Source organism: Hymenobacter jejuensis, from assembly GCF_006337165.1.
In the GTDB taxonomy this organism is placed as follows: Bacteria; Bacteroidota; Bacteroidia; order Cytophagales; family Hymenobacteraceae; genus Hymenobacter; species Hymenobacter jejuensis.
Genome location: NZ_CP040896.1, coordinates 3,455,698 through 4,378,443 on the forward strand (window position 1 = coordinate 3,455,698; position 922,746 = coordinate 4,378,443).

The following is a 922,746-nucleotide window of genomic DNA, read 5'->3' on the forward strand; positions in this document are numbered from 1 at the left end:
GATGTATCAAAAGCGCATCATCATCAAGGTCTGACCGCGGATTGGGATGCATCCACTCAATGGGTGTATAATAATTCACAAGTATCTTATTATCAAATAGTTATAGTAAAGTGCAATCTGCTACGCAAGACGCGCAACAACTTACTGCCGCCACTCCCATAGCCGAAGCTTCCGGCCGCCTGCTTTCGCTCGATGTGTTTCGGGGCATGGCGGTGCTGCTCATGCTGCTGGTGAATAACCCCGGCGACTGGAACCACTACGTCACGCCGTTTAAGCACGTCGCCTGGAACGGCTGCCGTGCCGCCGACTTAGTGTATCCGGCGTTTCTGTTCATCGTGGGCGTGTCGTTGGTGTACGCCTTGGGTAGCGTCCGGAATCAGCCGGAGCGGCACACCAACGCCATGCTGCGCGTGGGGCGCCGCGCAGTAACCATCTGCCTGATAGGGCTTTTGATAAGCTTGCTGCCACATTTCTACTTCACCTCCTTCCGCATTCCGGGCGTGTTGCAGCGCATTGCGGTGGTGTATTTAGTGTGTAGCCTCCTGTTTCTAAAAACGACTTGGCGCACACAGGCTTGGCTGACCGTAGGGATCTTGTTGCTATACAGTGTGTTGCTACAAGTAGTGCCGGTTCCCGGAATTGGTCCCGCTAACCTAGAGCCTTCCACAAACCTCGGGGCTTGGCTTGACCGGCTTGTATTCGGGAAAAGCCACCTATTCGACGACCAAAAGGCTTGGGACCCCGAAGGACTGCTCAGCACCTTGCCGGCCATCGGAACCGGCTTATTGGGCATGCTCACGGCGCGGTGGCTGCGGCGGCGCACCGTGGACGCGGCCACGAAAGTGGCGTGGCTGTTTGTGGCAGGTGGGGCCGGCATCGTGCTGGGTATGATCTGGAACGGGTGGTTTCCGATCAATAAAAACCTCTGGACCAGCTCGTTTGTGCTCTACGTGGGGGGCATCAGCATTGTGGTGCTGGCGGCGCTGTATTGGCTGTGCGACGTGCAGGGCTACCGCGGTGCCTGGACCAAGATTTTTCTGGTGTGCGGCGTGAACGCGTTGCCGGTTTTCTTCTTCACCGAAGCCCTCGAACGCCTCTGGACGCGCCTGAAAATGCACAACGCCGCTGGCGAAAAGGTGTACCCGCGCGACTGGCTCTACGACACGTTCTTCGTCCCGACTTTCTCGAACCCCTATCATGCCTCGCTGGCGTGGGCACTGCTCTATACAGCAATTTGCGTCGCGATTTTGTGGGTATCATATCGGCGGCACATCATTATCAAAGTCTGAAGCAAGTAGCCGCCCGCCGCGCCGGAATCCGGTTTTTCTCGTACCTCTGTGGTATGAAGAAGAACCTGTTCGTTCTCGCCGCCAGCTTGTTGCTGGCTGCGCCGGCCGCTCTGGCCCAAACCACCGCGACTCCCGCAGTTTCCGCCACTACGGCCGTTTCGGCCGGTCAGCGCAAAGCTGCGGAAGAACTCCTGACCAACATGAAAGCCGAGGCCAACATCAATTCGGCCGTCGATCAAATGCTGACCATGCAGATTCAGCAGCGGCCCGAAATGAAGGCCGTAGAACCCGAAATGCGCTCTTTTCTTACCAAATACATGAGTTGGCCCGTCATCAAAGACGACATGGTGGCCCTGTACGCCCGCGAATTCACGGAGAAAGAATTGCGCGACATCAACAAGTTTTACCAGACGCCGGCCGGGCAGAAGTTCGTGTCGAAGCAAAGCACCCTCATGCAAGCCGGCATGGAAATCGGGCAGCGCCGGGTGCAGGAAAACCTGCCCGAGCTGCAAAAAATGATCGAAACCAAGATGAAGCCCGCCGGGCAATAATGTCCGAACCACGGATTTTGTGGACGGCTTCCTTGCTTACTTAACAAATTATTGATTATTAGATAGTTACTGGTGAAATGAGCCAACAAAAAAGCCTTGGCAAACTGCCAAGGCTTTTTTGTTGCAGGACTTATAGCAGAACAGCAATCTTCCACAAAATCCGTAAAAATCCGCTCCATCCGCCAGAATCCGTGGTTCAGAAGGAATAGTCCGCGAAATCCTGCCGGAGTTTGGTTTTCAGGAGCTTGCCGGTGGCAGTGTGCGGAAGTTGTTCCACAAACTCCACGGCGTTGGGTATCCACCAATGGGCCACTTTGCCTTCGTAAAAGGCCAACAACTCTTCCTGGCTTACTTGCGCGTCGGGCTTACGCACAACAACCAGTAGCGGGCGCTCGCTCCATTTGGGGTGTGGCACGCCAATGACGGCCGCTTCGGCGACGGCGGGATGCGCGATAGCTAGGTTTTCCAAGTCGATGGAGCTGATCCATTCGCCGCCCGATTTGATCACGTCCTTCGAGCGATCGGTAATTTGCATGAAACCGTTGGGGTCGATGGTGGCTACGTCGCCGGTTCGAAACCAGCCGCTTTTGGTTAGCTCGCCGGGGTGCTCGGCGCGGAAGTAGTCGCCGACAATAAACGGACCGCGCACCAGCAAATCGCCAAACGCGACGCCGTCGTGGGGCAGTTCATTGCCGGCATCGTCCACGATCTTCATATCGACGCCAAAGATGGCGCGGCCTTGCTTGGTTTGAATTGCAAATTGCTCATCATCAGATAGTTGCAAATGCAGTGCTTTGAGCGTGCAAACCGTGCCCAGCGGGCTGGTTTCGGTCATGCCCCACGCGTGTCGGATCTGGACGCCCAGCTCTTCGTCGAACGCTTTCAGCAGCGCCGGTGGGCAGGATGCGCCGCCCACAATCATTTGGCGCAGCGTCGAGAACTGGGCTTTTTGTTGGCGCATAAACGTCAGCAGCCCAAACCAGATGGTAGGCACACCGGCACTGAACGTAACCTGCTCTTGTTCAAAGAGTTCGTACAGACTAGCCGCATCCAGACCTGGGCCGGGCAGTACGAGTTTGCACCCGTTCAGGGCAGCCATGTAGGGCGAGCCCCACGCGTTGACGTGAAACATGGGCACGACCGGCAAAACCACGTCGCGGGCCGAGCAGTTGAAGCAATCGGGCAGCGAAGCCGCATAGCTGTGCAGCAACGTGGAGCGGTGCGAGTAAAGCACGCCTTTGGGCTCGTCGGTGGTGCCGGAAGTGTAGCACAGCGAGGAGGCCGTATTTTCATCAAACACCGGCCACTCGTAGTCATCGGACTGAGCGTCAAGCAATTCTTCGTAGCAAAGCAAGCCCGGCAACGACGATTTGGCGGGCATGTTGGCGCGGTCGGTCATAAGCACCCAGCCCAACACCGTGGGGCAATGCGGCGCCAGCTTCTCGGCCAGCGGCAGAAACGTAAGGTCGAGAAAAATGTAGCGGTCTTCGGCGTGGTTGATGATGAACACTAGTTGCTCCGCAAACAACCGCGGGTTGATGGTATGGCACACCGCGCCCATGCCCGAAATGCCATAATACAGCTCGAAATGACGGTAGTTGTTCCAGGCCAGCGTTCCGATGCGGTCGCTCATCTGGATGCCCAGGGCCGTAAGAGCGTTAGCGAGTTGCTTCGAGCGCCGGTGCGCGTCGGCGTAGGTGTAGCGGTGGATGCCGCCTTCGGTCTTTCGCGACACAATTTCGGTGTCGCGGTGCCATTTAGCGGCGTGCTCGATCAGCCCTGCGATGCGCAGCGGCTGGTTCATCATCAGACCCAGCATATGGAGTTGCGTTAGGTGGGAAATGCCCGGTGGAAGGCACTTTCCAAGCTAAAGAAAACCCAACTGATAAACGAGCCTGCGCAGCGTTTTTCGCCTTACTGGAAAACCGCGCAACCTAGCTTCTGCTAGTCAAATACAGGGTAAAGAATAGGTATTGTTCTATATAGTATTGAAATGGTACCAGAGGCATTGACACAGAAAAGCGAGCCATTCGCATAGGCTTAAGCTCAGGCGAGCGATAAGCCCGGCACGGGGGTACAGGGTAGGGTAAGTTTGTAATGGATTTGGTGCTCACTGTCAAGGGCTTACTTCATTTTTAACTGCTTTTGCCGCATGTTTCCTAGCCTTCTACTTCGCTTTGGTCATTCTCTCGCCGTTGGCGGGCTGGTTTTCTTGATGAGCTTTTCGATGGGTACGCCCTTTATTCCGGCGTCTGCTGGTGAGGTGGGGGCCATGCCGCATTCCGCACAATTGCCTGCGGACCTGTCGGCTGCGCTGCGCGAGATCTGCACTGCCTCCGCTTTGCATACCACGGATGCCGTTACGGAACAGGTGCAGCAGTTCTATACGTTGGGAGGCTATGCGCCGGTGTGGACAAATGAAAACGGGCCAACTGACAATGCACGGGCAGGTTTGCAGTTGCTGGTCGCGGCCCAGCGCTACGGCCTGAAGCCGGCCGAGTACGAAGCGGCCCCGTTGCGCAGCTTGCTGGATTCGTTGCAGGCAAACCCGGCTCAGCTGCAACAGCGCCTGACCGCCGAAGTTCGCCTGACCACGGCGCTCCTCCGCTTCTCCCAGCATCTTTACCGGGGGCGCATAGAGAATAGCTCAGTGCGCGCCGTGCAGATGTCGGAAGAGCAACCCTTTGAGGCTGCTGCTCACCTGAGCCAAGCCCTGCACAGCGAGCGGTTTGCACAGCAACTGCTCACAGCCCAGCCCAACAGCCGCAGCTACGTGCGGTTGCTGGCTGCCTGGCAGCGTTTGTTGCAATCGGACACGGCTGCTGCCCGTAAAATGGCGCTTCCAGTGGCCCTCAATCTGGAGCGCTTGCGCTGGGAGCCCCGCGTTGACTCGCTCTATTTGGTTGTCAATATCCCGGCTTACAGCCTGCAAGTAGTACGCGGCGCGCAAGTGGTTCGCAGTCACCGCGTGGTAGTGGGCAAAATTGAAACCCCGACGCCTGAGATGTATAGCAAGCTGAGCTTTTTCCAGACGGCTCCCGAATGGCGCATGCCCCAGAGCATTGCTACGAAAGAAGTGTTGCCAAAGCTGAAGCGCGACCGCGGCTACTTGGCTTCCAAGGGCTTTCGCCTCTACGACCAAGCCGGCGATCGGGTAGATGCTTCAGAAGTGAACTGGAGCAAAATATCGCCGGCAAACTTCGCTTTCCAGATTCGCCAAGCGCCTTCTTCGCGCAACGCGTTGGGCAATGTGGTGTTCCGGTTTGCCAATCCTTACGAGATTTACCTGCACGACACGCCTGCCAAAGAAGCTTTTCAGGCTAATTACCGTGCCCTCAGCCACGGTTGCATCCGGTTGCAACATGCTTCGGACCTGGCCCGCTTCCTGTTGACGCGCGATAGCCAGCGCACCAAAGCCGATCGCGTAGAGCAGATGGAAAACAGCATTGACGAAGGCGAAACCAAATCTTTTGGGTTACGTGCCGCAGTTCCGCTGATGGTTCGCTACCAAACCCTCGACGCCGACGGCGCTCAGCTTCGCCAGTTGCCCGACATCTACCACCGCGACGAAACATTGGCCAGAGCCTGGGAAGGCGCCCCGGTTGAATTTGCCAGCGCAGCCACGGCCCAATAGTATTTTCTTGTATAATATATAAAACACTGATTATCAATACAATGTAAAGGCCGGGCATTTGTATGTGAGATGTACAAGAGCGGTATACAGGCCGCAAGCCCTTGTTCTGGTGTACCATGCGCACCAGAACAAGGGCTTGCGGCCTGTAAGCGTTTTAACCCCGTTTACTCTTCTTTCGGTACCGTCGATTCCACTTGGGGGCGCTCTGATTTTACGGCTTCGATGGCCGTTTGGAGCAGGCGGCTACGCACGCTCAGGTCGGAAATCTTGTTGTTGCGGCGCGTAGGGTTGACGCGGTTGGAAAGCATTACCACCACCAAGTCGTACTGCGGATCGACCCAGAAATAAGTGCCGGTGTAGCCCGTATGCCCAAAGCTGCGAGGCGAAGCGTCCTTGGCCGAGTTGATGCTGGGGTTGTTGGCCGGGCGGTCGAAGCCGAGGGCGCGGCGGTTGTCGGGGCAAAACTGGCAGCGTTCGTACTCGGCCATCGTCTCGGCCTTAATGAGTTGTTGCCCGCCGTAGCGACCGTTCCAAGCGTACATCTGCACGACCTTCGCTAAGTCGTTGGCGTTGCCGAACATGCCCGCATGGCCCGATACGCCGCCCAGTAGCGAGGCCCCTTCGTCGTGCACCGTGCCGTGCAGCTGCGTGTGCCGAAACAGTGAATCGTACTCGGTAGGCGCAATACGGGCCAGCGGGAAGCGGTACGTGGGGTTGTAGCCCATGGTGGTAGCTCCCAAAGGCTTATAGATCGCGTCCTGCACAAACTGATTGATGGGCTTGCCGGAAGCAGCCTTCACAAACGCCGGATACATGATAAACGAGAGGTCGGAGTACACGTAGCCGGGCTTCTCGTTGAGCGGCGACTCCCCAATTTCCTTGTGAATGCGATTTGGGAAATCCTTACGCGCCCAGAGATCATCGGCCACTTGCAGCGGGAACCGGCCCGACGAATCGGGGCGGAAAAAGCGCCGGCTCATCTCCGAAGGCTGCTTGGCCGATACGGTTGCGGCAGCCGGGCGCTTGCCAAATAGCCGGTTGAAAAAGCCTTTCGGGCGCGTGTATTCTTGCCAGAACGGAATCCAGGCCTTCAGGCGGGCTTGGTGCGTCAGTACGTCGCGCAGCTTTAGGTCTTGCTTGTTGGTGCCCACAAACTCCGGAAACAGTTGGCCCATCGTCATGTCGGGGTTAAACTTGCCTTCGTCTTGTAGCTTCATCAGCGATGGCAGCGTCGCCGAGACTTTCGTTACGGAAGCCAAGTCGTAGATGTCGGTATTGAGTACCGGGCGGCTGGGTTTGCCGGCTTGGCTCGGCGAATCGGCGAAGCTGTGCGTGCCGTAGCTTTTGCGCAGTACTACCCGGCCTTTGCGAGCCACCAATACTTCGCAACCCGGAAATGCCTTAGCCGCAAGCGCCTGATTCATAAGCGAATCGACACGCAGCTCGAAGTTGGGGTTCATGCCGGCATCTTCGGGGTAGCCGTAGCTCAGACGAATGCCACCTTTTGTGACCAATCCATAACCGTTTGTGTATCTGTCAGTTACGGAAACCGGCAATTTGCCCACCGCCGAGATGCCGCCGAAGATGATTTCGGCCGTTACGTCCTGCGCGTTTTTGCTTTCCTGATAGGCCAGCACCACAGCGTCGGCGCGTTCCAAATCGCGGATTTTAGCCACTGCATACGCGTTGCCAAATACGCTCACGATCACCTTTTGCTTCTGACCGGTGAGCTCGCGAAGCAGGATGTTGGTTTCGGGCGTCACGCCGAAGTTGGTGGCGGGCAGGCGGCCCAAGTTATTAATCCCGATCAGGAGGGTGTTGTACGGCTTCAGCGTTTCACGCATTTGCGTCAGCTCGTTCAGCGTTGCCGTCGCCGACAGCCAATAGTGGTGCACCGTGGCATAGTCGGCGGCCATACGCTGAAAATCGGTGGTATCGCGCGTGCCAATGGTGAGCGTAGCAATGCGCAGGGTATCAAGGCGTTGGAGCGGTAGCAGATCCTTCTGGTTGCGCAGCACCGTTACCGATAGCTCCGATAGCTTGTGCGTGAGGTAGTTGGCATGCGACGTGTTGAGGTCTTGGTAAAGATTCTTAAGCTCGATGGGCTTGTAGTGATCCAGTCCGGCCCATTGCTTGAGCGCCAGCACTTTGCGGCAGCGCGCGTCGATGTCGGCCTGGCTCAGCTCTTTGCGGTTGATGGCTTCGCGCACCATCTTGAGTGCTAATGGGATGTTCTTGGAGAACTCCAACACGTCGTTGCCCGCAATCAGGGCCCGCACGTCGGCGTCGCCGGGCGGGTACTTGCTGATCACGCCCTTCATGTTCATGGCATCGGTAAAAACGACGCCTTCAAATCCCATTTTCTGCTTCACCATGCCCGTCACGATGGGTTTGGAAAGGGTAGAAGGCATGCCGGTGCTGTCGAGGGCCGGAATATTGAGGTGCGCGATCATGATGCCACCGAGGCCGCGACGCATCAGGTTGCGGAACGGGAAAATCTCGAGCGTGTCGAGGCGGCGCTGATCTACGCGAATCAGGGGCAGCGCCAAGTGCGAATCGGTGTCGGTGTCGCCGTGGCCGGGAAAATGCTTGGCTACGGCCAGCACGCCTGCGTCCTGCATGCCCTTCATGTACTGGTAGCTTTTCGCGGTCACGTTTTCGCGGTTTTCGCCCCACGAGCGGTAGCCGATGACCGGGTTAGCGGCGTTGTTGTTCACGTCCACGACCGGCGCAAAATTGACGTGCATGCCGGTGCGCTTAAACTGCCGCGCGATTTCCTGGCCCATGTCGTACAAAAGCTGCGTATCGCGCACGCCGCCCATGCTCATCTGGTACGGAAAGCGCGTGGTGCTGTCGAGGCGCATGCCCAGGCCCCATTCGGCGTCCATGGCGACCAGCAACGGCACTTTTGCCTGGCTTTGGTAGCGGTTCAGTAGCTTCGACTGGCGCACCGGTCCGCCCTGAAAAAAGATCAGGCCCCCAATGCCGTATTGTTGGATCAGTGTCGATACCGAATCCTCGTCGATGCGGGTTTTGTTGGAATACGCCGCCACCATAAACAGCTGCGCCACCCGTTGGTCGGGCGTGAGCGTAGCCATCACCGAATCGACCCAACGCGATTTGGTCAGCTGCGCCGCGAACGGCACCGGGCCGTTCTTCGGCTTGGCAGCCGCAGATTTTGATTTTTTTGTATTTGACTTATAATTAGATACTTGCCTTTTGGCTACTGCCTCCGAAGAGTGCCGATGCACAGCGGCATGATGGGCCGCCGTGTGCGTTGTTTTCTTCTTTTTAGGGTGCTTTTTGTGCCCTTGTGCCGAGCCAGCGGCCGGATGAAGAAGCAGGATCAAAAGCAGGAATAGCGGAAAATTTCGGAGCGTCAGCAATTTGGAAGGTAGCTTTCAAAGACGAGTGATTTGCGAAAATACGGTAACCGCAGAAGTATTGCCGCAACTTATCTCAGCGGCGGTTTGGGTAGGGCCGTAATCATGGGCCGAAGCGGCTACGGCTCTGCTTTTAGTAAGCCACTTTTACTTACTGAGTCGTCCTATCTTTCCAGCGCTGCAAATGAAAAAAGCCTGTGATGGGCCTGCGCGCGTATGGAAGCTGGCATAATTCTAGTGTCGAGCCGGCCGCGCATCAACCGGGCTGGCTTCTCGACGCGTTTTCGAGGTGAGCCCAAGCAGGATGTTTTCGTGCGGAAACCTGTTCCAGTTGACCGGGTGGAAGCCTAATTTTGTGCGTCCGGCATATGGCCGGGCGACGGTTGCTCGTTATTCTATTCCAGCTATCTCTCTCGACATCAAACCCTTTCGACCTTGAATATCTTCCCTAGCCAATCTAAGATTCAGCACGCGTTTGTCCACCCAGGCAAGCTGCCGGCGGCTTTTTGCCTGGTCGTTCTGCTGTTTGTCGGCCTAAGCCACTCGGCGCAGGCACAGTACCAACTGCACGGCACCGTAATCGACAAAGACACGCAGCAGCCGTTGCCCTTTGCCAGCATCGGCGTGAAAAACACCGGCAGCGGCACGGCTAGCAACGAAAACGGCGAGTTTGTACTGAATCTCAAATCGTTGCCCCAAACGCTGATCGTGTCGGAGCTGGCGCACGTCCGCGACACGGTGCGCATCACCAGCGTCGACAAGCCCGTCCAGATTGCCTTGGGCTCGGCGACCATTGCCCTGCCGGAAGTGAAAGTAGGCAGCTACGCGTTTCAGCTAGTGGACCGCGCCTACCGGCAAATGCAGAAGAATTACGATAAGAAGTTCTACGGCAAGGCTTTCTACCGGCAGGTAACGCGCATCAACGACGAGCCGACCGAGTTGCAGGAAGTAGTCTGGAACGTGAAGTCGAACAACGCCCGCATCGAGGGCACCGACATCGCGCAGGGCCGTTACGCGGCTAAGCCTTCGCTGATGAACTTCAGCAACTTCTCGCTCTATACCAAGTCCTACGGCCTGTATGACGCGCAAGCCGACAGCACCAAATCTTTGGCGCTGCTGAGCCCCAACTTGGTCAAGAATTATTACCTCGAATTGGTCGGCATCCTGGAGCAAGGCGAGGGCGGCATTGCCGAAATCAAGTTTGAAACGCGCCCCGAACTGACCAAGTACCACGCCGAAGGCACCATCTGGCTCGACGTGGACACCTACAAAGTAGTGCGTTTCAAGATCGCAACGCCCAACTTTACGGCCAACGCCAGCAACCCAGCGTACAAGTTCAAGAACACCAAACTGGAGTTCGACATGGCCTTTCAGAACTCCGAAGAGCCCGCCTCGCCGCTCGATTACATCAAGACCAACCTCACTTTCGACATCCTGCAACCCGGCAAGCCGGTAGCGAAAATGAACGTCTCGTCGTTCACGTTTTTCTACGAAACCAGCGAAACGCCCGCCGACGTAAGTTACGCCAAGGTAAGCACCCGCGACCGCGACCTCGAAGCCATCAAAAACACCAAATACGACCCCGAATTCTGGGCCAATAATTCCGTGGTGAAGCGCACGCCGCTCGAAGACGAAGTAATCGAGTCGTTTGAGCAAAAAGGAGCTTTCGGTACGATGGTGCCGCCCAAAGCCAGGTCTTCTAAGTAACTGATTGATAATAGCTGATAGGTAGGCGCAAACAGAAAATCAAAGCGCAATAATCCGCGCCCCAGCCCGACGGTGCAAGCACTAGGGTCGGGGCACCCGTACTCAGTAGCGCCCGTTCATTTGAAAGATTATTTCAGATGAACGGGCGCGTTTCTTGTTAGAATGTTTATGTAAATATCTGATAATCAAATCATTATGGATTAGTTGACCACAGGCCCGCTTCCTTGATAAACACGCGGCGGTTGAGTTTAAGCTGCGCAATGATCAATTCGGCTAAGTCTTCGGTTTGCATCACCTTTTCGGGGTTGCCATCGGTCAGTTTTAGCTCCACGGCCAGCTCTGTCGCAACGGTGCTGGGCGTGAGGGCGCTAACGCGGATGTTGTGTTTGCGCACTTCCTGCATCAGCGATTCGGTGAGGCCCAGCACGGCAAACTTCGAGGCGCTGTAGGCGCTGGTAGCCGCCGCGCCGCGCTGTCCGGCCGTCGATGAAATATTGATGATATCGCCGCTCTGCCGCTCAATCATGCCCGGCAACACGGCGCGTGTAGCATAGTAGGTGCCCATCAGGTTTACCCGGATGATGTTTTCCCACTGGCTGGGCTCCAACTCCAAAAACTTGCCAAACGCCGCCGTCCCGGCGTTGTTGATAAGAATATCGATGGTGCCCAGTTCGGCGCGCACTTGTTCCACAGCCCTGTTAACCGATTCAATATCAGTAATATCGGCAACGGCTACTGCGGCTTTCACACCCAGTGCCGCTACCTCCGTTGCTACCTCCTGCAACTGGCTTTCTGTGCGGGCCAGCAACCCTACATTTACGCCTTCCTGAGCCAGTGCAAGGGCCACTGCGCGCCCGATTCCTTTGCCGGCACCCGTCACGAGTGCGTTTTTTCCTTTGAGTGATTCCATGTAAAAATGCTCTTTCAAATGTACGAGATGCTATAACCGGAACAGCCGGGCAAGGTTGCAGCTTGCGCTCCTGCGGCGCGTCGGCGGGCCGTTTCAAGCGGGCAGCACTACCTTTGTCCGGAAGCCTTGGTGTTGTACTGCCGGCGGGCCGGGCTGTGTCTCTGATTCTGTCTTATGCCTTATTCACTTCTGCTGTTTGATTACGACGGCACCCTCTGCGATTCGCGCCAAGCCATTCAACACAGCATCCAGCAGTTTTTTCTAGAAGCGGCGCTGCCCGTGCCGCCACAGGCTGAGATTCAGCGCATTCTGGAAATGGGGTTTCCCACTTTCTCGACGCTGAAAGCCTTGCAGCCCAACACGCCGCCCGAAACGGTGGCCGGCTGGGTGCCCACCTACCGCGCCATCTACGCCGAGCAGGGCGAGCCGCTTGTGCGGCCGTTTCCAGGCGCGCGGGAGGTGCTGGCTCAAGCCACGGCGCAAGGCGCTGCGGTGGTGGTTCTCAGCAACAAAGGCGCCGCTATTCTCGAAAGTTCGCTCGACCGGCTGGGGTTGTTGCCGTACGTTTCCTTGCTCATCGGCGACGGCAGCTTTCCCGATAAACAGCTGCAAATGAAGCCCAACCCCATGATTTTCCACGAGGTTGTGCAGCCGCAGTACCCGCAGGTTCGGGCTCAGGAAATCCTGATGATCGGCGACACCTCCGCTGACCTGGAGTTTGCGCGCAACAGCGGCATCGATTCGTGCTGGGCTCGGTTTGGCTTTGGAAACGCGGAAGAATGCCTCGCCTTGGACCCAACTCACCAAATTGACGAGTTAAGCGGTGTCCTGACGCTGGTATAGGGGGCAGTGACGCGGGGCCATCTATTTTAGCGCCAAAAAGCAGCGAATGAACAACGCGCCTACTGAGTGGAGCGAGCTGGAAGTGGCCGAAGTACAAGGCAAATCCCGGCTCATTAGCTGCAAAAACGTCCAGCCCCTCAAGATCCTCAACCCGCGCTCGCCTGCGGCCGGGTGCCACGCGGTGCTGTCGAGCTACGGCGGCGGCATGGTAGCCGGCGACAAAATCTGGCTGCGCCTAACGGGCCACGCCAACTCCCGCCTGTTTCTGGGTTCGCAGGCTAACACCAAGATATTCAAGTCGTTGCAAGGAGCCGCTGCCGAGCACGTTATCGAAGGAAAGTTGGGCGCAGGCGCTTTGGCCGTCGTGTTTCCCGACCCCGTAGTGATGCAGGAGCGCAGCCAGTACCGCCAAGTTCAGCAGTGGGACCTGCAACCCGATTCGCTGCTGTTAGTGATCGACTGGTTTCATTCCGGCCGCATGGACATCGGCGAGAAGTTCGTATTCACCGCATTCCACTCCGAGCTAAAAGTCGCTGTCAACCAGCGGGTTGTATTGCTGGATCGGTTTGCTTTTGCGCCACAGCACCATATTGCCACGTCGCCCGCCAACTTCGACCAGTACCAGACCATGTTTTCGGCCTATTTGGTTGGCAACCCCACCGACGCCCGTTTTCAGTACCTCGCTGATGCACTGCTCCAGTTAAAAATGAGCGACCGCACCGACCTGCATTTCGCCATAACCAATCTGGAATGCATGATTTCGGTGACCAAAGTGAAAGAAGAGGCCTACATCTTGCGCGCAATGGCCCACAGTCGGATGGCCTTGCAACCCCTCTGCGATCATCTGTTGCAAGCGTTGAGCGGTGAAGAGTTTTTTGGCTACAACCCCTTGAAACGCAAGTATTAAAGGGTGATCAAGAAAACCGACGCCTGTCATCCTGAGCTTGCGAAGGACCTTATCACGCCTGAGTAGTAGATGTTAGCAACCCTAATAAGGTCCTTCGCAAGCTCAGGATGACAGGCGGGAATCAGATTGGAACCGCTTACCGCCGATCCTCGCGGACGGATTGCAACGCTCGCTCCTTGGCTTTTTCGATGTGCTCAATGATCACATCCAAGTTGTAGCCATCCAGCGCGCGGGCAAACACAAACGGACCTTCGCCGCGCATTTTTTTGGAGTCGCGCTCCATTACGCCCAAGTCGGCGCGGACGAGCGCGGCAATGTCTATCTTGTTGATAACCAGTAAGTCAGACTGCGTGATGCCGGGTCCGCCTTTGCGTGGGATTTTGTCGCCGCCCGATACATCAATGACATAGATGGAGTAATCGACTAGCTCGCGGCTGAAATGCGCCGCCAAGTTGTCGCCGCCGCTTTCCACAAACAGGAAATCGATGTTGTAGTCGAAGCGCGTCATGAGCCCTTCCAACGCGTTCATATTCAAGGAGATATCTTCGCGGATTGCCGCGTGTGGGCAGCCGCCCGTTTCGACGCCTACAATGCGGTCTTCGCTCAGGGCGCTGTTGCGAATCAGAAATTCGGCGTCCTCGCGGGTGAAAATATCGTTGGTGACCACGCCCAGCTCGTACTGGTTGCGCAGACGCTCGCACAGGGCCTTGAGCAGCGCCGTTTTGCCCGTGCCCACCGGCCCGCCGATGCCCACCGTGAAGGCCCGCTTGCGGAAGTTTCGGTAGGAGGGCAGCTTGCGGGTTTCGCGCTCGTTGTAGTCGCCTGGTGATTCGTACGCTTCGTGGGTGTGGCCGTGGAGCAACAAAGCCAACTTCTCTACAAATGCCATAATGCGTTAATTCTGAAATAGTTTGGAGTAAACGTCTTCGTGAAAAACCTGGGCCGCATCCAGCAAAAACGCCGAGCGCGAAGCCTGAAAATACTCCGTCTCGGCGTGGCTGGCCATGAGATTTTCGAAGATGGAATAGAAATCGTGCTGCAACTTATGGCCTTCCATCGGCCCCATAAACCCCAACCGAATGGCCGCGCTGATCTGGTCGCGCAGGGCCATGTGCAGGTACATGGTCTGCACGTCGGGCAGTGAAAAACCCATGCGCTTCAAGCACAGCGCAAAGCCAAGCACGAAGTGCAGCGGAATTTGCTCCTGCACAAACCATTGGTTTACAACGTCTAAGCCTGCCTCCGGATAAAATGATTCGAGCAGCTTGAGCCAATTTTTGCCCTGGGCCACGCTGGCCCGGTGCAGCGTAGGCACCAGCATCATGGCATCGTATTCGGTGGCTATGGTGGCCAATTCTGTATTCAGATCTGGGAGCGCGAGCTTATAGCAGGAATTTATAAAGGGAAATTCCATGCTAACTGCTTGTTGCAGAAACGAATACAAATAATTGCGCAGCCCAAACGGCGTCTTCACCAAGCCAAACGTGATGCTGCTTTCCAAGCCATATGAATAAGCAAACGACCCCGTAGGGATCGCCGAATCGACAAGGTGCAGCAGCCGAGCGAGTTGAGTCATGGTAGGAAGCTAGAGCTAAGAAATTCCTATGCTTGTTGATGGGAGGGAAGGCCAAAGGTTGGGGTGGTTAGCTAAAGTTAGAAGCTTGGACTAGAAACCTGTCTGTCATGCAGAGCGCAGCGAAGCATCTCTCCCGCTTCGTTGAGATATGTAACCAGTAGAGATGCTTCGCTGCGCTCTGCATGACCGCCTTTCAGAATAACTAAACATCGGCCTTTACCACCCCCAGCCCCACCTTAAAAAAGGAGGGGAGCTTAGCTCTAGCTCTAGTATCTAAAACAAGTTGTACAGCTGCGCCAGCGGCAGCTTGGTCGCAGGCTCGCAGGTCAGGTGTACGCCGTCGACGGTGACTTTGTAAGTTTCCGGATCTACTTGAATGTTAGGTAGATAGTCGTTCAATGCCATGTCCTTCTTCGAGATGTTACGGCAGTTCTTGACGGCTACGATCTGCTTCTGCAAGCCGTAATGCTGTTGCACATGCGCAACCGATGCCTGCGACACAAACACCATCGACGTTTTGCCAATGGCCGCACCGAAAGAACCGAACATCGGCCTAGAGATAGAGGGCTGCGGCGTCGGGATGGAGGCGTTGGCGTCGCCCATCTGCGATTGCACGATGATGCCGCCTTTGATGATCATTTCGGGCCGAGAACCGAAAAACGCTGGTTTCCAGAGCACTAAATCAGCCAGCTTGCCAAGCTCCACCGAACCGATTTCCTCTGAAAAGCCGTGCGCACGGGCCGGATTGATGGTGTATTTGGCGACGTAGCGCTTGGCTCTGAAATTATCTGTTTGGGTATCAGAGTCTTCTGGAAGCAAGCCGCGTTGCTGTTTCATCTTGTGCGCGGTTTGCCAGGTACGCGTCAGGACTTCGCCCACGCGGCCCATCGCCTGCGAGTCGGAGGAAATGATGCTGAGCGCGCCTAAATCGTGCAGAATATCCTCAGTAGCAATGGTTTCGCCCCGGATGCGGCTTTCGGCAAAGGCCACGTCTTCGGGAATGTTGCGATCAAGATGGTGGCAAACCATGAGCATGTCGAGGTGCTCGTCGATGGTGTTCACCGTGAAGGGCCGCGTCGGGTTTGTGGAGGACGGGATGACGTTCGGCTCCCCGCAGATTTTAATGATGTCGGGCGCGTGGCCGCCACCGGCGCCTTCGGTGTGGTAGGCGTGTATCGTTCTGCCTTTGAACGCGTTGGTGGAAGTCTCGACGAAGCCGCTTTCGTTCAGGGTATCAGTATGAATGCACACCTGCACGTCGTATTGGTCGGCGATGGCGAGGCAGTTGTCGATGGCAGCGGGCGTGGTGCCCCAATCTTCGTGCAGCTTAAACCCCAGAGCGCCAGCCTCGACCTGCTCGATCAGGCCTTCGGGCTTGGAGGAGTTGCCTTTGCCCAGAAAACCGAAATTCAGCGGATACGCTTCGGTCGCCTTCAGCATCATTTCGATGTAGAAAGCACCGGGCGTGCAGGTCGTGGCGGTGGTGCCCGCCGCCGGGCCGGTGCCGCCGCCTACCATCGTGGTCACGCCCGACGCCAAGGCTTCGTTAATCTGCTGAGGGCTAATGAAATGTATGTGGCAATCGATGCCGCCGGCCGTCAGGATCTGGCCTTCACCAGCAATTACTTCCGTAGTTACGCCGACTACCATGCCGGGCGTAACGCTGGGCATAATGTGCGGGTTGCCGGCCTTGCCAATCCCAACGATCCGGCCGCCTTTAATGCCGATATCGGCTTTGTAAATGCCGGTGTAGTCGATTACTAATGCGTTGGTAATGAGCAAGTCCAACGCATCAGCCTGCCCAATTCCGGCGGCTTGGCCCATGCCATCGCGAAGCACTTTGCCGCCGCCAAACTTGCACTCCTCGCCGTAGACGCAATAGTCCTTTTCGACTTCTACGATTAGGTCGGTATCGCCTAGGCGCACTTTGTCGCCTACAGTGGGGCCGTACATATCGGCGTACGCGCGCCGGTCGATAGGTAGGGACATAGAATATGTTTAATGTGTTGATTCCTGAATCAGTGCTAGAACTCACGCATTACTTCAGCGACAAGTGCCGCTGAATCACTGCTCAACCGTCGGAAGTGACCTTGTAAACCTACATGGGATATTTTCCCCTCTTCATTGATTGAAAGCCTTTTCTCAAAGCCAGGTTTCTGACCAAAGCGGAGGTTGCTCACTATCTCAGTTGATAGATTAAAATCAAATCTTAAACCTGTTCCAGTCCCTAGAGCAACATTTTCAATACAACTCCTAGGAATACGATGTCCTAGCTCAGGGTTCTGCTTTAGTAGCTTATGGGCCGAAGTGTCCCATAATTCGTTGTTGAACCTGGATATGTTTTGTCCTTTTAGGTACTCTTCAGCGTCAAGAATGCTCGTCACCCGCATTCGGCCAATTATAAATAGTTGGCCATTTTTTATCGACACAGGATGGATGATGTCGCCGACCGTAACTCGGCCTAATGGTGGAACGGACGTATGAGAGCCACCATAAATTGCTTGTAATGGTCCCTGATCATGGGCTTGTGCCAAGCGCTTACACCAATCTGTAGGCCAAAGGATGAAATAGGAATTCATTAGCAGAGCTTAGATTTTGTTCATTGCCGCCTGCTTATTTTCCTCATCCAGCTTCCCATCAATCAGCCCATTGCCGCCATACACAATGCGTTCGCCAGCCAGCGCTACCAGCGTCACGCGCTTGCGCTCGCCGGGCTCGAAGCGGACGGCCGTGCCGGCCGGGATGTTGAGCCGGAACCCAAAGGCTTTTTCGCGGTCGAATTGCAGGGCGGCGTTGGTTTCGAAGAACGGGTAATGCGAGCCGACCTGCACCGGGCGGTCGCCGAGGTTGGTAACTTCCAGCTCCACCGTAGCGCGGCCTTCGTTTAATATAATGTCTTCATTATGAAGTAGATACTCACCGGGGTTGGCGCTGAGCAAGTTGTCGGGCGAGGGCGTTTGCGAGGCGTTGAGTACAAGTCCGGAACCGTACAAAGCCAGTTCGGGTATGCCATGCTGACGGCAGATGGGTTGGTGCACGGTCACGAGCTTGGTGCCGTCGGGGAAGGTGCCCTCAACCTGCACTTCGGCCACTAACTCGGCCACGCCTTCCATCACATCATCGAGGCCCAGAATCTTTTTGCCTTTGTCCATGAGCGTGGCCACGCGCTCGCCGTCGCGAATAAACTCGAGCAGTTGGGTCGCGATGAGCGCCACGGCTTCGGGGTAGTTGAGGCGCAGGCCGCGGGCGTACCGCTTCTGAGCCACCACGCCCGCATTGTGCAGCACCAGTTTATCGATGTCTTTGGGAGAAAGATGCATGCGCTAACGCGTTAGAAATGAAGGTTTTCGTAAATCATGCGGCTACCGTACACGATGCAGATCCCGGAGGACAACACGACGGCACTCAGGCGCAGCGAGCGGTTTATTTTCATGCGCTTCGTGAATGGGATGCTGAACAAGCCGGCCACCGTGAGCATGCCCAGCATCGAGCCGAGCCCAAAGATGAGAATGTAGGCCACGCCCCAAACGGGGTCGCTGATGCCGCTCATCACGAACAGCACCAACGCGCCGCTGCCCGCCAAGCCGTGGATTAGCCCAACGGTGTAGGCAAAGCTGTGCTGGTAGCGCGGGCTGCGGCTCGTGGTAAAGGTGTCTTTGCCAACCAAGCGGCTGATGCCCATGACTACGAGCATGGCGCCTACCGCGGCCTCGAAGTAGCTGGAATTCAAGAAAGTAGCCCGGCTGAAAATAATCACGGAGCCCAGCACGACCAGCGTGGTCGTGTGGCCCAGCCCCCAATACAAGCCGTCTTTGATGGCTAGCAAGGTGCTGTCGCGCTTGGAGATGATGGTGCCGACGGCTAGCAGATGGTCGGCCTCAAACGCGTGGCCCATGCCGGCCACCGAGGCGAATAAGATGGGTAAGAGTGTTTTCATCGGTACGGTGCGGCCCTGCTGCAATGTCGGTAGCTAAATATAGAAGTTATTTATTGTGGTGGAATTAGCCGGTAAGTTGTTCAGATTTGGTTGCTGCCTAGCTTTAAGAGGTGTATTTTTAAATTGTTGATAATCAAACATTTATGATTATTGGAATACGAAAACGCTTGATATTTTAGCTCATTGATTTAAGCTGAGCTTCAATTGTTGGGGGTAGAGCCGAGCCGAAGCTGTCAGCAAGATCTTAACTCGTGCGGTATGCGGCGAGGCGGGCACGGTACTTGCCATCCGGGCTGCGTACGCTTCAGCTTGACTACAGTACGCGGCTGGCGATTTCCTTTTTTCTTTTCTCCGAAGTTTATGGATCAAGATTTACAACTCAGCTTGGCCAACAATGCAAAGCAGTGGCTGGCGCTTTCATTATCCATTTCGTCGGCTGAGAAAATCTCGTTTGACAAGATCCACGACCGGTTTTTCGTCACGTACGGTGCGCACTTCATGGCTCATGTGTACCGCACCACCTTCGAACGGGTATTGCAGAATACGCCGGATGCCGAGCGCAGCAAGCTGTTGGTTGCGTTTCGGCAGGCGTTGGACCAAGCGCTCGACGATCATTATTCCAATGCCATAGGCTGAGCGGACTAGTTGAGCAGCACTAGCAAGCGCTCAAACCTGGTTTCTGCGCTTCAGCAGCCTCGATTACTACACAAAAAGCCTCGGTGCTACGGTACCGGGGCTTTTTGTATGCAGTACTACTTGGGCAGAGAGGATTTCTGGGAAGCTGCTTCCGAAAGTGCCGGAAGATATTTGCGGCTGTTCTCAGCGTGCCTCACCGGCATTCCACACAGAACTACTTAGCTTTAAAGCTCCACTTCAACCTCATCTTAAATGAAAAAACTAGCACTTGCCGGGTTGCTGGCATGTACGCTTGCGGGATGCAATCAGCAGACCAAAACCGAAAGCGGCGGCGCCACCAGCGCCACCGCCAGTACCAAAGATCTGGCGTCGCTTTTCGACAGTTATTGGGAGAAAAACAACAAACTGTTTCCGCTGGATGCCACCACGCAGGGCGACAACCGCTACAACGACCAGCTCCCCAACGACCAGACCAAAGCCTTCCGCGATACGCTCCGCAATTTCTACGAAAGCTACCAAACAAAGCTTAAGTCGTATGACCGTAACTCGTTGTCTGACAACGACAAAGTGAGCTACGACATCTTTCAATACGAGATGGAAAGCCGCTTGGCGGGCCTGAAGCTGAACATGTGGATGATGCCGTTTCAGCAGTTTTGGGGCTTGCCCATTACGCTGGGGCAATACGGTTCGGGCGAGGGCATTCAGCCGTTTAAAAACGCCAAGGACTACGACAATTGGCTGGGCCGCGTGAAAAGCTTCCCGGTGTGGGGCGACTCGGCCATCGCCAACTTCCGCAAGGGCATGGCTGCCGGGGTGGTGCTGCCGCGGGCGCTGGTGGTAAAAATGATTCCGCAGATGGAAGCGCTGGTTGTAGCGGACCCGACCAAGAGCCTGTTTTACGGCCCCATCAAGAAATTTCCGGAGGGCGTTTCGGCTGATGACCAGAAGCGCATTACGGCCGCTTACAAAGACGCCATCGCGAACCAACTGGTACCGACTTACAAAAAGCTTGGCGCGTTTCTGAAGAATGAGTATTTGCCCAAGAGCCGCACCAGCACGGGCATTTCGGCGATTCCGGGTGGCAAGGAAGACTACACGTATCTGGTAAAATACTGGACTACCACCGACAAAACGCCGGAGGAAATCTACCAAACGGGCCTGAGCGAGGTAAAGCGCATCCGTACGGAAATGGAGCGTGTAAAGACCGAAACCGGCTTCAAAGGCGACTTGCCGGCGTTCTTCGAGTACATGAAGACGAACCCAAAATTCATGCCCTACAAAACGCCGCAGGATGTGCTTGCTGCCTTCGAGGCCATTCATAAGCGCATGGAGCCGAATCTGAAAAAGATGTTTGGCCGCACGCCCAAAACGCCGTTTGAGGTGCACCAGACCGAGGCATTCCGGGCCGCTTCGGCGTCGGCGGAGTACAACCAAGGCTCCACGGACGGCACAAGGCCGGGTATTTTCTACGTGCCGATTCTGGATGCCACGAAGTACAACACCACGTCGGGCATGGAGTCGCTGTTTCTGCATGAAGCCATTCCGGGCCACCATTACCAGATTTCGCTGCAACAGGAAAACGAAAATCTGCCGAAGTTTCGCCGCTACGCCGGTTACGGCGCCATGACCGAAGGGTGGGCTCTTTACACCGAATCGTTGGGTAAGGAACTCGGCCTTTACACCGATCCGTACCAGTACATGGGCGCGCTGGGCGACGAAATTCACCGCGCCATCCGGCTGGTGGTGGATGTGGGCATGCACACCAAAAACATGACCCGCGAGCAAGCCATTAAGTACATGATGGACAACGAAGCCATCAGCGAGCAAGGCGCCACCGCCGAAATCGAGCGCTACATGGCCATTCCGGGGCAGGCGCTGTCGTACAAAGTGGGCGCCCTCAAGATTCGGGAGCTTCGCAGCCGCTACGAGAAGGAGCTAGGCAACAAATTCAAGCTCAGCGACTTCCACGACGAGCTGCTCAAAGACGGCGTCATGCCGCTGGCCGTGCTCGAACAAAAAATGGATGCTTGGGCCGCCAAACAGAAATAGTTGATAAACAATTGTTAATCAGATGATTATCATAAAGCGATAAAGCAAAAAAGCCAGGCGCAGTTGCGCCTGGCTTTTTTAATGATGCAAGAATTATCAGGTGGTGCTACCGCCAGTAGTGCCACTCGTTGTGCTACCCGTGGTAGTGCCCGAAGTAGTTGTGCCAGTGGTAGTGCCTGAGGTCGTTGTACCCGTGGTCGTGCCCGAAGTAGTGGTACCGGTAGTCGTACCGCTGGTCGTGGTGCCCGTGGTCGTGCCGGTCGTAGTACCAGTGGTGGTACCCGTGGTAGTCGTGCCAGTAGTTGTACCAGTTGTGGTAGTACCGGTAGTCGTGCCACTGGTAGTAGTTCCGGTTGTGGTACCAGCGGTGGTTGTGCCGGTGGTAGTTGTACCCGTGGTCGTACCGGTTGTGGTCGTGCCCGTTGTAGTACCCGACGTTGTAGTGCCCGTTGTGGTGCCGGTGGTAGTACCAGCTGTTGTTGTACCAGTTGTGGTACCGGTAGTGGTACCCGTAGTGGTGGTACCTGTCGTGGTGCCGGTAGTCGTGCCGCTAGTGGTTGTGCCCGTGGTGCCGGTTGTAGTAGTACCAGCGGTTGTGGTGCCAGTCGTAGTGGTGCCAGTCGTAGTGGTACCTGTGGTCGTCGTGCCGGTTGTCGTACCCGTTGTGGTACCGGTAGTGGTCGTACCAGTAGTCGTACCGGTTGTGGTCGTGCCCGTGGTGCCGCTGGTAGTAGTGCCCGCGGTCGTGCCGGAAGTAGTAGTACCTGTAGTTGTTGTACCTGTGGTCGTGCTGGTTGTCGTACCCGTGGTGGTGCCTGCTGTCGTGCCGCTGGTAGTGGTGGTTGGGCCAGTGCCATTGTCATCGTCGTGGCAGCCAGTAAAGGCAAGGGTAGTGCATAACAAGGATCCAGCGATGATAGGAATCCATTTTTTTTTCATGATTAACGGGTTAAGGTGGAAGAGCTTAAGGTGTTTATCTCCCGTATTGTACGGCTTTGAGCAGCCCTCTTACCGCCCTGAACGCACTGAAAAAACACTGGATTTTTGTTGCGGCCTGCGGGTTATACTTAAAAATGCCTCCGAAAAATCCTGATTCAGTCTAAGATTTTAGGAATAGAACAAGGCTGGGCTAACTACAAACGAGCTGCTTGACAAGCAGGGCGCAGAAATAAATCGTCCGGACGTTCGTCTGGCCCGTTTAAGCTAAGCGCACCCGATTTAGGGGCGAAAAACGCGGTCATGCCCTGAAAAGCATCCGGTTTCCTTCCATTCTTCTACGAAAACAAGCTTTATGTCACAGCAATTTTGGCAAACCCTGGCCTTGGGGTCGTTGGCCGGTATGCGGAGCATGAGTGCGCCTGCCGCGCTCAGCCACGGTCTTCAGAAAAATCGTTCGGCGGCGTTGGGTAGTTCGCTACTTCGCTTCATGCAGTCGCCTACTGCCGCAACCACTTTGAAAGTAGCGGCTGGCGCAGAAATGATCGGTGACAAACTTCCTGGCATGCCCGACCGTACCGCCCCGGCGATTCTGGGCGGCCGCATTTTGTCGGGTGCTCTGGTTGGGGCGACGGCTTACAAAGCCAAAGGCGCAAACGCGGCAGTAGGCGCAGCGTTGGGGGGCGTAATGGCCGTAGCGGCCACCTTTGGGGCTCTGTTCCTACGCAAAAGCCTGGACAAAGCCACTGGCTTTCCGGATGTGGTGTGGGGCCTTGCCGAAGATGGCTTGGTGCTGACCAGCTCCCGAGCCATTGCCAAAGACGTGCGTGGTAAAAAGAAAAAGACAGCGAAAGCCAAGAAGATAAAATATTGATTAATAAATAGTTATAAAAAAGCCGGGCTTTAACTAGCGTCCGGCTTTTTTGTACTCAAGCCAATTTTATCTGGCCATCCTATGAAACTTACCACTCCCGAGCAGGCTTTCGTGCTGGGCCGCCTGCTGATGGGCGCCAACATGCTGACCCACGGCCTCGTACGACTGCCCAAAGTGGAAGGGGTGCGCGCCGGCATGGTAAAAATGTTTGAGCCCACGTGGCTGCCGGCCGCGCTGGTTGGTGTTTTTGCGTCGGCACTGCCGTACATCGAGTTCGGCATCGGCCTGCTCCTGATCCTGGGGTTGTTTACGCGGTATGCCCTCACGGCCGGCATGCTCCTGATGATAGTGCTTGTCTTCGGAACTTCCTTACGCGAAGACTGGAACACAGTGGGTGTGCAGATGGTGTATGGGCTCTTTTTCTTCCTGCTTATCCTGTATTCCAATCACAATCCCTACAGCCTCGATTTCTGGCGCCGCGGACGAGTGAAAAGCTGAAAAACGCTACAAATCAATGCGTTAACTCACATAAAAGGCCCGCAACTATTCCGTTGCGAGCCTTTTTTATAAATCGTTGTGTATAAGCCTATTGGGCGCCGGGCTTCACGTTCTGGTTACGCGCTTTCGAATCGTTGACAGGCGTAGTTGCCTGCGTGCTGTTTTCGGAAGGAGCTTTCGTGGCATTCTGGTTTTGGCCCTGCACGGTTTTATTGACAGCAGCAGGCGCGCCCGATGCCGACTGTGGCGTGGTGGCGCTGCTGCCGCTGGGAGCAGAGTTGAGTGCCGCGTCGGTCGAGGTGTTTATATCGGCTGCGGAGCCTTTGCCGGCCGGCATTTGCACATTTTGCTCGCCGTTTACACTGTCCTGGTCGGTTTCAATTCGGCGGGCGGGCGGGGCCGTGGAAAAGTCGTTCACGTTTTGGCGGTCGGTACCGGGCGTATTGGCTCGGTCGCAGGCGGCCAGCGACGCCGTAGCACCCAGCAGCAAAGTCAGCGAATAGCGCTGTGTCAGTTTCATAAAAGAGGTGTTTGGAGTAGAAGGAGAAGGCTCACGGACGGTATACGCAAGCGGCGGCTACAAGTATACAGCGGTCTGTGCCAGCACGCTGCCGGCTTTCAAACTCCCGACCTAGTCTGAGTTGGTGTTGTGCGCAAGTAGAGTCGCAGGGCTACAAACCTTGGGGGTTTCTGTTAAATAATCAACTAATTGATTATAAGCATTTTGTGTTAAGAGGGGGCGCTGGTTGTCCAGCGGTGATTTTCATAGCGGCAGTCTGCTGCTTCGCCGCCCTCACGCAGCACCCAGTTGCCCGGTCGCCCCAGCCAGCACAAGCGCCCATCGGGTTCGCTGCGGTTGGCAAAATCCAGTGAGCGAACGTCAATGGTTTCTGTTTCAACCCCGTTAACCACCAAATGCTCAACGTATTGCAAGGTGAGCTTGCCTTCGTCGATGCAGCTCGGATGCAGAGCCAGATTGTGCGCCGTACTGGGCATGGCCGCCGACGGATACAGCAATCCATCGAAGGCGCTGCCCAACTGGCAGGCTTCGGCTACGGCCACCGAGAGCCGGTAGTGATGCTGGTTGTCGTCGTGGACGGTTTTGGTGAAGGTGTTAGTCAGGAACTCGGCAACGGGTCGCGCAGTTTCGGGCAACTGCGCTAGCGCGTCTTTCAACGCCTTGTTGCGGTCGGAGTGCGGGTCGTCGGCACTGATGTCGGCGTAGCCAAAACTAACAATGCGCAACGGCCCCCGGCTTTTCCAGCGACTGATCACGATCTGGTCGCCGGGCTTCACGCCTGCTTCGAAAAACGGCGGGTGCCACGTCGCGCTGCAATAAAAGATAGGCTGACCGGCGCGGTTGGCACGTTGGTCGCGGGTAATGACCTCGGCAGGCGGATACGAAACATCGCAGATTCGCTGGGGCAATTCATTACACATTACTCCACGGTACAGCAACAGACCTGGCTCAAACTCAATGGTGCGCAGAACGTGGCCCTCCAGCAGGTCTTGCACGCGCACCACCAAGTCATCAATGGAATGCTTGCGCAGATCGAGATGCTGCAGAGAGGCAAGCTTATATTGGGTTTCTTCTGCTACGGCTGCCGGCGGGTGGTGGCTATTTGGGCGATGGGCGGCCATAAGAAATTTGGGTGGGAGAGAATTATAAGGAGGCAGAGTTTTGGACGCACCGAACCAACAGTCAGCTTGTGCTGCCGCGAACAATGAACCTGCGAAGGCTGGGTGGCGCCTATAAATCGTGGATGTTGTACTTCTTGTACTTCATCGAGCGTTCGTTAAAAACGCCGTATGCTTTAGAGCGCTTCTTTTTGCGCAGCAACAAATACCCCAAGCCACCAGCCAGCGCCGCACCCGCTACCCACAAAGGCAAGCTGGCCGATGTTTCGGGTGGTACGGATACTACGCCGTTTTCATTGATCACAGCAGGGTTGTGCACATAGCGGCCGTGCGCCGGAACGGCTTTTTCTTGAAAATGACTGGCTAGGTCTTGCAGCTGCCGCCGCAGCTCGTCGCCGTGCATCGGGATGCCGTGGCCTGTGGCCGCTACTTGCGGTTGTAGCTCGGTCAGAATCTCCACGGAGCGCCGTGCCTGTTCCCAGTTGGGCGTGAAGTAGGCAGGCGGGCCGTGCACCTCTTGGCGTTGCGTCCACACAGCCGTCACCGATTCCTGCTTAACCGTCACGAAAGCATCACCGGCCAGCAATGTGCGGTCGGAATCGCGGAAAAACGATACGTGCCCGGCCGTGTGGCCCGGCGTATGAATCCAGCGCCAGCCGGGCAGGAAGGGCACCGAATGGTCGGCGGGCAGGGGCTGCACGCGGCTGCCCAAATCAATAGGCTTTTTAGGATACAGCACCGACATCGCAGCCATGCCTCCGCCGCCTACCGTGGGGTCGGGTGGCGGATACGACGATTTGCCGGTCAGGTAAGGCAGCTCCAGCGGATGCGCGTACACGGGCACGTCCCATTCTTCGGCCAACTTGAGGGCTCCGATGTGGTCGAAGTGCCCGTGAGTCAGAATAATTGCTTCGGGGCGGGCATTAGGCCCAAAAAGCGCTTCTGCGGTGTGGCGCACTTTGCCCGCCGATCCTGGCAAGCCCGCATCGATCAGCACCCACGAGCCCGTCGGGGCTTCGGTAGTGCGCACAAAATAGAGGTTGACGAAGACATTGCGTAGGCCCCAAACTCCGGGCACTACGGCCTGTAGGGCAGGAGTAGTAGCGCGATTAGCGTGATTTGGCATGCGAGATAGCGTTTTGATGGTCGGTCTGTAGACCTCAAACGCAGTTTTCCCGCTAAAGGCTACTACTGCCCAGCTGCCACTTTGGCCGGCGGTGCAATAGGCGTGGGTACTTCGCACGAGCACAGATTCTCGTGTGTAGGCACTACCGGTTTGTAATCGGGTTGGGTTACCTCTTTCATGTAGATCACATCTAAGTGATTTACAGGCGGATGCGATTTGTCTTCGTTCCAGATACGCAACAGGTAATTGCAGTAGTAGGGCCGCATGTACATGTTGTCGATAAAGAGGTAATTCTCGCTGTATTTGCGCCAGCGGTCGTTCTTAAACAGCCGCATTACCGAACGCGGCTTCTGCTCGGTTGTGGGCCGGCCTTTGCGGTTGAGGTCGATGTGCTGGCCGGTGGGGGTGATGCCGTCCAGAATGTACCAGCCGTCGTCTTTGAACACGGCCGGCGCAAACATGCCCCAGTGCTGGTCGGTGCGGAACAAATAGCCGAACCACCGCATCTTGTCCGACATCAGCCACTTCTCGTTGGCAATGCTGTCGAGGTTCCACCAGCAGACATACACCAGCAGCACGCTCACGAAGGTGTCGCGTACGTAGCGTAGCAGCTCGCGGCTTTCGTTGGTGTGGTGCACGGTGGCTTCAAAGCGAATCTGTACAGGCAGGCGCCAAGCTGGCAAGTGGGGTCGCAGGCGGGCCAGTTGCGGGCCCAATCGTTTGGCTCGCGGCAACAGCTTGTCTTCGAGCCAGTTAATAGCCAAGGGTGGCAACAACCCCAGAATCGAAGCCCAGTTGATCAGGAAAAATAACCCCACAAACAGCGTAAGGCTGATGCCGAGGTGGAAGAAGAAAATGACCGTCACGAACAGCAGCCGCCACCACGTCACGCGGAAGGGGATGAACAACGCAAACGGAATCAGCATTTCGGTGTAGTACACGCCCAACGTCATGTACTTCAGTAGCATAGGATAAGGATAAATCAATTTCCCGCCGGGCATCAACACCTGATCGAGGCTGAGGGCATAGTAGATGGCAGTGCCGTCTTTGCTCCATTCGGGCGCGCTTTTCAGCAGCGCCGTGCACCAATACACCAGCGCGATCTGCACGATGTAGGCTACCGTGGCCGGGCTGAAGTAGTTGTAGGTTTCGGGTAAGGGCTTGTCTTTGCTATCGACGGAATACACGCGTCCCCACGGCAGAAAGATGCCCCAAAACAGCAGCATTCGCAGCAAATCGTCGCCGCCTTGCCCGATCAGTACGTTGCGATTCTGCACCGACACGAGCATGATCCAAGCCAGGATGGTGGACAGGCGCGTTTTGTAACCCACCAGCAAGGCCACCGCAAACGCTCCCGACAGCAGAAATAACACCGCCTGCACCTGCCACAACCCGCTGATGGTGTGCAGCGAAAACATGTAGGGGTTCCAGACGTGCTCGTACAGCACCTGCAATGGCAGCACCCCCATGTTGGAGTAATGCGCCTCCAGATCGGTGCTGCGGATAACCAGATCAATCAGAATAACCGTTGCAATGCCCGCTCGCAGCATGGCCAGCGCGCGCAGATCAACAACAAAAGGACGACGGATAAAAGCCAGTGCACGAGGCAGCATAAATGGCTATGGCAGAAGTGGTTATATATGAAAATGGCGGAAAGTACAACTGCTCGCATCCGGAGCAATTGGCCTTTCCGCCTTTCTTACGAGCATTTGCGAAAAATGCTCAACCTAGAATCGGTTGTATTAGCGAGTCGTAGTGCCCGACGTGGTGCCACTGGTCGTGCCCGAAGTCGTGCTGCTAGTGGTCGAGCCCGTGGTGGTGCTAGAAGTGGTCGAACCCGAAGTAGTACCGCTGGTCGTGCTCATCGAGCCCGAAGTAGAAGAGCCCGAAGTCGAGCCGCTTGTGGTACTCATCGAGCCCGAAGTTGAACCTGAGGTTGACCCTGAAGTCGAGCCGCTGGTTGTGCCCATATCAGAGCTGGAAGTGGTGCTTCCGCTGCCTGCTGCTGGCGACGTGCTCGAACAAGAAGACATGGACAAAGTGGTCGACATAAGCAAAGCAACTAGTGCTGCACCCGACATTGCAAAAGCGTTCTTTTTCATAACATTTTGGAAAGTGGTGGTTGGAAAGGAAAATAAGTCGCGAAGCAACTGACGAGATGGAAGTGGCTTGTCTCTACGCAGAACGTTGAGAAAATGCTGCAAAATGCCGCCTGAAAAAATACGTAATTTTCACTCAGGCAAGTAGTTAGCATTCACTCCAGAAGCCGATTTCATGAGAAAACCAGTACGTGTTTATACTGTTTTTTGGCCTGAATCTTCGCTGATCAAAAAGGGCGATTACTTCGCTGGTAATCGCCCTTCTGAGTGTACTTAACGTGTTTGCTTACAGAGGGTTATAAGCCGCCTGTGGTCGTGCCAGCCGTAGAGCCGCCACCTGTGGTTGTGCCAGCAGTTGTGCTGCCGGTTGTCGTGCCGGCTGTTGTAGTGCCCGCAGTCGAGCTACCAGCAGTCGAGCCGGCCGTAGCACCACCGGTAGTTGACCCAGCGGTCGAGCCGGAGGTCGAACTCATGGCATCGGTTGCGCCCGTCGTCGAGCCGCTTGTGCTGCTCATGCTGGAGTCGCTGCTCATAGAGCCGCTCGAATCAGCCGACATGGTAGAAGAGCTGGACTCGGTAGAAGTCTCGCTCGTGCTAGTTTTGTCGCCACCACAAGAGGTCATTGCGAAGGAGGCGCCTGCAAGTGCGGCGGCCATCAGGGTTACCTGGAATTTTTTCATAACTAAGAAAGAATTGGAAAGAACAGAGAAATTGGTGTTTGGCCATGTATACGGCAGATAATCAAGAAGTAACCCAACAGATTGGGGCGAAGAAATACGCATTTTCTGCGATTTATTCGTACTCAGTAATTACGGAACGGCACCGTCTGCTCAGGTTTATCTGCCGTCCTGCAGCCCCTGCACCATGGGTTGCGAGCAGAATACTACAGAATAGCGTTGTTATGTAAAATACTGTATATCAATAGGTTATACAAAGAAGGGGTGTCCTGATCAAACTCCTCGCCTCAGCGCGCGTACCGCCGAAGCGTGTAGACATTTTGTTGTTACACTTGTTGTTTCAAAAAAGCGGTTTGATTTCTATGGCCCAGTCGTCCGTCACTATTCTCTTCGATGGCGTTTGCAACCTCTGCAATGGCTTCGTGCAATTCGTCATTGAGCACGATGCGCAGGGGCGGTTTCGCTTTGCCTCGCTGCAGTCGGAAGCGGCTCGCGTGCTGCTGAGCGCGCACGGCACTACGGTAGCTGCCACGCCCGAAACCATCGTGCTGGTCGAAGACGGGAACGTGTACACGCACTCCGGCGCTGTGCTGCGCATCTTGCGTCAGATGAGCGGGTTATGGCCTTTGCTGTACGTGGGCATCGTATTGCCTGCTGCCTTCCGCGACGCGATGTACCGCTTCGTGGCGCGCCATCGCTACCAATGGTTTGGCCGTCAAGAAGCCTGTATGCTGCCTACTCCTGAGCTTACCCAGCGCTTCCTGAAATAAAGCTGTGCTGGCGCAGATTTCATGTTTTAAGATGGCGGCATAATATGTAATAACTTGATAGTCAATTAGTTGTATATGATGCCTCCGTTTTTCTGTCACCACTACTCCCAATCTTCTTATCGCTGCTCAGCAGCCTTTTCTCCTTACACATGAAGGCACTTGTCCTCGATGGCATCAACCAACCGCTGCAACTCCGCGACGTTCCGACTCCCACGCCCGCACCCGGTGAGGTGCTGGTGCAGCTTCGCGCCGCCGCGCTCAACCACCGCGACGTCTGGATTCAGAAGGGGCAATATGCGGGCTTAAAGTTTCCCTGCATTCTTGGGTCCGACGGCGCGGGCATTGTGGCTGAACTGGGTGAGGGAGTTGATGAAGCGCTACGTGGGCAGGCCGTCATCATCAATGCTGGCCACGACTGGGGCGACAACCCGCGCGCGCAGGGCAAAAGCTTCAAGATTCTGGGCTTGCCCGAACAGGGCACGTTTGCTGAGTACGTGAGCGTGGCAGCACATTATGTGCACCCTAAGCCCGAGCATCTGAGTTTCGAGCAAGCCGCTACCTTGCCTCTGGGGGGCGCGACGGCTTACCGGGCCGCCTTCACGCGCGCTGGCATAGTTGCTGGCGAGCGTGTACTGATCACAGGTGTGGGTGGCGGTGTGGCTTTGCTGGCGCTGCAACTGACGCTGGCCCGTGGGGCCGAAGTATGGGTGACTTCTAGCTCGGCCGAAAAAATAGCGAGTGCCCAAGCGCTCGGCGCAAAAGGAGGCGCTAACTACAAAGATGAAAACTGGGCCGCCACGCTAACCAAGCAAGCGGGTGGGCCTTTTGATGTAATTATTGATAGCGCGGCTGGCCCTGGCTTCGGGGCGTTGCTCGACGCAGCTGCGCCGGGCGGACGCATTGTGTTTTACGGCGCTACGCAAGGCGACATCCCGCAGGTTACGGCCCGCAAAATCTTCTGGAAACAGCTTTCCGTGTTGGGCTCAACGATGGGTACCGAGCAAGATTTTGCTGATTTTGTACGCTTGGTGCAGGAGAGCAAACTGGTACCCGTTGTGGACGAGGTTTTTGCTTTGGCCGACGGTGAAGCGGCCATGCGCCGCATGGACAACGGCCAACAATTCGGCAAGCTTGTGCTGCGGATAACTGAGTAGAAACGCTTATCGTATCGCCGAAATATTTTATTTATTCTAGCAAAAATCGGAATGAAGCCGCGGTAGTTTCTGTTCTATATCCAGCTTGGTTATTGACAGTTGAAACTCCGTTGCTGAAATGAAAAATCCTGCTGAATACCTTGAGGGCCACGTTTTTGAAGCTCGTCGTCCGCGCCGCGAGCTGCAACCTGTGGTAGCCTATGCCGATGCCGTGCAGGCTATTGAGACTGCGCTCGCCGACGCAGAAAAATACAAATACCTGCTTATGCGCGCCTTGCGCCGCCACGCCGACGAGTTGCTGACGCACCCGATTGTTCCGGCCGAGGAGGCTGTCGTACGCCCGATGTATAACGAGATGGCTGCTTAGGAAAAGGCTGCGCATCCACTACTAAAAAGAGAGGGCTCACACATGTGAGCCCGCTCTTTTTATGTGTTTTGCAAGGTGTTGGTTATCAATGGATTATAAAAGATGGCTTAGTGTGCGTGTTCAATGGCCATTTTCTGGCCGAGGTGCTGGGCCAGCGCCACCGCTTGCTCGCGCAGTTCGGGCACCGAAGTTGACTCGAAGTAAGCTGGGCGGCGGCTTGGGCCAAGCGTGAAAAACAACTCCGAGACTTCGCCCTCCGTGTTGAGCAACGCGCCGTTTTCGTCGGTAAGAATGCCCAGATGCAACGGGTCGGGGACCAAATAGCCTTCTTCGCGCATGCTCTTTACCAGTGGATCGGCGATTATGCTGTAGTCGAGCAAGGGACCGGTACACGAAATTACGTGGCGGGCCAGGAGCCACTCCTGCGTTTGGCCTTTTTCCACCAGTACCGCTAGGTCGTCGCCGCGCTCTTCGATCTGCTTGACTCGGCCAGCCTGCATCACCACGGATCCTTTCCCGACCATTTCGCGCACGATGGTCGCGTTCTGAGGCGGGCTCCGATGACGCAGCACGGTCCAGAGCGAAACCAAGTGGCGCAGGAAACGCTTTTGCTCCTGCAACGGCCAAGCCGCCCAAATCTTACCGGTGTCGGGCCGGAGCGAGTCGAGTACGGGGCGCCAGTCAATGCCTTGTTCGGCGGCTTCCCGCACGTGTTTTCGCACTACCCGCAGCACTTCCACTACCGTTGTGAGTCCGGCTAACTCTTCTTCGTAAAAACTTGGGTAGGATACGTCGGCACGCACATGCGCGGCTGGCCAACGCTTATGGCGCGACACCACTTTGATTGGTGCCCGGTGACCATCGTCGCGCAAGCCCAAGAGAATGTCGACAGCAGTAAGGCCGGAGCCTATAAGCAACACCGAATCCTGGGGGCCGATGTCGCGGAGGGCGCCCGGTGCCCAGGGGTTACCATGATAGCGCGGATGCACCAGATGCTGATCGCTGTGGCCGGTGGGCGCGATCGGTGGGAAGTTGCCGAGCGCCAGTACCACCATATCGCTGCGCAGCTCACGACCGCTGCTAAAGCGCACTTGAGCCGATTGTCCGTCAGGAGCCACTTTCGCCAAAACACCAGCCTGCGGGTGCCAGCTAAACTGCATGCCGTTGGCAGCCGGCTTCGGCAAAATAGCCGAAACCATTTCCTGCAAATAGCGCCCATAGAGTTGTCGAGGACAAAAATGATCCTCACATACCGCCATGTGATTTTCCTGCAGCCATTCCACAAAGTGGTTTGGTTGATCCGGAAACGGGCTCAGGAACTCCGACTGCACGTTAAGCAAATATTCCGGGCGGCGTGCCGTGTAAGCAAGCCCAGGACCCAGCAGCGGTCGCGGCTCGACTAGGTGTACGTTCCAGTCGTAAGGGCCACCGGGTAGCTGTGCCAGCTGCATTGCTAACATGGAGCCTGAGAAGCCGCCGCCAAGAATAGTTATAGTTCTTCGTTGCACTGTGCTTGTGTAGATAGGTAAGCCAGAGGGGATACGGTAAAACCGCTAATTAATATTTATTAATATAAATTCATGAAAATGTTATAGAAAAGAAGTGCTTCTCTAACTTGAAGCTCAACAATAAAAACCCGACCGCAAGAATACGGTCGGGCTCAATAACAAAAGTGCAATGTGGGGCCTTGGTAGCCTGATATAGGCTAAGATCGCAGGGCGGTCAAGAGGTAGGGCAGAAGGTAACCGAGCGATTATAGGTAGCTTCCTGGCACCAGATAATTGCGCACGTAATCGTTTATGCCGTCTTCTAGGCGCGTAAAGGGCTTGTCGTAGCCAATGTTGCGCAGTTTCTGCATCTCGGCCTGCGTGAAGTATTGATAGGTATCGCGAATGTCCTCCGGGGTGTCTTTGAAGGTGATGTCGGCAGTTCGGTCGAGGGCGGCGAAGGTATTCAGGGTCAGATCCATGAAAGTGCGCGCCTCGCCCGTTCCCAGATTATAGATGCCGGAGTTTTTGCGGTTTTGCATCAGGAAGAAACACACTTCCACCACGTCTTTTACATAAACAAAATCCCGTTTTTGCTCGCCATCGGCATAATCGGGGTTGTGCGACCGAAACAGCTGCATGGACCCCGTGCGGCGGATTTGCTCAAAAGCATGAAATATCACGGAGGCCATCCGGCCCTTATGGTACTCGTTGGGGCCGTACACATTAAAAAACTTCAGCCCCGCCCAGAAAAACGGCTTTTCGGGCTGCGCAATCGCCCAGTTGTCGAAATCGTTTTTCGAGTCGCCGTAGGGGTTGAGCGGCCGCAATAGCGGCAGCAATGCGTCGTCGTCGGAATAACCGAGTGTGCCCGATCCGTAAGTGGCTGCTGATGAGGCATATACCAAAGGCAACTGATAGCGACAGCAAGCCAGCCACATCTGCTTCGAGTAGTCGAGATTGAGCACATTCAGCACGTCGCGGTTTTGCTCGGTGGTGTCGGTTCGGGCTCCGATATGGAAGATAAACTCGACCTGTTCGTGGTTTTTATCCAGCCACCCGAAGAACTCTTCCCGGTCGACGTATTCCGACAGGCGTTTGCCTTTCAGATTGATGAGCTTGCGCTCAACGGTGAAGTTGTCGACCACCACGATATCATTGAAATTGGCGGCATTGAGGCGGGTAACAAGGCAGCTGGCGATGAAGCCGGCCGCGCCGGTGACGACGATCATAAGGCAGTGATTTTGATCCAAAAGTAGGTAAAAGCTCTGTAGCGTACGTTTGGACTTGCGCGAGCGCCGGCCTTATTGCCCACATTGTTGCAGAAGTCGGACTGGCTGGGGCTGCAAAAGCTTCGGCTACTTCGCCATCTTTGCTGCATGCTCCATTCGTTCCGCCGTTTGCTGCCGTTGCTTGCGCTCTTGATTGCCTGCCAACCCGACCGGAAACCGGCTGTAAAGGCTCCTGCCGCTTCCCAAAAGCTCACCGATGGTCTGGGCCGTAGTGTGACGGTGCCCGCGCAGCCGCGACGCATCATGGCGTTGGCAGCTTCCATGACGGAGATGCTGTATGCGGTGGCCGATACGGCTGGTATCATTGCCCGTACGCAAGTCTGTAACTATCCGGCGGCTGTGCTCCGAAAGCCCATGGTTAGTAGCTACCCGCTCGATATGGAGCGGTTGGTGGCCCTGCATCCCGATGTGGTGTTTACCATAGAAGGCATCACTTCCCTCGACGATGCCGCCCGCCTGCAACAATTGGGCGTGCCCGTATATTATCAACGCTATGAGCGGGTTACGGATATTTTTCGGGGTCTGCGTGATCTGGGCCGCATTCTGCACCGCGAGTCACAAGCCCGCCACCTCACCGATTCGCTGAGTGCGGAATTAGAAAAGATAAAACGCAACCAGCCTGTTACTGGCCCAATTCCGCGGGTGCTGGCCATCACTTGGCAAGACCCGATTTACGTGTATGGGCAAAACACACTGTTCACGGACCGGATTCGGCTGGCGGGCGGTGAGAACGCCGTGACGGAGAAGTTTGCCCAGCCGTATCCGGCGCTCACGCGCGAGTACATTCTTAAGCTCAACCCCGACGTGCTGCTAGGTGGCCGCTTTGGCAAACTAGACAGTACTTTTTTCCGAATGTATCCAGAGCTGCGCCGCATTAAGGCCTACCAGACACGCCGTGTCTTTGCCATCACCGGCGACCTGATGGAGCGCCCCAGCCCACGGGTAGTCGAGTCGGTGCGCGAATTGCAGCGGTTGCTCCAGCAGAAACCATGAATCGCTCTGCCGCTCCCTGGATTTTGCTGAGCCTGCTGCTCACGGCTGCTCTCATGGCAGCGGGCCTGCGCATTGGCAGCTTCGACACGAGCTACGTCTTGATCTGGAAGGCTTTAACGCAATACAACTCCGCCGATCCGGCTCAGCTAGTGCTGGTGCAACTGCGGTTGCCGCGTTTGCTTCTGGCCTTTTTGGCCGGTGGTGGGCTGGCATTCAGCGGCTATTTGATGCAGGCCATGGTCAATAATTCGCTGGCCGATCCTTACTTGATCGGGACGGCATCGGGGGCCTCCTTAGGCGCTATTATCTGCTTTTCACTTTTCAGTACGCTTACGTTGGCGGGCTTTTATCTGCCTCCTGTGGCCGCCCTGGCTGGCGGGTTGGTCACAACGCTGGTAGTAGTGGTGCTCGGAACGCAGCGCGGGCAGCTCATTCCAGCGCAACTGTTACTGGCTGGAGTAGCCGTCAGTTCGCTCACCACGGCCCTGGGCGGCCTGCTGACGTTTCGGTCCACTACCGAAGGCAAGCTCCGGACGGTCGTATTCTGGGCCATGGGCAGCTTCGAGCGAGCGGGCTGGGATCTGCTGCCTTATCCGGCCGTGGCTTTGGCAGTTGCGTTGGTGCTATTTCTGTTTTTGCAGAAAGACTTGAGCATCTTACTATTAGGCGAAGAACGCGCGCAAGCCTTAGGCGTAAACGTAGCTCGCACTCGGTGGCTGCTGGTTATTACGGCCTCGGCGCTTACGGGCTGCGTAGTAGCATTGTGCGGACCAATCGGGTTTGTTGGGCTTACCATTCCGCACGTAACGCGGTGGCTGCTGGGTGTTACCGGGCGGGCCAACCTGCTATTTTGTGCCCTGCTTGGTGGTAATTTTTTGCTCGCCTGCGATCTATTGGCGCGCTTGCTCTACCCACCTGCTGGCTTGCCCGTGGGGCTAGTAACGGCCCTGTTCGGCGTACCGTTCTTTGTATATTTGCTGCGGAAAAGGGATTTAAGGACCTAAAGCAAAGAAGCTTCAGGTATAAATATTTGATTATCAAATATTTGTGCTCTGGCCGAATTTACAGCCAAGTCCTTAATTCCCTCATTGTATAAGACCCCGCACAAATGATTTACGTCAGCCGTCAGGAGCACTTTAACGCCGCTCACAAGCTGCACAACCCCAATTGGTCCGACGAGCGCAACCGCGAGGTGTTTGGCCCCTGCGCCAACGTCAACTGGCACGGGCACAACTACGACCTCATTATTACGGTGAAAGGCCAACCCGACCCCGAAACGGGTTTTGTGGTCGACCTCAAGCAACTCAGTTCGGTAATTCGCGAAAGTATTGTAGATCAGGTAGATCACAAAAATCTCAACCTCGACGTGCCTTTCATGCAGGGCAAACTGGCCAGCACCGAAAACCTGGTAGTGGCTTTTTGGGAAATTCTCTACCGCGAATTGCCACGCATCACGACCGCGCAGCTGCATTGCATCAAGCTCTACGAAACGCCTCGCAACTTCGTCGAATACTACGGCGAGGCCAATTAAAAATTATGAATTGGAAAGATGGCCCGCGGCAGGTCCGCACTTCGGTTTCCGGCGTTCATAATTCATAATTTTTAGCTCACAGTTCTACGAATGAAATATTATCTGATTGCTGGGGAGCGTTCCGGCGACTTTCACGCCTCGCGCCTGATGCACGAATTGCGTCAGCAAGACCCAGAAGCCGAATTTCGGGGCTGGGGCGGCGATATGATGCAGGCAGAAGGCGGCACGCTCGTCCATCATTACCAGGAAATGGCCATTATGGGCTTCTGGGAGGCTGCTACCAGCGTTTTGAAGTTCCGCGGCTATCTAAAGGAATGCCAGCGCGACATCATGGCCTACCAGCCCGACGTCGTGATTCTGGTTGACTACGCCGGATTTAACCTGCGGGTAGCCAAGTTTGCCAAGCAGAAGGGGCTAAAGGTGTTCTATTACATCTCGCCCAAGATCTGGGCCTGGAATCAGGGCCGCGTGCATACGGTGAAGGCCTTGGTAGACAAGATGTTCGTGATTCTGCCTTTCGAGTCGGAGTTCTACAAGCGTTTTGGCTACGATGTCGATTACATCGGCAACCCGACCGTCGATGCCGTGGCAGAACACCAGCCGTCGTCCGATTTTTTTGTACGGCATCAGCTTGATCCTCAGCGGCCTATCATCGCGGTGTTGCCGGGCAGCCGCAAGCAGGAAATCGAAGAGATGCTTTACGAGATGGTAGCCATTCTGCCGCCATTCTTGGACTATCAGTTCGTGATCGCGGCCGTTTCCAACCTCGATCCCAATTATTACCGCAATTTTGAGCGTAACAACGTCCGCATCCTCTTTGACGAAACCTACGACTTGCTGCACCACGCCACAGCCGCCTTGGTCACCAGCGGCACAGCCACGCTCGAAACGGCGCTTTTTGATGTGCCCCAAGTTGTATGTTACCGTACCAGTGCCGTTTCGTACGCTATCGGAAAGGCCGTCATCAAGGTGCCCTACATCTCCCTCGTCAACCTGATTGCAGGCAAAGAAGTAGTGAAAGAGTTGATTCAGAGTGATTTTAACTCCCGAAACTTAGTGCAGGAGCTAAAGCGAATCCTCAACGACGATGATTTCTTGGCCCAGCAAAAAGCCGGTTATGCGGAGCTGCGCGAAAAATTAGGTCGTAGCAACGCCGCTCAAAATGCCGCTAAGCTGATGGTTGGCTATTTGAATAAATAATCAGCCCGCCTCTAACAACAAAAAGGCCAACCGCTTACGGTTGGCCTTTTTGTTGTAATTGATTGACTATCAAATACTTATGCAGCGCGCAATTGCTTTAGAGAGGATTTCTCAAACTTGCTCTGTGCGTAATCCAAGTCAATTACCAGTTCGCTGACATCCGGCGCCGAAGGCATCTCGAACATGGCATCCGTCATGATGCTTTCGCAGATCGAGCGTAGGCCACGGGCACCCAAGCGATATTCATCGGCTTTCACCACGATGTATTCGAGCGCCTCTTCCGAGAAGGTGAGATGAATGCCTTCCATCTCGAACAAGCGGTTGTATTGCTTCACGATGGAGTTCTTCGGCTCGGTCAGGATTTTGCGCAGCGTAGCGTGATCCAGCGGGTTGAGGTGGGTGAGTACGGGTAAGCGGCCAATCAGTTCGGGAATCAAACCAAACGCTTTCAGATCCTGCGCCGTGATGTAGCGCAGGAAGTTGCCCGTATCGATGTTCTCCTCCAGCATGGTTTTGGAGAAGCCTATTGGCTTGGCGTTCAGGCGGCTCTTAATGATGCGGTCGATGCCCACAAAAGCGCCCCCGCAGATAAACAGGATGTTTTCGGTGTTTACCGTAATCATCTTCTGCTCAGGGTGTTTGCGGCCACCATGCGGCGGTACGTTCACGGTAGTGCCTTCCAGCAGCTTCAGCATAGCTTGTTGTACGCCTTCGCCACTCACGTCGCGGGTGATACTGGGATTGTCGCTTTTGCGTGCGATTTTGTCGATCTCGTCGATGTAAACGATGCCACGCTCCGCAGCTTCTACGTTGTAGTCAGCTGCTTGCAGCAGGCGTGTCAGAATGCTTTCTACGTCTTCGCCTACGTAACCGGCTTCGGTGAGCACCGTAGCGTCGGCAATGCAGAAAGGAACCTGCAAGATATTAGCTAACATTCTGGCTAAGAATGTCTTACCAGTGCCAGTTTCGCCTACCATAATGATGTTCGATTTTTCAATCACAACATCGTCCTTGGCAGGTTTTTGCATCAGGCGCTTGTAGTGGTTGTATACGGCCACCGACATCACCTTTTTGGCTTCATCTTGCCCTACCACATACTGATCAAGGTACTCCTTCATCTCGCGAGGTTTCACGAGGTTGAACTTCGGAGTTTTGCTGTTCGAGCGAATCTTGTTCTCCTCGTTCAAAATCTGCTGAGCCTGACCCACGCATCGCTCGCAAATGTGTGCGTTGATGCCGGAAATCATGACTGAGACGTCTTTTTTGCTCTTACCGCAGAAGGAGCACGTAATATCTGCCATTGGTAGAAATATTCTCAGGATAGGGTAGGGGAAACTTACTGCTAGAAAGCTCCGCCCAAAGGTACGAAAAGGCAAACGCCCTTTGCACAGAAAAAAGTTGCTCCGTGCAGAGGCTTCTACTTAAAGATACAAAAGCCCGTTCTTGGTTTTGAGGCCAAAAACGGGCTTGTAACAAAGAGTTTACGCAACTTACTGAAGTTGCATAAGGCAAATTAAAGAGCCGCTTTCCGCTCTAATACTTCATCGATGAGGCCGTATTCTTTGGCTTCGTCGGCGCGCATCCAGTAATCGCGATCCGAGTTGTCGTGGATTTCCTGGTAGGTTTTGCCGGTGTGCTGAGCCAAGATGTCGTAAAGCTCCTTGCGCAACTTCAGGATTTCGCGGGCCGTGATCTCGATGTCCGAGCTCTGGCCTTGTGCGCCACCCGAAGGCTGGTGAATCATGACCCGGGCGTGCGGCAAAGCCGAACGCTTGTCTTTGGCGCCACCCGCCAACAGCACAGCACCCATCGAAGCAGCTAGGCCTGTGCAGATAGTTGCTACGTCGGGGCTCACATACTGCATGGTGTCGTAGATGCCCAAGCCAGCGTACACCGAGCCACCCGGTGAGTTGATGTACAACAGGATATCTTTCTTCGCGTCCGCTGACTCAAGAAAGAGCAGTTGTGCTGTGATGATGTTGGCAATATAATCGTCTACGGGCGTGCCCAGGAACACGATGCGGTCCATGATCAGGCGCGAAAACACGTCGATTTCGGCAAAGCGCGTGGGGCGTTCCTCAATTACCGAACGCGTCATGCCCGTTATGGAATGGGTCATCTGACCTTCCATATGTTGTAGGTACTGGTCGACACCCAAGCCGCTGAGGCCTTGACCTTTGACGGCGAACTTGCGGAATTCTTGTTTATTCAGCATGATAGAATTTGTGGGAGAAGAAAGAGTCAAAAACAGATTCGGTAGGGCAACAAAAAAGCCCTAACGGCAAGTAAGGGCTTTTTTGTTGGTTAGAAAACCGGGCGCCAAGGTTTAGCTGGCAGCCTGATTGCGGAAGTCCTCAGCCGAAATCTCTTTGTCGTTAACAACAACTTTGCCGCGGAGGTTTTCGAGTACTTTCTCTGCCAGAATGGCTTCATACTCGTTTACGTAGTTCTTGCCGTTCTCTTGACGCAAGTAGCTGTCAGCAAAAGTGCGCATCTGGCCTTGCATCTCCTCGTCCATGTCGGGCATGTTGAACTGGCCCATGAACTTCTGCACCGTACGGTCTACGATTTCGTCGTTCGATACTTTCAGGCCCTGCTCTTCTACCACCTTGTTGCGGATCATTGACCACTTCAGCTCGCGCTCGTAGTCGGCGTAATGTTCCTCAACTTGCTCGGGGGTAAGCTTGCCTTCGTTGGCGCGTACCAGCCACTTCTTGAAAAACTCCTTCGGAACCTCAATTTTGGTGTTATCCACCATCTGATTGATAATCTGACGGTTAACCAAGTTGTCTGATTCGCGGTCGTAGTTCTCCTGTACTGTAGCACGCACCTTCTCGTCAAACTCTTCTTTTGACGTTACGATGTCTTTGCCGAACACTTTGTCGAACAACTCTTGATCGAATTCAGCCTGCTCCGTGCGGTTGATTTTCTCTACCGACAGCACGTAGTCGCCGCTTACTTCGGCAGCTTCGTCTTTCGACAAGCCCGAGAAGTTCGCAATAGCAGAAGCATCACCTGCGAAAGCATCCTTCAGATCGAAAGCGATCGTGTCACCCGACTTCACACCGACAAACTTGTCAGCGCCATTCTTCACTTTGTTGATTGGCAGCAATACGGTCTTGCCTTCGCCTTCTTCGTCGGCCTTCTTCAGCTTACCGTAGAGGTAATCAGTAGCCTCGGATACTTCGGGGTTGGTGCTCTTGCCAAACTGGCGTCCAAGCTGCTCGTAGGTTTCGCCCAGCGTGTTCTCGTCAACGGCTACCTGATGGCGGTCTACGTTCAACGATTGGTCAGCTGGCAGCTCAAAGTCAGGCAGCAGGCCTAGTTCAAACTGAAAATCAAAATCTTTCTGCGCGTCAAAATCCACGCTGGATTCCATCGGAATGGGTTCACCCAAGATTTTGATGTTGTTTTCTTTGATGTAGCCATCGACAGCTTTGCCCAGAATGCTGTTGATTTCTTCGACGAGCAGGCTCTTGCCGTACATCTTCCGCACCAGTGCCGGTGGTACTTTGCCCGGCCGGAACCCTTTAAGCTGCGCCTTCTTGCTGTAGTCCTTAATCTTCTCTTCTACAGCCGCGCTGTAGTCAGCTTCGGTGAGGTGAACTGTCAGGATGGCACTCAGCTGGTCGTCTTTCTTGTCGAGGGTAATATCCAAAACGGGTCGTCGGTTAAGGGTAAACGAAATCGAATGTCGTTGAAAAAGAAACCCCCAACGGCTGGGTTGAGGGTTTGGGGTGTTGTTCTTGCTAAAGCAAAAACGAATAAAGTGCGGATGGAGGGACTCGAACCCACACGCCTTGCGGCACCAGATCCTAAGTCTGGCACGTCTACCAATTTCGCCACATCCGCATGCAAGGCCGTTTGCCTTGGGGGCGCAAAGCTAAGCAACGAGGCTTGAAATTCAAACAACAGAAAAAAATGAGCCGCAACCTTATCGGCTGGTTGGCTCCAAACCCAGATCTTTTCTGGCCGCCCGCCTGTTATAAACCCAGTAAAGCGCGGCAAAACCTCTCCATGCTTTCGTACTTTAGCAGATATCACTACGGAGCCTCGGCTCCGATTCGCACCCATGGCAACCCTCATTGATCCCGAAGTAGAGCGTAACGAGATCCTTCGGCAATACCGTCGTCTGCTCCGTACTGCCAAGCCTTACCTGCACGGCAACGACGCCAAACTCATCAAGAAAGCGTTCAACACTTCGTTGGAGGCCCACAAAGACATGCGCCGGAAGTCCGGCGAACCCTACATCCTGCATCCGCTGGCCGTCGCCCAGATTGCGGTGGAGGAAATCGGCCTGGGCACTACCAGCATCGTTTCGGCGCTGCTGCACGATGTAGTCGAAGACACGCCGATGGAGATCTCCGACGTGGAGCGCGAATTCGGGACCAAAGTCGCCCGCATCATCGATGGCCTGACGAAGATTTCGGGCGTTTTTGAATACGGCACTTCCGAGCAAGCCGAAAACTTCCGCAAGATGCTGCTGACGCTTTCGGAAGATGTACGCGTGATCTTAATCAAGATTGCCGACCGCTTGCACAACATGCGCACTCTCGACTCGATGCCGCGCCACAAGCAGCTCAAGATAGCTTCCGAAACCATTTACCTCTATGCGCCCCTAGCACACCGCCTCGGGCTATATGCGATAAAAAGCGAGTTGGAAGATCTTTATCTAAAATACACTGATACAGAGGTTTACAACGAGCTGGTAAATAAGGTCCGGCAGAGCCGCAGTGCGCGTAACCGGTTCATCAAAGAATTTGTCGCGCCCATTGATGAAGAGCTGAAGATGCAAGGCTTCGACTTTGAGATCAAAGGCCGGCCCAAGTCCATCTACTCCATACTGCGCAAAATGCGCAAACAGAACGTCACGTTCGACGAGGTATATGACCTGTTTGCCATTCGGGTAATCTTGGATGTGCCGCAGGAGCAGGAAAAGGCAGCGTGTTGGCAGGTATATTCCATCGTTACCGATTTCTATCAGCCTAACCCCGATAGGCTGCGCGATTGGGTCAGCACACCCAAAGCCAATGGCTATGAAAGCCTGCACACCACCGTTATGTCGCGCAGCGGCCAGTGGGTGGAAGTACAGATTCGCTCGCGCCGCATGGACGATATTGCCGAAAAAGGCTACGCTGCCCACTGGAAATACAAGGACACTGGTTCGGTACAGCCCGAATCCAGCTTGGAAGCCTGGATCAACAAGGTGCGCGAGATGCTCGAAACGAACAATTCGAGTGCGCTCGAGTTCATGGACGAATTCCGCCAGAATCTTTTCGTGAAAGAGGTTTACGCTTTTACACCCAAAGGAAAGCTGGTAATTCTGCCTGATAAGGCTACGGCTTTAGACTTCGCGTTCGAAATTCATACGCATATCGGCCTGCAATGCCTGGGCGCAAAGGTCAACCAAAAGCTGGAGCCGCTAAGCTATCAACTGCGCAACGGCGACCAAGTCGAGATTTTAACCTCGCAAAAACAGCGCCCCACCGAGGAATGGTTGCAATACGTCATCACATCGAAAGCACGTACCCGAATTAAAGATTACCTGCGCGACGACAAACGCACGAAAGCCGAAGATGGCCGCTTTCTTGTCGAGAAGCGGCTGGAACTGCTTGGCGTAGAGTTTACTCCCGATAACCTCAACCGCCTGCTAACCCATTTTAATATTTACAATCCGCAGGACTTTTTTTATCGGTTGGCAGTCGGGCAGATCGACGGGCGCGAAATCAAAGAAAACCTGTTCGACTCAGCCACGGCATCGCCACGGCAGCCGTCTAGGCTTGAGCCCAAGGCATTTGACCAGGAAGTGCAAAAGATCCGTGGGGTGCGGGCTGACATGCTGGTGATCGGAGAGCACACCAACAAGTTCGATTACACCATAGCACCTTGCTGCAACCCGATTCCGGGCGATGATGTATTCGGTTTTGAAACAGAGACGGGCATTGTCATTCACCGGACGTCTTGCCCTAAAGCCGTGCAGCTGATGTCTAATTATGGCAACCGCATTGTGCGCGCCAAATGGACTGATCAATTGGAGTTGGCTTTCTTAGCTGGCATCCGCATCAAAGGTTCAGACCGGGTTGGCTTGGTAAACGACGTTACCAGAATTATCTCCAACAGCCTGAAAGTCAACATGCGCTCCATCACCATCGACTCCAACGACGGCATGTTCGAAGGCCAGATCATGGTATTTGTCAATGACACGGACCATCTCAACAAACTCATTCAACGCCTGTCTAGGGTGAATGGCGTATTAGGGGTCGAGCGTTTTGATTCTTAAGCCAATAAAAGTCTTAGGTAGTATATAAAGTATGTGAGGGAATAACTTAGTATTAAGCTTGTTTATATAAACAGTTGGTTATCAGATGTTTATATAAATAGTCAAAATAAGTGCTTCCTAGTTACTATCTGGCTTATGCTGTTGCAATGCTTACCTTTGCCACTCCTTATATATATGGTGCAAAATGCTTGACCAAGAGAAGTATGAAGAGGTGAAAAAAATCTTCACCGCCTACTTAGAAAATAAAGGTTTGCGAAAAACGTCGGAACGCTACGCCATTTTGGAAGAAATATATTCGCGTACGGGCCACTTTGATGTCGAGGAGCTGTTTGCCGGCATGAAGGAGCAGGGCTTGCAAGTAAGCCGTGCAACCGTCTATAACACTCTCGATTTGCTAGTAGAGCACGGCTTGGTAAGTAAGCACCAGTTTGGTCGAAACCTTGCCCAATACGAGAAATCATATGGCTACCGGCAGCACGACCACGTGATCTGCACCGAATGCCATAAGGTGGTCGAGTTCTGCGACCCGCGCATTCACGGCATCCAGACGATGGTCGGCGACCTTTTGAATTTCCATATCTTGCACCACTCTTTAAATCTTTACGGCGTGTGCGGCGATTGCCGCGCCAAAGCCGCTGCCCGTTCTCAAGCTGAATGAAAACTGAATCTGCCCTGCAAAATGGCATCCTGTACGTCCGCCTAGCCGGCGACCTGATCGGTAGCCCCGATACCCAACCGCTTCTCCAAACTGTAAACGACCACCTCGGCGACGCCATCACGCTCTGCGCGGTCGATTTGTCAAACGTACGCTTTATCAACAGCACCGGTATTGGCGTCTTGGTTTCGATCTTAACCAAGTTTCGCAACCAAGGAGGGGAGTTAGTGCTGATCAATCCTTCCGAGCATATTCGTAAGCTGCTGCTCATCACCAAGCTAAATTCAATTTTCACGATTGCGGACGACGACGTAACGGCCGCTCAACAACTGAAAGCCGTAAGCTAATGCCCGTTGACGTACTTGTTGGATTACAGTGGGGTGACGAAGGAAAAGGCAAAATTGTCGATGTTTTAGCCCCCACTTATGATGTAGTAGCCCGTTTTCAAGGTGGCCCGAATGCTGGACACACGCTTACCTTCGACGGACAAAAACATGTGCTGCACCAAGTGCCCTCCGGCATTTTTCATCCGCACATTATAAATGTTGTTGGCAATGGGGTCGTCTTAGATCCTGTCGTATTCCGGACTGAATTTCAGAAGCTTACCGATAGAGGGATAGATGCCTCTCGTAATCTTTACGTTTCAAAAAAGGCTCAGCTTATTCTGCCATCGCACCGTGCCCTCGATCGTATCTCGGAAGAAGCTCGTGGCGGCGGTAAAATCGGCTCAACTTTGAAGGGTATCGGGCCGACCTACCAAGACAAGATTGGCCGGACTGGTTTGCGAGTAGGAGACATACTGCATCCTAATTTTCAGGAGCGTTATGCAGAGGCCGTTGCGCGCCACGCTAAACTCGCCGCTTTTCACGGTCGTGAACTAGAAATCGAGCCGTTTGAAGATGATTTCTTTTCGGCCGTTGACTTCCTGCGTACGCTTCGTTTAGCCGATACCGAATACTTGCTTAACGATCTTCTTCGGCAAGGCAAACGCATATTAGCTGAGGGGGCTCAAGGCTCACTGCTGGACATTGACTTCGGCACATATCCGTTTGTTACTTCTTCCAGCACTGTTGTAGCAGGAGCTTGCACAGGCTTAGGCATTGCTCCCGCTCACATTGACCGTGTGTATGGCATTAGCAAAGCTTATTGTACACGCGTGGGAAGCGGACCATTTCCTACCGAATTGCATGATGAAATAGGGGAGCGGATCAGACAAGCAGGCCGTGAGTTTGGTTCTACTACTGGTCGTCCACGCCGCTGCGGCTGGATTGACATACCTTCTCTACGCTATAGCATAATGCTTAACGGAGTCACTGAGCTCCACTTAATGAAGGCAGACGTACTCGACGAGTTCGACGAGCTCAAGGTTTGTACGCATTATCTTACTCCTTCGGGAGAAGAAACCACGCAACTCCCAGACCTAAGCTTGCTTGAAACACTCACTCCAGTCTACATAACATTACCCGGCTGGCGTACTGAGTTGCAAAATATTTCAGATCCTGAAAGGTTGCCTATAGAGCTTAAGCAGTATTTGCAATTCCTTGAGGAACAGTTACAAGTACCTATCCGAATTGTAAGTGTGGGTCCTGACCGAGTCAGTACTCTTCACCTGAGCTAGAAAAAAGAATACGGCGAGCCTTGACATCATCAGGACTCGCCGTATCTTTGTCATCCTGTTTTGGCAATCGGCCAACAAAATGGTGCTACTAGTTCTCTCAAGAAGTAGATTGAAAAAAAAGTTAATAAAAACTCTTGACAATCAACAATTGATGTTCTAGTTTTGCACTCCCAAATCAAAAGGAGGCGGGTAAAAAAGAATTTCTGGTTGTTGTTCTAAACAGCAAAAAGTTTTTTACCTTTGCACCCCTGCTTGGATAAAGAGAAAATGATTGAGGGATTAAAAAATAAAATCTCCTTTTTTATTTGGCAAGTATAAAAAGGTTTTTACCTTTGCAACCCCGAACGAAAAGACGCTCGGTTAAGAGATTAAACAACGGCTAAATAAGTAGCCGCTCTGCTTCTTTAAAAGAAAGAAGCTCATGTTCTTTGAATGTTTGGAATGAACGAATGGTAAGTATACTACCACTTCTGGGCAACCAGAATGTAAGAATACTAAATAAGACCAAGCGACGCGAATTAAATGACAACGTCAATAGTGAGCAAGATCAGCACTCGACATGGTCTTTGCTTCGGCAAAGGCAGCAAGTAATTTATACAATGGAGAGTTTGATCCTGGCTCAGGATGAACGCTAGCGGCAGGCCTAATACATGCAAGTCGAACGGGCGGTAGCAATACCGCTAGTGGCGCACGGGTGCGTAACGCGTAACCAACCTGCCCTTGACTGGGGGATAGCCCGCCGAAAGGCGGATTAATACCGCATAAACCAGCAGCCCGGCATCGGGCAACTGGTAAAGATTCATCGGTCAAGGATGGGGTTGCGTAGCATTAGCTAGTTGGCGGGGTAACGGCCCACCAAGGCGACGATGCTTAGGGGACCTGAGAGGGCGATCCCCCACACTGGCACTGAGATACGGGCCAGACTCCTACGGGAGGCAGCAGTAGGGAATATTGGGCAATGGCCGAGAGGCTGACCCAGCCATGCCGCGTGCCGGATGAAGGCCTTCTGGGTTGTAAACGGCTTTTCTCAGGGAAGAAAAAGACCTTGCGAGGTACACTGACGGTACCTGAGGAATAAGCACCGGCTAACTCCGTGCCAGCAGCCGCGGTAATACGGAGGGTGCAAGCGTTGTCCGGATTTATTGGGTTTAAAGGGTGCGTAGGTGGCCTTGTAAGTCCGTGGTGAAAGCCTGCTGCTCAACAGCAGAACTGCCATGGATACTGCAGGGCTTGAGTCCAGACGAGGTTGGCGGAATAGAAGGTGTAGCGGTGAAATGCATAGATACCTTCTAGAACCCCGATTGCGTAGGCAGCTGACTAGGCTGGTACTGACACTGAGGCACGAAAGCGTGGGGAGCGAACAGGATTAGATACCCTGGTAGTCCACGCCGTAAACGATGGATACTCGTTGCAGGCGATACACGGTCTGTGACTTAGCGAAAGCGTTAAGTATCCCACCTGGGGAGTACGCCCGCAAGGGTGAAACTCAAAGGAATTGACGGGGGCCCGCACAAGCGGTGGAGCATGTGGTTTAATTCGATGATACGCGAGGAACCTTACCTAGGCTAGAATGCGCGTGACCGCGTGGGAGACCACGCTTTCCTTCGGGACACAAAGCAAGGTGCTGCATGGCCGTCGTCAGCTCGTGCCGTGAGGTGTTGGGTTAAGTCCCGCAACGAGCGCAACCCCTACTGTTAGTTGCCAGCATGTTATGATGGGGACTCTAACAGGACTGCCTGCGCAAGCAGTGAGGAAGGCGGGGACGACGTCAGGTCATCATGGCCCTTACGCCTAGGGCTACACACGTGCTACAATGGACGGTACAGAGGGTCGCTACTGCGCGAGCAGACGCCAATCTCAAAAAACCGTTCTCAGTTCGGATCGAAGTCTGCAACTCGACTTCGTGAAGCTGGAATCGCTAGTAATCGCGTATCAGCAATGACGCGGTGAATACGTTCCCGGGCCTTGTACACACCGCCCGTCAAGCCATGGAAGTCTGGTAGACCTGAAGCTGGTGCTCGTCACAGAAGCCAGTTAGGGTAGAACAGGTAACTGGGGCTAAGTCGTAACAAGGTAGCCGTACCGGAAGGTGCGGCTGGATCACCTCCTTTCTGGAGCGGTCTTGCTTATGACGTTGTTAATCACATCGATAAAATGGTCTTTTATCCATTCGTTCATCCTTCATTCAAATAATATTCTTCGGATTCGATGTTTATCGAAACCCGGGCTTGTAGCTCAGGTGGTTAGAGCGCTACACTGATAATGTAGAGGTCCGTGGTTCGAGTCCACGCAGGCCCACTGAACATAGCGGAACGGCCGCTGGGAATTCAACATGGGGGATTAGCTCAGCTGGCTAGAGCACCTGCCTTGCACGCAGGGGGTCAACGGTTCGAATCCGTTATTCTCCACTGAATTGAAGGTGTTCCAAGTGGGAACACAGAATTCAATATTATATACAGAAGTGGTTTGCCTATACGGGCGCCTCCTCTGCGCTGCTCCCAACGGGGGGCACACGTTCTTTGACGTAGTGTAACGAGTAAGAAGAAAAGGCCGGGCCCAACAGCCCGGCCCCAAGCGCTCTGTGCGTTCAGCGCACAGAGGCCAAGAAGTAAGCAAGGGCACACGGGGGATGCCTAGGCTCTCAGAGGCGACGAAGGACGTGATAAGCTGCGATAAGCACTGGGGAGGAGCACATATCCGCTGATCCGGTGATTTCCGAATGGGGCAACCCCCCTGCTTGAAGAGCAGGGACTGTGCCTTGTATGAGGCACGGGGCAAACCCGGGGAACTGAAACATCTAAGTACCCGGAGGAACAGAAAATAACTAATGATTCCCCAAGTAGTGGCGAGCGAACGGGGACAAGCCCAAACCAAGCCGGTTACGGCCGGCCTGGGGTTGTAGGACCGCAACATCTGATTACCCAATCTTAGCCGAACGACGTGGGAAAGTCGATCACAGAGGGTGAGAATCCCGTAAGCGAACGGATTGGGTACGGTAGCGGATTCCTGAGTAGGGCGGGACCGGAGAAATCCCGTTTGAATCCGGCGGCACCATCCGCCAAGGCTACATACTCCTGAGAGACCGATAGTGAACCAGTACCGTGAGGGAAAGGTGAAAAGAACCGCGAATAGCGGAGTGAAAAGAACCTGAAACCGTGTGCTTACAAGCGGTCGGAGCCCTTTTGTGGGGTGACGGCGTGCCTTTTGCATAATGAGCCTACGAGTTACTCTTCTCCGGCAAGGTTAAGTGCTTGGAAGCACGGAGCCGCAGCGAAAGCGAGTCTGAACAGGGCGCGAAGTCGGGGGAGGTAGACGCGAAACTTTGTGATCTACCCATGGGCAGGGTGAAGGTTGGGTAAAACCAACTGGAGGCCCGAACCAGTTTCCGTTGAAAAGGATTTGGATGACCTGTGGGTAGGGGTGAAAGGCCAATCAAACTGAGAAATAGCTCGTACTCCCCGAAATGTATTTAGGTACAGCGTCGGCGTGGAGTCAGCGGGAGGTAGAGCTACCGATAGGACTAGGGGGTGTCACAGCCTACCGAATCCTGACGAACTCCGAATGCCCGTTGATATAGCCGGCAGTGAGGCTTGGGGTGCTAAGGTCCCAGGCCGAGAGGGAAAGAACCCAGACCATCCGCTAAGGTCCCTAAATTCGGACTAAGTTGAACAAAGGAGGTCCAGTTGCTTTGACAGCCAGGATGTTGGCTTGGAAGCAGCCATTCATTTAAAGAGTGCGTAACAGCTCACTGGTCGAGCGACAGGGCATCGATAATACGCGGGCATCAAGTCCGGTACCGAAGCGATGGATTTCTACTTTGGTAGAAGTGGTAGGGGAGCATTCTGGTCAGCGGTGAAGTCGTCCTGTCAGGGACGGTGGAGCGGCCAGAAAAGCAAATGTAGGCATGAGTAACGATAAGGCCGGTGAGAAACCGGCCCGCCGATAGACTAAGGTTTCCTGCTCAACGCTAATCGGAGCAGGGTTAGTCGGGACCTAAGGCTACGCCGAGAGGCTACGTCGATGGACAGCGGGTTGATATTCCCGCACTTATCCAGTGGAGTGATGCAGTGACGCAGAAGTGAAAGCACCGCGGGCGGACGGAAGTGCCCGTTGAAGCGCGTAGGTATAGGGACGGTAGGTAAATCCGCCGACTTTGCTGAAACGTGATAGTACCCGGCGGCCTCGGCCAACGGGATAGCGTGCCTAATCAGACTGCCAAGAAAACCTGCTAAGCGTTTACCGCTGGATAACCCGTACCGCAAACCGACACAGGTAGTCAAGGAGAGCATCCTGAGGCGCTCGAGTGAATCACGGCCAAGGAACTCGGCAAAATGGTCCTGTAACTTCGGGAGAAGGGACGCTTCCTCTGCGCAAGCAGAGAAGCCGCAGTGAAAAGGCCCAGGCGACTGTTTAACAAAAACACATGACTTTGCGAACGCGCAAGCGGAAGTATAAGGTCTGACACCTGCCCGGTGCCGGAAGGTTAAGAGGGGAACTTAGTCGCAAGGCGAAGGTTTGAATCGAAGCCCCGGTAAACGGCGGCCGTAACTATAACGGTCCTAAGGTAGCGAAATTCCTTGTCGGGTAAGTTCCGACCTGCACGAATGGTGTAACGATCTGGGCGCTGTCTCAGCCGTGAGCTCGGTGAAATTGTAGTCTCGGTGAAGATGCCGAGTACCCGCAACGGGACGGAAAGACCCCGTGCACCTTTACTATAGCTTGCCATTGACGCTGGGCAACACATGTGTAGGATAGGTGGGAGGCGTTGAGCCGGGGCCGCTAGGTCTCGGGGAGCCGACGTTGAAATACCACCCTTGTGTTGCTCGGTGCCTAATCTGGAACACGGAAACAGTGGCTGGTGGGTAGTTTGACTGGGGTGGTCGCCTCCAAAAAAGTATCGGAGGCTTTCAAAGGTCCGCTCAGTACGCTTGGTAACCGTACGCAGAGCGCAATAGCAGAAGCGGGCTTGACTGTGAGGCCTACAAGCCGAGCAGGGTCGAAAGACGGATATAGTGATCCGGTGGTTCCGCATGGAAGGGCCATCGCTCAAAGGATAAAAGGTACGCCGGGGATAACAGGCTGATCTCCCCCAAGAGCTCATATCGACGGGGAGGTTTGGCACCTCGATGTCGGCTCGTCACGTCCTGGGGCTGGAGAAGGTCCCAAGGGTTCGGCTGTTCGCCGATTAAAGTGGCACGCGAGCTGGGTTCAGAACGTCGTGAGACAGTTCGGTCCCTATCTGTTGCGGGCGTTGGACATTTGAGAGGACCTGTCCTTAGTACGAGAGGACCGGGATGGACCAGCCGCTAGTGCACCGGTTGTGGCGCCAGCTGCAGCGCCGGGTAGCTACGCTGGGATGAGATAAGCGCTGAAAGCATCTAAGTGCGAAACTCACCTCAAGATGAGATGTCCCAATTGAAGGGTCGTGGGAGATGACCACGTTGATAGGCGGCAGGTCTACCGGCAGAAATGCCGCAGCCGAGCCGTACTAATGACCCGAACGCTTCGGGCACCCCGCTTGGGGCCCCTGTTCTTCTTACCCGTTGCCTGCGTCAACGTTTTTTGGGGTGCCCTGAACCCGCACCCCCGCCAGCAATGGTGGCTTTAGCCCGGGGGTTCACCTCTTCCCATTCCGAACAGAGCCGTTAAGCCCCGGAGCGCCCATGGTACTGCCTTCACCGGCGGGAGAGTCGGTCGCCGCCAACCTTGTTGTTTTGCCCGCGGCCCCCGCCCCCGCGTCCCTGCCCCGCTTCGGGGGCCAGGGATGCGGGGCGGGGGCCGCCCCGCGTTTACCCCTCCTCGCAAGCTAGTCTGATATCGAGATGCAAGGAAAGTAGAAAGTGACCTCTAAAACATCTTTAGTTATGAAGCCTTGGTGCCGTTAACGGTATCAGGGCTTTTTTTATAGCATTTACCTATTTTACAAGACGGAACGGACCAAAGTTTAGACGAATCATATCTTTAACGCGTTTCTTGTATTATTACCGGCTTTTGAAAGAATTAGGTCCAAATGTCAATTACATATCCTTGGTTTTTGTTGAGTTTGGTTACGTTAGGTGTTCCAGTATTAATACACCTCTTTGAATTACGACGACCTCAAAGACTAGCTTTTACGAACGTTGGTTTCATCCGAGAAGTGAAACTTATTAGCGCAAAGCAGAGGAAGTTAAAGCACATCATAGTACTCTTAGCACGTATTGGATGTTTGTTTTTCCTGATTCTTGCTTTTGCTCAGCCTTTTATCCCTGCCTCGAAAGAACAAAAAACGACTGGAAGCGCTATCGCTGTACTTATCGACAACTCGCCTAGTATGCAGGCGAGAGGTAATAATGAACAGTCGGTTTTTGATGACGCTGTGGAGCAAGCTCAAGGTTTGCCTAATGCTTTTGTAAATAATACTAGCTTTTTGCTTCAAGAAGGACCTAAGAGTATACTGAACGCTTCTGCTTACCAAGCTGCACTCAAACAGCTTACTATTTCAGGACAAGCTCGTAGTTTAAAGTCAGCGATTGCACAAACTAATTTTAGTAGAAGTAGAATAGCGCAAACATTTATTATTTCCGATTTTCAGAAGAATGCCTTCTCTCCTCAGTTTTTGCGAGGTGTAGATTCCACTAAAGATGTATTGTTGGTGCCAATAGCTTCACAAGAAGCTGCTAATGTGTATGTTGATAGCATTGCGCTAGATGATGCTTTCGTGCGTTCTGGGAACAACATTTCTTTAAAAATAAGAGTCCGCAATGGCGGTAATGCACTTGCTAAGGATGTTCAGGTAAAGCTTTTCATTGCTGAGCAACAAGCAACAGTATATCGTGCTACAATAGAAGCTGGAAAGACGTCAACTTCTGTTGTGCAGGTTCGCCTCACTGAAAATGGCCTTCGGAAGTGTCGTGTTGAGGTTGAGGATTTTCCGGTGACGTTCGATAACACGTATTACTTCACGCTGCAACCGTCTCCTCAGATCAAAGTACTAGGCATCGGCAACACCACGGCTGCTCTCGAGCAGTTGTATGGAAATGAGCCATTATTTGCATTCACAGCTAGCCAGCCTCAGTCTACAAATTATCGTTCGTTGGCAACGGCTAATTTAGTTGTGTTACAAGAGCTACCGCGGGTAGATGCGTCTCTACGAGAAAGTTTGACGCGAGCACTGCAACAGGGGACTTCTATTGTCATTGTTCCACCGGCGGGTGCTGTTGGCCATGATACCTACAACCAGTTGTTTAGAGAGTTAGGAATAGGAGTGGTGCAATGGGAAGAAAGATCCTCTGGTGCTCCCGAACTTCAGGAAATGGCTACTCCAAGCCCGCAAAATCCATTCTTTAAAGATGTATTTGCTGCGCAAAACCGCCAGCCAATCATGCCGAAGGCAGCTCCAGTTTTACGCTGGTCGCGATCGGGGAGTGACGTGCTTCAAATGCGGGACGGGAGTGGGTACTTAGCCGGATTTTCCAACGGTCAAGCTGCTGTATATTTATTTTCTGCTCCCTTTAATACCACTTATTCTGATTTTACCTCGCATGTCCTCTTTGTGCCGGTAATGTATCGGCTGGCAATGCAAAGCTACCGGAGCGATCAGCAGATTGCCTATCGTCTCAACCAGCGAGCAGTGGCATTTACCTTACCACAATCGGTGCTGCAAAAAGCTGATCAGGTTTTCAAGCTCACCAAAGACAGTCTGAGCTTCATTCCGGCGCAACGAATACAAGCAGGAGTACTCCGGTTTGATGTGCCTTCTGGGATGACTGAACCCGGCTTTTATGCACTTGAGCAAAATGGGAAGAAGCTGGCAACGCTAGCGTTCAACTTCGACAAGCGTGAATCTGAGTTGGCACAGTATTCCGCCGATGACTTGCGCAAGATGATCGGCCCCGACCAGCCTAACATACACGTCTATGATCCTGCCAAAGGTGGTTCAGTAGCTTCCCAATATCGGGCCGAGCGTGTAGGCAAGCCGCTGTGGCGTTATTGTTTATGGATCTCGCTCGCTTTCTTGTTGTTAGAGGTTCTCACTATAAGAGCTAAACCAAAAGTGCAAGCCAATAGGCCCGCAGTAGCAGCCTAACACTATTAATGGCGTCCTTTGATTTGAGGAAAGTACTCTATCTTGCTGCCTCACTTTCGAGCTACGCGTGAATTCTTCACTTTCAGCCAGGCAAACAGTTGTGCGCACTGCCATTCAATGGGGTGTAAGTGCAGGTATTGTATGCATTCTCTGGGTTATAGGCCTATACCTGACGGGCAATAACCCATATGGCCCCAAAAGGCTCATGACCTTCTTCATCCCGCCGTTGGCGGCAATCCTGAGCCAAGGCGTGCTTCGTCGGAAATTTCAACCTGAAGGTCCAGGGTTAGGCCGAGCAATTGGCGTTGGCCTACTCACTACTTTCTTCATAGCCTTGGTATCGGCGGCAGGAGTGTACGGTTTTGCTAGAATTACAGGTAACGCGCCCATACAGAGGCACTTATCTGAAATGGATCAACTGCTGGCAGCAAGCAAAGCCGATTTTCTGAAGCAACCGCACGGCTTGGAACAATACGAGCGCACCCGGCAGGGACTGGCCCGCACCCCGCAAGGGTTTGCCGCCGATGACTTTAAAAATAAGATCCTGTTTGGGTTGTTGATTAGTGTGCCAGGAGGGATTTTCTTTCGGAAATAATGCTGATTTTCATTTATTTATACTAAACCAAACACCCAACGATCATGGAAAACACCTCTACTGCTGCTGTTACAACCACTTCTACTGCCATTCGATATGGGTTGCTGACGGGGCTGGTTTCTGTCATCTATTCGTTCATCCTTTTCGTGACCAAGCAGGAGGGCAATACCGCACTAGGGTTGGTTGCGCTTGCCATCTGGATTGGAGGTCTTGTACTCGCGCATAAGTTCTACAAAGACAACAACGGCGGCTTCATGTCCTATGGGCAAGGCTTGGGTATTGGCACCTTGATGTCGCTCGTTTCGGGTATTCTAGGCGGAATTTTTCGTTATGTGTACTTAGAATTCATTGACCCGTCGGCAATGCAACGCGGAATTGATGTGGCACGTGAGAAAATGGCCCAAGCAGGCAACATGACTGACGAGCAAATTGAGCAAGCTGTCAATACGTCCCAAAAATTTAGCACGGGACCGCTCGGCTTGGTGTTTGCCATTGTGGGGGCCGTCGTGATCGGCTTTATTCTTTCCCTCATCATCTCCGCCATCACCAAACATAATCGTCCTGAGTTTGAGTAAGCGCCTGCCGCACCATTTCCCAGTTGAGCTTTCCATTGTTATCCCCTTGCTCAATGAGGCCGAATCCTTGCCGGAACTGACACGCTGGATCAACCGCGTACTGAGCCAGCATGGACTCACATACGAAGTTATTTTGGTCGACGACGGCTCCACGGATTCTTCTTGGAGTATCATCGAAGAATTGTCCGACATCGATACCCACCTACGAGGCATTCGTTTCAACCGCAACTACGGCAAATCGGCGGCTTTGAATGTAGGCTTTAAGGCGGCAGAAGGCCGGGTAGTCTGCACCATGGATGCCGATTTGCAGGACTCGCCCGAAGAGTTGCCCGAACTCTACCACATGATTGTGGAGGGTAACTACGATCTGGTAAGTGGTTGGAAAAGAAAGCGTTACGACCCAATCAGCAAGACCATTCCTACCAAGCTCTTTAACGGCGTAACCCGCTGGATTTCGGGTATCCCACTACACGATTTTAACTGCGGCTTAAAGGCTTATAATCAACGTGTCGTAAAGAGCATTGAGGTGTACGGCGAAATGCACCGTTACATCCCGGTGATTGCCAAATGGGCCGGGTTTCGGAACATCGGGGAGAAAGTAGTGCAGCACCAAGAACGCAAATACGGCACCACCAAGTTTGGCTTGGAGCGGTTCGTATATGGCTTTCTGGATCTGCTGTCTATCACGTTTGTAAGCCGGTTTCGGCGGCGCCCGATGCACTTTTTCGGTACCATGGGCACCTTGTCCTTCGTGCTCGGAATGCTTATTACGTTGTGGTTAGTAGGCGAAAAAGTCTATTTGGCGCTGCACAATATCAAATCGCGAGATGTGACGAGCCAACCGCTATTTTTCCTAGCGCTGGTGGCCGTTGTGGTCGGCATGCAACTGTTTCTGGCAGGTTTTCTGGCCGAAATGATCCAGCTGAATGGGCCACGCAAGAATCAATATCTGATTCGCGAGAAGCTCAACGTGATCTGAATTAAACAAGTAGCCCTATGCGTAACTAATTGACATACAATTAGTTACGCATAGGGCTTTCTAATGTGAAAATTACTGCTGAATGAACGTCGTGATCATTGGGCCGGCATATCCGTTGCGCGGAGGCTTAGCCACCTACAACGAGCGGTTGGCTCGGGCCTTTCGCGAGGCTGGTGACGAGGTGCGCATAGTGACGTTCAGTCTGCAATACCCCAATTTTCTGTTTCCGGGGCAAACGCAGTTTAGCACCGAGGCTGGCCCACAGGATCTAGATATCCAGGTCAGTATCAATTCGGTTAATCCGCTGTCGTGGTGGCAAGTGGGCGATCAGTTGCGCCGTCAAAAGCCTGATTTAGTGGTCTTTCGCTTTTGGCTACCGTTTATGGGTCCGGCTTTGGGCACGATTGCGAGGCTTATCAGGCGCAACCGGCATACGCGCATCGTAGCCATCACCGACAACGTCATTCCACATGAAAAGCGTCCCGGCGACCGGCCGTTTACGCGATACTTTCTGGCTGCTTGTCATGGTTTCGTGACCATGTCGCGCTCAGTATTGGCCGATTTGCGGCGCTTGCACTTCAAGCAACCTGCTCGTTATCAGCCGCATCCGTTGTATGACAACTTTGGTCCGCTAAAGCCCAAAGAGGCTGCTTTAGCTGCACTGGGCCTGGATCCGGCTTATGGGTACCTGTTGTTTTTTGGCTTCATTCGGGCCTATAAAGGCTTGGATATTTTGCTCGAAGCATTTGCCGATCCACGGCTGGCTCAACTGCCCATAAAGCTGATTGTGGCGGGCGAATATTACGAAGATGCTTCGCCTTATGAAGCGATCATAAAGCAGCACGCCTTGGCAAGCCGCCTAGTGCGCGCCACTGATTTTATCCCTAACGAGCGTGTGGTAGACTACTTCTGCGCCGCTGATTTGGTGGTTCAGCCGTACAAAAATGCTACGCAAAGTGGCGTTTCGCAGATTGCCTACCACTTTGAGCGCCCTATGCTCGTTACAGATGTCGGTGGCTTAGCCGAGCTAATACCCGACGGCGAAGTGGGCTACGTAACCAAAGCGCAGCCTAAAGCCATCGCCGACGCGATCCTAGATTTCTACCAAAATCAGCGAGAGCCCACTTTTGCTGCCGGCGTACGTGAGCGCAAAAAACAGTTTTCATGGGCCGAAATGGTCGGCGCGCTCAAAGCAGTCTCGGCAGAGTAACTTTCTGATTTTAAAGATATTATAAATTACTTGGGAAGCTAGCTTCTACTGCGGCCATCACTTTGTCGGCGGGTAGGTCTTCCATGCAACTGGTGCCCAGCTTGCAAGAGCCACGATAGAAGCAAACGCACTGCCGGTCGGGCTGCACAATCTGGCCCCGGCCATAAAGGTCGAATTCGTACGGATTGAAGATGTTGTTAATCAGCACAGTAGGTTTGCGCAATGCAATACTGATGTGCATGGCCATCGTTACCTGGGTCACAATCAGGTCCATCTGGTGCATCAGGTTGATGAATTGCTCCAATGGAAAAGTACCCAAGTAAGCCGCTCCCGTAGCATCATGCAGGCGGCGATTGCGCTCATCCTCGGCCGTACCACCGAGCAAGACAGGCGTGTAGCCCGCCTGTTGGAGCTGGGAGATGAGAGCAATCCATTTTTCATCCGACCAAAGCCGAGTTGTCCAGCGGTCACCGCAGCCGGTGTTTAGGCCTACGTGCTTACCGAAAGGAAGCGCATCCCAGGCGTAGCCTTTATCTTGATGATTGTCAAAGAGATATTCTTCACCGCGAAAGTCATAATCGCAGAGTTCGAATATCTCCTGCACATAAGGTTTAGTGTTTTGCAGGCTAAGCTGATCGAACACGCCCGTCAGGAATTTGTGGTTGGCCAGTTCGTTGACGGGCCACGCCACGCCGTCGGTGGGGCGCAATTGGTAGCCAAATTTCTGATCGGCTTTGATGCTGCCCAGCAAAGCGCAAGCCTCTTTGTCTTTGTCGAGGTTAAACAGCAGATCGAACTGGCGGGCTTGCAAGTGCAGCACCGCCGACAACTCCAGCTTCAGGATTTCGTCGACCTCGCCGGCGGGCAGAATGGCAGGCGTATGCGTGAGCCACGTAATAAATGCGTTGGGGTATTCTTGGCGCAGGCGCCGCAGCAAGGGCGTCGTCCGGATGACATCGCCGATGGCTCCTAGCTTGATGATCAGAATGCGTTGCCGCACAGGCGCGTACACTGGGCAATCGGCGCACTGGTAGCCGTGCTCTTTGTTGGGGCGGCAGGGAACGTCACCGCGGAAATGGCGACAATCGGGATGAACGGTGATGCCGTTGAGCTCGGGCATTAGAAAAAATGCGTAATATGTTGATTAGCAGGTGAGAGCCTCGAAATTAGATGCCGACGTAGGAGCTTGGCGAAATCGCTCGGAGCTCTGCTTTCACTGTGTCGTCAACCTCCAGTGTATCAATAAATTCGCCGATGGTTTCGGCCGTAACAGGACCGTGGGTACGGGTCAGAGCCTTAAGCGCATTGTACGGGTCGGGGTAGTTTTCGCGGCGCAAAACGGTCTGGATGGCTTCTGCCACCACCGGCCAGTTAGCTTCCAAATCGCGGTGTAGCGCCGCCTCGTCGAGGGCCAGCTTGCCCAGGCCCCGCTGCAACGACGTGAGAGCCACGAGCGTGTGGCCAAGGGGCACTCCCAGCGTGCGCAACACCGTAGAATCGGTTAGGTCGCGCTGAAGGCGGGAGATGGGAAGCTTCGCCGCCAAGTGCTCCAGAAGGGCATTAGCAACGCCCAAATTGCCTTCGGCATTCTCAAAATCAATGGGGTTGACCTTGTGCGGCATAGCCGAAGAGCCAACTTCGCCGGGCTTAATGGTTTGGCGGAAATACCCCATCGAAATATACTGCCACACGTCGCGCGCCAGATCGATCAGAATGGTGTTGAGGCGCTTCAGGCCGTCGCATGTAGCGGCCAGATGATCGTAGTGCTCGATTTGGGTGGTCGGATGGCTGCGGTGCAAGCCCAATCGGGTATTCACAAAGTCATCGGCAAACTGGCGCCAATCAATGTTGGGGTAAGCTACGTGATGGGCGTTGAAATTGCCCGTAGCACCACCAAACTTCGCCCCAAACGGTACCTGTCCTAACAAGGCTACCTGCGCATCCAGACGGGCCACAAACACCGCTATTTCCTTGCCCAAGCGAGTAGGAGACGCCGGCTGACCATGCGTACGGGCCAGCATCGGAATGCTCTGCCACTGGCTCGCCTGCGCAGCTAACGTATTGCGTACCTGGGCATAAGCTGGCAACAGCACCTGAATAAGACCTTGTTGCAAGCTCAGCGGCACGGCCGTGTTGTTGATGTCCTGTGAAGTCAGGCCGAAGTGAATGAACTCCAAGTATTGCCCCAGTCCAAGAGCCGAAAATTGGTCCCGCAGAAAATACTCGACGGCTTTTACGTCGTGGTTGGTGACGCGCTCATGGGCTTTTACCGCTTCGGCGTCTTCTCGGGAGAAATCCTGATACACCTTACGAAGTGAGGTAAATAGTTGATTATCAATGCTTTGCAGTTGTGGTAATGGCAACTCGCACAAGGCGATGAAATACTCAACTTCCACAAATACGCGGTAGCGAATCAAAGCCAACTCCGAAAAATACGGCGCGAGCGGGGCCGTTTGGTGGCGGTAGCGCCCGTCGAGCGGAGAAAGGGCGTTGAGGGAAGTCAGTTCGTCGTAGTCGGCAGCTGAAGACATGCGTACAAGGAAAATGGCCAAGTGTGCCAAAGGTAACGAAGCCGACGCGGATGGCTAAGGCAAGCGTAGCGCTTTTGCTTACCTTTGTGTTACGAGCGGCAGCGGGTTCGGCACGAAACTCGCTAGCCTGGCCGCGACTCATCCCCTCTGTCCGTTCGCGTGAAGCTAGCTACGAAGAAAAAAATAGGTATTGGTGTGGGCATCGTTGTGGTGCTTTTAGCCATTGGGCTCGGTGTATTTCTCCTCAAGCGCCAACAATTGCTGCAATATGCGTTGGCGCAGGTCAAAACGAAGGTAGAGCGCAAATACCCCGTCAAGCTCATTTTAGGGCCCGCCCAGTTTACGGATCTCAATACCGTTGAAATCCAGGGTGTTGCGATGGTGCCCGTTGGCGGCGATACGCTGTTGCGTGCCCAGCGCATTAATGCTTCCTTGAGCTTGCGGTCGTTGTTTGCGGGACGGCCGGTGTTTAGCAACCTCGAAATCGACGATGCCCGTCTGACGGCCATCCGTACGCTGACGACTGACAACTTTTCTTTTCTATACCGCAACCGCAAGAAAAACCAGCCGGTAATAAAGCGCGATACGACCCAGGGCACCAATTACGGCCTGTTGTTGAATCAAGTGATCGAGGCAGGTTTCGACAACTTGCCTGGCGAGGCTGATTTCCGGCGCTTTCTGATTACCTACCGCAGCCCACGCCATATGGCGTCCATCAACATGCCGCGGTTTAGCATCAAAGATGGAGATATTGCCGGGCAACTGACTGCTGATATCGACTCGGTTAGCAACCAGGTAGGAGTGCGCGGTCACGTGGAAGCCGGTGATTATCAGCTAACTGCTGATGTGTTTGGCCTGAACCGCCGCCCTGTGATGCTGCCCTATGTAAAGAGCCGGTATGGCGCGCGGGTGCAGTTCGACACGTTGCGCCTAAGCCTAGCCGACAAAGAATACGACGACGAAAAGCTAACGGTACGCGGCGAGGCTTCGGCCCGCAACTTCGTGGTCAATCATCCCAAGCTTTCGGCCGATGACGTGGTGTTTCCGCGCGGCGGCATCGACTTTGTAGCGACGTTGGGCAAGGCCTCGTTCTCGCTCGATAAAGGCAGCAAAATTACGCTCAACCGTATGGAATTTTTTCCGACGTTCAGCGTGCGTAAGCTGCCTCTGAAACAGCGCGTTATCGGCAAGTCCAACGGCCTGAAAAACCGCAACGAGTTGCTGGCGGGTCTGCAGGTAGCAGCCGATATTCAATCGGCGGAAACGCCGGCCAATGTGTTTTTCGCGGCTTTGCCGAAGGGTATGTTCCGGACGCTAGAAGGCATGCAGGGCGAAGGTACTTTGAAGTACCACTTGCAGGCCAATCTCGACATGAATCACCTTGACAGCCTGCGATTTGACTCGTCGCTAAAGGGTAAGAACTTTCGGATTACGCGTTTCGGCCGCGAAAATCTCAACATGCTGAACGAGGATTTCCCCTATACCGCTTATAACGACAAAGGCGACTCGATCAAAACCTTCGCGGTGGGGCCTTCTAACCCCAATTTTGTGCCGTACAACCGCATATCGCCGTACCTGAAATATGCCATCATGACGGCGGAAGACCCGCGCTTCCTGACGCATAAAGGCTTCATGGAGAAGGCGTTCGTGAAATCGATCATTCAGAACATCAAGGAGCGGCGATTTGCGCGCGGCGGCAGCACCATCTCCATGCAACTGGTGAAGAACGTGTTCTTGACCCGCCAAAAAACCGTCACGCGTAAAATTGAGGAAGCCCTGATCGTATGGCTTATTGAAAATACGCGTTTAGCCTCGAAAGAACGGATGTTTGAGGTGTACCTGAACATCATCGAATGGGGGCCGAAAATCTACGGAGTGAAAGAGGCCGCGCGCTTCTACTTTGATAAGCAACCTGCCAACCTCAACCTGTCGGAAAGCTTGTACTTGGCGAGCATCATTCCCAAGCCCAAGTTCTACCGCTACTCCTTCGACAGCTACGGCAACCTACGCGGCAGCAGCCGCTATTTCTACCACCTTATCGCGGGCATCATGGCCCAACGCGGCCTGATTTCGCAGTCTGACTACGACAACTTGTCCCTCGGAGTCGCGCTCAATGGTCCGGCTCGCAAGTACATCGTGACTGCTGTTGATACAGTGCGCACCGTATCGGCCGCCGATTCGTCGCAGTTTGAGCCGCTAAACCTGATTGATCTGCTGGGCGGCAGCAAGGCCCCAGACGAAGGTGCCAACACGCCTCCGCCGGACGAAACTCCTGACCAGGCGCCAAAGCAATAACTAGCCAGAACAGCAAGCAAAAGCCCCCGGTGATGCGCATCACCGGGGGCTTTTGCTTGCTGTTCTGGCCAGAAAGAGTGTTTCTGTAATTTGTTATTAACCAAATACTTATGATGATTACTTATTAATAGCCTCGACGGATTCGTCTTCTTTCTTAGGCAACAGAACCGATAGGATGACCGACATTGCTAGAATAAAGCCCACAATGCCCAAAGATATACCCATCGGTATCTCTAAATAATTAGAAACCAGTAACTTGCCTCCGATGAAAATCAAAATAAGCGAGAGGCCGTAGTGCAGGTAATGAAAAAGCCGCATAAGGCCTGCCAAAGCAAAATACAAGGCGCGTAGGCCCAGCAGCGCGAATACGTTGGACGTGTACACCACGAACGTATCGCGGGAAACGGCAAGAATGGCCGGGATGGAATCGGCGGCAAAGACCACATCGGTCGTTTCGACCATCAGAAGCACCACAAACAGCGGGGTGGCAAACAGCAGCTTTTCCTTGCGTACAAAGAACTTGCCGCCTTCCAGATTGCGCGTGACAGGCATATAGCGGCTCAAAAACTTGACTACGGGGTTGGCATCCGGGTCAATTTCCGGCTCGCCGGCGCTGGTGGCCATGCGCACACCCGTATAGACCAGGAAAGCGCCCAACACATACATCAGGAAGTGAAACTTGGCCAGCAGCGCCGCACCCGCCAAAATGAAGGCAGCGCGCAGAATAAGTGCTCCCAGAATGCCCCAAAACAAGATTTTGTGCTGATACTGCTGCGGCACCTGGAAGTAGGTGAAAATCAGCAGGAACACAAACAGGTTGTCGACGCTCAACGATTTCTCGATCAGGTAGCCGGTGAGAAACTCGAGGGCTGCCTGCCGGCCCATCGTGCGGTACACGAGGTAGTTGAACGAGAGGGAAAGCGCGATCCAGAAAGCTGACCAGCCCAGCGCTTCGCGCATATGCACTACGTGCTCCTTGCGGTTGAAAACGAGCAAATCGAGCATGAGCATCACCAGCACGAATGCGTTGAAGCCAACCCAGAAAATAGGAGTGTTTTCCATTAGCAGCAAGATACAGCACTGGTCAGTTTTTTTCTGAACCCAACTGTATCAGGCGCTTACCGCGATTCTTGCACGGAGGTTGCGCCCGAAGCGGCGGCGGCTACCGGCTGTGGGGCGACATCGGCGGCAATGGGCCGCCGGTCGAAGCGTCGAAACCAGCTGGCTACCTTCATCTGGATGACGCCGAACAGGGCTTCCTGGAAAATCCCCTTGCTCATTTTGGATGTGCCGCGGGTGCGGTCGGTGAAAATAATCGGTACTTCCTTGATTTGAAACCCATACTTGAAGGCTAGCCACTTCATCTCAATCTGGAAGGCATATCCCACGAAGCGAATTCGATCCAGCGGAATAGTACGCAGCACGCGGGCCGTATAGCACTTGAAGCCCGCCGTAGCATCGGCGATGGGCATGCCGGTAATCATGCGCACGTAAGCCGATGCAAACCACGACATCAGCACGCGGTCCATGGGCCAGTTGACTACGTTTACGCCTTGGATGTAGCGCGAGCCGATGGCCATGTCGTAGCCATCGTCGGCGCAAGCCTTGTACAGGCGCACCAGGTCTTCGGGGTTGTGCGAGAAATCGGCGTCCATTTCGAATACGTAGCCGTAGCCATGCGCCAGCGCCCACCGAAAACCGTGGATGTACGCCGTGCCAAGGCCCAGCTTGCCGCGACGCTCCTCTAAGAACAGCCGATTGGGAAATTCACCCTGGAGGCGTCGCACGATCTCGGCGGTGCCGTCGGGCGAGCCGTCGTCGATGATGAGCACGTCGAATGCCTTGGGCAACGAAAACACCTTCCGAATAATCAATTCGGCGTTTTCGCGCTCATTATAGGTAGGAATCAGGACGAGCCCATCGTTCATTGTTCAAAGATAGAAGTTAGATAGGTGTGCGAGAGAAAGCCCGAATACTTTTCCCAGGTTTTTTATGACTTCCTAGCTTCGGCTAGGCATTTTGGGCAGAATCAGCCAGCGTTTCGGCCAGTTCTTTAGCGTAGCGAATGCAGTCGGGCACGCCCACGCCGGCGCGCCAGTTGGCTACTGCATAAATTTTATGTTCGGAAAGTGCGTCGGCCGCGGCGTGTGCTGCGAGAATGCGACTGTCAAACTGCGGAATAGCTTTTTCCCAATAGTACTGGTACTGCCACACCGGCTCCGTAGCCTTGATGTGGTAGAGCCTGTTTAGCTCCTCGTGCACAGCAGCGCGCTGCGCCGCTTCGGGTTGCCGAGCCTGCGCTTCGTACTGCGAGCCGCCTACAAAGGTGGTAAATAACACTTGGCCGTCCGGCACGCGGTTGGGGTAGATGGAGCTGGTCCAGATGCTGCCCGCCGCATACGGCTGCTCCACCTTGGGGTGTAGTGCTCCAAAGCCATCAAGCGGGTGCCCAACGTCGGCGCGGCGGTAGGCGGTGTATACGGCGGCCATGGGCGGGTAAAAAACGGCTGCAAGCGCAACGGCAGCATCAGGAAACAAAGACTGCAACAAAGGAGCGGCCGCGTAAGTCGGCAAGGCCAACGCAACGGCGTCGTAGGCAACGTGATCAAAAGTGCCCTGCGCCGTCCGGATTTGGTATCGAGCGTCGGGCAAGCGTACTATTTCCGTAACGCCCTGGCCGCCGTGATAGTTTGTTAGTTTGGCCGAAATTGTATCGGTAATGGTCTGAATGCCTTGCCGTAACGAAATAATTCGGCGCCGACCGCCAGCCCGGCCCGATTTGGCCAGTCCGCGCACTACCGAACCATAAGTTTGTTCCAGCTCACCGAGCTTCGGAAAGGTTTTATGCAACAACAGCCGTTCAGGGTCGCCAGCATAAATGCCTGATATAAAAGGGTTTAGCGCATAGTCAACAATTTCCTGCCCAAAGCGCCGCCGAAAGAATCCTGCCAATGTTTCGGTAGGGTCGGGAGAAGCGGCCGGCCGGCGTAACTCCTTCAGAATGTTAAGCTTGCCTCTTAAGCTAAAAAAGCTGCTCAATAGCAAGCTAGGGGGCGAGCCGGGCAGCTTTTGGTAACGGCCCTCGCGCAGCACGTAGCGGTTGGCGCTGACCGCCGCAGTGTCCTGGATTTTTTCTGTTAAGCCAAGATCAGCTAGTAAAGCCTCTAGCTCGTCGCTGAGTTGCAGGGAGTTAGGGCCGGTTTCGAGTAGGTAGCCTTCCGGGTGCACGGTACGCAGATTACCACCAGCCGTAGGTTGCGCTTCAAATAAGTCATAGGAAATACCGGCTTTCTGTAGATACCAGGCTAGGGTAAGCCCCGATATACCGCCGCCCAGAATGGCAATGTTCATACCGTGCAAATTCGTTTGGCGCAAAGGTAGGCCAGCGCGACGGGTTGTTCCAGGCTTCTGCGGAATCAGTAGCTTTGAACCAATGAATCCACTTGTTATTCCCGCTGTCAAGTCCAAAGCCGTGTTTCTGGACCGCGATGGCGTATTAAATCAAGAAATTGGCCGCTACGTGTGGCAACCCGAAGATTTTGTGGTGTTGCCCGGCGTGCCCGAAAGTTTAAGAGCTTTGAAAGTTGCTGGTTACCAACTGGTTGTGGTTACTAATCAAGCAGGCATTGCCAAAGGCTTATATACGGCAGCCGATGTGCACCGCTGCCATGAGAAGCTACAACAAGCTTGCGGCGGCCTGATCGATGCCTTTTATTTTGCCCGCTCACACCCCAGCGTTAGCGAGTCGCTCCTGCGCAAGCCTGATTCGCTGATGCTCGAAAAAGCCATCGCGCGTTTTCACCTCGATCCGGAGCAATGCTGGATGATCGGTGACCGGGCCCGCGACATGGAAGCCGGAGCCCGCGTAGGCGTACGAGGGATCTTGGTAGGCGATGCCGAACCTGTGGCGTATTCGCCGCGGGTTGCCGACCTACCGGAAGCCGTAGAATGGATTTTGCAGCATTGATTTCCAACCTAAAACTTCTTTAACAGCAACGCCCGCTTTCTGTAAGTAGAAAGTGGGCGTTGCTGTGTTTTTAATGGGTAATACTTACTGCCGCACTACTGGAGCTTGCCCCGCGCTGGCTGTAATGGTGGAAGAAACCTGATTCGCAGGCTTAGCAGATGAATAGGCCGGACACTTGGTGCGGCACGAGCTCATCCCTACTAATCCAACGAGCGCCAAGAGCAAAAACTTTTTCATGCTATAATGCAAAAAGAGTTAAAATGTGCGTGTGTTAAGAGCCTCAAAACTAAACATTTAAATTTATAACGATTGTTCCGTCTTTAAATTGTGCAGCCCGGATTATTTTGTAAGTAGCTGATTTTGAGCCATAAAAAAAGCTCCCCGCACCTTAGCGCAGAGAGCTCTTGGAAAAAGCCAAATTTGACTACTTATTGGCGCGAAGCAGCGGTAGAAGTAGTGCTTGCTGTGATGGGTGAAGAAACGTGATTGGCAGCTTTGATGCCGGTGTAAGCGGGGCAATTTGCTTTTTTATTGCAGGAGCCCAAGCCGAAAACAGCCGCGCACGAAGCCAGCAAGAGTAAATTTTTCATCATGCAGAATGCAGAGGGTTAGTGTATTGATACAGGAAATCAAAAGTACAATTTGTGCCCAGGACTAGCTTACTCCTGGGCACAATTGACTAAAAAGATTACTCGGTGTAGCCTAGAATGCGCATCATCGACTCGGGGTCTTGCTCGGAAGCAAACTCCCAGTCGCGCAGAGTGCCGTCTTCGTCGCGGTCGAGGATGACGTGCCGCGGGGCCGGAATGAGGCAATGCTTCAGGCCGCCGTAGCCGGAAAGGCTCTCCTGATAGGCGCCGGTATGGAAAAAGCCCACGTACAAAGGTTGCTTGTCGGCGGGTTTGCGCTCGGGCAGGAACACTTGGTAGATGTGCTTCTCGGCGTTGTAATAGTCCTGCGAGTCGCAGGTGAGGCCGCCCAGCTGAATTTTCTTGTACTGCTTTTCCCAGCCGTTGAGGGCCAGCATGATGAAGCGTTGATTCAGGGCCCAGGTATCGGGCAGGTTGGTGATGAACGAGCCATCAATCATGTACCACAACTCCTTATCGTTCTGAAGCTTCTCGTCCAGAATAGAGTAGATAGTAGCTCCGCTTTCGCCGACCGTGAAAATGCCAAACTCCGTGAAGATGTGTGGCTCCGGCACGCCTTCCTCGCCGCAAATGCGCTTGATGGTGCGCAGAATTTCCTCGATCATGTACTGGTAGTCGTACTCCGGCTGAATCGAGGTTTGAATGGGCAGGCCGCCGCCGATGTCGATGGTCGTTAGGGTAGGGCACACTTTCCGCAGCTCGCAGTACTTGTGCACAAAGCGGCTCAGCTCCGACCAATAATAGCTGGTGTCTTTGATGCCCGTGTTGATGAAGTAGTGCAGCATGGTCAGCTCAAAGCGCGGATCGTCTTTGATTTTCTGCTCATACAGCGGCAGCGCATCGGCGTAACGAATGCCCAAGCGCGAGGTATAGAACTGAAAACGAGGCTCTTCGTCGGAGGCCAGCCGCATGCCCACGTTACACTTCTCGGTTACGTGGTCGTGGTAGTACTCGATCTCGCTGAGGTTGTCGAGGATGGGCATGCAGTTTACAAACCCTTCGTTGATCAGCTCGGTCAGGTAGCGCTTGTAGCGCTCGCGCTTGAAGCCGTTGGCCACGATGTAGCTCTGCTTGTTGAGCTTGCCTTTTTTGTACAACGCCCGCACAATGTGCATGTCGTACCCCGAAGAAGTCTCAATGTGAATGTCGTTTTTCAGCGCCTCTTCCAGAATGAAAGAAAAGTGCGACGACTTGGTGCAGTAGCAATACGTGTACGTGCCCTGATAATCCGTTTTGGCGATGCCGTCGTTAAACCATTTCTTGGCCCGCTGAATCTGGGAGCTGATTTTGGGCAGGTACGTCAGGCGGAGGGGGGTGCCGTATTTGCGCACCAAGTCCATCATCGGAATGTCGTGGAAGCGCAACTCGTTTTGCTCTACGTGAAAGTCGGGCGTGGGAAAATCGAAGGTTTGGGAAATCAGGTCGTGGTAAGTATCCATTCGGGTCAGGAGGGGTTAGAAAGGGAAGCCGGTGGCGACGAAAGGCAAATGCCTCTAAATGAGAAGGTTATAACTGTTGGCCTTTGTGCAGGCTTTTCCGCACCTTTGTAGGCCCGCAAAGATAGGCGGTATCGGGTACTCAGACATGCGTACCCGGGACGAGAGCGGTGAGACGTGGTCCTGCTCTTTCTGGTATTCGGCCGGGGTCCTTCGACCTCCATCGGTGCGGGGCATTGTTCTTTTATGAAACGTATTAAGCTCATTGAAGTCCGCTCCGAGCTGGGAGCCGGGACTCGTGGGGCTAGTCTGGGAGTGGATGCGCTCAAGATTGCCTGCCTTAACAAAGGGTCCGATTATTTTCGACGGTTCAATTCGGTGGCCGTGCCCGATCTGAACCATGTCTTGTTCGACAAAAACCATTTCCCCTACGCAAAACACATCGATTCGGTGTATACGGTAGAAAAGGGAATTGCCAATACGGTAGAGCAAACGTTGCGTTTCGGCGAGTTTCCGCTGGTGCTGGCCGGCGACCACAGCAACGCTGCCGGCACCATTGCCGGCATCAAAGCCGCTTACCCGTACAAAACCCTCGGGGTTATCTGGATCGACGCCCACGCCGACATTCATTCGCCCTATACCACACCATCGGGCAACATCCACGGCATGCCGCTGGCCATGGCCCTGAACTTCGATAACCTTGAGCTTCAGCGCAATGAAGTAGAGCCCGAAACCGAGTTCTTCTGGCGCCGCCTGAAAAACCTGGGCGAAGAAGGCCCGAAACTAAAGCCCGAACACCTCGTGTACGTGGTGGTGCGCGACACCGAAAACGAAGAAGACGAGATCATCCGTCGCAGCGGCATCAAGAATTTTTCGCTGAAGGAGTTCAAAGCCAAAGGCCCGAAGCAGATCGCCCGTGAAATCTACGAGCGCCTGCGTTTCTGCGACTTAGTCTACATTTCCTTCGACGTCGATTCGCTGGACTCGCGCTTTTCCAAAGGCACCGGCACGCCCGTGGAAGAAGGCCTCGACGTGCAGGAAGCTATTTCCCTGTGCCACGCCCTGCTCGACAACGAGCGCGTTGTGTGCTTTGAAATGGTTGAGATCAACCCCACGCTCGACTCCGAAAATACCATGGCTTCCAACGCTTTCGATATTCTCGAAGCAGCCACGGATACCATTACGGAGCGTCTGCGAATTGAAGATGCCACGTCCCGGCAAGAATCGGGTAGGGGTGGTGCATTTTAGGGCAAAATCATAACGAGTTGATTATCAATGTATTGCGATTTTATTTATTTCTTGTCATCCAGAGCGCAGCGAAGGATCTCGCGTGCTGATTCTTGGTTAGCAGTCCCCTTAGCTGGCGTGAGTTACGCTGCGTAGCTCACGCCAGCTAAGGGGACAGGCCCTTAACGCACAGCTTGTAATTAGCCAATGAAAAATTTAAAAGCGTTTACGGAAGCCTATGGCAATTTGGACGACGCTGTGGTCCTTGATGTATGCCTATCGTACCCGGCAGACTTTCGGCCTGAAATCAAAGTCGCTATCAATTGTATGTCCTTAGTAAAGGACTACAGTTGGGTGCATCTAGAACTTACTTTTTACGGGGTGAAAGAGTTCCGCATAACAGCAGCGCGGAACATGTCCATTGATGTAGTTGAATCGTTCGCGGTCGTGGAGTGGGATGGCGAAATGTGGTTCAATTTTAGTCCACGTGTGGTGCCGCCGGAAACGAAGACTGAACACCGAGACTCCGATTTTTACATCGTGTGCAAAGACTTGAACTTCCAAGAAAGTGATTTCAAGCCAAGCTTATAACTGGTTATGCTAGGTTTATAAACTGGCTGAGCCAGTGTTTTGGTACTTGGCTCCAACATTTCCTTCCCGTTCCGCACGGCCTTTCTACCTTTGCAGCAGTAGAAACCGGAAGCAGCTTTCGTTTCGGCCGGTCGCCTGCGTTTGAGCAAGTGACGAGAACCGACGAGCGGCGCAGGCCATTAGCTGCTGCTACCTAGCATTTTTCTCTGTGCAACAACTCGAAAACGACATCAAAGCCGCGCTGAGCACGGCTATTCAGCAAGTATTTGGCGCCGAAGTGCCAGCGCAACAGCTTACGATTCAACCGACGCGCAAAGAGTTTGCGGGCACATTTACGCTCGTTACGTTTGCGCTGACCAAAGTCTTGGGCAAAGGCCCGGAGCAAATTGGGCAGGCGCTGGGCGGGTGGCTGACGCAAAACGACGCGCGCGTGTCGGGCTTCAACGTGGTGAAAGGCTTCCTGAACCTCGAAATTGCCGATGCGCAGTGGCTGCAACTCTTTACCGCCTTACGCCAACAGCCCGACAATACGCCCGTGCAAACCGGTGGCCCACAGCAGGTTGTAGTCGAGTATTCTTCGCCTAATACCAACAAGCCCCTGCACCTAGGGCACTTGCGCAACAACTTCCTGGGCTATTCGGTGGCTGAGATTCTGAAAGCTACCGGCGCTACCGTCACAAAGGCCAACCTCGTCAACGACCGCGGCATTCACATCTGCAAGTCGATGCTGGCCTATCAGCGCTACGGCCACGGCGAAACGCCCCAGGAATCCGGCATCAAAGGCGATCACCTGATCGGCAAGTATTACGTCCTGTTTGAGAAGCACTACCGCGAGCAGGTGCGGCAGCTCCAAGCCGAAGGCGTTGCCGAAGATATTGCCAAGCGCCAGGCGCCGCTCATGACCGAAGCACAGGAAATGCTGCAGGCGTGGGAGCAGGGCGACGAAGAAGTGCTGCAACTGTGGCGCCAGATGAACGGCTGGGTCTACGAAGGATTTGACGAAACGTACCAGACCATCGGCGTCGATTTTGACAAGTATTACTACGAGTCGGAAACGTATCTCCTTGGTAAAGAACGTGTTGAAGAAGGCTTGCAAAAAGGTGTTTTCTTCAAGAAAGAAGACGGCTCGGTGTGGGTTGACCTGAAAGAAGAAGGCCTCGACGAAAAGCTCCTGCTCCGTGCCGACGGCACGTCTGTTTACATCACCCAGGACTTGGGCACGGCCGAGCTGAAGTATCAGGATTTCGGCTACGACCTGTCCGTCTACGTCATCGCCGACGAGCAGAACTACCACATGCAGGTGCTGAAAGCGGTGCTCAAAAAGCTGGGCAAGCCCTACGCCGCCGCCATTTACCACCTCAGCTACGGCATGGTCGATCTGCCCTCGGGCAAGATGAAATCGCGCGAAGGCACCGTAGTAGACGCCGACGAACTGGTGCGCGAAGTAGTAGCGGCTGCCAAAGAAGCGACGCTGGCCAAAGGCAAAACCGAAGGCCTCACCGAGCAGGAAGCCGAGCAGCTTTACCATACGTTGGGCTTAGGTGCGCTCAAATACTATTTGCTGAAAGTGGATCCGAAGAAGCGCATGCTCTTCAATCCCGAAGAATCGGTGAGCCTAGAGGGGCATACAGGACCTTTCATCCAATATTCGCACGCCCGTATTTCCGCCATTCGCCGCAAGGCGGCCGAACTGGGAATCAGCGAAACGGCTGATGTACAAAGTATTGCTAGTCTGCACATTACGGAAAGCGAAATGGTGCAGGAATTGGCTCGTTATGGTACGGCCGTAGCGGAAGCTGCCCGCACCTTTTCGCCGGCCATTATCTCGCAGTATGTGTACGATGTCGCCAAAGCCTACAACCGTTTCTACACAGAAGTCTCCATTTTCACCGAGCCCGATGAGGTAAAGCGTGCCTTCCGGGTTGCGCTATCCGCCCAAACCGGACGGACCATCAAAGCGGCCATGCGGTTGCTGGGTATTGAAGTACCGGACCGCATGTAGTTGATTAGAAAAAGGCAGCCGCGAATAAAAATCGAAAGGCAAAACGAATAGGAATAGATAGCTTATGAAAAGCGTAGCCGTGTATTGCGGTTCCAGTGCCGGAACCAACGAGATTTATCGCCAACAGGCTGACGCTTTGGGACAAGCATTGGTAGCGCGCAACATTACGCTGGTATACGGCGGCGGGCGCGTGGGCCTCATGGGCGCCATTGCCGACAGCGTGATGCAGCACGGCGGTCAGGCCATCGGCGTTATTCCTGATTTTCTGGCAAATAAAGAACTGGCGCACTTGGGCCTGACGGAGCTGTTCGTGGTCAAGTCGATGCACGAGCGCAAGCTGAAAATGTCGGAGCTGGCCGAGGGCTTCATTGCTATGCCCGGCGGTTACGGCACCATGGAAGAGCTGTTTGAGATGCTGACTTGGGGCCAGCTTGGCATGCACCAAAAACCGATTGGCGTACTCAATGTCAACGGCTTTTACGACCATTTGCTGCTGGCCTTGGATACCATGGCTACGGAAGGCCTGCTGCGCCGCGAGAACCGCGACCAACTATTGCAAAGTCCTGTAGCTAATGCCTTGTTAGATAAGATGTTAGCGTATCAGCCGGTAGCAGTAGAAAAGTGGCTTTCGCCGCCCACTACCTAACCGACATTTCTAAGTCAGCAACAGGGCGAAACTGCTACCTTCGGGCCTGCAAACAATGCACTCCATTTGGTGGTTTGCGGAGTGAAAGCTGTTTTCGCGCCTACCTTAGTTTCACCTAACTCCCTGTATGAAAGCTTCGTTTACGATTGTGGCGGCAACACTGGCTTTGGCCGGATTGTCGTCTTACACGTTCTCTCAACCCGTTTCTTCCATGATTGACTCAACCACCGAAGCGCCTGCTGCACAGGGCACCGTTTACGATTACACCGTCAAAACCATCGACGGCAAAGAAGTGAAACTGAGCCAATACAAAGGCAAAAAGCTCCTCATCGTCAATACGGCGTCGGAGTGTGGCTTTACGCCGCAGTACAAGGAACTGGAAGAACTGTATAAGAAGCACGGCGACAAAGTGGTCGTACTGGGTTTTCCGGCCAACAATTTTGGCGGCCAAGAACCCGGCACCAATTCGCAGATTGCCACCTTCTGCGAGAAAAACTACGGCGTCAGCTTTCCTCTGTTCAGCAAAATTTCGGTGAAAGGCGACGACACCGATCCGCTGTATAAGTTCCTGTCGGACAAGGGGAAGAACGGAGTCGTGAGCGATGCGCCCACCTGGAACTTCTGCAAATACCTCATCGATGAGCAAGGCCACGTCGTGAAGTTTTATCCGTCGAAGGTGAAGCCCATGAGCGACGAACTGCTCGCCGACATTCTGAAATAATCTGAGACGCTGCGTTGTTGGCAAGCCTAACAACGCGCCGGCTGTATAACCGACTTCTGCAAATGGCTTCTGCTGTTTCTCCCGCAAACCCAAGTCGCGCAAAGGCTTGGGTTTCGGCTTTCCGGCCCCGTACACTGCCGCTGGCCTTGGCTAGCATCCTGATGGGGGCCTTTTTAGCCGCTGCCAACCACAGTTTCAACGGCTTGGTGGTCGGACTGGCGGCCCTCACCACCGTTCTGCTCCAGATTCTGTCCAATCTTGCCAACGACTACGGCGACTCACAGAACGGCGCCGACAGTGTGCACCGCGAAGGGCCGCAGCGGGCCGTGCAAAGCGGCGCCATCACGCCTGTCCAAATGAAGCAGGGCATGGGTGTATTCGGCCTACTTTCTCTCATTTCTGGCTTGTGTCTTCTGTGGGCCGCGCTTGGCACGTCCGGTACTTGGATTTTCCTGACGTTTTTTGTGCTCGGATTATCGGCAATTTGGGCAGCGGTCAATTACACAGCGGGCTCAAAGCCATACGGTTACGCAGGCCTTGGTGACTTGTCGGTGTTTATCTTCTTCGGAATGGTGGGCGTGTGCGGTACGTATTACCTGCAAACCCGTGCCTTGCCGCTGACGGTATTGTTGCCCGCGGCCGGCCTAGGCTGTTTTGCAACTGCCGTGCTGAACGTCAACAACATCCGCGACATCCGCTCCGATGAGCTAGCCGGTAAAATCACGATTCCGGTGCGCTTGGGCCCGCAGCCCGCGCGTGGCTACCATTGGTTGCTGCTGCTGCTAGGCTTTGGTTGTGCAAGTATTTATGTAGCAGCCACTTACCATTCGCCGTGGCAATGGCTGTTTGTGCTGGCTGCGCCGCTTCTGGTTTTCAACGGCCTGCAAGTGTGGCGCCGCCAAGACTCCATGCAACTCGATCCGCTGCTAAAGCAGATGGCACTGAGCACATTGGTGTTTGTGCTGCTGTTCGGTTTGGGGCAGATTCTTTAGCTTATACCACCCGCCGCCGTAGGTTAATGCTCAGGTTAGTTTCCTAAATTGGGAGCTACCATGAGAGAGGTGTACTATTATTACCTAAAAACCAGCGCCGCCGGCTGGTTGGGTTCTTGGCGGTGGAGATTATTTGGGGTGTTGCTGCTAGCCGCTCAGCCGGCAATGGCCGCCGGGGCGCCGCCGCGAGAAGATACCCTACGCGTAAACCGACACATCGCGGAGATTTTCTTTCAGCCCGGCATGTATAGCGTGCTGGAAGACCCAACGAATCGGCTTACTATTCAAGAAGTTGCAAGCCCGGCTCTCCGCTCGCGCTTCAGCCGCTTCGACGACGAATGCCGCTGCATCCAGAATCCCAAATTCACTTACTGGCTCCGGCTGACGGTGCGCAACACCGATTCTTCGCCACAGGAAAGGTGGTATTGGGAGGTGTTCGATTCGCACATTGAAAACGTAGCTTTCTTTCGAACTGAACCGCAGGGCAGCTATGATAGCCTCGTGACGGGCGCGGCCCTGCCTTTCCGGAGCCGGGCAGTGCTGTTTAAAAACTTCCTGTTTGCCCTGAATCTGCAGCCCGGCCAGACGCAAACCTATTACGTACGCCTGCACTCCGACGCCAAAAACAGCTTTCGGGGACTGTTGCGCAGTGAGAAAGACTTACCACAGGACGCTCAGGACAACTACATTCTGTTTGGTTGTTTCTACGGCGTGCTGCTCATCATGATGGTCTACAACTTTGGGTTGTACCTTTTCATGCGCGAGCGAACGTACCTGCACTACGTGCTGTATGTGCTGTGTTGCAGCCTCATGTTTTTATCCGACGACGGCCTGGGCTTTCAATACCTGTGGCCAGGGCTGCCGGGACTCAACCGCATCATCAATCCCAGTGCGCCCTTCTTTTTGTTGGTGGCCCTAAGCTTCTATTCGCGCAGCTTTTTGGCCACCGCCGAACACCTGCCTCGCCACGATAAATGGATTCGGATTGTGGCAGCAGGTACTGTGGCGGTGTTACTGCTCGATACGCTTGTGTTGCGTACGTCCTTCCTGTACTGGCTTTACCTAGCGCCCTATATCCTGATTTATTCGGCAGCGTGGCGCGTCTACAAACAGGGCGTGCGCTCTGCACGGTTTTTCGTGGCGGCGCATACTCTGATTTGTTTGGGGGTGCTATTTCACGTTACCAGAAGGGTAGGGGTTAACTTTTTGAATGGTCCTTTCACCGTGTATAGCATGTATTCGGCTTTCATGGTGGAAGTAGCAGTGCTTTCGTACGCGCTGGGCGAGAAGATCAAGGCCATTCGAGAAGCTACTTTCAAGGCGCAGGCCCGTTTGGTGAAGCAATTGCAGAAGAAGCACCACGCGCAAGCGTTGCTGATGGAGCAACTGCGTCAGAATCAAGAGCTTAAAGATCAGTTGAATACGGAACTGGAGGCTCAGGTAGTGCGCCGTACCGAGGAGTTGCAACGCCAAAGTGAAACCATTGCCGCCCAAAACCATGAGCTGTTGCAAGCCAACGGGCTTCTGGCTCTGCAATCGGCCGCCATCGAAAAGCTCAATGCTGATTTGCAACGCGATTTGCAGCAAGTGAAAGCTGCGCGGGTGCTATCGAAGGAAGTCGATTTTGGCGAGTTCAGCCAAATTTACCCCGATAAAGAGGCGTGCCTGCGCTACTTAGCTGACTTAAAGTGGGCCAAAGGCTACCAGTGCCGCAAATGTGGCCACGAAAAATACTGCGATGGCCGCGAAGAATATGCTCGCCGTTGCACACGGTGTCGCTACGTAGAATCGGCGACGGCCAACACCATATTACAGAAGTGTAAGTTTTCCATAATCAAGGCTTTCTACGCAGTGTTTCTCATCTACGCGCACAAAGGGAGTTACTCCTCGCAAGAGCTTTCGCGGGTGCTGGAGCTGCGGCAAGGCACTTGTTGGAACTTCAGCCAGAAGGTAGTAGAAGCCATCCGCCGCCGCCGGGCTGCTCCTGATTTCGACGAAAACGAAGACTGGACCCGCATTCTGCTCGATGCCACCGGGGCTATTGAAGAAGACGCCACTAGCATGGCGATGGAACTAGCTGAACCTAATTGAAGCTCAATTGGAAACGATGGGTGAGTAGAATGAAAAAAAATCAGCGGAGAAGTAAAAAAATACTGGATTTGTAGATTGTTTTTTAGCTGCTGCCCTTTGGTTATAGTGTCTAGTATTAAGCTCAATCAACGGGGAAAAGACGAAAAACACGTGTGTACTAAGCGTATAAGCTAGAACGCAAGAACACTGTAAAATGCCTTTTGCAACCTGCAAAGGGCATTTTTGCTATTGCATTTCCTAAACAATCGCGGATATATTTGGGCATTCTCAACGTGCTGTGGTGCCCTGCACCGTTTACTTTATGTGCCTTATCCACTAATGGAAGTGCTCCTGCTCCCTAGGTTCATACATCCAGAGCCACATTACCTGTGCGTACAACGCGGGCTATATGGAACGCGCGAGGACATTGGCTGCGGCGCTTTTATTTCGACCAGACTGCAAACGTTTCCAGATGCTGCGTGCTAAGCCTTGGGCTATTTGCTACGGGAAAGCCTATAGCGAATGCTAAGACTTTCAAACGTTTGCGTCCTACGTTGGTGAACTAGCTTTCTCAGTGCTTAGCTAAGTGCATCAGGCAGGCTTTCTTATGTGACCTCACCCCTAACATTTCTTTATATGATGCAAAATTCCTACAAACATCTCCTGACTCGACGAGCCATCTGGCTGGCCGCCTGTGGGTTGCCAGTTGCGGTGGCACCCGTTGTGGGGGCACCTCGGCTCCCATTAGTGCCACTTGTTGAGCGGCCGACCCTAGCCGATGTGACGGTTTCGGGCCGCGTTACCCAGACCAACGGCGAAGCGCTCCCCGGCGTGACCATCGTGGTAAAGGGCACGACCCAAGGCGCGTCTACCGATGCCAACGGACGGTTTACTCTTTCAGCCCCGGAGGGCAGCACGCTGATTTTCAGCTATGTAGGCTTTATGCGGAAAGAAGTGCCCGTAACCAGCGCTACCACCGATTTCAACGTAGTACTGGCCGAAGACACGCAGGCGCTGAACGAAGTGGTAGTCGTAGGCTACGGTACCCAGGAGCGCGGCAGCGTAACGGGTGCGATTTCTTCCATAAGCGGGCAAGAGCTTAAGCGTCAGCCGGTTGCTGACGTAACCCAAGCGATGCAGGGCAAGGTTTCAGGCGTAACTATTACCTCTAACGGCGGAGCGCCGGGTGGCGCTGCCGGCACGTCGGTGCGGGTGCGCGGTATAACCTCCAACGGCAACAACCAGCCGCTTTACATTATCGATGGCTTTCCAATGGCGCAAAGCAGCGAAAGCCAGCTGAACGCAATCAGCCCGAACGACATTGAGTCGATTGACGTGCTGAAAGATGCCTCGGCCACCGCTATTTACGGGGTGCGGGCCGCCAACGGCGTAGTGATTATCACTACGAAGCGGGGCAAAGCCGGCAAGACGAACATCAATCTGGACGCCTACCGTGGTGTGAACACGGTAATACGTAAGCTGGATTTACTGAATGCACAGGAGTACGCCGTCATCAACAACGAAAGCCGCATTGCGGGCGGCCTGCCCATCGTGCTGGATAAGCTACGCGATCCGGCAGCTTTGGGCGAAGGTACTGACTGGCAGGATGTTATGTTTCGTCGGGCCAAAGTGCAGAACTATTCGCTTTCGGCCACGGGTGGCAGCGAGAGCGCGCGCTTCGCAATTTCTGGCACCTATTTTCAGCAGGACGGCACCATTCTGGGCTCCAACTACGAGCGCTTCACCCTGCGTGCGAACGGCGATGCGCAGTTGAACAAGGTGTTCAAGATGGGTACCAGCATTCAGCTCACGCACTCATCGGACCGGCAGGTTACGACCAACGACGGCGAATACGGCACCTTGCAGCAACTGCTGCGCATTCCGGCCATTGTGCCCGCTTATCGTCCCGATGGTAATTTCTACGATACCAACGCGGCGTACGATAACTTTATCGAGGAGAACCCACTGGCAACCGCTACCCTAAACAATCAGCGCTACAACCTCAACCGGGCCATCACTACGCTGTTCGCTGAGCTGGAGCCTGTGAAAGGCCTGCGTTTCCGTACCAACGTGGGGGCTGACCTGTTCTTCGACAACTTCAACTCATTCCGGCCTACCGTACCTCAATTGGTAACGCCCGAACGCACGTATACTTCGCGCTACTCAACGGCCAGCGCCAATGCTAACTCCAGCTACGCGCCGACCTACCTGATCGAGAATACGGCTACCTACGATCATCTCTTCGCCGATAAGCACCAAGTGACCCTTCTGCTTGGGCAGTCGGCTCAGGAATTCAACTACAGCAACGTATCGGCTAGCCGCCAAGGGTACCTGCGCAACGACTTGCAGACCATCAACGCGGGCCCCAACAACACGTTGCAGTCCAACGGCGGTACCATTAACCCGCCTCAGCGTTTGGCCAGCTACTTCGGTCGTATCAACTACGAGTTTGCCGGTAAGTATCTGTTCCAGGCCATCGCTCGGTACGACGGTTCTTCGGTATTTCCTCCGGGCGAGAAGTTTGGCTTCTTCCCGGGTGTATCGGCCGGTTGGCGCATTTCGGAAGAACCTTTTCTGAAGGGTAGTTCTGCTGTTAGCAACCTGAAGCTGCGGGCCGGCTACGGCAAAGTAGGTAACCCGCTGAACGCCGGGCGTTTTGCTTACCTCTACGCCATCAACTTCGGCATTACCTACCCGCTAGGCCAGGATGGCACGCTGAACACGGGTGGTGCCCCAACCCGGTTGGCTAACCCCAATTTGCGCTGGGAAACCAACAACCAGACGAACATTGGCTTGGACTTGGGCTTCATGCAAAACCGCTTCGAAGCCAGCATCGACCTGTATAACCGTAGCTCGCCCAACCTGATTGCTCCGATTCCGGTGTCTTACGTGTCGGGTACCTACGAGTCTATCAACAGCAATGCAGCTTCGGCTTACAACCGCGGTATCGACTTCTCGCTGACCTCGCACAACGTGCAGGGCTCCGGCGACGCGTTGAGCTGGACGACCACGCTGAACCTATCAGCTTACAAAACCAAGCTGGAAAGCCTGGGCGCTGGCTTGCCGTACAACGGCCCTAATACGCTAAGTGGCTATGGTATAGTTCGTTATGATGTAGGCTATCCCTTCAACTCGTTCTATGGATTCGTGGCCGACGGCCTGTTCCAGACTGCCGACGAAGTAACGGCTGCTCCTAAGCAGCAGGCGGGTACCGCTCCTGGCGACATCCGCTTCAAAGACCTCAACGGCGACGGCGTCATCACGGCGGCCGACCGCAGGTTCATTGGCAATCCTAACCCCGACTTCACGTACGGCATCACCAATACCCTAGGGTATAAGGGCTTCGATCTGAGCTTCTTCATTCAGGGCTCGCAGGGCAATGAAATCTACAACCTGAATAAGTACCTCACGGAGAGCGCTTTATATGGCTCTTTCAGCGGCGGTACGCGGTTGCTGAACCGTTGGACCGGCCCTGGCACCAGCACCGACGTGCCTCGCGCCATCAACGGCGACCCGAACGGGAACCTGCGGACGTCGACGTACTTCATTGAAGACGGCTCTTACGTTCGCCTCAAAAACATCACCATCGGCTACACACTGCCCCGGAGCATCATGAGCCGTCTGTCGGCTACGCAGTTCCGCCTGTATGTTACGGCGCAAAACCTGGTGACGCTGACCAAATACAGCGGCTATGACCCCGAAGTGAGCTCCACAGGCATCGACCGGGGCATCTATCCGCAGTCGCGCACCCTGCTGGGCGGTGTAAGCATCGGTTTCTAATTTTAATTCTCCCCTACGAATGTCTATTTCAAAATATACCACCGGCGCCTTCCTGCTCTCGCTGGGATTGCTGACCAGTTGCGGCGAAAAATTTCTGGCGGAAACTCCCTCGGAACAAGTAACGGACGCCAACTTTTACAAGACCCAGACCGATGCAGTACAGGCTACGCTGGCTGTGTACAGTGAACTGACCAAAGAAGGCCAGTATAACGCGGCGCTGTGGGGCATGGACATCATGGCCGACGTGTCTACTACAGGCGGTGGCGGCGGCAGTGACGGCATCGAGTACACGCAGCTCGACGACTACAACATCCCGACGACCAACTTCGTGGCCACGCGCCTCTGGCAAGGCTCTTTCATCGGCATTCAGCGCGCCAACATCGTGTTGCAGAAAGTGCCGGCCATCACGAACATTGATCCGGTTATTCAGAAGCGGTGCCTAGGCGAAGCTCAGTTTCTGCGCGCCAAATTCTACTTTGACTTGGTTCGCGCCTTCGGGGACGTGCCGTTGTTTACGGCGCCGCCTACCAGCCCAGAGGCTGTGAATATTCCTCGTACGCCTGTTGCGCAGGTATATTCCCAAATTGAAAAGGACCTGACCGACGCCATTGGCAATCTGCCAGGGTCATACAGCGGGGCCGATTTAGGCCGGGCTACCAAGTGGGCAGCTACCGGTTTGTTGGCCAAGGTGTACATCACCGAAGGAAAGAAAACCGAAGCCGCCCAGCGGGCTCGCGAAGTCATTACGGGCTCGGGCAAAAGCCTGTGGGCCAACTACGGCGACAACTTCAAAGTAGAGAATGACAACGGCAAAGAATCGCTGTTTGAAGTGCAGTTCGTTAATGGCAAAAACGGCTACGACCGTAATAGCGTCGGTTCTTCCATGAACGAGTTCTTCGGCCCGCGCGGGTCTGGCCTCACGCCTGCGGGCGGCGGCTACGGCTTCAACATCCCGGAGCCCGACTTCGTGGCCGGCTATGAGCCTGGTGATACGCGCAAAGCCGTAACCATCTGGGCGCCTGGTGATAAAGGCCCCGACAACTGGGTAGAGCCGGCAAGCTTACCCGGCTCACCGTTTGGCTTCAGCTGCAAGAAGTGGTTTGTGGGCAAGGTCAATACCAACATTTGGGACTCGCCGCTGAACGTACCGGTACTGCGCCTGGCTGAAATGTATCTCATTCTGGCTGAAGCAGTTGGCAATACGCCGGAAGGCCTTACTGCCATCAACACGGTGCGTCGTCGCGCTGGCTTGCCCGACCTGACGGCCTCTACGCCCAACTTCACGGATGCCGTACTCAAGGAGCGCCTCTACGAACTGGCTTTCGAATTCGACCGCTGGTTTGACCTCAAGCGTACAGGCAAGCTGATTCCGCGCATGACGGAACACTCCGCTTACCTGGCTACGCTGGGCATCAAGCGCGGGGTGCCCACGGCGACCAATTTGGTGCTGCCGATTCCGCAATCGGAACTCGATGCCAACCCCGGCCTGACGCAGAACCCCGGTTACTAAGCCTCCTTCTCACTGACGATTTAGCCTAAGCTGAAATGAAAAATATTTGGAACAAGGCGGCTTGTTTACTTCTTGCAAGTCCGCTGCTTTTTACTGCCTGCGAAAAGAATGACTCAGGCACGCTGGAAGGGGCCGTGCCTCAAACGGATTTCACGACCACCATCAAGCCAGTAGGCCTTACGACGGAAGTTACTTTTACCAGCACCAACGCCGATGCCTTTCTGTACCAGTGGTCATTTGGTGATGGCTCTGTAGGAACGGGCAAAACGGTAACGCACGTCTATAAAAAGAGCGGCACCGTGAAGGCCCAGCTCATCACGGCATACCGCGGCGGCACCAGCCTTTCGGCTGTGAAGGACGTCGTACTGCCGCAGAACATTGACTTCGTAAAGCAGCTGCTGACGGGCTCTGGCTCCAAAACCTGGATGCTCAATAAAGCCGCGGACGCCGCCATCGTGGTGGGCACCGAAGGCAACCCTTCGGAATACTATGCCGGTGGAAAGGCCAACACGTTGCCCGACTGCCAAGCCGACGACGAGTACACCTTCACCAGTGCCGGTGTGTTTACTTACGATGCAAAGGCTGAGACCTTCGTAGCAGGCGGCGGAGGCTGCCAGGCTCCCCGCTCCGGCACGTCAGAGTTTACGTTTGGGCCGGCTACCGGCCAGGGCTTTGCCATGTTTGAGTTCAAGAAAGCCGGCACATTCATCGGCGTGACGGATGCGCCCGACCTGACGTACCGCATCATCGACATCAGTGACAAGAGTATGCTGCTACGAGCCGGAAAGCCGGGTGGCACCGTGTTTCAGATGAAGTTGGTGCCGAAGCCATAAGCACAGGCTGCTTTTCTTTGTCAATTACTATAGTATGAATATTCAGCTCTTTCAAGGTGCTGGTAGTCTGAATCTTAGGGTCAGCGTTTTGCTGGCCCTAAGTCTGGCTTCCTGTACCGAAGTCAAGCCCAAAAACATTCCGGCGCCCACTCCCGGGGTTCCCGTCGTCAACCAAGAAGCCCGCGACTACGCGCAGTACACCGACCTGATCTGGAGCGACGAGTTTGGCGACGGCACCCTCGACCTTACCAAATGGGCGTATGAGCAGGGTGGCGGCGGCTGGGGCAACAACGAGCTTGAGAATTATACCACCTCGCCGGACAACGTATTTCTGGCGGGCGGCAACTTGGTCATTCAAGCCATTAGGCAGCAGTCGGGCGGCAACGCCTACACCTCCGGAAGACTGGTTACCAAGGGCAAGCAAAGCTTTCAGTACGGCCGCATTGATGTGCGTGCCAAGGTCCCCAAAGGCAAAGGCGTATGGCCGGCTATCTGGATGCTGGGCTCGGATATCGACCAGAACAACTGGCCGGTATGCGGCGAAATCGACATCATGGAGCTGCGCGGTAGCAAGCCTAGGGAGATGCTTTCTACCATGCACTACGGCACTAGTTCGGCCGATCACCGCTACAAAGGCACGACGCAAACGCTGGCCACTGACCTGTCTGATAACTTCCACATTTTCAGCGTGGTACGCAGCCGAGATCAGATGCGCTTCTTCCTCGATGGGCAACAGTACTACACGTTCACGAGCGGCGATGCCAGTCCGTATCCGTTCAATAACCCCTTCTTCGTCATTCTGAACGTGGCTGTTGGGGGCAACTTCGATGGCAACCCCGATGCCACTACCACTTTCCCGCAGCAGATGCAGGTAGACTACGTGCGCTATTATCAATACAAATAGCTTCGGAAGATGATTGCTTCACATGCAATTGATAATGAGATAGTTGTAAGATAATTTTACCTGAGCTGTATTCGGCTGGCAGCACCAGTCGGATGCGCTCGGTTCCGGGGGCCGGTTCCGCCAATGTTAGGGGAGCGGGCCGGCCCTTTTGGAATAGATTTCTGAAAACAGCCCCAGCAACACAAAGCCCCCGCCGTAGCTACGGCGGGGGCTTTGTGTTGCTGGGGCTGCGAAAATGCTGCTATTCAGATGCTTGTGCAGCTGCTGGAGCTTCCGCTGGCTTGGTTTCGGCACCGGCAGCGCCTTCCGGACGCGGGCCGCGGCTGCGACCGCCGCGCTTACGCCGGCGGGCCGCCTGCTCACCTTCGGGCCGTGGCTCACCGTTGTGCGGGCGAGGGGCACGAGGCGGCCGAGCATCGGCAGAAACGGGGGCAGCTTGCTCATCAGAGGGCGCTACGGCTACGGTGCCATTTTCGGCCGCTGTCGGGGCCGGGCGGCTTTCGCGGCGGGGGCCACGGCTGTCGCGCCGTTGCTCGCCACCTTCGCGTCGCTTGTCGCCTTCCCGCCGTGGGCGGCCGTCACGCGAGCCGCCACCACTGCGGCCGTTGATGCCCCGGCCTTTGCCATGCAAGCCGCTGAAGCGCTTTGGATCAAATTCGGGTGCCGGTCCGAGGCCGAGCTCTTCGGTAATGGCGCGTTTTTCCAGTTCGCGCTCAATGAGCTTTTCGATCTTGATAACACGATCCTGGTCTTGGTCGGAGATGAACGTAATGGCCGTGCCAGTAGTCGCGGCGCGGGCCGTGCGGCCGATACGGTGTACGTAATCTTCGGCGGCGCGCGGAATATCGTAGTTCACCACATGGGTGAGGTTGTCGATGTCGATGCCGCGCGACAGCACGTCGGTAGCCACCAGAATCGGAAATTGCTTGTTCTTAAACTCGCGCATCATCACCTCGCGCTCTTCCTGCGTGCGGTCCGAGGAAATGCCCTTGGCCACGTAGCCCAGCTTGTTGATGGCCCTTACGATGCCGCCCACCGCCGCTTTCTGCGACGTAAACAGCACCATGCTTTGCACTTCCTGGGTTTTGAGCAAATGCTCCAGTACATGAATTTTCTGGTGATCAAACGCCATGTACAGTTGCTGGTCGATGCCGGCCGCCGGCTTGGAAACCGCCAACCGAATCTCTTCGGGGTCTTGCAGAATCTGCTGCGAAAACTCACGGATCTTGTTGGGCATGGTGGCCGAAAACAGCAGCGTCTGGCGCTTCTTGGGCAGCTGACGCACAATGTTCAGGATGTCGTCCGAGAAGCCCATGTCGAGCATCTTATCGGCCTCGTCCAACACCAAGTAGTCGATTTTGTCGAACTTCACATAGCCCATTTGCATGTGCGCAATTAGGCGGCCCGGTGTGGCAATAATAATGTCGGCGCCCGTGGTGAGGGCGCGTTTTTGCTGTTCCCAGCCTTCGCTTTTGCCGCCGCCATAAATGGCTGTGCTAGTGGCATTTACAAAGTAGCCAAATCCTTCTACCTGCTCATCAATCTGCTTGGCCAGCTCGCGCGTCGGCACTAAAATGAGGGTGCTGGTGTGGTCGTGCCGGGCGTGTGATATCTTGTCGAGCAGCGGAATCAGATAAGCCGCTGTTTTGCCGGTGCCGGTCTGAGCGCAGGCGATGAGGTCTTTGCCGTCGATAATCTTCGGTATCGCCTGCTCCTGAATGGGCGTGGCGTTCAGGTAGTTCATCGCATCCACGCCAGCCAGCAGGTCGTCGTGGAGATTAAATTCGTTAAACTTCAAGGTTCAGCTAGATAAGTGAAGTATGGGCTGACCTTGTGTTTCTGGGTCAGCAAACCGCTTGATTTAGAGCAAATATAGGGTAATTCCGGGTGGTACCGTTGAGGTACGCGAGCCGCTTGGCGGCGTCTGAGAAACCTACCGCGCCACTCCCCGATCTTCCTTTCTTCCTAACACCTACTCATCGGCTTTTTGTTCAAGCAAGGCACTCTGCCACAGCATGTGCTCCTCGGTGATGGGGTAGGGGGCGTTGTTGCGAATCGCTTGGTACACAGCCTCGAACAAGTGCATGTAGTCGCCTTTGCCCGACGGTACGGCGGTGGTTGTTTTGGCGTCGTTGGCGCCCACCAGCGTTAGTTGGCCTTCCATACCGGCTTCTTCCAGGCCGTAGCTAGGAGCCAGAGGCGAAAGGGCTTTATCGAGTTGCGCTTCCTGCACGTCGGCGCGTTGCTTGAGGAAACTGCCCTGCGTGCCGTGCGCCACAAAAGCCGGCACTGGTTGGGCCACCAGCAAGCCCGACGTAACCGTGACGTGCAGCTGATCGGGGTACAGCAGGCGGATCGAGAAATAATCTTGGATGCGAGTTCCGGCGCGGTACATGCCTACGGCTTTGTGGCTTTTCAGCGGCTTGCCAAATAGGCTGATTACCTGATCGATAAGGTGCGGGCCTAGGTCGTAGGGCAACCCACTGCCGGGCACCGGGTGTTCTTTAAATGGCTTAGGATTTAGGGTTGATTTGTAGCGGTCGTAGCGGAAATTCACTTCGAACAGGCGGCCCAGTTGCCCGCTTTCGATGACTTGCTTTACCGCCAGAAAGTCGCTGTCCCACCGCCGGTTTTGGTAGGGAAATACCTGCTTGCCCACCTCCCGGCTCAATTGGTACAGCGCCTGGGTTTCGGCCAGGGAGGCAGTGAGAGGCTTCTCGACCAGCACGTGCTTGCCTGCCCGCAAAGCCTGCATCGCAAGGTCGAAGTGCGTGTAGCTGGGAGTGTTGACGATAATAAGCTCTATTTCAGGATCTTGTAATAATTCCTCTACGCTGGTGTAACTGATAATGTCAGGATAATCGTGTTGCGCTTTTTTCTGGTGGCGTTCGGTGACGGCTCTCAACTGAAAGCCAGGGTGCGCCGCCACAAAAGGCGCCTGAAATAATCTGCCCGACATTCCGTAGGCGAGCAAGCCGGTTTGAATTGCGTTCGTCATGTCCGAAGATAGGATTTATGGGATTCCTCACGATTCTGCCCAACTTACCGCCTTCGCGCTATTCGCTCTAATTTGATGACTCCGATCGTTTCCGCCCAAGTTTCGCCCACGGCTAATGAGCTGCCTTTCAAGGTATTAGTGATTATAGAGTTGGCCAGTGTCTTGGCTGGCCCCCAAGTGGGACAATTTTTTGCCGAGTTGGGCGCTACGGTTCTGAAAATCGAACACGCGGCTCAGGGGGGCGACGTTACGCGCAGCTGGAAAACCAGCGCCGAACCCGCCGATACTGATGTTTCGGCCTATTTCTCCAGTTCCAATTGGGGCAAGCAGTCCCTAGCGCTGGACCTGACCACTGCGGAAGGCCGTGCGGCAATACACGCCTTGGCTGCCCGCGCCGACGTGGTGCTGGCCAGCTATAAACCCGGCGACGCCGAGAAGTTATGCGTTGATTACGAGACGCTTGCCAATCTGAACCCCCAACTCATCTACGGCCACATCACAGGCTACGGTCCCGAGGTTCACCGAGCCGGTTATGATGCCGTCTTGCAAGCCGAAGCCGGCTTTATGCACCTTAATGCGTTGCCGGGGCAAGCGCCCCTCAAAATGCCCGTGGCCATGGTCGATCTGCTCACTGCCCATCAACTTAAAGAAGGCCTGCTTACGGCGCTGTACCGGCGCGCACGCACGGGGCAGGGCGCTTTGGTGCAGGTTTCGTTGCTGGATAGCGCTTTGGCTTCGCTGGCTAACCAAGGCACCGGCTGGCTCGTGACCGGCCACGATCCGCAGCCGATGGGGTCGGGGCACCCGAGCATCGTGCCCTACGGAACGGTTTATCAAGCCGCTGATGGCCGGAAGCTGGTGCTGGCAATTGGCTCCGATCGGCAGTTTCAGCAGTTGTGTGCTGCGCTCGGCCGCCCCTTGTGGGCTACGGACTTGCGTTTTGCAACTAACTCCGCACGAGTAACTTACCGAAACGAGTTGGAAGAATTGTTGCAGAAAAGAATCGGGGAGGTAAATGGCGCCGAACTGCTTTTGGCTCTGGAGCAGCGAGCTGTGCCGGCGGGCGCCGTGCGCACGGTAGGAGAGGCCCTAACCGCAAAGTCAGCGCAGCATATGTTGATTCCGCCATGCGCTGCGTTTCCGTATTCAGGCTTGCGCACGGTGGCTTTCCGAAGCAATGCCTGGCCTGTCATGCCTGCGCTAAGCGCCCCGCCACACATCGGCCAGCAGTCGGCCGCGGTGCTGAACCAAGGGGATGAGGGGCACCCACAACTGAAAAACGACGTATTTTCGTAAGTATTGGGGCTGCGGATGCACATTGCCTAAGTGCGCAATGCGGATTGCAGCAGCTAATTTGTTCTTCTTATGTGGCGCGCCACTTCAGGCGCTGCCCGTTTTGTACTTCGCATGGACGAGAATTCGCAAACCCCTCCTGCCAATAGCGCCGCCGCTGCGCCAGCCGAATCAACTGCTAGTCAAGTAGTTGCTCCGGTACCTTCGGCTCATAGCGGAGCTACCGCCACCGACAATGAGCCAACTGCACCAGCGGGCGCTCCGTCCCAAGCTCCCGCCGACCGTCTCGATCAGATATTTGAGGGCCTGAAACAAAAATCGACGGCCAAACAGGCAATTTATCGCAATACGAACGCTGCTTTCGATTGCCTGCGGCTGGTTTCGCAGGAGTTAGTGGTGGAGCTTAGCCGCCGAATTACGGCAGTTGACTCGACCGTCGTGATCGAGTACCGGCCCGTCAACGATATGGAATTTCACATCCGGTTTTCCGGCGACTTGCTCGTATTCGTGATGCATTCCAACATCGTTACCTTCCCCGACGACTACGGCCCCATGCCGACCAAATACGTTGAGGAAGACTTCCGGCGCCGGTTTTTTGGCCACATCATGGCCTACAACTTTATGGCCGACAGCATCAAATACCAGCGCATGAACGACCCCGGCTACCTCGTTGGGCGGCTGCTGGTCAACATCGAAAACCACTTTTTTCTGGAAGGCGTGCAGCAACTCGAACTCCCCGACAACGATATGGCCGATAACCTCATCACGCCCAACATGATGAAGCTTTTCGTGGAAAGCGCCATGATCGCCGCCGTCAACAACGACCTGATTGCACCGCCTATGGGCGAGATTCAGAAAATTACGGTTAAGCAAAAGATTGAAAATCAGCAGGTTAGCCGCGGAAGTAAAGTTGGGTTCAGCTTTTCCAGTGAGCAGCGCCATTCCGTTGATGGGCTGTTGTTCTGAGGGACTGAGTAGGATGCAAAGTGCCTAAATCACAGGCATCAAAAAGGCCCCGTAGCACTAGCTACGGGGCCTTTTTATCGTTTTGAGTCTGCAAAAGCAGCGCTTAGCCGGGTTACGCAATGTCTTGGTGAATACAGAGGTAATTTCCTTCAGTATCCTTAAACCAAGCGGCTTTTTCGCTGCCCAGCACGCACACATGGTCTTTCGTTTTCAGATCGGGATAATCGTAATCCTCAAATTGCACGCCTTTTTCCTCAAGCTCCCGAATAGCAGCTGCAATGTCTCTCACCTGAAAACTTAGGGCCGTATGTTCGGCTTTGGTGCCTTCCGGTTTTGGGAAGAGGGCCAGGGTGGCACCGGTGCTTCCGCCGCACGCGTATTCAAACTTGCCGTCTAGCTTTAAGCCAAGGGGCTGAAGGCCAAGTTTTTGCTCGTAAAAATCGCGGGCGCGGGTCAGGTTCATGACGGGCAGCAGCATCGTAACAGGAGCACCCGTGAGCATGGTGGTGACGTCAGAATCAGACGTGGTGGATGTAACAGGTGAGCTTGGCATACTTACGCAAGGTGGTTTCCATCGAAAATCGTTACAGAATCGTCGCCAACTACTCAGGCTTCCTGTTCGAAGCCGAGTCTTGCCTTGCTACCCCAGCCCAGCCGCGGGTGGAGAGCGCCTTTGTCTTCCCTATAATTTAAGCATTATGGTCTGTAATGCCAACTAAATCAGAGAGTTGATGATGGGCTTAGCGCCGGTTGTACCCTGCTTTCTCCCGAACCCGATTGAGTACTGTGCTGCCGTAAGCTTGTGCTTTGCGGGCGCCTTCGGCTAAGCGCGCGTCCAGCTCAGGGAGGTTGTTGATGAAGAAATTGAACTGTTCGCGCTCGGTGCCAAAGCGGTTCATAATTACTTCATACAGAGCCTGTTTCGCGTGGCCGTAGCCATAGCCACCGGCCAGGTACTTTTCGCGCAGCTCCTCCGTTTGCTCGGGCGTAGCCAGCAGCGAATAAAGCTTAAATACCGTGTCGCTTTCAGGGTCTTTGGGATCGTCGAGGCCGCGGCTGTCGGTAACGATGCTTTTGATGGTCTTGAGCAACTCTTTTTCGGGGGCAAAAACGTCGATGATGTTGCCGTAGCTCTTGCTCATTTTTTGGCCGTCGAGCCCCGGAATGGTCATCAATTGCGCATCGACGCGGGCCTGGGGCATGACAAAGGTTTCGCCGTAGCGGTTGTTGAAAGCGGCGGCAATGTCGCGGGCAATTTCCAGGTGCTGCATCTGATCTTTGCCCACCGGCACTATCTCCGCGTCGTAGAGCAGGATGTCGGCGGCCATGAGCACGGGGTAAGTGAAGACGCCGGCATTTACTTCCGATAGCCGGTCCATCTTATCCTTGAAGCTGTGCGCGTTAGCCAACATCGGATACGGCGTGAAGCACGACAGGTACCACGTCAATTCGGTCACTTGAGGCACATCCGACTGGCGGTAAAACAAGTCCTTTTCGGTGTCGAAACCGCAGGCCAGCCATGCCGCTGCCACTGCGTATGTGTTTTGCCGCAGCAATTCCGCATCGCGGACGGAGGTCAGCGCGTGCAGATCCGCAATGAAATACAGCGAGTCGTTCTGCGACTGGCGCGAGAGTTCGATGGCAGGCAAAATGGCGCCGAGCAAGTTGCCAAGGTGCGGACGGCCAGTGCTTTGGATGCCGGTAAGGATACGGGACATTGGAAAATCAGTAGGGACGCCGTGCCGGCGTCCGTCGTAAAACGATGAAATAACCTCTGGAGAAGGCAAGGCAGGCGTCGCTCATAGCGAAGCTTCCCTAGACCGACACATCGGCCGCCGCTTCTTGCTGTAGCTCGGTGGTTTCCTCTTGGCCCAGATACCGATCAATCAGGAAATGAGCGAGGTAGAGCACCGGCGTCAGCAGAATAGCCGCCGCGAATTTATACCAGTAATTGGTGTTCGCCACGCTGAGTACCTGCTGGAAAGTCCAGTTGCCGAACAAGTAAAAGGCCACAAACAGCACTACAAAGCTGTCGACAAGCTGTGAGATAAGCGTAGAGCCCGTGGCGCGCAGCCAGATCAGGCGGCTGCCTGTAACGCGGCGAAGTGCCTGAAATACAGTGGCGTCCAGTACTTGACCGACCATAAAAGCTACTACCGACCCGATGATGATACCCAATCCCTGCCGGAAAATGCTCTGGTAAGCAAAATCAATGTTGAATGGCCGTCCGTCGTGGTCAGTTTTGTTGACGTCGAGCCAGAATGCAGCGGGTGGTAGCTTGGTCGTGGCCAGAATCACCAAGAAAGAATACAGGATAAGGCCCACCGTGAGAAAGCTCACGCGCAGTACGCCTTCGCGCCCGAAATACTCGTTGATGATGTCGGTGGTGATGAACACTACGGGCCAGATCAGCACGCCCGCCGTGAGGTTACCGGGCAGCCCAAGAAGCGCGTCCACGGAAAATATCTTGACTCCGATGATCTCGGCCAGCAGGGCATTGACTACGAAAATCCCACTCAGAATGAGGTAGAGCTGCTGTTTTTTGTGGGCGAAGGTTTTCAAGGGGGTCGGCTGGGCGGTGAGTTTATTCGGGCACGCTTATCGTTTTGCCTTCCGTTGCCAGCTCTACTGGCTCAAATATCACCTGCGCTTCGCGCAACAGTGGGTCGAGGTCGCGGTAGCGGGAGGAAAAATGGCCGATTAACAAGTGGTGGGCCTGCGCTTTGCGTGCCAGCAGAGCCGCCTGGCGCGCGGTAGAGTGGTGCGTGGTCAGGGCACGTTCGCGCATGTCGTCGAGAAAGGTTGCTTCGTGGTAGAGCAGATCGACGTTCTGAATCAGCTCGGCCAAGCTTTCCGTGTACAGCGTATCGGCGCAGAAAGCGTAGCTGCGGGAGTGGCTGGGCGGCGACGTAACGTCAGAATTTTGCACGAGCACTTGCCCGGTGGTTTCGTCAAGTGCATCCTCGCCGAGGGTTAATTGGTGGAGCTGCTTGGGCGTGAGGCCCACCGGCAGACGATCTTTTACCAAATGCCGCCGCTTGGGTTTCTCCCGAAACAAATATCCGCAGCACGGTATGCGATGCCGCATTGGTAACGTATTGACAGTCAGATATTTATCTTCATATATCTGTTCATGCGACTCGCTGTTGACGGGCGTAAAGTTCAGCTCAAACGAAAGCTGCGTATTGGAGTAGCGAAACTGCGTGGTCAGGATATCGTCGAGGCCGACCGGGCCGAATAACTGTAGGGCGTCGGTGCGGCCCTGCAAGTGCATGGTCGAAATCAACCCGAAAAGGCCGAAGAAATGGTCGCCGTGCAGGTGCGAAATAAAAATAGTACTTATCCGTTGGTGGCGCACTTTGTGCTCGATCAGGCGTTCCTGGGTGCCTTCGCCGCAGTCGATCAAGTACAAGTGGTTGCCCACGGTCAGGACTTGGGCCGTGTGGTGGCGGTTGAGAAATGGCGTTGCCGACGCACTGCCCAGGATTCTTAGCTCAAACTCCAATGGTCGTAAGTCTGTTGCGGGGTGGAAGCCGTCAGAAGAAGGCCGAAAAGGGGTAAAAAAAATTGGTTGCCTAGCGTCAGTTCGATCAAACTGACAACTGACAACCAACAACTTACACCTAAACTACTTTATTCCTTGCTGGTAAGATCGCGCTCGATGGCGTGCAGGAATATGCGGTCAATACCTTCTTCAACCGTGGGCAGGATATGCAACACCGACTCAAGCTTGGAAATGGTTATCAGCTTCATAACGTGGTCTTGCAAACCGGTTAGCACCAACAGGCCGCCGGTAGAATTGCACAGGCGGTTGGCGATCAGAATAGAGCTGAGCCCCGACGAATCGGTGTACTTAACGTTGGACAAATCCAGAATTAAGTTGTTGATACCCTCGGCGTTAAGCTTCACGAATTCAGACTTCAGATCGGGCGCGACGGTGGTGTCGAGCTTCTTCTCGTCAATCGTGATAATCGTGTAGGTTTCCTTTTTATCAATCGTGTACTTCATACCGTCGGTGGTTGCGGTTGTCTAAGAGAATTGCGAAGGTAGGAAAAAAAATGTTCGTTCAAGACACCCTCCTAGGGCCTTAAAACCAGGTTAAAATGATCCGTTTTAATTTGCCGGATGGCCAGAAAATCCAAAAGTAAGCGTGGACCAGGTGCTCTGCCAATCGGCCGCTTTCTGGTCGGTGGCAGGCACCATTTGCACAGCGCTCACCATATAATTGCCAGGCATCTGAAGACGAAACAACACTCGGCCTTTTTGGTTGGAGTGTAACCGAAAAATTTGTGTCGGTTTGTCGGGCGAGCGCTGCCAAACCTGCACCAGCGTGTTGGGCAAAGGCTGGCCGTTGGCGAGGAGCAACACGGTAAGAGCCGCCCCAGGCTTGAGCGCATAAGGGTTCTGCTCAGGTACCAGTTCCAATGGCAGCCCTGCCCGCCAAGCGAACGTGCCAACCGTATCGAGGCTGCTCGGGCCTACTTGCAGCAGCGTTTTGCTACAACGCCGATAGATTTCGCGGCCTGGTTTATCAAGTGACTTTTGTTTCTGCCTGATAGCCAATACGTTATCAAAACCGTCTTCCTTCAGGTAGGTATTGAATTCGGTGGCACTCATCGTGATTGAGGCATTGTTGGTCGCTAGCGCAACCATGTGCACGCCCGGCTGCACAAACTCCACGTTGGTGCGCAGCGAATCGTCTTGGGTAGCCAAGGCCGTGAGGTCGAGCGTATCGTTGGGGGCATAGTGCACTAGGCTAGTTATGCGGTTGCTTTTGCCAGGCCACCGATGGCCCTCAAATTTCTCGCCCACGAGTACGCGCAGGTTCGCGACGGTGCCCGCTGCTATAAAAAAGCGGGGCGGCTGAAGCCAGAACTCATGCGCTGTGGCGGCAAGCGTGGCACCACAGCCTGCCAATACTAACACTGTCTTTCTCAAATGAACGCGTATCGGGTAATAGATGCTATCGGTACTATCAAGGATATGTAAAGGACAACCCGCGATGGTTAAGAATGCATGAAGGACAACAATCGCTGTGGTTGAGCTTCAAGAATCCGTATTTGACGAAGCAAAATCAGTACAACAAGCGGGTGTGTAATTTTCTCTACAATCCAGCCGAGGCGCCACATTCCCGCGCCGTATTACAATTAGACTCCTAAGCGCTAGACATACCGAGAAGATACATCTAGCACTTAGGGTTAAGTCATTGATAATCAATTATATACGCTCTAGAGCCAGTGCGTAGGCTCGGTCGTAATGGACGCGTAGGTTTTTCCAGTCGAAGAGGTCGGCGGAGCTTTCTACTTTGTTGCGTTGCGTGATGCGCTCGCGACGGTTTTGCAGCACAAAGTCCCAGAGCATGTTGGTGAGCTCTTCGGCGGCTTCATCAAAGGATTTTTCCTGGCGTTGTACCACAAAAATGCCTTTGTCTTCGTGTTCGGGCACCGTTTGCATGACGTAGTCGCCGAAGCCCGATAAGTCGCTGGTGATGGCGGGTACGCCGCGGGCCACGCACTCGAGCGGCGTGTAGCCCCAAGGCTCGTAGTAGCTCGGGAAAATGCCCAAGTGGCAACCGCGCACAAACTGCCCGTATTCCATGCCAAACAGCGGCGACGAAGGCGACACAAAATCTGGGTGGTATACGATCTTGACGCGGTCGTGCTGGTTGTTGACCATGTTGGCCCGCCGCAGGAAGTTCAGAATGTCGTCGTTCTGGTCGTCGTAGAGGTTGTGGGTGATGACCGGCGGCAGAATGTGCGTTTTCCAGCTTTGCAGCGTGCGGCGGTAGCGAAGTTTCCAGTAGTCATCAACCATGCTCGACAGGTCGGGCAGGCGGTGCTCCGAGCTGGCGGCGGCGGCATAAAACAGCCGCTCGCCCACTTGGCGCTCAATGGCTTCGCAGGTTTCGCGGACTTCGTCGAGCACGGCGCGGTTTTGGAGCACGCCGGGGTTGATGCTGGAAAACGGCCGTTTCGTGATGAAAAACATCACCACTTGGCCATCCACGTTGTTCTGCTGAATGCGGTAATTGAGGCGGGCAAGCGCTTCCAACGTCAAGTCGAAGCCCTTGTTGTGGTACTCGTAGCGGCCCGAAGTAAACATGTACAGCGTGTTGTCCAGGTCGAAAGAATACGTCTGGAAAAAGTGCGCCATCACGAATTCGTGAATCTTCGACTTGTACTGCTGGTGCAGGTTCTGGAACTCGTGCAGGGCCACAAAGCGCTCAATGTTAAGGCCATTGGGCAACACCGCATCCGGAATACGATCGAGTAGGTAAATGCATTCGCGCACCGTCAGCTCGCTCACGGTTGTGAACACGTGCGAACCATGTGCCGCCGCCCGCTCGATGCGCACAGCCGTCTCGATGTTGAAATGCTGGGCTTCCGGCAGCCAGCTCACCTGCATGAGATGGTCGTAGAAGTTAGGGTCGTTCATGGCCAGGTAGCGGCCCAGCAGCGTGGCGTGCGTGGTAAATACCAAGTGCGCGGGCACTTGGTCGCGGCGCAGCTCCGGAATGGCCACGCCGGTCATCCACTCGTGGAAGTGCGCCACTACCCGTTGGGGCGGAACTACCTCACCCGTAAGGGTTTGGATAAATATCTTGGCCAAATGCCCAAAAGCCTCCACCTGATGCAGCAGATCGTCGCCTTCGGGCGTCGGGATGCCGTGGTTGTGCCACAGATCCGATTTGATGTTGTTCAGGCGGTCATACACCTGAAAGGGATTGATGAGCACCACCCGCGGACGGCCTGTCACGAGCCACACGCCCAGCTGCACATCATACCCATACGAGCGCATCTTGCGCACGGCGCCCGCAAACGGGTCATTCAGCGTCGAAAGCTGGTGCTCATCGAAGGGCTCAAACTCGCCTTGGGCCTGGTGCGGAAAGTAGGGCCCCAGCAGGCAGTACCGATCGTCCCAGCCCTGCACGGTGGCCGGAACCTTCGAGCGAATGACGGTATAGATGCCACCTACTTGGTTGCAGACTTCCCAGGCTACTTCAACAAGCAGCGCGTCGGGGGCAATGGGCTCAGGGGCGGGAACGGGTAGTTGCACAGCGGAAGGGTTTTGGTGGGAAGGGATGAGTTAACCGCAGAGAATGCAGATTACGCAGATTATTCGTTGTAAACACTTACTTGGGTTCGCACTTTGAAAAAATAAAGCCCCGCCATCACTCAAGATGGCGGGGCTTTTAAATTTTAGAGGCACAGCGTTGCCTTGCCCAAAGGCAAAAAAGCTGCGTTAGCCCTGCGAAATAATCAGGACGGAATAAGGGGCCAGCCCGAAGCTTCCGTGCCAAGCCATGCCGTCGTATTCGCCTTCTTCGGCCTCGGCGCCGAAGCTTTCGAAGTTGCCGAAGCCTTCGTCGTAGCCCTGCCAGTCGCTGTTGAAGCGTACGTGCCACTGGCCTTCGGCTGGTAGCCCAACGGTATAGGCTTCGTGGGTGCGATCGGCAAAATTGGCCAGCACGATGGTTGTATCGTTGGGGCCGCCGTCGCCGTCGGCCCAGCGCCGGAAGGCGATTGTTTTATCCTCGTCGTTGATGTGAAACACTTCCGTATGCTGGCCGGTGAGGCCGTTGGTAGTGCCATGTAGGTTGCGACGCAGCCGGATAAGGTCGCGGTACAGGTTGACCAATCCTGCCAGCTCGGTCGCGCGATGCCACTGAACCGGCTGATCGTCAGAGAAATAGCCTTCGGCCAGAAATTCCTGGCCCTGAAAAATCATCGGTACACCAGGGGAAGTAAATACCAGCGCTGCGCCCAGCGTTGCCCGCTTTTTAGGGTACCAATGCGCGGCTTCGCCGGGCATGATTTCTTCGGGCACCCGGCTTTTGCCGTTGGCCACTTCGTCGTGCGATTCGGTGTAGATCACCCGCTGAAAAGCGTCGCCATTGTAGCTGGTACCAATCGCGCCCGCCACAGCCGAAAGGTTGCGGTCGTCGTCGGACTGGGTGATGAGCGCGTCGCGCACGATGTTGACGAAAGCTGCATCCCACTGAGCAGCAAAGCCTTGGCCATCTTGGTCAGCGGAACGCGTGATGTATTCGTTGCCCTGCAAATCCTCGGCGATCGTGATTTTCCAAGGCATGTGCGCATGAATCTCCTCGTTGATCCAGCGCATCAGGCTCCAGCCGTCGGGCAGGTCAGTTTCGGGGTTGTCGGAGCCGTGCACGTTACGGACGTGCGAAATTGAGTCGAGGCGCAGCCCATCGACGCGAAATTCTTCCAGCCACATCAGGGCGTTGTCGCGGATGTAGCGGCGCACGGCTTCGCGGCCGTAATCGGGGCGGTTGTGGCCCCAAGGCGTTTCGGCGCGCCAGTCGTTGTAGAAATAAATGCCGCCGCCGTCGTTTTCGCTCCAGCCATCAAACTGCCACAAATCGAGGTCGCCGGGGCCAAAGTGGTTGTACACCACATCCAGAATAACGGCAATGCCGTGGCGGTGCGCTTGTTTAATGAGCTCTTTAAAGCCTTGAGGACCACCATAATCCGTTTCGAGGGCAAACGGATGCGAGGGATTGTAACCCCACGAGCGCCCGCCCGGAAACTCGGTGGCGGGCATTACCTCAATGGCATTGATGCCTAACTCCTGCAAATACGGCAGCTTCTCGATGACGTCGTAGAACGTGCCGGGTTCGTCGGGCGATTTCGGGTTGAACGTGCCAACGTGTAACTCATATATTACCAAGGTGTTCCAGGCGGGCATCTCGAAGTGGTCATCCTCCCAGTCGTAGGCCGGATCGAAGACGATGGAGTTGCCCGCCGAGTTGGTGACTGCGCGGGCGTACGGGTCGTTGCGCTTGAGCACCTGCTTGCCGTTGCGGATCCAGAATTTGTACTCGGCACCGGGCTGGGCGGCTACATCGGCGGCCCAATAGCCATTGCCTTCCGCCTTAAGCGGGTGCGTTTTGGCGTTCCAGTCGTTGAATGTGCCAATAACCGATACGGCTTTGGCGTGGGGGGCCCACACGCGAAACGTGGTGCCACTGGCATGCGGAATTGCGCCCATGCCGGCTTGCAGCGTAGGAGCAGAGAGTGTAGTAGGTGTGGGCATGTGCGTAAGGTCAGAGCTGCCCTGAAACTGGGCAGTGCTAGCCCTCTAACTGATTAGGGTACAGTTAGGTTGTGTTACTCCCTTGAAACCTCTGGTACTGAACAGCCTAGAGCATACGTGCGTACGGCCGCAAGTATTGCACCCCATTTAAAATTTGCCGTTTTTGAGGTCATGAATCATGCTAGCAGCGCCTCCAACGGCCCCACTACTCTTTACCATCGCAGCCACGGTGTGCGCCAGCAGAAAAAGGGCCTCGGGCACCTAGCGCCGGCCTTGGTACTGATTTACAGTGCCGGGCAAGCGATCAAAGAGCACGAACCCCTGACGTTTCTGACAGGACTGGAATTTGGAATAGGAGTGCTGTATGTAGTGCTGCTGGTGCGCGAAATCAGGCACCTGCGCCACAATCCTCACCACCGGGAACGAATAGCCTGGTTGGAGATCGCATCGGCTGGAATTCTGGGCCTCGAAGGGTACCACATCTGGCATCGGCACCACGAGTTGGTGCTTCAGACGGGCGTAAGCAAGTTTCATGTGCTGCCTTGGATCTACTTTGCACTGGCCGGGGTGTACGTGCTGATGGCGTTCAAAATGTCGCAACTGGATGCGCGCCGCTACCTGCATCTGCACAACCATGGCTTTGCGTTGCGCCTCAAGCCGTTTGGCCGGCACTTTCGGTATACATGGCAGGATGTGGTTAATGTTGAGCCCGTTGGCGACACCGATATGCTGGTGCATACCACCGACGGCCGGCACCAACGCATTTCTTTTGCCGCTATGCACAATGGAGCCGCGCACCGCGACCAATTGCTGGCTCATGCTGCCGGCGCATTTCCCACGGGCAGCCTCCCAACCCCTCAACCGCCAGAAGCTGAGTTGTTTTGATGCCACGGCCTCACTCCAAGCTGTTGGCCCACAGCATGCGTAGGCTCCGGTAAGCACCAGGTTTCTTGCGTTAGAGTGCTGCAGTTTGGGTAAGCCTACATACCGAGTGACTTTCTTTCGCTTCGGGTTCGGAAGTTGCCTTTATGACACAAAACGCGTTAAACAAGTCTTGATCTTGGATTATTGAACGATGAATGCCAGGGGAGTGGTTACCGAGATAAAGACGAAATTTGCTCTGTAAAAAAAGCCAGTTACATTACTGGATGTTGGGTTAAAAACATGGACTTAATACCCAAACAGCGGCTATTACGAAGAAAAATATCGGCTTTTGAGCGCTGCTTTCGGCTAACATATCGCCGATGAGCGCGTTATTTTGTCGTTCACCTTACCGATCACCGTGCCCCGACCCAAACCTGTCCGTTACGGCCTGTACCCCTGGACGCCGGCTTATGGCTTGCGCTACATTCACCCCGCCAACCGCCGCACATTCGAGTGGCTCGAACCGCTGGGCAAAGTATTTGAGAAAATCGACGAAACCGAAGACTGGATTTTGCTGCGCTACGACGAACAGCAATTCAAAGTAAGCGGCGAACTCTTCACCGAACTGCACCAAAAGCCACCCTTCAGCTTCGGTGATCTGGTGGAAGAAGTGGAGCCGGAGCCCGGCCGTCCGGCCCATCGAGGGCTGATTTCAGACGTCTTCTGGAGTGAAAGCAGCGACCGCGCCACCTACCAAATTGTAGAGAAAAAGCGGAAAGTAAAACGCGTGTTTGAAGCGGAGGAATTACGCAACGCTTAAGAAGTAGTTGTTTTCAACTATTTGACTGTCAATTAGTTATGTGTAAAGCGAAAGTGCTCTTGGCCAGCTTTCCGGTCTAGAAAAATACCCGAAACGTAGTGCCGCAGTCGAGCTGACTTTCCACTTCGATGCGGCCACCTTGGGCCTGTACCAATCGGTTCACCAGAAAAAGACCTACTCCTGTGCCTTCTTCGGCGTGGGGGTGAAAGCGGCGAAACAGCTGAAACAACTCCGAGCCATGCCGTTCCAGGTCGATGCCGAGTCCGTTATCAGCCACTTCGAGCACCGGCTGGTCGGCTAGTTGATTGCTGCGCACCCGCACCAGGGCCGGGCGGTCGGGGTGGCGGTATTTGAGCGCGTTAGCTACCAAATTGAGCACGATGGTGCGCAGGTTGCTGCGCACATACAGCAGTTCGGGCAAGGCACTAAAATCCGTTTGAACGTCGGCTTGCGTGGTCTGCAATTGAGGGCGTAAGGTCTGCAGCACGTCGGCGGTGAGATCTGCCAAGCCTACGGGTTCGGCTTTTTGCTCGCCGGGTTGGCGGGCTACCTGCACTACGGCTGCCAGATCGGTGATGGTAGCTGTGAGGTCGCGCAGCGAATCGTCGACGAAGCGCAGCATCTGGGCCGCTTCGGGGTCGTGAAAAGTGGCCGTGCGGCGCAATTCATCAAACAAGCCGTGCAGGTTGTGCACCGGTTGGCGCAGGTCGTGTGAGGCGGCGTACACGAAGTTGTCTAGGTCAATATTGGTGCGGGCCAGCTGTTGGTTGGTGGCCGCCAGCTCTTGGTTGCGCGCCCGAATGGCTTCGTTGGCGATGGTGAGCTGGGCGTTTTTTTCCTGGATCTGCTGGCGCGTTTCGGTAAGCTCTTCGAGCGATTCGCGCAGTTGCTGGTTTACGGCTTGCAGTTGCCCGTGGTAGCGCGTGACGTATTGCCGCCACTCGTTTTTCTCGATGGCGTGCATCACGGTTTTGCGGAGCAGTTCGCGGTCAAACTGCTGCTTCACCAAGTAGTCCAGGGCACCTTCGTTGAGGGCGCGTACGGCCAGGGTTTCGCTGCCACCACCCGTAATCATGACCACGCACAAAGCATCCGGGGGCGCCAGCCGTTTCAGGTCGCCCAGCAGCGTAAGGCCGTCAGTGTCGAGTAAGTTGTGGTCCAGCAGGACACAATCGGGCTTTTGGGCCGCAAACAAGGTAAGGCCTTCTTTCCCCGACGAGGCTTCATGAATCTCGATTCGCTCGTGCCCGACTTGCTTGCCCAGAAACCGCTTGTACAGCATGCGGTCCTGCTCATTGTCGTCAATGAGTAATATCTTTTTCACGCCAGCAGCTACGAGTTCGGAAAGGGTAGCTCCGAAGTGCCCAGCCAATAGCTGATCAGCAACCGGGTTTTCTCTTCCAAAACGGAGTATTCAATGGGCTTGGTCAGGTAGCTATTGGCCCCCAGGCGGTAGCAATCTTCGATGTCCCGCACATTGGTCGAGGTACTGAAGATGATCACCGGAATCGACTGTAAATAAGGGTCTTGCTTGAGTACGCCGAGCACGGTGCGGCCGTCAGTGCCGGGCATGTTGAGGTCGAGCAGCACAAAAGCCGGCAGCATCTGGGGCCAGCCGGCGCGCTTGCCGTAGCCTTGCAGATATTCCAGCGCCTGATCGCCGTCTTCACAGCGCAGTACCGGATTGGGGAGCGCATGCTTGCGGAAGGCACGGCCCAGGGCCGTAAAATCCTCGGCGCTGTCCTCCACCACCAAGATGGGCTTGAGAGATAAGGCTGTCACTTTTATAGGTGTTTGGAGAGGGAGAAATAAAATGTAGCGCCGTTGCCGGGCGTCGATTCGACCCAAAGCTCGCCTTCGTGGCGCTCCACCATTTTTTTAGCAATTGCTAGGCCAGCGCCCGTGCCGCCGCCGTATTTGTCTTGGGTGTGCAGGCGCTTGAAGATCTTGAAAATGGTTTCGTGGTGCTTGGGGTCGATGCCGATGCCGTTGTCTTGTACGTAGAATACGTAAAAATCTTCCGGGCGGCCCGTGCCCCGGGGGCCGAGCGCGCCATTTGATGCTAAGCCGAGGGTTACGGTTCTTTCGGGCTTATCGTTGTAACGCATGGCGTTGGTGACCAAATTGTTGAACACCTCCCGGATGCGCACCCGATCGCAGCGGATGGTAGGCAGGGTTCCGGTCACGGTTACGGTCGTTTGCGTTTGCTCAAAGCGCGGTTGCAGCATGTCCAGCACCTCTTCCACCACTTCGTTGACATTGGTTTCGACCACTTGCAGCTCCTGCCGGCCGACCCGCGAAAGCTGCAACAGCGACTCGATAAGGGCTTCCATGCGCTGGCTCAGCCGCACCAACGTCTGGAGCTTGCTTACCCCGTCGGCGTCGAGTTGGTCGGCGTAGTCTTCTAGCAGAAAGATAGAGTAGTTGTGAATGCCGCGCAACGGCTCCTTTAGGTCGTGGGAGGCGACATAGGCAAAGGAATCCAGCTCGTCGTTGCTGCGCGAAAGCTCAGTGTTCAGGCGGCTCAGGCTGGCAGCGCGGGCTTGCAACTCGTTGAAAATCTTGAGTCTGACGTCGGAAAGGTGCAGGCGAATCTCTTGGGCGGCCTCAATTTCCATGGGTTTCCAGGGGGCCGACGTGCTGTCAACCAGCTGCTTCCAGGCCTCAAACGACTGCCGGGGCGATAAGTGCAACTGGCCGTCTTGCAGGACCTCGGCTTTCTGGGTTTTGCCCGCCCACGTCACTGTCTGGATTTGCTCGGGCCGAAACCAGATGATGTAGTCGCTGGAATCCTGGGAAAGCGAAATGGCCAGCACCCCGCTGCTCGTACCCCGAATGGCAAGCCCCGCCGGGTTGTGCCGCACATACGAGTCGGTGTAAAATACATCCAGCTTTACGTTTTCCCGCAACCACGCCGTCAGCTCCTCAATCTGCGTTTTGGTAGGAGTAGTGCCAAGCGTAATGATCTCATTTTCAAAGCAAATGGCCGCGCCACCACACTCCATTACGTCCAGCAAAGTGGGCGAGCGCCGGTAGAGACCTTCGATGAAGTTGGGCTGGCGGCTCACCATCTCAAACAGCCGGACCTGTGTTTCGCGGATGTGGAGCTGGTAAGCGTAGTCGTCGTGCTGCTGCTTGGTTTTGAGCAGGGCCGAGAAGGTTTTGCCAATAAACAGGCACAGCTCCCGCAGCTCGTAGCTCACCAGCCGGGGCGTCAGGTGGTGGCAGGTCATCATGCCCCAGAGCTTGCCATCCACGATCACCGAAATGGTCATGGTGGCCGCCACGCCCATGTTGCGCAGGTATTCTAAGTGAATGGGCGATACGCTGCGCAGCACGGCATACGTCATGTCTGGCGGCCGGTTGGAAACCGGGTTCAAGACCGGTACCAGCGGCGCCGGCACATACGAAACGTCCGGAATGAAGCGCAACCAGTTTTTGAGGTACATGGCCCGGGCCTGCTGCGGAATGTCGGTGGCCGGGTAATGCAACCCCATAAATGGGTCTAAATCAGCGCGTTTGGCTTCGGCTACTACTTCGCCGCTGGCATCTTCCGCAAAACGGTACATCACTACCCGGTCGAAGCCCGTAATTTCTCGAATCTGGTCGACGGCATACTGGCAGAACTCCGGCACCGATGTTGCGCCGAGCATCTGGCCCAACGCCACGTTAAGCGAAGGCAGGTCGAACACGCTGGCGCTGTTTTCTTCGACGGGCTCAAACTCCAGCCACAGCAACTGGTCGTAGCGGTGCAGGATGATTTTGTAGAACGGCTGGCCCGGCACCAAGTCGAGGCGGGCGCCTTGCAGCTTGGTTACCTCAGTCAGCGAGTCGCACAACCGCTCGATTTCCGCGATCTGAACTGGGTTTAGCAGCCGGTCGAGGCCTGCACCGATGAGCTCCTGCGCGGGAATCCCGATCAGAGCCTGAGTATTCTGGCTGGCGTGGACGATCCGTTTGGTCTCTTCGTGGAGGCACAGCAAAAACCCGTACGGCTGCACCGAACCCGGAATATGAATGGGCTCCCGGTCGCAATTGGTAAGCGTGACGGGAGCGTTGAGCAAGCTCTCGTCGGAGTAAATTACGGTTGATCGATCCACGCGTGTAGTTTTTGAAACGTCAGGATGGCGGACTGCACGATTTCCGCTTGATTGGCTTCGTTGGCGGCTTCCGTCAGGAGTTGGCAGAAGCTCTTCCACATCGGGCCGGTGCGTTCGCCATAGCCCGTAAAATACGTGCGGGTGGCGATGCCTGCTTTGGCCAGTTGGCGCGTGATCACCTGGCCGCCCAAAGTCGAGCCTTCCAGCACGTACATGGCGCCCAGCACCTGCGGCCACGTGCGCAGGGGGGGCATATCGGGGCACAGCGGCAGCTCAGAAGTCGGCTGCAAATCCTCCAAAATCAGGTGTGCCCGTCGGCGGTGTGCCACTTCCCAAGCCGCCGGAAAAGTATGCAAGGAAAGCTGCGCTTCGTAGGGCTGCAAAAAGCCGTACAGCTTTGCCAGAAACCGCCGCGTAGCTTCCGCTGAAATATGCCCGGCAGTGAGCGCTTGGTTGAATTCGTTTTGCTCCAGAGCGTCGTGCGAAGCGTGGGTTTCGCTGCGCAGCCGCTGCAGAATACTGGTGTTTTCGAGGGTAATCGACATGCAAAAAGGAAAGCGGTACTCCGGGAAAAGATAGCAAGTAACAGGGAACGACCGGCAAGTACAAATCTTTCGCCCACCGAGCGAGGAAACCGTTGGGCAACTCAATAAGTGCAACGACAAAGGTTTTTGTCGCTGCTGAATCGATGGCAGGCAACGCCTTTTGGTACGGCCTGCAAGCGTATTCGAGGTGCTTGTCCTGACACGTGCCCGATGCTCCTGCTCTGGATGACGGACGCGATCTGAATCTGTAATTATATTATAATCAAATACTTATAACATTATGTGAATTCATTTTTATTGCAGCCCTATGGCAATGCCCACCATCACGGCAACTGCGCCCAGTGCTAGCAGTGCCAGGTACAGCGGCAACACAAACTTCCACCATTGGTCGAAGCGCACCCCGCAGGCGGCCACGATGGCCATGAGGGCGCCGTTGGTGGGCGTGACCAGCTCGCAAAGGCCGGCGCCGTATTGGTAGGCCAGAATCGTGACTTGGCGGGGGAGCCCAAGCAGGTCGGAGAGGGGCGTAAGAATGGGCATGGTCAGCACGGCCTGGCCGCTCACGCTGGGCACGGGCAAGTGCAGCGCGGTGTGCACGCCCATCATGCCCAAGGCCGACAAAGCCACGGGCAAATGCGCCAACGGGGCCGACATGCCGCTGACGATGGTATCCACGATGTGACCTTGGTCCAAGACCACAAAAATCGCGCGGGCAAACCCGATCAGCATGGCCGAAAACGCCATATCGCGGAAGCCGGTCACGAAGCCTTCGGCCGTTCCGTTTAGGCCCAAGCCCCCGATGAGGCCCGCCAGCACGCCCAGCACAAAAAACAAAGCGCCCATCTGCTCAAAATCCCAGCCCAGCTTCAGGATGCCGTACGTGAAGAGCGCAAAAGTCAGCAGCAACAGCAGCAGAACCAACCCATGCCGGGCGGTGGCATTTGTAGTAATTGGCTCATTATCAAATACTTCTGGCGCAACGCGGTGGCGGGCGGCGTAGCGCATCGTGCCACCAATCCAGAGGACCAAGGCAGCGGCTAGAAAAACCAGTCGGAATCCGGCGCCCGAAAACACCGGCACTTGGGCCAGCTTCTGCGCGATAACCACCTGAAACGGGTTCATCGGACTAAACGCCGCACCCACGGCTGCCGCACCCAGGCTCACCGCGGCCGCGGTGAGCACTGGGTAGCCCAGCCGCCGCATCAGCACCAGCAGTACGGGCACCAGCGGAATAATTTCTTCCTGCATGTTTTCCAAGGCACCCATCGTGGCAAAAAGCAGCGAGATAATCGGAATTACCCACTTTTCGTGGCCTTCAAATTGGCCCACCAACCAATCGACGCCGCGGCGTAAGGCCCCGGTCTGGTCGACTACCGTGAAGGCCCCCCCGGCCAGAAAAATCAGAAAGATCACCGAAGCCGCGTCGGCCATGCCCTTCGGAATATCGACCAGTGCCTGCAATGGGCTCACGGGCGTGGCCGCTACGTGGTGATAGGAGCCGGGCACCACTACTGCGCGGCCCGTGGCGGCGTCGGGGCGGCGCTCAAACACGCCCGCCGGCAACACATAGCTCAGCACGGTAGCGAGCAGAATAAAGCCAACAAGCAGCACAAGGGGGTGCGGAAAGCGAAACGGGATCATGCGGGGCAGGAGCTGAGGCAGAACAGGGAGGCCAAAAATACGCTTCTGTCGCAGCCCAGCACTACCATCGGGAACCCGGCCGACTTATATTCGGGTTTTGGTCGGGTTCTATGCGACTAACGGTTTTCAAAAAGCTCAACATGCGCCAGCAGGCCAGTTGCCTGTGCCAGCAAGGCCACTTCTTGGCTGAGCGGAAGCAAGACAGCTTCCGGTTGCAGCTTTATGCCCTCGGCGATTTCTACGCCGAGATCTGGCGCGTGCACGACGATGAGCACATCCTTTTCATTCACCTCTTCCAACACCCGGCCGGACTAGTACCTTATTTAGAAAAAATTACACTGCCAGAAGTATGATTTATTACAGAATAGACTAGCTTTGCTTTATTGGAAAATGTATAGAAAAAATGTCAACGATAGAAGAAAAAGAATATTGGAAAATTCGAGCGGAAGTCAGACAGGAAATAACAGCTACCCGAACCGAGTTGCTGGAGCTCATCACCAAAAAGAGCATCCTTGAGCGGCGCTTAGAGCAGGCGCAGCAGCGTATGGCAGGGCTTAATCGATCCTTATTGAACGAAGACTACTACATCAAGCTCAGCACCCTCAACTCCGAAATCGACGAGCCGGGGGCCTACGACGCAAATTTCTCGGTGGCGCACGAACCGATTCCGTTTCACCACTACCGCGATGCGGGCGAAGGCGACGACCCGATTGCGATCTTCGGGCAGGAGCGCACCGTCGAAGGATTTCGACAGGAAGGCTTCGGCAGTAAGGGAATGACGATTCCGCAGCGTACGGGCCGTTTCATCGTCAGTGACAGCGGCAAGATGAAGTACCGCCTCTACGACGAGATCATCGCCCGCCTGCACGTCGCCGATCCGGCTGGGTTCCGGGCCATCACCACCAAAGACAGTGAAGGCCAGATCCTGATCAACGGCGAATTTGGCGTAGTACCCTGCTTTGACGAAGCCGCTTCGGGCCGAATTTATACCTCAGAAGCGGCTTACTTTCAGGCACTTTCGCGCTACTATATGTTCATGGCCAAAATGGCAACCATGCGAAGTCGACCGCCGGAACAGCACCTCGCCGTAACTACCCGTTAGCCTATCGTTATTCTATACTTATCGCTTACGCTTACCCCCGCTCCCGACACTACCTCTTACATACCTGTTTCCAGACTCACTAGAACGGCCGGCGCAAACGCACCGGCCGTTTCTACTTTTTAAGGCTGTTGGGTTTGGCTTAAAAACAGCAATTGTTTATAAATACTTGATTATCAAGATTTTACATAAAAGGGAATATTGGCGGTCGCAACGTTGTTGTTGCCGTCGTAGACATACAGAAACAGGCGGTACGCGCCTTCTTTGGCCGGCGCCGTGAGCAGGGCCTGACCCGGCTGTTTGTTAGCAACGGCGTTCGGAACGGCCACCGGCCGGCTTTCCCGGTCGCCGCCCTGCTTCAGATCGGTGCTTTCGGGCAAAAGCTCCCAGCGGTAAGTGAGCGGGTCGCGGTTGGGATCGGTGGCCGTGGCCGCGACGGAATAGCTACCGCCGGGCTTCAGATACACGTTGTCGGTGGCTGTTTTGCCGTCGAGTAGCAGCGGCGAAACGTGGGGCGCGCGGTTGGCGGGCCACTTGCCCGTCCAGAGATGTTGCAGTACGTCAATGACTTCCGATTCCTTGCCGTCTTCGGTAAAGAGGCCGTACCACGTGGGAGTGCGCTCCTGTTTTTGCCCCCACAGAAACGCATACGAGCCCAGGCAGCGCTCCGTATCCTGCTGCATTGAGGCGGCGTAGCGGCTCTGGTAGGCGTCGGCTTTCTGGCTGCTGGTTTCCTCTACCGAAGCCTTCCAGGCCGTTTGGGGGCATTCCCAATGGCCCGTCGGACCCCATTCGGCCACGATGTACGCGCCTTCCCAGCCGTAGTCACGGATCTGTTTGGGCAGCGCGGGCAGGCCGCCGTAGGTGTTCACGGCCAGCAAATCCAAGTCGGGACAGCGGGCCTTCACCAACGCCGCCTCCTTGGGGTTGAGGCCGGCCAGCACCGTGGTGGCCGGGTGGTTCGGGTCGACTTCGTGAATCATTTTGGCGATGTCGTTCACGGCCTCCCACACCTTCGGGTTGGTGTAGTCGAGGTTCAACTCATTGCCGATGCCCCACAGCAGCAGGGCCGGGTCGTCTTTGTGCTTCAGCACGTCGGCGCGCAGCCGCGCCAGCTGCTTGGCCACCTCAGCTGTGTTGTTGTAGTCGAAGCCGTGGCGCTCGCGGGCCACATCCAGGCCCATCATCACCGTCAGGCCGTATTTGTTGGCCTCGGCCAGCGTTTTGTCGGCATCCGTCGTCGACCACGTCCGGAAGGAGTTGCCGCCGTACGCCGCCAGCCGGTCAAGGTACTGCGAGCCACCCGCTCCGTTGATGTAATAGGGCTTGCCGCCCCGCAAAAGCTGAAACTTGCCGTTCTGCTGCTTGCGGACTTCTACTTTAACCGCGGCGGCTGGCGCTTCTGCGTGCATACGAATCGGGGAGATAAAGGCGGGCGTAGAAGCCACTGTGAGCGTGGTCGTTAGCCACAAACCAAGACGTGCCGGAGCAAAAATTTTCATGTAATGAGGGGTGGATAAGCAGGCATTTTAGCCGCGTGTAATTGGACAAGACAAAGTATAAGCGAGTATTCTGTACGCCTGGCTGACACGGGTTTGTCCATAAAAAACCGAAACCAAAAACAGGGCAAGAGTTGTACTCAATTGAGGTGGCGTGTCGGCAGCTATGGGAAGACCGGCCGCTTATTTTAACAATCAAAATATTAGCAAGTGCTAATTGTCGGTCGGAAATGCTACGCCGCTTGGGCAAGCAACGGCAACCTGCCAGTAGGATTGAAGCTAAACAAGGAAGATGCGCAATGGAGTACAAACCACCAAGTTGCCGCCGCCTACATTTGCCAAATAACCCTGCTTTTTAGCTTTGCCCATGATCTCGATAACCCAGGTTCACCACATTGCCATTATCTGCTCCAATTACGAAGTTTCGAAGCGGTTTTACACGGAAGTGCTGGGCCTAAGCGTCCTGCAAGAAGTGTATCGGGCTGAACGACAGTCGTATAAACTCGATCTGGCCCTGAACGGGCAGTACGTCATCGAGCTGTTTTCCTTTCCCGAAACCCCCAAACGCTTGTCGCGTCCCGAAGCGGCCGGCTTGCGCCACTTGGCTTTTGCCGTTCCGGATCTGGAAGCTGTTGCGCAACATCTTGATAATCAAAATGTTGTATATGAGCCCATCCGGACGGACGAATTCACTGGCAAGCGCTTTACCTTCATCGCCGATCCGGATGGCCTGCCGCTGGAGTTTTACGAGCAGTAACCAACCCTAGCGCATTACGCACGACGCGGGCAGTAGCCGCCTACACCTTATCGAGTACAGCGACCACGTCTTTCGTGGAAATGCGGGTGGCCGTGTCGGCGGCACGGTAAATGGCTTCCAGCAATTGCACGTCGCGCAGGCCCATTTCGCCGGGCACGCGGGTTGGCTTGTTGTGCAATACGCAATCGGCAAAATCGTCCATTTGGCGCGCCTGCTGGTTGATATTGGGCACATTCATAGGACCCTGGCTGGTTTTGCCCTGCAAGCCCCCGTAGCCAAAAGCCGGCTTAAGCTCGAACCATCCTTTGGCTGCCTCGGCGCGCAGCTGGCTCATGTTTTCAACGTAGCTCGTACGGCAGTCGGCCACGCTGCCATCCTGAAAACGAAACTGCCAGCTGATGGCCTCTTCTACTTCGTTAAACTGCTCGGGACGCTGCTTTTTGGCGTATTGAGCCGTCACGGACACCGGAATCTGGCCTTTGGTGTAGAGCGCGCCCTGCACGCAATAGATGCCCATGTCCATGAGCGGGCCGCCCCCCGAAAGCTTCTTCTGAATGCGCCAAGGGCGGTTGTTGCCCATCGTAAAGCCGTTGTCGGCGATGATGCGCTTGACCGGGTCGTACACCTCTTTCTGCCCCAGGCGCATCATTTCCAGGTTGTGCGGCTCGGTGTGTAGCCGGTAACCGATCCCGAGCTTTTTGCCCGCTTTCTTGCAGGCCTCGATCATGCGGCGGCAATCGGCGGCCGAGGTCGCCATGGGCTTTTCACAGATGACGTGCTTGCCGGCTTTCGCCGCCCGCACCACAAAATCGGCGTGCAGGGCGTTGGGCAGCACCACGTACACAATGTCGATGTCGGGGTTGTCGGCAATACGGTCGAAGGTCTCGTAGTTGTAGATATTCTTGTCGGGGATGTTATACTGCTTTTTCCATTGCTCAGCCTTGCTGGGCGTGCCCGTCACGATGCCCGCTAGGCGGCATAGCTTGGTTTCGAGCAAGGCCGGGGCCAATTCGCCGGTGCTGTAGCCGCCCAGGCCTACCAAAGCAATGCCCAGCTTGCGGCCGGTTTGGAGCGCCTCGCGACTGGCAGGGCCTAATTGCGTTTTATTCAATCCGGGGAGCGCCTCAGCCAGCGTCGGCAGGCTCACAAAAGCGGCGCCCAGGCCCAGGCTAAGGTTGCGGAGGAACTCCCGGCGTGAAGCGTAATACCTTGACTTATAATTGGTTGTATCTTGAAGTTTGTGCATAGCTGTAACAGAAAGTACGGGCTACTGTACTTGGCTCAGGCACACAAGGTTGGGGCTGCGCAAAAAATGGTCTTGGTAACCTGCTTAAAGTGAGGTTTTTACACCTGAGCTTGCGAGCTACTTACACCAGCACCTCGTCGACGTGCTGGCGAAACAGCCGGCCAATGGGCAGTTCCTGGTTGGCCACCTCAACGTGCCGGGCGTTGTAGGTTCGAATCTTGTCCAGGGCCACGATAAACGAGCGGTGAATGCGAAGGAAATTGCTCTCGGGGAGCTTTTCTTCCATCCCGTTGATGGTTTGCTTTACCACCAACGGCGGGCCTGCTACGGTATGAATCTTCACATAATCCTTCAGCCCTTCCACGTACAGGATGTCGCGCAATACCACCTTCACCATCTTCCGGTCGATGCGGAAGTAGAGAAACGCATCGGGGTTTACGGAGTGCAGCGGTTCCGGGGCGGCCCCCGAATCGGTTTTGCTGGCTTTGGCGACGGCCTTCAGAAAGCGCTCCAGCGACACGGGTTTGAGCAAGTAATCCACCGCATCCAGCTCGAAACCCTCATAAGCGTACTCGCGGTAGGCAGTGGTGAAGATGACCTGGGGCGGGTGGCGCAGGCTGCGCAGAAAATCCGTGCCAAGGATTTTGGGCATCTTGATATCGAGAAACAGCAGGTCGACCGGGTGCTGCTGCAACATGCCAAAGGCCTCCAAGGCGTTGCCACAGGTACCTACCAGTTCCAACTGCGCTACTTCCCGCACATGTGCTTTCAGTACTTCCAGCGCCGGAGGCTCGTCGTCAACCAGTAGGCAATGCAGTTTCATAGCGAATGATAGCTAAGTGGTAGGAAGCAATTGGCGGTTGGCTAAAGTTGCTAAGGGGGGCGATATGGGCGTTTCTGTAGGCTCCGTTAAGGTCCATTGGAGCTTCAGCGACACCAAAAAGGTATCGGACTCGGCTACGATCTTCAAGGTATGCCGGCCGGGGTAGAGGCAGGCAAGCCGCTGGCGCACGCGGGCCAGGCCGGCACCTTCTGCCCACTCGGTCGCAGCTTCAGCACGGCTGTTGATGACTTTGAACGTGAGCGAATCACGTCGGGCCAGAAGGTCGATGCTAATCCAGGGGCACTCGAGAGCCGCGCCCGTGCCGTGCCGAAACGCATTTTCCACGAACGGCAACAGCAACAGCGGCGCCAGCGTGTGCGCGTCGAGCGCCCCGCTGATGGTAAGCGAAACATCGACGGCATCGCCTAAGCGCAACTGCTCCAGGGCTACGTAAAGCCGCAGCATGGTTGCCTCCTCGGCCAGCGCGACGCTATCCAGTGCGCTTTCGTACAGCATGTAGCGCAGCAGTTCGGAAAGCTGAAGCACTGCTGCCGGTGCCTCTGCCGCCTTGGCTTCGGTAAGGGATTGCAAAGTGGCAAGAGTGCTGAACAAAAAAGGCGGCTGGAGCTGGGCTTTAAGGAGTTGCAGATCAGCCTGCATTTTTCGCTGCTGCAGCAACTGGTTGATTTGCTGTTGTTTGTGCCAATTGCTGAACACGCGCATGGTGCTGGCTGCAAATCCTACAAATAGCACTGCCAGAAAGCCAAAGCTGACGGGATCCACCTTGGACCACCGGAACGGATGGGGAGGCATTAGGTGGAAGAAGCGAGGGGCCAGCACGTAGGTCAATAGTTCGCGCAGTAGCCCAGCCAGCAATGCGCAGCTCGCCAGCCATGCGGCCAGTAGCCCCAGAAAAGTCAGCACCTGCTTTCGGCGGAGCAGGATGGGCAGCAGCCCGTACACCAGCACGTAGGTGGCCGGAACGATCAGGGGCAGCTGCGAAAACAGAAATTCGCGCCAATACAGCGGCTGGCGCGTTGCGATGTAGTCGGGTACCTGAATCAACTCGAAGAACGCCACGACACCCAGCCAGAACAGCCCATGCCGCCTTACTCGTCGTTGCAGCCACGGCTTCATGGCTGGAGCGCGTAATCGGGTGAGGCCCCCAGAGCCAGCGCCAACCGCACCGTGAAGTGGTCGTCGCTTGCCTCCACGTCGAAATGGTGGCGCTTGGGGTAAAAGAGCGCAAGGCGTTGCCGCACGTTTTGCAGCCCAATGCCGCAAGAGCCCGAAGCGGCCGGCGTAGCCGTGCTTTTCGTGTTGGTAATGACGCAAGTAAAGCGTGGACCTTCCACGGCCATCTTGATGCCGATACGGGTCGGGCCAAGCTGCTCGGCCGCCCCGTGCTTAAAAGCATTTTCGACGAGCGGCAACAAGAGCAGAGGCGCAATTTGTCCGGTGGCAGGAATATTATCCGCCGCAAAAGAAAGGCTAAGCCGAGGTCCATAGCGTAACTGTTGGAGAGATAAGTAGTTACGCAATAGGCCTACTTCATCGGGAAGCTTTACCAGCGGCGCATCGTCTTGCTCCATCACAAAGCGCAGCAGCCCGGTGAGGCGTGCGACCACCTCCGGAGCCTGATCCGATCGCTCCAGCGTGAGGGCGTATAAGTTGTTGAGGGTATTGAAGAGAAAGTGCGGGTGCACCTGGGCCTTGAGCAGTTGTAGCTCAGCTTGGTAGTTTTCCTGTGCCAGCCTGGCGTTGTCCAGCTGCTTGTGCCGCCAACGGCGATGGAGGTGTAGAAAAGCCGCCGCGCCCGCAATGCCTAGCTGGGGCATCATGGCTCCGCTGGGAAAGATGCGGCGGTCGTCGTCGAGGAGAACATAATGCCACCCGTGTTGCGCTGCTATCAGAATCAGGTACCGGAACCCGAATTTAAGGAACATACTTAGCAAGAGCCAGCCAAAGAGCAACAAGCCAAAGCGATCCTGCCGGCCGGTGCCCCGCTCCAGTGCGGGCAACACGCCGTAAAGCAGGGCATAGGTCGCCAGCGTATGCGGTGCGAGTAGCAGTAGGGCATAGGTAAAGCCCTGCACAAGGTCGTCCGTTTTGTGGCAGCCGTACCGGAGATACCATGTCATGAGCACCGTCACAACAAGCCAGAACAGCCCGTGCCGAAGCCAGCGCCGCTCGTCGATGGCCTGCAAGAACGCGTCGAGCCTATATGTTTCTGCCTGTCCCATGCCGTGCCGCATCGGTTGGTGAGTGTATATAAATATAAGCTTCAGTCTGCGACCAACCTATTGACTTATAGGAATATAGACAAACGACAAGTAGCCATCGACTAACGACAAAAACGGGTGCTGGTCGCCAGCATGCGTCTCTATTGGAGCACTTAGGCGCGGTCCGGCGAATAAGCAAGCAAAGGCATTTTAGATGAGCCATTTTTGGACATGGCAACGGCGGAAAGGCTCCGCGGCGCCCCAACCCAAACCTCATCAGCCATGAAAGCTTTCACCCTTGTCCGCCTGGGATTGGCCCTCTTCCTGAGCTCCCTTGCTCCCTTGGCTACGGCCCAAAAAGCAGCGCCGGCCCCTCAAGGCTACTGGACTGTCGAAACCAACCTAACCACGCGCGATTATACCTTGGTGCGTTTCTATAACGCCCAAGACCAGCTTGTGTACACTGAGCGGCTTGATCATTTTAACCTCGATTTGGCCCGCAAATGCCCCGCCTCCCGGCGTGCCAGTCGGCGGCTCACCCTGGTTTTGCAGCAAGTTCTACGCAACCCCGCCGCCAGCCAGGTCCCAACCCTAGTAGCTCAGCAATTCGACCTCAACCGCTGGGTACGGCCCGGATATGCAGCCCGCTGAGTGAGAAGCAATAAAATTGGTCACTAAAAACAGGTGCTCTTCTTGGACAGCAAAATGCCGCTGGCACAATGTCAGCGGCATTTTGCTGTCGTTATAATAAAGTGCTAAAGGCTACAGCGAAGGCCGCTCGACATCCACGATCTCTTCCTTTTGCAGCATGGCCTCCAAGTCGAAGCGCGTGAGGTCGAAGGGCGGCTCATCGTAGTTTTCCGGCTTGTTCAGCTCCGATACGTTGCTGCTGTTGGTGGTCTGGTAGGAGTTGGCTTGCAGCATGATGATGTTGCCGTTTACCTCCACCACTTTCAGCAGCGAATAGTTGCCCTGTTCGCCCCGGACGTGGTACAAGTCGCCCACGCGTGGCGCAGCAATCAACTTCTTGTCTTCCTGGCTGTTAAAGCCGCTCATGACAAACGAGCTGAGCGTAATCAGCGCAATAATCGCCAGCCCTGCGTAGTGCCATACGGGCGTTTTGGCCTGCTTTTTCAGCGCCACAAACTCCGCCTTCAGCGTTGGGGGCATTTGGTTGTGGCGCGATACAAAACGACAGTTGCTGCACTCCGAAGCGCCGAGCTTCCCGACGGGCAACAGCGGAATCCAATAGATGTGCGCGTAGCGGCCAAACACGCTGATGCGCAGCGACTCGGCCGTACCGCAGGCTTCGCATGTAATTTCTGGAATTGGCTTGGTGAGCAGGTGCGAAGAGTTGCTGCCGTAAATAATCATAACTCAAATGGATGCAGGCGAAGGGAGGCTAAGCCAACTGTAAAATGCTGCCTAAAGTATTAATTTTCCGTGGATTTTAGCATAAAAAATGGTTGGTTATGGCGCCATTTATTCCTGCGTTGCTGTGGCTTTCGTACTAGTCAGACACAAAAACGCCTCGCACCACCTAAGGCAATGCGAGGCGTTTTGCTTTTTGAGTTAAGGAGTTAACTCGTTAACTAATAATTAGTTACTCCGTGGCAACCACTGTGTTTATGCTCAAGACTTCGCTGGTATAATTGCGCATTTCTTCGGTCAGCTCGGGGTCGTCGGCCAGCGAGTGCCCGTAGGAAGGAATCATCTTCTTGAGCTTGGTCTGCCACGCTTCGGTTTGCAGCCGGTCGTTGAAGCACCGTTTCAGCAAGTCGAGCATGATAGAAACGGCCGTCGAGGCGCCGGGCGAAGCGCCCAGCAGTGCCGCGATGCTGCCATCGGCCGCACTCACGACTTCGGTGCCGAACTCCAGCACGCCGCCTTTTTTCGCGTCTTTCTTAATCACCTGCACGCGCTGCCCCGCGATTTCCAGCTCCCAATCCTGCATCTGAGCATTGGGGAAATACTCGCGGAGTGCGGCCAACCGGTCTTCGGGCGACTGCCGCACTTGGTCGATTAGGTATTTAGTGAGCGAGAGGTTGTGCAGGCCGGCCGAGATCATGGGCCGCAGGTTGGTCGGCTTGATGGAAGCGGGCAAATCCAGGTACGACCCGTTCTTCAGGAATTTGGTTGAAAAGCCAGCATACGGACCAAACAGCAGCTCGCGCTTGCCCTCGATCACGCGCGTATCCAGGTGCGGCACCGACATGGGCGGCGCGCCTACCGAGGCTTTGCCGTAGACCTTCGCCTGGTGTTGCTCAATGACTTCGGGGTTGGTGCATTTCAGCCACTGCCCGCTCACGGGGAAGCCGCCAAAGCCGCGTCCCTCCGGAATGTCGGCCTTTTCGAGCAGCGGCAAGGAGCCACCGCCCGCGCCGATGAACACGAACTTGGTGCGCACTTTGCGCTTCTGGTCGGTGGTAAGGTCGCGGACGCCTACTACCCAGTTGCCCTCGTCGTCGCGGCGCAGCTTGCGCACTTCGTGGTGAAAATGCATCTGCACGCCCGGCATCTTTTGCAAGCGCTTAAACATGTTGCGGGTGAGGGTGCCAAAGTTGACGTCGGTGCCCAAATCCATGCGCGTGGCAGCTACTTTCTGGGCCTTATCGCGGCCTTCCATCACCAGCGGAATCCATTCGCGCAGCAGCTCTGGGTCTTCAGAATACTGCATGCCTTTGAACAGGTGGTTTTGAGTGAGCGCTGCGTGGCGCTTCTTCAGGTAGTCCACGTTCTTCTCGCCCCACACAAAACTCATGTGCGGAATGGGCTTGATGAAGTTCGGTACCACGGTCATCGACTTATTCAGCATCAGATACGTCCAGAATTGCTTCGAGACCTCAAAGGACTCGGCAATCTTGATGGCTTTTGACGTTTCGATGGAGCCGTCGGGGAGCTGGGGCGTGTAGTTGAGCTCGCAAAAGGCCGAGTGGCCGGTGCCGGCGTTGTTCCAGGCGTCGGAGCTTTCGGCCGCTGCATTGTCGAGGCGCTCGAAAATCTCGATGGTTAGGTCTGGCTGGAGTTCTTTCAACAATACTCCAAGGGTGGCACTCATGATGCCAGCCCCGATTAAAACGACATCGGGGGCTTGATTAGGCAAATTATCGTTTGTAGACATGAGATCGATTGGATCGTTACAAACGGTGTTTACAACCTCCGGTCTTTAGTTGTTCAAAAAATTTGTTGGTTTCAATATAAATATCTGTAAAACAAATAGTTGTGTTGTAATAAAGTGTAGTTTGTGTCAACCTGAACGGTAGTTTTTGCGGTGTCTATCCGCGGTCCAAAAGCTCACTCACATTCCACTGCCCAGGTTCGAGTCCAATAACTAAGTCAACGGTACACCGTACTTGCTCTCAGTTCGTTAGGTAAACGGTCTGGCCCGCAAAAGCAGCGCGCAGCACACGTGAGAAAGAGTTAAAGCAGAGGGTATGTGGATTGTATTTTCGTTGTTAGCCGCGCTGACCGCGGCCATTGTCGTGACGTTGTCGAAAGCCGGCATCAAAAACATGGATTCTAGTTTGGCCTTTGCCGTGCAGTCCGTTTTGATTCTGATTGTGGCTTGGAGCGTGGTGATTTGGCAAGGCCGGTTGCCGGAGGTAACGCGCATTGAACCACGTACTTGGCTCTATCTGGTGCTAGCCGGCGTCATTACCTGCGTTTCGTCGCTGCTCTCGTTTCGGGCGCTGAAACTCGGCGACGCGGCCCGTGCCTCTCCACTCGACAAGATCTCCCTAATTTTCTCGATTGCGCTGGCCGTGATCTTCCTGAAAGAAAAAATCAACTGGCAGGTAATTGTCGGGGCGTTGCTGATGGCTGCCGGAGCCGTGTTTATCGCCACTTCCAAGCAATCGGCCGGTTAAAATATGCAATTACATAAGTATTTGACTATCAAATACTTATGTAATTGTCAAAACCGAAGGTTAAGCCCGTAGCATATAAATGTGCTCGATGTCATCTTCGAGATAAATGTCGCCCTGCTGCACGAACCCCAGGCTTTGATAGAACGCGCGCAGGTAATACTGGGCTCCGATTTTGATGGGTTGCGGGCCAAAGAGCGCTTCACATTCCGCAATGGCCTGATTCATAAGCTGTCGGCCGAAGCTGAAACGGCGAAATGCCGGGCTCACGACCACTCTGCCGATGCTCACTTGTTCGTAGCATTTGCCGGCGTCGAAGAGACGGGCGTAGGCTGCCAATTGCCCGTCGTCGGTGCGGCCCAGCAAATGATACGCTGCTTCGTCCTGCCCATCAATGTCCTGAAAGGCGCAGTTCTGCTCGACTACAAACACCTCGCTCCGGAGCTGCAAAAGGCTGTAGAGTTCGTTAAGCGCCAGTGCGTTATAAGATTTGGAAGTCCAGTTGAGGGTCATGGCAGCATCAGGAATATGTCGCGCAAAGATGGGTAGTTGGAGGCGAAACTGAGTCCTCTTTCAACCGAAAAGCAGCGGCCGAGATACCAGCCGCTGCTTTTCAGGTTCAGCTCAAAAACGGGACGTGGCCGGCTATTCGTCCTCCGGAAACGTGCCCATGCCGCCGCTTTCAAAATCAGCAATGGCTTGGACCAGCTCGCGGTTGGTGTTCATCACAAACGGCCCGTACGTCGCCAGCGGCTCCTCAATGGGCTCGCCTGCCAGCACGAGCAAAATGCTGTCTTCGACGAAGGTGATCTGCACGTCCGGCGCATCCCAGCCAAATACCACCAGCTGTTTGGTAGCGGCGGCCCGATCGCCGTTGAGCAAGATTTGGCCCGAAGCTACGTAAATGCCTACGTTGTAATCGGCAGGTAATGAAAGAGTTATGGTGCTGCCTTTGGGCTGGTGCACGTCCAGCATAATCATGGGCGAGAAGGTTTCGGCAGGCCCGGTTACGCCGTTGTACGTGCCGGCAATAACCCGAATCGCGCCCTGGCCACCCGGTGCGGATGCCGACGGAATGGCCGCGGCCCGGATGTTCTGATAACGCGGCGGGGCCATTTTGTCCTTCTTGGGCACGTTCACCCACAGCTGCAATAGCTCCAGCGTGCCGCCTTGTTTGGCAAACTCCTTTTCGTGGCGTTCCTCGTGGAGCAAGCCTGCTCCGGCGGTCATCCATTGCACATCGCCGGGACCGAGCTTGCCGTTGTGGCCCGCCGTGTCGCGGTGCGATAAGTAGCCTTGGTACACAACCGTTACCGTTTCAAAGCCACGATGCGGGTGCGGCGGCGTGCCCAAAGGGCTGTCGGTGGGGGCTACCGGCATCGGGCCGGTGTGGTCGATGAGCAGAAACGGGCTCAGTTGCCGGATGCGCGGCCCCGGCATGGGGCTAGTCACGTCGAAACCGTCGCCGACGAGCTTCTTGTTGCCGTCGATTACCTGAAATATTCTGCGGAAAGGGCTAGCCATGTAATAAGCACGAATAAGAGAAATGAAGAAATCGAACCGATATCGAACAGGAATAAACGGCGAACAGCAGCGCCCGAACCCTGTGAATGCTAACCGGATTTCCGCTTCAGGGTTTCGCTGGGAAGCTATTTGTCGTCTCATCCCGCCAATCCGACGCTTCGGTAACATAAAATTTCATCCGCCTCGGCAGCCGGCCACCTTTGAGCCATCACTTCGCTGCTACCCCGATGAAACGTCTTCTACTCCCGCTGCTGCTCCTGTTGCTTACTGCGCTTCCGCTGTTAGCCCAAACGCCTGCTACCACGCTTTCCGGCACCGTACGCGATGCGGCCGGTCAGCCGCTGCCGGGAGCCAATGTGTTTCTCAAATCAACCTTCGACGGCGCCAGCACCGATTCGGTGGGCCGCTTTCGCTTCACCACGCGCCAAACGGGGACGTTGTCGCTGGTCGTGACGCTGCTGAGCTACCAGCTTCAAGAGCAACCTGTTGTGCTCGACGGTACTGTTAAACACTTCGCCATCACCCTGAAAGCGGCGCGCAATGAGCTGGGCTCAGTCGTGATTACGGCCGGTGCCTTCGAAGCCAGCGACGAAAAGCGGGCCACCGTGCTTACCTCCCGCGATGTGGTAACCACGGCCGGCGCGCTCGCCGATGTCGCGGGCGCTCTGAACACCTTGCCGGGCATCACGCGCAACGGCGAAGAAGGCAAACTATTTGTGCGGGGCGGCGCGGCTGGCGAAACCAAGCAATACCTAGATGGGCTGCCTTTGCAAAGCCCTTACAACGCCAGCGTGTCGGGCGTACCGGCCCGCGGGCGCTTTACGCCGGATCTGTTCAAAGGCACGGTGTTCAGCACCGGCGGCTACTCGGCCGAGTATGGGCAGGCCCTGTCGGCGGCCGTGATTCTGAATTCTGTCGACCTGGAACCGGAAACCCAGACGGGCATTTCGCTGCTCTCGTTGGGGCAGGTAAGCTTGTCGCAGCGGCAACGTTGGGAACGTTCGTCAGTGGCCGTGACCGGTAACTACATGAACATGAAACCCTATTTCGGGCTGGTGCCCCAGCGCCTGCTTACGGCTTACGAATCGGGCGGCGGCTCCGTCGCGTTTCGGCAGCGCACCGGCGACGTAGGCATGTTGAAAGTGTACGGCGCTTTCACCGGGCAACATTCGGGCGTGCGCACCCCCGACGTTGAGTGGCAAAACGGCCGGCCCGTAGATTTGCGCAACACCAATGGCTATCTGAATGCGTCGTTTCGCAGTACGCTCCGGCGCGGCTGGTCGGTGCAAACCGGCGTTGCCGCCACCCGCGACGAGCAAAAGCTGCATCTCGGCGTCCGGACTGCGGAGCCCGACGTGGCACAGGTGCACGAACTGGAACAATCGGTGGCAGGGCGCGTGGTGCTCACCAACGACTCGGTGAGCGCTTATTGGAACCTGAAAGTAGGCGCCGAAGGCTTGCAGCAGCGTTTTTTGCAAGATGCTTATTATCAAGATGATACCAAATTGCCAACTCGGGCTTTCGACGAGCAACGGGCCGCAGGATTTGCCGAGGCCAATATTTCCTTCACCAACCAATTGGTAGCCCGCGTGGGCGGCCGCACCGAATATTCGCGCGTGCTGGGCCGCTGGAATGCCGCGCCGCGGGTAGCGCTGGCCTACCAAACCGACGAATACAGCCAATTATCTGCCGCTTGGGGCGACTTCTACCAAACGCCGGCCAACGACCTGCTGCTCAGCGCCCACCGCAACCCCGATCTGCGTTTTGAGCGCGCCACTCACTATCTGCTTACCTATCAGCGCATTCACGACGACCGTACGCTGCGGGCCGAAGCTTACTACAAAAACTACGCACACCTGCTGCACTACGATGCCGCGCGACTCTACCAACCGACCGCTTATCAAAGCACCGGCACGGGCTACGCCCGCGGGCTAGACCTGTTTTGGCGCGACCGCAAAACCGTCAAAAACCTTGACTACTGGGTGAGCTACGGCCTGCTCGACACACGCCGCCAGCAGCGCGCCGACGCCAGCGTGGCCATGCCCACTTTTGCCTCGCGCCACAACCTGTCGGTGGTGAGCAAATACTGGGTGCAAAAGATGCACACGCTGTTTGGGGCGACTTACAGCTACGGCAGCCCACGCGCATCGTATGACCCTAGCTTTCAGCAGTTTCATACGCCTAGCTACCACGATCTTAGCGTCAACTTGAGCTACGTGACCACGCTGTGGAACAACCTGACCATCGTGCACGTGTCGTGCTCCAACGTGCTGGGCCGCCAGAACGTGTTTGGCTACCGGTACGGCGCCACGCCCACTGCCGACCTGAATTACGCCCGCGTGGCCATCACGCCTTCGGCTCCGCGCATGGTGTTTGTGGTGCTCATGATCTCGATCAACAAAAAACGCCCCGCCGACACGAACACCGCTCCGGAGTAATGAATTAGTAGGACAAAAAAGAATACCGCAGAACCCATCCGCGCTTAAAGCGATTGAGATGGGTTCTGCGGTATTATGTTTATAAAAACTTGATAATCAATATTTTACCTACGTATTAATTTGAGATGTGCTTGCGCTTTCTGACCATTTATGTGTAGGTAGTAGATTCCGTTGGCTGGCATCTGCTGCGAGAAATCAAGCTCTAGTAGCGAGCCGGCTGCGGCGGGGGTGAGTTTGCCAGTACCCAAAGTTGCGCCCACCGCGGAAACCAGCGTATAAGAAACCTCTCCTTGGAAAGCTTCTGGTAAGCTGAGGCGGAAGCGCCCGTTGTCGGAAGGGTTCGGATAGACAGCGGCTACCGAAGAAAAGCCCGAAGTCTTGTCGCCTTTAAGCGCCGCCGACAAGCCTGAGGCGGTGAGGGCGGCTTGGTTGGTTACCGTAAAGTTGACGGTGAGAGCCGTGCCAGCGGTTCCGTTGCCGCCACTGCTCGTGTAAGGCGTGGCTTTGAGAGTATAAGACCCTACTGGTGCCGGCCAAGCCGCGTAGTCAGGGCCGGAGTTGCCGAATAAGGCATAGGGGGCGCTGGTTTCGACTTGGGTGCGGTTTACGGTGCCGCTGAGCACCAGCACTACGCTGCCCACCGGATACGGGCTGGTGTTGGCCCGCACGTTCAGGTTTTGGGTCGGCAAGGTGGCCAGGTTGAGCACGTCGTTGGCCACCAAATCCCGGATCGGCTGGTCGGTGTCAGCATTCATCAAGGTCAAACTCGTGACTTGCTGTGGACTGCTCGGAACCGGATTGACGGTGATCTGGACTTGGTCGGCGGCGCTGGGGGCGTCGAGGTTGTCGGTGACCACCAAGCTGAAGACGTAAGTGCCGGCCTGGCTCAGGCCGCTGACGGTGGGGTTTTGCGCGGTTTTGCCGGGGCTGAAGGTGGCCGTCGTAGGTCCGCCGGCCTGGCTCCAGGTGTAGGTCTTGATCGAGCCGTCGTCGGTGCCCGCCCCGGCCAGCGTGACACTGCTGGTGGGCAGCGTGATCGTCTGGTCGGGCCCCGCATTGGCCACCGGTGCCGGGTTGCTGCCTGAAGCTGTACTCAGTACTTCGATGGCCGAGATCTTAGCGTTGTCTTTGCCGCCGGTATTGAGGGAGGTAAAGTTGAGGTTGAGCGTGCCGTCGCTGACCGTGACGGGGAATGACTCGACGGTGGCCACATTTGTCCCCACCTTTTTGAAAATATCGTAGGCCGATAGCACCTTATTACCTTCCAAGCTCACGTCGAACACACGCTGGCCCACGGCCGTCCAATAAATTTCGGCGAAGTGCAGCTTCACAGTGTACGTACCGTTGGCGATGGGCAGGGCGTAGCTGAAATTGGTGCCAAAGCGCTCGGTTTGGTACAAGGCATCGTCGGTGGTGCCAGCGATGGCAGAGCCCGTTGAATACGTGCTGCCGGGGTTCGGTGAAAAGTACTGATCCGTTGTAAAGGCCCCAATCGACGTAGTGAGCGCCCCGCCGCCACTATTGAGACGGTACACGGCCGTAGGCTGACCAGTCGGAACCGGATTGACGGTAATCTGGACTTGGTCGGCGGCGCTGGGGGCGTCGAGGTTGTCGGTGACCACCAAGCTGAAGACGTAGGTGCCGGCCTGGCTCAGGCCGCTGACGCTGGGGTTCTGCGCGGTTTTGCCGGGGCTGAAGGTGGCCGTCAGGGGGCCGCTGGCCTGGCTCCAGGTGTAGGTCTTGACCGAGCCGTCGTCGGTGCCCGCCCCGGCCAGCGTAACGCTGCTGGTGGGCAGGGTAATGGTCTGGTCGGGGCCCGCATTGGCCACCGGCGCCGGGTTGCCACCCGACGTAGCATTGAAGATTTCGATGGCCGAAATTTTGGGGCGGTCCACACCGCCGTCGGCGGCCAGCGCGCTAAAATAGATGTTGAGCGTGCCGTCGGAGACGGTGGTAGTAAAGGTTTCGGTGGTAGCCGTAAAGGCACCTACCTTGCGGATGATATCATAATTGTCGAGCACCTTAGCGCCTTCGATAGATACGTCAAAGATGCGCTGCCCCACGCTGGACCAATAGATATCGGCGAAGTGCAGCGTCACAGTATACGTGCCGTTGGCCACCGGAAAATCGTAGCTATAAGCCCCTTTATCGGTGGACGAGCTACGCTCGGTTTGGTAGAGGGCATCGTCGTTGGTACCCGCAATGGCGTTGCCGGTCGAGTAAGTATACGCCGAGCCCGAATAATACTGATCGGGGGCGAAGGTACCCAGCGAAGTGGTTAAAGTGCCACCCCCCGCGTTGATGCGGTACACGGCTGGGCCGCCCGCGGTGGCTGGGTTTACATAAATCGTAACCTGATCGGCGATGCTGGTCAGGGTTTTGTTGTCCGTGACGACGAGCGAAAATGTGTAGCTCCCGGCCTGGGTCAGGCCGCTGACGGTGGGGTTGGCCACCGAGGTGCTCGAGAAGCTTGCCGTGGCCGGGCCGCCGGCTTGGCTCCAAGTATAGCCCGTGATGGTGCTGCCGCTGGCCGGCGTACCCGACCCAGCCAAGATTACCGAGCTAGTGGGTAGATTGATCGTTTGGTCGGGCCCCGCGTTGGCGAGCGGAGGCGTACCCGACGGGGCGGAGTCGTCGGCGCCCGCTACCCATTGGATCAGGCGTTGGGCAAATGCCTTGTTCTGAACGCGGCTCAAATACGTGCCATCACCGGCGTTCCAAAAGCAGTTGCGATCGAAAAAGCCTGCGGCCCGACCCTGTCCGATTTTGGCTACCGACAGGGCCGCATCATTGGCCTGCAGCGGGCCGTCTAGGCTGTTGAGGTGCGCGGCAATCGGCGGTAGGTTCGCAATAATAGTTGCCGGGGTAGTCGTCCGGATGGGGCTTACGCCTTCGGCCTCGATAGTAAGCCCGGCGTTTTTGTTGAAGTTGTTAATGTAGTGATTTACAGCCCATTGATCCATTGTGAAGGCGCCCTGGGTGTTGTCGTGCAGAAACTGCATCCCGAACTGGAGCATGATGTCGTTGTCGCTCAACATTCCTTCGGAGCTATTGGCGCCACCGTTCTGCCAGCCAAAGGCCGCATCGGACCAGGCCACTACGCCACCGCCGGCATTTACCCACGTAGCTACGGCAGCGGCTTCGGCGGCAGTGAAGCGCCGGTTATTTGAGCTCAGTATCAGTACTTTATAACCGTTGAGCGTAGCCGCATTCAGCGTAGTATTGGCATCCAGCGCTTCGGTGGTCGTGAACCCGGCATCCAGCAGCGCCTGATTGAATTGCGACATGCCCAAGCTGCCCGTGTCCGACAGCTTCATGTCGTGGATGGAGGGCGGAATGCTGCCGTACAGGTATAGAATCTTTGGTTTTGAGCCCGATACCGTGAACGTTATGTTGGCAGTCGCATCGGGGTAGCCGGTGGCTTTGGCCGTGATGCTGGCCGTGTAGGTGCCGGCGGCGAGGCTGCCGGCGTTGGCCGTTACCTTTATTTCGGTGCCGCCCAGCAGGTCGATGGTGCCGGAAGTAGGGCTTACGCTCAGCCACGCCGGCAGGCCGCTTGTATCGATGGAGTAGGAGGGATTGCCGCTCTTGGTCCACAAAATGATATCACGGCTGGCGCTGGCACCGGCCACGGCACTCAGGGTAACCTGGCTGGGCCAAAAGCCGATGGTGTTGTTGGGGGTGCGGGTCTGGCTGCGTTTGCGGGTAGTGGTTTGTGGGTTGGTAGATTGGTTGAGGCCGCCGTTGGCCACAATGTATTCATTACCAATCATTTCCGCACTGGGGCCAAACAGGTTGACTGGCAGGGGCAATTGCTCCGTCCAGCTATCGGTGGCAGGGTTGTAGACCGTTACGTTGGGAATGACGTTGTCGGTGCCGTTGGGGCGGCCGCTGCGGCCGCCGGCCAATACGATGGTGCCATCCACGACGCAAGTGGCAGGCTCTGAGTGCGAACGGACATACGGCATGTCCTGCAACCGCGTCCAGACATCCGTCGAGGGGTCATAGACCTGCACGTAGTTCACGTCGGCAATTGCCCCGTCGTGACCGGTCTGGCCGCCCAGCGCGTAGATTTTGCCGGCGACCGCCCCGCTGGCAAAGTGGCAGCGGGGCAAGGGCATGCCTGCTGCCACGCCCCACCCGGCCCCGACGTTGTTCAGGTCGAGCACGTAGTGGGCCATCGAGCCCGTCTGGCGGTCTTCCAGCAGGCCCCCAAACGAGTGCAGCTTCCGGCCTATCCGGACCAGAGCGTTGCCGCCGCTCTTGGTGGGTAGCGGCGTGCCTTGGCTCCAGGTGTTGGTGGCTACGTCGTAGATCTGCAGCTTGTCGGAGTTAGGACCACCGCTCTGGCCCGACAAAAATCCGCCGGCGACATACACCTTCGTGCCATCGACGGCGATACCGGCATGGGTGACCGGAAAAGGCATATCAGCAATGTAGGACCAAGTGTTGGTGGCGGGGTCGTACACCTGGCACTTGGCCGTCGTGGTCACGCTGGGCGAGTCAAAGCCCGAGAACACGTACATCTTGTTGTTGATCATCACGCTGAAGCCAACCCAAGTAGGCGTGCCCGAAGGGGCCACGGTTACCCAGTTGCCGGTCTGGGCCCACCCAGGGGTAGCGCCTCCCAGCAGAAATAACACCAGCAGACCAATAAACAGCAGGCTTCTGACGGCCATCTGGGTAGAGTTTAATACGTATTTCATTGTGAATCAGTTGTTTATGTACCTGCTTCGTATGTGCTTGACTTCAGGCGTATTGGGGCTAGGCCGGGCCCGCTATGTCGGGGGGGGCGTGCCTCGGGGTTGGGTAAGGGCGTGTTTTTCCCCAACCCCGGGCAGGAGTGCCCCTCTTGGGACCCGCCTCATTCGCGCATGAGCTTGATTTGGGTATTCAGCTTCTGGTTCTCCAGCCGCAGGTAGTAGACGCCCACATTTTTCACCTGCTCCGAGAAATCCAGCTCCAGCGTAGTCGTGGGCTCGGGCAAGTTGATCGTCTTGCTCGCCAGCGTCGTCCCGATTACAGATACCAGGCTATAAGTAACCTGTCCTTGCACGGGCTGCGAAAGCGCCAGCCGGAAATGCCCATCAGTTGAAGGGTTGGGGTAGGCCGTTACCAGCGTAGAAATGCCCGGCCGGGCTTCTTTTTTCAGCGCGGCCGGCCCACCGGCAAACGCCGCATTGTTGATGACCGAGAAGCTGAGGGTCAGGGCGGTACCGGCCGTGCCTACAGTGGCTACGGTCGTGAAGGGCGTAGCCGTGAGGGAATAATTGCCCAGCGCGGGCGTCCAGGGGCTGGTGGCGCCAAATAGCAGGTAAGGCGAAACGGCCCGGGTTACGTGCTGCACAGCCGTACCACCCAGCGCAAACCTGACGCTATCGACCACGGCCGGATTGGCATTGGCCCGGATGTTCAGATGCTGCGTCGATAAGGTGGCCAGGTTGAGCACGTCGTTGGCCACCAGGTCGCGGATCGTCAGGCCGGTGTCGGCGTCGAGGAGCGTGAAGCTGACCACCTGCGAAGCGGGCGCCGGAGCCGGTACCGGATTGACGGTGATCGTAACTTGGTCGGCCGGGCTGGGTACATCCAGATTGTCGGTGACCACCAGCGAGAAGACGTAGGTGCCGGCTAGCGTCAGGCCGCTGGCGGTGGGGCCGGCCACGGCGGCACTCGGCGCAAAAGTCGCCGTGGCCGGCCCGCTGACCTGCGTCCAAGCGTAGGTTTTGATCGTGCCGTCGTCCGTGCCCGCCCCGGCCAGCGTGACGCTGCTCGTGGGCAGGGTGATGGTCTGATCCGGCCCGGCGTTGGCTACCGGCGCGGTGTTGGCTGGCTTCACGATGACGGTCACCTGGTCGGGCGCACTGGCAAGATCCAGGTTGTCCGTAACGATTAAGTCGAAGACGTAGGTGCCCTCCAGCAAGGCACTGGCAGTGAGGGAGGCGGTAGCCGCCCCGCTTAAGGTAGCGGTACCGGGCCCGCTGACCTGGCTCCAGGCGTAAGTCTTGATCGAGCCGTCGTCGGTGCCCGCCCCTACCAGCGTGACGCTATTAGTCGGCAAGGTGATCGTCTTATCCAAGCCCGCATCGGCCACCGGAGCCGGGTTGACCTTGGGTGGGCTAACCGTAATTGTAACCTGGTCGGCCGGGCTAGGTACATCTAGGTCGTCGGTGACCACCAGCGAGAAGACGTAGGTGCCGGCTAGCGTCAGGCCGCTGGCGGTGGGGCCGGCCACGGCGGCACTCGGCGCAAAAGTCGCCGTGGCCGGCCCGCTGACCTGCGTCCAAGCGTAGGTTTTGATCGTGCCGTCGTCCGTGCCCGCCCCGGCCAGCGTGACGCTGCTCGTGGGCAGATTAATCGTTTGGTCCGGACCCGCGTTGGCCACCGGCGCGGTGTTGACCTTAGGTGGCTGGTTGGTTACCGTAAAGCTGACGGTCAGGGCCGTGCCGGCCGTGCCGTTGCCGTTGCCAGCCGTGAAGGGGGTTCCCTTTATTGAGTACGCGCCGACGACAATAGCCGGCGTCCAAGCCGCGTAGTCAGCACCGGAGTTTCCGAACAGCGCATACGGCGCACCAGTCTCGCTTTGGGTGCGACTCTGGGTGCCGCTGAGCACCATCACCACGCTGCCTACTGGATACGGACTGGTGTTCGCCCGAATGTTGAGGTTCTTGGTGGGCAGCGTGGCCAGATTGAGTACGTCGTTGGCCACCAGATCCCGGATCGGCTGGTCGGTGTCGGCGTTGATCAGCGTAAAGCTGACCACCTGCTGTGCCGCCGCCGGGGCTGCATTGACCGTGATGCTCACCTGGTCGGCGGGGCTGCTCAGGGTTTTGCTATCCGTGACGATCAGTGCGAAGACGTAGGTACCCGGCGTCGTCAGGCCGCTGACGGTGGGGTTGACGACGGTTTTGCTGGGCGTGAAGGTGGCCGTCGTCGGCCCGCTGACCTGCGTCCAGGCGTAGCCCGTGATGGTGCTGCCGCTGGCGGCCGTGCCCGCCCCGGCCAGCGTGACGCTGCTGGCGGGCAGGGTGATGGTCTGATCTGGCCCGGCGTTGGCTACCGGCGGCGTACCGGTTGTAGTGCTAAGTATCTCAATAGCAGATACTTTGGGGTTGTCTTTGCCGCCGGTATTGAGGGAGGTAAAGTTGAGGTTGAGCGTGCCGTCGCTGACCGTGACCGGGAAAGTTTCGACGGTAGCTGTCTTGGCGCCCACTTTTTTGACGATGTCATAGGCAGTCAAGACTTTGGTGCCTTCCAGGCTCACGTCGAACACGCGCTGGCCCAAGGCCGTCCAGTACAGCTCGGCGAAGTGCAGCTTCACAGTGTACGTACCGTTGGCGATGGGCAGGGCGTAGGCGAAGGCTCCGTTAGTGCCGTACCGCTCGGTTTGGTACAAGGCATCGTCGGTGGTGCCGGCGATGGCCGCGCTCGTCGAAAAGGTGCTGCCCGGCGTAGGCGAAAAGTACTGGTCGGTGGCGAAGGCTCCGATCGAGGTGGTAAGCGCCCCGCCGCCGGAGTTGAGCCGATAGATAGCCGTAGGCTGGCCAGTGGATGCTGGGTTAACCGTGATGCTCACCTGGTCGGCGGGGCTGCTCAGGGTTTTGCTATCCGTGACGATAAGCGAGAAGACGTAGGTGCCGGCCGTGGTCAGACCACTGACGCTGGGCGCCGCCACGGTATTGTTGGGCGCAAAAGTCGCCGTCACGGGGCCACTAACCTGGCTCCAGGCGTAGCCCGTGATGGTGCTGCCGCTGGCGGCCGTGCCCGCCCCGGCCAGCGTGACGCTGCTGGTGGGCAAGGTGATGGTCTGGTCCGGACCCGCGTTGGCCACCGGTGGAGCATTCACCGTAATCGTGACCTGGTCGGCGGCACTGGGGGCGTCAAGGTTGTCGGTGACCACGAGGGAAAAGACGTAAGTGCCGGCCTGGGTCAAGCCGCTGACGGTGGGGTTCTGCGCGGTTTTGCCGGGGCTGAAGGTGGCCGTCAGGGGGCCGCTGGCCTGGCTCCAGGTGTAGGTCTTGATCGAGCCGTCGTCGGTGCCCGACCCGGCCAGCGTCGCCGAGCTGGTGGGCAGGGTAATGGTCTGATCCGGGCCTGCGTTGGCCACCGGCGCCGGGTTGCTGCCTGCGCTCAGGTCATAGACTTCGATGGCCGAAATTTTGGCATTGTCTACTCCGCCGTCAGATGCCAGCGAGCTGAAATTGATGTTCAGCGCGTCGTCGGTAACCGAAACAGTAAAGGTTTCGGTAGTGGCTGTGTTGGCGCCTACTTTCTTAACGATGTCGTAGTTATCCAGCAGCTTATTGCCTTCAATGGACACGTCGAAAAGACGCTGGCCGGCGGCCGTCCAATAGAGCTCGGCGAAGTGAAGGACTACCTTGTATTGCTTCCCGCTGCTCACCGCAAAGGCATAGCCAAAGGAATTGCCAAAGCGCTCGGTCTGGTAGAGCGCGTCGTCGGTGGTGCCGGCAATGGCGTTGCCCGAGGAATAGGTGCTGCCCGGCGTGGGCGAGAAATACTGATCGGCGGCAAATGCGCCCAACGACGTGGTCAGGGCACCATCGCCCGCGTTGATGCGATAGATCGCAACGCCGCTGCCCGGCGCCGGATTGACGGTGACGATAACCTGGTCGGCGGGGCTGCTCAGGGTTTTGCTATCCGTGACGATAAGCGAGAAGACGTAAGTACCAGTGGATAAGCCAGTTACGCTAGGGTTGACGACGGTTTTGCTGGGCGTGAAGGTGGCCGTCGTCGGCCCGCTGACCTGCGTCCAGGCGTAGCCCGTGATGGTGCTGCCGCTGGCGGCCGTGCCCGCCCCGGCCAGCGTGACGCTGCTGGTGGGCAAGGTGATGGTCTGGTCCGGACCCGCGTTGGCCACAGGGTTGCCCGTGACGCCTGTGCTAAGTATCTCAATAGCAGATACTTTGGGGTTGTCTTTGCCGCCGGTATTGAGGGAGGTAAAGTTGAGGTTGAGCGTGCCGTCGCTGACCGTGACCGGGAAAGACTCGGTGGTGGCCGCGTTGGCACCCACTTTCTTGAAAATGTCGTAGGCCGATAGCACCTTATTACCTTCCAGGCTCACGTCGAACACGCGCTGGCCCACGGCCGTCCAGTACAGCTCGGCAAAGTGCAGGATTACGGTGTACTGCCCGTTGGTCACGGGCAGCGCATACGAGAAAGTGCCGGCTCCGCCGAACCGTTCGGTTTGGTACAGCGCGTCGTCGTTCGTGCCGGAAATAGCAGCCGTTGAGGAATAAGTGCTGCCAGGGCTAGGTGAGAAATACTGATCCGCGGCAAACGCCCCTAGCGAAGTGCCCAAGGCGCCGCCACCCGCATTGAGCCGGTAAACCGGCGTGCCGCTGGAAGGCGCTCCGTCGGCCGTGACGTAAATAAAATCCCAGACGGCCGTAAAGGGCGTAGCGCCCCGCGAGGTAGCGATTAAACCTACTGCGTACGATTTGCCAGTTTGCAGGGCGCTTAAAAGCGCCCCCGTAACCTGAATAGCGGGTCCTAGGTTGGTAATGGTTCCGCCGTTAGAGGAGTACTTGGGCTGCACCATTCCGGTGACGGGGTTGACGGCGAAGAAGAAATCCAGCGTAGACCCCGGAATGCCGCCTGGCAGCGGATACGATGTGGCGACGGGTACGCCGGCGTTTTCATACACTACTTCAAGGCCGCCCACGCCGCCGTTGGCGGTGATCGCAATTTTCAGGTAGTTATCCTGGTCGCCGTTGCCGAGGTAAATGCCCTGCGACTGAAAATTCTTGGGAGTTTGGCCATTAAAAAAAGGTCCCAGCAAACGGCCTTGCACCGTGAAGGGAGCAGGCGAGGACTTTACCCCAAACTGAAAGGCATCTTCCTGATCGTTTTTGGTGCCGAGCGCGTCGCCAGGGGAAACGTTTACAATTGAAAATGCTCCAACTGCGCCGCCGGCAATCAGGTTCTGCTCAAAAAATAAGTCGGAGTAAACACTATCCTTGTTAACCATTAGCCCCGTGAAACCCAGCCCAAATAGGCCGGTTCCGGGATAATTGTTGAACAGATCGTATTTGATGGGCAGTGCAGTGGTCAGCCCGTTGTTGGCATCCAGCGCAAAGAAATCCAAGTTGTCGGCGATGCCGTCGTTGTCGTCGTCGTTGTCGTTGAGGTCCGAAACGAAGTCGTGGTCAGCGTCGGGCGGTACGCTCGAGGCGGAGCAGGGCTGGGTGCCGTTGTCGATCTCATCGGCGTTGGTGTAGCCATCTTGGTCGTCGTCGTTGGCGTCGTAGTTGCCGGTGCAGGTCAGGAAATCCTGGGGTTCAAACACCGTGATGGCATTGGCGCCGTACGTAGCGGCCCACACCGTGCCCGGAAACACGTCGGTATCGCCCTGCGCAATAATGTCCAGCGGAGTAGAGCCAAACCCCGACGCAAAGGGCAGATCTTGATTTAGCTTGTCAGTCGAGTTGCGCGTGTTGGTAACGTCGGTGCCCGCTGCGTTAAACGAAATCTTGACGATTTTTCCATCGTAGCTACAGGCCAGTAAGGAGCCCTTCAGCGCGTTGTTAAAATTGGAAGCGGTATACTCCGCAGTGCCGTTGGTAGAAGCATCAAAGGTTAACAAGGCCTTGCTTTTGGAGCTTCCAGGCATCTGGAAATCGCCTTCGATGGGGTTGGCCGTCGTGACCGGGGGCCAGTCGGCAGGCAAGGGAGACGGGCCTGTTTTGGTGGTGCGGAAAACACCTGAGGTGCCGTTGTGGGTGTAGAGCCCGGCCCCGTTGGGGTTGGCCCGGGTAGGCGTGGGGTGCCCGCCATAGTAGCTACCGGGCGTGTACGTGCCCAGGGTGCCGATGTAGTGCAGGTTATCGAGATTGTTTACCGTTCCTTCGGTGGCAGTAGGAGTAGAAGAGCCGGGCTCGTTCGGCACGTAATTGTTTGTGACATTGGCAGTTCCCTCGTTTTCTGGGTAGCCGCCCCAGCCTTGGTTGGCGCCGTTGTCGATGGTATAGACGCGGCGGCTTTGCGTAATAACCAGGTCGTAGGGATTGCGGTAGCCCGGCGAAAAAATCTGTACGGGGCCGCCCGGAACGATCTTGGCCTGGTTCAGGCCGTCGTTGCCGCCAAACGGGTCGTTGGGGTCGGAGCCATCGGGGTTGTTGGCGCGGTCCGGGTCGTCTACCGTCGGCAAATCGTATTTATACGCCGAGTTGCCGCTGCCTTTGGTGGGCAGGGCATTGATGGCCGTAAGGTTGATGGACAGAATAGCGGCCGAAAGCGCGTATTCAGGCGTGTAAGCAAAGTTGGTGGACGGCGACCCGGCATTGGTGTGCCCACCCTGGGCCAGATACAAGGTGTTGGTCTGTGGGTCCAGCTGCATCCCGTTGCTGGAGTGGTTTTCCTCCGAGCGCGGCAACCCTCGCACCAAATCCAGCTTCGACCAAGTGCCCCCCGAGCGGCTCAGGAGCGAAACAATGCCGGAGTTCGTGTCCAGGTTTAGGTCGCCGCTCGGGCCGCCAATGCGGCTGTCGCTGGAAGACACATAAATGACCGGGTTGGCAGCGGTGCCTTTTACCAAAATGCCGGTTACCTGCCGGGTCGTGACGGAGGCATTCAGGACGCCGTTATCGTTGTGGTTCGGGATCAGGTTAATCAGGTTGATGATCTCGGTCGCCGTGACGGCATACTTGTTGGTGCCGTTTTTTACGACCGTAAAGGCTTTGATAACGCCGTCTTGCTGAGACACATACAACCGTCCATCCGGGCCGAACTGCAGGGACGTAGGGTTGGTAATGTTCGCTCCGCTCAGGCCGCTGGGCGAAAAGTTATACTGCGCTGCTGCCAGCAGCGCAAAGGACAGAGGCTCGGGTGGCAGCTTGGCCTTTTTCTTCTTTTTCTCTTTGTTGGCTTGTTGCGCTTGGCTGGGGGCTGGCGCCTCGCCCTGCTTTATCGGAATGGGCGTTTGGGCCAGCGAGCCCATTGGAAAAGCGAGGGTTAAAAGGATGCTACTCAAGGCAAGTAAAACAAGCCGGCTTGGGCTAAAGTATCTCCCACAGTCGTAGCGTTTGCGGTGGTTCATGGCACAAGGGTTGAAAGAAGTATAACGCCCAGGACAGCAGTAAAACACTGTATATCAAGGGTTTAAGTATAAAGTATGCTGTATTGAATAGAAAAGCTGTGCAGGGCGCACGCTTGCTAAGGGCCCGAGTGGCCAGCTTAGAATACCAAGTGGTCTAGGTAGAAGAACGATCGGTGGGGCCCCGCGTGGCGGGGCAGAAACTATCTGCGTAGTAGCCTAAAAAGCGCGGCAGGCTGGGAAGGTAAATGCGTAGGCACCAGTTAGAAATCCGGACGAGGGGGCATTCGGCAGCGATAGAAAGCCAGATGCTAAAAGCGCTGAACAGGGCACCGAAGGGCCGCTGCAAAAGCGAAGTCGGGGCGGGGCACAGGTAACCCATCCGAAAGGGCTACTATGAAGCTACTAAGTCGCGGGGTAAAAAGCTAGTTTTTAGTGTAGTAAAAAACTAGGTATCAGGTCATTGGCTAAGCCGTGAGTAGCAGGCTTGGGCGAGTGCAGCAGGCAGATTCATCCTTACGGCGGGCCCATCCATCCCAAGCGCTCATAAACAACCTGCCCCGAGCGCAAGGGTAGTGCTTCTGACCCTGTTGCCAAGGCGAAGCACACTAGAGTCTGCGGGTTAACCCGAGTGCGAGTAACCTGATAAGTGGTATAAAGTGCTATCATATTCCGGTTTTATTATATTATCCATCGCTTTTTCCTCCGTTCACTTCAGCCTGACCAACTTCTCAGCAACCCACTCCGCTGCGAAACCAATCAAATCAAGTGACTGGTACTTATCAAATAGTTTTTATAAACATAATCATAAGAATTAAGATGAGAATCAAACGTGCTGCTTTTTTTTATTGGGAATTAGTGCCAATCTCAGCTTTATAGCCAGTCTACTTAACTCTACTGGGTCTGCTTATTAAGGGCGTATATAAATAGCCTTCTGATTTTGAATTCATTTATCTGATAATCAATAATATATATTGGATAATATACTTCTTATTTTGGTAAATCATCTAATAAGATAAGCTGGGTGGGAGTCATAAAATTTATACCTCAGGAGAAACTATTTTTTGCTCGTTTTATTGTAATAATGCAATTTTAACGGTTATATTCTATCTGCGCGGATCTGCGTAGGGGCAAGCATAAGCAGAAGTTGAGCTTCGTTAGTGACTGACCGGGAGGCGAATGGGCGCCGGACTGGCCTTGGTCCTGCTCCCCCAACACCCCATCTGCCTGATCCGACGCTTCGGTAAGCTTTAATTTCGAGGGAGACGGCGGAATGCCACATTTGGGTCATCGCCTAGCAGTTATTACGCTTCACCTTATTTTTCTGCGCCCATGAAAACCACTCTGATTCTTCTTGCCCTGGCCTGCACCTCGTTTTCGGCTGCGGCCCAGCAGCCAGCCTCGCCCAAAGCAACGACCACGCAACCTGTGCCGGCTGGGTACTCCGAGGGGCTGGCTGCCACCATTACTGAGCTGATGAGCACCGGTGACGTGGCCCAGCTCAAAGAAACCGCCGGCAAGCTGGAGCGGGCCGCAGCCATAGCGCCAACCGATTGGCTGCCAAGGTATTATCAAGCCTATGCCCACCTGATTGTATGCTTTCAAAGCAAGGAAGAGGGGGACGTAAAAGATAAGTACCTCGACCAGGCCGAAGCCGCCCTGGCGCAAGCCCGCAAGCTTGGGGGCGACGAGTCAGAACTGCTTGTGCTGCAAGGCTATATCTACCAGGCACGCTTGGGTATTTCGCCCATGGCCCGTTCGGCGAAGTACTCCATGATGGTGAAAGAAGTGCTGGAGCAGGCCAAAAAGCTGAACCCGGCCAACCCACGCATTTACTTGGTACAGGGCAACAACGTGTACTTTACGCCCAAGATGTTTGGCGGCGGACCAGAAGCGGCCAAGCCCCTTTTCGAAGAAGCCAAAGCGCGTTTTGCCGCCTTCAAGCCCGCCACTCCTTTAGCCCCGGCGTGGGGCGAACGGCAAGTGCAAGCCCGATTGGCCGCCTACACGGCAGCTACCGCAGATGCTAAATAAGTTATTGAAAATCAGATAGCTAAACTTGATAGTAGCATTGTAATGAAAGGTGAAACGCAGGGAAAATTCGCTCCGCAGTCGTTCCCTACTTATCTTTCTGTCGCTCAGTTTCCCGTTATGGCTCACTCGCCCACCACTGCTCTACCACGGGCCCTCGCTCCGTGGATGCGAACCCTGCTGTTGATGCTGGCTTTGGCCGCGAGCATAACGCTCTTTACGTGTGGGCCGTGCTGGAGCGATCCGCACGAAATGATGGCCAATTTCCTGTTCTGCCTGGCTTTTACCGTCGGGCTATGGCTCACCAACGGGTTTGCCGTGGAGTGGCTAAACGGGTACGTCAGCTGGAAGCAGCAGCCGGTTAAGCGCCTGATTCTGACGCTGATTGTGTCGCTGGGAGGCTCGTTGGTGGTCATTTTCGGGCTGCATTTTGTGTACCGGGTGCTCTACCGCGGCCACGATGCGTCGGTGCTGCTGTCGGCGCCGGTATTGCGCCAGCTCGCGTTCCCGATCGTTATTACCATTATTTGCTCATTGGTGATGCACAGCCGCGCATTTTTGCAGGGGTGGCGTGAAGCGCTGGTCAGCAACGAGCGGCTGCAAAAGGAAAACGCCGTGTCGCAGTACGAGTCGTTGCGCAAGCAGGTCAATCCACATTTTCTGTTCAACTCTCTCAACGCCCTGACTTCCTTGGTCGAGGAAGACCCCAAACGGGCCGTGCGCTTCATTCGGCAGCTGTCGGAAGTGTATCGCTACGTGCTGGATAGCCAGGAGCAAGAGGTGGTATCGCTGGCCGAAGAACTGCGGTTTGCCGAGTCGTATCTGTATTTGCAACGCACGCGCCTCGGCGAAGGGCTCGACGTCGCCTTCGATTTGCCGCCGGCCGCGGCGCTGGAGCAGTTTATGCTGCCGCCGCTGGCCTTGCAGCTGCTGCTCGAAAACGCCATCAAGCACAACGCCACCCGCACCGATCAGCCCCTGCGTATCCGAGTGGAGCTTGACCAAGCCGCCCAGCAAGTAGTGGTCCGCAACACGCTCCGGCCGCGCCGCGTGAGTCCCGAAGAATCTACGGGCCTGGGCCTGAGTAACTTGCAGGCCCGGTACGCTTTCCTCAGCAAACAACCCGTTCAGATCGAGCAGACGGCCACGGAATTCATTGTGAAGCTGCCGGTGCTGGAGATGGTAACCGCGTAATGCTATTTATAAGTAATTGATTATAAGATATTTACATAATTTATTTCTCTGTTTTCTCCATGCTCCCTGCTTATCCTTTGCGTGCCATTCTGGTTGAAGACGAGCCGCTCGCGGCCCGGCGCCTTACCGATCTGCTTCGACGGCAGAAGCCCACGGTAGAGGTCATCGGGACGGCCGAATCGGTGGAGGCGGCTGTGGTGCTGCTCCAAACCGTGGTGCCCGCGCCGGACGTGCTGTTTCTGGATATCCATCTGGCTGATGGCCTGAGCTTTGAGCTATTTGAGCGCACCGCCGTAACGTGCCCCGTCATTTTTACCACCGCCTACGACCGCTATGCCTTGCGGGCATTCAAGGTCAATAGCATCGATTATTTGCTCAAGCCCATCGACGAGGAAGAGCTGCAAGTGGCTCTGCAGAAGCTCCATGCGCTACGCCAAACGCCCGCCGGGCCCCTTGCGCCGGCGTTCGATCCGGCGCTATTGGCCCAGATGCTCCAGCAACTGCAACCCCAGGCCAACCACAAAAAGCAGTTTGTAGTGCGCGTCGGGGAGCATCTGAAAGTGATTCCGGTGGAGCAGATCAGCTACTTTTTCAGCCTCGAAAAAGTGACGATGCTCCAAACGCGCGAAAACCGGCGCTTCGTGGTCGATTACACCCTGGAGCAGCTCGAAAACATGCTCAATCCGCGTGAGTTTTTTCGTCTCAACCGCGCCTACCTCGCCCACGCCGACGCCATCCACGACATCATTCACTACACCAATAGCCGCCTCCAAACCGTGCTGCGCCCCGCCGCCCCGGAGGAGGCGCCTGTGCTCGTCAGCCGCGAGCGCGTGCCCGCGTTCAAGGCGTGGCTGGATCGGTAAACGATGACGCGGGAAGCACGGCCGTTGCATAGGGGGCCACTACCCGCCAGCCCAGACGCTGGTAGAGTGCGCAGCCGGCCTCCGTTGCCACGAGCAAGCGCTCCGATACGCCAGCCTGTTTGGCCAGGTCGTCCAAGGCGCTCATGACACTGGTTCCGAGCCCCTTGCGGCGATGAGCTTCCTGCGTCTCGATGCGGTCGAAGACTGCACTTGCCCCGTGCATCACAACGCGCCCCATCGCTGCGGTCTGCCCGGTGGCATCGACCAAGCGGATCACCGAAGCCCCATGTTCTACGGTTGCCTGCACGTCATACCCGGCGGGCATCGGGACGGGAGTCATCGGTTCCGTAGAGCGCATCAAATAACGGGGCTGTTCAATCTGCCAAGGCGCGGGCAGTGCCCGCCGCAGGTGGGCCGGCTCGACTGCCGCCTTGAGGTAAATGAATGGGTCCCGGATGCGGGCGGCGCAGGCTTGTAGGGCGGGTCCTGCTTCCACAAACACGTGGCGCCGCACCTGCTCGGGCCAGCCTACTTCGACTACCAACCCGCCCCCGTAAGGTTGGGGAAGCGGTAAGCCGCGGGCCAGGCTCCAGCCCGTCAACCAGCGCTCCAGCAGACCTAAGTCGAGGGTCATGAAATTGAGAAAATCAGTGGTTCTTTTCGAAACTGGAAATATACTGCGGTAAGGCATGCACCGCGTGGGGTCAGCCTTCCAGCCAATTCTTAAACGCGCCCGCTTTCTCCCGGCTGACCATCACCTCATCCGTGGGGGCGGGCGAGAGATCAAGCTTCAACTTGCCGTTGAAATGCGGGTGCAGGCGCTGTACGGCTTGCAAATGTGCCAGAAACTGCCGGTTGAGGCGAAAAAACTGCTGCGGATTCAGGAGCTGCTCCAACTGCTCCAGCGTGTAATCGACCACAAAGCGCCGGCCGTCGGTGGCGACGAGCGTCGTGACCTCGTGGCGGCTCTGAAACCAAGCGACTTGCTCGGTGGGCAAAGGCAGGAGCTGCTCGCCGCTGCGCACCAAAAACCGCGTTTTGAACGGCTGCGCCGGCCGGGGCAGGCTGTCGAGGAGGCGTTCGAGGCGTTGCGTCGGATCGGGGTTGGATGCGGCCGGCGTGCCCCACTGGCGCAACTTGGCAAAAGCGGCCTGCAAGTCGGCGAGCTTAATGGGCTTGAGCAGGTAATCGATGCTGTTGGCTTTGAACGCCCGGATGGCATAGGCATCGTAAGCGGTGGTGAAAATAACCGGACTGCTCACCACCGCTCGGTCAAACACTTCGAGGCTCAGCCCATCGGCCAGCTGAATGTCGGCCAGAATCGCGTCCGGGGCAGGGTTGGCGGCCAGCCAGGCCACCGCCGCCGTCACGCTGTCCAGCACGGTCAGCACTTGCGCTTCGGGCGCGGCTTGGTGCAAGAGCCGCTGCAAGCGCTCGGCCGCCGGGTATTCGTCTTCAAGCAACAATACTTTCATATCTTGTTGCTAGATAAGATGTTATGTTGATGAGTGGTAAGCTGTTTGCTGCCATGCGGTTCGGGTAAGCTAGAGGCGTCCGGGGGCAGAAGCGGCAGCCGGACGGTAAAGAAATCTTCGTCGACCAGCACTTCCACCGGCCGCGGCGCTTGCAACAACTCGTAGCGATGGCGCACATTTTGGAGGCCCATGCCCGTGCCGGGCGTGAGGCCGGCCGTGCGCAGGCGCCGCGAATTCCGAACTTCGAAATGACCGGCTGCCACATCGGCGCTCAGGTGCAGATGCAGCGGGTGCTCGCGGGACGCGACGTTGTGCTTCAGGGCATTTTCGACCAGCAACTGCACACTCAGCGGCGCTACCCGCTGCTCGAGCGCGGCGCTAGGTATTGATTTGGTAATGAGAAGGTTGTCGCGGAAGCGGATTTTGTGTAGTGCCAGATACGTATCCACGAAAGCCAGCTCCTCGGCCAGCGGCACGGTGGGCGTAGCGCGGCTTAGCAGCACGTAGCGATACACGTCGGAGAGGTGCTCCAGAAATTGTTGAGCAGGCTCGTTTTCGGGCTCAATCAGGGCCGAGAGCGTGTTGAGGGAGTTGAACAGAAAGTGGGGGTCGAGTTGGCTTTGCAAGGCCTCAAGCTGCGACTGCACACCGGCGCGGCTGAGCTGTTCGGCCCGCCGCACGTTGAGTTCCCACTGGTAGAAAAAGTGCCGGCTTTCGTACACAAGCAATACAATAGAGGTCGGGACCAGATTTACGGCCATGCCCACCAGCAGGCTTTCTGCGCTCAACGTACCAAACTGGGGCACTACGAGCGCGAGCCCGATGGTGATGAGCAGCGTGGCGAGGCTGGCGTACAGCACGCAGCCCACGGCCAGCAGCCAGATTCGGCGGGCCGTTTGCTCGACCTGCGGAAACCGCTCGTAAAGGCGCTGCCAAATGGTGCGTGTGCCCCACCAGATGCCCACTGTGTATACCAGCGAAATGCTCCAGCTAATCAGAAACATCGGCACAGACTGGAAGGCATAGCCGAAGTTGGGCAGTAGCATCAACAGGCTTACCAGCGGGATTCCCCACTGCAACAGACGACGGTCGTTCATCGGGCTCATCCGGCTTCGGTGCGCCGGCAACTTACGCAGAAGTAAAGGGTTGCTCAAGCTGCGGGCGCCCGCAGCTTGAGCATTAGCCGGCGGTGTGGGCAGCCTAGTGCAGGGCTATCAAGGGCAGGCCCTGCATGGCCCGCCAATAGAGCAGGCCCACGGCCCCGGCATAGAGCCCAGCAAACGCAAAAATGCCCAGGGTTTGGGTGCTGTTGCGCCACCGCGGGGCGTAGCGATGCAGCCACCACCCGGCCAGCGGCAGGGCCTGCAACGAATGAAGCCCCAGAAAATGCGCGGCGCGCAAATCGCCGTAGCGCGTGCTCCAGCCCAGCACCGGCAGGCCCGGCCCGCCGTCGGCCGCCCCGATGGTGTGCCCCATGTGGCTGACCATGCTGCCGCCAATGGCGCTGCCCACCAGAAACAACAACAAGCCCAGCCGCATCCCCCACACATACCCCGCCGAGCCAAACGGCCGGTGCCGCAGCGAGAGCCCCAACGCCCAGATTATCAAAAGGGTGTTGAGCATAATGAACATCCCCATGAGGCCGAAAATCAAACCGTCGAAGGCGGAGCCTATGTTGAAGTGCGACGTAGTGCCGCGGTAGGCTTGCAGATAAATGCACAGCATCTCGACGAGCATGCTCACGGACACGCCCCACGCGATGAAGCGCACGGCGCGTTGGGCCTTGGCCGGCAAGTCGGCCAGTAGCCACCCCAGCGTCCAGAGGTAGATAACGCTGGAGGCCGCAAACTTGAGGGGCTTGATCCACACGTTCAGGCCGGTTACCACGCGGTGGTCGAAGGGCAGCAACACCAGCGCCAGCCCCACGAGCCCTACGTTGAGCCACCCCGCCCACGACAGTACCGGGCTGCTTCGGTGCAGCACCACGAGGCGCTCCCGCAACGCTGCGCCTAAGTGCAGCTTGTGCGGTTGGGGCGCGGCGCCCATCGAAACCGAAGAATCGACCGAAGAAAGTGTCAGCGTTTTCATGAGCATGAAGAATTATGCTTTGTTATAAAATATTGGTTGTCAACTACATGTCTAGATCGACGAAATTGCCGGCTTGGCCGCATAGAAGCGGCGCAGGAGGCTGTACAGCAAAAGGCCCACCGGCCCCAGCTGGAAAGTGAGTAGGAGCGCCGGCACCACCAGCAGGTGCGGCACGCCGCGGCGCTGGGCATCGCGCACTTCCCAGGCGCCCACCGCCAGATCGAAGCACAGGTAATGCACCCAGCCGGCCAGCAGTGCCCACGGATCGCGAAACAGGGCCGCCACCTGACCAAGCGAGCCAAAGCCGCCCGCGCCCGCATCGGGACCCAGAAAGTGCCTTCCAATAAAGAGGGTATAACCCACGGCCAGCACCAGCGGCAGGGCGTTGCTCAAGACCACCCACCGCGTTACGCGCCAGCGCGGCAGCAACACAAGCAACAGCCAGCCCAGCAGCGCTACGGAGCCGGCCAGCGAGAAGAGAGCGTCAGGGGAGAAAGTCATGGCGAAAGCAATTGGCGTTGACCAAACTTGCTCAAAATCAGCACGACTCGGATGCCCAAAAGCAGTGAAGCCGTTCTTCCTTGGGGTGAAGTGACAGAACCGCAGGGCGAAGCGGATATCTGGTGTGAGCGCCAACACCGGCCGACCGTCGTACAGGTAAGCGGCAGCTTCTACCTTTGCGCCGTGCGATTTCCCTTCGGCAAATATTTTGTGTTGTGTCTGGGCGCTCTGTTAGCGCCTGGCCTGACGTATGCCGACGACGTCCTGCCCGGCCTTGCCGATACCGCAGCGGTGCACCAGTCGCACCGCCGGATCGTGTTTCAATTTGACAACCGCTATTCGCTCCTCAACGGGCGTTTGGTTGGCATCAACGGGCTGAAGCTGGGCGTAGAATGGCGCAACCGGCTGCGCACGGGCGCTGCGCTGTACCTGCTCAGCAGCGGCATTCCGTCCGACGAGCCCACGCCACTTGATCTGCCGCCCGCCACCACGGCCGAAATGCGCTTTCGGTACGTGGCCGTCTATGGCGAATACGTGCTCATTGGCAACCGGCGCTGGGAGCTGAGCACGCCTACCCAGTTTGGCGTCGGGCGCTTTTTTTCGCGTTACGAATTGCCGAACGGGCAGGTGCGTAAGTCGCCGAAGGAGCTAATCTGGCTCGTAGAACCCTCCGTAGCCAGCCATTACCGCGTGTGGCGGTGGCTGGGCGTGGGCGCGGGGCTGGGCTGGCGCCAAACGCTGTTCATCAACAACGCCTTGGAGCACGAGCTGAATGCACCGATCTTTTACGGCCGCGTCAAGCTGTTTTTGGGCGATTTGTACAAGGTATTCCGGGGGCACGAGCGGCTGTTTTCCCAGCGCGGCCTCGAAAGCAGAGCCACAAGCGAAGGATATTAACAAAACCCCAAGGGCGCAGACGTGCAGTCTGCGCCCTTGAAAAGCTTTTATTTATAAATATCTGACTGTCAATCAGTTACTTCGGGCCTGATGCGGTGGTAATGCGGCGCAGCAGAATGTGGGTGGTTTCCTGGTTTTTGACGCCATTCGGCAGCGAATACAGTTGCACCACTTCCCAGCCCAGCTTGCCCATGTAGTTGAGCGTGCTCAGCGGCGTCGAGAAAACCTCCATTTTGCCCACTTCCCGTTTGGCCAACTCGCTGTCGCCCAGCTTCTCGAAGCCGTAGCCGAAATCGACGAAGATGTCGCTGCCCTTGGTGTTGGTCTGGTCGTTCAGCCGGTCGGTTTTGAGCAACTCGCAGTACTCGTAGTGTACCGTGTTGGCGCTGGTCGTTTGCGCGTAAGCCGTTGCGGAGCCCAGGAGCAGAAAGGAGAGTAGTAGTTTTTTCATGAGGAATTAGGAAGAAAGTTACCGGGCCCGTCCAATCAAAGCGCGAAGCCTTCGTGTGGCAGAAGCCTAATGTGAAGTCCGAATGCGCCCGCCAATGGGCAGAAGTTCTGCAAAGCAACGGCTTTTTTTCAGACACTTTATTTTGTATTTAAAACATAAAAAAAGCCCCGGCTCGTCGGAGCTGGGGCCTGCAATGGTATTTCGCCGCGTTAGGGCTGTGCAGCGTCTTTTTGGGTTGTGGTAGCGCTGGCGCGTACCGTACCCAACCGATCGAGCTTGCCCGAGGCAGTGGTCCGAAATTCGGGCACGTACACCAGCTCACGCGGCCGTTCGTAGCGGTCGAGGCGCTCGCTGAGCAGGGCCAGCAGGTGCTTGTTTTGCGCAGCAGACAGCGGCTTTCCTTCAATAAACGCCGTGACTTGCTCGCCCAGGCGCGTATCGGGCCGACCGATTACAAAAGACCGACGGTTTGCGGTATCTATCTCAGCTAGAGCTACTTCCAATACTTGCTCAACTTTCTCGGCCTGCACCTTCACGCCGCCCGAGTTGATGACAAAATCGGCGCGGCCCAGCCACTCGAACGTATGCGCATCGAGCAGCCGGATGCGGTCGTTGGTGATAATTAATTGATTGTCAGTAACATCTGCGCGCACGGTCAGGCAGCCGCGGTCGTCCTGCTCGACGTGAATGCCGGGGAGCACGCGGTAGTGCGGCGAAGCCTCGGGGCCGTTGAGGCGGCGCAAGGCAATGTGCGAGGCCGTTTCGGTCATGCCGTAGGTGAGGTACACCGGCACTTTCAGCTTCTGAATGGCCTTGTTCAGGCTGCTGTCCACAGAAGCGCCGCCGACCAAAATAGCGCGCATCGTGTTGAGGCGCGCGCTGTGGCCGTTGTCGAGCACCGTACGCATTTGCAACGGCACAAACGAAGCAAAATCAAACGGCTCCTTCGCCGACACCAGCGCCAACGGGTCGGCGTGCGGCTCCACAATGGTCATGTGCAGGTTCAGCTCGAAGCCGCGCACCAGCATCATGAGGCCGCCTACAAACTCGCAGTTGAGGCACACGAGCATGCGGTCGCCGGGGCCGAGGTCGAAGTAGTCGCCAGTGCGCTTGGCACTGGCCGCCAGCTGCCGCCGCCGCATCTGAATGGCCTGCGGTGCCCCGGTCGAGCCCGATGTGCGCAGCCCAAACTCCTGCGCCCCGTTCAGCCACTGCCGACAGAAATCCAGCACTTTCGCCTCGTAGCCGTTGAGCTCGGTGGGGCTGTTGGCTGGGTATTGCCGGATGTCATCGTAACGGAATTCGCGGCCGTTGAGCAGGAGGGAGTCGGGGAGGAGATCGGAATCGGTAGCCATGAAGGACAGCAGAAAGCGGAAGGCAAAGATTTACAGAGTTAACTACAACTGCATACGGAATTTACTAACGAGACGTCATTTTTTACTTCTGTTCATCGCGCGTATACAAAAACACAGGATGTAGTTAATTCCTTTTTTTCTGATTGATGTAGATCTTCTCCCAAGCCTTTTTAGTTAAAGTCAATAATTGATCGTCATCACAACTCCATATAGAGACATAAGTTTTTGATATTACAATATGTTGTTTCCATTTAACAAATTTTTCATAAAGCATTAAAGTGCAAATATCAGTAGATGTTATATACTCACCGGTTTCGGGTAAATGGCTATGCATACTTACCGCTCCTTTTTGCTCGTCTTGTTTATATTCAATAGGAATGATGCTATTATGTATTCTGGCCCTATTAGTAGGCTCATTAAATTTGTTAAAATCTATTTTATAATCGTTTCCGAAGATTACTACATTACTGACTTGCGGTCCTGTTAAAACGTAAACTTTTCTCTCATCACCCTGAATTATTGGTATAAGATTCAACCTGGTGTTCTGATAAACTTTAAATAGGGTATCAGTACGTATAATTTCAAGGGCCTTCCTCCGAATAGTATAGAGATCGTTTTCTGAGTCGAGAAAAACCCTTTCTTTACTGTCGACAATAGCTTTTGAAATATTATAAGTGCTATCAAAAGAAATAGTTGCTATAACTTTTGGAACAGTGTCTTTGGAAAAGAAAACACAATTTGTGCGTTCATTATCAGGATATGAGAAGTAGCCGCCAATGTTTTCTTGTTGCTCTTTGAATTTTTCTGTAAAAATATCACTGCCGAGCCATGAAGCCATTTCAGATCTATATAGATATTTACCTTCTTTTTTAATGTTGATAATACCTTTATTGCCTTGACCGAATACTTGTGTGTAGATTAAGAAAGTAAGTGCTATCAGCGAGAGGTATTTCATGTTTTTATAAGCATTTGAATTTTTAGCTAAAGGTAGGGGCGGGCGGTTGTATATAATAAGCCTTAAATTATTTTTTTCTATATAGCTGTTGATTGCGGAAGGAGCGCCCGATTTTAATGAAGCAAAAATCTACTGAATCAGCCAGCGCTGGTAAGTCCTTGCCGAAGGTACCGTCACAGTGCACAGCACCAAGAGCAGGCAAACGAAAAACACCAAGTCCCACGGGTTCTGAGTCAGGGCATACGATACCAAGGGCGGCAAACTGATTAAACCTAATAAGCTGTTTCTTAAGAAGATACGGCTTTGGTACATCTTCAGGTTTTCCGCCGATGGGCGCCGGATATTAGGCTTGATGTATTTTGATACTATGTATACCAGCACGCTCACCAGCACCAGCAAGCCCGTCAGCAGAAGCAGGGCGGGCCAGGTAGCAAGCTGCGGCTCGACGGCCGTGCTAGCGGCGGCTCGCTGTTTGGCCAGCAGGACCAGTGCAGCGGTCAGGCCAGCCTGAAGGAGATACTGCAACCAGTGCAAACGCCGAATCCGGCGGATAGCCTTGTCGTAAGCCTCATCTCCCATAAATGTATGCTACGCAGTAACTTCTGGTTCGGATGAAGCAAAGGCCGGCCGGCGTTCTGCCAAGGAAAATCATCTTGCCTTGGGCGGTGTGTATTGCTCACTTAAGCGGAATCCAGCCGGCACTTCTTAACACTCCGATCAGTTGCGGATCGTCGGCGGACATGGGCGGCAGCCAGATGCTGACTCGCTCGCGCTGCCACCACAAGCCCTGGGCGTTGCCGGGTTGGGCAAACCAATACCGGTACAGCACGGCCCGGACGTAGCGCGGCGGCCGGTTGGGGAAAGGGTTATGGGCAAACAAGCCGACAACCCCGGGTTCATTGTGCAGGAGCTTCCATACCAGGTTCAGCGTCCAGGGATATTCGGCCGGCGAGGCCATTGCCGCGAACCACATTTGCCAGTCCAGCCGCAGCTGATAAGGCGCAATTTGCGGCGGCCTCTGGTCTAGCAGCACCGGCAAGCCTTTGTAGAGATAGGGTTGCCAGTGGGCGCTGTCGTTGGGCGCTTCGTCGAGGGTTCCCTCGAACACCACATTGAGCCGCTGCTGTCCCACGGTCCCGAAGGCCCCGTAGGTATTGACGAGGTCCAGCGGGTCGAAGGACGTGTTCATGATCTGCCCCGGCGACACCATGTTTAGCGCTGGTCGAATGCTGAGGCCAGCAATAAGAACCGTTGTGGCCCAGGCAGTAGCCCGCATGGGCCTAGATACTTCGGCCCGCCCAGCCGCCGCCTGCGCTTTTCGAACGAGCCAGCCGGGAAGCAGCCGGGCCCAGAAGCCATCGTCGAAACAAGCCAAAGCCGGCAGAATCGTCAGCCAGTTCAGAAACGACAGATTACCGCTGAGAATGATGTTAATCTGGAATAACACGATCACCGCTCCTGCAATATGTCGGGCAAGTCGCGGCCCGAACACGAAGAAAGGCGCGACGATCTCGGCCAGCCAATTGAACCAGACGCCCACCCGCAGCGCCGTGCGCGGCAGAAAATGAAACCACCGGCTTAGCGGGCCGGGGATGGGCTGCGTTTCGAAATGGTAGTAGAGGGCTGTGCTGTTGCGCCAGATTTCATCCCCCCGCACCTTAATCAAGCCCGCGCCGAGCATGACGCGAAAGGCCAGCCACCGAAACAGCATAAGGATGGGCATGGGCGGCGCGTACCGCGGAAACGGCCGCAGATCGAGCAAAGGGCAGAGAAAAATGGCCAAAAACCCGGTTTCGGTCAGCTGAATCTCCCAACCGTAGCTGTACCAGTCTTGCCCGAGGTGCGTGAAGGACAGGTAGAGAAACCAGAGCACGGCCAGCATCAGCGCGTTCGCAAAACCGGCCGCAACGACGCAGGAAAGCAAAAAACCAATCCAGGCGACTGTTATTAGAGCCGTGTCAGAATGCCACAGCCAAAACAGCGACGGCAGGCGCATAAAGCCCGCCCTGTCGGAGCCCAGTACCTCGCTTACCTGCTTGAGGTAACTCTCCATGGGCAGCAGCCCGTTGGAGCCGACCAAGGGGACAATCTGGTTGATTGCTACCAGAAAAGCTACCGCATAGATCACGCCCAGCAGGCGCAACAGGACGAATCGGGTGAGCCAGTAGGAAGGAGGGCTATCCGGGGGGCGCGTAGCACGTTGAGATTCGCTAGCCATTGTCGTTTTACTTCCGGTCGGTTGTTGCCAATGGAAGCTTAATACGACTGACGTTTCAAGGTTGGCGACTAGTGATGGGTTAAAAAATGCGTTTAAAGTATTGCCCTCTCACTCCTTCCTTGAAGGCCTCGACAGCTAGAATGACTACCGTAGGCAGGTAGTGCTGCATTGATTATAACGTGCTAATTATGAACATGTTAGCCTCTAAGTAAGTACATAGCCAGTTACAGGGTTGTTGATGCCCTTCAGGGTCAGGGTTTTCTTCTGCGCATCGGGAAATTGCTCTTTTACCTCGTTGAATACTTCCTCCGTGACCATGATTTCACCTACGCCGGCCGCCCCCTGCAATCTTGACGTGAGGTTGACCACCGGGCCTATGGCGGTAAAATCTTTGTACGTGGTTCCTACTTCCCCCATGTAGCATTCGCCTGTATGGATTCCTATTCCTACCCCAAGCGTGTGAATATCACTCAGGCCAATTTCTTCTTTTAGGTGTTGACAGTTTTTTTGCAGCTGAACAGCTGCACTTACCGCATTTTGTACGTGGTCTTTCCTGATTAACGGGAAATTGAAAATAGCCAGCACAGCATCGCCGATGAATTTGTTGACAATCCCGTCCTCTTCCCAGATCGCTGCCGAACAGCGGTCGTAAAAGCTGTTGAGCAGCTCATTCACTTTTGCGCCTTCTATTTGCTGCGACAAATCCGTGTACCCCCGAATGTCAGCAAAGAGAATGGTGGTGGAAACGGGTATCTGCTTATGCTTCATGATCTTGGCAAAATTGCTTTCGCAATAGGTGCAAAGATTTGGATGCATTTGGCTTCTCTTGATGCCAAAACTCTTGAAAAGAAAAGAAAAGGGCCCACGTATGACAGTTGGCATATGCATATGTTCCCAGCAACCCAAGCAAATCTGTGATTCTTTCATAGTGCTCTTGAAGTCCCTCGCTGCGGCCTCAAGATTAATTTAGCATTATATTTAATAATAGTTATACGTTTTTTATACTGTTCTGCTGGCTCGTATTACCGGGCGCATGTAGTGGGCGCTGGCGCTAACTGACTCCGATAACGCTATACCTATGATGCCTACGCCATCAAGGGAATGCTTACCTCTCCGCGTACACTTCCTTTATCTGCTTTGTTAGGTAGTTAAAGGCCAAGGGTATGTCGGTACGCGGGCTGGTGGTATTGCCCTCAATAAAAACGTTGCCTTTGTATTTCGCCTTTCTCAAGGCTCTTAAATACGGCTTAAAGTCTTCGCCTTGCACGCCTGGGAACGAGCGGTTTTGTTTTTCTGCGATTTCGCAGTGGACCAATATATCCTTAGCGTCGATAATGCTCTGCGGCGACTCACTTTCGCGCAGCATGTGAAAAATATCAGCGTTGAGTTTGAAGTTGGGATGGTTGACGGCCCGCACGACTTCCGCCGCTGACTTTACGGTGTTCAGAAAATTCGTTTCGGAAGAATTAAGGTTTTCAATGGCAATCATGATTCCGTGTTTTTGCGCAGCAACAGCCATTTTGCGGCACAAGACAACAAAATCAGCCTGGGCCTTCTGCGCATCATAGCCTTCCGGAATCCGGCGAGCGCCCCCGCTGCCGAGTACGATAAAAGGAATGTTGGCTTGCTGAGCCCGCGCAAAAACGCTGTCGACATACGCTACCACGCGGGCGTCATTCACGTTCGGCCCAGCGATTTTTATCTTGCCGGTAAAGAGAATGTTGCAGAGGTATACTTTGCACTTCGCCTTTTTCATCCGGGACAAGTTTTGCTTGAATTGCTCCTCCGATAGAGCCGGCGAAACCATGCGGCTTACGGTTTCCCCGATCATGCGGAAACCAGCGGCATACACCAAGCTGTCCTGATCAATGGGTGCCACGAGGCCGATTTGCGGAATGTACTCCTTGCTTGGCGCAAAGCTGAGCAAAGCCGCAAGCGCCACGAAAAGTGCCAGCACGGGTACGAATTTCAATTTCATAGAACAGCTTTTAGGTGAGAGTAGAATTAAGAAAATATCAAGCGGAAGCTCCGCATCGGGCGATGTACAAGCGCAGAGGCTACTTGGCTTTCCATCGTTTGGGCTAGCGGGGCACGCTATATTATTACGCGAATAAGGGCTAAAGCCAAAAGGCCCTACACCCTGTCTGACAGGAGTATAGAGCCTTTTGAGTTCTTACGCAAATGCCAACCCGATTACGGGAACTTCGGGTACTTCGAGAAGTCGGGTTGACGCTTTTCGATGAAGGCGTTTTTGCCCTCTTTGGCCTCTTCGGAGAGATAATACAGCAACGTCGCGTTGCCGGCCAACTCCTGAATGCCAGCTTGGCCGTCGAGCTCCGCATTGAACGAAGACTTGAGCATGCGTAAAGCTAATGGGCTCTTTTCCAATATCTTACGACACCAGGTAACGGTCGTTTCTTCCAGCTTCTCCAGGGGCACCACTTTGTTGACGAGGCCCATGTCGAGGGCTTCCTGCGCGTCGTACTGGTCGCAGAGAAACCAGATCTCGCGGGCTTTTTTCTGGCCGACGACGCGCGCCAAGTAGCTCGCGCCAAAACCGCCATCGAAGGAGCCGACTTTCGGGCCGGTCTGGCCGAAGCGGGCGTTTTCGGCCGCAATGCTCAGGTCGCAGACCACGTGCAGCACGTGGCCGCCGCCGATGGCCCAACCGGCCACCATCGCAATGACGGGTTTCGGAATCGAGCGAATTTGCTTTTGCAGATCCAGCACGTTGAGGCGAGGCACGGTGTCTTCGCCCACGTAGCCGCCGTGGCCGCGCACACTCTGGTCGCCGCCCGAGCAGAAGGCCTTGCCGCCTTCGCCGGTCAGGATCACGACGCCGATGTCGGTGCGGTTGCGGCAAATGTCCATGGCCTCAATCATCTCCTGCACCGTGAGCGGCGTGAAGGCGTTGTGCACCTGCGGGCGGTTGATCGAGATTTTGGCGATGCCTTCGTGAAAGCTGAAAAGGATTTCGCGGAACTCCTTAATCGGAGTCCAGGTGATTTGTTCGGCCATAGTAAGTAAGGGAAGAAAGTCATCCGTCATGCAGAGCGCCGCGAAGCATCTGTGCCGCTTCGTTGAAATTACTACTGCAACATCAGCAGTAGAGATGCTTCGCGGCGCTCGGCATGACAATCTGATAGAAAAAGTGATTTAAGCGAAAGATGAGCGCACCAAGGCGCGATAATGCTCGAAAAAGTCCGCGTTGGTGGCGCTGTCCGTGGTGATTTCCAACAGCGCCGCCCCACTTTGCGAATTGCCGGGCGCAAAGAAAACCGGTAATACGGATTCTAGTTCGGCAAAGCTGCGGGCCGTGAAGTAATTCAGGCCAAAATCGCGGGCCGTGTTCTCGGCCGTGAGTGTTTGGCGCGTTTCAAAAAACTCCTCCAACTCCGGTTGTTGCCGCGGCCCGTCGATCATGCGAAAAATGCCGCCACCGTGGTTGTTAAACAGCACCACGCGCAGGTTTAGAGCTAAATAGTTGTGCCAGAACGCGTTACGATCGTAGAAGAATGCTACGTCGCCGGTGAGCAGCACCACAGGGCGGTCGGGGTTGGCCAGCGCCGAGCCCACGGCTGTGCTGGTGCAGCCGTCTATGCCGCTCGTGCCACGGTTGGCAAACACCTCAATGGCGCGGCCGGCCGGCAGCCCGATGATGTTGGCGTAACGCACGACCATGCTGTTGGCTAGGTGCAGCGCCGCGCGGTCGGGCACGAATTCCAGCGCTTTTCGGAAGGCCGAGAACTCGTTGAAGGGCTGGTCTTTGGCGCTGAAAAACTCGTTCAGAAAGCCTTTGGCCCAGCCCTCGGCACGTTGCCAAGGCGTAAGGAAAGCAGCTTTTTGTTTGGCCTCCTCTTCCCCCAGAGCCCAACCTGCCGTTGGCCAAGTCAGGCGCGGCGAGCCAATGGGAACGGGTGCTGCGGCCACGCGGGTAGCATCCGCGGCGGCGACCAACGGCTCTGCCGAACTCATACTTGATCTCTTCGAGAAATCGGTAGCGAGTGCTGGCTCTGTAACATCTTGACTGTCAGGCCTTAGTAAGGCTGTAAAAAACGTCGCGGGCTCCATCCGAATTACGCGTGTCAGCGAGCGGAAGGTGTCGGCCACGGCGCCGGCCGGCTGAATATGCCAATGCTCTTGCGGGGCCGAATCGCGCAGGTAGAGCTTCAGGGCTTTTGATATCAATGACTGCCCGAAGGTGATCAGGAGTTCCGGGCGCAGTGCCGCTTTCAGCCCCGGCTCAGGCACGGCCATAAACACATCCTGGCGACCCAGGGGAACATTGCGCACGTCAAAACTAGCGCCCACGGGCAAGTGCAGATTCGAGATCACATCGCCCACCACAGGCACCTGATAAGCCGCCGCAAACTCCCGCAGAGCCAGCAACAATGCCTCGTCGTGGTGGTATTGTCCGGCCACAACCAGCGTCCGCGGCATCTGGCGCAGGGTTTGGCGGATGGTTTCCAACTCCGCGGCCGCCAGCATGAGCACTGGCGCTTCTTCCCGAATCACCTTTACCTTTTCGAAGTGCACCTCTTCTTTCGGGTAAAAGGGCTCGCGCAACGGAATATTTACCTGCACTGGTCCGGCCGGGAATTGCTGGGCTATGTTAATGGCTTCAGTAACAATGCGTTCGGAATGCCACTTGGCGTCGGCGTGCGCGGTGTCGACGGGGAACGTAAAGGTGCCTTTGGCATGGGCACCGTACAAATCGGTTTGGCGGATGGTCTGGCCGTCGAGCTGGTCGATCCATTCCGGCGGGCGATCGGCGGTGAACACCACCAACGGAATCTGTTGAAAGTAGGCTTCGGCCACGGCGGGCGCGTAGTTCAAACCGGCTGTGCCTGAAGTACATACCAGCGCCACGGCCCGGCGCTGTGTCTGGGCCAGCCCTAGGCCGATGAATGCGGCGGCTCGCTCGTCGGGAACAGTGCGCACTCGGATGCGCGGGTGCCGCGCAAAAGCAATCGTCAGGGGTGCGCAGCGCGAACCCGGCGACAGCACCACATCCGTAATGCCCATCTGGGCGCAGATTTCCGCGATATTATGAACAGCCTGCATGAGATTTTCAAATGATAGTTAAGTAATTCATAATCAATAGGTTATTGTGGTATATAAATTCGTGTCATGCAGAGCGTGAGCGAAGCATCTCTATTGATTAGTAACTCAAAGAAGCGGGAGAGATGCTTCGCTCACGTTCTGCATAACAAAAGGAATCAGGGTAATCAGTTTGGTTTATAAATTATTGATAATTAAATATTTATGTGTCAAGCACGGCGCCGGCTGTGCGTAGCTTCAATTCGGTTTCGTTCCATTCGCGCAGCGGGTCGGAGTCGATGGTGAGGCCGGCGCCGGCGTACAGAATCGCTTGGGTGGGCCGCACTTGCAGGCAGCGAAGGTTTACAAATAGCCGCGACACGCCCGTTTGCGGCAGGTTTACGGGCCCCAGAAAGCCGCTGTAGTAGGCGCGGTCGTAGTGCTCGTGCTGGTGCAGAAAGGTGAGGGCCGCTTGCTTGGGCATGCCGCCCACGGCCGAGGTCGGGTGCAGCAAACGCAGCATGTCGGTGCCCAGGGTCGGGAAGGGCACTTGGCGCAAGTTCACCGAAAAGTCGGTGCGCAGGTGCAGCAGCTCGCCCGCTGCCACGGTGCGCGGACCGGTTTCCGTGTATTCGCGCAAGCGCAGCTGTTTGAAACAACTTACCACGTAACGTGCTACCAATGCTTGCTCTTCAATTTCTTTTTGCCGCCAAATGGCGTTTTGAGGTGTTAGGCCATCCACGATGGGTTGCGTGCCGGCGAGGGCCATCGTGCAAAAGCGACCGTCTTCGCCGATTTCCACCAGCACCTCCGGCGTCGCACCCAGCCAAGTGCCGATGCCTTGCGCACTCACCAACGACACAAATGCCCGCGGATAGCGGCGCTGCAATTCCTCGAAGGCTTCCAGCGTGTCGAAGGCGGGCGGTAGGGGCCGCGTGGCCGCCCGCGAGGGCACCACTTTCACCACCGCACCCTGCTCAATGGCCTCCACGCCTTTGGTCACTAGCTCCGAAAACTCGGCTTGGTCGGCAATGTGCGGTATGGGCTGCGGGCTCACGTACCACGACACAAAATCGCAGCTATCGGATTTTGATATAAATACCAGTAAATCAGATAGTTGCAAACTAAGATGGGCTTCGTCGCTGATGTCGAGTTCGTGGGGGTGCTCGGCGCTGAACACTACATCGGCGGGCAGAAACAGCGCCGGATTGTGGTCGGAGTCGTGAAACGGAAAGAAGGCGAAACCGGCCGGAGCCGTGGGTTCCAGGGCCGGCGGCAACCCAGTGAAGGCATCTTCGGCCGAAAAGCTCAGGCACAGTTGCGGATGTTCGGCGTTGGGCAGGCGCCACAGGGCGACCGGCAACCCGCTTTGCAGGGCAAATGCAGCCAGCAAGCGCAGTTGGTCGGTTACGGCGGGCACTGGGCCCGGCCACGCTACCGCCCGTCGGGAAGAAGTGCTCATGCTTTTGGGGAAGCCGATTTGTTGGGCAGATCGATCACGGCCATTGTGATGCGGCTGATGCACACGAGCGCCCCGCTTTCTTCGTGCGTAATCCGGATTTCCCACACCTGGGTGCTACGGCCCACGTGCAGCGCCGAGGCCCGGCCTACCACAAAGCCCGAGTGCACGCCTTTCAGGTGATTGGCATTGATTTCCAGCCCTACACACGCCTTTTCCCGTATATCAACCTGAAGGGTAGCGCCAATGCTACCCAGCGTTTCGGCCAGTGCCACCGACGCCCCGCCGTGCAGCAGTCCCATCGGCTGGTGCGTGCGGCGATCGACGGGCATGCGCCCCACAATGTATTTGTCACCTACTTCCGTGAGTTCGATGCCCAAATGCTCGCCCAGCGTATTGCGGCACCAGGCGTTAAGTTGAGCGAGATCGTGGGTGGGCTGTGTCATGCGTAAAAGAGGCAAAAAAGACGATTTATAGGCCCGAAAGAGCTACTTTTCGGGCTTGAACAAGCAAAGCTAGCGGGAAAGTGAGCGTCAAAAAAATCTACCTCATCCGGCACGGTCAAACGGATTTTAATGTCCGCGGCATCGTGCAAGGCAGCGGCGTCGACTCCGATCTCAACGAAACCGGACGGCGCCAGGCCGCCCGCTTCTTTGCGGCTTATAAACACGTGCCCTTCGATAAAGTCTACACCTCTACGCTCAGGCGCACCCAGCAGTCGGTGCAAGGCTTTCTGAATCTGGGACTTGCGCACGAGAAAAATGCCGGCCTCAACGAGATCAGCTGGGGCATCCGAGAGGGCACACGCATCACGGCCGAGGAAGACGAGGAATACCATCACGTGCTTGAGCAATGGACGCAGGGCAACACCGCCATCAGCCTCACCGGCGGCGAAAGCCCCGATGACGTGGCGGCCCGCCAACGCGCCTTTATCGACTTGCTGTTATCGCGCCCCGAGGAGGAAACCGTGCTCGTGTGCATGCACGGCCGCGCCATGCGCGTCTTGCTCTGTCAGCTACTCAATTACCCGCTCAGCTTCATGGATGCGTTCGAACATCGTAACTTGTGCTTGTACAAGCTGCATTACACCGGCAATATGTTCACGGTGCGTAACTTCTTGGACGTTAATCACTTAATCGAACATGGGTAAATGGTAGTGCACTGCTGCCAGCACAATCATTCGAGACGTGACCATAAAAAAGAGGTTTGTATTGGCAACTCTAGCCCGTGCGGACAAGCCTTTCAAGCAACAACCAAGAACAACAGCAGAAGCGAAAATTCGCAGATTATTGCCCCTAAACCGAGAGTTCTGATATTGTTTGCACCCCCGGATTTTCGGGCTAATTTTGACCCCTCACAACACAACACCGCAGAAGCAGATGGCCGAAATCATAAGAATGCCCAAGATGAGCGATACGATGACCGAAGGGACCATCGCCGCCTGGCTCAAAAAAGTGGGTGATCAAGTTAAATCTGGGGATATCCTAGCGGAAGTGGAAACCGATAAGGCGACCATGGAGCTGGAAAATTATGAAGACGGCACGCTGCTTTACATCGGGCCGAAAGAGAAGGATGCCGTGCCCGTGGATGGGGTATTGGCCATTGTTGGGAAGGAAGGCGAGGACATTTCGGGCTTGCTGAGCGGTGCACAGGGCGGTAGTGCAGCTCCGGCGCCGCAAGCCGAAGCCGCGCCTGCTCCCGCGGCTCCGCAACCAGCACCAGTTCCGGCACCGGCCGCAGCACCTGTAGCTGCTGCACCAGCATCGGCTGCCGCGCCGGCCGGCAACGGCAAAAAAGCCACCGTCATCCGAATGCCCAAGATGAGCGACACGATGACGGAAGGAACCATCGCTTCGTGGCTGAAAAAAGTAGGCGACAAAGTAAAATCCGGCGACGTACTGGCCGAAGTCGAGACCGACAAAGCCACGATGGAACTGGAAAACTACGACGACGGCACGTTGCTTTACATCGGGCCGAAAGAAGGCGAAGCAGTAGCCGTAGACGGTGTGTTGGCCATCATTGGTGAGGAAGGTGCTGATGTACAAGCACTTCTGGGCGGCCAATCGGGCGGGGCGGCTGCTCCGGCTGCGGCCCCAGCTGCACCCGCGGAAGCAACTTCTGCTGCCACCACCAGCCAAGCTGCACCAGCCGAAGCGGCAACAACTGCTCAAACGGGTGGCCGCTTGCTGGCCTCACCGCTTGCCAAGCGTATTGCCAAAGACAAAGGCATCGACATCAGCCAGGTAAAAGGCTCGGGCGACAACGGCCGCATTATTTCCCGCGACGTGGAGAGCTTCCAGCCCGGCGCTGCGCAGCCCGCTGCCGCGCCCGTACCGCAAGCCGCGCCAACAGCACAGCCCGCCGCTGCTCCGGCTCCGCAAGCCGCCGCACCGGCTGCTGCTCCAGCTGCGACGCCCGCCGAAGGCACCTATACCGACACGCCCGTGTCGCAGATGCGTAAGGTTATCGCTCGCCGCCTGTCGGAGAGCCTGTTCACGGCGCCGCATTTCTATCTGACGATGGAAATCCTGATGGACCGCGCCATGGAAGTACGCACACAGCTCAACACGCTGTCGCCGGTGAAGCTGTCGTTCAACGACATGGTTATTAAGGCGTGCGCTGTCGCCCTGAAGCAACACCCGGTTATCAACTCTTCGTGGCTAGGCGACAAAATCCGTCAGAACAAAGTCGTAAACATTGGGGTGGCCGTAGCCGTGGACGAAGGTCTGCTGGTGCCTGTAGTGCGCAATGCCGACGGCAAAGGCCTTTCGGCGATTGCTACGGAAGTAAAAGAACTGGCCGGCAAAGCCAAGAGCAAGAAGCTGCAACCCGCTGAGTGGGAGGGAAGTACCTTTACCATCTCCAACTTGGGCATGTTCGGTATTGAAGAATTCACGGCCATCATCAACCCACCGGATGCTTGCATCTTGGCCGTGGGGGGCATCAAGCAGACGGCGGTCGTGAAAGATGGGCAGCTGGCCATTGGCAACGTGATGAAAGTGACCCTGTCGTGCGACCACCGCGTGGTGGACGGCGCAACCGGTTCTGCTTTCCTGCAAACCTTGAAGAGCCTGCTCGAAGATCCGATGCGCATGCTCATCTGATAGCACGAACCATATCAATTGAAAAAAGCCAGCCTCCCAAGGGCTGGCTTTTTTGCTGCCTCGGTCTAATCAACGAGCGAAGCGACCAATTCTGAGATATAAGTTCATTGTAAAAGCTCTATACTTGCCAGTGGTGGGAGCTACGTCGGCGGCACCCGATTGTGTATCGTTCAATCGTATAAAGTCATGAAAGAGAATCTACTGGCAATAACGTTGTGTTTGGCTAGCGCAACGGCTTTTGGGCAGGGGCAAGCCCTGAACGGGCAAGTGTTAGACGCTGCGGGCCGGCCTGTAATCGGGGCCACCGTGGTAGAAAAGGGCACCAACAACGGTACGGCCACGGGCGGCGATGGACGCTTTACGCTACGCGCTCGCACTGCCAGCCCTCGGCTGGTCATCAGCTCCATCGGCTTCAGCGCGCAGGAAGTGGAAGGCGGAGGCGAGCAGATCAGCGTGCGATTGGCGGAAGCCACAACCAGCCTCGGCGCAGTGCAGGTGGTGGGCTCGCGCAGCCAAAACCGCTCAGTCACCGATTCGCCTTCGCCGGTGGATATCATCGACTTGCGGGAAGTTACTACCAAAACTGGTCAGCTCGATGTAAACCAACTGCTTCAGTTCGTAGCGCCGTCGTTTAACTCTAACCGCCAGACCGGCTCCGATGGCGCCGACCACGTAGACCCCGCCACCCTGCGCGGGCTCGGTCCCGACCAGACCTTGGTGCTCGTGAATGGCAAGCGCCAACACCAGTCGGCGCTGGTGAACCTGTTTGGCACGCGCGGCCGCGGCAATACCGGTACCGACCTAAACGTGATTCCGGCAGCTTCCATCGAACGCATTGAGATTCTGCGCGATGGGGCCGCGGCGCAATACGGCTCCGATGCCATTGCGGGCGTCATCAACATCGTGCTGAAAAGCTCGGTGAAGGAGCTGACAGCCAACGTCAACTACGGTGCCTACGACGCCAAATACCGTCGTGACGACAAAAAATTCGATGGCGGCAACTTCAACGCCAACGTCAATTACGGCGTCGGGATAGGAGACAAGGGCGGATTTATCAACGCGACCCTCGACTACAATCAGCGCGAACATACTCAGCGCGCCAACGTGCCGGCTCCCGACGGGCTGGCCCGCCGCGAATACGGCGACCCGCAGATATCCAATGCGTCGGCGTACATCAACTCGAAGTTTGCGCTCAGCGACAAAGCGCACATTTACGTGTTTGGCGGCGGCAACAAACGCAAAGGCGACGCCTACGCCTGGACGCGTTTTGCCGGCGACGACCGCAACGTGCCGGCCATTTACCCCAACGGCTTCGACCCCATCATCACCAGCGACATTGTGGATGCTTCTGGCGTGGTAGGCGTACACACGGCGCTAGGTGGCTGGGAACTGGATTTGAGCAACAACTTCGGCTCCAACCGTTTTCACTACGGCGTAAAGAATACGCTAAATGCCTCATTAGGAGCTAGTTCGCCTACATCCTTCGATGCCGGTGGTTTTCAGCTACAGCAAGATGTGGTAAGCCTGGGCCTGACGCGCAACTACAAAACCGTGCTGCAAGGCCTCAACGTAGCAGCCGGAGCCGAATGGCGCCGCGAGTGGTATTCATTGTTTGCGGGCGAAGAAGCTTCTTACCGTAACTATGACCCCACCGTAACGGGCGGCTCACAGGGCTTTCCTGGCTTTCAACCCAGCGACGTAATCAAGGCCGACCGCGACAACTTCGGGGCCTACGTGGATGCGGAACTGAGCGTAACGCAGCGCTGGCTGTTGGCCGCGGCCCTGCGCTACGAGCACTACAGCGACTTTGGCAGCACGCTCAACTACAAAGCGTCTACCCGCTTCAATCTCACCGACTTCCTGACCCTGCGTGGCACGTACAGCACGGGATTTAGGGCACCCTCGCTGGCCCAGATCAACTTCAACTCCACCTTTACCAACTTCATCAACGGTACGCCGGTGGAAGTACTGCTGGCCCGCAACAACAGCGCCGTTACGCAAAAACTGGGCATCCCGAGTCTGAAGCAGGAAACCTCCAACAGCGCCAACATCGGCCTCACCAGCCGCATTGGCTCTTCGCTCAGCCTGACCTTGGATGGCTACTACATCAAGGTAAAAGACCGTGTGGTGCTGACGACGCAATTTTCGGCCGATGACCCTGTGATTGGGCCTGATTTGCAGGCGCTTAACGTCGATCAGGCGCAGTTCTTTGCCAATGCTGCCGATACGCGCTCGCTGGGCCTCGATGTAGTGCTCAATCATACGGCCACCTTAGGAGAAGGCCGTCTTAACTCCACGCTGGCAGCCAATTTCAACCACTTGCGCATCGACCGCGTCCGGACTTCGGGCCGCTTGGCCGGGCGGGAAGACGACTTCTTTGGGCCGCGCGAGCAGGCTTTTGTGAAGGCTTCGGCGCCACCTTCCAAAATCAACCTCACCTTCGATTATCAGGTGGGCCGGTTTGGTACGCTGGTGCGGTTTGTTCGGTTCGACAAGCTGACGCTCATCGACTGGAATGGCGACCCGATGAAGTACGATTCGCGCGTCACCACGGACCTGACGGTTAACTACGCGCTCACCAACCACTTGCAGCTAATTGTGGGTAGTTCCAACCTTTTCAACCGCTATCCGACGCTGTTTGATCCGCAACTCACCGAAACCGGCGGCGCCTGGGACCCCGTGCAGATGGGGTCCAACGGTCGGTTTTACTTTGCTAAATTGCAGGCCCGTTTCTAAGCAGGTGTCGGCAAAACATTGTCTGTCATCCTGACGGAGGCATGACCTTATCGCGCCTGAACAACATCCCGTTCGGCGCCGATAAGGTCCTGCCTTCGTCAGGATGACAAGCGTTTTCTGGCCGCTTGTCACGGGCAACCGATAACCAGCAACTACTATGAAAATCCGCTCCACTACCGTGCTCGGCGTGCGCCACAACGGCGAAATTGCCCTCGGCGCCGACGGGCAGGCTACTATGGATAAACACGTGGCCAAGAGCAACGTACGCAAGGTGCGCAAGCTTCAGGATGGCAAAGTCGTGACAGGCTTTGCCGGCTCCACTGCCGACGCCTTCATGCTGCTCGATAAGTTTGAAGAAAAGCTGGGCAGCTACAATGGCCAACTGCGGCGGGCAGCCATCGAGCTAGCCAAGGAATGGCGTAAAGATCAGTACCTGAGGAAGTTAGAGGCTATGATGGTAGTAGCCGATAAAGACGAGCTGCTCATCATTGCCGGCACCGGCGACGTGCTGGAGCCCGACTCCGACGTAGCCGCTATCGGCTCGGGCGCCATGTATGCTCAAGCCGCCGCGCTTGCCCTCAAGAAGCACGCCCCGCATCTCACGGCCCGCCAAATGGTGGAAGATGCCCTGCACATCGCCGCCGACATCTGCATTTACACCAACCACAACCTGATGATTGAGCAGCCTAGCTAGGCCGAATTCGCGTCATGACCGAAGACCTGATTTACTACAACTCCCGCAAGCGTTATGTGCTGTTGACCTTAGTTTCGCTGGTGTTTGTTGCCGTGGGGGTATTTTTGATCGTGAAAAAAGGCAACTGGGGCCAGGGAATGATAACCATCATCTTCTTCGGAGCCGGTGTTGCCGTGGGAGCCCGGCAATTCTTGGATACCCGCCCGAGGCTGCAAATCACGGATGAGGGCATCCTGGATCGCACCCTGGGCGTAGGTTTGATTCCGTGGACTGAAATTACGTACGCGTATGTACGGGCCATAAATCACGAATATTTTATCTGTCTGCAGGTACGCGATGAACAGGCCTATTTAGGTCGTCTGTCGCCGCTGAAGCGCAGACTGGCGAATGCCAACGAGGCCTTGGGCTTCACACCTATTTCGATAAACCTAAGCGGCGTTGACCTCAACCCGGAGCAGCTTCTGGAGTATATCCTGAAGCAGAGTGCTGCCGCGCACCTTCAACACCCCGGATTACCGCCTAATTCGTAGCTGAATAACCCAATCAGGCTGTTTTTGTGAGCAACCCAGTCGCAATTGTGCTCTATTCAGAATTTTGGATATAGTGCACGGTTCTTGAACGATTCCAGGCTAATATTTGATTGTAAACCGCACACCCACAAGTACAGAACACACGACTCAATGAACGTAACCAACTTCCTCAAGCACCACTACCGCCACTTCAACGCCGCCGCGCTGATCGACGCGGCAGAGGGCTACAACAAGCACCTCGCTGACGGCGGCAAAATGATGATCACGCTGGCCGGTGCCATGAGCACCGCCGAGATGGGTATTCAATTGGCCGAGCTGATTCGTCAAGATAAAGTGCAGATTATCAGCTGCACAGGTGCTAACCTGGAAGAAGATATTTTCAACCTTGTTGCCCACGATTTTTACGAGCGCGTACCAAACTACCGCGACCTGACGCCCGCCGACGAGCAGGCACTGTTGGAGCGCCACATGAATCGCGTAACCGATACCTGCATCCCCGAGGAAGAGGCCATGCGCCGCCTCGAGCACTCGGTGCTGAAGTTCTGGGAAAAGGCCGATAAGGCCGGCGAGCGTTATTTCCCCCACGAGTTCTTCTACCAAATCCTGAAGTCGGGCGAGTTGGAGCAATACTACCAGATCGATCCCAAAGACTCCTGGATGCTGGCTGCCGCCGAGAAAAACCTGCCGATCATCTGCCCCGGTTGGGAAGATTCCACGCTGGGCAACATCTTCGCTGGCCACGTGATTTCGGGCGATATCAAGAACGTGCACACGGTGCGTACCGGCATCGAGTACATGATCTATCTGGCCGACTGGTACACCCAGCAAGCCACCGATGAGAGCCCAGTAGGTTTCTTCCAGATCGGCGGCGGCATTGCCGGCGACTTCCCCATCTGCGTCGTACCCATGCTGCACCAAGACTTGCAGCGTACTTCGGTGCCGCTGTGGGGCTATTTCTGCCAGATTTCGGACTCGACGACTTCGTATGGTTCGTACTCCGGTGCTGTGCCCAATGAGAAAATCACCTGGGGCAAGCTGGGCCAAGACACGCCTAAGTTCATCATCGAATCGGATGCTACCATTGTAGCGCCGCTGGTATTTGCGATGGTGCTGGGGCAGTAATTGCCACTTAGTCAAAAGGTTATAAAATAGCCCGTCGCTGAGCTCAGCGGCGGGCTATTTTCTGTACGCAAAATTCAAAAGCTTACTTCTTCGTCACGCGTACGTCTACCCGACGGTTTTGGGCGCGGCCTTCGGGCGTGTCGTTAGAGGCAAGTGGGTGCTCTTGGCCGTAGCCTTCTGCGGAAACGCGGCTCGGATCGATGCCGTTGTTCATCACGGCTTTGCGAGCGGCGTTAGCCCGGTCGGCGCTGAGCGTCAGGTTCATGTCGGCTTTGCCTTGGTTATCGGTGTAGCCGCCTAGCTTCACGGCAGCGTTGGGGAAGGCTTTCAGAATGGCAGCCAGGTTTTTCAGCTGCGCCTGTGACTCAGCCGTCAGCGTCGATTTGCCGGTGTTGAAGTACACACGGTCGAGGCTCATCCAGCCCTGCGTTTTGTCGTCGCTAACCGTTTGATTCTTGTCGTTCAGGAAGTTGAACAACCGGGCTTCAAACGAATTGCCGCCCACATTCAGCACTGTGCCATCGGGCAACTTGATTTCCGTGTTGGCGCCTGTGTCATAAATGTAGTTGCCACTAGCCGCATCGTAGCGGCCCGTCGGAGCGGCCGCCGGGGCTACGGCCGTCGTGGTGGTCGTATCCGTGGTAGTGGTCGTGGATGCAGGCGCTGCGTTTTCCGGCGTCTTGTTGCAGTTGCGCATGAAATAGAACAGCGCAGCTAAAGCTAAGAGAATCAATAAGATCCAGGGCCACCGGCTGGGCGTGGCCGCCGCCGTTTCGACGTCCCGCGCTGTGTTGCGAACGGCATCGCCGGTGCGGTTGGCGGCCGCCGAAACCGTGTTGCCGAGGGCATTCGCTGTGTTTGTCGCGGTGGTGCCTAGGTTAGCTGCCGCGGCGCCGGCGCCCAACCCCAGCCCCGAGAGTATCGTGCCCAGGCTGCCCGGCAAGCTGCCGAGTGCCCCCATAATGCTGCCCCGCTGACTGCTCAGGTAACTGCCTAAACCATTGGCATCCAAGTTGTTTTCGGCGGCGTGCCGGCCTAGCAGGCCCAACACCACTGGCGCTGCCATACTCAGCAGGCTACTCACGGTGGAAGTGCGCACGCCGGCTTGCTGGCTCACCCCTTCCACGGCAGGAGTGTAGTTGCTGCCAAATACGGAGCGCAAAAGCTCGGTGCCCCGGTTCAGCAGTCCACTGTCGGCGGTCGAGGTGGTGGCAGTCGTAGCCGTAGTATTGCCCAAGCCGCCGAGCAGACCACTCAGGTTGCCTAAAATGCCGCTGCTGTGGGCTTGGCGTGCCAATCCGAATAAATCTTCTGCTCCACCGGGCTGCTGCGAACGAGCAAACAAACCGCCCAGTACCAAGGGAACCACACTGCGGAGCGCAGTGCCAATGCTACTTTCGCTTTCACCCAGTGCGGTGCTAGTTTGGCGCACGGCATCACCGCTGAAGTAGTTTTGAACAAGTTCTAACAGATTTGAGCTCATCGGGAAAGGAGTAAGGGTTTGTGGATCAGCTTTCTACGAGTGCATATAATATAGGTCTGAATTTGAATATCCTTATTTCTGAATTTATATTTTACGCGGCGCGGCTTTCCTTCCGCATGGTCAAGCGAAAACCACTTGATGCGCGGGCACAAGCGTGCTGACACAGAATGAAATTATCTGCCTGACCTTGCAGAAAAGAAGACTTGCTGAAAGGGCAAATCGGGTCGGCTACAAGGAAGCGGTGCGCCAATGTGTAGGCGCTGTCGGTACTAGGCGAGGTGGCAAACGGGGCGGGGTAAAATTACCAAGGCAGCTGCGGTTGCCTGCTAGCTGCTAACGGCGCTTGAGCTGGCTTTGCTTGTAAGCTTCCAAATGAAACCGCAAGGCTGCCAATACCGGCCCGTACTGGCGCTGCGCATCTTGCCGACCCTCGAGGGTGTCCAATTGCGTGGCCATCAGGTTGAGAAATTCTTCTCGTGAAAAGCGGTTTTTGGCGGGTGAAGGAGTCACTAGTACTGTTACTTAGCCCTCAGAGGACGGGAAAACGTCGCAATAGTACGATGTTTAGTTTCAGCTCCGCAATATTGACAAATTAATATTTTCGTCTATAAACCGGCTGTTTCTCCCCTTACGTGAACCGCGAACAATGGACTAAAATTAAAAAAGCAGACGCTCCGGCTGGAACGTCTGCTTTTCGCAATGGCTACCCAAAAACGGCCTAATTAGAACCGGAACAGGGGGCGAGCCGGATTCCAGATGCCCCACGGAATCATCAGCAGCACCAGTACCAGTGCGATGGTGAACCACACGAAAGCCCGCTTGTGCTTCAGCACCGGCTCTGTCGCTTTCTTGGAGAGCGAGCGACCCACTTGGGCCGCAATCACGGCCAGTACCATCACGGTGATGTGCTCAACGCCCCAAAAGCGAAGCTCCGGGCTTTTCATGGCCGCGCCCATGTTGGCCAGGGCGGTTTTGGTCACGGGGCTCAGGCCGAAATACAAAATCAGGCCGACGAGCAACTGCAGGTGCATGGAGCCCACAAAGGCCGCGCCCATGCCGTTGTCGGCGCCCATGTAGCGGCGGCGCCCCTGCCAACCCGAAAAGGCGCGAAAAACCGCAATCAGGCCAAAAACAACCACGAGCCAACGCGTCCAGGAGTGGACATGCAGTAAAATGTCGTACATAAGTAGCAGGAGTAGCAGGGTGAAGTGAAGCGGTAAAGGTCGGAGGCGCCGGGGAAAATGCCGCAGGGGAAAAGGAGAAATTTGAGGCGGCCGACAATAAGGTAAGGCTACAGCTTGGAATACATTATTATATAAGTGTCTTATAATTAGGTGGTTGCATTAGAACAAGGAAGCTGTCTTTTCTTGCTTATGGCCCTCAAAAGAAAAGACTCGCTCGCGCAGAAACATATCGCCCTGTTGCCGTAGCACCGCAATGTTGTTGATGGTGAGTTTAAGGTTAAAAGTCTGTTTGTTAAGGTATTGCAGTACGGGGCCGAGCAAATCGGGGGTGGTGTCGTGCAGGGCCAGCGAGATGTGCGGCAGCCAGCAGTCGGGACCGCTAAACTTATCGGTGCGCAGGCACAGCGGTGCCGTGGCTTTCAGGATGCGACTGTGCAGTTGGTTGAGGGCATCGCAGCGCAGTACCGGAATGTAAATCACGGGGTTGGGGCCCGGAAACACGCCCAAGCCCGTGGTATAAGCGTTGAAAGGCTTGGTGCTTTGGGCTACTTCGCGCAGCACCGCGTTCAGGGCCGAAAGCTTGCGCACGCCGGCCAGCTGATACGTAAGATGGGGGTCGGGTGTGGCCTGCACGTCGTCGAGCCCAAACTCGGTTTCGAGCCCTTTGATGATACCATTAATGCGCGCAGCGTTTTGCGGATTTAGAAGCGAGGTGATAGCCAACATGATGCTACAACCTAGAGGCGTCGTCGTTGTTGGATTCGGCCCATTTAGCCGCGTTAAATGCTTGGCTTTGCCCACGTGGCACGCTCAGGGTTTGCCACGCCTCCCCACGAATCTGTTTGGCTAGCTGCACAATTTGGCCCGTATGATATGCATAATGAGTTGCTTGCCGCTGTAGCGCCGTCAGCACCGAGTGGGCCTCGCCGCGAATCGTGACGGTGCGCAGGAGGTCAGCGGGGGTAAGGGTATCCAACAGATCCAGCAAAATAGGCCATGCTGCTTCCCACTGCTTCTGCAGAGGTGCAATGGCTTCTACATCAGAGGGTTCCTCAAACTCCTGATCGCGGTTGCGGTCGGGTTTTTCGCCGTCAGTGGTCAGAAAATCGGTGAAGCGGGAGCGCAGATTGCCCACCATGTGCTTCACGATCACGGCGGTGCTGTTGGAGCCCGGCACCGGCCGATACAGCCATTCTTCGGGGGTGAGCTGGGCCAGCGCGCGCTCAGCGAGGGTTTTGTAACTGCGGAAGCTGTGCTGAAAGGAACTCAGCACGGCTGCGGCAACCGAATCGTGGGCAACATCCATAGACAACAAAGTGTGATGCGGAGTCGAGAGCCCTAAGGTAATCCTTCCGCCCATATCGACGTGGTAAACAGGCGGCTAAATAGGAAACCAGAAACTTTTCGTGCGCTCAGATCGGCAAGTAGGGCCGTCAGTTGTTGCAGAAAACGCTGTCGTCACCAGCCGGGAAATAACTATTGGGCTTGCATAGCCATGCCGTTCCATTTTCCGTTTAGGGCAGAACCAATCAGCGCCACTACCACTTTCATTGCTGCCGCGTGCCCCATTCTCCAGCGTTGCCCGAACCCCTTACGCCGCCTGCCAAAACGCGATCGCGCTGGTGGTTCTGGCCGTTGATGGGCGTGGGCCTACTGGCGCTGCTGCTCGGCGTGGCGTTGCTTTTTCTCGACTCGTGGCTGCGCCAGAAGCTCGAAAAACAGGTAGCAACGCGCTCGGCGGGCCGCTACGAGCTGCGCATCGCCTCCTTGCAAACCAGCTTGTGGCAGCGTAGCATTCGGCTGAACGGCGTGCGGCTGAAACCTACTGCTTCTTTTGGTAAGATAAAGAATATCAATGCGTTACCCCATTTGCAATTCACGTTGCAAGAATTGCGCATTGCGGGCATCGGTCTGAGCGACCTGCTCAGGCACGACGTCGTGGCCGTTGATAAGGTGCAACTGGATTCGTTGCACCTGCGCGTGTACGAATGGCCCAAAACGAGCCGTAAAGCTTCCAGCAAGCCTCTTTACCAGCAGTTGCCCTTCGATGTAAAAGGACTGCGCTTGGGTGAAATAGCGCTCACGCGAATCCAGGCGGCCTATGGGCCTAATGAACAGCCCGTTCTGCAATTTCGGCAAGGCGATGCGTTGGTTCGAGATCTGCTGCTCTCAGCTACGGGGGCCGCTGACACCCAGCGCATTGGCTATGCCGCCACGGTGGCCGTGCGCGTGCGGGGCTGGCAAGCAACCGTGCAGCGACATGAGGTGAATTTGGCGGCGGTGCAGTTCATTTCGGCGCGGCACCGGCTGGAGGCCGATTCGTTGCGCGTAACCCCACTTTTTGCCAACGCCAAGCGCCAAGGAAACCTGCGCATAGCGCTCTGGCTGCCGCGTATTTTGCTAACAGGGCTACAGACTGCTCAATTGGCGCGCAGGCAGTTTCGGGCTGCGTCACTGTTGCTGCAAGGCCCAAATGCTAGCTTTTCGCCACCCGATCAGCCCCCGCCGGCCCTGAGCAAATTGCTGGCCCCGTACTTTGACCGTGTGCAACTACACCACCTGCGCCTGACGCATGGATACATTAAGGTGGAAAGCATTGAGCGCAAACCCGTTATCGAAAACATCGCCATCGACGGAAGCGACCTGCGCGTTGATGGGGTAGGCGCGCAGGACCCGAAACGCATCCTGTACGCCACGGCTTGGCAGGCGCAGACGGGGCGGGGAACCCTGTTGCTGGATGCGCCTTATTACCGACTGGCATACAAGCAGTTACGCCTGTCTACCAAGCCCGGCCTGTTTCATATGCTGGATGTGCGGTTGGCCCCTACCATGTCGGTGGCGGAGCTCTCACGGCGCAAGCACCATCAGGCGCCGCACGTTACGCTCCAAACGCCTCAGGTCCGCGTAACCGGCTTCGATTTCGCGGCCTTGGAGCGGCACGGCGCTGTGATAGCGCGCGAGGTGCTTATTCGGCAGGCCCGCGTGGCGGTCGCCGGCGACGGCCGCTTTCCGGTCAATCCCAATCCGTCGGTCGTGACGCCGGAGTCGCTGGGCAAGCTGCCCTTTCGGCTGGACGTGCGTGCACTGCGGCTCAGCGATTGGAACATGAAATTCAGCTACTTAGCACCGGTAAGCGGAAAAACCGGTACCATGACCCTGACGCGCCTGAACGGTACGCTCACCAACATTTCCAACGACCCCGTCCACATGACGGCCGCCCACCCGGCCATTGCGCGGGCGTCGGGCCTACTGCAAAACGCCTGCTTGGTGCAGGCTACTTTTTGGCTGCCCTTGCTCGACCCGAACGGGGCACACCGGGCCGAAGGCACGTTCGGGCCGGCTTCGATTACGTTGCTCAACTCCATGACCGAACCCACGCGTCTGGTGCGTTTTGAGCGTGGTCAGATCCAACACGTGGCCGTTCAGATTCAACTCGACAAGCAGCAGGCCCGCGGCACCATGTGGGCCAGTTACTACGATCTGAAGATGTCCTTCCTAAGCAAAAAAGGGGGCGCCGACCAGAAAACGCTGCTCTCCAAAGTCACGTCCAAACTGGTGAATGGCATCGTGATTCGAGACGAAAACCCGCGTCGCGACGACAAAGCCCTCAAGACCGGCAAAATCCAAAGCGCCCGCGACCCGCGCTTTTCGGTGTTTTCGCTGTGGCGACAGGGTGTGGTGAGTGGCTTGCTCAACAGCATCGGCGTACCGGGCAAGCTGGCTAAGAGCCTCAGCGAGAGCGAATAAGTAAGCGCTATGAGAGTGGCTTGTGTAGAGAACAAGTGAGCCACGAAAAAGCTGAATAAGGCCTTGTTTTAATAAGTAATTATTAGTCAAGCGGTTATACTGTTTGGCTTACTTGCCCGGAACTTATGATAGCGTGAGGTGTTTGAGTGTTGCTAATTTTGTCTCTGCAACCGGGGTGATCGTAGGAAAAGCACGGCTGTAGCAGCATGTAAAAGCGGTTTTATGCGGCAGTCGCTCTGCCGTTTCGTTGATCACACTGTATGTCCGAAATTCTATTCGACGTTAATCTGCAGCAGCTGCCCGACGAGTATTTGACGGGAGAGTGGTGCGTTGCCAGCCGCGTGCTCAACCGCAATAACCCGGACAGTGCTTTGGCGCAGGCTACGCATTTTTATTTGCAGCCCGGCACGCTCAAGGTGCAGGCACCGGAGCTCCAGGATACCGGCAACTGGACTGTTGAGCGCGATTCGCTGCTGAACCGGCCTTACCTGGAGTTGCAATTGCTACAGGAAGAAACCCGCGCGCTTATTACGCGGCTGCGGCGCTCCGCCGACGGCTTGCAAAGTCAACTTAGCTTGTATTTTCAGTCGGGCATGGAGCTGCTGCTCTCCCAGCCCTGTTGATCGCTTCTTTTATGGTCCCTACCCCCTCCGTTCCGCAGGATGAGCGCCTGAGAAAGCAGGCAGAAGAACAACTGACCTTCCTGGCCGATTTTATTCCTCAATTGGTCTGGTTTACTGATCCATCGGGTTTTCACACCTATTTCAACCAGCGCTGGACCGACTACACCGGCTACACCCTGGCCGATAGTGTGGGGCCGGATATGTGGAACAACCTGCTGCACCCCGACGACCGTGAGCGCGCCCGCCAAGTGTGGGGCCATTCGTTGGCCACGGGCGATTTTTACGAAATCGAATACCGCTTCAAATCCCGCCAGGGCGACTATCGCTGGTTTTTGGGCCAAGCCCGGCCGCAGTACGACGAGCAAGGGCAGATCAAGCAGTGGTACGGCACCTGCACCGACATCCACGATCAGAAACTGATTGAGTTTGCCCTGCGCGAACGCGAACAGGATCTGGAGCGCGCTTACTCCGACTTGGAGGTGAAAGTGACGTTCCGCAACCTGGAACTGGAACGCGAAGTGCAGGAACTGCGCAAAGCCCTCTCCAAATAGAAAGGATAGCTTATTTACATAATTACTTGATTGTCAAGTTATTATGTAAAAACAAGAAAGGCCGCCTCAACTGAGGCGGCCTTTCTTGTTTCGGGAAAACAGGCTTTTGCTAAAACGAGATTTTGTTGATGGTAAACTCCGTTACGGCTGGGGTCTGGCCGCTTTGCAGCGCGTTGAGGTGCGAGTACAGTACGTAAGTTTCGGTGCTGCTCCGCTTGGTGAGCGTGGTGGGGTACACGCCGGCTGTGGTAGTAGCGCTGGCGTTGGAGGCTGCATTCGCCCAGTTGTCGCTGGTAGTCAGGCGATACACTTTGCTTTGGCTATTGGTTACGACGAGCAGCGTGCTGTTGTCCTGTAGCAGCAGGCCGTCGGCCCCGACTAGGCTGGTGCTCGTCGTTACTTTGGTAACCGTAGCCGGCGAAGTCAGCGTCACCTTGTATAAAGTACCATCATTGGACTTGGCCACCAGCAAATAGCCATCTGGGTGAAACACGATGCCATTGAGCCCAAAGGCGCCCGCAGGAGCCTGAAATTGCGGATTTTCTACAAGTACGTTTGCGGTCGGCGTGCCATCGGTGGCAAACCCAACGCGGTAAATGACGGGCGCGAAGCTGTCGGTAACATAAGCTGCGCCGGCGTTGTCGACGGCCACGTCGTTGGCAAAATGCCCGGCATCCGTCGGGCGCAGGTTGCTAAGATTGACGTAAGAAGCCACGGCGCCGCCATTCAAGTCAATGACTGCCAGCGCCGCCAGTTTGCCCTTCGTCGCGGCCGTAGAAAAAGCCGTGTTGTAGCCGGGGTCGGATACGGCCGCCAGCAGCCGGTTGCGCGTAGCATCCAGCTTCAGCCCGACCGTGGAAATCAGGCGTTGATCGGCGGCAAAAGGCTGGTAAGTGCCGTTTCCCTTGCCGTCGTCCTGCACTTGGCCTATGGTGCCGCGCGTTTCCGAACTCACCAGAAAGCGCTTGCGCTGCGTATCGTACTGCACACCCTCGGGATACAAGCCATCCTGGGTGAACTTTATCACGTCGGCGCCCAGCACCAGTGGCGTAATGTCGCTGTCTTCGGTGCAAGCCGGCACAAGCAGCAAGGCCAAAGCGAAGGAAGAAACTTTAAAGCAGTTATTTAATTGGTTGATCATCAAAGCGTTGTATTTGAATAAAAAGCGTACTCGTGCACAGCCGAGAACAGTAGATTGCTGCAAGTTTACGCCGAATCAGAGGCGAAGTTCAGGGCCAGGTTGCGGTAAGCTAACCCAGCCGCACCCGATCACTTGGAAGTGGATTTGGTTGTAATTATCACTGAATCAAACCAATAGCGAATTTGTTTGGTTTGCGAAACGCGCCGCGCCCATTCCAGCAGCGAGGCGCGAAAAGCGCAAGGGTAAAACTTCGAAACCCACTACCTTTGCACCCTTATAGCAAAGTAGGATGATTTCCATCAACGACTTAGATTTCCATTTTGGCTCGCGTACCCTCTACGACAAGGCCAACCTCCACATAAAGCCCAAAGACAAAATCGGCCTGATCGGGCTGAACGGAACGGGCAAATCGACGCTGTTGCGCGTACTGGTCGGCGAATACAAGCCCGACGGCGGCAGCATTCAGATGAGCAAAGACGTAACGCTGGGCTTCCTCAACCAGGATTTGCTCAGCTACGACACGCACGAAAGCATTCTGACGGTGGCCATGCAGGCCTTTGAGGAAGCGCTGAGCCTGCAAAAGAAGATTGACGAGATTCTGCTCGAATTCGAAACCAACTACCACGACGACCTCGTGGAGAAATTGGCCGATATGCAGGAGCGTTTCGAGGCGCTGGGCGGCTACACCATGCAGGCGCAGGCCGAGGAAATACTTGAGGGCCTGGGCTTTAGCACCGATGAGCTGCAACGCCCGCTCCGCACGTTTTCGGGCGGTTGGCGCATGCGCGTGATGCTGGCCAAAATCCTGCTGCAAAAGCCGTCGTTACTGCTGCTCGACGAACCAACCAACCACTTGGACTTGCCCTCGATCAAATGGATCGAGAACTACCTGGCCGGGTACGAAGGTGCCGTGATCATCGTATCCCACGACCGCGAATTTCTGGACCGCACCACCAACACTACGGTGGAGGTAAGTGGCGGAAAACTAGTGCCTTACGCTGGTAATTACTCGTTCTATCTGGAAGAGAAGGAAGAGCGCAACGCCATTCAGAAAGGCGCTTTTGAGAACCAGCAGGCCCAGATTCGGCAGGCCGAGCGCTTTATTGAGCGTTTCAAAGCCAAAGCCTCGAAGGCCAAGCAGGCGCAAAGCCGCGTGAAGATGCTCGACAAACTGGAGCGCATCGACGACGTGGCCAACGACGCGGCGAAAGTGAACATCAAGTTTCAGTTTACGGTGCAGCCGGGTCGTCACATCCTGCGCATGGAGCACGTGGGCAAGAAATACGGCGACAAGCTGATTTTCCGCGATACACACGTGCACATCGAGCGCGGCGACAAGATTGCCCTGATCGGGGCGAACGGCAAAGGTAAATCAACGCTGATGCGCTTAGTGGCTGGTAATGAGGCGCCTACCAACGGCAACCACCAGCTTGGCCACAACGTAATTATGTCGTTCTACGCCCAGCACCAGCTCGAATCGCTGAACGTGGAAAACGAGATCATTCAGGAGATGAACGAGGCTGGCTCGCGGCGCAACGAGATGGAACTGCGCTCGGTGCTCGGCTCCTTCCTCTTCACCGGCGATCAGGTGTACAAGAAAATCCGGGTGCTGTCGGGTGGTGAGAAAAGCCGCGTGGCGTTGGCCAAAACCCTGATTTCGGAAGCCAACTTTCTGCTGCTCGACGAACCGACCAACCACTTGGACATGCAGTCGGTGAACATCCTGATTCAAGCCCTGGACCAGTACGAAGGCACCTACATCGTCATCAGCCACGACCGCTTTTTCGTGGAAAATGTGGCCAATAAAATCTGGTACATCGAAGATTACCAGCTCAAGGAATATCCCGGCACCTACACCGAGTACGAGCAGTGGCAGGAAGACCGCGCCAAAGCCGACAAGAAAAACGGTGCCGCGCAACCTGTTGCTGCTAAGCCAGTTGCAAAAGCTACGGAAGAACCCAAAAAGTACTCCAACGCCGAGCGCGACGCTGCCCAGCAGGAGCTGAAAAAGGCCAACAAAGAGCTGAAAGAGGTAGAAGCCCGCGTCACGACCCTGGAAAAGGAGTTGGCCGTGTACGAAAAGCAGCTTGCCGACCCTGGCATCTACAACAATACCTCACAGCTTAAGGACACCACTGTGAAATTCGAGCAAGTGAAGAAAGAGCTTGCCAAAGTGAACGACACTTGGGAAACCTTAGCCGAGAAAGTGGAAGGCTTGGAAATGCGTGTGAAATAAATATTTGATGATCAGGTATTTACAGAAGGGAGTTAGTGAAGAACTAGCTCCCTTCTTTTTTGAGGAAGGGTAGAAGCAAGGTTGCAAAGACGGTAGTACGGATTCTTAACAAGGCTATAAGCCGGTATTGTGTGTTAAACAGTACCTTGTTTTGCAAGGTAGAAGTTGTATGTTTATGCCCGTATCCTTATCCGTGTTAATTAGGAGGGATACACACCTCTTAAACTTCTGTTTTTTGCACCTATGTTACGCTCGCGGCTTCTGCAAACGGCCTTGCTTCTTCTCCTTTGCTCCCTGGGTTACATCGCCCAAGCCGGTTCCGGCTTTGCGAACCTTCAACAAGGTCCGCACGGCGTCGGCCTACGAGTAGTGCAGCAATACGATTACGCGCGTTCCTACCACGACAGAACCGACTTGGTTACCGGCAAGGCATATCTCGGTGAACGGGCCCGGCCCGTGCAAACGCTCGTGTGGTATCCGGCTCCGAAAGCGGGCACGCCCATGCGCTACACCGATTACCTGCGCACCGAAGCCACCGACGAGGTATTTGAGCAGTCCCCGGTCCAGGTAACGGCCTTCATGACGGGCCGGCAGCAAAGCCTAGCAGCCCAGGTCGGGCCTAAGCAAGCGCGGGCCGTCCTCGAGCAGCGCATGTGGGCGGTGCCAAACGCGCCGGCGACGACCGGCAAATTCCCCGTGGTTATTTACGCCGCCGGGGGTGGGGGAGTAGCGGACGAAGCCGCCGACCTCTGCGAATACCTCGCCAGCCACGGGTACGTGGTGCTGGCCAGCCGCAGCCTGGGCACCCGAACGAGCCTTATGAATTTCGACCCGGAAGGCCTTGCTACCCAAGCAGGTAACATCCGATTTCTGCTGGCTTATGCCCACACCTTACCGCAAGCCGATATGGACCACGTGGCCGTAGCCGGCTGGAGCTGGGGCGGCCTGGCCATCACGTTGGCTGCTTCCCAAGACTCGCGCATCGACGCGTTGATTAGCTTCGACGGTACCCAATACCGCGACGACACCAAGGCTGTGTCTCGCTCGCGCCTCACCGTGCCGTGGCTGTATGTGCAGCGCCGTCCCGAATCGGTGCGGGAACTCAGCGCCAACGGCATGGAGACCTCGTCAATCCTGCTGAATGAAGCCAAGTATTCCGATCGGTACCACGTGGTTATGAACCCGATGGAGCACCTGGATTTCTCCACGAAAGCCCTGCGTATGGCTTCGCCAGCGCACTTTTCGGAGTATTCTCGCGCCGAAGTGGAAGCCGCTTACCACTGGACCTGCCGCTACACACTGGAATTTTTGAATTCCACTCTAAAAGCGGCCTCCACCGGCTGGCAGTTCCTCGAACGCACACCTGTTCAAAACGGCGTGCCGGCCCATATGGCCCAGTCGTACCACCTGCCGGCCCAGCCCGGCCCCATACCCACGCAAGCGGGATTTGCAGCCGCCCTGGCCCAAGAAGGCTTCGACCACGCGCTGGCAGTTTATCACCGGATGCAGCAGCAGGACTCTTCTTTTGTCCTCTCCGAAATGGTCCTCAACAACTGGGGCTACCAGCTTATTCGCGAGGCGCACGACCTGCAGGCAGCCTTGGCCATTTTCCGCCTTGGTACCGAACTCTATCCGGGTAGCTTTAATCTCTTCGACAGCCTGGGCGAAGCCGATGAACTGAACCACGATCCGACGGCGGCTAGCACGCATTACCGGCGCTCCCTAGAGTTGAATCCGCAGAACGGCAATGCCCGGCAACGCTTGCAGGCACTGGGCGCTCCTGCGCACTAACTGTATGTGTCACTGCTGCATAGGCAAGAAGCAACCGCTCACTCGTAACGGGCGGCCAAACCGCTTGTCTACTTGAGGTAGCCCACAAACTTCCCCACTTGCCAAAGGAAGAAGGCTCACCTTTAGTCCGTTTTTGCCTTTTTGCACTAGTTTTAAGCATGCATGTATCCCGCCTTGTTGTAGCGTTGTCTTTGCTTGTGGCTACCGCGTGTGTCCCGTTGGGCACGCCCATCACCGACCCGAACGCGGCGCGCCAGCCCGGCGGGCAGCAGCGTCCGCCGGAATATTATGCCGATAAAGCGCTGCGCTACCAAGATTACACCTACAGCCCGGAGGTGCGTTCGGTGCAGTGCTACGTCGCTACGGGCCAGCCAACAGAGGTATTCAACCCGCCCATTGTGCCCATGGCACAGGGGCAACCCGTTGTGTTAGAGTTTGATATGCTAAGCGCTCAGGCGCCGCGCCTGACGGGCAAGCTAATTCACTGTGATGTCGACTGGAAACCGTCGGCGCTGACGGACATGCAGTTCCTCAACGAGATCAACGAGTTTCTGATCACCGACTACCGCACTTCCATCAACACCAAAGTGCCTTACTACCACTACCGGCTCCAGATGCCGCGCGTGAAGCTGAGCGGCAATTACTTGCTGGTAGTGCAGGGAGCGGGCAATGTACCCGTGGTGAGCCGTCGGGTGCTGGTGTACGATAATGGCGTGGAAGTGTCTCTGAAACAAGGCATTCCGGTGGCCGGACAGGAGCGTTACACGTTGCAGCAGCTTGATTTTGGCATTCGCTACGCCAGCGCCAATCTGGTGAATCCGGCGCAAGAGGTGAAGGTGATGCTCCGGCAGAATTTCCGGTGGGACAACGCCAAAGTGAACCTGCGCCCGACCTTTGTGCGCGATGCCGAACGGGTGCTGGAGTACCAGTATTTTAACTTCGAGAACGCGTTTCCGGGCAGCAGCGAGTTTCGCTTTTTCGACACGCGCTCGCTGCGTACGTTGGGAGTAGGCATGGCCAAGCTCGACGGTGCGGCCTCGCCGCGCGAAGTACTGCTGACGCTGGAAGGCACCCGCGCCGGGCAAGGTTACACGCAGTACGAGGACATTAATGGGCAGCGCGTATTTGAAAACCGCGAGTATGGAAACGGTGCCACCAACGCCGATTACGCCAACGTCACGTTTCAACTGCACGCCGAGCAGGCCGCACCCGGCCCGGTTTACGTGTTCGGCGCCCTCACCGACTGGCAGCTAAAAGATGAGTTTAAGCTCACGTATGACGTTGCCAGCCAGCAGTATACGGGCAAGGCGCTGCTCAAGCAAGGGTATTACAACTACTATTACGTGGTGGGCAAACCCAATGCCGCCCCCGACGATGTATACTTCGAAGGCAGCCATCAGGAAACCGAAAATCAGTACGATCTGCTGGTGTATTACCGCCCGCCCGGCACCCGCGCCGATTTGTTGATTGGATATCAGTCGGTCACGGTAAATAGCCGGCGGCCTTAAGATTTGGCATGTACAAACATCTGATAATCAGCTGTTTGCATTTAGGATTAGGGCTTTGGCTTAAGCTAACAAAAGCCGCATAGATAGGCTGCACTGCGTGTGCGTTTAATGAACGCACCGAAACTTAGGCATGCTATGTGCATACCAGCCGGCGTAACCCTTTCTTTTAGGGTTCGTTGCTAGCACATCTGCCGTATCATTAGCGGCGGAATTACGCTCTCTCGCCATGAAAATCCCATCCTTTCGCGGCTTACACACCGCCGCCCTGTCCTTGCTGCTCTTGCCGTTGGTTAGCTCCACAAGCCCCACTGCAAACCAGCCAAAACCCTCTGCGCCCGTTCAGGGTGCCCAACCCGATCCGGCGGTCATCGCCCAATTTGGGTTGCTCGACAACGCCAAGCTGCAAAGCTACATGAACGAAAAAGGGCAGCAGATGGGCCGTGTTTCGGATCGCCCGGCCGACGTAAAGGGCTTTACCATCGTCGATTCGCCCATCGTCAATGCCTTCGCTACGCCCGATGGCCACGTGTACTTTACGCGCGGCATTATGGCGTACCTCAACGACGAAGCCCAGTTTACGGGCGTGCTGGGGCACGAAATCGGGCATATTACGGCTCGTCATGGTCAGAAGCAGCAAACCCGCAACACGGCCGCTGGCATAGGTATGATACTGGGCTCCATCATTGCCCCCCGCGTGATGCAGTCGATTGGGCAGCCGCTCACGCAGGTGGTGGGGCTTGGCCTGCTTAAATACGGTCGCGATGCGGAAAACGAAGCTGATGTGTTGGGCGTAAAATACTCCAGCAAAATCGGTTACGACCCGGCTCACATGGCCGATTTCTTTCTGACGTTGCAGCGCACCGAGCAGCAAAGCGGTGCGGCCGGCGTGCCCACCTTCCTGAGCACTCACCCCAACTCTGCCGATCGCTACGAGCGTGTGAAGAAGTTGGCTGTTACGGCTGAGCAGCAGGCCGGTCGTCAGCTCGCCATCAACCGCGACCAATATTTGCGCCTGCTCGATGGCCTAGCCTACGGCGACAACCCGCGCGAGGGCTTCGTGGAAAACAGCGTGTTTTATCACCCCGAGCTGAAATTTCAATTTCCGATTCCGCAGGGCTGGCAAAGCCAGAACTCACCCAGTCAGTTTCAGATGGCGGAGCCCAACGGGAAAGCCGTTATGGTTTTGCTGCCAGCCGGCAACAAATCGCTTGATGAAACTGCTCAGGCACTAGCGAAGCAACTCAACCTGCAGTCGCCGCAAGCCCAGAAAACGACGATCAATGGCTTCCCTGCTGCCGTTATTCAGGGCGACCAAGTCGGGCAGGATCAGCAAACGGGCCAGCAAGCCATTACGGCCCGCACGCTTAGCTACATCATTCAGGACGGCCAGACGCTGTATGCGCTCGTGGGCCTCACAGCACCTTCAACTTTCGAAACTTACGCTCCGCAATTTCAGCGTACGGCCCAAGGCTTCCAGCGCCTCACCGCCGCCGACAAGCTCAACCGCCAGCCCGAGCGGGTGCGCATCAAAACTGCCAAAACCAGCACCACGCTGGCATCAGCCTTGGCTGCCAATGGCGTGCCCTCGAAGCGCTACGAAGAACTCGCTATTCTAAACGGTATGAAAACCACCGACAAGCTTACGGCTGGGCAATTGTATAAGGTGGTGGGCAAGTGATCCTTATTGCTAATAGAAAACGAAAGGGGCACTTATTGAAATAAGTGCCCCTTTCGTTTTCTGAGCTTACTCGAGCAAAATAATCTTTTTGGCGTGGGTAATCCGATAGTATCCTGGATAAAACTGGTTGATAGTAATTGTTCCTGCCAGTCGTTGAGGATTTATACGTTGTATTGTGTCGACCGACATATCGTCGACGCGTTTAAGAGTGAGCTCAACAGCAGATAAATAATTCCGCCGCGCTTGGTGTCCTCGTACATAAAAGGAGTCAGCCGAACTTGGCCAGGATGCATTTAGCAAGGCGAACTGAAGTTGCCCTGCGCTTATATGGCGTGCCGTGTGCGAGTTTACCGATTCAACATTTTTACCAAGAGAAATCGTATCGTTGATGTCGCACGGAATGAAGTAATCATAGCTCGTGCAATTTCGTGCGTTGTCCAGTACCAAGATTCCCTTTTCGTGCAAGACTTGTGGCTGATGCTCACAACTTACTGATAGCAATCCTAAGCAGAGCAGCCACAACGCGTTTTTCATAGAGGAAGATATACACAAGAATGCCCCAACCGAGAATCGGTTGGGGCATTGAAATTACAGACCTGCTGAAGAAATCAAAGGGCCCAGATCAGACGTTAAACCGGAAGTGCATGATGTCGCCATCCTGTACCACGTAGTCTTTGCCTTCGACTGCCATTTTACCGGCTTCCTTGATTTTTACTTCGGTCTTATATTCTTGATAATCAGGTAATTTGATTACCTCGGCGCGAATAAAGCCTTTCTCGAAATCGGAGTGGATAACGCCAGCTGCCGCCGGGGCTTTGTCGCCGCGGTGAATGGTCCAGGCGCGTACTTCCTGCACGCCGGCGGTGAAGTAGGTAATCAGGTTGAGCAACTCGTACGAAGCGCGGATTAGGCGGTTCAGGCCCGACTCTTTCAGGCCATACTCGGCCAAAAACATCTCTTTCTCCTCGGGATCTTCGATCTCGGCAATCTGCGACTCAATAGCGGCCGAAACCAGTACTACCTGCGCGCCTTCGTTCTTGACGTGCTCGCGCAGCGCTTCAACGTGGGCATTGCCGCTGATGATGCTGGCTTCGTCAACATTAGCCACGTAGATAACTGGCTTAATAGTAAGTAGTTGCAAATCGGCGACGGCTTCCAGTTCGTCGGCAGAGGCATCCACGGCGCGGGCGTTTTGGCCCGCTTCCAGAGCTGCCTTGAAGCGTTGCAAAGCGGCTACTTCTTTCTTAGCGGCGGCATCGCCACCCTTGGCGCTGCGCTCCGACTTGGCCAGCTTTTTATCAACGCTCTCCAAGTCCTTGATTTGCAGCTCTGTATCAATCACGTCCTTGTCGAATACCGGATCGACACCCCCGGCTACGTGCACGATGTTGGGGTCGTCGAAGCAGCGCACTACGTGAATGATGGCGTCGACTTCGCGGATGTTGGCCAGGAACTTATTGCCCAAGCCTTCGCCGCGGCTGGCGCCTTTTACGAGGCCGGCAATGTCCACAAACTCAATGATCGTGGGCAGCACACGCTTGGGGTTCACGAGGGCTTCCAGAATCTGGAGGCGCTCGTCGGGCACCGTAATCACGCCCACGTTGGGCTCGATGGTGCAAAAAGGATAGTTGGCCGATTCGGCCTTGGCATTCGAAAGGGCGTTGAATAGCGTGGACTTACCCACGTTCGGCAAACCGACGATTCCGCAGCGGAGACCCATCTTATGTAGTAGAAATGTTGGATTAAAGATTACGAGTCGGGCCAAAGGCACAATTCGGGTGCAAAGGTACGGCTAACTTTCGGGGAAAACGTGCCCTCTGGTCGGTGATACGGTATAGGGTAAAAGTGAGCGGCTAGTAAAGGCAAAAATGCCGCCTACAATAGCCTATAAAAGACACAGCGCGGCTCTGCAATGCAGAGCCGCGCTGTGCGGCAAAGAGAGAAAAATCGAGTAGGTGTGCTTCGATAGGCAGCGAAAGGTTAGTAGTTGTCGTCGCTTGTGGTGTTGTAAGAGTCGTCGTTGTACTGGCGCGGGCGATCCAATTCGGCTACTTCATCTTCCGACAGCAGTTCTTCGCGCACATACTCTACGGCATCTTGTAACGCATCCACGAACTTGGCAAAGTCTTCTTTGTAAAGAAAAATTTTGTGTTTCTCGTAGGTGAAAGTATCATCGTCGCGGAGCTTGCGTTTGCTTTCCGTGATGGTGAGGTAATAATCTTGTCCGCGCGTGGCTTTCACGTCGAAAAAGTAGGTGCGCTTACCGGCTTTGATGCGCTGGGTGTAAATTTCTTCCTGATCGTGACGGTCTTCCACGGTTCCTTCTGTATTTGTTTTATTCCAAGATGAGTGAATTGCTGTACAAGGTACGTGGCCTACTGCGAATATAAAAATTTTAAGAAGGTAATTTTTCCACAACAGCCTGCGGTATCTTTGTTAAAGCGCGTTTTAGTCAATTAAAATGCCAAAATCCTAAGAAGGATCGTTTATTCATAAAATGATCTTTTTCGGGTGTTGCAGGCTTGCGGATGCTGCTGAAATAGGCGTATTTGTAAATATTTATAAATCAAATGGTTATGTCGAAGCTTCTGGATCTGTCCGCCGTTCAATCGTTTGGAAACTTGGAGTTTTTGGCGCGTCAGCTGGTGGAAGGTTTTATTACCGGATTGCATCAATCGCCTTACCACGGGTTTTCGGTGGAGTTTTCGGAGCACCGGCTTTACAATCCCGGCGAGAGCACGCGCCACCTCGACTGGAAAGTGCTGGCCCGCACCGACAAGCTTTTTGTAAAACGCTACGAAGAGGAAACCAACCTTCGTTGCCACCTGCTGCTGGACGTGTCGCCGTCGATGTATTACCCGGAGCCGTCGCACGATAAATTGCGTTTTTCGGTGCTGTGTGCCGCGGCCCTTACCACGCTTCTACAAAAGCAGCGCGATGCGGTGGGCCTCGTCACCTTTGCCGACCAAATTGAACTACAGACGCCGGTACGCTCGACGAGTACGCATCGGCATACTTTACTGCTGACGCTGCAAAATCTGCTCGAAAGGCCGCTTACGCGCCGCCCCACCGACGTGGCCGGCGTTATCCACCGCATCGCGCAACAGATTCCGAAACGGTCGTTGGTCGTGTTGTTCAGCGACATGCTGGGGCGCGCTCCCGACGAGCAAACCGAGGCGTTATCGGCGCTGCAACACCTGCGGCACCAGCACCACGAGGTGCTGCTGTTTCACGTGATGGACCGTGCCACCGAATCGGATTTTGCCTTCGCCGACCGGCCTTATTTGTTTGAGGATATCGAGACCGGGGAGCAGATTAAGCTGCAACCCGCCCAAGTCCGCGAGCAGTACCAAGCCGCCATGCACAAGTACGAGCAAGAATTGGCTCTGCGCTGCGGCCAGTACAAAATTGACTTTGTCCCAGTTGACATCCGCGAGCCATTCGATAAGGTATTATATGCTTATTTGGTGAAACGCGGCAAGGTGCGGTAGGTTTAGATGGCCGGCTGCTCAGTTATAAAGGGCCTCTTAGTACGAACGGGAAGCAAAAGCATTGCCTTACTGCTTGGGAGCTGGCGTGTTGTCCAGCGACTGCCATAAGTACTTGCAGGCCAAGCTTCTGTAAGGTCGCCACGATTCGGCGATTTCGATCATGCGCTTGTGTAGAGCTTTTCCGGTTTCTTCCAGGTTATAATGCCGCCGCATGGCATTCTGAATGCCCAAATCGCCTTCCGAAAACACGTCTGGCTGTTCTAAAGCAAACATTTGAATCATTTGCGCTGTCCAGCGCCCGACGCCTTTGATGGAGGTGAGGTGGCGCGTCAGGGCGTCTTCATCTAGGTTAGTAATGTGTTGATAATCAAGTTGGTCTTGCTGGGCAAAGTCGGCGATGGCGCGTAGGTAACCGGCTTTTTGTTTAGAGATGCCCGCCGCCCGCAGCTCCTCGTCCGATAGTGCTACCACGGCGGCGGGTTCCGGGTAGCCGTCGGGCGGAAACAGGCCCTCAACTTTGCGCCAGATGGCCGCAGCAGCTTTGGTCGAAATCTGCTGACTTACAATGGCTTTCAACAACGCCAAATAAATATCCTCGTGGGCGCTGGGCCGAATCGGTTGGCCTCGATCGATGAGGGCAGCCAGTATTGGGTCGGCTTGGCGCAGGTGTTGTAGAGCAGAGTTTTTGGCAGGCATAACTTTCTGAAAATCAGGCAATATCAGCGGCGTGGGTTTCTACCGCCAGGTACTCCAAGATCTCGCCCTGGGCACTCAGCTTTACGCCCGTAAGGTAGCGGCCAAGGTAAGCCCCGGTGTCGATGTAAATGGCGTTGCGTTCGTGGTCTTCGTAGGGCATGCCATTGGTGGGCGTGTGGCCCACAACTTGCAGCTTGCCAACCGCTTTGAGCGGCCCGCGGCGCCACAGGATGCCGTCGGGATGCTCCAGATCATAGGGGTTGGTGGTATCGGCAACTCCGGCGTGGCTGATGAGGATGTGCTCATTTTCCCACACCAACGGCCGCTGCGCCAACCAGATCAGATGCGGAAGCAAGAGCTGCGAGTACACTTGGTACTGCTGAATGGTCGATTTGCCGCCCCATTGTAGCCAGCCAGCATACGGCCCTTGCGGACCGTAGTGCCGAATCATGCCGTATTCGTGGTTGCCTTTCAGAAAGAAAGCCTTGCCCGGATGCTGAAGATCTAGGGCAATAGCTGCCGCCACAGTGCCGGGAACGTAGTTGCCGCGGTCCACAAGGTCGCCGACCTGAATCAGGATCTCTTCGTCGGGCTTCCACTGCTGTAGCAGCTTCATGAACGTATGGTAGCAGCCGTGTACGTCGCCAATAACAAATAAATTCATGGTTATCAGCCCTTTGCTAAAGTGGGAATGGCAGTGGAACGGGAGAGCGGTTTCGGCAAGTTTAAAACCAACTTAAAACAAATATTGATGAGGATGTAATTATGCTTCAATGCTCAGTTGTAACTCCTTCAGTCACAGTGCGCAACCCGAGCCGCTTTACCAAAGGCCCGATGGTGAGGCCTTGTACCAAAATGGAAAAGATTACTACAATGTAAGTCACGCCCACAATTTGGTCGCGGGGCATAGTACTGGGCAACGACAGCGCCAAGGCAACCGAAATACCGCCGCGCAGGCCGCCCCACGTCAGGATGCGCAGGGTGGCACGGTCGAAATGGTACCGGTAGCGCAGCAGCCCTAAAGGAATTGCAACGGCAATGAGGCGAGCCAGCAACACGACTATAATCGCCACGCCTCCGATGAGCAGGGTAGTGTTGGAGATGTCCAACACCAGCATTTCCAACCCGATCAGTACGAACAAGATGGCGTTGAGTACCTCGTCCAGCAATTCCCAAAACTTGTCCAGGTACTCGCGAGTCACGTCCGACATGCCCAAAGATCGGCCTTTGTCGCCCACGATGAGTCCGGCCACCACGATGGCCAGTGGTCCGGAGGTGTGCAGAGCGGTGGCCAGTGCCGTGCCGCCCATCACAAGTGCCAGTGTAATGAGTACTTCTACCTGGTAATGATCAATTGAGCGCAGCGCCCAGAAAGCAACGTACCCCAGGATCGCTCCCAAGACCATACCGCCGACGGCTTCCCGGAGAAAAAGCAGACCAATGGAAGCCGGCCCTGCTTCGTCGGCGCCGACAACGGCAATCTGGTACAGGCTTACAAACACGACCACAGCAATTCCGTCGTTGAACAGAGACTCGCCTACTATCTTGATTTCTAGAGACTTAGGTATTCTGGCTTTTTTCAGGATACCCAATACCGCGATCGGATCGGTGGGGGAGATGAGCGCCCCAAACAGCAAGCAGTGAATCAGGGGCGTTGGGATGCCAAACAGCGGCAACAAATAATACATAGCCACGCCCACCAACCCCGTCGAAAGCAGGGTGCCGCCGGTAGCCAGCGCAGCCACCGGCAGGCGCTGGGCGCCCAGCTGCCGCACGTCTACGTGGATGGCGCCGGCAAACAGCAGAAAGCTCAACATCACCTGCATCAGCACTTGGTTGAAGTCGATGTTGCGTACCAATTGGCTCACTGTTACTATCCACGGTACACCCAGCCGACCTAGCCCCACGGCCACCAACGACGACACCAGCGACAAAATCATGAGGCCAATTGTGCTTGGCAGGCGTAGGAACCGGTAGTTGACATAGCCGAATACGGCCGCAACTACCAGCAAGACAGTCAGGGTGTTGTAGATTTCCATCAAAGCGGCGTTACGCGGCCGTTGCTACAGGGCAGCAAAGCAAGGACAATACTAACAGCAAAACCCCGACTTAGGGCAAGTCGGGGTTTTGCAACGGGGATAAGAACTGCCTAAGCTACAGGCTGCAAGGCGACCAGCGCATCTTCGATGCGCTGAACCATGGCATCATCAACGTCGAGGTGCGTTACGAAGCGGATCATTTGCGGCCCAAACGACGAGGCCCGAATGCCTTGCTGCTCCAGATGCCGCAGGAAGCTGTCGGCGGGCATCTCGTCTTTCAGCCGGAAAATAACGAGGTTCGTTTCGGCAGGCAGCACAAAATCGACATAGGGCTGATCGGCCAGCGCTGAGGCCAGCTGACGCGCGCGCCGATGGTCGTCGGCGAGGCGCTCCACGTTGTGCTCTAGGGCGTACAGGCCCGCCGCGGCGAGGTAACCCGCCTGCCGCATACCGCCCCCCATCACTTTGCGGATGCGGCGGCATTTACGGATAAATTCCTTCGAGCCCAGCAGCACCGAACCCACCGGCGTGCCCAAGCCTTTCGACAAACACACCGAGATAGAGTCGAAGTAGCGGCCGTAGTCGGCGGCTTGCTGACCGGTAGCTACCAAGGCATTAAAAATTCGGGCACCGTCGAGGTGCAGCTTCAGGTTGTGACGGCGCGCCACGTCGGCGATTTCGGCAATGGTTTCGATTGAGTAGCAGCTGCCGCCGCCCCGGTTGTGCGTATTTTCGAGGCACACAAGGCGCGTGTCGGGGTAGTGCACGTTGTTAGCGGGCCGGATGGCTGCTTCTACCTGCGCGGCCGTGAGCAGGCCCCGGTCGCCGGGGAGCAACGCCACCGAAGCCCCCGAGTGGAAGGCTATGCCGCCGACTTCCCACAAATAAACGTGGGCCGTTTGCTCGCAAATAACTTCCGATAGCGGCTCGGTGTGAGCCTTAATCGCAATCTGATTGGTCATGGTACCGGACGGGCAGAACAGGCCGGCCTCCAGCCCAAAGCGGGCCGCGGCGGTCTCTTCCAGGGCGCGCACAGTTGGGTCTTCTTCGTATACATCGTCGCCGACCGGGGCGTTGAACATGGCCTCCAGCATGGCCGGAGTGGGGCGCGTCACGGTATCGGAGCGCAAATCGATAATTGGGTCAGCCATAGAGATTAGGGTGCAGGTTTCAGGATTCAAAAATAAGACTTACTTTTGCCCCTCCTTTATAAAAAGACTTAAACCGACCCGGATATGAGCACTACTCGCCTCAAGCGGAAGCATCGCAAGAACATTGCCCGCCAAAACAACAAGCAGCGCGTTATCAAGCAGTTGCTCCTGACGCCCGTTCTGAAGAACGTGGATCTCGACGAACTGAAATCGCGCTTCAACGGCGGCAACACCACTGCTGCTGCTCCAGCCGCAGCTTCGGCTCCCGCAGCCGCTTCGACGTCCAACAAGCCAGCTCAGGTAAACCAGACCGGTACGGAAGGTTTCGACGAAGCCGAAGCCATCACCAAGCCCGTCAACGAAGACGGTCAGGAAGGCGAGCACCCCAAGCCAGAAATCGCCCTGTAAAAAGGCCGCCACCGGTGTCGGTTGGCTAAGTAATACAAGAGCACCTTCTCCATACGGGGAAGGTGCTTTTTTGTAACTATTTGATTAGTAAATAGTTATGATGTGCGCAGACCCAGCTCGATCGCTTGTAGCTGCTGCACCTTGCCGTTTTCTACTTCGAAGCGCAACAGCGTCCGCACCTTGTGGAAGCCATGTCGGCCCGCAGCACCGGGGTTGAGGTGCAGCAGGCCTAACTTCGGGTCGGGCATTACTTTCAGAATGTGCGAGTGGCCGGTGATGAACAAACCGGGCCGCGTTTCTTGCACCAAGGGCCGCGCCGCCGGGGCATAATGGCCAGGGTAGCCCCCGATGTGAATCATCAGAACCTTCAGCCCTTCGATGACAAACTCCTGGGTAAGCGGCTGAGTAGCACGTACATCGCGGCCGTCGATGTTGCCGTATACGCCCCGCAGCGGTGCCAGAGCGGCGAGCTCTTCCACGACGTCTGCCGAACCAAAATCGCCGGCATGCCAGATTTCATCGCAGCCCGTGAGGTGGTGCAGAATGCGGTCGTCGAGGTAGCTGTGGGTATCGGAGAGCAAGCCGATTTTTTTCATGCCGGAGGGAGCGAGGTAGGAATAAAGGCGTTGGAGATGCAAAGAACGGGGACTGACTCCGGTTCGGCACTTCCAAACCTCCGAACTCTTAACTTTCAAACAACCGAACCGGTTGCATCTCGTATCTTGCCCGTCTTTCGCCTATTTTCGTTTGATGAAATTTATGCTGTGTTTTGCAGCGTAGGCTCCTGTCCACAATTCATTTTTGCCTCCCAGAATTTTCCCGCGATGAATGTTTTCATCAACGACATCCCGCTGATTATCAAGAAGAACAGCGAGAAGGTGTACAAGCATAAATACGATCTCATTCTGACCTCTGAGGATGATTTTTCTTCCAAAGACCTGGTCGGCGATGTGCTCGTGCGCGACGTCACGGACAGCTTCCTCGACCGTCTGCTGCGCCTGATGGAGGTGAAAAAGCTCAAAAAGCTGAAGTCGCTGACGTTGCTGGCGCGCAAGAAATCGCGGCTTATCCTGCACCTCAAAGATCAGTTTCGCATTGTGAAGGCTGCCGGCGGCCTCGTGGTGAAGGATGGCCTGGTGCTGATGATCTACCGCCTGGGCAAATGGGATCTTCCGAAAGGCAAACTCAAGAAGGAAGAAGATCCGGCGCTGGGTGCGCTGCGCGAAGTGGAAGAGGAGTGTAACATCAAAATCGACATCGGCGAGAAGCTGCCTAGCACCTGGCATTCGTATGCCTACAACGGCAACAAGATTCTCAAGAAGACCAACTGGTACATCATGCAGTGCACCGACGATACGCTGATGAAGCCCCAAGCCGAAGAATACATTGAAGAAGTACGCTGGATGACGCCGCAGGAAGCCCTGACTGTGCTGGAAGAGGCGTATGCCTCTATCGCGCTGGTGGTGCGGCATTACCTGAGCGAAGTAGCCGGCGAAAAGTCGGCCAAAGAATCCGCGAAAGAGAAATAACTTTTGCCAGTAGCCCTTTGCCTATGCGTCTAATTCGCTACTCAATAGTGGTGAGTTGCTTGTGGCTGATGGGCTGCACCAATTCCCAAAACGCTTACGAAAGGCTTGTTCCGGTTCCTACGGCCTCCCAAACCCGCCGGAACACTACACCTGCGCTCGATTTGCCCGCGCTGCTCGTGCAAAACATCGATAGCTTGCGCCGTTTGATTGGGCCGCCGCGCGAATCGCAGGGAGAAGGAAGCGCAGCGGAGCCTGGCGCACGGGGTTCGGGCACCGCCGCCAAGGTTGAAAACTGGGTGAACACGTTCGAGAAGAATAGGTCTACCCTCATCGTCACGTTCAATGCGCGCACCCGCAAGGTGGTGGACATCGTGCTGCCGGGTACGGACGAAGAAGAATTAATGCAGCAGGCCAACCTCAGCCTCTACGACTCCCGCTATATCGTGCTGCCCGTCGGCGATCCCAAATTCCTCGACCGCATAACCGGCCTCCGAATAATTCCGCGCCGTTAGCTGCCTTCGTAAGGTGGCAGCGCGAAGGGCACGAAGTCATCGACGTTGCCCCCGAAGCGATGAATTTCGCGGATAATGGTGCTGCTGATGGCCGCCAAAGCCGGCGAAGTAATCAGAAAAACCGTTTCTAAGCCCAAGTTGACGTGCCGATTGGCTTGGGCAATGGTGTTTTCGTACTCAAAATCGGTGGTGTTGCGCAGGCCCCGCAGCAGAAAGCGAGCCCCGGTTTCGCGCGCAAATTCGGCCGTCAGTCCTTTGTAGGCCTGCACCGACACGCGCGGCTCATCTTGAAATAACTGCTCGATCATGGTAATGGTCTGATCGACAGGTATATAGCGCACTTTACTGCTGTTGTTGCCGATGGCAATGATAATCTCGTCGAACAGCGTTGCTCCGCGTTGCACCACGTCCAGGTGCCCATTGGTGAAGGGATCAAATGAGCCGGGAAACAGGGCAATTCGCTTCATAAAGTCACGATCAGGGAACTAGCTTATTCGCACAGATGCAGAGCGTAAAGCTCAAAAAAGCGGTATTCAAATACGTCGTTGAGGCGATAGCTGTAGCTCAGGTCGAAAGGGCGATTGCCGAAGCGAATGTTGCGGATATACTTGCGCAGAATCGTAAACAGCTCCGAGTCGTGCATCAGGTCGCCCCACACAACTACCGTGTCTTGGTCGGGGTTGAGCTGCAACTCCTGCATCACCAGAATGGCGTAATAGATCAAATCTTCGGGCGTCGCGAAGGGAAAGACGTTGCAGAACTCCGGGCGTTTGTCGCGGATGGCCAGAATGGTAAGCTCCTGATGACTAATGCTTAAGTACAGGCGGCGCGGTGCACTCTGCTCGGTCTGATGGATTACGCCTTCCAGCAAAGCACTGGATTGATGCAAAACCTTACCGGCCGGATAGGTGTGCTGAAACCAGTCGGCCAACGCTTTTTCGGCCGCAAAGACGCTCACAATCTCTAGGCTTGGGTGCGTGTAGCGGTGTACGCTTTCGTGGCCCGCATCCACGGTGTGGTGCAAGCGCAAGTACGTCGCTTCGTCGCCGGCACGGAAAAGTGGGGACGGTAGCAACGTAAAAAAACGGTTCTGCACGGCTAAGCGCACGCTGTTCCAGCCTTGCTGGCCTACCAAGTCGTGCTGGGCTGCCAGCGCTTGCAATTGCCCGGCCAGCGACGTAGCCGAAACGGGCGAATAGTCTTCGAGCAGCACAAACTTGTTGCGGCGGGCATCGGCAACCCCCACGCGAATGCCGGCCGCTCCCGCCGTCAGGTACAGGTTATAAGTCGCTAAGTTGCTGGCATCCAGGGTTTCGTCGCGCAGACGAGACAAGGCAGTGGGCAACGGAGCAGCAGAAGCAAGGGGAGACGTAGAAGTGGATGCGGGCACGGGCTAAGGAAGAAGTAGCGCCAATCAGGCCATTAAAGGTAAAAGTTAAATGGAAAATGTATTGAACGTTTTCCAATTTGCCTCCCGCCTACTAATTATCTAATATATTGATAGTCAAGGTTTTATGTATAAATTGTTTTTCGTGCAAGCCTTCAACAAAACTGAATGTGTGGAATGTACACATCGTCGGGGCTGATGACGTGGCGCAGCACGGGGTGCAACTGCAATACGGACATGCCTACCAGCTGACGCGGCGTGAGGAAAGCCAGCTCAGTAAGTAGCTGTGCATCAGCAGCATGCTCGGGGTCGGAGCCAAGAGATGGTATGGCGGTTTCATCTTCGAGCTTTACTTCAAAGAAAAGCTCCAGCGCTTGAAGCGTATCGTTTTTGAATTCGTGCAAGTGTAGGAAACGGCCCACAGTAACTTTTACGCCCGTTTCTTCCAGAAATTCCCGCTTTAGGCAGTCCTGTATGGTTTCGCCAAACTGCCAGCCACCGCCTGGGGGCGACCAAAAAGGTTGCTCGTCGGCCAGCATGCCGCGGTGTGCCGTGAGCAGAAGGGCGCCTTCATGCACCAGCATCCCGCAGACGCGCACGCGTACTTGGCCGGTGTAGGCACTCAATAAAGATTCGGCAGGAATAGCGGAGGGGGTAAATTCGGACATGATTTTGTGGAAATACTAGCGGCTGGGACGACCAGCCAGTTGCGGTGCGTGTGCCAGCTACGGCGGAACCGGCGCTGGGGATACACAAACTGCTCCGCGGCCTGCGCGCACGAGCATCTTTCCTAACGTCGTACGCATGGTGGGCGGTATATTCGGCGTGCAACTGTGCGGTTTGGCGCAAGGCGGGCGGTACCTTTGGGCGATGAATGAGCTCACAAATCCGGCCCTGGCCGACGAATCTCTTGCTGATCGCATCCGCCGCAAGCTTGTGCGTCAGCGTTTTATGCACCACATCGGCGCCAACCTGACGACCATTGAGCCCGGCCGCGTCGAGGCAGAACTGCTATTGGAAGAAAAGCACCAGCAGCACCGCGGCTTTGCCCACGGCGGCTTGGTTGCTACCATGGCCGATCTGGTGGCTGGTTTTGCAGCCGTTACGCTAGTGCCTGATAATGTGGGTGTTGTGACGGTGGAGCTGAAAACATCTTACCTGCATCCCGGCGTGGGAAAGAAGCTGCGGGCCGTGGGTTGGGTGCTGAAAGCGGGCCGTCGGCTGCATTTCTGCGAGTCGGAGGTGTGGTGCGACGATAAGCTGATTGCCAAAGCCTCCGCAACGATGGCGGTGGTAGAGCCGCAGCAATAACAACTACCTGCGCTTGACTGCCCGCCGGGAATAAAGATATTCTCGCCGCTCACCCGTGCTGGTTGGGAGTTTTACTAGGCTGAGATTTGTTCTGAAGACGTGATAATGTCCTTCGTGCTCCGGATGCCGAACGACGGGTATCTTTACTGTCTTATTGATTAGAATTTCATGCTCTCCGTTCGCACGCCTTCTGTCCGCGATTATTTCCCTTACGAACCCACGCAGGACCAATCCATGCTTTTTCAGCAGCTGGATGAGTTCCTGAAAGACGATCTGCCGGGGCGCAAAGTGTTTGTGCTGCGCGGCTACGCGGGCACGGGCAAAACCACGGTCGTGAGCGCCCTCGTGCAGTGGCTGCACAAGTTGGGCCGCAAATACACCCTGATGGCCCCCACGGGCCGTGCAGCCAAGGTAATGAGCGCCTATTCGGGTGTGCCCGCCAGCACCATCCACAAGAAGATTTACCGCCAAACTTCCGGCTCGCCCTCCGAGCGGCTCTCTTTTCAGCGCCAGCCCAACCGCACCGCCGACACGCTTTATATCGTCGATGAGGCCTCGATGATTTCGGATGAGAAAGCCTTCGGCGAAAACGGCCTGCTCGACGATTTGATGGGCTACGTGTTTGAAAAGCCCACCAACCGCCTCTTGCTCATCGGCGATACGGCCCAGCTGCCGCCAGTTGGTCAGCTGCTCAGCCCGGCCCTGGATCCGGAGCTGCTCGCGCACCGGTTTCGGGCGAAAGTAGGCTCAGTAGAGCTGCGCCAGGTAATGCGCCAAGCCGAAGAATCGGGGATTCTGATGAACGCGACAGTTTTACGCGAAGAGCTTCGCGAGGAACAACCTGTGATTCAGTTCTTTACCAAAGGCTACCCAGACATTTATAAAATGGGTGGCGACAAGCTCGAAGATGGGCTGCGCTGGGCGTACAAGACCTTCGGCCACGAGAACACGACCATCATCTGCCGTTCCAACAAAAACGCAAACCTCTACAACCAGATGATTCGGCGGACGTTGTTCGACGCGGAAGACGAAATTGAAGCGGGCGACTACCTGATGGTGGTGCGCAACAACTATTTCTGGCTGCCAAAAGACTCGGAAATGGGCTTTTTGGCCAACGGCGACTTTGTGCAGATCACTAAAATCGTGCGCCGTACCGAGGAGTTTGGGTTCCGGTTTGCCGATGCCCGCCTGCGGTTTGTCGACTACCCCGACGAGCCCGAAATCGAAGTGAAGCTGCTGCTCGACACCTTGCACACCGAGTCGCCGGCCCTGCCCGCCGACCGTAGTAACGCCCTTTACCAAGCCATCTTGGAAGATTATGCGCATCTGCCCACCAAGCGCGAAAAGACGGCGGCCTTGCGTAAGGATCCGTTTCTCAACGCGTTACAGGTAAAGTTTGCGTACGCGCTCACATGCCATAAAGCGCAGGGCGGGCAGTGGCAAGCCGTATTTGTCGACCACGGCTTTTTGAAAGATGATATGGTAAACGCTGAATTTGCGCGCTGGCTTTACACAGCCATCACGCGCGCCGCCGACCGGCTGTTTTTGCTTAACTTCAATCAAAAGCTGTTGTCGGAGCAGTAGGAACTATACTTCTCCAACCTCAGCTGAAGCTGGGAGTTCCCTTTTGGCTTCATCCAATGCACATGCGCGCTGCTGAAATCTGGCAGGATAATTGGCCCAGCGCCTGAAAACCTTAACTTTGTTTACTGCAACTCTTTAACGGAATCAACCATGAAAAAAGCACTCGTTCTGGCCCTGTCGCTCGCTTTCGCTGGCTTTGCCGCTCAGGCTCAGTCGACGGCTGTGCAGCCTGCCAACGCGCAAACCAAAGCTGCCGGCCCGCAAATTCAGTTTGAGGAAATGAAGTATGACTTCGGTTCTATCAAGCAAGGCGATATTGTAGAGCATACTTTCAAGTTCAAGAACGTCGGCACGCAGCCGCTCGTTATTTCTAACATTGGTGTGAGCTGCGGCTGCACCACTCCTGACTGGACCAAAGACCCCGTAATGCCCGGCAAATCGGGTATCGTAACGGCTAAGTTCAACAGCACCGGCAAAATCGGCATGCAAAACAAAGTGTTGACCGTGGAGTCTAACTCGGCTGCCGGTAACGCCATGGTGTCGTTGGTGGGCGAAGTAAAAGAAGCTGCCACCGCTACTACCGAAATGGCACCTGCGAAAAGCGATGTATCAAGCGACGCCGACGGCAAGCAAAAGACGAAATCCAGCGATAGCAAAATCAAAGCAAAGCGCAAGTCGTAAGCACTAGTCGCTTTGTGGTAACAAAAAAAGGGCGCCTCGCGAAAGCGAGGCGCCCTTTTTTTGTTTGCTATATAACTAATTGATTGTCAATCAGTTAAACTTGACGAGCGGCGAGTAGCAAGCTGATCCAGCCTGCAATCAGCAACAGGCCGCCAACGGGCGCAACAGCGCCCATTTTGGTGATGCCCGTGAAGCACAGGGTATACAGCGAGCCGCTGAAAATAATGACGCCGCCCAGCCATAGCCACGCGGTAGTGCCCAGCGCCCGCAGCTCGGGACGGACTTGCAGCAAAATGCCAATGGCCAGCAGCGCCAGCGTGTGGTAAAACTGGTAGCGAACAGCCGTTTCGAAGGTGTCGAAGCGGCCGGAAGCCTCCAGCATGGGCCGTAGGCCGTGCGCCCCAAACGCCCCGATGCCTACGCCCAAGGCGCCAAGCAGGGCCGCCAGTTGAATAATCAGACGAGTTGTCATGTTCAGAATGTAAGAATTAGTGCGTCCCGTAATTACGGGCTCCAAAAATAGCGCTGCCCACCCGAATAAGTGTGCTGCCTTCTTCAATGGCGAGCGCATAATCGGCGCTCATGCCCATCGAGATTTCGCGGAAAGCCAACTGATCGGCGAAGTACCGGCTTTTCAGCAAGTCGAAATAGCTGCGTAGTTCCCGAAACTCCCGCCGCAGTTGAGATTCGTCGTCGGTGTTGGTGGCCACGCCCATCACGCCGGTAAGCTGCACGTTGCGCAAGGCCCGAAACGCCTCTGATTGCAGGATTTCTTCGGCTTCCGACAGGCTCAGGCCGAACTTGGTTTCTTCCTCAGCGATGTGAAACTGAAGCAAGCCGTTCAGTACTCGATTATTTTTAATTGCTTGTTTATCAATTTCTTGCAAAAGCTTCAGGCTGTCGATGCTTTGGATGGTGTGCACAAACGGCGCGATGTATTTCACCTTGTTGGTCTGCAGATGGCCGATGAGATGCCACTCAATGTCGGCCGGCAGCTCGGGCTGTTTGGCTACGAGTTCCTGCACTTTGTTTTCGCCGAAGAGCCGGGCGCCCGCCGTGTAAGCTTCCTGTAGCTTCTCAACCGGGTGGGTTTTGGTGACGACTACCAAGCGGCAGTTGGTGCCGGCAAGCTCTTGTTCGAAGTGACGAATGTTATCGGCAATACTCATGATGTAAAAGTAGGGGAGCGGTGCGCGCCTAGCGTTAGTCTTCTAATGCGTTGGTCAGGAACGTGTTTTTCAGCCCCAGCCACAGCAACCATAGGCCCACACACCAGAACAAATAAATGCGGTAATAATCTTTGGTGTTGCGAAAACGCGTCTGCTTGATTTCTGATTTTTCATAGCGGTCGATCTGGCGGAAGACGCGGTTGAGGGCGGCATTGTCGGTGGCACGGAAAAACTGGCCTTCGCCGGCCTGAGCCAGTTGGCGCATGGTGGTTTCGTCGAGGCGCGTTTCTACGTAGCGCGGGCGCCCGGCTTCGTCGGTGCCGTACGGCACCACGCCGTCTTTTCCCAGCCCGATCGTGTATAGCTTCAGCCCAAAGGCATGGGCCAACTGGGCGGCCGTGAGCGGATCGAGGTTGCCGGCTGTGTTCTCCCCGTCGGATAGCAGAATGCACACCTTGGTGCGGCTGCGGGAGTCGCGCAGGCGGTTGGTCGCTACGCCCAAGGCGGTACCGATGGCCGTGCCGTCGTTGGCAATCATGCCCAGATGCAGGCTGCTGAGGTTTTCGCGCAGCAAGTCGTAATCAGTAGTAAGGGGTGCCAACGAATACGCGTCGCCGGCAAAGACTACCAGCCCAATACGGTCGCCGACGCGGCCGTCGATAAAGTTGCGGGCCACGCGCTTGGCGGCCTCCAAGCGATTGGGTTTCAGGTCGCCCAGCTCCATCGAGCCCGATACGTCGAGCACCAACAGAATGTCAATGCCCTCGCCGGTTTGCACCACGCGCTCATCCGTTCGCTGCGGTCGCGCCAGCGCTACCACACCGAAGGCCATGCTCAGGCCCAACACCAAATCGGGCAAAAAGCGGAGGCCCGCCGTCCAGTCGCGGCGTAGTTGTCCGGCCACAAAAGCTACATCGAGGCGCGGGCGCCGCCGGTGCACCAGCAGCCAACGCCCCAAAAACAGCAGCGGAATCACGGGCAGCAACAACAACAGCCGTGGCTGCGCCCACGTGTAGCTTGCCAGCGTAGCATAGCGAAGCCCGTCGAGCAAAGGAGCCAGGAAGCGTTGCCAAAGCTGGTCGGGCATGAGGTTTAGAATCAAGTAGATAAGAGTTAAAAGAATCGGGTCGTGACCATGTCGTAGCGGCGTTCGGCAAAGTTGCGCAGCAGCGAAAAGGCTTCTTCCGTTTCTTCTTCTTCTTCGGTGAGCTGGTTGCCGTAAATTACGCGGTCGGCAATGCGCAGGGCTTGCTTTACGTCGCCGTTGTTTTGGTAGTGCTCCACTATCTCTTTGGTAGTGAGGCTGTTAATGGCGTTGTTTTCTAGGGTTGTCAGGTAGTTTTTCCACAGCGTGATGGCGCGTTCCATATTGGTCAGCGACCGCGACAACGTGAAGCGCTCGACGTGGCGGGCGTATTGGGCCAGAAAATACACATGGTTTTTGCGGAGCTTATACAGCTGATACCGCTGCCGCCAAGTGCGGCCAAAACCCACCACAATTCCCAGCGCTACCAAGATTACGGCCGCCGCGCCCGCCAGCCAATATGGGTAGTTGAAACGCTGTTCTACAGGCAGAAGCGTAGTATTCTGCCGCAAAACGGGCGGAGTGTCGAGGGCCGGTGCTGGAGCCGTTCGCATCAGCCGCACGGTGGCCGGGGCCGTCGCGATGGTAAGCGTATCGCGGCCGTGCAAAACCGTGATGGGCAAGCTCAGCCGCTGCACCGAATCGAGCGCGAAGGTGCGCAGGTGGTACACGGTGCGGTCGAGGCTGCGGCCTTTGCGGGTGCGGGTGGGATAATAGGTTTTGCCGACGAACTCAAACGGCTCAAACTTGGCCGTCGAATCTGGGAAGATTACTTCCAGGGAAGACTCATGATTGTGAACTAGCTCATAATCAATTACTTCGCCTATACGTACTGATGGGCGCAAAAAGCGGCTTTGCGGCTGATCCGGCGGCGATTGGGCCAATGCGCTCAGCGGTACCAGCAGCCATGCGGCAGCTATGGCCCAATGCATCTTGCTCAAAAACAGCTTCTTAACGAAGCTTGCGCCAATCTTACGCACGGCCTCCCCGCTGATTGCGCCGCCGAAACAGATTCACCAACTGTGGCAGGTAGTCGGTGTTGGTGGCAATGGATAAGTATTCGGTGCGGTGGCGCCGGCAGATTTGCCCGATCTGCTCGCGGTTCTGCTCATAGGTAGCCCGGTAACGCGCCCGAAAGGCTTCCGAAGAAGTGTTTACCCACACCGTGCGCCCCGATTCTTGGTCGTGCAAGGGCACGATGCCCAGCGGTGGAAACTCGCGCTCGCGCTTGTCGAGCAACTGTAGCACGACCAAATCGTGCTTGCGCGCCAGCATGGTGAGTTCGCGCTCGTAATTCGCGTCGATAAAATCGGAGATCAGCAGCACAATGCTCCGGCGCTTGAGCAGCCCTAGTGCCTGCTTGATGCCAGCCGCCACAGCCGTATGGCGGGAGCGAGGCTCCAACGCAAATAGCTGTTTGATAAGCGCATACGCATGTCTCACGCCTTTGCCGGGTGCCAAGTACAATTCCTTTTGATCGGAAAAGGCCAGGATGCCCAGCTGCGCATCCTGCCGGGCAGCCGAGAGCGCCAGCACCCCGCAGATTTCGCGGCCCACGTCCAGCTTGCGGCGGCCTTCGGCACCTACACGCTGCGAGGCGCTTACGTCGAGCAGCAGCAACACCGATTGTTCGCGCTCTTCCTTGTAGGTCTTTACGAACGTGCCGTGGCCCTTGCTCGATACGGCCCAGTCGATCGCGCGTACCTCGTCGCCGTATTGGTAGAGGCGCACGTCGTCGAACTCCAACCCTGTGCCCTTGAACACGGAATGAAAATCGCCTTGCAACTGCGCGTCCACAGCCTTCAGGATGCGGATTTCCATTTGCCGAAGCTTGCGCACGAGTTGCTGGAACGGTGTGGCGGCGGGCGAATTCATTTCGGCTAAACTACGGGTTTCGAACTAACTTTGTCACCGTGAAAAAGCTTCCTGCCAGTTTTCTGCTGTTTTTGAGTCTTGCGCTAGCGTGTTGTCAGCGTCCCGAAGAACCTACGCCGCCCGCTCGGCTTTTGCCCAAAGAGCAGATGGAGAGCCTGCTAACGGAGCTGCACATTTTGGAAGCGCGGGTCGATGCCGTCAACCTTCCGCAGGATTCGGCGCGGGCACTCTACAACACGCTGCAAAAAGAAGTGTTTCAGCGTCGTGGCATTACGGATTCGGTGTTTAAGCAGAGCTACCGCTACTACGCCATTCACAACAAAGACCTCGACAACATCTACGGCAGCGTAATCGATAGCCTGACCAAACGCGAGGAAAAAGCCAGAGCCGCGACGCAAGCCAAGCCGCTAAAGTAAGCGGTGGCCGTTGGGCACGGGCGCCGCCAGAGAAGCCAGTACAATATCACCGTTAGCATCGGCTGCGCCCGTCACGAGTACTTCGGAGCGAAACGGGCCGATTTGTTTGGGCGGGAAGTTGACCACGCACAGCACTTGGCGGCCTATCAGGTCGGGGGGCTGATAATGGCGCGTAATTTGGGCGCTGGAGCGTTTGTGGCCGATTTCGGGGCCTAAATCGACAAGCAATTGGTAGGCTGGCTTTCGGGCTTGCGGAAATTCGCGGGCTTCCAGAATGGTGCCCACGCGGATGTCCACGCGCTCAAAATCGGCCCACGAAATAACGGCAGAAGCTGATTCCATGCAGGCAAGGTAGAAAAGCTCGCGTTAGGGCGCGACGGCAAACCGATCGAGTTGGGCCAGCTTCAGCTTGATCTGGCCTTCCCAGTTCTTCTGGTTGGGCGTGTTCAGGCCGTGGTTCGTTTCGGCATCGTAGCGCGCCTCGTCGCGTTGCCATTCGGCAAAGGCGGCGTTGGTTACGTTCTTAAACCCGGGCTGCAAGTGCGCGCAGTTGAGGTGCAGCGTGCTCAGCTTTTGACGCAGCTTGCGGGCGTGGTACTCCGTGATGTCGAAGTGCAGCTGCTCGTGTTTCAGCAGCGACTCGTTGGACTTGGTAGCCTCGCGCACCCACGATTCGGTGGGCGAAAACACGGCCCGCACGCTGTAGTTGAAAACGAAATCGGTGCAGCCGGCTTTTACGTCGATGGTGGCGGTAGTGAGCGCGGCCAGCTTATCGGCGGGTGTGGGCTTGCTCTTGAAATCGGACCAAGCCAGCGGCCGGGTCGGCGACCACGGAATCAGCGTAGCGGGGTCGGCGGCCACAACTGTGTTTTGCGGGGCTGGTGTGGAAGCCATCGGCAGCCAAAACAGCAGCGGAAGGAGAAAGGAGAAAACGGGCATTACCAGGTCAGTAGTAAGTCAGAAAGCACTACAACGTACAACCTTCAAGTTCTAGTTCGTGAGCAGAAGTGCAAAGGCTTTTTATTTCTCCTCGAATTAATTTATATAAGTGTTTGATTGTCAGTTATTTATATAAATAAGCTTGGAGTCGGCTAGCGAGCCAAAAGGGCTTCCTGCCGAACATGTACGGCGCTGTGCTGCCGGAAGCGCCACAATAAGACGCCCGCCACCAGCGACAGGCCCGTCAGCAACCCGATCCAGACGCCCGTCGCGCCCAGATGCAGCAGGAAGCCCAATGCGTAGCCCAGCGGCAACGCCACGGCCCAGTACGCCAACAACGCCACCACCGAAGGCACTTTCACGTCTTCGAGGCCGCGCAACGCGCCGAGCCCCACCACCTGAAGACCATCGGAAACCTGAAATAAAGCCGCAATCAGCAGCAGGTTGGAAGCATAAGCCACCACCTGCGGGTCGTGGTTGTAGAAATATGGAATACGGTTCCGGCCTGCAATCAGCACCAACGCCATCGTGCTCATAAACAAGAACGTAAGCGTGTAGGAAGTGAAACCCGCGTTCCGCGCGCCCGATAAGTCGCCGAGGCCGCGCAGGTTGCCCACCCGAATAGTTGCCGCCGCCGCGATGCCGCTGGCCGCCATGTACGTCACCGACGCCACATTAATGGCAATTTGGTGAGCAGCAAGTGAGGTAGCGCCGAGCCAGCCAATCATGATGGCCGAAAAGCTGAACGCGCCCATCTCGAACATCATCTGCACGCCAATTGGGGCACCCAATCCGATCAGACGACGCAGCACGGCGGCTTCGGGGTGCAACCAATGGCCGGCGGCTTCGCGGTACGGCCGCAGGCGCGCCGCACGCAACACGTACAAGCCCATAAATAAGGCCATCAGAATGCGGGCCGTAAGGGTTGCCCATGCTGAGCCCATCAAGCCAAGACGCGGGGCGCCAAAGTGCCCAAAAATGAGCGCGTAGCACAACAAGGCGTTGATGACGTTGGCCATGATCGACAGGAACATGGCTTGGCGTGTAAGGCCCAGGCCCTCAGCAAATTGCTTAAAGCCCTGAAATACCATCAGCGGCAGCAACGACACAAACAGCACCCGCACCCACGGTGCCGCCAGCGCCACCACTTCGGCCGGCTGGTGGAGGTGATGCAGCAAGGGCGCAATCAGGAAGCCGACACCGGCCAGCACCAAGCCCGCCACCGCGCTCAGCCACACGCCGTGCACGAGCAACTCGCCGAGGCGGCGAACGTCGCGCTTGCCGTCGGCAGCGGCCACGAGGGGCGTGATTCCCATCGAGAGGCCCAAACCCAGCACCATCACCACTGTGTTCACGCTCACGCCCAACGACACGGCTGCCAGCGGAATCTTGCCGGTTTGGCCCACCATCACGCTGTCGCACACGTTGACCAAGACGTGGCCCAACTGGCTCAGTACCACAGGATAAGCAAGTAAAAGCGTAGGCTTGATATGCGGGCGGAGCGAGGAAAACTGCATGACTCGGACGGGTGGAATTGGGCCGCAAAGGTACGACGCCCGCCGCGGGTATTCCCGCTTTGTCAAGATGTTCCGGCGAAAACCAGTTGCCCTAAAACACAGGGGCCGAGGCCAGTGCCTTCCGGATGCGACGTAGCGCCTCTCGCAACGCCTCCTCGGGTACGGCATACGACAGCCGGACGAACCCCGGGGCGCCGCAGCTGGCCCCGTCTACGACGTCTACGCCGGCTTTGCGCAAGCGCGTTACTAAGCTGGCCGACGCGATAATTGGGTCGATGCGAGGCGTTAGGTAAGCGGTAAAATCCGGGAAGGCGTAATACGTGCCTTCAGGAATGTGGCAATGCACATTGGGCAGGTCTGCCAGGCCATCCAGCAAGATGTTGCGCGTTGTGGCCAGCTGTGCAAGTAACTCACGGGTAATGCTGGCCGAGGCTTTGGTGACGGCTAACGCTGCATGCTGGTTGGGCGTAGGAACTGCCGCGGCGGTGGAAAATTGCCAGGCCGCGCACACCTGCGCCACGGCCGTCGGGGCCACCAAGTAGCCCACGCCCCAGCCTACCAACGCCAGCGATTTGGAGAATCCGTTGACGACAACGTGCTGGGCGTGCGGGTCGGCAAACTCCAGCAGCGAAGGCACCGGCTCCGTGCTGAACGATACCAAATCGTAGATTTCGTCCGAAATCACCATCAGATTCGGGTGTTGCCGGGTCACGTCCAGAATGGCTTCTACTTCCGCGTGTTTGTAAATGCGGCCCGTGGGGTTGTTCGGGTTGCTAAACAACAAAATCCGCGTGCGCGGCCCGATAGCTGCTTTCACAGCGGCCGGCGTCAGGGCGTAGTCGTCGGTGCTGTTGAGCGGGAGGGGGCGCATGTTTCCGCCGGCCTGTTCAATCAGGCTTTTGAACCCAAACCACACCGGGGTTGGCACCAATACTTCGTCGCCGGGACGCAGCAACGTTTTGAACAAGGCAAACAGCGCCGCTTTGCCGCCCGGCGTCACCACCACTTGTTGCGGCGAGACGCCATAGCCGCTCGAGCGGCGGTAAGTGCTGGCCAAAGCTTCGCGCAAAGCGGGCAGGCCTTCAATGGGGCTTACAGATAGCTGCCCGCCCTGAATAAGGCGCGTCGCAGCCTCGACGGCCACCGTCGGAGTCGGGAAATATCCATAGCCGGATGCTAGGCTAATGACCGCGCTGTGCATGTGCAATTGTGTTAAAAAGCACGTGAACTTAGCAATCTTTGTGAAGTATAAAAATAGGAGCTTCGGGAGTAATTTATAAACTGTTTACTTTCAATTGATTAGCTAGTTACATTAAAAATAGCGTCAACGAAATAATCCTTATCATCGGTAAAATATTCAAGAATTTGCAGATCAGATTGCGCTGCCAAATTGTCGAGAATGGGGCGGGTGAACTTATAGGAATTTTCTGTGTGAATGACCTCCCAGGCCGCGAACTCAAAGCTTTGTTGCAATGCCGCAATGTTTACGGTCTGAGCCTTCGTACTGACCAGAAATGACCTGACGGCGCCGTCAAGCGGGTCATAATCGGTGTAGTGCTGCCAGTGGCCCAAGTCGAAATCGGCGCCCAGTTCGCGGTTGAGGCGCACGAGTAAATTAAGATTAAACGAAGCCGTTACGCCTTGCGCATCGTCGTAAGCCGCCCGGATGATGCGCGGGTCTTTTTGCAGGTCAAAACCGATTAGCAAACGATCGTCGGAAGTGAGCGGACGTGCCAAGCGCCGCAGGAAACGCAGGCGCTCGTCGGGTAGGAAGTTGCCGATGTTGGAGCCCAAAAACAGCACGGCTTTGCGGCCTGGCCGGGCGGCCATTAAGGCCAGCGCGTCGGCATAGTCAGCTACAACGGGTTCGACCGGCAAGTCGGGCAGCTCGGCCTGCAAGCTGGCTACCAGCCCATCGAGGGCGGCGGCAGAAATATCAACAGGCACATACGTAACCTGCGCCCCGGTTTCGAGCAGGTGCCGCAGCAAGATCTTGGTTTTCAGGCCGTCGCCGGCGCCTAGTTCCAGCAAGAAGAAGGGTTCGTCAGCCTCTTGCGGGCGCAAGGCCTTCCCGATGGCTTCGCAATGTGCCGTGAGCAGGGCAAACTCGGTGCGCGTGGGATAATACTCCGGCAGCGCCATAATCTGCTGAAACAGGCGGCTGCCTGCGTCGTCGTAGAAATACATCGACGACAGCGTTTTGGGCGTACGGCTCAGACCTTGGGCTACGTGTTGGGCCAAAAGTTGCGTGGACGTGGGCGGAAGCAAAGCAGAATCGTGGGCAGTGGAAGTGCGCATAGGGGGTACAGCAAGCAAAATTGCCTGTTCAGTTTATATTTCTGATAATCAAGTAGTTGCTATTTGGCCAGCCGAATGCCCGTAAATTGCCAGCGCTTGTCGGCCTGAAAGAAGTTACGGTAGGTAAGCCGGATGTGGCTTTCGGGCGTGGCACAGGAGCCGCCGCGCAGCACCATCTGATTGATCATGAATTTGCCGTTGTATTCGCCCAACGCACCCGCCGCCCGCTCGTAGCCAGGGTAGGGGTGATAAGCCGAATACGTCCATTCCCAAACGTCGCCGAGCAGCTGGTGGCACTGTGCGGGGTCGGCGTCCGGCGATACGGGCTGTGGGTCGAATAGGCCGCTTTCCACGAAGGTGCCGTTGGCCGCATCAGGGGCAAAGTGACGGGCCGCTATTTCCCATTCCTGTTCGGTGGGCAGGCGGGCACCCACCCAATGCGCGTACGCATCGGCTTCGTAAAAGCTGACGTGCGTGACGGGCGCTGCCGGGTTGACGGGCTGCAACCCCGAGTGCGTAAAGCGGTGCCAGCCGTTGTCTTTCCGCACCCAATACAGCGGCGCTTCCCAGTGGGCTGCCTGCACCAGATCCCAGCCTTCGCCGAGCCAGTAGCGAAAATCCTGGTAGCCACCCGCTTCGATAAACTCAATGTATTCGGCATTGGTAACCAAGCGGTTCTGAAGCGAGAAATCGGCTACGTACACTTCGTGCGGTGCCTGTTCATTGTCAAAGCAGAAGCCTGTGCCTTCGTAGCCGATGCGGTGCACGCCGCCGGGCACGGCCAGCCATTGCAGGGGCAGAGTGCGAGCCGGCGCCTCTTGCAAAGCCGCCGGCAGCGGTTGGTAGGCCGGAGCCAAAGGACTGGTACTCAGGATGTATTTGATGTCCGTTACCAGCAGCTCTTGGTGTTGCTGCTCGTGTTGCAGGCCCAACTCAAACACGGTGCTAAAGGCCGCCGGCAGCGTGTCGGTAGTAGCCAAAAGCTGTTGCATGTGCTCGTCGACGTGGGCGCGGTACGCATACACATCTTGCAGCGGCGGGCGCGACAGCGTGCCGCGGTCGGCGCGGTTGACGCGGCTGCCCAGCGAATTGTAGTACGAATTGAACAGGAACGCGTAGTCGGCGTGATACACGCGGTACCCTGGCAGGTATTCGCCCAGCAAAAAAGTCTCGAAAAACCAAGTGGTGTGCGCCAAATGCCACTTCGGCGGGCTCACGTCGATAATGGGCTGTACCACAGTGTCTTCGGGGAGCAGCGGGCGGCACAGGATTTCGGTTTGGCGGCGCACTGCCTGGTAGCGTTCCAGCAGAGAGGCAGGCACCCGGACAGAGGCAGTAGCTGGCGTAGGTTGTGAAGTAGACATGGCAAGCAAGGAAAGGACAGTGCTGAGGTAACCTCAGAACGTACGTGAAGTTTTGTCCAATAGCTACAAAAGCAAGAGCGGCACGAGCTAAGCTCGACCAGTATTTAGCGCAGCACTTGCTTTTTAGTACGTAGAAGGTCGTCAGTAGTAAGTGGTATTTTGTGCAATAGCGAGAATATTTTGGATATTTTTTCAGCTATTGCCGTTGGGCTGCCCGTTGAAGCAGCACTGTTCGTTCCCGATTCCACCTCCAAAAACACTGGGCTATGATAACAAATGATGTACCCCAACGCGGCGCTGCTTCGGCTACAAAAGGGCAGAAAAGCAGTCAGAGCGCCGCTTCTGCCCGCAAGAGCACCCGCGGTTTTGCTGCCATGGATCCGGCCCAGCAGAAACGCATTGCCAGCGAAGGCGGCAAAGCCTCACACGCCAGCGGCCGCGGCCACCGGTTTACTTCGGAAGAGGCGCGTGCTGCCGGCCGTAAAGGCGGCATGTCCAACCGTACGCGTAACGAACCAAGCAGCCCTGCTGCCCGCTCGTAATTCGTCCCCTTTCGGCCCGTAAGACCGCCTTCTTAAGCCTCTGCGCCCTGCGTAGAGGCTTTTTTTATGTGTTTGATTATAAGGTAATTATCCTGTGCCTGATATAAGCTTTGGTTCGGCGGTAAGTTATTTCGGCGTTACTTATCGGCAGTTTGCCTGTTAGGATATCCGTATGCTACAACTCCGTTACTCGCAGCGTGTTCTGCGCTTCAATTTTCCGGCCCGTACGTCGCGTGGGGCCCTCACCGAACACGTTGCGTGGTATCTGCATCTTTTCGACCCGGCCCAACCCGGTCGGGAAGGCATAGGCGAAGCCGCCCCGCTAGCCGGACTTAGCCCCGACTACAAGCCCGGGTTTGAGGCGCAGCTCCAGAAGTTATGCTCTGATTTTAATAATCTGAATACAAGCGCATTAGAGCCGGAGGAGATAGCCAAGTTCGTAGGTCCCGAATGGCCTGCGCTGCGGTTCGGACTGGAAACCGCCGCCCTGGACTGGCAACACGGCGCCCGGCGCCACCTCTACGACAACGCATTTAGCCGGGGCGAAGCAGGAGTGCCCATCAACGGCTTGGTGTGGATGGGCGATGCCGGCTTCATGCGCGAGCAAATTCAAAAGAAGCTGGCCGATGGTTATTCGTGCCTGAAACTCAAAATCGGGAGCCTCGACTTCGGGACCGAGCTGCGGCTGCTGGCCGAAATCAGAGCCGTGGCGGGTCCGGCCGAACTCACGTTGCGCGTGGATGCCAACGGCGCTTTTGCCCCCAACGAGGCCTTGTCGAAGCTCGAACGGCTGGCCCAATTCGAGCTGCATTCCATTGAGCAGCCCATTGGGGCCGGCCAAATCGAGCGCATGGCGGCCGTGTGCCAACGCTCGCCCGTGCCCGTGGCGCTGGATGAAGAACTGATCGGCGTCACCCAGCCCGCGGCCCAAGTAGCGTTGCTTGAGCGCATCAAACCGGCCTACATCATCCTGAAACCCACCTTGGTGGGGGGGCTGCAAGCCACCCTCGAATGGGTAGCTACCGCCGAAGCCCTGGACATCGCGTGGTGGCTTACGTCGGCGCTGGAGTCGAACATTGGCCTGAACGCAATCAGCCAGCTGGCCGGGCAATACGCACGGCTTGGCTTTGCCCAAGGGCTCGGTACGGGGCAGCTATATCACAATAATTTGGCGGCGCCGCTTTACATCGAGGCCGGTCAGCTGTATTATAATCCACAGACGCACTGGGAGTTACCGGGGTGATACAAGGGGCAGACAATTAGCGGCTTTTTTTAGTAAATTACCGGACCCGCCTTCCCTTTCTTATGTCCGCCCCGCGCTTGTTTGCCATGCTGGTTTCGGGCCGTACTCGGCCCCTGTGGACATGCTTTGGCTTGCTCATTTTGCTGTTGTGTATGCCCTTTGTGCCCCTTTCGGCCCAAGATTCGGGGGCGCCTTTTACCATCGTAAATCAGAAAAAACAGGCCGTCCGGATTCCCTTCGAATTGCAGCGCAACCTCATTGTGGTGAGTGCTAAGCTCAATGGCAAAGGGCCGTACAACTTTCTGCTTGATACGGGGGTGGGCATTTCGCTCATCACCGACCCATCGCTTCGGCAGACGCTGAACCTGCCCATCGGCAACCGCTTTCAAGTGGCCGGTGCGGGTGAGGAAAATGCCATTCAGGCCTTCCAGAGCGACGGCGTGCGCGTGGAACTGCCCGGGGTAGTAGCGCCGGCGCTCTCCTTTTTGGTGTTGTCGGAAGACGTGCTCAACCTGTCGGGCTACGTGGGCGTGCCCATTCACGGCATTCTGGGCTATGATATATTCCGCAGCTTTGTGGTCGAGGTGCGGCCCGTTGAGCTGGTGCTTCGGTTTCACGACCCCTATATGTTTCGGCAACCGCAGGGCCGCAGCTGGACTACTATACCGTTACAGCTGCAAGGCAACAAAGCCTACATCACAACGGAAGTGGTTGTGAATGACCAACTTGCGTTGCCCTTGAAATTGGTGTTGGATACGGGTGCGGGACATGCTTTGTCGCTGGAAGTCGGCTCCGACCCGCGCCTACAATTGCCGCCCATCCGCCTGCGCTCGCAGCTCGGCCGCGGCCTGAGCGGGTACATCAACGGTTTTCTGGGGCGCGTGACGGCCCTGCAGATCGGCAAATACCGCCTCAAATCGCTGCTTACGTCCTTCCCCGACGCCGACAACGTGCAGCAGCGCGTCGATATTCCGCGCAACGGCAACGTGGGTTTCGAGCTGTTGAAGCGCTTCAACATGATCATCGACTACCCGCACGCGCAGTTGATGTTGCGGCCCAATGGCCTGTACCGCGACCCGTTTGAGCACGACATGAGCGGCTTCGACCTGATGGCGACTGGCCCCGATTTGCGCCGCTACATCATCATGAAAGTGCAGCCCGATTCACCCGCCTCGGCGGCCAACCTGCACCCCAACGATGAGATTGTTTCCATTAACCTGCAACCGGCATCCAGCATGAGCCTGACCCAGATCAGCCGCCTGCTGCACTCCGCCGATGGCCGCCTGCTGCTCCTGATTGTGCGACGCAGCGATGGGCACATGTACACGACGGCTCTGCAGCTAAAACGCCAGATCTGAGTAAATCACCGCCGCACGAAAGGCTTGCAAAATCCTTACATTTAAAAACTTCGCTGTTTTTTCCTCCCACCCGTCCTTTTCCGCCGCCCAATGCCCACGGCTCCTTCGCCCGCGCTGCCGCCTGCCATTCGCGATAACCAGCACATCTACAGCGATTATTTCGACGAAGAGTTTGCCCGCAGCCTCGACGAAAATATTCTGCAGATGCTGGATCGGATCTGGTTTCGCTCCAAGCTGGTGGGCTTCGAGGATTTTCCGCAGCGCAACAACCCCGAGCGGCCACTCATTTTCGCCAGCAACCATTCGGGCATGGCTTTCCCCTGGGACGCTATGGTGGCGCTCGCCCACCTGATGCGCTGCCTGCCCAAGCCCAGCGACCTGCCGCGCCCGTTGTCGGCGCCCATGCTGTCGCAATCGGTGCTGATGAACCCCTTCTTAGTCAAGAACTTCTGGAAGAAGTGTGGATGCGTAGATGCCACCACGCTCAACTTCGAAACGATGATGTACTACACCGACCACAACCTGATGCTGTATCCGGAGGGCGTGCCCGGCATTGGCAAAGGGTTCAATCGCAAGTACCAGTTGCAGCGTCTGGCCACCAGCATGATCCGGCTGGGCATTCAGCACCGCACCGACATCGTGCCGTTTTATACCATCAACGGCGAGTATCTCAATCCCTTCGCGTATAGCTGGCGCTGGCTCAACGACAAGACCAAGAAAATCGGGATTCCGTTTTTGCCGCTGGGCCCTATTGTGCTGCTGGTTTTGTTGCAGCCCTGGTGCTTTTACATGGCCTATCCGGCCAAGCTCACCTTTGTGCTCGGTTCGCGCATCAAGCCCTACGAACTCACCGACAAGCCCCACGACCAGATTACCCGCGAAGAGTACGAAACCTTGTCGGAACAAGTGCGCCAGCGCATGCAAACCGAAATGGACGCCGCCGTGAAAGCCCACGGCCGATCGCCGTACCGCTTGGGGGAAATGTGGCAGCGCATCAAGCAAAACTGGCGCTATTTCCCGTTTTTCCTGCCTTTTGCGTGGCCAGCCATGTTTGCCGAGTTCGAGCGATTATACGTCCGTGAAGGCCGCCGCGACTTCCAGATGGATCTGACCCGGCCGGGCGCGTGGCTCCGCATGATTTGGCGCAACCCCCACACCCTGTACTTCTTCATTCCCGTATTAGGTTGGATTCCTATTGCCTTGCGAGGGTACAAAGGCAACACGCTTCGCAAGTCACCACCTCAACAGCCGTAAGCCGGAGGTATAGGAATAGATATGAGTTATAAAGTTTAACAAATTTTTCATAACTATTTGTAATTCAAATAATTATGAAAATACCCGACCTGCCATCCACTTGCTGAATTCTACGCTCAGCGTCCCAATTCCCACCCGATGCCCTCCACCCAACATTCCGTACTCAAGCAGTTTGTCACGGCCGCTACGGGCCCTCTGGCGCGCAGGCGGCCCCGTCTTCCCGCCATGCGCCTGGCGCTGGAAATGAGCACTCTTTTTCAATTTATGCCTTGGGGCGTGCACTTGGAAGATGTTGATGTAGAAGGTATTACATCCGAATGGATTCGGCCCGAAGCTGCCGATGCCCGTCGCGTATTGCTGTATCTGCACGGTGGTGGCTACGTAATGGGCTCGTTGAACACGCACCGGGCCCTAATCGGCTCGTTAGCAAAGCGTTGCGGGCTTACTGCCCTCGCCATCGACTACCGAAAAGCACCCGAGTATCCTTTCCCGGCTGCTTTACAAGATGCCCTCACAGCCTACCGGTGGCTGTTGCGCGAAGGCTACCGCGCGCAAGACATCGTCGTGGCCGGCGACTCCGCCGGGGGCGGCTTGGCGTTGGCGCTTGCCATTGCCCTGCGCGATGCCGACGATCCTTGCCCGGCCGCGGTCGTTGGGTTGTCGCCCTGGACCGACCTTGTACTGCCCCATAGCGCGCTTCAGCACTTGGCCCACGAAGAAGCCCAGCTTCTCGAGGCATTGGAAATCCGCAGTTGGGGACCGCTTTACGCCGGCGATACCCCGCTGACGCATCCGCTTATTTCGCCGGTTCACGCCTCCCTGCACGATTTGCCCCCGCTGCTCATTCAGCTTTCCGATGCCGAAGTGCTGTGCGCCGATGGCCTTTCTTTCGTGCAAAAAGCCCAAGCGGCTGGCGTAGATGCTACGCTGCAAGTTTTTCCGGGGCTGGTGCATTGGTGGCATCTGTTCTGGCGCGTTGTGCCCGAAGCCAGCGAGGCACTCAACCAAGTTGCCGGGTTTGTGAAGGAAATCTGGGCGGCTCAGAGCCGGTCTGAAAAAGCAGTGCCACGGCCGCGGCGACGGGCGGTGCTGGCCGCCTAAGATGAATGCAGGAACTGCAAAAAATAGCGACCGATGTAAGCAGAAACACAACTATTTCCTAGCTTCAAATGCCCTATAATCAGCTTATTATGGCCTTGAAATATGACAAGTGGCCACCCGCCGAAAAAATTGTTTCTGCATAGTCTGCTATATAGTTATGATTTTGTAGGTTTGCGATAAGTAGTCGGCTTGCATACTATTTTTCGGGCGCTGGCAGACTTGTCGCATTGTTTTTATTCCCACCAACCCTTTTAATCATTCAGCCTCATGGAAGATCTATTCAAAAAGTTCATCAACGCCGGCGTCGGTTTCGTGTCGCTGACCACTGATCGTGTGCAAACCACCATCGACGCCCTCGTGAAGGAAAGCAAGCTGTCGGAGCAGGAGGGAAAGAAGATCATGGATGATCTGAAGAAAAACACCGACACCAAGCGCAAAGAGCTCGAAAAGCAAATCAACGGCATTGCCTCGCGCGTGATGAAAAGCATGGGCGTAGCCACCAACGCCGACGTGGAAGAGCTGAAACGCACCGTGAAAGGCAGCGGCTCGAAGTCTGCAAGTTCTTCAGCCTCAAGTGCTTCCAAAAGCGGCGCTAGCAAGTCAGGCGGCAGCAAATCGGCCACTGCCACGGCCGCTGGCGCGGCCAGCAAAGCAGCCGGCGCTACCAAGAAAGCCGCAACCAAAACCAGCGCTGCTGCCAGCACGGCCCAAAAATCGGCGGCCGGCAAAGCTGGCGCTGCCAAAACCAACTCCAAACAGTCCACTTCGGCTGCCGACAATGGCAGCGCCGACTCGGCTTCGTAAGCCGGCCGCGTTTTGCGTCTGATACCTGAGAAAAGCCAGTGCCGCCCTCGAAGCGGATGCTGGCTTTTCTCTTATCCCTGTATTTTGCAGTTCCTTCCCACTTAGCCAGTTGCCGCACGCATGTTCAAAAACACGATTTCCAATCTGGGCCGTATTCGGCAAGTAGTGGAAGTGCTGGTGCGCTATGGCTTTGAGGATGTGGTAACTAACACAACGTTGCGCCGCCTCGTGCCCCAGAAGCGCCGCCTCTCGTGGCAGCACGCCGAGCGCCCGGTATTTGAAACGACGCGCTGGGAGCGCATCCGGATGGTGATTGAGGAGCTCGGCCCCACGTTCATCAAGCTGGCGCAGGCCCTAAGTAACCGCCCTGATCTGTTGCCCGAGCCGCTCATCGACGAGTTTCAGAAGCTGCAAAGCGACGTGCCGCCTTTTGATGTGCAGGTGGCCAAGCAAATCATCGAGCAGGAATTGGGCCGCCCGATTTCGGAGGTGTTTACCGAGTTCGACGATGTGCCGTTAGGCTCGGCCAGCATTGGGCAGGTGCACCGGGCGCGGCTGCTGACGGGCGAGGCCGTGGTGATAAAAGTGCAGCGCCCCGACGTGCAGGAAAAGGTGCGCACCGACCTGAACCTGCTGCACGAACTGGTACGCCTGACCGCCGGTTTTTTGCGCAACCAAGGCCTTTCCAACCCCCAGGACATCGTGGATGCGTTTGAGCGCAGCATGATGAAGGAGCTAGACTACACTTCCGAAGCGCGGAGTATGGAACAGTTTCGGAAGCTCTACGAGAGCTACACAACGTTCTATATTCCAAAGCCTTACCGCGAGTTCTCAACGGCCAAGATTCTCATTATTGAGTTTGTGAGTGGCTGCAAGATCTCGGATAAGCAGCAGTTGCTGGCCTGGGGACTGAGCCCGGAGAAAGTCGCCGAAACCGGCATGGACATTTACCTGACGCAAATCTTCGAGTTCGGGATTTTCCACGCCGACCCGCACCCTGGCAACGTGCTGGTGCGTCCCGATGGCACGCTGGTGCTCATTGATTTCGGGATGGTAGGGAAACTTACCAAGCAGCAGAAGTACGCCTTTGCCGGCGTGTTTATTGGCATGGCCCGGCAGGATGCGCGCAGCATGGCGCTGAATTTTCGCCGCCTCGCGCTCACGGCCGACATTCCCGACATGCGCGCCTTCGAAGCCGACCTCACTGACCTCATCGAAGACTTTACGATGCTCGACGTGAAGGAAATGAGCATGTCGGACCTCGCCGATCGCTTGCAAATCATCATCTACGACTACAAGCTGCAAGTGCCTGGGGCAGTGTTTCTTATCCTGCGGGCGCTGGTGATTCTGGAGGGCATTGGCAAGGTTTTGCATCCTTCGTTCAACACCTTCGAGTTTGTGCGGCCCTACGGCGCGCGCATCATTGCCGAGCAATATTCTACCGAAAACATCCTGAGCGAAGCGCAGTACACCGGCACCCAGTTGCTGGCCCTGATCCAGACGCTGCCCACGGATATCCGCCAGATCATGCGCAAAATCAGTCGAGGCGATTTGCGGGTTCGGGTAGAACTATCTGGATATCAATTGCTTATGCGCAAGGCTGACCAGTTGGTCAGCCGCACGATCATTGCCTTGCTGGCCGTGGCTTTTTTGCTGTTTTCGGGGCTGAGCTTGCTGGGGCACTACACGGCCGACATGCCGTATTACCGCGGCATGCCGGTTATTACGTGGTGGGGGTTTAGTATCACGTCGTTTCTGCTGTTGGTGCTGCTTATTCTAGGCACCCGAAAGCGGAAAGAGTAACGGAAAGGCTTGTTCTGACACGAAATCGCCCCACTAGTTAGTAACCAGTGGGGCGATTTTGCTCAGAGAGCTACGAGCAAACTTAGTGCGCGTGAATACGCTTGCGCTTTTGCCGACGCCGTTCCTGCGCCTGCTTTACCCGGCGATGCAGTTCCTGCTGGGCAGTTTCGGCTTGGCTCGAAGCGTCCGACGAGGTCGTCGCTGCGTTGTTGGATTCAGTGGAGGCCATAACAAAAGAGTTGGTGTGAATCCTTGCGTATACGTAGGGCAGCGACAGGGTTTGCCGAGGATTGGAAATAAAATTTGGCAACCGCTTCAGCCTTGGCTGTAATCGGCTACTTCAACTTGCAGATACTGAGCTAACAAAGCGGCTTTCTCCACTGCTTCCCTACGCTTCTGCAAGTCGTATTCTTGCACAACAATTCCTTGGGCCGAGTCGCGAACTGATAGCAGTAGGATATATCCTGCATGCTTCTTATTCACGACTTGGCCGACCTTGGTTGTGGTTGTAGTTCCGTAAGCGTAATACTTCAAAACCACCCGGACGATATCGGGGAGGGCATCCCACTGGCCACCTGTTATGCCAGCGAAACGAGTATAGAAGCGGTATCTTTTGTTAGTAAAATCAAACGAAATCCCTTGCTCAAGCGGAGTTATCGGATAAACCAGTAGCAAGCAAAGGCTCGTTTCAATCATGTAATTACTTACCGCTAGCATTGCAGCAGCTAAGACCAGCGCCCAAACTATCGCTGTCTGGCCGGCAAATCGAAGGTTTTGCTTTAAGCAAACTGAGTACAGATTCATCACTTTTGAAAAGCCCAAGCCGGATAGGCCCGCCTGCATTGTGCCTTACGCCTGCTCGAACAAGGCGACCTCGACGTCGAGATAGGCAGCCAGTTCATCGGCCAATTCCAAGGCCTCTGGCTTTTCTGATTCGTGAAACTTCTTCACAATAATACCTTTCGCCGACTGTCCCACCGATAACATAACTATGTAATAGTGAACGGGATTGTTGACCTGCCAACCTCGTCTGCCGGCAATTGGAAGCTCCGAAAAAAACTTAACCACTACCCGATTTACAGGGGGAAGCGGCTGCCAAGTGCCAACTTTCATTCCGAGGACTGTAGCAAAATACCGATAACGTCTTCTGGAAGGATCAAGGGCAAAATCAGTGCTGCTGAAACCAAGAACACAGGCCACTATGAGGCTGATGATGGCCAGCGTGGCGAACATGCGGGCGATAGAAGCCGAATTGCTTTGCGTCGCCATCACGCAACACGTAAATCCTAAAGCAAGCAGGAACGGGAACCCCCAGCGCGCTACGAAGCCTCTAGATTGGATGGTAGTGATGAACATTACAGCAGGTTAGCGCCAAGAATGCTTCAGTAGATGCTAATTCTGCACTTGCAACAGCACCCGCTAAGTCTAGAAAATGATTCCTAAATCGAGGCGCAGGGATTTGTGCGTGGGTGCCGATTCGTAAAAACCCGTGGCATCAAGCATTTGGTCCGTGCGCACTTCCAGGCTCAGAGTTGGCAACGAGGCCCGTTGCACCAAAATGCCCGCGCCACCCGCTAAGCCAAAGCTGGCACCACCCGGGTTGTGAAGCGCATGCTTATCCGGCTCGGTCTGGTTGGAACTCTGGAAAATGTTGGCAGACTGATTGTTGAAATTGAGACCGTAACTCGGTCCGGCATTCAAGTAGGGGTGTATGGACTTGCGGCCGAAGGTATAGCGCAACAACAACGGAATCTGGAGCTGCGAATACCGAACGGACGTTGTGAGTGTCGTTGTATAAGCTGCGTAGCCGTTGAAATAATCGATGGGGCCATACGAGCTACGCAGCGCCAGATAGGTAATTTCTACCAATGCAGATAGCCTAGACTTGTTGGTAGTTTGCACAAATAGCCCTACCTGATAACCCAGGGCTTTCTGATGCTGACCAGTATAAGGCTTTTGGGAGAACTTGAAGTCTGATGCGTTAAGGCCCGCTTTTATGCCATAGGAAGTTCGTATTCCGTTGGGTGCTTTCACAACTTGGCTAGGCTGTTGTGGCTGACGGCAAGTATTATAGGTTGTAATCAGAGAAGTCACACCCGGAGTGGTGTACGGATAGCGGCTTTCGATTTTGCTGTATGTAAAATCCAGCGTTGGGCACCCAGTAAGTACTTTCAGATAAGTCAAGCGAGCTGTGCCCGGCGCCACTTCTATAACATAAGCTGTATCAGCGGGCTGCAAATAATAACGTAGATCTCCATCCGTGTTTTTGCCGGTATACAAGCTAACAAAGCCATGCACCAGTGGCGCTACGAACTGACGGTTGCCATGAGGCCCAACCGCTTTGCTGACCCCAATAGGCCCGTCAGCGTCGCCGTAGCTAGTAACCTCTGCGGGAGCAAACTCAGTAGTACCTTTTCCTTCTTGATACAGGCGTACTGTTTTGAGTTTTTCTGGTATTTGCAGTCGACCGCGCAAGGTGTCGCCGCCAGCAGTAACAAGGTAATCCTGATTAACACGCTGGGCGGTAGCCGCAAACGCAGTGAGCCCAAAGGCTGCTAGTAAAACAAATGACTTCACGTAAAAAAAGGTAGAGTTTTGGCAACAGAGATTGAAAATAGAACAACAGGAATATTCGACTTCAAAGAAACCGCGCTTTCAAGTAAGAAAAAAGCCCTGGCACGTGCGCCAGGGCTTTTTTCTTACTTGAAAGGAATTTGTAATCTACCGTAGCTTCATGTCGTCGATGATGCGGGCAATGCGCTCGGTCAAGATGCGGTTTTCCATCTCGTAATCCACGGCCGATTTTAGCGGTTGTTTTACGCTGAAATAGAATTTGATCTTCGGCTCGGTACCCGATGGGCGGGCTGAAATCTTGCTGCCGTCGGCGGTGATGAATTGTAGCACGTTGGAGGCTTCCAGGCCCGTTGGGGTTTCGATGCCCGTCCGCAGGTCATGTAGGGTACCTTTCTGATAATCACGCACTTCTACCACCGGTGAGCCGGCAATAGTAGCGGGCGGATTGGCCCGCAGATCGCGCATCATTTCCTGGATCTCCTCGGCGCCGCGCTGGCCTTTTTTCGTGATCGAAATCAAGTCTTCCTTATACAGCCCGTACTCGGCGTACATGGCTACCATTGCCTCGTACAGCGACTGGCCACGGTCTTTGGCCACGGCGGCCATCTCGGCAATAAGGGCGCAGGCCGACACTGCGTCTTTGTCGCGCACGAAGCTGCCGATCATGTAACCGTAGCTCTCCTCGCCGCCGCCGATGTACGTTTCCTTGCCTTCCAGATCGCGGATGATGCCCGCAATGTACTTGAAGCCCGTGAGCGTCTGGTACGCCTTTACGCCGTGGGCATACGCAATATCGCCGAGCACGTCGCTGGTTACGATGGTGTAGACGATGAAGTCCTGATCGGTCATTTTGCCGGCCTGTTTGCGGGCCGACAGCAAATAGTGCGTCAGCAAAGCTGCCGTCTGGTTGCCGTTGACGAGCACCCATTCGCCGTTGCTGTTTTTTACGCCGATGCCTACCCGGTCCGAGTCGGGGTCGGTGGCCAGCACAATATCCGCGTCAAGCTGCTTGGCTTGGTCGAGGGCGATTTGCATGGCCGCTTTCTCCTCGGGATTGGGCGAAACCACCGTCGGGAAGTTACCGTCCGGGGTGGCCTGCTCCTGCACGATGTGCACATTCGTAAACCCGAAGCGCTCTAATGCCTTGGGTACCAACGTGATACCAGTACCATGCAAGGGCGTGTACACGATCTTCAGATCGTGCTGGCGCTGAATCGCCGCCGGGTTGATGCTAAGTTTCTGTACTTCAGTAAGATATGCATCGTCCAAATCGGCACCGATCATGTGGATGCGCGACTCGTCGGCCTGAAACTTCACTTCGTCAACGGAATGAATGGCGTTGACCTCGTGGATGATGTTCTTGTCGTGGGGCGCAACTACTTGCGCGCCGTCCTGCCAATACACCTTATAGCCGTTGTACTCTTTGGGGTTGTGCGAAGCCGTGACCACGACGCCGCTTTGGCACCCCAAGTGCCGAATCGTGTACGATAGCTCCGGCGTAGGTCGCAGATCCTCAAACAGATACACCGTAATGCCGTTGGCCGAAAAAATGCCGGCCGCAATGCGCGCAAACTCCCGGCTGTTGTTGCGCGAGTCGTGGGCGATGGCCACCTTAATTTCCTGGTTCGGGAAAGATTTCACGAGGTAGTTGCAAAGCCCTTGCGTGGCCATGCCCAGGGTGTAGCGGTTCATGCGGTTGGAGCCCGTGCCCATTACGCCGCGCAGGCCGCCCGTGCCAAACTCCAGATTGCGGTAAAAAGCGTCGCTCAGGGCTTCTTCCTGGCTGCCATCCGCCATTAACTGACGAATATTAGCCTTTGATTCTTCGTCATAATTACCTGATAACCAGGTATTTATCTTTTCTTGGATTTCGGTAGTCAGCGCCATGTAGGGAGGGGGTAAAAGCGAAGGTTCAGAGTAGGAGACTCAAAGAAAGAAGAAAATGCCGAAGCATGGTAGTGTGAGCCCAAGGTCACATGAATATGCGATTGAAATGTTGGCTTTTTTTTCCGCACTTGCGAAGGAAAATGGCCGTGCTGTGGATGGGCTAAACAGCACGGCCTCAGGTGGTAGTGTAGCCCTCTCGGATTACTCTTTCAATGCCATGAAACAGATTCATCGCCTCATTAACCTGCTGATGATCGTGGTGCTGCTCGTGCTGCTACTCATCCCGGTAGCGGTCGTATTTGCCCACAAACCAGCGCCCACTGACAAGCCGGCGCAACACGGCAGAACGGCGGTCCGCCTCGTTGTGTTTCACCAAGCTCCAAATAGCTTGGGGGCCACGGGCGTCAATGCGTTGTATCTGGCTTAAAAAAAAGCCCCAACCTCCGGGTTCGGAAGCTAGGGCTTTATATTTATATTGGCTGTAGAGTGCTGTCAGCCAACGGATTAGATTTTTATAAATTACCCCGCAACGCCTGTTCGCGTTCGATGGCTTCGAACAAGGCTTTGAAATTGCCTTTCCCAAAGCTCTTGGCGCCTTTGCGCTGGATGATCTCGTAGAACACCGTCGGGCGGTCTTCTACGGGCTTCGTAAAAATCTGAAGCAGATAGCCTTCTTCATCGCGATCGACGAGCAGGTTCAAGGCCTTAATCGATTCTAGGTCTTCCTCAATGGCCCCTACGCGGTCGAGCAGGTCTTCGTAATACGTTTCGGGCACGCTCAGAAACTCGACGCCCCGGCGGCGCAGCTCCGTTACGGTGCGGCGAATGTCGTGGGTGATGATGGCAATGTGCTGAACGCCAGGCGAATGATAGAAATCGAGATACTCTTCAATCTGCGACTTTTTCTTGCCCTCGGCCGGCTCGTTAATCGGGAATTTGACAAACCCGTTGCCGTTGCTCACCACTTTCGACATCAACGCCGAATACTCCGTGCTGATGTCGTCGTCGTCGAAGGTGATGAGCAGTTTGAAGCCCATCACGTCTTCGTAAAACTTCACCCACTGGTTCATTTCGCCCCAGCCCACGTTGCCCACGCAGTGGTCGATGTACTCGAGGCCCACGGGCTCGCCTTGCGGAACGTTGCTGGTTTTGGCTACGAAGCCGGGCAGAAAGGGCCCGCTGTAGTTGGTGCGCTCGACAAAAGTGTGGATGGTTTCGCCGTAGGTATAAATGCCGGCCAGCGTGACTTCGCCGTGCTCATCCTTAAGGGTATAGGGCTCGAAAGCAGGCTTGGCGCCGCGCTTGGTGGTTTCCTCAAAGGATTTGCGGGCATCGTCGACCCACAGCGCCATCACTTTCACGCCGTCGCTGTGCTGGCGCACGTGCTCCGTAATTTCGGAATCGGGCAGGAGGGAAGTGGTGAGTACCAGCCGGATTTTGCCCTGTTGCAATACGTAGCTGGCGCGGTCGCGCAGACCGGTTTCGGGGCCAGCGTAAGCCACTAGTTGATAGCCGAATGCAGCCTGGTAATAATACGCCGACTGCTTGGCATTGCCGACGTAAAACTCGAGGTGATCGGTGCCGTTGAGCGGGAGAAAATCGTGCGCAGGGTGGGCCTGCACAGCGGGCGAAGTCATGGTTTCCATGGGGTGGGAAATAGGTTGGGTGGCAAAAACGGAATCGAGGTAAAAATAAGGCTTTGTTGCCATACGCTCCACCGGGCAGGGAAGCAGGCGCTACATTTGCCGGACGTGTGTTAGAATTGCAGAATACTTGCCACCTTTGTTTATCCATTTTACGTATCCGTGCTTTTTATGAACACCGAAGACCTCAACCGCGCCCTCGTTACGCTCATCCAGAAGAAGCAGGAGCTTCAGGTGCTGCCCTACAGCGACGACCGCTACGATGATCTGGAGGAGGAACTGCACGACCTTGAAGATGATTTCAACGAACAGTACGGCACTTTCCTCGAAGAAGCCCTCGAAAAAGTTCATGCTGATCTGGGCTCTGATACCGACGTGCTGCTGCCTACGGCCTATCTACCCAGTCGCATCGACGGGGACGTATCACCGAAGGAAGGCGTCTGGATCGATTCGGAGAAGTACCCCAGCAAAGAAGCTCGCCTGACGCTGTTGCCAAACCCCACGCGCGTAATACTCACGGTGGGCAAAACCGTGAAGCAGGAAGTCTGGAAGGCATAAGGCCTTTCACAACCCGCAGAAACGTCCATCCTGCTACGCTCGGCGTAGGAGGATGGACGTTTCTTTTTTTGCATAAACATTTGGTAATCAATGATTTATATAACTGCAGAAATTTCCGACTGGCAGACCGCCCAAACAAACGGCGTTTTTGCCAGTGCCGATCTGAAGGCCGAGGGCTTTATCCATAGTTCCGAACGGCAGCAGGTACTTGAAACGGCCCGGCGGTACTACTCCGGCCGGTCGGACTTACTGCTCCTGGAAATCGACGAAGATCGCTTAGCCACCACTGGCATACGCTTGGAACGCGAGTGGGTGGGCTCGCGTGGCGAAGCGTTTGCCCACGTATTTGGCCCAATTCCGGTCGCGGCCGTGCGACGGCTGTGGCCGTTTTCAGTAGCCTCGAACGGCACAGCCGTACTGCCGCCAGACTTAGAAAAATAGGGCAGTGGAACTACAGGGAGTGAGGTTGCAGAAATGTTGCCAAGCTCTACATTTATAGCTTTTACATTATTTCTACTGTTGTTATGAAATCAATTGTACGTGGTGCCCGCCGTGTTCTGCTGCTGACGAGCGTAGCAGTTGCGGGAAGCTGTGCGCCAGCTACCTATTACCTTTCTATGCAGCCAAATCAAGGCAGCGGAATTTGGCAAGATGGCCACGAACGCGCCATGGCCAGCCGAGATAGCATTCAGGTTAATATGGCGTTCGTCCGCTACGATGACGAAAGCTTGATCTTTGATTTTGATATTCAGAATCAGTCATCCAAACCCGTATTGGTGGCGCCCGAACAATTTAGCTACTCAGCTGTGAACACCACGCTGCATGAAGGCGAACAATACATTGCCTATTATCCCGGTCCGATTAAAGCCGTTAACCCTGAGTTGAAGCTGGATAAGTTGGAGATGGCAGTCGCTTATAACCTGCGCGAGTCGAATAGGGTGATGTTGCTGGCTTCGCCAGAATACGCCAATCAGACGCGCATCTTGCACTCGACTGTTGCTGCACAAGCCCAAACGCAAAAGGAAGAAACCGAAAAGCACATCCTTCGCAAGAATACCCTTGTGCCGGGCCAGGGCATCCACGGGTACGTTTATTTTCCGCGTGCCAACCAAGCCGACCTGCTGCGCATGAGTCTGCCGCTTCGCTCCGAACCGCTCGTAATCGAATATAAGCAGTCGCGTAGCCGAGAGCCTTTGTATTAACGACCTGAAAAGCAAACGCCTCATTACAACGTGGAGTAATGAGGCGTTTGCTGTTGGCAACCGAGGGTTTTACATAAAATCCGCCAATTCAAGCCAGCGCTCGCCCTTTGCATCGAGTTCAGCATCAATGCGTTTGAGCTGGACAGCCCAATCGGCTAGCTCTTGGTGCGAGCCATTGCCCGCATTAAGCTGATTGATAAGCTGTTGCTTTTGCTCCTCCAACCGCTCAATATCCTTTTCCAGCGTTTCGTATTCCTTCTTTTCGGCAAACGAAGCGCGCCGTTTGGGGGCGGCCGCTGGTGCTACTTGCGCCGGAGCCGCCGAAGGTGCTACGCCGGCAGCCGCTTTGGCGGTTTTAGCCATTTCCTTAGCGTATTCGACCGAGTTGTTCTCCTTCTGCCACTCGCGGTAGTCGGTGTAGTTGCCGGGGAATTGCCGAATCTGGCCGCCTGGCTCCAGCACAAACACATGCTCTACCAAGGCATCCATGAAGTAACGATCGTGCGATACAATCAGCAGGCAGCCACTGAAGTTGAGCAGGAAATCCTCTAGGATATTCAACGTGATGATATCCAGGTCGTTGGTAGGCTCGTCAAGAATCAGGAAGTTCGGATTCTTGATGAGCACGCGCAGCAGTTGCAAGCGACGCTTTTCGCCCCCACTCAGCTTGCTGACCAGCGTGTACTGCTGCGCCGGCGGAAACTGAAAATGCTGCAAAAATTGTGAAGCCGTAACTACTTCACCATTAGCCATTTCCACTACTTCGGCTACTTCCTTCACAATGTCGATGACGCGTTGGCTTTCGTCGAATTCCAGCTCGGTCTGGGTGTAGTAGCCAAATACCGTCGTCTGACCGGCATCCACCGCGCCGCTGTCGGGCTGGAGCTTGCCGGTGAGCATGTTCAGCAACGTCGATTTGCCGGCGCCGTTTGGCCCAATCAGGCCAATGCGATCCTTTTTCTTGAACACGTAGCTGAAGTCGTCGAGCACGACTTTGTTGCCGAACTGTTTGTGCAGGTGCTCTACCTCAATGATTTTGCCACCCTGGCGCGTGGTTTTCACCGAAAGCTCCAGTTGTGGACCGCCGATTTTGGTTTTGGCCTTCTCCTGCGTTTCATAGAAAGCGTCGATGCGGGCTTTTTGCTTGGTACCGCGGGCCTGCGGTTGCCGACGCATCCACTCCAATTCTTTGCGGAGCAGGTTGCGGGCTTTTTCTACCTCGGCCACTTCCATTTGCTCGCGCTCGGCTTTCTTCTCCACAAAATAAGAGTAGTTGCCTTGGTAGCGGTGCACTTTGCCCTGGTCGAGCTCCACGATTTCGTTGGCCACCTTGTCCAGGAAGTAGCGGTCGTGGGTAACCATCAGCAGCGTCAGCGATGGCGACGCCAAGCGGTTTTCCAGCCACTCGATCGTGTCAAGATCCAGGTGGTTGGTGGGCTCGTCAAGTATCAGGATTTCAGGCTCTTCGATAAGCACACGGGCCAAGGCCACGCGTTTGCGTTGGCCGCCCGAGAGCTTATCGACGCGGCGTTCCAGCAACTCACCCAGGATGCCCAAGCGGCCCAAGATTTGTTTTACCTGCGCTTCATAGTCCCAGGCGTTGAGGGCGTCCATGCGCTCCATCACGCGCTGTAGGTCGTTGGGCGAGTGTTCTTCTTGATTGAGAACGTGTTCGTAGTCGCGAATGGCGGCCAGCGTATCGTTCTGGCTGGCGAAGATGGTTTGCTCCACTGTCAGACTTTCGTCGAACACGGGCTGTTGGCCCAAGAACGCCACACGAATGTCTTTACGAACGCTAACAGAGCCCGTATCAGGCTGTTCGAGGTTCGCCAGGATGCGTAGAAGGGTAGTTTTACCAGAGCCGTTGATGCCCACCAGGGCTACACGTTGGCCTTGTTGCAACCCAAAATTGAGGTCGCGGAAGAGCCAGCGGTCGGCGTAATTTTTCGAAATGGATTCGGCAGAAAGCAGATTCATGCCGCAAAGGTAACCTCAAATCACCCTTACCCGGTCAACGTGTAAGTCGTCGCGCAGGATTTCGAGGCCTTTGTAAGCCAGCGGCCGCCCGGTGTTGGTGGTCAGCTCGCCGCCGTCGCTGTACTTCTGGGCCACGTCGAGCACTAGTTGGGTGTATTTGCGTTCGCCCAACTCGATGGCAACCGGGCGGCCGCGGCTGGAATCGAAGGTAGCCAGGGCGCGTTCAATTTCTTCCAGTATTGTACTCATGAACGGGGAGTAGAGCGGGCGGATAAGGAATTACAAAGTAAGAATGGGCAATAAATATTAGGAATACAACTTCTGCCAACCAATGCAAATTGGCTCAATACCACGCCCGTGCGCGGTATGGCCTTGTCAAATGTTAAATGTTAGTCGTTACTTGCCCGCCTATGCCTACCTCAACACCCGACCTTAGCACCCGGCCCATCGGAGTTTTCGACAGCGGTATCGGCGGCCTCACCGTCGCGCACGCCGTCAATAAAATGCTGCCCCACGAGCGCCTGATTTACTTCGGCGACACAGCACATCTGCCGTACGGTGACAAATCAACGGCTGCCATTCAGGCGTACAGCATCAAAATCTGCGATTTGCTGCTGCGCCAACACTGCAAAGTCATCCTGATTGCCTGCAATTCGGCCTCGGCCGCGGCCTACGAGTTGGTGCGCGAATATGTAGGCTCGAAAGCGCGCGTGCTCAACGTAATCGACCCAATTGTGGAGCATATCGGCCAAGCCTACGCGGAGCGAAACGTGGGCCTGATCGGCACGAAGCAAACCGTCAACTCCAACGTATACAAGAAGAAAATCGACGACCTCGACGCCGGAGTGCAGCTCCAGTCGCTGGCTACGCCGCTTTTGGTGCCCATGATCGAAGAAGGGTTTTTCAACAACACCATCAGCGACAACATCATCCGCACGTACCTCAACAACCCTGAGCTGAGCAACATCGACGCCTTGGTGCTCGGCTGCACACACTATCCCTTAATTAAGGAGCAAATCGCCGACATTTACCAAGGCAAAGTACAGGTGCTGGATGCTTCAGATGTAGTAGCCAAGCACTTGAAAAAGTATCTGGAAGACAACCACTTAGCAGCAAAACCTACTTCTTTGGCACCGGTACACCACTTTTACGTCTCCGACTTTACCCGCTCGTTTGAAGAAAGCACCCGCATCTTTTTCGGCCAGGAAGTGCATCTGGAGCATTATCCGCTGTGGGAGTAAAAGTAATAAGTAATTGATAATGAGATAATTATGAAAAAGACATACTATCGTTTAGGCGATTGGCGGCGGAATGCTTTGTTGCTCGCCGCCGCTGCGAGCCTAGGGCTGGCGGTATTACCTGCCTGCTCAAGCAACAACGAGCGCCAAGATCCGAACGCCGACGAGTGGAGCGGCGAAACCTACAGCGAAGGCGTCATTACGGAGATAACGGAAGTACAACCCGGCGAGTGGAAAATCACGGCCGAGCGGCCTGCCGGCAAGGAAGAAGTAGCCGCCGTGATGCATCACTTTGATGGCAAGGTAGATACACTCCAGGGCCAGGCTCTGCAACGCCAGATGCAAGACTACAGCCGTCGCTACCCCGAAAACCGGGTAGGCAGCACCGGCATGATGGACGTGCTCATGTGGAGCGGCATTGGCTACATGGCCGGCCGCTACATGACGCCCAACGCGGGATACTATGCCAATCCGGGCCTAGTGCAGCAAAACTCGGCCTGGCGGCAAAATGTAACCCGCGAGCGCGAAACCCAAGGGCGTGGATTCTACGGCCGGGGCTTTTCGGGCAATCGTACATCGCGCACGGCTGGGGTGCGGGAGAGCCGCACATTTTCGCGTTCGGCCTACCGCAGCAGCGCGCCGCGTATGGGGCGTAGCAGCGGGTTTGGAAGCCGTGGCTTCGGTGGTAGAGGCTTTGGCGGGTAAATTGTTGATTACATTGTAGTTATGAGTATGGTTCGGCTTTTGCCGCTTTCGGGCGATGTTGCACCTGCCGTACGCGCGCTGGGTTGGGATTGGGCCATAGAGGAAGCCTGCGAAAATTACGTGGCACGTGAAGCAGTGGCACTTCCAGAAGAGGAAGCCGATACGCTGTTGGCAGCCGCCGATACTTTATATGGGATGCTCGTCCAAGCAATCCCAGACCCTGTTCCGGATGAGCTGCTGCGGTTGCTTGCCATTCCGCCGATGCTTTGGGCTGCCATCCGCCACTCCTGGAACGACGACCGGCATTGGCACCTCTACGGTCGCTTTGATATAGTAAGCACCCCGGAAGGCCCTAAACTGTTGGAATTCAACGCCGATACAGCCACCAGCATCCCCGAAACAGCCGTAGTGCAATGGGCCAGCTTGGTTGCCGCCCGGCAGTCGGAAGATGAGCGCCAAGCCAACAGTTTGTTCGAAGGCTTGGAAGCACAGTTTCGACAATGGCTGACGCTAAACGCTGACCTAGAGGCAAGTCTGCTATTAGTGCATCTACCTGACAGCGCCGAAGACGAAGCGAACTGCACCGTACTAGCCGAGGCCGCGCGGGCTGCTGGTTTCACCGAAGTGCACATTTGCCCCGTCGATGACATGCAGGTATCGGTGGCAGGGGAGGAGCGCGGCGTTTGGGCGCAGGTGGGCCCCGAGCAATGGTTGCGTTTCAGTTTTGTGTTTAAGCTAGTGCCTTGGGAGATCCTGGCCGAGGAAGAGCCTGCTCTAACCACTGATTTAACCCAATTGCTGCTCAGCCGCGACGTAATAATTGCCAACCCTGCTTACGCCTTGCTTTTTCAAAGCAAAGGCATTTTGGCGTGGTTGTGGCAAGTTTATCCGCAGCATCCTTTGCTGCTCGAATCGTCGTTGCAGCCCTTGTCGGGGCATTATGTTCGCAAGCCCTTTTTTGGGCGTGAGGGACAAAATGTGGCTGATATTCATAATGGGTTAACTGTCAATGAAATAGCTGGAGACTACGAAACTCAAGCCCAGGTATACCAACGGCGGGCTGAACTGCCGCTTGACGAGCAGGGAAGGTATTACCAAGCCGGCGTATTTTGGGCTGGCGAAGCCTGCGCGCTAGGGTTTCGCCGCGACAAAGGTTTCATTACCAACTTATCCGAGTTTGTGCCCCACTTGCTTACCTCCTGACTCGAAAATTCGCTCCTCATCGTACAGCGTTGAGTAAGCTTCTGAAAAGCAGTAGTTTATAAAGAAGAACCTTGAATAATTCCTAAATAGTCGATAGCGCCAACTCGACAGTTAAAATATAGAATTCGAAAAAAATAAAGACGTTAAATAATTATAAACACATTTCCCCGTTGGCTTTATAATGTGATTTCATTAGACATAGGTTGTGTATTTAAATAATGCAAATTTTGTAGGCAATTATCATGTTATTTGGAATTGAGATTGGTTTCTTATCTATAGTTGATCTTTGGCAGCGGCAGTTGATTTAAAATCTGAAACCTCTTTCCCTGAACCACAAGCTGCTTCACGTCTTCGCAGACTATATCGAATAGTGATGAGCACACCTATCTAAACAAGGGAAAATGAAAAAATAGTGCTAGTGATTGCACTAGAAAACGTGCAAATTTGTGCCGTGACATTGAATGGATAAATCTGGCTTTGGGTTAAGAGGAGGACTGATGAGAGTGTCAGATAAATGATATTATTGCTCTGGAAACGCAGCTGAAGTCATAAAAATTCGCAGCCTATCTGGCATGAAATATGAAGGCGAGCGCAACCTAATCCACAACAAACGCCAACTTTATACTTTGAATAATTATATTTTATCAAAAAAAATTCCTTGTCCATAAGATTTTGAAATCCGTAAAACACCGCTGATTACAGAATAGTATAAGCGTTTCCTTTCGTAACCTTTCTTTCATTCCATACACATGAAAAACAAATACTTAAGTAACCCAAATCGAGCATTACGACCTCGGGCTTGGGCAATTTTATTGGTGCTTTTGGCCTTGCCCATATTAGGTTGGGCCCAGACATTCACTGAAACCTTCGGGACCAAAGGTCCTGAGTCAGTAAGTGCTGCTAACACTGCTAAGGATTTCGATAATGACTTGCTCACGTTTAGCGGGAATGCATCGTTGATTGCTAGCGACCAATACATTGAGGCTTCACCTGGGTCAGGTGGTTCCTTTGTGTTTTTTGGCGACGTAAATTCAACTAAAGATGGTATTGACGTTGCGTTTCCTACTAACGTCCGTACTCTATCTATACTAGGAATTAACACTACGCAGCTGCAAGCAGCAAGTACAAAGTTGAGCTTCAACTTTTATGTCAACCCTGGTGCTAATACAACACTGGGTAACTTTGTAGTCGAATACCGCACAAGCCAGCAGTTTGGCGCTCCCTACACCACTATTGCGGATGTAAATCTGAATCGCGGTGCAGGATGGAGTAATGTTTCTATTACCAACCCGTTCAATGGTGCGACAGGGAATAGCGTAGAAATTCGATTCCGCCGTTCTGTTGCAGCAAACGAATACATCGCTATTGATGATGTAGTGCTGTCTGGTACTACAAACCCTAACTTCACGGTTTCACCTGCTGACCTTACGTTTCCCGGAACACCAGTAAATGGAACATCGGCTCCGCAAAGTATCTCGGTTGCCGGCAGCGGACTCACAAGTGACATTGCCGTTCAGGCACCTACTGGTTTCCGCATTCGCAAACAAGGCGATGCTGCTTACTTGGCTGAGGGCGCTACGCTCACGCTGACTCGTGCTAATGGCAACATCGACACCAAAGTTGAGGTAGTTTTCAATCCTACGACCCCAACGCCAACTAAGCCAACCGGACAGATTTCATTTGTTGGTGGCGGTGCTACCAGCCGGTTTGTCTCGGTTTCAGGCACCGTCGTTACCCCAAACATTACTGTAAATCCCACAACGTTGACATTTGGCAACGTGGAAGTAAATACGCAGTCTTCGAGCCAATTTATTTCCGTTGTAGGTTCCGATCTCACTGACAACGTCAGCGTTCAGGTTCCAACTGGGTATATATTCCGCAAATCTGGAGATGCAACTTTCTTAGCATCTGGTACAACCCTAACGCTGGTTCAGGCAAGCGGTAGCGTTAATGCTGATGTTGAGATCCGTTTGGCTCCGACAACCATAGGAAATTTCAACGGTAATGTATCGTTCGTAAGCAACGGTGCTACTACACGGTTTGTGGGCGCAACCGGTGCGGGCGTCGCGCCGGCGCCAGTGGTAACGGTTTCGACCACTAACCCGCCTACTGCCAACAGCAATACCATTGGTTTCCCGGATACGCGTATCGGTCGTACTGCTACGCCAGCATCATTTTATGTAAGCGGACAAAATCTGGATAATAACACGGTAACTGTTAGCTCACCATCAAACGAATTTCTGATTCGTTTGGGTCGGTCAGGTGCTTTTGGCTCATCCGTCATCCTGAACGGTACAAACGGCACTTTGGCTGCTACCGAACTACAGGTGCAATTTGCTCCTTCCACAGTAGGGCCGCGCAACGCTACTATCGCTGCATCTTCCGGTACTACTGTTAACTCCATTTTGCAGGTAAGCGGCAATGGCTTAGCAGCCACCAACGAAATCTTCATTACGCCCGATCCCGCTACCCTCGATTTCCAGACGGTATCGTCGAACGGCTCATCGCAAATTCTGACCTTCCAAGTTGGTGCTACCTTAATCGGGACCAACCCTTTGGTGCTAACTCCCGCCAGCTCTACTTCTTCCAACGCCAACATTGAGATTCGGGAAGCGAACGTCGGTGATTTCCAGACCGGCCCGCTCACTTTCCAACCTGTCAACGGCAGCGTAACGGAACGCACTATCGAAGTTCGCCTAACTGGCCCGCTGGCATTGGGTAACTACGAAGGCTCCATCACGGCTTCCAGCAACGGAACCCCAAGCAAAGCAGTGCGTGTAATCGCAAACAGCAACGGTACTTCGGCTACGGTTAGTGCCGACAACACGCTGCAGCCTTTCTCTACAGTTCCGGGCGTAGCATCTGCTACGCAATCTTTCCCAGTAAACGGTCAAGGATTGATTCGTGACATCACGGTGAAAGCCCCCGCTCTATTCCAGATTGCGCTCAACGAAGCAGATTTTGCTGCTCTGAATGGTGCCACTGGAAACACCATTACGGTGGTACGTAACAATGATGCTGGCGACGGCTTCAAAAACCCTGTACCCGTATACGTTCGCTACTTGCCTAGCATTGCTTCTCAACAGCCGGACAGCGGCCCGATAGCGGTTACAAGCGAGCCAGCAATCGGTGCTACAATTCAGGTACAAGGCTATAGCGCTCCTTCGGTCGAAATTCAGTCTTCGATTCCTGAGATCGCAAACGTTGAGATCAACACGTTGTCTAACCCTGTGGCGGTTACAGTGCACGCTGTGCGGGTACGTCAGGCTATCACGGTTTCGGAAGTGCTGACGCAGCCTACGCAGTTTAACAATCCGCTTCAGGATCAGTTTGAGATTTCGCTCAAGCCAGATGCTGACTTTGGTAGCGTTGTTACTTTCAGCCCGGATGCAAGCACGTACAGCATTGATCAGGTAGTGTATGTGCGTTACAAGCCTACTCATATTGGCAATGCAACTTCGAAACTCCAGTTCAGAAGCAGTGACTTTATCAATTCCGGCTTCCAGGATTTCCCAGCAAACGGATCACTGCTCGGCAAAGCACTCGACACACAACCAACAGCACAGACTACCATCAATGTTGTGCGGAATGGCTCAACGGCAACCGTTACCTTCTCGCCTGCGCAGGGCGGTACTATAAACGGTGCCGGCGAAGGTCGTCTGATCATTGCTAGCCTCAGCAACCAGTTGGCCGGTAACAACCAGCCTACTGATGGACAATCATACCTAGCAGCCGATGGAACATTCGGTCAGGGTACGGTGCTGGCAAATGGGTACTTCTCGGTATACACCGGTACGGGTGACCAAGCCATTGTAAAAGGTCTGGATCCAAGTAAGGCTTACTACTTCTACGTGTTCGATTACAACTACGTAGCTACTAACAGCGCTGGTCAGCGTCTATCGGTGCCGGGTGCTGAAAACTACCGCACGCCTACGCCACCTAACCAATTGGTGCCAGTTGATGCCATTATTCCTCCCGATGCAGCGCTGCCTGTTGAGTTGGTATCCTTTACGGCCAAGCTGCGCAACCACCGTGTCGATCTGAACTGGGTGACTGCGATGGAGAAGAACAACAAAGGCTTTGAAGTACAGCGTAGCCAAGACGGCAAAACCTTCTCGACTATCCTGTTCAAAGAAGGCCACGGCAATAGCTCTAATAAGATCACTTATACCGCTGTTGACCAAGAGCCCCTGTTTGGTACTTCTTACTACCGCCTGAACCAAATCGATGCAGATGGCAAGTCCACTCTCTCATCAGTTGTCAGCGTTACAAACGGCGGCAGCGGTGAAGTGTCACTCTACCCAAACCCTGCGCACGATGTGGTAAACATCCGCTTGGCAGGCTCGACCGAAGGTGTAACGGTACGCATCTCCGATCTGACTGGTCGCGCCGTACGTCGTCAGGTGTTAAGTGCTGATGGCCAGTTGAATGTAAGCGACTTGCAAGCCGGTACCTACATCGTAACCATCGGTGAGGGTGCTCAGAAAGTCACTCGTAAGATTGTTAAGGAGTAACGCCCTTCTTACATCGTTTTCAAACAAAAGGCCTCCCAATCGGGAGGCCTTTTGTTTGAAAACATACACATGTAACTATTTGATAATAAGGTACTTATGAATTTAGACTCCGTAGCTGCTGCTGCTTAAGCAAGGAGAGTTAGACTACGGAGTAGTTCAAAATACTGATACACTCACCAACGCAAAAGCCCGACCAATTGGTCGGGCTTTTGCGTTGAGATAGCGCTATATAAAGTTTGCTACACCGAGAAGCTTTCGCCGCAACCGCAGGTACGCGATGCGTTGGGGTTGTCGAAAAAGAAGCCTTTGCCGTTCAGGCCGTCGGAGAAGTCGAGCTGAGTACCAGCGAGATAGAGGAAGCTTTTCATATCCACTACCACGCGAACGCCTTTGTCTTCGAACTCCTGGTCCATGGGCTTCACTTCGTTATCGAAATCAAGCTTGTACGACAAACCCGAGCAGCCACCACCGGCCACCGAAGCACGTAGGCGGTACGTTTCGTCGAGGCTGGCATCAGCCATAAGGCGCTCGACCTTTTCTTTGGCTTTATCAGAAACAGTGATCATAACAGTTGTCAAGTGTTAGTTGCCGGTTGTCAACAAAATACCAACAGTAGCAAAAGCGCTGGTGGTTCTGCATTGACAACAAATAACTAAGAAGAAGGATTCAGAACCACGCTAAACACCGTAATGGTATTGAGGTCGCGGCCGTAATAAAGCTTATCCAGTGCTTCGTAGGCGTTGTGAGCCCGAAAATAGGACGTCTGCAACTCTTTGTCGCCGCGCGCCCGCCACTGAATGGTATAGGAGCTTTCGGTATCACGGAAGCCCTTGACATAAGCCAGCATTTTGCGCAGCACGTCGAGCTTGTCATAGCCCGTTTCGTAGCGAAACAGAAAGCTCTGGTGGTGTCTGGGATTTACCGTAACCAAATCCAACCGAGTCTGCCCGTCCAGTTGCCGAAACTCAAAAAGCAGGTTGCCGGGCGGCATGCCCAAATGCTCTTCTATCTGCCGCTGGATGCGTGCACTCTCAACGTGGACGTCGGTGGGGGTAACTTCCATGGCTTAGCAGTTGCCCATTACGAATTGTGAGTTGCCAGCTATCCGTTGCGAAACAGAAGGCCAGCAACTCACAACGGGTAATAGCTTAGTGATGCGTCTTGGCTTCTTCGAAAGCAGGCAGACCGTTCTTCACGCGGTAGTCGTTGATGGCCGACTTAATGGCATCTTCAGCCAATACCGAGCAGTGGATTTTAACGGGCGGCAAGGCCAGCTCTTCCACAATCTCCATGTTGTCGATGGCGAGGGCCTCGTCGATGCTCTTGCCTTTCAGCCATTCGGTGGCCAACGACGACGAAGCAATGGCCGAGCCACAACCAAAGGTTTTGAATTTAGCGTCGGTGATGGTGTTGGTGGTTTCGTCCACTTCGATTTGGAGACGCATTACGTCGCCGCACTCAGGTGCACCTACCAAGCCAGTACCCACATTCTTTTTGCTCTTATCCAGCGTGCCCACGTTGCGGGGATTGCTGTAATGATCGATTACTTTATCGGAGTAAGCCATTGTCTTGATGAAAAATGATGAATGAAGAAGGAGGAATGATAAAAGTGAGGGTCATCGCTTCACTCCCTCATTCCCGATTCGATCTTAATGTTCTGCCCACTCAATCTTGCTGAGGTCGACGCCTTCTTTGAACATCTCCCACAGCGGCGACATTTCGCGCAGCTTGGTTACGGCTTCTTTTACGTGGTTGATAGCGTAATCAACTTGCTCGTCGGTAGTGAAACGGCTCAGGCCGAATCGCAAAGACGAGTGCGCCAGATCGTCGCTAAGGCCCAGTGCCTTAAGTACGTAAGATGGCTCCAAAGAAGCTGAGGTACAAGCCGAGCCGGAAGATACGGCAATGTCTTTTACACCCATCATCAGGCCTTCACCTTCTACGTACTTGAAAGAAATGTTGGTAGTGTGCGGCAAGCGGTGCTCACGCGAACCGTTGACGTAGCTTTCTTCCAACGTGAGCAATTCGCGCTCCAAGCGGTCGCGCATGGCGCTGATACGCTGCGAGTCACTTTCCATTTCGAGGCGGCAGAGTTCGCATGCTTTGCCAAGCCCTACAATGCCGGGAACGTTGAGCGTGCCCGAACGCATGCCGCGCTCGTGGCCGCCACCGTCCATCTGGGCGGTAACTTTCACCCGCGGGGCTTTACGGCGAACATACAGTGCGCCTACGCCTTTGGGGCCGTACATTTTATGGCCGCTGAAGGCCATCAGGTCAATACCGTCGGCGTTTACGTCTACCGGAATCTTACCTACGGCCTGCGTAGCGTCCGTCATAAACAGCGCGCCGTGCTGCTTGGCAATGCGGGAGATCTCTTTAACCGGCTGAATAACACCTACTTCGTTGTTGGCATACATGATGCACACCAGAATGGTCTGGGGCGTCATGGCAGCTTCCAACTCGGTGAGGCTAATTAGGCCTTCTTCGTTAACGGGCAGGTACGTTACCCGAGCACCCAGCTTTTCGAGGTGCTTGCAGGTGTCGAGAACGGCTTTGTGTTCAGTCGTAGCCGTGATGATGTGGTTGCCTTTCTGGGCATACATCTCGAACACACCTTTAATGCCCAAGTTGTCGGATTCGGTAGCGCCCGAGGTGAAGATGATCTCCTTAGGGTCGCATTTAATCAGGGCAGCAATCTGTTCGCGGGCATAATCCACGGCTTCCTCAGCAGCCCAGCCAAACGGGTGGTTACGGGACGCGGCGTTGCCAAATACCTCGGTGAGGTATGGCATCATGGCTTCCAGAACGCGCGGGTCCAGCGGAGTAGTCGCGTTGTTATCGAAGTAAATAGGTAGCTTGAGCATGGCTCGGAGTTGGTAAATCAGCAGAAACCAAAGGAGAACGATTCTCCGGTAGAACACAAAAACCAGCGAACAGGTTTTACTTTGCTTTGCAAAAGTAGAAAGAATCCAAACAAGCCGCGCAACTTAGCGCGCCACTTCTCGCATGCTCACCAACTTAGAACACCTCGGCTTGGCCGTACAGGATCTTGAAGCAGCCACTGCGCTCTATACAACGCTACTCGGCGAACCGCCTTATAAACGCGAACATGTTGCCAGTGAGGGTGTTGACACAGTGTTTTTTAAAGTTGGCGGTTCCAAAATTGAGTTGCTAGCAGGCACAACGCCGGAGAGCGCCATCACAAAATATTTGGCCAAGAAAGGCGAGGGCATTCACCACGTCGCCTTCGAAGTAGCTGACATCCGAGTTACAATGGCGCGGTTGCGCGAGCAGGGGTTTGTGTTGCTCAACAAAGAACCTAAACGAGGCGCCGACAACAAGCTCGTATGCTTTGTGCACCCAAAGAGCGCGGCGGGCGTATTGGTAGAACTATGCCAGGAAATCGGGTAGGGAACGGCTCATTGTAGCTGTATTATATAACTGATTCATAATCAACTATATGACGCTTTTTCAGCAGGAAGTAGAAATGGCCGTAGATGCCTTGCTCATGCAGCAAGTTATTCTGTACCCGACCGATACGGTGTGGGGCTTAGGCTGTGATGCCGAAGTGCCGCGGGCGGTGGAGCGCTTGTATAAGCTGAAAGGCCGCCCGGAAGACAAGCCCAGCATCGTGCTGGTCGCTGACCTGGACATGATGCACCGATACGCTTCGGCAGTACCCGATGGGCTGGCTGAGTTGCTGGCTGCCCAGACGCGCCCTACCACTTATTTACTGCCGGCCTCGAAGCAAGTGGCTCCACTGCTTGTAGCGTCCGATGGCACCATCGGGCTGCGCATTGCACAGGATGAGTTTTGCCACAAAGTAGTGCGCCGACTGGGGCACGGCTTGGTATCTACCTCGGCCAACCTCAGCGGCAATCCAACGCCCGCTACCTACGCGCAAGTCGATCCGCTGATAATTAGAAAGGCAGATTACGTCGTGAGCTGGCGCCAAGACGATACCACAACCGTCGCGCCGTCGCGCGTAGTGCGCTTAGCCGCTGATGGAAGGCTGGAAGTAGTGCGGGAATAAACCTCTATGCTTTGCTAGTAGGATAAATAGGAGCGATGATGGGCAAGGCGATAAATCTCCCAAAATCGGAGTTCTTACCTTTGCGGCCGTTTGGCAATCCCTCGTCGCTCATGAAATCTCCGCAACTCCCTGATCTTCCGTTGTTCCAAACCATTGCCGAAGCCGCCGGCGAACTGGCGTATCCGGCTTATGTAATCGGTGGATTTGTGCGCGACTTAGCCCTGGAGCGACCTAGCAAAGACGTGGACGTTGTATGCGTGGGCGATGGTATTAAGCTTGCCCAAGCCGTGGGCCGAAAATTGCCCAACAAACCCCGCGTAACGGTTTTCAAAAACTTCGGGACGGCTATGCTGCCCACGCCGGAGGTCGAAATCGAATTTGTGGGCGCCCGCAAGGAAAGCTACCGCGCCGAGTCGCGTAAGCCCGAGGTAGAAGCGGGCACCTTGGAAGAAGACCTGGCCCGTAGGGACTTTACAATCAACGCGTTAGGGTTGAGCCTAAACCCGCAGGATTTTGGGGCGCTCGTCGATCGGTACGATGGCATGGGCGACTTACGGCGCAAAACCATTCGCACGCCCCTCGACCCGGATATTACGTTTTCCGACGATCCGTTGCGCATGATGCGCGCCATCCGGTTTGCCGCGCAACTCAATTTCGACATCGACCCCGATACCTACGACGCACTGGCTCGCAATAAGGAGCGCATCAAAATTGTATCGCAGGAGCGCATCACCGACGAGCTGAACAAGATCATTATGGCGCCGAAGCCAAGCTATGGCTTCAAATTGCTGTTTCAGTCGGGATTATTGCAGCTTATCTTCCCCAAGATGGCGCAACTCTACGGCGTCGAGCGGGTGGGGCAGCACGCCCACAAAGACAATTTCTACCACACTTTGCAAGTACTTGATAATGTGGTAGTTGCGGGCGGTGATCTGTGGCTGCGCTGGGCCGCCATCCTGCACGATATTGCCAAGCCGGCTACCAAACGCCTCGACCCAAAAATAGGCTGGACGTTTCATGGCCACGAAGACAAAGGCGCGCGGTGGGTTCCGCAGATTTTCACTGAGCTGAAGCTACCGCTGGGCGAAGAAATGCGCCAGGTGCAAAAGCTGGTTCGGCTGCACTTGCGGCCAATTGCGCTGGTAAAGGAAACCGTAACCGACTCAGCCGTAAGACGTTTGCTATTTGAGGCCGGTGACGAGATCGATCGGTTGATGACGCTGTGCCGCGCCGACATTACCAGCAAAGACCACAACCGGGTGCAGCGCTACCTGCGCAACTTCGACGTGGTGGAGCAAAAGCTGAAGGAGGTAGAGGAGAAAGACCACCTGCGCAACTTCAAGCCCGTGATTACGGGCGAAGTCATTATGGAAACGTTCGGCCTGAAACCTTCGCGTGAGGTAGGCGAACTCAAAGACGCATTGTTGGAAGCCATCCTCGACGGGAAGGTCCGAAACGAATTTGAGGAAGCCTTTGCCTTCCTGTTGCAGCTAGGAAAGGCAAAAGGGCTTCCTCCGGGTCAACCTTTCACTCACCAAAAGACCCAATAACTCGCGAATTGTTTAGAAAAGATGCCAGTCGGTACCGGTAGGTTGCCCGGCTGGCATCTTATTTTTTGTGACGGCAATTTACCCTTCAGCAGATGAGAGAATAATGAAGGGCGTGACAGGATTAATTGTTTGGCTCAATGCGCTTTACGCGTGACGAGCCCGAAACGTCGTTTTTTATGGTAGACGGGTTGCCGGCATACTCGACGTGGCTGGCTCCGCTCAGATCGGTGCGCAACTCATCCGAAACCCGTACCTGGGCCTGGCTCATGCCTGTGAGCTCTAGAGTGGTGCGCTGCGTTTGCAGGCCTAACGCCTGAATCTGGCAGGCGCCGGAGCCTTCGGCATGCAGCTCAGTGGCGCTGCCGCGGACATCGGTGTGGCAGGCGCCGCTCAAGTCGAGGTCGAGGCGTGGTACATCGACATTAAGCGTAGCGGAGCAGGCTCCGGATTGCTCTACAGAAAGCGACTCGCCGCTAAACCCGGCTACATCGGCGCGGCAGGCGCCGCTTAGGTCGAGGCCCCGGAGCGTAGGCAGCGTGACGCGCACCAATACAGGCTTGTTGTTGTGGGAAGAAAAGTTGAACCAAGAGCCCGTGTTACGCGGCCGGATGACCAGCTCTTCGCCGTTGGTATCAACGCGCAGGTTGCCTAGGTCGCGCTCGTCACCGGCGGCTTCGATTTTGAATTCGCTGCCTTGGCGTACATACACTCGGTAGGCGCCGTTGGCCTCGATGCGCTCAAATCCGTTGAGGTTGAAGCTGCGGCGGCCCGAACCGTAAGCGCCCAGATCGGTAGGAAAGCTGGTCTTTCCCAGGTCAATCTTCACGCTCACGTCGCCGTTTTCATCGTCGTCGGTGTTGACGTGCACATTGATGCCGTCGTTATCGTTCATGTCGACGTTCACATCGTCGCCGTCTTTGTCGTTTTTGTCGCGCATTTCCTCGGCTGTGCAATTGATGCACTCCAGTTGGTTGCCACGCAAACGGAACCGGCGGCTGGCGATATCCTCGGGGCGATGGTCATTTACAAATGACTCGCTATTAAGTAGATAGCTAAAGTTTTCACTCAAGCGGTAGGTTTTGTCTTTGGGCAAGTGCAGCACCAGCGACACCCGCTGATCGCGGAAGGTAGCGTTGGGCCGGAAGCGGTAGCTCTCGTCGAAGGTCAGCACCGAGTCGCGTTGCTGCACGCCGTAGGTGATGCTGTTGGCAGCCGATTGAATAGCTGCCTCTTCGGTAGCGCCGTTAGCCGATACTTCCTGCTCCATCCGGATCACTTGGCCGCTGTCGGCAGAGACCAAAGTGATGTTCGGACGGCTCATCGAGTTTTCAAAGTCCCGCATGGCCAGCATCACGGTAGGGTACGGCACCGGCGCAAAGCTGCGGGTGGTTGAGTACGTACCGCGGTCTTGAAAGTCGCGGCTGATGCGGGCGGCTGCAATGCTAGAGCCTACAACGCTCAGCAACCACAGGCCCAGCAGCGACAGACCCGCCGTGCGGCTCAGTACCGAGCGGCGTAGCAGCAGCCCGATGCCCAGCAGCAGCATGGCCAACGCAGGGATAGCAGCCGTAGCGTAGAAGGCGAAGAGCGCCCAGGTAGGCACGCTGTTCATGAACAGGTAAGGAGGGAAGGGGCCCGTGTGCACAAAGCCCTGCGACTCCGGTATCCAACCCAAGGCCACGCCCAGCGCGATGGTAAAGCCCAGCAGCATGGAGAAGCCAATGACAACGAGCAGAGCGCCGGCAGCCCAGCGAATCAGGTTGCCCAGAAAGTTGATCAAAGGCCGAACATTGCGGAACAGCTCTTCTAGAAAGGTGCCTACCGGGCGGTTGCTGGAAGGAACCGCGCCTGCCTCAAACGCATTGTTACGCAAGGAGTTATCTATTCCGGAGAGCGTAACGGCGTCGCCGCGCATGCGCATCTTATCGGATACGGTTTTGGCTTCGGGCAGCAAAATCCAGAGGATAATGTAGACCGGAATGGAGAAGCCGCCGGCAAAGATGAAGACGATGAACAGGATGCGAACCAATACTACGTCAACTTTGAAGTACGCTGCCAGGCCGGCCGAAACCCCACCGACTTTGCCGTTGTCGGTGTCGCGGTAAAGCTTTTTGAAGGTCGGATCTTCATCGGTGGGCGGCGTGTCGTAGCGCTTGGGCAGCGCAATCCAGAGGATGACGTAGGCCAACAGCACCAGACCAGCCAGGTCGAAATGCGTGTTGTCGAAGGGCGTCATGTGCCGGAACACGGGGTTGATGAAAAACAGAACCAGGAATCCTAACCGAATCCACAACGGATTGATAGAGAAGTACCTAGCAATGCCAGCGGCTACGCCCGCAATCTTGCGGTTGGCCATGTCGCGGTAGAGGCGACGGGGCTCGTCGGTGGCAGCGGTTGCCGAAGCAGCGCCGGTGGCCGAGGGGCCACTGCCCGTGCCGCTGCTATAGGTGTAGCTGCCGGCAGCGGTGCCAGCGGCTACGGCCGAAGCCAGGGTTTCTTCGTCGTCTTCGGCATCGTCGGCCGATTGGAAGTCGCTGACGCGGCCCATTTTGGCCACCATTTCCTCTACGTCTTCCAGCGTGATGACTTGCTTGGTGCTGGACAGGCGCATCGAAAACAGCTCGGCGATGCGGCTTTCGATATCGGCCACAATCTCTTCGTGGCCACGGTAGCCAGAAAAATGAGCCTTCACTTCAGCCAGGTAGCGGCTAAGGATTTCGTAGCCATCCTCTTCGATGTGGAAGATGATGCCCTGAAGGTTGATGCTGATGTTCTTTTTCATCGTGGATGCTGCAACTATTCGGGAAAAACTCGGTGAGAACTGGCGGTCTGCTTACAGCAACTCCACAGTTCCGCTACCATTGGAGTGAGGTTTCTGGCGGATGATGCGGATCGAGTCCTGCACTTCTTCCCAGGTGAGGCGCAATTGGTGCAGAAACTCCTGCCCGGCCTGAGTGAGGGTGTAGTACTTGCGGGGTGGCCCGGACGTCGACTCCTTCCAGGTGTAATCCAGCAAGCCGGCGTTTTTGAGGCGCGTGAGGAGCGGATACAGCGTGCCTTCTACCACGATCATGCGGGCAGAGGTAAGCTCTTCCAGCATATCCGACGCGTAGACCTCGCCGCGGGCAATGATTTCCAGGATGCAGAACTCAAGGATGCCCTTCCGCATCTGCACTTGGGTGTTCTCTACTTTCATGGGCTAAGGCAGATATCGGTGAAGAATGAGACAAAGATAATAGAAGGTACTATGTAACGCAAGGTACTAGCGAAAAATATTTTTGGTTTCGTTTAGGACGGTCTTTTTGTTGAATTGGACTTAGGAAGGGAATATGCAGTAGCAGGGCATTTTGTGTTAAACAAAGGCCGCTGACGCGCAAAAAGCTCGCTTCGGAAATGAGTATCTTGCGTTCCCGCTCCCGCGATTATCCTTTTATTCAGTTGGTTACGCTATGACGCACGTCTCCCGAATTGTCACTTTCTGTATTGGGCTGGGTCTGAGCGCCGGCCTGACCACCGTGGCCACAGCGCAGAGCAAAGACAACACGCCCAAGTACAGCAACGAATTCCTCAACATCGGCGTGGGTGGTCGCGCCCTCGGCATGGGAAAGGTGCAGGTAAGTTTGGCGGATGACGCCACCGCCGGCTACTGGAACCCCGCCGGCCTGCTGGGCCAGAAAACCAAGTACGACGCGGTGCTCATGCACTCGGAACTGTTTTCGGGCATTGTGAAGAACGACTACGCAGCCTTTTCCACGCCCCTCGACGACAAAAGTGCCATTGGCGTGAGCTTGGTGCGCCTCGGCGTCGACGACATTGCCGACACCCGCAACCTGATCAACGAGTACGGCTACATCGACTATAACAAGATTCAGTATTTCTCCATTGCCGATTATGCGCTGCTGGTGTCGTACGCCCGCAAAATCGGGAACGTGGAAGGGCTGACCATCGGCGGCAGCGGCAAAATCATCTACCGCAACATCGGCAGCTTCGCCAACGCTTGGGGATTCGGCATTGATGCCGGCCTTCGCTATAACCACGCCGGGTGGCAGTTTGGACTGACCGCTCGCGACGTCACGACGACGTTCACGGCCTGGACGATCAACTCAGAAAAATTCCAGAACACCACCCTCACCGGCGATTCCATTCCGACCAACAGCACCGAAATCACGCTACCGCGCTTCGTATTGGGCGCGAGCCGGTCGGTGAAGCTGCCGGGGCAGTTTACCGCGCTCGTAGCCGCCGACTTGGAAATGACCACCGACGGCAAGCGCGAAACGCCCATCTCAACCAGCCTTATCAGCATCGACCCGCGCGCGGGCTTGGAAGTGGGCTACAACAACGTGGTGTTTTTGCGCGGCGGCATCAGCAACTTTCAGAAGCTCAAGAGCTTCACTGGCCAAAAAGAGTGGTATGCCCAACCTAGCTTCGGCGTAGGCGTGGCCACCAACGGCTTGCGCCTGGACATGGCCTTCTCGCGGCTGGCAGTAGGCTCAATCGCAGGCCAGAAAACCGGGCAGGCCAACTCCATCATCGTGTCGCTGGGGTACGGATTTAGATAAGTCTTGTTGTAAAATATTGATTGATAAGCAGTTATAATCTGCTTGGGTTTGGCATTGCTCTATACACATGAAACAAAACTACCAGCTGACAATCTTCTTTCGCTGGAGCATTTGCCTGTTGCTGCTAGTAGGCGGCTTCCAAGCGAAAGCGCAGTCCGGGCCCTTCGGCAACGAATGGATTGTGCCCGGTCAGCAATACTATAAAATCAAGGTTACTTACGATGGTTTACATCGTCTTGATTATCAATATCTTGCTAACTCAGGTGTGGCGGGCGTTCAGCCCAGCCAGTTTCAACTCTGGCGTCGGGGCAAAGAGGTAGCTATCTACGTGGGCGGCAATCCCGCTACGTTCGACGCCAACACCTTCATCGAGTTTTACGGCCAGCGCAACGACGGTCAGCTGGACCGGGGCATGTACAAAAAGCCCACGGATCAGCCGCAGAACCTCTACAGCCTCTACACCGACACGGCCGCATATTTCTTGACGTGGTCGGCGGGACGGGCAGGCAAGCGCATGGCTCAGCCCAGCGCATCGGCCCCTGGCACGGCGCATCCTTATCGAGTGCAAAATCGGCTACGCATTTTTGCAAATGCCTTCTCAAACGTCGATGTAGCTACTCAGGTGTATTTCCCGTGGGCCGAAGCCGGGGAAGGCTTTTTGTCGCCTTCGTACGGTTTTGGTGCTTCCGATTTGGGGGTTACCACGGTGCAGGAAATCGATTCGATCCGCAACATCGTGGCCGGTTCCAGCATTCGGGTGGAGGTGACGCTGGTAGGGCATAGCCGGATGGCAACAGAGCACATCAGCAACGTATCGGTGGTGCCGCCGAGCGGACAGGCGCGGCTGCTGGGCACCATGACGTATAAGGATTACTCGAGCAGCAAGCGAACATTTTCGCTGCAACGCTCTGATATCGGCACCGACGGCAAGGTGAAACTACAGTTCCAAGCGGCGGGCCCCAGCGACCCATCCGCGCCCCGGGACCGTTCGCGCATCGCCAACATCCGGGTACTGTATTCGCAGGCCAACCGGTGGTTTGCGCGGCAGCGGAGCGTTTCGTTTGCCAACGATTCGACGTTGAGCAGACCCGCTTATTACGTCCTCGACAGCATCCCAAATTCTGTTGCCGGCTTCGACGTAACGGACCCTTACAACGTGCAGCGGGTTGAGGGCGTGGCCACGGCTGGCACCCAGCGCGGCTTCGTGTTTCCCAGTGCCACCGATCGCACGCATACGCTGCTGCTTGCCGACGAAGCCCGCCCATACATTCCGGGTCCGGCCAAGCGGATTACATTCCGGACCATTACGCCAAGTGCCTATAACTTCTTGATTATCAGTAACGGGGTATTGATGAAGCCAGTAGGCAGCGTCACCAACCCGGTGCGGGCGTATGCCGAGTACCGCGGCTCGGCCGCGGGCGGCAAATACGACACCCTGGTCGTGACCAGCCAGCAGCTTTTCGACCAGTTTCACTACGGCGAGTACTCAGCCTTGGCCATCCGGCACTTCGCGCAATGGATGTTGACCAATGCTCGCCCCAAATACCTGCTGCTGCTGGGTAAAGGCGTGCATACCGGGGAGAGAGCCGGCAATGGAGCGCTGTACCGGCAGTTTCCGGAGCAGTATTCGGTGAAGGACTTGGTGCCCACGAGCACGCGTGGGCCGTCGGATAATTTTTTCTCGGCCGATTGGGAGAAAGACGAATACATCGCCCGCATTCCTACGGGACGCATTCAGGCCAATACGCCGCAACAGGTTCTGAATTACCTAAACAAGCTGAAGGAGCACGAGGCGCTGGGCGCGGAGCCCTGGCGCAAAAACGTGCTGCATCTGGTAGGTGGGCACGATGCTGTAGAAACTGCTCAGTTTCAGGGTTATATGAACAGATATAAGAACTCTGTCGAGAAGCCGTGCTTTGGGGGCAAAGTGGTAAAAACCTACGTGCACCCACCCGAAGCCGGGGCAAACCTGGTTGATATCAACATTGCGCCGGAACTGAACGCCGGGCTAAGCCTGATTACGTATTTCGGCCACGGTTCGCCCGAATTCTACGACCTCAACCTGGGTTCACCCTACAATCCGAGCACCAACTACAACAACAAAGGCAAGTATCCGGTCTTTATCATCAATGGCTGTGCCGGCGGCTACAGCTATACCGAGCACATTACGGTAGGCGAAAACTGGACGCTGGTCGGCGATAAAGGCGCGGTGGGCTTCATGGCCAGCGCCGTAGAGGGGCTCGATTCGGATCTGAACGAGTATTGCAGCACCATGTACCAGGAACTCTTCAACGACCCGAACTGGTACGGTAAGCCGATGACGGAAGTATACAACGAAGTAGCACGGCGGTTGCAGCCGCGGCTGGCCAGCTATCCTTTCGGAACGGCCCTGCTGATAAGCACCGTGTGGCAAGGCGACCCCGCGTTGCGCCTCTACTCGCCCGCTAAGCCCGATTTTGTCACTTCCAACGATAATCTTCAACTTCAGGATGGCAACGGGGGCGTGGCTCAAGCCACTTCTGCGAGCTTCAACCTGAACCTGCGCGAAAGCAACACGGGCAATTTGTGCGGCGCCGAAAACGTGGATATTAAGGTAACGCGCTTCTATCCGGCAGGGGCGAGCCCGGCCAGCGTCGATTACCACTTCACGATGCGGCAAGGCCGGCAGGATTCGACCTATGTTCTGGCCATTCCTAACACACCGCCCACGTCGGGCAGCAGCTTTGGCGCCAACCGATTTGTTGTGACCCTCGACGACAAAAACCTGGTCGATGAACTCAGCGAAACTAACAACCAGGCCGAGCTAAACATCAACCTGTTGCAGGGGGGGGTAACTACTCTCATGCCGACCGAGTTTGCCATTGTGCCCAGCACGACGGTGCGTTTGGTAGGACAATCCAACCTGCCGGGCAAGACCGCCCGGGGCTTTGAAATGCAGTTGGATACGGTGCCCACCTTCAACAGCAACGTATTGCAAAACCGGGTCGTTCAGGATGCCTACGTACCGCAATGGCAGGTTACGCTGCCCGCCGTCAACCGCGACAGCGTGGTGTGGTACTGGCGTTTGCGCCTGCAAACCCCACAGGTTGGCGAAGACCCGGAATGGGCCGTGAGTTCGTTCCGCGTCATCAACGGCAGCATGGGCGGTTGGTCGCAGAGCCATTACGGACAATTCGCGCGCGATAAGCAAGCGGGCCTGAGCAATGCCGCGCCCTCCGGCAAGTGGAGTTTCGCCAACACAACACAGGGCACGATCACATCCACGCTGATCGGGCGGGCTCAGCAATGGAATTCGCTCTACCAAACGGTGCGCACCGCGCCATCCGGCAGCTACACGCTACGCCTGATTGGGGTGGATGCCAATAATAAAAAGACCGTGCTAAACCCCGATATAAAGGATCGGGTGTATTCATTAGCTAGCATTTCGGCGGCGGCCTACCCGTATTTGCAACTGGAACTGGAGATACGCGATGCCTCAAGCGGCACAGCTCCACAACTCAAACAGTGGCTTGTGACCTACCAAGGCGTGCCCGAAGGTGTGGCCCGCCCGGACAAAGTAGCCGCGTCTACCTACGAAGCGGCCACGTTGGCCCAGCAAGCGGCCAGCACCGGCTACGTGGAGTTTCCGGTCGTTTTCGACAACGTTTCTCCCCTCGATTTCGGCAAGCCGCTGCAAACGCAGGTTTCGTTGCTGGACGAAAATGGCAAGTCAGCTACCCAAACGGTGGCGGCGACCCCCGACGTGCTAAAAGCCGATGGCACAGCTACTTTCAAGATGAAAGTTAACGTGTTTGGCCTCTCGGGCCGGGTGTCAGGCCGGGCAATCGTCAACACGGTACCGGTGCCTGAGCAGTACTTCTTCAATAATGAAATTATGCTGCCGGCCTTCAATGTGCCCGGCAACACCGTGCCGCCTGTTTTGGACGTAGCCTTTGACGGTCAGCACATTCTCAATGGTGACATCGTGTCGCCAGTGCCGGTGATTACGGTGCAGTTGCAAAGCAGCGACCGGCGGCGGGCAATCAAGGACCCGGCAAACTTCGATCTGTTCTTAACCAAATCGGGGCAGCCTACCATTAAGATTGACGTGCGAGCTTCCAACGTGGTCTTTGCTTACGATTCGCTCAAAGGCACGGCCCGCATCGACTTTCAGCCTGGAAAAGCTTCGCCGCTCGCCGACGGCACCTACACCCTGCGGGCGCAAGGCCGCGGCGCCAACGGCGTAGCCGCCGGTACGGAAGCGTACGAGGTTGCCTTCCAAGTGATTAGCGCTTCTACCATCACCAATCTTTACCCGTATCCGAACCCGATTACGAGCAAGGCCAAGTTTGTCTTTACGCTGACGGGCTCGGAGTTGCCGCGCAACATGAAAATCCAGATCATGACGCTCACGGGCAAAGTCGTACGGGAGATCATGATGGATGAGCTGGGGCCGTTGCGCATCGGCAACAACATCACCGATTTTGCCTGGGACGGCACCGACGAGTTCGGCGACCGCTTGGCCAATGGTACCTACCTCTACCGCGTCATGCTCGACACCGCCAACAAGCCCTTTGAGCACCGCATCACCGCTGGTGATAAGTCGTTTAAGAAAGACTGGGGCAAACTGGTACTGTTGAGGTAAGCGTTTGATTAAAAGATAGATATAAAGAGGCCGCCCAATTTGGGCGGCCTCTTTATTTTCTCTCACCACTGCGTGTCATCCAGAGCGCAGCGAAGGATCTCTACACAAGTAATACACCGAACGAAGCGGGCGAGATCCTTCGCTGCGCTCTGGATGACACGCGGCGCTAAATTTATAAGTAGATTATAATCAATTACTTATAAATCTAGCGCCGTTGCATCGTTACGAAGCTGAAGGCATAGGCGTGTTTGGCATCAGGCTCGTGCCGTTCGCGGGTTATCTCGCGCCATTCGGTGTGGTTGAGCTCGGGAAAAATTACGTCGCCATCGAAGCTGTTGTGGACTTCGGTAAGGAACACGGTGTCGGCGGCGGCCAAGGCTTGGCGGTAAATTTCACCACCTCCAATCACGAATACATCTTCGTCTAGAGCCTGCGCTTGTTCCAGCGCCTCGGGTACCGAAAAGGCGACTTGGCAGCCTTCTGCGTGCCAATCGGGCTGCCGGGTAACCACAATGTTGGTGCGTCCCGGCAACGGCCGGCCGATGGCTTCGAACGTGCGGCGGCCCATCACAATCGGGTGATTCAGAGTGAGTTGCTTGAAATGCTTCAAGTCGGCGGGAAGGTGCCAAATGAGCTGGTTGTCGCGCCCAATTACTCCATTTTCGGCAACGGCTACTACTAAAGCGATCATGTGGTGGGCGGAGTTAGGGTACTGGCATTGAAGCCGCGCAGGAAGTCGGAAACAGGCAGACGCTTCTTGCCTTCCAGCTGCACATCCAACAGATCGAGCAGGCCCGCTCCGGTTTGTACCCGGAGGTACGTGCGCCCATCCGTGAGCCAGGTGCCGGGCGGTGCTATTGCACCGGGTCCGCTGTCGGCGTCGTCGGCCATAGCTTGCGCCCGAAAAACTTTCAGCGTGCGCCCATCCGGGAGTTGCGTAAAGGCCGTCGGGATGGGGGAGAGGCCGCGCACTAAATTCGCTAAGGCAGGTGCGGATTGCGTGAAATCAAGCCGGCCGGTTTCCTTCTGTATTTTGGGAGCCGAACGCAGCGATTCGGTGGCCGTTTGGGGCGTAGTGGGCACATTGCCGGCTGCTATCGCCTGCACCGTGCGCAAGGCTAACGCCGCGCCAGAAGCCTTGAGCTTTTCGTACAGCGTGCCGAAGTCGTCGTCTTCGGAAATGGGTACCATATCCTGCAAAATCAGGTCGCCGGTGTCGATCTCGTGTTGCAGAAAGAAGGAAGTGACGCCGGTTTGCGTTTCGCCGTGGATCAGCGCCCAGTTGATGGGCGCCGCTCCCCGGTACTGGGGCAGCAGCGAAGCATGGATGTTGATGGAGCCCAGGCGCGGCATGTTCCAAACCGCCTCCGGCAACATCCGGAAAGCTACTACTACTTGCAAATCCGCTTCGTAGCTCCGCAGCTCCGCCTGAAACTCCGGTGATTTCAAGTTGGTGGGTTGTAGCACGGGTAAGTTATGCCGCGTCGCTGCCTGCTTCACGGCCGATTCGGCGAGTTGCCGACCGCGGCCCGCGGGCTTATCCGGCGCCGTCACAACGGCCACCACTTCGCAGCCGGGCCAAGTCAGCAGCGTTTCGAGCGTCGGCACCGCAAATTCGGGCGTACCCATGAAAATGAGGCGGAGAGGAGAAGTAGAATTCATAATTATTAAGGAAACCGAAAAGATGAGGGTCAGGATTAGTGCTAGTCCTAAAAATCCTGGTACAGTAAGTACTTCTTCCTCATCTGTTTGTATTGCGACAGCGCCGGCTCCCACGACGCGCGGATTTCCTGTTCGGACTTCCCGGCGATGATTTGCTGCCGCATCGTGGAAGTGCCACTGAGTTGCTCGAAGTATTTCCCGAAGAACTTCTCCTTGTTGGTGCTCTGCTTGTAAAAGTCGATCAGATACTTAAGCGTGAAGCCAGTTGGTTCTTTGACTTCCACTTTCCGCAGGTCGAGGCCGTAGCAAAGCTGCCCGTTTTGGGGTGGCGTGGGCGAACCTGTGTTGGGCCGGGGCGTGAAGCTGAAAGGGCGGCTCGTCGGCTGGGCTGGGCCACCAATCACTTCAAAAGGCATATCGGTGCCTCTGCCCACGCTCACGTCGGTGCCTTCGAACATGCATACGGTAGGATAAAGCACAACCGAATGCGCATTCGGTAAGTTGGGCGAAGGGCGCACCGGGAGCTGATAGTGCATCGCGTGCGTGTAACCGGCCACCGGCACCACCGTAAGGCGGCAAGTTCGGCCACCGGCCAGCCACTTTTCGCCGTTGATCATTTGCGCGAGCTCGCCTACCGTGAGGCCGTGCACAATCGGGATGGGGTGCATGCCCACAAACGACTTGTGCGCCGGCTCTAGCACCGGCCCGTCGACGTACCAACCGTTGGGGTTGGGGCGATCCAGCACCAGTACTTCCTTGCCTTGTTCCGCAGCGGCTTCCATGATGTAGTGCAGCGTACTGATGAAGGTATAGAAGCGTGCGCCAACATCTTGAATATCAAATACTAACACATCAACGTCCTGGAGCATTTCCGGCGTTGGCTTTTTGGTAGAGCCGTAAAGCGAGCGAACGGGCAATCCGCTGCGGCTGTCGCGGCCGTCTTTGATGGTAGCGCCATCGGCAGCTTCTCCCCGGAAGCCGTGTTCGGGCGCAAAAATCATTTTCACCTGCACGCCCTGCGTAAGCAAGGTATCGACGAGGTAGGCCTGCCCAACGCGAGCGGTCTGGTTGACGACGAGGCCTACGCGTTTGCCGCGCAGCTGCGGCACGTAGCGGCCAAACTGCGCCGCGCCCACTTGCAGGCTGGCCGGCGCTTGTGTAGCAGCGTCGAGCACAACCTGAGGCGCGGACGTGACCACCACCGGCGGTACCGGCGTGGCAGCAGCCGACTGGGCAGAGCCGGTGCTAGGACGGCTGCAATCGGCGAACAAAACGGTGAAACCTAGCAGGCTGGTAAGCAGGGTTGAAGTCATTAGGAACGAAACTAGAAAACTGGCCGTAGACGCGTAGCTTTACGGCAGTGAATGTCTCGCGGTATATATCCCACAAGATCGAGGGTGCCGATTCAGGTTCTTTTACCTCCTCGGTGACAAAAATAGCCATTATCAGCATTGCCCTCGGGCTGGCGGTAATGGTCGTCTCGTTTGCGATTCTGGAAGGCTTCCGCAACGAGATCCAAAGTAAGATCTTCTCGTTTGGCGCGCACCTCCAAATCAGCAAGTACGACACCAACAACTCGCTGGAAGTCGAGCCCATCGAGAGTGTGCGCTTGCTCCAGACGCTGCACCGCATTCCGGAGGTAAAGAATGTGCAGCCTTTCGCTCGCAAAACTGCCATCATCAAGACCAAAGATGAGGTGATGGGCGTGGCCTTAAAGGGAATTGACGAGAAAAACGGTCTTTCGTCGATGCGGCAAAACCTGGTGGCGGGCAAATTCATCACGTTCTCCGACACGGCCGCCAGCAACGACGTGTTGCTCAGCCGCAAAATTGCCGACAAGCTCCGGCTGAAAGTCGGCGACGAGGCGTTGTTTTATTTTATCCAGAATCCGCCGCGGGTGCGCAAATTCACCGTGAGCGGCATCTACCAGACCGGCCTCGACGAGTTCGATGAGGCTTACGTGATCGGCGATATTCGGCAGGTGCGCGAGTTGAATTCGTGGCCCGATTCGCTGGTAGGTGGCGTGGAAGTGATGCTGCGCGACTTCACGCAGCTCGATCCCACCTTCGATCGCATGTACGAAAGCCTGCCTTATGATCTGAAGCTGGACAAGATCACCGAACAATACGCCCAGCTCTTCGACTGGCTGAAGCTATTGAACCGTAACGTAGTTATCTTCCTGATACTCATTATCTTCGTGGCTACGTTTAACATGGTGGCTACGATCTTTATCATGATTCTGGAGCGCACCAACATGATCGGGGTGCTCAAGGCCATCGGGGCTACTGACAACCAGATTCGCAGCATGTTCTTTTTCCGCGGCATGTCGCTGACGGTGCGCGGCATGCTCTACGGCAATTTGGTAGGCCTGGGCTTCTGCGCGCTCCAATATTATTTTCACCTCATCCCGCTCGACCCCGAAAACTACTACATGAACCGGGTTCCGATTTACTGGGACGTGAAAATGATTCTGCTGCTGAACGCCGCCACGTTTCTGGCGTCCCTGCTGGCCGTCCTGATTCCGACCTACCTAATCTCACGCATTCGCCCGGTAGCCGCGATTAAGTTCGATTGATGTTTGAACCACGGATTTTGTGGACGAACATTAGTTTTGTAATCGTTTGATAATCAAGTGCTTACAAAAAGCCCATTCTGGGTGAACAGAATGGGCTTTTTGCTGAAAAGGCAGGTAAGCAGGTTAAACCATTCGTGGCTCAAATCAAATGCTGACATTGCAGAATCAAGTTGGGGTCGGGGCATAGCGCGGCCCATGTTTTCTTTTCTTCCGGCAACGCCACGCCTGGAAAATCACCTTGCCGGCCTTGCATGTCGGCGATGATCTGAAAATGCAGGTGGGGCGGCCAATCGCCGTTTTCGGGGTGCGGCCCGACTTCAGCAAACGTGGTTCCTTTCTCCACTATCATGTCGGGGCGCAACAGGGCTACTTCGCGGCGCCCCAAATGTCCGTAGAGCGTGTAAAACGTCGTGCCCTCCAAGCTGTGTTCGAGAATTACCGTTGGGCCGTAATCGCCGAAATTATTGTTGTCGGCCACGCTGTGCACGACGGCATCGAGCGGCGCCAACACCGGCGTACCGGCCCGTAGCCACACATCGACGCCCAAATGCAGCGAACGAGACGGGGAGCTTGGGTCGCCAAATACGCCCGGACTGCGCCGGTAGATCACGCGGTTTTCGAGGTAGCCACCCACGCCAATCTGTGCTTCCTGCGCGTCGAGTAGCTGTTGCACCAGCTCTTCAAAAGCGGCCGTATCGCGCAGGTCGGCATGATCGAGCAGGGGATTGGCAGCCGTAAAATCGAGGCGAGCCACTTGGGGCGAGTTGAGATCGACGGGCAAAACCGGCCCGAACTCAGCGGAATGACGACGCAGAAGAGCAGAAAGCGACATAGAAAAACGGGGAAGAACGCAAACTTGGGTGGCAGCTACCGAGAAACGAAACGTAAATAGAAATGTTGAGGCCCTAACATGCCCTGTAGCCTACAAAGCTATGCGTTACATTTGTAGCACCGCTTGCCAACCCGCAGCGCCCTTTTTTGGTTAGCTTACTCCACTCCCACCAGTTCATCAACCCGCATGAGCAGCCCGTATCTTACGCTCAACGTCGTCGAGCTTACCCACGAAACGCCCGATACCGTTACCATCCATCTTGAAACGCCTGGCCGTCAGCCCGTAGCCAGTGAGCCGGGCCAGTTTCTTACCCTGATTTTGCCTTGCGGCCCAGCCGGCAAGAAAGAGCGCCGCTCGTATTCGCTCAGCAGCACGGCCCACGAAGCACCGCGCCTCTCGGTTACGGTAAAGCGCGTGCCGGGTGGGTTGGTGAGTAATTATCTGCTTGATACAGTGCAGGTTGGCCAGCAGATTGAAGCCATGGCTCCGCTGGGCAACTTTACGATCAAAACCAATCCAAAAGCCGCGCGCTCCATTGTGCTGATTGGGGCAGGCAGTGGCATCACGCCGCTCATGAGCATTCTGAAAGCCGTGTTGCGCGAAGAGCCCAACAGCCACGTGCTGCTCGTGTATGGCAGCCGCAACGAAGCGGCCGTGATTTTTTCCAAGCAGCTCCACCAATTGGAAACGCAATACGGCCGCCGCTTACAAATTGAACACGTTTTTAGTCAGCCCGCTAACCCTGCCGCCAGCCAGCATACCGGCCGCCTCAACCGCACCATGCTGCTGCGCATTCTGGAGCAACTGCACCAATTTCCGGCAGCACAAGCCGAGTATTTCCTTTGCGGCCCCGAGGGCATGATGACCGAAGCCCGCGCCGCCCTCGACTTGCTGGGCGTCCCCGCTGCGCAGATTCGCCGCGAAAGCTTTGTGGCGGCTGCCGAAACCCAGGAAGCTGCCGCCGCGCAGCCCAATGGCCACGGCGACGTATCGGACAGCGATACTGATGAAATCGTAACGCGCACTGTCACAATCAATTACGAAGGATCGGAGTACGAAGTCAGCGTTGAGCCTTCCCAAACGATACTCGAAGCCGCGCTCGATCAGGACATCGACCTGCCGTATAGCTGCCAGGCGGGTTTGTGCACGGCGTGCCGCGGCAAGTGCCTTTCGGGCAAGGTGCACCTCGACGAGCGCGAGGGCCTGTCCGACTCGGAAATGAAGCAAGGCTACGTGCTGTTGTGCGTAGGCCACCCACTCACCAGCGACGTTGTGCTGGAGATTGGGTAACGCTGAGGCGCAAATCGGTGGCCGATTTTCCCAACGCCCAGCCGTTTTTTGCGTAGAAGGGAGCTTGCGTCACGCCGGAGTTTTAGGGTTGCAGTTGGCTTATTTTCCTCAATTCGACATATTCGTAAGCTGAGCTGTAGCAACTCTTTCCTTTCTCTGTTTTACTGGCGTATCTTGTATTTATGATGAATTCCGCCCTCGATACCCAAGTGGCTTCGGCTACGGATACGCAGCGTCCGCCGCGTCATTTTCTGCCCGAAGCGTTCACTGTCAGCGATTGGGCCTCTCTCGAACCGTATTTTGTCGAGCTACGCGACCGCACCCTTGCTTCTTCCGACGAGTTGGAAAAATGGATGCTCGACCGTAGCGAGCTGGAAAGCATTCTGAGTGAGGATCTTGCGTGGCGCTACATCCGCATGACCTGCGACACGCAGGACCAGGAGCGGGCCGAAGCGTTTCAGTTCTTTGTCAACGAGATTGAGCCCAACGTTGCACCTTACGACCATGCGCTCAACGAGAAGATGATGCACTCGGAGTTCTTGCCGGGTCTCGATCAGGAGCGCTACGGCGTATTCCTGCGTTCGGTACGGCAAGCCCTCGAAATTTATCGTGCGGAAAACATTCCCCTCAAAACCGACATCAGCACCAAGCAGCAGCAATACGCCGCTACTGTGGGTGCCATGACGGTAACCCTTGACGGTGAAGAGATTACGCTGCCCCGCGCCGCCGACCGCCTGAAAAACCCCGACCGCGCCATCCGGGAAGAAGCGTATCGGGCGATTCAGGAGCGCCGCTTGCAGGACTCGCAGCCGCTCGATCAGCTGTTCACTGAACTGGTGTCTCTGCGGCACCAAATGGCTTTGAACGCGGATTTTCCCAACTTCCGCGACTACATGTTTGCCGCGCTGGGCCGCTTCGATTACACGCCGGAAGATTGCTTTGCTTTCCACCGTGCCATTCGCGAAACGGTAGTGCCGCTCATCGATGACTTGGATCTGGAACGGCGCCAGGATTTGGCCCTGCCAGAGCTGCGCCCTTGGGACCTCGATGTGGATGTGAGCGGCAAAGCGCCCCTGCGCCCCTTCGACACCGGAGAAGAGCTGCTGGAAAAAACCATTACTGTGTTTCAACGCCTCGATGGCTTTCTGGGCGATTGTCTCCTGACGATGCGCCAGATGGGTCACCTCGATCTGGAATCACGCAAAGGCAAAGCACCTGGCGGCTATAATTATCCGTTGGATGAAACCGGCGTGCCGTTCATTTTCATGAACGCGACTTCGTCGTTGCGCGACGTGGTGACCATGCTGCACGAAGGCGGCCACGCCGTACACAGCTTCCTGACCCGTGCCCTGCCGCTTTCCGCCGATAAGCACCCGCCGTCAGAAGTAGCAGAGTTAGCCTCCATGAGCATGGAGCTAATTTCTATGGACCACTGGGGGCTGTTTTTCCCGAATGAAGACGAGTTGCGTCGCGCCAAGAAAACACACCTCGAAAGTGTGCTGGAGACGTTCCCGTGGGTAGCCACCATCGATAAGTTTCAGCATTGGGTGTACGAAAATCCGCAGCATACCGTGGAAGAGCGCCACGCCCGTTGGACGCAGGTTTTTGACGAATTCAACCAGCGCACGGTAAGCTGGAAAGGCTTGGAGCGCTTTAAGCCTTATTTGTGGCAGAAGCAGCTTCATCTCTACGAAGTGCCCTTCTACTACATCGAGTATGCGATGGCGCAACTCGGGGCCATTGCCGTGTGGCGCAATTTCCGCCAGAATCCGCAGGAAGGATTAGAGGCGTACAAGCGGGCCTTGGCCTTGGGTTATACCGCCCCAATTGGCGAAATCTATGCCGCCGCAGGCATTCGCTTCGACTTCAGCACCGAGTACCTGCGCACCCTAGCCGACTTCGTGCGCGAAGAAATGGCCAAGCTGTAAGCTGCACCCACCGATCAAGAACGTAAAAGGCGGCCGGAGCAATCCGGCCGCCTTTTCTACTGATAACCCCTGCATAAAGACTTTCTACAAGCAATAAACCATACCAATAAAGCCGGGCAGCAAAGTATACGGCATGATGATCTGAAACACGGCCTTCGGGTTGCGTGGCAAAAAATAGTTTGCTATTAATGCCTGATTATCAAGTAGAAACAACTTCGCAACAGCAGAGCTAGCCTTACCTAGCACGGATGCAAACAATCTTCACCGTTTGCCCAACCATGCAGATACTTGCCCGTGGGTCGTCGGTGTAGGCGATGTATACTTTCTCGCCGTCGTGGGGCGTGTAAGCTGTCCAAGCCTCGCCAGCGGGCTCGAGGCGTTTGCCAGAGCTAAGTTCGAGTACAAACCGACACCCATCGAGGCCAGTTAAGTCGCGGATGGTGGCGGGAGTGGAGCAAGCAGGATCTGCGCTCTTGTCATCCTGACACGCACTTAACAGGACGAAACCGGCACCCAAGGCTAGCGTGCAAACAACTTTATAGTGGAACGTGAAGCTAGAGAGTTGCATCTGTGACAGGCTTAGTAGTTGAGTATCTGCACTAGAGATACTGACCATAAAAAGGAAGTTGCAAAGCGCCCAAACTTTTTGGCTCGATCCCAATTGCTAGAGCTCATTTAAAAGACGAAGCCCCTTGGCTGCCTTTACAAGCAACCAAGGGGCTTACCACAAGCGCGGCATCAAATGCAGTTATTGCTTTAATTCGAAAAGAGGCAGCGGCTGTAGCTTGCTGTATTTGCCGCCCAACGAGCTAATCTCTTCTTGGTGGAGCTGCAAGTAATTGTTGAATTGTTTGGCTGCTTGGTCATAGCGGACTCTGAAACCAACCACTTGATTATCAGTATCTTGTATTTCTTGCGTTAAGGTTTTTACGCCTTCCGTGGGCTGGCCGTTGTTGGGCAAGGCCACCGTATACAGCACATGCAACAGCGAATCTTGCGCCGAGTCGTAAGCGTCGATTTTATCCGAAGCCGCCATCGATTGCTGGTCGTAGCGAATGCGCTTCAGGCGGTCGTTGGCGTGGGCAAGCTGCTGAAGCTGAGCGCGGTCGGTGCCGGGCTGCGATTCTAACTCGCGCAGCACTTGTTTGGTAGCCGTTACTTTGGCGTCGTCGCTGGCGATCATCTCGGCCCAGCGCGCATCCACGGTGTCGCGGAGCACGTCCAGCTGAACCTTGGCGGCCTGTGGCGAAGCGGGATCTACGGCCTTAGGAGTGCGGTTACAAGCGTCGAGGCCGGCCAAGAGCAGGAGCAAGGCCAGCGGCAAAATTTTTCTCATGCTGCCAATAACGTCGAAAAGGGGCAAAATATTCACAGCGGTTTAAATTGTTCGAAGATTTGGCGGCAGTCGTGGCAGTAGTGCACAGCACGGCACAGCGTGGCTCCAAACGGCGTCCGCAATTCGGTGTTGTGGCCGTGGCAGCGGGGGCACTCGGCATACTCCAAAAAGTCGAGGTCGAGCACTTGGCCTTCCAGCATCGGCGGCGGTGTCAGGCCGTGCTGGCGCAAGCCGGCGCGGCCTTTTTCCGTTACCATATCCGACGACCACGCTTCCGCCAGGCTTATTTCTACCTGCACCTCCGGCACGCCGTGTGCGCGAAGGGTTTGCTCCACGTCGCGGCGCATGTAATCCATGGCCGGACAACCAGCAAAAGTGGGCGTCATGCGGACCACTACTCGCCCCGAATCCTCTACCTCCACGGCCCGAATCACCCCCAAATCCACGAGCGAAACCGTCGGGATTTCCGGGTCTTTCACCGCTTCGAGCCAGGAAAATATGTCGGCTTTGGAGTACACGGGTAATGGTTTTAGAAGTAATTGATAATCAGATACTTACCATTCGGCCGTAGGGTCGAGGCGGAATACCTCGGCCATTTCGTCGAGCAGAGGCTGTAAGTACTCAGTGTGCTGGCCCGTACGTCCGCCATATACCGGCGTAAGAGAGGCCAAATCAGGCATTTCCAACGCTGTTTGGTTGAGCACTTTCGTGATGTTTTCCTCCCAGCGCGTCTTAATTGCGTCTTCGCCTACAAAGATGCCGTCGGCGATGATGGCTTCTTCCTGAGCAGTTTTTTCAAACAAACCCAACGCGTAAGGCAAGGTGAAATTCAGCGAGTTCTGAAGGCGCTCAATGGCTTCTTCCGTAGCCGAGCCCAACTGTTTTACCCACGTGTTGGCGTGCAAGGTGTGGTACTTCAACTCGCCTTTTAGCTTGCGGGCTACCTGCGCCAGCGGCTCGTAGCTGCTCTGTGCAAGTGCCTCAAAGCGAAGTAGTTCGGCGTGGTCGTAGAGAAAGTGACGGATCAGGCTGAAGTCGTATTCACCGATGGGCAACTCGACCAGCTGTGCGCAATGAAACTGTGGGGCATTCCGCGTGAAAGCAACCATATCTGGTTCCGCCTCGCCGAGTTGGTGCAGCAACGAGTACAGCTGCAAGCTGTGGCCCAACTTGTCCTGGGCCATCGACGAAAACGCAATGTCTTCCTCCAGAATAGGGCCTAGGCCGTTCCACTCCGAGTTGCGGTGCCCCAAGATGAGCTGGTCGTCGGCCAAGCGGTAGAGAAGGTCTTTTAGCGCGTCGGTGTTCATGCCTGCGGAGCGTTTGACTTTTGTTCTTGTTTGAACAGTTCGATTTTGTCCATCACTTTGTACGCGATGGCGTCGCGGTATTTTTTGTCGGGCGTGGTGCTCCAGATGTCGCGATCGTCTTCGTCGGAGCGTAGGATATCGGCCGAGCGTACCACCCACACATTCACCACGGGGCGCTGTTCGCCAAACACGGCTTTGGCTACCGTCAATGCTTCTCGCGGACTCGAAGCCCGCACTTTGCCCACGTGCACATGCGCCTTGCCGCGCTTCTTGAGGTGGAAAATATCGTAGTCTTCTTCGCCGGCCGCGTAAGCGAGTTCTTCTTCCTTCGATTCAGAAACCGGCGTTGGAGTTTCACTGGCTTCGGTAGGGAGGGTGTCGTATACTGATTCTGTATCGTTCACGTAGTCAGATACTTGTACGCAACGCGTGGGCGTTACCCACATACCCGTGCAGGCAAACCGGCGGCTATACTGCTCCTTTGCAAACAGAAACGCCACGTCCAGCGATGGCGCGTGCACCGGCCCTACGTAGGCGTATGCGGTGCCTTCTTTTTTCTGGTGAAAGACCTCGTACGTCTCGAACTGGTCTAGTTCGGGCTTGTCGGGTGGGGGCGGAGGCGCATCGGGCAAAGCCAAGCGGTTGATGCGCGGATCGAGGGAGGAGAGGGACATTTCGGTGTAAAGTTTCCGGATCAAGTGTCATCCAGAGCGCAGCGAATGATGACACTTAGGTGGGTTGTGAACGAATACCTACGCCAGCGGGCGCACGTACTTCGCCTTCGGCGAAAGCAAGGCGCGGCGCACCCAAGCGCCGTTTTCTTCGGCGGCGCGACGCACAGCCAAGCGCTCTTTGTTGCAAGGACCATCGCCGTTGATGACGCGCTTGAAATCTTCCCAATCGGGCTCGGTGAACTCCCACACGCCGTCTTCGTTTTTGCGCAGCTTGGGGTCAGGTACCGTGAGGCCCAGTTCCCATATTTTGGGCACGTACATGTCCAAGAACTGCTGGCGACACTCATCGTTGGAAGCCATCTTAACTTTCCAGCGCATCAGAATTTCGGTGTGCGTGCTCATCTTATCCGAAGGCCCGAAGAAGGTCATGATCGGCGGCCACCAACGGTTGAGCGCTTCCTGAATCATCCGGCGCTGGGTGGGAGTGCCGGTGGCAAGGTGCACGACGGCGTCGTGGCCGTACTTCAGGTGGAAGGATTCTTCGGCGCAAATCCGCTCCAGGGCCCGGCAATACGGGCCGTAGCTGCCTTTCGCATTGGCCATTTGGTTGACAATGGCACCCGCGTCAATCAACCACGAAATCACGTTCGAATCGGCCCAAGTGAAAGCCGGATAGTTGAAAACGTTTGAATACTTGCTCTTGCCATTGATCAAATCCGACAGCATTTGCTCGCGCGTTTTGCCCAGCGTTTCAGCCGCCGAATACAACAACTGCGCATGGCCTACTTCGTCCTGCACCTTGGCCATCTGGGCCATTTTGCGGCGGAAGCCAGGCGCGCGCGTAATCCAGGTGCCTTCCGGCAACGAACCGATGATTTCGGAGTGGGCGTGCTGCTCGATCATGCGCGTGAGCTGCTTGCGATAAAGGCCTGGCATCCAATCGTTTGGCTCAATCTTCTCGCCGCGGGCAATCCGGGCTTCAAATTCGGCCAGCTTAATTGGGTCTTCGTTCTCCAAGCCAGTGGCGGCGTTGGCTGGGATGTCGTGGGTGCTTGCGGAGCCGTACATCGGGGGGGATTTGGGTGGGTGTCGTTAGGAATGAGCAAGGCCGAGCAACAACTGGTCGGCGAGGCGATGCGCAATGTCGTCGGGGGTAAGCTTGCCATCGGGCTTAAACCAGTTGGGAAGCCAATTGAGGCTAGCCAGCAGCGTAAGCGCCGCAAAAGCCGCGTCGGGTGCGTGCAGTTCGCCCGCCTCGATTCCTTGCTGAATCAGGCGGCGAAAGTTGACTTCGTAGCGTTCGCGCAACGTCAAAAATTCATTGCGGGCCGCTTCCGAAAGGTGGCGCCACTCGTGCAGAAACACGGCCGAAGCCGCTACGTCCAGCGTAAGCACGCGCACGTGGCTTTCGATGGCGCGGCGCAACCGCACAGCGGCCGGTTGGGTGTCGTCCTGCGTAGCGTTAGCAAAACCGGCAAAAAACTGGTCCGCCATGCGAAAGCAGATGCGGTGTAAAATCTCCTCTTTCGAGCGAATGTGCGAGTAAATGCTGCCTGCCTCAATGCCCAAAGCGGTAGCCAACTCACGCATGCTGGTAGCTGCAAAACCGCGGGTGCGAAACAGCGCCGTGGCCGTCTGGTCAATCTGGGCTTTGCGCGAAAGAGTGGAGGCAGTGGTTTCCATACAAGTTGCTAACAAAGTTATGGTTCCTAACGTTCGTTAGCAAACCTAGGTTGCGTAATAAATACGTAGCTGCAAGCTGCACATAAGCAACTGATTATAAAAAGCTTGTCGCCGAGATCAGGGGCAAGCTACCGCACGAAATGGTGCCGCCAATTTCCAAACGAGAAAATATCACTCCTTTCCCCGCGTCAGCGTACGCAGGAGTTCTTTCTACCTTTGCGCCTTCACGTATGTAAGCTATGAGCGATTCCATCACGCCCCTCGATAAAGTCGGCGAATTCGGCCTGATCCGCCGCATTCAACAAACCGTTACGCTTCGGCAAGCCAGCACTTCGTTAGGCATTGGCGACGACGCAGCCATTATTACGCCCGACGCCAACCACGATTTGGTCGTCAGCACCGATTTGCTGGTTGAAGGCGTGCACTTCGACCTCACATTTTGCCCAATTAAGCACTTGGGTTACAAGGCGATAGCCGTGAACGTGTCCGATGTAGCTGCCATGAACGCCATTCCGACTCAATTGGTCGTGGGCATTGCAGTTGGCGCCCGCTATTCGGTGGAAGCTATTGAAGAACTTTACGAAGGCATGCGGCTAGCCTGCGAAGCCTACAACGTCGACTTAGTTGGCGGCGACACCACGGCCAGCCGCGGCGGCCTCACGATCAGTGTTACGGCGATGGGCCAAGTGCCTCATGGGCAAGCAGTTAAGAGAGGAGGGGCCCGCCCCAACGATTTGATCTGCGTGACCGGCGATTTGGGCGGCGCATTTCTGGGCTTGCAGGTGCTGGAGCGCGAAAAGCAAGCCTACATGGCCGACCCCGAGATGCAGCCCGATTTGGAGAAGTACACGTACGTCGTGCAGCGCCAATTGCGCCCCGAAGCCCGCATGGACGTCATCCACGAGCTCCGCGACCTCGGCGTAGTGCCAACGGCCATGATCGACATCTCCGACGGGCTCGCTTCGGAAGTGCTGCACATCTGCCAGCAATCGGGCACGGGCGCGCGGGTGTTCTCCGAAAACCTGCCCATCGCCAATCCCACGCTGGAAGTCGCCGCGGAGTTCAACCTCGACCCCATCATGTGCATGCTCAACGGCGGCGAAGACTACGAACTGCTGTTCACCGTCCCGCTCTCGGCCCACGACAAGCTCAAAAACCACCCCGACATCACCATTATCGGCCACATCACCGAGAAAAGCGACGGCGTTAACCTCATTACCAAAGCCGGCCAACCCGTGCCGTTGCGTGCACAAGGCTGGCAGCATTTTTAGCGGCATTGTTAACCGACTTACTTATAAGGAAAGAAAAAGCCCCGCTATGTGAATAGCGGGGCTTTTTCTTTCTAAACTCAAAGGGCTTAGTCCTCTGGATACGGCACGAATACGAAGTTGGTAAACTCCTCATCCAACACAAACAAGCAGCAGTATTCATTTGGGTCCTTATACGTCTGCTGGAAAGCCGGTATGCCTTCTGCATTTATAATCCCTTGTTGTACAAAGAGTTCTGCGTAGGAAGCAAACACATGCCATTCCAGATTCAAATCGTCGGCGTTCACCAGCAAAGCACCCAGCGGCACTTGCTGCCGCGCAAACACAAAAATCGGATACTTAGAAATATCGCTCTTCCGAATTTGAGAAGAAGCTTCCATCAGGGTATCCGAAACAGTGGCGAAATCCTTGGTGATGGTGCCTAGGTATTTGCCATTCAGTTCGGGGTCGTTAGCGTAATCCATGATAAAACGGGCTTAGAGTATTTCATTGAAAGACAAACCATTGTCCTTCAACATTCTGGTAAATACCGATCTCTGCTACGATAGCTGGATTGTCTGAATTTATAGGCCAGTGAATAAGATTTGCTTCGTCAAAAATTATCCGAAGCATTACGTTTTCAACATACTCTATTCTCGTAACAACCTTGGCAATTAAAGAACAAAGTCTATTTCTGTATTCTACATTTCCAAATGCAATGCTCTCATTATCACATAGAATGGAAGGCCATACGAACATGGTGAATCCGCTACCGTCGAAATCAAGTTGCAGATAATCCATTACGAACGTCACAGAACTTAGCTTTTCGCCAACTAGGTCTTTCGTTAATATTTCCTGCATGATGCCCTCCAAATCACTTCAACTCCAATGCCACGACGTTCTCCACATGGTGCGTGTGCGGAAACATATCCACCGGCTGTACGCGCGTAACTTTGTAAGCTTCGTCAAGTAGTTCTAAATCACGGGCTTGCGTGGCAGGGTTGCAGCTCACGTACACGATGCGCGGAGCACGCATTTCGAGCAGACGCGCGACTACATCGGGGTGCATGCCGGCGCGGGGCGGATCGGTGATGACCACATCGGGGCGGCCGTGCTGGGCGATGAACTCGGCCGAGAGCACGTCCTTCATGTCGCCGGCGTAGAATTCGGTGTTTTTGATGCCGTTGATTTCGGAGTTGAGGTACGCGTCCTTCACCGCCGACACCACATACTCCACGCCAACCACGTGCTTAGCCTGCCGGGCCACGAAATTGGCGATGGTACCGGCACCCGTGTATAAATCATAAACCAGCTCATTGCCAGTTAGTTGGGCGAAATCGCGGGTGAGCTTGTACAGGTTGTAAGCGCCTTCGGAATTGGTCTGGTAAAACGACTTCGGCCCAACACAAAAGCGCAATCCTTCCATTTCTTCGTGGATGTAGGGCTCTCCTTTATAGCACGTTACCTCTAGGTCATGAAAGGTCTCATTGCCCTTGTCATTGATAACGTAATTCAGCGACGTGATCTGCGGAAACTTCTCATAGACATAGTCGAGCAGCGGTTCCAGCGCGTCGTGGCGGTAGTAGCACTGCACAATCACCATCAGATCGCCGGTAGTGTTGGCCGTACGAATGATGAGGTTGCGCAGAAATCCCGTTTGCTTTACTAAGTCGTTGAAAGGCAAATCGTTATCGCGTGTATAATCACGGATGGCCAACCGGATCGAATTGCTGGGCTCAGGCTGCAACCAGCAATGCTCCACGTCGATGATCTTGTCGAAGCGGGCGGGCGTGTGGAACCCCAGCACGCGGCGGTCAAATTCCTCGCCCGATTGGATCTGCTCGTTCGTGATCCAGCCGTTGTGGCTAAACGTGAACTCCAGCTTGTTGCGGTAATACGTGCGCTCCGCCGAAGGCAGAATCTGCGGAATCTCCGGAAGTGCCACTTTGCCAATGCGTTGCAGCGTGTCCTCGACCTGTTGCTGCTTGTATTTGAGTTGGGTATCGTAGCCGATGTGCTGCCATTTGCAGCCGCCACAGGTGCCGAAGTGCTGGCAAAACGGCTCGACGCGCAGCTCAGAGTATTTGTGAAAGCGTGTAGGCACCGCTTCAAGGAAGTTCTTTTTGGCTTTGGTGACGCGCAAGTCAACCACGTCGCCGGGCGCGACGCCGGTCACGAAAATGACCATGTTGTTGTGGCGCACGAGGCATTTGCCCTCGGCCACCATGTCGGTAATCTCGACTTCGCGGAGTGCGTCCGCAGGGATTTTTTTCGCTGTTTTGTTCACAAGCGCAAAGGTAAGAACCATTTGCCGCACGCTCAGCCCCCAATCCGAGGTTTGACCAAATGCCAACCGATCTTCTTTCTCTATGAGAAACGCTTTGGTTTGACAACAAAGAGGCCATTTGCGAAAGCAAATGGCCTCTTTGTAAGACGCTTATAATCAATTAATTATCTTTTACGATCTCAAACCAGCCTTTGTACGAAGTGCCGCTCGGCAGCTTGAACAAGTAGTAATACATGCCGGCGCCCAGCCCCTCGCCGCCCCAGGTGTTGCGGTAGTTGGTGGTGCTGTACACTTCCTTGCCCCAACGGTTGAAAATGGCCAATTGGTTGCCGGCGTAAAGCTGCACGTTGTCGATAAAAAAGACGTCGTTTTTGCCGTCGCCGTTGGGCGTGATGATGTTGTAGAGGGCGATTTTGTTTTCAAACGTCACGCAGGCGTCGTTGGAATACGTCAGCAAGGCCGAAGCGTCGTCGCTGACGGCTGTTACGCGGAAGCATTGGTTAAAGCCTTGGCTGCCAGTGCTCAACTTATACTGCAACGGCTGGCCCGCCGGTATGGTCGCTACCAATTCATCCTTGGCGTTATCGATGTGGCGGAAGACTTGGTATTGCTTCACTGCAAAGCCTTTGTAATCAGACCATTGTATGCTGACTTCGCCTTCGCTACGGCCGCCTTTGCCTTCAGTGGCTACGGCTTCGGTATGGATGATTGTGTGTTCCTGACTGGCTATGACCGTGCCGCAGGCATTTGTGAGCTCGACCCGATAGGTGTAGGCTTTGGCATCCGCGTCGGCAGAGGCATCAGCGAATCGCGTGCCCGTAAGGATGGTCGGTACCACGGCAAATGCACCCGTAGAGCCCGCATCCCGACGCAGCACGCGGGTACGGCTACCGTTGTCGCCCAGGTTGGGCACGGAAAGCAACACTTGGTGGTCATTCTGCGGATCGACCGTTGCGACATTTAGCGTAATCGCGGCGTTGTCGGGTTTCACAGAAAAGGAGGCCAAAGCGCCGGTACACCCAAAGGACGAAGTGGGCACCACCGTTACCGTTTTGGTAATGTTGCTGGCCAGAAAGTTGACGGTGATGGCGCTCGTGCCCTGCCCCGAAACGATAGTGCCATCCGTGACCGTCCACTGGAAAGCAGCACCCGTCGCGCCGGGTACCGAATAGCGCAGGCCGTTAAGGCCTTCCGGGCACACGTTGGCCGGCCCCGTGATGGTGACCACGGGCAGCGGATCGACGGTAAAGGTTTTGGTATACACTGGCCCAGCGCAGGCCGAAGCGCTTGTTTCGCGCGCCGTAAGGGTGTACACGCCCGGTGTCGCGAAGGTCGCAACGCTTGCCGTATTGCCCGCCGCCGTGAAGGCAACGTTCTGCTGGGCAGCGTTTTGTAAGGTAAACTGATACGTGGACGTCGCTAAGCCAGGCAGCGTAAAGCTAACTGGGCCGCTGTTGGCGCATACTCGGTCGGGGCCCGTTATGGCTAAGTTGGCGGCCGGCGAAGGCAGCACCGTCACGTAAAGCGTGTCCGACTGGCCGAGGCAACGAATGTCACTGCCGTTGGGGTTGCTGGTTTCGGTCACGACCAGTTTGCCAATGCCGGGCCGCGTCCAGTTGACTTGGATAGAAGCTTGATTGGTAGCGACTTGGGTGCCGCCAATCACTTGCCAGGCGTAGCTAGAGCCGTTGGTGAGCTGCGTTTGGTAGGTAAACGGCCCATCGGTCTGACATACGCGCAGCGGCCCGTTAGGCTTGGGCGTGGCCAGCAGCTCATTGATCCGTACCGGCAACACAAAGGGAGCAGTCAGGCACCCAAATGCATTGCGGCCCACGACCTGCACGCTGGCATTGGCGTTGGTAGCACCCCAGGCCACGGTAATGCTGGTCGTGCCTTGGCCGCTTACAATATTGCCGCCCTGCACAGTCCATTGATAATCAGTGTTCTGCGGATTTACTACCGAATACGTAACACCTTGCACGGTGGGGCACACCGAACGACTTCCCGTAATCACATCGGCCGCGGTTTGGGGGCGCACCGTCACGGTTACCTGGCGCGAGTTGCTGCAAAGGCCATCAGTTGAAGTGACGGTGTAAATGGTTGTAGTATTGGGGGTTACAGTGATAGAAGCGCCGGTAAACGTCTGGCCGCCGCCGGTCCAGGTATAGTTCTGGCCGCCGCTGGCGGTGAGCGTAGCCGAGGTGCCGACGCAAATGGCCACGTCGGCGCTCACGCTTAGGGTGCTGACGGGCCGTACTTCTACCGTGCGGGCTACCGAGTCGGTGGTGCAGCCAAAGGCCGTTATGCCGCGCGCGGACAAAGTGCCGGTGCCGGCCGTATTCCACAAAACCGATACGCTGCTGCCAGTGGCCGGCCCTTGGATGGCACCGCCCCGGACGCGCCACAAATAGCTGCTCGCGTTGGTGCCCGTTACGGTGTAGGTGCTGGGTTTCGACTGATCGCAGACAAGAGCGTCGCCGGTGATGGCCGTGGGCGGGCTAGCCCGCTTAACCGTAATTCGGATGATTTGAGCCACACTTTTGCTGCCACACGCCTGGTCAGCAGCCGTCACGACGACGTCGTAAGGGGTGGCGCGGGCGTTGCCGCACCGCGAGTTGAAGCGAAAGGTGCCGGAAACGTTGCCCGTGCCGGAGATCAGGGCAGAGCCGCTGCCGTTGCTGACGGTTCCCACGTCGTTGGCGAAGGTGGCATCAAAGCCGCCCGGCCCGTCGAGCAGCACGCTGTTGACTCGCAGCGACAGGGTTTTAAGCTCCGGGTCGCGAGCGGCCAGATCGAAGCTGAGCGACTGTCCTTCTTCGATGGTAAATTCTTTAATGGCGGTGGTAGAGGCCGTAAACTGCGGGGCCTGATTGGGTTGGCAGGTTTGGGCAATTAATTGAATATCGCGCCTGGTCGTCCCGACCAGCACCTCCTGCCCGTTGATAACGCGGTATTCTTTCACATCAACCGCCACCACGTATTTGCCCAGAAATGGCGCGGCATAGCGACTCAGGCCCGTTTGAGGATCGAGAAAAGCATAGCTGCCCCGGCCCGGCCCGAAAGGCTGCGCCACATTGTATGTGCTCGCATACACTACCGATGTGGGAGGTGGGTTGAAAAAACTGGGCGGCGTGTTGCCGAGGTTGCCCCCGTAGGGCGTGCCGAAAGAATACACCAGCCGATCGCCGTCGGCGTCGTAGGCGTTATTGATGATGATGCTCGTATCGCCTTGGCAGATGACGGCCACGGCCGTATCCGAGAAAGTTGGCGTGCTGTTCGGGATTAGTGGCGGCGAAATGTCGGTGTAGAGCGTCAGGCCGGTGCCGCCGGGGTTGGAAAGGTTGCGGATGTCGTTGTTGCGCGCCGATTCGGTGTAAAAGGCGTAGTAGCCCGCCGCCGAAACCGGCAGATTCACAATGAGTTCGTACTTGCACAGCCGCACCGGCACGGGGCTATTGGTGCTGCCCGCCGCGCAGTCGCCCGAGGTGGCCGGCTTGATCAGTGCGTTGCTTACCCGCGGAAAACTGTACACACCAATGCGCGTGCCGTTTGGCGATTTGCTGTACAGCCCGATCGGGATGACGTCGCGGCCGTTGGGAAAATTGGAAGTGACATCGGCATTGAAGTACACAAACACCGTGATGCGGTACCGAAACGGTTGGCCCACCGGTCCTTTATCGTCGAGGTATTGATAGCCCATTTCGCCGCCGAGCAGGTGCGTAGCCGCCGCCGGTCGCGCTCCTAAGCCAAGTATCGTCACCAAAATGAAAAAAATGCGCAGTAAATGTGGCTGCATATGTAGGGAGGATGCGTGTAAATGCCTGATTAACAAGTGTTTGTGAAATAGCAAAGCTATTCCCGCGCAAAACGACGCACAGTTGTGTTGCCGTTGGCGTCACGCAGCCGGAGTAAATATAGGCCGTGTGGCAACTCTGGTAGGTGCATAGTAGCTTCGGCATCCGGCGTCAGGTGCACCACAGACGCCGCTAGGCGCTTGCCGAGCAGGTTTTCGACCGTGGCAGCGTAGGTTCCTGACCGGTTTCCATCAGCGAGGCGCAGGTGCAAAGTGCCATCCGAGGTAGGGTTCGGATACACCGTCAGGGCCGCGAGTGCCTGCGCGGGAGCCGTAGCCAATGCTTGCTGCCCGACCACCAGCGTATAATCTTCCGTTTCCAGGTTGGACGTGCTGATGCTACACGGATTTGGGGGCAAGGCACTGGTATTGACCTGCACGCGCAGGCGCGTAGCGGCCCCGGCGGGCAGTTGGGTGGGTATTTTGAAGGTCAGCTTGTGTTCTAGTCCGGCCTCGTAAGCCGCGTACAGGAGTTCCGTCGACTCGAAAATGCCGTTGCGATTGCCGTCCAGCCACACAGCCGTGGTGTGTTGGGTAACTGCGGTAGTAGTGCCGAACGCCACGCTCATGGCGTAGGTCTCCTGGGGCTGCACCCGGATGAAGCGCGTCAGGTAATTGCCGTAACCAGTTGGTTCGGAGGTTGAAGCACTCGTGAAGACCGTAGCGCCGGCGGAGTTATTGACGCTCACTTTGCTGATCCACGCAAACGTGCTGGTTCCCGTTGAGGTGCAATACTGGAGGCATTCAGGCGTGATATACACGTAGTCGGGCTGGCTCAGGGTAACGGTGCCCACGTTGTTGGTGGCCGTCAGTGATACCGAATACAAACCGGGCGCGGCGTAGGTGTGCAGCGGCGATTTTTCGGTGCTGGTCTTGCCATCGCCAAAATCCCAGCGCCAGCTATTGGGGAAGTTGGTGGTTTGATCCGTAAAACGGATCTCGCGGATGCAAGTACCCTGAATGTGATTGGAAGCGAATTGAACCACAGGCAGTTGCGTCACGGGCAAAATAACCAAGGTATAATCTTCTACCTGCCCCAACCGCGGATTGGTGCAAGGGCCAGCGGCTGCCCCCGCAAAATCACTGATCACGCGTAGGCGCATTGGCTGGCTGGCAGCAGTCACGTAGGGAAGCGTGATCGTGCCGCTCGGGTTGGCTTTGCTAAGGGCTTCAAACACCAGTTCTTTCACCGGCTCGAAGACGCCGTCGTTGTTGGCGTCCAGCCACACCCGTGTGTCCTGTGGGCTGCCACTTTCGGTCGCAACCGCGATGGGGTATTGATAGCCGCCCGTCAGCCGGATCTTGCCATTGCAGGTATAGTCCTCATACCCAGCTTGTCCGGTAGGCGTGTTATTGATGAAAGGCCCAAATGTGAAGCGCGTAATCCCGAAGCCGTGCTCCGCCGTAGTAGGCGTGCAACTGGCCGCAATCGGCTGAGCCGTATCGTAGAAAATGTAGCCGGCGCGCGTAAGTGTGTTCGTGCCGGCGGCGTTGGTAATAGTCAGACTGACGGTGTAAGTACCCGGCGCGGCGTAGCAATGCCGCGGATGTTGCTCGGTGCTGCTCGTGCCATCGCCAAAACTCCATTGCCACGTGGCGGGCAGGTTCTGGCTCAGGTCCGTGAACTGTACGCAGCCCGTACAGGATACGGGCTGATCAACGGTAAAATCCGCTGTTGGCGCACTAGTATTGGCAGCCAGCGTAATGCTATAGTCTTCCGTTTGAGAATATTCGGGCGTAGAACACGGCGTAGGCACTGGCGAAAGCGCATAATCGGCGGCGATGCGCAGCCGCAGGCGCTGCCCGACTACCGCCGTATTAGGCACGCGGATGCTGCCTTTGTGTACCCCCTGGGCCTTTGAACTGAAAAGCAGTTCTTGGGTAGCGTTGAAGGTCCCGTCGTTGTTAAGGTCCAGCCACACGCGCACGTTCTCATTCACACTCGCGTTGGTGGTGATCGTAATTGGATAATCCTTGCCCGGCACGAGCGTGGTGCCCACCGTGCAGGAATAATCTTTGTATCCGTCCTGCGCGCCTGCTGTCGTATTCTGGATTGACTCAAGCTGCACTTGCGTGATGCCCATTCCAAACCGCAGATTGGCCGCAGGAGCCGCTCCGGGCGTGCAGGCGCTCGCCGCGGCCGGGCAATTCTGCTGCGCCTGCGCCGGCAGTAGCGAGAAGATTCCGCAAATAACTAGCAGCAGAGGAAAGGCACCATCCGGTAAGCGTAACAGTTTGGTCATATGAAACAGTGCCTTTGAAAAAATAGGAGAATACAGTGCTTAAATATAACCGTCTTCGAGGAACACCCGGTACCCAAGGAAGCTGTTTTTAAGGGCTGTTCGCAACGAAAATCGCCTTCTGGCCGCGCCAAAACTCCTAGTTTTGTCTGGCCAATGCTCTTGGCTTGGGTTTATCTGATTTTTATGAAAGAAAAAGTAGTTCTCATCACCGGCGGCACCTCCGGCATTGGCCGGGCTTGCGCCGTAGCATTTGGGCAGGCTGGCGCCAAAATAGTAGTCACGGGCCGCGACGAAGCCCGCCTCGCCGAAACGGCTCAGGAACTTGCCCGTCTGAGCATTGCCCATCATACCGTGCGCGCCGACGTAGGAGTGGAGGCAGACTCAGAACGTGCTGTCAGTGAAACAATTAAAACTTTTGGCCGCTTAGATGTTCTGATCAACAATGCTGGTATCTCTATGCGCGCCCTGTTTCAGGATGCTGATCTGGACGTCATTCGCCGGCTGATGCAGACGAATTTTTTCGGCACGGTGTACACGACCAAGTTCGCCTTGCCGCATTTGCTGGCCAGCAAAGGGTCGATTGTGGGTATCTCCAGCATTGCCGGGTATCGGGGATTACCGGGCCGGACTGGCTATTCGGCCTCCAAGTTTGCCATGCAAGGGTTTCTGGAAGCCTTGCGTACGGAAGTATTGCCGCAGGGCGTGCATGTGCTGGTGGCTTGCCCCGGATTCACCGCTTCCAATATCCGCCAAACGGCCTTGGCTGCCGACGGTTCTGCGCAGGGCGAGTCGCCGCGCGACGAAGGAAAAATGATGAGCAGCGAGGAAGTGGCTCAGCACATTCTTAAGGCTGTGCAACAGCGCCGACGCGATTTAGTGCTTACTACTCTTGGTAAGGTCACGGTATTGCTAAATAAATGGTTTCCAGGCCTCTCGGATAAATTGGTTCTCAACCACTTCCGCAAAGAAGAAGGCCTATCGGTAAACCAGCAGTGATAAAAGGTAATTAGATTTTGGTCCCGTCGGGGTTTCGTCATTACGCGAATCTCCGACGGGATTGTGTTTTGAATCAGCTAAAAGCCTTTAACAGATTTAGCTGGGAGAGGATCAATGATAGTTATATAAGACTGTGATTATCAATGCAATAGCAATAAATTGTGCCGCCGGATATAAGCATCACCGCCTTGCCATTGCACGCGATACCACACATCCTGCCGACCCAGCACCACCAATCGGTCGCCCGCGGCCGCTGTGGTGAGCCAAGAAGCTCCGGCGCTGGGGCCTGCCATGATTGCAGCGCGAGGTCGAGCTACTATTCCCGCAACCTCCGGCTCCAGCAGGTTCAGATACAAGCCGATAACCCCCAGATATAGGCTGTACGCCACCCACCAGCCGCCGGAAAGGCGCTGACGGCGGAGAAAAAGCATCATCCCCACCACAACTGCCCCAATCAGAAAGGCCTGTAGAAGTCGATAATAATACCGCTGAAAGGCGATCGCAACTGCTTGGCGCCACGTGTTTGGATAGCCTGTAAGGCGGTAAAGCTGAGCCAGTTCCACCATTTTTCGCCAGGTGCTTTGCTGCGGCTGGCGGGCATGAGCTAGGCCCAAATAATACAAGGCTGCAGGATAATGACCCAGGCCCTCCTGCACATAGGCCATGCGCAAAAGGATACGCGGTGAAGTCTGCCGGTTCTGGCGCAAGAATTGTTGATAAAGCGGGTAAGCTGCCGCGTAGTTGCCCGCACCAAACAAAGAATCTGCCTTTGGAAGTACTGCGCTATCTTTTTGGGCCAGAAGCGGTTGGCTAAAAATTAACCAAAAGAGGAAAAAAAACTGTGCTTTTTTTAGCAAAACGTTTGGAGTGTAAGGGTGAGCCCTCTACTTTTGTGCCCACAATAAAGGAACACGGTTCCACAACACAAAGAAAACGATTCTGTAGCTCAGCTGGTAGAGCAATACACTTTTAATGTATGGGTCCTGGGTTCGAATCCCAGCGGAATCACTAAAGTCCCTCAGTATTGTACTGAGGGACTTTTTTGTTTGATCACGGTAATCACGCTCTTTGGCCAATGCAACTGTTTCTTGACGCTTACATGCTCTTCCGATTGCAAGCAAAAGCTGTTTGATAGTGTGAGTAGTAAACTAACAGCTAGTTCAAACGCAAAAGAGGGCTTAAATGAATTTTTACTTATGGCATGTTCTCTCCTCATAATAAATATTTGAAGATAAAACCACCTCATTAATTGCAGCTACCACCATTGGCTGCTACTCAGGCCAATAAAGTCATGATTGACTTTATTGGCTTTTTTATTTAATATTATTGATATAAAATTTAGTTTTTGTGTCTGTGGATAGGGGCAAAAGTTGCTAACTTATGGATCTTATTAAAATAATAATTTCTGTATACAGTATTATATCCTTGGGTTAAAAGGCAATAATCATGGCACAGATACATATCCTGCGAATAATTATATCTGTCGTAGCATTATTTCTAATCGTTGTGCATTTGGTCCGCCCCGATATCAGAATTGATGCTATTACGCTGGGCTTATTGATCCTGAGTGTAGTTCCTTGGTTGGCACCAATCATAAAAAGCATTGAAGTGCCAGGGGTAGGGAAGTTAGAGTTCCAAGAGCTGAAGGACAAAGTAGAGCAAGTACAAGGGGTTGCACAAAGTGCCGACCGAAAATCAGATTTCGCAATTGCAGAACCGTCGGTTCCTAAAGCAGCAAGGTCGCCTCAACCTCAGGATATGCCTTCTGCTACAAGTAAGCTTTTAGAACTCGCCAAAGAATATAACAACCTGCGGGAGCGGCTGCCGTCTGGCAATGAGCGTACCATAGCGATGACTTCCATTGTGCGTCAAATGACCAATTTGGCGCCTGAACTACACGATTATGATGTGCCTAATGCGTTAAATAATGAAGATCGGGGAATTCGACTCACAGCGTATGCATATTTATTTGCGCGCCCTGAATTTTCGCAGTTAGCTAATTTAATCAATAGTTTAATTCTAGTCGAAGATAAGCCTTTCGGACAGTACTGGGCCATTCAGGCTTTGGGAAAGCTAATTGCTAATCGCTTGGATCACTCAATCGATAACACACTGGTAAACAGGCTTAAATCTTTTCAAGCCTCGCTTCAGGTTGGTACGGATAGATATTATGAACTAGGTAAAATACTTAAAGATCTAGATTCGAAAATTCAATAAATAAAGTATGTGTGCTTAAAGTAAGAAATTATGTTTTTTCAAAAAGTAGTTAAAGGCATTGCCAATATAAGCAGCTACGAGGCGCAGGCCATTGTGGAGGCAAATGGTATAGTCTGCAACTGGTGGCGTAATGCTGTTACTATCACTAAGGAAGAAATTAAGTCCAACTTAGTTGATAGTAATATATTTCATCACCTGAACCATTACAACCATAAGCTGCCTTCGGGGCATTCTCTTGCGCATTTGGGAACATCGTATGGTGACGTATCACCCTTTATTTCAACCACGGCGGGTGCCATTCAGCGAGACGCATTTCACAGACGAAATATTTTGTTCGACCCGTTTATTACGGCACTTTGCTTTGCTACTAATAATTTTACTGCAAGTGGGTTTGTGTTTTATGCCTATCTTATTACACTAGGGAAGGCAGCTGTTGCACTTGAGCAATTTGCAGAAGAAGTACGAGAGCTACATATTTATCAATATTATCTTCCGTATCACCACGAAGGAGAAATTATGGCTAAAGTTGTGATTCCATCGGCACAAATTGAGAAAGCAGAGGAATATGATGGCCCTGCGGTACTTCGTGAATTAAAAAACAGAAGAAAACCGGTGCCAATAAGTGCTGTAATTACAAATCCGGCGTATTCCCATCCCGATGATTTTATTAATATCCGTGAATTGTTGTGAAGTATGAGCCGCTATACTGACATTTTGGGGCTGCCGGCAGAGGATGTGCGAAATGTAGCGGATGCATACGGGGGCTATGCAGGCTTTATACAAGATGAATTTGATAAAAGTGAGGACAGCAACAAACAAAATGCTGCCATTGGGCCTTGGCTGGCTAGCAATTGGTTGCTGGCCGCGATTTTAAATGCCTTACTGACGCCAGCAGCATCCAAAAGTCTTTTTAGCCAGGCAGCGCGGGCGTACCGAGAGCTAAATCACCCGTTCTGGAAGGTTGCAGCCATATGCGGTCTGGATTCGGATCTGTTGGCCGAACAGCCCGATAGCTTCATGTCTAACGATGCTTCGGAGGATTATCTGCTGGGGATTTCTCCAGACGAGTATCTCTACGAGCTGTTGCGGCTGGCCTACCTCTCGCAAGTCGACACCAGATACGCGGGTGCGTACGATAGGCTTCGGGAAGGAGGGCAGGAGTTAGCAGCGCTAAGAGCATCCGGAGCTGGTCGATTAAATATTCCTATTTTTCTGTATATCAAAGCAATAAGTGAGGTTGGTATTGCTGGATTTCGACAGGAAAGGGGAGTAGACGTCCTAGGGCCTCTGCTTGACCGGGCTTACGAATCCATCGAGCTGGCCAGGGCTGATACCTACCACTGGGCGGGGCTCAGAGGGTCGGTAGTGCCGCTGGAGCCGGAAATATTGGCGGCGTCTATATGCTTCTGTATCAAGTCTTTGTATACTGAAGGTGGCCTTGCCGCTTTAGAGAGAAGAATTGATATGGATGCGGCCGCCTTCGTTCCGTTGCAGGTAGCCCTCGCGATCACCCAGGGCTCTCCTTTGAACGGAGGCTTCGACGTAAGCCTAGATCCTATTATTCCCACCGGCCCGGTCAATACAGGCGGGCCTCAGGTCGATGTGCCGGTGTTTGCGTAAGGAGATCAGCATCAGACTTATCCATAATCTATTCATTCAGAGGCCCTAAGGTATACGGGCTAGCCAGTACTTTTTGTCGCCACACCTCTTTTTCGGCCGCGATGGTGGCTGCCGTGGCAAGCCCGGGGTACAGCCGATAATTGGCATCCGGCCCGGTTTCCGGAAAGTATATCTGCGACTTTACATAGCTGCTGAAGTCAAATAAGTTGCTCTGTAGCTGGTGGTTATACTTATACGTGTTGTAGCAAACGCCATTGCGAAATACCCGAATATTGTAGAAGTAAGTATTTCCGTTGAGCGAGCGATTGTCGTTGTAGCAATACATCCCGACGTTGAAACCCGGGACCCGCTGCCCATCGGGAGTGAGGGCCGTAGCCACGATGCGATTGTCGTACCACCAGATGTTGTAGCCGCGCACCAAGGCAATGCCGTACTGGCTGGTTTCCAGCAGGTGGTTGTTGTAGCACTTGATGTTGTGGTTGGAGTTTGGCCCTTTTCCGCCATCACCCAGCATAATGCCGCCGCCGCTATGCACTGGGTCCAGCGGTGGGTTGGGATAGGTGCCGAGGCAGAAGTTGTCGTGAATGAGCAGCGCGTCGGACATGGAGGCGCCCCAGGACTGGAATATGTTAATAAAATCTTCCGTGTCGCATACGAAAGGCTCGTTGACGGCCATGTTCCAAGCGATCTCCGATTGCTTCAGGTCGCCACAGCTGTTGAGCTGCACAAACTGCGCGGTTTCGCGCCCGCCGTTACGGTATCGTCCGTCGATGTTGCGGCAGATGTTGTACCTGATGCTGAGGTGTTTCGCAATGGAAGGGTCATCTACCTGCATGTCTGCCAAGTAGATACCGCTGGTGTGCTCGATGTAATTGTGCTCAAATTTGAGGTAGCGCGTCCCGTTGGCGTCGAGGGTTTTGCCGCGGCGCTTGTTGTTAAGCGTCTGGGGGCCAGCCCACAAATGGGTATTGACGATGGTCAGGTGGTTGTTCTTAAATTTAGCGTCGATCAAGTCACCCGCCCCGTACACGTTGGCGCCGTCGAGCGTAACCGGTTGCGTAGTTCGGATGCGCACCGCGGGCACATTGCTGTCCAGGCTGCGGTAGTTGCCACGGTACGTACCCCCGCGCGTAATCGTGAGGGGCTCCTGCCAAACCAGTGCCTGCGGGGCCGGCGCAACATAGTCCAAGCCATGATGGCCATTTGTGCGGACTACTATGGTAACCAGTAAGTAGATAAGAAGCTGAATCATTCTTTTACGACAACAGACGAAAAGCGCGAAAAGCGCCCTGCAAAAGTCGTAATCTGGTTTTAAAAACACAGAAATCCAGCAGGAAGAGGTCCTTCGCCGTCTTATCCGCATGCTCTGATGAGCTACAACCAAACTGTGTCCGGTTGGCGATATTTTGTAAGGTAGTATACCTAGTCCTCTAATCGGTACTAGGCTTTATGCTACTGAGTCTAAAAACCTCACAATTTCTTTTGTTATTTTTTTGTTTTCTGCTATTCTTACGGTGTAGTTGCCCAAAGCGAAGCGCCGTGCCGCTTCCCGTTTGTTTTACCACCCCTCACAAATCTTTGTATAACAAGTAGTTACGTTGCCTTCGGTTGGTTTTCAAAATCATAAGAGGTACAGCTAGCAACTTTTTTTGAGTCATTTCACAATCGTTTGTGATGTTTTTTTGCACAATCGTTTGTGTGTCATTCCCCCAACAATTCCCCCATAATACTTTATGAAAAAGCCAGTACCCAAATTGAGCCGGCTAACCCTGCCAGCATTACTCTGCTGCCTGCCCCTGTTGACGGAGGCAGGCATCCCGGTGCCCAAAGCGAACTATATGTTCGGCTTGTTGCAGGCCGATGTAACCGTAACAGGTCGCGTAGTAGATGAAAAAGGCTCCGGCCTGCCGGGCGTAAACGTAGTGGTGCGCGGCACTTCCAACGGTACCCAAACCGATGTGGACGGCCGGTACACGCTCACGGCCCCTGACAATGCGACGCTGGTCTTCTCCTACGTAGGCTACACGGCGCAGGAAGTGCCCGTAAGCGGTCGCACAACCGTTAATGTTTCTCTGGCTCCCGATGCCAAAGCCTTGTCGGAAGTAGTGGTGGTGGGTTACCTGACCGAAAACCGGCAGAACGTGACCAGCGCCGTTAGCAGTCTTGATGTGAAGGAAGCTACCAAAGCTCCTGTGGCCACCGCTACCCAGGCCCTGCAAGGCCGGGTAGCCGGTGTGCAGGTGCAGGGCACCGGCGGCCCCGGCGATTCACCGGTGATTACCATTCGCGGTATTGGTACGCTGGGCAACGCCAGCAGCGCCCCGCTTTACGTGATCGACGGCTTATGGACGGACAACATCCGCGATCTGAACCCCAATGACATTGAAACCTTAAACGTACTGAAAGACGCCTCCTCAACGGCTATTTACGGTTCGCGCGGCGCCAACGGGGTGGTACAGATCACAACCAAAAAAGGCAAGTCGGGCGCACCCAGCATTGGGTTTAATGCCTACGCTGGCGTCGACAATGTGTACAAACGCTATAAGCTGACCAACGCCAGTGAATGGGCCGACCGCGCAGTACAAGCCTACGCCAACGCTGGGCTTGATCCCCTGAATGCCGGACAGAACAGCCTGGCTGGCGCCGTGAAAGGCCCCGGTGGAAAGTTTGACCCCTCGGTAGATACGGATTGGCAGAAAGAATTTTTCCGTACCGGTAAGGTGGAAGACTACAACGTGACCTTCTCCGGTGGTACGGCCTCGGAAAAGAACGCGACCAATTTCCTGGTGTCCGGCGAGTACTTTCACCAGCAGGGTATTGTGAAAGGCCCTGACTTTGAGCGCTATAGCTTGCGTCTCAATTCGGGCTTGACTCGTGGTCGCTTCAAGTTTCAGGAAAATGCGCAGCTAACGCACATCAACACGACGCTGCTCAACGGCTTTCCGTTCATCGACGTGCTGCTGATGCTGCCCAGCATTCCGGTGTATGACCCCAACAACAACGGGGGCTTTGGCACGGGCTCCACTACCCTCAACACGTTTGCAACCAACCCCATTGGTGCGCAGTCGCTGCTCAACCGCCGGCAAAACGACAACCGGTTGGCCGGCAACATCGGCGTTGATTATTCCTTCTTCGACTTCCTGACCTACCGCCTCAACGTAGCCATGGACGGCCACGTGTACAACAACAGAGACACTCAGAAAGCCGGCATTATTCGCCAGAACACGGCCATCAACACCTCGTCGCTGAGCGAATTTCAGGGTTACGACGTGTTCATGCTGGCTGAAAACACCCTCAATTTCAACAAAACGTTTGGTAACCACCACGTAAACGCGCTGGTAGGCTACTCCGAGCAAAGCTACCTGCAGCACAACACCACGGTGCAGCGGCAGGGCTACACCAGTGTTCCGCAGTACTACTTCCAGCTCGATGCGGGCCCCAACGCAGGCATCAGCGGCGGCTCGACGATCGAAAACTCAAAGCGGTCTTACTTCTCACAGGTCACCTACGATTACAAGAACCGCTATTTGGTTTCGGGCAGCTTCCGCCGCGACGGTTCCTCGAAGTTTTCGAAGGCCAACCGGTGGGGCAACTTCGGAGCCGGCTCGCTGGGATGGCGCGTCAGCGAAGAAGATTTCTTCAAAGATGCCGTGCCCATGGTCAGCAACCTGAAGCTGCGGGCCAGCTACGGCGTGAACGGTAACGACGGCCTGGGTGGTGCCTACGGCGGCAACTACCTGACGTCACCCATTATCAACCAGAACGTTAACTACGTAGATGGTGCCGGAAACATCGTAAACGGCTCGGCCCAGATTACGCTCAGCAGCCCCGACATTCAGTGGGAAGAGCGCTACACCAAAGACGCCGGTCTGGACCTGGCTTTGCTGGAAAACCGACTGACGGTTTCGGCCGACTACTACATCTCTGAAACCAGAAAAGCACTGGCACCGGTCGTAATTCCGGTGTACTTGGGCAACTTCGGCGGGGCTGTATTCCAGAATGCCGGTAACCTCGAAAACCGCGGCTTTGAGTTTGCATTAGGCTACCACGAAAACCGCCACGACTTCGTCTACGGCGCTGATTTCACCCTGACTACGATCAAAAACCGCGTAACGAAGGTGCCAACCGAAGGCCAGTCGTTTTCAGACGGTATCGGCCTGACCCGTACGCAGGTAGGCCAGCCAGTAGGCGCGTTCTTCCTGATTCCGTTCGACGGCATCTTCCAGTCAAAAGATGAGGTGAACAACTACAAGAGCTCGTCGGGGAAAGTTATCGAGCCCTATGCTTCGGCCGGCGACGTGCGCTACAAGGACACCAACGACGACGGTGTAATTGATACCAAAGACCGTGTGTTTGTGGGCAGCCCCTTCCCTAAGCTGCAAATGGGCCTGAACCTAAACGCCGCCTATAAAGGCTTCGACGTTTCGGTGTTTCTGCAAGCCGTAACCGGCAACCAGGTATTCAACCGCGCCAAGGCTGCCCTAGAATACTACAACGGCCCCAACAACTACGAAAGCGACGTGCACCCCTGGACACCCGAAAACCGCTCGACGACTACACCGCGCCTGTTACAGGGTGGGGGAGCCGGCGACCTGGGCCTGGCGGCTTCTTCCAACGCGCTGTTTAACACCACGCGCTGGCTGCAAGACGGCGACTACCTGCGCCTGAAGAACATCCAGATTGGCTACACGTTCCCCAAAACGCTGACCAGCAAAGTGCCTAGCCTCGGCAGCGTGCGGGTGTACGTAACGGGTCGTAACGTGCTGACCTTCACTAAGTACTCGGGCTTTGACCCAGAAACTCCCGGCACCGGCTTCTACGGCCGTGGCATCGACGACGGCTCGTATCCCAACGTGCGCACGTTCACCGGAGGCGTTCAGGTCAACTTCTAATTTTTTCGAAGCTGTTGCGATAACTCCCAGTCTCGGATCAAACCCTCTTCTTTTGACAACGATATGAAAATCAATAAGTTACCAGCTTTCCTGCTAGCGGCCAGCCTCTTTGTGGCCACTAGCTGCGAGAAAGACCTGCTGGATAAAACGAACCCGAACGCCCCCTCCACGTCGCAGTTCTGGAAAACCCAGGATGATGCTATCAAAGGGGTATATTCCTGCTACTCAGGCATTCAGCAGTACGCTTGCTACGGGCACTCCTGGCAATTCATCACGGCCCGCTCCGACGAATCGTATAGCCAGAGCCCGTTCGTGGACCTGGCCATCTTCACGCGTTTCATTCAGGCCGATAACAACTTCTTCATTTCGTCTTTCGCCTGGAACGACTATTACCGCACCATCTACCGGACCAACCAGGTACTGACGCACGTGCCGGAAATCAGCATGGACGAAACGCTGAAAAAGCGCCTGCTGGCCGAAACCCGCTTTGTGCGGGCGCTCATGTACTTTGACTTGGATTCGTTCTTCGGCAACGTACCCCTGATCACCACCGAGTCAGTAGTAACGACCCGCGCTCCGCAGGCTACACCGGCCCAGGTGGAGGCTCAGGTTATTGCCGATTTGCAGGCTGCTATTCCCGATTTGCCCCTGACTTACAGCGGCGTCGACAAGGGCCGGGCTACGAAAGGCGCCGCGCAGGCATTGTTGGCCAAGATGTACTTGCAGCAGCGCAAGTGGAGCGAAGCTTCCGCGCTGCTCGGCCAAATCATCAATTCGAACACGTATTCGCTGGTACCCAACTACTTAGACAACTTCACCGAAACCAACGAAAACAACAGCGAATCGGTGTTTGAGGTGCAATACACTGGTTTGCCGCTGGATGTAGGCCAGGGCCAGGACAACGCTTCGGCTTCGGAAGCCTACGACCGCCCGAACTTCTTTGGTCCGCCGATCTATTCGTTTTCCGACGTGCAGCCCCGCAAATGGTTGCTTGATGCTTATACCGACTCGACGGTGGCCTTCGCTCCCGGCAGCACCAAAAAGCACCTGATTGACCCGCGCCGCGACATTTCGATCATCAGCAGCGTCAATCCGGATAAGTTTTACGGCAAAACCTTCACGGAGCTGGGCTACAACCCCAGCCAGCAATACTGGCGCAAGTACCTGAACGACCGCACCCGCACGACACCCGAAAACTTTACGTCGGGCATCAACTTCCGCGTGATTCGGTACGCCGACGTGCTGCTGCTGCAAGCCGAAGCCCTCAACGAACTTGGGCAGACGTCGGCGGCGGTGCCGCTCGTCAACCAGGTGCGGGCTCGTGTAGGTTTGGCCCCGTTGACTGCTGCTAACTTCACGCAAAGCAGCCTGCGCTTGCAGATGCGCAACGAGCGGGCCAAGGAGTTGGCCGGCGAAGGCCAGCGCTGGTTTGATATCCTGCGTTGGGGCTTGCTAGACAACCAGGCCGGCATCGACGACCTCAAAACCCGCGACGTTGATTTCGTCAACTTCGTGTTGGGCAAGTCGAAATTGCTGCCCATTCCGCAATCAGATATCGACATTGACCCGAACATCAAGCAGAATCCTGGCTACTAATTCTGCCAGTTGATCAGCAGAACGTGAGACAGCCGTTCCGGGCCGCAATCCGGAACGGCTGTTTTGTTTGGGCGAACGGATGCTGTATTTGAGTGTTTATAAATAATTGAATATCAATGTATTGTAAAATAAGTTTCTCCCGTTCACGCTGGCTGGCGCTGCTGCTGGCGCTGGGCTTGCTGGGGTGCAGCAAAGGCGGCGATACCCCTGTAACGCCGGCTCCACCAGTCGTGACGCCGCCAAGCACAACTGCCACCTTCACCAATCCGCTGTTGCCCTCCGGCCCCGATCCGTGGGTATATCAAAAGGACGGCTCGTATTACTACATGCACACGCTCAATACCCAGTTGCGCATCTGGAAAACGGCGAAGATGTCGGAGCTAGGCAACGCCAACAGCACGGTCGTCTGGACGCCGCCGGCCACCGGGGTAGCTTCGGGCAACCTGTGGGCGCCGGAGCTGTATCAGTTTGACGGTAAGTGGTATATCTATTACTCTGCGGGGCCCAACGGCACCGACTTAGGGCAGCAGCGCACCTGGGTTTTGGAGAACTCCGCCGCCGACCCTACTACCGGCACCTGGACCAGCAAGGGCCGTATTTTCAGCGCTGCGGCCGATTTTTGGGCTATCGACGGCACGGTGCTGGAGCAGAACAACAAGCGCTATTTCATCTGGTCGGGGCACAACGGAATTGATGCCATTCAGCGCCTTTACATTTCGGAAATGAGTAATCCCTGGACGCTGACCGGGCCGCGCGTGGAGCTTTCGCACCCCGAATATGCATGGGAAACCGTAGGGCCGCCGTATGTAAACGAAGGCCCCGAGATCCTGAAGCACGGCGACAAAACGTTCTTGGTGTATTCGGCCAGCTTCTGCGGCACCGACTACTATTCGCTGGGCCTGCTCACGGCTTCCAACACAGCCGATCCGCTGCTGCCCGCGTCGTGGGTGAAGTCGGCGAAGCCCGTTTTCTCGTCTGACCCCAGCCACCGCGCCTATGCCACGGGCCACAACGGCTTTTTCACTTCCAAAGATGGGCAGGAAGACTGGATCATTTACCACGCCAACTCCAACCCCAACGAGGGCTGTGTGGAAAAGCGCAACCCGCGCATGCAGAAGTTTAGCTGGAACGCCGATGGCACTCCCAATTTCGGGATGCCGGTGGCCATCAATACGGCCCTGCCCCGGCCCGGAGGCGAATGAGTTTCGCGAAGCTGTCAATCCAGAGCAAAGCCTATTTCAACAAGAATTTGTCCTGTGAGTTTAAACAATCGATTGTGTAAGTCGGATTGAATCTTTACTTTACAACCGTAATCAGCGATACGGTCGCTTCAGAAAATCAGAAAGTGCCTAATATTGAGCTGTATACTTACCAACCGCACTTTGGGGCTCCTCCCAGTCAGGGGCTGAAATAGTCACTTTCATACCGTCCTTTCCCACCTCTCTCCATGAAAAAAACTTCTTCTGCCGGACTGATCGCCGGTGTCATGCTCGTAGGTCTGACCAGCGCTTGCAACCAATCGTCGGATACTAGCAAAACGACTGCCGACCAAACGGCCGCTGCCGATTCCACCCAATCTTCCGCCAACGCTTCTGCTATGAAACCCACTTCCTCGTCTTTCGGCAAAACCCAAGATGGCACGGAGGTGCAGCTGTTTACGCTCACCAATGCCCACGGCATGAAAGCCACCATCACCAACTACGGCGGCACGGTCACAAGCCTGCTGGTGCCCGACAAAAACGGCAAGTTGGGGGATGTGGTGCTGGGCTTCGACAACGTGAGTGGCTACCAAAGCCCGGCGTTTCTGAAGTCGGGCCCGTATTTCGGGGCCTTGATCGGGCGCTACGGCAACCGCATCAAAGCCGGCAAGTTCACCGTCGACGGCAAGGCGTACACCTTGGCTAAGAACAACGGTCCGAACTCGTTGCACGGCGGCCTGAAGGGCTTCGACAAAGTGGTGTGGCAGGCTCAGCCCGGAAGCTCGGCTGAAGGACAAACGCTGAAGCTCACGTATGTGAGCAAAGACGGCGAGGAAGGGTACCCGGGCAACCTGAACGTAACGGTCGTGTACACCCTCACCGATCAGGACGAGCTGAAGATCGACTATTCGGCCACGACCGACAAAGCCACGCCCGTCAACCTGACCAACCACAGCTACTTCAACCTCAACCACGGCCAGGGCAAAGACATCTTGGGCCATGAGGTAACGATCCCGGCCGATCGCTACACCGTGGTGGACGCCACGCTGATCCCGACCGGCGAGCTGCGCCCGGTGAAGGGCACGCCCTTTGACTTTACCACGCCCCACGCCATCGGCGAGCGCATCGCCCAGGTGCCCGGCGGCTACGACCACAACTGGGTGCTGAACAACGCCAGCGGTATGCACGCGGCGGCCAGCGTGTACGACCCGGCTTCGGGCCGCACGATGGACGTGACCACCACCGAGCCCGGGGTGCAGTTCTACACCGGCAACTTCCTCGACGGTACCCTCACGGGCAAGGGCGGCACGGTATACGGAAAGCACGCGGGCTTCTGCCTGGAAACCCAACACTTCCCCGATTCGCCCAACCAAGCCAAATTCCCGAGCACTATCCTCAAACCCGGCGACACGTTGCACACCACGACCGTGTACAAATTTGGTGTGCGCAAGTAGTTGACTTAGAGTAAGTTGTAAATAAAGGATAACAGACCACTTAGCTGTGCAAAATCCCAACTCAACGGTTTCCGGTTCGGAGGCCTACGTGATCGGCATCGACTACGGCACAGATTCGGTGCGCGCCCTGCTGGTGAACGCCCGCACGGGCCAGGAGGTAGCGCAGGCTGTGCACTACTACACGCGCTGGAAAACCCTGCAATACTGCAACCCGGCCCGCAACCAGTTCCGCCAGCATCCCCTCGACTACATCGAAGGTTTGGAGGCGACCGTGCGCAAAGTGGCGCAGGAAGTACCCGCCGAGCAAATCGTGGGCATCGCCGTGGATACCACCGGCTCGACGCCGGGCGCGGTGAACGAGCAAGGGGTAGCGCTGGCCCTTACGCCGGGTTTTGAAGAGAACCCGAACGCCATGTTCGTGCTTTGGAAAGACCACACGGCCCTCGAAGAAGCGGCCGAAATCAACCTGAAAGCGCGCACTTGGGGCGGCGACGATTACACCAAGTTTGAAGGCGGCATCTATTCGTCGGAGTGGTTTTGGGCCAAGATCATGCACGTGGTGCGCGAAGACGAGGCCGTGGCGCAAGCTGCTCACTCCTGGATGGAGCACTGCGACTGGATCACGTTGATGCTGACAGGTAGCAACTTAGCTACGTTCAAGCGCAGCCGGTGCGCCGCCGGCCACAAAGCCATGTGGCACGAGAGCTGGGGTGGCCTGCCGATGGAAGAGTTTATTCAGCATCTGGAGCCCAAGCTGACCTATCTGCGTGGCCATCTGTACCAAGACACTTACACGGCCGACGAATCGGCGGGTACGCTGTCGGAAGAGTGGGCTACGCGCCTGGGCCTGACCACCAACACGGTTGTGGCCGTGGGCAGCTTCGATGCCCACGCGGGCGCCGTAGCCGGCGAAATCGATGCCTATTCCATGGTGAAAGTGATGGGTACTTCGACCTGCGACATTGTGGTGGCGCCCAGCAACGAGGTGGGCGATCGGCTCGTGCACGGCATCTGCGGGCAGGTCGACGGCTCGGTAATTCCGGGCATGATGGGCCTGGAAGCGGGGCAGTCGGCGTTCGGCGACTTGCTGGCTTGGTTTAAGCAGATTGTAGAATGGCCGCTGCGCACAATGTTGCCCAACTCGAAGGTGCTGACGCCAGAATTGCAAGAAGCTCTGCGTGAAGAGATTAGCAACAACCTGCTGATTGAGCTTGCTAATGCTGCCGAGCAAGTTGACCCGGCCGAGTCGGCGGTGCTGGCACTCGACTGGGTGAACGGCCGTCGCACACCCGATGCCAACCAAGGCTTGAAAGGCGCTATCATGAACCTCACGATGGGCACCAACGCCCCGCAGATCTTCCGGGCGCTGGTCGAAGCTATCTGCTACGGTTCCAAGCAAATCGTGGAACGCTTTGAGAAGGAGGGTATTCCAATCAAGCAGGTAATCGGCATTGGCGGCGTGGCCAAGAAGTCGCGGTTTGTGATGCAGACCTTGGCCGACGTGCTCAACCGCCCGATCAAAATCGCGGTGTCGGAGCAGGCGCCGGCGCTCGGTGCCGCTATTTATGCGGCCGTAGCTGCCGGTGTGCACCCAGATGTGCTGACCGCCCAAAAAGAAATGGGCAGCGGTTTTGCCGAAACCTACGAGCCCAATCCGGCGCGCGTCGCCGATTACCAGGCCCGCTACGAGCAGTACAAAACCTTCGGACAGTTTGTAGAAGAAGTGACGCTTGGCGAGGGCGAAGTGGCCGAAACAACCTTAGTCGACGACCAGGCATGAGTCAGTATCAAGATCTGAAGCAGGCCTGCTACGAGGCCAATATGCAGCTGCCCAAGCTCGGGCTGGTGCTGTTTACGTTCGGCAACGCGAGTGTAGTCGACCGCGAGCAGGGTGTGTTCGCCATCAAGCCCAGCGGCGTTCCCTACGACACGCTGCGCCCCGAAGACATTGTGATTGTGGACTTTGACGCCAACCCGGTCGAAGGCACAAAGCGCCCGTCGTCGGATACCAAAACCCACGCGGTGCTGTTTCGGCACTGGGAAGAGATCGGCGGTATTGTGCACACGCACTCTACCTACGCCACTTCCTGGGCACAGGCGCAGCTCGACATCCCGGTTCTGGGTACCACGCATGCCGACCACCTTACGGCCGATATCCCGTGTGCGCCGCCCATGTCCGATGACATGATCGCGGGTGACTACGAGCACCAGACGGGCTGGCAAATCATTAATGAGTTTCAGCGCCGCGGCCTCTCGCCCACGGAAGTCGAGATGGTGCTGCTCAGCAACCACGCCCCCTTCACCTGGGGCAAAACCGTGGAAAAAGCAGTCTATAACAGTGCTGTGCTGGAAGAAGTGGCTCGCATGGCGTACCTCAGCTCCACACTGCGCCCCGACGTGCCGCGGCTGAAAGATGCCCTCATTCAGAAGCATTACGAGCGCAAACACGGCGTGAACTCCTATTATGGTCAATCATAATTGATTGACTATCAACTAAATATAAAATAGCTCTTCTAGAGCTTTCCCTCTCTTTCTCATGATCGATCTTAAGCAATACGAAGCCTGGTTCCTTACCGGCAGCCAGCACTTGTACGGCCCCGAAACCCTCAAGCAGGTGGCGGAGCACTCCCAGCAAATTGCCGATGAGTTGAACAAGCAGTTGCCCATCAAAATCGTGTTTAAGCCAGTTTTGACCGGCCCCGACGAGATTTATAAACTAATGCAGGAGGCCAACACCACGCCCAATTGCGTGGGCCTGATTGCCTGGATGCACACGTTTTCGCCCGCCAAAATGTGGATCAACGGGCTGAAGATCCTCCAAAAGCCGATGGCACACCTGCACACGCAGTTCAACCGCGACATTCCGTGGGGCGACATCGACATGGACTTCATGAATACGAATCAGTCGGCGCACGGCGACCGCGAGTTTGGGTTCATCGGCACGCGTATGCGCCTGAACCGTAAGGTAGTAGTAGGCCACTGGCAAGACCCCGCGGTGCACGAGCGCCTGAGCGTGTGGTCACGCGTGGCCAGCGCCTGGGCCGACTGGCAGGGCGCCCGCTTCGTCCGTTTCGGCGACAATATGCGCTTTGTGGCAGTAACCGAAGGCGATAAGGTCGAAGCTGAAATCAAGTTTGGCTACTCCGTGAACACCTACGGCATTGGGGACTTGGTCGCCGTGATCAACGCCGTGAGCGACGGTGAGATTGAGGAATTGATGGCCGATTATGAGGCAGAATACGAGCTGGCCGACACCCTCAAGCCGCAGGGTGGCATGCGCAGCTCTCTGCGCGAGGCGGCTCGTATTGAGTTGGGTATGAGGCGCTTCCTGCAAACTACTGGTGCTAAAGGCTTTACCGATACCTTCGAGGATCTGCACGGCATGGCCCAATTGCCGGGCATTGCCACCCAGCGCCTGATGGCCGATGGGTACGGCTTCGGCGGCGAAGGCGACTGGAAAACAGCAGCGTTGGTGCGCGCCATGAAAGTGATGGGAGCGGGGCTGCCCGGCGGCAACTCCTTTATGGAGGATTACACCTACCATTTCGCCCCCAACAACAACCAGGTATTGGGCTCGCATATGCTCGAAATCTGCCCCACGATCTCGACCGGCACGGTGCGCGCCGAAGTGCATCCGTTGGGCATTGGCGGCAAAGCCGACCCGGTGCGGCTGGTGTTCAACTGCCCGGCTGGCCCGGCGCTAAACGCAACGATTGTCGATTTGGGCAACCGGTTCCGCTTGATCGTCAACGAGGTAGAAGCTGTGGAGCCGGAGCAGGAGTTGCCGAAGCTACCGGTAGCCCGCGTGCTGTGGAAGGTAAAGCCGGACCTGAATACCGGCGCGGCCGCCTGGATTTATGCCGGTGGGGCACACCACACTGGTTTCAGCCAAAACCTGACCCCGGAATACCTGGAAGACTTCGCCGAAATGGCTGGCATCGAATACGTGCTCATCGACGACGAAACGAAGCTGCGCACCTTCAAAAACGAGCTGCGCTACAACGAAGTCGCCTTTGGCGGGCGCTAGAGACACTATCCATATTTGATTTGCTGCTCCTATCTACCTCATGCAGAACAAATTAACGGTCCTCGACTTAGGCGTCTTCCTCGTTTACCTCGTGGGGGTGTCGGCCTATGGTTACTACGTCTACAAAAGCAAGCAGAAAGCCCAGACCGACACCAAGGATTACTTTCTCGCGGAAGGCTCGCTGACGTGGTGGGCCATCGGGGCGAGCATGATCGCTTCCAACATCTCGGCTGAGCAGTTCATTGGCATGTCCGGCAACGGCTTCACGGTGGGTGCCGCGGTGGCCGCTTACGAGTGGGTGGCCGCCATCGTGCTCATCGTCGTGGCGGTGTTCTTTATGCCGGTGTACCTGAAGCAGAAAATCTTCACGATGCCGCAGTTTCTGGAGCAGCGCTACAACTCCACGCTAAGCCTGATTATGAGCGTCTTCTGGTTGTTTCTGTACGTGCTCGTCAACCTGACTTCCATCCTCTACCTCGGGGCGCTGGCCATCAGCAACCTGATCGGGGGCGGCAGTTTTCACCTGATTATGGTGGCCCTGGCCGTGTTTGCGCTCATCATCACGCTGGGCGGCATGAAAGTGGTTGGGTATACCGACGTGGTGCAGGTGGTGGTGCTGGTGATCGGGGGCTTGGTCACTACCTACGTGGCCCTGACGCTGGTGAGCGAACGCTTCGGCCTGGGCAGCAATGCAATAGCTGGGTTTGGGGCGTTGATGCACGACGCCAACGATCACTTTCACATGATCATTCACAAACCCGACCCTGGTGCTCCGCAAGCCGAGATCAATAAGTACCTGATGCTCCCCGGCCTGACGATGTATTTGGCTGGCCAATGGATTGTAAATCTTAACTACTGGGGTTGTAATCAATACATTACGCAGCGCGCTCTGGGTGCCGACCTCAAGACGGCTCGCACCGGGATTCTGTTTGCCGGCCTGCTCAAGCTGCTCATGCCGGTGATCGTGATGTTGCCCGGCATCGCAGCGTACGTGCTTTACAAAAACGGTGGTTTGCAGCAAGAAATGTCTTCGGCAACGGGCCAGTTTAACCCCGACAACGCTTATTCTGCGATCCTGACGTTCTTGCCCAACGGCCTGAAAGGCTTGTCGATGGCGGCGCTCACGGCGGCCATTGTGGCCTCGCTGGCTGGCAAAGTCAACTCGATCTCGACGATCTTCACCCTCGACATCTACAAGCGGTATCTCAAGCCCGACGCTTCAGAAAAGCAGCAGGTATGGATCGGGCGCGTTACCATTTTCGCCGCCATGTTCTTGGGCATTGCCCTGACGTGGGAAGATCTTTTGGGCATCGGCAGCGCGGGCGGCTTCACCTACATCCAGAAGTACACGGGCTTTATCTCGCCCGGCATCGTGGCCATCTTCGTGCTGGGCATGTTCTGGAAGCGCACCACCGCTTCGGCGGCCATCGCCGGCATCCTGTCGGGCTTCGTGCTGTCGGTGTTCTTCAACAACTTCGCGCCGGCCTGGTTCGGCAACGAAACGCTGCTCTGGTCGGCCTTGCCCAACGGGCACGGCGGCTACGAAATTCCCTTCCTGATCTGCATGGGCTGGTCATTCGTCTTCACCGCCCTGCTGATGATCGGCATGAGCCTGGTTGGGCCGGTGGTCAATGCCAAAGCCCTGCATCTCGACGTGCGCATGTTCCGCGTGAGTCCGCAAACCATGTCGCTGATTGTCGTGACGATTCTGCTGATTACGGCTCTTTACGCAAAATTCTGGTAATCAAAAACTTATGCTGAACATTCCCGCCCATTCTGCGCAAGCTATTGCGAAAAGCCTCCTGGCGCTTGGTCTGTTGTCGAGCGCTACTGCCCAGGCTCAAACCGCCGCACCAACCACCGTCACGGTGCAGGTAAACAAGCCTGGCAAACCGGTGCCGAAGAACATGTACGGCCTGTTTTTCGAAGATATCAACTTCGCCGCCGACGGAGGCTTGTACCCCGAGTTGGTGAAAAACAAGTCGTTTGAAACCACCGAGCACCTGGTTGGGTGGAAAGCGCTGAAAGGCGGCGCGGGCCTTGAAACCTACGCCGTGCTCAACCAGCAGCCCATCAGCGCCACCAACTCGCATTTCGTGCGCCTCACTACCCGCACGGCCAGCCCCGATGCCGGTCTGACCAACGAAGGCTTCCGCGGCATGGGCCTCAAGCAAGGCGCCGAGTACACGTTTTCGCTGTACGCCCGTCGCGGTCCTGGCAGCGTCAATGCGCTGACTGTGACGCTGGAAGATGAAAAGGGAAACCCCCTGGCGCAAGCCCAGATTTCGGGCCTGACCACCGAGTGGAAAAAGTACGCGGTGCCGCTCCGACCCTCGGCTACCAGCAGCCGGGGCCATCTGAAGATCACCCTCGACGGGGCCGGCACCGCCGACCTCGATGTGGTGTCGCTGTTTCCGAAAGACACCTGGCAAAACCGTCCCAACGGCCTGCGCACCGACTTGGTGCAGCTGCTCAAGGACATGAAACCGGGTTTTCTGCGTTTCCCCGGCGGCTGCATCGTAGAAGGCCGCACGCTGGCCGAGCGCTACCAATGGAAGGAAACCATTGGCGACGTGGCCTCGCGCGTGCCGCTCATCAACCGCTGGAACATGGAGTTCAAGCACCGCTCCACCCCCGACTACTACCAATCGTTCGGGTTGGGCTTCTTTGAATATTTTCAGCTTGCCGAAGATATTGGTGCTGAGCCACTTCCCATTCTCAACGTGGGCATGGCTTGTCAGTTCAATTCGGCCGAGCTGGCGCCGATGAGCAGCACAGCCGGAGGGCCAAACGCCACAGCCAACGCCGACGACCCCACGCTGGAAACCTTTATTCAGGATGCGCTTGACCTCATCGAATTTGCCAACGGTCCTGCTACCAGCACGTGGGGCGCCAAACGCGTGGCGATGGGCCATCCGGCTCCTTTCAACCTCAAGCTCATCGGCATCGGCAACGAGCAATGGGGCCCGCAGTACCTCGAGCGCTACGAGCCGTTTGCAAAGGCCGTAAAAGCCAAGTACCCCGCGATTCAGATCGTGAGCAGCGCCGGCCCCAGCCCCGACGGCGAACTGTTCGACAAAGCCAGCAAACGTCTGGCGGAGCTGAAAGCGGAATACGTAGATGAGCACTACTACGCCAAGCCCGACTGGTTCCGGCAGCACGTCGATCGCTACGACAAATATGCGCGCACCGGCCCCAAGATTTTTGCAGGTGAGTACGCCGCTCAAAGTGTAGCCATTGGCAGCCCCGACAACAAAAATACCTGGGATTGCGCCATCTCGGAAGCGGCCTTCATGACGGGTTTGGAACGCAACGCCGATGTAGTGGGCATGGCCTCGTACGCCCCGATGTTTGCTCACGTCGATGCGTGGCAGTGGACGCCCAACATGATCTGGTTCGATAACCTGCGCTCGTACGGCACGCCTAACTACTACGTGCAGAAGCTGTTCAGCCTCAACAAAGGCACCACGATGCTGCCCGTAGAAAACAAGAACGGCCAAGATAACCTCTTCACCAGCGCCGTCGCCGACGACCAGGCCGGCGAAATCGTGGTGAAGCTGGTGAACTACTCTTCTTCGCCGCGTCCGGTAAAAATCAGCCTTACTGGCGCTAAAAAAGTAGGCAAAGCTGGTAAAGCCATCGTGTTGTCAAGCAGTGACTTGCAGGCAGTGAACACGCTCGATCAACCAACCAACGTGTCGCCTAAAGAGGAGAAGTTTTCGGCGGGCGCTACCACAACCTACACGCTGGCTCCGAACTCTTTCACGGTATTGCGCATCCCTGGCAAGCGCTAAATCAGAGTAAAACTAAAAGCTGGTTTCCCGCTTCAGTCGAGGCGGGAAACCAGCTTTTTATCTATCAATAACTAATTGATAATGAAATATTTACCCAATGCGTTGATTGGCTTCTCTCTGCTTGCCGCTGCTACGCCAGCCTTCCCGCAAGCCGTCAAACCGCAAACCGATTTCCACCAGTGGGCCGCCACGCCGCCGATGGGGTGGAACAGCTGGGATTGCTACGGCCCGACCGTGACCGAAGCCGAGGTAAAAGCCAATGCCGATTATATGGCTAAATACCTCAAAACCAGCGGCTGGGAATACGTGGTGGTGGACATTCGCTGGTACGTGGGCAACGACACGGCCCACGGCTACAACGAGAAAGACCCCGATTTCTCCATTGATAAGTACGGCCGATTTACGCCAGCGGTAAATCGGTTTCCTTCAGCTGCTAATGGGCAAGGATTCAAGCCCTTAGCCGATTACATGCACCGCAAAGGACTCAAATTCGGCATTCACATCATGCGCGGAGTGCCCGTGGTGGCCGTGAACCGCAAGCTGCCGATTTTGGGAAGCACCGCTACGGCGGCCGATATCTATTCAAAAGAAGGCCAAGCGGGTTGGCTGCACGACATGTACACGGTGGTGGCGGGCAAACCCGGTGCCCAGGAGTACTACAATTCGCTGTTTAAGCTATATGCTGCCTGGGGCGTCGATTTTGTGAAAGTGGATGATTTGTCGTCGCCGTATCACGCACCGGAAGTGGAGATGATCCGCAAGGCCATCGACCTGTCGGGGCGCAAGATGGTACTCAGCACGTCGCCGGGCGAAACGCCCATTGCACAGGCCAAACACGTGCAGCAACACGCCAATATGTGGCGCACCGTAGGCGACTTCTGGGATAGCTGGGGCCAGCTCAAAGAGCATTTTGCCGTGTGCGAACGCTGGGCGCCGTATAGCATGACCGGCGCGTGGCCCGACGCAGACATGCTGCCCTTGGGGCGGCTGGGCATCCGGGCCGAGCGGGGCAACGACCGCATGTCGCAATTCACGAAGGATGAGCAGTATACGCTGATGACGTTGTGGTCGATTTTTCGCTCGCCGCTCATGTTTGGTGGCGATTTGCCCAGCAATGACGCTTTCACACTGTCGCTGATTACCAACAAGGAAGTGCTGGCGGTGCATCATAACAGCAAGAACAACAAGCAGTTATTCAGAAACGGAGACTTGATCGGGTGGACGGCCGACGATCCGAAAACCGGCGACAAGTACTTGGCACTTTTCAACGCTTCCGATCAGCAGCTGGCTGACGAAAGCGAAGCTGCCTGGGCCAGCGGGCTGCTTAATCGGCAAACGCCCGGCCAGAGCAAAGCGGTGGATATCGACATTGCCGGCGCGCAAAAACTTTACCTGAACGTGCGCGACGGTGGCGACGACACCGCCTGGGACCACGCCGACTGGCTTACTCCGACGCTCTCCAACGACACCCAAACCCTGCCGCTGACTTCCCTAACCTGGACAAAGGCCACTGCCGGTTGGGGCAAGGTGAGCACCAATAAAAGTGTTTCGGGCGCCGATCTGATGGTGGCAGGCAAAAAATACGAGGCTGGCATCGGCACGCATGCCAACTCTATAATCGAGTACGACCTGCCCGCTGGGTACACGCGCTTTAAAGCCCTTGCGGGCCTCGACAATGCCGGCGCGTCGCAAAATGTGGGCGGCACCGTTAATTTTCTGGTGTTCACCAAAAGCCCTTTTAAGCCCATGCCACCCGACTCAGCGCGGATAGCTGTGCCGCTCAAGCAGCTGGGCTTCGATGGCTCCTGCACCATCCGCAACCTCTGGACGGGCAAGAACATCGGCGCTTTCAAAGGTGAATTCGCGCCTTACATCCGGCGCCACGGCGCGGGTTTTTACCGCATTTCGGCCGCGAAGAGTAAGACAAGTTAGGGAAGAATTGAGACAAATGGCTTCAAGCTTTCTCTTGTGAAATAGTAAATCCATTCTGAAAACGGCACAGCGTTTGTTTCTATTATCATATAATAGTACAAATGCTTAATCTTTTCGGGATGATAAATAATTTACCTTTTCACACTTCTTATCGAGCCAAAAACCGCAAAAAAACTAACCACCGCTCAGCTTCCCTGCATGTTCTACTCCTGATCTGCGTACTACTGGCGTTACCAGCAAGCCTTCTGCGTGCGCAGGGCACTGAAACTGGTAATGCGCGTCCAATTTTAATCGCAACGTATGGCAACAGTTTGGTTGCAGGAGTTGGAGCTTCTACTGGGCAAGTGTATTCGACGGATAACATGACGGGCATGGATTTCCCGGCCCAACTTTCGCGCGATTTAGGTGCTGGATACGTAGTCAAAAATCTGGGAGTGCCCAGCAAGACCACACCCGATTTAGCCCGTGAAGCTGCCGGGACGTTATATCCGTTGCTGGCTTCTGACGCATACAGCCGCAAAATTGTGGTGATCTGGGAGTTGACCAACGACTTGTGCTTAGCAGGAGCGTCTGCAGATCAGGCTTTTGCTCATTACAAAGCACTAGCAGAAGACATCAAAGCCCACGGCGCAGAACTAATCTTGTTAAGCATGTTGCCGCGCACTACCTACATCGCTGGCTATTCGGTGCAGGAGACGGAGCAGTATCGTAACCAAATCAACGCGCGCCTGCGGACAGAATGGACCGCCTTTGCCGACCGACTAGCTGATGTGGCGGATCTCCCACTAATCCTGCCTGATGGAACGCACCTCGGCGACGCCGGCTACACTATCGTGAAGGATGTTGTGAAGGCTCATATTATGAGTCTGGTAAATTCCACGGTGATGGGCAATTCGAAGCGAAGCACAACCTCTTTTTTGACTGTTTATCCTAACCCTATTCAAGACGGGCGCTTGCATTTAGATTTCGGCGGCTATCTACAAACAGTACAAATCAGCGTTTTTAATGCGCTGGGTCGAGAGGTATATTCCACGCGACTCACAGGCGCTTCCACCCATATCATGGAAGTCCCAAACTTGACCACCGGCTCATACTGGGTGCGTGCTCAATCGGGCGACAAAGTGCAAACCAATCGTTTCGTACGGTAATAAAAGGCAGTATGCGATTATCAGCTTTTTCCTCCGGGTTTCAAGCTACAATTGTCTGTGCCTTTTCTTGAGCGGCGCCAATTGCACTCAGAATGCCAACCAGCATCCCCATCACTGCCACTAGCGTAAAGGACACGCGCAGGCTGAAAGCTTCGGCCAGCAAGCCAATGAGCGGCGGCCCAAACAGAAAACCTAGGTACCCCAGCGTCGAGACTACGGCCAGCGCCACGCCGGGCGAAACGGTAGTGGCCCGGCCCGCAGCGCTGTACGAAAGCGGCGTGACCGACGCAATGCCGAACCCGACCAGCAGAAACCCAATAAGCGACGGCATGAGGTAGGGGAAAGCTACAGCAAGTAACAGGCCGATGGTTATTAATAGGCTGCTAACCTGCATCATACGCGTGGCCCCGAACCTGTGAGTAAAGTAATCGGACACGAATCGGCCTAGGGCCATGGTACTCATGCAGGCTACGTAGCCGCTGGCAACCATGGCTTTTTCGGCGTGCACCACTTTCTGAAAATACACGCCGCTCCAGTCGAACATGCAGCCCTCGCAGAGCATGCCGCAGAGAGCAATCAGGCCGATGCGAAGCAGATAGGGATCGGGTCTGCGCAAGGTCAAGCCGCTGCTGCCGGTGCTGTCGTTGCTCTCATGCCGTAGGGTATGGCGGTTGGCGGCCAGGGTCAGGAAGGCGCAGACCGCCGCCACAAGCAGGAAGTGAGTAAGCGGCGTCTGTCCCCAGCCAATCAATAACGCCCCCAAAGCGCCGCCCAAAAAGCTTGCTAAACTCCACAGGCCGTGAAAAGAACCCATGATGGGGCGCCCTTAAACGTCTTGAACCCCAATGGCTTGCGTATTAACGGATATATTGATCAGGTTGCCGGCCGCGCCGAAAAATGCCAGCGCCACGGCCGCAGTCCAGAAGCCCGTAGCCCAACCCAGCAGGGGCAGGAAGGCCGCGTAAAGCAGCGCGGCGAGCAATACTACCAGCCGGCTCCCGTAGGTATGCACCAGCCAGCCGGCCAACGGCAGCGCCAGCATCGACCCGACTGGCATGGCCAGGAGCAGTTGGCCTAATTCGCCTTCGCTCAACCCCAACTTCAGCCGGATGTCGGGAATGCGGGAAGCCCAACTCGCAAAACACAGACCCGCCACAAAAAACAGGGCACTGACCGCAACTCGATTCTTCTGGTTTGGCTGCACAAGGATAGGGAGTTAGTTGTAATTGGGTAGTAAATTACACAATCGTTTGTGTTTGGCTTTCTAGATTGTTAAGTTGCAGTATACTCAGCATCACCCTGCTTGAAAGCCCAAAATTAAACTCTGTTCTGCGCTTGATTCTGGGCCTGGTTTCATCTACACAATTCCCCACTTATGAAAATTACTTTACCCTTAGCGCCTGACAGTAGATACGACCATTTAGCGCAGTTATTTGCTATCTCAAAATTAGCGGGCAGCCGCAAGTGGTTGCGAACGGCTACTATGCTGGTGATTGCTGTTTTATATATATCTGTAAATCAATCATTTGCACTACAAGGCGCTACGCAGTGCCACGATCCATCTACGATTGTCAAGAGTGGCAATATCTACTGGGTATTTACGACGGGGGACGGAGTATACGGCATGTATTCCACTGACCTGATCAACTGGACGCCGAGCCCGAAGCCGGTGTTTGCGGCCAATGCTTGGCCCGGCTGGATCAATGCGAAAGTGCCTGGTTTTCAAGGTACTTTCTGGGCACCGGAATGCAAGTTCATGAATGGAAAATACTACCTGTATTACTCCTGCTCGACGTTTGGCTCGAAGGTTTCGGCCATTGGGCTGGCTACCAACGCCACGCTCGACCCCACCAGCCCCGACTACCGTTGGCAGGACCAAGGTGAAGTGGTTTCGACCAACAACAGCAGCGATGTCAATGCCATCGACCCGGCTTTGTTTACCGATGCCAACGGAGATTTGTGGCTCACGTACGGCTCATTTTTCGGTGGTATCCGGGCCGCTCTGCTCGACAAAACCACCGGTAAACCGGCGAATTCTACCCGCTTTCCATTAGCCAGCGGCGATGCAGAGGCTTCGTATGTGGTGCGTAACGGCAACTATTACTACCTGTTCATCAACCGGGGCGCGTGCTGCAACGGCGTCAACAGCACGTACCATGTGCAAGTGGGCCGCTCAACTAGCCCCAGCGGGCCTTACCTCGACAAAAGCAACGTCGACCTCAACAACGGCGGCGGCACTACCATCCTGTCGTCATCAGGAAAATACATTGGGCCGGGCTGCGTGGGCTTGTTTCAGGAAAACGGCGCTAACTACCTGAGCCACCATTACTACGACGCCGAAGCCAACGGCGCGCCGCGCCTGAGCCTTGGTACCCTGGCTTGGGACAACGACGCGTGGCCCGTCATTTCGCGTGATTGGCTGGCGGCAGGCCGCTACGAGATTGCCAATCAAAACAGCGGTCTTGTGTGGGAGGCTCTGGGCTGCTCTGGTGCGGCCGGCCAAGCGATTACGCAAGGCACCAAAACGGGCCAGAACTGCCAGCAGTGGAACTTCACGGCCCTCGGCAACGGCGACTACAAGCTCACCAACGCGCTTGGCGATCTGGCGGCCGGAACGCAGGATTGCTCACCAGCCGCCGGCGCTAAGTTGCTACTTGGGGCGTATTCGGGGGCTTTTTGCCAGCGTTTCAAAATCGAGCGGGCCAGCGACGGCAGCTTTGTTTTCTCCTCCGTCGACGGCAACCGCGTGGTGGAAGTGCCTTTCGCCTCGCGCGACGCGGGTACGCAGCTGGGCCTTTGGGATTACAACGGCTGCAACTGCCAGCGCTGGCTGGTAAATGCCCCCGGTGCAACGCTGGCCTCAGCAGCGGCTAATACCTTAAAAGGCGTTAGTATATATCCGGTGCCGGCCGTGCAGGGGCGCTTTGAAGTCGACTTGACCGCAACAGGCACCCGAGGTGAAACCAGCGTGGAAATCCTGAATCTGCAGGGCCGCTTGGTTCATCAGCAGCAATTCGGGCGCCAGACGAAGCTGTCGGTAGATGCGGCTATCGCCCCCGGGCTTTACATGGTGCGCGTGAGAAGCGGCAACGCCATTTCCACCCAGAAAGTGGTAGTTCAGTAATAGCTTCAGCCATTACGGACACGAGGTCTAGAGGACGGGTAGGGGAGACAACGTCCACAACTTGCATTAGCAAAGCAGAAGGTTAGGAAAGAAGCCACATTAGTCAAACCAAAGCCCCAGCGGGGCGACGCAATCCGTTGAACGGAAGAGTCGCCCCGCTGGGGCTTTAAAAATTTCATTGTGCGCTTTGCTATTGCTTACTCGCCTTGTAGAGGTGATTGAGCGCCTCCAAGGTTATTTGATTTCCAGTACCACTACCGATTTGGCTGGCAACTCTACGGCCAAGTCATTGCCGCGCTTTTTAGCGCCCTTGAAGGGAGCCAATTTCACGGTCGGCTGCTTGTCGAAAGTGTTGTAGTCGGTGATTTTGGCGGAAGTCAGGATCTGGCCGGTAACGGTTTTCCAGTTGACGCCGGCCAGCGCCGTTTCTACTTTAATGCTCTTGTTTGGGTCGAGGTTGACGAGCGAAATGTGCACGGCGCCTTTGCTATCCTTGGAAGCCGACGCATTGACGGCCGCAATTTTTTGGCCGCCCAGCACGTAGTCAGGACTCTGAAATTTCACGGGCAAATATTGCGCGTCCTGGTGTACCTGATACAGGTCGAAAACGTGATAGGTGGGCGTGAGCAGCATTTTTTCTTTGTCCGTCAGAATAAGTGCTTGCAGCACGTTTACGGCCTGTGCGAGGTTGGCGACCCGCACGCGGTCGCAGTGGTTGTTGAAGATATTGAGCGTGGTGCCGGCTACCAGCGCGTCGCGCAGCGTGTTTTGTTGATACAGAAACGCCGGATTAGTGCCCGGCTCCGGGTCGGTCCACACGCCCCATTCGTCCACGACCATCGCAACCTTTTTCTGCGGATCGTATTTGTCCATAATGGCCGCGTTTCGGGTTACGATGTCGTCCATTTTCAGGCAGTTCTTCATCGTGTTGAAGTACTGCTGCTCATCAAAACTCGTCGCGGAGCCTTTCTTGCTCCAGTTGCCAGTAGGCAGCGTGTAGTAATGCAGCGAGATGCCCCACATCTGATCCACCGGAATCTTTTTCATGCAGACCTCAGTCCAGTTGAGATCGTCGCCATTGGCTCCGCTAACGATCTTCTTCAGTTTGGGCGCGCCGGGGTAAGTTTTGGCGAACGTAGCGTAGCGCTTGTATTGGTCGGCATAGAACTCGGGCGTCATGTTGCCGCCGCAGCCCCAGCTCTCGTTGCCCACGCCCCACAGACTTACTTTATAGGGGGCGGGGTGACCGTTTTGGCGGCGTAGCCGGGCCATGGGGCTTTCACTGTCGGAGTTCAGGTACTCAATCCAGTTCGACATTTCTTCCACCGTGCCACTGCCCACGTTGCCGGCCAGATACGGATCGCAGTGCAACAGGTCGCAGAGTTCCAGAAATTCGTGCGTGCCGAAGCTGTTGTCTTCCACCACGTCGCCCCACGTCGTGTTGATAAATTGGGGGCGTTGGGCGCGCGGCCCGATGCCATCGCGCCAGTGGTAGGTGTCGGCGAAGCAGCCGCCCGGCCACCGCAGGTTGGGCACCTTTATTTTGACGAGCGCCTCGACAATATCCATGCGGATGCGGTCTTTCTTCGGCACGCTTAGGCTCTCGCTGACCCAGAATCCGTCGTAGATGCAGCGCCCGAGGTGTTCGGCAAAGTGCCCGTATATGTCTTTGCTAATCTGCAACTTAGGGTCGCCGGCTTGCACGCTCATGCTTACCGTTTGCGCCAGCGACGCAAAGGAGACTGCGAAGCAGAAACCCGTCGCAGCAACAGCTTTTTTTAGATTCATAGTGTGGGAAAGAAAGAAGGGTGAGTGTCGGACGAAAGCAGCCGGAAGCCCCGGCCCGAGCGATCAGTTTGAGCCTGTAAAGTAGAAAGCCCCACCTGATAAGACAATCGTTTGTGTAAAAAAGCCAAGTTTTGGATCACTATGAGTGTCGGTATGTCTTTATAAATACTTGATTATAAATAGGTTATGAGGTATGCTTGCGTCCAATTACTCGATAACGAAATGTAGGAAATACGCACACATGCTGTGGCCGTAAACAAAAACACCCGCGCCGGATACCATCCGACGCGGGTGTTTGCTATAAGTAGGATAACGTTTTCGGAAGCGGGTTTAGCGAAGCGTGTTTTGCTGAATCTGTGCCGCAATGGACTTGGCTTTCTTCTTCGCTTCTTCGGCCTTCAATCCTGTGAAATTATCTTCTACGGCCTTGAAAAACAGGGAGATCCAGCGCTGGCTGTGCGGGCCTGATGCGGGCAAAGCCAAGTGGCGGGGGATGGGCTCACCGGCGTGGCGGTTGGTGCCCAGCAAAACGCTGCTCCAGAAGTCATACATGCCCGTGAGGTGATTGGGCCAGTGAATCTGGGCGACGGCTGAGAAAAGCGGCGCGAGTAGCTCGTCGCCGTTGGCTTTCTGGCAGAAAGAATTGATCAGCGTCTTGATGTCGGCTTCCGTGCGAATGTCCGGAGTACTGGTTGTAATCATAGCAGTAGAAAGGAAGAAGGTGCAGAGAATACGAGAGAACCGAAGCCAAGTTGCAACTCAACAAAAGGGCCTTTTGCGAGTCGAACCAGACGTATACGGAGGGCTAGCCAGAGTTGAGATCCTGAATGGTGAGTTCTAATTCAAGATCAACAAGTTACAGACGAGTTTTGGGGGTAGCTTTCCAGTATACGTTGCAAATATAGCTCAGAACCTCCAATGAATTGTCCTCTTTATTCGTTCCATTGCCATATTTATTTTGCTACTGCGGGCCAGCCTTCTTTGTCCCAGTTGAGCTTCTCGATCCGAAGTTTGGGCCGGCCTTTCTCGGCTGCGTCGTAACCATGAAAAACGAGGTAATCGGTGTCGTCGAAAGTATAGACTGAGTTGTGCCCGACGCCATACCAGTTGCTGTCGCCTTGCAGCACGAGCGTGCCGCCGCCCTGTTCCAGGCCCGTGCCCGCCCGGTCGAGGTAGGGGCCGGTAACGTTTTTGGCGCGGCCAACCATCATTTTGTACGTGCTCTGCGGGCCGCGGCAGCAGTAGTCGAAGGAAGTAAACAGGTAGTAATAACCACCTTTCTTGAAGATGAATGGCCCTTCGATGGCGGCATCGCCGGCCAGCGAATCGGTCAGTTTGGGGTCGCGGGGGCGGCTCGCGATGGTGCGCCACTGATCGGGCTGCGCCACTTTGGTCAGGTCGTCTTGGAGCCTCACCAGCTTGATACCGTTCCAGAACGAGCCAAAGGCCAGCCACGGCTTGCCGGCTTCGTCGCGGACGAGGTTGGGGTCGATGGCGTTCCACATGTCGCGGCCCGGCACCGACTGGATGACCTTGCCGTGATCGACCCATTTGTAGTCGGGCGAGGCCGGATTAAGCGTTTTGTTTGTCGCCAACCCGATGCAGGATGTGTTTTTGCCGAAGGCCGAAACTGAGTAAAACAGGTTGTATTGGCCGTTGGCAAACGAAATATCCGGTGCCCAAATGTGGTTATTGCGGAAGCCCGGCACTGCCTGCACCGCCCAGGTTGGCGCCGCGGCAAACACCGGCTTCTCCTGCTTCCACGTCTGCATGTCTTTCGACGACCACATGGCAATGCCCGTACCCGTGCAGAACATGTAATACGTGCCATCCTGCCGAATCATGACCGGATCGTGGGCCGGAATCAGCCCTTTGGATTTGGTGTCCTGAGCGGTAGCTAACTGGCTTATGCAGAGAACGAAAGCCAATGCAGTGAGCAGGTTTTTCATAAGCGATGAAGTAAGGGTGCAGGCGAGGTTATGCTCACAAAGTATAAAGGCCAGTTGGTTTGCACAATCGTTTGTGTTTATTTATGTTTCGGTATGACTAGCAGCTCCAGTGCCGGGCATGCAGAAAAATGATCTATTTGTGTTGAAATTAGCCAGTCTGAAGGACCTGCTTTAGCTTTAATAAGTAATCGTATGGCTTCTTTTTAAAATGAATTTTTCACATAAATACTTTATAATCAGATATTTATATGAATATGATAATACTTTAATAAAATGCGCGAACCTAGAGTTAGGTTTACGCAAAGCGTTGCGTAATATTTGTGTAAATCTTCACGAAATAACATGAGCAAAGACTCATCGGATACGCCGATTTCCATGTCGGATTTGGCCAAGGAACTGGGCGTGTCGGTAACGACCATCTCCAGGGCGCTCAGCGACCACTTCAGCATTGGGCCGGCTACCAAGAAGCGGGTGCAAAAGCTGGCCAAGAAGTGGAATTATCAGCCCAATCACCTCGCCTCAGCCCTGCGCAAAGGCAAGAGCAAACTATTGGGCGTGATGGTGCCGCATATCGATGGGCGCTTCTTTCCGTCGGTGGTGCACGGCATCGAAACGGCGGCTAGCAAAGCAGGATTTAGCGTGCTCATTTGCCAATCAAACGAAGACGTAACGCACGAGCGCAAGAACATCGAAACGCTGATGAGTGCGCAGGTAGAAGGCATTTTGGTGTCGTTGGCGCGCACCACACGCGACTTCAAGCACTTCAAAAAGGTGCAGAAACGCGGCATTCCGCTGGTGTTTTTCGACCGCATTCTGGAGTCGGGCGATGTGAACGCCGTGGTGCTCAACGACCGCGAAGGCGGCTACCAATCGACCAAACACCTAATTGAGCAGGGCTGCCGGCGCATCGCGCACTTTGCCGGTCCGCAGCAGCTGAATATCTACAAAAACCGCCGTCAGGGCTACCTCGACGCCCTGCAACAATACAACTTGCCCATTGAGGACGAGCTGATTGTGTACTGCGACATGACGCTCGAAGCCGGCATGAAAAGCATGGAGCAATTGCTGGCGTTGCCCAACCCGCCCGACGCGGTGTTTGGCGCCGGCGATTTTTCGGTGATGGGAGCACTGCAATTGCTCAAATCGCGGGGCATGAGCGTACCGCAGGACGTGGCGCTCGTCGGTTTTAGCAACGAAACCTTCACGCACCTGATGGAGCCCATGATCACTTCCGTTGACCAGCGCTGCGAGCAGATGGGCCAGTCAGCCGTGCGGCTGTTTCTGGAGCTGCTGGAAGAAAAAGGCGGCAAACACCAGTCGCGCCACGTGGTGCTGCAACCCGATCTGATCGTCCGGACTTCGTCGCTGCGCAGCGAAGTGCTGGTGTAGAAGCAACATCTGAAAACCGGGAGCCTGGCACTCAGGTTATAGTTTTCTACCCCTGGGCTACTTGACCTGCTAGACGTGAGAGATTATCTGTTGTTCGTGGATACGGAAACGTCGGGGCTGCCCGCCGACTGGAGCCTGCCGTATTCCGCGGACGACAACTGGCCCTACATCGTGCAGTTGGCTTGGGTGGTGTATACCAAAGACGGCGAGCGGGTGAAGGGCGAAAACCACTACCTGCGCATCGGCGACCACCCGATTAACCCTACGTCAAGCCAAATTCACGGCATCACGCCCGAGTTTTTGGAGCAGCACGGCCAAGATCCGCAAGTGGTGCTTCAGCAGCTGCAAGACGATTTGTATGAGTACCGGCCGTTGGTGGTAGGGCATTTCATGCAGCTTGATTTTCACATGGTCGGGGCGGGCTTTTTTCGGAGCGACCTCATCAACCCGTTGCCGCAGTTGCCCACGTTCTGTACCATGAAAGTGACCGCACAATTTGTGCGGCCCAGCCGGCAGCGCTACCTCTCGCTAGGGCAGCTTTACGAGCGGTTGTTTCATGAAAAGCTTAATAATCAGCATGATGCATGGGTCGATGTGCAGGCCACAGCTGAGTGTTTCTTCGAATTGTGGCGTAAAGGCGATATTGACGAGCAGATCGTGCTGCACCAGCAGCCCGACTCGGGCTCGTTGTATCCGGCGCCGCGCCCTCCGCGCCGCTGGCTGCGGTGGCTGGGCCTGTAAGGCCTTGGTATTCTTCTGATTAGTTGGCTATATGCAGCATAACCGAGTAGAGTTTCTCAAAACCGTAAAACCCTTTGACCTGCTGCCCGAAGACGTGCTGGTGGGCGTGGCCGACCTGTTGCAGGAAGTGACCCACAACAAAGAATCGGTACTGTACCTGCAGGACGTGTCGAAGCTGCGCGGGCTGGAAATCATTGTAGAAGGAGAGTACGAAGCGTTTTTTTACGACAGCGATCAAAATAAGCGGCTCATAAAGCATTATCAGCCAGGTAGTTGCTACGGCGGTATTTCCATTCTGCTAAACAAGCGCCGCTCGATTCGCTCGGTGATTGCTAAAAAGGGGACCGTCGTTTATTTCCTTCACCGCAACGACTTTAAGGCGTTGTGCCAAGGCTTCGATAATTTCTTTCACTACTTCACGGCCCAGTACGGCCAGCGCATGCTCGACGACGAGTACGCGCACTTTGTGAAGCCGTCGCACGCCAGCGAGGGCAATTACATCACGTCTGATCTGCTGTATTCGCGCAAAATTGAGACGGTAGAGTTGCGCGAAATCGTGGCTTCGCCGCACCAGACGCCCATTCATGCTGTGGCCCGCCGCATGGCCGAGGCCCGCAACAGCTGCTCGTTTGTAACCAACGACGAAGGCCACATCATCGGGTACGTGACCGATATTACGCTGCGCGACAACGTGGTGGCCCGCCAAGTAGACGTTACGCGCCCGATAGGCGAAGTGCTTGATAATCCGATCGTTTCGATCAGCACAGACGCCTACGTGTACGAGGCCATTCTGCTCATGTTCCAGACCAAGACGCGCTACTTGCTCATCAAACGCAACGATGAGTACGTGGGCATGATCAGTCGGACGCAGCTGCTGAGCGACCAAGCACATTCGCCGTTTATGTTCATCCAGTCGGTGAGGCTGGCGCAGTCGGTGCGCGAGCTGAAAAGCCGGTGGGAGAAGGTGCCCGAAATGGTGTACCAACTGCTGAGCCGGGGCGTGAAGTCCGAAATCGTAAACCAGGTCATCACCACCGTAGCCGATACCATTGCGCAGAAAGTGATCGAGGGCGTGATCGCGGAGCTGGGGGCACCGCCAGCCAAATTTGTGTTTATGGTGCTGGGCAGCGAAGGCCGCAAGGAGCAAACGCTATTGACCGACCAGGACAACGCCATCATTTACGAAGACAAAGCCAACGAACAGCGCGAATTGGTGCGCGACTACTTCCTGCGTTTCGCCGAATCCGTTTCTGACCGCCTCAATTCCATTGGGTTCAGCTTCTGTGAGGGCGGCTTCATGGCCAAAAATACCAAGTGGACGCACTCGCTTTCGCACTGGAAGCGCAACTACGTGTCGTGGATGCACGAGTCGACGCCGGAAACGGCCCAGACCTTTTCGGCCTTCTTCGATTGCCGCTATCTGTATGGCGAACAGGCCATTATGGACGAACTCAAGGAGTTTTTGAACGAGGAATCGCAGAAGCCGCTGGAGCGATTCTTCTACCACATGGCCAACAACGCGCTGCAATACGAGCCGCCGCTGACGTTTTTCAACAACATCCGCACGTTTGCGAAGGGCAATCAGCAGGTGTTCAACCTGAAAAAAGCCATGACGCCCATCGTGGATTTGGTGCGGGTATATGCCCTTAAGTATCAGGTGTTTGCCACCAACACGGGCGAACGGCTGGCGGCGCTGCGCGAGCAAGACGTGTTCACGGACAAAGAGTATCAGGAGCTGCTGCAATCGTACTACTACCTGATGGGCATGCGCCTGAAAAAGCAGGCCATCCAGATCATCGACGACAAATCGGAGCCCGACAACTACATCGATCCCAAAAAGCTCACGAAGGTGGAGCGCGTAACCATCAAGGAGATTTTCAAGGTAATCGCTGATTTTCAGCTCCGCATCAAAGTGAGCTTTACCAAAACGCTGTAGCCCGTTGCGGGCAGCTTTAGGGAAGTGAAACAAGCGGATTAATTCGGAAGCTACGGAGCTATCCAAGGCTTTTTATTGTTACAGATCTATGCCCATAACCGACTCTTTTCGCCGTCCCGATTTGCTTCGTTTGACCTACGACGACTATCGGGCGCTGCCTGCTATTGCCAACTCCGACCTGTCGCGTTTGCGCGACGCCTTGAATGGGCGCTATCAAAAGCCGACTTCGATGTCGGGGGCCTTGGGCCTGGGCACCGCTTTTCATACGGCGCTACTGGAGCCTGAGCTGTACGAGCCGGGCCTGCCGGGTATCAACGACACCTTAATTTGGTGGATGGTGGACGGCGTGAAGCTGGACCCCGACTTGCTGAAGCTGTTGGAAAACGGCACGCCCGAACCCAGCTGCATTTTCACCGAGCCCACCACCAACACCGTCTGCAAGCTGCGCGCCGACCTGATCACGGCCGAAACCGACAAAGGCTACACCATCGTGGACTTCAAAACCACGGCGGCCCGCGACTACAACCACTTTTTGTCTCAGTGTAGCGGCTACGATTACGACCGGCAAGCAGCCTTTTACTCCGATGCTTTGCACGCCGATCGTTTCCTGCTGGTAGGGGTGCAAAAGGTGGAGCCGTTCAGCATTTTCACCGTTGAAGTGCCGCCGTACATGCTTACCGAAGGGCGCGCCAAATACCAGCGATTGCTAAAAATGATTCAGCCTGCGGCTGAATTGCCGTCGTACCTCAGCGAAGCCGTAAAGGATGTCATGAGCAGCTTGGGCCAGACGACGGAAGAGTAGCGGCGGCGCTCAATAACCTGAATTGGAAGGAGATACGCGAAGCAATCTGCGGTTTCCTTTTTCTTGCCTTCTGCTAATTACAGCTAGAAACGTTAAAACATATCTTTGCGTAAGCATTTGATAATCAAGGATTTATGAATTGATGATTCCTTGAGAAAATACGCTTTTGCTATCTTAGCCAACCAACCTGCTTCCGCCAGGTTATTCATCCGGCTTCTCAACCATATCGCCATGGATAGCACGCTCCCGTACGCGGTTACTTACCAAGCTCGGCCCGCCGAACTCGTGCATCTGTTTCAGCAGGAACTGGAGCAGGATTTTCAGGCGCTGTTGCGCGGTGACTTGCCCGACATTCCGGAGATTAGCGAGTACGCCGATCGGCTGCACGTGCACCCCACGCACCTAAGCAACACCCTGAAGTACGAAACCGGCCTCTCGCCGTGCAATTGGGTAAACACCTATTTTCTGGCCGAAGCCAAGCGCCTGTTGCTAACTACTACGCTCAGCATTGCTGAAATCAGCGACAAGCTCACCTTTGGCGAACCGACCAACTTCACGAAGTACTTCAAGCGCCACATGGGCTTGACGCCCAAGTAGTTCCGGCAGCAAGAAACCGCGCAGAACTGACCGTTTGCCCCGCAGTTGCAAGTCGGAAAAGCTCACCATTCTTTCTGAACAGTTCACCTGTTTTCCGGGAGGTGGCCCGTATACTTTTGCCTTACCGCAATCGATACGTAACGCCACTATTCAGATGACAACTGCACTTCAGACCCCCCAGAAACCTATGCCGCACCGTACGCTGGGACGCGTAGCCGAGCCCGTTTCCGCACTAGGCCTTGGCTGCATGGGCATGTCGGGCATGTACGGCCCCGCCGACGAATCCGAAAGCTTGGCTACCATTGAAGCGGCCTTGGAAGCAGGCATCACCCTGCTCGACACCGGCGACTTTTATGGCATGGGCCACAACGAAATGCTGATTGGTAAGGCCTTAGCAAGCAGTAGCTTACGCGATAAGGCCATGCTCAGCGTCAAGTTTGGCGCCCTGCGCGACCCCAAAGGCAATTTCGTGGGCTACGATGCCCGCCCCGCAGCCGTCAAAAACTTTGTTTCCTACAGCCTCAAGCGCCTGGGGGTCGACTACATCGACATTTACCGCCCGGCTCGCGTCGATCCTAACGTGCCCATTGAGGAAACCGTCGGGGCCATTGCCGACCTGATTCAGGCCGGGTATGTGCGCTATCTGGGCCTGAGCGAAGTCTCGGCCAACACCATCCGGCGGGCCCACGGCGTGCATCCGGTGGTCGATTTGCAGATCGAATATTCGGTCATGACCCGCAGCGTAGAGGCCGACATTCTGCCCACGCTGCGCGAGCTTGGCATCGGCATGACTGCCTACGGTGTGCTCTCGCGCGGCCTGATCAGCAACACTACTCAGAGCGCCACGCTGGCCAGCAGCGGCCAGCCGGATTTTAGGGCCAACCTGCCGCGGTTTCAGGGCGAAAACCTGAAGCACAATCTGGCCTTGGTAGATGCCCTAGCGGCCATCGCCGAAACGAAAGGAGCCAGTGTGGCCCAGCTAGCGATTGCTTGGGTGCTGGCGCAGGGCAACGACATTGTGCCGCTCATTGGGGCCCGGCGTCGCGACCGCCTCACCGAAGCCATTGGCGCGTTGGCTCTCAGCCTGACGCCCGCAGACTTGGCCCTGATCGAAGCGGCCGTGCCCCCGACCGCTGCCGCCGGCGACCGCTATCCGGCCGCCCAAATGGCGCACTTGGACAGCGAGCGGCGCCACTAAGGGACTTTTGTTGGCGCCAACGAGCAGCCTTGGCTCGGCGGCTGGTCGAGGAGAAGACCAAACCGATAGATGAACTTGGGCAATTCGTAGGTGAAGGAGGAGGGAAGCACGAAAAAGAAGGTTGCTGGCATAGCGCTTGCAAACTGTCTGGCAAGCGCTTGATGTATCAAAAACAGCCTTATCTGCTTAGGAAAAGGTTATTTCTCCCACAATTCTTATTTCCTCCTTTCCCATGAAAACCTCCCTGTTCTCCCTCGTCGCTGCTCTGGGCCTGTTGGCTTCTACCGCTTCTTTCGCCGCCGCTGCACCCGACCACGATTCGTATAAAGACCGCAAAGAAGCTATCAAATACGATCGGAAGATGGCTGCCGAACGGGCTCGCCGCGAGGCTGCCCAACGCAAGCTGGAACTGGAAAAGCAACGCCGCTACGAAGCAGAACGCGCTCGCATCGAGGCTCAGCGCCGCGAAGACCAGAGACGTGCTGCCGAGCGCGCCCGCTACGAATCGCAGCGCCGCCACGACGACCACGACCGCGACTACGGCTACCGTCGCTAATTGATTAAGCCAATCAACAAAAAAGCCTCGTCCAGCGACGAGGCTTTTTTGTTGGCATAAGGGTATTAAAGCGTATTTGGCGGGTTCGTAACTACTTATCTAACATGAGTTTAGCTGCTTGCTCTCCACTGCCTAAGGCTGCCTCTACCGTGCCCATAGCAGGCCCTTCGTACAGCGCCTCGCCCGCGAAATACAGCGTGTTGTCGAGGGGTTGGTTGAGGATCGGGCGAGCGCTGGCCGTCTCGAGGGTAGCGTAGGCATAGGCGCCGCGGGCAAACGGATCGGCGCCCCAATTAATTACCTGTTGGCCCCGTAGGTGCGAGCGCAGGAATTCTGGTGTGGTTTGGAAGCAATATGCCAACGATTCAAGGGACTGATTAACAATATCTTCTGCGCTAGCGTCATGTAGCTTGGCCGCGGCCGGGCCACCGAGCCACCCCGTCAGCAAAGGTTGCGGGTTGGGCAACTGCGACCACCAAGTGGGTACGGGGGCATCGGAAAATAGGAAGCCCATTTCGGGCGTGGGCTGCACAACCTCCGCCGACTTAGCATCCCAGAAGGCTTCGTCAAACTCCAGCAAAATCTTGATGACAGGGCCAAATCCCATGGCCGCAGCGGCAGCGCGTTGTTCGGGCAGTTCTGGCGTAAAGCGAAGATAGCCGGGCTGGCCTTTCGTGGCCTGCAACACGCCCAACGGCACCGTAACGAGCAGCTGCTGCGCTTGGTAGCGCCGGTTCTGGTCGCAGATAACCTCGACTTTGCCTCGCTGCCACCGGATTTCCTGCGCCACCGTGCTCAGCTGAATCGTGGCTCCGGCCGCCTGGGCTTGCTGGGCCAACAGCTCGATCAGGCGGCCATAACCGCCTTCGGGCCGGGGCGAATCTTCGGCACCGCCCGCGGTCCACTCGTCGCGGAGGGCAAACGTGCTGGCCCGGCCGGCATCGGCCGCGTCGTAGCCTTCGGCAAAGCGAATTGCCGAATCGCGCAGGTTGTGGTGCCGATCGTCGGGAAAATATTCGTCCAGAAAGTCCAGCAACGGCATATCGTGCTCCAGCGCCTGCAACGTCGAGAGCAGCAGAGGCATGTTTTCGATAAACTCTTCTGACTTCTGCGCCTTGCCCTGCTTTACCGCATAGGCCCGGCCCGCTGTATCGTGGCAGGCTATGTCGGCTCCGCGAAGCAAAGCTTGCGTCAGGGGCACCTCGCCGTGCATAAACTCGGCCCCTGCTTCGGTGGGCTGCGAAAAACCCTGACCAGTAAAGGTGTGAATACGGCCGCCGATTCGGCTGCGGGCTTCGAGCAGCACTACCGATTTTCCGGCGCGGGCCAAGTCGCGGGCCGCGATGAGACCAGCTGCGCCGGCTCCTATTACTATTGTTGTATTATCTTGATTATCAGGCATATATGCTGTTGTGTTCGGCGGTTGGCTTTTGGTTGCCAAGCACGCGTCGAACATAACAGCGCTGATTCGCCGGAGGTTACGGGGGTGCTCCCTGGTTTAGCTGAGCACTGCAAGGTATGATACGCTGTCGTGGCTACTTCTTCGCCGACGAATTGTAGGGAAAGTAGCCCTCCCAGGCCCACGGCGTGTAAGTGTCGGCAATGGCCACCTCCAGCAACTCCTTGAATATTTTCTCGGCGTTGTTGCTGTTGCTCATGATCACGATCCCCATTTTCTGATCGGGAAACACGATGGAATAATGCTGCCAACCCTCGTCGCTGTGGCCTTCTTTGAACGCACCACGTCCGTAAGGCGTCATCAAATAGCCCCAGCCCAATCCGTAGCTCAGGTTGATGGCATCGTAGGCCGAAGTGGTGTCGCGCCACGCAAAAGGGCCCATCTGGTGCACCGTGCGCAGCCGAATCTGCGGCGAAAACATGGCGTCGTAAGACGAAGGCCGCAGGATTTTCTGCTGCAATACCCCCGTAATAAAGTGCGTGTAGTCGTCCAGCGTGGTTTCCAGGGTGCTCGCGCTACGCGGGGCGTTGTCCTTGTCTTTGGGGAAAATCTGCCCGGTGGCGCCGTGGCCAAAGCAATAGTTGGCCTCGAAGCGCGGCTGCCAGGTGTAGCTGGTCTGGGTCATGCGCAGGGGCTGAAAGAGCTTTTCACGCATCAATGCTTCCAGGGTTTTGCCCGTGCGCTGCTCCAGCACAAACTGTAGGTAGCACATGCCTTCGCCCGAGTAGCCATAGCGACTGCCTGGCCGAAAGCCCACCCGCAGCTTCTGGTCGGGGGTGTCCCAGCGCCAGTTCGGAAACCCGGAGGTGTGGCTCAGGCACATGCGCGCCGTGATTTGCGCGTACAACGAGTCATTTTTCAGATTTGTGTAATCCTGGTTCCAGCTTTTGCCGGGGCCGTAGGTCCAAATGGGCCGCGGCAGGTACTGCTGCAACGGCGTGTCGAGGTCGATGACGCCTTCTTCTACCAGCTTGAGCACCAGCACGGAAAACACGGCTTTGCTCAGCGAGGCCCCGTAGAAAACTGTGCTCGGCTGCAACGGCTCTTTCGTGTCGAGGCGCTTGTAGCCAAAAGTCTTTTCGTACACCGGTTTGCCCTGGTTGAACACGGATACCGCCAACCCCTGAACCTGCGCCAAGGCCATCAATGATTGGATCTTGCTGGTTAGCGAGTCGGCCGAAATGTAGGTATGGTCGAGGCGCTGAATACGCTGGCTGTGCGCCAATTCGCCCAGATACGTCAGCAGGAACAGCAGCGGAACTAGTCTTTTCAGAAGCATCGGGGCAGGGCTGAAAGTGAAAATTGTGGGTCCGAAAAACCGCTTTACTACGCGCCGTGCGGCGCCAGCCCCTGGGTGCTTTCGACCTCAATAGGACCGTGCGAATCCGGTTTGCAACTCTACTTATCCCAAATCAAAATGACTAAAACCGACCTGCGTCTTTCCTACGACATTCGTATGACAATCTAGTTACTTTCCTTATAATCAAGTGATTATGAAATACTGTGAGCCGACGTTAAAGCAGCCGCAGCCCCATCGGCAATACTGCAAAATGACCGCGTCGGGCCTGCCACATCGCGTACAGCAGCAGCGGCGCGTGCAGCGCATACATCCCAAACAGGAATACAATCGGCGTCAGAATCAGCCAGGGGCGCCCGGCGAAAATCAACCCAATCTGTAGCGTGAGCAACAGCAGAAAAACGCCGTGCGTAACCGCGGTCCAGAAAATCTGGAAGTTGAGCAGTCGCCGGCCCGCTTCGCGAATTTCGGGGATGTGTTTTCGGCGGTGCCACAGAAACCACGGCAGCGCAATGTTGGCCCCCGGAAACACCAAATAGCCAAAAGCCGATAGGTGCATCAGAACGATGTATGAGCAAATGGCCTCGGGCGACGACTCCGAAAGTGCCTGGTTTGCAGCGGGTTCGGCGGTTGCGTTATCATCCGGAGGGCTGGCGGCTGGCGAGTCGGGCTCGGTCGTTAAGGCTTCTACCGGAATGGCAAGGGCCGCGGCCAAGGCCTGCAACGTGAAACCGCGCGGGATGCTTTCGCCCTTTTCAATGCGCTGAACAGTCCGCAAACTTAGGCGCGCCGCTTCGGCGAGTTCTTCTTGCGAAAGCCCTTTGCGTTTGCGGTGTGCCAAGAGGGTATCAGCTAGCGGCATAATGTGCGTGTTGGCAGCAGTTTAAAGGGGAAAAGTGCAGGCAGCAAGCCCGTGTGAAGAAGCAAAAAATACGGCATTCTGCGTTACTCGCACTGCCCGCGGCGCTTCTTGCGTATACTGGAGCTTTCCCTTGCTTTAACACTTTGCAGTATGGCGCTTGGTCCTGTTTACATTGTGATGGGCGTGTCGGGCAGCGGCAAAACGACAGTTGGTCGCCTGTTGGCTAGCCAGTTGACGTTGCCATTTCACGATGCCGATGATTTCCATTCGGCGGCCAACGTGGCCAAAATGCGGGCCGGTACCCCGCTTACCGACGCCGACCGGCAAGGCTGGCTCGCTGACTTGGCAGACGGCATAACTACCTGGGAGCGAGCGGGTGGCGCCGTGCTGGCCTGTTCGGCCTTGAAAGAAAGCTACCGTCGCACCCTGCAAGCCGGAGCCCAAAATCCGCTGCGGTGGGTGTTTCTGGATGGGTCGGTCGAGCTGCTGCGCTCGCGCTTGCAAGCCCGCAAGGGGCACTACATGGGCGCCGCCCTGCTCGACTCGCAGCTGGCCACTCTGGAGCCGCCGAAGTACGGCCTGCGCCTGCCCCTCGAAGGCAAAAATCCCGAGGAATTGGTGGCGCAAATCCTGCGCTCTAACCGTGGAGCTTAAACAAGTTTAAACAGAATTTTTGAACCCAAGAAGCAGAAAGGTCGTAAACTATTATATAGTAATTGATTGATAATCAAGGAGTTGTAATGAAATGGCAGACTAACAGAAATACGCCCTGATAACGGGGGCAACCAGTGGCATTGGCTACGAGCTGGCCAAACTTTTCGCCCAAGACCATTACAATCTGGTGATTGTGGCCCGCAACCAGCAAGAGCTGGATAGCAAAGCCAACGAGTTTCGGCAGCAATACGGCGTGGAAGTAGTGCCTATTGCCAAGGACATGTTTAAGCGCGAGGCGCCGTTTGAAGTCTATGACGAAGTGAAAGCCAAAGGCATTCAGATAGATGCGCTGGTCAACGACGCGGGGCAGGGACAGTACGGCGAGTTTACCGAAACCGACATCAACCGCGAACTCGACATCATTCAGCTCAACATTGGGGCCTACGTCACCTTCACCAAGTGCTTCCTGAAAGAGATGGTGGCCCGCAACGAAGGTAAGATCCTGATGGTGTCGTCGATTGGCGGTGAGCTGCCTGGCCCGTTGCAATCGGTGTACCACGGCACGAAGGCGTTTGTGACGTCTTTCACCGAAGCTATTCGGGCCGAGAACAAGGATACCAACGTGACCATCACGGCGTTACTGCCCGGCGTGACGGATACCGATTTCTTCAACAAAGCCGACATGACGCAGTCGAAACTGGTAGCGGAGGGCAGCAAAGCCGATCCGGCTCAGGTAGCCAAAGACGGGTACGAAGCCCTACTGGCCGGCAAGGATAAAATTGTGTCGGGCTGGAAAAACAAGGCGATGGTGGCCGCCAGCAACGTCATCCCCGATGAGCTGGTCGCCGACAACATGCTCAAGCAAGGCGAACCTGTGGATAAGAATAAGTAATTGATAATAAGACACTAAACAATAAGCCCGGCCTGCGAATGCAGGCCGGGCTTATTGTTTAGTGTAGCGGCTATGGTAGGGTTTAGTGTTTTGGCAACGCGCTGGTCGTTAGGTAAATACGGAAGGTAGTGCCTTCGCCCAACGCGCTCAGTACCTCGATCCGTCCGCCGACTTGGCGCACCATTCGGTTGACGAGGTACAGCCCCACGCCGGAACCCGGAACGTGGTCGTGAAAGCGCCGAAACATCTGGAACAGGTCGGGGCCGTAGCGAGCCAAGTCGAGGCCTAGGCCGTTGTCCTGCACTACCAGCACCGGCGCGCCTTCGTCGGAGAGCTCGCTAGTGATCCGCACGACGGGCGCCCGCTCGGAATGCGCGTATTTCAGGGCGTTGCTGAGCAGGTTGTACAACACACTTTGCAGATTTAGCCGCTCGAAGCGCACAACTGGTACGGCGCTAAAATTCATCTCAAACTTGGCCTTGGCCGCAACGGCTTGGTCGAGCATGCTCTGCATTACCTCGCGCGTAAGGGGCAGCAGCTCAACGTTTTCGATTGCCGAAGCCTCGTTGCGCCGCTCGACCTGCACCACTTCGGCCAGGCCCTGAATGGTGCCGTGAATCTGGCCGAGCGAATTCTCAAACATCTGCACCAGCAGGGCCGCTTCCGGGTCGTGAAAAGTGGCCGTGCGCTTGAGCTCTTCAAATACGCCAGCCATGTTGTTGATGGGCTGCTTGAGGTCGTGGGAGGCGGTGTATACGAAGTTGTCGAGGTCCTGATTGGTGTGGGTAAGCTGCTCGTTGGCGAGGGCCAGCTCGGCGTTGGCAACCCGCAGGCCGTCGTTGGTGTTGGCCAGTTGCTCGGTCAGGTCCTGGAGTCGCTGCTGCGTTTGCTGGCGCTCCGTTACGTCGGTTACCACGCCCGCAATGCGAATGGGTTTTCCCTCGGCATCATAAAAAACTTTGCCCTTGGCTTCCATCCAGCGGTGCTCGCCGTTGGGGAGTTGAATGCGCGGATTCAGCCATAGCACTCCCGAAGTCAGCGACCGATCGTACTGGTCCATGACGCGGGCGTGGTCTTCGGGTAGCATGTGTTCCAGCAGCGTATCCATGTTGTGCCATTCCCGGAGCGGCGTGTCGTAGCCAAACAAGTGGTCGTGCCGCTCGCTGCGCTCGGTTCTGTTCGTCAGCAAATCTAGGTCGACGGTGGCCATACTGCCGGCTTCTAGGGCCAGCTGCAGGCGTTCCTCGTTCTGCTCCATCTTGCGCCTTGCCAACACATACTGGGTCACGTCCAAGGCATACTGAATGATGCCGTCGATTACGCCGTGCTCATCGCGCGTGGCTTGGCAAGCTATGTTATAAAAGCCTTCCTGCAACGCCCCTTCTTGATTGGGGTCGGTCAGCCAGACCAATGATTCGCTGGCATAATAGGGCTCGCCGGTCTGGAACACCCGATCCAGCATTTCAAAGTACCCCTGTCCTTCCAGCTCCGGCAGCGCGTTTTTTATGGGCAGGCCCACCAACGGGCGGTACCCCAGCGTGCGCAGGTAAGCGGGGTTAACCAGCTCATACACGTGCTCCGGCCCGCGAAATGTACACATCGGGGCGGGCATCTGCATCAAAAACGACCGGAAGCGCTCGCGTTGAACGTGGGCCTCTTGCAAAGCCTGCCGGAGCTTGTGGGTGCGGTCGGCAACGCGGCCTTCGAGCTCTAGGTTGAGCTGCTGCAAAGCCCGCTGCACGCGAAAAAGCTCGTCGATGTTGAGTCGGTTTTGATCGTTAGCTACCCGCAGCTCTTCGTTGAGAGCAACCAGGTCCTCGTTGGCCGTTTCCAACTCCTGATTCAGCGTGCGGAGCTGCTTTTCCTTTTCCTCTATCTGCCGGCGGGCCTGCACCTGCTCGGTTACCTCTACGGCCACATCCGCCACGCCTAGCAGCCGGCCTTGCTCATCGTAAAGCGGCTGAAACACAAAGTTATAGTAAGTAGTCAGCAGCTGGCCCTGCCGCAGCATCTGTGCGGGTGCTTCGGTACCTGCAAAAGGCACTTCAGTGCGAAAAACGTTGGCCAGGGCTTCATCGAAGCCCTGGCCGCGCAGCTCCGGCATCGCTTCGAGCAGGGTTTTGCCCAGTACCTCTTCCGGCCGTCGGCCCCACATGGCGCAGATCTTGGGGTTGGCCATACTGATGCGCTGCTCCGGGCCTTCAAACAAGCCAATTGCGACCGGCGTCTGGTTCAGCAGTGCCTCCAGATGGTTGCGCTGGCTTTCGGCCAACGCCAGGGCCGCGCGTTCGCGGGCCTGGCTTTCGCGCAAGGCTTTTTCCACGGCCGTGCGGTCGTGCTCGGCTGTATCGGTGAAGCTCACCAGCAGGCCATCACCCACGCGCTTTGCCGACAGGTGAAAGTAATTGTCGAGTCCGTCGCCCTGATAATTGATGCTGTAACAAACGTGCTCCCCCGATTTGTAGGCCTGGCAATGAAATTCAAAAACCCCCGTAGCCTGCGTGTGCGGAAACAGGTGCAGGTACGTTTGCGTGGGCCGGGCCGGCAGTTGCAGCATTTTCTGCGCCTTGGGGTTGAGCAGAACGATCTCGAAATCAATTATTTCTGATTCGGCACCAAAAATGGGCCGGTAGAGCGCTACTCCCGTGAGTGAGGCGTTGAGCAGGCCCTCCAACAATTCATCGAGCGGAAATAATGCCCGCACTTCAGAGGTCAACGTGGTAGAAGGCGCACCAGAATCAGGCATAACGGGAACAAGCGGCGTGATAAAAAAGTAACTAGCTGGCAGCAAGGCATATACCTTGCAAAAAATCGGCTTGCCAATCCGAAACCATCTAGCCGCGGAGTCTCAGTTTTAGACGCAGTCAGCTTGCGAGTTATTGAATGCCCGCGCCTTAGTACCAGTACGTGCTTACTAGGCTAAGCAGCTACAAGTTGCTTCAACGGCTCATTCGTCTAGCTGTTATTAAATTTTATTATGGTTTTAAATAATCAAATATTTTTTATCATTTTAACAAGTAAAAGTGGGGCCGAGAAACATGGGAAGTATGTAGGCAACACTGGAGGAAGGGTGAAGTCAGCAACGGGAATATGCTCTCACTTTAATTATATAAAACACCTGTAATCAATAATTTATAAATAAATCTTGTATGGAAACACCTTTTACGCCCACCTTCTACAAAGCTCGTACGCAGTTACTGCGTTCTTTGCAGAAAGCTTTTCGATTGGCCGTTGCGGCAAATGAACCCGGTGCACCGCCCACCGATGAGCTAGTTGAGTTGGCCACCAACCAAAGCCGGCGCAACTTTCTGACCAACAGCATGAAGTTTGGGTTGCTGGTGGGCGCGGGCGGGTTGCTAACGGCCTGCGAGCAGGACGATGTCCGGCCCGAAGGCTTCAACGCCTTCAGCGCTTCCGATGCTAAGGGCCTCAACCAGCCCAAAATTGTGGTGGTAGGAGCGGGGATGGCAGGATTGAACTGCGCTTATCAGTTGCGCAAAGCCGGGTACCGCGCCAGCATCTACGAGGCCAGCAACCGGGCCGGCGGCCGCATCTATACGGCTCACAACCTGCTGGTGCAAGGCCAGACTACCGAGCTAGGCGGCGAGTTTATCGACAGCGGCCACCGCGATATGTTTCAGCTGGTCAGGGAGTTCGGGTTGGCGCTTCTCGACACGGCCGGCCCCAGCGAGTCGGCGCTGATCAAGGATACCTTTTTCTTCAACGGGCGCCTGTATTCGTTGCAGGAGGTGATTGCGGCCTTTCAGCCTTACGCTCGCCAAATCACGGCCGACATTCGCGCGCTACCCAACACCATTACGTTCGAAAACTACGGCAGCGCCGCCCGTTTCGACCAGCTTTCCATCGCGGGTTATTTCACTTCCATTGGCCTCACCGGCTGGATTCGCAGCCTGCTTGAAGTGGCCTACCTCACCGAATACGGCCTGGAAGTAACCGAGCAGTCGGCGATCAATTTCCTGTGGCTGTTCTCGCCCGACACGCACAAAGGCAGCTTTGAGGTATTCGGCGACAGCGACGAGCGCTACAAGATTCAGGGCGGCAACCAGCGCCTGACCGATGCCTTGCATCAGCAAGTGGCCGACCAAGTAGCGCTCCAGCACAAGTTGGTGGCCATCAGCCAACCCGGCTCGCAGTATGTGCTCACCTTTGAAAGAAGCAACGGCGCACTCCTTGACGTGCCCGCCGATTGTGCCGTCCTGACGCTGCCCTTTACGCTGCTGCGGCAAGTAGAGCTGCGCCTGCCGTTGCCGTCCTGGAAGCGCAACGCTATCCAGAACTTGGGGTACGGCACCAATGCCAAGCTGTTTTTAGGTTTCAACAACCGGCCTTGGCGCGCCAACGGCTACACGGGCTACATCTTTTCCGATGGGGCCGTGCAAAGTGGCTGGGATAGTGCCCAACTGCAACCCGGCAATGCAGCGGCGTACACCGTGTACCTCGGCGGGCAGGCTGGCTTGGCCGTAGGAACGGGCTTGGCGCTATCGCAGGCTGCTCATTTCCTGCCCACGCTGGAGGGCGCGTGGCCGGGAGCTCAGGCGCAGTTCAACGGCAAAGCCGAGCGTTTCCATTGGCCAACACACCCTTTCACGCTGGCGAGCTATGCCTGCTACCGCCCCGGTCAATACACAACCATTGCCGGTGCCGAGCGCAAGCCCGTCGGCAACCTGTTCTTCGCCGGCGAGCATTGCAGCACTGACTACCAAGGATATATGAACGGCGCCGCCGAAACCGGACGGTTGGCAGCTGAAGAAGTACTGCGGGCTGTGGCCGGCAAAAAAGTGGCTCTCCTGACGCGCATGCGGCGGGCCGCGGCGGCACAGGCATAGCGCGCGTCGTGGGCTACTGCCTTCAGCGGGCACAGCTCCCTGTCTGTCCTCCGCGTATTCTGTATTTGTCGTTTATTTATAAGTGTTTGATAATCAATATATTGTATTATATCATCTAATCGCTAGTTACTTAATCTGACTCGCAAAAAGGCTCGGCTCGTGGTAGCCGAGCCTTTTTTGCATATGAGCACACGCGGAGGCGCAACTGTTGCCTACTTGACATTTTGGAAGAAAGTCCCGCTTTTCAACTAAGCGGATTACACTATTTCTTTGGCGTTGAAACGATTATATATAGGATGGTGCCAATATCTTATATTACCCAAGGATTAGCTTGGCTTTGTCATTTCTTTCCACTCCACTTCCCCTACTAGTATGCGGAACACATACCTTATTGCTGCGCTGACCCTGGTGGGTTGGCTCTGTCTTGGCTTGCTGCTGCCCACGCGGGCACTGGCACAGTCTGGGGGCTCTGCGCAGGCGTACACGCTGCAGGGCCGCGTCACGGATGAGCGCGGGCAAGGCCTGCCTGGTGCCACCGTGCTGATTAGCGGCACAACCCTTGGTACCTCAACCGACGCCGAGGGCGCGTATAATCTGACCGTAAATGTGGCTCCAGGAAATTACACGCTCACGATTTCCACCATCGGATTCAAAGCCGTATCCCGGTCGGTAACGTTGGGCAGCAGCCCGACCGTAACTACCAACGCTTCGCTCACCGAAGCCCGGCAAAGCCTGGATGCCGTGGTGGTGGTAGGCTCGACGGTAAGTGCCAACAAGCGCGAGCTGGGCAACGCGATCAGTACCATTTCGGCCCAGGATCTGGTGCAGAGCGGCTCGGGCGGCGTGCTGAATTCGTTGCAGGGCAAGGTGCCCGGCGCGCAGATTGTGCAAAACTCCGGCGACCCAGCTGGCTCAATTTCCGTGCGCCTGCGGGGCATTCACTCCTTGCGCGGTTCTTCTGATCCGCTGTATGTAATTGATGGTGTGATCGTTAGCAACGTGAGTACCAACGTATCGCAATTGGCCCTGACCAACGACGTGGGCGAGGCCAACCCGGGTCAGAACCGCCTGGCCGACCTCAACCCAAATGACATCGCTAGCCTCAACATCATCAACGGGGCGGCGGCGGCGGCAATTTACGGTTCGCGGGCCTCGAATGGCGTAGTGCTCATCACCACCAAGCGCGGACAAACTGGCGCCCCGCGCGTATCGGTATTCACGAGCTTCAATATCAATGAGTTGCGTAAATCGGTGCCGGTCAATACCTACGGCAAGCAGTTTGGCTTTGCGGGGCTGCGGCTTTACACCATTGGTGGGGTAACTCCGGCTCAAGTAGCGGCCAACCCCGGCACAACCACCATCACCATCAACCGTGCAGGCGCGAATACACTGTTGACCAGTAACTTAGTAGATGTACAGCGCTACAACTACTTCGACGAAATTTTCCGGACCGGCTATGGCACCGACAACGGCGCCAACATTTCGGGTGGCTCCGACCGAACGCAGTATTTTGTTTCGCTGGGCTACCTCAAAAATGAAGGCATTATCAAGGGCACCGATTTCAAGCGCTACAACGTGCGCGCTCGGGTCGATCAGCGCCTTACCGACTGGGCTAAGGTGACAGCGGGTGTGAGCTACAGCAACAGCTTTGCTAATGAGAAAGCCAACGGCAACGTGTTCTACAGCCCGATCAACTCCATCAACATCACTAACAACATCTACGACATCAGGAAGCGCGATGCCAACGGCAACCTGCTCGCCGTAGAGCCAACCCGCGTGAACCCGCTGTCGACGATCGAAGACATGAAGTTTACGCAAGGCGTGAACCGCACCATTAGCGATTTGCAGGTAAACCTGACGCCCTTCAAAGGCTTCTCGGTCGATTATGTGTTGGGAGTTGATGCATATTCGCAGGTGGGACGGAGCTACATCCGGCCGTACCCCTATCAGGCCACGGCGGGTCTGCCTGCTGCCCGTTACCCATTTGGCTATGCCGCCAACGGCAGCAATGCCGTGATCCAGCTCAACTCCGACGTAAACGCGGGGTATGAGCGCAACCTCGGCGAAAACTTCAAAGTGACCTTGCAAGCTGGGTATAGCTATCAGTTTGGCCAACAGGAATATTCGACTTCCCAGGGCCAGAATCTGGCGCCGTTTATCACAACTATCCGAGGTGCCGCGAGCAGCACCATCACCTCCGATTTCAGCCTCGACCGTTACGACTTAAGCGGGTATTACGGACAAGCCACCGTTGGCTTCCGCAATCTGGCTTTCATTACCGGGGCCGTGCGGCGTGACCGCTCATCGAAATTCTCGGCGTCGGAAACCAACCAGGTGTATCCTAAAATCAGCGGGTCGCTGGTGCTCTCGGACCTGGATTTCTGGCAAAAAGCCGCCTTCAATAACGCCTTCAACAGCCTGAAGCTGCGGGCCAGCTACGGCGAAGCCGGCAACCTGACGGGCGTCAACTCCTACGACCGCTACTATCAGTTTACGCCCGTAACCTTCCCCCGCAATGCCATTACGCCTGGCGCTCAGCTTGCCAACCCCAAAGTACGCCCCGAGCGCATGAGCGAACTCGAAGGCGGTGCCGACCTAGGCTTCCTGGGCGACCGCCTGAGTTTGGGTGTGACGGCTTACTACCAGAAAATCAGAGACTTGGTAGTGCGCCGTAACCTGGCGCCTTCCACCGGGGGCTCGGTAATCGTGAACAACGTGGGGTCGATGGAAAACCGCGGCCTGGAGCTGCAACTGACGGCCGTGCCCGTAAAAACCGCCGACTTCACCTGGGACATGTCATTCATTTACAACCGCAACCGCAACAAGGTGCTCGACCTGCCGGGCTCGAACGGACTCAACCAAGCCATCGCCATCGACAACGTAGCCGGCGCCCCCGTGTACCTGCTCGCCGGTCAGCCGGCAGGGGTATTCTACGGCTCGGCCTATGCCCGCAACCCCGATGGCTCACTGCTGCTCACGCCGCAGGGCTTCCCGCAGGACGAACGTACCATTGGTCAGGCGGTGGGCTCGGTGCAGTACACGCCCGCCCGCGACGATGCCACGGGACAGCCGAGCTACGGACCCGGCTCGACCTTGGCTAACGTTGTCATTGGCAACCCAAACCCAAAGTGGACCGGCTCATTTACCACCAACTTCACCTACAAAAAGCTCTCGCTGCGGGTGTTGCTCGATGCCGTGCAGGGCGTGGACGTGTTCAATGCCGACAAGCGGACAAGGCAGGGGGTAGGGCTGGGCGATTTGGCCGAGAAGGAGCTGCGGGGCGAGTTGCCGCGCGGCTACATTTTTGCCGTTTACAACACCCAAGAGTTTCGCGTCGACGATGGCTCCTTTGTGAAGCTGCGCGAAACGGCTCTCAGCTACACGCTGCCGACTTTTTCTAAGTACATCAGCGCTTTAAACGTGGCGCTGGTAGGCCGCAACCTGTATTCGTGGGATAATTACAACGGCTTCGACCCCGAAACCAGCGCCGGCGGTGCTTCCGACCTGCTGCGGGCCATCGATTTTGGCAATGTGCCGATTCCGCGCACGTATCAGCTGAAGCTCACGGCCACATTTTAGGATGGGATGAGGAGAAGTTAGCTTCTTGATAAGTGTCTTATTTTCAAGAAGTTACATTCTGTAGTCCAAGGCGCTAATTTCTAAAATCCGCAATCGTCATGAAGAAATCTATCCTTCTCGCCGCCCTGCTTACACTCGGGATGGGCTCCTGCAACAAAGACTACCTGAACCCTAGTACTGCCAGCCAGGAACAGGTAGTGACCTCCTCCGATGGGCTCGTTATTTTGTGCAACGGTCTGCAAGCCCGCTATACCACGGGCGGCCTGCTCAGCGTGCTCTACAACGCGGTTGCCGCCGGGGGCCTGACTACCCGCGAGCTGCTGATTCTGAATGTTGGCAACATCGAGGAATACAACGTGAGCCTGGGCGCCGGCAACGTCACCAACAGCAACGGGGTGGTGCGCAACCTCTGGACGCAGACGCAGCTCGTGCGGGCCAACGCCGATCTGGTTCTGCAAAATGCGGGCAATGCCACCGACGCCGGTACCCGCAGCGGCATTGTGGCCTACGCTTCCATATTCAGGGCGCTGGCCCTGGGTACGCTGGCTCAGTTTTTTGAGAAGGCCCCCCTGGTCACCCAAGAAAATGCGCCCTTCGTTGATCGGGTGGAATTGCTGCGCTCAGCTGTAACGCAGCTCGAAGCCGCCGCAACCCAACTCACGGCTGCGCCTGTGTCGGCCGATTTCAACTCCAAGATCATTTCGGGGATCGATCTGGCCAATACTATTCAGGCCCTTATTGCCCGCTACAGCCTACAAGCCGGCGACTACGACAAAGCCATTGCCGCCGCGGGCCGCGTGGATCTGACCAAAAAATCGGTGTTTAACTTCGACAACAACTCCCGCAATCCGCTCTACGATGTGGCCTTCGGCAACCGCAACATATTCGAGCCCTTCAATACCAGCCTGGGCCTGACGGGCGCTTTGGCACCCGAACCCGGCGACCGGCGCATCGCTTTTTACACCCGCACCAACCCGGCTCCGACTCAAAACCTGGGCACTGGATTTTATACGGCCAACGACGCCCCCATACCCGTGTATGTACCCGGCGAAATGCTGCTGATCCGGGCCGAGGCTTACGCTCGCAAAAACGACCTTACCAGTGCCGTGGCGGAGCTAAACAAGGTGCGCACCAAAACCCCCGCCACCGATATCTATGGGCTCGGCGCCGGCTTGCCGGCGTACTCGGGAGCGCTCACTTCCGACGCAGTGCTGACCGATATTTTGCGCAACCGCCTTGTTGAGCTGGCATTCCAAGGGTTCCGCCTCGACGACAGCCGCCGGTTCAATCGGCCGGCACCCGGTACTACGGGAGCCGAACGCAACCGCAATTTTCTTCCTTATCCGCGGGTAGAACGCGAAAACAATCCCGCTACTCCAGCTGACCCGGCTATTTAGTGTTGTAGTTAGACAAGCTGCGCATCAGAAACAAAAAAGCCACCGAAGCAATTCGGTGGCTTTTTTTGTAATGTATTGATAATTAATAAATTAACGAGCGCCGGGTGGGCAGTGCTCCTTCAGGAATTGCGTGTAGGTGGTAGCCAAATGGCGGCTGGTGCCTTCGCCTTCTGAAATGCTGTGCGTCCGGTTGGGGTAGGCCATCAGCTGGAAGGGTTTGTTGTTGGCAATCAGCGCGTTGATCATTTGCTCGGCGTTGTTGTAGTGCACGTTGTCGTCGCCAGTGCCGTGGATGAGCAGCAAGTGGCCGCGCAGGTTCTGGGCGTAGTTCAGAGGTGAGCCCTTCACGAAATAGTCGCGGTCTTCGGGCAGCAGGCCCATGTAGCGCTCCTGGTAGATGTTGTCGTAGTTGAGCTGATTGTCGACGGCGGCGATGGAAATGCCGGTCTTGTAAATCTGCGGATATTGAAACAACAGGTTCAACGTCGAAGAGCCGCCGCCACTCCAGCCCCACACCGCTACGCGGGTGGTGTCTACGTAGGGGCGCTTCAGGATTTCCTTGGCGGCCATGGCTTGGTCGCGGATGTTGAGCTGGCCTAGCTTATGGTAAACCGATTTGCGCCATTCGCGGCCTTTCGGCGCCGGCGCGCCCCGGTTTTCCACCGACACGTAGATGTAGCCGTCGTCGGCCATGCTGCCGTTGTAGAGACGGTTGGCGCCCGTTCCGAACCGGTCCGTAACCGTTTGGCTAGCGGGTTCGCCATATACATAGAATACGATCGGGTACTTCTTGGTGGCGTCGAAGTTGGTGGGCTTCACCATCCAGCCGTCCATCGTGATGCCGTCCACGGTTTTAACTTGGAAAAACTCCGGCTTCGGCAGCTTCAGGCTGCGGGCCTGAGCGGGCGTTTCGCCCCCGTTCAGGCGCTTGTGCTCGGGCAGCGACACCACGTCGGAAACGGGGTAAGTCGAGCTGTTCGAGAAGGTGTGCAGCGCAATGCGGCCGTTGGGCGAAATGTCGTAGCCGTTGGTGCCCGCCAAGTCTTTTGGCGTGACGCGCTCGGCATTGCCGCCTTTCAGCGCCACTTTGTAGAGGTAGGTTTGGGTCGCGTTTTCGGGCGAAGCCATGAAATAAATCACGCCTTCTTTCTCGTTGAACGCTTCCAGGCTAATCACATCGTAGTTGCCTTTGGTAAGCAGCTTTTCCTGGCCGCCGCGGCTGAGCGCGTAAATGTGGCGCCAGCCGTCTTTTTCGCTGAGCCACAGGAAGCGCTTGCCGCCTTCGATCCAGTTCCAGCCCACGGCTTCGGCTTTGGCGTCAATCCAGGCCTTGTCGGTTTCGGTAGAGATGGCTTTCGAAGCCCCCGTGCTGGCCGTGCACAGAATGATTTTGCTTTCGTTTTGCCGACGGTTCAACTGCTGGATAATCAGCTCGTTAGAGTTTGCGGCCCATTCCATGCGCGGGATGTAGTGCTGCACGGCGTCGCCGGGGACGTCCATCCATTTGGTAGCGCCGCCTTGGGCGGGCACCACCCCGATGCGGCAGCGGCTGGGGTCTTCGCCGACCACCGGATACTCAACGGGCACCGTAAACGGATACAGCGCATCCGTGGTGTTAAGCATCAGGTAGTTCTTGGTTTTGGTAGCATCTAACTGCCAGTAAGCCAATGATTTGCCATCTGGCGACCAGCGGAAGCCGTCGCGGCAGTCGAGCTCTTCTTCGTATACCCAGTCGAAGGTGCCGTTGATGAGCTTGTCGGTGCCGTCGGTGGTCAGGGCCTTGTTGGTGCCCGCGGCCAGATCTTCCACAAACAGGTTGTGCTCGCTCACGTACGCTACCCGCGTGCCGTCGGGCGAGAACTTAGCAAACATCAGCGACGAAGCCGGACGGTCTTTGCCTAACTGCTTGAATGACTTAGCGTTGATGTCATACACCCAGAAGTCGCCGCGGGTGTCGTAGCGCCATACTTTTTTGGTGTTCGTCTGGATGAGAACCTTGTTGCCGTCGTCGGAAAAGGAGAAGCGGCGCACCTTGATCGGGGCCGTTTGGCCCTGCGGCGTCAGCATGGCTTTGCTGACCAGCGTTACTTCTTTGCTGGGGTCGCGCAGGTCGGTCTGCACGATTTCGTCTTGCTGGACGTGCATGTAGGCGTAGCCGTCTTTCGTCCATTGGGTGCCCGGCCCCACCTGGGCCAAGGTTGGTTGCAGCAGCAGCGCCTGGACAAAAACCGCCAGGACGCCTGCTTTGCGCAGTGCTTGTTTGAGCATGGAGGGAAATAGATTCAGTTTTGGGTGCCTGAAATTAGCCTTTTTACGCCGGACGGTAATCGACCTCACTCTTTGCAGCCTGGCCTACAAGGCCGGGCTACGGGTGCGGCTCCGTATCTTGCACTCAATGACGACGCTTCTCGGGCGCTTGTGGCGCCCTGCTCTCTACGTTTTGGTACCCGCCACGCTCTATGCCACCGGTTTGCATACCGAGGTGATCGGGCGGGCGCAGCAGGTGGTGCTGGCAACGGGGCTTCTCAACCGCGCCGTTCCCAAGAAGGCGGTTCCCATTGCCAAGGCCGATTATTCGTTGATGTTGCGCACTCTGGATGGCCGCACGGTCTCGCTTTCGCAGCTGCGCGGCAAGGTCATTCTGCTGAATCTGTGGGCTAGCTGGTGCCCGCCTTGTGTGGCCGAAATGCCCAGCTTGCAGCGCCTGCACGACAAAGTAAAGCCCGACAACATTGCGCTGGTGGTGCTTTCGGTAGATCAAAATCCTGAGAAAGCCCGCCGCTTTGCCGCACGGCGCGGCTTCACGATGCCCGTGTACACACTCGCCAGTGAACTGCCGCAAGTATTTGATACACAAGTACTTCCAACTACCTTTATTATCGCCCCAAACGGCGATATCATCGATCGGCACGAGGGCATGGGCGACTACGACAACGCCGCGATGATCCGGTTTTTGCGGCAGCTACAAAAGGACGCGCAGTAGACCTAAGCGCGGTTGGCTTCTTCTACCTGCGCTCGGATCGCCTGAATGTCGCTGCTGTCGATGGGCTTATGGATCAGGCCGGCAACTAAGGCGTAGGCATTGGCTTTGGTCGCGTCGGAGTGGGCCAGCGACGAAGTTAGCACATACACCAGGCAGTGCCCGCGGAGCTGCGCCTCGTAGGGCTTGAGCGCTTCCAGAAACTCCCAACCGTCCATGACGGGCATGTTCAGGTCTAGGAAAATCACCCGTGGAATCTGGGTGGTCAGCGTGTCGCGCAAGTATTCCAACGCTTTTTCAGCGCATTCAAAAGAAAGAATCGCCTCCGAAAACCCTTCCCGCTTCAGGAGCCTTTCGGTGAGAAATATGCTGGTGGTGTTGTCGTCGATCAGAAGGGTATCCATGCCAGATTCAGCGTAAAGCACTCAGCGTAAATAAATTAGAAATTGCGTGCCGGCGTTCACCTCGCTCTGTACGTCGATGTGCCCGCCCATGGCTTCTACGTGCGTCCTGACCAAATACAGGCCCAGGCCCCGGCCAGTGGGGTGGGAATGAAACCGTTTGTAAAGCTTAAACACATCGGAGCCGGCTTTGGCCAGGTCGAACCCCGAGCCGTTGTCGGCAAAGGCGATGAGCAGGCCGGCTCCGGACTGGCTGGCCGTCACGGTCACGTGCAGCGGCCGCTCCTCCGAGCGGTATTTGATGGAGTTGGAGAGCAAATTGAAGAAAACGCTGTAGAGGTAAGCCCGGTTGGCGCGCACGCTGAGGTCGGGAGGAAGGTCGAGCGTGACGCGGCCGCCGCAGAGCTGCAAAGGTTCTTCCAGGTTTGCGCAGGCCTGCTGCACCACGTCCAGAATCGCGACCTGCTCCGGCTCGGCCACGTTTTGCATGTCCCGAATCGAGAGAATCGTGTTCATGTCCTGCAACACCGTGTCCAGCTGCTCGGTGCTGGTTTTCAGGTGGTCCAGCGTTTTTTCGTAATCGATGGAGTTGCGGTGCGTCGAAGCCAGTAAGTCTACGAGGCCCAAGACGTTGGCCAGCGGCGCCCGCAGGTTGTGCGATACGATGTAGGTAAACTGCTGAAGGTCTTTGTTTTGGCGGTATAGTTCCTGCTGGGCTTTGATCTTGTCGGTGATGTCGGCAAAGTACACAGACAAGCCTTCTTCGGACGGGAAAGCCCGCACGTCGAACCACATCTGCATTTTTTCGAAGAGCGCTTCGAAGTGCACCGCGTGCCCCGTTTCCTTGGCCTGCTGGTAGTGCTGGCGGAAAAGGCCGTTGCGCTCTTCCGGAAACACATCCCACACGTTGCGGCCCAACTCGGCCTGCCGGTCGATGTGCAGCAACCGCTCCACTTCGTGGTTGATGTAGGTGAAATTCCAGTCGTTGTCGAGCAGGAAAAATGCGTCGGTGATGCTCTCGAAGATGGTGTTGAGCTTTTGGGCCTGCCGCTGGATAGTCTGCTGCGAAATGGCGGCTTCGGTGATGTCGCGGGCCACCATGTGCACCCCCGCAATGGAGCCGTCGATTTTCAGCGGCACCTTGGTCACATTCAGTACCTTGGGCTCTTCCAGGTTCTCAAACTTCACCGTCGTTTCAAACTGCACTTTCGTACCCCGAAACGCTTCCGCTAGCTTCTCATTAAACAACGGGATAAGCTCGGAAGGCAGAAAATCGGAAAATGGCCGGTCGAGCACCTCCGGTTTCGGCTTGCCTACAAACGCCAGAAAAGAAGGATTGGCATCGAGAATAGTCCCTTGCTCATTTTGAAAAAGAACCAGGTCAGGATTATTCTCAAACAACGATCGAAACCGTCGTTCGCTCTCCACTAGCAGCGTATTGTTTTCCATTGGCTAATCAGGCTGATACACTCCGCGTGTTGCCCAGGGCAGCGGAGGTTTCTTCTTTTACGGATAGCCGGGCGTTTGGTCAGCGTCGAGGCGTTATATCTTCCAAAAACCCGGAATATTGTCGCTATACAAATATTTGATAATCAAGTACTTATATATTTACTAAAAAGTATTTACCAATGCCTTACCGTAGCAAACGCAGCGTGGTATCCAGTTGCTGACTGAGCAACAAGTCGCGCGATTGCTGGCGCAGGGTGGCTTGTTGCTGGCGCTGTTCTTCCTTCTTAAAAAGCCGCACTTTGTACTTGCTGCCGGCAGCCGAGCGGTGCAGGTTCACGTACGTCGGGCGTCCTCGGGAGCTACGTACGAGCTGCCCGCTTTGGATTCGCTCGATGCGCTTTTTGTTGTCGCCAAACAGGGCCTGCAACGGGTTGAGGCCGACGTACAGATCGGTGCGCCCGTCGAGGAAATAATTGCCGCTGATTTCGAGGTTGCTCAGGTTGCTGTTCAGGCGCAGGCTCGGAATCATGAGCTGCCCGCGGTTGAGCACAAACTGCGTGCTCACCGGCTCGAAAAATAAGTGGCTGGTGCGCTCTTCCTTCATGAATTTGAGCGCCTCCATCAGCGCCTCCACGTTTAGCAATTCCAGGTCGCGAACGTCGGCTTTGAGGTACGCCAACGTTTCGCTGAACACCGGCAAAAACGTGGCGTCGAGATCGGTGTGAAAGTCGGCCGCGCAGCGCATCGAGCCGCGTACATTGTCGCCGCCCAACACGTTGAGACCCATCGTTTTGAGTGCGGCAAACAGCTCTGGCAATTGAATGTCCTGTAGCTCCGTCTGGACGTGCAGCGGGTGGTGGTGCTGGCCTTCGTGGGTGAGCAGGCGCCCGCGCAGCCGAATGCGCCCCTGAAAAGCATTGACCGAACATTCGTCAAGGCGCGCTTCGCCGTCGAGCAGGTGCGATACCAGCCGGAAGTTGCTGCCCGTAACGGCGGAGTAGCGCACATGGTCGGCCTGCACACGCACGACGGCCGTGAGTATATCACTGGTTAGCAATGAGTTGTCGGGGGTGTCGGGGCGGGCACGTTTGGCTACCCGCTCGGCTTGTCGCACGTCGGGCGTGCGCTGGTCTTCTTCGGGGCTAAGGCTGGCCAGTAGCTGCAAAAGCTGTTGCACGTCGAGCATGGCGTAGCGCAAATCGAGGCTGGCATCGGCCGCAGCTAAGTGCGAGCCGGCCACCCGCACCGACGCCGAGGCATGGCCCGTGCCGCCGCGCGTGGTAGCAAAATCGAGGCTGGGCATGTGCAGACGGTTGCCGGTTTTGGTAAGGCGAAAGCGCAGGTGACGCAGATTTTCGCCCACGGGCAGCAGCAGCGTATTTACATCGCAGGTCACGTGGCCGTTGGCGGCCAGCAGCAAATCGCGTAGGGCCGGACTGCTCGGCGTTTTGCCGGAGCGCTGCGCCGGCCGCGCCATCTTGGCAAGCAGGTTGCGGTAGTTGATGGCCTCAAAGCGCACACCCAACTGAAACTCAATGGGCGATACCTGATGAATCGTGTCGGTGGGCCACGACGCCTGCCCGCGCACCTGTCCGCCCCACACGCGGCCCGCCAAGTTGCGCAGCTGCACGCGTTTGCCATCGTGGCGCACAGTTACGGCTAGTTGGTGCAGCGTATCATAGGGCAGCACGAGGCGATTGCAGCGCAGGCCCACGTTGAGGCGCATACCGGGCGGAAAGAGGCTGCTGCCAAAGTTTGAGGCGCGGGAAGCCGGCGTGGCGCTGGTCCGTTTTCGGGCCACAGCGCGCGTGGCGGCAGGTTTGGGCGTGCTGCGGGGCATGGGCCGCAGCAACTCGCGCAGGCGGGCCACCCGCAGCTCGTCCACGGCAAAATTGCCGGTGACCATAGTGGTGGGATACTGGCCGGTCAGGTAGTCGAGCAGGTTGACCGTGGTGGCCGTGGCCCGAAACCGCATCTTGTCGAGCACCCCCGACGCGTTGGAGAGTTTCCAAATGCTGTCCTGCAAGCCCACGCGCACATTCAGCTCCGACATATCGGCCCCGCGGTCCAGCAGCACAAACGACGCATTGCGCAGGTTTACGCCGCCGCGCACCGACATGCGGCCCGTGGTGGGCACCGGCGTCCGGCGGCCCGGCGTGGGCGGCAGGAGCCCGTGCAGCTGCACATCCAGGTCGGCGATGCCACTGCGGGCGCGCCACAACCCCGGCGAAACCACGGCCGCCAGCTCCGGCAATTCGGCGCGGCCTCGCAAGCGTCCGCTTACAAATGGATTATCGAAGTTGCTCACCGTCAGGGCGATATCTAGTTGCCCTGCCGACGAATAAATGCGGCAGTGCTGTAGGGCCAGGGAAGTAGTTTTGGAACTGTGTTCGGGGCCGTTGTCGTAGGTGCCGGCGAGGTCCCAGCGGCTGATGCGGCGCGTCGAATCGGGCCAGCGCAGGCTGGCGTTGCGCAAGCCAAAGCTCAGCACGTTGTGCGTAGTGACGGTCGGCCCATTCTGCCCCGAAATGGTATAGCGAATGTGCGCCTTGCTGGGGCTAATCGCGCCCTCCAGATACGGTAACAAGTTGGTAGGCAATGCGATATGCAATACTTCCATCAAGGGCTGCATGCCCTCAAACTGCAAGTTCATGAGGGTGCCCGCACGCTGGTTGGCGGTGGCCGTGTGCGTGCCGCTGATGTGCACTGTGTCGCCGTTGAGCGTGGCGCGGGTGCGCCGGAAAGAGCCTTCGCGCTTCGGAAAATCAAACTGATAATTGACCCAGGCTTTCACCGGTTCGCGCTCAAAAATGGCGCCGCTGCTATTGCGCAGGTAGTCGAGCTGGCCGTCGAGGGTGCCGCCCGCGTGCAGCACGCCTTGTAGCAGGTGCGCCGTAAGCCGGGCCTTTCGCACGCTGGCCCCAAACGAGCTGTGCGCGTAGTCGTTGCGGGTGGTCAGGCGGAAGTTGTTGACAATCAGCGAGTCCATTTTGAAGTCCAGCGTCGGGCTAGAGCCCGTTCGGGACTTGCGCTTGCCGTGCAGGCCCCAGCTATGGCCCAGCGAATCGACGCGCTCGCGGAAATCCACGTCGCTGATGACTAGGCGGGTGCCGCGGATTTTGCCGCGCAGTAAGCTGCTCAGCTCCAGGCGCATATCGGCCCGTTCCACGCGCAACACTTGCACCGGTTGCTGGTAAGAAGTATCCGTTAGGCTGAGGTGGTGTAGCGACGCGGTGAGGTGCGGGAAGTCGCGCCAGGGCGATATTTCAACTTCAAAAGGCGCCAACACCAAGTCGGAGTTGTGGCCGAGTCGCTCGCGTACCAGTTGCGTCAGATGGCGCCGGCCAAAGCTGGAGCCCACCAGCCACAAAGCCAGCCCAGCCCCCAGCACCACCAGCAATAATCCGACAGCCAGTACACGCCGGAGCGACAAGAATTTCATAAGGTATGCTGCTTGCTCCGATGGCGTCGGGTATTTCCGCGGCTTTCTGTTGAGTCGGAATGTGTCAGCATACGTGAAACGAGGCAGGTTGGCTAAGCCGTATACCCGTCTCCGGTTCGGGGCTAGGCAAAGGCGTGAGCATATTAAGCAGTAATTTGTTTTTCTGTAAATATCGAGGGTGATAGTTGAGAGAAAATCGGATTAACCAGTATGCAACTCGTTCCGATGAAGTCATTTGATACCGCCGCGCTACCCGCCGCCGACTCCGCCGCGCAGCTCCGGCAGGCATTGCTTGCCGACCGCGAACGGACCCTCACGCGCCTCTACCAACGCACTTTTCCGATGGTGCGCCGGTACGTGCTACGCAACGGCGGCACCGTGCACGATGCTCAAGATGTGTTTCAGGACGCGCTGGTCATTTTCTACGAGAAGGCCGTGGGCGGCACCCTGGTCCTGACGGCTTCGGCCAGCACGTACTTGGTGAGCGTCTGCCGCAACCTGTGGCGCCGCGAGCTAAGCCGCCGCAGCCACACTCCGCAATGCGAACTGACCGAAACCGATCTTCTGGAAGATGCCGAGCCAACGGCGTCGGAAACGGAGTCCGAAACGGCTTTGTCGGTGCTCGAATATGTGGAGCAGCTAGGCGAGAAATGCAAAAGCATTCTGCTCTCTTTTTACTATTTCCAGCAGCCCTTGCACCAGATTGCCGAGACGCACCATTACCGCAGCGTGCGCTCAGCCACGGTCCAGAAATTCAAGTGTCTGGAGCGGCTGCGTAAGTCGGTGCGGGCAGTGCTTGCAGAAACCCTTATCTACTAACACGTTATGCGGCCCGAACTAGAACGTCTGCAACGCATTGAGCGCCACCTGCGCGGCGAGTCGCAGCCAGCCGACGCGCCCGACTGGAACGTGCAATTACTGCTCGATCCGGACCTGCGCGCCGATGCCGAGGCTCAACAGCTTCTGTATCAGGGCCTGTATAGCGCCGGGCGGCGTCAGCTTCGGCGCGAGCTGACGGCCATTCATAACCGGCTATACGGCACGCCGCGCAGCGGTTGGTTCGGTAAATTTTATGATTACTATAAGTATTTGACGGTTAAATACTTATAGCGGTATATCTGTTTCGCTAGTTTTCCTTTTTTCTTTCTAATCGGCACACGCTGCTTGCCACTCAGCGCCCTTGCACAGGAGCGCATAGGCACCGTTTTGCCCACACTTTTCACCGTTTTAGCGATGTTAAACCACCTGGAATTCCGAAAATTCGCCGTCAAAGGCCACGGCATCAACGGCTTGGCCTTTGACCAATACTTTCAGCACGTGGCCGGGCAGGCGTACCCAATGGTCACCAATATGACGCGCTCCGTAATCGAGGAGCGCCCCACGCGCTTTGCCGAAATCGACGTGTTTTCGCGCCTGATCATGGACCGCATCGTGTTTCTGGGCACGGCCGTGGACGACAACATTGCCAACATCATCACGGCGCAGCTGCTGTTTCTGGAATCGGCGGATGCGAAGAAGGATATCCTGCTCTATGTCAATTCGCCGGGTGGCTCGGTGTATGCCGGGCTGGGCATCTACGACACCATGCAATACGTTGGGCCCGATGTGGCCACCATTTGTACCGGCGTGGCTTTGAGCATGGGCGCGGTGCTGTTGGCGGGCGGGGCAAAGGACAAACGCTCGGCTTTGCCGCACGCCCGGGTCATGATTCACCAGCCTTCGGGCGGGGCGCAGGGGCCTTCTGCCGACATCGAAATTACGGCCCGCGAGATCCTGAAAATGCGCAAAGAACTCTACGAGATTTTGGCGAAACACACCGGCAAAACCTACCAAGAAATCCACGACCACTCAGATCGCGACTATTGGCTCCGCGCCGACGAGGCCAAGAAATACGGCCTCATTGATGAGGTGTTGGAGCGTAAATAGCTTTTAATCAATAGGTTGTATTATCGTAGGCTCAGCCTGGGAGGCTCTATGTCCAACGCCTCGATCTGAGCTTTGTATTCGGACGGGAGCAACGCACCTTTTACCCAGCGGCTGAGCGAGAGATGCTGAATCTGCCGGTAAATGGGCACGACCGGCCGCAACCACGACCAAGTACCCAGCCGCAGCAACTCCCGAACCGGTGCCGGCACCACGAGGCGCTGGGCTTGCAGCAACAGCCAGTAGCGCAGAGGCCCCAAGTGCCGCCGATACTGTTGGTACAGGTCGGCGGTGAAACGGCTGTATTCGAGGTCGGCAGCAAGGTGTTGTTGCCGCACTACCAGCCACGCCGCGTACGTCGAGGGCAGATCGGGAATGCGCATGCGCTGGCCCACGCGGGCAAAAACATCGAAAACTTCCTCTTTTTCGGCCGTCGTAAGCGGCCTTTCCAGCGCTTCAAACGACCGGATGGCGTAGTCGATGAGCAAATACAGCACGTCGCGGTACGCCCACGCCGGAATGGCTACGCCGCGCTTGGCCTCCACGGCGGCATGAATGGCCGTGATGGTGTCGATGGCGCGCTCGGCCGAGGCACGCTCGGCAAACACGATCTGGCGGGCGTACTCGACGGTGGAAAACAGGCGGCCCAACGGGTCGGCGGGCAACCGGCCGGTGAAATAAAGCCAGTCAACGGCTTTGTTGAGGGCAAACTCGGCCGCCGCGCCAGCAAATATGAACAGCACCGTATCGGCCTTGCCCCAAATGGTGCGCACGATCGAGTGGTTCGGTACGAAATATTCCATAATGTAAGAACCGGAAAGAAACGCAAAAGGCTCCGAACTACGTGGGTATCACCGCTTAAAACGATCTGCCGCTACCTTTCCGTACAAAATCTGGGAGCTCATCCGAATCCTGCGCACCGGATTCGCGTTGGGCATCTAGCAGCGACCACCAACTGTTCCGCTGCTCACCAGATCGCCTCTTCATTATGGAAATACAGACTCAGCAGCTCGAGCAGGAGTTCGACCAAGCAGTTTTTCAGAACTCCTTTGTGGAAGAATTGCGCGGCGAAGCTTCCGGCAACAAAAGTCCGCGCCAAGTGCCCGGCTACACCTATTCGCGCGTCGAGCCCACGCCGGTGCAGGACCCGCATTTGCTCGCTTGGTCCGATGATTTGGCGGCGTTCCTCGGGTTGGCTAAGCCAGCGGAGCGCAGCCCCGCCGTGGCGGCTTTGGCCGGTAACTTGGTCACGCAGAGCATGAAGCCGTTTGCGGCTCGCTACGGCGGGCACCAGTTCGGCAACTGGGCCGGGCAGCTTGGCGATGGCCGCGCTATTTCCCTGGGCGAGCTCACGGCCACCGATGGCACCAACTGGGAAATCCAGCTAAAAGGCGCCGGCCCTACGCCGTACTCGCGGCGCGCCGACGGGCGGGCGGTGCTGCGCTCGTCGTTGCGGGAGTTTTTGTGCAGCGAGGCCATGCACTACCTCGGCGTGCCTACTACGAGGGCCCTGAGCTTGGTGGGCACGGGCGATACGGTGGTGCGCGACATGTTTTACAACGGCAACCCGCAGGATGAGCCCGGCGCCATCGTGGCGCGGGTCGCGCCTACGTTCATCCGGTTTGGCAACTTCCAGATCATGGTGGCTACCGGCGAGCTCGACAACCTGCGCGCCTTGGCTGATTACGTTATTCGCCACCATTACCCCGAGTTGGGCGAGCCCTCGCCGGAAGTATATCTGAAGTGGTTTGATGAAATCTGTCGGCGGACGGCGGTTATGATAGCATATTGGCAGTCAGTGGGTTTCGTGCACGGCGTCATGAACACCGACAACATGTCCATCCTGGGTCTTACCATCGACTACGGCCCTTATGGCTGGCTGGAGCCCTATGACCCCGACTGGACGCCCAACACCACCGATTTTGGCTACCGGCGCTATTCTTTCGGCCAGCAACCAAACGTTGCCCTCTGGAACCTGGCGCAACTCGGCCGGGCCCTGACGCCGCTGGTAGAAAACCCCAAGGAGCTCAACGCCGGCCTGGAGGTATACGCCGAAACCCTGGCCAAAACCCAGCACGCGATGATGTTAAAAAAGCTGGGCATCACTTCGGCAACCGCACAGGATGCTGATCAGAACCTGCTCGAAGCCTTGCCCCAGGCCCTGACCGACGCCGAAATGGATATGACGCTGTTTTTCCGCAACCTCTCGCACACGGCCCCGGCCTTGCTCACCCGCCCGGAAAACGAGGAGGCGTTGCTGCGGGACCTAGTCGAAGCCAACTCGTACGCGCCGCCACAAAGCCAAGGGCATGGCGCCTTGTTGCAATGGCTTGCGCGGTATGCGCAGCGGCTCCGCCAAGAAACGGCAGGCCCTGAAGCCATTCGCGAGAGCATGCTCAGCGCCAACCCCAAGTATGTGCTGCGTAACTACTTGGCCCAGAAAGCGATCGATGCTGCTGCAACCGGCGATCTGTCGTACCTGAATACGCTGATGCAAGTGCTCAAAACCCCATTTGCCGAACAGCCTGAGCATGAAGAGTTTGCAGCCAAGCGCCCCGAATGGGCACGGCACAAGCCCGGCTGCGCTACGTTGTCGTGCAGCTCGTAAAGTGTAGTTGGGGCACAGCGGCTTTTTCCTGCCTTTTATCCTAAAACGTTCGGGCTAAAAACGCCTGTCATGCAGAGTGCAGCGAAGCATCTCTATTGAGTAGTAACTCAACGAAGCGGGAGAGATGCTTCGCTGCGCTCTGCATGACAAATGATTAAAGAGTGGTTGAAGCAACGGGACACAGTAAGTGGCGTTGGATCAATGCACCGGGGCCGCGAGCTGCCCGGTAGGCACTTCTACCTGCTCCACAATTTGTCGGCGGCCGATCACCAGCAGGAGCAGGGCCAGCAGCGAGGTAGCGGCCATAATAGTGACCATGGGCACGGCCGTGTGGTTGCTAAACACGCTGACGCCCATCGAAGCCAAGGAGCCCATTCCCATCTGGATGGCGCCCATCAGGGCCGAAGCGCTGCCCGCGTTCTTGGAAAACGGCGCCAACGACAGCGCAGCCGTATTGGGGTTACTAAACCCAAGGCAGCACAGGAAAATAAAAAGCAGCGCAATCGTGCCGCCCAGTCCAATCATGCCCAAGGAAGTCAGGGCCAGGAAAACCAGACTGGTGATGACCTGGCAAATCAGGGCGGCAAAGATGAGTTGCTGACTTTGGTATTTGCGCAGCAGCACGCTGTTTACCTGACTAGAACCAATCAGGCCGATCGACAAAAAGGCGAAAATCCAGCCGTACACCTTGGCATCTACCCCAAAGATATCCATGAATACCAGGGGCGAATCGGCCACGTAGGCGAACAGACCGCTAAACGCCACCGCGCCCGCAAAAGTGTAGGTGTAAAACTGCGGCTCGCGCAGTACGGCCCAGAAATTGGTCAGGATGGGACCGGGTTTCAAGGACAGCGACGTATCCGGTGTGTAGCTTTCGGGCAGCCACAACCGGCTGGCAATCAGCATCATGGCGCCCATGATGCCGAGCGTAATAAATACGCCCTGCCACCCAAAAGCGGCCGTAACGTAGCTGCCCACGGTGGGCGCGATCATCGGAGAGAGGCCCACTACCAACATTAGGAGCGCAAATACCTTCGCGCTGTCCTTCACCGGGAACAGGTCGCGCACCATTGCTACCGACGCCACGCCCGCCGCGCAGCTCCCGATGGCCTGCACAAACCGCAGTACAATCAGCCCGTCGATGGTACGGATAGTCGCGCAGCCTACCGAAGCGGCGATGTACAGGCCCAGGCCCAGGTACAGCGGCGTTTTGCGGCCAAAGCGGTCGAGCAGCGGCCCGTACAAAAGCTGCCCCGCCGAAATGCCGATAAAAAAGCTCGACAACGACAAGGCCACGCGCGCTGCCGTCGTGTTCAGGTCCTGCGCAATGGCCGGAAACCCCGGCAAGTACATGTCGATGGAGAAAGGACCAAGGGCTGTAAGGCTGCCCAAAATCAGGATGAGGAAAAAGTACTTTTGCTTGGACATGAACGACGTAACAGCAATATTACTGTTTGTTAATTATTTGATAATGAGATATTTAACTAGAGGGCTATAGGGCACCCCATTTGGCGTATATGTGCTGCTCCAAGTAGTCTTGGATTACGGAATGCCAAAATGAAGTCGGGAATTTAGAAGCAGACGGAGGCAGCACAGATCGAAGTCCTCATGACAAAGCTGGCCGAAAAACAGTGCAAATTACCTCCTAAAACAATCCCAGAACGTCCAACTCCCCTCCTCAACTGAGGAGGGGACGCGGCAGCAAAGCTGCCGCTGGGGTGGTGGAATCGTTGCTGAGGTTGTTTAGTGAGAACAGTAACAACCGGTTTGCGGCATGACCGCCTACGTAAACAACGACCTCAACCACCCCGCTTCCGCTTGCGGAAGTATCCCCTCCTCATCTGGGGAGGGGAGTTGGACGTTCTGGTGTTGTAAGAGGTTGGGGCCGCGGTGAATCTTCCGGCAATGTTTGTTATTTGCGCGCCTTACTCCTGATTTTTTTCCGTGTTGTATGCAGGTTGATTCTCTATCGCTTCGCACCGTTGAAGTGACGCGCTACGTCACGCCGCTGCGCGAAGGCGGTTCGCTGCCGGCCCTCGCCGAAGCCGACGACGGCTTTTTGTACGTGCTCAAGTTTCGGGGTGCCGGGCAGGGCATCAAGGCACTTATTGCCGAGCTGATCGTGGGCGAATTGGCGCGCACGATGGGCTTGCGGGTGCCGGAGCTGGTGTTCTGCGAGCTCGACGAAGCCTTTGGCCGCACCGAGCCCGACGAGGAAATTCAGGATTTGCTGCGCGCCAGCACTGGGCTGAACCTGGGCCTGCATTACCTCTCCGGCGCCAGCACCTTCGATGCGCTGGTAAATACCGTCGACGCGCACCTTGCCTCCCAGGTGGTGTGGCTCGATTGCCTGACCCTGAACGTGGACCGCACCGCCCGCAACACCAACCTGCTCATGTGGCATAAAGAGCTCTGGCTCATCGACCACGGCGCGGCCCTCTACGTGCACCACGCCGGGCCGGGCTGGGCGCAGCCGGAAAAGCAGCGCTCGTTTGGCCAGGTGAAAGACCATGTGCTGCTGCCCCAAGCCAGTGAGCTAGAGGCCGTTGATGCCGAAAGCCGGGCGTTGCTTACGCCGGAGCGCATCCGGGCCATTGTGGCGCTGGTGCCCGACGAGTGGCTGACGGAAGCTTTCGCCACGGACTCGGCGCACGAGCAGCGCGAGGCCTACCGCCAGTTTCTGGAAAGCCGCCTCGCCACATCTAACACCTTTGTTCAGGAAGCGCAGAATGCCCGGAAAGCACTTATTTGAGTACGCCGTGCTGCGCGTGGTGCCCCGCGTGGAGCGCGAAGAATTTATCAACGTCGGTGTCATCTTGTACTGCCGGTCGCTGGGCTTTTTGCAAACCCGCTATGCGTTGCCCGAAGCCCGGTTGCGCGCCTTTGCCGGCGAAGAGCTAGACCTGCAAGAGATAGCTGAGCGCCTGCGTTCGTTCGAGCGAATTTGCCGGGGCAGGGCAGAAGGTGGAGTAATTGGGCAACTGTCTATTGCTGAGCGATTTAGGTGGTTGACTGCCACGCGAAGCACCGTGGTGCAAACCTCGTGTGTGCACCCCGGCCTTTGCGAAGACGCTGCCGCCACATTAGAGCGATTGTTTGCCCAGCTCGTGCAGTGAGAAAGCTCAACGTGTTGATAGATTGCGAAATAAATAAGTAACAATCGGCTCCGGACTACTCGTATGAAGAGAAAATCTTCATAGAGCTCGAAGCTGTGCGTTATGAACCTCCCAGGATTAAAACCCCGGCCCAAGAAATTTGACACGCCACCCGATAACTACGCGAGATGGGGCTGGTACATCATGGGGACAATGGCCGTAAGCTGGATTTTATACAACTTGCTGCAAGGCAAATAAATACCTCTATCAGAGTAGGTTACAACCATTTCGGCAAGCGCCTCCGGTCGAACGAAACGTAGGCGTATGAGCGCGTGGGCTACCTTTGCGCCATGCACACGCTTGACCAACTGCGCGCCGGAGAATTGGCCGGCGTCACCCGCCTCGATCTGTCTTGTGGTCTGACCGAGTTTCCCATCGAGATTTTCGACCTGGCCGATTCGCTGGAGATCCTCAATCTCACGGGCAATGCGCTGTCGACGCTACCCGCCGATTTGGGGCGGTTGCACAAGCTGCGCATCCTGTTTTGCTCTAATAACGAGTTCACGACGTTGCCCGAAGTGCTGGGTCAATGCCCCGAGCTGAGCATGATTGGCTTCAAAGCCAACCGCATCCGGACGCTGCCCGCCGCGGCCCTGCCGCCAAAGCTTCGGTGGTTGATTCTGACTGATAATCAGATAGATGAGCTTCCCGCTGAGATTGGCAACTGCGCGTACTTACAGAAGCTTCTGCTGGCTGGCAACCAGCTAAGCCACCTGCCTACATCGATGGCCGCGTGTACGCGGCTGGAGTTGCTGCGCATTGCGGCCAACTGCTTCACGGCCTTGCCCGAATGGCTGTTTTCGTTGCCGCGGCTCTCGTGGCTGGCCTACGCTGGCAACCCGTTCTGCGACCGCATCGAAGCTGCCGCCGTGGCCCAGTACCCCATCGATGTTATTGAGTGGCAGCAACTTGCCGTGCAGCAACCGCTTGGCGAAGGCGCATCCGGGGTTATTTATCAGGCGCGCTGGCAGCCGCAGGGCGCGGCGGCTCAGGAAGTGGCCGTCAAGCTGTTTAAGGGCGCAGTAACCAGCGATGGCTTGCCGCACAGCGAAATGTCGGCGTGCATCAGCGCGGGCACGCATCCCAATTTGATTGCCGTAGAGGGCAAAATCGGCCAGCATCCGGCCGGGGCTCAAGGCTTGGTGCTGGAGCTGATTGACCCGGCCTTTGGCAACTTGGCTAGTCCGCCCAGCTTCGCCTCGTGTACCCGCGACGAGTATGCCGCGGGCACCGCGTTTGGCCTCGAAGCGGCGTTGCGGATCGCGCAGGGCATAGCGGGAGCGGCCCAGCACCTGCACGCCCGCGGCATCCTGCACGGCGATTTGTATGCCCACAACATCCTGACTACCAATGCCGGTGAGGCTTTGTTGGGCGACTTTGGGGCCGCCTGCTTTTTCGAACCGGATCAGCAAGGCGTGGCGCATGCCTTGCAGCGCTTGGAAGTGAGGGCTTTTGCCTGCTTGCTGGAAGAATTGTTGGAGCGTTGCGAAGCCCCGGCCACGTCAGAAGTGGTACAAGCACTCGAAGAGGTGCAGCGTCGGTGTGCCCATCCTGACCCGACGGCGCGCCCGCTGTTTTCAGAGATCCAGGAAGTTCTGACGGCTTTGCGCGGGGCTAACTAACACTGTTCCTGATAGTTGCATGCAGATACGGCGCGCCACTTGCTGACGGCTTGTATTACTTTGGAAAATGTATTGCACAAGATATTGGCAATCAGTAATTTATATAGGCAAGGCTGTTTTGTCAAAAGGGCCTTTGCACACCCCGGTGCTGCTGCCCAAAAATATTTTTTGAGCCGGCTGTAACCTTCGCCAAATCGGGCAGTATCCACGTCGAATTCAGCCGCTGAGGCTCGCTTTTTAGGCTTCAGCATTACCCAGGCAACCTTTTCCTGGCGTCCGCTACTCACTTTCCCTTCCACCGTTTTTGCCCTTGCTGGTCGCTGGTGGCGGCTGGCGAAGTCATGGCCCAACCAAGGTCATCGCTGATCTGTGCCCGCGCCTTTTCCCAAATCTTTTCTGCTATGTCGCTTACTTGTACGCTGCGCTGTTTCTTTCTGCTTCTGATGTGGGGAGTGGGAACCGGGCTAACTTCCGCCCAGACGCCTGCCGCTTCAACTTCAGCCACGCCGGGGCCCAAACGCCAGCTTCAGGCCGTGCGCATCACGGAAGCTATTAAGCTCGACGGCGTGCTCGACGAAGCCGTGTGGCAGCAGGCACCCATCGCCTCCGATTTCATTCAGCAGCGGCCCAACCCCGGCGTGCCCGAAAAGCACAAAACCGAAGTGCGCGTGCTCTACGACGACGCGGCGCTGTACGTAGGGGCCATTATGCACGACTCGTCGCCAGACTCGATTTTGCACGAAATCACGCAGCGCGACAACTTCGGCAACACCGACCTTTTCTCCGTGTTTCTGGATACGTACCACGACCAACTCAACGGCTACAATTTTACGGTTACTACGTCCGGCGTGCAGCTCGACGGGCGCTATTCGCCAGCCGGCGGCGAGGACTTCAACTGGAACGCTGTGTGGGACGCCCGCACTTCCATCCGGGGCACCGACTGGATTGCTGAAATGCGCATTCCGTACTCGGCTATCCGTTTCAGCAATGCGCCAGAGCAGCTATGGGGCCTCAACTTTGCTCGCCAACGCAAGCGCGACAACGCGCAGTTTTTCTGGAACGAAGTGAAGCCCGCCGTGGACGGTTTCGTGAACCAGTGGGGCGATTTGCGCGGCGTGCGCGACATCAAACCGCCTCTGCGCCTCTCGCTGACGCCGTACGTGTCGGCTTATGTCAACCACAATCCGCTCAACGCCGAGGGCACGCGCCGCACCACAACTTCCTTCAACGGGGGCGCCGACCTCAAGTGGGGCATCAACGAAAGCTTCACCCTGGACGCCACGCTGGTGCCCGATTTTGGGCAGGTGCAAAGCGACAACCAAGTGCTGAACCTGTCGCCGTTTGAGGTGCAGTTCACCGAAAACCGGCAGTTTTTTACCGAAGGCACCGAGCTGTTCAACAAGGGCAATCTTTTCTATTCGCGCAGGGTAGGCGCGACGCCGGTGGGCTTCTACAACGTGGCGGTGGGCGACAAGGAAAAAATCCTGCGCAACCCAGCCGAAACCCGACTGCTGAACGCTACCAAAATATCGGGCCGCACGAAAAATGGGCTGGGCGTCGGGCTGTTCAATGCCGTGTCGAACGAGATGTACGCCACCGTGCGCAACGAAGAAACCGGCAAAGAGCGCCGGGTCATGACCCAGCCACTGAGCAATTACAACATCTTCGTGCTCGACCAGTCGCTGAAAAATAACTCGTATGTGAGCTTGATCAATACCAACGTCACGCGCGCCGGCAACACTTACGACGCCAACGTGACCGGCGGGCTGTTTCGCTTTGCGAACAAGAAGAACTCCTACGCAGTCGATGGGCAGCTGGTGTACTCGCGGCGGCGCGGTCAAACCTTCGGGGAAGCCACCCCAATCGACGACCGCGATGGCTACAAATACAAAGTAGGAGTGAGCAAAATCAGCGGCGCTTTCACCTGGAGCCTGAGCCAGGGCATCGAGTCGGCTTCCTACAACCCCAACGACTTGGGCATTCTGTTTGGCAACAACAACATCACCCAGATTCTGGACGTCGCCTACCGCATCTACAAGCCCTTCTGGAAGGTCAATAACTTCTCCGTTTTCAGCGAGATAAACCACTCCCTGCTCTACAAGCCCACGCTTTACCAAAGCAGTTACCTGTACCTCGGCGCCAATACGACTTTCACCAAAAGCTTCTTACAGATCGGCTTCGACTTCGATACCGACCCCGCCAGCCACGACTTTTACGAGCCGCGCACCTTCCCGCTGGGCAAGTACTACGTGCACCTGCCCGCCAACACCGGCTTCGTGCTGTTTGCCAACTCCGACACGCGCAAAAAGCTGTCGTACGGCGTCAACGTGGGCAACCGCACCTTCGCCCTCGACGACCGGCTCGGGCGGCCGCGCCGCATCAAGTACCTCGCCGGCTTCTACCCGCGCTACCGCGTCAACGACCACCTCACGTTTCGCTACAGCCTCGACTGGAGCATCGTGCACAACCAGATCGGCTTCGTAAACGGCGGCCTTAGCACCGATGAGCCACTCGATCAGCCGTTTATGAACCAGATTCTGCTGGGCCGGCGCGACGTGGCCACGGTGTCGAACGTGGTGTCGGTGGCCTACACCTTCAACAACCGCATGTCGTTTACGCTGCGCACGCGCCACTACACCAGCAACGTGCGCTACGAAGATTTCTCCACACTCGCGCCCGGTGGCCAAGAGACGCTCGTCGACTACCGCCGCAACCGCGACAATACCTACAACGCCTTCAACGTGGACGCCGTGTATGCGTGGTGGTTTGCGCCGGGCTCGCAGGTCAACATCGTCTGGAAAAATGCCGGCTCCTCCTTCTTGCTCGCCGACGAAGCCACGCCGCAGTACTTCGACAACTTCAACCGCACGATCAATACGCCACATAATAACTCCTTGTCAATCAAGGTGTTGTATTATCTGGATTATCTGACGTTTAAACGGCAGAAGTAGCACTTGACTTGCTTTCCTGGGCTATCAAAAAGAGAAAAGCCCCGGCCGCTGATGTGGTTGAGGCTTTTCTACCTAAGACCGACAAACCCTCGCAGGACTTTCAGCGGCGACGTACTTAATAGCCAGTCTACTGATTAAGCCGCCGCTGAAAAGCCTCCAAAAACAAGCCCACATGGTAGCCATCTGCTAGGCCGTGGTGCACATTCACGGAGACTGGCATGCGCATGGTAGCGCCATCTTGGTACGACTGACCTACCGAAATCTTGGGGCAGCTGTCGGGGTGTTGGAAGCTGCGGGCATGCGTCAGGCCCGTGAACCGGACCCACGGAATGGCTGAGAAATGGATCACGTCGGGGCGGCTGGTGGTGTCGTTCAGGCGCAGGCCGGAGCTATGCTGCACGGCTTCTATTTCTGCGTTAGCGCCTGCTAGGAAGCTATCGAGCGTGTCTTGCTGCTCTATAAACGAAAAGCTAAACGTGCGATCGGGCCGGCCAATGGTCGCGGAGGCGTGAATGCGGTCGTAGCGGTACACCTGTCCGTCTTCGATGCGGCAGCGAAACTCTTCGATTTCGTTGGCCGCTTGCAGGGCTTGGTAGAGATAGTATAGAAAAAATGGGAGGCCCAGCCGCTTCGATTCTGCATAGGCTTTGGTGCAATCTACCTCGGCTACCAAGCCAAAAAACGGCTCGTCAAACGCCGAAAAGAAGGCGAAGTGCTCGCGGCGGGGCCACTTGCTTAGGTCAATCAGGTGTTTCATGGGGGCGCAAGTTCGGTAACTTTGCCGGCTCTGCGCCACCCGCGCCCGGGCCGTTTCTGCGCCGAGGGTAGCGCCGCCCGTGCCCGATTTGCTGCTACCCAACCATGACGACGCTCCAACTCATTGCCTTCGACGCCGACGATACCCTGTGGCCCAACCAGCCCCACTTCGACTACGCCGAAGAACAGCTTTACGCCCTGCTCACCCACTACGCCGACGCCGATACCTTGGGTCGCCGCTTCTATGAGGTGTGGCGCCAAAATATGCACCTGTTCGGATACGGAGCCAAGTCCTTCATGCTCAGTATGATAGAAACAGTCATTCAGCTTACCAACGGCCGCGTGACCGGCAATGAAATCCAGCAAATCCTCGATTACGGCAAGCGCCTGCTCGATTTCCCAATCGAACTGCTGCCCCACGTGGAAGAAGTGCTGGCCGAGTTGAAACAACGCGGCGTGCCGCTCATGCTCCTGACCAAAGGCGACCTTTTCGACCAGGAAAGCAAGCTGGCCCGCTCTGGCCTCGGCGATTACTTTGACCACGTGGAAATTGTAAGCGAGAAAAACGAGGCTACGTACCGCCGCCTCCTGATGCGCTACCAAGTGCGCCCCGAAGACTTCGTGATGATCGGCAACTCGCTGAAGTCCGACGTGCTGCCCGTGGCCAAGTTGGGCGCGCGGGCCGTGCACGTGCCGTACCACGCCACCTGGATTCACGAAGAAGTGCCTGCCGATCAATTAGTTGGCATTACGTTCCACCGGGCCGACTCCCTGAAAGAAGCATTGGCTTATCTGCCTTAACGCTGCTCGACCGTGACTGCGGCTTAGGGTTGAGAGCAATGTTGTGCTTGACCCTAGCTGCTCGGACACCTTTCCGGTACGGGCCTGCGTATCAGGAATATACATTAAGGCCTTGCCGATGAACGAAGCCCCCAAAGTAGACCTCCCATTTTATGTCAAGGCGCCGTTGGTGCTGCTGGGTTTGGCTTTACTCGTTTTTACGCTGCACATCGCCGGCGAAATTCTGTTTCCGATCTTCTTTGCGGCCATTTTTGCGATTCTGCTGCTGCCAATTGAGCAGTGGCTGCGCCGCCATCGGGTGCCGGAACTGCTGGCCATCGGCCTGACGGTGCTGGTTGGCGTAGTGGCGCTGGCTGGGCTGCTGTACTTTATTTACCTGCAAGCCGCGCAGCTGGCCTCGCAATTGCCGCTGTTCAAAGTCAAGCTGTTACAGGCGCAGCAAGAGCTGGTCCGCTGGCTCGATGCCCACTTCGGCATCACCAACGAGCGCCTGCTGGGGTGGTTGCGTGAAGGTACCAGCCGGGGCACCGCGTTGCTGGGTCAAACGCTCACGACCGTATCGGGGCTGTTGGTGGTGGCTACGCTGGTGCCGGTGTACGTGTTTCTGCTGCTGCTCTACCGCGAGCGGCTGGTTACCTTCCTCATTCAAGTGTTTTCGGGCCGCCGCCACGACACGGGCGTGGAGGAAGTGCTGCACGAAAGCAAAAGCACCATCCAAAGCTACATGGTCGGCTTGCTGATTGAAGGGGGCATTGTGGCCGTGCTCAACGTAATCGGGCTGTTGCTACTAGGCATTCCGTATGCCTTGTTGCTGGGTGTGCTGGGTGCTTTGCTCAATTTCATTCCCTACATCGGCGGCCTGATTGCCATTCTGCTGCCGGTGCTCATGGCCTTCGTGGCAAAAGACAGCTACGGCTACGCCATTGGCGTGGTGGTTGTATATATGGTTATACAATTCATTGATAATCATATACTTATACCGCGCATTGTGGCCGGTAAAGTGCAGGTAAATGCCTTGGCGGCCATCGTGGGAGTGCTGGTCGGGAATGCCATTGGCGGCGTGCCGGGTATGTTTTTGGCGCTGCCCGGCATTGCCATCCTCAAGATTGTCTTCGACCGCATCGAGCCGATGAAACCGTGGGCCACGCTGCTCGGCGACGAAGAGCGCCCGCGTCCCGGCAAGTCGGCGCGGAGCCGGTAGTTACTTCGCTTTGTCTTTGTACGTGCGCTTCAGCCAGGCTTCGGGCACGGGCACAATGCAGATATTCATCGATCGGTTATCGGCCGAGAGCATGGCCGACTGAATCTGGATGCGGGTGCCGTCGGGGCTGAAGGTGGGATGCGGATGGTCGGCGGCAGTTTCCTTGTGGCCGGTGGTCAGCAGGATCATTTCCCGCGTGTGCCGGTCGATGAGGTAGAGGCTGCGCGAAAAATCGTCGCCCACGGCCCAACGGCCATCGGCTGAGCCGCTTACGTGCCACAAGCCACTGCCGCTGGGCGTCTGGCCCGCGATGGTCATTTCCCGCGTTCTCAGGTTTACAATGCCCAGGCCCGTTGGTTTTTCGCGGGTACCGGCCTCGCCCCAGCCCGCCTCCTGACCCGGATTGCGCGGGTCGCTGGGCTGCGTGCTGGCGGTGGCGGCTTCTTTGTTGAAGTTGATTTTGCGGTGCCCCATGATGGCAAACGCCACCTCATCGCGCGTGATCACGGCTTCGTGCGTCACCCACTCGTAGTCGGCTTCGGGGTAGAGGGGGCGCAGGCCCGAGCCGTCGGCCAGTACCGTCCAGGTGCGTTGGGGCGACTTGCCGCCGGTTTCCCAGCAAAACACGATTTCGCCCGGCACCCAGGGGTTGGTCTGCACGTGGCCAATCTGAAACGGCACCGACACCACGTGCTTAAACACCCCGGTTTTGAGGTTCATGCTGGCCAGCCCGGCCGGCCCGGCGCCCATGTTGCGCGGTCCGAAATTGCCCTCAATCTTGGTGTTCGCAGCTAAGTGCTTGGCTGCTTCGGCTTTACCTACGCGGAAATACACTACCTGTTCGTCGGCATCCAGCGCCATGTCGCCGCCGGCGCCCATTTCGGGCGGGGTGGTGCCGCACACGCGCTGGTACACCGAGGCCGGCTGCATCTTCCCGGCTTTGCTGTCGGCAAAAAGCTTGGCCAAATCCACCTCGATGATCTGCACGCTGGCTTCGGGGCTGGGGGTGGCGCCTTTGGCAGGCGTGCGCATGAAATACAGCTTCATCGACTTGCGGGCAATGTTGAGCATGCCCGTGTAACCGCCTTCCGTCACCTGTACCATCTCGCCGGTTTTCTCATTAACCGCCGTGGCCTCGCCCGGCACCCGCCTGGAGCGGAAAATAAGCCACTGCCCGTCCGAAGTCCATTGCGTGTGCGTCTGGTAGATCTTGGAATCGCCCTGGGGCGTGCTGGTCAGGAAGGTGAGCGGGGTGCCCGTCACGGGGTCTTTCACCACTTTGCGCTCCGAAGGAAACCGCTTGCCAATTTGGGCATAGGCCGGCGTGGCCAGCAGCAGGGTGGCGCTCAGGGCCGCAAACAGCAAATTCGGAGTCCTTTTCATGGCTAGACGCAACTATTTGGTTATCAATAGATTATGTGGATGCTTGGCCAATGCGCCCGCATCCGATAACCAAAGACGCCAGATCGCGCCGCCGTTCCGTCCTGCACCCTCCTGCTGGCCTGCCCGGCGCTTAAGTGCTCAGGCTATGTGAGTTGCGGCGTCGGCTATTCAAACCAGTGCACCACAAACGTGGTGCCTTCGCCTATGGTGCTGGTTACTTCCAGGTGCCCGTTGCGGTTATGGACGATGCGCTGCACCAAGTACAGGCCCACGCCCGCGCCGGGCAAGTCGGGGTGCTGCCGCTCGAAGAGGTTGAACGCCAGTTCCGGCGTATCATTCAGCTCCATGCCCATGCCGTTGTCCTGCACCCAAAGCTGGGGCTGCCCGCTGGCCGAAAGGGCGCTGCTTACTTTGATGTGCGGAGGCTGCTCGGGGTGCGCAAACTTGAGGGCGTTGCTGAGCAAATTATGAAGCACGCTGCGCAGGTTGGCGCGGCCATACGTGAGCGTAGGAGCCTGGCTAAAATCCAGATCGACAACAGCTTGGGCATCTTGCACTTGGGTACGCAAGCCCAGTAGTACTTCCTCGGCCACGCTGCGCAAATCCAGCGACTCGACCGGCGCCGATAGCTCGCGCTGGTCCTGCACGGTGGCGGCCAAGTCGAAGAGCGTAACATCGAGCTGGTGCAGCGAATCTTCCACCATTTGCAGCAGGCGTTCTTCGTCGGGGTCGTGGAAGGAAGCCGCGCGGCGCAACTCCTCAAACAAGCCCCGAAGGTTGTGCAGCGGCTGTTTCAGGTCGTGGGAAGCGGTGTACACGAAGGTGTCCAGGTCGCGGTTGGTGCGGGCCAGCTCGTCGTACTGGGTTTGGAGCACTTCGCGCAGGCGGTGCTGATCATCGACGTCGGTGCAGGCGCCAAACCAGCGCGGGCCGCGGCTGTCTGTGAGCTGCCGCGCCCGGATGATGTGCCAGCGGTACTGCCCGTCGTGGCGCCGCATCCGGTACAGGCCTTCGTATTCTTCGCCCGTAGCCACGCACTGCACCCAGCGGCGGGCCGCAGCGGACTGCTCGTCGGGGGCCAGCAGCGCCACCCAGCCCGTGGGGCCGAGCTCCTGCGTCGAGAGACCCGTGTACTGGCCGGTGTGCTGGTTGTAGTAGTCAATGAGTCCTTCCGCCGTGGCCGTCCAGATCAGCTGCGGAATGCTGTCGGCCAGGAAGCGCAGCTCGGCTTCGCCCCGGCGCAGGGCTTCGGCCAACTCCCGCTGGTCGTGCACCTCGGTCACGGCTCCGTGCCAGAACACGGGCTTGTCGGGGGCGTGCAGCTCGGGCAGGGCGCGGCTCAGGAGCCAGCGGTACTGCCCGTCGTGACGCCGCAAGCGGTATTCGTAGCTCCAACCGGTGCCAGCTTTCCGGGCTGCTTCCGACTGATACAGCACCCGCAGCCGGTCGTCGGGGTGAATCAGCAGCGGCCAGATGGCGTTCAGGTCGGTGGTAGGCGGCTGGCCCGTAAAGTAGTACCACTGCGGGCTGACGTACTCGTATTTGCCGGCGGCATCCACGGTAAACGTGATCTGCGGGGCCGTTTCGGTGAGCACGCGCAGGCGCGCATCGAGGCGGCGCGTTTCGAGGGCCAGCTCGTGGGCGCGTTGCCGGGCTTCTTCCTGCACCGTCACGTCCACGGCAAACAACAACAGCCCGTTCACGGCGCCCGCATCGTCACTGGTCGGTTCGAGGGCGATATCGAAATAGCGGGGCGTAGGATGCTCGTCGCCGGGCTCCGTAATGGGCAACCCGTAGGCTTTGGCTACAAACGGACTGCCCGAGCGGTACACCTGCTGCATCACCTCCAGCAAATCGGCCGGGATGGCGCCCGGATTCTCCGATAGCGGCTGCCCAAGCGGCATTTCGCTCCCCAGCACCGTGTGCATGACTTCATTCACAAAGCCGTAGCGCAATTCCGGCCCGAGCAGCGTGGCAACGCCCGCCGGCATGTGCCGAAGAATTTTCTGTAGCTGTGGTTCGTGCATGACAAAAGGGTGGGGCAGAGCGGGGAAGTAGCAGGGCCGCAGCAAAAGCGACCGCGACGAAAGAGGGCAGGAGTAGTAAAAAAAACCTAAGGTTAGACAGAAACCGGCTCGCTTGGGGCCTTATTGGCGCCGAAAACGGCCAGGCGCACGAGGTCCACCAGCAGGGCGTCGGCAATGCTCATGTTGTCGGGCACAATGGATGCTTCTTCGGGCATAAAAAACCCTTGCAAAGCCCGGAATCCTTCCGTTTCGATGGGGTGAAAGGCCATGCTCCAGTCGGCGAAGCTGCGGGCAGCGATGGGCTTGTCGGCCAGCTTCACCACGTGGGAATGGCGACCGTCGCGCGCAATTTTTTCAAACAGCGGCTCCAGCACTTCTGGCTCGCCCTCAATGAGCTGCGCGATGTTTCCGTGGCTGTAAAACAAGACGCCCGTGACGTTGTGGGCGGCGTTATCGCGGCGGCACTGCTCCAGCAGGGCCTGCAAATCGGCGTCGGAAAGCGGCCGTACCGCCCGACTCATGTAAATAATGTGAATCATACGAAAAAAAGTAGCGCTGCTGCTTTCTGCGCTGCGGAACGGCACCAGATCAGCAGCGCGGACTGTGGTAGGAAGAAGGGGTAACGGTCGAGCTTGCAAAATACGCGGGACGGAAAAGATAGTTAGACTATCGGCCCGCTGCGCCCTCATCGGCTGTGGTCCTTGCTGTCTTTTCTCCTGCACCCCCGACTGCTCAGGGCAAATGCCCGCTCTGTTTCTTCTTCCGACCGCAAATTTAGCTTTCCCCGCCGGATTCCGGAACACTTCCAAGTCGCCGCAGCCTGGGTAGGTGGAGCAGTACTGGTTTTACGGCCACTTGTTCGTTGTTCTTGTTAATAGTTAAGTAATTGATAATCAAACATTTAAATTGTGAGAATAAGGCCCGATAAAATGGGTATAACCTTCCTCAGCCAGTGTAGTATGCAGAAAGTAGGTCCTGTTTTCCCACCCAACTTTTTGCTGCATCATGGCTACTCACAATCAGCCCGACGACGAGTTGAATACCCCCACCGATCCGGCCCAGCTCGGCGCGGATCAGGCCCCGGTCTCGCAGCCCGAAGACGACCCGCGCGACATGTCCACGGTACGGGCAAGCGCCAGTGATTTCCGCGATGGCGTAGGCTTGCGCAGTCCTCGGCAAGACGCCAACTCGGGCGGCTCGGACATGGGCCAGGGCTCCGACTTCGACCGACAGCGGCGCCAAGGCGCGGCCGGCACCGGCGACAACTCCGGCGCCGTAGGCCGCGGCGAAGGCATGGGCCGCGCCGGGTTCAACAACGACGAAGACCGCGGATACGACCAAAGCGGCCAGCGCGGGGGCGTGGGGAGCAGCGGTGGTCGCGAAGACCTTTCCGACCGCAACCCCGACACCCAGCAAAATCCCTTCACGGGCGAGTTCGAGCTCCACAACCGGCCCGACGATGCGCTGACCCAGCGCATCGGCATGAACAACCCTAACCCCGCCAAGCCGGACCAGAACTCAGATGAAGCAGAACAAGCCGGCAACTCCACCGCGCCCTGAACGGAGCAGAGCATCTGTATGAAAAAAGCGCCAACTGCATCGGCAGTTGGCGCTTTTTTCATACAGATATTTTGGCAGCAGCTTGTAACTGCCTGATAGTCTATTTCTTACTAGGCACTGGGTTAAGCAGCCGTAACGCGTTGAATACGGCTTGATGCGTGATGGTCGCGTGGTTTTCCTCGGGCAAGTAGTCGAAGTGGATGCGCAGATTTGGGTTTTTGAGCAACATCAGCTTTTCCACCAGCAGGTTGGCATCAACTTCCATCACATGCGGAATGTCGCTTGGACCCAGTCCCTCTTTTCCGACGCCGATGTAAACGCCTTTGGGCGATTTGATGACCTGGTTCATCGCTTCAAGGTTCAGGTTGAGCAGCGAGCCGTTGTCCCACCAAAGGCTGGGGCTGACGATGATGTATTGGCTAAACAGATTGGGCTTTTTCAGCAGGACCTCGGTGGCCAAAAGCCCCGCCAGCGATTGCCCGATCAGGGTTTTAGAAGCTGCGGTTTTGTATTTAGCCTGAATGTAGGGCTGTAACTCGCTCTCCAGAAAGGCGATAAATTTATCCGAGTGCCCAGCGGTGGGGTATCGTTTTTTGTCGGCCTCAATGGTAGTGGCATAGGTGAAATCCCGCTTTCGGTCCACATTGGCAATTCCCACAATGATTGACTTGGGCACCCGTTCTATCCAGGAGAAATTATTGAACTGGTAAAGGCCTACGACATGGATGAAGTCTTCATCCGCGGAGCCATCGAGCAGATACACCACCGGATACCGGGTCGTGTCCTTATCGCTGTAGCCTTCGGGGACATAAATATTGAGGATTCGCTTCTCGGCCAACACTTTAGACTGTATTTCGCGGACAGACCCCAATACAAAAGGCCGGCTTTGGTCGGCGTTTTGAGCCTTCTTCTTCGTTTGGCCAAAACATAAGGTAGTTAGAAAAGACAGTAGAAGTATGAAATTGATTTTCAAGCAGTTATGCAGTTTGAAGTTGGCGGTGGAATTTGTCCTAGTGATGTAGTGGTGGCGTGAATTGCCGATAACGCCACTCAGCCATGTTCCGGGCTTACGTGGGTTTCCCATTTCGGAAGGTTGACGCCCTTTACGAGAAGCCACAGACAAAATGCCAATTCTCCGATAAAGGAAGGAAGCAGAATCGCGGGAAATAACAGGTTCGCAACGGCGGGAGCCAGGAGCAGGGCAAAGCTATTGGTGAGGTAACATAAGCCGGCAATCTGCATCAACACCCCTATAAACCGGGGCAGATAACCCGATCTGAAAATCAAATACCCTAGCACAAGGCAGGCAAAACCAAAGAATATTAGGCCGATGCCAAAGCCGTTGCTGTACGATTTGATAAACACATAGGCCAGCGCATGCAGCTGCTGGGGCTGGAATGCCTTTAGGTAATCGGCGCTTCCCAGTAGAAATAAAGCCACCAAAAGGCTTAGGTCGAAGGCAACCAAAACCGCGGTCTGGATCGACGTGAAAAGCAACGCCAGCAACGCCAGATGCTTGTTTACGGGCCGCAGCAGCACGTAAAAGATCAGCATCAACGGCACATCGCAAATATGCGTGATTAGGTCGACAGCAATGCCACTGCGCCACAGCAACTGCGAAGCCATGATGTTATGCGCCGTAGCGGTAGCGTCGCCGGATACCACAAGCTTGCCTCTGACGAAGAGCTCTCCGAAGATGCCGGTAGCTATGATAACCAGATAAAGCGCTCCGCCGATTCGGGCGTAAACCTGCGGGGAAGTTTTGCCTGTGTATATGCCCGAGTCCATTGCCTTGGTTTGTTAAGGAACGCTGTCTGTGTGGGTTTGCAATGCGGTCGCGCCGGCCGCGGATGGTAGGACGGCGTCGTTGGAGCGTATGCGAGGTTCTCGTTTTCTCATCCTGCGGGGTGCAGGATGAGATCATATTTGTAGATGCTGATATATAAGGTGTTATGTATAGAACAAGTGTAAGCCAGTACTATAAAATCAGGCTTTCTGATACACTTTAGCCGGCCCTAATTTCTTTTGCAGCCACCGCCGCACGGGCTCGTCGTACAGTTTAAGACACGCATACGCCAACGCGACGCTGGATGCCAACACTAACAAAGCCACCGGAAATGCTTCGCGTATCGGAATTTTATTGTCCTGCACCCACGCCGTGTAGGTGTAAATAAGCGGGTAATGCGTGATGTAAATCGGGTACGATATGTCGCCGAAAAACTTACATACCCGCGCCGAGAAATTGCTTTTTACTGCGCCGCTCGCGCCCAGAAATACAATCAGCGGGAAAACAAAGATGATGCTGAACGACTCGTAAAGTCCGTTCAGCCACAAGCGGTCGGCGCCGCCAATTCGGGGCATGGCGAACACGGCTAGTATCAACAGGCTACAGTATAGAAAAGCGTTATTTACGCGGGTCAATTTAATCGTGCGACAGAGTAACAGGCCGGCGAAAAAAGGATACAAAACCCGCGCAAATCCCACATGCAATTGTTCGGGAGTAAGCGACCAGCCGCCAATAACGTCGCCATTCGGACCGGTAATTGTCAGGTGAATCAGGAAGCAGGCGGATAAAAACACCAACACGGCCAGGGCAGTATTCGAGAATTTCCGGACGAAAAGCGCGTAGAGAATGTTGGCGACATACTCAAAGAACAGTGACCAGCCGGGGCCATCCAGCGGGTGCATCTCCTGCCAGCCCCGGATATCCAGGGACGGCGGCAGCGGCAGCAGCGTAAACCCAATGAGCATCACCAGCAGCATTTTCCAGACGGGCACTTCCGCGATCATTGGAAACAGCTTGGAGGCCTGAAAATAGAAGAACGCGGCCCCCACAATCATGCCCATCACCACCATCGGCTGCAACCGGACCAGCCGGCGCTTGAAGAACTCGCCAATGCTCATTTTCTGCCAGCGGTCGTCGTAGGCATAGCCAATCACGAAGCCGGACAGCAAAAAGAAAAAATCCACGGCCAGGTAGCCGTGGTTGATGATTTGGTCGAGGTGGCTGGTGGCATGAGCTTCAAAAAGGTGAAAGATCACCACCAGCACCGCAGCGACTCCACGCAAGCCGTCGAGGATGGCGTAATGCGGTTTTGAGGGCAACGGCGCGTTTTCCAAAGGCTGCGTTTCTAAATGGTTGGAGTAGCTGTTTTCGGGTCTAATCTTCACTTTTGGCCTGTTGCATGCGACCTGCGATTGTGCAGGCTCGCCGTGGCGGGCGCTTGCCGTGCATTGCTGCCCGCAAAGCTGGCTGGCCTAAGATACAGGACCAAATAAGTATCTGCGCAATGTCGCTGATTTTCAGGCTCTGCCCGGCTTGTGTTTGTTTGAAATAACGCTAGGCAAGAAGCAAAAGAAGTGCTTGCTGTGGAGGCTTTCTCTAATCCCGCTTGGTTTATTGTTACTTTTAACATCCCTTTTACACAGCCCCGTTTAATGCGTATGGACGCCTCCAGCATCACTGCATACATTGAGCTTAACCCCCAGGTCCGCTTTGGCAAACCGGTGGTAAAAGGCACGCGCACGACGGTAGCCGAAGTGCTGGAAATGCTCGCCAATGGCATGAGCGCAGCGGAAATAGAGAAGGACTTCCCGGCAATCGGGGCCGCGCAAATAAGGGCCTGCTTGCTCTATGCAGCCTATAAGGAAAGCGTGGTGTTGCTGTCGGTAGCCTAGGCTCTCATGCGCTTGCTCCTTGATGAGAATATCTCGTGGCGTTTAGCAGCTTACTTGCAGCCATACTGCGCTGAAGTGCTGCACGTACGAGACATCGGCTTGGCCAACAGTCCCGATACTACCATTTGGCGCTACGCCCGGCAGCATGGTTATGATATCATAACCAAAGACGAAGATTTCCTGCGACTGGTTATTACGGAAGGCTTTCCCCCGCGCATAGTAGCCGTACAGAATGCACAGATACCAGTAGGTAAATTGGCCGAATTCCTGTTAGCTCGCTTATCGCAATTACAAGAGTTCTTGGGCGAACAGAAGGAGTTTGGCTTGCTGTTGCTACGCTTGCCCTAGTTACCAAGAATCAGAAAATGAGCCCCAAAGCAAAAGAAGCCCTAGCTGCGAAGGCGGCTAGAGCTTCTTGTTATGGTCAGTGATGCGTTGCCGATTTCGCGGCAGTGACGTGCAACATCCACTCATGGACAGTCACGAGCCACAAGCTCGTGCCAGTTGAAACTTACTGCCATTTAAAAAGTATGCGTATTTGGTAAGAGATTTATTCATCTCATTGCTCTATTCTCTCTATTCTAATAACTCCAGCAACTCCTCCTGCGTCAACGACTTCACCAGCGCCACGTCGGTTTTGATCAGGCCGTCGGCTAGCTCGCGTTTGGCTTGTTGCAGGTGCATGACTTTCTCCTCAATCGTGTCGGGGCAGATGAGGCGCACGGCAACCACCTTTTTGGTCTGGCCGAGGCGGTGGCTGCGGTCGATGGCTTGGTTCTCGACGGCCGGGTTCCACCACGGATCGACGAGGTAGACGTAGTCGGCTTCCGTGAGGTTGAGGCCAGTGCCGCCCGCTTTCAGGCTGATCAGGAACACCCGCACCGACTCGTCCTGCTGGAACGCGCCCACGCGGGCGGCGCGGTTTTTCGTCTGGCCTGTTAGCTGCTCAAACGGGATGTCGTGGGCCCGGAGCGCGTGCCCGATCAGATCAAGCATCTTCACGAACTGCGAGAAGATCAGGATCTTATGCTGCGGGGCCTTGTTGCGGATTTCCTCTACCAGCGCCTCCAGCTTGGCCGATTGGTGGCCGTAGCTTTCCTGGTCGGGGAGCAGGGCGGGGGAGTTGCAGATCTGGCGTAGCTTGGTGAGGCCCTGCAGCACGTGGGCGCTGCTTTTGAGCTGCGTTTCGGCGTGGTTGCCCATGATCAGGTCGCGGAATTCCTTTTTGCAGGCTTCATACACGCGGCGCTGTTCGGTGCCCATCTTGCAGTAGATCACCATCTCGGTTTTGTCGGGCAACTCTCTGGCTACCTGCGCTTTGGTACGGCGCAGCACAAACGGACTGATCTTGCGTTGTAGGGCCCGCGCGGGCTTGTCCTCCTTGAATTTGTCGATGCGCGCGGCGTAGAGGTCCTGAAAGTGCTGCTTGGTGCCCAGCAGACCGGGGCAGGCGAAGGAAAGCTGCCCGTAAAGGTCGAAGGTATTGTTCTCGATGGGCGTGCCCGTGAGCACCACGCGGTTGCGCGCCTGTAACAGACAGGCGGCCTTATAGCGCTGCGAATCGAGGTTTTTGATGGCCTGGGCTTCGTCGAGGAAGACGTAGTGAAAGCAATAGTGGCGGAGCTGACGAATGTCGGAGACCAGCGTGTTGTAGGTCGTCAGCACGAGGTCGTGGGCGTCGAACAGGGCCGCGCCATGCTGGCGGCCGGGGCCGTGGAGCCCGTGCACGCGCAGGGAAGGCGCAAACTTCTGCACCTCGGCCTGCCAGTTGAACACCAGCGACGTCGGGACCACCACCAGGTTGGCGGCGCTGGCCCCTTTGGCCCGCTGCGACAGGATGAAGGCCAGCACTTGCAGCGTCTTGCCCAAGCCCATGTCGTCGGCGAGGCAGCCCCCGAAGCGAAAGGTATCGAGGAAGTTCAGCCAGTTCAGGCCCTGCTGCTGGTAGTCGCGCAGGGTCGCGTGGAGGTCTGGCGGCACCGGCACCGGCTCGATGCCCGTAAAGTCTTCTACAGCAGCTTGGTAGGTCGCCAGCTGGGCTTTGGCATTGGCGGCTAAGGCTTCGGGGTCGTACAATTCCAGAATGGCCGAGAAGTTGACACTAGGCGTGCGAATCCGATCCTCGATTACCACCCCGGCCGCAAAGTAGCGGGCAAACCTCTCGACCCACTCCTGGGGCAAAATGCCGCGGGTGCCGTCGTCGAGGCGTACGTAGTGGCTTTTGTTGCGAATGGCCTGTTGGAGCTGCCGTAAGGTGGCGTTTTGCTTGCCGAAGCTTACCCGCACTTTGGTGTCGAACCAGTTGGTTTCGCCCGTAACGCGCACCGTAACGCGGGCGCGGTTGGGGTTTAAGGTGTTGTTTTTGAGCTGGTTAAAGCCCAGGATGGTGATCTGCTCCTGCTGCCAGTCTTCGAAGGCCGTCAAAAACCATTCTTCGTCCAGAAACAACGCTTTGGGCACGTACAACGACGACTGCTGCACCTGCTCCTGAAACGCGGGGTAGTGACGCAGCAGGGCCGTCAGGAAGTGCCGCTCGGCAGGCTCGTCCCGCGTCAGGGCGAAGGGGTTGCCCAGCTCATCGATGCTGAAGAGCTGCTTACGCGACAAAATCGACACTTCGATGCGGCCGTAGCACACCACGGGCAGCACCTCCACGTGCACGCCGGCATCGGAGAGGTAGAGCAGCTTCTCCGGTGCCTTATCGAAGCCGTGGCTGATGAGCTGCTCGCGGGTGGCCGGCCGGGTGTAGGAGTAGTCGATGTGGATCTGGTCTTCGAGGTTGGCCAGCACGTCGCGCCGAAACTCGATGAACTTGCTCCGGTGAATGAGCAGCGTGTTGTTGCGCTTTGTGAAAAACTCAATGATGCGCCAAATGTCTTGATTGTCAAGTAGGTATAAGATGCCGTTGACAGCTGCGAAATACTCGAAACGCACCGAAAGCGTCTTTAACTCTACCGGCTGGCCATCGAGTTGCATCTGGCCCGCCACCTCGTAAAACTCGCCCTTCTCCGTCACCGACAGGCGCAACTCCGTCGGCACCAAGCGCAGCTGCAAAGGCGTGAGCGCCTGGGCCGTCAGCTTGTCCGATACGGCGGGGTTGTGGGCAAAAACGGGCAGGCCCTGGGGGTTGTGCAGCACGGCCCGCAGCGCCTCGATGGCGGCCGCGGAACGGGTGTCGTCGTAGTTGTTCTGGAAGCGGGCCAGGCCGGTATAAAACTTCAGCTCGGCCGCGTCGGAGGTTTGCCAGATGCTGTCGAGCGGGTTGAGCACCGTCACCGGGTTTTTGACTTTTCCAGCCGCCGTAAGCGCCGTTTCTGCTAGCTGCAGGGTCAGGTGGCCGTAGTACTTGTGCTTGCCAAATATGATAATACGTTGATTGTCAATTGCTTCTGGTTTAGCCTTGCGCGGATGCGGAAGTAGCTGATTGACAAACTCTTGCGTGGTGGCTGGGGTCACTAGGCACAGCCCAGGCTCCCGCGGCGTGACTACCACCGAAGGCCGGGCGTAGGTCAGCTGAAAATGGGCGTCCAGGTCGGGGGCCTGTTCCAGGCCGTAGTCGCGGGCGGTGGCTTGAAGTAGCTCGCGGCGCTGTTTGGAGTCGAAGAACACGCGCAGCTCCGGGCGTTGCAGAATGCTGAGCAGTACTTGGGCTTGGTGCTCGCACAAGGTCGTCTTGGGGGTCAAGCAGCCGCAGGAGAGCAGCAAGCCTTCCGCCTGCTGCTCCACTATTACCGTCGGGAACTCCAGCGAGCCAGAAACTGAGCTGCCAAACGAGCCAAAGTCCAGCGCCAAGGACTGCGGCTGAATGGCCGTCAGCGCGTGAATATCCGCCAGGAAAGCAGTAGAGCAGTGCCGAAGCACATTGGCTCGGGTTAGCTTGGGAATGGTAGCTCCCGCAAGGCGGTATTGGTGAGGATGCGACGAGTCTTCTGTAAGTAGTTGGTTATATGATATTTGCGACATGTATTTAAACGGCAATACACGGACTGAACAGAAGAAACGAACTAAGACCAAATGCCAGGCTAGATAATATTAACTCCCCACCTTTTTTCAAGGAGGGGTGCCCGTAGGGCGGGGTGGTCAGCTAGAGCTAGAGAACTAGAGCTAGTTATCGTTCAACTAAACAACAACTTTACCACCCCGGCCTGCGGCCTCCCCTCCTTGAAAAAGGAGGAGTGTTAAACTAAACTAGTTTTAAAGCTAAATCCCCGCTCTAGTGGTTGAGGCGTCTCGTGGGCCAGCGGCTCACTAGCTTTTCTTGCCGGTCGCTTTCTTATCGGCGGGTTTGCTGGCTTTGGCGTCCTTCATCGGAAAGCCGCGCTCGCGCATCAGAGCGTCGATTTTCGGGTCGCGGCCGCGGAAAGAACGGTAGGCTTCGGCCGGATCGACGGTGTTGCCGACGGAGAAGATCTTGTCTTTCAGGCGCTTGGCCACGGCTTTGTCATAGGGGCCGCCGGCTTCCGTGAAGGCGCCGAATGCATCGGCCGCCAGCACCACCGACCACAGGTAGCTGTAATAGCCCGCCGAGTAGCCATCGCTCGAAAAGACGTGCGAAAACTGCGGCGTGCGGTGGCGCATCACCAGCTCGCTGGGCATGCCGAGTTGCGTCAAGGTTTCGCGCTCAAACTTGTCGGGGTCAATCTTCTGGGCGCCAGCCAAATGCAGCTTCATGTCGATGAGCGCACTGGCCAGAAACTCGGTGGTTTCGAAGCCCTGATTGAAGGTTGACGCCTTTTCAATCCGGTCGACCAACGCTTGCGGAATGGGCTTGCCGGTTTGGTAATGCACGGCGAAGCGCTGTAGCACCTGGGGCGTAGGCAGCCAGTTTTCCATGAGCTGCGACGGAAACTCCACGTAGTCACGCACCACGCTCGTGCCCGCTAGCGACGGATACGTAACGTTGGAAGAAAGGCCGTGCAGGGCATGCCCAAACTCGTGAAACAGGGTGGTGGCGTCTGTCCAGGAGATGAGCGTAGGCGCACCGTCCTTGCCTTTCACGAAGTTCGAATTGTTTGATACAATGGTAGTTACCTCGCCATCCATGCGTTCCTGATTGCGGTAGGCGTTCATCCAGGCGCCGGAGCGTTTGCCGGGGCGAGCATACGGGTCGAAGTACCAGAGGCCCACGTGCTTGCCGGTGGTTTTGTCTTTTACTTCCCACACCTTCACATCGGGGTGGTAGACGGGCGCATTGGTTACGGGCGTAAACGTGAAGCCGAGCAGCTCGCCGGCTACCCAGAACATGCCTTCGCGCATCTTATCGAGTTGCAGATACTGCTTTACCTCGTTCTGGTCGAGGTCGTAGCGGGCTTTGCGCACCTTCTCGCCGTAGTAGCGGTAGTCCCAGGGCTCTATTTTGAAGGTCGCGCCCTCCTTTTTTGCAAGTGTCTGCATATCAGCCACTTCCTCTTTTGCACGCGCTACGGCCGGCGTCCAGACTTCCTCCATCAGCGCCATGGCTTTTTCGGGCGTTTTGGCCATGGTGTTGTCGAGGCGCAGGTGGGCGTGCGTAGGGTAACCGAGCAGTTTGGCGCGCTCGGCGCGGAGCTGCAAAATATCGGTGATCAGGGCGTTGTTGTCGTGCTCACCGCCGTTGTCGCCGCGGTTGACGAACATGCGCCAGGCCTTTTCCCGCAGCTTGCGCTGGTCGGAATAGGTCAGAAAGGGGTCGATGGACGAGCGCGTATTCGTGATCACACCGGCCGCCGTGAGCTTGCGCGCGGCCGCGGCATTGGCCGCATCGTCGCGCAGAGATTGGGGCAGACCACCCAAGTCGGCGGGCGTTTTCAGCACCAGCACCGAGTCGGTTTCGTCGGCGAGCACGTTCTGGCTAAAGCGCGTAAACAGGCCTGCCAGCTGCTGATTTATCTCCGACAAGCGCGTTTTGGCCTTGGCGTCGAGCTTGGCACCGGAGCGCACAAAATTATTGTAATACACCCACGTCAGGCGTTGTTGCTCGGGCGTCAGCTTCTTCTTGTCGGGCGAATTATACACCGTTTCGATGCGCCGAAACAGGGGCCCGTTCTGCGTGATCTGGTCGCCGAAGGCGGCCATGCGCGGCGCCATTTCGCGCTGCACGGCCTGTACCTCGGGGTTGTTCATGGTGCCAGTCCATACTCCATACACCGTCTGGACCTGATCGAGGGCGTGGCCGGCGCGCTCCAGGGCCGCGATGGTGTTCTCGAAAGTTGGGGCCTTCTTGTCGTCGGCAATCGCCTGAACCTCTGCTAAGTTCTGCGCCATCGCGGCTTCCAGCGCCGGCTTAAATTGGCTTACCTGAACTTTGTCGAAAGCCGGAACGCCGCCATACGGGCCAGCCCACGGGGCCAGTAACGGGTTCAGATCGGCGCGGGTCGAAAAGCCGGCCGCGGGTGTAGTTTGGGCAATGCTTGGCGTAGGGTTCACGTTGGCAGCAAGGCTACAGATGAGCAGGGCCTGCGCCAGCCGCCCACCCGGAAAGGTGATTGATTTAGACATAAAGAAGGAACAGGTCGTTTCAAAAGTGCAGGCCTGAAGGTACTACCTATAAGGCTGGTTTGCGGCGGCGGGTTCCCTGGGTCGTCGGGCAGTCTTTTTGCGCCACTCCCTGCCGAAGGTAGGTTGCATCTGGCCTAGCTGCCGTATACTTGAGCATGAGCCTAGACAGCAGCACCTTTTTTCTTCACACGCCCGACGCGGAAAAGACCACCATCGAGACCCAAACGGCCTCCGGCAGCGTCCAGCAACACGATGCCTTGCTGATTGCCCAAACGCCTCGCCAGAAGCTGTTTGTAACGCTGGATACCAAGCGCCGCTACGTTACCCTCACCTACGTCGACGACAGTTCCGACGACATAGAGCTGGACTTTGTGCAGGACTACGAGGAAGTAGAAGATCTTTTGGAGGATGCCGGCCTCTACGGCCGCCACGACGGCGAGCTCGGCGTTCTGTACCACAACTTGCTGTTCCTGCTTATGAATCCGTAGTTAATATATAAGATATTGATTATCAATAGATTATAAAATATCGTGCTGCGCTTGAAAGACATTCTTTACTTCGCCAAATACAGCAACCCCGAGCCGCCGCGGCGCGTGGAGCAGTCGGAGGAAGCGTGGCAGGCACAGCTGACGCCGGCGCAGTTTCGGGTACTGCGGCAAAAAGCAACCGAATCGCCGTACCGTAACGCGTATTGCCGCTCCTACGAGCCGGGCGTGTACGCGTGCGCCGGCTGCGGGAGTTTGTTGTTCAACTCCACGGAGAAGTACCGCGCCATTTCCGGTTGGCCCAGCTTCACGCAGCCAATCGCCAAAAACGCCATCCGGTACGCGTTCGACGACGGCCACGGCATGCAACGCATCGAAGCGCTCTGCAACGTCTGCGAGGGCCATCTGGGCCACGTGTTTCCGGATGGGCCGGAGCCGAGCGGCCTGCGCTATTGCATCAACTCCGAAAGCCTGCTCCGACTCGCGGAATCGGCCGAACTCCCTGTTACTCAGCCCTTGCCGAACGGCATTTAGCGGCGGGCGCGGTAGTCGGCGATAATTCCTTCGCAGATCCAGTTGGCCATCGCTTGGCGGTTGTCCGGAATCACAAAACGGCGCTGGTCCTTAAGGTTTTGGATGTTGCCAAGCTCCATAAAAACGGCCGGCGGGTGGCTGTTGCGCACCACATACAGCGTGTTGCGGGACGATACTTTTCCGGAATAGGCCCGGTTTGGCTGGGAGCGTTTGTAGCGGGTAGTGAAGGTCTGGTGGATGCGTTCGGCCAACCGCTGCCCGGCCGCGCTGGCCGAGTTGTGGTAGAAAAACACGTCGATGTTCTGGCTTTCGCTGCGGCTGTCGACGTGCAAACCCAGGAAGCGTTGATACGTGTTGCGGTGCTGGCCATGCAGCTTGTTTACGGCATTGATGCGCTGGCGCAGGCGGGCGAGCTGGCTGCGCGGAATCGGTTGCTGCGGATACGTCACTTCGTCGTAGTCGGTTAGGAGCACCGGCTGGTCACGAATGCCGTCGTTGGGGTCCTGAATGATCATGTACACCAACGCGCCGTGCTCCGTCAAGACGCGAGCCAGCCGCAGCGCAACGTCATACGCGTATTCATCTTCGGCCAGCGAATAGCCGCCGTACTTCCCAATCGCGCCCGGATCGGGGCCGCCGTGCCCCGACGACACGTACAGGATTGCGCCCCGCAGCGCTTGATCGCGCACGGCTACTCGCCCGTAGGCACTGCCAAATAACGACGCGAGCGGAACGGGTGCCGTTTTTCTCACCGAAGCTGTTCGGCCGGCAGTGGCGGCGCTGGGTTTCGGCTTGCCGGCAATAGCTCGTGGCGAGGCGTTGGGCAAGCGGTATTTTCGGCCCGCAATAAGGTCTTTCCCTTTACTGAGGTTCGCCCGATTCAGCGCCAGAAATGCCTGCAAATGCGTATTCGGATTCAGGCCATAACGGCGCAGCAGCAGTTGGGTGCCATCGCCGCGGCGGGCCACTACTTGCCGATAAGGGTCCTTGCTAAATGCCAGAACGGAAGCCAGCAGAAATACTAAAAACAGGGAAATCGTACGCAAAAGCAACGAGCTAAAGTGGTAAAATCAGTCGTTTACGATGATGGAGGCGCAAACCGTTGGCCTCGGTATATAAACGCTTGACTGACAAATTGCTGCATACAAAAACAAGCAGTTTAGCTATCAGGCCAATGGCCAAAAGTACAACACAAAGGCCCGGCTGGCAGCAAGGCATATGCGCAGCAGCGTTTTCCGTCAAAACGAAACAAATACCCTAGCAGCTCCTGAAAAACAGGACTTCCCGCTTGCATACCCAAGCCGATGCAGGTCATTTGGTGACTAGCTGAAATCGTAGCAGGCGCTGCATAGCTGCAAACGGAAGAGTTTTTTCAGCTGCGATTCGTATCTGGCGCCGCCAGATACGTAAGCGTGCTCGAAGCTGCATTTGCAAACCTTCTTTGATAGGTTGAATGCACGCTCTGCTCTCACGTCCTTACAACGCTAGCCCATGGCCAATAACTCTGTTTCGCAAAATCAAAATAGCGATAGTCAGCTGCATACGGGTTTTGTGCGCGTGCGCGGAGCACGGGAGCACAATCTAAAAAATGTCGATCTCGACATTCCGCGCGATGCGTTAGTGGTGTTTACGGGCGTATCGGGCTCGGGAAAATCGTCCTTGGCTTTTGGCACCCTCTACGCCGAGGCCCAACGCCGCTACCTCGAATCGGTGTCGCCGTATGCGCGGCGGCTGTTTCACCAGATGGCTGTGCCCGAAGTCGACGCCATCGACGGCTTGCCGCCGGCCGTGGCCCTGCAACAGCAGCGCGGCACGCCCACCACACGCTCGTCGGTGGGCAGCGTCACGACGCTCTCGAACCTGTTGCGCATGCTGTATTCGCGGGCCGGCGATTATCCTGCTAATCAAAGCATTGTATATGCCGAGGGATTTTCGCCCAACACGCCCGAGGGTGCCTGCCCCACGTGCCACGGCTTGGGCCGTATTTATGAAGTAACGGAAGAATCGATGGTGCCCGACCCGTCGCTGACCATTCGGGAGCGGGCAATTGCGGCATGGCCCCAAGCCTGGGGCGGCCAAAACCAGCGCGACATCTTGGTTACGCTGGGCTACGACGTAGATACCCCCTGGCGCGACCTTCCCCAAAAAGACCGCGACTGGATTCTGTTTACCGACGAGCAACCGGTGGTGCCTGTGTACCCCGGCTACTCGCCCGCCGAAACGCAGCGCGCGCTCCGGCGCAAGGAGCCGCCAAACTACATGGGCACGTTTACGGGTGTTAAGCGGCACGTGCTGCACACCTTCGCCAACACCCAAAGCCCGCTGATGAAAAAGCGGGCGTTGCAGTACATGATCAGCACGGCCTGCCCACTTTGCCACGGCAAGCGCCTGCGGCCCGAGTCGCTGTCGGTGACCTTTGCCGGCCTGGACATCGCCGATATGTCGGGGCTGCCTTTGAAGCGTGTGAGCCAGTTGCTGCGCCCTTTTGCCGACGGCACTGCCACCGGCCGCAAAAAGCACGATGCTGCGCACCCTGAGCAAGTAATTGTGAGTCAGCGCATTGCAGCCGACTTGGTAGCACGCCTTGCCGTGCTGCTCGATCTGGGCTTGGGCTACCTGTCGTTGGAGCGCAGCACGCCCACGTTGTCGCCGGGCGAATTGCAGCGCCTGCGTCTGGCTACGCAGCTGTATTCCAACCTGTTCGGGGTGGTGTACGTGCTCGACGAACCCTCGGCGGGCCTGCACCCCTCCGACACCGAAGCCTTGCTGAAAGCCTTGGCCAGTCTGAAGAAAGCTGGCAATTCGCTGTTTGTCGTCGAGCACAACCTCGACGTGATCCGGCAGGCCGATTGGCTGGTAGACGTTGGGCCCGCGGCCGGCGAGCAGGGTGGCGAAATACTCTACAGCGGCCCGCCCGCCGGGCTTGATGAGATAAGCGGTTCACAAACAAGGCGTTACCTTTTTGTATCGGACAACAAAAAAGAGCTTCGCACCTCGCGCCCGCCCGCTGGCTGGTTGCGGCTGGCTGGCGTTACGCGCAACAATTTGCAGCAACTCGAGGTGAAGTTTCCGTTGGGCGTGCTCACCACGGTTACGGGCGTATCGGGCTCGGGCAAATCGAGCTTGGTAAGCCAGGTACTGGTAGAACTGGTAGCCGAGCAGCTAGGGCAGGAGGTGCTGCTCGAAGAAGAGGAAGGCGCCGACCCGCTGGAGCGTGCTGCCCCGATCGAGACCGGCGGGCGCATTGTCGGCGGCATGGAGCACCTCAAACGGCTGGTGCGCGTCGATCAGAAGCCCATTGGTCGCACGCCGCGTTCCAATATGGCCACCTATACAGGGTTGTTTGACCATGTGCGCAAGCTGTTTGCTGCTACCAAAATGGCCAAAGCCCGCCGCTACGACGCGGGCCGGTTTTCCTTCAACGTTGCCAAAGGCCGCTGCGAAAACTGCCAGGGCGAGGGCTTTGTGATGGTCGAATTGCTCTTTTTGCCCAGCGTGTACGCGCCCTGCCCCGTCTGCCACGGCTCGCGCTACAATGCCAAAACCCTGGAAGTCACCTACAAAGACAAAAACATCGCCGAAGTACTAGCCCTGACTGTGGACGCGGCCTGGGAGTTTTTCGCCGACGAGCCGACGGTGCTGCGGGCCCTTACGGTGCTGCGCGAAGTGGGCCTGGGCTACCTGCGCCTCGGCCAGCCGGCCACCGAGCTGTCGGGTGGCGAGGCCCAGCGCATTAAGCTGGCGACGGAGCTGCAACGGGCCCAGCGCGGCAACTCGCTCTATGTGCTCGACGAGCCCACCACCGGCCTGCACCCCTCCGACGTGGAAAAGCTGATGACCCAACTCGAGGGCCTGGTCGAAGCCGGGAACACGGTCATTGTGGTGGAGCACGACATGCGCGTGGTGGCCGGCAGCGACTGGGTAATCGACATGGGCCCCGGCGCGGGCGACGAAGGTGGGCAGGTGGTGGCCGCTGGTCCGCCGGCGGAAGTCGCCAACGTCAGGGAAAGCCGCACCGCGCCGTATTTGGCTAGGTTTCGGTAAGATTTCACTTCCAAGACGCGCTTTGTAGCCCTGCTCTGTGATAGTGTTACATACTATTGTTTTTATCCTGCATAAATATCTGTATATCAGATATTTATGCAGGATAAATTAGCAGGCTGCGGCTACGATGGTGGGCTGGGTTTCCTGCATTCTGTGATAGAATACATGGCAGGAGGCCAGCACGAACCGGAAGATGACCGGCGCCACCCAACCCGAGGCAGGGTCGCTGCTCATGAGGTGGGCGATAAAGGCGAACACAAATGTAACGCCGAAGCCGGCATGGGCCCTGGCCAGGTGACTAATGCCAACTTTCTGTTGGTTAGGTATTTAGCCTGAATACCGAATAGGCGATGGCGCCGCCTGACAGAACGCCGGAAAGCAAGGAAAAGGGCTTGTTTAAATGGACTCGTGGCCTTCGGCGGCCAGCTGTTTCAGCAAGTCGCGCAGGCCGCTGGGCTCGGCTATGGCGTGCCTGATGTGCTGTAAATACTCGGCTTCGGCGCGGAGGTGGCGCTTGAGCTGGCGCAGCTCGGCTTCCTGCTTTTTGCCGGTGCTGCCAAAGAAGCCGTTGGCGCCAAACTTCAGTTCATTCATGCGTTGCTTCAACTCGGTTTGCTGCCGGTGTAAGGCCTGCGTATAGCGCGTCAGCAGGTCGTCGGAAGCGGCGTCGCCGTCGGCGGAGTGCTCCGACAAGAGTTGGAGCAGCGTGTACAGGTCGTTGGCCTCATAAGCCTCCGTAATCTGCTGCATCCGGATGGTTTTGGCCTGCGCGCGTTCGGGGTCGCGTTCGAGGTCGGGGTGGTTGGCGCGGGCCAGTTGGCGATAGACGGCTTTGGTGTTGCCCAGCAGACTTTGCTGCTGGGCCTGGGCTTCGCGCTCGGCCGCTTCTTGGGCGCGCTGGGCTTTGGTTTTGCGGCGTTGGCCTCCGCGTTGGGGCTCCGAAGTATGGTTTACGTCAGCTTGATAACTATATGATTCAGTGATAGTTATATTTTGGGCCTTTTGATGGGTAGCATATCGCTGTAGAATTTCGGTTGCGTCTTCGCCAAAACGGTCGCGCAGGGAGTGGGCATTGGCAACGATCAGAGACGTAATCTGCTGCTCCTCGGCACGGCTGAAAAAATGCAGCAACAGCGCTTCTTCCAACGGAGGAAATAAGGCCTGCCGCGCCGTCACTACGGCCTGTGCCAGCGGCCCCACGTGTTGCCAGTAGCGCCGCCGGGCGTCGGCCTGTTCTTCCTCCAAGTCGCGGAGGCGCTGCCGCAGGTTCTCGACGTCCAACACCGCCTGCCGAAAAGCGCGTTGGGCCGGTGAGCCCACCGCTTCTTCGGCCGGCTCAGGGCGCAGGCTGCTGTGGTGCACTGCTGGGCTGGTGGAGGGATCCGGGTGGTCGGCCGGCGAATTGGAAGAGTGGGGCATAGGGAAAGGGAAAACAGCAATTGCTCGATTTTTACACCCATTGTCCTTTGTAAAGATTAGAATGACAAGGTGTTATGCGTAACGGCTGAATAGGTTGGGTACGCTCGCTAAGCAGTTATCGCTTTTGCAAAACTACACCGCCAGCGGCTGGCACGGGGCGTCACCCCACAATTCGTAGGCTACGCGGAACGTGTTGCAGTGCGCGTCCACGATGTCGGCGATGCGCTCGGAGTAGCCGCCGCCCATACTTACGGCGACGGGCAGGGCGTGCTGGTGGCACAGCCCGAGCACAAACTCGTCGCGCTGCCGACAGCCGCGCAGCGTAAGCGCCAGTTTGCCGAGCTTGTCGGTTTTGAGCACGTCGACGCCCGCCTGGAAAAAGATAAAATCCGGCTGCACCTGCTGGAGCAAGCGCGGCAGCGTAACGCGCAGCAACGCCAAGTACGCCGCATCTTCAATGCCCAGGTGCAGCTCCAAATCCAGGTCCGATTGCTCCTTGCGCAGCGGGTAATTGGCCCCGGCGTGCATGGAAAAGGTAAACACCCGTGGCTCATCGCGGAAGATGCTCGCCGTGCCGTCGCCCTGGTGCACGTCCAGATCAACTACCAGAACCTGCCGGGCCAAGCCGTGGTGCAATAAGTGAGCGGCCGCAATGGCAATGTCGTTGAGCACGCAAAAGCCTTCGCCGTGGTCGGCAAAGGCATGGTGGGTGCCGCCGGCTAAGTTGAGCCCGATACCATCGCGCAGGGCCCGCCGCGCCGACTGCACCGTCCCCGCCGAGCTCGTCAGCGAGCGCCGCACTAGTTGCTCGCTCTGCGGCAGGCCCAGGCGGCGCACTTCGGCCGGCGAGAGGCACTGGTCGCGCACTTTCTCCCAATATTCCCGCGTGTGGACGCGCAGCACGTCATCCAGCGCGCACAGCCCCGGATCATAAAAATCCTCGGGTGGCGCAATGCCTTGCCACAGCAACTGCTCGCGAATCAGCTCGTACTTGGCAATCGGGAACCGATGACCGGGCGGCAAGTCCAGAAGATAACGATCGGAAGTGGCAAGGCAGGGCATGCAAAGGCGTGTGAAGGAGCGGCAGGAGCGTGTATACGCAGGCTACGCATTCTGGCGCTAAAAGCAAAGCCGCCCGAGTCGCCTGCACACACCTGAAAGGGGCCGCCCCGAAAAACCAGAAGAATAGCCACGTATTTTGATAAGCGCTACGGAGGGAATAGGGTAGTGAGTTAGCTGCCACCGCTGACTTTAAAAGCACAAGAATTCTGAGTTTAATAAATGTTAAGAACGGCTATTTATATTCGTTCGAAATAAAGCCTTTGTTTAGTTGATTGTTTTTGAAAAATTATTTTTAAATATTTTTAACTATTACTTGCATGTTAGAAAAAGACCATTCATATTTGTCCTATCAAAATCAATAACGCCATGCAACGCTGCTTTAATACCTCCCACATCCAATACGATCTGAAGCCATGGGCTTCTATCGTGGTTCGGTATAGCTAGGCAGTAGCAGACTCCCTCTGAAACTTCCGCGACCCGAACCTAACCAGTTCGGGTTGTTTGTTTTACAACGCATTCTACCCGTCAGGCCATGCTCCAGCAGCTACCATTTACAACATCAGAATCCAATAAACGGCATACAAGCCGCCATTGGGATTGGTGTGGCCGGGATTTTTCGTCGGATTATTTACGTCGGTAATCATTACGTGACGTATCCGTGAAAAAGGCCCGGCTCTCCCAAGAGTCGGGCCTTTTTCATGTTTATTAATCGAATAAAAATGATTTTATTCGGGGCGGAACAGGTATGTTCTTTTAGTAAAATAATACACAGTTGAATTAATAATTAAGGCAACAAGTCGAGCAAAGTTTATCGCTTTATATAAACTATTGATGCACCATTACACCATTTCCTAGCTCACATTTTTACCCTTATGCGCTTCAACTTTACCCTCCGTAAAACCCAGCCCAACGCCATCAACTACGAAGGCGCTGCAGCTTACCAGCTCACGCCCCAGCTGGAACTGTATGCTGCCGTGGCCACTGCCGCGCTCAGCGACCAGTTCTACGAAAAGGCCGACACGCGGCTGACGCGGATGCGTCAGTTGGTAGCGCAAAACGACCCTTTGTTTGTGGCCCAATTGGCGGTATACGCTCGCGAACGGCTTTATCTGCGCTCAGTGCCCTTGGTGCTGGTTGTGGAGCTGGCCCGTCTGCACCGCGGCGACAATCTCGTGAGCCGCTTGGTGGCCCGCGTGGTGCAGCGCGCCGACGAAATCACGGAGTTGCTTGCTTTCTATGCCCAAGCCAACGACCGCGGCGGCACCAAAACCCTCAACCGCCTCTCCAAGCAATTGCAGAAAGGCTTGGCCCTCAGCTTCAACCGTTTCGACGGCTACCAGTTGGCTAAGTACGACCGTGCCGGCACCATTCGCCTTCGCGATGCGTTATTTCTGGTGCACCCTACGGCCCGCGATAGGGCTCAACAAGCCCTGTTCGACCAGCTTGTAGCGGGCACGCTGCCAACGCCTTACACTTGGGAAACCGAGTTGTCGGCGCTGGGGCAGGGGAGCTTCGCCAACGACGAAGCACGCGCCGCGGCCTTCCGCGCCAAGTGGGAGGAGCTGATCGGGAGCGGCAAGCTGGGTTACATGGCCTTGCTGCGCAACCTGCGCAACATCCTCGAAGCCGACGTGTCGGCCGAGGCAATGGATCGGGTGTGTACCATGCTCGCCGACCGCTTTGCGGTGGCGCGGGCCCGGCAGTTGCCGTTTCGGTTCTTGGCCGCTTACCGCGAGGTGGAGGCCATGAATACGACTACGGGCCCGGTAACTAAGGTGCTGACTGCCTTGGGGTTACGTGGTGGTCACGTAGCGGCCGTATTGGCAGCACTGGAAGCGGCTATCGTGCACTCGGCGGACAACTTGCGCGGCTTCGGTTCCGAAACCCGTGTGGTAGTGGCCTGCGACGTGTCGGGCTCGATGCAGCAGCCGGTGTCGGCGCGCAGCAAAGTGCTGCTCTACGACGTGGGTTTGGTGCTCGGCATGCTCCTACAAAGCCGTTGTAAGCAGGTAGTTACGGGCATGTTCGGCGACCGTTGGAAGCGTGTGGCATTGCCTCAGGGCCAAGTGTTGCGCAACGTGCAGGAGCTGTACCGCCGCGAAGGCGAGGTAGGCTACAGCACCAACGGGCATTTGGTCATCCGCGACCTGCGGGAGCAGCGCGAGCGGGCCGACAAAGTGCTGGTGTTCACCGACTGCCAGCTCTGGGACAGCCGTGGCCACCAAGACACGCTGGCCCACGAGTGGCGCGAATACCGCCGCACGGTGGCCACGCACGCCCGGCTCTACCTGTTCGACTTGGCCGGCCACGGCACCACGCCGGTGCAAGTCCAGGCTGCCGATGGGGTTTTCCTCATCGCGGGCTGGTCGGATAAAGTGTTCGACGTGCTCCACGCGCTGGAAAACGGCGGCACCGCCCTGACCGAAATTGAAAAAATAAAATTGTAAACACGCGGCCATGGGAACGGCAAATAAGAAAGCGGTTGTCGTTCCCACCACGCCTTAATTACTTAGTTAATAAAATGAAAACCAGTCGATTAGCCAATTATCAATTATTGATTTCCGCCAACGCGCAAGGTGCCGTAGATAGGCGTTACTTCGGGATTTTTCTTCGGGCGTGCCAGCTCAATAGCCAGGCCACGTCTGCGGGTTCGAATCCCGGCCTTGCTGCCAAGCAAGCGTAAGATCAACGCCGATCGCCTGTTGCCCTTGTCCGTTGGCAAGAGATGCATAATTAATCCGCCGGGTGTCGTAGAGCAGCGTTACTTCGGGTCGCGGGTTCGAGCCCCGCCTTTCGCACACTGGCTCAGGCTGCGAAAGTAGCTCAGTAGGTAGAGCAGAGCGGCCTTGGCCGTATACTTCCGCTGCTCGCCAGTTGCCCCCGCGGTTTGATCGTCATCAACTACTTCACTGGGTGCCGTAGGGCAGCCATACTTCGCTCCAAAAATAGGTCCTGTCGCGGGTTCGACTCCCGAATTAGTGCTTCGGCACTGCGGCTGGCAAATTGGTAGGGCAGGACCAATGGTTGCGCGCTTGTTGCCCCAGTGAAAAATGCGCCGGTGGGTGCCGTAGCCGAGTCTTACTTCGACTTTTAATCGCCTGGTCGCGGGTTCGAGTCCCGCTCATTGGCTCCTAGGCCGATGGTAGCTCAGTTTGGTAGAGCAGGAAGACTCAGCGCCCGTTGCCCCTTTCCGTAGCCTTCCCAAACACCGGATGTCGTTCAGTGGGTGCTCACCAGTGATTGGGTATCGAGTTGTGTTAATGTAATTTCATAAATAATTGATAATCAAATATATATGAAAAAAGTATTTACCATCAGCAAATTTAGAAAAGCCATCGTGCGGATTTTCCGCAAGCATCTTCACCGCTTTGCGGCCCTGAACTGCTTGGATAGATAACCTGCTCACGCCCGCTGGCTTCGCTTTTTCTCCTTTTAAAATTCCCCTTTTATGGCACAACAATTACGCGGCAATGACCTTCGGCAACTTGGTTTTCCAGAAGGTCGGGCCATTGGCTTGGCGCTGGCCCAATTGCAGCGCAAGCATTTGAAAAAACTCTCACATACCGATCAGCTAACGCTCTTGCAGCGGGTGCTGCAAACGCCCACCGAGTTCTCCACCGACCTCGATTGGAGCCACGTGGCAGCGGCCCTTTTGCCCCCGCCCAGCCGCCACATCGCCTTGACCGAGCGCAAAGAATACGCCCTCTACGGCGCCGAGCACATCGAGCAAGGCGCTATCCATCAGATGGAAACGGCCATGAAGCTGCCCGTGACGGTAGCTGGCGCCCTGATGCCCGACGCCCACCACGGCTACGGCTTGCCCATCGGCGGCGTATTGGCGACGGATAACGCCGTAATTCCGTATGCCGTGGGCGTCGACATTGGCTGTCGGATGGCGTTGTCGGTGTTGCCCTTGCCGCCGCAGTTTCTGGGGCAGCGGGTGCAGGAGCTGCGCAAGCTTTTGCTCGAACACACGCGGTTCGGCAACCGCGACGGTTTCCAGCACGGCCGCAAAATGGACCACGCCGTGCTCGAACGCAATGAATTTCAGGACATTGGCTTTCTGCGCAACAAGCAAGCCACGGCCGCGGCACAAATCGGGACGTCGGGGGGCGGCAACCACTTCGTGGAGTTCGGCATCGTGGAGATCACCGAACCGCAAAACGAGCTGGGGCTGCCGCTGGGGCAGTACGTGGGCTTGCTCTCGCACTCCGGCTCGCGGGGTTTGGGGGCCAGCGTGGCCAACCACTACACGCAGCTCGCGATGGAAAACTGCCAGCTGCCGGCCGAAGCCAAGCACCTCGCCTGGCTGTCGCTCGAAACGGAGTTGGGGCAAGAATACTGGCGGGCGATGAACCTGGCCGGTGATTACGCCTCGGCGTGCCACTTTCAGATTCACCACCGCATTGCCAAAGCCCTGGGCGAGAAGCCTTTGGCTAAGGTCGAAAACCACCACAACTTCGCCTGGAAAGAACGCATGGCCGACGGCCGCGAGGTAATCGTGCACCGCAAGGGCGCCACGCCGGCCGGCAAAGGCGTGCTCGGCATGATTCCGGGTTCGATGACGGCGCCGGGCTTTATTGTGCGGGGCCGGGGAGTGGCCGAGTCGTTGGCCTCGGCGTCGCACGGCGCCGGCCGCCGGATGTCGCGGACGCGGGCCAAGCAGGAGCTGGGCGAAGCCGAAGTGCGGCGCTACCTCGCCCAGCACGGCGTAGAGCTCATCGGCGGCGGCCTCGACGAAGCACCCATGGCTTACAAAGACATCCACGCCGTGATGCAAAGCCAGCAGGAGCTAGTGGACGTGCTCGGCACCTTCACGCCGCGCATTGTGCGGATGGAGGGCGCCAGCACGTAAGTTGCTGATTAAAAATAAGTTAACTGAAAAAGAGCACAACCCTATTGTGCTACTTTTTGCTTTCCCGACTTGCGAAACCGCGTGATGGCTTTCGCTTCTGAGCGACCTCTATATTTGTGCTGGCCGTTAGCAATTTTTCGTAGTGGGGTTCAGGAACGCTTGTGTTCATTTAAATCCATTTCCAACATGTTGATGAACAAGTGCTTACTCGTGTTGGGTTTTGTGATGGCGTTAACTGGCAGCGGCATGCAGGCTGCTTAGGCCCAAACGCCCGCCAACCCGGCCCAGCCCTTGGGCAGCTGGTTTATCGGGACGGTACAGCTGCCGGGCAGCCCGGAAAAGAAGTGGGGCGGTTTTGCGGAAGTGCAGGCCCGTACCAACGCGCTTTTCCGGCAGTATTTCTACAACGAGCTGAAAGGTGGGGTGAGCTACGACCTCGACAAAAACTTCACGGTGATGCTCGCCGGCGGCCGCTACTCCACCTCCGACTACAAAGCGCTCGAAGACGGGCCGCTCAACGTGGAAAAACGCCTCTGGCTGCAACTGGTGCTCAATCAGTACCTCGAGCGCGTAAAGATCGAGCACCGCTACCGCATGGAGCAGCGCTGGTTTGACTACCGAGGCGACAGTTCGGCGACGCGCAACCGCATCCGGTACCGGCTCAACACCTTCATCCCGCTGAATGCCAAAACCATTGCCGCCAAAACTGTCTTCCTGTCAATCTACGACGAGATATTTCTCAACCCGAAAGGGCCTGTGTTTGAGCGCAACCGAGTGTATGCGGGGGCCGGTTATCAATTCAACCAGCACCTGGCCCTGCAAGCCGGTTGGGTAAATCAAGCCAATTACAACCTGCCCGTTGTGAAGCAAGGGCAGTTCGTCCCGCAGAATACCTCGGCCAAAAACAACGTAGTCTTGGCCCTGACTTACCGCCTGTTTCACCGCGACGTCGCGCCAGCCCACGAGCACTTGCCTTCGCAGCAAGATTAAAAAAACTGGTTACATAATTATCTGTATATCAATGTATTATGTGACTATGGGCTGCGCGCGTTAGCAACCGTCTCAAGCTCGGCTATAACCTGGCTTGCCTTCCCCGCGCTACTACAGACACCACCCACCAACTGTAGATCATGGCTAAGGCGACAAACAAACTGCACAGTAAAGACCTCCGGCAGCTCGGTTTTACCGACGAGGCTACCATCAGTTTGGCCTTGGATATTTTGGACCAGCGGCAGTTTAGAAAGCTGGATAAAGGCAGCGCGCAGGCGTTGTTGCAGGAAATCCAAACCGATCCGCACAAGTTTGTGCGCGACGAAGATTGGCGGCCCTTGGCGCAGAAACTCGTGCCGCAGCCCAGCCGCGACGTCAAGCTCAACCTCGAAATCAAGGATTATCGTCGTTACGGCGACGCCTTCATCGAAGATGGCGCCCGCAAGCAGATGGATACGGCCATGCAGCTGCCCATCACCATCGACGGCGCTCTCATGCCCGACGCGCATCAGGGCTATGGCTTGCCCATCGGCGGCGTGCTGGCCGCCGACAATGCCGTGATTCCGTACGGTGTGGGCATGGACATTGGCTGCCGGATGTGCTTGTCGGTGTTTGACTTACCGCCGCGCTACCTCGATCAGCGGACGCAGGAGTTGCGCAAGCTGCTGCTGAACAACACCCGCTTTGGCGGCAAGGAAGTCTTCAAAAACCCCACCGATGACCCGGTGCTGGAGCGCCCGGAATTCAAAGAAATCGCGGTGGTGCGCGGCAAGCGCGAAGCTGCCATCAACCAAATGGGTTCTTCGGGCTCCGGCAACCACTTTGTGGAGTGGGGTGTGGTGGAGATCTCGGCCGAAGACAACGAGCTGAACCTTCCGGTTGGTCAGTATTTGGGGCTGCTTTCGCACAGCGGCTCGCGCGGGCTGGGGGCGGCCATCGCGCAGCACTATACTAAAGTGGCCATGAATAAGTGCCCGCTCCCGCCCGAAGCACGCTACCTCGCGTGGCTCGACATGAACTCCCAGGAAGGGCAAGAATACTGGCGGGCCATGAACTTGGCCGGTGACTATGCTTCGGCCTGTCACCACGACATACACCGCCGGCTCAGCAAAGCCTTGGGCGAGAATGCATTAGCCCAAGTCGAAAACCACCACAACTTTGCCTGGAAAGAAACGCTATCGGACGGGCGCGAAGCCATTGTGCACCGCAAGGGCGCCACGCCGGCTGGCGAAGGTGTTCTCGGTGTCATTCCGGGCTCCATGACGGCTCCCGGCTTCATCGTGCGCGGGCGCGGCGAGCGCGATTCCTTGCAATCGGCCTCGCACGGCGCCGGCCGCCGGATGTCGCGCGGCCAAGCCATGAAAACACTCAAGGAAGGGGAGGTGCACCGCTACCTCCGCGACCACGGCATCGAACTCATCGGCGGGGGCCTTGACGAAGCACCCATGGCTTATAAGGACATTCACCAAGTAATGGCCCATCAGCGCGACCTAGTAGATGTACTGGGCTCGTTTACGCCCAAAATCGTGCGCATGGACGCCGGCAAAAGCGGAAAGAGCAGGTATGGCGGTGAATAGGTAAGCTATTGATTAATAATGAATTATGCATAGATCTAAAAACTAGTTCCCCTCCTCAGCTGAGGAGGGGCTAGGGGTGGTTGGCAAGCATCAGAACGAATTCTAGTTTTCTAACTCTAATCATTCAACCACCCCTAACCCCTCCTCAGCTGAGGAGGGGAACTAGCTTTTAGCTGCTAGTCCTACTTTAGGCTTTGGCGTTAACCCAGAATTTTCGGGGCTTATTTAGTTGCGTTGAAATCGTGCTTCATCTAAAGCTTCCGCCGTTTCCGTAGCTTTCCTCCATGACCCGTCTTGTTTCCGTTGCGGCCCTGCTCGTCGCCCTAGCCAGCGCCCCGACGGCACTGGCTCAACTCCAGATTACGCCGGCGGCCGATACGGCTTTCGTGCGCGCCAACTACACCAAGCTCGACCGCCAGATTCCGATGCGCGATGGGGTGAAGCTCTACACGGTGATCTACGTGCCCAAAGACGCGGCGAATGTGAAATATCCGTTTCTGATGGAACGCACGCCGTATTCGGCCGCACCCTACGGCGAATCGAATTACCGCAAGCGCGGGCCGGGTCCGAGCGAGGAGCTTTCGCGTGAACGGTATATATTTGTTTATCAAGACGTTAGGGGTCGGTGCAAAAGCGAGGGACAGTTTGAGGAAATGACGCCCAACGTGCCCGGCAACAGCGGCAAGCAAACCGACGAAAGCTCCGATACCTACGATACCATCGAATGGCTGCTCAAAAACGTGCCGAACAACAACGGCCGCGTGGGGCTGATGGGCATTTCGTATCCGGGTTTCTACGCCACGGCCGCTCTGCCCGACGCGCATCCGGCCCTGAAAGCCGTATCGCCGCAAGCGCCTGTGACAGACGAGTTTATCGGCGACGATGCCAACCACCGCGGCGCGTTTTACCTGCTCGATAACTTCGAATTTATGAACTACTTCGACGCACCCCGCCAAGGCCCCGTGGCGGAGTACGCGGAGATGTTTGCCGCCAAACCCACCGACTTATACAAGTTCTTTCTGGAACTGGGGCCCATCAAAAACGCCAACAACGCCCAGTATTTTAACAACCGCGCCAAAACCTGGAACGAGTACATGGCGCATCCCACCTACGACGCGTATTGGAAAGCCCGCAACATCCGGACGAGCCTGCAAAACGTGAAACCTGCGGTGTTGGTAGTCGGGGGCTGGTTTGATGCCGAGGATTTATTCGGGGCTTTGAAAACGTATCAAGCCCTTGAGAAACAGAACCCTGGCACCGACAACCGCCTCGTAATGGGCCCTTGGACGCACGGCGCGTGGGCCCGTGCCGACTGGAGCAAATTTGGCCCGCTGAACTTCGGGCAGAATACGGCCAAATACTACCGCGAAAAGCTGGAAACCCAGTTTTTTAACCACTATCTCAAGGACAAAGGCTCGTTCGGAGCGGCTGAAGCAACGGTGTTCAACACGGGCACCAACGACTGGAAAACCTACGACGCGTGGCCGCCTAAAGCTGCTCAGCCGCGCACGTTGTTTTTCCAGCCCGCCAATCAGCTGTCCTTCAATAAACCCACCGTTGCCGAAAGCTCCAACGAATACGTCAGCGACCCGGCTAACCCCGTGCCCTACACCGACGGCGTGTATGCGCATCGCAACAACGAGTATATGGTTGAAGACCAGCGCTTTGCCAGCAAACGCCCCGACGTGCTCACCTTCCAGACCGCGCCGCTCACCGAAGACCTAACGTTGGCTGGCCCGCTCACCGCCGACTTGTTTGTAACCACCACGGGCACCGACGCCGACTTTGTAGTCAAGCTCATCGACGTGCTGCCTGCCGGGGCAGCAACTCCTGCCTCGGATGCGAAGAATACGCAAACAAATGGGTATCAGCAGCTTGTAAGAGCGGAAGTAATTCGCGGGCGGTTCCGCAACAGCTTCGAGAAGCCCGAGCCTTTCCAGCCTGGTAAGGTTGCCGAAGTGAAATACGAACTCAACGACGCACTGCACACCTTCAAAAAAGGCCACCGCCTGATGCTGCAAGTGCAAAGCTCTTGGTTTCCGCTGGTCGACCGCAATCCCCAAACGTTCGTGAACATCCCAACCGCCGATGCCAAGGATTTTCAGAAAGCCACCATCCGGCTCTACCACGACGCCAAGCGTCCGTCGGCAGTTAGCATGTTGGTAGTGAAGTAGATATGCTTACTTCCGTAGGCCGTTTAGCAGCAGCGTGAGTGTGTATTGTAGCTTTTCCTGCACCGGCGCATAGTCCACTTCCTGCGCGAAAGCGGTGCGCGAGCGTTGTACGGCCTCGTGCTTGATGCCGTCGGCGACGGTAAGCAGCGCGTCGGCGGCGCGCTCGCCGTTGAGCTTCAGAAACTCGCGGTCTTCGACGCCTTCGCGCAGGAGTTGGCTCAGAAATGCCAGTTCCTGCTCGCGCACGGCTTGGTATACGTCGTCGAACATGGGCTCGAAGCGTTGCAGGCTTTCGATGCTAAGTTGGTGCAGGTTAAGGACTTGCCGGTAGTAGGCGAGGCGGCCGGTGAGGTAAGCAACAATCTTATCGGCAGCTCGATCGAGCGGCTTTACCTGCTCTTGTAGTGCATTTAGGTAATGCTCGGCCTCCAGCATCACCACCTGAATGAATAGATCTTCCTTGTTTTTGAAATAGTAGTACAGCGACGCCTTATTAAATCGCGCCGCCGCCCCGATGTCTTGCAGCGTCGTTTTTTCAAACCCAAACCGGCTAAAGCACTGGCTAGCAGCCTTCAGAATTTGGTCCCGCTTGTCGTCTCGTTTCACTGACATGAAACAAAGTACGGCCGTTTTTCTGCTTTTCAAACAATCTGCTTTATTATTTGAAAAGCAAAAAAATGGCTTTTGCCATTCGTTGCCCGCGACTGGAGCGGATGTTATGTTGATGTAATAAGCTTCTCTGTATAAATAAATTACCCTCTCAGATAGAAGGGACTTGCTTCGAAACGTTGCCCTATAAACGCAGTTTTTTTATGCTAAAAAGCAGCATAAAAAAACTGCAATTCGGCGTTTAGCTGTGGGTTACTCCATTACCCGCACAGGGTCGCCGGGGCGGATGAGGCCGCCTTGCACAATGCGCGCCGTGAGGCCGCCGTGGCCGCGCATGGCGTTGTAACCGCCGGGGCCTAGCTCTTCTTCCATGCGCGAGCACGGGTGGCATTCGCCTGTAATTTCCAACACCACTTCCTCGCCGATGCACACCTGCCGGTTCTTGAGCGCCAGCAGGTTCAGGCCGCTAACAACCAAGTTTCGGCGCAACCGGCCCGGCTCAACGGGCGCATCGAGCCCCAAAAAGCCTGCTACTGCCGCCAGATGCTCGTGCTGTAGGAGCGTAATCTGGCGCTTGCCACCGGGCTTGATACGAGCATGGTCGCCGCGCAGGTGCGCATCGGTCAGGACTTCGGCTTCGGGCAGCGACACGAGTGGCTCGCGGCGCACAGGCCGAATCCCAATCCATTCGAGGCGGCCCGTCTGGGGGAGGGTGGCCAGCAGACGGGCTACCGTCGATTTGTCGTCACCAAAGAATGGAAATGGCATTTTTATAAATGTTTGATAATCAAATGTTTGCAATTTGTCTTTTTAGCCCGCCAACCTACTTACGGCAACTTGGTGGAGGCGTTGTGCTCGTTCTCGAAAGCATTCGATACAAAATCGCTGCGGGTTTCGGGATGCATAATCTGGCCGCCTAGGTTGCCAGCCCGGGCCATCAGGCCGAAACTGAGTAGGGCACCCGCGAGCGCGAAGCGGGCGAGCAACGCGGCCCGCCGGTGTTGGTGGTTGAGCAGGAGCACACTGCCCAACGCCAGCGCACCTGTAGCCGACAGCACCCAGAAAGCCAGCTCGGCGGCTTCTTCGTGCTCGTGCAAAAGGCTACGGCTCACACCAGGCTGGTGTTCGACTACTTTTTCGGCGCCTTCGCCCGTGAGTTGGGTGGGCATGGCCAGCACCGCTGCCACTACCAACGTAACCAAACCCGTACGCAGCACGACGGCATTCTGGCGGATCATGCCCGTCAGCATCAGCACCAGCCCAAATAAGCTGCCCAGAATAGGTGTATGGTTCAGGATCAGGTGGATATGCGCTTCGTTCACGGACAGAGTCGGGTTGGAGTAGGGAAGATCAAAAAGCGTGGGGATGCCAAAGATAGAAACAAGGCCCACCCAATGCCGGATTTGTCCGACAGCAAAATATTACACAGCGGGTAGCAGAAGATTTGGGCTGTTGGCCTAACCTGCTCGTTGCTACCGCGTACTGTAAGGCATAGAAAAGCACGCTTCAGCTTGCTGATTTACAGCGTTCACAACCGAGAATAATTCCCTTCATCTATTATGGCAACCAAAACCACCAGCAAAAAAGCTGCCGCCGCTCCTGCTTCGCGTACGGCGTCCAAAAAGGCGGCTCCCGCAACTGATGCTCGCGCCGAAGTAAGCGTGCAGCCCATCCTGAACCAGCAGCAAAACCCGCCCGCTGCGCTTCAGCGCTACGGCACCGTAAAGCAACGCCTGCAAATTGCGTTGCCCGACGATGTGCGCCAGCAAAGCGTAACGCAGCTCAACCAGATGCTGGCCGACACCATCACGCTGCGCGACATGTACAAAAAGCACCACTGGCAGGTTGTAGGTCCTACTTTCTACCAGCTGCACTTGCTCTACGACAAGCACTACGAAGAGCAAAATGAGCTGGTCGATACCATTGCTGAGCGCATCCAGATTTTGGGTGGTGTTGCTATTGCAATGGCCCACGACGTGGCCGAACAAACTAGCCTCGAGCGCATCCCCCGCGATCGGGAGGAAGCGCCGGTCCAGGTGTCGCGTTTGGCTAAAGCCCACGGAATCATCCTGAAAAACTGCCATGATTACGCCAAGAAAGCGGCCGACGCCGGCGACGACGGTACCAACGACTTGCTCGTAAGCAACGTGATGCGGACCAACGAATTGCAAGCGTGGTTCTTGTCGGAACATGTGGTTAACACCCCATTGGCCCAGAGCTAGCCCTCATCCAACAACCCCGCAACAAAAAGCCCCTGCCATACTTGGCAGGGGCTTTTTGTTGGATTACTTACTCGCTTCGGCAGGGAAGTGTGCCTTGCGTTTCTTCTCGTGGTTTTCTTCGGCTTCTTCCACGGAGTGCGTATGGCCCAAATCTTTATCGGCTTTGGCCTTTTCGGCCAGCAGGCAGAAATATTGATGCAGCGTATTAATCTCTTCTTCCGTGAAGTCCTGCGCGTTGATCAGGCGGTTGCTGGCGCCTTGCGTGGCCGCCAGCAACTCATTGAGTTTCAGGTGTAAAACCAGCGAGTCTTTGTTCTGTGCCCGCTGAATCAGGAACACCATCAGGAAGGTGATGATGGTCGTGCCGGTGTTGATGACCAGCTGCCACGTTTCGGAATACTTAAACACCGGGCCCGTAACCGCCCACACAAGTACGAGGAGCGTGGCAAGGCTGAAAGCGAGCGTAGAGCCGGAAAACTTGGTTATCTGTTCTGCAAATCGCCCAATAGCGGAAGAAAAGGTGCCCGTTTTGTTCTCAGTTCTTTCTTCCTTCAGAAGTTGTTGCATAGGTGGGGAGAAGGTTAGGGTAAAGAAATGCTGTAAAAGCGTTTGCAGAAATTATGCCTTTATGTGACCGGCCAAGGAGCAAGTGGTCCAAGTCGCCATTAAAAAATTAAAATTAGGGCCAATAAATGAGCGGCTAATGAACTACCGTTGCCGCTGATTACGAGCTTCTAAGCTCGCTTTTAACTTGCGCGTAGGAGCTTCAGGCTGAAAAAATATGCCAGCCAGCTTGCACCGGTTGTCGCAAGTATCTACTTTTGTCCTCGCTTCGCCGCCTCAACGAAGCCGGAAGCACTTGCTTCTGTTTAACAAAGCGTTGTTTCAGTCCCTGCGCACGTGGTGAAACTGGTAGACACGCCATCTTGAGGGGGTGGTGCCCTCCGGGTGTGGGAGTTCGAATCTCCCCGCGCGCACATTCAAAAGCCCAACCTATTTAGGTTGGGCTTTTTTGTTATAACCCTCTGTCTGTCAAGAGTTTGCGCAGTAATAGATAGTGGAGCCGATTAGCTATTGCGCTCAAACGGGTTGACCGGCTCTACCAATACCACGCGCTCTCGCTCTACCACTACCGACCCGGCTACAGCGCCTTTGGGTTTGCGCACGAACTTTTTGGGCGTGACCGTGACCGGGCACAGCGAATCGTTTTTGCGCCGCGAATACCAAGCGGCCAGTTGCGCCGCACGCTCAACTACGGGATCGGGGACGGTTTGCCCCGCGCGGTGCCGGATCACGACGTGCGAGCCTGTTACGTCCTTGGCATGTAGCCACAGATCGTCTTTGTGGGCGTAGCGTTGGGTAAGCAGGTCGTTGTTTTGAGCATTGCGGCCCACCAGGATGGTAAAGCCACTGTCTTCGAACACTTTAAACGGCAACTCCGTGGCGACTTTGGCTTTAGTTTCAGGCTCCAGAGCGTGCTGCTTGCGCCAGGTGCGTAATGCGCGCAAATCAGTCAGAGAAGCGAGTTCTTCTAGCCGTTCGAGGCACCAGAACGCCTCCGTTTCGCGCCGCTCGATGCGCTCCTGAAGCTGGCGCGTTTCGATCTGCTGATTTTTGGCCTTGCGGTAGAGATTTTGGGCTGTGCGCTGGGGCGTTTCGGTGGGCTTGAGTTTCACCGTACGCACTTGGTCTTGGTAAAAATCGAACAGGTCGGCCTGCGCTGCTCCCGTCGGAATTTCGTGCAGGTGCGCCATTATCAGGTCGGCGGTCTGGCGGTAGCTCGCGCCGTGTTCTAAGGCATGCAGCCGCTGCTGGGCCTGAGATGCGCTGTTGGTAGCTTCCTCGGCACGGCGTTCGAGGGTTTGACGCAGCTGCTTAAGCTCGGTTTCATAGGCCCGACGGCTCAGGACCATCGGCACGAAAGCTCGTAGCGCGGCCACCGGATCGGCTGGGAGCGTTTGCTCGATGTGCCCCACAGGCAGCAAGCTCAGCCGTGTACGCCCCTCAACCGAGACGAGGTAATATTCTGTTGGGCTTTCGAGCCGCGCGACGACATTTGCCACCAGTTGCTCACGCTCAGCCGCATCTGCCGTGTCGTAGCCGTGGGCGCGCAGATAGCGGGGGGGGAGATCTCCGAGCGCCGGATAACGCTTCAACGGATCGGTGTGTGCAAGGGGAGTAGCTGGCAAAGCAGGCGCTAGCGTAGCATCGGCCGTGAATCGCTGGTGAAACAGCTCCACCGCGGCATCCGGCGCAGCCCGAAATACGGCGTTGGGCCGGATGCCGTACAGCTTCAGTAGGAGCGTAGCACCATCAGCGAAAGCAAATCGTAGGACCCGATCGTGCGGGAATACGCTCACGTCAGCCACAGTTCGGCCCAATAAATCCGGCAGCAAATCGACGGAATTGGCGCGGGCGCGGTGAAACGTATCGGGTAGTGCCAACGCCGGGAAAGTAGCCGAAAGCTGGGCCTTCAGCCAAAATTCGGTAGTGCCGTTGGTCAGGCCAATTACCAACTCGTCCTTCTCCTGCGAAAAGCAAGTAACAACTTTAAAACCTGCGAGTTGCCGCGTAAGTGCAGGGGCCAGCTGGCGCAGGAAATAGTAGTTGTTGTGCATGGTGTAAAGTTTAGATAGCTGAAGAGGCTACGTCGCAGCCGGCTTCTTCTAGTTCCAATAACTGCATCAGCAACATTCTCGACCTGCGCACTGCAAACCAAAATGGAGCAAGTACTGAAAGTAAACCGAAAGCTAACACACCTAAGGGAAACAGATAAGGCAACAGACTAGAAGTACCCGTATCTATAATTATCCCTATCATAAATAAGCATATACCAAACAACATGACGATGCCAAACCAAAATTGAACAGGTGGCAGTCGATGCTGTAAGCATAAGGTACTGGATGCGCCATCCGAAGTGACCCAACCCCTAATTTGGGGCCGTGTTGAAACACTAGTATACCACGTAAGATGTCGGATCTTAAACGAATCTTCGTCTACAAAGCCATGAAAAGGCTCGCGACGCCAGCCAAATTGGAAAAATGGGGCCGTATTAGTCCGTACCCGATGAAGAAGATCAACTGGGGTTAAAGGTGAGTAAAACTGCTCGGTAAGACTTGGAAACAGCCTCATCTTATCATAGCGTTATCTTGAGGCCGTCATAGGCCAACCGAACAAAGTCTGGTAGCTCAGTTTCTACTTCGCGGTGACGACCCAGTTGATGGCTGATGTGTGTAAGATAGCCGCGGCGCGGGGCCAAATCGGTCAGGATGTCCACGGCTTCCTGAAGCGTGAAGTGCGAAATGTGCTTCTCGTGGCGCAGCGCGTTGAGGACGATTACTTCCGAGCCGCGCATTAGCTCCAGAGATTCAGGCGAGAGGTAGTTGGCGTCGGTGAGGTAAGTGAAATTGCCGACCCGAAATCCAAGCACGGGCAGTTTGTAATGAAGTGCCCGAATAGGCTGAAATTCAACCCCTTCCACCGAAAAGCTGTTGGTGTCGCTCAGAATCGGAATGGTGTTTACCTGCGGTACGCCGGGGTATTTCTTTTCGGCAAAAATGTATTCGTATTCGCGCCGCAGCTGGCTGAGTACGCGCTGCTCGGCATACACCGGCATGTCCTGTTGCTGCCGGAAATTGTACGCCCGGATGTCGTCCATGCCGGCCGTATGGTCTTTGTGCTCGTGCGTAAACACCAGCGCATCAAGGTGATCGATCCGCTCGCGCAGTACTTGCTGCCGGAAGTCGGGGCCAGAGTCGATGATGATGCTCTTGCCTTGCACGCGCAGGTGCACCGACACGCGCAGCCGCTTATCCCGAAAATCAACGGAACGGCACACGTTGCAATGGCACCCAATAACGGGTACCCCCTGCGACGTGCCCGTCCCGAGAAATGTAATTTCCATAGTTAGAAGTTAGAACTGAGAAGGGAGCGATGAGACTCTACACGCTGATTCTGCTTTAAGCTAGCCTCATACCTCACTTCCTGCATCTCACTTCCGTATTTACCCTACATATTGTTTTACCACGCGTACAAGTGCGTCAAAATCAAGGGGTTTGGGTAAGTAATCCGTTACGCCGGCTTCCCGAAACTGCTCCATCGAGTAGTTGTTGGCGTTGCCGGTGATGGCGATGATAGGCAATTGCGCAATGCGCGGATCGGCGTTGCGACGGATTTCCCGCGTGCACTCCATCCCGTCTTTCACCGGAATGTTGATGTCCATCAGCACGCAGTCAATTGGCTGGCTTTCAACTTGTTTGATTACTTCGCCACCATTTTTGGCCGACACAATGCGGTATTTTTGGAGCTCCAAGATTTTCTTGGTGAGGTTTAGAATTACGGAGCTGTCTTCCGCAATCAGAATCGTTTTATTCTCGGCCATGGGAGAGGAATTGTGGTGCTAGTTGTGGTATGGTAGTAAGATTAAGGAAAAGTAGTTCAATTGGCCCGCGTAACCGCGGGGTAAGCCGCGATAAATTGCGCAAATAAACGCAGCAGATCTTTAAAGTCCTGCTCGACGGTAGCGAATTGCCCCTTTTTGATGTCGTGCTCCAAGGATTTGGCACGCTCGCCCAACTCATTGATTCCCAACGTAAAGCCGGTGCCTTTGAGTTGGTGCAGGTGCGGCAGAATTTCGGCGTACTGCTGCTTGTCCATTAGCGCGGTCGCTTCTTCGAGTAGCTGACCGGCTTCGCGCTCAAAATCTGTGTAGAGCTCGGCCGCAAAGTCGATGCCGCCCAGCTGGCGCAGCTGCTCAACTACTTCCGGGTCGATGCAGATCGAATCCTGAGCGACTTCTTCGGGCTCGGCTTGCCCCAAGGCCGCGGAGGCTTTGTCCTGCGTAGCAGCCGGATTGGTCCAACGGCGTAGCACCGCATACAAGTCCTGCGTCTTGACGGGCTTCGACACGTAGTCGTCCATGCCTTCCTGCACAAAGCGTTCGGCATCTTCTTTCATTGAATACGCCGTCATGGCCACAACCGGCGGACACTGGTCGCCCAGGCGCTCCCGGATTTCGCGCATGGCCGTCACGCCGTCCATTTCCGGCATCTGAATGTCCATGAAAATCACGTCGTACTTCACCTTCGGCGTAGTCGCGCGGCTGATGGCTTCGAAGCCGTCGCCAGCTACATCGACGCGGCAGCCCAGCTTGTCGAGCAAGCGGATGGCTACCTTCTGGTTGATCGGGTTGTCGTCGACGAGCAGCACCCGCGGCGACGATTCGAAACGGACCACTTCCTGCGACCGATCGCGGGAAGCAAGGCGCTCCTGTACAATGGCATCCTCGTTGAGAGCAACGCGGCAACGTATTGTGAACCAGAAGGTTGATCCATCGCCGGGGTTGGAAATCATTCCAATATCACCGCCCAACAGTTCCGCTAGCTGCTTGCTGATCGCCAGACCCAGTCCTGTGCCGCCAAACGACTTGGTTGGGGTCGTGTCGAGCTGGGTGAAGTTGGTGAACAGCAGCTTTTCGTTTTCCAAGGAAATGCCAATGCCCGAGTCCTGCACCGCAAACCGCAACGTGTGTTCCTCTCCATCCGTCGAAACCGACGACACGATGATGCTCACCGTGCCTTGCGGCGTAAACTTGATGGCGTTGGAAGTCAGGTTGGACAGGATCTGGAGCAGGCGCGTTTCGTCGGTGATGATGAAGCGCGGCGTGTGCGGCGTAATGTGGTACGTAAAGCGCAGATTCTTCTGGTTGGCGCGGTTGGCAAACAACGAATGCAGCTTGTCGAGCGTGTAGTGCAGGTCGATGCCGCTTTCGTTGAGCACGAGCTTGCCCGCCTGAATCTTCGACAGGTCTAGGATATCGTTGAGAATGGCCAGCAGCGCGTCCGACGACTTGCGCAGCGTATCCACGTAGTCTTCCTGTTCTTCGGAAGCCACGGTTTGGTGCAGCAAATCGATCATGCCGATGATGCCGTTCATCGGCGTGCGCAACTCGTGGCTCATGTTGGCCAAGAACTGCGTCTTGGCATCTAAGGCGCGTTCGGCTTCGTCTTTGGCGTGGCGTAGCTCGTCCTCGATCTGTTTAAGATCGGTGATGTCGCGCGCAATGCCCTCAGTACCAGACATTTCTCCCGAAACGGCCCGCGCATTGATCAGGACGCTAACGGGGTGCCCGTCTTTGTGGCGAATGGCCGTTTCGAAGTTGCGCAAAGCACCACCGCCGCGCTTGACTTCCTCAAGCAAGCGATCACGGTCCAGCGGGTCGACGTAATAATCGATAATGCGTGTGCCCAGCACCTCCTCGGGCTTGTAGCCCAACACTTCCTCTACCGAAGGGCTCAGGATGGTGAGAAGGCCGTGGTCGTCGGTGCGGTAGTAGATGTCCTGGAATGATTCGAAAATCGCGCGGAACTTTTCTTCCTGCGAGGCCAGCTCCAACTGCGAGCTTTTCTTCTCGGTGATGTCGTGGGCAATGCCCGAAATCTCCTCGAACGAGCCGTCGTCGAGGTAAATCGGGTTGAGGTAGATTTCGCGCCACGTATCCAGCCCGCGCGAGTCGCGCAGCCGCACTTCGAAGCGTTGGGGTTGGCCCTGAAACGCTTTTTTGTAGCCCTCGATGAAGGAATGCCGGGCGTCGTCTTCCATCATGGCCAGGTCGGCCTGCCACAGATTGACGTTGAGGACCGGGTACACGCCGTTGCGGCGCAGGAAATACGCCGCGTAATTGCGGTTGAAGGAAGTCAGGCGCGAGTGCGTATCCACGGACCACATCAAGTGGGTTCCGCTTTCAAAAATGGCATTCAACCGCGCATTTTGCTTGTTGATCTGGACTTCGTTGCGCTTCCGCTCAATGGCCAGCGCCACTTGGTTGGAGATAAAGTGCAGAATCTCAATGTCGCCTGTCGCGTAAGCATCGGCTTTGTGGTAATCCTGTACGGCGATAACGCCGATGATGCGTTCGCCAATGCTCAGCGGCGAACACAGCATCACCTCCGGCATCAGGCCAAAGGCCGTGGTGGTGCCGTTGGCGATGAGTTCCTGAAGCTCGGCCTTGATCATAAACTGCGGGCGCCCGGTCCGGATGATGTACTCCGAGATGCCCGAAGAGAAGGGCCGCGAAGTGACGGTCTGCTCGCCCTGCGTGTTCTGGTCGACGAAGTACACGAACTGCAGCTGCGTGCGATCCTCGTCGCAGAGGGCGATGTAGAAGTTGTTGGTCTCGATAATCTTGCTCAGCTCCCGGTGAATGGCCCCGTACAACGAGTGCAAGTCCTTGGAGCTAATGGCCAGATTAGCAATGCTGTAGTACACCTTCTGCAGGCGCTCGGCCTTGATGCGGTCGGTGATGTCGTGCAGAATGGCGCGGGTGCTTACCGGCTCTTCGTCCTGCCACGAGCACGAAATGCTACCGATCAGGTGCACGGGTTTGCCCGTTTTGGTCAGAAACACCGTTTCCAGCTTGTTCACTTTTTCGCCCTTGTACAAGTTGCGCAGCTGATACAGCAGCTTGGCTTTGTAGTAGGGGTGCACCACGTTGTTGAGCGTGAGGTGGGGCAGGTCGGCGTCGGTGTACCCGAGCTTTTCCTTCCAAGCCTTGTTCACGAACAAAAAGCGGTTGTCAATGCTCAGGTTCTGAATCAGGTCGTGGGCATTGTCGAGGAAATCCTGGAGGCGGTTGCGGTTGTCGTTGAGGGCGCGCGCCGCAACATGGCGGTCGGTCAGGTCGCGGCCAATGGACCACAGCCCGCTAACATTGCCTTCGGCATCGTAGGCGAGCTCCGTGTTCCAGTGTACCATGCGGGTCTGGCCCCCCTTCGTCAGCAGGATGCGCTCGTAGTATTCCGACAGCTTTTTTTCGCTTACTGCTGAGGCAAATACTTTGCGGCGCAGCGCGCGCTCCGAAGGCGGCGTAAACAGGTCGTGGTAGTTGCGGCCAATGATTTCTTCGCGCTGGTACTCCGTAAAATCCAAGAAGAAATCATTGGCCTCCCGGATAATGCCGTTGTTGTCGCAGAAAATGTAAGCCAGATCCGCGCGGCTAAGCATGTCGCGCATCCGTTGCTGAATGGCGTTATGCGATATAACTACTTGACTATCAGATACTTGTGTTTTGGGCTGTTCTTCGGCTATTTCGGTGCGTAAGGTGAGCTGCACCCGTGTGCCGCCGGGCCACTGGACGCGGTGGAGCGTGGCCCACGCCTTGAGCGGCGTCCGGTCGGCGGAGTGGCGGCCCTGCCACCACCGCGCGTACGTGCGGCCGGTCTTGGCAGTGCTAAGGATGGCTTCGTGCAACGCCGTGGCCGAGCGCCAATAGTCGCCGGAGCCATTGGGGGCCGGTACGGCAAACGCCATCAGGTCTGATTTCAGCAATGCCGGCCGGGTGGTGCCCAGCCACTGCAAGGCCGTTTGGTTGCAATCCACCAGCGTGCCGTGCTCATCGTAGAGCAGCAGGGCGTCGTAAGCTTCGTCGAAGAGGGCACGATAAAAATCCTCGGGCCTCGTAGACGGAGAACTAGAAGCCGTTGGGGAAGCTGATGAAACAGGCGGAATAGGCATTAGAAGTAATGAGAGCGGCGGTGTAAGTCCAGAAACCGGTACTTACGGACGAAGCGCGGTTTTAACTTTCTAAATTTGTCAAAAATATCCAAAAAAACACGTTTTTCACCACCTGCTCTCTCGCCCAACGGAAGTATTCTGCTTATGCGCTCCCTGCTCTTTGCGGTAACTACCGATCTGAACTACGACCAACGTATGCAGCGCATTTGCAGTAGCTTAGCCCAGCAAGGCTACCGGGTGCTGCTGGTGGGGCGGGAGCGGCCTAAGTCGGAAAAGCTCACGGCCCAAAGGTACCGCCAACATCGGTTGCGTTGTTGGTTTAATAAAGGCAAGTTCTTTTACCTAGAGTTCAACCTTCGCCTTTTTTTTTATTTGCTGCGGCAGCGTGCCGACGCCTGGTGCGCCATCGACCTAGACACGGCCTTGCCCGTGTGGCTGCGGGCGCGGCTCGCCAAGCAACCCTTCGTCTACGATGCCCATGAGCTGTTTACCGAAGTGCCGGAAGTAGTGGCGCGTCCGACAGTACAACGAGTGTGGCGCGCCGTAGAACGGTTTGTGGTGCCCCGCACCGCGTTGGCCTACACCGTGGGGCCGGCGCTGGCTGAGGTATTCAGGCAGCGTTACGGGCGGGCATTTGCCGTGGTGCGCAACATCAGCCGGCTCGCGCCCGGCAACCTGCCGCCCGCGCCGGATGCTGCTCCGCCCCAGGGCTATATTCTTTACCAAGGCGCCCTGAATGTCGGGCGCGGGCTTGAAGTGTTGTTGGATGCTATGTCGCTGGTAGACAATAAGTTGCTGATATGTGGCGAAGGCGATCTGTCGGAGGTCTTGCGAGCGCGAGCGGCGGCGCTGGGGCTACTAGCTTCCGGCAAGGTAGAGTTTCGGGGGTACGTGCTGCCTGCGGCCTTGCAGGAAATAACGCGACAGGCGACGGTGGGCATTATGCTGCTCGAAAACACTGGCCTGAGCTATTACTACTCGCTGGCCAATAAGTTTTTCGATTACTTGCACGCCGGTATTCCGCAGGTCATTGTCGATTTTCCGGAGTACAGCCTTCTAAATCAGGAGTTTGACGTGGCCGAAGTAGTCAGCCTGACGCCCCAAGCCGTTGCGGCTGCCCTCAACCGCCTGCTCCGCGACGAGCCGGCGCGCTATCACCAACTGGCTGAAAACTGCCGCCGCGCCCGCCAAGAATTGAACTGGCAACGCGAGGAGCAGGTCTTGCTGGCACTGTATGAGTCGTTGTGGGCTCCCCAACCAATTTCCGCATGAGTATAATGACCGCATCCGAGCACCAGCCTACTTTGCTGGTCGTGGCCGGGCCTACGGCCGTGGGCAAAACCGCGCTGTGCGTGCGTTTGGCCCATCATTTCCAAACAGAAGTCGTTTCTGCCGATTCGCGGCAGTTCTTTTGCGAGCTGAGCATTGGCACCGCCAAACCGACGGCCGCCGAAATGGAAGGCGTGCCGCACCATTTCATTGACTCACATAGCATTACGGAAGAATACAATGCCGGCCGTTTCGAAACGGACTGTTTGCAGCTGTTGCAGGAATTGTTTCAACGGCACGAAGTGGTCATTCTGACGGGCGGCTCGGGACTGTACCTGCAAGCCGTCACCGAAGGCTTCGACGAGCTGCCCGCTGCCAATCCCGCAATCCGGGCGGCTTTGCACCAAGAGCTAGCCGAAAAAGGACTGGAAGCTATGCTTGTAGAACTATCTGATAATGATATAGTTACCTATAATCGAATTGACCGCCAGAATCACCAGCGCGTGTTGCGGGCTTTGGAAGTAATTCGAAGTACGGGGCAGCCGTTTTCGAGCTTTCACACCGAAACCAAGAGCGGCCCGCGGCCGTTTCGCATCGTGAAAGTGGCCCTCACGCGGGATCGGGAAGAACTCTACCACCGCATCGGTACGCGCGTTGACCAGATGCTGGAAGCTGGTTTGCTGCAAGAAGTGGAATCATTACTGCCGTATCGTGCCCACAACGCGCTGCATACGGTCGGCTACCAGGAAATCTTCGAATACTTGGATGGGCTGCACGACTGGCCCGAAACCGTGCGGCTGCTCAAGCGCAACACCCGCCGCTACGCCAAGCGCCAGCTAACGTGGTTTCGCCGCGATCCGGCCTACCAGTGGCTGCACCCCGACGAGGCATTTGCGGCGCTTACAGAGTAAGCGTGCGTTGGATAAGTAGTTGATTGTTAAGAAATTAAATCTAGATTTTGCAGGCCGGCTGAGAAGCCGGAAAGCCAATCGCGTTGCTGCGGTTGGCTTTCCTAAATACTCTTTGGGCTACGCAATATTACACCGACAGAATCTCCACCATGCGCATAAAGCTCTGGTTTAGCAGCTTTTTCTTGTGGATGGTGTCGGAGAAGGGCGTGTACACCAGCTTGCGGTCCACGATGCCGGCCATCACGTTGCGCATGCCGTTCATGAGACCCTCTACGGCCGCAATGCCGATCTGAGATCCCAATAGGCGGTCGGAGGCAGTAGGGGAGCCGCCGCGCTGGATGTGGCCGATGATGGTCGTGCGGGTGTCGAGCTCCGGAATGGCTTCCTTCACGCGCTGCGCCACTTTATGCACGTTGCCTTCTTCCTCGCCCTCGGCTACGATGACGATAAACGAGGTTTTGGAGCGTTTCCAGCCGTTCTGAAGCGTTTCGATCACGGCCTCCGTCGACATTTGGGTTTCCGGCACCATCACAATCTCGGCGCCGCCGCCAATGGCACACGGAATGGCAATGTAGCCCGAGTCGCGGCCCATCACTTCAATAAAGAAGCAGCGGTCGTGCGAGTCGGCCGTATCCCGGATTTTATCAATGGCTTCCAGCGCCGTATTCACGGCCGTATCGTAGCCAATGGTGTAGTCGGTGCCAAACAGGTCGTTGTCGATGGTGCCGGGCGCGCCCACCGTCGGGATGCCAAATTCCTGCTCAAACAGCATGGCTCCCGTGAAGGTGCCGTTGCCGCCGATGGCCACCAGTCCATCAATGCCGTTGTTGACGAGCTGGTCGAAGGCCTGCTGACGGCCTTCTTTGGTCATGAACTTTTGGCTGCGGGCCGATTTGAGAATGGTGCCGCCTTTCTGCACCGTATTGGATACGGCTGCCGAGTCGAGCTTCACAAATTCGCCCTTGATCATGCCGCTATAGCCGCGCATGATGCCGTATACTTCAATGCCGTGATACACAGCCGTCCGCACGACGGCTCGAATGCAGGCGTTCATACCGGGCGAGTCGCCGCCGCTGGTGAAAACTGCAATGCGTTTCATCATAATCTTGGTAAGCAAATGCTGCCCGAATTGGGCGGCGCAAAGGTGGCAAATCCGTTTTGAAAGTAAAGCCTCTGCCCACGATAAAGGCAAAATACGGGAAACGCAACGGCTATTTTTTTGCGAATTGCGTATGCGGAGCTATAGGATCAAATCTGCGTTTCGGCTAACTTACCCACCCTGCTGCGCTCATTTTGCCCTTTCGGGCAGGAATCCCACCCCGTAGTCCATTCCGCTTACTTAAGCAACGCCCCGTATGTTTGGTTTTTTTGAAAATGAGCAGACCAAAAAAGTCAAAAGCCATCTGATGAACTTGGCGGCACTTGCCAAGGCCGACGGCCACATCGATGAACGTGAAATGAGCTTCATTGTGGCGGTAGGTAAGAAAAATGGCATGCGAGCCGATGAGGTACGGAGCATCGTGGCGAACACGGGCGGGACGAAAATGCTGATTCCCGAGAACGATTCCGAGCGCTTCGATCAGATCTTTGACTTGGTAGACATGATGCTGGCCGACGGTGTCGTGGACGACCACGAGATGGATTTTTGCATCAACATGGCCGAAAAACTGGGCTTTCGCAAAGCCATTGTGGGTGTGCTGGTGCGCAAAATTTCAATGGGCGTGAAAGACGGCCTGCCCCGCGAACAGATCAAGGAGGACTCACAGGCTTTCCTGAACTACAACGATAGCCACTTATAGGCGCAGTCTATTAACTGCTTGATAAGCAAATACTTATAAAGCCATCTCATTCGATGCCATGAAAGGTATTGAACGAGATGGCTTTATTTTGCGCCCGTCACGTAGTCGATGGCGCGCAACAAGGCGGCGCACGCTTCGACGATTTCGACTTCGGTGATGATTAGGGGCGGAGCCAGGCGTAACGAATTGTCGCAGAACAAGAACCAGTCAGTCAGGATGCCTTCGTGCTCGAGGGCACGGTCGATAATGGGTTTGAGCACTTCAAACGAGTCGAACTCCACGGCCATCAATAAGCCGCAGCCGCGCACGTCCCGAATGGCCGGATGCTGCAACAACTGTCGAAACAAAGCCGCTTTTTCCGCCACGCCCGCCAGCAAGTTTTCTTCCTGAATGGTGCGCAACGTGGCCAAAGACGCCGCGCACGACACCGGATGGCCCCCAAACGTGGTGCAGTGCCCCAGAATCGGGTTGGTCTTGAAGCCGGCCATAATTTCCTGCGAAGAAATAAAAGCGCCGATGGGCATGCCGCCGCCCATTCCCTTGGCGCACAGCAAGATATCAGGCGCGATGCCGAACTGCTCGAAGGCCCAGAACGTGCCCGTGCGCCCAAAGCCACACTGGATTTCGTCCAGAATCAGCAGGGTGCCGGTTTCGTTGCAGCGTTGGCGTACCGCCTGGAGGTAGTTGTGGAGCGGCACGCGCACGCCCGCTTCGCCCTGCACCGTCTCGATGATGACGGCCGCCGTGCGCTCAGTAATGTGCTGAAGGTCAGAGAAGTCGTTGTATTCGATGTGGCGAACATCGGGTAGCAACGGCCGGTAGCTGTTCTTGAAGCCCTCGGAACCCGTTACCGACAGCGCGCCGTGCGTGGAGCCGTGGTACGCCCGGTGGCAGGAAATAAATTCGATGCGTCCTGTGTGGCGTTTGGCCAGCTTGAGGGCGCCTTCTACGGCTTCGGCGCCGGAATTGGTGAAGTACACCGCGTCGAGGTGCGCGGGCAGGGTTTGGTGTAGGGCATAAGCCAGTTCGGCGGGCGGAGCCTGCACGAGTTCGCCGTACACCATCAGGTGCAGGTATTTATCTAATTGATCCTTAATGGCTTGGATAACCCGCGGGTGACGATGCCCCACGTTGCTCACGCCAATGCCCGAGATCAAATCGAGGTAGCGCCGCCCGTCGAAACCGTACATGTACACGCCTTCCGCCCGCTCGATTTCCAACAACAGCGGAAAATCGGAGGTTTGGGCTTGGTGACGCAGAAAGAGTTGGCGAGGTGTAGGCATGGTAAGCAGGTAACAGATTGGGACCGACAAAGGTACGGCCGCGACTGCCAGGTTAGCGAACCCACATCACGCGAACGCCATCCAACAAAAAAGGCTGCCGAAGCAGCCTTTTTTATGATCATTTGGTTTGTAATCAGTTGGAGGCTTCGCCGGCCGGTCCGGGTGCACCCCGTCGCCCGTCGAGGCGGCGGAGCAGTACTTTGGTAAATTCGCGTTCGGCGGCATACAGCTTCCCGACCTGCTGCATCGACAGCACTTTCTGCACTTTGTTGAAGTAGTCTTTTTCCAGGTCTACTTCATTTTGGCGCAGGGCAAGACCCTGGGTGAGGTTGTCACGGATTTGCTTGTCGGAAAGGCCGTCGGTCGGGGTGGAGCGGAGCTGGCGCATGCGGCGGTTTAGGTCGCGGCGCTTGTCCGTAAACTCATTGTACACAGGCCAAAACCGTTGGGCCTGCTCCTGCGAAAGCGAAAGCTTGTCGGTGAGGTAGGCGATTTTGGCGTTTTCAAGCTGGTTAAGCCGTTCTTGCCGCGATTGCTGCGCATATACCTGCCCCGTAAGGGCCAGGCCCAGCAGCACTCCCAGCAACCGGCGAAGTAGAGTATTCATAAGACGTGCAATAAGTGTCTGATTAGCAAAATATTACAAATAATTGCTCTCGTCGAGTGGTTGCGCATCGAGGGCGGCCTGTACTTCGTCGGGGGAAGCACTGAGGTAGCCATCGGCGACGTCGCCGGCATTCAACGAGGTGAACTCGGCCAAGTCCGTCAGGCTTAAGCGGTCGTCGTTGGAAAGCAAATATTGCTCGACCTGAGCGCGGGGCACCGCAGCCAGAGAAGCATCGGGTGAGGTAGACGAAGTAGGCGGTTGGCTCACGAAGAACGTGACGGTAAACCCAATCAGCAGTACCAGCGAAGCCAGCGCCGTGCGCAGAGGCATCGGGAGCGTGGTTAGCCAGTCCCAGGCGCCTGCCGACCGCCGCGCGGGGCCGGGTTGCACGCGTTGCATCACCTGCATGGGCAGCCGATCAAAATACCCGTCTGGGGGCGGTGCCAGCGGCTGCGGCCGGCGAATGTGATCGTCCAGACGAAATTCCTGTTTCATAGTTCTTTGACCTCCTGCGAGGCACAAGGTTTAAGAATGTTGGGTAACGTACTGTTCTATTTTCTTGACGGCGTGATGGTAAGACGCTTTTAGCGCGCCCACCGAGGTGCCGGTAATTTCGGCCATTTGCTCGTACGGTATCTCGTCGTAGTAGCGCATATTGAAAACGAGGCGCTGCTTATCGGGAAGGCGCAAAATGGCTTTTTGCAGCTTTTGCTCTATCTCGTCGCCGGCCAGCGCGGGGTCGGCTTCTACTTTGGCCGCCAATTCAGTGGTGATGTCGTTGAGCGGCAGAAAGAATTTGCGCCGCTTCGACGACAGGAAATTCAGGCACTCGTTGGTAGCGATGCGGTAAATCCAGGTGTACAAAGAAGCATCCTGGCGGAAGTTGCCCAGGTGGTTCCACACTTTCACAAACACATCCTGGGTTAGGTCGTCGGCATCGTCGTGGTCGATCACCATTTTGCGCACGTGCCAGTACACCTTCTGCTGATACTTGCGCACCAGCTGGTTGAAGGCCACATTGCGGGCGGCAGGATCGGCGAACTTGACGAGGATTTCCTGGTCTTCCAAGCAGGAGATAGGGTTAGGGGCGGCGGGTAAGTACCGGGTTGGATGCGGGCGAGAGGGGAAGGTTTAATTAAGTAGTAGAATCATAGAGTAGTAAATTCTGATACTTTCAACGCAAAAACCGCGCATAACAGACATTATAGACCTATTGAGGAGGCCGATTTAGTATGAAAAAAGCGTTTGCTCACATTTTTGTCTTCTTGGTTAACTTCTACACACTTAGCCTTGTAGCCGGTATTGGTGCTGGATTATATGTGGGAACCAACGGACCTTTACCATACTGGATTGCTGTGCCTTTGCTGATCGGAGTAGCTGTGTTGTGTGGCACATACCAATGGCAAAGGCAGGTTTTTGCGTTTAGAAGCATAGGAGAGATTGTGGTTGGTAACTTCAACAAACAGAGCCTGTTGCATCAGCAAAAGCTTTTTTCCTTCTCGCGCATCCCTTTATTTCTACTAGTGCTAGTGACGGTTGTAATAAACGGCAACCTAGTTGATGGTGTGAGTGAAGGCAAGGCGCTCTCAACGGCGGCTGGCGTCTTCTGGCTCTCCTTTTTCTTTGTCGTGTATTATGCGATTAGTCAGTTTTTTACGAAGCCCAATATACTGCCGCTATCCTTGCTGGTATTGACTTTCCTGCTTTTCGGATCTGTAGCTTCCGCAGACGCCACTGACCAAGCTCACCAAGGCGTATTCATGCTTTACCAAGGTTTGGGGGGCGCTTGGCTGGTGTTAGGAGTACTATATATCTGGAGTGCCAAACGCCATGCGAAAACCTGATAACCTTGCTGCTATCTGACACTCAAGAAGATATTAGAATCTACCTGGTGTAATTAGGCACATTGCTAAGTATACCGATATTCGTGCATGCGTTTCAGCCGTTTCTTGCTTCCCTTTTTGCTCATCACTGTTCTGGCTTCCTGCACCGGCAGCCTGCAAGATGAGCGTTCGCAGCCCAACTCCAACGTAATGCCTGCGGAAACCAATCGCCCGCCGGTGGCTACCAAGCCCGTTGCACCGCCTACTGCCCTAGATACTACGAATTTCTCGCCCCAGTTTCTGCAAGAGTTGAAGCAGCTCATGGACCGCGAGAAGTATTCGGTGCGGGGCCAATGGCTGATTGTTGGGAACAACGATTCAGTGGCGTTTCCGGCGGAATTGCCTAAGCGCCAGTCGGTAGTGTACGCAGCCTCAGCCGGCGACCGTACCTACAAACTGACGGTTACGCGCCGCAATTTTACCACGCTGCGCTACGCCGCCGAGGTGACGGAGCGCGGTAAGCGCATTTCCTACACCACTGGCACGGCCGACCTAAAGCCCAGTTTCTATGTGGCGGCCGAAGTGCCCATCGATACCAAGACGCAAACGGCCTACGGCGCTTCCGAATACGTGAGCAGTGCTAAGTCGCTGTCGTTGCTCATTGGTACTGGCCCCGATGCCGATAAGGCCGAAGTGTATACCGCCAACGCCAAAGGTCAAACGCTGCCCGCCTGGCGCAACGCCCCAACCTTGCGCCGACAATAGGTTGTATTTTTAAAACACAAGTAATTGATTATAAATTACTTGTGTTTTGGTCCTTGGCCAACTCTAGCGTACTCAAACGCGGCGATTTTGCGCACCGCATGATAGGTGTCGAGGCCGGAAATGCAGACGTCCTCGACGCCGTTTAAGTCCAAGGAGCCATCTTCGGCGATTAGGTCTTCTGGCAGGTACAGCGACTGCACCGTACCGATCAGCAGGCTGGTGCCGTTGGCTTTGATGGGCACTTCTTCCAGCAGCTTCAGGCCCATTTTGATGCGGCTTTCCCGCACGTAGGGCGCACCGAATCCATCCAAAAACTCGGCCCCGAACCCGCAGGTATCGAACTCCGATTCTTCGCGCGAAAACTTGGCCGATGTGTAATGCGCCTCGCCCACGAAGCCGGCGTGCACATGGTTGATGGTGTAGCAGCCCGTGGCCAGAATGTTGTCGTAAGTGTGGCGCTCGACGGTGGTGGGGCGCAGGATGAAACCAATCAGGGCGGGGTTGGAGCCCATGTGCACCACCGAGCTGATAATGGCCAGATTCGTAGCGCCTTCCGCCGAAGCCGTCCCGACGAGGTTGGCCGGTTTGTAACCCGTCACGGAGTTGATTAGGTTAAGGCGAAAGACCTTTTCCATGCCCCGGATGTCTTCGTCGGTGATGCGCTTCATACAGCAGAGAGTTGGTGCGTGTTGGCCCAAACAACCCGCCACCGGGCCATAGGTTTCGGTTGGGTGGCGCAAAAGCTTATCGCGCGATCAGCGCGTCGTAGAGTAGGCGACGCCCACCGTGATGTTGGTGTTGTCGGGGAATTTGCCCTCGATCACACGGCTTTCGTGGGTGTAGTTGTAGCTGAAGTTGACCGAAAACTTGTGCGGCAGCTTGAGCGCCAATGTGGTAAGGTTGCTAAAGCGGTAGTCGCCAAAATCCACCACGGATGGCTGGTAGAACGTAACTGAGCTAAGCGTCAGAAAGGACTGAGAATAAGCCACTTTCAGGCGGGCCGAGTTGCGGGTGGTAAGGCGGGCGGTGCCGTTGAGAAAGTTGGTTTTCTCGCGTATGATGAGGTTGCTCACCGACACTTCCCTGCCCAGCGTATCGGAATAAAATGCCCAGCCCGGCCCCGCACCCAGCTGCACCCGGCTGGTGATGCCGCGCAGGTTGCTGCGCTCGAAGCCGCCAATAGCGTAGGCCCGAAATCGGCCTTTGTAGTAGTAAGGCGTGGCATTAAGCAGCAACTCCCGCTCTTTCAGCAACTGGTCCTGCTTGCCGTAAATAAAGCTGCCCGTTAGCGGCAATCCGTAGTGCTGACCGCGTGTAAACGTAACAGCCTGTGTAGTAGATAATAACGTGCGGCTTACGCCGCCCCGGCTGTATGCGCCCGTCAGCTGGCCGGTATACACGATAAGGGTAGTGTCGCGCTGTTGCTGGTTTTGGGCTTGTGCGGAAGAAGTGAGAAATACGGCTAAGAAGCAGGAGAGCAGAAGATAAAGGCGCATAGGCAATGAGGACAAAGGCCTCGAAGTGAATGCAAGTATAATGTCTGATTTCCTTCGAAAGGACCACCTGAGGCATATATAAATAGTGAGATATAGCTACTTTTAGCCATTCACTTCCTGTGCTATTCAGCTATGAGCAACATGATTCAGTTCGTCGCCAACCACGACGATTTATCCACTGACCGAGGGTTTCAGTTTAAGTTTTACTGCGACAAGTGTCATAACGGGCATATGTCGCAGTTCCAGCCGAATGCCATTGGCATCGCCGGGGAGCTGATGCGAGCTGCCGGCAGCTTCTTTGGTGGCAGCTTTTCCGATGCGGGGAGCGCCGCCTACCACGTGCAGCGTGCCGTTGGCGGAAAAGCGCACGATGCCGCGTTGGAAAAGGCGGTGCAGGAAGGCAAGCAGTACTTTAAGCAGTGTACCCGCTGCGGGCATTGGGTGTGTCCCGATGTGTGCTGGAACCACCAAGCGGGCCTGTGCGAATCCTGCGCCCCCGACGAGCACGAGGAGTTATCGGCTCAGCAGGCCCAGGCTACCAGTGAGCAAATCCACACCAAAACGCGCCAGCAAGATTATACCAAGGACTTGGATTTCCTGAGCCGGGGCGGGTTGGTGCAATGCAGCAACTGCCAGAGCAAGCTCAGCCCCGGTCAAAAATTCTGTCCGCAATGTGGGACGCCCAGTGCCACTCAGGCTAAAGACAAGTTCTGCGTCGATTGCGGCACTACTTTAAAGGCCGATCAGCGGTTTTGCGCCGAATGCGGCGCTAAGCAATAGATACTTATACACGACCGCCTTGGCGCTTATACTAACCTAACAGCCGCCGTGATGCTTAACAAAAAGAAGCCGCCCCGATTGCTTAGCAGAAATCGGAGCGGCTTCTTTTCATTAGTCTTACAGCCTACTTCCGGCGGCTCATTACCTTCTCTACGGCGGCCACAATCGCGGCTTCGTTGAGCTTGTATTTCTCCATCAATTGGTCGGGGGTGCCGGACTCGCCGAAGCTGTCGTTGACGCCTACCATTTCCAGCGGCAACGGCTCTTCACGGGCCAGTAGCTGCGCAATGCTGTCGCCGAGGCCGCCGTTGAACTGGTGTTCCTCGGCCGACACTACACACCGCGTTTTGCGCACCGATTGCAAAATGGCTTCGCTGTCTAAAGGCTTAATAGTGTGGATATTAATGATTTCGGCGTTGATGCCTTTTTCCGCCAGGATTTTACCGGCCAAGATGGCTTTCCACACTAGGTGGCCCGTCGCGAAAATGCTCACGTCGGTGCCTTCGTTCAGCAGTACGGCCTTGCCAATTTTGAACTCCTGATCGGCGGGTGTAAAGTTGGGCACTACTGGTCGGCCAAAACGCAGGTACACAGGGCCTTCGTGCTCGGCAATGGCGATGGTAGCGGCTTTGGTTTGGTTGAAGTCGCAGGGGTTGATGACGGTCATGTGCGGAAGCATTTTCATCATCCCGAGGTCTTCCAGAATCTGGTGCGTGGCACCGTCTTCGCCCAGCGTCACGCCGGCGTGCGAAGCGCAGATCTTTACGTTTTTGCCCGAATACGCAATGCTCTGCCGGATTTGGTCGTAGACGCGGCCGGTGCTGAAGTTGGCAAACGTGCCCGTAAACGGAATTTTGCCGCCAATGGTCATGCCCGCGGCGAGGCCCATCATGTTGGCTTCGGCAATGCCTACTTGGAAGAAACGCTCTGGAAAGTCGTTTTTGAAAGCATCCATTTTGAGCGAGCCAGTAAGGTCGGCGCAGAGCGCTACCACATTGGGGTTCTTCTTGCCTAATTCATGCAAGCCAGCACCAAAGCCCGAGCGGGTATCTTTTGATTCAGAGTAGGGGAATTCTTTCATGTAGGAAGGTTGGAAGAGAAGTAAGAAAAAGTAGAAGACCAAACTCCCTTTCTTGGTAAGGAAGGGAGTTTGACGTTCGGCGTCATTTCCCAAACAGGTTAACCGAAGTTGTCTGGCCGCTGCGGATGGTGAAGCTCCGCACATCGGTAAACTTGCTGCCCGTAGCCGTGGCCGTGCGGAACACAATTCGGTAGGGGCCGGGCTGCATCGGCAGGTTGATTTTGCTGCTGCCACCGTCGGGGAGGTTGTACACCCACGTTTGCGAATCGTCTTGATTGAGCTTATAAATGCTGCCGTAGCCTTTTAGATCGGTGATGATGTTGAGCGTGCCGGGTGCATCGTAAGTCACGGCCATTTCCTGGCCCTGCTTCACCGTAATGCGGCGCATGATGCGGGGCAGCGTGAGCAACTCCACTTCATAGTTACCGGCCAAAAGCTTCTGTTTGGCGCCAAACGACAGCGCCACCACCGTCGCCGGATTGCCCGCTTGCCGCACCACGGCGCGCATCGTGCCGTAGGGGTTAGGCGTCAGGTTTGGCGGTTGCAGCCACAGCGTACCTTGCGGCGTTTTGTAGCTGAACACGTTGGCTTTGCCCGGCCGAATCGCCAGGTTCTCCTGCCGTACTGATGGTACCGTGTTGATAATCAGATCGTAACTCTGCAAGGCGTCGATGTCAACTACATCCGGTGTGCCTTTGGCGTCGCGGAAATGGACGTAGTTGTATTCTGGCTGATCGGTCACGTTGTTGACGAAGGTCATGTTGACATTCGACTCCACTGGGCGTCCGCTTTCGTCGGTGAGGTTGATGCTGACCGTAGTTTTGGCCAGCGTTTGGGCTACTACATCGTTGAGGATGGTGCGGAAAGTTTTCACATCGGCCGCGTTGTAGTAGCGCCCCAGGCATTCGAGCTGCTTGCCAAACTCCCGTTCCGCCCCAATCCCGATCACAAACGGCTTCAAAAAAATGCGCTTGCGCTGCAACGCCAAGGAAGTAGCGCACGGGTCGCCTTTGCACGATTCGAGGCCGTCGGTGATGAGAATCAGGACGTTGCGGGCGGTTTTGTCAGTCGGGAAATCGTTAGCGGCCTGTTGCAGCGAGTACGTGATCGGCGTGTTGCCGCGCGGCTCAATCTGCCTCAGCTTGTCTTTTATTGCCTTGGCATTTTTGACCGAAAAAGGCACTTCCAAGCGCGAATCCTCGCAGTTGTTTTCTTCTTTCGGGTACAAATGGCCGTACACCCGCAGGCCCAGCTCCAGATTGGGATAGGCGTTGAGCGAGTCGGCCATTTTGACCAACAAGCCTTTGGCTACGTCCATCCGCGGCCGGCCTTCCCAAGGCGCTAACATGCTCCCTGAGGCATCCAGCAGAAACAGAATGCGCGTCACGCGGGGCTTTTCAGGCGGTGCGTTTTGAGCGCGTGCCGGCATTACTAGCCAGAGTGTGGCTAGTTGTACGCAGCACCATACCCAAAACCCACGTTTACTCATATCTATTCCACTTGAACTATTGTAGCGGTCGAGCTACCTGAAGCTTCCTGTTTTACAAAAATTCCTATTAAGCTAACAATAACCGCTACAGAGCCTAATAGCACAAGTAGTTTGGTTTTATATGACTTGTTAAGTGTAATATAAGCAAGGCCTAATGCAATAGCTGTTGCAGCTATCCCAGCACAGAGTCCTGGGATGATCCCCAAGGAGTCTTTTACAGCCATTGGTACAGAGACTATCCAAAGAGTCAATAAAACAGCTTTGTATGTCTGAGGCTCAAGAAGTTGCTTCATCCTGTAGGAATCATTTTTAGTAATCGCTGGCTTCTTCCACCAGCAATTGTTGCAGTGCCTTTTCCAGTTGCTCGTCGTTTGGGGCTACGCCGTGCCATTTGTGCGACCCCATCATGAAATCGACGCCGAAACCCATCTGCGTGTCCATCAGAATCATCGTGGGCTGGCCTTGGCCGACATAGCTGCGGGCTTCTTCCAAGGTCGGGAGCAAGGTTTCAAACTGGTTGCCGTCGGTTTCGAGTACGCGCCAGCCGAAGGCTTCAAACTTGGCGCGCAAGTCGCCGAGACCACCGATTTTGTCGGTTGGGCCGTCGATTTGCTGGCCGTTGCGGTCGACGATGGCAATGAGGTTATCGACTTTGTGGTGCGGGGCATATAGGGCCGCTTCCCACACCTGGCCTTCTTCCAACTCGCCGTCGCCCATGAGCACGTACACAAGGCGGTCGTCGTTGTTGAGTTTTTTAGCCTGCGCCGCGCCCGTTGCCACACTTAAGCCCTGGCCCAGCGAGCCCGAGGCAATGCGAATGCCCGGCAAGCCTTCTTCCGTAGCTGGGTGGCCCTGCACCCGCGAGTTGAGCTTGCGGAACGTAGCCAGCTCGCTCACTGGGAAGTAGCCCGACCGCGCCAGCACCGAATACAGCGTAGCCGAAATGTGCCCGTTGGACAGGAAAAACAAATCTTCGCCCACGCCGTCCATCGAGAACTCGGGGTTGTGCTTCATGATGCGGAAGTACAGCGCCACCAGCAAATCGGTGCAGCCCAACGAGCCGCCGGGGTGGCCAGAATTAACGGCGTGCACCATGCGCACAATGTCGCGCCGTACCTGCGCCGCCAGCTGTTTCAGCTCGGCCACGGAGCGCTCCGGCTGCCTAGATTGGATTTCGGGTTGTACGTCGGGAGTGGTAGGGGCTTCCTGCATTGGGTTAGGTTGAGAAGGGTAGATGGGCAAAGTTAGTATTCTTGCTGAAGCCAACACAATCGATTGTGTAAAAAATTATTGCTTTTGAACGGTGGTAAGGGCAGAAGTGAGACCGACCCGATGCAGCCCAAGCCACATCGAGCAATAAACTCCTATAACGCAATAATCCCTTCACCATCAATTATGTATTTTATTGATAATGAAGGGATTACGAGAAGCTGACTTGCAACGTGCTTACACAAGCTGGGCTGTGTGTTCTTTCGTATCGACTTTGGTGATGACTTTCTCGATAACACCTTGCTCATCAATGAGAAAGGTGGTGCGCACGGTGCCCATATAGGTGCGGCCGTACATCGATTTTTCCTGCCACACCCCGTAGTCCTGCACGATTTTCTGATCGGTATCGGCCAGCAGCGGGAAAGGCAGGTCATATTTCAGCGCAAACTTCTTGTGCGATTTCTCATCGTCAACGCTCACCCCGATTACCTGCACGTTTTTGGCCGTGAGCTCTTCCTGGTGGTCGCGCAGGTTGCAGGCTTGGGCTGTGCAGCCGGGCGTATCGTCTTTGGGGTAAAAATAAAGCGCCACTTTTTTGCCACGGAAGTCGCTGAGACGTAGGAGGTTACCATCTTGGTCGTGGGCTTCGATAGCGGGAGCAGGATCGCCGGCTTGCAGGGACATGGCTAGAGCGTTAGGGGTTGGTGATGAGGGGTTGCGCTGTAAAAATGAGGTTTTCTACCGGAAAGCCCAACGAGCGGGCAATGCCCACCAGGTGATCGCGGGTAGGCCGGGGCAACTGCGGCGTCCGGCTCAAAAGCCACAAGTTTTTGCGGCCCGGTTCGCCTACCAAGGCGTAGCGATAATCCAGCGGGTCCAAATCCAAGATCCAATAGTCGCCCTCGAAAGGCCAGAAAAAGCTGACTTTCAACTTGGCGTTGGTTTCGGGATCAACCACGCGGGCCACGCCTTTCACGGATTCCACGGGGCCATTTACGCCGTCTTGGTGGCATGTATTAACAACGTCAACTTTGCCGTCGGAGCGCAGGTGGTAGTGGGCTGTGACGTGCTGGCAGCCTTTTTCGAAGCGCGTAGGCAGGCGGGCTATCTCATACCACAGGCCCGAATAGCGCTTCAGATCGACGTAGCGGGCAACGGGAAGCGAGGTCCGCTGGCGGGCACGGTTGTAGAGCCAGGTTGTAGTAGCCACAGCTGCCGTGGCAGCGGCAGCAAGCAGAATAGGTCGGCGGGTTTTCATGGGCAGGAGGGATGGTAAACGAAAAGCCGTGGAAACTGCTTGCCTACTGGCAAAACAGCCCCCACAGCTTTTACGCAGATTTAAAAGCTAGATCCGAAAAGCGAGCACTTTCTCGTTGCCGGCTTGGTCGGTGAGGTGAAGCTCGGCCTCGCCCGTCAGGGGTACCGTATGGTCTTGGCTATCGGTGAAGAGCGTCGCCGTTTTGTATTCGTAACGCAGCAAGCGCCACTTGCCGTTCACGAGCAGCCGGTAACTCGACAACCCAGACAGGTTGTCGCCCACCTGGAAGCTGAGGCCAGCCGGCGATTTGCGGGTGAGCTTTACCGTGGGCGGAATGGTGTCGGCCAGAATCCGAAACGAGCCAAACAGCTTGATCGGCACCGTAATCTCGTTGCCGTTCCACTTGCCACCTTGGTAGAGGCGCCCGCCGCTGGCATTGATCATGTACACGGCCGAGCGCTCTTTATCTACCACCTCTTGCTCGGGCTTCAGCGTCATGCGCAGCGGCTGCGCCAGCGGCGTGCGCTGATTCTGCACCGTCCAGAGGCCGTCTTTGTAAGAAGTTTGAAGGTAGAGCGTATCAAACAGCGTCTGCGGGCCAAAGCTCAGGTTGAGATGGGCATTCGAAAAGGAAAAATCCTCGCCGGCCGGAATAATAGCCTGCCGGTCGAAGCGGCGCGTGGTGCGGCCAAATTGCATGGAATCGGGCAAGCCGGCGCGCAGGTCGAACAGATACGTATTCTGGCCTTGCACCGTGTAGCTGGGCTTCAGCGCCAAGCGTTTGGCCCCGCGGTACAGCATTACGTTGGCGCCCTGGCTGGCCGTGTCGGGGTCAGCGGCAATGATTTTCAGGATGTTGCGCGTGATGTCGTAGCGCAGCACTGGCCGCTGCACGGTTGCGCTACCCGTTTTGTAATACGCAGGTTTTTGTCCGCGCAGCACAAAGCTCAGGGGCGTAGAGTTGCCGTAGGAGTCCAGCATGTGCACCTCCACGTTGTAAATCTTGCCGTCTTCAACGTGCAGCTTGCCCCGGTTGGGCCCCGTTGTGTACATCGACAGCGTGTTGCCATCGTCGACAAAGAGCTTTTCCAGCAGCCGGCCGTTGGTGAAGCGCCACTCGTAATCGGTGTGCTGGTTGATCATGCGCGACCCATCCGGAAACGGCACATCATCCACGACGTGCGTGTACAGGGGCTCGCCGTTTACGCGCACTTCCACCCGCTGAAACCCATACTTGTTCCAAACCACATCGAAGCGGTCGAAGCCCTGGAGCAGCAGGCCCACCGTGCCGTACGCCGAAATGGTATCGGGCCAAGCGAAAGCGGTACCGGGTGCCGGCTGCACTTTGGGCACGAATACCGCCTTGTCAAATCGGTTCTGAACGCGGGCTTCAATCGTAAGTGGCTCTACAGCAAAGGCTTGCAAGGTAGGCGGCACGTGGTCCTGAATTTCGGTAAAACCGCCCCACTGCAACGGATTCAACTGATGGTCATCGGCATCGCGAACTTCCCAGTGCAGGTGCGGGCCGCCTGAGCCGCCCGTATTGCCCGAGAGGGCCACCACGTCGCCGCGCTTCACCGGAAACTGATCTTTGTCGAAAAACAGCTCCAACTCGTAGGTTTCCTTTTCGTATTGGCGCTTGCGTAGTTCATCCGCCACGGGCCCCACAAAGCGGTTGAGGTGGCCATACACGGTCGTTAGACCGTTGGGGTGGGTGATGTAGAGTACGTTGCCGTAGCCAAATGACGACTGCTTCAGGCGCGAAATGTAGCCATCGGCAGCCGCGTGCACGGGCAAGTCCACGCGGCCATCGGTCTTGATGTCGAGGCCGCCGTGGAAGTGGTTTGGGCGCAGTTCGCCCATGGCACCGGCAAGGTAGTTAGGCTTGCCGGGCTTAATGGGGAACATAAAAAAGCCCTGCTCCACGGTCGGATGCGGTCGCGGGCCTTTCAGTTCGGCTTGGGCTGCGCCGGGCTTGGCGGGTGCGTGTACTTCGCCGCGGTAGGGGGCTGGGCGCAAACCGGTGGTCGTGAGCAACAGGGCTGCCATTGCGGGCCGCCACGCTGCTTTGCCACCGGAAAACGAAAACCGCCGAACGTTGTCTAGTACCTTATTTAACAGCAACATCCAACAGCTTCTCGTCCTCGATGTAACCCGTCAATTGATCGCCGATTTGCACCGGGCCTACGCCGCTGGGCGTGCCTGTGAAAATCAGATCGCCCATTTTCAGGGTGATAAACCGCGAAATGTAGCTGATCTGAGCCGCGAAATTGTGCAGCATCATGCCCGAGTTGCCCCGCTGGCGCACTTCGCCATTTACTTCCAGGCGGAAGTTAATATTCTGTAAATCAGTGAATTCTGAAACCGGCTTAAAGGTGTTGGAAAGCGGTGCGGATCCGTCGAAGCCTTTAGCCAAGTCCCAGGGCAAGCCTTTGCTTTTGGCTTTGCTTTGCAGGTCGCGGGCAGTAAAGTCGATGCCCAATCCAATGGCGTCGAAATAGGTGTGCGCAAACTTCTCCTCGATATTTTTGCCGTTTTTGCTCACGCGCAGCACCAGCTCAATTTCGTGGTGAATGTCTTTAGAAAAATCGGGGTAAAAGAAAGGCATGCCACGTTGCAGCAGGGCCGTATCGGGCTTGGTAAAGATGACGGGCTCGTCGGGAACTTCGTTTTTGAGTTCGGCAATGTGTTCGGCGTAGTTGCGGCCGATGCAAAGTATTTTCATGGAGAGCTAAAGACTTGGAAGCTTGAGATTTGGGGCGCAATGGCCGAAAAAGGCATCGGAAGTTCAACGGTAAAACCTGCCATTAAAGTACCTACGCGCTTGGGTTGTAGAGCCCCAAGTCCCAAAAATAAGGCTTAATTCGCGGCCACCAACCGCAAAGCGCCGTGTACGCCGCTAACCTTGCCTCGGTTGGCCGGTAGCGCTCCAAACATTTTACCCAGTGCCTGACGTATAGCAATCGCTGTCCGAAACAGAACCGTTTGGCCTTAAAAATGCCTGTGCATTGGGCAGATCGACCTCATTCTCCTAAATCCACCTCGACCATGTTAAAAAAACTTGTCCTTGCCGGCTGCCTGTTAGCGGCCTCGAGCTGCACCACCGTTCCGATTACAGGCCGGCGGCAATTGAGCTTAGTATCTGATTCTGAAATGATTACGATGGCTGAGCAACAATACGCCGAAGTGCTCAAAACCAGTAAGTTGTCTACTAATTCTTCCCAGACGGCCATGGTCCGGAGGGTGGGGCAGCGCATTCAGCAGGCGGTGGAAACGTATTTCCGCCAGCAAAATGCGCAAGACCAACTCGCTGGCTATCAGTGGGAATTCAACCTGATTGAAGACAAGCAGGAGAATGCCTGGTGTATGCCGGGCGGCAAAGTAGCCGTGTACACCGGCATTCTGCCCATCACGCAGGATGAACAAGGCCTGGCCGTGGTACTGGGCCACGAAATTGCCCACGCTGTGGCCAAGCACAGCACCGAGCGGATGAGCCAGCAAATGGCCGCTCAAGGCCTGACTTCGGTAGCTTCAGCCGCCGTTGGCCAAGCGCCTTCGACCTCGCAAAACCTGTTTCTGCAAGTAGTGGGGGCTGGTTCGCAGTTGGGTTTGCTGAAATACGGTCGCAACCAGGAAAGCGAAGCCGACCACTTGGGCCTCATCTTTATGGCGATGGCTGGCTACAACCCCGACGGGGCCGTGTCGTTCTGGCAGCGCATGGATTCGCGGGAAAACCAAGCCTCGCCGCCCGAGTTTCTATCTACTCACCCCTCCAACGGCACCCGCATCGCGGACATTCAGCGCGAATTGCCCGAAGCTCGTAAATACTACAAGCCCCGCTAACGGCGTGGGCCTCTTCTCATTCCAATGATACGATCTATTCGTCCCTTTGCGCGCGTGGGGTTGTTGGCCTTCCTCTGGTTGGCAACCCTCACGGCCTGCGAAACTACCAAGCGGAGCTTCCCGGAGGTTAACGCGCCTGATGACCCCAATGCCACGTCGCGCCACCAGCTCGAAGCCACCAGCAAGCAGATTGCGCAGGCCAACGACAGCGACGGCAAAGTGAAGTTTATCGTGCCGCGCGAACAGCTGTCGCTGGCCTTCATCCGGCAGTTCAACGACGGCACAGTCATCGACAAAACGGTAATTCGTAAAGTGCAGGAGGGCAAAGAGGCGCCGATCTATTACTTGGTTGGTATGGGCCTGCGCGACGGCATGTTCCGCGCCATGGCCATTCCGCTGCAAACTTCCACCGACAACAGCCTGTACTTGGCTTCCAACGCTGCTCGGTACATCATTACGGGCGTGGGCTGCACGTTCTGCTTTTTCAACTTCGAGAAAAACCAGATTGTGGGCACTACCTGCGAAGAAAACACTGGCGGCAGCAGCTGCGACCTGCGCGTAGTTGACAACAACAACTTGTTTCAGCGTCGATGAACCGCAAATGGCTTTTGCGCCTCTCGCTTACGGCCTTGGCGCTGCTCGTAACTACGGACCGCCGGCGCAAAACGCCACCGCCGCCCGCACCACCCGCCGAAGATGAAAAACCAAAAAAGCCCGCTGAATAGCGGGCTTTTTTGGCAGTATGGGGGCGCGTTGCAAGTCGCTCCTATATTCCTTTCGTTACTTCGGCAGCCAGCTGGGCCAGATCCAACCCGTCGAATGTGCCCGACGACATCATCAGCAGGTTGGCGTTGTGCCAGTTTTGCTCTTGCAGAAAAGCAGCCAAAGCCTTGCTGTCGGTAAATACTTGCAAATCAGAACGTTCGAAAGCGGCAGCTACCTGCTCGGGTGCCAGCGGCGGCAGCCGCTTGTGCTCCAGTACGTGCGGGTTGAAATACACCACGGCCACGTCGGGCGCGTCGAACGTGTGTGCATACTGGGGCAAAAAGGCCGGGTTGAGGCTGCTGAACGTATGCAACTCCAGGCAAGCCACCAGCTTGCGCTGTGGGTACTGCTGTTTGAAGGCCGTGGCCGTAGCTTTTAGCTTAGAAGGTGCATGCGCAAAGTCCTTGTATACCAAGGAGTTGTCGCCAGCGCGCACTAGCTCCAGGCGGCGGGCCGCACCTTTGAACGTGGTAATGGCTTCGTAAAAGTCTTTCCCCTTGATACCCAACTGCTTGCAGACTTCCTTGGCCGCCGAGATGTTGCGCAGGTTGTGCTCGCCAAATACCTGCACGGGCACTTCCTCGTCCTTTTTCGTCAGCAGGAACGTCTTGCCGTTGCGGATGATGTGCTCGTGCGGTCCGTAGCCAATGTACTCGACGTCGGGGTTGGTGGGCACGGTTACGAGCTGCACCTGCTCGTCGTCTTGGTCGTAGATGAGGGCACCGGCCTTGGGCGTCATATCCGCGAAAATCTTGAACTGCTCGCGGTAGTCGTCTTCGGTCGGGAAGACGTTGATGTGGTCCCAGCTGATGCCCGAAATGACGCCGATGTGGTGCTGGTACAAGTGAAACTTAGGCCGCCGGTCGATGGGCGACGACAGGTATTCGTCGCCTTCGATGATGATGATGGGCGCGTCTTCGGTGAGCTTCACCATTAGGTCGAAGCCTTCCAGCTGCGCCCCTACGGCGTAGTCAAATTCGCGCTTGTGATGGCGCAACACATGCAGAATCAGCGAGGTAATGCTGGTTTTGCCGTGCGAGCCCCCAATCACGATGCGCTGCTTGTCCTTCGACGCTTCGTAAATGAATTCGGGAAACGAGTACACCCGCAGGCCTAGCTCCTGCGCTCGCAGCAACTCCGGGTTGTCGGCGCGGGCGTGCATGCCTACAATGACGGCATCGAGGTCGGCGGTTACGTTGCTGGGGTCCCAGCCTTCTTGGGCCGGCAGCAGGCCAGCGGCGGCGAGGCGGCCGCGGGCGGGCTCAAATATCTCGTCGTCGGAACCCGTTACTTCGGCGCCGCGGCGGTGCAGGGCCAAAGCCAGGTTGTGCATAATACTCCCCCCGACGGCAATCAGGTGGAGGCGTTGGAGGGAAACGGGCGTGGAGGCCATTCAGGAGCGATAAACTGGTCGGTAGGGCAAAAGCCGGGCGGCAAAGGTACTAAACGACCAGCGTTGCATCGGCAGCCAAACCAGCCGGACGAATCGCGTGTTGAAAACAAGATACCGAAAAGAAAGGGTTTTCACACTCCGCAATTGTCCTGTTAAGCCAGTAGCTTTGTGCCCCTTTTGCGTTAGATTTGCTAAGTACACGATGAATGACCGGATGGATGACCGCCTAAAACTTTCTGCCTCGCGAGCCAAAGCCGCCTGGAACAGCCGTACCCCGTCTGTTTCGGTTGGTGGCCAGGCGGGCAAGCTGCCGCCACAGGCGCTGGAGTTGGAAGCCGCTGTGCTGGGTGCGCTCATGCTTGAGAAAGACGCCCTCACCACCGTTATCGACATCCTCAAGCCCCCGAGCTTCTACAAAGACGGTCACCAACGCATTTTCAAGGCGATCCTGAACCTGTTTGATAAATCAGAACCGATTGATATTCTGACAGTTACGCAGGAGCTTCGGGAAATGGGCGAGTTGGAGTCGGCGGGTGGGCCTCACTACGTCGCCAACCTGACCTTCAAGGTGAACTCGGCGGCCAACATCGAGTACCACGCCCGTATCATCACCGAAAATGCCATCAAGCGCGAGCTAATCCGCATTGCCAGCGACATTCAGCGCGACGCGTTCGAGGATACCACCGACGTATTCAACCTGCTCGACAGTACCGAGCAGTCGCTGTTCGAAGTTTCCGAATCGAACATTCGCAAGAACTTCGACGACATGCGCTCGTTGATGGGCAAAGCCATCAAGGAACTCGAAGAAAAGAAAAACCAAAAGGACGGCCTTACCGGTGTGCCTTCCGGCTTCTCGGCTCTGGACCGCGTAACCAGCGGTTGGCAACCTTCTGACTTAGTGATCATTGCGGCACGCCCCGGTATGGGTAAAACGGCGTTCGTGGTTTCGGCCATGCGCAATGCCGCCGTTGATTTTAAGAAGCCGGTTGCCATTTTCTCGTTGGAAATGTCGTCCATTCAGTTGGTCAACCGTCTGATTTCGGCGGAAGCGGAGCTGGATTCGGAGAAAATCAAGAAGGGCAACCTCGCCGATTACGAGTGGGCGCAGCTCAACCACAAAATATCGTCGCTGTCGGCCGCGCCCATCTTTATCGACGACACGCCCGCGCTCAGCATTCGGGAGCTACGCACCAAGTGCCGCCGCCTGAAGGCCCACCACGACATCCAGATGATCATTATTGACTATCTGCAATTGATGACCGGCAACACCGATGGCGGTAAAGGTGCCGGCAACCGCGAACAGGAAATTGCCTCGATTTCGCGGGCTCTCAAAGGCATTGCCAAAGAGCTGAACGTGCCTGTGCTGGCCTTGTCGCAGCTCTCGCGCTCGGTGGAAACCCGCGGCGGCGACAAGAAGCCGCAGCTTAGTGACCTTCGCGAATCGGGCTCTATCGAGCAGGACGCCGACATGGTAGTGTTCTTGTATCGCCCTGAATACTACAAGATTACGGAGGACGAAATGGGCAACCCGACCCAAGGTACCGGCGAAGTAATCATTGCCAAGCACCGGAACGGCTCGCTGGAAACCGTGCAGCTGAAGTTTATCGGTCGCTTTACCAAATTTGCCGACCTCGACGGCGGCGGTTTCCCCGGTGACGACGGCTTTAACCCCAGCGCCTTCCCCGCCAGCACTTTCGATGACGAAACGGGCTTCACGCCGGGCACTATCCGGTTGGGCAGCAAAATCAACGATTCGCCCAGCCCGATGCCTTTCCCGAAAAGCAACTTCGGCAACGACGATCCACCCTTCTAAAAGGGTGATCTTACATAATGAAAAGCGTCAGGTAGAACTACTTGACGCTTTTTTCTTGCTGATAAATTGGATACGTTTCTGCCTACGGCGGGTGGATTACTCCTTTTTGCTAAGATTGCAGCCATGAAAAACCTGCTGCGCTCCGACCTGACCTTCCGCCTGAACGGCCGCCTGTGGATCGAGAGCAGCGAGGAACGGTTTATGGGCATCGGGCGGCTCGAATTGCTGGAAAAAATCGAGGCGATGGGTTCCATTTCCAAGGCGGCGCAAGCCATGAGCATGTCGTATAAGCGGGCCTGGGATTTGGTGAGTTCCATGAACACGCAAGCCAACAAACCGCTGGTAATCACGCAGACTGGTGGCAAAAGCGGTGGCGGCGCGCTAGTGACCGAAGAAGGGAAGCAGGCTATTCAGGCGTTTCAGGCGATGCAGGAGCGGTTTCGGCAGTTTATGGAAGCGGAAACCCAACGGCTCAATGGCTAGCAGGTAAACATCAGATCGTCTGAGGGTTATAGTAGAAGCGCAATAGCATGTACGAGCAGCTCGAAACGTATTTTCAACAGAAACTGTCGCTCACGGAGGTGCAGTTTGCGGAAATTACGGCCTTACTAACGCCCAAATCGGTGCGCAAAGGCGAGTTGGTCGTGCGGCAGGGTGAGGTAGGCCGCTACGGCGCGTTTGTGGCAAAAGGTTGCCTGCGCAGCTACGTTATCGACAAGAAGGAAAAGGAGCACATTCTGCAGTTTGCGCCCGAAAATTGGTGGATTGCCGATCAAAACAGCATCCTACATAACGAGCCCGCCATGTTTTACATCGACGCGCTAGAGGACTCGGAGGTGTTTCTATTTGGCTCGGCGTTCTTTCAGAAATTGCAGGCCATCGGCCCGGAATTTCAGTCGCTTTTCTACACGCTGCTGCAAAACAGCGTGCGCTCCATGCAAAAGCGGCTCATCAGCACGCTCAGCGCCACGGCCGAAGAGCGCTATCTGGAATTTATCCATACCTATCCAACGCTGGCCCTGCGCCTGCCGCAACGCATGATCGCCGCGTATCTGGGCGTAACGCCAGAATCTCTGAGCCGGATTCGCAAAGAACTAAGTATTCATAAGTAATTGATTTAAAGATAATTATGAATACTTGGCTCTGAGGTTTTATCCTACTGTGGGCGTGAAGTTTACGAGCTCAAAGCCTGCTTTTCGCAGCGCTTTGTCGATGTCGTCGGTAACGGGTTTGGCGCTGTGGCCGGCGGCAACTTCTACTTCGTTGCCTTCCACACGGTCTACCAGTAGGCCCAGGCCGGTAAGCACTTCCCGAACCCGCACAATGGCCGCGTCGTCGTGCAAGCTTTTGATTTCCAATACATACCGGACAAGCTGGGTCAGGTCGGAAGGAGAGGAGTTAGACTGATCCATAACTATTGGGGTAGGGTAGAAGTGGGACTTTGGAAAGTGTACGGCAAAACGCCACTCGGGTCTGCGTGGGGTGCTTGCGGAAGGGCGCTTAGCCAGCGACGCCGTGAGGTAGAAGATACGCATTTCTTATCCTACATCAAGGCGCTGGGTTTGGCGGATCGGTACTTTTGTGTTGTAGCTGCGGGAGAAATAGACTCACAAAAAGTGCTTATGAACCGCAGCCATTTTTTGAAAGCATTGGCTTTGTTACCGCTTGCTTCGACTATGAAACTGAATGAATTAACTACTGCGGCGTCCTCTTTCAAGAAGAGTGAGAAAATGCCGGTCCTGTTCGTAGGGCACGGCTCGCCCATGAATGCGTTGGAAGATAACCCGTTCACCCAGAAGCTAAACCGCATCGGTACCGACATCCGGCAGCGACAGACGCCTACGGCTATCCTGGTGGTTTCGGCACACTTCCTGACCAAAGGCACGTATGTTACCGCCAGCCCAAAACCGGAAACTATTCACGATTTCGGCGGCTTTCCGGAGGCGCTGTTCCGCGAGCAATACCCCGCGCCGGGCTCGCCCGAATACGCTCGGGAAATCATGAAGATGGTGCCCGAAGTGCAGGACACCGAAGAATGGGGCCTCGACCACGGCGCCTGGACCATCCTGAAGCACATGTTTCCGGAGGCCGACATTCCGGTGTTTGAATTGAGCCTCGACTACGGCCGCAGCCCGCAATACCACTTCGATCTGGCCCAGCGCCTGCAATTTTTGCGCGAGCGCGGCGTGCTCATCATCGGCAGCGGCAACATTGTGCACAACCTACGCCAAAGCATGCCCAAACTGATGGCCCAAGACGCGACGCCCTACGATTGGGCCGTGGAATTTGACGAGTGGGTGAAAACCAAAATCAATCAGCGCGACTTCCAAAGCCTGATTGATTTTCACAAAGCCGGCACCATGGGCGCCCTCTCAGTGCCTACCATAGATCATTATCTGCCAGTACTTTACACCTTGGGTTTGGCTGACAAAAACGAGAACATCACGCAGGCCTACGAAGAAGTATACTACGGCGGTCTGAGCATGCGTACGTTTATTGCTGGGTAACTAATTGATAGTAAGATATTTGCATGAAGCGTCTGGCAGAAGCCGGGCGCTTTTTTGTGCGCTATTTATCCTGCCTGCGACAAGGGACTTCCCGCCAATCGTCTGTAGATTGCTGGCTCACGAGCATTCGAAAGGATTATGAGCCATAACTGCTTCAAAAACAGCTTTTTACTGTTTGCTCTGGGAGCTTCCGCCTTGTCGGTGCAGGCACAAGAGCTTGCTTCTAGGTCAAAGCCCGGCAAATCAACTACGTACCAGCTCAAACCAACGCCCCAAACGGTAGCTTGGGGCTTTTACGACGCCAGTGCGAAGCCCGTGCTGCGCATCAAATCGGGCGATGCCGTGGACGTGCAAACGCTGATTACGTCGAGCCCGACGCGGCTGGAAGGCGCCGGCGTAGCGCCCGACCAAGTAGAGCAGTCGTTGCGGGATATCTACAAGGACGTAACCAACAAAGGGCCTGGCGGTCACATTCTTACGGGGCCCATCTACATCGAAGGCGCCGAACCGGGCGATGTGCTGGAAGTGCGCATCAAGAAGGTGAAGCTGGCCATTCCGTATGCTTACAATGGGTTCGGGCCCACCAGTGGCTTCATTCCCGAGGATTTTGGCTACGCCAAAATGAAGATCATTCCGCTCGATGAAAAGCGCATGGTGGCCCATTTTGCGCCCGGCATCGACATTCCGCTGCGCCCGTTTTTCGGGAGCATGGGCGTGGCCCCACCGCTGGCCGCCGGCCGCATCAACAGCGCGCCGCCCGGCATTCACGCCGGCAACCTCGACAACAAAGAGCTGGTCGCCGGCACTACGCTTTACATTCCGGTGCACGTGCCGGGAGCCTTGTTTGAAGTCGGCGACGGCCATGCCGGTCAGGGCAACGGCGAGGTAGACATCACCGCCTTAGAGACTTCCCTTCAAGGCACGCTGGAATTTATCGTGCGCAAAGACATGCACCTGACCTGGCCCCGGGCCGAAACGCCGACCGCCTACATCACCATGGGCATGGACGAGGACTTCACCAAAGCCAGCAAAATTGCGGTGCGCGAAATGGTTGATTTTCTGGTAAAAGAAAAAGGTTTGAGCCGCGACGACGCCTACATGCTGTCGAGTGTCGCCGCCGATCTGGAAGCGACGCAGGTGGTTGATGGTACGCGCGGCGCCCACATGATGATCCGCAAGAGTATTTTCGGCAAAAAGTAAGGCGACGGGCAAACCTGGCGTTCGTCCTACCTTTGCCAGATCTTTTACCGTGGCTATCGCCACCTGTTCTCCGTTTTACATGTTGAAGAAGTGTTTCGCCCTCCTCTGCCTAAGTCTTTTGCCGTTCAGCCTCCTGGCATGGGGCGTAGTAGGGCACCGGGCCGTCGGGAAAATTGCTGAAAACCACTTGAATAAGAATGCGAAGCGTCGGATCGCGCAACTGCTTGGGAGCGAGCGTATTCCGATGGTGGCAACCTGGGCCGACGAAGCACGATATTCCAACGAATACTCCTACACGGCCCCTTGGCATTTTATCAACACCCCGCTCGGGCTGCCTTCCGATCAATACATCAACCTAGTGAATAAGATGGCGGAGCCCAATGCATATATGGCTCTTAATCAGAATATTAAGGATCTGAAAGATCCGGCCAAATCACAGGCGGAAAAGGTCATTGCGCTGAAATTCGTTATTCACCTTGTGGGCGACATTCACCAGCCCATGCACGTAAGCCGCGCCGAAGACCAGGGCGGCAACAAGATATCCGTCAAATACCAAGGCAAAGACACCAACCTGCACAGCCTGTGGGACAGCGGACTGGTTGAGTACGAGGGGTTTACCTATTCAGAGCTGGCTGCGGCACTCGACCACGCGAGCAGCGCCCAGATTCGGCAGTGGCAAAAGGATGAGATCTCGACCTGGTTGTTTGAGTCTTACCAGATCAGCCAGCGACTCTACCAAGAAACCGAGCAAAACCCCACCTTCGACTACCGCTACAACGCGGCTCATCTGCCCACTGTTGAGCAGCGAATCGAGCAGGCGGGCATCCGGTTAGCCGGTGTGCTGAATGATATTTTCAGCTAGATAATCTATTGATTATCAATCGATTATGCGACAAAGCCGCTAGCTCAGCTAGCGGCTTTGTCGTTTTATGCGTTACGCCTGCTCTTTGGCGGCAAAAGCGGCCCGCGCCTGTGCGATTTGCGGGGCATGTTCGTTGGCCCAGTTGCCAAATTCAATCATCGCCTCCAACAAGCTTACCCCCAGGCTGGTAAGGCGATATTCTACGCGGGGCGGCACTTCGGCGTACACTTTGCGAGCCACTAGGCCATCGGTTTCCAAAGAGCGGAGCGTAACGGTGAGCATGCGCTGCGAAATGCCATCGATGCGTTTGCGCAACTCATTGAAACGCAGGCTCTCGACCGAGCCAAGGTGCAGAATGGAAAGCATCGACCATTTGTCGCCAATGCGGTCTAGAATATCACGCACGGGGCAAAGACCGATACCATTTTCGGGTACGGTCAGAATTTTTTGAGCTGCCGCTCCAAGCGTAACTGCCTGATTATCAGCAATAGTTATCTTCATGTGCCTTAGGAAGTAGAAAATGCCTTCTTGTATAGCGCAAGGTACGCCAGTATTTTTGAGTTACTAAAAGTAACTATTGACTTCTTAACACCCAAACCCATGCTAGCAATTACAGGCGCTACCGGCCATCTGGGCCGCGCCACCATCGAAGCCCTGCTGCCAAAAGTAGCTGCAAACCAAATTGTTGCGCTGGTGCGCGATCCTCAAAAAGCCACCGACCTCAGCGAGCAAGGTGTGCAGGTACGGGTAGGCGATTACGACGATGTGGCCTCTTTGGTAGCGGCTTTTCAAGGCGTTGAAAAGGTGCTGCTTATTTCCGGCGACGACCTCGAAAAGCGTACGCAGCAGCACAAAAATGTGATTGATGCGGCCAAACAGGCAGGCGTGAAGCACGTCATTTACACCAGTGTGCTTAATCCTTCAAGGGATTCGCATTTCACGGCCTCGCCCAGCCATGTGGCCACCGAGGAGTATCTGCGCGGTTCGGGTTTGACGTACACGCTTTTCCGCAACACGCTGTACTTGGACTTTGTACCGATGTTTTTGGGGCAGGATGCAGTGCCAAGCGGCAAAATATATTCGGCGGCCGGCGACGGCAAAGTGACCTATGCTCTGCGTAACGAAATAGCGGAGGCGCTGGCTAACGTGCTGACCTCCAGCGGCCACGAAAACCAAACGTATGACATTGCTCCAGCGCCCGCTTATTCTATGCAAGAAATTGCGGCAACGCTCAGCGGAGTTGTTGGCAAACCCGTTGAGTATGTTTCGATTTCGAGCGCGGACATGGCTGCGGGGATGCGCCAGCACCAGGTGCCCGAACCCGTCGTGACGATGATGGTAGGCTTGTCGGAAGCGATGCGGGCAAATGAGTTTAACCACCCAAGCGATGCGTTTGAGAAGTTGCTCGGCCGTAAATCCACGGACGTGAAAACATTCCTGACGAGCGTGTACGGCAAGTAAAGAACCTGCACGCCCAAGCAGGCCCCGTTGAGCGTAAACTGTTGTGGAGGCGCGAACATTTGGCCGAGAAGTCAGTTGCTTAGCCCCAACAACCAACCCGTATCTACTCGAATGAGCTATCCCAACGCCGTATCGCTTCAGGCCTCCGACAACACCCAACTAAATGCCTACACGGCTTTTCCGAGTACGCCCGGCACGTATCCCGGCATTATTCTGCTGCAAGAAGCCTTTGGCGTAAACGCCCACATTCGTAGCGTTGCCGACCGGCTGGCGCAGGAAGGTTTTGTGGTGATTGCGCCCGAGCTGTTTCACCGCACCGCCGCACCGGGCCTGGAAATCCCGTATTCCGATTTTGCCAGCGCTGCGCCTCATTTTCAGGGGATTACGCCGGAAGGTCTAACGGCCGATTTGCAGGCGTCGCTGGCTTGGCTACAGGCACAGGACAACGTAGTGGCCGACAAAATTGGTAGCATCGGGTTCTGCCTGGGTGGCCGGGTGTCGTTTTTGGCCAATGCAGTTTTGCCGTTGGCTGCCGCTGTATCGTATTATGGGGGCGGCACGCACACGCTCACCGATCGGGCCCAAGATCTGCATGCGCCGCATCTGTTTTTCTGGGGCGGCCTCGACAAGCACATTTCGAAAGAGCAGATAGCCAGCGTTATACAAGCTCTGGACACTGCCGGAAAGCCTTACATCAACACCGTCATCTCCTACGCCGATCACGGTTTTCACTGCGACGCGCGCCCCAGCTACAACCCCGACGCGGCAAAAGAAGCCTGGGCGCTTACGTTGGCTTTCTTCAACGAAAAGCTGCGCTAAGATCTGGCCAAGGAGGTTTTGCCTTTGCTGAATAGTAAAAACGCCCGGCGCCGACGCCGGGCGTTTTTTATGTCAAGCGTTTTGGGCAGAAACCAGGATTAAAGCGCTCACAGCAAAGCATTTCTGTGGCTCATTCGTCAGCAGAGTAGGAGGGTGTTGCTTGCGCTCCGTTCGCGTTTCTGCCGCACATTAATCCTTAAAACGATGAAACAACTAACGCTGCTTTTGCTCGGCAAGCGCCGGGAGTTTATGCAACAACTGCTTCCCCAGGTGCGCGAAGCAGGCTTTTACGCGCTGGGTTCTACCAGTATGGCTACTGTACACGACGATTTTGACGCCCGCGACTTCGATGTTATCGGGCTAGGCGGGTGGTTTGGGCCTGAGGAACGCGCCCGAATGAAAGAAACCTTTCGGCGCCAAAACCCCCAAATTGTCGTGCTCGATTTGGTGGGGCCGGTGGCTTTGGAGCAATTGAAAAGTTTTGCCGCTGGTCGTGAGCTTACTGTTGCACAGCAGCTTATGGCCACTTTTGATGGTTCGCTTGAAGTGCGTTTCGCCCTTAGTGAAGCCAGTGCCGTGGAGCTGACGCTTTACTATTACGACGCGGTGCCGAGAGCCGAAATGCTGCTGCACGGCGTTGCTTCGGCTGGCGAAACAGTGCTGCGTGTAGCGCCGGAAAAGCTTGGTCAAGGTCCTAACTTCTTGGTACTAAAGGCCGAAAATGGCGATATCCTAACGCATCGGATTGAGATCGATTTGATGATGCAGATTTAATATATTGAATATCAATGCGTTATGAAATATAGCAACTTGGAGAACCTTAAATTGGGCAGCCAGTAAGACCGTAGCTCAACTTTAACATACGATGCGCGGGAGAAGTATACGCAATACGTTTTTACTTCCTACCCTGGCGCTATGAAGAAGACAATTCGGCAGTTTCCGCCCGCCTATTTTGCAATGGTCATGTCCACCGGGATCATCTCGCTGGCGGCGAAAGAGCTAGAAATGAAAGGCATAGCCGAAGCGTTCTTCTACCTCAACCTGCTGATCTATCCGCTGTTTCTGCTTCTGTTGGCCCTGCGCGCCTTCCTGGATTTTAAAGGGCTGTGGGCAGAGCTTACTTCGCATGCAAAGGGCGCCAATTTTCTGGCTTTGGTACCGGCTACCTGTCTGGTCGGGAACCAGTTTGTGCAGCTGCGACACAACCAGGCTGTAGGTAATGCGCTGTGGGTGTTGGCTTTAGCAAGCTGGCTGGTATTATCGTATTCGTTTCTGCTGGGCGTAAGCATCGGGGAGGAAAAGCCGGATTTGGAGAAAGGACTCACTGGCAGCTGGTTGTTGCTGGTGGTAGCAACTGAGTCGCTGGCGGTGCTGGGCGCAAAGCTCGTTTCCGGCTGGCCCGTCCCGCTGGAAGTAGGATTTGTTGGTGCTATTGGGGCTTTTTTGCTCGGCAGCCTGCTGTATGTTGTGCTCATCACGCTGCTGATCTACCGGCTTACTTTTGTGCGGTTGGGCGAAGAGGAGGTAGGCGCCGCCTACTGGATCAGCGTGGGGGCCAGCGCGATTACTGTGCTGGCCGGAACTACCTTGGTATCGGCCCTTGATAAAGCCCACGTCCTGAGCGACATAGTGCCGTTCGTAAAGGGCTGGAGCGTATTATTCTGGGTTGTCAGCAGCTGGTGGATTCCGCTGGTGGCGGGCCTGCGCCTGTGGAATCATCTGCGGACGCGGCCGGCTTTTGCCTACAGCCCGCCTTACTGGAGCATGGTATTTCCGCTGGGTATGTACACCGCCGCTACGCTGCGCCTAGCCGAAGCCCTGTCCGTGCATCAGCTACAAAGCATCTCGGCGGGCTTTATTTACGTTGCGTTGCTGGCCTGGGTGCTGACGTTTGGCGGCATGTTCTACCACTTCGCAACGGCCGCCAGAACGCCACAACCAGCGTGATCGAGAGGAACCGTTAAAAGGGCTCAATCAGCAACAATTAAGGTTTGGGGCGCGGCTTGTTTCATGCGGGTCATGAGCCAATCGAGCTGCCGTCTGGTTTCCTTCTTGCAGTGCGTACATAGCGCTTCCAATTCCTTATCGCGCAGCCCCAGAGCGGCTTGTGAAATCACAATCCAGCACAAATCGACTTCGTTGGCGAGCAGCCACAGGTCGTGCAAATCGCGCAGCAAGCCCAAACTGCCGTTGCGGACACCGTCGAACAGGGCGTTGTGCAAGCGGTCGGGCTCGGGGCTTTTGTCCTCCGAATACTTTGCGATAAACGGTTGCAGACGCCCGTGGTGCTGCCGCGACCACGCCGACAGCAACAGGCAGGTCTGCTCGACGTCCGGCTCGTCTTTATGGTGGCGGGCTACTTTCTCCAACGCGTCAGCCAGTAATTTCTCGCTTGTGTCAACCAAGCCTAGGTAATTAGCTAAGTGCATGATAATGAGGCTGAATTACGCTTTTTTAATTCGGACGGCGGCGTACTTAAAATGCGGCTGCTTGCTGACGGGGTCCCACTCGGTAAGCGTCAGCTCGTTGGCCGCCCGCGGCCGATCGTCTTTGTCCCAGTAGCCGTAGTGAAACGGGAGGAAGACCAGTCCCGGTTCGATGTTGCCGATGCGGGCGGGCTCGCGCACCTTGCCGCGGCGCGATTGCACCTCCACCATATCGCCTTCGGCGATGCCATAGCGAGCAGCGTCCTGCGCCGATAGCTGCACGTAGGCATCGGGCGCGGCATCCTGCAAAGCCTTGGCGCGGCCCGTTTTGGTGCGCGTATGAAAGTGATATACCAGCCGGCCCGTCGTGAGCCACAATGGATAGTCTTTGTCCGGTTCTTCGTGCGGGGGCTGATAATCAACCCCTTTGAGAAAAGCTTTGCCCTTCGGATCGATCAATTTGTAGTCATCCTCGGTGCGGGCAGCGCCCGTTTCCAGGTCGTAGCCGTAGTCTTCGCAATAGTCGACATCGGTGCAGAAGACGCCGTCGGTGTAGAGGTGTTTGGCTCCGTCGGGGTATTGGTCGTTGCAGGGCCACTGAATGCCCGAGCCGCCGGTGAGCTTGGCGTAACTCAGGCCGGTATAGTCGCACGGACGGCCGCGGGTGCATTCGCGCCAGGCATTGAAGGCATCTTCCGGCACCTGCCAGGTGCTGCTCAACAGCGGCTTGCCTTCTTTATCGCGGAAATCCATGCGCCGGGAGTAGTCAACGAAAATATCGAAGTCGGAACGCGCCTCACCGGGCGGATCAATGGCTTTGTGGGAGAGGTGAACCGTGCGGTCGACGTTGGTAAAGCAGCCCGTTTTTTCGCCCCAAATAGCGGCGGGAAGCACCACGTCGGCATAATGGGTGGTTTCGGTCGGGAAAGCGTCCTGCACGATTACGAACAGATCTTTCTTCTTCAGAATTTTGCGGATGCGATCCAGATCCGGCATCGAAACAAGCGGGTTGGTGCCGCTGATCCAAAGCATTTTGATGGAGCCCGTTTCGCAGTAGCGCCAGATTTGCATCGCGTGCGTGGGCGGCGACCAGTGCGGAATTTTGTCGATGTCCACGTTCCACAAGTCGGCCAACTCCTGAACATGCTTTTGGTTGCCCCAGTTACGAAACGCCGGCAAATCGCCATCGGCGCCGCATTCGCGGGTATTCTGGGCCGTGGGCTGGCCGTTCATCTGGTAGATACCGCACCCATCGCGCCCGATCAGGCCGCGCAGCAAGTGCAGGTTGTTGATCTGAACGGCCGCCGCCGTGGCCTGCATTGACTGATATACACCTTGTAAGGCACTGGATACCAAGGTATTGCAAGTGCCTAATATGTGAGCCGCCTCGCGCAGCTTATCGGCGGGTACACCGCTAAGGCGCTCCACCCGATCAGGCGTCCACTGCTCGACGATCTTTTTCAGCTCCTCAAAGCCAACGGTGTGAGTATTAATGTATTCCTGGTTGATGTGGCCCGCCTGAATAATGAGATGCAGCAGCCCGTTCATTACCGGGATGTTGGTGCCCACGCGGGGTGCCAAATGCACAGTGGCCTTCTCGGCGGTGTAGGTTCGGCGCGGATCAATCACGACCAGCTTTGGCGGGTTGGGGCCAGCCAGCCGATCCAGAATGCGCATCCACAGCACAGTTTGCTGGGAAGCTGTGTTGTGGCCGACGTGCAAAATAGCTTCCGTTGTGTCGAGGTCGGTGTAGGAGCCGGGCTGCCCATCCGAACCAAACGAGGCTTTCAGAGCGGCGGCCGCGGTCGCGGTACACAGGCGCGTATTGCCGTCCATGTGGGGCGTGCCCAAACCCGCTTTCCCCAGCACTCCCAGCGCGTAGTATTCTTCCAGAAACAGCTGCCCCGAGGTATAAAAGCCGATGGAACTGCTGGTGTGTTGCTCCACCAACTCCTTGGATTTCTGCACGATCAAGCTCATGGCTTCGTCCCAAGTAGCTTCTTCCAACTTCCCGTTACGGCGAATAAGCGGTTTGGTCAGGCGGTCCTGGCTGTGGTTGGCAACCCAGCCATGCAGGCCTTTGGGCCCCAGCCGCCCGTGGTTGACGCGGTCGGCGGCCCGGCCGCGCACGCCCACGATGCGCCCGTCTTTTACCCCAATATCTATTCCGCAGCCATTGGAGCACAGTACGCACGCCGATTGTACCCACTGGTCAGGCGTTTCCTCAATATGCTCGTCTACTCGCACGGGCCACTGGCCTTCATAACCGGTGCGCTGGCCCCAAATGTCAGCAATACTGTCGCGGGTTTCTTCCATGTGGTAGGCTTGATTTTAATCCCATTTTAATGTGGATAACAAGCCGCTTTACGTGCACGAAGGCAGGAAGATATAGCCGAGCTTAACTAATTGAAAATCAAATATTTGTAAACCTCTTATTGGTTTAATGGTCTGGTTATAAGGCTGTTGGAAACAAACAAGGCCAAGCTGTTAAGCTTGGCCTTGTGATAAAAACTGTGTGGCGTGTTATTGCAGCTTCTGCTGAATCAGCGCGATTACCTCGGCATTGCCGCCTTCTTTGGCGGTGGCCAAGGCGTCTTTGCCATCGTCGTCTTTGGCCTTTACATCGGCGCCGTTGGCGAGCAGCAGCTCTACAATGGGTTTATTGCCTTTGCCGGCAGCCGTCATGAGCGCGGTTACCTGAAAGGCGTCTTTGGCATTGACCTGCGCTTTGTGCGCGATCAGGGTTTTCACCACTTCCAAGTTGTTGTTGGTGGCCGCTGTAATGAGGTAGCTGGTTTTGAAGCCGGGTACTACTTCAATCGCTGCGTTGGGGTCGGCACCGGCTTTGAGCAGCGTTTCGACTTGGGCAGCGTTGTTTTTCATTACGGCGGTGAAGAGCTCCTTGCTAGGCGTCTGAGCCATGGCCGAAGCTGCGCAGCTCAACAGGAAAACCGTCAGGAGGAGAATTTTTTTCATTGGGTACGCGTGATCTTAATTGTATAATTCTGTAAAAGTATAAAAAGCGCCAGATGCTTCCACCAGGCGCTTTCAAGAAAAATTAATAATTTGATAAGATCAGGGCTATTGCGCCGTCAAGACGGTATTGCGCTTCTTTTTAGCTTTTTTGAGTCGGTTTAGCCAAATGATTACGCCCGTTACCGGAAATGTGGTCCCTAAGAAACAGACAATCAGGGCAATGATTTTGGAGGGCGTGCCAAAAATGGATCCTACGTGTATCGGGCGAAATGTCCGGCGTACGCGCTGGCCGAGGTTGCGGTCTTCGAAAGCCAACTTGCCCAAGACTTGGCCACTGTACTGATCAAGGTAGAGCTCATCGCCGGCGGTTTCGTGGGCCGCGTTGGGGCGGAGCAGGTTTACCCGGATACTCTCGGCCGAATCTTTGGGCAGTTGAATGGCAAAAAACGCCGCGTCGCCGGCTTGCGAACGGGCCGCTGCGTAGGCGGCATCCAACCCGATGGCTTTGCCGCCGGGCAGAACCTGCGATTTGGGAGGCTCAGGGTTTTTCATTTCCGAGCCCGTGACAGTATAAATGCCTTTGTTAAACCATTCGAAGGACCACGCCAAGCCGGTGAAGGCAAACACAAACAGAAACAACGAGCTGTAAAAGCCCAGCACGAGGTGCAGGTCGTGGTTGAGCCGTTTCCAGCTGGCGCCCCACTTGATAGTCAGGCGCTGCTTCACCACCTTGCGCGTAGCTGGCCACCACAGCACAATGCCCGTGCCGATGATAAACAGAAAAAACAGCGTGCTCACGCCCACAATCAGCTTGCCCGCTGCGCCGCCCACCATGCCGCGGTGCAACGCCATCATTGTGAAAAAGAACGAGTCGCGGTAGTTGAGCTTGCCTACTACGGCACCCGTGTAGGGATTCACAAAGTATTGTGGTCCGCGCCCGCCTTCGCCGCCGCGTTGTTCGCCCTTCGCGCCGGGTTTGCCGCCTTTTTCTGGCTGTTTAGGGCGCTGGCCTTCCGATTTGCGCTCGCCCATAGGCGCGCTCCCCGCCAAGCTCACTTCTACAGTCCGCAACGGATCGGCGTAAACCTTCACGCCGGTCACTTTTGCTTGTGGAATCTCCGCTTTTACGGCTTGCACCAACTGCTCTAAAGGCAAACGCTGCTGGCTGCTGGCCGTTACGAAATAGCGCTCTGGGTGCCAGGCCTGTTCCAGCTCCTTTTCAAACACCAGCACGCCGCCCGTGAAGCAAACCAAGGCAATGACCAGCCCCGAAGCCAAGCTGAGGTACAGGTGAATGTTGCGAAAAAACGTCTTCATCATGGCAAGCATAGCTTTCTTATCGACTCAATGGATCAAAAACCATTGAATCATAAATAATTGATAATTAAACAGTTGTATTATAGCTTGTAAGAAAGCGTAGCCGAGAAGTTACGCGGGGCGATGGGGTTCACGCTGTTGTCGTCGTGGAGGTTGTAGCTGAGTTCGTCGAGGATGTTGGCCAGCTTTACGCGCAGCGAGAGCCGCTCGTACGAATAGCCCACCGAAGCATCGAACAGCACGTAATCGGGAATGGCGATGAGCTTGAACGCATCGTTGAAGGACTTGCCGGTGCTGGCATCCACGAGGCGCGTGTTGCGGCCGGCCAGCTTATCACCGACGTAGTAACCGGTTACGCCAGCGGTCAGGCCTTTCAGGAAGGTATTGTCGCTGAAAGTGTTGCCGAAGTTATAGAACAGGCTTAGGTTGGCCGTGTGAGCCGGGTTGTAGCGTAGGCGGCTGCCGTTTTCGTAGATATTGCTCTTCGTGTACGCGGTGTGGTTGAAGCTGTAGCCGGCAATAAACGACCAGCCTTGATAGGGCTTGCTCACGATGTCCACTTCCACGCCTTTGCTGGTTACTTCGCCAGCCAACTCCTGCGCCGTGGGGTAATTTCTGTTCCAGGCGGGGTTCGGCGTGTCGGTGCCGCTGATAAACTGCTGAATGGTCTGGGCTTGGTTGCTGTTCACGATGCGGTAAGCCGTCACGTTGGCCGACAGTGCTCCTTTAAACAAGTCATTTTTGACGCCGACTTCAAATTGGTCGATCAGAGAAGGAGCGAGGTTGGCGCCAGTCGCGTCGATGCCGGTATTGGGCGAGAACGAGTTAGAGTACGAGGCAAAAAGGGCGGTAGTCTTAATAGGTTGATACACAAGGCCCAAGCGCGGCGAAAAGGCGTTGTCGTAGCGGCGGTTTTCCTTCACCGTTGCCACAATTACACCCGAAGCATTGGGAGCGGCATAGGTGTACACATCGCTGGGCGTTTCCTGGTAGCTCCAGCGTACCCCGGCCAACAGCTTGATTTTCTCGCTGATGCTCAGCAAGTCCTGCACGTAGAAGCCTGCGCGGCGGGTGTTGCCGAGTGTGCGGGTGTTGCGCAACAAGGCTTCGTAGCTGCTCACGCGGCCAGCGGGTTGGCCCAATACTTTGCTGCGGTCCAGGACGTTGATAGAGTCGTATGCCTGAGCTACATAAGCCAGCGTGTTCGTTTGGTATTGATCGGCATCGGCACCGAGCAGCAAAGTGTGGTTCAAAAAGCCGGTCCGAAATGAGCCCGTCAGGTCAAGTTGAGCCAAGTAATAATTCTCGGCTGTTTTGGTGCGTTGCAGGTTGCGGCCCCAGTCGCCGTAGAGGCTGGATTTGGCGTGGGCCGGAACGTAGCCCGGAGTGCCCACTTTCCCGACGGCCGGCATGGTGCCGTTGTTGATGCTTGTGGGCCGCGAAGCACTGCGCAACTCGTTTTCATAGCGCTGAAAACCGGCCACGGCGCGTATTTGCCAGGCATCGTTTAGGTGGCTGGTCAGGGTGGCCGTAGCGCTGGTCTGCTGGGTAGCGTTCTGGGCGCCGGGTGCGTTCAGAAAGCGGCTGCGCGCCTCTAGGATCTGATAGTCAATGGCTCCGACGCCGAAGTCGGGCGTGCGGTTGTCGCGCAGGTAGTCGCCTTCCAGCACCAGATTGGTTTTGTCGGTCAGTTTGAAGAGCAGCGACGGGTTGACGTACACCCGGTTCGATTGTACCTGATCGCGGTAGCTGTCGCTGCATTCGTAGGTGCCGTTGAGGCGATACGCTACTTTTTCGCTCTGGCCTACGGCTCCGTACACGTCAAACATGGGCTTTATAAACCCGAAGCTCCCGGTGCGCAACGCTACCGACCCGCCTTGCTCGAAGCGTGGCTTTTTGGTCACGAGGTTGAGCACGCCGCCCGCAGCCACGTTGCCGTACAGAATGGCCGCGCTGCCTTTCAGTACTTCCAAACTTTCCAGCGAGCTAGCTTCAGGCATGATGCTGTTGTTGAAGCGCACGCCGTTTTTGAAAGTGTTGTTGCTGCCGTACGCAAAGCCACGGCTGCCCAATTCTTCCTGCGTGCCGCCGGTGGTGCTGGTCACGTAAATGCCACTGACATTGGTGATTGCGTCGCTTAGGTGCAGAACCTGCTGCTGCTCCAGTGTCTCTTGGCTGATGGAAACCACGCTCTGGGGCAAATCCAGGGGGCGAACGGGCATTTTGCCGATCAGCGTAGGCTTTTGGTTGATGGTGCGCGTGGCGGTCACTTTCACTTCGGCCAATTGCTGCGCACTCTGAGGCAGCGTTACAGTGGGCAGCATCAGGGTCTGGCGCGACTGGATCTCAACGGCAAATTCCTGTGGCGCTACGCCCAAGTAGCTGATTACCAAGGTGCTTTTGCCAGCAGGTACTTGCAGGGTAAAATGGCCCGCGGCGTCGGTATTGGTACCGATTGTCGAGCCTTTTACCATCACGCCAACTTGTTCGACGGGCTGCCCTTCGGCCGTTACAACCTGCCCCGTTACGGTTCCCTTCTGCAACTCACCTGGCCCAAATGCGGAGGTTAGCATCAATACCATGAGCAAGGCCGGGAGCAGTAGAAGAGAGCGCATCGTTATTTAGACTGATTAAAAACAATGCAAACTTAAGTGCTTATTTAGATTTAATACAAATAATATTAAGCTTAATCATAGTATTTTGTATAAATACCTGGTAGTAAGTATGTTATAATAAAAGTGGGTGCCATAAAGGCATAAAAAAGAGCCAAGCTTAAAAGGCCTGGCTCTTTTTTATGCCTAATACAATAGTTAGTCTTAATCCTGACTGACAGCCAGTTGCGCAGCTGCTGGCGTCAGTTCAAAGGCCTGGGCCAGGAGCTCATAAGAACGTAGCCGGTCGGCAAAGTCGTAGGTGATGGTGACAGCTACTACTTCATCCACGCCGTATTGGGCGGCTAGCTGTGTCAGTTTGGCCTTCACTTGCTCCGGCGTGCCGCTCACCATGCGTTGCCGATGGTAAACGAGGCGGTCGTGCTCGGCCGGGGAAAGCCCGAAGCTGGTAAGCGCGGTGTAGGGCGGAATGTTGATGCGCTCGCCGCGTTCGAGGCGTAGCATCTGCATGGCCATCGTGTCTTCAAGCTGACGCGCTTTCTCTTCTGTATCGGCGCAAAGCACGAAAATAGCCACGTTGGCCTGCGGGGCCGAAAGCAGGGCCGAGGGTTTGAAGCGCTCTTTGTATAAGCGCATCATGTTGGGGCCACCGATCGGGTTGATGAAGTGCGCAAAAGAAAACGCCATGCCCAGGTACGCCGCAAACAAGCCACTCTGGCCGCTGGAACTCAACATCCATAGCTCGGGCACGGTGGGCGCTTGCGGGGCGGCTTTTATTTTCTCCTGAATGGTATCGGGCTCGGCGGTGTCGGTAAGGAAGCGGCTCAGATCCATGAGTTGCTCCACGAAATCGTGCTCGTTGAAGGTATTGCCGGGGTTAAGAGCCGTGGCCGTGAGGCGATCGGCGCCGGGCGCGCGGCCAATGCCCAAGTCGATGCGGCCGGGGTACAGCGTTTCCAGCATCCGGAAGTTTTCGGCCACCTTCAGGGCGCTGTAGTGGGGCAGCATTACGCCTCCAGAACCCAGGCGAATATGCTGGGTTTCAACGCCTAAGCGCGCCAGCAACACTTCCGGAGTCGAGCCGGCCAAGGAGGAAGTATTGTGATGCTCCGAAACCCAGAACCGCGTGTAGCCAAGCTGTTCCGTGAAACGAGCCAGCTGAATCGTTTCCTGAATCGCCTGCTGTGCCGTGCCACCCTGGCGGATGGGCGACTGATCGAGCACGCTGAGGCGGAGTGAAGACGGGGAAGGCATAGCTTAAGTATTAAATCCAGTGTATAACCGCAGGCACGAGCCACGGTTCGACCCGAAGTAAATGCCAACAACAAAAGAATGTGTGAATATGAAGCGGGCGAAGCGATAATCTCCGGATGCAACCCTATTGTGTTCGCGTGGCTCCTGATTGTGCTAGGGCCGCAATATCTGCCGTGAGGCTTTGGTTATGCTTTTCCAAGCAGGCAAAATTCTAAAAGAGTCGCTTCAACTACTTCGAATCTCATGCAGAACCTTCGTTTCCTCCTTGTTTTGCCCGTTGTTGTATTTACCTGGCTGGCCACGGCCGCCATGAGCCCAACACCCGTAAAGTCGCTCAAAGCCAAGCTAAACGTGCTTACTTCGGGCCGGAGAGCGGCTCAAAGCAAAATCGGCCGCATTACGTGGCAAGGCAATAAAGCGATCTCAACCGAGCGCCTTAACCAAGTATTGGGTGTGAAAACCGGCGATGCATACGATTCTGTGGCCTTACACAAGCGCCTGCAATACGATCCCAAAGGCGATATTACTTCGCTTTATATGGACCAAGGGTACCTGTTCTTCTCGCTGAATCCGCAAGTTCTGCATCGTCCAGACGGCAGTGTTGACTTGACGTTTGTAATTTCGGAAGGGCGGCAAGCAGAAATAGGCAACATCACCGTGAGAGGCAACCACAAAGTGTCGACGGAAGAAATATTAAAGATCATTCCAACGCACTCCGGCGAGCTTTTTAGCCGGTCCAAATTGATGCAGGCTCAACGAAATATTGCTCAGATGGGCCCATTCGAGCGTACGAGGGTCGGTATCAACCCCAAACCAATTATGCGAGCCGATAAGCCCACAGACCAAGTTGACCTGGAATTTGTGCTTGTAGAAAAGAACAAACTTTAGGCTTAGGAACGGGTTCCCGGCTTTAATTCTACCAAAGCAGGGTGCCGAACCATGTGGCTTTTGCGCAGCGGCAATTCTGGCACGAACAGCGTAGCAATCCAGCCGGCGGCCACTAAGAAAATGGTACAGAAGTAGATACGGGAAATCGCATGTGAAAAGGCGGCCCGCACTTCCGGCGAGTTGGTAGTCGGGGAAGTCGGCACGGTTGGGCCTTCGCTGATGGCGCTCCGTACCTCACTATGAGCGGTTGGGCTGGCTGTGGGGCTGGAGATCTCCGATGGGGGCAACACCTGCGCCAAGCTGGCCGTGAGCACAGTGCCCAGCACCGCGGCCGAAATGGCGCCGCCAATCTGGCGAAAAAACTGACTGGCGGAGGTCGCCTGACCCAGAAACTGAGGCTCGATAGAGTTCTGAATGGCCAGCGTGTACAGCGGCATGATCGGCCCTAACCCAATGCCGCATAGCCCCAGGTACAGCAATACCTGGTGGTAGGAAACGTCGAGGGGCATGGTGGCCAGAAAACTCAGGCTCGCCATCACAACCAAGCCGCCGCCCAGCATCCAGTATTTGTAGTGCCCGAAGCGCGATACCATCTGGCCGGCTATCATGGAACCCAGCACGACGCCCAACGACAGCGGAATCAGGCTCACGCCCGCCCGGGTGGCCGACACGCCCACCACGTTGACCATAAACAGGGGCTCGAAAATTACGATGCCCAGAAAAGCGCCGCCCAGCAGAAACAAAGCCACGTTGGCCGAGCGAAAGACGCGGTTTTTGAACAGTCCGAAGTGCAGGACCGGGTTTTCGCACCCCAGCGAGCGCACTACAAACAGCGACAGGGCCACGAGCGACACCGCCAGAAAAGTGAGCGTAACCGGCGACAACCACCCATACACCGCTTTGTTGAGTTGCAGCGCGATCATGAGTGGTACTAAGCCCCCGATCAGGAGCAAAGCCGAGGGATAATCTAGGTGCTTGCGGCCGCCTCGCGGGCGCAAGGCCGGCATCTGGGTCAGGATGAACCACAGGGCCAGCGCGCCCAGCGGCAGGTTGACGTAAAAAACTAGCCGCCAGCCCGCCACCCCCGGAATCAGGTTGGTGCCGTGGTCGGTGAGCAGGCCGCCCATGAATGGCCCCAGCACGGAGGAAGTGCCAAAAACGGCTCCCGTAAACCCTTGATATTTACCACGTTCCGAAGGCGGGAATAAGTCGGCGATGATGATAAAAGCCAGCGCAAACAAGCCCGCGCCGCCTACGCCCTGAATGCCGCGAAAGATGATCAGTTGGCTCATGCCGTCGCCCAAGATGGGGAGCGTGCCAAACTCGCCGGCTAGTCCGCACAGCATCGAGCCCGTCAGAAAGATGCACACCGCTGTTACCTCGATGGTGCGCCGCGAGTAGGTATCGGCCAGCTTTCCGTAAATGGGCACCAACGTCGTGCTGGCCACCAGATACGCCGTGGCTACCCACGTAAAGCGATCCAGGCCGTGCAGGTCGGCCACGATGCGGGGCAGGGCCGTCGAGACGATGGTTTGGTCAAGAGAGCCCAGAAACATCGCCAGCAGAATACCGGCAAACGTGAGCATTTTATGACGATGGGTCAGCGAGCCGCGCATGGGTTGCAACAACAGGAGGGGAGTGAAGGTAGGTCGGCGGTGATAACAACTAAGATAGCGTAAGTAACGAACCCGAAGATTCTTAACGCGCAGCAATTCGCAGCGGTTGGCCCCGTATCTTCACCGGCTCAATTTTGCCGGCATGACCCTGACGCTTACCCTCCTGTGCTTGTTTGCCTTTTTGGCTGGTTTTATAGATGCTGTAGTAGGGGGCGGAGGCCTGATACAGCTGCCAGCCATGTTATTGTTGCTCAAGGGGGTACCCGTGCCAACTATCTTGGGTACGGGCAAAGTTTCGTCGTTGGCGGGCACTTCCGCAGCATTGCAGCGCTACGCCGGCAAAGTGCCGATGCGCTGGCGGGCCGTGGGCGCAGCGGCCGTTACGGCGGGGATGTTTTCTTTTGCCGGATCGCGGGTCGTGAGCCTGTTGCCTGCGGCACTGCTGCGGCCGTTGGTGCTGGGTCTGCTGGTCGTGATTGCGATTTATACTTTTTGGCGCAAAGATTTTGGTGCCATTCACGCCCCGCGGTTACCTGAGAATAAAGAGCCGCTCTACGGCATTCTCATAGGCGCTCTGCTCGGGTTCTACGACGGGTTTTTTGGACCGGGCACGGGCAGCTTCCTGCTGTTTGCCTTTGTGGGCCTGTTTGGCTACGATTTCATCACCTCGTCTGCCTCGGCCAAACTCGTGAACGTGGCCACCAACGTGGCCAGCCTTGCTTACTTCGCCTTCACCGACCAGATTCTATATCGTGTGGCGCTGCCCATGGCCGTCTGCAACATCTTGGGCTCCACGTTGGGAGCCCGCATGGCGCTCCGGCGCGGGACGGGATTCATGCGGGTGCTGTTTTTGGTGGTAGTCTGCGGAATTATCGTAAAACTGGGCTACGATACCTTTCAACAAACATAATCAGCTGACTACCAATACGGTAATGCGAGTGTGTGCTATATCGTACTGGTAATCAAGTGGTTGTCTTTATTCGCCGCCTGGCAGGCCCGGTACCGGGTTGCCCTGCGCACCTGACGTCGACGGAACGCCCATTTTCTCTTCGCGCTTGCGTTGGTAGCGGTCGAATTGCTGAGGCGTCAGTACTTCCTTCAAGGCTGCCAGTCGGGACTGGCCGATGTCGTCAACTACCGAGGCCATTTTACGCACATCGGTGCGGTATTGCAGGCGGGCCGTCTCGACACCGCGCACGCTGTTGAGGTTGATGTTGCGCACTTTTTCGGTTTGCTGAGGTGTGAGCGCCAGCGCCTGCCGCATGTTGTCGGTGAGGGCGTTGGCACGCTCATCGACTTTGGCTGCCGGCGGAGCAGGAACCGGCTGAGCCGCGGACGGGCCACCCACTTTTGGGGTGGCAGCGGCCGTAGGCTTCGGTTTAGGCTTAGTGGAAGCGGTCTGGGCCAGGCCCACGACAGAGGAGCTAAGCAACAGAGCGGTAGCGAGGATGGTCGTTTTCATTTCTAAATACCAGAAGTCAACTAGGTGCAAATCGGGTGCAAGACGTGAGGAAAATAGCCTTGCGCGCCCAAAGCTGCCCTTAGTAGCTTGTAAATATGATGCCAATTTGGAGAAGCTGCTGCTAGTAACGTTCGGATGCGCCTGTTTCATTCAGCGAAAAGCCAAAAATTATGCGGGGCCCGAAGTGTAACCTTTCGGCTTAACTTCCTTACAACTAGTATGAAGCGAAAATCCCGAAAAAACTGGCTCGTTGCCGCCGGCGTAGGTGCTCTTGTTGCGGCGGCTACCGTTTGGAGCAACCGCCGTGGCTCCTATGACCTGGAAGGCAAAGTAATTCTGATTACCGGCGGCTCACGCGGGCTGGGACTGCTACTGGCCCGGCAAGCGGTGGCGGAAGGCGCCAAAGTGGCTATCTGTGCCCGCGATGCCGAAGAACTGGAGCGGGCTCGGGAGGAACTCAGCGCCGGCGGCGCCGAAGTGATGACCCTGCAACGCGACATGACCAACGCCGAGGAAGTACGCACGCTCGTGGCCGAAGTGCAGGCAAAGCTTGGCCCCATCGATGTGCTGGTCAACAACGCGGGCATTATCACGGCCGGCCCCATCGACAATGTGGATCTGCGTGATTACCAGGAGTCTATGGATACGCACTTCTGGGCGCCGCTGCACACCATGCACGCCGTGTTGCCCTCGATGCGGAAGCGGGGCGAAGGGCGCATCATCAACATTGCCTCAGTAGGCGGCAAGGTAGCCGTGCCGCATTTGGCCGCTTACAGCGCCAGCAAATTTGCGTTGGTAGGCCTGTCGGAAGCCTTCCGGTCGGAGCTGATCCAGCAGGGCATTTTGGTAACCACCGTTTGTCCGGGCCTGATGCGCACAGGCAGTGCCCGCCACGCCATCGTGAAAGGGCAGCACAAAAAAGAGTACGCGTGGTTTACCATCGCCGACTCGCTGCCCGTGCTTTCGATGAATGCCGAAAGCGCCACCCGCCAAATCTGGAATGCCTGCCGGCGGGGCGAAGCCGAAGTCATTCTGAGCTTGCCGGCCAAATTGCTGGCGGGTTTTCACGGCTTGTTTCCGGGCACTACCGCCGACGTGCTGGGCTGGGTAAACCGCGTGTTGCCCGAGCCCGACGAGTATGGCTACGAACGCCGCCACGGCTACGAAAGCGAATCTGATCTGACAAAATCCTGGGTGACCATTCCCAATCGCCGCGCCGAACGCCGCAACAACGAGCTAACCAGCGATCGATAGTAAATATCTGGTAATCAGGTATTTATAAAATAAACGCGCCCGACTAAATAGCCGGGCGCGTGTTGTTGCAGAGGTGTGCGAGTATTAACGCGTAAACACCGAAGTGATAGTTGAAGCTTGGCCTTCTGCAGCAGCGTTCGTCTGGGTAAGGCGAAGCACGGTAGGCGTCAGCTCGGCCACACCAAAGCGGCGGACAGAGCCTTTCAGCGTAACGGTCAGCGAATCGCCGGTTGCGTTGAGCTTCCAAGTGCCCGGAAGCTGTTGCGGATCAGCGGGAGTAGCTTTCAGCGTGCCTTCGTCCAACAGGTAAGAGCCGTCGGCATTGTATTGGATTTGGTTGTCGCGCAACCAAGGTTTTACCAAGAAAAAGAGGTCGGTGGTAACGACGCCTTTGCCCGCTTCTGCGGCTGAGGCGGCCGTCATGGCCGTAAGGCGCCAGCTACCTGAGGCCAAGGTGTTCGATTTGGTTTGTACAGCATTCACTGTAGCGGATTGCTGTCCGGGATCTTTTAGCTCAACAGTTTCTTTCTCACAAGCGGCCAACGAAAAGAGAGCCGCCAAGCTCAGGAAAAGGGGCAATTTCTTCATGAAAGAATAAAATGGTGAAGGAAGTTCACGCAACACTGCGCAGTAAACCTATCGCATAGGCAAACTTAATTATGTCCAACAACTCTGTTCCTTCGAATTCTCACCTTCGAAGCATTCTACTGCTGCAAATGTAACATAAAATGTCTAAACTCTTAGAAAAATGCTATTATTTAAACACTTTGTTTGGATAGTTATATTTTTGTTCAAAAGCTAAAATATTTGAAATGTTATATATCTGGCAAAAGCCGGCCTTGGGGTTCAAAGTAGAATTAGTTGACCATAGTTTGGCATGATCACTTGTTAAACGTTGCCTGTCAAAACCAAAAATTGAAACGCGTGATGCACTAGGGATAAAAAACAAACGCGCCCCGCTATAGCAGCGGGGCGCGTTTTGGTCGTGGTAGGTGTGGTGAGACTAGTGCGTAAACACGGAGGTGAAGGTGGTTGCTTTGGCCTTGTCAACGCCATTGGTTTCGGTCAGCCGAAGCGCGGTGGGCGAGAGTTCGGTTACTGCGTACCGACGAACTACGCCAGGAAGCGTAACGGTCAGCGAATCGCGGGTGGTGCTGAGCTTCCAAGTACCCGAAATCTGCTGCGGATCAGCGGGGTTACCTTTCGTGGCGCCTTCGTTCTCTACGTACGTACCATCAGCGTTATACTGAATCTGGTTGTCGCGGGTGTAAGGCTTTACGGTAAACAGGACATCCGTCGTAATGGGGCCCGTGCCGGAATTCCAAGTTCCTGTCAGAGCGGTGAGGTGCCAGTTGCTACCGGTCAAGGCATCGCCTGAAGCTTGCGCATTGGCAGCAGGAGCAGAAGGCTCCTTTAGCTCAACAGTTTCTTTCTCACAGGCGGCTAAGGATGCGAGAGCAGCCAAACTCAGGAAGAGAGACAGTTTTTTCATGAAAGAATAAAATGGTGAAAGAAATTCACGCAAATACTGCGTAGTAGCCATGCGGCATAGGCAACCAGTTTATATTCAAGAATAATTCCTCGCCGAAGTGCTTGATTCGGAGCAGGTTACTGGCACAAAGATAATAGCAAAAACAAAGAGGCTATGAAAAATTCTATAACATAATCTTGGCGTTGAAATCTTTATATTTTAAGAATCAACAAAATAAATTGCATTCTGTAACATAATTCCTTTTGAAAACGTAGAGCACCCCCTATCAAGTGAAATATTTTAAATATTAGTATATAATTATATCGATTCACTTGGTTCAGGCTGGCAAATCTGGCAGTAGTAAGTAGCTCGACCGCCAACATATTTTTTTGCAATTTCCTCTTTCTGATGCCGCGGGCAAAAACGATGTTGGTCGGTGCCTGGCGTAGCCGATTCGTCCCATTCGCGGGCATGAATCAGAAAGTTTGCCGGAAACTGCCGATAGGTGGCCTCTTGGGTTATAGCAGTTTTCAGAACTGATTGAATAGCAGCATATAACGAGCTAAACTCAGCATCCGTGAGCGTGTTGGCGCGGCGCTCCGGATGAATCTTCGCTTGATACAACACTTCATCTACAATCCAATTGCCAAGACCTGCCGTGATGCTTTGGTCGAGCAGCAACGGTTTGATCAGAGTCTTCTTTTTACGCAATACCTGTGAGAGCTCTTCGAGGCTTATTCCCAGTGCATCAGGCCCCAGCTTCTTGTCTTTCTGGTACTGCTCAAGGCTATCCGTCAGGCGAATACGGCCGAACTTGCGCGGGTCGATAAAGGCAACACGCAGCCCATCGGCCAAGTGAAAAGCTACCCGTGTGAAACGCGGTACATCGTAATCGTGGCGGTAGGCTCCTACGTCGCCTGTCATGCCAAAGTGCAATACAAGCGCCGAACCGTCGGCAAATTCCAGGAAACAATTCTTACCAAGTCGGCGCGTGGCCACTACAATTTGCCCTACCAAACGGCGTCGCAGCGCGTCTTCATCTACGGCCAGCACATGCCGATCGAATACTTCAACAGCACTAATGGGTTGGTGCAGAATAACTTCGTCGAGAAAGCGACGGTAGGTTTCAACTTCGGGTAACTCAGGCACGGGCAGGAAACGAGTAAATTGGGGCACAAAAAAGCCACAGTCAGCGCCTGACTGCGGCCTCTTTGGGTCAACAACAAAGTGCCCCGAGGAGTTGCACTGCCGTGTTTTTCACACCCGCAGCAAGCCTTCCACCACGACTACGCCCGTGCCCCCAATCTGGACCGATTCGATGGCTTCACGCGGACCTTTGATGCTCACTGTAACCGTACCGGGGCGGCCCAGCCAATGGCCCTGTTCGGCGATAAATTCGGGTTTTTGAAGGTGACCATAACGCCACAGGTAAGCGGCCATGCCGCCGGTCGCAGAGCCTGTGACGGGGTCTTCGGCCACATCGGGTGGGGTGCAGAAATGACGGGCAAACGTATCGCCGGCAGCAGTAGCGCCCCCTAGGCAAAAGAGATGTGGGCTGAAGAAGTCGCTGGCGGCCCGGTAGCGGTCTAGGCTGGCCGGGTCGGGAAGCGAAGCCCGCCGCAGGGCATCGTGGTCGCGCACCAGCATCATGAGCTGTGGCGTGCCTGTACTAACCGTCTGGATGGGTGCGCCGGGGGCTAAGTCATCGGCGGTGAGCCCAAAGAGCGGCATCACTACGGCAGGGTCATGGAGGCTTCCGAACACGGGACGGCGCTGGGTCATGAGCACCTGCGGCGGCTCGTGGCGGGTGGCGGGCGCTTCTACATCAATGCGAATGGGGCCTTCCAGCAACTCTAGCTGTAACGTGGTTGTGGCTCCTGTAAGTGTCAGACGCCCAGTGTGTAGCAGGGCTGTGATGGTGGCAATAGTAGGATGGCCGGCCAGCGGAATCTCCTCGGCCGGCGTGAAGTAGCGAACGCCGAACTCCGCCACGGACGAGCGCCGCACAAAGGCCGTTTCCGACTGGTTGAATTCGCGGGCCAGGCGCTGCATCGTTTCGATGCTAAGCTCATCAGCATCAAGCACTACCGCGCACGGATTGCCGCCCAGAGGCGTAGTAGTGAAGGCATCAACCAGAAGAAAGGGCAGAGAAGTCGTCATGGAGCTAAGGTCGGGAAATAGGCGGGCGCAGCCAATAGCGCTTCTGGATACCAGTGGGAGCAAAAAGCGCCGTTAAAGGCAACAAACAAAAAAGACAGCCTCAAGTAGAGACTGTCTTTTATAAATGGTTGATTATTAATTAGTTATGACGGATCGGAAAGAAGGGCTACCTGTTGGCCGCGGTTGTTGAATACGCCACCGCGCGCACTGACGTACAGGCGGTTATCCTGTTCGTCGACCAAGATGTAAGGAAACGATGCGCTTGTCGAGCGGGTGAGGCGTCCGACTACTTCAACCGTGCTCGAATCTTCGTCGAGGCGCACCACTTTCAAGCCATTAATCAGGTAGTACTGCGCGTCGGGGTTGCTGCGGAAGGTGATTTTGCCCAGTACTTTCACCGGCGAACCCGCTATTGGTTGGGCCGGGCGGCTTGCCAACGCAACGGGCGCGGCCGAGGGAGCCGTCGAATGCGTGCTGGCAACTATCTGATCGTTAGCACGTTTCCAACCATCGCTGATAGATTTCAGGCGGGGTGCCCGGCCTGGGTGTGTTTCCGAGCCTTCGTCGTCGGAGATTACGGCCATGGCCGTTTGGGCTTCGGCGAGGCTGGCGCCCATTTTGCGCAGAACAAAACCCGAAAACTCGTCGGCTTCTAGCTCGTCGGCGGGTTGCGAACCCCCGGCGCGCAACGTGTGCCCGTTGAGGTGGTGTCCCATTTCGTGCGCCAAAATGCTGATGCCGGCCCAGTCGGTGCGGCCAGCCTTATTGACGGCCGATACGAACTCGGGGTTATATAATAAATAACGTTTTCCGCCGTACACCACGGCTGCGGCATTTTGGACTTCGGTAGTTGCTCGCAACTCGAAGCGCGGCTTGAGCCCCACTACGTCCGTGATTTCGCGCAGCACGTCGCGAGTGCCGGTAGCGGAAGATTGGGCAAAAGCATTGCCCGTAAGCAGAAGCCACCCGGCAAGCAACAAACCTGCAAAGCGGCGGAAGATGCGATTTTGGGTCATGGGAAAATCCTTTTGGCTATAGCATCACCAGGCAACTTTGCTGCCAATCTAACGGCGGAATACAACTGATCACTGGTCTGTAAGCATAACGCTAACCGAAGCTATTTTCGTTTGAAATCGTGAAAAAAGTTTGGCGTAAGCTGCCCGAGGAGGTAGGCCGTTTTTGGAGGCGAATTGGGAACAGAAGAGCCCCAATCCGTAAGTTTACGGGTTGGGGCTCTAGCGTCAGGGGTGTTGTACTGTAGCCTACCAAATGACCACCCGCTCCTTTGCGGGCCGCCACATGGCATCGCCTTCTTCGATGTTGAAAGCGGTGTAGAACGCATCCAGGTTTGACAGCGGCCCGTCGACCCGGAACCCGCTGGGGGAATGGGGGTCGGTGAGTACCTGCGTCCTTACGCTTTCATTCCGGGCTTTGGTGCGCCAGATGAAAGCGTAGGATAGGAAGAAACGCTGGTCGGGCGTGAGGCCGTCAACCAGTTGGTTGCCCTTGCCCTGTGCCGTTTTTTGAACGCTGGATAGGCTACGGTCACGCCGCACAAGTCACTGATGTTGCAGCGATACCAGAAATACGCAGTGGTGTATTGTGGCTTACTAATTGAGGATCAGCAGTATGCAGGAAAGCAGCGGATGCCACATTTGGGTTGTAGCAGAAGATAAGAGCCTGAAATTGAGGGAGCACCAGCAGTTCCCAGCCCGTCCGACAGGTTCTGCTGCTACCCGGAAGCCAGTACCCCTGTAAAAGAGAAAATATTATTAATGTAAATAGTTGATAATCAAGTAGTTGGACTAAGCTACGCGACGTTTTTTAGCTTGGCCTTCAGCGCTGGAAAATCGACGGGTTTGGACAGCAGATCATCGGCCCCCAGCGTCAGGGCTTGCTGGCGGGTCTGCTCGTCGCTGTAAGCCGTGAGCATCATCACGGCGGGTGGCGGCGCCTGGTATTGCTCCCGGATGTGCCGCAAAAGCTCCAAGCCACTCATGCCCGGCATGTTGATGTCCGAGAGCACCAGCTGGGTCTGGGAGGGATGCTCGGCCAGATAAGTCAAGGCCTGCTCGCCCGAATAGCAGAAGGCCAAATTCAGTTCCCCACTGCGAAGTTCGCGGCGAAACCGCTGCTCAAACAGCAGCTTGATGTCCATTTCGTCGTCTACAACCAGGATCGTCATGAATGAAAAACGTTAACTAAGTTACCTTGTCTTCGCTTGCGCCGCCAAGGCCATTGCTTAAAAAGTCTGCACGGCTACCTCATAATAGTCAATGCTGGGCTGACCTGCAAAATAGGGCGCTAAATGATTGAAAACTTCTTGCAATTCCCCACTGTTTTCGGCTTCCTTTCGGTGCTCTTCGTTGTCCCAGTACATCACGGCCAGGCACCGATTGGCGGCAGTATTGGTCAGGAAACGGCTGGTAACGTAGCCTGGTTGCACCTTCAGGACCGGCGCGATCGCGCTCCGAAAGAGTTCGACTGCCTGCGGGGTGGTGCCGGGCTGGAGGTCAACCTGAAAAATACGAGCGTACAACATGGTCGTTTCGAGGTAGAAGAACGAGCAAAGAGGGCAGAACGCACATCTACATTCTCCCCGACGCATGCCGAGCCAGTGCGTGTTGCCGACGCCTGCTTGAAGCATGGAGATGCACCTCGTAAGTAGGGAATTATAATCAAAAAATCATATAGGTATCTTGGGCTTTCCGAGTGCCTGACTATGCCCCACCGAGGCGGCACTTTTCCAGGCAAACCGGGTGCTCAGTTGTAATCAGATGCGGCCTACAGTGCCGCGATTGCTCTTCTGAACGAACACTCTACGCTATTGTAAGTGGCAGGTAGCAAAGGCTGAAACTCGCGAGATAGCACAGGTTTAGCAAAAGCCATCAGTTTGGTCAAATATCTGATAATAAAGACCTTACCTGCTCGGGTAATTCTTCGGGACCGCTGGATAGTTCGTCGAGGTAAAGCGCTGACTTATCGGGCAGCAGCAAGCGCCATTCCGTCAATACTTCTTCCGCTTCCTCACCAGCCGACATCGACTGGTGCGTGCGCGGAGGCGGACAATACTGGTTCCACATGCTGGCCAAAGCGCACAGGGCGTCGTAGAGTTGGGCGTTGCGCTTGGTTAGCTGGGCCCGCAGGTCTGCGTTTTCGGCGAGCACATCGGCCATATTCTGAGGCTGTTCCATGCTCTAATGTAGCACACTTGCGTACAGAACGCACGCAAATGCTTGCTAAACTGATAGTTGCTACCGCTTCAAAACTGCGCGAGCAGATTACGCTTTCGCCAACTGCTTCGCCGACGCAACGGCGGGCGTAGGGCGCTCGCCGATTTGCTGCCGCCACATGGCATAGTACAGACCTTTCTGGGCCAGTAACTCTTCGTGGCGGCCGTATTCGGCAACATGCCCACGCTCAAGCACATAGATGCGATCGGCGTGCAGGATGGTGCTGAGGCGATGCGCAATTAGGATGGTGATGTGCTGCCGCGAGCCCGACAGCTCCCGCACCGTCTTGCTGATCTCTTCTTCCGTAAGCGAGTCGAGGGCGGAAGTGGCTTCGTCGAACACGAGCAAAGTAGGGCGGCGCAACAGGGCGCGTGCGATGCTAAGGCGCTGTTTTTCACCACCCGATACTTTCACGCCGCCTTCGCCAATCACCGAATCGAGGCCTTGCGGGGCGCGGGCCAGTAGCGAATCGGCTGCCGCTTCGTGGAGTGCGCGGAGGCACTCTTCGTCGGTGGCGTTGGGCGCCACAAAGCGCAGGTTCTCGCGAATGGTGCCGGCGAAAAGCTGCGTATCCTGTGTGACAAAGCCAATTTCTTCGCGCAGCTCGTCTAGGTCCAGCTCGTAGCCGGGGATGCCGTTGTAGAGAATGCGGCCCGCCGCCGGCGGATACAAGCCTACCAGCAGCTTCACCAGCGTCGTTTTGCCCGATCCCGATGGCCCCACAAAGGCGATGGTTTCGCCCAGCTGCGTTTCAAACGAAATGCCATCCAAGGCGGCACTACTGGCCGTGAGGTGCTTGAAGCGAACGTCCTCAAAAGCAAGCGTTTGAATCTGATTAATCTTCTTGGGATGCGCGGGTTTTATTTCTTTCGGCGTGTCCAGAATCTGTTGGAAGTTGGCCAGCGAAGCTTCCGTTTCGCGGTACACGTTGATGATGTTGCCCAGCTCCTGCAACGGACCGAAGATGGCAAACGAGTAGATAAACAGCGAGAAGAATTCACCCACCGTAATGCGGCCCTGCACCACCAGAAACAGCATCATCAGCATGATGGCGTTGCGCAACAGGTTGACAAACGTGCCCTGCACAAACGACAACGACCGGATGTAGCGGACCTTTTTCAGTTCCAGCTTCAGGATTTTGCCGGTAGTGGCGTTGAGCCGCTCGGTTTCCTGTTGGGCTAGGCCCAGGCTTTTTACCAACTCAATGTTGCGCAGGCTCTCGGTGGTGGCGCCGGCCAGCGCGGTCGTTTCGGCCACGATGGTTTTCTGAATAGTCTTGATGCGCTTGCTCAGCACCGAGCTGATGAAGCCCAGCAGCGGAATGGTCAGGAAGTAAGCCGGCGCGATGGGCCAGTACACCGAGGCCGCGTACCACATCACGAATACGATGCCTACGATGGACGTAAACAACACATTCACAAAGGATTGGATCAGCTTCTCGACGTCGGCCCGGACCTTCTGCAACTTGCCCAACGTTTCGCCCGAACGCTGATCCTCAAACACTTGGTAGGGCAACTCCAAGGAGTGCCGCAACCCATCGGAATAGAGCTGAGCGCCCAGGCGCTGGGTGATGACGTTGACGTAGTAGTCCTGAAAGTTTTTGGCAATCCGTGACACCATGGCCACGCCCATAGCCAGCAAAATCAGCGGCCCGGCCCCCCGAATAAACGGCCCGAAGCCTTGGTAGTGCAGCCCGCCCGTCGGCTTAACGACGTACTGGTCAATGATTTTGCGGAAGACCCAGGGATCGAGCAGGGAAAAGATCTGGTTGATGGCCGCCAGTACCAGAGCCAGCACCAGCAGGCCCCAATAGTTGCGTAAGTAAGCGTAGAGGAGTTTCATAGGGAGCAAAAGAATCTACTAGCAAAGCGCCATGGACAGCGATAAGTTTTGGCAGCGCTGTTTCTTTATGCGACTCGAGAAGATACAGAATTCGAGGCAAGTATAAGTAACTGATTAACTGATAATTGTGAAACTGGTGTTTGTTGCTTTCACGGCCTGAATGACGTAACGCCGTCCGGCGTCCTATACTGCGTTCGGGAAACTGGGCGGCGTTATGGTAGAATGTACTGGGGCTGCCAGAATGATTTTCTTACTCCCAACTTCCGCCTAACGCCTTGATGAGCTGCACGCTGTAGCGTAGCTGATCGCCTTGCGTCTGGACGACCAAGCGAGCCGCATCAAGGGTAATGCGGTCGGCATCAACTACTTCGAAGTAATTGGTGAGGCCGCGGTTGTAGCGCTCCCGGGTGAGCAGGCCGGCGAGGCGGGCCGAGCGCAACGCCCGCTGCTGGGCTTGAAGCTGAGCGGCGCTTTGCTTCACATCGGCCAGGGCCGTTTCGACTTCCTGAAAAGCCACCAGCGCCGATTGCTTGTACTGGGCCGCCGCCGTGTTGTAGCGCGCTTCAGCCACTTGCTGATTGGCACGGTTGCGGCCGCCGTTGAAGATTGGGATGGCAATGCCGCCGCCCACGTAATACGTGTAGCTTTGTTTAAGACGCATGATTTCAGTGAGTTGGGAGCTCTGCGGACCAACGTAGCCAGAAAGCTCCACAGCGGGCAGACGATTCAGGCGGGCCACGTCGATGCGGGTGTTGGCGGCGGACAGCTGGCGCTCGGCCTGTTGCAAATCGGGACGGCGCGTGAGCAGGTTGGCCGGCAGCGAAGCCGGAACGACAGGCGCCGCCAGCAGGGTAGGGCGCGGCGCCACCGTGAAGTTGCTGGCCGGCTGACCGCACACAGTAGCCAGCGCGGCTTCGAGCCCCGCACGCTGCCGCTTCAACTCAATGATGCCGGCTTCGACGTTGGCTAGCTCGGTTTCGGCGCGGCGCACGCCGATTTCGTTGTCGACGCCAGCTTTGAAACGGGCCTTCACGAGCTGCAAATTCTGAATTCGGGCCTGACGCGTGCTGTCGAGCACGCCCAAATCGGCGTCGAGGCTGCGGATGCTGAAATAGTAGTTCGCCACGTCGGTAGTAAGGGTGAGCTGCACGGTACGCAGCTCGGCTTCGCTGGCCTGCTGGTCGGCTTCGGCGGCCTGCACGTTGCGCCGTAAACGACCCCACACATCCACTTCGTAGCTCACGTTTAGAGGAACGTAAAACTGCTGCTGCTTCACGCCCACTGCTGCCACATTCGGAATGGCCAACGGCCGCAAAGCCGATAGGCGGCTGCGAAATACCGAGGGGTTAAGCGTTACCTCCGGTGAACGGTAGGAATTGACTACCAATACGTTGGCGCGCGCTTCTTCCACCCGCGATACGGCGGCCTGCACGCTGAAATTGGCTCCCAAGGCCTGTTGTTCGAGGGCCGTGAGGTCGGGGTCGTTGTAAAGCGTCCACCAGGCGGGCACGGCCGGGGCTTGGGGCAATACAGATGCGGTTGCGGAGGGCGGAGTAGGGCTAGCTGCCTGCGTAGAAGGAGCGTTGCGCCACTGCGTCGGGGTGGGTACATCCGGCGCTTGGTAGTGCGAAGTCGTTGCGCAACCCGCCAGTAGCAACGCAGTAAAAAAATACAGCAAACCGTGCCGCAAACCAAGGACAAGTGTATACAACTTCATGCGAAGTAGGAAGAGCTAAAGCAAAAAGATGATTTATATAAATGATTAATTATCAATAGTTTATAAAATAATTTGTGCCAACTTCTACGGGTTGGCTCTTCCATCAAGGGGCGACGAAACGCGCGGGCGGTCCGGGTCGTTGAAGCGCGGCGCGGCTGCGGGGGGAGCCGGGCTTTCGGGCTTCTTGACCTCGGCTAGCCTGGTTTTTACTTCCTGGCCTTCCTGCAAAGTTTCGGCAGGGTTAATTACCAATAGTTCGCCGCCCTTAAGGCCATGGATAACTTCGAGTTGGGCACCAAAGTCGCGGCCCGGCGTGATAGGCTGATAGTGTACTTTGTTGTTCTGCACTACCACTACTTGTGGCGTGGTGCCGCCCGGCACCAGCGCATTGGCCGAAATAATGACACTGGGCGTGGTGCGCACGAGGTTGAAACGCACCTGCGCAAACATGCCGGGCAAGAGCTTCTGATCGCGGTTGGCCACTTTCACTTCCGTGAGCAGCGTGCGCGTCGAGGTATTCAGGGCGCCGGCGCTGCGCGAAACGCGGCCGGCAAATTTGCGGTCGGGAAATTCGGGCACCAGCACATCCGTAGTCAGGCCGGGCCGGATGCTGGGAACGTAGTTTTGGGGCACATTCACAAAAGCCCGCAGCGTATCCGTTTGCTCAATTTTGAAGAGCTGGGCACCCTCGGCATTGGTGGTTGATACCAGCGAGCCCACTTCTACATTGCGCTGGGTCACGATGCCGCTAAACGGCGCCACCACGCGGCGAAACTCCTGCAACGCGGTCAGCCGATTGACGGCGGCTTGGTGGGCGGCAAATTGTGCCTGGCCTTCGTCGAGTTCCTGTTTGGAAATGGCACCCGGCAGCTCCACGCTGCGCAGGCGGTTGTAGCTGGTGCGCGCCAAGCCCAGGTTGGCCCGCGATTCGGAGATCTGCTGGTCCAGCTCGGGGGTGGCGATGAGGGCCAAAAGCTGGCCGCGGCGCACCCGGGTTCCGATGTCGGCGTACCACGCCTTTACGAAGCCATCGGTACGGGCAAACACGAAGGTTTCCCGGTTCGATTTGGTGTCGGCGGGCAATTCGATCCGGGTAGAATCGGGGGCCGGGCGGGCGGGTTGCACCGTCAGGACGGGCGCGGCCGTGGCGGCCGTTTTGCTTTCCGCGTTCAGCGCTTTTTCACGGCGCAGACGCGGCAGCAAACCCAGCAAGAACAGTCCGCCAAACACGACGGCTATTACCAGGATGGTTATCCAAAAACGGCGGTTGCTCCGCGGAGCCGTTGAGTCGTCAGTCATCAGAGTTTCAGGTTAGGATTTCCGGGGAAATCGCACCGTGTAGTAATTATATAAGTATTTGATAGTCAAACACTTATAATATGATTGAATTTTCTACGCTGCAACGGCAGCGGGTTCTTTCTTCTTCAAATACGAAAACATGATGGGCACAAAGAACAGCGTCGTGACGGTGGCCAGCAGCAAGCCCCCAATTACGGCGCGGCCCAGCGGGGCATTCTGCTCACCGCCTTCGCCCAAGCCTAACGCCATGGGAGTCAGGCCGATAATCATCGCCAACGCCGTCATGAGTACGGGGCGCAGACGCGTATAGCCCGCGTCCAGGGCAGCATCACGTGGGTTGAGGTCGGGTTCTTCTTCGCGGCGCTCGTTGGCAAAGGTCACGAGCAGAATACTGTTGGCCGTGGCTACTCCAATGCACATGATGGCGCCCATCAAAGAGGGCACGCTGAAGGTCGTCTGCGACACAAACAGCATCCACAGAATGCCCGACATAGCGCCCGGTAACGCCATGATGATGATGAACGGATCGAGCCACGACTGGAAGTTGACCACCATCAGCAAGTACACCAGCACAATGGCGCCCAATAAGCCAAACCCGAGGCCCACAAAGGAGGTGTGCATGCTCTCGATCTGGCCGCGTACGGTGATGGTGGTGCCTTTGGGCAGGTCTTTTTCGACTTCCGAAATGATCTTCTGAATGTCGGTGCTGACGCTGCCCAAGTCGCGGTTTTCAACGCTCGCGTACACGTCCAGCACCCGCTGAATGTTGTAATTGCTGGCGACGGCCGAGGTCTGGGTGCGGCGGACTACGGCGAAGTTGCTCAGCAATTGGGTAGCATTTTGGGTAGCGCTGGTCACGCCGATATTTTGGAGCTCGTCCATCGTCGAGAGGTCGCGTTGGGGCGTCTGCACGGCCACTGCGTAGCTCACGCCCGTCTGCTGATTGAGCCACTGGTTGGGCGACGTTTGGGTGCTAGAGCTGAGGTTGACCAGCACGTTATTGGCAATGTCGCGCTGCGAAAGGCCGGCCTGCTGGGCCCGTACCCGGTCGATGTCGATGCGCAGCTGGGGCTGGTCAAATGCTTGATACACAAAGGCATCCACTACACCCGGAATATTGGCAATGCGCTCCTTGAGCTTCGCCGCAATCTTCTGGTTGGCGATTCTGTTCTTGCCGACCACTTGCACGTCAATCGGGGCGGGCAGGCCAAAGTTGAGCGTTTGATTGACAATGTCCGCTGCCTGAAAAAACACGATCAGGTCGGGTTGCTGCTGCTTGAGACGCCGCCTGATTTCGGTGATGTAGGCGGCGGTTGGGCCGTGGTCTTCGTGCATCGACACCAGAATCTCGCCGTCGCCGGAGCCCACGGTGGGGTTGTCGCTGAGCAGCAGGTTGATGGAAATAACGGGCAGGCCGATGTTGTCCATCACCAAATCCAGCTCGTCGGCCGGAATCACTTCCCGAATCACTTTTTCTACCTGCGCAAAGCGGCGCTCGGTTTCCTCGATGCGCGTGCCGGTGGGCACCCGCACGTGCAGCCGCAGCAAGCCGGCATCCACTTTCGGGAAGAAGTTTTGCCCAATGAACGGATACAGGCAGCCCGACCCCAGAAACAGCACCGCAAAAGATGCCACCACCATTTTACGGTGGTTCAGCGACCAATCCAAGGCGCTGCGGTAGGTGTTGCGGAGGCGCTCAAAGCCGTGGTCAAAGCCTTTATGCAGGCGCCACACCCAGCTATTTTCGATGCCTTCGGCGGCCTTGCGTTCGGCGTCGGTAATGGGGTCTTCGGCGACTTCGTTGGGGTCGGCGCTGGGGTGGCGCTTCTCGTAATTTTCGCGCAGTAGCTGCTCCAGGCGCGCCTCTTCGGGGCTTACGGGGTGGCCGTCGCGCACTTGCTCGGTGGGCAGGTGCAGCGTGCCTTCTTTGTGGTAGATTGGTAACTCCTTGCGCAGCAAATACATAACCAGCGTCGGAACCAGCGTCCGGGAGAGCAGATAGGAAGCCAGCATGGCAAAAATCACCGACATGGCCAGCGGCGCGAAGATGGATGACGCCGCACCCGCCAGGAAAAAGACCGGTACAAACACAATGCAAATCGAGAGGGTGGCCACCAAAGCCGGCGTGGCAATCTGCTGGGCGCCGTCCAGAATCGAGCGCTTCAGGCCCTTTTTCATGCCCATGTTGCGGTGAATGTTCTCGATCTCCACTGTGGCGTCGTCCACCAGAATACCCACAGCCAGCGATAAGCCGCTCAGGGTCATGATGTTGAGTGTTTGGCCCAAGAGGTGCAGCACAATGATGCTGACCAGAATCGAGAGCGGAATGGAAGTGGCAATGATGAGCGTCGATCGCCACGACCCCAAGAACAGCAAAATCATCAGGCCGGTGAGCATAGCCGCGATGCAGGCTTCGAGCACTACGCCTTTGATGGAAGCGCGCACGAAAAACGACTGGTCGAATAACAATTTGATATTCAAGCCATTAGGCACGATAGCTTGAATCTTGGGCAACGTCTTCTTGATGCCTTCGATTACGTCGAGGGTGCTGGCCGCGCCGCTTTTCAGCAGGGGAATGATGGCCGTACGGCGTCCGTTTTGGCGCACAATGTTTTGCTGCACCGCAAAGCCTTCGTGCACGTAGGCCACGTCGCGCACATACACCATCGAGCCGCCTACCTGCTTGATGGGCAAGTCGTTGAGCGTGGCAATGGCTTCGGGGCTGCTATTAAGCTTGACGTCGTATTCGCGTTCTCCCATCTTAGCCGAGCCCGCCGGAATGATGACGTTCTGGGCGGTGAGGGCGGCTACTACGTCGTTGCCCGACAGGCCTTTGCCCGCCAGCGCGGCCGGGTTCAGATCGACCATGATTTGCTTGGGCTTGCCGCCGTTGGGCAGCAGCACCGAGGCCCCCTGCACCACCGCCAGCCCCGGCCGGATGAAGGCGTTGCCCGCGTCGTACAAATCCGATTCGCCCAGGTTGTCGGAGCTGAGGCTGGTTTGGGCAATGGGCACATTGGAGGCCGAATACCGGATGATGAGCGGGGGCGTAATACCGGGCGGCAGCACCCGCAGCAGGGTCTGGGTCTGGGCGGTGATCTGGGCTACGCCGGCTTCCACGTTGGAGCCCGGCTGAAAGAAAACTTTGATCAGGCCTAAGCCTTTAAGTGACTGCGATTCAATGTGTTCGATGTTGGCAACGGTAGTCGAGTAGGAGCGCTCGTTTACGGTTACCACACGCTGGTTCATTTCCTCGGGGCTCATGCCGGCGTACGTCCAGACTACGCCCACGACGGGAATGTTGATCTCCGGAAAAATGTCGACCGCCATGCGGCGAATGGTCATGATGCCGCCCACCAGAATCAGCAGCGACATGACCACGAAAGTATAAGGGCGCGCCAGCGCCAGACGTACGATCCACATAGCGGGAAGGATAAGTAAGGCGGCTTACAAAACGATAAGCCGCCAACGCGAGCCAACTGCCGGGAAGCAGCAAAGGGTAGAACCTACTTCGGGGAAGCGCGCTCCGAACTTGTGTCGGGCAGACCTCACAAGGTAAGAACTGTCAAATGAACTCAGGATGAAACTCAGCCGCTAATAACGGCCGCGGGCGGCAGATCTGCACGTTTTAAATTGATAAAATGCGATACCACCGGTGGTTCCGGGCCTCGGTGCAGGTTGCGGGCCGCCGTGGCAAGGGCCGCTTCGTCGGGGCCGACGCCCTGCGTATGCTGCCGTTCGTGCTCGGCCCACGACTCCACTACGAAGTATTCCATAATGCGTTCGGGGTCAGCCAGATCGGCGTAGAGGCCCACCCGGATGGCCCCTTCGCGCCGGCGGATGCGGCCAAGCTCTTCCATGGTCGCGGCGAAAGTCGGGACGTCCTCTTGCGCAATGCGATACGCGATGGTAATCAGCACGGGGCCGTCGTTGGGCGTGGGCTCCATCACAATGGTAGGCTCGGCCCAATGGCTGGCAATGGTGAAGTCGAGGTTTTCGCCGTTGCGCAACGAAAACCGGAAGACCAGCAGAATGCTTAGCAACATCCAGGCGGCGGCACCGGCCAGGGCGACGGGCAAGCCAAACTCGTCGGCGAGCGCGCCCCAGGTGAAACTGCCCAGCGCCATGCCGCCCTGAAACACCAGAATGTAAATGCCCAAGGCTCGCGCCTGTATCCAGTTCGGGACCACCGTCTGGATGGCCACGTTGAAGCTGTTTTGGCTCATCATCCAGGCGCCGCCGCACACGGTGAGTAGCACGTAGAGCAGGGGCAGGTTACTGGAAAAGCCCATGCCCAGCACCACCACCGCAAACAGCACCGCCGCCAGCGACACTCGCTTATCGATGCTGAACGCGCGGTTGAGGCGCGGCAGCAGCAACGCCGTGACCACGGCCCCGCCGCCCATGCACGAGAGCAGAATAGAATACACCGCGCCGGTTTGGTGCAGCAGCTTGGCAACCACCGGCGAAAGCAGCGCAAACACAATGCTGGCCCCAAAAGTGAAGAAGAACGCCCGCACCAGAATGTTCTGCACCGGCGGCGAGAAGCGGGCGTAGCGCACGCCCCCGCGCATGGCCGCCAAAATGCGTTCGCCGGCCAGTGCCGTAGTCGGTGGCTGGGCCTCGCGTTTCCAGCTGTAAACCATGTAGATAGTGGCCAAAAACGACAACCCGTTGAGCAGAAACGCAAAGCCCGCCGAAAAATAGGCTACCACCAACCCACCCAACGCCGGTCCCACGGCCCGCGCCAAGTTGAAGCTGATGCTGTTGAGCGTAATGGCAGCCGGCAATTGCGAGCGCGGCACCAGCTCCGGCGTTACCGAGCGCCATACGGGGTTATTGAGCGCCCCGCCGATGTCCAGGGTGAAGGTCAGGAAAAGCAGGCCCCAGGGCGAGATGTGACCCAGCAGCGTTACGGCGGCCAGCACAAGCGCGACCACGCCCATCCAGGTTTGGGTGATGAGCAGAAACTTGCGCCGGTCTACGAGGTCGGCGAGGGCGCCGGCGGGCAGGCTAAGCAGGAAGATGGGCAGGGCCGAAGCCGTTTGCATCAGGGCTACCAGCACCGTGGAGTTGGTCAGGTGGGTCATCAGCCACACGGCGCCCACGTTCTGCATCCAGGTGCCGATGTTGGAGACGAAGGAAGCAATCCAGAGCATCCGGAAAAATCCCTCCTTCAGAGGTGCCCAGGGCGAAACAAGGGGCGCTGGCGAAACGGTAGTAGAAGCAGGCATACTCGAACAACGTACGGACGCGCCTGGCATGGGGTGGCGCGTTCGGGACTAGCTTACGTGGCTCCGGCAAAAAATGCTGCCGTACCGCGCTGCCCAAACAAAAACATCCCCGCGCCAGCCGGCCCGGGGATGTTGCGCTGCGGACAAAAGAAAGGTCGAAAGGCAAGCTGTTCCGAGGGCGGCCTGCCGCTGGGCAGGCCGCCCTCCGACTATTTTTTGCTGCCTTTTTTGCCAGCTACGGTGTGCTGATCAGGAGAAGAGGCACCACCGCTTTGTTTACCGGTGTTGGGCATTTTGCCAGTGTTGGCCATGTTGCCAGAATTGGGCATGCCCCCAGTTTTGCTGGTGCTGTTGCGAGCTTCTGCTCCCTTTTTGCCGGCTTCGGAATGCTGCTCCGAAGTGCCGCCACGTGCGCTTCTGTTTGGCATTGTTGTAAGGGTTGAGGGTGGAAAATTAAACCTGTGCCTTTAACGAAAATGCCGCCTAAATAGTGGTGTAAAAATTAAGTAAATGTTCTGTAATACAGATATTTACGCATTTTTACGGATGCCCGCTGCCGGATTCTGACCTGCTCATGCAGGAGAAGATCGGGGTACGCCAAAAGAGCCTTGGCAGCGGCAGCGACCAGCGACCGTACCAGCATAAAAAACCCCGGCCCCGCGCGAGACACGCGGGGCCGGGGCAACCAATCACGCCGCAACCCTACAGGCCCGGCTCCGATAAGTAAATGCAGGAGAATAGGCTATTGCAATTATAGCGTAGTCAGCTTCCCCAAGGTGCAGACAGAAATGCTCCTGCTGCGTTTCTGCTACTTGAGAAGCCGTCTCACTACAAAGATCGCCATTACGGAGGGCTAGCACACCGTGAATACTACGGAATTTTACTTTGGAAGAATACGTAAAAGGCCTCCGCATTTGACACTAGTACAGAGAGGTATACAATAATTGGTTTTATATAAATAATTGACTATCAAATACTTATAATAAGATAATCCTTTTACGCTTCAGTGGGCGCGCCAAGCGAGGCATGAAACAAGTGGCTGACCTTGAGCAGCTCCAAGCAGCGCATCAGTACCGGATCGACGTTGCGGAGCACGATGTAAGCCCCGGCCTGGTGCAGCAGCAACAGTTGCGACACAAAATGGCTCACCCCATATTGGCGCACGCACTGCAGCCGGGAGCAGTCGACGAGCAAATGCGGCCGCGGCAATTCGGGGCGCCGGTTCAGCTCGCGCGCCATCTGCGGGATGTCCGCGCCGTCCGGGTTGAATAGCGTGAAGCGCAGTTCGGAGGAGGGTTGCCGCGGGGGGTCGAAGGCGGAAGTGTTCATACAGCTGATGAAAGTTGAGCAGCGTGAAAGCTGTAAGCACGTACCGAAAAACGCCGGCATTGCCGCCCGCTCTGATGCAGCACACTAAGCCAAAATTGTCAGTAGCAGCGGAAGTATAAGTTACGCAGAAACTCTAAGCTAATCAAGGAGTTAGCTGAATATAAACTGGACTATTAATGGTTTTTGCCCCGTTTTTTGTCTTATTCTCAGCAGTGTTTCTGCCGCCGAGTAAGCCCAGCATTTCGGGCATGCTTGCTGCGTGTGCAATAGCTGGGTTTGCCTCTTCAGGCATCGCCTAAGGGCGCAACATTGGGGAAGCAGGCCGCCTGCATCAGCCAACTGTGGCTGCCCGAGCTTAGGCGCATGAGAGTAAACCCTTTGTTGAGCGTACGGCCTTGCAGCAGCAGGTGAAGCCGCCCGGTATGTAGGCCGTGATTCAACACAGCCGCTGGGTAGCCTTGCCGGCTGCCTGTAAGCTGGCACGTGCCGCTATCAAGCTCATGGGCAGGAAGCTGGAGATGTTCGGGCGCTTCGATCAGCAACGCCTGCTCCTGCGGATTGAGCAGGCGCCTGCCGTAGCCTGAAAGCAGCCAGTGCGCCAAGCACTCCGACTGCTCGAAGATGGCCAAGTGATAATGCGAGGTGTCGTCGGGCGACTGCCGCAGCACGAAGTGCAATGCCGGAAAGCTGCTTTTCGCCCCTATTGCGGGGGTAGCTTCGTCCGCGGCCGAGTGCTGGGGCGAGGGTGCGCTCCGCGGCTCGGGGGCCTTAGCGGGCAGCAGGTCGAGCAGCAACGCCCGGCCAAGGGAAAGCGGCATGGGAGTGGAAATGCAAGCCATAAGGAGTAGCTCAAATCGCCGGAAAGCAGACAAAAACGCTTGCCCGCAAGGGCAAGCGCATATTCAGGCTTTTAAACGATAAAGCAGGCCTCCTTACACTCCGATTTCTACGGAAAATGCCTAGTGTAAAACACTGAAATTGTGCTGAAGCTCAACGCTATAGCTGAGGTAAGAGTGTATTGTCGGGCCAGAACTCTTGCGAGTACTAAAGCCCAAAGCCGGGGCTACTGATTGTCCGGGGCAGCTGCCACTTGGCTGCCGTGCTCGTGGCTGGTGCGGGGTGGAGGCGTGCTACTAAGCAAAAACTCGCGCAGGCGGTTGATGTGCACTTTGATTTCCTCGATGCGCTCTTCCTGCTGCACGGCGTACGGGCCTTCGCCGCGGCTGGCCATGCTGATGAGCAGGTTTTTGCGCTCTTCCATCATGCGCAGCGCCACCCACAAGCTCTCTTCCAGGCTTTCCTGCGTGAGCTTGTAGAGCGAGTCGGCGGTGAAAGCGTGGCCAGTGTGACAGCGGTAGCGCAGCACTTTGCCTTGCTTAATCTCCCACAAAGTGCCTCCACAGTCGGGGCAGGTCATGGGCATCAGTTTGCCGATTTTACTTACGTCCTGTGTAGTGCCCACAACTCTTTCCGCAATGGCGGCCTCTAGTTTAATGTCTTCCGGAATGGTCCTGCCGTTGAGTATTGGCATCTGAACCAAGCGCTGCAGCAAATGTCCCATCTCCGATAACGGCACCACATAATCGATGGGCACGTTGTGCAGCGCACTTTCCGGCATGCTCGGAAACTCGGCCTCCATAGGGTCCTGCACCACGGCCCGCCCGCCGGAACGCTTGATAAACTCCAGCCCGGCTGTGCCGTCGTGCAACATGCCGGTCAGAACGATGCCAATAACGGACGTGTTATAATATACTGATGCTGAACGAAATAGCGCGTCGGCCGAGGGGCGGAAATGATTTTCGCGCGGCCCTTTCGTAACAAGCAGATGCTGTTCTTTCACGAGCAGGTGCCGGTCGGGTGGGGCCAGATACAAGCAACCCGCTTCGATGGGCTCGCCGTCGTGGGGCAGAATGCAGCGCAGCTTGGTATGCCGTGCCAGGCGTTGCACCAAGTGCTCGCCCGATGAGTCGGGCGCAAAATGCTGCACGACCAGCACCGCGGCGGGCAAGTCGGCGGGCAGCTGCTCGACGAGGCAACACAAAGCAGGCATGCCGCCCGCCGATGCACCGATGACGATAAGGTGTTGGCGGTTGTCCACGATCAGAGAGGAAGAATGCGAACCCTGGCCCGCAAGCAAGCCGACCAGCGTTCGTGCCTGAGAATATCTACGGCAAGCAGCACCGTCGGGGCTACGAATGGGGCTCCGTATTAATCACATATTTGTTGCCCAAAGCCCGTTATTTAAAGGTATTTTTAATAGAAAAACCGAGGGGAAACGCGCGAATGCCCATTCGCTCAAAAATCCTTAGGAGCTTTACCAGTGCCGGCCGTGCTGCTTTAGAGAGGCGGTTTCCTGCCGATCTGGTTTGAATATAACTGTATGTTATTGATAATGAATAGTTTACTTTAATAGGTGCCGAATTAATACTTGCGGCCTCTTGTTTTGCTTTACGATAGTCCTGCGCAGCGGCATGCACAAGGCCTTTTACCCCACCCCATGAGCCCACTCGATCATATGTCTCCCGATCAGCTTCCTGAGCCGGAGGAGCCCATTCTTCTGACGGACGGAGACGCGATGCCCGTTGATGCGATGGTGTCGCCGATACAACTGCGCGAAGCCCAGCGGCAGGAAGACCCGTCGGATAAGTTTCCGGTGGTGTGTCTGGGTGGCTCGGCGGGCTCGATCGAAGGGTTAGAGCGGTTTTTTCGCAACATGCCTGCCGATCCCGACATGGCCTTCGTAGTGGTCACGCACCAGAGCCCCGACCAGCAGGGTGAGCTCACGCAGGTCATTCAGTACTTCACGCCCATGCCCGTGTTGCAGGCCGAAGACGGCCTCAAAGTGCAGCCCAATCATGTGTACGTGATTCCGCCTGACCGCGACATGAGCATGCTGCACGGCACGCTGTTGCTGTTTACGCCCACGCAGCCGCGGGGCCGCCGCCTGCCCATCGATTTTTTCCTGCAAAACCTGGCCAAAGATGCCCGCGAGCGGGCCGTGTGCATAATCTTCTCGGGCCTGGGCACCGACGGCACCATCGGGCTGAAAATGGTGATGGAAAACTTCGGGATGGTGATGGTGCAAGCCCCCGAAACGGCCGAGTACGACTCGATGCCGCGCTCGGCCATCGCCACCGAGTTTGTCGATTATGTGCTGCCCGCCGAGCAGCTGCCCGCCAAGCTCATCGAATACCTCAAAATACCGGTGATGAACCGGCCGCGCCGCGAAGTGGCCGAGTCGGCCTCCAAGCCCGCCCACGCCCTCCAGAAAATCTTTATCCTGATTCGGAGCCGCACCGGGCACGACTTCTCGTTTTACAAGCGCAATACCGTGTTCCGGCGCATCGAGCGGCGCATGAACTCTCACCAGATCAAGGAGTTTACGCATTACGTGCGCTACCTACAGGAAAACCCCGAAGAGGTGGATCTGCTGTTTAAGGAGCTGCTGATCGGCGTCACGAAGTTTTTCCGCGACCAGGAAGCGTACGAGGCACTCAAGAAGCGGCTGTGGCCCGTGATCCAGGAAAAGCCCATCGACAGCACCATCCGCGTCTGGACGCCCGGCTGCTCGACGGGCGAGGAAGCTTATTCCGTGGCCATGACGCTGATGGAATGCCTCGACAGCGTCGATCCGCTGAAGTACCTGAAAATCCAGATCTTCGCTACCGACATCAACCCCGAAGGCATCGAGTTTGCGCGGGCCGGCGTGTACGGCGAAAACATCGTAGCCGACGTCAACCAGGAGCGCTTGCAGCGGTTTTTTGTGAAGGTCGATGCGGGCTACCAAATCCGGAAGGAAGTGCGCGACGTGGTCATTTTTGCCGTGCACAACCTCAATAAAGACGCCCCGTTCACCAAGCTCGACCTGCTGGTGTGCCGCAACCTGCTGATCTACCTGTCGGCGGAGTTGCAGCGCAACCTGATCCCGATTTTTCATTACGCCCTCAATCCGGGAGCCGTGCTGTTGCTGGGGCCTTCGGAAAACCTGACCGGCTACCAGGATTTGTTTCAGCCCCTGGACGTTAAGTGGAAGCTCTCGCGCCGCATCGAAGGCAGCTCGTCCATGGCTCGCCTTATCAATTTTCCGTTTGCCCTGGGTCGCCTTCAGGAAGTACCCGTTCACTCTGCCCACAATATGAACCCTGCTGCCCGTAAAGAAGGCCCATTTGCTTCGCTGGTGCAGCGCGTGCTGCTGCGTGAGTTTACGCCGCCAGCAGTGGTCATCAACGCCAAAGGCGACGTGCTGTACATCAACGGCCGGACCGGCAAATACCTCGATCCGGCACCCGGCATGGGCAGCATGAACCTCTTCGACATGGCCCGCGAAGACCTTACCTACCAGCTGAGCGCCGTGGTGCACAACGCCCTCACTGACCGGAGCGACGCGGTGGTTGAAAACGTGAAAGTCAAGACCGAAGGGGGCGTTCAGCTGCTGCGCCTCACGGCCAAGTACCTCGACGAGCCCGAGCAGCTGGCCGGTATGCTGCTGGTGGCTTTCGAAGACATGCCCACGCCTACCAAAGTGCGCTTGGGCAAAGCCGGGCTGTCGTCGGAGCTGAGCCGCGACGCCGTTATTGCGGCCCTCGAAAAAGAGCTGCAATACACCAAGCACCGCCTCCAGACGACCGTCGAGGAAATGGAGTCGAGCCTGGAGGAGCTCAAAAGCACCAACGAAGAGCTGCAAAGCGCCAACGAGGAGCTGCAAAGCACCAACGAGGAGGCCATGACCAACAAAGAGGAAATGCAGAGCCTCAACGAGGAGCTCATGACCCTGAACATGCAGTACCTGAGCAAAACCGAAGAGCTTTCGCAGGCCGCCAACGACATGAAAAACCTGCTGGACGCCACCGAGATCGCAACGGTTTTCCTAGATAACGAACTGATTATCAAGCGATTCACCCCTAGTATGAGTCGCATCATCAATCTGCTGCCTACCGACGTAGGGCGCTCGATTACGCACTTCGCCAGCAACCTGCGCCACGAACAGCTAATGGAGGACGTGCGCTTGGTGATCGATCGCCTGGTGCCCGTGGAGACCAACATCCAGACCACACGCGGCGAGTGGTTTGTGATGCGCATTCTGCCCTACCGCACCCTCGACAACTACATCAGCGGGGCCGTGATCACGTTCACCGAAATCACGGAGCTAAAGAACTTGGAAGAGCAACTGACCGTCAGCACCGCCATGGCCGAAAGCATCGTTGAGTCGGTGCGCGAGCCCATGCTGGTGCTCGATGCCCAGCTGCGCATCCTCACCGCCAGCCATGCGTTCACCGAAACCTTTGCCGTGGAGCTGGACAAAATAAAAGGCCAGCCGCTCTCGGAGCTCAGCGACGGCATCTGGAACCAGCCGGCGCTGCACCGTAAGCTGGTGCAGCTGCTACAGGCCGAAAACCAATCGTTCGACGATGCTTTGCTTGAGCTAACGCCGAACGGCCAAAGCACGCGTTCGCTGCGCATTCACGGGCGCCGCATCACCAGCGACGGCCAGAAAACCAATCGCCTGCTGATCGGCGTAGAGGAGCAGGCTCCAAAGCCGGCCGCGTCGAGGCCGGAGTAATCGCGCGCGCAGCGCATTAGCTGCGGGCGTGGTCGTTGTGCTGACTATGCGGGCAGGCTTGGCCTGCCGTCCCTTTTGATTCTAGAGCCCAGTGGCATGAGCGAGTCCCATTCCGAATCGTCTACCTCGTTGCACGACGCGCTGGAGCAGCTCCGCGCCCGTGCCGACCGGCGCCGGCACCTCGTGACGCAGGTTGTGGACGTCGAGCACTCGTCGATGGACGTGCAGCGCCTCGTGCAGGAGTTGCAGGTGCACCAGATTGAGCTGGAAATGCAGTACGAAGAGTTGCTGCGGGCCCAGGCCGAAACCGAAGTCCTGCGCGTGCAATACGTTGATCTCTATGACTTTGCGCCCGTGGGCTACTTCACCCTCGACGCCCACGGCCTGATCCAGCAGCTCAACATCTGCGCCAGCCAGCAGTTGGGCACCGTGCGCCAACGCCTGCAAGGGCGCCGGTTTGCGTTGTTTGTGGCGCCCGATCATCGGTTGCTGTTCAATCTGTTCCTGACCAAAGCGCTCACGGCTGACCACCGCCAGACCTGCGAAGTGGAAATGCTGCGCGAAGACGGCAAGAGCTTTTTCGCCCAGCTCGAAGCCCTGGCTACCCCTGGCTTCGATGCCGAACGGCCTTCGCAGCACTGCCGGGTGGCAGTCATCGACATCACGGCCCGTCGCAAAGCCACCGAAGACCTGCGAGCCAGCGAAGCGCGGTTTCGCCGCCTTTTCGAGCAGAGTAACGACGCGGTGGTGCTGCTGCGCAACGAGCGCTACATCGACTGCAACGACGCAGCCATGCATCTGCTAGGCACCTCCGACAAAAGTCACATCATCGGGCAGCCGGCCTGGGCGCATTGTCCGGTAGTGCAACCTAACGGTATGAAAACCAAGGTGTTATTTCAGGAAAGCATCCAGCGGGCTAAAGAAGTCGGTTCGGAGCGCTGCGAAGTCCTGATGCACCGCAGTTCGGGTGAGGAAATCTGGGTGGAGTCGGTGATTACGCTGATTCAGGACGTCGACGAAGAAATCCTCATTCACATGGTGTGGCGCAACGTAACGGCCCAAAAACGCGAGCGCCAGCTCCGCCAAGCAAGCGAAGAAGGCCTGCGACTCGCCTTGGAGGCCTCTAATTCTGGCGTGTGGTCGTGGGAGTTCAGCTCCGACGAGTTGCGGTGGGACGAGCGCGCTCAAGCGAGCTTTGGGTTAGCGTTGGGGCCGGGGCCGGTGCCATTCGACGTGTTGCAGCAGGCCATTCACCCCGACGATTTGCCAACCGTTACCCACGCCTTTCAACGCTCCATCAAGCAGCGCACGCCCTTCGAGCTAGACTACCGCGTGCTGTGGCCCGACGGATCGGTACACTTCGTGTCGGCGCGGGGGAAGGTTTTTTACGACGAAGCCAACAAGCCCGTCCGGTTTACGGGCCTGATGCGCGACGAAACCGATCAGCGCGAGGCCGAGGAAGACCTGCGCTACCAACACCGCTTGCTGGGGCGCATTTTGCAAAACCTGCCGGTGGTGCTGCTGCGCCTGTCGCCGCAGGGCGAAATACTGGAAATGTCGGGCGCCGGGTTGCAGCGCATGGGCAGCCACGACAACGAAGCCCGAGGAGCCAACATTTACGAGGCGTTCCCGATGCTTACGGAGCCCATGCGAGCCTTGCTGGGCGGCGAGCCGGTCACCTTCATCGGCCACTACGACCTCAACGGGTACAATGCTTTCTACCAGAACTTCGGCTTCTTCGACGAGCAAAAGGGGTGGGGCGTGCTGTTTTCCATCGACATCACCGATTCGGAAATCTCCCGCTACCACCTGCGCGAAGAAAAAGAGTTTTCGCGCAGCCTGCTCGACAACAGCATCGACGCCCTGGTAGCGCTCGACTGTGAGGCCCGCATCACGGCCTGGAACCGCGTAGCCGCGTCGTTTTCCAACTTGTCGGAAGAGCAGGCGCTGGGGCAAAGCGTGTACGACGTCTATCCACACCTCAATACCCCCGAAGGCCGCGTGCTCATGCAACGCGTGATGGCTGGCGAAGAAGTGCAGATGCTGGGGTACCGCTTCCACCACCGGCCGGGATTTTTCGATGCCTTCCTGACGCCTCTGAAAGGGCAGGACGACGCGGTAACCGGTACGCTCATCACCATCCGCGACGTGACCGAGCGCAACCGCATGGAAGAGGAGAACACGCGCCTCAAGCTGCGCCAGCAGCAGGAAGTGCTGTCGGCTATCATGAGCACGCAAGAGGCTGAGCGTAAGCGTATTTCAGAGGCGTTGCACAACGGCGTAGGCCAACTGCTGTACGCCACCAAGCTCCACATCGAAAACCATTCCTCCAACATCCAGAAGCACACAGCGGCCCTGGCGCTGCTGGAAGAAGCCATCACGGCCACGCGCAACATTTCCTTCGAGCTGACGCCGGGCGTGCTGGAAGATTTCGGTCTGAAAAGCGGGCTCCAGGAGTTGGTAAAGCGCATTCCGAAAACCAGCCTCGACGTGCACCTGCACTTGGTGGGCCTGAGTAAAAAGCGCCCCAAGCTGGTCGAAACGGCCATTTACCGCATGGTGCAGGAGCTGCTCAACAACATCATGAAGCACGCCCAGGCCAAGGAAGTGTTTGTGCACGTGGTACACGAAGACCACCAAGTGCTCATTTCCGTCGAAGACGACGGCGTGGGCTTTGAGGTGCGAGAAGACGTGCCCATGCGCGGCATCGGGCTGGCCGGCATCCGCAACCGCGTCGACCTGCTCGGCGGCACGCTCACCATCGATTCGCGCCCCGGCCGCGGCACCATCGTCAGCATCGAAATTACGCTGAAGAAGGACAAGGAAGACGGGAAAAAAGCGAAGTAGTTACGCAAAACAGCCAGACCTACTGATCTGGCTGTTTTGCGTAACAATTTGATTATTAAATAATTACAATCTTACCCCAATGCCTGGTCCCAAGAGGAAGAAAGGCCGGCCCGTGGAGAGCAAATACCCGCCGCCCAGGTAGAGCGGAAAAGTAAGCTTGGCGTCGCGGCGGGTAGGGTAGATGGAGCCCAGCACCACAATGCCTAAGTCGCGGTTGCCGCCGGTTTTGCTCAGGTCGAAAGCGTTGAGGGCCACAAAGCCCGCCCCGACTTTGTAGGGCCGCAGGCGGTTGATTTTTTCAGGGTGATAAAAGCTGAGCTGCCCCAGCATGGCCAGCGAAATGCCCCCGAATGAGGTGTAGCTCGGCTCGCCTTTGTACTTGGTGAGCAAGCCGCCGGGAAAGCTGACGTCGATGTCGAACTTGACGCGCCGCCGCAGTACCAGCTCCAGCTTTTGGGTGAAGCCAGGCTCCTGGTATTGGCCCTGGTTATGCTTTACGGTGATGATAATCGTGCTCCAGTCGTCCAGATCGTAGGTTTTGCGCGAGTTGAGCAGGTTGTTGAGGCTGATGTTGCCGACCTGGCACTGCTTGTCTTGGTAGAAAGCCGCGCGCACCGAATTGTCGCCGGGGCACACCACAATGTTGTCGACGGTGCGCATCTCAATCAGCTCGCCCTTGCTGTTTTGGGTGCGGATGTCGAAGGTCAGGTATTGCTTGCCGTAGAGCTGGTTTTCGGTGTCGATGCCGTTGCTGTTGAAGCTGAACACGACGTCGCTGATGACGCGGTTGTAGAGTACCGGCCCGTTGAGGCGGTTGATGGTGCGGGCGCCTTCGCCGAAGTTGACGGCCACAAAATCGAGAGGGTGGGGGCGCTGGAACTCCTTCACGCTGAGGTTATACCCCGTCGGCTGGCCCGCGTTGAAAATGGTAATGCGCTTCTTGTCGATGGTCACCGGAATCTGGACGCGGTACACCACCGCCGCATCCGAGCGCACCGACGAGTCGGAGGGCACCACCGCCAGATCTTCGAAATGAAAGCGGGCCCGCTGCAACGATTCGCCTTCGAGGCGCACGTCCACGGTTTCGCCGGGGTTCACGGCCAGGTTGGTGCTCCAGTCGCCGCCGCGATGCCGCACGCTCACGGCCGAAACCGTTGTTTTGGGCGAAATATTGAAGTTGGTGATGTATTTGGGCAGGTCGTTTTCCTTGATGTAAAGGTAGCCCTCGGTTTGGCGGTGAGTGTTGTATACGCGCAGCCAGCACAGCACGCGGTCGTTGGTGAGGTACTGGCGCGTAAACAGCTCGGCCATCAGGGCGCCACCCGCTTCTTCTTGATCTTCAACGCGGTACGTGTGCTTTAGGTCGAAGGTGCGGCCGTTGTCCAGGATGATTTCCACGCCGCGGCGCCGGGCGGCATCGTCGAGGGTCACCTCTTTTTTGTCGACGCTCAAAAAGCGCAACCGGCTAGCTTTCACCGTAAACTCCTGCCGGACCGGCGCCAGCGCGTAGCTCACCCGGCGGCCGTTTTCAATCAGGAAGGGGCGCTCGGTTTGGGGGCGCAGCGTGAGCACGCGGTTGCCGAGGGCGTTGGGCAGCACATGCAGATGCAGCACGCCGTTTTCCTGCGTGAGGCGGTAGTCGATATCCTGGCCCTTGGTCCAGTCGCTGGACACGCGCACGTTTTTGGGGTTGTTGCTGCTGATTTCGAATACCTTTTCTTCGCCTACATACAGTTCCGTATCGGTAGGCTTAAAGGCGATGGTAGTGCGCGTAACCGGCAGTAAATTAACGACTTGCGTACGCGTGAGCAACCGCCCGGCGCTGTCGGCATTTTGGGCAAACGTGAGCTTAAGAAACCGGGCCGCCGTGAGTTCTTTAAAGCGAATTTTGGCGCGGTAATGCCCATCAACGGCCGTCATCGAGTCCACCATCACAAAATCGGCGGAGCGGGTGAGGCGCAGCGGATTTCGCGGATCGAAGGCGATCGGGTAAGCCAGCACCTCGGCAGTTTCGTCTTCCTGCCGGTAGTAGAAGTAAAGGTTCGGTTCGCCCTGCACGGCGATGGTGTTGCGGCTAAGCGCGTAGTTGGAGGTGTCGGTGCGAAGCACCAAATCGCGCAGCAGAGGCATTTTGCCGGGCATCTGAGCCGCTGCTGACGAAGTTAAACCCAACCAAAGGAGCCAGACCAGCGCAACCCCAACACCACCGCGAAAACCCGAGAAATAGCGCACGCAACAAGCAAAGTCAATAGTGAGCAACCAGCAACCGATTATCCAGATCGGCTTAAGCTGGCAAAGTTAGGCGCTGCAAAGCTCGCAGGAAAAGGAAAAGTACTATTCGGGGCAAAAAAATACCTCATCCATTCGCGTCGGGCAATGCCCTGATCAGTAGCCCCTTGTTGCGAGCCGGATTCTGTTGATCGGAGAAAATATGGGCTTCTCAACGCTGCGTATTTGCCTAAAGAAGCGGAATGTCGGTGTTGGTTAATTAATATTTTATATGCATATAATATGCTGATTATCAATTAGTTGCTTATAAGAGTGAGAGGGCTCGCAGCATGCATAAGCCGTGGGCGAACATGCTGGCTGCCAGAGAGCCTTGTGCCAGGGCAAGGCAACCCAGGCATTGCCAATAGGGTACACTTGCTGAAAACCGCACCGAACGGTTCGGCTGGAAACCCGAATTCTCCTTGGCAAATGAGTACACATCCCGACCTGAACATCAAGCATACCTACGACATGGGCTTGATTGGCAACTGCGCTTATCTGGCTCTCATTAAGAAAGATACCTCCGTTTCGTGGCTGTGCTGGCCGCGCTTCGACAGCAGCTTCGTGTTCGGTAGCCTGCTCGATACCGAGAAGGGCGGCGAATACAGCATCAAACCCGCCGTGGGCGACTTTTCGACGCACCAGTACTACCTCGAAAACACCAACGTGCTGTGCACCGAAGTAGAGTGCGCCACTGGCCGCTACCGCGTCACGGATTTTGCCCCGCGCTTCCCGCAGTACGACCGCTACTACAAGCCCCTGATGTTTATTCGGAAGGTGGAACCCCTTGCTGGTGAGCCGGTTATCTGCGTTACCTGTAACCCGGTGGGCGATTACGGAAAAATTCAGCTCAGCCGCCGGCGCAGCTCCAACCACATCGCGTTTCTGGGGCTGGAAGAAGAAGTGCGGCTGACAACGGACATTCCGCTGACCTATGTGCTTGATAGGCAGTCATTTGTCCTGAATGAAACGCGCTACCTCGTTATGACTTATGGGGCGCCGCTGGAGGCTCCTCTGGATAGCACGGCCGAGCGTTTTCTGCGCGAAACCGTTCAGTATTGGCTGCGGTGGGTGAAAAGCACGAGCATCAGCAACTTCTACCAGACGCAGGTGATACGCTCGGCGCTGGCCCTCAAAATCCACCAGTACGAAGACACGGGCGCCATCATTGCGGCCACCACTACGTCGTTGCCCGAAGCGCCCGGCAGCGGCCGCAACTGGGACTACCGCTTCTGCTGGATGCGCGATACGTACTATATTCTCACGGCCTTCAACAACATCGGCCACTTCGAGGAGCTGGAGCGATACTTTCACTACATCGCCAACATTTCCGCCAAAATCCACGACAAGTACCAGCCGCTTTACGGCATCAGCGGTACCTCCGAACTCATTGAGAAAGAGCTGGATCACTTGGAGGGCTACCGCGGCAACAAGCCCGTGCGCATCGGCAACGATGCCTACACGCACATCCAAAACGACGTGTACGGACAAGTATTGGTGGCCCTCTTGCCCCTCTACGTCGACAAGCGCTTTGTAAACCCCGAGCGCGCCAACCCCGAGAAGCTGCTCGCCGAAGCCCTCAACATGATCAAGGCGACCATGAATATTCCGGATGCCGGTTTGTGGGAGTTTCGCAACATCGCGCAGTACCACTGCTACACCTACCTGTTCCATTGGGCCGGTAGCAACGCCGCCCGCAAAGTGGCGCGCAGCCTGCGCAACCCCGAAATGGAAGCCTTGGCCAACGAACTGATTCGGGAGTCAGCCCAGAAAATCGAGGATTGCTTCGACCCTAAGCGCGGTGCCTATACCAACGCCATTGGTTCGCCGCACCTCGACGCCAGCACCATTCAGCTCATCATGATGGGCTACCTCGACCCAGCCTCCGATGTGGCCAACACCCACTTAGAAGCCCTTGAAAAAGAGCTAAAAACGCCCGAAGGTCTGTTCTACCGCTATCGCCACGCCGACGACTTTGGCACGCCCGAAACCACGTTTCTCATCTGCTCTTTCTGGTACGTGGAGGCGCTAGCCTGCGTAGGCCGCGTAGCCGACGCAATCCGGGAATTTGAAAAGCTGATTACGTACACCAACCACCTCGGCCTGCTCAGCGAGGACGTGGACGCGCGCACCGGCAGCCAGTGGGGCAATTTTCCGCAGGCCTATAGCCACGTAGGTCTCGTAAATGCCGCCTACCGCATCGCTAAAAAGCTGGACACCCCGAATTTTGTGTAAATATTTGACTGATAAGTATTTATACTTGATAGGTAAATTCTGTATACAGAATTAAAGTAAGCCCCGATAATGCAACAAGCCCTTTTCCTACAGCATGTTATGTGCAGTAAGAAAAGGGCTTGTTGCTTATAAGACCGACGTGCAGTACGCAGGCCGTGGCTGTGTTTCTATAGCAAGCTCCGCAGTAGACGCCGCGCATCTTCGTGCGTGTCGATGTGGAAGCGTGCCAGCGAGCGCCAGGTGCTGCCTACCTTCACGGTGTAGGCTTCGGGCGGCATGGCCCCGAAGGTATCTTCGTCGGTGCGGTCATCGCCGATGGCCAGGATGAAATCGGGCTCGTACGTGGATAGCCAGCGCGTAGCCGCTGCCCCTTTGTTGATGCCCGCATTCTTGATCTCGATCACCTTGTTGCCTTCCAGCACCTGCAAATCGGTGTTGCTGGCCAGGAAGTTGAGGTGATTAACCAACTCTCGCGCCCGCGTGGCGCCCAACTCCGGATCGACGCGGCGGTAGTGCCAGACCAGGGAAAAGTCTTTTTCCTCGATGAAAGCGCCCGTCGTGCGGCCCACGCTCAACTCCAGAATCGGGCGAATTTCACGCTTCCAATCGCTGCGCAAAGGCTGAAATAAGGTCCAGTCGCCTTCTTTTGCCTTCAGCCACACGCCGTGCTCGGCAATAAAATCGATAGACAAATCGCCCAGCCATTGCTGCAAAGTAGCGCGGTCGCGGCCACTGATCACGACCACCCGGTTGCGCTCATCGGCGCTGAGCTGGCGCAGTAAGTCGAGCAGATCGGCGTCCGGCTTTGCGCGTTGCGGGTCGCGGGTGAAAGCGGCCAGTGTGCCATCGTAATCCAGCAACAGCAGTCGGTTGGTTGCCTGCGCGTATTCTGCGCGCATCTGTTGCTGATCCTGCGCACTAAACGCGGCGGTGGCCAGAGTTAGCTGCTTGTTTTTGCTGTAGAACAAGCGATTCATAAACAGCTCCACCCAATGATGCACATTGTATTGGCGCACAAGGGCTTGCATGCTTTCCATGCGCTGCACTTGTTCCTCTTCGGGCATCGTCAAGGCCTCGTGCATGACCTCGGCCAGTTGAATCGTATCGGTAGGGTTGATGATGAGGGCATCCGAAAGTTCACGGGCCGCGCCGGCCCGCTCACTCAGGATCAGCACGCCCTGCTGGCCTTCTTTGCTGGCCACAAACTCCTTGGCTACCAGGTTCATACCGTCGCGCATGGGCGTTACCAAGGCTACATCGGCCAAGCGGTATAGTGCCGAGAGCTCCTCGAGCGGGTAGGAGCGGTAGAAATACTGAATCGGAGTCCAGGTGATGCTGCTATATGCCGCGTTGATGCGGCCGACCAATTCGTCAATTTCCTCCTTAAGCGATTGATATTGAGCTACCTGATCACGCGAGGGTACCACTACCATCAGCAGCGTGACTTTGCCGCGCCATTCGGGGTGCCGTTGTAGGAGCAAGTCGTAGGCTTTTAGCCGTTCGGCAATCCCCTTCGTGTAGTCGAGGCGGTCGATGGACAGGATCACGCGCACTTCCTGCAACGCCTCGCGGTATTGTCGGATGTGCCCGGCCGCCTCTTCGGAAGCAGCTGTAGTGGCATACTTTTCATAGTCGATGCCCATCGGAAACGAGTCGACTACTACGCTGCGGTTGCCCAGCTCCACGATGCCGTTCTGGCTCGTTGCGCCCAGCAGGTGCGAGACGGCGCTCAGAAAATGGCGCATGTAGCCAAAGGTGTGGAAACCAATGAGATCGGCGCCCAGCATGCCCTCCAACAATTCTTTGCTCCACGGAATAACGCGCAGCAACTCATAGGAAGGAAAGGGGATGTGCAGGAAAAAGCCGATGCTGCTTTCAGGCCGCGCCTTGCGCAGCATCTGGGGCAGCAACAGCAGCTGGTAGTCGTGCACCCAGATGGTATCATCGGGGCCGGCCAGTTCCAGCACCGCGTGGCAGAATTTCTCGTTTACGGCCCGGTAGGTTTCCCATTGGGTTAGGTCATAAACGGCGTATTGGGAGAAGTAGTGGAAAGTAGGCCAGAGCGTTTCGTTGCTGAAGCCTTCGTAAAAACCCTTGATTTCGGCATCGGTCAGAAACACCGGCCGCATGCTATCGGCGTGTAGCTGCTCCACGACGTGTTGCTGTTCATCTTCGCCCTCAATGCTCAGGCCTGGCCAGCCCACCCACACATTATCATCTGATTTGTAAATGGATCCCAACCCCGTGGCCAAACCACCTTCGCTGGGGGTAAAAGAAAGTACGGAAGCCGTCCGTTGGACTTTGGTAGGCAGACGGTTAGAGACAATAATTGTTCGAGACATACAGGCTTGTATTCGTGGAAAATTGGCCGGCGCCGTTGAGAAGTAAGAGTTGAAGCGCGGAATTTGTTACGGTCGGGAGCCAACTTGGGCGCTGGAACAGCGCAAGCACCATAAGGCGCTGCATCAGCGCAACGCCAATCACCAGTTTGCACGGTCGATTGGTGTTGCGCGTTAAAATCTATTAACTGGTCTTGCCAACTACTTCATCCTTCCCGGTAACCTGCTATGCTATACGGCTTTGCCAACATAATGATTGGCAATACTTTGTATCTGGGCCCCGATTATAAAACAAGCCCCCGCGTCGGACGCGGGGGCTTGTTTGGTGTCGACTAAGCAGTTGTAAGTGCTCAGTCGTTACATCATAGTAGCTTAACGGATGGCACCGCCCTGGTTGCTCCGTCCACGACTTGCTTGACCCCCCTTACGGCCAGCTTCGCGTGCTTCTTCTGATGTAAACCGATGACCCCGACCGCTTTCGTGCGAAGCTTTGCCGCCTTCACTGGCAATGCGACGCTGCTGAGCTGGGTCCATGGCTGCAAAGCCGCGAAGGCTCTTGCGCGATCCGTTGGTTTGGCCATTGCCGGTGTTGCGGGTTTGGTTGGTAGTAATCATAGCTGTGGTGTTTAGAACAGGGTGAATGAGTAATAGGGATTAGGCTGTTTAACGTAGCCGCCAAACTAAGATAGATCGTAAATCCAGAAAAAAGCCTGTAAATCCTTAAAATACCACTATTTACTGAGGCGCTTGTGCGTAGTTCGCCAAGCTCAAGCGGGATATATACTTGGTTAGCTCAACTGCATATGCGTATGCCCAAGCGGCGCATTTTGAGGTAGCAGGCGTAAGGGTGCGCAGGATCGTTTTAATTGGGTGTTTGCCTGCAAGCAGATATAATTAAACTAACAATCCGCTCTGTGCTTTAGCTGGCTGAGCATGTGGTTTGCCTGAGTAATGCTAGGGCAATGTAGTCATTCTTTGTGAAGGGTAATTGGGTGCCAAAAATTGCCTGTTGAGGTTCTAATTCAAGAAGTTATGCATGCATACTGTAGTATGCTTAAGCATTTTGCTAGCCTTGAGCTAAGTTGATTCCTTATACAATTACCAGCTAAATCAACAAACTGAAGCGTAAAGCTGGCTTTTGAAATAGTAGGAATAATCTTGGAACTATCTTGAATCGGATAGGCTTAGAGGAAAAAAATTATTGATATGGTTCAAGTTTTCCGCGTTTCACTTCCTGAGAGCTATTTATTGATTCTCAACCCTGATTCAACGGCTAACGGATTTGCCATCTTGGCGCGTGCGCTTTACCGAGCTAGTCGTAGTGGCAAGCCCGCCGTGTGCGTCGATTGTAGCTTACTAACAGAGATGCCCGACGATGCCATCGAACTGCTGCTGAGCTACCATTATCATTTCTCTAGCAAAGGGCTGAACCTAGTGCTCTGCCATGTGTGCCCTGCTATTCGCAAGCTCCTGAGCGAACGTGGATTGAGTGCCTGCCCACCCATACTGCCTTCGCTACTCGATGCTGGACAGCTCTCTGCTCTGAAAGAGGAAGCAGTGTTAGTTGCTTAGCTTTTGCGAGGCGCAATTTGTTGTCCCGTTAGGTTTACACGGGACAGGAAACCTTCTTAAGGCAAACACGTACCAGTAACGGTCTTCTGCGTCTTTATGATAAGCGTTATTATATATAGTATTTTGCATATGTATAAAACACTTTCCTATAGCAATGCAACCGGCTGTTTATCAGTTAGTTGATGGCCTGCGTGAGTCCTGTGTATATATAGAAAAAAATATATTTGCTTTTTATAGGGGTAATAGAGTGATAACTATACCGTACGCAAGCAATGCAGTACAGCCTCACTAGCGGAGGAACCAAGCACGCATACAAACTCTATCCTGCGTATAAATACCGCGTTACCGGGAAACAAGTCGGATAGCATTTCGCAAACATCCTTGTGTTTTCCCGTATATAATTACCAAGCTGAAAATGAGGAGAAGGAGAATTACACAGATTGGCTTTGCGTATGTATGTAGAGGTAGAAAAAGTAGATCAGGATACGCTTACCGTGGCCATTCGCCGGAGCCGAAGCCACGCCGATTGTTGGCGTAAGCTCTTGGCGCGCTCAGTTTGCGATACGCTTGGCCCCACTTTGGTAGCCCAATTTATCGAAGACTGCTATCTGCTGGCTCACCCTTGGGAGCGTAAACGGGTTGGCCGCAGGGCCATTGCAGCGGCTGTGCAAATGGCTTTAGGCCTAAAACCCAGTTGGGGATAGTTCAGTGCAACCCATTGATTATCTGATTATTATATATAGGGCGCTAAACTAGTGTTTGGGTATCAGGGTGCCTGAATCTTGGGAAACTAGCCACGCATGGGCTTCGGCGCTGGTGTTGAAATACTTAAAGGAAAAAAAGCCAAACACGGCATCCCCGACGGCATGGGCCGCGGCACGTCCGGCTTCTTTCTGGCTTTCCAAGATGGCACATTGGCTATAACCTGCTTCGCGTATGGCCCGCGGAATCCATTCGTGCGCTAGCCACTGCTGTACCTCTGGCGCCATAGGTTGGCGAAGCGTATGATTGGTCAATAATTTGGTAGTGCGATGCCGTTTCAGAGCGGCGAGGGTATGTTCGTAAATGCCGCCTAAGTCAGCGGCAGTAGCGTCGGCGTCCGTCCAGTCGAGGCGGACGTAGCCACCCGAACAATAAAGGATGGTGCAAAGTGAATTGTGAAAATATACGTTCAGCGTATCGGCAGCGCTAGTCATTGACAAAAGGCGATAGAGTCCCGCTAATACGGCGGGAGTGGTGTAATACTAAATGCAGGAATTAGTTATGGCTTCGCAACCAAGCGATGCCCTCTTCAACAGCCGAGCTATAATGAAAAGTAAGCTGTTGAGAGCTGACTGAAATAATGGCTTTGACCGCCAAGCGCGTAAGGGGCTGGTGGCTTTCCACTACCGCGCAATAGGCCCAGCCCGTAGCGAGTACGGTAGAAGGAATCCATTCGTCCGTCATCCATTTTTGCACATCCAACGGAATGGGCTGCCGATGGTCATGGATGCTCAAGATTTTACGCAGCCCATAGCGCTTGAGAGCCGCCGCCACTTGCTGGTAAGTCTCACGCACTTCGGCGCTTGTAGCACGTGCGTTTTTCCAGTCCAGACGAAGGTACCCGTCCGGATGGCAGACTACGTTGCAAAGTGCACTGCTGGTGTAAGTTATCTCCTTGGTAAAAGGTAGACTCATAACTCAAAGAGAAGGTAAAACGATCTTACTTGCAAATGAAATAGGGCGCATAAAAAGAGTGCAGGCGCTAGCACTCAAGTGCTAACCTTCTGCTGATAGCTTGCCACCTAAGTAGTGAGAAAACTCACCGCATAGGGGGGAAATGATTCATACGGATGCGGGGGACAAGAGGCGCGAAAGGCGAGCCGTGCTTCGTTGCATACGAAAGTACCGTATCCAACGCACTTTATGAGCCTCCTTCGCCGGGTTCTGTTTGCTTCCGCTCGGCCAGTTTTCCTTAAGCAGCTATCCAGCACCAACATCCATATGTACGTCGGCTGGGCGGCGTCGAAAAACATGCCAGCTCCGATAAGCAGCATGAAAAAGGCCAGCAGCAGAGCCCGGTTTTAGCTACTGCCGCTGGCCTTTTTAGTGGGGCCGATAATTTACTAGGCGTTGAGCAGCGGGTAAACCACGCCCAATAGTTGATCGCGTAATGCCATGGCAGGCAGACGCTTGCGTTGTGGCAAGAGCCGCACCAGCGTCCAGAAGCTGGCAGAATATTCTTCTGCTTGCTTGGCGGGCAATTGCTCTTCGTTCCAGTTGTTCAGCTCAGCAAATACCTCAGTAGCAATCTGTTGCAGCCGTTTTTGGCCAGCCGACTTACTCATGTCCACTTGCTTAATGGCGTCTGCGTGCGCACGAAGCGCGGCTAAGTTTACGGTAGTGTTCATGGGCGCGACTGTAAGGTGTGTGTGAAGAGTGAGAGAGTAACCGTTTGTTGCATAGCGAATTATTTGAAGATGAAAGTTGATATACTGCAAGGAGCACCTCAGCCATTTGCTGGCCAGAAGCAAACGAGTTCGCCCAGCAAACCCAGCAAAACGACTAGAATAAGGGCAGTTTCAATGAACCGGTTAGGAGAGGGTTGGGCTTCGTTGTGGTTCAGCATGCTTCAATTAATCGTAGAATTATTCAATTTTTGGGCTTCCGCAAGAGGTAATTAATTCAAAAATATTCGGGTAATGAAAATTCAGTTGTCAAAAACTATTCCCGTTTTTAATTATCAGCCTGTTATTTGAAAAATTCAAAATATTATAAGCTTGTTTCAATGCATAATGATTTGTACTAGCTCGAGTATAAATATGGTTTTTTATACAAAGATGTGTGAATGAGCGTGTTGTAAATAAATTCTTGTTTTCGTTACACTTGATCAAATGTTGCTACACACGAATGTGGGCGTTTGCATAACTTCAAATGTAAATATTATTTTCTTAAAGTTGGAAATGAAATGCAGTAGTTTTTCTGGCAAATTTTTAGGCGATTTATTAGCCTGCTATACGGCTTCGAAGCGTTTACTGGATTGCGCTACGTATGAGTAGAATACAGAAAGTGCCCGGCAAAGGCAGGATTCAGCCAATTATTGGCCTCTGCATTTGCCGGGCACTAAAGCTCGGGGAGAATCTGCTTCTGCTTACCGGCGCGGTAAGGTGATGGTTCGGTGGGACGGCGTGACGGTTTGAGCTGCTTTCTGCTCGTCGGCGCGCCGCTGGTTGGTCAGTTTAGTGCTCCACAAATACACGGTGGCGTCATTGGTGAGCGGGCTTTCTTCGTAGCCCAAGTAAACTTTTTTGCCCGTCCAAGAGCGCTTTTCGGTGTGCTCGTTGGCTTGAAAGCCAGTCCCGTAAAGCTCCGTAAAATGATCGAGCAGCGCCCGGCTGTTGGTGTAGCCTTTCGTAGTGAGGCGGACGCTGGTAAGCTTGCCTTTGTAGAAGAAATAGAGCAGGGTAGCTACTTGCGCATTGCCAAGTGCCTTGGAATCGGTGGTGCGGCGGTAAATCTTGGTCTGACCAGTGGTTTCTACCAGTACCAAGTGCTTGACTGCCGAAACAGGGGTTTCAAATTTCAGATCCTGAAAGCCATAAGTCTGATCTAGCTTCTGCAGGTCGACTGCAGGGGCAGCAGCGGTCTCCTCCATTTCTGAAATCTGCTGGGCAAACGACGCAGTGGAGCAGAGTGAGGCAGCAAGGAGTGCAAAAAGCAAGGGCAAACGATTGATCATGCGAGTAAACGAAGTATAAATTGAAATCCTGGAGAGGCTGATGAAGTACGTTTTTACACGCATCGATAACACACAAACGCACTCTAAACAAGCCACATCGGTGCAAAGCTAAACCGATTAGTTTCTTCCAAAGACAGGTAAATGCTGACAATCTAGTCTTGTAAGACTATAAGCTTCTGAGTATAAGTCACTAAAAAAGTTGAGAAGTGATTGCAAGAGGCAAAGCTTAGCGTGTAGTTTCCCAACCAAGGCATGGCCCACATTCCAGCTGCTCTTACTAAAGAAATGACAGGGGATCAGCTTTTTATTTGGTCTTATAAGACACTGTATATCAGATGGTTGCCAGTAGGCGCGCCGAATTGTTATTTCCGTAAAGCTTAACAGAAACCCGGTTATTCCATCTTGACGATTACAGCGCTGCCCGAGTACGGAATCGGATTTCCCGATGCAGCATCAAGGTTGAAGGCGGTGGGTTTGTCCTTGCTGACCCACACCACGCGGAAGGAGCGCTGAGTTGGCATGCCGGGGAAGGTGCCCTTGCGCTCGCCAATCGTGAGGGATTTATCTTTTTCGCTGTAGCTAAAGGGAATCACTGCCGAGGCGCCCTTTTCGTAATTGTAATTGACGTTTTCGTCTTCGTACAGCGAAAACTGCGCGTCCTTGCCCGTGTACACATACAGCGTGATGGGGTCGGCGGGTTTTTCGGTCGTGTACTGGATTTCGGGGCCGAAGGGAATGATCGAGCCTTCGCGCACAAACAACGGCATGCGCTCCAACGGCGCGTTTTCAGTAATCGACTGGCCGCCAGTGTGGTAGGCGCCGCTGTAAAAGTTGAACCAACCCGTAGCGGCCGGCAAATAGAGCTTGCGACTGCGCGCCTGATAATCTGTAACGGGCGCCACGAGCAAGCTAGGGCCAAACATAAACTCGTCGGCGATGCTTTTCACGGCTGCGTCGCCGCCAAAATCCATCATCAGGCCGCGCATAATGGTGGCATTCTGGTAGTGCGTCTGGCCGGCCAGCGAGTAGATGTACGGCATAAGGCGGTAACGCAACTTGTTGTAATACAACATGCTCTGGTAAGCCGGATGCGTTTCCGGCGCAATGTTGTAGATCTCGCGGTACGGAAACTGGCCGTGCACCCGAAACAGTGGGCAGAAAGCGCCAAACTGGTACCACCGCGCATTCAATTCGCGCCACTCTTCCAGGTCTTTGGCATTGGGTTTTTCATAACGCCGTTCCACGGCAAAGCCGCCAATGTCCGTCGTCCAGTACGGAATGCCCGCCATGGAAAAGTTGAGGCCGGCCGGAATCTGATTCTTAAAGTCTTCCCAGCGCGAACCAATGTCGCCGCTCCAGATGGCCGCCGCGTAGCGTTGCGAACCAGCGTAGCCCGAGCGCGTCAGCAGAAACACACGCTGGTTGGGGACGGTCTTGCGCTGGCCTTCGTAAATCCCCTTCGCGTTTTGCAGCGGAAAACCGTTGAAATATTGCGTCGAAGAGCCCAAGTAAGTCGGCGTCATCAGCTCCTTGCGCGTCTGCACGTTGGTGTTGGAGTAGATGTCGGGCTCGGAAGCATCCATCCACCACGCGTCGATGCCTTTGGTGAACAGCTTGGTGTTCATCAGGTTCCAAAACGCGGCGCGTGCCTGCGGATTGAAGGCGTCGTAAAACGTGGACGTGTAGCCCGGCGCAATCCAATCTTTGGTGCGGTTAGCGATGTTACGCTTATACAGGAAGCCCTCGGCGTTGAAGTCGTTATAAACCGGGATGCCTTCGTAAATCTTCGCCCACACCGAAATCATGAAGTGCAGATTGTCGCGCTCATGCAGCGTCTTGATCATGCTTACCGGGTCGGGGAAACGACTGGGATCAAACTCTTGGCTGCCCCACTCGGCGGGCTTCCAGTACGACCAGTCCAGTACGATGTTGTCGATCGGAATGCGGCGTTTGCGAAATTCGGCGGCAGTGGTCAATATCTCTTCCTGCGTCTTGTAGCGCTCGCGGCTTTGCCAAAAACCCATAGCCCATTTCGGCATGATGGGGGCCGGTCCCGTGAGCTGCCGATAGCCACTGATGACCTCATCGGGCGTGTTGCCCTGCACGAAATAGTAGTTCAGGTCGTGGCTGGCTTCCGACTTAAAGCCGTATTCGTGAGCACTTTGCCCTTGCAGCGGACTCAGCCATTTTAGCCCTAAGTAGGACTCGCCGCCGTCGGGGTTCCACTCCAGCCTGATCGGGTATTTCTGGCCTTTGACCATGTTTAACTCAATCACCGAAGTGCCTGGGTTCCAGGCCTGCCGCCACTTATCGACCACCAGTTTTCCGCCGATGTACAGCTTTGCGTAGCCCGCATTTTTGAGCAGGAAATGGTGCAAACCCGTCGTGCCCGATTCGATGCTGCCTTCCCAGGTTGCCAGCACGTCGCCGAGTTTTACGTTGGCCGGGAAGTTCTTCTGGTCTTCCAAATACTCGTAATTGATGATCGACTCCGGTCGTTGCACCACTACTTCGCTGGGCTTGTTTTTGTTGAAGTAGGTCGCCGTCAGCCAGCCTTCGTTGCCTTCTTTCGAATAAAGCTTTAGGGTCGTAAGCGGTTCATAATCACGCGTATCGCCGACTTTGGTGATGGAGTAATTATCCCAGAGAATGCCGTAGTTTCGGCTTGATAGCAGAAACGGCACGGCCACGTCGGTATTGTTCTGGGCTAGCTCCACTTGCTGGCCACGGTAGTTCATCACGCCGTTTTGGTGCTGCCCCAGGCCATACAGTCCTTCGCCGGAGGGCGAATCGAACACCTGTTGCACTTGGTAAAACTGCTGCCCATCGGCCACCACCGGCGTGAAAACCTTGCCGCCGTTTTTACGCTCTTGCAAGATGGTTTTGCCCTTCGGATCGGTGAAAGCAAGTTCGCCCGTCGCAAGCGACACCGTAACGTTCAGCGCAGCCGTACTGATCACGCCCTGGCCCTTCTTTTCCTTGTATTGCCACTTCGCGCGCGGCCCCGTCTGGGCCACTACCATCAGGCTTTTGTCGGACGACACGCTGTCCAACGGGCTGGCTTGCACATGCATAATCTTGTCCGACACCACCTGCAACCGAACGGTGCGGACGGCTTGGTCATTTGCCTGGGGCAGGTGAATCACGATTCCGTCGGCCTGCTTCTCAACTTTAGCCGTCTGGGCGATAGCCGAAAAAGCCGGCGCAAGGCAAAGGGGTATCAGGAAGTAGCGACGGAAAGTACGTGATTGTGGCTTCATAATAAGTATTTGATTATCAATTACTTGTAAATAATCAATAAAGCTCATTTTATTTTTCTTCCACAATCTGCATGCCCCAGGGCGCCAGTTGCAACTGCTGGTTTTTGGCGATGGCAGCGTTGGAGAACAGCTCTTTGCCAGCGCCGTAGGGGTACGGCACCGAGCCCGGCTCGGCAGAGTAGTTGAAGTAATAATGCACCGTTTTCTTCTGCTGATTCACACCGGATTTGGTGATGAGCGGAAACCGAATAGCCTGGTCAGGGCCCCAGAGATCGGCTTTTTTCACGGCATCGGCGACTATCTTTTCCGTTACTGCGGTGCTCGTTCCGCAGCCTATGTAAGTAGCCAAGCCCTTGCCGTAGCGGTTTTCGGTGATGGCGGCGTACTTGCCCCACACCGGGTGATCGTAGGTGGCCAGCACCTTTGCCGTGGTCGGTGTGAGCAGCTCCATCCAGGTCGTAACACGGTTATTTTCAGCGCCTACCTGATACGGATCGCCTTTCAACGCCACCTTCACGGGAATGGTAAACTGGCTGAAACTCACCCCGCAGGCTTCCGTGATAACGCCCGGTTGCCGCGTGGTGCGCACCTTCACGTTTTCGTCGGAGAAACCGCTTTTGTACGTGTACACTACATGGCCGCCGTTCTGCACAAAGCGGTTCATTCGCTCCAGCAAGCTATTCGGGGCCGCGTATAAAGCAGGCACAATCAGCAGCTTATAACTTTCCAGGTTGGTGCTGGACGGGTCCACGAAGTCGCAGCCCACGTTCTGGCGGTACAGCGCGTCGTAGAGCGGCCGCAACACGTCGTTGTAGGTTTCTCGCGTACCCCAGCCAAACCCGAACCACTTAAAAGCCGTTAGGGCTTCGTTGCTGAAGAGAATAGCTACCTTGTTGGTTTTCTGGAGGTTAACCAAATGCGAGCCGAGTCGGTTGAAATCCTGCCCGATGGTTTTGGCTTCGTCGTAGGTTGGGTTCGGCTCGAAGTCGTGGCTGAGCAAGCCCTTCCAGTAGGTTTCGGCCGAGTTGTGAATGGAGTGCCAATGCCAGTATTCCAGCATGTTAGCCCCCGAGGCCAAGTGGCTGAATGCCTGCAAGCGCAGCTGCCCAGGGTAGGGCACCCACTGCGGAAAGCCCTGGGCTTCGGTTTCCAGCACCAAGTAATTCTGGCCGCCCTTCATGGAGCGCGTCACGTCGCCACCAAAGGAAATTTCGGTGCCTGTAAGCTGGTCCTGGCTGGGATGGTAGATGTCGATGCCAGCTATGTCGAGCGCTTTGGCCGCCGCAAAATGATCCACATCGGGCTGAATACCAAAGGAATAGCCCCGCCAATCTAAGTCAAAGTTCTGGGTGATAAACTGGTTCGGCTTCTTGTACTCACGCACGATGCCGGCCTGCCAAGCCAGGTAATCCGTCACCAGCTGGCGCTGAAACTTAGAAAATTCGCTGCCCAAGCTGGCGTTAATGGTGCCCACCGTAGACGGAAAATCTTCCCAGCTGTTGATGCGGTTGCTCCAGTAATCCAGGCCGTAGGCCTTGTTGATGACGTCCAGGGATTTGTACTTGGTCTGCATGTACTGCACAAACAGCTTCTGCACCGCCGGCCCCACGGTGTTGTAAGCTTTAGTCTCATTATCAACCTGATAGCCTATGATGGCCGGATGGTTTTTGACGTGTCCCAGCATCGCCCGAATCACCAACTCAGCATGGCGGCGGAAGTCAGGATTGGTGATGTCCATATTTTGCCGCGCACCATATTGGTTTTGCCCAGTGGGCGTGATAGCCAGCACCGCCGGGTATTTGCGCACTAGCCACGTGGGCACGGCGTACGTAGGCGTACCAATAATTACTTGAATATCAGCCTTGTGCATGGCGTTGAGCACGCGGTCGATGTGCGAAAAATCGAACACGCCTTCCTGCGGTTCCACCGTGCTCCATGTCGATTCGGCAATGCGCACCACGTTGATGCCCGCCGCTTTCATCATCTGCACGTCCTTGTCGAGGCGCTCGTAGGGCATGTACTCGTCGTAGTAGGCCACGCCGTATAGTAGCTTTTTTTGCTTAGGCATTTGTGCCACAACGCTTTGGGCCAGCGCGATCAGAAGCAACAAGACAAGGAGCAGTCGATTCATCTACCTAAAGTCAAGGACAGAAATTGGTGACAGCGTGTCAAAACCGAAAAGCACGTCACGCTGAGCGCCGCAAAAGCGTGACGTGCTTAATTGTTGCTTACAGCGTTACGTTGCCCGTCAGGCGAATATCGCGGGAGGAACTGCCGACCAGCACGTCGAACTTGCCCGGCTCCAGTACCCACTGCTTTTTGCCTTCGTCATAATACTGGAACGCATTGGTGTCCAGCGTCATCGTCACCGTTTTGGATTCGCCGGGTTTTAGGAATACTTTCTGAAAGGCCTTCAATTCCTTCTCCGGGCGCTTGACGGCGGCTTGCTCGTCCTTCACATACACCTGCACCACTTCGGCGCCGGACGTTTTGCCGTTGTTGGTCACGGTCAGCTTTACGGTGGCGTTTTTGGTGCCCGGCGTTACACTTAAACCGCTGTATTTGAAGGTGGTGTAGCTCAAGCCGTGGCCGAAGGCAAATTGCGGCGCGACTTTGTAGGTGTCGAAGTAGCGGTAGCCCACGAAAATGTCGTCTTTGTAAGTCTGCTTCAGCGGGTTACCGGGGGTGCTGGGGTATTCGCCCAGTTTCATGGCAGGCGAGTCTTCCAGCTTCACGGGGAAGGTGAAGGGCAGCTTGCCCGACGGGTTTACATCACCGAACAGGATGTGTGCCAGGGCGTTGCCGCCTTCCATGCCGGGATACCACGCCTCCACAATGCCCTTGGCCTGCCCGGCCCACGCCGACACGTCAATCGGGCCACCGCCCAGCAGCACGACCACCGTATTGGGGTTGGCAGCCAGCACGGCCTGAATCAGTTCGTCTTGGCCGAACGGCATCTTCATGTCGGGCTTGTCGAACCCTTCGGCGTCGTAGGCATTGTCGCCCCATTTGCTGTAGTCGTAGCCGTGGGTCGAGCCGCCCACGATGATGGCCACGTCGGCGGCTTTGGCAGCCGCAACGGCTTGGGCAATCATCTGTGGGTCAGCCTTTTGGTTGCGTGCAATTTTGTAGCCCTGAGCATAGGTGATGTTTGCCTGGCTGCCTAATTCCGTTTTGAGACCCTGCAACGGCGTGATTTCGTACTTGGCCTTCAGCTGCGAGCTGCCGCCGCCCATGGAATTTTCGCGGGTGGCGTTTTCGCCGATCACGGCAATAGTTTTCACCGTCTTTTTGAGGGGCAGAATGCCGTCGTTTTTGAGCAGCACAATGCCTTCTTCGGCCACTTTCAAGGCGGTGGCCTGGTGCTCTTTGGTGTTGTAAGCGCCGGGCTTGCGCTTGGCGCCGTCCAGCATATTGGTGGCGTACATCACCCGCAGAATGCGGCGCACTTTGTCGTCTACCAAGGGCACCAGCTTCGGGTCTTTCTTAACGGCGTCCAGGGCGGCATCGGCGAGGTAAAAGCGGTCGTAAAGCGACCGGTTGGCGGAAGGCCCGCCCGTGGCTGCGCTCTGGTCTACGTTGCCGTACATCAAGGACAGGTCGGTGCCCATTTCCAGATCGGTGCCGTTGCGCAGGGCATTCATGGTGTTATGCACGGATCCCCAGTCGCTTATAACCAGGCCTTTGAAACCCCATTCGCCCTTCAGAATGTCATTCATCAGGTAAGCGTTCTCGGTGGCATAGGTACCGCGAAACTTGTTGTACGAGCCCATCAGCGTGTACACGCCCGCTTCCTGCACGGCGGCTTTGAAGCCTGGCAGGTAGATTTCGCGCAGCGCCCGCTCGCTCATGTCCACGTCGATGTCGTTGCGGTGCTCTTCCTGGTTGTTGGCCGCGTAATGCTTCACGCACGCCGAAACGCCCTGATCCTGAACGCCTTTGATGTAGCCGACTACCATCTTCGAAATGAGGTAGGGGTCTTCGCTCAGGTACTCGAAGTTGCGCCCGTTCAACGGCGCGCGCACGATGTTGATGCCCGGCCCCAAAATAATGTCTTTGCCCCGGAAAGCGGCCTCACTGCCCAGTACCGTGCCGTAAGCGTAGCCCAACTCCGGATTCCAGGTGGAGGCCAGCGTGTTGTTGGTGGGCAGGTAGGTGCCGGCGTCGTTGGCGTCTTTGACGCCCTTCCAGTCGCGTCCCTGCTCGGGGCGCACGCCGTGCGGGCCGTCGGAAGTCATGATTTCGGGAATGCCCAGGCGCTTGATGCCGCCGGCCGCGAAAGCCGAGTTGGCATGCAGCATCGCGATCTTTTCTTCCAGCGTCATCTTCTTGATGAGCGCATCGATTTTGGCGTCGTTGGCCGTGAGCGCAGCCTGTTTGTTTTGCGAAGCAGGAGCTTTCGTTGGTACCGCAGGCTTGCTTTGTGCCGTGCAAAAGCTCAGGGTCGCGTAAAAGAAGGTGGTGCCCAGCAAGGCTGCCAAGCGAGGGGTGGGAAGAAACATTCGGATTGGGTTAGAATGAATAGAGGGCCACATCAAAGTTGCCTTCGATGTAATTATTTGATTATCAATGTGTTAAACGAGTCGGGTTTGAGAGTGGGCGCCAGCGTCTGCTTGCCTACTTTCAGCCGCAGGACGCGGTCTTGGTTGCTGTCGTTTTGCGCCACGACTACCACGCTTTTGTCGAGGTTCTGAAAGGCCAGCAAGTTGGTGAAAGCGCCGCTGGTAGTCAGGCGTTTGGCACCGGGCTTCACGTAGTGGCTCAGGTGCTTGAGCAGGTAATATTCGTAGTTGAACTGGTAGGTTTTAGCGGCTTCATCGACGGTGACCAGCGAGTTTTGGCTCCACCCCCACCGGCTGACGCCGCCTTTTTTCAGCGAGATATTCCAGTACATGTAGGCATTGGCACCGCTGCTGAGGTAATGCTTCATCAGCGACCACGTGTACACGCAGTACTTCCAGTCGTTTTTGCCGTCGCCGCATTCTTGCTCCGACTGGTACAGCGTCAGGTTGGGGTAGCGCTCGTGGATGCCGGCAATGGCCCCTTTGCCCGCCCACTGAAAACCAACACCCTTGATGTATTTGCCGCTGCGCGGATCGTGCAAAACAGTGTCAACCAAGGCTTCTTTGGCGCGCTCCATGGTCCCGAAAAACACATCGACCTTTCGCTGCTGCATCTGCGGCCCCAGGAAGCCCACGAAGCGCGCCAACCCCGTGGCCGTCCAGGTGCAGCTCGGAAACACCTGGGCCGAGTTGAATTCGTTTTGGGGCATCACCATGCTCACCCCAATGCCTTTTTTCTGATACGCTTCGATGAACTTAGCAAAGTATAATGCGTAGGCAGTGAAGTACTTATCTTCCTGTACGAACATATTAGTGCCTTCCTTGCCGGCTTGTTCCGGCTTGAGGCCGTTGTCGGCCAGGGTGGGCATCATCTGGCGGTACTCGGGTTTTACCTCGGCAGCCGCATAGTGCTTATTATACTTCATCCACGTCGGCGGGCTCCAGGGCGAAGCCCACACCTTCAGCTTTGGGTTGTACTGCTGCGCGCTTTTGATGAACGGAATCAGCGTTTGCTCGTCGTTGGCGATGCTGAAATGTTCGAGGGCAAAATCGCCGGGTGTTTCGTCGTACGAATACCAGTCGCGCGAAAAGTCGTTGGCCCCAATGGGCATTCGGCAAATGGTGAAGTTGGCGCCCACGCCCGGTGCAAACAGCTCACGCACAATGTGTTCGCGGTCGGCTTTGCTAAGCGCACTCAGCGACGTCCAGCCCAGCTCATTGAAGCAGGCGCCAAATCCGTCGATGGTCTGCAAGGGCTGCGCAACGTTGATCTCGGCATCGGTAGGGCCGGTGGCCGCCGCGGTTTGCAGTCCTTTCTGCTCTACCCAACTTGCTGTGGGCGTAGTGGTTACCCATTCCACGCGCGTTTGGGCCATGGCCGCAGTATTTAGCAGTACAGCCGCGCCAGCTACCACTGCCATTTTCAGAAGGTGCGCGGGCGCGGAATTACATCTCACGAACTCTCGGGAGCGGGTCATGTAACGAGCGGGTTGACGGTCAGAAAAAGAAAGCTGGGGCACTGGACCTCGTTAATGGCCTATTTTGTAACTAATTGATCCAGAAACAGATAGCGGGCGCGGTTTGGCTCTTGCTCAGCGCGAGGCGTCACATCGAGGCGCATCACCTGGGCGTCGGTGCCGGCTTTGGTAGCGGGCCAGTTGGGCAGCCCGGCACCATTGGGGTTTCCAGATTTGATGAAGTTGGCAAAGTAGCTCTGCATCGCTTCCGACACTTTCTGGTCTTCGGGCGTCCAGGCGTACACTTTATTGGTCGAGAGGTTGCCCAAGGCGTATTCGATCTCGGCCGAGTGCACAGCTCCGCGGGCAGGCGGCGCCTTAGGAGCCGATTCGGGTTGTTTGACCACGCCGCCCGCTAAGCCAGCCGTAGCATTGCCCATTTCGGGCGTCATGGCTGGGCGGGGCCGGGCATAGAGGTAGCGGTACACTGGCTGGCCACCCGTTTGGGCTTGCATATCGGCCCATTTCCAGGTGCTGTAAGCAATGAAGCGGTCGCCGGCCAGGTCAGTAGCTGCTTGTTCGGCCTCTTGCGCCGTGGTGCTGGGGTACAGCTTCAGGACTTCGGCAGCGCGCTCACCGTACAGCTTTTGTACGGCTTTAGTGAAGTTTTCAGGAGTCGGCTGATCGGGGCCAAACAGTGCCTGGAAAGACATTTCCTGCGAATTCCAGCCCACCAGCAGCGGCACGCGCGCCTGCCGACCCGCCTCAAACGTGGCCGTAGGCTTTTCCGTGAAAAAGTAGCCGTCAAGAGTAGGAGCGAAGCGCTGGGTTCCGGGCTTGCCCGTTGCTTCCAGCAATTGCTGGGCGGGCAGTGCACGTAGTGCCGCCAACGAATTGGCGCCTAAGCTGGTAGCGAACGCTACGCCGCTTTTCTCAACTTCGGCCAAGGGCAAAGGTCCGAAGCCGGTGTTGAGCATCGAGCCGCTTTCGCCGATGGCGCGGGCAAACAGGCTTTTCGACAGGGGCGAAGCCATCTGGGCGCTCACCGACATCGAGCCAGCCGATTCGCCGGCAATGGTCACCTTTTTGGGGTCGCCGCCGAAAGCCGCGATGTTTTGCTGCACCCAACGCAACGCCGCGCTTTGGTCCAGAAAACCGTAGTTGCCAGACGCGTGGTGCGGCGATTCCTTGCTTAGTTCGGGGTGGGCCATAAACCCAAATACGCCGAGCCGGTAATTGACCGTTACGGCCACAATGCCGCGTCGGGCCATGCTTTCGCCGTCGTAGCGCGGCTCGGAGCCGTCGCCGGCCACAAAGCCGCCGCCGTAGAAATACACCAGCACGGGGAGTTTTTCCTGAGCGGTTTTGGCTGGCGTCCAGACGTTTAGGTAAAGGCAATCCTCGCTCACGCCGTTGGAGCGAAAGTTCATGTCGCCAAACAAGGGGAGCTGCATGGCCCGCGGTCCAAACTGCTTGGCTGGCCGCACGTTCGTCCAGCTTTTAACCGGCTGCGGCTCCCGCCACCGCAAATCTCCCACGGGCGGCGCGGCGAACGGAACGCCCTTAAATTCCCGAATGCCGCTGGCGGCGGTGGTGCCTTCCAGCACCCCATTGGCTGTTTTTACTTGGTTGATAGTCAGAGATTTGCTGGGTGTATTTTTCGTTTGGGCTGCCGCGGGCACTAGCTGTACAGCCAAAAGCGCTAGGATCAAGTAGAATTTCATGCGGAGGGAGTTACCGGAGGGAGTTTATTTTTGAGAGAGTTTCATTTCGGTGATTGGCGCCTGCGGGGCCAGCAGTTTGTGGGCTTTTTCGGCTACCAGCGCCTTGGGCACTGCAAATGAAGCCGTCTGCTTGATATTCAGCGAAGAGGCGCCCACTTTCACCTTGTACGTACCCGCATCGGCCACCCAACTCGAGGTAGCCGTATCGAAAGACGCCAGGTCGGCAGTAGTCAGGGAAAAGGTAAGTGTTTGTGATTGAGATGGTTGCAAAAGACCGGTTTTGGCAAATCCTTTGAGCTCGCTTTCCGGCTTTTCGAGCTTGCCGGAAGGAGCCGTAAGATAGAGCTGCACGACCTCTTTGCCCGCCACCGGGCCGTTGTTGGTTACGGTAACAGTGGCCGTCATCTTGCCGGCAAAAGTCGGGGCGCTCAACTTCAGGTTGCTGTAAGCAAATGTGGTGTAGCTCAGGCCATAGCCAAATTCGTAGGCGGGCTTCACCTGGAACGTGTTGTAGTAGCGGTAGCCGACGTAAATGCCTTCTTCGTAGGTATTTTCGGAGGGCGCGCCCGTGAGCGAATTGCCGCTTGCTTGCCCGGTGCTGGCCAATAAGCGGCCCGGAAAGTCTTTGCTGTAAGGCACATCATCATACTTCGCCGGGAAGGTTGTGGCAAGCTTGCCCGAAGGCGCCACGGTGCCGCGCAGCACGTCGGCCACGGCGTTGCCGCCTTCCTGGCCGGGCTGCCATGCCAGTAAAATGGCGTCGGCTTGGTCGCGCCAACTGGCTACTTCGATTACGCCGCCTACGTTAAGCACCACCACCATTTTTTTGCCTTGGGCATGAAAGGCCGTGGCTACTTGCTTGAGCAACGCCTGTTCGGCCGCCGAGAGCGTAAAGTCATTTTCCACCTTGCGGTCGCCGCCTTCGCCAGCGCTGCGGCCAATAGTAACCAAGGCTACATCGGCAGCCTGGGACTGCTGGGTAAGCAGGGAAGCATCCACGGGCATCTCGGCAATGACGGGCGCGGGGTCCAGTAACCCTTTGGTTTTGGGGAGTTTAGCTTTTTCGCCCTTTATATATTGCCCGTACGCCTGCGTTAGCGGCGCGTTCACGATGAGGCCGGCGTTGGTAAGTCCTTGCGCTATCGAGATGGTGTAAGCGCGGTTGACGTCGCCGCTGCCCGTGCCGCCGGCAATGAGGTTGTAAGAGGTATTGCCAAACAACGCCACTTTTCGGCCTGCGGCTAGCGGCAGCGTTTTGCCTTCGTTGCGCAACAACACCATGCTTTCGGCAGCGGCTTGGCGGGCCACGGCGGCATCAGCTTTTAGGTTGGGCTGACTCGTGTATTTAAGGCCCTTAAACGTAGGCGATTGTAACACCAGCGTCAGCACGCGCGCTACGTTGGCATCAATCTGAGCAGTAGTTAGTTGGCCGCTTTTTAGGGCAGCTAATACTGCCTGGGTTTGGGCCGTAGTGCCGGGCATGAGCAGGTCGTTGCCGGCTTGTAGCTGCGCAACGGGGTTTTTGCCGCCGTACCAGTCGGTCATGACCAAGCCCTTGAAGCCCCACTCGCCGCGCAGCAGCGTCGTGAGCAGATCGCGGCTTTGGGAAGTGTACGTGCCGTTGACGAGGTTGTAAGACGACATAACCGTCCAGGGTTGCGCCTTGCGAACCACAATCTGGAAGCCTTTGAGGTAGATTTCCCGCAGGGCGCGCTCGCTCACCTTGGAGTTGAGCTGCATGCGGTTGAACTCTTGGTTGTTGACGGCAAAGTGCTTGACGGACGTGCCCACCCCGTTGGATTCGATGCCGTTGACCATCGCCGCTGCGATGTTGCCAGCCACGACGGGGTCTTCGGAATAATACTCGAAGTTGCGGCCACCCAACGGGTTGCGATGAATGTTCATGCCCGGCGCCAGCAGCACGTCGATGCCGAAGTCACGTACTTCGCTGCCAAATGCTACGCCGACTTTGCGCACGAGCGTCGTGTCCCAGGAAGATGCCAGCAGCGTTGCCACCGGAAAAGCTGTGGCGTAATAGGTTTTGGTGCTGTCGCCGCCCCGAATGGGATCGATGCGCACGCCCGCGGGCCCGTCGGATAAGGTCAGCGACGGAATGCCCAGCCGCGCAATGGCGTGCGTGCGGCCTGCCGCGCCGGGTATTTTTTCGGGTACTTTCCGGTCCTCGGGGTCGGAAGGCGGCAGAATGCCCTCCGGGAAGCCCGCAGGGTAAAAACCCATCCCGACCACCAGTTTTACCTTCTCTTCGGGCGTGAGAGCCGCGATTACTTCCTTGAGGGGGGCTTTGCCTAATTGAGGCGCGGTCTGGGCTTGTGCTGAGGCCAAAAAACTGCTGCACAACAGGCTACACGTGGCAAAGGTGCGGAAACGGGAGGCGTTTGAAGCGGCAAGCAAAAGGGAAATTTTTATTTTCATGAACAGTGGAATGTTAGTGACTCAGAGGGCGCTTGGGTAGCTAGGCCTTACCAATCCAACCCTGAGGAGAAGCAGCGTTTGCAACCAGATGCTGCTTCTCCCCAGGGTTGGATTTCAGGTTATTTTAGCCGTTCTGTAACCCGTTAATAACCAGGGTTTTGTGTGAGATTAGGATTGACGTTGAGTTCGGTTTGCGGGATGGGCAGGAGGTTGTTGAACTCCTGTACGCCGGTCTTGCCTTTGGCCTTCATTGTCGAAACCAGCGTGCCCGTGCGCTTTAGGTCGTACCAGCGGTCCATCTCGAAGGCGAGCTCGTAGCGGCGCTCCCGCAACACGGCATCTTTGAAGCTTGCCGCAGAAGTTATCGCTAAGTCCTTGGCCGAGGGCGTATTGATGGGCAGGCCGAAAGCCCGCCGACGTACTTTGTTGATGGCTTCGAGGCCTTCCGCAGTTGGTCCCACGGCCTCCGCCAAGATCAGGTACATCTCGGCCAAGCGGAGCACCGGCACGTTCAAGGGCGAATCCCAGTTGTTGACGTTCACGGTGCCCACAAAGAACTTGCGCACGTTGAAGCCAAAGGGGTCGCCGGGCAAGCTCGCCGGCTGAATCTGGCCGGCCGGGTATACATCGCCGGGCACCCACACGGTAGCTCGCTTGCGCAGGTCGCCGGGCTCGTAGCCATCCACAAACTCTTTCTCTGGTACATTGAAGCCGTATCCGCCGGAAGATACCACGTAAGGGCTGCCAAAGAAGCGGGCGCCCCAAAACTCGTTTATGGTTGCGCCAGGGCCATCCTGCGAATAGTTGCTCAGGCCGTTTTTGAACTGAACTTCAAAGAGCGACTCCTGCCCATTCTCGTTCTCTACCTTGAAGTTGTCGGCATAATTTGCCCACATGGTCTTACCCGAACCGCTGATTACGGCGCGGGCCTGCGTGGCCGCATTCGCCATATTGCCTTGCGTGAGGTACACCTTGGCCAGCAAGGCCGTTGCCGACCACTTGGTAGCCCGGCCCACGTCGTCGCCGGTGTAAGAGGCCGGCAACTTCGTGATGGCATCCTGAAGGTCGGTTATGATTTGCGTGTACACTTGGGCGGCCGGCGTACGCGTGATGTTAGAAACTTCGGCAGCCGTTTGGGCGGGCGTCAGCACCAAGGGCACGTCGCCGAAGCCGCGCACCAGGTAGAAGTAATACAGAGCCCGCAGAAAGGCCGCCTCACCCAGACACCGCGTTTTGAGGGTAGCCGACATTTCGATAGCTGGCACGCGCGCCAGCACTTGGTTGGCCTGGCCAACGCCCAGATAGGCGCGCTGCCAGTGGGTGCTGGTGAGGGGATTGGTCGTCGGAATAGAGTAATTATCAAGCTGTTGGAACTCGATGCCGTCGGAAGCTCCGCCACCGCCCGTGTTGGAGTTGTCGGACATGATGTCGCCGATGCCCCACAGCGAGTAGTTAAACATACCGTACTGGCTCAGCTGCGAGTAAGCGGCTGTAGTCGCCTGAATGGCATCGGTTTCGGTCTTGTAAAACGTTTCGGTCGTTACGGCGTTTCGCGGCTGCAGGCTGAGGTAATCTTTCCCGCATCCCGCGAGTAGCCCGAGGGTCAGCACCGAGGCTGCAAGCGTTTTATTCTTTATAAACATCGTAGTAGTTTTTACAGGGGTGGGCGTCGCGCCGCTGGCTACGTGGCCTAGGCGCATCGCTTGGATTGATTAAAAGCCAATGTTGACACCTGCCAAGAAGACGCGCGACTGCGGGTAAATGCCACGGTCGACGCCAAGGCTGCCGCCTTGGTTACCCAGCTCCGGATCGAAGCCTTTGTATTTGGTAATCGTCAGCAAATTCTGGCTGGTGACATACACCCGAATGCGCTGCGCATGAACTCGGCCTAGCAGCGTGGTGGGCAACGTGTAGCCGAGGGTGAGCAACTTGATGCGCATGTAAGAGCCGTTTTCCACGTAGTGGCTCGAAACGCGCAGGTTGTTGTTGGGGTCGCCGGCTACGGCACGCGGTACGTAGTTGCTGGTGCCGGGGCCCGTCCAGCGATCCAGCGCGATGGTGCTGGCGTTGGAGGCACCGAACAAGCCGCCTTCCGTGTAGTAGCGGTTCAGGTTGTAAACGTCGTTGCCCTGCGAACCCTGTAAGAATATATTTAAATCTAAGCCTCTGAAGCTTAGAGTGTTATTGAGGCCATACGTGAAGTCCGGGTTCGGATTGCCGATGTAGGCCTGGTCCTGGGAATTGATGACGCCGTCGCCGTTTATGTCTTTGTATTTGATGTCGCCGGGGGCAGTGCCGGACTGCTGGTAGAAGCCCGTAGAAGAGCCAGCGTTCAACGCCGTCAGCTCTTCGGTCGTCTGGATGATGCCATCGGCCACGTAGCCGTAGAACGAGCCAAATGGGATACCCGCCGCGTAGCGCACCAAGTAGTTGTTGGCCCGAATGCCTTGCCCGAAGTAGGGCCGGCCAGCTCCCAGCGACGTTACCTTGTTGCGGTAGAGCGAAAAGTTCAACGTAGTCGTCCAGTTGAGGCCGTTGTCGCTCACCAGGTTGTTGGTGGTAATGGCCAGGTCAATACCGCGGTTGCTCGAGGACGCCGCGTTGGTATTGATGCTCTCGCTGGTACCCGATACGTAAGACACCGGCACGGCGGCAATCAGGTTGGGCGAGGTACGCTTGTACAAGTCTACCGAGGCCGACACGCGGTTCTGCCACAAACCCAAGTCAATGCCGATGTTGTATTGCTCGTTATTTTCCCACTGCAAGTCAGGGTTTTGCAGGCGTGTGGGGGCGCCGCCGATCACCTGATTCTGGCTGCCCGTACCAAATACGTAACCGGTGCCGGGCACACCATTATTGGAAAGCGCGGAGGAGTTGATAGTAGCCAGAAAGGCGAACGAGCCGGCATTGAGCGGGTTACCTACTTTGCCATAACCGGCCCTGATCTTCAGGTTGCTGATGGAGGAGTAGCTCTTCAGGAAATCTTCTTCGCTCAGGCGCCAGCCGGCCGATATACCGGGGAAGAAGCCGAACTGGTTGCCGGGCGCAAACGCCGAAGAACCATCGTAGCGAGCCGTGGCCGAGAACAGGTATTTGCCGGCAAATTCGTAGTTGATGCGGCCAAAATAGCTGGCCAGCCGGCTGCGGCTGTTGTTGCCGCCGTTGTTAATCTGGGCGTTGATTGGCCCGCGGTCAATTATTTGCAGGTCGTTGCGGCTGTAGCCTACGCGGGTAGCAGTCAAGTAGAAATTGTCGAATTGCTGCGATGATTGGCCCAGCAGGAAAGTAAACTGGTGCTTATTGCCAATTATCTTGTCGTAGGTAGCCGTGTTCTCGATCAGGTAGCTGGGGCTGTAGTTGCTGCTGCTGCTGGCCGACGACTGAGAAGCCGGATACTTTGACGAGCCAACGATCGAGGGAAAGAACTGATCTTGTTGCAGAAACTGCAAATCTGCCCCGATGTTGGTCCGGAAGCGCAAGCCAGTAAGCGGCTCCAGCTCGGCGTAAAACGTGGAAGTCGCCCGGTTGCGGTTATTCTTGATTATGGGACGTAGCGCGGCCGTTACGGGGTTTTCTTCGCCGTAGTTATCGAGGCTGGAAAACTCGTAGAAACTGCCGTCGGGGTTGCGGGCGGGCGCCACCGGCGGGGCCTGCACGGCGAGCTGAATAACGCCGCTGAACTCGTTGTTTTCGTTGTTGAGCGGGCGCTCGTCTTGGTGCGTCAGCGCGAGCGTGTTACCGATTTTCAGAATTTTGCTGAGCTGCACTTCCCCGTTAGCCCGCAGCGTAAAGCGCTGAAAGTTAGAATTGATGATGGTACCATCTTGCTGAAAGTAGCCCGCACTAACGGCGTAGCGGGCCTTCTCGCTGCCACCCGTGGCGGAGATGGCGTAGTTCTGAATCTTGGCGGGTCGGAAAATCTCATCCAGCCAGTTGGTGCCTTTTCCCAGTGACGCCGGATCAGCATACTTCGGGATAATGGCCAGGCCGCCCGCGGTGCGCGCCTCGTTGTTAAGCTGCGCAAATTGCGTGGCATTGAGCATCGGAATCTGCCGCCAAACGTTTTGAGTACCCACGTACGCGTCGAGATTAATATTGGCCGTGCCCGCTTTGCCGCGCTTGGTGGTGATCAGTACCACGCCGTTGGCAGCCCGCACGCCGTAGATGGCCGTGGCGGAGGCATCTTTCAGCACGTCGATGCTTTCAATGTCGTTGGGGTTGATGGTGCTGAGCTCCGTGCCGGTTGCGTTGCCGTTGCCGTCTACCGCTGTCGGGAGCGGAAAGCCGTCCACCACATAAAGCGGGCTATTGTTGCCGGCGGAGGTAATGCCCCGCACCCGCACCGACGTACCCCCGGCGCCGCCCGGCGCCCCCGAGTTCGACACGATTTGCACGCCAGCCGCCCGGCCTTGCAGGGCTTGTGCGGCATCAGCAACCGGCTGAGCGGCAATTTCCTTGGCCGATACGGAAGCCACAGAACCGGTTACGCTCGTCCGCTCCTGAGTGCCGTAACCAACTACCACCACTTCTTTCAAGGCCTGCGTGTCTTCGCTCAGCGTAACGTTGAACGATGTCGAGGCGCCAGTCACCGGGACTTCGCGGCGGGTGTAGCCTACGTAGCTGAATACCAGCGTACTCCCTTCGGGCACCTCCAGGCTGAAATTGCCGCTGGCATCGGTGCTGGTACCTTGCGAGCTGCCTTTCACCACCACCGTGACGCCCGGCAGGCCTTCGCCATTACTCTGAGTGACGCGCCCTGATACGGGAACGTTTGCGGTTTGGAACGGCCCAACCTCCCGTGAAGGAGCGTTCGGCAATGGCGTAGCCGCCGCCGATTGTACAAACGTTGGCGTACTGCCCGCGGCGAGCAGCACTGCACTCCGCAGCAGCAGGTTTCTGTAAGAATGTGAAAGCATAGAGGTGAGGTTATAAGTGGCTAATTTTTGAGTGAATGGATGCTGATGTATGCGCAAACCGAATCTTGAATAAAGCGTAGTCCGATAGACTTAAGTGCATGATCCAAGGCTTCGTTAAAAACTCATCTCAAAACTATAAGTGATTGGTTATAAGTATGTTATGATATGTTTTCGCCTCAACAATTGTTGCGAAAACATGCTTTGGCAGCAGGCATAGCAAGCGGATAAGCAATAGGCATAGGGACCCCGCGTGCAACAGGCAATGCGGACGAGGTGGGAGAAAAGCTGCTGGTAATTTGTGGCGAGGCAGCGGAGCGTCAGTTACAATCGGGTGTGCTTTGCAGCAGGAGCGGAGCGGCTCTTAGCAGGGGTACTTGTGCGTTTCAAGAGCCAGTGATGCTGGTCTGGAAGCGGTTTGCTAAGGGCGTCTGTTAAGAAGATCGTAAGCGGAATCGATTTCGGGCAAAAAGAAATTGCAGATTCGAGCTGCAAGTCAAGTTATTTTTGGAATATCGACAGGATAAATGTAAATATATTTTTCTAATACGTACATTTTACACAATAATTTTTTTGGCTCTATGAATACCCGCCAAGAGGTCCTGGATTTTGTGAAGAACGGCCACACCCGTTTTCTGCCGCACCTCTCCATCGACTGCGTAATTTTCGGCTACCATGCGCATCAGCTGAAAATTCTGCTGATCCGGCATCACGGGCACGAAAAATGGAGCTTGCCGGGCGGCTACATCGCCCGCGACGAAACGCTTACGCAGGCGGCACACCGCATTCTGGCCGAAAAAACGCAAATCACGGACCTGTTTCTGCAACAGTTCTATGTGTTTGGCGACAGCGTGGTGCGCATGAGCCGAATCGAAACGCAGCAGACGCACAACACCACTTTTGCCAAAGTAGGCGTTACCCTTGGCGATAATCACTGGCTATCGGAGCGGACGTTGTCCATTGGCTACTATGCCTTGGTCGATTACCTGGATGTGGTAGTAACGCCTGAGTTTCTGGTAGATGGGTTCTGCTGGTTGGAAATCAAAGAGATTCCGCCGCTCGAGTATGACCACAACGAAATCATCGCCAAAGCCCTAGCCACGCTACGCTCGCAGATTTACCAGCAGCCCATCGGCTACAGTCTGCTGCCCGAGAAGTTTACGCTGCCGGAAATACACGCGCTCTACGAAACTATTCTGGGCAAGCAGTTTGACCGCCGCAACTTCCGCAAAAAGCTGCTTACGCTCGGCCTGATCCGGCAGCTGGACGAGCAAAAACGCATCGGTCCGCACCGTTCCCCGTTTCTGTATGAGTTTGATTTGGAGAACTATCGCAAAGCCTTGGAAGAAGGCTCGGTACTGGCTTTTTAGGGCTGCGTACTAGCACGTTGTTTGCAAAAGAATCCCTGGCTTCTCCAAAACCTTATCTTACAGGGCGTTTGGAGCCAATAGCTTAAGTATACATTTCCTTTCCATCCTAAAACCCAACCCAGCCGCACTATGACTTCCCGAAGATCCTTCTTGGCCTCGGCCGCCCTGCTCTCCGCCGGCTTGCTGGTGTCTCCTTCTTTGTTGGCTTACAACAAGCGCTACGTAGGTTTGCAGCTCTATACCGTGCGCGACGCCATGGAGAAAGACCCAGCCGGTACCTTAGCCAAACTGGCCAAAATCGGGTACAACTCGGTGGAAGGCGCCACCTACACGGGCAGCCAGAAATTCTATGGCATGACGCCCCAGGCATTTGCCGCGTTGCTCAAGCAAAACGGCCTGATCATGCCTAGCAGCCATTATCGGCTCGGCGAAGAGCAAATGAAGGGCGAGGCTGTGCAGGGCACTATTCTGCACGGCTGGGACAAGGCCGTGGATGACGCCGCCGCGGCCGGTGTGAAGTACATGGTGTGCGCGTATTTATCGGAAGCCGAGCGGGGCAACCTGGAGCACTACAAGTACATCGCCGAGCAACTCAACAAAGCGGGCGAACGGTGCCAGAAAGCCGGCATCCAGTTGTGCTACCACAACCACGATTTCGAATTCAAAGCCCAAGACGGCAAGCTGCCGTATGACTTGCTGCTCACCGGTACCGATAAAAAGCTGGTGCAGATGGAATTAGACTTGTACTGGGTGACCAAAGCCGGCCACGACCCGCTGGCTCTGTTTAAGCAGCACCCCGGCCGCTTCCCGCTGTGGCACGTCAAAGACATGGATAAGACGCCGCAGAAAGCCTTCACGGAAGTGGGCAACGGCAGCATCGACTTCAAGAAGATATTTGCCCACGCCGACGAAGCCGGCCTGAAGTACTTCTTCGTGGAGCAGGACTCGACCCCCGGCTCACCCTTCGACAGCGTAACCAAAAGCATCAACTACATCAAGAAGAACTTGGTGTAGAAGCAGTTAAGCTCTATTGGCCCGCGGCCGGCAATTCGCGAACCCAGATGTTACGAAAACTGAGGGGTTCGCTTTTGTCGCCGTGGGCTTGCAGCTTAATCGGGGCAGGGCCGTGGCTTTGGTAAACGGGCTTGCCAATGTAAAGTGTTGGTCCTAAAAGAGTTGCGTTGTTCTCGACTAGTACCCCATTAAACAGCACCGTCACGCGGGCGGGTGTGGCCATGGCGCCATCGGCCGCAAACGTGGGGGCCGTCCAGATCACGTCGTAGGTTTGCCATTCGCCGGGCTTGCGGGTGGGGTTGGCCAGCGGAATCAGCTGCTTGTAAATGCTGCCCGCCATGCCGTTGACGTAGGTTTTGTTGTTATACGAATCCAGAATCTGCAATTCGTACCCCAAGTCGCCTTTGCCGAGTGAGGCCAGAAACACGCCGCTGTTGCCTCGCGCCTGCGCCGTGCCGCTGATGTTGGCCGGCACGCGCCACTCTAGGTGCAGTTGGTAGTTGGTGAAGGAGCGCTTGGTTTCGATGTTGCCCGCGTCTTTTTTCACGGTCATTATGCCCTTGGCGACGGTCCATTTGGCGGGCGCCGTGCGGTCGTCGGTTGATACCCACTGGTCGAGGTTCTTCCCGTCGAACAGGATCAAGGCGTCGGAAGGCGCGTCGCTGCTGGTTTTGCCTGGCGTAACTACTTTCGGAACGGGCTCCCACACCTCCGTGTCCTCGGGTTTACCAGTTTGTTGGGCGTGGGCGGCGCCGAAGCTGCCGGCCAGCAATGCAGTAAGTACCAGGCGAAGTTTCATGTGGGTGTTGGCTTGAGTCGGGGTTTGGGAGTACTACGAAAGCAGGTTCTTTTTTATGTAAGAAGCGCTCTGCGTGATGCTTTGGTAAGCGTCAATGGCGAAATATTCCTGCTCCATAAAAAGGTGGCGGAGCCCGGAAGCCGTCGCGTGCTGAAAGATTTTCTTGAAATCGATTGAGCCCGCACCTACTTCGGTATTGTGTTCAGGCTGAGCCTTATCCATGTCTTTGACGTGCCACATCGTAAAGCGTTTGGGGTGGGCCTCGATGAGTTTTACGGGGTCCTGACCGGCCCGCACCACCCAATACAGATCCAGCTCAAAATCAACCAACGCCGGGTCGGTTTCCTTCAATAGCACGTCGTAGAGGGTAGTGCCGCCCACCGACTTAAATTCAAAATCGTGGTTGTGGTACGCGACCCGAAGGCCCGCGGCTTTACACAACTCGCCGGCCTTGTTTACCCTCTCCGCGACCACCTTGAAATCATCCGCGGTGGCTCTTAGCTTATCATCCAGATGCGGCACCACGACGTACGTCTGCCCGCAGATTTTGGCGGCTTCGATGTACGTTTTCAAAGCATCCTGATTACCATCCCGGACAAAGCCGTTCATCTCGTAATGCCCGGAGGAAGTCGTCAGCCCATTGGCCGCCAGCACCGCTTTAAAGTCCTTTGCTGTCAGGCCCCAGAAGCCGCCTGCTTTGCTATAGCCGTAGGTCTCAACCTCCTGATAACCAGCTTTTGCAACTTTGGTCAACACGCCTTTTACATCCTTGCCGATGTAATCGCGCAGGGTATACAGTTGCAATCCCACTTTCAGAGAGGAAGGGGAAGCCAGCAATTTTCCGGGTTCCAGCAACGAAAGTGCGGATAGCAAGCCGGCTTGACGGAGGAAGGTTCTTCTCTGCATTAGGGGAATAATTTAATTAGATAAACAACTGATCAACAGATAAATGCACGATGCATCACACATCGCATATCTGAATGGCTTTGCGAAGCGAAGCAAGTTTATCGGCCTGCTTTGGCACAAATTCCTGGGCTACGTAGCCCTTAAACCCGGTGGCTTTGATGGCGCGCATCACCGCCGGATAATATAGTTCCTGCGTATCGTCGATCTCGTTGCGGCCCGGCACGCCGCCCGTGTGGTAGTGCGCGATGTAGGCATGGTTGTCGGTGATGTTGCGGATGATATCGCCTTCGTCAATCTGCATGTGGTAGATGTCGAAGAGAAGCTTGAAGTTTTCGGACCCCAGCTTCTTGGCCAGCGTCACGCCCCACGCCGTCCGGTCGCATTGGTAGTCTTTGTGGTTGATTTTGCTGTTCAGCAACTCCATGACCAGCACCACTTTATGCTTGGCGGCTACTTCCAGCAGAGGCGTCAGTCCCTTCACGCAGTTGGCCCACCCAGTTTCGTCGTCTTTGCCCCGGCGGTTGCCGCTAAAGCAAATCAGATTTTTGTAGCCCGCTTTGGCCACCAGCGGAATCATTTCCGAATAGTTTTTCAGCAGCGTCGCATGGTACTGCGGGTCGTTGAACCCATCGGTCAGGTTGATCTCCGCGCCGTTGCACATGGGCGAGTCGAGGCCATATTTCTTCAGCGTGGGCCACTCTTTGGGGCCCACTAGGTCAATGCCCTTGATGCCGATGTTTTTGGCGGCCGCGCACAATTCATCAAGCGATAACTCCTTATAGCACCAGCGGCAGACCGAGTGGTTGATGTTATTCTTGAGGGCAACTTCTTCCGCTTCTTTCACTTCCGGCACAAATGAGCTTAACGCACCCGCCGCACCCGCTGCCGCCGTGCCAGCCAGAATGTTTTTGATTACAGTACGACGATTCGGATGCGATGCCATGATGCAAGTAATTGATTGTTAAGAAGATACGAGTGGGCAGCCGTCGCACGCCACCCATGCGCAACTGCTGGCGACTGAAGACAGCGAGAGCCGATTATTTCAAGCTCAGGATATACTTCACCATTTCTTTTGCGTCTTCCACGGGTACGCCGGGATGCGGCGTCATGGCCACTTCGCCCCAATTGCCTTTGCCGCCCTGAATGATCTTGTTGGCGAGCATCGTGATGTTGGCGTCAGTAGCGGGATATTTCTGCGCTACGGCCGTGTAAGCCGGGCCCACCAACAGATCACGCTCTTTGTGGCAGCTGGTGCAGTCCGAGGCCGTGATCAGTTTGGCGCCTTTGGCCACCACGCCGCCCGTGTGCTCGGTACCGATTTTGGTCGCGTTGGTGTCGACGGTGGGCTGGTGGGCTACCGCCGAAAGGTTAGCCGAGGAAACGCTATCGCTGTTGAGCTCCGCAGAAGAAGCCTCGCGCACGCTCGTTTCGGTGGTTTCGGTTTTTTTCGTCTCGGAATCGCAAGCCGCGAGCAGGGCACAGAAGCTGAAAAACAGGGCGGTTTTTTTCATAAGATGGTAGTTTTATAACCCCAGTAAAGTGTTGTTGAAATCAGAATTGGAGGCCGTGCTGACGAAATCGTCGAAGGCTTTGTCGGTAACCCGGATGATGTGATCGCGAATGAATTGGGCTCCTTCGCGGGCGCCGTCTTCGGGGTGCTTCAAGGCGCATTCCCACTCCAGCACCGCCCAGCCGGGAAAGTCGTATTGGGCGAGCTTGCTGAAAATGGCTTTGAAATCGACCTGTCCGTCGCCCAGGGAGCGGAAGCGGCCGGCTCGGTCAACCCAGTTCTGGTAGCCGCCGTACACGCCCTGCCGGCCCGTAGGGTTAAACTCGGCATCCTTGACGTGGAACATCTTAATCCGCTCGTGGTAGATGTCGATATATTCCAGATAATCAAGGCATTGCAAGATGAAGTGCGACGGGTCGTAGAGCAGGCACGCGCGCGGATGCTGGTTTACTTTGTCCAGAAACATTTCGTATGTGACTCCGTCGTGCAGGTCTTCGCCCGCATGGATTTCGTAGCACAAGTCCACGCCGTGCTCGTCAAACACATTCAGAATCGGCGTCCAGCGGCGCGCCAGTTCCGTGAAAGCCGTGTCGACCAAGCCCGCCGGGCGTTGCGGCCACGGGTACACCATCGGCCAAAGTAACGCGCCGCTAAACGTGACGTGCGCCTTAAGCCCCAGATTTTGAGAGGCTTGCGCGGCGTATTTCAATTGCTGCACGGCCCATTCCTGCCGCGCCTGCGGGTTATTCCGATACGCTTCCGGCGCAAAGCCATCGAATAGTTGGTCGTAAGTGGGGTGCACGGCCACCAACTGCCCCTGCAAGTGCGTGGATAACTCCGTGATCTCCAGCCCCGCCGCATTGACGGTGCCCCGAATCTCATCGGCGTAGGTTTTGCTTTCGGCAGCCTTTTGCAGATCGATAAAGCGCGGATCGGTCGTCGGAATCTGAATCCCCTTGAAACCTAGGTCCTTAGCCCAGGCACAGATCGATTCGAGGCTGTTGAACGGAGCTTGATCGCTGATGAACTGGGCCAGAAAAATGGCGGGTCCCTGAATGGTAGTCATAGGTAGATCAGACGATGAAATCGGTCCATTTTTTATCTGACTTGCCCGAAGCAATCACGTTCTCAATAAAGGCCATGCCGCGCACGCCTTCCGTAAGGCTCGGATAATCAAGGGCTTCTGGGGAAGCCGGCTCGCCCGCAAGCTCGGCTTGCAGGGTCAGAGCGAAGTTGCGGTAGAGGTTGGCAAAGGCTTCTAAGTAACCCTCGGGGTGCCCGGCCGGGGTGCGCGTGTTGTGCTGGGCGTAAGAGCTCACGTACCCGGTTCCGGCACGCCAGATTTCCGTAGGTTTATCTAACCATTTGACCTGCAAGGTGTTAGCATCAACCTGTTGCCACTCTACCCCGCCTTTTTCGCCATACGCCCTGACTCGGACGTTGTTTTCCTCGCCGGCGGCAATCTGCGAGGCGGTGAGCACGGCGCTGGCCCCGTTGGAGAGCTTCAGCAGCACGGCCCCATCGTCGTCTAGCTGCCGGCCGGCTACTACCACATTAATATCAGCGCAGAGCTTAACCACTTGCAAGCCAGATACATACTCCAGCAGGTTGAAGGCATGCGTGCCGATGTCGCCCATGGCGCCGGCAATTCCGCTGCGCGTAGGGTCGGTGCGCCAGGCGGCTTGCTTGTTGTCGGAGCCTTCCTCGAAGCTGCTAAGCCAGCCCTGGGGGTATTCCACGTACACTTTGCGGATGGTGCCGAGTGCGCCGGAGGCGATTAGCTGCCGGGCCTCTTTTACCATCGGGTAGCCGGTGTAGGTATGGGTCAGGCAGAGCTTTTTGCCGCTGGCGGCCGCTATTTGCTGTAGTTCCTTGGCCTCGGCCAGTGAGAACGTCATCGGCTTGTCGAGGATGACGTGAAAGCCGTTTTCCAACGCCAGCTTGGCGGGCTGGAAGTGCAGGTGATTGGGCGTGACGATGGAAATGACCTGCACGCGCTCGGCTTCGGGCCGCTGCTTTTCCTGCTCGATTAAGTCTTGGTAGGAGGCGTACACGCGGTCGGGCGGCAAGCCCAGCAATACGCCGGTAGCCCTGGATTTCTCGGCATCGCTGCTGAAGGCTCCGGCCGTGAGTTCATACAATCCATCGAGAGAGGCGGCAATGCGGTGAATGGCCCCAATAAAGGCACCTTGTCCGCCGCCGATCATGCCCAGTCGTAGTTTCATGTAGTGATGATGAGGTTCTTAGCCTTACACTTCGAGGCGGGCATTGGCCTCCGCGTAGCTTATATCTTCGGATGATACGGGTGCGTTACGGTCCTTAAACAGTAGGATAAACACGAGCAGAACCGCCGCCGCAATGCCAGCCGGGATGAGCCAGATGGTACGCCAGTCGTGCAGGTCGTTGGCAACTTTATGGGCGTCCACGATCTGGCCCGAAAGCAGCGAGCCAATCAGCATGCCCACGCCGTACGTAGCCAGCGTGATGAAGCCCTGGGCAGCACTTTTCGACTGCTCGCCGGCTAGGTTATCGGTATAAATCTGGCCGGTTACGAAGAAGAAATCGTAGCAGATGCCGTGCAGTACAATGCCCGCAATCAGCATCCAGTAGGCGCTTTCGCCGTTGCCGTAAGCAAAGAAAGCATACCGAATTACCCAAGCCAACATCCCGATGGCCAGCATTTTCTTAACACCTAATCGGCTGAAAAACACTGGGATCAGGAGCATGAACAGCACTTCCGAAACCTGCCCCAGGCTCTGCACGCCGGCCGCCGATTTCATGCCTACTTCGTTCAGGAAGGGGTTGGTGAAGCCGTAGTAAAAGGACAGGGGCACGCAGATGGCCACCGACGCCAGAAAAAAGATCAGGTACGAGCGGTTCTTGAGCAGTCCGATGGCTTCCAGGCCCAGCAAATCGCCGATGCTGCTTTTCCCTTCCTTCTTGACCGGGGGAGTAGGAGGCAGGGTGAAGCTAAATAAGCCCAGCAGCAGCGAAGCGCCGGCCGCCATCTTGAACGTAAGCCCAAGATTGTCAGTCTGTTCCCAGTTGAGCCAGCCGATCGTAATACCCGCGATAATCCAGCCCAGCGTGCCCAGCACCCGAATCATAGCAAACTCCTTCTGCGGGTTTTGCATCTGCCGGAAGGAGATGGAGTTTACCAGCGCCAGCGTGGGCATGTAGAGGATCATGTACGTCAGGATGCTGGGGTAGAAGCTGCTGAAATCGGCAGCCATCGAAGCCCGCCACAGCAAAGCCGCACCCGCTAAGTGCAAGACTCCCAATATCTTCTGCGCCGAGAAGAAACGATCCGCGATCAGCCCAATGACGAAGGGCGCGATGATGGCCCCAATCGATTGCGTGAGAAACGCGGCGCCCACCTGCGTGCCCGTCGTGTGGAGGTTGTGCAGCAGGTACGTCCCCACTGTCACGAACCAGGCGCCCCAGATGAAAAACTCCAGGAACATCATCAGGGACAGTTTGAAGCGGATGGTTGGGGTCATACGGGATAGGGTTGGCGGGAGGGTAAAGATTTGTCGTTCAGGTAGTTGGCCTCACCCTCAGGCGCTTTGAGAGCCTGAGGGTGAGATCCCGACGTAAGGTTCAGAAGTATAAATTTAGGCTTTCATATAACTACTTGATTATCAAGTAGTAGCCCAAGCTCTGTCGCCTTTTTTGTAGGGTACGTCACCGTCGTAGCGACCGGGCACGGGCAGGTAGCGCAGCGCTTTGGTTGCGCCTACTTCGGAGGTGAAGTAACCAAGCAGCGTGAGCTGCTTCATCATCCGGAAATAATGGCTGGGGTCGTCTTTGCGCTGGTTGGCCGTGAACTCCTTTTGCTCTTTGTCCAACGCCGTCAGGAAGGTGGTACGCTGGGCCGGGGTGCACTCCAGGAAGGTTTTGCCGGTTTGTTTCTTGCAGTCTTTGTCGAGCTGCGTAATGCCGTTCAGGAAGATTTTCTGGTCGGCGGGCGTGTAGCAATCGCGTACCATCACGGCCATAAAGCTGCCCACCTGCGCCGCTTTGGCGCCGGGGCTCTTCGCCGTAGTAGGTAAAATCGTATCGGCTACTTCATCCATCAAACGAACCTGATCCTGATTTAGGAAAGGCTTGTCGGAGGTTTTGGCGACCTCCTTGCCTTCCTTCGTTTTCTCCTTTGTGGGCGAGGAACAACTGCTCAGGAAATAGTCGGCTCCGATTACGGTGCCGCCCATGAGGATGGCAACTCGGGCGAGGGCGTCTCTTCTGTTCATGGCCGTAGCGCTTAGATGTTCTGTTTTTTGAGTTCGCCCACGGCGTGATCTACGGCTCGTGCGGTGAGAGCCATATAGGTCAGTGAGGGGTTTTGGCAGGCGGCGGAAGTCATGCACGCGCCGTCGGTGACGTACACGTTCGGAGCATCCCACACTTGGTTGTGCTTGTTCAGCACCGACGTTTTGGGGTCGTGGCCCATCCGAGCCGTGCCCATTTCGTGAATGCCGCCGCCCAGCACGTAGCCGTTGTTGTAGGTCTTCACGTTCTTGAGCCCAGCCTTTTCCAGCATTTCCTGCGCGTCCTGCATCATGTCTACGCGCATTTTCTGCTCGTTTTCGCGGGTGGTGGCGTCGATGGCCAGCACCGGCAGTCCCCACTTGTCTTTCTTGGTTTTGTCGAGGTAGGTGCGGTTGTCGTGATAGGGGAGGGTTTCGCCAAAACCCGTCAGACCCATCGTCCATTTGCCGGGTTCGGAGAGCTCGTCCTTGAATTCGCCACCAATGCTCATTTCCGGAATCTCGCGGCTCCAGCCTTCACGGCCGGCGCTGCCTTGGTAACCGAAGCCGCGAATGTAGTCGCGCTTATCGCCGAATAGGTTGCGGAAGCGCGGCACGTAAATGCCGTTGGCGCGGCGTCCGTACACGTATTTGTCTTCGTAGCCTTCCGCGTCGCCATGGGCCCCAGCGCGGAAATGGTGGTCCATGAGGTTGTGCCCCAGTTCGCCGCTGCTGCTGCCTAGCCCTTCGGGCCAAACGTCTGTAGCTGAGTTCATTAGTACCCAAGCCGAATTCAGAGTAGAGGCATTCAGGAAGATAACTTTGGCGTAGTACTCGTAGGTTTTGTTGGTTTCGGCATCCAGCACTTCTACGCCCTTGGCTCGCTTGGTATCCTTGTCATAAAGGATTTTGGTAACGATTGAGAAGGGGCGCAAAGTTAAATTTCCGGTTGCCACGGCGGCCGGCAATGAGGCCGATTGCGTGCTGAAATACGCGCCAAACGGGCAGCCCAGCCAGCACTTGTTGCGGTATTGACAGCTGACGCGGTTGTTGTGTGCCCGCGTGATGTTGGCTGTGCGGCCAATCACCATGTGTCGGTTTTTGAAATGGGCTTTGATGCGGGCCGCTACGTCCTTTTCGACGACGTTCATTTCCATTGGCGGCATAAAATCGCCGTCGGGTAGTTGCGGCAGGCCGTCGCGGTTGCCGCTGATGCCAGCAAACTTCTCGACGTGGCTGTACCACGGCGCCAAGTCCTTGTAGCGGATGGGCCAGTCAATGGCAATGCCATCCTTGGCGTTGGCCTCAAAATCGTAGTCGCTCCAGCGGTACGACTGCCGGCCCCACATCAGCGAGCGGCCGCCCACGTGATACCCCCGAAACCAGTCGAACGGCTTGACCTCCACGTAGGGACTTTCCTTCTCGTTGACCCAGTAATCCAGGTTGGTCTCGTTCAGCGTGTAATCGCGTTTCAGCACGGGATGATCTTGGATCATCTGCTGAGTTTTGCCACCCCGGTGCGGAAATTCCCAAGGCGCTTTGTTGGCGTTAACGTAATCTTTTATATGCTCAATGTTGCGGCCCCGCTCCAGCATTATAGTCTTTAATCCTTTCTCGGTCAGCTCCTTAGCTGCCATACCGCCCGAAATGCCAGAACCGATAACGATGGCATCGTACGTGTTTTTTTCCATGATGTGCTAGTAAAGAATGAGTGGGATTTAGAGGACAATAAAAGCAGCAGGTCGGGTGTGAAAACGGGCAGGTAAGCAGAACGGCAGGCCAAGACTCGGCTATTGACAATAATAGAAATAATTTATCATCAATAAATGATACTTTGAATAGAGCACCAGCGCTGAGTCGATAAGCCTTGAGGCATTTTTGCCTTTTTTAGAGTGTTTTGAATAAAATCAAAAATGACTCTGAATACCAGAATTCATTGATTCAAGGTTCCAGAAGCCCTTTCTCGCAAGTATCGGGCGCACGTCGGCCCAGCGATTGAGTGCGTAAAAATTACGCAATAAAAATCTTGATTAGCGCCCAAAACCGCTTGTAAATGAGAAGCGCAAAGGAGAAGCTATTATTTACGGAGGCGTGAGAAAGCGCCTTGCTGTAATAAAGAGGATAGCCTCATGATGGTAAAATGCTGCGGTAGCTGTTGCCGAGGCCTACCTAAGAGTCTCTAATCTACATTGCGTAGATAGGAGCCAGCCATAAACGAGATCAGGTATTCCATTGGAACGTCTGATCTCGTTTGTAATTACTTGATAACAAATCGCTTATATGAGTAACGATAGCCGTTGCTCCTATAAAACTGTAGTTTCAAATGAGCGCACCACGTTATCAAGATGCCAAGGTTTTACCTTCACGAATCGCTAGCGAACCTGTGCCCCCTAGTCAGTCTGGACTTTGAGCAGATAGGTGCCAGAAGAGAATTCCCGAACGTTGAGGGTGGTTTCTGTAGTGGAAGTGACGTATTATGAGTGAAGCACCATAAACCACAAAGTGCGCAAACGGCTCGGGGAGGGCGTAACACGTTTTCAATGTGTTACGCCCTCCCCGAGCCGTTTGCGCACTTTACTACGCGAGACTTAAATCAAGAATTTCAAAACAAGAAACTGGCGCTAGTCAAGCTGACGTAACCAGGCAATGGCCACTTCTTCTTCGTCAAACAAGCGGTAGGTTAGGGCGGCGGCTTGGGCTTCGTGCATCATCTGGCTGAGCGAAAGGCGGGCAAATACATCGTGGGGAACGACTACGGCACCGTACACGGCGCGGCCTTCGGTTTGCTGACGCATGAGCCAGTAATCTACGATCCAGGCTTGCTCTTCGGGGGTATAAGGCGACATCAAGCGTTGGTCGCCCAGCATTTTGTGCCAGTTACGACTGCGCAACAGTTGGCTGGCGTGGGCCAGAAATGCTTGTAAATGATCTAGTTGTCGCGGTCCGGCGTTGTAGCGCACAATGGCGTAACCGTCGGGGTGCTCCGTGATGCTGCCCACGGAATTGGCGAAGTACAGACGCTGGCGCCGATCTAAAACGATGGGGTCAGACTCGCTAGGCGACACAGGAACAGAGAACGAAGTCAACATACAGCCCTTGAATTTGATTTTTCAAAGGATATAGCAACAAACTGTGTGCCGCATTCGGTTGAGTATCTGGGGGCTGGCGAAATTTTCCTGCTAAGCTCAAGCATAAAATGCTCCTGTGTACAGGCTCTTTTGGGAAGATCTCTGGCTGAGCTTATCCTGGAATTATCATGCCTACAGGCCCATCTGGAAGCTTATTGCGGTCGAAATAAGCCGCAGGCTAAGGGAAAATAATTCCGCTCCGGACGACGAAAGAAAAAGGTGCGAAAGAAAGGGAGCTGACTGCTAAGTAAATTTCCTTTTTCCGATATATTGTTTATAATCAATAACTTAAAAATCGGTTGCAACCTTAGGTGGTGTTCCCCATGAAGATGCTCTTACTCATCTGTTGGCTCAGTATGCTGGCCGCCGGGGCGAGGGCGCAGGAACCAAGCGGCGATCGGGTGCTGGCCGCAGTGCGTGACCATCCGCAGGCCGACACCGGGCGGGTAAATCGCCTTCTGGCGTTGGCGGAGCGCGAAAAAACGACCAAGCGCAGCTTCGCCGCTTATCAGGAAGCATTGTCGCTAGCGCGGCACATAAAGTATGCTTCCGGCGAAGCGCACGCGTTGCTGGGCTTGGGCTTCTACTACCGCTTTCGCAACGATTACGCCCGCGCCTTTCGCTACACGAAGCAGGCCCAACAGCAGTTTCGGCAGCTAGGCGATAAGCTGAGTCAGATCTGGTGCCTGTATAATCTGTCTTTCACGGTGTACGGACAAGGCCAGTTTGCCCAAGCCATGACCTACAGCCTCGAAGGTTTGAACCTGGCCGAAGAGCTGCACAGTCAAAAGTGGTTGACTTTGATACACAGCCAATTAGGAATTGCTTGCATAACGGTAGGCGAATACGCACAGGCCCGGCACTACCTGCTGCGCGGCCTTCGGCTGGCCCAGCGAGCAGGCGACCAAGAAGGAGCCGCGTTTTGCATCGACGGCTTGGGCCGGCTGGCTGCTTTGCAGGGAAAATGGGCCGAAGCGCTACGCTACCACGATCAGCAAGTAGTGCTTGCGCAAGCGGCTGGTAATCAAAGACTTGCTACTTTAGGGCAAATGCGGAGCGCGGAGATGAGCGAACGTTTGGGCCACTACCAACAGGTGTTTGCCGTCAGCTTCCGGACCCTTCAGCGCCTTCGCAAATTGGATGATGTGGGCAACATTCCGTATATGCAAATCATTCTGGCGCGGGCCTACCTGCACACCAACCGCCCCGATAGCGCCCTGGTGTACGGACGAGCCAGCCTGCTTGCCGGCCAACGCAGCGGGACCAAGATGGTGATCCGGGAGGCCAGCGATGTGCTGGCCCAAGCCAGCGCCCGGCTCGGTCGCTTTGCCGACGCTTACCGCTACCAGCTGCTGTTTACGGCTTACAAAGACAGCCTCAGCAACCAAGACCTGCGGCGACGCACGGCGGCGCTGCAATACAACCACGAGCTGGACAAGCAGCAATCGCAGATCCGGCTGCTCACGCGCAACCAGCAGCTCAGCCGCCAGCGCGCCGAACAGCAGCGCCTGCTTTTGGTCGGCTCCCTGGTGGCTCTGGCGGCAGTAGCGGGCCTGAGCGTGTTGCTGTGGCGCAACAACCAGGAGAAACAGCGAACCAACGTCCGGCTGCAAAAGCAGAAGCGTGCGCTCAAAGCTACGCAGGCGCAACTGGTGCAACGAGAAAAAATGGCGTCATTGGGCGAACTGACCGCGGGCATCGCCCACGAGATCCAGAATCCGCTCAACTTCGTGACCAACTTCTCGGAGCTGTCGGCGGAGTTGGTCAGCGAACTCGCCGACGCCCAACAACAAATTCCACGCGACGAAGCTCTGGAAACCGAACTGCTGGCCGACCTGAAGCAGAATCTGTATAAAATCAGTCAGCACGGAAGTCGGGCCGCGAGCATCGTGAAAGGGATGGCCGAACACGCGCGTCCCTTTGCCGGCGAGCGGCAGCCCACCGATCTGAATGCGGTAGCGGAAGAGCATCTGCGCCTTGCCTACCACAGCCAGCGCGCCAAGCACAAAGATTTCAACGTGACGCTCACCACCCGCTTCGCCAAGGAGTTGGAACCGATAGAGGCCGTGCCCCAGGAAATCGGGCGCGTGCTGCTGAATCTCTACGCCAATGCGTTCTATGCCGTGCACCAGAAAGCGGCCAAAATGGGACCGGAATATCATCCGGAAGTAACGGTCAGCACACAACGTGCCGGGCCGAATGTGGAGTTGCGGGTGCACGACAACGGCGTAGGCATGCCCCCAGAAGTTATAGAGAAAGCTTTTCAGCCGTTTTTCACCACCAAGCCCGCCGGACAGGGGACTGGGCTGGGCCTGTCCTTGAGCTACGATATCATCACGAAAGGCTATGGCGGTACGCTCACCGTGGAGAGCCGCGAAAGTGAATACACCGAGGTGGTTCTCACCCTGCCGATCACCAGCACCAGCCTCTGGGATAAAACCAACGAAGCGTGGGAAGAAAGCGCTGTATAAACGATGTCAACTACTCCGTTACGCTAGGGGTAGGACAAAGTCGCACAATCCCGTACCTTTTGCCTGCCTGCCGTCAGGCGCAGAAGCAATCGTCCGTACCCGTCCCGTCCTAATCTTCCCAGATACTCTATGAGCCAGATCCCGGATTCGCCGTCCCGCCGCGAGTTTATCAAGCACAGTGCCGTAGCTGCGGCCACCTTCATGATTGTGCCGCGCTTCGTGTTGGGCGGCAAAGGGTACACCGCGCCCAGCGACCAATTGGTGGTCGCCAGCGTCGGCGTCGGCGGAAAAGGGGAGAGCGACGTGGCTGCGTTTGCCAAAACCGGCAAAGCGCGCATCGGCTACTTATGCGACGTTGACGACCGTCGCGCCGCCAAATCGGTGGCGGCATTTCCGCAGGCCAAATACTACAAGGATTGGCGGCAGATGCTGGACAAAGAAGCCAAGAACATCGATGCTGTGTCGGTGTCCACGCCCGATCACAACCACGCCATCATTACGCTGGCCGCCATGCAGCTGGGCAAGCACGTGTACGTGCAAAAGCCGCTCACGCACGACATCTACGAGGCGCGTATGCTGACTGAAGCCGCCAAGCGGTATAAAGTCGTGACGCAGATGGGCAACCAGGGCGCTTCCAACGATGGGGTGCGGCAGCTGCAAGAGTGGTACGACGCCAAGATCATCGGCGACGTGCACACCGTGTATTGCTGGACCGACCGCCCCGTGTGGCCCCAGGGCATTCCGTGGCCGACTACCAAAGCCGCGCTGCCCCCGGAACTGGACTGGGACCTGTGGCTGGGCACGGCGCCCTACCGCGAATACGTCGATAAGCTGGTGCCCTTCAACTGGCGCGGCTGGTGGGAATACGGCACCGGCGCACTCGGCGACATGGGCTGCCATCTGCTGGAAGCCCCTTTCCGCGTTCTGAATCTGCAATATGCCTCCACGGTACAGGCCAGCGTGGGCAGCGTGTACGTCGATGAGTTTAAGCGCGGTTATTTCCCCGAAAGCTGCCCGCCTTCCAGTCACGTCACCCTGACCTTTCCCAAAACAAACAAAACCAAGCAAGACGTGACGCTGCACTGGATGGACGGCGGTATTCAGCCCGAGCGGCCCGAGGAATTGGGCCCCAATGAGCTGTTTGGCGACGGCGGCAACGGCATTCTGTTCGTCGGGAAAAAGGGCAAGATGATGGCCAGCACTTACTCCGCCGACCCGCGCCTGCTGCCGGTTTCGCGCACTCAGGAAGTCCACGTCAAGCAAACCATCGCCCGTGTGCCAGGGCAGGCCGGCGGCCACTATGCGCAGTGGGTAGAAGCGTGCCTGGCCGGCTACGGCAACAAAGCGGTCAGCTCCCCCTTCGAGATGGCTGGCCCGCTCACGGAGGCCTTGCTCATGGCCAACCTCGCCATTCGCGGCTACGACATCCAGCGCCCCAAAGCCACGGGCTCCGGCATGGATTACCCCGGCCGCGGCATTGAGCTGGTATGGGACAACAAGCAAATGAAGGTGACCAACTTCGACGACGTAAACCGCTTCGTGAAGCGCGACTACCGTGAAGGCTGGAAGCTGGGGATCTAAAAGGCGGAACGGGCCCTGGCTCAGCGGTGCCTAAACAGATGATAAGCCATTATTTTGTAAGTTATTGATAATCAAATGGTTGTATATTGCATCGGGAGGGCGGTGCTGTAGGCATCGCCCGGAGTGCTCACCAAATTCAGCGCCCAACCGATCATGAATCGACTCGACAATAAAGTAGCCGTAATTACTGGCGGCACGAGCGGCATTGGCTTGGCCACGGCGCACGAATTTGTGGCGCAAGGCGCAAGCGTACTCGTAACCGGGCGCACGCAGGAGTCGGTGGCGAAAGTGGCGGCCGAACTCGGGGAGCGCGGCTATGGTATCGTTTCCGACACCGGCAGCCTCTCCGACATTCGTGCGCTTCCGCAAGCGGTAGCAGCGCATTTCCCGCAGATCGACATTCTATTTATCAATGCCGGCATCGCCAAATTCACGCCCATCGCGGACGTGACGGAAGCCATCTTCGACGAGAGCATGACCCCCAATTTCAAGGGCGCTTATTTCACCATTCAGGCGCTCTTGCCGCTGCTACGCGACGGCAGCTCGATCATTCTCAATACCTCCGTAAACGCCCACATGGGCGTGGCCAATGCCAGCCTCTACGCGGCGTCAAAAGCCGCGTTGCTCTCGCTCTCGCGCAATCTGTCGGCCGAGTTGCTGCCCCGCCGCATTCGCGTCAACGCCATCAGTCCTGGCCCGGTAGCTACACCGCTGCACAGCGCGGCCAAGCTGGGCATCTCGGCCGAGCAGCTTCGGCAAATGGACGAAAGCACGGTGAAGCAGGTGCCACTGGGCCGCTACGGCACGCCCGAAGAAATTGCCAGGGCCGCTCTGTTCTTCGCCTCCGACGATTCGTCGTTTGTGTTGGGTGCCGAGCTCATTGTCGATGGGGGCATGATTACGCTGTAGCGCTGGCCCACGGAGAGTTAGGGCTCGGTCGGGAGCCAGACGGCAAACTCGGTGTACTCGCCTTCCTGGCTCTCGACGGTGAGCGTGCCGCCGTGGCCTTTGGTGATGATGTCGTAGCTGAGCGAGAGGCCCAGGCCCGTGCCTTCGCCTGGCGGCTTGGTGGTGAAAAACGGATGAAAGATTTTGTCGACGATATCGGCCGGAATGCCCGTGCCGTCGTCGCGCACCCGGATGATTACGCCATCCGGCGCGCGCTGCGTACTCACCGAAACCACCGGCTTGAACAACGTGCCGGCGGGGAGGCTCAGGGCCTTTTTCCGAACGGCGTAAAAGGCATTGTTAAACAAGTTCAGCAGCACGCGCCCAATATCCTCCGATACCACTTTCAGCGGCTCCAGATGCGTGTTGAAATCAGTAATCAGCGACGCGTTGAAATCGGGGTATTTGGCGCGCAGGCCGTGGTAAGAGAGGCGCAGATACTCGTCGCAGAGGGCGTTGAGGTCGGTGGCGTGCCGCTCGCCGCCGCTGGTGCGCGAATGCAGCAGCATGCTCTTGACAATGCTGCCGGCCCGGTCGGCGTGCTCGTTGACTTTCTTTTGCGTCTGGGTTAGGTCGTTGAGCAGAAACGTCACGGCTTCGCGGCCTTTTTCCGACAGCTGTTCATGGGCCAACTCCTGCCGCAGCTCCTCTACCAGTTCCACGCCCACTTCGGCAAAGTTGTCGACGAAGTTGAGCGGGTTCTGGATCTCGTGGGCAATGCCTGCGGTGAGGGCGCCCAGCGACGCCAGCTTTTCCTGCTGGATCAGTTGCGCCTGCGTCGCCTGTAGCTCTTCCAGCGAAAACGCCAGCGACTCATTTTGCCGCATCAGTAGCGCTTCCTGCCCCAGATTCTCGGAACGGAAGTAGTAGACCACAAAAAACAGCGTCATGAAAAACAGCAGCACATTCACGTTGTAGAAGTATGCGCTGTCGGCCACGTAAAGAAACGGCTTGATAAACGTCATGGCGTGGCGCACGGCAAAATAGGCTGCCACGTTCACGGAAAACAGAAAGGCTATTTTCCAGAAATTGCGAAAGAACAGCATCGCTACAATGCTGTTGGAAATCAAATAATACTCGACGCCGTCGTATTTTCGGGCAATGGCGATGAAAGAACATAACCCCGTGACGCTCAAGATGCTATAATAAGCCGAAGCATCGTAGCGCCGGTAATAATTAAAGACCAGAGGCGGCAGATTGAGCACCAGCCCGCAGAGGCAAATCCGGAACGTGAGCCAGTCGGGTGAGTTGAAGAAAATAAGCACGTAACCGGCATAAATGGCGATGGTAATGCAGCAGATGCCGTTGAGCAGATGCACTCGCTTCTTTTGCCAGACCGTGAGTGAAGGCTGCACCCCGATGTTGATGAGGCGGTGCCACGCGATCTTGAAAGGGTGAACTAGTTTGGCCCAGAGGCCGGAAGGTGCACTGTGGTTAGCATAGGCGCGGGGTGCAAGCATAACACGATTGACTGGCCAGGATAACGGAGTGACGAACGCCACCGGAATAACGCAGTACTTGTCCTCCGTGCTGGCGGAGGTCAGAGTTTGCCCCTAAGTAGCTAAGTATAAGTATTATTTGTAATAAATGCATATATAATAACACTATATTCATAGCAAGGGTACTGTGTTCGGCCGCATAGAACCGAAAGCAAGCCGGCTACGCTGGCGCAACCTGCACTTGGGACAGCGACCGGAGAGGAGTGTAAGACTATAACGAAACTATGAGTCGGGCTGACTGCTTGTGCCGTATTGAGTTCCTCGCTGCGCCGAAGGCGCGATTGCCGGTTGGCCGTTTCTGGCGGCTCCTACAAGTTCTTTTGCTCGTGTTGCTTGGCGGCACTGCCCACGTGCAGGCGGCCCAACCCGATACCAGTTCGGTAGTGACTTTTGCGGAGATGCCGGCCACCGGCATTGTGCTGGACAAAGGCTGGAAATTTCACCCCGGCGACAACCCCGCCTGGGCCCGACCCGCCGCCGACGACCGGCAGTGGGAGCCCCTCAACCCGACCCTGGGCCTGCGCCGGTTGCCGCAGGTGCAGCAGGCGGGCGTGGGCTGGCTGCGGCTGCGGTTTCGGCTGGGGCCGGGCATTCGGCAGCGGGCCGTGGTGCTGGGCGTGTTTCAGTACGCGGCCACGGAAGTGTATTTCAATGGGCGCTTGTTGCGCCGCTACGGCGTCGTCAGCACCGATCCAGCGAAGGTAAAACCCTATTGGCCTGACGGCGAGCCCATCGAACTGCCGATTGCGAATCAGGCCGAACAGGTGCTGGCCGTGCGCTTTGCCAATTGGAAGCAATTTGCCATGTTTAGCGAGTTTTTTGCGCCCGTTTTCTTTCAGGCGCGCCTCGATGGGCTACCCCAGCTGGTGCAAGACATGCAGCAGGAAGCCACCTACAAAACCTCCGACATGCTGCTGTTTGGGGCCTTTGTACTGCTGGGGATGTTGCATCTGGCTTTCTATTCCTACAACCCCAAGCAGCGCGCCAACTACTACTTTGCCCTCTACACCCTGGCCGAGGCGTGCAGCTTTTGCTGTACCGGCTTCCTCGACGAAGTACGGTGGCTCGATCTGCGCCTGGGCATGGATATCCTGTCCTACCTCACACTCCAGACCGGGAGCGTGCTGGTCGTGCGGGCGCTCTACAGCTTGTTTAATGTACGGATCGGCGCGATTTATTACGCCTTATGGGTCCTCAACGGGGTGAGCATGGTGCTCCTGACGTTTGCTCCGGGCCTAAGCTGGTACCCGACGGTAGCGTTTATGGTGCTCGTAACGGCCGAGCAGTTACGCCTGACACTGAGCGCGTTGCGCCAAACCAAACGGGCCGCCGGCATCATCGCCACCGGGTTTGGCATTGCCCTCACGCTCCTGGTGATATTTGGGTTTATGGCCACTTTCCATGAAGATCTGCTGCACATCGAGATCCTGTCCATTCCGCTCCGGACGCTGCTTACGTTTCCGGCTTTTTTAAGTCCGGTGCTGGCCATTTCCATGTTTCTGGCCCGCCGCTTTGCCCTGGATAGCCGGCTACTCGCCATTAAGCTGGTGCAGGTGCGGCGGCTCTCGGCCCAGACCATGGCCCAGCAGCAGGAAAAACAAGAGTTACTGGCGCAGCAAAACGAAACGCTGGAGTTGCAGGTGCAGCAGCGCACGGCCGCTTTGCAGCGCACACTTACCAATTTACAAACGGCTCAGCATCAACTAATTCAGAGCGAGAAAATGGCGTCGTTGGGCGAGCTGGCGGCCGGCATTGCCCACGAAATTCAGAACCCCTTGAACTTCGTCAACAACTTTGCCGAGGTAGCAGTGGAACTGTTGACGGAATTGAAAGAAGGACCGCTGCCGGCACTGCCCGAGGAAGAAAAAAAGCTTGCCGACGAGTTGGTGGACGAGCTGACGCAAAACCTAGATAAAGTAACCTACCACGGGCACCGGGCCGATAGCATCGTCAAGGGCATGCTCGAACACTCGCGCGCGACCGGCGGTGCCCGCCAGCCCACCGACCTCAACGCCGTTTGCGACGAGTACTTGCGCCTTTCCTACCACGGCCTGCGCGCCAAAGACAAGACCTTCAACGCCACCCTGACCACTCACTTCGATGAGCACCTCGGCCGGCCTGAAGTGGTTCCGCAAGACATGGGCCGGGTGCTGCTGAATCTGTTCAACAACGCCTTCTACGCTGTGCACCAGCGGCAAAAGCTGGGCCAGCCAGACTACCGCCCCGAAGTCATCGTCACCACCGAGCGGCATCCCAACGACGACGTGGTCATTCGGGTGCGCGACAACGGCATGGGCATTCCGCCAGCCGTGCGGGCCAAGATTTTCCAGCCGTTTTTCACGACCAAGCCGCCGGGCGAAGGCACCGGCCTGGGCCTCTCGCTCAGCTACGACATCATCACGAAAAGCCACGGCGGCACCCTCACGGTGGAAAGTAAGGAAGGCGAGTTTACGGAGTTTACCATTTGGCTCCCACCTTTCGTCAGCAGCGAGGATGAGGTATAGAGGTATTTTTATATAAATAATTGATAATTAGATACTTATATAACCTTGCCTTCTTTGGAATATTCCCGCAGGATGCCGCTTTTCAAGCGATGTAGATCGAGCCGGCAGGAGCGATCGGCCAGGGCTTCGATGGCGCAGTAGTGGGCTACGTTCAGGATGCCCGCGCCCGTCAGTTCGTAGCGGGCGGCCACTTGGTGCCAGTCGATATCAGCGGCGATTTCGAGCTGCGCCGGCAAGGCTTTCTGCCAGATCCGGTACCGTTCTTCGGCGCCGGGCACCGGAAAATGCACGATGGTTTGGAAGCGGCGCGCAAACGCCTCGTCGATGTTGGCGCGCTGGTTGGAAGCCAAAATCACCAAGCCGTTGTAGCCCTCGATGCGCTGCAATAAGTAAGCGACTTCCTGATTGGCGTATTTATCGTGAGCATCGCGGATGTCGGTTCGCTTGCCGAAAAGCGCGTCCGCCTCATCAAAAAACAAGATCCAGTTTTTGTTCTCCGCCTTATCGAAAAGGCCGGCCAGGTTTTTCTCCGTTTCACCGATGTATTTGGACACCACACGCGACAAATCAATGCGGAAAACGTCTTTATCAGTGTGTTTGCCTAATAAGCTGGCAGTCAGAGTTTTGCCGGTACCGGGCGGCCCATAAAAAAGCGCCCGAAAACCGGGTTTGATTTGCTTGCGCATGCCCCAGTCCTGCAACAACGTGTCACTGTACGTGATCCAGTTCTGAATCTCCTGAATCTGCTGCTGCGTGCCAGGGAGCAGCACGAGGTCGTTCCATTCCATCTCCGTCAGCAGGCGCTCAGCCGGAAATTCGATGCTGAACCGCGGCGCGCTGACGGTGCCCGTAGTCAAGAGTTCTACCACTTCGGAGTCCAGCATCAGAAGGCCGCTCATCGTCGGCTCGCCTTCGCGCGTGGTTTCTAAGCGAAGAACATGCTTTTGGCTCAGCCAGTGTTCAGGGCCGAGCAACCGTTGGATTTCCAATCGCTTCTCTAAGTCGTCGCCGGCCAGTACAAAAAGCGCCGTTTCACCAGTCGGCAGAATCCCGCGGTGGTTTCCCAGCCGCACACCGCCAAACTCCGGCAGGTCGCCGCCTTCGGGCAGAAATTCGGCAATAAGCTGGGTGAAAAAATGGGGCCGAATATGCACAATAAGGGCCAGCAGCAGCACGACGTATTCCTCAAACGAAGGGCGGTGCTGAACTATAAAATTCGCAAAAGGCGACTCATCCTTCAGGTACGCGATTTCATTTATTTCTACCTCTTTCGCCTGGCCGGTATACACTTGCAAACGCCCCTCAAGCACTGCCCGGAGGTAACGAACAGCCGTGGAGAGATTAGGAGTATTGGTCATGAATACGGGCGCTGCCAACCGATGGGTACTTTACCTTAATGCTTAAGCCAAGCAGCCAGATCGGGGTGATGTTGGATAGCCTTTTCAATGACGTCTAACGGGGCACTCGCCACTGTAACGGTGGCCTCATCCTTCAGCCAAGTCAGAAATTCGGCGTGGCCTTTATACTGACTTATATTTTGCTTTAAATAGGATTTGATTTTTGCGGCGGTGAATTTTTCTTGGGGCGCTGGCTGAAGCTGTGGACTTTGTTTGTGAAAATAGTAATTGCTAAGCACATCATAAATAAAGCCCGTGCCATAAGGCAACAGGGATAAATATTCCTCAAAAGACGACGCAAAAACGCTGTTTGGAAAGCCTTCGCTGCTCAGCCAAACTACCGGCGCTCGTTTGAAATCTGTTGCCTTGTTATCCTTCCAAAATGCGATCAGCGAGCCTGTGCCAGCCTGCCCGATTGCCCGAAAGGCTTTGGCTTTGTGACTGTCATTCAGGAGGTTGTGCAGTTTTGCTTCGGCGTCTTTCACAGGTTGTATATCAGCAAACTCGGCGGTCGAATTTTGCAGGTACTCCCCGAATTGCTGCACAACATCTGGCTGTTTCCTCTGCATAGCTTATTTAATTTTCAGATTATCCATGGGCTGGTTTTGAATTTGATTGAGACCATCTAGGGTTCGGGCTTTAATCCCTGCCTTGAGCTTGTCTTTTTCAGCCTTGGTGATATCCGTAATCTCGTTGATGTCTTCCCAGACATCGCTGCGCCTGAGAACGGCTCGCATAGCCACTACGTCTCGCTGTAACTCAACTTTCATTCGATCCACGACGATATCCCTGATTTTTTGCTCGTCCGGTTCGTTGGTGATTTTGCCGGTGACGAAAGTGACGAAGTCATTCAAAGTATCTGCGCCTTTCGAGCCAAACGTCCGTCCTTCTTTGTGCCTGTTTTCGTGTATGTTAATGGCATATCCACCGCTTGCGTGGCTGCCACTTGCCCTATTCGCCATTTCGCTCCGGCTGCTGAATAACTTCCGCCTGTTTATTTGTAAGTCGGCAGCCCATTTCAAAATTGCCGCCTGAGGTTGGTGGTCGGGAGTCAGAAAATCGACGCGTGGCCGCGGCATACTGGCGTAGGTGCCCGTTATGCCTTCCAGCAAATAACTTTCAATGATTAAGCCAATTGACCTGTTTCCGCTCAGCAGCGTGCGAAGTAGTTCGGTAAGCGCTTCATTTTTCTGCAACAAGCGCTGGTGAATCGGTTTGGCCTTTTCCGTATCTGCACCCACTTTTCTCAGGTCGTTGTAATCGCCATCGTAAGTCGATAAATGCGTCCAGATCATCGAGAGCAGAGTAGTTTTGGCCGAGTCTAGCTTGTAGTTGCTTTGGTAGAACTCCAGAAATGCTTTGATATCCTGCGGAGTGCTTTCAATTTTCAGGATGGGCTTTTCGCCGCGTTGCTCAAAATAGATGGAGTGGGTTTCGCCTGTATTAGTTGAAAAGCTCTTCTTAATTCCGAAAAAGCCTAGCACGGCGCTAGCCGCTTTCTTTCCAGCGCCCACCACGGCTTTGCCCGCTTTCTGAACCAGCCCCACCACGGGTTTCAGCAGCTTGTCTACTACAAATCCCATGGCCCGATCTACTGGCGATTTGAGTTGTTTGATGATGGCGCGCACCTTGTCGGCTAAGTTGCCCAGGCCCAATAACTTAGCCAGGAAGTCAATGCCCATCACAATGGCATTTTGCAGCCCGAAAATTACCTTCGACGCGATGCCGCTGACGTCGCCTTTCACGGCCATTTCCACCCCATCCAGAAACGCATTGACCAAGGCAATGATGCGCTCGATGTTGTCCATCAGAAACCGGATGCCGGCATAAATCGCCTGTGCCGCCTTGATAAAGGCGCCTATGGGGTTGAACAGCGTAACAATGTAGGCCAGCACCTTTTTGATGGTTTCGTAGAGCACCGTTTTCTTAATCTTCTCGAAGATTTCATCCACGGCATTGGCCAGCACGTCCTTGATGTGCGCCCAGAAAGCCCCGATATCGGTGCGGGCCATCTGGATGAGCTTGTACACTTCCTCGGCGCCTTCCACGCCTTTTTCAATGGCGGCGACAACTGGTTCACCCAGCTTGTTTTTGGCGATTTCCCGGAAGTTATCGTACGTCAGGCCAATGACTTGCAGCGCAATGCTAAACAAGCCGGCGGTGTCCAGCTTGGCCGGAATCCGGATGCCGGCGCCACCTACTTTGCCCTTCAACCAGTTGAAAAATCCTTCGAGCAGGTAGGTGTCGAAGTTCTCCACGAACGTGGCAAACCCCTGCTTGATGCCCGCCGCCAGGTTTTCCAGAAAGCGAATCGGGTGCGCAATGATGTCGCCGATGACGTAGGCAATGCGCACGAGCACGGTCACCAAGAGTTCGCCCAACCGATAAATGGTCAGGGCAACTTCCTTGATGAACTCGGCGGCGCGCTGAATCCAGGTTTTGCGCACGTCCTCGTTGATCTTGTCGAAGGTCTTGCGCAGCGAATCCACGTTTTGCTTGTAAGATTCGGCCAGACTGTGCGCCAGCTCCGCCTGCTTCTCATCCACGCTGGATTCTAGGTTGGCAAACTGCACGCGGTAGGTTTCCATCGCGTCGCTTACCAGTCCTTGTTGCTTGGTATTGAGGCCTTTATAAAACCCTTCGGCTTTGGCCTCTCCTTGCTGAATGCATTCGACGGCTTTGTTCAGGTCGTCGGCAATGCGCTGCGCAATCTTGTTGAGCGTAAGGTCGAGGGCGTCGATAAATTTCTTTTTCTCCCGCTCAAAAACCTTTTCAATGGCTTCGGTATCCTCACCGAATAAAAAGTCTCGCACGCCCCAGCCGTGAATGTCGTCGAGCTGGTCTTCCACGCGTTTTTCAAAGTCATCTTTGGCAGCCTTCGACTCGGTTTCAAACGTGTCTTCTACATATTTGCCCAACGCCGTGAAAATATCGTCGACGTCTTTTTTGGTCTTGTTATAAATGGCGTCGAGCTCGCCTTTGATGCGCTTTTGCTCTTCTTTGTCGTCTTTGTCGTGGTGCGATTGCTTGTCGTAAACCGTGTGGAGCCCTTGGCCACGTACGGCGTGCATGGCCCCAAAATCAACTACGGCGTCTTTGTGCGCAGTTTTCTGTGCCCCTGCGATAACTTTCTGTTCGTCAACACGATACACTTGTGGTGCTTCGCCCGCTTTGGCCTGCGCCTCTTTCTTGGTTTTAAGGGCCTGCTGAAATTTGGGTTCGTTCGACTCGGCGAATTGCTCCTCGGTGTTGTGGTTTTTCTCCATCAACTCGTCCAGCGACTGGCTCTCTTTCTCCATCGAGATTTCGGAGTCCGTTTTGGGCTTGGGCGCGGCCGCTACCGCGTCGATGGGCCGCGGGTTGGCGCCTGCTTTTTCCTCTACCAGCGGTTTGGGCTCTTGCGTAGGCAGGTTGCTTTCGGGAGGGGCTTTCTTCTCTGTTTCCGCCGTGATGGGGGCCGCCACGTTTTTGCTCTCGTCCTTGACCTGCTGCTTAACGTTGTTCTTGATGCCTTCCAGCGGTTTGTCACGCTTAAACTGCTTGCTGTCGTCTTCGCTGTGCGGTAGCTTTTTCTCCAGCTCATTCAGTTGCGTCTGCAACAGTTTTCTGAACTGCGCGGCCGTGAATTTTTTGTTGGCGTCCTTGTTGTTGACGGCCGTTTTGTTGATGACTTCCAGGTGTTGTTTGCGATCGTTGTAGGCTTTCTGATCGGCTACCGGCAGGTGCGCCGATTCGGTAACCGCCGTGTTTTTTTCCTGGGGGTTTTTGTGCGATTTCTGCGCTTTTTTCACCTGGCGCGTCTGCCCAATTACCTTCCCAAATTCCGGGTCTTGCTGCGGCGTTTGGGGCGCCCTCTGAACCGGCGCCTCGCCCGGTTGCAGGCCATCAGTTTCGGGCGTAGCCTGAGGAGATGCTCCAGGCTGGCCGGCGGACCTGGCACCGGCATTTTTTTCAGCGAGCGCCGTGGTTTCAGTTATTACCGGGCCGCCAGAAGCTGTATCCGGTTTGGCGGCTGTGGAGGCCAAAAGATCAGGTGGCGAAAGCTGCGTTTCTGCCCGTATCAACTCATTGATTTTCAGCCCCGCAACGCCTTGTTGCAAGGTATGCGCCAGCGCTTGTACCAACACGCTTTTGCCCGCTTGCGAAGTCGGTTGATACTCGCCCTGCCCGAAGAAAATATGTTGCTGAAAGACGAGTGCCTGCGCCCGCAGCGGCTGGATTATGCCCACCGATTCTGAGTCCCGGTGCACCCGGATCATGCTAAAATCGGCTTGCAGGCGCAACTCGGCCGCCCGCCGAATTTCCTCCGGCACGCTTTCGCCGCTGTCAATTTTGGGCGGAATGGTAGCCTGCGTTTCAAACAGCACATCGGGCAGCCCGGCGGCTTTGCGCAGGATTTTGTTTTGCGTCGGCGTCTGGGTAGCCTGCCGGATAGGCTCGAAAAATTCGCCCCGCCCGGCCTTCTCAAAAAAAGGCTGGGCAGTCCGCATTCCCGAGGGTGCCGGTGCCGCTTTTACCAGTTTTTCCGCCGTGATTCTCATAGCTTCGTAGCGTCCGCAGAGTATTTTAAGGTATATTAATAACTATTTGATAGTCAAATAGTTATGTCCAGTCGGTCCACAGTAAATTGGGCATCCAAGGCAGCTGTGACACGGCAATATTCCAGGGCAGCGATTCGAGCAGCAGGTCGTGGCCGCGTTGCTCTACTTGCAGCAGCCAGTCGTCGTTGCGGCGGGAGAGCTTGCCGGCGCGCTGCAAAAAAGCCTCGCGCAGACCGTCGGGGGAGGTGTTTTTGAGCGCTCCCCAGTGCCGAACAACCGCTTCCAGCAGGGTATTGGCCTCGGCTTTTTCGATTTCCGTCAACTCTACGTTGCCCTCAACTGGCATGTCCACAGGCAGGCCACAGAGGATTTTGGGGAGCACCAATTCGTATTCTTTCGCGGTTTCGGCGCCCGTAGCCAAGTAATGCAGTAGAAATAGCGCCCGTGCGGGCTGAAGTAATTTTTGGGCCTGCGCCACGCCCATCGTTGCAAAAAACTGTGGCAGAAAGGGATGCAGCAACACCAGCCCCGCATCTTCGACATACAGGGCTTCTGTTTCTGGGTAAGTAGGTTCCGGTACGTCGTCGGGGAGAGCATCAGTGCGGGACGAGGCTTTGAGTTGGGCAATTGTTAGCTGCTCCCGCGCGGAGGTTTGCTGGTTTATCAACTCCAAGAGCGTAGCCAAGAAACCCTCCGAAAATTGTTCTGCTAAGCGTTTGCGCGCCGTCTGTGAATGAATAAGATGTTCAGTTTCGGCAACATATACTGCTGGTACGCCCGCCGCCAGCATTCTTTGCAAAGCCGTTTCCAGCGTTTCACCCGGCGGAAGTCGGAAGGACCACGGCAACCGCCCTGTGCGCAGGCAGTGCAAAAAGGCTTCCCAAACCACCTGTGCGTCGGTTTTGAGTTGCACTTCCCGGCCGCCTGATCCGATAGGCAGGCCCGCAGTCCCGACCTTCTCCCGAATGGCCTTTTCGAGCGCCTCCGCCACGGCCGCTGGCAATTCTTGCTCCAGCCGGCTGAGGTCAAATGCCCCTAGGTTCACCTCGAGCTGTTCGATATACAAATGTTCCTCAGTTGGCGCTGAGCGATCGAAAATGCGCTCTATCTCCGGCTGTAACCAATTGTGGCAGAGGGCCGAGAGACGTTTTTGCAGCGCAAGCCCATCGGCTTCGGTGCCGTTCAATTCTACGTGCAAAACTTGTTGCCGAATGAGGTGCGCCATTAGGGTATGTTTTGCTCGGCGGTGCCGAAACAGCCTTTCTGCGTGATGGCCGTAAGCCGCGCCGTGCCACCGGGTTTTTGCAGTTGCGCCTCTACTTTGGGGCCTTCGTAAAAGGGCTCAGTCGGTTGGGCGATGGGCACATCCCACACCCAGGCTACCACCGAATTGACGGGCACATTTTCGACTTTGCCTGCAAACAGAAAGCCGTTGTTTTCCTGGCGCTCAATGCCCACAACTGGTTTGGGATCAGGGCCTTCGCATAGCTTCTGAAAATCGGTGCCGGTACATTGGTTGCGTTCGCGGCAGTCGAAGGCGGGCACGCGCGTTTCCTTGTTGTTGAGCCGCCGGTTGACCAAGATTGCGCCGTTGAAGGGAGCGCCCGTCACGTCGGGCTCGTTGGTGTAACGCATCAGCAGGCTAAAGGCCGGGGTGGGTTTGGCGAAAGAATAATTAAACTCAAGGCTAAATTGCTCACATTCAAAGTGTTCTATCCAGAGAATGCCAAACGGGTCGGAGTCGGCCGGCTCGTAGCTCAGCACCAAGCGGTTGGCCCCAAGTTCAGGCCCAAACTCGGCTACCAGCGCCTGCTTGATGCGCTCGTTGAGTTTTTTGACTGCCCCGCCGATGGCATTGCGGAAATTGCCGTTGAGCTGGCCAGCCTGTATTTGCACTAAGCTGCCCGCATCGGCCAGCGCGAAATCCTGGCCGTTGAACTGGAATTTTACCTCCGAATCCTGCTTGTAGGTTTCGTACGGCGCCCCTTCGACGGGTGGTTGTAGCCACAGCCGGTACGCACAGCGCCGCGATTGGCCGCCGCAGGGCAGGTTGCAGGGTTGCTCGCAGGTATGCTGCACCTCCAGCGAAGCTGTGCACCCATTCTGATCTTTCACCTCGATGGTAGTGGCCGTGCCGCTGGCAATTGGGTCGGTGGCGAAGCTGTCGCCGGTTACGGGTGCTCCGTTAGCGAGATAAGGCGGCACGCCGCCCTCCACGCGCAGGAAAGAGCGGTAAGAAGCAGTGCCGTCGCAGGTAAAGTCCGTTTCTTTCAGCAGCAACTGGGGCGCTACCGTTACGGTTTGGGCCGCGGTTAGGGCTCCTGCTGCGTCGCGCACCACCAAGCTGTGCGTTCCTACGGCAAGGAACATGGAGCCAGCCACGGGCTTAAACGGCTCGTTATCAACCTGAAGCTCGTAAGGCGCAGTGCCGCCCGTCGCGCTGATTTCTACTGGTGCTGCGTTGTTGGGAGTGGTGCAGCCCACTTTGGCGGTGAAGGCCAGCGCGGGTAGGCAGGAGTGTTGCACGCGCTGCGTGACGCTGCATCGGAGGCTGTCGGTAATGATGATTTCGGTTTCCGTGTCGCCCGGCAGCGCGTCGCTGGAATACGTAGTGCCGTTGACCGTGCCGCGGTTGGCGGTGAAAGGCGGCGTGCCGCCCGAAATCTGCAAGACTACGATGTACTCGTTGTTATCGCCAACGCAGTCGAAGGACGGCTCCGATAGTGTTAATTGCGGAGCAATGACGACGGTCTGCGGAGCCGTTTCGACTGCTTCGGCGTCGCGCAGAATAAGCGTGTGCGTGCCCGTGCCGGCCAGCACGGCGCCGGTGAGCGGCCGATACTCCTGGTCGTCCAGTTTGACGCTGTACGGCTCCATGCCGCCTGCCGGCGTGATAGTTACTTCGGCCTCATTGTTGGGGTTGGTGCAGCCGATTTGCACCGTGAAAGTGGGTGGCGCTTTGGGCAGCACAAACTGCACCGGCGAGCAATCGGAACAGCAGATGTAAGGAAGGAAAAAGTCTGCGATGACAGTGCCATCTACCAGCTCGTTGACGGCCGCCGCGATTACTTTTTCGACCTCGTCATTTTGGTTTGGCGGCAACACCGCCGTGGTATTCGGCGCAATTCCCGTCAGGGTGCCGATGATAAACCTAACATCTTCATTAACAACTAGTTCTCTATTGGTGCGAATCCGCTCTAGCGCTTCGGCTACCGCTTCCGTGTTGAGCGCGCTTGCCGCTGAGAGATTGGTTATGGCCGTCGAGAAAACGTTGGCGCGCAGGTTGGTCAGGTCAAACCGATTTAGCCCCAGGCCCGGCCGGCGCCGCTCCGGATCGTCGTGGTACACGAGGATAAACGTGCCGCCCAACGGCACCCCAGCTTTGTGCTGAATGCCGGGGTTCTGTTGCAGGAAATAGCTGAGAAATTGCTTCTGCTTCGCTTCTTTCACGCGCCGCCGGTATTCTTCCAGCAACGCCCGAAATGCAGCAAGACGGCAGTTGTACAGAATGGCTTCGAGGCGGTCGTCGAGCTCCTCCCAACTCAGCAGCCGGGCGTTGCCTTCGAGGTTGTCGGTGGCCTGTTCGCGCTCGCGCTCGATGGCTTCCGTAACGCTAACCAAATCCTGATACCGCTTTTCAAAGCGCACAAAATCCAGCTGCCGGGCATCGGGCGTGAGCTGGTCAAACAGCTTCGAAATGTAGATGAGAATGTAGAAAATGATCAGGTTGGACTGCCCGACATTTTGGCTGTTCAAAAAGTTGATAATGACGCTGGGATCAAGCTCCGGAATTACGCCGCCGGGCTGGTTGTTGTACCAGTCTTCAAACAACCGCCCCAGCGTTTGCGGCTGCACTAGAAAGTCGGGTGCGCACTGCACCAACAGCGGCAGCTTGGCCTTAGTCGGCGTAGGGATTTTAAATCGGCTTTCAAGCGGCAGGTTGTAGAAATACTGCGTTTCCTTACAGAGAAAGCAGGTTAGCTCGGCGCGCAAGGTGTCATACAGCGTTTCCAGATCCTGAAACCGGCAGTCTTCCTTGCTCAAATCCAGAGTAATGTTTTCGTCGAATGCGCCCGTGCGCAACGCCAAGATTTCGATGGGAAGCCGGTAGCGCGTTTTCTGAAAAAGTAGCGTGCTGAGCACCGTTTGGTAGTTCTTGCCTAGGTGTCCTTCGATGCGCAGAAAATTGTGCGGCTCGAGGTCGTAACGCAGCGGTTGGAGCACAAACTGCGGGGGCGCAGGCACGTACTCGTCGGCACGGTAGCTCAGGTTTTGGTTGGCGCGGCCGCGACGGGTCTTTTGCGGGCTCCAAACGTGATATAACGGAGGCGTGCCGTTTTGCAGGTAATAATAGGGGATGGCCTTCTCGGAAAGCGGCACATCGGCGAGTTTGCTGGGCGTAATGCGAATTTGCGTATCGACGCGCGGGTTGGTGGCCGACTTCGGCGGCGGCGGATTGGGCGTAAACCGTACAATCATTTCCACCAGGCGCTGAAACAGCAAAACCACGTCCCGCGTCTGTTCTTCGCAGCCGCTGATAGCGCCCGAGGCCAAAAAATAATGGCGATACAGGGCCGCGTTCGGTACCGAGGTCGGCTCCAGAACGCCCAACATGAGGTGGCGCGGAAACAACTCCGACGGCGGACAGCAGGCGCACAGCAACTCGCCGCCCTTCCAACGAAACTCGTTGTAGGCAGCCAGCAAATCGTCGAAAAAGTCGTAGTAATACTGCAGAAACCGCACTTGGCTGGGGGTGGTCGGGGCGGTATCCAGAAAACCGAACGTCGCACCGAAACTGGCGAAAGGATTAGACGGATATTGGTTTTCTACTACCGGCCGAAAGGCGTTGTAGGCGGCCGTCAGTGCGTTGCCCATTGCCTGCGCCAGTTTTTCGCTGCGAAAGACCTCGAAAAACGCCGCCAGAACCTGGTTGGAAGTGGCCGGCCCCGTATTCGGGACGTCGTAGCGGGGCAAGCGGATGTCGGGCAGGTGGAGGCGGGCTTGGAGCGCGCTTTCGAGATCGGTGAAGGTGAGGTTTGCGTTTAATTTGTTGGCCTCAGCAATGATTTTGGTGAGGTCTTCGATCTTGATCAGCAGGCGGCGCACGGTGGCGGTTACGTCGGCGCCTTTGTCGTCGCAGTTATTGGGGCTGCAATTGCGCAATCCCTCTTTTTTGAGTTCTAAGAACAACAGTACCGCCTTGTCAGCCAGAAAGTTAGCTGGGGTTGCCAGCGCAGTAGTATCGGGCTCGCCGGCCGGAAACAATTCCCACAACGGGTATTGTGCTTTCGAAACCGGGTCTTTGAAAGGCCGATACTCTATCTCGTTAGGAACCTTATAATCAGCACGGTACGAAACCAGCGCTACATCGTCGGGCTCCACGATCAAATAACCTTCCGAGGTGATGCCGCAGCCTTTGGAAAGGTAAATAACCGCCGTGCCCGCCGTTGTGTCGAGCTGAATTTCCAGGCCGCAGACAATGCCAATGCCGATGAGGTTGGCGCGCGTCAGGCGTTCCTGTTCATCCAAATAGTTAAAGACCTGATTTAGATGCGCATTGGTGAGCACCTGATTGGCCTCGAAGACCGGATAAGTATCTTGTGTCGGTCGCATGGCGAAGGGCGGTTTTTAACCATTTAAGGAAAATCAGCTATGCTTTTTTGGGCGGTTTCGGCGGCCTTTTGGGCGTGGCGCGTTTGGCTTTTGCCGGAGAAGTCTTTTTGGCATTTGCTTCGCGGATTTCTGGCGTAAGCACCCGCTGCAAAAGATAATTGCCGAGGGCCGTACTGCCCAAGCGCACCGGGTTTTGATCGCTGCCGTCGTCGCAGTCGTGCAGGGTGGCGCCGGGGTAAGTGTTGCGCAGTTTGCTGAGCAGATTTACCACCACCCAGAGTCGGTACGAAACTTCTCGGTAGGCCTCGTAGCGGTCTTTCAGCAGTGCTTCCAAGGCTGCCTCGGTATCTGGTTTAAAAGTGAAGCCGGGGCACAGCGTAATAGGCGCGGGCACAAAATCGGTGAAGTCAGCAAAGGCCCGGCCGGCCTTGAAATTGGCGTCCATCCAGTCATAAAAAGCGACGCCGTATTGCGTAAGAATAGCGGTGGCGCATTTGCACAACTCATCGTGACTGGAATGGGTCACGGCGGGCGCGGACACTACACCGGCCTTGAGAAGGGCTTCCACGCGTTCCTGCAAACGTTCTTCCGTCCAGTCGAAGGCAGCATTGGCCGTCAGCCACGCGCACCAAGCATCCTCGAATCGCTCGAACTGCCAACCGTATAGCGCGATCTGATGGAAATACTCCACCATAATTGCTTGGATTTCAGTCCATAGGCTAACTTCCAGCACAGTAGTGCAGGAAACGCTGGCAGGGGAGAGCTTCGCCGAAAACTCCGTTTCCAGCAGCGTTTGCAAGGCGTCTGGCTGGATGTAAAGCAGGGTTTTGTCGTCGTACCAAAGGCGGAATACTTCGCTGAATGCGGCGTAAATAGCCAAGGCGCAGGCACAGGCGTCTGTTTCGGTAGGTCTTGTGCCGTCAGAGGTTAACACTTTGTCAGTCAATAGGTTAGCTATTTTGATAACTACCTCATCACAAGGGTTTTCTATGAAGCCGTCGTTGCCAACCCAGCAAACTTTGCCTACCATGTGGGAAGGCGTTTCCTGCTGAATGGTGCGGTCGGCGAACTGCCGCATGTCCAGGTTGACGTTGAACGGCGCCGTCCAGCCGGGCATTACAAACGTCAGGCGGAACGAATAGGGATCTTCGTCGCCGCAGGTTTTGCAGCCGCCGTCGGTGCAGGCCGGGTACAGCGCATCACCCGGAAATTTGGGCCGCAGCAGCAGGTGCTCAACTACAATTGCGCGGGCGTTGCTGCTCCAATTAAGTAATTCATCTTGAAGCTCTTGAGCTGCGGATTTTGCTTTGAATAATTCGGGATGTTGGCCAAGCGGGTTGTTATTTTTATCCTTGAGCGTAAGCCGAAATTGCGCCGTGTCAATTACGATTTCGTAAGCGCTGGGCTGAATCATTTGCGCAATGATTTCCTGAAATGCCAGTTGCGTCGCGGCGGCTTCGGAGGGGCCGCTTACGCTGAGGTCCCCTTCGAGCCACAGGGTTTCGCTTTGGTCTTTTAATTGAAAACCCGTGACGGTAAACGGCCCCGGTGCCGTGCCCGTCAGCGTCCAGGAAAACTTGAGATCAGGGTAACCCAGCAGCAAACTGATGCGGCGTTTCAGGCCCGAAATATTATCTGGCGCGCAAGGTGTTTGCGTGTAATTAAAGGCCTTACCGCGATCGTGGCTGATAATGGGATAGGCTTTCAGAAACGCGATTTTGTCGTCAATCAAATGCGCTAAGCCAATTTCCTGTCCTTGCAGATTGGTGAGCAGTAGGGTGTATTCGCTGAATTGCTCGCCAAAACGGGCCAGCAAATGATCGAGAAAACGGTTGCGGCGCTCGTGAAACTCGGGGAGCGTTTCCGTCATTTCTTCCAGCGCCGATTGGTTGAGCCCGTTGATCAAATCGGTGTAGCCCTGAATGACCGACTCGCTGAACTCGCGAATAAAATAGGTGCGTTTGACCGTGGGGTCGAGGGAAAACAAATCGGCCGTGTGGGCTATCTGGGCGAGCGCATTGCCCAGCAACTGCTCGAATACCAACAGGTAGGCTTTCAATTGTTTAGCCTGCGCCCGGCGCCGCGGCAACACATGCGAAGGCAAGCCCGCGGGGCCAATTCCGTAGGTCAGCGGGAAGCTGTATTGCACCGGGAAATAGTCTTCCGGACTACGGAAAGTGCCGGCCGGTACGGGCAAATCATTCGGCGCATTTTTGATTTTGGGTCGCTCGGCTTCTCCGCGCAATTGCGTGAGGGTATCATGGGCCTCGTCAAGGCGCGGCAGGAACGGCAGGCCATTTTTGTAAAACAGAAACCGCGACAAGTTGAAATACAGCCGCGGCTGGTGCAGCGCGCTCACAAACAGCAGCCACGAAGCACTGGATTTACTTGGGTCAAATACCGGCTTGCCATTTACCCATGTGGGGTCGGCGGCCCCATTTACGACGTTGCCTTCCGCATCGTATTTGGTGAGCAGCAGGTTATTTACCGCAATTACGCCCTCGATATCCATCAGCAGGTTGATGATATCGGAAGCGCGCAAAACGGTTTTCAGTTGCGCTTGTTCCAGTTCTTCGGCCTTGATAAAGCCATTATCGAGCGTCGGGCCGTTGAAAATATCTTCCACCGGAATGCCCGCATCCATCATTTCCTGAAGCGTGTAAAACGGCACGGGCGGATTGAGATACTGCGCGATGGCAAACCAGATTTGCGCCTGCACGCGCTCGATGTCGGCGCCGGGCGTAACTTCTATATCGGCGCAAACGGCTACGTCTTCTATGGCCACACCCTGCACGCGGCAATAATCTTCGTCGAGGTTGCGGTGGGCGTGTAGCGTTGCTTTGGCATCGGCCACGGACTGCGCCACTTTCAGCAATTTCCGACGGTAGCGCGTCACGAAACCAGCAGCGGTTTTATCGGCCAGCATTGCAGCTATGTCGGCGACGCTGGTTTGGTTTTTCGCAGTGGTATCGCCGAAAATCCGCAGCGCCGCATTTTCAATGGTGATTTTCTCGCCGCCGGGCAGGAGTTCTAATTCAAAGCTGGCGTAGAAAACATTTCGCCAATTGCTGCGCAGTTGCGCATCGGTAAGGGGCGTGTTATCGGTTTTGTTGCGGTTGAATTTTAACAGCGTAAGATTAAACGAGGCGCCGTTCTGACTGGAAAAAGCATCGTTGCTTTCCAGAAACAGTTGCCAAGCCTCGCGCTTTTCCAAGCCCCAATCCGGGAAGCGCAATTCAAGCGTGACCGCGTGTCGCTTGCCTTCCGTATCGAATACGAAGTAGGTAAATTCAATTTTGCGATCATTCAAATCGCCTAAGTCCGGGTCGGATTCCAGCTCCAGCAGCACTTCGTACAACCCCAGTACCGATACTTTCTTGGGTTTGAATTTTCGGTTGAGTGGTTTTTCGTAGGCTAGCTGTAATTCGTCGTCTTCGCACCAGGCGTAATAGTGTACGTCACAAGCACATTCCTTGCAGAATAGCCACGCGTTGCGCACCAATTCCCGGTCGATGAGCAGCCGCCGAAAATCGTCGGGTGTGCAGGGATTTACGGTCAGAATATCGCGGGCCGTGAAAAAGGCTTGGTTCGGAAAAGGCTGCTTGGGATTGGGCGCGGGCGTGGCCGGCGCCAGAATATCTTTCACGTCCCAGCCGATGCGATAGGCCAAGTCGGTGATGGCGTAACAGAGCGCTTCGAGAATGGTAATGCCGGGATCGTGGACGTTGTAATCCGTCCACTGGCGGCTGCCCATTTGCTCGATAAAACCAATCCCTTCCCGGCGGAGGCGGAAAAAGTCCTCGGCGGGTTTCAGCGCGGGCTGCTTCGGGATGGTGACGGGCGTCTGGCTCATGCTTCGCAAGGACATTTTTCGTGGTGGGCCTCTTCCTCGGCGGGGTTAATTACCTGGATCAAATGCTTTTTGGCCGGCACGGAAACCAAAATGGAAACTGCTCTGGAGCCTTCCACTTCCTCGCGGTCGGCAGTGCCCGTTACATCGTGGAAGAGCTGAAAATCAGTCACGTAGTCCACGTAGGGTTGCTCTTCGACAAAGTTGATGAGCACCGATTTATAGATTTTGCCGCCGAAGGAAGGGCCGCGGCTGCCGCTCCCCGGAAATGCCCACGGCGACAAAAAGCGGGTGATGCTTTCCTGTAATTTCTTGGTGTAAAAGGCTTCGTCGAACCCGTCGTAGAACCGCACCTTAAAGCTGACAGCCACTTCCTCAAACTGCGGATTTTTGACGTGCAGCTTTACAAAACAGGAGATGCGCTTTTGCAGAAAATCGGCGATTTCCTGCAAAAGGCCCAAGCTGGTGTAAGGCCGCAGCGGGTCGCGCAGATTCTGAGTTTGCAGATCCGGAAGGGTCACCACCGTGACGTGCCCCGGTGCCAGTTCTTTGTAAATGCCGGTACCGCTGTCGTTTGGCTCGTAGTGTAAATGATTGATACACTTGGCTTTATAAATCTGTGGGAAAGCCTCCAGCACGAGGTGCTCGTAGTCCCAGAGCGCGATTGCGCGGTCTTTGTGCCGCAGGCGCTCGCTTATGCGCGTATAAAATGCGTCGGATGCTTCCCGGCCTCGGCCGCCAAAAGTGGCAAAGGGCTGCGTAATACTTTTGACGGCCGCCACCGGCTGATCGAGCTTGGAAATGGTGCCGGTTGGTAGCACCTTGGCCGGAAAAGCCGGGTCATTATCACGGTCGGTGAACGTGGCGCGGAGCGCCTGCGCCGCCACACTGATCAGCCGGCAAACCGCCTCGCTTTTTTCCGACACCGCGGCCCGAATCCAGTGCATCTCGGTGGGCAGCAGCGTGTTGGTAGCAGTCGCGTCGCGGGGCACGGCAAACGTGACGATGCCTGAATTCAGTAGCTCGTCGGTTTGGTCTTCTACGTCATTTTGAGGAAAGGTAATCCATTCATTGTCACGCAAATAGCTCCAATGCACGTGTGGTTCGGGCTTTTGCGCGAGCGGGTCGGCGGTGCCGTCGGCTACCTGAAACAGCAAGGCTACATTCTGGGGCGGTTGCAACGCGCTGAGGCCAATGTAGAATTCGGCCTCGCTTTCCTGTTTGGCATTGTCGCGCTGAAAGTCGAACTGCGGCACTAGGTAAACCTTGTGCGCCGAGTTCAGCAGCGGATGTTGCTCAGCCTGCCCAAATGGCGCGACGTGGAGAAAGAGCGCTTGGCGTTTCGCAAAAGCCGCCTTATCCACAGAGTTCAGCAGGATGGTTTGGGCAGCCTCGTAATTCAAGGAAAGCGCGTTTATCGACGGGCCAACTGGCGGGTTACCGGGGTCGCCCGCACCCGTGTCTTTGCGCAGGTATTTAAGCAGATCGGTTTGGTATTGGCTCTGCCCAAAACCGGCGGCCAATTTCAGGCGCGCAAAGCCGTGCCGGGAAGCGGTGTTGTAAAAATCATCCTCCTCCAAATCGGGCGCATCGACGACGGATGAATCCAGCTTATTGGAGAAAATAAACGTGCCGGAAGTCACCGCAATTGCCACAATGCCAGAGGCTTGCCAATTGCCAGCCTGTAGAAAATCAATGGTGATGTTTGGCACCGTGCCACTCGGATACGCGGCCGGCGTGGTCAGCCACGCCACGTCGAGCGAAGCGCTGGTAAGGTTTTTTTGAAAGGCTTCTTTCGACCCGATAATGACGGCGTTGCCAGCGACTGGCGAAGGGCCAAAAGGCTGAAACGGTTTGGACGTATCGACGGGCCCAAAGTCATTGGAAACAGCCAGCGTCTTGAGGCCCGCGACTTTTACTTTCAAGTCGATTTTCTGAACTACTGTATCCTGAAATAAAGGGTAGATGTAGTTGTCAGAATTCTGGTGCCGCAGCTTCACCAATAGGATCGGCAGGTTGGTGGCGAACGTGTAGCCGTGGGTGTCGGCAGAATACGGCGTCACGGGCGGGTCGGCGCCCGATAATTCGACGACCAATCGCAAGACGCCCGACTCGGTAGCAAACATGGTGGCGGGTTTTTCCAGCCAGCCTTTTTCGGTGGTGAGCAGGCAAATAATCTTGTCGGACAAAGCCGGGAATGTGCCCGCTGTCACCGTAAAATCGACGGTAATAGTGCGCGTGCCTTCGGCCATCCAGAGGTAGTGCGAGGCGATGGCGAAGCCAATTTCCGCCGCTGGCATCTTTATCTCGGCCAGCTTTCCATCGACGTAAATTTTGTTGAAGAAAGGATGCCACGACTTATCCGGCGAGGTCAGTTCGGCGCCCAGTCCGTCGTCGGAATTGGCAACAGCCGATGCGTACAAGCGCCCGATTTGTTTGTCGGCATTGGCATCCGTTCCCACCGGTTCTTTGCCGTGGCGGTAGATCGTTTTTAAGCTCGTTACAAGAGCCTGATTCGCTACGAAATCTCGGTCGTTGGCGAAGAAGGCTTCTTTGCCCAAGTCGTCTTTCCCAGCTTTGAATAATTCGTCTTGCCCGATCAAATACGAATCGACGTGCTTGGCTAATTCCAGCAAAAGGTGCGCGTGGGCTGGCTGCGCGGGCTTTTCGCGCAGGCGCAGAATGTCGCGGTAATAAAAATCGAGGTGCCGCTGGGTGAGTGTATTCGCCTCGTGGCGGGCGTATTCGCGCAGGCGCAGAAACGCAAGAAAGAGCGCATAATGCGGCGCGTGGTCGTCCCAGATGGTGAATGTATTTTCCAGCGCCAATTTCGCATCGGCCACTACGCGGGCGTACACTTTCAGCAGTTGGTCGAAGACCGACGTAAACAGGTTGTGCGTGGCAAGGTGGTTGACCTGCGCGAAGACACTGCCGCCGCTGCCGTACACCGTTGCATCGGCGGCAATACCGGCTTCGTAAGTGGCCCAATCGGGTGCGCCGTTGGTGATCCAGTTCTTGGACAGGCCTGCGGTGATAATGGAAAGAAATGTCGATACAGGGCCACCCAAAATGCGCATTTCCGGCGTGGGTACGGCCTCCGTCAGCACGTTAAGCGTATCGCCGGCTTTGTAGTAGGCAATCAGGCGCTTGAAGCCTTCGGCCAGTTGACCTTGAATGAGGTTTTGCAAACCGGTTTTCAGCGCAATTTCTTTCGGCAGCGCTTCGGCAAGTGCGTCGAGCTGCTTGGCCAGCGTCCCGGCGCTGCTAAACAGATAGCCCAAATGCTCTTTCAACCCCGGTTCATCCCCTTGGTTATCAAGGGTATTCAGAAAGCCAAAAAACTCACTGATTCGGATCCTGTATTGCTCGACATCCTGAATCGAAGCCGTGGCCAGCTGCAGCGATACGTCGTCGGAAAAGAACTGCTGCCAGTCGCCGGCTGCTACGTTGCTGTCGTTGTAATACTTCAGATAACGGCTGTACGCCTGCGCAAACACCATACTGTGCGCGGGCGTGCGCTCGTCCACGGGGGCTGAGTCGGGCGAGAGCGCCTGGCTCGTGCGCTGCGCCTGACTCGTGCCTTCGCGGATGAGTTTGAGCGGGTCCGTGTTCTGAGAGCAGTCCATTTCCGTCGATGTAGGTTATCGGTCCGGCAGCAGGTTGAGGGTAGTCGTCAGGTTGATATCGGTGCCCTCTTTTTTGTAGAAGGGGAAGACGAAATTGAAGCGCGAATTGGTGGTGCGCACCTTGTAAATCACCTCGATAAGCACCACGCCTTCTAGCTCGCGGCTGCTGTCGAGGCGCACGGTTTCGAGGGTAATGCGCGGCTCGAAATACAGAATCGCCGACTCGATTTTATCGGCCATCAGGGTTTTGGTGGTCGTGTCGAGGCTTTCAAACACCAGCTCTTCCATGTTGCAGCCAAACTCGGGCACCATCACCCGTTCGCCCAGCATGGTCGAGAGCAGAATCTCCAGGCTGGAGGCAATGTCTGCTTCCTGCTCCAGCATTTCCACCCCCCGAAATACGGGATTGAAAGTGGGAGGAAATGACCAGCCGCGACCGAGAAAAGTGAGGTTCATAAGAGATGTTTTTATTGTAAATTATTGATAATCAATACATTGTGATCTAAACGAAAAATTTACGTTACGCTTAGCCGCCGATGAGTACGGTAGGCATTCCTGGCCCCAGCACCGCGCCGCCCGACCCGGTTAGGTCGCCGAAACGAGCGGCTGGCAGCCCGCCAATCATCACCGTGAGCGAGCCCTTGACGATGGCATCCACGCCGCACGTATCACCGACGCGGGCCGCCGGCAAGCCGCCAATGAGCACAGTGGGCGCTCCCGGCGGAATAATCGGCGTGGGCACGCCGCTGGTAGCCGGGCTGGAAATCATATCGGTGACGCGGGCCGCTGGAAGCATTGCAATTGATTTATAGCGCGTTAATTGATTCGCACCGTTCCGCCCTGGATGGTGGTCGTGGCGCTGCCTTTCACGGAAGTGCTGGCCCCAGAAAGCTCGGCGCTGCTGGTTCCGGTCGCTTTGAAGGCCGATTTGGCGGCGAGGTCGAAGTTGACGCCCTCGGCTTTGACGTCTTTTTTGGCTTTGAAAACGATGTCCTTGGTGCTTTCTATGGTGATGCCCTTTTTGTCGAGCGTGATTTTGTTGCCGTTTTGGTCTTTGATCGTGATGGCTTTGTCGGCTTCGGAAAGCGTGATCTTGTTGCCGGCAAACGTCTCAAACGCCATCACTTTTTTCTCGTCGTCGAAAGTGATTTTCAGCTTCTCCCGCGACACGTAGCCTTTATGGTGGTTCTTGTCGGAGGGCGGCACGGGGGCCGGTTTTTTGCTGCTGTGGCACATGCCCAGCACTACCGGGTGGCGCGGGTCGTCGTGCAGAAACCCCACAATCACCTCATCGCCGAGTTCCGGCCGGAAGTAAGTGCCGCGGTTGTTGCCGGCATCCAGCGTGGAAATACGCGCCCAAGTGCCTTCTTCCTGCTCGCTGATGAGGGGCAGCCGCACTTTGATGCGGTTTTCGCCGTCGGGGTCGCCTTCCAGCTTCGTGACAACAGCAGCCCGCAGCCCGCTCACGGCCGGCAGCAACCCCGCGGCCGGCAACGGGCGTAGGTTGTAGGTTTCGGCAAATGGCTCGGGGCTGAGGCCAAACTGCACGTCGGTTTCCCAGTTGCCACGGGCAAATTGGTGCCGCACGCCCGCAATAAGCATCTTGCCTTGCATGCGTTCGCCAATGCCTTGTATATCAATAGTTTTGCCCGGCATTACGCCCGCAAAGCCCTGAAACTGCGCGCGGCCCCGCACTTTGCCAAGGCGCTCGCGCTGCAAAGCGCCGTCGGCCCAGGCCTTCAGCTCGGGCGTCGAGAGCTTGCCGCCGTGCCGCAGCAAATGCGCCGCCCCGCCCATGACTTTGGAGAGAGCGTCTGGCGTGAGGTTGCCATTTTTGGTCGTGGCAGGTTCGGCGGCTTCGGCTTCGGCTACTTTCTGTTCGGTAGCGTTCCAGCTATGTGCTTTAATGCCAGGGCTTTGCAAGCGGGCGTCAATTTCGGCGTCGAGCTCCAGCAGGGTGAAGCCAAATGCGGCGTTCACGACGGGCTCTTGCTTGGTATCGGGTTTGGCGATCCGGATTTTGCCGTCCTCGACCAGCACCAGCAAGCCGTTGGCTTCAGCGCGGCAAAGCACGAAATCCCAGTCGGTGGCCTCGTACTGCACTATTTCTTTTAGGTCGGGCTTCGTGGCTTCGACGTCTTTCGAGAGCCCGTAGCGCCCAATGATTTCCTCCAGAATGTCGCTGTCTTTTTTGCCGGCGAAATAATGGCTTTTCAACCCGCACGTCATTTTCACAGCTTCGTCGCGGCATTCGACGATCAGGAAGCTGCTGTTCTTGCGGATTTTGACGCTGTATTTGATCACAATGCCCTTAAACACCGTGTCTTCCTGCGAGCGGTAGCCGAGCTTGATCTCAAGCTTTTTGCCCGGAATAAAGTAGTCCGCATTACCGACTGCGAAGGTGCTGCGCGACGCCTCGCCGTCCTGAATGTGCAGCGTCGCCGACGGAATCCGGTTTACTTCCCGCATCACCACAACAGACTGCACATGGATGGTACCGGGAATTTCGGCGCCTTCCACCAATATTTTAGCTGTGCAGACATCGGGCGTTGCCGGGGTAGGAATAGCGGATTCGTTGGCAGCCATTGGAATTCTTATGCTTTGTAATTACTTGATTGTCAATTAGTTATATTGAATATAGGTATGGGTTTTATCATGCAGTAGTTTTATCAATGGGTGGAAAAACAAGATCTTGCCCCGGCTTTAAGTAGCGGAAATTGCCGAGCCCGTTGGCCGCCGCGACTTGCAGGTAGTAGCGGGCGTCGCCGTAAATGCGGTAGCACAACAAGGGCAGTGTGTCGCCGGCTTTCACCTGCCGGATGTGCGTGAGATCGGGTGATTTTTTGTCCTCTTTGGCCGCCCGAATCTGCTCCTCGATGCTGCTTTTAAACTTCACCCGCGCCACCGCCCGAATCGGGCTGCCGTCCGGATTGAAAAGCTTGTAGGTGATGCTCAGCTCGGTGACGCGGCCTTTGAAAATGGAATTTTGGCCCCACACCAGCTTAAAATGCCGCGGCTCGTGGGAGTCGCCTTTGTACTCGATCAGAATCTGCTTGAGCCGCTTGAGGTCGTCGGCAATGTTCTCGCGGGGCTGCCCGTCGATGATGCCAGTGTTGTCGAACAGAAACTCAAAAGTGATCTCCTCCGGCTCGGTGTATTCGTACTTAAGTTGCTTGCCGCTAGTGCCTTGGCCTTGCCCCGATTCCGAGAATTTCAGCTTGTAATCGAGGGTGTAGGTTTCCGGATTGATCAGCGCCTCGAAGTACGCGTCGTTCTGGATGGCTTCGGGGATGCCACCTTTTTCGGCTTCTTTCGAGTCTTTAAAACCCAGAATCAGCAGCTTTTCCAGTTTCCCCCCGGTGGCCATCAGCGTTCTTGTTTTGCCTGAAAGATTTGCGCGACCTGCTCCACGCACTCTGCGATAATTGCCTGCTTTTCGGCCTCCGCGCTACCATCGCGTGTCGCGGCCAGCAACGTCGTCGGCCGCGACGCCGGGGCTTGGTTTTCGGGGGCGTTTACGGTGACGCGAATGTATAATTCTTTGATTTCGAGGGGCATCACGAAGGAGTTGAGAGCTTAGGTAACCGCTTGATTTACTGCACGCTGAAATAACGATACATCAGTTCGAGCGTTTCGACTACCACGGCGTTGTCGTTGGAATTCAGATCCGACACCAGCCATTTTTTCGGGATGGCCTGCGTGACGTTCCAGGTGCGCAGCGGCTCGCTTTGTTCGTTCAGCAAGATGATGCTCAGATCGGTGGGCCGGAAGTCGCGGTCGCGAAACGCGGCGAGGCACCACTTGATCACGTCCGAGTCGGTGAGCATGCCGCGTTTCAGCACCAGCTCGGCGTATTTGGTGCGCACCGGCAGTTTGTGGGTAAAGCGGTTTTCGCCGCCTTCGCGGAATTCCTCCATCTCGTACTCCACCGACAGGCCCGACACCGACTGAAAGCCCGTGTCGTTCTTGTTTTTGCTGATCCCGAATTCCACGCGGTAGTAGAATCCCCAGGGCGGATAGTAGCCGGCCACGGTCGCGGAACGTTAGATTTTCATCAGTTTCAGGCCTTCATGCGCGATTTCCATGCTTTCCACGGCGATTTCATTGGCGTCGGATTTCAGGTCGGGCGCCGTGATTTTCGTCGGGAAGCAGCGCGTGGCCGACCACGCTGCCACGGGCTCGTGCTTTTCGTTGAGCAGCCGAATCACCACGTCGCGGCGCCCGTTGACGCGCTCGTTGGTGATCTCGTTGAGCCAGTTGTTGAAGTCGAAATCGCCCTCAAACTTGCCGCGCTTGAAGGTCATGTTCTCGTTCTTGGTCAGCCCCGGCATTTTGATGGTGCTGAAATCGCGGCTGTCGCTGTGCCGATACTCGATTACCTGCACCTGCATGTTGAGCCCGGTAACTTCGGTAAAGCTCAGCTTGGCGCCGCCCCAGTCCACCTGAAAGTGAAACCGCGGGAGTGGATATTCCTGTGCCATAATGCGTTACTGCGAAAAGGTGAATGGCGATAAATGGCTCACAAACAAATGGTTAGCCTTATGATTCGGCCAGCTTGTGCGAGAATTTCAGGATGATGAACTCGGCGGGCCGCACCACGGCCATCCCGATCTCGACGTTCAGGCGGCCTTCCAGAATGTCCAGCGCGGTCATAGTTTTGCCCAGGCCCACGGCCACGTAAAAGGCGTGCTCGGGCTTAATGCCTTGCAGCGCGCCCTGGCGCCAGAGCGTGGTCAGGAAGTTCTCGATCATGGCCTGCACCCGTACCCAAGTATTGGCGTCGTTGGGCTCAAACACGAACGATTCGATGGCTTTCTTGGTCGATTCTTCCACGAAAATGAAGAAGCGGCGGACGTTGACGTAGCGCCACTCGTTGTCGTTGCCAGCCAGCGTGCGAGCGCCCCACACCAGCGTGCCTTTGCCCGTAAACGCGCGAATGGCATTCACCGATTTGCCCGCCACCACGTCCACGTTCATCTGATCCTGCACAAGGTTCGAAAACAGGATTGCGGGCTGAATCACGCTGTTTACGCTCACGTTGCCCGGCGCTTTCCACACGCCGCGGCTGTTGTCGACGGCGGCATAAATACCCACCACCGCCGCGCTCGGCGGCAGGATGCAGCTCATGTCGCGGACGGCAGCTTTGGCCAGCTCGTACATGCGGTTGCTGCCGGCCTGGAGCGTATCGAGTTTGGCCGTGGTCGCAGCCGCGCCGTTGATGCTGTGCGCTACGTCAATCTTGGTTTCGTCGATGGCAAAATCCAGCACCGTATCGAGGTTAGGGCCGTAGGCAGCGCCGTATTTGAGGTTGTTGGTGCCGATGCCGCTGGTCCGGAAATTGCCAATGGCCGTCAGCAGATCCGCGTCGGGGTCGGAGAGCGAGATGCTGTCGCCGTGCACATCCATCACCACAAAGCGGTCTTTCAGCGTTTCGCATTGCAGCAGGGCTGCGTCGTGCAGGTTTTTGAAATCGCCGATGCTCAGTTGTTGCGCCTCCGGAATTACGATCAGGGTGGGTTCGTCAACGTTAACCAGCGTATCCAGGGCGTCGTGTAACTCTTTCTCTACCAAAGGGTTACCAAATGCCTTGTAAACGCCCGCCGACACAATGTAGCAAGGCCCGCCGCCGTTGGCAAAAAACATCTGCAAGGCGTAGTACAGAATGTGCTTCGAGCGATCAGTTTCGGCGACGGTAGCTACCGCTTTGATTTCGAGCGTGTTGCCGCCGGCGTCCTGCTTTTCTGCCACGGCTACCGTGATCTTTTCCTCGGGCTGCGGCCCCCCGAAATACTTCTCATAATCAACCATGGACGCAATGCGGGTTGGCTTCAGCACCAGGTCGTCGGCCACCACGTCTTCCGCCTTCTGCGTGTAGCCGATGAAGGCCGGAATCGCCGTTTCGACGGGCGCAATGGAGGGCGGGAACTTGGGGATTTCTTCAATGTAAACCCCCGGCGTTTTATAGAGTGTTGCCATGGCTTATGTTTTTGCAACTAGTTGAAATACAAACATTTACTCGAAGATCTCCGAGAAAATTCCGGTGACTCTGGTGGGGTCTGCGCTATCGAAAGTGGCCTTGATCACGCCTTCGGAAGGCTTGCGCTTGGTGCCCGCATTGCCGAACACGGTGAGTGGCAAGGCTGTGGGCTCGGCCGAGACCGGCGCGCCGGTGCTGCGGTTGAAGTATTGCCAGAACGTAGCGCGATTGCGGAAACGAACCTGAAAAACGGGATAATCGGGCTTCGCCAGGCCGCCGCTGGTGCAGCTGTACTCAAGATCGCCGGGCTTCACGGCCGCGATTTGCACGAGGGCAAATACGTTGTCGGGAATGCCGTTCGTCAGCCGGATGCCGCGGGCCGGCGCGCCAGTCAGGCCCGGTGGCGGCACGATGGCGGGCACGTCGGCTTGGTTTACAAACACCGGCATATCAGTGGCTTGCGCGCTTAGCTGCTGGGTGTTGGCGCCGGGCTGGTCGCTGGTGAGCTGCTCAAGCGCCGCGCCCGCCCGCACCAGCGACTCGACGCGGTCGGTGGGGGAGAGGGCCGGAATTTCCTGGGATAAAAACAACGCCCTAGTTGCGCCCGCCCCGCGCGGTACGCCGGTCAGGTTAGAAAAAACGGGCACGTTTTCCTTGTAGCGATACGTCGTTTTTTCCGGCAGATAATAGATCTCGTAGATCTTGTGTTCCGGCAGCGTCAGGGCTGTATAGTCGAAAAAATGCGCGTTCTGTACGGTGATAACGATCTCAAAAACAGCATCATCCGGAATCACCGTGTCTTTCTTAACGGCCACCACGCCCCCAAGCGCCGTGCTTTTGAAAACGCCGCGCAGCCCCTGCAACGCCTGCGCCGTGGCGGGCGTGGGCTCGATGGCCAGAAACGAACGCACGTCGTAGGTTAGCAGGCGCTTGAGCTGCACGGCGTCGAGCAGGGCGTCGAACACGGTTAGGCCTTCGTCCAGCCAATAATGATGGAGCAGTCTGACCTCGAAAAGGCGCTGGTAGCCGATGCGGATGCGCTCTGCCATGCTATTGGCCCACAGGTGGTTTGGTGAAAAACGTGCTGTCGATCTCGGTAATCAGGCCGCTCTCGCTTTGCACCGCCCGGAACTTGAGATCGAGCATGCGCAGGGTGTAGAGCACAAAGGGGAATTGCTTGCCGCCCAGCGTGCCCCAGAGATAGCTAACCTCCTCCATCATAGGCGAGTACAGATCAAAAATCAGCTTGAAGCCTTCCAGCTGATCGAGTGGATTGGTGGGCGCATTCTGGGTGATGGACTCGGGGGCTACCGAATCCGGTGTGAACACGTTTTGGGCCTGAAAAAACCGGATGCCCCGCGACAGGATGAGCAGCGCATTGACGTAGTCGCTGTGGGTGGCGGCCATCAAGACCTGGAAATTCAGAAAGACCGGCGGGTTTTCGTACGTGACCGTGAGCCGGGTGTCGTTGCGGACGTAATTGGGGATGTTTTTCAGCGCTTTTTCTTCCCGAATGTTCACCACTGACAGGATGAGCCGGTCGCGGGGCACGCCGCCGTTTTGGCCACCCAAGCCCTCGGCCAAGTTGCCGAGCTTGGCTTCGTTGGGCGGTGCAACCGGCCCGTACACGGCCAGGTGCTTGTTTAGCTCATTGACCACAATGGTAAGCGCGTGCGAGATCATCTTTGTCAGATAAATGCTCTATCAACTACCGGGTACCCCGCATTGGGGTAACTGTGCGGCCTGCCTCGCAGGGACCAGAATCTGCTCCGTTACAAGGAGGTAGATAATGGTCTTATAATCAGAATGTTATCGGTTTAGCTGCCTGTTCCCTCCCCTCGATCTATCTTGCGTTGAACAAGTCAATAGCCAGTTTTGGCAGGTTGCGTTACCGAGTAAGCAACCCGCTCCAGACCCCTTAGCGGGTCTTGCCCCTCAAAATTCAGTACACCCAATTCCTAAGCTGGTGGCCGTTTTGGCGGCCAGATCAGGAGGCACTAGCAAATGCAATAGGCTATCGGGGCACCGCGCGTCGGACGCAGTGCCGTAGGGCTGTAAAGATCGCGTCAATACTATATTTTAAGTAATGCATATTTAAGCGAACATGCAAGTTTTGGGACGGAATGTTAGAGAAAAGTTTGGTTGACGGACTGGTACGAAATAGCTCACACGCAGCGCGTTGTAGCAGAGCGAATGAGGATTACACAGAAAAGCCCGGCCTCTCAGGCCGGGCTTTTTGCGCAGATGTGCCGCTAGGGGCAGTATGCTTGTGAGGGGTCAGTGGATGAGCATCACGCGTTGCCGGGCTACCACCTGCCCATTTACCAGCCAGCGGCAGCCATACAGGCCGGCCGGCAGGTCGGCGACCGGCAGTGTCAGCGTGGCTTCGGTCTTGGCTTCGGAGCCTACGGTTAAGGTACGCACGAGCGTTCCGAGGCTGTTGATGAGTTGCACGGAGGCGTTGGCGCGGGCCTGCGGGTTGTCCAGCGTCAGGGTCACGACGCCGTCGGCGGGGTTAGGATAGCAGCGAAACGCCGACGGAGCCACCGCCATCGGGCGTACGGGCGTAGCCACGGCCACCGTAATGACGCCATACATGCCAACGCCGGGGGCACCGTGGAAAGTGCAGTGGTAAGGAAAGGAGCCAGCGTTGTTGAAGGTGATGGAATTGGTGGGGTTGGCCGTGTTGATGGTAAACGTCACCCACGCCGCATTATCGGAAGCGGTAGGGTGGGAGTTGGTGCCGCCTTCGTATTGCCACTTCACCACATCGCCGGGATGCACCGTAACGGTTTGGGGCGTATAGGCGTTATCCGTCACCTTGATAATGACTGTTTCCGCCCAGGCGGAAGGACCGGCCAGCACGAGCAACAAAAGCACGACCAGCGAACGCGTAAAAGTCTTCATGTCAGTACCCGTTAAAGATGAAAGAGGATGTTAAAGCGGAGCAGATGATCAGAGAAAGGCAGCTAGTTCGCCAAGGGGGATGTTGTCTACTCGGAGGGTAGCTGAAAAGGGTTGCCTGGCTTGTGAAATACTTTTGGCCAAGCTGCCGGCTGGAGGCACGTTCGGGTTGTGTATCCCGGTTGCAAATACAACTTGTTGTGGATCAGTGCTTTAATATTTTTTATTATTACCCGACTTTCGGCTTCCTATCTTCCGGGGCCTTCTTCCGTCTTGCTTATATTTTCTGCTATGAATACTCCGGCGTTATTGCTGCGTGTGAGTTTGCTGCTGCTGACGATAAGTTGCAGCACTTCCCAAAAAGCCCCGCGCGCGGAACAGGGCTACCAAGCCATTTTCGACGGAAAAACCCTGAACGGCTGGGAGTACGACTCCACGTACTGGCACGTGCGCGATGGCGTGTTGGTGGGCGAGATCACGCCCGAAACCCTGGTAAAGCAGAATACCTTTATCATTTGGCGCGGCGGCCAGCCCCGCGATTTTGAGCTGCTGGTCGATTATCGGATCTCCGCGTTGGGCAACAGCGGCATCAACTACCGCAGCGAAGACGTGCCGGGCGTGGCGCATGCCCTGAAAGGCTACCAAGCCGACCTCGACGGCCGCAACCGCTACTCGGGCCAGAACTACGAGGAGCGAGGACGCAAGTTTCTGGCCTTGCGCGGGCAACGCGTGCGGCTTCTCGAAGGCCAACCGCCCCAAGTGCTCGATAGTCTGGGCGGCGGCCGCGCAGCCTTAGGCCAACTCGTGAAGCCCGGCGAGTGGAACCAGGTGCACGTAATAGCGAAAGGCAATCACTTGCAGCACTACATCAACGGGGCGCTGATGTCCGATGTGACGGATGACGATGCCACAAACCGCAAAATGGGCGGCTGGATTGGCGTACAGGTTCACGTAGGCCCTCCGATGAAAATCGAATACAAAAACTTCCGGCTCAAAACGCTCCAGTAAGTAAGTCCTGCTCTTGCTTCTACGCTTGGCGTTGGGAGCGTGAGTTTATGCGTTTCTTCATCACATGAAAACCTTGGCTGATCTGTTGCTCTTGGGCGACCCGCGCCTGTATGAGACGTGCGCGCCGGTGCTCGAAGCCGAGTTGCCCTTGGTGGCGGGCTGGGTAGCCGACCTGCACGCCGTCATGGAAGACATTCGTGCCACGTATCGCTTCGGGCGCGGCATTGCGGCCCCGCAACTCGGAATCATGAAGCGGCTGGTGTACCTGAACGTCGATCGGCCGCTGGTACTGATTAATCCCGAGTTGGTGGAGATGAGCGCGGCCACCTTCGAGTTGTGGGACGACTGCATGAGCTTTCCCAATCTGTTGGTGCGAGTGCGCCGCCATCAGCAAGTGAGGGTGCGTTACCGCGATGCCAACTGGCAGCCCCAGACGTGGCAAGTGGAAGACGCTAGCCTAGCCGAGTTGTTGCAGCACGAATGCGACCACCTCGACGGCGTGCTATGCACCATGCGCGCCCTCGATCCGCAGGCCTTCCGCTGGCGGCCCACTCCCAGCGGCGCTTAGGCGGTGCAAGGCCGCTGCAAGCAGCCATTTCGCGCGTTGGGGTTTGCGGAATTTAAGGTATATTAAGTCTTTCGAATATTGAAGGATGCCCGCCGGCGTCCTTCCAGTCAACTTCCTCGTACGCGGCAGGCCTTTTCCTTCCGCGGCCTCCTCTCCCGGCCAGCTTCCTGCGGCATTTCTCGGCGCCCGCAGCGGCTCTTCATCTGGTACAGATAGCCTGTTGCCCAAACCTGTTTTGGACCGCCATTTCCGAAGCCGTTGCCTTTTGCGATTGGGCGCCGCGGTGGCTTTTAGCCTTTTGTATAAGTGATTATATACCAATACGATATGCAAGAATAATTTTTGAGTTTTTGGAGAGTGAATGCGGAGTAAAAAGCAAATGCGATGGAAGGATTTGTAGAGGACAAGAACCCAAAAATACCGGCGTCGGCCCCCGGCTTCTTTTCCGCGGATTTCACCCCCGAAGATTTGATTCTGTATGTGTTTTGCTTTTTGCTGGTCGGTTTTGTGGCCTTTTACTTCACCAGCGTAAACGCGGCGTCGGGCGCCGATTTTATGTCGGCGCACGACAAAGTTATGGTCGATCGGCTCGCGCTGGACGCCATGCCCGACGACCGGCTGCGGGCCAATCTCATCAAGGCCCAATTGCAAATAGCCTACAAGCGCTACGAATACGGCGCCCGGTTTGAGCACACCAATTCGCTAATCAAATACATCGGGTTTATGGTCGGTACGCTGCTGGCCATACTGGGGGCCGTGGTCGTGGTAAAGGGCGTACGCGACAGTCCTATTGGCTTCGAGGCCGAAGGGCTGGAACGCGCCCGGATCAAGTTTACGGCCAGTTCGCCGGGCGTTTTTCTGGCGTTTATCGGGGGCAGCATCATCATTACCACCATTGTGCACGGCATCGCCGCGAATGTCGAAGATCCCACCATCAGCGTGCCGATTTATCCCGGCGACGGCTTTGCGCCGGCGGCACGCGACACCTCGCAAATCCATCCCTTTCAAACGAAATAAACCATGTGGAAAGCTACTCTCCATCTCGCTGCCTTGTTGGCAACAGTAGTGGGCTTTGGCCAAGTGGCGAACGCCCAGCAAACCTGCAAATGCACCGGCAACCAAGTGTGTCAGTGCGTGGCGCCCGGCGGAGGCCTGACGTGGAGCCCGCCCAAAGGTAAAGCCGGCGGTACACACATGCCCGTACCGGTCGAGACGCTGATCGCGGGCATGACGTACGTGCTCAAGCCGGAATCGGAAAAGCAGGCGTACCTGACGACGCTGTCGGGCCCCGACCAGCAATTCATTGTGGAAAACGCCGCTACCCTGCGCGAATCCGTGCAGAATCTGCAAAACGATCACAACCTGTATAAGCAGGAGATGGGCGCCAATCCTGCCGCGCCGACGAAGGTGGAAAGGCCGATTTCCCCTCAGATTAAGGTTCAGGACAGGGTAATCAACCGGCGGGTGCCCGATAAGTAACTACTTGATAAATAAGACGGTACAATCGTTAGCCCCAGTTGCGGAGCAGGCGCCGCAGCAGAATGATCTGGCCGGTGTGGTAAGCCGAATGGTCGGCGATGAGCACGGCCTCGCGAAAGAGATTCTGGCCGGTGCCGTGCGGCAAAGTCGCAAACAGATCCTGGGCCGGATCGCGGATCAGGGTCAGAAAGCGCTCCCGATCCTCCCGAATCTGGGTGAGCGTCGCCGCCCAACTCGCTGCATCGCCCTGCGCGTCCGGAGCCGGCCAGTATTCGTCGGGCCACTTCGGGGATACGTGCGCCGGATTGATACAGAATTCGACGATGTCCCACTGCGCGATGCGGATGTGCTCGGCCAGCTGCCAGAGCGTGTAGGGTAGTTCCGGCACGGCTTGGTTGAGCAAGGAGGGCGGCACGTCGGCGCAAGCCTCTTCGAAAGACACATGCGCATTGCCGCCTTCTAGCAGATGCTGTAATTCGTTGAGGAGGCGTTCGCGGTCGGGCTGGTTCATGGGCGGGAAGTAGGGTTGAGTCGAGAAGGTTTAGAGCCGGCTGATTTACAGAGAAAACACCGTTCCTGCAAAAAAACGGACCGCTCCGTTGAAGAAACAAACCCTGGTGCAGCCACCCGTGGTAGTAACCGGATTTCATGCTGCGGGTGGCAGTTTTCAGGGTTCTGCTCGATAGAAAAACAGTTTTTCGTATCTTATATGAGGCGCTCCTCTTCAAGATCTGGTGCCTGTACACAACTTAGCTGGCAAGGAAAGCATTCCTTCGGTGGCAATTAGAGAAACTCGAAATATCAAAACTTTATTGGCTGATTTATATACAGATATTTATTAAATTATTTATATAAATTAAAGGTCAATATGTCCATATAATAAAGCAAGTAGCATTTCGTGAGTCATTATGTTATATTTATACCGACAAAGGAGTTATGACATCCTCTATGAGAAGAATTCTACTTTATACATTGATCTGTACGGTGTTAGCTAGCCTGTTTTGGTTTCGGTCGGGCCCGTACCGTGCGTTGCGTCACCTTCAGGAAGCCGCCGCGGCCGGCGACGTGGTAGCCCTCAACCGCTACGCCGACTTGCCCGCCGTGCAGGTCGGGCTACACGAGCAGTTGCTGGCCCTTGCCGCGCGGCCTAGCGGGCACATGCCCGACGCCGCGAAGGCTTCCGGCAACTCCTTCCGGCTCGTGGCGGTGTCGGCTGCCAACACTTGGGTCGATGCGTTGGTCGCTTCGGCTTTGCAGCCGCGCCATTTGGCCGCTTTGGTACGGGGCCACTGCGCCGCTGCGTTTGGTCAGGAGCCCGAACCAGCCGCGCAGCCGGGTGAGGAGGAAAACGGACCGATGCAGGCCGGGGTATTTGAATCCATGGACCGTTACACGCTTTGTGTGCTGGACCCCAACACGCACGCGCCGGCCGTGACGCTTACCCTGCGCCGCACCGGCCTGACGTGGCGCCTTACCGATGTGCAGTTGCCCTTCGAAGCCGTCCAACATACAATTCCCGTTGCTGCCTACTGATATTTATAAATAATTGATTATCAAACACTTATACACTTGACTTTGTGGTCAAATTTACGATAGGATTAAGATAGAGAAGATAGGGGCTAACTAGCCCGCTCAGTTTGCGGGTAAGCCGGCGCTGGGTTCTGCCAATCCCAGAGCACGACTGCCCAGTGCTCGTCCGTGGCCGGAGTCTGCATTTGGCCCACAGTTTGAAATCCGAGCCGCTGGTGGGCGCGCAAAGAGCGCGGGTTGCGAAGGGAAATGTCGGTGAGTAAAAAATCGTAGCGCCCGCCGTACACGGCGCGATGGTGCTGGTAGAGGCGGTCAAACAAGCCCTGCCCCCGATAGCCCTGGGCGATGCAGACTTGGCCCATCAGGTAATAGGCTCGCTGCTTCAGGGGGGTGCCGTGGTAGGGCAGCACATCGGCGAAGGCAAACAAACTTTCCAGCTCCGGCACATGGGCTCGCACCTCGGGCAACGCGGTGATGGCGTAACCCACCACGCGGGTGCCGTCGAGGGCGATTACGGAGGGGCCGGCTTGGTGCATGCGTTGCATCTGCTCGAAAGTGTATTCCAGTGTAACAAATCCCTCTTGCGCCCGCACTTCCGGGGCCAGTACCCGCGGCAGGTTTTGCTGTTGCAGCGCCAGAATGCCCCGCAGGTCATCGTCGGAGGAAGCAAGGGTCACGGAGAGCATCGGGCGGGTAGCTAGGAGTGGAAGGAAATCGGCGTACGAAAAGTAAGACCTCAGCAGGAAAGGACCGCAATACCAGCCGATTCCAGTGGGTTCGTCCCATTTTTCCAGCCTTTCGTCACATAGAGTTTTGGCTCTCGCGGAGGCCGCCTAACCTTGCTTTCGATAAGCCCTTGCAAGGAGCCCCATTGTTCCACTAGTTTGCCGGTAACGCCTTCAGCGGATGCGGCCGCGCTTAACCAATTGCCTCTGTATGAACGAGAACGAGTTTGAATCGACAACTCTTCCATCGCCCCACCAAACCTTGCTTCGCGACGCCCTGATTGGAGGGGCAGCGTGGATGGGCTGTATGTTGCTGCTGTTGCTGTCCGAAGCGGAACGAGAACTGCTGTTGTTCTGGACCTTACTGCTGCCTTCCGGGCTGCTCTTTTACGGCTTTGCGGTTAATACACTGATACCTAACTGCTTGCGTAAATCGCATCCGCTGCGCAGCTACTTGCTAAGAAGCGTAGGGGTGTTGCTCGTGCTGCTTATACCGGTGTGGGTGGCGGGGCTGCTTCTGTCGCGTAGCGAAGACGAAGCCGCGGAGTTTGGCTTCTTGGTTACCATCTGTCACCTGCTGGTAACGGTGCCGCTCGCTTGGGTGATTTCTCAGCGCCGCCGGCGCGCACACGCCGAGCTCTACGGACTGAAAACCGAGCTGGGCCAGTCGACGGCCACGCTGGATTTTCTGCGCTCCCAGATCAACCCGCACTTCTTGTTCAACGCCCTGAATACGCTCTACGGTACGGCATTGCAAGAAAATAGCGAGCGCACGGCGCACGGCATTCAGTTGCTGGGCGACATGATGCGCTTCATGCTCCACGAAAACCACCAGCCCAAAATTCTGCTTTCCCGCGAAATCGAGTACCTGCGCAACTACATTGAGTTGCAGTCGCTGCGGACGGCAACTTCGTCCACTGTGGCCATCCAAACCACTATTGACGAGGTTGTAGACGAGCAATTCATCGCGCCAATGCTGCTGATTCCGTTTGTGGAAAATGCCTTTAAGCACGGCATCAGCCTGCAAGAGCCCTCCTGGATTCGGATTACGCTGCATTGCACGCAGAACGCGCTCTATTTTGATGTGTACAACAGCACCCACACCAAGCGGGAACAGGGCGTTGAAAAGGAGAACGCCGGCATCGGGCTCGACAACGTGAGGCAGCGGCTGGCTCTGCTGTATCCGGAGCGGCATGAGTTGGTTATCCGGGAAACCGTAGAGGAGTATTTCGTGCACCTGACGTTGCAGTTGTAAGGCCGCGCACTTGCCGGTAAATTCGTAGAAAACCAGACCTTCGGTCGGCCACTTAGCAGAACAAAATCCCCATGACGGCCCTTGCCCTAGATGATGAACCCATGGCGCTGGAAGTGGTGCGCGCCCTGGCGGCGAAAGTGCCCTTTGTGGAGCTGAAAGCCTGCTTTACCAATGCCTTCGACGCCTTGGCGTATCTGCAACAAGAGCCGGTTGACCTGCTTTTTCTGGACATCAACATGCCCGACCTCTCGGGGCTGGAGTTTGTGCGCAGCCTGTCAACCAAGCCGTTGGTCGTTTTCACCACCGCCTACGCCGAGCATGCCGTTGCCAGCTTTGAGCTAGATGCCGTCGATTACCTGCTCAAGCCCTTCTCGCTGGCCCGGTTTGCAAAAGCTTGCAACAAGGCCCACGAGCTACGGCAACTGCGCGGCCAGGCCGCCGCGCCCAAAGACTATCTGTTTCTGAAAACCGGATACGAGCAGGTCAGGGTGCTTTACGATGAAATTCTGTACCTGGAGGCGGCCGGCAACTATGTCACGTTTGTGCTGGAGGGCAAACGGCTGCTCTCGCGCATGACCTTCACCGAATTACTAGAGGTGCTGCCCGCCGGCAAGTTTGTTCGGGTGCACCGCTCCTTCATCGTGGCCATTGCCAAAATAGATAAAATCGAGCGCCACCAGTTGGGCGTGCAGGGCCATTGCGTGCCGGTGGGCGCCTCGTATCTGCCGCAGGTGCAGGTGCTGTAAGCCCCGGCACAGGGCGCTCCTGCTACCATTCTCAACCGATTTTACTTTCCCCTTATTAGCTCGCCTGAGCGGCGGGCCGGGGCTTCTGTTGCCCATACAAACCCATCGGGGAACGGCTGTTCCCGCAACTATTTTGCCTTATGGAAACATCACGTTTAGGCTCGCTGCCACCGGAAAAAGCGCCGCTGCCTGCCGACTCTTATCGCAAGCGCCTGCTGGTGAAAGACCGCCACAAGCTGTTCTTTATCAAGGCCGCCGACATCCTCTACTTCGATGCCGACGGCAACTACATCACCCTGCACACGCTGCGCCAGACCCATACCATTTACGAGAGCCTGACGCAGCTAGAGCAGCGCCTCGATCCGGCCGATTTCACGCGCATCAACCGCTCCTACATCGTCAACCTCAACTACATCGAGGAGCTCGAATCGTATTTCAACGGCGAATACCTCGTGCGCCTGGTCGGCGGCCACTGCCTCAAATGGACGCGCGGCTACCGCGACCGGGTCAAAGCTTTTTTGGGGAAGAATTGCTAGCCCCGCGCTAGCCGATAGGAGGCAGGCTGGTCTCCAAGCGTGCCCGCAGCCGCTCGTGCTGTTTGGGCAGCATCAGGTGGGTGCCTAACTCGGCCAGCGGCTCGTCCACGGTGAAACCGGGGTTTTCGGTTGCAATTTCAAATAGCACCCCGCCCGGCTCGCGGAAGTATACTGAGTGGAAATAGTCGCGGTCGATTTGGGGCGTGGGTTGTAGGCCCTTCTCAAGCAGCTTGTTGCGGAAGTACAACTCGGCTTCGTCGTCTTTCACCCGGAAGGCAATGTGGTGCACCGAGCCGCCGGCCGTCACGCTACGTGCCTCGCCGGGCACTTCCACCAGATCGATGTAGGCGGCGCCCTGCACTGTATCGGTCGCGTAGCGGTAGCGATTGACGTGCTGTTCTAGCAAAGTATAGCCAAAGACATCTGTCAGAATTTCGGCCGTGGGTTGGATGCTGGCCAGCGTGAGCGTGACGGTATGAAAGCCCTTGGTCGCTACGTCGGCCCCGACGTCGGCCGTGGTCCAGGGCGTGCGCGAGTCAGCAGTTTTCGACTCAATGAGCTCCAGCTTCAGGCCGTCGGGGTCGAGGAAGGTCAGGTAGCGCTCCCCAAATTTCTCACTGGGCTTGTTATAGGTTACGCCGTGCTGCTCGAAGCGCTGCATCCAGAAATCAAAACTGCCGGCTGGCACCGAATAGCCGATTTCGGTGGCCTGCCCGATGCCGCGCCGGCCAGTGGTGATGTGCTCCCAGGGGAAAAACGTGAGGATCGTGCCGGCCGAGCCGGTTTCGTCGCCAAAATAAAAGTGGTAGGTGCCCGGGTCGTCGAAGTTGACGGTCTTCTTCAGGAAGCGCAGCCCGAGCACTTTGGTGTAGAACTTATGGTTGCGCTGGGCATTGCCAGCGATGGCCGTGACGTGGTGCAGGCCCAGAATGCGAGGTTCCATGGGAAAGTAGAAAAAGGAAGTGCAAGGATCAGAGAGTGGTCGCTGGTTGCGAAGTAACTATTTAAATATAAGCGAGTTAGCAACGTCGATTTCTTCCTGCGAAATGGTGTGGCCCATGTGGGGGTAGATCCGCTCGGTGACGGCGCCGCCGAGGCCGGTGAGCAGCTTTGTGGAAGCCCGTACCCGCTCCACCGGCACATGAAAATCCGGGTCGCTGGTACCGATGAAAATAGGAGTACCGGCGAAATCACCGGCGTAACGAGCCGCGTCCAGATGATCGCCGATGAGGCCGCCGGTAAAGGCGACCACGCCGCCGTAGCGGGTGGCGTGGCGGGCCACATATTCCAGCGTGAGGCAGGCACCCTGAGAGAAGCCCAGGAAATAGATGTTTTCCTTACTAATGCCGGCCGCTTCAGCCTCCGCCACGGCGCGGCCCACGGCGGCCAGCGCGTCCGAAAGCCAGGGTTCATTTTGGGCGGGCGGGGCCAGAAACGAGTTGGGGTACCAGGTATTCTGCGTGGCTTGCGGCGCCAGCAGCGCAAACTCCGGCACGTGCACGTGCCGGGCCAGCGAGAGAATGTCGGCGGGGCTGCCACCGCGGCCGTGCAGCAGAATAAGGGCTTTGGTAGCGGTAGCCAAAGGCTGACCGGCCGTGCGAAGAGGTTCTTGGTGCATAAAGCCAATACGAGAAAAACCAAAACAGGAACTCCTGCTTCGGCTCGGCTACTGGTCTAAGCCTAGTAATCGAGTGTTGAGAGTGCGCGGCCGGGCAAGGCGCCGGCCAAATCTATGAAACGTATATCTGCTTTTGTTTTTTTTAGACTATTTTTGTAAGTATCATATAATCAAGTGTTTATAAATTAAAGCAAAGTCCGGCTCCATCTACCAGATCAGGTGCTGGCCGTTGCTTTAAGCTCGGCACGCAACGGTTGCAGCTCGCCGAACACCGTCGGGATCAGCTCCGAAACCGTGGGGTGAATAAACATGTTGCTGCGCATGAAGGTGGCAGTTTGGCGGGCGTACATGGCCGTGATGATGCAATGGATGGCTTCGTCGCCCCCTACGCCCACAATGCTGGCCCCCAAAATCTGGTCGGTTTCGGCGTGCACCAGCACCTTCATAAAGCCCTGAGTTTCGCCTTTTTCTACGGCCCGGCCCACTTTCGTCATGGGTCGCTTGCCTACCAAAGCCGGTGTGCCCGCGGCCCGCACCTCGGCTTCCGTCAGGCCGACTTTGGCGAAGGGTGGGTCGAGGTAAATGGCCGAAACCGGCAGCCGGTCGCTGACGCGCCGCTGACCGCCATCGAGCAGGTTGGCGGCCACAATCTCGAAGTCGTTGTAGGCGGTGTGCGTAAACGCCCCGCGCCCGTTGCAGTCGCCGAGCGCCCATATGCCCGGCGTGGCCGTTTGCAACGCCTCATCCACTGTGAGGTAGCCGTGGGCATCGGCCAGGAGCCCTGCTTTTTCGAGGTCTAAATCATCGGTATTGGGCAGGCGGCCCATGGCCAGCAGCAGGTGCGAACCGTGGCTCGGCGACGAATCTGCTTCGCAGCTGACGTGCACCACGGGCCGCCCATTTTCCTGCCCCAAGCTAATGCACTCGGCCCCAAGCCGCAGTGTAATGCCCTCATTGGTAAGAATATCGGCCACGGCAGCGGCTACGTCGTCGTCGTCGTGGGGGAGCAGGCGCGCGTTGCGCTCCACGAGGGTAACCTGCGAGCCCAGCCGCCGAAACAGCTGCGCAAACTCCAGTCCCACAGCCCCCGCGCCCACGATAAGCAGGTGGGCCGGCAATTCTTCCAAGGCCAATAGTGTGCTGCTGGTCAGGTACGGAACTTGCTCGATGCCCGGCAGCGCCGGCTTGACAGGGCGCCCGCCCACGTTGAGAAAAATGTGTCGGGCTTCCAGCACCTCGTCGCCCACCCGCATCGCCGTCGGCGACACAAATCGGGCCGTACCCCGAAAAAGCGTGCAGCCGGGCATTTGCTTTAGCCAGTTTTCCAAGCCGGTGCGCGACGCTGCTACAATGCGGTCCGTGCGGGCTTTTACCTGGGCCAGGTCGGCCGTGACTTCTCCTACTGGTGCCAAACCGTAGTGCGCTGCCTGGCGCAATGTATGCGCGGCTTTCGCACTGGCAACCATGGCTTTGGTGGGGGTGCAACCCGTATTGACGCAGGTGCCGCCGTAGTTTTTGCGCTCTACAAGGGCGACCTTCCAACCAGCTGCCGTGAGCCGACCGGCCAGCGATGGGCCAGCTTGTCCTGCCCCAATAATCAACGCATCAAAAGAGTGATTCATAAGCGAGCCGTGACCAGAGGTGAAGGCAAAACGACAAAAGGCTACACTGTTTACTTAACTTATTGATTTTCTGAAAATTATGAGCGGAATAGTTCGCGCCAAACCCGTTAAATGCAGTCGCCCAAGAACAAGATGATTCCGGTAAGCCATTGTATTACAAATTTGCCAAAAATTGGCGCTTAGTAAAGCACAGGCTTGAAGCTTACTGCGGGACCGAGCTCGTTTCCATACGCATAAGCTAGACGGTGTCGGCTTTGGGCCGATATTTAGCTGATAAATCCCCGTTGGTGCTCGTAGAGAGGCATCGTCAGCCGTACATGGGCTTAGTGGTAGCTTGTGGCGCGATCAAGGCGAAGCCTGCTCGGGATCGGCGGGTTGCAGCTGCTTTTCGCGCAGCTTGTATTCTTCCAGGTCGAGGACGGTCAGGTATTTTCGAATGATTTCCTCGTCGAAATCCTCCCGCCGGTTCATCTGCTGCAACAAGATCCGTTGCTGCTCCAATACTTCCAGATAAAGCTGCTGGAAGTGTTGAAGCGTGTTGAGCTGCGTGCTGCCAGCGCTAGCCAAGGCCCGCGAGAAAAACGCCGTATCCAGCTGCAACCGCGCCCGCATATTGTGCAGGTATTCGTTCGGAGAGCCGTTGTGGGGGCTCCGGTTTGCCAGGTGACGCAGGGCTTGCTCAGCCAGCTTTTGCTGAATCAGCAGCTCTTGTTGCTCTGCCGGGATGGGGGCAAATTTGTCCTCCAGGCGCATTTTGCGAATCAGCCAGGGCAGCGTCAGGCCCTGAAACACCAGCGTGACGAGGATGACCACGAAGGTGATAAACAGAATCAGGTTGCGGTAGGGGAAGGGCTGCCCCGCCGGGGTCAGCAGCGGAATGGACAGCGCCGCCGCCAGTGACACCACCCCGCGCATGCCCGCCCAGCCCGAAACGAGCGGCAGCTTCCAGCCGGGGTTGGCGTCGGCCACGGTGATGAAGTGGCTGGCCAGCCGAGTGAACAGGGAAGCGCCAAATGAGCACAGCAGCCGGGCCACGATCAGGGCCAGCGAGATGAGCAAGCCGTAGCCGATGGCCGTGCCCAAACTGGTGTCGCCGAGTTGCTGAACAATGTGTGGCAGCTGCAGGCCGATGAGCAGAAAAATCAATCCGTTGAAGACAAAGCTCAGCACCGTCCACACGTTCACGCCTTCGATGCGACTGCGGTAGGTGAGCATGGTGTTGCGCTTGCTAGAGAGCAGCAACCCGCCGCTGACCACGGCCAGCACGCCGGAATAGTGGAAATATTCGGCCGCGTAGTACATGCAGTAGGGCGTCACCAGCGTCAGCACCGTATCAATGCTGGGCGTGGTGGGCAGCTTGCGGTGGAGGGTGTAAAACACCAGGCCCACCGCCACGCCGATAAGCGTGCCGAGCACGATGACCAGGAAAAAACTGCCCGCCGCTTGGCCGAAGGAAAATTGGCCGGTCAGCACGGCCGCCAACGCAAACCGGAACACAATCAGGGAGGAGGCGTCATTGAGCAGGCTTTCGCCCTCAATCACGCTGAGCAGCACCTTCGGCACTTTCACCTGCCGCATGATGGTGGTGGCCGAAATGGCATCGGGCGGCGAAACGATGCCGCCCAGCAAAAAACCCAGTGCCAGCGTAAACCCCGGAATCAGGGCGTGGGACACCACCGCCACCACACAAGCGGTGAGAATGACAATGGGAAAGGCAAAGCTGGTAATGACACGCCGCCATTTCCAAAACTCCTTCCACGACACCTGCCAGGCCGCTTCGTAGAGCAGCGGCGGCAGGAAAATCAGGAACACGATTTCCGGCTTAATTTCCAGGTTAGTGAACAGGCCTGTGAAGCTGAGCGCCAGCCCGCCCAGCACCAGCACAATAGGGTAGGCCAGTCGCAGCTTCTGGGCCAGCATGACCAGCGCCAGGATGATTAAGACCAGAAAGACGAGTTCGGAGAACAGGCTTTGCATACGGAAGAAGCCAAAGGGAAACAACGAAAGCCCAGGTCTGGGCTTTCAAGGTAAAGCTCTTCACGTTAAATGCCGATGAATGGTTAGGAGACAGCCTTAGCAGGTGGCCGTCGCAGACCTTCAACCCAACAAAGCCGGTGCTAGGACCTGGGTTTGTTGATGCCCAGGCTCTACCGGGCATATTACGCGGGCGACTCGATAATCTGGGTGATGAACGTGGCCAGGCTTTATATAATTGATTATCAGTATACTAATGACTGAAAGCCTTACGTAGTTTTTACTCTTGTGCCAGTTCTCCGAACCAATAGGCTGCTGTGACGCCGCCATCCATCAGGAAGTCGCTGCCAGTGATCAAGGCGCCGTCGGGGCCCATTAGCAGGGCTCCCACGGTGCCCACCTCGTCGGGGGTGCCGGCGCGGCCAGCCGCCGATACCTCCAGCATGCGCCGGTAGCCCGCGCCGCGTGGGCCCTTTAGCTCGTCGTTAGCCAGGGGTGTGATGATAATGCCGGGGCTGATGGTGTTGACCCGGGCGCCGCGCTTGCCCCAGCGGACGGCCTCAGCCATTACCCGCAACGAGTTGCCGCGCTTCGAAAGCTGGTAGGCGCGAAGGGAATCCTTGATTTGCTCAGCCTGTAGCGGAGGCAGTGCGAGAAGCTCTTCAACCGGAGTCGTGGCGAGAGCCTTGTCTTGCTTGGCCGTCAGCGCCGGCAAGCGGTGCCCCGACTGCGAAGCCTATGCCTGTGCCCCCTCGGGTCATGACGTTGCCAAATTCTTCCAAAACCAGCGCCGTGCCGTACAGATCGACTTTGAGGATAATTTCCGGCGAGGCTTGGGACGGGGATACCCCAGCGGCGTGAATTAGTCCGGAGACCTGGCTCAAGGCGGTGGTCTGCTCCACCAGCGCGTGCACCGAAGCCCGCGAGGATACGTCGACGGTCGTCGTGGTCACCTCGAAACCGGCGTCGGTCAGCGTTTTGGCCGCTGCATTTTCCGGGCGCAAATCTGCCAGCAACACATGTTTGCCCGCACTCACCCGGCGGGCAATGGCCTGGCCGATCGAACCGGCCCCGATGACAACGATGACGTCCTGCATGGTATCTCTTAGATGGGTATGGTTACACGTTATATTCTGCCTCATTTAGCGGCCGGTGAGTTGCTCTAGATGTCTAAAAGCCAGTAAGGCGTAAAGGATACTGCGGGTTTTTGACCTGTAGTGCCACGGGCAGGCCGTAGCAATGGGCGGGGCAAAGGTCGGTCAGCCATGTTTCACTGAATAAAAGGAATCAAACCATTGCTTATAAAAATCAAACAAGTGTTGGCCGCCTTTGCCCTTGCCACGGCCGTTGGGAAAAAGACTCGGAAATACATCCCACAACGGTTGCAGAACGCTTCGCCTGTATACTCACGCACAGTGCCGCCGGTTAGGAATTCGTCAGCCCCGACGCTCAGCCTGATATGGCAGGAGTGGAGTTCCGTACGCTTACGCACCGCGATCAGGTAACTACAGAACGGTACGCTCGCCGTAAACTCGCTTCTTTACACACTTCATCTTTATTCCGCCCCATGAAAGCTCTTCTTGCGCTGCTCCCTGTTGGCCTAACCGCATTTCTCCTGCGTTTCCCTGCCGCAATTCCTCCGCAGAAAGAAGCCGCCCCTAGAGACTATGTTATCACCCAATTTGGGGCGAGCACCGATAGCACTACGCTGAATACGGAAGCCATTCAGCGTGCCATCGACAAAGCGAACGCCGATGGCGGAGGCACGGTGGTAATTCCTAAAGGCGTATTTCTGAGCGGAGCGCTGTTTTTCAAACCCCGTACGCAGTTGCGGTTGCAGGAAGGCGCCAAGCTCAAAGGCTCCGACAACATTGGCGACTACCCTCTGGTGCCGTCGCGGATGGAGGGCCAAAAGCTGGACTATTACGCGGCGCTCGTCAATGCTTATCAGGTGAATGGCTTTCGGGTGACGGGCCCCGGCACCATCGACGGCAACGGGCTGCGGTTCTGGAAAAGCTTTTGGGCCCACCGCGACTCCATGCAGAAAGTCGGCAAATCGTCCACTAATCTAGAGGTGCACCGGCCCCGGCTGCTCTTTATCTGGGGCTGCGACAACGTGACCATCGAGAAGGTGAAGCTGCACAATGCAGGCTTCTGGACCACGCACTTGTACCAGTGCAACAACGTGCTGCTAGAGGGCTGTGACATTCGTTCGCCCTTCCGGCCCGTGAAAGCCCCCAGCACCGACGCCGTGGACATCGACGTGTGTAAGAAAGTGACCATACGCAATTGCTACATCTCCGTCAACGACGACGGCATCGTCATGAAAGGTGGCAAAGGACCCAACGCCCAACAGCTTCCGGAGAACGGCCCGGTCGAGGACATTCTGGTGGAGAACTGCACGTTTGGGGAAGTGCACGCGGCCATCACCTGCGGCAGCGAGTGCATTCACGCCAACCGCATCACGGTGCGCAATTGCAAGGTCGACAACGACCGGCCGCTGCTGCTCTTCAAGATGCGCCCCGATACCTATCAGCTCTACGAAAACATTACCGTTGAAAACGTGACCGGCCGTTGCGGCACCATCGTCACGCTCTCGCCCTGGACGCAGTTTTTCAACCTGGCGGGCAGCACGGAAAAACCCTTTGGCACCATCCGCAACATCACCATTTCCAAGGTCAAGGTGAACTGCAAGCAGTTTGCGGTTCTGGATGGCAACCCAACCGATAAGGTGTCGAACATCACCTTTAAGAATGTGCAGGCCACGGCCGAAACGGCCGCTTTTCCGAATAAGTATCCCGACGTGAAATTCACCAACGTTACCCTCAACGGGGCACCCCTCAAGGCTGCAAAAGGAGAGGGCCCGGCGGTGAACCCCTTAAAGCCTGATTAGCCAGGCGTGATACAAAAACGGGTACCTTTTCTGCTTTGCTGCCAAGCCGTTCTTAGGGGAACTTCCTGCTGACGACAAGTAAAGCCCTTTATATAAGTAATTGATTATCAATTACTTGTATAAAGGGCTTTTTAACTGAGCCAGTAGAATGGTTTGTATGGGGTTAATCAACACTTACGCCGCGATTCGCAGTCGGCCATTGCCAGTTCTGAATCTCGGGCATGTCGATGCCGTGGCGAGTGATGTAGAGCTTGTGCGCCACGAGCTTGTCTTTGAGCAGCTGCTTGAGGTAGGCGCCGCGGTTGCCCAGCTGCGGTACCCGGTCGAGCACGTCCATCACTAGGTGAAAGCGGTCTAGCTCGTTGAGCACGGTCATGTCGAACGCAGTCGTGATGGTGCCTTCTTCCTTGTAGCCGCGCACGTGCATGTGCTGGTTGTTGGCGCGGTTGTAGGTGAGGCGGTGCACCAGCCAGGGGTAGCCGTGGAAGGCGAAAATCACGGGCTTGTCGCGCGTAAACAGGGCGTCGTAGTCGGCATCGGGCAAGCCGTGCGGGTGCTCGGTGCTGCGCTGAAGCTTGAGCAGATCCACCACGTTAACGACCCGGATTTTCAACTCCGGCAAATGCTCGCGCAGGATGGAAACAGCCGCCAGGGTTTCCAGCGTCGGTACGTCGCCGCAGCAGGCCATCACGGCGTCCGGCTCGTAGCCCTGATCGTTGCTGGCCCAGGGCCAGAGGCCGATGCCTTCGGTGCAATGTTTCTGGGCCGCGTCCATGTTCAGCCACTGCGGGGCCGGGTGCTTGGCAGCCACGATGACGTTGACGTAGTGGCGGCTGCGCAGGCAGTGATCCATTACAGAAAGCAGGCAATTGGCATCGGGCGGCAAATACACCCGCACGATGCTTGCTTTTTTGTTCACCACGTGGTCCATGAATCCCGGGTCTTGGTGAGTAAAGCCGTTGTGGTCCTGCCGCCAGACAGTAGATGTAAGCAGGTAGTTGAGCGAAGCAATGTTGCGCCGCCACGGAATTTCTAACGTCGATTTCAGCCACTTAGCATGCTGATTAAACATCGAATCGACGAGGTGAATAAAGGCCTCGTAGCTGTTGAAGAGCCCATGCCGGCCGGTGAGCAAATAGCCTTCGAGCCAGCCTTCGCACTGGTGCTCACTCAGCATTTCCAACACTGCGCCCGATGGCGCCAGAAACTCGTCGTTCTCAGTCGTTTCGGCGCCCCACTGCCGGTTAGTGGCTTCAAAGACCGCTTCCAGCTTGTTGGAAGCGGTTTCGTCGGGGCCAAAAATCCGGAAGTTGCGCGGCGCAGAGTTCAGCTTGATGACGTCGCGCAGAAACCGGCCGACCACCTGCGTATCGCTGGCCTGTGTGGCGCCGGGCACAGGTACGGGCACCGCGTAATCGCAAAAGTCGGGCAGGTGCAGGGCGCGCAGCAGTAGGCCGCCGTTGGTGTGGGGGTTGGCGCCCATGCGCCGGTTGCCTTGCGGAGCTAGGGCTGCTATTTCCGGAAGCAGCCGGCCCTCGGCGTCGAACAATTCCTCCGGCTTATAGCTTCGGAGCCACGCCTCCAGCTGCGCCAAATGCTCGGGCGGTGTGCCGGCCGACACCGCCAACGGCACTTGGTGGGCCCGAAACGTGCCTTCGTTGGGCCGGCCATCAACGAGCTTGGGGCCCGTCCAGCCTTTGGGGGATTTCAGCACGATGACCGGCCAGCGGGGACGGGTAAGGTCGCCATGCTCGCGGGCATTTTGCTGAATGGCTTGAATATCGGCCACTGCCTGGTCGAGCGTGGCAGCCATCTGCTGGTGCATCTGCGTGGGCTCGTCGCCTTCCACGTAGTAGGGCGTCCAGCCGTAGCCGCGCAGCAGCTGATCGAGCTCTTCGGGGGTGATGCGGGCCAGCACCGTGGGGTTGGAAATCTTGTAGCCGTTTAAGTGCAGAATGGGCAGCACTGCCCCGTCAGTGGCGGGGTTCAGAAACTTATTGGAATGCCAAGCCGTGGCCAGCGGGCCGGTTTCGGCCTCGCCGTCGCCTACGACGCAGGCCACGACTAAGTCAGGATTGTCGAACACAGCCCCGAAGGCGTGACTGAGTGAATAGCCCAACTCCCCGCCCTCGTGCAGGGAGCCCGGCGTTTGGGGCCCCACGTGGCTGGAAATGCCGCCCGGAAACGAAAATTGCCGAAACAGCTTACGCAACCCCGCTTCGTCCGGGCTGATTTCGGGGTACACCTCGCTGTACGTGCCTTCTAGGTAGGTGTTTGCCACTACCGCCGGCCCCCCATGACCGGGGCCACAGACGTACAGCATGTTCAGGTCGTACTGTTTGATGACCCGGTTGAGGTGGGCATAGATGAAGTTCTGTCCTGGCGTGGTGCCCCAGTGCCCGAGCAGTAGGTTCTTGACGTGTGTCAGCGACAAGGGTTCGCGCAGTAAAGGATTGTCGTACAGATACATCTGCCCCACCGACAAGTAGTTGGCTGCCCGCCAGTAGGCATCAATAAGCCGCAGGGCTCCCGGGGTTAGCGGAGCTTCCTGAACGGGTACCAGGGGAGACGGAAGGCGAAGAGTGGTTTCCATAGTAAACAGGGAATTTAGATACTCTTTAGACCGGTGAGTTCCGGCAATAGGGCGGTTCAGCTGCTTCTCACAGCATGAGCTAGTACCGCCCGGCGCCGCAATGCTCGCGGCGGTGGCAATCAAGTACGGGCAAAGAACCGGCCCTCGGCTCACCGACAATATGCGCAACGTCGCTCCGGCACATGATTCTTCTCATGTGGCCAGCCGGAATTATCGCGTAACCTTGTAGCGCCGTTCGCCTGCCCAGTCGCCTGCTCATCAGCAACAAGGGACTGAGGTCGTTTTCCGGTCGGCCGCTCAGCGCATCCTGAGCTTATTCAGCCTCCAATTCTTATGAATGTTACCGTTTTTAGCGCTTATCCCTTTGAGCGCCCGTACCTCGTGGCGGCTGCGCATCAACAATATAGCATGAACTTCCTGAACGAGGCGCTGAATCTGGAAACGGCGGAGCAGGCCGCCGGCAGCATGGCCGTGGCCGTTTTTGTCAACGACGATGCTTCCGCACCGGTCTTAGAGCGATTGTGGGCACTAGGAGTACGCTACTTGCTGGTGCGCTCAGCCGGCCACGACAACGTTGACCTGCCCACCGCCCACCGCTTGGGGCTGCGTGTGGCCACCGTGCCTCACTACTCGCCCTTCGCCATTGCCGAGCACGCCCTGGCCCTGATGCTGGCCCTCAACCGCCACTTGCGCCAAGCGGATGCGCAGGTCCGCCGCGCCGATTTCCGCTTGGACAACCTCGTCGGCTTCGATCTGCATGGCAAAACAGTGGGCATTATTGGGTGCGGCACCATCGGCGGCACGCTGGCGCGGCTGCTGCACGGCTTCGGGTGCCGCCTGCTGGGCTACGATGTGCAGCCCGACGAGGAACTGACCGGGCGCTATGACTTGGAATATGTGTCCCTGGATGCGCTCTGCCAGCAAGCCGACGTAGTCTCCGTGCATGCCCCACTCACGCCGGCCTCCCGTCACTTGCTCGATGCTCGCCAGCTGGCCAAAATGAAACCGGGGGCCATGCTCATCAACACCAGCCGCGGAGCCCTGCTTGACACGGTGGCAGCCCTAGCGGCGCTGGAATCGGGGCACCTAGGCTACTTGGGCCTCGACGTGTACGAATACGAGAAGGGCCTGTTCTTCAACGACCATTCCGCGCAACCACTTCAGGATGAACTGCTACGCCAGCTTTTGGCCTACCCAAATGTGCTGATAACCGGCCACCAAGGCTTTCTGACCCGCGACGCTCTCACCAATATTGCGGCCACATCCCTGGAAAGCTTGGAGTGCTGGCTCACCGGGCAACCTGCGCCGAATGAGTTGCTGCTTGCCCCCCCAGCGACCGCAGAACTGGCGGCGTAGAACACCCGCCGCACCTACCGAGCGGCATTGGTCTTGAAAGCTGCAGTAGCCGGCTAGGATGCACCCCGACAAAGACCATAGTACAAGTGGCCCAGTTAAGGCAACTCAACGAAAAAGGTGGTGCCGGCCTGCTCGCGGCTTTCCAGCCAGATATGGCCGCCGTGCAATTCCACAATTTGCCTGGCGATGAAGAGGCCCAAGCCTGTAGTGGGAATAGGAAAACACAGCGCATTGGGTAAGAAAAGGTGAAGAGTGATTTTGGATTACTGCCTCATTCAGAGATAGTTGTCTATGCTAATGCTTCCCTGCAAAGTCGATGTCACCAACCTCGCCAACGAAGCAGCCCCGCTGGGGTGATTCTAAAGGAATCACCCCAGCGGGGCTGCAACTACAAAGCAAGTAGGGCCTATTGCTGGTCTTGCATTTTTTGCAGCTTTTTGTACGCTTTCTGTGACTGCGTGTACTGACGTTCCACCTCCAAGCGCAGGGCACCGGTGAGGCTCTGGTCGGCGAGGGCGTCTTCGTAGGCTTTCAGTGCCCACTCTTCGCCGTAGATATTGGAGCCGAGGATGGACTTTTCGTCGCTGCCCGTGAGAGCCGCTTTGGTGTCCATCCAGCCGCGATACAGCTTGCCTTTCACGGTCGTGGACGTTTCGCGGTCTTCGCCCTGCTGGCGCAGGTGGGCGTTGAGCTCATTGGCAAACTGCTGGCTTTGGCTGACCAACTGTTTGTAGTAGCCTTGCCGCTCGGGGTCTTGGCTTTCCTTCACGGCCCGCTCGTAGCCTTCGATCCGATCGTTGACGAAGTGCAACAATTCGTGCAGTGTATCAACTGATTCCTTGGTCGAGCCCTCTGGTGCAGCCACGCTGCGACTGCCGGCGCTTGCGCTACCACCACTGCGTAATAGGTAGCCCACACCCAACGCCACCAAGGCGCCCCCAACTACTTTTTGGGTAGTACTCAACTTGTTAAGGCCACCTAATAACCCCGACATGCTGCTTTTGCTGAGCCAGTTCGTCGCTTGGTCGGCTAACGAGCCGCCAGTTTCGGGAGCGTGCGAAGCGGAACGGGAAGAAGTATTGGAAGCATCACTTGCTTGGGAGAATTGCTTGGATTGACTCATGATTTACTAAAGTGAGATGGTATATCTCCTGTAGCGTACGCGAGTCGTTGTCAGGAAGTTGGAAGAAAAGGACCTGCTAATTGGGAGCCAGAAAATACTGTTGAGCACTCTCTATGCCAAATAAGAGGCCGAATTCGGACGCGGGCCATGCACAGCGGAAAACAGCCGTGGTAGCACTCTACGGTAAGGCATCTACCCGCATCATCGCTTAGCCTTCTCGCCTCGTCTCTTCAATCCTGATTTATTTCGCTCATATTGTTCCTGAATCATTTTTCAGATTATCCTGAGCTCATGACTGCGCCCTCTCCCCAAGACCTCTTCGTGCACCACGTGTTGTTTTATGCCCCCGCGAATGCCAGCGAAGCCGATAAAGCCAAACTACTGGAAGGACTGCATATCCTAAGGGGCGTTCCCTCAATCCAACTGTCACATATTGGCACGCCAGCCGCGACCCACCGCGATGTAATTGAGCGCACGTACACCTACTCGTGGCTGTGCTTCTTCGCCAGTGCTCAGGATGAGGAAAGCTACCAGACGCACCCCCTGCACGACGAGTTTCGCACGACCTACGCGCCCTATTGGGAGAAAGTCGTCATCTACGACGCGATTGGGCCAACCTACGGCAGTAAGCCGGCACAGCAGGTAGGTGATGTCGAAGGTAGGTAACGCCTTTCAAATGAGAGCTAGTTGAAGCCAAGGCTGCGTGCGGAAATATCTTTAGGTAGCAAGGACTTCCATGGCACAAGAAAAAACGGGTTGCGCTTCAAATCTCGCGCTTCTGCAGCCTTTTGCGTCTACATCGTTCGTTCCTACACCATGTCTCCTGTCTTGTCGTTATGCTTTTTATAGAATAGCTGAATAACCGGCTCACTGCTACCTAGCAAAAGCATAGAAAACAAAAAACCCGCTCCAGATATTCTGGGAGCGGGTTTTTAAAGTCTCAAAACGAGTGGGTAAGTAGTCCGTAGGGGAATCGAACGTATTTCTGCTTATTACTCAATTATTTAGCAGGATGCTTCGAAATTAGCTTTTGCAGACAGATTTTACAATGATGTTCCGCGCCTTTCCATAACTTTCCGCTGCATTCACTGACTAAATACTGACTAGAAATCAGGGCAAATGCCTTATCTTTAAGGCATGGGCAACATCTCGTTAACACTGCGCAATCGGGACAAAGAAGGCCGGGCCAGCGTGTACCTGCAGTACGTCTATCAAGAAAACAGCAAGCGTTTCGCCACCGGCGTAAAAGTGCGGCCGGAAGAACGGTACTGGGATGCCGCCAACGAAAAGATCAAATCGGGTGGCTCGGAAAACTACAAGCAGGATAACGGGTTGCTGCAGGACATGCGCCGGCGCTTGGAAACCTTGGTGGCTGACTTCCGCCGAGACCATGCGCGGTTACCCACGCTCGAAGAAGCCACCAAAGCCTTTGTGCGCGGAGCAGAGCCCGCACCAATCGAGCGGTCCTTCTTTCATTGTTTGGACGAATACCTAGCGCTGAAAACCAGCACCCGGGCGGCCAACACGCTGAAAAACTTCACCACCCTGCGCCACGCCCTGGTCGACTTTGAACGCACGATCTCCGCACCCATCACCTTCGAAAGCTGGGACAACGTCTTCTACGAACGGTTTGTGGGGTTTCTGGTGCGCGTCAAGAAGCACCAAAACACGACCGTGGCCAAGCGGGTCTCCACGCTGCGCGAGTTCATCGCCTACTACCGCCAAGCTGGGGTACACGCCAACGCTGCTACCTTCAAGCTCACCAGCCTCAAGCGCAAAGTGCGCAACGCCACGGTGATCACGTTGACCAACGCCGAGTTCGAAGCCCTGCGCGCGTTGGCGCTGGACGAGCGGCCCCGCTTGGAGCGGGTGCGGGACCTGTTCGTGCTGCAGTGCAGCACCGGGCTGCGCTACTCCGACGTGGTGCGCCTGCAGCCCAAGCATGTCAAGAACCGCGTTATTCGTATCGTCACGCAAAAAACCAAAGACGAGACCGACATTCCCTTAAATGCAGTTTCGGCGGCCATTCTGGCTAAGTACCAGGGTACCATGCCCCGCATCTCCAACGACAAGTACAACGAGTACCTGAAGGAAGTGTGCGCCTTGGTGCCGGCGCTGCACCGGGAAGAGACCGTAGTCAAGCTGAGCGGCAGCCGGGAGCTCTCGGTGACCAAACCCGTTTATCAGCTCGTGGGCACCCACACCGGGCGTCGCACCTTCATTACGTTGTGCTTGGAGAAAGGGGTGAACCCAGCCCAGATCATGCACTGGAGCGGGCACACGGACCTGAAGGTGTTCATCGAGTACGTCAATAAACGGCAGGGCGCCGTCGAGCAAATGAGCAAACTCTTCGGCTAAGTTGGGTGCAAGAGTCGCTTGAGAATGACAGGTTTTAGGACTCGCCACTTGCCTCGGCAGCATCTGTGCGCAGAGGCTAGCCCCGTGGCCGGCTGCTCGACCAGCGTAGGTATGCAGGAAAAAGCTTCCGCAGGCAGGTGCACTTCGAAAGCTATGTTTGAGTCTGAGTTACCAGTCCTCAAGGGCGGCTTGCTTTTTCACAAACGAGAAATACTAAAGGGTTGACACTTTAAAGTCTCTCGTCCCGCTAGTGGGCCAAGCGATTGCACGCCCGCATGAACTGCCGCCCAGCTGGGTTAGGCTAGCACACGCGAATGACTTCCAATTGCAGCAGCGCCCCCAGCTTCTGAATTTTGGCACTCAGGTGTCCCACGCCCACGGCGCAGTGATGGGCCGGGCCATGGCGGTTCCACTCCTGGGCGAAGCGGCGGGCCCCGATGGCAAACTTGTAGCGGGAGTTCGTATTGCCGATTTCCAAAACCGGTCCCGGCACCGAGGCCCCCTCGGCCACCAGCAGGCGCAACTTGCCATCGTCGCCATCGACCACGGAGAGCAACGTCACGGGGCCGTGCTTGACGGCCATTTCGACGGACAGGCCGCGGCCGACCTTGCCGTGGTACACCTGTAAGGGCTTGACCTTGATTTTGCCTTCGGCAATGGCCAAGTGTCCGGGTCCGTCGTGGCCCATCAAGACCACATCCTCCTTAAAATCCATCGCGTAGTATTCGGTGAAGGAACCGCCGGCGCCGAACGAGTCCATAATTTTCATGGCCTGCGCATTTTTAATTTCGTACTCGCCCGCGACGGGGACGCCGTTGGCGGTCAGCCACGAAGTACCGAGGATAATGGAGTTGAGGGTAGCTTCGTTTTCTGGGATGCCCGTGCCTTTGTAGTAATACGCCAGGGAGCCGAGCTGGTAGCGGGCCACCAGGTGCTCCAGCGCCACGGAAGTACGGGCGGCATGGGCCAATTCTTCAGCGGAGCAGTCTGGCTGCACGTCGAATACCTCGTAAAAGAGCTGCACGCGCTGCTGCACCTGCTCCAGCGGCACTTCGCGGCGCAGGGCCGAGAGTTCATCTACCTCCAGCATCTCGATGTGCCCGCCGAAGTGCGCTACCTGCTGGGTAAAGTCCGAGTAAACATCGAGCATGCCCGAGTAATAGTGCCCCATCACGCCCAGCCGATTGTACGCCATGGTATTGGCCACGCGGGCCGCTTCCACCCATTCGGAGATTTCCTGCCAGCATTCCGGGTCCTCGTGCAGCATCCCTGTGACCTGGTGAAACTGAATCCCCGTGCGGCGGAAGACGTTGGCCATCTCGGGCACGGGACAGGCCGAGCAATACGCCAGCCACTCGCCCGTCATTTTGGTGCGGTCGGCTAAAGCGTTGAAGGCGGCATAATCAATAGCCGCCGCCGGGGTGAGGTTCAACAGAATAACCGGTACGTTGGCCCGTTGCACCACGGGCAGCACCGTCGCGGACAGTGCATACGTGGTCACGTACAAAAAGATGATGTCCACGTTTTGCGCCCGCAGGTGCCGGCCGGCGGCAAAGGCGGCGTCCACGGTATCGATCAAGCCCAGATTTAGTACCTGTGGGTGAATCGCGGCTAATTTCTCTTCCACCACGCCGACGTAGCCTTCCAGCCGCTCCTTCAACCCCGGAAACTGCGGCCAATACGTGTCGAGACCGATGGCGAAGAGGCCAATTGTAAACTGATTCGGGTTTTCCATGGGGCAGTGAACGGCAATGGCCAAGAAGACGAAGCAGGAGACTCTGTTCTAGGACCCGATCCCTTCCTTATGGTTGCGGGCCGTCGTCGGAAACGAAAGTAGGTAATTGATTACTCTATTAGCATCTTCAGCCTTCTGACCGGGGCAGCCCACCTCTACGAGCTAAAAGAAGCCGACCTTGTCAGCCGATTTCACCTCAAACCGGCCCTGAACTCTTGACTTTCAACGCAGTTAATGTCAATTGCTGCTCATGCTTTGGCGTCCGCATGGGCGAGACTCTTGCGCCTTGGGGCCGTTTGACACAAAAGCAGGCATCAGGAAGTTAGCGAATGGGCCGTAGTAGTATAATTTCAGTGTAGCAGCAGCAACAGCACACCGTGGCTGGGCACGGCGGCGGCGTATTTTTTGGAAAACTTCCCTAGGTCCTTATGCGCCCACAGGTCGCGCACCTTTACGCTTTTCGCTACGCCCAGTTTATTGAAATCTACTCCTATTTCAGCCGCAGAAGCTGACCGGTTGAAGAGGGCCACGGCATAAGCCTCGCCGTTTTTGGAGGCCAGTTTTTTCGCCCACACCTGTAAGCCGGGCGCCTGTTCGTACAGCAATTTGCCCTGCTGGCCCAGTGGATCTTGGTCTACCGCAATGGCTTCCCGGTTGGTGACGATGGCTAGGGTTTCTGGGGTGATGCTGCGCAGGTCGTTGCCCAGAATCAGCGGGGAAGCCAGCAGGCACCACATCGAAAAGTGGCTTTTCTGCTCTTCGGGCGTCATCACCATCAAGCGGCCGCCGTCGCTGCCCACGCCTACCAGCAGCATGTCGGCATCGTTCCAGTGGCCGGGGCCGGCTATTTCAGGGAAGGCCGCTGCTTTATCCAATTCATACAGCACCCCGGCCCACTGCGTGGTAGAGCCTTTGGGCATGTGGTCGATATCGGCGCCTACCCGCCAAGTGTTGCCTAAGGCAGGGGCCCAGTTCTGGTACTGACCACCACCTTGGTTGCAGATGCTCAGCAGCATGGGCCTTCCAGCCGCGGCGATCGCTTGGGCGAGTTCGGAAAACTCCTTTTTATAAGCGGCTTCCGTGCGTTCCGGCGCGAAGTTGACGTCCACTTTCACGTAGTCGAAACCCCAGTCGGCGAAGGTTTTCATGTCCTGCGCGTAGTAGCCGCCACTGGCCAGCGTGGCGTAGTTAGCCTTGGTGCCGATGTTGGTGTAAATGCCCGCTTTCAACCCTTTGCTGTGGATATAATCGGCCAAGGCTTTCATCCCGCTCGGAAATTTCGCCGAGTCGGCCCGTATGTTCCCGCTGGCATCGCGGCCCGTACTCCAGAAGTCATCGACGTTGATGTACGTGTAGCCCACTTTCTGTAAGCCACTGGCTACCAGCGCGTCAGCGGTTTGCCGAAGGACGACTTCACTAGGCTCCTTTTTAAACGTGTTCCAACTGCTCCAACCCATCGGTGGGGTGAGGGCCAATCGGTCCTTTGTAGGACTGGCCTGCTGTCCGAAAGCAGGGCCGGCCCACAGGACCGCGCAAACCGTGTAGTAAAGGAATTTATTCATTAAGTTGATAGTCAATAGGTTGCCTTTAAATACTTGTCTTCAGGAGGGCGATGGCTTAGCGCATCTTCGCCGGGCGCAGCACGAAGCCCCCGCTCGGCTGCATGGTCACGGCTACCTTCTGGCCGGTAGCAAGGTGCTGGCGCGAGAAGCTGTATTGGTCAGGTCCGTCGCCAATCAGGTCGAGCGGCGTTTTTGTGCCCATAAAGGACAGGTCAAGCTGCACGGTTTTGGGTTCGGCTTCGGCGTTGATGCCCGCCACGTACCAGGTGCTGCCGGTGCGGCGCGCTACCACGTAGTACTTGCCGGGAAAGCCGTCGAGGAATCGTACTTCGTCCCACACGGCGGGCACTTGGCGCATCACGTCGCGCACGTAGTCTGGCTGCTGGGCCATGCCTTTGGGCTCCTCGGCATAGTGCTGGATGCGCGAGAGAAACACAACAGCCAGCGCCAGCTCGAAGCCGTTGGTGGTTTTGCGCGCCACATTCGGCTTCTCGAATGGTTTCAAACTCACTGGGGTGTAGTCCATCGGGTCAAAAACGTTGCGGGCAAAGGGCGCCATCGTACACATCCGAGCCTCCAGATCTGCTTCCCGCTGCTTGTTGTACACCGCCTCAAAACCCTGCACGGCTTCCGTGGTCATCAGGTTGGGATAGGTCCGCTGCCAGCCGCGGGGCAGGGTTGCTCCGTGGAAGTTGACCAGCAGCTGAGCGTCGGCCGCGTCGCGCAGAATGTCCTGGTAGTAGGTGATGAACGACTGCCCGTCGCCCCCGAAAAAGTCGATTTTGATCCCACGGATGCCCATCTTTTGCAGGCGGCCAAACTCCTTCACCCGGTCGGCGTGGGTCAGTAACTGGCTTTTGGGATGGTAGGCGGTCTGGTTCCAGTTGCCCGACGAGTTGTACCACAGCAACAGCCCCACGTTTTTGCCTTTGGCGTAGTCGGCCAGCGCCTGCATTTTATCGTAGCCGATGCGGGTGTCCCAATCCGCGTCAATCAGCACGTAAGGCCAGCCCATGTCGGCGGCATAGTCGATAAACTGGTGCTGCGTGTCGTAGTTGGTGGCGTCGTCGGTGCCCAGCGCCCAGCTCCAGGCGGCCTTGCCGGGCTGCATGTAGCTGCCCAGGGCTATGGCAGCCGGAGCGGCCAGGTCGGTGCCCAGGGTCGATTCCACAATGGTTTTTAAGCTGCCGATGGTGAAGATGCGCCACGGGGTGCGCCAGGGCAGCGTCGATTCGGGGTTTAGCGCCCCGCCCGGAAATACCTCGGCCGCCTGCGGAAAGCCTACGCGGTATTCGTTATTGGGCGAGTCGGCGCGCAGGTCGGTGCCGCAGTAGGTGCGGCCCAAGTTTGCTTCGGTGAGCAGCACCCAAGTATCGTGCGTGCGGAACAGAGCCGGGTATACCCAGCCGTTGCGTGTTGGGGAAGGCTGCCCGGCGGGTTGGTCGGGCAAGTAGTGCATCTCGTAGGAAGGATTGGTGTTTTTCCAACCGCTTTGGGCTTCGGCCTTGGGTTGAAGCCAGGTGCGCGTGTTCGTGTCGAAGTGAAAGGAAGTAGCTTCCTCCGTTATTCTTTTAACGTCGGCGGAGGTGGTCGGAAACTCATACCGAAAAGCTACCCCGTCGTTCGACACCCGGAAAATGATGTTGAAGGCTTCGCCGGCGGCGTTTTGCAGGTGGTTGACCTGCTCGCTGGCTTCGTAGACACAGTTGGTACGCTTCCCCCCGGGCAGCGAGTAACTTTCCTTCACCCGTCGCGCTTTGTCGGTGGCGACTAGTTTCAGGCCCTTGGAAAAGTCTGCGTCTTCACGCACCAGGCCCAGCTTTGAGGGCAACAGGATGCGGTTGCCGCCGAGGGAGACGGTGTAAGTAGCTTCACCTTGGGCTACCAACACGCTCACGCCCAGCTGCTTATTCGGGCTAAGCAACAGTTTAGTGTCTGTGCGCGGTGCCGCCCGTAGCCCCCCGCCATTTAGCAGCAGCAGGACATTCAGCCAAAAGTAAATAGGTATTGCTTTCATGCGTTGGCTTAACTAAGTATCAGGAATAAACTGTTGATTATTAAAATCTTACAGCATTGCAATCGGGCGATCAGGCATTTATCGCGCGGCGGCTGCCCCGCAGCCCGTACCACAGAATATACCCGTAGCACAGCACCGGCAGCAGCAGCGCCAGCCGCAAACCGCCGTGGTCGGCGATGAGGCCAAACAGCAGCGGCACCAGCGCCCCGCCCACAATAGCCGTACACAGCAAGCCGGACCCTTCTTCGGTGTGGCGACCCAACCCGGCTACGGCCAGTGTGAAAATGGTGGGATACATCAGCGAGTTCATCAGGCCCACGGCCAACAAGCTCCACATGGCCACCGCGCCCGACGTATTGATGGAAATGAGCACCAGCACCACGGCGCCCACCGCATTGACCGCTAGCAGCTTCGTGGGGGCAAACTTATTGAGCAGATAGGCCCCCGCGAAGCGGCCGACCATCGCTGCTCCCCAGTATAGGGAAACTCGCGTGCCGGCCTCTTTTGGATCCATCCCCAACACGTCGGGCAGGGCCAGGTAACTAACGATGTGGGAGCCAATTGCCACCTCAGCGCCCACATAGGCAAAGATGCCCACCACACCCAGCACCAGGTGCCGGGAGTGCCAGGCCCGCGTCGCCTGGCGGCTTTCAGTGACAGCGGCTTCCGGAGCGTGCTCGATCCGCGGCAGGTTAACACGGCTCAGCAGCAGGCTGATGAGCAGCAGCACCGCCCCAATAATCAGGTAGGGCACCTGCACGGCCGTGACATCGATGGCCGCCGCGCTGGTGGCCGTATCCAACTTAGGCAAATGACTTAAAATCAACATACTGCCCAGCAGCGGAGCCAGGAAAGTGCCCAGCGAATTGAAGGCCTGTGTGAGCGTCAGGCGCGCCGATGCCGACGCGGGCGGCCCCAGAATGGCCACATAAGGGTTGGCCGATACCTGCAGGAGGGTGATGCCGGAAGCCAGTACAAACAGCGCGGCCAGAAACAGCCCGTAGGCCCGTGCCGCTGCCGCCGGGTAAAAGAGGAAGGCCCCGAAAGCGGCCACCACGAAGCCCAGCAACATCCCCTGCTTGTAGCCCACGCGCGCCACCAGCTTTCCGGCCGGGATACTGACCAGGAAATACGCCCCGAAAAAACAGAGGTTAATCAGATTAGCCTGCGCGAACGAGAGCTGAAAAATGGCCTTCAGGTAGGGAATCAGAATGTCGTTCAGGCAGGTGATAAACCCCCACAGGAAAAACAGGGTGGTCACGGCGCTCAGCGCTGAGAAATACCGCAGGGAGGTGTTAGGTCCGGCCGCCGAAATATCAGCGGCCGGCCGGTTAACCAGCTTAGGGGAAGGCAAGGCCATGGGATAAACAAGAAGGGCGTGGCAGAGAAAAGAGATTATGTGAGGGGCTTATGGCTTCAGTAAGTGCCTTAGCTCCTTTTTGGTGATGCGCAACACGGTGCCGTGGCGGGTGCCGGTCGGGAAGGCAATGCGGTCCGATACATCAGTCCAGTGCTCAAGGTCAGTCGAGGTCACCGCCCCGTACTTACCTTCGGTATACTTGTCAAAATAGACCAGCCACTGCGCCCCCAGGTTGACCGCCGTGGGCCCTTCGGCCCAGTACTGGCCCGTGATGGGCGCCGAAGGCGGCCCATACGGGCCGGTGAGTTGGTCACTGAAGGCCACGCGCAGGTTTTTCTGGGCCGGCTCGCGGGTTTCGTCTTTCAGAAACATCACGTAGCGCTTGCCGGCCGGCTGAATCGTGGCGTCGATCACGTTGAAGCCCTGGTCATACAAAATCTTGGCTGGCGAGTAGGTCGTGAAGTCCTTGGTGGTGACGTAGTAGATGCGGTGGTTTTTACCGTTGGTCAGCAGCGTTTCGCCAGCCGGAAAACGGCCCGGGATGGTGGTGGCCCAGTAGATCAGGTACTGGTCGCTTTGCGCGTCATAAGTGATTTCCGGCGCCCAGCAGTTGCGGGCCGTGGGCTCGTGCTCCATCACGGGCAGGTAGCGCTGCACGCTCCAGTGCACCAGGTCTTTGGAGGATGCGTAGCCGATGCCGCGGTCCTGCCAGCTCACGGTCCAGACCATATGAAACAGGCCATCCTTGCCCCGAATGATGCAGGGATCGCGCATGAGCTTGTCGTGAGCCACGGTGGGCTTCAGGAAGGACTGGTCGTGGTGCAGGGCCGTCCAACGGTAGCCGTCGGGGCTGGAAGCCAGGTGCAGGCCGTCTTCGCCGTTGCCTTTGAAATACGCAAACACCAGTACCTCGTTTCTTTTCAGAGGGCTCTGAGCTTGGGCGGTCAGGAAAGTAAGCAAAAGCGCGGCAGCGCAGAGTAGACGGCGATACAACATAAAGTCTTGAGAAATACGAAGGGCCAGGCTTATCAATTGGCATTTGATGCAAGCTTCATATACAATTGTATAATCGGCTGTTTTTCAATTACTTATTATCAATTGGGTATTGCTGCGTTGATTCTTGCCTATTTCCCCGGCCACTCCCAGGTGCACAAGTCGGTGCTCCAGGCAATGCCGAGTGAGGCATTCTTGTCGAAGTCGCCCTCTTTCTCGGTTAGCGGCCCCGAGCCGTGGAAGAACATCAGGTAGCGGTTGATACCGGGCACTTGGGTCAAGTCGAGCACGGTGCCGGCCGAGAGGCGGCCTTTCGCCCAGTCCCATTTCTCCTGCCCCAGCGTAATGAGCGTACCGCGGTCGTGCCAGGTTTTCAGGTCGGTGGAGGTCTTGATGCCGATGCCATTTGGTGGGGAGTGGAACAGCAGGTATTGGTTGCCCTGCGTCAGCACGCACACGTTTTCGCCCGATTCGGCCGAGCCGGCGAACGTCCACGTCACCAGGTCGCGCGAGTAGGAGCGGCTCACCCCGTTTTGCTTGTAGAAGCACCAGTATTTGCCGGGCTCGTCTTTATCGGGCAGCAAATAAGGATCAATCATGCGGCCCATGTCGGTCTGTTTCACGTCGGGGCCTTTCACGTGCAGCAGCTCCGGCTTACTCCACTCTTCCAGATTTTTGCTGCGCATGATGTACAAGCGGGAGTCCTTGTTGCCGTAGCGCGGCATCTGCTCGGCGGTATAATCGGGCCGAGGGTAGGTTTGCAGGCACAGCACCCACTCGTTTTTGTAGCGGATGATGTTGCCAGGGCTCGAAAAATCGAGATTCTGATCTTTGACGGTGATTTTCTTCGGCTTGCTCCACTGCACCAGATCTTTGCTCTTGGCATAGGCCGTGTACATATACACCTTGTGATCCGCTTCTACTTCCGAGAGCGTGAAGTAGAGATAGAATGTGCCATCCTGGTAAAGTACAGCCGGGTCGCGGTAGGCCGTTTGGGCGTTGCCTTGGAAAAGAATGGGTGATGTAAGGGCTGCGAGCTTCACCCTTTGCCCGTGAACACGGAGCAGGGTAAGCAACAAGGCGCAGAGCAGCAGAGAAAATTGTTTCATGCGGCGGAGGAGGGCGTGGGTAAGCTCAGCATGGCGTTCTGATAAGCGGAGAATAGAAGCTGCATACTTGATTGGGCTGGCTTACAAGGATTGTTGCAGCAGCAGCTGCACCAGTTTTCCGGAGACTGGCAGCACCGAGCCATGCAGCTGCTCGACCGGAAAATGGATCTCTGCCGAAACATCGGTCCAGTGCAGCAGGTCGCTGGAGCGCCAGGCGCCCATGCGGCTTTTCGACTTGAAGTTGTCGATGTAGACCAGGTAATCTTTGCCGACTTTCATAGGCCAGGGGCCTTCCCAATCGTCGTTGGTGAAGGGCGGCTGCGTCTCGCGCCACGGGCCGTTAAAGTTGTCCGCCACGGCGTAGGCAATGCCCCGGTAGGCGTATTTGAAGAACAACAGGTATTTGCCGTGGTCTGCGAGCAGACTAGCATCAATCTGGGCGTGGCCGGGGTTGAAGAACAGGGTCGGCTTGGAGAAGCGCTTGAAGTCGCGGGTGTGCACGGCATACGTGCGGGCGTAGTGGCGCAGCTTCCCCGTTGAATCGGGCCGCTGCTCCGATTTCAGGGCGCTGCTCCAGTAAATGAGGTAGTCCTTCTGCGTCGCATCGTAGCGGATTTCCGGCGCCCAGGCGTACATGCAGTCGGGCTCGTCGGCCATCACCGGTAAGGCCACCTGCTCAGTCCAGTGCACGAGGTCTTTTGAGGAGCTGTAGCCGATGGTCTGGCCACGCCAAGCCGTGGTCCAAACCAGGTGAAACGTACCGTCGGGGCCTTGGTAGAGGCACGGATCGCGCATGATTTTCTGCTCGCCCACGGCCGGTACTAGAAACGACTGATCGTTTTTTAGGCTGTACCAGGTGTAGGCATTGTTGCTCCAACACAGGTGTAAGCCGTCTTCTCCGTCTTTCCGAAACGACGCAAACAGGTAGCACGACTTGCCCGGTTTCTCCTCCTTGGTAGTTGGTTTGTGCTGCGCCCGACCTGGGTGTGCCCCAAGCAGCAGCCAGAGGCAAAGTGCCCAGACCGGCACCTGGCGCGGCACAGCACGGCTTGGTTGTACTGCGTTCATGTGGTTAGTTGATGGGGTTACTTGCCAGATGATTGGGATAGCCGAGGTGGTGGTGGTTGAATCCAGCTTGTGACGGGTGCCATCTGTAAGTCCAGTTCGAGCCGTCCTCCTTTGGTTAACTCGGCATGGCGCAGATAGCTGTAAGGGTGTTTCTTGCCGTTCCACTTCACCCCGGCGATATACATCGCTTCCGGACTAGCTTTTTTCGCAATGATTTCCAGGGCCTTGCCACCCGGTAGCTGCACGGTAGCGCGGTCGAATAGCGGGGCGCACAATTGGTACTCATCGGAAGCCGGGTTGAGCGGGTAGAGGCCGAGGGAGGCAAACACGTACCAGGCCGACATCTGCCCCGCGTCGTCGTTGCCGCTCAGGCCACCCGGGCCGTCCGTGTACTCTTCGGCCAAGATGCGGCGCACAGCCCGTTGGGTTTTCCAGGGCGCGGCCGTGTAGTTGTACATGAATGGGATCTGGTGGCCGGGTTCGTTGCCGTGCCAATACTCCCCGCGGGCAAACAAGCTATCGAGCTTCGCTTCCAGCTGGGCGGGGCCGCCCATCAGTTGAGCCAGGCCTGGCACATCGTGGGGCACATAGAAGGTGTACTGCCGGGGCGTGCCTTCCGTGATGTAGAACTCGCGTACATCGGGCCGGAAAGGCGCGTACCAGCGGCCGTCGGCGTAGCGGCCTCTTGCCAATCCGGTAGCCGGGTCGATGATGTGGCGGTAAGCCTGCGAGCGTTTGAGCAACGCCTGGTAATCAGCTGTTTTGCCCAGACCTTTCGCGACCTGGGCCAAGGCGTAATCGTCAAAGCCGTATTCCAGCGTGCGGCTCACCTGCTCCATTTTGTGGAAGGCGTCCTTCACGCTATCTTCCAGGGGCACGAAGCCGTATTTCAGGTAGGAGGGCAGGGCCCGGCGGCCTTTGCCGTCAAGATATTCTTGTTGTGTAGGCTGGTCAAAGGCATTGCGGCGCATCAGGCGGTAGGCCTCCTGCACGTCGTAGTCGCGGATGCCCCGCACGTACGCGGAAGCGATAAAGGCCGTGCCGTGGTCGCCGATCATGGCTGCTGTGTAACTGTTCCAGCACGGAAAAATGGGGAGCCAGCCGCCCTGCTGACCTTTTAGGATCATCGACTGCACCAGGTCGTTCGCCAGCCGGGGTTGCAGCAATTCCAGCAGCGGCAACTGCGCCCGGTAGATGTCCCACATCGAAAAATCGTCGTAGTAGTTTCCTTTCGCCACCTTCAGGCGTTGGGCATTGCCCGCGAAGGCCGGGTAGGTGCCGTCCACGTCGTTGAACAGCCGGGGCTGCTGGAGGCTGTGGTAGAGAGCGGTATAGAAAATGCGTTTGTCCTGCTCTTTGGAGGTTTCTACCCGAATCTGCGCCAGGGCTTTTTGCCAGGCCGCGTGGTTCTGCGCGACCAGAGTTTGAAAATCCCAGTTGGGTACTTCGGCCGCCAGGTTTCGGCGGGCGCCTTCGAGGCTGCTGAAGGACGTGCCCACGCGCAGGCGCAGCGTCTCGCCCCGACGTACTTTACAGCCGAGAAAAGCCCCAATATCTTTTTGGTTTTGAATGCTAATCGCTGTGGAGGCGTGGTTACCGCTATAGGTGCCGGCGCGGCTGCCCAGCCGCTCCAGCTGCACCACGAAGTAGCCGCTGAACCCCGCTGGTTGTCCCCAGCCCTGGTAAATGCGGTGCACGGGGTTAAAGCCCCATACTTCGCCTTTTTGCGCGTCTACCTGAACGAAGCCCTGACCCTGGTCGCTGTTGGGCGTGATGAGCACGTACAGACTGTCGTCTTGGGCCGCCACAATCTGCATCAGCCCGCACCGGGCCGTGGCCGTCAGCTCCACGCTGAGTTGGTACTGGGGCAGGGCTACTTTATAGTAAGCCGGCGTGGCGGTTTCCGTGCGGTGCGAAAAAGACGTGGCGTACGCCTGGGCCGAGGTTTTTAGCTTCCCCGTGAGCGGCATGATCGTCAGGCTGCCGTAGTCCTGGGTGCAGGAGCCACTCAGCCAGTGACTGGCCCGAAAGCCAGTTAAAAGCGTATCGGCATAGTAGTAGGGCGCTACACACTTGGTTTCGGTAAGTCGCGTTTGAGGCGTCCATTGCGTCATCCCAAAGGGCACGCCCACGGCCGGAAAGGTATTCGCCAGGTGCTCGGTCGTGCTGTGTCCGTGCTTGGTAGAAGAGGCCGTAGTGCTGGGTGCCGAGCCCGATAAGGACTGCACGTAGTGCACTACATCGGAGCCCTGCCCATGACTGGGCACAGCTAGCAGGCCAAATAGGCTGACCAATAGAAATACGCCGCTGATTTTCAAAGTATTGAGCGTGTCAGAAGAGAGAAAACTACGGCGCTACCTGCTTCTGTTGGCCGCGCACCAGAATGGCTTGCGGCTTATCACCAGGCACGCTCACTTGCTTAAAGATCGGGCCTGGCACGTCGTGGAGCACGATGGTAGGCTGAACGGGTGACTTTGGCACTGTAACCTGTTGCAAGGCAAGCTTTTGTACGTCGTCAAAAACGAAGGCGGGCCGGTAGTCGGCCCCGTTGAGGCTGACGCGCACGTTCTTGAGCGTAAGGCCCTGGGCGTGGCGCACGTAGAAGCCATAAGCCGGCAGTTCGCCGAACATCGAAAACTCGGGGTAGTTGGGCGTGCGCTCGGGCACCGCGGCCAGCGAATCGAGGCTGGCGTAGGCTAGCGTCTTGCTGTTGCCGCCTTCGTAGGTGATGTCGATGTTTTCCAGCGTTACGTCCTGCACCGGGTGCCCAGGCAGGCCCGTAATGGACGAAGGATTAACGTTGTGCGGCTCCTTAAACACCGGCCCTTCGATTTCGTAGCCTTTGTCGGGTTTGCCGGCAGGCACCTGCACTTTCACGTTGCCAATGTACACGCGGCGCAACGTGCCAGGCGCCTCGCCCTTGCGGTGGCCCAGGCGCAGGAAAATGGCGTTGCCCGTGTTTTTGGCGGTAACGTTTTGAATATCAATATCTTCTAAAAAGGCTCCATCCACGGTTTCCAGCGCAATGGCTGAGCGGAAGGTGTCGTACACGGTCAGGCCGCGCACGGTAATGTTGCGAAAGCCGCCCAGTGAGCCCGTGCCCAGCTTGAAGGCACTCGCGCTGGAGCGAACGGTGCAGTTGGTCACGGTAATGTTGTCGCAACTCGCTTTCGGATTTTCCGATTTCAGGCAGATGCCGTCGTCGGCCGCGTTGAAGAAGCTGTTGCTGAGCTTTACATTCTTGCAATCCACGAAGTCAATGCCGTCGTTGTTCCAGTAGGCGGTGCTTTCCACCCGAATGCTGTCGACCACCACGTCGGTGCATTCCCGGTAGGCTTGCACCCAGCAGGCGGCATCCTTAAGCGTGACGCCGGTCACGCGCACTTGCCGGCAGCCTGTGAGCATGAGCAGCTGCGGACGGTTTTTCTCGGTGGGGCGTTTTGCTTTCCACTCGGGGTCGTCGAGCACGCCCGCCCGCAGTTGCACCAGCAGGTCCTGCACCAGTTCTCGCCCGCGTCCGTCGATGGTGCCTTGGCCGGTAATGGCCACGTTCTGCTGGTTTTGGGCGGTAACGAGCGAAGCCGCCACGGTGCCGTAGTCGAGACGGCGGGTGCTGCCGAGCAGCGTGGCGCCTTTAACCAGGTGCAGCTCGACGCCTGACTTGAGCACCAGCGGTCCGGTAACAAACTTACCTGCGGGCACTATTACGCGGCCTCCGCCTTGCCTCGAAACTTCCTCAATGGCTTTCTGGATAGCGGCCGTGCTGTTGGTTTGGCCATCACCCTTGGCTCCGTAAGCAGTGATGGTAAGCGTCTTTCTTTGCCCAAATGCACAGATATGAACTAGCAAAGTAATGATAAGCAACGACTTGCGTAGCATACAGACGGGGTGAGAAGGCTAGGAAGAAAAAGTAGCGCAGCGGGTAGATTGCCTGCTGCGCTACCAAATTTTAAATGGACCTCGTGGCTACTTGTAAAGCCGTTTAGTACCCCGGGTTCTGTTCGTACAAACCAGGAACGACAGTTAGCTCAGTCTGGGGAACGGGGTAAATAATGTTGTTGGGCGTCGCTTGGCTCATGCGATGCTTCACGTCGTCGATGGCGCTCCACGCATTTACCGTGGTGATGGCCATGCCTTCGCGTACTAGGTCATGCCAGCGCGTGCCTTCGCCGGCAAACTCGCGGCGCCGCTCCTCCATCAATTGGGGCAGCGTTACGTTGGTTACAGTGCCAGTAAGGCCGGCACGGGCGCGCACCTGGTTGACGATGGCATCCACTTGGGCTTGGGTACCACCGGCTCCGTGCAGGATGCATTCGGCCCGCATCATCAGCACGTCGGTGTAGCGGAAGACGATGAAATTGATGGGCCAGTCGAAGCGGTTAACGCCCCGCAGGCTTGGGTTTAGGTACTTCGTGATCGTGGGGCGCGTTTCGTTAAAGCCCGTGATACTGGTGTAGCTCAGGGTGAAGTTGAACGCCTTACGCAGGTCACCAGCTGGGTACGAACTCACCAAGTTGTTGGACGCAAAGCGGGCGTCGGGCGAACCGGAAGAGTACGGGATTTTCAAGGCGGTAAACAAGTCATCCGAAACGATCTGACCGGGGTAGGTAGCACCTAGGTTCTGGCCACCGCTCACGTACTGCACGTCGAAGATCACTTCGGCGTTGTTCTCGTTCGTATACGAGAAAATATCCGAGTATTTGGGTAGCAAGGAGTACTTATTGCTGGCGATCACTTCGTTTAGGAGCGTGGCGGCCTGGGCGTACTCATTGGTAGCCAAGCCCGGTCCTTCTACCCCGTACGTAGGGCCCGAGCGGGTCATGTACACCAGAGCGAGCAGGGTTTTGGCGGCTCCCGACGTAGCCCGGAATACATTGGTGCTGCCCGTATAAGACACCGGCAGGTTGGCTACGGCCGTTTGCAGGTCCGCGATGATGAGCTTATAGACGTCGGCAACGGGGCTGCGCGGCACCTGCGACGCTTCGGCCGCCCCCAAAGGTTTATCGATCACCGGCACTTTGCCAAAGTAGCGTACCAAGTCGAAGTAGAAGAACGCCCGCAGAAACTTGGCTTCGGCCTCGTAGCGCTTCTGGGTGTCCGCGTCGACGATGCCACCGTTGGTAGCGAGCTTGTCCAGAAAGCTATTCGCCCGAAAAATGGAGGCATAGTTTGTAGTCCAAGCCTCGGCGATGTAGGAATTCGAGGCCAGGGTCGTCGCAAAGTTGTTGATGGGTTCCCAGTCCCGTACGCCGGGGATATCGCTCACCGCGTACAGATTATCCGAGCGGGTTTCGGATAGGTTGTAGAGTCGGTCAGGGTAACCCCCCGCCTGCGAAAAGCGCAGGGCAGCGTATACGGAAACCAGGGCTTGGTTGTAGTCGTCGGGGTTTTTGTAGAAGGTCGGAACCGAGCCACTGGAAATCGGCACCTGGGTCAGGTCCTTTTCACAGCTGCTGAACACCAGCAGACCAAGGCTGAGAAAGAGGGTAGTTATCTTTTTCATGGGATGAGTTGCAGCAAGATTAAAAAGTGAGGTTCAGGCCCAGGGTCAGGGTCTTAGCCAGCGGGAGCCCGCCGTAATCCACGCCAATGGGGAAGCTGGAGTCACCGCCATTTGTGTTCACCGATTCTGGGTTGTAACCGCCGTAGTATTTGTCGTGGCCGAAGTAGTTTTCAGCCGACACGTAGATGCGCACCCCTTGGGCGACACTCTTCTTAATGAGCAGTCCTAAGTCGTAGCCCAAAGTGATCTGCCGCACGCGGTAATAATCGGACGAGTACAGCCAGTCGGTCGTCTTGGTATAGCCAAACGTCGAATACGCCTTGCCGCGCTCACCAGCACCGGGGTTATCGGCTGAGCGCCACCGGTCACGGTTTAGGCCCAAAATGTTTTCGCTATAGGTGGTACCCGTGCGGTCAACGGCCCGGCCAAACAGCGAGTAGATGGAGCCGCCCTGCTGCCCCTGCACCAGCACAGTCAGGTCGAAGCCCTTGTACCGGAAATTGTTCGTAACGCCCCAGGTGTATTTCGGGCTGGGCTGCCCTACGATCTGGCGGTCGTTGGCGTCAATCTTGCCATCGCCGTTGGCATCTTGGTACTTCGCGTCGCCTGCGCTTTCGGTGCCGAACCGGGCTACTTTGTTGTCAATGTCGGCTTGGCTCAGAATGCCAATCGTTTTGATCGCGTAGATGGCGTACAGCGGTTGCCCAACCTGCAGAATGTTGTTCTGAATGTCCCAGCCCGAGCTGACGAGGATGGGCGCATCGTTCGGCCCTAGGTGTACGACCCGGTTCCGGTTGTGACTGACGTTGATCCCTGTGCTCCACTGAAACTTGCCGATGAGGTTGTGGCTGTTGATTTCCACTTCCCAGCCCTTGTTGAGCACTTCGCCAATGTTGGTGAGTTGCGTGGCAAACCCGGCCGTGGCCGGCACCGGCACGTTCAGCAGCAGGTCGCGGCTGGTTTTGGTGTAGTAGTCCAGCGAGCCCGTTACCCGGTTGTTGATCAGGCCAAAATCGACGCCAAAGTCTACCGTGCGGGAGCGTTCCCACTTCAGGTTGGGGTTGTTGATGCGGTTGGGGGCTTGCCCCGGTATCAGCGTGCCGCCCGAAGAGTAGGTGAACACGCCGAGCGTAGCAATGCTGCTGTAGTCGCCGATGCCGTTGTTACCCGACAGGCCAATGCTGGCGCGCAGCTTCAGGTCGCTCAGCACGTCTTGCTTAGGCATAAATTTCTCTTGCGAGACGCGCCAGCCTACGGATGCAGCTGGGAAAACGCCATACTTGTCGTTCTCACCAAATCGGGACGAGCCATCGCGCCGGATACTGCCCGAAAAGAGGTATTTCCCTTCGTAGGAGTATTGCAAGCGCCCGAATGTGGAAATCAGCACGTTGCGGGTTTCCGTCGTGTAGTTGTCGGTGGTGCCGCTAACCGTGGTCGCGCCGTTGATGGTCGTGACGGCATTGTTAATAAACCCGTTGGCCGCCGTCAGGCGTTGCCCGTCAATCTTAGTCGTGTTGTAGGAGTAGCCGGCCAGGAAGGTGAAGTCGTGCTTCTCCCGAAACAGCTTGTTGTACGACAAGGTGTTTTCGTTCACAAACGTCAGCTTCTTATAGCCGTCGTAGTAGCCGGAGGCCTGGCGGCTGCCGACGCTGCCGCTGACAAAGGCTGGCCGGTAGTTTTTGGTGTTGCCATCCGTGTTGTCGAGATTCAGCGTCGAGCGCAGGTTCAGGCCCGGCAACAGTTGGTAGTCGGCGTAAAGGGTGCTCAGGGTGCGGAAGCTTCGGGTGTCGCCTGTGGTATTCTCCAAACCCCGAATCGGGCTGGGGCGGCCGCCCCAAGTGTAGGGGAGAATGTTGCCCGTATTGGCATCCAAACCGGCCGAGGCTTCCGCTACCGGAATGTTGAACGTGAGGTATTGCAGCTGATTATCCTTGCCTTCGATGCCGGGGTCATGGGTGATGGAATACGAAGGCGACAAGTTCAGGCCGAGCTTGAGCTTAGGCGTTACCTTCACTTCCACGTTGGCCCGCGCCGAGTAGCGCTTATATCCCAAGCCAATCATGATGCCGTCTTGTTTAAGATAATCGCCTGATATATAATAGTTTACGAAATCAGTCGAGCCACTGGCTCCGATCTGGTAGTTTTGGGCCACCCCTTTCTTAAAGGCCTCTTTTTGCCAGTCGATATAAGTTAACCCCGGATGCCCAGGCTGGGTCCAGCGCTCATCGATCATCAGGTTGGGATTGATGGTAGTATTGCCCAGAATAGCTTGCCGTTGGGCAGTGGTCTGGCTGGCCGTACGGCCCGGCCCGGAGGATACCCAGGAGGCGTTGATGATCTCAATGGCCCGGTCGACCCACTCATCTGCGCTGAGCATGTCCAGCCCCCGCACTTTCTCGCTCACGCCCACGTAGCTGTTGACTGTGAACTGGGGCTTGCCGGACTTGCCTTTCTTCGTGGTGATGATGACCACCCCGTTAGCGGCCCGCGAACCGTAAATGGCCGCTGCTGCCGCGTCTTTCAAGACCTCAATCTTCTCAATATCATTGGGGTTGATGTTGTCCAGGGGACTACCCGCCCCGAAGCGGCCCGCGGCATTCTGGGAGGTGGACTCCAGCGGAAAGCCATCGATTACGTAGAGCGGCTCGTTGTTGGCCGTGATGGAGCCGGAGCCGCGTACCTGCACCGAAAAGCCTTGACCGGGCACCCCGGTTGTTTGCTTCACCTGCACACCCGCCAACTGCCCTACCAGCGCCTGGTCGACCCGGGCGATGGGTCGTTCGTTAAGCGCCTTCGCATCGAATGAGGCGATGGCGCCCGTTACGTCGCCCTTTTTCTGGGTGCCGTAGCCGACGACAACGACTTCATCCAACGTCTTGCGGTCTTCGGCGAGCGTAATCGTCAGGGCCGAAGTGGCCCCTTGCACCGCGATTTCCTGCTTAAGGAAACCCACAGCGCTGACAACCAAGGTACTGTTCTCGGGCACGCTCAGCGAGAATTCACCGTTGCCGCCGGTGCTGGCACCTATAACCGTGCCTTTCACAATGATCGTGACGCCCGGCAAGGCTTCCCCATTCGATTGCACCACCCGACCCGAGACGGTCACGTCCTGTAAAGTGGCAACGTTTGCGGCCAGGCCTTCGAGGGATGGTTCTGTTGTAGTGCTATTATCAGGCGTGATAATGTAGTTGTTCGCGTGTAGCTTTTTAAAGCGTAGTCCTACTTGGGGTAGTACCGTAGCAAGCTTGTCTTCCAGCGTACCTACATTTTCTTGTGGCGCAACGCGCTTGTCGCCGACCAAGTCGCTGTCGTAGGCAATGATGGTGTTGTACTGTTTTTCCCAGTGCTTGAGCAGCTGCTTAAGCGGTACTGCTCCGGCGGAAGCCGATCGTTGCGGATAGTGCTGTACCGAAGCCATCGCTTGTGCTACGACTTGGGCACTAGACGAATAGAGCAGCAGCGCTCCGGTGAGCAGCAGGGGAGCGCGCAAAGGAAGTTTGCCAGATTGAGTAGGAGGTAGGCTCATAGCGTGGAAGGGGAAGAAGCGTTGTCCGATAAAACAAGTTGATTTTGATGCCGGGTTATCTGCAGATGAAAGGCCTCTGATAGGTTCTCACAAAGCACATCCAGGTTGCCCATGGGAAAAGTGCCGGTGAACCTGCGCTGATTGAGTGCTGCGCTTTTGATGATTACCTCTACGCCGTAAGTGTCTTCCAAGCGCGTAGCTACATCGGTGATCGTAGTAGCGTCAAAGACCATTTTATCAGCCGTCCAAGTAGCATAAGCAGTAGCCTGAACCTTTCGATGCACAATCGTTTGTGAAAGCGTATCAAAAGTTTGCAGCAATTCGCCAGGCTTTAGGGTCACAGCAGCTTTCTTCTGGTCAGCAAAGGCTACCCGTACCTTTCCGGAGAGCAGCACCACTCTGGCTTGTTCGTGTCGCCGGTAAACGGTGAACTTCGTGCCAAGTACTTCCACCTGAAAGCCAGCCGTGGTATGTACCACAAAGCGCTTGTTGTCAGGGAGATGCTTCACCGCAAAGAAGGCCTCGCCATCAAGCCATACCTCTCGAGGAGCTCGCTGACCGGGCGTTGCGGCGTAGCGCAACGTAGAATGGGCATTTAGCGTAACCTCCGAGCCATCGGGCAGGTGTACCAGTTGGGTGTGTCCGTAAGGCGAAGAGTAGCTGGCCGTTACGGGCTCCAGCAGTTGGTGCCGCTCGTACATAAACCAGCCGGCACTGCTTACTCCCACCAGAGCTGCCGCGGCGGCCCAGCGGTGCCAAGAGCTACCCTGTATAGAAGCGCTGCGTGAGGATGTTTCCAACCCCATACGGGCATGCAGACCTTCTCGCATGGCCGCATAATCGTAGGGACCCTCTTCATCGACCTGCTGCTCTTGTACGGCTAGAGCTTCGGCGTGTAAGTTCATCCAATAGTGGGCTACGAGCTCATTTTTGGGGTCAGCCAGCCATGCACGCACGGCGCGGGCCTCCTCCAACGAGGCTTTCCCCTGCACGTAGCGTATGCAAGCTTCGTATGTGATTTCGATGGGCATAGCGGTGGAATTGCTTCTCTCTGAGTAGTAAAAGCCACGAAGCGCCCAATACCCCAATGCTGGCGAAAAATATTTTTTTCAGCCCCCAAAATAGCTGGCTGAACCTTCCTTGCGGCAACGTTTATTTGGCAGCTGCAAGCTGTCGTCGGTGCAAAGTCGGTGCAAAATGGAGCCTTATAGTCGTAGCTGCTTCTTGCACGAGTTGGAGTACGCTTCGTAGATTTGAAGAGAATACCGACCTGATTTATATATATTTATCAACCCGCTACAAGCTTTCGCCTACTTATTGCCACCCCTTGAGAGTTGTACATGATTTCTCTGACCGTGTCTGCTTAGAACGCCTTAGAAAAGACGATGTTCAGGCATTCGACGTGCTGTTTGAGCAATATGCTCCAGCGCTGTGCCGGTTTGCGCATGGTTACTTAAAAAGCCACGCCGATGCGGAGGAGGTTGCACAAGATTGCTTTCTGAAGCTATGGGAGCGGCGGCATGAGTTCGATGACAACATTATCTTCAAAGCGTATCTCTACAAGTCCGCGTACCACGGCATTTTGAAGCAACTGCGCCGCCAGCAGTACTGGGTATTTGAAGAGTGTGATGAAGAGGTCTTGGTAGAAGAAACATGCCCTAGCCAATTGCTAGAGTACCAAGAATTAGAGCAGCTGTACCAAATAGCAGTAGCCCAATTGCCGTCGAGACGGCGCCAAATCTTTACCCTGAGCCGCCAGCAGGGCTTATCCTACGCCTCTATCGCGAAAGAAATGAACGTTTCCGTGAAGTGCGTAGAAAACCAGATGACCCATGCGTTGAGGTTTATGAAGCTGTATTTCCAAGCTCATGGGATGTCCTTGGCGCTGGTATTGATCCTCTTGTCAGCAACGTAACGACCCTCGGCTATTTCTAAAAAGCGCAACGGGTTGCTTTAAAATGCCCGGCCCGCGCACTAAGCAGGGTGACCAATTTACTTACGGCCAATCGTCGAAAGGAGCATGAGGACCATTGTAAGAATGGTACCATGCGATCGAAAGTAGCTACGCAAAAACTTCAGCGCGTGGGCCATCTGCGTTTCTACGCTTTTGACGGAAATGTTAAGTGTCTGGGCGATTTTGGTGTAAGATAGGCCTTCTTGCCGGCTCAGGGTAAAGATTTGGCGCCGTTTGGGCGGTAACTGCTCCAGAGCTGCCTTATATAACTTTTCAAGCTCCTGGTATTCGATGGAATCTATGGTCGAGGCTTCCGCGAATAATGTGTTGGGCGCAATATCCTCGAAGGCCCAGTACTGCTGGCGACGCAGTTGATTCAGAATGCCGTGGTAGGCGGCCTGGTAGAGGTAGCCTTTAAATATCGTGTTCTCCTCGAGTTGGTGGCGTCGCTGCCACAGCTTCAGAAAGCACTCCTGAACAATCTCTTCGGCCTCGGCATGGGACTTTAAATGCTGAAACGCAAAACGGCACAAGCCCGGCGCGAACTGCTGAAACAACAGGTCGAATGCCTGATCATCACCAGCCCGTAAACGGGCCAGGCAATCAGAGTCCGAGAATTCGCGTGCGACTTTCAAATGCAGCAAAGGGTGGGAAGGAGGCCGAATTTACTACCGATAAATATAAGGGAATAAAACGATTACTTTTTGCGCATCCCGGCAGTTTGGTAGGGCCAAATTCAGCACCGAACGCAATAGCGATCGACTTTTGATTGCTAGGTCTTTAGAGTAAAGATAGCTACATAAACACCTGATTATCATTGCTTTATCCTTTATTCGCAAGGGAAAATTCTCCGTGCGCCTGCCTCTGGAGTGATCAAGAGCATCGGCCGGCTACTTTCCGGAAAATCGCTGGAATACTTTCGCAACCACCTTTTTTTTGGGCATCTGTAAGCAGCTGATGCATCGGCATCGGCTGAGAATATTTTACCTTGGCTTCAGGGTGATAGCTAGTTCAAGTGTTTATCTGTTTGAAGCCCATTGTTTTTGCCGATGCCGACCGAAGTGAATTTTGAAGCCTACCTGCGTTACGTCCGGAGCGAATCAACGCCGGGCGAAGCGCGGGCTGTGCGAGCCTGGTTGGCGCAGCCAACAAATGCCTTTGTCGCTCAGCAATGGATGCAAGCCTATGCCGACATGCCCGAGCACGACACGGCCCTTGCGGACGACAGCCATGATTACGGGCAAATGCTGGCGCAATTACGGATGCAAGCCGGCTTGGCAACGCCCGCCTCGACCGACCAGCGTTGGTACCGCTGGGCAGCGGCGGCAGTGATAGCCGGAGTTCTGGCGGGGGGCGGCTGGTTGGTGCAGCGAAAGTTTACGGACCCCGGCGTAGCGTATGCTACCGCCTACGGCCAAACAAAAATCATACACCTGCCCGACGGCTCGGAAGTTACGCTAAATGCCCATTCTACCCTACGCCACGCATCGGCATGGGAGGCTTCCAAACCACGCGAGGTGTGGCTTGACGGCGAGGCCTTCTTTGCGGTGAAGCATCTGTCTGATAATAAGCGCTTTGTGGTACATACCACCGCTGGGCTGAACGTAGAAGTGCTCGGTACTACGTTTGACGTGTACCGCCGGCATCAGCAAGCGCGGGTAGTGCTTCTTTCGGGCAAGGTACTCGTCGACTTCGACGACCCGCAGCGCTCTGATGTCACGATGCACCCTGGTGAATTAGTGCAAGTACTTGACAAGCAAACGGATGTAATTAAGAAAGCAGTCAGCGATCCAAGCGATTATACCACATGGACGACAAACAGAATGGTGTTCGCAGAGACGCCGCTGGAAGAAGTGGCCACGCGTCTGCAAGACACTTATGGAGTAGAGGTTACTCTGCGTCAGGCAGAGTTAAAAAAGCGTAAATTCACCGGTGCGATTCCCGTTGGCGATGTCGATTTGCTTTGTCAGACTTTAGAGGAAACTCTACAGGTGAAGATTAAGCGGGAAGCCAACCGCATCGTGATTTCTGCGCCCTGAATCTGCCTTTCCCACAGTTTTGCCTATGACTGAAGTGCGTACTCGGCTTGGCGGCCGTTTGGTGCTGTATGCAGCCTTGCTTACAAGCCTGCTGCTGGCTCCGACATACGCAGCCGTCGCGCAACAGGGGCCGACAAAAGGCACAGCGCGGGAAGCCGAGCCGCTCAAGGTGCTGCTGGCCCGTTGGGAAAAGCAGTACAACAGCACCATTGCGTACGCCAGCGACCTGATAGGCGATAGGCAGGTGCTTGCCCCGGCGCCCAACGAGAGCAGCTTGGAGGAGAACCTGACCCGTCTGCTGCTGCCCTTGGGGCTTGATTTTAAAAAGCTCCGGCAAAACTACTACGTCATCAAACCCTTGCAGGCGCCAAAAATGGCAGTCACGAGCCTAACTCTGTCCATTTCTGGCAAAGTTATGCAGGCTAATGGGGAGCCGCTTCCCGGTGCGACGATCTTGGTAAAAGGCACATCCAACGGTGCCAGCACCGGCACCGACGGGCATTTTCAGGTTCAGGCCCAGGTGGGTAGCGTGCTGATAGTCAGCTCGGTTGGGTTTGTACGACAGGAGGTGCCCCTGGGCATGGCCGGTGAGCCGCTGCTGGTGGTGCTGGCCGAAGACAATCAGGCACTGAACGAGGTGGTGGTCATTGGGTATGGCCAGCAAAAACGGGCTACCGTTACCGGATCAATTTCTGTCATCGACACCACCGCGTTTCAAAGCCGGGTTTCGACTAACCCCTTAAGTGCCCTGCAGGGCATCGTGCCAGGGCTGGTAGTTGCGCGGACATCGGGGCGGCCGGGACAGGAAAACTGGGATTTTCGGGTTCGGGGGGCTTCTTCCATCAATTCTACCCCGCCGCTGGTAGTGGTGGATGGCGTGCCATACGGTGATAATTCGGCCCTGAATTCATTTAATCAGAACGACATCGCGAGCATCAGCATCCTGAAGGATGCTTCAGCAGCGATATACGGTTCGCGGGCAGCCAACGGGGTCATCCTGATCACCACGAAGCAGGGCAAGGCTGCTAAGCCCGTGGTGACCTATACGGGAACGTTTGCGCTGAAAACGGTGGGCCTGGGCCGTCGGTTTACCAATCTGCCGCAGTGGTATGAGATGTACAACGAGGCGCAGGTCAACAACAACAACCCCAACCACGTGTATAAAAGCTTAGAAGCCTATTACCTGAACCCACCCAACGATGTAGTAGTCCCGGGCCTGTTTAATACGGCAGATATCGGATTCTTTACCAACGACTTACAAAGCGCGCTGTACGGTACAGGCCGCACCTGGCTGCACAACGTGTCCGTGGCCGGGCGCGGTCCGCGGGTAGGTTATTACTCTTCGGCAGGCTACACCGATGACGGCAGCATTCTGCAGCTTGGCGACAACTTCAACAAAAAGTATAACGCGCGCATCAACCTCGACTTTCAGCCTACTGAAAAGCTGAAAATACTCAACCAACTCACGGCTGAGCGGCAAAACCGGGTAGAGCCATCCGCTTACAACACGTTGCTGAACACGCCGGGGGCGGTGCAGCCCGGTTACTCTTTCTACTCCCGCGATGGCTCCAAGCCTTACGGCTGGGGCATTGGCTATCAAAGCCCCCTGGCGTTGGCCCAAGAGGGGGGCAACCGGCAGCAGCAAGATACCCGACTTAGTGAGCAATTGCAGGGCGAATGGGCCCTTACCAAACACCTTACCCTCAACGGTTCGGTGGCCGTGCGCTACACCATTACCGGCATCAACACCCGGGTGAATCACATTGATTTCTTTAACTACGCCGGCGACAAGCTGGTAAACTCCTTTGGCAACGGCAACGATTTCAACTCCTTACGGCGCGAAAGCCAGGAGAGTGTGTACCAAAGCTACTACGTGAATGCCTTGTACCGCACCACCGTTGCCAAGCACCACAACCTAACGGCGATGGTGGGTACTTCGGAGGAGAAAAATGCCTACAACTCCTTCTGGGTCAAGGTAAATGACGTGCCCCGGGGGCTCGACAACATTGCCCAGGGCAAGCCGCTGCCCAACGCGGTAGATGCCCGGGGCGGCACCAAGTTGGCCTGGGCGCTGGTGTCATATTTTGGGCGGGCTACCTACGACTACCAAAATAAATACCTGCTGGAAGCCATCGCCCGTTATGATGGCTCCTCCAGCTTCACGGCCCTGAATAACCACCGCTGGAAGTTCTTTCCTGGCGTGTCGGCTGGCTGGGTGCTGACGGAGGAAAGCTGGCTAAAAGGCCAACGCCTGCTTGACCATGCCAAGCTGCGGGCCTCGTGGGGCGTGACCGGTAACCAAGCCGGAATCGGCATTTACGATTACGTCGCACTGGTCAACAACAACGCCGGCTCCTATCCGTTCGGCATCAACAATCCTGCTGGGGTGACGACAACCACCGTAGGCAACCTAGTTGCCCTGGACCGCACCTGGGAGCAGGTCGTGACAAAAAACCTGGGACTGGATTGGGCCCTGCTAAACCACAGACTGGAAGGCTCCGCGGACCTGTTCGCGAAGCGCAACCGGAACATGCTTATTCCGGTAACCTACCCGGTAACTTTGGGCGGCACCCCACCGCTTACCAACAACGGCGGCCTGGTTACGCGCGGTTGGGAGACCGCCTTAACCTGGACGGATAAGGTCGGCCAGCTTGGTTACAGCGTCACAGGAATCTTTAGCGACAACGACACGAGGTTGACGGAAGTAGGAGGCACCAACGCCATTACGCTGTCGGGGAGCACCAACAACCCTTCTAACCTGACCCAGAATATTCGCGGTTATCCGCTCAACAGCTACTACGGGTACGAGTACGACGGCATCATCCAAAACCAAGAGCAGCTCGATGCCTACAAAAAGACCTTCGCGGGCGGAGGGTTACCAGCCAACATTGGCATTGGTGATGTTCGGTATAAGGACCTGAATGGCGACGGCCGGCTCGATCAGGCGTTGGATGTTAAATATTTGGGTAATAACAACATACGGTATGCTTATTCGGGGCGGCTGACGCTGACGCTAAGGGGCTTCGATCTCTCGGCTTTGGTGCAGGGCGTGGGCCGCCGCGAGTTGTTTCGGCAGGGCTCCTATTTCCGGCCCATCATCAACACGAACCAGAACATCAATTCGTATTTCTACCACCGGACGTGGAGCCCGCAGCGGCCCAACGCCGCATATCCTCGTCTCACGGCCGACGCAGACGTGACAACTTATAACTACTTGGCCTCGGCGCTCACGATTCGAAATAACCGCTACACGCGGCTGAAAAACGTGGTGTTCGGCTACACCCTCTCGCCGGCAGTGCTGCGGATTGCGCGCCTGAGCAACGTGCGCGTGTACCTTACCGGCGAAAACCTGTGGGAGGTGGCTGGCATCAAGGATGGCTATGACCCGGAAGCCAGCGATGACCCGGATGCCCTACCTTTCTACCGATATTGGGCCTTTGGTATCACGGCTTCTTTTTAAAAGTTTATCTCCCTCGCAGTCGCCGCTATGAAGCTCTCGTGGTTCGCAAAATATGCTCTGCTGCTGGCCGCCCTGTGGCTGGGAACGGCGAGCTGCGTAAACGACTTGGATATCAGGCCGGAACAACAGCCCGCGGATGATGCCTGGTGGACGACTCCAGAACAGTTTCGGTCCGCTTCGGCTAGCTTTTACTTCTACTTGGCGGGCTTCAACCCCGCCCAGGATTTTCAGCAGCCCTATAATCTGGAGAACGACCAGTACTCTGACCTGGCGGTGTCAAAGGCGACGCTGACCACGTTCAGCCAAGGGGTGTATCTGCCCCAAAACGCAATGGCTTCCTGGACCCGGGCCTATGCGCAACTGCGCAACATCAACAACCTGCTGGAGAAAGCCCAAGCCTACCAAGGAGACGCTACTGACATTCAACAGGCGGTAGGCGAGGCCTACTTTTTTCGGGCCTACGTGTACTTCCGCCTGTTGTTTTACTACGGCCGCGTGCCGCTGATTACCAGCACGCTTACTACCGACTCACCCGTGCTGTTCGGGCCACGGGCTAGCCGTGAGGCAACGGTCGAACTGATTCTCGGTGACCTTACTAAGGCCGCCGATAAGCTGGGCGCGGAAAGCGCCATGGGCGCTAATGACGCCGGCCGGGTAGGCCGGCTCGGAGCACTGGCCTTCCGGAGTCGGGTGTGTTTGTATGAAGGCACTTGGCAGAAGTTTCGCGGCAATGCCGCTCGGGCCAACCTGCTGCTCGATCAAGCCATGGAGGCTGCCGACCAGGTGATCAGCAGCAACCAGTACCGATTGTTCACGCCGCTGGCTGACTCGAGCTACAAGTACTTGTTCATCCTGGAAAACCAGCGTTCGAATCCCGGGGGCTATACCAAAGCCGACAACCACGAATACATCCTGGCGAACCGCTATGATTACTCGGTGCGCCAACTGGGGTATAACCTATCACAGGCGACACCCGGAGCACCCACTCAAAAGCTGGCCAGCCTTTATTTGTGTACTGATGGGCTGCCCGTTAACCGCTCGCCTTTATTTCGCGGCTACGCCACCAAAACCACGGAATTTGCGAACCGCGAACCGCGGTTGCGCAACACCATTCGCATCCCGGGCCACCGCTACTGGGATCATGGTTCTGGCAATGGCCGTTATGCCCTCGACGGCAGCCTCACTGGCAACGCCGGGCTCTTGTATATGCCGGTGCCCAACGTAACCCCCACGGGATACACAAACAACAAATTCTGCACGGAACGCGCCATCATCTCCAACCAGGAAGGGTACGACTTTCCCGTAATTCGCTACGCGGAAGTGCTGCTGAACTATGCCGAAGCGGTGTTTGAGCGGCAAGGCGCCATCAGCGATGCGGCGCTGAACCGCTCGCTTAACGTGTTGCGTACCAGTCCACGGGTTGGCTTACCGGCCCTTACCAACGGCTTTGTGGCGGCCTATGGGCTTGACATGCGCACGGAAATTCGGCGTGAGCGCACGGTGGAGCTTGCCTTCGAAGGATTTCGCTTTTTTGACCTCTTCCGTTGGAAAACAGCCGAAACGGAGATTCCTCAATCGTTGCTGGGGATAAAAATTAACGGCACGGAGTACGCCACCGATCCGAGTTGGCAGGGCTACGCCTCGCGGCTGGAAAATGGGTTTCTGGTAGCCGACCCGGCCGCCGGGCGGCGCTTTGATCCCAGCCGCAACTACCAGCTGCCGCTGCCTTTGGGCGAGCTGATTGTTAACCCGCAGCTCGAACAAAATCCGGGCTGGTAATTATCACGGGCGGTAGTAAGTTGATTTACTTTTTTATAATATACTGATGTACAAGGCATTATATAAAGCTATGCGTTAGGGCTTGTTGCCGTGCCAAGTCAGGCGAGGCGTAGATTTTGCTCATAAAGCGCAGTTGGCAAGGAAGAAGGTAGCAGGGGCTGAAAATATTTTTTCAGGTGACTTCAGGGTAGTGACCGGGTGGGGTGTTCTACTAAGTGAGGGTGCACTTACTCAATAGAATACGTGGGCCTTTCTCGACGCCTTACTTCCTGTTCACTCCCACCCAGTTCGAAAGTAGTTTTTGGCCCAGCCCTAACCTGCTTCGACGGTGCCCCTTGCTTATGTACAAGTTGAAGTTCAACCCAACTGACAAAGTCCCGAAGGTCAAGCAGATCGTGCAGTCCGTGGTCGCGGATATTGAGCGCGGCGTCCTGAAAAACGGCTGTCAGCTGCCTTCCATCAGCGAGCTCAGCGAGCAGTACTACGTTGCCCGCGACACCGTGGAGCGTGCCTACCGCGAATTGCGGGAGCGTGGCTTTATCACGTCGGTGCAGGGCAAAGGCTACTATATTCAGTCGAAGGGAGAAGCAAAATGCAAGATTCTGCTCCTTTTCAACGAGATGAGTTCGTACAAGAAGCTCGTGTACTACGCTTTTATCGAGGCGCTGAAAGGGCATGCCACCGTCGATATTCAGATTTACCATTACGACGCGGTCATCTTCAAGGAAATAATCGAGAAGAACCTCGGCCGGTACAATTACTACGTCGTGATGCCGCATTTTGCTCTGGGTACCAACAAAGCCGATTATCTGGAGGCGCTGAACGAAATTCCGGCGGAAGAACTGGTGCTGTTGGATAAAGATATGCCTGACCTCCACACCGACTGCTTGCGGGTATTCCAGGACTTCGAGAAAGACCTGTACTGTGCCTTGCAGGGCCTGAACGACTTGTTGGCGAAGTACCACCGCTTGGTGCTTATACTGCCTTCGGATGGCAATTACCCACAAGAAATTGCCCTGGGTTTTCGCTGCTACTGCATTCAGAACAACAAGGAGTTCTGCATCAAGGAGACCGCAACCGATGAAGCGCCGCGGGAAGGCACGGGGTATGTCATCATCCGGGAAACGGACTTAGTGGAGCTGGTGAAGAAAATTCGCCAGTCGTACCTGTTGCTGGGGCGTGATATCGGGGTGGTAACTTTCAATGAAACGCCCCTGAAAGACCTGCTGGACATCACGGTGATTACCACCGAGTTTGAAGAAATGGGCCGCACTGCCGCTACTATGCTCCTCAACAAGCAGCGGACCCGCGTCAAAAACCCGTTCACGACCATTCGGCGGCGCTCTTTATAAAACCGGAATCGTCAGTAGAGTTCAGAAAGGTTTTCGGATGGCACCCTTCTACTTTTGGTTCGTGGCAGCGAGTACGTGGTTTCAACTACCTGCTCCATGCGGGTGGCAAATCCTGGATCGCTGCCTTGCGGACGTCGTTTTGGCGTCCGCCAACCTCCTTGGTAGTACGCGGACTATGCGGAGCCGCACCACATCCTTTGCGATGAAAAAGAAGTCCATCTACGCTGTTTTCGATATTGGCCAGACGAACAAGAAGCTGATCCTGTTTGACGAAAACCGACAGATCATCGATGAACACCAGCACGTCTGCACTGATGCCCAGGACGAAGACGGCTACCCGTGCGAAGACCTGCCGCGCCTGACGCAATGGGTGCGTACGCATTGGCAGATGCTGCGCCAACATCCATTTTACCGGGTAAAAGGCGTCAACTTTACCGCTTACGGCGCTGGCTTAGTCTATCTCGACCAGAGCGGCCAGCCCTTTTTGCCCTTGTACAGTTACCTGCGGCCGTTTCCGGCAGAATACGCAGCGCAGTTTTATGCCTCGCTGGGCCAATCGCGCGAAGAGTTTGCGCAGGTCACACGTTCGCCCCAGCTGGGAATGCTGCACGCGGGCATGCAGCTCTACTGGCTAAAATATGCCCGGCCCGAGCAGTATGACCGCGTACATACGGCCCTGTATCTACCGCATTACCTTTCGTATCTAATCACAGGTCAAGTATTTAGCGATTATTCATCCGTGGGTTGCCACACGGCACTCTGGGACTTCACCCGCAACACGTACCACGACTGGGTGCTGCGGGAAGGCTTCGACGAGAAGCTGGCTCCCCTGATTAACGATTCAGTGGCCACCGTAGAAGATGGCATCCTGATCGGGGTGGGCATGGAAGACAGCTCGGCGGCGGTGATGTCGTACATGTTCGAGAACCGGAAGCGGCCCTTTGTATTCGTTTCCACGGGTACGTGGTCTGTTACGTTCAATCCCTTTAACAAACAGCCGCTGACGCCGGAACTCTTGCAGCGCAACTGCGTGAATTACTTGTCGCCGCGGGGCGAGCCAACGGTAGCCGCGCGTTTGTTTATAGGCCGGGAGCACGATTACCAAGTACAGCGCATTGCCGAGTACTTTCACACCAAGCCCGACTTCTACCGCTCGCTGCTGCTGGCTCGGCCCACTGAGCAGTTGGTTTCCGAGTTTGAGCCAACCTGGATGTTGGATTCCGGGCAAACGGTCGAACCGGCTTGCGCCGCGTGGCCACTGGTCGGTTTTAATACGGCGACGGATGCCTATCAACATTTGATGCACCACTTAGTCCGTCGCCTGAAACAGTCCATCGATCTGGTTCGGCAGGACGAAGACACTCTTTTCGTCGACGGCGGCTTCGCCCGTAATCCTGTCTTTATGCAGATGTTACAGCGTCATTATCCTGCCGTCGAAGTTCGCACCCCGGAGGTGCCGCAGGCGACAGCTCTCGGCGCACTGATTCACCTAGAACAGGGCGAAGCCCAGAAGAAAACGGAGGCCTTATTTGCTTAGCGAAGTCTTGATTTCAGTACAACACACAGCCATGATCCTGAACCTTTGTTGATGTAAGATTTGTTGGAATAATTATATTATTCAGACTTGATGCTATTGCGCTAAGTGCTGAGCCTATAACCAAGCCGCCAATTGTGGTTTTGGACTTTGGGGTCGGGCGCATGTGTGCGCAATTGTTACCAAGGGTTGCTTTTTCGGGTTGGGGTTCCCGGTGTATATAGTATATAAGTAAGAAATATTTATCCCTTCAGGAGGGTTCAGGAGGGCGCAAGGGTAGGGGCAAGCATACCTTCGTATAGGTTTTAGTGCAATCGAATGCAATTCTGAGTCAATATAGTCTGGCCGCGCATTTGGCACTGTGCAGCACCAGCGACAGCACGCGCCTGATGTGCGCAGCCACCGGTTAAGGCAGCGATTTTTCAACTCGTCCATACTCATCCCACTACCTTATGAACACACTCCGTACCCTGCTGTTGAGGCGCATTGCAAGGGCTACATCCGTAGCTGGCTGCGCACTTCTGCTTTATTCGCCGGGGGCACTTGCCGCCACCCGGTCTTTCCTCGACACGGCACCCGCAAACGTTACTTGGTTTGCTGAGGTGCCGGTATCCGGCCGTGTGGTGCAAGCCAACGGTGAACCGCTGCCGGGCGTGACCGTGGTTGTGAAAGGAACGACCACGGGGGCGAGCACCGATATGGATGGACGCTTCACGTTGAACGTGCCCGAAAACAGCACCTTGATATTTAGCTTCGTAGGCTATGTGCGGCAGGAAGTGTCCGTCACTGGAGCCAACAGCTCATTGAGGATCATCCTGGCCGAAGACACTAAGACGCTCGGCGATGTAGTAGTAGTGGGTTACGGCGAGCAGAAGAAGGAAACCCTGACCGGTGCCGTCGCTACCGTCGACCAGAAGATTTTCCAGAACCGTGGTGTCGTCGATAACCCGCTGTCGGCTCTGCAAGGAGTAGTGCCTGGGGTAGTAGTAACGCGCACGGCCGCTGCGCCGGGCCGCGCCAACTGGAACTTCCAGATTCGGGGCGCTTCTTCGGTGAACGGTAGCTCGCCTCTTATTGTGGTGGATGGCGTGGCGCTGAGTGATCAAAATGCGCTCAACACGATCAACCCCAATGACATCGACAACATCTCATTCCTGAAAGATGCATCCGCGGCTATCTACGGGGCACGCGCGGCGGGTGGGGTTGTCCTGGTAACTACCAAACGGGCCAAGGCCGGCAAAACCACGGTGCAGTATGATGGTTCGGTATCGCAAAAACGCATTGGGTTGCAGCCACACCTGCTGAATCGCCAGCAGTTTGGGCAGGGCCTCATTGATGCCACCACCAACGACAACTACGGCGTCCCCCGCACGGATTATATCTGGTACAAAATGGGGGTGGCGATGGCGAACGCTACGACCCCTTACCTGGACAAGGCTGGTGCCGCCCAAGTTGGTTTTACCGATGTTAATGACCTCCCCCTGTTCGACAACAACTGGGTGGATGTGCTCTGGGGTCGCGCTACTTCCACCCAGCACAACCTAAGTGTTGCGGGGCGAGGTGAAAAAGCGGGTTACCGCGTCTCCCTGGGCTATCTTAAAGATAATAGCTTACTAAAGTGGGGCAACAACTCTAATACGCGCTACAACATTCGCCTGACGCACGATTACCAGTTCACCGACAAGTTTAAGTTAGAGACCAACCTGTCGCTGGAGCGCAACGACATCATCCAGCCTACGATGATCAACAGTGTGCTCGGGCAGTATGCCCAGCCTGGTTTTCCGGTCAACACGATCAACGGCAAAGCCTATTCCTGGGGTACGCAATATAGCCCCAACGCGCAAGCCGAACTTGGGGGCGACACGAAGGAGGGCAACAACCGCGTTTTCACCAACTTCCGCTTGATGTATGACATCACTAAGCACCTGCGCGCGGTGTCGACGTTGGGCTACAACTGGGCGATCTCAGAAATTGCGGCCCAGCAGAAATCAATTCAGTGGTACAACTACACGGAAACGATCCAAGCCGCCGATAACCCAACCCGGCAAAATACCTCCTACGCACGTAGGACGGTAAGAGACGCCTACGCAAACCTGAACGGTTTCCTGGAATACAACAACACCTTCGCCGACAACCACGCCGTGGGCTTGACGGCCGGCGTGAGCTACGAGCGCGACGAGCTCCGCGACTTTCGCACGCAGACCAATTACCTGGCTAGTGACCTGGTGCCGTCGTTGAACCTGGGCATTGGCGACGCTTCTACCCGCAGCAATACGGAAAGCCAGAACCATTATGCCATCGGCTCTTACTTCGGCCGGATCAATTACGCTTTCAAGCAGAAATATCTGCTCGAAGCTAATCTGCGCTACGACGGCACATCAAAATTTAACGCCGCTAACCGGTGGAAGTTCTTCTACGGCGTGTCGGGCGGCTGGCGCGTGTCCGAAGAGGAGTTCATGAAGAACCTCTCGTTCCTGAGCGAACTCAAGCTGCGCGGCTCGTACGGGGAATTGGGTAACCAGAACGGCATCGGCCTCTACGATTACATCCAGACGCTGAACGTAACGGCCACCACGGGCCAAACCAGCTCGGGCTTTCCCATCCTAGGCGCTAGCCCAGCGGTGCTGGTAGCACCCACCACCGGTTTGGTCAGCCTAGACCGGACCTGGGAGCGAGTACAAACCACTAACGTCGGAATTGATTTCAGCGTCCTGAACCGGCGCCTGTCGGTGAGTGCGGACTACTTCGTCAAGCACAACCGGAACATGCTACTCGATCGGACCTACCCGGCAGTGCTGGGCGCTACGGCACCCCGAGCCAACATCGGCCACTTAAAAACCTGGGGCTGGGAAGCTTCCCTGCAATGGCAAGATAAAATCGGCGACGTGGGCTACCACTTTGGGGGCAGCATCACCGACAACCAAAACAAGTTGATTGACTATGGCGGGGCGCGCGTCATCAACGCCGGCTACAACACGGCCGTGGAAGGTTTTCCGATCGGCTCTTACTTCGGCCTCGAATACGCTGGGCGAATCCAGACGCAGGAACAGCTGGATGCTTACCGCAAATTGGCAACCGGCAACAACGTCGGCATGCCGATCACGACTTTCAACGCCGATGGCACAGTCAACGCCAAAGCGCCGGGTGTGCGGTTGGGCGACAACATGTACAAAGACCTGAACGGCGACGGCAAGCTCACGACCGACGACCTGAAATACATTGGTCGGGATGATCCGCGCTACACCTTCTCGTTTAACGTGGGCGCCGATTGGAAGGGCTTCGACTTCAACGCCATCTTCCAGGGTGTGGGCGAGCGGACCATTTTCCGGACTGGCGACTGGCGGGTGCCGTTCGGTTCCGTCTTCCAGGGCCAAACCAACTTCTGGTACGGCAACACCTGGACGCCCGAAAATACCGAGGCCTATTATCCTATTCTCTCGGCGAACACCAACGGCGTGAACTACAACGCCTACAACTACTACGCTTCCGATTGGTCCGTGCAAAACGGCGCGTATCTGCGACTCAAGAATGCGGTGCTCGGCTACACAATACCACAGACCATTTCCAAGCGCTTTGGTCTGGAGCGAGTGCGCGTGTATTACTCAGGCAGTGATTTGTGGGAAGTGACCCACATCAAAGATGGCTGGGACCCAGAAGCGTCTCGCTTGATTGGTCGGGACAATAACCTCTCGACGCCCTTCGAGCGCTACCCCTTCTTCCGCCTGAACACGCTCGGTGTTAACCTGACCTTCTAACGCATTTCCCACACTTGCATAATGAAAAAGTTTCCAAAATTCTATCTGCTGCTTCTGTCGGGGGGGCTTGCACTGACGCAAACCAGCTGCAACGACTTGCTGGATCTCAAGCCCCTGGATGCGATTACCGATGTCTCGTACTGGCAAACTCCGAATGACTTTCTGCTGGCGGCCAATGCTTTCTACACCTACGAGCGCAACTTCGGGGAGGTCGCCTACGATGTTGTACCCAATACCACGACGGTAAACTACCACGCCGACTTCAACGCAGACATTGGTTTCACCGGGGTCGCCAATACAACGAACAACTACAGCCGTGGGCTAAACACGATACCGGTTACGGACAACAACTACAACACGGCCTACTCCCGGATTCGCAACATCAACTACATGCTGGGCAAAGCCGGTGCTTTCGCAACCCCCGCCGCGATCAAGCAGTACGTTGCCGAAGCCAAGTTTTTCCGGGCCTATGTGTACTTCGATTTGCTGCAGTTCTACGGCGGCGTGCCGATCGTTGACAAAACGCTGGAACCCGGTGCCCCGGAGCTGCAGCTGCCCCGCAACTCGCGCGACGAAGTGGTGGATTTTATTATCCGCGACCTGACCGAGGCGCTGCCCGACGTGCCCACGAAAGGAGCGCAGGCCACCACGGATGTGGGGCGCGTAAACAAGGAGGTAGTGCAGGCCTTCTTAGGACGGGTAACCTTGTACGAAGGCACCTGGCAGAAATTCCGCGGTAACGCGAGCCGGGCCACGACGTTGCTCGATCAGTCGTCAGCGGCCAGTAACGCCGTGATTACCAGCGGGGGATTCAGCCTGTTTGCCCCTGCCGTGCTCGGCGACTCGGCACAGAAATACATGTTCATTCTGGAAAACGAGAAATCGAACCCCGCCAGCTTGACCAAGTCAGCCAACAACGAGTACGTGCTGGCCAACCGCTACAACTTCACCCAGCGGCAAATCCGCAATAACATCTCGCGGCAGGCGAACAACATTATTCCGACGCGAAACTTCGCGAATCTCTACCTCTCCAAAGACGGCTTGCCCATCGAGAAGTCGCCGCTTTTCCAGGGATACGCCACGATGAAGTCGGAGTACCTCAACCGGGACAACCGCATGCGCTACAGCCTGAAAGTGCCGGGCCGCGCGTACTGGTTTGGCATCAATAACCCACGGGTAGACTGGACCGGCGGCCCCGCCGACTTGAAGACGGCGAACACAGTTTCCTTTAATCCAACCATCAACAGCTCAACGGGTTATGCTAATCAAAAATGGATTTCGGAGCGCGCTGTTGCCGACAACGAAGAGGGCTATGACTACCCCGTCATCCGCTACGCGGAGGTGTTGTTGAACTATGCCGAGGCCGTTTACGAGAGCAAAGGCAGTATCAGCGATGCCGACCTAGACAAGTCGCTGAACTTGGTGCGCCAGCGCGTCAATAAGACGATGCCCAAGCTGAGCAACGCTTTCGTGTCGACCAATGGGCTGGACATGCAGACGGAAATCCGCCGCGAACGGACCATCGAACTGTACATGGAAGGCTTTCGGTTTGATGACTTAAAGCGTTGGAACACAGCTGAGACGGTGCTGAAACAACCGTTGTTGGGCATCAAATGGACGGGCACTGAATACCAGACTACGTGGGCCGTGAAGGCTTCGACGCCCAAAACGGCAAACGGAGAGTTGATTGTGGATGCCACGCGCTCTTTCGGTACCAAGAACTACCTGCTGCCTATTCCGTCGCAGCAGATTCAGTTGAACCCCAACCTGCAGCAAACGACAGGCTGGTAAGTGAGGGAGCAGGCATTTCCAGAAGTGACCCTGGAAGTGCCTGCCCTTAAGCGATTCAGGCCCGCAGTTGTCTTACCCCCTGGTAGAGGCTCGCTGGGCAAGCACTGGCTGGTGAGCGCCTCGCTGGCTGGCAACTCTTTTCGCGCTACGTGCTTTTTATGACCAGAAGGATAGCTGAGGTTAAATGCCTTGTAATCAATATAATACTGTTTATAAGCAGCGGCTTGACTTACGGTCAGGCAGCTGTTCTGCCCGCCACGCAATTGCTGTCACCTGATGGAAAAGTGATGGTGACGGTGTACCAAAAGGAAACGGCGCCGGGCAAGCGTCACCTGTATTACCACGTCGAATTTCGCAAGCAGCCCGTGGTGCTGGAGTCGGGGCTGGACATTCAGATCGACAACCACGTGTTTGAGCACGCCATGGCGTTGCCGGTTGATCGCCACTCCGACTGGTCGGAAAACCTAATTCTGACCAACAAGCTGACTATCAGCCACGACACGGTGTGGCAGCCATCCTACGGCGAGCGCAGCCAGGTTCGGGACCACTACAACCAACTGGACATCCAGCTGGCAAAAGACGACAATCCCGACTACCGGGTGAGCCTGCAGGTGCGGGCCTACAACGAGGGCATCGCCTTTCGGTATTTCTTTCCCGAGCATCCCAAAGGTATCTACTACCGTGTGATGGCGGAAAACGACGAGTTTACCTTACCGGCCGACACGAAGGCGTACTACACGGCCTGGGCCCAAGGCAAGTACGAGGCACTTCCGCTCCGTAACTGGCCCGAGCCCAGCGAACGGCCGCTGACGCTAGCGCTGCCCAATGGCCTCTACGCCAGCCTGCTGGAAGCCGGCCTGACGGACTATGCCATGACCAAGTTCAAGCTGAGCCCGACCAAGCCCAACACCGTCGTTACGAGCATGTACGAAAGCGTGGACCTGATCTCGCCGGTGGCCACGCCCTGGCGAGCCATCCTGATCGGGGAGAAGCCCGGCGATTTGCTGGAGCACAACGACCTGGTGCTCAACCTCAACCTGCCCACGAAGCTCAAAGATGCTTCTTGGATTAAGCCGGGGAAGATCATCCGGGAAATGACTTTGACCACGCAGGGAGCGAAAGACGCCATTGACTTTGCCGCCACGCGCGGCTTGCAGTACATCCTCTTCGACTGGAAGTGGTACGGCCCGGCCTTCAGCTTTTCTTCCGACGTGACCAAAGTTGTAGCGCCCATCGACATGCCCGCCGTGATTCAGTACGGCCAGGAAAAAGGCATTGGCGTGTGGCTCTACGTGAACCAGCAGGGCTTGCTGGCGCAGATGCGCGAATTGGCCCCGCTCTACAAAAAATGGGGCGTGAAGGGGGTTAAGTTTGGCTTTGTGCAGGTGGGCTCGCACCGTTGGACGACCTGGCTTACGGAAGCCGTGCAGGTGGCCATGGACAACGAGCTGATGGTCAACATTCACGATGAGTACCGCCCCACGGGCACCAGCCGTACCTACCCGAATGTGATGACCCAGGAAGGAATTCGCGGCAACGAGGAATTTCCCGATGCCACCCACAACACCGTGCTGCCGTTTACCCGCTTCCTCGCCGGCGCCGGCGACTACACCATCTGCTACTACGACAAGCGCCTCAAGACCACCCATGCCCATCAGCTCGCATTGGCGGCGGTGTATTACAGCCCAATTCAAACGCTGTTTTGGTACGACAAGCCCAGCGCCTACCAGGGCGAGCCGGAAGTGGAGTTCTTCGAAAAAGTGCCCACCACCTGGGACGAGACCAAAGTCGTGCAGGGCGAAATCGGGCAGTACGTAACCGTGGCCCGGCGCAAAGGCCAGGATTGGTTTGTGGGCACCATCACCAACAACGACAGCCGCACGCTAAAACTGCCCCTTAATTTCCTGCCCAAAGGCCAAGCCTACACCGCCTCTATCTACGCCGATGACCCCACCCAAACGACGCGTACCAAGGTGAGCATCATGCGCAAGAAAGTAAAAGCTGACCAGACGCTGGACGTAAAGCTGCTGCCCTCGGGTGGGCAAGCTATCTGGCTGACTCCCACGAAGTAGCACAACCGCGTACCCTATGAAAGCCTGCGTTCTCTTCTTGCATTTCCTATTGTTGACCCTAGCCCTGACCACGCAGGCCCGGGAGAAGAAATCCTATTTGATTTCTTCTCCGGATAAGAAAACCCGGCTGGAAATCGCCGTGGATGCGCAGGGCAACTTGCAGTACCGGGCAAGCTACGGCGGGCAGCAACTAGTTGCTTGGTCCCGTCTCGGCTTTGACCTTAACGGGCGCGCAGTCGGTACCAATGCCGCCGTGCAGAATGCGGCGCAAAAGCCTGTCAATGACTCATTTACATGGGCGTGGGGCGAGAATGACCACATCGAGAATCGATACCAGGAAATCAACCTGGCCTTGCAGTCGGCAGGGCTGAGCTTGCAGTTGCTGGCCCGCGTATACGACGGGAGCGTGGCTTTTCGCTACGTGCTGCCAGCGCAAGCGGGCGTTGACAATGCCGTGATGGCGAAAGAGAATACCGAATTCAATTTCACCGATTCCTACACCGTTTACCAATATCATCACGAGTCGGTGTTTACTCCTACTCGCCTCGATTCCCTAGCAACTACCTGCGACTTTCCGGCTACGCTCACCAATGGCAAATATTACCTGAGCGTAGGGGAGGCGGCCAACGACAATTTTACCAAGGCGGAACTGAGAAAGGGCACCACTCCCAGCAGCCTGGCCGTAGCCTTCGCCCGCGATACTGCCGTTCGGGTAGCGTTGCCGTTTCAGACGCCTTGGCGCACGATCAGCTTTGCCCGCACGGCCATCGGTCTGCACCAGTACAGCGAATTGAATTTGAAGCTGAACCCACCCGCCAATAGTACACCAGCCGGCCTGAAACCCGGCAAAGTCATCCGCGCCCAGCTCAACACCCAAAGCGGCCTCGACTGCATTGATTTTGCCGCGCGCAATAACTTTCAGTATATCCTCTTCGACGCGGGCTGGTACGGGCCGGAGCGAGCCCTGAGCTCGGACCCGGCCGTGCCCATACCGGCCATTGACCTGCCGAAGGTGATTCAGTACGGCAGGGAAAAAGGCATTGGCATTGTCCTGTACGTCAATTACATCGGTCTTCAAAATCACCTTGATAGCATCCTGCCGCTATACAGGCAGTGGGGCATCAGCGGGCTCAAGTTTGGGTTTGTAGATGGCTTCTCCCAAAACGGCCTTACCTGGCTGGCCATGGCCATCAGGAAGGTGAACGAAGCGGGGCTGTTTCTCAACATCCACGACAACTACAAGCCGACGGGCTTGAGCCGCACGTACCCCGCCTTGTTCACGCAGGAGGGCATTCGGGGCGACGAAAACAGCCCCGATGCCTTTCACACCACTACGCTGCCGTTTACCCGTTTCCTGGCCGGGCCGGCTGATTTTACCTTCTGCTATCCCAATTCGAAGAACAGCTACAGCAAAAACCTGAAGGTGAGCATGGGCCAGCAGCTCGCCCTCACGGTGGTGTATTTCAGTCCCTTGCAAGCCATTTTCTGGTACGGCCGTCCCACTGAGTACACCAACGACGCAGAGATTGAATTTTTCAAGTACGTGCCCACCGTCTGGAACGAGACCCATTACCTCGCCGGGGAGATCGGCCAAAACATCAGCGTGGCCCGGCGCCACGGCCAAACTTGGTTTGTAGGCAACGCCGCCGGACCACAGGCGTGGCAAAGCCGAATTAAGCTCGATTTTCTGCAAAAAGGCCAGCCCTACACGGCCACCGTGTACGAAGACGACGGCCAAGGCAGCATTGCCAAAAGAACGCTGGCAGTTAAAAAAGGAGATGCCCTGGCCTTCGACCTTAAGGCCAAGGGTGGGCAGGCCATCATACTTGAAGTAACGGAGCACAAATAATGCACACCTCAATGAAGACTAGTGCTGGAATAGCCTTTCTGTTTAAATTATTGATAATGAGTACGTTATCAATAGGACAGGGCTTTGTGCATCCGGGTTTGCTGCACAGCCAAGAAGACCTGGACCGCATGAGGCGCGCCATTGCGGCGAAGCAGGAACCCATTTATGCCGGCTACGAGGTGTTTCGGCAAAATCCTGCTTCTCAGGCCACTTACGCCATGCAGGGGCCCCTGGCAATGGTTGGCCGCAACCCTACTGTTGGCCAGGGTACCTACGACTCGGACGCCAACGCTGCCCACCAAAACGCCCTGATGTGGTGCCTGACGGGCGAGCGGGCGTACGCGGAGAAAGCCAAGGCGCTGGTCAACGCCTGGTCGGGCACGCTCACCAGCATCACGGGCCGTGACGCCGTGCTCATGGCGGGCCTGGGGCCGTTCAAGATGGTGCAGGCCGCTGAACTGCTTCGCTATTCGAACGCGGGTTGGTCGGAAGCGGACATTCAAAAAACGGAGCGCCACTTCAAGGAAGTCATCTACCCGGTGCTGCGGGAATACGCGCCCTTTGCGAACGGCAACTGGGACGCGGCGGCGGTGAAAACTGTGCTGGCCATCAGCATTTTCTGTAACGACCGGCCGATGTTCGAGGATGCGCTGCGCTACTACGTGAACGGTTGGGGCGATGGCCGGCTGACGAACTACATCATCAACGAAACCGGGCAGGGCCAGGAAAGTGGCCGCGACCAAGGCCACGCCCAGCTCGGCATTGGCATGTTGGCCGAGTGCAGCGAAATGGCTTGGCATCAAGGCCTTGATCTCTACAGCTACGCCGATAACCGGCTGCTGCGCGGCTTTGAATACGCCGCCAAATACAACTTGGGCTACGACGAGGTGCCCTTCGTGACCACCCTGGACCGTACGGGCAAATACTATCACCAGCGCGTTTCCGCCATTACCCGCGGGCAGCTGCGGCCCTTGTACGAGCAAGTTTACAACCATTACGTGCACCGTCGGGGCCTCTCGGCCCCATTTACTCAGCAGGCTGCCGAAAAGCTACGCCCGGAAGGACCCGGCAAGCCCGGAGCCGACCACCCCGGCTACGGCACACTCTTCTACACCCGGCCGGCGGAAAAAGCCAGTGCAGCGACCACAAAGCCGTCGGCACCGGGCGGCTTGGTAGCCAAAGGGCAACCTTCGGGGGTAACCCTGACCTGGGTGGCCGCCGTGGGCGCTACCGGCTACACCGTAAAGCGGGCCACCCAAAAGGGAGGGCCTTATGCCGTTGTCGCGCAGCGTGTTGTCGCGCCCGTTTATACGGACAAGACAACCCAACCCGGCGCGATCTACTACTACACCGTCACGGCCAGTAACAGCTTGGGGGACAGCCCCAATGCCTATGAAGTTGGCAGCAGTGCCGGCTTGCCGGCGCCGTGGAAGCAACAGGATGTAGGATTGGTAAAAGTAGCCGGCTCGGCCTACTACGACGGAGATCAGTTCCGGCTCGAAGGCGCCGGAAGTTGCATTGATAGCACCAGCGACCAATTTCAGTTTGCCTACGTGCCACTGAAGGGCGACGGGGTTATCGTTGCTCGGTTTGTGCCGCAGGTGAGCTCGCAGTTTTCCCAGTTGGGGCTGATGATGCGGGAAGGCCTGACACCCGGTGCGCGCCACGCTTCGCTGTTGCTGGCGCCGCAGAAAACCGGCGAGATTGAAATGCCGAGCTGGGCCATCCGCCTTGTCACGCGGGATGCGGATGCGGGGCTAACCCAGGTACGAAACACCAGCGCGCCGCTCGCCGAGCCGGTGGTGACCTTTGGCCGTCTCGTGAGCTATTACTGGCTGCGCCTGGAGCGCAAAGGCAATACGATATCCGGCGCGATCTCGCCCGATGGCCAGACCTGGACGCCGGTAGGAAGCGTGGTCACGGCCCTCAAAAAAGATCTGTACGTGGGCCTGCCTGCCTGTTCCCGCCTGACTACCGTGAGCACGACCGTACGCTTCGATCATGTTTCAGTAACGGGCTGGAAGTCAAGTATATAAAATTGAGGCTGTTGCCCTTCCTAAGTGGGTAAGTACCCCCTTCAATTGAAAGAATAGTAGTTCAAATTCCGCATTATGCGCTCGCTCCCCCGCTTTTTCACTTACCTGATGCCGCTGTTGTTACTCGGTGGCTTCGCCCCGAGCTGCACTCCCAAAATACCATCGGCGCAAGCATCAGATTCTGCTGCCACTGGTTTTAAGGTAGACCAGCAGCTGGCGTATTGTGCCGCCCAGGCCCGCAAAACCGTGGCGCTAACGCCGGACTATACGAAGCTGCCGCGGCGCATCGGCGCCGGCAAAAACCAGTGGGAGTATGTAGATCGGGAAGACTGGACCAGTGGCTTCTGGCCGGGCACGCTCTGGTACCTGTTCGAAAACCAGCCGACTGATTTTTGGAAGGGGAAGGCTGACACCTTCACGCGCAACCTGGCTCCCGTGCTCGACCACAAAACAGTGGACCACGACCTGGGCTTCATGTTCTACAGCAGCTACGGCAACGGATACCGCCTGACGCAGAACCCGGCGTACAAACAGGTGCTGCTGCGCGCTGCCGACTCGCTGGCCACGCTCTTCAACCCCAGGGTGGGTACCATCCTTTCGTGGCCGCGCATGGTCAAGCAGATGAACTGGCCGCACAACACAATCATGGACAACATGATCAACCTTGAACTGCTGTTCTGGGCCAGCAAAAACGGAGGCCGCAAAGAGTTCTACGACATGGCCGTGAGCCATGCCCGCGTGACCAGTCAACACCACTTCCGCCCTGACGGTACGAGCTACCATGTGGCCGTGTACGACGACAAAACGGGGCAGTTCATCAAGGGCGTGACCCACCAAGGCTACAGCGACAACTCGATGTGGGCCCGGGGGCAGGCCTGGGCCATTTACGGCTTCACGATGTGCTATCGCGAAAGCAAAGAGCCGGAGTTTCTGGACCGGGCGCGCAAATCGGCCGACGTCTTTATTCAGCGGCTGCCCGAAGACCAGGTTCCTTACTGGGACTTCGACGCGCCCGATATTCCCAAAGCCCCGCGGGATGCCTCGGCGGCCGCAATCGTTGCCTCGGCTTTGCTCGAACTCTCTACGTTGATGCCCGACCAAGCCGTTGCTCAGCGCTACCGGCGGCAGGCCGAGAACATGCTTGCCTCGCTGTCGACGGCCCAGTATCAAGCCCGCGACCAAGGCCCGGCCTTTCTGCTGCACTCGACCGGCCATAAGCCTAACGGCTCGGAGATTGACGCCAGCATCAACTACGCCGACTATTACTACCTAGAAGCGTTACTGCGCTTGCAGAAACTGCAAAGAGGTAAGCCTTTGTAAATCAATCAATTGTGAAGATGGCGTTTTCTGTATGTGGTTTCCTGACAAGAACCAGGCTTTCCGCGCTGCTAGCCCTGAGCCTTGCTGCCGGCGCCGTACAAGCTCAGTATCCGGGCCAGACGAAGGAAAAAACTGCTGTAGCGGTAAGGGCCCCCATTCAGGCCTACAGCTTCAACTTGCAGGACGTGCGCGTGCTCAGCAGCCCTTTCAAAGATAACATGGACCGCGAAGGTCGCTGGCTCCTCTCTTTGCCCGCCGAGCGCCTGCTGCATAGTTTTCGAGTGAATGCCGGCTTGCTGACCGATAAGAAAGCCAGCCCCACCAAGATGCCTAAACCCTTGGGCGGCTGGGAAGCGCTGGACATGGAACTGCGGGGCCACAGCATGGGCCACATCCTGTCGGGTCTGGCCTTTCAGTTTGCCTCGACGGGCAACGAAGCCTTTAAACTCAAAAGTGACAGTCTGATCGCTGGTCTGGCTCAGGTGCAAAAGGCGCTGAATGAAGGCGGCTACCTCAGCGCCTACCCCCAAAACTACATCGACCGCAACATCGCCGGCACCAGCGTGTGGGCGCCTTGGTACACCCTGCACAAGATCTTCGCGGGCTTGACGGATGCCTACTGGTACACGGGCAACCCGCAGGCTTTGGAGGTAGAAAAGGGCATGGCCAGCTGGGCCTACCAGAAGCTCTCGCCGCTGACTCAGGAGCAGCTGGCCAAGATGCTGCGCAACGAGTTTGGGGGGATGAACGATGCTTTCTACAACCTGTATTCTATCACCGGTGACCCGCAGCACCGGAAGCTGGCTGAGATGTTTTACCACAAGGCGGTGCTCGAGCCTTTGGAGCAGGGTCAGGACAAGCTTAATACCATGCACGCTAACACCGTGATTCCCAAGCTTGTAGGCGAGGCTCGCGCCTACGAGCTGACCGGCGACCTGAAAGCGCAGAAGGCGACGACTTTCTTCTGGGATGACGTGGTGAAGCATCATACTTATGCCCACGGCGGCAACAGCGACAAGGAACACTTCTTCGAGCCCGACAAGATTTCGGAGCACCTCACCGGCAACACCGGCGAGACGTGCAACACCTACAACATGCTCAAGCTGACGCGCCACCTGTTTACCTGGAACCCCGAAGCCAAGTACGCCGACTACTACGAACAGGCGCTCTACAATCACATCCTCGGGCAGCAGGACCCCAAAACGGGCATGGTATCGTACTTCTCACCTATGCTGCCCGGCGCCTACCGCCTCTACAGCACGCCTACCGAGTCGTTTTGGTGCTGCGTGGGCTCGGGTTTCGAGAGCCACTCCAAGTACGGCGAAGCTATCTACTACCACGGGGCTAAAGACCTGTATGTCAATCTATTCATTCCTTCGGAACTGAATTGGCAGGAGAGGGGCGTAAAAGTGGTACAGAACACGAAGTACCCGGAAGAGGAAACCACGCGGCTGACCATTCAGACGAAAAAACCGGTCGACATGCCGCTGCACCTGCGCTACCCAGCGTGGGCTACCCACGGCGTAACGCTGAAGGTAAACGGCAAAACGGTAGCCGTAAAGCAGCAACCCGGGAGCTATATCACCGTGAGCCGCAACTGGAAAAACGGTGATCAGGTCGAGCTCACGTACCCCATGGCCCTGCGCGTAATCGCCACGCCCGACAACCCCAGGAAGGCCGCCTTCGCTTACGGCCCCATCATTCTAGCAGGTGAAATGGGCACGGAAGGCATGAGCGGCACCGCGCCCTACCACGACCCCGCCGATCCTTACCAGTACTACGGTTACGACTACCACGTGCCGGCGGACCTCGTGCACACCCTCGCCACCAAAGGCGGCACCGTGACCGACTGGCTCAAGCCAGTACCAGGCCATCCCTTGACCTTCACAACCACGGCTGCTACGGGTGCCGGGGGCATTACGATGGTGCCCTATTATAAAGCGCACCGTGAACGCTACGTGGTGTACTGGGACTTGCAATAAGCTACAAACAAGGATTTACAGCCCAAATTTTACTTCCTGTGCCTCGATTTTCTATTGGCTTTGCTCTCCGTTTTCTTCTGCTTCTCGGCTTCCTTGGCTGGGCGCGCGCCAGCCAAGCTCAGGACTGGCAGTGGTCGGTGCCGGTGACGGGCGGCACGGATAAGGCCGGCCCGGCGCGGGCGTTTCTTTGGATTCCACCTGCCTGCAAACAGGTGCGCGGAATCGTGTTTGCCCAGCACAACATGGAGGAAATTTCCATTCTGGAAAGCCCGCAGTTTCGAAAGGAATTAAGCCAACTGGGCTTCGCGGAGATTTGGGTGTCACCGGCTTTCAACTTGCAATTCAACTTCAACGAAGGCGCTGGGGAAAGCCTGGAGGGGCTGCTGAAAGAGCTGGCGGCCGAATCGGGTTACCGGGAGGTGGCATATGCGCCGCTGGTGCCCATGGGACACTCAGCCGCTGCCAGTGCTCCCTTTTACGTGGCGGCGTGGGCCCCGGCGCGCGTGCTGGCGTGCGTGTCGGTGAGTGGGCAGTGGCCCTATTTTCGGGCCAACCAGTTTGCCCCCGACATCTGGGGAGCCCGGACCGTCGACTACATTCCCGGCCTGGAGACCATGGGCGAGTACGAGGCCGCCGCGACGTGGTCGGCCGAAGGACTGAAAGAGCGGCAGCAGCACCCGTTTACCCCCCTGAGCATGTTGGCTGCCCCGGCCGAAGGCCACTTCGCTACCACCGCCGAAAAAACCGCCTACCTCGCCTTTTACATCAGGAAAGCCGCCCAGTACCGCCTGCCCAAAAAGGTGCCTATGGATCGGGCTCCCGTGCTAACGCGCATCGATCCGACCAAAACCGGGTGGCTGCTGGAGAAGTGGCGGCCCAATCAACCTTACAGCGCGCCCGCAGCGCCGGTAGGCCAGTATACGGGCGACCCTGCCCAGGCTTTCTGGTATTTCGACGAAGAGCACGCCCGCGCTACGGAAGCCTACGGCGCCAAGCATCGTAATGGTAAGGCTCAGTTAGTGAGCTACTTGCAAAACGGTCGGGTGGCTCCCCAACACAACACGCACCAGCAGATAAACCTGCAATTCCAGCCGCTGGCCGACGAGCTGTCCTTCGGGCTGCGCGGTACGTTTCTCGACTCCGTGCCCGCCGTGAGTGGCCGCCTCGCAACCTGGGCCGGTCTGCCGGTGGGCACGCCCCTTGGGCATTCTGCGGCGGGCCCCGTAGCCATCAGCCGCATCACGGGGCCGTTCGTACAGGTGAGCGCCGACACGTTTGCTTTCCAGCTCAGCCGTGGGTTAGGAGCCAACCTGCGCCAATACGAGCTGTGGTTTACCGCAACGCATCCCGGCGACGCGACTTACAAACCCGCCGTGCAGCAGGCCCAGATGCTCGTTCCGCTGCGGCTCACGGCAGGGGGCAGCCAGCACATCACGTTTCCCAAACCCACCGACTGGAAAGCGAGCCGCACCCGCCGTGCCACGGTGCCGCTCGCGGCCACTTCCGATGCCGGGCTGCCGGTGCGCTACTACGTGCGGGAAGGCCCCGCTGAAGTGAAAGGCAACGTCTTGCGCTTCACCCAAATACCGCCGCGCAGCAAGTTTCCGCTGAAAGTAACGGTGGTAGCGTGGCAGCGCGGGCGTACTGCCGAGCCGAAAGTGCAGACTGCCGAACCCGTCGAGCAAACCTTTTACCTCCTGAAATAAGCAGCCTCCTTTTCTGCTCCTCACAGCTTTCCATGGAAAGAAAAACCTTGCTCCAAGGGCACCCTGTGAACGCCTTGTGGTTGCTCTTTGCGAATTTGCTGGCTTTGGTTGGTTTCCCTGCATTGTCGACAGCAAAGGCCCAAGCTATATCAGAAACCGAGGCATGGCAACCCCTTGGCTCACTTGATTTTGCAGGATGGTCAGGCGTAGAAATCCGGAAAGCAGAGGCGATGCTGAAGATACCCGGCACGGCTTCGTTTCACTACCCGGGCGGGCCAAAAGGGTGGTACACCCAGGGCTTCCGCAAGGAGCACGACGGCACCCGCGACTACCGTGCATTCTACGGCTTGCAGGCTGAGGTGTGGGTGCCCAACGAGCACACCCTGGAGTTACGCGTCACCCTGGCCACGCCCAAAGCCGAGCTGCAGCAGCAATACCTGCCCGAAGCGCATGCCACGGTAATCGTGCCGGGAGGTAGCAGCGGATGGCAACGCGTCACCCTGCCCTGGACGTTGTTCGACGTGCCGACCGCCCAAGTCGCGATGTTCAAGTTCATCCAGGGCGTACGGCTGGAAGGTAAGTTCACGGGCGGCGAAACCGGTAAGGTTCGGCTCAGAAATGTGCGCTTGACCCGCGCGGCCCAGGTAGCTATCGAGGTACCCGTGCGGGGCAAAGCAGTAGCGCCGGGCCAAACGGCACGCTACACCGTCACGTTGGTCAACTGCACCTACACGCCGCAGGAAGTGATGCTGACCTTTAAACGCAGCGGATTTTCTGTGATGACTCCAACGGTGGCGCCCGCGCGGGTGCGGTTGGCTCCCGGTGCGTCGGCGGCTTGCGTAGTATCGGTAGCCGTGCCGCAGGAAGGAGTGCCCGCCGGCGGGCACGAGCGGCAACAACTGGTGGCATCGGCCAACGGCAGTGTGCTCCCCAATGAGTTGACTTTCATCACAGCCCGGGAAGTACCGCATCCCAATATCCTGCACACGGCAGCCCGCTGGGACGATGTACGCGCCAAGGTGCAGCGCTACGAGTGGGCCAGGGCCGAGCAGGTGCGCTACGTGCAAGCAGCCGACACCTGGAATGTGCCGGAAGCCACCCTTCCCCCGCACAACTACGCGGCCAACGAGAAGCACGCCTTCGTGTTTCCGGAGGCCAACTTCGTCGCACTGCCCAACGCGGTGTATGCGTGGCAGCTTACCCGCAATAAGAAGTACGCCCAAAAGGTAGCCCTGTTTCTGCGCCGGCTTGCCGATGAGAAAACCGGTTACCCTTCCACCTTTGCCGGCACCAACAACGGCGGCCCGCAGGAAGGCGACAACTTTCAGCGAGTGGCCATTGCCTACGATGCCATTTTAGACGCCGAGGTGCTCAGCCCCACCGACCGGCAAGCCATCGAGCGCACTCTGCGCCTGTACATGGAAACCTTCGAGCCTGACTTGACGGTAGGCAACATGGGCAACTGGAGCACAGCCCAAGCAACAGGCGCGCTGTTTTGCGCCCTCGCCCTGGGCGACCTGACGGCAGCGGAACGCTATCTCTACGGCCCCGCCGGCTTTACCGACTACCTCAGCAAAGGGGTGATGGACGACGGCTGGTGGTGGGAGGTCAGCACCGGTTACAACCTGTGGGTTGCGGCCGAGCTGACGCAGGCGGCGTTGGCTTGCCAGCCCTGGGGCATCGACCTAATAAACTTGGAGGTGCCCGCTGAGTACTCGGCCCACGCCATTATTACCCCTTGGGCGCTGCATCCGCCTTATGGCGTGTCGTTCGAAAAGTGGGGCCCGCAGCGGCACACAACGCGCTCGATTAAGAAGTTCTGGGATGCTATTCCGGCAGTGGCCGACTACCGCGGCATCGCCTTTGGCATGAACGACGGGCACGAGGAGAAGGTGGGTGGGCCGCGGCTGGAGCTCGCTTACTTCGTGTACCGCGACCCCGCTTATGCCTCGGTGATCAAGCTCACGGGCCAGCGCGACTTGCTTTACGGCGTCCCAGAATTGCCTGCCATGACGCCTGCTCTTTACACCAAATCGGGTTACGCCGAAAACATTGGCTATGCCTTGCTGCGCTCCCAGACGCCGAATCGCCCTCCCCGCGAACAAATTCAGGCGGTACTCAAAATCGGAACCCAAGGCGGCTACCACGGCCACTTCGACCGGGTTTCGCTGGATAACCTCACGCGCTACGGCCGCAGCTTCTGGAACCCCGAAACGATCTGGTGGGGCTACCCCAACTTCATGTACAAGTTCTACGTGCAGACCTCGGTCAACCACAACATGGTGGTCGTGGACCAAAAGCAGCAGGAGGCTGTGCCCTCGGAGCAGTTGCTGTTTCACGCGGGACAGATGATGCAGGTAGCCGCGCACGAGACGAACGCTCGCTGGTCAGACGCTCCATATCTGGGCATGCAATATTTCGCCGGCGAAACGCCAGCGGACCAGATGCGCAAAAACCGGCAGAGCCTGCCCCCCGTGACTGACCGCCAATACGGCGAACTGGGGCCGTACACCGACCGGGTGCTGCAACGGCGCCTGGCCATCGTGACGGACGATTATGTGGTAATAGCCGACTACCTAAAAAGCAGTCAGCAGCACACCTTTGATAACTTGCTGCACATGAAAGGGTTATCTAGCCTGGCTGCGGCTGGCAAGAAGCTGCTGCGCCACGACGCGCAGTACAGCCCCGACCCGCACAGTGCCGCGCAAGTCATCACCGATGCGGACTGGTACTCGGCCACGGCACCCGTGGTGGCAAAATTTCAGTTTGATTACGGCCCTGAAGCCGACAACAGCGGCACGCGGGAGATGCTCAATGAGCCAGGCACGTTGCGACTGAATGTGCACTCGCTCTGGCCTCAACAGCAAGAGCTTATGGTGGCCATGCCGCCTGAAACCCACGACAATCAGCAGTGGGTGCGCTATCAGGTAAGCGGCGACGGCAGGATGCTCGCCAGTGGCGAAAGCGGCGTCTGGATTCTAGGCCAAAAGGAAATCGACGTTTCAGTGGCAGGCCTGCATGAGCTAACGCTGCAGGTCAGCACGGATGGCGCGAAGAAAAAAGCTCTCTTCTGGGCTGATGCGCAACTGGTGACTGCGGAGGGGCACGAAATCCCCTTGACCGACTTCGCCAGCGCGCAAAATGTGGAGGCCCCTCCAGTTCCCGGGCAGGACTACTACGGCGGCCCGATCAAGGTTGGGGGGCTGCGGCCAAGCAGCGCGCTGCCTACGCAGCCGAAAGACGCGAAAGCCCCCGCCATCATCCGCGTGCCGCTCACCGGCACGCAAGCCGTGCGCTTCAAAGCCACCCTCGGCGGCGATTATCCATTTGGCAACGAAGCCGCGCGGCGGAAGGTGTACGCCAGCCGTGCCGTAGGCACCCAGGTTCGTTTTCTAACGGTATTGGAGCCTTACGAGCGCCAAGCCGTGGTGGAATCCGCCACGGCTCTCAGCGCCGATAAGCTGCTGGTGAAACTCCGCGATGGACGGGTGCAGGAGCTCACGCTGACCAACCTGGAGGGAGATGGAAGGAACGTTGGGGTGAGCATGACGGAGAGCAAGAATGGGCGTGTGTTGCGCACGGAGAAAACGGCTCAGTAAGGTGTTGGTTCTCTGGCTTCTAGCGCTGGGGTGGCCTTGCAAATGCGGAGAATTCAAGTTTATCAGGAGAGTTCAGGAAGCCTACGCAGAACCGAAGAAGGTTATTTGAACCATCGCAGCAGGGCATTTCTCTGCTTTCCCGTTGCCCCAATTTGCAGCCCACTCCAGCTTCTTCAAAAGCAGACTGCGGACTGCTTCACCGGCTGACTTTTCTTCTCCATGCAACGACGTGACTTTCTCAAGACCACGGCCACCACCTCGCTCGGCCTGAGCCTGCTGCCGGGGTTCGTACGGCCCGGGTTGCTGGCCGCCCCGTCGGATGCATTTAGGCAGGGCAACTTAGGAGTAGCGACGGACGACGCGTTGGCGCAGGGCTTTTTGACCCCGCCTGCTTCTGCCAAGCCGTACACGTTCTGGCAGTGGATGAATGGCAACATCACGCGCGAAGGCATTACGCTCGACTTAGAGGCGATGCAGCAGATGGGGTTGGGCGGCGCCTACATCTTCAACAACGGCGTAGGCATTCCGCGTGGCCCCGTAGACTACGCGAGCACCGTCTGGCTGGAGCTGGTGGAGCACGCCGCTCAGGAAGCGCAGCGCCTCGGCCTGCAACTTTCCCTGCACAATGCGCCTGGCTATTCGGGCACCGGTGGCCCCTGGATTACGCCCGAAAATTCCATGCAGCAATTGGTGTGGACCGAGACGTTGGTGCACAGCACCGGCCGCCCACGCGTGGCGGTGGTGCTGCCCCGGCCGCAGGCCAAGCACGGCTACTATCGCGACGCCTATGTTCTGGCTTATCCATCGCTGCCCGTTGAGACAAGCAGCATGTGGGAGCAAGTGCGCCGCGCAACGCTAGATGGCAAAGCATTGAACGTCAATGTTTTGCAAGATATAGATACTGAGAAGGTTATCCGAATGGTGCCGGCGGCAGCTGCGAAAACCCCGGCGGCTTTGCTGTTGGAATTTGTCCAGCCTTATGAAGCTCGCGCAATTACGCTGCAGCGCCAGCCCGAAGCCCCCCTTGATCCGCACGATGGCCCCCGCGATTACCCGCCCGTTTTTCGCTTGGAAGCCTCCGACGACGGGCAAACTTTTCGTTCTGTAGCCGAGGTGCGCATGCCAGCGCTGCGCGCGATGGACGTGCCCGGGGTAGCCGCCTTTCCGGCCGTTAAAGCCCGGTACTTCCGCCTGAGTACCGGCAGCCCCACCTACCTAAGCGAGGTTGCCCTGCACCAAGCGCCGCGATTGCCTGACTGGCCCGCAAAAACCGGCTACGGGGAGTTCGCTGCGGAGATGGTCGGGCGCGAAGAGTGGCCAGCTGAGCAAGTTATCGGCCCCGACAAGGTGGTGGATGTGACAAGGTTTTTGGATCAGCAGGGAAAACTAACCTGGGCGGCCCCGCCCGGCCGCTGGACCATCGTTCGCATTGGTCATACCACTACGGGTGAAGTCGTGGCGGCGGCCCCCGAGTCGGGCATCGGCCTAGAATGCGACAAGTACCGCAAGGAAGCGTTGAACACGCATTTTGAAACGCTGCTGGTCCCGATCATCACCCGCCTGAAGCCCTACGTAGGCCACAGCTTCGTGGGGCTGCACACCGATAGTTGGGAAGCGGGCAAGCAAAACTGGACCCGCGACTTTCCCGCTGATTTTCAGCAGCGCCAAGGCTACGACTTGCGGCCTTACTTGCTGGCCATGACCGGCCGAGTCGTGGAAAGCATAGACGTAACCGAGCGGTTTCTCACGGACGTGCGCCGCACCTTCGCTGACCTGCTTGCTGAGAACTATTACGGCCACTTTCGCACGCTTTGCCACGCCCACGGCCTGCAGTTCAGCGGCGAGCCCTACGGCGATGGCAACTTCGATTCGCTGCAAGTCGCGGGTCAGCTCGACACTCCGCTGGGCGAGTTCTGGACCCGCTACACGTACGGCGGCATCGATTACATCCGGCTGGCCGCGTCGGCGGCGCACCTGTACGGTTCGCCCGTTGCCGGGGCTGAAGCCTACACCGGGGAGCCGCGCACGTCTAAGTTCACCGACTATCCCTATTCGCTCAAAGCCGAGGGCGATTGGATGATGACGATGGGCATCAACCGTTTTCTGTTGCACGTGATGGTGCACCAACCGCACCCCAGCGCGCAACCCGGCATGACCATGGGACCTTTCGGCACACATTTCGATCGCAACTCGACTTGGATGCGGCAGATGCACGGCTGGACGGGCTACCTCACCCGGGCGCAGTACTTGCTGCAGCAAGGCCGCTTCGTGGCCGACCTGTGCTACTACAAAGGCGACATCATCAACGCCAAATTGCCGGGCAACGCGATTCTGCGTCCTGCGGTGCCGTTGGGGTATGCCGCCGACATTACCGGCCGTGAAGCGCTGCTTTCGCGGTTTTCAGTGCAAAACAACCGCATTGCCTTGCCCGACGGCTTGAGCTACCGCCTGCTGGTTCTGCCGCCTGCACACGCTTTGTCCGTGGAGGTGCTGCGCAAAGTGTGTGACTTGGTAAAGGCTGGTGCTCAAGTACTGGTTCAGGAGCCCCCCACTACAGTACCGGGCCTGAGCGCCCAACGAAAGGCAGCCAGTGAAGCTACCACCGGCGAGGCCACCCTGCAGGCTTTGGTGCAGGAAATCTGGGGTAACCTGGATGGCAAGGCGGTGACCGAGAGGCCGCTAGGGCAGGGGAGAATATTTCGAGGCGTGCCGCTCGAGAAGCTGCTGCCAAAGCTGGGCGCGCAGCCTGACTTCGACTATACGTCCCCGCGAAATGATACGGCCGTACACTACATCCACCGGCAAGTAGGCGAGACCGACGTGTACTTTATTGCCAACCGTCACCGCCGGGTGGAAGAGCTGGTGTGCAGCTTCCGGGCAGCGAGGCAGCAGCCCGAGCTATGGGATGCAGAAACGGGTCGTGTGATTGCCCCCGCGGTGTTCGAGACGGAAGTTGGCCGTACATGTTTGCCCATCCGCCTGGAGCCTGCGGGTTCAGTATTCGTGGTTTTTCGCAAGCCCGCGGCACCGTCGGTGGCTTCCCTCATGCGCGAAGGCAAAGTCGTGCTGAGCAGTAAGCCCTACGGCGCGCCGGTTGCCGCCCCTCATGCCGACGTGCAGGACGACTTTTCGATAAGCCTCTGGGCGAAGCCCGACGTGATGATGCTACCCGGCCGCGGCCTGCTCTTTTACCCGGCAGCCGGCGCTGTGGTTTACGGGGCAGGACATGCTGCCTGCGCCCTTGCTGCGGGGCTGAATGGAGTGCGCCTGCTCGAGCGCACCGACCGCTTAACTGAAGTGCTGTTTGCCGAGCAGCCCCTCACCGGCTGGACGCACTTGGCGCTTGTGTACCGTGGCGGTGTGCCTACCGTCTACCTCAACGGCCAGGTCGCTGGGCAAGGCAAAAAATCAAGCGCTATTGTGCACCCCGGCCTGCACACGCCGGCGGCCTTAGAGCAAGATATGGTCTTCTTCGAAGGCGATTCCACGGAGCCGCTACTGCTACGCGAGGTGCTGAGCGAGGCGCAAGTGTTGGCGCAATACCAGCAGGGTCTGCCCGATGAACTCAGCCTGCCTACTGTGGAGCTGGTTCAGGGTACGGCTGGGCAACGTCAGATGCTACAGGTTTGGAAACCTGGGACTTATGAGCTGCAGCCCGTCGCCGGTGGGCGTGCTCGGCGCGTGCGGGTGCGTCACGTGCCTGCGCCCCGGCCAGTAACCAACCCTTGGCAGATCAGCTTTCTGGGTAAGGGGCCCGGAGTTCCTAAACCCGTTGTGCTGCCCCAGTTGCAATCCTGGCACAAGCAGGAGGATTTCAACGTGCGCCACTTCTCTGGTACGGCCGTGTACCGCACTATCCTGGAGCTGCCCACGCAAGCCCTTACGGTGGGCCAGCGCCTGTACCTCGACTTGGGTCGGGTGGCAGCGCTGGCCGAAGTGAAGCTAAACGGGGAGGAACTGGGGCAAGTATGGAAACCGCCGTTTCGGGTGGAGATCACTTCAGCGGCCCGCGCGGGGCAAAACGCTGTGGAAGTGCGCGTTACCAACCTGTGGCCTAACCGCCTCATCGGCGATGAACACCTCCCCGTGGAGGCTGAATACGAGCCTTGGGGCGCCATCAAGCAGCTTCCCGCGTGGTACCGCAACGGTCAGCCCAAGCCGGGACCGCGCACAGCTTTCAGCACCTGGCGCGTGTTCGCCAAAACCGACCCGCTACTCGAGTCCGGCCTGCTTGGGCCGGTTCGGGTGCTCACGGCCGTAGAGAGAATGATTTAACTTCTGTGGCCCTCTCTTCTTCTCCAATCATTCAATTTCATCGCATATCCCATGGAACACACCACTACGCTGGCTAGTCCGCCTACCGCGAAGGCGGCCTCGTTTACCGAGCGAAAGTACCTGACCACGCTCATCTTCGTCACGTCGCTGTTTATGCTTTGGGGCATCGCCATTACCATGGGCGACGTGCTGAACAAGCACTTCCAGAACGTGCTGAGCGTGAGCAAAGCGCAGTCGGGACTGGTCCAGTTCTCCATCTTTGGGGCCTACGCCATTATGGGCATTCCGGCCGGGTTGTTTATGAAACGCTTCGGCTATAAGAACGGCGTGTTGCTGGGCCTGGTGCTGTACTCGCTCGGGGCCTTCTTGTTTGTGCCGGCTGCTAATGCGCAGTCTTTCAGCTTCTTCCGGGGAGCGTTGTTTGTGCTCGCCTGCGGACTGGCAACGTTGGAAGCGGTGGCGCACCCTTTCATGGCGTCGTTGGGCGCGCCGGCTACGAGTGACCAGCGCCTGAATTTTGCCCAGGCCTTCAACGGATTAGGGGCGGTGATTGGGCCGTTGATGGGCAGCCACTTTATTCTGAGCGGCGTGCACACCAACGGCGACTTATCGTCGGTGAAAACGCTGTACCTCATCATCGGCAGCGTCATTTTGTTTATCGGGGTCTGCTTTGCTTTCGTGAAGGTACCCACCTTACAGGATGCCCACGCTGCCCCGGTGCACGCCGAAACCGAGGCCGGCTTTTACAGCGGCACCGTGGAGGAAGTCGCCGAGCCGAAAGGGTTGTTTCAGCACCGCCACTTTGTGTGGGCTGTGGTGGCGCAGTTCTTCAACGTAGCTGCCCAGGGCGGTACGTGGGCCTTCTTCATCAACTACGGCGCCGAGAAGATGGGCTTCGCCGACGCGACTGCCTCGCGCTACTTTGCCCTGAGCATGGTGATGATGATGGTCGGGCGCTTCGCGGGCACTTTCCTGATGCGCTTCGTTGCCCCCAATAAGCTGCTGGCCACTTTTGCGCTGGCCAATGCGCTGCTGTGCGTAGTCATCGCCCAGAGCTGGGGGTGGCCTTCGTTCATTGCCCTGCTGCTGCTGAATTTCTTCTTCAGCATCATGTTCCCCACCATTTTCAGCTTGGGCATCAAAGACCTGGGGGCCCGCACTCAGCAGGCCTCTTCGTACTTGGTTATGACCGTGGCGGGTGGAGCAATCTTTCCTTATCTGATGGGCAAAATCGCCAACCATGACGTGGCCGCAGCCTACTACCTGCCCATCATCTGCTACACAGTTATCTTCCTGTTCGGCGCTCGTCTGTATCGGGTATCTAAAAAATAATTATCTGACTTTCAGATAATTAACTAGTATTTATCTCCTGATGCGTACCCTTATCCTTTTGGCCAGCTGGCTTTTGCTGCCTCTTGGCTCGGCAGCCTTGGCGCAGCCGGGCCTGGTCATTCATCCGGTGCCAAACGGGGTACTGTATTCGCAGCACAACGACGACTACACGGTCCGGGTACGGCAGGCGGGAGGCGAGTGGCAGGAGCTGTTCGAGTACAGCGTGCAGGTAGACCTGGACAAGGTGCGCGACGCCTCCATGGTTACTTTCGACTTTGGCGGCACGGTGGAGGTGGCCGTGCGCAAAAACAACGGGGCCGTGCAGCAGGTACGCATTCGGCCGCTTTCCTACGGCCTGAGGCCGCGGCAGGAAGGCAACACGGTATACTTCACCCTCGACCGGCCCCGCAAAGTATCGGTGGAGTTCAACGGCGACAAGCTGCAGAACCTGCATCTGTTTGCCAACGCTCTGGAAACCGAGAAACCAAACCCCAAGGACCCGCACGTACTGTATTTCGGGCCCGGCATTCATACCCCGCCCGACTTACCGGGCAGCGTCATCAACGTGCCCAGCAACACGACGGTATATTTGGCCGGCGGGGCCGTGCTACGAGCAAAGTTGCTGGTCGACCACGCGGAAAATGTGCGCATCATCGGCCGCGGCATCCTCGATCAGCCCGAACGGGGAATAGAGGTGACTTTTTCCCGCAACGTCACCATTGAGGGCCTTATCGTGCGCAACCCGCAGCACTACACTGTCTACGGCGGACAGTCAGAGCATCTGACCATTCGTAACCTCAAGACTTTCAGCTCCAAACCGTGGAGCGACGGCATCGATTTGATGAGTTGCTCAGATGTGCTGGTCGACGACGTGTTTCTGCGCACATCCGACGACTGTGTGGCGCTCTACGGCCACCGCTGGCAGTTTTACGGCAGCTCCCGCAACATCACGGTGCAGAACTCCACCCTTTGGGCCGACGTTGCGCACCCCACCAACATCGGTCTACACGGCAACACCACCCACCCCGGCGACACCATTGAGCACATTACCTTCCGCAACATCGACATTCTGGAGCACGACGAGGACGACCCCAACTACCAGGGGTGCCTGGCCGTCAGCTGCGGCGATTTGAATCTGGTGCGCGATATCCATTACGAAGATATACGCATCGAAGACTTTGAAGAAGGTCAGCTCTTCAATCTGCGCGTGCTCAACAACCCGAAGTACAACACCGGGCCCGGCCGCAACATCGAGCATGTAGTATTCAAAAACATCAGCTACTCGGGCAACTTGGCGAATCCTTCGGTGCTACAGGGATTGAGCGGAGCGGGGCAGGTGCGTGACGTGCGCTTCGAGAACTTACGCCTCAACGGCAGGCCGGTGTTGGATGCGGCCGCCGGAAACATTCACGTGGGCGAGTTCACCCAGGAGGTCTCGTTTAAACGATGAGCGCCCGGTTCAGACAAGCTTCTCGGTTGTTGAATGGCCTATGCCTGCTGGAGTATCGGCTGTTGCTGGTATTTCTCCTCCTCGGGGTGTCTATTTCTGGCTGGGCGCAACGGAGACCGCACCCAGCTCAGAACACGTGGGCAGCCGACTTTGCTCCCGTCGACGAGAAGATTCAGCAGTGGATTGCCAAAGGGTATTACCCGGGCGCCAGCCTGCTAGTCGCCAAAGACGATCAGATAATCTACCAGCACTACTACGGCAGCTACACCCCCGAAACCCAAGTGTACATCGCCTCCGCGGGCAAGTGGTTGGCCGCTGCTACCATCGCCGCGCTGGTCGACGAAGGCAAGCTGCGCTGGGATGACCCTGTAGTGCAATACCTGCCCGACTGGACCGACGCCAAGGGCCAGGCGACGCTGCGGCAGTTGCTCTCGCACACGTCCGGCTATCCTGATTACCAGCCTAAAGGCAACCCGCGCGACGACTACCAGACCCTAGCCGAATCGGTGAAAAACATCAAACCGCTGCCCCTGGAAGCTGCGCCCGGCACGCGCTTTCAGTACGGTGGGCTCGCCATGCAAGTAGCTGGCCGCATGGCCGAGCTAGCCACTGGGAAAGATTGGGAGGCCCTCTTCCAGGAAAAGATCGCCCGCCCGCTGGGCATGCAGCATACACACTTTACGCCCGTCGATTTGGGCGGCGGCCACAGCCCCATGTTGGGTGGCGGCGCGCGCAGCACCCTAGCTGATTACGAGCACTTCCTGAACATGCTCAGCCACGCCGGTACGTACCGCGGCATGCGGGTACTATCCGTCAAAGCCCTGGCGGAAATGCAGGCCGATCAAGTGGGCAAGGCGGAGGTAAAGGCCAAAGAATTTGTGGAGGAGGTGCGAGGCAACACCCATCGCAGCCTCTACGGCCTAGGTGAATGGCGCGAGGAGCTGGATGCCCAGGGGCGGGCTATGCTGTTGAGCAGCCCCAGTTGGGCCGGCGCTTACCCCTGGATCGACAAAACCACCGGTGTGTACGGGTTCTTTCTCACCCACGTTGATCCTTCGAAAACTGGGGCCACGGGCTTCAACTCCTTCCTGAGTAGCCCTGCGTTGGCGCGGTTTGTCCGGGAAATTGTGTCGAACCATATCCCCCCAAACCCTAGGGGCTTGCCTGTTAAAAAAGGCGTAGCCGACATTGGCGATGCGCAGCTCTATTACGAGGAAGCCGGCCAGGGTCCAGCTTTAGTGCTGCTGCACGGGCATTCCTTTGACCGGCGCGAGTGGGACCCCCAGTTTCAGGCCCTGGCCAAGAAATTCCGCGTGGTGCGCTACGACTTGCGCAGCTACGGCCTTTCCAGCCTGCCTCAGGAAGGTCGTGAATTCCTGCATGCCGAAGACCTGCACCGCCTGCTCAAGGTGCTGGGCATTCCGCAGGCCCACTTGGTTGGCTTATCCCTGGGTGGCTACGTTGTGACCGACTTTATCGCATTGCACCCTGAGGAAGCCTTGTCGGCGGTGGCGGCCAGCGGCGACGTGTACGAGAAACCCGGCCCGGAGGAGCCCGTCACCGAATCCGAAGTCCGGCGCCGCCGCTCCGAAATAGAGCGGCTGCGGCAGCGCGGTATTATCGCCTTTAAAGAAGACTGGCTGGTGGGCTTGATCAAATCCAGCGGCCCGGCCAAGGATAACTCCGAACCCTTGATGCGCACGATGGTGGGGGAGTGGTCGGCCTGGCAGCCGTTGCACGTGGAGCCGCGCCTGTTGCTTGGCACTTCGGTGCTGACGCGGCTGGCGGCCCGGGCCGTGCGGGTGCCCTACCTGCTACTCACCCCCGAGTACAGGTCCGATGCGGGCCGGGAAAACCGGGCGAAGCTTTTAACACTGATACCCGGTTCGCGAAACCTCATCATAGCCAAAGCCGGGCACGTCTCCAACTTGGATAATCCGGAGGGTTTCACGAAAGCTGTGCTGGATTTTATCGCCGGGGTGCCGGGGGCACCGCCGGCAGACAAGCGCCGGCGGTGAGCGGCTACTGGTGGCCGAAACACGGAAAATAAAACCAAGCTTTTGACCGGGCCCCGACGGTAGTATTATGTATGAATCCTTGTAAATCAAAATGATGTCTTGTGATTTTTCCTTGCGCGAGAAAGTAATCGTGGTGACCGGTGGCACGGGCATCCTGGGCGATTCGTTTGTCAACGGCATTGTGGCCGCGGGCGGGGCCGTGGGCATCTTGGGCCGCAACGCCGAGGTCGCCCACGCGCGGGCCGACGCCATTACCCGCCAAGGGGGCCGGGCGGTGGCCTTGGTCGCCGATGTGTTGCAGGAAGCCGAGTTGGTGGCCGCCCGCGAGCTGCTGCTCAGCACCTTCGGCCGGATTGACGGGCTGGTCAACGGGGCCGGCGGCAACGCGCCCGACGGCGTGCTGGACCCGGCCGAAGACGTGTTCAAGCTGAACATTGCCGGCATGCAGCGGGTGATGAACCTGAACCTGTGGGGCACGATCATCCCCACGCAGGTCTTCGGGCCGGCCCTGGCCGCGTCGGGCAAGGGCAGCATCGTGAACATCTCGTCTATGAATTCGAAGCGCGCCATCACCAAGGTGCTGGGCTACAACATGGGCAAGGCCGCCGTGGATTGCTACACCCAGTGGTTTGCCGTGGAAATGGCCAATCGCTACGGCGACAAGCTGCGCATGAATGCCCTGGCCCCGGGTTTCTTCCTGACCGAACAGAACCGCAACCTGCTCACCACGCCCGAAGGCGGCTACACGCCGCGCGGCGAGCTGGTCATCCGGCAAACGCCCTTCCAGCGCTTCGGCCAGCCCGACGAGCTGCAGGGGGCGCTGGTGTGGCTCCTGAGCGATGCCTCGCAGTTTGTCACCGGCTCGATGGTCTGCGTCGACGGCGGGTTTTCCATCTTTGGGGGCGTGTAGTGGAACGCCAAGAAAAGTCGCTTTCTGATTTTGCTTTTCTATGATGGAAAACTCCATAACGCTAAAGCGGGCAATCGTAACCATTCTGGTTTTGATTGCGGCCATGCCTTCACTAATGGTTGCGACTGCCCAAGTAGTGCAGCTGCCCGCAACACTACCGGCGGGCCATCCGCGCCTCCTGATCAAGGCTAGTGGTAAGGAGCAACTGCGTCAGCGCCTGACAACGCAGGAAGAGGCCCGCCACATCTTCGAGAGCATTAGGGCCAAAGTTGATCCGTATGTGGTGCGTCATCAGTCTGATCCCCAATGGATTGTCTCGCGCCTGCAGATGTACTGGAAAACCAAAGCCACCGAAATTTTTGTCAAAGGTCCGGTTTTCGCCTACGCTGGCGGAGCGGCTGCCCCAGCGCCTACCGTGCGCTACACAGGAACCCGCGATGCCGTGACGCCTTACCTGCGCCCGAAATTAGAAGACATCAAGCCCTACCTGGACGACGCACGGGGTCTGTATTTGCAGCATGCCACGACCAAGCAGTGGGAGTGGGCCGACCCAGCCAAGGCAGGACGCATTGTGGAAGCCATCAACCGCGAGATCATGAGCTTGGCGCAGCAGGCTGCGTTTTTGTACTGGTACACCGGCGAGGAGAAGTACGCCAAGTTTGCGTACGACCTGCTGGATACTTACCTCGTGGGCATATACTACCGTAGGGAGCCCGTGGACCTAAGTCATAGCCACCAGCAAACGCTGGTGGGCCTGACCTCTTTCGAAGTTATCCATGAAGACGTGCTCAACGAGGTAACTTCCACCTACGACTTCCTGCACGAATACGTAGTCAGGCGTGCGCCGCAAAAAAAGCTGCTCTACGATCAGGCCCTGCAGAAATGGGCTGACCTGATCATCAAAAACGGCGTGCCCTTCAATAACTGGGACCTGATCGAAGCCCGTTTTGTATCGCTGATCGCCGTAGTGCTCGACGACGACGCAACCTACGCCAACAGCCACGGCAGCCACTACTACCTCGATCAGATCATCAACCAAACCAGTACCCGGCAGTGGGGCCTGACGGAACTCATTCGGAGGGGATTTGATACAAATTCTGGCATTTGGAGCGAATGCCCCGGGTATTCAGTGAACGTAGTGAAAGACTTCACGGAGTTTGTGATGCTCTTTGATCAAGTCCTCGGCGTGGATTTGGTAGCTCAGATTCCACTTATTCCCAAAGCGGTGCTGGCCACGGCGCAGTATGCGTTTCCAAACGGCAACATCGTCGGCTTCGGCGACACGCACTACGGCCCGCTGCCCACCGAATCGATGCTGAACATGGTGGCCAACGCCCAGCACTTCAACAAGCCGGAGCAGGAGCGGCAGTTTACCAGCCTGCTTAAAACCGTACGCCAGCAAACCGGCCACATCGACGGTCATGGCGGCGGTAGTGGCTTAGCTGCCTTATTTTCTTCGGCGACTTTGCTGCGCGACGACATTCCGGGAGGCAAGCCTTCGGACTTCGTAACGCCTACGTTTTACTCTCCGAACGTAAGCTGGCTCGTGCAGCGGCTGAACCCCAACAGCGCCCGCCGCGGTCTGCTCATCTCGCAGGCCGGCTCGATGGGCAACCATGCCCATGCGAACGGCGTTGCGATGGAATTGTACGGCCAGGGCGTGGTGCTGGCCCCCGAAGGGGGCATTGGTACTTCCTACTTTCAGCCCGACTACGCCGAGTACTACTCCCAGTTTCCGGCGCACAACACGGTTATGGTAGACGGCATTTCGGCCTACCCCGTGATGAAGAGCAACCACGGCTTTTCCGTACAGGGCGTCTACCCGCCGGTGGGCCAAATCACTTCGTCGCCCTTCGGGGCTTTTACCTATTCCGACGTGTTGTTTCGCGAGCCGGAAACGCAAGCCGATCAGCGCCGCCAGATGGGCATTGTCCGCACGGGCGACTCTACGGGCTATTACATCGACATTTTCCGCTCGCACAAAGTCCAGGGAGGCGACAAGTTCCACGATTATTTCTTCCACGGGGTAGGGCAGGAGTTGACTGTAACCGATCCTGCTGGCCAGCCGCTCGCGCTGCAGCCTACCGCGCAATTAGCCTTCGCCGAAGGCCACCTGTTTGCCTTGGATTATCTCTGGGACAAGAAGTCGGCACTGACGACCCAGGATGTATCGGCCACCTTCAGCCTAACTGTGCCCGGACGACCCACGGCGCAGCTGCACCTGTGGATGCTGGGCGCACCCGAGCGCGAAATTTTCACCATGAAAGCGCCCAAGTCCACTGCCTACGGCCGCGACAACATGCTGCCCCTGGACATTGCCGAGTTGCCACTGCCCACAATCGTGGTGCGTCAGCGCGGCCAGGCCTGGACCCGGCCCTTTGCGGCCGTGTACGAGGCCACTGCAGCCGACGCGCCACGGACCATTCGCGCCGTTGCAAGCTTCGCTCCGAAGGGCGCGTGGCCCGAGTTTGTGGGGCTTCGGGTGGAAACTATGGCCGGCCGGCAGGACTACATCTTCTCCAACGCCGGGGTAGCCGCCGTGACACATCAGGACATGGCCGCAGAAGCCGATTACGCACTCGTGAGCTTCCAGGGCGCCGACCTAAGCAGCCTGCTGCTGGGCCACGGCCGCATGGTGAGCAAGGGGGGCTATGCCCTGACGGCCAAGGGCGGAGCAACCACGGCCGCGCTATCAAAGCAAAACAACGGCTGGCATTTTTCCGCTGACCAGCCGCTGACCCTGACGCTGCCCGGCAAAGCCGGTAAGAGCCTGCTTCTGAATGGTGCCCGCTACGCAGGTAAAAAGACGAAAATAAACGGTCAGGCGGCGGTAAGCTTTGAGCTGCCTGCCACAAGCGAAGCAAAGCTAGAGCAGAAATAGATTCTTGAACCAAATGTAATTGATTGATGAACAATGATTTATAAATCATGCGTAAGCTGGCTGCGGTTCGTGGTTATGCTGCTGCTGTGGGGTGAAAGCGCTACCACAAGCTTTGGGCAGGTATGGCAATGGTCGGTGCCAGTGCAGGAAGTTGTATCGCCCGAAACCAACGATCACCCGCGCGCTTTCCTCTGGATTCCGCCGCAGTGCAAACAGGTGCGGGCCGTGGTGGTGGGGCAGCACAACATGCTGGAAGAAGGGGTGCTGGAGCACCCCGAGTTTCGGGCGGAGCTGGCGAGGCTGGGTATCGCCGAAGTTTGGGTGACGCCCGGCATCAACGTGGTCTTCGACTTTCAACACGGGGCGGGGGAGCAATTTGAAGGCATGATGCAGGCTTTGGCGGCGGCCTCGGGATACCAGGAACTGGCCGAAGCGCCGGTGGTGCCCATCGGTCATTCAGCGCTGGCCAGCTACCCGTGGAACTTTGCAGCCTGGAACCCGGGGCGCACCCTGGCCATCATTTCGCTGAAAGGCGACGCGCCTCTCACGAACCTTACCGGCAGCGGCCGCCCCAATCCGGATTGGGGCTCCCGCACGATTGACGGCGTGCCTGCGCTGATGGTTATTGGCGAATACGAGTGGATGGAAGCCCGCATGGCGCCCGCCCTGACCTACCGCACCCAGCATCCTGCCGCCCCGATTTCGCTGCTCGTGGACGCCGGGCACGGCCACTTTGACTTTTCTGACCCGCTGATTGAGTACCTGAATCTCTTTCTCCGCAAAGCCGTTGCCCAACGCTTGCCCATCCGCACCACGATTGGAAAGCCGGGGTTGCTGACGCCCATCGACCCGACACAAGGTTGGCTGGGCGATCGCTGGCGCCCCGATGCCCCACCGCAGGCTCCCGCGGCGGCGTTTGCTGCTTACACGGGCAAAGTGCCGGAAGCCTTCTGGTATTTTGATCAGGAAATGGCTGCGGCGACCGAGCAGCACTACGCCCGCATGCGCGGCAAGCAGCCCCAGTTGCTGGGCTTTGTGCAGGACGGCAAATCCTTGCCGCAAACGGAGACGCACCAGCAAATCAACCTGCGGTTTACGCCTTTGGCCGACGGCATGAGCTTTCGGGTGAGCAGCGTCTTTCTGGACTCTGTACCCGCCGGCAGCCCCAACCCACCTCGGTGGACTCATTTGCCGGTTGGTGCCCCACTGACGCACGCCCCCGGCCCGGTTGCCGTATCGCGCATCACCGGTCCGGTTGTGCAAACTGGCCCCGACACCTGGGCCATCCAATTCTACCGAATGGGCCTGGATAATCCGCGCCGCTCCAACGACATCTGGCTGCTGGCGAGCCACCCCGGCGACGCCCGGTTCAAGAGCGCTGTGCAGCAGGCCAACCTTCGGTTTCCGCTCCAGAATAAAGAAGGGGCCGCTCAGCACATCACTTTTCCGCCCCTGGCCAATGTGAAGGCCAAGAGGCTGAAACACAGTACAGTGCCGCTCGCAGCTACTTCCGACGCGAACGTGCCCGTGCACTACTACGTGCAGGAAGGCCCAGTTGAGTTGAAAGGCAATTCGCTCATCTTCAGCGAGGTGCCACCCCGTGCCAAATTCCCGGTAAAGGTAACGGTGGTGGCTTGGCAGTACGGCCGTGGCCATGAGCCAAAGCTTCAGACGGCTACGCCAGTACTGCAAACATTCTATATCACCAAGTAAGCCTGATTGTAGGCTTTCGGCTCATTCGCATACTCCCCATGCTTACGAAGCACTGATCGTCGTTTACCAAGCACGGTGGAGTACCATTCTATATTTAAAAATTATAGTCATCAGGTAGGTTCAGGGAGGCTAGGCGGAAGTAGCAGTCTACTTTCAGCTTAGCATACCGTCGGTTGCAAAAGCCTGATGGTATGGTTATTACATTCTCAACCCCACCATCTTATGACAAAACCTACTACTAACCTACGGGCCAGTCGGCTCTTGCGCAGAGTACTGTGGCTGGCACTATGGGCTCGCACGTTTACGGTCGCCAAACTCAGGCCCCGGCGGATAAGCGGGACCATGCTTTCGGCATTTTTTTGCCTAGGCGGCCTTACGCTGCTGCACACGTCGGCGCTGGCCCAGCAAGGGGCGCTGAACGATGATTTCTCGACGGGCAGCAACTCCGGCTGGATTACCCCAGTGACCGGCTCTTCCAGCCAGGTAACAAACGGTCAGCTGGTCGTGAACATGGCCGTGCAAGATGCCAGCCGGGGCTACTACCGCGGCGATTTTCAGAAAAGCGGCGGAGTTACTTTTCACGCCGGCACGCACCCCATTGTCGCGGTCAAATTCAACAAGCCCCCGCGGGCAAATTTCTTCTTTGACACCAACCTGGGCTCGTATAACGGCACCAACAACAACGCCACCAAGATCGAGACGGCCACGGGCAACGTGTACTACTGGGACCTGTCAACCGGAAAGCTCGGCAGCACAACCCTGTCACGTACCCAGCCTACTACCGTGTCTTTGTTTCAGTTCAAACTCGCGGAAATCGTCCTCACCCAGGCAGAGATTGCCGCCAAGGATTTTTCCTTTGAGGTGAGCTGGGTGAAGACTTTTAGCTCAGTAGATGAGTTGCGCGCTTACGCAACGCCGGTGGGCACGCCGCACCCCGTATTTGAATATACTGGGCAGTTTGTTCATCCAGGATTGCTGCACAATGCAGCTGATTTAGCCCGCATCAAAAGCTTGGTAGACACTAAGTTTGGTCGCGCTTATAAAAGCTATCAGCTGCTGGCCGCTTCATCTAAGGCTTCGTCTTCTTACGCCAAAGCCGGGCCTTTTAAGCTGCTTACCCGCGATGCTACCCTGACCATCGCAACGCCTACGGGGACGGCCTCCGGCGGCGCCGTGAAGAACGGTGTGGAAAGCGACTTTATGGCCGCCTACTACAATGCCCTGATGTGGAACATCACCGGCAACGAAGCCCACGCCCAAAAAGCCGTGGAAATTATCGATGCCTACGCTGACTTTACGGTTGGCATTGCCGGCACCGACGCCGAACTCAACGGCTTGTACGGCTTTATGCTGGCAAACGCGGCCGAGCTAATGCGCTCCACCTACCCAGCGTGGGGCGCCGACCGGGTGCAGAAATGCCAAGCCATGCTGAAGAATGTGTTTTACCCCACCCTGCAAAACTTCAAGCCCTGCGCCCACGGCAACTGGGACATTATCTGCATGAAGGCGCTGATGGCGATTGCCATTTTCAGCGAAGACACGCCCATGTTCAACAAGGTGGTAAACTACTTCTACTACGGCGAAGGCAACGGCAGCATCGACCGCTATGTGCTGACTCCTGCCGGGCAGCTACAGGAAAGCAACCGCGACCAGCCGCACACGATGCTGGCCATTGGCTCCTTGGCCGAAATCGCCGAAATCGCACTGAAGCAGGGCACGGACCTGTATTCAGCTTCCAACAACGCCATCATGCGCGGGTACGAGTACACGGCCAAGTATAACTTAGGCTACGACGTGCCTTACCAAACAAGCTACGACTACTGCGAGAAAAACTACACGGATTATACTCCCGAGGCTATTTCCGCCGTGGAGCGCGGAGTTTTTCGGGCGGTTTTCGAAATCGCCTACAACCACTACGTGTTTCGCAAAAACCAGAAAATGCCCTACACCTTGGAAGTTCTGGGCAGAACAGGACCTGAAGGGGCGCCCTTCGGGGCCGACAACCCCGGCTACGGCTCGCTGTTCTTTTACCTGAATCCGAAAGAAGATTATGAGTACACCGGCGGCGCTGTTGACCCGGCAGTTGGCCTGCTCAACGACAACTTCACCACGGGTACCGATGGGTGGCAGGCAGCAACTGCGGGCTCCACGGCAACGGCAGCGGATGGGCAGCTGAAAATCACGATTGTGACCCCAGTGGGCGGTAAGGGCCGCGGCGACATGAAAAAGCCCAACACGACCTTATATCCCAACAACTACCCCATCCTGGCCATCAAGATGAAAAAGCCGGCAGCGGTAAATCTGACGTTGGATACCAACTTGGGTGCCTATGGCAACGGCGCCAACAAGTGGACGGGAAAAGTAGGTGAGGACATCTATTACTACGACATGACCAAGGTCGGTTTCGGCGCCGGGCCCATGTTTATTACGACGCCTACTTCTCTGGGCACGTTCCAGTTTAAAGTAGCCGACATCACGTCCGGCGAGAGCAGCTACACCGTCGATTGGGTGAAAACGGTGAAGAGCGTGAACGACTTGCTAGCGTATGATCCGAATACGGGCCTGATCAACGACAACTTTACAGCCGGTACCGATGGGTGGGCCCCGGCAACGAGTGGTTCTACGGCCATCGCTGAAAACGGACAGCTAAAGGTCAGCCTTGCAACCCTGGCGGGCGGTAAGGGGCGGGGCGACATAAAAAGAACCGCCGGCGCCACGTTATACCCTGCCAACTACCCCATTTTGGCCATCAAACTCAAGAACCCTGCCGTTGTCAACCTGACGTTGGATACAAACTTGGGTTCTTTCGGCAACGGCGGCAACCGCTACACGGGCAAGGTCGGCGAGCACATCTACTACTTCGACCTGAGCAAAACCGGGTTTGGCCCCGATGGTACTTTGCTTTCTGCCCCCACGGCGCTCGCACTTTTTCAGCTTAAAGTGGCCGACATCACGTCCGGCGAAGCCGGCTACCTGGTCGACTGGGTAAAAACGGTTAAAACCGTGGAGGAGCTGCAGGGGTTTGTGGCGCCTGATTATCAAGATGTTGTGTTTCCGGTTCTTGCCGAAAAGAAAGTAGGCGACGCCGATTTCACTCCTGCTACGAGCAGTGCTGGCCTGGCAATAACCTACCGGAGCTCTAACCCCGAGGTAGCCACCGTCGTGGACGGCCGGGTTCACCTTGTGGGCGCGGGCAGTGCCGAAATTACGGCTTCCCAGCCCGGCAACAACGCGTATTATCCGGCGGAAGCCATCACCCGCACCCTAACGGTTGCCAAGGGAAATCAGGAAATCACCTTTGCCCCGGTTGGTAACCAGGTATATGGATCGGGCCCCATCGAGGTGCCCGTAGTAGCCACTTCCAGTTCGGGCTTGCCCGTAACTGTGACAGTTAGCAGCGGGCCGGCGCAGCTTAGCGGCTCCTTGCTCACGGTGACGGGCATCGGTACTATAATTCTGCAAGCCTCGCAAGCCGGTAGCGCTAACTATCTGGCGGCCGCCAACGTGGAGCAGAGCTTTGAAGTGCAAGACCTTACCAAGCCCACGGTCCAGACCAAGAATATTACCCTGCAGCTGAACGAGTTCGGCAGCGCTGTCCTTGCGCCCGCGCAGGTGAACGAGGGCAGTTCGGATAACTACACGGCAGCGGCCAACCTGAAGCTGGTGCTGGATCAAACCACTTTCGGTTGTGACCAGGTAGGTCCAAACAAGGTAACCCTGACCGTAACCGATGAAAGCGGTAATTCTGCCTCCGGAACAGCTGTGGTCACGGTGCTGGGCGAGAAACCCAGCCCCAGCATTGTCGCGACGCCGAGCAGTGTGTATGTAAACGGGGTGCCCACGCTGTACATTGGCTACGGGCCACAGAGCGCCACACTTACTGCGTCGGGCGGCAGCTCTTATGCCTGGAGCCCCGCTACTGGTCTGAGTGATGCTACCAGCGCCGCCCCGGTTTTCACACCCACGGCGGCCGGCACTTACATTTTTACCGTGACGGCCACGAGCAGCACCGGCTGCAAGGCCACCACTACGCTCACACTGACGGTGGAGGACGTGCGCTGTGGCGCGGGCAGCGATAAGGTGCAAGTATGCCATAAGGGCCAGGTGATCTGCGTGGCTGCTGGTGCCCTGAACGCGCACTTAGGCCACGGCGACCAACTCGGCAGCTGCGCGCCCACCGCAAGCCGCAATCCAGGGCAGGAACTGAAGGCGCCCGCCCTTGCGACTACGGCCCCCATTTTCGAGGCCTACCCCAACCCGTTTGCAGAAAGCACTACGGTGCACTTCCGGGCCACGCAAACCACGCAAGCCAAACTTCAGGTGTACAATGCGTTGGGACAGTTGGTGGCAACGCTCTATGAAGGGCAAGCCCAGGCTGATCAGGACTACCATGTGTCGTTATCGGGCCAGGCTTTGGCCAATGGACTCTATACCTGTCGATTATCGCTTGGCGGCAAGCTGTACACGCAACGCTTAGCGCTGACCAAGTAGAACTACGGGGTGCAGCATTTAGGAAAAAGGAGGCGGCCGGATAGTCGCCTCCTTTTTGTTTGCCGGATGCTCATTGTCTGCGCCATGCGTGCCCGGATATATTTGGGCGAAAAGCTGGGCAATCAGGAGGGGTCAGAAAGGTTAGGGGTGGGGCTGCACATAATTTGCCTTTCCATTCCTTCTACTTTATGCGCTTCCTTCTTCTTGTTCCCGCTGCCGGGTTGCTCTTGGCTACTGGCCTGCTGAGTGCCACCGCTCCCGCCGTCAACCCAAAGTCGTTCACCGTCCGCAACAAGCTGAACCTCGACCGCAAAGCCGAAACGGTTAGCCTTCCGGCCAGCCGGCTCCGTGAGTTAATCAATACCTACGGCGCCCAAAACCTGCTGGTGAAGGACGCCGCAGGCAAAGCCGTCGTGAGCCAACCCGTGGACAACAACGGCGACGGCCGCATCGACGAGCTGCTGATTCAGACCGACATCAAAGCCAATGCTACCCAAGAGTTTACGATAACGGGCTTTAAAACAATAACCGCGCAACAGTCTAAAAGTCAATACACTACGTATTCGCGCTTTGTGCCCGAGCGCACCGACGACTACACTTGGGAAAACGACCGGGTGGCGTTCCGCACCTACGGCCCCGAAGCCGAGCGCTTGGTGGTGGCCAAAGAGGCCGGTGGCACTCTTACCAGCGGCATGGACTGCTGGCTTAAGCGCGTGTCGTACCCCATAATCGACAAGTGGTATGCCGCCAACGGCAAGGAAGTAGGCTACTACCACATCGACCACGGCGAGGGCTACGACCCCTATCACGTGGGCGACAGCCGCGGCTTTGCCGGCATCGGGGTCTGGGACCAGGACTCGCTCTACGTCTCGCGCAACTTCACTTCCTACAAGAAGCTGGCTGACGGTCCCATTCGCACCCTTTTTGAGCTGACCTACGCTCCCTGGCAGGCTAAGGGCCGCACAATCACGGAGAAGAAACTCATCAGCCTCGATTTGGGCTCCAACCTGACCCGTTTTGAAGAGCAAATTGCGGCCAACAAGCCGTTGCCGAACGTGACCATTGGCACCACCCTGCACGCCGAACCCAACGGGGTACGCGGGGTGGTGAAAGGGGAACCCGCACAAGGCTGGTTTCGCTACTGGGAGCCCATAGACGACGCCTTCCTCGGTACCGGAGTCGTGTTGGCACCCCGGCAAGTGCAAGGTTGGAAAGACCACCGCACCAAAGCCAAGGAACAAAGCCATCTGCTAGTGATGGCCACGCCGAAGGACAACACGCTGGTGTATTATGCCGGCTTTGGCTGGACCAAAAGCGGGCAGTTCAAGAATGCCGCGGACTGGGATCAGTACTTGGCGAAGTATGCGCGCCGCCTGGCCTCACCCCTGGAAGTAGCTTTTTGAAAAAACGGGAAGCGGGTTGCAGGTATTTGACCATAAGCAATTTGTAAATGTATGTATAACCGTCGCGTTTCCATTGCGGACTTAGCGCAGCAGCTAAACGTTGCCACCTCCACCGTCTCGCGGGCTTTGTCGGACCACAGCGATGTCAGTGAGGCCACGAAGGGGCGCGTGCGCCAGTTGGCCGAGAAGTTGAACTACCGGCCCAACCATTTGGCATCCGGCCTGCGCAAAGGTCGCAGCGGCACGCTGGGCGTGCTGGTGCCCCACCTGACGGGGCATTTCTTTCCCGAAGTCCTGCACACCATCACCACCGAGGCTACGAAGGCGGGGTGGCACGTAATGATTTGCGAATCCAACGAAGACGAGCACCAGGAGCGGAAAAACCTAGACCTGCTGCTGAACGCGCAGGTCGAAGGCGTGTTGGTCTCGCTAGCGAGTTCCACCCGGGACTTTGGGCACTTCGAGGCGGTGCGACAGCAGGTGCCGCTGGTATTTTTCGACCGTGTACCGGAAGATCCATCGTTTAGTGCCGTCGTGCTCGACGACTACCGCGGCGCCTACCAAATGACCGCGCACCTGATTGAGCAAGGCCGAACCCGCATCGCCTACTTCACAGGCCCGCTGCACGTGAGTGTCTTCCACCACCGCCTTCGCGGCTACCGTGAGGCGCTACTGGCCCACGGGTTACCCTTCGAGGCGCAGTTGGTGCACGAAAGCGACCTGAGCGTACAAGCCGGGCGGCAGGGCATGGCGCAGTTGCTGACGCTGTCGCAACGGCCCGACGCGGTATTGACGGCAAAAGATGTGGCCGCCGTCGGCGCCCGTCAGGTTTTGGAAGCGCAAGGCCTGGGCGTGCCCGACGAAGTCGCCTTGGCCAGCTTCAGCAACGCGCGGTTTACTGAGTTGGCCGCGCCCGGCCTCACCTCCGTGGATCAGCAGTGCGCCGCTCTGGGCCGCGCGGCGTTGCGCTTGCTGCTGGAACAGGTGCGAGCGGCAGGGCGGCCCGTGGCGCCGTGTCACCTGCTGCTCGCCCCCCGGCTCCTGCTGCGCGAGTCCTCGCAACGGCCCTTGCATCTGCGAAAAGTAGGGTGAGGAAACTGGGTTTAACTGCTGATAATTAAGTTTTTGTGTAAAAAAATAATGAAAAGCAAAGGCGGAGTTCGGAAGCAGTGGAGACGGACTTTGAGTGCAAGCCATAGGCGTTGGGCTGCAGTTTTAGGGTTGAGTCTGCTGTTGGCACCTGGCTGCAAAACGGTTTCCGTCCGGACCTCCAGCAATGGCATGAGTCATGCTGCCACAACGACGAGCAAGACGCCGGTCTCCGCCGTTTGGGTAGCCGATCAAGGCAACGGAACCTACAAAAACCCGGTGCTCAACGCGGATTACTCCGATCCGGACGTGGTGCGCGTGGGCTCGGATTATTACCTGACGGCGTCGAGCTTCAATGCCTCCCCGGGCCTGCCAATTCTGCATTCTAAGGACTTGGTGAACTGGCGGCTTATCGCCAATGCGCTACCCCGCGTACCTAACGCAATGTTCGATACGCCCCAGCATGGCTTTGGCGTGTGGGCACCCTGCTTCCGCTACCACGCCAAGCAGTTTTACATCTTCTGGGGCGACCCGGATTTTGGCATTTACATGATCAAGGCCCCCAACCCGGCGGGGCCGTGGAGCTCGCCCGTGCTGGTGCAAGGCGGCAAAGGGTTGATTGATCCGGCTCCCTTTTGGGACGACAATGGGCAGGCCTACCTCGTGCATGCGTGGGCCGGGAGCCGGGCCGGCGTCAACAGCCTGCTCACGCTTCACCGCCTCAGCCCCGACGGCACGCGCCTGCTCGACGAAGGCCGCAACGTTTACTCGGGCCACGATTCCAACCACACCACCGAAGGCCCCAAGCTTTATAAGCGGAACGGTTACTATTACATCTTCGCGCCAGCCGGCGGTGTGGCCACCGGCTGGCAACTGGTTTTGCGGTCGAAAGACCTGTATGGTCCTTACGAAGAGCGGGTCGTGCTGGATCAAGGCAAGACCAACATCAACGGCCCGCATCAAGGAGCATGGGTGACCACGCCCAACGGCCAAGAAGATTGGTTTCTGCATTTTCAAGATCGGGGGGCCTATGGGCGGGTGCTGCACCTGCAGCCGATGCGCTGGAAAAACGATTGGCCTGTGATTGGCGAAGACCCCGATAGCGACGGTAAAGGCCAACCCGTACTGACTTACCGCAAGCCCAACGTGGGGCACACGTATGCGCTGGGCACCCCACCTGAAAATGACGAGTTCAACTCCGATACCTTGGGCCAGCAATGGCAATGGCAGGCCAACGCCCGGGTGACATGGAGCGCCTTGTTGCGTGGGCAAGGCTTCTTGCGGCTGTTTGCGGTTCCGGTGCCCAAAGACGCTACCAACCTGTGGCCAGTGCCAAACCTGCTGTTGCAAAAGTTTCCGGCCGCCGACTTCACCGCCACCACCAAAGTCAAACTTACCCTTGAATGGGACGTGTGGCAAGGCAAAAAAGCGGGCCTGTTGATCGTGGGCAATGACTACGCTTACCTGGCCGTAACCAAACAGGCCGAAGGTTACCGCGTCGCGCAAATGCGATGCCGAGACGCACCCAGCGGTACCCCCGAGCAGGTCGTAGCCGAGCAGCCCTTGCCCGGCGCCGAAGTACAGCTGCGCGTGCAGGTAAGCGGGCCCGAAGCGACTTGCCGCTTCAGCTACAGCACAGACGACGGCGCTTCGTTTCGGCCCATTGGCGAGCCATTTGTGGCCAAGCCCGACAAGTGGACCGGCGCCAAGGTGGGCCTGTTTTGCGCTGGCACCCAACCCGAAAGGCGCATCGGCGGCTACGCCGACGTAGATTGGTTTCGTATTACGCCATAACCCTTATCTCGGAGAACAACGCAGGGCCTAGGAGCGGGAAGACTAGTCCCAGGCCCTGCTTTTAGTGCTCCTCCCGGTGGGCGGTGGTATGCCGCGTTTTTGATGGATTGATCTACCCAACCCCTTGTCCCCATCCTGCCTAGTGACCCTTTTACTCAGTGCCCAGGCCATGCGGTTAAGCCACGTATCCTAGTATACTGTGGGCTGACACGGCGCTAAATTTTGCCAAAAATTCGCGGGGCGCACCTCCTACAAAGACCCCCGGGAGAGAGGCACGCCCCGAGGGGGGATACTTTCACACGGGGAGGGGGTACCCAACTACCGGGTTTTGTAACGGCCTCGGCGTACGCGCGGCCCTGTTTCTCGTTCAAGAGGCCGGAAATGCCACTGGGGGCTCGTTATTCGGGTGCAAAAATAGCTCCGATGAGGGCTTTTAGGGGCCCCTCATTAGCCGTTATTCGGCGTCGAGGTACTGTTACTTTTTGGATTTGCGGCCCGCTTTGTTGTACCTGAACCTGCCCGGGGCGCGGCCACCGCCGGCGTAGGATAATCCGTCCGAAAAGGAATGTAAAAATAAGTATTGATTTGACGTAACTATTTGATTATCAACAAAGTATAAGGAAAAAAGTAAGTTTCGCGGGTTCGCTGCTCTAGGTCGGCCCTGGGTTACCCAGGTGGCGATGATCAGCGTCGCCTCGTCCCAAAACTCCTTTCGTGTTGCCATGCCCTTCCTCGCGTTCTTCCAAGGCGCTCAGACGCCGTTGACCCTGGCCAACTACCTGGGCATGCTGGCCCTACTCGCGGGGTGGGCCGGGCTTACGGGCTGGCCGCTACTCTTTGTGCTGCGGGCCCTGGTGGCGCCGCTTGACCGGGTGGGCCATGGCTTCACCCGGGTACAGGGCGGGGCGGGCCTCTTTCTGTTGGTGGCCGGCAGCATATTGTGCTGGGCGAGCGAGACGACGCTGGGGCTCGTCGTGCTACTGGGCCCCTTCGTGCTGCTGCTTTCGCTCTTCAACCGGGCGTTGGCCGTGGTGCTGCCGTTGCTGCTGATCGGGGCCTTTCTGCTGGTCGAAGCCGCCCTGTACGCCTGGTTTGCCGAGCTGACCGGCATTGGCTGGCCCGGCTTTGTGGCTTACGTGATCCTGACCGTAGAATTGTGGCAACTGGCCCCGCCACCCCGGTAAGCCGTGGTCGGGGTACCTGGCATGGTCTTTCTTCTACTATTTTCCTATCACCATGGTCTCGAACAGTCTCTACACCCTGCCCAAGCAATACCTACCGAAGGCCGCCTTTGCCAGCTTGGTTCGTGCCCACGCGCCACAAGGCTTGCTGGCGGTGAGCGCCTGCCGTCGCTTGGCCGCGCGCTTTGGTCCAGATGCGTGTACGGCCGCTGCGCTCGAACACAGCCGGGCCCTGAACCGCCACGCCACGGCGAACCTGCGCGTGGACCTGGTCCGGGCCCATGCCCGCTACTTCCCCGTCTTCGGTACCTTCCCGGAGTGCGTGCGTGACGAAGCGGGCCGGGTCTGCGACGAGCTAGTGGACGAGGTAAGCTTCCTGGTGTTTCCGCCGGCGGGCTGGCACGGGGCGCCGGCCGCGTCCTGGTTGTTGGCACTGGGCACGCGCCTGAGCGAAGCCTATTCGCTGGACGGGTTCCTCTACCAGCCGCCCGGCGAGCCCGCACAGGCCCACTGGCGCACCGCCACGGGCGCCGTCGACGAACGGGTAATGCCCCAGCCGCTGACCGACCCGAGCCAGCTGTTCCCCGGGCATCACCCGCCGTTGGAGGCAGATTTTTTCCGCGACATCACAAGCGAACCCGGCACCGCACCCAATGGCGGGCTGCAAGACTACGCTGTGCGCCAGGCCGGCGAGTTTTGGGTCAACGCCCCAGCCGGGGACATGCAAGGGGCCATTCGACGCTATGGCGAGGTATTCTTCCGCATGCCGCATCTGGCGCGCCCAGCCGGCTAATCGCAGCAGATCTCAAGAGGGCTCCGAAGCATCCGAAGCAGAACAAACCAGCCTCATCGTCGAAACGCACAAACCGCTACCCCACTACCGATAAGGCCAGAAAAAGGAGTCCAGCGGGGACCCCCAAAAAACGAAAAGAGGGCCTCCCCGACAGAAGGGAGAGGCACAAAGTGCGAAGTGCAAGAAGTGCAAAAAAAAGGGCCGCAACACAGGAAAATTAAAAAACGCCACCAACCCGGCCCACCGGCGCCTCCAACCCGGGCCACCAACCCGGGCCACCAACCCGACCCACCGGCGCCACCGCCCGGCCCACCTCCAGGGCCCCCGAGGACTCCGCGCTATATATGACTACTATCTTGGTCATTTTTAGCGTCGACCTTGCTTGGCCAAGTGTTGACGCGCTACAGCCGTCGAGCACAATCAACTCGAACTTTCGCAATGCCTGCCCTTTGGGGTACTGAGATCTGGTACCGCCGAAGGCCGTGAAGAGTTGCCCCCACTTCTTGGCGTAACGCTCGCCTTCTGGAACCAGAGGCTTAGCATGCGTAAGATGCCAAAATGCCCTTTGCAGGCGGTAGGGGCATAAAGAAGGAGAGTGTTCCAGGTTTTCGGTATCTTTTACGTGGACCTGACTGCCCAGCTTGCTGGCCCGTGACCCTTTCTCTTTTCGATCTCTTATTCTCCGCCCCTTGCCGATTACCCGTACTCCCCGCAACACTTCCCGGAAGGCAGCCGCAACAGCCAAACCCCGCACGTGCCCGGTGGCCACCGCTCAGCCGATGCTGTACGTGCCGGAGGCCATCGCTGCCGAAACCCTGCCCGCACTGCTACGTCGCTGGAGCAAATCGCCCCGCTGGATCACCGATCACCAGGACCAGGTCGCTTTCGTCCTCCACAAGATTCTATGCCTACGAATGGCCGATGTGCGCTTGGGCCCCGAGGACTACAGCCCCTTGCACTTCGAGTCGCTGGCCGGGTTTATCCCGCGCAAGTATATCAAGGAGATCAAAGAACTTTTGCTTCAAAATGAAGTGATCGAATGCGATAAGTGCTACATCCCCGGCGTGGTCAGCAAAGGCTACCGGTGGCACGCGCGCTACCGCGGTCAGCCCAGCCGCCGCGTGCCGGTGAGCAAGGCTACCTTTGCCAACCGCTTGGCGCGCGGACAACAACGCTGCCAAATGCCGCTTCTGCAGGACGGGTTCCTCCAGCGCGTGCACCAGGATATGCTGGCTTTTCGCATGGAGGCCGCTGCCGCCCGCGCCCACAACGCTGCGGCGACCCGCGCCACCGAGTCGTTTCTAGACGCCCACCACGCGGTCCTGAGCACGCGGAGCTTATCCGGCAATGTATATAAGGTGCTGCGCGCTGCCGCGGCTGATCCGTTGGTGCGCCTGCCGTCGGTCAAGAAGTGGAAGGAGCTGCGCGCCAAAAACCCTGGGCGGACACTCTATGAGTTGGCTCGCCGCTCCCGGCGCGAAGCGCACGAAGAAAACGAGCAAGTTATCACTGTGTTCGCTGCCGGCGACTTCGACGTGCCCTTGCGCCGGGGGCTGGGTTCGCGGGTGTACACGAATCTAACCAACCTGAGTCGTGATTTGCGTCCGTTTCTTGTGCACCAATATTTTCCGCACGAGCGCCTCGTCAACTGCGACATTGCCAATTCACAACCTTTCTTTGCCTGCTTGTTGCTGCGCGAGGCGTACCAGCGCAAGGCGCAAGCCATGCCGGCGAACGTGCAGAACTACATTCGCTTAACCAGCACGGGGCAGTTCTACGAGTACATGGCTGAGCTCGTCGGCGTCGACATCGACCCGGGGCGCAATCCGTTTGGCCGAAAGAACTTCAAGGTGAAGTTGTTTTCCCAGGTGTTCTTCTGCAAAGACTGGCATACGCAAAAGAGTAAGTTCGGCAAGAAGTTCATCGAACACTTTCCCGATGTGTACCGGCTGTTGCAGCAGCTTAAGACGCCCAATTACAAGAATTTGGCCACGACCCTACAGCGAACCGAAGCGGCATTCATGCTCGACTGTGTCATGACTCACTTGCAGGAAATGGGCGTGTGGTGTGCCTCGATTCACGACTCGATCGTGTGCCTGGAATGCGACCAGGATCACGTCATTAATACGCTTCTCGAGGCTTTTGAGCGTGAGTATAAGTTGAGCCCCAAGATAGAACCTGAACTCCTGCGCAAAGCAGAATCTGACCGCGTCCATTTCCAAAGCACTACCGAGCTGAAACAGGCCGCCTGAGTCGAACAGATTCCAAACGGTCCCACTTCTTTTGAAAAAGCACTGACCAAAATGAAAGCCAATAAAAGATACTTCACGCAAATGAACAACCAGCTATTGAGCTGGACAGTTGGAGAACTGAGCTCCTTTTATTTCGAACTGCACGATTTTGTCGTTGACCAGCGCACGGAGCTGTACCTGATTTGGGATGACACCGAGGGCTTTCTCTTGTTCCGTACGAGCACGGATGAATACCTGAAGCTAACCGAGCGCGAGGTACGATTGCTGTTGCATTTCACGTTCTCAGCGCATTTATACCAGCAGCTCAAGATTGGCATTTCCTTAGAGCTCCCGTTCAGGCCTAGAAATTTGTGGTTTATGGACAAGAACTTTCATCTGGCCATTACCTGGGTGCACCTACGGGAGTTACAAAAATGCGAAAGCAGCTGCCCGCGAGAATGGCTGGAGTCGGATGAAGACATGCCCTTTTAGAAACGCCTCGATCCGCAGCCGGCAGGCCGTTGTCATATCAAGCGGGAAGTTACGGCGCGACGAAGGATTAGGTTAAAAAGGCGGGCTGCGTTTTCCGCAGTTCGCCTTTTTTAGTGTTGTAGGATGTTGGCAGGGTCAGCAATTTCTTAAGCTACAGCCGAAAGCGATTCACGCGCGCATCTAACTCTTTCCAGTTGGGCAAGTGTCGGGCCAGCTCGGCCCAGAATTCTTTGGAGTGGTCCTTCACCTTCGTATGGCACAGCTCGTGCACAATGACGTAATCGATCAGCGAATACGGCAGCTTGATCACGTCCGGGTTGAGCAGGATCGTGTTGGTCGGGGTGCAGCTGCCCCAGCGCTTGGCCATGGTGCGCACCTTGACCTCGCGGTACGCCAAGCCCGTGCGGGCCGCCCACAGCTGCACCCGGGGCGGCAGCTTCTCTTCGGCCTTCGCGCGAAAAAACTGATCTAAGGCCCCGTGCATCGTTGCCTGGTCGTGTGCGGCGGGGTCGGCGTACAGCCGGAAGCGGGAGTGGTTGAAGTCGATGTGCGGGGTCGGGCGCCCGGCCTCGGCCACCACCTCGGCGTAGTAGCGGCGGCCCAGGTAGCCAATGCGCGCGCCGGTCACCAGGTCTTCGGAGACCGCCGTTCGCACGAGGTCGAGTTTTTCCAGCACCCAGCGCGCTTTCTGCAGCACCAGGCGGTCGGCCTGCGGCCCGGGCAGCCGCCGGCCCTTGAGCACCACGCCCTCGTGTTGTTCCACGCTGAGGTAATGGGCCTTCAGCTGGGGGCTGTCCTGCACGGTGTAGTGAATGGTGGTCTCGCCGTACTGTACGCTGGGCATGGTTAGTTTTTTCGCAAAATCTCTACGAGCTCCCGGGCCTTCTCCCGCGCCTGGGGGCGCGGCAACTTGTCGAGCAACAGGGTGCGAATTTTGCTTTCCATGTCGCTGCGCACCTCGCCCTTCTCCCGCCAGCCCACGATCTCCAGCTCGCCGCTCACCAGCTCGAAGAGCTGCACGGTGGCTGCGGCGGCTTCCCCGGCAAAGATCGTCTTCATGGAGTTGAAGATGGCAATCTGCCCGTCCGTGAGAAATCCTTCGGCGTGGCCTTCCCGGTTTTCGTGTCGCACGTCCTCGGCCAACGCGCCGAAGGCCAGCAGCAGCTGGGTTTGGTCCAGGCGCTGGGCTTCGTACGCCTGCAGCAGCTCTTCCAGGCGCTGGGCCAGGGGCTTGTAGAAATCGGGGTTGCGGTCCAGGCCCAGCCGGATGACGTGCTTGAGCTGGTTGCGCATGGTGAGCATCTTGGTGCCGGGCGAGGCGTTGAGGAGCTCCTGCCGAAACTGCTCGCGGTCGATGATGCTCACCGGCGCGGCCAGCAGGTTCTGCACGCCCTGGGAGGTGAGGTGCTCGTTGAGCAGTTGCCGCAGCATCTGGCTCTCGTCGGGGCTGATGCGCAGCTCGTCGTCGTCGGGGTAGGCGTTGCGGGCGCGCACCTTGATTTCGTTGAACAGCTTGAAATCCGCCTGGTACTGCAGGGCCGCCTGATTCGGCAGCACGAGGTTCACGGATTTGTTGAAGGCCTTCAGCAGGGCCTTGAACTCGTCGCGGCGGTGCAGCGGCTCGATGAACTGGACGCACTCGTCGATGAAGCTCGCGCGGCGGTCGTGGCGGTCGGCTTTGAGGGGCTTGCAAAAGGCCAGCACTTTGGCGTGGTTCAGCTCGAGCTGGGGAATTTCCTCGCTGAGGTTTTTGAGGAGGTCGTCGGGGCGCACGTCGCCGCTGAAGATCTCCAGGGCCTGCAGCAGGTGCTGGGTGATGCCGTTGTAGTCCACGATGTAGCCCGCCGCTTTGCTCTTGTAGGTGCGGTTGACGCGGGCAATGGCCTGCAGCAGGTTGTGCTCTTTCAGGGGCTTGTCGAGGTAGAGGCAGCCGGCAATGGGCGCGTCGTAGCCCGTCAGCAGCATGTCCGACACAATCAGGATGGCCGTGTTGTCGTGCTTCTTGCGGGTGCCCGACTGGTCGAGCAGGGATTCGTCGCCGAAGGGCAGCTTGAAATCCTCCGTGACGGCCTTAATCTCTTCGGGGGGCGTCACCAGCAGCGGCCGCGGGTCGTGTGGGTTGTCCCGGTTCCAGGCGACCCGCTCGAAATGGTCGGCGGCAATGGGGTCCGACTTGGGCGAACCCAAGCTGACCACCACTTTGGTGGTGAAGTGGTGAAAGCCCGACTCTTTCAGGGCCAACATAGTTTGCTGGTAATCGAGGGCGGCCTGCCGGCCCGCGCACACCAGCAGGGCTTTGTGCCCGTCGGGGAAGATCTTGTCGCGGTAATGCTCGAGCAAGTGCCGGCTGATGTCGCGAAGGCGGCCGGCTGAGCGTTGGTATTGGTGCAGGGCCGCTTCCTTGAGCTGGGCTTGCTTCTCTTCCGACTCGTGGCCAAACCGGGTTTCGAATTCGGCGTCCAGCTCGGCTTTCTTGACGTCGAGGCGGGCAATGCCGGCGTCGTAGAGCAGGGGCACGGTGGCGCCGTCGGCCACCGATTCGACCAGGGTGTACACGTCCAGGTACTGGTCGCCGTAAAACTCGGCCAGCGTCGATTTGTCTTCCTTGGAAATGGGCGTGCCGGTGAAGGCCACGAACTTGGCGTTCGGCAGCACCGTGCGCATGAAGGCGGCCAGGAAGCCGTAGTGGCTGCGGTGGGCCTCGTCGACGAGCACGTAGAGGTTGGGCTTGGCGCTGAGCACTGCGAGCGGGACTTCTTCGCGGCGCTGCTCCTCCCACTTGCCGTCGCGCAGGGCCTTGGTGATGGTAATGAGCAGGTTATCCTGCAGGCGCCTCTCCACCCGCTGGGGTTCCGTTTCCGGGGCGGCGAGCTCGTCTTCGGCGGGCGGGGCGTCCGCAGCGGGAGCATCCGGGTCGTAGGGTTGCTGAAACTTTTGGAGCGTGGTGGTGAGGATGCCGCCGTAGTCGTTGCGCAGCAGCCGGTCGAGGTGGCGCACCGAGCGGGCCTGCTGCACCCCTTTGAAGCCCACGTTCTGGAAGGTGGTCGTGATCTGCTGGTCCAGGTCCTGGCGGTCGGTGAGGAGGAGCACCGTGGGGTTGTCGAAGCCGTACTCGGGGGCCTGGAGCTTGCGCGTCAGGTAGGCCATGGTGAGCGACTTGCCGCTGCCCTGCGTATGCCACACCACGCCGCCCTGCTGGTGCGCTTGCAGCTTGGCGATGGTGTTGTTCACGGCGCGCACCTGCTGGTAGCGCGGCAGCTTTTTAAGGATGCGCCCTTCGTCGAGCTCGAACAGTACGAAGTGGCGCACCAGGTCGAGCAGGCGTTCGGGCCGGAACAGGTTATACAGCAGCTGGTCCTGGGCCGTGGGCGGCCGGCCGTCGAGCAGGGCCACCAGCTCGGGCTCGTCGTCGGCGCGGTAGTGGGAGTAGAAGGCCTGCGGGGCGCCGAGGGCCCCGTAGCGCCCGCCCACGCCCCAGATGCCGGCGCAGATTTGGTTGTACACGAACAGCCGCGGGGAGTTCTTCTGGTAAAAGGCCAAGTCGCTGTAGGCGCTGTTCCAGGCGTTGGCGGCCCCGCTGGCCTTGCACTCGATAACGGCTAAGGGCAAGCCATTGACATACAGGACGATATCCGGAATGGAATGGCCGGCCTTGCCGTGAAACGTAACCTGGTTGACGGCCAGGAACTCGTTGCTCGCCGGGTTCTGGTAGTCCAGGAAGCGCACGGGCACGAAAGCTTCTTCGCCGCTGGGCAGTGCCTGCTTTAGCGTGAGCGTGTCGCCGCGCAGCAGCTCCCACACGCGCTGGTTGTCTTCCAGTAGCGAGGCGGTATGCTCCGTAGTGAGCACATCGTAAGCCTTTTGCTGGTTGGTGTCACTGAGCTCAGGATTGAGCCGAGTAAGGGCGTCACGCAAGCGCTGGGGCAGCACGGCCTGGGTGAGGTAGGGCCGCTCGTCGGCCAGCGCCGTACCCGGGAGGTACTGGTAGCCCAGCCGCTGGAGCAGCGCCAGGGCGGGCTGTTCCGAGGTCAGAAACTCCGGGCCTTGGCTCATGCCAGCACGACTTCTTCCGCGGGCACTTTCACCCGGCGCTGGCCTGTGAGCAACTGTTGCATTAGCCCACGCTTGAGTTCCTGATATTGGGCCTTTTTGTCAGTGAGAACTTGCAGCTTGTCATCGAGAGTGGTAAGAATCTCAGCTATCTGACGTTGTTCAGGCACAGGAGGAATGGCTACCTGCAGTTTTTCCATACCACCTTTCGTGACGTGCAACATAGCAGAACCGTGAGACTGGCTTTTCATCCGTGCGGTTACATTATCTAGGAGATAATAGTGATAGTTCTGATCAAGCCGTTCAGCATTTACTTCGATTTTCCAAATATGGTAGTGGAAAATTGCCTTATCGCCGCGCCACCACACAGGCCCAAAAGTAGCTGACCACATATACAGCAAATCACCATTGTGGCAATATTGATGTGCGGGCAATTTCAGGTTTGAATAATAATAATCTTTTCCAGAACCCGTCAGGTTTTGTAACCTGATCACTGGTGTGCCTTCCGCTTCCCACTCGGTCAGCTTGTATGCTCTGCCATTGTAAAATGTTGCGACATCAGCCTGCTTGACTACCTCCCAGCTTTCGGGTATTTCCCCCAGCTGTGAGTCTTTGAACGCGGTATGGCCAATGCCTTTCGTCAGCAGGCGCTGCATCAGGCCCTTTTTCAGCTCCTGGGTTTGCGCGAGCTGTTCGTCAATCACGGCCATCTTCTCGTCCACCGTGGACAGGATTTCGGCGATTTTCTGCTGCTCGGGAAGTGGAGGAAACGGTACGTCAATATTCTCGAAAGCCTTTTTGGAAATTTCCAGAAACGTACTGCCACTTGACAACCGCCGAATTATTTCCTTGCTGTTATTAATCAGGTAATATAGAAAATGTATGTTCCAATTTTCGTTAGGAACAATGCTTTTGAACCCCTGGTTTGTGGTGATCGGAATTAGATTAATAGCGCAATCTCCAAGCGTTGCGCGCGTACAAATAACCAGCGAACCAACAGGCAATAATGAGGCAGAGGAATTTATTAAGCCTGCTTCACTAATTCGTTTTTGGGTTTTATTGATGTAGACTTTGCCCTTGAGCGCGGTTATATCTGTAGGCGTACACCATGCAATCTCTCCATTCCAATACTCAGTCACTTTCGTGTCAGGTGTTGCTCCACTAAAGATCTTACCTGCCTCGCCCAACTTTGCTACTTTCCAGTCGGCCGGAATTTCCCCGATAACGGTTTGCTTCATTCCGGTTTTCATATCCCAATCTCCTCCAGCAAGCGTTCGAGTTTGGCGTCGATCTCAGCCTCTTTGGCTTCCAGCTCGCGCAGAGCCGCGTGCACAGTCGGCAAATCAATGGCAGCGGCGGCTTCGCTGCGGTCGATGTAGCGGGAGATGTTCAGGTTGTAGTCGTTGGCTTTGATCTCGGTCAGCTCCACCACCCGCATAAACTTCTCCTCATCCTGGGCCGCCGCGTAGGCCGCCAGAATGCGCTCCACGTGGCGGTCTTCCAGCTCGTTCTGATTTTTGCCTTCCTTGAACTCTTGGCTGGCATCGAGCATGAGCACCTTTTTCTTCAGGGCTTCGGCCTTTGTTTTGGAAAGCACCCAAATGGCGGCCGGAATGCCGGTGTTGTAAAACAGCGCCGAGGGCAGCCCTACGATGCCTTCCACCAAGTCGGCGTCGAGCAGCTTCTGGCGGATCGAGCCTTCGGCCCCGCCGCGGAACAGCGTGCCGTGGGGCAGCACCACGCCCATGCGGCCATCCTGCTTGAGCACGGCCAGCATGTGCTGCAAAAAGGCCAGGTCGGCGTAGCCCCGGGGCGGAATGCCGTAGTGCAGGCGCCCAAACTTGTCGACGACGGCACTGGCGTAGTTCGGAGCAATTTCCTTTTCCTTGCCCTTCTTGTCGAGCTTCTTTTCCTGGTGGATTTCGGCGGGCGTCCACCAACGGTCCTGCGAAAAGGGCGGGTTGGCGATCACGCGGTCAAAGAGCATGAGCTCGGTGTCGGAGTTCTTGTGCTGGGGGCTAACCAGCGTGTCACCCTTGCGCAGGTCGGCGCTGTTGAAGTTGTGCAGCAGCATGTTGAGCTTAGCGATGGCCCAGGTGCCCAGGTTCTTCTCCTGCCCGTAGAGCGAGACGTTGATGTTGTTACCGACTTTGCCGCCCGGCTGCTGGGCAATGTAGCGGGCCGCCTCAATGAGCATGCCGCCCGAGCCGCACGTCGGATCGTACACGCGGTTTTTGGGCTCGGGCTTGATCAGGCCTACGATGAGCTTCACCACGCCGCGGGGCGTGTAGAACTCGCTGCCTTTCTTGCCGGCGTCGTCGGCAAATTGCTTAATGAGGTATTCGTAGGCGTCGCCGAGCAGGTCGGGGGTGTAGAGGTCGGCGTTGCGCAGGGAGTGCTGGTTGAAGTGGCGCAGCAGGCGTTGCAAGGTGGCGTCGGAGAGCTTCTCCTTGTCGCCGAACTTGGTGGCCGTCATCACGCCTTCCAGCTGGGTGTTTTCGCGCTCGATGGCCGCGAAGGCCTTGTCGAGCACCACGCCGATGTTTTCGGTGGCTTTCTTCACCTCCGCCCAGCGGGCTTCGGCGGGCATTTTGAAGTGGGGCTCTTCTTCGGCCTCCTCGCGGCTCACGCCGTCGCGGGCCATGGTGGCTTCCACGGCTTCCTCGAACACATCGTTGGCACGCTTCAGGAAGAGCAGGCCGAAGATGTAGTTTTTGAAGTCGGAGCTGTCGATGCTGCCGCGCAGGATGTTGGCCGAATCCCAGAGCCAGGATTCGAGGGTTTGCAGGTCGAGTTGAGGCATACTAGGTTGAGCCTGAGCGGGTTGGGTTGGGCGCTCAGCGGAAAATAAATCGAGTTGGGGCATACGGTTACTGTCAGCATCGGCCGAAAGGGACATACTCAAATGTAACGGGCTGGGGGCTGCGGTGAAAGGCGAACCAGTGAATTGTCGTTCTAAAAAGGCTACCTATTTGGTTGTCAGTGCTAAAGCCTGCCTCACCGGCTTGCCGGTTTAGTAAGCACCCAAGTGGGGTCATTCAAAAATGCCGGGCAGCCCTGTGGTAAAGGGTAACCAAGGTCTCGACGGGGTAACCCGGGTAAGCACTACCTCAAGCTACCCGTGGTCGGTCTTCGGAAGAAAGGTTATTCGAGTAAGGGGTACTCGTTTTCGTACCCCGCCTATGTATTGACATCAAGGGGGCATCGAAGGGGCGAACCATCGCCGGAAGTAGCAAATCCAAAATGTGCTCTTGGCGGTTTGCCTGTTCTCTGCCTGGTTGCCCTTGGTACGCTTGCGCATACCGTGTCAGTAAGGTTGCCCACGACCGATGCGTTGGCTGCGGGTGCCTTTGCATGAACTCCTGAATAAAAGCAGCTGCATTGGGTGAACCCGTGCCGATGTACTCGCCGATCAAGAATTTTACCGTGATGCAGGCATTGCTCCGCAAACCGGTCTCAACGGCGGTAGGCTTCTTGGGTAGTACTAACTCCCGGGCCGATAAGAAGCTGGTGTCCAGCAGAGTAAGCGTATTCCTGTACTTCGGGTTTCGGTTTTTCTTATCGTAGTAAAAACTCGGTAAATCATTGAAGGTCAGCGCCCGGCCGACCGCTTTGATGAAAATAGCCGCCAAGTATTCCGGGCTTTGCAGATCGATTAGGCAGAGTTTGAGCTTGCTTAGGTATGAACTACACATTCTCACCTCGATTCGCTCTACCGGCAAGTCAGGGTCAAGGCCATTCAGAGCATGAAACCGGCGGATATACGTTTTTTGACGCTCCTCAGCTTCTTTTGATTTGCTGTACACTGCAACCTGTTTGCCGTGGGCATTGCCGGTGTACTTTCCAAATACGTGTTGATCCCCGCTGTGAAAGGTGTACGATAGGTTTCCTAATACGGGCGAGTACCGCTGCTCCTCGTTGTACTTACTCAAGGTTGAATGAGCAACAACGCGGGCGAGCTCGGGCAAGATACTTTTATTGCGATCTAAGGCGATATCTAATTTGGAGATCGATACTGCCTGTACGCAGAGTGCCTCTTGCAAGCGCTGGTAGTAATAAGGCCATCCGGGCCCAGAATAGAATACTTCATTCCGGAAAGTGAAATTCAGTTTGCCCTGCAAAGTTCTATACCGAGCATCGGTACGCAACGTCCCGATGTGAACCTCGTTTTCCCATACTTCAAACTTGTTCTGGTAGCAGGCTTCCTTGGTGAAACTTGCACGTTGGAGGTAGAGCTCGGGCGTGATTCGATAGCCATTTCCTTCCCAGACGAACTGAGCGTGAATGCTTGCCCGGGTCGCCAGGCCTCTGGTACTGCTCATGGTTAAGGACAGAGCATCGATGACGAGAACATGGGCGTCCGGGCCCACCGATACGGGTGTGCTGGTAAGCATAGCGACAGTTAAAAGTTGGAGAATGGCAAGGCCTTCAGCTCCTGCAAAAAGAGCGAAGTGACTTAGAAAAATGATAAAGCGGTAGTAGCCTGCCCGATTTACGACGGCGTAGTGCACTCCGCTGCTAAGTGCAAAACTTAGCTAGCGGGAGTTTCTGTTAAAAAGCACACACAGGCCCGGATTGATTTCATAATACGCTCTATAAGAACGTTTTATAAAATTGCCTTCTATAGTAACTGATTGCCCAGTGTACATGGCTGTGCTTGCAATATCCTATTCAGCCTTAGGATCCGGTATTTCTTTTAGAAGCCAAATAGCATGAATTTCATCGAGGCTATATTCTTTCCGGGGGTAAGTTCCACATTCGCTAACGCGCTCAACGGTTAATATAAGCGACATTGGATCGTCAAGTTGATTGGCTTCCACGAAGCATTCCAGATCGGGCGAATCAAGCAAATCCACAAGGATATGATCCCGATTACATAACTTCCACCATTCGCCTTGTGGTACTATCGTAGCCTTGTAAGTTATTTCATTACAGAGGATTACGATTTTTGTGCGCTGGGGAAGTTGCTCTTCTTGCATAGTCACAGTCAGGTTTCTGCTGATTTGGGGGATGGTCATGGGGGGGCTTACAGCTCGGGCTCTAGGCTCAATGCCGGTGTGGTTTTTGTAAAAAATTGGACAATAGGGAGCCCTTCACCTCAATTTTAAGAGGCTACGAAGCGGACTATTGAAAATTTTGAACAAAGTGGTTCCTGTACAAAGCACTTGTGGCTTTGTAAGCGATTGATCGGAACTAGGGTATGAAGCCGGTTTTTAAGGGAAAAAGGGAGGTGTGGTAGGAGAGCCTACCGAGTGGCAAGTACTGCCGAGGAAGGTACACGCCACAGGGGCTTATGTACTGTACCTTCATTATAGTTTTTAGCTGGAAGCCTTCCGGTTTGAATGAGTTTCAAGCACGTTTTTGTGCATACTCCCATAGCCGCCGCGGCTTGTTCTACGGTCAACATGCTGGTTGACTCTTGCGATTTGACGAGGTGCAATTCTCGGCTGGTGCTTTCTTTCAGTTGCCTTTCCCAGCGCTGGGCTTCCAGTACGCCAGTAGCAACAGCAGCTAAACGCTCAGCCGCTAGGGCAACCAACCGTGCTTCGCGCTCACCTGCGAAAAAACCATGCTTTTCGTAGTGAGTGAACAGATGGTTGTCCACATCCGCTGTGGACACGACGGTCAGGTGATAAAGAAGCTCGGAAAGAGGCGATGGTTTCATCCGTTGTGCTTGGTGTGACCAGTTTACGGGAAAAACGCCCCCCGCGTTACCGGCGGTGCAGAATTACTCGGGAGATCAGCTGTTCGGTTATCAGTTGATCATTCGGAATACAGGACGACGAAAGCGTTTTAAGGAAATACAGATGGTTTTTTCGTGCCTGCTTCGCTGTGCACAAGCATGTTCATGGAGCTATCGAACCAAGCATTGGCAAGCCCCAGTACTGTGCGTCGGCGATCCACGTCTGTTTGCCAAAGTAAACGCCGTACTCGTCGGCGGCGCAGGTTGTGAGCACGGCGTAGGCTCTGGAATTTAAAGGAGCTATTGTTAATCTACCACACGCCATTTACGCTGATGTGCTCAGCTTTCAATAAGCAGAAGAGATCGCGAAGTTGAGGTCGATCAGGAAAAAACGCAATAGTAGCCTGGGACGCTACTGAAGAGGGTCCATGTTGTCGGGTAGCCGCAAGCGGTTCGTAGTGTGGGTCGCTTTGCAGCCTACTTTGCCGTCGAGTTGCGAGCCGGGCAAGTCGGTGAAGCGTTTATGCAGAATGCCTAGTGAAAGGAACATCCGCGGGCCATCTTCGCCAGAAGCTGAATCGGCGCACCACGCCTTGCTAGGTAAGAAGTGCCCGTGTGGAAAATGGTTTGAGGGGAGACGAGTCGCTGGTACCCGGTCTTGCGCTTGCAAAAGAAAGGCTACAAGTAGATTGCCTACGGCCTCTCCATTTGTTAGCCGCGCGAGCGACACGTCAAATGAGGCAAACCGCGTAGGCAGATAATTTTATTTAAAAGGCCTTGCACGACAGAAGGAACGAAGGTCGTACCTTAAAATTCTCACTCTTGCTGAGATGCTTTTGCAAATACAGCGCTTAAACTTCATTTCTAAACAACTTCGTCTGCCTCTCCATGGAGTTTTCTTAAAATAACTGACTAAATACTGACTAGCGAAAGCATAGAAAATGGAAAAACCCGCTCCAGAAGCTCTGAAGCGGGTTTTTAAAGTCTCAAAACGAGTGGGTAAGTAGTCCGTAGGGGAATCGAACCCCTGTTGGTAGAATGAAAATCTACTGTCCTAACCCCTAGACGAACGGACCATGTGACGTGCCTTGTTCGTTTTGATGGTGCAAAGATAGAGGAGAGAAAGTTTAGCGCAATACCTGGCCCGAAAAAAAAGTGTGCCCAGGATCAAATGGACTGACTTTCAAGGAGAAAAGTTATTTAAACGTAGCTAGCCCAAGTGGCAAGGCGCTGCCAAAAACCAGTACCTATGGCTTTCTAAGCTTCAGATTACCCAGAATCTTATTCGCTCGTACATTGTTTATAACGCTGTCAAACCGCGCTTAGTTGATTTGGCGATGTTACGGCGTCCCTTTACCTTCGCTGCGCGTTTCCACTTGGGCCTTACTGAAGGCCACTAACCCCATTTTTCTGTAATTATGGCTAAAATCAAAGTCGCCATTAACGGCTTCGGCCGCATTGGCCGCCTGACGTTCAAGTCGTTGCTCGAGCGCGACAATGTGGAAGTCGTGGCAATCAATGACCTGACGGACAACAAAACGCTGGCGCATCTGCTCAAGTATGATTCTGTGCATGGCCGCTTCCAGGGCACTGTTTCGTATGACGAAGAAAGCCTCACCGTAAACGGACAACGCATTCATGCCTTGGCCGAACGCGATCCGAAGCTGTTGCCCTGGGGCGACATGGGCGTAGATGTAGTGCTGGAATCGACGGGCCGCTTCGTAGACGAAGCCGGTGCTGGTCAGCACATTACGGCGGGTGCCAAGAAGGTAGTGATTTCGGCGCCGGCGACCGGCAACATTCCAACTGTGGTGTTGGGTGTGAACGAAGATATTCTGACGGGCGACGAAACCATCATTTCGAACGCGAGCTGCACGACCAACTGCTTGGCTCCCATGGCCAAAATCCTGGACGAAGCATTCGGCATTGAAAAGGGGTACATCACGACGGTGCACGCTTACACTTCGGACCAAAACCTGCAGGACGCGCCGCACAAAGACCTGCGCCGTGCCCGCGCTGCTGCCCTGAGCATCATCCCGACCAGCACGGGTGCCGCCAAGGCCGTTGGTTTGGTGTTGCCGAGCCTGAAAGGCAAACTCGACGGTATTGCCATGCGCGTGCCCGTTCCAGATGGTTCGACCACCGACCTCACGGTTATTCTGAAGCAGGAAGTAACTAAGGAGCAAATCAACGAGGCCGTGAAAAAGGCAGCTGAAGGCGCTCTGAAGGATATCGTTGAGTATTCGACGGACCCGCTTGTAAGCACCGACATCGTAGGCAACCCGCACTCCTGCATCTTCGACTCGGGCCTAACTTCGGCCAACGGGTCGCTGGTGAAAGTAGTAGGCTGGTACGACAACGAAACCGGCTACAGCACCCGCACTGCTGACCTCATTCAGCGTTTGGGTGAGAAAATGGCTAAAGCATAACTATTTGATTGTCAACTAGTTATATTGGAAAGCCTGCCCATCTCGGGCGGGCTTTCTTATTTTGTAGTACATCCAACGTTGCCTGCATACCGGATGGCAACCGTGTTTTTGTCTTTGTATGTCGCCTGCTAAGCTGCGCATCTGCTTCATTCTCAACCCGAACTCCGGCACCAATCGGCGGCAGGATGTGCCCGCGCTACTTGCGCAACACCTCGACCCCGCCCTCGTCGACTATGAATTGCAGCTGACGCAGTACGCCGGCCATGCCGAAACGCTGGCGCGTGAGGCGGCTCTAACGAGCTTTCGGGTGGTAGTAGCCGTGGGCGGCGATGGCACGGTAAACGAGGTGGGGCGCGGTCTTCTGGGAAGTCGGGCAGCGCTCGGAATTCTGCCGCGCGGTTCGGGCAACGGATTAGCGCGCCACTTGCGAGTGCCGCTCAGTTTGCCCGCTGCGATTAAGCGCCTCAATGCTCCTGACTTTCAACGTATTGACGTGGGAGAAATTAACGGTAGGCGCTTTTTTTGTACGGCGGGCCTGGGGTTTGACGCGCACGTAAGCAAATGTTTTGCGGCCGCCGGCACGCGTGGGTTGGCTACGTATGTGCGCGTAGCCCTGCGCGAATACCGCCGCTTCCGGCCTGTGCCCGTGAACGTCGCGTTTAATAATCAAACGCTCGAAACGGGTTGTTACGTACTGGCTTTTGCCAATGCCGCTCAATATGGCAACAACGCTTACATCGCGCCCCTGGCGGACATCCGCGACGGTCTGCTGGATCTGTGCCTGATCGACGCGTTGCCACTGGGCCGGGCCGTGCGCGTAGGCATTGGGCTGGCGCTGGGCGATCTACCAACATCAGGAGCCGCGGTTTTTCATACTTCTCGCCAGATTCAGGTGCACGCTGCTGCGCCCCTTGGCTTTCACGTCGACGGCGATTATGTGGAAGATGCTCAGGACTTCAACATCGGGCTAGAGCCGCTGGCGCTTGAAGTTGCTATTTGAGTTTGTTGCAATAGATTGATATCCAATTGGATATGCAATAGGTATTGTTTTTGGCCCTAGTGCACTTCTGGGTTTCTTACCTTTATTACTATGAAAGCAGACAAAAATCATCGCAACCGCGAAGGCATCGTCTACTCTACCAGTTCCGAGTTTGCCTATCAATACAATGCGGAAGAAGAAACGGCGACGCTGCCTCCTCAACAGCAAAACCTGCGCGTTCAGCTCGACCGCAAAGCCCGCGGCGGCAAACAGGTAACACTAATAACTGGCTTTGTAGGCAAAGACGCTGATTTGCAGGTGCTTGGAAAGCTCCTAAAAACTAAATGCGGCGTCGGCGGCAATGCCAAAGACGGGGAAATCCTGATTCAGGGTGACTTCCGCGATAAAGCGCTTGCCGTTTTGATTGAGCAAGGCTACAAGGCCAAAAAGGCGGGTGGCTAGCTTTATTGTTGCGTAAGCGCCAGTAAATAAGGTATTTACAGAGAGGGGTTTGCGGCTAAGAATTCCAGCGCCCGCGCTACGTCCTCCGGCGTGTCGATGCCGATAGTGGCCAAATTGGTTTCAGCCGTCAGGATGCGGTAGCCGTTTTCGAGCCAGCGTAATTGCTCCAGCGACTCGGCGAGCTCCAGAGAGGAAGGCGGCAATTGGGTGATTTCGGCCAACACATCGGGGCGGTAGGCATACAAGCCGATATGACGCAGATAGCGATGGTGCTCGAGCCAGTGTTCGGATGGGTGCTGACGCTGGTAGGGCAGCGGATGACGGCTGAAATACAACGCGTTACGTTGCGCATCCAGCACTACTTTAGGCAAGTGCGGGCTGAATAGTTCTTCCTCGTCCACAACCGGCTTAACTAGCGTGGCTATCTGAGTAAGTGGCTCGTCACTAAATAGTTGCAACAAGCTATTGATTTGCTCTGGGTGGATGAATGGCTCGTCACCCTGGATGTTTACCAGGCAATCGGCGGGGGTAGCGAGCTGGCGGTAGGCATCATACACGCGGTCGGTGCCGCTGGGGTGATCGGGTGAAGTCAGGAGAGCTTCGCCGCCAAATGCCAAAACATGTTCTAGAATGCGCTCGTCGTCGGTGGCGACCACCACGCGGCTCAGGGCCGACTTCTGGGCCTGCTCGACCACGCGCTGGATCATGGATTTGCCGCCTAAGTCGGTAAGCGGTTTGCCGGGCAAGCGGGTAGAAGCGTAGCGGGCCGGAATGATGCCGATGGCGTGCAGCATAGCAATCAGAGTGAAGTGGACGGCTGCAAAGGAGGCAGAATTCCGGCAAAAAACAGAAACCACGCTCATTTAGCACCGCCATTAGTTCGTTAAAAACATGCCTTCTGCCCAATGGAAAGCGTGTTTTGGCACTGTGCTGGGATTATTTTTTATCTTTCGGCAGTATTTATGCTGCTGGCAAGGCAAGGTGCTGCTTTTTCGCTGGTATCTGCCTTTTCCCGCAAACCGTCCGTATGACCCGTTTTTCGTTGCTGTTTGCCGCGTTCGTTGTTTCCAGCCTTTCTGCTTCCGCCGCCTTACGGCCCGTGTTGCCTGATTCTATAGGCGTTGAATACCGCAACAATAAGATGTTGATTAAGCACCGGGTTAATCCTGGTGAAACCCTCTACGGCCTCTCGCGGCGCTACAAAGTGCCCGTCGATCAGATTGTAGAGGTCAATCCGAATTTGCAAGGCGGCCTAAACACCGGCCAGATTGTGCTGGTGCCGCGGTCCCGCGTCGTCCTGACCAATCCGCCGGCGGCGCGCCCCGCCGAAGCTACTAGTGCACCGACCTCGGCCGCAGCGCGGGCGCTGGCCACTGATGCACACGGCAACAAAGTGTACAAAGTGGAAAAAGGCCAAACCCTTTTTTCCATTGCGCGCCGTTTCGAAACTACCCCGGATGCGTTGGCTCAACTTAACCATTTGCCGGCTGGCGGTGGCGTTCGTATCGGTCAACTCCTCGTTATTGTGCCAGCGCATGCCGCGCCTAGTGCGCCACCCACCCCAACTCAGCCGCAACCCCAACCTGTGGTGGCAACTACTCCCGTAAAAACGTCGCCGCCCGCAACCGCTCCGACAACGCCCGCCAACAGGCCAGAGCGCGCTGAGGAGGCCGAAAAGTCTCGGGAGACTGCGCCGCCAACAACCAGTGAGTCGACTACCGACGAAGACCGAGCACCGGAGCGGGCCAGCGAAATCGTGCGGCGCGTAAAAGAAAGCGGCTTGGCGGCCGTCATCGAAGGCGGCGGCACCGACAAATACCTCGCGCTGCACAAAACTGCGCCGGTGGGCACAATTATGCAGGTGCGCAACATCATGAACGGGCAGGCCGTGTACGTGCGCGTAATCGGTCAACTACCTGATACTGGTGAGAACAGCAACATTCTGGTGCGGCTTTCCAAAAAAGCGGTGCAGCGCCTCTCCACGCCCGATAGCCGCTTCCGCGTCGAAACTTCGTATGTGCCGTAAACGCATGGCGCACAGCCGCTAAGCGCATGGAGCATCGCTCTACTGACTTAGCGGCCGCGGGCGATATTTTTACCTACGCCGAAATGTGTTGGCTGGAAAAAACCAACCTGCGGCGCGGGATGAACTTTCGGTTGCACGGGCGCCAGACAATTATTCTGATGTCGAGGCGGCCGGACGCGCCCTACGCCGATCGGTTTGAGGAGCATGGACGCATCCTGATTTACGAAGGCCACGACATTCCGCGCAATGAGCTATCTGCGTCCAAACTCGCTGATCAGCAGCTCGCTACCCCGCGGGGTACGCTCACCCAAAACGGACGCTTCTTCGAGGCTGCCCGCCGCGCCAAGTTGGGCGAAATTGAGCCTGAGCCGGTGCGAGTGTATGAGAAAATTGACGCTGGCGTGTGGGTCTTCAACGGCGTTTTTGCTCTTATAGACGCGTGGCGCGAAGCCGATTTGGCGCGGCAGGTGTTCAAATTCAAGCTTCGGCTAATTGAGACCGATCCTGCAAACCCTGTAGAAAACCAAGCTATTGGTAATGAATTGATTATCAATAGCTTGCTTTCTGCTTCTGTCAAGCAGGAAGTTTGGAAGCGGGAGAAAGGGCGTTGTCAGGTTTGTGGCAGCACCAGCAACTTGCACTTTGCCCTCCGGTCCGGTGTTTCCTCCTCAACTTTGCCCATTACTGCCGCTAACGTACAGCTTCTGTGCGCTTTCCATTATCCGTTGGAAGGCGAGGGGCTGCCATAATTTTTGCTCTTGAATCACGCCCAAATCCGCCAGTTGCTCGACGATCGCTACGACCATTACGACCGGCCAGCCTTCATCCTCAACGACCCCATTAGCATTCCGCATCGGTTTTCGCTGCGCCAGGATATTGAAATTAGCGGCCTGTTCGCGGCCTTGTTGGCTTGGGGGCGTCGGCCTACAATCATTAAAAAATGTCAGGAACTGATACAGCGCATGGACAACGCGCCCCATCAGTTCATCCTGCACCATTCCGACGACGATTTGAAGGGTCTGTTAGGCTTCTGCCACCGCACCTTTTGCGATACCGATCTGCTGTATTTCGTGCATTTTCTGCGGTGGTTTTATGAGCAGCACAACACCTTGGAAGACGCTTTTTTGCACGGTGTCACGCAGCGCGAACGGCTAGAACAATTTCATAATCTGTTCTTTAGCCTGCCCGATGCCCCCGGCCGAACCCGCAAGCACGTAGCCACGCCGGCCCGCAAATCGGCCTGCAAGCGCGTGAACATGTACCTGCGTTGGATGGTGCGCCAAGACACCCGCGGCGTGGATTTTGGCCTCTGGACGCGCCTGCCCATGTCGGACCTGATCTGCCCGTGCGACGTGCACGTGGAGCGCGTCGCCCGCCGCCTGGGCCTGATGACGCGCCCCGCCGTGGATTGGGCTGCTGCCGAAGATCTGACCGCCCACCTACGCGACTTTGACCCGAATGACCCGGTCAAATACGACTTTGCGTTGTTTGGGCTGGGTGTGGAGGGCGAAATGTAATGCCGGTAACTTGCTTGTACTCGTGCATCATTTATTAATATTCCTGAATCTTTATCGCTGCTAGCCGTGTTTACCATAGCAGTCTTTTCTACACCCTGAATTCCGATTTCTCTTTGATTCTTCCAAATAACTTCGAGCAGAAAATAGGCTTCGCGCAACTGCGCGAAATGCTGGAGTCGTTGTGCCTGAGTGCATTAGGCCGCCACTTTGTGGGCAAAATGCAGTTTCAGACCAAGCACGACCAACTGCTGAAACTTCTGCAGCAAACCGACGAATTCCGCGCCCTGCTTCATTCTGGCGCCGATTTTCCGAGTCAACATTACCACGATGTGCATCCACATCTGGTGCGCGCCGCCATTCCGGGGGCTTACCTCGACGTGCCTGCGTTTTTCGCGGTGAAAATGTCGTTGCGCACCATTCGGCAAGCCCTGACTTTTTTTACCCAAGCAGAAGAAAGTCTGTACCCAACGCTGCGCCTGCTGGGCATTGGTGTGCAAGTCGACCGTAACCTGCTAGCCGCGCTCGATAAAGTGGTGGACGACGAAGGCCAGGTACGCGACAACGCTTCGCCGTTGCTCATGCATTTGCGTCAGGAACTCATCAACCGTCAGGGGCTTCTGCGTAAACAGATTGCCGGCATTCTGCGCCATGCCAAGTCGGAAGGGTGGGTGCCGGAAGGTGCCGAACCCACGATTCGGGGCGGGCGGTTGGTGCTGCCCGTCATTGCGGAGCACAAGCGCCGGGTGAAAGGCCTGATTCACGACGAATCGGCTTCGGGGCAAACGGTGTTTATCGAGCCGGAAGCGGTTTTTGAGCTAAACAACGACATCAAGGACCTCGAAAATGCTTACCAGCGCGAGCTGATCCGCATTCTTACTTCCCTGACCGACCAGCTGCGTCCGCACATTCCGGATTTGCGGAAAGCCTATCAGTACTTGGGATTGCTAGATTTTATTAGAGCCAAGGCACAGCTAGCCAGGCAGTTAGAAGCAACGTTGCCTGCGCTGAACCCGAAGCCGTTGGTACGCTGGAAAACGGTGCGCCATCCGCTGCTCTACCTCACGTTCAAAGAGCACCACAAAGAAAATCCGCGTGAAGTGGTCCCGCTCGACATAGAGCTCAACCACGAGCAGCGCTTGCTTCTGATCTCAGGACCGAATGCCGGCGGTAAGTCGGTGTCGATGAAGACGGTAGGATTGGTGCAGTACATGCTGCAGTGCGGCCTGCTCATTCCGGCTGGCGACGGCTCTGAAGCCGGGATCTTTGAGGATATTTTCCTGGACATTGGCGACGAGCAAAGCCTTGAGAATGACCTCAGTACGTATTCGTCGCACTTGCTGAACATGAAGCAGTTTCTGCTGTTTGCTGGCAAGCGCAGCCTCGTGCTGATCGACGAATTTGGAACCGGCACCGAGCCCATGCTGGGCGGTGCCATTGCCGAAGCGGTGCTGGATCAGTTGAACCGCGCTCGCGCATTTGGCGTGATCACGACGCACTATACCAACCTCAAAAACTACGCGGAGCGTACGCCGGGCATTGTCAACGGTGCCATGCGCTACGATCCGGAGCAGTTGCAGCCGCTCTACCGCTTGGAAATCGGGAAGCCGGGCTCGTCGTTTGCCATTGAAATTGCTCGGAAAATTGGCTTGCCCAAGCAAATTGTGGAGCGCGCCACCCAACTCGTCGGCAAGGATAAAATCCGGTACGACAGGCTGTTGGAGGGCTTGGAAAAGGAAAAAACCGACCTGGAACAGCGCACGGCGGAAGCGGCCAAGCAGGAGCGGCGCATGAAAAAAGCGGCGCAGGAATATCAGGATCTGAAAAAATACCTCGACGAAACCACGCTCGACGTGCTGCGCGACGCCAAGGCGAAAGCCAAGTTGCTGCTCAAAGACACGAACCAGCAAATAGAAGCCACGATTCAGGAAATAAAGACTTCGCAGGCGGATAAAGAGCAAACCAAACAGGCACGCCAGAAGCTGGACGATTTCGTGCGCAAGGAGTTGCAAATTGAGCCGCCCAAGCCCAAGGCCCACCGCGAAGTAGCTGATCCTAGTACCCTTAAGATCGGCGACAAAGTTGCGCTGATTGGCCAGGAAGGTTACGGCGAAATTATGAGTCTAAAGGGCAAATCGGCTGAGGTGTCGTTTGGCGGCATGAAAACGCTTGTGAAAGTTGGCCAGCTCGAAAAGGTGAGCCGCTCCGAAATTCGCGAACGCGAGAAGCAAATGGCCCGCACAGCACCAGCCACTTACGCCGGATCCGGGTTTGATATGACGGGCCGAATGTCGGGCTTCAACACCACACTCGACCTGCGCGGCGAGCGGGCCGAAGACGCGTTACAGAAAATAATGTCCTACATCGACGACGCCGTCATGCTGGGCATTCCGGAAATCAAGTTTCTTCACGGTCGCGGCAACGGCGTACTCCGCCAGGTGGTGCGCGATTATTTGCGCTCGGTGCGCTCCGTGGCCAGCGTCGCCGACGAGCACGCCGACCGCGGCGGTGATGGTGCTACGGTAGCAGTTCTAAAGTAAAGTGTATTGCAACTATCTGATTGTTAGAAGGTTGTAAGAATTTTCGTCATCCTGAGCAACGCGAAGGACCTTATCACGGCACAAGAACTTGTTCTGCTGTGATAAGGTCCTTCGCGTTGCTCAGGATAACAGATGCAAGGGAATAGGGCAAAAGAAACAACGGTGGCGCCGCTACGGCTACATGATATTCACTTCGGGGTGCAGCTCGATGCCGAATTTTTCACGGACTGAAGCAATGATTTCTTGGGCTAAGCTCTGAATGTCAGAGCCTTGCGCGCCGCCGTGGTTTACGAGTACCAACGCTTGCTTGTCGTGGACGCCGTGAGGGCCGCGGCGCTGACCTTTCCAGCCGCACTGCTCGATGAGCCAGGCCGCGGGCACTTTTACACCTCCGGGCACGGGATAGCCCGGCAAGTCGGCGTATTGTGCTTTGAGTTCGTCGTATTTGTGCTGCGAGATTTCGGGGTTCTTGAAAAAGCTGCCTGCGTTGCCAATTTCGGCCGGGTCAGGCAGTTTGCTTCTACGAATCTGGATAACGGCTTCGCTCACATGCTGTGGCGTTGGCTCGCCTTCGATTCCCATATCGGCCAAGGTCGTGCCGATGGCGCCGTAGCTGATGTTGACGCGGTGCTTGCGGTGCAGCCGGAGCAGCACGCTGGTGACAATGTACTGGTCTTTGAGCGGCCCTTTGAACACGCTTTCGCGGTAACCAAAGCCACATTCCGCTCGGGTAAACGTGCGCAAGTGCCCGGTGCTGGTTTCGAGCGCTTCGAGGCTCTCAAAGGTGTCTTTTAACTCCGCTCCGTAGGCTCCAATATTTTGGAGCGGCGCAGCGCCAACTGTGCCTGGAATCAGAGAGAGATTTTCGATTCCGCTAAGATTCTGATCCAGAGCGTATTGTACCAGGGCGTGCCACGACTCGCCAGCACCGGCACGGACCAAAGCTGTATCGCTGGCCTCGTCGGAAGACAACGTTTCTAAACCCCGAATCTCGTTTCGGAGTACTACACCATCGAAGTCCTTGGTAAACAGTAAGTTACTGCCGCCGCCTAGCACCAGCTTTGCGGCTTGCTGGACTTCGGGCAATGCCAACAGTGCCCGTAATTCATCGGTGCTGGCAAAGCGCGCAAACAAGCGTGCTTTCACATCGATGCCGAACGTGTTATAGGTGCGGAGCGAAACGTTGTGTTCAAGAAGAGGAGCCGAAGTCATGCGGAAGGCGGGAAGTGATTTCTCGGCAAAGGTAGCCGTTTCGTATTCCCGCTTTTGACGCTTCGAGAAGTAATTGGATTGCGTCTCGTTCTAATGTAAGAAGCATTGTACTCGTATCTTTGAGGTAATTTACCTTCAACGAAGCCCCAATGGCCGAGCATTCTTTACTGCTTACTTCGATAGATGCCTCATCTTCTGCCGGGCTTGTCAAGCCCCCTAAAGCGCAGAAAGTATATTTCGACAACCTCGATCTGTTACGTGTTGTGGCTTTCGGAATGGTGTTTTTGGCGCACAGCGAGTTGGGCAAGACGCTGGGCCATTTCAGCAGCAATTCTTTCTATATCCGAGTTGTCAACTTGCTGTCGGATGGCGGATCGGGCGTATCTTTTTTCTTTGTGCTAAGCGGGTATCTGATTACGTATCTGCTGCTGCAAGAGCGAGAAGCAACCGGGCGGATTCACTTGAGCAACTTCTACGTCCGGCGCACCTTGCGAATTTGGCCTCTGTATTTCGCTGTGCTGCTCTTCGGCTTTTTCGTGTACCCAGCCTTCAAAAGCGTCATTGGCATCACTACTGACATAGCACACCGGGCACCTTTCTATTTTACCTTTCTGAGTAATTTCGATTCAATCTATCTGGCTCACAATCATTTGCAGCCACTCTCCGTGGCGATGATCGGGATTACCTGGTCGGTAGCCATTGAAGAACAATTTTACCTGGTGTGGCCGCTGCTGTTTTTGGTGGTGCCCAAACGGTATTACCAGGCAATTTTTTACGGAGTGATACTCTGCTCATTGGTTTTTCGCTATCTGCACCGCACGGATGGCGACACCCTTTATTTCCATACGCTATCAGTAATGTCGGATTTGGCAATGGGCGGTTTGTTTGCCTACCACTGCCGTTTCAATCCGCGGTTTGTTGGCTTTTTCCAGAACCTGCCCAAACTGGTGATCGGGTTGGCATACCTGCTCGGTTTCGCGTTGCTGTTGTACCGCGATGATTTGTACCCCGGCACTTCTGCGGCCGTGGTTGCGCGCTTGGTGAGCACTTTGTTTTTTGCTTTTATCATAACGGAGCAGAACTTCGCAGGGCATTCACCCTTGAAGCTGTCCCGCCTCACTACGCTTTCCCGGTTAGGCAAGTATACCTACGGCCTGTATTTGCTGCATCCCATCGCCATCCAAGTGACAATTCTCTTGTTTCGGGGCGCGCATCTGTCTCGTGAGAGCGTGGAAGGTGGCTTTAGCTACGCTGGTATTGCTCTGGCTATATCCTTGATAATGAGCTATGTAAGTTATCGGTATTTTGAGGCTTATTTCCTGCGCCTCAAGCATAAGTTCTCTTAAGCGTTAATCACCAAGCAAAGCGTACCCAGCAAAAAGTCCGGCAATATGCCGGACTTTTTGCTGGGTAGAGGGAGCGAAAATACCTCAACCTAATTTTCTGGGAGAGGCTTGCTTACCGCACCCGGTAGCCGCGCAACGCGTAAAACAACAAATAAGTATAGCACAGGGCCGGCACCACAAAGGCTACCCGTAGCCCTCCGCCGTGCGTGGCGATGAAGCCCATAAGCGGAGGAATGATGGCTCCGCCCACAATTGCCATGATCAGGTAGGACGAGCCCTGTTTGGTGAATGAGCCGAGGCCTGTAATCGCCAGTGGAAAAATTACGGGCCACATGATGGAGTTGCACAAGCCGCAGAGCACCACCAACCACAAAGCAGTTTCACCGTGGCTCAGGATCGAAGCAACTACCAGCATCACGCCGGCGGCGCACACTGCCACTAATAAGGCCCGGTTGTGAAAGCGCAGCAGCAGCGGAATGCCCACCAGTCGGCCCACTAAGGAGCCAAACCAGTACGAGGAAACCAGCACCGCGCCCACTGCCTTGGTAAAACCAGCCGACGTATCGAGGGCGTCGGCGTGGCGGCCAAATAGCACCAAGGCGTAGTTGGTTGCCACGTTCAGGCTGCGGACGAGGGTTTGGGTAAACGAGCTAAGTTGTTGAATGCCTTGTGATTCGCCGTAGCGGATCAGGAAGGATCCCAAGCCTACTTCCACACCCACGTACACGAAAATAGCCACGATGCCCAGCACAAGGTGTGGAAATGCCAGCGCACTTTGCCGGGCGGCCGTCTGCAATTGGCCGTTGGCGGCAAGGTCGGCTGCTTGGGGTTCATCTTCGGCAGGCAGGCTCTCAATTTCGGGTAATTTCAAGACGAAAAACACACCCGCCAGCACCGCCAAGAACGCGGCCAAGCCGAGATAGGGGGCTTTTACCAGTTGCGATTCTTCAGCCAATCGTTGGGCCACCGGCAGGGCTGCCAAACGCGCTTTCAGTGCTACCGAGCCACCGAACAATAAAATTCCGCCCACCAAGGGCGATAAAGCGCCACCGAAGTTGTTGGCCACACCTACAATGCTCACCCGCGCCGCCGCGCTACGCGCAGCGCCCAGCACCGACACATAGGGGTTGGCTGCAACTTGCAGTAGGGTGATACCAGCTCCGAGCACGCCCAGCGCCGTCAGAAACAGCCCGAACGTGCGCGAATTGGCCGCCGGCACAAACAGCAGCGCACCGCCCGCCATTACCAGCAAGCCCACCACGATACCGCGCTGGTAACCAAGGCGTTTCAAAACGTAACCTGCTGGCAGCGACATCAGGAAATACGCCCCGAAAAAAGCCGACTGCACCAACGACGACTGTAAATCGGTGAGCTGACACACGTCCTTGAGGTAGGGCATGAGCACGTCGTTGAAGTTCGTGACGGCCCCAAACAGGAAGAACAGCGACGTCATGGCGGCCATGGGCAGCGCAAAGCTGCGCTTGGTTTCGGGGCCGGTAGCCGCAATCGGGGAGGAAGAGGTGGTGGGAACGGCCATGCAGGCGAAGTTTTGGAGAGGAAAAGCAAAAGCGAGGCCTTAAAGATAGAAAAACCGCTTGGGCTGTTGCGTTTACTTTCGCCTAGGGCTGCGCGGCGCAAAAGCACGCGTTGCATTCCTGCGCATTTGCCGACCTTTGTGCCTTCTCCTCACATTTGCCGCTTTTTATGGCTGATAACCGCCGCGACGCTCCGTTTTTTATGACTGCCACCACCCAGTTTGGACTGGAAGAGGTGTTGGCTGATGAGTTGCGCCAGCTCGGCGCCAAAATCGAGAAGATGGGCAGCCGGGCCGTGGAGTTTACCGGCAACAAGCAATTACTCTACGAAGCGACCCTATGGTGCCGCACCGCCATGCGCATACTCAAGCCCTTCGCCGACTTCTACGCCCGCGACGAGCGGGCACTGTATCGGGAAGTTGGTAAAATTGATTGGAGTAAGTATATAGCTGAAAATCAGACTTTTGCTATTACGGCCGTTGTCAATAAATCCAGCTTCGAGCACTCGCTATTTGTAGCGCAATTGGCCAAGGACGCCATCGTCGACCAGTTCCGCGATCGTACGGGCCGCCGTCCAAGCGTCGACGTCAACCGCCCCGACATCCGGTTGCACCTGCACATGCTCGAAAACGAAGTGGTGCTGTCGCTGGATGCGGCGGGCGAATCGTTGCACCGGCGCGGCTACCGTCAGCAAACCAACGCCGCGCCGCTCAACGAAGTATTGGCCGCCGGGCTATTGCTATTGTCGGGTTGGGACGGCAAAAAAACGCTTGTCGATCCGATGTGCGGCTCCGGTACGCTCCTGACCGAGGCCGCGCTCATCGCCCAGCGCATTGCGCCTGGTTTGTATCACCAAGGCAAATTCGGCTTCGAAAATTGGGCCGACTTCGACGCTTCGCTCTGGGAAACCATTCGGCTCGACGCCCGAAATGCCCGCCTCGAAGAGCCCCAAGCCGACATCGCCGGCTCCGACATCTCCCGCGAGTTCATCGAGCTGGCGCGGCAAAACGTGGAAGCTGCTGATTTAGAGGATTATATCCGGCTTGGTGTGCGCGATGTCAAGGAAGCCAAAGCTCCCAAAGGCGAACCCGGTATCGTGATGATGAACCCGCCGTATGGCGAACGCATCGGGGCGGAGCAAGAAATGGCCGGGCTCTACAAAACCATCGGCGATACGCTCAAAACGAACTTTCAGGGCTACGACGCCTACATTTTTACCGGCAACCTGGAGGCGGCCAAAAGCGTGGGCCTGCGCACCTCCCGCCGTGTGCCGCTCTACAACGGACCAATTGAATGCCGGCTGTTGAAGTACGAGCTTTACCAAGGCACGCGCAAACCAAAGGCTGTCTAAATTGCTCCTAATCATTCTGGCACAGGCAAACACTCCCTCGTGTCATCCAGAGCGTAGCGAAGGATCTCTACATGGAACGTTGTGTAAAGCGGTAAAAATCCTTCGCTACGCTCTGGAGGCCTGCAAAGGCTATCTTTTACAATTAACTGATATTCAATTATTTATAAAAGATAGCTCTTGCAGGCATCTGCGCAGGCTTTACAGGCCTCGGCGCACTTCTGGCAGTGTTCGTGTTGGTGCTTAGAGCACTCATCGTAACACAGCCGGCAAACTTCTACGCACTCGCGCATGACGTGCTTTGCATGAGGCGAATGGCGAGCCACCAAGCGCGCCGTCAGTGCGCAGATGTCGGCGCAATCGCGATCAAGCAGAATGCATTGGACCATCATCTGCACGTGCGGTTCCTGCAAGCAAGAAGTGGCGCAGTTTTCACAGGCGGCCACGCACCGGTTCAGCACGCTAAGGATGGTGTGGTCGAGTTTGGTAGAGATGTTGGGGGCAGTTGGCTGGTTCATAATGGTTCAAGCTTAGGCGAGTTAGACGTTAAATTCTGAAGTATTCTTACGGTACTAAGCGCACAGACGATGGTGCAGAATTGAGTCAATGAAGTGCACGATTTCCCCGCCGCGGTGGTTCAATTAATCTTTCAACTCCTCCCGATTAGCCGTATTTTTACCGAATGCTATTTGCCCCCGAAACCTTCGAACCTACCGTTGATTCTGCCCGCCGCGTCCTGAAGCAATACTACGGCTACGACGCGTTTCGGCCTATGCAGCAGGATATTATCGAGTCTATCCTGGCGGGGCGCGATACGGTGGTGCTCATGCCAACGGGCGGCGGCAAATCGGTGTGTTTTCAGGTGCCGGCTGTCATCAGCGAAGGAACGTGCGTGGTCGTGTCGCCGCTGATCGCCTTGATGAAAGACCAGGTGGAAGCCCTAAAAGGCAACGGCATCTCGGCTGCTTACATCAACAGCAGCGTAGGCCAGAGCGAGCAAAACAGCATTGCCGGCGATTGCATGAATGGCCACCTGAAGCTGCTGTACGTGAGCCCCGAAAAGCTGCTGTCGTCGGGTTTTTTGCAGTTTCTTAAGCGTCTCAAAGTCAGCATGTTCGCCATCGACGAAGCGCACTGCATTTCGTCGTGGGGCCACGATTTCCGGCCCGAGTACACGCAGCTGCGCGTCCTGCGCGAGCAGTTTCCGCAGGTGCCCATCATTGCCCTCACCGCTACCGCCGACCGCCTTACGCAGCGCGACATTCAGCAACAACTGCGTTTGAACGAGCCGCAGGTCTTTCTCTCGTCCTTCGACCGCCCCAACCTCAACCTGATCGTGCGCCCCGGCCAAGACCGGATCGGCGGCATTCTAGAGTTTCTGGATCGACATCCGGGCGAGGCAGGCATTATTTATTGTCTGTCGCGCAAGCAGTGCGAAACCATCTCGCAAAAGCTGCTGGCCAAGGGCATCCGGGCCGGCCACTATCACGCCGGCATGACGCCCAACCAGCGCGGCGCGGTGCAGGAAGCTTTCTTACGCGATGATATCCAAGTAATTGTGGCTACGATTGCCTTTGGTATGGGCATCGACAAGAGCAATGTGCGCTGGGTAATTCACTACAACTTGCCCAAAAACATAGAAGGGTATTACCAGGAAATCGGTCGTGCCGGCCGCGACGGGGCTCCGGCCACGGCGCTGATGTTCTACAACTTCGGCGACGTGATGAGCCTGCGCGACATGCTCACCAAAGAGAATCCGCATCTCACCCAACTCAACCTCACGAAGCTGGAGCGTATGCAGCAGTTTGCGGAAGCGGCTTCGTGCCGCCGCAAAATTCTGCTCAACTACTTCGGCGAAACATTGGGCCAGGACTGCGGCAACTGCGATATCTGCCGCAATCCGCCTACCACCTTTGATGGTACCTTGCTGGCACAGAAGGCGTTATCGGCCGTAGCCCGAATGCGCGAACGAGCCAGCATTGGCTTGCTCATCGACGTGCTGCGCGGCATGCGCAACCAAGCAGTGCTCTCCGGCGGCTACGACCAGATCAAGACCTACGGTGCCGGTGCCGACCTGCCTTATCTGGATTGGTATAGCTATATCCACCAGATGCTCAACGATGGCCTGTTGTATATTGCTTACGAAGAAGGCTACTCGCTGAAAATCACAGAGCTAGGCAAGGAGGTGCTGCAAGGCCAGCGTCAGTTGCCGCTGAAGAAATTTCAGCCTGCTGAGAAGGCCGAAAAACCGACCCGCGCCAGCAAGAAAGCGGCCGCGGCAGCTGCTACGCCCACCGATGCTACGGCCGAGCTGTTTGGGCACCTGCGTGCCCTGCGCAAGCGCATTGCCGACGAGCAAAATGTGCCGCCCTACGTGGTGTTTTCGGACACGACCTTGCAGGAAATGGCGCAGGAACGTCCCGTTACGCGCACCGCCATGCTGGCTATTTCGGGTGTGGGTATGAAGAAGTTCGAAACCTACGGCGAGGCATTTATCAAGGAAATTTTGGCGCGTGGCGGCAACCCCGCCGAATCCGAAACGCCTGCCGACTCCGCCGACCTGCCCGCGCCAAAGGCCCGCAAAGCGCGCACCGAAATCAACGATACGCAGGACACCACTTTCCAGCTACACCGCGCAGGTATGGGCGTCGACGACATTGCCGTCCAGCGCGGCCTAAGCCCCAGCACAATCCGGGCGCACCTCGAAAACCTGTACGCCAAAGGCTACCAGATTCGGCTGGAGGAATTTCTGAGCATGGACGATTTTGCCGAAATCCAGACGGCTGTGGGGCAGCTTGGCGGTTCGTCGCTGCTGCGCGATCTTTTCGATCACTTGCGCGAAAAGCACGATTACTTCAAGCTGCGATTGGCTCTGACGTACCAAAAGCGGTTGCGCGGCGAGTAAATTCTTGGTTATTAAAATGTAAAGGCCCGATTGCTGTCAGTTTACTGACGTGATCGGGCCTTTACGGTTATGATAGACTTCGCCCAAATTAGTTGATGGAGACGAACCTGAAGGCTGTTGAGGAACATATTGGCACGCCAAAAAAAATTAGCAAAACTTTCGGCTAATTGAATTAGTAAAGAATGTGTGATGTTAGTAACTTCACGAGCCGTTAACCCTTTGCTATTGAAGTATTTCCCGGCTCCCCACCGCGATGATCAACACCAACCTTAAATTCTGGCGGCGCGAACTGAGCTTGACGCAGGCCCAGATGGCCGAAAAATTAGGCATCAAACGCTCCCTTGTGGGCGCATACGAGGAAGGCCGGGCAGAACCTAAGCTCACCACACTCGTGAACATGGCGCGTCTGTTTGGCATTAGCCTCGACGCGCTGGTTACTACCGACTTCAGCAAAAAATCGGTGGCCAAAGCTGCGTTACGCCAACTCGAGCCGGCTTCGGTAACACCTGGTCCGCCTACGCGCCCGGCCAATAACCTGCGCGTGCTGGCCCTGACAGTCGATAAAGAAGAAAACGAAAATATCGAACTGGTACCGCTCAAGGCCAGCGCCGGTTACCTCAACGGGTACGCTGACCCTGAGTATTTGGAAGAACTGCCTAAGTTCCGTCTGCCAATGTTGGGACAGGGCGGCACTTACCGCGCCTTCGAAATCTCCGGCGATTCGATGCTACCCATCGCCAGCGGTACCGTCATCGTGGGCCGTTACGTCGACGACTGGATGACCATTAAGGACGGGACGCCTTGCATCGTGGTGAGCGGGAAAGAAGGCATTGTGTTCAAGCGTATTTTCAACCGCCTGAAAGACAGGGCCGTACTCACGCTGCACTCCGACAACCCCGTATACTCGCCCTACGAAATCGACGTGGAGGATGTGGTGGAAATCTGGGAAGCCCGTGCTTACATCAGCAGCACATTCCCGATTGCCGATCTATCGTTGAGCCGCCTGGCCAGCATCGTACTGGACCTTCAACAGCAGATGTCGACGCTGAAAAAAGCGTAAGTAGTTCGTAGCCAGTGTATTACAGTGGGATGGCTTCCTCGTCATCTTGCGCGCAATATGTTGAAAAGCCCAAAAGTCCGGTTTCATAACTGGGCTTTTGGGCTTTTTTGATGCGCAGTGACTGCTGCTTTTTAACTCCAATCAGCGGAGATGCGTATGCGAAGGGCAACGCCTGTTCTTAACATTCAAGCCATGCTCAAATACATTCCTGCTACCGATCGTTATCATGCTTCGCCCGTGGGTTGGCTCAGCAGCTACTTTCTATTCTCTTTCGCCGATTATTACGATCCGGGCAATATGCACTTCGGCCCGTTGCGGGTATTCAACGACGACACGGTGGCTCCCAAGTCGGGTTTTCCCCAGCATCCGCATTCCGAAATGGAAATCGTGACGTTGGTGCTGGAGGGCGAAGTAAGCCACGAGGATACGATGGGCAACAAAACCACCATCAAGAAAGGCGAAGTGCAACGCATGACTGCCGGTACCGGCATCGCTCACTCCGAAATGAACCAGAAGGATGAGACGCTGCGCATCTACCAGCTATGGTTTCTGCCCAATCAGAAAGGACTGGCACCCAGTTACGAGCAAAAGGACATCGATTTCCTGAGCAAGAAAAACGAGTTGGTTCCGCTCGTTACCGGCCAGAAAGTGTTGGAAGACGTGGTGTACATGAACTCCAACTCGGCCATATACTGGGCCAATCTGTCGGCTGATAAAACGGTCATGTTCAAGACGTTCCCGATTCGTAACACCTTCATTTACGTCAAGGAAGGTACTATTTACGTCAACGGCACCGAGCTTGGCCCCAACGACCAGGCCCGCATGACCGATGAACACGTAGTGGAGATTCGTGCTGAGAAAGATGCACAACTCATCCTGATTGACTTGCCTGGAAACGAAGCGAATTACTAGCTTCCTTCAGACCCAACTTACAATAAAAAAGCCGGATGTCCATCCGGCTTTTTTATTGTAAGTATTTGATAATGAAATATTTGTGATTTGTTGTATCAGCGCTTATTTTACTACGATTTCATACGTCTGCCCGGCTTTTGTCGGGAAGGAAGTGAGGTACTGTGTTCCGGCGGGGCCTTTTGCGGTCGTGGCCGTGGTTTGGGCTCTTTTCACTTGTATCGGCAGATTGGTGCGCAAACGGCACAGGGCCCCCACTCGTGACGTAACCGAGGCTTTGGTCAGTTTGCCGTTTTCCCAGTATATATTCATTACAAAGCCACCGCGTGCTACGAGCCCTTTCACGTAGCCGGTTCGCCATTTGTTAGGCAATGCAGGAAGTAATTGAATATCAGATAATTGACTTTGTAGCACCATTTCGGATATGCCTGCCGTGGCGCCAAAGTTGCCATCAATTTGGAAGGGCGGGTGCGTGTCGAAAAGGTTGATCAGCGTCGAGTTTTTCAGCAACTCCTGGTACATTTTGTAGGCATGGTTGCCATCGAGCAGACGCGCCCAGAAGTTGATTTTCCAGGCTTTGCTCCACCCGGTGCCCTCGTCACCTCTGATTTCTAAGGTTTTGCGGCTGGCGGCAGCATACTTCGGGTCGAGTAGGGGCGAGATCTCCCGGCCCGGATGCAAGCCAAAGAGGTGCGACACGTGGCGATGATGCGGGTCTTCGTCCTCCCAGTCTCCGTACCACTCCTGTAAGTTGCCCTTGTGGCCAATGTGCAAGGGATAAAGCCTAGCTTTTTTCTCCTTCAACAGTTGCGCAAACTCCGGATCGACTCCTAGGATAGAATCGGCTTCGATGACGTTGGTGAACAGATCGCGGATGATGGACATGTCCATCGTGGAGGCAATCGTGACGACTTCCTTGCTGCCGTTGGGTAGCAGATAGCTGTTTTCTGGCGAAGTCGAAGGCACCGTAACCAGATAGCCGTCTTTTTCGACCAACCAATCGAGACAAAACTCGGCGGCGCCCTTCATCAAAGGGTACGCGGTTTCCTGCAAATATTTGCGGTCGCCTGTAAAGCGGTAGTGCTCATACAAATGCTGTGACAGCCAAGGACTTCCGAGCGACCAGTTGGCCCACTTTGGGTCGCCTACGCCGTCTCCTACAGGGTTGGTTTGGGCCCAGATGTCGGAGTTGTGGTGCACGGCCCAGCCACGGGCGTTGTAGTAATTTTTGGCGGTCGCAGTGCCATTGGCGGCCAAATGCTTAATGTGCTCAACAAGAGGTTGTTGCATCTCGTCGAGGTTGCACACCTCGGCGGGCCAGTAATTCATCTGAAGGTTAATGTTGGTCGTGTAATTGCTACGCCACGGCGGTCTAATCTGCTGATTCCAAATGCCTTGCAAATTGGCCGGTACGCCGCCGGGCCGGGAGCTAGAAATCAGTAGGTAACGACCAAACTGATAATACAGCATTTCCAGCGCCGGGTCGTCCTGCCCGTTCTTATAGCGTTGCAGGCGCTCATCCACGGGGAGATTAGGTGGCGTCGCGTTGTTCAGCGACAGCTCCACGCGGTCGAAGTACTGCTGATAATCCTTGATGTGGGCTTCGCGCAATTGCCTGAAATTTTTCTGCGAAGCGGCTGATAGATAGCGTGTTGTCAATAGGTTTTCATCTTTGCCATCCTTGTCGGGGCATTTGTCGAATCCGTTGAAGCTGGTCGCGCCCGATACCAAAATGAGCGCCTCGCTGGCCCCTGAAATGTGCAGAATGCTATCGGTGGCGATGTGGCCATCGGTGCTCACCACCTTGATGCGCGCCTGGTAGCGCATGCCGTTGCAGCTTATGCTGTCGGAGTAGAGGAAGGGTTTGGGAATGCGCCGCTCGTCGCCCCAGATGCGGGCTTTGCCTTTCAGTACCAGCTCGTCATGGCCTTCAATGGATTTCTGAAAGGCCAGTTGGTTGCGAGTGGATAAGCTGAAATTTAGGCTCTTGGCTTTGCTGGCTTTCAGCCGAATCACAATCACCTGATCGGGCGCTGAGGCAAAGTATTCCCGCGTGTATTCCACCTCGTTGGCCGTAAAACGCGTCGAAGCGGTGGCGTTGGAGATGTTCAGGTTGCGGTAATACTTGCTGACTTCGCCGTTCAAATCCTGCTTCAGAATAACATCGCCCAGGGGTTGGTAGGCATTGGTATTCGGACCCTGCATTTTGCGCATCAACTTGACTGCTTGGTCGTTGTGGCCCTCAAACAACAGCTTCCTGACTTCAGGCAGATACTTTGGCGCATCCGGATTGGGGTTGAGATTGGCCGGTCCGCCTGTCCAGAGGGTTTCTTCATTGAGCTGAATCAACTCTTCCGCAACCCGACCAAAAATCATGGCGCCCAGTCGTCCGTTGCCGATGGGCAAGGCTTCCTCCCACACGCTAGCAGGCTTGGTGTACCACAATACCTGCTCGGTTTTTCGCTGAGAAAAACCCGGTACCGCTGCTAGCATAACCAACCAGAAAGCCAGATTTTTAATCATTGTATCTAATTGATAATGAGATATTTATGACAAGGCATAAGCCTGCGTCATTTACTTGTTCCCGCTACGTTTGCTAGCTGCGGCGGTGGTAAGCTGCATATAGGTAGGTTGATCGCGGTCGCAGGTGAGCTTCCCGTTCAGGTAGTGCAGTTCCGTAACCTGAATCAGGCTGCGTTTGGTGGCAATGCCGGTGGCCGCCGAAGGAGCGCCTGGAATTCGGCCGGGATGCGTGAAGTAAAACAAATAGGCCCGATCGCCTTGCACCACCACATCGGGGTGGCCGCCAATGGCTTGGTCCTCAGTGCCTTTGCCGGGAAGCTCGACTAGCCGTTCTGGCTGAGGCTGCCAATGCAGCAAATCCGTGGAGCTGTACACGGCCATGCCCTGCCACTTGTCGATGATCATCCAGTAGCGCTCGTGCCAGCGGAATACTTTGGGGCCTTCGCCGCGCTCTTTCAGGGCCAATCCTTTGTCCTGCCAGTGGTAGAGATCGGGGCTGTCGGCGTAATAAATGCTTTTGCCATCCTTCTCGTTGTTGTACCACATGCGCCAAGTGCCATTAGGCAAACGAAATACGCTGGCGTCAATCACCTTCTCCGAAGACAGCGCCAACGTCGATTCGTACTTCCAGTTCAGCAAATCGGTGCTGGTCAGGTGCAGGATGGCGCGCGGGTGATTCCAATCGGTAAAAATGCCCGGCACGTAGGTCAAAAACATGTGATAGAGGCCGTTAGCCTCTACTACATCCGGCGCCCAGTGCGTGTATTGAGGTGTGGGGCGATAGTTGACGTTGGCTGTGTCGCGGTAGCGCCAGGTAGCGCCCCCGTCGCCGGATTCGGCAATGCCGATGCGCGTGCCGTGCACCCACGTTACGCCCGTGGCCGTGGTGTCGGTGGCCCGGCGGTTGGTGTAAAACATAAACCATTTCTGCTCCCGCTTATTCCAGATCACCACCGGATCGGCGGCTCCGTCGAACACCGGATCGCGGTACAAAGGCTTGGGCGCGAGCTTGCCTGCCGGTTTTGACTGAGCCTCTGCAAAAGCTGGCACCAGCCACAACAATACCAATAAGCAATGAAGAAAATGCCGCATAGCGCTAGTTGCCATCGGGTTTTGTGACGGCACTGCGTGGACTTTCGATCCAGTGCCAGGCAGTCAGCGCGTCGGGTTTGGCAGGGTTGAAAGCAGGGGTGTCGTTGATAAGGAACTTGCTGATAGCAAGCTTGTTAGCTTTAATGCCTTCCACAATGCATTTCGCGATTTCGTATGCGCCGTAAGGGTTGAAATGCGTATTGTCGGCCAGGGGCTGGGGTTGGTTGGGGTACGAGTTGGCGGGGTAATGCACAAATGCTTTCTTCGACTCCTCCACGCCCATGGCTTCGTAAAGCGTTGTGGTCATGGCGTTTAGGTCGATAAGAGCAACCTGCTCTTCCTGCGCCACTTTGCGGGCCGCCTCAGGATAATCGCCGAGGCTGTTCACATTTTTGCCCGTGGCCTCGTCGAAATTGCGGCGGGCCGTGGAGGTCACGATCACCGGAATGCCGCCTTTCTTTTTGGCTTCGCTGACAAACAGCTTTAGCCGCTCGGTGTACGACTTAAAAGCGCCGTCGTTAACGCCTTTTTCTTTCTGGTCGTTGTGCCCAAACTCGATAAATAGGTAGTCGCCGGGCTTCATCACGCTCAGCACCTTCTCCAGGCGATGCGAACCGAGAAAGCTGCCCAGCGTCAGGCCCGATTCGGCGTGGTTGGCAATGGCCACACCGGGCTTAAAGAAGCGCGGAATCATCTGTCCCCAGGCCGCCCACGGCTCGTCATCCTGATTCACGACGGTGGAGTTGCCGGCCAGGAAAACCGTCACGACGTCTTTTGCCGGCGTGATTTCCAAGGCGTTAAGGCAAGTCGTGCCGTCAAATTCCAAGGTTAGCTTCTCGTCCCAATCCAGTTTGTTTAACTCCCGCGGCTTGAGGTCTACAGTGCCGCCCGTCGAAATTTGGCGGCTTTTGACGTTGATGGTGAACGTGCGCGTCACGAACTTCCCGGGCTCGGTGGAAATATTTTCCGCCAGTAGCCGCCGCGATTCGGCCTTCAGCATCGTCGCCGATTTGCCTTTCGCGTCGCCGAGCGTTACCGTGACGTTGTAGTTGCCTTCGGGCACCGCTACCGAAAAATAAAACGGCTTGTCGCTGGCCACAAAACCGTCCTTCCCTGCATCTTTCCCGCCGCGTTCGACGGCCGAGACCGTAGTGCCAAAATCAAACCCGTATCCGGTTTCTTTGGTGTAAGTATTTGAGGGTAAAGCCTTTGTGTAGCCAGTAGCTGTTTTCCCTGGACCAAAGTCAAACTTAAAGCCGGTTTTGGCTGATTGGGCGAAAGCGCCGGCCTGGAAAGCTATGCCAAGGAGGCAAACTGGCAGAAAGACAGGGAGTTTCAGTTTCATGTGGGAACGTTTGCCCGCTACTAGAGCGCTCAGTATACTTTGGAAGCTTACGAAACTCAAGTAGCGCCGCATCGCTTAGCCCGCCGTCCTGTAGTCTGCTGGTTTGAGAAAGCTCCCCTTGCCTTCCCCACGGCCTATTTACGACAGTGGCCTCCCCAATCCGCGCTTTAAGCGTAGAACTGGGAAGGCCACTTTACGTGCTGAACAGCGTCGGTCGGAGAATTACATTGTGTATTTCCGGCCTTTGTTCTGCTGTTTCAGATACGTCATCAGTGGTTCGAAATACTCCACCATAGCGCGGGCAGAAAGGTCTTCGCCGGTTTTCTCTTTCAGCACCGCGCGCCAATCTTTGCTGGCACCGGGACGCATGATATCCCGCAGAAAATCACCGACTTCCTTATTGCCGTAGTAGTTGGTTGCGTGCGGGTCCTGGTGCAAAATCTGCTTGGCGATGTGGTCGTGCAGCTGAAACAGGATCACGTAAGAGAGGGCGTAGTCATAGTACTGTGCCGGGTCGTCGTTGATGTGCGTTTTGGTAGCCGGATCGAGGTATTGCTCGCCGCGCACCGTGGGCGGCACGATGCCCTGGTACTTCTTAGCCAGCTCCCACCACTTGGCGTTGAGCTGGTCGGCGGGTAGGTTTTCGGCGTAGAAGCTGTTTTCCCACTCACTCATCACACCCGACGCAAACGGAATAAAAGCCGCATAGCTAAGTGCTTCTTTCAGAAGGGTTTGTGTTTGGTTGGTTTGCGTCTTGGGGTCGATGAGGTTGAGGCCGGTCAGGAAGGGTTTCTGCGTGGCGGCGAGGCCCATAAGGCTGCCCATGGCTTCGTGATAGGCGCGGTTGGCGCCGGCGCGCAGCAGCACGGGCACGTCGGGGTTGGTGTAGGTGAGGTAATAATAGATGTGGCCCAGCTCGTGGTGCGTCGTCTCGTACCACTCGGTGTTGGCCTCCACACTCATCAGGCTGCGCACGTCGTTGTTGAGGTCGATGTGCCAAGCCGAAGCGTGGTTATTCTTCTTATAGTTGGCCCCGGCCGGCAGCGGATACAGGCTCGACTTCTCCCAGAAGCTCGCCGGTAAGGCCTGAAAACCAAGGCTTTGGTAGAAGCGCTCGGCTTGCTTTACCTGCCACTCAGCGCCTTTCTTAGCCAGCACCGGATCAAGGTTCAGGCCTTTTACTTCCACCATCGAGCTCCAATCCTGGCCCCAACGGTTGGGCAGCCAGTGCGCGGGCAAATAATCGGGCACCTGCTTCACGCCATACTGCTTAGCTAGCTCGTAGCGTGCATACGTGTGCAATTCGCGGTAAAGCGGGCGCAATTCCTCGTTGATTTTACGCACCAGCTGCATCATTTCCTCCCGACTCATGCCGTAGTCGGAGGCTTGATAGGTGAAAAAGTCGGAGTAGCCAAGCGCCTGCACGGTTTGGTTGCGCAGGTCGCGCAGGTTTAGCAAGCCATCTTTCAGCGTGGGGCCGATGGCTTTGCTGGCTTCCCAGATCGCTTGGCGCTTCGCCGGATTTTTCTCCTTGCGCAGCAGATTGTCTAAGTCGTTGGTGGTAACCGATTTGCCGTTGTACTTATAGTCGAAGCCGTAAAGCTTTTCGGTTTGCTGCGTTTCGGCCTTGATGCGTTGCTTTACAACGCCCGCAATGGTCTGAGGACTGTTGGCAGCATTATACAAGGCTGCTTGCAACTGTTTGACTTGCAAGTTATTAAGCTGGTCTTTGTGATCGAGGAGCTCACGCAGACGCTTGATATTTTCGGTGCTGCCAGCAAAAGCAGCGCTGGCTTCGTTGGCGCGGGCTGTAGCGGCGGAGTTGGTAGTGTCGCCGGCCACAATGTGCGTGTTGGAGCGCCATTCGGCTTCCGACGATTGCGTATACAACCGCTGATACGTAGCTGAATACTCGCGAAGAAAGGTATCGGCCTGCTGGCTCCAGTCAGGAGCTGCGGCGGGAGCGGGAGTTATGGCGGGCGGAGCGCTGGCCGTGGTTTTGGCGGCCGGCGCGCACGACCAAAGCGTGGAGCCCAGTGCTGCCAGGGCGAATCCGGAGAGAAAGATTTTTTTCATGGGGTGGAATAAGTGCGTTGCCAACGAGCGCTGATCCTTTCTCGTTTGCGATCCCGAAAATAACTAACCCAACGGGAAGTACCTGTTTTGTTACCCCGAGACGGGCGAACGAAGTTTTTACTCCATGCTTAGCAAGAAAAGTATTAAAGTTTTTAGCGGAATTATTACCATGCAAATGCTTGACAATCAAATATTTATATGGTAATGCCTTATGCCGCTTTTTGTTTTGCCAGATGACAGTCTTTGTATTTCTTGCCGCTGCCGCACGGGCACGGATCGTTGCGGCCAAACTTGCGTTTGGTACGCAGACTACGAATCCAGTCGCGCGGGTCGATGCTGAAGCGGAGGTAGCGTTTTTTGGGGTTTTGGCGCAGCGCACGCGCAAGCAGGTCGTATAGCTCCGGGTGATTTTCTTGCAATTTTTCCGGCTTCTCGAAGAAATATTCCATTACCACAGCAAAAAATTCGGCCTCGTTGGTGCCGCCGTAGGAATTGATATCCGATTTGCCCTCCCGAATAGCCTCAATCTCGCGCTGCATCACCTCGGCCCACGGCTTAAGCAACTCGGGCGGAAGGGCCAGCTTCGGCACGCCATCGATTACGCCGTCGGCCTCGTCGAGCATGTGGGCAAATTCGTGGATGCCCACGTTCTGCTTATCCAACGTGTCTTTAAACCCTTGTTCCAAAGAGGCTTTCGACAGCCGCATATAGTGCTGATTCTGAAAATTTTGTACACTGCCTAACAGCGTACCCTGCAAGGGCTTGACTTCCTTATCGGGATCATTTTCCAGCTTCCAGGCGTCCGGCACGATCAGCACCTCGCCGAGGTTGCCGTATTGCCAATCGCGAAAGCCAAAAATGGGGATAATGGCGGAAGCAGCTACCAAAATGCGGGTGACGTCGTCGACCTCGGTTTCAATGCCGGTAATGCGAGTTTTGGCCAAGAACACCTGCATTTGCTTTTCAAAACGCAGTTTGTCGTCCTTGGTTAGGGACAGATAGAAAGCCACGCGCTCAGCCAAAATCTGGCGCCAAGCTGCCGGGAAATCAGCCGCCAAAGCCGCTTTTCGCTGCCTCGATTCGCGAGTGACGTAGCGATAATAAAGCAAGATAACACCGGCAAAAACGGCCAGCCAGAACAGATAATTCATAAGGCGCGAAAGCAAAAACAGCATCCTTTACGCGTTTGAGCTATCTGCGGACGTTTTCTGCTGGCAATACTTTCTATTTGGTTAAGCAACAAAAGAGCGTTTCATGCTGGTCTTTTAACACAGCACATAAATAGTAGGCCTGGGCTAATAAGCACGGTAAAACCTTATTACGGCAGCCTCAACAAAGTAACACCCAGCGCTCAAGCCCCTAAATGAATATCAAATGAAGCAAGGGAATACCAACATTTTGAAAAGTAGTGCGTAAGGGAATTCTAGAACAACCCTGCCAAAGCAATCTTAGAATACATTTGTAAAAATGGCTTTGGCTGGTAATTAAATTAAATTTCTTTTATTTGCCCCTGTTATATAATCTTCAACTGCTTTAAGTCCCAAGCAAATGGCTGATGTTAATTTAAACAAGCTCCAGGAAATCATTACTAACGCGGAAAACAACGCGCAAACTATTTCTCTGATTCGCAAGAACATTGAAAAGGTCAATTCGCTGATGGCTGAGGTCAATGCAATGCTTGAGCCCGGCTTTAAGCCTGAGCAGAAAGAGCGTAAGCCACGCGCTCAGGGCTCGACTGGTACGGGCCGTCGTGGTCGTCCGAAGAAAAGCGAGTCAGCTCAGTAGTAACTCTGTTGAATAAAGAAAAACCCGCTCATCGAAAGATGAGCGGGTTTTTCTTTGCTATTACTTGCTTTTGTTCAGCATATCGGACTAAATAACTTTCAATTGTCCGCTGTCAGGAAAATTACGGTGTACGCAGTCTATGCGCTTTTGCGTGCTTAGATGTAGATAAAAACGACTTATACACTATTAGGTAATTAATTGATTTTCAGATAGTTATAGTTTTGATTGCGTTTCTTGCAAAAATTGTGTCGCTATTAATTAGCCAGTTCGCTCAACTCCTAGCGAATTTGCCTCATAAAAATGGATAAAAAATTATCTCATTATTTTTATCAATCAACTGAACCTCATTGTGTCAACTGTTCCATTTGAGATCATCGTAGAATTTCTCCGTGTCACCCTGGAAACGTCATTTGAGAAATTTGCTGTACCCTATATTCAAGAACTCTCAATGCAAATTTTCAGGAACGAAACATATTCCTGACCGAGCGTCCTAGTTGACCATAGAGAAAGCGCGCTGATGCCATGGTCGTGAAGAGGCTGCAAATTCTATTTAAAAGCTCACATCCTGAGCCTAAACTGTAATCCGCTCCTCGTCTATAAATAAGCGTCTGTTTGGTTCACCATGGCAACTATTGGCGATCTAGTGGTTGTCTAAATTCGGTGTAAAACCTCGGCAGTCCTCCGTAAATCATAGAAATGATTTCTACGCTGTTTTGAGTCTGCTTCTGCTACTCACTGCAAAAGATCAACTACTTCCGATTGATTTATTAGTGCCTTCAATAGGTGCATTTTTGTATTCTGCTGGGCACAGGTGAAACCTGATAACAAATAGAAGGTTAGGCAAAGAACGGCAGCAAACTGATTGCATCTGTTAAATAAAATCTTGTGATACACAGTTTTACAGGGACTGGTTTGGGCTATAATGTTGATTTAGGCACTACTAAAAATACACTCGCTTTATCATGAAAAAAGCCAGATAAACTGGCTTTTTAAAAGTGAGCAACAAGGTTTATAGTGCCTCCGCACCCAGATGGTCGCGTAGACGCTCCCGCAGCAGATCGAGAAGAATACGGTCGAGGAATTGAAACTTGTCGGGGATGCGCAGGCAAATGACTGGCTTGCCGGCTGTCTCGGCGGCAAACTTTTCGCGTAGGCGGTCGACGTGGCGCTTTTCCATCACGAAAATGACATCAGCCCAGCCCAAGTGTCCCACCGTGACGCGCACACGGGCACCCGACTCGGTGCCCGCTGAGCGGGCTTCGTAGTATGGATGCCCGTCAAAGAGGCGTTCAGCGGTTAGACTGCGCCAGCGGTTCTGGCTACAAATAAATAGAAGATGCCTATCCGTAAGCTTCAGATAATTAGATATTTATCGTGGTTATTCAACTAAGGATACGCGGATTTTGCGGCCTTTGATTTTGGCCCCGGTGACGCGCTGGGCAACGTCAGTAGCTTGCTCGCGCGGCACGGCCACGTAGCTGTAATGGTCGAATACTTCGATGTGGCCGACCGCTTCGCGCTCCAGTCCGCCGTGCGCTACAAAAGTGCCCACCAAGTCGTGCGCGCTCACTTTGTCGCGGCGGCCGGCCGATACGTGCAGCGTGGCACTGGTGGGGCGGGGGGCTTTGGGTGCGGCGGGCGGCAAAGCAGGCGCGTGCATAGCTTTCCACTGAATTGTCTCAGCCACAGGCCATTTCTGAACGTGCTCTTGCTCTTTGGGGGTGGTAAGGATGTGTGCAGTACCCACGGCACCTGCGCGAGCGGTGCGGCCGGCGCGGTGTTGGAAGGCATCAGCTTTGTCCGGCGACTCATATTGCACGACCGTGTCAAGGGCCGTAACGTCGAGGCCGCGGGCGGCTACGTCGGTGGCTACTAATACCTGCGAGGAGCCGTTGCGCAACTTCATGAGGGCTTTGTCGCGCTCAGGTTGGGGCATTTTGCCATGCAGCACCTCGGCCGCAACTCCGCGGCCAACCAGGAAGCGAGCCAACTCTACACAGCGTTCGCGGGTGTTGCAAAAGATGAGGGCGCGACCGGTTTCGGGCTTTTGGAGCAGGTGCAACAGGGCAGCCGGCTTCTTCTCAATGGGACCTACATGGCCGAGCAGCGTCAGGTTTTCGGGCAGGTTACCGCCTTCTTCTTCGCCCGCCGATACCACGCGCGGACGCGTTAGGTTGGCGCGAATCAGGGCCAGTACTTTGTCCGACATCGTGGCCGAGAATAGCAGTGTCTGACGGCGGCGGGGCAGGCGTTTCACGATCTCTACCAACTCGTCCTGAAAGCCCAGTTCCAGAAGCTTGTCGGCTTCGTCTAAAATCAAGACTTTCAACTGGTTCGGGACAATCGTGCGGCGCTCGAAGTGGTCGAGCAAGCGGCCCGGAGTGGCTACCACGACGTGCGGTGGTTGCTTCAGGGCCACCGTTTCATCACGGAAGGCATGGCCTCCGTAGAAGGCCACCACTCGGAGGTTTGGTAGGTATTTGCCCAGCTTTTTCAGGGCGTCGCGTACTTGCAGGGCCAGTTCGCGGGCCGGCACCAACACGATCACCTGAACGGCATCGGTCTTGATATCAAGCTGTTGCAGAATGGAAAGTCCGTAGGCCGCCGTTTTGCCAGAACCTGTGGGTGCCTGCCCGGCCACATCTTGCCCGGCCAAGGCTAGCGGCACGACTTGCTCCTGCACAGGCGTAGGAGCGGTGAAGTTTAATTCTTCGAGCGCCTGAAGAAGATAAGGGGCAAGACCGAGGTCGGAAAAAGAGGGCATAGGGCTGACTTATTTCCGCAAAGGTACTGCGCCTTCGCGTGGAAATTGGTTTTGGCCCTGCCGCGAACGGATAAGCAGCCGTTATTCGGCTTCGTTGATGTTGACGAGGCGGTAGCGAACGGCCATTTTTTTGGGTTTAATGTCCATTCCTACGTAGTGGGCATACACTTTCGTGAAAGCAGCACCGAAGTAGAAAATCATGGCGCAATAAAACACAAACAAGAGCACGAGCACGATGCTGGAAGCGTGCCCGTAGATCGGGCCGAGATTACGGGGAACCAGCAAGTACCCCAGCAGAAACTCACCCAAATCAATCATGACCGCCGTCAGGACGGCGCCGCGCAACACGGCTCGCCACGGCACTTTGGCGTTGCTGAGGTTGCGAAACGTGATGGCAAACCAGACGGCCAGGATCAGGAGCGATGTAATCTGGTTGAGACCCTGGATGACGAAATAGCCGAATGTCGGATCGAAATCTTTGATGTAATCCGAAAGAAATGAGAGAGCGGCGTCGGTCAGAAAAGCCAGAATGGACAGGATGCCCGTACTCAGCAGTTGGCCCAACGACCGCGACCGTTCGGAGAGAATTTTGTGAAAGCGGCCCTCCAGCTTAGTAGTCCGGATTTGCCAGAGCTGATTCAGCGAATTCTGGATGACCACAAATAAGGTAGTGGACACGAAAAGCAGGAAAGCAAAGCCCCCCCACGTCACGAGGCGGCTGCGCTGGCCGTTGGTGACGTTGGTCAGAATCTGCTCTACAAGCTCAGCGGCCGAGGTACCCAGCAAAGAAGATAACTTGTTGAGCAACAAGGTTCTAACTATCGAAGTAGAATATAGCGAACCCATTACCTGAATCAAGATGATAAGGATGGGCGGCAGGGCAAACGTGGTAAAAAAAGCGGTAGCCGCGCCCAACCGCAACGGGTCGTTGGCCGCTAGCTCGCTCGCGGCGCGGCGCAGCAGCAGGAAGAAATCAGTCCAGTCCTTTGGCCGTGGCTGGCCTGGCTCGCGTACTTTTGTCATCGATCTCGCGTAATGTCGGCAATGTGCCGGCCGGGCGCGCGGGTTGCGAAGTTACTATTCCGGCGTCGCATCATTTCGTTTATACTTTCAAAAACCGCTTGATTTTGATAGCCCCGCCTTCTTCCTCTACTCCCCCAGTAAAGCGTAGCAGCTGGATGCGGCGGCAAATCGCGGACCCACTGCTGAATTTGCTCAAGCAGGGGCTGTCGCCCGCGCAACTTTCTCTTACTGTGGCCATTGGCGTAGGCTGCGGACTGGTGCCTTTGCTGGGCGTAACAACTGTTATGGGTTCCTTTTTGGCGCTGCGGTTGCGCCTGAACGTAGCGGCCATGTTGCTGGTGGCCCACCTGATGAGCCCGCTGCAACTGCTGCTGCTCATTCCGCTGCTGCAATGGGGTGCCAAACTACTGGGCAATTCGCAAGCCGCCGAGCTGACCCTAGACAAAGTGCGCTACCTGCTGTCGCATGATTTGGGTGCTGCCTGGAGCCTGCTGTGGCGGGCCGAACTGGGCGCGCTCCTGCTCTGGGCCGCCGCGATGGTGCCGCTGGTTACCGGGCTTTATTTTGGCCTGCGACCCGTGTTTCGCCACGTTGCAGCCCGGCAAAAAGCGGCGCAATAAGTGGTTTTGTTCCAGTAAAAAAGCTCCTGCCAAGCCGCAACACCGAAGAAACTCTCCAGGGATGCGGCTCAGCAGAAGCTTTCTCAAAAAAGGAAACGTACTCTACGCTTCTGTCCGTTGGTAGAACGGTTCTATTTGGGTAAAGTATTGAACGATAGGCTCTTGCGAAGCAGGGTCGAGTAGCATCATATCCACGGCCATCTCCTTCTGCTGCAAGCCAGCCTGAATGACCGGACCAAGCTCTTCTAGGAAGGCCGGGTCGCTGTTGTCGGAGCGGAAGGCGAGCAACAGACGCGGAGCCTCAGGCGCGTTCTGCACAATCATCTGGGTGAGGTAGGCCGCCTGAAGCGGCGGGTGAGCCGCGCAGAACTCGCTGAGCCCCTTAATCAGTTCGGAAAGGTCTTCAGTAGGTGGCCCCAAGATCACCTGCATGCCTTGTGGTTCTGCTGGTTGCCCGTCGGGACCCTGGAAGATGCGGCCGCTCAACATATCCGCTATCTCGTCGGCCTGCAACAGCTTGCCTACCGTCGAGAAGGGGTTGAGCGCAAACTCAGCACCTTGGGCCATCGAAAACAAATCGTGGCCGCGCAGGCGCAGGAAGGGCACTTGTTCCTTCACGACCTCGGCGTCAAAAATGCGGTCTTGAGAAGTGAAAACGGGCAATTTGCCATCGTTGAGCACCTGCAACTGAATCTCCGTACCCGCCTCGATTTGCTGTTCGCCCGCATCGAAGCCTTCTTTCGGAATGGTCAGCACCAACAGATCTTCTTCCAATAGGGCGTGGTAAAACGCAAGTCGCGAAGCCGCATCGTTGGTAGCAGCCGCTTGCAGCAGCACTTCCTCGAGCCGGTTGGTGGGCTGGAAGGGCGGCGGCGGCGCGGGCATGGGTGGAGGCGGTGGCAAAGAGGGGGAAGCCGCCGGAGTTGGCATGGTGTAGTTGGCGCCCTTATAGCGCGGCCCGGAAGCGGGCGCCGAAGGGGTAGGCGTAGACGACGGAGCCGGGGTGGCCGGCGCTTCAGTCGGTTGTTTCTTGGATTTCAGGAAGTCGAAAAGACCCATTGCGAAAAAGAGAATAAAAAATTAGTAGTGCCAAACTAGGCATTTCGGCCCAAATTGACCCCATCCGAATCAGCTATTGGCCGTCGCTGCCGTTGCAGGCACCTAGCTGCTGCGAAACCTCCCGAATGGTGTAGACTTCGCCTTTATTGCCCCAGGCCGTCTGGATGTAATTGAGGATATTGGTAATCTGCGAATCGGTAAGGGGTTCATTACCAGGCATTACCTGATTATAGTCGACGCCGTTGACGACCATCTGTCCTTTGTAGCCGCGCCGAATCAGGCAGGGAAGCTCGGCACGGTGCTGCTTCAGGTAATCGGCGCCGGCCAAGGGCGGAATCAGGCGGCGCAACCCCTGGCCTTGCTCGCCGTGGCAGTTGGCGCAGGTTTGTTTGTAGAGGCGGGCTCCTTCGTTCTTACGTTCTGTAAAACAGCCCGTTGCCAGTACCCCCAACAACACGGCAGTGCCGCCCAAACGCAGCCACCGCGAAATCATTTAGCCTTTTTGGAGGCTTCCACCTCTTGCAGCAGAATGGGCAACTCTTGGATCAGGCGGTCGACTTCGGCCGGTACCATGCCGTCGTAGAGGCCGCGCACGTGGCGCTCCGGATCGACGAGGGCGAAGGTGCCGTTGTGCGCAAAGCCGCCTGCCGCCTGCTTGTCGCGCATGGCGCCGGTCATGTAAGCGCGCGCCAAGTTGAAAATGGTATCGTGCGGAGCCGTGGCAAAGTGCCAGCGCGAGGCATCTTTCACGCCTAGCCGCTCGGCGTAGTCACGCAGCACTGGAATGGAATCGTGCTCAGGGTCAATGGTATGCGAGAGAAAAACTACGCGCGGGTCACCTTTGTATTTCTCGTACACGCGCAGCATTTCGCTCTGCATTTTGGGGCAAATGCTAGGGCAGGTCGCAAAGAAAAAATCGGCCACGTAGACCTTGCCCCGAAACGTGTCGTTGGTGACGGTTTTGCCGGCTTGGTCGGTAAGCGTAAAGTTGGGAATGGTCGCGTACACTGTGTCCGCCGCGCCGCCATCGGCGCGGGGCTTTACCTCGCGTTCGCCGATATAAGGAAGCTGATTAGCGGCAGCATCGGCCGTATTTTTCTCCGAGCAGGCCGGCAATAAGAATGCGCTGCCCAAAGACAAAGAGCTTATTATTAAATACTTATACAATAAGATGGATTTCATTGAGCGGAGGGTTTTGCGGTGGTCTCTACCTGCTTCAAAACTAGCTGGGCCGAGTCGATGCTGCCGCGCATGACGCGGGCAACGGAGTCAATTTTGGTGCGCTGTGCCTCGAAGTATTTCATCTTCGACTCGTGCGCTACGGTGTCGGCGGGCTTGCGGTACTGGTGCATCCAACCCATCATGGCCGCGTCGGCGGCCAACAGCGAGCGGCGGCGCTGGCTCACAACGGCCATGTAGGATACGGGCGCTTTCTGGAGCTGCTGACGGAGCGTGTAGAGCTGATCCATCTGAGCCATTAGCTCGTCGTGCTTGGCGAGCACCGATTTTTCGGCTTCTTCCTCTTTTTGCTCGTCGCTCTGGAGCGAAAGGCAGCCAGGCAGCACAGCAATCAGAAGCAGGAAGAAGGGCAGGGTAAGGAGGCGGGAAACTTTCACGGCGCAAAGGTAGCACGGCAGCAATCGCGATACCGTAACAGCACCCAGAACAATTATATGGGTGCCGTTGTGCCCTGCTACTCAGCTAAATCTATTGCCAATGCTGCTGCCCGTAGTGCACCATCCAGACGCCCAATGTCCATAGCCCCCAAATCAGCAGCCCGAAGAATGCCACAAAGCCCACTAACACCAACGCCATCAGGCCTTTACCACTGCCTTGGTGCCGGCCTTCGGCGTAATGCCGACGCAGCAGCGCCACATTACGGTCGTTGCTTTTGTAGGCGAAGTCGAAGATATTGCCTAAGATGGGAATAGCGCCTATGATGGTGTCAATCAGTACGTTGAGGAGCATGCGCACGACCACGCTGCCGCTGGCGCCGTGCCGCATCATGGTCAGGATGAGCGCCCCGGAAACGGCAAACGTCGACAAGTCGCCAACGATGGGAATCAGTCCCAATATCGGGTCGAGGCCGAAGCGAAAGGACGTGCCGGGCAGCTGAAACTGGCTGTCCATGAGGCGGGCAACGCGTTCTACCCAACGCAGCCGCTCGTCGGCATCGAAGGAAGGAGTACGGAGTACGGGTTGGGGGCGGACGGGCATAGGGAAGGGGTTTGTCCTTTAACGGAAACGAGTGCTGAAGGGTGAAAGACAGCGATTTGAGAAGGTCAACTGGCTTACGAGGCCAAGTCGGCGCAACTAATACGGCTGCTGTCGGTTATTCTGGCTTCCGACCTTCCACCAAAAAACTACTCATCCCTATGGAAACTCGCACCTTAGGCCACAACGGCTTGCAGGTATCCGCCCTCGGCTTAGGCTGCATGGGCATGTCCGATTTTTACAGCGGCCGCGACGACGCAGAAAGCACCCGCACCTTGCAGCGCGCCCTGGATCTGGGCATCACCTTCTTTGACACAGCCGATATGTACGGGCCCTTCAAAAACGAAGAGCTCGTCGGGAAGGCGTTTCAGGGCAAACGCGATAAAGTGGTCATTGCCACGAAGTTTGGCATCGTGCGCGACCCCAACGACCCGAACGTGCGCGGCATCAACGGCCGTCCCGAATACGTGAAGCAAGCCTGTGAAAACAGCCTGCGCCGCCTCGGCACCGACTACATCGACCTTTACTACCAGCACCGCGTCGACCCCAATACGCCTATCGAAGAAACGGTTGGTGCGCTGTCTGAGCTGGTGAAAGAGGGCAAAGTGCGGCACATCGGGCTATCGGAAGCCGCCCCCGATACCATCCGCCGGGCGCACGCGGTGCATCCCATTGCCGCGTTGCAAAGCGAATACTCGCTTTGGAGCCGCGATCCCGAAGACGGTGCGCTGCAAACTTGCCGTGAACTGGGTATCGGCTTTGTGCCTTACAGCCCGCTGGGCCGCGGATTTCTGACGGGCCAAATCCAAAAGTTTGAAGATTTGGCTCCCGACGATTACCGGCGTTTTACCCCGCGATTTCAGGGCGAAAACTTTCAGCGCAACCTCGATCTGGTGGCTAGCATTAAGCAGTTAGCCGAGCAAAAAGGCTGCACACCCGGCCAGTTAGCGTTGGCCTGGGTGCTGGCGCAAGGCAATGACATCGTGCCTATTCCGGGTACGAAACGGGTAAGCTATCTGGAGGAAAATGTAGGCGCCCTCGACGTAAAACTGACACCTGAAGAACTGCGCCGCATCGACGAAATCGCGCCGAAAGGTGCCGCAGCGGGCACCCGCTACCCGGAAGCTATGATGAACTCGGTAAACGGGTAACCTCAGCCACCTAAAAAAAAGCCCCGCCTCAGTTGAGGCGGGGCTTTTTTGCGTATTTAAAAATAATTGATAGTCAATTACTTGCGCACAGGCGGCAAAAGGTCAATCAAGCCGTCCTCGCTGACGACTACTGCTAGACAAGCGTAGCGGCTGCTTTCCACATAACGCAGGGCCGAATTATAGCGCGAGCCGCGGGAAGAATCGCCTTTTTCGGTCGCTAAGCCGTCCAGAATGACGCCGATGGCATAGCAAACGCCGGAAGGCTCGATAAGGACGGCACCGTCGATGTTGGTGACCAGACGGAGCACGGTGGGCGTCATCAGGCGCGGCGAAACGCGGAAGCTTTGCCGCGTCAGGCGCACGGCCTCTTTAGCCGCCCCTTCCGAAATGACGAGGATGGTGCCGTTGGTCTGGGAAGTGGCCTTTTGCGTGAGTTGCCAGAGATAGGAGATGCCGGCTTCGTCCACTGAGGGAAACACCCGCTTCACGGCGCGAGCGAAGTTTTCGGCGTCGATGGTGCCCTGCGGCAAACGCGGCGTATTGGACACGACCTTCATCATCAGGTTGCGGTCATGGCTCAGCTCCCAACTGTAGTGTTTGGTGAAATGCACCGTAAATACCGGCTCGTACTGCGGGTCGTCGGGCTCGACCAAGTAGCCCAAGCCAAAGACGTCGGTGGCGTCGGTGATCAGAGAAGTACGGTCTTCACTGAGTTCGAGCAGCTTCCGGATGGAACGGTGGTCGCGTAGCGGAATCGGGTTTTCCAACGTCAGCACGGGCACCACCGCCGGGTGGTGGCGCCTGACTACCAACATAGTACCTACGCCTTCGTCGCCCTCGTGGCGCAGCGCGGCCACGCCGTTGCAGGCATCGTAGAGGCCATGCGTGCCGGCCGCCACACGCAGCATGAAGCGTCGGCCCGCGGCGCGGAGCACTTCGTTGTAGTCGCGGTCGAGTACGGGATGGTCTTCGTCGTCGGTATCCGATTCGCGCAGGGCACGGGCACAATCCTGCAAAAATTCCTGCACCGCCGCCGCCAGCAGCGACGAGGCCCGCGGCCCACTCACCACCGGCAGGTGATAGTAGCTGCTCAATGTTTCGGTCGATAGCTGCAACACCACCAGCACAAGGTAGCCGTGCACGCTCACCGGCAAGGAGCAGAAAGTAAGGCGGTCTTCGTTGCGTTCAATGGCCTTTTCCCGCAGTGTAGTTTCGGTGGCGCGGCGCAGCAGTTCGTACCAGCGCAGTTTTTCGAAGCGGTCGTGGTCGCCGGGGTGAAGGTGGTACACTACCTCGCGCGGGCCATCGGCCTCGAGGGCCGCGGCGCGCAACTTTACATCGGCAAAATCGGCGGGCGAATAGCGGTGTTTTTGGGGCTCTACTACCACGGCCATGGGCTCGTCGCCTTCTTTGGCCGAGGCGAAGCCCAACAAGAGCACTTCAGGCTTTAGGTTGCGATCAAGTAGATTGAAAACGCCTTCGGCAAATAACTGGGCCGTGACGCGAAACAGACTCTGGTGTTCCCACATAGGGGTATGGGTCGGGCGGAAAAACGGTGGGGCAGGTGCGGTTTGAGAAATACGTGAAAAAGCACCAGACGTTAACAAATTCTACCGCAACATTTCGGCCAGTCTCGTATAACATCTGAAGGCGGCGCAGGTTATTGTGCCGGAAAGGCGACGAATCGAGTTGTGAAACGTCCTGGTCTCGTGTATCTTCGGAGAATAAGTTGCCCGCGCAAACGCCGCTGTCATGTTTGTCGATTTACTGTTTGGGTTCGTATGCGCACTGTCGTTTCTGCCGCTCACCACGGGCTACTGTGCGTATAGCTATGGGCGCTCGTTTTGGCTGTGGTTTGCGCTGGGCTGCGTGCTCCCAATCTTCTCTTTCTTTATTCTGTTTGCCCTCATTTGCCGCAAACAGCTGAACCCCGGCGAACAATTGCTCGAAGAAGCCAAACGCATTCTGGCCGCCGCCGAGATAAACAGAATCGAAAAGTAAATTCTTGCTAATCAATTGCTAAGCCGATCCGCTGATGAAGCCGATCGGCTTATTGTTGTTGGGTCAGCCAACGATGCACGCCGCGCGCTACCCACGCGCCGGTGCTAAAGCAGCCCTGAAGTAGGTAGCCACCCGTTGGAGCTTCCCAATCGAGCATTTCGCCGGCCACAAAGGTACCGGGCCGGCGCCGCAGCATCAGGTGCTCATCAACTTCCTCCCACGCCACGCCGCCGGCTGTTGAAATGGCTTCATCCAGCGGGCGGAGCGACGTAACCGGGAGCGGCACTTGCCGCAGCAGCCGCGCCAAGGCTTCGGGCGTGGCCAGCGCTTCGGCTGGCGCTACTTCGCGCAGCAGCGTCGGGACGGGGGTAGCCAGGCGCAGCGTTTGTTGCAGAAAAGTAGCCAGCGACTTGCCGCCACGGGGTTTGCGCAGCTTCTCAAGAAGTTGTGCATCAGATAAATCTGGTTTTAGGTCCAGTACCAGCTGCGCGGTTGAGTTGTGGGCCAGGGCTGCACGCAACGCCGGCGTAAGTGCATACACCGGCGTGCCTTCTACACCGTAGTCCGTGAGCATTAGCTCGCCCCGGGCCGTATCGGTGCCACAACGCAGGGCAATGTTCTTGAGCGGTGCCCGCCCTACCTTCTCCCGGAAAAAAGCTGACCACGGCACTTCTGCTCCGCAATTGGAAGGTGCAAACGCAACGCACTGGATACCAATGTGTTCTAAGATGCTGGCCCAGCGGCCATCGGAGCCGGTTTTGGCCCAGCTGGCGCCGCCCAGCGCCAGTACCGTTGCGGCAGCCTGGGTTTCCATCTCGCGTCCGGTGGCTTCGTCGCGGAGCAGCAGGCCGTTATTTGGTGTAACCCCCAGCCAACGGTGCTTTGTAAATAGCTGAACATTAAGCTGTTGCAAACGCTCCACCCAAGCCCGCAAGAGCTGCGCGGGCTTGTGCTCTTCGGTAGGGAAAATGCGTCCGCTGGTTCCCTCAAACGTATTGATGCCCAACGCCGCCGCCCATTGGCGCAAGTCATTGGGAGAGAAATAGTTGAGATACTCAGCAAACTGTGTTCGTTGCAAGCCGTAGCGCGGCGCAAAGTCAGGCAGCGGCTCGCTATTGGTCAGGTTGAAGCCGCCGTGACCGGCCACCAAAAACTTGCGGCCCACAGTAGCTTGAGCTTCGTAAAGCGTTACTTGGTGGCCGGCTTCGGCCAGCCGCTCAGCCGCCAGCAGGCCCGCCGGACCGCCCCCAATCACGACAACAGAAGCAGAAAGAGGAGTGGACAACACGCCGCAAAGTAAGCTGATTTTGCTCGGCCAAGTGAAGCCAAAACGGGCCGAGGATTTGGGTGCGTCCGGCCGCAACTCGGCGGTATAACCCATTCGCCCGTATAGTTTTCGAATCGTTACCTCAAACTCTAGCGCATGGGTCCGTATTCCATCCTGATAGGCCTGAGTATCGCCGTCATCCTGTCCTACCTGTTTGATTTGGCGGCGCGGGCCACCAAAATTCCGTCGGTGCTTATGCTGCTGCTCACCGGCATTGCCCTGCGCCAAGCCGCCGATTACGTTGATTTTTCCTTCACCTTTCCGCAGGTTGTGCTGGAGCTGTTTGGGATTATCGGGCTGATTATGATCGTGTTGGAGGAGTCATTAAACCTTAAGCTTTCCCGCGACAAAGGTACCCTGATTCGGCGATCCTTTTTTGCAGCAGTCTTCATGCTGCTGATACAGTCGGTTGCCATTGCCCTGTTGCTCAAGGCCTACGTGGGGGCCTCATTTCAAAGTTGTTTGGTGAATGCCGTGCCGCTGGCAGTAATCAGCAGCGCCGTTGCGATTCCGAGCGTGGCAAACTTACAAGGTGAGAAACAGGAGTTTATCATTTACGAAAGCACGTTTTCCGACATTCTGGGAATCATGTTTTTCAACTTTGCGCTCCAGGAGAATTTCGCCCAGGGTACGTCGATCGTGACGTTCTCCCGCAACGTGATCGCCATCCTGCTGGTGGCTGTGGTGAGTACGGCCGTATTGGCCTTTCTGCTCGATCGTATCCGGTTGCATATCAAGTTCTTCTTGATTTTTGCGTTCCTGATTCTGATGTACAGCCTGTCGAAAGAGCTGCATCTGTCGTCGTTGCTGCTGGTGCTGGTATTTGGTTTGGCGGTCAACAACGCCCAGATGTTTCTGAAAGGCCCAAGACTGAAGCGCTGGTTTCGGCCCGAACGCCTGAGCGAGGAGCTGCACCAGCTCAAAAGCATCACCGCCGAGTCGGCGTTCCTGATCCGGACGTTCTTCTTTTTGCTGTTCGGCTACTCGATTACGCTGGGTAACCTCTTGAGTGGCAAGCTGTTGCTGCAAGGGCTGACGGTAGTAGCTGTCCTGACCGTGATTCGCTTTTTCTACCTGCGCTATATCGCCCGCACCGACCTCATTCCGGAGCTTTTTATTGCGCCTAAAGGTCTCATTACCATTTTATTATACTACAGCATTCCGGCTACGCACAACATTGGCCAGATCAGCGAAAACATCCTGTTCGTCGTGATTTTGCTGACCGGTCTGATGATGATGGTGGGCCTGCTGATGACCCCCGGCGAACCGGAAAGGGAGGAAGTATGACCGTCTGTCAGTGCCTAAGCTGATGTTCATAACTATTTGACTAACAAATAGTTACTCCGTTTCCTTCAGGAGTTGCCGCCGGTAATTTGCTAGGATAGTAGTTTTCAGAATAAAGCCGATGTAGCGGCCCTGATTGAGCACGGGCAGCGCCCAGGCATCTACCTGCTCCATGCAGCGCAGCGTGTCCAGCATGGTATCGTCGGTATTGACCACGGCGGGCGGCTCGCTCATCAGGTCGCGGACGCGCGTGGTTGTGTAGTGCTCGTCGTCGAAGAGGGCATCGCGCACCGTATCCAGGGTTACGATTCCGGCGAGGTGCCCGTCGTCATCAACCACTGGAAACAGGTTGCGCGTGGCGTGCCGGAAGACGGTCACCAAGTCGCCGAGGGTGCTGTCGGGGTGCACGGGCACAAAATCGGTTTGTACCAACGCCAGCAAATCGAGCTGTGAAAGCAGGCCGCGGTCGCGGTCGGCGTGCATATACACGCCGCGCTTCACGAGTTTGCGGGTATAAACCGAGTACGGCTCGAAGTAGCGCGTCACCAGATACGAGCTGGATGCCACCACCATCAAGGGCACGAAAAGCGCGTAACCGCCGGTAATCTCCGCGATGAGGAAGATGGCCGTCAGTGGGGCGTGAATAACGCCCGCCAACATGCCCGCCATGCCCAGCACGATGAAATGCACTTCCGAAATCGGGTACACGCCGCTCATGTTAATCAGCCGGGCGTAAATGAAGCCGGCCAGCGCCCCCACAAATAACGACGAGCCAAACATGCCGCCATTGCCCCCCGAGCCCACCGTAATGGTGGTGGCCACCACCTTCAGCAGCATACTGCCCACGGCCACCACCAGCACCAGCCAGATGCTCTCGTCGCGGTACACCGAAAACAGCGACCCATCGACGAGGTGTGAGGCTTGGCCGCTGAGCAACAGCTGCACGATATTGTAGCCTTCACCGTAAAGCGGCGGGAAAATAAACACCAGCAAGCCCAGCGCCAAGCCTCCCAGCAGCACCTTGCGGAAGTTGCCCTGCCAGCGTTCAAACAGCTTTTCGGCTGCGAAATACACCCGAATCATGTATACCGAAAGCAGGGCCGTAAACAAGCCCAGCATAACGTAAAACGGGATGCCCTCGACCGGCCAGCTCGTGGTAATCAGCACGAACGGCTGCCCGGCGTACAGCGCTTTCGAGACCACGGTGGCCGTGGCAGAAGAAATCAATAAGGGAATAAAAAACGGCGCCGACAGCTCCGACAAAATCACTTCCACCGCAAACAGCACGCCCGCAATGGGGCTGTTGAAAATGGCCGCCACGCCCGCCGCCGCTCCGCACCCCACCAGTAGGCGCCGCTCGCGCCGCCCGATGCGCAGGATGCGCGCCAGGTTGGAGCCAATGGCAGAACCCGTTACCGAAATCGGGGCCTCCAAACCTGCCGAGCCCCCGAAAGTAACTGTGAGATAAGAGCTTATAAGCTGCGAATACAGCTTGCTGCGGGGTACCACGCTGCCTTGGCGGGCGATGTTATAAATAATAGGTCCAATGCCGCGGCTCAGGTTGCCGCCCAGAAAGTACTGCGTAAATAGCACCGAAAGCCCGATCCCGATGATTGGGTACAGGGAAAGGGTGAATACTCGGTATTGCTCTGGTACCCAAGTATTTAGCAAGTCCTGGGTGTGGTGTACCGACGTTTTCAGCAGCACAGCGGCCAGGCCCGCCAGCAATCCCACCATGACGCTCAGGATGATCAGGTAGACCCGGTCGTTGATGTGCCGGAGGCGCCACAGCAGCAACGGGTTGAGCACACGGTGGAAGGTACGTCTGGGCATCGGGCGCGGAACAAGGACGCGTTATACCTGAGGCTTGGGCAAGCTTCTGCCGCTCAAGGTATAGCAATGAAGATGAAAGGCAAGTGAGCTACACCGCGCGGTCTGCAAAAAGCGTGCGAGGCAGGTTTACTGCACCGTAGCCGGCTGAGCAAAACCGGCTTCTAGCAGCTTGCTTCGGATCTCTTTCATCAGGTCGCTTTTGAGCTCAAGCACTTGCCGACGGTAGTCTTCCGAAAATGTCCAGAAATACACGCGCAGGTCGGCGGTGGTGCCAGTGCTTTTTTCGAGGGTGATGTAATTGACGTGCTCCTCGGTGCTGGCGACATCTTTTTTACTATTGACATAGTTGATAATCAAGTCAATAGCCCGGTCGGGGTTGGGGTCGGGGCTGTAGTCGAGGCTCACCAGGAAATCCTGCCGGATGTAGCCGTCGCGGGTGAAGTTGACGAGCGGCTCGCGCAGCACCATGGCATTGGGCAGATAGATATGCTTACCGTCGAACGTTTTGATAAGCGTGGTGCGTAGGTTGAGCGCCTCCACATGGCCCAGTAAGTCCTTGATTTGCACCGTGTCGTGGATGCGAAAGGGCCTATTGAACGCCAGCACCACGCCCGCCAGAAAGTTTTCGGCGATGTCTTTCAGAGCGAAGCCCACGATGAATGCCGAGAGGCCGGCGCCCGCCACCAGCCCCGTCACCACTCCCGACATGCCGACCACCTGCATGGCCAGCAGCACCCCGGCCAGCAACAGCACCCACTTGCTCAGGCGGGTCAGAAATTCGGCCAGCAATGCGTCGTGCGACTGCCGCTGGAGCCGCCGGCCCACCACCGTACTGATGCGGTTGGCAATAAATATCGTCAGCGATACTACTACTAAAGCAATTAACAGCTTGGGTGCCAGGTATAAGAACTGTTCCCAGTAATCAGAAAGTACGCGTTGCAAGTCGTGAACCATAGAGCAGGATAAGGTAAGCCACGGGCCTGCATACCACCTGCAAGCCCTTCGGAGCTAACGATGTACGCGCAAAAAGGGGCGAAGGGTTGAGCCATGAGCCAAACCCTTCGCCCCCGGAAAATTATCGGATGTTAGATAAATTATTGGCTATGAGACGATTATGGTTCGACTGACGCTACATTGGCTGGTGCCGTCGAGTGGTCTTGCTGAGCTTTTTGGGCTTGGTCTTGTTTTTCCTGCGCCCATTCTTCGTTGCTTTCGCTGGGCATGATGATGGGCACTTGCAGGCACACGCTTTGGGCCGGCAACACCTGCCGCCAGTCCTTGATCAACTGCTTATAGGCTTCCCCAACGGGTCGAATTTTACGGTCTAAATCGAAGAGACCCAAGGGATTGACCTTGCCGTTGTTTTCGCGCAGCGCCGTATCCCAATCCACCTGATCGGTGAGGGAGTACCACGTAAAGCCCACGATGGGCACACCGTCGTTGCGTACGCGTAGTACGTTGGCCCATTCTTTCCAGAGCCAATTTACGGCCTCGTCGCCGCAGGGACCCTGCCACAAGTTGGTTTCGGTGTGCATGACGGGCAGCCGGTAGCGGTCGTGGTATTGGCGCGTAATAACGTGATAGCCAAATACTTCGCCTGCGGCGCGAGTAGTGCCGTCGGCACACACACGGTGCTCGTTGGTGCGGTAGTAGTCGTTGCCCATGATGCACTGGTGCTTGAGGTTGTTCTTCAGAAAGAAGTGGTATTCCTCGCGCGTCATGCCATTGTCCATCAGGTATTCGTACATCTCCGAATCGACGCGGCGGCCGTAGTTCAGGTCGAGCGACAAAAACCGGCGGGAGTTCATTAGCTCCGCAGGTCGGATGGCGGCCGGGTTTTCGGCGTGAAAATATTCCGACGATTCGCTCTGGATAAAGATGGAATCGGGGCGCACTTTGGCAATGGCGCGCATAGCCAACACGTTGGCTTTCACGATATTCTTGAGTGCCGTTACAAAGCTCTGGTCGGAGTGGAGCTGCTCATTCCACCACCCAAACAACGCCGAAAACTCCGCGCAGATGTACATCTCATTGACAGGCGTGTAGAGTTGTACCCACGGGTAGCGCTTCGCAAAATCGCAGGCATACCCCGCGAACAGAACTGGAAAATCGGGGTTTTGGAAATTGCCAATCCAGTCGGGCACCCCGAAGTGGCACAAGTCCACGATGGGCACGATGTCGCGCCGACGCAGGTCGTTAAAGGTTTTGTCCGCAAAAGTCCAGTCGTATTTGCCGGGTCCCAGAAACGTGGTGTGAATGGGCGGGCCGTAGCGCAGAAACGAAATGCCCAACTCCTGCACCAGGTCGAAATCGGTGCGCCAGTGTTCGTAATGGCCGCATTTTTCCATCTCATCCACGCGGACTTTGCCGCCCTGAATCGTGGGATTGCTGTTTTCGATGCCCGTGGCAAAGAGGAATTGAGGTGTCATATCGGAAGGGACTTCGTCGGAATATTCCCTTTCTACGGTCGCGGTTCTGGTTTCGCTGCATCCTCGCGTCTGCTGGCCCATAAATTAATACGGGCACTTCATCCGTCTGCCGCCTAGGGCCTCCTGTGCAGGGTTTGCTACCGCCGCGGGCCAATGCTAACCGCTTAGCTGGCCTCGGTAGGTTGATTAGCTGTAGGAGTTGGTTTGTAAGCAACTGTGGTAGAGCCCCTTACGATAAGCTCCGATTTCAGCTCGACGCTGTGACTTGGCAAAACCGGTCTGTTTTTGGTGATGGCCTGAAACAGTATTTTAGCGGCCTCCTTGCCAATGTCGTAGGCAGGTTGGGTGATGGTAGTGAGAGATGGGCCCAGCAACGCCGCAATTTCCAGGTTGGAAAAGCTGATGATTTTAATGTCTTGTGGAATAGAGAGTTGCAAATCCTGGCAGGCTTGGTAGCTGCTCATGGCAAGGCTTTCTACCGAAGCAAAAAGACCGTCGATATCCGGCCGGCGCTGCAACAATGCCTTGATGAGGGCTACGTTCTGCTCGTGCTCGTTGCCGCCGTTCACTACAAGGTCGGCGTCGGCGGCCAAGCCGTGATCGCGCAAGGCATCGAGGTAGCCTTGCATGCGTTTCTGGCCAATGGATAAGTTGCTGGATACCAATAAGTAAGCTATCGATCGGCAGCCCACCGAAATCAGGTGCTCCGTGGCCTTATAGCCGCTGTCGTAGTCGTCGGTGGTTACGTTGGCGGTGGCAATCTCTTCGCACACCCGATCGAAGAAAACGAGAGGTACGTTCTTGGTCTTCAGGATGTCGAGGTGCGAGAAGTCCAGGCTTTCGCTGGCCACCGACATCAAAATGCCGTCGGCGCGGCCGCTGGCCAAATGTTGGGCAATGGAGAGCTCGCGGCTGTAGTCGTCGTGGGTGAGGTAGATGAGTACATGGTAGCCGTTGTAGCGGGCAATCTCCTCTATGCCGTTGATTGCCAGCGAGAAAAAGTTGTTGGCAACCTCTGGGATGACTACCCCAATGGTTTTGCTGCGCTGCCGCCGCAAGCTGCTGGCGTACGGATTGGGCTCATAATTAAGCTGTTGCGCCAGTGCGCGCACCCGATCTTTGGTTTCCTGCGAGACTTCGTAGCTATCGCTCAAAGCCCTGGATACGGTAGAAATGGACAGGTTTAATTCCTGTGCAAGCCTTTTCAGATTGACGGAAGCCATAACGATGATGCGAAGAAGTACTCCAAAAGCCTACTCTGGTTGAGATGGGTCAAGTAAAGCATTATCCCAGTTGAATCTAGCTTCCGTACAACGCCAGCTTCTTTTGTGCGGCCTGTTTTGGGCGAACTATCGCAAGGTTAGGCAAAAACTTGCTTTTATAACTCCTGTTTTAGACGGGAATAGTTATAAAAATATTAGTTTAGGACAAAAAATACAGCCCGCAAACGTCTTCGCAAACGTTTTCGTAAAAAAACACTTCGGTTTCGCATTTCACCAAGTTGAGTTTCCTGTACTTGCCATCCAAAACCTATAATTAATAGAGTTAATAGGATCGGCTATGAACAGAATTCGCCTCTTTTTGATGCTACTCGCATCCGTAATTGCCCTGACCGCGCAAGGGCAGACCCGACAAGTGACAGGCAGGGTATTCAGCGGCACTGATAAGTCGCCTCTACCTGGCGTCTCGGTAGTGTTAAAAGGAACGACAACGGCCACGGCCACTGACAACGACGGCAAGTTTACGCTTGCCGTTCCTGCTTCCGGCGATGGGGTGCTGGTGTTCTCATCCATTGGGTACGATGCCACGGAAGCCCGCCTCGGCAGTGGCTCGACGGTAGACGTGACGCTGAAAGAAAAAACCACAGCCCTGAATGATGTGGTGGTGGTTGGGTACGGTACCCAGCGCAAGCGCGACGTAACCGGCTCCGTGGCCTCGGTCACGGCCGAGCAGGTGGCCGAAACGCCTATCGCGCGGGCCGACCAGATTTTGCAGGGCCGCGTGAGCGGCGTGCAGGTGACGCAAACCAACTCGGAGCCGGGCGGCAACGTCTCGATCCGGATTCGCGGTACGAACTCCATTAATTCCGGCAACGAGCCGCTGTTTGTGGTAGACGGCTTTCCGGGCGCCGGCGATCTCAACTCCATCAACCCCAGCGACATCGAATCGATTGAGGTACTGAAAGATGCCTCGGCTACGGCCATTTACGGCAGCCGCGGCGCCAACGGCGTTGTGATTATCACTACCAAAAAAGGCAAGGCCGGAAAGAACACCATCAGCTTTGAGGCTTATACCGGCATCAGCAACGTGCGCAAAAAGTACGATCTGATGAACGCGCCGCAATTTGCCAGCTACCTGAACGATGTTCAGACGCTCAACAATCTGGAAAACAAGACGACCACGGCGCTGCCCTACACCCAGCAGCAGATTGCCGCCATGGATAAAGGCACCGATTGGCAGGATGCCATTTTCCGGCAGGGTCGGATGAGCAACTACCAACTGGGCTTTAACGGCGGCAACGAAGACACACGCTACAACCTGAGCTTCAACTACTTCGATCAGCAGGGCATCATTCTGAACTCCGGCTTCCAGCGCGGCTCGGTGCGCCTAAACCTGGATAAGAAGGTGAGCAACAAGATCAACGTTACATTTTCGAGCCAGATTTCCCGCACGCTCCAGAAGATCACGTCGGTGAACACCAACGGCGGCAGCAACGGCGGCGTGGTGCTGGATGCCTTGCGTTTCAGCCCCATTCAGCCCGTGAAGGATGCCAACGGCGATTATACTTTCCAGAACCAGCCGCTGCCGGCAGTAGAGATTGCCGGCAACCCGGTTGCCTACGCCAAAGGTTCGCGCGACAACCTGACCACCTTGCGGGGCTTGCTCAACTTGGCTGGCGAATACCAGATCATTGAAGGTCTGAAGCTGCGGATCGCGGCGGGCGCTGACTTGTTCAACAACCAGCGCAATCAGTACATCCCGTCCACGGTGTATGTGGGCCAGAACACGAACGGTTCGGCCACGAAAGCTTCGGTAAACAACTACAGCTGGCTCAACGAAAATACGCTGACCTACGACCGCAAGCTCAACGAAAACAATGCCCTGAACGTGGTCGCGGGTCTGACCTTCCAGCAGTTTGTAAATGAGAACTACAGTGCTTCGGCTAATAACTTCTTTACCAACGCATTAGGAAGCGACAACATTGGCATTGGGGCCAACGTGCTGACGCCGGTTTCGGGCAAGAATGCCAACACGCTGGCTTCGTATTTCGGGCGCGTCAACTACCGCCTGTTTGAGCGCTACCTGTTCACGTTTACGATGCGTGCCGACGGCTCCTCGCGTTTCGGTCCTAACAATAAGTGGGGCTATTTCCCTTCGGCGGCCTTTGCGTATCGCGTTATTGATGAGCCATTTATGCAGGGCATCACCAGCATCAGCGACCTGAAGCTGCGGGCTAGCTATGGCATCACCGGCAACCAGGAAATCGGCTCTTATCAGTCGCTGGGTCGCTACGGCCTGAATGCTTACACCTCGGGCACCACGCGTTTGGTGGGCTTGTCGGCTTCTAACATCCCAAACCCCGACCTGAGCTGGGAATCAACGGCCGCTTCCGACTTCGGCGTTGACATCGCCTTCCTGAAAAATCGCATCAGCGTAACGGCTGACTACTACTTCAAGAAGACCAAGGATCTGCTGTTGCAGGTGTCCGTTCCGCAGACTTCGGGCTTCTCCAACATTCTGCAAAACGCGGGCAGTGTGCAGAATAAAGGCTTCGAGTTTTCGCTGAACACGGTAAACTTCGACAGCAAGAAATTCTCTTGGAACACCAACCTCAACTTCTCGCTCAACCGCAACAAAGTTCTTGACCTGAACGGTGAATTCCAGCGCTTTGTGGGCCAGTCGAGCACCAGCATTTTCCCCGGCGCCACGGGCGCTACCAGCGTACTGCGCGTCGGCGAGCCGATCGGTTCGTTCTTCGGCTACCAATTCTTGGGCATCTGGCAAACGCCAGAGGAGATCACCGCCAGCGGCATCACCAACGTGGTGCGCCCCGGCGACCCACGCTACGCCGACCTGAACGGGGACAAGAAGATTGACGCCAACGACCGCACCATCATCGGGCGGGCCCAGCCGAAGTTTATTTACGGCATCACCAACGGCTTCAATTTCGGGCCCGTAGGGCTGAACATCTTCATTCAGGGGGTGCAGGGTTCGGACGTACTGAACCTAAACCGCTACGAACTGGAATCGGGCTTTACGACGACCAATAAGCTGGCAACGGTGGTAAATCGCTGGACCGGCCCCGGCACCAGCAACACCATTCCGAAGGCCAACAGCGTGGTGCGCCGCAACACTGGCATCACCAGCGACATCGTAGAGAACGGCAGCTTCGTGCGCCTCAAAACGGCCACCATCTCCTTTAAGCTGCCCCTGCCCGAGACCGTAACGGGTACCGTGAAATCGGCCAGCATCTATGTGACCGGCCAGAACCTGATCACGATTACCAAATACTCCGGTTACGACCCCGAAGTCAACTCGTTTGGCAACTCCGGCTTGAGCCTAAACACCGACTATAACGCCTTCCCGAGCACCCGCACATTCATTGCCGGTGTGAAGATCGGATTCTAATAACTAGCTAAGTATCAATCTTTACTGACATGAAAAAGAAGATAATTCTTCTCGGCATATGTTCGCTTGGGCTTTTCTCTTCCTGCGAGAAATTTCTGGAGGAAAAGCCCTATGATTTCCTGACGGGTACCAACTTTTACCAAAACGAAAGCGACGCCATTGCTGGCCTCAACGGCGTGTTCAGCACGATGCAGGCCCAGACGCACTACGGCCGCACGGTGTGGCTGGTCACGGAGCTGCCCGGTGAATACATGGCTGTGGTAGGCGCTACCACAGGCGACCGTGCCGAGCTTAGCCGCTATTCCTACACCGCCAACAACGGCGAGATAACGTTCTGGTGGGTAAATACTTACCGCATGATCAGTCGGGCCAACGACGTGATCGAGAAGGTGCCGCCCATCAGCATGGACGAGGCCCGCAAAAACAACATTCTGGGCAATGCCTACTTCCTGCGCGCGCTGGGTTACTTTGAACTAGTGCGCAGCTTCGGCGACGTCCCCCTGATTTTGAACCCCGTGAAGGGGCCCAACGACGACCTGCGGCCGGCCCGTACGGCCAAGGCGCAGGTATACGAGCAGATCATTGCCGACCTGAAATTCGCGGAAACGAACTGCCTGAAAGAGAACCAGATCGTAGCGGGCAACAAAGGCCGCGTTTCCAGCGGTGCGGCGGCGGCCATGTTGGCCAAAGTCTACCTGACCCGCGGCAGCTCTGCCGATGCCAAAAGCACTGACAACCAAGATGCTTTGGCGGCCTGCAACCGCGTAATCGACTCCAACCTGTACAGCTTGTCGCCGGTGTATGGCGACGTGTTTTTGCCGGACAAGGAAAACGGCCCGGAACACATTTTTTCCGTGCAGTTCGACCTGCCGCCGAACATCGGCAACATTATCGTGCGGCAAAACTTACCGGCGGCACTGGGCGGTTTTGCTTCGTTTACGGCCGAAGATTCCTTCGTGAATTCCTACGCCCCGAACGATGTGCGCAAAGACTGGAATCTGAGCAACAAAGCCGGTACCGCTACGCTGCCCCAGTATTACTTCAACAAGTTCCGCGACGACCGCCGCATCGGCAACGACTCGCGCGTTAACTGGCTCATCACCCGCTTTGCCGACGTGCTCCTGATGCAATCAGAAGCCTTGAATAACCTGAATGCGGGCGATGTCACTAAGTATCAGGGTATCAATAAGGTACGGGCGCGGGCCGGCGTGGCTCCGCTGCCCCTGACGGCTACGAGCAAAGACGCTTTCGTGGATCTGCTGGTGAAGGAGCGGGCTTGGGAGCTCTGCGACGAAGGCCATCGCCGCTACGACCTGATCCGGCTGAACCGCCTGAAGCAGATCGAGAAAGCCACGTTCAACCGCGACATCGACGACAACCACTTGCTGTTCCCGATTCCGCAATCCGAGATCGTGCTCAACTCCAATCTGACACAAAATCCTGGTTTCTAATGCGTATGCGCGGAATACGAAGGCTTGGCTGGGTGGTGGTACTGCTGTTGCAAGCCGTTGCGATGGCAGGGTATGCCGCCCCCGCAAGCCCGTTTCTGCTGCTTGAGGCCTCGCAGATGGCCGCTTACAAAGCGGCTTATGCAAAGGGTAGCGCCTCGGAAGTAAAGCAGGTAAAAGCGCTTTTGGCTGAGGCTGATCAAGTCTTGGCTACTGGCCCTTACGCAGTTACCTTCAAGAAGCAACTGCCGCCCAGCGGCAACAAACACGATTACATGTCGCAGGCTCCGTATTGGTGGCCCGACCCCACCAAGCCCGACGGAAAACCATACATCCAGAAGGACGGCCTGAAAAACCCGGAATCGACTAACCTGAAGGACAGCGAGAGCCTGACGAAAGTCTGCGAGGGCGTAAAGGCCTTAGGGCTAGCGTATTATTTTACCGGCGAAGAAAAATACGCAGCGCGCGCAAGCAAGCTGCTCCGCGTGTTTTTTCTGGATGCCGACACCCGGATGAACCCAAATCTGAGTTTTGGGCAAGGCATTCCGGGCATGGCGGATGGGCGCAGCTATGGCATCATCGAAAGCCGGCATCTGACGGAAATTCCGGATGCCTTGGCCCTTATGAACGGCGCCAAAAGCATCGATGCCAACCTGGTGAGCGGCCTGAAAAGCTGGTATAAGCAGTTCACGCAATGGCTACTGACCAGCCAGATCGGCCGCGAGGAAGGCAACAATAAAAATAACCACGGTACATTTTACGATGTGCAAGTGGTTGATTATCTATTATTTACAGGTGACAAAGCTCAGGCAAAGCAACACCTTGAAAATCAGACCGTTCCGCGGTTGGCTTCCCAGATAGAGCCCGATGGCTCGCAGCCTTTGGAGCTAGCCCGCACCCGGCCCTGGAACTACACCACCATGAATTTGCAGGGCTGGGTAGAGCTGGCCTTGCTTGCCCCGAAAGCCGGCGTGGATTTGTGGCACTATGCAACCTCCGACGGCCGCGGCTTGCGCCAGGCCGTAGCATGGTTTCGGCCGTATTTATTGCAGCAAAAAAAGATGGAGCGGCCGGACGTTGCGCCTACTAACAATAACACCATTCTGGCTCTCTACAACCACGCCGGCCGCATTTATCCGGAGTTGGAAGTCGCCAAAGTATTCGCCCTTTATCCCGATTACGTCAGGGTTCCCTGGGCCTTCTGACCCGCGACTGACCTTCCGCTGAGCGCCGCTTAGCGGAGGGATCGTTTCTGTTTGTTGCCTATGATTCAGACTTTCAAACCTGCGCTAGTGCTGTTGTTGCTATTGCTTTCGGGCGAAGCGTTGTTTGCCCAGCCGACAACAAGCGGGGTGCCGGTCGAGCGCGTTGTTGCGCTGGCAGAAAAGCAGTATCTGGCTTATATCCAGCATTATCCGGATAGCACCCAACACCCCCGCAGCACAAAAGAAGACGGCTCGATTCTGCTGACTTCTTCACGCAACTGGACCAGCGGCTTTTTCGCCGGCAGCCTGTGGTACGTGGCCCGCTTCACGGGGCAAGAGGCCTGGCGCCGCCGCGCCGCCGCCTGGACCGAAACGCTCGAAGCCGAAAAAAACGTGACCATCACTCACGATTTAGGGTTTATCCTGTACTCGTCGTATGGACAGGGCTTCCAGCAAACGCACAACCCTAAGTACCGGGACGTGCTGTTGCAGGCCTCGGCTACGCTGTCGCGGCGGTTCAGTCCGGTGGTGGGCGCCATTCGTTCCTGGGATTTTCCGCAGTATTCGTATCCCGTGATCGTCGACAACCTCATGAACCTGGAAATGCTGCTGTGGGCGTCGAAGGCGAGCGGGGATTCTACCTTTGCTCGTATCGCTAAATCGCACGCTAACACCGACTTGCGCTACCGGTTTCGGAAGGATAACAGCAGCTACCACGTACTGGATTTTGACCCGGCCACTGGCAAACTGCTCCGGCAAATGACCCATCAGGGCTTTGCCGATAACTCGTGCTGGGCGCGCGGGCAGGGGTGGGCCATTTATGGGTACACGATGCTCTACCGCGAAACCGGCAACACCAAATACTTGCAGGCCGCCACCCGCGCGGCCAATTATTTCATCAAGCAGACCAACAAAATCGCCGACCACATTCCCTATTGGGATTTCAACGATAACGCCATTCCGCAGGTGCCGCGCGATGCTTCGGCCGCGGCTGTAGCGGCATCCGGAATGTTGGAGTTGAGCAAGTACGCTAAGGGAGGAAAGAAGTATTATAGCGCTGCGGTTACAATGCTAACCAGCTTGTGCTCCGATACATACCTGGCCGCGCCCGGCACCAATAATTACTTTCTCCTCAAGCACAGCACCGGTAACAAACCCTCCAAATCGGAGGTGGATGCCCCCTTGGCGTACGCCGATTATTACTTCCTGGAAGCGCTGTGGCGCTACAAAAGCTACTCGACTCTAACCCTTAAGTAAGTATCATGAACGACAGCTTTTCCTTGCGCGAGAAAGTAATCGTGGTGACCGGTGGCACGGGCATCCTGGGCGATTCGTTTGTCAACGGCATTGTGGCCGCGGGCGGGGCCGTGGGCATCTTGGGCCGCAACGCCGAGGTCGCCCACGCGCGGGCCGACGCCATTACCCGCCAAGGGGGCCGGGCGGTGGCCTTGGTCGCCGATGTGTTGCAGGAAGCCGAGTTGGTGGCCGCCCGCGAGCTGCTGCTCAGCACCTTCGGCCGGATTGACGGGCTGGTCAACGGGGCCGGCGGCAACGCGCCCGACGGCGTGCTGGACCCGGCCGAAGACGTGTTCAAGCTGAACATTGCCGGCATGCAGCGGGTGATGAACCTGAACCTGTGGGGCACGATTATCCCCACGCAGGTCTTCGGGCCGGCCCTGGCCGCGTCGGGCAAGGGCAGCATCGTGAACATCTCGTCCATGAATTCGAAGCGCGCCATCACCAAGGTGCTGGGCTACAACATGGGCAAGGCCGCTGTGGATTGCTACACCCAGTGGTTTGCCGTGGAAATGGCCAATCGCTACGGCGACAAGCTGCGCATGAACGCCTTGGCCCCCGGATTTTTCCTGACCGAGCAAAACCGCAGCTTGCTGACCACGCCGGAAGGCGGCTTCACGCCGCGCGGGGAACTGGTCATTCGCCAGACGCCCTTCAAGCGCTTTGGCCAGCCCGACGAGCTGCAAGGGGCGTTGGTGTGGCTCCTGAGCGACGCGTCGCAATTTGTCACCGGCTCGATGGTCTGCGTCGACGGCGGGTTTTCCATCTTTGGGGGCGTTTAACCTATAAAAATCAAGAAACAATGGCGTATTCCATGCAGCAAACCATGCGCTGGTTTGGCCCCAACGACCCCGTGAGCCTGTCTGATATCCGGCAGGCCGGGTGCAGCGGCGTCGTGACCGCCCTGCACCACATCCCGAATGGCGTGGTATGGTCGGTGGCGGAAATCCAGCGGCGAAAAGCAGAAATTGAAGCGGCCGGCCTGCTCTGGAGCGTGGTGGAAAGCGTGCCGGTGCACGAAGCCATCAAAACTCAAAGTCTTGGTTTTGAAACGTATATAGAAAACTACCAGCAGAGCCTGCGCAACCTGGCAAGCTGTGGTATCTACGTCGTTACCTACAACTTTATGCCGGTGCTCGACTGGACGCGCACCGACCTGAGCTACACCCTGGCCGATGGCTCGAAGGCGCTGCGGTTCGAGCGGGCGGCTTTTGTTGCGTTCGACACGCTGCTTCTGAAGCGTCACCATGCCGAGCAGGAATACACTGCCGAGGAGCTGGCCGTGGCAAAGGCCCGCTTCGAGGCCATGAGCGAGGCGGACAAGTTGCAACTTCAGCGCAACATCATTGCCGGGTTGCCGGGCAGCGAAGAAAGCTTCACGCTCCAGCAGTTTCAGCAGGCGCTCGACGCTTACGATGGAATCGACGCGGCTAAGCTACAGGCCAACCTGATTTATTTTCTACAGCAAGTAGTGCCGGTGGCTGAGGAAGTGGGCGTGAAGCTGGTCATTCATCCCGACGATCCGCCGTACCCAATTCTGGGTTTGCCGCGGGTAGTGAGTACTGCCGCCGACGTGCAGGCGCTGTTCGTCGCCGTGCCTTCGCCAAGCAACGGCCTGTGCTTCTGCACCGGCTCCTTCGGCGTGCGGCCCGACAACGATTTGCCGGCAATGGTGCGGCAGTTTGCCGAGCGCATCAACTTCGTGCATCTGCGCAGCACCCGTCGCAACGAGCAGGGCGATTTCTACGAAGACAACCACTTGGAAGGCGACGTGGACATGTACGGCGTGGTGCGGGAGTTGCTCGGCGTCATGCAGCAACGCGGCCTGGCCATCCCGATGCGGCCCGACCACGGCCACCAAATGCTTGACGATCTGCACAAAAAGACCAATCCGGGCTACTCCGGCATCGGCCGCCTGCGGGGCTTAGCTGAGTTGCGCGGGCTGGAAATGGGCATTCAAAAGAGCCTGTTTTAGACTCTTGACGCCCATCAACTTAAAAACGCCGGTCAAGCTGAGCGCAGTCGAAGCATGACCGGCGTTTTACAAGAGCTTTCAAAGTGAAAACGGAATTATTATCGCATTGATACATAGAAGGTTACTGCTGCTTTGGCTGGGTTTGGTGCTGAGCATTTCGACTGCGTTTGGCCAGCAGCGAACCCGGCTAAACGACGACTGGGAATTCGTCCGGCAGGACTTGGGCGGCGTATGGGAAGCGGTGCGCCCCGTGGTAGCGGGCAACCCCGAAAGCGTGCCGCTGTGGCAAAAAGTGACGCTGCCGCATTGTTTTAACGCGCGCGACGCCGTCGACCCAGACGTGAATTACTACCAGGGGCCGGGCTGGTACCGCACCCAACTCACGGTGCAAAACCCCTACGCCAACGGCCGCACGCTGCTGCATTTTGAAGGCGCCGGCCAGAAAACCGAGGTCTACATTTACACCACCAAAGTCGGGAGCCACGTCGGCGGTTACGACGAGTGGACGATGGACATCACACAGGCCGTGGCCGATTTTCAGAAAACGGAGGCTTACAAGACCCAGTTCAAGGGCAAAATTCCGCTTTCCATTCGCAGCGACAATTCCCGCGATCTGGAAATGATACCTTCTGATCTGTCGGATTTCAACGTGTACGGCGGCATTTATCGCTACCTGAACCTGGTGTATGTGCCGGCGCTTTCGCTGGAAAGAATAGCGGCCAAAGCCGAAGTAGATAAAGCCGGAAAACAGGGCCAGCTTACAATTAAAGCAACTTTCTTCAACCCAAACCAGCTGGCCAAAGCCGAAATCAACGTGCGGATTCTCGACCCCAAAGGCAAGCAGGTTGAGAGGTATCAGGCTGGTGTGGCGGTAAAAGCAGGGGAGCAGGAGCTTCATGCCTTTCGGGTCAAAAAACCGCAGCTGTGGTCGCCGGACAAGCCAAATCTGTACACAGTGCAGGTGACGGTGAAAGCCGGTTCCGATGCGTATGTGCAGACCGAAAAAGTAGGTTTTCGGCACATCGAATTTGTTGAAAAAGGGCCGTTTATGCTCAACGGCAAGCGCCTGCTATTGCGCGGCACCCACCGCCACGAAGACCACGCCGGCGTAGCTGCCGCCATGACCGAGCCGATGATTCGGCAGGAAATGCGCATGATGAAGGAAATGGGCGTCAACTTCATCCGGTTGGGTCATTACCAGCAATCGCGCATTGTTTTGCAACTATGTGATAGTCTGGGGATTACGGTATGGGAGGAAATTCCGTGGTGTCGGGGTGGCTTGGGCGGAGAGGTGTACCAGAGCCAGGCCAAGCGCATGCTCACCAACATGATTGAGCAGCACTACAACCACCCGGCGGTCATCATCTGGGGCTTGGGCAACGAGAACGACTGGCCCGGCGATTTTCCGGAGTTTGATAAGGAGAAGATCCGCACGTTCATGAAGGAATTGAACGCGCTTTCGCACCAGCTCGATGCTTCGCGCTACACGGCCATTCGTCGCTGCGATTTCTGCAAGGATATCCCCGATGTGTATTCGCCCTCGATCTGGGCGGGTTGGTACCGCGGCATCTACACCGAGTACAAAGAGGTGACAGAGAAGGAGTTTCAGGGCGTGAAGCGCTTTCTGCACGTCGAGTGGGGCGGCGACAGCCACGCCGGTCGGCACTCCGAAAACCCCGACAATGCCTTAGCCAAGATCAGCCGGGGGCAGGGCGCCGACGAGCGATCCGGCGACGCGTCGCTGTTTGGTGGCAGCGCGCGCGTATCGAAAGACGGCGACTGGAGCGAGAGCTACCTCTGCAACCTCGTCGATTGGCACCTAAAGGAACAAGAAACGATGCCGTGGCTCAGCGGTACGGCGTACTGGCCCTTCAAGGATTTTTCGACGCCCGTTCGCCCCGACAACCCCATCCCGTACATGAACCAGAAGGGTGTGATCGAGCGCGATTTCACCAAAAAAGAAGCGTATTACGTCTTTCAGTCGTACTGGACCACCACGCCGATGGCGCACATCTACGGGCACTCGTGGCCGGTGCGTTGGGGCGAGGCCGGCGAGCAGAAGATGGTGAAAGTGTACTCGAATTGCGAGCAGGCTGAGCTGTTTGTGAACGGGAGAAGCTACGGCGTGAAAAAGCGCAACAGCCAGGATTTCCCGGCGGCGGGCCTGCGGTGGCTGGTGACCTTCGACAACAGCCGCGAAAACACCATCAAAGTCGTGGCCCGCCAGGGCAAAACGGTGGTGCAGGATGAAATTCAGCAGCGCTACCAAACCGACAAATGGGGCAAGCCCGCCAAGCTCATTCTGGAGAAAACAGCTGAGCAAAATGGCCTCGCCACGGTGCAGGTGAAGCTACTCGATGCCCATGGCGTGCAGTGCCTGGATGCCGTCAATTGGGTGAGCTTTTCGCTCAGCGGCGACGGACAACTGCTAGACGACTTAGGCACGTCGTCGGGCTCGCGCAAGGTGCAGGTCTACAACGGGCGAGCCGTTATTCGGGTGAAAACCAACGGCGGCAAAAGCGTGGTCGGCGTGCAGTCGGAGGGGATGGCCACGGCCTTGCTGCCCCTCTAGAGAAATCCGGTTTCTTGATTAGTTTGCGCAGGTATACTTTTAAAATTAAATAATGATTAACATAAATATCTCATTATCAAATACTTGTATAAATAAAGCAGTTGTATTTCTTGGCCTTCTCGCCTTGGCTACATCGGCGGCAACTGCCCAGCGCACACGCCCCGACGAGATCCAGGTGATGGTAGTGGGTTTCGATCACCTAAACCAGCTCTACAACAAGCAGCCTTCTTCGGATGTGTTCAGCGCCAAAAAGCAGGCGGAGCTGGCCAAGCTGCGCGCGCGCTTAAAGCAGTTTCGGCCCGATGCTATACTGCTGGAAGCCGAGCCCAAGGAGCAACCCGAGATCGACAGCTTGTACGCCTTATACCGGAGCGGACAGCTCCACCTTTCGGCGTTGCCCACGGGGCGCAGCGAACGGTATCAGGTGGGCTTTGCGCTGGCGAAAGAGCTAAATCTGCCGGCTCCGCAAGGCGTTGATTACTATGCCGCTACGTCGCAAAATTTATTAGCCACCGGCGACAACATCGATGCCTTCAAGCAAGGCTTGCTGAAGTTGCAGACGACTTCCCGGCCGCTGAAGCGGCTGGTGCAGCACGATAGCCTGTCGGTATACGATTATATTGCCCTGGCAAACACGCCCACAATGGTTTCGCTGATCCATCGGGTGCAATTCAATACGCCGGCGCTGGTCACCAACGGCGCGTTTTTCGCCACCGGCACGAATACCAACGACTTAGGCAAAGTGGATTCGGCTTACGTGGGGGCGCATTACATCACGTTGTTCTACAACCGCAACCTGAAAATCTACTCCAATATTTTGCGGGCCCAGCAAAAGACCCAGGCCCGGCGCGTGCTGGTGATGCTGGGCCTGGCCCATGTGGGGGTACAGGAAGAACTAGTGGCCGCCAACCCCGATTATCAAGTGGTGCACGCCACTAAGTATCTGAAAACGAACCAGACGAAGCTGTTGCAGCCCAAGCAGTAACAAAGGTCGGCACCGCTGACAGTCCGCCGACGCCCCTCGCGTGCCATGCTGCGCGAGGGGCGTCGGCGTTCTTATCGTTTTCTAATAATCTTCTAACGAAATTCTAATAGCCTTATAACCTGGCTTTAATTCTGGCTATAAGGTTGGGTTTTACCTTTGTAGAAGAAAATCCAACCTTCTGTTTTCGACGCTTTTTTGCCCGCTAAGCCAATGAGCAGTCCCGCTAAATACAGCTCCCGGCGCTGCCGATTGTAGCGGATCGGCCCGTTTTTTCCTGTTAGACATCCTGTTGCAACGCTGCTTTTGGGCAGCGCCAACTCCCTCATGCCTTTTCCGAACGCCTATGAACACTGCATCTGTAAAACCCCGTAGCTGGGATTTTTCTTATTTCAAAAGCGACTTGCAGGGCGGCCTGGTGTCGTTTTTGGTGGCCGTGCCGCTGTGCCTGGGCATAGCGCTGGCTTCCGGGGCGCCGCTGTTTGCTGGCATTATTGCGGGCATCGTGGGCGGCTTGGTGGTGGGCGCCCTGAGCCGCTCGGCCGTGAGTATTTCGGGGCCGGAAGCGGGCCTTATTCTGGTGGTAGTGAGTGGCTTAGAATCACTGGGTTCGTTTAAAGCCCTGCAACTGGCCATCTGCGTGGCCGGCGTGATGCAGCTCGTACTGGGCGTGGCGAAGGCCGGCATCATCAGCAACTTCTTTCCATCGTCAGTTATCAAAGGAATGCTGGCGGCGATTGGTATCATCTTGATATTGAAGCAGATACCGCACTTGCTCGGCTACGACGCCGACGCTGTAGAATCCTTAGCGCTGTTTTCGTGGAACGGCGGCAACCTCGAAGGCCTGCTCACGCACGCCATCCGCCAGATCAACCTTACGGCGCTGGCAATTGCTGCGACGTGCTTGGCCGTGCTGCTGGCCTGGGAACGACCTTTTGTTAAGACGCATGCCGTGTTTTCGAAAATCCCGGCCGCGCTGGTGGTGGTGGTGGTGGGCGTGAGCTTAAACGAAGTGGCGCGGGCACTCAACCCAGCGTATGCCTTGGGCGGTACGCACTTGGTGCAGCTACCCGTGCCGCAGAGCGCTGCCGAGTTTGTTGGCCTGTTTACGCTGCCCGATTTTTCGCAACTCACTAATCCTCTGGTCTATCAGGCGGCCGTCGCAATTGCGCTGGTTGCTAGTTTAGAAGCGTTGCTGGCCGTAGAAGCTACCGACGAACTGGACCCGCTGAAGCGCAAAACCCCCACCAACCGCGAGCTAAAAGCCCAGGGTGTCGGCAACTTTGTGAGCGGTTTGCTGGGCGGCTTGCCCCTGACGTCGGTGATTGTGCGCAGTTCGGTGAGCATCAACGCCGGCGGGCGCACCAAGCTGGCGGCCCTGATGCACGGCAGTTTTCTGCTGCTGAGCGTAGTGCTGTTTCCGCGCTTGCTCAACATGGTGCCGTGGGCAGCACTGGCGGCCATTCTGCTGATTACGGGCTACAAACTGGCGCGCGTCAGCGTTTTCAAGCAGCACTTCCAAGCCGGCCTGACCGAGTTTCTACCATTCATCGTCACCATCGTAGCCATTCTGCTCACCGATTTGCTGATTGGCATCGGTATCGGCGCGGTGGTTGGGCTGTTTTTTATCCTGCGCGAAACCTACAAGAACGCTCACTTTTTTCAGCACTATACGGTGCAAGGCCAAGAGCACCTGCGCATTAGCTTGGGCGAGCACGTGTCGTTTCTGAACAAAGCCAGCATCATGACCGTGCTCAAAGACATTCCGGCCGACACGACCGTGGAAATCGACGGCACCAACTCTGCCTACATCGACCGCGACGTGGTGGCGGCTATCGAGAATTTCCGCGAAACAGCCCGGCAGCGCAACATCCAGCTGATTTTTCTGCGCACCGGCGACAGCTACGCCCAAACCATCGCCGAGCAGCCGCACGTCAGTGGCAAGGAAGCCGACTTCGAGGCCTATTACAAGCTCTTCGAAAACAACCGCAACTGGGTAGCCGAAAAGCTGCGCCGTAACCCGCGTTTCTTCGAGGCCGCGGCGCAGCAAACCCCCAAGTTCCTGTTCATTGGCTGCTCGGATAACCACGTGTCCGTCAGCGAGATAACGGGCACGGCACCCGGCGAAGTGTTTGTGCACCGCAACGTGGCCAACCTGGTTGTGAGTACCGATCTGAACCTGATGTCGGTGTTGCAGTACGCTGTGGATGTGCTTCACATTCAGCACATTATCGTGTGCGGTCACTACGGCTGCCGGGGCGTGAAAGCCGCTATGCAAAACGTAGAAGCCGGGGTAGTTAGCAGCTGGCTCAGCAGCGTGCGGGAGGTGATGCAACGCCACCAGCACGAGTTGGGCAAGCTCGAAACCGAAGAAGAACGCTACCGCCGTCTCGTGGAGTTGAACGTGATCGAGCAGGTTTATAACCTGCACCAGACCGACACCCTGCAACAGGCGTATCAGCGCCAGGCGAAAGTACATTTGCACGGCTGGGTGTACGATCTGCACGATGGCGTAATCCGCGATCTGGAAGTGGATGTGCGGCGTGATTTTGCCGAATACGACACGATTTTTCGGTATCAGGTAGCGCCTGAGGGGCTGCGCAAACTGTCCGGTGAACTGTTTCAGGCGCCCTCCATTTACTCGATGAGTACGGGCGCCGGGCGCAGCCCCATCCTGGCCATTCCGCCCTTCGACGGCGGCGATGCGTTGGGCGTGCCGTAGGGGCGTGGGACCCCGAAAATTTCAAAACCTGTAGTACATTAACTTGTTCAGAACGTATTGCCAAGCCCTCCCGCGATAGTAAAAACACCACCCACAGTCGTAGCATCGGCAGTCCTTATTTTTTCAAACCTGCTAATCCTGAACCGTTTGTGATGAAAATACTGATCGTAGAGGATGAGTTGAAAGTAGCTTCTTTCCTGAAAAGCGGGCTGCAAGACTACGGGCTGGAAGCGGCCGTGGCGCTGGATGCCGTTTCGGCCCAACGGATGCTGGCCGCCGCCGATTACACCGTGGTTATTCTGGACGTTAATTTGCCCGAAATGAGCGGGTTTGAGTTGTGTCGCTTCATTCGCCAGCAGTACGCCCAACTGCCCGTGCTCATGCTCACGGCCATGGGATCCACGGACCACAAGCTCATGGGCTTCGACGCCGGCGCCGACGACTACTTGGTCAAGCCCTTTGAGTTTCAGGAGTTGCTGGCGCGGCTGCGGGTGCTGCACCGCCGCTACGCCGGCGCGGGCGAAGAGAGCGTATTGAAAGTGGCCGATTTAGAACTGCACGGCAGCAGCAAACTCGTGAAACGCGGTGACAAGCGTATCGATTTGACTGCGAGAGAGTTAGCATTATTAGAATTTTTCATGCTGAACCAAGGGCGCGCGCTCACGCGGCAGGAAATTGTGGGCAAAGTCTGGGATTTGTCGTTCGATACGGGCACCAACGTGGTGGACGTGTACGTGAACTACCTGCGCAAAAAAATCGACAAGGATTTCTCGCCCAAACTCATTCATACGCTGAACGGCATCGGCTACATCCTCGAAGACCGCCACGCGTAACGCATGCTACTGTTCTTGTTCCTGGGCTTTCTGGCGGGCGCGGCATTGGTGGGAGGCGTGATGGGTTGGCAGCGCCAGCGCACGCTCCGAAGGTTGCAGGAAATGGCAGCTCAAGTAGAGGCAATCCGTGTTTCCAGCCTCTACCAGCGCTTGTCGCTTGATGCGAAACCAGGAGCGGAGGCGCCGCTACTCCATAGCCTCAACAACTTGCTTACGCGCTTGCAAAACGTGTTCGAGAGCCAACGCAGCTTCGTAATCAACGCGTCGCACAAGCTGCGCACGCCGCTCACCATGATCACCGGTCAGATAGAGGTCACCCTCATCAAAGCGCGCACCGCCGAGGAGCACGAGCAAACGTGGCGCTCGGTGTTGCAGGATATTTCGCGCCTCAATCAACTTTCCAACGACCTGCTGGAGCTGGCCCAGCTCAGCGCCGACCGCTTCCGCTTGGTCCCGCAGACCGTAGCGCTCGACGAGGTGATTTACCAGGCCGGTGCCAAACTGAAAGCCCGGCGCCCCAGCTACCAAGTAAAGCTGGAGTTTGCCCCGCAGCTGGACGAACTCGACGGCCCCCTCACCGTACCCGGCGACGCGCATCTGCTGGAGCAAGCCTTCCTGCATCTGTTGGAAAATGGCTGCAAGTTCTCGCCCGACCGGCAAGTGCGCGTGGAACTGGGGCTGGACGCAGAACACGCCGTTCTGCAATTTCAAGACCATGGCAGCGGCATTGCCGCCCCCGAGTTGCCGCGCATTTTCGAACCTTTTTTTCGGGGAGCAAATGCGCGGCAGGTACCGGGTCACGGCATTGGATTGGCGCTGGTGCAGGGCGTGGTGCAGTTGCACCAAGGAAGCATTGAAGTAGCGCCGGCGCCGGAAGTAGGTACTACTTTCATCGTGCGGCTACCATTGTGAGAACATTCACAAGTGATTGATATTCAATTGCTTATTAATATTCTTGCTATTCAAATCCGTTGGCGCTGTTTGTTTCTGAGGGGCCTTGCTGCGGGCGTCGGCGCTGGTTTGCGTTGTCGGCGTTCTGCTGCCCAAACTGGTAGCTGAACGAGAGGAACGCGATGCGCGATTCGCGCTTGTTGCGGCTTACGGCGTCGAGGCCGGGGCCATAGGCGTCGAAGTTAAAGCGCAGGGTATTAAACATATCCGAAACGCGTAGCGAGAGACTGCCCCGATCGTGGAGGACGGTGTATTTGGCGGCAAAGTCGGTGTTGAATGACGTCTGCCGACGGCCCTGCGCCGTCACGACCGGTGAGCGGTAGTTCACCGACACTTGCAAATCCAGCTTTTTCACGGGCGTAATCGTGGTGTTGAGCCGGCTGGTATACACAAAGTTACTGTTGTTGATGTCGGAGCTGGGGCCACTTCCTTTGATGATACGGCGAAAAGCCGAGGCCGTACCGTTGAGCTTCCAGAAGGAAGCGAGGCTGGTAGCGCCTACCAACTCCAGGCCATAGTTGGTTTCGTCGCCCAAGTTCAGGCGCGTGTTGCTGGTGACTTGGTTGCCGGTGAGCGGGTCGGCAATAACCTCCCGATACCCTTTGATGGTCTGGGTTTCGAGGTTGTAGAAGGCCGTGGTGGTGAAGGAGCTGTTTTTACCGAAAAACTTCTGGTGCCCTAGCTCCACGGCGTGAATGTATTCGGGCAGCAGATACGGGTTGCCGGTATTGAGGTTGAGCGGATCGGAGCGGTCAGTGAAGGGGTTCAGCTCACCCTGGTCGGGGCGCTGCACGCGCTTGGAGTAGCTCAGCCGCACCTGTTGATCTTCGCTCATTTCATAGGCCAGTACGGCGCTAGGGAAAATGTTCAGGTAGCTGCGCCGGAACTGCTGGCCCGTGGAAAGCTGCTCGCCGTGGGTGTTGGTTTGCTCAGCGCGCAGGCCCGCCTGGTAGCTCAGGTGGCCGCTGGCGTTGCCATAAGTAGCATAAGCTGCCTGAATGTATTCTTGGTAGAGAAAGCGGTTGGAAGGGTCGAAGCGCAGGGGCACGGAACTGGTGAAACGATAATCGTTGTCGTAGCGGCGCCACACACTTTTGGCGCCGGTTTCAAACCGCCCTTTTTCACCAAACGGCTGTACGTAATCCACCTGCCCGGAGCCTTGGTTAAGCTGGTTGCGGAAGGATTGCTGCTGCTGTGGCGTGGCGCCGCCGTCGAGGTAAAACAGGTGCGAATCGAGGGTGCTCTGGCCGCGCAAAGGGGTGTAAATGGCGCTGGCCGTCAGTTCGCGGCCCTTATGCTCGGCCCATGTACGGCGGTAGTCCAGCGTGATGTCGGCCGAGCGGTTTTGGCTGTGCGTGCTGTTGTAGCGGTTGTTGGTGCCTACCGAGTCGGGCGAAACCTGCCCGTAGAGCTGCCGGGTCTGGCGCGAGTAGATGTTCTCCCAGCTGTGGCCTTCGTTGTAGCGCGGCTGCACCGAAAAAGTCAGCGTTTGCTCAGGCGTAAAACTGTAATCGACCCCCACCCGCAGGGCATGCGAAGTATTGTAGTTGACGCCGTGGCGGTTCTGACGCAGCGTGAGCAGCTGCTCCGTCGATTGCGGCAGCCCGTTGGAGCCGGTGCGGGTAACCTGGCCCCGCGTGGTTTGGTCAAGGGAGCCATAGCCAGTCCGGCGGTCCTGGCGGAAGTCGTAGGTACTGAATACGTTAGCCTTGCCTTTGTGGTAGTTCAGGTTCAGCGAACCGTTGTACTTGTCCTTGGAACCGATGCCCGCGGTGGCCACGCCGTTGAGGCCATCTTTGCGGTTCTTCTTCAGCACAATGTTGATGATGCCCGCCGCGCCTTCAGCATCGTAACGTGCTGATGGATTGGTGATTACCTCAACGCTTTCAATCTGCGAGGCCGGGATCTGGTCGAGCGAAGTGGCCCGCCCGCCGCCCGCCGCTCCGGAAGGCTTGCCGTCGATGAAGATGGTAACGGCGCTGGAGCCGCGCAGGCTCACCGAACCGTTTTGGTCCACTGTGACGGAGGGCACGTTCTGAAGCACATCGGAAGCCGTGCCGCCCACGGCGGTCAGGTCTTTGGCCACGTTTACTACTTTCTTGTCGAGGTTGCCCTGCACCACGGCGCGCTCGCCCTGCACTACCACGTCCTTGAGTTGTGTAGCAGTAGCGCGCAGGCGCAGAATGCCCAACTGTAGATCGGGTGCGGTGGCCGTTACGGCTACGGGCTTGCGGCCGGTGCGGTAGCCCAGCGCCGTCGCCCGTAGTGAATAGCTGCCAACGGCAACATTGACAAGGCTAAATACCCCATTGTCAGAGGTTTGCGCGCCGGCCACAAAGCTGGAATCCTGGGTCCGCAACAGCACTACGTTGGCAAAAGGCAAAGGCTGGTTGGTGGCAGCATCCAGTAAAGTACCCCTGATAGCGCCTGTCTGGGCCTGCACTAATAACGGAAATAAGCCAACTAACAGAGCCAGCAACACCGCCGACCGATATGCACTTATAAACTTAACCATCCTGCAAAAGTACGCCGTCGGGCAGCCAAAAACGCGAGCTTCCCGACGGCTATTAACCCGATTCTTTTTGTTTTACTGCGCCTCAGAGGCTTTTTTCACTTCCTTGCCGTCGGCGTTAAACAGCACGTCCCGTTTCTTGCCGGCTTTGCTCACCTCCGCTTCGTAGGTAGTGGCACCGGTAGCGGCCGTCACGATTTTGGCGGCTTCGGTCACTTTGTAGCTGCTGTACTGGCTGGCAAGCGTAGTACGCACTGGGGCAGGTAGCTGACTAACAGGTAGTTCGGTTTCTGTTTCCAATAAGGTGCCAGTTGGCGTTATCACCACCGACATTTCATCCTTCCCTTGTTTAAAGCCAGCCTCGTAATTGCCGTCTTCCTTTTCCCATTTCACTTCTTTGGCGTTGGAATGGGCTTTTTTGAAGGCGGCTACGGCAGCGGCAGGGACTTTGGCGGCGGGAATCGTCTGGGCTTGGGCAGTCAGCGACAGGGCGGCGAGTAAGACTGGTAACAGGATCTTTTTCATAACAATTACAGGAAGTCAGTGAGGGTGAGGCTGCAAGCTTACCTACGCTTTCTGTAGTTTTTCTGAGGGGCGCTAGAGTATGTGGCCGTACAGGCGCACACTGTCAATAGCACCTCATGCAGAGCAGGAGCGCAGCATCGCTGCTGCTTCGTTGAAATTACTACTGCCACATCAGCAGTAGAGGTGCTGCGCTTCTGTTCTGCATGGCCGCCTTTTATGTCCCTGCTGGCCACACATTCCTGTGCTGCTTTGGTTATATAAATAATTGATAATCATGAATTTATATATTTATCGAAACTCTACGTGCAATGTGTGCAGCGACTCCGGAGCGGCAAATGTGTAACGTAGCCGGAAGCCGTAGTGCGTACAAATCTGCTGCACAATGGATAGGCCCAGGCCCGGCGAATCGGAGGCGGCGTTGTGCTTGCGGAAGCGGCCGAGCAGCTGCATTGGGTCGCCGCTGAGGGGCGGGCCGGTGTTCACGACATCCAGCGTGTTCGCCGTGACGGTTACCTGCAGGCCGCCTTTTTGAAGGTTGTGCTTGATGGCATTTTGCAGAAGGTTGCTGACCAGTGAATCGGCCAGCGAAGGGTGCATAACCACCGCAAGTGGAGCCGTGAGCAGGAGCTGCGGCTCGATCTCTTTGGCTTCCAGAAAGTCTTGCAGCTGCGCGAGTTTGTCCGCCACCAACTCGTCGAGGCGCAGCGGCGCGGCGTCGGTAAACTGCCGGTTTTCAATCTTGCTGAGTAGCGTAAGCGCCTGATGCAGCCGCGACAGCCGCAGGGCGGCGCGGTAGAGATCGTGCACCGACTCCGCCGCCGTTTCGGGCAGCTCGGGCAGCTGCATGAGCTGCTCGAGCTTGGCTTGCATGATGGCCAGCGGCGTCTGGGTTTCGTGGGCAGCGTTTTCGGTGAATTCCTTTAGGGCCCGGTAGTCGGCGGCCACGCGTTGCGTGAGTTGGGTCACGGCTTGGTTTAGCTCGCTGAACTCGTCGATGGGCGTGGGCGGCAATGCCAACGACTGCGGCTGTTGCAGCTGGTAGCCGCGCAACACGCCCAACGTCTGCTGAAACGGCGCCCACAGCCACCGCGACAGCCAGCGATTCAGCAGCACTAAGCTGCTGAACAGCAAGCCCATAACCACCAGCATCACCGTCAGGACCACTTCCAGCACGTCTTCGGTTTCGATCAGCGATTTGCGCAGCGTAATCCAATACGGCTGCCCCTGCACCGTTACCGGAAAAGTAAGCTCCCGAAAGGGCACGCTGCTGCGCTCCACGGGGTCGAAGAGCACCGTGTCGCCAAGCCCGGTCCGGTGCGGCTTGCGGCTGAGGGTGAGCTCCGTAGGGTCGGTGATGGGCGGTAGCGCGCGGGTTTCTTGGATGCGCTTGCTCACATAGGACTGGTGCAATTCCAGTTGCTCGTCTACCTCGTCAGCCAGAATTTTCTGCATACCAACATACAGCACGCCCGTTCCCAGCACGAACAGCACCGTGGCCAGGGCCAAATAATAGCGATTGGTAGTGGTGAGCAGCTTCACTCGGTTTCCAGCTTGTAACCCAGGCCGTAAATGGTGCGGATGTAATTATCGGCACCCAACTCCTGCAACTTCTTGCGCAGGTTTTTGAGGTGCGTGTAAATAAAGTCAAACGAATCGGCCATATCAGCCGCGTCGCCCCAGATGTGCTCGGCAATGGCTTCCTTTGTCAGCACGCGGTTGGGGTTAGCCAGAAAAAACAACAGCAAGTCGTACTCCTTGCGGGTGAGCGTAACCGGCTGATCGTGAACCAGAACCAAGGCCTGTTCGGGAAACACGGTCAGGTCGCGGAAAGCAAGGTGGCGCTGCCCCTGAAACTGCCGCCGGCGCAAAATGGCGCGCAGGCGGGCGTTCAATTCAGCCAGATGAAAAGGCTTTGGCAGGTAGTCATCGGCGCCCAGCTCCAGGCCCTGCACCTTGTCGTCGAGGGCATCGCGGGCCGAGATGATGAGCACGCCTGCCTCCGACTTATCGGCCTTAAGGGTGCGTACCAAGTTCAGGCCGTTGCCGTCGGGCAGCGTCAGGTCGATGAGCACGCAGTCGTATTGGTACAGCTTGATTTTCTCATGCGCCTGCTGGTAGCTCTCAGCCGTTTCGCACACGTAGCCGCCGTGGCGCAGAAACTCCAGCAGCGTTGTGCGCAGCGGCACTTCGTCTTCAACAATCAAGACTTTCAAAGCAACGGCAAAAAGAGGAACAGTAGAAAAATGCGGGGTATATCGATCGGCCAAGCAAAGCTTGAATTCTGAAGATAGGCTGTAGTTGCAAAGGAACGCAACTTGAGCCCGGCCGAGGCGTAGGAGAGCGCATCCGAACATCCGGCATCCTAAATTCACAGAGTGGCTTTCGTCAGGTTTTCCTCAGAATCAAGCTTCTCCTTTGCAACGTCCACTTGCTGCTTGCTGCCATTGTCTGTATATAGCCTAACTCCGTTTCTTCCTCGCTGGCGCTGGATATCTATCTGTTCTGCAGTGCTTTGCATAATAATGCCCGGCTGTCCGGCTCAGGCGCAGGACGGCGTCCGGACGCTGGATGCGTTTTTGCAGCTGGCCCGCCAAAACAGCCCGCTGCTGCTCGACAACGCCGGGCAGGTGGCCCAAGTCCGCCTCGATAGCCTGCGCCGACGTGCTTTGCAACGCCCGCAGGTAACCGGCAACGCTGCGGCCGTGGCGGCGCCCATCATCCGGCGCAACACTACTACCGGCGACGGCGGCTTAGGCTACGACGAAGCCGTATCGAATGGGGGCAACTACACTGCCTACGTGGGCGCCACGCAGCCGCTTTTCAACGCCCCCACGCTCCGCAACGATTACCAGGTGCTGGCCAACCAGGGCGTGGCCCTGCGCAACACAGGCCGGCTGGCGGCGCTGGACTTGCGCCGCTCCATCACCGATCAGTTCCTGACTGCTTTTGCCGCCCAGCAGCAATGGTCGTACAGCCAGTCGTTGCTGCGGCAGCTGCGGCAGCAAGATGAACTGTTGCGCCGCCTGGTAAACGGAGGCGTGTACAAGCAAACCCAATACCTAACCTACTATGCCTCAGTGCGCAACCAAGAGGTGACCGTGCTGCAAAACGAGCTCAGCTACCGCCGCGAGCTAGGCACGCTGCGCTACCTGAGCGGGGTGATTGACACAACGTTACTGCTGGTCGAAAGGCCCGCGCCGCCCACGCACCGACAGCTGGCCGGCCTGGGCTCAATCACGCAGCAGCAGTATGTGCTGGACAGTCTGCGGATTGGCCTGGCCCGCCGCGCCATCGACCTGACCTACCGTCCGCAGGTGAGTTGGGTGGCTGATATTGGTTTGCAATCCTCTACGCTTCAGCAGTTTGGCAACCACGCGGGCTTCAGCGGCGGCCTGGTATTGTCGGTGCCGATTTTCGACGGACACCAGCGCCAGATTGCGTACAGTCGGCTGGCCGTGGACGACCGGATTCGGCAGGGCTACCGTACCTTTCTCACGCGCCAGCGCCGCCAGCAATACGACCAGCTTTCGGGCTTGGCCCGCGCCTCCGACCGGCTGCTGGCTACCATTCGGCAGCAAATCAGCATTGCCAACACCCTCATCGAAGCGGGCCGCAGCCAACTGGCCGCCGGCGACATTTCCATTCTCGATTACCTGCTGCTCATCACCGGCTACCGCGACCTGCAATTCAGCCTCGCGCAAGCCGAAACCGAACGCCTGCGCAACCTCTACGCTCTCGACTACCTCGCGGAATAAGTTGCGAAGCGTATTCTGTAAGACATTGTATATGAACGAGTTACTTCTTTACTTCTTTCGAGCACATTCAGCCCTAAGAGGAGTTGGTTTGGCGGTGACGTTGCTGCTTTTCACGCAGTGTGGCGGCGCTTCCCCAGCCGACGAAGCCGTTGCCGAGGAAGAAGTGCATGCCCGCGCCGCCGTTACGGTGGGCCGTGTGCAGCCGGACACCGTGACGGACGTGCTACACCTGAGCGCCGTGACGGCCTATCCGGCAAAAGATGTGCTGCGGGCCACCACTACCGGTTACCTCATCGCGCCGGTGCCGGTGCTGGGCCAGCGCGTAGGAGCAGGGCAAACGGTGTTTACCCTGCAAACCAAAGAGTCGCGCACACTGCACCTCGACAAGCTCACCGGCGATCCGCGGCTGCATTTCAGCGGCATTATCCGCATTCCGAGTCCGCGGGCGGGCGTGATCGCTACCGTGGATAAGCTGGCCGGCGACTACGTGCAGGACGGCGAGCAGCTCGGCACCGTGTACGACCAAACCCGGTTCGGCTTTCAGCTCGACGTGCCCGTAACCCAGCTGCGCTACGTGCGCACCGGCCAGCACTGCCGCATCACGCTGCCCGACGGCCGCGTACTGGAAGGCGTAGTGGCCGAAGCCCTGCCCGCCGCCGACGTAAGCATCCAGACCCAGCGCTACACCATCCGGCCCGTCGGGAAGGTGCCGCAGTTGCCTGAAAACCTAGCGGTTACGGTGGATCTCGACAAAACCGCACCGCAAGTAGCCAACACGCTGCCCCGCGAAGCCGTGCTCACCGACGAAACCCAGACCAACTTCTGGGTGATGCGCCTGCTCAACGACAGCACCGCCGTGAAAGTCCCGGTGAAAACCGGTCCCGAGCAAAACGGCCGCGTGGTGGTCCTCAGCCCGAAATTTTCTCCTCACGACCGCATCGTGCTCACCGGCAACTACGGCCTGGAAGACACGGCTGCGGTGAAGCTCACCCGCTAACGCCGCCCCTCATGCGCCAATCTGTCTTTCAAGCGTACAAAGCCCCGATTGCCGTGTTGCTGGCGCTGGGGCTGGCAATGGGCGTGTTGGCCTACAAGCGCATTAACGTGGCGCTGTTTCCGGAAGTGACGTTTCCGAAGGTAAAAGTAATTGCCGATAACGGTCTGCAACCCGTTGATAGAATGATGGTTACGGTGACCAAGCCCATGGAAGATGCCATGAAGCAGGTGCCGGGCCTCACGCTGCTACGCTCGACCACGAGTCGCGGCAGCTGCGAAATTTCGGCCTACCTCGACTGGAACGTGGACGTCGTGCGCAGCCAGCAAACCATCGAATCGCGCTTGAATCAGATTCGTGCCGACCTGCCGCCCACCACCCAAATCACCGTCGAGCGCATGAATCCGGCCATTTTGCCGGTGATGGGCTATACCCTGGAAGCGCCGGGCCGCAGCGCCCTGGAGCTACGCCGGCTGGCGCTGTACACCATCAAACCCTTTCTGTCTCAGGTAGATGGTGTGTCGGCGGTGCAGGTGCAGGGCGGACGCACCAAGGAGTTTCAGGTGGAGCTGCTGCCCGACCAGCTAGCGGCCTTGGGCCTGACGCCCAACGCCGTGAGTACCATGCTTGGGCAGACCAACTTCGTGCAGTCGAACGGCTATCTGTCCGACTACCGCCGCCTCTATCTGACCACCACCGACGCTACCATCCACACCAAAGACGACCTCGAAAACGTGGTTCTGCGCAACGACGGCCGCCGCATCGTGCGTCTGGCCGACGTGGCCACCGTGCGCCTCGGCGAGCAGCAGGAATACACCCGCATCAACGCCAACGGCCACGATGCGGTGCTGATTTCAGTGTTGCGCCAGCCCGACGCCAACGTGGTGCAGGTGTCCGACGGGGTGCGCGCCAAGGTGAAAAGCCTGCAAGGCGGCCTGCCCAAAGGTATTACGCTGCGGCCCTACTACGACCAGGCCGATTTTGTGGCGGAAGTAGTGCGCTCCGTGCAGGATTCACTCTGGATAGGCCTGGCGCTTGCCTTGGCCGTTACGGCGCTGTTTCTGCGTTCGTGGCGCGCTTCGCTCACCATTTTGCTGACCATTCCGCTGGCGCTGGCTTTTACCATTGCGGTGCTGTATTTCGGGCTGGGCTATTCCTTTAACATCATGACCCTGGGCGCGTTAGCCGCCGCCATCGGCCTGATGATCGACGATGCGGTGGTGATGGTGGAGCAGCTGCACCGCGTGGGCGAGGAGCATCCCACGGCTTCTACCTCCGAAATCGTGGCCCGCTCAGTGCAGCATTTGCTGCCGGCGCTTATCGGGTCTTCGCTGAGCACCATCGTGATTTTCCTGCCTTTTGCGCTGCTGGGCGGCGTGGCCGGAGCGTACTTTAAAGTGCTGGCTACCACGATGGTAGTTGCCCTTATCTGTTCGTTTTTGGTGGCGTGGCTGGGCTTGCCGGTGCTGTATCTGCTGCTCACCAGCCTAGGCATCCGCCAGCCAAAGGAAACCCGCACCAAAGACCGCCTCGATCAGCCGGAGCCATTTCCTAAGCCATTGCCGGCGCTGCTAGTGCCCGATGCCGCCGGCCACCTGGTCGATGAAGCTGCCGATCCCGGCCTCATCGACGCCGCCCACCACGAGATTCCGTGGGTGCGCTCAGTGATCCGGCACCCAGCCTACAGTGTGGTGGGCGTGATCGTCTTAGTAGGGCTCATGTGGTTTATCATTCCGCGCCTGGCTACTGGTTTTCTGCCCGAAATGGACGAAGGCTCCATTGTGCTCGACTACGAATCGCCGCCGGGCACGTCGCTGGAAGAAACTGACCGAATGCTGCGCGCGTCCGAAAAGCTCATTTTGCAAGTGCCCGAAGTGGCCAGCTACACGCGCCGCACGGGCACGCAAATGGGTTTTTTCATCACCGAACCCAATAGCGGGGACTTCCTGATCAGCCTCAAAACCAACCGCGATCGCACCACCGATGAAGTCATCGATGACATCCGACAGCGCATCGAAAGCTCGCAGCCGGCCCTGATTATTGATTTTGGGCAGGTGATCGGCGACATGCTCGGCGATCTGATGAGCACGGTGCAACCCATTGAGATTAAGGTATTTGGCCCCGATGCCACCCGGCGTTATGCCTTGGCCCGGCAAGTGGCTGATATTGTGGAGCATACGGATGGCACGGCTGATGTGTACAACGGCATCCTGCGCGTAGGGCCATCCATCGACGTGCGGCCTGACCCGCGCCGGCTGGCGCAGTTTGGCATCACCGGCACCGATTTTCAGTCGCAGCTCCAGACCCAGCTCGAAGGCGTAGTGGCCGGCGATGTGCTGGAAGGCGAGCAGCTGCTAAACATTCGGCTGCGCTACCCGCGCGCCACCACGGCCAGCTTGCAGGAAGTACGCCAACAGCCCATTTTCCTGCCCAATGGCGGACGCCGCCGCCTCTCCGACCTGGCCGACGTGAGCGTGACGTCGGGTGGGGCCGAATTGGAGCGGGAAAACCTGCAGGCCATGACCGCCGTGACGGCCCGCCTCAACGGCCGCGACCTGGGCTCGGCAATGAGCGACATTCGCCAGAAGCTCGACCGCCAACTGAACCTGTCACCGGGCTATTTCATTCAGTATGGCGGCAGCTACGCCGAGCAGCAGCAGTCGTTTCAGGAGCTGTTGACCATCCTGATTAGCGCCTGCCTGTTGGTATTTGCGGTGGGGCTATTCCTGTTCCGCGACCTAAAAGCTGCGGCGCTCATCCTGCTGGTGGCGGTGCTGGGCCCGGCCGGGGGTAGTTTGGCGCTTTACCTCACGGGTACGCCCCTGAACGTGGGTTCCTATACCGGCCTGATTATGGTGGTCGGCATCATCGGCGAGAACGCCATTTTCACCTTCCAGCAATTCAACGATGCCCGCCGCGACGCGCCCATCGAGCAGGCCATCGGCTACGCCATCGCAGCCCGTTTGCGCCCCAAGCTCATGACGGCCCTCTCGGCTATTGCGGCCCTGCTGCCGCTGGCTTTGGGCATCGGGGCGGGGGCACAGCTGCACCAGCCGCTGGCTATCGCTGTAATTGGCGGCCTGCTGCTGGCGCTGCCATTGCTGTTGGTGGTACTGCCGAGTCTGCTGCGGATTGCTTATAGCCGCAAAGAAAAAGCCGCGCCGGCCGTGGCAGTAGCATAAAATCCTGATATTATATAAATGATTGGTAGTCAAACGTTTATATAAACATCCGGGGCTGATTCGTTTTTGTCGCTTCCGGTTCTACCGACATGGCGCCCCGTGGGGGCCACTCTCCGGCACCAGTCCGATCGAAGAGATTATAACGGACAAAGTATTAATAAATAGATAGTTACACAGGTCGGCGCCAATAGGCCACTCCGGCCCGCCACCATGTGCGCAGTTGATGGAAATCGGGCGAGAACAGCAGGTGCAGACCCGCCACCCAGCCTACCGAGCATACCCAGCCGGCCAGCACATCGGAAGGATAATGTACACCCAGATACATGCGCGAAAGGCCCACGCCCAACGCAAACAGACCGCCGGCCATGCCAGCCAGCCAGCGCCACGGACTTCGCCAGAGCAGAAACGCCAAGGCCGCCGCAAGCGCCGCTGAGCCCATGGCGTGGCCACTAGGAAAGCTGTAGAACTTGGCCGGGGCAATAGATACCCACAACGCCGGGCGCGGCCGGCCGAAAATCGTCTTGGCCAGTACGTTCAGCACCACCGCGCCGCCCACCGACAGGGTGAAAAACAGCGCCTGCATGCGGTAGTGCCGCACCAGCAAGCTCAGCGTAATAACCCCGGCGATGACGGTCATGACCTCAGGGCCGCCTACGGTGGTAAGCGCCACGGCAAGCTTATCGAGCGCCGGGCTTTCCTGCCGGTGCAGCCACTGCAAAATGGGCTGGTCGCCGATAAAGCCGCCGCTTTCCCAGATGTCCTCCGCAACCTCCACGAAAATAAACCAGGGTGCCGCGATGCCCAGCACCAGCAACGCCAGCAACGGGCCTTGCCCACGCAGGGCCCCACGTACCTTCCGATAAAACAGAAACAGGCGTTCGTTCATCGTCCAAATTCCAGAACCTGAAACGTACCCGGCACAATGCTAGGCCGGGGCCGCGGCGTTTCGGTAGTAGGGGCCGGCGTGGCTCCGTACTGCGCCGTGCTCAGAAACAGGTGGTGCGTAGTGGGGTCGATGGCAATGGTGCGGGCCCCGCGCGCCGAAGCAATGGTTTCGGTTCGGAAGCGGGCGGGCGAGTCTTCGTGAATGACCGTGAGCGTGCCTTCGCCGTTGGACGTGATGGCCGCCTGCGCGGCCTCATCGAACACAGCTCCGTCGACGCCCTTGCCAATGGGAACCTGCGCTACCACCTTGCCCGACTCCGAATCGAGCACTATGGCCTTGCCGTTGCCACAAACGCTGAACAGGCGGTGATGCGCCCGGTCGAAGGCCAGACCGCTGGGCTCCTCGCCCGGCGCCACCGACCAGCGGTGCTTCACGGCCAGCGTTTTGGCGTCGAAAACCACGATCTCGTTGGTATCTTCCAGATTAACAAATACTTGGCCTTTGCCATCGGAAACGCCCGCTTCGGGTGCGCCGCCCAGCGCCACGGTGCCTACTACTTTATCGGTAGCCGCGTCGATGACGGTGGCGCTGGCCCCGCCGTTGTTGAACACGAACACACGGCCCGAATACTCGTCGTAGAACACGGCGTCGGGCTTGGTGCCGGTGGGCAGCGACGCGGTTTCTTTCAGGGTGTTCAGGTCGAACACCGTGACCGTATTGCTACGACCATTGGTGATGTAGCCGCGGCCCAGCTTCGGCACCGGCGCAATGCCGTGCACGCCGGGCGTATTCGAAATAACGCCAGCTTTCTGGTGGGTGTGCAGGTCGAGCACCTCTACTTGCGTCGCGTGCGAGAGGTAAAGCCGCTGCGCCACCGGGTCGACGGCGAGGTAATCCCAGCCGCCTTCGCCGCCCACAGTAGTTGTCTGGAGCAGGTGGTAGCTCGCTGCTTTGCTGGCAGTAGCAGGCTTGGTTTGGGCCTGCGCCGCCACAGCGCAACCGCCGAGCAGCAGGAAAGAGAGAAATGATTTCATGAAATGTGAGGAGATCTAAGTTGCTGTTAGTCAGTTATTTATTGGGGTGCCACGTCAGGCCGAGGCCTATGCCGCCGGGTTGCCAAGCAGGGTAGAAGCTGGTGTCTTCCAGAATATGCGGCTGGCGTCCCCAGCGGTTGCGGTGGGTCAGGTAGCCCAGGTGGGCCGACAGGATGCCAAAGCCCGCGCCGGCCACCACATCGCTTTGCCAGTGCTTGTTATTAATCATGCGCAGGGCGGCCACGCCGGTGGCAATGGTGTAGGCCCCTACGCCGTACCACTGGCTTTTGTCGCGGAACTCCGTGTGCACGATGCTGGCGGCCAGAAATGCCTGGGCCGTGTGGCCCGACGGAAACGAGAGATTATCCGAGCCATCGGGCCGCCGCTCATGCGACATAAATTTGACGGCATACGTGCTGGCCAGCATAATCAGCTCCGACTTGCCAATCACCAATAGCGTATTGATGCGGTCGTCGCGCGACTCCACGCCGGACAGGGCCACGAGGCCTAATTCGGCGTAGGGTACAAAAATCAGGATGTTGTCGAGGCTGGTGTGGTAAGTAGGGAAGAGCTTGTGAATGTCGCGGTTGGCTTGTTGATTGGTGTAAAAACCGCCCCCGTTGAAGGTATACGCTCCGTAACCGATCATCACGGCCGGCACGACGGCGGCTTTGACCAGCTTTCCCCGGTACCAAGGCTTTTTCACTGCGGACGGAACGCCGCTCGGATTTTCAAACTTGTGCGTCGTGTCCGCCGGCGCAGAAACGGGTGGCGTAACCTGAGCCGCAACCGGGTAAATCGCCGACACCGTCAGCGTCGTTGCCAAGGCAAAACGATACCATAAGGAGTTCATCAACAGTAACTTATAATACGGTCCATCATCGTTCCGATGACCTGCCCAATCGGTCAGGAAAAGAGTGTACGCAGCGATTCTGTAGGAATTCTGTGGAAGCCGCTGCAGAGTCCAGCCGGCTTTGCGCCGGGCGTGTCGCCCAACGTAAAGCCGGCTGCGTACCGTTGGGCTTTTTCAAGATTATCGGGTGTAGAAGCTGTTTTTTTGGAGACCCTGCCCAAAGTTGCATTTGTCCAACAAACTCTTTACTTGCAGGCGATTAACCCGCTCATCTCATGGAAGTCGACGTTTTGAAATACCCGGCAGTGCGTAATTACATTGCTGGACAATTTGTAGAAGATGCGCACCCGCGCACCCTAGACATCTTCAGCCCCCTCAGCGGCGCCGTTATTTCCACGGTGCCCCTCAGCGGGAGCGAGGCTCTGAACCAAGCCGTGGAAGCCGCCAAAGCCGCTTTTCCCGCGTGGTCGGCGATGCCGATCAAAGAGCGAGTGCAGGTGTTCTATCGATACAAAACGTTGCTCGACAAGCACTTGCAGGAGCTCACAATGTTGGTGCACGAAGAAAACGGCAAGACCCTCGACGAAGCCCGCGCAGAAGTCGAGAAGGCCATCGAGCTGACGGAATTTGCGTGTTCGCTGCCGCAGCTGGTGGCCGGCGAATTGCTGGAAGTCAGCCAGGGCGTGGAGTGCCGGGCCGAGCGCAAGCCGCTGGGTGTGGTAGCGTCTATTGCGCCGTTCAACTTTCCCAACATGGTGCCGCACTGGACCATTCCGAACGCCATTGCCCTAGGCAACTGTATGATTCTCAAGCCTTCCGAGCAAGTGCCGATCAGTGCCGGGCGTATTGCTGAGCTGCTGAAAGAAGCGGGTTTGCCGGATGGCGTATTCAACGTCGTTAACGGCGACAAAGAAATTGTGGAAGCCATCTGCGACCATCCCGATATCAAGGCGGTGTCGTTTGTGGGCTCCACCAAAATCGCCAAGGTGGTCTACCAACGCGCGACTTCCAACCTGAAGCGCTGCGTGGCACTGGGCGGTGCCAAAAACCACCTGCTCGTGCTGCCGGATGCGCACGTCGACATGACGGCCTCCAACGTGGCGGCTTCCATGTCGGGTTGCGCGGGGCAGCGCTGCATGGCCGGTTCGGCGATGGTGGCCGTGGGCTCCGTCGATCATATTATTACGCGGCTGGTAGAAGAAGCCCGCAAAATTGTACCGGGTAAAAACCTGGGCTCCGTGATTAGCCAGCAGGCCAAAGAGCGCATCGAGCGCTACATTACGGAAGCCGAGCAAGCCGGCGCCAAAGTGCTGCTCGACGGCCGCAATGCGGTGGTAGCCGGGCAAGAAGACGGCTATTACGTGGGCCCCACGGTCATCGACCACGTGACGCCCGACATGGCCATTGCCAAGGAAGAAGTGTTCGGGCCAGTGCTGGCCATCATCCGCGCCGAAAATCTCGACGAAGCGCTGGACATTGAAAATTCCTCGAATTATGGCAACGCCGCCTCCGTGTTTACGCAAAGCGGCGGGCTGGCGCGCTACGTGATGGAAAACGCATCGGCCGGCATGATTGGCGTCAACATCGGCGTACCGGTGCCCCGCGAGCCGTTCTCGTTCGGCGGCTGGAACGAGTCGAAGTTTGGCGCCTGCGACATCACCGGCAAAAGCTCCATCGAATTCTGGACGCAGTTGAAGAAGGTCACTACCAAGTGGAACCCGGAGTCGAGGGTTAACTGGATGAGCTGATATAAATAATTGATTATCAGTAATTTATAATTAAGCGTATTTGTCGCTAATAACGGCGTCTATCATTCTAACTCCGGTTGTCATTCTGAGCAACGCGAAGGACCTTATCAGGATTGAACAACGAGCGACCTCTAACGTGGTAAGGTCCTTCGCGTTGCTCAGGATGACAGGCGTCTGAAGCACAACAAACAAAATCAACCCACCCTCACCACCATGGAAACCTCCACTGATATCGATAAAGAGCAGATTCTGCACGACAACCTTGAGCACACGCTTTTCTCGTGGTCGAAGCAGACGGGACTGAACCCCATCAGCGCCGAGCGGGCCGAGGGCGTGTACGTGTACGACCGCGATGGCAAGCGCTACCTCGATTTCTCGTCGCAGCTGATGAACGTGAACATCGGCCACGGCAACCAGAAGGTAACGGAGGCGGTGGCTGCTCAGATGCAGGAACTGAGCTACGTGTACCCGGGCATGATCACCAAGGCCCGCGGCGACCTGGGCAGAAAGCTGGCCGAGATTACGCCCGCCAACCTGACGAAAGCATTTTTCACGCTGGGCGGGGCTGAATCCATTGAAAACGCGATTAAGCTGGCCCGTCTGTACACGGGGCGACACAAAATCGTGACGCTGTATCTGTCATTTCACGGCGCTTCGTACGGGGCCATCAGCGCCGGTGGCGACCCGCGCAAGCTGGCCGTGGACAGCCAGGCCATGCCCGGCGTGGTGCACGTCGAAAACCCGTATTTCTACCGCTGCCCCTGGTACAGCAGCACGCCCGAAGAGTGCGCCGAACGGGCCGCTGCGCACATGGAGCGCGTCATTCAGTACGAGGGCCCTGGCAACGTGGCCGCCATCCTGATGGAAGGGGAGTCGGGCACCTCGGGTTGCATCAAGTACCCGCCCGGCTACTGGAAACGGGTGCGCGAAATCTGTGACAAACACGGCATCCTGCTCATTGCCGACGAGGTAATGAGCGGCTTTGGCCGCACTGGCAAGTGGTTTGGCTCCGACCACCACGGCGTGAAAGTAGACATGATGGCGATGGCCAAAGGCATTACGGCCGGTTATCTGCCGCTGGGGGCCGTGATGGTAGACGAGAAAATCGCGCATTCCTTTGACGATAAGCCGCTGCCGTTGGGCCTGACTTATTCGGCGCATCCGGTTTCGTGCGCTGCTGCCGTGGCCGTGCTGGACATTTACGAGGAGGAAAACCTTATCGAAAACGCCGCCGAAATGGGCCGCTACATTGAACAGCGGGTGGCCGAAATGGCCGAGCGTCACCCCAGCATCGGCGACTTTCGCAACACGGGCCTGCTGGGCTGCATCGAGCTGGTGAAAAACCGCGAAACCAAAGAGCCGATGGCTCCGTGGAATGCCGCCCCCAACCAAATGGAAGTAATGAACCAAGTGGCGGCCAAAATCCGCGAGTTGGGCATGTACACCTTTGTGCGCTGGAATTACATCTTCGTCGCGCCGCCCCTTACCATTACCAAAGAAGAGGTGGATGAAGGCTTAGAAATCATCTCGCAAGCCATCGCCATCGCTGATGAGCACGTGCACTGATAGCAGCCGTTAAGCGCGGTTAAAAATCAGCGCATTCCCTTGTTTTTCTCTTACCCGTCAACTCCCGCTCATGCCGGAGACAGGGAGCTGTTTTTTGTATTCGGGAAATAGCTAACCCCTTGTGTTTGAATTTGTAGAGAAAAAATTATATATTTTTCGTCTTCATTCCCTCTCTCTTTCCTTCCACTCCATGTCGTCTCTGCTTATCAAAAATGGCCGTGTCGTGACGGCCGATTCCGACGGTGTGTGCGATGTGCTGATTGACGGCGAAACCATCGTGGCCCTCGGGCGAAATCTGGCGGTGCAAGCCGATCAGGTTATCGACGCTACGGGCAAGCTGGTGATGCCCGGCGGCATCGATCCGCATGTGCATCTGGACATGCCGTTTATGGGCACGTTCAGCAGCGATACGCACGAAACCGGCACCCGCGCTGCCCTGCACGGCGGCACAACCACCGTGATCGATTTTGTGCTACAGAAACAGGGCCATTCCCTGCGCGAAGCCCTTACCGAGTGGCAAGGCCGCGCCACTGGCAATGCCGTGGGTGACTATTCCTTCCACATGGCCGTCACCGATTTCAACGAGCAGACCAAGGCGGAAATTTCGGAAATGGTGGCCGAGGGCATTACGTCGTTCAAAGCCTTTATGGCCTACAAAGGCGCCCTCATGATCGACGATGCGCAGATGGTGGGCCTGATGCAGGAAGTAAAAAAGCACGGGGCATTGGTAACGGTGCACGCCACCAACGGCGACATGATCGATACGCTCGTGGCCCAACATCGCGCGCAGGGCAAGCTTTCGCCGCTCTACCACTACCTCTCGCAGCCCGAAGTGACGGAAGCCGAAGCCTCGGGTCGCTTCACAGACATCGCCAACTACACCGGCGTCAACGCCTACATTGTGCACCTGACCTGTGAGGGCGCCCTCAACCAAGTGCGCGAAGCCACGCGCCGCAACCAACGGGTGTTCGTTGAAACCTGCATTCAGTACCTGTTGCTCGATGCCTCGCTCTACGAGCAGGATTTCGACGGGGCCAAGTGGGTGATGTCGCCGCCTTTACGCGAAAAAAAGGACCAACAGACGCTGTGGGCGGGCATCAACCAAGGCTTGGTGCAGGTGGTGGGTACCGATCACTGCCCCTTTTTGTGGGAGCAGAAGAAGCTGGGCGAGAAGGACTTCTCCAAAATTCCGAACGGCCACCCCGCCATTGAACACCGCATGGAATTGCTGTTTTCCGAAGGCGTAAACAAGGGTCGCATCACTCCGCAGAAATTTGTGGAAGTGACCAGCACCAACGCCGCCAAAATCTTCGGCATGTTTCCGCGCAAAGGCACCATCGGCATCGGCGCCGACGCCGACCTGGTCATCATCGACCCCGAGCGGAAGCACAGCATCTCCGCCGCCACGCACCACATGAACGTCGATTACTCGGCCTACGAAGGCTGGGAACTCACCGGCAAAATCGAAACCGTGCTCCTCCGCGGCCAGGTAGCCGTGCACGATGGCCAGGCCAAAGTGGAAAAAGGCTACGGCCAATTCATCAAACGCGGTAAAACGAGCTTCTAGCGCCTGCTGACTTTCTTACTCCTTCTGTCATCCTGAGCTTGCGAAGGACCTTGTCACGCCAGAACAGCTCCATAAAGTGGTCATGCTGAGCGAAGTCGAAGCATCTCTACCGCAGCAGTAATTACCAGCCGTGAGAAGATTCTTCGCAAGCTCAGGATGACAGAGAAGGAATGTTGATTATAACCTGAAATCACAAGTATCAAATAATCAAACACTTACCTAAATGCCCAGAATCATCAAATCCGGTCTAATTCAGATGAGTTTGCCCATGACCGAGGGCGAAGGCACGATTGCGGAAATCAAGGAAGCGATGGTCCAGAAGCACATTCCGCTGATTGAAGAAGCCGGTCGTCAGGGCGTGCAAATCCTGTGCTTGCAGGAGATTTTCAACACGCCGTATTTCTGTCCGGGTCAGGACAATGCCTGGTATGCATCGGCCGAAGCAGTGCCCGGCCCGACCACCGAACGCATGGCCGAATACGCCAAAAAGTACAATATGGTCATGATCGTGCCGGTGTACGAGAAGGAGTCTGCGGGCTTCCTCTACAACACGGCCGCCGTGATTGATGCCGATGGCACGTACCTCGGCAAATACCGCAAGAATCACATCCCGCACACGTCTGGTTTTTGGGAGAAATTCTTCTTCAAGCCCGGCAACTTGGGCTACCCTGTTTTCCAGACCAAATACGCCAAAGTAGGCGTGTACATCTGCTACGACCGACATTTCCCCGATGGTGCGCGCGTCTTGGGCCTCAACGGCGCTGAGATCGTGTACAACCCTTCGGCCACGGTGGCGGGCCTTTCGCAGTATCTCTGGAAGCTGGAGCAACCGGCCCACGCCGCGGCCAACGGCTACTTCATGGGCTGCATCAATCGGGTAGGCGAGGAGAAACCCTGGAACCTGGGTAGGTTCTATGGTTCGTCCTATTTCGTTGATCCGCGCGGGCAGATTTTCGCTCAAGCTTCCGAGGACAAAGACGAGTTATTAGTGGCAGAATTTGACCTCGACATGATCGAGGAAGTGCGCGCCACTTGGCAGTTCTTCCGCGATCGTCGCCCCGAAACCTACGAGAAGCTGGTTGAGCTGTAAGCCTTAGATGCGGCTTTTCTTACAGTTGTCATTCTGCGCAAAGTTCAGAATGACAACTGCTTACCTTGTATAGTCTGCTTTTTACAGCCTGCGCCATGGCCGAGTACCTTCCCCCAACCACCGAACAAGAATTCCACGCGAACTTCGCTCAGATCAAGCCCCGAATGAATAACACCGAGGCGCTGTACGAAAGCTCGCGGTGCCTGTTTTGCTTCGACGCGCCCTGCATCAAAGCCTGCCCAACAGGCATCGACATTCCGCAGTTTATTCGGCAGATCAACACGGGCAACGTCACGGGCGCGGCCCTCACGATCTACGAGGCGAATTACTTCGGGAATGCCTGCGGCAAAGTATGCCCGACGGAGGTGCTTTGTGAAGGAGCGTGCGTATATAACTTGCAGGATGTGAAGCCGATAGAGATCGGGCGGTTGCAGAGCTTTGCCACCCGGCAGGTGATCGAAAGCGACCGCAAGCTGTTTGGTCCGGGCCTCACAAACGGGCGAAAAGTAGCCGTGATTGGGGCCGGTCCGGCGGGTATTTCCTGCGCCTGCGAACTCCGGGCTTTGGGCTACGAGGTAGATGTGTTTGAAGCCAGATCACAGCCTTCGGGCCTGACGGTGTACGGGGTGGCTCCTTACAAAATCACCAACGAAGAGGTCCTGGCCGAGATGGCGTATTTGCAGGCGCAGTTTGGCTACCGGGTACAGTACAATTCGCCCATTACGACCCGGGAAGACTTGCAGGCCTTGGAAGAAGCCTACGACGCCATTTTCCTGGGCATCGGTTTGGGCAAAACCAACGCTTTATTGCTGCCCGGTGAGGAGCGCGAAAATTGCGTGGGCGCGGTAGAATTTATCGAGCAGCTCCGTCAGCACCACCACCGGGTAGCCGTCGGCCGAAAAGTAATCGTATTGGGCGGCGGCAACACAGCCATGGATGCCGCCTCGGAATCGTCACGCCTGGGGGCGGAAAATGTAATTCTGGCCTACCGGCGCGGCAAAGAAGAGATGGGCGCGTACGATTTTGAATACGACCTGGCCAAGAGCGTCGGCGTGAAAGGGCTGTTCAATGTGGCGCCGGTCGAAATCGTAGGCAACGGCAAGGTAGAAGGCGTAAAATTCATCCGTACGGCCACCGTCGACGGGCAAGTGCAAATCGTGCCCGGCAGCGAATTTGTGGAGCCTTGCGACATGGTCATCAAAGCAACCGGGCAAGCCAAACAAACCCACTTCCTGAGTTATATACCTGGTTTGCAAGTAGATAGCAAGGGGCGTGTCGTTGCTGACGCGTACACCGGCCAAACCACCAACCCCAAATATTTCGCCTCCGGCGACGCCCGCAACGGTGGCGCCGAAGTAGTAAACGCCGCCGCCGAAGCCAAAGTAGCCGCCCGCGGCATTCACACTTATCTGACCAGTACAAACTAGAGTTAGAGAACTAAAGTCCCCTCCTTTTTAAGGAGGGGTGGCCGCAGGCCGGGGTGGTAAACGGCGTTGTTTAGTCGAACATCAACTAGCTCTAGTTTTCTAACGCTAGCGGAACCACCCTCAACCCCTCCTTTCAACAAGGAGGGGAGCTAGTTTTCTGATTGTAATTACGATACTCATATGCCGGACCTATCCATAAATTTTGCTGGAATCAAGTCGCCGAATCCCTTCTGGCTGGCCTCGGCGCCACCCACCAACTCGGGCTATCAAGTGATGAAAGCCTTTGACGCCGGGTGGGGCGGGGCAGTGTGGAAGACGTTGGGCGTGCCGGTCGTGAACGTGTCGAGCCGTTACGGCAGCGTCAATTATCGCGACAAGCGCATGATTGGCTTCAACAACATTGAGCTGATTTCAGACCGCCCCTTGGCCGACAACCTGCGCGAGATTGAGGAAGTGAAAAAATACTTCCCCAACCACGCCGTCATTGCTTCCCTGATGGTGCAGAGCCGCGCAGAATGGCATCAGATTGTGCGCGACGTCACCAATGCTGGCTCCGACGGCATTGAGCTGAACTTTGGCTGTCCGCACGGCATGTGCGAGCGGGGCATGGGGTCGGCAGTGGGGCAGGAGCCCGAGGTACTCCGAACCATTGTGGAATGGGTAATGGAAGTAGCCCAGATTCCGGTGATTGTGAAGCTGACGCCTAACATCTCCGACATTACCGAGCCGGCTCGGGCCGCGCGTCTAGGTGGTGCGGACGCTATTTCGCTCATCAACACCATTCAGAGCATTGTGGGCGTCGATCTGGATAAGTTTGCGCCTTACCCAATCGTGGATGGGAAAGGCACAAACGGCGGCTACTGCGGCCCCGCCGTAAAACCCATCGCCCTGAATATGATTAAGAACTGCGCCCAAGACCCGGAGGTGCGCCTGCCGATTTCGGGCATCGGAGGCATCGAAAATTGGCGCGACGCTGTGGAGCACATCTTGCTGGGTGCCAGTTCAGTACAAGTGTGCACGGCGGCCATGCACTTCGGGTTCGGCATCATCCGCGAAATGACCGCCGGCTTGGAGCAATACATGACGGAGAAGGGCTTTCACACCATCTACGACATGGTCGGGAAGGCGCTGCCCAACGTGCTGCATTGGGAAGAGCTGAACCTGAAGTACAAGGTGACGGCCAATATTCACGAAGACAAGTGCATCGGTTGTCAGCTGTGCTACACGGCCTGCGAAGACGGCGCGCACCAAGCCATTGCCCTGCGCGAAGGCACCCGCGTGCCCGAAATCATCGAGGAAAACTGCGTGGGCTGCAACCTTTGCTCGCTGGTGTGCCCCGTGGAAAACTGCATCACGATGGAGCGCACCGACAGCGGCACCGAGCACCTGACCTGGAAAGAGCGCACCGAGGCTGAAACCATCCCGACGACTTTCAACGACGACCGCGCCGGGGGCCTGCACCATTGGGTGCCCGAACCCACGGCGGCGCTCGGCAAAGAAAAGCACAAGACATTGCCCGGAAAGGCCCGCCAGTTAGGCAACCCCGCCCCGGCTACCGATGTAGTGAACGAGTCTTAGATTCGATAATTATTTGGTTATCAAGAATATATAATAGAGCTAAAGCGTCATGCAGAGCGCAGCGAAGCATGACGACCTGAAAATTGTTTTGCTAGATTGTAATCACGTTTAGTGTATTGTGTAAACATCAATAAATCAAAGAGTTGTAGCCTAGGTTCATCTTCATAACTGCTCCCGTATGGAAACGACACAGGAAGTAGCAGCCAGCCAGCCGAACACGGGCCTGATAAGCGAGGACCTCGCCCCGGTTTCCCTCCCCAAACGCACCTGGGATACCTGGAATTACGCCGCGCTCTGGATCAGCATGAGCTTGTGCATCCCGACGTACATGTTGGCCAGTTCCCTGATCGAAGGAGGCATGAACTGGTGGCAGGCGATCCTGACTATCTTCCTGGGTAACAGCATTGTACTGGCCCCTATGATCCTAAACGGGCGAGCGGGCGCCACGTACGGCATTCCGTTTCCGGTGTTTGCAAGGGCTAGTTTTGGCGTGCGCGGCGCCAACGTGCCGGCCATGTTGCGCGCCATCATTGCCTGCGGGTGGTTTGGCATCCAGACCTGGATTGGCGGTTACGCGCTCTACCAGATGGCCCGGCTTTGGGTTCCGGCTTTGGACAGCCTGCCGGCTGTTTTTCCGGCTTCCTGGTCGTTGGAAACCGGGCCGGCGGTCATGTTTTTGCTGTTTTGGCTACTCAATATGTACGTGGTGTACTTGGGTGTCGACAGCATCAAAAAGCTGCTGGTTTTCAAGGCGTTCTTCCTGCCTTTTGCCGCTCTGGCCTTGCTACTGTGGGCCATAAGCGCGGGGCACGGCTTGGGGCCCATTCTGGCGCAGCCGTCAAAGTTCAAATCGTCAGCCGAGTTCTGGACGTTCTTCTTCCCGTCGCTGACCGGCATGGTTGGCTTTTGGGCTACGCTATCGCTTAATATTCCGGACTTTACGCGCTACGCCAAAAGTCAACGCGCGCAGGTAGTGGGCCAAGCCTTGGGCCTGCCGCTGCCCATGACGCTGTTCGCCTTTGTAGGCGTGGTCGTAACCTCCGCTACCTTCATTATCTACGGCAAAACCATCTGGGATCCGGTCGTGCTGGCTGGCCGCTTCGACAGCAAGCTGCTGGTGAGCCTCGCCATGATTGCCGTGGCGCTCTCGACCCTGGCCACCAACATTGCCGCCAACATCGTAAGCCCCGCCAATGATTTTGCGAACCTTTCGCCCGCGCGAATCAGCTTCAAAGTCGGAGGCTACATCACCGGCGTCATCGGCGTCCTGATTTTCCCGTGGAAGCTCATTGCCGATCCCTCGGGGTACATTTTTACCTGGCTGGTGGGCTATTCGGGGTTGCTAGGCCCGATTGGCGGCATCATGATCGCGGACTATTACTTCATCCGGAAGCAGCAACTCCACGTTCAGGAGCTTTACCAGTATACGGGTCGCTACGCCTATCGCAACGGGTTCAATACCAGTGCGTTGCTGGCGTTGGTGATTGGCATTCTGCCCAATATACCGGGCTTCCTGACCACCGTGGGCGCCGTGCCTAAAGAAGCAGTCTGGCCCTGGCTGGTATCGCTTTACAGCTACGCCTGGTTTGTCGGGTTCTTTATTTCCGGCGTTTCGTACCTGCTCATGATGAGCAAGCAGCGCAGAGCCATCAACCAAAGCATGAGTTTTCCGAGCGAAGAATATCAGATTAGCATCACCTAATTGAAAAACGGCCCTACATATAAATTATTGTCAATCAATAACTTATATGTAGGGCCGTTTCCTTTTACCCCCAGTACTTACTCGCCAGGGTGATAAGTTTTTTCGGCGTGCTGGCGAACGTCTTCGGGGTAAAACAGCACGTCTTTGAAGTTCTCTTCACAATACAGCGCGGCTTGGTCGGTGAAGTGAGGCGAGCTAGGATCGCTGCTTTCGCCGCCGGTGAGTACCGAGCGCGCTTTGAGGCGCGGTCCAAATTCGACGACGGCAATGAAACTGTTGCCAATGTTGCCGTACCGCTTCTTGGTGCCCGGATACGTCTGCGCCCCGAACGCCGCTAAGGAGCCCCATTTCGACGACGTAAACGCCACCGGAATGCTCGGCTTCTGGTCGTCGTACACTTCGTCGATGTTGCCGGTAAGGCGCTGAAAGCGATTGACTTCGCCCCACGCCGTTTTCCAAGTACCGAAGTCCCGCGTGAGTTCTTCAAGGGTTTCGGCCAGCGCCGTGAGTTTTTCCTGGGGCGTGGTATGCTGAATGGTGAACGCTGTAAACGTCAGGTAATCAAAGGGTTGATCGGCCGGCACGCGGCTGCGCGCCAGCCGCTGAATGCGCTCGCCCCAATAAATTGCAAGGGTCTGGGCCACGGAGGTTTTGCTATAGCACCGGTCCCAGGCGCGCAACACCTCAACGGCTTCTTTCACCTCTTGCGATTGCGTAGTCGCCACGCCAGGCGTGGAGTTATAGGCCATCACCAAAGCCGGAATCATCTCTTCAAACCCAGCCAGATACGGATCTTTGGCCGCCGCAATCAGGGTGTCGAGCGTAAATAGTTTTTTGCGACTCAGCACCCGCACGGCGTTGATGCCGCGGTAGTTTTCCGCGTCGGGCGCCATGTAGGCCGGGAAGCGCTCCTTCTGCGGGCTGCTGGGGCCAGACACAGTGAAGGGCGTCGAGTTGCAGTTCTGAATCCAGCCGCTGGCCGGGTTGTGCACCTGCACCAACTCCTCAACTTTGTGCAACCCCTGCCATTCGGTTTTAGGGTTGCTGCCATCGACAGGGCGGCTCCAGTCAAATTTAGGGTCGCGCTTGGGGATGAAGTTGCCGTGCCAATAGGCAATGTTGCCCTTGCTGTCGGCAAAAACGGTGTTGTTGGACGCGTTGCCGTTGAGCCTCATCACCTCTTTGAAGCTGGCGTAATCGGTGGCTTTGGTGCGCAGGTACGATTGCTCCAGGGCTTCCAGCGGCGTGTCCATCATGCGCACCGTCACCCATTTAGTGTCAGATTCCTGGCCCACCACCGGGCCATGATGCGTGCGGTACGTAGTGAACTCCTTGCGTACCAGTTGGTTGCCTTGCTTATACGGCAGCGAGATTTTCTGCACCTGCACGGGCCGCAGCTTCTTGCCATACTTGTAATAGTACTTGCCGTCTTTCTGCTCGATGGTTTCCAAGTACTCGTCCATCGAGTCGGAGTAGCTGGAGGTGTGCATCCAGCCACAATTTTGGTTAAAGCCCTGGTAGACAAAGAATTGCCCCCAGGTAACGGCGCCGTAGGCGTTGAGGCCGTTTTCGCTCGTTACCTGCACTTCGGGCCGGAAATAGAACGACGTATGCGGGTTGATTAACAGCAGGGCGTGGCCACTAGCGCTTTTGGCGGGGGCAATGGCAAACCCGTTGGAGCCCACCGGTTCGCGGTCTTGCTTCTCAAAATCGGGCCGCACCCACGACGTCGATTTCCGTTGGCCGTAAAAGGCTTTCACTCGCTCCAGCGGCACCACGCTGATGTTGCCGCCGATGCTGCCTTCGCTGAACATGAGCGGCATCCAGGGCTGGAAGCGCCGAAGCAGCTTGGGCTTCACGGTAGGGTGCGTGTAGAGGTAGTAGTTGGTGCCGTCGGCGAAGGCGTTGAGCAGCTGCTTCATCCAGACCGGGCTTTTTTTGTAAATGCTGATGGCCTGCGTGCTATCGAGAAAAAGGCGGGCGCGCAGATCGCTGTACAGGGCGGCCTCGCCCTGCACTTCGGCCAAGCGACCGATGTTGGTGAGGTAGTTGTCCTCGACGCGGGCAAAATCGTCTTCGCACTGCGCATATAGCAGCCCAAACACTGCGTCGGCGTCGGTTTTGCCGTAGATGTGCGGCACGCCCCAGTTGTCGCGCACGATGTTTACTTGCTTGGCCTGCTGCTGCCAGCGGGCGATTTCGTCGGGTTGGAATGCCTGCGCTTGGGCGCCGAAACCGGGCAGAACCAGCAGCAAAGCAAAAAGGAGTCGCATCATTTCAGGAAGGTAAGAAGACTGGGCGGCGGGTGTGGGCGGCAGTGAGCGTTTAAACCCTGTGTTTATAAGTATTTGGTTGTGAATTACTTATGAAAATGGAGTTTATAGCCACTTTTGCCTGTCAACGTAAAAGTATCACGCGCCGGCAAAAAGCCATTCGGCCGGCTGTGGGCAACGTGCTACCTAACGCACCCACAAGCAGATGGCCAAAGAACATTTCGGGGAAAGTAGGGCAAGTTCGAGACACTGCATACCTTATGGGCCAAATTTCCTTCTTTCTTCTTCCGCATGAACCAGTACCTGATTACGGCCTACGATTATACCGACGACAAAGCGCTCGAACGCCGCATGGCCGCCCGAACCGAGCATCTGACCCGCGCTAGCAAACTCAAAGCCGACGGCACGTTGGTGGTAGGTGGCGCCATTCTCAGCCCCGAAGGTCAAATGATTGGTTCTATGATGCTTATGCAATTCGAGTCGGCCGATGGGCTGGAAGCTTGGAAGCAGGACGAGCCCTACCTGCTGCAAAAAGTGTGGGAGAAAGTGACGATTGAGCCCTTCCGCTCGGCTCAGTTGTAAGCCTTTCGCATCCGCTTTGGTATAACCACTTTTTGCATGTCTTCTTTCCCAATTGACGCCGTCCGGGCCGCCTTTCCTGCGTTGCAGCAGCGCCTTGAGCATAAGCCTTTTATCTTCTTCGATGGCCCCGGCGGCACCCAAATGGCTCAGCCGGCCATCGAGGCGATGGTGGGCTACATCCGGGGCGGCATGGCCAACCTGCACGGCACGTTTGCGACCAGCCGCGCCACCGACGAAGTGCTTCTGGAAGGCCGGCGCGCCATCGCCGATCTGCTGAATTGCCAGCCCGAAGAAGTGGCTTTTGGGCAAAACATGACTTCGTTGGCCTTTGCCATTGCGCGCAGTTTGGGCTCCTGTATTCAGGCCGGGGATGAGATCATCGTCACTGAACTTGACCACCGAGCCAACGTCGATCCGTGGGTGACGCTAGCTAGGGATCGCGGCGCGGTGGTTAAGTTTCTGCCCGTAAACGCGGATACGTACACGCTGGAAATAAGCCAGTTAGATGAATTGATTACGGCGAAAACCAAGCTCGTGGCCGTCAGTATGTCGTCGAACGTAACGGGCACCGTGACGCCCGTGGAGCAGGTAATTCGGCGGGCAAAAGCCGTCAACGCCATGGTGGTGCTGGATGCCGTGCACGCCGTGCCGCACTTCCCGATCGACTTTCGAGTCTTGGGCGCCGATGTGCTGTTTTGCTCGGCCTACAAGTTTTTCGGGCCGCATGTGGGCATCGCGGTGGTCTCGGCCGCGTTATTCGAGAACCTGCCGGTCTATAAGCTGGCTCCGGCCCCCACCAACATCCCCGATAAGCTCGAAACCGGCACCCAAAACCACGAAGCCATCGCCGGCCTGATCGGGGCCATAGATTTTATTCAAACCTTGGGGCAAGGTGCCACCCGCAAGGAGCGCCTGCGCAGCGCCATGCAGGCCGTTGAAGAACGCGAACAGGAGCAAGCGCAGCAGCTGGAAGAGTTTCTGCTAGGTATTCCGCAGGTGCGCCTGTACCGCGCCCCGGCCGGCACGCGCAAAACGCCCACACTGGCTTTCACGCTGGATCAGGTGAACTCGCGCGAGGCAGCGGCTTGGTTTGCAGATACTTACAACATGTGTATCGCCGATGGTCATTTCTACGCTTCTACCTTAGCTGAGAAAATGCACGTCAACGCGATGGGCGGCTGGATTCGGTTGGGCCTCGCCCCTTACAACACAGACGAAGAAATTGAGCTGTTCAAAACGGCCTTGCTGACGTTTGTTGAAAAGCATTGTCAATCAGCAAGATAGAATAGCCAAAAAGCTACAAGCCCCAGCGGGGCGGCACCCCAACTCGTATAGAATTGAGGTGCCGCCCCGCTGGGGCTTGTGGTAATGGTCTATGTCATAACTATTTGATTATAAAATAGTTATGACATTAGTCCGTCTAGCCTTTTTTAGCAGCTTCGTAGCGTTTGCCTACTTCCGACCAGTTGACGACGTTCCAGAAAGCCTTCACATAGTCGGGGCGCTTGTTCTGGTATTTGAGGTAGTAGGCGTGTTCCCACACGTCGAGGCCCAGGATGGGCGTACCGTGCTGAATGCCTGCGATATCCATCAGCGGATTGTCTTGGTTGGGAGTCGAAGAGATGAACAGCTTGCCTTGCTTATCGACGCTCAGCCACGCCCAACCCGACCCGAACCGACCGACGCCGGCCTTCGAAAATTCATCCTGAAACTTCTCAAACGAGCCGAAAGTGCTGGTCAGATCCGTTGCCAAGGTGCCGGTGGGCTGTCCGCCTCCTTTGGCCGCCAGCAGTTGCCAAAACAACGAGTGATTCCAGTGGCCGCCCGCGTTGTTGCGGATTGCATCCGGCTGCTTGCTGGCCGAAGCGAGCAGGTCGGCCAGCGGCATTTTTTCCTGCGGTTTGCCCGCTACGGCTTCGTTAAGCTTCGAAACGTACGTCTTGTGGTGCGCGTCGTGGTGGATTTCCATGGTGCGCGCGTCGATGTGCGGTTCCAGAGCATTGAACGCGTAGGGCAGCGGCGGCAACGTAAAGGGGCCGTCGGCCATGGGCGTGGCCCGCGCTTCGGCCAAGAACCGCTCGTCGCGAGCATGAGCCAGCAGCGCCGGGCTTACTAAGCCACTGATAGCCAGCAACAGGCCTTTCTGCAAAAAATCACGTTTGTTCATAAGACTAATGAATAAAGTGGGAGAGAAGTAAGCGGAACTGCGTTTGCGCTTATGCAAATGAAGCGGTTTCTACGGATTGACGTTTTCAAACGCATGTATAGCGCTTGAGTATGTAGACTACATGAAATATTTGGGGCATTACTGCCACCAGGTGGCCTGCGGCAGCGGCCCGGCTCCGAGCGTGACGGGCTGGCCGAGCTCCGGGGTAGTAATGGGCTGGCGCAGGCGCGTGGCCTCGGCCGTTGCCCGCCGGACGGGGTCGTTCCAGGCATGATGGGCTTCGGTGAAGGCGCCCCAATGAACCGGCATAAACACCCGCGCTCGCACATCAAGCGCTGCCTGCACCGTTTGCTCGGGCAGCATATGAATCTGGCTCCACTGGGCGTCGTATTGTCCGCATTCCAGCAGGGCCAGGTCGAAGGGGCCGTATTGGGCGCCGATGGCTTGAAAATGCGGCCCGTAGCCGCCGTCGCCGCTGTAAAATATGCGTTTCGTGGCCGATTTGATCACCCAAGAGCTCCAGGAAGTGGAGTTGCGGTTGGTCAGGCCGCGCCCCGAAAAATGGCGGGCCGGCATGCTCACGATGGTTAGGTTGGGCAGCTTCACCGAGTCGCGCCAGTCCATTTCCGTTACGCGCGCCGGCTCCACGCCCCAAGCCAGCAAATGCGCGCCTACGCCCAATGGCACGTAGAAATGGCCGACTTTATCCTTGATCCGACGGATGGTCTGGTAGTCGAGGTGGTCGTAGTGATCGTGCGAAATCAGCACTGCGTCAATGCGCGGAAGCTGCTCGGCCGTAATAGCCAGCTCCGGGTTGTAGCGCTTGGGCGTGACCCACGGCAGCGGCCCCATTTTTACGCTCAGCATGGGGTCAAGCAGGATGTTCTGCCCCTCTATTTCTACCAGACTGGCGGAGTGACCAAACCACGTAACGCGCACCAAATCAAGTGTCTTTTTGGTAATAGTAAGTGGGTCAAGCCGTTGCATTGGCAGTGGCTTGGCGGGGTTGGTGTTGGGCTCCTTCTTGAACAAGAAACGCCAAAGCGCCGAGAACGTGCTGCCGCCCGTCATGAGGGTGGTGGGGACCAAATTCTGAAATTCGCCGTCGCGGTAATGGCCGGATTTGGCGTAGGCGGCCCGCTGGACTTTGGTGGGTTTGCCGCCCAGCTCCGGGCTCAGGTTGGCGAAGGCCACACCCGCAACCAGTAGCAGCGCAACGATGCTAGCTAGCAAGCGGCCAATCACTTTCAAAGGTTTGCTCATGCTTATTTAGGCGAAGAAATCAGTAGGGGTAGGGACAGCGGCTTGCGGCCTTGGAGAAAAACACAACAGCGAAAAGCACCAAATGACTATCGTTTCCTTGTGGTTATTTTGAAATAATCAAATAAAAATTTATACTATTATAATTCGGAGCGCTTGATTATTATATAGGGAAACTATATATTTATTCTATACCTGACGCTGTGCCGGTAAAAGCATCCCGCGATAGACTGACACAGAAATACGCGTTCGCATTCGGAAAGCGGCATTTTCTCAAATGGGCTTCCTAGCACCGCTGCCCGCACTTAGTTGCATCTAAAGAAGATTTCGACGACTCGCCACAATGCCTCCGCTATGGGGCGGCGTGGTGATCAAACAAGTACCCCAGGCGCCGGATCGGGCAACGCGGCACCTTCGCTGGTGCGTCGAATTGTAACCTCCGAGGATCGTGTCAGCAGAAGAATGCTTTTTGATAAGGATATGCAAGTATTTGGTAATGAAACAGTTGTATTCTGTAAAGTAAAACCTGCACTGTTGCTGCTGGTGGTTGGGCTGAATGCGGGCTGCATTACCAACCGCATCACCACCATCCAAGACGATTGCGACTCGCCGGCCGCCACTACGCGCACAGATACCGTGCGCACGGCCTATTTCTGGGGCCTGCGGCAGCCCACCGATTTCAAGCCGCCCTGCGATGACCGGTTCAACCACCTCAACAGCGTGACGGTGAAAACCACGTTTGGCTACTACCTGCTGGCCACGGTTACGCTGGGCATTGTAGTAAAACAGCGCATGTCGTGGTGCTGCGCGCCGTTTCACCCGGAGCCCGGCGTCATCGGCTCGCCACCGCCGCCTCCCAAAACGCCCTAATTTCCACCGCTTGGCTCATGGCACTTCCCAACGGAATTTTCGCGGCGCCGATGACTTTGCTCCCCAATCGGCACCAGAATTTTGAGCAACCCGTCATTTCCTCGGCTTGCTTCAAGCTGCGTATCCCGACGGGCATGCCCGTCGGGCAGGAGAGCTACCACCAAACGACGGCTAACTTCCAGTGGCTCATCACCTACGGCATCACCCACAAGGTGCGGCTGCGGGCCATGGGCAGTAACTGGTCGTTTGCGAAAGTGGCCGTCACCAACGGCGGCATTGTGGACACGGCTGCGCTGCACCAGTCGTTTGGGGTGGCCGAATCGATGGTGGCGCCGAAGTATATTCAGGCCGGTGGAAAGGTTGATAATCTGTGGTTTACGGAGTGCGGCAACAACGTCATCAGCCTGGAGCGTGACCTGGAAAAACGCGGCAAATCGCTGCGCGCCTCCGGAGCTAGCAACGGGCAGACCATTGCCGGGGCCACCTCCACGGGCACGCACGGCGCGGGCTTCGAGGTAGGCGCCGTGCACGATACCGTGGTGGGCCTGCATTTGGTGTGCGGCCCCGATCGTCACGTCTGGCTCGAACGAGAGTCGTACCCGGTGGCCTCCGACGCTTTCACGGAGTGGCTCGGTGTGACGGAAGTGCACCGCAGCGACGCCTTGTTTAACGCGGCCATCATCAGCTTTGGCAGCTTTGGCTTTATTCACGGGCTGCTGCTGGAAGTGTCGGACAAGTTTCTGCTCGAAGACTACAGCTCCAAGCGGGTGCCCTACAACGTAGGCCTGAAACAAGCCATGACGCGGCTCGACTTCAGCGGCCTGAAAAACGTGCTGGGCCTGCCTACGCCCACCGATACGCAGAAACCCTGGCACTTTCAGCTCATCGTCAACCCGCACCAGTTCGACGCCAACATGGGCAACCCGACCCGTGGCGCTTACGTGCGCATTCTATACCATACGCCTTACCGGCCTATTTACCCGCATCGGCCGCCCCCCAAACCGGGTTTTACTTACGGCGACGACACGATGGGCATCATCCAGACGGTGCTCGACAAACTGGGCGCGGTGGCGCCGCTACTGGTGCCGGCCATGGTCAATAAGCTCTACCCGCTGGCCCTCGACGACACCAACGGCGTGGCGGGCACCATGAGCGAAACGTTTAGCAACACCAATATTCGGGGCAAAGCCGCCAGCGCCGCTATTGGCATTGCCGCTGCCGATAGTCCGCGCGTGCTGGAAGAAATCGTGGATCTGAACTCCAAAACGCCTTTTCCGGGTATTCTGGGCCTGCGCTACGTGAAAGGAACGGCTGCGACGTTGGGCTTTACGCGCTTTCCGATCACGTGCGTGCTCGAGCTGGATGGCATCGAGGCCAAGCTGACGCGCGACTTCTTCGAGCGCATCTGGAACCGGCTCGAAATCCTGGGCATCTCTTACACGCTGCATTGGGGCAAGCTCAACTTCAACCTGACCGCGCCCCGCTTACGGCGCATGTACGGCAACGCCGCCGTGGACAGCTGGTTGCAGGCGCGGCGCGTGCTTCTGGATGCACCCACCCGCGAAGTTTTCACCAACGGTTTCATGGAGAGCTGCGGCCTGGCCGACGCCGTCCGTGATGTCGCTCCTGTTTGACGTAAAAAATGCAAGTCCTTAGTAATCAAATAGTTAATAATAAGATAGTATGTAAAAACCTCTTTATTGAATTGAGTGTCAGCGCTTTTCGACGGAAAACTTATGCGAAATACCTTGTCGCTTCAAAGCAGCATCTCCCGACGCAGCATGCTGCCCGCGGTGGTGAGTGCATGTATAATGTTGTGTTTAAGCTGGTTACATCCCTGTCAGGCCCAGGATCTGATCGTGCGCTCCAACGGTACAAGCCTTGAAGCGCAGGTGCTGGACGTAAAAGGCACCCAGATTTTCTATAAAAAGTGGGCCGAGCGCGACGGCCCTACCGTGGTGCTCAGCACAGAATACGTGCAGTACATTCTGTATCAGAATGGCGTGAAGCGCACCTTTGAGCAGCACACGCCTGCGGCCAGCACGTTGCCGGTCGAAACCGTGAACTTGGGACAGAACATCGTTTCCGTCCGGCCCGCCGACCTAATTTTTACCAACCTGACTCTGGCCTACGAACGGCTGTTGCGCGCCAACCGGCTGGGCATCAAAGTGCCAGTTACCGTGGGCATCAATCACCGTGGGCCGGGCTACGACTTCAGCTCGGCCTATTATCAGCACAACAAAGTCTTCAGCACCGGCCTCGAAGTGAACTTTTACCTCAGCCCCGCCGAGCGTTTTCGCTATTTCGTGGGGCCTGCCGTGCAATGGGGGCGCTTCCGCTATCTGTACGTCGGGCGCTACGACTACACCGGCGGCCAGCCGCCCCAAATGCAAAATCGTGTGGGGCAGCATTGGGCTGTCCTGGCCAATGCCGGGGTGTGGTATCAGATAAACGAGCGCCTGGTCTTCACCGCCGACGGCGGCGTAGGGTGGCAAACCAAGAAAATTGACCGAAATGGTAACACGTTCATTATAAGTCAATTAGATACTAATCGCTGGTTCAGGGTTTCGGGCAATCTCAACTTGGGCTATCAATTCTAACCTCAGCAACGGCACTCCATGAACCATGCGCTCCTTTCGGCTTGCCTGCGGGCACGGCTGCTTTCCGTACTGCGTCGGCGCCCGGTAGCCCGGCTTTTTTCTTGGTTTACGCTGCTAGCCATGCTGCCGCTGCACCTGAGCTGCCACAACTTTTACCGCACCCGCAGCCAGGAAGTAAGCGCACCTGTGCTGACCACGCTGGCGGCTTCTAAAGTGTTTTTGGTGCACCAGGGCAGTCTTATCTGGCAGCTGGCCAATCCGCGCCTCAACGGCGAGATGCTCGAAGGCACCAAAACCGAGCTCTACGAGCCGCTTACCAAGTACGACCAGACCGGAGCGCAAGGTACTTCTCCGCGCTACTTGCTCAAAGACAAAAAGGTGGTTCTGAACTTGGTACACGTCTACATCTCGGAATACCAAGAGGGCGAGGGCTCCCAGATTCGCATTCCGGTAGCCGCCATTCAGCGCATTGATCTGGTGGAAAGCGACACGGGCAAAACCACGGCTTCGTACCTGCTCGGGGGCTTGGGTATTGCGGCGGGCGTGTTTGTGCTCGTGGGCATCATCGTGGCACTCACCAAAAGCTCGTGCCCGTTTGTGTATGCCTACGATGGCAGCCAGTACCACTTCGTAGGCGAAGCTTATGGCGGCGCCATTTTCGCTCCCTTGGAGCGCGACGACTATATGCCGGTGCCTGGTATTCAGGCGGTAGGACAACAATATCGGCTAAAGCTGAGCAACGAACTACAGGAGCGCCAGTTTACCAATCTGGCTGAGCTTTTGGTAGTTGAGCACCCCGCCAACACGAACGTACTGCTGGATCAGCGCGGTGGGGCGCACACCATCAGCCGTCCGCAGGCGGCCGTTAGCGCCGTATCGGCTGCGGGGCTTGACTGCTCGCCCCAACTGCGGGCACCCGACCGAAATGCGTTTCTGTTCAACGAAGAGCCGGCCAACGCCGCCCCCAACAGCCTGACGCTGACCTTTGACAAACCCGCGCAGGCAAGCACGGCCAAGCTGGTGTTGCGGGCGCAAAACTCGCTGTGGCTGGATTATCTCTACGGCGAATTTGCCAAGAAATTCGGCTCGTATTACACCGCCTGGGCGCTCAAAGAGAAACAGCTCCCGGCCGCGGAAATCAATCGTTGGATGCTCGACCAAGGTTTGCCGCTGAAGGTGTACGTCGAAACAAAGCAGGGCTGGCAATTGGTGGAGCACATTCCCACGGTCGGACCATTGGCCGCGCGTGACCTGCTGATACCCATTGATTTAGCGAACGTGACTTCCTCGCAGGTGCGCGTGAAGCTGGAGGCGGGCTTTATGTTTTGGGAGCTGGACTACGCCGCCCTGGACAGCAGCCCTGATCAGCCGATTACACTGGAAAAATGCCTGCCCCAGCGTGCCATTGACGAAAAAGGCATCAACCAGCGCGACAACCTAGCCGCCACCGACGGCCGGTACTTGCAACAGTTGCAGCCCGGCATGGAAGTCACGCTTGCCTACCAAACCAAACGTGCAGCCCCGGCCGCCCAGACCCGCCGAACTGCCTTCCTGCACACCCGCGGCTACTACGAGCACATTCGTCGGTACGAAGGACTGCCCAACCTGCCCGAGCTGTACGCCTTCCGCAAGCCGGGGCGCTTCGTAGAATTTTCGAAGGAGAAATACCACGAAATGGCCCAACAGCTTCACCTCACCGCGATGCAACGCTAACGCCCTCTATGGAAGCCCCCACACTTTTCGCGCTCCCGGTGCTGGATGCCGCTCTGCCCAAGGCCCCGGTGGCCGCCTGCCCGTACTCCGTGCCCACGTTGCGGCCGACCATACTGACTTCGCGGCTGAAAAAGCGGTTGCTCGGCGGCCTTTTTGCGCTGGTCGAAGCTGGTCTGTTGGTGCGCTTTCTGCGCAGCCCAGCTAAGGCCCGGCAGGCGTTGAAACAACTTCAAGTGCTTCGGCGGCAATACTTTGGCGAATTTGTGCCGCAGAAAATGGCCTGCGTCGATGGCCGGTATTATCGCGGCTACCACAGTCCGGGCTGGCCCTCGGCGGCGTACACGTCCTACGTAGCTACGGCCATCAACCGCATCGTGCCGTTTCGCCCCGCCCCGGCAGCCACTCTGAACATGGTGTTTCTAGCCATTACCAAAAAGTGCCCCCTGGCTTGCGAGCATTGCTTTGAGTGGGAGGCCCTTAACCAAAAGGAAAAGCTCACGCTCGCCGACCTGCACGCATTGGTGGCCACCTTCCAGCAGAAAAACGTCACCCAGATTTTTTTCAGCGGCGGCGAGCCCATGCTACGCATTCACGACCTAGTGCCGGTGATTGCGGCGGCCCAGCCCGGCACTGATTTCTGGGTGATCACGTCGGGCTTCAATTTCACGTTTGAGAACGCCCGCAAGCTCAAGCAGGCCGGCCTCACGGGTGTTTCCATTAGCCTCGATCACTATTTGCCCGAGCGGCACAATACCTTCCGCGGCTCGGAGAAAGCCTTTGAAAATGCCATGCAGGCCGCGACGTTCGCGCAGGAAGTAGGGCTGGTCGTCAACCTGGCGGTGTGCGTGACGCGAGAGTTTACGACCGAAGATAACTTGCTGAAATACGCGCAGTTAGCTCGCCAGTTGGGCGTGGCGTTTATTCAGCTGCTGGAGCCGCGCGCCGTGGGGCATTACGCCGCTCAGGACGTAGCCCTGAGCGGCGCCCAAACAGCCCTGCTCGACGAGTTTTACGAGCAGCTAAATTTCGATCCGGCGTACCACGATTGGCCCATGGTTACTTATTACGGCTACCACCAGCGCCGGCTGGGGTGCAGCGGGGCCGCCGATCGTTTCCTATACGTCGATACCGACGGCGACATGCACGCGTGCCCGTTCTGCCAGAAAAAAAGCGGCAGCGCGCTGGCCTGTGCCTCCCTCGACGAGTCGCTGGGGCAGGTCCGCAGCAACGGGTGCCAGTTGTTTCACCCTTCCTCAATTTGAATTTCGGCATGGTGCGCGGCGTCCTTGCGCGTAACCTGATGCTGACTACTCACGCCTACCCGAATCACCTTAAAACATAACCGCTTATGGCACAAGATCTTGCGCCCCCGGACCAATTGATGCAAAGGCTGTTCGGCTTTGCCGCGTCGCGTGCCATAAGTGTTTCAGCCGAGCTGGGCATTGCGGATTTGTTAAAAGCCGGCCCCAAAACAGCCGAAGAGTTGGCGCAGCTTACCGGCGTTCATGCGCGCTCGTTGTACAGGGTGTTGCGGGCTTGTGCCAGCATTGGCGTGTATGCGGAAGATGTCGAAAAGCGATTTTCCTTGACGCCCATGGCCGAGCCTTTGCAAAGCGATGTGCCGGGAAGCCTGCGGGCTTTCGCCATTATGATCACGACTGACTGGCAGTTTCAGACGTGGGCCGAGATGCCCTACAGCGTGAAAACGGGTAAGCCGGCGTTCGACAAAGTGCACGGCATGACGTCGTTTGAGTATTTCTGGAGCCACGAAAAAGCCGGCCAAGTATTCAACGACGCCATGACCAGCAACAGCGCTTTTGCCAGCGTTGCGGTCGTGAACGGGTACGACTTTTCGGGCATCTCCAAGCTAGTAGACGTGGGCGGCGGCCACGGCTTTTTGCTGGCGTCCATTTTGGCGCGGTATCCCAACGTGCAGGGTGTGCTCTACGATCGGCCCGTCATTGCCGCCGATGCCGAAAAGCTGTTGGCTGCGCACGGCGTGCGGGAGCGCTGCACGATTGAAGGCGGCGATTTTTTCGAGTCGGTGCCGACCGGTGGCGATGCCTACATCATGAAGCACATCATCCACGACTGGAACGACGAACAGTGCGTGACCATCCTCCAAAATTGCCGCCGGGCCATGAACAAGGGCGGCAAAGTGCTGGTGGTGGAAATGGTAGTGCCGGAAGGCAATATGCCCTCGCCCGCCAAATTCCTTGATTTACAGATGCTTCTGCTGTTGCCGGGCTGCGAGCGCACGGAAGCCGAATACCGCGTGCTGTTTGATAAGGCCGGCTTCGAGTTGGCCCGCATCGTACCTACGATGTCGCCCTTTAGCGTTTTGGAAGGGGTTAGCAAATAGAGAGGTTTAAATATTTTATTTATATAATGTATTGATTATCAATAGGTTGTATAAATAGATCCGTGAACCCGGCTGGCTATAAACAAAACGGGAGCGGCTACGCAGCCGCTCCCGTTTTGTGAGTTTCATAAGGCAAGCTTACAACTCCATGATATCTTCATTCCAAAGGGTAGGCTCGGCTTCGATAAACTCCTGCATCATTTCCACGCATTCGTCGAGGTTGAGATCGACTACTTCCACGCCGTGGCTTTCCAGAAACTCCCGCGACTCGCCAAACGTCCGCGACTCACCTACCACCACCTTCGGAATCTTGAACTGCACAATGGTGCCCGCGCACATGTAGCAAGGCATCAGGGTGGTATAGATGACGGTGTCGCGGTAGGTGCGCTGCCGCCCGGCGTTGAACAGGCAATCCATTTCGCCGTGCTTGATGGGATTGTCTTCCTGAACGCGCTTGTTGTGGCCGCGGGCCACGATTTTGCCGTCGCGGATGAGCACGGAGCCAATCGGGATGCCGCCTTCCCGGCGGCCCTGACGCGCCTCGTCGATGGCGGCTTGCATGAATTCGTCCATGGGGTAGTAGTTGAGGTAGTGCCTTTCAGCACAGCCTGGGGTGAGAGATAGCAGTTTGGGATTGCAAAATAGGGCAAATTCGGACAGGGAGGCCGAAAAGCTACCGCGCGCAAATGCCCCGGTACGGGCAAAATACGCACCGTTCCAGATCATCCGTTTTCCGGATTGGCTCCGCCGGATCTAAGATGGTCTGCACAAACCGCGCGAGCAGGGCTTCGCCTTTTTCTACAAACGACTGCCCATCCTGGGTCAGGAACTCCATGTCGGCCGTCATCGGGCCGGCGCTAAGGTTGCGCAGCGAAATGATGGCTGCGTTGGCGGCAGGCCGGTTTTCGCGCTCCAGCATGAAGCGATAGAGCCAGAGCTGCCGGACTTTGTCGGCGGTAGTGGTCGCCTCCGTGACCAAGCGCTCGGTGGCCGCCGCGGCATCTTCGCCGCGCTTTTGCAGCTTCAGGTCGTAGGCCTGCACCATGCCCGTTTTGTAGTCCACCACGCGCAAGCGGCCGTCGGGCAGCTCGTCGAGGCGGTCGGTGAAGCCGTACACGCGCACCATCAGCGCTTCGCCATCGGCCAACGTCACAGGCACGAACGTTTCGAGAATTTCTTCCAGCGCAGCTACGCGGAGCGGCAAGGCGCCGGGTTGCTCAAGCAGGCTTTCGAGGTAACGCCGCACGAGTTGGGCCGCAACTTGCCCCAGCACGTGATTCAGGCCTTCGTCGGGGCGAGCGTGGCGATCTTTTTCCTCCTTGCGCATGGCCCGCTCTACTTCGGCGGGCACCAGCTTGAGCAAGCCCGGAATATCGGCTGCCGTAATGGCCTGTTTATCCTGTAGATAGGGGCGCATCAGGTTTTCCAGCGCCTCGTGCACCACCGTGCCGAAACCATCCGCGCCTAGGCGCTCTTCGACTTCTTCGGCTTCCTGAAACTTGGCCAGTCGTGCGAAGTAGAATTGTAACGAGCAGGTAATGAACTGGTTAAGTGCCGAAGGAGAAAGGCCACGCTCCAATACCCCGCGCAAACCCGCCAGCATTTCGGCGTCCTTTTCCAGCACCAGATCGCCGCCGTATTCGCGGTGCCCGGCCGAGTCAGGTGCGTCGTCTTCCACGCTGGCCACCAAGTCGCGCAGCACCATGCTGGGGTTTTGAGGCAGCAAGTCGTTCTCAATTTGGAGCAAAAACCGACTGCGCTCGCCGGTGCGCGTGCCCTCGGCGCCGGGCAATACGTGCAGCAGATCGATCTTGCGGGCGCGCTGCAACAACCGCCAGAACTGGTGCGCGGTAGCCGCTTCGTGATCGGCGTAAGTCGGCATTTTAAACTGCGTGAGCACGTCGTAGGGGAAAAGCGAACTGTGGCGCTTGGGCGCGGGCAGCACGTTTTCGTTGCAGCTCAGAATGATGATGTGGTCGAAGTCCAGGGCGCGGGTTTCCAGCAACCCCATCACTTGTACGTCGGCGATGGGCTCGCCGGAAAAGGGCAGGCGCGTGCGGGCCATCTGCTCGTACAGAAACCGCCGAAACGAGCGCACCGACAGCCGTTGCTCCCGGCAGTCGAACACCGAATCGAGCCGCTTGACCAGCGTGAAAAACAAGAACAAGTACTCGGCCTCAATAGCCGAATGCTGATCCTGATAGGCCTTTTTGAGCAAATCAATAAGCGTGTAGCAGGCCGCGATGATGTCGTCGCAGTTGTCCCAGGTAGCAAAGAGCGCCTGTATCAGCGGGTGCTGCTTGCCAATTTCCAGCAGCTCGCTGGCGGGCAGCAACACGGCGTTGCGCTTCACAATCTGGTTGCAGACGTATTCCAGCAGGCCTTGGTATTGTGGGGTATCCGCTTGTTTGTCAAGCCATTGCTGGTAACGACGCAAAAATGGGTGTTGCAGCAGCTTCGTGACCGCCAAATGATGATAGCGCGGCACGCCGTAGCCGGTTTCCGGCGACCCTTCCCGAATGCCGGTCAGGTGTACTTCAAACAGCAGATCGACCAGGTTGAACAGCGGCGTGCTCTGAAAGCTCAAACCCATCGTCACGTTGTACTCCGGCACAGCATCGGGCGGCAGGCCGTGGAGCACGGGCAAGAGCAGCGTTTCGTCGGGCAGCACCACGGCTACTTTGGCCTTGGGGTTCTGTCGGCGCGATTCGGCCAGCAACTGCCCGGCCACTTTGCCCTGCATGGAGGCATTGGCCACGCCCACAAACTGCACTTCGCGCGGCAACGAACGCAACAAATCGGCCGGGCCGCCGAAGTTTTCGTTGGGCAAATCCCACTGCTTGCGGTAGCGGCGCAAGTGCTGGCCGGCGCGGTTAGGCGAGTCGTTGTCCATGTAAAACGCGTCGCCATCGAAGCGCACCTCGGCGCGGCCTTCTTTCAGCAGCAAGCGAATGAGCTTTTCCTCGGCCCGCGACAACGAGCCCAAGCCCAGGAAAATATGCTTCGCCACTGCGTCGCCGTTTTCCAAGCGGTTCTGCATTCTATTGACTGCCAAGCGATAGGCTAAGCCCGGATAGGCCAGCCGGTCTTGTTCCATGCGCTTGCGCAGGCGCCAGTACACTTTCTCCAGGTCGTCCCAGAAGCGGAAATACTGGGCCGTGGTGCTGGCCTCATTAGGTTCCAAGGTCAAGTCCCAGCGTTCCAGGGCTTTGGCCTGGGTCAGGTAGTCGAACACCTTGGCGGGTGACGCCAGGTTTTGGTCGAGGTTGGAAAAGTCTTGCAGCAACAGCCCCGACCAACCCACAAACTGGTCAAAATCAAGGTTTTTGTCGACGCCGCGCAGGATGTCGAACAGCAAGAGTTGCAGCGCAATGGGTTCTTCTACCTGAACACCGGCCAATTCCACCATGTAGTCTTCCATGGCCGCCACCCGCGGCGACCACAGCGCCGAACCTGCATCAGCGGCCAGCGACAGCTCGTTTTTGAGGTAGACCACCGCCCGGCGCGTCGGCACTACTACTACCAAGTCCGAGAGTTCGGAGCCGGGAAACCGCGCGACCAGATCGCGGGCCGTTTGGGTAAGAAAAGGCAATGTAGCGGTGGCTTCCAGCGAAGGCGAAAGGGGCGGCGTGGAGAGGGTAGAGGGCATAAAGCGAGCGGTAAACTATCCTTTAAAGGTACGGTGCATTCGGCGGATCGCCGCGCCGATGAGGCCCGCCGTCCGGATGCAACGGAGCTGTCGCATCCGGTGTCTCTGGTGCTTGGTACCGCCTGCCGCGCCGCTTTTGAAGTTGCCCCGGCCTGCTGTTTGACCACGAAGAGGGGAGCCAAATGGGGCTGGCGGCGCGGCAAGGCAGTACTTTTTTTCCGGCGCAGAAACCGGCGTTCCAAGTTGATCAACAAGCATTTGGCGGCGCCCATCACCATGCAGTTGAAAAAATCCCAGAACAATTTGATGGGTCTGGCGCTTTTCCCACATGCCCGACCATTGCAGCGCCGAGCATAGCTTTTTAGCTTGTTTTATAACTAATTGATAATCAAGAATTTATATACAGTTAACAATACTAGCTAACTGCTCCAGCTTCGCCAACGTAGAAAGCCCTCGTTGTACGCCGACAGGGGTACCACTGGCAACGGGCTCGGGGGATGCATTCGGTTCAAACACTTTGTAATGAAATACACCAAACAGGTTCTGCTGCTGTGGCTGGGACTGATTTTTATCATGTCGGGCCCGGCCAGGGCGCAGGTGAAACCGGCTGGTACCTTACCGCCGCAAGCGACCTTGCAAGAATGCGTAGAATTTGCGTTGCGCAACCAACCCGTTATCCGCCAATCACTTATCGATCAGGAGATAGGGGAGCGCAACATCCGGATCGGGCTTTCCGAGTGGTTGCCCCAGATTCAGGGCACGGCCACTTACGGCCATAACCTGCTGCTGCCGACGTCGGTGCTGCCCAACTTTCAGGACCCGGCCGCCGGCCCGCAGCTGGTGCGCGTCGGCCTGAAAAACACGTCCACGCTGGGCCTGACCGGCAACCAGCTGCTGTTCAACAACGACGTGCTGCTGGCCGCCCGCTCGGCGCGCTTTATTCGGCTGCGCACCAGCCAAAACACCACGGCCTTCAAAATCGACGTGGTGACCAGCGTGAGCAAGGCCTTCTACGACATTCTGCTCACGCAGGAGCAGCTGCGGATTTTGCTCGAAGACATTCAGCGGCAGGAGCGGCAGGTGAAGGATGCGCAGGCCCAATACGACGTGGGCATCGTCGACAAAACCGACTTTCTGCGGGCCTCGATTTCGTTGAAAAACGCCTACGCCCAGCGTCGCACTACGGCCGAATCGCTTACTGGTAAGTATGCTTCCCTCAAGCAGTTAATGGGCTTGTCGCCGGAAAACAAGCTGGCCCTGACCTACGACACGCTCCAGATGGCGCGCGAAGTCCTGCTCGACACGACTACCCAGCTGGCCTACGAAAAGCGCATTGAGGTGCAGCAGCTCCAGACGCAGCAAAACCTGCAGCGCATCAACATCGACTATTACCGCTACGGTTTTTTGCCCTCGCTCAACGCCTACATCAACTACAACCGGGTTTACCAGAACAATAACTTCTCGGACCTCTACAGCCGGGCGTTTCCGAACTCGCAAACGGGCTTGCAACTGGCCGTGCCCATTTTTACTGGCACCCGGCGCCTGCAAAACCTGAAGATCGCGCAGCTCCAGCAAGACCGGCTCGACCTGGATTTGTATGATACTAAAAACCAGATCAATACCGAATACCAGCAAGCGCTGGCTACCTACAAAGGCGCTTTCAATGAGCTGAACGTGCTGCAGCAAAACCTGCAGGATGCCAAGGAAGTGTACCGCATTCTTAACCTGCAATACCGCGAGGGAATTCGCACGTTTCTGGACGTGATCATCGCCGAAACCGACCTGCGTACGGCCCAGCTCAATTATTACAACGCCATGTTCAACGTGCTCTCCAGCAAGCTGGATGTGCAGCGCGCCCTCGGCGACATCACCTTCAATCCGTAAGATCGGCTCTCATGAATCGGAATATCACGCGGCTGTTGCCCGTACTTATAAGCTCCGTACTCGTTGCCTCGTGTGGCAACAAGAAGGAAGAAGAGGCCAAAAAGAATGCCCCGCCGCCGCCCGTTTCGGTAGCCGTGTACAAAGTAGACGAAGAGCCTATAGTGGCACTCGATACGTATCCCGGCACGGTGGTTCCGCTGAACGAAGTGGAAATACGGGCTGAGGTAAATGGTTATCTGACAGATATTTATGTAAAAGACGGTCAGCGCGTTACCAAAGGGCAGAAGCTTTACGCCATCGACCGTACTCGCTATGCGGCGGCCTACAACCAGGCCCAGGCGCAGCTACAGGTAGCCCAAACTAACTACGCCCGCGTGGCCAAAGATGCCCAGCGCTACAACCGCCTGGCGCAGCAAGATGCCATTGCCCTGCAACAAGTGGACGTGGCCAACGCCAACGCCGCCAACGCCGCCTCGCAGATAGCGGCGGCCCGCGCCGCCGTGAGCAGCGTAGCCCTCGACCTGCGCCATTCTGTGCTCACGGCCCCACTCAGCGGCACCATCGGCATTACGCAGGTGCGCTTGGGTGGCTTGGTGAGTCAGGGCACTACGCTGATAAACACCATCTCGTCGGAGAGCCCGATTGCGGTCGATGTGAGTATTGCTGAGCAGGATATTCCGCGCTTTGCCAAGCTGCAACAAAACGCCGGCATTCACCGCGACTCGTTGTTTACGCTGGTTCTGGCTGGTAATCAAGAATATAAGCAAGCCGGCAAAATCGTGACCATCGACCGGGCCGTGGACCCGCAAACCGGCACGCTGCGCGTCCGGATTCAGTTTCCAAACCCCGACCGCATGCTCAAAGCTGGTATGAACTGTACGCTGCGCGTGCTCAACTCCGATACGGGCAACCAACTTACCATCCCGTTTAAGGCCGTAACCGAGCAAATGGGCGAGTACTTCGTGTACGTGCTCGGCGACAGCAGCAAAGTAGCCCAGCGCAAAGTAGCGCTCGGCACGCGTGTGAAGGACAAAGTAGTAGTGCGTCAGGGGCTTAAGGAAAACGAAACCATCGTCAGCGAGGGCATCCAGAACTTGCGCGAAGGGGCCGCAGTCCGTGTCGGCGACCCCAACCAGCCTGCGGCTGCGCCTCAGGAAGGCAAGCCCACGGCGGCCAAATAATGTATTCTAGCGCCCGCAAAGCATGATTTCAGACGTTTTTATCAGGCGCCCGGTCACGGCCATCGTCATCTCCATTGTCATTCTGATTGTGGGCGTGTTGTCGATCCTGAACCTGCCGGTCAGCCAATACCCTAACATTTCGCCGCCCGTCGTCCAGATTTCGGGCAGCTACACCGGGGCCGACGCCCAAACGGTGGAGCAGACCGTAATGACGCCCATCGAAACGCAGGTAAACGGTACGCCCGGAATGGCCTACCTGCAAAGCAACGGCACCAACGACGGTCGCGTTTCGACCAACGTCACCTTCGACATTGGCACCAACGTCGACATTGCCGCGCTCGACGTGCAGAACCGCGTGAGCGTAGCCGAGCCCACGCTGCCCGACGAAATCAAGCGCCTGGGCCTGACGGTGAAGAAGCGGAACCCGACCACGCTGATGGTGCTGGCAATCTATTCGCCCAAGCGCAGCCACAGCACCGCTTTCCTCGACAACTACACCAACGTGTACGTGCGCGACGCCCTCTTGCGCGTGCCCGGCGTAGGCGACGTTACGGCTCTGGGTCAGGACTTTAGCATGCGCATTTGGCTCAAGCCCGACAAGATGGCCCAACTCGGCCTCAACGTAACGGACGTGACCAATGCTCTGCGCGAGCAGAACGTGCAGGTGGCAGCCGGCTCGGTGGGCACGGCGCCGCAGTATTCGAGTCAGGCTTTTCAGTACACGATCATCGTGAACGGGCGCCTCAACAAAGTCGAGGAGTTCGAGAACATCGTGGTGCGCACCAAGCCCGAAGATGGGTCGGTGGTGTACCTCAAAGACGTGGCCCGCGTGCAACTCGGCCAGTTTGACTACTCGCGCTACAACACCACCAACGGCATCCCGACGACGCTGCTGCTCATCAACCAAACGCCCGGCGGTAACGCCCTCGAAACGGCGAAGGGCATTTACGAAACGATGGATAACCTGAAGGCGAAGTTCCCGCCCGACGTTACGTATAAGGCTGCTTTTGAGTCGATTACGGTGGTGCAGGTATCCATCAAGGAAGTAATAGAAACCCTGCTCGAAGCCCTGGCGCTGGTAACCGTGGTGGTGTTCATCTTCCTGCAAAGCTGGCGCGCGACGCTCATCCCGATTCTGGCCATTCCGGTGGCAATTGTGGGCACGTTCATTCTATTTATTCCGCTGGGCTTTACCATTAACACGCTGACGCTCTTTGGCTTCGTGCTGGCCATTGGTATCGTGGTCGACGATGCCATTGTGGTGGTGGAAGCCGTGCAGCACTACATCGACAACGAACAGATCTCGGCCCGCGAAGCCACGTCCAAGGCCATGAAGGATATTACGGCGCCGGTAATTGCAATTGCCCTGATTCTGGCGGCGGTGTTTGTGCCGGTAGGCTTCATTCCGGGCATTGTGGGCAAATTATACCAGCAGTTTGCCATTACCATCGCCATTTCGGTGGTGATTTCGGCTTTTGTGGCCTTGTCGCTCACGCCGGCTCTGTGTTCGCTGCTGATGCGCCCGACCGAGCAACGGGAGGATTCGAAGGGCCTGAACAAGCTGTTCTATAGATTCAACAAATGGTTTGAACGCACCACCGAACACTATTCCAACGGCGTAAAACGCGCGCTGAAAGCCACGCCGTTTGTCGTGATTCTGCTCGTGTGCGTGTATGCGGGGACGTTCCTGCTGTTTCGCTCCAAGCCTTCGGGCTTCATCCCGACCGAGGACGAAGGCCGCTTGTTTATCTCTGTCGAGTTGCCGCAGGGTGCTTCCAGCGCCCGTACCAAGGCCATTCTGGACCAGATGTCGAAGATCATCGGGGAGAAGGTGCCCGCCATCCGGGCCTATACGGCGGTGGGCGGCCTCAACGCCCTGAACTTTTCGTTTAAGCCCAGTAGCGGCACCTTCTTTATTCAGATGAAGCCGTGGGAAGAGCGCAAGGATGAGGCCGACCAGCTACAAGGCGTGATTGCTAGGCTCCAAAAAGAGTTTTCGGTGATCAAAGGCGCCAATATTGTGGTGGTGCCGCCGCCGGCCATTCCGGGCTTGGGCAACACGGGCGGCTTCAGCTTTCAGCTGGAGCAGCGCGAGGGCAACACCGATATCAAGGCTTTTGAAGCGGTGGTAAACAAGTTTGTAGCCACTGCCAACCAGCGCCCCGAAATCGGGCGAGCATTTACCTTTTTTACCGCCAAAACGCCTGGCTACCAAGTAATTGTCGATCGGGAGAAGGCGAAAAAGCTGGGCGTTCCGCTGACTAATATTTTCACGACGCTCTCCACGTACATGGGCAGCGCCTACATCAACGACTTCACCAAATACGGCCGCAACTACCGCGTCGTCGCGCAGGCCGATACCTTCTATCGTAAGGACATTGCCGACGTGGGCAGCTATTACGTGCTCAACCAACAAGGGCAAAACGTGCCGCTTAGCTCGCTGATTACCAGCAAAGTAGTAGAGAACGCGCCCTTGATTTCGCACTACAACCTGTTCCGCGCCGCCGAGATCAACGGCGATGCCAAACCCGGCTATAGTTCGGGGCAGGCTATTGCGGCGCTGCAGGAAGTGGCTTCCGAAACGCTGCCCGCTGGCTACGGCTTCGACTTCTCGGGCCTGAGCCGCGAGGAAATCAGCTCCGGCAACAGCACAATCATCATCTTCTCGTTGTCGATTGTGTTTGTATTCCTTTTGCTAGCAGCACTTTATGAAAGCTGGTCGGTGCCGTTTTCAGTATTGCTGGCCGTGCCGCTGGGCGCTTTCGGGGCCATCGTGGCGCTTACGTTTTTGCCCAAACTCACCAACAACGTGTATGCCCAGATCGGTCTGATTACGCTGATTGGTTTGTCGGCCAAAAACGCCATTCTGATTGTCGAATTTGCCAAAGAGCGCGTCGATTGGGGCATGAACGTGGTCGAGGCGACCATGGAGGCCGTGAAGCTGCGCCTGCGCCCAATCATTATGACGTCGCTGGCGTTTATTTTGGGCGTGCTACCGTTGGCATTCGCCTCAGGCGCGGGCGCCGTATCGCGCCAAACCATCGGCTGGACCGTGACAGGCGGGATGCTAGCGGCTACGTTCTTGGCCATTTTCACGGTGCCGGTGCTGTTTGTCGGCATTACGAAGCTGGCTTACGGCAAGAAAAAACTGGCTGAGCTTGAGGCTACGTACAAACCGGAAGAGCATGGCCACGCGGTTCACGGCTCCAAGGAGCCCAATACGCCGCCCGAAGGCCCGGCCGAAGACGCTAAAAACGACGTTGCGACCGAAGAGAAAAAACGCAAAGTGCAAACGCCGCCGGAGCTAGGCACCTAAGCCTGACTTAACAAGTTGACTAAAGAAGGGCAAAACACGAGTTATTGATAATCAATAACTCGTGTTTTGCCCTTTTCTTCAAATACTACCCTGATTCCGAAACGCTCGGCGGGCCGACCGGTGGGCAGCCAGCCTCGCCCGATGGTCGGCATGATGAACAGGCCAGTATCATCGCCCATTACCACGAATTCGGGCAAGCGGGGACCGCGCACGAAGTACGGCACGTCGTATTGTCGGTGGATCGCCTCGGCGCTCTGCGGCGCATTGGGGGTTGGAAGGCCAATTTCGTTCAGGCCCAGAAAGCAAGCCGAAGAGAAGCCGTTCGCAACGGCGTTGGGCAAGTCGAAGCGGGCGATGCACTCCAGAATGTTGCCGTTGGGATCGTGAAAATAAAACGCCTTGGCGTTCCAGTTGGGGAAATCGAGAATGGTGCCGCCTTCCGGAGCCGGCAGGATGGTCGTGCGGGCGCTTATCCAAGCATGAGCTTCCGCTACTTGGTTGCTGGGAATGGTAAAGGCAAAATGATAAAATGGGCGTTGGGCAGCGTTGGAAAGACGAAAACTCAGCAGCGAGAAGCCCACCCGAAACGCCACCGACGTTTCTGTTTGGGCCTGAATAGGCAACTCCAGCAGTTCGGCGTAAAAGGCTGTGGTGGCAGCCAGATCGGCGGTTTGCAAATGCACTTCTTTCAGAATCATAGCTGTGGGCATGAAAGAGCGACTGTCGGTACTCCGATTTTCATCCGTTCCAGTAATTTGGGCGTATCAACCCTGACCTACCCTAATTTACCATGAAAAAACCGCTTCTTGCCGCTGCCTTAAGCTTTGTTACGCACCTTCTATTGGCTCAGAATCAGATTCTTCCGCTCTATCCCGGTACCGTTCCGGATTCGAAACCCAGCAGCGTTCAGGAAAAAAGTATAAAAGTGGCCGATGGCACCGAGCGCATCAGCAACGTGGTGCAGCCTACCTTGGCGGTGTATCAGCCGGAGAAAGGCAAGGCCAACGGCACGGCCGTAATTATCTGTCCGGGAGGAGGTTACAGCCGCTTGTCTATTGACGGGGAAGGCCGCGAAGTGGCTCAGCGCCTCAACACGATGGGCATCACAGCGTTTGTGCTGAAGTACCGCTTACCCGACGACCTAAGCCAGGTCGATAAGTCCATTGCGCCGCTGCTCGACGCTCAGCAGGCCCTGCGCATGGTGCGTCAGCAGGCCGCGAAGTACGGCGTCAACCCGCAGCGCGTGGGTATCATGGGCTTTTCGGCGGGTGGGCATCTGGCTTCTACGGCCGGCACGCACTTCACGAAGCCCGTAGGCGACACCAAGGATAACACCTCCGTGCGCCCCGATTTTCTGGTGCTGCTGTACCCCGTCATCAGCTTTTCCGACAGCCTCAAACACGCCGGCTCTCGCGATAACTTGATTGGCAAAACGCCCGATGCAACCCATACGAAGCTCTATTCCAACGAGTTGCAGGTGTCAGCCCAAACGCCGCCTACTTTCCTGGTCCATGCCCAGGACGACAAAACCGTGCCCGTGAAAAACAGCATCGTGTTTTACGAAGCTTGCCTGCACCACCAAGTGCCCACCGAAATGCACCTGTACCCGAAAGGCGGCCACGGCTTCGGGATGCACAACAAAACCACCAAAGACGATTGGGTGGCCAGCCTGCAAAATTGGTTTGATGCCAACGGCTGGCTAACGAAGTAGCGCATACGGGTCGTACGCCTGCCCGGCCCACCAGATTTCGGTGCCAATGGGCACTTCCCGAATCAGGTCGCTTTCCAGCAACAATACATGCTCGTCGTAGTAAGCCGGCGCGTCGTCTGCGCCGGTTTGCCGCGACATTTCCTCTATGCTGGCCGTGGCTGCCTCCTGATGCCCGTCGGGAAAAACCAAGTTTACTTCCAGCTTGGTATGCAGGTCGAACTTGCTCAGGGACTGTGTATTATCTTCTTGTGGGGTTACCAATAGCCCCAAGCCCGTCAGGCGAAAGCTGGACGCTACAGTCAGCAGAAGTTGCTTAGCCATGCTACATTTTTGTAAGGGGCGTAAGGCCGATTGCATAACCTGCCTGGCGGTCATGCTTTGCTCCTTCTCGGCATAAGGTTCTATGAATAGCATCAGCAGAAAAGTAATATAGTAGAGCATCTTGTGGTTGCCGCGGCTCCAAGACCTTGTTTTATTCTCTGCATACTTGCTCTATAGGTATAAGGAAGTACTTGAAAGTCAGCGAAAAGGATGCCTCAGCAAGCGCGGAATTACCTGTGCGCCTGAGGCGCAATTGCGTACCACTCAGCGACGGAAAAGCTACTTTTGCCCATCGCCTATGAAAATACTGCTGGTAGAAGACGAGCCCAAGCTGGCCTCCTTTGTGAAGAAAGGCTTTGAGAATGAAGGCTATGAGTTGGATATTGCCTACGACGGGCGCATGGGCCGCTCGCTGTTTCAGCAGCACGCCTACGAGGTGATTATCCTCGATATCAATCTGCCTTATATCAACGGGTTTGAGTTGTGTCGCCTCATCCGGGCCGACGACCCGCAGGTGCCTGTGCTGCTGCTCACCGCCCTGGACAGCCTCGACGACAAAGTAAGCGGCTTCGAGGCTGGTGCCGACGATTATTTGGTTAAACCTTTCGAATTCAAAGAGTTGCTACTGCGAACGCGGGCGTTGGCCAAACGCAACTCCGATGCCGGCAGCGTAAAGCGCCTGCTGCGCATTTCCGACCTGGAGCTGAATCTCGACTCCAAGACCGTGACGCGCAACCAGCAGCGCATCGACCTGACTACTAAGGAGTATGCTTTGCTCGAATACCTGCTGCTGAACCGCGGCAAGGTCATTTCGCGAGTCGATATTGCCGAGCGGGTCTGGGAACTGAATTTTGATACCAACACCAACGTCATCGACGTGTACGTGAGCTATCTGCGCAAGAAAATCGACCGCCATTTCAAGCCTAAGCTCATTCATACGGTGGTAGGCATGGGTTACGTAATGCGCGAAGGGTGAACCGGAAGATGCTGATTCGCAATAAGTTGATACTGCGGTTTATGCTGCTGGTGGTGGCCATTCAGCTCTGCTTTTCTGCGTTTATCTACTACTTCAACGCCGTATCGCGGCAGCAGAAATACTACCACCGCCTCGAAGCCAAAGCGCAGCTCATGGCCAGCCTCCTGATTAGGCGCGCCAACCTGCGCGACGAGATGCTGCGCAGCTTTCGCAGGAAAGACATGATGACCATGCACGACGAGCGCATCAGCATCTACGATGTTCGCCGGCGCTTGCTGTACCATATCGGCGATGCGCCGGCTTTGGCCAGTAACGTGTTGTATAGCAAGGTGTTAGATAAGGAGAAGTTTGTGCGTTTCGAAGAGGGTAAGCTGGAAACCGTGGGGCTGCGCTACCCCCACGCGGGCCAAACGTACTTCTTGTTTGTTTCGGGCTACGATCAATTTGGTAATCAGCAGTTTCGGAAGCTGCGGCTGCTGCTGCTGGTGGGCAACGTCGGGTCGTTGGTGCTCATCATTGTGGCGGGCTGGTACTTCGCCGATGAGTCGCTGAAACCCATTGCGCGGGTGATTCGGCAGGTGGAGCGCATCACGGCTTCCAACCTGAGCCTGCGCGTCGACGAGGGCAACCAGCAGGACGAAATCGCGCGGCTGGCCATCACGTTCAACAAGATGCTCAGCGGCGTTGAGCAGGCGTTTGAGTCGCAAAAAAGCTTTCTTTCGCATGCGTCGCACGAGCTGCGCACACCCCTGACCAACTTGCTCGGTACGCTCGAAACCTCTCAGGCCTACGACACCGACCTGGCCGAAACCAAGCAAAGCATTGGCTCGGCCGTGGAGGAAATCAAGCGACTGGTGGCCCTCACCAACGGCCTGCTGGCGCTCGCCAAAGCCGACGATACCTCCTTCAAGCGCCAGCCCGTGCGCCTCGACGAGTGCCTGACGCAGGCCATGGGCTATTGCGAAACGAAGTATCCCGGCCGCACCTTAAAATTGGAATTTGGCCCGCTGCCCAAAGAGCTCGACGATGCTTTCACCGTGCAGGGCAACGCGCACCTGCTGACCACAGCGCTCTTCAATATTCTGGAAAATGCCTGCAAATATTCGCAGGATGCCGTAACCGTTCAGTTTGGTTATGCAAAAGACAGTATATTGATTATCAAGGTTATAGATAAAGGAATTGGCATAGCGCCGCAAGAGCAACAGCGCATTCTGGAGCCTTTGTATCGCGGCGAAAACGGCAAAAGCATGCCCGGCTATGGCCTAGGCCTGGCCATCACACACAAGGTTATTCAGCGCCACGGCGGGCAGCTGCACCTTGCGTCGCGGGTAGGAGAGGGCACTACGGTTACCGTGCGGCTGCCCGTGCCTCGTAACAGGATGACTGTCAGCGATAAAGCGTAGCTGACCAAGTAAATTATCTGACCGCTAGCGGGGTGCTTGTACCAGACAGGCACCCCGCTTTTTTAATGTTTTCTAATCTCCTTCTCAGACGGTTTTAATGTCGTGGGCGGTCCTTTGCAGCACAACTAGCGCTCAAAACCGATGCTCAAGGACAACCGTCATCTGGTGCTGATCTACCTGCTGATCGGGGCCATTGTGCTTTCTGTGGGACTTAACTGCTATCTGCTCAGTCCTTTAACAAACAACCTGTCGGAAACAAGCCTGCTCAGCGACGACGCAACCGAGTCGGAGGAGGAGCTGCAACTCACGCGCTCGATGCTGGCCCATTGCCAAGCCGAACAAATGCGCAAAGACAGCCTGCTGGTGAAGGTGTTCAACCACATCGAACCGCTGACAACGCGGGCGCAGTACTGACTATGGTTTTGGTAATACATTGATCATAAGATATTTACAAAATAAAATTTCGTTTTAACGCCCTTCTCATGTCGCCAAAGTATCGTAGATCTCTTGTGTGGCTGCTCCTGCCCACGCTTAGTATAGCTGGGGCCAGCTGCACCGAAACCAGCCAGGCCGACAACACCAAAACGGCCGTGGCGGTCGAGGTGCTGCCCGTGCTGGAGCTAGTGGCGCAGGATACGGTTTTGCATCACGATTATGTTGCTGATATTCAATCGATTAAAAACGTAGAAGTGCGGGCGCGTGTCCAAGGATTTATTGAGAAAATCTACGTGGACGAAGGCAAGGAAGTGAAGGCCGGACAGCCGTTGTTCCGCATCAACGACGCCGAATACAAAACGCAGCTGGCCAAAGCCCGCGCCAACCTGAGCAATGCCGTTGCGCAGTCCAGAGTCGCGCAGCTCGAAGCCGAGCGGGTACGGCTGCTGGTCGACAAAAAGATCATTGCCAAGAGCGAGCTGGAAGTCGCGCAAGCCAAGCTCCGCGCTGCCCAGGCCCAGATTGACGAAGCACGCTCGGCGCAGTCTACGGCGGCCCTGAGCCTGTCGTACACGATGGTACGGGCGCCGTTTGATGGCATCATCGACCGCATTCCGCTGAAAGTCGGGAGCTTAGTCGACAACGGCACGCTGCTCACTACCGTTTCCGACAACCGCGCCGTGTACGCGTATTTTGGCGTGTCGGAGGGTGAGTATTTAGAATATATCAAGACGCGGCAGCAGCACCCCAGCCGCAATAACAATTCGGTGCAGCTGATTCTGGCCGATGGTTCGCAATACACGCCGCCGGGCAAAATTGAAACCGTTGAGAGTGAGTTCAACGAAGGAACAGGCTCTATTTCCTTCCGCGCACGGTTTGATAACCCCCACAAAATCCTAAAACACGGCGCGACGGGCCGCGTGCGCCTCAGCAATACCGTGCACGACGTGGTGCTGGTGCCCCAGAAAGCCGTGTTTGAAATTCAGGACAAAAACTACGTCTTCGTGGTGGACGCCGCCGGCAAAGTCAAGCAGAAAAGCTTTGTGCCGAGCACACGGCTGTCGTATTTCTACGTGGTGAAATCGGGCCTGAAGCCGGGCGAAAAAATCGTGTACGAAGGCATGCAGGATCTGCGCGAAGGGGCTACCATCCGGCCGCGCCCCGTGCTGATGGGGCAGATCCTGGCCGGCGCCCACTAACGCCCGCTGCCCCTGTATCTGCGATCGACCCTTGAGGCGTTTCGTGCCACCGTCAACTTCCGCATATGTTTAATCTGTTCATCCGGCGGCCCGTTCTGTCGCTGGTTATTTCGCTTGTTATCGTGTTTTTGGGCTTGCTAGCGTTCTTTACGCTGCCCATTACGCAGTTTCCCGACATTGTGCCGCCCTCCGTGACCGTGACGGCGCGCTATACCGGCGCCAACGCCGAGGTATGCGCCAAAGCCGTGGCCACGCCGCTCGAACGCGCCATTAACGGGGTGCCGGGCATGTCGTACATGTCGTCGGTGAGCAGCAACAGCGGCCTGACGGTGATTACGGTGTTCTTCCAGGTAGGCATTGACCCTGATGTGGCGGCCGTGAACGTGCAGAACCGCGTGCAAACGGTAATCGACGAGCTGCCGGAAGAAGTGATTAAGGCCGGCGTGGCCACCGAGAAGGAAGTCAACAGCATGCTGCTCTACCTCAACGTGATGAGCGACGATCCGGCGGTGGGCGAGAAGTTCATTTATAACTTCACCGATATCAACGTGTTGCAGGAGCTCAAGCGCATCGACGGCGTGGGCTTCGCCGAGATCATGGGCTCGCGCGAGTACTCGATGCGCGTGTGGCTCAAGCCCGACCGACTGGCTTCGTACAGCGTGTCGGCCGATGAAGTTATCAAAGCCATCCGCGATCAAAACGTGGAAGCGGCCCCTGGCAAAACGGGCGAAAGCTCCGGCAAAGCACCACAGATGCTGCAATATGTGCTGCGCTACACCGGCAAAATGTTTGAGCCGGAGCAATACAAAAACGTCGTGCTTCGGGCTAACGCCGACGGTTCGGTGCTCCGGCTTCGAGACGTGGCCGACGTCGAGTTCGACGTGATGAGCTACGGCATGCTCTCCAAAACCGACGGGCGCCCCTCGGCCTCCATCATGCTCAAGCAGCGTCCTGGCTCCAATGCCAGCGAAGTAATTGCGAATGTGAAAGCGCGCATGGCCGAGCTAAAAGTCACTTCGTTTCCGCCCGGCATGACCTACAACATCGCCTACGACGTGTCGCGCTTCCTCGATGCTTCCATTCATGAAGTGGTCCGCACCTTATTTGAGGCATTTTTGCTGGTGTTTCTGGTGGTGTACCTGTTCATCCAGGACTGGCGCTCTACCCTGATTCCGGCGCTGGCCGTGCCGGTGGCGTTGGTGGGCACGCTGTTCTTTATGCAGCTCTTTGGCTTTTCGATTAACCTGCTGACCCTCTTTGCATTAGTGCTCGCCATCGGCATTGTGGTCGACAATGCAATTGTGGTAGTGGAGGCCGTGCACGCCAAAATGCACGAGCAGCATTTGTCGCCACGCGAAGCCACATTTGCAGCTATGGGCGAAATGGGCGGCGCCATCATCGCCATCACGCTGGTGATGTCGGCCGTGTTTGTGCCGGTCGCGTTTATGACCGGGCCGGTGGGCGTATTCTACCGGCAGTTTTCGCTAACGCTGGCCATTTCCATCGTGATCTCAGGTATTAACGCCCTGACTTTGACGCCAGCTTTGTGTGCACTCATCCTGAAGTATGATCCTGAGAATCAGACCGAAAAGAAAGGGTTACTCAACCGCTTTTTCGCTTGGTTCAACCGAGGCTACGCAGCGTTTTCGGCTCGCTATCAGCAGTTGGTAAGCTTTGTGGCGCGGCGCCGTGCTATCACCATTGGGCTGTTTTTGTTTTTCTGCGCGGCTACTTGGGGGGTTAGTGCGATTCTGCCCGGCGGCTTCATCCCGACCGAAGATCAGGGCATGATTTACGTGAACGTAACCACGCCGCCCGGCGCCACCGTGGAGCGCACCGACCGCGTCCTCGACAAAATCCAGCAGGCCACCAAAGGCATTGATGCCGTGGAGTCGGTTTCAAACCTGGCCGGCTACAGCCTGATGAGCGAAGTGGCGGGTGCTTCCTACGGCATGGGTATGATCAATCTCAAGCCGTGGGAAGAGCGCGAAGAATCTGTGAGTGAGATCATTACGCTGCTGGAAGCCAAAACCAAAGGCATCACCGACGCTCAGATTCAGTTTTTCCCGCCGCCTACCGTGCCCGGCTTCGGTAACTCCAGCGGCTTTGAGCTGCGCCTGCTCGACAAGACCGGTCGTGGCGATTTGCAGCAGACCGACAAAGTCGCCAAAGATTTCATTGCCGCCCTAAAGCAGCGCCCCGAAATCGGGAGTGCTTTCACCGGTTTCGATCCTACGTTCCCGCAGTATCTCATTCACGTTGACCAGGATATGGCCGCCAAAAAAGGCGTCACTATCGACAACGCCATGAGTACGCTACAAACCCTGATGGGCAGCTATTACGCCTCCAACTTCATCCGCTTCGGGCAGATGTACAAGGTAATGGTGCAAGCCGCGCCCAACTACCGCACCAAGCCCGAAGATTTGCTGAAGCTTTTCGTGAAGAACGACCGCGGCGAGATGGTGCCGTATTCTACGTTTATCCGGCTGGAACGCGTGTACGGCCCCGAGCAGCTCACGCGCTACAACATGTACACCTCGGCCATGCTCAACGGCGACGCGGCCCCCGGCTACAGCTCCGGCGATGCCATCAACGCCATCGAGGAAGTGGCCGCCAAAGAGTTGCCGCGCGGCTATAGCTTCGAGTGGTCGGGCATGACGCGCGAGCAGATCCTGTCGGGCAACCAGGCGATCTACATTTTTGCGGTCTGCTTGGTGTTTGTATACCTCTTATTAGCAGCCCAATACGAAAGTTTTCTGCTGCCGCTGCCGGTTCTGCTGTCGTTGCCGACGGGCATCTTCGGGGCGTTTCTGGGGCTGAAGCTGCTGGGGCTGGAAAACAACATCTACGCTCAGGTTTCGCTCGTGATGCTCATTGGGCTGCTGGGCAAAAATGCCATCCTCATCATCGAGTTTGCGGTGCTGCGTCAGAGGGAAGGCCATTCTATTCTCAATGCCGCCGTGGAAGGCGCCGTGTCGCGTCTGCGGCCTATCCTGATGACTTCGTTCGCCTTCATTGCGGGTCTGATTCCGCTGTGCGTGGCCAGCGGCGCCGGGGCTTTGGGCAACCGCTCCATCGGCACGGCGGCCGCGTCGGGCATGCTAGTGGGCACCGTGGCGGGCGTGGTGCTGATTCCGGGGCTGTACGTGCTGTTCGCGAAGCTGGCGGAGAAAAAAGGCCGAAAAGAGAGCCAGCCTGCGACCGAAGAACTGGAAGTTGCGCGGGCTTAGGGCAGCGCATAGCTATTTGATAAGATGTTCAGAGTAAAGATGTTACATAAGCTATTAAAGCGCTTCCTGCTTTTTATCTGCTCGGCCGCGCTCGTTACGGGGTGCAAAGTGGCGGCGCCCCCGCAGCTGCCGTCCTTGCCGAAGGCCCCGGCTTCGTTTCTCAATCGCACCGATACCACGGCCAGCATTGCCGATATGCCCTGGTCGCAGTTCTTTACTGATCCGAACTTGGTCAGCCTGATCGACACGGCGCTCAACCGCAATTTCGACCTGCTCACCACCATTCAGCGCATTGAGGTTGCTCGCGCTAACGTCCTGATTACCAAAGGCGCCCTGTTTCCCACCGTCAATGGCGTTGCGTCGGCGGGAGTGGAGCGTTACGGCAAGTACACGCTCAACGGCGTGGGTAACTACGATACGAACCTGTCGCCCAACATCGATGGGCGTCAGCGCATTCCCAATCCCACCCCCGACTATTTCCTGGGCCTGCGCAGCTCTTGGGAGCTGGATATCTGGGGGAAGCTGCGCAACCGCCGCAAAGCCGCTTATACCCGCCTGCTGGCTACCGAAAAAGGCCGGCAGCTGATCACGACCGCGCTCGTGGCCGAAATAGCCCGCCTGTATTTCGAGTTGCTAGCCCTTGATAATGAGGTGAATGTAATTCGGAAGAACGTGGGGCTGCAACAGCGAGCTTACGAAATTGTACAGGTGCAAAAGCTGGGTGGCCGCGCTACGGAGCTGGCCGTGCAGCAGTTCGGGGCGCAGTTGCTGAACACGCGCAGTCTCGAATTTGCGCGTCGCCAGGAAATTGTGCGGGTCGAGAACCAGCTGAATCTGCTGCTGGGGCGTTATCCGCAGCCCATTGTGCGCGGCCAGCCCATTCGGGAGCAGCAGTTGCCGGCAACCGTTTCGGCCGGCTTGCCGGCTACGATGCTGCTGCGCCGGCCCGACGTGCAACAGGCTGAGCTAGAGCTGGCTGCCTCACGCGCCGATATTTCGGCGGCTCGTGCCGCGTTTTTGCCCTCCCTGACGTTGTCGCCGTATATGGGCTTCAACGCCTTCAAAACCTCGCTGCTGTTTCAGGGGCCGGAATCAATTGCGTACGGTATCGTGGGTGGCCTAACCGCGCCGCTCGTCAACCGCGCCGCTCTGAAAGCCGAGTACGTCCGCTCGACGGCCAACAACGTGGGCGCCTTTTACGCCTACCAAAAAGCTATCCGCACGGGCTATCAGGAAGTGGTAACCAACTTGCAGGGTATCGATAACTACCGGCAGGTGTATCAGCTTAAAGAGCAGGAAGTTACCTCACTCAACAAAGCCGTGTCCATCTCCAACGACCTCTTTGTGGCTGGCTACGCCACGTACCTGGAGGTGATAACGGCCCAACGCAGCGTGCTGGAAGCCGAATTGCAGCTCACCAACGCCCGCCGCGAGCAGTTCTTCCTACTCATTGATTTGTACCGGGCATTGGGTGGCGGCTGGGGCGCAACCCGGTAACAGAGACAACGCGCTCGTTACCAAGTGTCTTGTTAAATACTTGGTAATGAGCGCGTTGCGAAATGAAGTTAGTGGACAGGTGTTTCAGTCGCCGCCACTTCCTCTGGAATAATTACGTGTCCGGAATTCCTGTTTAAGGAGCGCATGGCCAGCAGCACGCTGATAATCGTGAGCACAGCACCGGCCAGAAACGCAGCCCCTGGGAAATGCACCGGCGCACTCGGACCCGTGAAATACGAGAACAGGTTGGTCATGAGCGGCGGCCCGACAATGGCCGTCAAGCTAACTAGGCTGGTGAGCGCACCTTGCAGTTCGCCTTGTTCGTTGGCCGGCACCTGTGTGGAAATGATGCTTTGGAGCGCCGGTCCGGCGATGCCGCCCAAGCAATAAGGCACCAAAAAGGCAAACATCATCCAGCTTTTGTCGGCAAATGCAAAGAGCAGAAAGCCAGTGGCATACAGGCTTAGACCGAGCGACACGGAGCGTTTTGCTCCCAGCTTTGGGTTCAGAACGCGAATGAGCAAGCCCTGCACCAGCGCCGTCAGCAGCCCGACTACCCCAAGCGAAGCCCCAACCCATCCTTCGTTCCAGTTGAAGCGGTACATCACAAAGTACGACCACGTACTCTGCACGGCGTGGGCCGCAATATAGAGCAGCACCAGCGAGCCCACCATGCCCATAATGACAGGGTAACGTTGCAGTTGCCGCAGCGACCCCACCGGGTTGGCGCGTTTCCACTCAAACTGGCGCCGATTCTCGGTGGCCAACGATTCGGGCAGCACAAAGAATCCGTAGAGCCAATTGAGCATTGTGAGTCCTGCGGCTACCAAAAAGGGAACCCGCGGCCCAAAATGCCCCAGCAACCCGCCAATTACAGGCCCGATAATAAACCCTAGCCCAAAGGCGGCCCCGATCATGCCGAAGTTCTGCGCCCGTTTTTCGGGTGGGCTGATGTCGGCGATGTAGGCCGAGGCAGTCGTGAAGCTGGCGCCCGTAATGCCCGCAATGATGCGCCCTACAAACAGCCACCCCACGCTGGGCGCAAAGGCCACAAATAAGTAGTCGAGCCCAAAGCCAAACAACGCAAATAACAGCACCGGCCGCCGCCCGTATTGGTCGCTGAGGTTGCCGAGCACGGGCGAAAACAGAAATTGCATGCTGGCAAATGCAAAGCCCAGCCAACCGCCGTACTTGGCTGCCTCGCTCATGCCGCCGCCCGTCAGCTGACTGATGAGCTTAGGGATAACCGGAATGATGATGCCGAACCCAATGACGTCCAGCAGCAGCGTTACGAAGATGAAGCCGAGGGCAGCTTGGCGTTTATCGGACATAGTTCTCTGCTAGTTAGACAAGTGCAGACTACGCATCTGCATGCTGTAAGATACGAATAAATATCAATATATCTAATATTATTAGCATAAAACTAAAAAAATTGGAAGTAGTCTTGGTTATGACCGTCAAGTACCTTGCCTAGGTAAATGCTTAAAAAACAAGTACTTCCTCCGTGTCAAAATAATACAGCACACATTGCACATCGGAGTAGCCCAGCTGGCGAAATAGCTCGGCATATTGCTGCAACTGGCGTTTGTGCTGCGCTTCGGGCGGCGGAATCTTAAAATCAACCAGCGTAACGCGGCCGGGTGCCGGACCCAGGTTGGGCTCGAAGGCGATGCGGTCGGGCTTGTAATCTTGGCGGCGCGCGCCACCCACCAGAATCTCTCGCTCCGTTTCTACCAACACCGAATGGCTGAAGTAGTGCGCCATTTGCGGGTGCTGGGTTACGTGGTGCAGCTTCTCCACCAGCTCTGCGCGCTCGCGGGTGCTCACAAGTCCTTCGGCCACCAATTGCGCGGCCACGCGGTCGTCATCAATGGCTAAAATGATGCGGCGCAGGGCGTAATGAAGCTTGCGGTTCCACTCGCGCTGCACTTGCTGATCGTCGAAATCAAAGACGGTGTTGGCATGCCGGCGCAGCCGCAGGCGCTCTTCCCAAGGCGTGCTGGCCAAGTTAGTAAGAGGATACAGGTCGGGGCTAAGAGCCTGTTTATTAGCACTCGGAACCGCATTTTGGCCGTCGGAAAGGATATATGCCGTGCGCTCGTCGTCCCACTGGTGGGTAGCCACCAAATAGCGATGCAAAAGCTCCGCCACCGTACGGGCCTGTTCGGGCGTATCCGTAGTATCGCCCTCTTTGGTCGCTTTGGTTGGTTTGGGCTGCCGGGTGATGACGTAGAGGCGGTGGCGCGGCCGCGTGAAGGCCACGTAAAGCATGTTGAGGCCTTCCAGAAACGTCTTTTCCAACTCCTCGGTGTATTGCAAGGCGAGGGGCGTGCGCGTCAGCGCCTGCGTCTGGCTGACGACAGCCACGGCGGGCATCTCGGGCACTGGTTTTTCATCGGTCGTCAACCGGCCCCACAACAGCGTGCCGCGGTAGGGCGTCAGCGACCAGTCGGCGAAGGGCACGATGACTACGCCGTACGCCAGCCCTTTTGCCTTATGCACCGTGGTAATGGTGATGGCATCACGGCCGGCGGGCGCATTGATACTCAAAGTGCTTTTCTTTAACTCCCAGTAAGACAAGAAGTTATTGAGGTTGTTGCCGAAGCGCAGGCTGTATTCCAAGGTCAGGTCGAGGAAGCGGAAAAGGTATTCGCTTTCCTCGTTGCGCCCCAATAGCCCAAATGTGCCAATCAGCCGCTCGGTGAGCTCGTACAGGCCCAAATTGCCGGTTTCGCGCTCCTGCACGTCGTAGCCCAGCGTGCGCAATTCGTCGAAGAAGGGCAAGGCGTGCGCTGCGTTGGCTAGTCCGGCGATGTGGCGCGCGCGGTCCGGTGTCGGCGCCGTGCGCCGTACCACTTTGTCCACTAGCAACAAGGCCTCGGCGCGGGCCAGCGTATCGGCGGGCTGGTTGAGCACCCGAAATACCGCCACCAGCAAATTGACCACCTCCGCAAACTCCAGCGAAAGTGAATCGGCAGAAATGATAGGATAGCCTCTCTCTTTCAAGAACTTAGCCACGCGCCGGCTGCTGTCGCGCCGACGGCACAGCACGGCAATATCCTGAAGGCGAAAGCCGTCGTGCACGGCTTGCTCAACCAATTGCAGCGTCAGGTAGAGCGTGCTTTCGTCGTAGTCGAAAACGTGGTTGGGCGCAAGACCGGGCAGCGGCTCCTCGGTGTAAGCGCCGGTGGCGGGGTCGTAGCGACGGGCAAGCGTGTCGTTGTCGGTAAAGAGCAGTTCAACATGACCCGGTGAGCCCGAGGCAGCAGGCAGTCGGTCGGGCGACTCCTGCCCAAACTCCTCATCGTAAATACCTTGCACCAACGGCAGTTGCGGATGCGTTTGGCTTACTTGCCCGAAAAAGTCGTTGTTGAACTGGATAATGCCCGGTGCCGAGCGGTAATTTACATTGAGCTGTCGGGGTTCCAGCGCTTGGTCGAGGGTGATGTAGCGGCTCTGCAACAGATCGCGTAATTCCTCGTCGGCAATGCGCCCGTAGAGGTATTCCGTTTGATTTTTGTGCAGCCGCAGAATCTGCTCCATCTCCCCGCCCCGCCAACGGTAAATGGCCTGCTTGGCGTCGCCCACGGCCAGCGAAAGGTTGCCGGTCGAAACAGCATTTTCTACCAACGGCAGCAAGTTATTCCACTGAAGCACAGAGGTATCCTGAAACTCGTCGATGAGCAAATGCAGGTAGCGCTCGCCCATGCGCTCGTAAAGAAAGGGCACCGGCTCGCGCAACACAATCTGGGCAATGCGGCGATTGAACTCGGCAATGAGCACCACGCCTCGCTCCCGGCTGAGCTGGTCCACGGCTTTGCTCAGTTCGCTCAGCAACGATACCTGAAACAGGTACGGTAGCATCCCGGTAACTATCAGATAATCTGATAGTTGTGCAGAACGCAGATTTTCAAGCTCTTGATAAGCAGCGGTTACATCGACTTTTACTGCATCCACACGCAGCTTGTCGGCCGCCGTCTTGACTTTTCCGCTGTACCATTTGTCTTGCTCGATGGTGGCGCGTACGTAGCTATTGGCTTCTTTATCAGGCAATAAGCGCTCCTGCCACTTCGCGAAATAGCCAATGATGCCGCTCTTACCTTGGTACAAATCAGCCTCCGTGACGCCTGCCGCGTCCAACGTGGCCAGTGCCCGCGCCGCGACGGCCTGAAATGTGGTTTCGATTTCTTCCTTGCGCTTGCGCAGCGTCTCGTGCAGGCGGCGGTAATCTTGCAACGACAGTTGCTGCAGTTGGGCCACGGCTTCGTGAACGGGTTCGCTAAGCAGAAAGCGGCCAAACTGGACTAGCTCGTCGGAGAGGTTGTTCCAGCTACGGCCTTCGTCGGCTTTGGTCAGGGCGTAGTCGGCCAGAGAGCGAGAGAGGAGCTTGCTGTTGGGATCTCGGTTTACTTTATCAAGTAACAGTGCCACAGCACTTTGTAGAACGGTGTCGCTGTCTAGCTCTACTTCAAACGTAGCCGGCAAGCCCAGCTCTCGCGTGAACGTCTGCACAATGCGTTGCACAAACGAGTCGATGGTGCTGACGGCAAAATCGGCGTAGTGATACAGCACCAGCCGAAACGTAGCCGCCGCCCGCCGCCGCAGCTCCTGTTGCCGCTCCGCGGCAGTTTGGGCATGACGCGGCAAGTGGCCGTCCGCCGCTAATTCTTCCGCTATTTCGCGCAGCAATACATCCTCCTGATTATCAATAGGGTATGCAAAGCGCCGCAACGCCTCGATGATGCGATGCTTCATTTCCCCGGCCGCATCGTTGGTAAACGTGATCGCCAGAATGCTTTTGAAATACGCTGGATCTTCGGAGCCCAGCGCCAGCTTCAGGTATTCCTTGGTAAGCTGGTACGTTTTGCCAGAGCCGGCGGAAGAGGAATAGATGCGAAAGGTTTGGGGCATTTTGGAAGGAGAGTGGCTTTCTGCAAAAGTAAAGCAGAAGTAATGTCACTATAGCCCATTTGAGTAGATTGGCCCTAATTGCGCACTATGCCAATAAAATCGGGAGATATACAGGCAACTATTTAGGGCATCTTAGCACTCAAGACTAATACCATGGCACAACCGGGCGATATAATTTCTTATAATGAGATGTGCCTTGAAGTAGGATACTCATTGCAAAGAGGAATGAACTTCCAAGTGGGAGGCGAGGTGAGTGTGATATTGATGTCTTTACGGAAAGGTGCTCCGTACGCTGATAGAATTGAGAATAATGGAGACGTCCTTATCTACGAAGGACACGACGTGCCAAAAAACGAATCAGCAAATCCAAAGACAGTGAATCAGCCAATGGTATTGCCAAGTGGCCGGCTCACACAAAATGGGAAATTCTTTCAGGCAGCAGAAGGGTATAAAAATGGGCGCTCTCCTGAATTGGTCAAGGTATATGAGAAAATAAAAGATGGTATTTGGGTATATAACGGAGTATTCGAACTGATCGATTCTTGGATTGAAAAATCAAAATCAGAGGCTAGAAATGTGTTTAAATTCAAGCTCCATGTGACGGATAGAAGTATTGATCAAAAGAATAAGCGGGTTGAAGAACTAAAAGATATTGGTCATAATAGATTGATACCGACTTCTGTTAAACTGGAGGTATGGAAACGGGATAATGGGAAATGTATTCAATGTGGAAGCGCTGATAATTTACACTTTGATCATATCCTCCCTTTCTCTAAAGGTGGTACATCCCTGAGAGCCGACAATATTCAATTACTATGCGCTAGGCATAATTTGCAAAAGAGCAGTCATATTATTTGAACATAAACAGTATAGGACGCACCCTCTGGGTTTTAATATACAAGAAAGTGGGCTATCAGTTGTTCATTCGATAACCAATGATCATAGGCGCTGTATACTTAGCTTACTGTTTGCTCTACTCTTTTTATCCCACCGGTCCCCACAGCCGCTCGATCAAATCCGGCGTTACACGCTTCGGCCGCTGAGTAGCGGGGTCAAGCAGTACCCATTGCGTTTCAGCCTCACAGAGCAGCACCCCATCTGAAACGCGCTCTATGTGCACAAAGCGCTGACTTTGCGCGCCTTTTACTTCCCCGATCCAGGTGGTAGCTCGTAGCTCCTCGCCAGCGAAGGCCGAGCGATGATAACGAATGCGATGTTCGAGCACTACCCATATATAAGCGTCGCGCTCGCCCGGCGGGTAGGCCGTGAGCCAATGGGCGCCGGCCGTATCCTGCACCCAACGCACATACTGCACATTATTGGCGTGGCCAAGCTCGTCAATGTCGCTTTCGACGACTTGAAATGTGCGGGAAAAGCGAAAAGCAGGGCCAGTAAGGTCAGTCATATAGAAAAAAGTGCAGCAGCAGAAAATGTGCCTTTCAGACGAATAAGAGGCGATTTTCGATTGGTTTTGGGCGGAAGACAGCAGTCCGACTCGCCTCCCTAACAACGTTTCTATGGGGGGTATTGCATCAATTCAGGAAATTATATAGTATCTTTGACTCAACTTAAGAGAATGAGCTTCGTTTCGCCTGCCAGATGCCTAGAGTTTCAGCAGTTTTTTCAGTGGCTGCATTATCTTAAAGAAACTCTTACAAACCCATCATGCAGACAGGAACTGTAAAATTCTTCAATGACACCAAAGGTTTTGGTTTCATCAAAAACGACGCTACTGGCGAAGACATTTTCGTACACGTAAGCGACCTAGTGGATGATATCCGCGAGAACGACAAAGTTGAGTATGAAGTAGCCCAAGGCAAAAAAGGCCTGAACGCTGTAAAGGTGAAGTTGGCGTAAGCTGATTTCGTCTCATAGTCGAAACAAAAAAGCATGCTATCTGGCATGCTTTTTTGTTTTAATGCTTAGGTGTAAATACTTGATTATCAATGCATTATGTTTATGCGAGGAGTTGCGTAGCCCAACTATAAAAATTGGTTTACGTTAACGATGCAGCAAGAAGCAGCAGAGGATTGTTTTTCTGTGCCGTGCGGCGTCTTTTAGAGATTTTCTGTCTGACCTAGATATTGTACTATATTTTTCGTACCTTTGCAGCCGCATTGAGAATGGCCCCGTTCCGCGCAGCTACGGCTGCTTTTGTTTAACATACTGGCCGTCACCGTCTTCCGTCCGTTGCTTCCGTCGCTTGTCGTTGTTGTTGAGTGGGAGAAGAACGTCGCTGAATCTGCTGTTTTCAGAGCATTGTTTATTCTCCATCAACCATTGACATGGAAAAAGTAAAATTTGACGAGCTCGCTCTCTCTGCGGAGATGCAGCGCGCTATCACGGAAGTAGGCTACGAAGAGGCTTCGCCAATCCAAAGTGCTGCTATCCCCGTTTTGCTGGAAGGCAAAGACGTAATTGGTCAGGCCCAAACGGGTACCGGCAAAACCGCAGCTTTTAGTATCCCCGCCATTGAGCGCGTCGATTCCGACTCGCGCGACGTGCAAGTATTGGTGCTGTGCCCTACCCGTGAGCTTGCTGTGCAGGTGTCGGGTGAAATTCAGAAACTCGGCAAGTACAAGCGTGGTCTGGCCGTAGTGCCGATCTACGGTGGCTCGAGCTACGATCGTCAGTTCCGTGCTCTGGAGCGCGGCGTGCAAATCGTAATCGGTACGCCCGGCCGTGTGATGGACCACATCGAACGCGGTACGCTAAAGCTTGACAAGGTGAAAACCGTCATCCTCGACGAAGCCGACGAAATGCTCGACATGGGCTTCCGCGACGACATCGAAACGGTGCTCTCGAAGATGCCGGCCGAACGCCAGACGGTGTTCTTCTCGGCCACGATGAGCAAGCCGATCATGGAACTGACGAAGAAGTACCAGCGCGATCCGCAAATCGTGAAGGTCAATCATCAGGAAATGACCGTCTCGAACATCGAGCAGAGTTACTACGAAGTGCGCGGTCCGCAGAAAAAGGACGTGCTCACCCGTCTGATCGACATGTTCAACCTGAAGTCAGCCATTGTGTTTGCTAACACCAAGCGCATGGTAGACGACATCGTAGGCGACCTGCAAGCCAAAGGCTATTTTGCCGAAGGACTGCACGGCGACATGGGCCAGCAGCAGCGCCAGAACACGCTGGATAAGTTCCGCAAAGGCACGCTGGAAATTCTGGTAGCCACCGACGTAGCCGCCCGTGGTATCGACGTAGAAAATGTAGAAGCTGTAGTAAACTACGACCTTCCCGCCGACGAAGAATATTACGTGCACCGCATTGGTCGTACGGGCCGCGCCGGCAAATCGGGTCGCGCCTTCACATTCGTGTCGGGTCGCGATATTTACAAGCTGCGCGACATCATGCGCTTTACCAAAGCGCAGATCAAGCAGGAACGCATTCCGTCGTTTGAGGACGTATCGGAGGTGAAAACCACGCTGTTCCTGAACCAGATCAAAGAAATCATCGAGAAAGGCAACTTAGAAAAGTACGTTGCCCGTGTGCAGCGTCTGCTCGACCAGGAAGAAGAAACTACCTCGTTGGACATTGCAGCTGCGTTGCTGAAAATGACCATGAAGGAAGGCAAACAGGCTGAAAAAAGCCTGGAAGCCGACCGCGAGCGTGGCGCCGTTCGTCCGGGTTTCACGCGTTTGTTCGTGACAATGGGCAAAAAAGACCGTGTGCATCCACGTGATATCGTGGATCTGATTGCCGAAAACACCGGCCTCACCGCTGGTAAAGTTGGCGATATCGCGCTCTACGATAAGTTTAGCTTTGTAGAAGTGCCTTCCGAGTTTGCCGATGAGATCATCTCGGCGCTGGGCCGCACCTCCATCCAAGGCCGTCCGGTTTCCTTCAACATCGCCACTCCTCGTCAAGAAGGAGATGCACAGGAGGAAGGCGGCAACCGCGAACGTCGCAGCTTCGGCGCCGATGAAAACCGTCCGGCTCGTCGCGCTCCCTTTGGCGATCGTCGCGAGGGTGGCAGTGGTGGCTACGGTGGCAACCGCGGTGGTGGCAGCAGCTACGGCGGCAACCGCGGCGGCGGAAGCTACGGCGACCGTCGCGAAGGCGGCAGCAGCTACGGCGGAAGCCGCGGTGGCAGCAGCTTTGGTGGCAACCGCGGTGGCGGTAGCAGCTACGGCGGCAACCGCGGCGGCGGAAGCTACGGTGGCAATAGCCGCGGTGGCAGCAGCGAAGGTGGCTATAAAGGCCGTCGCGACAACCAAAGCTTTGACGAATAGCATCGCTTAGCATAAAAAGGAAACGCCCCGATTGCCAAAACAGTCGGGGCGTTTCCTTTTTATCTTATTTCCGCAACTGACTTAAAGTTAAGCAGTTATGAGAAATGGCTTCTGATTGCTCAGCAGTCGAATACTATTTTGACGAATCGCGCAGGGCCTTGATTTCGTCGTGGCCTTGCTTGATACCAGCAGCCTGCTTGTCGATGATGGTTTTCAGCTCGCCCGGCAGATCCTGGATTTTTTGCGCGGTTTCGTAAGCCTTCTTGGCGTAGTCTTCGCCACGCTCGCATTCTGCTAGAATGCTATGGCGGTCTTTGCTGGTTACCAGCCCTTTAAGATTGATAAAGGCACGATGCACGGTGCCGGTTACGGAGCTGCTTTCGTCTGGCTTGAGGTCCAGCTTGAACATCTGGTCTTCCAACTCCGTGATGTAGCTGGAGCGCTGGGCAGCATATTTCTTAAAGGTATCTTTCAGATCGGCGTCTTCCACGTCGGTCATGGCTTCTGCATAGCCTTTCTGGCCATCTTTTAGCGTTTCGAGTAATTCGTTGAGGGCGGCCGTTGTTGTTTTGGCATCCATGAGTGGGTCGGTTTAGGTGTAGAGGGAAACAAAGTTGTGTTTCTCTGTACTGCTAAACCCCAGGTAGGGTTGCAAACTGGCCTGCCCAAACACATGCGCTGTATCTCCGCTTCATGGCTTACTTAAAACTGGCCCGCGCCAATATCAACCCTGCTCCTGTTGGGTATATGCCATTGCTTGTCCGGCCAGATAGCCCGTCGTCCAGGCAGCTTGAAAGTTGAATCCGCCCGTAATGCCATCAATATCAAGTACTTCGCCTGCGAAATACAGGTCCGGTATGAGGCGGCTTGCCATTGTTTTCATATTGACTTCAGCCAGCAGGATGCCACCGCACGTCACAAACTCTTCTTTAAATGTCGTTTTGCCGCGCACTGCCAAGGGCATGCGTAACAAGTTTTCAATCAGGCGATTCTGAACTTTGGCTGCTAGTTCGCTCCAACGCGTTTCGTCTATTACTCCGGCTTGGTCGGTGAGGGTACGCCAAAGTCGTTGTGGCAAACCAAACAGGGGATTGGACTGCACCACCTTGCGGCCATTCTGAGCCCGAAATTCGTGCAGCCATTGCCGCAGCTTTTCTTCTGTATGCGTTGGTACCCAGCTTACTAGGGCTGTGCCGGTATAGTTGAGTTCGTGCAGGAGGCGTGAGCCCCACGCCGATAGCTTGAGCACGGCCGGGCCGCTCACGCCCCAGTGTGTAACCAACAAAGGCCCTTCATACGAAAGCGTTGAACCCGCCAATACCACGCGGGCGTGTGGCACGCTCACGCCCATTAGCTCGCGCAGGGGCGATTCGGGCACGTTGAAGGTAAACAGGGAAGGCACTGGCTCGGCAACGCTGTGGCCTAAGGCCCGCAACCAATTATAGCCTTCGCTTTTGGGAACGCCGCCCGTAGCGATAAGTAGCTTATTTACAACCAGTTCCTGCGCATGAGTGCCCGTGAGACGCAAGGAAAAGCCACCTTCCGGCAAGGGAGTAAGCTCTTCAGCCGCCGTGTTATTCCAAATTTTTACGCCGGCCTGCCGCGCAGCTTCCAGCAAGCACTGGGCAATGGTTTCGCTGGAATCGGTGGTAGGAAACATGCGCCCATCGGCCTCGGTTTTGAGCTGGACGCCGCGGCGCTCGAACCATTGCACCGTATCCTGGGCGCCAAACTGTTTGAACGGCTCTTTCAGCTGTTTGCCACCCCGTGGGTAATGCTGCACAAGCTGCGCCGGCGAAAAACAAGCGTGTGTTACGTTGCAGCGACCGCCACCCGATACACGCACTTTGCTCAGCAACTTGCCGGTTTTTTCGATAAGAATGACCGTGAGCTGTGGGTTGGCTTCCGCACAGGCGATGGCGCCAAAAAAACCCGCCGCCCCGCCGCCCAACACGGCTACTACAGAAGAAGAGGAATTCACACCGCAAAGATACGTGTGAAACACCTGAGCTTCAGGCCTTCAACGCTTCAAACAAGTTATTATGTAAGAACTTGTACTTCAATGATTTATGCATCAGCGCACTACTGATGGTTTTGCCACTGCTGGTATCGTCGGCGCGGAATATTGGGGGTGCGGTGTGCAATTGGGCGGCGGCAGCCGTGTAAAATTCCTGCCGTGTAGGGTGATGGTCGGCGCATGCGTTGAAGGTGTATCCCCAGGCCTGCTGACGAATGATGGCCATCAGCAGCCCAACACAATCGTCGAGGTGAATGAGGTTGACGGGCGCCTGCGCATTGGGAACATCTTGGCGGCCCGCCAGAAAGCGGCCCGGCGGCCGGGCCGGCCCGAAAAGACCACCAAAGCGAACCACTGTGGTAAGCCAGTGGCTTTGCTGGATGAAATTGCTTTCAGCCCGCAACAAATCCGAGGAAGCGGTAGCCGTAGAAACCGCATCAACCTCTGTCATGACGCGGGGTTCATCGGGATAGACGCTGGTAGAGCTTACAAACAGAATGTGCCGCACGCCGCAGGCCGCAATCGCTTGTTGCACAGGTCGTAACAAATCCGGATAAGTGCTTGCTGTCTTACGCGGAGGTACGTTGAGCACCAATACATCCGCGCCGATGAGCATGGCTCGAAGCGTATCGTCGTCGGTTTGGGTGAATTCCGGACCAAGGCGCAGCAAATAAGGCGTAATGCCGGCATCGCGCAACTTCAGCAAATGACTCGGGCGGGTCGTGGAGCCGGTCACGACGTGGCCCGCCGCAACCAGCGCTTTCGCCAAGGGCAGGCCCAGCCAACCGCAACCCAACACGGCAATGGTCGGAAGAAAGGGATCTGTTGTCATGCGTCCCAAAGGTGGTAAAAATTCCTTCGCTTGGTTTTTTTCTCTGCCAAATCCAAAAATGCCGTTCTTGTGGCTTTCCCCCACTTACTTCTCAACCTCGTTCCATGCCTGCCTACTCCCAACCCATGCTCCGCGATAACGCTCTTCAAGGCAAAACCATCGTCGTAACCGGCGGCGGCACCGGCCTGGGCCGCGCCATGACCACGTATTTTCTTCAGCTCGGCGCTAACGTTACCATCACCAGTCGCAAGCTGGACGTGCTGGAAAAAACCGCCGCCGAGCTACGCCAGCAAACCGGAGGCAAGGTGCTGGCCGTGCAGTGCGACGTGCGCAAATATGAGGAAGTAGAAAACATGTTGCAGCGTACCCACGACGAATTTGGCGGTGTCGATGTGTTGCTCAACAACGCGGCCGGCAATTTCATCAGCCCCACCGAGCGTCTTTCCCACAAAGCCTTCGATGTGATCGTGGACATTGTGTTGCGCGGAAGCTACAATTGCACCCTGGCCTTTGGCAAGCGTTGGATCGCCGATAAGAAACCCGGCACCATTCTGAATATCGTAACTACTTATGCATCAGTTGGTTCTGCATATGTTGTTCCTTCGGCGGCCGCTAAAGCCGGTGTGCTGGCCATGACGCGCTCTTTGGCCGTGGAGTGGGCCAAATACGGCATTCGCTCTAACGCCATTGCGCCCGGCCCGTTCCCGACGGAAGGCGCCTGGAGCCGCTTATTCCCAGCCCCACTGGCCGAAAAGCTCGACCCAGCCGGATCAGTGCCCCTCAAGCGAGTAGGTGAATATCAGGAACTTGCCAACCTAGCTGCGTACTTAGTATCCGATTTTTCGGCTTATGTCAACGGGGAAGTCGTGACCATCGACGGCGGCGAATGGCTCAACGGCGCCGGCGAATTCAATAAGCTGGAAATGATCCCCGCGCCCATGTGGGACCAAATTGAAAAAGCGATGCGCCGATAAGCGAGTGCTGACTTAGAAGGGGCGAACAATGTTTCCTGCAAAACACAAAGTCCGTCTTTTACAGCGCTTGTTTGCTGTGAAAGACGGACTTTGTGCTATAGTAACTCGGCCGCGACGGGCGTAGTCACAGCAGCTGAGTTGGCCGGTTTGTGCGGTTAATTCCAGCCGCCACCCAATGCCCGATACACATTAACGGTGGCATTCAATTGCTGCATTTTGGTTTCGATCAGGTCAAATTTTGACTCCAGGGCTTCCCGTTGTGTGAAGAGCACTTCCGTGTAATCGGCCCTTGCCGAACGGAAGAGGCTGTTAGAAATCGTGCTCGACTGGTTCAGGGCCTGCACGGCCTTCGCTTTCTCGTCGTAGCTCTTGGCCAAATTGTTGATGTTGGCCAGCTGATTGGCTACCTCCACATAAGCGTTCAGCACGGTGCGCTCATACTGGTAAATGGCCTGGGTCTGAAGGGCATTGGCACTCCCATACACCGCCTTGATTCCGTTGCGGTTCACCAGCGGCGCGACCAGATCGCCCGCCAGCGAATACATCATGGATTCGGGCGACGTGAACAGCAAGCCGGGCTTGAAAGCCGCGAAGCCCGCTCCGCCGGTTATGCGCAGCGCCGGGTAAAAGTTGGCGCGGGCTACCTGCACGTCCAGTTTGGCCGCTGCCAGCCGTTGTTCGGCCTGCCGGATATCCGGCCGGTTTTGCAACAGCTGCGCGGGCACCCCCGCCTGAATGTTGTTCGTGGCTAAATCATTGAATGACTGATCGTTACGAACAATAGGCTGCGGGTACCGCCCCACCAGAAAATTGATCCGGTTTTCGGTTTCGGTGATGCGCTGCTGGATATTGTACTGAAGGCTGCGGGTGTTGTGCACCTGCGCTTCAAAACGTTGTACCGCCAGTTCGGTCACCCGGGCCGATTCTTTCTGAAGTCGCACCAACTCCAGCGCATTGCTCTGAAGCTCAATGTTTTGCTGGGTCAGGGCCAACTGGTTATCGAGCGCTAGGAGTTCGTAATATGAGTTGGCAATTTCGGCAATCAGATTCGTGACCGTGAAATTCCGGCCTTCGACGGTAGCCAGGTACCGCAGGGCTGCTGCCGTGCGGGCATTGCGCAGCTTGTGCCAGATGTCCACTTCCCAGCTCGCAAAAGCGCCGATCTGGTAATTGGGCAGCGGATTGGGGTTTCTTCGCTCCTCCTGAATATTGACGGCTTCCTCGGTCGCGCCCTGAAGCGTGTACCGACCGGGACGTTCGGCTTCTGCCTTAGCACCCAAGCCCAGAAAGGGCAGGTACTCGCCTTTGCGGATCTGAACCTCGTTGCGGGCAATCTGAATCTCCTGCAATGCAATGTTCAGCTCCTGGTTGTTTTGCAGCGCCGTATCGATGAGGGCAGCCAGGTTCGGGTCGGTGAAAAACTGCTTCCACCGAAGCTTTGCGGTGCTGGCCGTATCCTGCGCGTTGGCATTGTTGTAACTAGCAGGAAATCTTCGGTTTACTGTTTTCTGAACCAGATTCGGCGTTGCACAAGCCGCAACTGCTAACGAGAGGCTGGCTGCGCTAAGGCATTGATAGATGCGTCTCTTAAGCATAAGGTTCTGTTTCTTCAATTAATACGCGCGGCTCAACGCCTTCCAGTATGGGGGATTCGTTTTCGTCCCGAATCAGTTGGTGGCTGCCGGCCAGCGTACCAAAGAAGTAGTACAAGCCAGGAATGATGACCACCCCGAACACGGTGCCGAACAGCATACCGCCAAGGGCCGAGCTACCGATGGTGCGGTTGCCGATAGCTCCGGCGCCCGTCGCCAGCACCAGCGGAATCAGACCCGCAATGAAGGCAAACGAGGTCATCAGAATCGGGCGGAAACGGACGCGGGCCCCTTCGATGGCCGCCTCGCGGACCGACATACCTTCGGCGTGCTTCTGGGCGGCGAATTCGACAATCAGTACGGCGTTCTTACCCAGCAAACCGACCAGCATCACAAGGCCCACCTGGGCATAAATGTCGTTGGCTAGGCCCATTACTTTGATGAACAGGAACGACCCGAACACGCCCGCAATCAGCGAGAAGATTACCGCCAAGGGCAGCAAAAAGCTTTCGTACTGCGAAGCGAGCACCAGGTAAACGAACACCAGCACCACCAGGAAAATAATGGTGGACTCGTTGCCGCGCGACACTTCGTCTTTCGACAAGCCGCCCCAGTCAATGTCGTAGCCGTGGGGCAGGTCTTGCGCTACTTCCTGCACGGCTTTGATGGCCTCTCCAGAGCTGTAGCCCTCGGCGGCACCGCCCCGGATGGAAGCGGTGGTGTACATGTTGTAGCGGTTGATTTCGTTGGCGCCCTGCGACTTCACGATTTTCATGAAGGCTGAGAACGGCACCATTTCGCCTTTGTCATTTTTTGCCCACATGTTCAGGATGTCTTCGGGCAGCTTCCGGTATTCGGGCGAAGCCTGCACGTACACCTTGAAAAAGCGTTGGTACTTGATAAAGCCCAGCTCGTAGGTCGAGCCCACCATGATGCTCAGCGTGTTCATGGCGTTGCCGATGCTCACGCCCTTTTGCATGGCCAACTCGTTGTCAATCTTCAACTCGTACTGCGGATAGTCGGCTGAGAAAAAGGTGAACAGGCCCGCAAGCTCCTTGCGCTTTTTCAGCTTGGCCATGAATTCCTCGTTCACCTTTTCCAGCGCTTTGTAGTCGCCGGAGTTGGTTTTGTCGAGCAATTGCAGCTGGAAGCCGCCTGCTGCGCCGTAGCCCGGAACTGCCGGTGGCTCAAAGAATTCGATGGTCGCACCGGGAATTTCGTGCGCCTTTTTCTCCAAGGCTCCGATGATATCGGCAATGGATTCTTTGCGCTCTGACCACGGTTTCAAGTCAATCAGACAGGTGCCGGCATTGGAGCCCCGACCTTCGGTGAGTACTTCGTAGCCCGCCAGGGTTGAAATGTTGGCGATGCCGGGCACGTCCTTGGCTAGGCTGGCGAGGCGCTGCGACACGGCGTTGGTTTGCTCCAGCGTGGTGCCTGGCGGCGTCTGCACAATGGCGTAGATCAGGCCCTGGTCTTCGCTCGGAATAAAGCCGGCCGGCAGCTTGGCCGTGATGGCCCAAATGCCCAAACCAAAGGCCAGCAGCATCGCGAAGGTGATGAGGCGGTTGGCCACAATTTTCTCCAGCAAGCCGGTGTAGCTATTGGTCAGATTCTCAAAACCGCGGTTAAACCAGTCGAAGAAGCGCTGCATCGGCGTTTTCTTCTTGGGCTTGCCGTGGTTGTTTTTCAGGATCATGGCGCAAAGCACCGGCGTCAGCGTCAGGGCCACCAAACCCGAAATCACGATGGCCGTAGCCATGGTAATGGAGAACTGGCGGTAGAAAATACCCACCGGACCGCTCATAAACGATACCGGGATGAACACGGCCGTCATCATGATGGTGATGGCGATAATGGCCCCGCTGATTTCGCCAACTACCTTACGCACAGCATTATAGGGCGACAGATGCTCTTCCTCCATCTTGGCGTGCACGGCCTCAATCACCACAATGGCATTGTCGACCACGATACCAATCGAGAGCACCAGCGCAAACAAGGTTATCATGTTGATGGTCAGGCCGAAAGCCTGCATGGCCACGAACGAGCCGATGAGCGACACCGGCACGGCGATGGCCGGAATCAGGGTCGAGCGCCAGTCGCCGAGGAACAGGAACACCACCAGGGCCACCAGAATAAAGGCGTCGCGCAGGGTGTGGATTACGTTCTCAATGGAAGCGTCGAGGAAGTTCGACACGTCGTAGGTGATTTTGTAGTCCATACCGGGCGGGAAGCTGGTTTTCTTCAGCTCTTCCAGCTTGGCTTTCACCTCTTTAATCACGTCCGAGGCGTTCGAGCCGTAGGTTTGCTTCAGTACGATAGCCGCCGAGGGGTACTGGTTCAGGTTAGAGTAGATGTCATAGAACTCCGAGCCCAGCGCCACGTCCGCCACGTCTTTCAGGTGCAGGCTTTCGCCGTTGGGGTTGGCCTTGAGAATGACGTTTTTATACTGCTCCACGTCGCTAAAGCGGCCCTGGTAGCTGAGTACGTATTCCAGCGACTGCGCCTGCCCGCCATCCGAGCGGCCGATACGGCCCGGCGAGCCGATAACGCTCTGTTCGCCAAGGGCTTTCATCACGTCATCCACCGAGATGTTGTAGGCGCGCATGCGGTCGGGCTTCAGCCACACGCGCATGGCGTACTGCCGGCTACCCAGGATGTTGGCCCTGCCAATGCCGCTGAGGCGCTGCAGCTCGGGCAGCATGTTCACCCCGGCGAAGTTGAACAGGTACTTCATGTCCGTGTTCTTGTCTTTCGAGTACAAGTTCACGTACATCAGCATGTTCGGCACCACGCGGTTTACCACCACACCTTCGCGCTGCACGAGTTCCGGTAAGCGGTTCAGTACCTGTGCGATACGCGTGTTCACGTTCACGACGGCCTGGTCGGGGTCGGTGCCTAAGTTGAAGACAATCTGGATGTTGGCTTCGCCGGCGCTCACGGCGTCGGAGGTCATGTATTTCATGCCCGGCACGCCGTTTACGGCCTGTTCCAGCGGAATCAGCACCGATTCGGTGAGCACCTTGGCGCTGGCGCCGGGGTAGGCCGCGCTCACCATAACGAGGGGCGGCGAAATTTCCGGGAACTGCGAGGTAGGCAGCTTCATGATGGCCAGCGCGCCCATCAGGACGATGACCACCGAGATAACAATGGCAAAAACTGGCCTACGAATGAATTTACTAAACATATTCTGTCTGGTTATTTATAGGATAGGACCTTATTCGCTGTACACTTTCAGGTGCGAGATAACCGACTGTGGCGCCTTGTAGTCGTAGGTAATCTTGTCGCCATCCTTCACCTTGCGCAGGCCCTCCAACAGAATCCGGTCGTTGGGGGAAATGCCGGATTTGATGATGTACAGGTCGGGCATTTCGGAGGCGATGTTCACTTCCCGCTGGTGCACCACGCTGTTCTTATCGACTACATAGACATATTTCTTCTCCAAGATTTCGAACGTGGCTTTCTGCGGCACAATCAGGGCGTGTTGCAGCGGCACGGTCATGAGCACACTGCCGGTTTCGCCGTTGCGCAGCAGCCCGTCGGGGTTGGGGAAAGTGGCCCGGAAGGCGATGTTGCCGGTTTCGTTATTGAAGTCAGCCTCAATAGTTTGCACCACGCCAGTTTGGTTGAATACCTCGTTGTTGGCCATCCGCAGCTTCACTTTCGTGGCGCTGTCGCTGGTTTTGGCGTGCTTCTTATAGTCGAGGTACTCGGCTTCCGGTACGTTGTAGTAAACCCACATTTTGCTGTTGTCCGATAGGGTCGTCAGCAAGTCGCCCTCATCAACCAAGCTGCCCAAGCGGGCTTGGAAATGGTCCATGATGCCGCTAAACGGCGCCTTCATCGTGGTAAACTGCAGGTGCGTTTGGGCCAGCGAGACATCGGCGTTGGCCTTGTCGTACTTCGCCTGCGCCAGCGCCAGCTCGCTGCTGGATACGATGTTTTTATCGGCCAGCTTCTTGGTATTCTGGTACTCCTGGCCCACATAGTTGGCTTCGGCCTGCGATTTTTTCAACTCGGCCTGGTACACCGTGGGCTTAATCTGAAACATGAGCTGTCCTTGCCGGACGTGTTGCCCCTCGTCGACATAAATCTTCTCCAAATAGCCTTTCTCCAAGGCCCGTAGCTCAATGCGCTGGATGGAGTGAATCTGGGCGACGTACTCTTTGGTGATGGTTGTGTCTTTCTGTAAAGGGCTGGTAGCCAGAAGCTTAATCTTCTCTTCCTTTGCCTCTTTTTCTTGCGAGCAGCTTGTAGCGCAATACAAGCCGCACAAGCTCACGAGTGCGAGCATGGACGTTCTTTTCATAAAGACGGTAAATCCCCTGAGGGGTGTGATAATCTTAGGAAATGTGATTTTGAAGGGGGCAATGAACGGTCATTACCTGAGCTGGTGGTGCGTTGGGTGCTTGCACCAAGCGGAAAATCAGGTGGTCTTGCTGTTGATTAGCTCGTTGGCAATCCGACAGCTGCTGTTGCCATTTCAAAAACTCCGTCGACGGGACGGCGTGGCTTACATCGTGTTCGTTCATGCTTTGCAATGGGCTTTGCTGGTGTAGCAGAAAGCCATTCGACTCCAGTGAAAATGTCAGGCCCGCCCCCAGTCTAAAAGATCAAAATCGAACGAGAAATGCCGATTCAGCCCAGCTTGGTGTCGGGTATTGACGGCACAAGCTAGACCGTGTGGCATGAAGCCGACATGAAGCGATGAATTAAACGCATTTACTTACTGAGTCTGTCTATAGAGTACACCCTTCTATTTAACTATTTGACTGTTAGATAATTACATCAAAATATGTGTGCTTTTGCACGAATGCTGAGCAGCCGAGATTTATTTATTATGCGGTTAGCCGGAGCACTTACCTGAAGCGCATAGCGGATAGCAGCAGCCCGTGACGGCATACGTACGCTGAAACGACAAAGGAGAAGTCGCAACTTCTCCTTTGTCCTGAATGAAACGCAGCATTTTGGGGCATATCCTACGGGAAAGGAATAGATGCCCATTTCCCAAGCCGACCACTTACAGGCAGTTGGGTTAGCACTTTAGGGGTTTTTCTGCAAAATGCTACAGCTTGTATCCTTTGTAATCTTTGTTAAATTCTGCTAACGGAATAGGTTGATTAGCAACCACTTCCGAAAAGTCAAATTTTTCAAACAAGCCTTTGTCGTCGAAAACCTGCACCGATATTGGCAGGAATAGCTTCTGATCAATGCAGATGATCGTGCGCCGCCCGTAGGCATTGGGTACTTGCAAAACTTTGCCTTCGGGAATGGCGGTTTCGGCGGAAAGGCTGTTGCGTTCCATGATTCGGTATTCGCCGCAGCCAAAGCGAGCGGCGACCCGCGCTACGGTTTCGCCTTTGCCGGCTTTGTAAGTCACATAGCGAAATTGCGGAAACTCGGAGCGCAGGACGTAGCACGGATGCCCCGCCACGAGCGTATCGCCGTCGTAGTGAAACGAGCGATCGAAGGCCCGATCCTGGCGCAGGTTGGAGCCGCGGATGATGTCGGCAATGGTGCCGAAACCCGCGTCGAGCACGCTGTGGTGCTGGTTGCGGCGCATCAATGTACCGTTGGGATCAAGGCTGAGCGTGACGTACGGGAAGCTATTGGGGTACACCCAGGCATCGCCGTCGTTTTGGCCCGTAACCCACAGTACCTCAATGCCTTTTTGGTTTTTCAAATACACCCGCAACGGACTCAGCGTCATTTTCATGCTGGTGCGGGCTTGCTGGTAGCTGCTGCCAATGCGCTCTTGGGCCCGCACGTTGCAGCGCAGGGTTTTAAGATCGTCGATAGCGTCGGTAAGGCGTGTAAGTAACTGATCAGTAGTGAGTTTTTCAGCCGGTGGTGCTGCGGGTAGGAAGGCCAGCAGCCCCGTGGCAAGGGCGGTAAGCCAGATAAAACGGAGCATGAAATAAAATTAATACAGAAGCGAATAGGCGCAACGCCATTCTGCACAAACCGGGCCGGAGCTGCCGCTGTTGCGGAATGCGCTAATTGAGGCTGACGCGCGGAAACCGGGACGTACTGCTGTCGAATAGGAAAAGCTCGTCTATTTCGACGCGGCGGAAAAACCGGTAGAGCGGGAATTGCTCGACGATGGCCCGCACGGCTTCCGGGGTTTCGCCGTTCATGGTGATCCAGCCCCGGGTACGAGTGGCGCTGATGGCGTAGGCTTCCACGATGTTGGCTTCGATGAGCTGGTTAACCAGCGCCCGGTGCGGTGGAATCAGGGCCAGAAACTCTTCGTCGAAGAAGTCGGGCAGGTTGAAGGTGATGACAAATTTGGCCATGACAAAGCGGGTGGATACTGGATTAACGCCACCTCCGCCCGGAAAGTTGAGCTTGACCGGGGGCGGAAGCAACTTTTTTTGGCCAATTGCAGAATAGGAAGGCATGCACTTTAGCGTTATTACTCCGACTCACAACCGCCGCCAATTCCTGCCCGAAGCTGTGGCCAGCGTTCGGGCCAGCATCACGGCCCCCCTTGACATTACGTTCGAGCAGTTAATCTGCGAAAATGGCTCTACCGACGACACTGCCACTTGGCTTCGCGAAGCAGCCAAGCAAGACGGCGCCCCGGTGCGCTACTGGAGCCAGAAAATCAAGTCGTTGCCCGGCCCCGCCCGCAACACGGTAATCAAGCACGCGCCCGCCGAGGCATGGCTGGTTCCGCTGGACGACGACGACATTATGCTCCAGCGTAATTTGTTTCATTATGCCGATCTGATTCAGCAAAACTCTAGCGCACAATGGTTTGTGGCAGATTTCCTGCGCATGGACCAGGAGCGCCGCTACCTGCCCGGCGAAGATTATTACGCTTGGCGCTTCGACTCGCCCACCGACATGCTCCGGGCAATTTTCAAGGCCGAGCATTTCATTCAGGGCAACGTCTGCTACAGCCACAAGCTGTTTGAAGAAGTCGGGGGCTACGACGAAACCCTGCCCATGGCCGAAGACCTAGACTTGTATGTACGTTTCTTGCTGGCGGGGCATCAGCCGGTCATCTCGCCGCACATCAGTCACCTGCACCGCTTCCACACTAGCAACATCAGCGTCGGTGTTGATGCCGACAAGCACGGTAACGACCTGCGCGAGATTTACGATCGCTACGCGCAAGAGCTTGGTAAGCAAGGGATTGAACGACCTTGAAATACGTCTATGGCTGCTTATACATCGCCCCATCTTTCATCACCAGCTGCACCTGTCTCAGGGCGGCTACGTCTTTCGTGGGGTCGCCGGTGACAGAGACTAAATCGGCAAGCAACCCGGCGCTAATGCTGCCGCGGTCGGTGAGGTGAAAGATGCGGGCATTGCCGCTGGTAGCTTCTTGTAGCACTTCGAGGGGTGTGAAGCCGTATTCGCGCACCAGTAGTTCCATTTCGCGGGCGTTGTCGCCGTGGGCAAATACGCCCACGTCGCCGCCCATTGCGAAGGTTACCCCGGCTTTGCGCGCTGCCGCTATGCTCACGCGTTTCTCGCGAATGCGTTCGGGCTCTGGATCTTGGCCTTTGCGCCAGCCTAAGTATTGCGACACGGCATCGCCGGCAGCCACCGTTGGGCAGAGCGCAACGCCGCGTTGTTTCATCAGCTTGAAGATTTCCGGCGTGCCGGCGTCGCCGTGCTCGATGGTTTCGACGCCCGCCAGAACGGCGCGGCGCATGCCCTCGGGCGTCGACGCGTGGGCTACTACCGGGCGGCCCGCGGCGCGTGCCGTCTGCACAATCAGGTTGAGTTCTTCCTGCGAAAACGTAGGGCGCGAAGGTTCGCCTTTGCCCCAACGATAATCGGAATACACCTTGACGACGTCGGCCCCTTTGCCGATCTGCTCGCGGGTGGCGCGCACCACGCCTTCGGGGCCGTCGGCTTCTTGGGCGCCCTGTGGTACTTCCACATCCACGGAAAGCTTAGGTCCGTAGCTGCCCGACGCCACCAACGCCCGCGTAGCCACCAGCAGGCGCGGGCCTGGTATAATGCCTTGATCAATAGCTTGTTTCAACCCCACATCGGCAAATCCGGCGCCTTCCGTGCCGAGGTCGCGGGCGGTGGTGAAGCCAGCCAGCAGCGTACGCTGGGCGTGGGCAGTGGCGCGGGCCACGCGTAAGGCCAACGACTCCGTGTTCACTTGGTCGTTCCAGGAGGTTTCGTTGTAGGGGTGGAGCAGCAGGTGCGAATGACCTTCGATCAGGCCCGGCAACAAGGTTTGGCCTGTTAGTTCTAGGGTGCGCGTTCCGGCGAGCACACTGACTTGCGCGGCCGGGCCCGCGGCCACAATTTTGTTTCCGGTTACCAGCACTACCCAGCCCGAATGCAACTCCTGCCCATCAAAAACGGCCGCTGGGCGCAGCAAGGTGGAAGTGGCAGTAGTCGCTATACCCGGCTGGGCCCGCAACAGCTGAGGCAGTAACAACAAGGTCAGCCCCAAAAAACGCTTCAGATAAGGTTTTGAATATAAAGTGGTCATTGCCAATTACTTATGTATATACGGTGCGTATGCACCCAACGAGGCCGTAAAGTGAAGAAAATAGTACTAATGTCGTCAAGAAGAGGCGGCTTTAAACCAGACTATATAGCTTCCGGTATGGCACAAAAAAGCCCCCTGCTGACAGGGGGCTTTTAAATGGAAAGACAAACAAGGCTCAGAAGCCGGGCCCAACGGCTAATGCATTTATGTAGGAGGGCTGCCCACCGACCAAGTTTAAGGGACGGATATATGTTGCCGTGCCCGTGCTTAGGTTCACCGTGCTAACCGAATATTCAGTTAAGCCCTGGTACAAATGAATGGCGTAGGCGGTATTGCTGGTGCCCCCAATGTTAAAGCCAAAAGCATTTCTTGGGATACCAGACTCTGTTGATACTGGAGGTAAAGCCTTAGTATTCAGAAAGTTGATGCGGGTGAGTGCGCCCGTATTGTGAGAATTCAACTGGTAGAGCGTGCTTCCGTTTCTCTCATCGCCCAATGCATACAAGGTGGTGGAAAGCGCGCCGCCGAAGCTGCTGTAGGCCGCTTCGGTGAGCCGAGCCGTACGTCGCTGGGTTGGATGCGACCGTCTTCGACCACGGTGCCATCCTCGGGGTTGACGCGCAGGTTTTGGCCCGATGAGGAAACGATGCGAATTCGGTTCACCTCAGGATTAAAATCAAACCCATATTGTCCGCGTAAAAAAAGATTAACTCAGGAATGGCCCAACTCTGCCACCGGAGGCAGGCTTCGGTCGCTTCTGGCTGGTTCGGGGGCTGTGCCCGTTATGGCGAGAGCAGACGTTTTTTCCCACTTCTGAAAGCGGATCAGTTCGTCGCGGAACTTGCCGATAAACCAGCTCATCAACGCCAGGTCGTCCAGAAAACCCACGACGGGCAGGAAATCAGGTACCAGATCCACGGGCGAAAGCACATAAAGCAGCACGGCCAGCCCCGATATGATCGTGGTAGTCTCGATTTGGCGGTACGAGCCGCGGACAAAAGCGCCTACCAACCGAATGAGCGTGCGCACCATGTCGATGGTTTGCTGAATAGGGCCCTTTTTGCTATCCTGGTCGTCGAGCTTGGCGGCCACTTCTCGCAGGGTCACGGCCACGGCAAAGGGTTTGCCCAGGAGCTTGGTGGCGCGTCGGAGGAAAACATTGAAAACGGCGTTTTTAGCAATCCGAAGGCCTTTTTCGGCGAGAGTAGACATAAGGCAAGAGGGGAAATGAAGGCCAGTCCACGCGACCAGCCAGCAGCGTGTACGCAGGGGCTTTCGGTGGCGTTGTCCGTCTGTTGCCGGGTGCGCATACAAAAGAGCCTTTCTCCATGGAGAAAGGCTCTTTTATAAATGATTTATAATCAGATGCTTACTGTTTTACAAACCGTTTGACATAGGTTTGTTGGGGGCCGGCCAACCGGATAAAGTACACGCCAGGACTCAGGCCCGAAACCCGCTGGCTAAGCTGCTGATTCAGCTGCTCCAGCGAACCAGTGCCCGTCAGCACTGCGCGTCCATCCACGGCATTTACTTGGAGCTTCAGCGACTTGCCGGTTTCGGGCACGCGCAGCCGCAGGGTAGTAGTGGCAGGGTTTGGGTAGAGTTCTAGTCTGTCGTTCAGTGGCTTAGCGCCGTGCGCGGCCAGTGCCGTGCCGAAGGTATAGCGCGTCTGGACGGGGTAGTGGTCGGTGGTGGTGTTGCCGTAATTGGGTACGAGGTTAGCAACGCCGGTCAGGATGGTAGCCGAGTTGGGCAGGTAAAAGGGCACCACATCGTTGGTCACGACGACGTGATCGATGATGTCGTTGTAACTCACCGTGGAGCGCAGGCCTGCCTGGCTCAGCGGCAGCGTCAGGGCCGTATAGTTGGCCGGGTCGGTCGTGAAGGCGCTGTACGACGTGATGGTAGTAGTTAGGCCGGTGGTGATGGTCACGTCGAGGTCATCGTTGAAGTCACCCAATATCACCACGTTGCTGTTCGCGTAGTCGGCATCCAGCTTGGCTTTCAGGCCATCGGCGGCATTTTTGCGGCGGTCGTAGGACGTGGCAGTGGGGCTGGTGTTAGCCTTGGCATGAATCAATACGAAGGTGAAATGCTTGGTGATGCCGTTCAGGGTCACGTCGGCGTCCATCAGGTAGGGGAAGCGGCCCGACGACCAATAATTGTACTCAGAGCAATTTTCGGCCTGCGTACACCGGAACAGCGATGAAATCGTCACGTTCTTAAAAATGCTCGTCTTGTACACAAAAGCCAGTTTCTGGGCGCTGGCGTAGTCGGCATCCTGGGCGTTGTCGGCGAATGAGCCAAAATCAGACACCTTATAAGTGTAGCCGCCGCCGGGCAACTGCCGCACAATGCTGCCCAGCCGCACCGTATCTACCACTTCCACAAGGCCATAAATATCAGCTTGGAGCGAATTCAGCACGGTGCGCACGTTGGCTTGTTGCTGGTCGTCGTTGGTGGGGCCATTTTGGGGCGAGCCAAACCATTCGAGGTTCCAGTTGACGACTTCCAGCGTGTTGTCGGGGTTGAATGTGTTGCCCGAAAGCGCCACCGTCACCGATGTAGCTTCCAGCGAGGCCAGCGTCAGCGAGCCCGAATAATTTTGTTGGGCCTGCGTCGGGCTGAAGCGCACCGTCACGGTTTGGGGCACTCCGTTGGCTTCGTCGGCAGTGTAAGTCAGCACGTTATCGAACGTCGTGCCGTTCTTCGAAATCTGAAAGCCAGTGCCGCTAGCCGTAATCGTGCCCGGCCCGCGCAGGTTGCGAAACGTGACGGTGAAGGTTTGGGTAGCAGTGGTATTTTGCGGTTGATACCCAAAATCCAGGCTGCTGGCGGTGGTGGCCACCGAAGGCGGCGGAGCAGTAGTCGAGTTGCGCAGACTAATGTCGTCGATGGTCCAGCGGGCGCCCTCCTCGGTGGTCGCGTTGTACACGAAGGCCACATATACCGTCGCAGCTTTGTACGCGCTCAGATCTACGGTGCTGAGCGTCCACGTATCCGTCCCAATCGCGGGGAAGAAAGCGTCGAGGTCGGTCCACGTTACCCCGGCCGCATTGGGGTTGCCCGAACCCGAGTAGTCGGTCGACACGCGCAGCTGCAGCGGGGCCCCGTTGAACGCTACCCGGCTCCAAAACGAAAGCAGCGGGAAGGTAAAACTGGCCGTGTTGAAGGCCGGCGAAATAAACCAGTCTTCGTTCGTTACGTTGGTGCCATTGGCGAACCCATTGATTTGCACCCCGTTAGGTTTGCTGGCCTTGCCCGTAGCATCGGCGGCATCGTGGCCGAAAGTGGTGCAAGCCCACGTCTGGTCGCCGGTTACGCTAAACTGCGTCCAGCCATCGGAAACCGTTGTGGCGCAGTTGTCGAAGCTGAAAACCAAGTTGTTGGGGTCGATGCCGGTGCCGCTTACCGTCACGCTTTTGCTCTGGGCGCCGGGGCTAACGTTCGTAACAGAGCCCGAAGCGGGGCCGCCCGCGGTGGGAGCGAAGCGTACGTATACCGTTTGGGTGGTGGCAAGTTCGGCTTTCGTAAAGGCTAGTGTGGCGGCAAATCCGGCCGAGTTGCTTTTGGAAACTGCAAAGCCCGCGGGTGCCGTCACCGTCACATCGTCGGTCAGATCAGTCGCCGTAAGAGAGTAGGACTGTGTCGCTGATTCGGAGCTAATATTCTGATTGCCAAAGGATAAGCTGGTAGGCGTAACAGCCAGCGTTGGCGTATTGGCGGCAATGTCGCTCCACGCCAAACTGAAATCGTCGAGGGCGGACGTGGGCCGGTTGCCACTGCCCGTGGACGCGGCCAGCGCCACCACCCGAATCCAGACAGGCTCCGTTGCGTTGTCGAGTTGGCTGCCAAAATTAGCTGTAACGGCGGTAGAAGAGAAGCTGGTGCCGCCCGTCGTCGGGTTGGCAGGTGTGGTGGTAACGGTGGTAAACGAGGCCGGCGTAGCACCAATTCCGTAATCGACGCGCCAAGTGGTCGTGCGCGGGGAGGTGGCATCCAGCGATTGCAGCTGAAAAGTGAGCTTAAAGCCGGCTTTGCGGGTGGTGTTGGCTAGCTGAAACACAAAAGCCGCCCCTGGGTCACCAAAAGTACCCGTTTGGCGCACCGCCAGCGCGCGGTTGGTCGCAGCGTTCTGCTCATCAGTGGTAGAAGCCGCAGTAAGGTCGGTGGACGAAGCCACATTTTTGAAGCCGGAAGACGTTGAATTCCAGACGGTTGGTGCAACGATGGGCGTGGCTGCTGTACCCAACACAGTAGCTGTCGCGCCCGTGCGCACCGTAAAGCCAGCCGGCAACCCTCCGCCGACGCCGTCAAAATTTTCAGAATAAGGGCTGGTTGATAGCGTCACCTGCGCAAAAGCACCGGACGCAACCAGCAACAGAATAACCACTCCGGTCAGAAACCGGAGAAACCGTAAATGATTTTGCATAGCAAGGAAGTAGGATAGGGATGGTTGCGCAAGCAAAAGCAGCCCCCGAACCGCAGCCCGAATGTTACTTTTGCGTCAGTAAACAGGACTCCTCCTTGTTCGCGCGGTTCGGACGAGCCCTATTCATCCACTACCCGCAAGGCACCGGTTCTCCAAACACACTACGTGAAGCAGCATCCGCTGCCGCAGGATTTCCTTTTACTACTCAAACAGGCAGACTGTTCCGCCCACCCAATCTTTATTTTTATTGAAGTCCACCCCAATCATGGCGCCCCGGCTGAGGCGGCCTAAGTTCGTGATCAGCAAAGGCTTGGCTGCGTTCTCAGGCCACACATACAGCATCCGGATTTCGCACTTTACCAGCCCGTCAGGCGACTGCACTACGGGCTCGTACTGCACTTTGCGCTGTAATAGATAATTGTGCTTGTCCGAAATGGCATCCAAGTCAGCTGCTGTTATATCAAGGCGCACGCCGCTGCCCGCAAACGAGAAAAGCGGCTTCAGTACAAAGTTTTCTAAATCAGAGGGATAGGAGGTAAGCTCCGACAGATAATAGCTCTGCGGAATATACGGGCTGCTGAGCAGCGGCATCGTGTACTTACTGATGCGGAAAAACCAGTTCGGGTGCCCGACCCACGTCACGTCCACGTCGTCATCGGTCAGGCTAAACTCGGTTTTGAGGTTGGGATAGTGTTCTAACTCATCGAATATCAAGCGGTTGTAAATGCGCTTGATGTCGATGCGACGACCGTCGTTCTCGTAGTAAAGCTGCCGGCCGTCTTTGCGAACCCGCGTAATGCAGACAGGTTCGACGCCCAGTGCGCGGCGCGTCAACGCGAAGTCGACACGGGTTTTCTGCTTTTCCGGAAATAGCTCCAGCAAAATGACATGCTCCGGATCTTCCTCACCTACAATGACTTGGCGCAAGACGTCGAAATACTCCGCAGAGCTGCCGACGTTGAACAACTGCGACACCGAATCGGGAACCGGGAAAAACCGGCGAAATAAGTCCGGCAAGTAATCCTGAAACGCGTAAAGCGAGGGAAACCCTTGTAGCTCAATTAGTTGTGGCTCTAGCTCGCCTTGTGCGTTGCGGCAAATGGCATAATCAATGGCTAGAAACGAAGTATGCGCATTTTCGTTTGGGACGCGCTGGTGCGGTGGTACGGCCTTGTCCGTCAGGGCCTTGAAGTTGTCGGCCGTCAGCACGTCGATGATGCTTTCCCCCGCGCTGATCAGTTTATCGCGCAAAGCCGCCGGCACGAAAATAGGCGTTTCGGCAACCCTGAAATCCAATTGGCCCGGCAGGTCTTGCGCAATCGCAGCTAACATTTCCTGGTAGCGTTGCGGGCTGAAACCTGCGTTGTAGGCTCGACGGATTTCGGGAATCATAACTAGAGAGCGAAAGGATATAACCAATTGATAATTAACACAAAAGCGGCGGCAGTGCCAAGCGCTGCCGCCGCTTTTGCGCTTAAGCAATCGAAGCATTTGGCTCCGCAATTCGCGTAGGCACCTCGCTGAAAGCCGTGAAGCTGGCAACGGCCCGGCGCAAAAACGTAGGAATAATCACTGATTCGGTCAGCTCGATGGCGTTCGGATCTTGCAGGAGCCGTACCATATCGTTGTATTTGGCCTCGCCGTAGTTGGCGACGACTTGTTGGCGTTTTTCTTCGGTCAAAAAGTAGCGCAACATCCCTTCGCCGTCGGCTTCGGGATGAAATTGGGTGCCCACTACCTCGTCGGTGAAGCGCAGCGCCATGAGGGCACGCTCCAGCGGTACGTGTGGGCGATCTTTTTCGAGGCATAACACCTTCACACCCAATGCATTGATGCGCTCCCAGTGCGGGCTGGTTACTTGGTAGTCGCGCGAATCGACAGCGAAGAAAGGCTCAGGTAGGTCCTGCAATACCGGATCGGATTGGCCGTCGTCGGTGAGGTGAATCGGGAAAATGCCGAACGAAGTAGACTTGCGCTTGCTCAGCGTACCGATGCCCAGATGCCGGCTCACCAGCTGAAATGAGTGGCAGATCAGCAACAGATGCTTTTTGCGGTCCTGGCTGCGGTTCCAGGCGAAGAGGCTGTCTATCAGCGAGAAATAGGGCTGCTCCCAGGCTTCGGTAGAGGGAAGCGGGCTGCCTGGGCCGCCCGTTGAAATGTAGATGTCGTATTCCAGCCCCGGTAGGGCCACCTCGGCGCGCACATTGAATACGTCAAAGGAAATATCGGCAAGCTGCTCTTCCTGAATGCGGTGAACTAGCTGAACAATACAACGCATTCCCTCATTGGGGAAGTTGTCGTACATGTCCAGAATGGCAATTTTTAATGATTTCATTCGAAACTATCGACGCAAGGCCGATTTGGTGTACTTAAAAAAAACAGACCTCAACAAAGGTCGTAAAGCCCCGTGAGGTCTGCACTACTCCAGGGTAAAACGCCCTGCCCGACGGTTTCGTTTTGATCCTATTTGGGAGTGGCACTCAGAGCCCGTACGAGGTTTCCTGAATGACAAAATCCACAACTTGCTTTAAATCATTCGTTTGCCGGAAAACGTTGAGCTGCCGATCGGCCCCGGTACCGGTTTCTAGGATGTTCAGCACATGCTCCACCTCCTTGCGGCTGCCAAGCTCATCCACCACATCATCCACGAACTCAAGCAGTTCGTGAATCAGGGCGCGCGTCGGCACTTCCTCCTCTTTGCCGAAGTCGATCAGCTTGCCGTCGATGCCGTAGCGGGCGGCGCGCCACTTGTTTTCGTTGAGCAGCGCCTTGCGGTAGAGCCGGAAGTTGAGGTTGCTATTTTTGAGTTTATAGATTTTGGCCACCAACGCCTGCATAACGGCCGCCAGCGCGATGGTTTCGTCGACGCGCAGGGGCATGTCGCAGATGCGGTATTCGATGGTGTTGAAGAACGGATGCAGGCGCAAATCCCACCAGATCTTCTTGCCGTTGTCGATGCAGCCGGTCTTCACCAGCAGCTTGATGTACTCGTCGTATTCGCCGGCGCTGGTAAAATAATCCGGAATGCCGGTGCGCGGGAAACGCTCGAACACTTTGGTCCTGAAAGACTTGTAACCGGTTTCGCGGCCTTCCCAGAACGGCGAGTTGGTGGAAAGCGCAAAAATGTGCGGCAGAAAATAGCGCAGCGCATTCATCATGTACACGCCAATCTCGCGATTCTCAATGCCGATGTGCACGTGCATGCCAAACACGAGGTTGGAGCGGGCCGCCTCCTGCAATTCCTCCACGATCTTGTCGTAGCGGGCATCGGGCGTGATGGGCTGATCCTGCCAGCGCGAAAACGGATGCGTTCCGGCCGCCGCAATCTTCAACCCCACTTTGCCGGCCAAATCGATCACCATCTGGCGCAGGTAGCTCACTTGCTCGCGCGCCTCCTGAATGTTTTGGCAAATGTTCGTGCCGACTTCCACCACCGATTGGTGCATTTCGGCCTTCACCTGCTCGTGCAACATCAGCTTGCCGCCTTCCACAATCGAGGACATGTGGGAACGCAGGTCGCGCGTTTCCGGATCGATGGTCTGAAATTCCTCTTCTATTCCAAGCGTGAAAACGGGCATATTCGTAATATATTGATAATGAAGTGATTATGGAATCGTGTCGGAAACAATACCCGTAACAAGCGCCGGATGGGCCCCCCCGTATGGTACGGCGAGGCACCAAGCGGAGGTTACTCTTTTTTAGTAGTCTTTCTGGGCTTTGGAGCAGCTTTTTCGGCCGTCTCTTTCTTGGCGGCTGGGCGTTTGGCAGCGGCTTTTTTGGCAGGAGCCGCGGCCGGCACAGACCGGGCCGCCGAATTGTGCACAAACGTGCCCCAAGTCAGGTTGTCTTGGCCGGGCTTAAAGGCGTTGGCGCGCTCAATGGCCAGATTAGCAGCGGCTTCCACTACCCACTCGAAATTTTGCTGGCCCACCGAGTTCACGTCGGCATCGGGGGCGGGGTTGCCGAAGTCGATGGCGATCGGGATGCCGTCGCGCACCGCAAATTCTACGGTATTGAAGTCGTAACCCAGGCCGTGGTTGAGCTTGAGCACGTAGTCTTTCATGGTGGCCATCAGCTTTTTACCCGCATCGCCAGTGGTTTTCATCTCGGTGGCGTAGCGCAAATGCGGCTCGTTGCGCGGCTCATAGGGCATAATGAGCACATCCTTGCCCCCGATGCAGTAGCAGCGGAAATAGTCGGTGAAGTCGATGGCTTCCTGGAGCAGCATTACCAGCTGACCGGTTTCTTCGTAGGCCCGGAAAAAGTCGTGCGGGTTGTCGAGTTTGTATACGCTTTTCCAGCCACCACCGGAGTGAGGTTTCATAAACGCCGGAAAACCAATCTTTTGGAAAGCTTCTTCCCAGTTCGTCCAGCGCAGGTTACGGAACGAGTTCTCGGACGTATCGTCGGGGCGTTGCTTCGAAGGCAGCAGCAGCGTGCGCGGCACGGGCACACCGAGTTGCACGGCCAGCGCATTGTTAAAGAACTTTTCGTCGGCCGACCACCAGAACGGGTTGTTGATGACCGCCGTGCCGGTGAGGGCCGCGTTTTTAAGGTAAGCCCGGTAAAATGGCACGTCCTGCGAAATGCGGTCGATGATCACGGCGTAGTCGGTGGGCACGTTCTGCTCGACCAGATCAATGCTGACAAATTCGGCCATAAACCTGCCCGACGTTTTCTGGTTTACCCGCTCGACAAAGGCCTGTGGGAACGTGTTTTCCTGACCGAAGAGGATTCCTATTTTTTTCATCGCGAAAGTCTTGTGGTGTAAGGACTTGATTGTAAGTGAGTTATTAGGAGAGATGCGGAGGCTGAACTAAGGCAACAGCGACAGGTAATGCGGAAACATCTCGCGCCACACGGGCCAGTCGTGGGTGCCGTGGGGGCGGACGTCGAGCCAGTGTTGGATGCCCTTGCGGGTCAGGATTTCCGACATTTGGTAGTTCGAGCCTTTGCAGAAATCGTGTTCGGCCGTGCCCAGCACGATGTTCATGTGCTGAAAAAGGTCGCTGTTGGCATTGGACATAAAATCGGGCGGGTTGTGGTAGTAGACGTTGTCGTCGTAGTGCCCGTCCAGAAATTGTTTGATGTCGAACGCGGCGCCCATGGTGAAGAGGTGCGCCACCTGCTCGGGGTGGCGAAACGCGTAATTCAGCGCCTGATATCCGCCAAAGCTACAGCCCGCCACGCCAATCTTGTCGACGTGGCATTCGCGCTGCAACATCGGAAAGAGCTCTTCGCTAAGCATTTGGTCGTAACGCGTATGGTTGTCAATCCGTACCGACGGATGCAAGTGCTTGGCGTACCACGTATGCCGGTCGACGCTGTCGATGCAGTAGAGCTTGATTTTGTTGTTGTCGAGAAACCACCGGACCGAGTCGACGAGCAGGAAGTCCTTCGCTTCGTAATACCGTCCCATAGAGGTCGGAAAGACGACGATAGGGTAGCCCATCTGGCCAAAAACCAGCATTTCGAGATCGTGGCCGAGGTGATGCGAGTAAAAGGGCCGGTAATGTTCCTGCACGATACGGCGGGCTTAAGTGAAAGATGAGACCTACAATTGGAGAAAAGTAATAAAGAATTTCATTGCTCCTAGCATTAACGCGTGTCGAGTCGCAAAAAGGTAACTTGCAAGATTAAATTCAGAGTAGAGTGATTTACAGGTGATGAGCGTTGCTTCTTTTACATCGCGAGTGCCGGCCGCCGTGGCCGTGCACCCGGATTCCATTTTGTCTATTCCCTTGAAGCGTACGGTGCACTTCGAGGTCGTGTTGCCCGCCGACTTCGATCCGGCCGCGCCCGTTGCCTATCCGGTCCTGTACCTCAACGACGGCCAGGATCTGGCGAGGTTGCGGCTAAAAGGCACTTTAAATACCTTATACCGCCAGCAAGCCGTGCGGCCGTTTGTGCTAGTCGCAATCCACGCCGGCGAGCGAATTCAGGAGTACGGCACCGCTGCCCGCCCCGATTTTAAAGCGCGGGGCAGCAAAGCAAAGCACTACGCAGAGTTTGTGCTAACGGAGCTATTGCCTTATGTACAAGGCAAATACCACGTCACTGCCGATCCGGAGCAGGCGGTTTTTGGAGGCTTTTCGCTGGGCGGGCTGTCGGCTTTCGACATAGTGTGGCACCATCCGGAGGCGTTTGCGCGGGCCGGAGCTTTTTCGGGGTCGTTTTGGTGGCGCAGCAAGGCCATTGAAGACGGCTACCTCGATTCCGACCGCATCATGCACCAACTCGTGCGCCACGGGCAAGCGCATTCGAGCCATCGGTTTTGGCTTCAAACCGGCACGCTCGACGAAACCAACGACCGGAATCACAACGGCATCATCGATTCCATCGAAGATACGCTCGACCTCATGGCCGAGCTGACGCGCCACAACATCCCGGATCAACACATTCGCTATGTGCAAATGACCGGCGGCCGCCACGACCAGCAAACTTGGGGCCGCGCCATGCCCGATTTTTTGCGGTGGGCATTTGGCGCGCTCGAAGGCGAGCAGCCGCGGTACGGGCAGTCCAAAGCGCATCTTATTTCCAACCGAAATTGGGCGAGTCGGCGGCGGCTGGCAAAACAACGGCGCAAACGCGTGTCCGAGAAGAATTTTCTCGATTACTTAGCGGCTCCAACTCCCGTTGTCGCTGCCATGAACTCCCAAACCCGCCCCGTATCCGGTCAGTACCCGGTGTATTACGACGAAAGCTATTACCCTCGCGTCCCGGCGGGTGCCGATCCGCTGGAGTTGCTAGAGCAGCAAACCGCTGAGCTGCAACAACTTCTGGGTGGCCTCAGCGAACAGCAAGCCCTTACGGCGTACGCGCCGGGCAAATGGAGCATCAAGGAAATGGTGCAGCACCTGACCGATACCGAGCGCATTTTTGCGTATCGGGCGTTGTGCGTTGCGCGCGGCGAAACCCAATCGCTGCCGGGCTTTGATGAAAATGCCTACGCTGCCGAATCGGATGCTAACAGCCGGACACTGAGCGAATTGCTGGCCGAAAACGAAATGGTGCGCAAGTCCAGTCTGGCTCTATTTCGGAGCTTCCGGCCCGCCCAACTCGACCGTGTGGGGTTGGCCAATAATAATCCCATCAGCGTGCGGGCACTCCTGTACGTATTGCCCGGCCACGAAGCCCATCACATAAACGTGTTGCGCGAGCGCTATTTGCCGTTATTGTAGCCACAATGCAGACAACACCGGGCCGCGGCTCTGCGTTATCTGCACAATCACACCGTTTCACCCAATATCCTTACCGTCATGGCCAAAGCCCAGGAACCCCGAAAAGAAAAGAAAAAAGAGCCCGCCAAAACCACCAAGGAGAAAAAGGCTGCTAAGGAGGAAAAGAAAAAAGCTCGCGAAAGCCGCAGCGAATAGCCAGCCGCACGACGCAGCAAAGCCCTCTTTCGCCCCCATGCTTTATGAGGGCGAAAGAGGGCTTTGCACTGAATCAGGGGAGAGATTGTTTATTATAGATTTATAAGAGTAGTTTTAAATATCTGATTATCAAATATTTATATTATAACGTATAAAAGGGTTCTTTCTCGCGGTCGTGGTGGCGGATGTAGCCGTGCAAGGTGAGTTTGATGAGCGTGCGAAAGGCGCGGCGCTTGCCCAGGTTGAGCAATTTCATGTATTCGGAAAGCGTAATGCGCGGGTGAGTGCGCAAATAGTCCAGCACGGCGAGCTCTTCCTTATTTAGAGGGATGCGTTCAAACTGCGTCGGTTGATTTTCAAGTACTTTTTCCGTCATCGTGCTGGTTTGCACACTTTCGTCGTGCAACCGGACGTAGCCGCGCCAATCGCCGTCGGCTACTTGGGCGCGGTGTGGCTTGCGGCTGCTCTCGGCCACCGTCACAATCACGACTACCCGGCCTTCGTCCTCCACTTCCCGAAACCGCAAGGTGAGAGGAGGCTCTACGTAGTGCTCGGCCGCTTGGCGCAGCACATATATTTCCTCTTCCGCATCGCGCACGCCCACGATGCGGCCGTCGTCGTCGACGCCCACCAGCACCCGGCCGCCGTGGGTATTAGCCAACGAAGCCAGCGTGCGCGAAATGCGAGTGGGGTGGGTGGTCTTCTTTTTGAACTCCAGCCGCTCGCCTTCGCCCTGTGCGATTAATTCCCGAAGCTCAGACATGCTGTTATTAACCGGCGAAAGCCCCTAATAGGCCGCTTCCTATAGAGTTTTTTAGTTAAATAATTGATTGCCAATAATTTATATTTAAGCACTGATACCCGTTTCTTCCTCTGAAATGCGCCACAAACGCGTGGCATCCAACCGATTTTGAGCGGCCGCGGAGGGAGTAGTGACCTTCGAGCCTTTGAAATATTTGCCGCTAATGCTGGCCACATCGGGCGAGGCCGCCAAGTAAATGCTCGTGCGGGCGCCTCGTTCGGGGCTGATCATAAACGGTTTGGCAATCCACCAGAGCGCCTTCATCAGCAGCGAACTGTTGGGGTTGATCAGGCCGGTATTGACCATGCCTGGGTGCAGGCAGTTCGCAGTAATGCCGGTTAGCTCTAGCCGGTGTGATAACTCATTGGTAAACAAAATGTTAGCGAGCTTTGAATCGCAATAAGCTGTGAGGGAGCTGTATTTGTCGGGCGCGTTACGGGCCTCTTGCGAAAACTCGATCTGGCCGAGCCGATACGTGTCGGAAGCCACCGTGATGATGCGTGCTTGTTTGGCCTCCAGCATCAAGGGAAGGAGCAAATTGGTAAGCGCAAACGGGGCCAGGTGATTGGTGGCCCAGCTCAGTTCATGGCCTTCGCTGGTGAGCGTAAACTGGCCCGGCATGATGCCGGCGTTGTTAACTAGGATGTCAACCTTGTCGTAGCGGCTCTTTATGTCGTCGGCCAGCGCCCGCACGTTGGCAATTAATGACAGATCGCAAAGCAGAATGTCCAGCTTGGCTTCCGGCCCGATGACTTGTTCGATATAGGCGCGGGCTTGTTCGGCTTTGTCGGGGTTGCGGCATACCAATGCCACCCGCGCCCCACGCCGGGCCAATTCGCGGGCCGTAACAAGGCCAAGACCGCTGGAGGCACCAGTCACGATGGCCGTTTTGTCGCGCAGAGTTAGGGGTGCAAGAGAACCAGCCATGTACAAAATGAAAAAAGAATCGGAGGTGTAAACGAAGAAACGCTACTGAGAAGTTGTCGCTTTTTGCGAAAGCACTCAAAAGTAGGAGGGCGGCGCACAAAAAATGCCGCTCCTTGCGGGAACGGCATTTGAAATGAAAACCAGCTCGCTGGTTTGCTTAGAACGGCAGATCGTTGTCGTCGTCGCTGGCGATGGGCGCAGCGGGCTGAGCACGCAGGTTGGGGTTCTGGTTAGCCTGGGGCTGACGCGGAGCCGGCGCGGCTTGCTGATTGCTGTAGCTACCGCCTCCCGAAGAAGCACCGCCGCCACTGGCAGCTTCCAGTTTCCAGGCTTCGAGGTTGGTGAAGTACAGCATCTGGCCGTTTTTGTTGAACCCGCGGCCACGCAGGTTGAAGGTTACCTTCACTTCGTCTCCTACTTTGTAAGAATCGATGAGAGCGGTTTTATCCTGCACCAGTTGGAATTTGATATGCTCAGGATACTGGCCTTCCACGACTTCCAGCACGAATTCGCGCTTGCGGAATTTCTCGCTCACCTGCTGTTCGTCGAAAATTTCGTGCAGGCGGCCGGTAGCTTCGTAAGCCATAAGAAAGAATAATTAGAGGAGTTGAAACAGTAATTCAAACGTACGAAAAAAAACCGACGAAGGCCATGTTGAAAGCGGCCAATGCCCCTCTCGGCTGCGTACTTTTGTGCCCTCTTTTACATCTTGCTCATGACCAACAAATTGGCTTTGGCTATCCACGGCGGAGCCGGCACCATTGCCCGCGCCACCCTGACCAGCGAGGCAGAGACAGCCTACCGGGCTGCGTTACAAACTGCTTTGGAAGTAGGCTATGCTGTGCTCACGGCGGGTGGGCCCGCTCTTGAAGCCGTGGAAATGGCCGTGCGCAGCCTTGAAGACTGCCCCCTTTTTAATGCCGGACGCGGCGCCGTGTTTACGCACGAAGGCCATCACGAGATGGATGCGGCCATTATGGATGGCCGCAACCGGGCAGCCGGTGCTGTCACGGGCGTTCGTACGGTGCAGAACCCGATTCGGGCCGCGCGCTTAGTAATGGACAAAACAGAGCATGTACTGCTCGCGTGGCCCGGTGCCGACGAATTGGCCCGCGAACATGGCTTGCCTACCCAGCCCGTCGAATATTTCTTTACGCAACATCGCTACGACCAATTGCAAGAAGCCCTGACCGAGGGCCGCATGCGGCTCGACCACAGCACCTCTCTGCAAGCCGAAGCCCCGCTCGCCGAGCCCGGCGCCATTAACGAAGATTCCAAAAAGAAAATGGGCACGGTCGGGGCCGTGGCTCGTGATATTAATGGCGACCTAGCGGCGGCTACCAGCACCGGCGGCATGACCAACAAGCAATATTCCCGCATCGGCGACTCACCCATTATCGGTGCCGGCACTTTCGCCGACAACCGCACTTGCGCCATTAGCTGCACGGGCCACGGCGAATTTTTTCTGCGGGCCGTGGTGGCGCATGATATTTCTTGCCTGATGGAGTACCGCGGCCTGAGCTTGGCGGAAGCTTGCCGCGTGGTCGTGCACGACAAGCTGGCGCCCATGGGTGGGGAAGGTGGCCTCGTGGCGGTCGATGCGCTCGGCAACGTGGCGCTGCCTTTCAACTCCGAAGGCATGTACCGCGGCAGCCTGACTTCCACGTCGGATTTGGTGGTACATATATATAAGGAGTAGCTATAGGCTTCAGAAAGCAGTCGCCGCCTAACGCAACGGGCCGCGTTCCTTAGGAACGCGGCCCGTTGCGTTAGGCGGCGACTGCGCTAACTACAAACTGGCTTCCTGTTTCTCAACCGGAATTGGAGTTACGTGTGCTTCTTTGTTGACGTAAAAGTGCCGCTCCTGAATATCATAGACATTGCCTTTGGCCAGCACGTGCATGGTTAGGTTTTCGACGGAGAGGGCTGCGCCTTTTTTGGCGGCAGCGGCATTATTATGCTGAATGTTGTGGCCGTCGACGATGATGACCAAGTTCGAGCCGATCGTTTCGATCAGGTTGCCGCACGTGATGAGCACGCCGGTGTCTTCGCCCAACCCGATGCCGATGAGCTTGGGGTGCAAACTCACCGATTCGATGAGGCGACCAAAGCGGCCGCGCTTTACAAAGTGCGAATCGATCACGACGTTGTGAATCAGGTTTAGACCTGTGCCAATCTTTACGCTGCCTTTCATCAACGCGTCCGGTACGCTGCCGCCCCGAATCATGATGTGCGACATGGCCATGGCGCCTGCACTCGTGCCCGCAATCACAAAGTTAGACTCGGCGTGGTAACGAGCCGAGAGGCGCTCGAGGAACTCAGTGTCGCCGAACATCTCCCGCAGGCGCGACTGGTTGCCGCCGCTGAACATAACGATGTCGGCCTGGAGCAGGCGCTCCAAGTATTCGGCTTTGCGAGCATCCGCGGGCGTGCGAATGTCCATGATGCCCACTTTCAGGCAGTTGAGCATCGCAAAGGAAGAAACGTAGATTTTGCCTACTTCTTCCGGGATCATCGAGGCCGTGGTGATGACTTCGATGCGCGGATCGGTCTTCCCCGACTCCGTGACGATGCGCTTCAGAATGCCCAGCTCAAAAAAGTTGAGGTAGTACTTCTTCTTGGTGCGTGGGTTGGGGTAGGTACCTTTATCTTCATTGCCACCGATGGCAATCAGTTTACCGAGAGGTCTTGGATCTTTCAACGCAGGGGAAATCAACTAATCAAGTAAGTCAAAACACAAAAGGACGGGCCTTGCACTTGGGCAAGCAAGCTTCGGGCCACTCACCTTGTACGGCTCAGTTCGTCTTTCGGCCTACCAACACGTCGAGCGTGCTGGTTGCGACCGAGTGATAATTGGGGCGCGCTTCGGCATAAATCGCCTGGGCCCGCTCCCGGCCACCAGGAGTTGCCAGCAACGCTTTGTAGAGCGGCACCAGAAATTTGCGGCGGCCTACCCGGACCAAAAACCGGTGCACGGCCTCGTCAACGGGGTGGTAGCCCGCGGCTATGGCCTTTGGAAACCAGGCAGTTAGGATTTCTGCATTGCCCGACTGGGTAAAACCAAATGCAGTATCTAAATCTAATAACTGATTGATTGACAAATTGTTAGGAAGGCCCTGTAAAAAGTGCGTCCATTCGTGGCTGCTCCAGCCAGTGGTGTCGAGTACGGCGGCGGGTGTGCCGTGTAACCAGCTTTGCAGCGTGGCTTCCACTGCCTCGAACCGAACAGAAGCCACCCGCGGCGCCACCGCCGGAATGCCCGGCTGGTTTACCCAGGCGTCCAACTGCAGCTTCTCCTCCAGGCCCGGTTCTTTGTCTAAAAGCTCCCGCCGGAGGTAGCCGATAAAGGAAGCTGTATCCATCGACTGGAAGCTATGTGACGTGAAGTACTCCTTGATAAAGGCATCCAGTCGGGCGCGGCCTACTAGAGTTTCGAGTGTAAGCAGGAGGTAGTCGCCTTTTTCGTAAGCAATTTCATTTAGTCCTTCATCCGGATCGCGGCCGGCCAGGTCCAGATGGAGGTGGGTGTCTTTGCTTTTCGAACCTAGTTCTTCGATGGTGTGCAGCAGAGCCGTATGACCCAGTACCTGCAACATATCGGAGTAAGGGCGCCCGTAAAGCTTCTCCATAATGCGCCGCTCGAAGTAAACCGTGAAGCCTTCGTTGAGCCAGAAATCATCCCAGGTAGCGTTGGTCACCAAGTTACCCGACCAAGAATGAGCTAACTCATGGGCCACCAAGCTAGTCAGGCTGCGGTCGCCGGTCAGAATTGTGGGCGTTACAAATGTTAATCTTGGGTTTTCCATGCCACCAAACGGAAAACTCGGCGGCAGCACCAGCAAATCGTACCGTTCCCAGCGATAAGCGCCGTAAAGGTCTTCCGCAGCGGCAACCATTCTCTCGAGGTCTGCAAATTCATAAGTCGAGGCAGGCAGCGTAGTTGGTTCGGCATAGATGCCAGTGCGAGAACTAAGGGGAGCAAATGCCAGATCACCGACAGCCAACGCCATGAGGTAAGCTGGAATCGGTTGCTCCATGCGGAAATGATACTGACCTGATGGATTCAGGGCTTGTGGGTTTTCGGCACTCATCAGCGCCAAAAGCTTGGCCGGTACGCGAACGCTTGCTTCGCAGGTGAAGCGCACGCCGGGGGAGTCCTGGCACGGAAGCCAGGTGCGCGCAAGAATGGCTTGCGATTGGGTAAACAAAAAAGGATGCTGCCGACCGGCCGTCTGCTCCGGGGGAAGCCATTGCAAAGCGGCCGCGCCCGGAGTGGTACGGTAACGAACCGTGACCGCAGTAGTGTCGGGCCGGATAGCAATGCGCAGCGACTGGCCCAGCACCGGATCGGAGGGCCCAAGCTCGAAAGTCGTTGGCTCGCCGGTGGGGCCGCCCAGCAGAACTGCTTCAACGTCGAGGTCACGGGCGTCGAGCACCAGCTCGGAGGCCGCGCCGAATTTTTGAAACTGCCAGGTCGCGTATCCGCTTAGGGAGCGGCTCTCGAAATCAACTACAAGGTTCAGCTCTAAATGCCTCACTACCGCATCGGCCGGCTGAGCATGTGTGTGAGGATCGGGGGAAAGCAGGGCAGTAGTGGCAGACATAACAGGCAAGCTAAGACTGAGCTTTGGGAGAAGACGTGAGGGGAAACGCCAAAGATAGCCAAAAGGCAAAGTGCAAAACGCCGGGATATTATTTACAACTGTATAGCAAAACTTCTAACTTGCGGTGCAAGGTGTGTCCACGCATTACGGTTGAGCAGTAACCCTGCAAGACGTATTGTAGTAGAACGGGCAAAAATCCGGGAACCGATTCGGTAAGCTTTTTGCCTACGGGTTCTCAGGTTATTCATTCCACTCGCTCTCAAGCGCACACCTTCTCTGCTTCATGAAACCATATTTTTTTTCCACCTTCTTTACCTCGCTTGTGTACTGGCTCCTTGGGCTGGTGCTGCTGGCTCCGGCTGCTTCGTGCAGCCAGGATCAGAAGGCGAAACTGAAGGATGCTCTGCCCGACGACCTGACTACGAAAGTTGCCGGTCCCCAGCCCAAGTTAGATAGCGTTTACGTGGCCCGCCAGATGCTGGCAGAGCCTGCGTTTAAAGACCAATGGGAATGGGGTAAGAAGTTTTATAAAGAGCGGGACTACCGATTAGGTTGGTTCCGCAACCACGAACTCGTACCACAGGCCAAGACTTTATTGGGGGTCATCAATAAGGCTGCCGACGAAGGTCTGGACCCTAAGAAGTATCAAATCAAGGACTTCGATAAGCTGTTCGATGAGTTTGAAAAGTCAAAATCCGACTCAACCAAGCGCAATGCGCTGGAAAAACAGATTGATGTAGCTCTATCGGGTACCTACTTCAATTGGGCCTCAGATTTTTATCGGGGTACCGTAAACCCGCGCGAAGTCAAGAGCATCGACTGGAATGTGAAGCGCAACAAGATTAAGCTTCACAAGGCACTGATGACTATTCTGAAGGAGCGCGACAGCACGTATCCATACTACGAGTTTGAGCCGTTGCACCCCGAATATGAGCGCCTGAAAAAGGCTCTGGCGGATTACCGGGCTTTGCAGCGCAACAGCAATTGGCCTGTAATTCCGGCTAGTACTCGCCTCAAACCCGGAGCTTCCTCTCCGACTGTGGCGCTGTTACGGCAACGATTGTTGGGCGTAAAAGCAGCTGCAGAACAGCCCGGTGCTACGCCCGCTCAAACGGTTTCCAATGGTGGAGTGCAACCCGCTGCGGCCGCCCCAAACCAAGTGTACGACGCTGAGTTGGTCGCGGCGGTAAAGGAATTTCAGGAAGATAATGGGCTAAAAGCGGATGGCATTGTGAGCGGCGAAACGATTCACCAACTCAACGTTCCGCTCAACGATCGCATTGACCAGATCATCCTGAATATGGAACGGTGGCGCTGGCTGCCCAAGCGTTTTGAACCTAGCTATCTGCTCGTCAACATCCCCGAATACACCCTTCATATAGTGGAGGAAAACAAGGAAGTTATGTCCATGCCCGTAATCGTGGGCAAGACGTTGAACGCCACTCCAGTGTTCAGCGACAAGATGGAATACGTGGTATTGTCGCCCTATTGGAACGTGCCTATGAGCATTATTCAGAAGGAGCTCAAGCCCAAATTGGAGGTTGATCCGGTAGGTACTCTTGAGCGTCTGGACATGGAAGTTGTGAAGGGATACGGTAGCAAAGCCGTGCCCGTCGACCCTACTTCAATTGACTGGGCCAACGTGGATGAGAAGAATTTTAAGTACACGGTTCGCCGTCGGCCAGGACCCAAAAACGACCTCGGTGACGTGAAGTTTATCTTCCCTAACTCGCAGGATATCTATCTCCACGACACGCCGCACGACGAGCTTTTTAGCCAGGCAAAGCGTGGCTTCAGTCACGGTTGCGTGCGCGTTGCCGAGCCTATTAAACTGGCTGAGTACCTCCTGCGCAACAAGCCCGGCTGGGATGAGACGAAGATTCTGGACGTGATTTCGCAGCGGCAGGAGCAGTACATTACCCTGCCCGAAAAGCTACCGGTATACCTAGTATACTTCACTGCTTGGGTTGACGAAGGAGGGAAAGTGCACTTTCGCGATGACATATACGGCCACGACAAAGCCTTGGCCAAAGAGTATTTTAACTAGGAGTAGAGCTTAGCTTTCCCCAACGTGCTCCCTGAAGTTGCTACTGTACTCAGCTTGAATATGCTCATCTGACTTCGCGTAAGTAGCGTACGAACAGTGATGACATTGACTAGCCCTAACGCTGGTTGCCGTAAGGTAGCCAGCGTTATTTTTTGCCCTTATATCTGCTTTAGCGCTGGCGCATAAGTGATGGCCTAGGGAGAGGGTAAATACTGGATGTGCTCTACTTAGATCTATTCCACTGTAGCGTAAGTAGAAATCTTGGAATAGGAGCTACAAGGGGTATAGTTTACATATGTTTTACAATAGTAAACCGCATCGCCTTGTGTTTACTATTGTGATATTAATAATAACAGTCATGTTGCATATTGTAAACTGCATTCATGGCGTTGAACAGGTGATTTTTTAGCTGTACATTTGTAAATCACACTCTTATGTAGGCTTTTATGCTCGAGCGTATCCGGGAAATTCTGACGAAGCGCCACTTGACGCCTACCCAGTTCGCGGACGCCATCGGGGTCGGCCGGCCAATCATAAGCCACATTCTCAGCGGCCGTAATAAGCCTAGCCTGGAAGTAGTGCAGAAGATTATTGCAGCGTTTCCAGACCTTTCTCTGCCGTGGCTTCTGAGCGGCGCAGGCGAAATGGTAGCTGCTCCAGGAGGTGTAAATGCTGCTACAACTACAGAACAGCCTGAAAACAGCGCATTAGCGGCTTCTCCTGCCCGCAAAACAGCTCCAGCACGTTCTGATAAGCCCAGGGTGCCTGCTAAACCCCTACAGGCCTCTAACGACGTCGTGGATGCTCTGGAATACAGCGAGACGGTTACCAGTAGTTCGGCATCAGTGGCTCCTGTTAGCGCCCCCATTGCGGAGGTAGTGCCTACTATGGCGCCCCCAGCACTTCCCTCTGAGCCCGCTCCGAGCGCGTCCAAGGTATCTGCTGTATTACCGCCGGTTGTTGCGCCAAGTGTGACTTCAGATGCTACGGCTGCAACGCTGGCAGGCTTGACATCGCCTGAAAAGGCAATCCGTCGAATCGTGATTTTCTATCAGGACGGGACCTTTGTCGACTACCGCCCGGAGGCTGCTAACTAGCTTATTAGCCTTCTCCGTAGCTCGGCTATGGGCGCAATTCTTGCTGGCAGTTTTCTGCTTGATAACTCCTCTCTTTCTTGGTTCTTGATAAGGAATTGAAAAGCCAGTGCAATTTGGCAGACTGGCTTACATTGCCTCTACTTGGCTAGTATTTCGTAGCTAACTCGAGGCGCTATTGATCAACATACCTGATACGTTGACATGTTAAAAGCAAACCTTTTAAGCTTGATTAAAGAGCAACTCAACTTGTTTAATTATAAAAAAATAAATATCTATTTATCAGATAGTTATGCATTTGTTATTGAAGTTTAAGAGAAGATATATAGGGGTATATTTTGTTTATCTAATTTATTAGAATAGTTATAATTATATCATTTCTTCAGCTGAAAAGAGTTATGATCTTCTTTGCTAAGCTTTTTAACAAGACGTGAGTATGAGATAAGTGAAAATTTCGATCAATAATGAGCCGCCAATGGCGTTAGCATGGCTAACACGGTCAGATTAACAGAGGAGCTTTAGATAGTCTAAGTGGTGAGAATGTAAAAGCGCTAAGTCCTATCTGCGGCATTTGACAGAGTACAGAGTATATAGTAGAAATATTGTTTACAAATCTAATATGAATGTTATATGCAGGAGAGGGTCTTTTAATAGGAGAGTTGATAGTTAACATTTCTATCAGGTTGCCATGCGGGCGGCCCTGTGTGAAACTTATGCCAGAAGGGCTCGTAAGAATTGCCGAACGCACCTTAAGCGTCCGGAATGTTTGCCGGTCTTGGAAGCGGTGCTTACCTTTGGATCATGAAAAAGTCCCGTCTGCTCCTTCTGTTTGCCGCTTGTGCATCGCTGTACCTGACGTCCTGCTCGCAGGCTCCCGACGCTGAAAAAGATCCTGCGGCTGATGCTGCCTACAAGCGCAGCCACCGCGCTGAGCTGTACCGTGAGGCCCAGCGCAGCAACGTGAACTACTAAGAACGGGCGAGCATAAGCGCAACCACATAAAAAGCCCCGCCGAATCCGATTCGGCGGGGCTTTCGTGTTTGACAACCCGGTCTTGGTTAGCTCATGACAAACTGGCTCGGGGCGGCCTGGGGGTCTAGCTGCAAATCAGGGAGTTGAATGCCGGCCAGCAGTTGGTTCTCTAATAAATCGGCCCAGGTACGCAGGTACAGCACTACATCGTCGCGCTGGTTGTGGCGCAGGGCATTGCGACGCTCAAAAGGAATAAGAGATCGGATAGCCGGGTCGGAAAGACGCTCCAAATGCGTCAGATCGGTGCGCGTAAAGCCCAGGGCCAGCATCTCGTCGATGGTATGGTCGATGGGCAGGCCACTGGTGGGGCAATAGTCGATGAGCTGGCGCTCCCAATCGCCGTAGCGCTGCATGGCGCGGGCGTGAATTTCCCCCTTAGGAAGGTGCGTGATAGTCTGGGCGAGGTGGCCGCAGTTGCAGCTGCCCATGTGGCCCCATTGGTAGGGGGCCTGCGAAGCAAGACGCTGGGCCGTATCGCGTAGCGCCTGAATAACGGAAAGTGTGCTCTTGGCCATGGAGGAGAACGTAGCGATCAGGTTTGGTCAGAAATACGAATACTTCCGAGGCTATAATTACGTGCCGCACCGTTTTGTTTCAACCAAACGCATAAAAGCAAGGCCCACAACCTGATAGGTCGCGGGCCTTGCTTTTGTAAGAGCTCAAAAAGTATGTGGTATTATATTTGTAAGCTATTGATAATCAATAATTTATTAAATTATCGGCTATTGCCGCCTCGGAAGCGGCGACGGCTTTGACCATTCTGAGCGGTTTGGCTGCTACCGGCTGAGCGCTCGCCGCTCGGCCGAGCCTTGGCAGGTGCAGAGGCGGCACGCGGGCCACCGGAACGAGCTTGTCCTTGCTGCTTGGGGCGCGACGAATCGCCGCCCGCGGGGCGGGGCGAGCGTGGGTCGCCTCCACGGCCGGGGCGGGGCGGACGACCAGCCGGGCCTTTCGGCTTCTGAATGGGCGCGCCGCCGTGCAACAGCACCGGAGCCACGTCGTTGACAGAATACGGATGGTCGCCAACTACGTCAAGCTGGCGGCGGATAAGGCGCTGAATATCTTGTAGATACGCACGCTCTTCTTCCTCGACAAAAGAATACGCTATGCCCGAAGCGCCGGCCCGACCTGTGCGGCCAATGCGGTGCACGTAAGTTTCCGGCTCGTTCGGAATTTCGTAGTTGATAACGTGCGTCAGCTCGTCTACGTCAATGCCGCGCGCGGCAATGTCGGTGGCTACCAGCACGCGCGTCGCGCCGGTTTTGAAGTTGGTCAGGGCTCGCTGCCGGTGATTCTGCGACTTATTGCCGTGAATGGCTTCGGCCGGAATCTTGGCTTGGGCCAGACCCTTTACCACGCGGTCGGCGCCGTGCTTGGTGCGGGTAAACACCAGAACCCGACGGATTTTCTGATCGCTAAGCAGATGCTGAAGCAACGCAGGCTTGTCGTGCTTGTCAACCAAGAATACGCTCTGCGTAACCGTGTCGGCCGTGCTCGAAACGGGCGTGACGGCTACTTTGATTGGGTTTGGGCGCAGGATGGTGTTGGCCAACTCCTGAATCGCGGGCGGCATGGTGGCCGAGAAAAACAGCGTTTGGCGGCGCGTGGGCAGCTTGGGCAGGATGCGCTTGATATCGTTGATGAAGCCCATGTCGAGCATGCGGTCGGCTTCGTCCAGCACGAACACCTCAATGTGCCGCAAGTCGATGAAGCCTTGGTTCATCAGGTCGAGCAAACGACCGGGAGTCGCAATGACCACTTCCACGCCGCGCTTCAGAGCATTGGTTTGGGGCAACTGGCCTACGCCGCCGAAAATGACGGTGTGGCGCAGCTGCAAATGGCGGCCGTAAGCGGCGAAGCTCTCGCCAATCTGAATAGCGAGCTCGCGGGTAGGCGTCAGTACCAAGCAACGGATGCGGGAGTGCGAATGGCGCTCGACCTGGGCCGTTTGGTGCAGAATCTGAAGAATCGGAACGGTAAAGGCGGCAGTTTTGCCCGTGCCCGTCTGGGCAACGCCTAGCAGGTCGCGGCCGTCCAGCACATGCGGAATGGCTTGCTCCTGAATGGGCGTGGGAGTAGTGTAACCTTCCTCGTGCAAGGCACGCAGGATAGGTTGAATCAGGTTAAGTTCGTCGAAAGACATCAAACAGGGAGTAAAAAAGAAGCCGTCCGCGCAGGACGGCAGAGGCAGAATCGGGGAGTTGAATCCGTAAAGGTCGTATGTTTTACGACAGCAGCCGGAAATGCGGTGGTGAAAAGCCTGCGGCAACCCCAAAGAACACCGCGAGTACCAGAGTGACTTCTGCGAAAGCAGGCGGCAACAGAGGTTTTTAAAAGATTGATATACAGAATATTACTACTAAAGGTTGAGCTATGCTTTAGCCGCGCTCCGGATGGCTTGCGTAAAAATGCCCCAATTGCAGGAACTGTAGGCCGTCCGGCTGATGGCTCGCGTTCCTGAGTTTTAAGCCCAGAAACATACATACCAGACCCATGAACATCACCGAACGGAAAATAGTGTACAACGGTAAGAAATATAAGCTCAGCCAGCTCACGGTGCAGGATGGCGACAAAAGCTATCAGCGCGAGCGCTTCGAGCCCGGCAAGGCAGTTGGGGCTTTGGTATTTGATACCCAAAAGCAGCGGTATCTGATGGTGAAGCAATTTCGTGTAGGGTCCGAGTCCGATTTGATCGAGGTGCCGGCCGGAATGCTGGACCAAGAAGGGGAGTCGCCCGAACAAGCCATGCGCCGCGAAATAGAGGAGGAGCTAGGCTATACGGTCGATCACATCGAGCCCATCAGCACCTATTACCCCTCAGCGGGAGCCAGCGCCGAGCAGATTTCGCTGTTTTATGCCGAGGTAAGTCAGCAAACCAGCGACGGAGGCGGTGTCGATGAAGGTGAAAAAATTACGACCATCGAGTTCACGAAAGAGGAACTAAGCACAACCAAATTCGAAGATGGCAAAGCCATTATTGCCGTACAATGGCTTCGATTACGCAATCAATAGCCTGGTAAATCTCGTATTCATTTGGGTATAAAAAAGCGATTCATTGCTGATTTGAGTCAGCAATGAATCGCTTTTTAGGCAGATACTTAGTAAACAGCTATTTACTGTGTTTTAACCAAATACATAAAGTCTTGCTTGAGCTTAGCGTCATTGATGACAATGCTTACTTCCTGTGGAGTTTCGGTTTTAACAAATGGTATAGTCCGTTGGCTAGTGTATAAGTCCCGGTTCCAGAAGCGGCCGGAGCCTGCGGGCAACGACTCTTGGGCTAGCAATACTTTGCCGTCTTTGTCTTTGGCGGAAAGGGCTAGGTAAGCGGGGTCGGCGTTTTGGGCACCTCGGCGCAGCATAGTTATTACCAGCGTGCCCCCGGCGGGTAAGGTGCTGAAGCGGCGCTGGTACGTGCTGTCGGCCCAGTTGTTCATCTTGCGCAGCGCGTCAATTTCGGCGAGCAACTCGGCATATGGGCGGTACGCAAGGCGCGTTACGGCGCCGTCCGCCTCCGAATCTTCGTCGGTATTCTTGGTTACGTTGAATACGTAAGCACAATTTTCGTCCTTTTTGGGGCGCAGATAGCGTTTGCGCTCCACGGGTTTTATCTGGGCGGAAGCACCAACAGAAGCAAGTAGCAGCACAACGAGGAGAAGTTTTTTCATAACCTAAGCAGAATAAGAATCAGGCAACGGACGGGCCGCTACGAGGCAAAGGTAAGCAAGGCTCAGCTACATAACGTTATATTTTCTCGAAACGAGGTAGAAGTCAAATTTAACCCTGCAAAACAATAATAAGACGTTGATAAATCGCCTGATACAGAGGTTTATTGTATATAAAAACTTGACTATTAGATATTTATACAATGAATTGATGCTTGAATTTGAAGTGCCATTGCTGCTCTACTTATGCAATTTATTTTGCTTCGATCTTTACAGTAGCTCATTTATGCACTATTTCTTATTCTTTCTATAAGAAGAACACAACGTGGCCGGTTCGCAATGAGTTAGTGCTGTTCTCCCGCCTTTAGCATTCGCGCAATGCGTCGATCTGGCACCAGCCAAATCAAAGCCACAAAGACATAAAATGCGCCCGCTACCCACGAATTTACGAAGCTCGCAGCAATGCCCAGGCAATAGAGCAGAGGCGAGAGCTTGCCCTTTAGGTCCTTGCCAAGGGCGTGCGCCAATACCGAGTCGGGGCCGTCGGCAGCAATGATCTGGCGTTGCAAAACGAAGTAAGCCAGTGCATTCATCAGTAACACAAACCCGTACAGGGCCAGCGTAGCGGGCGCAAACTCGTTCTCGCCCATCCAGCCGGTCACAAACGGGATCAGCGAAAGCCAGAATAGCAAGTGCAGGTTGGCCCACAGCACGTTACCGCTGATCCGGTTGATGCTTGTCAGCATCATGTGGTGGTTGTTCCAGTAAATACCGACGTACACAAAGCTCAGAATGTAGCTTAACACTACCGGCAACAGGGGTTTTAGCGCCGCGAAATCGTGGCCGTGCGGGACTTTAATTTCCAAGACCATAATCGTGATGATAATGGCCAGTACGCCGTCGCTGAAGGCTTCTAGTCTGCCTTTATGCATAGGAATAGAAGTAAGATTGATACATAAGGAAGGGAAGGTAACACTGAGCTACTTGCATACACCACTCTTATTTTGGAGCAAAGTGGTAAGCCTCACGTCTAGGCGAAAGAGTTCTTCACTTATAGATGGAAAAAGAGTAGTATAATAATATATAAATCGTTGTACGTCAATGCTATATAATGCAATATGCCGCGGCGGCTTTAAACCATCGCGGCATATTATTTACAATGTGTTACTGATTGGGCAGATAGAAGTCTGCGAGCTGCCCTAAAACCGGCTTTGCCGAACTTTATGCGGAGCCGAGGCTTTCTTGCTCGGCAGAGCAAACCAAGCGTGACGCTTAGTTTTTTTACGGCCTTTGTAGGCTTTGTAGTAGGGGCGGTGCACAAACATGCGGCCCTTGGCCTTGGCGCGGGCATATGCAGTGGCGCGGCCGGCCGTAGCAGGAGCGGGTTGGAGGTCTGCCAGGATCAGCAGAGCGCAGAACAGAATCAGAGCTTTGTACATGCTGAGAAATTGGTTGGTCTGCTGCTTAAACTGAAGCGTAGGCTAAAAAATTGTGTGCCGCCGACCGATCGCCTGCTGCTGTTTAACGTAGATGATCGGTTCGAAAAATATTGATTTAGGCTTAAGTATTTGATATTTAAAGTTTTATGTAGTGTTGGCGCTTTCTGCGTGTGCATGCCTACACGCTGGGCAAGGACGTCCGCGGACTCCTACAACAATCGTTTGCGCCTGAGCCCCAGCGACTTCCCTTGGGCATTTTAGCGGCCTTTTCCTTTCAGCCCCTGTATATTTAGGCAAAAAAATACCTGCTCATGACTGTTTCGCAGATGGCCGGTAGCCTAATTGGCTCCGAAATCATTAAAATCGGCAACGAGGTCAACGACATGATCAAGAAGGGGGAGCAGATCTGCAACCTTACCATTGGTGATTTTGATCCCGCTATTTTCCCGATTCCCCAAGAGCTCCAAACGGAGATCTTCAGCGCCTACGAGGCGGGCAACACCAATTATCCGCCGGCCAATGGCGTAGCCGATCTCCGCACGGCCGTCGCCGCGTTTCTCACAACGCGCTTGGGCTTGACGTATTCGATCAACGATATTCTGGTGGCCGGCGGCTCGCGCCCCCTGATTTATGCCACATACATGGCCCTGATCGACGCGGGCGACAAGGTGGTGTTTCCGGTGCCGTCGTGGAATAACAACCATTATTGCCATTTGTCGGGCGCTGAGGCCATCATGGTGGAAACCACCGCCGACAACAACTTCATGCCCGGCGCGGCCGACGTCGCGCCGCACCTGAAGGGAGCTACGCTGCTGGCTCTGTGCTCGCCGCTGAACCCCACCGGCACCGTGTTTACCAAGGAAGACCTCGAGGAAATCTGTGACTTGGTAATTGCCGAGAACAAAACCCGCGGCGCAGACGAAAAGCCGCTGTACATCATGTACGACCAGATTTACTGGATGCTGACCTTCGGCGACACCAAGCATTATGATCCCGTCAACCTGCGCCCCGAACTGCGCGAGTACGTAATTTATATCGACGGCATCTCAAAGTGCTTCGCCGCTACCGGCGTGCGCGTGGGGTATGCCTTTGGCCCGGCCAACGTCATCGACAAAATGAAGTCCATCCTCGGGCACATCGGGGCGTGGGCGCCGAAGGCAGAACAAGTGGCCACTGCACACTTTCTGCCCCAAACCCAACAGGTTGATGCGTTTCTGAGCAATTTTAAAGGCAAGGTGCAGAAGAGCCTAACTGCTTTGTACTCAGGGTTAAAGGATCTGAAGAAGCAAGGCTACCCCGTCGATGCCATCGTGCCAATGGGCGCCATATACCTGACGGCGGAAATTTCGGTACTAGGCAAAACTACACCGGCCGGGAAGCTCCTCGCCACCAACAAAGACATCACGTCGTACCTGATTTCGGATGCGCGGCTGGCTGTCGTGCCCTTCGGCGCGTTCGGCACTTCCGATACCTCCACGTGGTTCCGCATGTCGGTGGGGGGCGCTTCGCTGGAGGCCATTGAGGACGCGCTACCAAGATTGAAAGCAGCTCTGGACCAGTTAGAGCAAAAATAACGCAAGCCAGACCTGGGCTTGCTATCCGCTTCCACCACGCAAGCAAGACGCCTCAGCCCTTCGGGTTGGGGCGTTTTGCGTTAACCGGGAGCGCATCGGCTTGCGTAGAACGGGCAAGATCCTACAGGCGACGCAGGTATGAGGTCTCATACCAGCTATTTAAATAAGGCGCCCGTACAATAGGTTTTTCGCCCAACGGGTTAGCGCGGCGTATGCTGGTCAGCGGTTTAGGCGCGCTGGGTAGTCGATTGAGAATAAGTTGTTTAAGTAAAATAACACTATATGTGGTGGCTGTATGCTTTGCTTTCGGCGTTGTTTGCTGCTCTTACGGCAGTATTGGCCAAAATCGGTGTGAAAGGCGTCGATTCCAACCTGGCTACCGCCATCCGGACGGTCGTGATTCTGCTACTGGCGTGGGGAATCGTATTTTTCCGCGGCAGTCTGACTGAAGTACACACCCTTACCCGCACCAACTGGCTCTTTCTGATTCTGTCGGGTGTGGCCACGGGCATGTCCTGGATCTTCTATTTCAGAGCCTTACAGCTTGGCAAAGTCTCTCAGGTAGCGCCCGTCGATAAGCTCAGCGTAGCCTTGGCTATAGTGCTGTCAGTACTGTTTCTGGGCGAAAAGCTAACCTGGCAAACTGGTTTGGGCGCCACCCTTATCATTGGCGGTACGCTGGTATTAATATGGGGTTAATATACTGATAATCAGTAAATTATGTTTTAAGGTGAGGTAAGTTGTTACGCCGTCAGCATCCCTTGGTTTACATACACATAGGTATAGCGATGTAGGACAGCCGCCGGCACCTGCGAAAGCATTCTGAGCGTCCAGGGGTCATCGTCAAAAGTCTTCTGCAATTGTGCTTCTACCTCGTCCAGTGACAGAGTTATCATCTCTGGGTCAAGCACTTGCGCTCGCTGCAACAGTAAATCGGAAGCGGTTACCAGCGCTGGTGCCTGAACTGGCGCGTCGGACGTTGGCAGGCTGTTCAGGGCAGCAATAACTTCGGGGGTGAGGTACTTTTTCATAAGTTACGGGGGCCTAAGATAAGCGGTACAAAGGTAGTGCCTGAAGCCATCGGTTGCGTCTATAAGGTATTACGCAACTCTTCTAACTAATTGATCGGTAGATATTTATATCATAGGTTATCTTTTAACCTGAGATCCTCTTATAACAAGCGAGAATTTCCCGCTTAAATATTTGCAAGTTTCCTGTCTTTTTTTGTACTATAGTAGTATGAAGGCTGTCTTACATCCCCTTATCACACTATTTATGGGCTATTGCGGCCTTTTTATGCTTTCTCTGCTTATGGCTTTCTTTGTAGAGAGCCATGAGCGCCGACGCTTAGAGCGCGAACAAACCCCCCGGGAAGTATGGAATAAACATACAATCCAGCCTGACAACGAAACCTTTAATCATTATTTCTGGGATGTGTACCTGCCCGCCAGCAAATGGCGCTTTGTGCTAGCCCCTCTGCTGTGGTTTAATCGGTTGTTCAACTAACTCTTTTATATAATTTCTGCCTTCACTGGCTACTAAACTGTTGTTTACCGCGCGGCCCGGCAAAACGTTATCGTTCTGCCGGGCCGCTGCTATTTAGTGAACCAAGACTAACGCTGGAAAAGCCTTCGGTCAGCAACTACCCGCAAACGTTAGCGGGATACATTTGGAAGTTATGCTTGGAATAAACTAACTTCCTAGCTTTTCCGCCTGTAGCAGCTTCATTAATCGGACTTCGTCACTTAACATTTGATCCTTCTTGTAACTGACTTGAATTAGATTTATACAAATCCTCTTGAGTGTGTTAAAGGACTGTATTGAATTTTTAAAAGAAATTTTTGTGTTTAGATAAATTGGACTTATAAAATAATGAATATGATTTAATTCAAGCTTTTGAAAGGTCTTATGCATTCGAAAAGAGTTGAATAAAACCAAATAGCCAATGTGTACGATTGATTTTGAACAGGTTTTCGAAGAGGAGTGAAAAAAATATTTTTGGATATTTTCGCTTTTGTTCTACTCTTTTAGTAACCTAGTGCCATGAAGGACATCCTACTTCCATTTACTGCAGTGCTCATGGTATATTGCAGTTTTTTCTTCGTTTTGGTAATGATTTCGCTTTACATCGAAGAACGGGAGTTGCGTCGGTTTCTGCGGGAGCAGACGCCTCAGGAAATGTGGACTTTATGCGCGCCTCATCCGTCAGCTCGCGAATTCAACAGTTATTTTTGGGACGTGTATTTGCCCGCCAGCAAGTGGAAATTTGTGTTGAAACCCATGTTGTGGCCCATCTGGATATTCAACTAACGGCTAGGATACTACTTGAAAAGTTCAAAGGTTTGGTAATCAAGTAGATATCATAAATGTAAGTGCTTTTTACCCACAATTTTCTTTTGAAGCCCCAGCCTCCCGGTTGGGGCTTTTTTTTGTAGGAAGGCTACCAAGCAGGCTGGGGAAAAATTAGGCAGCTTAAGAAGCTAAGCAATACTTTTGGGTATGAGAATGGCTAAAGTGAACTGGATTTTGCGTACAGAACAGCTGCCTGCACCTAATCAGCGTGTGCTGGTATATGCGCCTTCTTCATGGCTGGATATCACGGTAGCGACGTATAAACCCGAACAAACGCCGGGCGCTAAACACATGTTTGTGACGCCTGATCGGCAGGGGATAGATCGCTACGTGAAAGGCGTGACCCACTGGATGCCGCTACCCGATCCGCCTGTCGGCTAGGCCTTTGAGCCATGGCGCTAACCTTACCCACGGTGGGGCCGTTAGGAGGAGAAATGCCATGCCAGCCCAATGAAAAGCAACGAGATTGAGCCGCGCCAGAATCGCGTGATTTATATTCTGATGACGGTAACTGCGATATTAGCCTTGATTTACGCCATCTGGCGCCACTACGGCCAATGAGCATTTGCAAATCTGCTCCGCAATGAGTCCGCTCACTCCCTCCGACTTTTACCAGAACCCTGTATGGGACGATGATTTCCCCGACCCAACCATCATTCGGGGCTCGGACGGATGGTACTACGCGTACGGCACCCAAACCAGATACCACGGCCAGATCCTGAACCTGCAGATAGCACGGTCTGCCGATCTGGTTCGGTGGGAGCATTTAGGAGAAGGATTGCCGGATAAACCCGCTTGGGCTGACACCACGCAGCGCATCTGGGCACCGCACGTAAGCGAGCATGATGGCCGGTATTATCTCTACTACTCGGCGCAGCCCAATGGTGCGGAAGGTCTTTGCCTGGCCGTGGCAACGGCTACGGCGCCGCACGGGCCATTCGTTGATAGTGGGCAGCCGTTACAGTGCGGCGAAGGTTTCCTGAACATTGATCCCATGGCCTTCGACGACCCCGCTACTGGCCGTCGGCTGCTTTATTGGGGCTCCGGCTTTGGCCCCCTGATGGTGCGGGAGCTGGCACCTGATCGTATTTCTTTCGTGCCTGACAGTGAACTTGTTACGCTTGTAGAGCCAGCTCTAACCGACGATCTCACGAATTATCAGCGGTTGATAGAGGGCAGCTGGGTAGTGTTGCGTAATGGCTGGTACTACCTGTTTTATTCGGGCGACAACTGCTGCGGCGAACAGGCTCATTATGGCGTGATGGTAGCCCGCTCGCGTAGTGCTACCGGCCCATTCGAAACGCTTGCACAAGCCACTGGCCACCCCAATAGCACCATACTGGAAGGCAATAGCCGGTGGCGCGCTCCCGGTCATAACTGCATTATCCGTGACGAGGCCGGCCACGACTGGATGGCTTACCATGCAATTGATACCCAACAACCTACGTTCGACGCCATCAACGACGAACAGGGATATTCCCGGCGCGTGCTGCTGCTGGATCGGGTGGAATACGAGTCGGGATGGCCGTGCATAAGCGGGGGCACCCCATCCACTACCGCGCAGGTAGCCCCGATTACCGTAAAAACGTCATCCGGGTAACTTGTTGTCAATAACGTAGTTATTCATGTATCGGCTGGGCAGACCTGCCTGCTACACAGGGGAGTGACGTTGGGGCGCACAACGCTAATGGCTGTTGCAAGGGCCACTATTCACCCTAAAAAGTACCCAGATGTCTTGGCTGGCCGTAAGATGGCTTGTTAGGTGCAAGCTGTCATTATATTGCCGACAATGAAGCCAATTGCTACAACTGCCACCCTTTATTTTCAAAACAGCGCCGGCCGGATCACGGAAGACGCCGGGGGCTACCTGCGGCTGGACTGGGCGGCCGGGCCTCGAGAGGAAGCGGCGTTTCGGGCGTTGTTGCAGCACGTTATTCGGGCGCTGCATCGCAATAGGTGGGGCAAGCTATTGGCTCGGCAAGACCAGATGGTGCCTTTTACGCCAGCCGAACAAGCTTGGATTGTAAACGAATGGATGCCGCGCGCGGTCACCGAAGGCGGTTACCGCTTTGGAGCAGTTATTTCGGCCAAAAGCGTGTTCGCGCGCCTGGCTACCAACGTGGTGATCAACGAAGTGCGCGAATTGCCCATCGTATACAACACCTTCGAAGACGAAGGTTACGCAATCTCTTGGTTGCGTAGTCAATAATTTGATAATCAAGCTATTGTAGATAAGCCAGTAGGGGCTCAACAATATAGCTGCCCCCTATCAGGCTCGTGTCGTTATACAAACAGTTTGCGCAAAGCCCACAGGCTCCACAGGATCACCATCAGGCCCACGCCGATAAACATCCAGCGGATGGGCAGACGGCCCGCCAACCGAGCCGCAAATGGTGCCGCCGCCACGCCGCCTACAATCAGGCCCAGCACGATTTGCCAGTGCGAGATGCCGATGAGCGAGAAGAAAGTCAGGGCACTGGCGAAGGTTACAAAGAACTCGGTAAGGCTCACAGAACCAATGACATACTGCGGGGTGCGGCCCTTCGCAATAAGCGTACTCGTGACCAATGGCCCCCAGCCACCGCCGCCAAACGAATCAAGGAAGCCCCCCGCGGCGGCCAGCCAGCCCACGTGTTTGATCTTGCGTTTGCTTTCCTGCTGACGAAAAGCGCGGCTGATGATGCGTACGCCCAACAGCAACAGATACACGGCCAGCAGAGGCTTTACCCAATTGGCATAGGTTTCGCCAAAATACGAGAGCAAGAAAGCGCCACCCACTGCGCCTGCAATACCTGGCAAGAGCAAGGCCTTGAACAAGCGGCGGTTGACGTTGCCGAATTTGTAATGGTTGTAACCCGACGCGCCGCTGGCAAACATCTCGGCCGTATGAATGCTGGCGCTCACGGCGGCGGGGTGTATGTTCATGGACATCAGGCTAATAGCCGTCACGACCCCGTAGCCCATGCCCAGCAGCCCGTCGATGAGTTGGGCCAGAAAACCGATGGCCACGAAGGCGTAAAAGGTGCCTCCGCTGCGCAATACCGCGTAGGCCTGCGGCCACGTAACATAGTAGGAGGCAATGTTGAGAATGAGCAGCGCCGCAAAAGCCAGCAGCGAACCCGTCGCCAGCCGCCGCCAATAGGTTGTGGCCGGCGATTCGAAGGCAGGGCCGTTGGCCAGCTCGGCCGTAACCGCGTTCAGCGACTTTACTTTTTGGGCAAAATCGCCGTTCAGACGGCCGCGGATGACGGTCATTTGCTGCAACACGGTATTTAACTCGCCCGGCAACGACTCTTCCAGCACTTCGCGCAGCCGTTTGGCTACGGTTGGCGACTTGCCGTTGGTGGAGATGGCCACTTTCAAGTCCCCTTTCTGCACCACCGAGGAGAGATAAAAATCGCATTCGGCAGGCGTATCGGCCACGTTAGTAAGCAGATGGAGCTCGGCGGCCGAGGCTTTGATGTGCCGATTTAGCGCCTTGTCGTTGGTGGCAACGAAAATAAAATCGTGGCCCGGCAGATCGTCGTCGGAGTAGGGGCGCTTGTGGAGCTGCACGCGCGGGTGCCGCGCGGCTAAGGCTTGCAGCTCTGGCAACATCGTGATACTCACGACGGTAACAGTCGTAGCAGGGCTATTCCGCAGAATCGCGCTCAGCTTTTCCAGCCCTACAAAACCGCCACCCACCAGCAACACCCGAAATTGCTCCAGCTTCAGGAACACCGGAAACAGCGGGTTGCCTGTAGGCTCGGGCGGAGGGGACGAAGGAGGCATAGGGAGGCCCGCAGGGTGCGAGTTGGCTTCAGAAACCGCGGTCGAATTCATCGCTAACGCATTAAGCATGAAAATTCTGGCCGTGCGTAGTGGCGTGCACGTAGCCTTGACGCACTACAAAGTCGCCAAACCGTTCACTGGGTTGGCGCTCCTGGGCGTAAGCTTGCAATAGGGGCGCGAGTTCCTGCAAAATACCTTCTTCGTCCAACATTTCCTTGTATAATTTATTGAGGCGCTCGCCGGCGTGGTCGGCCCCCAAGTACAAGTTGTAGCGCCCAATGGCTCGGCCCACCAATCCGATCTCTCCTAAATACGGCCGCGCGCAGCCATTCGGACAGCCCGTCATCCGAATCAGGATGCCCTCGTCGGCCAGGCCGTTGGCCTGAATTAAGGTGTCAATCCGGTCGAGTAGGTGCGGCAGATAGCGCTCGGCTTCGGCAAAGGCCAGCGAACAGGTATTCAGGGCCACGCAGGCCAGCGAGTGAAAGCGCAAGGCAGTTTGCTGCTGCGTCTGGGCCCAGACGCCGTGCGCTTCCAGAACATCCTGAATAAGAGCCCGATGCGCCGGCTCGATGTTGGCCAGCGTTAAGTTTTGGTTGCCGGTCAGGCGGAATTCGCCGGTATGAAATTCGGAAATGTGGCGCAGGGCCGTTTTCAGTTCGCAACCGGGTTTGTCGTACACGCGGCCGCCTTCCACAAATAGCGTCAGGTTGGTTTTGCCCTTTTGGCCGCCCGACCAGCCAAATGCATCGCCGGACGTGGTGAACTGATAGGGCTTGGCGGGGGCCAACGCATAGCCCAGCCGCTGGTGTAGTTCGGCCAGAAAAGTATCGAGGCCCACGCGGTCGAGGGTGTATTTGAGGCGCGAGAACTTGCGGTTTTCCCGATTGCCCCAGTCGCGCTGAATCGTTACGACTTTTTCGCACACGTCAACTACTTGATCTAATGATACATAGCCAACTAGGTCGGCGAGGCGGGGATACGTTTCGGGCATACCGAACGTCATGCCCATGCCGCCGCCGATGGCGATGTTAAACCCCAACAGTTTGCCTTTTTTCTCAATGGCAATCAGGCCGATATCGTTTGCAAATACGTCGGTGTCGTTTTGCGGCGGCACGGCCAGCGCAATCTTGAATTTGCGGGGCAGGTACGTTTTGCCGTAGATCGGCTCGTGGTCTTCTTCGCCTTCGTTGGGGGCGCTGGCAGAGTGCTGCTCGCCGTTGAGCCACAGCTCCCAGTACGCCGACGTGCGGGGCGTAAGATGGGCGCTGATCTGCGTGGCCACGTCCTGCACCTGCTGATGCAGCTGCGATTCGTGCGGATTGACTGAGCACATCACGTTGCGGTTGACGTCGCCGCAGCCTGCGATGCTGTCCATCAGCACGTCGTTGAAACCCTGAATGGCGCGCGGCAAATTGCGCTTCAGCACGCCGTGTAGCTGGAACGTCTGGCGCGTGGTGAGCTTGAGCGTGCCGTTGGCATACGTGTTAGAAAGCTCGTCCATGCGCTGCCACTGCGAGGGGGAAGCCACGCCGCCGGGCACCCGCACCCGAATCATGAAGGAGTAGAGGGGCTCGAGTTTCTGCCGCTTGCGCTCGCTTTCCAGGTCGCGGTCGGTTTGCTGGTAGGAGCCGTGAAACTTGATCAGGTGGGTGTCGTCGGGGTTAAGCGCGCCCGTGATGCGGTTCTGCACGCTCTCACGCAGGGTGCCGCGCAGGTAGTTGCTGGCGTCCTTGACGTGTTCGACTTCGGAAAGTTTAGGAGTATCGGCCATGGGATGAGGTGTTGCGAAAGAAAGTGGCTGGCATTCAAATGGTTGCGTGTGATGCCAGCCGTAGTTCTACCGGATGACCGTATTGTCAAACGTTAGAGCCACGTAGTACAAACCGCCAATGGTTGGGCCAGCAGCGTATTGTATGTATCTCTTATTCAATAAGTTAGTTCCACCGACTTTGATCGTCGTTTTCAGGTTCGGAACGCGCACGTTTACCTGCGCGTCAACGGTCTGGTAAGCCGGGATTCGGCCGTTGGCCAGTTGGCTTTCCCAGTAGAAAGCATCTTGCCAGCGCCACACCACGTTGAAACCCACGTTGCGCACGATTTCGCGGTTGCCGAAGCTCAGGTTGGTTGTCCATTTGGGGGTATTGAAGCCGGTGATGAACACGTCCTGCGCTTTGTTGGCGGCGATGTTGTTGTAGTTGGTGTTGCCCGAGACGGTGTATTTCTGGTAGAAATTATACGTCACGCCCAGCGCCGACCCGTAGCTGCGGTATTTGTTGCGGGCGTTGGTGTACACGCGGTACCGATCCTGTTTCGCGCGGGCCAGCATGTCGAGCACCGACGCATCCGAACCAACCGGGCCCGACTTCGGTACGGCCACTTCCACCTGCCCCAGAAAGCCGGTGTACTCGTTGTAATACGCATCCAGATCCAGCACAATTCGGTTGTCGAAAAGCACGCTCTTGTAGCCCACTTCGAAGGCATTGATGTTTTCGGGCTGCATCGTGGGAAGGTTGGCCACCTGCAAGATCCCGCGGTTTTTCAGGGCGGCGCGAGCTTGTTTCTCTGCTGTGGTGCCGGTTGGGTCGGCGGCCACGTCTTTGTTGACGGCAGCCGTGAAGTTGTCGAGCGAAACGAGCGTGTAGGAGTTCTCCAAAAAGCCCAAGCCTTCGTTCACGCGCGCCAGACCACCCACGCGCCGCACGCTGCCGTTGTTTACGAATGACAGCGCTTCAAACAGGGCCGGGAAGCGCCAGCCGTTCTGGTACGAAGCCCGGAAATTGTGCTTCTCGGCCAGCGTATACACGGCCGCCACGCGCGGGTTGACTTTTGGGTTGAACTCCGGATTGTAGTCCACGCGCAGGGAGGCATTCAGCTTGAGGCGGTCGGCAAAGAACAGCTTGGTGGCCTGCGCAAATCCCCCGAACTTCTTGTAATACTGATTGTTGCCGCCGGGTGTGGTACGGTCGGAGAGGGGCTTCGAGAAGTCCACGAAGTTGTTGCCATCCGGAATTACCTCGTACACGCGGGCATCGGCGCCCAGCACCACATCGGCCCACTTCACGCGCGGCCCCAGATTCCACTGGCCCTCCGTGTGGTACGTGCGGCTACGCTGCCACAGGGCCGCGCCGCCGGTAACCGGTGCGCCGGGCACGTTCACGGCAATGTCCCAGTTGTTGATGCCGGTGATGGTGTTTTTGAGTTGTTCGAACGCGGCCGTACCCGGTTCGGCGCGACCTTGGTCGGCGATGGCGCGGGCGCGCTGCATGGCGGTGGCCAAGTCGGTGCCGCTGTTGATTTGGGTTTGCAATTCCTTCTGAAACCTGCCGCCCCACACGCTATTCGAGCCGTTGTTGAGATCGAGGTTGGTCGCTAACGGGTTGAGGTTGTAAGACTTACCAGTATTCTCGACAAGCACGTAGCTGCGGATGTAGTAGTCGGTGCCGCGCAATTCCAGCTTGTGGTTTTGCACGGTCACGTCCTTGAGCTGAATCTTGTTGCCGCGCTGAAAAATGCCGTCCATCAGGCCGTAGCGGTAGCTGTAGGACAGTTCCAGCTTGTCGGTGAGCTTGTAGAACAAGCCCCCATCGAACTTCAGGTTGCGCACGGTGGGCGAAATGAGATCGCGCTCATAATAGCCCGTGCGGCGCACATTGAAGGTTTCGGTTTTGCCGTTGTATTGAATGGCTACCGGCACGTTGCCGCTGCGGTCGTCGCCGTAGCGGTTCCACAGGTCAGCGGCCGGGTTATTGGCACCGGAAAGCGCTGGAAAGCGGGGGTTGGCCGAGTTCAGGTTTTGCGGGTTCTGATCGGTTTGGGTATCCGACAGCCAATCAGTGCCTTGCAAATAGCTGAAATTCAGCTTGAAAGCGAATTTGTTCTTAATCACTTGGGCGTAGCGCACCGCCGACTCGGTCAGGGCGCTCGGGTCGCGGTCGCGGCCATCGACGTGGTTGACGCCGACTTTCTGGTACACGCTCAGGCCCTGGTACGTGAAGGGACTTTTGGTAGTCAGGTTGGCCATGCCGTTGATGGCGTTCATGCCGTAAAGCGCCGAGGCCGCGCCGGGCGTGATTTCCACGCTGGCAATGTCGAGTTCCGTCGGCCCGATGGCGTTGCCCAGCGGCACGCCCAGCGTGGCCGCCTGCATGTCCACGCCGTCGACGAGCTGCATGAAACGAAAGTTGTTCGGAATGTTGAAACCCCTGGTATTGGGCACTTTAAAGGTCAAACTTGACGTCGTCATCTGCACGCCCTTCACGTTTTCCAGCGCGTCGTAGAAGCTCGGCGCTGGCGTTTCTTTGATGGCCCGGATGTCCAGCTTTTCAATCGCCACCGGCGACTTCAACCGGCTTTCCTCCACCCGCGACGCCGACACGACCACTTCGTTGGTCCAGATGGCGCGCGATTCGAGCACCACGGCAATGGGCTGGCTCCCGCTGGAAATTTCCAGTTCTTTGGCATCGTAGCCCAACATGTTGAATACCAGCGTAAACGGGAAGCGCAAGCGGGCTTTCAAGGCAAACTTGCCGCTGCCATCGGTCAGGGTGCCGGTCGTGCTGCCTTTCACGCTGATGCTCACGCCTGGCAGCGCCTGTTGGGTGCCGTTTTCCCGCACGGTACCGCTGATGGCAATGATGGGGTCTTGCGCCATTGCCGATACTGCGCTAACCAACAGCAGGAGTAGGAGCAACCAAAAAGATGCGTAATACTGCTTCATTACCAAGGAGTTGTATTTCTAAGGGGTTTGCAGAGAAGAAACCGTCCGGTAGACGACGGTTCGGTTGAGGCGTAAAGCTGAGCCTTCACGCGAAGCTGCTTGGGAGCCGCACCAGGCCAGTAATGGCCCGTACGAGGCGCGCAGCTATTTTCTGCTACAACATCGCCTCGGAGAAATACATAACGTCATGATTGACAGGTGGTTGTAAGGGGCTTAATACACGTCTTCGAGGTAGCGACGCTGCTTTTTCAGGGCCCGTAGGTATTCGCTGGCGCCTTCCGCATCGAGGCCGGCCTCGCGCTGCACCACTTCGGTAAGGGCGTGTTGGACGGCACTGCCCAAGCGGTCCTTGTTGCCGCAGACGTAGAAATGCGCGCCGTTTTCAAGCCAGCCAAACACATCGCGGGCGTTTTCTAGGATGGCGTGCTGCACGTAGCGTTTTTCGGCCTGGTCGCGGGAGAAAGCGACATCCAGCTTGGTCAACGCACCCTTCTTGTGGTGTTGCAACCACTCTGCCTGGTACAGAAAGTCGGTGGTAAAATTGGGGTTGCCAAACAGCAGCCAATTGCGACCCGCAGCGCCCAACTCCACGCGTTCCTCCACGAAAGCTCGGAACGGAGCCACGCCCGTGCCGGCTCCCACCATGATAATGTCGGTGGCCGAATCAGTCGGAAGCTTGAAGTATTCGTTGCGCTCCACAAACACCCGCACCGAGTCGTCGAGGCCCACGCGGTCGGCGAGGAAGGACGAGCAGGCGCCGTGCTTGCGGCGGCCGTGGGCATCGTAGCGCAACGCGCCTACCGTGAGGTGCACTTCATCGGGGTGCGCCAGCAGGCTGGAGGCGATGGAATAGGCACGGCTCGGCAGCGGCCGCAGGGTCTCGACAAGCGTCTGCGCCGTGATATCAGTCGGAAAATCGGTCAGCAAGTCGGCCACGTCGCGGCCGTAGAGATAGGGGCGAAGCTGCTGAGTATCAGCGAGTAGCTCCTGAAGCTGTGCATAGGGCGCCAGCGTTGCGTAGCGTTCCACCACGTCGCGGGTGAGCACAGTGAGCTCGCGTCGGCTGGCTAAAGCGGCGGCCAGGGGCAGGGCCTCATTTTCGAGCTGCACCGGCGCCGTGTCGCTGAGGCGCGCCGCCCGCAGTACTTCTTCCACCAACGGGTCTTCGTTGGTGGGCAGCACGGCCAGCGCGTCGCCAGGTTCGTAGTGCAGTGCCGACCCAGTCAGGTCCAACTCCAGGTGATAGGTTTCTTTCGAAGAGCCGCGGCCGTTGAGCTGAATGCTTTCCAGAATGCGCGCTTCCCACGGATTTTGGCGGGAATACACCGGCGTAACAGGCTCTGCTTTTACGGTCGCGTTGGCAGTGGAAGTGGCTGGTGAACTGGTGGTTGTGGCACCGGCTATCTTTTCGAGCACGGATTCAATCCAATGCTCGGCGGCCGTGTGGTAGTCCACGTCGCAGTCGACGCGCTCCAGTAGGCGCTGGGCGCCAAGCTCGGCCAGGCGCTGGTCAAATTCTTTGCCGGTCTGGCAGAATTGCAGGTAGCTTTTATCGCCTAGGGCCAGCACCGAGTAGCGCAGGTCCGGCAGTTGCGGGGCACGCTTCCCCAGCAGGAACGTGCGCACTTCCTCGGCCGCTATGGGCGGGTCGCCTTCACCTTGGGTGCTCACCACCACGAGCAGCAGCCGTTCTTGGGCCAGCGCGCGCGGGGCGTATTCATTCATGTCTTTCACCTCCACCGGCAAGCCCCGCTTCCGCGCGGCTTCGGCCGCAAGCTTGGCTACTTTCTGGCTGTTGCCGGTCTGCGAACCAAACAAAATAGTAACAGAAGTAGCAGAGGCTGAGCCAGTTGTCGGAGCAGCCTGCGGAGCGACTTCACCCGTGCCCGCAGCATAGCGACCGTAGAAATAGCCGCTCAACCACAAAAGCTGCTGAGTGTTCAGCCCGGCGGAAAACTGCTGGAGTGTAGCTTCATCGAAGCCTATGGGGAGCGTAGGGCCTTGCGAAAGTGACATACGATAGTGTTTTTATAACCAATTGATAGACAATTGATTATGTGCTAAGCTACTTCTGCGTATTGGATGGCTGTCGTGGCAAATTCCACTGCCGACAGGGGCGTAGCGGTGGCCAAAGCCACTACTTCGCCGATCACGATGATGGCCGGAGCGCCCACGCCGGCGGCTTCGGCTTTGTCGGCGAGGGTGGCTACTGTGCCCGTCACGAGGCGGGCGTCGGGGAGCGTGCCGTTCTGAATCACGGCGGCGGGCACATGGGCGCTGCCGGAGTGGCAAAACAGGCGGGTGATTTCGGGCAATCGGCTCAAACCCATCAGAATGATGGTGGTCGTGCGCGAGCGGGCGGCTTCCACGACAGCGGTAGAAAGTTCGCCGTTGGCAGTGATGGCCGTAATCACCTGAAAGCCTTCGCTTAAGCCCCGGTGAGTAACCGGAATGCCTACGCTGCCCGCCGCCGCTACCGCGCTGCTGATACCCGGAACATAAGCCGTAGCCAAGCCGTGTTGCTCAGCGTAGAGCATCTCTTCGCGGCCCCGCCCAAACACAAATGGATCACCGCCCTTCAGCCGTACGACGTGCCCGTATTGCCGAGCGTATTTCACAATCAGCGCATTCGTTTCTTCCTGAGAGTAAGCCTGATACCCCCGGCGTTTGCCCACAAACACCCGCAGCGCTTGCGGCCGCACCAAGGCAAACAGGTCGTCGCTAACCAGCGCATCGTAGAGCACTACGTCGGCTTCGGCCAGTGCGCGCGCGCCCTTGAGCGTGAGCAGCTCTGGGTCGCCGGGGCCAGCCCCGACTACCGTGAGGCGTGGTAAGATGTGCGGATTTGCAGGCATAATGAAAAAGAATGTAGAACCTTGTGAATGAGGTGATTATGACGATTCGATTAGGCCGGCGGCGAGCGTATCGCCGGTGAGTTCATCCACCAGAATGAAGGCGCCGGCGGTCCGGTTGTTGTGGTAAGAGTCGGCCACTATGGGCACGGCCGTCTTGATTTGCACCCGCACGATGTCGTTGAGCTGGGCCGATTCGGCGGCCGAATGGGCGTAGGTCTGAATGTTAGTTTTGCTCAGGATGGCTGATACAGAAGCCTTTACCACGGCCGAATGATGTTGGACCAGCAGCTTGCGACCGGGCTGGAGTGGGCGCTCATCCATCCAGCAAAGCGTCGCTTCGAGGTTGCGAGTGGTAGTAGGCGCGTGATCGGCCACTACAATGGAGTCGCCGCGGCTCACGTCTACGTCGTCGCGCAGCCGAATCACTACGGCTTGCGGAGCCACGGCCGCTTCTACTTCCTGCTGGCTAACTTCCAGTGCCTCAATCACTGATTCCAGGCCCGAAGGCAGGATCTTGACGCGGTCGCCTTTGCGGTACGTGCCGCTCTGAATGCGGCCCGCGTAGCCGCGGTAATCGTGCAGCTCTTCGGTCTGCGGCCGGATCACGTATTGCACCTGAAAACGCGGCTCATGCGGGTTGGCATCCGCCGTAGAAGGCACGCTTTCCAAGTGTTCCAGCAGGCTTGGCCCCTTGTACCACGACAGCTTGCGCGACCGCTTCACGATGTTGTCGCCGTGCAGCGCGCTCACCGGAATAGCCACGATGTGGGGCAGCTTGAGGTGGTCGGCAATGGCGGCGTAATCGGCGACAATCTGTTGAAACACAGCCTCATCGTGGCCGACCAAGTCCATTTTATTTACGGCCAGCACAAAGTGCCGAATGCCGAGCAGCGCGGCCACCAGCGTATGCCGGCGCGTCTGCTCCACCACGCCCTGACGCGCATCGACGAGTACGATGGCGAGGTCGGCGTTTGAGGCGCCCGTGACCATGTTGCGGGTATATTGCACGTGGCCCGGCGCGTCGGTAATGATGAATTTGCGGCGCGGCGTGGTGAAGTATTTATGGGCTACGTCGATGGTAATGCCCTGCTCGCGCTCGGCCTTCAGGCCGTCGGTGAGCAGCGCCAGATCCACGTTGCCGGTGCTGGTTTGGCGTTTTTCCAACGTCGCCAGCACGTCCAGCGACACCGAATCGCTATCGTAGAGCAGGCGGCCGATAAGGGTGCTTTTGCCGTCGTCGACGCTGCCGCAGGTGATGAATCGGAGTAAGTCCATGGGAGTATGGGGGCTGCGCCGGGGCGCAATTAGTCGGGAGAATTAGTTTTAATCTTATTTCTAAGTAATTGATAATCAATTACTTAGAAATAGCCGTTGCGCTTGCGATCTTCCATGCCGGTTTCCGAGATGGTGTCGTCGAGGCGGGTGGCGCCGCGCTCGCTCACTTTGGCTTGCAGCAAATCCAGGATGATGTCGTCCACGGTGTCGGCTTCGCTTTCCACGGCGGCGGTGCAGGTCGAGTCGCCCACGGTACGGAAGCGCACGCGGCGGCTCACGATTTCGTCGGTGTCGTCGAGGCGCAGGTGCTCGGTAAGGCCCAGCAATTGGCCGCTGGGCAGCACTACGCACGTGCGCTCGTGTGCGAAATAGATGTTGGGCAGCTCGATTTTTTCGCGCTGGATATAATTCCACACGTCCAACTCGGTCCAGTTGGAAATGGGGAACACGCGCACGTTTTCGCCCTTCTGGATGCGGCCGTTGTAGATGTTCCAGAGCTCCGGGCGTTGCCGGCGCGGGTCCCACTGACCGAACTCGTCGCGTACGCTGAAAATGCGCTCTTTCGCCCGCGCTTTTTCTTCGTCGCGGCGCGCCCCGCCGATGCAGGCGTCAAACTCAAACTCTTCGATCACGTCGAGCAACGTGTAGGTTTGCAAGGGATTACGGCTCGGAAACTTGCCGCCGGGCTCGCGCAGGCCGCGCTGCTTAATGGTGTCTTCCACGCTGCGAACGATCAATTTTTCGCCCAGGCTCGCGGCCAGCTGATCGCGGAAAGCCAGCACCTCAGGGAAGTTATGACCCGTGTCGATGTGCACCAGCGGGAACGGAAACTTGCCCGGCCGGAAGGCTTTTTCGGCCAAGCGAGTTAAGGCAATCGAATCTTTGCCGCCCGAAAACAGCAGAGCGGGTCGTTCAAATTGGCCGGCTACTTCCCGCAGAATGTGAATGGCTTCTGCTTCGAGGCGGTCTAAGTAGTCGAGATGAATTGTACTCATAATCAGTACTATGGGTCTGCCCAGGTAGGGGCCGATTTGGCGAATGAGATAACGGTGGCAGGTGCTTAAGCAAGCAGTTTTTCGACTACTGGGTCGCGGCCTTCGTGGGCGGCGGTGCTGTGCAGGCCGCACTCTTTGGCGGCCTGTTCTTCCCACCACCAGCGGCCGGCCCGAAAATCCTCGCCCGGCTTGATGGCGCGGGTGCAGGGCGCGCACCCAATGCTGACGAAGCCTTGCTGGTGCAGCGGGTTGAATGGGATGCTGTGTTCGCGCACGTACTCCCAGGCTTCGTCCCAGGTCCAGTCGAACAGCGGGTGTACTTTGATGAGCTGGTGCCCGGCATCCCACTCCACGGCGTGCATGTTTTGCCGGTTCGGCGATTGCTCGGCCCGAATGCCGGTCAGCCACACGCGCTGCCCGGCCAAGGCGCGGCCCAGCGGCTCGACTTTGCGGATGTGGCAGCACTCTTTGCGGGCTTCGATGCTCTCGTAGAAGCTATTGGGACCTTTTTGCTGAACCAAATGCTCGATGCTTTCGCGCTGTGGCGCATATACTTCAATGGGCTTTTGGTAGCGCAATAGCGTCTTGTTCCAGGTAGAATAGGTCTCCTGGAAATTGCGGCCCGTATCGAGCGTAAACACCCGAATGGGCAGGTTGTGGCTGAAAATCAGGTGGGTAAGAATCTGGTCTTCTAGGCCAAAGGAGGTCGAGAAAGCGACTTTATCAGGAAAATGGTCGGCGATGAGCTCCAACGTGTCCGTCACGGATTGCCCAGCCAAACGGTGGCGCAGGTCTTCGACCAGCCCTTCGAGTGCTACTTGCATGAGAGGAGTGAAATAGGATTTTTCCGAACGGAAAAGCAGAGAATAGAGGGGGCTGGCGCACAGACTGCCGCAAACCGAGTAGCCTATGTCTGTGACGATAGAGCCCGGTGCTGGAAGGCTGCCGGCGAGGGGGAGTTACCGTTGATCAGGCAACCGCAGGAAAGGGAAAAGAGAAGGGGACTACGCTTCAGCAACCCATGCTAGCCGCAGCCATACAGGTGGCTGGGCGCGCCATGCAACAACACCCATGCTGTACAGCAACGAGGTTGGCGAAGTAGGCGCGGAGGTTGGAGACAGTAGCCACGGTAACTTGTTTTTATATGATCAGGACTTGGCACCGTTCCCGATGGGTATCGGTTGGTTGCCGGCGCTTCGTCGAGCCTGTCTCTCCACGCCTCTGTATAAAAACAACTCTTTGATCAGAAAGAATTGATGCAGCAAATGTAAACTAAGCTTTTTGATAAAAACAAACGCGTATAGGATTCGGGCTTAGCATAAAAGGCTTTTACAGTGAAGAATCCACGAGAAAATAGCTATTAAATAAAATGAAATAACACATTGATAATCAACATGTTGTAATTAAATATCAATCGTTTGCGATCAGTGGGTGTTTTGTTGGTAAATAATCGCTTAGGATGCAAGAAAATTTTTGAAAAAAGTTGCAACGATGAGCGCAGCTATTATAAAAACAGCATCAATTTCATCCTATCGGAATGCTTGAAAAGCAAAACAGCGTCCAAAAACCGAGGCTTTTGGACGCTGTTTTACAAGATGTTAGAGCAGAAATTATTCAAAAGTGCCCAGCGAAACGACGTAATCTTTGCTGCCATCCGTTACCCACGAATCGAGTTGGGCGGGATCCTTCATCTGCTGACCGCGGCTGCGCGGCACGACCACATAGCCGCATTTCACGTCGGGGAGGGCCGACATATCGCTCCACAGCTTTTCGATCTGCGCGACGGGGTAAATGTCCTCCTGGCCGTGGCCCCAGCGGTATTTCACATCTTTGATCGTGACGTACGTGGGGATGCGCTGGGCCACGCTGCGCACGGCTTTGGCCAACAGTGCCTCGTCGCCATTTTGCACATCTTGGCGGCTCAGGCCAAACAGCTTCAGTAGCGGATCGACCTGAATCCAGGTGGTCATGGAGTTGTAGTAGCTTAGGGCCAACTCGTCTTCTTCGCGGGGCTGGGCGAGGCCTTCCAGCAGCCGAACATGGCCATTGACGCGTGCCAATCCGCCACCACGGTCTTCGATGCGGCGCGGCACTACTTCGAAAGTTAGGGCATTGCCAGAAGCCAAATGGTAGCCCAGCACGGCCGCGTGCACATCCGCGCCCAGCGTGTCGATGTTGTGCAGCATGATGGTTTCGACCTGCGGCTGCTCGCGCAGGAGCTGAGCCAGCGTACCGTTGCGCAGCAAATTGGACACCTCGTACCAGTGCCCCAGCGGCGAAAAGCGCTGAGCGGCAATGTTATCCACGTAGTCGGTGCCTTCGCCCTTCGCCTTGGCCCAGTTGATCATGCTGCTGCGCACGGCATCGCGGACTTTCTGCTTGTTTTCGTCGAGCGTTTCCTGCGGCATTTCTTCCCACATAAAGCGCAAATCGCGCTCTGTGGGCACAAAACGCTGCCCAATGGAGCGGCCTGCCGACAGGAAAACCTTGCCGCCGTAACCATAATTCCGGGTGTGCGCCAGCTGCTTACGGATGGGCTCGTGGGTGAGGTAGCTGGTAGCTACCACGTGCGGAATGTCGGTTTGGTAGTGCTCAGCCACGCGCCGCGTTTTGGCCAAATGAATCTCCAAAAAGCTGCGGTGCACGCCGTTGATTTCCACAAACGGGTTGAGCGCTTTGATCACGCCCGCACCTTTGGTCCAACGGCTGCCCACGCCGGCGGCTAGGCTCATCACGGCTACTTTGCCGGCCCGAATTGCGGCTTCGCCAGCTTGAGTATATTCTTGTGTGTCAGATAGTTGGGTAATGTCTGTGGGCTGCACGTCTTCGATGGAAGTTTCAGCGGCTAAGCGGTTGCGCGACAAGCCAATGCGACCTTTTTGCAGTTCCTCGCGGATGTCTTCGTGCTGAATGTAGTCGAAGCCATTTTCGCGCTTGATGCGGTCGGCCTTCTCGTTTTCGACGCTGCGGTTGCCCTGTGCCGTGGGGTCCGACACCTTGAACAGGTTGCTGACGATGGTGCGCAGCAGCGGGTAGGCCAGGTTGTTCTGCTCGCAATACGTGGTGAAAAAGTCAATTTCGGCCCGGCGGATGTAAGAAATGGTCTCTGGGTCTTTCTTCACCAATTGCGACACATGGATGGCGTAATACTGCTCTGGCATCAGCGCTTCATTGCCTTGGTGCAGCGTGCCCCACGAGCCTTTCGGGTTGATGCGCCAATTGTATACCACCGGCTCCATGGCAAAGGGCAGTGAATCAGATAGTTCCTGCTTGGTACTGCGCAGTAGTTCCAGCACCCGCAGCTTGTACTCCTCGTAGCGCGCGGGGTTCACAAACATGCCCATGCCGCCACCCGACATGCCGCCCAGCATCAGGAAACCGTAGTAGTCGGAGCCGAATTCCTTCTTGGCGCGGGCAATGATTTGCTCCGTGAAATACGTTGACGCCCAAGGGATTATGGTTTTGATGGGGCCGGCGAAGTTGCGGGCCGTGTTGGCGCCCAACTTCTGAACGTCGCCATCTTTAATGGCCGCCAGGATGTTGTCGAAGATCTCGTTGGTTTGCTGCCGGGCCTGCGTTTCCTGCTCGCCGCGGAGCAAGTATTTTTCCGTCACCATCTCCAGAATGGGGCCGACGTTGGACGCCATGCCCCCGTGCATCAGCACCAGCGAATTCATGATTTTCTCGCCGATTTCGGGGTGCACTTCTTCGCCTTCCAGCACGCGGTGACGCGGCAGCAGCGTGCCCCGGCTGATGTTGAACTCCGGATCGCCTTCCTGCGCAAACGTGCCCTGAATGGCTTTGATGCCCGGCCACACGCCGCCCGAATCCTGCCAGCCGCCGCCTGAGCCGCCGATCCATTCTCCCAGAATGGCGCGCGACGCCACTAATCGGCGCTCGCTTTCGTCGAGGCCGCCGGTCAAGTTTTTGGTCTGGCCGGTGGCGCGCATCAGCAGGCTAATAATCGAGCCGAGCAGGTTGGTGGAAACTGCAAAGCGCGAGCCCTTCGGAATGTCGTTGACCTTGGTAACCAGTTCAATGCCCATGCCCGGTGCCACGATGCGCGCCAAAATATCGGGCAACGACTGGTTGGTGCCTTCGAAGGAAGGCGGAATCAGGCCCGAAGCGATCACGCCGGCTTTCACCAAGCTCAGGTAGTCGTTGCCGAAGTTGAACAGGTCGGCCAAATCGTGCACGTCCTTGGTGGTGTTCAGGTCGATGCTGGTCAGGCGCAGCACGGGGTCTGGGATGACGCGCACGTAGGCGTGCAGCGGCGGCAGAATGTCCTTGTCGCGGCCGAAAACGCCCAAATCAATCGACAGATTGATCACGCGGGCGCCTTCCGGATAATCCATGCCCAGGAAGAAAATATCCGACCAGCCGCTGTGCGTCAGGTCCATACGCACGGAGGTGTGCTCGTGCAGAATGGGATAGAAGAGCGAGCTGTCGGTGCGCTGCAACAGCGCCGGGTGAATGCGAATGGGGTGTTCTTCCTGGTGCCCCACGCGGAACATCCACTGGTTGCCCTTGCTGGAACGCACGCTTTTGCGCACTTGGTCGGCCAAAATTTGGAACGACAAATGGTGGTAGCTATCGGCCAAAGCGCTGAACAACGTAGCGTTGGGGCCGTGCGCGTCTAGCTCGCCCAAGAACGTGCTGATGGCGTGCTCAAAGCGTCGGGCCAGCAAATCCTCGAAACCGGCGTACGGAATTTTGCCCACGGCCGGCACGTCTTTCGACTCAGTCAGGAAGAAGCGAAAACCGGCGTAGAGAAACAGAATCGCCCGAACCTTATCGTACAGATTAGGTGTGGCCTTCCGAAACTGATCAAGCTCGCGCAGGTGCTGCAACAGATCTTTCGCCGACAGCCCGCGGCTGAGCTCGTAAAACGAGCGGTTGCGTTTGGCCGGCTCCGTAGCGACTATAGTTTCTACAAAAACATTCATTAGATAGGGTTTCCGGGGTTGGGGCCGCACCTGCCGAGCAGAAGCAAAGCAGGGGAGGCAAGGAGAAAATCCGGTTATTTTGCTTTGCGGTTGTTGGCTTCGGCCAGCAGCTCGACCATGGTGGTCAGGGTTTCGTCATGGGCCTCGCCGGCCAGGCCTAGGGCAATCTGGGCGCGCAACAGGCCGTGTTTGCGGCTCAAGTCGTAGCGGTTGCCTTTCACTTCCAGGGCCAGGTATTTTTCCGTTTCGGCGAGCTCTTGCAAGGCCGGCGTCAGCAACACGTTCGTGCCTCCTTGCGCCAAGTGCTTCTGTAGAATGCCGAAAATGGCGGGTGTTAGCACATGCATGCCGAAAAAGCACAGATAATAGCCGGCCCGTAAGCCCGGCGTTTGCAACTCCAACTCGGCGGTGCTCAACGAAGGTTTCTCAATAATCTTATCTATCTGATAGATACCTACTTGGCTGGGCAAGTGCTTGCCCGTAAGCGTGCCGTACCGGCCGATTTGGTGCTCAATAGTTGGGTTGACGGCCGACACCGCGCATTCTTCCTGCGCTGCGAGCGCGAGCAACTGGGCCGCGCAACGCTGCCCGGGCAAATCCGAAACGTAGAGGTAATCGCCGAGCAGGAGCAGAAATGGCTCGTCGCCTACAAACTCGCGGGCGCAATACACGGCGTGGCCGTAGCCAAGCGCCTCGCGCTGCTCCGCAAACTGCAATCGGCTCAGGAGATGGTCGATTTTTTCGGCTTCCTCTTTCGCCCAATCAATGTCTTGGTAGGACTTCAACAGGTTATCGCGCAGCGAAGTAAAGGCCGCTGTGTAGCGCTCGCCGTCGCCTGGAGCGCACACCACGCACAGTTCCTCGATGCCGCTGCTGAAGGCTTCTTCTGCCACAATCTGAATCACGGGCTTGTGCAAGCCGTCGACGTCGATTACGGGAAGCAAGGCTTTCTGAATGGTATCCGCCACCGGATACAAACGCGCGCCACGGGCTGCTGCGGTAATCACTGCCTTTCTTACTTTCATTGTATATGCTTGATAATCAAATGGTTGTGTTTTGGGCTATTGCGGATTCCGTTTTGGCATATTCTGGCCAGGTCCGACTCTAGTGGGCGGAGAAGCGACGTTGAAGATGCAACCACAAACCCGCGAACCGCAAATAAACGGCGAAAATCCTTGCTCAGCTTGTTAAGAAGCCTTGCCAAAGTTCCCGCGGGCCGCCGCGCCAACATGCACCGTTGGAGGTCTCGCTCCGCAGGAACTTGTTTTGCTATCTACTTCATTTGCAGAAACTTACGCTGCATTATTTCCTGCACCGACACGTTTTCGATTTTGCTTTCGAGCCACGAAATGATGTCGAGGTAGAGAAAGGGGCGCCGCTCAAACGGGTTGGCCGCAATGCGAATCAGTTCTTCTTTGAGCTGCGCAAAGGCCTCTTTTAGCTGGTCGGGGGCAATATCGCCGACACGGCGCAGAAACTGAAAAATCGCGACCTGCATCTGCTGCTGGTCGTTCATCTTGCCCAAAAAGCGGTACACCGACTTGATTTGGTATTCCAGCACCTCATCGCGACCAGCTTCGTAGTGGGCAATCAGGTTGAGGATGCGCGCAAAGCACTGAATGTCTTCGCGTAGGCTCACGTCTTTGTACTGAATGACTTTGGTGAGGTATTCGATGGCCTTGTTGTAGTGGCCGCTGCCAAAGTAGAGGCTCGCAATCTTGTAGTAAAACACCAGCCGCCGGTGCGAGTCGAGTTGCACCTGGAAGCGGTCGAGGTTTTCGAGCAGCGCCGGAATGATCGTGAGCCCCTCCGTAAACCGCCCCCGCAGAAAGTAGGAATTGATGCGGTTGGTGTAGATGTAAAGGAAAAGCAGCATTTCCGTATTCGGATTGGTGCGCCGCTCCGGATCGGCGGCAAAGTCCTCCAGCTTCTTCAATACTTCCATAAACTTGCTGTAATACAGCATGTTATAGAGCGAAATCAGCAGGTTGTGCAGGCCTTTGATGTAGAGCATAGTTTGTTGCTCGCGCATAGTTGGGTGCTGCTCAAACAGGTCAACCCATTTCTGCGCGTAGCGGAAGCACGCCCGGAAGTTGTGCGTGATCGTGGAATACCACACCTGCGCCTGGTAGTAGTACAGCTTCTCGTAAAAGCCCGGATTGCTCAGGTCAATTTTGTCGAGTGCCGTTAAGAAGAACTCCGTAATGCGGTCAAAATCATGCTGGTTGCGCGCGTGGCCAATCTTCAAGTACAGCCCGTACATGCGCAGCGCCAAGTTGGAAAGCGCGTGCTCCTGCGCCACGTGCGCCACCGTTTCGACGGCTTCTTCCGACAGCAGATCCGCCTTGCCCCGCAGGCTGCGCGTGATGTACTGCGACTCGATCAGCTTCTCAAAGTCGAGGGCCAACAACGCTACGTGCGGCATTTCGGCTTGTTGGGCGGCTACCTTCACGCGCTCCAACATCTTGAGGCTCTGTTGGTAAAGCCCACGGTTGTAGAGCACGCGGGCGTAATCGAGCTGCTCGTGCAGTTGAATATCCAGGTTTTGGCCGGCGTGGTAGAGGCGCAAGCTGGCGAGCATCTGCCGGTAGAGGTTGGCTTTTAGGTTGGCCAACTGCACCTTTTTGATGGCGGGCACCTGCACCAAGATGCGCTCCTCGTCGTAGCGCTCCATTTGATCAAGCGTATCGAAAAGCTGCAGAAACTTTAGGCCCTCGTTGGATCCCTGGCGGTTGGTAAACAGCCGGAAATGCCGCTTTTCGGAGCGAGTCAGCGATTTAATTAACTGAAAAACCGGATCAATGCTTTCGTTGGGCATTGTATTCTGATACTTATTAAGTGTTTGATTATCAATAGTTTATCAACACTGAAATCGCAATTAGAAATAGTAGGCAAACCAAAAAAAAGTTTTTGTAGCTGCGCCTTGAAGCTGTACTTGTGCTAAGCATTCAGGCAAAAATGCCACACATGGCACTCCGAATAACACCGCCAAATGCTTCTGAACTTGTTCGGCACACCGCCTGCAAGGTAACAGGAAGCGGAGGTTGATTATTGCGGCGGTCATGATTTCCTTCCTACTGATCTCCTCAAAGGCAGCGTTAGGCGGCCTATACTCCGCGCTTCCGCAATCCTTTTCTCAGCCCATGATCCTCTCGATTCTGCTCGTCATTAAAGTCATTACTCCTCTGCCCGCGGGCTGAAAGGATCGCTTCTTACTTACCCAAGAATCAGCCTTTCTAAGCCTCGCGCTCAGGAAGGCTTTTTGATGCACTCTGCTGACTTTTAACGCTTTCCACCATGTATTTCAAGAGTAACACAGTCGCTTTTCTGGACGGAGAATTTGTGCAGGCCGACCAGGCTACGTGCGGGGTATACGCCCAGTCGCTGCACTACGGATACGCAGTTTTTGAAGGCATTCGCGCCTACAATACGCCACAAGGCACGCAGATTTTTAAAGCACAAGAGCACTTCGAGCGGTTGCAGTATTCGTGTCGGGTGATTGGGTTACCACTGTCATACTCGGTTGAGGAAATGACCGAAATCACGTACGAGCTGCTCGAAAAAAACAACCTGACCGACGCCTACATCCGGCCCTTGGTGTATGCTGCTACGCCCAACATGAGCCTTAAGTGCCCCACAACCAGCAACTTACTCATTGCGGTGTGGGACTGGGGCAAGTACCTCGGCGACCAGTGCCTGCGCCTGACCGTTTCGCCTTACGAGCGCCCCAACCCCAAGGCGGTGCCCATCGAGGCCAAGGTAGCGGGCCACTACGTCAACTCCATCATTGCCAGCACCGAAGCCAAAAACCGTGGCTACGACGAGGCCTTGCTGCTCGACATGAACGGCTTCGTGGCCGAAGGACCGGGCGCTAACTTTTTCTTCGAAAAGAACGGCGAACTGTTTACGGCGCCAGCAGGCAGCATTCTGCGCGGCATTACCCGCAATACCATCATTGATCTGGCCCGCGAAGCCGGCATCACGGTGCACGAAAAATTCTTCCGGCCAGCCGAGTTGCAGGGCGCTACCGGCGCTTTCATGACGGGCACGGCCGCCGAAGTAGTGGGGGTGGAATCAGTTGATGGTGAATCGTTTGCGAAACCTTTCAAAGAAACGCTGGGAGCTATGCTGGCCGAGCAGTACCAGGCGCTGGTAACGGGCGCAGGGGCGCTCCGCTCGCGCCCGCTGGCCGAACGGCAGGCGTGAGGCCATAGCTACACTTCTTTCAATCACTCATAGACAACAAATGCACGGGCGCGTGCAACGCGCCTCAACCAGACCATGGCCCTCAACAAATACAGCCGCATCTACACCCAAGACGACAGCCTGCCCGCCTCGCAGGCCATGCTCATCGGCTCGGGCTTGTCGGATGAAGATTTGCGCAAGCCTTTCGTGGGCATCTGCTCTACGGGTTTCGAAGGCAACACCTGCAACATGCACCTAAACGGCCTGGCCGATCAGGTGAAGCTGGGCGTGACGGCACAAGGGCTTGTGGGACTGCGCTTTAACACCATTGGTGTGAGCGACGGCATCACCAACGGTACGGCCGGCATGCGCTTTTCACTGGTCTCCAGAGAAATAATTGCCGATTCGATTGAGGCCATGGCCGGGGCACACAATTACGACGCGCTGGCCTGCGTAATGGGATGCGACAAAAACATGCCCGGGGCGCTCATCGCCATGGCGCGGCTCAACCGGCCGTCGCTGATGGTGTATGGTGGCACGATCAAGGGCGGCACGTTTAAGGGGCAGCAACTCAACATCGTATCGTGTTTTGAGGCGTACGGCAAGAAATTGCAGGGCCAGATTTCGGACGAAGATTACAAAGGCATCATTCACAATGCCTGCCCCGGTCCCGGCGCGTGCGGCGGCATGTACACGGCCAATACCATGGCCGCGGCCATCGAGATGCTGGGCATGTCGGTGCCGTTTTCGTCGTCGTCGCCGGCCGTGAGCGCGGAGAAAACGCAGGAATGCCTCAATGCGGGCGCTTACCTGCGCCTGTTGCTCGAAAAAGACATCAAGCCCCGTGACATTCTGGTGCGCGAAGCCTTTGAAAATGCGCTCGTAATGATCACAGTATTAGGTGGTTCTACGAACGCTGTGCTGCACCTCATTGCCATTGCCCATGCGGCCGGCGTGAAGCTTACGATGGAAGATTTTCAGGCCGTCAGCAACCGCGTGCCGGTGCTGGCCGACTTGAAGCCCAGCGGCAAATACCTGATGGAAGATCTGTCGGCGCTGGGTGGGGTGCCGGCCGTGATGAAAACCTTGCTCAACGAAGGCTTGCTGAACGGCAACTTACTGACCGTCACGGGCCAAACGGTAGCCGAAAACCTGGCCGATGTACAACCACTTGGCCCGGAGCAAGATTTGCTTCGCCCGCTTTCCAACCCCATCAAAGTAGATGGCCACATCCAGATTCTGTACGGCAACCTCGCCCCGAAAGGCGCAGTGGCCAAAATCACGGGCAAAGAGGGCGTCAAGTTTGAAGGTCCGGCCGTGGTCTTCAACTCGGAAGAAGAGCTGAACGAAGGCATCATTCAGCAAAAGATCAAGCCGGGCCACGTCGTCGTCATTCGCTACGTGGGACCGAAAGGCGGGCCGGGCATGCCCGAAATGCTGAAGCCGACTTCGGCCATCATCGGGGCCGGCCTGGGCGACAAAGTGGCCCTGATCACCGACGGCCGTTTCTCCGGCGGCACCCACGGCTTCGTGATCGGGCACGTCTGCCCGGAAGCCTACGACGGTGGGCCCATCGCCCTAGTAGAAGACGGCGATTTGATTGTGTTGGATGCCGCTGCCAATACCATACAAGTGCAAGTAGATGAAGCAGTTATGCAGCTGCGCCGGAGCGAGTGGCAGCGGCCCCCAGTCAATGTGAAGCAGGGGGTATTGCTAAAGTATATCCGCACGGTAAGCGATGCAAGTCACGGGTGTATCACCGATTTAGAAGAGGACTATGTTAACGAAAGAGCAGCCAGCGCAAGCCTTGCGTGAACAAGTTACCACGACCATTTCCGGCGCCGAAGCAACCTTGCGCGCGCTGCTGGCCGAGGACGTGGACACCATTTTCGGCTATCCGGGTGGGGCAATTATTCCCATCTACGATGCGCTGTATGACTTCAAAGAGCAGCTCAACCACGTGCTCGTGCGGCACGAGCAGGGCGGCATCCATGCGGCGCAGGGCTTTGCGCGGGCGTCGGGTCGGGTCGGCGTAGTGTTTGCTACCAGCGGCCCCGGCGCTACCAATCTGGTCACGGGACTGGCTGATGCTCTGATTGATAGCACGCCGCTGGTGTGCATCACGGGCCAGGTGTTCGCGCACTTGTTGGGCACAGATGCCTTTCAGGAAACGGACATCCTCAACATCACCACGCCCATCACCAAGTGGAATTATCAGATCACCAACGCCGAGGAAATCCCGGAGGTGCTGGCCAAAGCGTTTTACATCGCCCGCAGCGGCCGGCCCGGCCCGGTGCTGATTGACATCACCAAAAACGCGCAGCAGCAAAAGTTTGAGTACAACGGCTATACGCCTTGCAACCACATCCGCAGCTACCGCCCCAAGCCCATTGTGCGGCCCGAATACATCGAGCAGGCGGCGGCGCTCATCAACCAGGCCCAGCGGCCGTTTGTGCTCTGGGGGCAGGGCGTGATTCTGGGGAAGGCGGAACAGGAATTCAAAGAATTTATCGAGAAAAGTGGCATTCCGGCCGCCTGGACCATTCTGGGAGCCGGTGCGCTGCCCACCGATCACCCCCTGAACGTGGGCATGTTGGGCATGCACGGCAACTACGGCCCCAACGTGCTCACCAACGAATGCGACGTGCTGATTGCCATCGGGATGCGCTTCGACGACCGCGTCACGGGGCGCCTCGACAAGTACGCCAAGCAGGCTAAGGTTGTCCACCTCGACATTGACCCCACCGAAATCGACAAGAACGTAGCGGCCACCGTGCCGGTGTGGGGCGATTGTAAGGAAACGTTGCCTTTGCTTACCCAACTAGTTGATAATAAAACACATGCTGAATGGCGTCAGCGCTTCGAAGATTACCAGACGCAGGAGGTAGCGGCCGTTATTCAGGAGGAGCTTTTCCCGACTTCGGAAGAGCTGACAATGGGTGAAGTCATTCAGCAGCTCAACGAACTAACTCAGGGTGAGGCCATTGTGGTGACCGACGTGGGCCAGCACCAGATGGTAGCCTGCCGATATGCCCGGTTCAACCGCTCGCGCAGCAACATCACCAGCGGCGGCTTGGGCACGATGGGCTTTGCGCTGCCCGCCGCCATTGGGGCCAAGTTTGGGGCGCCGAGCAGCACGGTGGTAGCCGTCATCGGCGACGGGGGTTTCCAGATGACGATTCAGGAGCTGGGCACCATCATGCAGACGGGCGTTGATGTGAAAATCATGATTCTCAACAACCAATTCCTCGGCATGGTGCGGCAGTGGCAGGAGCTGTTCAACGACCGGCGCTATTCCTTCGTCAACATCGCCAGCCCCGATTATGTGACTGTGGCCAGCGGCTACGGCATCGCCGGCAAGCGGGTAACCGAGCGCGGCGAGCTGCAAACGGCGCTACAGGAAATGCTGGCGCATCCCGGCTCTTTCTTGCTGGAGGTGATGGTAACCAAAGAGAACAACATCTTCCCGATGGTGCCGCAAGGTTGCAGCGTAAGCGAGATTCGGCTGCGGTAGAAGTGGGTTGCAGCAATACTAACCCTGGGGGTCATGCTGCGCTCCGCATGACGTTCAAATTTATTAGCCATGAGTGATCCACAAATCATTGACCGTCAAGAATATAACATCACGGCGTACACCGAGAATCAGATCGGGCTTTTGAACCGCATTGCCATCATTTTCTCCCGCCGCAAAATCAATATTGAGAGCCTGAACACGTCGCCTTCCGAGATCGACGGCATTCACCGCTTCAACATTGTGATTCACGAAACGGAGGAAGTCGTGCGCAAAATCGCCAAGCAGATCGAGAAGCAGGTGGAAGTGCTGAAGGTGTATTACAACACCAACCAGGAGGTGATCTGGCAGGAAATGGCCCTGTACAAAGTCCCTACCGACGTGATCGCCGAAAAAGCTTCCGTGGAGCGCCTGCTGCGCGAAAATGGCGCCCGCGCCGTGGTCATCCGCAAGGATTATACAGTGTTTGAAACCACTGGCCACCGCGAGGAAACCGACGCCCTGATCAAGGTGCTGCAACCCTACGGCCTGATCGAGTTTGTGCGCAGCGCCCGCATCGCCATCATCAAGCACAGCGACGGCTTCAACCGAAAGCTGCGCGAGTTTGAGCGCACCGAGCCCAGCTCGGAAGTCATTGAAAACGAGTACCTCAACAGCCGAGATAAAGTGTTTACGATGTAAATGCTTGATAATAAAACACTTGTAAATCAAACCCTAAACCCAATCCCAACAACATGGCAACGATCAACTTTGGCGGCGTAGACGAAACCGTCATCACCCGCGATGAATATCCGCTGGTTAAGGCGCAGGCTTTCCTGAAAAACGAAGTAATCGCGGTGATTGGGTACGGTGTGCAAGGCCCCGGCCAGGCACTGAATCTGCGCGACAACGGCTTCAACGTAATTGTGGGGCAGCGCCAGGATTCGCCTTCGTGGGAGCGGGCGTTGCACGACGGCTGGGTGGAAGGCGAAACGCTGTTCTCGATCGAAGAAGCGGCTGAGCGCGGCACCATCATTTGCAACCTGCTGTCGGATGCGGGCCAGATCGCGCTGTGGCCAACGCTGAAGGGCAAGCTGACGGCGGGCAAAACGCTGTATTTCTCGCATGGCTTCGGCATCACGTTCAACGACCAAACCAACATTATCCCGCCCGCCGACGTGGACGTGATCTTGGTAGCCCCGAAAGGCAGCGGCACCAGCCTGCGTCGCCTGTTTGTGGCCGGCGGCGGCCTGAACTCGTCGTTCGCTGTGTATCAGGATGCTACGGGCGATGCGTATGAGAAAGCCATCGCGCTGGGCATCGGCGTAGGCTCGGGGTATCTGTTCGAAACCGATTTCAAAAAAGAGGTGTACAGCGACCTGACCGGCGAGCGCGGCGTGCTGATGGGCGCTTTGGCCGGCATCATCGAGGCCCAATACCAAGTGCTGCGCCAACGCGGGCACTCGCCTTCGGAGGCCTTCAACGAAACGGTGGAAGAGCTCACCCAGAGCCTCGTGCCACTGGTAGGCGAAAACGGCATGGACTGGATGTTCAGCAATTGCTCGGTAACGGCGCAGCGCGGTGCCCTCGACTGGAAAGGCCGTTTCCGCGATGCTACATTGCCCGTAATCAACGAGTTATACGACAGCGTAGCCTCGGGCAAAGAAGCCGAGCGCACCATCCAGCGCGGCTCTACGCCAAACTACCGCAAGGAGTTAGAAGCAGAGTTGAAAGAAGTACGCGATTCGGAGCTGTGGCAGACGGGCGCGACCGTTCGCGAGCTGCGTTCCAAAGCAACCGCAAAAACTGAAAACCAAGAAGGCTACGCGCTTTCGACACAAGAAAAATAAAGGCAGGTGCTAAAAAGCTCCCCTCCTCAAACAAGGAGGGGAGCTTGGTTTATAGCCTTCGCCGTCAAACCTGGCCAAATGGAAAATGATGTAGTTACTTCAGCCCCAGTGGTTTCGCTGGCCAACGTAGAGCAGGCAGCGCGCAACCTAAAAGGTGTGATTTACAAAACGCTGTTGCAGCAAAACCTAGGTCTTTCGCAAGCCTACGGCGCCACGATTTACCTCAAGCGCGAAGACTTGCAGGTGGTGCGCTCTTACAAAATCAGGGGGGCCTACAACAAGATTTCGACGCTGACGCAGGAGCAAGGCGCTCAGGACGTGGTGTGCGCCAGCGCCGGCAACCACGCGCAAGGCGTGGCCTACGCCTGCCAACTGCTGGGGCTGAAGGGCTACATATTTATGCCGGCCAACACGCCGGCCCAGAAAGTAAACAAAGTGCGCTTGTTTGGGAAGGACAAAGTCGAGGTGATGCTCACCGGCAACACCTTCGACGATACCTTCAAAGCTGCCAAAGCATTCTGCGACGAGCGTGGGAGCACGTTTGTGCATCCCTTTGACGATCTGGCAATTGTGGAAGGCCAGGCCACGGTTGGGCTGGAAATCCTGAAGGCCGCGCCGGTCTCGATTGACTACTGCTTTATGCCCATCGGGGGCGGCGGACTGGCTTCGGGGGTGGGCAGCGTGTTTCGGCAGCTGAGCCCGCATACCAAGCTCATTGGGGTGCAGCCGCTGGGCGCGCCGTCGATGCAGCGCTCCATTCAGAATGGGCAGCGGCAGGCCCTCGACCAGATCGAAAGCTTCGTGGACGGAGCGGCCGTGAAGTGCCCCGGCGAGCTAACTTTCGAGCTGTGCCGCCAGCTGCTCGACGACGTGGTGCTGGTGCCCGAAGGCCAAGTCTGCGAAGATTTGCTCAAGATGTACAACGAGGAAGGCATCGTGCTCGAGCCGGCTGGTACGCTAAGTATTTCAGCCTTACACCAATACGCCGACGAAATCAAAGGCAAAAACGTCGTGTGCGTAGTCAGTGGCTCCAACAACGATATCACCCGCATGGAGGACATCAAGGAGCGCGCCATGCAGCACCAAGGGCTAAAGCACTACTTCATGGTGACCTTCAACCAGCGGCCGGGTGCCTTGCGCAGCTTCGTCAACAAGGTGCTGCACCCCGACGACGACATCATTCATTTTCAATACATTAAGAAAAATAACAAGGAAAAAGGCCCGGTCTTTATCGGCATCGAGGTCAAGCGTCCGCACGAAATTCAGGGCATTCAGCAACGCATGCTGGCCGAAGGTTTTGCCTACGAATACCTCAACGGCAAGCCCGATTTCCTGAGCTTATTGGTGTAAGGGAATCCTATTAAATACCGCAATTATACCGTTAGATATCGTATTTTTAACTTACATAAGTACTTTATAATCAATTAGTTATAAATATATAAGCGGCCATTAGAAATAGTAGGCTTGCCGAAAAGTAATTTTCTGGGAGAGGCATTGTCGGTGTACTTGCAATCAGCATTTGGCTGAAAGAAGACACATCTCATGGCAACTCAGAAAATCCAAATCTTCGATACCACCCTGCGCGACGGCGAACAAGTGCCCGGCTGCAAGCTCAACCGCGACGAGAAACTGGTCATTGCCCGGCAGCTCGAGCTGCTCGGCGTGGACGTAATCGAAGCGGGTTTTCCGGTGTCGAGCCCCGGCGATTTTGCTGCTGTGCAGGCCATCGCCGCCCAAACGCGCGAAGCTACTGTATGCGGCCTTTCAAGGGCCGTGGAAAACGACATTCGCGTGGCCGGTGAAGCCCTGAAACTGGCGCGTTATCCGCGCATTCATACCGGCATTGGTACTTCCGAGTCGCATATCACGCACAAGCTGTGCAGCACCCAGGAGCAAGTGCTGGAGCGCGCCATCGCGGCCGTGAAACTGGCCAAGTCCTTTGTGGAAGACGTGGAGTTTTATGCCGAAGACGCCGGACGCACCGAAAACGAGTATCTGGCCCGCGTCTGCGAGGCCGCTATTAAGGCCGGCGCCACGGTGCTCAACATTCCGGATACGACCGGTTATTGTCTGCCCGACGAATACGGCGCCAAAATCAAGTTTCTTCGCGAAAACGTGCGTGGCATTGAAAACGTCTGTCTGTCAACGCATTGCCACAACGACTTGGGCCTGGCTACGGCCAACTCCATTGCCGGCGTGCAGAACGGCGCCCGCCAGATTGAGTGCACCATCAACGGGGTAGGCGAGCGGGCCGGCAACACGGCGCTGGAAGAAGTGGTCATGATTCTGCGCCAGCATCCGTACCTTAATCTGCGCACCAACATCAACACGCAATTGCTGGCCGAAACCTCCGCCATGGTGTCGCAAATGATGGGCATGCCCGTGCAGCCCAACAAGGCCATTGTGGGCTCCAACGCCTTTTCGCACTCCAGCGGCATCCACCAAGACGGCGTCATCAAGAACCGCGAAACCTACGAAATCATCGACCCGCGCGAGGTGGGCGTTTCGAATTCCTCGATTGTGCTCACGGCCCGTTCCGGGCGGGCGGCGCTGGCCTATCGCCTCCAAAAAATTGGGTACGATTTCGACAAGCAGGTGCTGAACAAAGCCTACGCGTCTTTTCTGCAACTTGCCGACCGTCAGAAAGAAGTGGTCGACAGCGACCTGCACATATTAGTTGAACAAGAAAATCTGGTAGCGGCAAACTAAACATGGCCAAATCCTTAGTTGACAAAATCTGGGACGCCCACGTGGTGAAAGCCATTCCGGGCGGTCTGGAGGTGTTTTATATCGACCGGCACCTCATCCATGAGGTCACCAGCCCGCAAGCGTTTGACGAGCTGACCGCCCGCGGCTTGCCCTTGTACCACGCCGACCAGATTGTGGCCACCGCCGACCACAACGTGCCCACGCGCAACCAGCACCTGCCCATTCAGGACCCGCTTTCGCGCTCGCAAGTCGATAAATTGACCGAAAACTGCGCCAAGTTTGGCGTGGAGTTATTTGGCTTAGGCCATGAATACCAAGGCATTGTGCACGTCATCGGGCCGGAGTTGGGCATTACCCAACCCGGCATGACCATCGTGTGCGGCGACAGCCACACTTCTACTCATGGCGCTTTTGGCGCCATTGCTTTTGGCATCGGTACCAGCCAAGTGACGCAGGTGATGGCCTCGCAGTGCTTGCTGATTAGCCGGCCCAAGCGCATGCGCATCACGGTGGAAGGAGAGCTAAAGGCGGGCGTTTCGGCTAAAGATCTGATTCTCTACGTGATATCGCAGCTGGGTACGGGCGGAGCCACGGGCTACTTCGTGGAGTACGCAGGCAGCGCCATCCGCGCGCTGAGCATGGAAGGCCGCATGACGGTCTGCAACATGAGCATCGAGATGGGGGCCCGCGGCGGCCTCATCGCCCCCGACGAAACCACGTTTGCCTACCTGAAAGGCCGTCGTTACGCGCCGCAGGGCGAGCAGTGGGAGCAGGCGGTGGCCTACTGGCAAACCTTGTATTCCGACGAAGACGCCGAGTTTGATGCAGAGCTTCGGTTCGAGGCCCAGGCCATCACGCCGATGATCACCTACGGTACCAACCCCGGTATGGGCATCGCGCTCAACGCCAACATTCCTTCGCAAGTAACGGAAGGCGAAACCGTTAGCTTTGATAAGTCCTTGAAATACATGGGTTTCGCGCCTGGCGAATCGTTGCTGGGCAAAGAGATCAACTACGTGTTCATCGGGAGCTGCACCAACTCGCGCATCGAGGATCTGCGGACGGTGGCAGCGTATGTGAAAGGCAAGCACAAGGCCGAGCACGTAGAAGCGATCATCGTGCCCGGCTCGAAACAAGTTGAGAAACAGGCCATTGAAGAAGGGCTGGATAAAGTGCTGGCCGAAGCGGGCTTCGAGCTGCGCGAACCCGGTTGCAGCGCCTGCCTCGCCATGAACGACGACAAAATCCCGGCCGGCGCTTACTGCGTTTCAACGTCCAACCGCAACTTCGAGGGCCGGCAGGGGCCCGGCGCCCGCACGTTGCTGGCCTCGCCGCTGGTGGCAGCCATTACGGCCGTGGAAGGGCGCATTGTCGACATTACGCAGTACCTGAACTAAGGCATGGAAAAGTTTCAAACGCTCCGCTCGGGTGCTGTCCCGTTGCCCATCGAAAACGTTGATACCGACCAGATTATCCCGGCTCGGTTCCTGAAAGCCACCACCCGCGAAGGCTTCGGCCAGAACCTGTTTGCCGACTGGCGCTATGCTGCCGATGGTCAGCCCAAGGAGAGCTTCGTGCTGAACGACGCGCGCTACCAAGGCCAGATCTTGCTGGCAGGCAAAAACTTCGGGTGCGGCTCCAGCCGCGAGCACGCTGCTTGGGCTTTGTATGATGCTGGTTTTAAAGTAGTTATATCGAGCTACTTTGCTGATATTTTCCGCGGGAACGCCCTAAATACGGGCCTGTTGCCGCTGCAAGTGTCCGATGAGGTGCTCCAACGGCTGTTCAAGCAAGTGGAGCAGGACCCGCAGACCCAGTTCGTCGTCGATTTGCCTTCGCAGACGCTTACGGTACCCGTTTGGGAGGAAAGCATCAGTTTTGAACTTGACCCTTACAAAAAAGAGTGCCTGATCAACGGGTACGACGACATTGATTACCTGGTGAGCCAAAAGGCCGCCATCGAAGCCTACGAACAACACCGACCATGGACGTATTAAGAAAACGAATTGTGGTGCTGTCCGGCGACGGCATTGGGCCCGAAGTGTGCTCCGAAGCTGTGCGCGTGCTAAAGGCTGTGGCTGAACGCTTTGGCCACGAGTTTATCTTCGATCATCAGCTCATGGGCGCCTGCGCCATCGACGCAACCGGCGACCCACTGCCCGCCAAAACGCTGGCCGCTTGCCGCCAAGCCGATGCCGTGCTGCTCGGCGCCATCGGCGACCCCAAGTACGACAACGACCCGACCGCCAAAGTGCGCCCCGAGCAAGGACTGCTGCGCCTGCGCAAGTCGCTGGGGCTGTACGCCAACATCCGTCCGGTTACGGCTTACGATCGGTTGCTGGAGCACTCGCCGCTCAAAAAAGAGCGCATTCAGGGTGCGGACATGCTCATTTTCAGGGAGTTGACAGGCGGTGTGTATTTCGGGGAGAAGGGCCGTAACCCCGATGGCTCGGCCTATGATAATTGTACCTATAGCCGCGAAGAAATCGTGCGGATTGCGCACCGCGCGTTTCAGGCCGCCGAAAACCGCCGTCGTAAACTGACGCTCGTGGATAAGGCCAACGTGCTGGAAACCTCGCGCTTGTGGCGCGAAGTGGTGCAAGAGATTGCAAGTCAGTACGATAGCGTAGAGGTGGATTATCTGTTTGTGGACAATGCGGCCATGCAGATCATCCTGAATCCGAAGCAGTTCGACGTAATTCTGACCGAAAACATGTTCGGCGACATCATTTCCGACGAGGCTTCTGTGATTGCTGGCTCCTTGGGTTTGTTGCCCTCGGCATCGGTGGGCGATGAGGTGGCGCTGTTTGAGCCAATTCACGGGTCGTACCCGCAGGCTAAGGGGAAAGGCATTGCCAACCCCATCGCGACTATTCTGTCGGCGGCTATGTTGCTGGAGCACTTTGGGTTACAGGAAGAAGCCGACTCGGTAAAAGCGGCAGTAAACAACGCCCTGGATAAGCGCGTGCTAACCCCTGAACTCAACGCCACGGCACCCTATACTACCGAGCAGGTGGGGAGCTTCATAGCGTACGGCGTGCTGGATATTGCTGATTGTCAACTACATAAAAATAATATCGAGCTCGGGCTGAGCACTATTATTTAAGCGCAATACGCTTAAAAAGCCCGGCTCCCCGGCCCAAACGCTCGCGTTTGGGCCGGGGAGCCGGGCTTTTTTGCTTCTAGCGGTGTTCGAGGCAGAGCCCGACGGCCAGCGCGACTTGGTTGTATTCGAAGCCGCCGGCTTGCACCAATTGTCCGGCGCGGCGCAAGGTCATCCGTACGGGTGCGCCTTCCTGGGGGCGTCGGCGTGCGGCAACCACCAAAGAGCGGGTGTCGGCCCACGCGGCTTCGAAAGCCAGCGCCGGCTCGCTCCACGGCGGGGCCACTAGCTTAACCGATTGCGGTTTGTGCGGCATGACAGCCTCAAAGGCGGTCAGGAGGGGCGTCATTAAGTCGGCAAAGTAGTCGGCCTGCACCCGCTCATCGGTGTGCGATTCCAGAACTTGGCGAAACTCGTCGAGGGTAGGTAGGGGCATGGTCAATAAGGAAAGGGATTGACAAGATAAGTGAACCTATTTGCATTCGGAGTGCTCCGGATCTTCTCCCTGTATTTTGTCGGCAACCCAAAGCCGAATTATCAAGTTAGGTAAGTAAACGGCTTTTCACCGAAGGAATGAAGCGTGGTTATAATAGTTTGACTATCAAATACTTGTGATTTTATTTCTCGTTATTTGCCTGCCTCGCTTTGAAGGTAGTAGGCGTTCGATGAAGGCCCGAATCAGGTAGCAATAGCAACTCATAAGCGAAGATTAGTTTGGCCAAGAAAGATTTTGACGCGGTAGTGGTAGGAGCGGGCCCGAACGGGCTGGCGGCAGCTATTCGTTTGCAGCAAGCAGGGCTTGGCGTGCTGTTGCTGGAAGCCAAAGAGACGATCGGGGGAGGCTCGCGTTCGGCTGAGCTTACGTTGCCGGGCTTTGTGCACGACGTGTGCTCGGCTGTCCATCCTATGGCCCTGGCTTCGCCTTATTTCCAGACGTTGCCGCTGGCCGAATACGGGCTCGAGTTTATCCAGCCGCCGTTGCCGGCTGCGCACCCTTTCGACAAGGGAACCGCGGCTTTCCTTTCTGCCTCCCTCAACGACACTGCCGAGCAGTTTGGCGCCGATGCGGCGGTGTATCATCGCGTGTTCGATCCGTTGCTGCGCGACTGGCCAGGCATTGTGCCCAATATTTTGGGACCGTTGCGCTTGCCGAAGCACCCGGTAGCCCTGGCGCGCTTCGGCCTCGATGCGCTCCAACCGGCAACGGTGCTAGCCAAGCGCTTTCAGACGCCCAAATTGCGGGGCCTGTGGGCCGGCATGGCCGCGCACGCCATCCAACCCTTGACCAAGCCCTTTACCTCGGCCATAGCGTTGGTATTGATGGCCGTCGGGCACCGGCACGGCTGGCCAATTCCGCGCGGCGGCTCGCAAGCCATTGCGCAGGCCTTGGGAGCCTATTTCCGATCGTTAGGCGGCCAGATACAAACCGACCGGCCCGTGCGCTCGCTTCGCGAGCTGCCGTCGGCTCGTGCTGTGCTGCTCGACGTTACGCCCCGTCAGTTGCTGCAGATAGCGGGCTCGCAGCTTTCGAGTCTGTACCGCTGGCAATTAGCGCGTTACAAGTACGGAATGGGCGTATTCAAGATCGATTGGGCTTTGGATGGACCCATTCCGTGGGCTGCGGCCGCTTGCCGGCAGGCGGGTACGGTGCATTTAGGCAATACCTTGGAGGAAATCGCGGCTTCCGAACACCAGATTAGCCAAGGCCGGCACCCCGAGCGGCCTTACGTGCTGTTGGCGCAGCAAAGCCTGTTCGACGCGACCCGTGCTCCGGCCGGCAAGCACACGGCCTGGGCCTACTGCCACGTTCCCAACGGCTCGCGGGTGGATATGACGGGCATCATCGAGCGGCAGGTAGAGCGATTTGCGCCCGGCTTCCGCGACCTGATTCTGGCCCGCCATACCTTCGATACGGCTTCCATGGAAGCCCACAACCCCAATTACATAGGCGGCGACATCAGTGGCGGCATGAACAATCCGGGGCAGCTTTTTACCCGGCCCGTGCTGCGGCTTTCGCCCTACCGCACATCGAGCCAAGGCCTGTATCTGTGTTCTTCCTCGACGCCTCCTGGCGGGGGCGTGCATGGCATGTGCGGTTACCAGGCGGCTGAGCAAGCGCTTAAGGACGTTTTCTAGCCGCTGCGTAGCAAACGCAAATCCGGGCGCCGCAAGTATAGGAATTAACGAATGTAGATCTTATCTTGTTCCTAACGACGCAGGCGCAACCCACAGTGGGGCAAGTGCTTGTGTGAGCAAGAAAGCTGCTTTCTCTCGGGTAGAAGAAAGCGGCTTTTGTCACTTTACAGATGGTTCGGTGCTGGAAAACTTTGCCCTATGCAAGTTACCCCGACTCTATATAATCTTCGGCGGCTGGGTTTGCCGACCCTTCCGCCTTAGCCCGCTAGCGAAGCCCAATATCCTACGATCGCAAGCAGCTAAGAATGACCTTTCTTCTTGGTTATAAATTGTTGATTATTAAATATTTAATAATAGACTGATTTCTCCGGCTCCTGAAAAATTGCTGCCATTTCCCATTCTCACCCTCTGGAAACTATGCAAAATAACCTAAGACCCTTTCGTTGGCTGTTGCTGATTTTGTTGGTTGCCTCGCTGGATAGCTGCCAATTCCTGCACCCCGATCGGGAAGATCCGCAGCCGGGGCCGATGCTGCCCACTGGCAAAGACCTGTTTGTTTCTGCCAACTTGGTCGGTACCGTTCCGAAGGTTCAGCTACAAGCCTTAGCGGCCAACGCCGGCTATGGGGCTTTCGCGCCCCAACTCAAGTACGACGTGACGTTCTATAAATTCCTATACAAAACCACTTACCAGGGCCGGTTTATTCAAGTGTCTGGTTTACTGGGTATTCCATTGAACACCCCCGCGCCGCCTGCCTTGCTCAGTGCCCAGCACGGCACCATGTTCCGCCAAGCCGACGCGCCTTCCAACTTCCCGGCCACCTTCAGCGGCTTTGAGTTGTTTGCCAGCGCGGGCTTTGTCACCGTGATTCCCGATTACATTGGGTTGGGCGCTTCTCAGAACGTAGTTCAAGCGTTCTATGACAAGGAGACGTCGGCGTCCACCGTGGTCGATATGATAAAGTCGGCGCAGTACTTCCTGCAGCAGCAAAAGGTGGCGCTCAACAAAAATTTGTTTTTGGTGGGCTACTCGGAAGGTGGCTACGTGACCATGGCCGCTCAACAGGCCATTGAAACCGTGCCCCAACATAAACTCACCCTCACGGCTGCCGCCGAAGGAGCCGGTGGCTACGACCTGCCGGGCATGCTGGCTGGAATTGCGACGGTGCCTACGTATGCCAACCCCGCTTTTCTGGCCCTGATTCTGCAAGGCTATAGCACTACTTATAGCTGGAACCGCCCCTTGACCGACTTCTTTCAGGCTCCATACGCGGCCAAGGTGCCCGCGCTACTCGACGGCACCAAGGATCGGGAGCAGATCAACGCCGAACTCACTACCAGTCCTGCGGCGTTGTTTACGCCCACGTTCTACGCAAACTTGAGCAACCCCAGCGGCGAACCCGTGTTGAAAAAACAGCTGGAGCAGAATAGTTTCCTGAATTGGGTGCCGAAAAGCCCCACGCGCCTCTACCACGGCACCAACGACGAAAGCGTTTTCTTCCAAACCTCGGTTACCACCTTCGCACGTTTTCAGGCTGCTGGTGCCACCAACGTCGCGTTTTTCCCTATTCCAGGCGGTACGCACCAAAGTAGTATCGGACCCATGATGGGCGACGCCCTGCCTTGGCTGCAATCCCTTGATAAATAAGCAGATATCACTGTGTCAGCCAGGTGTGGCTTAAACTGCACCTTGCTGGTTACAGCCTACAGTAGCTATTTATTCAGTCCTTCTCAGAAAAGAAACATTTCTTGGATGGCTCCTGAGTAAAAATTAAAAAGCCTCATCCGAAGGGGGTGAGGCTTTCCAAAGCATGCGGGTCTTTCATCACTTCTACCGAGTGCTAATGAACCCGGCAGTTCACCTCCCGCTGCTGCGTTGTATACGAAATTCAGTGAAAAATGGGTTTTGGATCTTCTTTCTTAGTGAAGTAAAGCGAGTTTATTAAACCACCCGGATGCGCTTTTGCCTAAGCGTTTGCTGTATTTTTTTTCAACTAATACATGTACCAAGCCGGCTGCTATAATCATCAATAATGTGATGCTCACAAGCAAAACATACGGGTTTATTTTTCCGCCAAAATGTTGAAGAAGCAGATAGCCTAAATTGTGATGCAATAGGTATAATGGATACGTTAGGTTGCCTAACGTACTCAGCCATGTGAAGCGTTGCAGGTCAATTACTCGCCAGACGATAAGTAAAAACACCAGAAAAAACGACGCGATAATCGCAGTGACCACGGAATGCGAGAATGGATCGTGGTGATGTGCTATGACTCCTACTAAGTCCAAATTTGTATTGCGTATTGCTAGCACAAGTGAAATTGCTAGCAGTAAGTATAACTTCCATGTTGCCGCCTGCCGATGCTGGAGCATGTAAAATAGCATACCGGCAGCAAATAATGGCGCATAAGACAGTACTAGGATCTTAGTAAACGGAGCTCCAGAAGGTAAATAAGGAGCGATACCACTGTAGAGCAACCAGCCTGTAAGCAGCGGGATCAATGCGTCGAAGAGATGGTAGGCAATGAGCAGCGAGATGAGAAAGTAGAAGGCAATCTCTACTGAAAGCGTCCAATACGTTCCGTCCACGTCGCCAAATCCGAAGAAATTGTGCAGCATGGTCATGTTGAAACCGTATTGAGTCAACGACAAGTCCATATAGTGGGACCAATTCGGATCGCCTGGACGAGGACCAAAAAGCCGTACTGCCACAAATGTCAAGGTGCAAGCAACCCAAAATGCCGGATATAATCGCATGATACGTGAGACAAAAAACTGTTTGACAGTTTTGCCCTGCGCCGACATAAGGATGACGTAACCCGAGATCATGAAAAAAAGCTCTACTCCCAAATAGCCATACTTGACAAATGGAGCTAACGCAGGATACCCTACTGGGCTTAAATTATCGGCTGTATAACCCCGATAACTAAGGTGAAAAACAACAACTACAAAAGCAGCGAGAAAACGGAGGAGGTCAATTTCATAGAAGCGTATGGCGGCTTTATGAGGCTCGGGTTCCATAGATACAATATGGTAGAATCAGCGAAGAAAGAGGCACTTATAAGAAATAAATAGACTTTAGAAGCATGCATCCTGTCTTGAAAAACGGCAAAGTATTCAGTCGTTAGTTTTGTGCAGCAAGATTTGAAGAACAAAAAAGCCCCTCAGGGAATCCTGAGGGGCTTTTTTTGCATTTCTGCGGTCCGGACGGGACTCGAACCCGCGACCTCCGCCGTGACAGGGCGGCATTCTAACCGACTGAACTACCGAACCGTTTACTTTCGCGTTTGAGAACCGTTTGTTTCTCCGTTAAAGTGCTGCAAAGGTAGAAGGAGGTTTGAGACTGCACAACACTTGAGTGAAAATATTTCGTAAAAAAACGGCGTTTTCCGCGGTTGTAGCTGTATTTCAGAGACATTGATTTTTGAAATACTCATTCCGCTGTCGAGTGCACCATCAGTGGAGTCGTTTCGCTTACCTTTGCTTTCCTCTGATAGTACAGCCATCATTCCACCCAAATCAGGCAACTGACCGCGTTTTCCATTGGCAATGCTCCTCGATTTCGAACAACCCATCGCTGCCCTCGAAGGCAAACTCCGCGAAATGCAACAGCTGGCCCACGATAGCCAGGTTGATGTATCGGAAGCCGTGGCCGCGCTTGAAGCCAAGATCAAGGCTCTCAAGAAAGAAACTTATGCCAACCTCACCCGCTGGCAACGGGTACAACTCTCACGCCATCCCGACCGGCCATATACCCTCGACTACATCGAGGGCATGAGTACCAAATTTGTGGAGCTGCACGGCGACCGCACGGTGCGCGACGACAAAGCCATGGTTGGCGGTTTTGCCGATCTGGATGGCCGTTCCGTCATGTTTATCGGGCAGCAGAAGGGGCGTAATACCAAACAGCGGCAGTTTCGCAACTTCGGCATGCCTAACCCTGAAGGCTATCGCAAGGCGTTGCGCCTGATGAAGCTGGCCGAAAAATTCAACAAGCCCATCATTACCCTTATTGACACACCTGGTGCTTTTCCAGGCCTAGAAGCGGAGGAGCGGGGCCAAGGCGAGGCCATTGCCCGCAACCTGAAAGAAATGTTTTTGCTGAAAGTACCCGTCATCTGCGTTGTCATTGGCGAGGGCGCATCGGGTGGGGCCTTAGGAATTGCGATCGGCGACCGGGTATTGATGTTGGAAAATACTTGGTACTCAGTGATTTCGCCTGAATCTTGCTCCAGCATTCTGTGGCGCTCATGGGATTATAAGGAACAAGCAGCCGAGGCGCTAAAACTCACGGCCTCCGATATGATGCAGGCCAAACTTGTGGACGGCATCGTGAAGGAGCCGTTGGGCGGGGCCCACACGGCTCCCAACAAGATGATCGACGTGCTTAAAAAGACGCTGATCAAAACCCTGGACGAGCTTGATGCATTGCCAGCTGAAGAACGTATCAGTCAGCGTATTGATAAGTTTTCGGCAATGGGAGTCGTAGTGGAATAGCTAAATTCTCCTTAAAATGAGCAGCGAAGAGGGAAGTCAGCCTGGCTACTTCTGCGCTGCTCATTCTTCATTTATAAGCATGACTCTTCATACCATTGATACGGGCTTGTTTAAACTAGATGGCGGGGCCATGTTTGGCGTGGTTCCGAAATCGTTGTGGCAGAAGCTCAACCCCGCCGACGAGAACAACATGTGTACGTGGGCCATGCGGTGCCTGCTTGTGGAGGATGGCAATCGGTTAGTGCTGATTGACAATGGGATAGGCGATAAGCAAGACGAGAAATTTCGCGGGCACTTTTATTTGCACGGGGATAACTCTTTAGAAAAATCGCTGCAAAAACTGGGCTTTACGGCTTCCGACATTACCGACGTTTTCCTGACGCACCTGCATTTCGACCACTGCGGCGGCTCCGTAACCCGGACCCTTGATGGCAAGTTGCAACTAGCTTTTCCAAATGCCACATACTGGTCTAATGCGGCGCACTGGCAGTGGGCCGTGCAACCCAATGCGCGCGAAAAGGCCAGCTTTCTGAAAGAAAATATCCTGCCGATTCAGGAAAGTGGTCATTTGCAATTTATTGACAATCAGAGTGTTGTGCCAAGTGTGCTTCCGCAGTTTAAGGACATCATATTTGCCGATGGGCACACCGAGAAAATGATGGTGCCCCTGATGGAATACAAAGGCCGTACGGTGGCTTTTATGGCTGATCTGTTGCCGAGCACGGGGCATGTGCCCTTGCCGTATGTAATGGCTTACGATATGCGCCCGTTGGTAACGCTGTCGGAAAAAGAAGCGGTTCTGCGCCGAGCGGCCGATGAAAATTGGGTGCTGATGCTGGAGCATGACCCTAGGGTGGAGTGCTGTACCGTGCAGCAGACCGAAAAAGGGGTGCGCCTCGCCGAAACCTTCCGTCTGGCCGAGTTATAACCCCTGACTAATAGTGCGACAACTAGGGCTGGCATTTTCGGGAGGGGCGGCACGCGGAATCGCGCATTTGGGTGTGTTACAGGCCCTTGACGAACTACAGCTCCCCATTGGGCGGATCTCGGGCGTTAGTTCGGGCGCTATCGTCGGCACGTTTTACGCCGCCGGGTTTCCGCCGCGCGAGATTTTTCGCCTCATTACCGACACCCGGTTTGTGCGCCTGTTCCGGCCGGCCTTTCGTTTGGGTTTGGTGCATCTGGAAGTAGTGCAGAAGCTATACGCGCATTACTTGGGCGCCGAGCGGACGTTTGCCGAGCTTTCCATCCCGCTGACGCTGGTAGCTGCTGACCTCGGGGCGGGCGAACCGGTTTATTACGACCAAGGCCCTATTATCCGACCGCTATTAGGCTCGTCGGCCGTGCCGATATTGTGCCGACCCGTCGAGTACGAAGGACGCCTGCTGGTTGACGGGGGCGTGATGAACAACTTGCCGGTTGAGCCACTGCTGGGGCGCGACGAACTGGTGGTGGTGGGCGTACACTGCAATCCCAAATCACAGGAAGCACCCCTGACGACCATCCGCGAGATAAGCGAGCGCACGGCTTACTTGGCCATCAGCATGAACGTGATCCCGCGGTTGGCGCAGTGCCACTTTGTGCTGGAACCGCCCGAGCTGCGGCACTACCGCATCCTGGACCTGCGCCACACCGCCGAAATGTTTGATATTGGCTATCGGTATACGCTCAGTCAAGCCGATGCCTTGCAACAATTGCTGGCCAAGTGAACCGACTTCTAGGGCTCGGCGGCAAATTTTTCTAGTTTTAGCCTCTGGCTGCGCTTTCTCATCCGGCAGCTGACCTCTCCTTAATATGCCAAAACCACCTTCTACTCCTACATTCTGGTACCTGTTTTCAAAATTCTGGTTCTGGATTACGGGCTGGCGGTTGGCTTCGGTAGTGCCACCTGGCATCACCAAAGCCATCATGATTGCCGCACCGCACACCAGCAACTGGGACATCCTGTATGCGCGGGGCGCCTTCTTTCTGATGGGCGTGCCGGTGCGTTTTACGGTGAAAAAAGAGTGGGTCGACAACTTTTTTGTCGGGTGGCTGGTGCGGTCTTTGGGCGCGTTGCCCGTCGATAGAAGCAAAAACAACAGCCTCGTCGATGGCATGGTGAAGCTGTTTAACGAACGCGAGGAACTCGTGATTCTGATTACGCCCGAAGGCACGCGCAGCTATCAGCCCCGCTGGAAAAAGGGGTTTTATTTTGCGGCTGAAGGGGCACACGTACCCATTTTGCTTGGTTTTTTGGACTACAAAAACAAAGAAGCCGGCGTCGGACCCGCCGTTTACCCAACGGGCGATTACGAAGCCGATCTGGAAAAAATTAAAGCCTTTTACCGCACCAAGCAGGGCCGCTTCCCTGAAAAGGGCGTACGCTAGCCTAGCATTTTGAAAAATTGCTTATACATAAATGCCTGATAGTAAAGTGATTATGTATAAGTGCCTTGAACATCATCCACTATGGAAAAGCTTCAAACGCTGCTGTTTATCCTTCTGGGGCTGATTGCCTTTGTGTGGCGGATGGTGAAAAAAGCGCAAGAAACCGCCGCCCAGGAAAGCCGCCAACGGCCCCCGCGGCCTGCTGGTCAGGTGCCGCCGCTGCCCAGTACGTCGTTTCAGGAGTTGCTTAAGCAGATGCAGGCCCAAAACCAGGCGAGCCAACCGGTTGCGCCGCATGTGCCTGCCCATACGCCGGGCGGGCGCACAGTGGCGCACGGCACGGCGCCCGCAGCCCGCAGTCTCGAGCGCACCGATGTCCGCCCGAAGTCGTTGGAAGCACCAGCCACGAACAAATCGTTAGAGCCCACAACCCCGACGATGCGGCGCGCGTCGTCATTGCCACGTGCGGGCTCTACGCCCGACCCACAGCGCGCAGCGCAGCAACTGGCCCGCCGCGAAGAGCGAGCTCGTCAGGACAGCCGGCCCAACGTCCGGGATCTCCTGCGAAATCCAACGGATTTACGAACCGCCTTTATATTGAGCGAAGTGCTCAAGCCCAAGTTTGACTAACAAAAAGCCCTGCTTACGTACGTAAGCAGGGCTTTTTTCTGGGCGAGACCCAATCTGAGACTAATCCTGGGTCAGGGCGTAAGTGACCAAGTTGGCCCCCATTCGCAACGCTTCGTCGTGCTTTTCCGGCGGGTCTTGGTAGGTGCCTACGTCTTCCCAGCCGTTGCCTAAGTCGCATTCGTAGGTGTAGAAGCACACCAGCCGGCCCTTGTAGAGCAGGCCGAAACCCTGCGGGCGCTTGCCGTCGTGCTCGTGGATTTTGGGGAGCCCTTTCGGGAAGTTGAACTTCTGGTGGTAGATAGGATGTGAAAAAGGCAGCTCGACAAACTCCAGTTCCGGAAATACCTTCTTCATTTCGGGCCGAATAAATTTATCGAGGCCGTAGTTGTCATCGATGTGCAAAAAACCGCCGCCAATGAGGTAGCGGCGCAGATTCTCGGCTTCGGCTTCGGTAAAAGTAACGTTGCCGTGGCCGGTCATGTGCAGGAAGGGATAAGTGAAGAGCTCCGGCGAATCCAGCTCGACGGTGGCCTCATCGGGAGCAATGTTGGTTTTGAGCGTGCGGTTGCAAAACTGAATCAAGTTCGGCAGCGAGGTTTTGTTAGCGTACCAGTCGCCGCCCCCGCCGTAGTGCAGCTTGGCAATGCGAAAGCTAGGCGCCGGGGCCGCCGCCGTGAGCAGCAAGGCAACCACACAAACAAGCGAGGCAAAGAATTTCATCGGTAGAAAGGTTCGAAAGAAAATTGTCCAGACCGCCCAAACGGCCTGATACATAAAGATACGCAGATCAGCCCTGAGAAAGTTCGTGCGCGATGTGTACGGTGTGCACCGCAGCAAGGGCGGCCGTTTCGGTGCGCAGGCGGGTGCTTCCAAGTGTTACGGGGCGGATGCCGCGCTGGCGGGCCAACGCAATTTCGGCCGGTGTAAAGTCGCCTTCCGGCCCGATCAGGATGCAACACGCCGGATCGGTGCTTGCCAAGTGAGACAAGCTTATGCGTTCGCCTTCATCCAAATGCGCAATGTACGTGGTGTCAGGGGTGGAGGTATCTATAAATATCTCATAATCAATCAGTTCATCTAATTGTGGGAGCCAGGCCTGACCCGACTGCTTGAGCGCACTTACAGCAATTTTTTCCAGCCGATCCAGCTTTAGATCGCGGCGCTCGGAGCGGGCGCAACGCAAAAAGCTAAGCCGGTCGACGCCGATTTCGGTGGCTTTTTCCACCAGCCATTCCATGCGGTCGAGGTTTTTGGTAGGCGCTACGGCTACGTGTACGCTGTAGGCACGGCGCGCAACGGCTTCGTAGTGGGTGATGCGCAGCTGACAGCGTTTGGCTTCGGCAGAAGTCACCTGCGCCTGGTATAAGCCGCCCCGGCCGTCAACGAGCTCTACGGGATCGCCCGCGTGCAGGCGCAGAACTCGCACGGCGTGTTTGCTTTCGTCTTCGGGCAGGGTGTAGGACGAAGTGTTGCTGGAAAGGTCAGGAGCGTAGAAAGTGGGCATACTGGCAAAGGTCGGGTGCAGGCGGGAGTAAAGTAGCAAGTCTAGGGAGAAGGGCCGAAGAATAGGGCCTTGATCGGCTGATGGGTGCGGGCTACGTTGCTAAGTAAGCCGAAACTCCGCAACGGCCACGAGTCTCCCGGCCGCTAATTTTTACTGGTATACAACACTGCAAAAGCGGTCCGCTGGCAGTTGTTAGTGGGGCACTTTAGCGTGGGTATGTGGCTGCCAATATCACATGATTTGGCGATTGACAGCACCAATCAGTGCGGTTTATCTTTAGTAAGTGATTCCGTTACTCATTTACTAACAGCGCTTTGCTGCGCAGGAAAACCCATGGCTAACAAAAAAATAATTGCTGTCTTCGGCGCTACTGGTGCGCAGGGCAGCGGACTCGTCCGCGCCATTCTTAAAGATCCTATGGGCGAGTTTACGGCGCGGGCTATCACCCGCAATCCTAACTCCGAAAAAGCTCAGGAGCTGATTCGTTTGGGCGCCGAAGTAGTGGCGGCCAACATCGATGATCCGCAGAGCTTGCGCCAAGCCTTAGACGGGGCGTACGGAGCCTTCTGCGTGACGTTTTTTTGGGAGCATTTTTCACCGGAAAAAGAAGACGCCGAAGCGCACAACATGGCCCAGGCAGCCAAAGATGCTATGGTACAGCATGTCATTTGGTCGACTCTGGAGGACACACGGGAGTGGATGCCGCTGAGCGATACGCGCATGCCTACGCTCATGGGCAAGTACAAAGTGCCGCATACCGATGCCAAAGGTGCTGCTAATCATTACTTTACCGATCTGGGCGTGCCCACTACTTTCCTGCTGACCTCTTTCTACTGGGATAACTATATTTACTTCGCCATGGGGCCGCAAAAGGGTGCCGATGGGAAACTGGCCATCACTTTCCCCATGGGCGACAAACGCCTATCAGGCATCGCCGCCGAAGATATTGGCAAATGCGCCTATGGCATTTTCAAGAAGGGGGCCGAACTTATCGGGAAGACCGTTGGCATTGCCGGCGAGCAGCTTACCTGCCAGCAAATGGCTGACAGTTTGAGCAAAGCCATAGGGCAGAAGGTTGAGTATAATGAGGTTACACCAGATATGTACCGGGGCTTCGGCTTTCCCGGGGCGGAAGATTTGGGCAACATGTTCCAAGCCAACCGCGATTTTGAAGAGCACTTTGTAGCCGCGCGGGATGTTCGGTTTTCCCACGAGTTAAATCCTGAGCTACAAACCTTCGACGCGTGGCTGGCAGCCAATGCACAACGGATACCGCTTCCACAACAGACTGTGGAAGCTTAGGGCAACCCGCCAAACCAGAATAGGCTACAACGAAAATGCCTCCTAGATTTCTAGGAGGCATTTTTATATATGTTTAATAATCAAAGGGTTACACAGTAAGCTCTGCCGTTTTGGGCGCGCCAGCCAGGATTTCTTCGCTGGCAAAATCGGCGTACTTCTGGAAGTTGTTTACAAACTTCTCGGCCAGGGCCGCAGCCGTTTTGTCGTAGGCTTCCTTGTCGGTCCAGGTGTTGCGCGGGTCCAGAATTTCGGCCGGTACATTGGGAACCGCCGTCGGTACTTCCACGCCGAAAATCGGGTGTTTGAGGAACGTCACTTCATCGAGCTCGCCGTTGAGCGCAGCCGTAATCATGGCGCGGGTGTAAGCCAGTTTCATCCGCGAGCCCACGCCGTAGCTGCCGCCGGTCCAGCCGGTATTTACCAGCCATACGTTCACGTCGGGATGTTCGTCCATTTTCTGGCCCAGCATCTCGGCGTATTTGGTAGGGTGCAAGGGCAGGAACACGGCTCCAAAGCACGCCGAAAACGTTGTTTGGGGCTCGGTGATGCCCATTTCGGTGCCCGCTACCTTGGCCGTATATCCCGACATGAAGTGGTACATGGCATGGCTCTTGTCGAGCTTGCTGATGGGAGGCAGCACCCCAAAGGCATCGGCTGTGAGGAAGAAAATATTCTTCGGCGATCCTGCCACCGATGGCTCAATGGCGTTGTCAATGAAATGGATGGGGTAGGCCGCCCGCGTATTTTCTGTAACGGATTTGTTTGCGTAGTCCACCGTATGGGTGCCGGGCACGAAGCGCGTATTCTCCACAATCGACCCAAACCGGATTGCATCCCAGATCTGAGGCTCCTTCTCGCGGCTCAAATCAATCACCTTGGCATAACAGCCGCCTTCAAAGTTAAAAATACCGGCGTCGGGTGTCCAACCGTGTTCGTCATCGCCGATGAGGCCGCGGTGTGGGTCCGCCGACAGGGTGGTTTTGCCCGTTCCCGACAAGCCAAAGAAAATGGCTGCATCGCCTGCGGGGCCCACGTTGGCCGAACAGTGCATGGGCAGGGTGTTGTGCTCGTGGGGCAGCAAATAGTTGAGTACCCCAAAAATGCCTTTTTTCATCTCGCCGGCGTAGCCCGTGCCGCCGATCAGGATCATCTTCTTGGTGAAGTTGAGGATGGCAAAATTCTTCTGGCGAGTGCCGTCCACGGCCGGGTCGGCTTCGAAACCAGGCGCGCAAATGATCGAGAAGTCGGGTGCCCAGCTCGTGTCTTCGCCTTCGGTGGGCCGCAGGAACATGTTGTAACAGAACAAGTTATGCCAGGCTTGCTCATTAACAATGCGCAGCTTTAGCTGATAATCCGGATGAGCACCGGCAAAGGCCTCGCGCACGTATATCTCCTTGTCGGATAGATAGTTAACCATCTTCTCCTGCAACCGATCGAATTGGTCGGGGGCAAAGGGGATGTTGATGTCGCCCCACCAAACGCTGTCTTGGGTATGGGCATCCTGCACTACAAACCGGTCTTTGGGCGAGCGGCCCGTAAACTGTCCGGTATCGCACATCAGCGCGCCCGTATCCGTCAGGGTGCCTTCGCCGCGCTGCAACGCGGCTTCGACCAATTCGGCGGGAGTAAGGTTCAAGTTGACGTGGGCGGCTTGGACAAAACCAAGCGGCTTGAGGCGATCGAGGGCGTTGGCGGCAGAGTTGAGCATGGGCCGAAAACGAGTTAGAGGGTGGGTGGGAAAAATGGGGGATTTCGAGACAAAAATAGACAAAAAACCGACGCTGCTTTGGATTTCGGTTAGCGGACATCGAAAAATAGCGAAAATTCGCTAAATATTTAAGCCTTTTTCTGAGCAGGTTTGGGCGAAACCGCATCAATTAGGAAAGTTTTGTAGCTTTACCAAGACCCATCCGACAGCTGTCGGATACTCTTCTCTAATTTAACCACTTTCAATCACCTTACATGCAAACTGCATCCGCCGTTCGCGAACAGGCGCCGCCTGCCGCGTCAACCGGCCATCCGAAGGGCTTATACTTGCTCTTTGCCACCGAAATGTGGGAGCGGTTCAGCTACTACGGCATGCGCGCCGTTCTGGTGCTGTTCCTGACCAAGGCCATGATGATGGACAAGGCTTTTGCCTCCAAATTCTATGGCGGATACACCAGCTTGGTTTATCTTACGCCACTCATAGGTGGTTATATATCAGACCGTTACTGGGGCAACCGCCGCTCCATCCTGACGGGTGGCTTGTTAATGGCACTTGGGCAGTTTACGCTGTTTGCGTCCGCCAGCAATTACGGCCCGGCTAGCACGCACGAGCTAAGCCATTGGTTACTATATCTCGGTTTAGGCACCATGATAGTAGGCAACGGCTTTTTTAAGCCCAATATCTCGTCGATGGTGGGATCGCTTTACTCGCCTGCGGACACCCGCAAAGATGCTGCCTACACCATCTTCTATATGGGTATCAACCTAGGGTCGTTTCTGGGCAATACCATTACGAGTCTCATCGGCGACAAAGATGGCCATCCGGAGCTGTTTCGCTGGGCCTTTCTGGCCTGTGGCATTGCCATGGTGCTGGGTACGTTGGTTTTCAACTGGGGCAAAGGCAAATATCTCCATACGCCTGAAGGCGAGCAGGTGGGCGAAACGCCCGTGCACTCTGGCGGCGTAAAAGGCATCTTTGCTTTGCTACCGGTTTTGCTGGCTTTGGTGCTGGGTACTTTGTGGCTGGATTCGGCAAAATTCCCCACCATTGCTCCGTTGCTGGGCTTGGCTGTGGTCGGTATTGCGTTCATGATTTTCACCGATAAGTCATTGACCGGCGCGGATGTACAGCGCGTATTGGTGATTTTCATTGTGTCGTTTTTTGTGGTGTTTTTTTGGGCCGCTTTCGAGCAGGCGCCTGCTTCGCTCACGTTCTTCGCCGATGAGCAGATGAACCGCACCATTTTCGGCTATGAGTTGCCGGCCAGTATTTTCCAGAACCTGAATGCCATTTTCGTGGTAGCTGGGGCACCCCTTATGGCCATGGTCTGGACGGCACTGGGCCGTCGCAAAGCCGAACCTGCATCGCCGGTCAAAATGGCAATGGGCTTGGCTTTGCTGGCTGCTGGCTACCTTGTCATGTGTTTTGGCGTGCACAACCTCATGCCCGGGGTGAAGGTGAGCATGTTCTTTTTGGTGGCTCTCTACTTCCTCCATTCGGCAGGTGAGCTGTGCTTGTCGCCTATTGGCCTTTCCTTGGTCAACAAGCTGGCCCCGCTGAAATTCAGCTCTTTGCTGATGGCCGTATGGTTTCTGGCCAACGCCGCCGCTAACTACCTAGCTGGTTATATGAGCAGTCTGTATCCCGATCCCAAATCGACAGCCCCTGCACCAGTGCTATTGGGTTTCCACATCACCAACCTTTACGATTTCTTCTTGGTGTTCGTAGTTTCGGCGGCGGTTGCGGCGATACTATTGTTCGTTATCAGCAGCAAGCTGGCGAAGATGATGGATGCCCGTAATCTCGCTCCGGCTGTTTAGCCTGACCTTTACTACAACAAAAAAGCCCCGCTAGGATTGCCAGCGGGGCTTTTTGTTGCCACCTTGCTGTTTAGCTGGCAGCCTTTGGCAAGTCACGCGAGCCGGTACCATAACACGAAAGCACCGAACATAAAAAGGCCCCGAAACGAAAGTTTCGGGGCCTTTTTGTAAAGCGTTGTGAAGCAAAGGCTTACATCATGCCGCCCATGCCACCCATACCGCCCATGCCACCGGCACCGCCGCCAGCACCAGCTTTCTCTTCTTCAGGCTCATCAGAGATCACGCACTCAGTGGTGAGGAGCAGACCTGCGATCGAAGCCGCATTTTCGAGGGCCAGACGGGTTACTTTGGTGGGGTCGAGGATACCAGCCGCCATCAGGTTTTCGTAACGGTCTTCGCGGGCATTGTAACCGTAGTCACCCTTGCCTTCGCGAACTTTCTGCACTACTACCGAGCCTTCGCCACCGGCGTTGCCGACGATGCAGCGCAAAGGAGCTTCGAGCGCCGTGCGGATGATGTTCACGCCAGTGCGCTCGTCACCGTTCAGGGTATCAACTGCTGCCAGCGACTCAATGGCCCGCACCAAGGCAACACCGCCACCAGGAACTACGCCTTCTTCAACGGCAGCGCGCGTAGCGTGCAGCGCATCGTCAACGCGGTCTTTCTTCTCTTTCATCTCTACTTCCGTAGAAGCACCGATGTAGAGGATAGCCACACCACCCGACAACTTGGCAAGGCGCTCTTGCAGCTTCTCCTTGTCGTAGTCGGAAGTGGTAGTACCGATCTGAGCTTTAATTTCGTTTATGCGAGACGTGATGGCCGGCTTATCGCCTTTGCCGTTCACAATCGTAGTGTTGTCTTTGTCGATGATGATTTTCTCAGCTTGGCCGAGGTAATCAATCGTAGCGCTGTCGAGCTTGTAGCCGCGCTCTTCCGAGATCACGGTACCACCTGTCAAGACTGCAATGTCTTCCAGCATCGCCTTGCGACGGTCGCCGAAGCCAGGAGCTTTCACCGCTGCAATTTTCAGCGAGCCGCGCAGCTTGTTTACCACCAAAGTGGCAAGTGCCTCACCATCAACGTCTTCTGAAACAATCACCAGCGGCTTGCCCGTCTGAACTACTTGCTCCAATACGGGCAGCAGTTCTTTCATGGTGCTCACTTTCTTGTCGTAAATCAGGACGTAGGGCGAGTCGAGCTCTACTTCCATCTTCTCCGGGTTGGTTACGAAGTAAGGAGAGAGGTAGCCGCGGTCGAACTGCATGCCTTCCACCGTTTTTACTTCGGTTTCGGTGCCACGCGCTTCTTCTACCGTGATGACGCCTTCTTTGCCCACTTTGTCCATGGCGTCCGCGATCATCTGACCGATTTCCATGTCGTTGTTGGCTGAAATAGCGCCTACTTGGGCGATCTCCGAAGAGTTTTCAATCTTCTTCGACTGTTGCTTCAGGTTCTGAACTACAGCGTGTACTGCCTTGTCAATACCGCGCTTCAGATCCATGGGGTTGGCACCGGCCGCTACGTTCTTCGAACCAGCTGTGTAGATAGCCTGGGCCAACACGGTTGCAGTCGTAGTACCGTCACCAGCTTGGTCAGCAGTTTTGGAAGCCACTTCCTTCACCAACTGGGCACCCATATTTTCGATGGCGTCCTTCAGCTCAATTTCTTTAGCTACCGTTACACCGTCCTTGGTGATGGTTGGTGCGCCGAACTTCTTGTCAATGACCACGTTACGGCCTTTTGGGCCGAGGGTAACTTTCACGGCGTTAGCCAATTTGTCTACACCGCGCTTCAGTTTGTCGCGGCCGTCGGTATCGAATTGAATGTTTTTAGACATCTTATTTCAAAGGGTTAGATCAGATCAGAGGGAAAGGAAGCTTATAGGACAGCAAAAATGTCCGACTCACGCATGATGAGGTAATCTTGGCCATCCACCGTGATTTCGGTGCCAGCATATTTGCCATAAAGCACCTGGTCGCCCACTTTCACCTGCGGCTGGATGGTGGTGCCATTGTCGGCCACCTTGCCTTCGCCTACGGCTACAACTTCGCCACGCTGGGGCTTTTCTTTGGCCGTGTCGGGGATGATGATACCCGATTTGGTCTTTTCCTCGGCAGCAGCCGGCGCGATGATGACGCGGTCAGCCAGTGGTTTCATGCTAAGTGACATAGTATTCGTTTTGGTTGAAAAGGATGTATGGATGTATACCGTGCACGGCGTTGGGCACTTCTCGTGCCAGCCCGCTAAACATGACAGAATGGACGCCATTCCGGACGCTTCCCGGCCAGCTTTTCACCGCTGACCTGTCAAACGTGGCAGACCCTGACAGTTTCTGTGTGCCCGGCAGGGTAAAAGTAAGCGTAAAAAAAATCCAGTGGCCCCTTTCGGAACCACTGGATTTACTATGGATTAACGCGACGCGCGTTTATTTCGCAGGAGTAGCTGCTGGCTGCTGAGTGGGAGGAGCAGGGGTGGCGGCGCGAGGCTGCGCAGGCGCACCCGGCAGAGGTGCCGTGCTGGTGTTGTTAGGCAAACGCGTTTCCATCGCCTTTTGCTGATTGATGCTGCGAGCCGGACCCGCCTCAGTAGTGCCGTTGAGCATGTGTGTGCCAAGCGACAGAATAACCAAGCCGATAGCGAAGCCCCAGGTCAAGCGTTCGAGCAAATCGCCGGTACGCTTGACACCCATTAGGTTAGCTGCGCCGCCAGCACCAAATTGGCTGGAAATGCCGCCGCCTTTGGGATTCTGAGCCAGCACGACCAAAGCCAGCAGCAAGCATACAAAAAGAATGAGAATGATGAGGGCAATATACATCTACTCCGAAGGTTTCAGTTGTTGAATTTGGTCGGCAAAGTACGCCTTTTTTTCCGGCTGGCGCACCATCAGCCGTTCATATATTTCAATGGCTTTAGCAATTTTTCCCTGCTTTACCATGATTTTAGCTAAGCTCTCGGAAGCTATCTCCGGTATGGACGCCGTGCTTCGCACCGAAAGATCAGCCTGTTCGTCGGTGGGCGCGGGAAGCTTGGCCGCCGACTTCAGCCGGGGCTTATTGCGCAGAAATTGATTGATCAATTCCAGCGTGGAAGGGGGCGGAAGGGCAATTGGGCCGTGAGCCTGACCATGCGCCACCAATACCGCATCTGGTGGGAAAAAATCTTCAGTCGGCAGGTCCTGCGTGAGTTCGTCGCGCAATTGAAGGCAAGAGCCCATCCGGCTGCCCAAACCCAGCGCATACCCCAGGTCTAAGTCAGAACGGAAATCGTAATCCGTTTTTGTGGTGGTCTCTACCGTTTCCTCCAGTGCAGGAAGCTCGTATGCGGGCTCACTAGACCGTGTCACACCGCCTAATCCGAATTCGAAGCGTGATGTTCCAACTTCCACTGGCGGCCGAATAGGTGGCGCGACGGGAAGCAATACATCATCCGTTTTTGATTTGGTTATATCGTAAGCATCAGGTAATGAAGAAGTTATAGTATTTGTAATTTCTTCCTCATCTGTTTCCTTTTCCTTATTAGACTCTAAAAGTGGGGCCGAAACTTCCTCCGCTGGAAAAATTCCAGCAGAAGCCGAAGATTCCGAGGTGACCGGCTCGATAGCAGTCGCTACCGCTGGTTCGGCAGTGTCTGTATTCGGCAACGCGTCCTGAGCAGCTGCCTCTTCCAAGAAAGCTATTGGGGCCTGAGAGCTGGCAAGCGTTTCTTCCTGCGCCTGCTCGAATGCTTCTTCAGGCGAGGTATGCTCAGAAGGGGTAGCGGATGGCTCTGCTAGTACAGCCTCTTGGTCAGCGTTTTCTGTGCCCAAATCCAAGGCTGGTATTTCAGCCGAAAAGGTATCGGCTTCTGGCTGATCCACTACGGTAGAGGCCTCTGACTCAAGAGCTTCGGTAACCGAGTCTGCATATTCTTCCTGACGGCTCTCGGTTGGCTCTTCCTGAACAATGGCTTCAGGGTATTCCTCGGACACAACTAATTCTTCCTGAAGCGAAGTTTCAGAGCTTACAAGGGCGTCCTGAAAAGCAACTTGTTGTTCAACTGCTTGATAGCCATAAGGTTCAGTTAAGGAATGCTCCGTTGAAGAAGCGGCTTCCAAAACTGGTGCCGGCCGCTCGATAAGCTGCCGAAGCAACTGACGATCAGCGGCATAAGTGGCTGCCCGGCGCAGACGTTGGCTGGCCAGCATGCTTCCACGGTCGTGGGCGGCCTTGGCCAGCAACACATGCGCCGTTTGGCAATAGGGGAAGGCGGCCGCCAACTGCTCCAGCTCACGGATTTCGGCTTCCGAAATCTCGCTCACGTGATCCAAGATGTGCAGCAGCGACGCACGGGTCATGATTTAGTAAGTTAACGAGTTGGTAATCAATTAGTTAAAGCATAAGCCTATTTATGGCCTCTGGGCAACCACCGGCTTAGGGCCGGCAACATTACAGCAATTTATTCATTTAACCACGAGCTGTTTGGACGCTACCAGTTCGCCACCGACTTATTAAATACGTCGGTGATGATGTTATTGGTAATGCGCCGAATGGCGGTCGGATCGTTGTTGATGCGCGCTACATCCTGCGTCGCCGGGAAGTCATCGTAGCTTTGGAAAGTCTGCTCGAAATCCTGTTTGGGGTCCTTTGTGTTGGTAAAGCGCACCCGCACCTGCACTGTAAGGCGGTTCACGCCGGCCTGATCGACTCCGTTCTGCTTTTGAATAGCAGCCGGCGCGAAATCATACGCAATGATCTGACCTTCAAACTGTAAGTCGCCGTCGCGCGGCGTGATTTTGAGCGAGGTATTGCGCTGAAAATAATCCTTCAAATCCTCCGTAAAGCGTTGGGACAGAAAGGAGGGACCGTTGCTGGCGTTGTTTTGGAAAGTCTGAATGGAAATGTTCTTGACCGTAGGATCGATGTTGGTGCCGGTGAAAGAGTACACGCTGCACCCCGCCACTACGGGCCACACCAACAGCATCAATACCCAGGTAGCCCAGCGGCTATAGTTGCTCCAGATCATACTGCTTCAGTTTGCGATAAAGCGTGCGTTCCGAAATGCCCAAATCATGAGCTGCGTACTTTCGCTTGTTGTGGTGTTTCTTTAACGCCTTGATAATCATCTCTTTCTCTTTGGCTTCGAGCGAGAGCGTTTCCTCTTCGGTTTCGTGCGGAATGTCTTCTACGCGTTGGCTTTCGTCTTCGTAAGCTGCTTCCTCATCCACCGTGATCTCAGGCCGCGGATTGATAAAATACTCCGAGGCGCCCGCTTCGGCCGGCCGGCTGTGCCGGTTGCTGCCGTCGTAAGGAGGCAGGTTCGTAAATAAATGACTGTTTTGCCGCAACAGTTCCTGCGTTTCGGCTGGCCGCTGACCGGCTGCCAAATCGAGGACCAGCTTCTTCAGATCGGTCATGTCGCGCCGCATGTCGAAGAGTACTTTGTAGAGCAAATCCCGCTCGGAATAGGTGCCGCTAGGGCCAGCATCCGGCGAGCCGGCCGCGTGCAACAGCATAGGCAGCTGACTGTTGTGGTCGGCGGGCAGATATTGCCGCAGGCGCTGGGCATCGACTTCGCGTTCCATTTCCAGTACCGACATTTGCTCGGCAACGTTCTTCAGCTGCCGGATATTGCCAGGGAAGCGAAAGCGCTGCAAGTCGGCAATGGCTTCCGTGGTGAGTGAAATCGGCTTGACGCGGTAACGCTCGGCAAAATCCGTAGCGAACTTTCTGAATAACAAGTAGATATCATCGCCGCGTTCCCGTAATGGGGGCACCGTAATGGGTACAGTATTGAGCCGGTAATACAGGTCTTCCCGAAAACGCCCTTCGCGCACCGCGTTCAGCAGGTTAACGTTGGTGGCCGCTACCACGCGTACGTCCGTTTTCTGCACTTTGCTCGAACCCACGCGGATGAACTCGCCGTTTTCGAGCACGCGCAGCAAGCGGGCCTGCGTGCCGAGCGGCATTTCGCCAATCTCATCGAGGAAAATGGTGCCGCCGTTGGTTACTTCGAAATACCCTTTGCGAGCTTCGTTGGCGCCGGTGAACGAGCCTTTCTCGTGGCCAAACAGCTCAGAATCAATAGTTCCCTCAGGAATAGCGCCGCAGTTGATGGCGATAAACTGTCCGTGCTTACGCGGCGAAAGCGCGTGAATAATCTTGGAAAACGACTCCTTGCCCGATCCGCTTTCGCCGGTGATGAGTACCGTCATGTCGGTGGGAGCCACCTGGGCCGCCACCTGAATGGCGTAATTCAAAGCCGGGGCATTGCCAATAATGCCAAAGCGCTGTTTGATGGATTGTATTTCGCTGGGAGTCAAGGTCGTAAGTGGGTTTTCGTAATGGAGACGAAAAGCAGCAAGAAATACTTCACTTGCTTATGGGGTGTTAAGAAACGGCTACCGCTTCCCCAATCAAGGTGCTGGCCGTGCAGTCATGCACGAGGACGTGCACGTAGTCGCCTTTCTTGAAGTCTCCTTTTGGGAAAACGACAACTTGGTTCTGGCTATTTCGGCCACTCAGGTGTTCGGCACTGCGCTTAGAAACATTCTCGACCAGTACTTTGTGCACTTTGCCGATCGCTAATTGATTGCGCAGACGGCTGGATTTCTGCTGTAAATCAATCACTTCCTGCAAGCGGCGCTTCTTGATCTCCAAGGGAATATCGTCTTCCAGCTTACGCGCCGCCAGCGTGCCGGGGCGCTCCGAGTAGAAGAACATGTACGCCATGTCGTACTGTACATACTCCATCAGCGAGAGCGTATCCTGGTGTTCTTCCTCGGTTTCGGAGCAGAAACCCGAAATCATATCAGTGCTGATGGCGCATTCAGTGCCCAGAATGCGACGGATCGCCTGCACGCGCTCCTCGTACCACGGACGGTCGTAGGTGCGATTCATCAGCTTGAGAATCCGTGAGTTACCGCTCTGGGCGGGTAAGTGAATATACTTGCAAATGTTCTCGTGACGTGCCATGGTGTACAGCACCTCGTCGGTGATATCCTTGGGGTGTGAGGTCGAAAACCGCACCCGCAGCTCAGGACTTATCAACGCAACGCGCTCTAGCAGCTGAGCAAAATTGACATGCTCTTGCTCATCCTCCGAGGCCCATTTGTAGGAATCGACGTTCTGACCCAGGAGAGTAACTTCCTTATAACCAGCAGCTACCAAGTCGCGGCATTCCTGTACGATGCTGTGGGCATCGCGGGAGCGCTCTCGGCCGCGGGTAAAGGGCACCACGCAAAAAGAGCACATGTTGTCGCAGCCGCGCATGATGCTCACGAAAGCCGAAACGCCATTGGAATTAAGGCGTACGGGCGTAATGTCTGCGTAGGTCTCTTCGCGGCTAAGCAGCACATTTACAGCCTTTTGGCCGCCATCTACTTCCTTGATCAAGCGCGGCAAGTCGCGGTAGGCATCGGGGCCTACTACTAAGTCTACAATTTTTTCCTCCTCCAGAAATTTAGTTTTCAAGCGCTCGGCCATGCAGCCCAGCACGCCTACCAGCAGACCAGGGTTGCGCTTTTTGTGCCCGTTAATCTGCGACAGGCGCATGCGTACGGTCTGTTCCGCTTTTTCGCGGATGGAGCAGGTATTGAGCAGCACCAAATCGGCTACGGCCAGGTCTTCGGTCGTGTCAAAGCCTTCCTCAAAGAGAATGGAGGAGACGATTTCGGAGTCGGAAAAATTCATCTGACAGCCATAGCTCTCAATGTAGAGCTTGCGCTGCCGGCCCGTGCGGGTGGCGGGACTCACGCGTACTTCCCCGGAAGGCTGGTGCTCGGCGGGGGTGGCGGGAGTATCGAGAAAATCGAGAGAAAGCAGTTGCTGCGACATAGCCTCAAATACAAATAAGGAGGGCAAAGGTAGGCTTTTTGGCCCAAAAATGACAGAATGGCAGAGCTATATAGAAGTAAAAAACTCTGTCATTGCCCAGTAAATTACATCCTGACGTCGTGTATCAAGCTGTATTGTGGGTGGGCTTCAACTTGACTAACTATCACGGCCTTAAGCCGGGTTGTCTTTGATTGACAAGTAATTACTGTTGTACTACAGCGCCCAAGACTTCGAGCATGGCCCGCGCTTTCAACAAGCATTCGTCGTATTCCCGCTGGGGCTCGGAGTCGTAGGTGATGGCGCTGCCAACTTGAAAACTCAAGTAGCCTGTGCCTGCGTTGTATTGAAGTGAGCGAATCACGACGTTGAAATCGAAATCACCAGCGGGCCATATATAGCCCACGCAGCCGCTGTACAAACCCCGCCGCGTATGCTCGTAATGCTCAATGAGTTGCATAGCCCGCACCTTCGGCGCACCGGTCATGGAGCCCATTGGGAAAGCCGCCAGTAGCACATCCACTGCATCAAGATCGGGGCGGCGTAGGGCCGTCACGGTGGAGATCATTTGCCACACGTGGCGGAAAGGATACAACCCAAACAACTCCGGAACCTGCACGCTGCCCGTCTGGGCTACGCGGCTGAGGTCGTTGCGAACCAAATCCACAATCATCAGATTTTCAGCCCGTTCCTTCTCGTCGTTAAACAAGAGGCTTTTTAGCTCAATATCCTCTGTCGGAGAAGCGCCGCGGCGGATAGTGCCCTTAATCGGCTGAGAGAGAAGTTGAAGGCCATTTTGCCGTAAAAAACGTTCGGGTGAGGCGCACAACAGGTAGCGATCGTGCCATTTGTAAAAGCTGGCAAAAGGCGTAGGCGAAGCGCGATTGAGGCGCAGAAACGTGCTAACGGGGTCAAGTGACACTTGCTCGGCGTAGAACTCCTGACACAAGTTGAGTTCATAGACTTCCCCGTCGAGAATCTCTTCGCGAACGGACGCCACGGCTGCGAGGTAGTCGGGTTTGGACATGCGCGGATGCATGGCCGTTACCGAAACACTCTCCTCTACAGGCAGAATTTCGGTGGCAAGAATGTCCTCCAGTACCCCGTCAGGCCCGTTGATTTCCACGCCTTCAGGCCGCCAGTGAAGCCAGATCTCGGGTTCGAAAAAGTGCAGTTCGGGCCAGCACAAGCCGTCAAAGTGGGCGCTGTGAAGGGCTTCGATCTGGTTTTTTACATCGTAGGTTAGAAACCCGCAAACGGGAACCTGCCTAGGCAACTGCAGCCAGGTTCGCAGCTCGGCCAGAGTAGTAGGTGAGGGTGCCTCCGTTGTCCGAACGGCTAGCAATTGTGCAAAAGGCCCCTGCGGATAAGCAAGCCCATTGGGCTCGTAATATGCACAATACCTGAACCGCGCCGCCCAAAAAAGCGCCTTTGCTCGAAAGTCATCGGGTGATATGAGCAAGGCAGAAAAGGGAACGACAAGCAAAATAGATACGCTAATATGTGAATGCGAAAATAATTACATAACTATTTGATTGATAGCTGATTATGGGTATATATATAAATCATTGCTTAATGCTTTCAAGAGCCAGCTTTGCTTTGGTGTCGGTACTATTTTTGTACTCGTGCTTTGGGTAAGTGAGTGCCTTCTGAAAGTACGTTTTAGCCAAACGGGTTTGCCCTTGCATTTGATAGAGATAGCCGAGTTGCAAAGCTGATTGGGGCGCGAAATAATAAGGTGCATCGCCCGCCAAAGCCACCGTGCGGGCATAAAAATAACGGGCCGAATCAAGCTGTTGCAGGCCGTGATAGGCGCGGGCCCGGCGGTAGGGCGCTTCCAAGCGATCGCGCAGGGAAGTGTGGGCCGTCGTCGCAAAACTTTCGAGGGTAGTAAGGGCTTCGCGGTAATACCCACCATCGATCTGGAGGCGGGCGCGGGTCAGGGTTCGGTTCAGAGGCTGCTGATCATCGAAAAAGCGTTGCGCATAAGTGTCCTCCTCCAGCACGGTGCGTCCTGCCGCGTCAATCTGGCGCCGGTAGCGCTCGGCGCTGGCTTGGTCGCCGCTCAACCAAGACGCCAGATACAGCTTAAACGCGGCATCTTTGCGATAATGCGTACCGCGATATTCCTGCAAAAAGAGGAGATTTTCGCGTTGCGAAGCTGCGTACTGCCCTTGGTAGAGCAGCAAATCAGCTACCATGTGATGCAGGTAAGCGATAGGCAAATAGCCCGCGCCGGAAGGGCGACTCCGATAGGCCGCCAAAGCCTGATCGGTGTGGTGCAAGCGCTTATTGATGCTAATAGCGAGATAGGCAAATAACAGATTGTCAGATTGTTGCTGTGTGAGCTGCTGAATAAATCGGCTGGATTCCTCGCCTTGCTTATAGTACGTTTCGTGGATAAGCGCCAGAATGATTTGGGCTTCGGTTTGAAAATCGTTGGGGCGTTGGGCCGCGACGCGCAGGTTCTGCAAGCCCACCTCAACGCTGCCGGCAAGGCCAAGCAGCTTCAAAAACCAGCGGTAGCCTTCGGGCAGCGCGCCAATGAAGAACTGCATCATTCCCAAGGTTTTACGGGCCGGCAGATAGTCGGGGTAGCGCTTCACGGTGGCCTGCATCTGCTGATACGCTTGCCGCAGGCTCCAGGCGCCCTGCACCTCATGCTCGAAGGCTACCTGCGCTGCTGCTTGGTGCAGCCGAATCTCAGCTCGGGCATACGCACGCAAGGGGCCTGGCTCTGGCGATTCGGCCAGCGTGGCCAAGCGTTCATCCTGGGCCTGCACCACGGCTGCGTACCGGTTGGCGTCCTGCGAAATCATTAGCTCGGTGAAGTCGATGCAATCGGCCACCAAAAGCGTACCCGCGCTCCGTGGCTGTTCGGTGCGCAACAGCGCCCGCGCTGGCTCTGGCCTAAGCTTTAGCAGCTCGGCATAGGCGCGCTGTTGATTTTTGGTAAGGTGCTGTGCGACAAGAGTTTGATCGAGGTGACCCTCTAGCTGAGGCGCGCAGAAACAGTCGCTGAAGTTCGCAGAGAGCAGGAACAGGAGCACAAGCGCACTCCTGCGTACCCCCCTGCCAACCTCAGCGAAAAAATTTGTCACCTAAAAACAGCCTAATAAAAAAGGAACGACGCGACGCCGTTCCTTTTTCAATCTAACTAAAATAATACTCTAGCTGACTTTGATATCAACGTCGGCCAACACGCGGCCGCAGTGCTCGCACACGATGATTTTCTTGTGCGAAATGATGTCGGCTTGGCGCTGTGGGGGTACGGTGTTGAAGCAACCGCCGCAGGCATCGCGCTTTACCGTTACGACGGCCAAGCCGTTGCGTACGTTGCCGCGGATGCGGGTGTAAGCCATGAGCAGGCGCTCTTCGATGGGCTGGACGGCCTTATCACGCTCCTGCATCAGCGTTTTTTCTTCGCTTTCGCTTTCGCCTACGATGGTATCAAGCTCGGCTTTTTTGTTGTCGAGGTCTTTTTTACGCTCGTCGAGGCGCTGTTTCGTGCCGGCGATGTCGTTGTTTTTCAGCTCGATCTGGTACTGGGCCTCCTTGATTTTCTTTTCCGAAATCTGGATTTCCAGGCGCTGTAACTCGATTTCCTTAGCGATGGCTTCGTATTCGCGGTTGTTGCGCACGTTCTGCTGCTGATCCTCGTACTTTTTGATGAGGCCGTCGGCGTCTTTGGCGTTTTGCTTGCGCTGCTTGATCTGCTCGTTCAGAGCGGCAATTTCTTCGTCGAATTTGCTTACCCGTACCTCGTAGCCGGCAATTTCGTCCTCTAAGTCACGCACTTCTTCGGGCAAGTCGCCGCGTACGCGCCGGATTTCGTCGAGCTGCGAGTCGATGCGCTGCAGGTTCAGAAGGGCTTCCAGCTTACTGGCAACAGGAGTTTCCGCGGACGGGTTAGAAATCATAACGGACAGGGTTGGTGAGGGTCTCAGCGATTAAGACCGCAAAATTACTGCTAAACGATGAGGTAAGCAAATCGCGGAAAACCTCTCCCGTAAATTGCTCGCTCTCAAAATGGCCCACGTCGCAGAGCATCAGGTGGCCTTCGGCGCCAAAATACTCGTGGTACTTTAGGTCGCCGGTCACGTAGGCCTCGGCGCCGGCGTTGCGGGCCTTGCCGATGAGAAAGCTGCCAGCACCGCCGCAAAGCGCTACCTTTTTTATAGACGATTGATAATCAGTGTGTTTTACAACTGGCACGCCAAGCGCTTGGCGCAGCAATTGGCGAAATTCTGCCGGGCTCAGGGCCTCGGGTAGTTCGCCAATCATGCCCGAACCCACATCCTGATCTTCGTTTTCCAGCCGAATCAGGTCGTAAGCTACTTCTTCATAAGGATGAGTTTGGCGCATAGCGTGCAGCACCTGTCGCTGACGGTGCAGCGGCAGCAGCACTTCCACGCGCAGCTCATTGGTCGTTTCGGGCTGGCCGCGTTGGCCTTCGTAGGGGTTGGAATCGGGGCCGGGCGTGAAGGTGCCCGTACCCGGAAACTGGAAGCTGCACTCGGCGTATTGGCCGATCTGGCCTGCGCCCGCGTCGTAGAGGGCGCGCAACAGCTTTTCGGCATGGCCGGCGGGGGTATAGACTGCCAGCTTAGCCAGCATGCCGCTTTTGGGGTCGAGAATGCGTAGCTTCTGCAAGCCGAGCTTTTCGGCAAGCTTGCGGTTGACGCCGCGCACTACGTTGTCGAGGTTGGTGTGAGCTGCATAAATGGCCACATCGTTTTTGATGGCCTTCATCAGCGTTTGCTCTACTTCATTGGCCCCAGTGAGGCGCTTTAAAGGCTTGAACACGACTGGATGATGCGCTACTACCACGTTGCAGCCGCGCCGGATGGCTTCGTCTATCACGGCCGGCGTACAATCGAGCGCGATCAGCACGCCTTGTACAACCACCTGAGGGTCACCGCATTGCAGGCCGGCGTTGTCATACGATTCCTGATAGGCGAGAGGGGCGGCGGCTTCCAGCACGCGGGTGAGGTCGAGAACGGTAGGCATGTGCTTGAAAATCAAATAAATACAAAAAGTCCTTTAAGCGCTGAGTTGTAAACTGTTCTGCAGCACTTCCTGATAGCGAGCGATGTGCTCAGGCAACTCTCGCCGCCGGTATTGCATGATGTAGCGCGGGTGATCGAGGACGTGAATGTGGTCGAACAACTGCAGTTCTTGGTTGAAACGCTGCAAATACTGCCCATTGCGCCGCCCCAAACATACGGCCACTTCGCGTACCAACCCTAGCTCCGAAACCTGCCGTTGCAGCGATATCCGGATATCCGAATCGAGGGCGCTTGTGAGAGCCGGGGAGTCGTAATAATTGTAGTTGCGGCCATGGCGCAGCAAAACCAGCGGGTACAGCGAGCCTATGTAAAACCTCTGATAAAACGCCACTGGCCCGCCCATCGCTTCCATCATCAGGTGCACAAACTGGCTCGAAGGCTCGCGCTGTTGTGGCAAGCTGTTGGAAATGCCGCAGGCCGTAAGGGCAACCGGATCGGTGAAGGCCACGCCCGTACGGCCGTTGCCCAAACGGCCCGGATTGATGCCCAATAAAGCCACGCGTGGCTGATTGTCAGCGTAAAACCGCTGGGTAAATTGCGTCAACAAGGCGTGCGGAACGGCCTGGCGGTACGGGCTGACAGCTTCTACTTCGTCCGGTAGAGCAGTGGGCAACGGAAAGTTCGTGAGAAAATGCAGCAGGCGATCGGCGAAAGTCGGCATGGGCGGAGAAGGATTCAACTCCTTAGCGCTTACGCAGAAGCGGGCCACAACGCTGTAGCGAAGCCAAGCAGTAAGGCGTTGTCGTAACTGCAACGCCCGGAAATTCCGCGTATTTTTGCTTCCCTTCCTACCATCGCATGCCCCATCCGCTCGCCTTTCTGCTGTTGCCTTTTGCGTGGCTGTATGCCGGAGTGCTGGCCGTGCGCAATTGGCTCTACGACGCCGGTGTGAAGCCTGTCGCTGCCTTTGCCGTGCCGGTGATCAGCATTGGTAATCTGCGAGTTGGCGGCACGGGCAAGACGCCGCATGTGGCGTGGCTCGTTGCCCAATTGCTGGCCCGCGGCGAAAGACCGGCCATCGTGAGCCGGGGGTACGGGCGCCGGACGCGAGGCTTTCAGCTCGCCGACGCAACGGCCACCGCTGCTTCCATCGGCGACGAGCCGCTCCAGCATTTTCAGGATTTTCGGGGTGCCGTGCCGGTAGCAGTCGCTGAGAATCGGGGAGAGGGTATTGTGCAAATACTTGATAATCAATTAAATATAACGGCAATTGTCTTGGACGATGCCTACCAGCATCGGCGGGTACGACCAGCGCTAAACATCCTCCTGACTGAACAGCAACGGCCTTTCTATCAGGACTTTGTGTTGCCTGCTGGGCGACTGCGCGAAAGCCGTAGGGGCGCGCGGCGGGCCAATGTGATTGTGGTGACGAAGTGCGAGCCGTCGTTGGGCGAAATCCGACGGCAGGAAATTACCCGCGCCATTCGGCGCTACGCCCGCCCGCATACGCCGGTACTATTTTCAACCTACGTATACGGCGAGCCCGTGCCTGTAAACAAGGCTGCCGCGCCGCCCGCTGGCCCCGAAATCGTGCTGCTCACGGGCATCGCGCAGCCTGGCCCGTTGCGGGAGCATCTGCTCGGAGCCGGTTACACGATCGTGCACCACGCGGCCTTTCCTGACCACCATGCTTTTTCGGCTGCGGAGATTACAGACGTGGCCAGACAATTACAACCCGGCCAGAGCGTTTTTACCACGCAAAAAGACGCTACTCGCCTTCTTGACCCTACCTTGCAAGCCGTGGTGACGCCGTTGCCCGTTTTTTATATTCCGATTGAAGTACAGTTTCTGGCCGATGGGGCCGCCCGTTTGCAGGAACTGCTCACGCCATTATTTCAGCCCCAAGCTGTTGTCTGACCTGCTTCTGACTTCGCCCTTCTTGTCTTTTTTTCGTCGTGCAGCCGCTTCTGGCAGCGCTGCAGTGCTGTGGCTCTCGTTGCTGCTGGCTTGTTTGCTGCTGCCTCAACATGCTAAGGCACAGATAGTTGACGACACAACCAAAACTATCTACGGCCCCAAAACTACCTTCATAATCCGCGAAGCCGACGTGCTGCGCGAAAAAACCGAGGGCCGCATGGTCGATACTACGCTTACTGACATACAGCAAGCACGGTTTTGGGCGCACGACAGTACTTATCAGCAGGATCTGGGCGAATTAGGAACCGCGTCGCGGCAGCTGCTGTGGGCACCTAACACGCAGCTGGGCGCCCGGCTGGGCCGCAACGTATTCGACCGCTACGTGCGCAACTCGGCTACCATTCCGTATTATGATACCCGCTCGCCGTACGCGTTTCTGCGGTACGTGCAGGGCACCCCCGAATCAGTTTTTGAGCTCTCGTTTAGCCGTAGCATCAAAAAAACGGCGAGCGTAGGTTTCGCCTACGAACGGTTTTCTGCCAACAAGCTCTACACTGCCAACCCCCGCGAAGGCCTCACGGATCACTCCAATGTGCTGCTATTTATGCGCTATCAGACGGAGGATGAGCGCTATCACGTATTGGCCAACCTGAATACGTCCCGCCACAAATCCGTGGAGCAGGGTGGAATTCGGCCGCTGGCGACCGACACGCTGGGCCGGGGCGACCTGTTTGGCAACGAGGACCGACGAACGGTGTGGCTAACCAAGGCTGCCAACAACGAAGACCGCGACCAAGTGCACGTTGCCCAAACCTATCGCCTGTTGGGCAAGGGGCTTACCGCGTTCCATGTGTTGGACCTAAGCCGCCAGCTCAACAAATACACCGATACGCAACTGCCGACCAGCAACGGCGAGGTGCTGTATTACCCCGAAGCACGGCGCAGCATTACGGCCACCGACGACCGCGTGCAATACCGGCAGATCGAAAACACCGTGGGCGTGCTGGGGCGCACCGAAACGGTCGAGTACCGCATCTATGGGCGGCATCGGAAAGGCAGCCTGGATACCCAAAGCCTGATCGGAAACCCCGGTGTACTCACGAGGGTGACGCAGCCGGATTCTGCCATTCAGAAAGTTCCGGGGCAACTGTTTGTGGGGGGTACGGCCGCTTTTCGCTACAAGATTTTCGCTATTGAAACGGCAGGCGAATACCGGTTTTTCAAAGAATACTGGGTGAGAGCCGCCGCCAAGCTCGGGCCTTTGACCGGCGAAATATTCAGTAGTTCGTACTCGCCGACGCTGACCCAGCAGCAGTTCATCGGCAATCACTATCTCTGGAATAACAACTTCAGCCAAACGCAGGTAAACCAGCTCACTGTGCGCGTGGATCAAACGCTGGGTCACCAGCGGTTGCAGGCTTCCGGAGCCGTAGTCAACCTCACCAACTTGGTTTATTACGATGCTTCCGCCCGGCCCGCGCAACTGAGCGATGCCAAACAGTTGATTATCGTATCGGCCCGCCACCGCGCGCAGTTCGGCAGCTTTTTCTCCGGCAACGAGGCCACGTACACATTGGGCGGCGACGGCGCGGGCTTGCACATTCCGGCGCTGGTGGCCAACGGCAAAGTGTATTACCAAGGCGACGTGTTCAAGAAGGCCTTGTTCGGGCAGGTCGGTGCGGAAGTGTATTACCAATCGCGCTTCCGAGCCTATGGTTACAGCCCCAGCACGCAGCAATTTTACGTGCAGGACAACTTCACCATCCGCAACTATCCCGTGGTTGATGTGTTCCTGAATGCGGATATCAAAACGGTCGCTATTTTCCTGAAAATGGCTTACGTTAACCAAGGATTGTACCGCAACGGGTACTTTGCTTCGCCTTACTACACCAGCCTGCCCCGGCGCTTTCAATTGGGTCTGCGGTGGCAGTTTTTCAACTGATTTGCTTGGTTAATTCATTGGTGGATAAAGCGTTACCGCAATACCTTTTACGTTTTACTTTATGGCTGAATTCACGCCTTCTGAGCCAAAAGAAAAGACCATTCTCAAGCTCAGGCTCAACACCGACCCACGCTGGGTAGACATTGCTAGCAAGAACATCGAAGACATCCTGGTCGATCACGCGTACTGTGAGCAGAAAGCGGCCAGCACAGGTATCTCCCTGATTGTCAAGTACCCCGAGAAAGCTAGGCTGGTAGACGAGCTAACCGATTTAGTAGCTGAGGAATGGGCTCATTTCGAGCGGGTGTTGCAGGAGCTGCGCAAGCGTGGTTTTGCCCTCGGCCGGCAGCGTCGCGATGAGTATGTAGTGCAGCTCATGACGCACGTCCGGAAGGGTGGCGCCCGCGAACGCCAGCTCATGGATCAGCTGCTGGTAAGTGCTCTGATAGAAGCCCGTAGCTGCGAGCGGTTCAAGCTCCTCTGGAAGCACATTCCTGACCCCGACCTCAGCAAATTTTACTACGAACTCATGGTTTCCGAAGCCGGCCACTTCGTCGCGTACGTTGATTTAGCCAAGGAATATTGCGACCCGAAAGAGGTTGAGGCTCGGTTGCAGGAACTGCTAAAAATTGAGGGGGAAATTGTAACGAACTTGCCCGTACGCGACGACCGGATGCACTAGAATCGCTTCGCAATAGTGTTTATCGCACAAACCTACGCGTGTCAGAGCCAGAAAAAAGCCCTGACACGCGTTTGAGAGCGCGCATTTATTCAAAAAAGCTCGGTGAGCTTCATCCGATTTTGGGGGCGGGCGCTTCGAGCTCCTTCTCCTTGTGCGAGGCAAGTAACCCTTCCGGTACCCATAGTTCGCCGGTCTGCGCGTTCATCAGACCGTTGCGTTCGTCCTCAATATTAGTTGCTTGCGTGTAAACATCCCCGGCGATGGGGCGCCGCCGCAATTCTTGCTTGAAGCTGCGAATGCGTTCGGTACGCGCTTCCGAATCCAGCGGCCCGCCGTAGTCGGGGAAGCCGAAGCCCCCCCATTCGCTTACCACCAGGGGCACTTGCTTGCGGTAGAAGAACGGGTCGCCCACCACCAGCGGGAACGCGGCGGTGCCTTCCATCTCGCCAGCCACCAACCGATCCAGTAGTTCCCGCCACCTGTCTAAGTCGGGTGTGTAGAGATGGGCCGTCAGCAGGTCGGATTTTAGGCGGCCTTCGTAAGAAATGTGGTGCCAGCCGTCGTTGTCGATTACCAAAAATTGCGGATACCGAATCTGCATATAGTGGTAAGTATCAACGATATACTTGCGGGTTTCGGGATTGGTAGCAATGTCCTGGGCGCCCCAGTCTTCGTTGTAGAGGCTCCAGCATACCACCGACGGGTGCGTTTCGATCAGGTCGACCATGCGTAGCAACTCGGCCCGGTGATTTTCGCGGCTGCGCGGAGTCGAGCTGTGCGGACTCGGCACTTCTACCCACAGCAGCAGGCCCAGCTCATCGGCGAGATTGTATATGCGCGGGTCGATGCCGGCAATGTGGACGCGTACGAGGTTGCAACCCAGCTTTTTCATGGCGTACATATGCCGGCGCATCTCCTCGTAAGTGGCGGTGCCAGGCTGGTACAGAATGCCGTCGAGGTAGGTCGGCTTGTTGTTGAGGTACACGTAGCGCCCCCGCGATTCAATTTTGCGCAGTCCAAAGTTGGCTTCGATCTGAGCTGCGTAGCCTTCGGAGTCAATTAATTGAGCAACAAGACGATACAGATTGGGCGCGTCCGGCGACCACAGCCGGGCTCCCGGCAATTCTATCACCACGCGCTGGTAGGTCTGGCCGGCCTCCAGGCGCATCGGAAAGTCGGAGGTTACCAGGGGTTCCTTGGTAAGAGGCTCGCGGTCAAATACTTGCAATCGGATGGTGTAAGCCCCCGGATCGTGAATGCGCATGGTAAGGTTGAAACGCACGAGTTGGTCTTCCACCACGCTCACCACGCCCACGCGCGAACGCAAGCGGTTGCGCTCCACCATTTCTAACCATACGCTGCGTGTGGCGCCGGTATAAGTTTGGTACCAGATGCCGCCGCGTTTGTACACGTGCGACTCCTGTTTGCCACGCGGCGTTTCCGCATCCATTGTGTCGGCAATGCGCACCGTGAGGCGGTTGCCTAAATGCAGGTACTCTTCTGGAAGCTCATAGGAGAAAGAAGTATACTCTCCGTAATGCACTTCCTCGCCCTCTATCGTGCTGAGTAAGTGCCCGTTAAGCCAGACGCGGGTTTCGTAGCCACAGGCTCCGAACGTGATCTGAAGCATCGAACAGGCCTGGGGCTCGTCGCGTTCGGGTAGGTTGAACTCGCGCTCGTACCAGACCACCACTTGGTCTTGCCAGCGGGGACCGCCTTTGGCTTCGGCCATGTGGTCTTCTACGGAGCCCGGCCACTGCGCAACGTGCTCATAGTCATGGCCTAAGTACCAGCCTTCGCGTAGCCCGCTGTCGTCGGTGTCGATAGCAAAACGCCACTCGCCATCCAGCAAAATGTGGTTGTTAAGGCGGAGAACCGCCCGGGGCAGCGGATTGACTTCTTCCTCAATGAGGTTTTCTTCCTCTTTGCTGACCGATAAGCCGTAATTGGAATGATCGAGATCCATGCAAGGTACTTTAAGACAAGGAGTTGCAATAAGTGTTGGAGGCAGTAACTACGTACCGACGGTTGCGTACCTACTTACGCCCAAATGAGCCGTCTGTTGTACAAACCACCTGCTGAGGGTTGTGTTTTTGGGCGAATCGGAGCGCGAAACCAGCATAGCTCGGCAGCTCGTTAGTAACGATGGCAGGCTCCGGAATGATGCGCCAGAGCATAAAAAAAGCCGCCAGCAACAACTGCTGACGGCTTATAACGAAGTGTTGGGGCATTTAGCTGCTAAATGCGCCGAATCGGCTAGGTTTTTTGCTTCTTCTTTTTAGCAGCCGGAAAGAGTATGTTGTTGAGTATCAATCGATAACCAGGTGAGTTGGGGTGTAGCGACAAGTCCGTTGGTTCTTCTTCCACCAAGTGCTGGTAGTCTTCCGGGTCGTGGCCGCCGTAGAACGTCCAAGTGCCTTTGCCCAGGGTGCCGTGCATGTAGCGCACCTCACCGGACGCTTTGTTGTCGCCCATAATTACCACATCGGGCTTGATCAGGCTCTTGCGGAAGGCAGTGGTCTGCCCCATAAAGCCTTTGATCGTCTTCTCGTGGTTCTGGGTCAGCATAGTAGGCACCGGATCGTACTTGGCCGAGAACGTAAAGAGCTGGAAATAATCGTTTTCCTCGTACACGCCGCGCTCGTAAGGCTGCATGTCGATGTTGGAATACTCGTACTGATAGGGGTCGCGCACGAGCAAAAAATCCTTAAACGCCAGCGTGCGGTTGAAATTCAGCTTCTGCTGCGCCTGTGGGTCGGAAGGGTCGCCGTCGTACATGCTCTCCACCATGTCCACGCCTAAGCCGGCCAAAGCTATATCATAACTGTCTGTTGCTGAGCACATTGCAAACATAAAGCCGCCGCCTGCGATGAACTCCTGCATCTTCACAGTCACGGCGCCTTTCATCTGCGACACCTTCGTAAAGCCGTTGCGCTTGGCGGCGGCTTCGGCATCGCGCTGCTGCTGCTGGTACCACGGACGATTGCGGTAGGAGGCGTAAAACTTGCCGTATTCGCCCGTAAAATCCTCGTGGTGCAAATGCAGCCAGTCGTACTTAGGAAGGTCGCCGCGCAGCACTTCGTCGTCGTAGATTTGGGTGTACGGGATCTCGGCATACGTCAGCACCATCGTCACGGCGTCGTCCCAGGGCTGCTTGCCTTTGGGCGTGTACACCGCAATTTTGGGCACTTTCTCCAACTTCATCACGTCCATGTTGGCATTTGGGTCCGCGATTTCCGCCAGAATGGCGCCGTACTGCGCTTCCGATATTACTTGGTACGTGACGCCGCGCACGGCCAACTCATTTTCGGCCCCCGACACCACCTCAAAGGCGAAAGAACCGCCCCGGTAATTCAACAGCCAGTCGACTTCGACCTGTTTGCCCAACAGCCAGTAAGCAATGCCGTAGGCTTTGAGGCTTTCTTTTTGCGTCTCATCCATCGGAATGAGAACGTGGTTGGCGAAAGCTGCTGCGGGCGCACCGAAGCAGGCGGCGAGCAGCAAAAGGAAAAGCAGAAGTCGCTTCGGGGCCATCAGATTCTGCAATTGAAAGTGAATAAATCGGAGCCGGCAGAGACAAAGTGAGTAGGCAATTCCTGCTCTTGCGAAGCTGCGTAAGCGGGCTAAACAAATGTAGCGAAACAGCACGGGAGTTTTCGGGAAACCGGCTACCTTGCGTCATTAGTCGCTGTTGCTAACGAGGTGATTTGCCCGGCCCAGCGTCTTGCCAACGGTAGAGCGCTGCCACCCCCCGCCATGCACTTGCTAGAAAACATTAAGGAGGCTTTCCGTTCCATCAAAAGCAACCTACTGCGTACCGTGCTCACGGGCCTGATCATCGCCCTCGGCATCACGGCGCTGGTGGGCATCCTGACGGCCATTGACGCGATGAAGTACACGCTCAACGAGACGTTTGCCAGCCTCGGCGCTAACTCCTTCGAAATGAAGGCCAAAGGGTATACCAACCAGTTCCGAAGAGGCGGGGTACGGGGGAAAGTGTATCCGGCAATCACGTATTTGCAGGCCAAACAATACAAGCGGCAGCTCGGCGACGAGGCCGAAGTAGGCCTGTCAGCCTTTATTTCGGGGGCCGTGGAGGTAAAGGCCAACGAGAAGAAAACCAACCCAAATATGAGCGTAGTGGCCGGCGACGAGAACTACCTGCGTATCCAGAACTACAACCTGTCGTCGGGGCGCGCGTTTTCGCCGGCAGAACTGGACAACGGCGCCAACGTAGCCATTGTCGGGAGCGAGATTAAGGACAAGCTGTTTCCCGGCCTCGACCCCGTTGATAAATACATCTACTTATTGGGTCGGCGTTTTCAAGTGGTAGGACTGCTTGAAAAAAGCGGTAGCACCATGGGAGGCGGCGGGGCCGATCGGCTGATTCTGATTCCGTTGGAAACCGGCAACCAGATGCCTCGGCAGCGGGCCCTCACCTTTGATATCAAGACGGCCGTCAGCAAGCCGGAAAACATGACTTTTGTGATGGGCCAGGCAACGGGCATCATGCGCGCCGTGCGCCACGATGTGCTGGGCCAGGAAGACTCCTTCGAAGTGGAAAGCAGCGACTCGCTCTCTTCGAAGCTCGATTCGCTGTCGGGGAATTTCAAGCTCGGTGGCGGCTTGATTGCGTTCATCACGCTGCTTGGTGCCAGCATCGCCCTAATGAACATCATGCTGGTATCGGTAACGGAGCGCACCCGTGAGATCGGAATCCGGAAGGCACTGGGCGCAACGTCGGTGCAAATCCGGCAGCAGTTTCTGATCGAAGCCATCGTGATCTGCGTGTTGGGCGGCCTACTCGGCATAATGCTAGGGGTAGGTATTGGCAACAGCGTGTCGCTGTTTGTGGGCAGCAGCAGCTTTTATGTGCCGTGGCTTTGGATGTCGCTGGGCTTGATCATCTGCGTGTCCGTGGGCTTGGCGTCTGGGTATTATCCAGCCAGTAAAGCCGCCCAACTTGACCCAATCGAATCGCTGCGCTACGAGTAACGCTTGAGTTGAGTAAAGGGGAGGCGTCTAAAGACGCGTGCATACGCCTCGTCATTTATGCTGCTGTAGGAGCATATTTCTGTTGTTCGTACACACGCCGCCAGTATTGCATCTCTACCACGTACTGGCATCCAAGAGTGTCGATGAACGTTTGGAACAATGGGTTCGTCCGGTCGCGCCGCAGCATTATGCGTCTTTACAACCCTTTTCGTCTGTCATCCCGAGTTGTGCGAAGGATCTTCTCCCGCTTAAAAAAAGGGGCGTCGGTCGGTCATACAACGGGACAAGGTCCTTCGCACAGCTCAGGATGACAGATGGGCGCAACGACGCGGTTGGTTAAGGATCGCATCACTTTAGCGCCGCTTTCTACAGCCACTCCAACGGAGCAGAGTCAGAGCATTTGCCGTCAGCACTCCGGTGTTTGCCTTCCGAAGAACCGGACTAAAAGCTACTCTAAGTTAAGCAGCATCGTGTCCTGCCAGACATCCTCGTAGCCTGGCGCAATCAAAAATCGCCAGCCGGGAGGCAAGCCCAGATACCTTAATACCAGTGGGCTCCACTCCGAAATGTGCGCAATGTGCAGAGGAGCAAAAAAGTCTTCCCGAGTTGAAAACTCCTCGCCCGCCCAGATATACCAGCGGGTGTTTCTCCCTCCGGTTGCATTCGAAGACCATGAATAGGCATATTTCCCTGCCTGACACTTTCTAAAATGCCAATTTTTAGCCAAACCGGGGTAGGGAAGTATTCCGCCTCGAATTTGATGCAGACTTGCAGTTGCTCGCTCTCAGAATTCATTGTCTTGTTTTCCCTGTTCGATTTACAAGATCGTTTTATCCCAACGAGGAAATTTAAGCAGGCCCTTTGCCTATAAATGATTTAGCATAGGAATTTCATTACCCTAAAAATCATGATAATAGTATACATTTGCATATAAAACATTTGAAATTAAACATTAGGTAATTATGCCTGCTACAGTAGCTGATCGCTTTGCCATTTTGGTTCAGGATCTTGGAATCTCAAAGAACGCTTTTGCAAAATCACTAGGACGCACTGCAACGGTCATTCAGCACCTCATTGATGGGCGAAATAAGCCAGGATTTGATCTGCTGGAAGTTTTGTTCACAGTTTATCCAAATGTTTCTAAGGATTGGTTGTTGCTTGGGGTAGGCGAACCGTATATTGATCATTTGAATAATTATCCAAATGATGCAGAAGCAAAGAATCTGCCCACAGCCATTAATAGGCCTTTGACACTACTACCACAGCAAGAACAAAGTGTGCCCACGACTATAGAAAATCGTGAGATACCGAAACCGGAAGCTGCACTTCCGGTTTCGGCGACAATAAATGCTACGCCACCTACACCCAGTACAGCGCCAGATCTTTCAGACGCTCAGCGTAGCACAACAGCACCCACTTTACCAATTGCAAGTGCTCCGGCACCTGTCCCTGGGGCCGACACCAGCTTGCAAGCAGCGCTATATGCTCAGCAGCTTTCACATCAACTGGCTTTGGCCGAGATGCGCAATCAGCACCTCTTGGATCAGCAGCGGTTGATGCAACAAATGCTGGACCTCATGCAGCGTCAGCTTTCTAAGTAACCGAATTAAGCAAGAATGATGTTGGAATATACCCAAAAGGGCCCACTGTACATGCAGTGAGCCCTTTTGGGTATACGGTTGCTTAGTTTAGTAACTGCCTAGTGCTGAAATACTTCCACGCCCATTTCCTCCGCTTCCATAAGGTTCTGGGGGTTCACGGAGGTGAGGCGTAGGCGCTTCAACTCGCCTACCAACAGCGGATCGTATTTGGCGGCTACGCGGATGTAGTTGGGCGTGAAGCCTTCCATTTGACCATTTGTTACATCGTCTTCGAACAACACTTCTGTTTCGAGGCCCGCGTGCTGCTCGTAGAAATAGCGCTTTTTCTTTTCTGAAAGCGAACGCAGCATGGTGGTACGGCGATGGCGCTCGCCGTCGTGTACGCGGCCGGGCAGGGTAGGCGCCAGCGTATTGCTCCGCTCAGAATAAGGAAATACGTGTAAATAACTGATATCCAAATCGTTGAGAAAACGATAGGTTTCCAGGAAATCCTCTTCTGTTTCGCCAGGGAAGCCCACGATCACATCGACCCCGATGCAGGCGTGGGGCATCACTTCCTTGATCAGCGCAACGCGCTCGGCGTACAGAGCACGGCGATAGCGGCGGCGCATCAAACCCAGAATCTTATCGGAACCACTCTGCAACGGGATGTGAAAGTGCGGCATAAAGCGCCGTGACTGTGCCACAAAACGAATAATATCGTCGGTGAGCAAGTTGGGTTCGCAACTGCTGATGCGGAAGCGGTTGATGCCTTCCACATTGTCCAGGGCCTGCACCAGATCGTAAAAGTTTTCCAGCCGCTCGCGCTCCGGGCCCTGTAGCCCAAAGTCGCCGAGGTTGACGCCGGTCAGCACGATCTCCTTAACGCCGGTTTCGGCCAGTTTCTCTACCCGTTCCACTACGCTCGCCACGCTACCCGAGCGGCTCTTGCCACGGGCTAGCGGAATGGTGCAGAAGGAGCATGAATAGTCGCAGCCGTCCTGCACCTTGAGAAACGTGCGCGTGCGGTCGCCGAAGGAATGGGCCGGATGAAACTCAGTGGCTTCGCTGATGGGGCTGGCATACACCTGGCCTTTCTCGGGTTTTTCAAAACCGGCCAAAATATCGACCAGCTGAAATTTCTCGGCGGCGCCCAACACGGCGTGCACACCGGGAATCTCGGCAATATCCTGGGGTTTTAGCTGAGCGTAGCAGCCCACAATGGTCACAAAAGCCTCGGGGTTGTGCTTCAGGGCTTCCTTCACCACTTTGCGGCATTTGCGATCGGCGTGGTCGGTGACGGAGCAGGTATTGATGACGTAGATGTCGGCTGCGTCCTCGAAGGCTACTTTTTGAAAGCCGCGCTCTTCAAACTGCCGACCAATAGCCGACGTTTCGGAGAAGTTGAGCTTGCAGCCCAGGGTGTAAAAGGCAACTGATTTGGTTTCCATAAGCAAGACCGCAAAGATACAGCTTCACGGAGTTTAAAAGTTTCCAAGTCGGCCGGATAAAGTGGGGAAACCAAGTGCACCGTAAGCATCCCTTGGCTTTTACCAAAATGCGCGTATGAAAATTACGCCGCCGGCAGTTGCAGGCGCTCGGTTACGCGCTGCATCAAGCTGGGTAAGGTTAGCTGGTCAAGCTCGGTTTTAGATAAGAAGAGCTCCCAGTCTTGAGGCGATGTTTGGCTGAAGACTGCGGGCAGGGGGTGATGCCGCAACTGCGGAAAAGCCTTCAGAAACTCATCGCGGTGCAGAAACTGCGTTTTTACGGGTAACGCCTGGAGATACTGCTTCCAATCGGTCCGCATGCCGACGGTGCCGTAGGTGATGCCGCACAGAGAGCAGGGATACGTGCGGGGCGAGAGAATCTTGTGAAACGTGTCCAGCAAGCCGTTCGCCAGTCCGGAGTCGGCGTTATAGACGAAAAGCAGCTGCTGAGTCATTTATATAAGTATTTGATTGTCAAATGCTTAAAAAGTAATGGTTTTGAGGTTTTCGCATCAACCTTTTACTTCCGCAAAAAATCAGCGAAGGACGTCTGCTCGTACGCCTGGCCTTGCCGGACTTGCAGATCGGGCACTTGGCGGCCGCGCGTAATTGGTCGCTTGGCTACGTTATCGTACGTCACCACGCCTTGTGGGGTCACCATGCCGAAGCCATCGGTGAAGCTGTAAAAGGCAAATGGCTTTGGCACAGGCCGTAGCAGATCGCGGCTCCAGACGTAGCTTTTTGCCGATACCCCAAGCTGCGCGAGCAAGGTGGCGGCTACGTCCGTCTGTGAGCCCACGGCCGAAATGACCCGCCCGCGCGCTTCGGGTCGCAACGCCGCGCCGGCCAGCACCAGCGGAATGTGAAATTTGGTCGGGCTTTCGTTGGAATCGTTGCCTGGTAGGGGGTGGCCGTGATCCGCGACGAGTACCACGAGCGTATTGGCCCACCACGGCTGCGTACGCGCCACCCGCAGAAAGCGACCTAATGCCCAATCGGTGTAGTATACGGAGTTGCGAAATAGCGCTGCTTCGCTCGTGCCTGAAAACTTGCGGGGAATCGGAATATCAAATGGCTCGTGACTGCTGAGCGTAAACGCCGTCACGAAAAACGGCTGCGCCTGCCCTTGCAGATCGCGCAGCATGCGATCGAACAGGATGTGGTCGTGGGCACCCCATTTTGAGTTTTGTTCGGCGCGGCTGAAATCGGCCCGCTCCGTAAACTGCTCGTAGCCAGCCGTTACCAAGTAGCTTTTCATGTTGGCAAACGCCAGCTCACCGCCATAATAATAATGCGAATGATACCCGGCCTCTTCGAGCGAGCGGCACAGATGCGGTAGCTGCTCCGTTTTGCGCGGGTACTTGATAATGCTGGTAGTGGGCTGATTGGGGTAACCGCTGAGCAGCGCCACGAGGCCCTTCTGACTGCGGTCGCCGGCGGCGTAAATGTTGGAAAACAGCACCCCGGTGCGCGCCAGGCTATCGAGGGTAGGCGTAACGTTCTTTTCCCCGCCGGTACTGCCCACCAGCTTAGCCGTGAAGCTTTCCAGGATGATAAAGAGCACGTTGGGGCGCTTTACGCGCAGCAGCCGGGTAACGGCTGTATCCGCAGGCGAAGCGTAGAGCTGCTGCACCAGCCGCTGGGCCGTGGTGTCGGCCATAAAGTGGTAGGGGTTGGGGCCGGCATTCTGCAGAAACAATGAGTTGGCCACATTCCAGGGCACGTTGATGGCCGCATGATTGGCAAAAGGCTGATCAGAGAAATATACATCGCTCTGATTAACAGGTATTTGCTGTAAGCCTCCGCGCAGAGGTATTGCTAATAGTAACGTATACAACAAGCCCACTACTGCTGCCCGGCCCCGGCCAAAATCCGCCGGAAGCGGTACCAATCGGCCAACAGCCGCTTTGTATAGTAGCCAGCCCATTAGCAGCAGCCCCGCAAATACGGCCACCAGCAACGCCACTGGCGCGCTGCCGGCCGAAGCCGCCATTTCGCCGGGCGTATCGAGGTATTGCAGCGGCGTGGCATCGAGGCGAAAGCCCCAGGCCCGGTACAACTCCAGATCGGCAGTGGTAAAAAATGCCACTACAATTCCCGCTACGGCGGTGTAAAAGCGCAACAGACGGTCGGTAGGAAAGCGGGCGCCTACTAGGCTACTCAGGCTAAACAGCAGAAACGGTAGCAGCGACAAATACGCCGCGCTCGCAGCATCCAGCCGCAGGCCATAGCCAAAGATGCGTGGCACCGTGCCTGAAGGGAGGGCCGTCGTTTTGGGAAGGTGGTAAAGTAAAAAAACCGCTTTGGCGGCTACGAAATAGATCAGCCAGAACAGGAAGTAGCGCGGCTGAAATGCAAAACGGGATCTCACGCCGCAAAGGTAGCGCGAAACCGTCCGGATTGGCGGCAGGAGCAGAGCGCGTCCCCTTTTAATTGGTATGGACAAAGTGTAAGCCCCTTTTCAAGAAAATTGGGAAAGAACGTCCTTTCGATGGGTATGTGTAGAGAAAGTACCCTTAATTTTAGGGTATTTGGTGGCTAAAGTGGTAGATTTTTGAAAAATACCCCTTAAAATCTATAGGGTGTTTGGAAAATTGAATTAGCTCCCTCTACCTTTGCTTACATACAAAGCAACCGTCACTTTTAACTCAGCATGGCAATTCTTCGCTTTAAAGCTCTTGAACTTGTGGACCAGCGCCAGCCGCTACCCATCGTGTCTTCCGGTGAGCGTCGTTCCGATAGTTTCGGCAAAAACGTGTTCAACCTCGATGCGATGCGAGCCACGATGCCAGGGGAATATTTCAAAAAGCTGCAATCCGCTATTAAGCAAGGCGCGCCTGTTGAGCGCAGCGTAGCCGACGCTGTCGCTTCGGCCATGAAAACCTGGGCTATGGCGAAAGGCGCCACGCACTACACGCACTGGTTCCAGCCACTGACGGGGGCGACTGCTGAAAAGCACGACTCGTTTTTCGATCTGAACTCGGACGGGCGTCCGATTGAAAACTTCAAAGGTTCGGCGCTGGTGCAGCAAGAGCCGGACGCTTCGTCGTTCCCCAACGGCGGCATCCGCAACACCTTCGAGGCCCGCGGCTACACGGCTTGGGACCCGACTTCGCCCGCTTTCCTCATCGAAACGGCCGGCGCCAAAACGCTGTGCATTCCCACGATTTTCGTGGCTTACACCGGCGAAGCGCTCGACTACAAAGCGCCGCTGCTCAAGTCGCTGGCTGCTTTGGAAAAGTCTGCCGTGGACGTGTGCCAGTACTTCGACAAAGACGTGCAGCGCGTGCACACCACGCTGGGCATCGAGCAGGAATACTTCCTCGTTGACAAAGCCCTCTACGACGCCCGCCCCGATTTGGTGATGACCGGCCGCACGCTGTTTGGGCATGCTCCTGCTAAAGGACAACAGCTTGAGGATCACTACTTTGGCTCTATTCCGAGCCGCGTACATGGTTTCATGCTGGAGTTTGAAGAGGAGGCCAACCGCCTCGGCATTCCGCTGCGTACGCGCCACAACGAAGTGGCGCCCAACCAGTTTGAGTGCGCCCCGACTTTCGAAGACGCCAACCTGGCCGTCGACCACAACCAGCTCCTGATGGACATCATGGAGCGCGCGGCGGAGCACCACAACTTCAAAGTGCTCTTGCACGAGAAGCCGTTTGCGGGTGTCAACGGTTCGGGCAAGCATAACAACTGGGCCATGAGCACCGACACGGGCGTCAACCTATTGGCTCCCGGCCGTCGGCCAAAGGAAAACCTGCAATTCTTGGCGTTCTTCGTCAACGTAATTAAAGCGGTACACACGCACGGCGACTTGCTGCGGGCCAGCATCGCGTCGGCCTCGAACGACCACCGCCTGGGGGCCAACGAAGCGCCGCCGGCCATCATGAGCGTGTTCGTGGGCTCGATGCTGGACTCGGTCCTGGACGAGCTGGAGCGCACGGCCAAGCTGCCCCTGGACAAGGGCGACAACATCTACCTCAAGCTGGGCATCGACAAGATCCCGGCCATCCTGCTCGACAACACCGACCGCAACCGCACCTCGCCCTTCGCCTTCACGGGCAACAAGTTCGAGTTCCGCGCCGTGGGCTCCTCGGCCAACTGCTCCTCGGCCATGACCACACTCAACACGATTGTGGCTGAGCAGCTGGTGCAGTTCAAGCAATCAGTTGACAAACTCATCGAGCAAGGCAAAAAGAAGGAAGTCGCCATCGTAGACGTACTGCGCGACTACGTGATCAGCTCCAAAAATATTCGTTTCGAAGGCAATGGCTATTCGGACGAGTGGAAAGCAGAGGCTGCCACGCGCGGTCTGTCGAACATCCCAACTACCCCGTTGGCGCTGGACGCGTTGGTGAGCCAGGAGTCGGCCGATCTGTTTGAGCGTCACCGCATTTTCTCGCACGTCGAGCTGCACGCCCGCCACGACATCTTGCTGGAAGAATACATCAAGAAAATTCAGATTGAAGGCCGCACGATGGGCGATTTGGCCATCAACCACATCATCCCGACGGCCGTTGCTTACCAAACCAAGCTCATCAACAACGTGTGCGGCCTACGTGAACTCGGTCTCGACGACGAGCACACGCAAGTGACCATCGATACCATTAAAGCCATTTCGCGCCACATCGCTACCATCAAAACCGAGGTAGATCAGATGGTGAACAGCCGCAAGGTGGCCAACAAAATTGAAGACACCCGTGAGCGTGCCATTGCGTACTGCGACACGGTAAAAGGACATTTCGACACCATTCGCCGCTCCGTGGATAAGCTGGAGCTGATGGTGGCCGATGAGGACTGGCCGCTGGTGAAGTATCGCGAACTTTTGTTCCGACACTAAGCTTCAGCAGCCAGAGTCGGATCAGCGTTGGGTGGGAATTTTCGCTGGTCTCGATTCAGGAAAAGGGCGTTCCGGGTGGGGCGCCTTTTTTTGTGCCCGTATCTGCCCTTTGCTGGAATTGTCGGGATGCTTTTGGGCGCCGACTTGATAATATTAATCCTATTTTTGGGTTTGATTCTTATCCTTTTATATGAAAAGCTCTTTACGTCTACTCGCTTTTGGTTTTCTTACCACTGTTGCGGCTATAACTTCTTCTTGCGGAGACAAAACGAAAGACCCGCAGGTACAAACGCAGCAAGCCACGTTGACGGGCCAAATCCAGCCGGCAACGGCAGTTACGCTCGTGACCGCTACCTCCGCAGGTGGCCAATCTGTGCAGGCTACGCCCGACGCCATCGGTCGGTATTCCTTCCCTCAGTTGGCAGTGGGCACGTATACGTTGTCCTTTACCCCGACTCCCAGCTACGTAGCCCCGGCCAACGTAACCGTGGTGTTGCAGGCGAGTGGGACAAGCGCGGGTACCGTTACGGCCGTGGAGGCCGCCCCGGCCGCCACTTACACCGTGACCAGGACTGACGTTACGCCCACTTCTTTCCGGACAACGGCGACGCCGGAGGGCATTAGAATCGATTGCTTGACTACCCCCGATGGCCACACCCTGACGTTTTTTCTCGATAGCCCGGAGCCGAAGGTGGGCAATTACGACCTGACTACCAGCACCCAACATGCCCACTACGTCGGTCCCGATGGTGTGGAGTATGACTCGCAGCCAGGTCCAAATAATGCCACCCCTAGCGCCAGCCTCCTAATTACCGCGGTCAGTACGTCGCCGCGCCGCCTGACCTGCACCTTCACCCTCAAAAACATGGGGGCCGTTAGCGCTGTTGGCACATCGCCGCTCAGCAGAACAATAACCGGCACCTTTACCAATATCACCTACTAAAAGGGGTGATAAGTTGCCCGCCTCACGAAAGCCTCACCTGTAGCAAAGCGGGTGGGGCTTTCGCATTTTATACAGCCAACAAAGCGCTATGCAGCTGATACTGATTAGGCTATAGATTTATTCCTGACTCGCTGTCAACGCTTTTCGGGCTTGCTGTAACCACTCCTGAGCCGCCGCGACACTGCCGAAAATCTGCATTTGGAAATACTCGCCGATGCTGTTGTGCATGGCTTCGGCCGACAAGGCCGCGAAAGATTCGGGGCTGACGACGTGGGCAAAATGGGTCAGGCCTTGGGCAATGGCGCGCGGCGTCCAGTCGGTAGCAATCCACTCCACGGCGTGGTCCCACGGCCCGACGACCAACGTGTTGTCGTTGAGCAGATACGGACAGTGCTGCTGACTCAGAATAACCAAGCACGCGTCGGCGCCGGCCACGATGCCGGCATGGGTTTGGTACCCGATCCAGTTGTTATACACCCAATGCTTGGCCTGGTCGTATTCAATGGTCAGGTAAACTTTCCCGAAGGCGTTCGTAATTTCTGTTTTCATAGCGCGCTGCAACTAGCGTATACCTAGCCCTGTAGAGAGGGTAAAGAACGCGATTTCTTCCGTTGCATCGATAGCAAACTATAACAGAATCAATGTGTTCCTTCCTGCATTCTTATGGGAAGGATATAACCTGAAAATATGGGTTATAGGAAAAAGAACAGCCTTCTAGCAACTATACAAGTATTTGCTAATCAATTAGTTAAAATATTATTCCTTGTGTGGAGGCAAGGCTGCCGGAAGATCAGCATCATCGTCGAGGAGCTCGACACCGCTGCCGGCATCAGGAGCGATGGTTTTCCAAGCAGCGCGTTTTAGCTCGTCGAGGCGATGCAAAGCTTCCGAAACGGACGGATTGCTTTTGACTTTTTCGAAAAACCCAGTTTTTACGCCCACGCGCACCATTTTTTCGAGCACGAAGGGCAATACCCAACCTACCACATTCGTAGCCAGCGCGCCGCGTAACCCGATGCGCAGGAGCAGACGAGCGGCCATGCGCTCGAGCAGCAACGCCTTGGCGGCGGGCAGCGCCTTGTCGCTCAGAAAATCCGTGACCAACTGCACATTGCCCTTGGCCACTTCGGAGCGCAGCACTTCTTGAATGGAATCGAGGGCGGTGCGGGCTGCTTTTTGGAACAAAAGGCCCGTTTGCCAGGCCCGCAGACCCGTGGCGCGCGCCGCACTAAAGAGAGGAGAGAAGGTCAGTTTTTTCATGGAAATGGAAGCCGCGCTGCGGCGGTATGCACCGTGTACGAAAAAAGTAAAACAAAGCTCATCGAGGCGTGCTGAACTGCGTATGTAACGGCTTTGATCGGCGCAATGCAGAAGATTGAGATTGTTGTCCTCTGAATTTATAAATAATTGATATGCAAGTAGTTGTGATAACACAGCCGGGAGGCCCAGAAGTTTTGCAGGTCCAGGAGCGCCCCATTCCGGTACCCAACTCGCACGAAGTACTGATTCGGGTACAGGCAGCAGGCCTCAACCGCTCCGACGTGATGTTGCGGGAAGGCAAGTACGGCGGTGCCGGCAATCCGGTGGCGGGCGTAGTGCCCGGTCTGGAGGTCGCGGGCCATGTTGTGCAAAGCGGTGCCGAGGCCGGACGGTGGCAGCCCGGCGATGCCGTGTGCGCGCTGCTCAGCGAGGGCGCCTACGCCGAATATGCTGTCGTGGATGCCCGGCACTGCTTGCCCGTGCCCCAGGGCTGGTCGGTGGAAGACGCGGCTTCGTTGCCCGAAACGGTGCTTACGGTGTGGTACAATGTATTTCAGAAAGGCGCGCTGAAACCTGGCGAGAATTTCCTGGTGCACGGCGGCAGCAGCGGCATTGGCATTACGGCTATTCAGCTGGCTAAGCTGCTGGGCAGTAATGTGTTTGCTACGGCTGGCTCCGATGAGAAGTGCCGAACCTGCGAGGAATTGGGTGCCATCAAGTGCGTGAACTACAAGCAAGAAGACTTTGAAACGGCGCTGAAAGACGCCGGAATAGACGTAATTCTGGACATGGTGGGCGGCGACTACACGGCCAAAAATCTGCGCCTGTTGCGCCCCGACGGGCGCCTGCAATACATCAACGCCATGCAAGGTCCGAAAGTCGAGATCAACCTGATGGACATTATGACGCGGCGCCTCACGCTTAGCGGCAGCATGTTGCGCCCCCGCGACGCCGATTTTAAGGCCGCTTTGGTGGCGGCCGTGGAAGAGCACGTATGGCCTTTGCTCGCGGCCGGCAAGTTTCGCCCGATTATTTACCGCACGTTTCCGCTGGCCGAAGCCGGGGCGGCCCAAACCTTGATGGTGAGCAGCGAGCACACCGGTAAGATTTTGCTTACCATGTAGCCCGCGGCTACTTAAAACCAAGACTACGCCTTTCTGAAATCCGGCAGTATTTGCAGATAAACCGGCGAAGGAAGTTCAACGGATTTGCCCGTAGCCCTTAGCTTACCCGTCTGTTTATCAATGAAATAAGAAAAGATGTTGTTGGAGTTCTGATTGGCCACGAGCAGTATGCGACCCGTCGGGTCGAGGGTAAAATTGCGCGGCGTTTTGCCTTGCACATCGGCGTGTTGCACCAGCGTGAGATGGCCGCTGGCGTCGATGGCAAAAACGGCAATGCTGTTGTGGCCGCGGTTGGAGCCGTACAGAAACTTGCCGTCGGGCGAAACGTGGATGTCGGCGCAGGAATTTTCGCCTTTGAAATCAGCTGGCAGCGACGAAAGCGTCTGGATTTCGGTAAACGTGCCCTGGGCCGCGTCGTAGTTCAGTGCCGTGACGGTCGAATTAAGCTCGTTGATCAGAAAAGCCCACCGCTTGTTGGGATGAAACGTGAGGTGACGCGGCCCCGCACCCGGCTTGGCCGTAAAGGCTGGTGTCTGGTTGGGCGTTAGTTTTCCTTGTTTCACATCTAATTGATAACCAGTTACTTGGTCGGTGCCCAAATCGACGGCGAAAGCAAAGCGGTTGGCGGGGTCGGGGAGAATGCAGTGGGCGTGCGGCGAAGTCTGGTTTTTGTGCGGGCCCGTGCCGTGGTGCTGGTCCAGGGCCGACGAGGGCGATAGCTGCCCGTTGGCCTGCACCGGAAATGCGCTCACGTTGCCGCCTACGTAGTTAGCTACCAGCGCCGTATGATTGGTATGATCGAGGCTGATGTAGCAGGGCGCGCCGCCCAACGAAGGCTGACGGTTCAACAACGTAAGGCCGCCAGTGCGGCCATCAATTGCAAACGCACTGACTGCACCACTTTTTGCGCCTTCGTATTCCGTGGTTTCGTTGACGGCGTACAGATGGCGCCGGTCGGCGGCCAGCGTGAGGTAAGAGGGGTTCTCACCGGCCTTAAACCCGTTGACGCGGGCCAGCGCCCCGGTAACCGGGTTGAGGCTATACAGAAAGATACTTTCAGCCTCAGGCTTAGCGTAAGTACCGATATAGACCAGATAGTCCTGCTCTTTCCGGGGCTCGGCGGCGGCAAGCAGCGGGTTTAGAGCGGCTACGCCCAGTCCCGCTAATTTTAGAAAGTGGCGGCGGCTGAAATCGGGTCTGGACATGGGGGTGGGGTTAGGTAGAGAGGCAAAAGTGCTAAAAACCAACTATTCCAACGCGGAGAGACCACCTTTTCTGGAATAATACGTTAGTAGTTATAAGGTGATCGCCTAAGGATGAGCTACTTACGTGGCTAAACTGCCGCTATCGCTTACGCAAAACGACGCACTGGGTAATTTGCCGATAAACTCATTAAATCTTCAGGTAAAGCTTTTAAACTGGTTGAAAATTTATTTCTAACCCTCTCATCTACAAGCTCATGAAAAAGTATCTGTGTGCCGCTGCCCTTTTTGCCATGGCCCTTGGGGTAAGCCAGGGCGCGTTTGCGCAAACAACCACTACCCAAACTACTACTACGCCAGCGCAAACCACAACGACTCAGCCCGACAAAGGCGCCAAAATGAAGACCAATGGCAAGAAGGAAAAAACCAAAGGCAACAGTGGCAAGATGAAAACCAACGCCAAAAAAGGCGACATGAAAGCCAAAGGTTCGGCAGCCACGACTCCGCAGTAACAGAAGTAGCCCAAAACCACACAAAAAAGGCTTCTGCACTGTGCAGAAGCCTTTTTTGTAATGTATTGACTAGTAATAACTTGCGTTTTTAGGCGCGCTTCCACTTAATTGAGCAGCCGATGGCGCGGGTGGTGTTGGGCGTGGCCGGCTTGCCCGCCAGAATGTCGTTGAGGGCATTTTCTACATACTTGGTTTTCACTAGCTTAGCATCCTCCGAATTGTCGTCGATGGCGCCGATGTATGACACTACTAGGTCTGTGCCTTGGCGCGTGAGCACGTAGAGGTGCGGCGTGCGCGTGGCGCCGTAAGTTTTGGCTACCTGCTGGGTTTCGTCTTGGAGGTACGGGAAGGGATAGGTATGGCTGCGGGCGCGCGCTTGCATGGCCGCAAACGAGTCGCCGGGCGAGGCGACCGGGTCGTTGGCGTTGATGGCCACCACTGGGTAGCCTTTGGGCGCAAACTGCCGATGCAGCTGAATAATGCGGTTTTCGTACGCCTGCGCGTACGGGCAGGTGTTGCAGGTAAACACAACGATGAAGCCCTTCGCCGCTTTGTTGTCGGCCAGCGATACTAGCTTGCCGTCGACGTTCTTGAGCTTGAAATCCATGGCTTTGTCGCCCACCTGATAGCCGGGGGAAACGGGTCGGGTGACGTAGCTGCCCAGCACCATCAGCGCCAAGCACGCTACACAGAAGAAGAGAAGCCTTTTCATTAGAGTAAGCAGTTTTAAGATTGTTAAATCGCAGTAAGTCAATAAGTTACTGCAAAAACTTTTGTAGTTGCGCTGTCAGTTCCGCTTGGGTAAACTCGTGCTCGAAAGTGGCGCGCTTCTTTTTCTGGTTGTTGAGCATGAGCGTAAACGGCAGCGCGCCCGACCACTTTTTATCTACTCGGTCCATCCACGAATTGGGGTCGGGCTCGTTGAGCAGCACCACTTCCGATTTCAGTCCGCGCTTCAGCACAAAGGGCTTTACTTTCTTGTCGAGCTGCGAGGCGTAATCCATGCTCACGAGCAGCACCTTTACTTTTTGTTTGGCATACGCGGCATTTACCTGCTCGAAAGATGGCAGCTCCTTAATACACGGTGCGCACCACGTCGCCCAAAAATTAACGATGTACGTGGTGTCGTTCGGCTGGCTCAGGCGCTTTTCCAGCTCCGGTAGCTTGATAACGGCCACTTGCTGAGCGTGGCTGCTGATGGCGGTAGGCAGGAGGAAGATGCTGAGCACAAGGGGTTTGAGGAATTGCATGAAAAGAGAACGTTAGCGGATATGCTTTGGTGTGTAAGATGGGCTGTAAAGTCCGTACGGCTTATTACTTATTGGTTTAACTGCGAAGGTGCTTGATGGTTCGGCGGTGGCGGGCGGCGGCCAATCCTTGTTACCTTTGTATTTCACCGCAACTTTAGCCTTCCGCCGCTGGTTTTCAACCTATGAACAAGACGTATTGCCCTAGCCTGACCGAGTACAAACGCCGCCTGTCGCGCGAAGTCAAGATCGGCGATGTGCCGATGGGCGGGCTCAACCCGATTCGGGTGCAGAGCATGACCACCGTCGATACGATGGACACGCTGGGCTCGGTGGAGCAGACGCTGCGCATGGTGGAAGCTGGCTGCGAATACGTGCGCATTACGGCGCCAAGCGTGAAAGAGGCCCAGAACCTGCTGGAAATCAAGAAGGAGTTGCGCAAACGCGGCTGCACCGTGCCACTCATCGCCGACATTCACTTCACGCCCAACGCCGCCGAACTGGCCGCGCGCATTGTGGAGAAAGTGCGTGTGAACCCCGGCAACTACGCCGACAAAAAGAAGTTTGACTTTATTGAATACACCGATGCCACGTATCAGGCTGAGGTAGAGCGTATTAGAGACCGGTTTCGGCCGTTGGTCCAGATCTGCAAGCAGTACGGCACGGCCATGCGCATCGGCACCAACCACGGCTCGCTATCCGACAGAATATTAAGCCGTTACGGCGACACCCCGCTGGGAATGGTAGAGTCGGCGCTGGAGTTTTTGCGGCTTTGCGAAGAAGAGAAGTACTACGATGTAGTGCTCTCGATGAAGGCTAGCAATACGCAGGTAATGGTGCAGGCCTACCGCCTGCTGGTGCAAAAACTCGACGAGGAAGGCCTGCAACCTTACCCGCTGCACTTGGGCGTAACCGAAGCCGGCGAAGCCGAAGACGGCCGCATCAAGTCGGCCGTGGGCATCGGGACGCTGCTGGAAGACGGCATTGGCGATACCGTGCGCGTGTCGCTGACGGAAGCGCCGGAAGCCGAAGCGCCGGTAGCTAAAATGCTGATTGACAGATACACCCATCGCGCGCAGCAGGCCAAGCCAATTGCCCCTGTTGTAGGCGAAGTTCCGATTGATCCGTTTCAGTATTTCCGCCGCTACACCCGCGAAACCGGCAACTTAGGTGGCCAGAACGTGCCCCGCGTCATTGTCGATTTGTCGCGACTGCCTTCGTTGGAATACGCCGATTTGCGGTGCGCCGGACACTTGTATTCGGCGTTTCTCGACAAGTTTCAAATGAATGACTTAGGCGCTGATTACGTGTACAGCGGCCAGCGCCCGGTGCCGTTTATGCTGCCTAACGGGCTGAAGGAAATCGTGGATTTTACGGCTTGGCTCGATGGCGGCCAGCGCGCAGAACACTTTCCCGTGTACACTCCGGCCGAATACGCGGTGGCAGGAGAGCGCCACGCCGCGCTGAATTTTGTGTTTCACAACTTGGCTTCGCTCACGTCCGCGGCACTCGATCAGCTCCGCGCCGATAGCACAGCGGTTGTGATTCTGCACACCGATAACGCGCACGCCATGCCCGAACTCCGGCGGGCCTTCTTCGAGCTGATCAACGCGGGGGTGACTTGCCCGGTTATTATCAATCGTCAGTACCCAGAGCTTACGGCCGAGCAAACTCAGCTCTACGCTGCCACCGACGTAGGCGGCCTGTTGCTCGATGGCCTTGGCGATGGCGTCGTGCTCAGCACCGAGCTACTGCCCGAGCGCCCGAAAGACGAGTGGCTTCAAACCCTCGACCAGCTTAATCAATTGAGCTTCGGCACTTTGCAAGCGGCCCGCACGCGCATGTCCAAGACAGAGTATATCAGCTGCCCCAGCTGCGGCCGCACCCTGTTCGACCTGCAAGAAACCACCGCCATGATCCGCAAGCGCACCGACCACCTCAAGGGCGTCAAAATCGGCATCATGGGCTGCATTGTAAACGGCCCCGGCGAAATGGCCGACGCCGATTACGGCTACGTGGGCGTGGGCAAAGGCAAGATTGCGCTCTATCGCGGTCAGGACGTCATCAAAAAATCAGTGCCAGAAGCGCAGGCTGTGGATGAGCTGATCGAACTGATGCGCGAAGATGGAAGATGGGTGGAAAAGGAATTGGTAGAAGATCCGGTTGGGGCGTAAGTGCCCTTGCGTCTGTCATGTTAAGTGCGGCGAAGCATTCCTGCGGCTGCTACACCTTTTACTTTCTGTTTTGCAGCCTAGCTATTCCATAAGCGGCTAGTGTACAGATAGTTGGTATTCCCCAACCAACAAGTTTATCAGACCCATGTATTGTCGAAAGGGTAGCAGGTTAATCAGACCCCAAGCCAAGAAAGTAGTCAGAAGATACACGGTGACTAATAAAGCCTTTACTGCATAGGAGCTACGACCCAAGACAATCACAAGTAAGAAGAGTAGGATAGAGCCAAGCTGAATAAAGGCTGTATAAAAGATTTCCTCTCCGTGGGCGAAGGCCAAGGTTGGCAGAAGCAGGAAGAAAAGAAGTAATGTTCGGATTCGATTGCTCACGCAGGCGTCAGAATAACAGCTAGAAAACGTTGCAAAGTAACCGGCTATTTGATGCGTATGTTGCTCTTAAATCTCGCCAGTAAAATGCTTAAAATATAATCGCCTCTCATCCGTCTACTTCATCATGAAAATACGCGCAATTGTAACCGGCACAACCGGCATGGTGGGTGAGGGTGTATTACTCGAATGCCTGAGTCACCCCGATGTGGAGCAGGTACTATCCGTCAGCCGCAAGCCCTCCGGCGTGACGCACCCGAAGCTGCGGGAAATCCTGCACGCCGACTTCCAGGATCTATCACCTATTCAGGATAAACTTACCGGTTACAACGCCTGCTTTTTCTGTTTGGGCGTCTCGTCGGTGGGGATGAAGCAGCCCGAATACCGTCGCCTGACCTACGACCTCACGCTGCACTTCGCCGAAACCCTGCTGCCGCGCAACCCCGGCCTGACTTTCTGCTACGTTTCCGGCGCCGGCACCGATAGCTCGGGGCACGGCCGCAGTATGTGGGCGCGGGTGAAAGGCCAGACGGAGAACAAGTTGCTGCAACTGGGCTTTCAGAAAGCCTATATGTTCCGGCCTGCTTTTATGCGCGCCACCCCCGGGCAGAAACATGTGAAGGGCTACTATAACCTCATTGGGTGGCTCTACCCCGTGTTGCGGCGGGTTGCGCCCAAGTACGTTTCCACGCTGGCGGAGGTAGGGCAAGCCATGATTAAGGTCGTACAGAAAGGATATCCGAAGCCCGTACTGGAAGTCCCCGATATCATATCAATTGCAAATAATTGATACATAAGTAGTTATAAAAAAGCTCGTTTCCATTTCCAATCGCCTGACAGCGCATCATACGGGGCCGCCTATCCGTTACAGCAGAGCCACAATGGCTATTTGCTACCTTTGCCCGACTACTGGCCTTCCCGCATGATTCGTACTGTCATTTTCGATATGGACGGCGTCTTGGTTGATACCGAGCCGCTGCACCGCGACGCTTTTTTCCGCCACTTTGCCGAACTGGGCATCACGGTATCCGATGCGGAATACGCCACGTTTTTGGGCTCCTCCACGCGCAACATGTACCAGCGCATCAAGCGGGAGTTTGGGCTTTCGCAGGATGTGGAAGCGCTGATGGTCCGCA

The 922,746-nt window shown here is 56.3% G+C and carries 721 protein-coding genes, 7 tRNA genes, 3 rRNA genes, 2 pseudogenes and 1 riboswitch (2 of these 734 cut by a window edge); of the genes and pseudogenes, 338 read left to right on the forward strand and 395 right to left on the reverse strand.

The window, feature by feature from the left end:
* The 3 genes from FHG12_RS14355 to FHG12_RS14365 all read left to right on the forward strand — a co-directional run.
* On the forward strand, positions 1-34 hold the final stretch of the coding sequence (locus FHG12_RS14355) for an acyltransferase family protein (RefSeq protein WP_139516383.1). 1,148 nt of this gene lie to the left of the window's left edge; the window shows 34 of its 1,182 coding nt (coding positions 1,149-1,182); the start codon falls outside the window, past its left edge; the stop codon is at positions 32-34.
* Positions 35-110: 76 nt separating this feature from the next.
* Positions 111-1,289, forward strand: coding sequence for an acyltransferase family protein (locus FHG12_RS14360; protein WP_230471134.1), 1,179 nt, complete (start codon positions 111-113; stop codon positions 1,287-1,289).
* Between the two features lie 53 nt (positions 1,290-1,342).
* Positions 1,343-1,840: a DUF2059 domain-containing protein gene (locus FHG12_RS14365; RefSeq protein ID WP_139516384.1), complete on the forward strand. Its 498-nt coding sequence runs from the start codon at positions 1,343-1,345 to the stop codon at positions 1,838-1,840.
* Positions 1,841-2,036: 196 nt separating this feature from the next.
* Here the strand turns inward: FHG12_RS14365 and FHG12_RS14370 are convergent, their stop codons facing one another.
* Complete coding sequence (locus FHG12_RS14370) at positions 2,037-3,659, reverse strand: 3-(methylthio)propionyl-CoA ligase (protein WP_196240455.1); 1,623 nt, start codon at positions 3,657-3,659, stop codon at positions 2,037-2,039.
* 333 nt (positions 3,660-3,992) lie between these two features.
* Here FHG12_RS14370 and FHG12_RS14375 point away from each other — a divergent pair, with 333 nt between their 5' ends.
* The gene (locus FHG12_RS14375; RefSeq protein ID WP_139516385.1) at positions 3,993-5,474 is read left to right on the forward strand and encodes a L,D-transpeptidase scaffold domain-containing protein; all 1,482 of its coding nucleotides are present in this window, start codon (positions 3,993-3,995) and stop codon (positions 5,472-5,474) included.
* A gap of 164 nt (positions 5,475-5,638) precedes the next feature.
* Here the strand turns inward: FHG12_RS14375 and FHG12_RS14380 are convergent, their stop codons facing one another.
* On the reverse strand, positions 5,639-8,824 hold the full coding sequence (locus tag FHG12_RS14380; protein WP_230471135.1) for a glycoside hydrolase family 3 N-terminal domain-containing protein: 3,186 nt from the start codon (positions 8,822-8,824) through the stop codon (positions 5,639-5,641).
* A gap of 468 nt (positions 8,825-9,292) precedes the next feature.
* Here FHG12_RS14380 and FHG12_RS14385 point away from each other — a divergent pair, with 468 nt between their 5' ends.
* Entirely contained in the window at positions 9,293-10,564 is a 1,272-nt protein-coding gene (locus FHG12_RS14385; protein WP_165699408.1) for a carboxypeptidase-like regulatory domain-containing protein, read from the forward strand.
* Between the two features lie 193 nt (positions 10,565-10,757).
* Here FHG12_RS14385 and FHG12_RS14390 read toward each other — a convergent pair whose 3' ends face one another.
* Positions 10,758-11,474, reverse strand: a complete 717-nt coding sequence (locus FHG12_RS14390; RefSeq protein WP_139516387.1) for a 3-ketoacyl-ACP reductase — start codon at positions 11,472-11,474, stop codon at positions 10,758-10,760.
* 174 nt (positions 11,475-11,648) lie between these two features.
* Here FHG12_RS14390 and FHG12_RS14395 point away from each other — a divergent pair, with 174 nt between their 5' ends.
* A complete protein-coding gene (locus FHG12_RS14395) occupies positions 11,649-12,317 on the forward strand; it encodes an HAD family hydrolase (RefSeq protein WP_139516388.1) in 669 nt (222 codons plus the stop codon).
* Between the two features lie 46 nt (positions 12,318-12,363).
* Entirely contained in the window at positions 12,364-13,224 is an 861-nt protein-coding gene (locus FHG12_RS14400) for an urease accessory protein UreD (protein WP_139516389.1), read from the forward strand.
* Positions 13,225-13,360: 136 nt separating this feature from the next.
* On the opposite strand, the gene ureG is transcribed toward FHG12_RS14400, so the two are convergent.
* From ureG to FHG12_RS14430, 6 genes are all read right to left on the reverse strand, one after another.
* Positions 13,361-14,113 (reverse strand): urease accessory protein UreG, encoded by a 753-nt coding sequence (ureG, locus tag FHG12_RS14405; protein WP_139516390.1) that lies wholly within the window; start codon positions 14,111-14,113, stop codon positions 13,361-13,363.
* 6 nt (positions 14,114-14,119) lie between these two features.
* Positions 14,120-14,800, reverse strand: a complete 681-nt coding sequence (locus tag FHG12_RS14410; protein ID WP_139516391.1) for an urease accessory protein UreF — start codon at positions 14,798-14,800, stop codon at positions 14,120-14,122.
* Positions 14,801-15,073: 273 nt separating this feature from the next.
* Entirely contained in the window at positions 15,074-16,789 is a 1,716-nt protein-coding gene (gene ureC / locus FHG12_RS14415; RefSeq protein WP_139516392.1) for an urease subunit alpha, read from the reverse strand.
* Positions 16,790-16,824: 35 nt separating this feature from the next.
* The gene (locus tag FHG12_RS14420; protein WP_139516393.1) at positions 16,825-17,379 is read right to left on the reverse strand and encodes a hypothetical protein; all 555 of its coding nucleotides are present in this window, start codon (positions 17,377-17,379) and stop codon (positions 16,825-16,827) included.
* A 9-nt stretch (positions 17,380-17,388) separates the two neighbouring features.
* Positions 17,389-18,120, reverse strand: a complete 732-nt coding sequence (gene ureB / locus FHG12_RS14425; RefSeq protein WP_139516394.1) for an urease subunit beta — start codon at positions 18,118-18,120, stop codon at positions 17,389-17,391.
* A gap of 11 nt (positions 18,121-18,131) precedes the next feature.
* Positions 18,132-18,737: an urease accessory protein gene (locus tag FHG12_RS14430; protein ID WP_139516395.1), complete on the reverse strand. Its 606-nt coding sequence runs from the start codon at positions 18,735-18,737 to the stop codon at positions 18,132-18,134.
* 360 nt (positions 18,738-19,097) lie between these two features.
* Here FHG12_RS14430 and FHG12_RS14435 point away from each other — a divergent pair, with 360 nt between their 5' ends.
* Positions 19,098-19,373, forward strand: coding sequence for a hypothetical protein (locus FHG12_RS14435; RefSeq protein WP_139516396.1), 276 nt, complete (start codon positions 19,098-19,100; stop codon positions 19,371-19,373).
* 252 nt (positions 19,374-19,625) lie between these two features.
* Positions 19,626-21,422, forward strand: coding sequence for a DUF885 domain-containing protein (locus FHG12_RS14440; protein WP_139516397.1), 1,797 nt, complete (start codon positions 19,626-19,628; stop codon positions 21,420-21,422).
* A gap of 96 nt (positions 21,423-21,518) precedes the next feature.
* Here the strand turns inward: FHG12_RS14440 and FHG12_RS21075 are convergent, their stop codons facing one another.
* Positions 21,519-22,361, reverse strand: a complete 843-nt coding sequence (locus FHG12_RS21075) for a hypothetical protein (RefSeq protein ID WP_196240456.1) — start codon at positions 22,359-22,361, stop codon at positions 21,519-21,521.
* Between the two features lie 352 nt (positions 22,362-22,713).
* Between FHG12_RS21075 and FHG12_RS14450 the strand changes: the two genes are divergently transcribed.
* Both FHG12_RS14450 and FHG12_RS14455 read left to right on the forward strand, forming a co-directional pair.
* The gene (locus tag FHG12_RS14450; RefSeq protein WP_139516398.1) at positions 22,714-23,232 is read left to right on the forward strand and encodes a DUF4126 family protein; all 519 of its coding nucleotides are present in this window, start codon (positions 22,714-22,716) and stop codon (positions 23,230-23,232) included.
* Positions 23,233-23,313: 81 nt separating this feature from the next.
* Positions 23,314-23,730, forward strand: coding sequence for a DoxX family membrane protein (locus tag FHG12_RS14455; RefSeq protein WP_139516399.1), 417 nt, complete (start codon positions 23,314-23,316; stop codon positions 23,728-23,730).
* A gap of 88 nt (positions 23,731-23,818) precedes the next feature.
* Here the strand turns inward: FHG12_RS14455 and FHG12_RS14460 are convergent, their stop codons facing one another.
* The 4 genes from FHG12_RS14460 to FHG12_RS14475 form a co-directional block, all read right to left on the reverse strand.
* The gene (locus FHG12_RS14460; RefSeq protein ID WP_139516400.1) at positions 23,819-24,250 is read right to left on the reverse strand and encodes a hypothetical protein; all 432 of its coding nucleotides are present in this window, start codon (positions 24,248-24,250) and stop codon (positions 23,819-23,821) included.
* A 209-nt stretch (positions 24,251-24,459) separates the two neighbouring features.
* Entirely contained in the window at positions 24,460-25,371 is a 912-nt protein-coding gene (locus FHG12_RS14465; protein ID WP_139516401.1) for an RES domain-containing protein, read from the reverse strand.
* A gap of 109 nt (positions 25,372-25,480) precedes the next feature.
* Entirely contained in the window at positions 25,481-26,494 is a 1,014-nt protein-coding gene (locus tag FHG12_RS14470) for an MBL fold metallo-hydrolase (protein ID WP_139516402.1), read from the reverse strand.
* 62 nt (positions 26,495-26,556) lie between these two features.
* Positions 26,557-28,107: an HTTM domain-containing protein gene (locus FHG12_RS14475; RefSeq protein WP_139516403.1), complete on the reverse strand. Its 1,551-nt coding sequence runs from the start codon at positions 28,105-28,107 to the stop codon at positions 26,557-26,559.
* A 142-nt stretch (positions 28,108-28,249) separates the two neighbouring features.
* On the opposite strand from FHG12_RS14475, the gene FHG12_RS14480 reads away from it, so the two are divergent.
* On the forward strand, positions 28,250-28,648 hold the full coding sequence (locus FHG12_RS14480) for a hypothetical protein (RefSeq protein WP_139516404.1): 399 nt from the start codon (positions 28,250-28,252) through the stop codon (positions 28,646-28,648).
* A 241-nt stretch (positions 28,649-28,889) separates the two neighbouring features.
* Here the strand turns inward: FHG12_RS14480 and FHG12_RS21005 are convergent, their stop codons facing one another.
* Entirely contained in the window at positions 28,890-29,273 is a 384-nt protein-coding gene (locus tag FHG12_RS21005; RefSeq protein ID WP_165699409.1) for a hypothetical protein, read from the reverse strand.
* 359 nt (positions 29,274-29,632) lie between these two features.
* Here FHG12_RS21005 and FHG12_RS14490 point away from each other — a divergent pair, with 359 nt between their 5' ends.
* The 3 genes from FHG12_RS14490 (at position 29,633) to FHG12_RS14500 (ending at position 31,561) form a co-directional block, all read left to right on the forward strand.
* Positions 29,633-30,040 (forward strand): thiol-disulfide oxidoreductase DCC family protein, encoded by a 408-nt coding sequence (locus FHG12_RS14490; RefSeq protein ID WP_139516405.1) that lies wholly within the window; start codon positions 29,633-29,635, stop codon positions 30,038-30,040.
* 149 nt (positions 30,041-30,189) lie between these two features.
* The gene (locus FHG12_RS14495; protein WP_139516406.1) at positions 30,190-31,194 is read left to right on the forward strand and encodes a zinc-binding dehydrogenase; all 1,005 of its coding nucleotides are present in this window, start codon (positions 30,190-30,192) and stop codon (positions 31,192-31,194) included.
* Between the two features lie 118 nt (positions 31,195-31,312).
* Positions 31,313-31,561, forward strand: a complete 249-nt coding sequence (locus FHG12_RS14500) for a hypothetical protein (protein WP_139516407.1) — start codon at positions 31,313-31,315, stop codon at positions 31,559-31,561.
* Positions 31,562-31,668: 107 nt separating this feature from the next.
* Here the strand turns inward: FHG12_RS14500 and FHG12_RS14505 are convergent, their stop codons facing one another.
* Both FHG12_RS14505 and rfaD read right to left on the reverse strand, forming a co-directional pair.
* The gene (locus FHG12_RS14505) at positions 31,669-33,021 is read right to left on the reverse strand and encodes an FAD/NAD(P)-binding protein (RefSeq protein WP_139516408.1); all 1,353 of its coding nucleotides are present in this window, start codon (positions 33,019-33,021) and stop codon (positions 31,669-31,671) included.
* Positions 33,022-33,314: 293 nt separating this feature from the next.
* On the reverse strand, positions 33,315-34,280 hold the full coding sequence (gene rfaD, locus FHG12_RS14510) for an ADP-glyceromanno-heptose 6-epimerase (RefSeq protein WP_139516409.1): 966 nt from the start codon (positions 34,278-34,280) through the stop codon (positions 33,315-33,317).
* 147 nt (positions 34,281-34,427) lie between these two features.
* Between rfaD and FHG12_RS14515 the strand changes: the two genes are divergently transcribed.
* The 4 genes from FHG12_RS14515 (at position 34,428) to lpxB (ending at position 38,064) form a co-directional block, all read left to right on the forward strand.
* Positions 34,428-35,333, forward strand: a complete 906-nt coding sequence (locus tag FHG12_RS14515; RefSeq protein ID WP_139516410.1) for an ABC transporter substrate-binding protein — start codon at positions 34,428-34,430, stop codon at positions 35,331-35,333.
* Positions 35,330-36,337, forward strand: a complete 1,008-nt coding sequence (locus FHG12_RS14520) for a FecCD family ABC transporter permease (protein WP_139516411.1) — start codon at positions 35,330-35,332, stop codon at positions 36,335-36,337. The genes FHG12_RS14515 and FHG12_RS14520 overlap by 4 nt, the downstream gene beginning before the upstream one ends.
* Before the next feature lie 104 nt (positions 36,338-36,441).
* A complete protein-coding gene (locus FHG12_RS14525; RefSeq protein WP_139516412.1) occupies positions 36,442-36,864 on the forward strand; it encodes a 6-pyruvoyl trahydropterin synthase family protein in 423 nt (140 codons plus the stop codon).
* A 90-nt stretch (positions 36,865-36,954) separates the two neighbouring features.
* Positions 36,955-38,064, forward strand: a complete 1,110-nt coding sequence (gene lpxB, locus FHG12_RS14530; RefSeq protein ID WP_139516413.1) for a lipid-A-disaccharide synthase — start codon at positions 36,955-36,957, stop codon at positions 38,062-38,064.
* A 77-nt stretch (positions 38,065-38,141) separates the two neighbouring features.
* Here lpxB and clpX read toward each other — a convergent pair whose 3' ends face one another.
* From clpX to FHG12_RS14550, 4 genes are all read right to left on the reverse strand, one after another.
* Positions 38,142-39,365 carry an ATP-dependent Clp protease ATP-binding subunit ClpX gene (gene clpX, locus FHG12_RS14535; RefSeq protein WP_139516414.1) on the reverse strand — a complete coding sequence of 408 codons (1,224 nt, stop codon included), beginning with the start codon at positions 39,363-39,365 and terminating at the stop codon, positions 38,142-38,144.
* A 212-nt stretch (positions 39,366-39,577) separates the two neighbouring features.
* Positions 39,578-40,279 carry a ClpP family protease gene (locus FHG12_RS14540; RefSeq protein ID WP_230471136.1) on the reverse strand — a complete coding sequence of 234 codons (702 nt, stop codon included), beginning with the start codon at positions 40,277-40,279 and terminating at the stop codon, positions 39,578-39,580.
* 111 nt (positions 40,280-40,390) lie between these two features.
* Positions 40,391-41,722, reverse strand: a complete 1,332-nt coding sequence (gene tig, locus FHG12_RS14545) for a trigger factor (RefSeq protein WP_139516415.1) — start codon at positions 41,720-41,722, stop codon at positions 40,391-40,393.
* Between the two features lie 112 nt (positions 41,723-41,834).
* Positions 41,835-41,916: transfer RNA gene (locus tag FHG12_RS14550), tRNA-Leu, on the reverse strand.
* 220 nt (positions 41,917-42,136) lie between these two features.
* On the opposite strand from FHG12_RS14550, the gene FHG12_RS14555 reads away from it, so the two are divergent.
* From FHG12_RS14555 to FHG12_RS14620, 14 genes are all read left to right on the forward strand, one after another.
* Entirely contained in the window at positions 42,137-44,344 is a 2,208-nt protein-coding gene (locus FHG12_RS14555; RefSeq protein ID WP_139516416.1) for a RelA/SpoT family protein, read from the forward strand.
* 184 nt (positions 44,345-44,528) lie between these two features.
* Positions 44,529-45,002, forward strand: coding sequence for a Fur family transcriptional regulator (locus tag FHG12_RS14560; RefSeq protein ID WP_139516417.1), 474 nt, complete (start codon positions 44,529-44,531; stop codon positions 45,000-45,002).
* Entirely contained in the window at positions 44,999-45,346 is a 348-nt protein-coding gene (locus FHG12_RS14565; RefSeq protein WP_139516418.1) for an STAS domain-containing protein, read from the forward strand. The genes FHG12_RS14560 and FHG12_RS14565 overlap by 4 nt, the downstream gene beginning before the upstream one ends.
* Positions 45,346-46,617 carry an adenylosuccinate synthase gene (locus FHG12_RS14570; protein WP_139516419.1) on the forward strand — a complete coding sequence of 424 codons (1,272 nt, stop codon included), beginning with the start codon at positions 45,346-45,348 and terminating at the stop codon, positions 46,615-46,617. Before FHG12_RS14565 ends, FHG12_RS14570 begins: the two co-directional genes overlap by 1 nt.
* 596 nt (positions 46,618-47,213) lie before the next feature.
* Positions 47,214-48,728: ribosomal RNA gene (locus FHG12_RS14575) — 16S ribosomal RNA — on the forward strand.
* 113 nt (positions 48,729-48,841) lie between these two features.
* Positions 48,842-48,915: transfer RNA gene (locus FHG12_RS14580), tRNA-Ile, on the forward strand.
* 36 nt (positions 48,916-48,951) lie between these two features.
* Positions 48,952-49,025, forward strand: a tRNA-Ala gene (locus FHG12_RS14585).
* Between the two features lie 194 nt (positions 49,026-49,219).
* A 23S ribosomal RNA gene (locus FHG12_RS14590) occupies positions 49,220-52,129 on the forward strand.
* Between the two features lie 82 nt (positions 52,130-52,211).
* Positions 52,212-52,323: ribosomal RNA gene (gene rrf / locus FHG12_RS14595) — 5S ribosomal RNA — on the forward strand.
* The 16S, 23S and 5S rRNA genes sit together here with 2 tRNA genes alongside, the layout of an rRNA operon.
* 304 nt (positions 52,324-52,627) lie before the next feature.
* Positions 52,628-54,682: a BatA domain-containing protein gene (locus FHG12_RS14600; protein WP_139516420.1), complete on the forward strand. Its 2,055-nt coding sequence runs from the start codon at positions 52,628-52,630 to the stop codon at positions 54,680-54,682.
* Between the two features lie 100 nt (positions 54,683-54,782).
* Complete coding sequence (locus FHG12_RS14605) at positions 54,783-55,277, forward strand: DUF4199 domain-containing protein (protein WP_230471376.1); 495 nt, start codon at positions 54,783-54,785, stop codon at positions 55,275-55,277.
* 44 nt (positions 55,278-55,321) lie between these two features.
* A complete protein-coding gene (locus tag FHG12_RS14610) occupies positions 55,322-55,852 on the forward strand; it encodes a DUF4199 domain-containing protein (protein WP_139516422.1) in 531 nt (176 codons plus the stop codon).
* Positions 55,845-56,831, forward strand: coding sequence for a glycosyltransferase family 2 protein (locus FHG12_RS14615; RefSeq protein WP_139516423.1), 987 nt, complete (start codon positions 55,845-55,847; stop codon positions 56,829-56,831). The genes FHG12_RS14610 and FHG12_RS14615 overlap by 8 nt, the downstream gene beginning before the upstream one ends.
* A gap of 82 nt (positions 56,832-56,913) precedes the next feature.
* Complete coding sequence (locus FHG12_RS14620) at positions 56,914-58,041, forward strand: glycosyltransferase (RefSeq protein ID WP_139516424.1); 1,128 nt, start codon at positions 56,914-56,916, stop codon at positions 58,039-58,041.
* A gap of 19 nt (positions 58,042-58,060) precedes the next feature.
* Here FHG12_RS14620 and FHG12_RS14625 read toward each other — a convergent pair whose 3' ends face one another.
* Together FHG12_RS14625 and purB are read right to left on the reverse strand one after the other, a co-directional pair.
* Positions 58,061-59,161, reverse strand: a complete 1,101-nt coding sequence (locus FHG12_RS14625; RefSeq protein ID WP_139516425.1) for a glycosyltransferase family 9 protein — start codon at positions 59,159-59,161, stop codon at positions 58,061-58,063.
* A 46-nt stretch (positions 59,162-59,207) separates the two neighbouring features.
* Positions 59,208-60,572: an adenylosuccinate lyase gene (purB, locus tag FHG12_RS14630; protein WP_139516426.1), complete on the reverse strand. Its 1,365-nt coding sequence runs from the start codon at positions 60,570-60,572 to the stop codon at positions 59,208-59,210.
* Positions 60,573-60,731: 159 nt separating this feature from the next.
* Here purB and FHG12_RS14635 point away from each other — a divergent pair, with 159 nt between their 5' ends.
* Positions 60,732-62,867, forward strand: coding sequence for a biosynthetic peptidoglycan transglycosylase (locus tag FHG12_RS14635; RefSeq protein WP_139516427.1), 2,136 nt, complete (start codon positions 60,732-60,734; stop codon positions 62,865-62,867).
* Positions 62,868-62,984: 117 nt separating this feature from the next.
* Here the strand turns inward: FHG12_RS14635 and FHG12_RS14640 are convergent, their stop codons facing one another.
* From FHG12_RS14640 to hemG, 3 genes are all read right to left on the reverse strand, one after another.
* The gene (locus FHG12_RS14640) at positions 62,985-63,929 is read right to left on the reverse strand and encodes a TerC family protein (RefSeq protein ID WP_139516428.1); all 945 of its coding nucleotides are present in this window, start codon (positions 63,927-63,929) and stop codon (positions 62,985-62,987) included.
* 56 nt (positions 63,930-63,985) lie between these two features.
* A complete protein-coding gene (locus tag FHG12_RS14645) occupies positions 63,986-64,795 on the reverse strand; it encodes a polyprenol monophosphomannose synthase (protein ID WP_139516429.1) in 810 nt (269 codons plus the stop codon).
* Between the two features lie 82 nt (positions 64,796-64,877).
* Entirely contained in the window at positions 64,878-66,218 is a 1,341-nt protein-coding gene (gene hemG, locus FHG12_RS14650; protein WP_139516430.1) for a protoporphyrinogen oxidase, read from the reverse strand.
* A gap of 82 nt (positions 66,219-66,300) precedes the next feature.
* Here hemG and FHG12_RS14655 point away from each other — a divergent pair, with 82 nt between their 5' ends.
* Positions 66,301-66,834, forward strand: a complete 534-nt coding sequence (locus FHG12_RS14655) for a D-glycero-alpha-D-manno-heptose-1,7-bisphosphate 7-phosphatase (RefSeq protein ID WP_139516431.1) — start codon at positions 66,301-66,303, stop codon at positions 66,832-66,834.
* A 688-nt stretch (positions 66,835-67,522) separates the two neighbouring features.
* Here the strand turns inward: FHG12_RS14655 and FHG12_RS14660 are convergent.
* Positions 67,523-68,923 (reverse strand): type III PLP-dependent enzyme domain-containing protein, encoded by a 1,401-nt coding sequence (locus tag FHG12_RS14660; protein ID WP_139516432.1) that lies wholly within the window; start codon positions 68,921-68,923, stop codon positions 67,523-67,525.
* Between the two features lie 243 nt (positions 68,924-69,166).
* On the opposite strand from FHG12_RS14660, the gene rocF reads away from it, so the two are divergent.
* The 11 genes from rocF to FHG12_RS14715 all read left to right on the forward strand — a co-directional run bounded on the left by rocF (position 69,167) and on the right by FHG12_RS14715 (position 84,196).
* Positions 69,167-70,168 carry an arginase gene (rocF, locus tag FHG12_RS14665; protein ID WP_139516433.1) on the forward strand — a complete coding sequence of 334 codons (1,002 nt, stop codon included), beginning with the start codon at positions 69,167-69,169 and terminating at the stop codon, positions 70,166-70,168.
* Positions 70,169-70,354: 186 nt separating this feature from the next.
* Positions 70,355-70,738 carry a hypothetical protein gene (locus tag FHG12_RS14670; protein ID WP_139516434.1) on the forward strand — a complete coding sequence of 128 codons (384 nt, stop codon included), beginning with the start codon at positions 70,355-70,357 and terminating at the stop codon, positions 70,736-70,738.
* Positions 70,739-70,946: 208 nt separating this feature from the next.
* The gene (argS, locus tag FHG12_RS14675; RefSeq protein ID WP_139516435.1) at positions 70,947-72,740 is read left to right on the forward strand and encodes an arginine--tRNA ligase; all 1,794 of its coding nucleotides are present in this window, start codon (positions 70,947-70,949) and stop codon (positions 72,738-72,740) included.
* Positions 72,741-72,804: 64 nt separating this feature from the next.
* Positions 72,805-73,386, forward strand: coding sequence for an LOG family protein (locus tag FHG12_RS14680; RefSeq protein ID WP_139516436.1), 582 nt, complete (start codon positions 72,805-72,807; stop codon positions 73,384-73,386).
* A 127-nt stretch (positions 73,387-73,513) separates the two neighbouring features.
* Positions 73,514-74,107 carry a glutathione peroxidase gene (locus FHG12_RS14685; RefSeq protein WP_139516437.1) on the forward strand — a complete coding sequence of 198 codons (594 nt, stop codon included), beginning with the start codon at positions 73,514-73,516 and terminating at the stop codon, positions 74,105-74,107.
* A gap of 62 nt (positions 74,108-74,169) precedes the next feature.
* On the forward strand, positions 74,170-75,099 hold the full coding sequence (locus FHG12_RS14690) for a 1,4-dihydroxy-2-naphthoate polyprenyltransferase (RefSeq protein WP_139516438.1): 930 nt from the start codon (positions 74,170-74,172) through the stop codon (positions 75,097-75,099).
* Positions 75,100-75,159: 60 nt separating this feature from the next.
* Positions 75,160-77,190, forward strand: coding sequence for a 7TM diverse intracellular signaling domain-containing protein (locus FHG12_RS14695; protein WP_139516439.1), 2,031 nt, complete (start codon positions 75,160-75,162; stop codon positions 77,188-77,190).
* A gap of 615 nt (positions 77,191-77,805) precedes the next feature.
* Positions 77,806-80,949 (forward strand): SusC/RagA family TonB-linked outer membrane protein, encoded by a 3,144-nt coding sequence (locus FHG12_RS14700; protein WP_139516440.1) that lies wholly within the window; start codon positions 77,806-77,808, stop codon positions 80,947-80,949.
* A 19-nt stretch (positions 80,950-80,968) separates the two neighbouring features.
* Positions 80,969-82,459, forward strand: coding sequence for a RagB/SusD family nutrient uptake outer membrane protein (locus FHG12_RS14705; RefSeq protein ID WP_139516441.1), 1,491 nt, complete (start codon positions 80,969-80,971; stop codon positions 82,457-82,459).
* A 35-nt stretch (positions 82,460-82,494) separates the two neighbouring features.
* A complete protein-coding gene (locus FHG12_RS14710; protein WP_139516442.1) occupies positions 82,495-83,292 on the forward strand; it encodes a PKD domain-containing protein in 798 nt (265 codons plus the stop codon).
* Between the two features lie 34 nt (positions 83,293-83,326).
* Complete coding sequence (locus FHG12_RS14715) at positions 83,327-84,196, forward strand: glycoside hydrolase family 16 protein (protein WP_139516443.1); 870 nt, start codon at positions 83,327-83,329, stop codon at positions 84,194-84,196.
* 241 nt (positions 84,197-84,437) lie between these two features.
* On the opposite strand, the gene FHG12_RS14720 is transcribed toward FHG12_RS14715, so the two are convergent.
* Both FHG12_RS14720 and FHG12_RS14725 read right to left on the reverse strand, forming a co-directional pair.
* Positions 84,438-85,994 carry a DEAD/DEAH box helicase gene (locus tag FHG12_RS14720; protein ID WP_394348420.1) on the reverse strand — a complete coding sequence of 519 codons (1,557 nt, stop codon included), beginning with the start codon at positions 85,992-85,994 and terminating at the stop codon, positions 84,438-84,440.
* 174 nt (positions 85,995-86,168) lie between these two features.
* Positions 86,169-87,194, reverse strand: a complete 1,026-nt coding sequence (locus FHG12_RS14725; RefSeq protein ID WP_139516444.1) for a Gfo/Idh/MocA family oxidoreductase — start codon at positions 87,192-87,194, stop codon at positions 86,169-86,171.
* A 75-nt stretch (positions 87,195-87,269) separates the two neighbouring features.
* Between FHG12_RS14725 and FHG12_RS14730 the strand changes: the two genes are divergently transcribed.
* Entirely contained in the window at positions 87,270-88,490 is a 1,221-nt protein-coding gene (locus FHG12_RS14730) for a CaiB/BaiF CoA transferase family protein (RefSeq protein ID WP_139516445.1), read from the forward strand.
* 111 nt (positions 88,491-88,601) lie between these two features.
* Positions 88,602-89,453: a hypothetical protein gene (locus tag FHG12_RS14735; protein WP_230471137.1), complete on the forward strand. Its 852-nt coding sequence runs from the start codon at positions 88,602-88,604 to the stop codon at positions 89,451-89,453.
* A gap of 112 nt (positions 89,454-89,565) precedes the next feature.
* Here the strand turns inward: FHG12_RS14735 and FHG12_RS14740 are convergent, their stop codons facing one another.
* The 8 genes from FHG12_RS14740 to FHG12_RS14775 all read right to left on the reverse strand — a co-directional run bounded on the left by FHG12_RS14740 (position 89,566) and on the right by FHG12_RS14775 (position 98,510).
* A complete protein-coding gene (locus FHG12_RS14740) occupies positions 89,566-90,006 on the reverse strand; it encodes a VOC family protein (protein WP_230471138.1) in 441 nt (146 codons plus the stop codon).
* A 187-nt stretch (positions 90,007-90,193) separates the two neighbouring features.
* The gene (gene trpS / locus FHG12_RS14745; protein ID WP_139516446.1) at positions 90,194-91,171 is read right to left on the reverse strand and encodes a tryptophan--tRNA ligase; all 978 of its coding nucleotides are present in this window, start codon (positions 91,169-91,171) and stop codon (positions 90,194-90,196) included.
* Positions 91,172-91,268: 97 nt separating this feature from the next.
* Entirely contained in the window at positions 91,269-92,015 is a 747-nt protein-coding gene (locus tag FHG12_RS14750) for a queuosine precursor transporter (RefSeq protein WP_139516447.1), read from the reverse strand.
* Between the two features lie 22 nt (positions 92,016-92,037).
* Positions 92,038-92,958: a ribonuclease Z gene (locus FHG12_RS14755; RefSeq protein ID WP_139516448.1), complete on the reverse strand. Its 921-nt coding sequence runs from the start codon at positions 92,956-92,958 to the stop codon at positions 92,038-92,040.
* Positions 92,959-93,086: 128 nt separating this feature from the next.
* A complete protein-coding gene (locus FHG12_RS14760) occupies positions 93,087-93,461 on the reverse strand; it encodes an STAS domain-containing protein (RefSeq protein WP_139516449.1) in 375 nt (124 codons plus the stop codon).
* A gap of 105 nt (positions 93,462-93,566) precedes the next feature.
* Positions 93,567-94,391, reverse strand: coding sequence for a DUF4198 domain-containing protein (locus FHG12_RS14765; RefSeq protein ID WP_165699410.1), 825 nt, complete (start codon positions 94,389-94,391; stop codon positions 93,567-93,569).
* Between the two features lie 279 nt (positions 94,392-94,670).
* Positions 94,671-96,509: a glycosyltransferase gene (locus FHG12_RS14770; RefSeq protein ID WP_230471139.1), complete on the reverse strand. Its 1,839-nt coding sequence runs from the start codon at positions 96,507-96,509 to the stop codon at positions 94,671-94,673.
* Between the two features lie 186 nt (positions 96,510-96,695).
* On the reverse strand, positions 96,696-98,510 hold the full coding sequence (locus tag FHG12_RS14775) for an alpha-amylase family glycosyl hydrolase (protein ID WP_230471140.1): 1,815 nt from the start codon (positions 98,508-98,510) through the stop codon (positions 96,696-96,698).
* 171 nt (positions 98,511-98,681) lie between these two features.
* Between FHG12_RS14775 and FHG12_RS14780 the strand changes: the two genes are divergently transcribed.
* The gene (locus FHG12_RS14780) at positions 98,682-99,395 is read left to right on the forward strand and encodes a hypothetical protein (RefSeq protein ID WP_139516451.1); all 714 of its coding nucleotides are present in this window, start codon (positions 98,682-98,684) and stop codon (positions 99,393-99,395) included.
* Positions 99,396-99,792: 397 nt separating this feature from the next.
* Positions 99,793-100,194, forward strand: a complete 402-nt coding sequence (locus tag FHG12_RS14785; protein WP_139516452.1) for a DUF6960 family protein — start codon at positions 99,793-99,795, stop codon at positions 100,192-100,194.
* 76 nt (positions 100,195-100,270) lie between these two features.
* Here FHG12_RS14785 and FHG12_RS14790 read toward each other — a convergent pair whose 3' ends face one another.
* From FHG12_RS14790 to FHG12_RS14810, 5 genes are all read right to left on the reverse strand, one after another.
* Positions 100,271-101,518 (reverse strand): hybrid sensor histidine kinase/response regulator, encoded by a 1,248-nt coding sequence (locus tag FHG12_RS14790; RefSeq protein WP_139516453.1) that lies wholly within the window; start codon positions 101,516-101,518, stop codon positions 100,271-100,273.
* An 8-nt stretch (positions 101,519-101,526) separates the two neighbouring features.
* Positions 101,527-101,976 carry a response regulator gene (locus FHG12_RS14795; protein WP_139516454.1) on the reverse strand — a complete coding sequence of 150 codons (450 nt, stop codon included), beginning with the start codon at positions 101,974-101,976 and terminating at the stop codon, positions 101,527-101,529.
* Positions 101,977-101,978: 2 nt separating this feature from the next.
* Positions 101,979-104,294 carry an ATP-binding protein gene (locus FHG12_RS14800; protein WP_165699411.1) on the reverse strand — a complete coding sequence of 772 codons (2,316 nt, stop codon included), beginning with the start codon at positions 104,292-104,294 and terminating at the stop codon, positions 101,979-101,981.
* A complete protein-coding gene (locus FHG12_RS14805; protein ID WP_139516456.1) occupies positions 104,276-104,839 on the reverse strand; it encodes a biliverdin-producing heme oxygenase in 564 nt (187 codons plus the stop codon). The genes FHG12_RS14800 and FHG12_RS14805 overlap by 19 nt, the downstream gene beginning before the upstream one ends.
* 294 nt (positions 104,840-105,133) lie before the next feature.
* Entirely contained in the window at positions 105,134-106,480 is a 1,347-nt protein-coding gene (locus FHG12_RS14810; protein WP_139516457.1) for a YfcC family protein, read from the reverse strand.
* A gap of 110 nt (positions 106,481-106,590) precedes the next feature.
* Here FHG12_RS14810 and FHG12_RS14815 point away from each other — a divergent pair, with 110 nt between their 5' ends.
* Both FHG12_RS14815 and FHG12_RS14820 read left to right on the forward strand, forming a co-directional pair.
* Positions 106,591-106,833, forward strand: a complete 243-nt coding sequence (locus FHG12_RS14815; RefSeq protein WP_139516458.1) for a hypothetical protein — start codon at positions 106,591-106,593, stop codon at positions 106,831-106,833.
* A 50-nt stretch (positions 106,834-106,883) separates the two neighbouring features.
* Positions 106,884-107,582 carry an ATP synthase subunit B family protein gene (locus tag FHG12_RS14820; protein WP_139516459.1) on the forward strand — a complete coding sequence of 233 codons (699 nt, stop codon included), beginning with the start codon at positions 106,884-106,886 and terminating at the stop codon, positions 107,580-107,582.
* A 173-nt stretch (positions 107,583-107,755) separates the two neighbouring features.
* Here FHG12_RS14820 and FHG12_RS14825 read toward each other — a convergent pair whose 3' ends face one another.
* Positions 107,756-109,081 (reverse strand): glycoside hydrolase 5 family protein, encoded by a 1,326-nt coding sequence (locus tag FHG12_RS14825; RefSeq protein ID WP_139516460.1) that lies wholly within the window; start codon positions 109,079-109,081, stop codon positions 107,756-107,758.
* A gap of 364 nt (positions 109,082-109,445) precedes the next feature.
* Between FHG12_RS14825 and gloA2 the strand changes: the two genes are divergently transcribed.
* Positions 109,446-109,835: an SMU1112c/YaeR family gloxylase I-like metalloprotein gene (gloA2, locus tag FHG12_RS14830; protein ID WP_139516461.1), complete on the forward strand. Its 390-nt coding sequence runs from the start codon at positions 109,446-109,448 to the stop codon at positions 109,833-109,835.
* Positions 109,836-109,875: 40 nt separating this feature from the next.
* Here gloA2 and FHG12_RS14835 read toward each other — a convergent pair whose 3' ends face one another.
* The 4 genes from FHG12_RS14835 to FHG12_RS14850 form a co-directional block, all read right to left on the reverse strand.
* Positions 109,876-111,081, reverse strand: coding sequence for a Gfo/Idh/MocA family protein (locus FHG12_RS14835; protein WP_139516462.1), 1,206 nt, complete (start codon positions 111,079-111,081; stop codon positions 109,876-109,878).
* 121 nt (positions 111,082-111,202) lie between these two features.
* Positions 111,203-111,904: a LytR/AlgR family response regulator transcription factor gene (locus FHG12_RS14840; protein WP_139516463.1), complete on the reverse strand. Its 702-nt coding sequence runs from the start codon at positions 111,902-111,904 to the stop codon at positions 111,203-111,205.
* Between the two features lie 12 nt (positions 111,905-111,916).
* Positions 111,917-113,041: a sensor histidine kinase gene (locus FHG12_RS14845; RefSeq protein WP_139516464.1), complete on the reverse strand. Its 1,125-nt coding sequence runs from the start codon at positions 113,039-113,041 to the stop codon at positions 111,917-111,919.
* A complete protein-coding gene (locus FHG12_RS14850) occupies positions 113,038-114,147 on the reverse strand; it encodes a sensor histidine kinase (RefSeq protein ID WP_165699412.1) in 1,110 nt (369 codons plus the stop codon). Before FHG12_RS14850 ends, FHG12_RS14845 begins: the two co-directional genes overlap by 4 nt.
* A gap of 261 nt (positions 114,148-114,408) precedes the next feature.
* On the opposite strand from FHG12_RS14850, the gene FHG12_RS14855 reads away from it, so the two are divergent.
* Positions 114,409-114,777: a hypothetical protein gene (locus FHG12_RS14855; RefSeq protein ID WP_139516466.1), complete on the forward strand. Its 369-nt coding sequence runs from the start codon at positions 114,409-114,411 to the stop codon at positions 114,775-114,777.
* A gap of 111 nt (positions 114,778-114,888) precedes the next feature.
* Here the strand turns inward: FHG12_RS14855 and FHG12_RS14860 are convergent, their stop codons facing one another.
* On the reverse strand, positions 114,889-115,500 hold the full coding sequence (locus FHG12_RS14860) for a hypothetical protein (RefSeq protein ID WP_139516467.1): 612 nt from the start codon (positions 115,498-115,500) through the stop codon (positions 114,889-114,891).
* Positions 115,501-115,729: 229 nt separating this feature from the next.
* Entirely contained in the window at positions 115,730-117,247 is a 1,518-nt protein-coding gene (locus FHG12_RS14865; RefSeq protein WP_139516468.1) for a malate:quinone oxidoreductase, read from the reverse strand.
* A 313-nt stretch (positions 117,248-117,560) separates the two neighbouring features.
* Here FHG12_RS14865 and FHG12_RS14870 point away from each other — a divergent pair, with 313 nt between their 5' ends.
* The gene (locus FHG12_RS14870) at positions 117,561-117,992 is read left to right on the forward strand and encodes an EamA family transporter (RefSeq protein WP_139516469.1); all 432 of its coding nucleotides are present in this window, start codon (positions 117,561-117,563) and stop codon (positions 117,990-117,992) included.
* A gap of 60 nt (positions 117,993-118,052) precedes the next feature.
* Here the strand turns inward: FHG12_RS14870 and FHG12_RS14875 are convergent, their stop codons facing one another.
* The gene (locus FHG12_RS14875) at positions 118,053-118,502 is read right to left on the reverse strand and encodes a GNAT family N-acetyltransferase (RefSeq protein ID WP_139516470.1); all 450 of its coding nucleotides are present in this window, start codon (positions 118,500-118,502) and stop codon (positions 118,053-118,055) included.
* A 132-nt stretch (positions 118,503-118,634) separates the two neighbouring features.
* Positions 118,635-119,513, reverse strand: a complete 879-nt coding sequence (locus FHG12_RS14880; RefSeq protein WP_139516471.1) for a pirin family protein — start codon at positions 119,511-119,513, stop codon at positions 118,635-118,637.
* 227 nt (positions 119,514-119,740) lie between these two features.
* Between FHG12_RS14880 and FHG12_RS14885 the strand changes: the two genes are divergently transcribed.
* The gene (locus FHG12_RS14885; protein WP_139516472.1) at positions 119,741-121,951 is read left to right on the forward strand and encodes a TonB-dependent receptor; all 2,211 of its coding nucleotides are present in this window, start codon (positions 119,741-119,743) and stop codon (positions 121,949-121,951) included.
* Positions 121,952-122,055: 104 nt separating this feature from the next.
* Here FHG12_RS14885 and FHG12_RS14890 read toward each other — a convergent pair whose 3' ends face one another.
* Together FHG12_RS14890 and FHG12_RS14895 are read right to left on the reverse strand one after the other, a co-directional pair.
* Positions 122,056-126,657 (reverse strand): malectin domain-containing carbohydrate-binding protein, encoded by a 4,602-nt coding sequence (locus FHG12_RS14890; protein ID WP_139516473.1) that lies wholly within the window; start codon positions 126,655-126,657, stop codon positions 122,056-122,058.
* 158 nt (positions 126,658-126,815) lie between these two features.
* A complete protein-coding gene (locus FHG12_RS14895) occupies positions 126,816-133,937 on the reverse strand; it encodes a malectin (protein WP_139516474.1) in 7,122 nt (2,373 codons plus the stop codon).
* A 1,395-nt stretch (positions 133,938-135,332) separates the two neighbouring features.
* Between FHG12_RS14895 and FHG12_RS14900 the strand changes: the two genes are divergently transcribed.
* From FHG12_RS14900 to FHG12_RS14910, 3 genes are all read left to right on the forward strand, one after another.
* Positions 135,333-136,034: a hypothetical protein gene (locus FHG12_RS14900; RefSeq protein WP_139516475.1), complete on the forward strand. Its 702-nt coding sequence runs from the start codon at positions 135,333-135,335 to the stop codon at positions 136,032-136,034.
* 117 nt (positions 136,035-136,151) lie between these two features.
* Positions 136,152-137,225, forward strand: coding sequence for a sensor histidine kinase (locus FHG12_RS14905; protein ID WP_165699413.1), 1,074 nt, complete (start codon positions 136,152-136,154; stop codon positions 137,223-137,225).
* Positions 137,226-137,284: 59 nt separating this feature from the next.
* A complete protein-coding gene (locus tag FHG12_RS14910) occupies positions 137,285-138,088 on the forward strand; it encodes a LytR/AlgR family response regulator transcription factor (RefSeq protein ID WP_139516477.1) in 804 nt (267 codons plus the stop codon).
* On the opposite strand, the gene FHG12_RS14915 is transcribed toward FHG12_RS14910, so the two are convergent.
* The 5 genes from FHG12_RS14915 to FHG12_RS14935 form a co-directional block, all read right to left on the reverse strand.
* Complete coding sequence (locus FHG12_RS14915) at positions 138,066-138,722, reverse strand: GNAT family N-acetyltransferase (protein WP_139516478.1); 657 nt, start codon at positions 138,720-138,722, stop codon at positions 138,066-138,068. The two genes, FHG12_RS14910 and FHG12_RS14915, sit on opposite strands and share 23 nt — an antisense overlap.
* A 70-nt stretch (positions 138,723-138,792) precedes the next feature.
* Positions 138,793-139,563, reverse strand: coding sequence for a LytR/AlgR family response regulator transcription factor (locus tag FHG12_RS14920; RefSeq protein WP_139516479.1), 771 nt, complete (start codon positions 139,561-139,563; stop codon positions 138,793-138,795).
* A complete protein-coding gene (locus FHG12_RS14925; protein WP_165699414.1) occupies positions 139,560-140,660 on the reverse strand; it encodes a sensor histidine kinase in 1,101 nt (366 codons plus the stop codon). The genes FHG12_RS14920 and FHG12_RS14925 overlap by 4 nt, the downstream gene beginning before the upstream one ends.
* Positions 140,661-140,763: 103 nt before the next feature.
* Positions 140,764-141,651 (reverse strand): hypothetical protein, encoded by an 888-nt coding sequence (locus tag FHG12_RS14930; RefSeq protein ID WP_230471141.1) that lies wholly within the window; start codon positions 141,649-141,651, stop codon positions 140,764-140,766.
* Between the two features lie 51 nt (positions 141,652-141,702).
* Complete coding sequence (locus tag FHG12_RS14935) at positions 141,703-142,152, reverse strand: ABA4-like family protein (RefSeq protein ID WP_139516481.1); 450 nt, start codon at positions 142,150-142,152, stop codon at positions 141,703-141,705.
* 90 nt (positions 142,153-142,242) lie between these two features.
* On the opposite strand from FHG12_RS14935, the gene FHG12_RS14940 reads away from it, so the two are divergent.
* Entirely contained in the window at positions 142,243-143,049 is an 807-nt protein-coding gene (locus FHG12_RS14940; protein ID WP_139516482.1) for a hypothetical protein, read from the forward strand.
* Positions 143,050-143,125: 76 nt separating this feature from the next.
* On the opposite strand, the gene FHG12_RS14945 is transcribed toward FHG12_RS14940, so the two are convergent.
* From FHG12_RS14945 to FHG12_RS14995, 11 genes are all read right to left on the reverse strand, one after another.
* Complete coding sequence (locus FHG12_RS14945) at positions 143,126-143,500, reverse strand: hypothetical protein (RefSeq protein WP_139516483.1); 375 nt, start codon at positions 143,498-143,500, stop codon at positions 143,126-143,128.
* Between the two features lie 209 nt (positions 143,501-143,709).
* Entirely contained in the window at positions 143,710-144,855 is a 1,146-nt protein-coding gene (locus FHG12_RS14950) for an AMP-binding protein (RefSeq protein WP_139516484.1), read from the reverse strand.
* Positions 144,856-144,979: 124 nt separating this feature from the next.
* Complete coding sequence (locus FHG12_RS14955) at positions 144,980-145,810, reverse strand: hypothetical protein (RefSeq protein WP_139516485.1); 831 nt, start codon at positions 145,808-145,810, stop codon at positions 144,980-144,982.
* A 129-nt stretch (positions 145,811-145,939) separates the two neighbouring features.
* Positions 145,940-146,389 (reverse strand): hypothetical protein, encoded by a 450-nt coding sequence (locus FHG12_RS14960; RefSeq protein ID WP_139516486.1) that lies wholly within the window; start codon positions 146,387-146,389, stop codon positions 145,940-145,942.
* A 97-nt stretch (positions 146,390-146,486) separates the two neighbouring features.
* Positions 146,487-148,028: a lipase maturation factor family protein gene (locus FHG12_RS14965; protein ID WP_139516487.1), complete on the reverse strand. Its 1,542-nt coding sequence runs from the start codon at positions 148,026-148,028 to the stop codon at positions 146,487-146,489.
* A gap of 204 nt (positions 148,029-148,232) precedes the next feature.
* The gene (locus tag FHG12_RS14970) at positions 148,233-148,955 is read right to left on the reverse strand and encodes an adenylate/guanylate cyclase domain-containing protein (RefSeq protein WP_139516488.1); all 723 of its coding nucleotides are present in this window, start codon (positions 148,953-148,955) and stop codon (positions 148,233-148,235) included.
* 178 nt (positions 148,956-149,133) lie between these two features.
* A complete protein-coding gene (locus FHG12_RS14975; RefSeq protein WP_139516489.1) occupies positions 149,134-150,006 on the reverse strand; it encodes a sugar phosphate isomerase/epimerase family protein in 873 nt (290 codons plus the stop codon).
* Positions 150,007-150,221: 215 nt separating this feature from the next.
* Positions 150,222-151,046: a 1,4-dihydroxy-2-naphthoyl-CoA synthase gene (gene menB / locus FHG12_RS14980; RefSeq protein WP_139516490.1), complete on the reverse strand. Its 825-nt coding sequence runs from the start codon at positions 151,044-151,046 to the stop codon at positions 150,222-150,224.
* A gap of 138 nt (positions 151,047-151,184) precedes the next feature.
* Complete coding sequence (menD, locus tag FHG12_RS14985) at positions 151,185-153,092, reverse strand: 2-succinyl-5-enolpyruvyl-6-hydroxy-3-cyclohexene-1-carboxylic-acid synthase (protein WP_139516491.1); 1,908 nt, start codon at positions 153,090-153,092, stop codon at positions 151,185-151,187.
* 199 nt (positions 153,093-153,291) lie between these two features.
* A complete protein-coding gene (locus FHG12_RS14990; RefSeq protein WP_139516492.1) occupies positions 153,292-154,530 on the reverse strand; it encodes a chorismate-binding protein in 1,239 nt (412 codons plus the stop codon).
* The gene (locus tag FHG12_RS14995) at positions 154,527-154,973 is read right to left on the reverse strand and encodes a hotdog fold thioesterase (protein ID WP_139516493.1); all 447 of its coding nucleotides are present in this window, start codon (positions 154,971-154,973) and stop codon (positions 154,527-154,529) included. The genes FHG12_RS14990 and FHG12_RS14995 overlap by 4 nt, the downstream gene beginning before the upstream one ends.
* A gap of 80 nt (positions 154,974-155,053) precedes the next feature.
* Between FHG12_RS14995 and FHG12_RS15000 the strand changes: the two genes are divergently transcribed.
* The 6 genes from FHG12_RS15000 to FHG12_RS15025 all read left to right on the forward strand — a co-directional run bounded on the left by FHG12_RS15000 (position 155,054) and on the right by FHG12_RS15025 (position 162,713).
* Positions 155,054-155,677 (forward strand): histidine phosphatase family protein, encoded by a 624-nt coding sequence (locus tag FHG12_RS15000; protein WP_139516494.1) that lies wholly within the window; start codon positions 155,054-155,056, stop codon positions 155,675-155,677.
* Positions 155,678-155,906: 229 nt separating this feature from the next.
* Complete coding sequence (locus FHG12_RS15005; protein ID WP_139516495.1) at positions 155,907-157,631, forward strand: pyruvate dehydrogenase complex dihydrolipoamide acetyltransferase; 1,725 nt, start codon at positions 155,907-155,909, stop codon at positions 157,629-157,631.
* Positions 157,632-157,817: 186 nt separating this feature from the next.
* Positions 157,818-160,367, forward strand: coding sequence for a TonB-dependent receptor (locus tag FHG12_RS15010; RefSeq protein WP_139516496.1), 2,550 nt, complete (start codon positions 157,818-157,820; stop codon positions 160,365-160,367).
* 157 nt (positions 160,368-160,524) lie between these two features.
* Positions 160,525-161,061, forward strand: a complete 537-nt coding sequence (hslV, locus tag FHG12_RS15015) for an ATP-dependent protease subunit HslV (protein WP_139516497.1) — start codon at positions 160,525-160,527, stop codon at positions 161,059-161,061.
* A gap of 14 nt (positions 161,062-161,075) precedes the next feature.
* Entirely contained in the window at positions 161,076-161,591 is a 516-nt protein-coding gene (locus tag FHG12_RS15020; RefSeq protein WP_139516498.1) for an STM3941 family protein, read from the forward strand.
* 150 nt (positions 161,592-161,741) lie between these two features.
* Entirely contained in the window at positions 161,742-162,713 is a 972-nt protein-coding gene (locus tag FHG12_RS15025) for a deoxyhypusine synthase family protein (RefSeq protein WP_139516499.1), read from the forward strand.
* A gap of 82 nt (positions 162,714-162,795) precedes the next feature.
* Here FHG12_RS15025 and FHG12_RS15030 read toward each other — a convergent pair whose 3' ends face one another.
* From FHG12_RS15030 to FHG12_RS15045, 5 genes are all read right to left on the reverse strand, one after another.
* The gene (locus FHG12_RS15030) at positions 162,796-164,196 is read right to left on the reverse strand and encodes an OmpA family protein (protein ID WP_139516500.1); all 1,401 of its coding nucleotides are present in this window, start codon (positions 164,194-164,196) and stop codon (positions 162,796-162,798) included.
* A 333-nt stretch (positions 164,197-164,529) separates the two neighbouring features.
* Positions 164,530-164,706 (reverse strand): hypothetical protein, encoded by a 177-nt coding sequence (locus tag FHG12_RS21010; protein WP_165699415.1) that lies wholly within the window; start codon positions 164,704-164,706, stop codon positions 164,530-164,532.
* Positions 164,707-164,918: 212 nt separating this feature from the next.
* Positions 164,919-165,380: a hypothetical protein gene (locus FHG12_RS15035; RefSeq protein WP_139516501.1), complete on the reverse strand. Its 462-nt coding sequence runs from the start codon at positions 165,378-165,380 to the stop codon at positions 164,919-164,921.
* Positions 165,381-165,539: 159 nt separating this feature from the next.
* Positions 165,540-166,106, reverse strand: coding sequence for a 2'-5' RNA ligase family protein (locus FHG12_RS15040; RefSeq protein ID WP_139516502.1), 567 nt, complete (start codon positions 166,104-166,106; stop codon positions 165,540-165,542).
* A gap of 4 nt (positions 166,107-166,110) precedes the next feature.
* On the reverse strand, positions 166,111-166,686 hold the full coding sequence (locus FHG12_RS15045; protein WP_139516503.1) for a DinB family protein: 576 nt from the start codon (positions 166,684-166,686) through the stop codon (positions 166,111-166,113).
* A 254-nt stretch (positions 166,687-166,940) separates the two neighbouring features.
* Between FHG12_RS15045 and FHG12_RS15050 the strand changes: the two genes are divergently transcribed.
* The 3 genes from FHG12_RS15050 to FHG12_RS15060 all read left to right on the forward strand — a co-directional run bounded on the left by FHG12_RS15050 (position 166,941) and on the right by FHG12_RS15060 (position 170,301).
* Positions 166,941-169,127, forward strand: a complete 2,187-nt coding sequence (locus FHG12_RS15050; RefSeq protein ID WP_139516504.1) for a hypothetical protein — start codon at positions 166,941-166,943, stop codon at positions 169,125-169,127.
* A 260-nt stretch (positions 169,128-169,387) separates the two neighbouring features.
* On the forward strand, positions 169,388-169,750 hold the full coding sequence (locus tag FHG12_RS15055) for a hypothetical protein (protein ID WP_139516505.1): 363 nt from the start codon (positions 169,388-169,390) through the stop codon (positions 169,748-169,750).
* A gap of 11 nt (positions 169,751-169,761) precedes the next feature.
* Positions 169,762-170,301, forward strand: coding sequence for a PAS domain-containing protein (locus FHG12_RS15060; RefSeq protein WP_139516506.1), 540 nt, complete (start codon positions 169,762-169,764; stop codon positions 170,299-170,301).
* A gap of 109 nt (positions 170,302-170,410) precedes the next feature.
* Here the strand turns inward: FHG12_RS15060 and FHG12_RS15065 are convergent, their stop codons facing one another.
* A complete protein-coding gene (locus tag FHG12_RS15065; RefSeq protein WP_139516507.1) occupies positions 170,411-171,397 on the reverse strand; it encodes a gluconolaconase in 987 nt (328 codons plus the stop codon).
* 334 nt (positions 171,398-171,731) lie between these two features.
* On the opposite strand from FHG12_RS15065, the gene FHG12_RS15070 reads away from it, so the two are divergent.
* The 4 genes from FHG12_RS15070 (at position 171,732) to FHG12_RS15085 (ending at position 178,655) form a co-directional block, all read left to right on the forward strand.
* On the forward strand, positions 171,732-173,678 hold the full coding sequence (locus FHG12_RS15070; protein WP_139516508.1) for an ABC-F family ATP-binding cassette domain-containing protein: 1,947 nt from the start codon (positions 171,732-171,734) through the stop codon (positions 173,676-173,678).
* 273 nt (positions 173,679-173,951) lie between these two features.
* Positions 173,952-175,469, forward strand: a complete 1,518-nt coding sequence (locus FHG12_RS15075; RefSeq protein ID WP_165699416.1) for a dienelactone hydrolase family protein — start codon at positions 173,952-173,954, stop codon at positions 175,467-175,469.
* 197 nt (positions 175,470-175,666) lie between these two features.
* On the forward strand, positions 175,667-176,977 hold the full coding sequence (locus tag FHG12_RS15080; protein WP_165699417.1) for a type IX secretion system plug protein: 1,311 nt from the start codon (positions 175,667-175,669) through the stop codon (positions 176,975-176,977).
* 226 nt (positions 176,978-177,203) lie between these two features.
* Positions 177,204-178,655 carry a M48 family metalloprotease gene (locus FHG12_RS15085; RefSeq protein WP_139516511.1) on the forward strand — a complete coding sequence of 484 codons (1,452 nt, stop codon included), beginning with the start codon at positions 177,204-177,206 and terminating at the stop codon, positions 178,653-178,655.
* Positions 178,656-178,721: 66 nt separating this feature from the next.
* On the opposite strand, the gene FHG12_RS15090 is transcribed toward FHG12_RS15085, so the two are convergent.
* The 3 genes from FHG12_RS15090 to FHG12_RS15100 form a co-directional block, all read right to left on the reverse strand.
* Positions 178,722-179,189, reverse strand: a complete 468-nt coding sequence (locus tag FHG12_RS15090; protein ID WP_139516512.1) for a hypothetical protein — start codon at positions 179,187-179,189, stop codon at positions 178,722-178,724.
* Positions 179,190-179,277: 88 nt separating this feature from the next.
* The gene (gene ychF, locus FHG12_RS15095) at positions 179,278-180,375 is read right to left on the reverse strand and encodes a redox-regulated ATPase YchF (protein WP_139516513.1); all 1,098 of its coding nucleotides are present in this window, start codon (positions 180,373-180,375) and stop codon (positions 179,278-179,280) included.
* A gap of 260 nt (positions 180,376-180,635) precedes the next feature.
* Positions 180,636-180,971 carry a DUF3276 family protein gene (locus FHG12_RS15100; RefSeq protein ID WP_139516514.1) on the reverse strand — a complete coding sequence of 112 codons (336 nt, stop codon included), beginning with the start codon at positions 180,969-180,971 and terminating at the stop codon, positions 180,636-180,638.
* Between the two features lie 260 nt (positions 180,972-181,231).
* Between FHG12_RS15100 and FHG12_RS15105 the strand changes: the two genes are divergently transcribed.
* A complete protein-coding gene (locus FHG12_RS15105; RefSeq protein ID WP_139516515.1) occupies positions 181,232-182,146 on the forward strand; it encodes a DUF58 domain-containing protein in 915 nt (304 codons plus the stop codon).
* 66 nt (positions 182,147-182,212) lie between these two features.
* On the opposite strand, the gene FHG12_RS15110 is transcribed toward FHG12_RS15105, so the two are convergent.
* The 4 genes from FHG12_RS15110 to ltaE form a co-directional block, all read right to left on the reverse strand.
* Positions 182,213-182,842 carry a DNA-3-methyladenine glycosylase family protein gene (locus FHG12_RS15110; RefSeq protein WP_139516516.1) on the reverse strand — a complete coding sequence of 210 codons (630 nt, stop codon included), beginning with the start codon at positions 182,840-182,842 and terminating at the stop codon, positions 182,213-182,215.
* Positions 182,843-182,855: 13 nt separating this feature from the next.
* On the reverse strand, positions 182,856-183,506 hold the full coding sequence (locus FHG12_RS15115; protein ID WP_139516517.1) for a metallophosphoesterase family protein: 651 nt from the start codon (positions 183,504-183,506) through the stop codon (positions 182,856-182,858).
* A gap of 106 nt (positions 183,507-183,612) precedes the next feature.
* The gene (locus FHG12_RS15120; RefSeq protein ID WP_139516518.1) at positions 183,613-184,881 is read right to left on the reverse strand and encodes a cation:proton antiporter; all 1,269 of its coding nucleotides are present in this window, start codon (positions 184,879-184,881) and stop codon (positions 183,613-183,615) included.
* A gap of 110 nt (positions 184,882-184,991) precedes the next feature.
* Complete coding sequence (gene ltaE / locus FHG12_RS15125) at positions 184,992-186,032, reverse strand: low-specificity L-threonine aldolase (RefSeq protein WP_139516519.1); 1,041 nt, start codon at positions 186,030-186,032, stop codon at positions 184,992-184,994.
* An 84-nt stretch (positions 186,033-186,116) separates the two neighbouring features.
* On the opposite strand from ltaE, the gene FHG12_RS15130 reads away from it, so the two are divergent.
* Positions 186,117-186,440, forward strand: a complete 324-nt coding sequence (locus FHG12_RS15130; protein WP_139516520.1) for a hypothetical protein — start codon at positions 186,117-186,119, stop codon at positions 186,438-186,440.
* 95 nt (positions 186,441-186,535) lie between these two features.
* On the opposite strand, the gene FHG12_RS15135 is transcribed toward FHG12_RS15130, so the two are convergent.
* Positions 186,536-187,036, reverse strand: a complete 501-nt coding sequence (locus tag FHG12_RS15135) for a metallophosphoesterase family protein (protein ID WP_139516521.1) — start codon at positions 187,034-187,036, stop codon at positions 186,536-186,538.
* Positions 187,037-187,264: 228 nt separating this feature from the next.
* Here FHG12_RS15135 and FHG12_RS15140 point away from each other — a divergent pair, with 228 nt between their 5' ends.
* Complete coding sequence (locus FHG12_RS15140) at positions 187,265-187,969, forward strand: NUDIX hydrolase (protein ID WP_139516522.1); 705 nt, start codon at positions 187,265-187,267, stop codon at positions 187,967-187,969.
* A 23-nt stretch (positions 187,970-187,992) separates the two neighbouring features.
* Positions 187,993-188,481, forward strand: coding sequence for a hypothetical protein (locus tag FHG12_RS15145; protein ID WP_139516523.1), 489 nt, complete (start codon positions 187,993-187,995; stop codon positions 188,479-188,481).
* On the opposite strand, the gene coaD is transcribed toward FHG12_RS15145, so the two are convergent.
* The 3 genes from coaD to FHG12_RS15160 all read right to left on the reverse strand — a co-directional run bounded on the left by coaD (position 188,478) and on the right by FHG12_RS15160 (position 190,536).
* Positions 188,478-188,948: a pantetheine-phosphate adenylyltransferase gene (gene coaD / locus FHG12_RS15150; RefSeq protein ID WP_139516524.1), complete on the reverse strand. Its 471-nt coding sequence runs from the start codon at positions 188,946-188,948 to the stop codon at positions 188,478-188,480. The genes FHG12_RS15145 and coaD overlap by 4 nt on opposite strands.
* A 23-nt stretch (positions 188,949-188,971) precedes the next feature.
* Positions 188,972-189,871: a DUF3822 family protein gene (locus tag FHG12_RS15155; RefSeq protein WP_139516525.1), complete on the reverse strand. Its 900-nt coding sequence runs from the start codon at positions 189,869-189,871 to the stop codon at positions 188,972-188,974.
* A 152-nt stretch (positions 189,872-190,023) separates the two neighbouring features.
* Positions 190,024-190,536 (reverse strand): NUDIX domain-containing protein, encoded by a 513-nt coding sequence (locus tag FHG12_RS15160; protein ID WP_139516526.1) that lies wholly within the window; start codon positions 190,534-190,536, stop codon positions 190,024-190,026.
* Between the two features lie 202 nt (positions 190,537-190,738).
* Between FHG12_RS15160 and FHG12_RS15165 the strand changes: the two genes are divergently transcribed.
* The 3 genes from FHG12_RS15165 to FHG12_RS15175 all read left to right on the forward strand — a co-directional run bounded on the left by FHG12_RS15165 (position 190,739) and on the right by FHG12_RS15175 (position 193,444).
* On the forward strand, positions 190,739-191,179 hold the full coding sequence (locus FHG12_RS15165) for a PaaI family thioesterase (RefSeq protein WP_139516527.1): 441 nt from the start codon (positions 190,739-190,741) through the stop codon (positions 191,177-191,179).
* A gap of 168 nt (positions 191,180-191,347) precedes the next feature.
* A complete protein-coding gene (locus FHG12_RS15170) occupies positions 191,348-192,763 on the forward strand; it encodes an ATP-dependent DNA helicase (RefSeq protein ID WP_139516528.1) in 1,416 nt (471 codons plus the stop codon).
* Between the two features lie 150 nt (positions 192,764-192,913).
* Entirely contained in the window at positions 192,914-193,444 is a 531-nt protein-coding gene (locus FHG12_RS15175; protein ID WP_139516529.1) for a DUF1573 domain-containing protein, read from the forward strand.
* A gap of 94 nt (positions 193,445-193,538) precedes the next feature.
* On the opposite strand, the gene FHG12_RS15180 is transcribed toward FHG12_RS15175, so the two are convergent.
* From FHG12_RS15180 to FHG12_RS15200, 5 genes are read right to left on the reverse strand one after another with little or no spacing between them, the layout of a single operon-like run.
* On the reverse strand, positions 193,539-193,916 hold the full coding sequence (locus FHG12_RS15180) for a DUF423 domain-containing protein (protein ID WP_139516530.1): 378 nt from the start codon (positions 193,914-193,916) through the stop codon (positions 193,539-193,541).
* A 16-nt stretch (positions 193,917-193,932) separates the two neighbouring features.
* Entirely contained in the window at positions 193,933-194,613 is a 681-nt protein-coding gene (locus FHG12_RS15185; RefSeq protein ID WP_139516531.1) for a YggS family pyridoxal phosphate-dependent enzyme, read from the reverse strand.
* A gap of 34 nt (positions 194,614-194,647) precedes the next feature.
* On the reverse strand, positions 194,648-195,700 hold the full coding sequence (locus FHG12_RS15190; protein ID WP_165699418.1) for a vWA domain-containing protein: 1,053 nt from the start codon (positions 195,698-195,700) through the stop codon (positions 194,648-194,650).
* 26 nt (positions 195,701-195,726) lie between these two features.
* A complete protein-coding gene (locus tag FHG12_RS15195) occupies positions 195,727-196,629 on the reverse strand; it encodes a hypothetical protein (protein ID WP_139516532.1) in 903 nt (300 codons plus the stop codon).
* Between the two features lie 40 nt (positions 196,630-196,669).
* The gene (locus FHG12_RS15200) at positions 196,670-197,572 is read right to left on the reverse strand and encodes a DUF58 domain-containing protein (protein ID WP_139516533.1); all 903 of its coding nucleotides are present in this window, start codon (positions 197,570-197,572) and stop codon (positions 196,670-196,672) included.
* A 38-nt stretch (positions 197,573-197,610) separates the two neighbouring features.
* On the opposite strand from FHG12_RS15200, the gene FHG12_RS15205 reads away from it, so the two are divergent.
* Positions 197,611-197,988 (forward strand): DUF4296 domain-containing protein, encoded by a 378-nt coding sequence (locus tag FHG12_RS15205; protein ID WP_139516534.1) that lies wholly within the window; start codon positions 197,611-197,613, stop codon positions 197,986-197,988.
* On the opposite strand, the gene FHG12_RS15210 is transcribed toward FHG12_RS15205, so the two are convergent.
* The 6 genes from FHG12_RS15210 to egtB form a co-directional block, all read right to left on the reverse strand.
* Positions 197,980-198,330 carry a tRNA-binding protein gene (locus FHG12_RS15210; RefSeq protein ID WP_139516535.1) on the reverse strand — a complete coding sequence of 117 codons (351 nt, stop codon included), beginning with the start codon at positions 198,328-198,330 and terminating at the stop codon, positions 197,980-197,982. The genes FHG12_RS15205 and FHG12_RS15210 overlap by 9 nt on opposite strands.
* 24 nt (positions 198,331-198,354) lie before the next feature.
* Positions 198,355-198,927, reverse strand: coding sequence for a DUF922 domain-containing protein (locus FHG12_RS15215; RefSeq protein ID WP_139516536.1), 573 nt, complete (start codon positions 198,925-198,927; stop codon positions 198,355-198,357).
* 152 nt (positions 198,928-199,079) lie between these two features.
* A complete protein-coding gene (locus FHG12_RS15220) occupies positions 199,080-200,444 on the reverse strand; it encodes an MATE family efflux transporter (RefSeq protein WP_139516537.1) in 1,365 nt (454 codons plus the stop codon).
* Positions 200,445-200,535: 91 nt separating this feature from the next.
* Positions 200,536-201,645 carry a pyridoxal phosphate-dependent aminotransferase gene (locus FHG12_RS15225; RefSeq protein WP_139516538.1) on the reverse strand — a complete coding sequence of 370 codons (1,110 nt, stop codon included), beginning with the start codon at positions 201,643-201,645 and terminating at the stop codon, positions 200,536-200,538.
* Positions 201,646-201,743: 98 nt separating this feature from the next.
* Positions 201,744-202,742 (reverse strand): L-histidine N(alpha)-methyltransferase, encoded by a 999-nt coding sequence (egtD, locus tag FHG12_RS15230; RefSeq protein WP_139516539.1) that lies wholly within the window; start codon positions 202,740-202,742, stop codon positions 201,744-201,746.
* 59 nt (positions 202,743-202,801) lie between these two features.
* The gene (egtB, locus tag FHG12_RS15235; protein ID WP_139516540.1) at positions 202,802-204,106 is read right to left on the reverse strand and encodes an ergothioneine biosynthesis protein EgtB; all 1,305 of its coding nucleotides are present in this window, start codon (positions 204,104-204,106) and stop codon (positions 202,802-202,804) included.
* Between the two features lie 266 nt (positions 204,107-204,372).
* Here egtB and FHG12_RS15240 point away from each other — a divergent pair, with 266 nt between their 5' ends.
* The 7 genes from FHG12_RS15240 (at position 204,373) to FHG12_RS15270 (ending at position 212,211) form a co-directional block, all read left to right on the forward strand.
* A complete protein-coding gene (locus FHG12_RS15240) occupies positions 204,373-204,648 on the forward strand; it encodes a KGG domain-containing protein (protein WP_139516541.1) in 276 nt (91 codons plus the stop codon).
* A gap of 172 nt (positions 204,649-204,820) precedes the next feature.
* Positions 204,821-205,891: an o-succinylbenzoate synthase gene (locus FHG12_RS15245; RefSeq protein WP_139516542.1), complete on the forward strand. Its 1,071-nt coding sequence runs from the start codon at positions 204,821-204,823 to the stop codon at positions 205,889-205,891.
* A 62-nt stretch (positions 205,892-205,953) separates the two neighbouring features.
* The gene (locus FHG12_RS15250; protein WP_139516543.1) at positions 205,954-207,249 is read left to right on the forward strand and encodes an aspartyl protease family protein; all 1,296 of its coding nucleotides are present in this window, start codon (positions 205,954-205,956) and stop codon (positions 207,247-207,249) included.
* 90 nt (positions 207,250-207,339) lie between these two features.
* Complete coding sequence (locus tag FHG12_RS15255; RefSeq protein WP_139516544.1) at positions 207,340-208,503, forward strand: lysophospholipid acyltransferase family protein; 1,164 nt, start codon at positions 207,340-207,342, stop codon at positions 208,501-208,503.
* A gap of 138 nt (positions 208,504-208,641) precedes the next feature.
* Positions 208,642-209,604, forward strand: coding sequence for an alpha/beta hydrolase (locus tag FHG12_RS15260; protein ID WP_139516545.1), 963 nt, complete (start codon positions 208,642-208,644; stop codon positions 209,602-209,604).
* Positions 209,605-209,871: 267 nt separating this feature from the next.
* Entirely contained in the window at positions 209,872-210,408 is a 537-nt protein-coding gene (locus FHG12_RS15265) for a phasin family protein (RefSeq protein WP_139516546.1), read from the forward strand.
* A 120-nt stretch (positions 210,409-210,528) separates the two neighbouring features.
* Positions 210,529-212,211 carry an ABC1 kinase family protein gene (locus tag FHG12_RS15270; protein ID WP_139516547.1) on the forward strand — a complete coding sequence of 561 codons (1,683 nt, stop codon included), beginning with the start codon at positions 210,529-210,531 and terminating at the stop codon, positions 212,209-212,211.
* A gap of 82 nt (positions 212,212-212,293) precedes the next feature.
* On the opposite strand, the gene FHG12_RS21015 is transcribed toward FHG12_RS15270, so the two are convergent.
* The 5 genes from FHG12_RS21015 to FHG12_RS15290 all read right to left on the reverse strand — a co-directional run bounded on the left by FHG12_RS21015 (position 212,294) and on the right by FHG12_RS15290 (position 216,672).
* Entirely contained in the window at positions 212,294-212,440 is a 147-nt protein-coding gene (locus FHG12_RS21015; RefSeq protein WP_165699419.1) for a hypothetical protein, read from the reverse strand.
* An 86-nt stretch (positions 212,441-212,526) separates the two neighbouring features.
* The gene (locus FHG12_RS15275; RefSeq protein WP_139516548.1) at positions 212,527-213,015 is read right to left on the reverse strand and encodes a hypothetical protein; all 489 of its coding nucleotides are present in this window, start codon (positions 213,013-213,015) and stop codon (positions 212,527-212,529) included.
* Between the two features lie 45 nt (positions 213,016-213,060).
* The gene (locus FHG12_RS15280) at positions 213,061-213,567 is read right to left on the reverse strand and encodes a hypothetical protein (RefSeq protein ID WP_139516549.1); all 507 of its coding nucleotides are present in this window, start codon (positions 213,565-213,567) and stop codon (positions 213,061-213,063) included.
* A 69-nt stretch (positions 213,568-213,636) separates the two neighbouring features.
* Complete coding sequence (locus FHG12_RS15285) at positions 213,637-214,788, reverse strand: porin family protein (RefSeq protein ID WP_165699420.1); 1,152 nt, start codon at positions 214,786-214,788, stop codon at positions 213,637-213,639.
* Positions 214,789-214,932: 144 nt separating this feature from the next.
* Entirely contained in the window at positions 214,933-216,672 is a 1,740-nt protein-coding gene (locus FHG12_RS15290; protein WP_139516551.1) for a phospho-sugar mutase, read from the reverse strand.
* Between the two features lie 217 nt (positions 216,673-216,889).
* Here FHG12_RS15290 and FHG12_RS15295 point away from each other — a divergent pair, with 217 nt between their 5' ends.
* Positions 216,890-217,099, forward strand: coding sequence for a hypothetical protein (locus FHG12_RS15295; protein ID WP_139516552.1), 210 nt, complete (start codon positions 216,890-216,892; stop codon positions 217,097-217,099).
* Positions 217,100-217,184: 85 nt separating this feature from the next.
* On the opposite strand, the gene hppD is transcribed toward FHG12_RS15295, so the two are convergent.
* Positions 217,185-218,318 carry a 4-hydroxyphenylpyruvate dioxygenase gene (hppD, locus tag FHG12_RS15300; RefSeq protein WP_139517849.1) on the reverse strand — a complete coding sequence of 378 codons (1,134 nt, stop codon included), beginning with the start codon at positions 218,316-218,318 and terminating at the stop codon, positions 217,185-217,187.
* Positions 218,319-218,486: 168 nt separating this feature from the next.
* Here hppD and FHG12_RS15305 point away from each other — a divergent pair, with 168 nt between their 5' ends.
* From FHG12_RS15305 to FHG12_RS15315, 3 genes are all read left to right on the forward strand, one after another.
* Positions 218,487-218,873: a hypothetical protein gene (locus FHG12_RS15305; RefSeq protein ID WP_139516553.1), complete on the forward strand. Its 387-nt coding sequence runs from the start codon at positions 218,487-218,489 to the stop codon at positions 218,871-218,873.
* 90 nt (positions 218,874-218,963) lie between these two features.
* Positions 218,964-219,314, forward strand: coding sequence for a DUF952 domain-containing protein (locus FHG12_RS15310; RefSeq protein WP_139516554.1), 351 nt, complete (start codon positions 218,964-218,966; stop codon positions 219,312-219,314).
* An 83-nt stretch (positions 219,315-219,397) separates the two neighbouring features.
* Positions 219,398-220,075 carry a hypothetical protein gene (locus FHG12_RS15315; protein WP_139516555.1) on the forward strand — a complete coding sequence of 226 codons (678 nt, stop codon included), beginning with the start codon at positions 219,398-219,400 and terminating at the stop codon, positions 220,073-220,075.
* A 69-nt stretch (positions 220,076-220,144) separates the two neighbouring features.
* Here the strand turns inward: FHG12_RS15315 and FHG12_RS15320 are convergent, their stop codons facing one another.
* A complete protein-coding gene (locus tag FHG12_RS15320) occupies positions 220,145-222,052 on the reverse strand; it encodes an ABC-F family ATP-binding cassette domain-containing protein (protein ID WP_139516556.1) in 1,908 nt (635 codons plus the stop codon).
* Between the two features lie 15 nt (positions 222,053-222,067).
* Entirely contained in the window at positions 222,068-222,301 is a 234-nt protein-coding gene (locus FHG12_RS15325; protein WP_139516557.1) for a hypothetical protein, read from the reverse strand.
* 161 nt (positions 222,302-222,462) lie between these two features.
* Between FHG12_RS15325 and murI the strand changes: the two genes are divergently transcribed.
* The 4 genes from murI to FHG12_RS15345 all read left to right on the forward strand — a co-directional run bounded on the left by murI (position 222,463) and on the right by FHG12_RS15345 (position 229,712).
* Complete coding sequence (gene murI, locus FHG12_RS15330; RefSeq protein ID WP_139516558.1) at positions 222,463-223,293, forward strand: glutamate racemase; 831 nt, start codon at positions 222,463-222,465, stop codon at positions 223,291-223,293.
* Positions 223,294-223,323: 30 nt separating this feature from the next.
* Positions 223,324-223,995, forward strand: a complete 672-nt coding sequence (locus tag FHG12_RS15335; RefSeq protein ID WP_139516559.1) for a hypothetical protein — start codon at positions 223,324-223,326, stop codon at positions 223,993-223,995.
* Between the two features lie 27 nt (positions 223,996-224,022).
* A complete protein-coding gene (locus FHG12_RS15340; protein WP_139516560.1) occupies positions 224,023-225,198 on the forward strand; it encodes a glutathionylspermidine synthase family protein in 1,176 nt (391 codons plus the stop codon).
* 749 nt (positions 225,199-225,947) lie between these two features.
* On the forward strand, positions 225,948-229,712 hold the full coding sequence (locus tag FHG12_RS15345; protein WP_139516561.1) for a T9SS type A sorting domain-containing protein: 3,765 nt from the start codon (positions 225,948-225,950) through the stop codon (positions 229,710-229,712).
* Positions 229,713-229,951: 239 nt separating this feature from the next.
* On the opposite strand, the gene FHG12_RS15350 is transcribed toward FHG12_RS15345, so the two are convergent.
* From FHG12_RS15350 to FHG12_RS15365, 4 genes are all read right to left on the reverse strand, one after another.
* Positions 229,952-230,278 carry a HesB/IscA family protein gene (locus tag FHG12_RS15350; protein WP_139516562.1) on the reverse strand — a complete coding sequence of 109 codons (327 nt, stop codon included), beginning with the start codon at positions 230,276-230,278 and terminating at the stop codon, positions 229,952-229,954.
* Between the two features lie 86 nt (positions 230,279-230,364).
* The gene (locus FHG12_RS15355; RefSeq protein ID WP_139516563.1) at positions 230,365-230,775 is read right to left on the reverse strand and encodes a hypothetical protein; all 411 of its coding nucleotides are present in this window, start codon (positions 230,773-230,775) and stop codon (positions 230,365-230,367) included.
* An 85-nt stretch (positions 230,776-230,860) separates the two neighbouring features.
* Positions 230,861-231,277: a Fe-S cluster assembly scaffold IscU gene (gene iscU, locus FHG12_RS15360; RefSeq protein ID WP_139516564.1), complete on the reverse strand. Its 417-nt coding sequence runs from the start codon at positions 231,275-231,277 to the stop codon at positions 230,861-230,863.
* 84 nt (positions 231,278-231,361) lie between these two features.
* Positions 231,362-232,576, reverse strand: coding sequence for an IscS subfamily cysteine desulfurase (locus tag FHG12_RS15365; protein WP_139516565.1), 1,215 nt, complete (start codon positions 232,574-232,576; stop codon positions 231,362-231,364).
* Between the two features lie 142 nt (positions 232,577-232,718).
* On the opposite strand from FHG12_RS15365, the gene mce reads away from it, so the two are divergent.
* The 3 genes from mce to FHG12_RS15380 all read left to right on the forward strand — a co-directional run bounded on the left by mce (position 232,719) and on the right by FHG12_RS15380 (position 235,295).
* Complete coding sequence (mce, locus tag FHG12_RS15370) at positions 232,719-233,123, forward strand: methylmalonyl-CoA epimerase (protein ID WP_139516566.1); 405 nt, start codon at positions 232,719-232,721, stop codon at positions 233,121-233,123.
* A gap of 49 nt (positions 233,124-233,172) precedes the next feature.
* On the forward strand, positions 233,173-233,745 hold the full coding sequence (locus FHG12_RS15375) for an L-threonylcarbamoyladenylate synthase (RefSeq protein WP_139516567.1): 573 nt from the start codon (positions 233,173-233,175) through the stop codon (positions 233,743-233,745).
* A 110-nt stretch (positions 233,746-233,855) separates the two neighbouring features.
* A complete protein-coding gene (locus FHG12_RS15380) occupies positions 233,856-235,295 on the forward strand; it encodes a CCA tRNA nucleotidyltransferase (RefSeq protein WP_139516568.1) in 1,440 nt (479 codons plus the stop codon).
* Positions 235,296-235,416: 121 nt separating this feature from the next.
* Here FHG12_RS15380 and FHG12_RS15385 read toward each other — a convergent pair whose 3' ends face one another.
* A complete protein-coding gene (locus FHG12_RS15385) occupies positions 235,417-238,077 on the reverse strand; it encodes a PspC domain-containing protein (protein ID WP_139516569.1) in 2,661 nt (886 codons plus the stop codon).
* A 51-nt stretch (positions 238,078-238,128) separates the two neighbouring features.
* On the reverse strand, positions 238,129-238,491 hold the full coding sequence (locus FHG12_RS15390; protein ID WP_139516570.1) for a PadR family transcriptional regulator: 363 nt from the start codon (positions 238,489-238,491) through the stop codon (positions 238,129-238,131).
* A 253-nt stretch (positions 238,492-238,744) separates the two neighbouring features.
* Here FHG12_RS15390 and FHG12_RS15395 point away from each other — a divergent pair, with 253 nt between their 5' ends.
* Together FHG12_RS15395 and porU2 are read left to right on the forward strand one after the other, a co-directional pair.
* On the forward strand, positions 238,745-239,854 hold the full coding sequence (locus tag FHG12_RS15395; protein ID WP_139516571.1) for a putative type IX sorting system protein PorV2: 1,110 nt from the start codon (positions 238,745-238,747) through the stop codon (positions 239,852-239,854).
* Between the two features lie 67 nt (positions 239,855-239,921).
* Positions 239,922-244,478: a putative type IX secretion system sortase PorU2 gene (gene porU2, locus FHG12_RS15400; RefSeq protein WP_139516572.1), complete on the forward strand. Its 4,557-nt coding sequence runs from the start codon at positions 239,922-239,924 to the stop codon at positions 244,476-244,478.
* A 205-nt stretch (positions 244,479-244,683) separates the two neighbouring features.
* Here porU2 and FHG12_RS15405 read toward each other — a convergent pair whose 3' ends face one another.
* The 3 genes from FHG12_RS15405 to FHG12_RS15415 are packed head-to-tail and all read right to left on the reverse strand — an operon-like array spanning position 244,684 to position 247,453.
* Complete coding sequence (locus FHG12_RS15405; RefSeq protein ID WP_139516573.1) at positions 244,684-245,169, reverse strand: dihydrofolate reductase; 486 nt, start codon at positions 245,167-245,169, stop codon at positions 244,684-244,686.
* Complete coding sequence (gene fmt, locus FHG12_RS15410; protein WP_139516574.1) at positions 245,166-246,140, reverse strand: methionyl-tRNA formyltransferase; 975 nt, start codon at positions 246,138-246,140, stop codon at positions 245,166-245,168. Before fmt ends, FHG12_RS15405 begins: the two co-directional genes overlap by 4 nt.
* Positions 246,141-246,187: 47 nt before the next feature.
* The gene (locus tag FHG12_RS15415; RefSeq protein ID WP_139516575.1) at positions 246,188-247,453 is read right to left on the reverse strand and encodes an exo-beta-N-acetylmuramidase NamZ family protein; all 1,266 of its coding nucleotides are present in this window, start codon (positions 247,451-247,453) and stop codon (positions 246,188-246,190) included.
* Positions 247,454-247,566: 113 nt separating this feature from the next.
* On the opposite strand from FHG12_RS15415, the gene FHG12_RS15420 reads away from it, so the two are divergent.
* A complete protein-coding gene (locus FHG12_RS15420) occupies positions 247,567-248,715 on the forward strand; it encodes an ABC transporter permease (RefSeq protein ID WP_230471142.1) in 1,149 nt (382 codons plus the stop codon).
* 139 nt (positions 248,716-248,854) lie between these two features.
* On the opposite strand, the gene FHG12_RS15425 is transcribed toward FHG12_RS15420, so the two are convergent.
* Positions 248,855-249,547 carry a peptidoglycan DD-metalloendopeptidase family protein gene (locus FHG12_RS15425; protein ID WP_139516577.1) on the reverse strand — a complete coding sequence of 231 codons (693 nt, stop codon included), beginning with the start codon at positions 249,545-249,547 and terminating at the stop codon, positions 248,855-248,857.
* A gap of 186 nt (positions 249,548-249,733) precedes the next feature.
* Between FHG12_RS15425 and FHG12_RS15430 the strand changes: the two genes are divergently transcribed.
* Both FHG12_RS15430 and FHG12_RS15435 read left to right on the forward strand, forming a co-directional pair.
* Positions 249,734-250,837, forward strand: a complete 1,104-nt coding sequence (locus FHG12_RS15430; RefSeq protein WP_139516578.1) for a ferredoxin--NADP reductase — start codon at positions 249,734-249,736, stop codon at positions 250,835-250,837.
* Positions 250,838-251,019: 182 nt separating this feature from the next.
* Complete coding sequence (locus FHG12_RS15435) at positions 251,020-252,765, forward strand: M3 family oligoendopeptidase (RefSeq protein WP_230471143.1); 1,746 nt, start codon at positions 251,020-251,022, stop codon at positions 252,763-252,765.
* A 235-nt stretch (positions 252,766-253,000) separates the two neighbouring features.
* Here FHG12_RS15435 and FHG12_RS15440 read toward each other — a convergent pair whose 3' ends face one another.
* From FHG12_RS15440 to FHG12_RS15470, 7 genes are all read right to left on the reverse strand, one after another.
* Positions 253,001-253,333: a hypothetical protein gene (locus tag FHG12_RS15440; RefSeq protein WP_139516579.1), complete on the reverse strand. Its 333-nt coding sequence runs from the start codon at positions 253,331-253,333 to the stop codon at positions 253,001-253,003.
* Between the two features lie 180 nt (positions 253,334-253,513).
* The gene (locus FHG12_RS15445) at positions 253,514-254,101 is read right to left on the reverse strand and encodes a hypothetical protein (RefSeq protein WP_139516580.1); all 588 of its coding nucleotides are present in this window, start codon (positions 254,099-254,101) and stop codon (positions 253,514-253,516) included.
* Positions 254,102-254,133: 32 nt separating this feature from the next.
* The gene (gene paaD / locus FHG12_RS15450; RefSeq protein ID WP_139516581.1) at positions 254,134-254,619 is read right to left on the reverse strand and encodes a 1,2-phenylacetyl-CoA epoxidase subunit PaaD; all 486 of its coding nucleotides are present in this window, start codon (positions 254,617-254,619) and stop codon (positions 254,134-254,136) included.
* A gap of 36 nt (positions 254,620-254,655) precedes the next feature.
* A complete protein-coding gene (gene paaC, locus FHG12_RS15455; RefSeq protein ID WP_139516582.1) occupies positions 254,656-255,411 on the reverse strand; it encodes a 1,2-phenylacetyl-CoA epoxidase subunit PaaC in 756 nt (251 codons plus the stop codon).
* Positions 255,408-256,085, reverse strand: coding sequence for a phenylacetic acid degradation b (locus FHG12_RS15460; protein WP_139516583.1), 678 nt, complete (start codon positions 256,083-256,085; stop codon positions 255,408-255,410). Before FHG12_RS15460 ends, paaC begins: the two co-directional genes overlap by 4 nt.
* A 78-nt stretch (positions 256,086-256,163) precedes the next feature.
* Positions 256,164-257,153 (reverse strand): 1,2-phenylacetyl-CoA epoxidase subunit PaaA, encoded by a 990-nt coding sequence (gene paaA, locus FHG12_RS15465; RefSeq protein ID WP_139516584.1) that lies wholly within the window; start codon positions 257,151-257,153, stop codon positions 256,164-256,166.
* Positions 257,154-257,177: 24 nt separating this feature from the next.
* Positions 257,178-257,768: a TetR/AcrR family transcriptional regulator gene (locus FHG12_RS15470; RefSeq protein WP_139516585.1), complete on the reverse strand. Its 591-nt coding sequence runs from the start codon at positions 257,766-257,768 to the stop codon at positions 257,178-257,180.
* A 239-nt stretch (positions 257,769-258,007) separates the two neighbouring features.
* On the opposite strand from FHG12_RS15470, the gene thiL reads away from it, so the two are divergent.
* Positions 258,008-259,039, forward strand: a complete 1,032-nt coding sequence (thiL, locus tag FHG12_RS15475) for a thiamine-phosphate kinase (protein WP_139516586.1) — start codon at positions 258,008-258,010, stop codon at positions 259,037-259,039.
* A gap of 86 nt (positions 259,040-259,125) precedes the next feature.
* On the opposite strand, the gene FHG12_RS15480 is transcribed toward thiL, so the two are convergent.
* From FHG12_RS15480 to FHG12_RS15495, 4 genes are all read right to left on the reverse strand, one after another.
* Positions 259,126-259,500, reverse strand: coding sequence for a hypothetical protein (locus FHG12_RS15480; RefSeq protein ID WP_139516587.1), 375 nt, complete (start codon positions 259,498-259,500; stop codon positions 259,126-259,128).
* Between the two features lie 389 nt (positions 259,501-259,889).
* Positions 259,890-261,302: a 23S rRNA (uracil(1939)-C(5))-methyltransferase RlmD gene (rlmD, locus tag FHG12_RS15485; protein ID WP_394348421.1), complete on the reverse strand. Its 1,413-nt coding sequence runs from the start codon at positions 261,300-261,302 to the stop codon at positions 259,890-259,892.
* Between the two features lie 160 nt (positions 261,303-261,462).
* Complete coding sequence (locus FHG12_RS15490) at positions 261,463-265,098, reverse strand: T9SS type B sorting domain-containing protein (protein ID WP_139516589.1); 3,636 nt, start codon at positions 265,096-265,098, stop codon at positions 261,463-261,465.
* A gap of 56 nt (positions 265,099-265,154) precedes the next feature.
* A complete protein-coding gene (locus FHG12_RS15495) occupies positions 265,155-267,398 on the reverse strand; it encodes a GEVED domain-containing protein (protein WP_139516590.1) in 2,244 nt (747 codons plus the stop codon).
* A gap of 183 nt (positions 267,399-267,581) precedes the next feature.
* Here FHG12_RS15495 and FHG12_RS15500 point away from each other — a divergent pair, with 183 nt between their 5' ends.
* Positions 267,582-268,394: an SDR family oxidoreductase gene (locus tag FHG12_RS15500; protein WP_174805798.1), complete on the forward strand. Its 813-nt coding sequence runs from the start codon at positions 267,582-267,584 to the stop codon at positions 268,392-268,394.
* A 140-nt stretch (positions 268,395-268,534) separates the two neighbouring features.
* Here FHG12_RS15500 and FHG12_RS15505 read toward each other — a convergent pair whose 3' ends face one another.
* The gene (locus tag FHG12_RS15505; RefSeq protein ID WP_139516591.1) at positions 268,535-269,251 is read right to left on the reverse strand and encodes an SH3 domain-containing protein; all 717 of its coding nucleotides are present in this window, start codon (positions 269,249-269,251) and stop codon (positions 268,535-268,537) included.
* Positions 269,252-269,329: 78 nt separating this feature from the next.
* Between FHG12_RS15505 and FHG12_RS15510 the strand changes: the two genes are divergently transcribed.
* The 4 genes from FHG12_RS15510 to FHG12_RS15525 all read left to right on the forward strand — a co-directional run bounded on the left by FHG12_RS15510 (position 269,330) and on the right by FHG12_RS15525 (position 272,231).
* Positions 269,330-269,402, forward strand: a tRNA-Lys gene (locus tag FHG12_RS15510).
* Positions 269,403-269,840: 438 nt separating this feature from the next.
* Entirely contained in the window at positions 269,841-270,611 is a 771-nt protein-coding gene (locus tag FHG12_RS15515) for a hypothetical protein (RefSeq protein WP_139516592.1), read from the forward strand.
* A 30-nt stretch (positions 270,612-270,641) separates the two neighbouring features.
* Entirely contained in the window at positions 270,642-271,301 is a 660-nt protein-coding gene (locus tag FHG12_RS15520; protein ID WP_139516593.1) for a hypothetical protein, read from the forward strand.
* A gap of 3 nt (positions 271,302-271,304) precedes the next feature.
* Positions 271,305-272,231, forward strand: coding sequence for a hypothetical protein (locus tag FHG12_RS15525; RefSeq protein ID WP_139516594.1), 927 nt, complete (start codon positions 271,305-271,307; stop codon positions 272,229-272,231).
* Positions 272,232-272,259: 28 nt separating this feature from the next.
* Here the strand turns inward: FHG12_RS15525 and FHG12_RS15530 are convergent, their stop codons facing one another.
* Positions 272,260-273,483 (reverse strand): hypothetical protein, encoded by a 1,224-nt coding sequence (locus FHG12_RS15530; RefSeq protein ID WP_139516595.1) that lies wholly within the window; start codon positions 273,481-273,483, stop codon positions 272,260-272,262.
* A gap of 481 nt (positions 273,484-273,964) precedes the next feature.
* Between FHG12_RS15530 and FHG12_RS15535 the strand changes: the two genes are divergently transcribed.
* From FHG12_RS15535 to FHG12_RS15585, 11 genes are all read left to right on the forward strand, one after another.
* Positions 273,965-277,123, forward strand: coding sequence for a SusC/RagA family TonB-linked outer membrane protein (locus FHG12_RS15535; RefSeq protein ID WP_139516596.1), 3,159 nt, complete (start codon positions 273,965-273,967; stop codon positions 277,121-277,123).
* 63 nt (positions 277,124-277,186) lie between these two features.
* Positions 277,187-278,719 carry a RagB/SusD family nutrient uptake outer membrane protein gene (locus tag FHG12_RS15540; RefSeq protein WP_139516597.1) on the forward strand — a complete coding sequence of 511 codons (1,533 nt, stop codon included), beginning with the start codon at positions 277,187-277,189 and terminating at the stop codon, positions 278,717-278,719.
* Between the two features lie 116 nt (positions 278,720-278,835).
* Positions 278,836-279,921 carry a glycoside hydrolase family 43 protein gene (locus FHG12_RS15545; RefSeq protein WP_139516598.1) on the forward strand — a complete coding sequence of 362 codons (1,086 nt, stop codon included), beginning with the start codon at positions 278,836-278,838 and terminating at the stop codon, positions 279,919-279,921.
* Positions 279,922-280,166: 245 nt separating this feature from the next.
* Positions 280,167-281,372: an aldose epimerase family protein gene (locus FHG12_RS15550; protein WP_139516599.1), complete on the forward strand. Its 1,206-nt coding sequence runs from the start codon at positions 280,167-280,169 to the stop codon at positions 281,370-281,372.
* Between the two features lie 46 nt (positions 281,373-281,418).
* Positions 281,419-283,152, forward strand: coding sequence for a ribulokinase (locus FHG12_RS15555; protein ID WP_139516600.1), 1,734 nt, complete (start codon positions 281,419-281,421; stop codon positions 283,150-283,152).
* The gene (locus FHG12_RS15560) at positions 283,149-283,850 is read left to right on the forward strand and encodes an L-ribulose-5-phosphate 4-epimerase (protein WP_139516601.1); all 702 of its coding nucleotides are present in this window, start codon (positions 283,149-283,151) and stop codon (positions 283,848-283,850) included. The genes FHG12_RS15555 and FHG12_RS15560 overlap by 4 nt, the downstream gene beginning before the upstream one ends.
* A 58-nt stretch (positions 283,851-283,908) precedes the next feature.
* The gene (araA, locus tag FHG12_RS15565) at positions 283,909-285,399 is read left to right on the forward strand and encodes an L-arabinose isomerase (RefSeq protein ID WP_139516602.1); all 1,491 of its coding nucleotides are present in this window, start codon (positions 283,909-283,911) and stop codon (positions 285,397-285,399) included.
* Between the two features lie 40 nt (positions 285,400-285,439).
* Positions 285,440-287,143, forward strand: a complete 1,704-nt coding sequence (locus FHG12_RS15570) for a sodium:solute symporter family transporter (RefSeq protein ID WP_139516603.1) — start codon at positions 285,440-285,442, stop codon at positions 287,141-287,143.
* 10 nt (positions 287,144-287,153) lie between these two features.
* Positions 287,154-289,193 (forward strand): alpha-L-arabinofuranosidase C-terminal domain-containing protein, encoded by a 2,040-nt coding sequence (locus tag FHG12_RS15575; protein WP_139516604.1) that lies wholly within the window; start codon positions 287,154-287,156, stop codon positions 289,191-289,193.
* Between the two features lie 81 nt (positions 289,194-289,274).
* Positions 289,275-291,125 carry an NPCBM/NEW2 domain-containing protein gene (locus tag FHG12_RS15580; RefSeq protein WP_139516605.1) on the forward strand — a complete coding sequence of 617 codons (1,851 nt, stop codon included), beginning with the start codon at positions 289,275-289,277 and terminating at the stop codon, positions 291,123-291,125.
* A 101-nt stretch (positions 291,126-291,226) separates the two neighbouring features.
* Positions 291,227-292,273, forward strand: coding sequence for an SGNH/GDSL hydrolase family protein (locus FHG12_RS15585; protein ID WP_139516606.1), 1,047 nt, complete (start codon positions 291,227-291,229; stop codon positions 292,271-292,273).
* A 40-nt stretch (positions 292,274-292,313) separates the two neighbouring features.
* Here FHG12_RS15585 and FHG12_RS15590 read toward each other — a convergent pair whose 3' ends face one another.
* Together FHG12_RS15590 and FHG12_RS21165 are read right to left on the reverse strand one after the other, a co-directional pair.
* Complete coding sequence (locus tag FHG12_RS15590; protein WP_230471144.1) at positions 292,314-293,087, reverse strand: MFS transporter; 774 nt, start codon at positions 293,085-293,087, stop codon at positions 292,314-292,316.
* Positions 293,088-293,099: 12 nt separating this feature from the next.
* Positions 293,100-293,477: an MFS transporter gene (locus FHG12_RS21165; protein ID WP_230471145.1), complete on the reverse strand. Its 378-nt coding sequence runs from the start codon at positions 293,475-293,477 to the stop codon at positions 293,100-293,102.
* A gap of 279 nt (positions 293,478-293,756) precedes the next feature.
* Here FHG12_RS21165 and FHG12_RS15595 point away from each other — a divergent pair, with 279 nt between their 5' ends.
* A complete protein-coding gene (locus FHG12_RS15595; RefSeq protein WP_230471379.1) occupies positions 293,757-295,397 on the forward strand; it encodes a family 43 glycosylhydrolase in 1,641 nt (546 codons plus the stop codon).
* Between the two features lie 234 nt (positions 295,398-295,631).
* On the opposite strand, the gene FHG12_RS15600 is transcribed toward FHG12_RS15595, so the two are convergent.
* The 3 genes from FHG12_RS15600 to FHG12_RS15610 all read right to left on the reverse strand — a co-directional run bounded on the left by FHG12_RS15600 (position 295,632) and on the right by FHG12_RS15610 (position 299,134).
* Complete coding sequence (locus FHG12_RS15600) at positions 295,632-297,185, reverse strand: alpha-N-arabinofuranosidase (protein WP_139516608.1); 1,554 nt, start codon at positions 297,183-297,185, stop codon at positions 295,632-295,634.
* A 330-nt stretch (positions 297,186-297,515) separates the two neighbouring features.
* Positions 297,516-297,887: a group III truncated hemoglobin gene (locus FHG12_RS15605; RefSeq protein WP_139516609.1), complete on the reverse strand. Its 372-nt coding sequence runs from the start codon at positions 297,885-297,887 to the stop codon at positions 297,516-297,518.
* 251 nt (positions 297,888-298,138) lie between these two features.
* Entirely contained in the window at positions 298,139-299,134 is a 996-nt protein-coding gene (locus tag FHG12_RS15610; protein ID WP_139516610.1) for an arabinan endo-1,5-alpha-L-arabinosidase, read from the reverse strand.
* A gap of 342 nt (positions 299,135-299,476) precedes the next feature.
* Here FHG12_RS15610 and FHG12_RS15615 point away from each other — a divergent pair, with 342 nt between their 5' ends.
* The 7 genes from FHG12_RS15615 (at position 299,477) to FHG12_RS15645 (ending at position 306,353) form a co-directional block, all read left to right on the forward strand.
* Positions 299,477-300,523, forward strand: a complete 1,047-nt coding sequence (locus FHG12_RS15615; protein WP_139516611.1) for a LacI family DNA-binding transcriptional regulator — start codon at positions 299,477-299,479, stop codon at positions 300,521-300,523.
* Positions 300,524-300,598: 75 nt separating this feature from the next.
* Entirely contained in the window at positions 300,599-301,264 is a 666-nt protein-coding gene (locus FHG12_RS15620; protein WP_165699421.1) for a 3'-5' exonuclease, read from the forward strand.
* Positions 301,265-301,295: 31 nt separating this feature from the next.
* Positions 301,296-303,200: a DUF294 nucleotidyltransferase-like domain-containing protein gene (locus FHG12_RS15625; RefSeq protein ID WP_139516613.1), complete on the forward strand. Its 1,905-nt coding sequence runs from the start codon at positions 301,296-301,298 to the stop codon at positions 303,198-303,200.
* Between the two features lie 88 nt (positions 303,201-303,288).
* Positions 303,289-304,002 (forward strand): PD-(D/E)XK nuclease-like domain-containing protein, encoded by a 714-nt coding sequence (locus tag FHG12_RS15630; RefSeq protein WP_139516614.1) that lies wholly within the window; start codon positions 303,289-303,291, stop codon positions 304,000-304,002.
* Positions 304,003-304,233: 231 nt separating this feature from the next.
* Positions 304,234-304,599: a helix-turn-helix transcriptional regulator gene (locus FHG12_RS15635; protein WP_139516615.1), complete on the forward strand. Its 366-nt coding sequence runs from the start codon at positions 304,234-304,236 to the stop codon at positions 304,597-304,599.
* A 187-nt stretch (positions 304,600-304,786) separates the two neighbouring features.
* Positions 304,787-305,797: an aldo/keto reductase gene (locus FHG12_RS15640; protein WP_139516616.1), complete on the forward strand. Its 1,011-nt coding sequence runs from the start codon at positions 304,787-304,789 to the stop codon at positions 305,795-305,797.
* 232 nt (positions 305,798-306,029) lie between these two features.
* Positions 306,030-306,353, forward strand: a complete 324-nt coding sequence (locus FHG12_RS15645; RefSeq protein WP_139516617.1) for a hypothetical protein — start codon at positions 306,030-306,032, stop codon at positions 306,351-306,353.
* Between the two features lie 91 nt (positions 306,354-306,444).
* On the opposite strand, the gene FHG12_RS15650 is transcribed toward FHG12_RS15645, so the two are convergent.
* The 3 genes from FHG12_RS15650 to FHG12_RS15660 form a co-directional block, all read right to left on the reverse strand.
* Positions 306,445-307,755: a flavin monoamine oxidase family protein gene (locus FHG12_RS15650; RefSeq protein ID WP_165699422.1), complete on the reverse strand. Its 1,311-nt coding sequence runs from the start codon at positions 307,753-307,755 to the stop codon at positions 306,445-306,447.
* A gap of 133 nt (positions 307,756-307,888) precedes the next feature.
* Positions 307,889-309,091 (reverse strand): serine hydrolase domain-containing protein, encoded by a 1,203-nt coding sequence (locus tag FHG12_RS15655; protein ID WP_139516619.1) that lies wholly within the window; start codon positions 309,089-309,091, stop codon positions 307,889-307,891.
* A 235-nt stretch (positions 309,092-309,326) separates the two neighbouring features.
* The gene (locus FHG12_RS15660) at positions 309,327-309,950 is read right to left on the reverse strand and encodes a helix-turn-helix domain-containing protein (protein ID WP_230471146.1); all 624 of its coding nucleotides are present in this window, start codon (positions 309,948-309,950) and stop codon (positions 309,327-309,329) included.
* Between the two features lie 171 nt (positions 309,951-310,121).
* Between FHG12_RS15660 and FHG12_RS15665 the strand changes: the two genes are divergently transcribed.
* Positions 310,122-310,625, forward strand: a complete 504-nt coding sequence (locus FHG12_RS15665) for a gluconokinase (RefSeq protein WP_139516621.1) — start codon at positions 310,122-310,124, stop codon at positions 310,623-310,625.
* A 151-nt stretch (positions 310,626-310,776) separates the two neighbouring features.
* A complete protein-coding gene (locus FHG12_RS15670; RefSeq protein ID WP_230471380.1) occupies positions 310,777-311,517 on the forward strand; it encodes an SDR family NAD(P)-dependent oxidoreductase in 741 nt (246 codons plus the stop codon).
* Positions 311,518-311,599: 82 nt separating this feature from the next.
* On the opposite strand, the gene FHG12_RS15675 is transcribed toward FHG12_RS15670, so the two are convergent.
* Positions 311,600-314,263 carry a PAS domain-containing protein gene (locus tag FHG12_RS15675; protein ID WP_139516622.1) on the reverse strand — a complete coding sequence of 888 codons (2,664 nt, stop codon included), beginning with the start codon at positions 314,261-314,263 and terminating at the stop codon, positions 311,600-311,602.
* Positions 314,264-314,666: 403 nt separating this feature from the next.
* On the opposite strand from FHG12_RS15675, the gene FHG12_RS15680 reads away from it, so the two are divergent.
* The 3 genes from FHG12_RS15680 (at position 314,667) to FHG12_RS15690 (ending at position 321,340) form a co-directional block, all read left to right on the forward strand.
* On the forward strand, positions 314,667-316,364 hold the full coding sequence (locus FHG12_RS15680) for a flavin monoamine oxidase family protein (RefSeq protein ID WP_139516623.1): 1,698 nt from the start codon (positions 314,667-314,669) through the stop codon (positions 316,362-316,364).
* A 372-nt stretch (positions 316,365-316,736) separates the two neighbouring features.
* Positions 316,737-319,943 (forward strand): SusC/RagA family TonB-linked outer membrane protein, encoded by a 3,207-nt coding sequence (locus tag FHG12_RS15685; RefSeq protein WP_139516624.1) that lies wholly within the window; start codon positions 316,737-316,739, stop codon positions 319,941-319,943.
* A gap of 98 nt (positions 319,944-320,041) precedes the next feature.
* A complete protein-coding gene (locus FHG12_RS15690; protein ID WP_139516625.1) occupies positions 320,042-321,340 on the forward strand; it encodes a RagB/SusD family nutrient uptake outer membrane protein in 1,299 nt (432 codons plus the stop codon).
* 90 nt (positions 321,341-321,430) lie between these two features.
* Here FHG12_RS15690 and FHG12_RS15695 read toward each other — a convergent pair whose 3' ends face one another.
* On the reverse strand, positions 321,431-323,608 hold the full coding sequence (locus tag FHG12_RS15695; RefSeq protein ID WP_139516626.1) for a S9 family peptidase: 2,178 nt from the start codon (positions 323,606-323,608) through the stop codon (positions 321,431-321,433).
* Between the two features lie 127 nt (positions 323,609-323,735).
* On the opposite strand from FHG12_RS15695, the gene FHG12_RS15700 reads away from it, so the two are divergent.
* Positions 323,736-324,323, forward strand: a complete 588-nt coding sequence (locus FHG12_RS15700) for a TlpA family protein disulfide reductase (RefSeq protein WP_165699423.1) — start codon at positions 323,736-323,738, stop codon at positions 324,321-324,323.
* A gap of 2 nt (positions 324,324-324,325) precedes the next feature.
* Here the strand turns inward: FHG12_RS15700 and FHG12_RS15705 are convergent, their stop codons facing one another.
* From FHG12_RS15705 to FHG12_RS15715, 3 genes are all read right to left on the reverse strand, one after another.
* Entirely contained in the window at positions 324,326-324,724 is a 399-nt protein-coding gene (locus tag FHG12_RS15705) for a response regulator (protein WP_139516628.1), read from the reverse strand.
* 21 nt (positions 324,725-324,745) lie between these two features.
* On the reverse strand, positions 324,746-326,170 hold the full coding sequence (locus FHG12_RS15710; RefSeq protein WP_139516629.1) for a PAS domain-containing sensor histidine kinase: 1,425 nt from the start codon (positions 326,168-326,170) through the stop codon (positions 324,746-324,748).
* Between the two features lie 184 nt (positions 326,171-326,354).
* Positions 326,355-329,612: an AsmA-like C-terminal region-containing protein gene (locus FHG12_RS15715; protein WP_139516630.1), complete on the reverse strand. Its 3,258-nt coding sequence runs from the start codon at positions 329,610-329,612 to the stop codon at positions 326,355-326,357.
* 210 nt (positions 329,613-329,822) lie between these two features.
* Here FHG12_RS15715 and FHG12_RS15720 point away from each other — a divergent pair, with 210 nt between their 5' ends.
* From FHG12_RS15720 to FHG12_RS15730, 3 genes are all read left to right on the forward strand, one after another.
* Positions 329,823-330,431: an RNA polymerase sigma factor gene (locus FHG12_RS15720; RefSeq protein ID WP_230471147.1), complete on the forward strand. Its 609-nt coding sequence runs from the start codon at positions 329,823-329,825 to the stop codon at positions 330,429-330,431.
* A gap of 6 nt (positions 330,432-330,437) precedes the next feature.
* Positions 330,438-330,722, forward strand: a complete 285-nt coding sequence (locus FHG12_RS15725; RefSeq protein WP_139516631.1) for a hypothetical protein — start codon at positions 330,438-330,440, stop codon at positions 330,720-330,722.
* 123 nt (positions 330,723-330,845) lie between these two features.
* Positions 330,846-331,538 carry a ClpP family protease gene (locus FHG12_RS15730; protein WP_139516632.1) on the forward strand — a complete coding sequence of 231 codons (693 nt, stop codon included), beginning with the start codon at positions 330,846-330,848 and terminating at the stop codon, positions 331,536-331,538.
* 20 nt (positions 331,539-331,558) lie between these two features.
* Here FHG12_RS15730 and FHG12_RS15735 read toward each other — a convergent pair whose 3' ends face one another.
* Positions 331,559-332,338 (reverse strand): oxygenase MpaB family protein, encoded by a 780-nt coding sequence (locus FHG12_RS15735; RefSeq protein WP_139516633.1) that lies wholly within the window; start codon positions 332,336-332,338, stop codon positions 331,559-331,561.
* Between the two features lie 185 nt (positions 332,339-332,523).
* Between FHG12_RS15735 and FHG12_RS15740 the strand changes: the two genes are divergently transcribed.
* The gene (locus FHG12_RS15740) at positions 332,524-334,143 is read left to right on the forward strand and encodes a protein adenylyltransferase SelO (protein ID WP_139516634.1); all 1,620 of its coding nucleotides are present in this window, start codon (positions 332,524-332,526) and stop codon (positions 334,141-334,143) included.
* A gap of 198 nt (positions 334,144-334,341) precedes the next feature.
* Here FHG12_RS15740 and FHG12_RS15745 read toward each other — a convergent pair whose 3' ends face one another.
* Positions 334,342-335,571, reverse strand: a complete 1,230-nt coding sequence (locus tag FHG12_RS15745) for a multidrug effflux MFS transporter (protein WP_139516635.1) — start codon at positions 335,569-335,571, stop codon at positions 334,342-334,344.
* A gap of 523 nt (positions 335,572-336,094) precedes the next feature.
* Between FHG12_RS15745 and FHG12_RS15750 the strand changes: the two genes are divergently transcribed.
* From FHG12_RS15750 to FHG12_RS15765, 4 genes are all read left to right on the forward strand, one after another.
* Positions 336,095-336,895 (forward strand): HipA family kinase, encoded by an 801-nt coding sequence (locus FHG12_RS15750; RefSeq protein ID WP_139516636.1) that lies wholly within the window; start codon positions 336,095-336,097, stop codon positions 336,893-336,895.
* Positions 336,873-337,259, forward strand: coding sequence for a DUF3037 domain-containing protein (locus tag FHG12_RS15755; RefSeq protein WP_139516637.1), 387 nt, complete (start codon positions 336,873-336,875; stop codon positions 337,257-337,259). The genes FHG12_RS15750 and FHG12_RS15755 overlap by 23 nt, the downstream gene beginning before the upstream one ends.
* 329 nt (positions 337,260-337,588) lie before the next feature.
* Positions 337,589-338,920, forward strand: a complete 1,332-nt coding sequence (locus FHG12_RS15760) for a leucine-rich repeat-containing protein kinase family protein (RefSeq protein WP_139516638.1) — start codon at positions 337,589-337,591, stop codon at positions 338,918-338,920.
* Between the two features lie 401 nt (positions 338,921-339,321).
* Positions 339,322-341,871 (forward strand): DUF5916 domain-containing protein, encoded by a 2,550-nt coding sequence (locus tag FHG12_RS15765; RefSeq protein ID WP_165699424.1) that lies wholly within the window; start codon positions 339,322-339,324, stop codon positions 341,869-341,871.
* Between the two features lie 127 nt (positions 341,872-341,998).
* Here the strand turns inward: FHG12_RS15765 and FHG12_RS15770 are convergent, their stop codons facing one another.
* The gene (locus FHG12_RS15770; protein ID WP_139516640.1) at positions 341,999-342,628 is read right to left on the reverse strand and encodes a chloramphenicol acetyltransferase; all 630 of its coding nucleotides are present in this window, start codon (positions 342,626-342,628) and stop codon (positions 341,999-342,001) included.
* 104 nt (positions 342,629-342,732) lie between these two features.
* Here FHG12_RS15770 and FHG12_RS15775 point away from each other — a divergent pair, with 104 nt between their 5' ends.
* Both FHG12_RS15775 and FHG12_RS15780 read left to right on the forward strand, forming a co-directional pair.
* On the forward strand, positions 342,733-343,428 hold the full coding sequence (locus FHG12_RS15775; protein ID WP_139516641.1) for an HAD family hydrolase: 696 nt from the start codon (positions 342,733-342,735) through the stop codon (positions 343,426-343,428).
* A gap of 118 nt (positions 343,429-343,546) precedes the next feature.
* Positions 343,547-344,629, forward strand: a complete 1,083-nt coding sequence (locus FHG12_RS15780; RefSeq protein WP_139516642.1) for an AI-2E family transporter — start codon at positions 343,547-343,549, stop codon at positions 344,627-344,629.
* Here FHG12_RS15780 and FHG12_RS15785 read toward each other — a convergent pair whose 3' ends face one another.
* The 3 genes from FHG12_RS15785 to FHG12_RS15795 all read right to left on the reverse strand — a co-directional run bounded on the left by FHG12_RS15785 (position 344,630) and on the right by FHG12_RS15795 (position 348,578).
* The gene (locus FHG12_RS15785) at positions 344,630-346,012 is read right to left on the reverse strand and encodes a TolB-like translocation protein (protein ID WP_139516643.1); all 1,383 of its coding nucleotides are present in this window, start codon (positions 346,010-346,012) and stop codon (positions 344,630-344,632) included.
* Positions 346,013-346,176: 164 nt separating this feature from the next.
* Complete coding sequence (locus FHG12_RS15790) at positions 346,177-348,039, reverse strand: PAS domain-containing sensor histidine kinase (RefSeq protein ID WP_139516644.1); 1,863 nt, start codon at positions 348,037-348,039, stop codon at positions 346,177-346,179.
* 92 nt (positions 348,040-348,131) lie between these two features.
* Positions 348,132-348,578 (reverse strand): BLUF domain-containing protein, encoded by a 447-nt coding sequence (locus tag FHG12_RS15795; RefSeq protein ID WP_165699425.1) that lies wholly within the window; start codon positions 348,576-348,578, stop codon positions 348,132-348,134.
* A gap of 466 nt (positions 348,579-349,044) precedes the next feature.
* Here FHG12_RS15795 and FHG12_RS15800 point away from each other — a divergent pair, with 466 nt between their 5' ends.
* Positions 349,045-349,599: a hypothetical protein gene (locus FHG12_RS15800; RefSeq protein WP_139516646.1), complete on the forward strand. Its 555-nt coding sequence runs from the start codon at positions 349,045-349,047 to the stop codon at positions 349,597-349,599.
* A gap of 100 nt (positions 349,600-349,699) precedes the next feature.
* On the opposite strand, the gene FHG12_RS15805 is transcribed toward FHG12_RS15800, so the two are convergent.
* From FHG12_RS15805 to FHG12_RS15815, 3 genes are all read right to left on the reverse strand, one after another.
* Complete coding sequence (locus tag FHG12_RS15805) at positions 349,700-350,440, reverse strand: alpha/beta hydrolase (protein WP_230471148.1); 741 nt, start codon at positions 350,438-350,440, stop codon at positions 349,700-349,702.
* A 209-nt stretch (positions 350,441-350,649) separates the two neighbouring features.
* Positions 350,650-351,387, reverse strand: coding sequence for a DUF4386 domain-containing protein (locus FHG12_RS15810; protein WP_139516648.1), 738 nt, complete (start codon positions 351,385-351,387; stop codon positions 350,650-350,652).
* Between the two features lie 198 nt (positions 351,388-351,585).
* Complete coding sequence (locus FHG12_RS15815) at positions 351,586-352,770, reverse strand: acyltransferase family protein (protein WP_230471149.1); 1,185 nt, start codon at positions 352,768-352,770, stop codon at positions 351,586-351,588.
* Between the two features lie 273 nt (positions 352,771-353,043).
* Here FHG12_RS15815 and FHG12_RS15820 point away from each other — a divergent pair, with 273 nt between their 5' ends.
* Together FHG12_RS15820 and FHG12_RS15825 are read left to right on the forward strand one after the other, a co-directional pair.
* Positions 353,044-353,277, forward strand: a complete 234-nt coding sequence (locus tag FHG12_RS15820; protein ID WP_139516649.1) for a DUF433 domain-containing protein — start codon at positions 353,044-353,046, stop codon at positions 353,275-353,277.
* A gap of 6 nt (positions 353,278-353,283) precedes the next feature.
* The gene (locus tag FHG12_RS15825) at positions 353,284-353,625 is read left to right on the forward strand and encodes a DUF5615 family PIN-like protein (protein ID WP_139516650.1); all 342 of its coding nucleotides are present in this window, start codon (positions 353,284-353,286) and stop codon (positions 353,623-353,625) included.
* A gap of 228 nt (positions 353,626-353,853) precedes the next feature.
* Here FHG12_RS15825 and FHG12_RS15830 read toward each other — a convergent pair whose 3' ends face one another.
* Positions 353,854-357,240, reverse strand: coding sequence for a DEAD/DEAH box helicase (locus FHG12_RS15830; protein ID WP_139516651.1), 3,387 nt, complete (start codon positions 357,238-357,240; stop codon positions 353,854-353,856).
* A gap of 285 nt (positions 357,241-357,525) precedes the next feature.
* A complete protein-coding gene (locus FHG12_RS15835) occupies positions 357,526-359,754 on the reverse strand; it encodes a M3 family metallopeptidase (protein WP_139516652.1) in 2,229 nt (742 codons plus the stop codon).
* Positions 359,755-359,909: 155 nt separating this feature from the next.
* Here FHG12_RS15835 and FHG12_RS15840 point away from each other — a divergent pair, with 155 nt between their 5' ends.
* Both FHG12_RS15840 and msrB read left to right on the forward strand, forming a co-directional pair.
* Positions 359,910-360,242, forward strand: a complete 333-nt coding sequence (locus FHG12_RS15840; protein ID WP_139516653.1) for a hypothetical protein — start codon at positions 359,910-359,912, stop codon at positions 360,240-360,242.
* Between the two features lie 42 nt (positions 360,243-360,284).
* The gene (msrB, locus tag FHG12_RS15845) at positions 360,285-360,773 is read left to right on the forward strand and encodes a peptide-methionine (R)-S-oxide reductase MsrB (protein ID WP_139516654.1); all 489 of its coding nucleotides are present in this window, start codon (positions 360,285-360,287) and stop codon (positions 360,771-360,773) included.
* On the opposite strand, the gene FHG12_RS15850 is transcribed toward msrB, so the two are convergent.
* Complete coding sequence (locus FHG12_RS15850) at positions 360,770-361,819, reverse strand: N-acetylmuramoyl-L-alanine amidase family protein (protein ID WP_230471150.1); 1,050 nt, start codon at positions 361,817-361,819, stop codon at positions 360,770-360,772. The two genes, msrB and FHG12_RS15850, sit on opposite strands and share 4 nt — an antisense overlap.
* 445 nt (positions 361,820-362,264) lie before the next feature.
* Between FHG12_RS15850 and uvrA the strand changes: the two genes are divergently transcribed.
* Entirely contained in the window at positions 362,265-364,817 is a 2,553-nt protein-coding gene (gene uvrA, locus FHG12_RS15855; RefSeq protein WP_139516655.1) for an excinuclease ABC subunit UvrA, read from the forward strand.
* A gap of 108 nt (positions 364,818-364,925) precedes the next feature.
* Here uvrA and FHG12_RS21285 read toward each other — a convergent pair whose 3' ends face one another.
* From FHG12_RS21285 to FHG12_RS15865, 3 genes are all read right to left on the reverse strand, one after another.
* A complete protein-coding gene (locus FHG12_RS21285) occupies positions 364,926-365,051 on the reverse strand; it encodes a hypothetical protein (protein WP_262711405.1) in 126 nt (41 codons plus the stop codon).
* A 162-nt stretch (positions 365,052-365,213) separates the two neighbouring features.
* Positions 365,214-366,236 carry a hypothetical protein gene (locus FHG12_RS15860; protein WP_139516656.1) on the reverse strand — a complete coding sequence of 341 codons (1,023 nt, stop codon included), beginning with the start codon at positions 366,234-366,236 and terminating at the stop codon, positions 365,214-365,216.
* A gap of 132 nt (positions 366,237-366,368) precedes the next feature.
* The gene (locus tag FHG12_RS15865; RefSeq protein ID WP_139516657.1) at positions 366,369-367,298 is read right to left on the reverse strand and encodes a histone deacetylase family protein; all 930 of its coding nucleotides are present in this window, start codon (positions 367,296-367,298) and stop codon (positions 366,369-366,371) included.
* 872 nt (positions 367,299-368,170) lie between these two features.
* Here FHG12_RS15865 and FHG12_RS15870 point away from each other — a divergent pair.
* From FHG12_RS15870 to FHG12_RS15890, 5 genes are all read left to right on the forward strand, one after another.
* Complete coding sequence (locus FHG12_RS15870) at positions 368,171-369,745, forward strand: TROVE domain-containing protein (RefSeq protein ID WP_139516658.1); 1,575 nt, start codon at positions 368,171-368,173, stop codon at positions 369,743-369,745.
* A 1,001-nt stretch (positions 369,746-370,746) separates the two neighbouring features.
* Positions 370,747-372,153 (forward strand): RtcB family protein, encoded by a 1,407-nt coding sequence (locus tag FHG12_RS15875; RefSeq protein ID WP_139516659.1) that lies wholly within the window; start codon positions 370,747-370,749, stop codon positions 372,151-372,153.
* A gap of 291 nt (positions 372,154-372,444) precedes the next feature.
* A complete protein-coding gene (locus tag FHG12_RS15880) occupies positions 372,445-373,143 on the forward strand; it encodes a DUF2490 domain-containing protein (protein WP_139516660.1) in 699 nt (232 codons plus the stop codon).
* 140 nt (positions 373,144-373,283) lie between these two features.
* Complete coding sequence (locus FHG12_RS15885) at positions 373,284-374,720, forward strand: RtcB family protein (protein WP_139516661.1); 1,437 nt, start codon at positions 373,284-373,286, stop codon at positions 374,718-374,720.
* A gap of 284 nt (positions 374,721-375,004) precedes the next feature.
* Complete coding sequence (locus FHG12_RS15890) at positions 375,005-376,894, forward strand: CocE/NonD family hydrolase (protein ID WP_139516662.1); 1,890 nt, start codon at positions 375,005-375,007, stop codon at positions 376,892-376,894.
* A 6-nt stretch (positions 376,895-376,900) separates the two neighbouring features.
* On the opposite strand, the gene FHG12_RS15895 is transcribed toward FHG12_RS15890, so the two are convergent.
* From FHG12_RS15895 to FHG12_RS15905, 3 genes are all read right to left on the reverse strand, one after another.
* Positions 376,901-377,506, reverse strand: a complete 606-nt coding sequence (locus FHG12_RS15895; RefSeq protein WP_139516663.1) for a TetR/AcrR family transcriptional regulator — start codon at positions 377,504-377,506, stop codon at positions 376,901-376,903.
* A gap of 249 nt (positions 377,507-377,755) precedes the next feature.
* On the reverse strand, positions 377,756-378,271 hold the full coding sequence (locus tag FHG12_RS15900; protein ID WP_139516664.1) for an MOSC domain-containing protein: 516 nt from the start codon (positions 378,269-378,271) through the stop codon (positions 377,756-377,758).
* 59 nt (positions 378,272-378,330) lie between these two features.
* On the reverse strand, positions 378,331-378,825 hold the full coding sequence (locus FHG12_RS15905; RefSeq protein WP_139516665.1) for a hypothetical protein: 495 nt from the start codon (positions 378,823-378,825) through the stop codon (positions 378,331-378,333).
* A 237-nt stretch (positions 378,826-379,062) separates the two neighbouring features.
* On the opposite strand from FHG12_RS15905, the gene FHG12_RS15910 reads away from it, so the two are divergent.
* The gene (locus FHG12_RS15910; RefSeq protein ID WP_139516666.1) at positions 379,063-379,725 is read left to right on the forward strand and encodes a Dps family protein; all 663 of its coding nucleotides are present in this window, start codon (positions 379,063-379,065) and stop codon (positions 379,723-379,725) included.
* 63 nt (positions 379,726-379,788) lie between these two features.
* Here the strand turns inward: FHG12_RS15910 and FHG12_RS15915 are convergent, their stop codons facing one another.
* Positions 379,789-380,292: a low affinity iron permease family protein gene (locus tag FHG12_RS15915; RefSeq protein WP_139516667.1), complete on the reverse strand. Its 504-nt coding sequence runs from the start codon at positions 380,290-380,292 to the stop codon at positions 379,789-379,791.
* A gap of 327 nt (positions 380,293-380,619) precedes the next feature.
* On the opposite strand from FHG12_RS15915, the gene FHG12_RS15920 reads away from it, so the two are divergent.
* Positions 380,620-380,702, forward strand: a tRNA-Leu gene (locus FHG12_RS15920).
* A gap of 90 nt (positions 380,703-380,792) precedes the next feature.
* Here FHG12_RS15920 and FHG12_RS15925 read toward each other — a convergent pair.
* The 4 genes from FHG12_RS15925 to FHG12_RS15940 all read right to left on the reverse strand — a co-directional run bounded on the left by FHG12_RS15925 (position 380,793) and on the right by FHG12_RS15940 (position 388,236).
* Positions 380,793-382,343: an NFACT RNA binding domain-containing protein gene (locus tag FHG12_RS15925; RefSeq protein WP_139516668.1), complete on the reverse strand. Its 1,551-nt coding sequence runs from the start codon at positions 382,341-382,343 to the stop codon at positions 380,793-380,795.
* A 518-nt stretch (positions 382,344-382,861) separates the two neighbouring features.
* Positions 382,862-383,629, reverse strand: coding sequence for an MBL fold metallo-hydrolase (locus FHG12_RS15930; protein WP_139516669.1), 768 nt, complete (start codon positions 383,627-383,629; stop codon positions 382,862-382,864).
* 99 nt (positions 383,630-383,728) lie between these two features.
* The gene (locus FHG12_RS15935) at positions 383,729-384,106 is read right to left on the reverse strand and encodes a response regulator (protein ID WP_139516670.1); all 378 of its coding nucleotides are present in this window, start codon (positions 384,104-384,106) and stop codon (positions 383,729-383,731) included.
* 56 nt (positions 384,107-384,162) lie between these two features.
* The gene (locus FHG12_RS15940) at positions 384,163-388,236 is read right to left on the reverse strand and encodes a PAS domain S-box protein (RefSeq protein WP_139516671.1); all 4,074 of its coding nucleotides are present in this window, start codon (positions 388,234-388,236) and stop codon (positions 384,163-384,165) included.
* Between the two features lie 144 nt (positions 388,237-388,380).
* On the opposite strand from FHG12_RS15940, the gene FHG12_RS15945 reads away from it, so the two are divergent.
* On the forward strand, positions 388,381-389,508 hold the full coding sequence (locus FHG12_RS15945; protein WP_139516672.1) for a glycosyltransferase: 1,128 nt from the start codon (positions 388,381-388,383) through the stop codon (positions 389,506-389,508).
* Complete coding sequence (gene miaA / locus FHG12_RS15950) at positions 389,505-390,416, forward strand: tRNA (adenosine(37)-N6)-dimethylallyltransferase MiaA (RefSeq protein WP_230471151.1); 912 nt, start codon at positions 389,505-389,507, stop codon at positions 390,414-390,416. Before FHG12_RS15945 ends, miaA begins: the two co-directional genes overlap by 4 nt.
* Before the next feature lie 127 nt (positions 390,417-390,543).
* Here the strand turns inward: miaA and pfkA are convergent, their stop codons facing one another.
* Positions 390,544-391,515: a 6-phosphofructokinase gene (gene pfkA / locus FHG12_RS15955; RefSeq protein WP_139517861.1), complete on the reverse strand. Its 972-nt coding sequence runs from the start codon at positions 391,513-391,515 to the stop codon at positions 390,544-390,546.
* Positions 391,516-391,771: 256 nt separating this feature from the next.
* Between pfkA and FHG12_RS15960 the strand changes: the two genes are divergently transcribed.
* A complete protein-coding gene (locus FHG12_RS15960) occupies positions 391,772-392,215 on the forward strand; it encodes a tellurite resistance TerB family protein (RefSeq protein WP_139516673.1) in 444 nt (147 codons plus the stop codon).
* A gap of 83 nt (positions 392,216-392,298) precedes the next feature.
* On the opposite strand, the gene FHG12_RS15965 is transcribed toward FHG12_RS15960, so the two are convergent.
* The 4 genes from FHG12_RS15965 to FHG12_RS15980 form a co-directional block, all read right to left on the reverse strand.
* A complete protein-coding gene (locus FHG12_RS15965; RefSeq protein WP_139516674.1) occupies positions 392,299-393,498 on the reverse strand; it encodes an aspartate aminotransferase family protein in 1,200 nt (399 codons plus the stop codon).
* A 133-nt stretch (positions 393,499-393,631) separates the two neighbouring features.
* Positions 393,632-394,105, reverse strand: coding sequence for a hypothetical protein (locus tag FHG12_RS15970; protein WP_139516675.1), 474 nt, complete (start codon positions 394,103-394,105; stop codon positions 393,632-393,634).
* A 33-nt stretch (positions 394,106-394,138) separates the two neighbouring features.
* Positions 394,139-394,600, reverse strand: coding sequence for a hypothetical protein (locus FHG12_RS15975; protein ID WP_139516676.1), 462 nt, complete (start codon positions 394,598-394,600; stop codon positions 394,139-394,141).
* Between the two features lie 30 nt (positions 394,601-394,630).
* Positions 394,631-395,173, reverse strand: coding sequence for an RNA polymerase sigma factor (locus FHG12_RS15980; RefSeq protein ID WP_139516677.1), 543 nt, complete (start codon positions 395,171-395,173; stop codon positions 394,631-394,633).
* A gap of 164 nt (positions 395,174-395,337) precedes the next feature.
* Here FHG12_RS15980 and FHG12_RS15985 point away from each other — a divergent pair, with 164 nt between their 5' ends.
* Positions 395,338-395,949, forward strand: a complete 612-nt coding sequence (locus tag FHG12_RS15985) for a hypothetical protein (protein ID WP_139516678.1) — start codon at positions 395,338-395,340, stop codon at positions 395,947-395,949.
* A gap of 117 nt (positions 395,950-396,066) precedes the next feature.
* The gene (locus FHG12_RS15990) at positions 396,067-396,693 is read left to right on the forward strand and encodes a hypothetical protein (RefSeq protein WP_139516679.1); all 627 of its coding nucleotides are present in this window, start codon (positions 396,067-396,069) and stop codon (positions 396,691-396,693) included.
* Between the two features lie 35 nt (positions 396,694-396,728).
* Here FHG12_RS15990 and FHG12_RS15995 read toward each other — a convergent pair whose 3' ends face one another.
* Both FHG12_RS15995 and FHG12_RS16000 read right to left on the reverse strand, forming a co-directional pair.
* The gene (locus FHG12_RS15995) at positions 396,729-397,361 is read right to left on the reverse strand and encodes a flavin reductase family protein (RefSeq protein WP_139516680.1); all 633 of its coding nucleotides are present in this window, start codon (positions 397,359-397,361) and stop codon (positions 396,729-396,731) included.
* Positions 397,362-397,448: 87 nt separating this feature from the next.
* Positions 397,449-398,189 carry a DUF481 domain-containing protein gene (locus tag FHG12_RS16000; RefSeq protein WP_139516681.1) on the reverse strand — a complete coding sequence of 247 codons (741 nt, stop codon included), beginning with the start codon at positions 398,187-398,189 and terminating at the stop codon, positions 397,449-397,451.
* 141 nt (positions 398,190-398,330) lie between these two features.
* Here FHG12_RS16000 and FHG12_RS16005 point away from each other — a divergent pair, with 141 nt between their 5' ends.
* Positions 398,331-398,969: a zinc ribbon domain-containing protein gene (locus FHG12_RS16005; protein WP_165699426.1), complete on the forward strand. Its 639-nt coding sequence runs from the start codon at positions 398,331-398,333 to the stop codon at positions 398,967-398,969.
* A gap of 124 nt (positions 398,970-399,093) precedes the next feature.
* Here FHG12_RS16005 and FHG12_RS16010 read toward each other — a convergent pair whose 3' ends face one another.
* From FHG12_RS16010 to FHG12_RS16045, 8 genes are all read right to left on the reverse strand, one after another.
* Entirely contained in the window at positions 399,094-400,050 is a 957-nt protein-coding gene (locus FHG12_RS16010) for a transketolase family protein (RefSeq protein ID WP_139516683.1), read from the reverse strand.
* Between the two features lie 82 nt (positions 400,051-400,132).
* A complete protein-coding gene (locus tag FHG12_RS16015) occupies positions 400,133-401,479 on the reverse strand; it encodes a vWA domain-containing protein (protein WP_230471152.1) in 1,347 nt (448 codons plus the stop codon).
* A 62-nt stretch (positions 401,480-401,541) separates the two neighbouring features.
* A complete protein-coding gene (locus tag FHG12_RS16020; protein ID WP_139516685.1) occupies positions 401,542-401,832 on the reverse strand; it encodes a hypothetical protein in 291 nt (96 codons plus the stop codon).
* A 16-nt stretch (positions 401,833-401,848) separates the two neighbouring features.
* A complete protein-coding gene (locus FHG12_RS16025) occupies positions 401,849-402,751 on the reverse strand; it encodes a transketolase (protein WP_139516686.1) in 903 nt (300 codons plus the stop codon).
* A gap of 234 nt (positions 402,752-402,985) precedes the next feature.
* Positions 402,986-403,432, reverse strand: a complete 447-nt coding sequence (gene bcp / locus FHG12_RS16030) for a thioredoxin-dependent thiol peroxidase (RefSeq protein WP_139516687.1) — start codon at positions 403,430-403,432, stop codon at positions 402,986-402,988.
* 10 nt (positions 403,433-403,442) lie between these two features.
* Positions 403,443-404,006 carry a lipocalin family protein gene (locus FHG12_RS16035; RefSeq protein ID WP_139516688.1) on the reverse strand — a complete coding sequence of 188 codons (564 nt, stop codon included), beginning with the start codon at positions 404,004-404,006 and terminating at the stop codon, positions 403,443-403,445.
* Positions 404,007-404,093: 87 nt separating this feature from the next.
* Complete coding sequence (locus FHG12_RS16040) at positions 404,094-406,055, reverse strand: M23 family metallopeptidase (RefSeq protein ID WP_165699427.1); 1,962 nt, start codon at positions 406,053-406,055, stop codon at positions 404,094-404,096.
* Positions 406,056-406,116: 61 nt separating this feature from the next.
* Positions 406,117-406,731: a fumarylacetoacetate hydrolase family protein gene (locus tag FHG12_RS16045; RefSeq protein ID WP_139516690.1), complete on the reverse strand. Its 615-nt coding sequence runs from the start codon at positions 406,729-406,731 to the stop codon at positions 406,117-406,119.
* Between the two features lie 323 nt (positions 406,732-407,054).
* On the opposite strand from FHG12_RS16045, the gene FHG12_RS16050 reads away from it, so the two are divergent.
* From FHG12_RS16050 to FHG12_RS21290, 3 genes are read left to right on the forward strand one after another with little or no spacing between them, the layout of a single operon-like run.
* Positions 407,055-407,849 (forward strand): M48 family metallopeptidase, encoded by a 795-nt coding sequence (locus FHG12_RS16050; RefSeq protein ID WP_139516691.1) that lies wholly within the window; start codon positions 407,055-407,057, stop codon positions 407,847-407,849.
* 24 nt (positions 407,850-407,873) lie between these two features.
* Positions 407,874-408,443: a hypothetical protein gene (locus FHG12_RS16055; RefSeq protein ID WP_139516692.1), complete on the forward strand. Its 570-nt coding sequence runs from the start codon at positions 407,874-407,876 to the stop codon at positions 408,441-408,443.
* Entirely contained in the window at positions 408,440-408,574 is a 135-nt protein-coding gene (locus FHG12_RS21290; protein WP_262711406.1) for a hypothetical protein, read from the forward strand. Before FHG12_RS16055 ends, FHG12_RS21290 begins: the two co-directional genes overlap by 4 nt.
* Positions 408,575-408,615: 41 nt before the next feature.
* Here FHG12_RS21290 and FHG12_RS16060 read toward each other — a convergent pair whose 3' ends face one another.
* The gene (locus tag FHG12_RS16060) at positions 408,616-410,007 is read right to left on the reverse strand and encodes a UDP-N-acetylmuramate--L-alanine ligase (RefSeq protein WP_139516693.1); all 1,392 of its coding nucleotides are present in this window, start codon (positions 410,005-410,007) and stop codon (positions 408,616-408,618) included.
* Between the two features lie 202 nt (positions 410,008-410,209).
* Here FHG12_RS16060 and dnaB point away from each other — a divergent pair, with 202 nt between their 5' ends.
* The 3 genes from dnaB (at position 410,210) to FHG12_RS16075 (ending at position 412,932) form a co-directional block, all read left to right on the forward strand.
* Positions 410,210-411,820 carry a replicative DNA helicase gene (gene dnaB / locus FHG12_RS16065; RefSeq protein WP_230471153.1) on the forward strand — a complete coding sequence of 537 codons (1,611 nt, stop codon included), beginning with the start codon at positions 410,210-410,212 and terminating at the stop codon, positions 411,818-411,820.
* 123 nt (positions 411,821-411,943) lie between these two features.
* Positions 411,944-412,303 carry a winged helix-turn-helix domain-containing protein gene (locus tag FHG12_RS16070; protein ID WP_230471154.1) on the forward strand — a complete coding sequence of 120 codons (360 nt, stop codon included), beginning with the start codon at positions 411,944-411,946 and terminating at the stop codon, positions 412,301-412,303.
* 47 nt (positions 412,304-412,350) lie between these two features.
* The gene (locus tag FHG12_RS16075; RefSeq protein WP_139516694.1) at positions 412,351-412,932 is read left to right on the forward strand and encodes a Crp/Fnr family transcriptional regulator; all 582 of its coding nucleotides are present in this window, start codon (positions 412,351-412,353) and stop codon (positions 412,930-412,932) included.
* Between the two features lie 39 nt (positions 412,933-412,971).
* Here FHG12_RS16075 and FHG12_RS16080 read toward each other — a convergent pair whose 3' ends face one another.
* A complete protein-coding gene (locus tag FHG12_RS16080) occupies positions 412,972-413,232 on the reverse strand; it encodes a hypothetical protein (RefSeq protein WP_139516695.1) in 261 nt (86 codons plus the stop codon).
* 264 nt (positions 413,233-413,496) lie between these two features.
* Between FHG12_RS16080 and ygiD the strand changes: the two genes are divergently transcribed.
* The 3 genes from ygiD to FHG12_RS16095 all read left to right on the forward strand — a co-directional run bounded on the left by ygiD (position 413,497) and on the right by FHG12_RS16095 (position 416,389).
* On the forward strand, positions 413,497-414,327 hold the full coding sequence (ygiD, locus tag FHG12_RS16085; RefSeq protein ID WP_139516696.1) for a 4,5-DOPA-extradiol-dioxygenase: 831 nt from the start codon (positions 413,497-413,499) through the stop codon (positions 414,325-414,327).
* A 138-nt stretch (positions 414,328-414,465) separates the two neighbouring features.
* Entirely contained in the window at positions 414,466-415,527 is a 1,062-nt protein-coding gene (locus FHG12_RS16090) for an acetamidase/formamidase family protein (protein ID WP_139516697.1), read from the forward strand.
* Between the two features lie 118 nt (positions 415,528-415,645).
* Positions 415,646-416,389 (forward strand): S1/P1 nuclease, encoded by a 744-nt coding sequence (locus FHG12_RS16095; RefSeq protein WP_165699428.1) that lies wholly within the window; start codon positions 415,646-415,648, stop codon positions 416,387-416,389.
* A gap of 72 nt (positions 416,390-416,461) precedes the next feature.
* Here FHG12_RS16095 and FHG12_RS16100 read toward each other — a convergent pair whose 3' ends face one another.
* Positions 416,462-416,890, reverse strand: a complete 429-nt coding sequence (locus FHG12_RS16100) for a winged helix-turn-helix transcriptional regulator (protein WP_139516699.1) — start codon at positions 416,888-416,890, stop codon at positions 416,462-416,464.
* A gap of 99 nt (positions 416,891-416,989) precedes the next feature.
* Between FHG12_RS16100 and FHG12_RS16105 the strand changes: the two genes are divergently transcribed.
* The 4 genes from FHG12_RS16105 to FHG12_RS16120 all read left to right on the forward strand — a co-directional run bounded on the left by FHG12_RS16105 (position 416,990) and on the right by FHG12_RS16120 (position 420,616).
* A complete protein-coding gene (locus FHG12_RS16105) occupies positions 416,990-417,850 on the forward strand; it encodes an SDR family oxidoreductase (RefSeq protein WP_139516700.1) in 861 nt (286 codons plus the stop codon).
* 111 nt (positions 417,851-417,961) lie between these two features.
* Entirely contained in the window at positions 417,962-418,669 is a 708-nt protein-coding gene (locus FHG12_RS16110; RefSeq protein WP_139516701.1) for a dienelactone hydrolase family protein, read from the forward strand.
* 204 nt (positions 418,670-418,873) lie between these two features.
* On the forward strand, positions 418,874-419,443 hold the full coding sequence (locus tag FHG12_RS16115; protein WP_139516702.1) for a hypothetical protein: 570 nt from the start codon (positions 418,874-418,876) through the stop codon (positions 419,441-419,443).
* A 141-nt stretch (positions 419,444-419,584) separates the two neighbouring features.
* Positions 419,585-420,616 (forward strand): tellurite resistance/C4-dicarboxylate transporter family protein, encoded by a 1,032-nt coding sequence (locus FHG12_RS16120; protein WP_139516703.1) that lies wholly within the window; start codon positions 419,585-419,587, stop codon positions 420,614-420,616.
* A 23-nt stretch (positions 420,617-420,639) separates the two neighbouring features.
* Here the strand turns inward: FHG12_RS16120 and FHG12_RS16125 are convergent, their stop codons facing one another.
* The 6 genes from FHG12_RS16125 to FHG12_RS16150 form a co-directional block, all read right to left on the reverse strand.
* Positions 420,640-421,098: a molybdopterin oxidoreductase gene (locus FHG12_RS16125; RefSeq protein ID WP_139516704.1), complete on the reverse strand. Its 459-nt coding sequence runs from the start codon at positions 421,096-421,098 to the stop codon at positions 420,640-420,642.
* 15 nt (positions 421,099-421,113) lie between these two features.
* Positions 421,114-423,411, reverse strand: coding sequence for a molybdopterin oxidoreductase family protein (locus tag FHG12_RS16130; RefSeq protein WP_139516705.1), 2,298 nt, complete (start codon positions 423,409-423,411; stop codon positions 421,114-421,116).
* 207 nt (positions 423,412-423,618) lie between these two features.
* Positions 423,619-424,071, reverse strand: coding sequence for an ankyrin repeat domain-containing protein (locus FHG12_RS16135; RefSeq protein WP_139516706.1), 453 nt, complete (start codon positions 424,069-424,071; stop codon positions 423,619-423,621).
* Between the two features lie 105 nt (positions 424,072-424,176).
* A complete protein-coding gene (locus FHG12_RS16140; protein ID WP_165699429.1) occupies positions 424,177-425,391 on the reverse strand; it encodes a PepSY-associated TM helix domain-containing protein in 1,215 nt (404 codons plus the stop codon).
* Positions 425,392-425,468: 77 nt separating this feature from the next.
* Complete coding sequence (locus tag FHG12_RS16145) at positions 425,469-428,003, reverse strand: TonB-dependent siderophore receptor (RefSeq protein ID WP_230471155.1); 2,535 nt, start codon at positions 428,001-428,003, stop codon at positions 425,469-425,471.
* 201 nt (positions 428,004-428,204) lie between these two features.
* Positions 428,205-429,254 (reverse strand): LLM class flavin-dependent oxidoreductase, encoded by a 1,050-nt coding sequence (locus tag FHG12_RS16150; RefSeq protein ID WP_139516708.1) that lies wholly within the window; start codon positions 429,252-429,254, stop codon positions 428,205-428,207.
* 243 nt (positions 429,255-429,497) lie between these two features.
* On the opposite strand from FHG12_RS16150, the gene FHG12_RS16155 reads away from it, so the two are divergent.
* Entirely contained in the window at positions 429,498-430,142 is a 645-nt protein-coding gene (locus FHG12_RS16155) for a POTRA domain-containing protein (protein WP_139516709.1), read from the forward strand.
* Between the two features lie 2 nt (positions 430,143-430,144).
* Here the strand turns inward: FHG12_RS16155 and FHG12_RS16160 are convergent, their stop codons facing one another.
* Positions 430,145-431,758, reverse strand: a complete 1,614-nt coding sequence (locus FHG12_RS16160) for an MDR family MFS transporter (protein WP_230471156.1) — start codon at positions 431,756-431,758, stop codon at positions 430,145-430,147.
* A 142-nt stretch (positions 431,759-431,900) separates the two neighbouring features.
* Here FHG12_RS16160 and FHG12_RS16165 point away from each other — a divergent pair, with 142 nt between their 5' ends.
* Complete coding sequence (locus tag FHG12_RS16165; protein WP_139516710.1) at positions 431,901-432,668, forward strand: sulfite exporter TauE/SafE family protein; 768 nt, start codon at positions 431,901-431,903, stop codon at positions 432,666-432,668.
* A 66-nt stretch (positions 432,669-432,734) separates the two neighbouring features.
* On the opposite strand, the gene FHG12_RS16170 is transcribed toward FHG12_RS16165, so the two are convergent.
* Positions 432,735-433,220, reverse strand: a complete 486-nt coding sequence (locus FHG12_RS16170; protein ID WP_139516711.1) for a hypothetical protein — start codon at positions 433,218-433,220, stop codon at positions 432,735-432,737.
* 219 nt (positions 433,221-433,439) lie between these two features.
* Here FHG12_RS16170 and FHG12_RS16175 point away from each other — a divergent pair, with 219 nt between their 5' ends.
* Entirely contained in the window at positions 433,440-434,474 is a 1,035-nt protein-coding gene (locus tag FHG12_RS16175) for an SDR family NAD(P)-dependent oxidoreductase (RefSeq protein ID WP_139516712.1), read from the forward strand.
* 84 nt (positions 434,475-434,558) lie between these two features.
* On the opposite strand, the gene FHG12_RS16180 is transcribed toward FHG12_RS16175, so the two are convergent.
* The 18 genes from FHG12_RS16180 to FHG12_RS16265 all read right to left on the reverse strand — a co-directional run bounded on the left by FHG12_RS16180 (position 434,559) and on the right by FHG12_RS16265 (position 454,857).
* On the reverse strand, positions 434,559-435,062 hold the full coding sequence (locus FHG12_RS16180) for a DUF5004 domain-containing protein (RefSeq protein ID WP_139516713.1): 504 nt from the start codon (positions 435,060-435,062) through the stop codon (positions 434,559-434,561).
* Between the two features lie 415 nt (positions 435,063-435,477).
* Positions 435,478-435,966 (reverse strand): hypothetical protein, encoded by a 489-nt coding sequence (locus FHG12_RS16185; RefSeq protein WP_139516714.1) that lies wholly within the window; start codon positions 435,964-435,966, stop codon positions 435,478-435,480.
* A 297-nt stretch (positions 435,967-436,263) separates the two neighbouring features.
* On the reverse strand, positions 436,264-437,094 hold the full coding sequence (gene mutM / locus FHG12_RS16190) for a DNA-formamidopyrimidine glycosylase (RefSeq protein WP_139516715.1): 831 nt from the start codon (positions 437,092-437,094) through the stop codon (positions 436,264-436,266).
* 108 nt (positions 437,095-437,202) lie between these two features.
* Positions 437,203-438,105: a PhzF family phenazine biosynthesis protein gene (locus tag FHG12_RS16195; protein WP_139516716.1), complete on the reverse strand. Its 903-nt coding sequence runs from the start codon at positions 438,103-438,105 to the stop codon at positions 437,203-437,205.
* Between the two features lie 143 nt (positions 438,106-438,248).
* Positions 438,249-439,121 (reverse strand): M48 family metalloprotease, encoded by an 873-nt coding sequence (locus FHG12_RS16200; RefSeq protein WP_139516717.1) that lies wholly within the window; start codon positions 439,119-439,121, stop codon positions 438,249-438,251.
* 246 nt (positions 439,122-439,367) lie between these two features.
* Positions 439,368-439,661 (reverse strand): M13-type metalloendopeptidase, encoded by a 294-nt coding sequence (locus tag FHG12_RS16205; RefSeq protein WP_139516718.1) that lies wholly within the window; start codon positions 439,659-439,661, stop codon positions 439,368-439,370.
* A 254-nt stretch (positions 439,662-439,915) separates the two neighbouring features.
* A complete protein-coding gene (locus FHG12_RS16210; RefSeq protein WP_139516719.1) occupies positions 439,916-440,290 on the reverse strand; it encodes a response regulator in 375 nt (124 codons plus the stop codon).
* A 57-nt stretch (positions 440,291-440,347) separates the two neighbouring features.
* Complete coding sequence (locus FHG12_RS16215) at positions 440,348-440,647, reverse strand: antibiotic biosynthesis monooxygenase family protein (protein ID WP_230471157.1); 300 nt, start codon at positions 440,645-440,647, stop codon at positions 440,348-440,350.
* 355 nt (positions 440,648-441,002) lie between these two features.
* Positions 441,003-441,299, reverse strand: a complete 297-nt coding sequence (locus FHG12_RS16220) for a hypothetical protein (protein ID WP_139516720.1) — start codon at positions 441,297-441,299, stop codon at positions 441,003-441,005.
* 87 nt (positions 441,300-441,386) lie between these two features.
* Positions 441,387-443,180 carry an ABC transporter ATP-binding protein gene (locus tag FHG12_RS16225; RefSeq protein WP_139516721.1) on the reverse strand — a complete coding sequence of 598 codons (1,794 nt, stop codon included), beginning with the start codon at positions 443,178-443,180 and terminating at the stop codon, positions 441,387-441,389.
* 250 nt (positions 443,181-443,430) lie between these two features.
* A complete protein-coding gene (locus FHG12_RS16230; RefSeq protein ID WP_139516722.1) occupies positions 443,431-444,897 on the reverse strand; it encodes an efflux transporter outer membrane subunit in 1,467 nt (488 codons plus the stop codon).
* Between the two features lie 84 nt (positions 444,898-444,981).
* Positions 444,982-446,196 (reverse strand): efflux RND transporter periplasmic adaptor subunit, encoded by a 1,215-nt coding sequence (locus FHG12_RS16235; RefSeq protein ID WP_139516723.1) that lies wholly within the window; start codon positions 446,194-446,196, stop codon positions 444,982-444,984.
* Between the two features lie 93 nt (positions 446,197-446,289).
* Positions 446,290-449,619 (reverse strand): efflux RND transporter permease subunit, encoded by a 3,330-nt coding sequence (locus FHG12_RS16240; protein WP_139516724.1) that lies wholly within the window; start codon positions 449,617-449,619, stop codon positions 446,290-446,292.
* 164 nt (positions 449,620-449,783) lie between these two features.
* Entirely contained in the window at positions 449,784-451,430 is a 1,647-nt protein-coding gene (locus tag FHG12_RS16245) for an MFS transporter (protein WP_165699430.1), read from the reverse strand.
* Between the two features lie 209 nt (positions 451,431-451,639).
* The gene (locus FHG12_RS16250) at positions 451,640-451,858 is read right to left on the reverse strand and encodes a hypothetical protein (protein WP_139516726.1); all 219 of its coding nucleotides are present in this window, start codon (positions 451,856-451,858) and stop codon (positions 451,640-451,642) included.
* A 568-nt stretch (positions 451,859-452,426) separates the two neighbouring features.
* Positions 452,427-452,759: a hypothetical protein gene (locus tag FHG12_RS16255; protein ID WP_139516727.1), complete on the reverse strand. Its 333-nt coding sequence runs from the start codon at positions 452,757-452,759 to the stop codon at positions 452,427-452,429.
* A 284-nt stretch (positions 452,760-453,043) separates the two neighbouring features.
* Positions 453,044-453,577 carry a hypothetical protein gene (locus FHG12_RS16260; RefSeq protein ID WP_139516728.1) on the reverse strand — a complete coding sequence of 178 codons (534 nt, stop codon included), beginning with the start codon at positions 453,575-453,577 and terminating at the stop codon, positions 453,044-453,046.
* A gap of 245 nt (positions 453,578-453,822) precedes the next feature.
* Positions 453,823-454,857, reverse strand: coding sequence for a chemotaxis protein CheB (locus tag FHG12_RS16265; protein WP_139516729.1), 1,035 nt, complete (start codon positions 454,855-454,857; stop codon positions 453,823-453,825).
* A gap of 399 nt (positions 454,858-455,256) precedes the next feature.
* Between FHG12_RS16265 and FHG12_RS16270 the strand changes: the two genes are divergently transcribed.
* Together FHG12_RS16270 and FHG12_RS16275 are read left to right on the forward strand one after the other, a co-directional pair.
* Entirely contained in the window at positions 455,257-458,319 is a 3,063-nt protein-coding gene (locus FHG12_RS16270; RefSeq protein ID WP_139516730.1) for a CheR family methyltransferase, read from the forward strand.
* Between the two features lie 96 nt (positions 458,320-458,415).
* Positions 458,416-461,166: a sensor histidine kinase gene (locus FHG12_RS16275; RefSeq protein ID WP_139516731.1), complete on the forward strand. Its 2,751-nt coding sequence runs from the start codon at positions 458,416-458,418 to the stop codon at positions 461,164-461,166.
* Between the two features lie 63 nt (positions 461,167-461,229).
* Here FHG12_RS16275 and FHG12_RS16280 read toward each other — a convergent pair whose 3' ends face one another.
* The gene (locus FHG12_RS16280) at positions 461,230-463,296 is read right to left on the reverse strand and encodes a hypothetical protein (protein ID WP_139516732.1); all 2,067 of its coding nucleotides are present in this window, start codon (positions 463,294-463,296) and stop codon (positions 461,230-461,232) included.
* A 567-nt stretch (positions 463,297-463,863) separates the two neighbouring features.
* On the opposite strand from FHG12_RS16280, the gene FHG12_RS16285 reads away from it, so the two are divergent.
* Complete coding sequence (locus FHG12_RS16285) at positions 463,864-465,669, forward strand: glycoside hydrolase family 15 protein (RefSeq protein ID WP_139516733.1); 1,806 nt, start codon at positions 463,864-463,866, stop codon at positions 465,667-465,669.
* Between the two features lie 167 nt (positions 465,670-465,836).
* Here FHG12_RS16285 and FHG12_RS16290 read toward each other — a convergent pair whose 3' ends face one another.
* Together FHG12_RS16290 and FHG12_RS16295 are read right to left on the reverse strand one after the other, a co-directional pair.
* A complete protein-coding gene (locus FHG12_RS16290) occupies positions 465,837-468,011 on the reverse strand; it encodes a bifunctional alpha,alpha-trehalose-phosphate synthase (UDP-forming)/trehalose-phosphatase (protein WP_139516734.1) in 2,175 nt (724 codons plus the stop codon).
* 369 nt (positions 468,012-468,380) lie between these two features.
* Positions 468,381-468,623: a KGG domain-containing protein gene (locus tag FHG12_RS16295; protein WP_139516735.1), complete on the reverse strand. Its 243-nt coding sequence runs from the start codon at positions 468,621-468,623 to the stop codon at positions 468,381-468,383.
* Between the two features lie 591 nt (positions 468,624-469,214).
* On the opposite strand from FHG12_RS16295, the gene FHG12_RS16300 reads away from it, so the two are divergent.
* Complete coding sequence (locus FHG12_RS16300; RefSeq protein ID WP_139516736.1) at positions 469,215-469,580, forward strand: STAS domain-containing protein; 366 nt, start codon at positions 469,215-469,217, stop codon at positions 469,578-469,580.
* Between the two features lie 752 nt (positions 469,581-470,332).
* Here FHG12_RS16300 and FHG12_RS16305 read toward each other — a convergent pair.
* The 12 genes from FHG12_RS16305 to FHG12_RS16360 form a co-directional block, all read right to left on the reverse strand.
* Positions 470,333-470,776, reverse strand: coding sequence for a hypothetical protein (locus tag FHG12_RS16305; protein WP_139516737.1), 444 nt, complete (start codon positions 470,774-470,776; stop codon positions 470,333-470,335).
* Between the two features lie 61 nt (positions 470,777-470,837).
* Positions 470,838-471,257 carry a hypothetical protein gene (locus FHG12_RS16310; RefSeq protein WP_139516738.1) on the reverse strand — a complete coding sequence of 140 codons (420 nt, stop codon included), beginning with the start codon at positions 471,255-471,257 and terminating at the stop codon, positions 470,838-470,840.
* Positions 471,258-471,685: 428 nt separating this feature from the next.
* Complete coding sequence (locus tag FHG12_RS16315) at positions 471,686-471,970, reverse strand: hypothetical protein (protein WP_139516739.1); 285 nt, start codon at positions 471,968-471,970, stop codon at positions 471,686-471,688.
* Between the two features lie 740 nt (positions 471,971-472,710).
* The gene (locus FHG12_RS16320) at positions 472,711-473,298 is read right to left on the reverse strand and encodes a hypothetical protein (protein ID WP_139516740.1); all 588 of its coding nucleotides are present in this window, start codon (positions 473,296-473,298) and stop codon (positions 472,711-472,713) included.
* A 392-nt stretch (positions 473,299-473,690) separates the two neighbouring features.
* Positions 473,691-476,558 carry a TIM-barrel domain-containing protein gene (locus tag FHG12_RS16325; protein WP_139516741.1) on the reverse strand — a complete coding sequence of 956 codons (2,868 nt, stop codon included), beginning with the start codon at positions 476,556-476,558 and terminating at the stop codon, positions 473,691-473,693.
* A 49-nt stretch (positions 476,559-476,607) separates the two neighbouring features.
* Positions 476,608-478,689 (reverse strand): beta-galactosidase, encoded by a 2,082-nt coding sequence (locus tag FHG12_RS16330; protein ID WP_230471158.1) that lies wholly within the window; start codon positions 478,687-478,689, stop codon positions 476,608-476,610.
* A 97-nt stretch (positions 478,690-478,786) separates the two neighbouring features.
* On the reverse strand, positions 478,787-481,060 hold the full coding sequence (locus FHG12_RS16335; RefSeq protein WP_139516742.1) for a glycoside hydrolase family 3 C-terminal domain-containing protein: 2,274 nt from the start codon (positions 481,058-481,060) through the stop codon (positions 478,787-478,789).
* A gap of 53 nt (positions 481,061-481,113) precedes the next feature.
* Positions 481,114-482,598: a glycoside hydrolase family 30 protein gene (locus FHG12_RS16340; protein WP_230471159.1), complete on the reverse strand. Its 1,485-nt coding sequence runs from the start codon at positions 482,596-482,598 to the stop codon at positions 481,114-481,116.
* A gap of 59 nt (positions 482,599-482,657) precedes the next feature.
* Complete coding sequence (locus tag FHG12_RS16345) at positions 482,658-484,301, reverse strand: carboxylesterase/lipase family protein (protein WP_139516743.1); 1,644 nt, start codon at positions 484,299-484,301, stop codon at positions 482,658-482,660.
* A 24-nt stretch (positions 484,302-484,325) separates the two neighbouring features.
* Positions 484,326-486,734, reverse strand: a complete 2,409-nt coding sequence (locus FHG12_RS16350) for a glycoside hydrolase family 3 C-terminal domain-containing protein (protein WP_139516744.1) — start codon at positions 486,732-486,734, stop codon at positions 484,326-484,328.
* Between the two features lie 143 nt (positions 486,735-486,877).
* On the reverse strand, positions 486,878-488,434 hold the full coding sequence (locus FHG12_RS16355; protein ID WP_139516745.1) for a RagB/SusD family nutrient uptake outer membrane protein: 1,557 nt from the start codon (positions 488,432-488,434) through the stop codon (positions 486,878-486,880).
* Positions 488,435-488,446: 12 nt separating this feature from the next.
* Positions 488,447-491,650: a SusC/RagA family TonB-linked outer membrane protein gene (locus FHG12_RS16360; RefSeq protein ID WP_139516746.1), complete on the reverse strand. Its 3,204-nt coding sequence runs from the start codon at positions 491,648-491,650 to the stop codon at positions 488,447-488,449.
* 578 nt (positions 491,651-492,228) lie between these two features.
* Here FHG12_RS16360 and FHG12_RS16365 point away from each other — a divergent pair.
* Positions 492,229-493,017, forward strand: a complete 789-nt coding sequence (locus tag FHG12_RS16365) for an NUDIX hydrolase (protein WP_139516747.1) — start codon at positions 492,229-492,231, stop codon at positions 493,015-493,017.
* A 129-nt stretch (positions 493,018-493,146) separates the two neighbouring features.
* Entirely contained in the window at positions 493,147-494,031 is an 885-nt protein-coding gene (locus tag FHG12_RS16370; protein ID WP_139516748.1) for a sugar phosphate isomerase/epimerase family protein, read from the forward strand.
* Positions 494,032-494,044: 13 nt separating this feature from the next.
* Here FHG12_RS16370 and FHG12_RS16375 read toward each other — a convergent pair whose 3' ends face one another.
* From FHG12_RS16375 to FHG12_RS16420, 10 genes are all read right to left on the reverse strand, one after another.
* A complete protein-coding gene (locus FHG12_RS16375) occupies positions 494,045-494,830 on the reverse strand; it encodes a 3-keto-disaccharide hydrolase (protein WP_139516749.1) in 786 nt (261 codons plus the stop codon).
* Positions 494,831-494,863: 33 nt separating this feature from the next.
* Positions 494,864-495,736: a sugar phosphate isomerase/epimerase family protein gene (locus tag FHG12_RS16380; RefSeq protein ID WP_139516750.1), complete on the reverse strand. Its 873-nt coding sequence runs from the start codon at positions 495,734-495,736 to the stop codon at positions 494,864-494,866.
* 55 nt (positions 495,737-495,791) lie between these two features.
* A complete protein-coding gene (locus FHG12_RS16385; RefSeq protein ID WP_139516751.1) occupies positions 495,792-496,679 on the reverse strand; it encodes a hydroxypyruvate isomerase family protein in 888 nt (295 codons plus the stop codon).
* A gap of 94 nt (positions 496,680-496,773) precedes the next feature.
* Positions 496,774-497,247: a c-type cytochrome gene (locus tag FHG12_RS16390; protein WP_139516752.1), complete on the reverse strand. Its 474-nt coding sequence runs from the start codon at positions 497,245-497,247 to the stop codon at positions 496,774-496,776.
* Positions 497,248-497,259: 12 nt separating this feature from the next.
* Positions 497,260-498,312 (reverse strand): sugar phosphate isomerase/epimerase family protein, encoded by a 1,053-nt coding sequence (locus FHG12_RS16395; protein WP_139516753.1) that lies wholly within the window; start codon positions 498,310-498,312, stop codon positions 497,260-497,262.
* 7 nt (positions 498,313-498,319) lie between these two features.
* On the reverse strand, positions 498,320-499,471 hold the full coding sequence (locus tag FHG12_RS16400) for a Gfo/Idh/MocA family protein (RefSeq protein WP_230471160.1): 1,152 nt from the start codon (positions 499,469-499,471) through the stop codon (positions 498,320-498,322).
* A 24-nt stretch (positions 499,472-499,495) separates the two neighbouring features.
* The gene (locus tag FHG12_RS16405; RefSeq protein ID WP_139516754.1) at positions 499,496-500,746 is read right to left on the reverse strand and encodes a nucleoside permease; all 1,251 of its coding nucleotides are present in this window, start codon (positions 500,744-500,746) and stop codon (positions 499,496-499,498) included.
* Positions 500,747-500,887: 141 nt separating this feature from the next.
* Positions 500,888-501,496 (reverse strand): gluconate 2-dehydrogenase subunit 3 family protein, encoded by a 609-nt coding sequence (locus FHG12_RS16410; protein WP_139516755.1) that lies wholly within the window; start codon positions 501,494-501,496, stop codon positions 500,888-500,890.
* Positions 501,497-501,507: 11 nt separating this feature from the next.
* The gene (locus FHG12_RS16415) at positions 501,508-503,184 is read right to left on the reverse strand and encodes a GMC oxidoreductase (RefSeq protein ID WP_139516756.1); all 1,677 of its coding nucleotides are present in this window, start codon (positions 503,182-503,184) and stop codon (positions 501,508-501,510) included.
* Between the two features lie 930 nt (positions 503,185-504,114).
* Positions 504,115-504,582: a hypothetical protein gene (locus tag FHG12_RS16420; RefSeq protein ID WP_139516757.1), complete on the reverse strand. Its 468-nt coding sequence runs from the start codon at positions 504,580-504,582 to the stop codon at positions 504,115-504,117.
* 368 nt (positions 504,583-504,950) lie between these two features.
* On the opposite strand from FHG12_RS16420, the gene FHG12_RS16425 reads away from it, so the two are divergent.
* The 3 genes from FHG12_RS16425 (at position 504,951) to FHG12_RS16435 (ending at position 509,582) form a co-directional block, all read left to right on the forward strand.
* A complete protein-coding gene (locus FHG12_RS16425) occupies positions 504,951-507,092 on the forward strand; it encodes an ATP-binding protein (RefSeq protein ID WP_230471161.1) in 2,142 nt (713 codons plus the stop codon).
* A gap of 129 nt (positions 507,093-507,221) precedes the next feature.
* Entirely contained in the window at positions 507,222-508,673 is a 1,452-nt protein-coding gene (locus FHG12_RS16430; protein WP_139516759.1) for a Gfo/Idh/MocA family protein, read from the forward strand.
* A 153-nt stretch (positions 508,674-508,826) separates the two neighbouring features.
* Entirely contained in the window at positions 508,827-509,582 is a 756-nt protein-coding gene (locus FHG12_RS16435; RefSeq protein ID WP_139516760.1) for an SDR family oxidoreductase, read from the forward strand.
* A 17-nt stretch (positions 509,583-509,599) separates the two neighbouring features.
* Here the strand turns inward: FHG12_RS16435 and FHG12_RS16440 are convergent, their stop codons facing one another.
* The gene (locus tag FHG12_RS16440) at positions 509,600-511,081 is read right to left on the reverse strand and encodes a sensor histidine kinase (protein WP_139516761.1); all 1,482 of its coding nucleotides are present in this window, start codon (positions 511,079-511,081) and stop codon (positions 509,600-509,602) included.
* 365 nt (positions 511,082-511,446) lie between these two features.
* Between FHG12_RS16440 and FHG12_RS21170 the strand changes: the two genes are divergently transcribed.
* Positions 511,447-513,624 (forward strand): ATP-binding protein, encoded by a 2,178-nt coding sequence (locus tag FHG12_RS21170; protein WP_230471381.1) that lies wholly within the window; start codon positions 511,447-511,449, stop codon positions 513,622-513,624.
* Positions 513,625-513,659: 35 nt separating this feature from the next.
* Here the strand turns inward: FHG12_RS21170 and FHG12_RS16450 are convergent, their stop codons facing one another.
* From FHG12_RS16450 to FHG12_RS16535, 18 genes are all read right to left on the reverse strand, one after another.
* Positions 513,660-514,982 (reverse strand): ATP-binding protein, encoded by a 1,323-nt coding sequence (locus tag FHG12_RS16450; RefSeq protein ID WP_139516762.1) that lies wholly within the window; start codon positions 514,980-514,982, stop codon positions 513,660-513,662.
* A gap of 35 nt (positions 514,983-515,017) precedes the next feature.
* Positions 515,018-515,590, reverse strand: a complete 573-nt coding sequence (locus FHG12_RS16455) for a hypothetical protein (RefSeq protein WP_139516763.1) — start codon at positions 515,588-515,590, stop codon at positions 515,018-515,020.
* Between the two features lie 3 nt (positions 515,591-515,593).
* Positions 515,594-519,562 (reverse strand): eCIS core domain-containing protein, encoded by a 3,969-nt coding sequence (locus FHG12_RS16460; RefSeq protein ID WP_139516764.1) that lies wholly within the window; start codon positions 519,560-519,562, stop codon positions 515,594-515,596.
* A 61-nt stretch (positions 519,563-519,623) separates the two neighbouring features.
* The gene (locus FHG12_RS16465) at positions 519,624-520,787 is read right to left on the reverse strand and encodes a contractile injection system tape measure protein (RefSeq protein WP_139516765.1); all 1,164 of its coding nucleotides are present in this window, start codon (positions 520,785-520,787) and stop codon (positions 519,624-519,626) included.
* Positions 520,787-525,175 (reverse strand): hypothetical protein, encoded by a 4,389-nt coding sequence (locus FHG12_RS16470; RefSeq protein ID WP_139516766.1) that lies wholly within the window; start codon positions 525,173-525,175, stop codon positions 520,787-520,789. Before FHG12_RS16470 ends, FHG12_RS16465 begins: the two co-directional genes overlap by 1 nt.
* A 37-nt stretch (positions 525,176-525,212) precedes the next feature.
* Positions 525,213-529,043: a hypothetical protein gene (locus tag FHG12_RS16475; protein ID WP_230471162.1), complete on the reverse strand. Its 3,831-nt coding sequence runs from the start codon at positions 529,041-529,043 to the stop codon at positions 525,213-525,215.
* Positions 529,025-532,651: a baseplate J/gp47 family protein gene (locus FHG12_RS16480; protein WP_139516767.1), complete on the reverse strand. Its 3,627-nt coding sequence runs from the start codon at positions 532,649-532,651 to the stop codon at positions 529,025-529,027. The genes FHG12_RS16475 and FHG12_RS16480 overlap by 19 nt, the downstream gene beginning before the upstream one ends.
* Before the next feature lie 15 nt (positions 532,652-532,666).
* On the reverse strand, positions 532,667-533,107 hold the full coding sequence (locus FHG12_RS16485; RefSeq protein ID WP_139516768.1) for a GPW/gp25 family protein: 441 nt from the start codon (positions 533,105-533,107) through the stop codon (positions 532,667-532,669).
* 70 nt (positions 533,108-533,177) lie between these two features.
* Positions 533,178-533,447, reverse strand: a complete 270-nt coding sequence (locus tag FHG12_RS16490; RefSeq protein ID WP_139516769.1) for a PAAR domain-containing protein — start codon at positions 533,445-533,447, stop codon at positions 533,178-533,180.
* 20 nt (positions 533,448-533,467) lie between these two features.
* Positions 533,468-535,237 carry a type VI secretion system tip protein VgrG gene (gene vgrG, locus FHG12_RS16495; protein WP_139516770.1) on the reverse strand — a complete coding sequence of 590 codons (1,770 nt, stop codon included), beginning with the start codon at positions 535,235-535,237 and terminating at the stop codon, positions 533,468-533,470.
* A 67-nt stretch (positions 535,238-535,304) separates the two neighbouring features.
* Positions 535,305-536,018: a CIS tube protein gene (locus FHG12_RS16500; RefSeq protein ID WP_139516771.1), complete on the reverse strand. Its 714-nt coding sequence runs from the start codon at positions 536,016-536,018 to the stop codon at positions 535,305-535,307.
* Complete coding sequence (locus tag FHG12_RS16505) at positions 536,018-536,209, reverse strand: DUF5908 family protein (RefSeq protein ID WP_139516772.1); 192 nt, start codon at positions 536,207-536,209, stop codon at positions 536,018-536,020. The genes FHG12_RS16500 and FHG12_RS16505 overlap by 1 nt, the downstream gene beginning before the upstream one ends.
* Positions 536,210-536,244: 35 nt before the next feature.
* Positions 536,245-536,682, reverse strand: a complete 438-nt coding sequence (locus FHG12_RS16510) for a phage tail protein (protein ID WP_139516773.1) — start codon at positions 536,680-536,682, stop codon at positions 536,245-536,247.
* Between the two features lie 12 nt (positions 536,683-536,694).
* Complete coding sequence (locus FHG12_RS16515) at positions 536,695-537,132, reverse strand: phage tail protein (protein ID WP_139516774.1); 438 nt, start codon at positions 537,130-537,132, stop codon at positions 536,695-536,697.
* 58 nt (positions 537,133-537,190) lie between these two features.
* Positions 537,191-538,627, reverse strand: coding sequence for a phage tail sheath family protein (locus tag FHG12_RS16520; RefSeq protein WP_139516775.1), 1,437 nt, complete (start codon positions 538,625-538,627; stop codon positions 537,191-537,193).
* 36 nt (positions 538,628-538,663) lie between these two features.
* Positions 538,664-539,677 (reverse strand): hypothetical protein, encoded by a 1,014-nt coding sequence (locus FHG12_RS16525; RefSeq protein WP_139516776.1) that lies wholly within the window; start codon positions 539,675-539,677, stop codon positions 538,664-538,666.
* A 1-nt stretch (position 539,678) separates the two neighbouring features.
* Positions 539,679-540,311 carry a DUF4255 domain-containing protein gene (locus tag FHG12_RS16530; protein WP_139516777.1) on the reverse strand — a complete coding sequence of 211 codons (633 nt, stop codon included), beginning with the start codon at positions 540,309-540,311 and terminating at the stop codon, positions 539,679-539,681.
* Between the two features lie 594 nt (positions 540,312-540,905).
* Positions 540,906-541,535 (reverse strand): T9SS type A sorting domain-containing protein, encoded by a 630-nt coding sequence (locus FHG12_RS16535; RefSeq protein ID WP_139516778.1) that lies wholly within the window; start codon positions 541,533-541,535, stop codon positions 540,906-540,908.
* 288 nt (positions 541,536-541,823) lie between these two features.
* Between FHG12_RS16535 and FHG12_RS16540 the strand changes: the two genes are divergently transcribed.
* The 4 genes from FHG12_RS16540 to FHG12_RS16555 all read left to right on the forward strand — a co-directional run bounded on the left by FHG12_RS16540 (position 541,824) and on the right by FHG12_RS16555 (position 544,587).
* Positions 541,824-542,540 carry a 3-keto-disaccharide hydrolase gene (locus FHG12_RS16540; RefSeq protein WP_139516779.1) on the forward strand — a complete coding sequence of 239 codons (717 nt, stop codon included), beginning with the start codon at positions 541,824-541,826 and terminating at the stop codon, positions 542,538-542,540.
* A gap of 64 nt (positions 542,541-542,604) precedes the next feature.
* Positions 542,605-543,108: a peptide deformylase gene (locus FHG12_RS16545; RefSeq protein ID WP_139516780.1), complete on the forward strand. Its 504-nt coding sequence runs from the start codon at positions 542,605-542,607 to the stop codon at positions 543,106-543,108.
* Positions 543,109-543,492: 384 nt separating this feature from the next.
* Entirely contained in the window at positions 543,493-544,125 is a 633-nt protein-coding gene (locus FHG12_RS16550) for a hypothetical protein (protein ID WP_139516781.1), read from the forward strand.
* Positions 544,126-544,128: 3 nt separating this feature from the next.
* Positions 544,129-544,587, forward strand: coding sequence for a hypothetical protein (locus FHG12_RS16555; RefSeq protein WP_139516782.1), 459 nt, complete (start codon positions 544,129-544,131; stop codon positions 544,585-544,587).
* A 28-nt stretch (positions 544,588-544,615) separates the two neighbouring features.
* Here the strand turns inward: FHG12_RS16555 and FHG12_RS16560 are convergent, their stop codons facing one another.
* The gene (locus FHG12_RS16560) at positions 544,616-545,098 is read right to left on the reverse strand and encodes a DinB family protein (protein ID WP_139516783.1); all 483 of its coding nucleotides are present in this window, start codon (positions 545,096-545,098) and stop codon (positions 544,616-544,618) included.
* A 437-nt stretch (positions 545,099-545,535) separates the two neighbouring features.
* Between FHG12_RS16560 and FHG12_RS16565 the strand changes: the two genes are divergently transcribed.
* Entirely contained in the window at positions 545,536-546,120 is a 585-nt protein-coding gene (locus tag FHG12_RS16565) for a DUF2939 domain-containing protein (protein WP_165699431.1), read from the forward strand.
* 86 nt (positions 546,121-546,206) lie between these two features.
* On the opposite strand, the gene FHG12_RS16570 is transcribed toward FHG12_RS16565, so the two are convergent.
* Positions 546,207-546,803, reverse strand: a complete 597-nt coding sequence (locus FHG12_RS16570) for a GNAT family N-acetyltransferase (protein ID WP_139516785.1) — start codon at positions 546,801-546,803, stop codon at positions 546,207-546,209.
* A gap of 250 nt (positions 546,804-547,053) precedes the next feature.
* Here FHG12_RS16570 and FHG12_RS16575 point away from each other — a divergent pair, with 250 nt between their 5' ends.
* From FHG12_RS16575 to FHG12_RS16585, 3 genes are all read left to right on the forward strand, one after another.
* Positions 547,054-548,097 (forward strand): sensor histidine kinase, encoded by a 1,044-nt coding sequence (locus FHG12_RS16575; protein ID WP_230471163.1) that lies wholly within the window; start codon positions 547,054-547,056, stop codon positions 548,095-548,097.
* A 71-nt stretch (positions 548,098-548,168) separates the two neighbouring features.
* Positions 548,169-548,843, forward strand: coding sequence for a LytR/AlgR family response regulator transcription factor (locus FHG12_RS16580; RefSeq protein ID WP_139516787.1), 675 nt, complete (start codon positions 548,169-548,171; stop codon positions 548,841-548,843).
* 140 nt (positions 548,844-548,983) lie between these two features.
* A complete protein-coding gene (locus tag FHG12_RS16585) occupies positions 548,984-549,379 on the forward strand; it encodes a LytR/AlgR family response regulator transcription factor (RefSeq protein WP_139516788.1) in 396 nt (131 codons plus the stop codon).
* Between the two features lie 7 nt (positions 549,380-549,386).
* Here the strand turns inward: FHG12_RS16585 and FHG12_RS16590 are convergent, their stop codons facing one another.
* From FHG12_RS16590 to FHG12_RS21300, 6 genes are all read right to left on the reverse strand, one after another.
* Positions 549,387-550,322, reverse strand: a complete 936-nt coding sequence (locus tag FHG12_RS16590) for a ring-cleaving dioxygenase (RefSeq protein WP_139516789.1) — start codon at positions 550,320-550,322, stop codon at positions 549,387-549,389.
* 57 nt (positions 550,323-550,379) lie between these two features.
* Positions 550,380-550,997, reverse strand: a complete 618-nt coding sequence (locus FHG12_RS16595; protein ID WP_139516790.1) for an alpha/beta hydrolase — start codon at positions 550,995-550,997, stop codon at positions 550,380-550,382.
* A 215-nt stretch (positions 550,998-551,212) separates the two neighbouring features.
* Positions 551,213-552,619 (reverse strand): FAD-containing oxidoreductase, encoded by a 1,407-nt coding sequence (locus FHG12_RS16600; RefSeq protein WP_139516791.1) that lies wholly within the window; start codon positions 552,617-552,619, stop codon positions 551,213-551,215.
* A gap of 345 nt (positions 552,620-552,964) precedes the next feature.
* Positions 552,965-554,596 carry a Na+/H+ antiporter gene (locus tag FHG12_RS16605; RefSeq protein ID WP_139516792.1) on the reverse strand — a complete coding sequence of 544 codons (1,632 nt, stop codon included), beginning with the start codon at positions 554,594-554,596 and terminating at the stop codon, positions 552,965-552,967.
* Positions 554,597-554,873: 277 nt separating this feature from the next.
* Positions 554,874-555,308: an SDR family oxidoreductase gene (locus FHG12_RS21295; protein ID WP_262711408.1), complete on the reverse strand. Its 435-nt coding sequence runs from the start codon at positions 555,306-555,308 to the stop codon at positions 554,874-554,876.
* A complete protein-coding gene (locus FHG12_RS21300; protein WP_262711409.1) occupies positions 555,256-555,690 on the reverse strand; it encodes an SDR family oxidoreductase in 435 nt (144 codons plus the stop codon). Before FHG12_RS21300 ends, FHG12_RS21295 begins: the two co-directional genes overlap by 53 nt.
* 470 nt (positions 555,691-556,160) lie before the next feature.
* Here FHG12_RS21300 and FHG12_RS16615 point away from each other — a divergent pair, with 470 nt between their 5' ends.
* Positions 556,161-557,486, forward strand: coding sequence for a glycoside hydrolase family 28 protein (locus FHG12_RS16615; protein WP_139516793.1), 1,326 nt, complete (start codon positions 556,161-556,163; stop codon positions 557,484-557,486).
* A gap of 163 nt (positions 557,487-557,649) precedes the next feature.
* Here the strand turns inward: FHG12_RS16615 and FHG12_RS16620 are convergent, their stop codons facing one another.
* Complete coding sequence (locus FHG12_RS16620; protein WP_139516794.1) at positions 557,650-560,079, reverse strand: phosphoketolase family protein; 2,430 nt, start codon at positions 560,077-560,079, stop codon at positions 557,650-557,652.
* Positions 560,080-560,412: 333 nt separating this feature from the next.
* Here FHG12_RS16620 and FHG12_RS16625 point away from each other — a divergent pair, with 333 nt between their 5' ends.
* A complete protein-coding gene (locus FHG12_RS16625; protein WP_139516795.1) occupies positions 560,413-561,435 on the forward strand; it encodes a 2-hydroxyacid dehydrogenase in 1,023 nt (340 codons plus the stop codon).
* A 95-nt stretch (positions 561,436-561,530) separates the two neighbouring features.
* Here the strand turns inward: FHG12_RS16625 and FHG12_RS21175 are convergent, their stop codons facing one another.
* Both FHG12_RS21175 and FHG12_RS16635 read right to left on the reverse strand, forming a co-directional pair.
* On the reverse strand, positions 561,531-561,635 hold the full coding sequence (locus tag FHG12_RS21175; RefSeq protein WP_230471164.1) for an ATP-binding protein: 105 nt from the start codon (positions 561,633-561,635) through the stop codon (positions 561,531-561,533).
* Positions 561,636-561,841: 206 nt separating this feature from the next.
* Positions 561,842-562,558 (reverse strand): ferritin-like domain-containing protein, encoded by a 717-nt coding sequence (locus FHG12_RS16635; RefSeq protein WP_139516797.1) that lies wholly within the window; start codon positions 562,556-562,558, stop codon positions 561,842-561,844.
* A 291-nt stretch (positions 562,559-562,849) separates the two neighbouring features.
* On the opposite strand from FHG12_RS16635, the gene FHG12_RS16640 reads away from it, so the two are divergent.
* Complete coding sequence (locus tag FHG12_RS16640) at positions 562,850-563,224, forward strand: Dabb family protein (RefSeq protein ID WP_139516798.1); 375 nt, start codon at positions 562,850-562,852, stop codon at positions 563,222-563,224.
* Positions 563,225-563,695: 471 nt separating this feature from the next.
* On the forward strand, positions 563,696-564,916 hold the full coding sequence (locus FHG12_RS16645; protein ID WP_139516799.1) for a site-specific integrase: 1,221 nt from the start codon (positions 563,696-563,698) through the stop codon (positions 564,914-564,916).
* A 301-nt stretch (positions 564,917-565,217) separates the two neighbouring features.
* Here FHG12_RS16645 and FHG12_RS16650 read toward each other — a convergent pair whose 3' ends face one another.
* From FHG12_RS16650 to FHG12_RS16705, 12 genes are all read right to left on the reverse strand, one after another.
* Complete coding sequence (locus FHG12_RS16650) at positions 565,218-566,651, reverse strand: arabinose isomerase (RefSeq protein WP_139516800.1); 1,434 nt, start codon at positions 566,649-566,651, stop codon at positions 565,218-565,220.
* Between the two features lie 350 nt (positions 566,652-567,001).
* Positions 567,002-568,213 carry a glycoside hydrolase family 27 protein gene (locus FHG12_RS16655; protein ID WP_139516801.1) on the reverse strand — a complete coding sequence of 404 codons (1,212 nt, stop codon included), beginning with the start codon at positions 568,211-568,213 and terminating at the stop codon, positions 567,002-567,004.
* Positions 568,214-568,268: 55 nt separating this feature from the next.
* A complete protein-coding gene (locus FHG12_RS16660; protein ID WP_139516802.1) occupies positions 568,269-570,230 on the reverse strand; it encodes a glycoside hydrolase family 97 protein in 1,962 nt (653 codons plus the stop codon).
* A 70-nt stretch (positions 570,231-570,300) separates the two neighbouring features.
* Positions 570,301-571,590 (reverse strand): sugar MFS transporter, encoded by a 1,290-nt coding sequence (locus tag FHG12_RS16665; protein ID WP_139516803.1) that lies wholly within the window; start codon positions 571,588-571,590, stop codon positions 570,301-570,303.
* 48 nt (positions 571,591-571,638) lie between these two features.
* The gene (locus tag FHG12_RS16670) at positions 571,639-572,586 is read right to left on the reverse strand and encodes a glycoside hydrolase family 43 protein (protein ID WP_139516804.1); all 948 of its coding nucleotides are present in this window, start codon (positions 572,584-572,586) and stop codon (positions 571,639-571,641) included.
* 128 nt (positions 572,587-572,714) lie between these two features.
* Positions 572,715-573,692 carry a family 43 glycosylhydrolase gene (locus FHG12_RS16675; protein WP_139516805.1) on the reverse strand — a complete coding sequence of 326 codons (978 nt, stop codon included), beginning with the start codon at positions 573,690-573,692 and terminating at the stop codon, positions 572,715-572,717.
* Between the two features lie 81 nt (positions 573,693-573,773).
* The gene (locus FHG12_RS16680; RefSeq protein ID WP_139516806.1) at positions 573,774-574,760 is read right to left on the reverse strand and encodes a glycoside hydrolase family 43 protein; all 987 of its coding nucleotides are present in this window, start codon (positions 574,758-574,760) and stop codon (positions 573,774-573,776) included.
* Positions 574,761-574,777: 17 nt separating this feature from the next.
* On the reverse strand, positions 574,778-577,078 hold the full coding sequence (locus tag FHG12_RS16685) for a GH92 family glycosyl hydrolase (protein ID WP_230471165.1): 2,301 nt from the start codon (positions 577,076-577,078) through the stop codon (positions 574,778-574,780).
* A gap of 28 nt (positions 577,079-577,106) precedes the next feature.
* Positions 577,107-578,639, reverse strand: a complete 1,533-nt coding sequence (locus FHG12_RS16690; protein ID WP_139516807.1) for a glycoside hydrolase family 28 protein — start codon at positions 578,637-578,639, stop codon at positions 577,107-577,109.
* A 103-nt stretch (positions 578,640-578,742) separates the two neighbouring features.
* Positions 578,743-580,263, reverse strand: coding sequence for a RagB/SusD family nutrient uptake outer membrane protein (locus FHG12_RS16695; protein ID WP_139516808.1), 1,521 nt, complete (start codon positions 580,261-580,263; stop codon positions 578,743-578,745).
* Between the two features lie 19 nt (positions 580,264-580,282).
* A complete protein-coding gene (locus FHG12_RS16700) occupies positions 580,283-583,789 on the reverse strand; it encodes a SusC/RagA family TonB-linked outer membrane protein (protein WP_139516809.1) in 3,507 nt (1,168 codons plus the stop codon).
* Positions 583,786-584,820 carry a FecR family protein gene (locus FHG12_RS16705; RefSeq protein WP_139516810.1) on the reverse strand — a complete coding sequence of 345 codons (1,035 nt, stop codon included), beginning with the start codon at positions 584,818-584,820 and terminating at the stop codon, positions 583,786-583,788. Before FHG12_RS16705 ends, FHG12_RS16700 begins: the two co-directional genes overlap by 4 nt.
* 296 nt (positions 584,821-585,116) lie before the next feature.
* On the opposite strand from FHG12_RS16705, the gene FHG12_RS16710 reads away from it, so the two are divergent.
* Positions 585,117-585,704 carry an RNA polymerase sigma-70 factor gene (locus FHG12_RS16710; RefSeq protein WP_230471166.1) on the forward strand — a complete coding sequence of 196 codons (588 nt, stop codon included), beginning with the start codon at positions 585,117-585,119 and terminating at the stop codon, positions 585,702-585,704.
* Between the two features lie 77 nt (positions 585,705-585,781).
* Here FHG12_RS16710 and FHG12_RS16715 read toward each other — a convergent pair whose 3' ends face one another.
* A complete protein-coding gene (locus FHG12_RS16715) occupies positions 585,782-586,387 on the reverse strand; it encodes an RNA polymerase sigma-70 factor (protein WP_165699432.1) in 606 nt (201 codons plus the stop codon).
* A 405-nt stretch (positions 586,388-586,792) separates the two neighbouring features.
* Here FHG12_RS16715 and FHG12_RS16720 point away from each other — a divergent pair, with 405 nt between their 5' ends.
* The 29 genes from FHG12_RS16720 to FHG12_RS16860 all read left to right on the forward strand — a co-directional run bounded on the left by FHG12_RS16720 (position 586,793) and on the right by FHG12_RS16860 (position 644,070).
* Positions 586,793-587,782 carry a FecR family protein gene (locus tag FHG12_RS16720; RefSeq protein WP_139516813.1) on the forward strand — a complete coding sequence of 330 codons (990 nt, stop codon included), beginning with the start codon at positions 586,793-586,795 and terminating at the stop codon, positions 587,780-587,782.
* 25 nt (positions 587,783-587,807) lie between these two features.
* Positions 587,808-591,242, forward strand: a complete 3,435-nt coding sequence (locus FHG12_RS16725; protein ID WP_139516814.1) for a SusC/RagA family TonB-linked outer membrane protein — start codon at positions 587,808-587,810, stop codon at positions 591,240-591,242.
* A 27-nt stretch (positions 591,243-591,269) separates the two neighbouring features.
* Positions 591,270-593,021 carry a RagB/SusD family nutrient uptake outer membrane protein gene (locus FHG12_RS16730; RefSeq protein ID WP_139516815.1) on the forward strand — a complete coding sequence of 584 codons (1,752 nt, stop codon included), beginning with the start codon at positions 591,270-591,272 and terminating at the stop codon, positions 593,019-593,021.
* A 341-nt stretch (positions 593,022-593,362) separates the two neighbouring features.
* Positions 593,363-594,373: a GntR family transcriptional regulator gene (locus tag FHG12_RS16735; protein WP_139516816.1), complete on the forward strand. Its 1,011-nt coding sequence runs from the start codon at positions 593,363-593,365 to the stop codon at positions 594,371-594,373.
* 202 nt (positions 594,374-594,575) lie between these two features.
* Positions 594,576-595,910 (forward strand): FGGY family carbohydrate kinase, encoded by a 1,335-nt coding sequence (locus FHG12_RS16740; protein WP_165699434.1) that lies wholly within the window; start codon positions 594,576-594,578, stop codon positions 595,908-595,910.
* Between the two features lie 449 nt (positions 595,911-596,359).
* Complete coding sequence (locus FHG12_RS16745; protein WP_139516818.1) at positions 596,360-599,662, forward strand: SusC/RagA family TonB-linked outer membrane protein; 3,303 nt, start codon at positions 596,360-596,362, stop codon at positions 599,660-599,662.
* A 21-nt stretch (positions 599,663-599,683) separates the two neighbouring features.
* Positions 599,684-601,453 (forward strand): RagB/SusD family nutrient uptake outer membrane protein, encoded by a 1,770-nt coding sequence (locus FHG12_RS16750; protein WP_165699435.1) that lies wholly within the window; start codon positions 599,684-599,686, stop codon positions 601,451-601,453.
* Positions 601,454-601,677: 224 nt separating this feature from the next.
* The gene (locus FHG12_RS16755; protein WP_230471167.1) at positions 601,678-603,525 is read left to right on the forward strand and encodes a glycoside hydrolase family 97 protein; all 1,848 of its coding nucleotides are present in this window, start codon (positions 601,678-601,680) and stop codon (positions 603,523-603,525) included.
* A gap of 16 nt (positions 603,526-603,541) precedes the next feature.
* Entirely contained in the window at positions 603,542-605,374 is a 1,833-nt protein-coding gene (locus tag FHG12_RS16760) for a glycoside hydrolase family 97 protein (protein WP_139516821.1), read from the forward strand.
* 56 nt (positions 605,375-605,430) lie between these two features.
* On the forward strand, positions 605,431-607,410 hold the full coding sequence (locus tag FHG12_RS16765) for an alginate lyase family protein (protein ID WP_230471168.1): 1,980 nt from the start codon (positions 605,431-605,433) through the stop codon (positions 607,408-607,410).
* A gap of 75 nt (positions 607,411-607,485) precedes the next feature.
* Complete coding sequence (locus tag FHG12_RS16770) at positions 607,486-608,730, forward strand: glycoside hydrolase family 88 protein (RefSeq protein ID WP_139516822.1); 1,245 nt, start codon at positions 607,486-607,488, stop codon at positions 608,728-608,730.
* A 17-nt stretch (positions 608,731-608,747) separates the two neighbouring features.
* Positions 608,748-610,712 carry a glycoside hydrolase family 127 protein gene (locus FHG12_RS16775; RefSeq protein WP_139516823.1) on the forward strand — a complete coding sequence of 655 codons (1,965 nt, stop codon included), beginning with the start codon at positions 608,748-608,750 and terminating at the stop codon, positions 610,710-610,712.
* A 38-nt stretch (positions 610,713-610,750) separates the two neighbouring features.
* A complete protein-coding gene (locus FHG12_RS16780; RefSeq protein WP_139516824.1) occupies positions 610,751-612,418 on the forward strand; it encodes a hypothetical protein in 1,668 nt (555 codons plus the stop codon).
* A 230-nt stretch (positions 612,419-612,648) separates the two neighbouring features.
* Positions 612,649-616,017, forward strand: a complete 3,369-nt coding sequence (locus tag FHG12_RS16785) for a COG1470 family protein (RefSeq protein ID WP_139516825.1) — start codon at positions 612,649-612,651, stop codon at positions 616,015-616,017.
* 219 nt (positions 616,018-616,236) lie between these two features.
* Positions 616,237-620,292 carry a glycosyl hydrolase gene (locus tag FHG12_RS16790; RefSeq protein ID WP_139516826.1) on the forward strand — a complete coding sequence of 1,352 codons (4,056 nt, stop codon included), beginning with the start codon at positions 616,237-616,239 and terminating at the stop codon, positions 620,290-620,292.
* A 51-nt stretch (positions 620,293-620,343) separates the two neighbouring features.
* Positions 620,344-621,624: an L-fucose:H+ symporter permease gene (gene fucP, locus FHG12_RS16795; RefSeq protein ID WP_139516827.1), complete on the forward strand. Its 1,281-nt coding sequence runs from the start codon at positions 620,344-620,346 to the stop codon at positions 621,622-621,624.
* 40 nt (positions 621,625-621,664) lie between these two features.
* Positions 621,665-623,074, forward strand: a complete 1,410-nt coding sequence (locus FHG12_RS16800; protein ID WP_139516828.1) for a glycosyl hydrolase family 28 protein — start codon at positions 621,665-621,667, stop codon at positions 623,072-623,074.
* A gap of 86 nt (positions 623,075-623,160) precedes the next feature.
* Complete coding sequence (locus FHG12_RS21020) at positions 623,161-625,092, forward strand: class A beta-lactamase-related serine hydrolase (RefSeq protein ID WP_230471169.1); 1,932 nt, start codon at positions 623,161-623,163, stop codon at positions 625,090-625,092.
* Between the two features lie 112 nt (positions 625,093-625,204).
* Positions 625,205-626,002 (forward strand): SDR family oxidoreductase, encoded by a 798-nt coding sequence (locus tag FHG12_RS16810; protein ID WP_230471170.1) that lies wholly within the window; start codon positions 625,205-625,207, stop codon positions 626,000-626,002.
* A gap of 40 nt (positions 626,003-626,042) precedes the next feature.
* A complete protein-coding gene (locus FHG12_RS16815; protein WP_139516829.1) occupies positions 626,043-628,883 on the forward strand; it encodes a heparinase II/III domain-containing protein in 2,841 nt (946 codons plus the stop codon).
* 33 nt (positions 628,884-628,916) lie between these two features.
* Positions 628,917-630,596, forward strand: coding sequence for a hypothetical protein (locus FHG12_RS16820; protein ID WP_230471171.1), 1,680 nt, complete (start codon positions 628,917-628,919; stop codon positions 630,594-630,596).
* Between the two features lie 342 nt (positions 630,597-630,938).
* Positions 630,939-635,087 carry a DUF4979 domain-containing protein gene (locus tag FHG12_RS16825; RefSeq protein ID WP_165699437.1) on the forward strand — a complete coding sequence of 1,383 codons (4,149 nt, stop codon included), beginning with the start codon at positions 630,939-630,941 and terminating at the stop codon, positions 635,085-635,087.
* 188 nt (positions 635,088-635,275) lie between these two features.
* Positions 635,276-636,490 (forward strand): DUF4861 domain-containing protein, encoded by a 1,215-nt coding sequence (locus FHG12_RS16830; RefSeq protein ID WP_139516831.1) that lies wholly within the window; start codon positions 635,276-635,278, stop codon positions 636,488-636,490.
* A 51-nt stretch (positions 636,491-636,541) separates the two neighbouring features.
* Positions 636,542-637,582, forward strand: coding sequence for a LacI family DNA-binding transcriptional regulator (locus FHG12_RS16835; protein WP_139516832.1), 1,041 nt, complete (start codon positions 636,542-636,544; stop codon positions 637,580-637,582).
* 189 nt (positions 637,583-637,771) lie between these two features.
* Positions 637,772-639,373, forward strand: coding sequence for a glycoside hydrolase family 43 protein (locus FHG12_RS16840; RefSeq protein ID WP_139516833.1), 1,602 nt, complete (start codon positions 637,772-637,774; stop codon positions 639,371-639,373).
* A gap of 722 nt (positions 639,374-640,095) precedes the next feature.
* Positions 640,096-640,557, forward strand: a complete 462-nt coding sequence (locus FHG12_RS16845) for a hypothetical protein (protein WP_230471172.1) — start codon at positions 640,096-640,098, stop codon at positions 640,555-640,557.
* Positions 640,558-640,609: 52 nt separating this feature from the next.
* Entirely contained in the window at positions 640,610-641,347 is a 738-nt protein-coding gene (locus FHG12_RS16850) for a hypothetical protein (RefSeq protein WP_139516835.1), read from the forward strand.
* Positions 641,348-642,036: 689 nt separating this feature from the next.
* Positions 642,037-643,599, forward strand: coding sequence for a hypothetical protein (locus FHG12_RS16855; protein WP_139516836.1), 1,563 nt, complete (start codon positions 642,037-642,039; stop codon positions 643,597-643,599).
* Between the two features lie 81 nt (positions 643,600-643,680).
* Positions 643,681-644,070: a hypothetical protein gene (locus FHG12_RS16860; RefSeq protein ID WP_139516837.1), complete on the forward strand. Its 390-nt coding sequence runs from the start codon at positions 643,681-643,683 to the stop codon at positions 644,068-644,070.
* Between the two features lie 151 nt (positions 644,071-644,221).
* On the opposite strand, the gene FHG12_RS16865 is transcribed toward FHG12_RS16860, so the two are convergent.
* The 9 genes from FHG12_RS16865 to FHG12_RS16900 all read right to left on the reverse strand — a co-directional run bounded on the left by FHG12_RS16865 (position 644,222) and on the right by FHG12_RS16900 (position 654,879).
* The gene (locus tag FHG12_RS16865; protein ID WP_139516838.1) at positions 644,222-644,914 is read right to left on the reverse strand and encodes a M48 family metallopeptidase; all 693 of its coding nucleotides are present in this window, start codon (positions 644,912-644,914) and stop codon (positions 644,222-644,224) included.
* A 2-nt stretch (positions 644,915-644,916) separates the two neighbouring features.
* Complete coding sequence (locus FHG12_RS16870) at positions 644,917-648,123, reverse strand: type I restriction endonuclease subunit R (RefSeq protein WP_139516839.1); 3,207 nt, start codon at positions 648,121-648,123, stop codon at positions 644,917-644,919.
* On the reverse strand, positions 648,120-649,358 hold the full coding sequence (locus tag FHG12_RS16875; RefSeq protein WP_230471173.1) for a restriction endonuclease subunit S: 1,239 nt from the start codon (positions 649,356-649,358) through the stop codon (positions 648,120-648,122). The genes FHG12_RS16870 and FHG12_RS16875 overlap by 4 nt, the downstream gene beginning before the upstream one ends.
* An 8-nt stretch (positions 649,359-649,366) precedes the next feature.
* Entirely contained in the window at positions 649,367-650,923 is a 1,557-nt protein-coding gene (locus tag FHG12_RS16880; protein WP_139516841.1) for a type I restriction-modification system subunit M, read from the reverse strand.
* Between the two features lie 307 nt (positions 650,924-651,230).
* On the reverse strand, positions 651,231-652,631 hold the full coding sequence (locus FHG12_RS16885; protein ID WP_139516842.1) for a hypothetical protein: 1,401 nt from the start codon (positions 652,629-652,631) through the stop codon (positions 651,231-651,233).
* Positions 652,632-652,787: 156 nt separating this feature from the next.
* Complete coding sequence (locus tag FHG12_RS16890) at positions 652,788-653,138, reverse strand: hypothetical protein (RefSeq protein WP_139516843.1); 351 nt, start codon at positions 653,136-653,138, stop codon at positions 652,788-652,790.
* 227 nt (positions 653,139-653,365) lie between these two features.
* Complete coding sequence (locus tag FHG12_RS16895) at positions 653,366-653,785, reverse strand: MerR family transcriptional regulator (protein WP_139516844.1); 420 nt, start codon at positions 653,783-653,785, stop codon at positions 653,366-653,368.
* Between the two features lie 430 nt (positions 653,786-654,215).
* Positions 654,216-654,353 (reverse strand): hypothetical protein, encoded by a 138-nt coding sequence (locus FHG12_RS21025; RefSeq protein ID WP_165699438.1) that lies wholly within the window; start codon positions 654,351-654,353, stop codon positions 654,216-654,218.
* A 454-nt stretch (positions 654,354-654,807) separates the two neighbouring features.
* Positions 654,808-654,879: transfer RNA gene (locus FHG12_RS16900), tRNA-Glu, on the reverse strand.
* Between the two features lie 342 nt (positions 654,880-655,221).
* Here FHG12_RS16900 and gap point away from each other — a divergent pair.
* The 3 genes from gap to FHG12_RS16915 all read left to right on the forward strand — a co-directional run bounded on the left by gap (position 655,222) and on the right by FHG12_RS16915 (position 657,673).
* The gene (gene gap / locus FHG12_RS16905; protein WP_139516845.1) at positions 655,222-656,232 is read left to right on the forward strand and encodes a type I glyceraldehyde-3-phosphate dehydrogenase; all 1,011 of its coding nucleotides are present in this window, start codon (positions 655,222-655,224) and stop codon (positions 656,230-656,232) included.
* A 118-nt stretch (positions 656,233-656,350) separates the two neighbouring features.
* Positions 656,351-657,232 carry a diacylglycerol/lipid kinase family protein gene (locus FHG12_RS16910; RefSeq protein WP_139516846.1) on the forward strand — a complete coding sequence of 294 codons (882 nt, stop codon included), beginning with the start codon at positions 656,351-656,353 and terminating at the stop codon, positions 657,230-657,232.
* Between the two features lie 90 nt (positions 657,233-657,322).
* Positions 657,323-657,673 carry a translation initiation factor gene (locus FHG12_RS16915; RefSeq protein ID WP_139516847.1) on the forward strand — a complete coding sequence of 117 codons (351 nt, stop codon included), beginning with the start codon at positions 657,323-657,325 and terminating at the stop codon, positions 657,671-657,673.
* A 35-nt stretch (positions 657,674-657,708) separates the two neighbouring features.
* Here FHG12_RS16915 and kdsB read toward each other — a convergent pair whose 3' ends face one another.
* Complete coding sequence (gene kdsB, locus FHG12_RS16920) at positions 657,709-658,464, reverse strand: 3-deoxy-manno-octulosonate cytidylyltransferase (protein WP_230471382.1); 756 nt, start codon at positions 658,462-658,464, stop codon at positions 657,709-657,711.
* Between the two features lie 236 nt (positions 658,465-658,700).
* Between kdsB and FHG12_RS16925 the strand changes: the two genes are divergently transcribed.
* The 4 genes from FHG12_RS16925 to FHG12_RS16940 all read left to right on the forward strand — a co-directional run bounded on the left by FHG12_RS16925 (position 658,701) and on the right by FHG12_RS16940 (position 663,753).
* The gene (locus FHG12_RS16925; protein ID WP_139516849.1) at positions 658,701-659,699 is read left to right on the forward strand and encodes a LysM peptidoglycan-binding domain-containing protein; all 999 of its coding nucleotides are present in this window, start codon (positions 658,701-658,703) and stop codon (positions 659,697-659,699) included.
* A 26-nt stretch (positions 659,700-659,725) separates the two neighbouring features.
* A complete protein-coding gene (locus tag FHG12_RS16930; protein WP_174805800.1) occupies positions 659,726-660,448 on the forward strand; it encodes an HNH endonuclease in 723 nt (240 codons plus the stop codon).
* 9 nt (positions 660,449-660,457) lie between these two features.
* Positions 660,458-661,216, forward strand: coding sequence for a TIGR02757 family protein (locus FHG12_RS16935; protein ID WP_139516850.1), 759 nt, complete (start codon positions 660,458-660,460; stop codon positions 661,214-661,216).
* Positions 661,217-661,329: 113 nt separating this feature from the next.
* Positions 661,330-663,753, forward strand: coding sequence for an endonuclease MutS2 (locus tag FHG12_RS16940; RefSeq protein WP_139516851.1), 2,424 nt, complete (start codon positions 661,330-661,332; stop codon positions 663,751-663,753).
* A 177-nt stretch (positions 663,754-663,930) separates the two neighbouring features.
* Here the strand turns inward: FHG12_RS16940 and murB are convergent, their stop codons facing one another.
* Positions 663,931-664,965, reverse strand: a complete 1,035-nt coding sequence (gene murB / locus FHG12_RS16945; protein ID WP_139516852.1) for a UDP-N-acetylmuramate dehydrogenase — start codon at positions 664,963-664,965, stop codon at positions 663,931-663,933.
* A gap of 149 nt (positions 664,966-665,114) precedes the next feature.
* Here murB and FHG12_RS16950 point away from each other — a divergent pair, with 149 nt between their 5' ends.
* Positions 665,115-666,311 (forward strand): acyltransferase family protein, encoded by a 1,197-nt coding sequence (locus FHG12_RS16950; RefSeq protein WP_139516853.1) that lies wholly within the window; start codon positions 665,115-665,117, stop codon positions 666,309-666,311.
* A 112-nt stretch (positions 666,312-666,423) separates the two neighbouring features.
* Here the strand turns inward: FHG12_RS16950 and FHG12_RS16955 are convergent, their stop codons facing one another.
* On the reverse strand, positions 666,424-667,848 hold the full coding sequence (locus FHG12_RS16955; protein WP_139516854.1) for a sugar MFS transporter: 1,425 nt from the start codon (positions 667,846-667,848) through the stop codon (positions 666,424-666,426).
* Between the two features lie 167 nt (positions 667,849-668,015).
* Between FHG12_RS16955 and FHG12_RS16960 the strand changes: the two genes are divergently transcribed.
* Positions 668,016-669,197 (forward strand): THUMP domain-containing class I SAM-dependent RNA methyltransferase, encoded by a 1,182-nt coding sequence (locus FHG12_RS16960; protein ID WP_139516855.1) that lies wholly within the window; start codon positions 668,016-668,018, stop codon positions 669,195-669,197.
* A gap of 161 nt (positions 669,198-669,358) precedes the next feature.
* Here FHG12_RS16960 and FHG12_RS16965 read toward each other — a convergent pair whose 3' ends face one another.
* On the reverse strand, positions 669,359-669,712 hold the full coding sequence (locus FHG12_RS16965; RefSeq protein WP_139516856.1) for a four-helix bundle copper-binding protein: 354 nt from the start codon (positions 669,710-669,712) through the stop codon (positions 669,359-669,361).
* A 164-nt stretch (positions 669,713-669,876) separates the two neighbouring features.
* Here FHG12_RS16965 and recQ point away from each other — a divergent pair, with 164 nt between their 5' ends.
* The 3 genes from recQ (at position 669,877) to FHG12_RS16980 (ending at position 674,071) form a co-directional block, all read left to right on the forward strand.
* The gene (recQ, locus tag FHG12_RS16970; protein ID WP_139516857.1) at positions 669,877-672,099 is read left to right on the forward strand and encodes a DNA helicase RecQ; all 2,223 of its coding nucleotides are present in this window, start codon (positions 669,877-669,879) and stop codon (positions 672,097-672,099) included.
* A gap of 253 nt (positions 672,100-672,352) precedes the next feature.
* Positions 672,353-673,159 carry a helix-turn-helix domain-containing protein gene (locus tag FHG12_RS16975; RefSeq protein ID WP_139516858.1) on the forward strand — a complete coding sequence of 269 codons (807 nt, stop codon included), beginning with the start codon at positions 672,353-672,355 and terminating at the stop codon, positions 673,157-673,159.
* Positions 673,160-673,351: 192 nt separating this feature from the next.
* On the forward strand, positions 673,352-674,071 hold the full coding sequence (locus FHG12_RS16980) for a pirin family protein (RefSeq protein WP_139516859.1): 720 nt from the start codon (positions 673,352-673,354) through the stop codon (positions 674,069-674,071).
* Positions 674,072-674,173: 102 nt separating this feature from the next.
* On the opposite strand, the gene FHG12_RS16985 is transcribed toward FHG12_RS16980, so the two are convergent.
* The 5 genes from FHG12_RS16985 to FHG12_RS17005 all read right to left on the reverse strand — a co-directional run bounded on the left by FHG12_RS16985 (position 674,174) and on the right by FHG12_RS17005 (position 682,255).
* Positions 674,174-676,561 carry a glycoside hydrolase family 95 protein gene (locus tag FHG12_RS16985; RefSeq protein WP_230471174.1) on the reverse strand — a complete coding sequence of 796 codons (2,388 nt, stop codon included), beginning with the start codon at positions 676,559-676,561 and terminating at the stop codon, positions 674,174-674,176.
* Positions 676,562-676,642: 81 nt separating this feature from the next.
* Positions 676,643-677,683, reverse strand: a complete 1,041-nt coding sequence (locus tag FHG12_RS16990) for a glycoside hydrolase family protein (RefSeq protein ID WP_174805801.1) — start codon at positions 677,681-677,683, stop codon at positions 676,643-676,645.
* A gap of 4 nt (positions 677,684-677,687) precedes the next feature.
* Positions 677,688-679,028 (reverse strand): rhamnogalacturonan acetylesterase, encoded by a 1,341-nt coding sequence (locus FHG12_RS16995; protein ID WP_139516861.1) that lies wholly within the window; start codon positions 679,026-679,028, stop codon positions 677,688-677,690.
* A gap of 222 nt (positions 679,029-679,250) precedes the next feature.
* Positions 679,251-681,104 carry a M2 family metallopeptidase gene (locus FHG12_RS17000; RefSeq protein ID WP_139516862.1) on the reverse strand — a complete coding sequence of 618 codons (1,854 nt, stop codon included), beginning with the start codon at positions 681,102-681,104 and terminating at the stop codon, positions 679,251-679,253.
* Positions 681,105-681,313: 209 nt separating this feature from the next.
* A complete protein-coding gene (locus tag FHG12_RS17005) occupies positions 681,314-682,255 on the reverse strand; it encodes a zinc-dependent peptidase (protein WP_139516863.1) in 942 nt (313 codons plus the stop codon).
* Positions 682,256-682,652: 397 nt separating this feature from the next.
* On the opposite strand from FHG12_RS17005, the gene FHG12_RS17010 reads away from it, so the two are divergent.
* Positions 682,653-682,889 carry a hypothetical protein gene (locus FHG12_RS17010; protein WP_139516864.1) on the forward strand — a complete coding sequence of 79 codons (237 nt, stop codon included), beginning with the start codon at positions 682,653-682,655 and terminating at the stop codon, positions 682,887-682,889.
* A 1,009-nt stretch (positions 682,890-683,898) separates the two neighbouring features.
* Here FHG12_RS17010 and FHG12_RS21180 read toward each other — a convergent pair.
* The 3 genes from FHG12_RS21180 to FHG12_RS17025 form a co-directional block, all read right to left on the reverse strand.
* Entirely contained in the window at positions 683,899-684,114 is a 216-nt protein-coding gene (locus tag FHG12_RS21180) for a hypothetical protein (protein WP_230471175.1), read from the reverse strand.
* 153 nt (positions 684,115-684,267) lie between these two features.
* The gene (locus tag FHG12_RS17020; RefSeq protein WP_139516866.1) at positions 684,268-685,653 is read right to left on the reverse strand and encodes a DEAD/DEAH box helicase; all 1,386 of its coding nucleotides are present in this window, start codon (positions 685,651-685,653) and stop codon (positions 684,268-684,270) included.
* Between the two features lie 81 nt (positions 685,654-685,734).
* On the reverse strand, positions 685,735-686,676 hold the full coding sequence (locus FHG12_RS17025; protein WP_139516867.1) for a YihY/virulence factor BrkB family protein: 942 nt from the start codon (positions 686,674-686,676) through the stop codon (positions 685,735-685,737).
* A gap of 104 nt (positions 686,677-686,780) precedes the next feature.
* Here FHG12_RS17025 and FHG12_RS17030 point away from each other — a divergent pair, with 104 nt between their 5' ends.
* Positions 686,781-687,296 (forward strand): DUF2062 domain-containing protein, encoded by a 516-nt coding sequence (locus FHG12_RS17030; protein ID WP_139516868.1) that lies wholly within the window; start codon positions 686,781-686,783, stop codon positions 687,294-687,296.
* 102 nt (positions 687,297-687,398) lie between these two features.
* On the opposite strand, the gene FHG12_RS17035 is transcribed toward FHG12_RS17030, so the two are convergent.
* From FHG12_RS17035 to FHG12_RS17055, 5 genes are all read right to left on the reverse strand, one after another.
* Positions 687,399-688,355: an enhanced serine sensitivity protein SseB C-terminal domain-containing protein gene (locus tag FHG12_RS17035; protein WP_139516869.1), complete on the reverse strand. Its 957-nt coding sequence runs from the start codon at positions 688,353-688,355 to the stop codon at positions 687,399-687,401.
* 73 nt (positions 688,356-688,428) lie between these two features.
* Positions 688,429-688,848, reverse strand: coding sequence for a c-type cytochrome (locus FHG12_RS17040; protein WP_139516870.1), 420 nt, complete (start codon positions 688,846-688,848; stop codon positions 688,429-688,431).
* Positions 688,845-689,537, reverse strand: coding sequence for an SCO family protein (locus tag FHG12_RS17045; protein WP_139516871.1), 693 nt, complete (start codon positions 689,535-689,537; stop codon positions 688,845-688,847). The genes FHG12_RS17040 and FHG12_RS17045 overlap by 4 nt, the downstream gene beginning before the upstream one ends.
* A complete protein-coding gene (locus FHG12_RS17050; RefSeq protein WP_139516872.1) occupies positions 689,534-689,971 on the reverse strand; it encodes a hypothetical protein in 438 nt (145 codons plus the stop codon). The genes FHG12_RS17045 and FHG12_RS17050 overlap by 4 nt, the downstream gene beginning before the upstream one ends.
* Before the next feature lie 91 nt (positions 689,972-690,062).
* Positions 690,063-690,572, reverse strand: coding sequence for a DUF4112 domain-containing protein (locus FHG12_RS17055; RefSeq protein WP_139516873.1), 510 nt, complete (start codon positions 690,570-690,572; stop codon positions 690,063-690,065).
* A 158-nt stretch (positions 690,573-690,730) separates the two neighbouring features.
* Here FHG12_RS17055 and FHG12_RS17060 point away from each other — a divergent pair, with 158 nt between their 5' ends.
* Positions 690,731-691,720, forward strand: coding sequence for an aldo/keto reductase (locus FHG12_RS17060; protein WP_139516874.1), 990 nt, complete (start codon positions 690,731-690,733; stop codon positions 691,718-691,720).
* Positions 691,721-691,797: 77 nt separating this feature from the next.
* Here FHG12_RS17060 and FHG12_RS17065 read toward each other — a convergent pair whose 3' ends face one another.
* On the reverse strand, positions 691,798-693,249 hold the full coding sequence (locus FHG12_RS17065) for a diadenylate cyclase (RefSeq protein WP_139516875.1): 1,452 nt from the start codon (positions 693,247-693,249) through the stop codon (positions 691,798-691,800).
* A 223-nt stretch (positions 693,250-693,472) separates the two neighbouring features.
* Here FHG12_RS17065 and FHG12_RS17070 point away from each other — a divergent pair, with 223 nt between their 5' ends.
* On the forward strand, positions 693,473-693,721 hold the full coding sequence (locus FHG12_RS17070; RefSeq protein WP_139516876.1) for a hypothetical protein: 249 nt from the start codon (positions 693,473-693,475) through the stop codon (positions 693,719-693,721).
* A 49-nt stretch (positions 693,722-693,770) separates the two neighbouring features.
* Here the strand turns inward: FHG12_RS17070 and FHG12_RS17075 are convergent, their stop codons facing one another.
* Positions 693,771-695,102 carry a BaiN/RdsA family NAD(P)/FAD-dependent oxidoreductase gene (locus FHG12_RS17075; protein WP_139516877.1) on the reverse strand — a complete coding sequence of 444 codons (1,332 nt, stop codon included), beginning with the start codon at positions 695,100-695,102 and terminating at the stop codon, positions 693,771-693,773.
* A 42-nt stretch (positions 695,103-695,144) separates the two neighbouring features.
* Between FHG12_RS17075 and FHG12_RS17080 the strand changes: the two genes are divergently transcribed.
* Positions 695,145-696,335: a cation:proton antiporter gene (locus tag FHG12_RS17080; protein ID WP_139516878.1), complete on the forward strand. Its 1,191-nt coding sequence runs from the start codon at positions 695,145-695,147 to the stop codon at positions 696,333-696,335.
* Between the two features lie 51 nt (positions 696,336-696,386).
* Here the strand turns inward: FHG12_RS17080 and FHG12_RS17085 are convergent, their stop codons facing one another.
* The 4 genes from FHG12_RS17085 to FHG12_RS17100 form a co-directional block, all read right to left on the reverse strand.
* On the reverse strand, positions 696,387-698,165 hold the full coding sequence (locus FHG12_RS17085) for a chloride channel protein (protein ID WP_139516879.1): 1,779 nt from the start codon (positions 698,163-698,165) through the stop codon (positions 696,387-696,389).
* A 126-nt stretch (positions 698,166-698,291) separates the two neighbouring features.
* Positions 698,292-699,119 carry a mechanosensitive ion channel family protein gene (locus FHG12_RS17090; protein ID WP_139516880.1) on the reverse strand — a complete coding sequence of 276 codons (828 nt, stop codon included), beginning with the start codon at positions 699,117-699,119 and terminating at the stop codon, positions 698,292-698,294.
* Between the two features lie 158 nt (positions 699,120-699,277).
* On the reverse strand, positions 699,278-700,594 hold the full coding sequence (locus tag FHG12_RS17095) for a family 1 glycosylhydrolase (protein WP_139516881.1): 1,317 nt from the start codon (positions 700,592-700,594) through the stop codon (positions 699,278-699,280).
* A 164-nt stretch (positions 700,595-700,758) separates the two neighbouring features.
* A complete protein-coding gene (locus FHG12_RS17100; RefSeq protein ID WP_230471176.1) occupies positions 700,759-701,748 on the reverse strand; it encodes a LacI family DNA-binding transcriptional regulator in 990 nt (329 codons plus the stop codon).
* 406 nt (positions 701,749-702,154) lie between these two features.
* On the opposite strand from FHG12_RS17100, the gene FHG12_RS17105 reads away from it, so the two are divergent.
* The 11 genes from FHG12_RS17105 to FHG12_RS17155 all read left to right on the forward strand — a co-directional run bounded on the left by FHG12_RS17105 (position 702,155) and on the right by FHG12_RS17155 (position 719,168).
* Positions 702,155-705,223: a SusC/RagA family TonB-linked outer membrane protein gene (locus tag FHG12_RS17105; RefSeq protein ID WP_139516883.1), complete on the forward strand. Its 3,069-nt coding sequence runs from the start codon at positions 702,155-702,157 to the stop codon at positions 705,221-705,223.
* A 29-nt stretch (positions 705,224-705,252) separates the two neighbouring features.
* On the forward strand, positions 705,253-706,674 hold the full coding sequence (locus FHG12_RS17110) for a RagB/SusD family nutrient uptake outer membrane protein (protein ID WP_139516884.1): 1,422 nt from the start codon (positions 705,253-705,255) through the stop codon (positions 706,672-706,674).
* 5 nt (positions 706,675-706,679) lie between these two features.
* Positions 706,680-707,876, forward strand: a complete 1,197-nt coding sequence (locus FHG12_RS17115) for an alginate lyase family protein (protein ID WP_165699440.1) — start codon at positions 706,680-706,682, stop codon at positions 707,874-707,876.
* Between the two features lie 60 nt (positions 707,877-707,936).
* Positions 707,937-709,133, forward strand: coding sequence for a glycoside hydrolase family 88 protein (locus FHG12_RS17120; protein ID WP_139516886.1), 1,197 nt, complete (start codon positions 707,937-707,939; stop codon positions 709,131-709,133).
* Positions 709,134-709,138: 5 nt separating this feature from the next.
* Positions 709,139-709,954 carry an SDR family oxidoreductase gene (locus FHG12_RS17125; RefSeq protein ID WP_139516887.1) on the forward strand — a complete coding sequence of 272 codons (816 nt, stop codon included), beginning with the start codon at positions 709,139-709,141 and terminating at the stop codon, positions 709,952-709,954.
* A gap of 20 nt (positions 709,955-709,974) precedes the next feature.
* Positions 709,975-711,147 (forward strand): mannonate dehydratase, encoded by a 1,173-nt coding sequence (uxuA, locus tag FHG12_RS17130; RefSeq protein WP_230471177.1) that lies wholly within the window; start codon positions 709,975-709,977, stop codon positions 711,145-711,147.
* 106 nt (positions 711,148-711,253) lie between these two features.
* Complete coding sequence (locus FHG12_RS17135) at positions 711,254-713,719, forward strand: glycoside hydrolase family 2 TIM barrel-domain containing protein (RefSeq protein WP_230471178.1); 2,466 nt, start codon at positions 711,254-711,256, stop codon at positions 713,717-713,719.
* Between the two features lie 124 nt (positions 713,720-713,843).
* Complete coding sequence (locus FHG12_RS17140; RefSeq protein ID WP_230471179.1) at positions 713,844-714,704, forward strand: DUF5694 domain-containing protein; 861 nt, start codon at positions 713,844-713,846, stop codon at positions 714,702-714,704.
* A gap of 343 nt (positions 714,705-715,047) precedes the next feature.
* The gene (locus FHG12_RS17145) at positions 715,048-717,423 is read left to right on the forward strand and encodes a SulP family inorganic anion transporter (RefSeq protein ID WP_165699441.1); all 2,376 of its coding nucleotides are present in this window, start codon (positions 715,048-715,050) and stop codon (positions 717,421-717,423) included.
* Positions 717,424-717,575: 152 nt separating this feature from the next.
* Positions 717,576-718,256, forward strand: coding sequence for a response regulator transcription factor (locus FHG12_RS17150; RefSeq protein WP_139516888.1), 681 nt, complete (start codon positions 717,576-717,578; stop codon positions 718,254-718,256).
* 3 nt (positions 718,257-718,259) lie between these two features.
* The gene (locus FHG12_RS17155) at positions 718,260-719,168 is read left to right on the forward strand and encodes a sensor histidine kinase (protein WP_139516889.1); all 909 of its coding nucleotides are present in this window, start codon (positions 718,260-718,262) and stop codon (positions 719,166-719,168) included.
* A gap of 46 nt (positions 719,169-719,214) precedes the next feature.
* Here the strand turns inward: FHG12_RS17155 and FHG12_RS17160 are convergent, their stop codons facing one another.
* The 4 genes from FHG12_RS17160 to FHG12_RS17175 all read right to left on the reverse strand — a co-directional run bounded on the left by FHG12_RS17160 (position 719,215) and on the right by FHG12_RS17175 (position 724,457).
* Positions 719,215-721,722, reverse strand: coding sequence for a TonB-dependent receptor domain-containing protein (locus FHG12_RS17160; protein ID WP_139516890.1), 2,508 nt, complete (start codon positions 721,720-721,722; stop codon positions 719,215-719,217).
* A gap of 72 nt (positions 721,723-721,794) precedes the next feature.
* Positions 721,795-722,244 (reverse strand): PepSY-like domain-containing protein, encoded by a 450-nt coding sequence (locus FHG12_RS17165; RefSeq protein ID WP_139516891.1) that lies wholly within the window; start codon positions 722,242-722,244, stop codon positions 721,795-721,797.
* Between the two features lie 288 nt (positions 722,245-722,532).
* Positions 722,533-723,783 carry a sensor histidine kinase gene (locus FHG12_RS17170; protein WP_139516892.1) on the reverse strand — a complete coding sequence of 417 codons (1,251 nt, stop codon included), beginning with the start codon at positions 723,781-723,783 and terminating at the stop codon, positions 722,533-722,535.
* Entirely contained in the window at positions 723,780-724,457 is a 678-nt protein-coding gene (locus FHG12_RS17175; RefSeq protein WP_139516893.1) for a response regulator transcription factor, read from the reverse strand. The genes FHG12_RS17170 and FHG12_RS17175 overlap by 4 nt, the downstream gene beginning before the upstream one ends.
* Positions 724,458-724,766: 309 nt before the next feature.
* Here FHG12_RS17175 and FHG12_RS17180 point away from each other — a divergent pair, with 309 nt between their 5' ends.
* From FHG12_RS17180 to FHG12_RS17190, 3 genes are read left to right on the forward strand one after another with little or no spacing between them, the layout of a single operon-like run.
* Positions 724,767-725,999, forward strand: coding sequence for a TolC family protein (locus tag FHG12_RS17180; protein WP_139516894.1), 1,233 nt, complete (start codon positions 724,767-724,769; stop codon positions 725,997-725,999).
* A gap of 31 nt (positions 726,000-726,030) precedes the next feature.
* Positions 726,031-726,996: an efflux RND transporter periplasmic adaptor subunit gene (locus FHG12_RS17185; RefSeq protein ID WP_139516895.1), complete on the forward strand. Its 966-nt coding sequence runs from the start codon at positions 726,031-726,033 to the stop codon at positions 726,994-726,996.
* Positions 726,997-727,007: 11 nt separating this feature from the next.
* The gene (locus FHG12_RS17190) at positions 727,008-730,175 is read left to right on the forward strand and encodes an efflux RND transporter permease subunit (RefSeq protein WP_139516896.1); all 3,168 of its coding nucleotides are present in this window, start codon (positions 727,008-727,010) and stop codon (positions 730,173-730,175) included.
* Positions 730,176-730,344: 169 nt separating this feature from the next.
* Here the strand turns inward: FHG12_RS17190 and FHG12_RS17195 are convergent, their stop codons facing one another.
* Genes FHG12_RS17195 through FHG12_RS17205 form a run of 3 tightly spaced genes read right to left on the reverse strand, consistent with a single transcriptional unit; the run spans position 730,345 to position 732,948 of the window.
* Positions 730,345-731,061, reverse strand: coding sequence for a phosphatase PAP2 family protein (locus FHG12_RS17195; RefSeq protein WP_139516897.1), 717 nt, complete (start codon positions 731,059-731,061; stop codon positions 730,345-730,347).
* A complete protein-coding gene (locus FHG12_RS17200; RefSeq protein WP_139516898.1) occupies positions 731,058-732,095 on the reverse strand; it encodes a YncE family protein in 1,038 nt (345 codons plus the stop codon). The genes FHG12_RS17195 and FHG12_RS17200 overlap by 4 nt, the downstream gene beginning before the upstream one ends.
* Positions 732,096-732,129: 34 nt before the next feature.
* Positions 732,130-732,948 (reverse strand): phosphatase PAP2 family protein, encoded by an 819-nt coding sequence (locus FHG12_RS17205; protein WP_139516899.1) that lies wholly within the window; start codon positions 732,946-732,948, stop codon positions 732,130-732,132.
* 275 nt (positions 732,949-733,223) lie between these two features.
* On the opposite strand from FHG12_RS17205, the gene FHG12_RS17210 reads away from it, so the two are divergent.
* The 7 genes from FHG12_RS17210 (at position 733,224) to FHG12_RS17240 (ending at position 743,626) form a co-directional block, all read left to right on the forward strand.
* Positions 733,224-734,696 (forward strand): CoA-acylating methylmalonate-semialdehyde dehydrogenase, encoded by a 1,473-nt coding sequence (locus tag FHG12_RS17210; protein ID WP_230471180.1) that lies wholly within the window; start codon positions 733,224-733,226, stop codon positions 734,694-734,696.
* Positions 734,697-734,909: 213 nt separating this feature from the next.
* Positions 734,910-736,262: an aminotransferase class III-fold pyridoxal phosphate-dependent enzyme gene (locus FHG12_RS17215; protein ID WP_139516900.1), complete on the forward strand. Its 1,353-nt coding sequence runs from the start codon at positions 734,910-734,912 to the stop codon at positions 736,260-736,262.
* Positions 736,263-736,452: 190 nt separating this feature from the next.
* Positions 736,453-737,829, forward strand: coding sequence for a dihydropyrimidinase (hydA, locus tag FHG12_RS17220; RefSeq protein WP_139516901.1), 1,377 nt, complete (start codon positions 736,453-736,455; stop codon positions 737,827-737,829).
* A gap of 223 nt (positions 737,830-738,052) precedes the next feature.
* The gene (locus FHG12_RS17225) at positions 738,053-738,919 is read left to right on the forward strand and encodes a nitrilase-related carbon-nitrogen hydrolase (RefSeq protein ID WP_174805802.1); all 867 of its coding nucleotides are present in this window, start codon (positions 738,053-738,055) and stop codon (positions 738,917-738,919) included.
* A gap of 95 nt (positions 738,920-739,014) precedes the next feature.
* Positions 739,015-740,346: an FAD-dependent oxidoreductase gene (locus FHG12_RS17230; protein ID WP_139516902.1), complete on the forward strand. Its 1,332-nt coding sequence runs from the start codon at positions 739,015-739,017 to the stop codon at positions 740,344-740,346.
* A gap of 180 nt (positions 740,347-740,526) precedes the next feature.
* Positions 740,527-741,924: an NAD-dependent dihydropyrimidine dehydrogenase subunit PreA gene (preA, locus tag FHG12_RS17235; protein WP_139516903.1), complete on the forward strand. Its 1,398-nt coding sequence runs from the start codon at positions 740,527-740,529 to the stop codon at positions 741,922-741,924.
* A 178-nt stretch (positions 741,925-742,102) separates the two neighbouring features.
* Positions 742,103-743,626: an NCS1 family nucleobase:cation symporter-1 gene (locus tag FHG12_RS17240; protein ID WP_139516904.1), complete on the forward strand. Its 1,524-nt coding sequence runs from the start codon at positions 742,103-742,105 to the stop codon at positions 743,624-743,626.
* Positions 743,627-743,703: 77 nt separating this feature from the next.
* Here the strand turns inward: FHG12_RS17240 and FHG12_RS17245 are convergent, their stop codons facing one another.
* Positions 743,704-745,902, reverse strand: a complete 2,199-nt coding sequence (locus FHG12_RS17245) for a penicillin acylase family protein (RefSeq protein ID WP_139516905.1) — start codon at positions 745,900-745,902, stop codon at positions 743,704-743,706.
* Positions 745,903-746,190: 288 nt separating this feature from the next.
* On the opposite strand from FHG12_RS17245, the gene FHG12_RS17250 reads away from it, so the two are divergent.
* Entirely contained in the window at positions 746,191-746,481 is a 291-nt protein-coding gene (locus FHG12_RS17250; protein WP_139516906.1) for a YciI family protein, read from the forward strand.
* Between the two features lie 36 nt (positions 746,482-746,517).
* Positions 746,518-747,765, forward strand: a complete 1,248-nt coding sequence (locus FHG12_RS17255; protein ID WP_139516907.1) for a cysteine desulfurase-like protein — start codon at positions 746,518-746,520, stop codon at positions 747,763-747,765.
* 136 nt (positions 747,766-747,901) lie between these two features.
* On the opposite strand, the gene FHG12_RS17260 is transcribed toward FHG12_RS17255, so the two are convergent.
* Both FHG12_RS17260 and FHG12_RS17265 read right to left on the reverse strand, forming a co-directional pair.
* A complete protein-coding gene (locus tag FHG12_RS17260; protein ID WP_230471383.1) occupies positions 747,902-748,528 on the reverse strand; it encodes a superoxide dismutase in 627 nt (208 codons plus the stop codon).
* A gap of 258 nt (positions 748,529-748,786) precedes the next feature.
* The gene (locus FHG12_RS17265) at positions 748,787-749,911 is read right to left on the reverse strand and encodes an MBL fold metallo-hydrolase (protein WP_139516909.1); all 1,125 of its coding nucleotides are present in this window, start codon (positions 749,909-749,911) and stop codon (positions 748,787-748,789) included.
* A 477-nt stretch (positions 749,912-750,388) separates the two neighbouring features.
* Here FHG12_RS17265 and FHG12_RS17270 point away from each other — a divergent pair, with 477 nt between their 5' ends.
* The 6 genes from FHG12_RS17270 (at position 750,389) to FHG12_RS17295 (ending at position 757,453) form a co-directional block, all read left to right on the forward strand.
* Positions 750,389-750,778 carry a hypothetical protein gene (locus FHG12_RS17270; protein WP_139516910.1) on the forward strand — a complete coding sequence of 130 codons (390 nt, stop codon included), beginning with the start codon at positions 750,389-750,391 and terminating at the stop codon, positions 750,776-750,778.
* Between the two features lie 17 nt (positions 750,779-750,795).
* Positions 750,796-752,412, forward strand: coding sequence for an FAD-binding protein (locus tag FHG12_RS17275; protein WP_139516911.1), 1,617 nt, complete (start codon positions 750,796-750,798; stop codon positions 752,410-752,412).
* 225 nt (positions 752,413-752,637) lie between these two features.
* Positions 752,638-753,378, forward strand: coding sequence for a hypothetical protein (locus FHG12_RS17280; protein WP_139516912.1), 741 nt, complete (start codon positions 752,638-752,640; stop codon positions 753,376-753,378).
* Between the two features lie 18 nt (positions 753,379-753,396).
* Positions 753,397-755,091, forward strand: a complete 1,695-nt coding sequence (locus FHG12_RS17285) for a hypothetical protein (RefSeq protein ID WP_139516913.1) — start codon at positions 753,397-753,399, stop codon at positions 755,089-755,091.
* Positions 755,092-755,099: 8 nt separating this feature from the next.
* A complete protein-coding gene (locus FHG12_RS17290) occupies positions 755,100-756,353 on the forward strand; it encodes a radical SAM protein (protein ID WP_139516914.1) in 1,254 nt (417 codons plus the stop codon).
* 86 nt (positions 756,354-756,439) lie between these two features.
* Positions 756,440-757,453 carry a methyltransferase gene (locus FHG12_RS17295; RefSeq protein WP_139516915.1) on the forward strand — a complete coding sequence of 338 codons (1,014 nt, stop codon included), beginning with the start codon at positions 756,440-756,442 and terminating at the stop codon, positions 757,451-757,453.
* Between the two features lie 138 nt (positions 757,454-757,591).
* On the opposite strand, the gene FHG12_RS17300 is transcribed toward FHG12_RS17295, so the two are convergent.
* Together FHG12_RS17300 and FHG12_RS17305 are read right to left on the reverse strand one after the other, a co-directional pair.
* A complete protein-coding gene (locus FHG12_RS17300; RefSeq protein ID WP_139516916.1) occupies positions 757,592-758,026 on the reverse strand; it encodes a nucleoside deaminase in 435 nt (144 codons plus the stop codon).
* Between the two features lie 100 nt (positions 758,027-758,126).
* Positions 758,127-761,102 carry a PD-(D/E)XK nuclease family protein gene (locus FHG12_RS17305; RefSeq protein ID WP_139516917.1) on the reverse strand — a complete coding sequence of 992 codons (2,976 nt, stop codon included), beginning with the start codon at positions 761,100-761,102 and terminating at the stop codon, positions 758,127-758,129.
* Between the two features lie 33 nt (positions 761,103-761,135).
* Here FHG12_RS17305 and FHG12_RS17310 point away from each other — a divergent pair, with 33 nt between their 5' ends.
* The 4 genes from FHG12_RS17310 (at position 761,136) to FHG12_RS17325 (ending at position 767,483) form a co-directional block, all read left to right on the forward strand.
* The gene (locus tag FHG12_RS17310; RefSeq protein ID WP_139516918.1) at positions 761,136-761,459 is read left to right on the forward strand and encodes a hypothetical protein; all 324 of its coding nucleotides are present in this window, start codon (positions 761,136-761,138) and stop codon (positions 761,457-761,459) included.
* Positions 761,460-761,624: 165 nt separating this feature from the next.
* On the forward strand, positions 761,625-762,986 hold the full coding sequence (locus FHG12_RS17315) for a TolC family protein (RefSeq protein ID WP_139516919.1): 1,362 nt from the start codon (positions 761,625-761,627) through the stop codon (positions 762,984-762,986).
* 11 nt (positions 762,987-762,997) lie between these two features.
* Entirely contained in the window at positions 762,998-764,167 is a 1,170-nt protein-coding gene (locus FHG12_RS17320; RefSeq protein ID WP_139516920.1) for an efflux RND transporter periplasmic adaptor subunit, read from the forward strand.
* A 22-nt stretch (positions 764,168-764,189) separates the two neighbouring features.
* Positions 764,190-767,483 carry an efflux RND transporter permease subunit gene (locus FHG12_RS17325; RefSeq protein WP_139516921.1) on the forward strand — a complete coding sequence of 1,098 codons (3,294 nt, stop codon included), beginning with the start codon at positions 764,190-764,192 and terminating at the stop codon, positions 767,481-767,483.
* A 41-nt stretch (positions 767,484-767,524) separates the two neighbouring features.
* On the opposite strand, the gene FHG12_RS17330 is transcribed toward FHG12_RS17325, so the two are convergent.
* A complete protein-coding gene (locus FHG12_RS17330; protein WP_139516922.1) occupies positions 767,525-768,193 on the reverse strand; it encodes a VOC family protein in 669 nt (222 codons plus the stop codon).
* Positions 768,194-768,273: 80 nt separating this feature from the next.
* Between FHG12_RS17330 and FHG12_RS17335 the strand changes: the two genes are divergently transcribed.
* Entirely contained in the window at positions 768,274-769,194 is a 921-nt protein-coding gene (locus tag FHG12_RS17335) for an alpha/beta hydrolase (RefSeq protein WP_139516923.1), read from the forward strand.
* Here FHG12_RS17335 and FHG12_RS17340 read toward each other — a convergent pair.
* Complete coding sequence (locus tag FHG12_RS17340; protein ID WP_139516924.1) at positions 769,183-769,515, reverse strand: hypothetical protein; 333 nt, start codon at positions 769,513-769,515, stop codon at positions 769,183-769,185. The two genes, FHG12_RS17335 and FHG12_RS17340, sit on opposite strands and share 12 nt — an antisense overlap.
* Before the next feature lie 298 nt (positions 769,516-769,813).
* Here FHG12_RS17340 and FHG12_RS17345 point away from each other — a divergent pair, with 298 nt between their 5' ends.
* From FHG12_RS17345 to FHG12_RS17370, 6 genes are all read left to right on the forward strand, one after another.
* Positions 769,814-770,491, forward strand: a complete 678-nt coding sequence (locus FHG12_RS17345) for a response regulator (protein WP_139516925.1) — start codon at positions 769,814-769,816, stop codon at positions 770,489-770,491.
* 8 nt (positions 770,492-770,499) lie between these two features.
* Complete coding sequence (locus FHG12_RS17350; protein ID WP_139516926.1) at positions 770,500-771,894, forward strand: sensor histidine kinase; 1,395 nt, start codon at positions 770,500-770,502, stop codon at positions 771,892-771,894.
* Between the two features lie 141 nt (positions 771,895-772,035).
* A complete protein-coding gene (locus FHG12_RS17355; RefSeq protein WP_139516927.1) occupies positions 772,036-772,308 on the forward strand; it encodes a hypothetical protein in 273 nt (90 codons plus the stop codon).
* Between the two features lie 95 nt (positions 772,309-772,403).
* Positions 772,404-773,528 carry an efflux RND transporter periplasmic adaptor subunit gene (locus tag FHG12_RS17360; RefSeq protein WP_230471181.1) on the forward strand — a complete coding sequence of 375 codons (1,125 nt, stop codon included), beginning with the start codon at positions 772,404-772,406 and terminating at the stop codon, positions 773,526-773,528.
* A 65-nt stretch (positions 773,529-773,593) separates the two neighbouring features.
* On the forward strand, positions 773,594-776,758 hold the full coding sequence (locus tag FHG12_RS17365) for an efflux RND transporter permease subunit (RefSeq protein WP_139516929.1): 3,165 nt from the start codon (positions 773,594-773,596) through the stop codon (positions 776,756-776,758).
* 39 nt (positions 776,759-776,797) lie between these two features.
* Positions 776,798-778,255 carry an efflux transporter outer membrane subunit gene (locus tag FHG12_RS17370; protein WP_139516930.1) on the forward strand — a complete coding sequence of 486 codons (1,458 nt, stop codon included), beginning with the start codon at positions 776,798-776,800 and terminating at the stop codon, positions 778,253-778,255.
* 68 nt (positions 778,256-778,323) lie between these two features.
* On the opposite strand, the gene FHG12_RS17375 is transcribed toward FHG12_RS17370, so the two are convergent.
* Together FHG12_RS17375 and FHG12_RS17380 are read right to left on the reverse strand one after the other, a co-directional pair.
* Complete coding sequence (locus FHG12_RS17375; protein WP_139516931.1) at positions 778,324-779,586, reverse strand: TCR/Tet family MFS transporter; 1,263 nt, start codon at positions 779,584-779,586, stop codon at positions 778,324-778,326.
* 151 nt (positions 779,587-779,737) lie between these two features.
* Complete coding sequence (locus tag FHG12_RS17380; RefSeq protein WP_139516932.1) at positions 779,738-783,166, reverse strand: UvrD-helicase domain-containing protein; 3,429 nt, start codon at positions 783,164-783,166, stop codon at positions 779,738-779,740.
* 153 nt (positions 783,167-783,319) lie between these two features.
* On the opposite strand from FHG12_RS17380, the gene FHG12_RS17385 reads away from it, so the two are divergent.
* Positions 783,320-784,024, forward strand: coding sequence for an HNH endonuclease (locus tag FHG12_RS17385; protein WP_230471182.1), 705 nt, complete (start codon positions 783,320-783,322; stop codon positions 784,022-784,024).
* Positions 784,025-784,148: 124 nt separating this feature from the next.
* Here FHG12_RS17385 and FHG12_RS17390 read toward each other — a convergent pair whose 3' ends face one another.
* Entirely contained in the window at positions 784,149-784,571 is a 423-nt protein-coding gene (locus FHG12_RS17390) for an acyl-CoA thioesterase (protein WP_139516933.1), read from the reverse strand.
* Between the two features lie 260 nt (positions 784,572-784,831).
* On the opposite strand from FHG12_RS17390, the gene FHG12_RS17395 reads away from it, so the two are divergent.
* Together FHG12_RS17395 and FHG12_RS17400 are read left to right on the forward strand one after the other, a co-directional pair.
* A complete protein-coding gene (locus tag FHG12_RS17395; protein WP_139516934.1) occupies positions 784,832-785,023 on the forward strand; it encodes a cold-shock protein in 192 nt (63 codons plus the stop codon).
* Between the two features lie 428 nt (positions 785,024-785,451).
* Positions 785,452-787,407 (forward strand): DEAD/DEAH box helicase, encoded by a 1,956-nt coding sequence (locus tag FHG12_RS17400; RefSeq protein ID WP_139516935.1) that lies wholly within the window; start codon positions 785,452-785,454, stop codon positions 787,405-787,407.
* 133 nt (positions 787,408-787,540) lie between these two features.
* On the opposite strand, the gene FHG12_RS17405 is transcribed toward FHG12_RS17400, so the two are convergent.
* The 3 genes from FHG12_RS17405 to FHG12_RS17415 form a co-directional block, all read right to left on the reverse strand.
* Positions 787,541-787,987 carry a PA2169 family four-helix-bundle protein gene (locus FHG12_RS17405; protein WP_139516936.1) on the reverse strand — a complete coding sequence of 149 codons (447 nt, stop codon included), beginning with the start codon at positions 787,985-787,987 and terminating at the stop codon, positions 787,541-787,543.
* Positions 787,988-788,131: 144 nt separating this feature from the next.
* Positions 788,132-789,388, reverse strand: a complete 1,257-nt coding sequence (locus tag FHG12_RS17410; protein WP_230471183.1) for a BaiN/RdsA family NAD(P)/FAD-dependent oxidoreductase — start codon at positions 789,386-789,388, stop codon at positions 788,132-788,134.
* Between the two features lie 31 nt (positions 789,389-789,419).
* A complete protein-coding gene (locus tag FHG12_RS17415; RefSeq protein WP_139516937.1) occupies positions 789,420-790,256 on the reverse strand; it encodes an SDR family oxidoreductase in 837 nt (278 codons plus the stop codon).
* Between the two features lie 104 nt (positions 790,257-790,360).
* Here FHG12_RS17415 and FHG12_RS17420 point away from each other — a divergent pair, with 104 nt between their 5' ends.
* A complete protein-coding gene (locus FHG12_RS17420; protein ID WP_139516938.1) occupies positions 790,361-791,230 on the forward strand; it encodes an SDR family oxidoreductase in 870 nt (289 codons plus the stop codon).
* A 155-nt stretch (positions 791,231-791,385) separates the two neighbouring features.
* Here the strand turns inward: FHG12_RS17420 and FHG12_RS17425 are convergent, their stop codons facing one another.
* The 6 genes from FHG12_RS17425 to FHG12_RS17450 form a co-directional block, all read right to left on the reverse strand.
* Entirely contained in the window at positions 791,386-792,825 is a 1,440-nt protein-coding gene (locus FHG12_RS17425) for a TolC family protein (RefSeq protein ID WP_139516939.1), read from the reverse strand.
* Positions 792,818-796,009, reverse strand: coding sequence for an efflux RND transporter permease subunit (locus FHG12_RS17430; RefSeq protein WP_139516940.1), 3,192 nt, complete (start codon positions 796,007-796,009; stop codon positions 792,818-792,820). The genes FHG12_RS17425 and FHG12_RS17430 overlap by 8 nt, the downstream gene beginning before the upstream one ends.
* A gap of 30 nt (positions 796,010-796,039) precedes the next feature.
* Entirely contained in the window at positions 796,040-797,131 is a 1,092-nt protein-coding gene (locus tag FHG12_RS17435; protein ID WP_139516941.1) for an efflux RND transporter periplasmic adaptor subunit, read from the reverse strand.
* Positions 797,132-797,165: 34 nt separating this feature from the next.
* The gene (locus FHG12_RS17440) at positions 797,166-797,354 is read right to left on the reverse strand and encodes a hypothetical protein (RefSeq protein WP_139516942.1); all 189 of its coding nucleotides are present in this window, start codon (positions 797,352-797,354) and stop codon (positions 797,166-797,168) included.
* Positions 797,355-797,887: 533 nt separating this feature from the next.
* Entirely contained in the window at positions 797,888-798,736 is an 849-nt protein-coding gene (locus tag FHG12_RS17445; protein ID WP_139516943.1) for a DUF1571 domain-containing protein, read from the reverse strand.
* Between the two features lie 82 nt (positions 798,737-798,818).
* Positions 798,819-799,118: a YciI family protein gene (locus tag FHG12_RS17450; RefSeq protein ID WP_139516944.1), complete on the reverse strand. Its 300-nt coding sequence runs from the start codon at positions 799,116-799,118 to the stop codon at positions 798,819-798,821.
* Positions 799,119-799,221: 103 nt separating this feature from the next.
* Here FHG12_RS17450 and FHG12_RS17455 point away from each other — a divergent pair, with 103 nt between their 5' ends.
* A complete protein-coding gene (locus tag FHG12_RS17455; RefSeq protein ID WP_139516945.1) occupies positions 799,222-799,977 on the forward strand; it encodes a glycosyltransferase family 2 protein in 756 nt (251 codons plus the stop codon).
* Positions 799,978-799,984: 7 nt separating this feature from the next.
* On the opposite strand, the gene FHG12_RS17460 is transcribed toward FHG12_RS17455, so the two are convergent.
* From FHG12_RS17460 to FHG12_RS17505, 9 genes and pseudogenes are all read right to left on the reverse strand, one after another.
* Entirely contained in the window at positions 799,985-801,289 is a 1,305-nt protein-coding gene (locus FHG12_RS17460; protein ID WP_139516946.1) for a metal-dependent hydrolase family protein, read from the reverse strand.
* 175 nt (positions 801,290-801,464) lie between these two features.
* Positions 801,465-801,952 (reverse strand): annotated as a pseudogene (locus tag FHG12_RS21420) (DUF4394 domain-containing protein).
* A gap of 48 nt (positions 801,953-802,000) precedes the next feature.
* On the reverse strand, positions 802,001-802,501 hold the full coding sequence (locus tag FHG12_RS17475; protein WP_139516949.1) for a YkvA family protein: 501 nt from the start codon (positions 802,499-802,501) through the stop codon (positions 802,001-802,003).
* 157 nt (positions 802,502-802,658) lie between these two features.
* On the reverse strand, positions 802,659-805,721 hold the full coding sequence (locus tag FHG12_RS17480) for a T9SS-dependent choice-of-anchor J family protein (RefSeq protein ID WP_139516950.1): 3,063 nt from the start codon (positions 805,719-805,721) through the stop codon (positions 802,659-802,661).
* A 201-nt stretch (positions 805,722-805,922) separates the two neighbouring features.
* Positions 805,923-807,113, reverse strand: coding sequence for a hypothetical protein (locus tag FHG12_RS17485; RefSeq protein WP_139516951.1), 1,191 nt, complete (start codon positions 807,111-807,113; stop codon positions 805,923-805,925).
* A gap of 82 nt (positions 807,114-807,195) precedes the next feature.
* Positions 807,196-808,056: a type 1 glutamine amidotransferase gene (locus FHG12_RS17490; RefSeq protein WP_139516952.1), complete on the reverse strand. Its 861-nt coding sequence runs from the start codon at positions 808,054-808,056 to the stop codon at positions 807,196-807,198.
* 145 nt (positions 808,057-808,201) lie between these two features.
* Positions 808,202-809,299, reverse strand: coding sequence for a carboxylate-amine ligase (locus FHG12_RS17495; protein WP_139516953.1), 1,098 nt, complete (start codon positions 809,297-809,299; stop codon positions 808,202-808,204).
* 110 nt (positions 809,300-809,409) lie between these two features.
* On the reverse strand, positions 809,410-810,471 hold the full coding sequence (locus FHG12_RS17500) for an ATP-grasp domain-containing protein (protein ID WP_139516954.1): 1,062 nt from the start codon (positions 810,469-810,471) through the stop codon (positions 809,410-809,412).
* Between the two features lie 66 nt (positions 810,472-810,537).
* Entirely contained in the window at positions 810,538-811,245 is a 708-nt protein-coding gene (locus FHG12_RS17505) for an alpha/beta fold hydrolase (RefSeq protein WP_139516955.1), read from the reverse strand.
* Positions 811,246-811,387: 142 nt separating this feature from the next.
* Between FHG12_RS17505 and FHG12_RS21355 the strand changes: the two genes are divergently transcribed.
* Positions 811,388-812,902: an alpha/beta hydrolase-fold protein gene (locus tag FHG12_RS21355; protein WP_317129677.1), complete on the forward strand. Its 1,515-nt coding sequence runs from the start codon at positions 811,388-811,390 to the stop codon at positions 812,900-812,902.
* A 337-nt stretch (positions 812,903-813,239) separates the two neighbouring features.
* Here the strand turns inward: FHG12_RS21355 and FHG12_RS17520 are convergent, their stop codons facing one another.
* The 3 genes from FHG12_RS17520 to FHG12_RS17530 all read right to left on the reverse strand — a co-directional run bounded on the left by FHG12_RS17520 (position 813,240) and on the right by FHG12_RS17530 (position 815,412).
* Complete coding sequence (locus FHG12_RS17520) at positions 813,240-813,860, reverse strand: AlbA family DNA-binding domain-containing protein (protein ID WP_139516956.1); 621 nt, start codon at positions 813,858-813,860, stop codon at positions 813,240-813,242.
* Between the two features lie 84 nt (positions 813,861-813,944).
* A complete protein-coding gene (locus tag FHG12_RS17525; protein ID WP_139516957.1) occupies positions 813,945-814,826 on the reverse strand; it encodes an SDR family oxidoreductase in 882 nt (293 codons plus the stop codon).
* A 157-nt stretch (positions 814,827-814,983) separates the two neighbouring features.
* Positions 814,984-815,412, reverse strand: a complete 429-nt coding sequence (locus FHG12_RS17530) for a DUF3127 domain-containing protein (RefSeq protein WP_139516958.1) — start codon at positions 815,410-815,412, stop codon at positions 814,984-814,986.
* 129 nt (positions 815,413-815,541) lie between these two features.
* Here FHG12_RS17530 and FHG12_RS17535 point away from each other — a divergent pair, with 129 nt between their 5' ends.
* On the forward strand, positions 815,542-816,525 hold the full coding sequence (locus FHG12_RS17535) for an isoaspartyl peptidase/L-asparaginase family protein (protein WP_139516959.1): 984 nt from the start codon (positions 815,542-815,544) through the stop codon (positions 816,523-816,525).
* A gap of 90 nt (positions 816,526-816,615) precedes the next feature.
* Here the strand turns inward: FHG12_RS17535 and FHG12_RS17540 are convergent, their stop codons facing one another.
* Together FHG12_RS17540 and FHG12_RS17545 are read right to left on the reverse strand one after the other, a co-directional pair.
* Positions 816,616-817,527: a cyanophycinase gene (locus FHG12_RS17540; RefSeq protein ID WP_139516960.1), complete on the reverse strand. Its 912-nt coding sequence runs from the start codon at positions 817,525-817,527 to the stop codon at positions 816,616-816,618.
* A 94-nt stretch (positions 817,528-817,621) separates the two neighbouring features.
* On the reverse strand, positions 817,622-819,430 hold the full coding sequence (locus tag FHG12_RS17545; RefSeq protein ID WP_139516961.1) for a M1 family metallopeptidase: 1,809 nt from the start codon (positions 819,428-819,430) through the stop codon (positions 817,622-817,624).
* Between the two features lie 283 nt (positions 819,431-819,713).
* On the opposite strand from FHG12_RS17545, the gene FHG12_RS17550 reads away from it, so the two are divergent.
* Positions 819,714-821,477: a L,D-transpeptidase family protein gene (locus FHG12_RS17550; protein WP_139516962.1), complete on the forward strand. Its 1,764-nt coding sequence runs from the start codon at positions 819,714-819,716 to the stop codon at positions 821,475-821,477.
* Between the two features lie 446 nt (positions 821,478-821,923).
* Positions 821,924-822,574, forward strand: a complete 651-nt coding sequence (locus FHG12_RS17555; protein ID WP_139516963.1) for a helix-turn-helix domain-containing protein — start codon at positions 821,924-821,926, stop codon at positions 822,572-822,574.
* Positions 822,575-822,599: 25 nt separating this feature from the next.
* Here the strand turns inward: FHG12_RS17555 and gvpC are convergent, their stop codons facing one another.
* The gene (gvpC, locus tag FHG12_RS21425) at positions 822,600-822,686 is read right to left on the reverse strand and encodes a gas vesicle protein GvpC (RefSeq protein ID WP_139517898.1); all 87 of its coding nucleotides are present in this window, start codon (positions 822,684-822,686) and stop codon (positions 822,600-822,602) included.
* A 686-nt stretch (positions 822,687-823,372) separates the two neighbouring features.
* On the opposite strand from gvpC, the gene FHG12_RS21030 reads away from it, so the two are divergent.
* Complete coding sequence (locus FHG12_RS21030) at positions 823,373-823,543, forward strand: hypothetical protein (protein WP_165699443.1); 171 nt, start codon at positions 823,373-823,375, stop codon at positions 823,541-823,543.
* A gap of 86 nt (positions 823,544-823,629) precedes the next feature.
* On the opposite strand, the gene FHG12_RS17565 is transcribed toward FHG12_RS21030, so the two are convergent.
* Positions 823,630-824,118 carry a hypothetical protein gene (locus FHG12_RS17565; RefSeq protein WP_139516964.1) on the reverse strand — a complete coding sequence of 163 codons (489 nt, stop codon included), beginning with the start codon at positions 824,116-824,118 and terminating at the stop codon, positions 823,630-823,632.
* Positions 824,119-824,318: 200 nt separating this feature from the next.
* Positions 824,319-825,746 carry a DEAD/DEAH box helicase gene (locus FHG12_RS17570; RefSeq protein WP_139516965.1) on the reverse strand — a complete coding sequence of 476 codons (1,428 nt, stop codon included), beginning with the start codon at positions 825,744-825,746 and terminating at the stop codon, positions 824,319-824,321.
* 350 nt (positions 825,747-826,096) lie between these two features.
* On the opposite strand from FHG12_RS17570, the gene FHG12_RS17575 reads away from it, so the two are divergent.
* On the forward strand, positions 826,097-826,615 hold the full coding sequence (locus FHG12_RS17575; RefSeq protein ID WP_139516966.1) for an NUDIX domain-containing protein: 519 nt from the start codon (positions 826,097-826,099) through the stop codon (positions 826,613-826,615).
* Positions 826,616-826,716: 101 nt separating this feature from the next.
* On the opposite strand, the gene FHG12_RS17580 is transcribed toward FHG12_RS17575, so the two are convergent.
* The 3 genes from FHG12_RS17580 to FHG12_RS17590 form a co-directional block, all read right to left on the reverse strand.
* On the reverse strand, positions 826,717-827,271 hold the full coding sequence (locus FHG12_RS17580; RefSeq protein ID WP_139516967.1) for a hypothetical protein: 555 nt from the start codon (positions 827,269-827,271) through the stop codon (positions 826,717-826,719).
* 341 nt (positions 827,272-827,612) lie between these two features.
* Complete coding sequence (locus FHG12_RS17585; RefSeq protein WP_139516968.1) at positions 827,613-828,200, reverse strand: TMEM175 family protein; 588 nt, start codon at positions 828,198-828,200, stop codon at positions 827,613-827,615.
* A gap of 267 nt (positions 828,201-828,467) precedes the next feature.
* Entirely contained in the window at positions 828,468-828,707 is a 240-nt protein-coding gene (locus FHG12_RS17590) for a hypothetical protein (RefSeq protein WP_139516969.1), read from the reverse strand.
* A 311-nt stretch (positions 828,708-829,018) separates the two neighbouring features.
* On the opposite strand from FHG12_RS17590, the gene FHG12_RS17595 reads away from it, so the two are divergent.
* Together FHG12_RS17595 and FHG12_RS17600 are read left to right on the forward strand one after the other, a co-directional pair.
* Entirely contained in the window at positions 829,019-830,281 is a 1,263-nt protein-coding gene (locus FHG12_RS17595; protein WP_139516970.1) for a pyridoxal phosphate-dependent aminotransferase, read from the forward strand.
* A gap of 282 nt (positions 830,282-830,563) precedes the next feature.
* Positions 830,564-830,980: an EamA family transporter gene (locus tag FHG12_RS17600; RefSeq protein ID WP_139516971.1), complete on the forward strand. Its 417-nt coding sequence runs from the start codon at positions 830,564-830,566 to the stop codon at positions 830,978-830,980.
* Between the two features lie 44 nt (positions 830,981-831,024).
* Here FHG12_RS17600 and FHG12_RS17605 read toward each other — a convergent pair whose 3' ends face one another.
* Complete coding sequence (locus FHG12_RS17605) at positions 831,025-831,312, reverse strand: hypothetical protein (RefSeq protein WP_139516972.1); 288 nt, start codon at positions 831,310-831,312, stop codon at positions 831,025-831,027.
* Positions 831,313-831,577: 265 nt separating this feature from the next.
* Between FHG12_RS17605 and FHG12_RS17610 the strand changes: the two genes are divergently transcribed.
* The 5 genes from FHG12_RS17610 (at position 831,578) to FHG12_RS17630 (ending at position 834,842) form a co-directional block, all read left to right on the forward strand.
* Complete coding sequence (locus FHG12_RS17610; protein WP_139516973.1) at positions 831,578-831,787, forward strand: hypothetical protein; 210 nt, start codon at positions 831,578-831,580, stop codon at positions 831,785-831,787.
* 606 nt (positions 831,788-832,393) lie between these two features.
* Positions 832,394-832,591, forward strand: coding sequence for a hypothetical protein (locus FHG12_RS17615; protein ID WP_139516974.1), 198 nt, complete (start codon positions 832,394-832,396; stop codon positions 832,589-832,591).
* Between the two features lie 189 nt (positions 832,592-832,780).
* On the forward strand, positions 832,781-833,014 hold the full coding sequence (locus FHG12_RS17620) for a DUF551 domain-containing protein (protein ID WP_139516975.1): 234 nt from the start codon (positions 832,781-832,783) through the stop codon (positions 833,012-833,014).
* 202 nt (positions 833,015-833,216) lie between these two features.
* The gene (locus FHG12_RS17625) at positions 833,217-834,233 is read left to right on the forward strand and encodes a glycoside hydrolase family 43 protein (protein WP_139516976.1); all 1,017 of its coding nucleotides are present in this window, start codon (positions 833,217-833,219) and stop codon (positions 834,231-834,233) included.
* Positions 834,234-834,422: 189 nt separating this feature from the next.
* The gene (locus tag FHG12_RS17630; RefSeq protein WP_139516977.1) at positions 834,423-834,842 is read left to right on the forward strand and encodes a hypothetical protein; all 420 of its coding nucleotides are present in this window, start codon (positions 834,423-834,425) and stop codon (positions 834,840-834,842) included.
* 74 nt (positions 834,843-834,916) lie between these two features.
* Here the strand turns inward: FHG12_RS17630 and FHG12_RS21360 are convergent, their stop codons facing one another.
* From FHG12_RS21360 to FHG12_RS17685, 11 genes are all read right to left on the reverse strand, one after another.
* Positions 834,917-836,404: a TSUP family transporter gene (locus FHG12_RS21360; protein WP_165699444.1), complete on the reverse strand. Its 1,488-nt coding sequence runs from the start codon at positions 836,402-836,404 to the stop codon at positions 834,917-834,919.
* A 61-nt stretch (positions 836,405-836,465) separates the two neighbouring features.
* Positions 836,466-838,178, reverse strand: a complete 1,713-nt coding sequence (locus FHG12_RS17640) for an NADPH-dependent assimilatory sulfite reductase hemoprotein subunit (protein WP_139516979.1) — start codon at positions 838,176-838,178, stop codon at positions 836,466-836,468.
* 66 nt (positions 838,179-838,244) lie between these two features.
* Complete coding sequence (locus tag FHG12_RS17645) at positions 838,245-841,124, reverse strand: TonB-dependent receptor (RefSeq protein WP_139516980.1); 2,880 nt, start codon at positions 841,122-841,124, stop codon at positions 838,245-838,247.
* Positions 841,125-841,337: 213 nt separating this feature from the next.
* On the reverse strand, positions 841,338-843,140 hold the full coding sequence (locus FHG12_RS17650; protein WP_139516981.1) for an assimilatory sulfite reductase (NADPH) flavoprotein subunit: 1,803 nt from the start codon (positions 843,138-843,140) through the stop codon (positions 841,338-841,340).
* Between the two features lie 44 nt (positions 843,141-843,184).
* On the reverse strand, positions 843,185-843,979 hold the full coding sequence (cobA, locus tag FHG12_RS17655; RefSeq protein WP_139516982.1) for a uroporphyrinogen-III C-methyltransferase: 795 nt from the start codon (positions 843,977-843,979) through the stop codon (positions 843,185-843,187).
* A gap of 36 nt (positions 843,980-844,015) precedes the next feature.
* The gene (locus tag FHG12_RS17660; protein WP_139516983.1) at positions 844,016-845,254 is read right to left on the reverse strand and encodes a sulfate adenylyltransferase subunit 1; all 1,239 of its coding nucleotides are present in this window, start codon (positions 845,252-845,254) and stop codon (positions 844,016-844,018) included.
* A gap of 83 nt (positions 845,255-845,337) precedes the next feature.
* Positions 845,338-846,249, reverse strand: coding sequence for a sulfate adenylyltransferase subunit CysD (gene cysD, locus FHG12_RS17665; RefSeq protein WP_139516984.1), 912 nt, complete (start codon positions 846,247-846,249; stop codon positions 845,338-845,340).
* Between the two features lie 65 nt (positions 846,250-846,314).
* Complete coding sequence (locus FHG12_RS17670) at positions 846,315-847,073, reverse strand: phosphoadenylyl-sulfate reductase (protein ID WP_139516985.1); 759 nt, start codon at positions 847,071-847,073, stop codon at positions 846,315-846,317.
* A gap of 313 nt (positions 847,074-847,386) precedes the next feature.
* A riboswitch (SAM riboswitch) is annotated at positions 847,387-847,481 on the reverse strand.
* 378 nt (positions 847,482-847,859) lie between these two features.
* Positions 847,860-851,195 carry a UTP--glucose-1-phosphate uridylyltransferase gene (locus tag FHG12_RS17675; RefSeq protein WP_139516986.1) on the reverse strand — a complete coding sequence of 1,112 codons (3,336 nt, stop codon included), beginning with the start codon at positions 851,193-851,195 and terminating at the stop codon, positions 847,860-847,862.
* 74 nt (positions 851,196-851,269) lie between these two features.
* Entirely contained in the window at positions 851,270-852,220 is a 951-nt protein-coding gene (locus FHG12_RS17680; protein WP_139516987.1) for a UTP--glucose-1-phosphate uridylyltransferase, read from the reverse strand.
* Positions 852,221-852,468: 248 nt separating this feature from the next.
* Positions 852,469-854,013, reverse strand: coding sequence for a hypothetical protein (locus FHG12_RS17685; RefSeq protein ID WP_139516988.1), 1,545 nt, complete (start codon positions 854,011-854,013; stop codon positions 852,469-852,471).
* A 479-nt stretch (positions 854,014-854,492) separates the two neighbouring features.
* Here FHG12_RS17685 and FHG12_RS17690 point away from each other — a divergent pair, with 479 nt between their 5' ends.
* The 10 genes from FHG12_RS17690 (at position 854,493) to leuB (ending at position 866,535) form a co-directional block, all read left to right on the forward strand.
* A complete protein-coding gene (locus FHG12_RS17690) occupies positions 854,493-855,401 on the forward strand; it encodes a branched-chain amino acid transaminase (RefSeq protein ID WP_139516989.1) in 909 nt (302 codons plus the stop codon).
* A gap of 75 nt (positions 855,402-855,476) precedes the next feature.
* Positions 855,477-857,195: a dihydroxy-acid dehydratase gene (gene ilvD, locus FHG12_RS17695; RefSeq protein ID WP_139516990.1), complete on the forward strand. Its 1,719-nt coding sequence runs from the start codon at positions 855,477-855,479 to the stop codon at positions 857,193-857,195.
* Positions 857,158-858,894 (forward strand): biosynthetic-type acetolactate synthase large subunit, encoded by a 1,737-nt coding sequence (ilvB, locus tag FHG12_RS17700; protein ID WP_139516991.1) that lies wholly within the window; start codon positions 857,158-857,160, stop codon positions 858,892-858,894. The genes ilvD and ilvB overlap by 38 nt, the downstream gene beginning before the upstream one ends.
* Positions 858,895-858,963: 69 nt before the next feature.
* Positions 858,964-859,572: an acetolactate synthase small subunit gene (gene ilvN / locus FHG12_RS17705; protein WP_139516992.1), complete on the forward strand. Its 609-nt coding sequence runs from the start codon at positions 858,964-858,966 to the stop codon at positions 859,570-859,572.
* A gap of 53 nt (positions 859,573-859,625) precedes the next feature.
* Positions 859,626-860,720 carry a ketol-acid reductoisomerase gene (gene ilvC / locus FHG12_RS17710; protein WP_139516993.1) on the forward strand — a complete coding sequence of 365 codons (1,095 nt, stop codon included), beginning with the start codon at positions 859,626-859,628 and terminating at the stop codon, positions 860,718-860,720.
* Between the two features lie 78 nt (positions 860,721-860,798).
* Positions 860,799-862,070: a threonine ammonia-lyase IlvA gene (ilvA, locus tag FHG12_RS17715; protein WP_139516994.1), complete on the forward strand. Its 1,272-nt coding sequence runs from the start codon at positions 860,799-860,801 to the stop codon at positions 862,068-862,070.
* Between the two features lie 192 nt (positions 862,071-862,262).
* Positions 862,263-863,429, forward strand: coding sequence for a 2-isopropylmalate synthase (locus tag FHG12_RS17720; protein ID WP_139516995.1), 1,167 nt, complete (start codon positions 862,263-862,265; stop codon positions 863,427-863,429).
* Between the two features lie 2 nt (positions 863,430-863,431).
* Positions 863,432-864,826 (forward strand): 3-isopropylmalate dehydratase large subunit, encoded by a 1,395-nt coding sequence (leuC, locus tag FHG12_RS17725; RefSeq protein ID WP_139516996.1) that lies wholly within the window; start codon positions 863,432-863,434, stop codon positions 864,824-864,826.
* Positions 864,827-864,829: 3 nt separating this feature from the next.
* Positions 864,830-865,426 carry a 3-isopropylmalate dehydratase small subunit gene (leuD, locus tag FHG12_RS17730; RefSeq protein ID WP_139516997.1) on the forward strand — a complete coding sequence of 199 codons (597 nt, stop codon included), beginning with the start codon at positions 864,830-864,832 and terminating at the stop codon, positions 865,424-865,426.
* Entirely contained in the window at positions 865,414-866,535 is a 1,122-nt protein-coding gene (gene leuB, locus FHG12_RS17735; protein ID WP_139516998.1) for a 3-isopropylmalate dehydrogenase, read from the forward strand. Before leuD ends, leuB begins: the two co-directional genes overlap by 13 nt.
* 76 nt (positions 866,536-866,611) lie before the next feature.
* On the opposite strand, the gene FHG12_RS17740 is transcribed toward leuB, so the two are convergent.
* On the reverse strand, positions 866,612-866,968 hold the full coding sequence (locus tag FHG12_RS17740) for a hypothetical protein (protein WP_139516999.1): 357 nt from the start codon (positions 866,966-866,968) through the stop codon (positions 866,612-866,614).
* A 278-nt stretch (positions 866,969-867,246) separates the two neighbouring features.
* On the opposite strand from FHG12_RS17740, the gene FHG12_RS17745 reads away from it, so the two are divergent.
* Together FHG12_RS17745 and FHG12_RS17750 are read left to right on the forward strand one after the other, a co-directional pair.
* Positions 867,247-868,668, forward strand: a complete 1,422-nt coding sequence (locus FHG12_RS17745; protein ID WP_139517000.1) for a phytoene desaturase family protein — start codon at positions 867,247-867,249, stop codon at positions 868,666-868,668.
* A 417-nt stretch (positions 868,669-869,085) separates the two neighbouring features.
* Positions 869,086-870,315, forward strand: coding sequence for an alpha/beta hydrolase family protein (locus FHG12_RS17750; RefSeq protein WP_139517001.1), 1,230 nt, complete (start codon positions 869,086-869,088; stop codon positions 870,313-870,315).
* A 272-nt stretch (positions 870,316-870,587) separates the two neighbouring features.
* Here the strand turns inward: FHG12_RS17750 and FHG12_RS17755 are convergent, their stop codons facing one another.
* Together FHG12_RS17755 and FHG12_RS17760 are read right to left on the reverse strand one after the other, a co-directional pair.
* Complete coding sequence (locus tag FHG12_RS17755) at positions 870,588-871,688, reverse strand: acyltransferase family protein (RefSeq protein WP_139517002.1); 1,101 nt, start codon at positions 871,686-871,688, stop codon at positions 870,588-870,590.
* A gap of 178 nt (positions 871,689-871,866) precedes the next feature.
* Positions 871,867-871,940 (reverse strand) — tRNA-Asp (locus tag FHG12_RS17760).
* 276 nt (positions 871,941-872,216) lie between these two features.
* Here FHG12_RS17760 and FHG12_RS17765 point away from each other — a divergent pair.
* From FHG12_RS17765 to FHG12_RS17785, 5 genes are all read left to right on the forward strand, one after another.
* A complete protein-coding gene (locus FHG12_RS17765; RefSeq protein WP_174805803.1) occupies positions 872,217-873,164 on the forward strand; it encodes an acetyl-CoA carboxylase carboxyltransferase subunit alpha in 948 nt (315 codons plus the stop codon).
* A gap of 79 nt (positions 873,165-873,243) precedes the next feature.
* Complete coding sequence (locus tag FHG12_RS17770; RefSeq protein ID WP_139517004.1) at positions 873,244-874,092, forward strand: MBL fold metallo-hydrolase; 849 nt, start codon at positions 873,244-873,246, stop codon at positions 874,090-874,092.
* Positions 874,093-874,105: 13 nt separating this feature from the next.
* The gene (locus FHG12_RS17775; RefSeq protein ID WP_230471184.1) at positions 874,106-874,873 is read left to right on the forward strand and encodes a patatin-like phospholipase family protein; all 768 of its coding nucleotides are present in this window, start codon (positions 874,106-874,108) and stop codon (positions 874,871-874,873) included.
* A gap of 85 nt (positions 874,874-874,958) precedes the next feature.
* Entirely contained in the window at positions 874,959-875,534 is a 576-nt protein-coding gene (locus FHG12_RS17780; protein WP_139517006.1) for a 1-acyl-sn-glycerol-3-phosphate acyltransferase, read from the forward strand.
* A gap of 81 nt (positions 875,535-875,615) precedes the next feature.
* Positions 875,616-876,164: a hypothetical protein gene (locus FHG12_RS17785; RefSeq protein WP_139517007.1), complete on the forward strand. Its 549-nt coding sequence runs from the start codon at positions 875,616-875,618 to the stop codon at positions 876,162-876,164.
* A 60-nt stretch (positions 876,165-876,224) separates the two neighbouring features.
* Here FHG12_RS17785 and FHG12_RS17790 read toward each other — a convergent pair whose 3' ends face one another.
* Both FHG12_RS17790 and FHG12_RS17795 read right to left on the reverse strand, forming a co-directional pair.
* A complete protein-coding gene (locus FHG12_RS17790; protein ID WP_139517008.1) occupies positions 876,225-876,884 on the reverse strand; it encodes a DUF4159 domain-containing protein in 660 nt (219 codons plus the stop codon).
* A 67-nt stretch (positions 876,885-876,951) separates the two neighbouring features.
* Positions 876,952-877,668 (reverse strand): 16S rRNA (uracil(1498)-N(3))-methyltransferase, encoded by a 717-nt coding sequence (locus tag FHG12_RS17795; protein ID WP_139517009.1) that lies wholly within the window; start codon positions 877,666-877,668, stop codon positions 876,952-876,954.
* Positions 877,669-878,001: 333 nt separating this feature from the next.
* On the opposite strand from FHG12_RS17795, the gene FHG12_RS17800 reads away from it, so the two are divergent.
* Entirely contained in the window at positions 878,002-878,970 is a 969-nt protein-coding gene (locus FHG12_RS17800; RefSeq protein WP_139517010.1) for an NmrA/HSCARG family protein, read from the forward strand.
* Between the two features lie 88 nt (positions 878,971-879,058).
* Here the strand turns inward: FHG12_RS17800 and pckA are convergent, their stop codons facing one another.
* Positions 879,059-880,678: a phosphoenolpyruvate carboxykinase (ATP) gene (pckA, locus tag FHG12_RS17805; RefSeq protein WP_139517011.1), complete on the reverse strand. Its 1,620-nt coding sequence runs from the start codon at positions 880,676-880,678 to the stop codon at positions 879,059-879,061.
* A gap of 254 nt (positions 880,679-880,932) precedes the next feature.
* Between pckA and FHG12_RS17810 the strand changes: the two genes are divergently transcribed.
* Positions 880,933-882,498, forward strand: coding sequence for a peptide MFS transporter (locus FHG12_RS17810; RefSeq protein ID WP_139517012.1), 1,566 nt, complete (start codon positions 880,933-880,935; stop codon positions 882,496-882,498).
* A 190-nt stretch (positions 882,499-882,688) separates the two neighbouring features.
* Here the strand turns inward: FHG12_RS17810 and groL are convergent, their stop codons facing one another.
* The 12 genes from groL to FHG12_RS17870 all read right to left on the reverse strand — a co-directional run bounded on the left by groL (position 882,689) and on the right by FHG12_RS17870 (position 896,036).
* On the reverse strand, positions 882,689-884,335 hold the full coding sequence (gene groL / locus FHG12_RS17815; protein ID WP_139517013.1) for a chaperonin GroEL: 1,647 nt from the start codon (positions 884,333-884,335) through the stop codon (positions 882,689-882,691).
* Between the two features lie 41 nt (positions 884,336-884,376).
* On the reverse strand, positions 884,377-884,667 hold the full coding sequence (gene groES, locus FHG12_RS17820; RefSeq protein ID WP_139517014.1) for a co-chaperone GroES: 291 nt from the start codon (positions 884,665-884,667) through the stop codon (positions 884,377-884,379).
* A gap of 256 nt (positions 884,668-884,923) precedes the next feature.
* Complete coding sequence (gene secG, locus FHG12_RS17825; RefSeq protein WP_139517015.1) at positions 884,924-885,313, reverse strand: preprotein translocase subunit SecG; 390 nt, start codon at positions 885,311-885,313, stop codon at positions 884,924-884,926.
* On the reverse strand, positions 885,314-886,831 hold the full coding sequence (locus FHG12_RS17830) for a hypothetical protein (RefSeq protein ID WP_139517016.1): 1,518 nt from the start codon (positions 886,829-886,831) through the stop codon (positions 885,314-885,316).
* 131 nt (positions 886,832-886,962) lie between these two features.
* The gene (locus tag FHG12_RS17835) at positions 886,963-887,499 is read right to left on the reverse strand and encodes an LptE family protein (RefSeq protein WP_230471185.1); all 537 of its coding nucleotides are present in this window, start codon (positions 887,497-887,499) and stop codon (positions 886,963-886,965) included.
* Positions 887,480-888,796, reverse strand: a complete 1,317-nt coding sequence (locus tag FHG12_RS17840) for a sigma-54 interaction domain-containing protein (protein WP_139517017.1) — start codon at positions 888,794-888,796, stop codon at positions 887,480-887,482. Before FHG12_RS17840 ends, FHG12_RS17835 begins: the two co-directional genes overlap by 20 nt.
* A 67-nt stretch (positions 888,797-888,863) precedes the next feature.
* Positions 888,864-890,309: a tRNA (N6-isopentenyl adenosine(37)-C2)-methylthiotransferase MiaB gene (miaB, locus tag FHG12_RS17845; RefSeq protein WP_139517902.1), complete on the reverse strand. Its 1,446-nt coding sequence runs from the start codon at positions 890,307-890,309 to the stop codon at positions 888,864-888,866.
* Between the two features lie 202 nt (positions 890,310-890,511).
* Complete coding sequence (locus FHG12_RS17850; protein WP_230471186.1) at positions 890,512-891,495, reverse strand: anthranilate synthase component I family protein; 984 nt, start codon at positions 891,493-891,495, stop codon at positions 890,512-890,514.
* A gap of 376 nt (positions 891,496-891,871) precedes the next feature.
* The gene (locus FHG12_RS17855; RefSeq protein ID WP_139517019.1) at positions 891,872-893,356 is read right to left on the reverse strand and encodes a tetratricopeptide repeat protein; all 1,485 of its coding nucleotides are present in this window, start codon (positions 893,354-893,356) and stop codon (positions 891,872-891,874) included.
* Positions 893,357-893,476: 120 nt separating this feature from the next.
* Positions 893,477-894,226: a zinc ribbon domain-containing protein gene (locus FHG12_RS17860; RefSeq protein WP_139517020.1), complete on the reverse strand. Its 750-nt coding sequence runs from the start codon at positions 894,224-894,226 to the stop codon at positions 893,477-893,479.
* The gene (locus FHG12_RS17865; RefSeq protein WP_139517021.1) at positions 894,216-895,316 is read right to left on the reverse strand and encodes a Nif3-like dinuclear metal center hexameric protein; all 1,101 of its coding nucleotides are present in this window, start codon (positions 895,314-895,316) and stop codon (positions 894,216-894,218) included. The genes FHG12_RS17860 and FHG12_RS17865 overlap by 11 nt, the downstream gene beginning before the upstream one ends.
* A gap of 33 nt (positions 895,317-895,349) precedes the next feature.
* Positions 895,350-896,036 (reverse strand): uracil-DNA glycosylase family protein, encoded by a 687-nt coding sequence (locus FHG12_RS17870; RefSeq protein ID WP_139517022.1) that lies wholly within the window; start codon positions 896,034-896,036, stop codon positions 895,350-895,352.
* Between the two features lie 137 nt (positions 896,037-896,173).
* Between FHG12_RS17870 and lpxK the strand changes: the two genes are divergently transcribed.
* The 3 genes from lpxK (at position 896,174) to miaE (ending at position 899,856) form a co-directional block, all read left to right on the forward strand.
* Positions 896,174-897,232, forward strand: coding sequence for a tetraacyldisaccharide 4'-kinase (lpxK, locus tag FHG12_RS17875; protein ID WP_139517023.1), 1,059 nt, complete (start codon positions 896,174-896,176; stop codon positions 897,230-897,232).
* Positions 897,225-899,174, forward strand: coding sequence for a putative porin (locus FHG12_RS17880; RefSeq protein ID WP_165699445.1), 1,950 nt, complete (start codon positions 897,225-897,227; stop codon positions 899,172-899,174). The genes lpxK and FHG12_RS17880 overlap by 8 nt, the downstream gene beginning before the upstream one ends.
* Positions 899,175-899,235: 61 nt before the next feature.
* A complete protein-coding gene (gene miaE, locus FHG12_RS17885) occupies positions 899,236-899,856 on the forward strand; it encodes a tRNA-(ms[2]io[6]A)-hydroxylase (RefSeq protein ID WP_139517025.1) in 621 nt (206 codons plus the stop codon).
* A 109-nt stretch (positions 899,857-899,965) separates the two neighbouring features.
* Here miaE and FHG12_RS17890 read toward each other — a convergent pair whose 3' ends face one another.
* Together FHG12_RS17890 and FHG12_RS17895 are read right to left on the reverse strand one after the other, a co-directional pair.
* Complete coding sequence (locus FHG12_RS17890) at positions 899,966-901,822, reverse strand: glycoside hydrolase family 2 protein (RefSeq protein ID WP_139517026.1); 1,857 nt, start codon at positions 901,820-901,822, stop codon at positions 899,966-899,968.
* Positions 901,823-902,112: 290 nt separating this feature from the next.
* A complete protein-coding gene (locus FHG12_RS17895) occupies positions 902,113-903,390 on the reverse strand; it encodes an asparagine synthetase B (RefSeq protein ID WP_139517027.1) in 1,278 nt (425 codons plus the stop codon).
* Between the two features lie 222 nt (positions 903,391-903,612).
* On the opposite strand from FHG12_RS17895, the gene FHG12_RS17900 reads away from it, so the two are divergent.
* Entirely contained in the window at positions 903,613-904,851 is a 1,239-nt protein-coding gene (locus FHG12_RS17900; protein WP_139517028.1) for an ABC transporter permease, read from the forward strand.
* Positions 904,852-905,299: 448 nt separating this feature from the next.
* Here the strand turns inward: FHG12_RS17900 and FHG12_RS21440 are convergent.
* A pseudogene (locus FHG12_RS21440) lies at positions 905,300-905,646 on the reverse strand (immunity protein Imm33 domain-containing protein).
* 167 nt (positions 905,647-905,813) lie between these two features.
* On the opposite strand from FHG12_RS21440, the gene FHG12_RS17910 reads away from it, so the two are divergent.
* Entirely contained in the window at positions 905,814-906,452 is a 639-nt protein-coding gene (locus tag FHG12_RS17910; protein WP_139517029.1) for a hypothetical protein, read from the forward strand.
* Positions 906,453-906,550: 98 nt separating this feature from the next.
* Here the strand turns inward: FHG12_RS17910 and mtaB are convergent, their stop codons facing one another.
* The 3 genes from mtaB to FHG12_RS17925 all read right to left on the reverse strand — a co-directional run bounded on the left by mtaB (position 906,551) and on the right by FHG12_RS17925 (position 910,292).
* Positions 906,551-907,882 (reverse strand): tRNA (N(6)-L-threonylcarbamoyladenosine(37)-C(2))-methylthiotransferase MtaB, encoded by a 1,332-nt coding sequence (gene mtaB / locus FHG12_RS17915; protein ID WP_139517030.1) that lies wholly within the window; start codon positions 907,880-907,882, stop codon positions 906,551-906,553.
* Positions 907,883-908,004: 122 nt separating this feature from the next.
* Positions 908,005-908,376: a hypothetical protein gene (locus FHG12_RS17920; protein ID WP_139517031.1), complete on the reverse strand. Its 372-nt coding sequence runs from the start codon at positions 908,374-908,376 to the stop codon at positions 908,005-908,007.
* 65 nt (positions 908,377-908,441) lie between these two features.
* Positions 908,442-910,292, reverse strand: coding sequence for an LTA synthase family protein (locus FHG12_RS17925; RefSeq protein WP_139517032.1), 1,851 nt, complete (start codon positions 910,290-910,292; stop codon positions 908,442-908,444).
* A gap of 282 nt (positions 910,293-910,574) precedes the next feature.
* Here FHG12_RS17925 and FHG12_RS17930 point away from each other — a divergent pair, with 282 nt between their 5' ends.
* Together FHG12_RS17930 and FHG12_RS17935 are read left to right on the forward strand one after the other, a co-directional pair.
* A complete protein-coding gene (locus tag FHG12_RS17930) occupies positions 910,575-912,764 on the forward strand; it encodes a glutamine synthetase III family protein (RefSeq protein ID WP_139517033.1) in 2,190 nt (729 codons plus the stop codon).
* Between the two features lie 190 nt (positions 912,765-912,954).
* Positions 912,955-913,707, forward strand: a complete 753-nt coding sequence (locus FHG12_RS17935; RefSeq protein WP_139517034.1) for a hypothetical protein — start codon at positions 912,955-912,957, stop codon at positions 913,705-913,707.
* Between the two features lie 117 nt (positions 913,708-913,824).
* Here FHG12_RS17935 and FHG12_RS17940 read toward each other — a convergent pair whose 3' ends face one another.
* Positions 913,825-914,256 carry an STAS/SEC14 domain-containing protein gene (locus tag FHG12_RS17940; protein ID WP_139517035.1) on the reverse strand — a complete coding sequence of 144 codons (432 nt, stop codon included), beginning with the start codon at positions 914,254-914,256 and terminating at the stop codon, positions 913,825-913,827.
* A 207-nt stretch (positions 914,257-914,463) separates the two neighbouring features.
* Entirely contained in the window at positions 914,464-914,967 is a 504-nt protein-coding gene (locus FHG12_RS17945) for a hypothetical protein (protein ID WP_139517036.1), read from the reverse strand.
* A gap of 152 nt (positions 914,968-915,119) precedes the next feature.
* Between FHG12_RS17945 and FHG12_RS17950 the strand changes: the two genes are divergently transcribed.
* Positions 915,120-916,091 carry an NAD(P)H-quinone oxidoreductase gene (locus FHG12_RS17950; protein ID WP_139517037.1) on the forward strand — a complete coding sequence of 324 codons (972 nt, stop codon included), beginning with the start codon at positions 915,120-915,122 and terminating at the stop codon, positions 916,089-916,091.
* A 23-nt stretch (positions 916,092-916,114) separates the two neighbouring features.
* Here the strand turns inward: FHG12_RS17950 and FHG12_RS17955 are convergent, their stop codons facing one another.
* Positions 916,115-917,296 (reverse strand): lactonase family protein, encoded by a 1,182-nt coding sequence (locus FHG12_RS17955; RefSeq protein ID WP_139517038.1) that lies wholly within the window; start codon positions 917,294-917,296, stop codon positions 916,115-916,117.
* A gap of 254 nt (positions 917,297-917,550) precedes the next feature.
* Between FHG12_RS17955 and FHG12_RS17960 the strand changes: the two genes are divergently transcribed.
* Positions 917,551-917,805, forward strand: a complete 255-nt coding sequence (locus FHG12_RS17960; RefSeq protein ID WP_139517039.1) for a hypothetical protein — start codon at positions 917,551-917,553, stop codon at positions 917,803-917,805.
* Positions 917,806-917,893: 88 nt separating this feature from the next.
* Here the strand turns inward: FHG12_RS17960 and FHG12_RS17965 are convergent, their stop codons facing one another.
* Together FHG12_RS17965 and FHG12_RS17970 are read right to left on the reverse strand one after the other, a co-directional pair.
* Entirely contained in the window at positions 917,894-918,517 is a 624-nt protein-coding gene (locus FHG12_RS17965; protein ID WP_139517040.1) for a thioredoxin family protein, read from the reverse strand.
* Between the two features lie 46 nt (positions 918,518-918,563).
* Entirely contained in the window at positions 918,564-919,055 is a 492-nt protein-coding gene (locus tag FHG12_RS17970; protein ID WP_139517041.1) for a TlpA disulfide reductase family protein, read from the reverse strand.
* A gap of 182 nt (positions 919,056-919,237) precedes the next feature.
* On the opposite strand from FHG12_RS17970, the gene ispG reads away from it, so the two are divergent.
* The 3 genes from ispG to FHG12_RS17985 all read left to right on the forward strand — a co-directional run.
* Positions 919,238-921,226, forward strand: coding sequence for a (E)-4-hydroxy-3-methylbut-2-enyl-diphosphate synthase (gene ispG, locus FHG12_RS17975; protein WP_139517042.1), 1,989 nt, complete (start codon positions 919,238-919,240; stop codon positions 921,224-921,226).
* 511 nt (positions 921,227-921,737) lie between these two features.
* Complete coding sequence (locus FHG12_RS17980) at positions 921,738-922,400, forward strand: Rossmann-fold NAD(P)-binding domain-containing protein (RefSeq protein ID WP_139517043.1); 663 nt, start codon at positions 921,738-921,740, stop codon at positions 922,398-922,400.
* Positions 922,401-922,532: 132 nt separating this feature from the next.
* Positions 922,533-922,746 carry the 5' end (the start) of an HAD family hydrolase gene (locus tag FHG12_RS17985; protein ID WP_139517044.1) on the forward strand. The gene runs 452 nt beyond the window's last position, so 214 of the gene's 666 nt are visible here — the first part of the coding sequence; its start codon is at positions 922,533-922,535; its stop codon lies off the right edge, out of view.

Bases quoted from the DNA above. Each gene is read 5' to 3' on its own strand.
- FHG12_RS14960 (WP_139516486.1), bottom strand. From the start codon at position 146,389: ATGGGAGATGAGGCTTACGACAAGGCTATCCGCCGGATTCGGCGTTTG.
- FHG12_RS14475 (WP_139516403.1), bottom strand. From the start codon at position 28,107: ATGCTGCCTCGTGCACTGGCTTTTATCCGTCGTCCTTTTGTTGTTGAT.
- FHG12_RS14520 (WP_139516411.1), top strand. From the start codon at position 35,330: ATGAATCGCTCTGCCGCTCCCTGGATTTTGCTGAGCCTGCTGCTCACG.
- FHG12_RS17415 (WP_139516937.1), bottom strand. From the start codon at position 790,256: ATGACAACAGATCCCTTTCTTCCGACCATTGCCGTGTTGGGTTGCGGT.
- FHG12_RS16435 (WP_139516760.1), top strand. From the start codon at position 508,827: ATGAATCGACTCGACAATAAAGTAGCCGTAATTACTGGCGGCACGAGC.
- gap (WP_139516845.1), top strand. From the start codon at position 655,222: ATGGCTAAAATCAAAGTCGCCATTAACGGCTTCGGCCGCATTGGCCGC.
- FHG12_RS16540 (WP_139516779.1), top strand. From the start codon at position 541,824: ATGAATACTCCGGCGTTATTGCTGCGTGTGAGTTTGCTGCTGCTGACG.
- FHG12_RS16340 (WP_230471159.1), bottom strand. From the start codon at position 482,598: ATGACCCGCTCCCGAGAGTTCGTGAGATGTAATTCCGCGCCCGCGCAC.
- FHG12_RS17365 (WP_139516929.1), top strand. From the start codon at position 773,594: ATGTTTAATCTGTTCATCCGGCGGCCCGTTCTGTCGCTGGTTATTTCG.
- FHG12_RS14945 (WP_139516483.1), bottom strand. From the start codon at position 143,500: ATGAAAAAACTACTACTCTCCTTTCTGCTCCTGGGCTCCGCAACGGCT.
- FHG12_RS15225 (WP_139516538.1), bottom strand. From the start codon at position 201,645: ATGCACAGCGCGGTCATTAGCCTAGCATCCGGCTATGGATATTTCCCG.
- egtD (WP_139516539.1), bottom strand. From the start codon at position 202,742: ATGCGCACTTCCACTGCCCACGATTCTGCTTTGCTTCCGCCCACGTCC.
- FHG12_RS17115 (WP_165699440.1), top strand. From the start codon at position 706,680: ATGCGCGGAATACGAAGGCTTGGCTGGGTGGTGGTACTGCTGTTGCAA.
- FHG12_RS15590 (WP_230471144.1), bottom strand. From the start codon at position 293,087: ATGGGTTCTTTTCACGGCCTGTGGAGTTTAGCAAGCTTTTTGGGCGGC.
- FHG12_RS16105 (WP_139516700.1), top strand. From the start codon at position 416,990: ATGCTAGCAATTACAGGCGCTACCGGCCATCTGGGCCGCGCCACCATC.
- FHG12_RS17580 (WP_139516967.1), bottom strand. From the start codon at position 827,271: ATGAAAAAACTTCTCCTCGTTGTGCTGCTACTTGCTTCTGTTGGTGCT.
- FHG12_RS15320 (WP_139516556.1), bottom strand. From the start codon at position 222,052: ATGAATCTGCTTTCTGCCGAATCCATTTCGAAAAATTACGCCGACCGC.
- groL (WP_139517013.1), bottom strand. From the start codon at position 884,335: ATGTCTAAAAACATTCAATTCGATACCGACGGCCGCGACAAACTGAAG.
- FHG12_RS21360 (WP_165699444.1), bottom strand. From the start codon at position 836,404: ATGCCTCCTTCGTCCCCTCCGCCCGAGCCTACAGGCAACCCGCTGTTT.
- FHG12_RS17190 (WP_139516896.1), top strand. From the start codon at position 727,008: ATGCGCCAATCTGTCTTTCAAGCGTACAAAGCCCCGATTGCCGTGTTG.
- FHG12_RS15605 (WP_139516609.1), bottom strand. From the start codon at position 297,887: ATGATTACAACCAGTACTCCGGACATTCGCACGGAAGCCGACATCAAG.
- paaC (WP_139516582.1), bottom strand. From the start codon at position 255,411: ATGAACACCGACGCGCTAAAAGACCTTCTCTACCGCTTGGCCGACGAC.
- FHG12_RS16590 (WP_139516789.1), bottom strand. From the start codon at position 550,322: ATGGAACCTCGCATTCTGGGCCTGCACCACGTCACGGCCATCGCTGGC.
- FHG12_RS16615 (WP_139516793.1), top strand. From the start codon at position 556,161: ATGAAAGCTCTTCTTGCGCTGCTCCCTGTTGGCCTAACCGCATTTCTC.
- FHG12_RS17070 (WP_139516876.1), top strand. From the start codon at position 693,473: ATGTTTGTCGATTTACTGTTTGGGTTCGTATGCGCACTGTCGTTTCTG.
- FHG12_RS15960 (WP_139516673.1), top strand. From the start codon at position 391,772: ATGTTTGGTTTTTTTGAAAATGAGCAGACCAAAAAAGTCAAAAGCCAT.
- FHG12_RS17625 (WP_139516976.1), top strand. From the start codon at position 833,217: ATGAGTCCGCTCACTCCCTCCGACTTTTACCAGAACCCTGTATGGGAC.
- FHG12_RS15280 (WP_139516549.1), bottom strand. From the start codon at position 213,567: ATGTTCATCACTACCATCCAATCTAGAGGCTTCGTAGCGCGCTGGGGG.
- FHG12_RS16010 (WP_139516683.1), bottom strand. From the start codon at position 400,050: ATGAAAGAATTCCCCTACTCTGAATCAAAAGATACCCGCTCGGGCTTT.
- FHG12_RS16055 (WP_139516692.1), top strand. From the start codon at position 407,874: ATGATACGATCTATTCGTCCCTTTGCGCGCGTGGGGTTGTTGGCCTTC.
- FHG12_RS14805 (WP_139516456.1), bottom strand. From the start codon at position 104,839: ATGTCGATTACCCTCGAAAACACCAGTATTCTGCAGCGGCTGCGCAGC.
- FHG12_RS17445 (WP_139516943.1), bottom strand. From the start codon at position 798,736: ATGCTCCGTTTTATCTGGCTTACCGCCCTTGCCACGGGGCTGCTGGCC.
- FHG12_RS16470 (WP_139516766.1), bottom strand. From the start codon at position 525,175: ATGCGACCGACACAAGATACTTATCCGGTCTTCGAGGCCAATCAGGTG.
- FHG12_RS14375 (WP_139516385.1), top strand. From the start codon at position 3,993: ATGTTTCCTAGCCTTCTACTTCGCTTTGGTCATTCTCTCGCCGTTGGC.
- FHG12_RS14715 (WP_139516443.1), top strand. From the start codon at position 83,327: ATGAATATTCAGCTCTTTCAAGGTGCTGGTAGTCTGAATCTTAGGGTC.
- FHG12_RS15120 (WP_139516518.1), bottom strand. From the start codon at position 184,881: ATGGAAATCTACAACACCCTGACTGTCTTGCTGGTAGTTGCGGCCGTA.
- FHG12_RS17395 (WP_139516934.1), top strand. From the start codon at position 784,832: ATGCAGACAGGAACTGTAAAATTCTTCAATGACACCAAAGGTTTTGGT.
- FHG12_RS17770 (WP_139517004.1), top strand. From the start codon at position 873,244: ATGACTCTTCATACCATTGATACGGGCTTGTTTAAACTAGATGGCGGG.
- miaA (WP_230471151.1), top strand. From the start codon at position 389,505: ATGAGTATAATGACCGCATCCGAGCACCAGCCTACTTTGCTGGTCGTG.
- FHG12_RS17895 (WP_139517027.1), bottom strand. From the start codon at position 903,390: ATGGCCCCGAAGCGACTTCTGCTTTTCCTTTTGCTGCTCGCCGCCTGC.
- FHG12_RS16215 (WP_230471157.1), bottom strand. From the start codon at position 440,647: ATGTTGTACGCTCGTATTTTTCAGGTTGACCTCCAGCCCGGCACCACC.
- trpS (WP_139516446.1), bottom strand. From the start codon at position 91,171: ATGTCCCGTATCCTTACCGGCATCCAAAGCACTGGCCGTCCGCACCTT.
- FHG12_RS16565 (WP_165699431.1), top strand. From the start codon at position 545,536: ATGAGAAGAATTCTACTTTATACATTGATCTGTACGGTGTTAGCTAGC.
- FHG12_RS16290 (WP_139516734.1), bottom strand. From the start codon at position 468,011: ATGTCTCGAACAATTATTGTCTCTAACCGTCTGCCTACCAAAGTCCAA.
- FHG12_RS14860 (WP_139516467.1), bottom strand. From the start codon at position 115,500: ATGATTATTTACGGCAGCAACTCTTCGCACCTGCTCACCAAGCCAATT.
- FHG12_RS15750 (WP_139516636.1), top strand. From the start codon at position 336,095: ATGCAGGTTGATTCTCTATCGCTTCGCACCGTTGAAGTGACGCGCTAC.
- FHG12_RS16740 (WP_165699434.1), top strand. From the start codon at position 594,576: ATGAAAAAGAAGTCCATCTACGCTGTTTTCGATATTGGCCAGACGAAC.
- FHG12_RS16800 (WP_139516828.1), top strand. From the start codon at position 621,665: ATGCGTACCCTTATCCTTTTGGCCAGCTGGCTTTTGCTGCCTCTTGGC.
- FHG12_RS14420 (WP_139516393.1), bottom strand. From the start codon at position 17,379: ATGAATTCCTATTTCATCCTTTGGCCTACAGATTGGTGTAAGCGCTTG.
- FHG12_RS16375 (WP_139516749.1), bottom strand. From the start codon at position 494,830: ATGAAACTTCGCCTGGTACTTACTGCATTGCTGGCCGGCAGCTTCGGC.
- FHG12_RS16390 (WP_139516752.1), bottom strand. From the start codon at position 497,247: ATGAAAAAAACCGCCCTGTTTTTCAGCTTCTGTGCCCTGCTCGCGGCT.
- FHG12_RS16865 (WP_139516838.1), bottom strand. From the start codon at position 644,914: ATGCCCAGCGTACAGTACGGCGAGACCACCATTCACTACACCGTGCAG.
- FHG12_RS16500 (WP_139516771.1), bottom strand. From the start codon at position 536,018: ATGGCCACCGGGGGGAAACTGGAAAAGCTGCTGATTCTGGGTTTTAAA.
- FHG12_RS17405 (WP_139516936.1), bottom strand. From the start codon at position 787,987: ATGGATGCCAAAACAACAACGGCCGCCCTCAACGAATTACTCGAAACG.
- FHG12_RS15890 (WP_139516662.1), top strand. From the start codon at position 375,005: ATGACCCGTCTTGTTTCCGTTGCGGCCCTGCTCGTCGCCCTAGCCAGC.
- FHG12_RS14465 (WP_139516401.1), bottom strand. From the start codon at position 25,371: ATGGCCGCCCATCGCCCAAATAGCCACCACCCGCCGGCAGCCGTAGCA.
- FHG12_RS14935 (WP_139516481.1), bottom strand. From the start codon at position 142,152: ATGACTTTCTCCCCTGACGCTCTCTTCTCGCTGGCCGGCTCCGTAGCG.
- ilvN (WP_139516992.1), top strand. From the start codon at position 858,964: ATGAGTGATCCACAAATCATTGACCGTCAAGAATATAACATCACGGCG.
- FHG12_RS16975 (WP_139516858.1), top strand. From the start codon at position 672,353: ATGATCAACACCAACCTTAAATTCTGGCGGCGCGAACTGAGCTTGACG.
- FHG12_RS15355 (WP_139516563.1), bottom strand. From the start codon at position 230,775: ATGGAAGTTACCCCCACCGACGTCCACGTTGAGAGTGCACGCATCCAG.
- rfaD (WP_139516409.1), bottom strand. From the start codon at position 34,280: ATGATCGTCGTCACCGGCGCGGCCGGCTTCATCGCCAGCTGCCTTGTT.
- FHG12_RS15270 (WP_139516547.1), top strand. From the start codon at position 210,529: ATGTTCAAAAACACGATTTCCAATCTGGGCCGTATTCGGCAAGTAGTG.
- FHG12_RS14470 (WP_139516402.1), bottom strand. From the start codon at position 26,494: ATGCCAAATCACGCTAATCGCGCTACTACTCCTGCCCTACAGGCCGTA.
- FHG12_RS15945 (WP_139516672.1), top strand. From the start codon at position 388,381: ATGCGCTCCCTGCTCTTTGCGGTAACTACCGATCTGAACTACGACCAA.
- FHG12_RS16995 (WP_139516861.1), bottom strand. From the start codon at position 679,028: ATGAAACTGAAACTCCCTGTCTTTCTGCCAGTTTGCCTCCTTGGCATA.
- FHG12_RS16075 (WP_139516694.1), top strand. From the start codon at position 412,351: ATGTACGAGCAGCTCGAAACGTATTTTCAACAGAAACTGTCGCTCACG.
- FHG12_RS16025 (WP_139516686.1), bottom strand. From the start codon at position 402,751: ATGCAGGAAGCCCCTACCACTCCCGACGTACAACCCGAAATCCAATCT.
- FHG12_RS17615 (WP_139516974.1), top strand. From the start codon at position 832,394: ATGATTTCGCTTTACATCGAAGAACGGGAGTTGCGTCGGTTTCTGCGG.
- FHG12_RS14735 (WP_230471137.1), top strand. From the start codon at position 88,602: ATGGACGAGAATTCGCAAACCCCTCCTGCCAATAGCGCCGCCGCTGCG.
- FHG12_RS15545 (WP_139516598.1), top strand. From the start codon at position 278,836: ATGTATTGTAAAATAAGTTTCTCCCGTTCACGCTGGCTGGCGCTGCTG.
- FHG12_RS16350 (WP_139516744.1), bottom strand. From the start codon at position 486,734: ATGAAAATAAAAATTTCCCTTTTGCTTGCCGCTTCAAACGCCTCCCGT.
- FHG12_RS15435 (WP_230471143.1), top strand. From the start codon at position 251,020: ATGATGAATTCCGCCCTCGATACCCAAGTGGCTTCGGCTACGGATACG.
- secG (WP_139517015.1), bottom strand. From the start codon at position 885,313: ATGTATATTGCCCTCATCATTCTCATTCTTTTTGTATGCTTGCTGCTG.
- fmt (WP_139516574.1), bottom strand. From the start codon at position 246,140: ATGAATTCTACTTCTCCTCTCCGCCTCATTTTCATGGGTACGCCCGAA.
- FHG12_RS15820 (WP_139516649.1), top strand. From the start codon at position 353,044: ATGGACGCCTCCAGCATCACTGCATACATTGAGCTTAACCCCCAGGTC.
- FHG12_RS15560 (WP_139516601.1), top strand. From the start codon at position 283,149: ATGAGTCAGTATCAAGATCTGAAGCAGGCCTGCTACGAGGCCAATATG.
- FHG12_RS16380 (WP_139516750.1), bottom strand. From the start codon at position 495,736: ATGCAGAGAAGAACCTTCCTCCGTCAAGCCGGCTTGCTATCCGCACTT.
- FHG12_RS16250 (WP_139516726.1), bottom strand. From the start codon at position 451,858: ATGCCAAACAGAAGCGCACGTGGCGGCACTTCGGAGCAGCATTCCGAA.
- FHG12_RS16355 (WP_139516745.1), bottom strand. From the start codon at position 488,434: ATGCGCCTAGGCCACGTAGCCAGCGGCGCGACGCCCACCCCTGTAAAA.
- FHG12_RS17340 (WP_139516924.1), bottom strand. From the start codon at position 769,515: ATGGCTAAGCAACTTCTGCTGACTGTAGCGTCCAGCTTTCGCCTGACG.
- FHG12_RS16660 (WP_139516802.1), bottom strand. From the start codon at position 570,230: ATGAAAGCAATACCTATTTACTTTTGGCTGAATGTCCTGCTGCTGCTA.
- FHG12_RS16580 (WP_139516787.1), top strand. From the start codon at position 548,169: ATGACGGCCCTTGCCCTAGATGATGAACCCATGGCGCTGGAAGTGGTG.
- FHG12_RS16395 (WP_139516753.1), bottom strand. From the start codon at position 498,312: ATGACTACCATTCAGGGACCCGCCATTTTTCTGGCCCAGTTCATCAGC.
- FHG12_RS16745 (WP_139516818.1), top strand. From the start codon at position 596,360: ATGAACACACTCCGTACCCTGCTGTTGAGGCGCATTGCAAGGGCTACA.
- FHG12_RS16620 (WP_139516794.1), bottom strand. From the start codon at position 560,079: ATGGAAACCACTCTTCGCCTTCCGTCTCCCCTGGTACCCGTTCAGGAA.
- FHG12_RS17600 (WP_139516971.1), top strand. From the start codon at position 830,564: ATGTGGTGGCTGTATGCTTTGCTTTCGGCGTTGTTTGCTGCTCTTACG.
- FHG12_RS15895 (WP_139516663.1), bottom strand. From the start codon at position 377,506: ATGTCAGTGAAACGAGACGACAAGCGGGACCAAATTCTGAAGGCTGCT.
- FHG12_RS15070 (WP_139516508.1), top strand. From the start codon at position 171,732: ATGATTTCCATCAACGACTTAGATTTCCATTTTGGCTCGCGTACCCTC.
- FHG12_RS15160 (WP_139516526.1), bottom strand. From the start codon at position 190,536: ATGTCCGAATTTACCCCCTCCGCTATTCCTGCCGAATCTTTATTGAGT.
- FHG12_RS16040 (WP_165699427.1), bottom strand. From the start codon at position 406,055: ATGGCAGCCCTGTTGCTCACGACCACCGGTTTGCGCCCAGCCCCCTAC.
- FHG12_RS14835 (WP_139516462.1), bottom strand. From the start codon at position 111,081: ATGCACAAACTTCAAGATACAACCAATTATAAGTCAAGGTATTACGCT.
- FHG12_RS14495 (WP_139516406.1), top strand. From the start codon at position 30,190: ATGAAGGCACTTGTCCTCGATGGCATCAACCAACCGCTGCAACTCCGC.
- FHG12_RS17485 (WP_139516951.1), bottom strand. From the start codon at position 807,113: ATGATTCCCGAAATCCGTCGAGCCTACAACGCAGGTTTCAGCCCGCAA.
- hemG (WP_139516430.1), bottom strand. From the start codon at position 66,218: ATGAACATTGCCATTCTGGGCGGCGGTATATCGGGGCTTACCCTAGCC.
- FHG12_RS15085 (WP_139516511.1), top strand. From the start codon at position 177,204: ATGAAAATCCCATCCTTTCGCGGCTTACACACCGCCGCCCTGTCCTTG.
- FHG12_RS17125 (WP_139516887.1), top strand. From the start codon at position 709,139: ATGAACGACAGCTTTTCCTTGCGCGAGAAAGTAATCGTGGTGACCGGT.
- FHG12_RS14970 (WP_139516488.1), bottom strand. From the start codon at position 148,955: ATGAAAGAATCACAGATTTGCTTGGGTTGCTGGGAACATATGCATATG.
- ispG (WP_139517042.1), top strand. From the start codon at position 919,238: ATGAACAAGACGTATTGCCCTAGCCTGACCGAGTACAAACGCCGCCTG.
- FHG12_RS14410 (WP_139516391.1), bottom strand. From the start codon at position 14,800: ATGACTCAACTCGCTCGGCTGCTGCACCTTGTCGATTCGGCGATCCCT.
- FHG12_RS16015 (WP_230471152.1), bottom strand. From the start codon at position 401,479: ATGCCGGCACGCGCTCAAAACGCACCGCCTGAAAAGCCCCGCGTGACG.
- FHG12_RS17640 (WP_139516979.1), bottom strand. From the start codon at position 838,178: ATGGCCGATACTCCTAAACTTTCCGAAGTCGAACACGTCAAGGACGCC.
- FHG12_RS14660 (WP_139516432.1), bottom strand. From the start codon at position 68,923: ATGGATACTTACCACGACCTGATTTCCCAAACCTTCGATTTTCCCACG.
- FHG12_RS15535 (WP_139516596.1), top strand. From the start codon at position 273,965: ATGAAAAAGCCAGTACCCAAATTGAGCCGGCTAACCCTGCCAGCATTA.
- FHG12_RS17810 (WP_139517012.1), top strand. From the start codon at position 880,933: ATGCAAACTGCATCCGCCGTTCGCGAACAGGCGCCGCCTGCCGCGTCA.
- FHG12_RS16820 (WP_230471171.1), top strand. From the start codon at position 628,917: ATGATTTATAAATCATGCGTAAGCTGGCTGCGGTTCGTGGTTATGCTG.
- FHG12_RS14885 (WP_139516472.1), top strand. From the start codon at position 119,741: ATGAAACGTCTTCTACTCCCGCTGCTGCTCCTGTTGCTTACTGCGCTT.
- FHG12_RS15910 (WP_139516666.1), top strand. From the start codon at position 379,063: ATGGCAACCAAAACCACCAGCAAAAAAGCTGCCGCCGCTCCTGCTTCG.
- FHG12_RS15110 (WP_139516516.1), bottom strand. From the start codon at position 182,842: ATGCCTGCCAAAAACTCTGCTCTACAACACCTGCGCCAAGCCGACCCA.
- FHG12_RS14700 (WP_139516440.1), top strand. From the start codon at position 77,806: ATGATGCAAAATTCCTACAAACATCTCCTGACTCGACGAGCCATCTGG.
- FHG12_RS17160 (WP_139516890.1), bottom strand. From the start codon at position 721,722: ATGGTTAAGTTTATAAGTGCATATCGGTCGGCGGTGTTGCTGGCTCTG.
- FHG12_RS17335 (WP_139516923.1), top strand. From the start codon at position 768,274: ATGAAAAAACCGCTTCTTGCCGCTGCCTTAAGCTTTGTTACGCACCTT.
- FHG12_RS14450 (WP_139516398.1), top strand. From the start codon at position 22,714: ATGTCACAGCAATTTTGGCAAACCCTGGCCTTGGGGTCGTTGGCCGGT.
- FHG12_RS15060 (WP_139516506.1), top strand. From the start codon at position 169,762: ATGGTCCCTACCCCCTCCGTTCCGCAGGATGAGCGCCTGAGAAAGCAG.
- thiL (WP_139516586.1), top strand. From the start codon at position 258,008: ATGAGCGATTCCATCACGCCCCTCGATAAAGTCGGCGAATTCGGCCTG.
- uvrA (WP_139516655.1), top strand. From the start codon at position 362,265: ATGGCCAATAACTCTGTTTCGCAAAATCAAAATAGCGATAGTCAGCTG.
- FHG12_RS17650 (WP_139516981.1), bottom strand. From the start codon at position 843,140: ATGTCACTTTCGCAAGGCCCTACGCTCCCCATAGGCTTCGATGAAGCT.
- FHG12_RS14670 (WP_139516434.1), top strand. From the start codon at position 70,355: ATGAAAAATTTAAAAGCGTTTACGGAAGCCTATGGCAATTTGGACGAC.
- FHG12_RS17570 (WP_139516965.1), bottom strand. From the start codon at position 825,746: ATGTCTTTCGACGAACTTAACCTGATTCAACCTATCCTGCGTGCCTTG.
- FHG12_RS14540 (WP_230471136.1), bottom strand. From the start codon at position 40,279: ATGCTGAATAAACAAGAATTCCGCAAGTTCGCCGTCAAAGGTCAAGGC.
- mtaB (WP_139517030.1), bottom strand. From the start codon at position 907,882: ATGGAAACCAAATCAGTTGCCTTTTACACCCTGGGCTGCAAGCTCAAC.
- FHG12_RS16175 (WP_139516712.1), top strand. From the start codon at position 433,440: ATGAAGCGAAAATCCCGAAAAAACTGGCTCGTTGCCGCCGGCGTAGGT.
- FHG12_RS16270 (WP_139516730.1), top strand. From the start codon at position 455,257: ATGAGCCCACTCGATCATATGTCTCCCGATCAGCTTCCTGAGCCGGAG.
- FHG12_RS15975 (WP_139516676.1), bottom strand. From the start codon at position 394,600: ATGAAACAGGAATTTCGTCTGGACGATCACATTCGCCGGCCGCAGCCG.
- vgrG (WP_139516770.1), bottom strand. From the start codon at position 535,237: ATGGCTGCCAACGAATCCGCTATTCCTACCCCGGCAACGCCCGATGTC.
- FHG12_RS15470 (WP_139516585.1), bottom strand. From the start codon at position 257,768: ATGGAAACCACTGCCTCCACTCTTTCGCGCAAAGCCCAGATTGACCAG.
- FHG12_RS16360 (WP_139516746.1), bottom strand. From the start codon at position 491,650: ATGCTTTCACATTCTTACAGAAACCTGCTGCTGCGGAGTGCAGTGCTG.
- FHG12_RS16880 (WP_139516841.1), bottom strand. From the start codon at position 650,923: ATGCCTCAACTCGACCTGCAAACCCTCGAATCCTGGCTCTGGGATTCG.
- FHG12_RS15615 (WP_139516611.1), top strand. From the start codon at position 299,477: ATGAGCAAAGACTCATCGGATACGCCGATTTCCATGTCGGATTTGGCC.
- FHG12_RS17320 (WP_139516920.1), top strand. From the start codon at position 762,998: ATGAATCGGAATATCACGCGGCTGTTGCCCGTACTTATAAGCTCCGTA.
- FHG12_RS15490 (WP_139516589.1), bottom strand. From the start codon at position 265,098: ATGCAGCCACATTTACTGCGCATTTTTTTCATTTTGGTGACGATACTT.
- FHG12_RS14625 (WP_139516425.1), bottom strand. From the start codon at position 59,161: ATGCCCGAGCTCAACGGCATCACCGTTCATCCCGATTGTCGCCATTTC.
- FHG12_RS14845 (WP_139516464.1), bottom strand. From the start codon at position 113,041: ATGAAGCCGTGGCTGCAACGACGAGTAAGGCGGCATGGGCTGTTCTGG.
- FHG12_RS14435 (WP_139516396.1), top strand. From the start codon at position 19,098: ATGGATCAAGATTTACAACTCAGCTTGGCCAACAATGCAAAGCAGTGG.
- FHG12_RS15825 (WP_139516650.1), top strand. From the start codon at position 353,284: ATGCGCTTGCTCCTTGATGAGAATATCTCGTGGCGTTTAGCAGCTTAC.
- FHG12_RS15515 (WP_139516592.1), top strand. From the start codon at position 269,841: ATGGCACAGATACATATCCTGCGAATAATTATATCTGTCGTAGCATTA.
- FHG12_RS15965 (WP_139516674.1), bottom strand. From the start codon at position 393,498: ATGCCTACACCTCGCCAACTCTTTCTGCGTCACCAAGCCCAAACCTCC.
- FHG12_RS17930 (WP_139517033.1), top strand. From the start codon at position 910,575: ATGGCAATTCTTCGCTTTAAAGCTCTTGAACTTGTGGACCAGCGCCAG.
- FHG12_RS14780 (WP_139516451.1), top strand. From the start codon at position 98,682: ATGAATCATGCTAGCAGCGCCTCCAACGGCCCCACTACTCTTTACCAT.
- FHG12_RS16420 (WP_139516757.1), bottom strand. From the start codon at position 504,582: ATGTTGACTTCGTTCTCTGTTCCTGTGTCGCCTAGCGAGTCTGACCCC.
- FHG12_RS16965 (WP_139516856.1), bottom strand. From the start codon at position 669,712: ATGAACCAGCCAACTGCCCCCAACATCTCTACCAAACTCGACCACACC.
- FHG12_RS15305 (WP_139516553.1), top strand. From the start codon at position 218,487: ATGAACACCGAAGACCTCAACCGCGCCCTCGTTACGCTCATCCAGAAG.
- FHG12_RS15695 (WP_139516626.1), bottom strand. From the start codon at position 323,608: ATGCTCAAACAAGCACTGCGCAAAGCAGGCGTCCTGGCGGTTTTTGTC.
- FHG12_RS17750 (WP_139517001.1), top strand. From the start codon at position 869,086: ATGCAAAATAACCTAAGACCCTTTCGTTGGCTGTTGCTGATTTTGTTG.
- FHG12_RS17425 (WP_139516939.1), bottom strand. From the start codon at position 792,825: ATGCTTAAGAGACGCATCTATCAATGCCTTAGCGCAGCCAGCCTCTCG.
- FHG12_RS16770 (WP_139516822.1), top strand. From the start codon at position 607,486: ATGCGCTCGCTCCCCCGCTTTTTCACTTACCTGATGCCGCTGTTGTTA.
- FHG12_RS15765 (WP_165699424.1), top strand. From the start codon at position 339,322: ATGTCGCTTACTTGTACGCTGCGCTGTTTCTTTCTGCTTCTGATGTGG.
- FHG12_RS15690 (WP_139516625.1), top strand. From the start codon at position 320,042: ATGAAGAAATCTATCCTTCTCGCCGCCCTGCTTACACTCGGGATGGGC.
- FHG12_RS14725 (WP_139516444.1), bottom strand. From the start codon at position 87,194: ATGACGAACGCAATTCAAACCGGCTTGCTCGCCTACGGAATGTCGGGC.
- FHG12_RS14775 (WP_230471140.1), bottom strand. From the start codon at position 98,510: ATGCCCACACCTACTACACTCTCTGCTCCTACGCTGCAAGCCGGCATG.
- FHG12_RS15830 (WP_139516651.1), bottom strand. From the start codon at position 357,240: ATGTCGCAAATATCATATAACCAACTACTTACAGAAGACTCGTCGCAT.
- FHG12_RS16830 (WP_139516831.1), top strand. From the start codon at position 635,276: ATGCGCTTCCTTCTTCTTGTTCCCGCTGCCGGGTTGCTCTTGGCTACT.
- FHG12_RS17910 (WP_139517029.1), top strand. From the start codon at position 905,814: ATGCCTGCTACAGTAGCTGATCGCTTTGCCATTTTGGTTCAGGATCTT.
- FHG12_RS16645 (WP_139516799.1), top strand. From the start codon at position 563,696: ATGGGCAACATCTCGTTAACACTGCGCAATCGGGACAAAGAAGGCCGG.
- leuD (WP_139516997.1), top strand. From the start codon at position 864,830: ATGGAAAAGTTTCAAACGCTCCGCTCGGGTGCTGTCCCGTTGCCCATC.
- FHG12_RS17165 (WP_139516891.1), bottom strand. From the start codon at position 722,244: ATGAAAAAGATCCTGTTACCAGTCTTACTCGCCGCCCTGTCGCTGACT.
- FHG12_RS15755 (WP_139516637.1), top strand. From the start codon at position 336,873: ATGCCCGGAAAGCACTTATTTGAGTACGCCGTGCTGCGCGTGGTGCCC.
- FHG12_RS16440 (WP_139516761.1), bottom strand. From the start codon at position 511,081: ATGCTTGCACCCCGCGCCTATGCTAACCACAGTGCACCTTCCGGCCTC.
- hppD (WP_139517849.1), bottom strand. From the start codon at position 218,318: ATGGAAACCATGACTTCGCCCGCTGTGCAGGCCCACCCTGCGCACGAT.
- FHG12_RS14890 (WP_139516473.1), bottom strand. From the start codon at position 126,657: ATGAAATACGTATTAAACTCTACCCAGATGGCCGTCAGAAGCCTGCTG.
- FHG12_RS16625 (WP_139516795.1), top strand. From the start codon at position 560,413: ATGAATGTTACCGTTTTTAGCGCTTATCCCTTTGAGCGCCCGTACCTC.
- leuB (WP_139516998.1), top strand. From the start codon at position 865,414: ATGGACGTATTAAGAAAACGAATTGTGGTGCTGTCCGGCGACGGCATT.
- FHG12_RS21030 (WP_165699443.1), top strand. From the start codon at position 823,373: ATGAAAAAGTCCCGTCTGCTCCTTCTGTTTGCCGCTTGTGCATCGCTG.
- FHG12_RS21355 (WP_317129677.1), top strand. From the start codon at position 811,388: ATGAGCGTTGCTTCTTTTACATCGCGAGTGCCGGCCGCCGTGGCCGTG.
- FHG12_RS17890 (WP_139517026.1), bottom strand. From the start codon at position 901,822: ATGGATCTCGATCATTCCAATTACGGCTTATCGGTCAGCAAAGAGGAA.
- FHG12_RS17060 (WP_139516874.1), top strand. From the start codon at position 690,731: ATGGAAACTCGCACCTTAGGCCACAACGGCTTGCAGGTATCCGCCCTC.
- FHG12_RS16110 (WP_139516701.1), top strand. From the start codon at position 417,962: ATGAGCTATCCCAACGCCGTATCGCTTCAGGCCTCCGACAACACCCAA.
- FHG12_RS17210 (WP_230471180.1), top strand. From the start codon at position 733,224: ATGGAAGTCGACGTTTTGAAATACCCGGCAGTGCGTAATTACATTGCT.
- uxuA (WP_230471177.1), top strand. From the start codon at position 709,975: ATGGCGTATTCCATGCAGCAAACCATGCGCTGGTTTGGCCCCAACGAC.
- FHG12_RS15430 (WP_139516578.1), top strand. From the start codon at position 249,734: ATGAGCAGCCCGTATCTTACGCTCAACGTCGTCGAGCTTACCCACGAA.
- FHG12_RS16730 (WP_139516815.1), top strand. From the start codon at position 591,270: ATGAAGCTCTCGTGGTTCGCAAAATATGCTCTGCTGCTGGCCGCCCTG.
- FHG12_RS17790 (WP_139517008.1), bottom strand. From the start codon at position 876,884: ATGAAATTCTTTGCCTCGCTTGTTTGTGTGGTTGCCTTGCTGCTCACG.
- FHG12_RS14905 (WP_165699413.1), top strand. From the start codon at position 136,152: ATGGCTCACTCGCCCACCACTGCTCTACCACGGGCCCTCGCTCCGTGG.
- FHG12_RS14995 (WP_139516493.1), bottom strand. From the start codon at position 154,973: ATGACACAGCCCACCCACGATCTCGCTCAACTTAACGCCTGGTGCCGC.
- FHG12_RS16650 (WP_139516800.1), bottom strand. From the start codon at position 566,651: ATGGAAAACCCGAATCAGTTTACAATTGGCCTCTTCGCCATCGGTCTC.
- FHG12_RS16020 (WP_139516685.1), bottom strand. From the start codon at position 401,832: ATGAAGCAACTTCTTGAGCCTCAGACATACAAAGCTGTTTTATTGACT.
- FHG12_RS21005 (WP_165699409.1), bottom strand. From the start codon at position 29,273: ATGAAAAAATTCCAGGTAACCCTGATGGCCGCCGCACTTGCAGGCGCC.
- FHG12_RS15040 (WP_139516502.1), bottom strand. From the start codon at position 166,106: ATGTTGGCTATCACCTCGCTTCTAAATCCGCAAAACGCTGCGCGCATT.
- FHG12_RS15260 (WP_139516545.1), top strand. From the start codon at position 208,642: ATGCCCTCCACCCAACATTCCGTACTCAAGCAGTTTGTCACGGCCGCT.
- FHG12_RS15610 (WP_139516610.1), bottom strand. From the start codon at position 299,134: ATGAAAAACCTGCTCACTGCATTGGCTTTCGTTCTCTGCATAAGCCAG.
- FHG12_RS16655 (WP_139516801.1), bottom strand. From the start codon at position 568,213: ATGAATAAATTCCTTTACTACACGGTTTGCGCGGTCCTGTGGGCCGGC.
- FHG12_RS16465 (WP_139516765.1), bottom strand. From the start codon at position 520,787: ATGGCGCACCTCATTCGGCAACAAGTTTTGCACGTAGAATTGAACGGC.
- FHG12_RS16840 (WP_139516833.1), top strand. From the start codon at position 637,772: ATGAGTCATGCTGCCACAACGACGAGCAAGACGCCGGTCTCCGCCGTT.
- FHG12_RS16860 (WP_139516837.1), top strand. From the start codon at position 643,681: ATGAACAACCAGCTATTGAGCTGGACAGTTGGAGAACTGAGCTCCTTT.
- FHG12_RS16850 (WP_139516835.1), top strand. From the start codon at position 640,610: ATGGTCTCGAACAGTCTCTACACCCTGCCCAAGCAATACCTACCGAAG.
- FHG12_RS17490 (WP_139516952.1), bottom strand. From the start codon at position 808,056: ATGAAATCATTAAAAATTGCCATTCTGGACATGTACGACAACTTCCCC.
- FHG12_RS17830 (WP_139517016.1), bottom strand. From the start codon at position 886,831: ATGACCCGTGCGTCGCTGCTGCACATCTTGGATCACGTGAGCGAGATT.
- FHG12_RS17200 (WP_139516898.1), bottom strand. From the start codon at position 732,095: ATGAAATCATTTCTCTCTTTCCTGCTGCTCGGCGGTTGCGCTGTGGCG.
- FHG12_RS17785 (WP_139517007.1), top strand. From the start codon at position 875,616: ATGGAAAAGCTTCAAACGCTGCTGTTTATCCTTCTGGGGCTGATTGCC.
- FHG12_RS15115 (WP_139516517.1), bottom strand. From the start codon at position 183,506: ATGAATTTATTTGTTATTGGCGACGTACACGGCTGCTACCATACGTTC.
- FHG12_RS16980 (WP_139516859.1), top strand. From the start codon at position 673,352: ATGCTCAAATACATTCCTGCTACCGATCGTTATCATGCTTCGCCCGTG.
- FHG12_RS14500 (WP_139516407.1), top strand. From the start codon at position 31,313: ATGAAAAATCCTGCTGAATACCTTGAGGGCCACGTTTTTGAAGCTCGT.
- FHG12_RS15665 (WP_139516621.1), top strand. From the start codon at position 310,122: ATGGCGCTTGGTCCTGTTTACATTGTGATGGGCGTGTCGGGCAGCGGC.
- FHG12_RS15025 (WP_139516499.1), top strand. From the start codon at position 161,742: ATGAACGTAACCAACTTCCTCAAGCACCACTACCGCCACTTCAACGCC.
- FHG12_RS15250 (WP_139516543.1), top strand. From the start codon at position 205,954: ATGTCCGCCCCGCGCTTGTTTGCCATGCTGGTTTCGGGCCGTACTCGG.
- FHG12_RS16555 (WP_139516782.1), top strand. From the start codon at position 544,129: ATGTGGAAAGCTACTCTCCATCTCGCTGCCTTGTTGGCAACAGTAGTG.
- FHG12_RS14810 (WP_139516457.1), bottom strand. From the start codon at position 106,480: ATGATCCCGTTTCGCTTTCCGCACCCCCTTGTGCTGCTTGTTGGCTTT.
- pfkA (WP_139517861.1), bottom strand. From the start codon at position 391,515: ATGAAACGCATTGCAGTTTTCACCAGCGGCGGCGACTCGCCCGGTATG.
- FHG12_RS14910 (WP_139516477.1), top strand. From the start codon at position 137,285: ATGCTCCCTGCTTATCCTTTGCGTGCCATTCTGGTTGAAGACGAGCCG.
- FHG12_RS16135 (WP_139516706.1), bottom strand. From the start codon at position 424,071: ATGAAAAAAATTCTCCTCCTGACGGTTTTCCTGTTGAGCTGCGCAGCT.
- FHG12_RS16525 (WP_139516776.1), bottom strand. From the start codon at position 539,677: ATGGCAGAGCGCATCCGCATCGGCTACCAGCGCCTTTTCGAGGTCAGA.
- FHG12_RS16690 (WP_139516807.1), bottom strand. From the start codon at position 578,639: ATGCTACGCAAGTCGTTGCTTATCATTACTTTGCTAGTTCATATCTGT.
- FHG12_RS17005 (WP_139516863.1), bottom strand. From the start codon at position 682,255: ATGAATTATCTGTTCTGGCTGGCCGTTTTTGCCGGTGTTATCTTGCTT.
- FHG12_RS16005 (WP_165699426.1), top strand. From the start codon at position 398,331: ATGATTCAGTTCGTCGCCAACCACGACGATTTATCCACTGACCGAGGG.
- lpxK (WP_139517023.1), top strand. From the start codon at position 896,174: ATGCCCCATCCGCTCGCCTTTCTGCTGTTGCCTTTTGCGTGGCTGTAT.
- FHG12_RS16280 (WP_139516732.1), bottom strand. From the start codon at position 463,296: ATGCCTCTGCTGCGCGATTTGGTGCTTCGCACCGACACCTCCAACTAC.
- FHG12_RS17420 (WP_139516938.1), top strand. From the start codon at position 790,361: ATGCCTGCCTACTCCCAACCCATGCTCCGCGATAACGCTCTTCAAGGC.
- FHG12_RS17195 (WP_139516897.1), bottom strand. From the start codon at position 731,061: ATGAACGAACGCCTGTTTCTGTTTTATCGGAAGGTACGTGGGGCCCTG.
- FHG12_RS16990 (WP_174805801.1), bottom strand. From the start codon at position 677,683: ATGCGGCATTTTCTTCATTGCTTATTGGTATTGTTGTGGCTGGTGCCA.
- FHG12_RS17430 (WP_139516940.1), bottom strand. From the start codon at position 796,009: ATGTTTAGTAAATTCATTCGTAGGCCAGTTTTTGCCATTGTTATCTCG.
- FHG12_RS14370 (WP_196240455.1), bottom strand. From the start codon at position 3,659: ATGCTGGGTCTGATGATGAACCAGCCGCTGCGCATCGCAGGGCTGATC.
- FHG12_RS15295 (WP_139516552.1), top strand. From the start codon at position 216,890: ATGAAACAGATTCATCGCCTCATTAACCTGCTGATGATCGTGGTGCTG.
- FHG12_RS16835 (WP_139516832.1), top strand. From the start codon at position 636,542: ATGTATAACCGTCGCGTTTCCATTGCGGACTTAGCGCAGCAGCTAAAC.
- FHG12_RS16705 (WP_139516810.1), bottom strand. From the start codon at position 584,820: ATGCCCATCGAAATCACATACGAAGCTTGCATACGCTACGTGCAGGGG.
- FHG12_RS15835 (WP_139516652.1), bottom strand. From the start codon at position 359,754: ATGTCTAAATCAATCACCTTTCCGGGTGGGCGGCTGGCGCAGGCCCTG.
- FHG12_RS15930 (WP_139516669.1), bottom strand. From the start codon at position 383,629: ATGGAAATTACATTTCTCGGGACGGGCACGTCGCAGGGGGTACCCGTT.
- FHG12_RS15650 (WP_165699422.1), bottom strand. From the start codon at position 307,755: ATGCCTGATAATCAAGATAATACAACAATAGTAATAGGAGCCGGCGCA.
- FHG12_RS15220 (WP_139516537.1), bottom strand. From the start codon at position 200,444: ATGCAGTTTTCCTCGCTCCGCCCGCATATCAAGCCTACGCTTTTACTT.
- FHG12_RS15885 (WP_139516661.1), top strand. From the start codon at position 373,284: ATGGCTAAGGCGACAAACAAACTGCACAGTAAAGACCTCCGGCAGCTC.
- FHG12_RS16735 (WP_139516816.1), top strand. From the start codon at position 593,363: ATGTACAAGTTGAAGTTCAACCCAACTGACAAAGTCCCGAAGGTCAAG.
- FHG12_RS15705 (WP_139516628.1), bottom strand. From the start codon at position 324,724: ATGGATACCCTTCTGATCGACGACAACACCACCAGCATATTTCTCACC.
- FHG12_RS17755 (WP_139517002.1), bottom strand. From the start codon at position 871,688: ATGGAACCCGAGCCTCATAAAGCCGCCATACGCTTCTATGAAATTGAC.
- FHG12_RS17545 (WP_139516961.1), bottom strand. From the start codon at position 819,430: ATGTCTGCCACTACTGCCCTGCTTTCCCCCGATCCTCACACACATGCT.
- FHG12_RS15130 (WP_139516520.1), top strand. From the start codon at position 186,117: ATGAGCACTACTCGCCTCAAGCGGAAGCATCGCAAGAACATTGCCCGC.
- mce (WP_139516566.1), top strand. From the start codon at position 232,719: ATGCTCACCAACTTAGAACACCTCGGCTTGGCCGTACAGGATCTTGAA.
- FHG12_RS14395 (WP_139516388.1), top strand. From the start codon at position 11,649: ATGCCTTATTCACTTCTGCTGTTTGATTACGACGGCACCCTCTGCGAT.
- FHG12_RS17660 (WP_139516983.1), bottom strand. From the start codon at position 845,254: ATGGACTTACTCCGATTCATCACCTGCGGCAGCGTCGACGACGGCAAA.
- recQ (WP_139516857.1), top strand. From the start codon at position 669,877: ATGCTATTTGCCCCCGAAACCTTCGAACCTACCGTTGATTCTGCCCGC.
- menD (WP_139516491.1), bottom strand. From the start codon at position 153,092: ATGCAGGCTGTTCATAATATCGCGGAAATCTGCGCCCAGATGGGCATT.
- ilvB (WP_139516991.1), top strand. From the start codon at position 857,158: ATGTTAACGAAAGAGCAGCCAGCGCAAGCCTTGCGTGAACAAGTTACC.
- FHG12_RS15730 (WP_139516632.1), top strand. From the start codon at position 330,846: ATGTTAAACCACCTGGAATTCCGAAAATTCGCCGTCAAAGGCCACGGC.
- FHG12_RS14920 (WP_139516479.1), bottom strand. From the start codon at position 139,563: ATGAAAGTATTGTTGCTTGAAGACGAATACCCGGCGGCCGAGCGCTTG.
- FHG12_RS15380 (WP_139516568.1), top strand. From the start codon at position 233,856: ATGAAATCTCCGCAACTCCCTGATCTTCCGTTGTTCCAAACCATTGCC.
- FHG12_RS16335 (WP_139516742.1), bottom strand. From the start codon at position 481,060: ATGTTTCTTCCCACCCCTCGCTTGGCAGCCTTGCTGGGCACCACCTTC.
- FHG12_RS15210 (WP_139516535.1), bottom strand. From the start codon at position 198,330: ATGGAATCAGCTTCTGCCGTTATTTCGTGGGCCGATTTTGAGCGCGTG.
- FHG12_RS16870 (WP_139516839.1), bottom strand. From the start codon at position 648,123: ATGAGCCAAGGCCCGGAGTTTCTGACCTCGGAACAGCCCGCCCTGGCG.
- FHG12_RS14685 (WP_139516437.1), top strand. From the start codon at position 73,514: ATGAAAGCTTCGTTTACGATTGTGGCGGCAACACTGGCTTTGGCCGGA.
- FHG12_RS17780 (WP_139517006.1), top strand. From the start codon at position 874,959: ATGCCAAAACCACCTTCTACTCCTACATTCTGGTACCTGTTTTCAAAA.
- FHG12_RS15640 (WP_139516616.1), top strand. From the start codon at position 304,787: ATGCCGCACCGTACGCTGGGACGCGTAGCCGAGCCCGTTTCCGCACTA.
- FHG12_RS15445 (WP_139516580.1), bottom strand. From the start codon at position 254,101: ATGAGAAAAATTTTGCCGCTGGCCTTGCTCCTGCTCTTGGCCGGCCTC.
- FHG12_RS14490 (WP_139516405.1), top strand. From the start codon at position 29,633: ATGGCCCAGTCGTCCGTCACTATTCTCTTCGATGGCGTTTGCAACCTC.
- FHG12_RS16545 (WP_139516780.1), top strand. From the start codon at position 542,605: ATGAAAACCTTGGCTGATCTGTTGCTCTTGGGCGACCCGCGCCTGTAT.
- FHG12_RS15390 (WP_139516570.1), bottom strand. From the start codon at position 238,491: ATGAAAGTAGAGAACACCCAAGTGCAGATGCGGAAGGGCATCCTTGAG.
- FHG12_RS14855 (WP_139516466.1), top strand. From the start codon at position 114,409: ATGAAAGCTTTCACCCTTGTCCGCCTGGGATTGGCCCTCTTCCTGAGC.
- ilvA (WP_139516994.1), top strand. From the start codon at position 860,799: ATGGAAAATGATGTAGTTACTTCAGCCCCAGTGGTTTCGCTGGCCAAC.
- FHG12_RS16315 (WP_139516739.1), bottom strand. From the start codon at position 471,970: ATGAACACTACCGTAAACTTAGCCGCGCTTCGTGCGCACGCAGACGCC.
- FHG12_RS15860 (WP_139516656.1), bottom strand. From the start codon at position 366,236: ATGCCCCACTCTTCCAATTCGCCGGCCGACCACCCGGATCCCTCCACC.
- FHG12_RS15480 (WP_139516587.1), bottom strand. From the start codon at position 259,500: ATGGATTACGCTAACGACCCCGAACTGAATGGCAAATACCTAGGCACC.
- FHG12_RS17435 (WP_139516941.1), bottom strand. From the start codon at position 797,131: ATGAAAAGAACGTCCATGCTCGCACTCGTGAGCTTGTGCGGCTTGTAT.
- FHG12_RS15745 (WP_139516635.1), bottom strand. From the start codon at position 335,571: ATGTCCAAGCAAAAGTACTTTTTCCTCATCCTGATTTTGGGCAGCCTT.
- dnaB (WP_230471153.1), top strand. From the start codon at position 410,210: ATGAATGACCGGATGGATGACCGCCTAAAACTTTCTGCCTCGCGAGCC.
- FHG12_RS14955 (WP_139516485.1), bottom strand. From the start codon at position 145,810: ATGAAATACCTCTCGCTGATAGCACTTACTTTCTTAATCTACACACAA.
- FHG12_RS16430 (WP_139516759.1), top strand. From the start codon at position 507,222: ATGAGCCAGATCCCGGATTCGCCGTCCCGCCGCGAGTTTATCAAGCAC.
- FHG12_RS17520 (WP_139516956.1), bottom strand. From the start codon at position 813,860: ATGTCTGAGCTTCGGGAATTAATCGCACAGGGCGAAGGCGAGCGGCTG.
- FHG12_RS14365 (WP_139516384.1), top strand. From the start codon at position 1,343: ATGAAGAAGAACCTGTTCGTTCTCGCCGCCAGCTTGTTGCTGGCTGCG.
- FHG12_RS15255 (WP_139516544.1), top strand. From the start codon at position 207,340: ATGCCCACGGCTCCTTCGCCCGCGCTGCCGCCTGCCATTCGCGATAAC.
- FHG12_RS14950 (WP_139516484.1), bottom strand. From the start codon at position 144,855: ATGGCTACCGATTCCGATCTCCTCCCCGACTCCCTCCTGCTCAACGGC.
- FHG12_RS17370 (WP_139516930.1), top strand. From the start codon at position 776,798: ATGTTACATAAGCTATTAAAGCGCTTCCTGCTTTTTATCTGCTCGGCC.
- FHG12_RS17075 (WP_139516877.1), bottom strand. From the start codon at position 695,102: ATGGGTTATACCGCCGAGTTGCGGCCGGACGCACCCAAATCCTCGGCC.
- FHG12_RS16100 (WP_139516699.1), bottom strand. From the start codon at position 416,890: ATGAAGATAACTATTGCTGATAATCAGGCAGTTACGCTTGGAGCGGCA.
- iscU (WP_139516564.1), bottom strand. From the start codon at position 231,277: ATGGCTTACTCCGATAAAGTAATCGATCATTACAGCAATCCCCGCAAC.
- FHG12_RS15325 (WP_139516557.1), bottom strand. From the start codon at position 222,301: ATGAGTACAATACTGGAAGAAATTGAACGCGCCCTGGCTACCTTCGAT.
- FHG12_RS15200 (WP_139516533.1), bottom strand. From the start codon at position 197,572: ATGAATTCGCCCGCCGCCACACCGTTCCAGCAACTCGTGCGCAAGCTT.
- FHG12_RS16165 (WP_139516710.1), top strand. From the start codon at position 431,901: ATGACCCTGACGCTTACCCTCCTGTGCTTGTTTGCCTTTTTGGCTGGT.
- FHG12_RS21290 (WP_262711406.1), top strand. From the start codon at position 408,440: ATGAACCGCAAATGGCTTTTGCGCCTCTCGCTTACGGCCTTGGCGCTG.
- FHG12_RS17920 (WP_139517031.1), bottom strand. From the start codon at position 908,376: ATGACTCAGCAGCTGCTTTTCGTCTATAACGCCGACTCCGGACTGGCG.
- FHG12_RS15020 (WP_139516498.1), top strand. From the start codon at position 161,076: ATGACCGAAGACCTGATTTACTACAACTCCCGCAAGCGTTATGTGCTG.
- FHG12_RS16240 (WP_139516724.1), bottom strand. From the start codon at position 449,619: ATGTGGATCGTACGTCTGGCGCTGGCGCGCCCTTATACTTTCGTGGTC.
- FHG12_RS17460 (WP_139516946.1), bottom strand. From the start codon at position 801,289: ATGACCACTTTATATTCAAAACCTTATCTGAAGCGTTTTTTGGGGCTG.
- FHG12_RS15315 (WP_139516555.1), top strand. From the start codon at position 219,398: ATGAAATCAATTGTACGTGGTGCCCGCCGTGTTCTGCTGCTGACGAGC.
- hydA (WP_139516901.1), top strand. From the start codon at position 736,453: ATGTCGTCTCTGCTTATCAAAAATGGCCGTGTCGTGACGGCCGATTCC.
- FHG12_RS16255 (WP_139516727.1), bottom strand. From the start codon at position 452,759: ATGAACACTTCCGCCTTCGACCCCCCGCGGCAACCCTCCTCCGAACTG.
- FHG12_RS16775 (WP_139516823.1), top strand. From the start codon at position 608,748: ATGGCGTTTTCTGTATGTGGTTTCCTGACAAGAACCAGGCTTTCCGCG.
- FHG12_RS14645 (WP_139516429.1), bottom strand. From the start codon at position 64,795: ATGAACGATGGGCTCGTCCTGATTCCTACCTATAATGAGCGCGAAAAC.
- FHG12_RS15700 (WP_165699423.1), top strand. From the start codon at position 323,736: ATGACGACGCTTCTCGGGCGCTTGTGGCGCCCTGCTCTCTACGTTTTG.
- FHG12_RS16530 (WP_139516777.1), bottom strand. From the start codon at position 540,311: ATGATCTCGCACGCGCTTACCATTGTGGTCAATGAGCTAAACAAGCAC.
- FHG12_RS17025 (WP_139516867.1), bottom strand. From the start codon at position 686,676: ATGACAAAAGTACGCGAGCCAGGCCAGCCACGGCCAAAGGACTGGACT.
- FHG12_RS16225 (WP_139516721.1), bottom strand. From the start codon at position 443,180: ATGAAACTCCTCTACGCTTACTTACGCAACTATTGGGGCCTGCTGGTG.
- FHG12_RS15105 (WP_139516515.1), top strand. From the start codon at position 181,232: ATGTCGAAGCTTCTGGATCTGTCCGCCGTTCAATCGTTTGGAAACTTG.
- FHG12_RS16230 (WP_139516722.1), bottom strand. From the start codon at position 444,897: ATGAAGTTGTATACACTTGTCCTTGGTTTGCGGCACGGTTTGCTGTAT.
- miaB (WP_139517902.1), bottom strand. From the start codon at position 890,309: ATGTCGCAGCAACTGCTTTCTCTCGATTTTCTCGATACTCCCGCCACC.
- FHG12_RS17380 (WP_139516932.1), bottom strand. From the start codon at position 783,166: ATGCCCCAAACCTTTCGCATCTATTCCTCTTCCGCCGGCTCTGGCAAA.
- FHG12_RS14525 (WP_139516412.1), top strand. From the start codon at position 36,442: ATGATTTACGTCAGCCGTCAGGAGCACTTTAACGCCGCTCACAAGCTG.
- FHG12_RS17085 (WP_139516879.1), bottom strand. From the start codon at position 698,165: ATGCCCAGACGTACCTTCCACCGTGTGCTCAACCCGTTGCTGCTGTGG.
- FHG12_RS16490 (WP_139516769.1), bottom strand. From the start codon at position 533,447: ATGCTTCCAGCGGCCCGCGTCACCGATATGATTTCCAGCCCGGCTACC.
- FHG12_RS15625 (WP_139516613.1), top strand. From the start codon at position 301,296: ATGCAGCATAACCGAGTAGAGTTTCTCAAAACCGTAAAACCCTTTGAC.
- FHG12_RS16045 (WP_139516690.1), bottom strand. From the start codon at position 406,731: ATGAAAATACTTTGCATCGGCCGCAACTACGCCGAACACATTGCCGAA.
- FHG12_RS14460 (WP_139516400.1), bottom strand. From the start codon at position 24,250: ATGAAACTGACACAGCGCTATTCGCTGACTTTGCTGCTGGGTGCTACG.
- FHG12_RS14840 (WP_139516463.1), bottom strand. From the start codon at position 111,904: ATGAAACTGCATTGCCTACTGGTTGACGACGAGCCTCCGGCGCTGGAA.
- FHG12_RS16185 (WP_139516714.1), bottom strand. From the start codon at position 435,966: ATGAAAAAACTGTCTCTCTTCCTGAGTTTGGCTGCTCTCGCATCCTTA.
- FHG12_RS17240 (WP_139516904.1), top strand. From the start codon at position 742,103: ATGGAAACGACACAGGAAGTAGCAGCCAGCCAGCCGAACACGGGCCTG.
- FHG12_RS16260 (WP_139516728.1), bottom strand. From the start codon at position 453,577: ATGCCGCTTTCCCTTGGCCGGGCGTTGCTGCTCGACCTGCTGCCCGCT.
- FHG12_RS16170 (WP_139516711.1), bottom strand. From the start codon at position 433,220: ATGAAAACGACCATCCTCGCTACCGCTCTGTTGCTTAGCTCCTCTGTC.
- FHG12_RS21285 (WP_262711405.1), bottom strand. From the start codon at position 365,051: ATGAGCAGCGACCCTGCCTCGGGTTGGGTGGCGCCGGTCATCTTCCGG.
- coaD (WP_139516524.1), bottom strand. From the start codon at position 188,948: ATGAAGCGAATTGCCCTGTTTCCCGGCTCATTTGATCCCTTCACCAAT.
- FHG12_RS14875 (WP_139516470.1), bottom strand. From the start codon at position 118,502: ATGACCCTCAACTGGACTTCCAAATCTTATAACGCACTGGCGCTTAAC.
- FHG12_RS17565 (WP_139516964.1), bottom strand. From the start codon at position 824,118: ATGGCCAAGAGCACACTTTCCGTTATTCAGGCGCTACGCGATACGGCC.
- FHG12_RS17390 (WP_139516933.1), bottom strand. From the start codon at position 784,571: ATGACTGACCTTACTGGCCCTGCTTTTCGCTTTTCCCGCACATTTCAA.
- FHG12_RS17475 (WP_139516949.1), bottom strand. From the start codon at position 802,501: ATGTCTACTCTCGCCGAAAAAGGCCTTCGGATTGCTAAAAACGCCGTT.
- FHG12_RS16910 (WP_139516846.1), top strand. From the start codon at position 656,351: ATGTCGCCTGCTAAGCTGCGCATCTGCTTCATTCTCAACCCGAACTCC.
- FHG12_RS15365 (WP_139516565.1), bottom strand. From the start codon at position 232,576: ATGCTCAAGCTACCTATTTACTTCGATAACAACGCGACTACTCCGCTG.
- FHG12_RS17590 (WP_139516969.1), bottom strand. From the start codon at position 828,707: ATGTACAAAGCTCTGATTCTGTTCTGCGCTCTGCTGATCCTGGCAGAC.
- FHG12_RS16665 (WP_139516803.1), bottom strand. From the start codon at position 571,590: ATGGCCTTGCCTTCCCCTAAGCTGGTTAACCGGCCGGCCGCTGATATT.
- FHG12_RS17300 (WP_139516916.1), bottom strand. From the start codon at position 758,026: ATGGACGAATTCATGCAAGCCGCCATCGACGAGGCGCGTCAGGGCCGC.
- ureB (WP_139516394.1), bottom strand. From the start codon at position 18,120: ATGCATCTTTCTCCCAAAGACATCGATAAACTGGTGCTGCACAATGCG.
- FHG12_RS15415 (WP_139516575.1), bottom strand. From the start codon at position 247,453: ATGACTTCAACCCTGCTTACCAGCCTGCTAGGTTTCACCGTTTTGTTC.
- FHG12_RS16750 (WP_165699435.1), top strand. From the start codon at position 599,684: ATGAAAAAGTTTCCAAAATTCTATCTGCTGCTTCTGTCGGGGGGGCTT.
- FHG12_RS14705 (WP_139516441.1), top strand. From the start codon at position 80,969: ATGTCTATTTCAAAATATACCACCGGCGCCTTCCTGCTCTCGCTGGGA.
- FHG12_RS17440 (WP_139516942.1), bottom strand. From the start codon at position 797,354: ATGAACGAACACGATGTAAGCCACGCCGTCCCGTCGACGGAGTTTTTG.
- FHG12_RS17180 (WP_139516894.1), top strand. From the start codon at position 724,767: ATGCCCGGCTGTCCGGCTCAGGCGCAGGACGGCGTCCGGACGCTGGAT.
- FHG12_RS17260 (WP_230471383.1), bottom strand. From the start codon at position 748,528: ATGGCCGACGGCCCCTTTACGTTGCCGCCGCTGCCCTACGCGTTCAAT.
- FHG12_RS14825 (WP_139516460.1), bottom strand. From the start codon at position 109,081: ATGAAAATTTTTGCTCCGGCACGTCTTGGTTTGTGGCTAACGACCACG.
- FHG12_RS17150 (WP_139516888.1), top strand. From the start codon at position 717,576: ATGAAAATACTGATCGTAGAGGATGAGTTGAAAGTAGCTTCTTTCCTG.
- FHG12_RS14620 (WP_139516424.1), top strand. From the start codon at position 56,914: ATGAACGTCGTGATCATTGGGCCGGCATATCCGTTGCGCGGAGGCTTA.
- bcp (WP_139516687.1), bottom strand. From the start codon at position 403,432: ATGTCCCTGCAAGCCGGCGATCCTGCTCCCGCTATCGAAGCCCACGAC.
- FHG12_RS16930 (WP_174805800.1), top strand. From the start codon at position 659,726: ATGGAGCATCGCTCTACTGACTTAGCGGCCGCGGGCGATATTTTTACC.
- ureG (WP_139516390.1), bottom strand. From the start codon at position 14,113: ATGGCATTTGTAGAGAAGTTGGCTTTGTTGCTCCACGGCCACACCCAC.
- FHG12_RS15460 (WP_139516583.1), bottom strand. From the start codon at position 256,085: ATGTCCCTCTCCTCCCTCGATCCGCGCATCAACCGCTTGGCTTTGCCC.
- FHG12_RS15600 (WP_139516608.1), bottom strand. From the start codon at position 297,185: ATGAATCTAAAAAAAGCTGTTGCTGCGACGGGTTTCTGCTTCGCAGTC.
- FHG12_RS16090 (WP_139516697.1), top strand. From the start codon at position 414,466: ATGAGCCATAACTGCTTCAAAAACAGCTTTTTACTGTTTGCTCTGGGA.
- FHG12_RS17245 (WP_139516905.1), bottom strand. From the start codon at position 745,902: ATGATGCGACTCCTTTTTGCTTTGCTGCTGGTTCTGCCCGGTTTCGGC.
- FHG12_RS16560 (WP_139516783.1), bottom strand. From the start codon at position 545,098: ATGAACCAGCCCGACCGCGAACGCCTCCTCAACGAATTACAGCATCTG.
- FHG12_RS17375 (WP_139516931.1), bottom strand. From the start codon at position 779,586: ATGTCCGATAAACGCCAAGCTGCCCTCGGCTTCATCTTCGTAACGCTG.
- FHG12_RS17740 (WP_139516999.1), bottom strand. From the start codon at position 866,968: ATGCCCCTACCTACCCTCGACGAGTTTCGCCAAGTTCTGGAATCGCAC.
- FHG12_RS15870 (WP_139516658.1), top strand. From the start codon at position 368,171: ATGCGCTTCAACTTTACCCTCCGTAAAACCCAGCCCAACGCCATCAAC.
- FHG12_RS16550 (WP_139516781.1), top strand. From the start codon at position 543,493: ATGGAAGGATTTGTAGAGGACAAGAACCCAAAAATACCGGCGTCGGCC.
- FHG12_RS17270 (WP_139516910.1), top strand. From the start codon at position 750,389: ATGCAAGTATTTGGTAATGAAACAGTTGTATTCTGTAAAGTAAAACCT.
- FHG12_RS15735 (WP_139516633.1), bottom strand. From the start codon at position 332,338: ATGGAATATTTCGTACCGAACCACTCGATCGTGCGCACCATTTGGGGC.
- FHG12_RS15350 (WP_139516562.1), bottom strand. From the start codon at position 230,278: ATGATCACTGTTTCTGATAAAGCCAAAGAAAAGGTCGAGCGCCTTATG.
- FHG12_RS17095 (WP_139516881.1), bottom strand. From the start codon at position 700,594: ATGACACCTCAATTCCTCTTTGCCACGGGCATCGAAAACAGCAATCCC.
- araA (WP_139516602.1), top strand. From the start codon at position 283,909: ATGATCGATCTTAAGCAATACGAAGCCTGGTTCCTTACCGGCAGCCAG.
- FHG12_RS14730 (WP_139516445.1), top strand. From the start codon at position 87,270: ATGACTCCGATCGTTTCCGCCCAAGTTTCGCCCACGGCTAATGAGCTG.
- FHG12_RS16950 (WP_139516853.1), top strand. From the start codon at position 665,115: ATGGCCGAGCATTCTTTACTGCTTACTTCGATAGATGCCTCATCTTCT.
- FHG12_RS15495 (WP_139516590.1), bottom strand. From the start codon at position 267,398: ATGACCAAACTGTTACGCTTACCGGATGGTGCCTTTCCTCTGCTGCTA.
- FHG12_RS16845 (WP_230471172.1), top strand. From the start codon at position 640,096: ATGCCCTTCCTCGCGTTCTTCCAAGGCGCTCAGACGCCGTTGACCCTG.
- FHG12_RS17575 (WP_139516966.1), top strand. From the start codon at position 826,097: ATGAACATCACCGAACGGAAAATAGTGTACAACGGTAAGAAATATAAG.
- FHG12_RS16150 (WP_139516708.1), bottom strand. From the start codon at position 429,254: ATGCCTTCCCCGTCTTCACTCCGCCTCAGCGTGCTCGATCAGTCGCCC.
- FHG12_RS16235 (WP_139516723.1), bottom strand. From the start codon at position 446,196: ATGACTGACGACTCAACGGCTCCGCGGAGCAACCGCCGTTTTTGGATA.
- FHG12_RS14990 (WP_139516492.1), bottom strand. From the start codon at position 154,530: ATGAGCACTTCTTCCCGACGGGCGGTAGCGTGGCCGGGCCCAGTGCCC.
- FHG12_RS15840 (WP_139516653.1), top strand. From the start codon at position 359,910: ATGAGCCTAGACAGCAGCACCTTTTTTCTTCACACGCCCGACGCGGAA.
- FHG12_RS17120 (WP_139516886.1), top strand. From the start codon at position 707,937: ATGATTCAGACTTTCAAACCTGCGCTAGTGCTGTTGTTGCTATTGCTT.
- FHG12_RS17980 (WP_139517043.1), top strand. From the start codon at position 921,738: ATGAAAATACGCGCAATTGTAACCGGCACAACCGGCATGGTGGGTGAG.
- FHG12_RS17585 (WP_139516968.1), bottom strand. From the start codon at position 828,200: ATGCATAAAGGCAGACTAGAAGCCTTCAGCGACGGCGTACTGGCCATT.
- FHG12_RS17045 (WP_139516871.1), bottom strand. From the start codon at position 689,537: ATGAAATCCATCTTATTGTATAAGTATTTAATAATAAGCTCTTTGTCT.
- FHG12_RS15335 (WP_139516559.1), top strand. From the start codon at position 223,324: ATGAAAAAGACATACTATCGTTTAGGCGATTGGCGGCGGAATGCTTTG.
- FHG12_RS15540 (WP_139516597.1), top strand. From the start codon at position 277,187: ATGAAAATCAATAAGTTACCAGCTTTCCTGCTAGCGGCCAGCCTCTTT.
- fucP (WP_139516827.1), top strand. From the start codon at position 620,344: ATGGAACACACCACTACGCTGGCTAGTCCGCCTACCGCGAAGGCGGCC.
- FHG12_RS14975 (WP_139516489.1), bottom strand. From the start codon at position 150,006: ATGAAATTGAAATTCGTACCCGTGCTGGCACTTTTCGTGGCGCTTGCG.
- FHG12_RS17945 (WP_139517036.1), bottom strand. From the start codon at position 914,967: ATGAAAAAACTGACCTTCTCTCCTCTCTTTAGTGCGGCGCGCGCCACG.
- FHG12_RS17795 (WP_139517009.1), bottom strand. From the start codon at position 877,668: ATGCCCACTTTCTACGCTCCTGACCTTTCCAGCAACACTTCGTCCTAC.
- FHG12_RS16720 (WP_139516813.1), top strand. From the start codon at position 586,793: ATGCCGACCGAAGTGAATTTTGAAGCCTACCTGCGTTACGTCCGGAGC.
- ilvC (WP_139516993.1), top strand. From the start codon at position 859,626: ATGGCAACGATCAACTTTGGCGGCGTAGACGAAACCGTCATCACCCGC.
- FHG12_RS15375 (WP_139516567.1), top strand. From the start codon at position 233,173: ATGACGCTTTTTCAGCAGGAAGTAGAAATGGCCGTAGATGCCTTGCTC.
- FHG12_RS15440 (WP_139516579.1), bottom strand. From the start codon at position 253,333: ATGCAACTCTCTAGCTTCACGTTCCACTATAAAGTTGTTTGCACGCTA.
- FHG12_RS14900 (WP_139516475.1), top strand. From the start codon at position 135,333: ATGAAAACCACTCTGATTCTTCTTGCCCTGGCCTGCACCTCGTTTTCG.
- FHG12_RS16785 (WP_139516825.1), top strand. From the start codon at position 612,649: ATGCTGAAGATACCCGGCACGGCTTCGTTTCACTACCCGGGCGGGCCA.
- FHG12_RS16460 (WP_139516764.1), bottom strand. From the start codon at position 519,562: ATGAGAATCACGGCGGAAAAACTGGTAAAAGCGGCACCGGCACCCTCG.
- FHG12_RS16815 (WP_139516829.1), top strand. From the start codon at position 626,043: ATGATGGAAAACTCCATAACGCTAAAGCGGGCAATCGTAACCATTCTG.
- FHG12_RS15715 (WP_139516630.1), bottom strand. From the start codon at position 329,612: ATGAAATTCTTGTCGCTCCGGCGTGTACTGGCTGTCGGATTATTGCTG.
- FHG12_RS17630 (WP_139516977.1), top strand. From the start codon at position 834,423: ATGAAGCCAATTGCTACAACTGCCACCCTTTATTTTCAAAACAGCGCC.
- FHG12_RS15275 (WP_139516548.1), bottom strand. From the start codon at position 213,015: ATGAATCTGTACTCAGTTTGCTTAAAGCAAAACCTTCGATTTGCCGGC.
- FHG12_RS17965 (WP_139517040.1), bottom strand. From the start codon at position 918,517: ATGAAAAGGCTTCTCTTCTTCTGTGTAGCGTGCTTGGCGCTGATGGTG.
- murI (WP_139516558.1), top strand. From the start codon at position 222,463: ATGCCTACCTCAACACCCGACCTTAGCACCCGGCCCATCGGAGTTTTC.
- FHG12_RS15190 (WP_165699418.1), bottom strand. From the start codon at position 195,700: ATGCCCGACCAGCTTTGGCAACGCTTCCTGGCTCCTTTGCTCGACGGG.
- FHG12_RS17315 (WP_139516919.1), top strand. From the start codon at position 761,625: ATGAAATACACCAAACAGGTTCTGCTGCTGTGGCTGGGACTGATTTTT.
- FHG12_RS14870 (WP_139516469.1), top strand. From the start codon at position 117,561: ATGTGGATTGTATTTTCGTTGTTAGCCGCGCTGACCGCGGCCATTGTC.
- FHG12_RS14880 (WP_139516471.1), bottom strand. From the start codon at position 119,513: ATGGCTAGCCCTTTCCGCAGAATATTTCAGGTAATCGACGGCAACAAG.
- FHG12_RS17105 (WP_139516883.1), top strand. From the start codon at position 702,155: ATGAACAGAATTCGCCTCTTTTTGATGCTACTCGCATCCGTAATTGCC.
- purB (WP_139516426.1), bottom strand. From the start codon at position 60,572: ATGTCTTCAGCTGCCGACTACGACGAACTGACTTCCCTCAACGCCCTT.
- FHG12_RS17720 (WP_139516995.1), top strand. From the start codon at position 862,263: ATGGCAACTCAGAAAATCCAAATCTTCGATACCACCCTGCGCGACGGC.
- FHG12_RS16275 (WP_139516731.1), top strand. From the start codon at position 458,416: ATGAGCGAGTCCCATTCCGAATCGTCTACCTCGTTGCACGACGCGCTG.
- FHG12_RS16050 (WP_139516691.1), top strand. From the start codon at position 407,055: ATGTTAAAAAAACTTGTCCTTGCCGGCTGCCTGTTAGCGGCCTCGAGC.
- FHG12_RS17255 (WP_139516907.1), top strand. From the start codon at position 746,518: ATGTCTTCTTTCCCAATTGACGCCGTCCGGGCCGCCTTTCCTGCGTTG.
- miaE (WP_139517025.1), top strand. From the start codon at position 899,236: ATGGCTGAATTCACGCCTTCTGAGCCAAAAGAAAAGACCATTCTCAAG.
- FHG12_RS15935 (WP_139516670.1), bottom strand. From the start codon at position 384,106: ATGGCCGAGAATAAAACGATTCTGATTGCGGAAGACAGCTCCGTAATT.
- FHG12_RS16570 (WP_139516785.1), bottom strand. From the start codon at position 546,803: ATGCTCTCCGTGACCCTTGCTTCCTCCGACGATGACCTGCGGGGCATT.
- FHG12_RS16060 (WP_139516693.1), bottom strand. From the start codon at position 410,007: ATGGCCTCCACGCCCGTTTCCCTCCAACGCCTCCACCTGATTGCCGTC.
- FHG12_RS14740 (WP_230471138.1), bottom strand. From the start codon at position 90,006: ATGCCAAGCTCACCTGTTACATCCACCACGTCTGATTCTGACGTCACC.
- FHG12_RS16585 (WP_139516788.1), top strand. From the start codon at position 548,984: ATGGAAACATCACGTTTAGGCTCGCTGCCACCGGAAAAAGCGCCGCTG.
- FHG12_RS17870 (WP_139517022.1), bottom strand. From the start codon at position 896,036: ATGCCGACTTTCGCCGATCGCCTGCTGCATTTTCTCACGAACTTTCCG.
- FHG12_RS21075 (WP_196240456.1), bottom strand. From the start codon at position 22,361: ATGAAAAAAAAATGGATTCCTATCATCGCTGGATCCTTGTTATGCACT.
- FHG12_RS16320 (WP_139516740.1), bottom strand. From the start codon at position 473,298: ATGATCAATCGTTTGCCCTTGCTTTTTGCACTCCTTGCTGCCTCACTC.
- FHG12_RS15720 (WP_230471147.1), top strand. From the start codon at position 329,823: ATGCAACTCGTTCCGATGAAGTCATTTGATACCGCCGCGCTACCCGCC.
- FHG12_RS16520 (WP_139516775.1), bottom strand. From the start codon at position 538,627: ATGGCAACACTCTATAAAACGCCGGGGGTTTACATTGAAGAAATCCCC.
- FHG12_RS14515 (WP_139516410.1), top strand. From the start codon at position 34,428: ATGCTCCATTCGTTCCGCCGTTTGCTGCCGTTGCTTGCGCTCTTGATT.
- FHG12_RS15345 (WP_139516561.1), top strand. From the start codon at position 225,948: ATGAAAAACAAATACTTAAGTAACCCAAATCGAGCATTACGACCTCGG.
- FHG12_RS16385 (WP_139516751.1), bottom strand. From the start codon at position 496,679: ATGGCATCGCATCCGAATCGTCGTACTGTAATCAAAAACATTCTGGCT.
- FHG12_RS16125 (WP_139516704.1), bottom strand. From the start codon at position 421,098: ATGCACTTAGCTAATTACCTAGGCTTGGTTGACACAAGCGAGAAATTA.
- FHG12_RS15240 (WP_139516541.1), top strand. From the start codon at position 204,373: ATGATAACAAATGATGTACCCCAACGCGGCGCTGCTTCGGCTACAAAA.
- ygiD (WP_139516696.1), top strand. From the start codon at position 413,497: ATGAAACTGAATGAATTAACTACTGCGGCGTCCTCTTTCAAGAAGAGT.
- FHG12_RS17530 (WP_139516958.1), bottom strand. From the start codon at position 815,412: ATGGCTTACGAAGCTACCGGCCGCCTGCACGAAATTTTCGACGAACAG.
- FHG12_RS16515 (WP_139516774.1), bottom strand. From the start codon at position 537,132: ATGGCACAGGAATATCCACTCCCGCGGTTTCACTTTCAGGTGGACTGG.
- FHG12_RS14430 (WP_139516395.1), bottom strand. From the start codon at position 18,737: ATGAAAACACTCTTACCCATCTTATTCGCCTCGGTGGCCGGCATGGGC.
- FHG12_RS16915 (WP_139516847.1), top strand. From the start codon at position 657,323: ATGAAAGCAGACAAAAATCATCGCAACCGCGAAGGCATCGTCTACTCT.
- FHG12_RS15785 (WP_139516643.1), bottom strand. From the start codon at position 346,012: ATGAAAAGGACTCCGAATTTGCTGTTTGCGGCCCTGAGCGCCACCCTG.
- FHG12_RS17090 (WP_139516880.1), bottom strand. From the start codon at position 699,119: ATGGTTCACGACTTGCAACGCGTACTTTCTGATTACTGGGAACAGTTC.
- FHG12_RS16115 (WP_139516702.1), top strand. From the start codon at position 418,874: ATGAAACAACTAACGCTGCTTTTGCTCGGCAAGCGCCGGGAGTTTATG.
- FHG12_RS16155 (WP_139516709.1), top strand. From the start codon at position 429,498: ATGCAGAACCTTCGTTTCCTCCTTGTTTTGCCCGTTGTTGTATTTACC.
- menB (WP_139516490.1), bottom strand. From the start codon at position 151,046: ATGGCCGAACAAATCACCTGGACTCCGATTAAGGAGTTCCGCGAAATC.
- FHG12_RS17950 (WP_139517037.1), top strand. From the start codon at position 915,120: ATGCAAGTAGTTGTGATAACACAGCCGGGAGGCCCAGAAGTTTTGCAG.
- FHG12_RS15775 (WP_139516641.1), top strand. From the start codon at position 342,733: ATGACGACGCTCCAACTCATTGCCTTCGACGCCGACGATACCCTGTGG.
- FHG12_RS16670 (WP_139516804.1), bottom strand. From the start codon at position 572,586: ATGTTGTATCGCCGTCTACTCTGCGCTGCCGCGCTTTTGCTTACTTTC.
- FHG12_RS15550 (WP_139516599.1), top strand. From the start codon at position 280,167: ATGAAAAAAACTTCTTCTGCCGGACTGATCGCCGGTGTCATGCTCGTA.
- FHG12_RS15900 (WP_139516664.1), bottom strand. From the start codon at position 378,271: ATGCCATTTCCATTCTTTGGTGACGACAAATCGACGGTAGCCCGTCTG.
- FHG12_RS17935 (WP_139517034.1), top strand. From the start codon at position 912,955: ATGAAAAGCTCTTTACGTCTACTCGCTTTTGGTTTTCTTACCACTGTT.
- FHG12_RS17690 (WP_139516989.1), top strand. From the start codon at position 854,493: ATGTATTTCAAGAGTAACACAGTCGCTTTTCTGGACGGAGAATTTGTG.
- murB (WP_139516852.1), bottom strand. From the start codon at position 664,965: ATGACTTCGGCTCCTCTTCTTGAACACAACGTTTCGCTCCGCACCTAT.
- FHG12_RS15245 (WP_139516542.1), top strand. From the start codon at position 204,821: ATGCTACAACTCCGTTACTCGCAGCGTGTTCTGCGCTTCAATTTTCCG.
- FHG12_RS16890 (WP_139516843.1), bottom strand. From the start codon at position 653,138: ATGACCATCCCCCAAATCAGCAGAAACCTGACTGTGACTATGCAAGAA.
- FHG12_RS14915 (WP_139516478.1), bottom strand. From the start codon at position 138,722: ATGACCCTCGACTTAGGTCTGCTGGAGCGCTGGTTGACGGGCTGGAGC.
- FHG12_RS15215 (WP_139516536.1), bottom strand. From the start codon at position 198,927: ATGCCCGTTTTCTCCTTTCTCCTTCCGCTGCTGTTTTGGCTGCCGATG.
- FHG12_RS17305 (WP_139516917.1), bottom strand. From the start codon at position 761,102: ATGCCCTCTACCCTCTCCACGCCGCCCCTTTCGCCTTCGCTGGAAGCC.
- FHG12_RS17955 (WP_139517038.1), bottom strand. From the start codon at position 917,296: ATGTCCAGACCCGATTTCAGCCGCCGCCACTTTCTAAAATTAGCGGGA.
- FHG12_RS17765 (WP_174805803.1), top strand. From the start codon at position 872,217: ATGCTCCTCGATTTCGAACAACCCATCGCTGCCCTCGAAGGCAAACTC.
- FHG12_RS14930 (WP_230471141.1), bottom strand. From the start codon at position 141,651: ATGAAAACGCTGACACTTTCTTCGGTCGATTCTTCGGTTTCGATGGGC.
- FHG12_RS17185 (WP_139516895.1), top strand. From the start codon at position 726,031: ATGAACGAGTTACTTCTTTACTTCTTTCGAGCACATTCAGCCCTAAGA.
- FHG12_RS16675 (WP_139516805.1), bottom strand. From the start codon at position 573,692: ATGAAACAATTTTCTCTGCTGCTCTGCGCCTTGTTGCTTACCCTGCTC.
- FHG12_RS17480 (WP_139516950.1), bottom strand. From the start codon at position 805,721: ATGCAAAATCATTTACGGTTTCTCCGGTTTCTGACCGGAGTGGTTATT.
- FHG12_RS15925 (WP_139516668.1), bottom strand. From the start codon at position 382,343: ATGCACAACAACTACTATTTCCTGCGCCAGCTGGCCCCTGCACTTACG.
- FHG12_RS16200 (WP_139516717.1), bottom strand. From the start codon at position 439,121: ATGACCCAAAATCGCATCTTCCGCCGCTTTGCAGGTTTGTTGCTTGCC.
- FHG12_RS15595 (WP_230471379.1), top strand. From the start codon at position 293,757: ATGCTGGTGATTGCTGTTTTATATATATCTGTAAATCAATCATTTGCA.
- FHG12_RS16365 (WP_139516747.1), top strand. From the start codon at position 492,229: ATGAATACCCGCCAAGAGGTCCTGGATTTTGTGAAGAACGGCCACACC.
- FHG12_RS14965 (WP_139516487.1), bottom strand. From the start codon at position 148,028: ATGGCTAGCGAATCTCAACGTGCTACGCGCCCCCCGGATAGCCCTCCT.
- FHG12_RS15795 (WP_165699425.1), bottom strand. From the start codon at position 348,578: ATGATTCACATTATTTACATGAGTCGGGCGGTACGGCCGCTTTCCGAC.
- FHG12_RS16035 (WP_139516688.1), bottom strand. From the start codon at position 404,006: ATGAAAACCCGCCGACCTATTCTGCTTGCTGCCGCTGCCACGGCAGCT.
- FHG12_RS15405 (WP_139516573.1), bottom strand. From the start codon at position 245,169: ATGATCGCTTTAGTAGTAGCCGTTGCCGAAAATGGAGTAATTGGGCGC.
- FHG12_RS16475 (WP_230471162.1), bottom strand. From the start codon at position 529,043: ATGTCCTTGCGAAGCATGAGCCAGACGCCCGTCACCATCCCGAAGCAG.
- FHG12_RS15995 (WP_139516680.1), bottom strand. From the start codon at position 397,361: ATGAAGCGCATCACCGACGAAGACATCCGGGGCATGGAAAAGGTCTTT.
- FHG12_RS16595 (WP_139516790.1), bottom strand. From the start codon at position 550,997: ATGCACCAAGAACCTCTTCGCACGGCCGGTCAGCCTTTGGCTACCGCT.
- FHG12_RS16875 (WP_230471173.1), bottom strand. From the start codon at position 649,358: ATGAAGCAAACCGTTATCGGGGAAATTCCGGCCGACTGGAAAGTAGCA.
- FHG12_RS14440 (WP_139516397.1), top strand. From the start codon at position 19,626: ATGAAAAAACTAGCACTTGCCGGGTTGCTGGCATGTACGCTTGCGGGA.
- FHG12_RS14455 (WP_139516399.1), top strand. From the start codon at position 23,314: ATGAAACTTACCACTCCCGAGCAGGCTTTCGTGCTGGGCCGCCTGCTG.
- FHG12_RS17450 (WP_139516944.1), bottom strand. From the start codon at position 799,118: ATGGCCAAATTTGTCATCACCTTCAACCTGCCCGACTTCTTCGACGAA.
- FHG12_RS16305 (WP_139516737.1), bottom strand. From the start codon at position 470,776: ATGACTAGCGCTGCCGATACGCTGAACGTATATTTTCACAATTCACTT.
- FHG12_RS16120 (WP_139516703.1), top strand. From the start codon at position 419,585: ATGAAGAAGACAATTCGGCAGTTTCCGCCCGCCTATTTTGCAATGGTC.
- FHG12_RS16245 (WP_165699430.1), bottom strand. From the start codon at position 451,430: ATGCCTGCTTCTACTACCGTTTCGCCAGCGCCCCTTGTTTCGCCCTGG.
- FHG12_RS15940 (WP_139516671.1), bottom strand. From the start codon at position 388,236: ATGCCTATTCCGCCTGTTTCATCAGCTTCCCCAACGGCTTCTAGTTCT.
- preA (WP_139516903.1), top strand. From the start codon at position 740,527: ATGCCGGACCTATCCATAAATTTTGCTGGAATCAAGTCGCCGAATCCC.
- FHG12_RS16140 (WP_165699429.1), bottom strand. From the start codon at position 425,391: ATGATGAAGACGTTTTTTCGCAACATTCACCTGTACCTCAGCTTGGCT.
- FHG12_RS16295 (WP_139516735.1), bottom strand. From the start codon at position 468,623: ATGATTACTACCAACCAAACCCGCAACACCGGCAATGGCCAAACCAAC.
- FHG12_RS15035 (WP_139516501.1), bottom strand. From the start codon at position 165,380: ATGTACGACATTTTACTGCATGTCCACTCCTGGACGCGTTGGCTCGTG.
- FHG12_RS14865 (WP_139516468.1), bottom strand. From the start codon at position 117,247: ATGTCTACAAACGATAATTTGCCTAATCAAGCCCCCGATGTCGTTTTA.
- FHG12_RS15710 (WP_139516629.1), bottom strand. From the start codon at position 326,170: ATGGAAAACAATACGCTGCTAGTGGAGAGCGAACGACGGTTTCGATCG.
- FHG12_RS15585 (WP_139516606.1), top strand. From the start codon at position 291,227: ATGCTTAATCTTTTCGGGATGATAAATAATTTACCTTTTCACACTTCT.
- FHG12_RS15800 (WP_139516646.1), top strand. From the start codon at position 349,045: ATGGCTACTCACAATCAGCCCGACGACGAGTTGAATACCCCCACCGAT.
- FHG12_RS15630 (WP_139516614.1), top strand. From the start codon at position 303,289: ATGCCCATAACCGACTCTTTTCGCCGTCCCGATTTGCTTCGTTTGACC.
- FHG12_RS16080 (WP_139516695.1), bottom strand. From the start codon at position 413,232: ATGGATCAGTCTAACTCCTCTCCTTCCGACCTGACCCAGCTTGTCCGG.
- FHG12_RS14710 (WP_139516442.1), top strand. From the start codon at position 82,495: ATGAAAAATATTTGGAACAAGGCGGCTTGTTTACTTCTTGCAAGTCCG.
- FHG12_RS17285 (WP_139516913.1), top strand. From the start codon at position 753,397: ATGAACCATGCGCTCCTTTCGGCTTGCCTGCGGGCACGGCTGCTTTCC.
- FHG12_RS16415 (WP_139516756.1), bottom strand. From the start codon at position 503,184: ATGGAAAAAAACACGTACGATGCCATCGTTATCGGTTCTGGCATTTCG.
- FHG12_RS17345 (WP_139516925.1), top strand. From the start codon at position 769,814: ATGAAAATACTGCTGGTAGAAGACGAGCCCAAGCTGGCCTCCTTTGTG.
- FHG12_RS17000 (WP_139516862.1), bottom strand. From the start codon at position 681,104: ATGAAAAAAATCTTTCTCTCCGGATTCGCCCTGGCAGCACTGGGCTCC.
- FHG12_RS16345 (WP_139516743.1), bottom strand. From the start codon at position 484,301: ATGAAATTCTACTTGATCCTAGCGCTTTTGGCTGTACAGCTAGTGCCC.
- FHG12_RS17620 (WP_139516975.1), top strand. From the start codon at position 832,781: ATGAGAATGGCTAAAGTGAACTGGATTTTGCGTACAGAACAGCTGCCT.
- lpxB (WP_139516413.1), top strand. From the start codon at position 36,955: ATGAAATATTATCTGATTGCTGGGGAGCGTTCCGGCGACTTTCACGCC.
- FHG12_RS17225 (WP_174805802.1), top strand. From the start codon at position 738,053: ATGCCCAGAATCATCAAATCCGGTCTAATTCAGATGAGTTTGCCCATG.
- porU2 (WP_139516572.1), top strand. From the start codon at position 239,922: ATGAAACAAAACTACCAGCTGACAATCTTCTTTCGCTGGAGCATTTGC.
- ilvD (WP_139516990.1), top strand. From the start codon at position 855,477: ATGGCCCTCAACAAATACAGCCGCATCTACACCCAAGACGACAGCCTG.
- paaA (WP_139516584.1), bottom strand. From the start codon at position 257,153: ATGTACGGCTCCGCAAGCACCCACGACATCCCAGCCAACGCCGCCACT.
- FHG12_RS17680 (WP_139516987.1), bottom strand. From the start codon at position 852,220: ATGAAAGTAAGAAAGGCAGTGATTACCGCAGCAGCCCGTGGCGCGCGT.
- FHG12_RS16605 (WP_139516792.1), bottom strand. From the start codon at position 554,596: ATGCAAAGCCTGTTCTCCGAACTCGTCTTTCTGGTCTTAATCATCCTG.
- FHG12_RS15770 (WP_139516640.1), bottom strand. From the start codon at position 342,628: ATGAAACACCTGATTGACCTAAGCAAGTGGCCCCGCCGCGAGCACTTC.
- FHG12_RS14610 (WP_139516422.1), top strand. From the start codon at position 55,322: ATGGAAAACACCTCTACTGCTGCTGTTACAACCACTTCTACTGCCATT.
- FHG12_RS17835 (WP_230471185.1), bottom strand. From the start codon at position 887,499: ATGATCTGGAGCAACTATAGCCGCTGGGCTACCTGGGTATTGATGCTG.
- FHG12_RS16575 (WP_230471163.1), top strand. From the start codon at position 547,054: ATGAACGAGAACGAGTTTGAATCGACAACTCTTCCATCGCCCCACCAA.
- FHG12_RS15170 (WP_139516528.1), top strand. From the start codon at position 191,348: ATGCTCTCCGTTCGCACGCCTTCTGTCCGCGATTATTTCCCTTACGAA.
- FHG12_RS15055 (WP_139516505.1), top strand. From the start codon at position 169,388: ATGTCCGAAATTCTATTCGACGTTAATCTGCAGCAGCTGCCCGACGAG.
- FHG12_RS16450 (WP_139516762.1), bottom strand. From the start codon at position 514,982: ATGACCAATACTCCTAATCTCTCCACGGCTGTTCGTTACCTCCGGGCA.
- FHG12_RS15655 (WP_139516619.1), bottom strand. From the start codon at position 309,091: ATGCTTCTGAAAAGACTAGTTCCGCTGCTGTTCCTGCTGACGTATCTG.
- FHG12_RS21300 (WP_262711409.1), bottom strand. From the start codon at position 555,690: ATGCAGGACGTCATCGTTGTCATCGGGGCCGGTTCGATCGGCCAGGCC.
- FHG12_RS15265 (WP_139516546.1), top strand. From the start codon at position 209,872: ATGGAAGATCTATTCAAAAAGTTCATCAACGCCGGCGTCGGTTTCGTG.
- FHG12_RS15500 (WP_174805798.1), top strand. From the start codon at position 267,582: ATGAAAGAAAAAGTAGTTCTCATCACCGGCGGCACCTCCGGCATTGGC.
- FHG12_RS15175 (WP_139516529.1), top strand. From the start codon at position 192,914: ATGAAAAAAGCACTCGTTCTGGCCCTGTCGCTCGCTTTCGCTGGCTTT.
- FHG12_RS16480 (WP_139516767.1), bottom strand. From the start codon at position 532,651: ATGGACTGCTCTCAGAACACGGACCCGCTCAAACTCATCCGCGAAGGC.
- FHG12_RS15135 (WP_139516521.1), bottom strand. From the start codon at position 187,036: ATGAAAAAAATCGGCTTGCTCTCCGATACCCACAGCTACCTCGACGAC.
- FHG12_RS15185 (WP_139516531.1), bottom strand. From the start codon at position 194,613: ATGAGTATTGCCGATAACATTCGTCACTTCGAACAAGAGCTTGCCGGC.
- FHG12_RS14565 (WP_139516418.1), top strand. From the start codon at position 44,999: ATGAAAACTGAATCTGCCCTGCAAAATGGCATCCTGTACGTCCGCCTA.
- FHG12_RS14815 (WP_139516458.1), top strand. From the start codon at position 106,591: ATGCGACTAACGGTTTTCAAAAAGCTCAACATGCGCCAGCAGGCCAGT.
- FHG12_RS14560 (WP_139516417.1), top strand. From the start codon at position 44,529: ATGCTTGACCAAGAGAAGTATGAAGAGGTGAAAAAAATCTTCACCGCC.
- FHG12_RS16455 (WP_139516763.1), bottom strand. From the start codon at position 515,590: ATGCAGAGGAAACAGCCAGATGTTGTGCAGCAATTCGGGGAGTACCTG.
- FHG12_RS15645 (WP_139516617.1), top strand. From the start codon at position 306,030: ATGAAAACCTCCCTGTTCTCCCTCGTCGCTGCTCTGGGCCTGTTGGCT.
- FHG12_RS15675 (WP_139516622.1), bottom strand. From the start codon at position 314,263: ATGCCTGATTCTGGTGCGCCTTCTACCACGTTGACCTCTGAAGTGCGG.
- FHG12_RS16955 (WP_139516854.1), bottom strand. From the start codon at position 667,848: ATGGCCGTTCCCACCACCTCTTCCTCCCCGATTGCGGCTACCGGCCCC.
- FHG12_RS14640 (WP_139516428.1), bottom strand. From the start codon at position 63,929: ATGGAAAACACTCCTATTTTCTGGGTTGGCTTCAACGCATTCGTGCTG.
- FHG12_RS15725 (WP_139516631.1), top strand. From the start codon at position 330,438: ATGCGGCCCGAACTAGAACGTCTGCAACGCATTGAGCGCCACCTGCGC.
- FHG12_RS17645 (WP_139516980.1), bottom strand. From the start codon at position 841,124: ATGAAGCAGTATTACGCATCTTTTTGGTTGCTCCTACTCCTGCTGTTG.
- FHG12_RS16680 (WP_139516806.1), bottom strand. From the start codon at position 574,760: ATGAACGCAGTACAACCAAGCCGTGCTGTGCCGCGCCAGGTGCCGGTC.
- FHG12_RS15570 (WP_139516603.1), top strand. From the start codon at position 285,440: ATGCAGAACAAATTAACGGTCCTCGACTTAGGCGTCTTCCTCGTTTAC.
- FHG12_RS16300 (WP_139516736.1), top strand. From the start codon at position 469,215: ATGGTTCAAGTTTTCCGCGTTTCACTTCCTGAGAGCTATTTATTGATT.
- clpX (WP_139516414.1), bottom strand. From the start codon at position 39,365: ATGGCAGATATTACGTGCTCCTTCTGCGGTAAGAGCAAAAAAGACGTC.
- FHG12_RS17080 (WP_139516878.1), top strand. From the start codon at position 695,145: ATGGGTCCGTATTCCATCCTGATAGGCCTGAGTATCGCCGTCATCCTG.
- FHG12_RS16160 (WP_230471156.1), bottom strand. From the start codon at position 431,758: ATGCGCGGCTCGCTGACCCATCGTCATAAAATGCTCACGTTTGCCGGT.
- FHG12_RS15290 (WP_139516551.1), bottom strand. From the start codon at position 216,672: ATGGCGCTGACTACCGAAATCCAAGAAAAGATAAATACCTGGTTATCA.
- gloA2 (WP_139516461.1), top strand. From the start codon at position 109,446: ATGATCTCGATAACCCAGGTTCACCACATTGCCATTATCTGCTCCAAT.
- FHG12_RS17670 (WP_139516985.1), bottom strand. From the start codon at position 847,073: ATGCAAGTAGCACTCGAAGGGCTGGTCGAAGACCTGCGCCACCGTTTG.
- FHG12_RS16310 (WP_139516738.1), bottom strand. From the start codon at position 471,257: ATGAGTCTACCTTTTACCAAGGAGATAACTTACACCAGCAGTGCACTT.
- FHG12_RS15970 (WP_139516675.1), bottom strand. From the start codon at position 394,105: ATGAATACTCTACTTCGCCGGTTGCTGGGAGTGCTGCTGGGCCTGGCC.
- FHG12_RS17205 (WP_139516899.1), bottom strand. From the start codon at position 732,948: ATGAACTCCTTATGGTATCGTTTTGCCTTGGCAACGACGCTGACGGTG.
- FHG12_RS16425 (WP_230471161.1), top strand. From the start codon at position 504,951: ATGCTCTTACTCATCTGTTGGCTCAGTATGCTGGCCGCCGGGGCGAGG.
- FHG12_RS17525 (WP_139516957.1), bottom strand. From the start codon at position 814,826: ATGGCTGGTTCTCTTGCACCCCTAACTCTGCGCGACAAAACGGCCATC.
- FHG12_RS17800 (WP_139517010.1), top strand. From the start codon at position 878,002: ATGGCTAACAAAAAAATAATTGCTGTCTTCGGCGCTACTGGTGCGCAG.
- FHG12_RS17350 (WP_139516926.1), top strand. From the start codon at position 770,500: ATGCTGATTCGCAATAAGTTGATACTGCGGTTTATGCTGCTGGTGGTG.
- FHG12_RS17555 (WP_139516963.1), top strand. From the start codon at position 821,924: ATGCTCGAGCGTATCCGGGAAATTCTGACGAAGCGCCACTTGACGCCT.
- FHG12_RS17865 (WP_139517021.1), bottom strand. From the start codon at position 895,316: ATGCCTACCGTTCTCGACCTCACCCGCGTGCTGGAAGCCGCCGCCCCT.
- ureC (WP_139516392.1), bottom strand. From the start codon at position 16,789: ATGTCCCTACCTATCGACCGGCGCGCGTACGCCGATATGTACGGCCCC.
- FHG12_RS15530 (WP_139516595.1), bottom strand. From the start codon at position 273,483: ATGATTCAGCTTCTTATCTACTTACTGGTTACCATAGTAGTCCGCACA.
- FHG12_RS16145 (WP_230471155.1), bottom strand. From the start codon at position 428,003: ATGCGCTCTCTTCTACTGCTCCCGGCCTTGCTCATGGTATTGATGCTA.
- FHG12_RS14400 (WP_139516389.1), top strand. From the start codon at position 12,364: ATGAACAACGCGCCTACTGAGTGGAGCGAGCTGGAAGTGGCCGAAGTA.
- FHG12_RS17215 (WP_139516900.1), top strand. From the start codon at position 734,910: ATGGAAACCTCCACTGATATCGATAAAGAGCAGATTCTGCACGACAAC.
- FHG12_RS17275 (WP_139516911.1), top strand. From the start codon at position 750,796: ATGGCACTTCCCAACGGAATTTTCGCGGCGCCGATGACTTTGCTCCCC.
- FHG12_RS16180 (WP_139516713.1), bottom strand. From the start codon at position 435,062: ATGAAGAAATTGCCCCTTTTCCTGAGCTTGGCGGCTCTCTTTTCGTTG.
- FHG12_RS16210 (WP_139516719.1), bottom strand. From the start codon at position 440,290: ATGACGATCCTGGTTGTAGACGACGAAATGGACATCAAGCTGCTGTTT.
- egtB (WP_139516540.1), bottom strand. From the start codon at position 204,106: ATGTCTACTTCACAACCTACGCCAGCTACTGCCTCTGTCCGGGTGCCT.
- FHG12_RS17535 (WP_139516959.1), top strand. From the start codon at position 815,542: ATGACCAACAAATTGGCTTTGGCTATCCACGGCGGAGCCGGCACCATT.
- FHG12_RS14505 (WP_139516408.1), bottom strand. From the start codon at position 33,021: ATGTTAGCAATGCAGCTGGCACAGCTACCCGGTGGCCCTTACGACTGG.
- FHG12_RS17595 (WP_139516970.1), top strand. From the start codon at position 829,019: ATGACTGTTTCGCAGATGGCCGGTAGCCTAATTGGCTCCGAAATCATT.
- FHG12_RS14570 (WP_139516419.1), top strand. From the start codon at position 45,346: ATGCCCGTTGACGTACTTGTTGGATTACAGTGGGGTGACGAAGGAAAA.
- FHG12_RS16410 (WP_139516755.1), bottom strand. From the start codon at position 501,496: ATGAACAGAAGAGACGCCCTCGCCCGAGTTGCCATCCTCATGGGCGGC.
- FHG12_RS16825 (WP_165699437.1), top strand. From the start codon at position 630,939: ATGCTTTCGGCATTTTTTTGCCTAGGCGGCCTTACGCTGCTGCACACG.
- FHG12_RS16130 (WP_139516705.1), bottom strand. From the start codon at position 423,411: ATGGAAGAAACCCGCGACAGTATTGCTGACATTTGGGGCCAGCGCACC.
- FHG12_RS17055 (WP_139516873.1), bottom strand. From the start codon at position 690,572: ATGCCCGTCCGCCCCCAACCCGTACTCCGTACTCCTTCCTTCGATGCC.
- FHG12_RS15005 (WP_139516495.1), top strand. From the start codon at position 155,907: ATGGCCGAAATCATAAGAATGCCCAAGATGAGCGATACGATGACCGAA.
- FHG12_RS16370 (WP_139516748.1), top strand. From the start codon at position 493,147: ATGACTTCCCGAAGATCCTTCTTGGCCTCGGCCGCCCTGCTCTCCGCC.
- FHG12_RS17110 (WP_139516884.1), top strand. From the start codon at position 705,253: ATGAAAAAGAAGATAATTCTTCTCGGCATATGTTCGCTTGGGCTTTTC.
- FHG12_RS16535 (WP_139516778.1), bottom strand. From the start codon at position 541,535: ATGAAGACTTTTACGCGTTCGCTGGTCGTGCTTTTGTTGCTCGTGCTG.
- FHG12_RS15780 (WP_139516642.1), top strand. From the start codon at position 343,547: ATGAACGAAGCCCCCAAAGTAGACCTCCCATTTTATGTCAAGGCGCCG.
- FHG12_RS15865 (WP_139516657.1), bottom strand. From the start codon at position 367,298: ATGCCCTGCCTTGCCACTTCCGATCGTTATCTTCTGGACTTGCCGCCC.
- FHG12_RS16700 (WP_139516809.1), bottom strand. From the start codon at position 583,789: ATGAGCCTACCTCCTACTCAATCTGGCAAACTTCCTTTGCGCGCTCCC.
- FHG12_RS15875 (WP_139516659.1), top strand. From the start codon at position 370,747: ATGGCACAACAATTACGCGGCAATGACCTTCGGCAACTTGGTTTTCCA.
- FHG12_RS17400 (WP_139516935.1), top strand. From the start codon at position 785,452: ATGGAAAAAGTAAAATTTGACGAGCTCGCTCTCTCTGCGGAGATGCAG.
- FHG12_RS17455 (WP_139516945.1), top strand. From the start codon at position 799,222: ATGCACTTTAGCGTTATTACTCCGACTCACAACCGCCGCCAATTCCTG.
- FHG12_RS15520 (WP_139516593.1), top strand. From the start codon at position 270,642: ATGTTTTTTCAAAAAGTAGTTAAAGGCATTGCCAATATAAGCAGCTAC.
- FHG12_RS17900 (WP_139517028.1), top strand. From the start codon at position 903,613: ATGCACTTGCTAGAAAACATTAAGGAGGCTTTCCGTTCCATCAAAAGC.
- FHG12_RS16325 (WP_139516741.1), bottom strand. From the start codon at position 476,558: ATGAAGCCACAATCACGTACTTTCCGTCGCTACTTCCTGATACCCCTT.
- FHG12_RS17495 (WP_139516953.1), bottom strand. From the start codon at position 809,299: ATGCCCGTTTTCACGCTTGGAATAGAAGAGGAATTTCAGACCATCGAT.
- FHG12_RS16985 (WP_230471174.1), bottom strand. From the start codon at position 676,561: ATGCTAGCAGCGGTACCGGGTTTTTCTCAGCGAAAAACCGAGCAGGTA.
- FHG12_RS15790 (WP_139516644.1), bottom strand. From the start codon at position 348,039: ATGCACGAACCACAGCTACAGAAAATTCTTCGGCACATGCCGGCGGGC.
- FHG12_RS17325 (WP_139516921.1), top strand. From the start codon at position 764,190: ATGATTTCAGACGTTTTTATCAGGCGCCCGGTCACGGCCATCGTCATC.
- FHG12_RS16330 (WP_230471158.1), bottom strand. From the start codon at position 478,689: ATGAATCGACTGCTCCTTGTCTTGTTGCTTCTGATCGCGCTGGCCCAA.
- FHG12_RS16960 (WP_139516855.1), top strand. From the start codon at position 668,016: ATGGCTGATAACCGCCGCGACGCTCCGTTTTTTATGACTGCCACCACC.
- FHG12_RS15685 (WP_139516624.1), top strand. From the start codon at position 316,737: ATGCGGAACACATACCTTATTGCTGCGCTGACCCTGGTGGGTTGGCTC.
- FHG12_RS15145 (WP_139516523.1), top strand. From the start codon at position 187,993: ATGCGTCTAATTCGCTACTCAATAGTGGTGAGTTGCTTGTGGCTGATG.
- FHG12_RS14690 (WP_139516438.1), top strand. From the start codon at position 74,170: ATGGCTTCTGCTGTTTCTCCCGCAAACCCAAGTCGCGCAAAGGCTTGG.
- FHG12_RS15760 (WP_139516638.1), top strand. From the start codon at position 337,589: ATGCACACGCTTGACCAACTGCGCGCCGGAGAATTGGCCGGCGTCACC.
- FHG12_RS17250 (WP_139516906.1), top strand. From the start codon at position 746,191: ATGAACCAGTACCTGATTACGGCCTACGATTATACCGACGACAAAGCG.
- FHG12_RS17035 (WP_139516869.1), bottom strand. From the start codon at position 688,355: ATGGGTCTTTTCGACTTCCTGAAATCCAAGAAACAACCGACTGAAGCG.
- FHG12_RS16220 (WP_139516720.1), bottom strand. From the start codon at position 441,299: ATGGAACAGCCTCAGAATATGGCCGATGTGCTCGCCGAAAACGCAGAC.
- rocF (WP_139516433.1), top strand. From the start codon at position 69,167: ATGAAACGTATTAAGCTCATTGAAGTCCGCTCCGAGCTGGGAGCCGGG.
- cysD (WP_139516984.1), bottom strand. From the start codon at position 846,249: ATGAGTACAATTCATCTCGACTACTTAGACCGCCTCGAAGCAGAAGCC.
- FHG12_RS16790 (WP_139516826.1), top strand. From the start codon at position 616,237: ATGCAACGACGTGACTTTCTCAAGACCACGGCCACCACCTCGCTCGGC.
- FHG12_RS15915 (WP_139516667.1), bottom strand. From the start codon at position 380,292: ATGCAACAACTTCTGAAGGAAGAAAGAACTGAGAACAAAACGGGCACC.
- FHG12_RS14555 (WP_139516416.1), top strand. From the start codon at position 42,137: ATGGCAACCCTCATTGATCCCGAAGTAGAGCGTAACGAGATCCTTCGG.
- FHG12_RS17550 (WP_139516962.1), top strand. From the start codon at position 819,714: ATGAAACCATATTTTTTTTCCACCTTCTTTACCTCGCTTGTGTACTGG.
- FHG12_RS17970 (WP_139517041.1), bottom strand. From the start codon at position 919,055: ATGCAATTCCTCAAACCCCTTGTGCTCAGCATCTTCCTCCTGCCTACC.
- FHG12_RS15090 (WP_139516512.1), bottom strand. From the start codon at position 179,189: ATGAAAAACGCGTTGTGGCTGCTCTGCTTAGGATTGCTATCAGTAAGT.
- FHG12_RS14760 (WP_139516449.1), bottom strand. From the start codon at position 93,461: ATGAAGTACACGATTGATAAAAAGGAAACCTACACGATTATCACGATT.
- FHG12_RS15575 (WP_139516604.1), top strand. From the start codon at position 287,154: ATGCTGAACATTCCCGCCCATTCTGCGCAAGCTATTGCGAAAAGCCTC.
- FHG12_RS17960 (WP_139517039.1), top strand. From the start codon at position 917,551: ATGAAAAAGTATCTGTGTGCCGCTGCCCTTTTTGCCATGGCCCTTGGG.
- FHG12_RS17020 (WP_139516866.1), bottom strand. From the start codon at position 685,653: ATGCCCTCTTTTTCCGACCTCGGTCTTGCCCCTTATCTTCTTCAGGCG.
- FHG12_RS15580 (WP_139516605.1), top strand. From the start codon at position 289,275: ATGAAATATTTACCCAATGCGTTGATTGGCTTCTCTCTGCTTGCCGCT.
- FHG12_RS15395 (WP_139516571.1), top strand. From the start codon at position 238,745: ATGACGCACGTCTCCCGAATTGTCACTTTCTGTATTGGGCTGGGTCTG.
- FHG12_RS17040 (WP_139516870.1), bottom strand. From the start codon at position 688,848: ATGATTTCGCGGTGGCTGCGTTTGGGCGGCACTGCCGTGTTGTTGGGG.
- FHG12_RS17500 (WP_139516954.1), bottom strand. From the start codon at position 810,471: ATGAAAAAAATAGGAATCCTCTTCGGTCAGGAAAACACGTTCCCACAG.
- FHG12_RS16485 (WP_139516768.1), bottom strand. From the start codon at position 533,107: ATGAACCTCACTTTTCTCGGTCGCGGCTGGTCATTTCCTCCCACTTTC.
- FHG12_RS17145 (WP_165699441.1), top strand. From the start codon at position 715,048: ATGAACACTGCATCTGTAAAACCCCGTAGCTGGGATTTTTCTTATTTC.
- FHG12_RS14655 (WP_139516431.1), top strand. From the start codon at position 66,301: ATGAATCCACTTGTTATTCCCGCTGTCAAGTCCAAAGCCGTGTTTCTG.
- hslV (WP_139516497.1), top strand. From the start codon at position 160,525: ATGAAAATCCGCTCCACTACCGTGCTCGGCGTGCGCCACAACGGCGAA.
- FHG12_RS17010 (WP_139516864.1), top strand. From the start codon at position 682,653: ATGGCTGATGTTAATTTAAACAAGCTCCAGGAAATCATTACTAACGCG.
- FHG12_RS15985 (WP_139516678.1), top strand. From the start codon at position 395,338: ATGAAAAAAGCGTTTGCTCACATTTTTGTCTTCTTGGTTAACTTCTAC.
- FHG12_RS16600 (WP_139516791.1), bottom strand. From the start codon at position 552,619: ATGAATCACTCTTTTGATGCGTTGATTATTGGGGCAGGACAAGCTGGC.
- FHG12_RS15680 (WP_139516623.1), top strand. From the start codon at position 314,667: ATGGAAACACCTTTTACGCCCACCTTCTACAAAGCTCGTACGCAGTTA.
- FHG12_RS15030 (WP_139516500.1), bottom strand. From the start codon at position 164,196: ATGAGCTCAAATCTGTTAGAACTTGTTCAAAACTACTTCAGCGGTGAT.
- ltaE (WP_139516519.1), bottom strand. From the start codon at position 186,032: ATGGCTGACCCAATTATCGATTTGCGCTCCGATACCGTGACGCGCCCC.
- FHG12_RS15180 (WP_139516530.1), bottom strand. From the start codon at position 193,916: ATGACAACTCGTCTGATTATTCAACTGGCGGCCCTGCTTGGCGCCTTG.
- pckA (WP_139517011.1), bottom strand. From the start codon at position 880,678: ATGCTCAACTCTGCCGCCAACGCCCTCGATCGCCTCAAGCCGCTTGGT.
- FHG12_RS17295 (WP_139516915.1), top strand. From the start codon at position 756,440: ATGGCACAAGATCTTGCGCCCCCGGACCAATTGATGCAAAGGCTGTTC.
- FHG12_RS16400 (WP_230471160.1), bottom strand. From the start codon at position 499,471: ATGAAACTACGACTGGGCATGATCGGCGGCGGACAAGGTGCCTTTATT.
- FHG12_RS16765 (WP_230471168.1), top strand. From the start codon at position 605,431: ATGAGTACGTTATCAATAGGACAGGGCTTTGTGCATCCGGGTTTGCTG.
- FHG12_RS17610 (WP_139516973.1), top strand. From the start codon at position 831,578: ATGCTTTCTCTGCTTATGGCTTTCTTTGTAGAGAGCCATGAGCGCCGA.
- FHG12_RS17940 (WP_139517035.1), bottom strand. From the start codon at position 914,256: ATGAAAACAGAAATTACGAACGCCTTCGGGAAAGTTTACCTGACCATT.
- FHG12_RS16000 (WP_139516681.1), bottom strand. From the start codon at position 398,189: ATGCGCCTTTATCTTCTGCTCTCCTGCTTCTTAGCCGTATTTCTCACT.
- FHG12_RS14600 (WP_139516420.1), top strand. From the start codon at position 52,628: ATGTCAATTACATATCCTTGGTTTTTGTTGAGTTTGGTTACGTTAGGT.
- FHG12_RS14390 (WP_139516387.1), bottom strand. From the start codon at position 11,474: ATGGAATCACTCAAAGGAAAAAACGCACTCGTGACGGGTGCCGGCAAA.
- FHG12_RS16925 (WP_139516849.1), top strand. From the start codon at position 658,701: ATGACCCGTTTTTCGTTGCTGTTTGCCGCGTTCGTTGTTTCCAGCCTT.
- FHG12_RS15140 (WP_139516522.1), top strand. From the start codon at position 187,265: ATGAATGTTTTCATCAACGACATCCCGCTGATTATCAAGAAGAACAGC.
- FHG12_RS15740 (WP_139516634.1), top strand. From the start codon at position 332,524: ATGGAAATACAGACTCAGCAGCTCGAGCAGGAGTTCGACCAAGCAGTT.
- cobA (WP_139516982.1), bottom strand. From the start codon at position 843,979: ATGCCTGCAAATCCGCACATCTTACCACGCCTCACGGTAGTCGGGGCT.
- FHG12_RS15525 (WP_139516594.1), top strand. From the start codon at position 271,305: ATGAGCCGCTATACTGACATTTTGGGGCTGCCGGCAGAGGATGTGCGA.
- FHG12_RS15010 (WP_139516496.1), top strand. From the start codon at position 157,818: ATGAAAGAGAATCTACTGGCAATAACGTTGTGTTTGGCTAGCGCAACG.
- FHG12_RS15045 (WP_139516503.1), bottom strand. From the start codon at position 166,686: ATGGATGTTGCCCACGATTCGGTTGCCGCAGCCGTGCTGAGTTCCTTT.
- FHG12_RS14850 (WP_165699412.1), bottom strand. From the start codon at position 114,147: ATGGGACAGGCAGAAACATATAGGCTCGACGCGTTCTTGCAGGCCATC.
- FHG12_RS15195 (WP_139516532.1), bottom strand. From the start codon at position 196,629: ATGCATTGGGCCATAGCTGCCGCATGGCTGCTGGTACCGCTGAGCGCA.
- FHG12_RS16285 (WP_139516733.1), top strand. From the start codon at position 463,864: ATGAGTACACATCCCGACCTGAACATCAAGCATACCTACGACATGGGC.
- FHG12_RS21025 (WP_165699438.1), bottom strand. From the start codon at position 654,353: ATGTTCCTTTCACTAGGCATTCTGCATAAACGCTTCACCGACTTGCCC.
- FHG12_RS16695 (WP_139516808.1), bottom strand. From the start codon at position 580,263: ATGAAAAAGATAACTACCCTCTTTCTCAGCCTTGGTCTGCTGGTGTTC.
- FHG12_RS15385 (WP_139516569.1), bottom strand. From the start codon at position 238,077: ATGAAAAAGAACATCAGCATCAACCTTCAGGGCATCATCTTCCACATC.
- FHG12_RS16725 (WP_139516814.1), top strand. From the start codon at position 587,808: ATGACTGAAGTGCGTACTCGGCTTGGCGGCCGTTTGGTGCTGTATGCA.
- FHG12_RS16195 (WP_139516716.1), bottom strand. From the start codon at position 438,105: ATGACGACTTCTCTGCCCTTTCTTCTGGTTGATGCCTTCACTACTACG.
- leuC (WP_139516996.1), top strand. From the start codon at position 863,432: ATGGCCAAATCCTTAGTTGACAAAATCTGGGACGCCCACGTGGTGAAA.
- FHG12_RS17860 (WP_139517020.1), bottom strand. From the start codon at position 894,226: ATGATTTCTAACCCGTCCGCGGAAACTCCTGTTGCCAGTAAGCTGGAA.
- FHG12_RS14925 (WP_165699414.1), bottom strand. From the start codon at position 140,660: ATGAACGACCGTCGTCTGTTGCAGTGGGGAATCCCGCTGGTAAGCCTG.
- FHG12_RS17605 (WP_139516972.1), bottom strand. From the start codon at position 831,312: ATGAAAAAGTACCTCACCCCCGAAGTTATTGCTGCCCTGAACAGCCTG.
- FHG12_RS17290 (WP_139516914.1), top strand. From the start codon at position 755,100: ATGGAAGCCCCCACACTTTTCGCGCTCCCGGTGCTGGATGCCGCTCTG.
- FHG12_RS16895 (WP_139516844.1), bottom strand. From the start codon at position 653,785: ATGAAACCATCGCCTCTTTCCGAGCTTCTTTATCACCTGACCGTCGTG.
- FHG12_RS17330 (WP_139516922.1), bottom strand. From the start codon at position 768,193: ATGCCCACAGCTATGATTCTGAAAGAAGTGCATTTGCAAACCGCCGAT.
- FHG12_RS17675 (WP_139516986.1), bottom strand. From the start codon at position 851,195: ATGAATGTTTTTGTAGAAACTATAGTCGCTACGGAGCCGGCCAAACGC.
- FHG12_RS16760 (WP_139516821.1), top strand. From the start codon at position 603,542: ATGAAAGCCTGCGTTCTCTTCTTGCATTTCCTATTGTTGACCCTAGCC.
- FHG12_RS15810 (WP_139516648.1), bottom strand. From the start codon at position 351,387: ATGGACTCGGGCATATACACAGGCAAAACTTCCCCGCAGGTTTACGCC.
- FHG12_RS15310 (WP_139516554.1), top strand. From the start codon at position 218,964: ATGATTTATATAACTGCAGAAATTTCCGACTGGCAGACCGCCCAAACA.
- FHG12_RS16405 (WP_139516754.1), bottom strand. From the start codon at position 500,746: ATGACCCCAACCATCCGCTTCAAACTGTCCCTGATGATGTTCCTGGAG.
- FHG12_RS14820 (WP_139516459.1), top strand. From the start codon at position 106,884: ATGTCAACGATAGAAGAAAAAGAATATTGGAAAATTCGAGCGGAAGTC.
- FHG12_RS15635 (WP_139516615.1), top strand. From the start codon at position 304,234: ATGGATAGCACGCTCCCGTACGCGGTTACTTACCAAGCTCGGCCCGCC.
- FHG12_RS17265 (WP_139516909.1), bottom strand. From the start codon at position 749,911: ATGAGCAAACCTTTGAAAGTGATTGGCCGCTTGCTAGCTAGCATCGTT.
- FHG12_RS14680 (WP_139516436.1), top strand. From the start codon at position 72,805: ATGAAAAGCGTAGCCGTGTATTGCGGTTCCAGTGCCGGAACCAACGAG.
- FHG12_RS15165 (WP_139516527.1), top strand. From the start codon at position 190,739: ATGAATGAGCTCACAAATCCGGCCCTGGCCGACGAATCTCTTGCTGAT.
- groES (WP_139517014.1), bottom strand. From the start codon at position 884,667: ATGTCACTTAGCATGAAACCACTGGCTGACCGCGTCATCATCGCGCCG.
- FHG12_RS15340 (WP_139516560.1), top strand. From the start codon at position 224,023: ATGGTTCGGCTTTTGCCGCTTTCGGGCGATGTTGCACCTGCCGTACGC.
- FHG12_RS17230 (WP_139516902.1), top strand. From the start codon at position 739,015: ATGGCCGAGTACCTTCCCCCAACCACCGAACAAGAATTCCACGCGAAC.
- FHG12_RS21015 (WP_165699419.1), bottom strand. From the start codon at position 212,440: ATGGCCTCCACTGAATCCAACAACGCAGCGACGACCTCGTCGGACGCT.
- FHG12_RS16640 (WP_139516798.1), top strand. From the start codon at position 562,850: ATGACTGCGCCCTCTCCCCAAGACCTCTTCGTGCACCACGTGTTGTTT.
- FHG12_RS16635 (WP_139516797.1), bottom strand. From the start codon at position 562,558: ATGAGTCAATCCAAGCAATTCTCCCAAGCAAGTGATGCTTCCAATACT.
- ychF (WP_139516513.1), bottom strand. From the start codon at position 180,375: ATGGGTCTCCGCTGCGGAATCGTCGGTTTGCCGAACGTGGGTAAGTCC.
- FHG12_RS16070 (WP_230471154.1), top strand. From the start codon at position 411,944: ATGAAAAACCTGCTGCGCTCCGACCTGACCTTCCGCCTGAACGGCCGC.
- FHG12_RS14695 (WP_139516439.1), top strand. From the start codon at position 75,160: ATGAGAGAGGTGTACTATTATTACCTAAAAACCAGCGCCGCCGGCTGG.
- FHG12_RS17685 (WP_139516988.1), bottom strand. From the start codon at position 854,013: ATGCCCAACGAAAGCATTGATCCGGTTTTTCAGTTAATTAAATCGCTG.
- FHG12_RS16505 (WP_139516772.1), bottom strand. From the start codon at position 536,209: ATGCCCCTCGAAATCAAAGAATTATACATTCGCGTCACCGTAAACGCC.
- FHG12_RS17355 (WP_139516927.1), top strand. From the start codon at position 772,036: ATGCTCAAGGACAACCGTCATCTGGTGCTGATCTACCTGCTGATCGGG.
- FHG12_RS17065 (WP_139516875.1), bottom strand. From the start codon at position 693,249: ATGTGGGAACACCAGAGTCTGTTTCGCGTCACGGCCCAGTTATTTGCC.
- FHG12_RS17385 (WP_230471182.1), top strand. From the start codon at position 783,320: ATGGCACAACCGGGCGATATAATTTCTTATAATGAGATGTGCCTTGAA.
- FHG12_RS15425 (WP_139516577.1), bottom strand. From the start codon at position 249,547: ATGTCGCTTTCTGCTCTTCTGCGTCGTCATTCCGCTGAGTTCGGGCCG.
- FHG12_RS17155 (WP_139516889.1), top strand. From the start codon at position 718,260: ATGCTACTGTTCTTGTTCCTGGGCTTTCTGGCGGGCGCGGCATTGGTG.